We start from the raw sequence: 673734 nt of genomic DNA, 5'->3' as shown, positions 1-673734 counted from the left end.
AGACTGTCACTCCTTTAAATCTTCCAAATGTGGCATCAGCCATGAAGTGGAAATGTCGAAGAAAATAGGTTGGTGCTGATATTTATCCCCAGTAGGCAATATGAAGAGACAAAAAAATATGGATAAATTTGATTTGTTCACAACTTTATCCACAGCTTGTTGATAATTAAGAGAACAAACAAATCTATTCACATTCAAAAGTAATACCATCATAGCAAAACGCCCCTTATTTTTCAATGAGCAGGGCTATTTTATCCACAAATTCAATCACTTGTGTACAATTATTAGGAACACCACTACATATTGTTGATAATTTGTTTACGGTTCGACACTTTACGTCAAAGCTTCGATAATTTTATACACAGGTTGTGCTCATTTGTGAGTAGTCGACTTTATTTTTTGATCACAGGTGGATAACTGTCATATCTTGTGGATTACTTTTTTTCTAATGGAAGTTGTGGATAAGCAGCTTGAATTAGAGGGAGGGACTGGAGCCAGTAGTAGGTTGACTTTTGCGCATAAAATATGTTTAAATATATAAAGGTGTTTTCTGTAAGGATATGTCTTGATAATTAAATGATGATTCATGTAGATACTGTCCCTACTATAAGGACGGCTTAGACCGTTTCTGCTTATATGACAGTAATTAAGTTCCTGTAAGGGAGGTGCAATTATGAGACCGACATTTAGACCAAATGTGAGCAAACGCAAGAAGGTTCACGGTTTCCGTAAAAGAATGAGCACGAAAAACGGCCGTAAAGTGCTGGCAGCTCGCCGCTTGAAAGGCAGAAAAGTTTTGAGTGCGTAAGTTAGGCCACTAAGGGACCACTCCGGTGGTCTTTTTTTACTGCTTTTTATTATTCTAAAGAATTTAAATGTTACCGTTCTTCTTATAAGGACGCCGAAGGCGGTTTATGCTTATTGCTCTGCAAACGACTAGGATCTCGCTTAATGCGCTAGCTACACTTTGCGGGGCTATTTATCGTATATACAGAATTATTTTGTGAGAAGTTGAGAATATTTTTCTTTCTATAATATAGAAGGGAAATTTCAGCGTTGTAGTCGCAGTCGTTTATGGCGACATCCAAATGACTATACTATTAGAAGAAAAAAAATTCGGAAGGACACTTTTAACCGGATTTTTATGAAGGAGATTCCCGTGCACAAAAAGTTACGTTTACGAAACCGTGCCGACTTCAGTCGTGTATATCGCCATGGGAAGTCATTTGCGAATCATCAATTTGTAGTGTATTGGTTTAGCAAAAAAGAGGTAGAGCGATTTAGAGTAGGAATATCGGTCAGTAAGAAGGTTGGAAACGCGGTTGTCCGTAACCGTATGAGAAGATTGGTTAAGGAAATCGTTCGTCACCATGAATCTGAGATTGCAGGTGGACTCGATATAGTGTTTATTGTAAGAAAAGGAGCGCTTTCCATGGAATACAGTGAGCTCGAAAAAAGCGTGCTGCATGTACTGCGCAAAGCCAAGCTACTCAAGGCTTCCCGCAAATAAAGGACGCATAAGAGGCTTGTTTATTTGTATTCATAATTATGGTATGATTTACGGTGGAATGGAATGTTCAAGAGAGGGGTTTTGAAGTGTCTCTAATGAAGACTAGACGGGGAAAATGGTTTCTCCTCATCACAGTGATGGTGTTGTCGTTAGCTGTTCTGTCGGGATGCGCTCCGTCAACTGCTGTTACGCACACTACGGAGGATTTAAAGAATGGAGGCTTCTGGCAAAGTAATGTAGTGTATTATTTCGCCATTGCCTTGGACAAGTTTGCTGATTGGTTTAACGGAGAATATGGTTTAGCCGTACTTGTGATGGTTATTATTGTCCGCACGCTGATTCTTCCGCTTACGATTAAACAGGTGAAGAGCTCGCGAGCAATGCAAGCCATTCAACCGGAACTCCAAAAGATCCAGAAAAAATATAAAGACACACCTGAAAAGGTGCAGCAAGAAACGATGCGTTTGTTCCAAGAGAATAAGGTTAATCCAATGGCGGGTTGTTTACCGCTGATCGTACAAATGCCTATCTTTATCGCTCTCTACAACTCGATATACTATAACCCACATCTACGGGAGCACGACTTCTTATGGCTGCAGCTAGGTAAGCCCGATCATCTGTTTATCTTGCCAGTGCTAGCCGCATTAACAACATTTATACAAACTAGAATGATGACTAAAATGAACCCGATGCAACAACAAGGGCCAATGCAGTTCATGATGATGATTTATCCAGTTCTGATTTTCGTTATGTCCTACAACTTCCCAGCAGCATTGCCGCTATACTGGGTATACAGTAACATTTACACTATTGTTCAGAACTATTTCTTATATCGCAACAATGATAAACACAAATTGGCAATCGCAAGTGCTGTGAAAAGTACAGATGACTCAGCTGCTGTGAAGAGTAAAGGCGGCAGTAAAGCATCGAAGGGAGCCAAAAAGTCAAAATGAGCAAAGTCGTCGCAACAGGGAAAACCATTGAAGAAGCTGTAGAACGGGGACTTACCCAGCTTGGAGTTCAAAAGGACCGGGTAACGGTCAACGTACTTGAGCAGCCATCAAGAGGATTCCTGGGATTGATCGGTGCGAAAGGTGCCAAGGTTGAATTAACCTTGATAGCCGAAGCCGCACCGGCATCAGCGGCGAGTGCTCCGTCACTGCCTCAGCAGTCAACAAGAGAGAGCAAACAGGAGGCTAACGGCGGCGTGCCGCGCCAAGATTCCGGACAACCGGTGGAGGAAGCTTACCAAGAAGCCGTTCATTTCATTGTGGATGTCGCTAAGAGCATGGGGCTCGAAGTGGAAGTCGAAATCGTCCACACCAAGGAATCCACGATTCTGCAGATATCAGGTCCAGATTTGGGACTATTGATTGGTAGAAGAGGACAAACTCTCGATGCTCTGCAGTATTTGGCTAATATCGTAGCTAATCGTTACTCCGACAGTTTTATACGGCTTGTGCTAGATGCGGAGAACTTCCGTGAGCGGCGTAAAAAAACTCTCGAAGAGCTGGCTGATCGTTTAGCCGGTCGTGTCATTCGGACTCGTAAAGAGGTTGTATTGGAGCCGATGTCACCTCAGGAGCGGAAAATTATTCACTCCAGATTACAGGATCATCGGCAAGTGAATACCCTTAGTAAGGGCGAAGAGCCAAATCGCCGCGTCGTTATAACTTTGAAGTAAAGACTATATGGATGCAATGACTCCTTGACCAATGTAAGGGGTCATTGCTTTTTTAACAATATAAGACCGTTTCTGATCAAAAAAATATAGGTTTTGGGGTGAAAAACAGCATGCTTAGTGACACCATTGCTGCCGTATCGACGGCATTAGGCGAGGGAGGAATTGCTATTATTCGGGTAAGTGGCCCGCAGGCTATTTCCCAAGTGGCGCCTTTGTTTCGTAGCCGAGTTCCGCTAACTGAAGCGGAATCGCATACCGTTCATTATGGGCATATCGTTAGTCCGGATAACGGAGAGAAGATGGAAGAAGTACTAGTAACCGTCATGAAGGGCCCACGTTCTTTTACGACCGAAGATGTAGTAGAGATCAGTGCTCATGGGGGTGTAATCTCTGTAAGAAGGGTGATGGATTTACTTCTTCAACAGGAGATAAGGTTAGCCGAGCCGGGTGAGTTCACCAAGCGTGCTTTCTTGGGCGGACGTATTGATTTATCACAGGCTGAAGCGGTTATTGATCTCATTCGCTCGAAGTCAGATCGCGCTTTTTCGGTGGCTTTAAAGCAGGTTAGCGGATCCTTGTCGGATCGAATTCATGCCTTGCGCCATACACTTATTGAGATGCTTGCGCATATCGAAGTGAATATAGATTATCCAGAGCATGATGTAGAATCCATGACAGCTGAATTTATTAAGGATAAAAGCAGTGAAGTGATGGAAGGAATCACAAAGTTACTCAAGACTTCTAATGAAGGAAAAATACTTCGTGAGGGTATAACGACAGCTATAGTCGGACGTCCCAATGTTGGTAAATCCTCATTATTAAACGCATTAGCACGTGATAACAAAGCGATTGTAACGGATATTCCCGGAACAACACGTGATGTTATTGAAGAGTATATAACGATAAACAACATTCCGCTTAAGCTGCTTGATACGGCAGGAATTCGTGAAACGATCGATGTAGTGGAGAAGATTGGTGTGGAACGCTCCAAGGCTGCAGTTAGCGATGCGGATTTGATTCTACTTGTGCTAAACGCTAATGAAGAGCTACATGAGGATGAATTGGCATTGATGGAACAAATCCACGGTAGACAATGCCTAGTAATCATGAATAAAATGGACTTACCGTCCAAACTGGATAAGGATAAGTTGCTCTCTTTCTTTGAAGAGTCCAACATCGTACCAATGTCCGTTCTGGAAGAGGAAGGTCTAGACAAACTTGAAGATGCCATTTCGACACTCTTTTTTGGTGGAAAGCTGGAATCGGGTGACTTGACATATGTGAGTAATGTGAGACATATAGCACTGCTTAAAAAAGCCTATAAATCACTACAGGATGCATACGATGCCGCGGAACAGTATATTCCGATTGATATGATTCAAATCGATGTACGGCTCGCATGGGAACAGCTCGGTGAGATTATTGGCGATACAGCAGCAGACTCGTTATTAGACCAAATATTCTCGCAATTTTGTTTAGGAAAATAGGTTTTACATTTTAATATAATAATTAGGGGGAAACAGGACATGAGTTATGATGGAGGTAGCTATGACGTAATCGTCATTGGCGCCGGTCATGCCGGTTGTGAGGCAGCTCTAGCGTCAGCACGGATGGGCTGCAGCACGTTGATGATCACAATTAACCTGGATATGGTTGCATTCATGCCCTGCAATCCGTCCATAGGCGGACCTGCCAAAGGACATGTAGTGCGTGAGATTGATGCGCTTGGCGGAGAAATGGGTCGCAATATAGATAAGACATTTATTCAACTTCGTATGCTGAATACGGGCAAGGGACCTGCTGTACATGCTTTACGTGCACAAGCGGATAAATTCCTTTACCAACATACAATGAAGGAAACGATGGAGAAAACGCCTAATTTGACACTTCGTCAAGGAATGGTTGAACGTTTAATCGTTGAGGACGGACGTTGTGCAGGTGTAGTTACGAAGACTGGAACCGAATACCATAGTAAGACAGTTATTCTGACTACAGGTACTTACCTGCGTGGTAAAGTGATCATGGGTGAACTGACATATGAGAGTGGACCTAACAATCAGCAGCCATCAGTGAAGCTATCCGAGAATTTGCGGGAGCTTGGTTTTGAATTGGTGCGTTTTAAAACCGGTACACCACCACGTGTACATCGTGATACGATCGATTTCTCGAAGACAGAAATTCAACCTGGCGACGAGGAGCCTAAATTCTTTTCGTTTGAAACGAAATCATCCGACAATGAACAGCTTCCTTGTTGGTTAACTTATACCTCTGAGGTTACTCATCAAATTATTAATGACAACCTACATCGTGCACCGATGTTTACGGGTATTATTGAAGGAACAGGTCCACGTTATTGCCCATCTATTGAAGATAAAGTTGTAAGATTTAGTGATAAATCTAAGCATCAGATCTTTTTAGAGCCAGAAGGAAAAAATACATCGGAATACTATGTACAAGGTCTGTCCACTAGTCTTCCTGAGGATGTTCAGCTAGCCATTCTGCGTTCCATCCCTGGTATGGAAAAGGTAGAAATGATGCGTAACGGTTATGCTATTGAATATGATGCAATGGTTCCTACACAGCTATGGCCATCTCTCGAAACTAAACGTTTACCAGGTCTTTTCACAGCTGGACAAATCAATGGTACTTCCGGTTATGAGGAAGCAGCAGGCCAAGGTGTGATGGCTGGAATAAATGCAGCGCGCAAGGTGCAAGAGAAAGAACCCGTAATTTTAGATCGTTCACAGGGATACATTGGTGTACTCATTGATGATCTTGTGACTAAGGGTACTAATGAACCTTACCGTTTGCTTACTTCACGTGCAGAATATCGGTTGTTGCTTCGCCATGACAATGCAGATCTAAGACTTACACCTATTGGTTACGATATTGGTTTGATCACAAAGGAACGATTTGATAACTTCACGGATAAGAAAGAACGGGTGGAGCGTGAAATTGTTCGTCTGCAAGAGACAAAGGTTAAACCTGTTGAGGTAAATCATGTACTAGCACAATATGAATCGGCACCTATTGTAGACGGCAGCAATTTGCTTGTTCTGATGCGTCGTCCAGAGCTTGTATATAGCTTCGTAGATCAAGTCTCTCCATCACCGGAGCTGCTGGATGCAGAAATGAAGGAACAAGTAGAAATCCAAATTAAATATGCCGGTTATATTGAAAAACAGCTTCAACATGTGGAGCGCCTGCAAAAGATGGAAAAGAAGAAAATTCCAGATGACATTAATTATAATGAGATCCATGGATTAGCGATGGAAGCACGGCAGAAGCTGACTAAGATCCGTCCGATCTCTATCGGGCAGGCTTCTCGGATTGCGGGAGTCACACCTGCTGACATCTCCATTCTTCTCGTATATCTGGAGCATTACAACCGGGTAACCGCGGCGAAAGGATAATCTATGGATAATACGGAAATTCAATTCACACAGCTTTTACAGGAACGAGGTATTACACTTACAGCAGAACAATTAGAGCAATTTGATCTCTACTATAAAGAGCTCGTATCCTGGAATAAAAAAATGAATCTCACCGGCATAACAGAGCGTGAGCAGGTTTACACGAAACATTTTTATGATTCGATCTCTCTAGCTTTTTTCCTTAATCTCAATGAGATAAACAATTTGGCAGATATCGGTTCGGGAGCCGGGTTCCCAGGAATTCCGCTTAAAATTTGTTTTCCACATTTAAAGCTGACGATTATTGATTCATTAAGTAAAAGAATTTCTTTTCTACAACATGTCTGTACTACACTGAAATTATCTGATGTGCAATTAATTCATGGTCGTGCGGAGGATATTGCCCGGCAATTTAAGCATCGTGATGCCTACGATTTGGTGACTGCGCGTGCAGTGGCAAGATTATCCTTGTTGAATGAATTTTGTCTTCCTTTTACACGTAAGGATGGAGTTTTCGCTGCCATGAAGGGAAACGATCCTTCTGAGGAATTAAGTGAGGCGAAGTATAGCTTAAAAGAGCTTCGTGCTCAGCTCGACAAAGTAGAGTCATTCAGCTTACCAGTGGAAGAGTCAGCGCGACATATTGTTATTATTCGTAAGACAGGAGCTAGTCCTGCTAAGTATCCACGAAAAGCGGGAATTCCTGCCAAAACACCACTAATTAAGTAATGTTTCACGTGAAACATTATAGATTCATTAATATATTTAAGGTCATTCTCCATTTTAAGGAGGATGACCTTTTTTTGTGGATAATAGCGAGAATGAGCTGAAATGAACGTATATTTAAATATAAACTAAATGAATATGATTTTGAGAGAGTATAACTATGAAAATGCAGGAAAAATAGGTCTTTACGGAGAATATGATTATGTAGAGAAAAGTGATAGAATAGCATAGTAGACTTTTAATTTTGTATATAACTCCTTCTCTGTACTCTTGTTCGAAAGAAGGAGAGATTATGATGCCTGATAGCAGCAGGTGATTTCATAATATCAGAATGTTTTTTATTGCTGTACGATACGCTTTCCGAGAAGAAGGTCAAGAAGATCGTACTATAACGAAATTAGGTGGTTATGAACGGAATGAAAGAACAATTTACCAAGCTATTTGGATTTAACGAGCGGAGCAGCGGAGAAGAAATCAAACAAATACCAGTTCATGAGGTCATTAGCAGTCCTTACCAACCACGGACGATATTCGATGACGATAAGATCGATGAGTTATGCCAGACGATTAAAACTCATGGGGTCATTCAACCCATAGTTGTACGCATGCGCGATTCCGTATACGAAATCATCGCAGGCGAACGGCGCTGGCGCGCGGTTAAAAAGCTTGGTTTAGAGACGATTCCAGCCATTGTTCGTGAATTCAATGATTCACAGGCCGCTTCAATTGCGCTTATAGAAAACTTACAGCGTGAAGGCTTGACCTCCATTGAAGAAGCTGTGGCTTATCAAAAGTTAATTGATCTTCATCAATTAACGCAAGAAAGCTTGGCACAACGATTAGGTAAAAGTCAGTCTACCATAGCTAATAAAATTCGCTTACTCAACCTGCCAGAAGAGGTTAAGACCGCATTAATGGAGCGTCAGATTTCTGAAAGACATGCACGTTCATTATTATCACTCGATAGTGTGGAAATGCAGCTGAAGGTGTTAGCAGAGATCATAGCAAAAGGATTAAATGTTAAACAAACAGAAGCTCGTATTGCTTTCTACAAACAAGTCTCACAAACTAAAAAATCGAAACGGGTCTCCTATACCAAGGATGTTCGTCTAGCTCTTAATACAATTCGTCAATCTATTGATATGGTGACAGGCTCCGGAATGGAAATCAAAACGTCAGAAAATGACCGTGGCGACCATTACGAGATTGTAATCCAAATCCCCAAAAGATAAATTGTTTCAAAAGCTGAAGGCGGCCCTGAGGTGATTGGCCGCCTTTGTTATGGCTAGAACCGAGATGTGTTGGTCCAGCCTGTATTTAAAGTTCCAGTATAAAAATAGTTGTCTATATTCTTCATAAAGTGTGAAGCTACATCAGCGTCAGGAACATTGTACTTGCGATCTACGAGAAGATTCTTCCTAACTATTCGAGGTGAAATAAGTGTCCAAGATTATTGCCATAGCAAATCAAAAAGGCGGTGTCGGTAAAACAACAACCTCCGTGAACCTAGGTGCCGGTATGGCTACATTAGGAAAAAGAGTGCTTCTAGTTGATATCGATCCTCAAGGTAATACTACTAGCGGCGTTGGCGTCAACAAGGCGGACGTGGCGAATTGTATATATGACATTCTTATAAATGAGGTAAACCCTCTAGAAACCATACTGGAAACTCAAAATGAAGGACTGCACATCATTCCGGCGACCATTCAATTAGCGGGCGCGGAGATTGAGTTGGTATCAACAATTTCCAGAGAGCTAAAGCTAAAGAAGGCGCTGAATGCGGTTAAAAACAATTATGATTATATTATCATCGATTGTCCTCCTTCACTTGGTATTTTAACAATCAATTCTCTTACTGCAGCAGATTCGGTAATTATCCCGATCCAGTGTGAATATTATGCGCTTGAAGGGTTAAGTCAGCTTTTAAACACCGTTCGTCTGGTGCAAAAAAATCTCAACCCGCATCTGAAGATAGAGGGAGTATTATTGACTATGCTTGATGCCCGGACCAATCTGGGAATTCAGGTAATAGAAGAGGTTAAAAAGTATTTCCAAGAGAAAGTATATAGAACCATTATTCCTCGGAATGTTCGGTTAAGTGAAGCACCTTCACATGGGCAATCCATAATTACTTATGATCCTCGCTCTAAAGGAGCGGAAGTGTATTTAGAGTTGGCAAAGGAAGTGATTTCTTATGAGTAAACGTTTAGGAAAAGGTCTGGATGCGCTGATTCCATCTTTATCTATTAATGAGGATGATAAGGTAGTTGAGATTCCTTTAGCTCAACTACGGGCTAATCCATATCAACCACGTAAAGATTTTAATGAAGAGGCAATCCAAGAACTAGCAGAATCTATCAGACAACATGGTGTGATTCAGCCAATCATTGTCCGTAGCGTATTGAAGGGATATGAGATCATTGCCGGCGAACGCAGATTCCGGGCTTCGCAATATTGTGGCAAAGCTACAATTCCAGCAGTCGTTAGGAATCTTAGTGATCAACAGGTCATGGAGATAGCCTTAATTGAAAACTTGCAACGTGAAAACTTAAATGCAATGGAAATTGCAGTGGCTTACCAAGGCCTAATGGATCAGTTCTCACTCACACAGGAAGAACTATCGCTTAAGGTAGGTAAGTCCAGATCGCACATCGCAAATTTCCTAAGATTGCTTTCTTTACCTGAAGAAGTAAAAGAATATGTTTCACGTGGAACAATGTCAATGGGGCATGCGCGTGCAATTGTTGCTTTGAAGGATCCGGAAGTGATTAAACAGTTAGCTGAACAATGCGTAGAACAACAATGGAGTGTAAGAGAGCTAGAAGAAACAGTGAAGAACTTGGACCGAAAGCCAGCAAACGGAGTTAAAGCCAAGGTGGTTAAGCGTGACCCCTATATTGATAATGTAGAGGAAGTATTACGTGAACGTTTTAAAACAACAGTGAAAATCAAACAGGGTAAGGAAAAAGGAAAGATTGAATTGAATTACTACAGTGCTCAGGATTTAGAAAGATTGCTGGAATTATTGGGTAACTAAATGGGTATCTATGCCAAGAACATATCCTGAGATATCCTTCATCGGATAATTAGGGGTATGTTTTTTTGGATAAGAAGACTTTCAAAAAGAGTATTAGATGAGGGGCGAGGTTATGGAAGACTTCGTATATCTGGATCATGCAGCTACTTCGTGGCCTAAACCACCGGAGGTTGCAGCTGCGATGATGAATGCTCTACAGTCAGGAGCGAATGCTGGCAGAGGTAATTACTCGCTGGCGATGGGTAGCGGGCGAGTGTTAGTAAGGACGCGGAGTGTGCTGGCTGGATTGTTTGGTGTATCTAATGCACAAGATATAGCCTTTACTCATAACACTACGATGAGTTTGAATATGGCGATCAGAGGGATGCTTAAAGCTGGAGATCATGTCATTTCTACGATGACAGAACATAACTCTGTGAGGCGACCGCTAGAATACTTGCGTAAGACACTAGGGGTGACGGTTGATTATCTGAAAGTAGATCGTGAAGGGCAATTGGATTTACAGGAGCTCGAAAATGCTTTCCAACTGAACACCAAAATGGTGATTTGTAATCACAGTTCCAATTTACTTGGTAGCATACTGCCTGTTGGTGATATTGGTGATATTGTTAAATCGCATAACGCTGTATTTCTGGTGGATGCTGCTCAGAGCGCAGGCTCAATTGATATTGATGTTAAAAAAATGAATATCGACTTGTTGGCATTTCCGGGGCATAAGGGACTACTCGGACCACAAGGGACCGGTGGACTTTATATATCGCCTGAATTGGATCTTGAACCTTTAATGTATGGAGGAACGGGGAGTCAATCTGAAAATAGTGATCAACCCTCTGTTCGTCCAGATCGGTATGAAGCAGGAACGCAAAATACGGTAGGGATTGCCGGTTTACTAGCAGGTGTTCAAAAGGTACAATCTTTAGGGACGAATGTTATCCATGAGAGAGAGTGGATGTTAACTCAGAGACTGATGGAGGGGTTGTCCCACATCCCAGGTATTAAACTATTAGGACCCTCACTAGGAGCGCCTAGAACCGGAATTATATCGTTTGTAGTGGATGGAGAAGAATCGGCGAATATTGCTCACCGTCTAGATCGTGATTATAACATAGCAGTCAGAGCGGGTATGCATTGTACCCCTTTGGCACATAAGGCTGTTGACACGCTAGAGAGTGGTGCTGTTCGGGCGAGTGTAGGTGTAGATACGACAGAGCATAATATAAGCAGAATGCTGGCTGCTATGGATGAGTTATATGGCAATGCCCGCAGCAGATGAATAAAAAGGATGGTCCATTCATGTCTGAATTGAATCAATTAATTAGTGAGCAGTTGCAGTGGTTTGTGTTTGCTTTTACAGTAATTATGTTGGTGCTGGTAATCAATGTGATCGCTCAGGGGGCTAAGTTACGTACTGTGCGGCGTAAATATGAGGCCATGATGGCTGGGAGCGGTGTAGAGGATCTGGAAGGCCTTCTGGTTGATCTGAAGAACCAAAGCGACATGTTGGAAGAAGAACAACGTGAACAAAAAGCTGTATTAGAAGCTACTCAAACTAAAATGCGTGGCATGAAGTCCAATATTGCACTGAAGCGTTATAATGCCTTCGGTGAACGTGGCAATGATTTGAGCTTCTCCGTCGCTATACTGGATGACAACAGCAGTGGTATTGTATTAACGAGTCTTCATAATCGTGAGAATTCTTATATTTACTCTAAACCTATGCAGAATGGCGAGTCACAGTATGTCCTATCACCTGAAGAAAAAGAAGTTGTTACTCTCGCGTTGCAGCGGACCTAGCATGTAGATTCCATTGTTTTAAGGCGGAATATAGACTCGTAGCAATAATATCAGATAATCGCATAACTAAACTTAACCGCGTGTTTTGCAATACAAAATACTCCATAAAGCCGCCGACATTAACGATTCCCGTCAAGTGGATATCGCCTACCGGCGGCAATTGTTTATTCACGCCAGCACCCGGTCTCAAAGGACCTTCGACAACTTGAATGCAGCCCACACTAGTAGAATGACCTAAACAAGCATCTATTCCGATGATAAAGGGGTTACTATATCTTTCGTTGATTAGGGATAGAGTTTCTTCAAGGTTAACTGCATGAACAGGCTCTTCAAGAGTTCCATATAAATGAAACAACGGACTATGAAAACGTGATAATGCAGTACCAACAAGAGGACCAAGAGAATCACCTGTGGATCGATCTGTTCCCACACAAATGACGACAATTTGGGTCTCTGGGCGCGTGCGTGCAAAATGAAAAAGTAGTCGGTGGGTAATCGCGGAATAGATATCCGGATCTGTATGTGATATTTTTAAACAAGACGTTTCTTGCGCTGAAGTAGCTTTGGATGAAAAATTCATACCATCTTCCTTTCTGAAGCTGATTCTATTTGATGGTATCTAGTATATGGATAGAAGAGGGGTTTTATACTACAGCGGCAAGAGATAGGACGATAATCCTATGGGAGGCGTAACCTATATGCAGGAAGAGATGCTGATCGCGTTTGACTCTACCCAGCAGGCGCTTCGTGCTGAAATGCTGCTTGAGTATGCGGAGATTGAAATTGATATATTTCCAACCCCGAAAGAGATCACGGCAGGTTGCGCAATATCGATTCAGTTTTTTCAAAGTGCGCTGGGAGAGGTACAGAAGATTGTATCTGAGCAGAATATTGAAATACGCGGTATTTACGGAAAACACAACGAGAATTACATACTGATAGAGAGGTAGGGAGGAATATACGATATGAATAGGTGGATATTGGAGGCTACTACTCCCGGTGAAGCTGTAAAAGATGCTTTGCGTTTTAAAGATAAAGTGTGGAACTGGTTTACCGATGCGGATATGTGGGCCAACGTCTTATTCTCGGGTCTGCGAATTCTTATTATTTTCCTCTTAACCAGGGTTATCATTAAAATTGTTTCTAATATTATTGATCGTTCGCTTGAACGCAAAACCGGGGGCAGAATCCTGTCTAACACCCGAAGGTTTACTACAGTAGGGGAATTGATGAAAAATGTAGTAACGGTTATCTGTAATTTTGTGATGATCATGCTCGTACTTTCAGAATTCCACTTTGATTTAGCGCCTTTGCTAGCTGGAGCGGGCGTGCTTGGTTTAGCAATAGGTTTTGGAGCACAAAGTCTGGTGAAGGATGTTATTACAGGGTTCTTTATTATTTTGGAGGACCAATTTGCGGTAGGGGATGTAATTCAGACAGGTACTTATAAAGGAACTGTAGAATTAATCGGCTTACGAACAACAAGATTACTTAGCGCTACCGGCGAGGTATTTATTATCCCAAATGGCTTAATTACGAATGTGACTAACTATTCTCTTGCCAATGCTTTGGCTGTAGTCGATGTTCCTGTAAAAATGGAGCGAAGCTTGGAAGCCACATTAGGATTAATTGGAGAGGCCCTAAAGGGCATAGATGAACGTAACTCAAATGTGCTTGCTTACCCTAATGTGCTCGGTATACAGTCCATGAGCACTTCGGAATATGTAATACGCATAGCAGCCAGCTGTGCACCTAATGCAAGAGATGCGGCGGAAAGACAGATTCAAAACGATATAAAACAAGCATTAGAGAAACAGAGCATGCTGGAGCAGGCTCAAGCTGAAGAGGAAGCACGTAAGAAAGCAGAAGCAGAGGCGAAGGCTGAAATAGATCTTGCAAAAACAGAAAATGCACGAGAAGTAACAGAATCGCTAAACACTGGATCAAGACGGCAAATCGCAGCTACACAAGAAGGAGAAGAGGGGGAAGAATAGTGGAACGTAAAGTTTTTCAGCTTGGGGATATAGTGCAGATGAAGAAGCAACATCCTTGTGGATCAAATGAAATGGAAATTATTCGTATGGGGATGGATATCCGAATTAAGTGTACAGGCTGTCAGCATAGTGTTCTGATTCCCCGTGCCAAATTCGAGAAGAATATGAAGAAGGTACTACGCTCTGTGGAGGAAAATACAGACAATAAATAAGCTTGCAAATGGCATGTCTGCATGATACAATTATTTTTGCTGCGGAGAGGTACCCAAGAGGCCCAAGGGGGCTGACTCGAAATCAGTTAGGCGTGTCAAAGCGTGCGTGGGTTCGAATCCCACCCTCTCCGCCACTTCAGCATAATATAACATTTAATGAATCCTTCGTTCCTGTAACGGAGGTTTTTTTGTGTCCTATGATAGCCCAATTTGCAATGCAAAAAGAAGGGCCCTTTCGGGTCCTTCTTCAGGAGGCAGTACATCAATGATGTTTGGAATTTCTCTGTTTATAGCGACTAAAGTGATTTAGGCTTTGCTGAGGCTAATGCTTTTTTAAGGCAATAACCCACTACTCTTCCCAGCTTACATTAGATGCTGAATCAGATCTCCTGTGATTGTGTTCGTCTACGACGGCCAACGGAACCACACCTCTCTTTTGTACTGCCTGAGAATAGTATGTGCAGTGTTGCTTTTTTTATACACATGGATTTTAAAAATATAAGTCGAAGGTGTTTAGGCTTGAATTAATGTACGCGTGCTTTCTCGACCTTTTTCCACTTCCGATTTTTGTTGGTGGTCTCAGGGAAGGTATCCCCTTTTTCCATCTTGATGTGTTGTGGATTCGAAATTTCAGTATGGAAGCTTCGCGCTTCGCCTACCTCTGTGTACATACCTGGATTAGGGGCTTTGTCGCCTTCTTCATATTCCGTTTTCTCACCCATCATTATTCCTCCTTTTTTAGTGTAGATGAATTCGTAATTATTGTGCGCAGGTAGTGATTTTTTCATGTAAAAAGAGGTTGAATGGTTGTCCTGTATTAATATTGCTTGCACTCTGCTGTTCATTTTGGTATATTAATCAGGTGCGAGTCTATGTTTGTGCTCGTTCCTTGCTCCTGACGTGATTAGGGGCCTCAGACCATAAGGAGGTGAAAATTATGCGCAAATATGAAGTGATGTACATTATTCGTCCTGACATTGAACAAGAAGCCGTTCAAGCAGCAGTCGATAAATTCCAAGGCATCATCTCCAATGGCGGGGAAATTACAAAGCACGAAGTGCAAGGTAAACGCCGTCTTGCGTATGAGATCAAGAAATTCCGTGATGGCGTTTATGTTTTGGTTAACTTCAATGCAGAACCTGCAGTAGTTACTGAATTAGAACGTCTTATGAAGATTTCTGACGAAGTTATTCGTTATCTCATTACGAACGACGTTGCTTAAGATCTTGACAAGCTTTGTAATGAATCGCTCTAAAGGAGGGGACCAGAATTGTTGAACCGTATCATTTTGATCGGACGGTTGACCCGTGACCCGGAACTTCGTTATACTCCCGCTGGTGTTGCCGTAACGCAATTTACGCTAGCCGTAGATCGTAACTTTACGGGCCAGAACGGTGAACGTGAGGCAGACTTCATCCCGGTTGTAACCTGGAGACAGCTAGCAGAAACCTGTGCCAATTACTTGCGCAAAGGTCGTCTGACAGCAGTGGAAGGACGCATCCAAGTGCGGAATTATGAGAATAACGAAGGCAAACGTGTATACGTAACTGAAGTTATTGCTGATAATGTTCGTTTCCTGGAATCTTCACAGAGCCGTGAAGGTGGAAATACTTCAAGTGGTGCAAGTAGTATGCCTGAAGAGCCAGCATATGGTGGCGGTGGTAACGCTGGACGCGGAAATAACAACAATAATTTCTCGCGTAACAACAATACTCAAGATCCTTTTTCGGGCGATGGTAAACCGATTGATATATCGGATGATGATTTGCCATTTTAATTAGGAAGGACTGAAAAGAATATGGCTTTTAAACCAAGAGAAGGCGCCGACAACGACAAAAGACCGGCACGTCGTGGTGGACGCAACAAGCGTAAAAAAGTTTGCTTTTTCACTGTGAACAAGATTACTCACATTGATTATAAAGATACCGAACTTCTTAAGAAGTTCATCAGCGAACGTGGAAAGATTTTGCCACGTCGTGTAACAGGTACAAGTGCAAAATACCAACGTGCTCTTACCATTGCTGTAAAACGCTCGCGTCAAATCGCGTTGCTTCCTTACACAACGGAATAGGACGTTATATAAAAGCAGTCGGGAAACCGACTGCTTTTTTTGTACATAGAAATGAGAGTACGATTAGGGACAGCATGAAATTGAATGATTTGGGTATTCACCGATTTGACGATGGAACCGTAATGTGTTAAATTACAGCTATCCTATAACTAAAGGGGAAATTTTGATGTTGGTGACCGTTCTTAACTAGCAATTTCATAACACTTGATTAGGAAGGCTTTAGCAGGCTCGTCATGAGGCGATTACGTGCTCTATTTGAGTTCGTATTACGCAGCAGTCTGTTGTTCCTTACGAGTGGATGATTTAGTTAAGAACACACGAAGCGTCAAATGGCCTCTTTACGGCTGTTGTTCTCTTTGTAATTAACCGTGCTCTTATTGCACGGTTTTTTTGTTTTTCGGCACCTGCTACATTTAAGGGCCTTAGAACGATAGGAGGCATCAGTTTAAAAAGAAGGGCAAGGACTGCCATAGTGGCATTCTTTGTCCTTCTTTGCGTTAGGGAGAATTAGGTCCAAACCAATAGAGATTTGAAGGAGGATTTGCTGTGAACTTACAAAGTCTAAACACATTGGAATACGAAATCATTAAAACTGAGCTTGCCCGTCACGCAGTATCTTATGTGGGAAAGAAAGCTGTAGAAGAGCTTATGCCAATGACTTATTTACCGACGATTCAAAGAGCAATCGAGGAAACTTCTGAAGCTAAGGAACTGCTGGAACGAGGATCAAGTGTACCGATTCCTTCATTAGAAGGGATTGAGTGGATTATGTCATTAATGGGGACTGGATATTTGTACAATGAGCAAGACTTCACAGCAGTTGCTACATTTCTTAAGAGCTGTAGTCAACTGCGCAAATATATGTCCTCTAAAGAACAAAGCGCTCCACGAATTGCTGCATATGCCTCTTCGTTGATGGAATTAAATCATGTGAGAGAGGCTATTGATCGCTGTATCCGTTTTGGTGCAATTGATGATGGAGCAAGTAAGGGGCTAGAGCGTGTTCGTAAGCGAATCGTAGTGGCTAAAGAACGTCTTCATAAAAAAATCGACGGGATTATGTCACGCCATCAATCGATTTTACAGGAGAATATTTATAGTCAGCGAGGCGGGCGTTACGTTATCCCCGTAAAACGGGAATATCATAAGCAAATAAAGGGATCGGTACTTGATCAATCCACAAGCGGACAGACGGTCTTTATCGAACCGGACGAGATTGCTTCCCTCCAGATTGAGCTTGATTTGTTGTTAGGAGAAGAGGCGCGAGAAGAAGCTGTAATCCTTAGTATGCTGACTAGTATGGTAGAGCAGGAACAGACCACACTGCGCCTTAATATCGAGGTTACGGGCACGTATGATTTTATTTTTGCCAAAGCTAAATACGCACGAACGCTGGGAGCATCTGCTGTCACGCTGAATGCCAAAGGCTTTTTAAAGATGAACGGTGGTAGGCATCCCATGCTGAAGGATATGATTCCGATCAATCTAGAAATTGGGAGGGGTTATAAATCACTGATTATTACAGGACCAAATACAGGTGGGAAAACTGTGGTTTTAAAGACTCTGGGATTGCTGACGATCATGGCTCAATCAGGGCTGTTGATTCCGGTTGAGGAGGGAAGCGAGTTTACTGTTTTTTCGGACGTGATCAGTGTAATCGGCGACGGACAAAGTCTGGCACAATCACTTAGTACGTTCTCGGCGCAAATGAAGAGTATTGAGGGAATGCTGAGAGATGCATCTAAAGGGGTGCTGCTGCTCATTGATGAGCTGGCGGCTGGTACAGACCCGGGAGAAGGCATTGCGCTCTCTATCGCGATTCTGGAAGAGCTGAGCCGTAAAGGCGCGAATATTATCGTTACGACACATTTTAATGAGCTAAAAGCCTTCGCAGCCGCAACGACTGGCTTTCAAAATGCACGAATGGAATTCGACAAAGAGACGCTGCAACCGTTGTATCGCTTGACTATCGGGGAAGCGGGGGAGAGTTATGCTCTGCAAATCGCTAAAAAGCTAGGTATACAGGATAGTGTTATCAAACGATCATGGGAAATTGTAGAGGCGCAGCAACAAAGGCTGCAGAAAGGCAGCGGCGAGGCATGGGACAGTCTGTTCAGCACAGAGGAAGAGCCGAGAAACGCTGTAGCAACAGTAGAGGTACATGAAAACGCAGAAGAAGAGGCTACTCCATCCATCCGCAGTAAGGAGAAGCTGGTCGATTTTGAAATTGGAGATGCAGTTGTTGTAACATCACTGGGCCGGACAGGAATCGTATACGAGAAGCGAGATCATTTAGGTATGGTTGGAGTAATGATTCAGAAGCAAAAAATGAAAATTAATCATAAGCGGTTGAAGCCTTACCTTTCAAAAGAAGAGCTATATCCGGAGGAATATGACTTTGATATTATTTTTGAGAGTAAGGATACACGTAAAAAGCGCAAATTGATGCAGCGTAAACATGTTGAAGGCTTGAGAATTACGCATAAGGATGAAGAATAAATGCAATGAAGATCTGTCCGCGAGGCAGGTCTTTTTTTATTAATACAACGAAAATATGAAATTCAAGCAGGAGTAAAGGCCTATAGCTTAGAAGTTATTGTAACCGCCATAAAACTTTGTTACAGTAAAAATATTTATATACCGTAGCTTATATGTAGATATATGTAGATATACGTTCAACTAGAGAAGGGAAGAAACACATGAATAATAAGAAGATGTGCAGGTTGTTGTTTATGCTGCTTGTGATGGCGACCCTATTGTCAGCATGTAGTAGAGCAACTTCCAGCAGTAATTCATTATCTTTTCGACATAATTTGGTAGAGGATAAGCCACAAGCTGGTGGAGTAATTACTTACGGATTCTCCTCACCGTTTACGGGCTTGTTTGAGCCTGCATTTTATGAAGGTGAAGATGATTTTCATGTGTTAGAGTTTATTACTGAGCCGATGTTTAGCGTAAATGATGATCTATTAACGGTTCCTAATATCGCTTCTTGGCAGGAATCTGACGATCATAAAGTATTTACCTTTAAAATCAAACCGGGAATCCGTTGGCACAACGGTGATGAATTAACGGTCGAGGATTGGAAATTTGCGATTGAAACTATCGCTGATCCAGATTATACGGGCTCGCGTTATTATAGTGTTGAAATGATTCAGGGTGCAGAAGCCTATCATAAGAAAGAAGCGAAGGCTATATCCGGCTTGAAGGTTATAGATCCCTATACTTTGAAAATAACTGTAACTGCTGCACGGGTAAACACTATCGATAGTCTATGGCCTTATCCGATGAATAAGAAATACTATACTGGAATCGCTGTTAAAGATATGCCCGAGAGTGACCAGATGCGAAAATCTCCTATTGGGATTGGCCCTTTTGAAGTTGAACTTATTCAGCCTGGTGAGAGGGTAGAAATGAAACGTTTTGATCAATACTATAAAGGTAAGGCGCTATTGGAAGGCGTAGTGTATAAGGCTTTTGACGATAGGGAAGTGGCCGAACGTTTTCAAACAGGAGAAATTGATATAGAGTCAGCCCCTAGGGATGCTTATGAAGAGCTAAATAAATTGGAGAATGTAAATATCTTGCAAACTGCTGAGCTAGGCTATGAATATATTGGTTTTAAATTCGGACATTGGGATACTGAAACCGAGACCATCGTAATGGATAACCCTAAATTTGAAGATAAAAGGTTACGCCAAGCTATGTACTATGCTCTAGATCGTGAAGGGATCATAAAAGCATATTCCCACGGTCTGGCTGAACCTGTAGAGACTCCAATATCTAGTACAAGTTGGGCAAAGATTCCTGATAATCAGATTAATGCTTATCTATATAATCCTGCAAAGGCTAAGGAACTGCTGGATGATGCTGGTTTTTTGGATGTAGACGGTGATGGATTACGGGAAGATCCGAAGGGCCAAAAGCTGATGATTCATTTTGATTCTATGCTGGGTAGCCAAACAGCAGAGCTGCGTACGAATGCCATTTTAAGAAATTGGCGTGATGTTGGACTCGATGTACAGCTAAACGGCGGAGCATTAAAGGAATTCCACACCTTCTACGACGCAGTGGAAGCCGACGATCCGTCGATCGAACTATTTTACGGAGTATGGGGGCTGGCGAGTGATCCTGATCCTACGGGTCTATGGAGAGAAAATGATCTGTGGAACTATCCGCGTTGGTCTTCGGAGCGTAATGAAGAGCTGATTCGTGAAGGCGTAAGTATGAAGGCATATGATATGGATTATCGTAAAGAAATTTATTATGAGTGGCAGAAGCTAGTTAATGAAGAAGTCCCTATGATCTTTTTTGCTGAACGAAAAGCTATTGTTCCAGTAAATAAGCGCCTACAAGGCGTTCGTGTGAACTCTATAAGTACGATTATTGATCCTTATAAATGGTGGATTAAGGAAGAGGACGAAAAATAAAATAAAAATTTTTTGTGAAAAGTGAAATCAAATTGTAGTTTCATTCGTCATATATAGTATGGAGGATGACGACGATGAAAAGACGGATAATAGTGGGGACAATTGCAGCTGTTTTAGTCGTTGTCTTGCTTGTGGTGTGGAGGCCAACTGGGCTTGGTTTTAAACCGAATATTGATGCGGAATCAGCAGTGCTTTTAGATATGGATACCGGAGATATATGGGTGGATATAAACGGTGATGTACCCATGCCACCGGCCAGTGTGTCTAAATTAATGACAGAAATGATTGTGCTGGATCAAATCTCCTCTGGAATGATTAGATGGGAAGATAGGGTTACAATTAGTGATTTCGCAAGTAAAATGGGTGGCACAAGTCTCTCATTGAAGCGTGGAGAATTCTATACCATAAGGGAACTATTTGAGGGAATGACCATTTATTCTGCTAACGATGCTACTGTTGCATTGGCAGAGTATATGGCTGGCTCAGAAGCTTCATTTGTGCTAATGATGAACGAAAAGGCACGTAGTCTAGGATTATCTTCTAACACAATATTTACCAACTCAACGGGACTATCGGGTAAGGATCTTGGTTTTACTGCTCCCAATGTGCATATCAGCGGTGAGACTATGATGACAGCTCGGGACACCGCCAAATTGGCTGCCGCACTAATCTATCATCATCCGGATATTCTTAATATTTCTAGCCGTACTCAAATGCATTTGAAGGATAAAGGTCTATATGTAAGTAACAGTAATTTCATGCTTCCAGCTATGGGTGGTATTTACGCTTATGAGGGTACAGATGGCTTAAAGACTGGGCATGATAACCGGGCAGGATACTGCATTGCAGGCTCAGCCCAGCGGGATGGCCATAGGCTTATTGCAGTTGTTATGGGGGCAAAAACTTATGAGAGCCGTTTTGAAGGGGCAGCAAAATTATTTGATTATGGGTTCTTCCGCGGTTTGCAATCTGGAGATAGGGTTAAACATATGATACAACCGCTCAAAATTAGGAATTAATGTTGGAGCGCCATACCAGTATATATTACTTGGTTTGGGGCTTTTTCCCTATTCATGTCGTTATTTGTTGTTTCTTTTTATCCATTTAGTGATTACAATAGAAATATTGTTTTACTCCACATTATTTTTAGGACCGCAAAAAATTTTTTTCTATAATTTTGAATGACCTGAATTTCCTGAATGGGGGGACAATAAGATAATGGAATAAGGGATAGCCGATCGCTGTGAGAAATAAAGACATGACTGCCTGATGAAGATCAGGGAGCATTATATATAAGGCAAGCAATTATTCTACAATAAAGAAGGAATCAAAGATGAAAAAAATAAAGAAAAGATATATCGCCCTCATCGTTCTTGTTGTTATTATAGCGGGAGGCTTTCTGTTTCGTAATTCCTTGGCTGTATTAGCCTTCGACCTCTTTTTGTCTGATCGGGTTGAAACTAAGCTAAAGGAAGAATCTTACCAGCCACTTAAGGATGATAACAAGGTTAAGCCAGAACCGGTTGTGTACAAAAGCGATCCGTTCTCAATTATGCTGCTAGGTACCGATCAACGCGAAAATGAAACCGCACGTTCGGATACCATGATGTACGCTGTTGTTCGCCCAGAGGATTATAAGATCCTGCTTATTTCTATTCCGCGTGATACGTATACGGAAATTATAGGCCATAAGGATAATAAAAAGGATAAGATTACACATGCCTATGCTTTTGGGGGGCAACAAATGGCCAAGGATTCTCTAGAAGCGCTGCTTGGTCATGATATTCAATATTATGCCACAATCAACTTCCAAGGACTCAAGGATGCTGTAGATGCTATTGGAGGCGTTCCACTGCCGATTAAGAAAGACATTGTGAACAAAGGTAAGGATCATGAAAAGTTTACAATTGAAGCTGGAAAATCGCTTTATAACGGACAAGAAGCGCTGAATTATACGCGTTATCGTGAGGATAGTGACTTTAACCGCACCAAGCGCCAACAAGTTTTTATTGATGTTGTGGCTAATAAAATGTTATCGATCAGCCAAATTGGCAACATTCCAAAACTGCTTGATATTATGGGGGATAACTTCAAGACCGATATAGAGCCTTCGATGATTATTAGCCTAGCTAAGAAATTCATGGGCGGAAAAGGGATGGATATCTCCAGCTTCACAGTTATGGGCGAAGGTAAACGTATGGATGGTATTTATTATGATATCGTTGATGAAGAGGATCTGAGCGAAGCTAAGGCGATGATTGACAACTGGATGAATGCAGCAACACCTATAGATCAACTAATCGAACCTGGAAAAGCAAGTAATGCACTGGAACCTAAAGCAACGGCAGTTACGCAATAATTCTAAAGTGGAAATTAAACTCATATAAATAATTGCAGCAGCCATTTACATTCTCATGGCTGCTGCTTACTGTCTTCATGCTATAATGTATTGGAACTATTATTAAGCTGTCACGTATTAATAATTTTGCATGGCAGTAAGAGGAAGCTAAAGAACCGTAATTCCTTCGGAACTCTTTGAGGAGGATCAAGAGATGAATATTGCATTTTTTTTACTTCCGAAACAGGAAGTCGCTTGCGTAACGATCGATTCAACGCTACGCCAAACGCTGGAGAGGATGGAGTTCCACCGTTACACTGCTGTCCCTATTCTGAACCGAAATGGAGAATATGCTGGCACGGTTACAGAGGGTGATCTGCTCTGGTATATGAAGGAATCCGAGGGCAAGGTTACTTTCGAGAACGCTTCAAAATTCTTACTTAAAGATTTGCCGTTAAGGATGAATAACAGACCTGTCTCGATTGATGCGGATATGGAAGATCTGATTAATTTGGCTAAGGTACAGAACTTTGTTCCTGTAGTCGATGATATGAACCGGTTTATTGGTATTGTTCGCCGGAGTCAAGTCATAGAATATTGTGAGAAATTTGTATCAAAACAATCACAAGAGTCATTATAGCCCAATTTATTCGCGGTAATAGAAGCAATCGGAACAAGGCCTGTATTTCCGGCGATAACGGAAAACAGGTCTTTTTTTAAAAAGGTTAGAAGTATTAGTTCGGCCCTTGTTGAAGCATACTTAAGGTGCGCGGGGCGCCTTGTGTGACACGGAATTTTTTATGCTATAATGGAGAATAAAGCTTTTTGCCGGAGGTAGAGAGACGTGTCCAATGTGCCGAAGGATCTAGATGTAGCTAAACGCGCTAAGGTAATTGAATGGTTAAAAACAGAAGTGATTGACCAAGTTTCACGGTTATTTAAAGCGTTATGGGAAGGCAGTACTACCCGTGTGGGTGACAGCCTGGCTAGTTTGATTATGAGCTCTTATATATTGGGCCGCAGACTAGGGATTCCTTATCGTCAGTTAGATGACTTGCTACTCGAGAAGCTCAGAAAGCATAAGCAGGAAGGGCATCAGTTGGAAGAATGGTATCAAGATATATCTGCTTTAGAAGAACATATGCGTAAGAGGTGAATACTGTTGAAATTTCGCTGGTCATCTGTGGCTTGGAGTGTAGCATACTTACTTTTGCTGCTTAGTTTAACGACTCCACTGCTCATCATCACTACCTTATTTATGATTGTTCCGGCAGTAGTGTTATTCACTACGCTGAACACCAAACAATTCGTTCTACACGTATTACCGGTGTTGCTGATCGTTGGTCTGATTACACCTATTTATGTGCTGATCGCGGCGTATTTCTTAATACCTGCTCTGGTTATGGGACGTTGGTATAAAAAACATGCCTCAGCAATGTCTACCGTGATTGCGGGTACAGTTACAATTCTTGGAGAATTCTTGTTACTCTTATTACTCGGTACGGCGTTATTTAATTTTGATCTGTCTAACTATGTGAACGATGTGCTACAGATGGTTAACTCACCTCTGTCTGATCTCGGTACCGCTAATCCACTGTTTACTGATCTTGGGTTTACGACTGAGGATGTAAACAAGCTAAGTCATATGACGGTTCAAATGATCCCGATGACTCTAATCGTAAGCTCTTTCATGATAGCTGTCATTACGCATTCTATTGTCCGTCCGATTTTGAACAGTATGAATTATGCAGCGCCTAAGATGAAGCCTGCTCGTGAGTGGAGACTTTCTAGATCGTTTATTTGGTATTATTTGATTGGTGTGGTTCTTCAGCTCTTCTTCGCAGGATCGGAGAATAATTACATCCTCATGATTTCTGCCAATCTGCTGCCGTTGCTGCGAATTGGCTTTATGATTCAGGCGATTGGATTCTTCTTCTTCCTGGCGCATGAACGCAAATGGAACAAGATGGCTGCTATTCTGCTAGCAATTCCGGTCATTTTACTACCGCCGCTACGCATTATTGGTATTATTGATCTTGCTTTCCCACTGCGGGAGTATGTGACGAAATCGAAACGATAGGGTGAGAGTTCATGCCTAAATTTCTGCAAAGACGCTGGCACGGCTATCATACCGTATGGGCGTTCATGCTGCTGTTGGCCCTTATTATAATTGTTAGTATTTATAATTGGGCACTAGGGGTCGTTAGCCTGTTTCTGGCAGGTACATTATGCTTCTATATGCTGAAGACGGAGATTACGTTCCGCCGTAATTTGGTGGAATATATAAATGGATTAACTTTTCGTATTAAGCGGGTGGAGGGAGAAGCAGTTAGCATGCTGCCCCTCGGAATCATTCTGTTTAGCGAGGATCGAACAGTAGAATGGAATAACCGCTATGCCGGTGATGTTTTTGCACGCAAGTCTTTAGTTGGTGAACCACTGCAGGAATTACTGCCAGATATGCAGTCTTTTTTTACGACGAATGTAACAGGAAAACGGGATGTCCTCAAAGAAGGTGTATTGCACGACACTCGCCTTGAGCTCACTGTGGATGAACGATATTATCAAGCCGTAATTATTCCAAGTGAACGTATTCTATACATGTATGACATTACTGAGCTTGTGGTGCTACGTGAACGTTATGAGGATGAGAAGCTGGCGATCGGTATAGTGATGATGGATAATCTAGATGAATCTGCTCAAGGAATGGATGATCAACAGCGTACTTCTCTGATTGCTAAGGTAGCAAGTGAGATCACCGAATGGAGTAAACAGTTTGATGTTTACCTGCGTCGTCTGTCTTCTGAACGTTATCTAATGCTGCTTAATCATCGTAGCCTGCAAGCGCTGGAAGAAAGTCGATTCGTTATTCTCGATGAGATTAGGGAAATGACCGCCGACCTTAAGGTTCCCATGACACTGAGTATTGGCATGGCATTTGGAGCAGACTCTGCAAGCGAGCTAGGCGCTCTGGCGCAATCCAGTCTGGATATGGCGCTCGGCAGAGGTGGAGATCAGGCTGCTGTAAAAGCAGGTCAGAGGTTATCTTTCTACGGTGGAAAGAGTAATGCCGCCGAGAAGCGCACACGAGTGCGTGCAAGAGTCATTGCACATGCGCTGCGTGATCTGATGCAGGAGAGCGACCGTGTGCTGATCCTTGGGCACCGGACTCCAGATATCGATGCTGTTGGCGCTGCGATTGGCCTTCTAAGGGCCGCACAGATGTATAATGTAGAGGCCAGCATTGTGATGGAAACTCCTAATCCTTCCATAACGAACATGATGGAGCAGATTCGGAAAGATGATGAGTTGTTTAAGTCATTCATCACAACGGAGCAATCCTTACAAGTAATGACGGAGCATACATTGCTTATTGTTGTGGACACCCATAAGGCGTCAATGACAATGGAACCGCGGCTTGTGCAATATGCCAGTAGAATTGTTGTGGTAGATCATCACCGTAGAGGTGAAGAGTTCATCAACGATGCTGTATTAGTCTATTTAGAGCCTTATGCTTCATCAACCTGTGAGCTAGTGACAGAGTTGCTTCAATATATCCATGAGAAGGTAAAGATTAGTCCATTGGATGCTACAATGCTCTTAGCGGGAATTACTGTAGATACGAAGCACTTTGCACTGCATACGGGCTCCCGTACATTTGAAGCTGCAGGATTTCTGCGCCGAAATGGTGCGGATACCGTTCTTATTCAGCGTATGCTGAAGGAGGACTTACAGGAGTATATTTCAAAAGCCGAAATTATCAAGCATGCGCGTATGATTTATGATCAAATCGCATTGGTGGTTACGGCACCAGGTATGAAGATTCCGCAGCTGCTTATCGCTCAGACAGCGGATACGCTGCTTGGAATGACGAACGTAGTCGCTTCATTTGTCATTAGTGAGCGACCAGACGGCCTGATAAGTATTAGCGCTCGATCACTTGGGCGTATGAATGTACAGGTCGTGATGGAAAAAATGGGTGGCGGTGGGCATCTATCGAACGCCGCGGTACAGCTAGAAGGAACATGTAAAGAAGCAGAAGCCAGACTGCTGAAAGTGCTGGCTGAAATCGAATCGAAAGAGGGTTTATTCGAATGAAGGTCATTTTCATAAAAGATGTTAAGGGTCAAGGTAAAAAAGGTCAGGTTAAAGAGGTATCCGAAGGTTATGCTTCGAACTTCCTATTACCACGTGGATTAGTTCGTCCGGCAACGGAAGGCAATGTGAAGACGCTTGAGAATCAAGCAGCTGCTGAACAACGCCGTAAAGATAACGAAAAAGAAGAAGCTCAGCAACTAGGCAAGAAAATAGATGAGCTTACCCTTACTATGAAGGCAAAAGCAGGTGAAGGCGGCCGTCTATTCGGCGCAATCACGAGTAAACAAATTGCTGAAACGCTAGCTTCCACTCAAGGTATTTCCATCGATAAGCGCAAGATTGAGCTAGGTGAACCGATTCGCCATTTGGGAGTCTTCCAAGTAAGTATAAAACTACACACTGAAGTAAAGGCTACCCTTAAGGTTCAGGTAACGGAGGAGTAAAATGGGTGGAGATCTCTTTTTCGATCGGGTTCCCCCGCAGAATCTTGAGGCGGAGCAAGCGGTAATCGGTGCTGTTCTGTTGCAGGATGAAGCGCTCATTACTGCAATGGAACGGGTGAATACCGAAGACTTCTACGATAAAGCGCATCAAATGATTTTTGAGGCGATGGTGCAGCTCGGAGAAGAGAGCCAGCCGATTGATCTTGTTACGCTTACCTCAAGACTGCAGGACAAGGGAGAGCTTGAAGATATTGGCGGTGTTAGCTACTTAGCTAAGCTGGCGCATGCTGTGCCTACTGCGGCCAACGTAGAATACTACGCGCAGATTATTGAAGAAAAGGCTATGCTACGGCGTTTGATTCGTACAGCGACGCAGATCGTGAGCGAGGGTTACACGGGTGGCGAAGATGTTGCCGATATGCTGAGTGATGCAGAACGGCGAATTCTTGAAATCTCTAACCGGCGCAGCGGCAGTGGATTTATCGCAATCCGCGATGTTTTGATGGAAGTATTTGATAAGGTTGAACTCCTTCATCAGAATAAAGATAAGGGCGGCATGTCAGGTATTCCAACGGGATTTGTGGATTTAGACCATATGACTAATGGATTCCAGCGCAATGATTTGATCATTGTTGCAGCCCGTCCTTCTGTAGGTAAGACAGCATTCGCGCTAAATATTGCTCAGAATGTGGCAGTGCGTGCCAAAGAGACGGTTGCCATATTTAGTCTGGAAATGTCTGCACCGCAGCTAGTACAACGGATGATTTGTGCCGAAGCTAATCTGGATGCGAATACTATGCGTACCGGTGACTTTAAGAGTGATGATGATTGGTCGAAGCTGACTATGGGCATTCAGTCCCTATCGGAGGCGGAGATTTATATCGATGATACAGCAGGGATTACTGTAACGGATATTCGTGCGAAATGTCGAAGGCTCAAGAAGGAAAAGGGCCTCGGGATGATCGTCATTGACTACTTGCAGCTCATTCAGGGCCGCGGTAAAGGCGGGGAAAACCGGCAACAGGAAGTATCGGATATATCCCGTACACTGAAGCAGATTGCCCGTGAATTGGACGTGCCGGTTATCGCCCTGTCACAGCTTAGCCGGGGTGTAGAGCAGCGTCAGGATAAACGACCAATGATGAGTGACTTGCGTGAATCCGGTTCTATCGAGCAGGATGCCGACATTGTTGCGTTCCTGTATCGTGACGACTATTACAATCAGGACACTGAGAAGAAAAATATTATTGAAATTATTATAGCTAAACAGCGTAATGGTCCCGTTGGGACAGTAGAGCTTGTCTTCCTCAAAAATTTCAACAAGTTCGTTAACTACGAGCGAGCACATGCAGAACCATTTGCTGGTTAACCTGTCATGTATGATATCCGAACGATTGCACATTTCTTTGTGTAATCGTTCGTTTTATTTGACTTTGAAAAAAACGGCTGTTACACTGAGTATTGTCCTTTAGTGGGTAAATCCGCTTGGAGTCCGGAGGGCTACGTACATAAGAATGACGTACAGGGCCCATATTATGAAAAATAATGGTGCTGGCTAGCACCTACGGAGGAATGAACATGTCAACGGTAGTCGTCGTGGGAACACAATGGGGAGACGAAGGTAAAGGGAAAATCACTGACTTTCTAGCGGAAAGTGCAGATGTGGTTGCCCGTTATCAAGGGGGCAATAATGCCGGTCACACGATTCTGATTGACGGTGAGAAGTTTAAGCTCAGCTTAATCCCTTCTGGTGTATTTTATAAAGAAAAGACTTGTGTAATTGGTAACGGGATGGTTATTAATCCAGCTGCCTTGATCCAAGAAATTAATTATATTCACGAGAACGGTTTTGACACTAAGAACTTAGTGATCAGCGACCGGGCTCACGTTATTATGCCTTATCACATGGTACTGGATGCTCTAGAAGAAGACCGCAAGGGTCCGAACAAGATTGGTACAACACGCAAAGGTATCGGTCCTTGTTACATGGATAAGGCTGCGCGTAACGGTATCCGTATTGCTGACCTGATGGACGCTGAGGAATTCGAATTGAGACTCCGTCACTTAATGGAAGAGAAGAACCAAGTGATTACTCAAGTATATGGCGCGGAAGCTCTTAATGTTGAAGAGATCCTGACCCAGTACCTAGAATATGCGGAAGTACTGCGTAACTATGTGACAGACACGTCGGTTATTCTTAATGAAGCTATTGATGCAGACCGCAAAGTATTGTTTGAAGGTGCACAAGGGGTAATGCTTGATATCGATCAAGGTACGTATCCATTTGTAACTTCTTCTAACCCATCTGCAGGTGGAGTATGCATAGGTTCTGGCGTTGGACCTTCCAAGATTAAACAAGTTATCGGGGTTGCTAAAGCCTACACCACTCGTGTTGGAGATGGCCCGTTCCCTACAGAACTGAATGATGCAACTGGAGACTATATCCGTGAAACGGGTCATGAATATGGCACAGTTACTGGGCGTGCTCGCCGTGTAGGTTGGTTCGACAGTGTTGTTGTAAGTCACGCTCGTCGTGTAAGTGGAATTACAGGCTTGTCTCTTAACTCGCTGGATGTACTCAGCGGACTTGAGACTGTGAAGATCTGCACAGGCTACAAATACCGTGGTGAAGTAATCACGCATTACCCAGCTAGCCTTAAGATGCTGGCAGAGTGTGAAGCGGTATACGAGGAGCTTCCAGGTTGGAGTGAAGATATTACTTCTGCAAAAACATTGGACGATCTGCCAGCCAATACACGCAGATATGTTGAGCGTGTGTCTGAGCTTACAGGAATTCCGATTGCCATCTTCTCAGTAGGCCGTAACCGTGAGCAGACGAATCAAGTAATGCCAATTTATATCTAAGCAACATAGTCATTTATAAGAGGCCTCGAGAGAGGTCTCTTTTTTTATGTTTACTGTTACTCGTATGTTTCCCGCAGCTGGTTCTAGTCAATACTGGAGGTATAGAAAAATATGGATATTATCTACCGGATAGACTTGAACATAGGTGAGAGGAGAGACGAAGATGAAGATTGTGAAGCGTGTACTGGGTGTATGCCTAATTGTAGTACTCGCAAGTACACTTTCAATTCTGACCACGGGCGTGGTTGTAAATGCTTATATTCAATCGGTGCTGGCAAGCTTCGATATTAAAGTGGATAGTCCAGGCCCAGGTTTAGGCGGGATGATCAAGAGTATTATTGGCATGGATAGCCAAACGAACACCACTAAAACGAATAAAGAAGCGACGACAGGCAGTACGGTAAATAAGGATAAAGATAATAGTAAGGATACACCGGCAAAAGAAAAAGGAGAACCTGTGGAGGAAAAAGCACCCGAAGATGCTTTACCGGTTATGGGACAAGCCTCAAATGAGTCCTCTACTAATGAAAACCAGAGTGGAAGTTCAGAGGAGCAGAAATTGGTGATGACACCGGAGGCATTAGGTGACTTTAAAGATAATCTCCCTTCAGCGGAGAAGGTAAATATATTCAATATTTTGATGTCCAAACTACCGCAGGATGAGATGCAGAAAATCTCTACGGCGATGGAGGATGGACTAACGGAGGATGAGGTTAAGGAATTACAACAAGTCATTGCCAGATATGTTGATCCTGATGAATACGAGAGCATAATGAAAATGCTTACACCAACTACAGAATCGCTTCAGTAGTTCTAGTAATTGTCAATTTATAGACACAAGAAATAGGTTAAATTTTCATATTTGCGCAAAAAACCCGCATATTTCGTGGGTTTTTTTATATGTGTAAAGTTGAAATTTTTCGCTCAGCTATGGTACATTAGACAAGGATGTCAAAGGGTTAATTTTTTGTAACCAATTGTAACCTTTTGAACGGTCCATTAGAAGCAGGAACTTAGAACTAGGATATGCAGAAATATTCATGGTCGTAATCTATATAATCGAGATCGTATAACTAGCTTGGCCGCTCGTCTCGGATGACAGAGCGGACTGAAAGGGAGAGTTTCATGAAGAGATTTAAGTTCATGCGCCGGATGGGGAAACTGCAGGATAGCCACAAAGCAGAATCCGGGGTAGATGTGCAGAGCCACAATTTCGATCACGACTCCACGCACTTTCATCAAGAAAAAGGTACTCGTAGATTTCGGCGCTCTTGGATTATTGGAGCTGTTGGCCTAGTACTTCTAACCACTGTGTTGGTTGGTGCAGAGAAAAAGTATGTAGCGGCCAATACTGAAACCTACTATCAAGTGTTGGTGAAGGGCGAGGAGATCGGGAAACTTAACGATCAGGCACAGCTTAATCAGCTGTACGATAAGAAGCAACAGGAATATCAGGACAAGTATCCTGATAAAACAATGGTACTTCAGACAGAAGGCATTACAATTAAACAGCAGAAAGCGTATAAGCCTGAAGTTGATAGTGAGGCTACACTTAATAAATTGGATGGTATGCTGAAGGCCTATGCTGTAGGTGTACAATTAATGGTAGATGGCAAGGCTGTTGGTATTGTTAAGGATCAAGAGACCGCAAATGCGGTGCTTGAAGGGGTAAAGAATCACTATGTTCCACAAACTGAAGTAGCAACAGCTAGTAAGCTCACAAGAACAGCGGCCTCAAGTTCAAATGCTGCAAAGACAAAAGCTGCCAAGCAAGTGGAGTCAGTTAAGATTACTGAAGAGGTCTCTATTGTTCCTGTAAAAACAGATCCTAATAAAGTGTTGGATGTGGAGGAAGCAGTCAAGACGCTTACCGAGGGTAAAGAAGCACCGCTTCTCTACACCGTTCAAGAGGGCGATACGATTTCGGGGATTGCCAAACGGTTTGAAATTACACAAAAAGAGATTTATAGTAACAATCCTGATGTGAAAGAGCTAACGTTGAAGATTGGTGATACGCTGAAGCTGAAGGTACCACAGCCAGATGTTACAGTGGTTACTGTAGAGCAAGTGTCAGAGCAGGTAGTTACAGAACCTGAAGTGATCGTGCGTAAAAGCGACCAGTTACCGGCTGGCAAAAGCAAGGTCGTTCGTCCAGGACAAACAGGCCTTAAAGAAATGCAGTATCGGTTAACAAAGAAAAACGGAATGGTTGTACAAGAAGAATGGTTGGGCCAGACCGTTATAAAAGCATCACTACCTGAAGTTGTTTATCGAGGAACGAAGGTTGTTGGAGAAGGAACTGGCATGTTCAGTTGGCCAGTAAGCGGAGCAACCCTTACTAGTAGTTTCGGCGAACGCTGGAGCCGTGCCCATAAGGGGATAGATATGGTATCTGGCAATCGAACCATAAAAGCCTCTGATGCTGGAACTGTAGTCTTTGCAGGTGTGAAGAGTGGATATGGAAATGTGGTTATCGTGGATCACCGTAACGGATACGAGACTTATTACGGTCACTTAAATAGCATCTCAGTCTCTACGGGACAGCGCTTGGAGCAAGGCGCCAAGATTGGCGTAATGGGAAGCACGGGCCGTTCCACGGGTACGCATCTGCATTTTGAAATTCGGAAGAATGGCACTGCAGTAAATCCGATGAAGTATTTGCAATAATTCATACGTTAACCTCAACTGCTCGATGTTAATCGAGCAGTTTTTATTTTTTTTACGATATGTAAATGATGGTAAAGGGATTTCTTTCGCTGAGGTAGACGATTCCTTATTTCGTAGGATGTGACGGTAAGACAGGTATGTTAAAATAAAGGAATGATCTTTAAGTAGGGATAGGAAGGTGAAGCTGAGACATGCAGATGGGAACGATTCTGGTAGTAGACGATGAACAGCCTATTGCTGATATATTGAAGTTTAATTTAGAAAAAGAAGGCTACGAGGTTATTTGTGCTTTTGACGGTAACAGTGCAGTGGAACTGGCATTGTCCAAAAAGCCTGATCTTATGCTGCTTGATCTTATGCTGCCTGGTAAGGACGGGATGGATGTTTGTCGTGAGGTTCGTTCTGCGCACTTGGACATTCCTATCATTATGCTTACTGCCAAAGACGGAGAGATTGATAAGGTGCTTGGCCTGGAGCTTGGTGCGGATGACTATGTAACTAAACCTTTTAGTACACGAGAACTGCTCGCCAGAGTTAAAGCCCAAATGCGGAGACAGCACAAACCGTCACCAACGGGAGTGACGAGTGAGCCTGCAGAGAGCAAGCAGGGGATTTATCATTTTGATCTATTTATAGATACAGATATGTATATGGTATACAAGGGCGGGGAGCCGCTTGATTTGACGCATCGTGAATATGAGTTGCTCTACTATATGATCAAACATGCGGGTAAGGTGATGACCCGGGAGCATTTATTGCAGGCTGTGTGGGGATTCGAGTATTTCGGTGATGTGCGGACCGTAGACGTGACGATCCGTCGTCTAAGAGAGAAAATTGAGGAGAATCCCAGCAAGCCGGAATATATTTATACCCGGCGCGGACTTGGCTATTTGATGCATAGCCCTAAAAGCGGAGGACTGTGATGAAATGGTGGTCCTTTTTCCGGACAATTCAGGCCAAGCTTATTATTATTTATGTACTGCTGATTCTGATAGCTATGCAGTTAATCGGAGTCTATTTTGTCAGCTCGATGAAGAACTCGTTAACGGATAATTTCACGAAGGATCTTAAAGCACGTGCTGAGATGCTGTCTATCCTGACTGCTGATAAATTTGGCAGTGAGGCTGGAACGGCGGACGAGGAAACGGCTGTAGAAAGTCTGCGTGGCATGGTCAATAATCTCTATATTAACGGGGCCGAGATTCAGGTGCTTGATGCCAGCGGCAAAATTATTACCACCTCCGTACCCTCACAGAATGACTATGTCGGACAGCGCAATACTCAGACCGTAGTGAATCGTGCTTTGCAGGGGATCAGCGATAATGAAGAATATATTATTGCTGATGATAATGTGCGTAAAAAGGTTGTCGCCAAGCCGGTGCTCTCGGGTGATAAGGTGGTTGGGGCAATCTATATTGCTGCTGACATGAAAGATTTATATGCAACCATGGGCAGGATCAACAGTGTATTCATCTCTGGTTTGCTGTTAGCCTTATCACTGACAGTTGTCTTATGTGTTATTCTTGCACACACCATTACACAACCGATTAAAGAAATGACCAGGCATGCAACAGCTGTTGCAGAGGGCCGCTTCAATCGGAAAATGCCTGTACTGGGCAACGATGAAATTGGACAACTCAGTCAGGCATTCAATTATATGACTGGAAGATTGCGTGAGGCGCTCTCGCAGAATGAGGAGGAGAAGGAGAAGCTCACCTCTATTCTGACGAACATGAGCGATGGTGTGGTAGCCACGGATGAGAATGGCGTAGTGATTCTTATGAACCTTCGGGCAGCACTTATGCTGGGAACAGAAGGTCCATTGCCTGAAGGTGCTCCATTGGACAAGCTGCTAGGTCTTGACTATGAGCAGAGTGGCGCCTTGGCGAAAGGAAACGCACAATCCGCAATGCTTCATCTAACACATATGGGTGGAGAAGATTCTAATATCGTGAGAGTGACGTTTACTCCCATTCATCGCCGTGAAGGTGGGATTGCTGGTACCATTGCTGTGTTACAGGATGTAACTGAGCAAGAAAACCTGGAAGAATCACGCCGAGAATTCGTGGCGAACGTTTCGCATGAGCTAAGAACACCACTTACAACGATTAAGAGCTATGTGGAGGCACTCGATGATGGAGCGCTGGAGGATCCGCAGTTAGCGGTTCGATTTGTTGGGGTTATTCGTAACGAAACCGAGCGTATGATTCGTCTGGTTACAGATCTACTGCATCTTTCGCGACTGGATTCTAAAGAGGCACTTCTCAGAATTCAGCAGACTGATATTACTGAGATGCTGGAGGATGTAGCAGACCGTTTTTCTTTTCAGATTCGGCAGAAACGTATCGATATTAGCACAAGGGTTCGTAGGGATGTCAGCACAGCATGGCTTGATCGGGATCAAATTGATCAAGTGCTGGGGAATCTAGTCTCGAATGCGTTAAAATATACGCCAGAAGGCGGTACGATTGAATTGGAAGCCTTGAAGAATGAGGATGGAATGCTCTCCATTTCTGTACGTGATTCCGGGATTGGTATTCCGAAGAAAGACATCGAGCGGATCTTCGAACGCTTTTATCGGGTGGATAAGGCACGTTCACGGAATATGGGAGGCACCGGACTCGGTCTTTCCATTGCCCGGGAAATTGTGAAAGCACATGGAGGCTCTATTTCCCTGCAATCCGAGCTTAATGAAGGCTCCAAGGTAACCTTTACGCTACCTCTGAATGAGCAAAGGGGGAGTGAGGCATGAAGGAGAGATTGAAATCATGGATTCTAGCTTTGCTCGTGGTGGGAAGTCTTGTTGAGAGTTATTATTTGATTTACCGGCTGCCTGGTGCAGACTCTGCGGTACTCTCCGAGAATCTATATGTGAAGACGGATAATATGGGACCAGAAGAAAAGGTCGAGAACCTATTGTACCCTGACAAAATGATCATCCATATGGGCGATAACAAGCATACGCTTTTTTATCCAGACTCAACGTTCTATAGCTTAATTATGAATCGGTTAAAAGGTCGTGGATTTGAAAGCTTCCAGCGGCACTCGGTACAGGATTATGACTGGGATAAGATTCGTAGTGAGAATCCGGGGATTGAGCTTTCGTTCGGATCCGGCATTCCGGTAACGTTACTACAGCGGGTTATGCAGTTGTCACCTGATTCCCTGTTTGAAGGAGAAAGCATCGATCGCATTTGGATCTATAACATTAAGAATGACTCCAAAGCGCATGCCATTTTCTTCAGTACGAGAGGTGACATTATATATGAAGCGGCAAAAGCCGATTTAACCGTTCAAGACGTGCAGCAGCATGTGGATTTCGGCAAAAACTGGACGCCTTACAAGGCAGTAGACGGTGATTATTATGTGCCAGACAGCAAGATTTCTCTAGTTCAGGTTGAGATGCCTTCAGGCATGTATACCATAGAACAAATGCAGAGTAATCTTTTCTTCGATGTTGGAAGTACTAGATATATTCGCGAGAAAAACGGATCGGAGATTTATACGGACAGCAAACGCAGTCTTCAGGTCGATAAGGAACGGAATTGGATGAGCTATAGTGATCCAGCCGCACTTCCAGCTGGAGACAGTACACCTGCCAAGGATGCGCTTGAAGCTGTGGAATTTGTGAACCAGCATGGTGGATGGAACGGAACCTATCGTCTTGAAGCTACCGAGGAGGGGAGACAGGAGAGAAAGGTCTCTTTTCAACAATACTATGGCTCCTACCCATATGGCTCCTATCCGATCATGAGTAATTCGCAGCTACAGTATGGCGTAATTAATCTGGAATTGCAGCAGGGAACCGTATCCTCTTATGAACGCTCATTAATCTATATTGAGGAGAGTAAAGCAGAGAAGAAAATCGTAGAGCTATCTGGAGGCGCGGAGCTGGAGAATCAATTGTCGTTAGTCAGCAAAACTTCGGGAGTGAAGGATTTGACGCCTGCGTATGTACCTGTAGTGAAAGATGAGAAGCTGCAACTGCTCCCAGTCTGGAAGGTTACGCTTATTGATGGCAGTGTTCTTACTTTAAACTAATTACAAGTTGTTTATATAACATTTAGGAGGTAAGGGTATGGATTGGGGAAGAGCCAAAAATGTACTAATTTGCGCCTTTTTAGGTCTGAATCTGCTGCTTTGTTATCAGTTGTGGATTGATTTGCGCGATCAGGTTAGTGCTAATCTCGATTTCACTTCCCTATCTGAAGAAACCCAAGCGGTGATGGAGCAAAAAGGGATTCGTGTGTTGTGTCCGATTCCTGCGTCTACCCCGCAGCTTCCTAATATAACTTATCGATATTCTGCTGAAGAGCAGAATGAGCCACCTATTAAATTAGATGTTCCTATAGATAGTAAGCTGATCTATTCTTCATTCTCTGACCTTAGCAAGGCGCTTGAGAGTCAAATTCCCGACATCGCCAATTATCGCTTCGATTCACAAGAAAGTGAAGTTGGGAAATTTGTTCTTCACCCGCTAGTTCAGAATCAGTGGTCGTTATTCCGAGTTAGACTAGAGTTGATTAATAGTGATCAGAAGATTGTAGCTTACCGCTCGCCGAAGATTGAAATTGGGGCAAGCAGTAGTGATAAGGAACAGAAGGTACTGCCGGCATCACAAGCGCTTAGTAGTTTGATTGAAAAATATTTTCCGGCAGACTCCGTAGTGAAGGAGATTGAACTTGGTTATTATGGTGAGCTGTTCAACTCCGAAAGTCAGGTAGCGTCGCCGATGTGGCGGTTCATGCTGGAGAACGGCAATGCCTATTATGTGGATGCTATTAGTGCGGACATCATCAGTCCGAAGACAACAGATTAGAAGGAGTAAGGAAAATGGGGATTTCATTTACAGTACTGTCCAGTGGTTCTACCGGAAATGTTACGGTGGTACGGAACGGGGAGACAACACTTATGATTGACGCAGGTCTGAGTGCCAAGCGGATCGATGAGCTGTTAGCCATGCGCGAGTTAACGGGTAATGATATAGACGGGATTCTAGTTACGCACGAGCATTCCGATCATATCAAGGGACTCGGGGCAATGGCCCGTAAATACGATCTTCCGATTTATGCAAACACCAATACCTGGGGTGCTATAGAGAAAGGCATTGGCAAAATACCGGACTATAACCGAATCATTATGGAGTCGGGGCAGCATAGGGATTTTGGCAGTCTGCGAGTAGAGTCGTTTGCGATTTCTCATGATGCGGCGGAACCGGTTGGTTACAATTTTTATGATGGAAAAGAGAAGCTGTGTGTAGCTACGGACCTTGGGTATGTTAGCGACAAGGTGAGAGATGCGATTTCAGATGCAGACGTATTGGTGCTGGAAGCGAATCATGATATTGAAATGCTGAGGATGGGACGTTATCCGTGGAATACGAAACGACGTATACTTGGCGATATGGGTCACCTTTCTAATGAAGCAGCCGGAGCAGCACTTAGTGAAATTCTCACAGGACGGACCAAGCGTACCTATTTAGCGCATTTAAGCCGGGATCATAATATGATGGATTTGGCTAAAATGTCGGTACGTTGCGCAATGGAGGATCGGGGTTGTTTCTTCAAGGATAGTGAGTTTAAGCTTTGTGATACGTATTATGATCAACCTACGCCATGGGATAAATTGAGCCAGTTATCATAAGCTGATCAAGCTCGGCGGTTTTTTGTTCTAATTCTTGGCGGGAGATCAGGCCTTTATCGATCATTAATTCGATCATAGCACTGAAGGCAAGGGTCATATGATAGTGTTCATCCTTTAAATCACCAAGTTTACCGATAAACTCAACCAGATCCATACTTGTAGAAAAAGAATTCATAATTATACCTCCTTATATAGTAAAAACAAAATTGGAGTTGTAAAAAATTCGCAGACCTTTTACCTCAGGAAAATCACGAATTGAGGGTTGCCTGTGATACAATTGTAGACATAATGAGCAAAACCTAAATTTAAGGAACATTTCTATTATTGTAGTCTTTTAAGATGCAAAATATTCCTAATAGAGAAGATATATTGAAAGATTCTAATATTCTTTCGATTAACTGAAACTATTGTGGGGTTAATGGATAAAGTGAAACCTTTTAGTGATTGTGAGAGTCTAAAAGTATGCAGTAATATGTGCTGAAATATAAGAACATAAGTGTTTTGCACCTAAGGTTCTTGTATGTCTTGTAATTCTCGCACAAATGCGTTTCGTTCTATTAAGGACGGCACAGGCGTTTATGCTTGGGATGTGATTGCTAGGTTCAAGTTTTAGAGACTGTGGACGCTTGGCAATAGAAGGGGGAGATTTTCGGTGGGATTGTTTGATGACGATTTCTATTCAACTAAAGTATCACGGTCCAGAGGGGATGAAGCATCAAAGGGATCATTTGCAAACCGCAAGCATTCTGTGCGAAGATCGCGCAAGGGCTTATCCACTTGGCAAATATCCGCCGTCTGCTCCTTAATCAGTGCTGTGGTGGCAGTGTTCTTATTCAGTGTGCTTACTGGACAAATGAGTCATGAAACTGCCCCGAAGTCGGTAGCAACAACTGGGGAGGTTACTCCAAGTAGTGATCCGTTTGACCGTATCATTCAAGCCGCTGCTACGGTTCGTCCTGCAGTAGTTAGTATTATCAATCATAAGGAAGATAATAAAGAATTGAACATTCTGGATGAGTCAGCATTAGGCTCTGGAGTGATTTATAAAAAGGTGGATAATAAAGCATTTATTATTACTAATAACCATGTTATCGAAGACTCCGGCAATCTTGAGGTCGTAACAGTAGATGGTGAGACACGTAAAGCTACACTTGTTGGTACGGATAAAGTGAGTGATATCGCAGTTCTTTCTATTGATGCTAAGGGTATCAATACGATCGCACAGCTAGGAGATTCCTCCAAGCTTCGCCTAGGTGAAACAGTCATTGCCATTGGTAACCCTTTAGGACTTGGAGACACATTGACCTCAGGGATTGTCAGCTATACTGAACGGAAGGTTCCTGTATCCTTAAATCAGGACGGCGTATATGACTGGGAGCAAGAGGTCATTCAGACCGATGCGGCGATTAATGAAGGTAATAGCGGCGGAGCACTTGTGGATCTGGATGGTAAAGTCATCGGTATTAACACGATGAAAATCTCCGATGCAGGTGTAGAGGGTCTAGGGTTTGCAATTCCAGCTAACCATGTGATAGATACCGCAAATGAACTGGCTGAAAAAGGGCGTATTGCCCGGTCCTACTTAGGTGTATATTCCGTAGATTTAAATAATCCTTACGTTCCTCTTGCAGAGGATCAACGGAAGGAACTGAACCTACCGAATAATGTTAAGGATGGGGTAGTCGTTCTGGATGCTGTTGGACCTGCAAAGGAAGCCGGAATACAATTTAATGATGTAATTACAAAATTTAATGATGAGCCTATTACATCCACACTCTCCCTTCGCAAGTATTTATATAATCAAACGAAGATTGGCGAGGATCTGAAGATCACCTATTACCGAAATGGGAAGGTCAATCAGACGACAGTTAAACTTCTTGAAAAACCAGAGGAATAATATACCGAAAGTCGGCATATAATGATATAGCAGTAATGACAAGTAGAACGGACTACCCCTTCAGTTGTGAAGGTAGACCTTCCTGAAATAGCGATACTTTGTATCGCTATCGGGGATCTGTTTCTTCTAAAGATTTGATAAATATGGCAATTATAAGCTGATTTAATGAATTTTGGGCTGACTGGCAACCCTTACATTGGAAGGTAATACTTATTAGGGTAGAACCGGATAAATCCGGATGCCAGCTTGCCTTTGCTAATCAGGTGTGGTAATATGATATCAATCATACATTTAGTCCCTAATTTTCGCATTGAAAAGGGCTGTTATATTTGGTAATACAACCTTTTTCAATGTGTGAATTTTTTCTTTGTTTGAAGATAAAAAGAACATATTAATTTAAATTTGTGGAGGTAACACACATGCAAACAGGTACAGTTAAATGGTTCAACGCAGAAAAAGGATTCGGATTTATCGAAGTTGAAGGCGGAAGCGACGTATTCGTTCACTTCAGCGCAATCACTGGCGACGGCTTCAAAACTTTGGACGAAGGCCAACGCGTTGAATTCAACGTTGTTCAAGGCAACCGTGGACCACAAGCCGAAAACGTTGTAAAACTGTAATAATAGAAGAAACCGTCCCAGCTTTTTGAAAGTTGGGACGGTCTTTTTATATCTAGTTAGTCACTATTGACTTACAGGATGGGAGGAACGGCAATGAACTACCGGAAGAAACCTTTGGAAGAAATACCGGAAGAAAATACCGCGATTTGGGCGTGTACCAATGATGGATGCAACGGATGGATGAGGGATAATTTCGCATTTGAACATGCGCCTTCTTGCCGTCTATGTGACTCTCCAATGGTTCGCAGCACGAAGATGCTACCACAATTGCTTAATTCGAATGGCGATCTCAAATCGCTGAAGAAGGGTATTTCCATTACCTAACCAATGCCTTTATGAGTCAAGCTTGTTATAGAGCAGTGAACAACTTCAAGACGGTTAAACCGTCTTATTTTTTTTGCTTTTTTTATGGTAAATTGTGATTTTTGTCACAAATCATTTGAATTTTACCGTTAAATACACCCCTTTGTGTGACATTAATCACAAAAAGACGTTTAAATTTTTGACACAATATAATTAACGAAAAGGGGAGAAGGAAGGGAAAAATATGGATACAGTAATGCTGTCGCGTATACAATTTGCGTCGACGACAATATTCCACTATTTCTTTGTACCGGTATCAATCGGACTAGCGCTCTTGATTGCCATTATGGAGACCATGTACGTTAGAAAAGGCAATGAAGAGTACAAAAGAATGGCGCAGTTCTGGGGAAAGCTGTTCCTCATCAATTTTGCAGTAGGGGTAGTTACAGGGATTTTGCAGGAATTTCAGTTCGGGATGAACTGGTCTGATTATTCACGTTTTGTGGGTGATGTCTTCGGGGCTCCGCTTGCAGTAGAAGCATTGGCAGCCTTTTTTCTGGAGTCTACGTTTATTGGAATCTGGATATTTGGCTGGGACAAAGTGTCCAAGAGAGTGCACTTGGCCTCTATCTGGCTGGTAGCATTCGGTACGATGTTATCTGCTTTCTGGATCCTGGCAGCGAACTCCTTTATGCAGCATCCAGTAGGATTTGCGATTAATAATGGTCGTGCAGAAATGAATGATTTCTTCGCACTTATTACGAACGGACAATTGTTGGTTGAATTCCCGCACACGGTTCTTGCTGCGTATGCAACAGGTGCCTTCCTAGTAACGGGTATTAGTGCGTACAAGATATTGAAGAAACAAGATGTCTCTTTCTTTAAGAAATCTTTTCAAATTGCAGCTATCGTAGGTATTATTTCTTCTATTGGTGTTGCCGTGGCAGGCCATGCGCAAGCACAGTATTTGGTTGAGACTCAACCTATGAAGATGGCGGCTTCCGAAGGACTATGGGGTAAGAGTGGTGACCCAGCACCTTGGACCGTATGGGCAAATATCGATCCTGAGAAGCAAGAAAGTACTGGAGAATTTCAAATTCCGTATATGCTGAGCTTCCTTTCATACAGTAAATTTTCCGGTGAAGTTAAAGGTATGCTTGAACTGCAAGCTGAGTATGAGCAAACCTATGGCCCCGGTGACTATATTCCACCTGTACGTACGACATTCTGGAGTTTCCGGATCATGGTTCTAGCAGGAACGTTAATGATTGTACTGGGTATGTACGCTATGTATTTGATGTGGCGCAAAAAAATGGACCGTCCAAACACCTGGTTTATGCGGTTTATGTTATGGGGATTACTGCTTCCTCCAATCGCGAATACAGCGGGTTGGGTCATGACCGAATTCGGGCGTCAGCCATGGACGGTATTCGGACTGATGACCACGGAAGACAGTGTGTCGCCTAATATTACGAGCGGTCAGGTTCTATTCTCTGTTATTTCTTTTACAACGATTTACGCAATTCTCGGATTAGTACTGATTGGTTTGTTTATCAAAGTAATTAAAAAAGGTCCTTATGCGATGGATAACGATCACGGGGATTCGCATGATCCATATAATGAGGAGGGCGCCCAATGATATCTCTTAATGAATTGTGGTTTGTGCTGATTGCAGTTCTGTTTATAGGGTTCTTCTTTCTGGAGGGTTTTGATTTCGGCGTAGGGATGGAAACACAGATTCTCGCTAAAAATGATACAGAGCGCCGGGTACTGATTAACTCTATCGGACCTTTCTGGGATGCTAATGAGGTATGGCTACTAACGGGTGCGGGCGCAATGTTTGCGGCTTTTCCGGAATGGTATGCAACGTTGTTTAGCGGATTCTATATTCCTTTTGTCTTTGCTTTATTAGCTTTGATTGCGCGTGGTGTCGCTTTTGAGTTCAGAGGTAAACGAGATTCTGTAGCTTGGAAAAGAACTTGGGATGCTTGTATCTTTATTGGCAGCTTCCTCCCACCGTTCCTCCTTGCAGTAGTGTTCGCCAGCTTTATTAAAGGTTTGCCTATTGATGGCGATATGCAAATGTACGCAGGTTTCACAGATATCGTGAATGTATATACTGTAGTAGCAGGTCTTACGGTAGTTCTTCTCTGTTTGGTGCATGGTCTCATGTTCACAACGCTGCGTACAGTGGGAGATCTACAGGCTCGTGCTCGGAAGATGGCACAAAGATTGCTGATCCCACTTGCAGTTTTATTTACTGCTTTTGTGATTATGACTTATAATATGACTGATATCTTCGAGCAGCGCGGAACGGTTCTTATGATTATTGTAGCGCTCGGAATTATCGCTTTTGTGCTATCGGGTTATTTTATGAAGAAGAAGAAGGATGGCTACGCTTTTGGAATGACAGGAGCAGTAATGGCGTTGTCGGTAACTTCAGTCTTTGTAGGACTATTCCCACGTGTTATGATTAGTTCAATCGATCAAGCCTTTAATTTGACAATCACCAATGCGGCTTCGGGACATTACTCTTTAAAGGTAATGACGATTGTGGCACTGACCATCCTTCCATTCGTATTGGGATATCAAATTTGGAGTTACTTTGTCTTTCATAAACGCGTTCACGAGAAGGAGCATCTTGAATACTAATGGATAAAAATTTGCTTGGGTATAAAGGAGTTAAGCCGGTCTTTCTGATCGTTGGCCTCCTTACCCTGGTGCAAAGCATGTCCATACTTCTGCTGGCCAAATGGCTGGCAGAAGTCATCTCTGCGCTATTTGCGGGAGAACCTCTGAAGGAACAATGGGCTACTTCGCTATTGTTCCTTCTTGCATTTCTAGTGCGCCATGCTTGCGCCATGCTGATGAGCCGTATCTCTTACCGCTTTGCGGAAGCAACGGGCAGCAACATGCGGAGGGAAATGATGGATAAGCTCTTCCAGCTTGGACCCAGAATGGTGGGCGGGCGTGGAACCGGGGATCTTGTCACACTTGTGCTGGAAGGTGTAACAAAGTTCCGCACATATTTAGAAGCGATTATCCCTAGAATGGTAGGGATGTCAATTACACCGATTTTGGTGCTTATTTATATCTACAAGATGGATACCGCGAGTGGGATTATTCTTATGATCACCATGCCGATTATTATTGTTTTTATGATCTTGATCGGGATGACGGCTCGTAAGCAGATGGACCGTCAGCTAAAATCTTATCGCACCTTATCTAATCATTTCGTAGACTCCCTCCGTGGGCTAGAAACGCTGAAATTTCTGGGCCGCAGCCGTAGTCATAGCACGAGTATTGCCACCGTCAGCGATCGATATCGCTCGGCGACGATGCGTACACTGCGAGTAGCCTTTTTGTCTTCGTTCGCGCTGGACTTCTTTACGATGTTATCCGTTGCTTCCGTCGCGGTAAGTCTCGGCCTACGTCTGGTCAACGATCAGATGACACTGGTTACGGGCTTAACCATTCTGATCTTGGCACCGGAATATTTCTTGCCTGTCAGATTGGTGGGTTCAGATTTCCATGCTACTCTCGATGGTAAGGAAGCCGCTGAGGCAATGAAAAGCATTATAGATCAGGATGAAGTGAAAGCTGAAGTAGTAGGTTCTAATGGTGACCAAGCATTGAAATCAGCATTTAAAACACCAGAAGAGATATTCACTTGGCATAAAAATAGCGTACTTACATTAAATGATGTCAGTGTGAAATACGAGGAAGCTGGTCTTTCTTCGCTGGAAGCGGTGAACCTGCAATTTAAAGGAGCAAGCAAAATTGGGATTATCGGAGAGAGTGGGGCCGGTAAATCTACACTAGTCGATATCTTGGGTGGTTTCTTACACCCTACTTCAGGAAGTATTACAGTAAACGGTACAAAGGTTAGCGCATTAACGGATGAGGCTTGGAGAAAGCAGACTTCATATATCCCACAGCGTCCTTATATTTTTAGCGGTACATTGGCTGATAATATTCGCTTTTATTACCCAGAGGCTTCTATGGAAGCTGTGGCTGCAGCTGTGAAAGCTACCGGATTATCGGAGCTGGTGGCGACCCTTCCGAATGGCTTGGATGAAATGATCGGCGGCGGAGGTCGTTCGTTCAGTGGTGGGCAGGAGCAGCGGGTTGCGCTGGCTCGAGCTTTACTCAGCAGTCGTCCGATTATGTTATTAGATGAGCCAACGGCACATCTGGATATTGAGACCGAATATGAGCTGAAGGAGACGATGGTGCCTCTTTTTGAAGGTAAGCTGGTCTTTTTGGCAACACATCGCCTGCACTGGATGCTGGATATGGACATTATTGTAGTAATGAAGCAAGGACAAGTGGCAGAAATCGGTACCCATCAGGAGTTGCTTGCCCGCAAGGGTGCGTATTATGAGTTGATTGGGTCGCAATTGGAGGGAATCCATTGAAACGTGAAGGATGGTTTGCTCCGTATGTATCGTCGTATTTTTGGCGTTTTGTGCTTATTATCGTGCTTGGGGCATTGACGATTTTTACAGCCTCATCATTAATGTATACCTCAGGATTTCTGATCTCAAAAGCATCTACACCTGTCGAAAATATACTAATGATCTATGTACCGATTGTCGGTGTGCGGACGTTCGGGACGAGTCGGGCTGTGATTCATTATGTGGAACGCCTAGTTGGGCATGACACGATTTTGCGAATTCTATCTAAGATGCGTGTGCGTTTGTACAATATTTTGGAGCCTCAAGCGTTGTTTCTGTCCTCACGTTTCCGCACTGGGGATATTCTCGGGATGCTTGCGGATGATATTGAATATTTACAAAATGTATATCTGCGCACCGTATTTCCAAGCGTCATTGCTTTGCTGATTTACGGGGCTGCTGTGATTGCACTGGGTACTTTTGATATCGCTTTTGCGCTATTGATGGCTCTGTATATATTGGTGTTAGTAGTGGTGTTGCCGTTCTTATCTCTGCTCTTCACACAGAAGCGCCAACGTGAAGTGAAAGTAGAGCGTAATCGTCTTTATCAAAAGCTGACTGACGCCGTGCTTGGCATGGGTGATTGGGTCATTAGTGGGCGGCAAAGCCAGTTCGTAGACACTTATGAAGCAGATGAGAGAAAAGTAGCCCAAACCGATGCAGCGCTGCGCAGTTGGGCACGCCTTCGTACGTTCATTGGGCAAGCGGTAATTGGGATTGGTGTGCTTTCTATGCTATATTGGGCCGCTGGAGAGTTTGCAGATGGTGCTATTGCGGGTACATTGATTGCGGCGTTCGTACTGGTTGTTTTTCCTGTAGCAGATGCCTTTCTACCAGTGTCTGAAGCGGTGGAGAAAATGCCGCAGTACCGTAACTCCTTAGAGCGATTGTCTGGTGTAAATGGAGCTGAGCAGAACATCGTCTCTGAAAAAGTAACTGTAGTCGATGCTCTACCTCAGGCCATGAAGAGTGCTCACATCAAGCTCGAAAATGTAAGTTACCACTATGGTTCAGAGGCTAACTGGTCGGTTCGCGATCTCAGCCTCGATATTCCACAAGGTAAAAAGATTGCGATTATCGGCCGAAGTGGTGCGGGTAAATCGACGTTATTAAAGGCTATTCAAGGTGTTATTGAGCCTTCTGACGGCTCGGTTACGATTAATGGAATCGCTGCAGATGCCTATGGCGAGCATATTCCTTCTATTATAGCGGTGCTTAATCAGAGTCCACATTTGTTCGATACTACAGTAGCTAACAATATTCGTATGGGTGATCCGAAGGCTTCCGAACAAGCCATTAAAGAAGCTGGCGCCTTAGCCAAAATGGATACGTTGATCTCCTCGTTGCCAGATGGATATGATACCTTTGTCCGTGAAGCCGGACAACGTTTCTCCGGTGGAGAGCGTCAGCGGATAGCATTAGCTCGTATTTTGCTGCAAAATACACCTGTCGTCATACTAGACGAACCGACTGTAGGGTTGGACCCGCGGACGGAACGTGATCTTTTGAAGACAATGTTCGAAGCCATGAAGGGTAAGTCACTAATTTGGGTAACGCATCATTTGGTCGGTGCGGAGCAGATGGATGAAGTGATTTTTATGGAAAATGGCTCGGTAGAAATGCGTGGAACCCATGCTGAGCTGATGAAAAAAGAACCGCGTTACCGCAGATTATATGAGCTGGATCGTCCGGTGGAGTTTCTAGGGTAGGATGGAGAGTTTAAGATAATATTTATAGAAAATAGAGAGAGAAGTGATGAGATTCCTTTTGCCCTTCGGGGTGGGAGGAATCTTTTTTTGGTGAAGGGCAAGAATATAGACAATGGATGAACAGATCGCTGGAATGGATAGATAGGAGTTCCATTTTCGTGGGAAGTATGGTAGAACAATAGAAGGAGTATTAGGCCGTAGCGGCACAGAAAGGGATGCTTGGTTGAATGTATGTAGTATGTAAAGAACATGTGGAATTAGCTATTGATTTGTTTGTGGACGAGTATGAAGATGCACCAGATGTAGTGGATTTGAAGGAAACGGAATTCTCTGACTGGGACCCGCCGGCAAAGTGCACCCAATGTGAGAAGAACGCTGAATATTTGGTGGTCTAAGAGACCTTTAAGACTTATAAAAAAACACCTTGCAGTCCCAAAATGGGCTGCAAGGTGTTTTTGCGTAGAATAATATATTGGAGGGCTCATTAGTCTTATGCATCTGCTGCGTCCGCCATATTGGTCAGGGAGCTACCTCGGCTGTTACGGCGGTAGACAATGGCTGAGATGATGGCAATTAGCGCCGCAATAGAGAGTCCCCAGTAAATGTTGGAGTAGGCGGCCCGGAGCGGCAGCCCACGCTGCCATTCCAGTGCGCTTGCAGCCATAGCTACGCTGAAGGCACCGCTAAAGAATTGCAGTAGCTGGAACAGTCCCATCCCGGAGCCGATTTGTGAGGAAGGCAGAATCCGTGAGATTTCATTGGATACACTACTAGACAATGTAGTGAAGGCAAGACTCATAATCATATAGATGAGCATGACGGCAATCCAGGATCGCCCCGCAAAAACAGCGAACAGGACGGTAGCAGTCAGCACAAGCAGTGGAGCGAAGCGCAATATCCCCGCATTGCCATAACGGTCGATGATTCGTCCGACAGAACGGGAAACGAAGATTGCGAGCAGCGATCCTGGAAAGATCACAAGCCCGGCATGACTTGCACTGAAGCCAAAGCGATGAGTCAAAATCTGTGGCAGCAGGAACAAGGTGGCGAAGCTGCACAGATAGGAGGCGATTCCGACCACCGCCAGCACGAGATATGAGCGGTTACGGAAAAGCGCGGGCATTACAAATGGGTCGGGCGTGCTGCGGATGCGGCCAACAAATAAAGCGATGGCAAGAAGTCCAGCGACCAAGGCCACCCACAGCCCACTAGTCAGGAACAGCAGCAGACCGGTGGTGCCGACGCCCAAGAGCAGCCCACCAAGCACATCGAAGGAGCCTCGGGTGGGCACCTCTTTAGGCAGCAGGATAAGGAACAACGGCACGAGAAGCAAAATAGCTGCCGTTACAGCGAACAACCAGATCCAGCCGAGATATTCGACGATGGCTCCGCCCGCGACCGGACCAAGGCCTAGGCCGAGTGAAACGGCTGACATAATCGTCGCCATCGCTTTGCCGCGACGGGCTTGCGGGACATAACGTGTAAACAGAACAAGAGATAAGGACATTACAGCGCCCGCGCCCGACGCCTGTAGAATGCGCACGATAAGCAGAAAGATAAAGTTGGTGCTGAAGAAGCCGGCTACAGCCGCAAAGCCCAGCGTCAACAGACCTATCACCAGCAGGCGGCGGATCGGCAAGAAATCAGAGAGCCGGCTGTACGTGATTGAGGCAATCGAAAACATAATGGAATACCCGGTAACAATCCAAGAAGCGGATGCAGCTGTAATGCCGAAGGCTTCAGTTACATCAGGCAGTGCCAGATTGAACATGGCTGTATTCATGATGACGAGAACCACAGCGATGCTGAACAGAAGAGTCAGCAGGCCTTCCCGTGGAAGAGTCGCTTCCGGAGCGGAGGCTTCATGATCCGCATTCGCGGAAAGGTTATTTACAGAAGTCATGTGCGAAGCACTCCTTTTATTATTGTTTAATAGTTCGATTACTTACGAACAATTGAAATATAGCATGCGTTGATATAAAATGCAATTAGGAGCACCAATATTTTTTTCGCATTAAAAGTAGGACAAAGGGGATAATCATCCATGAAAATACTATTTCATCCGGACCGCAAGGACATTCAGCTTGCTTCCGTATTGTATGCGCTCAGCGATCCGATTCGCCTCCATATCGTATCGGATATTCATAGAAATGGAGAACAGGCTTGCAACGGCTTCAACGTTCCGATCGCCAAATCCACCATGTCTCACCATGCCCGTACGCTGCGCGAGTCAGGTGTTGTATTTACGCGGGTGCAAGGAACCCAGCGCATACTGTCGCTACGGACGGAGGATCTGAGCGCACGATTCCCAGGTTTGCTGGATTCTATATTGTGTGCTTATGAAGCTGGGGAAAAGCCGGATTTTGCAATGGAGGAGCGGGAGGAGAGTAAGTAGGGGATGGATTGTCTGAAAAATAGGACATTTAAGGAATGCGAAAGATTAGGAAGCTACTTGCTAAAACTACAAGGGACGGCCTATTGCGCGTCCTTTTGCTATTTCTATAGAGGATTTTGACAGGAGGCACTTATGTTTATTCAAATTATTGGCGTAGGAAAATTGAAGGAAAAGTACTTGATCAATGGCATTGCAGAGTATGCTAAACGGCTGACACCGTACCTGAAATTTCAGGTGATTGAGGTGGCAGATGAAAAAGCACCCGACTCTCTAAGCGAAGCAGAGGTCGGTATTGTTAAGGCGCGCGAGGGCGAACGCATCCTCGCGCACATAAAGAGCGAGGCGCATGTCATTGCGCTCGCGATTGACGGCAAGCTATGGAGCTCGGAAGAGCTTGCCGCAGAAATTGACCGGCTCGGCACCTACGGGACGAGCCATGTCGTGTTCGTCATCGGAGGGAGCCACGGGCTCTCCGATGAGGTCATGCGCCGCGCGCAGCAGCGCATGAGCTTTGGGCGCATGACGCTGCCCCATCAGCTCATGCGCCTGGTGCTGGTGGAGCAGATTTATCGCGCGGTGAAGATAAATCGGGGGGAACCGTATCATAAATAGGGGCAAGTTTTTTGAAGAAAAGCTTGTAGGATCCTGTATTTACAGCATGAAGATTATAGGTTCTACCTAGTCTTTCAGTTTTTACACAAGGTCTGAAATTACTACTGCACAGAGAGAAAAATATCCAATTGCATATAAGCTCATCACCTCATAAAATTATTCCTTCGTCTTAGAATGCTTAATACGTTCGGTAGCAAGGTCTCCATAAATGACGGCGAAATAAGTATTACGAGACCCTAAGGCAATAAGTTTTTGGTTTCTTTCTTTTGAGAAAAATCGGCATAAAGACGATCATTTATAAACCAACCCAGTACCAAAACAAGTATTGCGAGAATAAATTCAATCCTAAAAACCGTTTGCAGACCAGCAACGATACTTTGTGTCTTATCTTGAAACGCAGCGGGATTGAGCGAATGGTGAAGAGAACGATTAGCTCTGGACGACATGATGCCGACGAACAAAGCGATGCCAATTCCCCCAGCAATCTGCTGGAGCGTATTGTAGATGGCTGTGCCGTGGGGGACCAGGTGACGCGGAAGTTGATTCATTCCTGCCGTCTGAGCTGGCATGACGACAAACGATATGCCTAAGAATAAGAGGACATGATTGAACAGAACGGAGCCTCGGGTTGTATCGCTGTCGATACCAGCAAACAGCCACAGCGATAGGGCGATCATGAGCAGTCCGGGCATTATGACGAATCTCGGCCCGAATTTATCGAATAATTTTCCCGTCACAGGCATCATCATTGCGTTTAAAATGCAGCCTGGCATCAGAAGTAAACCTGTCGCGAATGCTGTCAACTGCATCACATCCTGCATATAGATCGGCAGCAATGTTGTGGTGGCGAATAAAACCATCATCAGCACTACTATTAATACTGCTACCAAAGAAAAGGCAGGATACCGGAATACGGAAAGATCAATCAAAGGATCTTTAATCTTGAGCTGCCGCCAAATAAGCAAGATCAAGAAGAGGACGCCTGTGGCAATCAAACTGTAACTCCCAGGACTAACCCAGACACCCGCCTGGCTGAAACCGTAGGTGACACAACCAAACCCGACGGTTGACAAAAAAATGGATAAAAGATCGACCTTTGGCTTGGTTATTTCTGTAACATTCTTTAAGTAAATGAATGCATAAATAATCGAAAACAATACGAGAGGAATCACCATGTAGAACAGCCATCGCCAGTTTAAGCTGTCGATAACCAACCCCGACAAAGCCGGTCCGATGACAGGGGCGGCCATGATGACAAGCCCCATGAGACCCATGGCAGCCCCCCTGCGTTCCGGAGGATAGAGGGCAAGAATCGTATTCATCATCAACGGAATCAATAATCCTGTCCCGCAAGCTTGAACAACCCTGCCTATCAGCAAGACTTCGAATCCAGGGGATACTGCACACAAGCAGGTACCTGCTAAAAATAACGCCATCGCAGACATAAACATCCAGCGAGTCGTGAACCATTGCTGTAGCAATGCGGTCACCGGCACCAGTATGCCGATCATCAGCATATAACCAGTCGATAACCATTGTATAGTTGAAGCAGCAACGTTGAACTCACGCATTAATCCAGGAAATGTATTGGTAAGTAAATTTTCGTTAAGAAACGCAATAAATGCACCGATGAGCAGGGCGGCTAACATCGCCCCACTCTTCATTCCGCTTGCCTCTTGAACCCGTTTGTTCATCTTCCACCTCCAGAGAATATTCATTGCGTTCCATTAAGAGCTTGTTCAAAAGGGCTAAATGATTTTGAAAGAATGACTCTAAACCGCAGACGGAGACTCCAAATTTGGAAATGTAAGGGGAATATCTTTTGTGGCTACTTCCAACGCACAGTCTCCCACTAGGATAGCCTATTTTGGACAGACCTCTCCCTTGGTCGTGAGGACTGTATTTTCAATGTGTAGTAATGCCTCTTTACCCAGCCAAAGGCAGTGAGATTTGCTCGACTTGGATCTCTTGTAGCTTCTTCATAGCGGCTACATGCTGTACGGGAAGAACGGTCTGACGAACGTGAGCTATCATCCGCTCCACCAATCGGAAGGCATCCCGCAAGATGAACCACTTCTCCACACGCTCGGTTGTTCGAACCGTCACCTTCTTGTGCTTCATGACCGAAGTCAGTGGGTTGAATTCTTGGGCGAACGCTAGCTCCACTTGCTTGCGAAAGCCCATCATGTGTTCTTGCAGGGCGCTACCTTGTGGGACGGGACCGTGGAAAAACGGATTGTCCAGAAAGGAATCGCCCCATTGCTTCTGGCATTTTCCTTGCAACGGGCAGGCGGCACATTTCTCCTCCGCTGCGGGGAACCAGGCGGTATAATCCTCTTTATCGAATCCGTCGAACATCAGGACATGTCCTTGTTCACCTTCCGGCGTTCCTTTGGGTGAACAGTGTTCGGGAATCTTTGTATTGGTTTTGAACCCAGTGACGGCTGCCACATCGTGGGTCAGGAGGGATTCCTTCTGATCGTCGGAGTCGAAGTAACCCAAGTCGGCTACCAGATACTCCACCTGCAACCCTTCGATTTTTTTCATCATGTCGATGAGCGGCAGCATCACCTTCACATCGGCCGTTTCGTTAGGAAGAACGATGGAGAATAGAACAACGGGTCCTTTAGGGCTTGGACAGACGATAGAATGTTTAACGGTAACCGATAAAGAATTTGTTTTGGTTGACTTTATTGCGCTGCACGCCAATGGTGGCATCGGGATCAGAATACGTTTTCTCGCAAGAGCAGGTGCTCTGGTCCGGGTAAGAACAGCGTTTGTGCTTGCATCCGTTGACGTTGGCCCATATCGGCCTGGAATCGATGCCCGTTAACATGGGCGATAGAAAGTCCTTTAGCTTCAAGGCTTGGGCGATGATGTCGAAAAGAATGGCATAGAACAACTCGGCACTAACTTTTGAGCGAAAGTGGCTCAGGGAGCTGTGAACCGGCACTTTTGTCGGGCTGGGAACACCAATAAAATTGCGCCAATAAGTTGTCTCTCCAGCTCTCGAAACGAAGAAATTTCTGGACGAGTAAAGTACAGATAATGCATCCGAAAGCAGACTCTGGGATCAATGGGCGGACGACCGCCATCTTTGTAAAGGGGAGCAAGCTTCTCTAGAACAATAGAGTCGTCTACATGATCCATGTAATCGATGAGTTCCGCATTTATGGGCTTTTTGAACAGGCTCATTAAGTATCTTGACACTGAATCTTCAACTGTCTATCGTGCAGATTATCCTACACCATCACTTTCTAACAAGGAGTAAAAATTATCGCGGTCTTCATCATCAAATTTGCCAAGCGCCTGTACCCTGACAAATTTATGTCCGCCAAACATGTCGATTTCCTCGCCGCAACTATTGTAGAGCGCGATTATATTGCCATCCCGATTTCGTTCCATATACCCGTAACAAGATGCCTCGGGCGCTTCGCCGTAAAAGAGTGAAAATCTGATTTTGTCCACGCTGTTCATACAAATCTCCTTTCCTTATTCCTCATTGATCTAAAGAATATTTTACGTGACACCGGATGAATTGAAAAAAGCGATATCACTCTGCATACTCGGAAATTCATTCCTATTAAGAAAACATAAGGGGGATCCCTCGCTATGTCGCTCATTCGCACATTATTTCTTGACGAGATGCGATTAGGGAGGTATTATAATGTGCCGGTTAATTCAACAGGGTAAATCGCCGATAGCCCTGTTAAACCAGTCTAAAAACAACTGGGGTTTTGACACCTGCCAAGTTCGTTTCGCTAAGGCGTTTATCTGCTTATGGGCTTTTGGCCTGGACACATATTACGGTTTCCCCATCCTCCAGCACAACTCCTCCAAAACCTCAGCCGCCCGTCTCATCACTCTCTTTATATCCTCGTCCCTTATCATCTCTAACTCCTTCCCCTCCCCGTGAACGATATAATTCCACAAACACCACTATCTCAAGCCCAGGATTATAATCTGTATGTATCAGAAGTAATAGATCAATTAATGACATCTCTGTGCCAAACTCCGTCTTATGCTCATAGATGTATAACGCACGAATCATAGAAATGAGGGCAGAATGACAAAGGAAGAACGCAGTCTTATACTGCTGGTGATTTCTCATGATATGAGCTAAATTTTAGGAAACTTATCTACACTTTTGACATGGAGAGGTGAATACCGTGATGGATAAGAAAATACTGAAGCTTGTAAGAACCCGGATTCGTGCTCTTCGGAAAGAGCAGGGCTTGTCGCAGGAAGGGGAGAAAGGCGGATTTCATTTTTCATACATAGGGAGATTGAACGTGGGGAGAAGAACGTTTCTTTATTGAATTTACATAAGATTGAAGAATTGCTTGAAGTGAATATCATTCAGTTGTTTGCGTACCAGGGTGAAGAGTTCATGGTTACCGCAGCAGAGCGTGATATTCAGGATATTGTAGGCATGCTCCGTGAGGCCAATGATGAGAAGGTACGTGTGGCTAAAAATGTACTGAAGGAATTATTATAAAAAATAATTATGAAGCAAGCCTCTCAGGCAAATAAGATCGTTAGAAACAAAAGCACAAGCCATTGGTTTGTGCTATTTGCCGTAGCTTAAGTGTAGGTCTTATTTTATGATCAATGGTGCTGAGTTTAACTAGTGTGTAACTTATGGGTCATAAGGAGGAAAAAATGACTGAATTACTAGCTCCAGCAGGAAATATGGAAGCTTTAAAAGCTGCAATATCTAATGGTTGTGATGCAGTATACTTAGGAATGCAAAAATTTGGTGCACGTGCATACTCATCTAATTTTGATTTAGAATCGTTAAAAGAGGCTGTTGCGTATGCGCACCTGAGGAATGTTAAAATCTATGTTGCAATGAATACCATCGTTTTTGAAAACGAAGTTGAAGAGATGAAAGAGCAGATACACGAATTAAATGAAATCGGTGTTGATGGCATTATCGTTCAGGACCTGACTGCTTTCGATTATATCGTTAAAAACTTTCTTGATATGGAAGCACATTGTTCAACTCAAATGGGAATAGACGATTTAGACGGAACTTTATTATTTAAAGAACTTGGTGCTAAAAGAGTTGTTCTGTCCCGTGAGGTTGAGATTGAAAAAGTAAAAGAGATCAAAAAAATAGCTGAAATACCTTTAGAAATTTTCGTTCACGGTGCTTTATGTGTATCTTATTCGGGAAACTGTCTAATGTCAGGATTAATCGGCTATCGATGCGCAAATCGCGGAAGATGTGTTGGTTCGTGCCGTAAGGAGTATGAACTAATGGACAAGACATCAGATACATCTTTAGGGAAAAACCATATTCTATCTACTAAGGACTTAAACACAATCGATTATATCAATGATTTAAAAGAAATCGATTCTTTAAAAATAGAAGGTCGAATGAAAGTGCCTACGTATGTTGCTAATGTTGTATCCAAATATCGCATGGCCTTAGATAATAAAATAACCGAAGAAGATAAAGAAAATTTGAAAAAAACATTCAATCGAACATTTACTAAAGGATATTTATTTCGCGAAGATAAGAGGAATATTACAAACATCTTAAGACCTAATAACTTTGGTTATGAAATTGGAACAATTAGCAAGATTGTTAAAGACATGTATGAAATAACACTTACACGTTCTTTAAATCAAAACGATACCATCCGAATAAGTCACAACAATGAAGATGTTAATTTAACTGTTGTAAAACTGTACGATAAAGATGGCGAATTAATCAACAAAGCAGATGATGTCTGCTATATCAAAATCAAAGAAAAGGTGTCTAAGGGAGATTTAGTATATAAAACGAAGGATTATTTCTATAGCAAAGAATTAGAATCATCACTGGAAAAAGAATTTAAGCGGTTTAACCTCGATATTAGAGTATATGCATGTCCAGATTCAAAGCTTTTCATAGATGCGGAGGGCTTAGGCTTTAATTATTCATATGAAAGCGAGGAAATACTAGGCGAAGCCATTAATAATCCAACAACAAAAGACCAGGTAATAAAGCAATTTTCAAGATTAAATGATACTATATTCGAACTTAATCATGTGGATTTTGAGGAATGCAATGCATTTATACCAGCTAAACTGTTAAATGCAGCAAGAAGAGATATTGTACTGGGCTTATATGACTTAAAGCTTAACAGCCAAAAGAAAAGAACCAAGGCTTTGAAAGCAAAAGAAAAAATAAGCTTTGCCTCTGAAAAACCATACCTTACGGCCTCTGTAACGACTAGGGAGCAGTACGATGCTTGCGTGAGCTGTGGAATTAAGGAAATCTATTTTAAAAACGTTGTTAGAAGAAATCAGAATGATTATAAGGAAAAAGAAGGGCAGCTGCTGATCGGAGGATATGGTGGAATTTATCACTACAGAGAAACTAATCCGTTTGTTACGGACTATTCTCTAAATGTTGTTAATGCTACTAGTTGCTATGAATTATATAAATTAGGTGCAAAACGAGTCACTTTATCTTATGAATTGAATAAGAGCCAAATTGAAGATTTAATGAATGCCTATTATGAAGAAAATGACGGCTATCCTGCACTGGAAATGATTGTATATGGTAAGGTTCCTTTGATGTTTACAAAATATTGTCCGATGAGAAAAATGAATCAATGCAGAGTGTGCAAAACGAAGAGCTATGAGTTAAAAGATGAGTACGGAATATTCCCTATCCTTTCCCATGAGGATTGTACAACGACTCTCCTTAATGGGAAGACGCTTAATCTTTTAGATGAGCTACAAAACATCAAAGGAATCGAGGCGCTCAGATTAAACTTCACAGTTGAATCAAAAGAGCAGGTTATGAAAGTCATTAATATGGCGTCAGGTAAATTAAATGGCTCAATGAATAATGCAATCTTTAATCAGGAAACAGAAACAAGAGGACATTTTAATAAAGAGATTTTGTAGGTAGTCAAAGGGATGGTTCTGGCGATATCATGGCGGGAGCGAATCCAACAGCGTCAGCGGTCAGATTATGTTGTACATAAATGCCGGGACGGCAGACTCTGCGATTGGGTATTCCACGTATAAAGTTTTGCATGTTGGTTAATCGTGGAAATTATTTTTGTATTGCTGTCCAGTATATCACTGTCTTCCTTGCTAATCGTTCAGCTTAACATAAAAGAATAAGAAAGAGCCGCCCAGTACTGGGCGGCTCTAAAACTTGCCGCTTCAACCATCGCAGTGGAACGTGTCAGAAGTAAGGAAAAGTCTTTTTGAGAGACCGACCCTTTTCAGCAGAAATCCCTCTATCGTTGAATCTACATTGGTTTCTACATTGGTTAGTTGTAGAAATCTTAGGATCGAAGTAGACGATAGACTAGGTCCAAAATATCGAACTTCCAAGTTAAGAAGCTTAGGTACATTATCGATAGATCATTTCTAAATCTCCATTCTCCAGTACAAGTCTTTCAAAACTTCATTCGCCCTTCTCATAACTCTTTTTATATCCTCAAAATATTGAAACCACATAGACCACTTAACTTGCCGTCTTATTGACAAAATCAATCTCATTTCTGATCCCTTTATGGGCGTCATTCCACAGGCCCTTTGTCAGGCGAATGCGCAGCAGGCATGTGTTAGGGTCTTCGTCGTTATTGGCTTCGTTATACCAATCGGCGAATATTGTGCGCAGCTTTGTCATCATCTCAGCGTTTTTCTCGTCACATACCCAGCCCAGGTTTTCACCGATACCATCGGCCGTAAAGTTTTCGACGATGATACAAACGGCGACTTCGGGGTTTTGGGCGATCTGCTGCATCTTGCCTGAGGTTGCGTAGGTGACGGTGTAGAACGCGCCGTCCTCATAATAGGCGTCCACAATGCGGGCGGCGGGACGGCTTTTGCCATCGGTCCCTGGTTCCAGCGCAATAGTGGACAGAGAGATCAGGCCATCCTTGTTACCCACTTGTTCTTCCAGGAGCTTCATGGCTTCGTCGTACTTGCTCATTATATTACCTCCTAAAGTATCATAAGGTATACAATGTTAAGCTTATCATTGTCAAATCTTAGTGCATGTGAGGAATAATACGATAAATATTAAATCGTTATCATAATCCTCTGTTCGACTTAGGTATGGTTTAACTGAAAAGAGCAAGAAATAAAAAAACACTAAGAATCAACTTAGTGTTTTTCGTTATACAAAGGAAAGCCTCAATTGTCCTCAAGGATCCAGTTGCTTAGCTCATTGTCAAAGGTTCGAGGTTCTTCAAACATCGGGTTGTGACCACTATGCTCAAAGATCACTTTTTTGACGTGCTTATAGGTTTCATTAACAGAATTCCAAAGTGAAACAGGCGCTACCAAATAATCATACCTGCCTAAACCGATAAATACTGGTTTGTTGAAGTTAGCGAGTGATTGTATAAGATTCAATTCTCCGAATGCTTCTCCCCACAGATAATCGATAATTGGCATATTCGTATATACATCTTCCCACATGTAAGCTGCGTCAAATGTATAGTCATAAAAGCTTTGGGCTCCCATCCGAATACACATGTGAGCGAATCGCCGTTCAGGATCTTTCTGAATGTCACTTTCTAACAAAGAAATATCCTTCTCGAACTGTCTTTTTCTCTCCGGACTTGCTGTCTCATTAAAAAATGCAAAACTATGATGCTGTCTTTCCTCGCTATTTGTAGGTGCTGAATTCAATAAGGCAACTTTTTGGACATGGTAAGGATATTTTTTAGCATATTCCAAAGCCATGAAAGCATGTCCTGAATGCCCTAATAAGATGAAATTTGTTAAGTTAAGATCTTGCCTTGCCGTCTCTATATCACCTAGTACTTTCTCCAATCTATAATCTTCCGGTTGTAGAGTTCGGGGCGGCTTCACAAATCCTAAATGTATCATATAAATCTTCTGAGAATAGTTGAGGATAATAAACACTGCTGCCTATCACCAAAATAGGTTTCCCAGTTCCTTTTACATAATAATTCAGTTCAAATCCATCGCTATTTAAAGTTTGGTACTTATTCATTTTCATAATCATCCTTTTTTCATTTTTATTTTACGCATCACTCCTTCCCTTCACGGATTCCATTACATTCTCCATAGAACGCTCTAACATTCCGATCACCTCAAATTTTGTGGCTTGCAATAAATATTATGGTAGCATACTTTTTATTATTGATCATTTCGTCATATCAAGGACGATTCGACCATTGATTTTGCCTTCTAACATCAGATCGTAGATCTCATTAATATCTTCTAATTTACGTGTCTCAATAATGGTTTTGATTTTTCCTTCTGCAGCGAATTGCAATGTTTCTTGCAAATCTTTGCGAGTGCCGACAATCGAACCGACTACCTTTGTACCGTTTAATACCGTATCAAAGATCGGAACATCCATGGATTCAGGGGGCAGCCCAACCATGACGCAGGTACCGCCGCGACGAATGGCCCGGTAGGCTTGGTCGAATGCTTTTTTTGCAACCGCCGTACAAACGACACCATGCACTCCGCCGATTTCTTTTTGAATCCAGACTGCCGCATCTTCTTTTAATGCGTTTACGGTTTTGTCTGCGCCAAGCTGTTTGGCAAGCTCCATCTTTTCATCTGAAGTGTCGATGGCCACTACATTCATTCCCATTACTTTTGCATATTGTACACCTAGATGACCCAATCCTCCGACGCCGAAAATGGCTACCCATTCACCTGGCTTTACACCTGATACTTTCAAAGCTTTATAGGTCGTAACGCCAGCGCAAAATAAAGGTGCCGCTTCGATGAAACTTAGATTATCAGGAACCTTCACTACATAATCGGCAGCTGCTACACAATATTCTGCATATCCGCCATTTACGGAATATCCGGAATTTTGCTGATCCAGACAAAGGGTCTCTCTTCCTGTGAGACAATATTCGCAATGACCGCAAGCAGAATACAGCCACGGAATTCCTACTCGGTCCCCTACCTTTAAGTGTGTAACTCCTTCACCTATTTCTTCAATAATCCCAACGCCTTCATGTCCGGGAATAAGAGGGAGTTTCGGTTTGACAGGCCAATCGCCATGAGCAGCATGCAAATCAGTATGACACACTCCGCACGCCTGAATGTGGACAAGAATTTCTTTGTGTCCGGGTTTTGGTTTAGGTACGTCTTGTAGTTCTAACTTTTCTTTAAATTGTTTTACTACAGCGGCTTTCATTAGCATACTCCTTTAGCTTTTTGTTTTTCAAAAAGTAGTATGTTCATGAGGCTTACTTTAAATTCTTGAGACTTTTATCACAGATTAACACTCACATCAGAAGTAATATGTTAGAATATCAGAACAGCTTTACTGCGTTACCGCTTTATCAACTTCATAATTCACGAGCTATGATGGCTAAGGATTACACTTTAGCTGGAGCAGCTTCTGGAGAGACTGCGGAATTTCCGCGGCGCCGAAGGGTTCACAATCTCAGGCAAAAGGACAGAAGAGTACGAATATATATTTGTCATGCTGATCGACATCAGTAGGCAAATATTATTTGATATTCTTACGATCTGGGAGATTGGATGACATCCAATCTCTCTTTTTTTATTCCAATTTATTGTACTCACAAGGGGGAACTAGGTATGGCACAACCAGAATTAAAGAGAGAGCTGGCTAATCGGCATGTTCAACTTATTGCTATTGGCGGCACCATCGGTACAGGATTATTCTTGGGATCAGGCAAGGCGATAGAGAAGGCAGGCCCATCCATTATGATCACGTATTTAATCGTGGGTATTGCTGTGTTTTTTGTGATGAGAGCACTGGGAGAGCTCCTATTATCTAAAGCGGGCTATCAATCGTTTACGGATATTGCTGAAGACTACCTTGGATCACGGGTCGCATTCATTACCGGTTGGACCTATTGGTTTTGCTGGATCATGACGGCTATGGCTGATGTCATCGCTGTTGGCGTATATGTACAATATTGGTTTGATATCCCGCAGTGGGTTCCTGCCATCGCCTGTCTAGTCGTGTTATTAGGACTTAATCTATTAACTGTAAAGAGCTTTGGGGAACTCGAATTTTGGTTTGCTTTAATTAAGGTAATTACGATTCTCGCCTTGATTGGTCTTGGGGTCATTTTACTGATCATAGGGTTTAAGACGGATGCAGGATCGGTTACGATACGGAATCTATGGGAGCATGGGGGCTTTTTTCCGAACGGCATATCAGGCTTCTTATTCTCTTTTCAAATGGTTGTATTTGCTTATGTCGGTGTGGAGTTGGTGGGTGTGTCAGCAGCGGAAACAGCGGATCCGGAGAAAAATATCCCGTCTGCAATTAATAAAATTCCTTTACGGATTCTATTTTTCTATGTCGGCGCGCTTTTCGTCCTGCTATGCATTAACCCTTGGACGGAGCTTAGTCCGGCAGAAAGTCCTTTTGTAAAAACCTTTACTTTAGTAGGGATTCCAATTGCCGCAGGAATTATTAATTTTGTTGTACTAACCTCAGCGGCTTCCGCTTGTAATAGTGGGATGTTTTCAACAAGCCGAATTCTCTATAATTTGAGTAGAAATAACCAGGCGTCACCTCATTTGGGCAAACTGAATAAAAACCATGTACCAGGTAACTCGTTATTCATTTCTACAATTGTTATATCTGTAGGGGCTCTTTTAAGTAAACTTATTCCGGAGCAGGCTTTTGGAATCGTGACAACGATTAGCGCCATTTGTTTTATATGGGTGTGGGGCATTGTGCTCATCTGCCATATTAAGTACAAAAAAACCCGGCCAGACTTACAGGCGAAATCCAAATTCAAAGCACCGTTCACACCGGCTATTAATTATATTGTCTTAACCTTGTTCGCTGGAATACTGATCATTATGCTGTTCGCTGGAGAGACACGCCCGGCTTTATTGTGTACTCCGATCTGGTTTGTTTTATTATTTATCCTGTATTCGATTAGAGGTAAGAAGGGGAAAAGTAATTAAGCTAGTGTGAGGCAGACATTAAGTAGCGGCTACTAGGGATGCGGGGCTGAAACCAAAGCTAGTGAGCTGAAAATAGCTATGAGGATAATTCAAAAGGACAGCGGGCAGCTGTCCTTTTGACGTTCCACTTTATGAGTCTATTCTTCGCTAGCTAGGTTTGCTTTCTTTTCAATCGTGATCTTGCTCTTCATAGGCATAAATAATGTTATAACAAATGCGGCAATGGATAATATCATCATGAAGTAATAGGCGTCACTCGCCCCTAGAATGGATGCTAGGGATTTAAGGATTTCAGGAGTAGTAGAGGGATTGCTCTGCATCACTGTGGCCGCATGACTTGTTGCCTGCACGGTATAAATTGTAATTACGACAGCAGTACCAATGGCGCCAGCAATTTGACGAACGGTATTGTTCACTGCTGTACCATGCGTACCTAGTTGTTTGGGCAACGCATTTAGTCCGGCTGTATTGAGTGGCATAGTGATGAAGCTTAATCCAATTCGAAGACCAATGGTACGAATCATTAGATACATATAGGTTGTCGATTGAGACAAATCGGTTACCGCCCACATAGATGGAATAATAAAGAGTAAACCAATAATGAATAGCGGCTTGGCACCAAAACGGTCGTATAATTTTCCGGTGACGGGCGACATGAACGCATTTACAAGTGCCCCCGGCAGCAAGAGCAATCCTGCATCAAACGCTGTGAAACCACGGCCATTCTGCAGATAAATAGGCAATAAAATCATATCTGCGTACATCATCATCGTGATCAATACGTTAATAAGAGACGTCATCGTAAAGACTTTATTTTTGAAGACAGACAGGTTTAGCAGTGGATCATCAGACTTGATTTGTCTTATACAGAATACAGCCGTTACAGCGATCCCAATCCCTAAGGTCAGAATCACTATTGCATCGTCCCAGCCTTTACTGCCTGCACTACTGAAGCCGTATAAGATCAGGCCGAATCCGACGGTTGATAAAAGAACACTTACCACATCAAGCTTCGACTTAGAGGTCTCAGATACATTCACTAAATACTTGAATGCCAACGCTATAACAAGGATAACAAGTGGGATGAGGCCGATAAATAACCAGCGCCAAGAATGGTATTCGACAACAAATCCCGCAAGAGTCGGCCCTATAGCAGGAGCAAATATCATTGCCAGTCCGAGCAGTCCCATAGCACTGCCACGTTTCTCAACGGGGAAGATGGCGAGCACAACACTCATCATGAGCGGCATTATTATGCCAGCACCCGCAGCTTGGATCATTCGTCCGATTAAGAGTAGACTAAAGCTCGGCGCCGCTGCACAAATAATCGAACCGATTAATAAAAATGACATGGCACTTATAAATAATTGACGTGTTGTAAAACGTTTCATTAAATAGGCTGTAATCGGAATCAATATCCCGTTGATTAGCATAAAGCCCGTGGAAATCCATTGTACGGTTGTTGCCGTAACATCAAAGACATCCATCAGACTACTTAAGGCGACATTTAAAAGTGTCTGATTGAGTGTGGATAAGAAACAACCAAAAATTAAAATGGTTAGTAAGATCCCTTTATTAATTTTCTTAATGTCTTCTTGCATGGTGTAGTCCTCTCTTCATTGCTTTTTCGACATAGTGTCAATAAAATGAATCATATCAGGATTTAAATAGTATTCCTATTTGCAATTTTATTGAAAATGTCGACTAATCGACAGATTGGGTAAATTAGTCTATGAAGTGCCACATAAACGATAATAGAGGGATGAAATGTCTGAACATAAAAGAATTGACCCACGAGCCATTCGCTCAAAAAAGATGCTGAAGAATGCTGTTTTTTCATTGTTGGCCGACAATGTGGAGATTTCTCAATTAACTGTCCAAAAAATCGCCAACCGTGCTGAACTGAATCGTGCTACGTTTTATTTGCATTATGAGGATATTAACGATTTATTGCGCCAGATTGTACATGAAATCTTTGATGACCTGTCCATGAAGGTTGAACCGCTATTACAAATGAAGAGCAACAACGAACAGGAGCAGCTGGTCACATTTTTAAATTATTTTTATGAATACCGGAAAGTTTTTGCTGTATTGATGGAGCACAAAGGCTTCAAAAACCACTTGACCAACCTGTTAAAGAATACTGTCGAAAAACGTAGAAACGCCAGAAACATAGACCCCAATAAAGAAGTAGTCTCTGTTGATATAATTGCAGCATCACTACTTGGGATTATTATGTGGTGGATTAAGGATGGCAGCCAATATAGTGCGGAATACATAGCGGGGCAGATTACCTTGATGTATAAAAGAAGGTATTTATAAGCGCTAGACTACGCTGCAGGAGGATTTGGGGAACCGATAGCTATTCTAAGTCAGAATGAAGTGAGTGAAACAATAAAAAGCGGTAGTCTAGGACGTTAATTCTCGTCCAAAGGCTGTCCGCTTTTTTCAAAAAATCATATTATTTAAACTCAGCCTTAATCAGTGCTATCTCACTATTCGTGCCAATGCGTAATGGCGGTCCCCAAGTCCCTGCACCAGATGTAACGATGACGTGAGGACTGTTCGAATTCTTCTGATAGTGGCCATAATCTACTGTAAACATAGCGTTGGTGATTAGGTTTCCAGGGAATACTTGTCCTTGATGCGTATGTCCGCTAATGATTAGATCGACGTCATCTCCGTATTGAATCATATTCGTTGGTTGATGGTCCATTACGATAACGGGCATATTTGTATCAATCTTACTCATCACTTCGGAAGTAATTGCTCTTGGGTTTCCTTGATTGCCAATCGGTGATGAATCCCTCCTACCAACAACAACGAATTGATTATCTATAACAACATGCTCATCATTTAGAAGTTTAATATTACTCTTATCTATAAAGTTCACAATCTCATCGTATGATCGTCCTGCATCATGGTTGCCTAAGCAAGCATAAACTCCATAGGTGGACTGAATGGTACTTAATAACTCCATACCTTTGGAAGGATTAGAGAGCGCGTAGTAGTTACCATTAAAGATATCCCCTGTCATTAACACAATATCCGGCTGTAATCCATTAATACGATCAACAACGTCTTCAATAAATTTCACATCATTTATGTAGCCCAAATGTAAGTCGCTGATCAGAACAATATTTAAATGATCTAATGAGGTGTTTTTATGAATTTGGATCGGATAAGTGACTTCTTTTAACTGATTCGCATTATAAATCCCATAAGACACTAACCCTATGACTAGAACTAACACTACTGATCTTGTATGAAAAATAACACGCGCTGGTGTAGGAGAGGGGATGTTTTTAACCCACTTACTAACCAGTAAGATTATATCTGAAAGGATCAATAGTAAGAGCAAATAGAAATAGATCCCCATCCAATAGTCCCCGAATTGACCCAAAAAGTTAACGATGCTTAAATCGGTCGTCATAGCTGAAGAGGACAATAGTAAATTAATTATGATTGTTAACGCACATAAGCTGTAGATGACTCCATATAGAATCCCGTTTACATTTGGAAATATATGTTGCAGCCATTTAAAAATCTTTCTCGCGATATAATAGTTAGTTGCCGCGTACAAAGCGAATATACACAGAAATGCAAATATCATATGATGTACCACCCTTTTTCTTTAGATTTCTGAGAGTAAACAATTATTATCAATAAGAATGAATAAATAGTCATGTACTCAGTAAGAGTAACATATTTTTTCATGTTGGAAGAGGAGAGAGTTGATTTTGAATAAGAAGAATCGAAACGGTTTGAATATATTTTAAAGCGCTTACTTATATGAAATTTATATAAAAATGTAAGCTATAGCATTTTACGACAATATTCACCTTACTTTTACATGGTGGGTATGATATATTCTGGGCGAATATGGATAACACAAACAGAAAGGAAGTATGCGTATGAAAGCGCTGGTGTGGACATCCAATCATAAGCTGGAACTATGCGAATGGGAAGAGCCACAGATCACAGCCCCGGATGAAGTTAAGATCCGGATTGAGATGACAGGTATTTGTGGAACAGATCTAGCAGTCGTAACCGGTAAAGAGGAAGGAGTATCAGGGGTCATTCGCGGTCATGAGGCTGTAGGGACTGTAGTCGAAATCGGCAGTAACGTTGACCGTGTTAAGGTGGGCGACCGTGTAGTTATCGATCCGAATCAAAGCTGCAATGAATGTTATTTTTGTTTGAAGGAACAGCCGCACCTATGTACGGGTCAGGATGGAAATGGAATGCCTATTGCTGGATTGAATCGAAACGGGACATTCACTTTTTTTTATGCTACTGCACAAACGTTTGCACACCTCCTTCCTGATCATATGAGCTGGGAGACGGCAGTCTTGATCGAGCCACTTGCCTGTGTGCTGCACAATTTCAAAGAGGCTAACGTCTCAGCAGACGATAAGGTGCTCATTCTTGGATCGGGTCCGATGGGACTGTTAAGTCAAATTGTGAGTAAATCCAAATCTGCGCTCACGGTGGCGACAGAAATTAATCCCTATCGGTTGGCTTTTGCCAGAGAGATTTCAGATTTCGCTCTGACACCTTCCCAATTAAATCAAGCTACTGTGGATGAAATCTGCGAGGGACATAAGTTTGATCTGATTATCGACACAGTGGGGACACAGCTCGAAATGGCAGAGAAGTGGATTGAGCGCGGGGGGCGCATCGTTCCTTTTGGTATTAATGCAAAGTACCGGTATACCTTTTCTCCTACCAAATTCGTACAGCTTGCAATCAAAATTATTGCAGCAGGCGAATACCGCTACATGTTCGAGGAGGCTTTGCGGTTTGCCGCTGAAACACCTGAACTGGAGAAGCTGGTAACTAGAAAAGTTAGGCTCAGTCAGCATGAAGCAGCGATAGACGAGTTGATCGGCTATGAGTTGAACTCTTTGAAGGTGGTTAGGAGTGAAACCGTAAAGACGGTTTTTGTTCCCTAAACGAAATCCTACAATCAATGAGAGGTGGCACTGATAATGAGCAACGACAGCAAATTTAGGCTAGTTCAGGACTACTTGTCTACACACAAGGATAAAGACGTGGAGCCCATTTGGATCCCTGCAGTGTGGAATGAGTGCCAGTATGAGCGTGTTCTCTTTGAAAAAGACGGTGAAATCTGTGTACATCCGTATGATTTTTTGACGGAGCATTTGAAGTATGTGGACAAGCTTTCGTGGAGGTATTTGCTTAAGGAACGCACAAATCTGGACGACAGCGCGATCTATTCCTCGCTTATTCGCTATTCGACGGCTTGGGATTACAACCATGATGGAACAATCGAATCTGGTACTTTTTTAAGATTCCTTATTCTTCTACCGCTGCTAAAAAAAATGGGCATTAATATTCTATACATGCTTCCTGTGAACCAGTACAGCAAGTTAAATCTGAAGGGGGATATCGGATCACCTTACGCGGTGCAGTCGTTATTTCACTTGGACCAGAACCTGCATGATAGCTTGTTGGATGGTATGGAAGAGTTCACGATCCACGATGAGCTTAGCGCTTTGGTAGAAGCTTGTCATTTGCTTGATATTAAGACGGTTGTTGATTTCATTCCCCGTGTAACGGCGAAAAACAGCGCGTTCATTAATGAACATCCTGAATGGGTGTATTGGATCAAGATGGATGAATTAGAAGGCTTTGCGCCGCCACCGATCCCTGAGCTTGGGTTTTTTGAGGAGTGTACGCCTGATAAATTGGAGATGGTCTATCAAAGCCAGGAGACCGCAGCATTTCTGCGGAAGTTCTCACTGCCGCCCAATGAACTTCATCCAATCCTTTGGCAGCAATTAAAAGAGAGGGCTGATAGAACTGGGGAGGAGATATTAACTTTGGTGGAGCGAGAGATGGGGATAACGACTGCTCCAGCGCATTCGGATTGGATAAATGATGTGCAGCCGATTTGGACAGACATTACGTTTTTACGCTTATACAAGGACTTTTCTCCACAAGTGAGACATCTTATAAGTCCGGATCAGGCGCCATATGTCCTTTTTGATACGATTAAATGCAATGACTATCCTGGAGAGGAGCCGAATTTGGAGCTCTGGGATGTTCTGGAGGAGGCCGTACGGTTTAATCTCAAAAAATATGGAATTGACGGCTTTCGCATCGACATCGGACATGTGCTTCCAACACCGTTGCTGACTCGAATTTTTAATACGATTAAACAGCTGAATCCGAATGCAATCTTGATCAGCGAAGATTTGTTCAATCGTAACCACAAGAAGGCAGCGAGCACCGGTTACAACATTATGCTAGGCAGCGGATGGAACGTTATGACGCAGATTACTAAGGAGAATCTCGTTTCATTCTTAGAGGAGCTGCCGGAGTTGAACATTCATGTGTTTGCCTGTGCAGAGACGGCGGATACTCCCCGGATCACGAGCCGTGGCGGTATAGACGTTGCTCGAATGATCGCGGTGTTTAATCAATTTCTTCCGAACGCCATTCCGTATGTGACGACGGGCTATGAAATGAATGAAGAGCAGCCCCTCAACTGCGGCCTTGGAGACAACACGAACGGAGAAGAGATTTCTCGTGCTTTTTTTAACGTCATGCAGATTAATTGGACCAATCCTGCACCGATGCTGCCGCTGCTGACGGAGCTAAGTGAATTCAAGAAAGACTGGCGCCAGCTAGTTCAGCCAGAGAATTTTTTCGTGGCTCAGTCCCCGGAGGGTACTGTTCTGTACGGATATATGCACGGGGATCGGACGCTGTTATGCTGCTTTAACTTGAGTGCTGATACTTCCTGCCAAGTCGATTTAAAGGCTGCCGTACCTGGTCGATACCCAATGTCCGTGACACTGGATAGTTCCTTAACGGACAGCAGCGTAGGTCAGGTGTTCGAAAGCTTACTGCTTGCGCCTAATCAGGCACTAGTGCTAGTAAACAATCATAGACAAGTTAGTTAAGGGAGAGAGGTTGCAATGGAAAAGAAAAACAAGGAAATCGTGTTATGGCATGAGTTTGATGGTCCGGGAGATACCTCGATTGAGGTGTTAGAGGGAATTTGCAAGCTGTATACGGAGCGCTTTGACGTACAAGTTACACCTCAAGTGATGAATATTACAGAGCTGACTACGCGCCTGAACCGAATTAAGGATACCCACCAAGGTCCGCACCTGGCGATGGTTCCCGCCGACATGTCCTCTTATGTCGAAAATGGCCTCTACTCCGAGGTGCCTGGCGGGCTGCTCGATGATGTGTTGACTGAAGGGACCCTTTCAACGATGCAAATGGATGGCGTTCAGTATGGTATTCCGGTATTGAGGGGCAATCATCTGGTCCTATACTACAACCCGGAAATTTTCACTAGTGCGCCGACGACATGGGATGTGTTCGAACAGGAAGCTGAGAGGTTATCCGCACAAGGTATCGTGCCGATTGGCGCAGATTTACAACAGGGCTATTGGTTTATTCCGTTCCTTACGGCTTTTGGTGGTTGGCCTGTACAGAATGGAAAGCCGAATATCATCACCGCTGAAATGAAGCAGGCACTACAATTTATCCGCGACAAGATGGATCAAGGTGTACTTGTAAGTCTTGATGGTTCTACAGGACTGCTAGAGCAGTTCATTGATGGTAAGATCGGCGCCATTATTTGTGGCGAGTGGATTTATAATCATCTGGATAAGCATATGAATCATAGACTTGCGGTTTGCCAGCTTCCGGTTATCGAGGGGAGGCAATCGCTATCCATGACTTCTTCCATCGGCCTGATCTATCCCAATCATTCGTTAACATCAGAGGAGCGGGAAGATATTTTATCATTCACGCGTTTTATGCTGAGTGATGAATGCCAAACTATGTGGACGCTGGATGTGCAGCGGATTCCGGCACAGGAAGGAACACTTAAACGGTTAACTGATATTGCGGCACCTAACAAAAAAATGATTTTATCATTATTGGATCAAGCAAGGCCGATGCCGACTTTCCCCTTCATGATCCACGTATGGGAGGCACTGAATGCAGGTCTTATCGAGTTGCCCTTGAGTAATCCTGAACAAGCGCTTAAAAAAATAGAGCAAAGTCTCCAAGTATCTTGGGGCGCATTTAAAAGCTAATAAGAGACGGGGAGAAAACAAATGAAAACAACGATATTCAGCCAAATTTCGATTGACGGAAAGCTCACGATGGGAGCCGGTAATTCGAGTAAAGAGCTTTTTTCTTTGTTTTCCAATGAGGATATGGAATTCATCCATCTATTTCGGGGGAACGTGCAGGGCATTATGGTTGGAAAAAATACGATCCTGACAGACAATCCGTTTCTTACTAATCGATATGAGGAGAACAAAAATCCAATTCGTATCATTCCGACAACTACCTTGGATATTCCGCTAGACTGCAATGTTCTCTCGGATCAGGGGAAGACGATTATTGTCACAACCGAGAAAGGACGGGATGAAGAAAAAATCAAGCAGATTCGGGAAAGAGGCAAGGAATGCCTCATTTGCGGCGAGGATAAAGTCGATTTCGTTGAGCTTGAACGTCAGCTTGAGAAAAATTATGGGATTACTAGCCTGATGGTCGAGGGCGGCGGATTTTTGAACTGGCATATTTTCAATCAGGATATCGTTGATGAAATTATTCTGATGCAGCTACCGATCATTATAGGCGGCTCCACGAACATTACTTTAGTGGATGGAGACGGGTACCAGCAATTGAGCTTTGCAAAAAAGTTCAAAGTTGTAGAAATTCAGCCAAAAGATAATTACACGCTCATGCGCTACAAAAAAGTAGTATGACCTCTCACAAGGTCATAGACTGCAAAAGGCTATGGATTCTGGAAAAATTAAGAATATGGGGGTTGTAAACAATACATGTCAGACAAAGAGAATTTCTACAAAAGTGTGTATAAAATAGCTGTGCCCGTCACACTTCAGAGCTTACTGATGGCATTGCTCAATTTGACGGATCAATTGATGGTCGGTCAGCTTGGAGATGTGGCGATTGCCTCGGTGGGGATGTCCACCAAAATATACGGAATTATCGCGGTTGTCTTAGCCGGTTTATCGACAGGTGTATCTATTTTTGCTGCCCAATTTTGGGGGAACAAAGATTCCAAAAGTGTCTCCCAGGTGCTGGGTCTCGGTCTGATCGTCGGCTTCGCGTTCTCGTTCCTGTTCTCTGCGGCTGTATTCATCGATTCGCCGTTCTTTCTGAGTATGTTCACTACAGATGCGAATGTAATAAATGACGGGTACATTTTTCTACAGATTATGTCGATCGGCTTTGTGCCTGTAATGCTCACGATGATGTATTCGGCGATTTTGCGCAGTACCGGGCATGCCAAATGGCCGATGTATGTTAGCTTAATTGCAGTTGGATTGAATCTAATACTGAACTACGTACTTATCTTCGGCCACTTCGGCGCTCCTGCACTCGGCTTGAAGGGTTCGGCTATCGCTACGCTTGTTTCCAGAGTGATCGAATGTTTATTGATCATTGGCGCCGTGTACCGGTATCGGTTACCGGGAGCTGTCGGGTTAAAGAACTTGTTCATCATTCCTAAACCGCTCGTCCGCAAGTTTTTTGGAACGACTTATCCGCTGTTGCTAACGGAATTGATCTGGGTGTTGGGTGAAACGGCATATGCAATCATCTATAGCCGCATGGGAACGACGGAAATGACAGCAATGACCATTACCTTCCCGTTGCAAGGGCTTTGTATCGGCTTATTATCCGGTCTGGCTAGTGCAGCCGGGGTGCTCGTTGGCAACCGTTTGGGCGCGAACGAAACAGATATCGCACTCGATCACGCGAAAAAATTCATTCGGCTTGGTATTATTATCTCTCTAATTGTAGGGGCTATCATTGCGGCAGGTTCGAAGCTGTATGTATCCGCATTTAATATCTCCGAGGATGCCAAACAAATGGGTGTGTATATCGTTATCGTATTCGCTGGATTTCTTTGGGTCAAAGTATCTAATATGATTATAGCGGGTGGCATTCTAAACAGCGGGGGAGATAGCAAGTTCGTATTCAGCATGGAATCGACAGCAACGTGGCTGATTGGGGTCCCATCTGGGCTGCTGCTGTCATACGTCTGGAAGCAGCCAGTCTACCTCGTGTACCTTGTCATCTCACTGGAGGAGCTTGTCCGCTTCGGTTTTGGCTATGCCCGGATTTACTCCCGCAAGTGGATGAGAAATTTAGTTAGCGATTTGGCTGAAAAAGCGATGTAGAGGTTAAGGTTACATAAAACTCTGCAACTATCTGGGTTGATTGGTTGGCTTAAGACCCCGTGTATTCCCGCTTATGGGAATATCTCAGGGGTCTTTTTGTTGCTACCGATTTGATTGTCGTATGGGGTGGCTTTGAATGGGTGATAATTAGTTAAACGGATCTAGTCAGAAAGGAACTGCTATGCGAGAAACCTCTAGAAGGTATAGGTTCAATGATGTTTTTGAAATGATTTTGTACATCGTATGCGGTGTATCATTTGTTTATTTTAGCGTGATTGGGAACTATGGTAAAACCTTTCAAGCGGGTCTTATCATTGTCGTCCTATTACTCTTTAGGGGCTTAATCACATGGACTAAAAGCGAATTGCCTCCTGCACTGCGGTTCTCGGTGCTGATCTTTATCACGATTACGATGATGCTCGCCAATTTATTCAATATGTATGCGTTCATCCCTTATCTAGACAAGATTGAACATCTGCTGTCCGGAGTTATTCTATTCTTCGTAGGACAATTCATTTTGATCAAGATGGCTAAGCGTAAAGAGCTGGGCGGTGTACCTTCCAACATCATCATCTGGTTCGCTTTCCTGTTTGCTGTTGCCATGGCTGGGCTGTGGGAGATTTATGAGTTTACAGTAGATCATCTTTTCGGATTACATTCACAAAACGGTAGTTTGAGCGATACGATGATGGATATGATCTGCGGAATATTGAGCGCAGCTGTCACAGCCCTTTATTTATACAATAAAGCGCGCAGAACAAGTAAATATGACTAACGTTGATTCAAACGATCAATAGGAGGCTTTTTAGGAATTGTAATCTGAAAAATAGTTTCTGTCGTTGTTCCCTCGAGCAATCGCACGCTGCCATTGTATAATTCCGTAATTTCTTTGAAGATTGAGAGGCAGATGCCTTTGCCCCGGTTTTTGACCGTGAGATTCACTTCCTCAGTATCCTCCGTTAGTCCAAACCCAGATAATAGCCCTCTTCACCGTACCTAACGACATTATCCAGCAAGTTGCGGAAATCGTATTCGACAGCGGCGCGTCGATTAGCGCTGGCAGAATGGTTTTTGCGATCATCCATTTGAGAAGTAGAAGTCGGCCGTTGATGAACGTATAATGGGTACATTGAAAAGGACAGAATTGGAGCTACATACATCATAATTTAGGTCATAACTGAGGAGTGGAAGGGATGGCGCGTGTCTTATTTATTAATGCAGGATCAGAGGGACATATCAATCCAACGATTGGTATTGTACAGGAGCTTATTTCTCGTGGAGAAGAGGTAGTGTACTTCTCTATAGAAGCTTTTCGGGAACGTATTGAGGAGACGGGCGCTATAGTTCGGACATTGGACGATCAACAATATATAAAGGCTTTTATTTCAGGTGGAAGAGATTATTTACTTGAAAGAGTGAATGGGCTTTTACTTACAGCGAATATAGTTATTCCGGGCGTTCTTGAGCAGATCAAAGGCGAGCATTTCGATTATATCATTCATGATTCCATGTTTGGTTGCGGACGTTTAATTGCTCAAATCCTCAAGCTTCCTGCAATCAACTCTTGTACTTCTTTTGTACAGACAAAGGCATCATTTGATCAACTTATGGAGCAGTTTTACATGGAAGCTCCTGCAGAAATAGTAAAAGCTGTGGACGATAGATTTCAAAGCCTGACGGCAAAAATAAAAGAAAAATACGGCGTGGAAATCCATTCTCCTTATGAAGTGTTCTGTAATCCTGCACCACTTACAATCGTTTATACGACAAGGGAGTTTCATCCTTATGGTGAAGCCCTGAATCAATCGTATAAGTTCGTGGGTCCATCTATCTCCTCACGATTAACTCCAGATGATTTTGACCTTTCTGCAATTAAGGGAAAAGAATTAATTTACATTTCAATGGGCACAGTTTTCAACCAAGCCATAGATTTCTATAAGCTCTGTTTTAAGGCATTCGGGAATATGGATCATACGATTGTGATGTCCATTGGGAATAAAGTCCAAATCTATGATTTGGGAGAAATTCCGCAAAACTTCATTGTGAAAAATTATGTTCCACAAATGAATGTATTGCAAAACTCGAGATTATTCATTACTCATGGTGGAATGAACAGTGTGCATGAGGGTCTCTATTACGGGGTTCCGCTAATTGTAATCCCACAAAGTGCGGATCAACCGATCATTGCTGAGCAAGTCGCCAATGCAGGAGCGGGTATTAAATTACAAATGCAAGGATTAACTGCAACTGAACTACGTGAAGCTGTAGAGCGTGTGCTGACCCTTCCATCATTCCAAAAAGCTGTTGCAACAATTAAAGATTCTTTTCGGACATCCGGTGGGTCACACCAAGCTGTGGATGAGATTTTCGAATGGAGGCGTCAATATCTTGATTAGTTTGCAGGGTCATCCATTGAAGGATGGCCCTCTTCATGCCTTAACTTACAAGACAAGTCTATCGCGTACGCTCCACATAATTAAAAATAGCATCTTTCAACTCAAATTCGTACGTCAAACCATCCACTAATCCCACCACATGATTGCTGTCATACAGATCAAGCATGAATCCAGCCATCTCCTTTGCGGTATGGAATTTAGGCACAGCGCCGTGATATTCGAAATCCGTGATATCGAAAGCACGTTTCGCGAATTCTGTTTCTGTTGCGGCAGGTGCCAACACTTTAGCCTGCATAGGTGCACCTTGACTCTTCAACTCATGAGATAGCCCTTCAGTAAATGCACTTACGTAAAACTTGCTCGCACAGTACGTTATAGCATTGCCCACAATCGTATAACCGCCACCAGATGAAACGTTAATTAATTGAGTGCCTTCAATAGTGGAGTAGTCTCGAACGAATAGAGAGGAGAGTATAGTTAACGCTTCTATGTTCAGATGTAGCATTGTAGTTATTTTATTTAAATCTTGTTCGGCCACTGAAGCAAAGTTCCCAAATCCGGCATTGTTGATCCAGGTTTCGAGGGGATACTCTTGCAAGCTTTCGTAAAGTGAATAAGCATTCTCAATAACGGATAAGTCAGTCGTTCGAATGATAACCTCTACATCAGGCTGAATACGGGTAATTTCAGACTGTAACTCCTCCAGCTGTTCCTTTCTGCGGGCAACAAGAATTAAGTTTTTTCCACGCGCTGCAAAAGCTAGAGCAGTTTCATAACCTATCCCTGAACTAGCGCCGGTAATTACAGTGTACTTCATGTGATTTCCTCCTATTTTTAAACGAGCTTGTAATTTTATCCTACAGCGATTTGATTATATAGGTTAGAGTTTACTCTAAGGCAAATGTTTTTTATAATCAGGGTGACTTTCAAAACATATTAGATTCGAGGACTCGTATGTATACGATTAGCGAGGTATCCAAGTTATTGGAGATAACTACATATACACTGAGATATTATGAAAAAGAAGGGATCGTTGCTCCGATTCGCAATGCCAATGGAGAAAGGGTATATGAGGATACTCATCTTGCTTGGCTGCGATTTGTACTGAGGTTGAAACAAACCCAAATGCCTATCGCACAGATCAGGCAATATGCCCAGTTATACCTAGAGGGCGAGCATACAAGCCAAGCCCGTTTGGATCTTCTCGAAGATCATAGAAGCTCCGTTCAGGATCAAATCAGACATTTAACAGAGACAGACAAGATGCTGAACGACAAAATTGCCAATTACAAATCCTTCATTAGTAAAGGGAATACACTGGATTTGTCTATGCATGATTAGTAGTACAATTACACTTCGTCCATGCAGAAGGGGATTACCTCAGGCCTTACGGCCAACAGGTAATCCCCTTCTGTTGCAGCGATAACAATTATTTTTTCAGAGGAATTTTGATCTCCAGTTGTTTGTTGTAATTTTTAACTACTTTACCTTTGGCATCTACTTTGTAAGCCCCGGCAGTGCCTTTAACTGCTAGAGCAATACGCACAGAAGTCTCTCCCACAGCAACGCGAGTGGTTTTGATTTCAAATTGGTTGTCTTTCTTTAAAGCTGGCAGCTGAATGCTACGCGCTACTCCTGCTTGATTGAGAGAAAACTTTAGTACATACGGAGCTTCGATTCCGTTAAGCTTCACATGGATGCTCAATTCAGAGGAAGCCAAAGTTTTTAAAAAATTTTAGGCTGTTTAAGGTTGGGGAGCCCTTTATACACCTTCAGTGTTGTTTCCTGAAGAGCATCCGCGCAATCTTCATCTTTTAGCAGAATGGTTTTGGCTAATCTGTACAACTGGGGTTCCAGTTGCCTGAAAAGACGGGTAAACGCCTCGTGGTCGCCTTTCTGCGCTTTTTTGATATCCAGTTCGTTTTCCAGCAAATGATTTTTCCTCCTTGAGGGCCCTCTGTATGATTAGATGGAGAAGGCATACAAAAAGTTATATTTGGATAAAAAAATCTAAAATCTATTTAATATCATCTATTCCAGAATAGTGGAAAATGAAGATTAAAGCCTATAAAGCTTGCTTAAGCATACAAAATGTTTTCTTTTCATCCGTTACTAAATATTTTAACTATTGGTATATTGATTTGTAAGTGCTTACATACTTAGGACGCACACATATGCATCTGAAAATTTAGAATGGAAGGTGATCAGAACATGCGAGTTAATCAAAAGGGTATCTCTGTCTTTTTAGCAGTGTTGTTGATGTTAAGTTCATTCTCATTCAACATGAGGAGTGCTTTGGCTGCAGATTCGAATAGTTCGTTAATAGTAAATGGCGGTTTCGAGGACGATTTCTGGGAAGATGGATCATGGAGTGTCGATACGGCAAATTGGGATCAAGTAGAAATCAAGCATTTTGCATATGCCGATGATACTTGGCTAAGCCCTGATGAAGGAGCTCATGCTTTCAAATATTGGATTAACAAAGCCGCTACTGGAAACCAGACGATCGCGCTTAAGCAGACCATAACGAATCTCCCTGCGGGAAGCTATGAGCTCTCAGTCAAGTCGATGGGCGGTACTGACAAGGAAACAGGGAATGTTGAATTGTTTGCGGGTGACGAGAAGGCATCCGCTGTTGCTACCACTGGCTATAATGCTTGGGGAACGCTCAGCCTGAAATTTATCTTGAAGCAGGATACCCCGAGTTTTGAGGTTGGTGCGAACATAAGCGGCGCTCCAAGCGCATATGGTTTTTTGGACAGCTTTGAGTTGAAACAGTTGAGTACGGATACGACCTTGCCGGTGCCGGCGGATATTTTTGTGAAGAAGGTAGAAGGACTTCAGCCTGATTTTATTAAGGGCGTGGACATCTCCAGTATTATTTCTTTAGAGAATAGCGGAGTCGAGTTTTACAATGAAAACGGAGAAGTGCAGGATATATTTACAACCGTACATGAAGCCGGGGTTAACTACGTTCGGGTACGGATATGGAATGATCCTTTTGATACAACTGGTAATGGTTATGGCGGTGGTAATAATGACCTGGCAACCGCTATCGAAATCGGGAAAAGAGCGACTGCAAACGGTATGAAGCTACTGGTCGACTTCCATTATTCAGACTTTTGGGCCGATCCCGCCAAGCAGCATACGCCTAAGGCGTGGGCAAACTTGAGTTTTGAAGATAAGAAGACTGCACTTTACGAATATACCAAAGTAAGTCTGGAAGCCCTGATCGATGCAGATATTGATGTTGGCATGGTTCAGGTTGGTAATGAAACGAATGGACAATTCGTCGGTGAATCTGATTGGACGAAGATTAGCCAATTGTTTAGTGCGGGAAGTAAAGCGATTCGAGAGATCGATTCTAATATTCTGATCGCTCTGCATTTTACAAATCCTGAGGGGGCAGGTAGATATGCTTCCTATGCGAAAACCTTGCAGAATAATAATGTAGACTATGATGTATTTGCAAGTTCTTATTATCCTTTCTGGCACGGCACTTTAAGCAATTTGACATCCGTGTTGACGCAAGTGGCTGATACTTATGGAAAAAAAGTAATGGTAGCCGAAACCTCGTACGCGTATACCGCTGAGGATGGAGATGGACACGGAAATACAGCGCCTCAAAGCTCGGGTCAAACTCTAAACTATCCTATCAGCGTTCAAGGTCAGGCCAACTCGGTTAGAGACGTGATCGAAGCTGTTGCGAATGTGGGTGAAGCGGGAATAGGTGTGTTTTATTGGGAACCTGCGTGGCTTCCGGTAGGTCCGAAAGATAATCTGGAGCAGAATAAGTCGATTTGGGAAAAATACGGTTCAGGCTGGGCATCTAGCTACGCCAAGGAATATGATCCAAAGGATGCAGGGGAATGGTACGGAGGAAGTGCTGTTGACAATCAGGCTTTGTTTGATTTTAACGGACATCCGCTTGCTTCACTGAATGTATTTAAATACGTTAATACAGGTGCTGTTGCTCCGATTGCTGTAGATGAAGTAAAAGATGTAACCGTCACAGCGATTGCTGGGGAGCCAATCCATCTGCCGAAAGACGTAAGTGTTATTTACAATGATGGAAGTTCGGCAATGATTCCAGTAACGTGGGATCAGGTTGCGCTTGAGCAAGCCATTAGCCAGGGAGCGGGCAGCTATGTGATCGGTGGAACGGTAGAAGGCGGTCAAACGGTTAAGGCTTTTCTAGTCATTAAAAAAGAGAACTTTATCGTCAATGCTGGCTTTGAAAATAGCGATAGAAGCATGTGGAAAATCACCTATGCTAACGCTAAAGAACCACACACAGACTTCCAAAACAAAGTCTCAGATGCCAAGACGGGCAACTACTCTCTACATTTCTACTCGGCGAAAGCAGTGGACTTTAGAGTGGAGCAGACCATTTCTGGGCTGAAGCCGGGATATTATAATCTTTCAATGTTTATTCAAGGGGGAGATGCTGTAAACCCCAACATGAATCTATTTGCTGTAACGGATGGTAATGAAGTGAAAATAGACACTGGTGTGAAAGGATGGACACAGTGGAATAATCCTGAGATTCGGGATATTCTCGTTACCGATGGAACGCTAACGATCGGAGCAAATATCAAAGCCGATGGCGGCGCATGGGGAACGATTGATGATTTCTATTTAAGCTATGTAAGAGGTATTGAAGAGTCTGCTATTGTTGATACAAATGCAGAAGTACAACAAATCACTTCTATGACTGCTAAGGTTGGAGGAAACATCACTTCGGACGGTGGTGCTGAGGTTACAGAGCGGGGAGTTGTATATTCCACTACCGCCACTCCTACAATTGCTGACGGTAAGGCCATAGCTGAATCAGGTGGAACAGGAGCCTTTTCAGTGAAACTTACGGGACTTCAATCGGGATCTACCTATCATGTACGTGCCTATGCCGTGAATGGAGTCGGAGTAAGCTATGGGCAAGAGATTACGTTTACGACATTAAGTTCTAGTGCAAGCTTGAATAGCATGAATTTGAGCGGCATAACATTGGATCAAACAGTGAGCGGAAGTGTATACGATTATACAGCGAGCGTACCGTATTCCTTATCTAACTTCACGGTGACGGCAACGGCCAGCGATGCTGTTTATGGTACCTTAACAGCGAGTGTGTACAATAGTGCCAATACGCTTGTGGCTGGTCCGATAAGTTTGACAAGCGGGGAAACGAGCGTAGAGCTTCCTCTTGAAGTAGGTAGTAATCGTTTGGAGTTATTCGTAATTGCCCAGGATGGCACAGGTACGAAGTATACTGCAACGATAACGAGAGCTGCACAAGATAACGGTTCTGATGATAATGGCAACGGTGGTAATGATGGCGGTAGTAGCTCCAACATCGTACTTCCGGTTATCTCCACCAACGGGAAATTGACGCTTCCCGCAGGTCAATCCGGTGAAGTCAGACTGGATAATGGGCTTGTGATTTCTATTCCGGCTAATGCTTCAGGCAAGCAACTGACATTAACAATTGAGAAAGTGCTCCAAACAGAGAGTCTTCTCAGCAATCATGAGATTCTCGTAAGCCCGATCTATGAGATTCTAAAAAACTTCGCGGAGAACTTTAGTAAACCGGTCACGCTAACCTTTGTGTTCGATTCAGGACAAGTGAAGAGTGGCCAGACTGTAGCGATCTTTTATTATGATGAAGTGAAGAAGAGCTGGGTGAAAGTTAACGGCGGCAAAATAGATGGAAATCGCATTGCTGCAGATGTGGATCACTTTACGAAGTTTGCTGTACTCGTAGTGGATCAAGCGACCGGATTGCCGGTAACAAATGCATCTACTGAACCGACAACAGAAGCTGGGTTCAGCGATATCTCCGGACATTGGGCGGAGAACAATATTAAGAAAGCGGTGAGCGAAGGGATCATCAAGGGTTATACGGATGGAACGTTCAAGCCGAATGCTACGGTGACACGCGCTGAATTTGCGGTGATGCTGATGAATGCGCTGAAGCCTACTGGAAACGGTGTGGAACTGGGCTTCACAGATACAATCCCTGCTTGGGCCGAGAAGTCCATTGCACAAGCCTTAGAGGCGAAGATTATACGCGGCTATGAAGATGTTACCTTCCGTCCGGCAGCAAGCATAACACGTTCGGAGCTGGCAGTTATGATCGCTAGAGCAGCAGGAGTAGATTTAACATCGGCGGCATCAACAGGCTTTGCTGATGATAGCCAAATTCCTGCATGGGCAAAGGATGCAGTTGCAGCCGTGAAGAAATCAGGCATTGTGAGCGGACGTAATGGCAATGTATTTGCACCAAATGAGACCGCAACAAGAGCAGAGGCAGTAACCATCATTATGAATCTGCTGCAAACTAAATAGTAAACTTACTGTAGTAAGAAAATAGACCGTCCTTAGGACGGTCTATTTGCTATGTACAGCCATGCTGAGGGTACAAAAAAAGAAGAACTGACAGACTGTGCCGGTTCTTCTACATATAATTAATTTGCATGCAAAGAAAGTTCGTGATAATATTATAGAACTGCTGTTAATTTCACTTATTTACACATAAGTATAACATCTTATCTACACTATTATAATACCATGTGGATCAGCAGTTTGTCAAATTTAATTTTTGCTTCTTTATAACAAGAATGAAAAGGAGCGTGTTCGTGAAGATGGTAGACGTAAACGATTGGCAGCAAGAACAAGAACGGCTTGATTTGGTTACGGAAAAGCTGCGATTAAGAATCGCAGAACTAGAACCCGAAGTAACTGGGTTACGTGATCAGGTGGTGGACATTCGCAAGCGGTTTTGGGAAGAAGTCACGGTCAATACGAGCACAGACGAAGATTTCGAAGAGACCTTCTACAGTATAAAGCAGCAAGAAGCGTTGTTGTCCGAGCGGGAACGCAGTCACCGGCAACGGGTCCAGCGTTTTAATAATATGAAACGGCTTCTGCCCTCTCCCTATTTTGGGCGAATGGATTTTCATGAAGACGGCCTGAGCTCCAGTGAGAAAATTTATATCGGAGTAGCTTCTTTCGTCGATGCAGACGGTGTGGACTTTCTGGTGTATGACTGGCGAACACCTATTGCAAGCATGTACTATGACCATTCTCCGGGGAGATCCACTTATGAAACGCCGGGTGGACAGATTACAGGTGAGATGATGCTGAAGCGGCAATATCAGATCCGTTACGGCCAGCTCCAGAACGTGTTCGATACGAGCTTAACGATCGGGGACGAATTGCTTCAGCAGGTGCTTGGCAAGGGCGCGGATTCACAAATGAAGAGCATTGTGGCGACCATTCAGAAGGAACAGAACGCCATCATCCGCAATGACAAAAGCCGTATGCTCATTGTACAGGGGGCGGCTGGCAGCGGAAAGACGTCCGCAGCGCTGCAACGGGTAGCCTATTTATTATACAAACACCGCGATAGGCTCAAGGCGGATCAGATCGTTCTTTTTTCGCCAAATCCGATGTTTAACAGTTATGTATCGACGGTGCTGCCCGAGCTTGGCGAGGAGAATATGCAGCAAACGACCTTTCAGGAATACCTTGCTTATTGGCTTGGATCCACGGTTCATCTAGAGGACCCTTTCGAGCAGATTGAATATGTACTGACATCATCACAATCCTCGCAGGGATATGAAGCACGGCTAACAGGAATGCAATATAAGGCTTCTGAAGCCTTTCTGCATGCTCTCCAAAGCTACGCACAATGGCTAGGGAAAGAGGGAATGCTGTTCCACAGTATTCGTTTCCGGGACCGCGATTTGATTACTGCGGAGCAAATGAAATCGCAATTTTACAGCTACGACAGCTCTATCCGATTGGCGAATCGCGTCGCTTTACTACGTGAATGGCTGCTGCGCGAGTTGACTAAGCTAGAACGTCAGGAAATGGAGGCACCCTGGGTTCAAGATGAGGTCGATTACCTCGACAACGATCAATATGCCGAAGCGTACAGTGAGGTGCTTAAGAAGTACCGGCGAGAAGAGGCTGTCTTCGATTTTACGGAGCAGTATCTTGAAATCTATGGCGATTTTCGTATTCAGAAGGACGGGGAAGAGAATGTTTTTGACTTTAGTTCGCAGGAAGAAGAACTGCTGCGTCGAATGATCGTGAAGGAGCACTTCAAACCGCTGAGACGGGATGCCAAACGGTTGAAGTTCATAAATACGATTGGATTATACGATCAGTTATTTAGTGATGAAGCCACTTATCAGAAAATGACGGGTGAAGCCGAAGTGCCCGAGCAGTGGCCAGAAATCTGTAAGCAAACGAAGGTGAAGTTGAGCAGTACCGAGCTGTTTTATGAGGATGAGACCCCATTCCTATATTTAAAAGAGCTTATCGAGGGTTCTCGCACGAATACAATGGTGCGGCATTTATTTATTGACGAGGGGCAGGACTATTCACCGTTCCAATTCGCGTTTCTCAAACAATTGTTTCCCCGCGCCAGCATGACAATACTCGGCGATTTCAGTCAAGCGATTTTCCCGCAAGCGACGAATCTGCAAGAGGTGAATTCTCCTTTGATTCGGCTTTATGGTGAGGAAGAAACGAACCTGTTTCGTCTAATCCGAAGCTATCGTTCTACTCGCGAGATTGTGGAGTTTACGAAGGAACTTCTACCCAATGAAGAGATCGTACCTTTTGAGAGAGGCGGGGAGAAGCCGGGCCTAATGAAGGCTAGCAACGATGTGCAGCGGGCGGCGCGAATAAAAGAGGATCTTGGGGCGCTTATGGCTGAAGGGCTCGATTCCATTGCCGTTATTACAAAGACTGCTGCGGAAAGTCGCGAGGCTTATGAAGTATTGGCTGCACAGGGCTGCGACAATCTGCGGCTTATTACGAAGGAAACGCTCACCTTTGAGAAGGGAACGCTAGTTATTCCCGCGTATCTTGCTAAGGGGGTAGAATTCGACGCTGTGCTAATCTACGATGCTTCCACGCAGACGTATCATCGGGAGAGCGAACGTAAACTCTTTTATACGGCTTGTACTCGCGCGATGCATCGCCTTCTGCTGTACACGACAAGAGATTGGTCACACTTTATTCAAGCCTTGGATACCTCTTTGTATGAGGTAGTGTAAGTAGACATATCAAAATCCACTTCTTCAAGAAATTCGATAACTTCCCCATTGGGGCTGTGAACGATCGCGTTCTTGATCAGAAGAGGCGGTTCACCAAGAGAAATAGAATCTGGTGCTATAAAAGCCTTTGCTCCATGAGCAAGGGCTTTTTGATATATTTCATCCACTTTATCCACATAGAAGGCGAAATGTAATAACGCTCCGTGAGCTACTTCTTCTTCAGATAAGGCTTTTTTCCCTTGGGCGGCGATCATTGCATCATTATCAAAAATCTCAATGCAGGTCTTTTGGTCAGGCGAAATCAGCATCGATGCTTCTTTAATTTGAAAGGCTGGCAGACTCCAGTGATGACCTAACTTGAATCCTAAGACGTCAATATAAAAAGAAATGGTTTCTCTATAATCCTTGGCTTGGATCGCTATATGTGCAATACCTTTTACGCTCATCTTTAATCGCTCCTATCGCTAATGTACTATTTATTATAGTTGGATTAAAATAGGAGATACATATATAAGATAAGTGTTTTATAGTGACATGGTTATTGAATATAAGGTATTTTAGTTGAATGGGATTATTATATAAAATTGGGTGAGGAGGCGCTTACTATGGAGCATCTTATGGATGAGATTGATAAAAAAATTATGCAATTACTGCAGCACAATGCCCGAATGCCCATTTCACAAATCAGCAAAGAGGTTTCGATGTCACAGCCTTCCGTTAAAGAAAGAATGATTAAGCTAGAAGAAAGGAACATCATTTCGGGGTATCACACAGCTTTTAATTTGCGGGATCTGAACCGGGGTACGACTACCTTTATTCTAATTAAAACAGAACATTGCCAAGAGCTCACTGATTTTTGCAACAATGCTATGGAAGTTACCGATTTTTTCCGCATTAGTGGAGAGTATAACTATCTTATTAAGGTGCAGACCTCATCGATTGAGGCGCTTGCTGAATTTCAAGATCATCTTATAAAGTTCGGACCTTCCAAATCGCATATCAGTTTGAAAAACATTTTGGAAAACAGAGTGCTGCTCTAAAGATAAGCTTCCAAATAGAAGATATAGTAACCGCTTTCTTTTCGTTGTAGAATGGGTGGAAATAGTAGTTATGATGGATACGGAGATAAGGGAGCATGCGCATGGAGAGGAAACTGCCTAGTAAAAAATATATTCCGTTCACATACAAGATGATGATTCCGTATCTGATTCTAGTATTGCTGACAGACATGCTGGTTGGCTATATAGCCTATACAATGCTCGTCGAGTCCAGGACCGAAATGGCGGAAACGAATGTCCGTACGGCTTTGAAGCAGACGAGAAGCAACATCGAATACCAGACAGATGAAATTAAACGTATGACCAACTCTCTGTTTCTAAATACGAATTTTCAGAATGCCCTTCAGTTCAGGGGAGATCCTTTGGAAAACATGCTCAAAATGAGAGACGATATTGTTCCTTATATGAAGGCTCCTCTGCAGTTGTATGGAAACAAGCTGAGACTTGCGCTTTTTACCGTTAATGAGACGATGCTTGAAATTACCGGTGATGAGATGTCGACGCCCATTGGTAGAAGTGATTATTATGTCCTTTCTGATCAGGTGATCGAGAATACGGATTGGTTTAAGTCGATTATGGCAAATAACGAGGACAGCTTGTGGCTTCAAGCGGACAACGACCGTGAACTAGGCAATATTTCGTATTTTCGCAAGCTCGTTTCTTCCAAGGCAGCTCCGGCTATCATCGGGTACATTCGTGTTACGGCGAGAATCGACGAGCTTTTTGGCAGTTTCGATACTTTTCCAATTGAACAGGGGCTTAATCTTCGTCTGATGGATAGGGCGACAGGTTTGACGATGTATGAACAAGGTATTGTCGATGAAACTGCGAAGCAAGACTCTTATTTAATAATAAGTGAAGATATTCCGGTATCCAGCTATGTCATTGAGGCACGCGTGCCCCACTCTTATTTGAACAAAGACGCCAGTAGAATGCGGAAGGTGATTAGTACCGTTTGTTCTATTAGTTTTTTGGTGATGGCTATTATCGGTTTTCTAGTTGCACGTATATCTGGCAAAAAAATTAAGCGGATTGTGTATTTGGTTCGGTCGTTTCAGGAGGGGAATTTCTATAAAAGAATCGGATTTCCGGGAAACGATGAATTTGTCTATATTGCGAATAGTTTTAATCAAATGGCGACTAGCATTCAGGAGCTAATCCGGAACGTCTATGTGCAGGGCATTCAGAAAAAGCAAGCGGAGCTGGATGTGCTCCAAGCCCAGATCAGCCCCCATTTCCTGTACAACACATTGTCGACGATTGGCAGTCTGGCCAATTTGGGGGAAACAGAGAAGGTTACACAGATGGTACATGGCCTGTCTAAGTTTTATCGACTCACGTTGAATGATGGGCATGTATATATCTCACTTGAAAATGAGCTGGAGCAGGTGAGGATGTATCTGGAGATCCAGAGAGTAAAATATGCGGATGCCTTTGAGGTTTATTATGATGTCGATCCGGAAATTTTACAGATTCCTATTATCAAGCTGATTTTGCAGCCATTTGTGGAGAATATATTCAAGCACGCTTGGTTCGGGGAGACCATTGCGATTCGTATTACTGGAAAGCGGCTTGGTGACCGCATCGAACTCAAGGTCATTGATAACGGGATCGGCATGCGACCGGATACACTTCGAAACATGCGGTCAAGCGCATACCAACCTGGCAGCTACGGTCTGAGAAATGTGGAAGAACGAATTAAACTGAGATACGGCAGCGATTTCGGCATTCAAATCGGCAGCTATTTTGGAGCGGGAACGACAGTTCAAATCATCTTACCGGTGGATAATGCGGAAATTAGGGAAGTTATGGGGGAATGAGAAGTATGGCGATGGAGATCAATGTTCTGCTGGTGGATGATGAAGTAATCGATTTGGAATGGCTCAGACGGCGTGTGGCCGGCAGTGATCGTTTGCCTTTGCATAACGTGAGAACGGCAACGAGCGGGTTTGCCGCTCTGAAAATAATGGAGCAGCACCCTATTGATATTATTCTCTCTGATATCGGTATGCCGATTATGTCGGGCGTGGAGTTCGTGCGTAAAGCGAAGGAGATCAACCCCGAAGTTCATATTCTTTTTATTAGTGGACATCAGGATTTTAATTATGCCAAAGAAGCGATTCAATTGAACGCCTACAGTTATTTGCTTAAGCCTGTTGATGATGACGAGCTGAACGAGACGTTGACCGAACTCTGCACCAAGATAGAGAAAGAGCGTAAACAGCATATATCCTTGTCGGAAACGCTGACGCTTGTTAATCAGGAGTTGCTGCTGCGTTGGTTTAACGAGGCTGCTCCGGGACAGGTGGAGATGCACATTCATAACGTTCTTACACCATACTTACAAGGTGCATCGGCAGTTGCCATCATCGAGATCGACGACATGGCGCGGAGAATCCAGACCTGGACAGAAGAAGAGCGGAGCTCGTGGAGCAGCAGCGCTAATCAGTTCATTCGTAAGTTCGCTCAGGATCAAAATTTGGGCATGGTGATAACGGCCTATGACTATCGCTTTGTAATCCTCGCTGCGGTTCAGGAGCAATATTTCATTGCTTTGCTGGAAGAGCTGCTTCGGGCATTCTATCAGGAGTTTTCCTGTTCGATTACCATCGGAAGAGGAATGTACACAACCGACCCGGTCAAGCTTCATGACTCCTACCGACAGGCTCAGGCCGCTTTAAGCATTAAGTGGATCGTAGGTAAGAATAGGCTCATCCAAGATGCCTCGGAGTGGCACCCGAAGGAAAAAATCGCTTCGGATTTAGAGGTAATTGTTGACCGGATGCTTAAAGCTATGCTCGAATACGACCTTACCACTATAGACGATTGCTTGCTACAGTTATTTGCCGGAGACAGCCCGCTCTCCCAGAAAAACGACATTTACGATATCATTATCCGGATTACCTCCAAGCTTCATGCTGATCTACAGCAAATGAATGAGCATTTGTACGAGATTTTAAACTGGGATTCTCATCATCCTTTTGTGCTGTTTCAGTTCGAAACGGTGCATGATATCCTTTCGTGGCTAAGAAGAAGGTTCTTTGAACTGTCGGAGCGGCTTTACTTGAAGCGCCAAAGACAAAAGCGGAAGTTAATCGATGAAATTACGGAATATGTGAAGGAAAGGTTAGATCAAAAAATAACGTTAAATGAAGTCGCCGCCCACTTTGATTTTACGCCTAACTATCTGGGTCATTTGTTCAAGGTAGAAACTAATAGTTTATTTAGCGATTTTCTAAGTGAATTACGTATGAAGCGGGTATGCGAGCTGCTCGAAGATCCAACGAAGAAAGTATATGAGATTGCGGAACAAGCCGGATATAAGAACATTATTTATTTTAACAGGCAGTTCAAGCAATACATGGGCATGTCGCCCGGCGAGTACCGGAAGAAAAATAAAATCTGAATCGATTTCTTATTGAGGAGGCTCATGTTCTAAATGGAACAGGGGCTTTTTTTCTTATCAAATCGTTGAATTAGTATTATGTTTAGTTGTTTGGCTGAATTATCTTACTGCCGCCATCCTTTTATAATGAGAGCTATAGAGAAGAAAGGGGTGCAAAGATGAAAGGGCATACATTTTGGAGCGATTTGAAAAACTACAGGGTTTTGTTGCTGATGCTGGCTCCGGCGGTTGCTTTTTTTCTTTTGTTTGCCTATGTCCCAATGGCAGGCATTATTATTGCCTTTAAGCATTATGATTACGCGGGCGGTATTTTTGGGAGTGCCTGGAACGGGTTCGACAACTTCCGCTTTTTCTTTGAATCAGGGGATGCCTGGCGGGTTACACGAAATACTGCATTGTACAATATTGCCTTTATCGTGGTGAATAACGCTTTGCAAATTTTTGCAGCGATTATGTTGTTTGAAGTCGGTGGCAAATGGTTCCGCAAAATTACGCAATCGGCGCTGTTCCTTCCTTACTTTATTTCATGGGTTGTTGTCGGCGCAATCGCCTATAACCTGCTCAATTATGATATCGGTACTGTGAATGCTCTCCTTAGAGGACTTGGGCTAGATCCTATTGATATTTACAATACGCCTGCCTACTGGCCATATATCCTGGTTATCGTCTCCGCCTGGAAGGGTCTTGGATACGGAACGGTGATGTACTTGGCAGCGATTACAGGCATAGATACTGAAATGTACGAAGCGGCTGAAATCGATGGCGCCAACATTTTTCAGCGGATCCGGAAAGTGACGATTCCAAATCTTTACCCGACGATTATTATCTTGGTGCTGCTGGCGGTCGGGAATATTTTCCGCGGTGATTTCGGAATGTTCTATAACATGATCGGCAACAACGGTTTGTTGTTCTCTTCGACAGACGTTATCGATACTTTCGTGTTCAGATCGCTGATTACTTCGAATGATATCGGCATGTCGGCTGCGGCAGGTGTTTTCCAGTCCGTTCTTGGCTTCGCAACGATCATGACTGTGAACTATGCTGTTCGTAAATACGATAAAGACCGCGCCTTATTCTAACCGCATCAGAGGTACAGTTTTCATAATGGAGGTAACGATATGAAGCAGCTCGATCGTAAAATATTCTCGGGTATTGGTTATGTATCCCTAATCTTTCTCGCAATTTTATGTATATTCCCGTTTATACTTGTCGTATCTTCATCGCTGACGGAAGAAACTAAAATTCTAACGGATGGCTATCAATTTATACCGACTGCCTTCTCAACGGAAGCCTACAGGATTTTATTTAAATATCCCGACCAGATGATTCAAGCTTACACGGTGACAATCGGCGTTACTATAATAGGCACACTGTTTGGCTTGTTTCTGACTTCGATGACGGCTTATGCGCTTTCCAGAAAAGATTTTAAATGGCGTAATAAGTTCTCATTCTTCTTCTTCTTTACAACTTTATTTAACGGCGGTCTCGTTCCATGGTATCTGCTTATGGTTAACTATCTCCATATAAAGGATACACTCATGGCTTTAGTGATTCCGATGATGCTCAATGTCTTTTACATCATTGTTATGAAGTCTTTTATGGGCAGTATTCCGGAAGCGATTGTGGAATCGGCCAAAATTGACGGCGCAGGCGATTTTAAAATTTATGCCCGTCTAATCCTGCCTCTTTCCAAGCCGGCGTTAGCTACAATTGGTTTGTTCCTGGCCCTTGCTTATTGGAACGACTGGTACAATGCCCTTCTATTTATTTCTGATGAGAAACTGATGCCGCTTCAATATTATTTGTACAAAATGCTAGGCAATATGGACGGCATGCGAAAAGCCATGATGGGTGCAGGAGCAGTCGTAACTACATCGATCCCGAGCGAGAGCTTGAAGATGGCAATGACGGTTGTGGCCACAGGTCCGATCCTGCTCGCTTATCCATTCGTTCAGAGATATTTTGTTCAAGGTTTAACGATTGGCGCTGTGAAAGGATGAACCCGGGAATATCCGGTTTATCAATATAATTAAACACAAGGGGGAAGGCTTGAGATGCTGAAGAAAAATAGATTGATCATGCTGGCGCTCGTTTTAACCTTCGTAATGATTCTAAGTGCATGCGGCGGTGGCAATAACAACGCTAATACGCCTGCAAAGGCTACAAGTAATACAGAGGTTGCAGGTGATGCTACGAACGCACCAGACGCCACCAACACCTCAGAACCTGCAGCTGACCCAAACACCATTGATACCTCAAAAGAAGTTAAGCTGAAAATGATCTTCGTTGGTCCTAAACCGGTAGACTATGATAGTGTTTTTGCTGAGATTAACAAAAAGCTGAAAGAAAAAATTAATGCGACCCTTGAGGGTGAGTTCTTGGACTGGTCTGACTGGGCTCAAAAATATCCATTGAAGCTGGCGGCAAATGAAGATTTCGATCTCATCTATTCGGCAAACTGGGCTGGCTATAATGATCAGGCGCTGAAAGGCGGGTTTCTAGAATTAACCGATGAGCTGATTACGAAATATATGCCGCAAACTAAGGCAGTGATGTCAGATGTGAGCTGGGATCAGGCAAAAGTAAACGGCAAACTGTACATGGTTCCACAAAACAGAGGAGAGTCTGTTGAAAAGCTGATTCTGTATCGTGAAGATTTGCGTAAGAAATATAATCTTCCTGAAATCAACAGCCCGGAAACGTATGCTACGTATTTGAAGACGATAGCTGAAAAAGAAAAAGGAATTACACCTTTCACTCCGGAAACGGGAGACTGGAAGTATCATAACTTAGACCGTATATTACTGAAGCAGCAAAGCGAATGGAATATGTTTGACCTCGACCTTCCGTTTGCCTTCAAATTGACGGATGAAACAGGCAAAGTCTTTAACGTCTATGAAACACAAGAGTTCAAAGATTTGCTCGTGTATTACAAAGATCTAGCTGACAACAATGCCTGGTCAAAAAACGTACTAAACAGCAAAAATGATCATCAGGCGGATTTTAAAGCAGGAAAAACCGCGTCGATTACGCACAATAACGGAACACTTGGAGCACTTATGGCTTTGATGCGTCAAGAAAATTCACCTTATGAAGTGGCACTAGCCGATATCAACCAAGGTAAGAAAAAATCAGTAGCGATTTCTACACAAAACGGTACGTCGATTCATGCGACTTCCAAAAATGTGGAACGTTCCTTGATGCTGATCGATCTGATGCAGAATGATAAAGAACTGCACGACCTGATGATGTACGGAATTAGTGGCGTACACTATGAACCGGTTGGCGACACCAAATATAAAGCACTCGATAAAAATCCGAACTTTACCGGCTTCTCTAATTGGAACTTTAACTCGCCACTCAACCTTGACAATGAAGCATTCCCTCAAGAAGCTAACGATCTAGCTAAGGGCTGGGAAGCTAACGTCTACCACTATGCTCTTGAAACCTTTGTATTCGACAATAGCAAAGTGAAGACTGAAATTGCCAATGTGGGCAATGTAATGCTCCGCTATGCCATTCCGCTTGAGTACGGTGTAATTAAAGATATCGATAAAGGACTTGCAGATCTGAACAAACAACTAAAATCAGCTGGTGTTGATAAAATTCAAGCTGAACTGCAAGCTCAAATCGATGCTTTCTTGGCGAATAAGTAAGATACAGGATAAGGAAGACCCAACAGTCATGGGATGGCTGTTGGGTCTTCCGCTTTTTGTTGAAACAAGAGGAGAAGCACCCTGACAGCAGTTGGACCCTTATCCCTGCTTGGAAATAATCGGAGCTATTCAACAGGGGTGGTGGTTTCGTTTTCCGGGCATGTTACTTAAAACATGTTAGGAGGGGATAAGGGATGTCCAGAAGAAACAGGAAATATGCCGTGCCGGGAGTCAGCCGCGGAATGCAAACGTTTAAAGCCGAGGTGATGCGGCGCGAGGGTTATAATGTAGATCCGGAGCGGCCTGATGATGTGAAATACGAAGTGGCAAAAGAACTTGGTGTCCCATTGGAGCACGGTGAAAATGGACATTTGAGTACAGAATCAGTGGGTCAGATTGGCGGGAAAATTGGTGGATCGATGGTCCGCGAGATGATTCGTCTCGCACAGCAGCAATTGGTGGACCAGGAGAGGGAATAGCATTTTTCTAATCATAATGTTGCAGTAATCATGGGAGGCGGCTTTAGTCCTAATTTGCCTGGGACGGAGACCGTCTTCTTTGCGTTTTCCCAAAACAACCTAATTAATGGTAGAATTTTACCGATGTTCCACGGTATAGTGAAGAAGGATATAACGCCATTCAATTCTGTATTGGGAGAGGAATCGTCGGATGAATCAGAGGTATCGTAAACGGAACACAGCTGCTTTTACAGGGGTATCGTATTTTGCATTGGCTGCAGGTCTTTTTCTATTCTGTTTGGGGGTGTACAACGACGATTGGGAATTGAACGTGAAAGGGTATTATTTGCTTTGCATGGTGTTAATTACGATTAGCTGTATCGTTGTGCAAAAGGTCGTTAGAGACAATTCAGAGGATAAAGAAATTAAGCTGGAAAATCCGAAACACAGGATGAGAAATACAGGGGCTTTCACAATTATGGCTTTTGCAGGCTTGGTTATTGGGTATGTAATGTTCTTTATTGGTCTGTACAATGCTCCATTTCAATTGAATGTAAAGGGGTATTATATAGCTGTTATTTTGTTGATTTCATATAGCGCCGTTGGCGTTCAGAAGGTGACGAGAGATAACGCCGAGGACAAAGAGATTCTCGCCGAGCAAGATGCCAGGAGGGACATTCAAGGATAAAAAGGGACAATTATCATAGATTATAAAGAAGAGCTTCGTGAGTAGTGACGAAGCTCCTTTTTATTTTAAAATCCCTTATCCAAATCCTCCAGCACCATTTCCAGAATCATCCTCGTATCCTGTTTCAGTTCGCCATTCAAATGCTCTCTGATATAAGAGACAGCCGGTTCCCCGAGTCCAATCATTTGTTCGTACGCTTCGTAGTCGGTTTTCCAGAAGCTGTAAGGGCTGCCCTCACCGAATTCACCCTGCTCGATGACAGTAACCCAATGAAGAACCTGCCCTTTAAGCGGTTTCTGCTGAACTGCGTTGACGGCTACCTGGAAGGCTTTGTCCTTCTCGTTTACATTAGGCATCGCCTTAAATAGCTGTTCCTCGCTAACGCATTTTCGAAGCAACTGACTGGTGGTGAGGAAATCCCCTCCGACCCCCTCCGCCGCAGAGACGTAGGCGATGAAATCATCGGTACGATTGAGCTGCTGAAGGTCATGCTCCAAACGATGAATCACATCAATGGCTATCAGGAAGAGCTGGGAATCTCCAAGTGTTTTCTCCAACATATAGTTTTCTTCAATTGCGAGATATCGGGGCTCGTCCATGTTGATGCAGTAGAGAATACTCAGCCACTTCTGAAGCCGCTCAGGTATTTCTTCATACATGAATGTGTAGTCACCTTCTGCGTATTTGAATTCCTGATAAAGTTGCTCGCGGGCCAAGTTATAGTGGTCGTTTTTTCTTTCAAGATACCGCTGACGATTATGTTCAAGGGCGTCCTCCACACTTTGGTTCAAACATTCCAGATTGTTGATGTAAATTAGATAGTCTCCGTGATACGTATCCGTATAAATGGAAAAGGTGTAGACATCCTTGTTGTTCCCCTCTGCGATATAATTCCTCAAAGCAGATTTACAAAACTCATATAAGGCTTCTTCAACGTCTTTGGAACTCACAACGATACCATCAGTCGAGCTGATCGAATCCATCTCGATGATTTTCTTATCGGGGGTACAGAGGATATAGCTTCCACTGCCATCCAATTCCCGTCTTCCACTGATTAGCTTGCCGATATGCACATCATAAGCACTCATTGTCGGAACATCTCCCTTTGTTTGAATGTGTATGCAATATTCAACGTGAGTTGGAGTATTTTCAGCTTATTAACTTTCTTGAGGGAGAGTTGTAAAGCTAAAGTTACTCCGTTAAAGTGATCATAAGACATGTTAGATAAGGAGCAGTGAAATGAAATTTATAAAAGAAAATCTCTTTTGGCAACATCCAACGAGCACTTTTTCTATTAAAGATGACAGGGTTGAAATTGTAACTGAGCCTAATACTGATTTTTGGCAACGCACCTATTATGGGTTTAGAAATGATAACGCACCTGCGCTGCTAATGAAGACGGACGAGAAATACTTTTCTTTTATAGTGAAAACTGATTTTGACAGCGCTCATAGATTTGACCAGTGTGGAGTAATTATTTATCAGGACAGTGACAATTGGTTCAAGGCATCGATTGAATATGAGAATGAAGAATATCAAAGATTGGGTAGCGTAGTTACGAATCACGGATATTCAGATTGGGCAACAACAGATATCGATGCAACAATAAAAACAATGTATTACAGATTAAGTCGGCGTGAGAGTGACTTCTGTGTTGAAAATTCTCTTGATGGAATTACATTTAAGCAGATGCGTATATTCCATTTGTTTGAAGGGAGTGAGCAAATAAACTTTGGTTTATATGCTTGTAGTCCAGAGGATTCGTCATTTACAGCAACATTCACAGAATTAGAAATAACAGAATGTCAGTGGTTGGAGCACAAATAAGATTCATAAAGCACTCAAGCGGCTACAGCATGCATAATTGGCTATCTTCTCCTTCATATTATAGAGGGTACTCATCTAAGAACAAAGGAGAATATACTTTGCAGCAGCAACTACAGTCAGGAAGCGTGACGATGGGCGGACAGCAGCTAGGTCACGGCGCCCACGAAATGTTCGATGTGCACGAGGTATTGTCCTGCCAGATCAATGTACTGGACCAGTTCATGATATTCAGAACTTTTGTTCAGGATCAGGAGCTTCTGTCCATCTTGGATCGTCAGTACAATTTCATGCTGGATCAGTACAACTTGACCTGCCAATGCTTTAAGACAGGGCAAAAGCCGAGCCAGGAAACGGCTACCTATCTCATCCCGAATATGACACAGCCAGTTTACGGCCTCCAACCTGCCCAGCCGAAGAAGCCTAACACGTCACTGACAGATGTGAAAGATGCAGGGGTCAGCGGGTATATGCTTGGTCTAATCAAATCCCATGCCTCTTTGCTGGCCATGTCATCACCTGAAGTGACGAACCCAGCGCTACGCCGGGTATTGGCTTCACAGGTGCAGCAATTTATTGAAATGGGTTATGAGTTGTTTCTTTATCAGAACAAACATGCCTATTATCAGGTTCCGCAGCTTCAGGTTTCAGTAATACAGCAGATGCTGGATGCCTATGTTCCTGCTGCCGGATCTCCTCAGATGCCGACAAGCAACTAGAGCACTACCGATCTCTAAATTGTAAATTACCCGGCTTCGTTCGTTATTGAACAGAGGCCGGGTTTTCTTGTGCCTGCCTAAGCTTGTAACAGAATAAAATAGCACCCGATAACGCATAGTAAAACCAGACGGAGGGGATATACATATGGGTACTCCAACTGGCAAGCTACCCTGGTGGCAGCTTACTCTATTTGGTGTAGGCTGCACGATTGGCACGGGATTCTTTCTTGGTTCCAGCATCGCTATCCGTAAAAGCGGATTATTGGTGTTGGTTATTTTTGTGTTGGCGGCTGTGGCAACTTTGTTCGTCTATGAGGCGCTGGCCCAAATGACTATGCAGGATCCTCAAAAAGGTTCTTTTCGTAGTTATGCCAAGGAGGCTTTTGGCCGCTGGGCAGGCTTTGGCATGGGTTGGATCTATTGGTGTTCAGAAATTCTAATACTTGGCAGCACCTTAACTGCCTTGGGCCTGTTCTCGCGGGTATGGTTTCCGAGCTGGCCGCTTTGGATTTTTACCGCAATTTATGCTGTGATGGGTCTGCTGGTCATTATTCTAGGCAGCCAGGGGATTAACAAAGCGGAAAATCTATTCGCCATGATTAAAATCGCCGCGGTACTGATGTTTATCGTGGTCGCTGCGGTTGCCCTTTTGAGAGGGAGGGGGAATTGGGATACGCTTCACAGTTCGACAGCATGGCTGAATAAAGGCTGGATGGGTGCCTGGAAAGGATTACTTTATGCGTTCTATGCTTTTGGCGGCATTGAGGTCATGGGCTTTATGGCGTCGGATCTCCGGGACTCCAAAGAAGCTCCGAAAGCAGGCAGGTTTATGCTGCTGGGCGTGACATTGCTGTATGTACTGTCGATAGGACTCGCCCTATTATTCGTGAGCCCTGAGAAAGTGAGACCTGATCAAAGCTCAATTATTGCTGCACTTGAAGCGATGGAACTACCTATTCTTGTATATGTGCTGAATGGGGTAATGATCGTGGCCGGATTCTCCATTCTAGTGGCTTCGTTGTATGCGGTCTCGACTATGCTGGTGACCTTGGCTGAGGATAAAGATGCTCCTTCTTGGCTGGCGGTGACTAAAGGAAAAAGGGAGATGCCGCTCTACGCGCTTGGTATCAATATGCTGGGCCTGTGCGTGACAATTGTACTGAGCTTGTTTCTGCCAAAGCAAATTTTTGAGCATATTACCACAGCGGCCGGTCTAGTTATTTTGTACACATGGCTATTCATCCTTGCCTCTTTCCTTAAGTTACTGAAACCAAAGATGGGCGGTTGGATTAGATCCATGGTCGCTATGGCGCTGATCATTGCTGCCGTGGCAGGTACACTTTTTGAAAAAGGGGGCCGTCCCGGCTTCTGGTCCAGCCTTCTGATCATCTGTGTCATTGCGTTGATTACCTGGTTTAGGGAGCACCTTTTGAAAAAACACGGACAAACTTCATAAGCGCTTAAGAGTGAAATTTCATTCCTATTGCTTTGAACTTGTTCTTCATATAAGTATATGGACATTTAGACGGTGCACTCTCGTCATCTCGTAGAAAATATTGCTTCCATTCCAGACTGTCCTCCTGCCCATACCATTGAAGGGAAGGATGTGCGGGAACACTATCGTAGTCAGCGAGCTTCTTGCGGATCTGCTTCTTCATATTGCGGCCAAATGCGGTAGAATCATTAATATTCTCGAACACCCAACGCGGCTGAAAAGCAATGACAAAATAAGGGGTATGGCGGCTTCTCCGCAGCTCATGTGCCGGGGTTGCGCAGAACGCGAAATACGGGTGCCCATCAAAGCAGAACTCCCACGAAGGATGGGAGGGATCTGTAGAAATTTCATCGGGCCAGGGCACCGTGTCCACCGCGCTGACGCGGTCCAGAACCGACCAGAACAAATCCTCATATTCCTCAATGGTGAAACCTTTGGCCAAATCTTCCGGTGTTTCGAAAAAAAGAACAAGGGACGCATATTTGCCGGTATCCCGTGAGCATTCCCCATATTGACGAAGTAATTCTGCGACCTCTATTGCAGACTCTTCACTTCGTGGATCAGCTACGAAACCAAAACGCAAATGATTGGACAGAAACCCCTGACGTCCCGGAATACAGGGGTATTTGCCTTCGGGATCTGCAATCATAGATGTAAATTGACGAAAAGCATCCTGCTGCCAGTACGTCAGCTCAGCTAGATGCTCATCGAGCCAGACCTTTGTGTTCAAATGGGCCATCCAAAAACACCCTCCTCGTTAAGTTCAAAACATCCTATGCGAAGGGAGGGAGATGGGTGAAGGCCTAGAAAAGCTCCTGCTTGTTATACATATTAGCCAAACAACTGTGTAAAAGCCTGAAAACCGAAGTAGATGCCAAAACCAAGAAGGCAAATCCCCGCGGTAAGGGAAATGAATCGGAGCATAGAAGGGCCGGTGAACCGATGAAGGAAGCTAGACAGCATCGCCATCACCACATCCCAGACTAGAATACCAACAAAAATACCCATGCTATTCCACAGCACCTGATCCAAATGTTGATTTTCTATGCTTTTGGCCAGAATGGAGCCGTAGATGCCTAACCAGAAGAGAATGCTGAGTGGGTTCATCAGTGCCATCAAAAATCCAGTACGGAAGGCGCTAGTACCGGTCTGTGCACCACGCGAGGCGGATCCAGGCACGGCATTGATATTTTTCAAAGTGTCAATTCCGGTATAAAGGAGAACGAAGCTGCCGAATGTCCACAGGAAGGTTTTCATAAACGGGGTACTCAGAAAGTGGGCTAGTCCAAAGTAAATGAGTAGCATATACACTAAATCTGCACACATGGCTCCCAGTCCAATCATCCAGGATTGGAAAAATCCCATCCGTGCTCCCCGGTCGAGCTGGGCTGCATTGATGGGACCAATAGGTGCAGATAATGAAATGCCGAGTACTATATAGGTGAAAAAGCTATTCATGGTCATCGCTCCTTGAATGAGATGTTAACTTGTACAAGTCATTCTATTCAAGAAGTAGGTAAGTTAGAAGACGAGCCTTTTGGCACGAACCTCTTTGCGACATACTCTAAAGGATCTCTACGGCAATCGGTGTACATTTATACCCGTTGCAGACACTTTCGGAGCAGGGACAAGCCGATATGGCAATGATCAGATCCATCTCAGCCCGCAGCTCAATATAATCCCCAGCTTTAGAAAGCGGTCGCTCCACGCTGACTTTTCCAGAAGGATCAATGACAGTATTCATAAAAAGATTAAACGGATAATGCTGATCGGGAGCGGGCATGCCAAACTCCGCCAGTGCCTCATTTAGGTTATTGTAGCAGCTGGCGTGTTCCTTTTTGCTATACAGCACCTCATACATCTCGGGACGGCAGGCAGAGTTAATGAAATCATGACGGCCCACAGTATCCTTAATAATCGTAAGCAGTGGTCTGTATTGATTGGAATAGAGGATGTCCCCCGGGAGCACATTCATCTTGCCTAGAGCATCGATCGTTACACCGGGGTCAATCCGTTCATTAGGGCCAACGGCGTTATAAGCAGCGAAATCGGCTACCTGCTCACCCTCTACATCGGTTACCCGGACAATCTGTCCTTTGTCCAACTTGAAGCCCAATCCCTTGGTTGCTGGAATCAGCCATTGTTGTTCGCTCATCAGTACTCTCCTTCGGGATAGTCATAGTCTGTGAGGGTTAGTATGGCTTTTTGCTAAAAAAGTCATACAAAGTATAGAGTTGTGTGGTGTACCATAGAAACAATCGTATCCGATTCGATGACATCACAAGCCTATAGTAGCGTTGTTGCAGGAATCATCCCATTTATCGTTGAATATATCCCGTTAACCGTATTGCGTATTCAAGATACGCAGCCACAGGAGGGAACAACATTGAAATCGACTACCGTTCAAAGCCTAACGGAGACGTTTAAGCTGGAAGTGCTTGCAGGTGCTAGCTGTATGGATCGTGAAATCACTCGTTCAAAGGCGCATAGACCTGGTCTGGAGTTCGTGGGTTACTTTGATTTCTTTCCAACGAAGCGGGTACAAGTATTGGGCTGCAAGGAAATCAATTATCTGTTAACCCTAAGCGTTGAAGAGCGCAAGTTACATATTGGTAATATCGTCAAGTATCATCCACCCTGCTTTATTGTGACGACAGGTCAGCAGGAGATTCCTTATTTAACTCTATTCTGCGAAGAAGAGGGCATCCCGCTGCTTCGGACGCAGGAGACGACGACAGAGATCATCGCAAAGATTGATACCTATCTGGTGAAGGCGCTGGCGCCAGAGCTTTCAATTCATGGGGTATGTGTAAACGTGTCTGGTATAGGTGTCCTACTCAGAGGTAAGTCAGGAATTGGAAAAAGCGAAACCGCGCATACGCTTATTAGAAGAGGCCATCGGTTTGTGGCGGATGATATCGTGGTGCTGAAGAAGCTGGGACCAGCGACGCTTCTCGGCACACATAACGAGACGACCCGCGAATTCCTAGCGCTGCGCAGTATTGGTCTGATCAACGTTGTACGCCAGTACGGGCGTAGAGCTTTTCAGGATGAGACGCGAATTGTACTCGACATCGAGTTGTCTCCTTGGCGAGAGAATTCCTTGAATAATGAGCTCGAACTGGAGCCGAAGTTCACAGATTATCTCGGTGTTCAAATTCCGCATATTGAAATCCAGCTTCAGCCCGGTCGTGACGTAGCTGGTCTAATCGAGGCTGCCGCTAACAACTGGTATCTGAAGCAGCTTGGCTATAGCGCTGTTGAAGAGTTTATGCAGAGGATTGAAAACGGGATGTAGTCGTGAAGGTAAAACATATCAATAAATAGAATATCCTAGTATTTTTGAAAGGACTGTCCGCAGGTGAGAGTACTGCTTATGGACAGTCTGTCTATTTATTATGACCTACGCATTACTTTTTGTGTGTGCTAAACTGATAATAATGAAAAGGGGATGAATCATGGGTAGAAAACAATCTTTTACTGAAGCCGAGCTGCTTGATATGACAAAAAAATTAGTATTGGATCATGGCTATGATGGCTTTCATCTCAAGTTGCTCTCGCAACATCTGTCCGGCGCCCGAAGTACCATTTATCAATATTATTCTAATAAAGAAGAGATCGTTGCCGCTTGTATGAAGCGCGTAATCGCAGCGGTATTAGATAAGGCATTAACAATTAATGAGGCAAACCCCATGGACGCTCTTGAGCAGTTACTTCTTATTTATGTAGAAGAATCTTCGCTCCATCAGCTCCTGGGAGATGCCAGTAAAATAAACACAGCGAATTCTGCTGCAGCGGCGAGAGACCTTGAATTTATTGAGGAAGCACATAAGACTCTTAAGATTCAGTTATCTGGTTTGTTCGCACGTGCACAGCAGGAAAATAGCCTTCGGAAGGATATCCCACTTCCTGTACTTATTGGCGTTTTTTTTAACCTAATTAATACACCTAATATGTTAAATATCCCAACGCCTGATTGGGGTAAGGTGTTATTTGAAATGTGGATTGGGGGCGCAAAGAGCTAATTTAATTTTGAATAAAATTTGACACATGTGTCATTTATGTTGTTTAATAAATTAGACGTGTGTCAGTGCCATTTAATTTGACACATGTGTCAAATTAAATGTAAAGGGAGCTGAAAAAGATAATGTTCTTAGCTATGAAGGAATTGATGCATAGTAAAATGAAGTTTTCAATGATTACCGTTATTTTTGTATTAATTGCTTGGTTGGTATTCATTTTATCAGGTTTAGGTACTGGATTATCTACACTAGCTGCATCCACATTCAAGACTATGAAGGCTGATTATGTAGTTTTTGAAGAAGGGTCGCAGTCTTCGATGAGCAAGTCCCTTCTGTCTGAGCAGTTATTGGCCGAAGTGGAGCTATTGCCAAATGTTAGAGCAGCAGCACCGATGGGAAGTACAATGGCAACAGCGCTGAAAGGGCAAGGTGCTAAGAACGAGGATAAGGTAGACATCGCGATTATAGGAATTAATCCAGGAAGTTTCTTGGAGCCGGCTATCGTGGAAGGGGAGAGCTTAACTTCTGAGAATTCTACTGGTGTACTGGTGAACTCGACCATGAAGGATGAGGGCTATAGCCTCGGTGATACTTTTCAGTTAGACGGTACAACGGAATCATTGACGATTGTCGGGTTTGTGAAGGATCAGACCTATAACCACGTTGCTTCCGTATTTACTCCGATGGAGGAGTGGCGGAAGATTAGTTTTGCTGCTCCGGGTTCAGATAAAGGAGTTCCAGGTCCGGTTAATGCAATTATGCTGCAAGGCAAGGATATCGATCCAGAAATAATAAATAGCAAATTATCAGGTACGGATACGGTTACCCGGGCAGGAGCTGTTCAAGGGATGCCAGGCTACAAGGAAGAGAATGGTACGATTTTAATGATGCTAGCATTTTTGCTGGCGATCTCAGCATTCGTGCTTGGAGTGTTCTTCTACGTAATTACGATGCAGAAGGCCAACCAGTTTGGCATTATGAAAGCTATAGGTGCTAGTAACAAATTCCTTGGAAAAGCCATTGTATCGCAAGTATTTATAATTTCTTTGACTAGTATAGTAATTGGAATCTTACTGACTTATGGGACAGCCGCCATTATGCCGAAGGGTATGCCTTTCAAGCTGGAAACGAATCTTGTCGTAACTTACTCTGTAATCTTACTAATTATCGCTGTGTTAAGTTCGATGGTATCCGTTCGAAAGATTACAAAGATTGATCCGCTACAGGCATTGGGGAGGGTTGAATAATGACTAAGGGATTACAAATGAATGATGTTACAAAATACTATGCTGAAGGAAGTAATCGTATCGCCGCACTTGATCATGTAACCCTGTCGGTCGAGCCGGGTGAGTTCGTGGCTGTAGTTGGACCGTCGGGTTCAGGTAAAAGTACGTTCTTGTCTATTGCTGGAGCGATGCTTGAAGCTTCAGAAGGGGAAGTTAAGCTGAATGGGCATACTATTTCTACGCTTTCTGCCAAAGAACTGTCGAATATAAGACTACAAGAAATCGGATTTATTATGCAATCTTCAAATTTGGTTCCTTATTTAAATGTTTTGGATCAATTGCTAATAGTAAAAAGGATGTCGAGTAAAGTAACTAGAGAGGATAAGCAATTGGCCACTAAGCTGCTTGAAGAGCTGGGTCTTGGCGCAAAGCTAACAAGTCTTCCAGAAGAGTTATCAGGTGGGGAGAAGCAACGGACAGCCATCGCTCGGGCTTTAATAAATAATCCTAATGTCATCTTGGCGGACGAGCCTACAGCAAGTTTGGATACTAAACGGGCCCATGAAGTAGTTAGTCTAATTGCGCAAGAGGTGAAGTCACGCCAGAAAGCAGCGATTATGGTTACTCATGATGAGCGTATGCTTGAATATTGTGATAAAGTATACCGGATGGAGGATGGTAAGTTATCTTTGTTCCCTCTAAAAGATGTTTATAAATAAATTATGCCTTCGTACAATTAACCCAGGCCGATTTAGAGCCGCTAAGGTTAGCCGTTCTAGATCTAATTGAGAAATTAGAGGATCATTTAAGATCAGAGGGTATACTTAACCAGTTCGAGTCAGTTGCTGCGTTTGATTCTTTTGTTAAAGGCTGATCTCATAGTGAAAAGAATAGTAATCAAAGAGCGACTGTGGCTGACACGGCGCTTTTTTTTTTGATGATTGTATTCCTATTACGACATACTATTCCTAGGTATAATCGCCTCAAGGGTATGGATATGCAGGAGGGCATGCATGATTGGAAGGTCATAGGCTATAAATGGTATAATTTCTAATAGGTATTTTGAGTGATCGTTAATAGGAGGTATTAATGATGAGTGATGAACTATTGGCAAAACTGGATGAGTGGCATGAGGAAGATGAATTTCAGGAAATCGTGGATGCAATAACAGAAATTCCTGAAGAGGAAAGAGATTATGTTCTAACTAGTCATTTGGGAAGAGCGCTTAATAATCTCGGGCAATATGAAGAGGCCTTAGAGCAGTATTTGAGCATTGAAGAAGAGGGCGAAGGAGACCCACTCTGGCATTACCGTATCGGAGTTTCCTATTATTATCTTAAGCGGTATGATGAAGCTTTAAAAGCATTTACAATTGCAGATGAGCTAGAGCCTGATGATGAGGACACCTTGGAGTTTTTGGGTTGGATCAAACGCAAATTGGCTAAGAAAGCTGCGAAGAAGCCTGTGAGCAAACCCGCAAAGAAGCCTGTAGTAGCGATCGACACCACCAATTTTTGGGATGACAGCGAGTATGCGTTCTCAGAATATATCTCTGAACCGCCTACAGATGCATTGATTGCTTCAGTGGAAGAAGAGCTGGTATTTAAGCTGCCAAAATATTACGTTGAAATGATGAAGTTACATAATGGGGGGATTCCTCATAACAATCGCCACCCGATTCCGGGCACAGGAGAGTTTATTACGATCTCAGGGATCCTCGGGATTGGACGAGATAAGAATAAGTCGCTGTGTGGAGCTTCAGGCAGCCGGACTGTGATTGAGAATGGACGTTATCCTGAGGTTGGCGTGGTGATTTGTGATTGTCCTTCTGAGAATGAAGTAATCATGCTGGATTACCGCGAGTTTGGAAATGACGGGGAACCCGAGGTTATTCATGTAGATCGAGATAACAAATACAAGATCACACGCTTGGCTGACAATTTTGAGACCTTTATCGGCGGACTGGTGAAATAGTGGATTTCGCTGGCTAAGAATATGATTACCGAGGCACTCCTTAACAGGAGTGCCTTTCTTTATCACTTGTCGCTATGGAATACCTTAGATTGAAGCACATCCAGCGCTCGGTTGATTTCTTCTAGTTCTTCAACAGAAGAATCCTTAATCCGGTCCAGGAAACGTTCGCCGATCCGCTCAAAAGCTGCATTCATCATCGCTTGTCCCTCTTCGGACAGTCGGATGAATTGCTTACGCCGATCTTCTGCGACATCCAGCTTTTCGCAAAGATTCTTTTCTGTTAATTTCTTGAGCTCACGGCTCGTGTTCGGCATAGAGATATTCTTACAATCACTGATTTGACTGAGAGTCACAGGCTGACTGACCGCTATATACTCCAGAATACTATATTGAACGGGCGTAATACCTTCCGGTCTAACATCTTTGGTTAAGTCGAATGTTACTTCATGGACTGCCGTCGTAAAGGTCACAAATTTATGAAAAAACGCTTCTTTGTTCATAACGATCACCTCTTAGTTTAAACTTTAACAAATTAATTATCATAATACAATTATCATTTGACAACTAAATAAAGGTTGTGATACGATTTTGTTATCAAATGATAATTAAAGAGGTGGAGCAATGAACGTTTTAGTTATCTATACACATCCGAATCATAAAAGTTTAAGTTATGCTTTTTTCAATAAAGTCATTCAAGGAAGTAATGAGAATGCTAAGATCTCGAAGATCGAGGTGCTTGATCTATATGAAGAGCAATTTGATCCGGTGCTGGTCTTTAATGAAAACAAACGTAGAAGAGACATGCATATCGATCCCAAGCTAGAGAAATATCGTGAGCAGATTCGTCAGGCCGACAAAATTGTGTTCGTGTACCCGATCTGGTGGGGCCGGCCTCCCGCTATGCTACTCGGGTATATTGATCAAATGTTCGCTTCTAATTTCGCTTACAGAGAAAAGGGCGGGCTTATACCTGAAGGGCTGCTGAAAGGGAAGTCAGTAGTTTGTATTTCCAGTATGAAGGGGCCAACCCTGTATCCTTTATACTGGTTAAATAACTCCCATAAAGTGCTGATGAGAAAAGCATTATTTCAATATTGTGGGATCAAGAAAGTGAAGTTTTTCGAGTTTGGGAATATGGAGAGCCCGAAAGGTAAACATGAAAAGAAGCTAAATCAGGTGTATCAATATTTTAAATCTGTAGCTAATTAATAAGATAGACTCAGCAGCACTATGATTTTTTCGGCTCGTTGTATAGATAAGCAACATAATCCTGCAGTACTGAAGTATGGCCCATTTGTCGTAGCATTGTACCGATATTCCCACGGTGATAGCTGCCATGGTTCGCAACGTGAAAGATAGCCCCAGAAATGGATGTCTCAAGCGATCCCATCGTTGGATGATCTAACACAACGGTGGGATCCTTATCTATTTGACTAGCCAACACCATTTTATTTTTGCTGGTTAGCTCACGATAGAGGACATCCATTTCTTCAATATCTTTTATTGCTAACAAGGGCTCTAATTGGGCAGCTGATGCTTTAGCTTCATTCCTAGTTCGTCCTGAAATCAAGTCAAACCAAATATTCTCCACGACATAAATATGCGTCACAACCTTTGCTACCGAAGAAAAACCACTCTGAATATCCTTATGATAAATGTCTTTAGGCAACTCCTTTAAGCGATGGATGATCGTTTGATTGGCCCATACATTATAATCATACATTTCTAACGCGGGATGCTTTTTCATGAGTTTCTCCCCCTAAAATTATGGATGCTTTAATTATACCCATCCCCAGAAAGCCCGGTACAATTTAGAAATGTTTATTACAGGATCTTTTGTCCAAAATAAACCAGAATACAGACGACAGCGATAAAGCAGAGGAGTAACCAATCGGCTAGCTTCATTCCCATCTAAACCGTACCTGCCTTGATCATTGTTAAGTTCTCACCACTTACTTGTTTGATTAAATTCATTACCTTATAGGCTCCTCTGCCGTTCTCATAAGGCTTCATCTTATCTTTGTAAGTAGAGCGGTTCTCGTATAGCGTCATAATCGAATGAACAAAGGTTTGAGTGGTCATCTCTTCTTCAAGTAACATTTCAGCGAGTCCAGTTTGTTGAAAATACTGCGCTTGGGCAAGTTGACCAGAGCGGCTGCCACCATTCGTGTGCGGAATTAATAACATTGGCTTTTGCATAGAAAGAAGCTCCATCATAGAATTTGAGCCTGCACGGGATACGACAACATCCGCCATAGCTAATAAATGCGGCAACTCACAGCTTGTAATGAATTCATACGATTTGTAGCCTGACATCGAGAGGTGATAATCAACTTTTCCCTCCCCGCAAATATGAACCACTTGAAATTTATTTATCAACTCAGCGAGTACATTGTTCACCATTTGGTTAATGCTATGTGCCCCTTGGCTTCCTCCCATAATAAGAAGAACAGGCTTAGCAGAGGTGAATCCGCAAAAGGCTAAACCACGTTGTTTATCAGCTAATTTGAATTGCTCCTTCAAGAGCGGTCCCACATGAACGGCTTTGAGGGAAGCGGACTGGGTTACAGTATCCAGAAAATTTGTACACAGATGAGTGGCAAACGGAAGTGATATTTTATTAGCTAGTCCAAGATTCAGGTCTGGTTCATAAATAATGATAGGCACTTTGTTAAGTTTAGCCCCAATCACGACGGGTACAGAAACAAATCCACCTTTAGAAAAAATCACACTTGGTTTGATGGTTCGTAGGAGCCGGTAGGATTGAAAGATGCCCTTCATGATTTTGAATACATCAGTTACATTCTTCCAATCGAAGTAGCGTCTCAATTTTCCTGTGGAAATAGGATGATAGGTCACATCCTCCTTGTAATCAGACAAAAGCTTACGCTCAATCCCTTGTTCGGAACCTATATAATGAACGTCCCAATCCTCTGCTAAACACTTAGGGATCAACACGAGGTTGCCGGATACATGGCCAGCGGAGCCTCCACCTGTAAATACGATCGAGGTACTCATACTAGAAACCCACCTTGTTGTAACATTTCTTTTATCGCAGGTTTGCTCATCAACACATGATCGGAATCATAGCTTTGGAAGTCCACGGGCGGGCAAGAGGCATAAACTTTTTGTAACCCTTCTATAGGAAAAGGAGGGAGAATCACATAATAGTGATCATCCAGATGAATAGAAGATGTGCTCTCGAATTCCGAAATTAGAGCCTCACTTAAGCTCTCTCCGGGGCGGATTCCTGATTCCTTGATTTGGATCGGGCCAGTTGATAAGTTATCAATTAAGACTTGGGCAAGATCCTTAATGCGACATGCAGGCATCTTGGTCACAAAAATTTCTCCGCCTTTGCTGTCTTCTGTCGCCTTAAGGAGTAAGGTAATTGCATCATCTATGGTTAAGAAAAAACGAGTCATTCTAGCATCTGTAAGAGAAATGTCTTTTCCATTTGCAATACTTTGTTTGAAAATAGGAACCACACTGCCTGTTGAGCCTAGGACGTTGCCACTTCTAACACAAACAAACTGAGTTTTGGTTTGTCTGAGATTGGCATGGACCATTAGCTTTTCGCCGAGTGATTTTGTCATTCCGTAGGTGCTCGATGGTTGCGCTGCTTTATCGGTTGAGACATAGACTACTTTTTTTACGCCATGTTTAATAGCGGCTTGAATCACATGCTGAGTTCCGAGTACATTAGTCTTCATCGCACTGTCCGGCTGTTGTTCACAGATCGGCACATGCTTCAAGGCTGCTAAGTGATAGATATAATCTACTTGATGGCAAGCCTGCATCAGTTCATGCTTATCACGAACATCACCAATGATGAAGGTTAGTTTGGGGTTATGATGGTATTCCTGTTGTAGTTCTACTTGAAGAGATTCATTACGGGAAAATATTCTGATTTCTTTAGGTTCTCTTTCCAATAAACGTTTTACTAGCTGCCGTCCCCAAGATCCGGTTCCTCCAGTAATTAATATGGTTGTATTCTGCACGATTTGTTCCTCCTATGATCTTAGCTATAGAATAATCATAGTGTTGGTATGTTACGTGAATATGGCAAAGGGTTAAGAAGCCTTTACAACCGGCCCCTTAACCCTTTTTTAAATCCTTAATATCCGTCCGTTTGTGTACCAGATTGCTCTGCAATTTCCGTGCCCTCTCGATTATCTGAGGTACCTAGATGTTTGTGGTCGGCTTTGGCTTGAGCAAGACCTTCAGCCACTCGGCGGCCGTAGTCGGGATCAGCCTTTGTGAAATGCTCGATCATATTGTTCTGAATAACAGGCGCACATATTTTCAGTGCATCGACCAAGTTATGAATCAATTCATCCCGTTCCCAATCCTCGAACTTGCGATAGGTATCACCAGCTTGCCCGAAGTCATTTGTCCGACTAATTTTGTCGCGAACTAGTCGATCATTATACATCGGTTGATGTTCTTTGCCAGAAGGAGCTGCCTCTTTTAACCCGCCAAGCGAGGAAGGTTCGTAATTGACATGTGGGTTTTGCTCAGGCGCCTTATCCACAAGATAAGTCATTTGCCCATCCCGCTGATTCGTTGCTACCCTTGTCTTTGGAGCGTTGATCGGCAATTGAATGTAGTTCGCGCCTACCCGGTGCCGCTGAGTATCCGAATAGGAGAACGTCCGGCCTTGCAGCAGCTTGTCATCCGAGAAATCCAGACCGTCTACTAGAACTCCAGTCCCGAAAGCGACCTGTTCGACCTCGGCAAAATAATTGTCTGGATTCCGATCCAGAACCATCTTTCCGACAGGTGAAAATGGAAAACGTTCATGATCCCAAAGCTTAGTAGGATCCAGTGGATCAAAATCGAGCTCAGGATGCTCATCGTCACTCAGGATTTGCACACAAAGTTCCCATTCGGGGTAATCCTTGCGTGCAATCGCCTCATATAAGTCCTGCGTAGCGTGACTGACATTTTTAGCTTGTATATCTTCTGCAGCCTGCTGAGTTAGATTCTTTATGCCATGTTTCAGTGGTTCCCAATGGTATTTGATTAAGACGGCTTCACCCTGTTCATTCACCCATTTGTAGGTATTGACCCCAGACCCCTGCATTTGCCGATAGTTGGCCGGAATTCCCCAAGGAGAGAACAGAAACGTAATCATGTGAGTAGCCTCAGGTGAGTTCGATACGAAATCAAACATCCGCTCTGGATTTTGCAGATTGGTCACAGGATCTGGCTTGAAAGCATGAACCATGTCAGGGAACTTTAGCGGATCACGGATAAAGAAGATCTTCAGATTGTTGCCGACCAAGTCCCAGTTGCCATCCTCTGTATAGAACTTTGTGGCGAAGCCGCGTGGATCACGAAAGGTCTCCGGAGAGTAAACACCATGAACTACCGTAGAAAATCGTACGAATACAGGTGTCTTTTTGCCTGCTTCTTGAAATAGCTTAGCACGCGTATACTTCGAGACGGGTTCATCACCTACTTTTCCATAAGCTTCAAAATATCCGTGGGCGCCTGCCCCCCTAGCATGAACAACTCTTTCTGGAATACGCTCTCGATCAAAATGTGATATCTTCTCGATGAAGTGGTAGTTTTCGAGCGTCGATGGCCCACGATTTCCTACCGTTCGTATATTTTGATTATCTGTAATCGGATGTCCCTGTCGATCCGTTAAAATCATATCTTCTTTTTCCTTATCCATATGACAAAGCTCCACCTCTATTCAGATATGAATAGTATTTTCTACCATAATTCTGAAAAGTATGCGAAACCCACTGACAAGAGATGTTATGAAAGTTACAATTTTTATTGGCATTTGAAATAATGACTGTTATATTTGAAAATACTATGCGTTATAAGCTTAGCAACTTGGTATCGACAGAATGGAGAGGCGGAATTACATGCAACAATTTTTAGATAGTATGATAAGCGTAACAAATGATTTTTTGTGGTCCAAAATACTGGTGATCCTTCTTATTGCTTGTGGACTTTATTTCACCGTAAGATCGAAATTTGTACAGTTTGGTATGTTCAAAGAAATGTTTCGGGTTCTTAAAGGATCCAATGAAAGGTCAAAAGATAGTATTTCATCCTTCCAGGCCTTCTGCATTAGTATGGCGGCGAGGGTAGGGACGGGTAATATAACGGGAATCGCAATTGCTATTGCCATAGGTGGCCCAGGGGCTATCTTCTGGATGTGGGTGATTGCCATTATTGGATCAGCATCCGGCTTTATAGAAAGCACCTTGGCACAGGTATATAAAGTGAAGGATAAGACCGGATTTCGCGGTGGTCCTGCCTATTATATGGAGAAAGGCCTGAACAAGCGCTGGATGGGAGCGATATTTGCGGTTCTGATCACGTTATCCTTCGGCCTTGTATTTAACGCGGTCCAATCGAATACGGTCACAGTGGCCTTTGAAAATTCGTTTGGCACCAACCGGGCCATTCTTGGGGTTGTAATGGCTGCTGCCTTTGCGGTGGTTATCTTCGGCGGTGTTAAGCGTATCGCAAGAATGTCTGAATACATTGTAGTGGTAATGGCAGGGCTCTACATTGGGGCTGCTCTTATTATAATGCTGATTAATATTACGGAGCTCCCGGGAGTTATCGCACTCATTGTGAAAAGTGCCTTCGGATTTGAACAAGTCGCTGGTGGCTCTCTTGGTGCAGTAATTCTACAAGGTGTGAAACGTGGCTTGTTCTCTAACGAAGCGGGTATGGGTAGTGCGCCTAATGCTGCGGCAACGGCAACCACGAGTCATCCGGTGAAGCAAGGGCTAATGCAAGCGCTAGGCGTACTCACAGATACGTTACTCATTTGTTCGAGTACGGCGTTCATTATCTTGTTGTCTGATGCCTATAAGCAGCCAGGGCTGGATGGAATCAAGCTGACACAAGCCGCATTAAGCGAGCATATTGGTTCTTGGGCATCCGGATCACTAGCGATTATGATTTTTTTGTTTGCGTTCAGCACGTTAATTGGAAATTATTATTACGGTGAGACTAATATAGAATTTTTGAATTCCAATAAAAAAGTATTACTATTCTATAGATACAGTGTTTTGGCGATGATTATTTTTGGTTCCGTAGCAAAGGTTCAATTGGTATGGGATTTGGCCGACTTATTTATGGGCTTCATGGTTATCGTGAATTTGATTGCCATCCTGCTATTATCCAAAGTGGCTTTTGCCGCCTTGAAGGATTATAAAAGGCAGAAACGTGAAGGGAAGGATCCTGTTTTCTATAAAGACAGCATTCCGGGGCTCGAGAACGTTGAAGGTTGGGACAATTCTTCAGATATAAAGAGATAGAATTAGAAAAACGAGCCTTTCGAATCGCTTCTGAGGCTCGTTTTTCGTTTTGCATTGAAGATATAAAATTAGTTTTTCTTAATTTAGGGTTTAACCTGCGGCCCATACATCTAACTCGATTTTTAATTCAGGTAAACCTAATCCTTTGACATAAGCAATGGTCATTGAAGGAGGCGTCTTGCCGAATACCTTATTCCAAATTTCATAGAAATGGTCCCAATCGATTTCTTCCGTAGCCCAAATGTTGATTTTGATTACATGATCCGGTGTCAGCTTTTGAGAAGAAAGGACTTCAACAATATTACTCATTGTATTGGTTACCTGTTGATTAAAATCTGTAGGGATATGATTATGATGATCGATTCCAATTTGGCCGGAAAATACATACATCTCGGCATTTCTACTTATCTTTGTTACATGACTATAGTTACCAACGGGTTTCGCAATATTCTCTGGATTATATCTTGTAACAATATTATTATTTAAGTTCATTTTTATGAAGTCTCCTTTAAATAGAAGATACATAACGATATCTAGGTTATATATCTCCACTGTTTTTTAGTTTTAATTTTTGACAGACTTATCCTATCAATCATTAATTCTAGAAAAAAACAGCCGTAGAATACCCAATACCAAAGGACAAAGATTTTAGCGATCTCTTTTTCATCGGGTATTCCTCCTTCTTATTTAAAGTAAGATAACTTCATCCGAATGATATCATTAATTCATGGAAGACGGCAACTTTGCCTGCTCCGGCAATATAACCTTAATATGACTAGGGATAACAATCAGCGAAAGGGCTCAGGAAATTGAGCTTTTTTTGCTATATTAAATGAAAATTTTGATTTATTTTTTGAAATAAATCAAAAAACACTTACATTATTGGATTTTATATTGTTATAATTACAAACAGACCGGTTGGTATGTCAGGAGGAATACAATATTATGGATACAAAATCGCTGATAATTGATAAGGCGACACTCCTTTTCCAACAAAAAGGATATAAGAGCGTAGGTGTCAGTGAAATTTTAAAGGCTTGTGAGGTCACAAAAGGAGCGCTCTATCATCATTTTCCAAATGGAAAAGAAGAACTATTAATTGCTTGCTTACACGGATTAAATGAAACAATCATGATAGATGTCGAGGATATTTTTAGTAAACATTCATCGACTCAAGAAGCTATACAATTCATGATCGACAAGTTAATTTTGAGCTTAGAAACAGAGGGTACCATCACTGGATATACATTTAGCAGTATTGTCAGTGAAATGGCTACGGTGAGTGAACCTGTACGCAAAGCATGTAGTTTGTTATATGAGAACATTCAAAGTGTTTATCGTGCAAAGCTTGTATCTGACGGATTTACGAATGAATCAGCCTCTACGATTGCTATGTGGATGATAGCTTCGATTGAAGGTGCGATGATGTTATGTCTAACGCAACAATCATCAGATCCCCTAAGAACTGTGGCACAACTATTCCCTATAATATTGAAAGGAAGAACATCATGAATCAAGAAGCAAGATTACCAAGAAACGGCAAGGAGGGGGCATTATATGGTGCAATCATTTGTACACTGACGGTACTGTTTATGTCTTCAATAAATATCATTTTAGGAGTTGGAGAATTTAATGGTGAAGTTGCCTTAACGATTCTTAAGGTGTTTCCGATCATTTGGGTAATTGTTATGATTATTGAGCCTGTTGTTATTGGTCGTATTGCTGAAAAGCTGACAGCTACATTCACACAACCCACCGATAGTTTCAACGCCAAAATCCTTTTCCGCATCTTATTCACCGTACTGGGAATGTCATTCTGTATGACGTTTATTGGTGACATGATCGGAAATGGGTTGAGTTCTCAAACGTTTAATCACTTCTTAGCCAATTGGCCAAGAAATTTCCTGATTGCACTATTCGCTGAAAGTATATTGATACAGCCATTTGCAAGATTTGTGATGGTAAAGCTACATGCTTCTCAGGACAAAAAGAAATCCAGCGCTGCTGGCGTAACTATACATGGATTATCGGAACAAAAATCGTAATATAAATAAGCTCTCAGGCGAAGCGATTCGTTTGAGAGCTTTTCTATTTCCGTATATAATGATATCTTGGTTGAATAATTGAAACTTAAATCTTTGCCCGTACTTTCGGGTAAGCCCTCCTATATAACAATGAAAGCATAACAATGAGAGGTAATTTATAAATATGATGATTTATAGTCGTCTTGCCATAATGATGCCCCCATTTCCCTAGCTAGGCTCATATTCTTGTAGTTGTTCGAGGATATAAGCTTGTAGGAGGGCGAATTTAATATGAAAAAATATGCAGCACCATCTTTACTGCTAATGATTGTTCTTGTGGCTTTTCCGCAAATTAGTGAGACGATCTATACTCCATCTTTGCCGGATATTGCGGTTGCACTTGGCGTCGCTAATAGTTCTGTACAATTAACATTAAGTATATATTTTATCGGATTTGCTTTAGGTGTTTTGTGTTGGGGTTGGCTCTCTGATTTCATCGGACGGAGACCTGCCATGCTGGGTGGCCTCATTGTATATGGTATTGGAAGCTTGATGTGTTTTTACTCGGAATCCATTAATCTGCTGTTAATCAGTCGGTTTATACAAGCGTTCGGAGCAGCGACAGGCTCGATCATTACACAAACAATTCTTCGTGAGAGTGTATCCGGAAATAAGCGGCATGCCATGTTTGCCCAAATTTCGGCTGTGATTGCTTTTACTCCAGCAGTAGGGCCGCTTATTGGCGGCTTCGTGGATCAAGCTTTTGGTTTTCGAGCAGTTTTCTTTACATTAGTGATGATGAGTGTGTTGTTGTTTATGTATGCCTTTTGGAAGCTGCCAGAAACCACAGATGTTTCCACGAGAAAAAAGGTGGCCATTCTACCTATCGTTAAAAAAATGCTCTCATTGCCACGTGTACTAGTGTTTGGGTTACTGATCGGGGGCATCAATGGAGTTTTATTTAGCTACTATGCGGAAGCACCCTTTATATTTATTGAACACTTTAACATTTCACCGGGAGTATATGGTTTTTTAGGCATTGTTGTGGCCTTGGCATCGATAGTGGGAGCAATGATGTCCAAGAGATTATTGAGTCTCTATGCCGCAGAAAAAATAATTCACATCGGCTGTTTAGTGATGGCTGCAGGTTCCTTGCTATTAACATTTGTGAGTAGTCTTGGAGCGTTGCCGGATATAATACTGATCGTATGTATTTTAATCACCCTTTTTGTTATGTTAATGGGGGCCGGTATCGCTTTGCCTAATTGTCTAAGTCTTGCTCTTGTTCAATTTCAGGACGTTGTAGGGACGGCAGGCGCGATCTTCAGCTTGGGATATTATCTGCTAGTAAGTTTAGCGACGTGGGGAATGAGCGCCCTGCATAATGGTTCATTACTGACGATGCCTATCTATTTCTTAGGGATTAGCGGCGGAATGTGGTTATTAAGTAAAAAGTTTATTGTAGCGGAATAGAATTTACTTCTTAGTTATTTGATTAGAAGGAGATATGGAACGGGGTATCCATAAATGAATGGCAGTCTGGAACTTTTTTAGTTCCGGACTGCTTTTTATTTGTTAGTCTACCTCCGGTACAATGACTTGGATATGACGAGGGAGAACACTTAGCGTAATTGGTAAAATCGGACCTTCTTCACCATCCACATTGGTTCTTACGGCTTCTGGAGAGCTGACTGTCACATTTTGGGCCGTGAAATAGACAACGTCTTTATGATCCTTAAGGCTGCCAAGTAGTAAAGAAATACTGGCTGTAATGGTATTGAGTATACTAAGGTCTTGAATAATAAAACAGTGAAGCAGACCATCGTCAACCGCAGCATCAGGTATCAGATTCTCGAATCCACCAACAGAGTTGGTTAACACGGCGAGAAAAAGCGGGGAATCGCCTTGCCATGTCTTCTCATCATAATGAATGACAAGAGGGTGGGGGGAAGTGCTTGTAAGTTGTTTTAGGCCTTCTTTCAAATATGCCAATGAGCCGAGTTTGGTTTTCTCTTCGATTGATACGGAGGATAATGATCCGGCGATTGAACCTACAGCAACAACATTTCCGAATAAGCGGTCATTCAAGCAACCAATATCAACTGTCTTTACGTTAGAGGAAGCAAGGGTTTGAATGGCTATTTCGGGATTCAATGGAATCTGTAACGCGCGGGCAAAATCATTAACCGTTCCTAAAGGGACTACACCTAACTTTGGGTGTTGTTTCTGATTCATAAGACCATTAATGGTCTCGTGAAGCGTGCCATCCCCGCCAATGGAGACGACTAGATCGTAACACTCCTCGCAGGCAGTGATACAGTAACGAGTTGCATCTAGTTCCTTTGCCGTCTCCTTGATCGTAACCAAGTAGCCTTGATCAGCTAGAACTCTTTCTGCATATCTGACATATTCGCCAGCTTCTTCTTTACCAGATGAGGGGTTAATAATAATCATAGCTTGCCGCATAGGAATTATCCTCTCTTGTTCAATCTAATAGCCTATTAGTTGATTACCCCAAAGTGTTATAGCGGAAATCATAACAACCAAAAAAGAGGTGAGCAAGAACGACCTAAGTCGTCTTACTCACCTCTTTTTTAAACGCTTGCCGTCCCTATAAGGACGGCGAAGGCGTTTATGCTTATTAATAGACCTTGTCACCATTAAAAATGGAATTCTTAACGATAACATAATCGACTTTACGAATGGCTTCCAATTTATTGCCTCCAGCATAAGAAATCGAGGACTGAAGATCTTGCTCCATCTCTCTCAACGTTTCTGCTAAAGCGCCTTTGTGTTCGACAACTATTTTTTTGCCCTCAACATTCTTCTTTTCACCTTTTTGGTATTCAGAAGCGGAGCCAAAGTACTCTTTATACAGCTTTCCATCGATTTCGATGGTATCACCAGGAGATTCTTCATGCCCTGCAAATAGGGAACCGATCATGACCATGGAAGCCCCAAATCTAATGGATTTGGCGATATCACCGTGTGTCCGAATGCCTCCGTCAGCGATAATAGGCTTACTTGCAGCCTTCGCACACAAGCGCAGTGCAGCCAATTGCCAGCCACCTGTTCCAAATCCAGTCTTAATCTTCGTGATACATACTTTACCTGGTCCAATTCCTACTTTAGTAGCGTCTGCCCCAGCATTCTCTAATTCTCTAACGCCTTCTGGTGTTCCCACGTTTCCAGCAATAACGAAACTAGTAGGCAGGTACTGTTTAATGTGCTTGATCATACGAATGACAGCCTCGGAATGACCATGAGCAATATCTATTGTAATGAATTCCGGAACCAACTGTTCGTTAGATAATTGTTCCACGAAATCATACTCTTCCTCTTTAACTCCGACACTTATGGATGCGATTAATCCGCGGGCGTGCATGTCTTTGATGAAAGATGTACGCTTCTCCGGTTCAAAACGATGCATAATGTAAAAGTAGCCATTTTCCGCTAAGAAGCTGGCGATCTTCTCATCTATGATGGTTTGCATATTTGCGGGTACCACAGGTAATTTAAAAGTATGACCGCCCAAGGTTACTGATGTATCACACTCCGAACGGCTATTTACGATACATTTTGCAGGAATTAACTGAATATCTTCATAATCGAATACTTTTTTCATTATATACACCTCTAAATGCGAACATTATAGTATTTTGGTTTGTTGATTGTTCGTCCACTTTGTAATGTACAGCATTCCGAACAAGAAGTCAAAATTCTAGTACATTATGGTGTAAATTGGACTTAATTATACGACAATTTGGTGTACAACTAATGATTCATATAAAAAAGCAGATTATTCATAACGAACCAAAGAAATTTAGATAACGTAAATTTAAGAACTGCTCTAAAATTTAGTCATGGAAGCTCTTACATTATAGAAAAGAAAAGGGAGGTCTCACCGTGAAAAAGTTTAATATCTTACTTCTCACCGCCGTCACTTTACTCTCGATGACACTTGCAGGTTGTGGTAGTGAGAATAACGCTCCAGCAGCCAATCAAGGGGAAAAGAAAGATAAGGTGAAAATCAGAATTGCGTACTGGAACAAAGAGGATAGTGTTAAGACCCTTCTTGATCTGGTAAAAGAAAAGCTACCGAATATTGAGCTTGAATATCAATTTATTGATAACAAGCAGTATCAAAATATTATTGAAACACAGCTAACGGCTGGAGCAGGCCCAGACATTATTTCTACTAATCCTTATACGGCATCAAGATATGCAAAGCTAGGCTACATTAAGGATATCTCTGAACTAGCTGATCGTTATAATGACGGTGGCAAGAATGTCTACTCTGTAGACGGTAAATTATATGCGCTTCCGGGAATCAGTTGGTTCGAAGGCATGTTCTATAATAAAGAGATTTTTGAAAAGCTGAATCTGAAGGTTCCTACAACCTTTGAGGAAGAACTAGCGCTCCATGAGACATTGAAACAGAATGGAATCAAACCTCAGGCGATGGGTGCTAAATCTTGGGAGCCTATGATGAAATCTTCTATGGGCCTAGTAATGAACAACTTCTTGTCTAAGGCTGAGAATAAAGACTTCGATGTACAGTACGGTGAAGGTAAGAAAAAGCTTGATGGGAACTGGAATACAGCCCTTGAGCAATGGACGGAATTAATCAAACGGGGCTATTTAACGGAGGATATGCTTGGCGTGGATTATGACCAAGCCTTGGATGAATTCGCAACTGGAAAAGCTGCTATGTGGCAGTCTGGGCCGTGGGCTGTAGAAGCCATTCAAACGAAAAATCCGAATTTGAAATTTGATATGTTTCCTTTCTATGGATCTGAGCCAGGTGCGGGCTGGTTGATTGGTGGTCCGGGTGTAGGATTTGCTGCAAATAGTAAGTCAGAGCACCAAGAAGAAATCATGCAGGTACTAGATTTAATTTCAACGCCTGAAGGACAACAAGCTTTCTGGAGTGACAACAAGGGTGGCAGCAGCTATTTGAAAGATGTTGAATTCGAAATGCCTGAACAATTCGCCAGTGTAAGCGAAACGTTGAAAGCAGGAAATGTATATGCACCGTGGAACAACTGGGGCGATGCATCTAATGTAATTGAAGATTACGGTAAGAATTTTCAATATGTATTGAGTGGAAAAATGACAATTGCGGAAGCACTGCAAGCCATTGATAAGAAGACCAATGAACTCATTCAAGGTAAAGCACAATAATGAGCTATGATACTTGCGGCAGCCTGATCGCTGCCCGCAAGTGTTTTACAAGAGAGGTTGAATAGTATGAATACGAAAATGAGGTTGCTAAAGAGGGAACTTGATTATCAAATATTGATCCTGCCGGTGCTGATCTTTTACTTACTATTTTGTGTATATCCCTTTTTCTCGACATTTTACTATAGTTTTACCGACTATTCCAATATGAAATTAGATAATTTGAAATTTGTAGGATTCGATAATTTTAAGGGTATTTTTGATAGTGATCTGTTAACGATATCGATCAAGAACTCCATTATCTACGCCATTCTAATGACCGTATTCCAGACTAGTCTCGGCTTAATTCTGGCTGTATTTCTAGATCGTAAACTAAAGACCAAAAATATTTTGCGTTCGATGTTCTTCTTGCCTGCGGTATTTAGCCCGTTAATTATTGGTTATTTATGGAGCTATATTATGTCTACTTCAGATTTCGGTCTGATCAACCGGGCGGTTACTGCGCTGGGATTTGCGAAAATCAATTTCTTAGGCAATCCTGACTTAGCCTTGTATTCGGTGGTCGGAACGCAATTGTGGCAGTGGACCGGGTGGGCGATGGTTATCTTCCTTGCCAATCTGCAATCCATTCCTAAGGATTTATATGAGGCGGCAGAAATCGACGGAGCCAATAGCTGGGGTAAGTTCTGGAGAGTGACTTTGCCGCTTATGCAGCCTTCCGTTAACGTTGTGTCGGTCACTGCCATGATCGGTGGGTTAAAAGTATTCGATATTATCTTTGCTCTAACCGAAGGTGGACCGGGAAATTCGACACAAACAATTATGACAGCTTATATCAAGACGGTATTTACAGAAGGATTTTATGCGAAAGGTGCAGCCTTTGGGGTTGTATTCTTCATTGCCGTGATGATCATTACCATGGTGATGATGAGCTTCTTGAGAAAATGGGGTGAACAAACACGATGAATACGAAATGGCTGCGAAAATGGGGAAATCCCTTATTTGAAGTTTGTATGATTATTGCTGCCTTAATTACTTTTATACCGATTTACTATTTGATTGTGACTACATTTAAAACACCAGATCAGGCAACGCTGTTTCCTTTGTCATTACCCTCTACTTTTAACTTCGGCAATTATGCAGAGGCATGGAACACGATGCAATATCCGCGTGTATTTATGAATACGTTTATTGTTACGGTGCTATCTGTGTTAGGCATTGTCTTGTTCTCATCCATGGCGGCGTATGCTCTGGCGAGAAGAAATCATGCGTTTAATCGCTTTTTGTTCTATTTTTTCTTGGCGGGAATGATGGTTCCTTTCCAAATGGGACTTGTGAATCTGTATAAATTGATCAATGCGCTTGGTTTAATGGATCATCTAGCTGCCGTAACGGTTGTAAATATCGGTACGGGCAGCATCATTGCCATTTTCTTATTTCATAGCTTCTTCCTTAGCTCGGTTCCGATTGAACTGGAAGAGGCAGCTTTTATAGACGGTTGTTCGGTTTTTAAAACCTTTTGGCTTATCGCATTTCCATTATTGAAGCCGGTTATAGCAACTGTGGTGATTTTAAGTACGTTGAACGTATGGAACGACTTTATGAACCCACTCCTATTCCTACAATCAAGGGAGAATAACGTCATCCTGTTGGAAGTCTTCCGTAATGTCGGACAATTCTCCGTGGACTGGACCAGCCTGTTTCCAATGTTATTGATGGGTGTTGCACCTCTAATGATTTTCTATCTCGTGATGCAAAAATATATTATTAAGGGCGTTGCGGCTGGAGCGCTAAAAGGATAATAGGAGGATTCGTTCTATGATGCTTCAAAGTGTAGATGTAATGAATGTATTAGCTATGATTGAAAGAGTCATCGGGCCAGAAAAGTCCTCCCAAATCCGCCTGGAATCTATAGCGCCAGAGAAGGATCAGGATGTATTTGAGTTAGCAAGCGACAGTGGTATGGTTGTGATCAAGGGCTCCTCCGGAACAGCTTTGGCATCGGGCTTCCACTGGTATTTAAAACATACTTGTAAGGCACATTTATCGTGGTGCGGAAATCAACTTGAGTTGCCTGAACAATTACCTGGACTATTCGAACCTATTCGTCTCGCGACGCCTTATAAATATCGGTATTATTTGAACTATTGTACCTTCTCCTACTCCATGCCTTTCTGGGATTGGGAACGTTGGCAACAAGAAATTGATCAGATGGCGATGAACGGTATCAACTTGGCACTTAGCATTATTGGGCAAGAAGAAGTGTGGAGAAGAACGCTGCTTCGGATAGGTTATGAGGAACAAGAGGTTTCTGAATTTGTATGTGGACCGGCTTTCTTTGCGTGGCAATGGATGCAGAATATGACGTCTTGGGGAGGTCCGCTACCCGAATGGTGGTTTGAAGATCGAGCTAAATTAGCGAATGCCATTCATCAGAGGATGTTAAGCTTAGGCATTTCGCCTGTGCTGCCAGGTTATAGTGGTATGGTTCCCCGGGATTTCGGTGATAAATTCCCTAGTTCAAGACCGGTCAATCAAGGCAAATGGTGTAATTTTGATAGACCTTCACTCTTACTGGCAGATGATCCGATGTATGCTACAGTAGCTACTGCTTTCTATGAGGAACAGCAAAAGCTATTCGGAACAGATATTCATTTCTATAGTGTAGATCCCTTCCATGAAGGCGGAAATACCGAGGGAATTGATTTAGCAGCTTATGCAGTTGGTGTTCAGACTGAGATGCTGCGTCATGATCCACAGGCTGTGTGGGTGTTTCAAGCTTGGGAAGGTAATCCGAAAAAAGAAATTTTACAGAACGTGATCCCGGAGCAAGCACTGGTGCTTGATTTGTGGTGTGAGTCCCATCCGACTTGGGAGACGAGTGAAGCCTTTCAAGGGATCCCTTGGGTGTGGTGTATGATTCAGAATTATGGTGGTAAAAACGGGATGTTCGGCAACTTAGATAGAATTGCACATGACCCTATCACCACTTTGCACAATCCACAAGCGGGTCGTATGTGTGGGATCGGAATGGCTATGGAGGGGATTGAGACCAATCCTGTAATGTACGATCTATTGGTGGACACCGTTTGGCGCTCAGAAGCGAATGATGTTGGGGAATGGCTAGAAGGTTATATCGAACGTCGGTACGGTAAAGTTGTTCCAGCAGCACAAGAGGCTTGGAACCTCCTACGAAAGAGTGTATACAACTGTAACACAGTGCAGCAGGGTGGGATGGAGTCCTTCATATGTGCACGTCCGTCCTTGGAGCTTACCAAAGTATCTAACTGGGGTCCGACAAATGTATATTATGAGCTTGAAGATGTGCGTCAAGCCTGCAAATCTCTGTTTGAGTGTTTTGAGGAATACAGCGATGCTGAGACCTATAGATATGACCTTACGGATGTGACTCGGCAAGCCTTGGCCGATTTGTCTCGAGTCTATTATAAACGCTTCACAGATGCTTATCAGACAGGGGATCAGGTCACATTCGAAAAAGAATCAGAGCAATTTCTACAGCTGATTCGTATGCAGGAGCGTTTGCTGCGTACCTATAAACAATTTTTGCTTGGACCGTGGCTTGAAGATGCTAAACGTATGGGAAGAACGGTAGAAGAGAAAGAGCTGTTCGAATTTAATGCGAGAACACTAATCACATTGTGGGGCCCAGAGGAATCATCACAACTACTGCACGAATACTCTCATAGAGAATGGTCTGGTTTAATCGAGAGCTTCTACTTACCTCGTTGGGAGATGTTTATCTCTTCGCTTAGTAAGGCGATGTCTGGTCAGACACCGCCAGAACCTATTGATTGGTATGCTTGGGAGTATAAATGGACGCAGGGTCATGAGCTATTTGCGACAGAGCCACAAGGATCGCTGTATGAAGTGGTGAGCAGCATCATAAATACGATTTCTGAGTTTGGTATAGCAGATTACAATGAATGAGCTTCAAGGAAAACAGTTTTCTAGCCAGAAAGTGGCGAAGGGGACTGTTTTTCCCGCATTCCTTAAGGCTGTAGAGATTTGGCTTCAGAAAACCATTGAATTCAAGAATGAAGTTGATAAAATTAAGCCATGGAGGGAGTCCTATCATGTACAGAATGCTAATAGCAGATGACAATAAGTACGAGAGAGATGGCATGAAATACTTGATCTCTAAATATAAACTTCCTTTAGAAATCAGCGAGGCCAGAAATGGCAAGGAAGCGCTGCAGATTATTGAACAACAAGAATTCGATCTTTTACTAACAGATATTAAAATGCCCTTTATGGATGGGCTGCAGTTAGTGAAGGCGGCTCGGGAAATCTATCCAAATCTGAAAATCATCCTTCTCAGCGGTCATAGCGAGTTCGAATATGCTAGAGCGGCTATTCCCTTGAAAGTGCTGCATTACTTGTTAAAGCCCGTTGAAGCAGAAGCATTACGCAGCGTTCTGTCTGAGGTCGTAGAACAATGTGAGCTAGAGGAAGCCCAGAAACGTAACGTAAATTTGAAACCGTATACAGGGGCGGGTGCACCGTCCAAGTCAGAGGCGGATGGAAGCCGTTCAGCAGACAGCGAATATGGTAAGCGAGCTGTGGATGAATTGATCCGTATCATCGAGAGCAAATATAACCAGGATCTAAGCTTGGAATATTTAGCGGCGAGTGTCCATCTGTCGGGCAGCTATCTTAGTCATATTTTTAAGAAAAGAACGGGCACAAGTGTAGTGAAATATATCAATCAGTACCGCATGGAAAAAGCGAAAGAATTTCTAGACCAAAGTAACTATAAAATTAACGATGTATATAAAATGGTGGGTTATTCCGACTTTTCATATTTCGGTGTTTCCTTTAAACAGCATTTCGGACTTACGCCGACGCAATATCGGGAAAAGGTCCGTTCGTTGTGAGAACGATACTGACTTTTTTTCGAGACAGAAAGCTCAAACATAAGCTGCTGGCCTCCTATCTTGTCGTGATCATTATCCCCATCTTAGTATTAGGAGTCTATTCTTACCGGATGGCTGAATCTTATTTGAAGCAGCAGTTGATGTTAGGTATGAAGAATACGGTAGAACAAATTTCGCTTAACTTGGAACAGACCTTTGAGAAACAGAACAATTTTATTGATTTCATGGTATTCAATCCGATTATTAAGAAAATTATGGGCTATGAATTAGGCGATATTATAAGTTATACGAAGGAACTCAATGAAAATATTGAGCCGACACTTTGGTACTATACGAATATTAATATGGAGTTAAAGGAAGTTAACTTCTATTCAGAATATACGGGCAAGCAGATCGGAAACTTTATCTACTCCAGTGATCAGGTTCGAAATTTAGATTGGTATCAATCCGCGAAGATGAGCAATCAGACGGAGTGGAACTATGATGATGACGTTTTATTTGTAACTCATAATATTATGAAAAGTAATAATACAACCTTTGCTGGTGTGCTGTACGTGAGGCTCGATAAGGATCGAATATTCGAAAAATTGGATGAGCTGAATACGAAGAGTGATTATGGCATCATTATTACAGATCGCAATCAACAAGTCGTCTATTCGAGTGCAAGTAGCGGGGTTGAAGAAGAGAATGTCGCAGATCATATTGTAGGTGCCGATTCAGGACAATTCAATATCGGACATAAGGAATATTCCTTGGTCAAAAGTGATATTGAACGCCCCGGATGGACGCTTTATTATTATACACCTGTAAAAAGCATGATTGTGGATACCAGCAGTATCCTAACCGCAATGGTGTCCATTATAGTGGTATGTATTTTAATCTTATTGCTGATTATATGGATTTTTACAAAAACGCTAGTGCAACCCATCTATAAGCTGAAAAAGAAAATAAGAGTCGTGGAAGAAGGCGACTTCGATATCCTGATCCATTCTAATTCTAAAGATGAGATTGGTGAGCTTACCAACAGCTTTGCCAGCATGGTTCGGAGGATAAAGGAATTGATCGGGCAGGTCTATCAATCCGGTATTATGGAAAAAGAAGCCGAATTGAAGGCACTCCAGGCACAGATTAGTCCTCATTTTCTATACAATACGCTTTCGATTATTAATTGGAGGGCGGTCCAAGTGGAGGCCGAGGACATCAGCGTGGTGGTCAATGCGCTTTCGAAATTTTATAGAACCAGTCTGAACAATGGAAAGCAATTGACGAGTATCCGGGATGAAATTCTTAATATTCAAGCCTATATCGACATTCAGTTGGCCATGCATGATGATCAGCTCTTCGATGTCACTTATCATATTGAGGAAGAGTTGTATTCCTATCAGACGATTAACTTTATATTGCAGCCGATTGTTGAGAATGCGATTAAACATGGTATCGATGAAAAAGAAGATGGGAAAGGCATGCTTACCATTGAAGCGTATACGTATAATGACAATATCCGGTTTGTGGTAAGTGACAATGGGAAAGGGATGGATCAGGAGCAAATCCAGCAGTTGTTATACTCTAACGGAACAGGCTACGGCCTGAAGAATGTTCATGAACGAATTAAGCTGTACTATGGAGAAGCTTACGGCATTTCTATCGAAAGTGAACTGAATGTATGGACAAGGATATGTATAGATATTAACAAAAGGTCATCCCTATAAGGGATGACCTTTCTTGCTTACATCTGAAAAAGCTTGTAAGCAATATATGCTGCAACGGCCCAAATGATAATCGCAGAAATCTTATTAATGATCCGCATGATTTTTCCACTCGAGTCTATTTGTCCTACAATCTTCCCTGCTACAGCAAGCCCAAAGAACCAAACCCAAGAAACCAGAATGGTCGCAGCAGCAAACATAACTTTATCTAAGCCCGTGTAATTCAGAGAGCTGGTGCCGATAACCCCAATGGTGTCCAGGATCGCGTGTGGATTTAATAAAGAGACGGACATCGCAAACAAGATCTGTTTTTTTGAAGATAGTGGTGCTGTGTCTGTGGATGAAGAGGTAGGTGTGCTTCTCCAGATGGACCATCCCATATACAAAAGGAATACAAGTCCCGCAGCAAATAAAGCGGTCTGCAGAACAGGGATGGCAAACACAAGAACAGAAACGCCTAGTACGGCTAATAAAATAAGAAGGGTGTCACATAAAGCGGCTGTAAGAATAACTGGAATCGCCTTCTTAAATTTTGGCTGTGAGGCGCCTTGGTTAAATACAAAAACATTTTGTGCGCCAAGCGGAAGAATTAATCCAAAGGCTAAGGCGATTCCGTGAAGTAGTGCGGCTAACATAGATGATTCCTCCGATGATGAGTAATGCGTTATAAAATTTGAATTAGCCCTTCAAGGGTCATCATTTGATGATCTCCTACATTTTCGGCTAAATAATATGTACTATCATACAATGCGGGCTTTCATTTAAAAAGATGTTTCATCTGCACAAATTACACCTTTAGCAGAAATGTCATACCACCTCATGACCTTTTGTAACTAGTAAGACTTTAGGAGGTTACACTATAATAAAGGTCTAGTCAGCACAGTATATAGGGGGCAATTCAGTGTTTAATCTGGTTAAGCAGTGGTTCTGGTACGATTGGCTCGTCCTCCTGTTTCGGATTTGTTTTTCTACTTCTTTTATAGTTACGATGTGTTACCTCTCAGAGGATTTTACGATTCCTTTCTGGATCGTGTTTGTTTGGGGTGTGATCTCTTTTTCAGTGCCTTGGTTTTGTTTGCAGCTGCATTATAAGTATTATCTGATGGCGGAGATCCTCCTTTCAGGTGGTCTATGCTTATATTTGGCTGCTCTGTTTCCTGATTCGTATGTAACTTTTCTGCCAATTGCTTTTATGATTGCCAGCAATAGTGCACAGAAGTCCTATCGTTGGTCAGCTCCGATCACGGTGATCTTGATTCCAATAATGTTATCTAGATTGTCACAACAAATGGATGCTATATCGATGATTGTGAACTTTGGCTTGGTGTATACGATTGGCTTCGCTTTTCACTTGCTGGTGGTGAATCATAAGCAGAACGGGATTATTAAGAACCAGAATGCTGTCCTGGAGCAGTATATCTCACAAGTCGAGCGTATGACCCTTCTGGAGGAAAGAGATCGATTATCCAAAGATTTGCATGACACTGTGGGGCATTCTTATACTTCCATTCTTATGGGGCTAGAGACTTTACGTACGGAGGTGAATACCTCTGAAGGAGAGCATAAGATAGATTCCTTATTAAAGCTAACTCGCAATGGCTTGGATGATGTTCGGCGATATTTGCACCATGTGGGCTCCTCACAGGATTCGTTGACGCTTATGCAGTCCCTGCAGAAATTAGTGGATGATTTCCAGACTCTCTCGAAGGTTCAGATTCGCCTAAGAACGTTTGGAGAGGCATATGCAGTATCCAAGCAAGCCCAGATGACTTTATACAGATGTCTGCAAGAGTCGATAACCAATGCTGTACGTCATGGTCGAGCCAGTGAAATTGTCATTAGTCTACATTACGAAGAGAAATTGATTCGGCTGGATGTGCAGGATAATGGATTAGGCGCAGCGGATTTAACAGCAGGATTCGGTCTGAACGCGATGAAGGAACGAGTTTCTAACTTGCAAGGGCAAGTGTATTTTTACTCTAAGCCAGGGGAAGGAACCTTAGTGACCTGTAGTTTGCCGAGACTGGAAGAGATCCGGGAGGAAATGGTTCGTTTATTGCTGGTAGATGATCAGCCTTATATCCGGGATAGTCTGCGAATTATTCTAGAGCAGGAGCCGGATTTTGAGATCATAGGGCTAGCAGAGAATGGTGAGCAGGCAGTAAGCTTCTGCGAGCAGGATCAACCTCATGTGGTGTTGATGGACCTAAATATGCCAAGTATGGACGGTGCGGAAGCAACTAAGCGCATTAAGCAAAAATGGCCAGGGGTACGAGTGCTGATCCTCACTACTTTTCAAGAAACAGATATGGCAGTCGAAGCCTTGCAAAACGGGGCAGATGGCTACTTATTAAAGTCTACCGAGCCGCAGGAGCTATTTGAAGGTATACGTCTCGTACATCGGGGTGTGAAGATGATAACTCCTGCTATTACGAATGTATTAATTGATCATTATGAGATGCATCCTGCTTCTGAAGCGCAGACTGAACAGAGTAATGAATATGGGCTGACCCCACGTGAGCTTGAGATTCTAGAATGCCTCTCGAAAGGGATGCGTTATAAATCGATTGCGGCCAAATTGTATTTGTCTGATGGGACGGTGAGAAATTACGCTTCTACTATCTATGCTAAGCTGGGTGTACGGAACCGCGAAGAAGCTGTAGAGAAAGCCTTTGGCACTACGGAATAACCATAACTGAATCATCTGAAATTAACGAGTGAGCACCTTGTTGTCTATTTTCCTTTCGGGAGTAGGCGATAGGGTGTTTTTTTATATTTCTCGCTTAAACGCTTACTGTCCTTATAAGCACGCCGAAGGCGTTATGTTTCAATGAAATGACTGTCATATGACATTATGGCACTGGTCGATTTTACATTAATAGCATTAGTGTAGGAACTGTGTAGAGGAACCAATTTTTAATGCAGAGAGGGAGAGAAGACCATGAATCAAATGATCCGCAAACATGTAAGGAATTTCTGTTACTTATTAATTACTTTTGCCACCGGGCTGTTTTACCTTTGTTTTTATATGGTGGGCATTGCTTTTGGGGTCGCGATGTCCTTCACCATAGTAGGTATTCCAATCCTTTATTATGTTTTACGTTCTACGGAGACTTTTTTACAGCATGAGCGAATTCGAACCAAAGTCTATACGGATATTTCCGTACGGACGATTCCGGCCCGATCTCAAGAAGAAGGCAGCATGTGGGAGCGGGTTAAAGGGGAGTTGCTGGATGAACATAACTGGAGAGCGATTATAGGACTGATGCTGCAGGGTATTATCGGAATGCTGAGTCTAATATGTGCAGCTCTTTTTTACTTGACTCCTATTATTCTCTTGTTATCACCTGTCTTGTATTCATTCGGCGTCTCTTCTATATCGTTTTTCGGTGTAACAAATAGTACGCTGAGGAGCTCATTTTTTTTCTTGCTGTTAGGTGCATTATTTCTATGGATAGGTGCTTATCTCGGGAACAGTCTGGTAAAGATGATCGGCAGGTATACGCGGCGTTTAGTGAAGGATTTTGCTAGAAGATAAACTTAAACAAGAGAGAAGGAAGAATGATGGCAGCTTCAGTTTCATTAGTAAAATTATTCTCGCAATCCCTTTGGATGATGTGGGAGAACCTATTTGCCGTTATCACCAAGTTCCGCAGTCAATCCGTATGGAGATACGGGATATGTAAATTGGTCGTGTTGAAGTATCACGGAGAAAGTGTGGTCTGCCAAGATGGGCATCGGATACTTCCGGGTGATTGGGTGGGTGAGCTTCATCTGGATAATCGTCAGGTTGTGCAGCTAACGCGTACACTCGGCGCTGATCGGGCTGGAATCCGTACTGCACGCATGCTTCGCGAGGCCATGAAGGAGATTAGTCGTGAACTGGATAGCAATCCAGAGCTAAGCAAAGTACAGGCGCTAACGGGGATTACGCTACTTCACCGAGGGATCATCCATGGAATAGGATTTGATCAGCATCCCATCAAGTCCAAATGGCAGCGGCGATGGTATGGAATTTATCTTAGGTTCTTGCTTCGCATGCTGCATCCGGAAGGGAAGCAACGCGTAGAGGACAGCTCGGAGAAGTTGTCTCCCATGATGCTTGTGCTTAGTAAGCAGTCTTTGAAAGCGCGGTTTGCTCCTCGAAGGAAAGAGGCGGTTTCCTGATGTGGACGCTCATTATTTTAGCTATAGATTTCATTATTCTTTATATGATGGTTCCATTTGTGATTACTCGAATATTAGGCTGGGGTGTTGCATCTAAGGGGGATGCTGCGAAGGGAATTGCTTTTACTTTTGATGACGGACCAGATCCATGCTATACCCCTGAATTATTAGACTTATTACATGAGCATGACGTTAAAGCGACCTTCTTCGTATTAGGCAAAAAGGCTGAGCAATACCCGGATTTAATCAAGCGAATACACCGGGAAGGACACCAGATCGGCATTCATAATTATACGCACGTGCCCAACTGGATTTACTCCCCATGGACGAATAGACGGAAGCAAGTGGATCGAACAGCTGACATTGTCGAGCGGATTACAGGAGAGCGTCCTATCTTGTATCGCCCACCCTGGGGGCTCCTTAATTTAGGTGATCTTGCTTTACTTAGACGTTCTTATCAGATTGTGTTGTGGTCTGTTATGGTGGGGGACTGGAAAGCATCCGTTAGCGCGAAGCAATTAAAGCATGATTTATTGAAAAAGATTAAACCGGGCTCCATCATCACTCTTCACGATAGTGGGGATACGCTAGGGGCAGATAGAGAAGCGCCGCTGAAAATGATCACAGGGCTGGAACAGGTCTTAAGTGATGTTCACCTACAGGGTTTGAACTGTCTGCGTGTGGATGAACTTCTCGATAAAGAGGCCGGAAGTATTGGAAAAGCCCAATCCCGAGCAAATGTCGCGATCAGGTCGACACGTAGCTATTGACGATTTTTTATATAGGAAGAGCTATGGTACCATTTAGGTTAAAGCCGGTAGTTCTTACGAGCCTATATTAAATTGTCGAGCAAAGGATGGGTAGCATGTTAAATACTTCTTACTGGTTAACCAATATAAGACTGGAACAAGGTTATGTTATAGAAGATGAACAAGTGGTTGGCACGAATACGAAGGTTTGTCATATCCGGATTGATGGGGATAAGATTTCAGAAGTTATTGGAGCAGACATCGAGATTCAGAGTCATCTCCCTAAATATGACGGAAAAGGGTTATTGATGCTGCCTTCTTTTGAGGAGGCGCATATCCATTTAGATAAAACATATTTTGCTGGACCATGGAAGGCGGTAAAGTCTGCTGCCGGTGTCTTCGAACGGATTGAGGAAGAGAAGGTATTATTGCCTAAGCTGCTGCCGATGGCGAGACAACAAGCGGAGAGCATCTTGACGCTTATACAGGGTTTCGGTGCCACACATGTGCGTAGTCATTGTAATATTGAGCCTGTCAGCGCTCTAAAGCGTTTAGAGGCAACCATGCAAGCCTTAGAGACCTTTTCCGGCAAAATTTCATCAGAAATTGTAGCGTTTCCGCAGCATGGTCTGCTTCGTTCTAACTCTGTTGAGCTGGTAAAGCAATCTTTATCAGAGGGGGCAAACTGTGTAGGAGGCGTCGACCCATCCTCTGTAGATGGAGATATCGAAAAGTCACTTCAGACCATGGTCGAGTTAGCGGTAATGAATACTGCAGGCATTGATATTCACTTACATGATGGAAAAGAAGCAGGAAAGCAGACGTTGTCGCGTTTGGCTGATCTGACAGAAGAAGCTGGATTGCAGGGCAAAGTGACCGTTAGCCACGCATTCTGGTTCGCGGGTGCTCCGCAGCAGGAGGCAGAAGAAATGGCCAAACGGATGGCGTCTCTCGGCATGACGGTTGCCTCCACAGTGCCTATTGGAAGAATGATGATGCCACTACCTATGCTGCACAGCCAAGGTGTAAAAGTGAAACTGGCAACAGACAGCCTTACAGATCACTGGTCTCCTTTTGGTAATGGCGATCAATTGGAGAAGGTGGGACGATACGCAGAGTTATATGGGTGTAGTGATGAACGGTCATTGTCACAATCCCTTGGATTTATAACAGGAGGAATAACACCTCTTAGTCAAAAAGGGGAACAGGTGTGGCCTAAGGTAGGAGACACTGCAAGCTTTGTGCTGCTCCATGCCAGCTGTTCAGCTGAAGCTGTAGCGCGAAGATCGGAGCGTCAAGCGGTATGGTACGAGGGTCGTCTCGTGAGTGGGTCATTATAGAGTCATGAGAGGTGGATGACATGCTCATCTCTAACCATTTACAACAGTATAAAGCCGCGCTGCTCTCACTTCCGAAGGAGACCGGGCTAACGAAAGCGGATCTGCAAGTAGATAAGCTTCTTATGAAGCGTAGCGGCAAGCTTGAAATGTACTATGCACCGCACAATGAGTACCTGAATCCTGCTGCAAAGGTGATCATTATTGGGCTAACACCCGGTTTTACACAGATGAGCGCAGCCATAAAAGAAGCGATCAGAGGGTTGGAAGCCGGGCTTTTAGATGAAGAGGTCTGTAAAGGGGCGAAGGATGCGGCGAGATTCGCTGGGACTATGAGGAATACGTTAATTCATATGCTAGATGCACTTGGGCTTCAACAGTATTTGGGCCTTGCCTCCTGTGACGAATTGTTTCAGAAGCAGCAAACGAGCCTGCATACCACCTCTTTATTGCGTTTTCCCGTGTTCATAGAGAAGAAAAATTATAGCGGAGTACATCCCAAGCTACTTTCTGATCCGTTCCTTAGAGAATGTGCGCTATTGTCACTAGAGCAGGAGTTGGGCATCCTGAGCCAAGCTTTAATTATTCCTCTAGGAAAAACTGTGGAAGGTATGCTTCGGCTTTTGGTATCTGAGGGTAAGCTCGATGATCAGCGCTGTTTATGGGGATTTCCTCATCCTTCGGGAGCGAACGGGCATAGATTTAAGCAGTTTGCCAGCCATCAAGAGGCAATGACAAAGGCTCTACGAGATCATTTATGGAACGCCTGAACGGCTTCCAGTTGCAACATTTTTCCTGAACCTCACGTTAAGAATGATAGAGTAGAACAACTTCATTCATCTCAGGAGGTATAATTTTACTATGAAAACATTCAAAGTAATCGGAGCGGTCCTCGCTGGCACGCTCATAGCATCGAACGTCATCTCAGCGGCACCTGTTCAGCCGGCACCGGTCAAACCAGCAACTAATTCCTCTGTACCGCAAGATTCTTATGGTGGTCTAAAATATGTGCTAGTCATTGATGGTAACGGCTACTCCCCAGTCGATGTTCCGCTATACGTAGGTTCAAGCAAGGAAGTTATGATCCCAATCCGTACAGCCGCTGAAGCGCTTGGATACAAGCTAACATGGACGCAGAGCCTTCAATCGCTAGGTCTTGAGAAAGATAGCCAGTCGATGTCCTTTCAAATTGGAAAAGATGCTTATCGTAATGGCACAACACTTCTTACGTTGGGTGCTGTTCCAGAGCTAAAGAATGGTAAAACCTACGTTCCACTCTCTTTCTTCGAAAAAGTGATGAAGCTTGAAGTTATCGCCGGCCCAACTGGAACGATTTCGATTAATTCCAAGGAGCAAGGCAGTGGAGAGACCTCTTCAGACACGATCAAGCAAGGATCAATCACTAGTATCTATAAGGGCGAAAAAAATGTTGAAATCGGCCTCAACGGGTATGGTCATGGCATTCGCCTAGGTATTTCTGATGAAACAGAAATCGTATCTGCTGATAATAAGAAGCTAACCTTCGCTGACCTGCAGCTGGGCATGTCCATCGAGGTCGAGCATAGCATGGTGATGGCTATGAGTATGCCGCCATTGACAAGCGCGATCAAGATTGTTGTGAAAGAACAAGCTCCCGATCAGCAGACGTTGGGAACGGCTGGCGTGATCGAAGAGATTACTCCTTCAGATAATGGTGCGACTCGCATTGTGATCAAGGGCGATAAGCTCAGTGATACTTCGTTCGAGACAATTGTTCTGAATACTACAGACACTACGACTATTCTCGGTACGAAAGACAATCAGAAGATTGCCGTAAGTGAGCTGAAAAAAGGCGACAAAGTGTATGCGTTCTACGGTCCGATGTTAACCAAGAGTATGCCGCCTATCGGTCAAGCGACTAAAATCGTCGTAGAAAACTAATCTACATGAAATCGAAGAAATAACGGATCACATGGAAAAAGACCGGTGAGGTGTAGGTCAAGCTATCGACACGGCTTAAATAGCTTTCTTTTAAAGCTACGAATTTATCGCCATCACCGATGAGCAAATCTCGCTTCAGCACGGAAACCGTTAAGCTGCCTAAGAAGCCGCTCAAACTGATCAGCATGCCTGACAGGAAACCGAAGATCGGGTTGAGCGGCGTCAGGTAGGGATAGATCAGATAGGAGACTCCGGTTGTTACGACAAACGCACAAGCAAAGCCTTCCCAGGTCAAATAAGGATTGGCGGTTGGGACCACTTTGCGCTTACCCAGATAGAGGGATGCCAGATAGTGGACCACATCATTCAGTTGCGTCAGCACTACTAGGAATAATACAAGCCCCGCTCCATACTCCGGTGTAGCAAATTGAAAATAGGCTAAGTGACTAAGCCCAAATACCATCAGCATTAGTCCCCACTGGGTTGAACTAACACTACGCAGGAAGCCAACAGTCCCTTTATTAATAAGCCTAGGTAGCGGTAGGAGTAAGAATACATAGACCGGGATAAACACAATAAACATCCCGTACCACTCGATATAAATCCAGTAGAACTGAAGAGGAATGGATAAGTACGCCCACAGAAATAGTCTGCGGTCGGATTTTCGTGATTTTATCATGGAGAAATATTCTTTGAGCGCAAAGAAGGTTAGCACCATAAGTGACAGTAGTGAGACGACTGGATTAAAAAGAGTAGCCAAACAAAAGATGAAGAGCATTCCCCACCAGGTTTTGATGCGAAAGCCGATACCTGTATAGTCTTTACTTGGTTGTAATCTGCCTATAACTACATACATCAAGTGAATGGCCGATAAGGCCGCAAAAATCAGGATTATCGTTAATAGAGAGCGGTCGATAGCTAATCACCAACTTGTCGTAGAGTAGATTCCATTAATGGGTTCATATGTTATTATGAAGGAAACGTCCAATCTTGATAAGGGGAAAATTGTAAATGGCAGATGCTCCATCGGTCTTTATCTTACTTACGAATACCGGAACGCTCTTTACGAAGCTTATTCAAGGCTACACGAGAGCTCCTTATAATCATGCCTCAATCTCCTTTAATCGGGAGCTTTCTGAGTTATATAGCTTTGGCAGAAAGCATCCGAGCAATCCTCTGAATGGTGGATTCGTGAAGGAGGATATTAAGACAGGCACGTTCAGCAAATATCCGAATACAACATGTGTTCTCTACGAACTTCAAGTAACAGCCCGCGAAGTGGAGAAGATGGAGCGGGTGCTCAAAGTTTTTATCCGCAGTCGGCAAAAGTATCTCTATAACATTCTCGGTGTAATTGGTATTGCACTGAAGGAACCTGTCGAATTCAGCAACTCCTACTTCTGCTCACAATTTGTTGCGGAAATTCTGGAGAGGTCCGGAATTAAGCTATGGAATAAGCTGCCTGCGCTCGTAACGCCTGATGATTTTCGGCAAAGCGATCGTCTGAAGCTGATTTATCAAGGCAAATTAAGTCAGTACGAACCTAAAAGCTAAGGGAGAGTATTTGGATGAATAACAAAGAACGGTTCTCAAATCGGGTAGATTCGTATGTAAAATATCGGCCGAGCTATCCTAGGGAAGCTATTGATTATTTGTACAATACGATTGGGCTAAAACCGAATTGCGATATTGCAGATATTGGCGCAGGAACGGGAATATTCTCAGCATTGCTTCTGGAGCGCGGGAGTCGTGTGACAGCCGTTGAACCAAATCCGGAAATGCGTACAGCTGCGGAGGAGAAGTTCGCAAAGGATAACCATTTCCGCGCATTGCCAGGGTCTGCCGAGAAGACAGAATTGCCAGACCAGTCTGTAGATTTTATCGTGTGTGCCCAGGCGTTTCACTGGTTTGATAGGGATGCAGCGCAATTGGAATTCAAGCGGATTCTTAAATCGGGTGGAAAGGCAGTTCTGATATGGAATTCTCGGCGTACTTACGGTACCCCATTTCTGGAGGAATATGAGCAGCTGGTGCAAGCTTTCGGCACGGACTACACTCAAGTGAATCATAAGAACATTACCCCTGAAATCCTTAGTTCCTTTTTTAAGACAGGGCAGATGCAAGTTGCACACTTTAGCAATCAGCAGGTGTTTGATTTCGAGGGATTAAGCGGGCGGGCAAGATCGTCTTCCTACATTCCGGCCCCCGGAGATCCACGTTACGAGAACATGATGACGGAGCTGCGGAGCCTGTTTGAACGAAATAAACAGGATGATAAAGTGTTTTTTGAATATGAGACCGAGATTTATTGGGGCGAAGTATAAAAAATATAGGCATATTAAAAAGACTCAAATCCCAATACTAATAGGGTTTGAGTCTTTTTTACTTTTAGTTATGAAAGATGAACGTAAATTACAATCACTGGGTGGAACCCAACTCAATCGGTTTATTAGAAGTGTTGATAACTACATTGTGTGAATTAAAAGACAGAATTTGAATCAGCTGCTCTGCCATATGGTTCGCAGTATATTTGAACCCTCCCTTTACCCATTCCATGATTAATCCAAATAGAGCATAGGCCGTATAGCTAGAAAATAATTCGATATTTATATTGTTATTAGTATTATTAACCGCGACTAAGTCCTGCTTGGTTAGCTCCTTTAAGATGTCACAAATCTTATTTTGAAACCCAAGCAGAACATTGGAATTTACAATGATGGTATAAAAATTAGAGTAGCAAACGACATGCTCAAAAATTTTGATGCTAGAGGTAGTAAGCTCACTCACCATGAATTTATCGGTATGGAGATAGGGATCTTTATAAGCCTTAATTAAATCCTCCAGCACATCATCAATCAGCTCATTCAGAAGCTCTTCTTTGGTTTGATAATGCTTATAGAAGGTTCCACGGTTTAAATCGGCTAGGGTAACAATATCGGTTATCGTAATAGTGCGGAAATTCTTTTTTTCCATGAGTAATATCAATGCATTTTTTAGTTCTTTCCTCGATTTACTTGTTCTTCGATTTTTAAGCAACAGAAGACCACCTAACTGTCTATTTTCTATTCCTATTTCAACACAATTCCAAGTTATATTTATTTATGAACATTTGATGTCTCATTTGTATATTGATAGTTAAATTGCAGAAGATTAAACTTGAGTAGAATAAATTTTAAGTGATTTAGAGATTTTATAAAATATAAGGAAGTATAAGTTTCACGCTATACTTTATCCTTATATTTCTCGCATATACGCTTACCGTCCCATTAAGGACGCCGAAGGCGTTTTTGCTTGTATTAATACTTACATTATAGATAAACGTAAAGGAGACTTCCAACATGAAACTTCAAGACAGAGTTGCAGTTGTTACCGGAGCAGCCTCAGGAATGGGGAAATCAATCGCAGAGTTGTACGCTAAAGAAGGTGCAAAAGTGATTGTAGCCGATCTTAACCTCGAAGGTGCAGAACAAGTCGCAGCAGGAATCGTTAGTAATGGTGGAGTAGCTAAGGCGTTGAAAGTGAATGTTGCGCTAGTTGAAGACATCAATAACATGATTGATACCGCAGTAAATGAATATGGAACACTAGATATACTAGTGAATAATGCGGGTATTATGGACGGCTTTGAGCCAGTTGGTGATATTAATGATGAGAGATGGGATCTTATCTTTGACATCAATACCAAAAGTGTAATGCGGTCCACACGTAAAGCGCTACCTATTTTCCTCGAAAAAGGAAAGGGCGTTATTGTGAATACCGCTTCTACAGGTGGCGTAAGTGGTGCTCATGCTGGAGCAACTTATACTGCCTCCAAACATGCAGTAGTAGGCTTGACGAAAAATACAGCTTTTATGTATGCCAACAAAGGCATTCGTTGTAATGCCATCGCACCAGGAGCTACTGCCACTAACATTAGTGCTTCTATGAAAAAAATTAATGAGTTCGGCATGAGCCGCACTCAACTAACACAGGCTGTAATTCCTCGTGTAGGTTCACCTGAAGAAATCGCACAAGTTGCGTTATTCCTGGCTTCAGATGATTCCAGTTTTGTAAACGGAGCAGTCCTCGCTGCCGATGCGGGATGGACTTCAGCATTCTAGAATTAGATATCATAAAAACTCCGCTAGAGATTACTCTAGCGGAGTTTTTTATGCTCTTGATATTTCCAGGTTAACCCTTCAAAATAGAGAGAATGCTAACTATAGAGGGAGTTATATGAAATGAACGATGTTAAGGCGCGGAATCATGTAAAAGTGATTGGAGAAGGAGAAAGAACCATCCTTTTTGCACATGGATTTGGGTGTGACCAGAGCATGTGGCAGTTTATCACGCCTTCTTTTGAGAAAAAATATCGAATCGTTCTATTTGATTATGTAGGCTCAGGTAACTCAGATTTAAGTGCATATACAACAGATAAATATCATACGCTCCACGGATATGTACAGGATGTATTGGATGTCATCGAAACGTTGGAACTCAAAGATATTATTTTTATAGGTCATTCAATTAGCTCTATGATTGGGATGCTTGCTTCGATTGAGCAGCCGGATTATTTTGATAAAATGATTATGATTGGTCCTTCTTCATGTTATTTAAATGAGGGGAATACTTATTTCGGAGGCTTCGAGAAGAGCGATATCACTGAGCTTCTGGAGATGATGGAGATGAATTTTGCTGGCTGGGCTAGCTTTATGGCACCTCTTGCTATGAACAACCCTGACCCGATGTTAACGAAAGAGCTGGAGCGCAGCTTTATCTCGGCAGATCCTGTTATTGCAAGGGAATTTGCAGAAGTTACGTTCTTTTCAGATCATAGGGAAGATCTACCTAAGGCTACAATCCCTACACTAATTCTACAATGCTCGGATGACAGTATCGTACCTATAGCGGCTGGAGAATATCTACATAAACACTTGAATAATAGCACCTTCCGGTTAATGGAGGCTAAAGGGCATTACCCGCATATAAGCCATCCTGAGGAGACCATCACTTTAATTAATGAATATCTTACGTAAGCTAGATGAGATCATGCTGTGTTGAAAGGATATTTAGATCATGGATGACCGATTAAGATATGCGCCTTGTGGCTATGTTTCTATTACCCATGAAGGAATAATCAAGGATGTAAATCAGACGTTCTTGGACCGTATGGGGTATAAGCAGGTTGATTTGGTGCATAAGCATTTTGAATCTATCATGTCTACGGCAAACAAGCTTATTTTTCATTCATACTTCTATCCTTTTATCAATCTGAATGGACAGGTGGAAGAGTTATTTATCAATTTGAAGGACAGCAAGGGACAAGCCGTCCCTTACTTGTTAAATGGCAGACGCCTTGAGTGTGAAGGTGTAGAGGTCATTGATTGTATTTTAGTACAGATGGGAAAACGCATCGATTATGAGCTAGAGTTACGATCTGCGAAGAAGCAAATAGAAGAGGCTTATTGGGAAAAAGATCAGGCGCTGGCAAAGCTCAAACAAATTCACCTGGAAATTGAACAGAAGCAAGCTGAGCTGATGGAAATGAATGCCGTTTTAGTAGAATTATCTAATACAGATAAGCTGACTGGACTGAAGAATAGAAGGTTTCTTCAAGAGAAGCTGGACGAGCAGATCGTAGGGTATGGACGGGATCAAGCGGTATTTTCACTGTGTATTATAGATATTGATCATTTTAAAAAAGTGAACGATACCTATGGGCATCAGACAGGTGACTATGTACTGGAGAAATTGGCAAGTATCTTGAAATTGCAATCTCGTGAAGAGGATATTGCGGCTAGATATGGCGGTGAGGAATTTATACTTCTTTTACCGAATACAGATATCTCGGAATCAAAGATCATAGCCGAGAATTTACGGCAATCTATCGCATATTCAACTTGGGAAATGGGCCAGATTACGGTGAGCGTGGGTATAGCTACGTTTATTCCAGCCGATTCAGAAGCCACCCTACTGCAAAAAGCTGATCAAGCGCTCTATGCCTCTAAAGAGCAGGGGAGGAACCGCGTCACGCATAGCATAGATTTGAATGAAAAGCTTCTTTAACAGGGGGCTTTTTTGTTATTTATAAACGATACATCCTCTTTGCTCTAATTGCTCTACAATGTCTGTTCCCCTCAAGCTGTGATTCCATCTGAGATCCAGCTTCTCTAATCGATCCAGCTGTAGCAGGGAATCTGGAATCTCCTGCAGATGATTATCTCTTAGGTCAAGCTCTATGAGGCTGCTTAGTTGACCTATTTCCTCAGGCAGCTGATTCAGTTTATTTTTTCTAAGGTTCAGTCTTCTTAGCTTGCTTAGTTTACCAAAGGATAAAGGCAGCGCAGCGATTCGATTATCACTTAAATCAAGAATCCGAAGTTCTTCTATAGCACCCAAATGCTCGGGTAAAACGGTCAGTTGATTGCCATACAGATGGAGCTCTCTTAACCCTTTTATTTGTGTGATCGAATCAGGTAGACATTCTAGCTGATTGTAATATAGCCGCAATTCAATTAGACTGCTCATTTCGCCTATACGGACAGGCAATTGCTTGAGGTGATTATCTGTTACGTTCAGATACTTGAGCTTCTGGAGATTACAAAGCTGCTCCGGCAGCTGTTCGAACTGATTATTGCTTAGATATAGAAAAGAATCCAACCCTTGCAGTCCGCCAATGCTATCCGGCAGTACTTTTAGTCGATTATGGCCTAAATCCAGCATTCGCAAGTGAACTAAACGACTGATGTTATCGGGTAACCGTTCAATTTGATTACCCGCATAATTTAGTACTTCTAATTCATCATGAAGGAAGAGCTGATCGGGAATCTCTTTAATGTGGTTGTTGTACATGCTGAGTTCTAGTAGAGGATTACTCTCAAAAATGATCTCTGGCGTTTCGGTAAGTCCTTTTCCGTCAAAATTATATCTCATAAAAGAGTCTCCCTTGTTATTTGTTTGGCATCATGTTCATGGTGCAGTGTTACGATAGAATATAACAGGATGATGATTTATTATCTGTATGTTGGCATACAAAATTATGGAGTGTTGAAGAAAGGAACATCAAAATGGAAGCTTCTTTTTGGACGGGGACTCGCTTCTTTCAGGGGTTAACCTCGAAGGAGATTGAGGCGGTCTCAAGACTGTTCACATATAAGGCCTGTTCCAAAGGTACCCCGGTGTTTGCAGAATCAGATCCAGGGGATCATGCCTACATTATCTATTCGGGAATTATTAGGGTGTACGCCACTACGAAGGGGAAAGAGCATACCGTAGATCTTTTTGGAAAAGGCGATTTCTTTGGTGATCTGGAAGTGATCCATCCCTCCAATGTAAGGGTGCTATCTGCCGTAGCTATGAACGATACAGTATTATTTGAGATTAAACGTGAGCCATTTGAGCAGATGCTTGCCAGCTACCCGTTGATTAAGGAGCAATTGATGCTGTTGCAAATGGACCGTTTATTTTTATCGAATCGGTTATTACATGAAATGAAATTTCATGATGCGAGAGCGCGTGCGATATTTACACTAAGAAGACTATACCAAAGATTCGGAGTAGAGGAGCAAGGCAAACAGAGGATTGATCTTCGATTGACCCATCAGCAGTTCGCGGATATGATCGGAACATTAAGGGAGACGGCTACTCTTGTGCTTAAAGATCTGCAGGAGCAAAAGATTATTGATATTCAACATCAGCAGATCACCGTGTTAGACCCGACGTATTTACTAGAGTATACGGATTTCGATTGAGAAGAGCAGTTCCGGGATCTTTTTCAGAGAATTGATTATTAAAGGGGGTTATGAATGTGGCATGTAATCATTGTGTAGTAAGTGAGTTGAATTTTGAAATCAAGGCTCATGGTGAGCTTAATCTAAGGATTTTACCTGAGGTTATTCATCATTTGAGTAGAAGTAATACGATACATAAGGTGGAAGAAAATGTGATTACGATTAAGGAGGCTGGGGTGCGGGATTTTCTAGATTTCTGTAATGACCATATGGAGTCGGAGCAGTTTGAATTCCGTATAGATGACCAAACATGGAGACCTCTATCCGAATTACCCACTGTACTTAATATGGAGTGGATTGATGAGGTTATAACTAAGGGTTTAGTTACTTGTCACTTCCAACCGATTGTGAACGTACGGGAAGAGATTTTTGCATACGAGCTCCTATCCAGATTTAAAAAAGATGATGGGTCCCTTATCTATCCTAATGAGATTTTTGCGGCGGCACGGAATCGTGGGCGTTTATATGCTTTAGACCGGTTATGTAGAATGACTGCTGTAAAATATGCTGCACCCTTAAATAAAAAAACCTTTATTAATTTTATCCCAACGTCGATCTACGCGCCAGAGTTCTGCTTAAGATCAACTGTTGAACTGGCCAATCAATTAGGCGTCGATCCCTCTCTTTTTGTCTTTGAAGTTGTTGAGACGGAGAAAGTGGATGATCTCGCTCATTTGAAAGCTATTTTGACATATTACAAGGATCGGGGATTTGAATACGCTCTAGATGATGTTGGCGAGGGCTTCAGCACGATCGAGATGTTATTGGAGCTTAAACCCCATTACATGAAGCTGGATATGAAATATGTTCAGGGTGTGTCCAGCGATCTGAACAAACAGAAAATAGCTAAACAATTTTTAGAAAAAGCTTTAGAAATCCAATCCGTTCCTTTAGCAGAAGGTGTGGAGTTTAGAGAGGACTTTGAATGGCTCAAGCAGAGTGGTTATCAGTTGTTTCAGGGATATTTATTTGGAAAGCCTGATCCTATTCCCAAACAGTGATCCTAAGGAGCATATCTCCGTCTAGAGGATGAGATGGATTTCAGGTCAGAGTCTGAGTACAGGTAAACCCCGGGGTTGTATAATTAAGGTAATTGAGAAGGGGGACGGGATGGATATGAAATGGCATAAGTACATCACGCGCTGGGCGGATTCTAGAGGGTTAGGTGGACGGGAAATTGATTATCAATGGCCGTCTCCATCATTTCCGGTGGTAAGTATTCGCAGCAATTTGGGTCGATACTCAGGTCAGGGGTATGGTTACGGAAGCAAGCCACAAGTGAAGACGGCTGTTGGTTTAATTGCTATTGGAGATGTAGCTATAGGCTTGATATCCATAGGTGCAATAAGCGTCGGTGTACTATCCGTAGGTGCTATATCACTGGGGATGTGGTTAGCGCTCGGAGCGATAGCACTTAGTTGGCTTGGCTTTGCCGCGGGAGCAATTGCGATTGCAGGAGTGGCTGTGGGAGCGATCGCGATAGCCGAAAAAGCATTGGGAGCGATAGCCATAGGCGATACGGCGTTTGGGGCGATAGCCATAGGGCGAATCGCTGGAGGTGCGATAGCTATTGGACAATGGGCATATGGTGTAATCGCTGTTGGAGAGCATGGTTTCGGGTTAATTCCGATCACGGGTGATGTGTGGAATTGGTTCCGGCGTTTGTTTGGGCTAGGAGATTAAGCCGCTAAGCAGTTCTAAAGTATCATTCATAGTCTGGGATAGTTAATAAAAAATATCTATCAGAACAGAAAAACTAATTGCAATTACCTATTCGGATTTCATACCAATTAATCATGCGATCAGATGTAGCGTTATGTTACTCTTTGTAATGTATTCGAAACTTCATAGGCAAACCTATGGAAATGTAGGGACGCAAAGCTATAGGGACTAAGGTTATTATAACTATTGTCAGCCAGCTGCCAAAGAGTGTATTACGCTTTTTGTTAAAATATAAGTGAGTATAAGTTATACACCTATACTTAATGTCTTATATTTCTCGCTTAAACGCGTATCGTCCTTAGAAGGGCGTCGGGGCGTTTATGCTTGTTAAAGTTTAATAAAAATTAAGTCTTAATTTTTATGGACTTTATACGCAATCAAGCTACTCTTTTGGGGTAGTTTTTTTTGTGCCCATTTTTGGGTACTGAAGAGATTCATATTACATCTGGGGGTAGAAAAGATGAAAAAAATGATTGCAATCGCTACATCGGCAGCCATGATAGCCAGTTTTTCGAGCGAGGCAGGTTATGCTTTAGCAAGTGATGTAAGCAAGGTAAGTGTAGTGAACAGCGTAGTACAAAGCAAAGCTGAGCTATTAAGCAGTGCGTCAGTTATTCCGTTTGATCTGTATGGAAAGGCTATCCTTAGCGCTTATAACGATGTTTTTAAAATGAATCCTGCAAATATTAAATCCATCACGAATAATGGTGGCAACTACTCAGGTTCACCAATAGCTAAGGCTATTGATGGCGATATGAGTACGCATTGGGAAACGGGCAAACCGAATAGCTCAACGTTTACGAACGAGGTTGTCTTTGTTTTTAATGAGTCCACGGAATTAAATAGAATCGTATATGCTGCAAGACAATCCGGTGCAAAGGGTAAGGGGTTTGCTCAGGAATTTGATATTTATGGCTCAACTACGGATGCAGGCGATTTTACACTAATATCCTCTGGAGAATATAAAGGCGGAGCAGGAGATGTTGTGGAGATTGAGTTTGCACCTACAGCTTTCAAGAGACTTAAATTTGTCTACAAAAAAGCTAATCAGGATTGGGCGAGTGCAGCAGAGTTTTCTTTTTACAAAGAAGATACCGTATCCGCTAAAATGAAAAATTTATTTACAGATGATACCTTGAGTCAAGTTAGCGCAGCATTTAATACGGTGGAGAAATTAACGGCTTTAGAACAAGAAGTGCAGTTACATCCACTGTACACGCAGTTTCAAGCAGATATAGAGAATGCAAAGGTGCTTCTGGAAAACCATCAAGTAGAGGAAACGGCAGCTAAGGTTTCGAAGTTAAAGGGGTATGGCACAGCATATGAAAATGCCTATAGCGAAGCTTACAGAATGCCAAACTCAAACGTATCAAAAGTAACGGTGAATGGTGGAAGCTACCCAGGTACGAAACCGGAATACATGCTCGATGATCTGCCGAATACACATTGGGAAACGAACAAAAATAATGACGACAGCTTCACGAATGAAGTCGTGTTTGAATTAGCACAGGCCAAAGTATTAGACAGAGTGGCTTTCCTGGCTAGAGATAATCGCAAAGGGTTCCCAGAAGCTTTTGAAATCTATGCATCAGAGACGAGTAAGGGAGAGACCTTTCAGCTCGTATCTAGCGGAACCGCGACTAGTACGAACGACTTTCTGGAGTTTAAATTCGAGCCTACGAAGTTTAAAAGATTGAAATTCAAGTTCACAAAAGCCAATATTAACAGACCTTTTGCGGCTGAATTTAGATTTTATACAGAGGATAAAGTAAGCGAAGCTGTGAATGGTATTTTCACAGATGGAACGATGAGTGCGGTTGTTCCTGCTTATAATAGCGCCAATGCAATCAATGAATTAGAAGAGGCGGCAAAAGTACATCCGCTCTATCCAATCCTTAAAGACTCATTGGATTTGGCTAAGAAGCTAGTAAATGGTGAAGTTCAAACCGAAGGCACCATTATTGAGGCTGAACAGCGTGGAGATATGAAAAAGCATGCACAGCAAAACCTGAGAATTGGTTTCGGTACGAACAACCAACCTACGGGACTCGTTGCAATGCCTGGAGATACAATCAATGTTTATGTAGATGCAGCTTCTACTGATAAATTGCCTGCAATAGTATTTTCGCAACAAGAGGCGGCTTGGAATGTTTGGGCTAGAAGCGTGCAATTACGTCCTGGTAAAAACACTATAACCGTTCCTGAGTTCGCGACGAATAGTTATTATGCACATGATGTGACTAAGGGCGGTACAGTATATATCGTCAATCCATATACAGCTGAGCAACAAGGAAAAGCACCTTTGATCCGGTTCGAGGGGCTTACGAAGATCCCTATGATGACAAAGACCACAGATCCAGAACAATTCAAAGCCTTCCTAACCACCTACAAACAAAAAATAGATGAAGATAAGGCAGCACATCCGAATGTTCAAGATCGCAAACTTATTGATGTAGTAGAAATGGTCAGCGATCATGTTATTTTTACAGGAACGGCTACAGAAGCGTATAACAAGTTTATTACACAAGAAAACAATCCACTGAATACCGTAACCGGCTATGATACTTGGATGAAGACGATCTTTGACTTCTATGGCTTGGATGGCAGTAGCGAGATTCATGATGCCAAGCTAATTCGTGAAAATATTCGATTGATGCAGCCTTATGGTGCAATGTATGCCGCGGGAGATCATACTGGGATACAAATTGGGACCGTAGCGACGATGTTGGGTGATTTTAACAAAGTCTATCCAGGTTGGGGATTGAATCATGAAATTGGGCATCGCTTGGCTATGGGTGAACGGGAATATGGTGAAGTAACTAATAATATGGTGTCTATGTTGATGTCAGTCTATGCGGATTCTATGGATACTCGTATTCCTTTTGAGAGTGATATTTATAAATATGTCCTCGAAGAAAATAAAGTGGTTATGAATCAGCAGGGCTTATTTGCACAGCTCGGTGCCTACTGGCAGTTGGAATTGGCGCACCCGGGTTACTGGACCGAACTGACAAAGCTGTACCGCGAGCGAAAGGTATCCCTTCCTAACGGTGACAATTCCAAGCAACAGTATTTAGTAGAGTTCTCCTCCGAAGTGCTGGGACTGGATTTAAGCAGCTATTTTGCCAGACATGGCTTCACTGTGAATCCAGAAACGAAAGAGAAGCTGGCTAAATATCTAGCACCGAAAAAGCTATGGTATTTAAATAACTCGGTGGTTCATTATGAGGGAACAGGAATAGCAGATAAGAATGTTGCGATAAAGGTTAATATCACGCCTAACACTACTTCTAAATCGAACACATTAAGCTTCAGTATGGATAAGGATCTTAAGAAAGATTTCTTAGGTTATGAGGTGTATAGAGACGATAAGTTAGTAGGGTTTACTGGGACTGACCAGTTCGTGGACACGAATGTAGATAGCAGCATCAATTATACGTACAAGATCGTTGGTTATGATAAGAAGCTGAGCCCACTGAAGCCGGTACAGGTTAAAGCCTTCAAGCCAGCGTTATCTGTTGAAGATCAAATCACGTTAAAGCTTAATCAAGCTTTTGATCCGATGAGCTATGTAAAAGCGACTAACTATCAAGGAAACGATATTACTGCTAATGTCACCCTGAAAGCAAATACCGTTAATGTAACGCAAAAAGGCGACTACGAAGTGGTATATGAAGTGAAGAACGAAGGGGTTACAGAAACCAAAACTACACTGGTTACGGTAACGAGTGACTATGCTTATCTTTCGGATCTTAATGCGAAGTCAGTCGTTGTTGGTTGGGGTGAATTAAAGAAAGACAAAGCCGTTTCTGGTGGAATCATCACCCTTGTTCGACAAGGGTTAGCTGCGACCTATACCAAGGGAATCGGTGTACATGCGAACTCTGAAGTTATTTATGATATTGAGGGTAAAGGTTATGACTTCTTTGAAAGCTACATCGGGATCGATCAAGCGATGAAAGGAAAGCCATCCTCTGCAACCTTTGAAGTGTATGTAGATGGAGAGAAGAAATTCGCGAGCGATGTTTTCCGGGCAGGGACAGAGCATGAATTTGTGAAAATACCTGTGACAGGCGCGCGCGAAGTGAAGCTGGTTACCACAGATGCTACAGACGGTAATGCTTCAGATCATACGGTATGGGCGGATGCAAAGTTTACGAATACTTCAAGCAAACCGATTATCACAGTGCCGGAAGAGACAACTTTCGTGAAGTTGAACAGTGAATTTGATGCTTTGACCGATGTGACTGCCTTTGATACGGAAGATGGTAACTTGATTGGAGCGGTTGAAGTAAAACCGAACGGGTTTACTTCAAGCAAAACAGGCACCTACAACGTCGAACTGTCAGTTACAGATCGGGATGGGAATACAGCTGTAAAGACTAGAACAATAGTTGTTTACAGCGCTAGTAAATACTTGAGTGATATAGCTTGGCAGTCGGCAAGAACGGATTATAATGTAGTTCGTAAGGATAAGGCAAGTACTAACAACCCGATTAAGCTACTTGTAAATGGTGTAACCAAAGAGTTTGCGAAGGGCTTAGGAACGCATGCTAACTCTGAAATCGTGTATAATCTGGCGGGTGCTAATTTCGAATATTTTGAAACGTATGTAGGGGTTGATCGAAATATCCCAGAGCAAAGCAACTCTAGTGTGATCTTCAAAATCTTCGCTGATGGGGTAGAAGTGTATAATAGCGGACTGATGAAATTTGGCACGGAAGCTAAATTAGCTCGAATCCCTGTAAAGGGTGTAAATGAATTGAAATTGGTGTTAGATAATGCAGGTAACGGAAATGCTTCAGATCACGGCGATTTCGCGGATGCGAAGTTTATGATTCTGAACAGTACGCCGGAGCTTACCATAGCTAAATCTGTATCCACTAAAGTAGGACAGGAAATAGCAGTAAGTGCAGATTATTTGGCAACGGATTCAGAAGATGGTGACTTGACGGCTCAAGTAAAGGTTACGGGTGAAGATCAAGTTAAATGGGGCAGAGCTGGAAAGTATCCGATCACTTACACAGTAACCGATAGTGATGGAAATACGACTACCAAGACTAGAACAATAGCCGTAGTAGACATGACGGACTTTACGTATCTGACGGATTATGATTGGAATTCTACTCAGAACAGCTATACTGCACCTTTGAAGGATAAATCAATTAGTGCCAATGCACTGAGATTAACAGGCGAGGGCAATCAAATAGTGTCCTACGAAAGAGGGATTGGAGCGCACTCTAACTCGACGATTGTATACGATCTAAGCGATAAGAACGCGGACTACTTCACTTCCTATGTGGGTGTAGATCGACAAATGTACGGTTCTGTCGGTTCGGTGAGCTTTGAAGTATTTGTGGATGGAGAGAAGAAATTCGATAGTGGTGTCATGGGCTCCAGAGATCCACAGAAATTCATCGAGTTGGATATTAACGGAGCCAAGGAGCTGAAATTAGTCGTTACGGACGGCGGAAATGGAAACGGATCTGACCATGCCACATGGGGGGGAACCAAACTACATTTCGCGAATGGAGATCACCTGTTCACTGGAGATCTGGAACAAGCGATTGCAGCGGCTAAAGCAATCTCTCTAGATGGCTTCACGGCTGAGAGTATAGCGGTATTTACGGCCAGCCTCACGGGTGCAGAAGCGGCTTTGGCTAATTCTGCTGTCACACAAAGTGAAGTAGATGCAGCAGTAGCGGCGTTACAACTAGCAATAGAAGGTCTGACCGAAATAGACCTTACGCAAGTCATTACTATTGCAGATCCTTATCTAAGTACTTCGATCAAGACCACATTAGGCGTATCTGGAGACCTAACGCTAGGTGACATGTATAACCTTACGACGTTAACCAGCGAAACCAGAAGAGCCAGATCTTTGGAAGGTCTACAGTATGCTAAGAATCTTGAGACGCTAGATATCACTGGAAATGAAATCACTGATTTCTCCCCGCTACAAGGACTAACTAAACTTACGAGCTTATTGGCCGATCCTCAAATGGTAGAGGTAGGACAATTAAAGGGACCTGTAGTTGAATTTATCAATCCGGTGAAAGGGATCGATGGCAGCAAAGTGATCCCTAGTTCGGCTGGTGTCAGAAACACTGGAACATTTAAAGAAATCATGTTTGATGTGAATGAATGGGCAGCTAATCCGGATGTGTTCACTATAGACCTATCGAACGAGGAGAAGGGAACTTACATGTTGGGGTTAACTTACCAAGTTGCAGGTAATCTTGTGCAATTGATTTCTTTTATTGATAACAAATAAATCCCATAGGCAAAAGAAAACAGGCGAATTGTGGTGTGTTCAACCATGATTCGCCTGTTTTTTATTGAGATATAAAAATGTATAAGTTTCACGCTATAGCTTCTGCTCTGCTGTGTGGCAAAAGTGGGGTGGGCAAGATTTGGAAACCCCTTTTAAATCCTTATATTATAAAATTATCCATTTTGTAATATGACAGAAGTGATGACAACGCTCACTATAACCGAACATGTCTTTTAATTATAATGAATCCGATGGTCCAACTCTTCCAGCCCATTCAATCAAATATACTAGAGGTGATGCAGATGTTAGGAATCGGATTGACCATCGTTGTTATAATCGGGGCTTATTTAATGGCTGCGTATACTCGATTGTTAAGCATGCGTAATCGTGTGAGAGAATCTTTTGCTACCATAGAAGGTTATTTACAAAATCGGGTTGAGGCATTAACAGAAGTTGCGAAGATGGTTATTTCTTATGCTAAACATGAACACGAAACATTGGCGCTTGTACATAGAATGCGTGCTGGTTTAAGTGATGATCATCTTCCGGTTGAGAAGCTGATTAGATATGTGGAAATGGAAAAGTATATTCATTCGATCAATGTTCAGGCAGACTATTATCCAGAGCTTAAGGAAAGCGATCCGTTTATCAAATTGCAACAAAGGATCTATATCTTAGAGGAAAACCTATCTGCCAGCAGACGTATCTATAACGAAAATGTGACAAGCTATAACACGATGATAAGTACCCTTCCTACGCTTTTACTTGCAGGGGCTATTGGATTTAAGCCGGAAATCTTGCTCAAGATGGAAGGGGCCAAACGAGCAGACGTTAATTGGACGGTATCCTAAGTAGATTTGATACGGAGAATTAAGAATGTCATGAGGTTTAGAGGGAGGCGTATCTATGAAAATCGTTATTGTAGATGATCATCCTTTAGTTAGAAGAGGGCTGGCATCTGTCATTTCAATGCAGCCAGATGTGCAATTTGCTGGTGAAGCTACAAATGGTCAAGAAGCATTTGATGTGATTGAAGCGACAAATCCGGATATTGTTCTCATTGATCTTAAGCTTGTTGATGAATCGGGATTGGATGTCATCAAGACAGCACGTGCCCGTGGCATTGTCAGTAAGTTCATTCTGTTGACTTCCTCTGCGAGCAGAGAGAATTTTTTGAGGGCTGAAGAAGTGCTGGTAGATGGATATGTCCTAAAAGAGGCATTGCCGGAGGAATTACTCTTTGCTATCCAGTTGGTGCATAAAGGGCGAAAGTATTACGATCCTGGCTTAATGGAAGAAAAGATGCGTATTAGCGGCAGCAGTCCGACGGATGAATTGACACCGAAAGAGAAGGAAGTACTGATTGAACTTGGACAAGGTGCTTGCAACAGAACGATTGCTACACATCTCTTTATCAGTGAATTTACAGTAAAGAAGCATGTCAGCCAGATTTTAGCGAAGCTACAGGTTAATGACCGGACACAGGCAGCACTGTATGCAAACGCGATAGGGCTGACGAAATATGAAATGTCTTATGAGTAGAAATATAACCATAGTCTTAAATACGAGGAGGTGTCCCAGCAGCCAGATCATAGCTCTTGGGACACCTCCTAAAGTTCTAGGAGGTTATATCAAACAACTAATGGTAGAACTAAATATAACATAGAGTAGTACGGCGAGATCAGATGATATAATGAGTATAAATACTTTGCGATATTGTGTATTCTGTCTACCTAATTGTAACTAGGGAGTGCTGTTCATGTTTGAGTTTCCAGGATACCAAACGTTAGATCTGATAGAGACTATCTCAGATATCAGGCTGTACAGACTCCAACGTCAAGAAGATGGCCATAGGGTTATCGCCAAGACAACTACAGGTGAGTATCCAGGATCTGCTATGGTCGATGCTTTTCGTTATGAGTATGACATGCTTAAGCGACTTAGCGGTCGTGGAGCAATCGAGGCGTATAGTCTGGAGATCACGCCGGATCGACCAGTCCTTCTCTTAAAAGATATAGAGGGGCGTATGCTGGATCAGATACTACGTACACCTGAATCACTGGAGCTTCCAGTGCTGCTTCGGATCGCTATCGGTGTTGCTGATTGCCTTATGCAAATTCATCGTGAGAAAATAACACTAAATGAACTAACCCCCGCTCATCTAATCGTCAATCCTGTTACTTTTGAAGTGAAATTTATCGATATACGAATGTGCTCCACGGAAAGTGACACCAGTCCATTATCACCCTTAAGCGGGCGACCGGATGCCTTGCTTCCTTATATATCGCCAGAACAAACGGGTCGAACTGGGTTGAACCCGGACTATCGATCTGACTTTTATTCGCTTGGAGTCCTTATGTATGAGTGTCTCTCAGGCAGCCGCCCCTTTGAGCTTCATGATGTTGTTGATATTGTATATCGTCATCTTGCAGATACACCTGAGCCTTTACATCGCAGGGTTTCCACTATCCCTCTAACTGTCTCTGACATTGTTGGTAAATGCATGGAGAAAATGCCTGATGCGAGATATGCCAGTGCTTTTGGAATCAAGTCAGATCTTGAGGAATGTCTATCCCACCTACAACAATTCGGGTACCTCGAGCCCTTCCTGTTAGGAAGCTGGGATATTCCGGAACGCTGGATGGTACCAGAACGATTCTACGGGAGACATTTTGAGAAACTAAGCTTACGAGAAGCACTGAAACGAGCATCACAAGGTGCTGTAAAGACGGTCTGGCTTAGTGGTGAGAGTGGTATCGGTAAAACAACCTTTTTAAAAGAAACGCTTAGAAATTCGATTTCTTCGGATGGTTTTTTCGCCAGAGGCAAATTCGAATCACTACATACCTCACTCCCTTATGGCATCTGGCATCAAGTGATAGAAGAATTGGTCAGTCAACTGCTGATGGAAACGAAGCTGCAGGTGGAGGTTTGGAAGCTGCGTATTTTACAAGCTGTAGATGGTTACGGGCAACTGCTGATCGAACTTGTCCCTAAGCTTGAGCTTTTGATTGGCCCGCAACCTTCCGTGCCTCCGTTGCCGCCGCTGGAAGCTCAGCATCGATTTCAATTAATCATGAGCCGATTTATTCAACTCTTTCCTCATGAGGATCATCCTTTGATCTTGATATTGGACAATATGCAATGGGCCGATGAAACATCGCTGCAATATCTCACTTCACTTATAGAGGACACGGCCACGAGTCATCTGCTAATCGTTCTTTCTTATCGTGATCGGGAAATTACGAGGCTGCACCCACTCAGTAGTCTGGAAAAGCACTTGATAGACCGCAACGTAGTGATGAGTAAAATTTCTCTACAGGCGCTTGAACTCACCGATATAAAACAACTGCTATTGGATGTTATGCGTTACGAGGCTGCTGACTTGGAGGAGCTAGCGCGGGTACTTCTGCATAAGACAGATGGGAATCCATTATTTATTAAGCAATTCCTTCAGGATTTGATTGATGATCAGCGAGTGGTATTTGACGAGGATATTCGAAGCTGGAAATGGGACCTCCAGCGTATTACTGAATTGAATGTTCCCGATAATGCAGCAGCCTATCTTTCAAGTAAATTACAGCAATTTCCCGATCAGACGGTACATGCACTTAGTAGAGCCGCTTTACTGGGCAGCCTGTTCGATGTGGGAATGCTTGTCGAAATTATGGAGATTCCGATAGAGATATTGACTGAAGCATTGGCAGTTGCGGTAAATGGACGCTTGCTACAACCTGTTAACGGAGAGGCACATACGCATTTTAAATTCCAACACAACCGTATTCATCGGGCGGCTTATGCGCTTGTTCCCGAAGAGGAGCGCCCAGAGCTGCATTGGAGGATTGGGATGTTATTGCTAGACCGCAGCTCTCTTAATGAAGGAACAGTCCTATTTGAAGCTGTCCATCATTTGAATCAGGCGATTGTGTGGATAGATCGCCCGGAGCAGAGGCTTCAACTGGTAGAACTGAACTTAAGGGCAGGGATAAGTGCAAAGCAAACCACCGCACATGAGACAGCCTTACAATATATGCTTCAGGCGACAGCGATGTTAGAGGAGCAGAGCTGGGAGGAGCATTATGGACTAACCTTCCGGGTATTTCGGGAGAGGGCCGAGCTTGAATACTTATGTTCACATTTTGATAAGGCGAATGAATTATTTCATCTGTTAATCCATAAAGCTGCGACAAATACAGATAAGGCTTACATCTACGCGATGAAGGTTCAATTGGAAGCAAGTAATGATAACCATGAAGAAGTTATCTCCTTAGGTCGACATACATTATCGTTATTGAAAGTGAGGCATCAATTTGATCCTAGCTATGTTCAATTGACGCTTCAATGGTTAAGATTGCGTCGCAGACTACAGAAGGTCTCACTCGAATCGCTGAACCTCTTACCGCCGATGACGGACGAGGCTCGTAGAGTCGCAATGTCCACTTTAGAACATACGAGCAATGCCTGTTTCTATGTCAACCGGGATGGGTGGCTCGCTTCTTCCTTCACCATGATTGAATTGACACTCGATTATGGGATGACTCCACAGGCTTCCATTGGATTCATAGGCTATGCAATGTTTCAGTACTATTACTTCCGCAATGATGAAGAAACATTTAAATGGGCCATGTTGGCGTGCAGCTTATCAGAACCCTATCCGAAAGTGCATATGACAACCTTAGCTGCGTTCGCTATGTGCTACGATAGCTGGCGGCATTATGATCCAGCTATGCTCCGTACGTTTACCGAGAAAGCAGGAAAAGTGGGACTGGAATCAGGTGACTTATGGAAGGGTAACCAAAGTGTGTTAATCAACTGTGCCTCCCTCTTACAATTTGGACATCCGTTAGACGATATCTATGATCGATTAATTGCGCATTCCGGAGATTTGTTGCGCCATAACAACAGTCTTCATTGTAAGCAGGCTATCATAGCTGTAGCTACTCTAGTTCGATTGACAGGTTATCGCTCTGTAGATGATCCATTTAACATTGCAGAGATTAGCGAACCTGATTTTGCACAGTCGGTTCATGGAGATACCTTTAATTTTATACAAGAAATGGTCTGTATATATCAATATTTAACAGGTTATATATTTGGGGATTACCGCGAAGCTAGTGAGGCATTAGCGAAATCAGCTGCCATTATAAAATCACGTGAAGATGGTTTAGACAGTCCCATGCAGATCATGTATGAATGTTTAGTCTGGGCTCAGTTGTATGAGGAATATAACGCTGAAGAGCAACGTATATATCGGGCAAAAATGCGCAGTTGCCTGAAGAAAATGAAAAAGCTTGCTAAGCGTTGCCCGGTAAATTATGAGCATAAATATCTGTTGATGAAGGCTGAGCTGATTCGCCTATCGCGAGATCCACGACAAGCTGAAGCCTTGTATGAGCAATCTATTGAGGTTGCTCGTATCAACGGCCATATTCACGATTTAGCTATGGCGGCGGAGTGCTACGGCAAGTATGGACTTCGTCATGGCAAATTGCATCTAGCAAGAATCTATATGACTGAAGCCTACGAGGCTTATCTGCAATGGGGCGCAAAGGCTAAAGCGGCTGACCTTGAGCAGCAGCACAGCAATCTGCTGCATATTAAACGTGAGCCCGGACTCGACCGGGTCGATTCCCTTTCTGTGGTGATGTCTGCACAAGCTTTGTCGGGTGAGATGGAAATGAGCCGATTATTGGGCACGCTGATGCGGATTATGCTCCACAATGCTGGAGCCGAATATGGGGCGGTTATTTTTGATCATGAAGGAAGATGGATGGTTGAGGCCCACGGGACATCGGAAGCCCTGCATATCGAATCCGTTCCTCTCGGGGAAGAGTCAGATCTTGTTCCGGCAGCGATTATAGCCTACGCGGCAAGAACACAGGAGCAGGTTGTATTACATGATGCGCTCAGTGAGGGAATATTTGCACGTAACGCTTACGTTAGGAAGAATAGACTGAAATCAGTTCTTTGTCTTCCTATCATGAATCAGAATAAATTAGTGTGCTTGCTCTATTTGGAGAATAACCTATCACCAGGTGTATTTACACCGAGTAGGCTTGACGTGCTCAAGCTGCTTGGCTCTCAATGTGCCATCTCTATTGCCAATGCCAAGCTATATTCGGGGATTCAATATCTTAAGAAAAATTTAGAGGATCAAGTGACAGAAAGAACCCGTGACCTGGAGCGTTCGATGCGTGAGACGTCCGCAGCTTTGGCTGAAGCCACAGTCTATGAGGAACGAAATCGTATCGCTCAGGAGATTCATGACATTGTTGGGCATACACTCACATCAACGATTCTTCAAATTGAGGCTGGAAAGCGTCTGCTCCAGAAGAAAGATATAGATAGCGGCGTTCAGCGACTGGTTGAGGCACAGGATCTTGTCCGTCATAGCTTGAATGAAATCCGCGGATCTGTCCATATGCTGAAGGAGGACAAGTATTCCGATCTAACGGTCATGTTGAAGCAACTGATCCGTGATACAGAGCGTAATGCAGGCGTTGTCATTCATGCCATTATTTATGATCTGCCGGACGCCATGTCAACAGCCTATAAAAAGGCCATTTATCATGCTTTGCAGGAGGGCCTAACGAATGGAATCAGACATGGTAAGAGTACAGAGTTCCATTTTAGTCTGGAATCTGTCGGAGCGAATTTACAGTTTAGGCTCAAAGATCGTGGGTCAGGAGATAGTCAAATAGTGATGGGTTTTGGACTAAGGACGATGAAAGAACGGGTTGAGCAACTGGGAGGCAGCTTATCCATCGATTCAGAAATGAATGAGGGCTGTCTACTGGAGATTGATCTGCCCATGCGAAGGGTTGGGAATAGAAAATGAATAAGATAAAGATTGTAATTGCCGATGATCAATTGTTGACGCGTGAAGGACTCCGCACCATTCTGGATCTGGAGGATGATATGGAGGTAGTCGGTGCTGCCAAGAACGGGGAAGAGGCCTGTGAGATGGTGGAAGTATTCCAGCCCGACCTGGTACTGCTTGATGTTCAAATGCCAATTATGAACGGGATCAGTGCATTAAAACGAATCAAGCAGATTCGTCCGGATATATTCATTCTGATTTTGACCACTTTTATAGAGACCGATTATATTGTTGAGGGCATGGCATTCGGAGCAAGCGGCTATATGCTGAAGGATATGGATGCAGACAAAATGATTGCCTCGATCCGTGATACGATATCAGGGCAATTTATTCTGCCAGCCCCGGTAGCGGCCAAATTGGCGACGAGGATGAATAGATTGACGGAAGAGTATGAACACCGGCAAAGATCCAATGTGGGTGGTATGAGTCTGACAGAACGAGAAGAGGAGCTGGCGCAGCTCATTATCCGGGGACTCAATAACCGCGAAATTGCCGATACACTGCATATCGCGGAGGGAACAGCGCGTAATTATATTAGCAATCTTTATAGCAAATTAGAGGTGGTTGACCGGGCTCAGGCGATTGTGCGGCTTCAAGCTATGATGTATCCGTTGTAGATGCTAACGAATTACTGTAGGGGCCAAATAATCAAATAGCGGGAAATTTCTCAGTACTCCAAATGTAACAGTCAGGATCAACATCGCAGCCATAATTACATGGCTAAGAGGCTGGATACGCTTTTTCTCAGTGAACAAGTACAGCATATACAGAGGTGCTAGAACAAATAGCAACGGGTTAAATCTGAACGCTTGAACGAAGTCGAATCTCAACAACGATAGAATAACTCTTGTGATTCCACATCCCGGACAATAAAATCCAGTCCACTCATGAAATAAACAAGGTATACCCATATTGGTTAAGGGCATCCATACGGTGAAATATAGTAATCCTAGGAGACTTAAGGACACACTCCAAAATAGTTTAGGGTGTGTCCTCTTATAATTAGTTAAATTAGACCAATTTATTAACATCTGATTGCACCAAAGCGTATGTGACAATACCAAAACTAAAGATTGTAAGGATCACATAAAGAGCTGAATTATCGGATACGAGTTGGCCACGTTGTCTTTGAGCTTCTGCAACATGTTTACCGATCTGATAGGCCCAAACAAGGCTCCATATCCCGCAAGTAATCAATGTCAGAAGGAAATGCTTTCCTCCTGTAAATGTGTAGTCTCCGCTTAGCTTCCCTACGTCATTGGTTAGAGCAATAAACCAAAATATTCCGTATATTCCACATGTAATTAATGACAATATAATGGAAAATGCGACACTTCTTTGACTAATCATTGTTCACTCTCCTATGTATTTACATGAAAATTTGACATTATTATCATAGTCAATTGCGAAAATATATACAAGATAATATTTAGTAGTCTATTGTATGCGGGAATTAGGAAGTGTAGAGCAAAATTACATTACTGTTTCGAAATAGTGGAATCCTTACTGGATATGAAATATACTTTTATAGGTTAGCCGTAAGACAGCTAGAATTTGAACTACGATTGGAGAAAATGAAACGATGTCTAATTTACCAAACTGCCCGAAATGTAATTCTGAGTACACTTATGAAGATGGAAGTCTACTAGTTTGCCCGGAATGTGCACATGAGTGGACATTAGAATCAGAGTCTGAGAATAGTGAAGATCAAAAGGTTATCAAAGATGCCAACGGCAATGTATTAAACGACGGTGACTCAGTAACTGTAATCAAAGACCTTAAGGTAAAAGGAAGCTCATCCGTTCTGAAGATTGGTACCAAAGTTAAAAATATCCGTTTAGTGGACGGAGATCATGATATTGATTGCAAAATTGACGGATTTGGAGCTATGAAATTAAAATCTGAATTTGTTAAAAAGATATAAAAAGAAAGAATCAGCTTACCTTCGATAGAAGTAGGCTGATTCTTTTTTTGTGACAGTATTTGAACACGCGTCATCTTATGATCTCAACAATTTGGTTTCGTCCTGCATTTTTGGCTTGATATAAGGCTTTGTCCACAGATTCGAATAAATCATTTAGTTGATTGGTCGGGCTTTCTATATACTGCTCCGCAAAATTATTAATAGATAATAGCCCCATGCTTACAGTAATGGATACAGAATGAGCAACCTCATCCACATGTACTTTATTGGCCTCTATCATAAACTTAATATGCTCTGCCCAGCGGTTTGCTTGTGTATGGTTCGTATTTGGTAAATAAACGATAAACTCTTCTCCGCCATACCGTGCCAGGATATCCGTCTCCCTCAGCGATTGCTTAATGACCTCTACCGTACTGCAAATTACAACATCGCCGACTAAATGGCCGTAATTGTCATTCACCGTTTTGAAAAAGTCGATATCCAGTAGAATGATGGCAAAAGGCTGCTTCAATATCATGTTTTCTATGATCTCATGCTCTAAGTGCTGTGTTAAGTAATGACGGTTATAACAACCTGTTAAGCTGTCGGTTATGGCCATCTGCTTGAGTTTTTGGTTGGTCTGAGAAAGCTCATTTTGGATTTGAATTAATGCCAGATTGCGCTCTTGCAAGATCTCGTTCTGATGATTAGTCTCAGCAATGAGGCGATGCAGCTCGCTTCTATCCTGAAAGGTGAGAATCCGTCCAACCATGATCTCGCCTACGATAATTGGTGCCGCTGTAATATTGATGTATGCTTGGAGCGAGGTGTAGAATACTTCAACTTCGGTTCTCTCCATGGGCTGTTTAAGATATGTATGTTGAAACAATCGGAAAGCGCTGGCAGTCTGCTCCATAGGTGTTAGCGTCGATAAGTCGAAGGGATCACCAATCTGTAGGTTGATTTTTGGCAAAAGTGATCGATTAATCTCTACCACAGTTTCATTATCATCCAGTACAAGAATTCCTTGTGTGAGTGTGTCAATGATATCCTGATGGGCGATGGTTACGAGATCAAATATTTTATCACGATGAATGGCAATGACGAAAAAGATAGCAGAAATTAGTATCCCTAGTGAGGTCATCCCTGGAATAACCGGCTGAGATTTAAACAGCACCACATTAAGAAAGACATCCAGTAATACAAATACAGTCAACACTAGTACACCCTTGAGTACATGAGTAACCTGTTTTTTGATCCGCTGGGTGGCGTTTGATATAAGCGCTGAATAGATGATATACAGAGAAATAATAATGGTGGTGATTAAGAAGAGAATGAACAGCCAAAAAAGCGGTCCATAGGATCTTTCAACATATCCACCATGCATAGGCAGTACAAAGCTTTGCTTCGGATTGACGATCACGCCTATTAAGATCAATGCTGCGATAATGTATAGGATTAGCGTTTTCTTTTTTCGAAGGAGGTATGATTTCCCAGTGAGGAATATCGTAAAAAGAAGCCATCCAATCGTTAACAGGATCGAGTCAATAAAAGCGAGCTTTACATAAATCAATTGAACTTTGGGATCAGCTGTAGTTTTGAGAGCAAATTGACAGAAGGGCCATAGCATCATAGTAAAATGAAAAATCAAGTACACCTTATGTAAGTTAGTGATTGTTACGGAAATAAATATGTAGATGAATAGAGCGAACAGAACGAAGAATAATGATAGGTCAATCCATGTCATGACATTCAATTAGGTAACACCTTCTTATATAAAAAAATAGGTTCATCTTTATTGGCTTAAGCTTGAAATTTTCTCCCACTCGGTTAGCAGCTCTTTTACACTCTGTGCGGACTGTGGCTTACTGAACAAGTAACCTTGAATTTTATCGCAGCCTTGCTCTTGTAGATAATCGAGTTGTACGGTTTGCTCCACACCTTCTGCAATCACACACATATTCATGCGTTTACCAATCATAATAATTTGTTCAACGAGAACGGCTTGATGTGTCCCTGTTCGAATGGAATCAATAAAGGACTTGTCTATTTTCAAAGTAGAGATCGGCATGTGTGTAAGATAACTTAAGGAGGAATACCCGGTACCAAAGTCGTCCAATGCAATTTTGATGTTGTGAGCTCTGAGTTCAGTCAGCTTACTGCTCACATATTCGTAGGATTCAACCAGAACACTCTCTGTAATCTCTAGCTCTAAGTATTCAGGCTCTAGCCCGGAAGCTTGCAAGGTGTCAAGAACTAGCTCATTGAAGTCGCTTTGCAGTAGCTGCAGCATTGAAATGTTAACAGACATCGTTAGATGTGATAATCCTTGTTCATGAAGGTTTTTCAAAAAGGTACAGGCTGTTCTGAGCACCCACGCTCCAAGAGGAATGATGAGATGGGAATCCTCTGCTATTTTGATAAACTTGTCTGGAGGTACCATGCCTAGTATAGGATTGTTCCAGCGCATAAGAGCCTCTAGTCCTGTCACCCTATTCTGAGTCAGATCAATCTGGGGTTGATAGAATACTTCCAGCTCATTGTTCTCTAAAGCACTGTATAACTGCTTCTCAATGTTCATTCGCTCAGTGAAGGTATCATTCAACGGTTGATCAAACACGATAATTTGGCCCTTGCCGGCGTCTTTAGCTTTATACATAGCGATGTCTGCGGATTTAAGGAGCTCCATAATATTACTGCCATGATCAGGGTGAGTACTGATTCCGATGCTTAGGCTAACATGCAACAGACTGTCGTCCATCTCAATCGCATCTTTAAAACCGGCAATAATGTGGGAGGCTACGCTAGTTATGCACTGACTGTTCTCGATAGAATATAAAAGAACGATAAATTCATCCCCAGCGAAACGATACACTTCACCACTGCTCCCAACCAGGGACACCAACCTCTCACTAACCTTAACAATTAGCCTATCGCCAAATTCATGGCCCATCGTATCATTAACATATTTGAAGTAATCAATGTCGATGAACATTAAGGCTGCAATGTTGTTCAGTTTCAAAATGCGAGGCCCATTCTCATAAAAAGCTAATTTATTAGGCAGGCCGGTTAATAGATCATGATACGCCAGGTAATGCATTCTTTCTTCATTCAGGGTTAGCTTCTCTTGATTCTCAATAAGCTGATCATATTGCTGTCTGAGTTCTTCTTCCGTAGCTGTGATTTCCTCATAGGCGGCTTCTAAATTTTCGTGGGCGCTCACCCTATCCCTATAGGCAAGATCCAGTTTCTTCTCAATCCTTTTAATCCGTTTCAGAGTACCTAGAATTAATGCAAAGATAAGCAAAGCTGTTATGAGGACAAAGAACCAGCCTTTAATTATATTAATAAGTCTTATCCACTCCGGATCTCGCGTAAAAGCGGAAACGGCCTTATCTGTTAGGGGGATCCATAAGCACCCTACAATAAAATATATTACGGCGATTTTTAAGGAGCCCCGAACAGGGTTGAAGGTTTGTTTCGTTATGGAATTTTTGTGTTTGTTTCTTTGAAGCATATGTCCCTCCTATATCAAGCATGAAAGCTACTTGTTTTAGATCATTTCAACATATTTCATCAAAATCCTCTATTTGTCAGTGATGTTCTGCAAATTTTAAGAATAGGTTTTTGGACAAGCTGGAGCTAGGCATTAATGCCTAGCTATACTTGACCGTAACTTGTGTTATAATCAAACAAACTCGAAGAGAAAATTATAGTTAAGGGGGATTTGTAAGTGGAAATAGGAATCAGTACGTTCGTAGAAACAACACCGAATGTTCAAACGGGTGAATTAATAAGTCATGCGGAGCGATTGCGCGAGGTAGTAGAGGAGATTGTTCTTGCGGATAAGGTGGGCTTAGATATATTTGGTGTGGGTGAGCATCATCGAAAAGATTATGCCGCATCTTCTCCAGCAGTTTTGCTGGCTGCGGCTGCCTCACAGACGACACGAATTCGGTTGACCAGTGCGGTAACCGTGCTGTCCTCTGCTGATCCAGTACGTGTATTTCAGGATTTCGCAACACTCGATGGAATCTCAAATGGACGAGCGGAAATCATGGCAGGCCGGGGTTCCTTTATCGAATCTTTCCCGCTCTTTGGATACGATTTAAATGACTACGATGAGTTATTCGATGAGAAGCTGGACCTGTTGTTAAAGTTAACGGAATCCGAAAAAGTAACCTGGAGTGGAAATCACCGTCCTGCCATTAATAATCTGGGCATTTATCCACGCCCTGTTCAGAATCCTTTGCCTGTATGGATTGGCAGTGGCGGCAATACGGAATCTGTGATTCGTGCGGGCCTGCTCGGGCTACCTCTTGTGCTCGCGATTATCGGAGGCAGTCCGCTACAGTTTGCTCCACTGGTGAAGCTCTATAAGAAAGCGGCAGCCCAAGCAGGACATGATGTATCGAAGCTCCCGGTTGCCTCACACTCACACGGCTTTATTGCAGAAGATAATCAGCTTGCTGCCGATATGTTCTTTCCTTCTACACAGGCTAGCATGAACGTGATTGGCCGGGAGCGCGGATGGGGTCATTACAGTCGGGCGAGCTATGATGCGGCTCGTAGATTCGAAGGCGCTTTGTATGTAGGAGATCCAGATACTGTTGCTGAAAAAATCATTCACCTACGCAAACACGTAGGGATTACACGTTTTATGCTGCATGTACCGCTAGGTACGATGCCTCACAAGGATGTAATGAGAGCTATTGAGCTATTGGGTACTGAAGTGGCACCCATTGTTCGAGCTGAGATATCGAGATGGGAAGCAGAGGTTGAAGCAAAAGAGGATTGACCCCATTTAGATTAACTAGTATGATCTTACCAATTTATTGAAGCTGTTGTGAATTGGAGGGGGGTACTGAAGTGACGGATCGAATCATAGCGGACAGACTTGAAGAATTAGGTATTGTCCTGCCAAGTGCTAGTGAACCGGCGGCAAAGTATGCTAACTACGTCATTGTTAATGGATTATGTTTTGTATCGGGCAAAGGACCAGCCGGAGATCCCAAAGGGAAGCTGGGCCAAGATTTCACTACCGAAGAAGGCTATCATTATGCACGTCAGACAGGGATTGAGATTCTTGCCGTCCTTGAGTCAGCTTTAGGCTCCTTGGATAAAGTGAAGCGAGTGATCAAAATTCAAGGATTTGTGAATGCCGATCCCTTATTCGAAGAACATCATAAAGTACTCAATGGTTGTTCTGATTTACTGCTGGAGGTATTCGGAGACAAAGGCAGTCATGCACGTTCGGTATTGGGCGCTGTTTCTGTAAGAGATAATCTTCCGATCATCATTGATTCTATTTTTGAAGTGGATTAACAAGAGGGCTGTGGCACCGAAAGGTGACCGCAGTCCTCTTTTTTTACATGGTTTGAACTGTAGTTAGACGCCAACCCCAAAAATTGTAACAAAACTAATGATCCTAATTTTAGTAATAGTATATGAACGTATCAATCAACGAGGTGATGACATCATGAAGATTCATAAGAAAGCCACACTACTTGTACTACTCACATCTATACTCTATACAGCTCCAGCCCATGCGGCGGTAACGCCTCAGAATCAGGTTACGGGTGTTTTTCTGGACGATCGACAGCTTGAATTAGAGGTTCAGCCCTTGCTCATAAACGGTACAACGCTGGTTCCCATGCGCAAGGTGTTTGAAGAACAGGGAGCAAAGATTTCATGGAACAACGATACCAAAACAGTGAAGGCCACTAAGGGAACGCTGGTACTGACTTATCAAATAGGAGATTTAACCGCGAACAAAAATGGACAAGCCTTAAGCTTAACCGTTCCGGGTCAGGTCGTCGGTGGTAATACGATGATGCCGCTGCGTTTTGTCAGCGAGGCTCTAGGTAGCACTGTGAAATGGGAGGCTAGTACTCGGACAGTCCGCATCTACTCAGCGATGAATTACGATACAACGATTCTTTATGGGGTTAACCTGCGCAGTTCGCCAAATTCATCGGACCAATCAGGTGTTCAGCAAATGTTGTCTGCAGGTGAGAAGGTACATGTGATTAGGGAAGTGAATGCTTTCTGGTTAGAAGTGCGAACGCAAGACAACAAGACGGGATACATATCTGCTAAACCCAAATATAGCAATTATACTAGTGAGTCGCTCGCTGAGAAACAGGGAAGCGCACTGCTTGCTTACGGCGAGAAGTATCTGGGAACCCCTTATGAATTTGGTGCAGCAACGAACCAGACTTCTACATTCGACTGCTCTTCTTTCGTAGGGCATTTATTTGAGGATGTATTGTCGGTGGATCTGCCACGCACCTCCTATAATCAAGCCAAAGAAGGGAAGGAAGTTGGGATCAACGAGCTGCGTAAAGGAGATTTATTGTTCTTTAGTGCACGTGGTCTCGAGATTGGTCATGTTGCCATGTATGCGGGAAATAATCAGATATTGCATACGTATTCCAAAGAGAAAGGCGTTCATTATGAAGCCCTGAGTGAGAAGTGGAAGAAGCGTTTTGTGACGGCGCGTAGAATGTTTTAGATTAGGTAGCGATTAGGCTATAATGATCACGATGAAGAAGCGTCCGAATATATTTGGGGGATGAAGCATAGTGACTAAAACAATCGTAGAAAAGCTGAACTTACAAAAATACAACCAAGTAGCGATATTGAATAAACCGGAGGGCTCTGATTATTTGGCTGAATTGTCCGATTATGATACTTCGCTAAAAGGAGCATATGATCTTATATTTGCTTTTGTACTAGATATGTCGTCATTACAAGAACTAGTGAACCGTGTGATAGAACATCAGCATCTTCATAAGAATGGCTATCTCTTTGTGGCATATCCTAAAAGGGGAAACAAAGTGTATCCGACCTTTATTCATCGTGACGACTTGCTAGAGGGTCTGGGCAGTGATGAGAACGGCTATATCGGGACCAGTAATATTAAATTTGCACGCATGGTTGGATTAGACGATGTCTTTACAGTTGTGGGGTTAAAAGAGGATGCTAAGGGTAAAGGTCAGCTTTCCAATACCCCAAGTCAATCTGTGGATGACTATATTTCTTTTATTCCAAATGTAGAAGAAGATCTGAAAGATACACCGGAGCTTCTTACCATCTATCAATCGCTTACCCCGGGCTATCGTAAAGATTGGGCTCGATATGTCTATAGTGCCAAACAAGAGGCAACAAGAGCTAAGCGTAAAGAGGAAATGAAGATGATTCTACGGGCGGGTTATAAGAGCCGTGAGCTGTATCGACAAGCCAGTAGTACAGAATCTTAAATCGACCTTTCTTCATTAAAAAGATTATTTGCAGGCATAAAGACGGTTTTTGAACTCCTTTTCCGTCTTATGTTATGAACTTGATTGTTAAGGAGGCAGATAGTGACTTGTACGGATGCAGAACTGGTAGATAAGGTGTGTAAAGGGGATATGGATGCATTCAGTGGGCTTATCGGCAAATATTCCAATGCAGTATACGGAGTAGCTTACGGTAAATTGGGTGATTTCCACACTGCGCAAGACATTACACAAGAGGTTTTTGTTAAGACCTATCGTAATTTATCCAACTTAAAGGAGCCAGAGAAACTCGCCAGTTGGTTATATGCAGTTACTTCACGGGAATGTATGGATTGGTTTAGGGCGAATAAGAAGAAAGCTGTATATGAATTCATGGAGCAAATCGAGGTTTCTCAGCTGGAGACTACTGAAGATCAGCTCCTCCGAAAAGAACTCCAGCAAGATGTGTGGAAGGCATTAAACACCTTATCCGAAGCTAACCGTATAGTCACCATTCTATTCTATATCGACAACTACAAGGTTAGGGAGATCGCTGATTTCCTTGATTTATCTATTGAAGCTGTCGAGAGTAGACTCCGCAGATCAAGAACGATCTTAAAAAGGGAGATGTTGAGTACAGTGAATAACAATCTAAGTGAAAACAAATTGCAGGACGAATTTAAAAAGAGAGTTTTTCAGGATGAAAGAATGCCTGAAACCAACTTTCGTCGTGTGGCCATGGGCCAAAGTGAATTCGATGATATTGATATGCCTAAGACGAACTTTTCTAATGTAAATATGGCGGGTACCAAGTTTGACAATATTAATATGAGCAGTACTACTTTTAACGATATCAATATGCATCTTGTTAAGTTTAATGAAGTCGGATTGTGGGAAATCGAGGTTAGCGATAGTGAATTAGGAGAAGCCTATTTCCATGATATTCACTTGTATGGTAAAGGCAATAAGTTTGAACGATGCCAGCTTAATGGCACATCTTTTGTAGAGTGTGATCTTTCGAATGTAGAGATAAAAGACTGCAATCTTTCAGGCGTCACAGTTAATGGCATTTCATTAGATGCCCTGCTAGAGAGTTATCATAAAAATAAATAATATTCCAACAGGACTATTTATTCATCATTAAATTCATCGAAACCACTTCATCCTAGGAGTGGTTTTTAAGTTTGGGGTATAATGGATGTAGATCATATAGCACAAACCTACAGGGGTGAAATATAGATGAAGCGCATTACGATATTAATTGCGGATGATGAGGCGGAGATTGCGGATCTGGTGGCTTTGCATTTGCAAAAAGAAGGGTATCATATCATTAAAGTATCCGATGGGCGGGCAGCGGTACAAGCTATTGAGTCACAAACGATAGATTTGGCGATTCTGGATATTATGATGCCAGGCCTGGATGGCTATGAGGTAACCCGTCACATTCGGGAGCAGCATCATCTGCCGATTATTTTTTTAAGTGCGAAGACTTCTGATCTGGATAAGATCACGGGACTTGTTATGGGCGCAGATGATTATATGACCAAACCGTTCAATCCAATGGAATTAGTCGCCCGCGTTAATTCTCAACTTCGCCGCTCTATACAATTTAGTCAGCCCGCAGCCATTCCAAAATCGGTCCTTGAAGTAGGGGGCTTGATGATCTCACCGGAGGAACATACCGTCACCCTTTACGGCGAAGTGATAGATTTAACTCCGAAAGAGTTTGATATTCTGCATTTATTAGCCAGTCATCCCAAGCAGGTGTTTAGCGCAGAGAGCATTTTTCAACAGGTGTGGGGAGAAGCTTATTATGAGAGTGGTAACACGGTCATGGTGCATATCCGTACTTTACGCAAAAAACTTGGAGAAGACATGAATAAGAATAAATTTATTAAGACAATCTGGGGCGTAGGATATACCTTTACTGGATAGGCAGCGAGATTTGTATATTTTAAGAAAAACTTTATAATTGCCCTGCTTTTTCTTTAAAGTGTCTTCGTTATTCTATTCCTATCGAGGAAATGGGAGGACATTACGGATGAAAAAGTGGGGCTTTTTGATGATCGTTGTGTTGTTGCTTGGTTATGCGGCCGCTCGTTATTTACCGGATACGGGTAATCTGGCTGATAAGAATGATAAGATCGGAAAAGGATCGATTAGAGATAGCGATAGTATAAAGGTGGTTACGCAAGATCAGGTATATCAAGGAGATTTATTGCTGGTAAACAAACAATATCCGGTACATGAGGACAGCGTGAAGTCTGATATTGTGACCTTATATGATCAGAAGGATCTGGTTCAAGGATATGGTTTACTAGATACCTCTATTCGTTTGTCTGAAAGTGTAGCACTTACATTCATTAAGATGATCAAGGCTGCTGAGAAAGACGGCGTGAATCATTTTTTAATTAGCAGTGGGTACAGAGACTTTGATGAGCAAGAGAAATTGTATGAAGAAAAAGGTTCAGACTATGCTTTACCGGCACAATATAGTGAACATAATTTAGGCTTATCGCTGGATATCGGATCGTCTCAAGCAGAAATGAGCAAAGCGCCTGAGGGCAAATGGCTGCAAAACAAGGCTTGGAAATATGGCTTTATTCTACGCTATCCTAAAGACAAAACGGAGATTACGGGGATTAAATATGAACCTTGGCATTTCCGTTATGTCGGGTTGCCGCACAGTGCAATCATTCATGAGAAGGGGATTGTGCTGGAACAATATTTAGATCTTTTGAAGGAGAATAGTGAAATTTCAACGGTTGTAGATGGTAAAACATATACAGTAAGCTATTATCCAATATCGGGATATACAAGTATTAAGATTCCAAAGAAAGGGCAATATAAAACGTCGGGTGACAATATGGATGGCGTAATTGTGACCACAGTGCAATGAGTACAGAGCCTAAAAGCATGTCTGCTATGAAATTATTGCTGGCAGCCATATTTATCGTCTATATGTATTTCTTGATCCGAATCATTTTATTTAAAGGGGCACCTTTTAGCTTGCAATCACTTTGGGAACAGGCGGGGCGTATGCTTGAGCATCCTGACAGAATTTTTCATCGACAGGGTAACTATATACCCTTTAAAGAAATCTCGCGAGGGATAGAGCAACTGTCATTTTCAGATCCGTTTTCATCGCTTAATTTGGTGGGCAATCTTCTGGCATTTATTCCGTTTGGGATCATGGTCCCTATGCTATTTTCACAAAAAGAAAGGTTATTCCGAAAAGTCCTCATGCTCTCTTTTACGCTGAGTCTGAGCTTTGAAGTTACACAATTGGTATTGTATATCGGCACCTTTGATGTGGATGATCTGATCTTAAACACTTGCGGTGGGGTAGTCGGTTACGCCTTATATAGAATGCTGGTTTCTTCTGGATTGTTTACAACTATATCGAAGCGGTGTTAGTATTTGTGGATGGTAGATATAGACAGAGGATAGAAGGGGCATGGTATGAAAAAGCGTATTTCGGATATTGTTTCCATCATTGTAGGAGCATTGTTGTTCTCTTTGGCCGTTAACTTGTTTGTGATTCCGAACGAGTTCGGTGAAGGCGGGGTAACGGGATTGACTATGATTACATACTATTTGTATCAGTGGTCGCCAGGTATTGTTAGCTTGATTCTTAATGCTTTATTATTGATTGTGGGTTATAAATTTTTAGACAAAACGACGACGGTATATACAATTATTGCGGTGTTTTTTAATTCGTTATTCTTGATTCTTACAAAGAATTGGCATATCGCCAGCGATGAGTTGATCATCAATGCAATATTTGGAGGCATCTTGTCTGGTGTGGGTATCGGAATGATCATACGCGTGGGTGGGACGACCGCAGGGTCAACCATTATCGCCAGAATTCTGCATAAATTTTTGGATTGGAACGTTAGCTACGCTCTTCTCTTGGTCGATTTAGTTGTGGTATTTGCTTCGTATTTCATCATTGGTGTGCAAAGTCTGATGTTTACGATCGTGATGCTCTATATAGCGACTAAGGTGATGGACTTCATTATTGAGGGAGTGAATCCTAAGAAGGCCGTTACAATTGTATCCAAGGAGCAGGATAAAATTGCTGAACAAGTTAATCGAATCATGGATAGAGGGGTCACAGTTATTTATGGCCGAGGGTATTATACTAAAGAACCCAAAGAGCTGCTCTATATTGTCATTAGCAAGCAGGAAGTGACCATGCTTAAGAAGATCGTAAGATCGATTGATAAAGAGGCTTTTATCGCCATTCACGATGTAAGAGATGTGTTCGGAGAAGGCTTTGTGGAGCTGGCAAAATAAGAGATAAAGTGCTGTCCGGTAGCTACGTGAGCTGCTTGGGCAGCTTTTTTTTTTGGATTGGGCATTCGATTGTGATGGATATCATTGCATTTTTTGTTTGTTCACATTTTATTAAATTCTAAAGTGATTCAACGCACACTCGCTCATTTGCAGATTCTATATGCTTTTTATAGAGGCATTATCTTATTGTATTGCAGGAGAGAGGGGTATTCATATGTTAGATCAACAAACGATTGCTATTATAAAATCAACAGTTCCTGTATTACAGGTTCATGGAACAACCATTACTACGACCTTTTATGGCATGTTATTTGAAAATCATCCAGAGCTATTGAATATATTTAATCATGCCAATCAGCGGCAAGGCAGACAGCAGACAGCACTTGCTAATGCAGTTCTTGCAGCGGCCATGAATATTGATCAGCTAGAAAATATCTTGCCGGTGGTAAAACAGATTGCAGAGAAGCATCGAGCACTGGGTGTATTGCCTGAGCATTATCCGATCGTGGGTGAGACCTTGTTAGCTGCGATTGGGAAAGTGCTTGGTGATGCGGCAACACCGGAAATTATAGATGCATGGGCTAAGGCTTATGGGGTAATCGCAGATGCTTTCATAGGAGTTGAAGCAGAAAAATATCGTGAAGCTGCCGAAGCGCTGGGGGGCTGGAGTGGATTCAGAAACTTTATCGTCACTCGGAAGGTTAGAGAAAGTGAGCTTATTACTTCCTTTTACCTGTCTCCTGAGGACGGAGGGGCGATCGCCTCTTATTCCCCGGGTCAGTATATCACGGTTCGTGTTCAGCCAGAGGGTGAGGAATATACCCATGTTCGCCACTATAGTTTGTCCAGTGCTCCGGATCAGGCGTATTACCGTATCACTGTTAAACGGGAGAGCGAAGGGCTAGATAAACCTGCTGGCGTCGTATCTACTTATCTCCATGATGTCGTCCAAGTGGGATCTATATTAGAAGTGGGCTCTCCAGCGGGCGATTTCGTACTGGATCAGACTAGTGACACTCCGGTGGTTCTAATCAGCGGGGGTGTGGGGCTAACTCCAATGGTAAGTATGCTGGAGACAATCATTGCTGCACAGCCAGAACGCGAGGTAACCTATATTCATGCAGCCATCAATGGAAGCTTGCATGCTATGAAGGATAGGGTGGCAGATTTAGCGCAATCTCATCCTGCTCTAAGTTCCTATGTATGTTATGAATCTCCAGGAGAAGGAGACAAGTGCAATAGATCTGGTTATATTGATCTTTCTTGGCTTCAAGAAATAGCAGACGTGAACGCTGAATTCTATTTCTGTGGGCCGACTCCTTTTATGAAGGCCATTTATAAGGCTCTCAAGGAATGGCAGGTACCGGAGGAGAGAATTCATTTTGAATTCTTTGGACCAGCTGGCAGTTTAGAAGAATAATAAAGATAACAAAAAGCACCGCAGCTGATTGGCTGAGGTGCTTTTTGCTTTGCGTTAGTGGTGATTTATTTGAAAGAAGCAAATGGATTAGTGCCTTTAGGCAGTATTGAACTAAAATTAAAGGTATAGGTAGGGATTCCAGCTGCATAAGGTGCGATTTCATATTGTTGATAGAAGATAGCTAAGCCACTTTCACTGACGAAGAAGGCAGGCTTCTCTGTTAGACCACCAGTTGACTCCGGAAAAGCTACATCCTTAGTGCTTTGCTTCAACATTTTATCTAGTTTTTGTTTGTAGTTTGGTTCTGCCTTTAACAGGTCTTTAAGTTCTATCTTCTTACCATCCTTCAGTGAGTAGGTATGTCCCTCGCGAATAGTACCGCCGTGTGCTCCACCGCTATATCCATATTGATCGACTACAATACTAAGTACGCCTTCACGATTAAAGGTGACAACATAAGTTTGAGAGTAGTCATATTTATGCTCTATCGTGCCATCTCTACGGCTGGCTTCTTTCTCAGCCTCTGAAGCGAATCGTTCAGCTTCTTTTTTGAAGGCTGTGTTAATCGTGTTTTGCACTTCATCTGTTAGACCACTGATTTTTGGATACTGAATCTGAATAGTAGCATTTTTATTGCTCTTATCCAAGGTAACAGAGGTAATCTTGATATCATTCATCACCAGCTTGCTAAGTTCTAGTGATTTCTGGACTGGATTATATACACCTTGAATCCCTAAATAATCATTTAACAGCTTGAATGGGACATATAGGCGGTCATTGATCATCTTCGCTTCATGATTTCCGGTCATACTATAAATATAGTATCCGTTCAAATCTGTGCTGACGCCATAGTCAGAAACCTCTAGGTTAAGCTTCATCGAGTCGCTGCCCACACTGTAAGTTCTAGTGGTTGAATTATAATCAATGGCAAGACCAAAGGCATCACGCAATACAGTTAAAGGAATCATGGTATTTCCGTCTACGATTTTCCCTTGCTGTGTTAAGACTTGGCCTTTATATTTAAGCACTACAGAAGGCTGTTGAGTGGCTTGTTTTACGGTATTTCCTCCGGTAGCTGCGGCATTAACAAAAGTTCCTCCTACTAGTCCCGATCCTCCAAGTAATACTCCAGCAGCTAATACAGCAGACGTCCATTTCATTGTTTTATTCATGGTTATATTTCTCCTTCCCATTAATGGGCTTATGTAGTTCGATAGGTGTTGTTTTCCGCTATCACTCTTACGATTATACTTAAGCCTCTAATAGATTTGGTTACATCTGGGGTTACAGTGTTGTTGCATTGAATACGAAAAATCACAGAGATTCTAACGATTTTTTAACTTCCAGGTCTATTTTCTTTAACCATTATTGAATTTATGAATCAATAGGTGATCTCAAAGTAATTACGGTAAGCTCGGGACGACAATTAAAACGTATGGGCATACGAGTTACTCCAATCCCACGTGTCGTGTAGACCTGAAGTCGGCTGTTCGGGAGCTGGTATAATCCATTTGAATATTTACTGCCGTGAGGCGGGGTATACAAAGCGCCAACGAGTGGGAGGCGCACTTGCCCTCCGTGACTATGGCCGGACAATTGCAGGTCTATGGGGAGATCACTATATTCATCGGCGAAATCAGGCTCGTGGGCAAGGAGCAGGGTACATGCCTTGTCGGGGATATGGAGCAGCGCCTGTTGGATATCTGCTTTGCCAACCCACGGATCATCCACCCCAGCAAGATAGAGCTCTTTTCTATCTTTTTTTAAGACAGCATGTTCATTGTGAAGTACATGAAAGCCAGCTTGCGCTAACCCTTTCGTTACAGCTCTCCGAGTGCCAAAAGCGTCATGGTTACCTAACACTGCATATTGCCCAAAAGGAGCCCGCAACTGCGAACAGAAGTCTACAGCCTCTGAAATATAATCCACAGAATGATCTAACAGATCCCCAGTGAAGCAAATCAGATCCGGACTGACCTGTTGAATTTGCTGCACTAACTCTGTTAAAGCTTCTGGCCTCGAGTATACGCCTAAATGTAAATCACTGAAATGAACGATACGAAATCTATCGAATGTTGGAGGGAGTATAGGAATTGTTATATCTATAGATTTTACTTCAAGCCAGTACGGCTCAACCCAGTATGAATAAATTCCGGATGCAGTGGCTGTTCCAAGTAACCCCAGCGAGATTTGAGCACTTTTCTTTAAAAATTGACGTCTGCTAATAGGTTTAGTGTTCATGAATCCATCCTACGATAGGATTGTTACTTTAATATGACAATATTCATTATGTCACTCATTGTGTCGATAAACTTACATATACATTTACTTAATGGGAGATGAACAGATGAGTATTATCGATGCCTTAGTCCTCGCAGCACCTTATTTCAAAAAGATTCACTCGCAAGATATTATGATCGGTATTACGGACAGGGAAATCTTCCAGTATTATACTCCCAGTAATGCCATTGATTTTGGACTGGCCAAAGGAAGTCCTATTCCGCCTGAAGACCTAACGCTTTCAAATGGATTGAAAGGTGAGGTTAGCTTTAACCGGATTCCAGCAGAAATTTATGGATCTCCTGTAATTTCAACATGTGTGCCTATATATGGAACAGACAACGAGGTAGTAGGTGTGTTCGCAATTGCCTACACACTGGAGAACGAGAATAAGCTTGAAGTATTTACAGATGAGATTAATGGGATAAGCAATCACCTAATGGATATGGTTCAGAGCGTAGCCGCACAATCTCAAGAATTATCGGCCACCTCGCAGCAAATATTAGATAATACACGTAGAGCGGTAACAGAGTCTCAAGAAGTGAATAAGGTTACCAGCTTCATTCGTGAGATTTCTGAGCAGACGAACCTGCTAGGACTAAATGCTGCCATTGAAGCTGCGCGTGTAGGAGAGCAGGGGGCGGGCTTTGGTGTTGTGGCTAAGGAAGTACGAAAACTATCCGTAAATACCAAAGAAGCAACCCATAATATTGAAAAATCACTCAGTGATGTTCAAAAGTCCATTAAACAGATGGAGCTGGAAATTGAATCGATCTCCGCATCTTCACACGCACAAGCAGAACTGGTTACTGAATTCAGCGGAGTGATTGAACGCTTAAATAAGGCCAGCAAAGAAATGACTACTTTCATGCAATCCATTATCCAATAAGGTGTAATGCATAAAGTTACTTATCCTAAACCATGCTAGAAGGGAACAGGCGCATTTCAGAAGGGAGCGAATTTCATTTATGAAACAACCCGATTCCAGTCTGCAAGCGAACGACAATGTAACTCAAGCCAAAAATGCTTTAGGCAAGCTTCATTTCTCTGTCTCTCAGGCGCTTAGTCATCCAACAGAACAGACTTTGGCACAGGCTGAGAACCGTTTGGCGCATACCGAACAGGCGGTAGAGCAAGCCCAGGCCGCGTTAGGCCCACAAGGTGTGGAGTTGGCTGAAGAACTGCTGGCCGAGGATAAGAGCAGGCTTGCTGCATTGAAGACGCAAGGGAAACGTTCAGAACGCTAGATGTTCCTGCTACAACCCGTGAAGCGACTAAGCTTCACGGGTTGTTCTCATGCACTCTCATGTACTGTTTCCTTAAGGATGTAGCTTAGGATTGAGGATGGTATACTGGATTGAAGGTTCTGGCAAGAGCTTGGATGGGAGATAAACGATATGGATGGTAAGGACATTGAAGAGTTAACCCGGCAGGCGGAGGCTTTCATTCGACAATGTTACGCTGAACTTGATAAGACTGAAGCTGAGATGGATCAACGCATCCAAGCCGTACGAGAAGAAATTAATCAATCCGGGAGTTACACACATACAACGGAAGAGCTGGCTCATGGGGCAAGAATGGCTTGGCGACATAATAGCCGCTGCATCGGCCGCCTCTTTTGGCAATCCATTGAGCTGATGGATGAACGTCTGGCAGAGACCGAGGAGGATGTTGCTGAAGCTTTGCTGCGACATCTGGAAAAGGCGAATAATGGAGGACGTATTCGTCCACTTATCACGGTCTTCCGCAGCGGGGAAGCTCCTGATCGGAGAATCCGGATTTGGAACCATCAATTGATTCGTTACGCGGGATATCCTGGTGATGCTGAACATGAACGCGCTGGCGATCCGGCATCGGATGAATTTACGAAAGTGTGCCAACAACTAGGCTGGCAGGGAACAAGGGGCAATTATGATGTATTGCCACTAGTAATCAGCATAGGCAATGGGCACCCCCATGTATTTCCTATTCCTCAACACCTCATTCAGGAGGTGCCGTTAACTCATCCCGAAATTGAACGTTTTGCAGAGCTTCAGCTCCGTTGGTATTCGGTGCCGATCATTTCGGACATGCAGTTGGAAATTGGCGGAATTCTATACCCCGCGGCTCCTTTTAACGGCTGGTATATGGAAACCGAAATTGGCTCGCGTAATCTGGGCGATACTGGACGATATAACGCTTTGCCGGCTGTAGCTGATCTGATGGGACTGGACCGTTCCAGTAACACTACGCTTTGGAAGGATCGGGCGCTTCTTGAGTTGAATCGTGCAGTACTGTATTCCTTTAAGCAAGCTGGGGTCAGTATCGTTGATCACCATACAGCAGCTGATCAATTTGTGAGATTTCAAGAGCAGGAGCAGGGACATGGACGTCAGGTTTCGGGACGCTGGTCATGGCTGATTCCCCCTATGTCTCCGTCGTCCACACCGATTTGGCATGACAGTAAGCTGAAAGAATATGATTACAGCCCTCGTTTCCTTTATCAGCGATCACCTGTGGCCACCTGTCCTTTTCACTAGCAATCCAATTCATGATCAAAAAAGCGCCAAGTTCCCCTCATAAGGAAACTGGCGCTTTTTTAGGCTTTTAAATGCTCTAGAAAGATTTGTTTAAGAAGCTCAAGCTGCTTGTCGGAGTCTAAATCCGATTCTAGCAGGAGGATGTTCTCTTTCATCGTTAGCTTTCTGGAAAAGAGAGCAAAGCTGTTCATCAGCGTGATTAAGGTCTCTTTCACAGGGAGATCGGCGCGAATAGAACCGTCTTCTACCCCATTTTGAATGATCCTGGAGTACTCATGCCAAATCTTGCGGTTCAATGCATTGAAATCCAGAACATCCTCAACAGGCTCATTTAAGTGAGAGGCGTAGCTTTCAAAATTGACCATAAAGATAATGCTTAAATGATTTTGGTCCTGAATAAAGAAATCAAACAACATCTCGATCTTTTCAAGACAGTTAAGTGGCAAGTCAGCTACGTACTTAAAATAATCGAGCATCGGCTCGAGCATTCGGGTGGCCACAGCCACGATGAGCTTTTCTTTTCTAGGAAAATATCGAAAGAGAGTCGCAATTCCGATATTCGCTTCAGTTGCGACATCTTGCATCGTCGACTTTTCGATTCCTTTTTGCGAAAATATTCGTTCTGCGGATTCGAGAATCGTATATAATCGTTGCTGTTTACCGTCGGATCGTTCTTTTTCATAGCGTGCTTTAGGATTCATGAGGGATAGACCCTTCCATTTTTGATTAGGTTTTTTAATTATTAGTATTATATCCACCGTTTATTGGATTAAGCAAGGAGAGGTTGTAGTTATTTCGTAAAAATGATATGATAAATATCACAGTGATAGTGTGACTATCATCACTCGAATTATTATATCACAATACGATTATAGAGGAGACTTAATTATGAATCGTCTAACTAATAAAGTAGCAATAATTACAGGTGCAGGCAGTGGCATGGGTCGTGAAGAAGCCCTTTTATTGTCCAAAGAAGGTGCTACAGTTGTAGCAACTGATATTAACGAAGCTGCTGTACAAGCAGTTGTGAAGGAAATAGAAGCCAATGGTGGACAAGCAGCAGCTTATGCACATAATGTAGCTTCTGAAGAAGACTGGATCAAAGTTGTAGAAGATGTGATTAGCAAATTTGGGAAAATCGACATCCTAGTAAATAACGCAGGGATCTCGTTCCCAGTTCAATTGCTTGAATCCACTGTTGATCAATGGAACAAAGTAATGAACATTAACGTGAGCAGTGTATTTCTTGGCATGAAACATGTTGTTCCTCAAATGAAGAACAATAAAGGTGGTTCCATCGTCAATATCTCCTCCATCGCAGGTTTGACTGGCAGCAGCGGTGCCGGCGCTTATACAGCTTCAAAAGGTGCCGTTCGTATGCTGAGTAAAGCAGCGGCTGTAGATTTTGGTAAAGACAACATTCGCGTGAACTCTGTTCACCCTGGATTTATCGAAACCCCAATGAGTGCTGAATTTGTAAATAACGAAAAAATGCATAGCTTCTTTATGTCCCAGACTGCATTGCCACGCGTTGGACGTGCTTCTGAAGTAGCTGAAGCTGTATTGTTCTTGGCTTCTGATGAAGCTTCATACATTACAGGCGTTGAGCTGCCAGTTGATGGCGGAGTCGTGGCTAAATAATAAATTTCTAAATAAGCAATACTAAGAAAGCCGTCTCATGCGTAGATTCTCTCTACACGTAGGGCGGCTTTTTTAAGCGTCCATCTCTACCGAACATTAGCCTACTTCCCTGCATAACATATAGCACTTGTAAGCAGGAGAAGGGTGTGGTTCAGAGATGGGCATCCAATTAACAGCGCTACATTATGTATATCTGGCATTCATCGTGTTCATTATGGCACTTCTGATTAGGCGGCGGGATACAACGATGATCTGTATTGCAGGCATCTTTGTACTTGGCTGGCTCGCAACAGAAACGATTAGTGGCTCGGTCACAGGCGTATTCAACTCTTTTGTATATGCAACCAAGGAGCTAATGGGTACGATTATGATTATTTCCATCATTGTAGCCATGAGCCGAGTATTAACCCAAACCGGAATTAACGAGACGATGGTAGCGCCGCTTACCCGGTTTTTACGTACACCGTTTATAGCCTTTTGGGGAATTGGCCTCATTATGATGGTGACATCTTGGTTCTTCTGGCCTTCGCCAGCTGTGGCTTTGATTGGGGTTGTGCTGCTGCCCGTAGCGATTCGTGTAGGACTGCCTGCACTCGGAGCAGCGATGGCGATGAACTTATTCGGTCACGGGATTGCGCTATCGGGAGACTATATCATTCAAGGTGCACCCAAATTAACGGCAGATGCGGCAGGACTTCCGGTAAGTAGTGTCATGGAAGCAAGTATCCCACTTGTCATAGTGATGGGTGTTGTCACTACGGTAACAGCTTATTGGATGATGCGAAGAGATCAGAAGAACGGTACTTGGCGAGACGGACTGATATCCGGGAAGAATGCCGCGAGTGCGCTAGCTGCGGAGAATGATAAAGTAGAAGGTCAGACGGTGATTTCTCCCACACTGAAGAAATGGCTGGCTATCGTTATCCCTCTTCTATTTTTAGCTGATGTAGCAGGTATGTTTCTACTGGATTTACAGGGTGGAGACGCAACTGCCTTAGTGGGTGGGACTGCTGTGTTCATCTTGGTCGTAGTAACATTGCTTGCACATCGTAATAAAGGACTGGAGCAAGTCACCTCATATTTGATCGATGGGCTTACATTCGGTTTCAAAGTATTCGGTCCGGTGATTCCGATTGCTGCATTCTTCTATCTGGGGGATTCGGCCTTTGCTGAATTGTTCGGCAAAGTTTTACCTGCTGCATCACAGGGGATTGTAAATGATCTAGGAGTTGCTCTCGCGCATAATGTTCCTCTAAATGGTGCTGTAGGTGCTGTGACTGCCACCATAACAGGAGCCATTACGGGTCTTGATGGTTCAGGGTTCTCGGGAATTTCACTGGCGGGGTCCATCGGAAAATTATTCGCTGTTGCTACACACTCCGACGCAGCTACTTTAACTGCCCTCGGTCAAGTATCTGCCATTTGGGTTGGTGGAGGGACGTTAATCCCATGGGCATTGATTCCAGCCGCCGCCATCTGTGGCGTAAGTCCATTTGAGCTTGCCAGACGTAACGTTAAACCAGTACTGATTGGGCTGATAGTTACAACGATCGTTGCTATGTTTCTGGTGTAGACCTGGATATTGATTCAAAAAAGGCTGCCGAGATATCTCGGCAGCCTTATATGTTTATCTTATCCCCTTCATGAAATTCTGAATCTTAGAAGAGAACAGGAAGAGAATTACCGCGAGCACAATGGCAACTCCACCAATAACTCCAAAGTACAGCATTTCGGTATCCGGAGTATAGAACTTCACAATCTGAGCATTAATAGCTTGCGCAGCAGCATTGGACAAGAACCACATGCTCATCATCTGAGCAGTAAAAGCAGCGGGTGCCAGTTTGGTCGTTGCCGAGAGGCCAACGGGTGACAAGCATAGCTCCCCAATGACGACGATGAAATAGCTTAGCACTAGCCATAATGGATTTACAAGTGAATTAGTTCCACCGAAATATGCAGGTACCAGAATGACCAGGAAAGACAGACCGGCAAATAATAAACCAAGCGAGAACTTTTGAGGAATCGTTGGTTGACGGTTACCGAGCTTTAACCAAATCCATGCAAATACAGGTGCAAGGGCGATAATAAACAGCGGGTTAAGCGACTGGAACCAAGCCGGAGAAATGTGTATACCCGCGAAGTCCAATTGGGTGCGCTTATCCGCAAAGCTTGCTAGAACTGTTGAAGTTTGTTCCTGAATGGCCCAGAACATAATCGAGGCGATAAACAAAGGGATGTACGCGAGAATCCGTGATCGCTCTACAGCGGTTGTCTTGGGACTGCGGTACATCACAATAAAGTACATTGTAGGAATAAGAAGCCCTAAAACCCCTACGATCTTAATAAATGTCTCAAAGGTGAGTATTCCAGTAAGTATGCCGACCGTAACTAATACAGCAAGCACAACTAATCCAATACCGATCCAAGTAAATAGTTTTTTCTTTTGTTCGGCTGGAATCGGGTTTTGTACAATCGTACCCGCCAGACCTAGGTTTTTGGTGCGAGTCACTACGTAAACAACTAATCCGATAAACATCCCTACTGCGGCAATCGAGAAGCCTAGATGGAAATTATTCATACCCACAGCGCCTACAATCAGTGGAGAGAGGAATCCGCCAAGGTTAATACCCATATAAAAAATGCTGAAAGCAGCGTCGCGGCGATTATCTTGTTCGCTATAGATTTCCCCTACAATACTTGATACATTGGGCTTAAGAAGTCCGGTTCCAAGCACGATCATAATCATCGAAGCAAAGAATAACGTGGCATTTCCCGGTATCGCCAGTAAAATATGCCCGAACATAATTAGAACGCCACCGTAAAAGACAGCCTTCGAAGTACCGAAAATCCGATCGGCAAGCCATCCGCCTATAATTCCGGACATATATACGAGTGAGCCGTAGATAGACATAATCGAAAGGGCCATATCCTCTGGAAATCCGAGTCCGCCTTTGCTTACTTCATAATACATGTAGTAAACAAGGATTGCTCTCATGCCATAATAGGAAAAACGTTCCCAAAATTCAGTAAAGAAAAGCGTGAACAGTCCCTTTGGATGTCCAAAAAATCCGGTTTGCGGGACACTATCTACAATTTTTTGCCTGTCTGTTGCTGACATGAATCAAATCCTCCTAGATGCTAATTGCTCTTTTCATGATGCTAATACCACACTACACTACCTTAATATTTATAATACCCTCATGAGGAAAATCACAACCCTTTGATGAGAAGGTTCTGAATAATGTCATATTTTTTAGTAATATTTCCAGCAGAACTTTATAATTAACTTATATTGTATTTTTCATCCAGAATGAAACGTTGAATTTAACCAAAGAACCTGTGGTTTCAAGCAGTGGTAAAAAACGAGTGTGTTAATGGGTCCAATTCCCACTACTCCTTTTGAGCAAGGTTCATTGTGAAAGATAGAATAAAAGGCTAACTTATGATACTATTTACTCCTATATAGAAAGAGGACGTGAGCTAAAATGATCAACATAACTATGCCCAATGTGGATGTTAGTATTACTAAACAAATTAACCCGCAGTTAAGCAACATTTACGGATTCACTGATTTTCACCTGATTCCAAGAGACTACGGCGGTATCTTTATGTTCTACAATGACCAAGATGAGTTGTTGTTTGTAGGTAAAGCGAGAAAGCTAAGACCAAGAATCAAAAAACATTTCGAAGATACCGTATCTGATATCAAGCTGCACCGAGACGAGGTCACCAGAATTGATGTATGTTTGATCGAAAGCCCTGTTCATAGAGAAATTTATGAAACGTATATCATTAATGAATTTAAGTCTAAATACAATGTAGATAAAGTGATGTTTAGATAAACATAAAGAAGAGGCGCCGTCCAATGACGGTGCTTTTTTTTATGTAAAAGAAGATAGGAATGAAATAAGAACATCGGTACACACTATACAAGATAGTTAATAGATATTTAAAGGAGATAGGTCATATTGAAGTCTAAGTTTTTGATTGCGAAGCTAACTTTGTTGTGTATGTTCCTTGTTGTTAGTGTAATGCCCGTAACTGCCGATGCTGCAGCCAAAGAAAAAAAGAGCTCACATAAGCAATGCTTAACACCCTCCGTAATAGAGCTTAAAGATAACCTTAGGAAATTATGGAGTGACCATGTGATTTGGACGAAAAATTACATAGTTAGCGCCTTTGCAAATTCCGAGGACAAAGAGAAGGTACTGGCAAGGCTGCTACAGAATCAGCAGGAAATAGGGAATGTGTACAAGCCGTATTACGGTGAGGCGGTAGGAGATAAGCTAGCCCAATTATTGCGGGAGCATATCCTGATTGCCGGAAAGGTAGTTGCCGCTGTACTGGCAGGTAATCAGGCAGATTTGGAAAAATACAATAAAGAATGGTATAACAACGCCGACGACATTGCTAAGTTTCTTAGCGCACAGAATCCCAAATATTCGTATGAACAATTGAAAGAGATGCTTCATGAGCATCTGGAGCTAATTACGGATGATGTGACAGCTAGGGTTAAAAAGGATTGGGATGCCGAAATCGTTGCTTTCGATAAAGGGCTGGAGCATATGATTATGTTTGGAGATATACTAACCGAAGGGATTGTTAAACAATTCCCTGATAAATTTAATTGAAACCAGAGCACCCGCAAGGGTGCTTTTTTCTTGTTATTGGCAATAATTTAGGTCTTTTGATCCAATTCAAAAAGTTAGATATAAAGGCTCACTTACAGACAAGACAAGTAAACTATAATAGACTCGTGGGCACTCGACATTTTTTGACATTTTTTTATAATTGAGGTGATAAGATCAATGATTTCTCCCTTTTTTAAAAAGAAAGACTCAGTGGATAAGCAGTCCAAACCGGGTATGGTTCAAAAGGTGCAATTATCAGAAGAGCAGGGTGAGGAAGTAGAGGACCAGATCGCTGGCGAGACTTTAGCAGGAGTGGTTACTACGGGAAAAGCTCCGCTTGATAAAAAATCACTTGATTTGATCTTCTCCGTGGAGCAGATTATTCAGGCCAGACAGCATGCCGAGACGAATATTAATGAACTTCAGGATCGGTTAACGCATTCCAGCAGCCATGTTGAACGTTTGAACCGGGACATGAAGAATCTCAATAAAGTGATTGAGGAAAGAGAGAAGAACGTTCGAGAGCTCGAGCATAAATTGATTGAGAAGAATTTGAAGGTCGATCAAGTGCTGGAAGATTATCGGGAGCTTCAGACTACCCTCACTGCAGAGATTGAAGAATTAAAGAGTACGATCGACCTGGAGCATCAGAAGTATGTAAATCTGATCCAAAAACATAACGAAGCTCATGCGGAGAAGCTTAAAAAGATGAATGATCTGGAAGAGAAACTCGGACGGATTGAAACTGAGAACGCGCATTTAAGACAGAAATACGATACGATCCGCCAAGAAAAAGCCTATCTCTCCGGCATGATCAGCGATTTTACCAATCGTATGACCGTCCCTTTTGGGAATGGAAGCACGCTGGCGGGAAGAAATGACGACAACGGAGATACATAAGATTCATGGCAATGAATGAACCGAGCGCTGTTCTAATGATTGAGTTGCTGTCGCTTGAGCATGAACAGACCGGTTATCAGATTGAGATAGGTTTAACCCGTGATATTGGGTATGCCAGACGCAGGCTAACCATAGATGAATTTACATATGAACAATTAAACGCGCTGGCTCCCTATTTCGGGGAAAGAATGAGATTGTCATTGTATCCGAAATGGGATCCTTTTCGTAATAGTTATTACAGCACACTGGTCATTATAAACCAGACCTTCAGCGAAACCCTGTATTTTGCTTGTTCTGAATATTATGTGTCACAGCTTCTTCAATTAAAGGAAGTAGATGATCCCCAAGTACATGAAGAGATTGCTGTTGAAACGACGCAACCCTCTATACCTCCAGCCCGTAGGCTAAGAAGAAGGAAGAGCAAAAAACGGATTGGAAGACTGGTACTGCAGAGTATCCTGTTCGCTTGTTTAGTATTTGTATTGTTGTCTCTTCGAATGGGTGGTCAAGATATGGACCGTGCAGAAGGATTGGAAGGACCTGCTTTAGGTGCCGGGGCTGAGAAGATCGAGCAAATTGTCTCTCTACCGTTCACCCCTCCTGTTGGTGTTGGTAAGACAGAAGCGACCCCCAGTCAGCAAGATAAGCCTACCTCTGAACCTTCCGAGACTACGCCAGAATCTTTGGAACCTCCTCAAGAACAGATAAAGCAATATGAGGAGATTGAAATAACCGGGAATAAATATGCATATAGTTTGCCAAAGGGTTACGTGGCTTTGTCGTTTGATGACGGACCGTCAAAGTATACGAAAGAAATCGTAGATATCTTAGTGGAGCATGAGGTGGCAGCCACCTTTTTTTTTATAGGGAATAAGGTCGCTCATAATGTGGAAGCGGTTAAGTATGCGAGTGAGCATCAGATGTCAATTGGAAGTCATTCGTGGGATCACAGCAAGATGACTGACAATGGGGATAAGCGGAATCAGAATAATTTGGCGAATACTAATAAGGCATTGGAGCAAATCACTCAAATGTCGATTACTGTTTTTCGGCCGCCATATGGTGCGATTAATGATAAGTTAGCAGCCAAAGTAACAGAACAGCAGATGAAGGTATTGTTATGGAATCGTGATTCTGAGGATTGGAGACGCAAAACCCCAGAAGACGTCCTTCAATTTGTTCATCATACTGATCCGTCCGGTGGCGTATATCTTTTTCACGAAAAGAAGATTACCGTAGAAGCGTTGCCCGCTATCATAGAATATCTAAAAGGGAAGAACATGAAGTTCGTCATTTTTAAATAACATCATTGCTGTAATCTTACTGCAGAATAAGAGTGGCTGTTACAGGATTATGATCGCTGTGTTCAAAGGATAGATCATGGCCCTGTACGCCACTTATTGTGATATTCGGAGAGACTAGAAAGCCATCAATGACAGCACGGAAATTCACACCTTCTGAATAAGCTACATCCAGTGTCCGGACGGACGGGATTTTAGCATCGACAGCCCACTGAAAGCCCTCCGGTTTGAAATCTTCAGGGAACTGCTGCAGCCATTCTGGCCAAGCTTGTGTGGTCTCAAAAACATCAGGGGTTGTGCCCGGTAAAGAATGATTCCAGTCCCCGCCTAAGATGAGGTAATTGCCTTTATCATTCTCTCTCTGAATATAAGTAGAAAGATATTCTAGCTGCTGCTTACGAATCGTTCCACCTTGGTCAAAGGCTGATAAATGAAGATTGATTAGGATCAGTTCTTTCCCGTTATCGACGGGGAATCTGCTCTCCATAAAGGCGCGGTCAAGTTCAAACAGTTGACGAGGCCAGCTTTCTTTTCCCGGAAGATCATATCTAACGTTACTTGTGCTGCCGAATTTAGATAAGGTTAATAAACCGCTATTCACTGAGCCCATCGGATCAAGAACAGGAATCGGTACCCAAGGTACCTTGTAGTTCGTTGCGAATACGTTGCTGTAATCAGAGGAAATATTCGATAACAAGGAGACCTCATCGATATGGTTGCTACGAGAAGAATCGATGTCTACCTCCTGCAACATGAATAGATCCGAGCCTGAAGTGGTCATTACAGAAGCTATTGCCTCCAAATTTGTCTTCGTTTGTTCCTCGCTGCTTGACCGTGATTTGGTGCCGCCATCCATAAAGAAGTCCTGATCCTTATCCAGTCCAGCATAGCCAATATTAAAGGTTGTTATCGCAAAAGGTTCTCCCTGCTTCATCATTTGTTCCTGATTATGGTTTACCGTTAGCGGAGTAGTCTCCTTCGGCTTATAATCGGTAATGGTAATATACAGTAAAAAACCGCCAAAGATTAGAACGGCAGCTAGAAGGGTAAAACCGATGATTTTTATTGTGGTTGAGCTCATTTGATTCGATCTCTCCTCAGATGTAATTTCATAGAACGGACTTCTAATGGTGTAAACTTCGACGCTCCGCTACAACTCCCCTTGTTTAAATAAAAAAAATTTGAGACAATGAGTAGTGATGGACTGAACTTTAATGTTTTGAAAAGAGGATAACGAATGAATATGGAATCCATTTATGGATTAACTTTTGATCAACTGGCGGCATGGCTGTTAGAACGAGGACATAAAAAGTTTCGAGCTACGCAGGTCTGGGATTGGCTTTATCGGAAGCGGATTACAGAATTCTCAGAAATGCTCGATGTAAATAAAGATTGTGTAGAATTATTGGAGCAGCACTATGTGATCCATACGTTGGAGGAACATGTGAAGCAGGAGTCTGCGGATGGGACGATTAAGTTCCTGTTCCGTTTGAAGGATGGCAACCTGATCGAGACGGTGCTCATGAGACAGAAATACGGGTTGTCCGTATGTGTCACTACGCAGGTTGGATGTAATATCGGCTGCAGCTTTTGCGCTAGCGGATTGTTAGCAAAGAGTCGTGATCTTTCCAGCGGTGAGATTGTAGAGCAGATTATGAAGGTTCAACAGCATTTGGATGCAGCAAATCTCGAACAAAAGGTTAGTCACGTTGTAGTCATGGGGATTGGCGAACCGTTCGACAACTTTAAGAACCTGCTCGATTTCTTATCGATTATCAAGGATCACAAGGGATTAGCCATCGCAGGAAGAGGGATTACTGTATCGACGAGTGGGCTTGCTAACAAAATCGTTGAATTTGCCGATGCGAATACACAAGTAAACTTGGCAGTATCACTTCACGCGCCTAATAATGAGCTGCGGACGAAGATTATGAAGATTAACAAGGCGATTCCAATAGAGAAGCTAATGGAGTCCATAGATTATTATTTGGAAAAAACAAATCGCAGAATTACGCTGGAGTACATTCTGATGAAGGATGTAAATGACGGCAAGGAGCATGCGCTTGAGCTGACTGAACTAATCGGCGATCGGCGCCAGCTCGTCAATGTGAACTTGATTCCTTATAATCCGGTCGATGAGCACAGCCAATATCAAAGAAGCGAGCGGGAGACCGTGCGGGCCTTTTTTGATACTTTGAAGAAGCAGGGCGTGAGTGTAAGCACTCGGCTGGAGCATGGTGTAGATATTGATGCTGCATGCGGACAATTGCGAAGCAAACAGATCAAGAAATCTAAAGCTATGGCTTGAGGACGGGCTGACCCCTTCATGCAGCTTTTTGTGATACAATGACGTGGCAGGTATTAGGAAAAGAGGTTGATTGAGCAATGTTGACATTTACTAGCTACAGCGTGGAGAATGTTAAAGATCCTTTTGGTATACTAACCGGTAAACGGTATGAATTCGTGGTTCAACTGGATGTTCCAGAAGATGATGAGCTCTATGTAGAAAACGGAGTTTCCGCTAGAGCGATTATTAAAGTGGATGAAGATCAGGTTAGCATCGTAAGTTATGACCTACAAGAAACAACAACAGGCCAATTGCTTGATTTCGATATGGAAGAGGACGAGGAAGCAGCATTGCTCCTTTTCTGTAAAGAGCATTTGCCAGAATAATGATGCAGCATTGATATCCTTGCCCAAGGTTCAATTGTGGCAGGGATTTTTATATTTCTCGCATAAACGCTTGCCGTCCTTACAAGGACGCCGAAGGCGTTTATGCTTGTCGCACGAATGTGAAATATAGGTTAAAATATTATAAAGCATCCAAAATAGGAGTTGTATACATGTCTAATGAAGAAGTGTTCTTGACCAAAGAAGGATTAGCTCAATTAGAGGAAGAACTGAAGGAATTGAAGGGTCCAGGGCGCAAGGAGTTGGCAGCTCGGCTTAAATTGGCGATTAGCTATGGAGATTTGAAGGAAAATAGTGAGTACCATTCGGCCAAGGACGATCAATCGTTCATGGAGACTCGTATTATGATTTTGGAGAAAATGCTGACCAAAGCGAAGATCGTAGATGAGAGCCAGATGGATCTTTCGAAGGTTAGTATGGGTTGTATCGTTACCTTGAATGATATCGAATACTCCGAGAAGATTGAATATAGAATTGTAGGGGCTGCTGAAGCAGATGTCCTAAACAACAAGATTTCCTATGAAAGCCCGCTGGGCAAGGAATTGTTGGGTAAAAAAGTTGGGGATATCGTTAGTGTAAATGCACCAATGGGTATCATCAAATATGAATTGCTTGAAATCAAAATGATGTAATACATGATAAAAAGGTCTCAACCCCGTTATAGGGGGTGAGACCTTTTTTTAATTATAGGTAATGGCTATTGTGTATATTGATTTCATATCTTAGACGTCTTGCTCTGTTGCGCTTATAGTTTAGAGTAACTTAGAGCAGAGGAGTACTGTTCATGATCCAGAGCGTGTTATCAACGTTGTATCAAGTCATCGTGCCATTATCCATTCCGGTGATCGTCGGTGCACTGCTTGGACGGTTTAAGAATTTGGATACCAAGCCGTTATTGACGCTCTATTTATACTTTTTAACGCCGGCTATTATTCTTAATACACTGGCTACGGCTGAGATTTCTATGGATGATATTTACAAGACGCTCGCTTTTTCGCTGCTAAATCTGTGCTTTTTATGGGCGATTGCAAATATCATCGGAAAGTTATTGAAGCTCGGTCCCTCTGAAATATCGGGATTGACTCTGGTCTCGACATTTACGAATAGTGTGAATTATGGACTTCCCTTGGTGTTGCTGGCTTTCGGACAGCTTGGGCTCGATAAGGCATCTGTGTATGTGATTGGGCAGATGATTATCGTGAATACTGTGGGCGTTTATTTTGCGGCTAGATCGCAGTTCTCGGTGAAAAATGCGGTAAAGTCCGTGTTCTCTCTTCCTGCCATCTATGCAGCTATGCTAGCACTTTTTCTTAGAATATTTGACCTGCATTTACCTTCTGAGCTTGCTACAGGGGTCTCCATGGTTGCCGGGGGTTATTCACCAGTCGTACTGGCGATTCTGGGTGCACAGATGGTCAAAGTACGAACCAAACCATCCGAACGCAAGGGCCAGTCTACTTTTTGGACAGGGATGATCATTCGATTAATCTTAGCTCCACTAGTGGCATACCTCGGATTATCTATTCTGCATATTGATGGTATTTTATTCTCTGTGCTGCTGATTCTGGCCTCCATGCCAGTTGCCGTCAACGCGGTGGTATTAGCGGAGCGATTTGACGCCTCTCCAGAGCTGGTATCCAAATGTATTTTATGGACGACGCTTGCTTCCTTTCTTGTGTTGCCGATCCTTATTGTGCTAGTGCAAGGTGCGTAAAGACAAAAAGGACCCTCTTTCATTTCTGAAAGATAGGGTCTTTTTTTACTGTTACTTAACCTAGTGGTTAATTTCTTAGAAGTCGAAATTATCAGGGTCAGGGCCAACCCGTTGATCTTGATTCAGGGAGTTAATTAGAGTCATATCCTCTTCTGTTAACTGAAAATCAAACACATCTACGTTTTCGATGATCCGGTGCTCTTTAGTAGATTTCGGAATGGTAATAATTCCACGCTGCAGGTCCCAGCGGATAATCACTTGAGCTACGGATTTGCCGTATTTAGCTGCAATTTGTTTCAGTACTGGCTGATCCAACAATTGCCCTTGCATTAATGGTGACCAAGCCTCCAATTGGATTCCTTGTTCCTTGCAGAAACTAAGCAGTGCTTGCTGGCTTAAATAAGGATGAAGCTCAACTTGGTTTACCATCGGCTTAATTTCCGCATCCTTCATCACATCTTCAAGATGATGGATCTGGAAATTGCTGACCCCAATCGCTTTTACGCGTCCCTCTTTATACAAGGTTTCAAGTGCTCTCCAAGTCTCTTTATATTTTCCTTTTACAGGCCAGTGGATGAGATATAGATCAAGGTATTCAAGTCCAAGCTTAGCCAAGCTAGTCTCGTAGGCGGCAATGGTTTCTTCGTAGCCCATATCTGCAGTCCAGACCTTTGAAGTTACGAAGAGATCTTCTCTGGACAGGTTGTTGTCCTGCAAAGCTTCTTTGATTGCTTGACCTACACCCGTCTCATTCTGATAAATGGCTGCTGTGTCGATGCTGCGGTAGCCGTGTGCAATAGCAGATTTGATCGCTTGTATCAGCTCAGAGCCTTCTTCGACTTGAAATACACCGAGCCCAAGCCAAGGCATGTTTACCCCGTTGTGTAATGCAGTTGTATCTTGTAAATGTTGAGCCATAATAAAATTACCTCCTAAGATATTTAAAAGTTTGATTGGTTTGTTAATGCACAGCTGATTAAGCAGCTTCGGACTGGAGAAGAGTCTCGTCTTTCTTCTCCAGCGCACGACTCCAGGCGGTTAAGAATACTGCGGAGAGAACCATTATAGCACCCACCCAAGTGGTATGAATCAGTCCCATATGATCCGTCACAATACCGCCAAGATAGGCGCCAATGGCGATACCAGCGTTAAAAGCAGCAATATTTAGCGCAGAAGCGACGTCTCTCGCACTCGGAGCATATCGATCTGCAAGTGTAACTACATGTACCTGTAGACCGGGTACGTTCATGAAGGCTAACAATCCCATAAAGAAGATCGTGAGTAATGCAGCCACTTTATAGGGTGCAGTAAAGGTTAAGACGAACAGTACAACAGCTTGTACAGCAAACATGTAGAACAGGGCATTCATAGGTTTACGGTTAGCTACTTTGCCTCCAATGACATTGCCAATGGCAATAGCTATGCCATATACAAGAAGGATAATGGCAACGGTGCTCTCTTTGAAGCCGCTGATTTCATGAAGAAGTGGAGATAAATAAGTAAAGACTACAAAGGTACCTCCATACCCTAAAGCGGTGATTGCAAACGCCAGCAGTAGCCGTCCGTTCGTTACGAGCTTGACTTGTTCACGAAGCGGTGTTCGGGTACCTTTGCGCAGCCCTGTGGCAGGGACCAAGATGAGATTACTGATGAGCGCTATAAGCCCGATAACAATAATGGCGACGAATGCCGCTCGCCAACCTAACTGTTGCCCTAGAAAGGTACCCAGTGGAACACCGGTTACAGTAGCTACGGTTAGTCCTGTGAACATAATCGCAATAGCACTGGCTTTACGATTCTCAGGCACGAGGTCGGCGGCAATGGTCGAAGCAATCGACATGAACAGACCGTGTGAAAGGGCGGATATTATTCTTGCTATTAGCAGAATAGTAATACCGTCCGCAGCCGCGGCAAGGCTATTGCCAATGATAAAAACAATCATGATGATCAGCAATAATGCTTTGCGCGATATTGCCGTAGTCAGGGATGTTAAGATAGGGGCGCCAAAAGTTACCCCTAAGGCGTACAAAGTAACAGTTAATCCAGCTGTGGTTAGCGGTATATGCAGGTCATCGGCGATAAGTGGCAGTAGCCCCACGCTGATAAACTCGGTGGTTCCGATCGCAAAGGCACTAATGGCTAAAGCCAAGAGGGCCAGGGTACTTCTTTTTTGGTCTAGCAACATGTCTTTCACTCCTACACTCTGTTAATTCACCGGCCGGTAAGTGCAATTATGAAGCCATGTATCCATTAAGTATAGTACGTACTTTAAAGTGCTATAGGTACTAAAAAGTACCTATTAGTTATCGCCTAAGGATATTGTCAGCCATTTCTAGAATATTATCCGCCAAAAAAAACGTTGGGCCCCATGAACTCATGGGAATGCCAACGCTTTGATGATTGATCTATTGTGTTCAGGATGTTATTCGAAGCTGTATTTGATTCCCCATTGTTCCCTAACATTACTCATAATGTCCATAACATCTAAGGAAAGATTAAGGGTTTCCTGGTTGCCTTTTTCCGCGATATATCGCTGCATATCCTCTATTTCGTATTGCAGCGCTTTAGAAGAATCGCCGATATCAATCGTTTCTAAGGTGCCATCTAAATATTGAATTGTAGCTTTAGAGGCCCGCGGAAAATTATCAACAGTAATAAAGCCAAGCTCTCCAGCAACGACGCCGCGTTTAGGCATTTTGGAGCGCATGGTAAGGGAGATGACCGCCATTTCATCTGCCTCGTTGTTCAGAATAATTCCGGATTGTTCATCAACGCCTGTCTCAAAACGTTTCACCGTCGTTAGAATTTCATGAGGCTGTTTGGACAGGAAAAATCTTGTGAAGGATAAGGCATACGTTCCGATATCCAGCAGTGCTCCGCCCGCCAGATCTTTGTTGAAGAAGCGGTTGTTCACATCATATTCCTTATGGCTGCCGAAGGAGACCTGCACCATTTTTAGGCGCCCGATCTTGCCTTCCTCCACGACTTGCCGTAGCTTTTTGTACAGTGGCATATGGTAGATGGTCATAGCTTCTGCGACGACTAAGCTTTTTTGCTTAGCAAGCTCGGCGATTTCCTGTAGCTGTCTGCTATTTACGGTGATTGCTTTTTCACTGAGGACATGTTTGTTATTCTGCAAGCTCTCCATGATGTATTCGTAATGATTGCTATGTGGTGTAGAGATATAGACGACATCGATTTCCGGGTCTTGCAGCATTTCGCTGTAATTCCCATAGGCCTTTTCCGCTCCATATTGACTCGCGAACGCCTGGGCTTTCGCTAAGGTCCGTGATCCTACTGCATATAAGGTCCCGCCGGTGTCATTAAGGGCAGCCGCAAATTCAGTAGCGATACTTCCCGGGCCGATGATTGCCCACTTTAGATTGCTCATTGTTAGCACCTCGCCTGTTTAGATTGTTTGATTCTACTTAGAGATAATTTTGATTCCATCTGAACCAGCTACAAGTGCTGCGGTAACTTCTTTTGTGAATAGGGAGGTCTCAATGACCCCGTTAATGGCTTTGAGTTTAGTTTGAAGGGCAGTGCTATCCTCTACCTTGTCAAAAAAGACATCCAGCAGCACATTGCCGTGATCACTGACCGTATACCCATCTTTACTTGTGCTTGTTCGGATCTCAGGCTTGCCGCCCAGCGATTTCACAGAATGTTGAACATAACTAAGAGCATCCTTAAGAACTTCCAAGACTACGGGATGCTTGAAGGTTAGCTTGTTCACAAGCTTTGTTTCATCTACCAGCAATATATATTGATCGGCCATACTGGCAATCAGTTTTTCTTTCGTATGAATGCCGCCGCCGCTCTTAAGCGCATGCAGTTGCTCATCCACCTCATCACAGCCGTCAAAAGCAACAGCTATTCGCTCAACAGACCAAGTTGGGACGACCTGTAATCCATTCTGGACACAGAGTGAAGCTGTAGTGAAGGAGGGGGTAACTACCTTTACCCGAAGATCTGCTTCTTTAATATTCCCGATTAAGTAGGAAATCGTACTACCCCCGCCAAGACCAATGGTTGTGTCGTTCTTAATATACTTCAGAGCTTCTGCGGCGCAACTTTTCTTCCTAAAGTCCATATTCAAAGCCGATCATCTCCATTAAAAATTGATATCAAGCACATTTGTGCAATATAATAAAAAATGTGCAAAATAATCGTCTACAGTATAACGAGGGGTTCTGAATCCGTCAAATCCTTGAAAAAAGCGAGGAGTTCTATCATGGATCGAAAAGAAGACAAGAAGCTGCTCATCAAGATTGCACAAATGTATTATGAGCAGAATTTAACGCAAAATGAAATTTCGAATGAACTTGGTATATATCGTACAACCATTAGCAGGATGCTGAAGAGAGTCCGTGAAGAAGGCATCGTTACGATCACCATCAATTACGATATTGGAGATCATTGTACACTGGAGCAGGAGCTGAAAGAACGGTTCGGGCTGAAGGAAGCTATTGTTGTAGAGGTAGATCCGGCTCAGTCCGGCGTGGTCAAACGTAAAGCTATTGGACAAGCTTGCGCAAAATGGCTGGAGCAAGTGGTTCAGCCGAAAGATACGATTGGGTTCTCTTGGGGAAGCAGCTTAGCTGCTGTTGTAGACAATCTGACCGTCGCACAGAGGCCTTTTGTAACTTGTGTTCCTACGGTGGGTGGTCCATCTGGAAAGATGGAGAGCGGATACCATGTCAATAATATCTGCTACCAAGCTGCCTTAAAGTGGGGTGCGCGCTCATTAATGATTGACGTGCCAGCGATCACGGAGCAAAAGGAAACCAGAGATCAGCTAATGCGTTCGCAGTATTACCAGACCATTGCCAAGGCATGGGATCGGCTGGATATCGCTATATTCGGCATTGGATCACCGGAAATTAAAGGCGAAGAGGCATGGCGTGGGTTTTATGGCGATGCTGTGATTGATGAGCTGGAGGACGGGAAAGTAGCAGGCGATATTTGCTCACGTTTTTATGATGGCAATGGAGTGCCTGTACGCACAGCAATATCGGACCGAACGCTGACCATTGAGCTGGAGCAGATCAAGCGAGCGAGGTACTCGATTGGTGTAGCGGAATCGCTGGAGAAGGTTTCGGGGATCTTAGGAGCGCTAAACGGCGGGTACATGAATGTCCTCGTAACAACTGAGGAAACGGCGCAGAAGATCTTGGAGTAACCACTACTAAATGTAAACAATTGAATTTAGTGAAAATAACCTGAAAATGGTATGCAAAATACTAAAAATTTTGCTTGTAAGCACCAGACAGAGCGTGTAAGATATACAAGGTATTCATATCGAACATTAATAAAACTCATATAATCTTGGGGATATGGCCCATAAGTTTCTACCGGATAACCATCGCAATTATCCGACTATGAGTGAAATAGCGCATCTAGGGTTCCGCTTTCTTCTTTGGAGGAAAGGTCTGGACCGAGCGATGCGGACACTATGCAGTGTTACACCACTAAGGGACAAAAGCCCAGAAGGACAGATTCACTTGAGAGAAACGACTCAAGGGATTTGTCCTTTTTTTGTTTTTTTAATGAAGAGGAGAGATTAGTTCACGATGAAAGTACTTCAAGAGCGCATTAGACAAGAGGGTCTCATTTTATCAGATACGGTACTGAAGGTAGATTCATTTCTGAATCATCAGGTCGATACGGAGCTAGCGCTGCAAATCGGTCAGGAGTTCAAAAAATTGTTCGGTCATCAACCGATTACCAAAGTGATTACCATTGAAGCTAGTGGAATTCAGTTCGCCATGGCTACTGCGATTGCATTAGGTGTACCGTTTATTTATGCGAAGAAAAAGAAAGCAGTAACGCTCTCAGAGGCGGTCTACTCAGCACCTGTACATTCCTTTACTCGCCAAGAGGATTATCTGGTTAGCGTCTCCCAGAAATATCTTGGACCCGATGACAAAGTGCTTATTGTGGATGATTTCCTCGCTACTGGTGCTGCACTTGTAGGACTGGTTGATATCGTGAAAGAGGCAGGAGCAGAGCTCCTTGGCGTCGGATGTGTCATTGAAAAGAGCTTCCAAGAAGGTCGGAGCCTTCTGGAGAAGAGAGGCATAGAAGTTCATGCCTTGGCCCGTATTGCATCTATGTCACCAGGTGAAATTCACTTCATTGATAATGAAAGCTCATTAGAGAAAATCAAGGAGAGTGCGGGATGTTAAGCAAGCAAAAGGTATTTACGTTAGGCCTTCAGCATGTACTAGCCATGTATGCAGGAGCAGTTATCGTACCGCTGATTGTTGGGGGCGCCTTGAAGCTGAATGGAACTCAGATGGCCTACCTCATCGCAGCCGATTTGTTCACTTGCGGATTGGCTACGTTGCTGCAAATTATGGGCACCAAGTATTTTGGTAGCAGACTCCCCGTTATTCTTGGATGTACCTTTACAGCAGTTGGCCCAATTATCGCCATTGCTTCGACCCATAATCTGGCGACTGCGTACGGTGCCATCATCATTTCCGGGTTGTTCGTTGTACTTGCGGCCCCGCTTTATGGGAAGCTGCTGAAGTTCTTCCCGACCATTGTAACGGGTTCTGTCGTGACTATTATCGGGCTATCTCTTATTCCGGTAGCTATGAATAATGTTGCTGGCGGAGAAGGCAGCGCTGATTTTGGACAACCTCGCAATTTGCTGCTTGCACTGATTACATTGCTTGTCATTTTAGCGGTTAACCGTTTCGCCACAGGATTCCTACGCTCGATATCTGTTCTGGTGGGCTTAGTGGTAGGTACTGCGATTGCTTATGGAATGGGTATCGTTAACTTTTCTACGGTAGGTGACGCTTCTTGGGTAAGCATCGCACAGCCGTTCTACTTTGGATGGCCTGAGTTCAGTCTTACTGCAATCTTCACTATGATCATCGTTAATATTGTTAGTATGGTGGAATCTACTGGGGTTTATTTTGCAGTAGGTAAGGTAATTGATCAGAAAGTTGAACAGAAGCAGATCGTAAACGGACTGCGTTCCGAGGGTGTAGCTATTATGCTGGGCGGAATCTTTAATGCTTTCCCATACACCGCTTTTTCTCAAAATGTGGGCTTGATTTCGCTGTCTCGCATTAAGACCCGTAATGTTATTTTTGCCGCTGGCGGGATCATGATTGTACTGGGTCTTTTGCCTAAGCTGGCTGCCTTGACGACGATTGTACCGAATGCCGTACTTGGTGGGGCCATGATTGTCATGTTCGGATCGGTTGCCGTTTCCGGGATATCCATTCTATCCGATGTGGATCTCCGTAAGGATGGTAATCTACTGATTGCTGCTTGCAGTATCGCTGTTGGATTAGGTTCAGCAACACTTCCTGCAATGTTCGCAGAGCTGCCTGAATTTGCTCGGATGTTGCTGCAGAACGGTATCGTATCCGGTTCGCTTACAGCGATTGTACTGAACATTTTCCTCTCCAAGACAAAGGATGATGTGCAGGTAGAGGATAACACCATACCTGTTCTCGCTAAGGAATCTCAAGTCTCCTAAACTTATTTAATTCATGATAAAAGACCAAGCTCTGGTGTACTGAAACCTAAGCTTGGTCTTTTTTTTGTGTTCGGGGCTTGTGCATTTGCACAAAAAAATAGGTTGTCCCGTCAATATAATTGAGTTTGTAAGCGCAGTATACTCAGTTTAGAAAGCGTTATCAAAACACACAATTTACAGTGTCATACTTTTATATTAAGGGGGCAACTAGAGATGGAAGGCACAGTAATTAACTGGATGGGCGCTGTTGCAGGATTGATATTAGCCGTCGTATTGATTTTTAAAAAGGTTAATCCGGTCTACGCACTCTTTTTAGGCGCAATTGCCGGAGGGATATTGGGCGGCGCTTCTATTGCGGAAACGGTACAGTATATTATCGATGGAACGAATAGTGTAATGGGTGCAGTTGTGCGTGTACTCGCAGCAGGTGTGCTGGCGGGGGTACTGATTGAATCAGGTGCAGCCGAACGGATGGCCGAGACCATCGTAGACAAGCTTGGTGAAAAGAAAGCCTTATTGTCTATAGCACTAGCTACTATGATTATTACAGCAGTTGGTGTATTCATCACGGTAGCTATCATTATCGTCGCTCCAATTGCTTTGTCCGTAGGCAAGAAAATCGGTATTTCCAAAACAGCTTTGCTGCTCGCACTGGTCGGTGGCGGTAAAGCAGGTAATATTATTTCTCCAAACCCAAACACCATTGCCGTAGCGAAGGGCTTTGATGTGGATTTAGCTCAGGTTATGATCCATGGATTTATTCCAGCCGTTGCAGGTCTGATTGTTACTGTTATTATTGCTAATCTCTTGGTCAATAAAGGTGTGAAAATTGCAGACGGCGATGTTGTCACAAAAGAGGAAGATACCACTAAGGTTAAACCAAGCTTCGGCCGTGCTATCGTCGCTCCAGTTGTCGCTATTTTGCTTCTGGCCATTAATCCGGTCGGAAACATTCTGAATATCGAATTGCTGAAATCCTTTAAAGTTGACTCTATGATCATCTTGCCTCTTGCCGGTATCATTGGACTGATTGCTATGAAACAGACGAAGAACATCATTTCCTTTACAACATCCGGTTTGAATAAAATGACTGGTACAGCTATTATCCTGATTGGTGCCGGTGCCATCGCTGGTATTATCTCAAAGTCTGACTTGAGCGCTACGGTTGTTGATGCAATTACAGCTATGGGCATCTCCGGAACCTTCCTGGCTCCGATTGCAGGTATCTTGATGGCGGCCGCTACAGCGTCCACATCAACGGCTTCGATTGTGGCTGCCGGATCGTTCGGTCCCGCTATTCTATCTATGGGCACAGCACCGCTTAATGCGGCGATTATGGTGCACACCGGGGCTACAGTAATTGACCATCTGCCGCACGGTAACTTCTTCCACGTCACTGCTGATTCCGTTAAGATGAACATCAAGGACCGGATGTCACTGATTCCTTATGAAAGTCTCGTGGGTCTGACGATGGCTATCGTCGCTACTATACTATACGGCTTTATCCTATAACGATTATTTCGAACTAGAAGGGATGGATATTCTATGAAAAAAGATTTGGTTATCGTTCTGGCACCCGATTCTTTCAAAGAAAGCATGACAGCTAAAGAAGCTTGTGAAGCCATGGAAAGAGGCATTCATAAAGTGAATTCTAATATAAATTGTATTCATGTACCCATGGCTGACGGCGGCGAAGGAACGATGCAGTCCTTGGTCGATGCAACCGAAGGTACCGTGTATATTACTAAAGTTAAAGGCCCGCTCGGCAATGAAGTTAGTGCATCCTACGGAATTACAGGTGATGGATTGACGGGGGTTCTGGAAATGGCCAGTGCGAGCGGCATTCAGCTGGTGTCTCCTGAGACACGAAACCCTCTGATTACAACAACCTACGGCACAGGACAATTAATTAAAGCTTGTCTCGACCGTGGGGTCCGTAAGCTGCTGATTGGTATCGGTGGCAGTGCCACTAATGATGGAGGCGCCGGTATGGTTCAAGCATTGGGCGGCAGACTACTGGATGAAGAGGGGAATGAGCTGTTATTCGGCGGTGGTGAGCTCGGCAGATTAGCCAATATTGATCTGACTGGGTTTGACCCTCGTCTGAAGGATGTACAGGTTGAAGTAGCTTGTGATGTTACGAATCCCTTATGTGGTCCGACGGGTGCTTCGAGCGTGTTTGGTCCGCAAAAGGGTGCAACTTCAGAGATGATCAAACAGCTCGACAGCAACCTTCATCATTATGCGAGTGTTATCAAGGAACAGCTTGGAATCGATATTAAGGAAATGCCTGGAGCTGGTGCAGCGGGCGGACTTGGCGCAGGACTGGTGGTATTCTTAAACGGAGTGTTAAAAAAGGGAATTGAGCTTGTTATTGACTACACCGGACTTGAAGAAAAGGTACAGCAGGCCGATATGGTGTGGACCGGGGAAGGAAGCATCGATTTCCAGACCCAATATGGCAAGACACCGCTAGGCGTTGCACAGGTCGCTAAGAAATATAATAAACCTGTGTTGGCCTTCGCTGGAAGAATCGGTGATCAGACGGAAGTGCTGTATGATAAAGGAATCGATGCTATTTTTGGCATCATGCCCGGTGCGGCTTTATTGGAGGATGCCCTGAAGCAAGGGCAAGAGAATCTGGAAAGAACCGCTGAGAACGTGGCACGGTTAATCATGCTGAAACAAGGTAGATCATTATAAAAAGCTGCGGAGAGATTTCACAACCTTATATTACTACGAGAAACGGTTATCGTCTTTTGAGGACGACAACCGTTTCTTCTTGTTTCTTTTTAAAGTAGAGGTTTTCTGAGTAGAATATACGGGAACAGGAGGGGCAGACATGAAGATATCGAAATCACTCGCAGGACAAATCGCACAGGAAATGATGAGTGTAGTTCCTTATAACATTAATGTTATGGATGAGAACGGCTTTATTGTAGGGAGTGGAGATCTAAAACGGGTCGGGACCTTACATGAGGGAGCGAGAATAGCCATTCAAAGTGGGCATGTCTTTGAAGTATACGAAGATGGCAGTGGTATGAAGCCGGGGGTGAATGAACCCATTATTATAGATCATAAAGTTTTGGGTGTCGTGGGCATTACGGGACATCCGGATGAGGTTAGACCGTTTAGCAAGCTGGTCAGAGTTACTACTATATTACTTATAGAACAGGAAGCAAGGAATAAGCAGGAGCAGGATGACAGAGTAAGGCGTGTGAAATTTTATCATGAATTATCTTATCGTAAAGAGGCGTATGATCTTGAGTTTCTAGAGCGGGCGAGTAGCTATGGACTAGATCTCAAGAAGAAATGCTGGGCAATCCTAGTGGATGGAGACGTAAACGGGAAAGAGTTCAGAAATGTTTCTAGATCCTATCCGCATTACTGGAATTTGGAGAATGATAAGGCTGTGTTTTTTATCACGGATGGGTTTCTCTACAAAGAGCTGATAGGAAAACTTAGTGTGTGCGGTGATGTAAGACGCATTGGCTCTGGTGAGGCAGAAGAGCTAGCTGCTTATTCCCTTGAACAGGCACAGGCGGCCATTAATATTGGCAGTAGAGTCGATCCATTTAAGAAGCTCTACAACTATGCGGAACTCAAGTTTCTAATACACTTATCTTATGATGGGGATGAGCGGACCGGGACGATTTATGCTCCTCTAGATCAGTCGGGAGATAAGACGGGTCTGATTGAAACACTGCAAGTATTTATTGCGGAGAATGGAGATCATAATCGAACAGTCCAGAAGTTGAATATTCACCGAAATACACTGAATTACCGACTTAACCGCATTCATACATTGACGGGTAAAAATCCGCGCAACTATATAGATCTGTTCGAACTAGTGTGTGGATTGATGTGGCGTAAGTAATCCCTATTCTAATTGCCAACCTCTTTTTATAGGCATAAAATTAGTTTGGAACGTATAGATAAATTAGGACAGGGATGGAATAAGAATGAATGAGAAAGTTGTAATGAATGATAAAATTGTCATGCCATTATGGACGATGTGCCTCTTTATTGTAGTGATGAATACAACGATGTTTAATGTATCGCTTCCAACCATTATTAAGGATCTCCAAATCTCTGCTGATCTAGGCTCATGGGTCATTTCTAGCTACTCGATTGGATATGCATTATCGACAGTTATTTATAGCCGGTTATCCGACTTGGTGCCGATTCGTAAGCTCTTGACCATTGGTTTAATTACGCTTGGACTGGCATCCGTGTTTGGATTGTTCGCACATGACTTTAAGTTACTATTAATCACGAGAATCGTGCAATCTGCGGGTGCCGGATCCATGGCTGGATTGGGTCTTGTACTCGCTAGCCGCTACGTTCCGATTGAAAGACGGGGTGCTGCAATTGCGATGATCTCGGCGGGTAGTGCAATGGCCTTTGGTTTGGGTCCTATTGTCGGAGGCGTCATCAGCCAGTACTTTGGCTGGAATGGATTGTTCGGCATTACTTGTCTTGTGCTTATCGTGCTGCCGGTACTGCTGCGGTTATTGCCTAAGGAGCAGCCACAGCCTGCTAGCTTTGACATCCTGGGAGCGGCGCTGACCGTTGTAAATGCGGCAAGTCTACTGGTAGCCGTAACTACCCAGTCGCTTGTATGGCTAGCGGTGGGTGTAGTGTCTATTATCGTGCATGCCTTACATCTAAAGAAGGCCAAGGAATCGTTCATTAATCCGCAGCTGCTTACCATGCCAGGTTACTTGAAACTGGTTGCCGTAGGCTTTTGTATTCTGGTATTGAACTTAGGAAACTTGTTTCTGATGCCGCTTGCGCTCGCTAATCTGTTCGATAAGTCAGCGTTGATGATTGGTTTGTTTATCGCACCGGGCGCGTTAGTATCTGCATTTCTGACCCGTTATGTGGGACGGTTTATTGATCGATACGGTAATATACGCTTCCTAGTGATCGGACATTGTATACTTGCAGCCGTTATGGCTGTGTTTGCTCTGAATCTTTCTGTATCACCTGTAGTGCTACTGCTAGGTTATCTATGCTTCTCTCCCGCTTTCTCAGCTACGATGGCATCCTTAAACAATGAAGCTTCTATCGTTCTTCCGAGGACTTGGATCGGTTCGGGCATGGGGCTTTTACAACTGGTTCAATTCTTCGGAGGCTCTGTATCTGTTGCAGTCTGCGGGATTTTGCTGCATGCTCAGCGTGATATCTCCCCAGCAAAAGCATATCAGCATGTATACGGCGTGTTGCTCCTCGTTAGCTTGTGCTCGTTAGGAATTCTTCTTTTATATAGACGTTCTAATGCCAAGAGCAAAGCTGGGCAGTCTACACACGCTTAGAACTGAAACGAAAAGGTAATAAAGACGTATCAGATGCTATAGCAGAACTTAGGAAGGAATGGTAATAATGGACAATGGGATGAATGTTATCTTATTCGAAAAAATGCCGGAAGGCGGGCTGCGAGTCATTGAGGAACGCACGTGGAGCATGAATATGATCGCAGCGCTAGAGCATGTCAATTATATTGTGGTGGGCAGTGTTGAATATGAAACGGTTGAAGGACGGCTGAATGTCGATGAAGGCAAGCTGGAGCTTCTGCTTGTTCCGATGCACACTGAATGATTGAGATAAAGGAAGGAGAACCTTGCGATGTCTAAAGATGAAAAGGATAAGGAACTTGCTGTATCCAAACTATTCACCTCTGATGGTAAGCCCATTCGAGTATTATCTACTTCGCTAGGCATAGCGTTGTTAGCGAATGCTATGTTTATTCCTGGCGGCGCAGGGGCTAGCGCAAATACTTCTGGAGATGAACCACAGCTAGTGTCTTGGTCTACCGAAGAGGTTAAAGCCTATTTTGACAAAAATGTGGATTGGAATATTCCATATCCAGAAGGTGAACAAGAGGTAGAACAGGAAGGTCAGGGTGTTGTTACCAATAATGGAACGACGGTAGTGAATAACTATGGCGGTTATCATTCAGGTTTTGGTTGGGATGATTTACTGTTGTATCACATGTTGTTTAATAGTGGTGGCAACTACTCTTCCAGAGGGTGGTCTAAGGACCGTCCAACCTATTATGGTGGAACGAGAACAACTTATAAGCCGCCTACCTATAGCAGTGAGAAGTTCCAGAATAAGAAGGTTCCCGGATCTGTTGTGAAGCCCAAAACATCGACTTCCTCTACAGGTTCCATTACGAGAAGAGGTTCTTCTTCAAAGAATGGAATCGGTGGCACTTCCAGCGGATTAAATTCTTCGAAGAACTCTAAATCTAGCTCAGGCTCGAAGTCCTCTTCGAGATCAGGCTCAAGCAAGAGTGGTTTTGGCGGATGAGTGAGCAGCAGAGTGTATTTGAAATTCTAGATCAGTCTGAGCTTGAAAGAGGTCCGCGGGTCAAAGCGTTGTATGAGCTTGGGTTCACTTGGGCGGATCTTGAGGATGAAGAGTATTGGTTAGATGCAATTGCTGTAATGCGCAGGGACACTTATAAGGAGCTTGAAGAAGCCTCGTCAAAACTCTGGATCATCCTCGATAAGGCCGTTCGCTATGTACATCTAAAGCGCGATTTATATGAACTGCTGGGGATTCCCCCTGTACTTTGGGAGATGCTTGATGGATATCCTATGCCAGAAGAAGGCCTTATTAGTCGGTATGCCAGATTCGACTTTGCCATAGCCCATGATGGGACGATTAAGCTACTTGAATTAAATGCGGATACCCCGACAGGTTATGTGGAAGCCTCGATAGCTACACCATGGATTTGTGAGCAAGCTGGTGTGCAGAGTCCAAATCAAGGGATGAAGGAACAAGTTGCGGCAGCTTGGCAGGTAGAACGTCCGGATACCGCAGCATGTGTCGCTTATGGATCTCATCTCGAAGATTCAGGTACGATTGAAGCATTAGTAAAGCACAGTGGTCTCGATATTCGGTGTGTGGATTGCCTTGATTTGTGGGTCGACAACGGAATTCTCAAGGATGGGGAGGACCGTGTGATTGAGCGTATGTTCGCCCTATATCCTAAGGAGTGGATGGCTGTTGATGAAGGCGGGGATGCCCTCGCTTATGCGGTAGAGCAAGGGAATCTTCAACTCTTTAACGGCCCTCACAGTATATTGCTCCAGTCCAAGGGGCTGGTTGCAGCGGTGTGGGGAATGTATGAGCTGGGTCTGTTATTCGATAAAGAAGAGCGAGAGACGATCTCGCGCTATATTTTGCCTACTTATAATAAGCCTGTATTCTCTGGAAACTTTGTGTCCAAATCTGTATTTGGCCGTGAAGGAGGTTCGGTGCGCATGTTTGATGATAGCGGTGCGCTAGAGCTTGAAGATGAAGACGGTTATGACAGTAGTCAGCTCTTCCCCACTGTGTATCAAAAAAGAGCCGATTTAGCACGGATAACGACATCAGAGGGTGAATTTCATCTGCTGACAGGCATGTTCGTGATTAACGGGAAGCCTTGTGGTATGCTCGGCCGAGCGGGTGGATTGATTACAGGCAATGCCAGTCATTTTATTGCGTTGGGAGTGAGATAATTGGATAAGAGTAAGAAAGCCCGAATCGGAGTCTTATGTATGATGCTTTTGACGGTACTGTTACTAAGCGCATGTTCCAGTAATCAGGGCAGTGTATTTGATTCAGGAACAGCTGAAACTTCAGATAGTGTAGCAAGGGTACCGTGGGACTACCGGGTGGTAGAGAGTACCGTAGGGGATTTAATTGGGAGTGACATGACGGTTTTGCCGGATAATGAACTGCTACCGAATGACGGGAATTATGCTACTGGCGATAAAATTTGGACTCTTCAGTTCATGGATGCCGAGCTAATCACGGACGCTGACCAGAAGAACGAAGTTCGCCTGTCTTCATGGAGCACGATTAAGTCTTATGCAGATGAAAAAACGGCAGCAGAGGATCTTACCAATCTAAAAGTATCGGTAACGACTGATGTTGATCTTGTAGGGGTATACAAGACTAAATATAAGGATAAGACAAGGAACTTTGCGGTGCTTGAACTCCCTTCAGGTAATCGGATTAAGCAGCCGATTGATGATGAACGTTATACAGCATTAGAGAAACAGAAAACCGCTTCCGTAGTCCTTGAGGAAGTACATGATTTTGCCGATTATGATTCGGCGTATGCGAAATTTCGGGGGTGGGCAAAGTGACGATGGTGGTTAATTTGGTTGTGAGTGTGTTTGTGATTATTCTTTTGCAAGTGTTAGGCATGGTGATCTTTGGTTTGATGACTCCGTTTAAAGATATGGAGGAGCTGAAGAAAGGCAATGTGGCTGTAGCTTTGGCTTTAGGCGGCAAGTTTCTGGCAACGGCTATAATTATTGGCGTAGCGGCGTATACGAATACCTCCATTCTGCACATGATCATTTGGTTTGCGGTAGGTTATGTGTGCTTGATAGCGGCTTATTGGATCTTTGAATTGGCAACCCCAACCTTTAAGATTTCAGAGCATCTGGAGAAAGGGAATGTGGCTGTAGGCACTATGCTTTGCTTGGTGTTTATTGGGACTGCATTTGCGGTCAGCAGTTTAATTGTTTAGTTCGAACTTGAAATAGGCTAAGGACAAAGGTTGCCCCGATCCATCCGTCGAGTGGCAGCCTATATTTCTCTCATAAACGCTTACTGTCCTTAAAGGACACTGAAGGCGTGTTAGCTTGATGTGAAGAAGGGGTGGGCAGATGCATCTTTTTCTGAGAATTTCCACCAAGATGATGCGGTTACGTAAACGGACGATAGGGTTAATCATACTGATCTTTATAATTCTTAGTGCGTCGATTGCTTACCTGATCGAGCCGGATACGTTTCACAGTTGGTTTAATGCATTTTATTGGGTCATGACAACGATGGCGACCGTAGGGTATGGGGATTATTTTGCAGAGACCGTAGTTGGAAAGCTATTTACCATGTTTCTATATATCTTTGGTATCGGCCTCCTCAGCTTGGTTATTGGTAAGGTCATTGACTCCATTGCGGAGGTGCAGAGAAGGAGAGGAGCGGGAACGTTGAGCTTTCGTGGAAAGGATCATGTGATTCTAATTAATTGGAGTAAGAAAGCACAAGCTGCCGTAGAGGAGATTCTATGCTATTCGCCAAAATGCCATATTGTCATCATTGATGAGACAGGAAGTCATCCTCTGGAGCATATGGATCAAGTTCACTTTATAAGCGGCGATGCCTCCAGTGATGAGATTCTTCTTAAGGCTAACATCCATGAAGCAAGAGCAGCCATTGTGTTCGGGGACACAAGGATTGATGAAGCATCGCTGATCGACGGCAAATCTTTGTTAATTGCCTCTAGTATTGAGCGAATTGCACCACAAGTACATACGACTGTAGAAATAATGCAAGAGAAGAATATACAGAATTTCAGGCATGTCAAGGTAAACGAGTTCGTGCTTTCACATGATGCCATCTCTAGACTGGCTGTTCGTTCTGCGCTCCAAGAGGGCAACTCTGAGGTGATAACGCAGCTGCTGAGCCGTAAATATGGTGATGATATTTATGAGATTCCAGTGAATACTTCGTGGAAGACTTATGGGGACGCGTTTCAGAACCTGCTCTTGCAAGGTGCAACCTTATTAGCGGATCGTAGCGATCTAAGTATCAATCGAAAGCTGGATCAGGCTATTCCCGAGGATGCTAGACTGTATGTTGTTTCCGATGAAGAGACGTATCGTAGGATTAAGGGTTAGACCAGAAATAAACGGATTAGGCGGATTTTCGGAAGCTGAGGCTTCGCGGGATTCCGCCTTTTTTGATAAAATGTGACTTATTTCACTGTTAAAATTGTTTTCTGTTCAGATTTTGTTCAGATACCCTCCTTATTATGGTTTATTATGTCCTAAGAACTATACTAGGGAGGATAAATACAGAATGGATGGAAAAATATTTAAGAAAATAGTTGGTATTTTGTTGTCTGTAGTGCTGTTGGCAGGCCCAATGCTACAGACTTTCGGCATAGTACAAGCTGCCGATGCATCATCTGGTAAAACTTATTTTACGGACACCGATAATTGGGGTGGGGGTCCGTTAGGCACGGAAGCAGCCGATGGTGACATGGACGTGGATATTAAGAATCAGAACAAAACAACCGCGGATAACTATAGTAAGTATCCGATTGAGTTTAAGATCAAGGATGTTGCTAAGCTTCCGACGCAGAGCGCTAATATGCTGATTCGGGCTTACGATGTGGATGAGATCGCATCACTAACAAAAACGGGTTCAAATGGTGAATGGGATAGAGTATATTTCTCCAAAAATCCTGCTGATATTGCACTTGTAAACCCTTATACAGCTTGGCAAACTTCTGGTAAATGGAAAACATCTGTCGCCGCTTCCGGTGTAGGTACTGGTGGACAGGGTTATCTAAAAGAGATAACTCAAAGCGCTTATTTAGGAACGCTTTCAGGGCAAGATTCGAAATGGAATACAACGGTATTGCCTTTCAAAAAAGAGGATCTTGGCAAAATTGGCCTAGGCGATAATTATGTGGGCTTGTCGATTCATCATTATTTTAATGATAAAGAGAGCCGGGATTCAGTGGTCCCTAATACAAACTGGACCATGAAGGTGGATTGGGCCCAGCTTGTTATTGATGGTGGTGAACGGCAGACCGGAGAGATCGAAAATGTAGGGATTAAGGTAGAGAATGGAAAGATCACTCTGGATACCAGCTTTATTCCTAAGCTACCGGGTAAAGATTATTCCATGGAAGTAAGCGTTGTTGAGAAGAGAGAGTTTGACGGCGAGTTAATCGATAAGAACGTAGGGCTCGATAAAAAGCTGTTTGAAGAGCCAACTGCTGGACAAGAGCAGACTTGGAAAACTGAATTTACGGACAGTACGTTTAGTCCGTCTAAAGAATACACGGTAAATGTGATTCTCTTTGATGACCGTGGAGGTGGAACTAGCGGAGAAAAATATACAAATCCGGGCGAAGCTCAGCATATTTATACTTTTTCAACCTTCGATCCGGTGGCGAAGGATATTACCAAGGCAGGGTTGCAATATGAGCCAACAGCCTTTAATGCCAATGAATTTTCCGGCAAATACTATCAAATTAATGGTAATGCCTATGGTTCTAAGCTGCAGAAGGTAAGGATTGTTACACTGCCGGATGCTGAAAAAGGCCAATTAGTATTAAATGAAACGGCAGTAAAAGCCGGTGATGAAATTTCGGTGAATGATCTTGGGCAATTAACCTTTGTTCCAGTGACTACCGGTTTTACTGGGAATATTGATTTTAAATGGAATGGGTATGATGGCTCGAAATACGGGGCGGTGGATGCTGTAGTTACGCTTACAGCAACGGCAGCACCAACAGTGGGTCATATTGAGAAGTCGAGTCAGAAAGGAAATATTGTTCCTTTTATTGCCAAAGACTTCACGGATAAATTCGTAAACAGCAAAAACGATCCGCTTACTAAGGTCAAGATCATTACTGTTCCAGCGGAAGGTCAAGGTAAGCTTGTTTACCGTGTAGGTAATGGACCTGAACAGACGGTGACTCCGGGAGTTGAGATCAGCGCGGCAGATCTGGCCAGTCTGTCCTTTATTCCGACAGCGGAGACCACGGGTACAGTGGCTTTCCAATGGAATGGCACAGATGGCAAGCAATACGCGAAGGAAAGTAAGAATGTTACAATCACCATCAATGCGCCACCAGTAGTCGCAGATATTCATAAGACAGGTGCTCATGGAGCTGCTATTCCTTTTACAACAGATGATTTCGCAAATGTCTATAAGGATGATAATAGTAATCTGAGCACGGTAAGGATCACTCTTCCAGCAGACTTTGCTGCTAATGGGCAGTTGTATTATAACAATACGGTGACAGAAGCAGTCTATCTTGAGCCAGGTATTCCAGCGGTTCTGAGTAAAGCTGATCTGGGCAGTCTTACCTTTGTTCCAGATACTAAACTGGCTGAAGGTACAGAAGTGAAATTCAAGTGGGAAGGGTATGATGGTCAGGTATACTCTGAGAATCTTGCCGAGGTCATCATTACTTATAATGGACTGCCGGTGGCTAATGCACTGAGCGTAGAAGGAAACGAGGGTGTGCTTTCCCTTACTGTTGTACTGAAGGGGACTGACCGCGAAACGGTTACAGGTCTTACGTACGGCATTGCTACACCTCCACTGAAGGGAACATTAACACCTGCTGATCCAGGCAATCCGGCAGGGGATACATGGATTTACACGCCAAACTCTGATTTCATTTCGGGTAAAGACAGCTTCACTTATGTTGTGACCGATGCTGACGGACAAACAAGTCCTGTTGAAGCAACCGTGAAGATTGAACTTCATAAAGCACTGAATGGATGGGTTGGTAATAAGAAACAAGGAGATCCAACTATCGTAAAAGCGATACCAGGTCAACCGCTTAAACTGTCGGCAGTGAGCTCGCTTGCGGCTGAGAAGGTAACGGCGAATGTTGCTGATACTTCCGTGACTTTGACTTTAGCTAATCCGCTTACTTACGAGACTGACGGATTTAAGCAATGGGAATACACCACGTTTGTATTGCCTTTGAATACCCCAGCGAATAGCTATGCAGCTTCATTTAGCGCTTGGGGTGCAGGTGATGCTCCGTTAGCTGGTGAAGGGGCGGATAAGCTGATAGACAACAACTATCAGGTGGTTCAAACGGAGTTGATACTGAGTGCAAATCCAGAACGCATTTTGGGTGACGGTAAGGCTACAACAGAGTTGACTGCCGTCCTCAAAGACAGTAATGGAAACCCAATCAAGGGGATTGAAGTGGTCTTTACTGCAGCTGTTGGCGGATTTGTAGGTAGTGATCGCGCAGTGACCGATGACAACGGTATTGCGAAGGTAACTTACCATTCTGCACAAATCACAGGGGTTAGCGAGCAGAATATACCTGTTCAGGCTAATGTGAACAATGCCGAGTATGGTCTATTAGCTAAGAGCGAGATTACTATTACATTCTTGCCAGCTTCGATTCAGGGCTTTATTACAACGGGGGGATCTAACACTCCTGTAGCAAGTGCTCAAGTACGAGCTACCCTTGATTTGAACGGTGATGGCAAAATTGAGCCTGGTGTGGACTTCATTGAGAATATCGTGACCGATGAGAAGGGTGCGTATTATCTAGTCGTGCCTAAAGGCGATGCCAAATATGAGCTGGAGATTACACAAACGGTTGACGTGGGCGGTATACCTACGGAAGTTACGTATAAACAGTATGCAAAAGTGGGACAAGTAACGGGTTCAGGAGACGAGAACTTCGAATCGGAGAAGACGCTGACAGGTCTGGTGCTCTTCAAACAGACGAACGGTCAATCTTCCTTGCTGAACTCCGAATGGCTTGGACATGCTAGTGTATTTTTAAAACAGCAAGATGGCAGCTATGTATCGGAGAATGGTAAACCTAAGGCTTTCCCACTACAGGCGCAGGGCGTATTTAATGCAGAGGGCCTTGCTGTAGGTCAGTATGAGCTTGAAGTGCGCTATGAACTGGAATCTGGAAAATCTATTGTAGTCAGCCGTAATACAGTAGCTGTAACTGCCGCTGGTGAATTGAATATTTCACAGTCTCTGGTTGATCCTTATGGTACGATCACTGACGCTGTAACAGGTCATGTCATTGAGGGTGCAAAAGTGATGCTGCATTACGCGGATACTCCACGGAATGCTAGTAAAGGTTTGACTCCGAATGGGGAGGTTACATTGCCTGTAATTGCAGGATTTGCACCGAATGATAATGCGAGTCCGAAGCAGTTGAGCGATAGTAATGGTTTCTATGCTTACATGGTCTATCCAGATACGGATTATTACTTAATGGTGACGAATGAGGGATATATTAATTATAAGAGTCCTGTTCTTTCTGTGGGGACGGATATTGTGCGGCATGATGTACAGCTTCAGCCAGTGCCTAACACTTCTGGTGCTACTCCATCGACTTCGATTGATCTGGCCGTAAAAGTAGCACTTACTCTCTCTGTAGAGAAGAACACAGTGAAGGAAAATGAGCAGTCACCGATTACAGTAGTTTACAAGAACGATTCGTCCGCTGTATCGGCAACAGGTGAGGTAAAGATTACTCTTCCTGATGGGGTAGTTGTTGTAGATGCTGCTGGCGGAACGGTTACGGGTAACGTAATCATATGGAAAGTAACGAACGTAGGTGTGGGCAAGGGCGGTAGCTTTACTCCTGTTGTAAAGTGGCCATTGATCGATGCTGCAGAGGTCGCCTTAACGGTACCGGGAGAGTTTACCTCCGGGCAATCCTCTGCTAAGGCATTGGTGAAGGTAAATATCTACTCCGATCGTTTTGGAGAACTGAAGCATTACCGTTATATTTTAGGATACCCGGATAAGGAGTTTAAGCTAAATGGCTCTCTAACACGGGCAGAACTGGCTGCAATTGTGGCTAGACTAACGGAGAATGAGACTATTACTTATGCTCTTCCTTACAGCGATATCCGTGCAGGGCATTGGGCAACCAATTATATCCGCATTGCTGTGAAGAACGGGTATTTCACAGGAGATCCGAGCGGGTTGTTCCGTCCGGACGCACCTGTAACCAGAGGAGAGTTAGCTTCGGTTATGGCTCGTTTCCTGAAACTTGAGACAGGCGCACCGGCGGTGACACATTTCACGGATACTTCTGGTCATTGGTCAGGCAATGCGATTGAAGCATTGTATAACGGAAAGTTTCTAACGGGTTATCCGGATGGAACCTTCAAGCCGAAGAATGCAATCACTCGTGTCGAAGCGGTAACCCTGATTAATCGTATGCTGTATCGCGGACCGTTGAAAGGTTTGGCACCGCTATTCCCGGATGTTGCAGAGGACCATTGGGGCTTCGGTGATGTACAGGAAGCTACGTTCTCTCATGAAGCGGTTCGTAATGGAGATGGAAGCGAGAAATGGCTTAGATCTCTTAGCGACGATGTGAAATAAGAAGTACAAAAATAGGAAATAAGCTGATTCATTGAGAGAAGGTCGTGTTTAGTGCCAAGTGGGTGCTAGATACGACCTTTTTTTGTTTGCCAATCTTTCCTTAAGGGTAAGAGATACATGACAATATTTACTTTACCTTCGGAAGGAGCCATTGTTAATGAGTGAACATCAAAAAGTGAACGGAAACAGCAAGAATGAGCAACTGGAACAGTTTCGCAGTAAGGATGAAGGTCACACCTTAACAACGAACCAGGGTTTAAAAGTATCAGAGGACGAGTTCTCCTTAAAGGCGGGTGATCGGGGCCCAACCTTACTGGAAGACTTTCATTTCCGGGAAAAAATGACGCATTTCGATCATGAGCGAATCCCTGAGAGAATTGTGCATGCACGTGGATTTGCTGCTCATGGTGAGTTTGAAGTATATAAATCACTGAAAGAATATACGAAGGCGAAATTCCTTCAAGATCCTTCCGTGAAGACACCGGTGTTTGTCCGATTCTCGACGGTAGCGGGATCACGGGGATCAGCTGAGACAGTGCGGGATGCCCGCGGATTCTCTACCAAATTCTATACTGAGGAAGGGAATTACGATTTAGTAGGAAATAATATGCCCGTCTTTTTTATCCAGGATGCAATCAAATTCCCAGATTTAGTACATGCGCTTAAGCCTGAGCCGCACAATGAAATGCCTCAGGCGGCATCGGCTCACGATACCTTTTGGGATTTCATAGCTAATAACCAAGAATCGGCCCATATGGCAATGTGGCTGATGTCGGACCGTGCTATTCCACGTAGCTTCAGAATGATGGAAGGGTTTGGGGTGCATACTTTCAGGTTGATTAATGAGCAAGGAAAAGCCCATTTTGTTAAATTTCACTGGAAACCGGTGCTCGGTGTACACTCTTTGGTGTGGGACGAAGCTCAGAAAATATCAGGTGTGGACCCTGACTTTCATCGCCGTGATTTATGGGAATCGATTGAAGCTGGCAACTTTCCGGAATACGAATTGGGCATTCAGCTTCTAAGTGAAGAAGATGAATTTAAGTTTGATTTTGACGTGCTGGATCCTACAAAGCTATGGCCAGAGGAAGATGTACCTGTACAGATTGTTGGGAAAATGACCTTGAACCGCAACGTGGATAATGTCTTCGCCGAAACGGAGCAGGTAGCTTTCCACCCTGGACATGTGGTGCCAGGCATCGATTTCACCAATGATCCACTGCTTCAGGGCAGATTGTTCTCTTATACGGATACTCAGCTGATTCGGCTTGGCGGTCCGAACTTCCATGAGCTGCCGATCAATAGACCGGTATGTCCTTTCCACAACAATCAGCGTGACGGGTATGGACGGCAGACGATTAATCAGGGTTCAGTGAGCTATCATAATAATTCGCTTGCTAACAATACGCCTGCACCTGCAACAGAGGCTGAAGGTGGTTATGTACATTATCAGGAGAAGGTTGAGGGCCGTAAGGTGCGTAGCCGGAGCAAAAGCTTTGAAGACCATTTTTCACAAGCTAAGCTGTTCTGGAACAGCATGAGTGCTCCAGAAAAAACGCATATTATTGAAGCCTATTCATTCGAGCTCGGGAAGGTAAAGAGTAAGTCTGTCCGGCAGCAGGTTGTAGATATGCTCGCGAACGTTACGTTAGAGCTTGCTGTGCCTGTAGCAGAAGCTATTGGGGCGACGCCTCCGATAACAGGCGGTTCCGAGGTGGCTCAAATCTCCCCGGCACTAAGTCAGGCAAATACGAAGAAGCACCCAAACACACGTAAAATAGGTGTGATTATAGGCGGCAGATTTGATGAAGACTTGGTGATGCCTGTTCTGGATACGCTTATGAGAGCCGGGATCCAGCCGGAGATAATCAGTGATAAGCTTGGATTTATTAAAGGCTCGAAGGGGACAGAGCTTGAAGTCATTCATACCTTATCCACGACAGATTCGGTGCTCTTTGATGCAATTTATGCAGCTGGTGGAAATTCGGAACATAAGAAATTCCATAAAGATACAGCGCAATTCCTGAACCAAGCCTATTCTCACTTTAAGCCCATCGCGGTGACTACTGAAAATGCTAAACTACTTGAAACGGCCCAGCATAGAAGCAGTCCGGGTGTAATCATTGGAGATGGCGGAGAGGTGTTCGCTGCCAGCCTTGTCGCGGCAATTACTGCCCATCGTTTTTGGGAACGTATGAATGAATAAATAACTGATACAGAGGGGATATCCCGCTCGCCAAAGGCGTAAGGATATCTCTTTTTTTGTCCAAGGATAGATACATAACGCTCACAGTTTGATTTAACATTTTGTTGTATATTACCGTTATAGATAATACTAGACAGTAAGCAGTATAGGAGAATATTAAGAGGAGGTGATCACTTGAGGAAAGTAATCATTGCTGCACTAGCGATATTTGCAGGCGTTATCGGGTTAACGGCATGCGAAAAAACGGCAGCACCAAATCCGACTAATAGTGTTCATAACAATTCTCCAGCTCCAGCAGATTCAGACAATGATACTACGGTAACCCAGACCCAGGAAGTAGCTAACTTAGAGCAGTTCATTACCTCGAAGCTCACAGGCGAGTACGGTGTATATACTAATATTATTGAAACAGATCAGTCGGCGGAAGTGGCGAGTGGACACGAGGTTCTAAGTGAATCGGCATCTCTCCAGATGCTGGCAGCTGTGCGTAGCGGCCAACAAGAGAGATTTGCGGAACAATGGCAACTAGCTAAGCAAACCTTTGATATGAACAGCGGTTTCAGCTACCGTTACAGTCCCAAACAGCAGAAGCTATACCCCTTGAATGCTGCCGTAGATGATTTGCGCATAATTCGAGCTCTTTATGAGGCGGGCGAAAAGTTTAGTGATACGCAATATACAGCTGAAGCGGATAAATATGGCGAAAGATTTTACGATTATAATGTAAAAAATGAGAAGCTTTATGATTTCTACGATATGGAATATTCTTCAACAAACACATTCGTCACTTTGTGTTATATTAATTTGGGCACTTTGCGAAAATTGTCGATTCCTAGCCAATTTAGCAAGAAGCTGACGAATGATATGAACGTAATATTGGAAAACGGATATTTATCGGATGAATTCCCCTTTTATGAGACACGGTTTAATTATGAGACCGGAAAATATAGTTCAGAAAACATCAATACAGTAGAGTCGCTTTTATCCATTCTAGCCTTAACAGAGGTAGAACAGGAGAAATCCACCAGCATTGATTTTATCAAGCAACAGGTCGAAGCTGGAACGTTGTATGGGCAATATTCGAGAGAAGGTAAGCCGCTGAATGATATCCGTTCTACAGCCATTTATGCCATAACAGCTATGATTGGCGCAGAAATCGGCGATGAATCGCTCTACCATAAAAGTATTGAAAGAATGAACGAGTTCAGAGTAACAGATGTGGGTAGCCCATTATACGGAGGATTCGGCGATGTGGCTAGCGGCCAAGCCTACTCTTTTGACAACTTGATGGCACTATTGGCCTATGTCTATTAACTTAAACCTAATGTATTGAAGGTGAACCTGCATGATGGACAACACGGTGAAAACACCTCTAAGGCGAAGCATAACACTTGCTAATTTTTCGGTTTCTCCTGCATTTCTTGCTGCATTTGGAGTGCTGCTTATTACCGTCATCGCGTTGTTCACAGCTCCGTATGTCGGAATGGCGGATAACGGTGACTTTTTCCGTAGCATTTATAGTAATGGACTCTATTTCAATCTGCCGGATTATGATAGTCAGTACTTTGGTTATTTTGTGAAGCAATACGGGATCTTTCAATATTTTAATGAGAATGGTGCAATGTTATTTTCCTCTCAGTCCTTATTTATCAAGCTGGCTATAGGACTTAACAAGTTGTTCTTCAGTAGTGAGGTATTCGACATCCGCTTTCAAGCGGCGATTTATACGATTCTATATGTAATCGCAATTTACTTATTAATAGAGGCTATTACATGGAAGATGTCCCGAAAACAGGGATTCATCATTGCAGGTATTGCTATTTTTATATTCGGAGATACCGGTTATACGGCTTATTTTAACTCCTTTTACGGCGAAAGCGTTGTGATGATCACGATGATCTTCATGTTCGCTTCATGGCTGATGTTATATCAAAAAAGATTCAATGACTACGCGATGCTGGCCTTATTCGTAATTAGTACGTTGATCCTGACTACTTCTAAGCAGCAGAATGCTCCAGTGGGTATGATCATTGCTCTACTGGGCTGTTCACTTCTCTGGATTCGCAGAGATAAGATCTTCCGCATCCTTACGATGGCGTCTCTTGCTCTGATGCTGTTCGCAGGTGTGTTCACGTATTTGAATATTTCAAACGAGTTCGTAAACATTAACCAATTCCATGCTATGACCCGAGGGGTGCTGAAGGAATCACCAGATCCAGAGGCTGCTTTAAAAGCGTTAGGGATGGATGAGCAATACGCCATTCTGAAGAACAGCATTCATTATGAGAAGTACGTGACCATAGACGTAAATTCACCACTTCTCGAAGAGAATTTCTACAGTCGGTATGGATTTGTATCCATTCTTAAATATTATTTAACGAATCCGGACCAGCTTAACTCGATTCTTAATGTGGCCGCTCAAAGTGCATTCTCAATCAAACCAGCAGCCATGGGGAACTACGAGCAATCCGTCGGAAAGGAATTTCGGGCACAGAGCCACTTTTTCACCGGATATAGTCAACTGAAATTAACGCTGGCCCCGCGAACATTTGGATTTATTTTCCTGTGGATGATGCTTGTTATCGGTCTCTATATGCCTTCCTTTGTAAAAGCGATCAAGTCCCGTGATTTCAGAGGTATGCAGCGATTGGTATTGATAGTCGCTTCTATTGGCATTGGGCTTTCAGGTATTTTTGTATCGATTATCGGGGCAGGCGATGCCGATATTTCCAAGCATGAGTTCTTATTTACATTATCCTTTGATTTAGTCACTTTTCTGACCCTATCCAGTGTGATTGGGCGCAGAGTTTCTAAAAACAGCAATCAGGTTAAGCAGGTTAGCAAGAACATCCCTTCTAGCCCGTATACAAAGCCTCAAAAGGATGTGAGTGTGTGAGCATCAGAGGAGTCTTAAACGGTATATTGCTACTGACGTTGACCCTGACAGCCCTGCTGGTTCCCGTTACACCTGTTCAATCTGCTGCTATGCCACAGCAGGTTCTACTGCTCTATGACAGCCTGGCTAAGGGTACAACGAAGGAAGGTAACGTGACTGAACTTCAGCGACTGCTGGCGTCCTATTCTATCAGGGTAACGCTTAAGGGTCTGGATCAATATGAACAAGGGATGCTGGATCATTACTCCAAAGTGATCATGGTCCGTAACGCAGCGGATATTTTGATTACTAATAAATTTTATGTAGAGGATTGGGAGCATTATCAGGGACAGTATTTACATATCGGATACAGCCCTCCAGCCTCGCTGAAAAAGAAGCTACAGTTAACCACTGATGTGATATATGACGGGAATGCGGATCTCCAGATCGGGCAGTTTTCGGAAATTCCAATTCAGGTACAGGATATGCTCTATATTGCCGGGAGTCAGGGGACAGAGTCACTCGGAAAGCTATCCTTCCAGGAAGATGGCCTGCAAGCACCCTATGCTGTGAGTAAAGGGGATGACGCGTATGTTCCGTATTTTGAACAAGGGAATGTCAGTGCGTTGGCAATGGCGTATGTTCTGAAAGACTGGCTTCATATCACGTCAACGCCTAAAGTGTATTTTGCGATCAAGGAAATCTATCCCTTCTCTGATCTGGAACTGCTGACAGAGACTGCGGAGCGGCTGTATCAAGTGGGGATTCCTTTTCTCGCAAGTATACGACCCGTGTTCAGCAATACCGATTATCCGGCCATGCAGCGTTATTTGGTAGCTATCAAAAGAGTGCAATCGAATAATGGCAGCATTCTGGTCAATGCCCCTGTTGCGATGCATTCAACGAGTACTAGTAATATGGATCATTCACTTCAAGCGAAGATGAACGCGTTCATTAATCTGCTGGTGCACAACAAAATTGGGCCGCTTGGAATCGGAGCACAGATGCACTGGGCGTATGACAAGGAATACTCGGAGGCGGGGATGGGGTTTTTCGATTCCGTGATACTGTATCCGGATGAAAATGTTGACTATATGGAGCAGAGCGACACCTCTAAGTCCTTTCCATCCTCTTTGTATAGTGTGCCGGTTGATTTTTTGCAGGGTCTGCAGACATCCAATAATGTTGTGCCAGAACTGCCGATGGATACGGTAATCACTGTAGATATGCCTAAGGATAAGGAAGAGCTTGAGGAACTGCTGAAGACGTTGGAACAATACTGGGTTTCTTTTGCAGATTATAAGCAAGAGAGGCATCAGGTTGTTACTGACGTCAATACGATCACTTCATCAGAAGGGACGATATCTATTAATGGACAGCCCTTAAGTCTAAACTATACGCCAGAAACGGTGGATAGCGATTATCGATATACAGAAGAGCAGAAGAAGAGCTTTACTACGCTTTTTAATATACAGAATCAATTCTTTATAGTTGCCATAATGATCTCTCTGCTGCTATTTGGCGGATTAATGATCATCGGATACCGAATGTATAGGAAAAAGTATTTGAAATGAGACAACTAATCGTGATTTGGAGGATCCTATGACGATTTCAGACATACTGATGGTGATTGCAGTGATCTGTATCTGGTCTCTGCTGCTGGTAAATGTGACCCTCATTATCGCAGGCTATTTATATTACATTAAATCTGAAAATGAGGAAATACCAGAGATAGCGGGCCAATATCCTTTGGTTTCAATTATGGTTCCTGCTCACAATGAGGGGGTAGTAATCTGTAAGACAGTGGAGTCTCTGCTAGCGCTTGATTATCCGGAAGATCGATATGAGATTATTGTGATTAATGATAATTCTTCTGATAACAGTGCTGAACTACTGGCGGGTATCCAAAATCGAAATCCGGGTCGCCAGCTGATCGTTATTAATACAGATTCGATTACGGGTGGCAAAGGCAAATCGAATGCGCTGAATATAGGCTTCACTCATTGCAAAGGGCAGTTAATTGCGATTTATGATGCAGACAACACTCCGGAAAAAACGGCTCTACGTTATCTGGTTGCTGAGATCATGAATGATTCTAGCCTCGGAGCGGTAATTGGTAAATTTAGAACCCGTAACCGTAATGCAAGCCTACTTACCCGGTTTATTAATATTGAGACGTTATCTTTTCAATGGATGGCGCAAGCAGGACGCTGGAAGTTGTTCAAGCTATGCACCATCCCCGGCACTAATTTTATTATGCGCAGGTCTATTGTAGAAAGTATCGGCGGCTGGGATGTTAAAGCAATAGCCGAGGATACAGAAATCAGCTTCAGAATTTATATGATGGGTTATCGGATCAAGTTCCAGCCGAAATCCGTCACCTGGGAGCAGGAGCCTCAGACCTTAAAAGTCTGGTTCAAGCAGCGAACGCGCTGGGCCAAGGGCAATATCTATGTCATTGTCAAAAATATCCCCCTGCTTTTCGATAAATCCGCTGCTAAAGTCCGATTCGATATTCTTTACTTTCTAGCCATTTACTTCTTATTGCTGCTGTCGTTAATCACCTCCGATGTGCTGCTCATCCTGCATGCTTTGGGCTATGTACATACTACTATTGCTGGGCTTAGTAACTTTCTATGGTTGCTCGCCATTATTCTGTTCGTTGTAGGTACTTTTATAACGTTGACGACAGAGAAGGGCGAGATGAGCTTGTCCAATTTATGGATCGTAATGTTGATGTACATCTCCTATTGTCAGCTGTGGATGGTTGTCGCTGCTTACGGATTATATCTTTATGCCAAAGACCTCATCTTCAAAAGAGAAGCAAAGTGGTATAAGACTGAGCGCTATTAATAACGAACAAAGAAGTAATATGAGAAATATGTGATCACAGGAGAAACAGAACATGATGATGAAAAAACAAATGGTTATACTGTTGACCTGCCTCTCTCTTTTTCTAATTCAAATGAATATTGCAGCCGCCGAGGCCCCGCCTAAGGATACAAGATTAACATACACAACCTCTTTCACGGGGACGGATACTGCGCTAAAGGGTTCGAGTACTAAGCAGCAATATTTTGAGGTTATGGATTATTGGAATGTGGATGAGATCAGAATTAACCTGCACTTTCAAATTTCGCAAATTACCAAGGAGCAGATTTCTAGCGTTACCTTAACGCTAAATGGCAGCCCATTCTATACATTTAGACCCTCTCTAAAGAACAACGGTGAACAACAGCTGGTCCTTCAAGCCCCCAAAGAGCTTCTGAAAAAGGGGACCAATACGCTTGGTATTCAGGGCTATTTACAGTCGAGCAATACAGATGAGTTATCTTGTACTGTCGATTATGATTATGATAATTGGCTTCGTCTGTTTAATACATCCAGCATTAACGTATTGTATACGCCAAAGCCTTTGACTGGTGGGATCAGTGACTTTAGCGATCGTTTCTCTGGAATAGATACCTTAACGAAGAATCAGAGTATTCTGACCGTACCGGATAAAAGCACAGGGGCAGAATTGGAGTCGGCTACTTATGCGCTCTCCGGGCTTGTGAAGGGGAATACATTGGACAATAGAACGATTCCAATGCTTCCCTACCGGTCAGATGCGGTGAAGAATAAAGCTGCGGTTGTGCTGGTAGCTATGTATGACCGAGTACCAAATGCGCTAAAGGCTCAGCTAAGCACCTCTGAAGATTTAAGTACACATGCATTACTGCAGTTAGTGAATAAGGATACTCAGCCCACACTAGTCGTAACCTCGAAGGATGAGAACTTACTGATTAAAGCAGGCCGTTTTGTTGCGAATCAAGAGTTATTGGGTCAAATCAGCAGTGATTTAAAGGTGGTCGATGATGCTACAGAAGTATCTGCACCACCCCTTTCGATTAGCTCCAATATTACGTTTACAGAAACGGGTGATAAACTCACTGGGGCACGTCATCAGGAGCAGACCTACTTTGTTTCACTGCCCTCTAACCGCTCGATTGCAGATTCAGGCAGAATCAGATTCGATTTCCGTTATGCACAGAATTTAGATTTCGACCGTTCATTAATGACGGTCAGCATCAACAACACACCCATTGGCAGCAAGAAGCTGACCAAAGAGCTGGCGAATGGCGATAAGCTGGAGCTTCCAGTTCCTCAAAACTTGAATATTTCCGGTAATTTTACGGTGACAGTAGCTTTTGATTTGGAGCTGAAGGGTGCCGGGTGTACCCTGGATAAGGATCAAACGCCGTGGGCTTATATCAGTAAGGATTCTGTAATGCGTCTTAATACTAAAGATCGGACGGAGCTCTTGTTTAATAACTATCCGTATCCTTTCATACGTGACGGCATTTACAATCAAGTGGCAGTTGTTCTGCCACAAGAAATGGATGATTATGCATATCTGAGTTTATCTAATGTGTTTAATCTGCTTGGAAAATACGCAAGCGGTAATACAGGGAACATTCAGTTCTACACGGATAGCGTTAGCGCAGATCATTTGAAGAATAATAATATCATCGCGATAGGCGCGTACAAGAATAATAAGATTATCCGTGATCATAATGATAAGCTCTATTTTCAATATAACGGGAGCGGATCAGCGATCCGTTCCAACGAGAAGATGAGTATTGAAGAGCAATATGGAGCGCAAATCGGAACATTGCAGTTGATTGAATCACCATTTGAGGCTGGACGAGGGTTGCTTGCTGTTACGGCAGTTGACTCTGAAGAGTACTACTTGGCGACGAAGCTGATCGCAACAGAGCGGGACAAATGGAAGGTGTTTGGCGATGGGGTTATCGTGGATAAAGACGGTAATGTCAACGCGCACCGTTTCAAGATCATTACTGGAGCAGCAGAGGATTCCGTGGTTAAGAAAATAGCGGAACGGACAGACGTACTGAGCTTCATTATCGTAATTGTACTAGTGCTGACGCTGGTGATTCTATCGCTGATCCTGCTGCTTCGTAAACATATGAAGAAACGTGGTGATAAGCGTGAGACGTAATCGCAGCGGTTTAATTTCAGATATTGCGCTCTTATCGTTCCTGGTGCTTCTATATATTTGTATTGTCTTTATTTCAGGGGCACCCGATGATTATATCCAGAATATTATCATTTTAAATGTAGCTTTTATTCTGGCGATCGTTACGTACTTTACTACGGTGACCGCAGGGTTAGTCTTGAATCTAGTGTTTATATTTGCTTACGGATTCTACACCATGTATCAGACGATATCTCTGGGTGAAACCATTGGAATGAACACGTACTTCTGGCTAATTATGACCCCATTGTTAACGGTGGTGCTATGGATATTTACATTAAGCAACCGAGAGCTACAGGCTGAGAATCAACGTTTGGAGAAAAAGACTGCCAATATGGCTATCATCGACGAGAACACAGATCTGCGAAACAGCATTTCTTTTCAGAAGGATGCCACCTTATTTACAGGCATTTCGACTCGATATCAGATTCCACTCACACTGCTTGTAGTGAAAGTGAAATACTGGAATGAGATTAGACGTATCATTCCCGAAGATAAGCTGGCTGAGGCTATTCACGACGTGTCTCAGCTCAGTCAGGCGAGCATTCGTACCAATGATGCACTGTATTTACTAGACAAAGATGACGCAACATGGGGCCTGCTGCTGTTCACTGATAGCGATGGAGCAAAGATTGTGATTGATCGGATTAAATTGAAGCTTCAAGAGCTTAATGACACTGAATTTGTCAAAAAGTATAAAGTCAGCCTCGGTCTTAAAATCGGTGCCGTAGAGTATCAATCGGGCACTATTGAGAATCCGCTGGATTTCATTGTTCAGGCTAAAAAACAGCTGGAGTATGATGTATAAGCTGCTTGACTTCGAGGGAATATAAGGAATATGGGATATTAGTTGACTTTATATGTCGATTTCACGTATGATGGAGTGGTGGTCTAAATCGTAAGATTTACGAATTTTCCTACGTTTATTAGGTTATGCTTATATATAAACCTACAGATCATTTGGTTAATTTACCATAAAGGCTCCACTAATTTGTTCAGAAGGAGGACGATCAGAATGAGAGAAGGCATACATCCTAAGTACAACAAGGTTATTTTCATGGATGCAAGCGTAGGCTTCAAATTCCTGAGTGCATCTACAAAATCATCCAATGAAACAATGGAATGGGAAGATGGTAACACTTATCCTGTTATCCGCGTGGACGCAAGTTCCGCATCCCACCCGTTTTACACTGGTAAACAAAGAGATACAGAACAAGGCGGCCGTGTTGACAAGTTCAAACAACGTCTTGCACAAAAGAAATAAGAATCCTTACGGACAGCAAATTCTTATATTCTTAAAAAGGGACAACCCATTTAGAAGCGATCGCTTCAGGGATGTCCCTTTTTTGTGTTCAGACATGTTAAAATGAATGGAATTGATAAATTTCGATAGTGGCAGGGGAGCGATCGGTAATGGAAAATGAAATAAAAGTAGATACAGTTCTTAAGAGTGAGGACGTTCAGGAGTTTAACCTATGGTTTAGCTTGAATAGTCGAATTATACTTAACTCTTTCAGTGTGGTTGCTTATTTTGTGATTTTACTGTTAATTACTAAGAATTACAGTACTACGAATATTTCAGTCCTTGCTGGGACTGCGGTGATTCTTGCTGCTGTTTTATGGTATATGACCAAATCAAGTTTAGTCAAAAAATCTAAAAAAGCTTTCGCTACAGACAGCTTAGCCCAGCAGCCTCAGAGCTATTCCATATCAGACGAAGGTATAAAGTACGTATCCGAGGCGGGCTCCGGGCAAGTGAAATGGGAGGAGATACATAAAATAGGCGAAACGATGAGCTTGTTCGTGTTTTTTGTGTCTTCTAATAGAGCGCTGATTATCCCTAAGCGATATTTTCAGTCAGAACAAGATAAAACAACATTTAAGGATTTGGCCAGAAAGTATATGTTCTCTCATCGAGTGAAGTTCAAATCGTAGAATTACTGTTTTTTGTCGATTCAATTGTAGGTTCGATTAGGATATAATGATAGAAGCGACTTGAAAAATAGGGGAAATATGGCATGCCGTGGATTCAAGCATATCCGTATTACTTATTAATGGGCAGTGTTCTAAGCTTTTACATGGCTATAAGCTCCTATCGACATCGGAAGTCGGCAGGAAGACGCTATCTGTGGATCTTAATGCTGCTGGTTAGCCTCATGTTTATTGCGACGGCGGGGGAGATTATGTCATCCTCTTTTCAGGCTAAGCTGTGGTGGAAGAATATGCAGCAGGCTCCGCTTTTTTTAAGTGCGCTATTTACTTATGCTGTAGTCAAAGAATATTTGTCCCCATCCACGGAACGCCTACCTATTAAGCTTGCTATTTTTTCGATTCCTATTGCTTTGGATATACTGCTTATTTTTACGGATACCTATCATCATCTAATGCGTAGTGAAGTGGGCATTGCCACTGTTGCGGGTGTTAGTGGAATTACTGTAAAGCCTACGCTCCTTAGCATGGCTTTTATTGCTTATGATCAGCTTTTTGGTCTATATGCGGTCTGCTTGCTGGCTCTTTCCTTGATCAATAGACCGAGAGCCTTTTTGCGGCGTTCTTTCCTGCTGCTGGCTGGGCTGCTTGTTCCGGTTGTTTCCGTTTTTTTACTTCCTCTTTTGAAGATCACGCTTACAGGCTTTACAGCCTTCACTTATTTACCCGCAATTATAGCGGCTTATTTGTGTCTGTTCATTGACCCCAAATCTACGGTCTACCCTTTAACTAAAATTAAAATCTTAGAGCATATGAAAGACGGCGTAGTTCTAACAGATCAGAAGGATAGAATCATTGGTATAAATGAGGCTGCGACCTCCATATTATTGGAGATTACCGGGATATTGCATGAGACCTGGATGGGGAAGGATATTGATCTTTTTATGAGGGATCACGAGGACATCAGCGCTCATTATAGCCAAAGAACCGAAGGGCAGTTTGAGATTGAATGTACTGGAATGAGAGAGATTTGTTATGGCGTTTCTTTGATTGCGACGGAGCATCGGGCAACAGAGAACAAGGGGATGCTGATCGTTTTTAGTGACCATAGTGAAAAGAAGCGGTATGAACGTGAACTGCTCTATCAAGCTACAGTAGATGATTTGACTGGACTTTATAATCGCAGGCATTTTATGCAAATGGTGCAAAATCAAACGATTCCAGACGGATTAGGACTGGCACTGTTGTTATTCGACATCGATGATTTTAAATTAATTAATGATACTTATGGTCATCTGGCGGGAGATCAAGCTTTGGTTGACTTTTCGAATAAAATACTTCAGGTATACCAAGATAAAGGCATTGCCGGAAGGGTCGGCGGCGAGGAATTTGCCGTATGTTTTTTTGCTGAGGATAAACGCGCAGCACTGAAGGAAGCCGAAGATTTTCGTACGACGATGAGTGGTTACACCATAATTTTGAACGAATATGATAGTGTTCACCTTACCGCAAGTATTGGCATTTCTTTTACAGAGCGTAGAGAAGTGACCTTTGAAGATTTATATCGAGAAGCAGATGAAGCGTTATATCGTTCTAAGAATACGGGCAAGAATAGAGTGACGCTGGGTCGTGAACCTGTCTTAAGAGAAGCGGTGAAGGGCTAGGGAACATCGAGAAGCCAGATCTGCGTGCTGAGCAACGAAGAAGAAGGGGTGTCCTAATGAATCTGACAATTAATGAAGTGATGAGTAAGCTTGAGGAAATGGGTACAGAGCAGACAAAGCGTACCTTTATACGACATGGTGCTAAGGAGCCATTATTCGGAGTAAGAATTGGGGACATGAAGAAGCTGGTGAAGGATATCAAGAAAGACCAAAGTCTGGCTCGCGCATTGTATCAGACGGGTAATTATGATGCGATGTATTTAGCAGGACTTACAATTGACCCCAAGAAGCTTACGAAGGAAGAGCTTCAAAGCTGGGTAGAGGCAGCTTACTGCTCTGCTTTAGCGGAATATACGGTAGCCTCTGTCGCCGCAGAGAGTCCATTCGCATTGGAGCTCGCCAGAGAGTGGATTCGTTCCTCGGATGAAATGGTGGCTACTTGCGGCTGGAGTACTTATGGAAATTACATTTCAGTTACGCCGGATGATCTGCTGGACATCGCTGAGATCAGAGAGCTATTACAGCAAATACAAACAACCATTCATCAGGAACGGAATCGAGTTCGTTACACGATGAATATGTTTGTAATTATTGCTGGCAGCAGCGTAACCGAACTGTATGATGAGGCCACGCAGATTGCTGCAAGCATTGGAAAGGTCCAAGTGCATATGGGACCAACCGCATGTAAAGTACCACTCGCTGTAGACTATATTGCTAAGGTTGAACAGGCTGGAAAGCTTGGTGTGAAGAAGAAGACTTGTATTTGTTAAAATATAAGAAAGCAAGATACAATCGAATCGTCAAAAAGGCCAGTTCACTTAATCTGAGAACTGGCCCTTTTTATATAGTCTTATTGTTGAGCGGAATCTACTACGACTTTAACAGCAGTGCCAATCGGTGGCAGGCTCTTAGTCAGCATAGGGCTGTAGAATCCTATAACTTTTGCACCTTTTACAAGCTCACTGCTGTTTACAGCTTTGCCATCAGGGTTCATTAGCACAGTATCTTTACTAATGCGAAGGACTACTTCTTTTTGTGATTGTTCGCTAAGCCCATTGCCTTTAACGGTGATGCTGATGTTTCCTTCATCGTCTTTTTGAACTTCCTCAATGGCACCAGCAGTGCCCAGAAGATCATTTTGTTTCTGCTCATCTAGAACAGTGATTTTGTAAGTTGGAGTTTGCGGCGGCAAGCTCATGGTCATGATCATGGAATGCTCAGCTTTTACGGTCATACCGATCTGAAGATCTTTCAGTGCAAGCTTAGTACCGTCTGCCATTTCGATAGTCGTATCTTCACCTACATTCAGTACGATGCCATCTGTGCCAACACCTTGAATCTGAACGGATTGGAATTTACCCTCATTATTGACAGCTGTAATCACGCCAGTCTTGGTCATGTGCTCTTGCTGATTAGCATCAGTGATCACGATGGAATCTCCCTTCACTGTCATGTTGTGGTGGATAATTTCACTTACAAAGGAAGCTGGAACATACAAAATGGAGTTAACCAATTGTGGTGCAGTTCCAAGCGTAGTGTTCATTTTATTGATGCTATAGCGATCTTCTCCGGCTTTTACTGTAGTGAATACAGCACCATTGATAAGATCAACGGATTTAGTTTGTCCATTCCAAGTTAATTCGAAGCCGAGTGCTTCACTAACCAAACGAAGTGGCACCATAGGCTCTTTTCCATTTGTAGTCTGGAAGCCAGTTTCCTTCAGAGTGGAACCGTTGATTTCAATTGCAAACGTCTTTTGATTAGCGTTAACAGAGGTTTGAGTAGCATCATTTTTTGCAGAAGTTGTGGTTGGTGCGGCATAAGCTGCTCCTGTTGAAAGTGCTAGGGACAAAGTTAAGAGAACCATACTTGTTTTTAAGGTGTTGTTCATAGTTGTGAGCTCCTTTTTAAGTTGATTTGTTAGTGTTGTTATTATCTAGACGGGGCATCTCTCCAATATGTTGCAGTTTTTTTGTATAAAAAGAGCAAGAGACCTTTCCGTTTGTAGTAAAATGGAAATATTAACAATCGCTCACATTAGGAGGCGCTATGGAGTCATTCAAAGATCGACTTAGATTTATGAAGGTCCAGCAGGACGGGCTTATTAAAGAATATGAAGCTCTGATTGCGGAATATGAAAGTCACGATCTGGTCAATGAGAATGAACACTTGAAGAAGCAACATGAGAAACATAAGCTTGCTTTAGTTGAGTTAAAGACTCAGGTAGGGAAGCTTCAAGAAGAGAATACCGAGCTAAAAATTACACTAACGGAACAAATCTTAAATGAGAAGCTTGGCATTCTTAGCTTGTCGAGACAGAAGCTGCAGACTTATTTTGCCTCTAAAAGCCTTGCCCATACAGACCGGCTGACGGCTTTTGAAATGGAGACGAAGCGTCGCATTCAGCAGCTGTACCAAACAGCTGCGAGGCAGCTCGGGGAGGATAAAGTAGAGCTATCCAGCCGGATTGGAGCGTTGTCGGCGGAGTTGAATGAGCGTGTACTAGCGCAGCGACAAAAGCTGAGGGAATCCGAAATTCATCAGAACGCTAGCATGGATAACGGATTACATGATTTTGCCTCAGAAGAGATCAGTGAAGAAGTATTGGAGCGTCGAAGAAAACAAAATCAGATCGAAATGAAGATTGGACTTGGCTGGATTAACAAACTTGGGATCCTGCTGCTGATTTTGGCCGTGGGAGCGGCATTCAGATATTCCTATTCCAACTGGTTCACAGGTTATATGAAGGGGAGCGCCTTTTTTCTATTAGGATTACTGATGTTAGGGGGCGGGGAGTGGCTGTATCGCAAAGGTAAAGGGACGTTCGCTTTAGGGCTGCTTGGCGGCGGAATTTCAGTGCTGTACGGCTCTGTGTTCTATAGCTATTTTTTACTGGATATTATCAGTATTTATGTAGGGCTATCCTTATCCGTACTCATCACTTTAACTGCTGTACTTCTGTCTCTAAGGTATGAATCACGAAGTATTTGTGCTTTGGGCTTAATCGGAGGGTATTTGCCACTATACTCTTATTTGGGGGCATTCGGTCTTTCGGGCAATGCGGTTTACGTGGCGATGGGTTACTTGTTTCTATTAAACTTGTTCATTCTATTGATCTCCTTCCGCAAACGTTGGAACGTTGTCAATTATATCAGTTACTTATTTAATACACCTTCCATGCTGATATTAATAGCGTTATCAGATAGCAACGCAGTGAATATGATTTATGCGGTGCTGACTTTTGCCATGTATTTGGGCATTACGTTATGGTACCCGTTCAAGTATCGCTCCAAGCTGTCTTGGTGGGATTTCTCTCTATTAGGATGCAATACGTTTATTAGCTGTCTCACCTTGTATCTTCTATTCCTGGATGCAGGGCTGAAGGATTACAACGGTGCGCTGGCGCTGGTCTTCTGTCTGCTGTATCTAGGGCTTGGACGAGGAATCCAGAAGCTAATGCCACAGGAAAAAGAAAGCATGTTGCTGTTCTACGCTACTTCGTTGACCTTCGGCATTCTAATGATTCCTTTCCAATTCGGAGCGGCTTGGTGGTCCATTGGCTGGTTGATTGAAGGCGTCGTGCTTACCTTGTTTGGTAATCTGAATCGGTTTAAGGGGATGGAAAAGGCAGGCTGGGGTATTTTGACGCTGTGCCTTGTGGTGTTCTTCGGACTAAATGTACCGATGCAGTTAGATATAGCCAATGAATGGATGAATTCTGCAGACGCTTATTTTCCGCTAAAATATTTCTTCATTACTGCAGGCATGCTGATTATCGCCGTATGGTATGCCGTTCAACATAACCGCAAGGATGCTCTGCAGCGCAGTGAGCCATACGAAATCACCTTAGCCCTATGGTTTAAATACGCAGCGTTATTGAATTTCTGGATCTATGGATTGTATGAATCGAGAAGACTGTATCGTCTGGCTGTACCGGAGGATTTCTCACATAGAACCTTCTATAATTTGCTGCTGTCTGCTCTGTTAACTATTGTTCTAGCCTATGTATTGCCGAAGGTGAAGGTGTTGTATGACACCATCGTTAAATATTTTGTGAGACTTCTCTTTGGGATAGGTTATGCTATTTGCTTGGTGATTACAGTGGGCCTGCCAAGTCTGCAGAATGATATTGCACGTAATACCGGGGCTGATTATATCGCGCTGAGTGTACTTATCATCTTTAATATCTTCGTATGGTTTAGCGGACGTGATCTGCTGATCACCGTACTTAAACGTGAGTATAAAAGCATGGAGATTTACCCTGTCTTCATGGGAGTGTATCTACTCGGAATCATCACCGCTTTTCTAGGGGTACAGCTGCAATTGAGTGATGCGGGATTAATATTTAGTCTCGTTTATCTATTAATAGCAGTTCTGTTCATCATGTACGGCTTCCGCAAAAGATATGTGTACATCCGACGCTTCGGTCTTGGATTAACATTAATGGCAACAGGTAAGCTGCTGCTATACGATCTGGGACTACTAAATACCGGAAGTAAAATCATCGCTTATGCCAGCTTTGGAATTTGCCTGCTTGGCATCTCCTATCTTTATCAAAAGGTATCGAACAAAATGGAGGAGGGGCAGGCAGCAACGGAGAATGTGACTAAGGGGTAGACTACCAAGTGAACCATAGGAAGGAAGACGGGGATGTATCAGACTTATATTTTCGATCTGTACGGTACGCTAATTGATATTAAGACAGATGAGGAGCATTCTGAGGTGTGGGGACGGCTGGCTCTCCATTTTGGATACCAGGGACTCTCTATATCAGGGGGAGAACTGCAAGAACGGTTTCTACAGGAGCGGGATCTTCAGCTAAGTGAAGCCGCACGGAGCTGTGAGTATCCGGATTTCGTAATGGAGGAAGTGTTTCGGTCTGTGGCCCGTCAACTAGGCGGTGAACCGGATCAAGCATGGTTATATGAAACCGTTAGATGGCTGCGGACATTATCGATGGTCCATATCTCTCTATATGACGGTGTGGCTGAAATTCTACAAACGTTAAGAGAACATGGCAAAAAAGTATTCCTGCTCTCCAACGGGCAGAAGACTTTCATTGAAGCAGAATTAACTATGCTCGGAATCATACATCTATTCGATGGCATTGCGATCTCTTCGGAAGCGGGGGTGAGTAAGCCTGATCCGCTATTTTACAGCTACTTAGTCGACAAATATGAAGCGGATTTGAGCTCAGCTATTATGATTGGAAATGATCCTCGTACGGATATTGAGGGTGCTCTGAAGGTAGGCATAGATTCCTGCTATATACACACGGCTTCTTCGCCTTCTAATATGGTTGTGAAGAGTACGTATTCTATATGGGATGGCGATTTGCGGCAAATCCCAGGTTGGAAATCATAGTTGTACAAAAAAGTCCCCGTACCCGGCTGCTTACTCACCGGTTACGGGGACTTCGTATATCTGACGTTTAGGATTGCAACGCCGTTTGTTTATGCTTGATTAGATTACACCTTCAGCCAACATAGCATCGGCTACTTTTTTGAATCCAGCGATGTTCGCTCCTGCAACGAGGTTGCCGGACTGTCCATACTGCTCGGATGCATCTACAGATTGTTGATAGATGGAAACCATGATCTCATGCAGCTTCGTATCAACTTCTTCAAAGCTCCAAGACATACGCATGCTGTTTTGTGCCATTTCAAGCGCAGATACAGCTACGCCGCCAGCATTAGCAGCTTTGGCAGGTGCGAATAGCACTCCAGCTTGTTGGAACTGATGAATAGCTTCGAGGGTGGATGGCATGTTGGCACCTTCGCCTACTGCTTTAACACCGTTCTCAATTAGTTTCAATGCCATGGTTTCATCAATCTCATTCTGAGTAGCACTCGGAAGGGCGATATCACAAGGAATAGTCCAAATTTGCGTGGAGTCTTCGGTATACACAGCGTTAGGGTGTTCATTCACATACTCGCTAATCCGTTTTCTTTCCACTTCTTTCAGGCGGCGGACAGTTTCGAGGTTAATGCCGTTTTCGTCATAGATATATCCAGCGGAGTCACTACAAGCTACGACTGTTGCACCTAGCTGAACTGCTTTTTCAATCGCATAGATCGCTACGTTACCAGAACCGGAAACAACAACGCGGCTTCCTTCAAAGGAAAGGCCTTTTGCTTTCAGCATCTCGTTTACGAAATAAACTGTTCCGTAACCAGTAGCCTCTGTCCGAGCCTGACTTCCGCCGTAACCAATACCTTTACCAGTCAATACGCCAGCCGGATATCCTCCGCGGATCCGCTTGTATTGTCCGTACATGTAGCCAATCTCACGACCACCTACACCGATATCTCCTGCAGGAACATCTTGGTCAGGACCGATGTAATTTTGCAATTCAGTCATGAAGCTTTGTGCAAAACGCATGATTTCGCCTTCGGATTTCCCTTTAGGATCAAAGTCGGATCCACCTTTACCTCCGCCGATGTGTTGGCCGGTAAGAGCGTTTTTGAAGATTTGCTCGAAGCCGAGGAATTTGATGATACTAGCATTAACGGATGGGTGAAAACGAAGTCCGCCTTTGTAAGGCCCGATTGCACTACTGAACTGTACACGATACCCACGGTTCACTCTTACTTTGCCTTGATCATCCGTCCAAGGTACGCGGAACATAATCAAACGTTCTGGTTCGACCAATCTTTCCAGAATGGCATTTTCCTGATACTTAGGTTCAGCAGCGAGGATCGGAAGCAAAGATTCGAGGATTTCCTTTACAGCCTGATGGAATTCGGGCTCAAAAGGATTGCGTGCAACAACCTGTGCGTACACGTCTTCGATATAACGATGTGCCTTGTTGCTGTTTGTGTCTAATTGCTGGGTAGATACTGAGCTCATGAATTCAACCGCCTTTTCTAGTATTCAATTTGGTCCAACACTTTTTTTATATTTTGGCACAAGTCAATGTTCCTCACAACTGTTTTTATTAAATAACTTACTTGAAGTGGAACGTTTTTTAGACTATGGTGTTATGAAATATGTTAAAAAAGCTTGCTGTACTTCGTGTAATGACGCGTTAAAGCGCGAAATATGCTAAAATGATGTGTAATAATTGTAGGGAGATGAAATTTAAAAAATGAGTGACAAATTAAACGAGCAGGAATTAGTAACCGTATTATCTGCCAAAACTAAAGTAGATCCTAAATTAATACGTTTAGTATTAAAGCATGAACAGACCTTTATCAATAACGCGAAGGCCAATGCCAAAGGTGAGGTAGACATCGACAATGATGATCTGGTTGACTATGTTGTTTCCCAGCGCGATGTGAAGCTGGATGAAATCACAGTTGAGACGATTCTTGATGCGGAGATGGATTACTTAATGGATAAAGGTTTGGCAGGATATATCGATTAAAGCTTTGCATATGTCCGGCTTTAAAGCCTTTTGTTCAAGAGGATATAGAGCCGGAATGAAAAAAATAGGCATTTGCATTGCGTTTAGTGATTTAGTGTGGTACAATGAAATTAATCATAAATTTAACCCTTAATTCACATATTGTAAAAGGTTATCATTTGTGCGTATGAGTCCTTTTCCAATGTGTGAATTTTTATTTGTTCGTACACTACGTAGGAATAAAAGGACATGTGTTAAATAAAATATTGGAGGTAATATCATGCAAACAGGTACAGTTAAATGGTTTAATGCAGACAAAGGATTTGGTTTTATCGAGGTTGAAGGTGGAAGCGACGTATTCGTACACTTCTCCGCAATCACAGGCGACGGATTTAAATCTTTGGACGAAGGCCAACGCGTTGAGTTCAACGTAACTCAAGGCGCTCGTGGACCACAAGCCGAAAACGTTGTAAAACTGTAATTCGAAAATTAGGCTGCCCTTAACACAAGTTGAGGGCAGCTTTTTTATTTTTTGAACATATGAATCTGCCCCTAATAGGGTGGCGAAATCGTCTCGATTCGATCCAAGGAGGGGTATTTATGTATTTTCGTAAAAAAGCACTGGAGGATCTTCCACAGGAAGACACAGCCATTTGGTCTTGTACCAAGGAAGGTTGCACCGGGTGGATGCGCGATAATTTTGCATTTCAGTATGTACCTACCTGCTGGCAATGTAACTCTCCCATGACTAGAAGTATGAAGATACTGCCAATGCTTGTGAACACGAATTCAGATATGAAGGCTATGAAGAAAGGCATCACGATTAAGTAACAGCCTTTACTAAAACCATGCTAGAGATGGTTAAATAGAAGCAGCTAACATACTCAAACAGCTGGACCCTTGATGGTGGGCAGCTGTTTTTTTGTTGGAGTATTTTATTTCTGATCGAGCAATTTCTCCCACTCTGTTAAGGTGATATTCTCTGAGATATGCTTCAAATGTTCAGGAACCTCTACGTGGCACATGAATTCTAAGCTGTTGCCGTCCGGGTCGTTGAAGTATACAGAGGCATTTCCTTGATAAGCTCGGATAAAAGGCTCAACGGAAGTTCGATTACGGAACGGCACAGCATCTACTCCAATGGATTGCAGCCACTGCAGGGATTGCTTCAAATCCTCATAAGTTACGCGAAAGGCAATATGCCGTAAGGATGGATGGTATGGCGTTTCTACTTCCTTTCCTTCCCAAATGCCAATCCAGCTCCGACCTTCCTCAATCCAGAAAAATGCAGTTTCTTCATCTCGCCAAGCCATTTTTAATCCCAATTTCTCATAAAATTCAATAGATACCTCAAGATTACTCACTGGTAAATGTGCTTCATATAGTCCTTTAATCATGTTCTTGTCTCCTTTTGCAGGCTTAGCCTGTATCTTATTTATAACTACCAGGTTCTTTCGTGCGCGATTTCCCATTCATTCCATGGTACGATTCCTAGCTCAGGTCTGGGCAGATCAGGCAGTACGGCTAGAAACTCTAAGGAATGACCATCTGGATCTCTGAAATACACGGATACGGCTGGCATCCAGCCAAATACATATAACTGCTCTTTCTCATCATCCAGGAAGTTGGAGGTTTCAATCCCCTTGGCCTTCAGATAGGTTACCGACTGCTTCAAATCCTCAAGCGTTACTTGAAAAGCAAAGTGCTGACGTACGACTCGGAAGGTGCCTTCTCCCAAATTCCGAGCATGGCCTGATTACGATCTTCTCCAATCCAGTAAAATCGCCGCTTGCGGCCTTCAGTATTCTCCGAATGGGCTAAGGGTAGTCCCAGAACATGTTCATAGAAATGAGAAGATTGTTCAAGGTTAGTCACGTTCAGATGGGTTTCAAACAGTCCTTTGATCATAGGGCGGCACCTGCCGGGCTATTGATTTTGCGAGCTAAATTTAGGAATGATTCTAAGACTAGACGAATGCGATCTTCAATCTCTTGGCCGCCCTCGTACCCATCGTATCCAACCTCGAAGCGCTTACGCTGCATCCCGCCGATGGAAATCCAATCAGGTGTATTAATCCCATGTAGGTTGCGTACAACCGCCTGTAATTGAAGCAATGAGCTTACACCTACAGCTCCGCCTGCAGAACTGGCGGACAGTACCACTTTGCCGTTGAAATGGGTCTGGCCTAGATGGTCCAGCGCATTTTTCATCACACCACTCATGGAGCCGTGGTATTCCGGGGTAATTAGGATGATTGCGTTCGCGCTTAGCATCTCTTGATGGAGGGTGCTTAAATGCTCATGCTCTGGGTGGGACTCATCTGGTGAATAAAAGGGGAGCGGGCGTTTGTGGAGATCGAACAGGGTGACTTTTTCACCTTGTTGATTAATAAAGTGTGCGGCATGCTCTGCCAGCTTTGTGCTGGTCGCCTCTTTTCGATTACTGCTTGTCAGGATCATCACTTTCATCTGTATCCACTCCTATAAGGTGATTGCTATACACCAATGATAGCTGAATCGGCATTTATTGAAATCAGCACATGGAATGAACCTGCATAGCAAAGACGCTCAGCCATTGTGCTGAACGTCTAAGACTAAAGTTGTAGATGAGCTGAGTCGCTATGAGCTGTAGCCGTTTTTTAATGCAAAAATAGCAGCCTGAGTCCGATCTGATAAGTTTAGCTTTCCGAGTACATGGCTGACATGTGTTTTAACGGTCTTTTCGGTGATGACCAGCTTGCTGGCAATCTCTTTGTTACTCATGCCGAGTGCAATTAGATCTAATACTTCTTGCTCGCGTGGAGTAAGGAGCTCTAATCCGGTGATAGCAGCTAGTGTTGTATTTGGATCGTTTGGATCTGAAGTACGGACTTCCAATTGCTCTAGTGTAGAAGTTGCCATTAGATTCATCAGCTGACTGGCAGCCTCGGAATGTAGCTCGACTTGCCCGTTATGTACTTTGCGGATAGCGACTACCAGTGCTTCTGGTTCTATATCTTTAAGTAAATAGCCTTTAATCCCTACGCGGACTGCTGGCAGTACATGATCCTGATCCGAAAATGAGGTCAACACAATGACCTTGACCTGCGGATGGGAGATCCGCAGTGCTTGAGCGGTCTCAATGCCGTCCATAATGGGCATATGCAAATCCATTAATATAACATCCGGATTCAATTCGGCGGTTCTTTCTAACGCCTCACGGCCGTTGGAGGCTTCACCTATAACCTTGATATCAGGTTGTGTGGAGAGAAACACCTGCAGCCCACGGCGTACCATTGCATGGTCGTCTACTAATAATAAGTTTATCGTCATTTATTGATCACCCGACTTCATGTTAATTTGATGGTAAAGGGATGGTTACCTCAACCGTTGTACCTTGATGCTCCTCACTGTGAATAGAAAAATGGCCATCAAGCGCCTCGGCTCTTTCCTTCATAATATGCAGCCCGATAGATTCATTGGTGTCTGTGCTACAGCGCCGTTTGGCGCCGCCCTTACCCTGATCGATGATACTCAGTATCACCTCGGTAGCGTTCAAATGCAGAGATACTTCAGCTTTAGAAGCTCCGGAGTGCTTGCGCACATTATTGAGTGCTTCTTGACCAATGCGTAGTAGACCCTCTTCAATATTGCGAGGGAGCTCGAGAACGCCGCTTCGCCCAGTCTGTATCAGCAGCCCTAGTTGCTGACCGTGGGCCTGAAGCGCGGTCAACAACCCGGCTTCCAGCCCTGCAGGACGAAGCTGCATGATTAAAGCGCGCATTTCTTTGAGTGCAGATTGCGAGAGCTCTTGTATATCACGGACAGCCTCAGTAGCCGGATGGGAGGTGTGCTCTTGCTTCAGCATACTTTCCACACCTTTGGCTGTCATTGAGAGGGAGAACAGGATCTGATTCACCGAGTCATGCAGGTCACGGGCCAGTCGATTCCGCTCATCTAGACGAGCGATTTCTCGGCGCTTCTCTCCGAGCTGTACGCTTTCCAGTGTAGCTGAAATATGCTCAGCGATCGCTTCGAGTACTTCTCCATCTGCGGTCGCCGAGGCGAGTGCTTTAGGCGAGGCGATGAGTAGAATGGCTGAGCTTTGCACGATAATCTGCCGAAAGGGGACGGCAAGCATTACAACTCGCTCTCTATCAGGCTGTTCAGAACAGCAAGATTTCGTAATTTCCTGTTCCTCGTCAGAGGTTAATGTTGCAAAGCGGTGTCCTTGCGAGATATCTACTAGACGATTCTTAAAGGAATCTGAGAGCTCAAAAGGGGCTATTTCAGGTGTTATATTAGCTGCATAAGCGGCTGCGTGTACTTCGAATTTCTCCTCTCGTTGTCCGATAATCGCTGCAAAAGGCCAATCGAAATATTGGACAATCAGGGCGGTAGTTTTCTCTACCAGAATGCTTGGAGAGATGCATTCACTAGCCGTGAGATTTAAAGCTGCGCTGAATTCGCCTAATTTGGCGTACAGATTGGCCCGGCGCTGCTCAGTGCTGTATAGCTGCATGCGTTCAATGGCACTGCCAATTTGCAAGGCCACCGATTGCAGTAGAGCAAGCTCGCTGTCGGCGTAATGCGCTTTGCCCGGTGCTGCTACATTCATAAGCCCTAAGTAGCGATCGCCTGAATGGAGCGGGATGGTGGCGTGGTGGGTGATTCCCAAAGTATCCCCCCAGTTATACTGCCTGGCATTACTCAGCCGCTTGCAGTTTAGAATGTTGACTGCTTGTTCTAACCGTCCGTCCCATAGGCGCTCTAAGCACCAGCAGGTTCCACACTGCATCGGCTGTTTATTATCCCGTTGCAGCGCTGGCGGCAAACCTCGATCTACGGCCCATTCATACTCCATGTTCTCTTCGCTCAGGAAGATCCAGCCTGCTGTATTTCCCGTTAGGTCTAACAGCTTGCCCATAACTGTATCGAGCATCGGTTTGAGCTCATTGGAACTATTTAAGGTCTCCGCAATTGTCTTGAGCGTCAGTAACTCGTGGATTCCGGCTTCTTCCGGCATGAGGTTCTCCCCTTTAGGTTTATTAAAAGATAAAAAATTATAAGATTCAGACCATACTTTATGTCTTATATTTCTCGTTTAAACGCTTGCCGTCCTTATTAGGACGCCGAAGGTGTTTATGTTGATAAGGTTCTATCTATTGTAACTTAGAATACTCCATTCATTCTAAAATTTTATGTAATTATGATGCCATAAAAAAGCAGCCCCTTAAGGTCTGGTATGACCTTAAAGAACCGCTAAGGGTATGCGTTAATTTACAGCTGCAGGGGTAGTGGAAGGTGTGCTGTGTTCTGCATCATCGTGCTGAATAAGTCCGTGTTTCTCCCAAGCCCGACTCTTCCAACGGAAATACATAATGACAGCTCTTAGCCACTCATCGGCCGCAGTGGCAATCCACACACCGGCTAACCCTAGATTAAGCTGGAACACCAGAAAATAGCCAAGGGGCAAGCTCATGCAGACCATGGAGATCAGTCCCATATATACAGGGAACTTCGCATCGCCAGAGGCCCGTAGTGAGTTGATAATGACCAAATTAGTTGTACGTCCAGTTTCTAGGAAGAAGCTAAGCAGTATAACCTGAGCCCCCATCGTGATAATGTTCTCATTTTCAGTGAAGAGGCCAAATAGCGGTACTCGGAAAATAATCACCAGAGCGTCTATTATTACTGTAACCAGCAACGCCCACTTCACACTGGAGAACACACGCTTATAGGCCTCATCGGGACGCCTAGCTCCCACCAGATGCCCTACGACAATGGAGGTTCCCATAGAAACAGCTACGCTGAATAAATAAATATAGTTGGAAATATTGAGCGCGTATTGGCGAGTAGCCATAGCTTCAGCACCCAAATAGGTAATATACAGTGTGAATACAAGCTGACAGGACTGATAGGTAATCGATTCAAAAGCGGACGGGATGCCGATTTGGAGAATTTGCAGCACGTATTTTTTGGAAAGATGAATGTAGTAGGTGAACTTCACTCGTATCTCCATCACTCTGTAGAGTAGCAGGAAGAAGACGATTAGACAGATAAAGCGACTGGCCACCGTTGAGATAGCCGCTCCTTCGACACCTAACGCTGGAAGACCAAAATGACCATAGATGAGCAGGTAGTTACCCACCACATGGATGATATTCATCAGCAAGGATACGACCATCGTTTGTTTAGTGAAGCCGTGTGTACGGATTGTGGTCGCCAGAGCATTGATTAATGCTTGAAGAAAAATTCCGCCCCCGACGATATGTATATACGATTTGGCATAAACGAGAATATCCCCTTTAACATTTAAGGCAGTTAGTAGCGTCCCTCCGAATATCAGCAAAAACGTACTTAAGAGAATTCCTACTAACAGGTTGAGGGTAATGGCATTTCCGGTAACTTGAGCCGCTTCTAGAGGTTTTTTGGAACCGAGGTATTGGGAGACCACGATTGCCGCGCCGTTGCCAATTACACTTAGAACTAAAATGGCAATCGCAATGATCTGATTCGCTGCACCGACACCCGATACAGCATCGTCCGACACAGAGCTAATCATAAAAGTATCCACACTGCCCATGAGCATAAAAAGGAACAGTTCCAGGAATATCGGCCAAGTCAGTTTTATGAGGTTAAATTCTTGGTGGTTATTTTGCTTCATTGTACACCTTCTTACATCATGATAAATTTCCTGATATTCCATAAACAAACTGTAATATTAGCATAGCTTTCATGAAAATGCAGTACTTTTACAAAAATATGACAAAGCGTTTCTTAATTGCTACAAAGATAAAGCCTGTAGCAGCGCATTAGTATCCTCCAGGTAACTACATCACAATAAAGTGCCTACTTCCCTTAAGGGATGTAAGGATCTAGAATTTGTACATGACTTACTAAAATATATTAACAAGGAGTGCAAATAAATATGAAATTACAATTAGCGCTGGATCTAGTGGACATTACGGGAGCGAAAGAGATTGTATCAGAGGTTGCCGAATATATAGATATCGTTGAAATTGGAACACCTATCGTTATAAATGAAGGCTTGCACGCAGTGAAAGCTATTAAGGAAGCTTTTCCTTCTTTGACCGTGTTGGCTGATCTAAAAATCATGGATGCAGGTGGATATGAAGTTATGAAGGCTGTTGAAGCAGGCGCGGATATTGTTACGGTACTTGGTGTCTCTGATGATGCTACCATTAGAGGTGCAGTGGAGGAAGCTAAGAAAACCAATAAAGAGATTCTGGTTGACCTGATCAATGTGAAGGATATCAAGACAAGAGCTGCTGAAGTAGACGCGCTTGGCGTAGACTATGTCTGCGTACACTCTGGGTATGACCATCAAGCGGAAGGTAAAAATTCTTTTGCGGATTTGAATGCAATTAAGAGTGTGGTTAAACAGGCTAAAACTGCTATCGCCGGAGGGATCAAACTTAGCACACTTCCAGAGGTCATCGCCGCGAATCCTGATCTTGTTATCGTTGGCGGAGGCATCACAGGTGAAGCTGATCAAAAAGCCGCTGCAGCAGAAATGAAGCGTTTAGTAAGCCAGGCTTAAGATTACAATGGACACAATGAAATATGCGCAGCGAATTATTGAGGAGCTTCAGCGCTCCATTTCTCAGCTTGATCATCAAGAGGCTGAACGAATGGCTGAGCTTCTTCTTCAGTCGAATAAGGTATTTGTGGCCGGGGCTGGTAGATCAGGATTGATGGGACGAGCTTTTGCAATGCGACTCATGCATGTCGGTAAAGAAGTGTACGTCGTAGGAGAAACGGTAACCCCGGGTATTGAGCCTGGTGATGTGCTTGTGCTCGGTTCCGGTTCAGGAGAGACGAAGGGGCTGATCTCTATGGCTGAGAAGGCCAAAGGAGTGGGTGCAGAGGTTATTGCTGTTACAATTGCGCCTGATTCAACCGTCGGACGTTTAGCGAGCTATGTAGTGAAGCTGCCAGGATCTCCAAAAGATCAGGCTAGTGGAAGCTACAACACAATTCAGCCAATGGCTTCTTTATTTGAACAGACGATGTTAGTCTTTTACGATGCGGTGATTCTGCGGATGATGGAGAAGACGGGGCAGACGACTAAGCAGATGTTTGGCAAGCATGCTAATTTAGAGTGAGCTTACAGAAACGAATGCCTTCCTATAAGGAGGATATTCGTTTTTGTGTTAGTATGATAACAGAAGAGAGGAGGCGCTTTAGGTATGGCAACCGAGATTAAGGATCGCATCAACTTGAAGGAAATTAATTGCGAGAAGGAATTAACGCTTGCGGTAATTGGAGGCAAATGGAAGCTGATTATCCTGTGGCATCTAGGGCTTGAAGGGACCAAACGGTTCAGTGAGCTGAAGAAGCTAATTCCTCATATTACGCAAAAAATGTTAACCAATCAACTTCGCGAGCTTGAAGAAGATCAGTTGGTTCTTCGGAAAGTGTATGCCGAGGTTCCGCCAAAAGTAGAGTATTCCCTGACTTCATATGGTCAGAGTCTGCTTCCCGTCCTTCGACTGATGTATGATTGGGGCAAAAATTACGGAGAAAATGTGATCTGGAAAGACACACCGCCAGACGAAAGATGCTAATCAAATAGTCTCTGATCATTAAAAATCCCTGAGAGGTCTGAATAGACCTTCTACAGGGATTTTATTGTGTCAATTATGGAGTAACTCGGATAACCAATTAAGCTTTTTGTTCGAATAGTTTGGTGATCTCTACGATGACGTTTACCGCTTTTACCATGTTGTCAGCAGAGGCGTATTCGAATTTACCATGGAAATTCTCGCCCCCGGTGAAAATATTAGGTGTAGGCAAGCCCATGTAGGAAAGCTGTGAGCCGTCTGTCCCCCCGCGAATCGGACGGATGACCGGTGTGATGTCCAGATTCTCCATCGCCTCATGGGCAATATCGACGATATGACGCACGGGTTCGATTTTTTCACGCATGTTGTAATATTGGTCTTTCATTTCGAGTACGATGTTCTCTTCACCGTGAATGCTCTTGAATTCATCTACGATGGCCGAGAGATAGGCTTTACGTGCCTCGAATTTCTCGCGGTCGAAGTCACGGATAATATATTGGAGCTTGCTGAACTCGGGGGTACCTTCAATGGAGCTAAGATGGTAAAAGCCTTCATAACCGTCCGTGAATTCTGGGGCTTCCTCAGAAGGGAGTCTGAGGTGTAGAGCCATGGCGATTTTTGCGGAATGAATCATTTTTCCCTTCGCGGTACCAGGATGTACGTTGACGCCGTATACAGAGATTTTTGCAGATGCGGCATTAAAGCTTTCATACTCTAGTTCACCGAGAGGGCCTCCGTCCACAGTGTAAGCATAAGAAGCATTAAAAGCAGCAACGTCAAATTTATGAGGGCCGCGGCCGATTTCTTCGTCCGGTGTGAAGGCGACTCTAATCTTGCCATGCTTGATTTCAGGGTGCTGAAGGAGGTAATTCATCGCTGTCATAATCTCAGCAATACCAGCCTTGTTGTCTGCGCCAAGCAGAGTGGTACCATCGGTTGTTATTAATGTGTGGCCTTTATATTCTGCCAGCTCTGGGAAGCTCACTGTGGACAATACAACATTCAACTCTTTGTTCAAAAGAATATCTTGGCCATCGTAGTTCTCGATAATCTGTGGCTTCACATTCGTTCCAGTAAAATCAGTCGCCGTATCCAAATGGGCTAAAAAACCAATGGTCGGAACATCCTTGTCCGTATTCGCAGGGAGTGTCGCCATAACATAGCCATGCTCGTCCACCTGGACATCCTCCATGCCGATTTCCTTGAGCTCTTCAACCAGCTTGTGAGCAAGCACCATCTGCCCCGGAGTGGATGGACAAGTCTCATTATCCTCGTTTGATTGGGTATCCATTTGAGCATACGAAATAAACCGTTCTATAACCTCTTTTTTCACTATGGGTCATCTCCTCATTACTGTTGTATCTATATAGTATCACTTTCCATATCCGGTCTCATCCCTGAGAAAGAAGATTAAGAGTTGAGATTAGCATTATTGAGGCAATGTCTCTTGCTTCACTAGCTTCGCTGAAAGTAAATACCGGTCGGGTGCTGATCCAACGTATGAAAAAGGATAACAGGTGATCAAAGTAAGAATGGCCTTATCGCTTGATTTTATAGCTCCGCGTTCATTTCCGTCTACAATCTTACTGCCTGTCACCTCATAGATGAACGTACCGTCCGTGCTTTCCAGTTCGATCAGATCCCCTGCGACGAGTTCTCCTAGATTGCGGAATACGGTATCACGGTGTCCAGCAAGCACACTATTGCCGGCGGCACCGATAGCTGCGCTACCTATATAGTGTCCAGCCCCTTTTTTTAACTCAGGGCTATCCGTACCCTCCAGAACAGCCACCTTCTTATTTAAGGTAGGGAAGCGGATCTCCCCAATCACCTCTCCCTCTGTATAGGACGGAGGAGAAATGGGTTGTTCTTTTGGAGAACTGACCATTCCTTTAGGAAGAGGGTTCTCTTCGTTTGGAAGGGGGCGGGCGATAGCTTCCTCCCTCTTTTTTGCCCAATCATTTAGGGCCTGTTTGGCCTCAATCGGTGCTTTGACGACTTGAACGATCGAATAAATCAGCACAACTAAAGAGAGTATAAAGATTAGCTTCACGGCTAGTAAGACACCATTACGCTTCTTCATACTCTCTCCTCCAGACTTATGTTACTAAATGTTATTATTTCTTCGATTTCAATCTGCGCATAACAATCACACTGAGCACTGCGATAGCTAAGCTGGCAAGAATTAAGTTATACCAAGGCTCCGCGGTATTTGGGAGCTTGTCACCTGCCTCTGGTGCGCCCAAAGGAATGTCGCCGTCAGGTAAGGCTATTTCATCACTTGGCTGAGGCGTTACATTGGTAGTTTGATTACCAGCACTTGGTGACGATGTTGGATTATTACTGATTCCGCCCATTGGGATCGGTTCTTCAGTAACGCTAATTTCATCTGCAGGCGGTGTAGGTGTAGGCAATGGTGTTGGTGTTGGTGTAACTGTTGTTGGTGGCACTGATTGACCTGGTGTTACGACAGCTGTAGGTGAAGCTGTATTCGTTGGTGAATCTGTAGGTGTCGTAGTTGGTGAAGTTGTAGTTGTTGGTGAAGTTGTAGTTGTTGGTGAATCTGTAGGTGTTGTGGTTGGTGCAACTGTTGGTGTCGGTGAAGCTTCTGGTGTAGCTGTTGGTGTTGTGGTTGCTGTAGGTGTTTCAGCAGGTGTTGTAGTCGGTTCAGTTGTAGCTGTCGCCGTTGCGGTTGCTGTAGGTGATGGATCAGGTGTAGGTGTAACTGTTGCTGTCGGCGTTGGTGTTGAAGTAGGCTCCGCAGATGGGCCTGGTTCTCCGGAAGCGGAGAATTCAAAAGCTACGGTCGTGGCCTTCCCTTGATATTCGTTGCCGGCTTCCCAAGGGAAAGTTACAGCCATTTGAATTACACTCTTTTCCCCTCCAGCAAGTGAACCGATGGTCACTCTGCCAGCAGCTTCACTCATCACTCCCGAATAGATGATTACTCCCTCTTTTTCGAGAGTCATTTGGAGAATATTGTACAACTCTACGTCCCCAGAGATGAATTTAAAGTCCACAAAATAATCAAAGCCTTCTGTGCCGTCGTTAATTATCGTGTACTCTGAGCTCATTTCGTCACCGGGCTTCATATTGTTCATGGTTGCTGTGCTCGTAGTGTGAGAATTCACAGTAAGTTTAATGGTATCCTGAGCGCTTACCCCTCCAGCCTGCCATATTACTCCTACCAGAATAATCAGAACGTAAGCAGCTATGAAGACCGAGTGGTATTTTTTCTTCATTTTCGTTGCTCCTTTCTCCTGAGCCCACTGTAGCTGTTGAAAAACAAAATCTGCGGGCTTCCGGCAAAATCCTTCGTTTTAAACGATTATTCCATCCTACAATGTCGAAATAAGTAGTTTCGAAAGGTACCACTCTTGCAATTGCATACGGAATCTTTCCGAAAGAACGAAGGAAGAGGGGGATAGCTAAAACAAAATTCGTTCGTTATAGCGAATACATAAAGTATAATCAAAATGATATCTAAAGAAAAACGATGTATTACAACCAATTAGGTCATATTTGGTTAAATAACAAGTATATTATCTATTTATCTGTTGATTTCTCTCTATATCTCTTTATTTTTATGTTTATTCATATCTTAATAGTGTTTTATTAAGAACGGCTTTGGAAATAAAACAAAAAAAGGCAGGACGTTAATCTGAAACGGAAGAATTCCCGATAGTCAGATAAAATGTCCTGCCTTGTTAAGTTTGCAATCTTACAGTTCTTTCATAGCCTCAGCTACAATTTCATAAGAACGAAGACGAGCCTCATGATCATAAATTCCTGCAGAGATAATCAGTTCATCTGCTTGGGTCTCTTTCAGAATGGCTTGAAGTCTTTCTTTAATCGCCGCTTTATCGCCAGAGAAAGAATAACGCTGCTTATCGAGCATGATTGCCTTTTCTTGTATCGACCATAACCCATCCATACTTTCAACGGGAGGTTGTAGCTTTCCGGTACGCCCACGGATGATATTGAGGAACTGCTGCTGCTGCGAGGTAGCCAGCTTTCTTGCCTCATCTACGGTGTCGGCCGCTGTAACCCCTAGTCCGATCATAACATAAGGCTTGTCTAGTGCTTCTGATGGACGGAAATTACTGTGGTATATGTGCAGGGCCTGAAGTAAATACTCAGGTGCAAAATGGCTGGCAAAGGCAAAAGGCAAACCTAGCTTGGCTGCTAGCTCAGCACTAAAGCCACTGGAGCCTAAGAGCCAGATTGGAACATTTAGGCCTTCTCCAGGAACCGCACGCACGCCAGCTGGACGGGATCCTGCGCCTGCAGGGTCGAAGTAAGCTCTTAACTCACTTAGCTGCTCAGGGAATTCACTGCCATCGCTTCCGAGGCCACGACGCAGCGCACGGGAAGCTGGTTGATCAGATCCGGGTGCTCTGCCCAGTCCAAGATCGATCCGTCCCGGATATAGAGATTCGAGTGTGCCGAATTGTTCGGCAATGACTAGTGGTGCATGGTTGGATAACATAATACCACCAGAGCCAACACGTATGCTTTGAGTGCCACCCGCGATATGTCCGATCAAGAGTGAGGTAGCAGAGCTGGCCACTCCGATCATATTATGATGCTCAGCAAACCAATACCGATGATAGCCCCACTTCTCAGCATGTCGGGCTAAATCTAGAGAGTTATGGAAAGAGTCTGCTGCTGTCCCTCCTTCCACAATAGAAGCTAAGTCCAGCACGGAGAATCGAATGTCCCGAGGTTGTTTCAATGTTATCCCTCCTATAATAAATGCTCTATGCTCCTAGAGCAGTATTTGCAGCTATGAATATCGCTACTCGGCTAGTATATCATGAAATAAAACTATATACACACTTTAAGTAAGTTGTATGTTCACAGAATGAGGAAAGAGAAGGACAAGATTAATTAATAAAAATAATGTAAGCGCTTCAAAAATTCTGTTGTTATTTCCAAACGGGCTTGCTATAATCACTTCGAAAAGTCCCCTAAAAAAGGAAGTTATCATAATGAAGCCAACCATAAGAGATGTTGCCAGAATGGCCGAGGTGTCAATTAGCACGGTATCACGTGTTATGAATGCACCGAATTCGGTAGTGGAGAGCAAACGGAATCGAGTGATGGAGGCTGTAGAACGATTACGGTATCAACCTAATTCATTTGCACGTGGTCTGATTTACAAGAAGTCTTTTACACTGGGGCTGCTTATTCCCGATATTGAGAACCTATACTTCGCTGGGGTGATTCGGGGAATGCAGGATGCATGCATCAAGCTTGGGTACAGTCTAATGATCTGCAATACAGACCGCGATAAAGAACGGCTACTGTCCTATATTGATAACTTCCATGAGAAACAGGTAGATGGAATCGTATTTGCCAGTGATGTCCTTTATCCTGAATATCATGACAAATTGGTCGGTTGTAGAATTCCGTTTGTGCTAGTGTCCTCGCATTCTGATGAGTTCGACATTCCAAATGTGGAGGTGGATGATGAAGCAGCTGCTTATGATGCGGTGAAGTTCCTGATTGATTTAGGTCATAAAGATATTGGTATGATTGGCTTTAACCATGATAATTCTGTATCAGGCCCACCACGCTATGAAGGGTTTGTAAGGGCGCTAACAGAGTCAGGGCTACAGCAAAATATCGTGAAGAGCAAATATGCCAGCCACCGGTTTGAACATGCTTACCAAGCTGCGCATGAATTATTTACGGATTACCCCGAGATAACTGCTGTGTTCTGTGTTGCTGATGAATTCGCGATGGGGACGATTTCTTATCTGAAGGATCGTAACATTCTTGTTCCAGGTCAGGTATCTGTGATTGGGTTTGATAATTTAAGAATGTCAGGGATGTTCATTCCGAAGTTAACTACAATTGCCCAACCGATTTACGAGTTAGGGTATCGTGCTGCCGAGAAGCTGCATGAATTACTTACAACAGGAGAAGTGCAGGTATTGAATGAGAAGATGGAGCATAAGCTGATTGTGCGAGAATCTACACGGGAGAAATAAGGGTAGTTCACTTTTGTACCACCCTCTGAAAAGCTTTTCAGAATTTCGGACTAATTTTAATTAATAATTGAATATCTGCTTGGACAATAAAAATAATTTTTACCAAAACATTTCAGATATGGATTGGAAACGCTTACTTTATGTGATACTATAACAAATGTAAGCGCTACAATTAATTGGAACTTGTGATTCGATTCTTATTTAGTATAGATCCTTAGATTCTGAAAAGCTTTGCAAGGAGGTGATCTGCTACAAGCTGCTTTTACATGCCAGGGTACCGGATGATTGAGTCAGAAGCAATCTCTAAATCCATTAAAGGGGATGTACAAAGATGAAGAAGACCTCAGGACGTAAGAAGTCATTGGCTTTAGTACTGTGTTTATCCTTCACTATGATGCTGAGCGCATGCGGCGGGGGCAATAACAACAATGCAGCGCCTACAGATCCGCCTGCGGCGACTACCAGCCCAACAGCAGATAACACCGAGAAAGCAACGGCTGCTCCAAGCACCGAGCCTACGGGGTCTCCACTAGAGCTAGCCATGAAAGGCGACTATAAAGGAACTAAAGTAACGATGTTCGGCCCCTTCGTGGATGCTGACCAAGTGAAATTTGAGAATAGTATCAAAGAGTTTGAAGAGAAGACCGGAATTGATATTCAATACGAGGGCTCCAAAGAGTTCGAAGCTACGATAAACATTCGAGTAGACGGTGGAAATGCGCCGGATATCGCGGACTTTCCACAGCCGGGTCTGTTAGCCTCGATTGCTAAGACTGGTAAGGTTATCGATTTGACCAACGTGCTGGATCAAGCTAAATTGACGGCTAATTACAACAAGAGCTGGCTCGATATGTCTAACATGGACGGGAAAGACGGCAAGATCATGGCGGGGATTTGGAACCGCAGTAACGTAAAGAGCTTAGTCTGGTATCCGAAGAAACAATTTGATGAAGCGGGCTACAAGGTTCCTGAGACTTGGGATGAGATGATGGCTCTGACGGAACAAATTGCTAAAGACGGCGATCCTGCTTGGGCAATTGGAATCGAGAGTGGTGCTGCAACAGGCTGGCCAGCAACAGACTGGGTAGAAAATATAATGCTGCGCACAACTACACCTGAGAATTACGATAAATGGGTAAAAGGTGAGCTGCCATTCACTTCTCCAGAAGTGAAGAATGCAGTAGAAGTAATGTCTAAAATCTGGCTCAACAAGGATTATGTCTATGGTGGTGCTAAATCCATTGTGACGACATCGTTCGGGGATGCACCGGCACCAATGTTCAATAATCCGCCTAAAGCTTGGTTTAATATGCTCGGTAACTTTATTACAAGCTTTTTCCCTGAAACGGCAAAGGTTGATGTAGATTACGATTGGTTCTACTTGCCGCCTATTGATCCTCAATATGGCAAACCGGTGCTAGTTGCTGGCGATATTTACGCTATGTTCAACGATCGTCCTGAAGTACGTGCGGTTATGGAATTCTTCACTACAGGTGAGTCCATTAAGAGCTGGGTACAGTCGGGCGGCGTAATTGCGCCAATGAACGATGCTTCCCTCGATTGGTATACCTCAGAATCCGACCGCCGGATGGCGAAGCTGGTTCAGGATGCTTCCACACTGCGCTTTGATGGCTCTGACTTGATGCCGGGTAAAGTAGGTGCAGGTACCTTCTGGAAAGGCATGACCGACTATGTAAGTGGTACAGCGACGCTGGATCAAGCGTTGGAACAAATCCAGTCTGGCTGGAACAACTAACCTAATATTGAAAGCACACAGTTAAAAGAGGGGCAGCGGGAATTGAGAGTACTCTGCCCCTCTTTTTGTTTTCCAAAGCGCGAGTATAGGAGGAGCTGGAGCTAATATGGGTGCACAAACACAAACACAACCACAGCCACAGAGGGAGCCGCAATCACAAGCTAAGCAAGCTGTCAGGCTTAGGGCGGTATTACTGTCTCTTCTAGTATTGATTGCTAACGTTGTTGTGAATGGCTTGATCTTTTTATTCTTTCGGGATTCGACGTTAAACCCACTACTAACAGCAGTTCTAGCCGTTCTTTGGGGAGTTCTGGGCGTCTATCTGATCTACTACACACTTACCTGGGCAGTTGAACAATATCCTGATCATATACGCCGAAAGGTGTTGCCCTATATTTTTATAGGTCCGGCAGTGATTTTATTGGGGTGGCTATTGGTGCTGCCTGCACTGCGAACACTCTATTTGAGCTTTTTTAATGCTTCTTCAGAGAAATTTGTAGGCCTGAGCAACTATGCTGCGATCTTTAGCGACCATCTGATGGCGACGGCACTGCGTAACAATTTACTTTGGGTGTTCATAGGTACACTGGCATGTGTAGCTTTTGGACTCCTAATTGCAATTCTTGCAGATCGAAGCAGCTACGAGAAAATGGCCAAATCGATCATTTTTATGCCGATGGCTATTTCTTTTGTCGCAGCAGGGGTCATCTGGAAGTTTGTATATTACTATCAACCCGGTGATGAACAAATTGGACTATTGAACGCCATCGTTACTTATTTTGGGGGAGAACCACAGGCATGGACGAGTATGCTTCAGCCGTGGAATAACTTTTTCCTCATTATTATTCTGATCTGGATGCAGACTGGGTTTGCGATGGTAATATTCTCTGCAGCTATCAAGGGAGTTCCTGACGACATTCTGGAAGCTGCACGGGTGGATGGTGCTAATGAGGTGAAGATCTTCTTTGGAATCATGATCCCTTATATTTCAGCAACTATTCTGACTGTGACAACGACCATTATCGTCTTTACGTTGAAAATATTTGACGTCGTCATGGTGATGACAGGAGGTCAATACGATACAGAGGTAGTGGCTACGCAGTTTTACCGGCAATTCTTTATGTACCGAAACTTCGGTTACGGCTCCACGCTGGCTATTGTTCTGCTGATCGCGGTGTTGCCAGTGATCATAATCAATCTACGTCAGTTCCGTAAGCAAGGGGGATTCTAATGGCCGGGAAAAAGAAGAGAAAAGGCAGCAAGACGATTGTAAATATCGTGCTGGGTGTGATTTGCTTCATTTGGCTACTTCCGACGCTGGGGCTGTTTATTTCCTCCTTTCGTCCGGCTGCCGATATTTTGCAGACTGGATGGTGGAAAGCTTTTCCCCATCAGGAGTGGAAGGCTGGAGAGACCCTTCAGTTATCGAAGGATGTGGATCTGCGGGAGCCGATTGAGGTAAACGGCAAAACCTATACCGATGATCAACTGAAGGCAGGCGTGAAGGCCGATGGCAGTCGTTTGATGTGGGAGAACCGTAGAGCACGTACCATAAATCAACAGGAACAAGGCTGGAAAATGACACCGGATCTTACATTGGATAACTATAATAATGTGCTCTCGGGTAAGGAATATAAGCTCAAGCAAGCTGATGGCAGTGAAACGGTGCAAAAAGGTACCGGATTGTCGCAAGCCTTCTGGAATACACTGACGATTGCTGTTCCGGCGACGGTTATTCCGGTGTTGATTGCTTCTTTTGCTGCTTATGCATTTGCTTGGCTGCGTTTTCCTGGACGGCGAACACTCTTTGTCATCATTATCGCTATGCTCGTTATTCCAATCCAAGTGGCACTTATTCCAGTGCTTAAAGATTATACCGCGCTTGGACTGAACGGAAGCTATTTGGGCATTTGGCTGGCGCATACAGCTTTTGGGCTACCGCTAGTTACGTACTTTATGTATAACTTTATCAGTCAGCTACCTAAGGACTTGTTTGAGTCGGCTTTTATGGATGGGGCGAGCCATTTCACTATTTTCAGTAGATTGATACTACCGTTATCTGTGCCTGCACTGGCTTCTATCGGAATCTTTCAATTCTTATGGGTGTGGAATGATTATTTAGTCTCGCTGATTTTTATCGGCAATCAACCTTCTGTTCAGGTCATGTCGATGAAAATTGCCGACTTAGTAGGCTCACGGGGCAACGACTGGCATTTACTCACCTCGGCTGCATTTATCTCCATGCTGATGCCGCTCGCTATTTTTTTCCTGCTGCAAAAGTATTTCGTCAGAGGACTTATGGGTGGATCGATAAAAGGCTGATTTGAACATTGTGGAAACGTAAGCAAACACCTTCGCGGGAATTACAAGGCTAAAGTATAGCGTCAAATTTATACTTTCTTATAACTGAACAAAACTGTGTCAGGGGGGGACTTAGAGAGATGAAGATGAAACCATACGTACATCCAGCTGCAGTATATCCTTACCGGGAGTGGAGCCTAGATGAAGAAAATTATAATGAAGAGAACAATCAAAGAAGCGAAAGTGTATTTGCTCTTGGTAATGGATATATTGGCATGCGCGGTAATTTCGAGGAAGGCTACCATGGCCACTCGGGCTCATCTGTAACAGGGAACTATTTGAATGGATTTTTTGATTCCGAGCCTATTGTATACCCAGAGGGAGCTTATGGTTATCCTTCCCGCAATCAAGCTATGCTTAACGTGCCGGACGCCAAGATTATTGAGCTGAGCATTGAGGGGCATGCCTTTCAGTTAAACAGTGGAAAAGTGCATCGGTATGAACGGCAGCTGGATATGCGAAATGGAATCCTACATCGACAGTTAGAATGGGAATCTCCTGCCGGACACAGGGTAGAGCTGAACATTCGGCGGATGGTGGCTTTGCAGCATAAACATTTAGCCGCCATCGATTACGAGGTCACGGCCTTGAATTTTGAAGGGCCCCTAATGCTCACTTCATCGATCGATGGTGAGATTCAAAGGCCGGGGGTTACGGATGACCCCCGGCTGGGCTCGGGGAGTAAAGAACCTAGTTTGCTGCTGGTGGATACCGGTCATGAGCTCGAACAGAACTTTTTGTGGATGAAGCATAGGACTCGGCATACCCGGTTTGCGCTACTAACAGGGGTGAGCCATAGTCTGAATTGTAGCTCTGGATATGAAAGGGCCGTGCAGCTAGAAGGTCAGCGATTATCCATGCAATGGATTGTTCCGGTGGTGATGGGGGAAAGGATCTCCTTGACCAAGTACATTTCATATCATACCTCTAAGGATTACATAGAAGATGAGCTGTTAAGCAAGTGCTTGGGAGTGCTGAGCTTGGCGGAGAATGGTGGGTTTAAAGCTCTGGTTCAAGAACAACGGGCTTTTTTGGATCATTTCTGGGCACATACTGATGTGGAGATTCAGGGGGATCTTGCGCTTCAACAGGGTATCCGCTTTAATGCGTTTCAATTGCTGCAATCCGTAGGACGTGACGGGGTTACGAACATCGGGGCCAAGGGCCTGACGGGAGAAGGATACGAAGGTCACTATTTCTGGGATACCGAGATGTACATGATCCCCTTCTTTACATTCACACAGCCGGAGATTAGCCGGAAGCTACTCGAATTTCGTTATGCCACGTTAGATAAGGCGCGGGAGCGAGCAGCGGTGATGTCTCAGAGGGGAGCATTATATCCTTGGCGTACCATAGATGGCGCTGAGAACTCTTCTTATTTTCCGGCAGGAACAGCACAAATGCATATTAACGCGGATATTGCCTATGCCATTAAACAGTATGTGCGGGCTACTGGAGATGATGAGTTTTTAGTTCTGAAGGGAGCCGAGATGATATTCGAGACCTCCCGTTTTTGGGTAGATCTGGGTCATTTTAATCCGGCCAGGGAGGGTGCGTTCTGTATTGATGCGGTAACGGGTCCCGATGAGTATACAGCTATCGTTAACAATAATGCGTACACTAATCTAATGGTACGAGATCAACTCTATTATGCATATGAGACAGCCAAACTGCTAGGCAAGCAGTATCCGGAGTATTTTGAACGTCTGAAGCGAAAGATTGGTCTGACTGAGAAAGAGCCAGGTGATTGGATACTTGCAGCGGAGAAGATGTATATCCCTTTTGATGAGGGGCTGGGCATCTATGCTCAGGATGATACTTTTTTGACTAAGAAGAAGTGGGATTTCGAACATACGCCAGAGGATAAATATCCGCTACTGCTCCATTACCATCCGCTGGTAATTTACCGTCATCAGGTGCTCAAACAGGCAGATTTGGTGATGGCCATGTTCCTGCTGGGTGATCAGTTTAGCTTGGCGGACAAGATCCGCAATTACAATTACTATGAACCGCTGACGACACATGATTCTTCTTTGTCTCCGTGCATTCACAGTATTATTTCTGCTGAGATTGGTGATTTAGCGGGGGCTTATTCCTATTTTGATCGTACGGTACGGATGGACTTGGATGATATTAACCGCAATGTGAAGGACGGGCTACACACTGCTGCTATGGCGGGTTCTTGGCTGTCGATTGTAAATGGTTTTGGTGGGATGCGCTTATGTGGCGGTATGCTATCCTTTAATCCTGTCTTGCCGGCACAATGGGACAGCTATCGGTTTAAAGTAACAAGCGGCGGACAGCTATTGGATATTTATGTGGATGATAAGGTAGTCGTCTATACCCTATTAGTAGGTGATATGATTGAGATTCTGCATAAGGGAAATCTGGTGCAGCTGACTGCAAAGAAGCCGTTGTCCCTTTCAATTACAAAGCAGCTTGAGGCTGTTATTTTCGAACTGGACGGGGTTATTACCGATTCTGGAGAGCATCATTATCTGGCCTGGAAAGCCTTAGCCGATGAGCTGGCGATTTCTTTTGATAGAGAGAAGCATGTACGTCTGAAGGGCCATAGCCGAATGGAATGTTTAGAAATCCTACTGGAGGGAAGCGGCCTGAATTTACCCCAACCGGTAAAGGGAATGCTCTGCAACAAAAAGAACGAAAAGTATAAACAGCTAATTCAACAAATGACACCGGATGATTTGCTCCCGGGTATCCATAGTCTGCTGACCAGTTTGAAAGAAAAGCGAATCCCCGTTGGTCTGGCTTCAACCAATGAGAATGCGATGTTGATTCTTGAACACTTGAAGATTGGGCGTTTGTTTCAGGCTATTGCTGATCCCAAAAACATTCGTAGGGGCAAACCAGATCCGGAAATTTATTTGCAGGTTACTGAGATGCTGGGCATCTCACCTGACTGCTGCGTAGGTGTCGAGGATACAGAGGAGGGGATAGCTGCCGTTAAAGCCGCTGGTCTGAGGTCTGTTGGAGTTGGAGATATGTCTATGAGAGATAGTGCTGAACTATGGGTTCCTTCTACCTCGGAGTTACAGGTAGAGAATTTGGTACAGTTGTTTCAGTAGTGAAAAGTCTTGCTCCTGAAAAGTCTGATAAACAGCAAGCCTCCCGATCATGGGAGGCTTGCTGTTTTGTCTATTTCAATACTTTCCGCACCAGCTTGACCTTATTCCCATAGGGTGGGTATACAATCCCGAGGTCGATTCGTGTACCTCTCTTGACGATGCTTTTGCGATGGGAAAAGACTTCAAAGCTGTGTTTACCGTGATAACTGCCAATTCCAGAATTGCCGACTCCACCAAATGGCAGGTTAGTGTTCGCCACATGAGAGATCGTATCATTGATGCAGCCACCACCAAATGAGACTCGGGAAAGTACCTCTTGTTCAACATGTTTATCCTCTGTGAACAGATAAAGCGCAAGCGGTTTTGGATGCTCGTTAATACTCCGGATCGCATCATCCAATTGATGGTACTCCAATATGGGTAGGATCGGACCGAAGATCTCATCCTCCATAGAAGCATCAGTCCAAACCGCAGGATAGATTAGTGTAGGTTCAATATAACGTTCTTCTGAAATGACGGTTCCGCCCATTACCACCTTTTCCCGATCCCGCTCAATGAGGTCGGAAAGTCTTTGCAGCTGGCGCTCATTCACGATCCGGCCATAGTCAGTATTCGGCTGTGCATTTTGACCGTAGAATTCAGTGATTTGATGTTTGATTTTGGTGATCAATTCATTAGCAATGTCCTTTTGTACAAGCAAATAATCGGGCGCAATACAGGTTTGACCGGCATTTAATAATTTGCCCCATACGATTCGCTTCGCTGCAATATCCAGATTGGCTGATTTGTCGACAATGACCGGACTTTTCCCGCCGAGCTCCAAAGTTACAGGTACTAGATTTTTCGCAGCGGCTTCCATAACGATCTTTCCGACCGGAACACTACCCGTGAAGAAAATATAATCAAACCTGGCATGGATCAGTAAATTCGTTGTCTCTTTCTCCCCCTGAACTACGCGGATATACTGTGGTTCGAAGGTTTCCTGAATAAGCTGCTCTATCACAGCCGTTATAGCAGGTGTGCTCTCCGATGGCTTGAGGACAGCGCAGTTGCCGGCGGCAATGGCACCGATCAGCGGCTCAATCAGCAACTGAAACGGATAATTAAATGGGCCAATAATGAGTGCAGTACCGTAAGGTTCACTTAAGATATAACTCTTTGCAGGAAATAAATGGAGTGGTGATCTAACCTTTACGGGTTTCGACCAACGTTTGAGATGCTTCATCATGTAACCGAGGCTGTCCAAGGTGAAGCCGATTTCTGTGGCATAAGCCTCGAACTCACTTTTTCCTAAATCTTGATGTAAGGCAGCCATGATCCGACTCTCGTATCGTTTAATACTGTCTTTAAGTTTTTGCAGCTGACTCAGTCGAAAAGCAACCTCTTTCGTTACGCCACGATTAAAAAAGTCCTTATGCTCTTCAAGCATCACTTGGATGCTAGCCGTTGTCTGTGGAGTCATAATACTCCCCTCCTTCTTTGTAATAGGCCCGATTTATGGGAGCCGGTAAAAGGCAAAGGGCTCGCCAAAGCGAAAGGAAGCACTTGCCTCTTCTAGCTTGCAAACCGTTTCTTCATTAAGCGGAATGGACGTGCTTTGCAGATTCTGTTCCAGCTGCTCCACGCGTGTAGCCCCAACAATAACTGTCGAGACGGCAGGACGATTCATGAGCCAAGCTAAGGAAAGCGCAGTAGAAGAGGTTCCCAGTTCTTCAGCAATTTGCCCAACTTTCTGCCCCAGTTCGATTCGGTCATGATCAAGGAATCTTTTGAAATTAGGATCGGTATCTGCTCTGGACCCTGAAGGTGTGGAGCCGCTTGAAGTATATTTGCCTGTGAGAATTCCGCCCGCCAGTGGAAAATAAGGAATAATTCCTACACCTTGATCAAGACAAAGGGAGAGAAGCTCATTCTCCGGCGTCCGATCCGCTAAGGAATAGCTGCACTGAATCGAAATATACTTGGCAAAGCTCCGAGCCTCACTGATTCCAATCGCCTTCATCAATTGCCATGCTGTATAGTTGGAAGCCCCGATATAGCGCACTTTTCCCGAAGATACCATATCGTCCAAGGTCCGTAACGTCTCTTCAAGTGGCGTATAGGGATCAAAGGTGTGAATCTGGTATAGATCGACATAGTCCGTTTGTAGACGGCGAAGACTATCTTCTAATTCCTGCATCAAATGGCGCCTTGAGGAGCCGCTTCCGTTAGGTCCGTCATGCTTAACTAAGCCTGCTTTAGTGGCGAGAACAGCCTCATGTCTTCTACCCTCCAAGGCCAGGCCGATGATTCGCTCGGATTCTGTTCCAGCGTAAATATTAGCGGTATCAATAAAGTTAATTCCATGATTCAGCGCAGCATGTACAATCTGAATGGAGGTCTCTTGATCTGCCCTTTTGCCAAAAGCGTTCGTTCCTAGTCCCAATGTGGATACTTGTAAGCCGCTATTCCCAAGTCTTGTAAAGTTCATACTCAGCACTCCTCATAATAAAATGATCTACTCTTGAGCAAAAAGATCCAGAGCTGTCTCGACGAACATCTTCACAGCAATGGAAGTATCGGTAAGCGAACTAACCGCGATATGTATATCTCTGAAGGCGTCGGGCTGTAGTTCGCGGGTAACTACATTTGGAGGTAAAGATAACAAGGACAACTCAGACATGACACCAACAGCCAGCCCCTCTTGAACCATATTAAGAGCCGTTGCGTAGTTATTCACCACGTATTTTACATTCAAATGGCTGCTACTTCTGCGGAATAAATCCACCACCGGCGGTTCATAGCCTGCTTTGCAGATCAGCATGGGCTCTCCCGCTAATTCTCTCACACCTATGACAGATCGTTTATGTAAGAGATGGTCATCTCTGATTACGGCATACAACTTTTCTCTATATAATGGGATAGTTTCGAACGATTCGCAGGGAGCAAGCAACAAGCCAACATCAATTTCTTTGGATTCCAGCCATTCTCTGACTTCGGCGATAGAGCCTTCTTGCAGGCTGATCGTGATATTCGGATATCGTGCAGTGATAGAGCTAATAATCTTCGGTAAAAAATAGGCAGAAGCCACGGGAAAAGCGCCAATCCGAATGCTTCCTTTCTCAAGTCCTCGCTCCGCGTAAATCTCCTGATTGACCTTATCAAAGCCCATTAGAATTTCACGAAAAATAACAAGGATACGCTTGCCGATGTCAGTAAGCATAAGACCGTTACGCCGATCCCGAAGTAATAGCTTAACATCCAGTTCGGCTTCTAGAGACGAGATCGCTCGACTGACAGCAGGTTGGGTCATATTCAGTTCTACACCAGCTTTGGTAAAACTACCGCTCTCGGCGATTTTGACGAACAAGCGAATTTGAGTATTGTTCATAACAAATATGATATGCCCCTTATGAGTATTATTCATTTCATTTATATTCTTAATTATTGTATCATTTGTGATGAATCTACACCAAGGAGTGAATACATGAATCAGCAGAAGAAAAGCATCATCCTTCTTATATTTTTGGTGATTGTATGGGGCATTAATTGGCCTATATCTAAAATCGCCTTAGACTACGCTCCGCCCTTATTATTTGCAGGTATCCGAACCGTCATCGGCGGATTTATTCTGATTCTAATTGCACTTCCTAAGGTGAAGGAGCTCCGCTTCAAGCAGCTCTGGCCGATCTATCTGACCTCGGCTATATTAAGTATTGTGTTCTATTATGGCTTTCAGACGATTGGCTTGCAGTATGTACCCGCAGGATTGTTCTCATCTATTGTGTTTCTGCAGCCGGTATTGCTCGGCATTTTTTCTTGGCTGTGGTTAGGAGAGAACATGTATGGGCTTAAAATGGCGGGTCTATTGCTAGGGTTCCTCGGCGTAGCCTCCCTCAGTATTGGAGGACTTAATGGAAGCATCTCTATCTGGGGAATTATACTTGCTTTAGCCAGTGCATTGAGCTGGGCGTTAGGAACAGTATATATGAAACGAAATGCTGTGCGCGTGGATATGCTATGGATGACCGCTATGCAAATTTCGATCGGCGGTATCATTTTGCTGCTTTCGGGATCTACTACAGAGAAGTGGTCGGATATCACTTGGAGCGGAACGTTTATCATGGATACATTGTTTATCGCAATTTTTGTGATCGCGCTAGGATGGCTGATTTACTTCAAGCTGATTAACGAGGGAGAGGCAGGGAAGGTTGGATCATTCACCTTTTTAATCCCACTGATCTCAATAGGGACAAGCGTAGTCTTTTTAAATGAGCAGATTACCTTGAATCTTGTGATTGGCCTGTTGCTTATTGTTAGCAGCATCGTTCTGGTGAATGTGAGGATCGGGCGTGCCGCGAAGCAGTCGGTTTAGTTCAAATATAAAGTATAAGTAGTAATCAGGGTTCTAAGAGGGCATATTGATGAATAGGGAAGCATAAACGGCTTCGGCGTCCTTATAAGGACGGTAAGCGTTTAAGCGAGAAATATAAGGATAAAGTATAGTGTATAACTTATACTTTCTTATATTTGAACAAAAGGGACACCCCCGAAGCTTATAGCTTCTGGGAGAGTCCCTTTTTAATAAAGCGTAAAGCGCGTGCGACTTCAACCGTTGAGGGCCGAGTGGCTACGACATAAGTAGCAGATTTAGCACGTTCTACTTCTTCCAGCACCCGGTTTAGGTGACTGAAGACTGCGCCAAGATCACGAATACTTGCTAGCGAACAATTCCCTTGCAGTTCAGAGAAACTAGCCAATTGCAGATCACGAGCGTGTTGGATACAATCCGCAAGAGAACGTTGGCACTCGGCATCCGATAAAGTTTTGGTTCCATAAAGAGCAATACAATCTGCGGTTGCCTCCAGCACATCCTTCATCCAGTCTGAAGAGGCATGATGCGCGGGCAGAAGACGAATATCGTCTGCAATCTCTTTGACATAGGAATGAATGCTTTTTAGATGTGAGGTAGCCTCTATGAGCCCCTTCAGTTTACCACGGCACTGATAATGTGTGAGGGTATAGAACATTTCTTTCTGTTCCCGGCTGCTATTTGACAGGAGTTTACCTGCTTCTTCCAGTAAATTATCTTTCGGAGAATCACGTCTTACGCCTACGAGATCTTTTAATGCATCCGCAAGCAGAAGACTTCCTTCGAATGCCAATGCTTTTACCTTGACGAACCTGTTCGGCGGCACGATAATCATATTGATGGCCAGGGCGATCAGCACACCAATAAATGTTTCCCCTATTCTCCAAAGCACGTAGTCATTCTGGTAAAAAGTAAGAGCTAGAACGGAAGTAACACCTACCTGTGAGACAGCTTGAATGTTCATCTTACAAGCAGTAGCGATACCAATCCCGATGAGTAGAATGAGCAGGATAGAAAGTCCACCTACATCAAAAAACTGGCCAACAACTAGGCTAACGATCCCGCCAAGAATAATGCCGAGCAGGCGGTAGATTCCTTTTTCAAGCGATGCTTTAACGCTGGCTTGAGTGATGAGGATAGCCGCAAGGGGTGCAAAATATAAATATTGGCTACCATATATGCTGTGTACGGCGACCCATGAAAGTGAAGCAGCCAGCGTAATTCGTATCATGTAAAGTGAGAAACCATATTTTTCAAGGCGGTCTTGTAACCCCTCGTTCATTATCATTCATCTTCTTTCGGAAAAAAATGAAAAAACTGTCTGGTCTTTCAGTACGTTTTCATTATAGCATCCAAAAAAAGCCTTGGAAGACTGGATATTTTACAAAGTTGTTAAGTTTACGCATTCCTTTAATATGTACGCTATCGTATATAATGGTACAATCTAATATGCTATATCTATTGGAGTGTCAAATGAAAGGAGGAATTGTCGCTTATTAGCGCTGAGCATGCCCATTCGATTGTTCTCCGCGAGATGCGGGTAAAATAGTATTGTAATACTTAAGGTAAGGGAGGTTGTTAGCTATAGCTATTCAGGAAGGCACCATTATTTCATTTGAAGAGGTTACCAAGCAATATGACGACGAAGATCCGGTGTTGAAAGGAGTTAGCTTCGAGATAGAGCGAGGCAAATTCTATACACTACTTGGTCCATCAGGCTGTGGTAAAACGACTATTCTACGATTGATTGCTGGGTTCGCAGAGCCAACAAGCGGTTCAATCTATTTAAACGGTAAAGTGATTAACCACATTCCAGCCAATGAGCGGCAGGTCAATACGGTCTTTCAGGATTACGCATTATTTCCACACCTGAACGTATTCGAGAATGTGGCTTTCGGACTGCGCATTAAGAAGCTTAAGAAAGACGTCATCGCGAAGAAGGTGCAGGAAGCACTAAGTTTCGTTAACCTTGTGGGCTACGAGCAGCGTGCCATTAACGAAATGTCTGGTGGTCAACGGCAGCGCGTGGCCATTGCCCGTGCGATTGTGAATGAGCCGCAGGTTCTATTGCTGGACGAGCCTCTATCTGCGCTCGATCTGAAGCTGCGTACAGAGATGCAGTACATACTGCGTGAAATGCAGCAACGGCTAGGCATTACCTTTATTTTCGTTACCCATGACCAGGAAGAGGCACTTGCGATGTCCGACTGGATTTTTGTCATGAACAAAGGGAAAATCGAGCAAAGCGGTACGCCTAACGATATCTATGATGAGCCGATCAACCGTTTTGTGGCTGATTTTATTGGCGAGTCCAACATTGTGCCGGGGGTTATGATTGAAGACTATCTGGTGGAGTTTAACGGTCGGCGCTTTGAATGTTTCGATGCCGGGCTTAAACCAAACGAAGCTGTGGAAATAGTTATTCGTCCCGAAGATTTGGAGATTTCAACACTGGAGCAGGGTAAACTACGTGTGCGAGTGGATTCCCAGTTGTTCCGGGGCGTGCACTATGAAATCAGCTGTTATGATGAATCCGGACATGAATGGCTTGTGCATTCTACACGTAAGGCGACTGTAGGCAGTGAAATTGGCCTTTATTTTGACCCTGAAGCGATTCATGTTATGCGTTTCGGTGAAACGGAGGAAGAATTCGACAAACGTCTGGAAGCTTACGCCGAGGTGGAGAGTCATGAAGAATAAGGGCAGATCGTATTATCTCATCCCTTATTACCTGTGGATCGCCTTGTTTGTAATCGCACCGGTGCTACTTGTCATCTATTATTCTCTATTTGATCTGGACGGGCATCTTACGCTAGATAACTACGTGAACTTTTTTACACCTGTGTATTTAAAAATGACGCTGACCTCATTCTGGTACGCGTTTCTAATTACAGCATTCTCTTTGCTGGTCGCCTATCCGGCGGCTTATCTGTTGACGAGAACGAAGCATAAGCAGCTATGGTTACTGCTGATTATTTTACCGACATGGATTAATTTGCTGCTGAAAACTTACGCTTTTATCGGCATATTCGGTACGTTCGGGCCGATTAACAATTTCTTTGATCTGCTGGGAATCGGAGAACAGCAAATTTTGTTTACGGGCTTTAGCTTTGTATTTGTATCCGTGTATATCTTTATCCCATTCATGATCCTGCCGATCTACAGTGCTTTGGAGGATCTCAATTTATCCTTGCTGGATGCGGCACGTGATTTGGGTGCTTCGGGCTGGACAACGTTCCGGCGCGTTATTTTTCCATTGACCATTTCGGGTGTACGTTCCGGATGTATGGCGGTATTCATACCAGCGCTGTCCCTGTTTATGATTACTCGTCTGATTGCAGGCAACAGGGTCATTACACTCGGTACTGCGATTGAGCAGCATTTTCTGGTCACACAGGACTGGGGCATGGGCTCCACGGTTGCAGTATTTCTGATTGCTATTATGGCGCTGTTCATGATTATTACAGGCGGATCGCGGAGAGGGGTGCGGAATGAGAAATAAAAACGGGTTCTCCAATCTGTACCTAGTGCTAGTGTTCGCTGTTCTGTATGCGCCAATCTTTTATTTGATGTACTATTCGTTCAACAGCGGGGGAACGATGCATAAATTCGAGGGCTTTACGCTGGATTATTATCGTGAGGTTCTTCAGGATACACGTTTGATTATTATCATGATCAACACGCTTGTAATCGCGCTTCTGTCCTCGGCTATCGCCACGCTTATCGCTATTATTGGTGCACTGGCCATTAAGAGTGTACAGAACCGCCGTGCTAAAAACACCTTGTTATCTCTGAACAACGTACTGATCGTTAGTCCGGATGTCATTATCGGTGCATCGTTCCTGATCCTGTTCACCATTGCTGGCATCAAGCTTGGCTTCGTGTCCGTCCTGCTCTCGCATGTCGCGTTCAGTGTGCCGATTGCCGTGTTGATGATTCTGCCGCATTTACAGGATATGAGTCCTTCATTGACGGATGCAGCGCGTGACCTTGGGGCAAGCCGCAAGGATGTTCTGACTAAGGTGATTCTGCCGATTATCAAACCGGGGATCTTTAGTGGATTCTTCATGGCGCTTACGTATTCACTAGATGACTTTGCAGTTACGTTCTTCGTAACGGGTAACGGTTATTCGACGCTATCTGTTGAGATTTATTCCAGAGCTCGGCAAGGGGTATCGTTATCCATTAATGCTTTGTCGACGCTGATCTTCCTGTTCACGATACTACTTGTTGTCGGTTATTACTTCTTGACTCTTAAGAAGAACCGTCAGAATACCTCGGAAGCTGTGGCGGAGCCGGTAGCGGAAGCGGGGGTGCCTAGATGAAACAGCTGGTAAATGCTTTTCTGGCGATCGTGATCACGGCATTTGCGCTAATGTACTTGGGCTCCTGGATGAACTCGAGAGAGGGCTATTCCGGAGGAAATACGCTGACTATCTATAACTGGGGCGACTATGTCGATCCTGATCTGTTGAAGGAATTTGAAAAAGAGACTGGATTAACGGTCATTTACCAAACCTTTGACTCTAATGAGGCCATGCTAACGAAAGTGGAGCAGGGTGGAACTACTTTTGATGTCGTAATTCCTTCTGATTACGCCATTGCTAAGATGAAAGAAGAAAATCTGCTCATACCGCTAGATCATAACAAGATTCCGAATCTAAAGAATATTGATTCACGTTTTATGGACCTTTCTTTCGATCCTGGCAACAAGTATTCCGTACCTTATTTCTGGGGAACGGTCGGGATTATCTTCAACCCGGACATGACCCAAGGGATGGACTTCACCAGCTGGGATTCTCTCTGGGACAGCAGACTGAAGAACAATATTTTCTTGGTCGATGGAGCGCGTGAAGTGATGGGGATGGCTTTGAACAGCTTGCACTATTCCGTAAATGACCGGGATGAAGGGCATCTTCAAGAGGCGCTGACCAAGCTGAATAAACTGTCCCCTAACGTAAAAGCAATTGTCGGAGATGAAATCAAAATGCTGCTTGCAAATGAAGAAGCAGCGGTCGGGATTGTGTGGTCCGGTGATGCTTCTGAGATCATGGACGAGAATGATAAGCTGGATTATGTAGTGCCTGAGGAAGGCTCGAACAAGTGGTTTGATAACATGGTCATTCCACGAACTGCGGATAATGTGGATGGAGCGCATAAGTTCATTAACTTTATGCTTCGCCCAGATGTTGCGGCTAAGAATGCAGAATACGTAGGTTATTCCACACCTAACATTCCTGCGCTGGAGCTACTGCCGAAGGAAACCTCCGAGGATACCCGGTTCTACCCGCCTGCCGAGATTACGGATCGGCTTGAGGTGTATGATAACCTTGGGAAACGGATGCTTGCTCATTATAATGAGCTCTTCCTGAAGTTTAAGATGAATAAGAAGTAAGTCGTTTGGAGGTAAAGTCAAACGACTCCAAGAGCGTCTACATGCGGATTCCCGTGTTAGACGCTCTTTTTTTGAAGCTTAAGAAGGATAAGTTTCACGCTATATATTATCCTTATATTTTTCGCAGAAACAATCAACGTCCTGAAAGAATGCCGAGGGCAAGGCGCTCCTTCTTGGCCGGAAGAATATTGTAGTATAATGGCTAGGATGGATAACAGGAAAAGAGGGTACGAATGCCTACTATACTAGTTGCTGACGACGATGCGAACATTCGCGAACTTGTCTGTTTATTTCTACGTAACGACGGATTCGATACAGCTGAAGCTGCAGACGGCAAGGAAGCGCTAGCCGTTTATGGCTCTAAGCATATTGATCTTGTTGTACTCGATATTATGATGCCGATTATGGATGGTTGGACGCTCTGCAAGGAGCTCCGAAGAGCCGATCCTGATCTTCCCTTACTTATGCTCACTGCGAGGGGGGAGACCTGGGAAAAGGTGAAGGGCTTCGAACTGGGGACAGACGATTATTTGACGAAGCCATTCGATCCACTGGAGTTGACGGTTCGTGTTAGATCCTTACTGAAGCGATACAAGATTGGTTCCACACAGACGATCCAGTTCGGCGATGTCATCCTTGATCGGCAGACCTATAAGGTGATGAGAGGAACTGAGTCACTGACGTTGCCACTCAAGGAGTTCGAATTGTTGTATAAGCTCGCTGGAACGCCCGGGCAAGTCTATACGCGCGAGCAGTTAATTGATCAGATTTGGGGGATTGATTACGCTGGGGATGATCGAACGATAGACGTACATATTAAACGGCTGCGCGAACGGTTTGCGACTACACCTGATTTTCGAATCGAGACCGTGCGGGGACTTGGGTATCGGCTTGAGGTTTACGAATGATCAAATCGTTATATACACGTGTTGTTCTGACCTTTCTGGTCTCCGTGATCGGAGGCACATTGATTTCTCTATTTGTGACAACCTGGGTATTTCAAGATAAATTAAACGAAAACCTGCGAATTCCCTTACTTCGCTTTGGTCAGGACATCGCCCGGATATACGAAACCTTACCATCACGTGAAGCGGATGCTCTTATAAGTGGAATGAAGCAGCTTGATTCCTACCATATTCGAATTTACGATGAGAACGGCCAGTTCCAGTCTTACGGAGTGCTTAATGGAGAGAGCCCTGTTACCGTGACTAGGGAGCAACTAAAGAAAGTATTGGGTGGTGAAGCTGTTCAAGTTAAACCGAGTATAGGTTCTTCCAACCTCTTAGGACTACCTTTGAAAACTGAAATGGGAACGAAGGCGATGTTTGTGGAGCCGCTTGTGCCTCCTACTTTGTCTTCTACGAGGAATCTGCTATTTAATTTTTTGGCGTATTCATTAATAACGGGAAGCGTATTGATATTGGTCGCTTCTATGTTCTTAGTGAGACCGATCAAAAGGCTTACAAAGGCAACTAGGCGTATAGCAACTGGGGATTTCAATGTCGAATTAAATATTAAGCAGATGGGTGAGCTAGGTACCTTGGCTAATAGCTTCGAGGAAATGATGCACGATCTGCAGCATCTTGAGCAAATGCGCAGGGAGTTCGTAACGAATGTGTCGCATGAGGTTCAGTCTCCGCTTACCTCGATATCTGGTTATGCTATTGCGCTCAAGAAAGTAGCACTCACAGAGGATGAACGAAATCGTTATCTCGACATTATAATTGCCGAAGCGGAGCGGATGTCCAAGATGAGCGATAGTCTGTTAAAGCTGAGTCTGCTTGAATCGCAATCGCAACAACTGCGGCTTATCACGTTCAGTCTTGATGAACAGATCAGACGGGTAATTGTGGCGATACAGCCTCAATGGTCGGCACGCAACATTAGCTTTGAACTTGATTTGAAACCGGTAATTGTATGGGCTGACCATGACCTGTTAAGTCAGGTGTGGACGAATCTCCTTGGCAATAGCATCAAATTCTCCAAAGATGACAGTGTGATAACCGTCAGTATCACCCAAGAGTTAAACAACGTGACCGTCCGAATATCCGACACTGGTATTGGCATTTCTCCTGAGGACCAAGAGCGCATATTTGAACGATTCTTCAAGGCAGATCGTTCCCATAGTCGCAAGTATGGCGGTAGCGGTATGGGACTGGCGATTGTCAAACAGATCGTCTCGCTTCATCAAGGTGACATTCGAGTGGAAAGCGAACCTGGAAACGGAACGACTTTCATCGTGACTTTACCTATCACAACACCGACAGCTTAAATTTGATTGCAAGGGCTATTCTTCATGCTCCGGCGTTACATGCAAACCTCCTTGCATGTGATGCCGGAGTTTTTTTCACCTGTTCATATTCCGTTCATGTTGTCGTCATTAGGAGTACATCTTCTTTGGTTAAGCTCTCATTAGCGCAAACGTTAGGGCGACTTTAGAAACAGATTAGAACAGGAGAAGATGAGGGTGACACAAACAGAGGTAATAAAAACGGGGAACGGAAAGAAGAAGCATAAAGTACGTAACCTGCTGCTAAAAATATTAGGAGCAATAGTGATTTTGATCGTGCTTTTTCTAGCCGTTGTTTATACAGTTAATGTGATTAGCAACAAAACAGATCAGAAAAAAATACATCAATATGGTCAATTAGTTCCTGTTGACGGAAAAAGTATGAATGTTTTGATCCAAGGACAAGGGGAGCAGACTATTGTGCTTATCCCGGGCTTTGGGACTGGAGCGCCAGCACTTGATTTTAAGCCGTTGATTGATGAGTTATCACCATTTTACAAAGTAGTGGCGGTTGAACCGTTTGGGTATGGACTCAGCGATGAAACTAAAAAAGAACGAACCACAGAGAATATCGTAAGTGAAGTTCATGAAGCCGTACAGAATCTAAACATTGACCAATATATTCTAATGGGTCACTCCATTGGAGGTATTTACGGATTGGAATATGCGAAGAAATATCCAAACGAAGTGAGTGCATTTGTAGGGGTTGATAGTAGTGTTCCTGAACAAGGCGGTATGGATGTTAAATTCCCGATAAAAAAATTAAAGCTGCTCAAAGACTTAGGTATCATTAGATTGGGATTGCAATTAAGCGGTGACCCTTATGATGGACTTCCATTTGATGATGAGACCAAAAAACAAATGAAATTGATATCGCTCAAAAATATGAATAATTCCACTACCTTAAATGAAATGGAACATATATATCCTAACTTTGTCGCAGCCAGAGGGTTGAAATTCGACAAGAATCTTCCCATTATATTCTTTATACAAGCGAATAATACAACCGTGAAAGATTGGATTCCTCTGCATGAAGGGCAAGTTAAGGAATCTGTGCATGGAAAAGTGATGACATTCGAAGGCGGACATTATTTACACCATTCCAGATCTAAGGAAATCGTTGAGAACCTAAATTTGTTCATGGAAGAAGTCAAATAAAATAAGAAAACGCTCCGTCCTAAGGGGAGAATCGGGGCGTTTTTGCGTTATGGGTAGAGATTATTTGATGCCGATTCTCATTCGGTAGCTGATCAGAACCTCTAAGGTGCGTCCTTGGAAATGATCTTCGACGGCAGCGCTGAAATCAGCAATGTCTTGATCGAGTAAGGCAGCGTCTTGCTTCAGCACGGTTCGTATTCCACCTTGGCTTAGAGCGAGTCCTACATAGCGCTCTGAATCGCAGGACTCTAGATTATGAAATACGATTTCTCTAGCAAAAGAGAATGCGCCACTAGCCTGAATCTGTGACAAATGCCCTTCTTTGTCCCATTTGTAAGCTCTCTCTGCATCAGGTAAGAGTGAGGCGAGCAGTTCCTCTGATTTGGAGATTAGTTGGTTGTAACGTTCTTCTACTTTCTGATGAAGGGGGAGAGGCCAGTCGCAATCGTAGGCTGCGAAGACGCCACCCGTTCTTAAGACCCGGGATATTTCTCGAAGTGTACTTTGAGGATCCATCCAGTGGAATGACTGTGAGCAGGTCACAATGTCTACGCTGTCCGCTGCAAGTGGAAGCTGGTTAGAATAACCTTGTACAAATGTGATGGATTGGGGATCTTCTATTTGGCTTAATTTATCGATTGCTTTTCCTAGCATATCTCGATTTGGTTCAATGCCGATGATGTTGTCCGCGACACCCTTCCACAGAAAAGTAGATAAGCCCGTACCACAGCCTATATCTGCGATGAGTGAAGGTGAGGTGCCTAAGTAATCGGTCAGCAGTTTGATAATCATGGCAGGAGCTTCGGGGCGGTAGCGGTCATAGTCATCTTGAAAGCCTAGGAATCGGTCGATATTCTGCTTGCTATTGTTTTCAGGTATCATGTGATCCTCCTTCATAGAACCTATTTATAGGTCTATTGTATAGCCATTGCTCCAACATGCCAAATAATGGTCACCAGGCAATCGCAGATAATGCTACTTAGAATAAACAAAATCCCCGGAGGACACCTTATGGGTGTAATCGGGGATCTAGGTAATATTTAATTTTATAGTACGCTAAGAACGTCTAGTACATGCTACCGAAGTAATGCAGGATCGATCGCAGGGACAAGTCCTTCTGCTGCAGCGCGATTTAGTAAGGCGGAAATTGCAGCGTAACCGTCATCGCCTAGGTTCATCGAGAAGTCGTTCACATAGAGATCAATATGAGATTTGGCCACTTCTGGAGCCAGCTCTTGAGCATGACTAAGCACATAGTCTCTAGAATCGGTAGGATGATCCCACGCATATTGAAGAGAGCTGCGAATCCAGCCAGTAATGGCATCGGCATCCAGATCGCGGCGAGCAATGATCGCACCCAGTGGAATTGGCAATCCGGTATCGCTTTCCCACCAGCTGCCAAGGTCAGTCAGCATATTAAGACCATAAGACGCGTAAGTAAAGCGGGCTTCGTGAATCACCAGCCCGGCATCGATATGTCCATCGCGAACGGCAGGCATGATCTCATCGAAAGGCATGACAATGATTTCGCCAATGCCTCCCGTCACATGCTGTGCTGCCCATAATCTGAAGAGTAAATATGCTGTAGAGCGTTCGCTAGGCACTGCAATCCGGCGCCCGGCCAGCTTCTCGGGACGTTTGATCGCTGTTGGGCCACTTGCTGTAAGAAGCAGCGGGCCGCAACCACGACCCAGTGCACCGCCGCATGGCAGCAGTTTGTAGCGATCAAGAACCCAAGGTAGAGCGGCATAGGAGATTTTAAGGACCTCAGGTCCTTCTCCGTTAGCAGCGAGTGTGTTAGTAATATCAATGTCGGCATAGGTTACATTAAGTTGTGGTGCATCCGGGACAAGCCCGTGTGCCCAGGCATGAAATACAAAGGTATCGTTAGGGCAAGGGGAAAAAGCGATATTAAGCTCAGTTGTCATTACAGCACCTCCAGTAGTATAGCGGCTGCCGCCGTTAATGCTTCCATTGCATCGCCGATCTTCCAAGCAGCCCGGTCGCGGGGACCGACCGGGTTCGAAATAGCGCGGAGCTCCAGTACCGGGAGCCCCAGCGCCTCAGCGGCCACGGCAACTCCGTGGCCTTCCATCGCCTCCGCGACGGCACCGGGATGCCGCGCGATGAGAGCGGCGGCCGTCTCCGCGGTGCCGGTCGCCGTTGAGACCGTAAGCACGGTCCCCGTGCTTACGGTCAGTCCGGCCGCTGTCAGCGCGGCCGAAACCGCCTGCACCGTGCCGCGGTCAGCCGGCACGGACACGCTGCCGAAGCCGAGCTCGGCAGCGCTGCGGAAGCCCTCCGGCGTCTCGGCCCCGAGGTCGGCGGCAATCATCTCGCTGGCAACGACCAGCGAGCCAAAAGGTGCCACCCCGGGGAACCCGCCGCCGATCCCAGCGCTGATTACGCAGCCGTAAGACCCGGCTGCGAGTGCCGCGGCGGTTCCCGCCGCCGCTGCTGCCGTACCTGCGCCGGCAGCAATCACATGGAACCTGTCGCTGCCTTGCAGGCCGCGCAGGACCGCGTCACGCTCTGCGGCTACGGCTGTTACGATCAGCACGCGCCGCGTTCCAGCTTGTTGCTCCACCATCAGGCTGCCTCCTTTAAGGGTTGTGAAATCGCTTCCTAAATAGTCATTCGTAAAGACAAGAATACGCCGTTTTAGGGGTCAGGTCAAACTTAGAGTGATTTTCATCACGTTCGTAAAAGATCGCAAATAAAACATAAGCAGTTCGTTAGGCCGCTTAGTTAATCTTTTTTAGCGGCGAGGTTGACAAAGATAGTGTGAAGAAGTATAGTTATCTTAACTTAAAGATATTTAATGTAAAGACATTTACATTGTATTGAACAACAAGGCTGTCCGAGTGGAGGTGGAAATGATGAGTAGTACCGAAGAGAACGTACGTAATGCAGAGAATACTACGGAGATGGATCAGGCGTCTTCTTTAAAGTTATTTGTTGTATTATCTAAGGCTTATAGAAGCTTGATGGATCAAGCTGTGAAGGATATGAAGAGTTATGGGCTGGCATCTGCCGAGTTCATGGTGCTTGAGGTGCTGTATCACCGGACCCGTATTCCACTGCAACAGATCGGGGAGAAAATTCTCGTTACGAGTGGAAGCATCACCTATAATATCGATAAGCTGGAGAAGAAAGGTCTGCTGAAACGTGTGCCGTGTAGCGAGGACAGACGCGTGACCTATGCGGAGATTACGGATGCAGGGCGTGAGCTGTTCGATCAGATTTTTCCGCGTCATGTGGCTTCGATTCATGATTTGATGCGTGGACTGGATAAGGATGAGAAGGGGCAGGCTATCGAATTACTGAAGAAGCTAGGCAAAGGTGTATAGGAGCGCTGAAATAGCGTAATTAAGGGCACATCTATAAGGTCGGAAGCAGTTCGCTGCTTCTTACCGCTGAAAGACAAAAATTTTTATCATATATCTTAATGTTAAGATAATTAAATCGAAGAAAATTGGAGTGGATTAACAATGATAAGTGTAGGAATATTATTGATGAGATTAGTGATCGGGATTGCATTCATAGGACATGGTGCACAAAAGTTATTTGGATGGTTTGGGGGATACGGCCCGAAGGGTACAGGTGGGTGGATGGAGTCCATCGGCATTAAACCGGGGGTTACTATGGCAGTACTGGCAGGAATAATGGAGCTGGCAGGCGGATTCATGTTCGCGGCTGGTCTTCTGACACCTGTTGCAGCAGTGTTGATTGTTGCAACTATGCTGGGGGCTATCATTAAGGTTCATGCTCCAAATGGCTTCTGGTCTACTTCGAACGGAATTGAGTTTCCGCTTACGGTACTGGTAGTTGCTGCAGGTATAGCACTTACAGGACCAGGTTCGATTTCTCTGGATGCATTGATTTTTAACTAAGAAGGGGGTTTATTATTATGACACTTCAAACTGCAGGAATCCATCATATTACCGCTTTTGTTGGAGATGCTCAGCGTAATGTTGACTTCTACGCAGGCATTCTGGGACTACGGCTTGTGAAGAAGACGATTAATTTTGACGCTCCGGAAGTCTATCATTTATATTTTGGAAATGAGGCAGGTGCTCCGGGAACGATTATTACTTTTTTCCCTTCACCTGTAGGGCGTAAAGGAAGAATCGGCAGTGGTCAGGTTGGTGTAACGACTTACGCGGTACCGGTGGGCTCTCTGGCATTCTGGGAACAGCGTCTTGCCGCATATCAAATTTCAGTTACCCTTAAAAATAGAATCTCGGAATCTTATCTATCCTTTGCTGATTATGACGGTTTGCGCATTGAACTGGTGGAACGTGAGGAAGGGCCGCTTAGTAAATGGTCTTTCGGTGGGGTTCCTACCGAGCATGCGATCAAAGGGTTTGGAGGCGCTGTACTCTATAGCAACGATCCGCTACAAACTGCAGAAACGCTTGTCCATACGATGGGAATGGAGCATATCGCTGATGGAGATGGATACAGTCGTTATAGAACTACTGGCAATTTGGGTAATATTATTGATCTAAAGACAACGCCGGTTCCGCAAGGAGCAGGAGGTACTGGTACCGTTCACCATATCGCTTGGCGTGCACAAGATGATGCTGAGCAGCTGGAATGGGCGCATCATGTACAGAGTCATGGACATCATCCGACACCGGTTCAAGACCGCCAATACTTTAATGCGATCTATTTCCGCGAAAGAGGTGGAATCCTCTTCGAGATTGCTACGGACCCTCCGGGCTTTGCCCGTGATGAAGCCGCAGATGCGCTGGGTGAGAAGCTGATGCTGCCATCTTGGTATGAACCGCATCGTGCAGTCATCGAAGAAAATTTAAGTCCTATTCAAATAAGAGAAATTGAGGTGAAGCAGGGATGATTCATGTATTCCATAAAGGTAAAGATGTAACGAAACCCACGCTTGTATTATTCCATGGTACTGGAGGCAATGAGCAAGACTTGTTGCCGCTCGCCGGGTTACTATCTCCCGAGTCATCAGTGTTGGGCATCAGAGGGAATGTACTGGAGAACGGAATGCCGAGGTTCTTCCGACGGCTGGCTGAAGGGGTATTCGATGAGGCAGATCTAATCTTCCGTACGCATGAGCTCAAGCAGTTTCTGGATGATGCCGCCGCACAGTACGGATTCGATGCTGACAATCTGGTAGCCGTGGGTTACTCTAACGGTGCGAACATTGCGGGTAGCTTGCTGTTTCATTATAAGGATATTTTCCGCGCTGCCATTCTACTGCATCCAATGGTGCCGCTCCGCAATATTACACTTCCTTCGTTGGAAGGCGTGTCTATCTTCATTGGAGCAGGCACGAATGATCCACTCATTGCTTCTTCGGAGACTGAGGATTTGGAGATTATTTTGCAGAAGGCAGGCGCAGAGGTTACAACACATTGGGGTAATCAAGGTCATCGTCTGAGTGTTGCTGAGGCTGAAGCCGCCAGAGATTGGTTGCAGATGCGCAGCACATCCACAAATGCATAAAACGATCAGAATAACCGCCGAATGGCGGTTATTCTTGTTATACAGCCACCTATAACCCTTCATAAAAGGATTGATCAATTCACTTCCTTTACGTTAGTATGAGGAATACAAAAAAGGCCCAAGGGTTGCTGTAGAAAGGTTGAAATAAGAATCATGATTGGAATTCAAAAGGGTAATAAGCTTACCGCTGATGGACCGTCACGGAAGCAGAGACTGCAGCTCGCTGTGATTCTTGGCTCCATTACAACGATCGGCCCGCTGTCGATTGATATGTATTTGCCGGCACTGCCTACGCTTGTCGCGGATTTCGGTACGACTGCTGCTTTAGTGCAGCTTAGTCTGACCTTTTTTTTGTTGGGACTAGCTTCGGGTCAGTTGGTAGCCGGACCGCTGAGTGATGTATATGGCCGCCGCCGTCCGCTGCTTATAGGGATGTTCATTTATGCCGTTTCCTCAGTATTATGTGCCTTTAGTCCTTCGATCGGACTGCTGATCGGTTTGCGGTTTATTCAAGGTCTTGCTGGCTCAGTAGGTGTGGTTGTCTCCAGAGCGGCTGTTCGTGATTTATATAGTGGCTCTGAGCTCACGAAGTTCTTCTCGCTATTGATGATTGTGAATGGTCTCGGACCGATATTAGCTCCGGTTATTGGGGGGCAGCTGTTAAGAGTGACCACATGGCAAGGGATATTCCTCGTATTATTTGCTGCCGGAATTATTTTTTGTTTAACGATTTTATTGCGATTGCCGGAGACACTGCCGAAGGAGCGACGCTCTAAGAGCGGACTGAAGGGTACGCTGCTTACTTTCCGAGTATTGCTGGGCAACCGTAAGTTTATGGGTTATGCCTTGTCTCAAGGTTTTGTAACGGCATCTATGTTCGCTTATATTTCAGGTTCTTCTTTTGTATTGCAAAATATTTTTGCGGTTACTCCGCAGGTATATAGTCTGATTTTTGCTATGAATGGTCTCGGGATTATTATTACGGGTCAAATTGCCGGCAGACTTGCTGGTAAGGTAAGTGAGACTAAGCTGCTGCTTAGTGGACTATTGCTCTGTACGATGGGAGGTATCTTGCTGCTGCTGACGATTCTAGTAGGAGGAGGATTAATCCCAATTCTGATCTGTCTATTTGCAGTTGTCTCCAGTGTGGGGATTGTCGGAGCGACCAGCTTCTCATTGGCGATGCAAGATCAAGGCGAAACTGCAGGCAGTGCCTCGGCGTTAATCGGTTTAATTCCTCTACTGTTAGGTAGTTGTGTAGCGCCACTTGTTGGTCTTGGGGGAGTTGAGTCAGCACTTCCTATGGCAATAGTGATAGCATGCACTGGAGTTCTCTCCATTTTGTCGTATCTGCTGCTTGTTAGACGGGGAAAAGCCAGCGCCTAGCAGTCTATCATTGTAACCTAGCAAGTAGTACTTTCAGCAAACTTTCAGCGGGTCTTAACGTTCCTTATCTGCAAAAGGATTATATTGGAGGTAAGGAAGGGAGGGATGACCATGAGTATATCAGCAGTTTCAGGTTCCACATCGTATACCACCTCGACATCAAGTATTACAGATACCAGTGCGCTTGAGAAACAAAAAGCGAAGCTGGAAGCTGAACTAGACAAGATTGATGCCAGCTCAGACGATGAAAAGACCAAAGAAACGAAGACGAAGCAAATTGAGCAACAGATCAAAACCATCGAGGCACAAATTTCACAAAAGTCTCAGAGTAGCGCCTCCACCGCAGGTAGTGGAGTAGAGGCACCTGTCAAACCAGCGAACAATGCGCTTGCTGCAGCAAGTCCACAAGAGATCGCTACCGCAACAACGGATAGTAAAGGCAGATTTGATATTCGAGTGTAAACGCTAGTTAGACCTGTGTTACATAACAGAGAGGGCATCCTTTGCCGTGAGGGATGTCCTTTTTGTTATGTATTTTTATGTGCAAACTACAGTTTCAATGCCCTTTAGCGGTATAGAATTCCAATAACAATCTTTAACTATTGCAGGGATTGGGGCTGTACTGGGAGTCTAATTGAATAGGTGTTGATTATCATGGGTTTTTTATTCCAATAATTGTTATAATGAAATGGTTGAAAATTTGTCTAGCACAACGTGTGTCAGCGGTAAAGGCAGGTGGCCTCATGCATTCAAAACAACAGACATTAGAAAGATTTAAAATTGTAAGGCTGTTCTTATCCATATACCGGATACGGGCGGTGAGAGCTCTCTTTCCAGTGGCTATCATAGCGCTGGTGTATTGGGAGGGACAGCATGAGCTGAAGCAGGTCCATTTAGGACTTATCATGCGTGAATTAAGAAGAGTACCTACGTCCGCTGTCTTGCAAATGATCGGATTCGCACTTCTCGCAGTAGCTGTCATGAGTGCCTATGATTATTTGATTCGGGCACATTTCCGTTTAAAAGTAGGGCTCTGGGACACCTTCCGTTATGGCTGGATTGCTAATACGTTTAATAATTTGATTGGTTTTGCGGGTCTGGCTGGAGTAGGTTTACGGACGTTGATGTATAAAAAAAGCGGTGTGCCAACTTCCGTCCTAACGCCGGCAATCGTATTTCTTTCACCGCTAATGATAACCGGGTTATCTTTACTTTCTTGGGCAAATATCTTTGGCCTGCTGCCGGCAACGGCATTGCTCGAAGAGCATCATTGGTTAGTATTTGCGGTATGGGGTATGGCGCTTTATTTACCGTTTTTCGTGTTTGTACAGCGCTCGTCGCTTTATGCAAAGTGGATTAACCGGGGAAAGGGCAGAACGCCATGGCTTACAGTTGTTGCCTCTGTGGGTGCTTCCTTTCTAGAATGGAGTTTTGCCGGGGTAACCTTTTGGACAATCAGTAGCCATCTCTTGCACGATGTGCATTTTCCAGTCATATTCGGCATCTTTACAATAGCGGCTATTGCGGGCATCTTGAGTATGGCACCTGGCGGTATCGGTGCTTTTGACCTTATCGCATTGCTGGGTCTTACGCAGCTTGGATTCAAAAGTGATCAGGCTATGGCAGTGCTTGTCGTTTTTAGATTGTTCTATTATCTCATTCCGTGGTTGATCGGATTGGTGCTTGCTGCATTGGAGTTTGGTTTGCAAGGAAAAAAGGGACAAGATCGTTCAGCCCCCGGGTTTGAACCCTCTCTTAACATATGGCAAAAGATATGGGGTTGGCCAGGGCAGTATACTTTTCTGAGCGATCTTGGTGTGTGGGCTCTAGGCAAGCTTGTACTAGCTAGCGGGCTTATTCTCTTACTATCAACAGCTACACCTGGATTGTTGTATAGGCTGAAGATTACAGAGGAAATATTATCATTCCCGATCATGCAGCTTTCACATCATTTATCTGTACTTATTGGTTTTATGCTCATTTTGTTGTCGCGAGGCATTACATTAAGGGTCCGTAGCGCATACATTTGGACCAGTGCTCTACTATTTTCTGGGTCTATATTTGCGGTAGCTAAAGGCTTTGATTATGAAGAGGCGCTGTTTCTGCTTCTCGTTGCACTCATTCTGTGGATCTCCAGATCCCGGTTCTACCGGATTAGTGCTCCCGTTAGCAGACAGAGTACGATCTGGTGGCTTGCGCTTACTTCGGTAATTGCCCTAAGCTACTATCTATTGGGAAGCCATGTACATCGTGGCTTTCTGAAGCATCTCCCACCCGGTGTGCAGCCAGAGTGGCTGCAACGTCATAGTGATGTTGCATTTACGGCTGTAGGGGGACTAGCTTTCTCTTGGATCATTCTTACTTTACTGATCACTCTCAGACCTCACCGTAAGCCAGAGGAGCTATTCGGAAACTTTGATATGGCAAGGCTAGAACGTTTTCTAGGGGAGTTTCAAGGCAATACCTTAACTCATATGTTGTTTTTGGGTGATAAAAGCTTCTTCTGGGCGCAAGACGGCAAAGTGCTGCTCGCTTTCGCCAGAGTTAGGGATAAACTTGTCGTCCTTGGTGATCCACTGGGTAATAGAGGCCTCATTAATGAGGCGATCAGTGAATTTAGGCAAGCTGCGGATAAATACGGTCTGGTAGTAGTTTTTTATCAGGCTACACCTGAATTTTTATCGATCTATCATGAGCAGGGATATCACTTTTTCAAGCTGGGGGAAGAGGCGTTGGTAACGCTCGATACCTTCACGCTCAGTGGCAAGAAGAACAGTGATCTGCGTAGCGTATGCAACCGGTTTGAACGGGAAGGATATACCTTTGAAGTTGCAGAGGCACCGCACAATGAAGATCTATTTAAAGAGCTGAGATCCGTTTCAGATGAATGGCTGAATGGGCGTACCGAAAAAGGGTATTCGCTGGGCTGGTTTAACAAGCCCTATCTACAGCTGGCTCCGATCGCGCTGCTGCGGAATGCCAAAGGGACGATACTGGCATTTGCTTCTATTGCATATGGGTATGATCAGGGCATGACCCTATCGATTGATCTGATGCGCCATCGAAAGAATGTGCCGAACGGAACGATGGATTACTTATTTGTCCGTTTACTAGAATGGGCGAAATCTAAGGGATATCATCGATTTAATCTAGGTAATGCGCCTCTGTCCAGTGTAGGCGAGAATGCTGGGGCCTTGAAAGAGGAGAAGCTGGCTCATCTCGTATTTAAAAGAGGGGGGCATTGGTACGGCTTTGTCGGACTTCGCCGATACAAAGAAAAGTTCAGTCCGGAGTGGGAACCGCGTTACCTGGCTTATCCGGCTTCCATAGCGTTGCCGATCTTGACGCTGGATCTGGTGAGGTTAGTATCCCGCCATCCAAAGACGGAGGAATAGAGGGAGACGAGGGTGAAGTCTCTGTGTACATTGAAGCCACTAAAGAAGAGGAGGGCGTCTCAAAGTAGTTTTAGCTACCTGGGGACGGCCCTTTTTTGCGTTGAAGGTTATTTGAAGTTTCAAATGATGGTTTGAGTGAAGCACCAATTCAATAATTAGGGAATTTCTCCCTAAAATTCTAAGATTACTGGTCATTAGATTTATAATTAGGGAAAATATCCCTAATATTCATCTGATTTGGTGGAATTTCAAGCAATCACCCTAATTTTTAGGGAGGAATTCCCTAATTTCGTTAATTATAAGCGAATATCGAATATTATCAGGGAGCTTTTCCCTAATTAGTGGTTAAACCCACTCCGCTCACCGCAAAAACGCCCACCGCACATCCCCGCGGTCATTTTACGTCCCCGCAGCACATTTCCAACGCACATTCCTGCTCCATATCCTCATCATCGTCTGCCATCATCACCCAATCTGAAGAGGTTTAATGGCTAAGTGAGATCCTTACTTGGACTATTCCATAAAATAGATGAGGCTGCCCCGTAAGCAGCATTCACTACTTTCGAGAGCAGCCTCATCTATTTTGAGCAGCACAACCTTTATTTTTCGTCGACTTCTGCATCAGGCAGGGCCCAGACAGATACGCTGCCACCGTTGACCGGGAAGGTCGCCCAGCCCTCTTTTTCAATCGTTATAGTCGCCTTGTGATTATGAGTAAAGTCTACCCATACTTCACCGGCGCGTTGTTCCCCTACGAACATTCTTTTCTGACCGTTCTCACCGTTACTGATTACAACCGCGCATCCAGAGTGTTCAATCTCCTTCACACCGAGGCGGGTCCAACCAATCGTGTTCGGGTGATCGAAATAATCCTTCTGTTCACCGTAAGCCTTGTGGTAGCGGGTATATAGTAGTGGATCAATCGCCGCTTTTTTGCCTGCCACAGGTGTAGGTCCCTCGATCCCATAATAATCTCCATAAAAGACCACAGGATATCCATCGCGTCGCAGCAGGATAAGCGCATAAGCACTTTGCTTGAACCAATCATCTACCCACGATTCGAGAGCCTCATGGGGCTGAGAATCATGATTGTCCACGAACGTTACGGCATTGGTAGGATGGGTCTGCACTAGTGTGTCGTCTAGGATTTTGGTTAAATCAAAGTTTCTCCCCCCCAAGGAAGCTGAATGCAGCTTGTAGTGAAGGGAGACATCGAAGAGGTCGATCTTATAGTCGACGGTATTTAGAAATTGCCGGCAGGATTCTAAATCCGAATTCCAGAATTCACCCACGATATAGAAATCCTTCTCACATTTATTAAACATTTCGACCGCGAATTCTTTCACAAACTCATGATTGATATGCTTGATGGCATCTAAACGAAAGCCGCTGCAGTGGAGCGTGTCCACCAGCCATTTTCCCCATTGGATCATTTCTTTTTTGACTTCTGGATGACTGTAATCAATATTTGCGAACATTAGATAATCGTAGTTGCCGAACTCGTCGTCAACATTCTGGTTCCATGTTTTATTCTCGCCTACGATACGGAATACACCTGTTCGCCCCGATTTGGCGTCAAAGTCAGTGCCGTTAAAATGATTGTGATTCCATTTAAAGGAAGAGTGTTCATCACCGCGGCCGGGGAAGGTGAATTTAGTCCAGCCCTCTATCTCGAAAGGCTTGGAGATTTCTTTCATCCGGTCATTAGGGTCGACCTCGATCACCTGGAAGACTTCCTTTTCGTCCGCTCCTGCCTTGTGATTCATGACCAAATCAACGTACACGGAAATGCCATTTTTTTGACATTCCGATATGGCTTCAATTAGTGCTTGTTTCGTGCCATATTTGGTGCGTACCGTACCTTTTTGGTCATATTCACCCAGATCGTATAGATCATACACGCCATAGCCTGTATCGTCGGCGGAGACGGCCTTTGTCACAGGAGGTACCCAAACAGAATCAATGCCTACGGCTTTTAGTGCGGAAGCTGTTTCTTTCAGGCGATCCCAGTGTTTCCCATCCGCAGCAACATGCCATTCAAAAAATTGCATCATTGTATGGTTCCTCATTATTTCTTGCGCCTCCATATCCATAAAGCGAATTTTTTCTTCACTCTGATTAGATTTTCAGATAACTCTTATTAAACTTAAAAACAGACTATGAAAAATAAGGCAGGCTGATGAATGCGGCGGGGAGGTAAAAAGATGCGATTTATATAGGTTTGAAAAGTGTAATTTCTGATCTCTGGGAAAGATGGACGGCGTTACGCCCGTTTCGTTTGGCACTGTACAGGGCATGGTCGGCCTCTGACAGCAGCTCTTCTAGAGTGGCTTTAGGACTTAGGGCTTCTACTACTCCGAAGCTGGCAGTCACGTTAATGGACCCGATGAGCGTATACAAGACACTTTGTTCAATATCTGCGCGGATAGTTTCGCAGAGTTGTGCGGCTTGCTTCAGCGACGTATCTGGCAAACAGATCACAAATTCCTCACCGCCATAACGGCCGAAGATGTCACCTTCCCGCAGATGTCTGCTGCATACCTCAACAATGTGCTGAAGGGCTTGATCTCCATATTGATGTCCGAATCGATCATTAATACTTTTGAAGAAGTCTACATCCAGCAGAATAATTGATAATGAACTCCGATCGCTTGCGGACTGAATTAGAAGCCCTCGACTCAGCTCCAAAAAATAGGTACGGTTATAAATCCCCGTCAGACTGTCCATCGTTGCCAATTGACGCAGCTTATCTTGAAGCAGTATTCGTTCAGTTACGTCAATCAGCATGATCATTTGTCCTGCTAAGTATCCCCCTTGTTTCTGTACGGGAGAGGATCGAATTTGATAGTAACAAATCTCGTCTCCTTTGTTCCAAGCTACTTCCCGTTCTTCGCGTAGCAGCGGCTCTGCATCCATAACATAGGACAAGGCATCTTTACCTGCATTGAGAAACAGTTGTGCCAGCGGTTTGCCAATCGCTGAGGAATTAAGTCCTTCTATCATATCCGCGGCTGCGCGATTGTAATCGACGAGCATGTCCGAACGATCGGTGACAAGCACCCCGTCTCGCATACTTTCGAACAAATTCTCACGAGCAATAGGTGCGGCTGTTAACATGCCTCTTGATAGGATAGCCCAGATATATAGGGTGGAGGTGATGCTCATAATGATCGGAACGGGATCCATGCCGTAAGGAGTCAGGCCCATCAAATATAAAAAAGAGCCTAACGTTGGGAGGCTTAGTCCAATTAGAATGGTAACGATTTGTCTGCGGTATACCCGTTTCATCCGATTCCACTGCCATAACATGAGGCAGATGGCTGCCAGTAGACAGCCAAAGGTAAAGCTGCCGTGAACGATATACCAAGGACCCATTACTACATCAACGAGTGGGGAGGGGGTGTTGTCTCGCAAATAAATGGACTTATAGAAGAGATGGTGATAATCATTGGTCCACACCATCAGTGTTGTGATGAACGGTATGATATACAGCGCTGCTCGCATGCCCTTTTTAAATAGACTTTCCAGTCCCACGAAATGCATTACCATGATAAGGCTAGCCGGCGCTATAAAAGGCATCCCCAGATACTCTACCTTAATCCAAAAACTCATTTCCTCCAGTGTTTTTCCCGACAGCTCTAGCGCGAAGCCGAAGGTATAAATCGCGGAAGTGCAGGAGCTTATAACAAAGGCTCTGATTCCTAAGAAATCAGTTTTCTTATAATAGGCGAAAAGGGCTAGTAAGACACTCAGAACACCTGATATAGCCACAATAACAATATAATTCGAAATTACAGATCCCATGGGTCTATTGTCTCCTACTGAGGAAAGATATGGATAAATATTACCACATATCTACAAATATTTAAAAATCACTTTAATGCAAAACTTTAAATATGTCCCCTAGACAAAATGACGTAATTTAGCGGGAGCTATTTTACTAATTGTCTAGTGTGAGTCCAGTGAACAGCGTGTAACATGTTAGTTAATACTACGTGAGAGAAGATTTAGACTCAAAAATCTCTGTTATGAGTAAGGTTAATTAACATTCAGTGCATAGCTTATTTTGATAAGGGGGGCTGGGGATGTCATTGCTCGCGACAAATATTCCTGAGATTCAGCTGGAAAATGTTGAAATGCGTTATAGGACGGAAGCTGCGGAAGTGCTTGCGCTGCATCAGGTGAGTCTTGATATTGCAAAGGGGGAATTCGTCTCACTGCTCGGACCTTCCGGATGCGGTAAAACAACGCTTTTAAGACTGATGGCCGATCTGATCGCGCCAACAGGTGGGAATATTGTAGTAGCTGGGAAAAGCGCTAGAGAAGCAAGGTTGGCGCAGAAATATGGGATTGTTTTTCAAAGTCCTGTGCTATATGACTGGCGGAAGGTGAAGCATAACATCACATTACCGCTGGAGTTGATGGGAGTCAAAAAGTCGATCCGTGAGGAGAAGGCGTTAGAGCTTCTTGACCTAGTGGGCTTACAGAGCTTCGCAGATAAATACCCTTGGCAGCTTAGTGGGGGGATGCAGCAACGTGTAGCGATTGCCAGAGCCCTATCGATGGAGCCGGAAATTCTGCTTATGGATGAACCGTTCTCTGCACTGGATGAGTTTACACGTGAGCGTCTGAACGAAGAGCTGTTATCCGTCTGGAGCAAGGTGCAGAACACAATTGTCTTCGTAACCCATAGTATTCCTGAATCGATATTCCTCTCTGATCGGGTGTTCGTTCTGTCCCCACATCCGGGTCGCTTGTCCGCCGTGGTTGATATTCCCCTGCCGCGTCCGCGTACAGCGGAAATGAGAAACAGCCCCGAATTTTTCGAACTGATCGCGCGTATTCGCGACAGCTTCGAAGGGGTGTAGGGATGAAAGGGGGCAGTATCTTTGTACGAGGTCGCCTGCTGCCGTTGTTTGTCTGGATATTTGGTTTGCTGCTGGTCTGGGAAGGAACTTCATGGATGTTGCTCCATGTGGTGGAGACGCCGCTAGCTCAGTCCAAGTTGCCTTACGTTCATGAGGTGCTGTCCACGCTGTGGAAGTATAGTGGCACACTTCTGAAGGAGGGGGCTACCACCTTTGGAAATGCGGGTGTTGGCTTCCTGATAGGTGCGGTGGCTGGTGCCTCGCTGGCAGTTCTGATGAGCTTATCGAAGACGATAGAGCAGTTAACATTTCCTTACGCTATCGCCTCGCAGATGATTCCGATCCTGGGGTTGGCACCGATCATCTATGGGATTGTGAGAGATGAGCAGACTTCGCGGATTATTATCTCGGGTTATATTACATTCTTTCCGGTGGCTCTCAATATGCTGCGTGGCTTGCGAAGTGTAGACCCTTCCGCGCTGGAATTAATGCATTCTTATGCTGCGAAGCCTTGGGCTGTGTACTGGAAGCTAAAATTTCCGGCAGCTTTGCCTGGGTTGTTCGGAGGACTCAAGATTGCTGCTCCACTTGCTGTTACGGGTGCGATTCTTGTGGAGCTTATGGGTGCTCAGCATGGCATTGGCGTGATTATGCTACGTAATCTCTATTATGGAAGCTCTCATACCTACATGTTCTGGTCTACGGTGATTGTAGGCGCCTTGCTTGGAATCGTGAGCTACTGGTTGATCAGTCTGATCGAGCGTTTGGTGGCGCCGTGGCAACCTGAATTTCGACCGAAAGGGGGGGACCGCTAATGGAAACGGGCTCCGTTCGGGAGGCTTCATTTATTGGCTCTACTAGTACAGAGATAACCCAGCCGGCATTAACGGCTACACAGAAAAATGCTGCGACAAGCGCGCACCCTATGGTGGTTGCGAAACATAAAGGTGGCTCGCGTGGGCTAAAGAAGGCGTTTAGTGCAGGGGTGTTACTGCCTGTATTGGCGGGTGTGTTGTTTCTTGGGCTATGGGAGTTTGAATTTTTTCATAAGATCTTTGATTTGAAAAAATATCAGCTGCCGCTACCCACAGCAATTGCCGAGACGATGAAGGATAATTTCAGCTTGTTGTTGTCCTATACCGGATACACCCTTGCTGAGGCTGTGCTGGGAATGTTGGTTGGTTCAGCTATCGGTTTCTTGATTGCTTTAGCAGCTACAGCTTGGCCGCGTTGGGGTAGTGGAAGCTTAACGCTAGTTGCTGCACTGAACGCTGTGCCTATCGTCGCCCTCGCGCCCATTATGAATCTTTGGTTCGGAGATGGGATTGGTTCAAGAATTGCCATTGTTACGGCAACGACGATGGCTGCGATGGCAATTAACGCCTATAAGGGCATGGCTGCGATTGATCCGCTGGCGCTGGATCTGATGCATTCCTATGCGGCTGGTAAACCTGCAGTGTTCCGTTATCTGCGGATTCAGAACAGTCTACCTTATGTGTTTACGGCGCTGAAGATCAACGCAACGGCTAGTATGATTGGGGCGATTGTTGGAGAATTCTTTTTCTCCTCCAAAGGGCTTGGGTATTTGCTCTCCAATTCCATTAAAGTCGCCAAAATGCCGCTGGGCTGGTCGTGTATCGTTCTGGCCGCAATTGCCGGCGTGCTTTTCTATTTAGTGGTTGAGCGGCTTGAGAAAGTGTTCATTAAGTGGCATCCTTCGCAACGTAAATGAGCTCTATAACATCATTACATCCGGTCCTAGTGGGAAGGGAAAAGAGAAACCGCCCACGGCTGTATGCATAAAACGCACCACGATGATTGTCCATACTGTGCCGTCTTGAGATATAAGGAGCTATAAGTTTCACACTATACATCTTCCTTATATTTCTCGCTTAAACGCTCATCGTCCTTGTAAGGACGCCGAAGGTGTTTATGCTTGTTACAAACAAAATTACGGTAGGGGGAGTTCGATTGATGAACGGGAAAAAACGCAAATTTCGTGGTGGATTGTTGGCGGTAGTGATGATGTTGGTAGTTTCTTTAATGGCAGGGTGTGGGGGCAACAATAATAATTCGGCCACTGAGGCAACTACTGCACCTGAGGCTTCAACAGCTCCTGAGGCAAGTGCAACTACCGAACCGGCGGCTGATCCGGTTACAGTGAAATTGCAGTTGAAATGGGTGCCGCAGGCACAGTTTGCAGGGTATTTTGTGGCGCAGGATAAAGGATATTACAAGGAGGAAGGACTGGATGTAGAGATCATGCCTGGTGGCCCGGATATTGTTCCGGAGCAGCAAGTGGCAGGCGGCTCTGCGGATATCGGTGTTGGCTGGGTAGCCAGCTTGCTTCCGAGTCTTGAACAGGGGATGCCACTCGTGCAAATCGCCCAGATCTACCAAAAGAGTGGACTTGTCCTAGTCTCCAAGAAATCTGCAGGCATCAACTCCCCGGCTGATCTTAAGGGTAAGAAGGTCGGCAACTGGATGGGGGGGAACGAATTTGAATTATTGGCCCTATTTGATAAATACAAGTTTGATCCGAACAAAGATCTAAGCTTTACGAAGCAAGGGTTCACAATGGATCAGTTCTTAGGTGACCAAATCGATGCAGCCTCGGCAATGACTTACAACGAGTATCAAGTTGTGCTGGAGTCGGGCATAAAAGCGGAAGATCTGAATGTCATCGATATGAACACGGAAGGTGTTGCGATGCTTGAGGATAACTTGTTCGCCAATAAAGAATGGCTTGCGGAGAACAAAGAGACTGCGGCGAAGTTTGTTCGTGCCTCATTGAAAGGCTGGAAGGATGCCATTGCCGATCCTGCGGCGGCAGTAGACAGTGTAATGAAGCAAGCGGAAGACGGCAGTACAACGAAGGAACATCAGTTGACGATGATGACTGAGGTTGCCAAACTGATTCTCCCTGAGGGCTTCGATAGCTCCAAGATGGGGTATACCGATGCGGTTGCATTCCAGCAAACGGCTGATATTTCGCAGAAGTTCGGTGTCATTAAAGAGCCTGCTAAAGTGGATGAAGCTTACACGAACGAAATCGTAGAAATGGCAGCAAAATAACCAGTTGAGCTCAAGTGTTATAGTAGATGACCGCCTGATTTGGCGGTCATCTATTGTAATCAGCAGTCCATCAGTGCATCTGAAGCAGAGAAAGAGGTGCGAGCTATGTCTCTCCTAGTAACGCAGGTTGAAAGAGTTAAGAATTATGTGAATGGAGCTTGGGTAGAATCTTTATCCGGACTGGAAGAAGAGGTATACAATCCCGCGACTGGTGAAGTGATTGCCTATGTGCCTATATCAAGCAAAGAAGAGCTTAGTATGGCGGTCGAGGCTGCGGCTACGGCATTTCAAACGTGGAAAAGAGTCGCTGTGCCGCGTCGTGCACGTTACTTTTTTCAATATCAACAGCTATTGGTAGAACATTGGAATGAGCTGGCGGAGCTGATTACGCTGGAGAACGGCAAGAGTCTGGAAGAGGCGCAAGGCGAGGTGCAGCGCGGCATTGAATGTGTGGAATTTGCCGCAGGCATCCCCACGTTGATGATGGGCAGCCAGCTTCCGGATATCGCTACGGGAATTGAATCCGGGATGTACCGCTATCCGCTAGGCGTTATCGGTGGGATTGCTCCTTTCAATTTTCCGATGATGGTCCCTTGCTGGATGTTTCCGCTCGCCATTGCTTGCGGCAATACCTTTGTGTTGAAGCCTTCTGAGCGTACGCCGCTGCTGGTTAATCGGTTAGCTGAACTGTTTGCTGAAGCGGGCTTTCCGCCAGGCGTGCTGAATGTCGTTCATGGGGCGCATGAGGTTGTGAACGGGCTGCTGGCGCATGAAGAAGTGAAGGGGATTTCGTTCGTGGGTTCCCAGCCGGTAGCGGAATATGTGTACAAAACTGGGACGGCACAGGGAAAGCGGGTGCAGGCACTGGCTGGAGCCAAGAATCATTCGATTGTGCTACCTGATGCGGAGCTGGATAATGCGGTGAAGAATATTATCGCGGCAGCCTTTGGTTCTGCAGGTGAGCGGTGTATGGCTTGCTCGGTTGTGGTAGTTCATGAGGATATCGCTGAAGAACTGGTTAGTCGTCTAGTGGCAGCTTCGGATGAATTAAAGATCGGCAATGGCGCCGAGGCTGGAGTGTTTCTAGGTCCTGTGATCCGTCAATCCAATAAGGATCGAACGCTACATTATATTGAGACTGGCGAGGCTGAACAAGCTGAGCTTGTGCGGGATGGGCGGAAAGATGCTGCGACCGGCGATGCTGGTTATTTTATCGGACCCACAATATTTGATCATGTGCAGCCGGGAATGACCATCTGGAAGGATGAAATTTTTGCGCCGGTATTGTCAGTGATCCGTGTAAAGAGTCTAAGTGAGGCTATTTCAGTAACGAATCTATCTCCGTTTGCGAACGGGGCATGTATTTACACAGATAGTGCAAAAGCGATCCGCGAGTTCCGGGAAGAAATTGATGCAGGGATGCTAGGCGTCAATCTGGGTGTGCCTGCGCCGATGGCCTTTTTCCCCTTCTCGGGTTATAAGAAATCGTTCTATGGAGACCTGCATGCCAATGGGCGTGATGGGGTGGAATTCTATACGCGCAAAAAGATGATTACTGCCCGTTATTAATGAGAATGGAATGTTGAGAGGAGAAGAGTTATGCAGAGTCTGGGGAATGATAGCGAGCTTGCGGTGAACAAGGATCAGAAATATTTGTGGCACAATATTACACCTTATAGTGAGAAGAACCCGCCTATGATAGCCGCTTCGGCGAGTGGGTCATGGATTACGGATATTCAGGGCAATCGATTTTTGGATGGAATGTCTGGTCTGTGGTGCGTAAATGTTGGGTATGGCCGCAAGGAATTGGCAGAAGCTGCATACAACCAATTGCTGACCCTGCCCTATTTTCCTCTGACACAAAGTCATCTCCCGGCGATTGCGCTGGCGGAGAAGCTAAATGAGTGGCTTGGAGACGAGTACGTGATCTTCTTTTCCAATAGTGGGTCAGAGGCCAACGAGGCTGCTTTCAAAATGGCCCGCCAATATCAGCAGCAAATCGGCCAGCATTATCGCCATAAATTCATTGCGCGTTATCGTGGATATCATGGCAGTTCGCTTGGCGCGTTGTCCGCAACAGGTCAGGCGCAGCGCAAATATAAATATGAACCGCTGACGGGTGGGTTCTTACATGTAGCTCCCCCGGACAGCTACCGCCGCCCGGCAGGGATGTCTGTAGAAGAATTTAACCTCCAGTGTGCACAGTCCATTGAGGACATGATTATTTGGGAAGGTGTGGAGACAGTAGCGGCGGTAATCATGGAGCCAGTGATTACTGGTGGCGGTGTAATTGTGCCGCATCAGGTCTATCTGGATCGAGTGTGGGAAATTTGTCGTGAGCATGGAGTGCTGCTCATTATCGATGAGGTCATATGCGGATTTGGCCGTTCCGGACAGAAATTCGGACACCACAATTACAACGTGAAGCCGGACATTGTTACGATGGCTAAGGGGCTGACTAGTGCTTACCTTCCCTTATCTGCCACTGCTGTGCGTAAAGAGATCTACGAGGCGTTCAAAGATAATAGTGATGATTACGGTCATTTTCGTCATGTGAATACCTTTGGTGGTAATCCTGCCTCTTGTGCACTGGCGCTTCGTAATCTAGAGATTATTGAGCAGGAGATGCTGGTGGAGCGTGCAGAGCTTTTGGGCAAAAGACTTAACGCTGCATTCAGCGATTTGCTGGATCACAAGCTTGTGGGTGATGTCCGCAGTTTTGGTTTGGTGACAGGGATTGAACTGGTTGAAGACAAAATTAGCAAGAAGCCGGTTGAGCTGAATATCGTTAAAGGCATCATTGCTGAATGCAAATCCAAGGGACTTATTATCGGTAAGAATGGCGATACAGTAGCCGGGTTCAATAATGTGCTTACCTTCGCTCCTCCGTTATCCTCGACGGATGAAGATGTAGCGTTCATTATCGATACGTTTAAATCTGTACTGAACGGGGGCTGGGCAAAGTAATTTTGTCCGGGTACAGGAATTGATAGGCGCGTAGAGCGACCTGAATGGAGATTCGGTTCTCTGGCTGCATGAAGTCCTCCCCTAACAACTCAGTTATTTTGTCGAGACGATAATACAGTGACTGCCTGACGATAAATAAATTTCGCGCGGCAATCTGTTTGGAACCATCATGATCCAGATACACACGCAGAGTGAGGAGTAGTTCACTGCCCTTAGTTTGGTCGTGGTCAATCAGCGGACCCAGATAGCTGCGGATGAAATTTTGTAATGTCTTTCCGTCATTTAGGCTAAGCAGTAGCTGGAATACGCCAAGTTCTTCGTAGAAGAGCAGTGACTTTTGGTAACAAGAGTATAACGACAAAGCCTGCAGCGCTTCTTGATATCCGGTAAAGGCTTGTTTTAGGCGCTTATGCGATTTGCTGACTCCGATGACCAGCTGTAAATCCTTCAGCTTCTCGTCGGAGCGGATATGTTGAAGGGATTCGAGAGCTTGTTGAAGTCGCATTTTTCCGGGCATTTTTGATTGAATGTCGAGTGCGATGACGGTGAGGCGATTGTTCTTGAGTGTGATCAGCGGACGCAGGGAATATTTTTCGAAAATGGAACGCAGGATGAGTGAAAGGTGGAAGGTGATGGATTCCCATTCGTTCTCTGAGCTGTTCCATTTTACGTCTCTGGGGTTTTTGATCTCGATAAGGCATACACGGTAAGGGAGCTCATTGACTACGTTGAAGCTCGTTCCGATCAGTCCCTTTAGGCGGTTATCATCCTCTATACGTCCGTTAATCAGCTCGTCGACCCATAGATTTTCTGAAAAAAGCTTACGCTCCTCCATATACCGAGTACGCAGCAGCTCCTGAGCGATGGACAGAGAGGCGGAATCCAGCAGCAGGCAGTCAAATTCCTGTGGCTTGTGATTGCATACCATCAGGATGTAAGCCCAGGTCTGATCAAGCGCGCCCACAGGCTTAACGGCGATCGTCTTTTGCCCGTATTCTCGGGTGTAAGGAGCGGTGTCTGGTTGAATGCCTTCCAGCTCGTCACCGAAGGCGGTGAAGAAATCCAGCAGAGGTGCTTGCTCTTCGGGAGAAAGCGCCGGGAAGAATAAGGGCTTGCCTTGCAGCTGCATATAGACGATTTGTGTGCGGGTGCTTTTGCATAATAATTGCAGTACCTTCACTGTTCCTTGTGAGGTCAATGTCAGCCGATGGAATTCACGAGAGATGCTTTCGAGTTCTTGCAGCATCCGGTGATGCCGATTGATGATGATGGAGTGGAGGTCCAGAGTGATATCTACGAAGCGGACCGTTCGGGTGAAAATGATCAGCGGGAAGTCATTTGTGTTGGCTAAGTCGCTCATTTCTTGCGGGATGGTGCTGAAGTAAGTACCTAGTTCAATACATAGGCAAGCTGCATTCTTATCAATTAAATTCTGCATAAATTCCAAGGAGGAGGACAGATCGACACTTGCACCAATCCCCGTAGTCAAAATCATTTCTTCTCCATGAATCAGGGTATCGAAATTGGCACTTTCCAGTACATGTACCCAACGAATCGCACGGCTTAAGCCGCTCTTACCGCCGATGACTTCGGCTTCTGTGAATAGTGGTCTTTTTAAAGCGTCACGAATGGTTAATACAAGCTCCCAATCCATAGTTATTCCCCCTCGCGGTTCTGTGCGCCACCCTCTGTTTAGGTCTTGCTATTCTCAGCCTGTTCTCACACGTAAAAAATACGGTTTTGAAATTAGACAAAGTGTCTAATGCAACAAAAATTCGAAATGACTATAGTTTGATTAACGGATGTTAGTATATATAACTCGATCAGGGAGAAAGTGAAGGTTTTTTTCTGTTAATGCTTATATTACTACATTAATTCTAGGATGTAAGTAAAATATTCAGACAAAAGTTGAATTAATGTTATATTATATAACACAAATAAGAAAAAATATCCATAAGGAGGGACTAGTGATGGAGCATTCTTCTCCGTTAACAGCATTTACACCTGATATGTTCATGCGCAATTTCGCCGAGGCTGAGCCGCCTCTGACCCATAAGGGTGCCATGGATGAGGCCAATCGCTGTCTATATTGCTACGATGCCCCTTGTATAAAAGCTTGTCCGACCAGTATTAATATTCCCTCTTTTATTAAACGGATCGCTACTGACAATTTGAAGGGCTCAGCACAGACGATTATGGATTCCAATCCTGTGGGTGCCAGCTGTGCTCGTGTTTGTCCTACGGATGAACTGTGCGAAGGAGCTTGTGTGTTAAATGATGCTTCGGCACCGATCCAAATTGGACTGTTGCAGCGTTATGCGACAGATTGGGCGATGAATAGCGGAGTTCAATTATTTAAAGCAGGTATTCCTAATGGAAAAAAGGTAGCTGTAATCGGCGGTGGTCCTGCCGGATTGTCAGCGGCTAGGGAGCTCGCTCGTGAAGGTTGTGCTGTAGTGATTTACGAGGCGAAAGAGCTGGCAGGTGGATTGGATACGCATGGGATTGTGTCATTTCGGCTTCCGCAGGCTATATCGCTCTGGGAAGTGGAGCAGGTAGAGAAGCTGGGTGTGGAAATACGTACAGGTGTAAAAGTTGGAGTAGATGTCTCTGTAGAAGAGTTGAAGTCGAACTATGATGCCATCGTTTTGGCAGCGGGTATGGGTTATGTACCTCCGATAGGGATTGAAGGTGAAAAATTGGCTGGCGTATATGATGCCATTGCACTTGTAGAATCGACTAAGACCGGCATCCCTCTGCTAGAGCTGATGGGTCAGCGGGTTGCTGTCATTGGTGCAGGCAATACAGCTATTGATGCAGCTACATGCTCAGTACGACTTGGAGCCGCTAATGTAAAAATGGTCTACCGCCGGACTCGTGAAGAGATTACGGCTTACGACTTTGAATATGAATTCGCGAAACAAGAAGGTGTGGAGTTTAGTTGGCTTACCTTACCAAAACGTATCGTGGGGGATGAGCTTGGGAATGTAACCGCACTGGAATGTGTGCAGATGAAGCTGACGGATGAGCTAGGCAAGGATGGACGTCCAGTGCCTATCCCTATAGCGGGTTCTGAATTCTTGATTCCTGTTGATGCGGTTGTAATTGCTATTGGTCAAAAGCGTCGCCTGGATCTAATAGATTCCTTAGGCCTTGTGCATGACCGCGGCGTTGTGAGGGTAGATGAGGCTACTTGCCAAACCTCCGATCCGCAAATTTATGCCGCTGGAGATATCATATTTGGCTCAGGTAAAGGTGAGGCGATGGTGGTATCTGCAGCGCAGCAGGGGAAGGACGCAGCCTATGCAATTGTGAAACAGTTCTCAGGCCAGCAGGAGGTTGTCGTTAGATCTGCGGGTTGAGCTTAGAAATCAAATTGGATTTTACAAGACAGGGAGGGAACATCAATGGCAGATTTAAGTATTAATCTCGCAGGAATCCAATCACCCAATCCGTTCTGGCTGGCCTCTGCGCCGCCTACGAATACAGGCTATCAAGTGCAAAGGGCCTTCGAAGCAGGTTGGGGCGGGGCAGTGTGGAAGACGCTCGGTGATCCGATTATTAATACCTCATCGCGTTTTGCGGCAGTGAATTTCAACGGGCAACGTGTTGCGGGCTTTAATAATATCGAATTGATCACCGACCGTCCGCTTGAGGTCAATCTGAAGGAAATTTATGAAACGAAGAAGAGATTTCCGAATCACGCTATTATTGCCTCCCTGATGGTAGAACCTTCGCAGCATAAGTGGCATGAGATTGTTAAGCGGGTAGAAGATGTCGGCGTAGACGGTCTGGAGCTTAACTTTGGTTGTCCACACGGGATGGCTGAGCGTGGGATGGGCGCGGCTTCGGGGCAGCAGCCTGATCTGGTACAGGCGCAGACCACTTGGGTAAAAGAAGTGGCGACCACTCCGGTGATTGTGAAGCTGACGCCCAACATTACGGATATCACTGTCGTTGCCCGTCATGCGGTTAAGGGTGGGGCAGATGCGATTAGTATGATCAACACCATCAACAGTCTTGCAGGGGTAGATATTCATAGCTGGAATACGATTCCGAACGTTGGGGGCCAGGGTGCGCATGGCGGCTATTGCGGTCCGGCTGTGAAGCCAATTGCGCTTAGTATGGTGGCCGAGTGTGCCCGTGACCGGGGAGTAGGCATTCCTATCTCCGGTATTGGAGGGATTTCGACCTGGCAGGATGTTGTTGAATTTATGCTAATGGGCGCTACGGGCATTCAAGTGTGTACAGCGGTCATGCATCATGGCTTCCGGATTGTGGAAGAAATGATCGATGGGCTGAACAACTATTTAGATGACAAAGGGTTGGCTTCCGTAACAGAGCTAATCGGAAAATCGGTATCTAGATACTCCAACTGGGGAGATCTGGATCTCAATTATAAGGTCGTTGCACGCATTAATGAAGAGAATTGTATTAACTGTAATAAATGCCATATTGCCTGCGAGGATGCTTCACATCAATGTATTGATATGTTAACGAATGCAGATGGGAAAGCTATTCTACAGGTGCGTGAGGAAGACTGTGTAGGCTGTAATCTTTGTTCTATTGTCTGTCCAGCAGACGGGGCGATTGATATGGTTCCAGTGGACACTGGAGCTGCGCCTTTGACCTGGAATGAACGCCAGAAAGTGATCAGTAGTTTGAACGGCTCCTATTCGGAAGCGGAGGTGGTGTAAGGATGAAGAAAATTATTAAGAATGGAATCATCGTTACCGCAGCAGATACTTATACAGGCGATGTGGCTATTGAAAATGGTGTTATTACAGCGATTGGTCTCCATTTGGAGTCTCCAGGTGCGGAGATTATAGATGCCTCTGGGTGTTATGTATTTCCTGGCGGTATTGATCCGCATACACATTTGGATATGCCTTTTGGCGGTACAGTTACAGCGGATGATTTCGAGACGGGAACCATTGCGGCTGCATATGGGGGAACGACTACAGTTATTGATTTTTGCTTAACGACCAAAGGACAACCGCTACAGCAAGCCGTAGATACATGGCATCATAAGTCGCAGGATAAAGCGGTTATTGATTATAGCTTCCACCTTATGGTTTCGGAATTAAACGATAAAGTACTGGGCGAGCTTCCGGAGATTATTGAGAATGAAGGCATTACCTCACTCAAGGTATTTATGGCATATAAGAATACTTTTCAGGCAGATGACGGCACACTTTTTAAGACGCTGCAAGCCGCGAAAAAAGAAGGTGCGCTTGTGATGGTGCATGCGGAGAACGGGGATGTCATTGAATACCTGGTGGAGCAGGCTTTAGCCGCTGGCAATACCGACCCGATCTTTCATGCGCTGACCCGCCCGCCGGAGCTGGAAGGTGAAGCTACAGGACGCGCGGCTTATTTAACCGAACTGACGGATTCACAGCTGTATGTTGTACATGTGACCTGTGCGGAAGCCGCTTGGAAGATTGCTGAAGCGCGTAAAAAGGGACTGCGTGTCTACGGCGAGACTTGTCCACAGTATTTAGTGCTGGATCAGACGGCGCTGGAAAAGCCTAATTTCGAAGGCGCCAAATACGTGTGGTCTCCGCCGCTGCGTGAGCAGTGGAATCAGGATGTGCTATGGGATGCGCTGTGGAGCGGCAGCTTGCAGACGATTGGCTCGGATCAGTGCTCCTTTGATTTCAAAGGACAAAAGGATCTGGGACTTGGTGATTTCTCCAAAATCCCGAACGGTGGACCGACCATCGAGGATCGGTTTACAATTCTATATTCGGAAGGGGTGCAGAAAGGCCGGATCTCGTTGAACAAATTCGTAGACATCATTTCGACCTCCAGTGCCAAACTGTTTGGATTGTATCCGCAAAAAGGCACAGTAGCGGTAGGTAGCGATGCTGACTTGGTTATTTTTGATCCTTCTGTAGAAAGAACACTTTCTGCGGACACGCATCATATGAACGTCGATTATAATGCGTTTGAGGGCTTTGATGTAAAGGGAGAGCCTGTTTCCGTCCTCAGTCGAGGTGAGTTTGTAATTCGAGATAAGCAATTTGTCGGCAAGGCCGGTTCGGGAAAATATTTAAAACGCAAGCGTTTTGCAGCGGAGGCCGCTCTTCCGTCTAAGGCGGAAATTAGCGGAGGTGTAGTCTAATGTCTGCCTATGCGGAATATGCCAAAGAACAGCAAGAGATCGACGGGCTGCTCTTTAAAGGATATACAATTGCCAGTATCCAAGAGGACTTGGACGGCGCTCGAATAAAGTTTGTTAGAGGGGAACCGGCCAAGAGCTCGATAGAGCTATTGTTGCTGACGGCAGATGCCCGTAAGTATGTGACCACCGTTGTGGTTGCGGGTTTGATGGCGGCTGGTGAGCAGGCCAATTGTTACAGTGGAGAGGTTTGAGGTGAATGAATTGAAAGCCGAGTAGTAAGCTTCTAGATCAGGAGGCTTGGTGCTCGGCTTTTTGTGCGTCCGTAGCTGCTTCGCGGCTCGTAATATACTTTTTAGGGAAATTCTCCCCAAAATTAACCGATTACGGCCTCGAACAGATGTTTTAGGGAAAATCTCCTTAAAAATCACTAAAATAAGGCCGATTTTATTCCAAACCGCTAAAAATTAGGGGAGTTTTCCCCAAAGTGCAATTTTTATCGTTTAAAAGACCAATAATTAGGGAGGGTTTCCCTAATCTATTTATCCTTCTGCTCACGCTCTGTACGCGCTATATACTCATGCCGTAATATGGACATGATATGCAGAGATTCAAAGCGTTCACCTACTTTTATGCAATCACGTAGAGTGCCTTCCAGTGTAAAGCCGCAGCTTTCATAGACATGCCGTGCCCTGGTGTTGTGGTCTCTAACATCTAACCATAGACGATGCGTTTCAGTGCTGCGAAAGATCCAGTCGGTCACGAGACGAAGCGACAACTTGCCATACCCAAACCCCTTGGAATGGATGACTATTCTTTTAATGCAAACGGTAAGATGGGTGTCTTGAAGCCCTGTTACGATCATATAGCCGACTCTTTTCCCTGTGCTGTCCCAAATTGTAAGGTGTAGAATATCTGGATCTTGGAGAGCTGTAGTGTGCTCCTCCTTACTCCATTGACCGATGTAGACGCGGTTTAGTTCACTTTGTTCAATGGCTAGAACGAACGCTAAATCCTGCTTAGTGGTGCGTTGTAGATCCAAGGCTTCTGAATGGAGAATCATAACCATGCGCCCCTGTCTCATATGTATTTTCTATCTATGGTAACGGATGATTAGCTTGCTGTCATTCATGTAGTTCTAGCTTGTTTTCTTTATATTGGAAGGGCTGTAGGAATGATCGAAACTTCGTGTATAATTGAGACCAGGTGTTAAGAATTCCAATCGGATGAGGAGATCAGCTGGTTATGTACTATCTTGATATTATATCTTGGCTGACAGAGGATAATCTGCGGCATCTGCTTGAACAATATCGTTCGTTTGGGCCCTTTCCGGGCATCGCATTAACGTTTATGAAATCATTTATACCACCACTACCAACTATTGCAATCGTAGGATTAAACGGGGCTGTATATGGTTTATGGTTAGGTTTTTTGTATTCTTGGCTCGGTTTGGTTGCGGGCTGTGTGACAACATTTTGGATTATTCGCAAAGTAGCTTCGCATCGGTATCTGCGAAAATGGGCAAAACGGCCAAAGGTAGCCAAAAGTATGACATGGGTGCGGCAAAGCGGATTCAGTTATGTGTTTCTGCTTAGTATATTCCCGGTAGGGCCCTTCGTTGTAATTAATATGGCTGCTGGTCTTGCTGGGATGAGATTTCGCTCATACCTCCTTGCACTGACTGTGGGCAAAGCAATCATGGTATTTGCGGTTTCATACATTGGCAATGACTTGGAACGCTTCATTCGCCAACCATGGGAGATCATCTATGTCTTAGTGTTTATTGGACTGTCGTTATGGGGAGTTAAAGCTATTGAGGCGCGATTCGCTAGAACGGTGCAAGATGGAAATAAGGTCGCTTAGTCCTGTGAATGAATTATTTTGATAGAACAAAGGAGGAAATGATGATGAAATATCGTAAACTTGGCAGTACAGGGATGAATGTATCGGTGATCGGCTTGGGTACTTGGCAGTTCGGTGGAGAATGGGGCAAGGATTTCACTCAAGTGGAAGTTGACGCTATGCTGGATAAGGCTGGAGAACTGGGCATTAATCTGATTGATACGGCAGAGTGTTATGGAGATCATTTGTCTGAGAAGTTCATCGGGGGCTATCTGGCTCGCCGGAAGCGTGAGGACTGGATTGTGGCTACGAAGTTCGGGCATCATTTTCAGGGTCATTTGCAGCGGGAACAGCTATGGCGTGCTGAGGATGTGCTGAAGCAGCTGGATGATTCACTGCGTGCACTCCAGACCGAGTATATCGACCTCTATCAATTCCATTCCGGAACCGATGAGCAATTCGATAATGACAAGCTGTGGAGTATGCTCGACAGACAGAAGCAGGCAGGCAAAATCCGTCACCTTGGTGTCTCGATCAGCGCATCGGGCTCGGGTGTACATCAGACCTCTGCGGCAGCGGATGTGCAGGCAGAGGCCATACAAGTAGTATATAATCGGCTGGATCGTCAACCGGAGGAAGAGATTCTTCCACTCTGCATCGAGAATCAATTAGGTGTGTTGGCGCGTGTTCCGTTAGCGAGTGGTTATTTAAGTGGCAAGTACAAGCCGGATGCGGTGTTCAGTCAGGGTGATGTGCGTGCTAACCATAAAGAGGATGTAAGACAAAAGCAGCTGCGGGCTGTAGCTGAAATTGCTGCCAACGAAGTGCCTTCGGGTCTCGATATGGCGCAGTGGGCTTTGGCGTGGTGCCTTCAGCATCCCGCAGTAACCAGTGTGATTCCAGGTTGTAAGAATGTAGAACAGGTTATTTCCAACGCCAGTGCTGCTGATCTGGACATGGTGAAGGATACTGCGCAATAAGCTGGAAACTACACCGAAAAAAGCGCTTTGACCTTCGCTTCAGCGGGATCCTCATTGTAGATATGAGTCCAGCTGTTCGTTGAAGCATCATAAAGATAATCCTGCTTCCATTGCTGGATATGGATCACGATATTTCGTATAGCGGATACAATTCTCTCTACCTCCTGATTCGTCATAATGGGGTGTAGAGAGATGCGGATCCAACCCGGTCTAAGCGACTGGTCTCCTACGGTAATTGCTTCAGCGATTTGAGCAGATTGCACCCACCCTAATTCAAGAAGGTAATGCCCATAAGGACCTGCACAAGAGCAACCACCCCGGGCTTGTATACCGAAGCGATCATTCAGTAGTTGGACTGCTAAGTTATAATGGATATCACGTAGTGTAAAAGAGACAATCCCATGGCGTTCTGTATGATGCCCAGCCAGTAAAGAGCACTCGGGTATGCAGCGGAGTCCGTTCATTAATTGCTGGCACAGCTCGTGCTCTCTAATCGCCATATAATGACCGTTTCCATTCATTTGGTCCTTCAGTTTCACACATAATGCCGTTCGAAAGGCTTGCAGAAACCCCGGCGTTCCCCCGTCTTCCCGCATCTCAATTTCATTGGTGTAACGGCGTCCTCCCCAAGGATTGACCCAAGCCACTGTACCTCCACCCGGTTCGTCAGGAATACGCCCATTACTTAGTGCTTCATCAAAGATTAGAACTCCGTTCGTGCCCGGTCCACCCAGAAATTTATGCGGAGAAAAAAAGATCGCATCCAGCTTCTCCAGTGGTGAGACCGGATGCATATCGATAGGCTCATAGGGAGCGCTAGCGGCAAAATCTACAAAACACAGGCCTCCGTGACGGTGCATCATCGCGGCAAGCTTCTGGTAGGGAGTCTGAATTCCGGTCACATTGGAGCAAGCCGTAAATGAACCGATTTTCCAGTGGCGATGCTGATATAACTTTAACTGCGCTTCAAGCTGCTGAAGATCTACATTCCCGTCCTCTCCGGGAGGAACAGTCACAACGTCACCAACTCCCTCCTGCCAGGGAAGAATATTGGAATGATGCTCCATATGGCTGGTGAAGATCACAGGACGCTCCTCCATCGAATGGGTACCATAATCCTGGAGCCATTCAGGGAGTCTTAAGCCCATGATACGCTGCAGCTTGTTTACAGCTCCCGTTGTTCCATTTCCGCAGAAGAGCAGGACGTCCTGAGGGCCGGCATTTACATGCCTTTTGATGATTTGTCGTGCTTCATGATAAGCCAGTGTCATGGTTAATCCGGTGGTGTTGGAGTCTGTATGCGGATTGCTGACATATGGACCGAAGGCTTCCTGCAGCTTCCGTTCGATCGGTTCATATAAACGTCCGCTTGCTGTCCAATCGGCATACAGCAGTGGCTGTCTACCATAGGGTGTGGTGATCTGATGCCGAATTCCAATGGTGTGCTCGCGAAAAGTCTCGAAATGGTTTTGTAGTGAAGCGGGCGTCTCTGCAGAAGAGTCGTGGATGATGTTTAGCACGGATTTCCCTCCAGCCCGTACACCGTCTATTCTAAAGTTATAGTGTGTTTTCGGCGTACCAGTAGTTTCTATGGCACCAGTATATGCTTGCTTGGAGAATTGGGTTAAAGCCTAGTGGTATCATTTAAATAAATAATTGGACGTCGCTTTCTAGTGCATCTTTTAAATACGCCGCAGCATCGATAATCTCTACCTCGGGCAGCAGTTCCTCTGTTTTAAAGCCCATGATCTCGACGGAGAGCTTGCAGGCATAGAATTTAATGTTTTTTTTACGAGCCCCTTTCAGAAAATGAATCAACTTCGGCGCGCCTTGCTCCTCCATCATTTCTTCTAACATCATTCGGCCCAGCCCGCTGAAGTTCAAATGAGAGAGAGGTAGCTGTCCGGGTCCCTTTGGCGTAATAACATCCATCAGCTTCTCATAAATACTCTTATCCTCGAGTGTCATTTTTTCCGGATCACGCACCAGAAACAGGCCCCAGAAAGAGAAAAACATGGTAACCTCGACATCAATATCTCGCGCGGCATTCGCTAGGATCAGTCCCGCCATGGCTTTGTCATACTCTCCGCTAAACATCAGCAGATTGATTTTTTTACTCACCTGCATAGTCCTCCCGTTACTTATTTTGAATTATAAGAAAGTATAAGTTTCACGATATACGGTTTTCTTATAATTCTCGCATAAACGCTTACCGTCCTTAAGAGGACGCCGAAGGCGTTATAGCTTGGAATGTCATTAGTATGGTTATGGTGGGGAGAAGTATGCGAAGCGACCTTCCGAATTCACAAAAAAAAGCCCCCTTACGGGAGCTTCATCACCTTTATTCTGTTGCCTTAGCTTCTACTAATGTACTTCAGAATCTTTAGTTTCCGGATCTAGAGTGCTGCGGATATCATGGTAACGGGCGGAAAGCCAAATGCTTCCGGTAAATAATACGATGAGTCCAAGCACGATAGAGAATCGCCAGTCGCCTGCTTTGAAGTTCAGCTGAAGTACCGTTAGTACAAGCGAAACCTGGGTCCAGACCATTGTTCTTTTGCGAAAAGCCGCAATATCTCCAGTCATCTTTGGGATATTCCGAATGATTAAATAGGCAATAACTGCGAGAATAAGCGCAAATATAGCGGTTACGGCTAATTCAGAAGAGGATAGGACATGCATGGTCTCAGGCATCCTTTCGGCTTGCAAAAGTTAGGGTTCAAAAAAGGTGAATTACTATTTCTTGAAGATACCTAGCGGAGCTCCGATCGGTAAGAAAGTGCGTCCAAAATGAGCGTTTAGCACAGAAGCGCCACATCCGTATAAGGACACGACACCAATTCCAAGTTCGGCACAAGCAGCAAGCTTATGGAAGAACTCAGGAGCAATGCCGAAGGAATCAAAAGTGAGTCCAAGAAAGAGGAAATCTATCAATACAAAAATGATAAGCAAAACTCTATTAGCCTCAACCGCGCCAATGGTCATAAAGATCGTGAAGATCAAGTAACCCAGAAATACAAATCCGAGCTGCTTAGGATCTACAGCCTCTGCAAGCGTTGGGCCGAATACGCCGAGCTTGATTAGCCAGCTGCTAGCCATGCCGAACCAAAAGAAAGCGTAGGCGCCAAAAGCGGTCATACCAAAGGTGTTGTTGTGCTTAGCATCTTGAATTGCGGCAAATAGTTGAGCGAATGCTCCCAGGAAGATAGCCCAAGGAATGACGTAGCTAAGTCCTGTTGTAAGTTCAAGCTTCTGTGAAGAAGCAACCAATGTGACAATAGCCAGTCCGAAAAGCCCGATGGCGCTAGGGTCTGCGGTGACGATTTTGACAGATTGGGTGTTAGGGGATTGCGCTGACATGACAGTAAAAGCCTCCATTATTATATATAGTTTTACGCTCTTAAAAACAGCACTCAAAGAGCGCTGTTCATAGGCTTGCCTATCATATCATATCGGTATGTGCTTGCCTATAAAACAACACTCATTTTTTGTTGTAAAATGGTGGTCTAATGATAAATAAAGAAGTTATTGTCAGGTCCAGCTTCAATTATCAGGCTCCTAAGCCAAACAAACGGAGAAACTATGCCAAGATTAGACATTATATGCAGTGATATTCTTCACAATCTGTTGAAAATTGATGTATAATAGTCAGTGATAATTATTATCAAGTCATAAAGAAAAGGCGGTAAGCTTGAAGTGAACAAATGGACATTATTTACCAAGGCGACCCGGTTTTGGAGCTTTTCTGTTATGCTCATCCCGATTGTTTTGGGGACCGTTGGGGCATATGTATGGGAAGGGACTTTCCATCCGGTTTTATTTATTCTTACCTTAATAGGGGCGATTTCGGCGCATCTATTCTCCAATATGGTGAATGATCTGTGGGATTTCCGCAATGGAACGGATACAGAAGCAAAGAATTCCGCTGGTGAAATCAGCACAAACTCCGGGCTACTCACAGGTGGGATCCTCTCGGAGTCTTTTTATGCAAGGATGACCTGGAGTATGCTGGCTATTGCCCTAATCTGCGGTGGAATTCTAAGTATATATAGCGGTTGGAACATCCTCTGGTTTGTGCTTGTGGGTGCTTTAATTGCTTATTTCTATGTAGCCCCGCCACTGCGTTATGGATATCGCGGTAAGGGATACAGCGAGATGGCTATCTTTATAGCTTTTGGGATTATGCCTGTGTTAGGTTCCTTTTTCGTACAAACCGGTCATTTTAGTCTGAAGCCTGTAATTCTTTCATTGCCGGTTGGATTCTTGACTACATTACTGTTGTTTAATCACCATTTCCTACACTGGAAAGCAGACGAGCAGGCGGGTAAGCTTACGCTTGTTGTAGTATGGGGGGAACAAAAGGCACTTGTATTCTCACGTGTACTTCTTTTCACCGGTTACGCCTCTGTTGTGATCTGTGTACTGATGGGCGTACTTCCAGTTTATGCACTGTTGGCCTTGGTTACAGCCTTCTGGCCGATTCGTATTTATCGTGGACTGAAGCCACATAATGCTTCGCCAGCCTATATCCCGCTCATGGGTGCTTCACAAAAAGCCTCCGTTCGTTGCGGAGTAGTGATGGCAGCAGCATTACTAATTCAAGGATTATTCTGATACTAAAGTTAACATACAGAAGGAGTGAGCTTTCATGGAAAAGAAGGACAAGGAATTAATGAAGGAAGAACAAAACGCTAAAGGCAGCCAAATGGTTCTTGGAGATTTCCACTCTATTTTAGAAGAAGGAAAGGTTTGGAAGACAGGTGGATTTACACTGCCTGATGGATCGTTCTGGGCTTATCGTGAACCGGAAGCGGTAGTTATTGTTCGTAATGACACGCTCTATGTACGCGCAAAACTATCCCGTGAGAACCATCAAGTACAAATTCTAGACAATGCTAAGCATATGTATTACTCCGCGGAGCCAGTGGTAATTCCTGAGGCGGGAGAGATAAGCTTTGAGCTGCAAATTCGCAGCCGTACACAAGGGACAGCACCTGGAGATTTGTACGACGGTTATGTATCGCTGAATCTGCTTGATTTTACGACAGGTGCGGCGCTTGACTTTTTTGCGGGAAATGATAAATATGCTAGTGTGTATGGTATTCTGCCGTTCCCGGGGGTACAAGTACCAGAGAGCACAGGCACGAAATATTTCTGCATTTTTAAAGAAGATACGGATTTCAAACCACGTGAATTTAACACTTACCGCATTACGTACCACCGTGGCAACGATGAGGCTGTATTCTATTTGAATGGCAAAGAAGTACGCCGTGAGAAAAATATCCCGATCAAATTCAACAACTTTACAGTAGCGCTCGGAATTATGACAGAGAAGGATCTGAGTCCTGAAGGCAGCGTGTCTGTGCATGGACAAACGGTTATTGCAGAATGGTCCCCAGTGAAGATCACAACGACTGAACAGTAATGCCTTGCAGGCTCATTTGATAAATAAGGGTGTATGGTGTGAATATTAAAAGCTTTCTAAGATTTGTGGAGCTGCCGACAAAAGTAGCCAGTATGATTCCCTTTCTAATGGGAACGCTGTATGCCCTGTATCGGTTTGAGGATTTTTATGTGTTACGTTTTGCGTTGATGTTCGTTTCTTTGCTTAGTTTTGATATGGCGACAACGGCGATTAACAACTATTACGATTTCAAAAAAGCTTCCAAAACCCACGGCTATGGCTATGAGACGCATAATGCGATTGTACATTTTAAGCTAAAAGAGAGCACCGTTGTGGCGACGATTGTTATTTTGCTAGTTCTGGCTGCAGGGGGCGGGATTGCGCTTGTTACGCAGACGGGTTTGCTGGTCTTTTTGCTGGGTGGGCTGTCGTTCTTAATAGGTATCCTTTATTCGTTCGGGCCGATTCCGATCTCGCGGATGCCGTTAGGTGAGCTGTTCTCAGGTTTGTTTATGGGCTTTGTCATTATTTTTATCTCTGCCTATATTCATACAGATAATCATGTGGTATCGCTGCTGCTTCAGAACGGTTGGGCCAGTCTGAATATCAACATTGTGGAAGTGCTGTACCTGTTCTGGTTCTCTGTTCCCGCGATTCTGGGGATTGCAGGGATTATGCTCGCTAATAATATTTGTGATATTGATGAAGACGTGGAGAACCGCAGATATACGCTTCCGGTCTATATTGGCCGCCGCAATGCGCTCGTGCTGTTTAAATATCTCTACTATGTCTCTTATCTGGATCTTGTAGTGCTGCTGATCTTGGGGATTAACCCTATTCTTGTCTTGGCAATTCTACTTACACTGATTCCACTGCACCGAAATATCGATGTATTCACACGGAAGCAGGAGAAGGCGAGTACCTTTATTCTTGCCGTCAAAAATTTCGTGCTGATGAACGCTGCGCGTATTGCTGTGCTTGGTGCGGCGGTGCTGTTAAATAGGATAATGTAATTTTTTCCCTGAATTAAAAAGCAGTATCCATCGGAGTCTAAGCTCCTTTGGCTGCTGCTTTTTTGCGTTGTAACAGTTCTTTTCTATTAGTGATGAGTTTCATTCTATGATAAGGTGTCTTAAAGTATAGTAACTAATCCAAGGGAAGAGGTGTGTAGCCATCATGGTACAAAAACTTCGGTGGGGAATCATAGGCTGTGCGCAGATTGCGACAGGTTCAGTGATGCCAGCTATCATGAATTCAGATTCAGGAGTGATTACAGCGGTAGCAAGTCGTGGCTTGGAAAAAAGCAGCGCTGTAGCCGCAGAGTTCGGAATAGAGAAGGCATATGGAAGTTATGAAGAGTTACTTGCGGATAAAGAAATTGATGCGGTTTATGTTCCGCTCCCTAATCATCTTCATCGAGAATGGGTGATCCGTGCGGCAGAAGCGGGTAAGCATGTGTTGTGTGAGAAACCGATCGCGCTGAACAGTGCAGAGGCCGCAGAGATGGTGAAAGCATGCAATGATGCAGGCGTTCACTTAGCAGAAGCGTACATGTATCGGCACCATCCACGTATTGCTGAACTCCAGGACATTATCGCTAGTGGTGAAATCGGAGAATTACGCTCGATTCGAGGTACATTTACTTACAATGATGCTACAGACACTTCAAATATTCGTTTTAAATCGGCTTGGGGTGGCGGCTCGCTTTATGATGTTGGTTGTTATCCGTTAAGCGCGGCGCGACTGTTGTTTGGGACGGAGCCGGAAGCTGTGACCGTGCATGCGAAGTTCTCCCCTGAGCATGATAATGTAGATATGATGGCTTCAGGGCTGGTAGAGTTTCCAAATGGTTTAAGCTTGATCTTTGATTGCGGAATGTGGGCATATAACCGTCAGCTCTTGGAGATTCTTGGGACTGAGGGGCGAATAGAGGTGCCTATGCCTTTCAACGCTAGAGACGAGGATGCGGAATTCTTTGTGTACACTGGCGATGAGGTGAGACGAATCGATGCCACAGGGGCTAATCCATACATTCGGCAGGTGGATGATTTTGCAGCCGCTGTGTTCACAGGTAAGAGACTCATTGCACCGGAGGATCCGGTGCTAAGTATGCGGCTGGTTGAAACCTGCCTTGCTTCAGCAAAACAACGGCAAAGAATTAGTATGCTGTAACAGCTGAATCTAATATAGATGTACGCGAAAAAACCTTCGGCTATCTGCTATAAGCAGATAGTCGAAGGTTTTTTATATTTCTCGCATAAACGCGTACCGTCCTTTGGGGACGCCGAAGGCGTTTTTGCTTGCATGTTCGGATTTTAAACTGTGCTCAAGAGAATATCATCTTCGTCATTATTGCTATTAAAGGCTTCGCGGTCGAATTCACCTTCTGAATTGGCGACCAACAGCGCGGTTACAGCTGTTCCTGTTGCATTTACAGCGGTACGACCCATATCGATGAGCGCTTCTACACCTGCAACGATAGCGATTCCTTCAAGCGGCAGACCAAGAGCGGTTAAGACTACCGTAGTGGAGATTACGGCTGGTCCAGGTACGCCAGCTACACCAATAGAAGAGATAATACTTACTAAGACCAGCGTAATGTAGTCAGTCCAGTTCAGATCAATACCGAATACTTGGGCGGTAAACACAGCCACAATTGCCGGCCAAATGCCACCGCACGCATTGAAGTTGACCGATGCTCCTAACGGCGCAATAAAGCTCGCGATCCGCGGGGAGACATGAAGGCGCTTCGTAATGACTTCAAGATTGACAGGAAGTGTTGCGTAGCTGCTTCTAGTCGTGAAGGCAACGGTAATGGTTGGATAGATTTTGCGGAAGAAACGAATTGGATTCACCTTCGCTACTAATAGAACCAACCCGCCAAAGATAAGAACAAAATGTATAATCATTGCGACATATGAGGTAATAATTACACTGCCCAGCTCCTGCAACGTTTCCCAGCCATAACGTGCGGTAATTCCTGCAATCAGTGCGAAGACACCGTAAGGCGTCAAGCGAATAATGAATTTCACGACCTGATGCAGTATCAGTGTCAGGGATTCAATAAGATCACGTACAGGTTTCACGGCTTCCGGTTTCTTGGAGCCAATCTTGATAATAGCTACTGCTAAGAAGATAGCAAAAATGAGCAGAGGCACAACCTTACCTGTAGCTGCTTCATTCACAGGGTTAGACGGCACAAGATCCAGAATAACCTGTGAGAAGGTCGGGATTTCCCGAGCGGCGAAATCTGCAGGTACGTCCTGTTGTATCCCTTGACCAGGATTGAACAGTAATGCAACAGATAGGCCAATAATAGAAGCGATACCCGTCGTTCCGAGGAACCAGGCGAAGGTGTTGATTCCTATTTTACGCAAATACTCCAGATTGGTTAAGGAAGAAATACTGTTCAATACGAGTACAAATACTAAAGGAATGACGAGCATGCGAATCAAGCTGACATAAATGCTGCCGAATGTGCTGATGGCTTTGGTCTCTAAATCGAAGTATTGAAAGAATATTCCGGCAATTAGTCCAATGCCAAGTCCGATGAGTACTCGAGTACCAAATCCAATGCGTTTACGTGCCAGTAGAAACAAAATTGCAAAAACAAATATGGAAGCTACAAATCCATACCAGTTCGTTTCGATGGCGGATAACAAGTTGTTATCTATGTTCACTACTAATACCCCCTTAAACCTAGTTTTTTAATATGATTAATCCTATTGAGATCAATCTATATAGAATTTATAGTAAAGTCAATGTAATAATATGTTAAAAATAATCAATCCCGACAAAAACCATGTGAAAAATAAAAATTGATTGACAAGAGATTCTTGCATGAATAATATGGAACTTAATCGTTAGACCAATTGGAATCGACTGGACAGCCGGAGATTCAACGAAAGACGCTTAGTTAGGCGTCTCGTTGAGTCTCTTTTTATTTTAGAGAAAGGAGAAATAAGGGGTTAAGGTACAACAATGGTAGTTAAGAAGCATGGATCTACTGGACAGCCAGAGATTCAACAGGTACGTATTACGTGCCGTGTTGGGTGTTATTTTAATTGAAAAGGATGATACACATATGAAAAAGCTTACGATATCTTTGGTTGCTGCTACTGTCGTCTTCTCCGCACTGACGTATGCCGCAGTATCCGCTAATAAAAAGACAGCAGAGGCAGCATCTATTGAAGCAAGCAGTAATACAGCAGTATCCGTTTCTGCAGCGGCTGCACCTGTAGCTACTGCAGCGGCCGCAGTCGTTGTTCAAGCAGAAGCCACATCGGCACCAGTTGTAGAAACGGTTCAGCCGGAATCTTCAGCTCCAGCAGTGGAGACTGTCTCGGCAGAAGCGACTGCTGCTCCAGATGCCACAGTAGATTCAAAGACTAAGACCGTTGACTCAGCTGCTCCTGTAGTGGGTGAAGCTGCACCTAAGGCGACCGCAGCTCCAGCGGCGGACACCGCTAAGGCTGCAACAACTACAACCACGGTTGCTGCTACTGTCAAAACACAAACCCAGACAGCAACACCGGCTCCAACCGCTGCGCCTACGACGGCTCCCAAAGCAATCGTAACCGCCAAAGCGGCTCAACCAACGTCTGCTCCTGTTGTATCTGCTCAGCCAAAGGCAACTTCGGCTCCTGCGGTAACGGCAACGGAAGCACCTTCAAAATCGAAATCCATTACCTTCTCTACAACTGAGGTGGTTAAAGCGACGGCCGCTCCAGTGGCTGAGGTAGCTCAGCCAAAGACCTCTACTAATGCACCATCATCCACCGTCAGCGCGCCAGCGCCAGCGGAACCGGCTCAAGCACCCGCACCTGCCGCTGAGGAAGAGGTTTGTCCTTGATGGGGCACGTGCTCATTCAGGATTCCTTTCAGCAAATTCATCACATAAATCGATATAAGGCGAGGTGCACATAAATGATAAAACCATTGCGATTCAAAAAAATTGTAACGCTGCTTCTAGCAGCTTCCCTGCTTGCCCTGCCTTTTCAAGCGGGCAGAGTTAATGCCGAAACGGATAAGGCAGAGGCACTAACCTCTTTAGCCTCAAATAGTGGTGTAAGCCACTTTGATTATTTCAGTCATGTTTATGACCGTTTGAATGATGCTAGCCATGTATTTAAAACGGCAACCTATGAGGATATCGTTCATCTTTTTGAGAGTGAAGGCACTTACGCTGTTCTGGTTGGCGGCGCTTGGAGCGAGAATACACAGGCCGATATCGGCTTTATCAATGAAGTAGCTAAAGAATATGGCATCTCTACGATTTATAACTTTGATACTAAGCTGGACGGTGACACGCTCCAGATTGCAGACAGCAATAATAAATTTGCTTACAAATACGTTGACCTGGTAAACAAATATTTAAAGAATTTGAATCTGTCCTCGAAGGACGTTCCAGAACGCAATGTTAGCTATACCAATAAAAACGGGGATGTCGTAACTGCTAATAAGATCGAATCTCCATTTCTCTTGGTATACAACAAGGATCACAAGGATGCACAAGGAAATATCGCTCCTGTTGTATCCTATCTGGATAAGAGCTACTCGTGGAATGAGTTCCTGACGAACGGAACACTTGATGCGACGAAGGTTAATGCGTATAAAGCATCAGTAAGAGAGGTACTTAGTGCCGCTTCTGGGTATAGCACGATCGATGAATCTGCTTATATCAAGGCCGCATTTAACAAGAACTATGAGGGCGAAAATGAGGGCAAACCTACGATCTTCAACGAATCGGACGGTACGCTCGTGTATGAACATGTGACCTATCATCAGCTGAAGCAAATTTTGGCGAGTGATGGCAACTATGCGATTTTGTTAGGCGGCTCATGGTGCCCCAACACACAAGCAGTTATCAAATATATTAACGAGTATGCCAAAAAACATAATATCGATAAGGTCTACTTCTTCGATACGAAGCTCGACTCTGGGGTGACGGTTGCTGAACCAAGCAACAACAGCGGCACTAAGGGCAACGCTAATCCGCATAATAATAATGAGCTTCAGATTAGAACAACCAATCATCCATATGCAAATTTGTATGTTGATCTGGTCCGTACTTATCTGACCAATATTAAGACCGAGAACAATACAGCAGCTAAACCATCTGTGATTAGTTATGTGAATGAGCTTGGAAATACTGTGATAGGAGATAGACTTCAGGTTCCATATCTGTTCACGTATAACAAGGACAACAAAGATGCAAGTGGTACTAATGCACCTATTCTAGGGCATATTGAGCTTATGTATAGCTGGACGAACATCCAACCGGATTACGTGCAGGCTAATTACCCAATTGGAGCCAGATACACTAACACTACAACAGCGCTGGATAAGCTATTCTCAAAACTTGAAGCTGTGCCTGCTGGACTTACAGGTGTAGCACCAACCGCAGCAGACAGTAAGGATGGGCAAATCTTGGGCACAAGTTCGGCCTTGGAATATAAGCTGGCTGGAGATACGGCATATACGCAAGTATCAGGTTCAGCGATTACAGGGCTTGCGCCTGGTGTTTATACAGTAAGATATGCGGCTACATCAGGATATCAAGGTCCAACGAACGCAGCGGGACCAACGATTATTCCTTATAATGCTGGAGAAGACGTAATTGTGGAGGTGCCTGCTTATATCCATCAACAAGCAGCTCCAACAGGTCTATTAGGGGTAGCTCCTACTTCTGAAGCTAACGATGATGGGCAAATTACGGGCTCAGTTGAGGGGCAGGAGTACAATGGTGCTGGAGAAACTGATTATAAGCCTGTAACAGGCGTAGTCATCTCAGGTCTTACTCCGGGCTTTTATAAGGTGAGATTTGCGGCAAAAGAAGGATACAGCGTAGGTAAAGATGCTACTGTTGAAGTTCCGGCCTATGGCGAGCAAGCAGCTCCTACAGGGCTAGTGGGCGTAGCGCCGACTACCGCAGCCAATAATGACGGTAAAATTACCGGGACTACGAAAGTTTTGGAATATAAGCTATCAACGGTAACCGATTATGTCTATGCAACAGAAGTAGAGATCGTTGGATTGGTACCGGGGATATATCAAGTAAGATATGCAGCCAAAGAGGGATTTAATGCGGGCAGAGCAGCAGAAGTGATTGTTCCAGTATTCACTGCAGAGCAAGCAGCGCCATCCGGTTTGCAGGGGGTAGCACCTACCTCTACAGCGAACAATGATGGGAAAATTACAGGAACCACAACAGCCTTAGAATATAAGCTGTCCAGTGTGACTAATTATGTGTATGCACCAGATAAAGAGATTACAGGTCTAATACCAGGTACGTATCAAGTGCGATACGCAGCGAAAGAAGGTTATAAGGCAAGTCCAGTGACCGCTATCGTTGTTCCTGCTTATGTATCTATTTCAGACCCAGGAACAAGCGGGCCTGGCGGCAGCAATCCTGCGCCGAGCACGGCTACACCAACACCAACAGCAAGCCCTCAACTGGTTGCTGCAACAACAACCGGTAATACTGTGAATTTATCATCAACAGCAGCAACCAAAACGGATAAAACCACAGGAGTAACCACAGCTACAATCACGCAAGAAGCGGCTATCGAGCTATTGAACCTTGCTAAAAAAGCAGAAGCGGATGGGAAGAAAGCTGTACTGGAAATTAAAGTAGCAGCTACTTCTGATACCAAAACTGCCGAGCTTACCCTATCGAGAAGCATAATTAATGAGTTAGTCTCTGGTACGAAGGCCGAGATTACCATTCAATATGAGAATGTAGGTACGATTACACTCGATGCCAAATCTTTGGCAAGTATCAGCGCAGCCTCGGATGCGGGGGATATTGTCATAACGATCGCTAAGGTTTCGTTAACGGCAGAAGGTAAGGCTGTTCTCGGCGACAGACCGGTTTATGATTTATCGGTAAAGGCGGGCCAAAGCACCCTTTCTACCTTTGGCGGGGGCAGTGTCCACATCAGTGTGCCCTATACGCTCCAAGCAGGAGAACAGAAAGATGCGGTCATCGTATACCATATTAATACCACTGGAAGCTTGGAGAATGTACGCGGGAATTATAATGCTGCCAAGGGAACTGTAGATTTTGTTACCACACATTTCTCCCAATATATTATCGGATATAACAAGGTGCGCTTTGCGGATGTTTCGGACACCTCATGGTATAGCAGTGCAGTAGGTTATCTTGCAGCACGCAGTATCACATCCGGTACAGATGCAGAGCATTACAGTCCGAATGCTGAAATAACTAGAGGGCAATTTATTGTCTTACTCTTGAATGCTTACGGCATCACACCGGACGCTACCGCAACGGATAATTTCACGGATGCGGGCAATACGTATTACACGAACTATCTCGCGACTGCTAAGCGCCTTGGGGTAGCCACAGGTTCGGGGGATAATCAATTCCAGCCAGAGATTCAGATCACTAGACAGGAGTTATTTACACTCTTGTACCGCTCGCTCGTAGCGCTAGGTGAACTGCCATCCGAGAAGAAGGCTGCAGCTCTTTCTGATTTTAGTGATGCAGGGGAGATTGCTGGCTATGCACAGGAAGCCCTTCAGGCGCTGGTAGAAAGAGGTGTAGTGACAGGAGCAAATAGTAAGCTGAGTCCTAAAGAAGTCACTACAAGAGCGCAAGCGGCACAGGTCATTTATAATTTGCTGTCGAGATAATTAAGCAGCAGCTGTATATTACATTGGAACCCCCTGCAAAAAAAAAGCAGGGGGTTTCTAATCTTAAAATTTAATGCAAATTTTTCCGAAGGTTGAACCCTTAGCTAAGTATTGCAATGCTTCAATAGAATGTTCAAATGGAAATACAGCATCAATGATCGGGCGAAGTCCATTTTGTTCGATCGCACGATTCATCGTCTCAAACATGTCACGGCTTCCAACATTGATGGCTTGAAGGCGCGCTTTTCTCAGAATTGCAGGGATAATTTCAAAGCCTTCCACCTGGAACCCTGACAGACCGCCTATCAGACTGACCCTTCCACCCACCCGCAGCGCCCCGATTGATTTATTTAATGTGGAAGATCCACCGAGATCAACAATATGGTCTGCTCCGCGTCCCCCTGTGAGCTCAAGTACAGCCTTATCCCATTCAGGGGTTGTTAAATAATTGACACCAAAATCTGCTCCCAATCCCTTGGCCCGCTGAAGCTTCTCATCGGTGCTAGATGTGATGATCACCTGTGCACCGTGAAGCTTGGCAAATTGAAGCGCGAATAGCGAAACTCCGCCTGTTCCTTGGATCACCACAGTCTCTCCGGCTTTCACCTTTCCTTCTTCAACAATAGCATGCCATGCTGTAACACCTGCACAAGGAAGTGTTGCCGCTTCTTCATCTGTCAAAAGATCTGGCACACGAACCAACCCCTTCTCGGGAAGTACAACATATTCTGCTAGCAGCCCATCAAGCGGACTTCCTAGCGAGCTCACCCAATTTTCTTGTGAAGGTTCTCCCGTAATCCAGCTTTGAGTAAAAATACCGCTTACCCGATCACCAATCTTGAATCTGGACGTATGCTCACCTAAGGCGACCACTTCACCCACACCGTCGGATACCGGGATTAAAGGTGAGCTCAAAATCGGGTTATAAAAGCCATCAATCACACCTAAATCCCTAGCGTTAAGGGAAACTGCCCGCATTTTTATCCGAACTTCACCAGGACCAGGATTAGGAATTGGACGTTCGGCTGTCTTCAGGTGATCTAGGCCAAATTCACTTTGAATTTCGTATAGTTTCATGAGCAATCTCTCCTTTTTGAAGTGCATAGACATACAATAATCCATAAACTACACTTAAGTAAGAAGGCACTTTATAGTGTCCAGGGAACCAAAAAGTGCATAGGAGGACTTCATATGAACCATCCATTTTCGACGAATGCCGTAGAGCCTGATATCTCGTTATCGATTTGTGGGTACAGTAAGGTCCTTGACATTATCTCTAATAAATGGACAGCTTTGGTCATCTATGCCATGGAAGATGGAATCATTCGTTACAGTGATATCAGAAGAAGAATTGAGGGCATCTCTAAAAAAATGCTAACTCAAACATTGCGGCAACTGGAACGAGATGGGCTGGTCCAGCGCGAGATCACACCATCCGTCCCGCCCATCGTAGAGTATTCTCTAACTCCTTTAGGGGAATCATTACTTGAACCTATGAGAGCGTTAAATCAGTGGACGAGTAAAAATTACGAATTGGTTCAACAGGCTAGAGCTTCATATGATCAAGTGGATCAAGCGGAATAATTCGCGGGGGATGATCGCTACACTTTAAGGGGGAACCAAGGGTTCTCCCTTTTGTGCTGAAAAGGGCATTAGCATTCATAGATATAAGATTAGTGAGTTAAATTATGGAGTGGGATTCAGTTGAATGATACAATTATTGTAATTTTATAAAATAGTAATTTTTAACATCGTCAATTAGTCGCTAGAGAGGGGATTAGGATATGGGTCTTGCTGATGATCCAGTCATTGCGATTTCTGGTTTATGGATGAACTACACTGATCGAATGGTGCTAAAGGGCATTGACCTTAAGGTATACAGAGGACAAATCATTGGCTATATCGGTCCTAACGGTGCAGGAAAGAGTACAACTGTTAAGATTATGCTCGGTCTGGTAGAAGGCTATAACGGCAAAGTAGAGATTTTCGGTAGGGATATTGCTGATGGAGATGTCTCTTATAAGAAAAGAATAGGTTATGTGCCGGAGGTAGCCGAATTATATGATAGCCTCACCGCTAGGGAGTATCTAACTTTTGTAGGTGAGTTGTATGGATTGAAGCGTAGTGATGTCGACTATAAAGCTGGAAAGCTAATGGCTTTGCTAGGTCTTGAGAAAGCCTATGATTCGAGGATCGCAACCTTCTCCAAAGGGATGAAACAAAAGGTACTGCTGATCTCCAGCATGCTTCATGATCCCGATATTTTATTCCTAGATGAACCGCTGAGCGGTCTGGATGCTAACAGTGTAATGGTAGTAAAGGAGATTTTTGCATCTTTGGCGGCAAGGGGGAAGACCATCTTCTATTCTTCACACATCATGGATGTGGTGGAGAAGATCAGTAGCCGGATTGTTTTGATCGATGGTGGAGATATCGTGGCGGATGGGAGTTTTTCGGAGCTTCAAGAGAAAGGCCGTGAAGGTTCGCTGGAGGATATTTTTAATCAATTAACTGGATTTGATAAATACCGTGATATTGCTGGGGAATTTGTTGCGGTTATGCAAGAGGTATCCTCTCATGACTGATTTCTATGTGCTGAAGCTTCTGGATAAGCTGCGGGGTGGGTTTAGCCGAATCGGTGTTGATTATGACGTGATGCGAAGTATTCTACAGGTCAAATTAACGATGGACGGCAGAAGAACACCGACAGTGCTTGGTGGAATGCAGAAAAAGGAGGAGAAGAAAGAGGGCTCCCCGCTGCGTGTGCAATGGATTTATTTACTTTTTGGCGTCATGTTAATTCCTCTTATGATGTTAACGGGGAACTATATGCTGCAGATGAGTCTAGTGTTTGGTGTAGTGATGTTTATGATTACGACCACACTGATCTCTGATTTCTCTTCCGTGATGCTTGATCTTCGGGATAAAAACATACTGGCTTCAAAGCCAGTGAACCGCCGTACCTTGAACATGGCGAAGAGCATCCACATTCTCATTTATTTATTTTCAGTGACGCTGACCTTGACCGGACCTTCGCTGATTTTGTGCCTGTTCAAACAGGGAGTACTATTTTTTCTAATATATGCTGTTGAGATCATTCTGATGGACTGCTTTATTCTCGTCATTACGGCGCTGCTGTATTTACTGATCATGAAGTTTTTCGACGGGGAGAAGCTCAAGGATATTATTAATTATGTACAGATCATTTTGACTATAGGGATTACAGTAGGGTATCAGCTCGTTGTTAGACTGTTCGATATTGCTGAATTGAGCCTCTCTTTTAAGCCGGCATGGTGGCAGTATTTGATTTCTCCGGTTTGGTTTGCAGCTCCATTTGAGATGCTGATTGGCGGAGCGAGAGACACACACTTCGTGGTGCTTTCGGCGTTAGCTTTAGTAATTCCGGTTCTGCTGATTGCGGCTTATATTAAGCTGATGCCTTTATTCGAAAAGAGCTTACAGAAGCTTTCAGAGCAAGGCAACGTTGGTAAAAGTAACGACCGAATGGTGGACTGGTTGTCGAAAGTAACTTGTAAGAACCCGGTAGAGGGCATGTTCTTTCGTTTTAGCTGGTCAATGATGAAGAATGAGCGTGACTTCAAGTTAAAGGTATATCCGGCAATCGGTTATTCCATTGTCTTCCCGTTCATTTTTATATTTGGGATCTTTTGGGATGGGAATGCATCGTCTATTAAGGATTCAAACACATATCTGATGATCTACTTCGGTGCGACGTTACTTCAGACGGTTGTTCTAATGCTAAGGTACTCTGCGGATTATAAAGGTTCTTGGATTTATAAGCTGATTCCTCTACCGAACACCGCACCTATATATCGTGGAATGCTTAAGGCAGCGATTGTTCGCTTACTAGTCCCTTTATTCGCTATAGAAGCGATAGTATATCTTTGGTTGTTTGGGTCGCGGATTGTGCCGGATTTAGTAGTAGTGCTGTTCGCAATGCTGATCTATGCGGTCATTTGCTTTCGTTCTTATCCCCCGGTATTACCTTTCTCAGAGCGTTATGAGGCAGCTAAACAGAAGGATTACACCGCAAACTCCTTTGGGTTGTTATTCTTGTTGATGGGGATGGCAGGTATACATTATGTTTTCACTTTGTTTACGGGTGGAGTTTATATTTACTTGTTAGTTCTGGTAGTTTTGAATCTATGGATATGGCGAATTACCTTTCCAAAAACCGTATCGCCAACAAGTCATAGTTCAAATTTTCCGGCCTGAGTGGTTGTGTCAAATATGGACATTTTTTGCGTAATAAAAAAGGGTATAAATTCCAGTATTTACTTAGACAATCTTCTGAATACAGAGTAGAATACATCTAAAGTTTCTTTTTTTGGGATCACCTATAATCTTTACGCACTCTTCCATATTTGATATTCGTGTACGGATTGTTTACTTGAGAAATACGCTGGGCGATTACGGGATTCAAAACCGGTGAAGAGGTTAACTAATGGATAAAATGGGAATCCACTTTAATGTTTGGGTTGTTTTACTATCATTGGCGTTAGTGGCGACAGCTGCTTATTCCGCACTGAATCTGATTGCGCAAGTTTCCGGTTCTAACGGCAAAGTTCGACGCTTATGGCTGATTTCGGGGGCTTTTGTGCTTGGTAGCGGTATTTGGGTGCTACATTATGTTGGGATCATGGCGAGCTATTTACCCTTTGAAGTTAATTACTATCCAGGTAGATCTATACTGTCGCTATTGGTTGGTGTGTTGTTCTGTTATTTGGCATTCCATATAACATCTGATACACGTTTGGGAGTATGGCGCTTAATAGTAGGCGGTATTCTTTTGGGTAGTGGAATTTCGGCTATGCATTATATCGGGTTGTTTTCTTTAAGGATCGGGACAAAGGTTTATTATGATGTGTGGACTCAGTGTGCTGCCGTAGCTCTTGTAGTAGTATCCGCTTATCTTGGATTATTGATGTTTTATAAGTTTAAGGCATGCGCGGGGAGAATGGACTATCAAGATTCATTAACAGAGCTGCCGAATCGACATGGATTGGAACACTATTTTAAAAATGAATTTTTCGGAAGTAGATCGGGTGCTGTTTTTTTTGTGGATCTGGATCGCTTTAAATCGATTAACGATACGCTTGGACATGATATAGGGGATATGCTACTGCAGGAGGTTGCTGTAAGATTAATTCGTTCTGTAAGAGATAAGGGGAAAGTCTTCCGTTTAGGCGGCGATGAATTCTTGATTGCTCTCCCAGATTGCACGCTGGAAAATGCGCAGTTAGAGGCAGAACGTATTATGCATGAACTTAAGAGATTCTATCGTATTCAGGGTAACGAGCTCTATGTTACTGCAAGCATTGGAATCAGTATGACACCATTGCATGGGACTGATCGCTCAACGCTAATGAAAGCTGCGGATACGGCTCTTTATACTTCTAAAGATTCGGGTAAGAACAAGTTCAGTGTGTTTGATCAGGAAGCTAATCGCCATCAGCTGCGACGGATGTCGCTAGAAAAAGATCTTCGTAAAGCGTTAGCTCGTTCTGAGTTTATGGTGGTGTATCAGCCCAAATGGGATTCCTATATAAATGTTACTGTAGGTCTTGAAGCATTGCTGCGCTGGAGACACCCAGAGCATGGGATCATTTCACCAGCTGAATTCATTCCTATTGCAGAGGAAACCGGACTAATCGTTCCGATTACCTATTGGATGCTGCATGATGTGTGCAGCCAGAACAAGTTCTGGCATAAGGAAGAGATAGCTAACGTACCGGTATCAATTAATATGTCCGCAAGGATGTTTGAGGATGGAAGTCTATACGATGTTGTAGCGGAAGCACTCACATGTTCAGAATTAGAACCACACTTCCTCGAACTGGAGATTACGGAGTCCATTGCGATGCATAACATGAAAGAGACGGTTGCGCAGTTGTCCAGACTTCGGATGCTTGGGGTAAGAGTATCGCTGGATGACTTTGGGACAGGCTTCTCCTCCCTTGGTAATTTGGATGAGATCCCAGTCAACACACTCAAGATTGACCAAGTATTTATTCGTAACAGCAAGATGCACTCCAAGAAAGCTATTATCAGCAATATTATTGCGATTGCGACCCATCTGAATATGGAAGTCGTGGCAGAAGGTGTGGAGACACCAGAGCAGATCGAATTGCTGAAATCACTGGGTTGTAGAGTCATGCAGGGTTATTATTACGGCCGGCCGATGCCTGTACATGAGCTGGGTGAGTGGTTTATAGCGAATACGGCAGCGTCGTAATCTCAATACATAGAAGAGGGGCTAGCGACCAAGTAGAATTTCTCTGCTTGGTCGCTAGCCCCTTTAAGGTTAAGAACTTACATGAATAAAGATTATACTTTGAAACGTTCGATAAGAATCTGCAGCTTCTCCGCTAACGAAGACAAGAAACCAGCAGCCGATTCCACTTCTTCCATTGCTGCGAGCTGCTCTTGTGAGGATGCGGATAAGGTTTCCGCACCGCTTGCTGTCTGATTAGCGACGTCTACAATATTCTGTAGAGTAGTAACGAGACCATCGGAGATGGAGGCTAGCTCGCGGACTGTTCCGGAGATCTGCTGACTTTGTGAAGCCATACCAGAGACAGACATCTCAATCTCGGAGAAGGATTGACCTGCTGTTACGATTAATTCCCGGCCTTGATCCATCTCTTCTGTAGAGCGCTTCATAGTTTCTCCTGCTTGGTCCATCTGATTTACGATGATGCTTACGAGTTGTCCGATTTGAGCAGCTGATTGGGCGGATCGCTCGGCAAGCTTGCGTACGGATTGTGCAACTACCGCAAAGCCTCTTCCCTCTTCTCCGGCTCTTGCAGCTTCAATGGCTGCATTCAGCGACAGCAGGTTGGTTTCTTCTGCGATGCTCGCAATCGTGCCCACAATATTCTCAATTTCCTTGGAGTAGCCGCCCAAGGTTTCAATAATGACAGCTAAATCAGTGATGCTGTCACTGACGATGCTCATCTGTTGTGTAGTAGAATCCATTGCTTCTCGACCTGTACGAGCCTTTTCGGCGTTACTGGTAGCATTATTCATTGCGTTATCAGCATTTCCTGCAATCTCTGTAATGAAGTGTGACAAGTCTTGTACAGACTTATATCCACCCTCCAAATTTTGCAATTGTGTATTAGCTCCATCGGCAAGTTCAATCGAAACGTTGACACTGTACTCACCAGCACGGTTAGTTTCCTGTGCACTGGCAGAGAGCTCTTCGGATGAAGACGCCACCTGCATGGAGGTTTCATTAACTTCGGTAATGAGCATGCGCAAGCTCTGCGTCATGCCGTTGAAATTTCGAGCTAGTGTACCAATCTCATCTTTGCTGTTGAATGAAATAGGATCATGAGTAAGATCACCCTGTGCAACAAGATTTACGCCTCTAGATAGCTTCGTTAGTGGACTTACCATTCGGCGGATTAAGAGATATGCTGCCACAATAGCAATAACTAGAATGGAAGTCCCGATAATAAAAGGCTGAACAATGATGTCTCGGGTCCGTTCTTGAATTAACGGGCCATCGAAGTTAATAGCCATTAGAGCGATTATAGGCTTGGAGGGGTCATGATCTTGATAGATGGGGCCGTAGCCCGTCTTGAGTGAGGTACCTTCGTATGTATAAACCTTGGAGTATGCGGAATGCTTAGACTTAGTAATCATTTGCTTCTCTTCATCTGAGAAATAAAACGTGTCGCCTGCTTTATAACCTCTTGCTTTGAAGCTTGAATCTGCGGCGAGGATCTTTCCATCTAGCGATAAAATGAACGCCTCTTTAAAAATAGCCTTATGTGCCACAATCCAACCGATCCTGTCCTCGACAGCCTCCAGTTTGCTTTGATCTCCTGCAATTAATGCGGTAATGTCTGATGGGTCTATCAGCCCGGTTGTAATATTGGCGCATCCTACCAATTCGATACCTGCAGCTTCGTCTACTTGCTTGTACGCAGTACGGTATCCGAAGAACCCGATGGATGATCCAACAAGAAGTAACACGATGAACATCATCCAAGTTAATTTAGTTGCCAATTTCATTCTTTGCACCAACCTTGACAAATTATGTTTTCGGTGACAATCGCTCTCACTGCTACGATTATAGCGTATCGTTAGGCCTAGAACCTTACATAGAATATAGTATTTTTGTGTCGGATATTGTAAATTGGTGGAAAAATTATGGAAATAAACGTGATTATGAAATCTTTAGTAGACAAAAGCATTGAATCCTAACCAGTTCTAGTGGTACGCTTGAGTTATTAAAAACGGATTGGGAGTTGAATTAAGGATGCCGCATCAATTAGATCCGTTAATAGAGCGTCTTGGATTATCCATGTGGAGAGTACAGCGTAAGATAATGTCTCAAATGTCATTGCATAAAGAACTTGGACTTACCGTACCTCAAATGGGTCTGTTAAATATAGTAGCGAAAGAGAAAAAGTCGCGGGTGGTACAACTGGCGGAGTCTATGGAGGTCAAATCCAGTGCCATTACTGTGATGCTCGATCGCCTGGAAGCGCTGGGTTTTATTAAGCGTGAGACGGATGGATCGGACCGGAGAGCGGTTGTGGTGACCATCACCGAGCAAGGTCAGCAAATACTTGAAGAAGGACATTTCCGTTCAAAGCAGTTGCTTGCTGAGCATTTATCTATACTGAAGCCGGAAGAGCTGCAAAAGTTTGCGGAATACTACCGTATGATCGAGGATCAGAAACGGTAAATCTCTGGCTCTATAGATACAGAAAGAAGGCCGCCTTCTCCGGAGAGAAGGTGGCCTTCTTCTGTAATACGTATCTTATGATGGCTTAGGGTTTAATTGGTTTGTCTGGCAGCTGCGTAATGTAGCTATGGGAAAGTTGTAGAAGTCTCAATGCTCGGTTGTATTCATCCTCAGTGGCAGTCGGTGCTTTTCCATTGTAAATAGGATATTGGGTATTATCTTCAAAGCTGTTACCCGGAATAAGTAGACCCGAGTTGGAGATGAAAGAACCAGAAGGTAAATAATATCGCTCTGGTAGCAAATTATAAGTCTGACTGAGTAGATCTTGACCGAAAACCAGGTTGTTCTCTAATGAAATTCCAAGAAGACCGGCAGCAGTTGGCATGATATCCACTTCGCCACCGACTTGTTCTAAGGTCTGTGGTGCTGTATTGTCTCCTGCATGAATGAGCAACGGAATGTTTAACATATCCGCATAGGTATATTCATGACCATAGATTTCAGTCATTAATTGTTTATCATCATGATCGAGAGAATAAATTGGTAATCCCATATGATCACCATAAATCATGATCACGCTGTTGTCCCATACGCCATTTGCTTCAAGCTTTTCTACGAAATGTCCAAAAGCATCATCTGCATAGTTCTGGGAACGGATATAATCACCTACAAAAGTGCCTTCATAACGCTCTGGTAGCTTCATGCGGTATTTTTCCTCAGGGATCGTGAATGGATGATGCGCTGACATCGAAATGATTTGAGCATAGAAAGGTTGACCCTCGCTATTCATGTCTTTTAGCTTGTCGGCTGTTTTACTATATAGCGTATCATCAGAAGCCCCAAAGAAGAAAACATCATCTTCACCGAAAAACTTACGATCATAATAATGGTCGAAGCCCAGCGAGTCATACAGCTCACCACGGTTCCAGAACTCTACGACATTGGTGTGGAAGGTTGCAGTCTGATAGCCATTCTCTTTAAGCAAGCGCGGCAGACTTGGAAGCACCTTATCCACATAAGACATGGTTGCCGCTCCACGTGGAGGGATGTAGGCGGAAGTGTTCACTACGAACTCCGCATCGGACGTATTCCCTTGACCAACCATTTGATAGAAATTAGGGAAGTAGAGACTATCCTTCATCACCTTGTTCAAGTTCGGTGTGATCTCTTGCCCGTCTAGCTTAAGGCCAAGCAAAAAGTTCTGAAAGGATTCCAATTGAATGATAATTAGATTCTTGCCTTTAGCGATGCCATGAAGTGGAGAACTAGCCGCAGTATCAATTCCCTTCACTTGATTGATGGCATCCTGTGTAATATCACTTGATTGCACAAGCTCCGGTTCTTCTTTCGCAAAAATCGTATAGGCTTCATAATTAAGAATACCCATCTCCTGAGCTTTCTTAATTTCGTTCATACTAGCCTTATTAGGCAAAATGTTGAACAAGCATATACCAAGTGAGACTGCGAATAGAACACTATATTTTATTTTTCCGTTACGACGGTTGATATTTTCTTTCTTATAGACCCGGCCTTTCTTATTAAAGAAGAAATAGCCTCCTAAGACAATGATATCTGTAAAAATCAGCAGGTAGTAAGGATCCATTAGTGAGAATACGCTGTTGCTGACGGCTGTGACTTGATTCACCTGCTCCGCCGCATGGTAAGTTACAATGACCCCATAATATTTGAAATACATGATAGCTGCGAAAAAGATAGCTGTTACTAATAAATTGACTGTCATGTAATATCCAAGCTTTCGTTTGGATGCGAACCGCTCAATAATACAGAAGAGCGCCCAGGCAAAAGGGATTTCTGTCAATAATGACTTCCAAGGCAGTACATCATCAAAAATGACGCCCCAAGCCAAAAATGCTTTTAGAATAAAAAGTATTGTGAAAAACACAAAAGGTTTAATGATCCAACGTTTAATATTAAAGGATGACACAGCTTCCCCCTCTTTCTACATGATAAAACGCCATTTCCCAAATAGGACGAAACAGCGTCAAGACAAAGTGACTCCATAGTAATAAAATTTATTATGCAGGGCTAGCTGGAGAAAGTCAAAAAACGAAAATATAAGTATAAGCTTTGTGGAGCGCGTAAACTTGAATAGACATGGGTGAAAGATCATGTTTATGCTATCACATGGAGTTTTATAACGATTAAAGGACCAAAATAGACATTGGCAATAAAAAGAATATATAGCTAATCAAGGGAGGTGAGGATTGATGGATCATACAGTCACTCTATCCGTTAGAACTCTCGTTGAGTATGTCTTCCGCAGCGGTAGCATTGAGTCTGGATTTCATGGCACTGCCTCTATGGTTGAAGGCACACGAATTCATCAGAAGATTCAAAAGCAATATAAAGAAGGCGACCGCAAGGAGGTCTATCTGAGAACAGAAATCCCTTATGGTAGCTTACTCTATATAGTAGATGGGCGCTGTGATGGTTTGCTTATTTCGGAGGATGGGAGCCTTACGGTAGAAGAAATCAAATCAACCTCCGGACTGCTGGATATGCTGGACGAAGGACATGAGGTACATTGGGCGCAGGCACTGATGTACGCATATATGGTGTCGCTGGAGCAGGAGCATTCCTCTATACAGGTAAAGCTTACCTATGTCCACCGGGCAACGGATGAGCAAAAAAGCTTGTACCGAACGTTGTCTTTAGAAGAACTGACCTCATTCGCTAATGACACTGTGGCCAGATATGCTCCATATGCCGAGATGATGGTTCGTCATGATACAAAAAAGGAGCAGAGCCTTCGTGAGTTGAGTTTTCCGTTTCCTTCCTATCGAAAGGGTCAACGGCATTTTGCCGGAGCGGTGTACAAATCCATTGTGGAAAAGGTCAGTCTGTTCGCTCAGGCGCCCACTGGTATCGGAAAAACTATGTCGACCTTATTCCCTGTCCTAAAAGCAATGGGCGAAGGACAAGCTAAAGGATTGTTCTATTTAACGGCTAAGACGGTTACCCGTTTTGCCGCGCAGGAAGCAATCTCGCTACTGCTGAAGCAGGGACTTCAGCTGCATGTCATCACACTTACCGCTAAGGAGAAGGCCTGTTTCCGAGAGGAAGGGATTTGCGGCAACGATTCCTGTCCGTATACGGATGGCTATTATGATCGGATTAACGATGCGGTAATGGATTTGCTAGAGCATGAGACATTGATGAGCAAAGACACCATAGCAATGTATGCTCACAAACATAAAGTGTGCCCGTTTGAGTTCTCGTTGGATGCAGCCTATGCCTGCGATGCGGTGATCTGTGATTACAATTATATATATGATCCTCGGATCAGCCTGAAACGGCTAACGGAGGAAAGAAAGAGAGAAACGGTGCTTCTAGTAGATGAAGCACATAATCTGGTAGACCGAGGAAGGGAGATGTTCTCCGCCTCTTTGCTGAAGGCGCCTTTTCTAGAGCTCCAGCGTCAGTACAAGGGTGTTAACGGAAATTTGAGTGCTGCAGCTAAATCGGTGAATGCCTTTTTCATCTCCCTTCGTAAAATATGTAATGATGAGGGGCAGGGACAATGGGCTGCGTTCCCGGAGGAGTTACCCGCTTTGCTTGAGACGTTCTCCTTGGAAGCGGAACAGGAGCTTATACATCCAAGCACCAGCATTGTTCCTCTGAATGGGGAAGCAGAAGGTGAGAATGTTCTCCTGGATACGTATTTTTCAGTGCAAGGGATGCTTCGCACCTTTAAAACTTACGATGAACGATACATAACCTATGCTGAGGTACGGCGCGGTGATGTGTATATCAAGTTATTCAATTTGGACCCTTCGCATTTGCTCCGGCAAATGTCCAAGAGCTTTCGAAGTCAGATTCTGTTCTCTGCTACGCTCTCTCCATTATCGTATTATCGGGATATGATTGGTGCAGTGGAGGAAGATTATAGTTTAACCGTCTCATCTCCTTTTCAGAAGGAGCAGTGGGAGGTGACTGTGCTGCCCGTCTCGACACGTTATCATGACCGGGAAGCGTCCCTCCTTCCGTTGACTCGGGCGTTGAACCAAATGGTTTCTAAGAAGGGCAATTATCTGGTGTTTTTTCCATCGTACCTTTATTTGCAAAATGTATATCAAGCCTTTACGGAGAATTACCCTGAAATACGGACTTTGATACAGGACACGGGCATGAGTGAGCAGGCTAGAGAAAGTTTTTTAGTTTCATTTCGTCCAGATAATGACGAGACACTGTTAGGATTTGCTGTACTAGGAGGGATTTTTTCAGAAGGTGTGGATCTGCCGGGAGACCGACTTAACGGGGTAATGGTTGTCGGTGTGGGTCTGCCACAGCTAGGTCTTGAGCGTAATCTCCTGCGTCAGTATTTTAATGGCAAAGGTAAGAATGGCTTTGATTATGCCTATGTCTACCCAGGAATGTGCAAGGTATTGCAAGCCGGAGGCAGGTTGATTCGCAGCGAGACGGACACAGGCATTATTGTGCTTGCAGATGATCGCTTTTTGCAAAGTCCTTATATGCATTTGCTTCCCGAAGAATGGAGAGATTATCTTATCCGCTCATAAGAGGGTATAATCTATGAAAAGGTATTCATAATCAATCGGCAGGAGGAAAAAGAATGACGTTAAAAGTGGGTATTGTGGGTACGGGCTGGTTCTCTAAGGTACATGCTGATTTGCTTGCAGAAATGGATGATGTCCGTTTGCAGGCGGTCTGCGGAAGCAGTAAGGCTAAAGGCGAAGATATGGCACGTCCATACGATGCTGCTGGATATGGTGATATTACGGAGATGCTGGATGCGGAGAAGCTCGATGCTGTTTATATTTGTGTGCCTCCACAATCTCATGGTGCGATCGAACGATCATTAATCAAGAGGGATATTCCCTTTTTTATAGAAAAACCGCTTAGTATGACTACTGAAATTCCCGCAAGCCTACTTCAGGATATCAAAGAACATAATTTGTTAACCTCGGTAGGCTATCATTTTCGCTATCAGGAGAACATTAAACGTCTGAAAGAAACTTTGCGTGGTGACAAGGTCGGTATGATTATGGGGCAATGGATGGGCGGCATGCCAGGTGTAGCTTGGTGGCGTGATCAGAAGCAATCCGGAGGACAATTCACAGAGCAGACTACACATATCGTCGATTTGGTGCGCTATCTAGCCGGAGAGGTAAAGGAAGTCTACGGCATGTTCGGAAACCGGATTATGCATGAGCAGCATGAAGGTGTGAGCGTGGCAGATGTAGGCACCGTATCCTTGAAGCTTGAAAATGGAATTATTGCTAATATTTCAAATACATGCGTTTTACCTGATGAGGTGGGAAGTGTAGGTCTTAGCTTCTATAATGATCGGGGACTTTTGGACTGGAACCCGGATCGTCTCTTGGAAGTGCGAAGCGGCAATAGTACCGAATTTGAGAATACAGGAAACCCATATTTAGTAGAAAGTGAAGCCTTCATACATGCTGTACGGACGGGCGATCGCTCGCGCATTTTATGCGACTATGAGGATGGATACAAAACCCTCAAAGTCACCTGTGCAGCCTACGATTCAGCGCAAAGCGGATTGCCTGTTAAGTTCTAAGGTTCAATTCATAGAAAAAGGACATGCTACTTTAGATGTACTAAAGAGACATGCCCTTGGCCCAAGCTGGGTTAGCCTAGTGGAGGAATATCGCGAGCAAAGCTGGCGCCACGCCGATAGATAACAGCGCAGACAGAATCATCGCAATACTGGAGATGGTTCCGGTCAGTGAACTAAGCTCGAAGGCTTTGGATGTTCCTGTACCATGTGCAGCGGTTCCCAGCGATACACCGCGCGCAATTTCATTCTCAATGCGGAAGATACGAAGTACAGTAGGGCCCATCATTGTGCCAAGTATCCCGGTAATAATGACGAAGACTGCCGTAATACTTGGTACACCGCCGATACTTTGCGAGATGCTCATAGCGATCGGTGTAGTTACCGAACGTGGTACCAGACTAGCTGCCAGATCGCCGCTAACATGCAGCCATTTGGCGAGCAGAATGGAAGAAATCACCGCAACTATCGTCCCTGATAGCACGCCTGCCGCAATTTCGGCGGCGTGCTTTTTGAGTACCTTGAAGTTCTTATGCAAAGGGATGGCAAAGGCCATGGTTGCCGGTTGCAGCAAATCCGTCAGCCATTTTCCTCCCGCATTGTAAGAGTCATAAGTAATACCGGTTATGAGCAGGATGACGATCATAATCACGGGTGTGATGATTAATGGAGAGGTATAGACTTTACCAGTAGAAGCATAGATACGTTTCGCGAGTAAATATACCGCGACCGTGAGACCAAAGAACAGCAGAGCGTTTAACATGATCCTTTCCGCTCCTTCGCTTTATAAATTCTACTGGTAAGTAATCCGGAACTGGCCATTACAACAAAAGTGCCCAAGACGACAACGGCAAGAATGCGTAATCCATCGGTTTCCAGAATATTAGCGTATTTCATTACACCTATAGCCGATGGAATGAAGAACAGTAGGAGCTCGGCGAGTAACCAAGAAGCGCCAACTTCTACCCAATTCAGACGAATAACACCGAACTCAAGCAGGAGAAACAATATAATCATTCCGAGTATGCTTCCGGGAATAGGGATATGCAATAATGGGGTCACAGCATTGATAAGTAAAGAGAATAATGTAAGTCCCGCTACCTGCAGCAAGCCTATAACAATCTTTTTCATAAGGCTTCGCTCCTTTCATGATAATGAAAGTTTACATCAATTGTTTTCATAGGTAAAATGAATAGATCGAATAAGTGACATTCCTTTTGTCTATGGATTAGGAGGCGAAATAATGGATATCCGGCAATTAGAATATTTCGTTCAAGCAGCAAGAATGAGAAGTTTCACCAGAGCTGCTGAATCACTATATATAACACAGCCTACGATCAGTAAAATGATCCGGAATATGGAGACCGAACTAGAGGCAGACTTGTTTTACCGAGAAGGAAAAAGTATAAGACTTACAGACGCGGGGGAAATTCTGTTCACCAAAGCGCAAAATATCGTGGAGTCTTTCGCTAGCTTATCTTCCGAACTGGATAACTTACGAAATCTGGAGCAGGGTCACATTCGCATAGGCTTACCTCCAATGGTAGGGGCGAGCTTTTTTCCATCGGTGATTGGTCAATTTCATAAACGTTATCCACAGGTTACGATTCGTCTCCATGAAGATGGGGCCAAAAAAGTGGAGGAAGATGTAGAAACGGGACTGCTGGACATTGGAATGGTCGTGTTGCCTGTGGATACAGCCAAACTTCATTGTTTCACCTTTGTTGAAGAGAAGCTGAATCTTATTTTGCCTATGGGACATCGGCTGGCCGAGGCGGAGCTTGTTCCGCTAAGTGAGCTGGCAGAAGAGGAGTTCGTGCTATTTCGAGAGGATTTCACGCTGCATGATCGGATTATTACGGAATGTGTGAAGGCTGGATTTCAGCCGAAGGTGATATATGAGAGTTCACAATGGGACTTAATCAGCAAGATGGTAGCCGCGGGAATGGGGATCGCATTATTACCGGAAACTATTTGCCGTGACATGGATCGTTCGCGATTGGTAGTCATTCCTTTGACAGATCCGGTAATTCCATGGCAGATTGCTATGGCATGGCGTAGAGACCGTTACTTATCTTTTGCAGCACGTGAATGGATTTCCTTTGCAAAGGGACTACTGAGAGAACAGTACCCGAATGAACTTCCCTAAGATTCAATGGATCACTCTGAATAAATAGCGATTTTAATTTTGTAGATACAATGCATTTTTTTCTTTTTTTTTGAAAATATGTTTTTTGGTATCATGGATTATGATAGGTGGAGAAGTTGATAGAGAGAAGGAGAGAGTTGTGACATTATATCAAGGTTCTTCCGAGAATATTTATAGAAGAGACTACAGAGAAGATGAACTGTTTGTGACTATAGAGAGCCTTAGATGTGAATTGCTGGAAGTTGCGGAGCAACGGAGTCTTAGTGACCATGCAGTATTAGAGCTAAGCGAGCGATTGGACAGCTATATTTTGCTGGCACAACATAAGATGATGGAGAATTTGCGTAGTCGCAAGTCAGGCGCAACGCCCTACGGCAGAAGCTCAAAAGCCGCTATTACAATAAGTTAAACTTCGATACATCCATAGAATTACACTATTACGAAGATCCAACCGATAAAGAGGAGAGAAATACGCTCCTCTTTTTGTCGTACAATCTATTGGTTGTACAATCCATAACTTTCACCTATAATGTCAATTAATAGAATCTTTTCAAGTCGAACTTTGGGGGTGCCGAGTGGAGGGAAAGTTAACAACTATACGCTCAGAAATTGAGAAAAATCTGTCCCGCTCCGGCCATAATCTCGCCTCATTCGCAAAAATTTGTGGCCTGAATCGTGGAAGTCTCAGCGCAATCCTGCATGGGAATCCACCGAAGCCTATGTCCCTGGGACAAATAGATGCAATCATTAAAGCCTTTGGTTTTCCGGATGGTTGGTTGTATCCACTGTACGTTGATGAATGCTTCAATGAGGAGAAGGTCTCACGCCGCAGGGTGGAGCCTTTTTTAATACGCTGCGCTGAATTGGGCAAGCAGCAATGCATAGATGAAACATTAAATAGGTTATTGGAATATCCGAAATCGCTGGATATTGTTTATTCAGTGGCTGATAAATTGTTTAATAAAGGAAAAGTGAATGAATCTATATTTTTCTATAAAGTTGTAGCAGAGAATGAGTCCGACAGTTACTCAGAGAGATTGGCGATCAGTCATTTTCGTATATTTAGATCGATGCAATCGATAGTTGATACAGATGAGAAATTACGAGCGGTGATCACCTTTGGACCATTTAGAGGCCGTCTTCCTGAGGATATGCAATTGGATGGTCTGCTTATGCTATCACAATTATGCTACGGTTTGCGTAGATGGGTAGATATGGAGAACTTTGCTGATGAACTGAGAACCCTGGCGAATGCCGTGTATCGTGATCAACTGCGAAAGAGTAAAGGCAGACGAGTTGAAGATCTTCGTACAGAACGTCCGCTCATTGTCTATTATGGTCATGGATATTTGCTTAAAGCGACTGCTCTAACCAAACAAGGTAAATATGAAGCAGCGAAAAAGTATACTGCAGGCTATGCTGATCTGAGCTGGTTTGAAATGATGAATGAGGAAGGCCGTGAAGCTGTAGAGCATTTCCGGTTGTTTGCAACTGCTAATAGCTTTACACTGGAGATGTTAGAGGGGAATGTGTCTGTTTTACCGGAATATACAGCTTTTTTGGCTGATCATCCTGGTGAAATTTTGGTAGGTCTTATTACTATTATGGATGCAGCTAATCGCCATGGGTTCTCTGCAGACAGTGTGCTTTCACGTTTTTCGCGCGAGATGTTGCGATTTGAGGAGTTTCAGGAGCCTAATAATGTGGATCGTGTATATCGGTTAAACTATCAAGTTGCGATGTATCTCATAACCCGAAAAAAGTACAGTACAGGCGTGGATTATATCATTCAGTGTTTGGAATTAGCTATTAAGCAGAACAACGGAAAAGATTTTATTAATTGTGTAACCTTATTTGAGACTAATAGGGATTATGCAACTACTGATCAGCAGACCAGATATAGAAATTTGATAAGGGAGGTGAGACAGCATGAAAAAATCACTATTGATGATGGCAAGTGTGTTAGCATTGTTTAGCTTCATCATTATCGGACCTGTAGGCTCTGGAAGCCAAGGCGGTATTACGACTTACGAGCACGGAGCTAATTGGTAGATTGAAACGATCTATTCAGTATTTTTATAATACAGAGTAATACATATACGAAACTGGACTCCCTTGCCCTTGAGCTTGGGAGTTTTCTTTTTCGTAATAATTGATAGCGTATTCAAAATTTGACAAAGCGTTGCACCGAAAATATAATTAGGTAGCCTAAATAATATAGTGTTTAATAATTAGTCGACCTAACTAAATTAGAGGTGAAGGAAATTGGGATAAACGGAGGAAATACAGAAGATACTGAAAATTCAGTCGCACACAAGCTTTTTGCGGCGATGAAAAGGCTGCATAAAGGCCAATGGCACAAGGGTGTTGAAGGCCATAAGCCGAGTGAGATGACTTTAATGATATGCATTGAAAAATGGAATCATTCTGATGATGAGGGTCTAAAGATATCTGAGATCAGCCGACTTCTCGGATTCACACCTCCAACTATTACGCAGTTGATTAATAGTCTTGAGGCGAAACAAATGGTGGAAAGACACGCAGATCCTTCGGACCGGAGAGTCGTACGCGTGAAATTGACGGAGAGCGGAAAAAAACTCACACGAAGAGCAGAGCAATATAGAGATGCAATGCTTGATGAGCTCGTACAGTACTTAGGTGAAAAAGAGACTAAGCAGCTCACAGAACTGTTGCTGAAAGTACATGCATTCGTTGAGGATAATCCGCCACCTAATTGGGATAGGCTACAAATGAACGGAGATGAGAAGCTTGATTAAATTATTTAAACAACTGAAGCCATTTCGAGTAGCTATTGGTGCTGTATTAATTCTTGTGTTCTTGCAGTCCATGGGCGACTTATACCTCCCTACGCTGATGTCCGACATCGTGGACAAAGGGATTGTTCAAGGGGACCGTACTTATATTTGGAAAATAGGTAGCTTCATGCTTCTAGTTGCAGGGGGCGGAGCGTTATGTTCAGTCATTGCCAGTTACTTATCGGCAAAAGTGGCAGCGGGGTTCGGTAAACTTACCCGTGCTCGTGTGTTTAACCATGTAGAGAATTTTACGCTGCATGAGTTCGATAAGCTCGGTACTGCATCCTTAATAACACGTACAACGAATGATATTACGCAGGTGCAGACTGTACTTACCATGATGCTGCGTATGATGATTGGTGCACCGATGATGATGATTGGTGGTATCATCATGGCGGTTTCTGAAGATGCGAAATTATCCTTGATCTTCGTAGTAGTAATTCCGGTACTGGTAGGCGCAATTTTCTTCATCGGGATGAAGGGATTACCGTTGTTTAAAGCGATACAGGTTAAGCTGGATAAATTAAATCTGGTGCTGCGTGAACATTTGACAGGTATCCGTGTTATCCGTTCATTTAACCGAATTGATCATGAGAATAAGCGCTTCTCCGAGGCTAACCGTGATCTGACAGACACAGCGATCAAAGTAAATAAAATTATGGCCGGTTTAATGCCGCTTATGATGATTATTATGAACTTTTCCATGATCGCAATTCTTTACTTTGGTGGAATCCGGATTGGCGACGGCGATTTACAAGTCGGCTCACTGATGGCATTTATTCAATATGCGATGCAAATTATGTTCTCCCTGATTATGGTATCGATGATGTTCGTGTTGATTCCTCGTGCTTCAGCTTCTGCCTTGCGTATCAATGAAGTGCTGGATATGCGGCCGGAGTTCACAGATCCTTCAGAGAGTGAACTGCAAACAACGGCTCAAGCAACTAAAAAAGACGGCCGTGATCATATGCGTGGTTTTGTTGAATTCGATAATGTCTCCTTTTCTTATCCTGGCGCGGAACAACCTGCACTTTCCAAAATTAGCTTCAGTGCTCGCCCAGGTGAAGTTACTGCGATTATCGGGGGTACTGGTTCAGGTAAATCTACGCTGCTTAGCTTGATTCCAAGGTTCTATGATGTTAACGAAGGTGCTGTACGTGTTAACGGAGTAGATGTGCGTGAGATGACTCAGGAAGAGCTACGTAGCAAAATTGGTTACATCCCTCAAAAAGCGGTATTGTTCTCAGGTACGATTAACGAAAACATTCGCTACGGTAAAGAGGATGCTACCGATGAAGAAATCATTCATGCAGCCAAGGTAGCTCAGGCCTACGATTTCGTGTCAGCAATGAAAGATGGATTTGATTCGGAAATTGCTCAAGGCGGCAGTAATGTCTCTGGTGGTCAGAAACAGCGGCTGTCCATTGCACGTGCGCTTGTGAGAAAACCTCAAGTTTATCTGTTCGACGACAGCTTCTCTGCCCTTGATTTCAAAACAGATGCTAAGCTTCGTGCGGCACTCAAAGATGAAACCACGGAATCCACTGTTCTAATCGTAGCTCAACGGGTTAGTACCGTTATGGATGCCGACCGGATTATTGTTATTGATGAGGGTGAAATCGCCGGAATGGGCACTCACCGTGAACTGCTCGCGAGCAGTGATGTGTACCGCGAGATCGTATCCTCGCAGCTGTCAGAGGAGGAAATAGCATGAGTGAACAAAACAATAGAGCTGCAGCTCCGCGCACCCATAAAGGTCCTGGACCTGGTGGCGGCCCTGGCATGCGGATGCCTGCAGAAAAGGCTAAAGACTTCAAGGGTACACTTCGTCGTCTGATTAAGTATTTAAGACCTCGTATGGTTCAATTGATTATCGTTCTTGTAATGGCAATTGCCAGTACTGTATTCAGTATTTTCAGCCCTAAAGTTATGGGTAAAGCAACAACTAAACTGTTCGAAGGTGCTTACGGCAAATTAATGGGTGTCGAGGGAGCCTCCATTGATTTTGGATACATTAATGATATCCTGATCATACTTGCCGGTCTGTATTTGCTTAGTGCTCTGTTCAGCTATATTCAGCAGTATGTAATGGCTGGTGTAGCTCAGAAGGTCGTCTACGACATGCGTGAGCAGATTAACAGTAAGCTGGAACGGTTGCCTTTGAAATATTTTGATTCCCGTACCCATGGGGAAATTCTAAGCCGTGCTACGAATGATGTGGATAACATCAGTACTACACTGCAACAGAGCTTAACTCAACTGATTACTTCTATTGTCACCATTATCGGTGTCATTATAATGATGCTTACCATCAGCCCATGGCTGACGTTGATTACAATTGTTACATTGCCACTTAGCTTCGTTGTGATTATGGCTATTTCCAAACGTTCGCAGACTTACTTTGTCGGACAGCAGAAATCGCTTGGTCAGTTGAACGGTCATGTAGAAGAAATGTATACAGGTCACCGGATTATCAAAGCATTTGGTCGTGAGCCGCAATCCCTTAAGGATTTCGATGAAATTAATGATAAGCTTTATGATTCAGGCTGGCGTGCCCAATTCATGTCCGGTATGATTATGCCGCTCATGATGTTTATTGGTAACTTGGGTTATGTAATGATTTGTGTAGTCGGCGGTATCTTTGTTACTAAAAAAATGATCGATGTCGGGGACATTCAAGCTTTTATTCAGTATTCCCGTCAGTTCACCCAGCCGATTGCACAAACGGCTAACATTGCGAATATTATTCAATCCACTATTGCTTCCGCAGAACGGGTATTTGAACTTCTGGATGAAGAAGAAGAAGTTAAGGAAGTTAATACTACGCTTGCGAAGCTTGATGAAGGTACTCCGGAAGGTTCCGTTGAGTTCCGTCATGTGAAGTTCGGATATAAAGAAGATGCGATTCTGATTGAGGACATGAATATTGAGGTTAGTCCAGGTCAGACCATAGCGATTGTCGGCCCTACTGGTGCGGGTAAAACCACTTTGATTAACCTGTTGATGCGCTTCTACGAGCTTAATGATGGGGAAATTATCATTGATGGTGTCAATATTACCAATATGAGACGGAGTGACCTGCGAAGCAAATTTGGTATGGTGCTTCAGGATACCTGGCTGTTCAATGGTACGATCCGCGATAACATTGCTTACGGACGTGAAGGTGCCTCAGAAGCTGATGTGGTGCGTGCGGCCAAGGCTGCTCATGCCGATCACTTTATTCGCACACTTCCGCTTGGCTACAATACGGTGTTAAATGAAGAAGCTTCTAACATTTCACAAGGGCAGAAGCAACTGATTACAATTGCTCGTGCGATTCTGGCCGATCCATCGATCCTTATCCTTGATGAAGCAACAAGCAGTGTCGATACACGGACAGAATTATTAATTCAAAAAGCAATGAAGGCATTGATGCAAAACAGAACCAGCTTCGTAATTGCTCACCGTCTTTCGACGATTCGAGATGCCGACCTGATCCTTGTTATGAATCAAGGTAGTGTAATCGAGAAGGGCAACCACGAGGAACTGCTTGCACAAGGCGGATTCTATGCTGATCTTTACAACAGTCAGTTCTCCGAAGGTGATTTGGACGCAGGCTAAATTGAAGTGAAGAAAAAATTATAGCAAACTATAAACCCCTCCTTTCACATTTTGCTGATTATTTATGTGAAGGAGGGGTATTTTATATGTGGTGGGATCTCTTAAGGCAGCGTTCATAATAAAAAAAGGTTTGATTAAAAATTTAAGGATAGGTATGATAGAATCAAAAATGACCCGCGGCTCATTTTTGAGGCTGCACGATAAAAGAGAGGATGAAGGGAATGTCAGGCTACGGTAAATGGGTGGCAGGAAAAAAGACGAAATGGATTACTCTTCTCGTATGGATAGTGCTAGTAGGTGCACTTACCCTATTATGGCCTGCAGTGAATTCTCAAGTTGCTAATAATGCGCCCAATCTCCCAGATGATGCACAATCAATACAGGCAACAGCCATTGCAGAACAAGAATTTCCAAGTGGAAGCGGAGTACCTGCATTGCTCGTATGGCATAGAGAAGGTGGGCTTTCGCAAGACGATTTAGTACATATCACTGCTGTATACAACAAGTTGGAGCAGCAACCGTTACCCCATCAGAACTTTGTTCCCCCACTAGGGAAGCTGCCGCCGCAGGCACTGCAAGCCTCATTATCTGAGGATCTTAGTACACTGGTAACCCCGGTGCTTTTTGATAAAACGGCAGATAGTGATCAGCTCGGTGAAGCTGTGACAGAAATGAAGAAGATCATAAACACAGAGACGGGTGGAGACCCCTCCGCAGCTAAGGTAGATGGAAAAGACCTGAGTTTACGTGTTACGGGTCCAGTGGGCATCTCTATAGATGCTTCAGGCCTGTTTCAGAACGCTGACGTTTCCTTGTTAATTGCTACGGTTATGCTTGTGCTGGTGTTCTTATTAGTGATTTATCGTTCGCCGATCTTGGCGTTTATTCCACTTATTGCAGTTGGATTCGCTTATGGTGTAACTAGTCCGATTCTTGGAAAAATGGCGCAAGAAGGCTGGATCACCGTAGATTCGCAGGCAGTCTCCATCATGACGGTTCTGTTGTTCGGTGCGGGTACGGATTATTGTTTATTCCTGATCTCGCGATTCCGTCAGCTTCTGAAGATAGAGCAAAGCAAAAGTCGTGCCCTACTTCGTTCCATTACCGATGCTTCAGGGGCTATCGCTATGAGTGGCTTCACTGTCGTGCTCGCGCTGTTTGCGTTATTGCTGGCTAAGTATGGAGCTTATCATCGCTTTGCAATACCGTTCAGCGTGTCGATTTTCATTATGGGGATTGCTAGCTTAACGCTTGTACCTGCACTGTTGGCAATCTTCGGGCGGACCTCGTTCTTCCCATTCATTCCGCGTACTCCGCAAATGGAGGTTGAACGGGCCAAGGCTAAAGGCAAACCTGCTCCAGAACCAAAAGTCTCCCATAAAAAAGGGATTGGCGGATTTGTAGTTTCCAGGCCTTGGGCTATCGTAGGCGTGACCGTTATCGGACTAGGGATTCTGGCTTCGTTCTCTAGTGGAATCAAATTCACGTATGATATCCTTTCTTCTTTTCCTAAAAATATGGAGTCCCGCGAAGGGTTTGATCTCATCGGTAAGCAGTTTTCCCCGGGAGAACTAGCTCCTGCTAAGCTGATTATTGATACTAAGGGGCAAGCAAGTGGAGAGGATCTCAAAGTCATTCTCGGAGGGCTCACCTATGTGGACACGGTTTCCGACGCTCAGCAGGGTGCTGTGAACAAGGATATTCTGGGTTTCGATCTCGAATTTAAGAACAATCCTTATTCACTTGAAGCGATGGGGCATATTCCAGCCCTTCTAGCAACGGCAGAGCAAGCGCTGATTGATGTAGGGGTTGAGAATCCTGCGGATCATGTTTGGGTAAGCGGTCAGACAGCAACTCAGTATGATACCAAAAAAATCGGAGATCGTGATACGGATCTGATTATCCCTGTGGTCATTGGGCTGATCACCTTGCTGTTATTGATATATCTGCGTTCCATAGTGGCAACCATTTATCTGGTTGGAACGGTCATTCTCTCCTTCTTCTCTGCACTTGGCTTAGGCTGGATTATTATTCACTATGTGATGGGGGCAGATGCCATTCAGGGAGCGATCCCGCTTTATTCTTTTGTATTCCTGGTGGCACTTGGAGAAGATTACAACATCTTTATGATCTCGAATATTTGGAAAAAGCGTAAAACCATGCCGCTTAAGCAGGCGATCGCAGAAGGTGTAAATGAGACTAGCTCGGTAATTACCTCGGCGGGCCTCATTCTGGCAGGTACTTTTGCTGTATTAGCTAGCTTACCGATTCAGGTGCTTGTGCAATTTGGTATCATTACCGCTCTAGGTATTCTGCTTGATACCTTCGTAGTTCGTCCGTTCCTTGTGCCAGCTATTACGACACTTTTTGGTCGATGGGCATTCTGGCCGGGGAAACATCAAGAGGTGGAGGAAGCTCTCCCTCGTGGTAGTGAGCAATAAGCAACACACTGTAAAAACAAACAGGGATGCCTCAAAGCCATATTGGCTCAGGGCATCCCTGTTTTTATTGTCGTGGCAGTCGAACTTATATTCATTGTACGATTCGGCCTACATCACTTAATTGCTGGTGCCGGGTGTTCGGCTGATCATCAGCTTATATTTGTCGATTGATGCTCCAAGAATGGCTTCATTTCCACCAGCACCACGGTGTGATTGACGGAAGGAGTCGCTGGAGGTCCAGTCTTTAAATGCTTCCTCGTTCTCCCACATGGTGCAGATCTTTAGTTCCTCAACACCTTCTTTGGCACTTCCTTGCCAAACCTCCATGCGTACGAAACCTGGCATATCCTGTACACCGTTATTTCCTCCGAAACGTTGAGCAATGGCTTCACCATGACCTTCTTTAACCTTAATGGTATTTGTTACTACCAGCATATTAGATAAACCTCCGTTCAGCAGTGTGATATACATATATAAACATTAGATTGAATATTTAATTGCACTTTATACACTTTAAAGTTCTGGTTCGTTAGAAATGAAGCGATAAGTGTATTCTATGCAACTAAATAAGATGAATCTGGGAAATGGTCGAGCATTATTTGCTTTTAGTTACACAGAGTGCAATTAAAGTGTAACGGATCCTTTAATTACGCTGAATAGATGTATATAGTGCAACTATTGTTATTCGAGCGCCAAGTAGTGTTCAGAGCCGAAGCGCCCAGCGTAACTACAAGCACACAACATTATTATTAGAACCAACGAATAAATAAGTACCTCTAAACTCCAGTTGCCCAATCTGGCGCTAAAGTAACCATCTCTTGCCCCAAAAATGGAGTTTGATTGCAGAATGTGCAACAGAACAGCCTGAAAACAGTCTACATTAGGCATTCTATCGCATTCTGTACAATAGAACTGTGGTTAAATCGCCTAAAGGGGGGGGATTCTCCAGTTTGATTGTACAAAGTGCAATCAAACCATATTTCAGCCGCTCCCAGAGGCATTCTATCGCACAAAGTGCAATCAGAGTATGGAGAAGAGCAGACCAAAGGGATTGACTGGCACAAGGACACCCAATCCGCTCTACTGCTCCTCTCCCATGAGCATTCTCCTGCAAAAAGCCGCAATCAGAGCCTGGTGCAAAACCAGCCAGTCCTTTTTATTGCGGGTTAGTGGTCCAGAGTCCTGCTGTTTTTAGGAAGACACGATCCGGCAGCTTCAAGGCTGTTAACGCCAATTCAGCTACATCCTCAGGCTGCATCATGCGATCTTCGTCACCGATTTTAAGTCCAGCGTTGGAAGCTAGTCCAGTGTTAACAGTACTTGGAGTCAAAGCTACGACGCGGATGTTGTGCTTACGCACCTCTTGCGCGAGGGCTTCGGTCATGCCCATCAGTGCAAACTTGGATGCGCAGTAAGCTGAGCCAGTCGCGAAGCCGCGCTCTCCGGCTGTAGACGAGATGTTGATGATATTCCCGCCATTTTTCTCAATCATAGCTGGCAGTGCAGCGCGAGTTACATAATAGGTGCCGTAAAGATTGACTTGGATATGACTTTCCCAATCGGCAGGGTCCATTTCTACCAAAGTACCGAATTTCGCAATTCCGGCATTATTGATTAATGCGTCAAATGTTCCTAGCTCATTTTGCAGGTAAGCAACTGCTCGTTCAGCTTCTTCGCGTACAGCGATATCCGCAACGGCAATACTAACTTTAACGTCGTATACTTCCGTTAGGGCTGATTTTAACGCTTCGAGATCGCCTGAAGTTCTGGAGATCAGGCCCAAGTTAGCACCTTCCTTAGCTAGTGCCATGGCTAAGGCTTTACCGATTCCTTTGCCTGCACCAGTAATCACAACACTCTTTCCTCTCAAATCCATCTCTAACGTCACGCTCCTTTAAACATTTTTGAAGCTTATGCTTCATTCATGTCCTATTATACCTGAATGCTATAGGGCATTTACAATCGTCCCAAGAAAACAAATTGAAAACTTTCATGTAAAGAGATGCGATTTTTCGTGATTGTACAGATTTTCCGTGAACATAGCATTTTCACGAACGAAGTGAATTTATTCGTAAAGCTTCGTCAGCGGAACCGATGCAGGTCCCTCTAAAACTTCTCCATCGAAGGAGAAGCGGGAACCGTGGCAAGGGCAATCCCAAGAACGGTCACCGTCGTTCCATTCGCATTCACAGCCCATGTGAGTGCAGGTTCTGTCCACCAGATGAAGTTTCCCCTCTGGATCTTTGTAGGCGCCGACTCGTTTGCCGTCGTGGAAGACAACAGCCCCTTCGTCTGCCTTCAAATCGCTTGTCTTTTTATGGACAATTTCAACTTTACCCGCTACTAGCTCCTTGGCCACATTAGCGTTTTGGACGATGAAGCTCTTTATGCTGGCGCCAGCTTTGAAGCGGGATGGATCGTACAACTCCGTATATGGATTATCTTTGCGCTGAATCTGATCCGAGATGATTTGAGCGGACAAGGTACCGCTTGTCATACCCCATTTTCCGAATCCGGTCGCGATATAAATCTCTTCGTTGTCCGAAATCTTGCCGATGTATGGGACTCTGTCCAGCGTGATTAAATCCTGTGCCGACCAGCGGTAAGGGATCGACTTGATGCCCAGCAAGTGGCCTGCGAACAATTCCAGATTCTCATAATGACCTATCGTGCAGATGCCTTGGCCTGTCTTATGATTCTCGCCTCCAACGATAACCAGATTTCGCCCTTCCCACTCCACAGCGCGCAGAGAACGGGTGGGTTCGCTAGCGCTTAAGTACATTCCGCCCTCATAATCCGTTTCGGGTTGGATCGCCAGACAGTAGGAACGCTCAGCATGCAGTCGCGAGAAATATAACGCACCTCCATCGTAGAAGGGGAAATGAGAAGCCGACACGGCGTAACGGCAGTTGATCCGATAGTCGTTCTTTTCCGTAAAAAGCGTAAGCTTATCGTGCTTCTCCACCTTGTCCGCCATCATCGTATGCTCATAGATCACGCCGCCTTTTTCCACTATAACCTTTAACAAGGCCTTCAAATATTGGAGGGGGTGAAAGCGGGCTTGTCCTGGTAATTTAATCGCACCACTGGCCATTAGGGGGATAGAAACGTTATCCAGCCATTCACCAGGCAGACCCAACTGTTCATAGGCTTTATACTCATCCTTCAGTTCTTTAAGCGTTTTATGATCTTCAGCATCTGCGTACAAATAAGCCGCTTCGCGTTTCAGACCGCAAGACACTTCAAGTTCTTCCGCCGTTTGTAAGATCCAGTTCATAGCCTCATGGTTAGATCGATAATAGAGGCGGGCCTTCTCTTCCCCGAAATGCTTGATCAAATGATGATAGATTAATCCGTGCTGAGCGGAGATTTTGGCGCTTGTAAAACCCGTAGTGCCACTGAGGATTTCCCCTGCCTCCAAGAGCGTGACTTTATACCCTGCTTTGCTTAAGAGATAGGCTGTTGTAATTCCTGTAATCCCACCGCCTACCACTGCGACATCTGTAGAAATATCTTCAGTCAGCTTTGGAAAAGCCGGCAAATCCGTAGTGTCTCTCCATAATGATTCTGGAAATTGCGGGAGACCTTGCGTTATTTTACGGTGCGAATCCATCTTAGTATCCCTCCATCTGTACAATCCTCATTTCATTTATTACCACAGTCCCGTTAAAAGAAACTCTGTATTCATATGTGCAGTGCATGAATTCAGAGAAATAGTGCCAAAATAAGGTGGAATCCGGGAAGCGCAGGATAAATAGGAGGGATGATCCATGTCAGTTCAACAGGATAAGCACAATGTTTCTCTGGAATGGATCAAGGGTGAGTTGGACGGATTTGCCGATTTAATTGATAGAACGCTCGTTGCACCTTTTGGGCAGATCAACTTAATTTATATTAAAAGCGTTACAGATTCGCAGACGCTCAGTCGCCATGTGATTACGCCGTTCTATGAGATGGGGGATACTAACGCTTACCTTGATTACATTACGACGTATCCGGGGACGGAAGAGGAGACTACTAAGGAAACAGCGATCGAGCTTTTGCTTAGCGGCTATGCTCTTCTTGGTATAAATGATGTGATTTGTCTTTTCGACGCGATGAGTACAGAGAGCAGCGGTGTTAGTGAAACGTCTGCAGAAAGCATTTCACAGGGACCTTCAGATGCACTAACAGAGGATATTGCGGTTAATCTGAACATGATTCGTCGACGCTATCAATCCGCTAATCTCAAAATGGAAACCATGGTCATCGGCGATGTCTCCAAAACAAAAGTGGCCATCCTATACGACATCAGTCGTGTTGATCATAATGTATTAGCGGAATTAAGGGAGAAGATGAATACCCTAAAGGTTGATATTTTACAGGCTACGGGAGAACTTGAGAAGTTTATAAGCAGTGATAAATTGAGAATACTCCCTAAGTCTATTATTACTGAAAGACCTGATAGAGTTGTGTTTAATTTGTCTGAAGGAAAAGTAGCGATAATCCTGGATACAACGGGATATGCGATAGTGTTGCCCTCCATATTTAACGATTTCTTTACATCCATGGATGATAAAATCCAATTTCCTATTGTGGGCCGTTTCTTAAAGCTACTGCGGATTATCGGTGTATGCATGACCCTTTGGTTGCCTGCTGTCTATGTAACACTAACCTCTTATAACCCAGAGATTGTTCGTGTGCAGGTTGCACTACTCATTTCGGGTAGTCGCGCGACCGTGCCTTATCCATCTTTTGTGGAAGTGCTCTTAATGCTTATGATGATGGAATTTCTGACCGAGGCGAGTTTACGTCTGCCCAAAGCGATTGGTCCAACGGCCACGACGGTCGGAGGTCTAATCTTAGGTCAGGCAGCTACGGCGGCAGGGCTTGTAGGTAATATTATGATTATATTGGTCTCAGCCGTTGCGATATCCAATTTTCTGATTCCTCTGAATATGATGAGCTTGTCGATACGCGTGCTGAAGTACATTTTTCTTATAGCTGCCGCTGTTCTAGGAATGGTTGGTGTAGTGGTCTGTGTTGTGGGATTTGCGATGTATTTATGCAATCAGCGTAGCTTTGGACAACCTTATTTCAGATTGTTTTTTCTTGATAACCTTGGTAAGAAGAAGGGCGGGGAACATTGATGGCCAAAAGCCGTTATTTCTACTGTCTTTTTCTGATGAACAGCCTGATCAACATCATTAATTTTGTTCCTAGGGAACTAATAGACAGACGCTTTGACGGTGCTTTGTTCTCCATACTAATTGCAACGGTCCTTGGCACATTGTTTGTCTATATATTTACTGTATTGATTGCTAAATTTCCTGGTAAGGGGTTTCCGGAAATATTTAACCCTCTTCTTCCTAAGCTGCTAGTCAAACCCTTACTTGTCTTTTTTGCGGGTTTATGGTGTGTGGCTGGGGGGGTTACCTTGCTTTCCTTTGTAGATATTACGCTGAGATATGTCAGTCCGAATTCAAGCCCATATACTGTCGTGATCGGCTTTCTGATATTGGTCTGCATCTGCTGTCGCTTTGATTCACTATCACTTTTGTATGGTCTTGAAATCATTCTTGTCGTTACATTACCGTTAATTATCTATGGCATTGTAAAGGCGCTGACCAATCCAGATTTCAATTGGGATTCTGTTCTGCAGATCACTACATACATCTGGCATAAGCCGGATCTGATGAGTCTTTCGGCAGCTACCTTTTCTTTTAGTGGTTATATTAATCTAGCCATCTTTAATCGGGTATTTCATGGGTTAAAGCTAAAGCATGTCTGGATTTTAGGGGTGGAAGGACTTCTCGTACTTCTCGTAACCTTTTTGGTCCCTATCGGTTATTTCGGTACTGTTGCGATTGAGAGACATGTATATACGTGGTTCTCGACGGCAGACAGTATCCGGATAGAATCTTTTATCATTGAACGGATGTTGTTTATTTTTTATTTTGCCTATATGACATTATCTCTGGTGAGTGTAATTGTTCATTGGCATGTAGGGTTAGGATTATTGAAAGGTGCTATTTCATCTACGAAAAAAAAATCTCAGAAGGCAGAGCAATGGAAAGAGTGGCTCATCCTGTGCTTATTTAGCGGAGTGGTCCTCTCCTTAATGTGGATGGATCAATATCAGCTCAACTTAATGGGCGCTTGGTTTCTACAAGTCCGCTGGTTTGGTGAGATGTTCTTAATCGCACTGCTGTTTTATTGTTATCGTAAAGTAAGGAGGCAGGGCATGTGAGAAAAGCACTTAGTGCAATAGGAATTGTGTTACTGCTACTCCTTGCCGGCTGTGACTTCAAAGAAATTGATTTAAGGATATTCGTACTGGCGATCGGTGTTGACCCTGGCGAAGAAGAAGGGACCTTCAAGATTAGTTTGAAGCTTGCCATCCCGCAGGGGGAAGTTACCAAGATTGATGAGAAGATGCAGATATTAACCGAAGAGTCCCCAAGTATTTCGGAAGCGCTCCGCAGAATGAAGTCAAAAGTGGAGAAGGAGCTTGATTATTCCCATTGTAAATCGATTATTTTGGGAGAAGGGATCGCACGTAAAGATATTCAGCATGTTATGGATTGGGCCGTGCGGCGCAGAAATGTCCAGCTTATTGTAAATTTTGCAGTCGGGCGTCCGGAGGCACTTCAAGTGCTGCAGGTACGACCCGAATCGGAGCGTATCCCATCGAATTCTCTTATTCTGGCGATGAGTGGTCAGGGAACGGAGTCTCCTTTTATTACTAGTGTGTATTCCTTTCAGCTGATGAGAAATATTTATGAGAAGGGTATTGATCCGATTTTGCCGATTATCGAGGCCAAAGGGAAGAGTCAGTTCTTAATTAACAAAATTGCTCTACTGGATAGCGAGAAAATCAAGATGGTGCTTTCACCGAACGAAACCCGGCTATACAATTTGCTGTCGCGCTCCAACTTACGGACCAATTTGCCAGCCCATACTGAGGGGGTCATGTATCAGTATTACACAGAGAGATCATCGTCGGACTACAAGATACTAAATACGGAGAGCGGAAAAGCTACTATTCGATACCATATTAAGATTAAAGGGATCCTAGAAGAGAGTAGCAGTCCGGACTTGGTGACACATAGCAAGTTGAAAAAAATTCAGACAGCTGGCGAGAAAGAATTGGAAGATGATATCTCAGCCTTACTGAAAAAAATTCATAAGAGCGGTTTGGATCCTTTTGGGTGGGGACTTCACTATGGAGCTAGGCATTTTAATAATGATACCGAAATGGAAGTGTGGAAGGACCTCTATGCTGGGCTTGATTTTCAGGTCGAGGCTGATGTAAACATCAAATATTCTGGATTGATCAAATAGCTTAGAAAGTAATGAGTGGATAAAAGTGGGATTGACGTACTTACACTCACGATTTATACTTGATCTAAAAACAAGTTAGAGGATGATAGTAATGAAAAGTCTAAATTTGACTTCCCAACGTCAAGCCGTTTACGATATCGTCCTTAATTCACATGACCATCCCACTGCTGCGGAAGTAATGAACCGGCTAGTAGAACAAGGTCATAGCTTAGCATACGGTACTGTATATAACTCTCTTCGTTATCTTTCAGATAAACAAATGATTCGTGAGCTTAAGCTTGGTGAGGCTGCCAGCAGATATGATGCCCGCATGGATGATCATCAGCATATCATTTGCGAGGTTTGCGGTGCGGTTGATGAGGTAATGAACCAAGTTCCACGAGACTGGATGAACACAGTGGCGAAGGATACAGGATATACAATTGGTCATGCTCATGTGGTATTCGGAGGCGTCTGCCCGAACTGCAAGAACAAGAACGTGAACTAAAATAGAAGAGGCTGATTCTTAAGTTTATGACCTAAGAATCAGCCTCTTTTAGTTAATTCTGCTCACGGTGGGTGATTCGTTTTTACCAAAGTAAAAGTAATCATCTACCTTTCTTAAATCAGCGTCTAAATAGCTTGGTATATTGGGGGGATATTTTTCTAGTAAAAAGAAAAATATTAAGCAGAGCAATGCAACCAAACACCATTCGAATTGGAACTTCGGGAATCCCTAAACCTGTTACAATCCCGTTGATATCTCCACCGCCGCCTATAAAAGAGGACAAAATGGATATGTAAATCGGATCGAGTAACAGGAAACAAGCTGTTATATAATACATCGATATGATAAAACCTTTAGTTCTAAGCTTAAGGATCTGAGGAGTTAGTACGTAAAGAAGATACCCGATTAAAATGGTAACAATACTACTGATCCCTGAGAAAATCGCAAGCCGATATCCCAATAATTCCCCGTCCGTTGTGACAATTTGAACACCCCATAATCCGACGATACGTATTCTTTCAAATACATCGTAGCAGAGAGCAAGAATCAGATGTGCACCTTCATGAATTACATAATAGACGATAATCGTTATAAATATTGCTATCCATTTCTTCAAATTAGAATTTGCCCGTTGTTTCATCGTCTACTCCTCCTCCCTTACTCGACTATAAATCTGGAAGAAAACTTTAATATGACTTTTGACTAATTCTAAAGCTTCGTCCGCCTTCTCTATCTGACCATCATAACGGAACAACAGCAGGAAGATTGGTGAGTAGAAGTGCAATGCCATAATGTCTGAATTGCTTTGGATCAGCGTCCCATCCAATTGCATTTGACGGAACACTTCCGACTGATAGCGTAAGGTCTTATCAATAAACATCTCCCGAAAGAGCTGGCTCATATTTGGATTTCTATATTGCTCGATCGTCATCATTTTACGGAATCGGGACATAATCTCATCATTTAAATAAAAAGAAAAGATGCTACTGTATACCTCCTGTAACTGATCACTCACACTCCAATTAATTTCTACATCATTACCTACATATGATTCCGATAAATTTTTCTGCAACTTCTGAATCCGTTCAGCAGCTACTTGAACTACTGTATCAAAAATATCCTGTTTATTTTTGTAATGCTTGTATAATGCACTTTCACGAATCCCTACAGCCCCAGCAATTTCACGTACAGATACAGAGCCGTATCCACGATTCGAAAATAACGCTAATGCTTCATATAGAATCTTTTCTTTAGTAGTCATTTAGAAATCCTCTCCCCTTAAAGCAAACTGGTGAACAGTTGTTAACCTAATTATAGTGAACGATCGTTCACCTGTCAAAAATAAAATGCTTCATATTTCGTACATCTTGACGGTGATTTATTGATTACTTTAAATAATCTTTTTTTTGTTGCGTTTATATGACAATTCATAAAAATAATGAGAAAAATGAAGAAAGATAGGAGGAAAATCGGTTCCAAAGTAGGATATATAATTATATATTTAGTCTGGTAAATAGGTCCTACTTTAAGACTCGAAGAGAGAGAGCGTGATGACATTTATGAACAAAAAAACAGGTATGAGTATCCGAGCCAAGTTAATTCTTACATACCTATTAGTTCTGCTGTTGCCCAGTATCATTATCGGCTGGCGAACCTATCAATCTGCTAGCCATGAAGTGGAAGATCAACTGGTGAGCAATGCTACCGAAAGTGTTGTAGCAGTAAATGAAATCATCAACTCGAATATTCAATCCAAAATAGATGCTGTCTCTTATTTTGCCGCTGAGTTCACAGATGAAGGGACCAATAGTGAGGTAACTGGGGGGGCAGCAGCTTCTATGAAGAACAGATTAAAGGAATACGCTGTGTTACATCCTGATGTGTTAGATATTTATGTTAGTACAAGCAAGGGGCAATCCATCCACGCTTCGGAAGCCAAACTGCCCGAAGGCTACGATCCCAGGCAGGAGAGTGCCTACATTAATTCTCTGAAGCACGGGAATGGTGTTGTGATTTCCCCGGCCTTTCAAACCGTAAATCAAGAAACAGCGATTGCGATCTCAACGGTTCTTAAGAGTGGTAACGGGGTGGTAACCTTGAATCTCAATCTATCTGCCTTAGGCGAATTGACTTCGACTAAGGTTGGCAAGGAAGGATACATTATTATCCTTGATAACAGCAAGAAATATCTTGTTCATCCAACAGAGGCGATTGGACAGGAATCATCCGATGATTTTATAAAGAGAATGTTTGAGGAAGATCAAGGTACTTTTGATTATGTCTATAAGGGTACACACAAAAAGATGATGTTTACGGTGAATGAGCTTACGGGCTGGAGAATCGGAGGTACGATAAGCGTAGATGAAGTGACATCGGCAACGAGCGGAATTCGCAATACAGCGCTGCTTGTTATTATAGTTTCCGTTTTGCTTGCGCTGATCATGATCTATTTTAATATTCAATCTATTCTGCGGCCGCTCCTCCGGCTGAGGAAAGCAACTGCAGTGATAGCGAAAGGTGATTTGTCCGAAGACATTAGGGGGTTCCGCAAAGATGAAATTGGCATGCTTGCCGAGAACTTTCAATTAATGGTGCTCAGCTTGCGGGAGATGATCATCGGCGTACAGGAGATGACGAGCAATGTATCCTCTTCAGCCGAAGAACTAACCGCTAGTGCAGAGCAGAATGCCCAAACGATTGAGTCGATGACGATAGCGATCCAGGAGGTAGCAGCAGGTACGGAACAGCAGGTGATCAGTGTACGAAAAGGAATGGAAAGTACAGCGGCGACGACAAGCGAAGTGGATCATATTTCCGTATATATGGAGCAGGTGTCTGCGATGATGGACAAGACTTCGCTCTCTGCTTCAGAAGGAAATGATTCGGTCATTAGCGTGGTGGATAAGATCAATGGTATTCATAGAACGGTGGGAGAGCTTGGCAGTGTAATCGACAGGCTGAATGAAAGAACGGATCAAATTGAGGGCATTGTCAGCGTCATCACAGGGATTGCCCGTCAGACCAACCTGTTAGCTCTCAATGCTTCCATTGAGGCGGCCAGAGCTGGAGAGCATGGCCGTGGATTTGCCGTTGTTGCTGCCGAGGTGCGTAAGCTGGCAGAGGAATCAGAGAGATCAGCGCATCTAATTGCAGAGCAGATTATTGCCATTAATAGTGAAATGAAGCTGGTGACCCATACAATGGAGGATACAAAGCAGCGCGTAACCGAAGGAATTGAGGCCGTAGATACTTCTGGACGTTCTTTCTCCCGTATCCGTAGAGCAGTCAAGAGTGCCGCGGAGAAGATTGAGTCGATGGGCGGTGCGGTACAGACCTTATTGGTGGAGTCAAATCATATGGAGAAGGCAATTGGAGAGATTCGCGGCATCTCTGAAGAGGCGGCTGTGAATACAGAGACCATCGCAACGGCAGCACAAGAGCAGCTTGCTTCTGTTGAAGAGATGGCGTCTTCGTCTACCGACCTTAGTCGTCTTGCGGAGGAACTGCAAAAGCTTGTGAGTACCTTTAAGATACACTCCTCCTAGTAAAAATATATATTTCGGATAGGATAACGATGGTTTTATCTTCCCTTTTGCAGTCCTTTCCAAGTATACTGATAAACAATAATGCTGGATTAGGCAACGGAGAGAGGAGAGATAATAGTACATGGCAGAGCAACTGAAAGGGTTCATTGTCGCCTTGGCGGGACCGCGTAAATCGGAAGAAATGGCCAAGCTGGTCCAAAATATGGGGGGGACGGCATTATACCGACCTGCCCAAGGTACTGTATTTCTTGATGATGAGGCATTGGAGGAAGGCTTGAATTCATGGATCAGCCATCCACCTTACTTGGTGATCCTTACTACAGGCATGGGACTGGACGCTCTCTTCGAAACGGCTGAACGCCTGAACATCGCCGATCGCTTTTTAGAAGTACTTTCTGGTTCTATTATTGCTGCACGGGGTTATAAGACAGTGAATGCTTTGAAAAAAAGAGGGCTTACGCCAGAGTTTCGCGACGACGACGGAAGTACGATCGGACTGATTTGTGGGCTTCAATCCCTGGATTTGCAGGGCAAGGAGGTCGTTCTGCAGCTGCATGGTGATCCAGCTCCTCGTATGCTCGCATGGCTGCAGGAGGCAGGGGCAAATACCAGTCAAGTGCTGCCGTATCGGCATACTCCACCAGAGCCGGGGGAGCTTGACAAGCTGCTTATTGAGATTATAGAAGGCAAGATTGATGCCGTGGCTTTTACGAGTGCGCCGCAGTTTCGTTTTCTCTCTCAATTTGCTCGGGAAGAGGGCAAGCTGGAAGAGATGCTGAAGTCTTTTGAGGATAAGGTACTTGCCGTTTCTGTAGGGCGTATTACCTCTGAAGCCCTTAAGGAAGAGGGCGTACAGCGTATCATTATGCCCGAGCATGAACGGATGGGGAGCATGATTGTAGAGCTGGGCAAATATGTGGCAGCGAATCGCTAGACCATTTTGTGCGGCAGCCTTACAAGATTGGTGTTACCACACAGAAGCATTCCCTCCGGGTTCACTGGGTGGGGATGCTTTTTTTCCCGGAAGATGATGTCTTAAGAGTAGTAAACCTGCCATCTGCATGGACATTCGCAGCAGTTTTCCTTAGAATATAGGCAACATGTGATGAATAATAACAATGAATAAGGAGGAGGATCCCCATGGACAAAAGAAAATGTCTATTACTTGGTGATTACACCCATCCCCGTTTCCATCCACTTCAAGGAGTGGACCAACAAATTAGTGAGATTTTAAATGATTTATTAACCGTTCAGTGTTCGGAGAATAAAAAATTGATGCGCATTGAGCATCTGGCAAGTTATGACTTATGTATAGCCTACAACGAATTGTGGAATGAAACTGTATCGCCTCAGCAAACCGCTGGCTTACTCAGCTATGTGAGCGGTGGTGGAGGACTGATTGTTCTTCATACAGGTGCTTCCTTGACGAAGCGTAACGAGCTGGCTCAGCTGATTGGCGGCCGCTTTAACGGCCACTCCGCTTACGAGCCGATGAATTTCAAGGTGCTGGAGCATGACATTACTGAGGGCGTTGAAGACTTCCAGCTGGATGAAGAGCCATATCATTTTGAACTTGACCCGTTTACGGAGCGGACCATTCTACTTCAATATGAATCAGAGGATGGATGGTTGCCGGCTGCATGGTGCCACAGCTATGGCTTAGGACGAGTAGTATTTCTTATGCCTGGTCACCATGAGCCATCCTTCCGTCACCCGGCATTACGAAAATTAATCTTGCAGGCGGCGACTTGGGCTGCCCGTATTCCGGTAAATAATTAAGACGATGTCCCGGCTTTTTGAAATATGCACACAGTGAGGTATACTTTAATCATCAACTCCGTTTGTAATGAAACGGAATCTTTGGGAGGAAAGTACTATGAGTGATTTGTTTAAAAAAGCGATCTCTTTAGGAGTGGGCCTCACCATTGTTAGCAAGGAAAAAGTAGAAAAGGTTGTTGAAGAACTAGTGAAGCGAGGGGAGCTTGCTCCTTCGGAGTCTAAGGCCCTCGTTGATCGGCTGATTGAACGCGGCGAGGAAGAGCGAGGCATGCTCAAGTCTGTTGTACAAGAGCAAGTACAACGCGTGTTGAAGGAAATGAAGGTTCCTGTACAAAGTGATATTGACGAGCTGGAAGGCCGAATTGCTGTATTGGAGCGTCGATTGGCCGAGCTAGAGGGGATTTCCCATCTAGAAGGAACATCGGCGGAAACGCGTACGGACTAAATGGCAGTACGTATTAGACATGCCGGACGATACCGGTCCATTGCCATGGCGCTTATGCACCATGGTTTTGGTTATATGGTGGAGGAGCTGGGGCTCTATCATTTATTATCCCTTCCACGCCGTCTTGTAACGCAAGAAGCACATACAAGTCTTACGCTCGGGGAGCGGATTAGGCTAGTACTGGAGGATTTGGGTCCAACCTTTATAAAGCTTGGACAACTTGCCAGTACCCGTTCAGATCTGCTGCCTGATTCTATTATTCAAGAATTGGTAAAACTACAGGATAATGTGCCTCCGTTCCCTGTGGAACGCGTGCGCACGATTGTGGAGCATGAGCTGGATCAACGGATGGATGAAATTTTTCATTCCTTTGAGGATACGCCTCTTGCGGCTGCGTCAATCGGTCAAGTGCATAGAGCTGTTCTTCACAGTGGGCAGGTCGTGGCTGTTAAGGTTCAGCGCCCTGGCATTCTGCGAACGATGAGCAGGGATTTGGAAATTCTCAAAGATCTAAGCGCGCTTGCTGAGAAGCAGTTAGGCTGGGCAAGGCAATATCAGTTATCCCGTATGGTAGAGGAGTTCTCGAAATCGCTTCTTGGCGAGCTGGATTATAGCCAAGAAGGGCGTAATGCAGAGAAAATTGCTCAACAGATGGATTATGATGGAGTGTACATCCCGGATATCTATTGGGATTATACGTCAACGCGAGTACTTACGATGGAATATGTAGTAGGGATTACGCTGAGTCGTCGTGATGAGCTGCTGAGTAACGGAGTTAAGCTTAAGGTTATCGCTCAGCAGCTCGTGGAAATGATGCTAAGACAAATCTTCATTCATGGTTTTTTCCATGCGGATCCTCATCCAGGAAATGTTATACGGATGGCGGATGGGAAGCTGGCTTTGATTGATTTTGGCATGATGGGGCGACTGAACGAAGAAATGAAAGAACAACTGTCTGCGCTTGTCATCGCACTGATGCGCAAGAATACGGACGCTATGGTCCGGGCAATCCTGCGTCTCGGAGTCATCCCTGAGGATGCTGATCGTGCGGCGCTCCATAATGATATGGATCGACTCCGCGATGAGTATTATGATGTTCCGTTCAGTAAGATGAGCATAGGTAAAGCGCTAAACGATCTGTTTGGCATCGCTCGCAAGCATCGATTAGTCCTTCCCCCGGATCTAACGATGCTCGGCAAGACGATGCTGACGCTTGAAGGTGTCATTAGCAACTTGGATCCAACGATTAGTATTCTAGAGATGGCAGAGCCTTTTGGACGGGAACTCGTGAAGCAGCGCTTCAGCGGTCCCCGATTGCAGCGCAAGCTCCTCGGAGGCGTAGCTGATTTAACGGAAAGTCTGCTGGAGCTTCCTGGGCAGGCTAAGCAGCTATCTGCTCTAATTACTAAGGGAAAGCTAAAGGTAGAGATTGTGGCACCTGAGCTCGAGCATTTGGAGCGAAAGCTGGACCGGGTCGGGAATCGCTTAGCATTTAGTATTGTGATGCTTGCGTTCAGTATCATCATGGTTGGACTCATTATTGGGACTGCGATGCGCGGTCAGCCTTCAGTGTTATGGAATTTCCCTACAGTGGAGATTGGCGGCGTAGTGGCGCTTCTGATGTTTTTATGGTTGATCTTTGCGATTTTTAAATCGGGAAGGTTCTAACCTGCAATTACAGGATAGAATAATTATTATTCTGCAGTTTCACACAAATGCCGTTCTATCAAGTACAATATAAAGGATAACTTTCTAAGCTTAACTTTACTTCTATTGTATAAAGTGGAATGGAACGCAAATGGAGTGCCGTCTAAACGTCCGGTGGATCGCTGCTGCCCAGAAACCGAACTTTGACCGCACTCTTTTAACGGGTCAAGGGATACATGGGACGGAAGAATGCCGGTGACGGGGTTCTTCCGCTTTTGTTTGAATATAGCTGAATCGGAAGCATACGCCCCCAAAAGGACAGTTGATAGGGGCTGCCTGAATAGGGCTTTGGAAGACGGAAGTTAAGTAAGAGATGTAATCAAATTTAACTGAGAAAATAGTGAGGTGGAGAATTTGCCGGGATTTAAAGAATTAGGAGTTTCAGAATTACTGTGTACATTGCTTCAAGGTCAAGGCATCGTAAAGCCTACGCCAGTGCAACAGGAAGCAATACCGCCATTGGTGCAGGGTCTGGATGTAATTGCAAGAGCGAAGACAGGTACAGGGAAGACATTGGCTTTCTTGCTGCCAATTATGGACAAGATCCACACGGAGCGAGCTTATCCGCAGGCGCTAATTATGGCTCCAACACGTGAGTTGGCTTTGCAGATTACAGAAGAGGCACGTAAGCTGGCACGTCATACGGATATCAAAATCTTGGCCGTTTACGGTGGTCAGGATGTTGAGAAGCAGCTGCGTAAGCTGGAAGGCGGAAGACATCTTATTATCGGTACACCGGGCAGACTGCTAGATCATATGCGCCGCGAGACGCTCGATCTTAGTGGTGTTAAGATGCTCGTTCTGGACGAAGCGGATCAAATGCTGCATATGGGATTCTTGGAGGATGTAGAGACCATTATTACGGCTGTTCCTTATCGTCGTCAAACGATGCTGTTCTCTGCGACGATGCCAGATCCGATTAAACGCCTCGCAGCTAATTACATGAAAGAGCCTCTGGATATCATTATTAAGAGTGGTTCTCCGATTCCGCTGGATAATATCAAACAGCAAGTCGTGGAAGTCTCGGATCGCAATAAAGAAGAGGCACTTATAGCTTTGATTGAACGAGATCGTCCTTACTTGGCTATTATTTTCTGCCGGACCAAACGTCGGGTGTCCAAGCTGAACGAAGCACTTCAAGCAGCCGGTTATGATTGTGATGAACTGCACGGCGATTTGTCTCAAGGTAAACGTGAAGGTGTAATGAAGAGATTCCGTGATGCGAAGCTGCAGCTTCTTGTAGCCACAGATGTAGCGGCTCGGGGGCTGGATGTCGAAGGTATCACGCATATCTTTAACTATGATATGCCACTTGATGTGGACAGCTATATCCACCGGATAGGTCGGACAGGCCGTGCCGGAGGTAAAGGGCTTGCAATTACGTTCACTTCTCCGCGTGAGCAAGATGGACTAGACATGATCGAGCACGGCATTTCGCAGCGCCTGGATCGTCGCCGTTACGACAAGGATGAATTCGGCGTTGGTGAATTCGTTGCAGTACAAGGCGGCGGACGCCACGGCGGTCGCCAAAGCGGCGGCGCTGAGGCAGCGCGCACGGGCCGCGGGCCGAAGACCGGCGGCTCTGGCCGCGGCGGTGCTCCGCGCGGCGAAGGCGGAGCGCGGCAAGGTGGCCGCGGCCGCGGTAAGGAAGCAGGCGGCTGGGGTGCGCCTGCAGAAGGTCGCCGCGGCGGTCGTTCCGATGCGGCGGCTGGCAAGCGCGGAGGCAGCGGCTATGACGCTGCCGCACCTAAGGGCGGCGGCAAGGCTGCCGGCGTAGTGAGAGTAGGCGGCGGCTACGGCGCCTTCGCCTCCAGAGGCGATGCGCCAGCTAGCGGTAACGCAGCAGCGCCTAGCGCCGGTTCGCGCGGTGCGAACCGTAAGGGCGGACCAAGCACAGGCTACAGTGAGAACGTAGCCAGAGGCGCAGACGGCGGTGCCTACGCTGGCGGCACACCACGAGGCGGCTTAGGCAGCGGCTACGGTGCAGGCCCGTCTAGAGGCGGCGGTAAAGGTGGTAAAGGTAGCAAAGGCGGCTATAGCGGTGCCAAAGGTGGCGCTGGTAAAGGCGGGCGCAACAGCGGAAACGCGGGTTCCTCACGCGGTGGACGTGGCAGCTCCGGCGGCTTTAAAAGCGGCGGCAGAGGCACATCCAGATAATGTGAGTGGAATTTCATAACTAAAACTTGTTACCATAGGAAAGTTAGCGGACAAGCTAATTACCTATGGTAACTTTATTTTGTGGGCAGATTCGTGCGATATTTGTCTAAAAAAGAATCTTAGTGTAACATTTTTGATGGAAAGCTTGTCTAATAGATAAATAGAGTGTTTCGACTTCGAGGAGGAAGAACTTGCAGATGTCTAAAAAATTGAAATTAGTGAGCTTGTTAATTGTCGTTATTGCAGTGGGTTGGGGAATCGGGAAGTATACGACAACTTCACCTTCTGCGTCGACCAATAGCGGGTCAAATATAAATGTACAAGATAATCTTCAAGCTAAGCCTGGTGAAGACGGCAATAGCGCCGAAGGGGGCATAACGGAACCCGTGGTAGCTAATCCATCTAATTCAACAGATCCCTCTGATCCATCCGAATCGGATAATGGCGGCAAGGGAAATAGCACGGATGATTCTTTTAAAGAGCCTGATAGCATAGCTGTGATGGTGAATAAGCAGTATGGACTGCCTGATAACTATAAACCCTCTGATCTTGTCTATCCGGATGTGCGGTTTACGTTTAAAGAGAAAATCGAAAAGCGTATGATGCGTAAGGAAGCTGCCGAAGCATTAGAAAAACTGTTCGCAGGCGCAGAGGAAGACGGGATTTACTTGGCTGGCGTTTCGGCCTACCGCTCTAAGGAGACCCAAACAAGACTGTTCAACCGATATGTTGAGAAAGATGGAGAGGAACTGGCCCGTACTTACAGTGCCGTGCCTGGCTATAGCGAGCATCAGACAGGGCTTGCTATCGATGTCTCAGGAAGTGACGGCAAATGTGCTGCGGAGAGCTGTTTCGGTGGAACGAAGGAAGCGGAGTGGCTAGCGCAGCATGCAGCGGAATATGGTTATATCATCCGTTTTCCAGAAGGTAAGCAGGACATTACAGGCTATAAATATGAGCCTTGGCATATCCGTTTTGTAGGTAAGGATATAGCTACTTATATAGCGGAAAAAGGGATTACGTTGGAAGAATATTATGATGTTGTACCCGTATCCAAATAACAGAGTTATAGAGAGCAGTCCTAAGAAATATATAGGGCTGCTTTTTTCTTAGTGATTACTGAAAGTGACGATAAGTTGCAATCTATTACAGTTCGGGTAAGATACGTAGTGTAGTCTAAGTACATGGAAGGAAGGGGAATAAGGATGTCGATCTACAATTTTTCCGGCGTTACACCTTCGGGTAAAGAAGTGTCATTTACGGAGTATGAAGGTAAGGTGCTGTTGATTGCCAATACGGCTAGCAAATGCGGACTTACACCGCAGTATGGGGATCTCCAGAAGCTATATGAGCAGTATAGGGATCAGGGACTTGTAGTATTAGGATTCCCCTGCAATCAATTTGCGGGTCAGGAGCCGGGTACAAGTGAAGAGGCAGAAGAATTCTGCCAGATTAATTATGGTGTTACCTTTCCCGTTTTTGCTAAAGTGGATGTGAATGGACCGGAAGCCAGTCCTCTTTTCAATTATTTAAAAGAGCAGCAGCCGGGTACTGGAGACAGCGGCGATATTAGCTGGAATTTCACAAAGTTCCTTATTGATCGTAGCGGCAATGTAGTGGCTCGGGTTGAGCCGAAGGAATCGCCAGAAACGATGACAGAACATATTGAATCCTTACTGTAGACCGCTTAAGGTCTGATAAATTGTTGTTTTAGAAGTGTCCTTTCGAACTCGGTCTTTGGCCGAGTCTCGACGGGATTCTTTTTTACATAGGAATAAGGAAATAGCTGCCTTGAATTTTATTGTGATAAATTATACTTGACGCTTTACAGAGACCATGTATCCTTTGAAGAGAATGTAATGTCTATGCAAGATATGCATAAAGCGTGGAATGCAGCAGGATAATAACGGCAGGAGGGTTTTATACAAGCATGAAGTTAATTACAGAGGTAGCGGCACAAGCGGGAATTGGCGAAGAGCATCTGGAACTATACGGAAAATATAAAAGTAAGCTTTCACCGTCCTTATGGGAGGAAAAGAAGAACAAGCCAGATGGCAAGCTGGTGCTGGTCACTGCGGTTAATCCCACCCCTGCCGGCGAAGGAAAGACCTTAACCACCATAGGGCTGGCACAGGCACTGAACGCAGCAGGTGTAAAGACCGTGGCTGCTTTACGCGAGCCATCCCTCGGACCATGCCTAGGAATGAAGGGTGGTGCCACTGGTGGCGGTAAGTCGCAGATCGTTCCGGCAGATGAGATTAATTTGCACTTTACAGGCGATATTCATGCGGTGACTTCTGCACATAATCTATTATCTGCGATGATTGACAATCATATCTTCCAAGGCAATGCACTGGGTCTTGATCCACAGCGCATCGTTTGGAAACGTGTGATGGATATGAACGATCGCAGTTTGCGGAATGTCGTGACAGGGCTCGGAGATGGAAATGGAGCCGTACGGGAAAGTGGATTCCAGATTACGACAGCTTCAGAGATTATGGCTGTATTATGCTTATGCGATAATCTGAGCGATCTTAAAAAGCGTCTAAACCGTATTTTGATTGGATATGACCAAGAGGGACAACCTGTAACGGCAGAGCAAATAGGGGCAGTTGAAGCGATGGCAGCCCTGCTGAAGGAAGCAGTTAAACCTAATCTGGTACAGACCTTGGAGGGCACCCCTGTTATTGTACACGGCGGTCCATTTGCAAATATCGCCCATGGCTGCAGCAGTGTTATCGGCACTCGTTACGCACTCAAGCTGGGAGATGTTGTTGTCACGGAAGCAGGCTTTGGAGCGGATCTTGGTGCAGAGAAATTCATGGATATCAAATGCCGGCAAGCCGATCTAACCCCTTCAGCGGCAGTGCTTGTGGTGACGGTGAAATCCTTGAAATATAACGGTGGTGTACCTAAGAATGAGCTTCAAACTGAGAACCGGACGGCGCTGCGATCTGGATTGTCTAATTTGGAGCGGCATGTAGAGAATCTCGGCAAATTTGGGGTACCTGTCCTTGTTGCCATTAATCATTTTGAAGGTGACAGCCCGGGAGAGATTAATGATGTTGTAGAGGCTTGTCGCCGATTGAACGTTCCTGCGGCAATATCCAAGGTGTGGGCAGAAGGTAGTGCAGGCGGACAAGAGTTGGCTTCAGAACTAAAGAAGCTTCTGGAGCATAGCGACACTGGGCGCTTTGCGCCTTTGTATGAGGATGAACTCGACATTCCTTCTAAAATCACTAAGATTGTGCGCGAAATTTACCGTGGTGCTGAGGTTAACTTTTCCCCTGCGGCTAAACGCAGCCTGGCGGTGATCGAGCGCCTTGGGTTAAATGATCTTCAAGTATGTATGGCGAAAACACCGTATTCCTTCTCGGACCAGCCAAGATTGCTTGGCGCGCCTGAAGGGTTCACCGTAGGTATCCGTGATATCACCCTTTCGCTCGGTGCAGGGTTTGCTGTTGTCATTACGGGGAATATCGTTACGATGCCAGGTCTACCGGCTAAACCTGCCGCTGAGGCACTATGGGTGGATGAGGACGGCGAGATTCACGGTTTGGTGTAAATTAGGTTTATGATCAGGCTTTTCCCTGTTGGATTAGGGGGAAGCCTTTTTTGTGCGCTATAAGAAAGTATATCCTGAGGGGTCTGAACATAATGTCTTACGCCCATGGCAAAGCTAACGAGGTCGCATCGGCAGCGGTGACGGAAAATGCTTAAAATTGTGAACAATCTGAGAATATAGGCGAAAAGACTTGTAATGTGATAAATATCACAATATAATCAGTTTATAAAGTGAAATAAATCACAATTAACTCATCGGTGATCAGATATCTAATTTGGTCAGTCAAGCAAGTCGAATATATAACCAGGTTGTCCATTTGAAGGAGGAAGAAAATGATGAAAATAGCTGTCATTGGATGTACCCATGCCGGAACTGCCGCAATTGTAAATACTGCCCAACTGTACCCAGAAGCTGAGATTACGGTATATGAGCGTAACGATAATATTTCCTTCTTATCCTGTGGCATTGCTTTATATGTAGGTGGAGTGGTCAAAGACCCGCACGGACTGTTCTATTCTTCCCCAGAGAAGCTTGCAGAGCTCGGAGTAAAGACGAACATGCGTCATGAAGTGACCGAAGTGGATACGAAGTCCAAAACACTGCGTGTTCGCAATTTGGCAACTGGACAGGAGTTTAATGATACCTACGATAAGCTGATTATGACTACTGGATCATGGCCGATTGTGCCGAAGCTCGAAGGGCTTGAGCTGGAAGGCGTCTTGCTTTGCAAGAATTATGAACATTCCAACACCATTATAGAAAAAGCTAAACATGCGAACAAAATCACAGTCGTAGGCGCTGGCTATATCGGCGTTGAATTGGTGGAAGCCTTCCAAATGAATGGGAAGCAAGTAACGCTGATTGATGGTGAAGACCGCATTCTGAATAAATATTTGGATCCAGAGTTTACTGCACCAATCGAACAATCCTTTAAGGATCACGGCATTAAATTGGCACTGAATGAGAAGGTCAGTTCTTTTGCTGGAGAGGGCGGTAAAGTTACCAAGGTTATCACAAGCGCAGGAGAGCATGAGACGGATCTTGTTATTCTCTGCATCGGCTTCCGTCCGAATACTGAACTCTTAAAAGGTCAGGTGGATATGCTGCCAAATGGTGCGATTTTGGTCAACGACTATATGCAGACTAGTTGCCCAGATGTGTATGCCGCTGGTGACAGCTGTGCGATTCATTACAACCCTACAGGGAAGCACGCTTATATTCCACTAGCAACCAACGCAGTACGGATGGGCACCTTGGTCGCACGTAACTTGATGACAGAGACGATTCCATATATGGGCACTCAAGGGACTTCGGGCATTAAGATTTATGAAGATAATATCGCTGCTACCGGTCTTACAGAAGAAGCGGCTAAGGCTGAAGGCATGGACGTAGAGACTACCACGATTATTGACAACTACCGTCCAGAATTTATGCCAACGTTCGAGCAGGTTCAATTAAAAGTTGTATTTGATCGTGCTACACGCCGCATTGTCGGAGCACAAATTATGTCCAAGATGGATTTGACGCAATCGATCAACACCGTATCTGTATGTATTCAAAATAAAATGACAATCGACCAGCTGGCCTTTATCGATTTCTTCTTCCAACCTCATTACAATAAGCCTTGGAACTTCCTGAACACCGTAGGAATTCAAGCGCTGCCGACATCAGTACCAAGTAAAGAGGCAGTAACCGTTTAACGTAATTGCATAAGAACATTATAGTCGGGTAGACCGGAGCCATTCATGGCTTCGGTTTTTTCATGTTTAATGCTGGTACTATTTACCTTTAAAATAATATGGAGCCTATTCTTACAATTGTAATTATGGATGCGCTTCGTTAAATTTGACATGTCAGTGAAAAGTTTCACTTAGTTTTTCATTAAGTGATAATTGTCACGTTATTGTGTTTTGTGACACGCTACAATGGTCGTAAAGGAACAAATTTTAAGTAAATAGATGAAGGGGATAGGAATCATGGCTTATAATAAACCGCAGCAGATTGCCGCAGTCACGGTCGAGAACGGCATAAAAAAGGCGCACAATCCTTTAAGCACCGTACTAATTCTGGGCTTTCTGGGAGGGGCGTTTATCGCGCTCGGATTTTTACTGGATATTCGCGTCATTGCTGGCGCACCGCATGAATGGGGATCTATCGCTAACTTTATTGGGGCAGCAGTCTTCCCTGTTGGATTGATTCTAGTATTGCTTGCAGGGGGAGAACTACTGACAGGCAATATGATGGCTGTGCCGCTTGCTTTTATGGCGAAGAAGATATCTTTCTGGGAAGTTATTAAGAATCTTGTATTGATTACCCTGAGCAATTTAGCGGGAGCTTTGTTTGTAGCTTACTTTTTTGGTCACGTGGTTGGTTTAACCTCTGACGGTGTGTATCTGGAAAAATTAGTAGAGATGGCAGGGCATAAGCTTGAGGCAGACTTCTTGCCGGCATTTGTTTCCGGTATCGGTTGTAACTGGCTCGTAGCTTTGGCGGTATGGCTCTCCTATGGAGCAGATAACTTCAGTGGTAAAATCCTCGGTATCTGGTTCCCGACGATGGCTTTTGTAGCTATCGGCTTCCAGCACGTTGTAGCTAACATGTTCTTAATTCCGGCGGCTATTTTTGAAGGCTATTTTTCATGGGGAGAGTACTTCAACAACTTTGTTCCGGTATGGCTAGGCAACTTGACTGGCGGTGCGATCTTTGTTGCGGCAGCTTATTGGATGGCTTACTTACGTAAAGAGCCAGCATCTATTCAATCCGTGGACAGCATGTCCGGCAGCGGTGTAAAGAAACACGCCTAAACCTATCTTATAGAGCACTCCTTAGCATAGTCGAGGGGTGCTTTTTGATGTTATAGACAAATAAAATCCGCCGTGATGTATCCGAGCTCGGGGGAACGATTCGGACGCACGGCGGATTTTAGAAGGGGGAGTGTTTCTAGGCTCTATTACCCCGACTTTGCAAGAACGAATCACATCGTTTTGTTTAGTCTGCTTTACGGACGACAGCAGCAACTATAAAATATAAATAGATGGGAACGGGTGCTACTTTTTTATCAGCTACGGTTGAAGTTAGTCCTAATTAAGAGGTAAAGTGTACTAAGACTTTATCACGATAGCACGTCAATGCGTCTGCTTGCCCTGAACCCTGTTTTGGGATAATACTGGATGGAATAATGACACATATATTACAGGGGATGTACACTACTTATGAAGTTTTTACAGAATTATCCTAAAGAAGTTAAGATATTTTTAATTGCTAGCCTTATTAATGCAACGGGTAGTGCACTGATGTGGCCACTGGTTACAATGTATGTTTTTGATGAGCTTGGACGCAGCATGTCGGATGCTGGATTAGTGATTCTTATTCAATCAGTTGGAGGGATTGTGGGTCAACTACTCGGGGGCTCACTCTATCATAAGGTAGGCGTTAACCGGCTGATTGTCGGAGCGCTGGGCATGAATGCACTTGCACTGTTCACTTTGCCGGCAGCAAGTAACAACTGGACGTTATTTATGGTCGCGATGGGACTGGTAGGACTCTTTAATTCATTGTCATTACCTGCGATTCAGGCATTTATCGGCTTTCGTTTTACGAAGCAGCGCGGAGAGCTGTTTAATGTTATTTATGTCGCTAATAATATTGGTGTAGCACTGGGTACGGCGTTAAGTGGTTTTTTGGCCGATATTTCTTATATGCTCAGCTTTGTAATGAACGGCATAACTTCAGCGGTATTTGCGGTATTCTTTTTTGTATATCTCAAGAAAGTCGGAGGAGATTCTTCACAGGAGGTCGCAGAACACCAGAAGGCTGGTCCTGACAAACAATCCACCTGGAAGCTAATGGGACATACACGGATTTATCTTTATATGGGTATTGCCTCGATGTTCCTACTGTTAGGGAACTCTATCTGGAATACAGGGGTATCTCCGTTCATTATTTCTGAGGGCTGGCCTAAGAAGACTTATGGTTTTCTCTGGACGCTCAACGGTATTCTTATTTTTGCGGCCCAGCCGCTCGTAACGGTGATTAAACGTTGGTTCGCGTCCACCTCAACAGCGCAAATGACTGTAAGTGCTCTATTTTATTTGGGTGGTTATGCTGTTCTTTTATGGATGCCGACTTATTCAGGTCTAGTGCTTGGGATGGTGCTCGCTACGCTTGGGGAAATGCTGATATCTCCGGCCATGCCTTCCTTTATTTCGGATCATGCAGGTCGAAGTGCTCCATTCTATTTAGGGCTTAGTGGAGGTATGGGGGCAGTCGGAAGGGTGATTGGGCCTTACTTAATGGGTAGATTGTATGATAGTGGAGGCTTAGCGCCTACCGCATGGTTGGCATGTGCGATGGCACTGCTATCCGTAGGATTCTTTATTGTTCATGCGTATATCAACCGCCGAGGAAATTCACTGGAGCGGTCAATTGGATAGTTGTGCATAGTGGATTCAGGTGATCTACTGTGATTCTATAGAGGTGCAAGGCAAGGGGTGTACATCTTATATGAAACTAAGCAATAAGGATAGGCTTATCATAAGGTTCTCAGAGATTAAAGACGTGCGGGAACTGATTCATCTGGATCATTTGATCTGGACGGAGCACACTAGCCCGGGGCCTTTAATGTGGCGTTCCCAAGAGGATTACCTATTGAATGCTCCTCCGGGTTCGCAACTTGTAGCGCTGAAGGATGACAAGCTTTGCGGATATGTTGGGTTTGGTTGTCCTAGTCGAATGGAGAGCAACAGGCATGTGTGCGAAGTCTATATTGCTGTCCATCCAGATTATCAACGCTTAGGTATTGGCCGACAGCTCATAGAGGCGATTAAGGAACATGCCGCAGAAAATGCTATTCGGAAGCTTCGTCTACGCGTATTATCCTGCAATGAGTCAGCGCTTTCTTTTTATCGTAAATGTGGATTTGTAGAAGAGGGACGTCTGCAGGAAGAGTTTTATCTTGGCGGTCGTTATGTGGATGAAATATTTATGTGCTGCATGCTGACAGGAGGAGAAGGATATGGAGATCATCTCGCTTAACGTGGGTCGGCCGGTAACAGTGGATTATCGGGGAAAACCTTTGGAGACTGGGATTTATAAAATGCCTGTAGAAGGAGCGGTTCAGTTACATACCAACGGTTTTGTCGGAGATGGTCAAGCGGATCTTAAACATCATGGAGGCCCTGATAAGGCGGTCTGTGCCTATCCGATTGAGCATTATTCCTACTGGGAGAAGCAGCTAGGGAAGAAGCTGGAATACTCTGTCTTCGGGGAAAATATAACAACTGCCGGCTTATTGGAGACAGACGTGTGCATAGGTGATGTGTACGAAATAGGCACCACTGTGCTGCAGGTCAGCCAGCCACGTTATCCTTGCTTCAAAATCTCGCAAAAGCATGGTCCGGCAGATCTCCCCGCTCAAGTGCTGGATACTAGATATAGCGGATTTTATTTGCGCGTGCTTCGTGAGGGGAAGATTTCAACCGGAGATGCCATTGTTAAAAAAGAAGCTGGTGCTGGCGGTGCGTCCGTAGCGCATGTTCTGCATTTAATGCAGGTGGGCCTGCAAGAGGAAGCTGCACTGGCTGAGCTTGCGGAGCTAGAAGCTCTCTCTGCTGTAGTTCGGAACAAGTTTCGAAAACAGCTGGGTCTGTCGGAAGATTAGCCTATATCTATTAGCCAAAATAAACCTGGAGGCATATGCCTGCCAGGTTTATTTTGTTTTGTGTGTTTAATTTACTTGCGTAACTTAGCCGAGCAATTGCCACTCGCTACGCAACAAACCGTATACGGCGTGGTTCACGTAGCCATCTGGCAATTTCTCTGCCTGTCTAATCACACCCTCAAGCACAAAACCAAGCCGTTCCGGAATCGCTCTACTGGAAACATTGCCGGTTGCGCAGCGGATTTCTACACGTTGCAGCTCCATTTCCAGAAGTGCATAGTCCACTAGAACACGACAGGCACTGGTCATATACCCTTTGCCTTCAAATCCTTCACCAAGCCAGTAGCCGATTCCAACGGATCGGTTATGCCAGTCAATCTGGTGATACCCAATCACACCGGCGAGCTCACCACGAACCCATAGTCCAGCGGTAAAAGCACCATTCTCGGTACTTTGTTTAATCGTATTTTTGATGAAATCTAGAGTGTGAGCCTGTTCCGTAACGGCATCCACCCAAGGGAGCCATTGTCTTAGTCGATCCCGTGAGTGCTCTACTAACGTGAACAAGTGCCGAGCGTGCTCCGGCATGAGCGGCTTTAACATCAGCTCTTCATCGATGACATAATTAAACAAGCGGTTGCCTCCTTTTTGGCACAAGGCCTTATGTATGATTATGGATTATTTCTTATGATTATCATGCTACTCTATCGCCCTGACAGAAGTCAAAAGGTCTAAAGATGCTAAAAAATGATCTATGCCTTATGCCCCCTTTTATTGAACAATCTAGAGTTAACGGGTATATTAGTAGGAAACATGTTTATACAAGAAGTAGTGTAACACTACAGAACGAAAGGTTGATAGCTGTGGAGAACCGTAGCACCCCCTCCAATTTTATTAAGAATGTTATTACCGAGGACCTCCGTACGGGTAAAGTAAAGGAAGTTATTACACGCTTTCCGCCGGAGCCGAACGGTTATTTACATATCGGACATGCCAAGGCGATCTGGATTAACTTTACACTGGCGGACGAGTTCGGTGGCAAGACGAACCTAAGATTTGACGACACGAATCCGGCTAAAGAGGATACGGAATATGTGAACTCGATTCAGGAAGATGTAAAGTGGCTCGGTTATGAATGGGAAGAGCTGCGTTTTGCATCTGATTATTTTGAGGAAATGTACAAACGTGCCGAATTATTAATTACAAAGGGCAAAGCTTATGTCGATGACCTCAGTGCGGATGAAATTCGTCAATTGCGGGGAACGCTGACGGAGCCAGGGAAGAACAGTCCGCATCGCGATCGTAGCATCGAAGAGAATTTGGACTTGTTCCGGCGTATGCGTGCAGGCGAATTCAAGGACGGCGAGAAGGTCCTTCGCGCCAAGATCGACATGGCATCACCGAACATTAACCTGCGTGATCCTGTAATTTATCGGATTACACATGCACATCACCATAACACAGGCGATAAATGGTGTATCTATCCAATGTATACCTTCGCTCATCCGTTAGAAGATGCTATTGAGGGAGTTACTCATTCCCTTTGCTCACTCGAATTCGAAGATCAACGTCCATTTTATGATTGGGTCGTAGCTGAATGTGAGATGCCGTCTGTTCCACATCAATATGAATTTGGTCGTCTGAATCTAGCTCAAACGATGACTAGTAAGCGTAAGTTGAAGCTGCTTGTAGACGAAGGACATGTGGATGGTTGGGATGATCCGCGGATGCCGACGATTTCTGGTCTACGCCGCAGAGGATATACGCCGGAAGCGATTCGTAAATTCGTGTATGAAGCAGGTATCTCTAAGAGTCAGGGCCTGGTGGACCTGCAAATGCTGGAACACTTTATCCGTGAGGATCTTAAGCTAACTGTACCGCGTACAATGGCTGTGCTGCGACCGCTTAAGGTTGTTATCACCAATTATCCGGAAGGTCAAACAGAATGGCTTGAAGCGGAGAATAATACAGAGAATGAGGAAATGGGTGTACGCCAAATTCCGTTCTCACGTGAAATTTATGTTGAGCGTGATGACTTTATGGAGAATCCGCCGAACAAATATTTCCGGTTGTTCCCTGGCAATGAAGTACGTCTGAAGCACGCTTATTTCATCAAATGTAATGAGGTTATTAAGGATGAGAATGGCGAGGTAGTGGAGCTGCATTGTACGTATGATCCAGAAACGAAGAGTGGCAGCGGATTTACAGGCCGTAAGGTAAAAGGGACGTTGCACTGGGTGGAAGCTAGCCAAGCGGTTCCTGCTGAATTCCGTTTATACGAGCCTTTGATTTCTGCTGAAGAAGCGGATGAGGCTGTGGAAGTAGAAGGTTTGGATTCCTCGGTAGAGAAATCGGAGCCTAGCTTCTTAGATCAGCTTAATCCTAAGTCCATTGAAATCTTACAAGGGTTTGTTGAACCAGCGCTTAAGGATAGCGTGGCTCAGGATAAATTCCAGTTCTTCCGTCATGGCTATTTTAATGTGGATAGCAAATATTCGGCACCTGGACATCTCGTATTCAACCTTATCGTTTCACTGAAGAGTTCATTTCAACCTCCTAAACAAGGCTAATATTTAACTCGATCAAGTTGATTATATTGAAAGAGGCTCAAGCGTCCCGTGCGGGTACGCCTGAGCCTCTTTTTTATTTTCGTGTCTATAAAATTTCAATCTCGGATAGCTCTTCTTCTTCCTCTGTAGGGGGACGATAACCTCCACGACTAACAAAGAGCCACATAAAGCCAAAACCGAGCGTTCCAAACAGCGTCAAGAATACACCCGTCTGATACATGCTCTGCGCACCCAGATATTGATACATCCAACCTCCGAGAATGCCTCCAATGAAACCGGATATCCCACTCCAGCTTAGGGTGTAGAGCGCTTGTCCGGAAGAGCGATAAGGCCGTGGAATCAGGAGCATCGTCAATTGGGTCCCTACATAGAAGAAGCCGCCGAACGTTATGCAGTGCAAAATCTGAATAAACACTACTTGAATGGCAGTGGTCGCATCAGCCATAAACCACCAACGCAGAACGAACAAACCACTGACCAATGCAAGCCAGCCGAGCAGAACAGAAATTTTTCGTTTTAGGAATCGGTCACAGAGAACGAATACGCCTATCTCCAAAATGGAGGAGAGAAACACGGCAAGACCAATCATTTTTTTAGAACCGCCCAGATCCGTAATATACAAAGAGATGAATGTAGTGTTCATCGTGTTTGGTATGGAAACCAGAATGCCAAATAACAAAAACAACAGGAAAAAGGGATTGAAAATCACTTTACTTAGGCCTTTAAACGGCATCGGAGCTCTCATAATAGTATGGTTAATTTTGGGTAATACAAGAACGGATAGAATTGATGCACCTAGTAATGCTGTAAGCAGATAGGTCAAGATGGATACGCCAGCCCAATCAAGGATAAAACCGGCGACAATCGCAAGCAGTGCCCACCCTATTGAGCCCCAAAGCCGGAAAGAACGGAAGCGCTGATTAGTTCCCTCAATATAGCTAAGAATCATCGAGTTGCTTTGAGCAAATAATGGCCCTTGGAAGAAATAAAATAAAATAATGGCGTTGTAGATCATCTCATATGTATTTGCTCGAAACATAAACTGTGAGACCACTAGCGTTCCGAATAACATAAGCAAAACGATACGCCGTATATTCTGAGAACGGTCTGTTAAGAACGCCCAGAATGGATTTGCAAATATGGATACCAGCGCTCCCATAGAGAATAAGACACCAATCTCTAATTTGTTCATCCCTACATCCAGCAAGTATAGTTGAAAGAAGCTGGTGAAGAGGACCATGGTTCCATATACAAAAAAATTGAACCATTTTAAAGACGTGATAGAAGATGGAATAGCGCCTTTTCGCAAATGGTTCACTCCTTTCTCACTAAATATCTTGCATGGAGTAGAATGACCAATAGTAGGCCCTTCTATCACTGTAACACGTGTTGAAAAGGGATACAAACACCCTTTTTTACTTTTTTACATTATTTTGGTGTTTATTTAGGTTTGAGACGATAAGCGACAAAAAACGCATAAAACGTGGTACAAAAGGTGAAGAAGACGCAAAATGGCTAATCGGCGGGTTTAACTTCAGTTTACAATTTGCAGATAGGATAATTGAAAGACGAGAAAGATATTACTATGCTTTTCTCGTAGAGGTACCAAGAAAAGGGGAGTTATTGTTATGAAGAAATCCGAATCCAAGCGCAAGATGGCGCTGAAGCCGTTCTTGATGCTACTAAGAGAAACCAAGCCTTCATACGGCTTATTGGCTATAGCCATTGCACTAAGCATGATATCGACATTAGTCAGTCTGGTAATTCCGATGTTCACTAAGAATTTAGTGGATGGCTTCTCACTAGCCTCCGTTAGTAAGCTTCAGATTGCGGGTATAGCAGCCGCGTTTATCGCGCAGACCATTGCGGGAGGGATCTCCATCTATCTGCTTAATTATGTGGGTCAGAAGATGGTTGCAGGTCTGCGGGATCGCCTGTGGCGTAAGTTTTTAGTTCTGCCTGTGGCTTACTACAACGACAATCGAACGGGAGAAAGCGTCAGCCGCATGACGAATGACACAGGGATCATCAAAACACTGATTTCTGAACATTTAGCTAGTTTATTTACCGGAGTGATCTCTATTGTGGGCTCTATTTCAGTGTTATTATTTCTCAATTGGAAAATGACGCTGGTTCTCTTTACAGTGCTTCCGCTTTCTGCGCTGATTCTAGTGCCGCTTGGACGGCAGATGTATAAAATCTCCAAGGGGATGCAAGACGAGACAGCCTCGTTTACCGCTACATTAAGTGGTGTATTGTCAGAGATCCGTCTGGTGAAATCCTCGGGTGCAGAGAAGAAAGAGTACGAAGCAGGCAAAACCGGAATTATGAATCTGCTTTCCTTTGGTATTCGTGAAGGTAAGATTAGCGCCATGATCAGTCCGCTAGTTTCCTTTGTGTTTATGATGTTGCTCGTCGTCATTATCGGCTACGGTGGAATGCAGGTATCTTCCGGTGTCCTTACCGCTGGTGAACTAGTCGCCTTTATTCTTTATCTTATTCAGATAATTATGCCACTTACTCAATTGACTACGTTCTTCACACAGATTCAGAAGGCTAAGGGTGCCTCAGAGCGTATTATTGATACCTTGGCAGCAGAAGAGGAAGTATACGAGGGACAGGAAGAGGCAACCGGTGCTGAAGGTCCAATCTCGGTAGAGGGTCTAAGCTTTGGATATAAAAAAGGTGAGAATGTGTTGACCGATGTAAGCTTCCGTATGCTTCCGGGTCAGGTGACGGCTATTGTTGGTCCGAGCGGGGGCGGTAAGACCACGTTGTTCTCGTTACTCGAACGTTTTTATAAACCTCAGTCAGGTCAGATTAAGCTTGGCGACATGCCAGTGTCGACCTTCTCACTGCGCTCGTGGCGGAAGCTGATCGGGTACGTCTCACAAGAAAGCCCACTGTTAGCCGGTACGATTGCTGAGAATTTAACCTACGGATTGGATCGGGACGTTAGCAGTGAGGAGATGCGCACAGCAGCAGCCATGGCTTATGCAGATGGATTTATTGATGCCCTTCCTGAAGGATATAATACGGATGTCGGCGAAAGAGGCGTGAAGCTGTCTGGTGGACAACGGCAACGGATTGCCATTGCCAGAGCATTGCTGCGGAATCCGAAGATTCTTATGCTTGATGAAGCGACCTCCAGTCTCGATAGTCAATCAGAAGCGGTAGTGCAGAAGGCGCTGTCCAATTTAATGAAGGGTCGTACCACGGTTGTTATTGCCCACCGTTTGGCTACGGTTGTAAATGCAGATCAGATTATTTTTATGGAAAAGGGTCAGATTACCGGAATGGGAAGACATGAAGAGTTACTGGACAATCATGAGCTATACCGGGAATTTGCCACTCAACAGCTACAAATGAATACCATTGAGATTAAGGACACAGAAGAGGAAGAGGAAGAGGAGGCTCCAGTGACACATGACAAAAATACTAGTAGCGGACGACGATCCGCACATCCGCGAATTGGTAGAAGTATTTCTGAGAGCTGAGGGAATGGATGAGATCTATGGAGCTTCCGATGGACTGGAGGCTCTTCAGATACTGGAAAGCAATAATATAGATTTAGCTATTATTGATGTGATGATGCCCAATTTGGACGGCTGGGAGCTATGCCGGCGGATGCGCCAGAACTATGATTTTCCGATTTTAATGCTGACGGCTAAAGGGGAAACCTCACAAATTGTAAAAGGTTTTGAGCTGGGTAGTGATGACTATCTCGTTAAGCCTTTTGAGCCAGTGGTGCTTATTGCACGAGTAAAGGCGCTGCTCAAGCGTTATCAAATTTCTGCTGCACAAAGAGTGACCGTTGGTCGGTTGCGAATGAACCGTAAAACGTATGAGGTCTCCTCAGAGTATGGAGAAATCACTTTGCCGCTTAAGGAATTTGAGCTGTTGTTTAAGCTAGGCAGCTATCCAGGTCAGACATTGACTAGAGACAGACTGATCGAAGAGATTTGGGGTTATGATTTTGAGGGGAATGAACGAACACTAGATGTGCATATCAATCGTTTGCGTGAAAGATTTAATCAGGATAACTATGGGTTCGTTATTCGTACCATTCGGGGGTTAGGCTATCGGTTGGAGGCTGAGGCATGAATCGATTTAAAGAAATTGTTAAGCGAATCGGGATGATTTTAGTTTATTTCGGAGGCGTTGCGATTAGCTGGAGTGCAGCTTATTTCCTGATGAACTGGATATATAGCAGGGTTGGGCGTCCCTCTTCGGAGTATGTAGTCCAATTAATCAGCGTGATGGCCGGTATTATAATCTTGTTCATGATGGCATTAGTATCCTCCAAGTTATTCCGGGGCTGGGAACGTGTTTTTTATAAATCGATCATCGAAGGCTTGGGGCGTATTGCTAAAGGTGATTTCAATGTAGTACTGGATAATACTAAGGATTATGGTGAATTCGGTGAGATTGTAGAGAGTATCAACGTCATGGCCAGTGAACTGAGCCAGATGGAGACCATGCGCCAGGATTTTATCTCCAATGTATCGCATGAAATTCAATCTCCACTAACCTCGATTCGGGGGTTTGCTCTTGCGCTGCAGGATGAGACTCTGAGTGTGGAGAGTAGGAGGCACTACCTTAATATTATCGTGGCTGAGAGTACCCGCGTATCTGGGCTCAGTGATAATTTATTGAAGCTGTCCGCGCTTGAATCGGGCAACTTTCCGTTTGAAAATCAGGCTTACCGTCTGGATAAGCAGCTTAGAGATACGATTCTGGCTTCTGAACCACAGTGGCTGGAGAAAAATATAGAGGTAGAGGCTGAATTGGAAGAATTGAATGTAACTGCGGTAAAAGATTTGATGACTCAGGTCTGGACCAATCTTCTTCATAACAGCATTAAATTCACTCCCCAGAATGGATGTATTCATATCAAGCTTCGATCAGTAGATGAGCGCATAGAGGTGGAGATTCAAGATAGCGGGATTGGCATCTCTGACGAAGATTTACCTCGCATCTTTGATCGCTTCTATAAGGCAGACAAAGCTAGAACCGCGAGCGGGGGTGGCAGTGGTCTAGGCCTATCACTGGTTAAGAAAATCGTTGAGCTGCATAAAGGTAAAGTAACCGTAGCTAGCCGACCCGGTGAAGGAACAGCGTTTATAGTGAGCTTGCCAATGCAAGTAAAATAAATCGGTAATGTTAATATAAAAATGAATATTTACATAAACATGCAACAAAATCCGACATGACTTTACAATTTTCTACTATTCTAAATATAGAATCTACGAAAATCAAAAAGTCATCGGAGGATTAAATATTTTGAAGAAGAGCAAAATTCGCGTTTTTCTGACCAGTTCGCTTGCCGTATTATTGTTAGCACCCAACTTTTCATTACAGACAGTTTACAGTGCTTCAGGTGAATCAACGCCTGATTTCACAGCTACAACTTCAGAACATTCAGGGAAATGGATGACAGGTGAATACCATGCACATACTTATGAATCGAATGATGCTCAGGAATCTTTGAAAAGTGTGCTAGATGCTGCATTTGAACAAAATGGTTTTGACTGGATGGCACTGGCTGACCATCTTCGGGTATCTGACCGGGATGACGAAGGGGTGAATATCCCTGGCGGTTCTATTCCGATGTCTCAAGGCATTGTGGATTATCAAAATGAGAAAATTAAGAAATTACAGGCAGAAGGCAAATACGCTGGGAAAATCATTTTTTCCGGCTTTGAGTGGGATATGCCTCAATATGATCATGCAGCGGTTGGCATTGTTACAGATCAACCAGGGTCCGCAGAAGCTTTGAAGGCTATTAATCAATTTGAATATTTATTTACTAATCGGGATGTAAGTATGTTCGATCCGACAGATGTGGCTGAGTGGAGTGCGGCGGATACTAGATCTTTTTCTACAAAAGAAGATACACGCACAGCTATGAAATGGCTAAGCAGTCATTATCCAGATAGTTATGTACTGATCAATCATCCCTCCAGAAAAAATGGTACAAGCTCGGAGCTTAAAATAGAGGATATCCGGGACTTTAATGATATCGATCCAAATCTTGTCTTCGGCTTTGAAGGTATGCTGGGCAATCAGATGTCGAGTGATCGAGGAGAGACGCCTGAGACTTACGGGGGTACAGATGTCAAGGTTGCTCAGCTTGGAGGAATGTGGGATGCTCTGCTTGGTGAGGGCCGCAGGTTCTGGAATTTTGCTAACTCGGATTTTCATTTCAAAACAAAAAATGATCAATTCTCTAGCGGTTACTGGCCTGGTGAGTATTCCAAGAACTACACCTGGGTGGATGGCTCCGATATTAATGCTGTCGTAGACGGCATGCGGTCAGGGAAATCCTTCTCTGTCTTTGGAGATCTCATCAACGCCTTAGAGTTTAATGTATCAGGAGATGGGCAAGAGGAAGAAATGGGCGGCGAACTGGACGTAAAACAAGGCGACGACCTAGAGCTTACGATCCGTTTCAAAAGTCCACAGCAAAATAACAATGGCGATGCCGTTAAAGTGGACCATGTAGATTTGATCTCCGGTGAAGTCAACGGCAAGGTTGATCCTGGGTCGCCTGAGTACACCAAAGCAACTAACGATACAACAAAAGTACTGAAACGTTTCACAAGCGAGGACTGGACTACAGATGCCGAAGGCTACAATGTTATTAAGTATCAGGTAGGGGCAGCGGACAAGGATCGTTATTTCCGTTTAAGAGGAACTAATCTTGGAACTGACGTTGCTGGAGAAACCGTAAACGGCGAACCGCAGATTGATCCTAAAAATAATACTGTCGATAACCTGACTCGTTTCGAAGAAATCAATGCCCGTAATTATAGTGATATGTGGTTTTATTCCAATCCGATTTTTGTTGATGTGGAGTCGTACAGCGATCAGCAGGCCGTTAACGATACTATGACTGAGTTAGATCTAGGAGACACAAGCGCAGTAACTTCTGATCTAACGTTGCCTACCGAAGGCAAACACGGAACAAGTATTGTTTGGAACAGCTCTAATCCGGTTCTGATGACGAATGAAGGTAAACTCATCTACCAACCTAAAAAGGATACGAAGCTAACCTTAACAGCTACGATTCAGCGGGGATTGGCTACGGAAACGAAGGCTTTTGAAGTAACGCTTAGCGGAGATGATAGCATTACTCCATTGGCGCTTCATAGCACATTAAAGACTGAGAACGGACAAACGTATTTAAGCGGTAGCTGGACGAATCAGAGTGTTTCCGTAAGTGTATATGCCAGCGTATATATTCCTGGGTCAGATGTATCTATTCAATTAGCGAATGATGTGAACGGAGATTTCCTACCCTATGAAAGCGGGAAAGTAGTTGAGATTTCGGAAGAAGGGCAACATCAACTGCAATTTGAGGCTACGGATTCTTTAGAAAATAAGACAACATTGCCGATTGCTGTGAATATCGATCGTACTGCACCTGTGATTACCTTGAAGGGGGAGAGCAATCTTAGTCTGACTCAAGGCGATGACTTCAAGGACCCGGGCGCAGACGTTACTGATAGGGTTGGGGTTAGAGGCTCTATCCTGGTGACAGGAACAGTGGATGTTCAGACTCCAGGAACCTATACACTGAAGTACAATGCCACAGATTTGGCTGGTAATGCGGCTACTGAGGTTGTACGCACCGTAGTTGTAAATGCGGGCAACAGCAGTGGAGGGGGCAGCGGTCCAGTTGCAACTCCAGCTCCTACCGCGACGCCATCTCCTCGTGTGGAATTGGATGTAAAAGCACAGCAGGGAGGAACAGGCACACTTAAAGACATGGGCAGCTTTACAATTCCGGCTGGAGCATTGTCTGCAGACAGTGAAATTGTCTTTACGGTTGTTGCCACCGGTGAGACACCAGTGATGGGTGATCTTCAGGCTGTGAGTGCAGCATTAGAGCTTACTAGCGACAAGATTGGAATGCTTAATAAACCCGTAGAACTATCTCTGAATTACGATGCGGGTCAGATTACACCAGGGCATAAAGCAGCTATTTACTATTACAATGAACAGCTTAATAAGTGGGTATATGTAGGTGGAAGCATCCAATCGGATGGGACTATAACTGCAAGTGTAAATCAATTTGCCAAATATGCTGTGTTTAATTATAAGGCCCCATCGCCTACTGATTTGAATAATCATTGGTCCACAGAATTTACAGACCGTCTAATTGGCATGGGCATCATGAAAGGGTACGAGGATCATACCTTCCGCCCGAATGAGGATGTTACCCGGGCGCAGTTCGCTTCTATGATTGTAAGGGCGCTTGGTTTGCAAACTACAGGCAGCACAGTGAAATTCGAGGATCAAAGTGCGATTCCAGCTTGGGCTGCAGGTGATGTAGCAGCGGCGGTAGATGCCGGAATCCTTCGTGGATATGATGTAAACGGTAAAAAGTTCTTCGAGCCTTCTGAGAAGATTACACGTGCTGAAATGTCAGTTATGCTCGCTAATGCTTTGAAGGTCAATGCCCATAAGCAAACGGATAATGAGGGGAACTTTGTGGATCTTGCTTCCATTCCACAATGGGCACAGTCATCTGTGCAAGCAGGTGTTGAAGCTGGTATTTTGGGTGGATTTGAGGATCATACGTTCCGACCTGAGAATAATGCTACAAGAGCGGAGGCAGCAACGACGCTTTACAAGCTGCTCGAGGCTCTATATCTATAATAGTGGATGGCGAAGGCTATCCTTTAATCTCTAAATGAAACGCCGCTTTTCCCAGATGACTTGGGGAAAGCGGCGTTTTTAATGAGACGGACTAGCCTCCAATTTGAGACATACGCCGAGCCGTCGGCGTGTGGCTTTGTGCTTTTTTCTCCAAGGCTAATGCCATTTCGTGGTTATGTGGCTTGTTACCCAGAGCTTTGCGGAATAAGGCTTGCACTGCTGCGGGATCGCTTATTAGGGGGCGGACATTGTACTCATCTTCCCAATATAGACAAGCTTTGATATGGCCATCTGCAGTTAGTCTTAGACGATTGCAGTTATCGCAAAAGTGATCGCTTACTGGATGGATTAGACCGAACGTTCCTTGCGCTCCAATAACCCGCCGATTCTGGGAAGGGCCATTACCAGATGGCATCTCTGCCTCCTCGGTCTCCCAGCCGGCCGCAGTACAAGCTTCTATAACCGTTTCCAGCGGCAGATAGGATTGGCGCCAAGAATCAGTAGCACTTCCGATGGGCATATATTCAATAAAGCGTACATTTAGTGGACTGTTCAACGTAAGGGAGATGAAGTCTTTGATCTCGTCATCATTAATCCCCTTCATTAATACAACGTTAAGCTTGATTGGCTCCAGTCCAGCAGCTTGTGCTGCCTCGATTCCCTTTAGTACCTTGGAGACTTCACCGCCGCGTGTAATCATAGAGAAGCGATCTTGCCGTAAAGAGTCCAGACTGATATTCACTCGTGACAGCCCGGCTTCTTTTAGCAGCGCTGCTTTCGCTGGAAGCATTAATCCGTTCGTAGTCAGTGAAATATCGTCAATCCCCGGAATGGCGGATATCATAGTCACTAGCTTCTCCAGGTCTTTGCGTACAAGAGGTTCTCCTCCTGTTAGCCGTACCTTACGCAATCCAAGGGGGGCTAGCGATTCCACAATTGCGGTGATTTCCTCATAGCTTAGAATCTCGTCCTGCGGCTGGAATTCCATCCCTTCTGCTGGCATACAATAAATGCAACGCAGGTTGCAGCGGTCGGTAACCGAAATGCGGATGTAATCGTGTAAACGTCCAAAAGGGTCCGTCAGCGGCTCCATGGCGTTGCTCCCTTCATTTGTTGGTGTTTTGAGTGCTTCTCTCCTTAAGAGGAGGCGAAGGCGGTTATACTTGTTTAGAATTTTAAAGATCGCTCGGAGGTACGTCAATGAGCAAAGTGTTGGATGGGTCGAACACTCCCTTTTTGAAGAAGTCGGCATATGATTTTTTTGCATAATAATGGACAAACTAAATAAAATAACGAAGCCGAAATAGACTTGCGAAAATGTGACAAAAGTACGACAAATGAAGTGATTAGTCATAGAATGCTCACGGAAAGCGTTTTAAATATCCGATATAATCTAGGTGCGGATTACTTTTACGTTCACTTTTGCGAAAACAGAAAGGATACCGGAAAATGCATATCGTAATGTGACGATGCGTGACCGGGAAACCCATTGAGGAGGATTTGCAAAATGACTATGCAAACTGTTCCATCGCTCGCCGTGCCGGAGGCATTTAGCCATTGGTTGGAAAGTCGGGGATTAATATATCAGCTTTTAGTGGATTTTTTGGGTAGAAAACCATCACTCTCGCTTGTGGCTCAGTGGAGCCGCAATCGCAAGATGAGTGTTGCAGCAGAGATGACGGAAGGTGGACGGGAACTGAAACGATATTTGAGTCAGGAACCGAATAAGCTACCTTATATATGCGAGAAAGAGAGCCAAGAGTATAAACGGCTTATACATGAACAAACAGTAAGCTCTTTTAAATTACGTGAAGCTGCTATTCTAGGGCGTTCTGAAGATTTCTGCAACGTGCTTGCTGATGTGTATACTTCCGCGGGAATCGTATTTAACAAATGTAATGGTGAGGCTGATGATCATATTGCTATTGAGCTGGAATTTATGGCAGTAATGCATGAGCGGATGTTGTACAATAGCTTCTCAATTAGAAGTGCTATGGATCTACTTGATATTCAGGTAGCCTTTTTGGAGGATCATTTACTGCAATGGACTCCACAGTTCTGTGAGAAATTAAATGCGGCAACGGATAGTACGTTGTATTTGGGACTTTCCCATATGCTCGCTGAGTTTCTACCCCTTGATTTGCAAATGCTGCGTTCCTGGAGAGCTTCGCTGGAGAGCAGTGCAACAGCAATGGTATAAGAACACTATAATACAGAGCCCGGCCTATAAATTAGGCCGGGTTTTTCGTGCTGAAGAGGTGTGAATTATGCTGGAAAATGAAGCGTCGAATGGTGAACGAAGCGGTGATCCAAGCGGTGATCCAAGTGAAGTAGGTAAATGATGATCTGAGTGAAGTCTCAAATTCCGATCCGAGTGAAGCTCTAGAATAATAATTAGGGAATTTCTCCCTAAAAGTCTGGGGTTAATGCTCACAAGACATGTAATTAGGGAAAAAATCCCTATAATTCACCTGACTGGGCAATAAATCAGGCGAATTAGCTGATTTTCAGGGAGAAATTCCCTAATTTCATTAATTTTGAGTGATTATTGGCTTTTTTTAGGGAGCTTTTCCCTAATTATTTTTAGAACCACTGTCCGTTACATAGTAGCCTATTGCGAATCACTCGCCGCCACCGTATAAAAGCCCCATTACACAACCCAAAAAAATAATGGATAAGTAGCGCCCGTTACTTTGCCCATTCCATAAAAAAGAAGCTGTCCCATAAGTAGCATTCACTACTTTTGAGACAGCTTCTTCATCTAGCGTGTTTACTTGATTCGCATCAAGTGTTTTAGTCAATTACCTTTTTGCTGCGGAATTTCATCAGGAACTCATACACAACTGGTACTACTACAAGTGTCAGCAGTGTGGAGCTGATCAAACCGCCGATAACGGTAACGCCTAGTCCTTTGGAGATGATCCCCGCACTGTTTTCAAGTCCTGTAACCAGTGGCAGCAATGCACCAATTGTTGCAAGTGCAGTCATCAAGATTGGACGTAAACGTGTGCCGCCTGCTTCAAGCAAGGCTTGACGTGTGGTCATTCCTTCTTTTTCCTTATGAATAACGCGGTCGATGAGGACAATCGCATTCGTAACTACGATACCAATCAACATCAGCGCACCCATGAGGGAGGAGACGTTTAAGGTTTCCCCAGCAATCAGAAGGGCTACGAGTACCCCGATGATGGTGAAAGGAAGTGAGAACAGGATAGCAAATGGAGCTAATCCACCGCCAAATGTAACCACAAGCACGAAGTATACGATGGCAATAGCAGCCGCCATAGCAATACCTAATTGACCAAACGTATCATTGATCTGCTCAGTTACACCACCGAAGCTAACCGTTACGCCATCAGGTAATTCCATAGCATCAACTTTTTCCTTCACGATATTTGAAGCACTATTGACGTCACTAGAAATAATCTCAGCAGTGACATCTACCTTCATTTTACCGTCCATCCGAGTAATCGAGTCAGGGGAAGAGCCGTTTTCAATTTTAGCGACTTGCCCGATTGGCACGGAAATGCCTAGTGGTGAAGTCAATGTAGCCTCTTCCATTTCTTTAATACTCTTATACGTTTCTTTATCAGTTTCGATATAGACTTTGTAGTTCTTGCCGTCCATTTCTACTTCTGTGAGTACTGGACGTGTGCCGGCAGGAGCAAGCTTCATCGCAATTTGTCCCGCTGTAAGTCCAAGGGAGCTAAGCTTTTCTTGATCCGCTACAATCGTATATTGATCGTAAGCTTCTTTGAGGCTTGTTTCTCCATCTTTGAAATTAGCGGTGTCAGCTTGTACGATCTTGGCGATGTCATCCGCTACCGGCTTAATTTGATCTAGTTCATCTCCGAATACATTTACGGTTAACGTGCTTCCACCCATACCTCCGCTCATCATGGCGGACATATCGCCCCATACACCATCTGGAACTTCTGCGGCTAAGCCTTCGATCAACTTCTCTTTTACGTTTTCGAAATCAGGAGTATCGCTATCATAAACGATGAAAAAGAGTCCTGAGTTGCTGGATCCGCCCATACCCATTGGGCCGCCGCCACCGATGGAATATTGCATTTTATCCACATGCTGCTGCGCTAAAATATATTTCTCAGCTTTCAGACCTTGCTCTTGAACTTCTTCAGTTCTTTGTCCAGCCTTTGGTGAGTATGTTAACATTACCGTTTTATCCTCTTGAGAAGGCATAAAGCTAACGCCGATAGGCTTGATCAGGAACAAGCTGCCCGCAAGGAGGAGAACTGCAACTCCGAACGTAACCAGCTTATGAGAAAGACACCAGTTCAGAATTTTTTGATAACCGGCAGACAGTCTGTCTGGTTTCTCACTATGCGTTTTCTTACCTTTCAATCCGTTGCGGAACAGCGAGTGAGCCATTGCAGGCACTAGGGTAATCGCAACTACCAATGAAGCGAGCAGGGCGAAGACCATGGTTAAAGCGAAAGGCAAGAACAGCTCGCCAACCATACCACTTACGAGAGCAAGCGGTAAGAACACCGCGATGGTTACAATCGTTGAGGACATGATGGGTACGAACATTTCACGGGTCGCTGCACTGATTAATTCCCGACCTTTTAGCTTCTCACCAGATAAGGAGAGCCGCCGGTATATGTTCTCTATGACGACAATCGAGTCATCGACTACCCGTCCGATGGCAACGGTCATCGCTCCAAGGGTCATCATATTAAGCGTGATATCCATTTGACGCAGACATAACACTGCGATCAGTAGTGATAATGGAATTGAGATGATAGAAATGATCGTCGAACGGATATTCCGCAGGAAGACCAAAATGATGATTACTGCGAAAAGTGCACCAAATACTGCCTTGGACAGCATTGTATTTACGGAGTCCTCAATCGGCTTACCTTGGTCAAGCAGAACTGTTAGATCGATGCCTTTATATTGTGCTTTTAATTCTTCAGTTTTGTCTTTAACACCATTTACGACATCAACAGTGTTGGCATCATTGGCTTTGACAATCTGGATACCGATCGATTCTTTACCATTCGTACGGGAGATAGATTCAGAATTTCCAACAACCTCAATCGTGGCAAGCTCTCCCAGCTTCACAGTTGGCAGTCCCATATTTGCAGCTCCGCCTACAGCGCCAGCACCAGCCGCACTTCCGGCACCTGCTCCGGCAGCCCCACCAGCCTCAGCTCCAGGAGAACCAGTGCCAACAGCACCGGCAGCCCCAGTTGGCATCACTGGAATGGCCACATTTTTAAGATCATCAACAGTAGTGATGTTGCCATCTATTACTACTGCCTTTTGGGCTTTGTCCATCTCGAACAGTCCTAGTGGAACACGGAGGGAAGAGCCTTGAATAATACCTTTAACTGTATCTTCGGTTAATCCGTATTGGCTCAGCTTGTCTTGATTGAACTTAAGCGAAACTTCTTTAACATATTGTCCAGAGATTTGTATAGAAGCGACACCCTCAACATCCTCAAGGGCAGGGCGAATGTCGTTCTCGGCAATACGGGTTAGTTCCTCAAGATCCTCTGAATCCCCATTGGATAGACTGAGGGAAACGACAGGCATTGAGCTAAGGCTAAAGCGAGAAATGGAAGGCTTCTGCGCATTGTCTGGCAGTGAGACTTCATTTAGCGATTCGCGAACTGCTGCTGTCGCATTATCCAGATTCGTACCATAATCGAACTCAATTTGGATACTGGAGGCATTCTCCAGAGAAGTAGAGGTGATCGTTTTTACACCATCCACATTGCGTAGCTTTTGCTCCAAGGGTTTGCTGACATCATTTACGACACCTTCTGGTGCAGCACCCGGATAAATGGTTGTTACGCTAAGATAGGGTATACTAATATTAGGTAAGGTTTCTTGCTTCATTGTCAGTCCGCTATATAAACCGGCAAATACAATGATTATCGTCAGAAGCCAAATGGCAAATTTGTTCCTGAGCGAGAAATTAATTAAGCTTTTCATAAGTTTCGTTTCTGCTCCTCTCGGGCCTTTTCTTTACGAAATAGGCGCCATTTTGAAAATTTATAATACTCGCTATCCATGTTCTTCTCTCTCACGAACTCTTTATAGAGCAATTAACGAAATACGCATGAATGATTTGAAAAAGAGGTAACCAGCTTCCTCAATTCTTCCAATGGTGTAGTGAGCTCTGAGCAGGATTGGAGGTTGGACAACATCCCCTGTATGATTGCTTTGCGTGGGTGTGGTAAGAGAACTTCGCCTTCTAGAATGTTGAGTGATTCCAGCAAATCGGCTGACTCTTCGGGTTCTATACTATCTAATTTACTGACCACAGTCTTCATGTCCTTAATGATCTGAAGTGGATTCTTGCGCTTACTCTCCTCATTCTCCTCCATCCAGCTTGCTAGAATAGTAGAGTTGATGAGAGGCGCCTGCTTACTTGTAAGAAGACCAGCTACAATAATATCTAGTAGATTCATTAGATGATCAGCCATAACGGCAAGGGACAAATGGGTATCCTGACGAAAAATAACCGCAATATATGACTTGATTAGTCCATGACCTACAATACATAAATCTCCGGTATAGGGAACGATGTCTTTTCCATAAAGGGTCTCCATCTTCACCTGAAACCAGCGCAAGAAGGAAGCATTGTTTCTACGTAGCCATTCCGGTACTTCAGTATCAAATCCTTTTCCGGCAACTTCCTGAATTTGACGCTGTAAGAACTCCCGTAATTCGTATACATGGCTCAGTAGAATTTCTATTTGATTCCTAAGCTTTTCACGCGGTGTTCTTTGGGTTTCTTGTTCTTCACGTAATAAGGGATCACGAATCATTCGGTAACAGTAGAGAAAAATACTGCGTTCCAGTTCTTCTTTGGATTTGAATACTAGATACAAGCTTCCCTTCGAAATTCCGCATAATTCGGCGATCTCTTGCATGGACGTGGAAGAAGAGCCTTTCACAGCGAATAACTGCATGGCGATCTTAATAATCTGTTCCTGCTTGTCCACAGTTTTATCGCTCATTGGGGGATAACCTCCTTTCTGACTACCCAGTTCTATAATTGACTAATCGGTCAAAATAATTATATTCGATCCATCCTGTCATTACAAATTTCAGATCAGAAGGGTTACAGTTTTGTTGTAAATAGATTTTTACACAGTAATTGTCTAGGAAGATATAGGTTCTTCATGTAATATATAAATGTGTCATTTTGGTGTTGCTTGTATGAATAAGAAGGTAGGTACAATATGAGAAGAGGACTTCAATCTATAATTATTATTGGGGCTTTCATAGCATTTTATTATTTTGGTTTTGGTATTTTTGGGAGTACTGCTGGAACGATTATTAGTATTTTCTCCACACTGACCGTCATTTCGATTAGTTTGGCTATTTTTATGGAGAACCGTAATCCTTCTACGACAATGTCTTGGATTCTGTTGCTTGCGTTGATCCCGGTGCTAGGTCTAGTCTTCTATTTTTTATTCGGACAGAACGTGTTTAAACGCCGTAAATATGATAAAAAAGCACAACGAGATCTTATGGCCTATGAGCGGATTGAGAATGACGCCTTACGCACGCATCAAGATTGGTCGGTCTTTGATCCCTCTCGCCAAAAACTACTGCTATTATCCAAGACCTTAGCGCGCACTCCGATTTCCTTTGCTTCAGAGACGCGTATACTCACCAATGGTGAAGAGACGTTTGGGACATTACTGTTAGAGTTGCGACAAGCTAAACACCATATACATATGGAGTATTACATCTTCCGTGCGGATCATATTGGAACGCGTATTCAACAGATTTTGATCGCGAAGGCACGCGCGGGTGTGTCAGTTCGATTCATGTATGATGCAGTAGGTAGCTTTCAGCTTTCCAGAGCCTTTTTGAAAGAGATGGTTGATGCTGGGGTACAGGTGGCTTCATATGGTAATTCCACCTCCTTTTTCTCTAGCCGGGTGAATTACCGGAATCACCGAAAAATTGTCGTCATCGATGGCGATGTCGGGTTCATGGGTGGACTCAATGTGGGGGATGAATACTTAAGCCGCAGCAAAACTTATGGATTCTGGCGCGACACCCATATGTTGATTAGAGGCGAAGCGGTACGGACGATGCAAATCATTTTCTTGCAAGATTGGATGCATACTACAGGTGAAAAAATACTGGAGCAGGATTATCTCACACCACAGCTACACTTCATGACAGGGGACGGAGCAGTACAGATTATTGCGAGTGGACCGGACAATGAACGCCGTGCACTCAAAAATATATTCTTCTCCATGATCACTTCTGCTGAGAAATCAGTATGGATTGCCAGCCCTTATTTCATTCCGGACGAGGATATCCTAACTGCGATCCGTGTAGCAGCCATATCCGGTCTAGATGTTCGCTTGTTATTCCCTGCTAAGCCGGATAAATGGATTCCGTTTCTGGCTTCGCACTCCTATTTCCCGGCATTGCTGGAGGCTGGAGTGAAGATTTATGAATACGAAAAGGGCTTTATACACTCTAAGCTTTTAATCGTGGATGGTGAAATAGCGACTATTGGTACGGCAAATATGGACATGCGGAGCTTCCATCTTAACTTTGAGGTTAACGCATTACTGCTTCAGACAGAGAGTGTTACACGAATCGTTGCTGATTTTGAACGGGATTTACTGTCTACCACTCAGATTGTGCATGAGACCTTTATGAATAAACGCATGGTGGTACGTATACTGGAATCTGCCGCCAGATTAATGTCCCCCCTGCTATAACTTCATTACAAGCTAAACCACCGCAGAGAGTGTTGCCTTCTCAACGGTGGTTTTTTTATTTTTTTCGCTTAAAAGGTAGTAAAGCCCAGGTTAGTCTGCAGCCGGAACAGGATGTACTTGAACCAGGTCACATCGCTCTGATAGGCTTCAAAAGGCAAAGTGAATGCATGCCCCTCGTTATTCCACAATCGATTGAAGTAGGCTTCCATTTCTGTGAACAGCGGCTGATCCCGCTTCATAGAAATCCACAGATCATTCTCCAGATTGTAGTCATCTAGATTGCGTGTGGTGAAATTGGTAGAACCGCCAAGAACGATGGAGCTCTCGGTTTGTTTGGCAATAAAGAGCAGCTTCGGATGATATTGCTCTTTGGTTGTATTGTACCAACGAATAGAAATTTCACCGTTCGTGCGTTTGTTCAGATCCATGGCAACCGGACGGTTGGGGATCCCGATTTTATCACGCCCGAAGGCGTTCTGATTTGGATCCAGGATTAGGTTTACCTTAGCGCCGCGTGATGTAGCCTCAACCAACGCATCCAGAATGGCATCGTCAGCAAGATAGAACATCCCCATCCATACGGTATCCCCCTTCCGGGCGGATCTAATGCCTTGCAGCGCATATTTGTATACCTTTCCTTCTGTTAAATAGCGAACTTCTAGAGCTTCCGCTGAGGGTAGGTTTTTTTCTTGGGTGAAATTGGGCTTATGAAGTAGCAATGGCCCTGCATCTGAAAGATTGGCTGCTGCCTGCTCGGTCTGGAGAATATCAGCAATAATTGGACCCTGTACCTCCAGAGCAATATTGGAGTGGTAGGCGCTGGCATCGTGAACATTTCCAGAGGAAATTAGTGCGGTGTTCTCACTAACAATCACTTTACGATGGTTCGCCTTTACATTGAGCAGCTTCAGATAAGATCGAGCGGTAATATCCGGTCCACCACTGGCCATAAGATTAGGGATAAAGCCTTTACCGGATTGTCCGAACCATTGGATGAAGGTGCGCCAGAAGGCTGAATATGCAGGTGTAGAATCTCGCAGCGCATTAACATCGGTCATGATGACTCGAATCCCTACGGCCTTCATTTCTTCTAAAAGATGATTGGGCGCTGAGTTGTAGTTAGTATTGACCTCATCGGTGATGAAGACAATCTCCATTTCCGGATAGGTTTGCTTTTGTGAGATTAACTTATCAGTCAGCATTCGACTGACTGGAGGAAATGACTGATCCTTATGGGTATAATCATTGAACAGAAACAGGTCAATGACTAAGAACTCCCTTGACTCCTCGACGATCTGTAGAATTCTCGGAAGAATTTCACTCTCCTGCTTACCTGTGTCCGTCCCGTCTGGATAAGTTAGATCATGCCAGAAGGATACATTATTCACTTTGTATAGGGGACTTTCATAGGAAATCCCTGCGGGAAGAGGTTTATGTGTCTGATATATCATTACGCCGATTAACCAGAGAATTAGAATGATGCAAGTCCATATCACTCGTTTGCGGCGTCGTGAAGAGGTGCGCTTTTTTTGATCTAAAGCATGGGTTATATTTTGAATCGTTTGGGGCTGAACGGGTTGTTCACGATCTGATGTCATCGGAAGTTCCTCCTGAAAGTATTGCAGAGCACTTCCTATAAACTTAATATGCTCCGGCATGTACCAACCTATTAACACCTAGTGGGGAGAAATGAAGCAGTTTCCGTATCATAACGTCTAATGACATAACACATTGGCTTATGTATAATGAGTGTGAAAGATTTGTATAATGTTTATGATTGCGAATTTGGGCAGTTGCATTAGGGAAAGTGAGTGAGTTCTATCATGTATTCCATCAAACAGGTTGTTGAAATGCTGGATATTCCTTCCGTGACGCTCAGAGCTTGGGAGAATCGGTACCAGGCGGTTACACCTGAACGTACCGAATCCGGGTACAGACTGTATAGCCATGAGAATGTCGAGGATCTGCGCTGGCTGAAGGAACAGACCGAGCAACAAGGGGTAAGCATATCGCATGCTGTTCGAATGCTGAAGGCTCGTAAAGAAAAACAACTGGATGATACGCTTTCAGTCGCAAGCGGAAATACTCAGGATGCTTTTGAGAAAATGAAAGAACAAATATACAATGCACTACATGACTTTCAGGGAGAGCGAGCTAATGCCTTAATTGATTTTGGTTTATCTCTTTATGGTTATGAAGCAATGTTCCATCAGGTACTTGTGCCAATCTTGATACAAGTAGGCGATGCCTGGGAAGCTGGCATAGCAACGGTAGCGCAAGAACATTACACCACGCATATGATCTCCAACCGGTTCTATCAAATATTCCACGTATTCCCCGTTTACTCCCATTTGCCGAAAGTGCTGGCTTTCTGCCCTGCAGGAGAGCATCATCAAGTCGGGCTGTTGTTATTCGCCTTGTTTTTGCGCAAAAACGGAATGGAGGTTATCTACTTAGGAGCAAACACGCCTGAGGAAGGGATCATCTCGATGCTGGAACAACAAAGTCGGGTAGGCTTGATTTGTCTGTCGATTACGGATAAAGATTTGATACCCTTTAGTGAGGAGCTTATAGAGCGGCTAAGAAAGGTATGTCCAGGGGCTAAATTCCTCGTAGGTGGCAAGGGCTATGAAAGAGACCCTTCTTTATCTAAAGCGGATTATGTAATGACAGAACCTGCGGAACACTGGCAAGCGTGGTTTGATCATGTGTTTACAAGTATAAAGATCAAGTAATCCTTCTGATCAAGAAAATAGATATATAAATAGGAGTCTGTAATATCACTTTCGGGTGATATGGCAGGCTCTTTTTTTATTGAAAAAGGAGGGATCCTACAGAGTTATTTACATAGCTGTATAAACACTGTATGATATTTGTATAGTGTTTGTATGATTTTTGTATAATGTTTAATTAACATATAATGCTGTGAAGGAGGGAACGTATGAGCAGAAGAAACACAGCTAGGGTTGCGGTGGTTGGAGGAGGTCCGGGAGGGCTTGCTGCTGCTATGCTCCTAGCTGCTGACGGCTATGATGTCGCAGTTTATGAGAAGCAGGAGGTTGTTGGAGGTCGTTCAGGTGAACTTCGTCTAGGTGATTACCGATTTGATCGTGGAGCTACATTTTTAATGATGCCGCATTTGCTGGAAGAGTTATTTGCCTCCGCTGGTCGATCCCTGAAAGATTATGTGAATTTGAAAGAGCTTGACCCGCTTTATTCGCTTCATTTTGGAGAGACCGTATTTACCCCTTCTACGGATCAAGAGTGGACCGCTGAAGAGATAGAGAAGTTGTTCCCCGGAAACGGTAGTGGATATAAACGATTCATGGCTGAGGAACAAGATAAGCTGGACCGGGTAATTCCGCTGCTGCAACGGCCTTTTCAATCTGTAGGGGACTATGTCAAAAAGGATGTCCTACATGCACTGCCCAAACTGCATGCAACCGACACTGTATATAACAGACTTTCCAAATATTTTGATGATGAACGTCTGAGGTTTGCTTTTGCATTTCAGGCTAAATATTTGGGGATGTCGCCGTGGGAATGTCCGGGTACCTTTACGATTCTTTCTTTTATGGAGCACCGATATGGACTGTATCATCCCATTGGTGGAATTAACCGTGTGCTAACGGCAATGGCAAAGATTATTTCGGAGTACAGTGGAATTGTACATACTTCTTGCGGAGTAAAGCGAGTCTTGGTACAGAACGGGCAGGCGTGTGGTTTATTGCTGGAGAATGGAGAGAAAGTAGAGGCCGATTATGTGGTGCTGGGAGCTGATTTTGGTTCAGCTATGACACAGTTATTCGAGCCTGGTATTCTAAAGCGTTATTCACCAGATAAAATATCGCGTAAGCGGTACTCCTGTTCTACAGCCATGCTCTATTTGGGAGTAGACGGAGCTGTTGAATTGGCTCATCACTCCGTTCATTTCGCTGACGATTATCGGCTCAATGTAGATGAGCTCACACGGCTTGGCAAGCTTTCCGCGGACGCATCGATATACGTTCATAATCCCTCGGTGCTAGATCCCACGTTGGCCCCAGCAGGCAAATCTTCTCTTTACGTGCTGATGCCAGTGCCCAACCTGACGGCTGATATTAATTGGGAGCAGGAGGGTGAACTGGTCAAGCAAGATATGATGGAGCGTCTGCAGCGTATTCCAGGTCTAGAGAATTTGCCTCAGAGAATAGAGGAGAGTTTGTTCTTCTCGCCACTGGATTGGCGGAACAAGCTGGATGTATATAACGGTGCAACGTTTAATTTGGCTCATAATCTCGGGCAGATGATGTATATGCGGCCTCATAACACCTTTGAAGAGGTGAAGGGAATTTGGTTGGTTGGCGGAGGAACTCATCCCGGAAGTGGTCTTCCGACGATATTTGAATCGGCGAAAATTAGTGTGGCTCTGCTGAAGGAGCAAGACCGTGCAGCTAGATCTAAGGTCGTATCCACAGGATTCGCCGGAACGGGAGCTTCATTATGAGTCGGGTTGCTATTGTGGGCAGCGGCATAGGCGGTCTTACAGCAGCACTTCTGCTAAGCAAGCGTGGGCAGGAGGTTACGATGTATGAACGTGCACCTCGGGTTGGTGGACGTGTGGCTTTTGAAGAGAATGGCCGTTACCGGATCGATCAAGGACCAACAATTGTACTACTACCGGAGATGCTGCTGAGCATTCTGGAAGAGGGCGGCCTACCACCGGAGAGTCTGGAGTTGCTACGGTGCGATCCTCTCTACCGTGTTCATTTTAAGAGTGGACGTACCTTGACCAAAGTGAATGGAATAGAGGCGCAGGCAGCTGAGATCGAGAGGTGTTTTCCCGGTGAAGGGCAAGGATTCATTAGATTTATGAAAGAGATGTCGGGTCTGTATCCCTTAGGGAAAGCTTCTTTTCTGGAACGGGGCTTCAAGACTCGCAGGGATTTCTTCAGCGTAAAGAATTTGAGGCTAATGGTTCGTTTACGCGCCTATAAGAATCTTAGGGCCGCAGTTGGGCAGTATTTTCGCAGTGATGAGTTGAAGGATGCCTTCTCACTACAGAGTCTATACATTGGTGGAGCGCCTTTCCGCACTCCGGGTCTTTATACAATGCTTCCTTATGCAGAGCATGCCTTTGGAGTCTGGATGCTGAAGGGAGGATATGGGGAGCTGCCTCGAATCATTGCACGAGAGCTAGAAAGACGCGGAGTGTGCATGCACACAGGTACGGAAGTAGAGTCACTGCTGGTGGATGGTGGCAGATGCCACGGAGTTGTTGTTCGTGGACAAGAGATAGCTTACGATGCTGTGCTCTATAACGGTGATTTTCCACACTTGTCCAATCTTTTACCTGAAGTTAAAGGGAGAGAGTACCGTAAAGATTTCATGCCTTCATCAGGTTGTCTGCTCATCTATGTAGGAGTCTCCAAGCAATGGGAGGAGTCGCTGACACACCAGTTTTTTCTTCCTGATTCCTTGAATAAGAGCTTGCGTGATTTATTTAATCGCAAGAGCATCCCTGATAAACCTTCCTATTATGTGTTCAATCCGGTGATGCTCGATGATACGGCGGCCCCTGAAGGAGAAAGTGTACTTTATTTTCTCGTCCCAGTACCTGCCGGTGAAGAGATAGATTGGAATACGGCTGCAGAGCCCTTGGCTTCACAAGTCCTGGCAGACGCCGAAGAGCGCGGTTTTCCTGGGCTTACTGCTCATACGGTCTGGCGAAAAATTCGTACACCGGCTGATGCTGCCAAGGAAGGTTTGTTCGGCGGTGGAAGCTTTGGGATCGCACCCGTGCTGACACAATCCGGTGTGTTTCGACCTCAGTCTAAGCCCTATAAAATTGAAGGTTTATATGCTGCTGGTGCATCTGTGCATCCTGGCGGCGGCGTTCCTATTGTTATGCAGGGCGCAAAATTGGCAGTTCATGAACTGATGAAGGAGATGAACATACATGAATGAACAAGTATTACAGAAATGTGAGGAAATGATCAGAAAGGGTTCTTCTTCGTTTTACAGGGCATTTGATGGCTTGCCTAGTCCGCGACGAGAGGCGGTGCATGTAATCTATGCCTTTTGCCGCCTAATAGACGACAGTGTAGATGAGCCGGAGAAATCACCTTATACGATTCATGAGCTCCGAAATCATTTCCGAAACTTAGAGCAAGCAGAGGGGCATTTCATCTGGCCTGCACTACGTTGGTTACTGCATCATTTTCCTCATTTGGATAAACAGCCGTTTCTGCTACAAATGGAAGGTCAGGTAAGCGATCTTTCCTTCACTCATTATGAGACACTGGAAGAGCTTCTATCTTATTGTTATCTCGTAGCAGGTACCGTAGGAGAGATGCTGCTCCCTGTATTGAGAGAGGACAGAGGCGATGAAGCGCAGGAAGCAGGGATCGCTCTTGGTATTGGTATGCAGATCGTAAATATTATCCGTGATGTGGGTGAAGATCTGGAGCGTGGAAGAAGGTATATACCTTTGGAAATCATGAGAAAGAACGGGTACAGCCAGCAAGAGCTGGAAGACGGAGTGGTTAATGAGTGTTTTGTAGCTGTATTGCAGGATCTTAGAAGAGAGGCACTGCTGTGGTTTGAGAAGGGGCTTAATAATGTGGATACTTATCCCCCGGAGAGTGGGATGGCAGTAGAATTGGCCGCCGCCTTTTATGCAGGTATTCTCGATGATGTAGCCGCAGGCAATTACGATGTATTTCGCAGGCGTGCCTATGTGAGTGATGAGGCTAAGCTTCGGATGTTCCATCGTACTGCTATGCGTTATGCCCCAAGTTTGGGAGGCAAGGGCAGAACGGCGGTGTACTAAATGATCCGAATACTATTCTGGGTATGGTATTTTATTGGAGCACTGTTGTTAATATGGCTTGGCATTCCTGAAAGTTTACAATTTTCGAATGGTCTATTTCTTATTTTTTATGCTGCTTATGCTGCAGATTTAATTTACAAGGGGTTGAAGCAGCCAATAATGTCTGACCAGTCAGTCATAAGAAAGTGCAAGCCTACTATATGGGTCTCGGCTATTCTTATCTGGACCTTAGGTATGTCCGTTGAGTGGATTGGCGTTCATTCTGGAAAGCTGTTTGGTACTTATGATTACTCTGATATTTTAGGTCCGCTGCTATATGGGGTACCTATTACCTTAGGCTTTGCTTGGATTGCCGTGATATACAATGCTACTTTAATTAGTTACGATTTCGGACTTAGGGGATTACAATTACGGCTGGCAAAAGCACTTCAGATTGGGTTTTGGACTGTACTGCTGGACTTCGTATTGGACCCCGTTGCTCATGCTAGAGGCTTCTGGCATTGGGGTAGCAGTGGAGGATTCTATGGTGTGCCTTGGAGCAATTTCGTCGGATGGTTCATCGTAGGGATGATCTTATCCCTAACGCTAAATAATGTTAAGAGTACTAGTTTGTCTGCTCGTAACGGGACTCGTTTATATCAAGCCATATTAGTTTTATTTGGAACCATTGGTCTGCGTGAAGGCTTGCTGCTCTGTGGAGTTATTGCTGTGCTAGGGGCGTTACTTGCTGAAGGGAGCTTGCGTTATGTTGGAAGCCGTCAAACACAAAGGGTTTGATAAGCTGTTCTATCATTACAATCGGCTTTATTTGATTCAGAGACATTTCCGTTATGTTGGGGTCGCTGGACAATTGCAGCCAAAATCTGCGGGAGACAGACCTATTCTATATATTATGAATCATAGTTCTTGGTGGGATGGATTACTGGCTTACCACGCAGCGAGAACCATGACTAGTGGAGAGCACTTTTTCATGATGGAGGAAGAGCAGCTGCGGAAATACGCTTTCTTTCGCAAGCTCGGTGCCTATTCCATTAATCGGCATAACACCAGTGATATCAGTGCTTCGCTCCGTTATACGGCTAGGTTACTACATAAACGAGGGAATATATGGATATATCCAGAAGGGGAAATTCGGCCGCTGGAGCACCGTCCATTAAAGTTGCAGGCAGGGGTAGGGCTAGTACTTCGATTATGTCCAGAAGCACTTGTTGTACCTGTCACGCTTTATCATGGCTTGTTCCGGCATTCCAAACCGGAGGCGACGTTGTTGGCGGGCAATGCTATATCTCATCCGTGGCCTGCTATGGATCGCAACTGTATCACAAAGGAGCTGCAGGACGTGCTTAGAGAGCAATTGGATCATCACCGTTTGATGATGGTTAATAACGGGGGTTATATTCAGGGGGCCTTTACTCCACTCATGAAGCAAGGTAGATCTATTAATGAATGGTTTGATGTTGTGCGACTGCGGGGTAGAGGATGATTGTCTTTCTGCAGATCATTATTGGATGCCTCCTTCTTCAATATTTGTTTGCACTGTGGAATACAGCCCAGCTACCGAAGCTTGGAATATCGAAGTCGAAACATATCACTAAGGGGAGTAAGATTTCTTCTACGGAAGAATGTAATCGATGTGTGTCTGTACTGATACCGGCCCGTGACGAGGCTGACAATATAGGAGATTGCCTTGCTTCCGTGTTGGCCTGCAGAATTACGGGTTGGGACTTGGAAATTATTGTTCTGGATGATCGATCAAGTGACGAAACAGGCAGGATTGCCAGAGCTACAGGAGATGAGCGTGTTAAGGTTATGGCCGGAAGAGAGTTGCCAATTGGCTGGTTAGGCAAGTCTTATGCCTGCAATCAGTTAATGAAGGCAGCCTCTGGTGAGTGGCTGCTGTATCTTGATGCAGATATTCGGCTGAAGCCTGAAGCTTTGGAGAACGCTCTTGCCATGGCTGATGCTCAAGAAGAGGGTCTCATCACGGGATTTGCTTATCAGCAAACAGGTACTTGGCTAGAAAAGCTTGTGGTACCTTTAATGACCTTCACGATCATTTGTCATTTGCCAATACTCCTTGTCCGCACATCCCGCGATCCACGATTCGTAGCAGCGCATGGAGGATTCATGCTAGTTCACAGGAATAGTTATATACGCTGTGGTGGACATGCGGCGATTCGATCTGATCTCGTAGATGATATGGCCTTAGCCCGTGCAGTCAAGAAGGCTGGAGATCAGGTTACACTCGCCGATATTACGGACTATGCAGAAATGAGAATGTATCATAATGCCAGCGAGGTATGGAATGGCTACCGTAAAAATATTTATGCTGGATTGGGTCGCCGCTCTGTTATTCTACTGGGAATGTTAAGTTTGTATACGTTGTTATATGTATTTCCTTTAGCGGCGTTTATTTTCTTCAGTGTGACAGGTCAGGCTGCTGAGGCATCATGGGCGTTGTCGGCTAGTCTGTTAGGCATTGCTATTAAGCGGATTAGTGATGCGTCTGCCAGACAATCAGTATGGTTATGCTTGCTGATTTCTGTAAGTATCCTCTGCTTGGCAGTCATTGCAATTAGTTCTTGGTGGGGCAGTCGTTCGGGTCAAGGCTATGAATGGAAAGGAAGACGTTACTTATGAAATCAAAGGCAGTAATCATCGGTGCGGGATTCGGTGGACTGTCCTGTGCTGTAACCTTAGCCTCAAAAGGCTGGGATGTGACGGTGCTGGAACGCCAACAGAACCCTGGTGGTAAGCTGCAGCGGATTCAGATTGAAGGCTATACCTTTGACAGAGGCCCGAGCACGATAACAATGCCTCATGTATTCCGCTCACTTTATGAGCTTGCTGGTGCCTCCATGGAGGATTATGTTGAAATTTATGAGCTGGAGCCACGTACACGCAATATTTTTGCTGATGGAACTATAGTGGATTTCTCGCGCGACCAAGCGTTTATGAAGGCTCAGATTGCTAAATACAGTTCAAGTGATGCGCTTCGTTATGATGATTTTATGGCTGAAGCTGCTGTGCTCTACCATCTTAGTGAAAAGCAGTTCCTAAATAAATTGCTATTGTCTTGGCGAGATAAAATGTCACTTCCTCTCTTACGGGATTTGCTTCGGGTAAGGCCTTTTTTAAGTCTGCAATCATTGCTGCTGAAATACTTTAGCCATCCTCATACCTTAGCAATGTTAGGTCGTTATGCTACCTACGTCGGATCTTCCCCGTTTCGTTCCCCAGCTATTTTCGCCATGCTTGGATATGTGGAAAGTGTAGAAGGAGTTTATGGTGTGCGGGGCGGAACTTACAAGCTGGTCGAAGGTCTTACTGCACTGGCAGAAGGCTTAGGCGTTCGCATCATGAATGGGATTGAGGTTACGAATATTTCCGTGGTAAATGGAGTAGCCAAAGGTGTGGATACAACACACGGCTTCTATCCGGCAAAGACGGTCATTGCCGGAGGCGATGTGCTCAGTGTTAACCGTATGCTTGTCGAGGAGAACAGCCGTCCTTCCATGAGTGATCGCAAAATTGCTGCTTATGAGCCCTCCTTATCGGGTTATGTAACACTTGCAGGCGTTCCCCGTAAATATGAAGCTTTATTACATCACACGGTATTTTTCCCTGAGCAGTATGAGACAGAATTCATAGATATTTTTGAACGCAAAATCCCTCCCAAGCAGCCAGCTGTTTATGTGTGCCATTCTGGATATTCAGAGTCAGGTATGGCTCCTGAAGGAGGCAGTAATCTGTTTATTTTGGCTAATGCACCTTATATGAATGAGGCCTGTGATTGGCGGACAGAGACTGCTTCCTATGGTAAAAGAGTACTCTCGGTGCTTGAGGGCCATGGAATTACAGGTTTGGATCAGGGAGCTGTGCTCCAGCATTATACACCACAAAATATCGCAGAGGACACACTGGCGCATAAGGGTGCGATCTATGGGATTTCCTCGAACTCGGTAGAACAGACCTTCTTCAGACCAAGCAACCGTTCAAGCGATGTTAAGGGTCTCTGGTATGTAGGGGGAACCACGCACCCAGGCGGTGGCACACCGATCGTTTCGTTATCGGGAAGGTTAGTCGGTGAGCATATTGCAAATCATGCGTAGAAGCTGATTTGTAGAATAATAGAGATGTGAATTCTAATCGCTAACCTCATATTGTAAATTCAACTGAAGGGATATGTTATAATAAATGCAGTTTAGGATTAGGAGGAACGGAGCATGAATCATACGCCAGAAGAGGCCGTACCATATGATGCGAATAGGCAGTCTGGCGCGGATCATGGCAATGACCTACCGACTGTAGAAGGTTCAGACAAGTCTTTAATGCCTGCATCAAGGACAGGTGAACGCAAAATAGAACATGTACGTCTTTGTCTAAATGAAGAAGTCGGTGGCGTCGGTGTGACTACGGGGTTTGAACATTTCCGATTTCGGCATAATGCTCTTCCAGAGCTGAATTTCGATGATATATCATTGCAGACTACGTTCCTGGAACGTGAGCTGCGAACACCGCTGTTGATCAGCTCGATGACAGGTGGCAGTAAAGCAACTGGAGCTATTAATGCTCGGCTGGCAGAGGCAGCGCAGCGTCGCGGGTGGGCGCTGGGTGTTGGTTCTGTGCGAGCAGCGGTGGAGCGCTCTGAGCTAACCGAAACCTTTTATGTACGGGACAAAGCGCCTGATATTCCAGTTATTGCTAATATTGGCGCTGTACAGTTATCTTATGGCTTCGGAGTGGAGGAATGTCGCCGAGCTGTGGATATTGCCGGTGCGGATTTTCTTGTTTTGCATCTTAATGGTCTTCAAGAGGTCTTCCAACCGGAAGGGAATACTGGTTTTGCGTCCTTGTTATCTCAGATAGAAAAAGTATGTCGTGCACTTGAGGTTCCTGTAGGTGTAAAAGAAGTCGGCTGGGGTATTGACGGTGATACAGCAGGGCGTCTTTATAATGCAGGGGTAGCCTTTGTTGATGTGGCGGGTGCAGGCGGAACATCCTGGAGTCAAGTGGAGAAGTTCCGCAGTGTAGATCCTATACGGCGCGCAGCGGCTGAAGCCTTCGCGGACTGGGGTACTCCAACCGCAGATTGCATTGCAGAGGTACGTGCTGTCTCCCCGAAGGGGGCTTTGATTGGCAGCGGCGGCTTGAAGCATGGAGTGGATGCGGCGAAGGCATTAGCCCTCGGTGCTGATTTAGCAGGCTTTGGACGTAATCTGTTAGGACCGGCAGTAGATTCTGAAGAGGCGCTCGAAGCTGCACTAGCTCAAGTGGAGCTGGAACTTAAGATAGCGATGTTCGGCATCGGTGCTCCCGATTTAGCAACTTTACGTGGGACTTCCCGTTTAATACGTAAATAGAAGGATGTAATAAATATAGAAGTGAGGAAGTGAAAAAGATAATGATTAAACTGGTCCATATGGATGAATCCGCTTTTCAATTTTTCTTAGGTCAAGCTACTCGTGACTATGCGGAAGATAAGATTAAAGCCGGTGCTTGGGATCCTGAAATCGCGATGAAGCTATCTGAGGAAGCCATTTCACAGTCTCTGCCCAAAGGGTTGAACACAGATGGTGCTTATCTATATTCTATAGTAGAGATAAGTAGTGATACTCAGGTTGGATATATTTGGTTTAATGTAAGCGAAGGCCGCGGTGGTCGAGAGGCTTTCATTTATGATTTCTACATTTTTGAACCGTATCAGAGCAAAGGTTATGGCAAGCAGGCTATGATCGCACTTGATGAGGAAGCCCGTGAGATGAACGTCACCAAAATCGGGTTACATGTCTTCGGTCAGAACAATCGTGCATTTGAGCTGTACAAAAAAATGGGATATACCGTAACCGACATTACGATGTCTAAAGATCTATAATGTTATTCATGGAGACCTCGAAGGAGGTCTTTTTTTGTTGCCCTAAAATTTGATGTAAATAATTGTGATAAATATATTTGAATTAGGATTAATAGAAAAATATGATTATTAAATAAATTCCTGAAAATGGATTATAGAAGAGTGTTAGAAGGGGGATTAAGGTGAGACCAAGGTTTGTATTACCAGCGGCTTTTTCTGTAGCTGCAATACTGTTACTGGTTAGTTGCAACCGTGGGGATTTGCCAGGGAAAAAGCAATTGGAGTCGGAGCAAGTTCAGGCAAGTCCGGTTGCGCCGGTAGTCTCTTCAAAGGTAGTGGAAGAACTGCCAGAAGCAGCGGTGTCTCCATTGACAGTGGAACAAAGATTAGAGGATTTTGATTATATGTGGAAGATTATTGAGGAGAACTACCCATTCCTAGAGGTAAATAAGCGTCTATACGGCGAGGATTGGCTTGCGAACAAAGAGGAGTACCGCAATAAAGTTGCAGCAGTGAAGACAGATGATGAGTTTTTTAGACGAATGAGATTCGTACTTAGCGGGTTAAATAATGGGCATACGAATTTTTTATCTAAGGAAGAATATCCATGGTTTCTAGAAAGTTATATTCGAGCAGGATTAGGTTCAGAGCCTTGGGTTAACGTGTTTCAGCAGTCTAACGTATTGGTCCGTTACAACCAGAAGCCTTTAACGGAACAACAGCAAAGCCCTAAAGAAAGCAATAACAATGTGAATAGTGGTGAGGCGGGAAGTAAGACAGGAATGACTTCCGGAAATGTTAAGAAAGTCATTATAGAGCCAGATCAAATAGCGTATCTAGGTACGCGAAGCTTTGCTGGCAATCTCATGGAGATGGATAGTTCTGAGATACGTGATTTTTTGATAGAAGTTAAAGATTATAAGACACTAATTCTAGATATCCGCGGAAATGGCGGAGGAAACAGTAGTTACTGGCGCAATAATATGGTTCCTCTACTGATTAATAAACCTATTACTTATAATACATATTCTCTTTATAGAGGAGGCGATTATTCCGAGGCCTTTATGCAGGCACGCCGGCTGACAGAAGGGTTACTACCTATTGCCAATATTAAAGACGAACAGATGCCAAATATACCGCCAGAAGCGACAACAATGTTTAGGAACTATAACAAAAATGTTGATATTGTAACCCCTTATCAATCTGTGGGATTCAAGGGGGAAATCTATTTGCTGGTAGATAGCTCTGTATATTCGTCCGCGGAAGGATTCGCCGCATTCGCCAAAGGTACCGGATTTGCTATGGTTGTAGGCGGAAAAACAGGGGGTGACGGTCTGGGGACAGATCCGCTAGTAGCTGCATTGCCGAATAGTGGTTATGTATTTAGGTTTTCCCTCCAGATGGGCCTTAACTCTGATGGAAGCTGCAACGAGGAAGTGAAGACGGTCCCTGATGTAGAGGTTGATCCCGATACCTCTAAACCTCTATTGGATCAGCCGGCGATTAAAAAGGTATTGGAACTTGCGGCTTCCCAATGAATGGGTGCGCTTGGATAAGGCTGGATTGACACATCTGCAAGACATCCGGTGTTGCTGGAGAATATGTTCTAATATATAATGGTTTAGATCGTATTACTTATTCGGATGATCAATTTAGCTGAAAATAGGAGTTGTCATATAAATGGCTTTGAAAGCGGGAATCGTCGGTCTTCCTAACGTAGGAAAATCCACATTGTTTAATGCAATAACGCAAGCGGGAGCAGAATCCGCAAACTACCCTTTTTGCACGATTGACCCTAACGTTGGTGTCGTTGAAGTTCCGGACGAACGTCTTGATAAACTGACTGAGCTGGTACAACCTAACAAGACTGTACCTACTGCTTTTGAATTTGTTGATATCGCTGGTCTTGTGCGCGGTGCGAGTAAAGGTGAAGGACTAGGCAACAAGTTCCTAGCTCATATCCGCGAAGTAGACGCTATCGTTCATGTCGTTCGTTGTTTTGAAGATGAGAACGTTACCCACGTGGATGGAAAAGTAAATCCGATCAGCGACATTCAGACCATTAATTTGGAGCTGATCCTTGCTGACATTGAGAGCATTGAGAAGCGGATTGAGCGTTCCCGTAAGAACATCAAAGGCGGCGACAAGAAATACGCCCAAGAAGTTGAACTGCTTGAACGCGTCAAAGAAGTGCTCTACGAAGATAAACCTGCACGTAGTATAGAATTGTCCGATGACGAGAAGCTTATTATCCGTGATCTTCATTTGTTAACATTGAAGCCAGTGCTGTATGCAGCGAATGTAAGTGAAGAAGAAGTAGCAAGTGCAGAGGATAATCCTTATGTGCAGCAAGTGCGTGAATTTGCAGCAACTGAAGGTGCTGAAGTTGTTCCGATCAGTGCTAAAGTAGAAGCTGAAATTGCCGAGCTTGAGGGCGAAGATAAAGCGATGTTCCTAGAAGAACTTGGGCTAGAAGAATCTGGTTTGAACCGTTTGATCAAAGCGGCTTACAAGCTGCTAGGCTTGTATACGTATTTCACAGCAGGCGTTCAGGAAGTTCGTGCATGGACCATTCGTAAGGGAACTAAAGCGCCCGGCGCTGCTGGTGTAATTCACACAGATTTTGAACGTGGATTTATCCGTGCTGAGGTAGTGGCTTACGCAGATCTTGTGGCAGCAGGCTCTATGAATGGTGCGAAAGAACGTGGTCAATTGCGTCTTGAAGGTAAAGAATATTTGGTGCAAGACGGCGACGTTATGCATTTCCGTTTCAACGTTTAAGAGGACTGAAGCGTACTAAGGATATGAGGGTCATCTCAGTCGGTAGGGGTATCTACTGCTGAGATGGTCCTTTTTTTAAAATATAAGTCATTTATTATGGCATTTACGCATACAGAACTGTAGCCATTTCACAATATCTTTGGTATAATATAAAGTCGTATATCTATTTTTATGACATATGTTTTAATCGCTTTATTTGCGAATTTGAAATTGAACTAGGAGAGGTGAATTCCCTTGTTGGACCGATTGCAATCCCTGGCGGACCGCTATGAGAAGCTCAGTGAACTGCTTTGTGATCCGGATGTTGCAAACGACAGTAAGAAACTGAGGGATTATTCCAAAGAACAATCAGACCTACAGCCTGCTTTTGAGGCGTATACTGAATATAAGAACGTAATGGAAGAGCTTGAAGCCGCTAAACAAATGCAAGGCGAAAAGCTTGATGATGAGATGAAGGAAATGGTCAAGATGGAAATTGACGACCTTTCCAAACGTCAGGTAGAGCTGGAAGAGCAAATCCGTGTATTGCTGCTGCCTAAAGACCCGAATGATGATAAGAACGTAATCGTCGAAATTCGTGGTGCAGCGGGTGGAGATGAAGCGGCATTATTCGCTTCCGACCTTTACCGGATGTACACCCGGTTTGCAGATTCACAAGGCTGGCGTGTGGAGCTAATGGATGTCAACGCGAGTGACCTTGGTGGATTTAAAGAGGTCATCTTCCTTATTAACGGCCGTGGTGCATACAGCAAGCTGAAATACGAAAGTGGTGCGCATCGCGTACAGCGTATCCCAGCAACTGAATCCGGTGGACGTATTCATACCTCTACTTCTACAGTATCGGTGATGCCGGAAGCTGAAGCATTTGAAATTGAAATCCATGATAAAGACATTCGTGTGGATACCTTCTGTTCAAGTGGTGCAGGCGGACAGTCTGTAAATACGACCAAGTCTGCAGTACGTGTAACTCATGTACCTACGGGCATTGTTGCTACTTGTCAGGATGGTAAGTCACAGAACTCCAATAAGGAAAAAGCGCTACAAGTGCTTCGTGCCCGTATCTCTGATATGAAACGGCAGGAAGAAGAAGCGAAGTATGCTGGTGAACGGAAGAGCAAAGTAGGTACGGGTGATCGAAGTGAGCGTATCCGGACGTATAACTTCCCGCAGAGCCGGGTTACAGATCATCGCATTGGCTTGACACTGCACCGTTTGGAGCAGGTTATGAACGGAGAAATCACTGAAATTATTTCGGCTCTTTCAATTGCTGAACAAGCTGATTTGATGGATAGTATGGACAATGGATAATAATGCTTTGAACGATGGCGTATTTGTCATGTCGGAAGTGAAAAGCATCCGGGAAGCCTTTGCGGAGGCTTCTTCTTTTTTGAGCCAGAGCGGTTGTAATGAACCGCAGCGCAGTGCGCAATTGCTACTTGAGCATGTGCTTGGTTTGTCCGGAGCAGCGTATTACATGGTGCTTTCGGATCCTTTTCCAGCTGCGGTTAAAGAAGCGTGGGAGACGGGAGTTACCCGCCGGAGTATGGGGGAGCCGGTGCAGTATATTATCGGCGAGCAAGAGTTTTACGGGCGTCCCTTTGAAGTGACGCCTGATGTTCTGATCCCGCGGCCAGAGACGGAGTTACTGGTCGAGGCGATTTTGCGGTACGGCGCGGAGCTGTGGCCGGATGGTATGGTTGCGCTGGGTGAAGCGACGCAAGAAGAAGGCGCTGCTTCGTTAACGGCAGCGCAAGATCGTGCGGGCGACGCGGAAAGTGGACGCGCTCTACGTCCGCTGACCGCCGTCGACATCGGCGCCGGCAGCGGAGCGATCTCCGTCACGCTGGCGGCGGAAGCGCCGGCGTGGCGGGTCTGCGCCGGCGATATTTCGCCGGCGGCCCTAGCTGTGGCGAAGCGCAATGCGATGCGCTCCGGCACAGCCGTGGACTTTCGGCTCGGCGATCTGCTCGAGCCGTTCGCGGGGATGGAGACGGATATTCTCGTCTCCAACCCGCCGTACATTCCCGGCGAGGATATCGCCGGGTTGCAGCGTGAGGTGCGCGACCATGAGCCGCGCACTGCGCTGGATGGCGGGGCGGACGGGCTGGACCCGTACCGCCGGATGATGGAGCAGCTGGCGCTGCTCCCGGCACCGCCGCGCCTGATTGGCTTTGAACTCGGCTTCGGACAAGCCGAGCAAGTGGCCGAACTGCTTGTCGCGGCCGGCCATTGGAAAGAGATCATCACCATTAATGATCTGGCTGGAATTCCGCGTCATGTGCTTGGTATAGCACGATAATTCTGCATGCTATGCAGGGGAGTTCTGGTGCTCGGGTAGTGAAATTGTATTTTTAATCCGACTTCCTTTACAATAGAATTTAACCGGACTTCTTAGAGAACTATAAAAGAAAGCCCAGATTTAGAGTAGGGAGGCAGAACGTGCTTCAGAAGATTAAGAAGATTGATGGTGCTATCGTAGTCGTTCTGTTATTGCTCATGACTGTCAGCATCTTCGCCATATATAGTGTGACACATGGAAGAGAAAAGCTGGACGGACATCATATCCGTATGATGATGTATTATGCAATTGGCTTTATTGCTTTTATTGGAATGACCTTTTTAGATTACAGAATTTTAGTGAAATACGCGTTATATATTTATTTGTTTGGGATAGGTATTCTGGTCCTCGTAAGCTTTTTGGGAGAGACCAAGAATAATGCCCAAGGCTGGTTGTCCCTCCCTGGTGGACTGAGTCTTCAACCTGCCGAGCTATTTAAGCTGATATTAATTCTATTCCTGGCAGCTATGCTCGTCCGAAAGAATAAGAGTAAGCTCTTATTTTGGCGGGATGTTGTGCCGCTGGGTCTATTGACCTTATTTCCGTTCCTTATTGTCCTTACACAGAATGACCTTGGGAATGCCTTGTCTTACATTGTGATTCTTGCAGGTCTGTTATGGATTGGTAACATTAAGTACACTCATGCCTTAATCGGGCTAGTAATTGTAGCGAGTTCTGCGATTGCCGGAATTATGAGTTACATCCATTATCATGATGAAATTAAAACGTTCCTCACAGATATTGGCCGCTCACACTGGATCGAACGTTTCGACCCCTGGCTTGTTCCGGACAAAGCAACAGCGAAAGCTCTTTATCATACTAAAAACGCCAAACTGGCGATTGCCTCAGGTGGGATGAGTGGCGAGGGCTATATGAACGGCAGTTCTGTTCAGACGGATCGAGTGCCTTATACGTATTCGGACTCCATCTTTGTGCAGATTGCCGAGGAATTTGGATTCGTAGGTTCTGCATTTGTGCTGCTACTATATTTTATCCTGATACACCGAATGATTCTGATTGCGCTGGAATCAAGAGATCGAGCGGGTCCGTTTCTGATCGTCGGCATTGTCGCGATGATGCTGTATCAGATTTTTGAGAATATCGGCGCGTTTATTGGCTTGATGCCGTTGACAGGTATCACGTTGCCGTTCATTAGCTTTGGGGGTACATCCCTGCTTATCAACATGGCCAGCATTGGACTGGTAATGAGTGTACGTCTGCATGGTCAGGATGTAGAGGAAGATTTGCCTAAGCCTACTCCTTATGCAGCTGCCAAACAGGTATAAACACGTAATCAAAAAACCGTCAGAACCTTATCTCTTATGGATAGGATCTGACGGTTTTTTTTATAAATGAGAATGTCCTTCCACAGATCCGAAAGATGAATCTCTTAATTCGGGTGTATTACATAAATTTGGAATTGTAACCTCAAATGCTCTACAATAGAAAGGAGCGACCTTCCTCGGGTGAGGACGGTTGGAACCTTAATAGAGTAAGGGGTTTACGTATGCTTGAAAAGCTCAAGAAAATCGATAGTGTGATCCTTATTGTTCTAGTTATGCTGATGGTCATTAGTATTTTTTCCATATATAGCGTGACTAATGGTAGATTAGTTCAGAAACTAGATGGCTTCCATTTACAAATGCTGAAATACTATATTGTAGGGTTTGTAGCTTTCTTTGTGCTTACTTTTGTGGATTACAGGATATTTGTGAAATATGCTCTTTATATTTATATTTTGGGTATAGGTCTGCTGGTGTCAGTAAGTTTTTTTGGTAAGGTGAAGAACGGTGCACAACTGGGGCTGGAGATAGGCGGTCTTAGCTTTCAACCTGCGGAGCTTTTTAAGTTGATATTGATTCTTTTACTCGCGTCCATTCTGGTCCGTAAACAAGGGGCTATGCTAACCTTCTGGAAGGGAGTCGTCCCGCTGGCGCTTCTTACATTGCTCCCTTTTGTTATAGTGATTGTACAGAATGATCTGGGGAATGCGCTAAGCTACATCGTTATATTGATCGGACTTCTGTGGATCGGGAATATCAAAATTTCACATGCGCTCATCGGGCTAATTATAGTTGGCGGATTGGGTCTTGCAGGAATTCTGAGCTATATACACTATCATGATGAAGCGGTTCATTTTTTTGAGGAGACCCTTGGCAGGAAGCATTTAGTAGATCGTTTTGATCCATGGCTCGTACCTGATTTGGCGTCAGATGATGCAAGCTATCACACGAAAAATGCTAAAGTGGCTATTGCCTCCGGAGGGATGAGCGGCGAGGGGTACATGCAAGGAAGCTCTGTGCAGAGTAACCGTGTTCCTTATACCTATTCGGATGCTATATTCGTACAGATTGCGGAGGAGTTTGGGTTCGTGGGTTCAGCGCTGCTGCTGTTACTATTCTTTATTCTTCTTCATCGGATGATATTGATTGCCCTAGAGAGTAGGGAGCGCAGCGGCCCATTTTTGATTATTGGAATTACGGCCATGCTGCTATATCAAATCTTAGAAAATATTGGAGCTTTTATCGGTCTAATGCCGCTTACGGGAATTACACTTCCATTTATCAGCTATGGAGGCACGTCACTTTTAATCAATATGGCCTGTATGGGGGTTGTAATGAGTGTGCATCTTTATGGGCGGGATGTTGAGGAAGATTTGCAGCTGCCTAAGGCGCTTGCATTAAAGTTATAGATTTAATAGATTCATAGGTTTGCAGTCTCTCATCTCTGGACATACTACTAGCATGAGTGTTAAGAGGAGAGGGGCTGCAACAAATGAACGATAAATATATGGATAAAAGAGATTCCTTACGTGTAACTTTTAAGTATACTGCCATTTTAATTTGTTTTTTTATGATTGTTATCATGGCCTGGGAGGGTCAAAAAACCGATGCGGCAGTAGCCGAAGTAACCATTCCACAGGATTCTATCCGGCTGCGTATTTTGGCGAATTCGGACGGAACACAAGATCAGCTTGTGAAACGGCAAATTCGTGATACCATCGTGGAGCAAATGAACCAGTGGGTTACTGCACTGGAGGATCCGCAGAGTTTAGAACAGGCACGCGCTTTAATTAGAACCCATCTGCCAGAGCTTAATGCACTGGTTGGCTCGGAGCTGGAGAAACGTGGTATTCAATACTCCTATAAAGTGGAGCTCGGAGTGGTTCCTTTTCCGACTAAATTATACGGCGGCACAGTTTATCCGGCTGGAGAGTACGAGGCTGTACGGGTTACGTTAGGTGAGGGGAAGGGTCAGAACTGGTGGTGTGTACTGTTTCCACCGCTGTGCTTTATCGATGCAGGCTCCGGAGATGCGGCAGCACCTGCTGCTAACAAAGGGGCGAAGACTGTCTCGGCTGCTGGGACAGATAGCGGAGTTAAGGTGCAACCAGCAGTAGGAACAGCTGTACAAGCAGATTCTTCGGCAAAGGATGCAGCGGCAGCGGATTCTGCAGAGCCAGAGGTGCGGTTCTTCGTTTGGGAGCTGCTGCAAAATCTTTGGAACTGGATTTCGGGATTATGGTCGTAATTGCTGAAGCTAGCTCTTTGGTTTTGGCGGAAATGGTCTATAGTTTTGAACCTAGATATGTTACTATTTCATAAGTAGATCGACTGCGGCTCCTTCATTGGGGCCGCTTTTTGGTAAGATTAGAAGGAATGGATATTCTGAGTATTTATTCTAAGTTTGCTAGAAAAGCTAGTGTTCAATATATATCCTGTAGAAAGCCTGTGATGAGAATGAATGAACCAAACGATCCTTTATTCGCTGTTCAGCGGAGGAGTGAAAATAGGGATGAGACTGTTTATTGGGAGCTGGATTTGTTGGAACATACAGCTCCGGATTCAGATGTGCTTCAGCCAAGCGAACAGAATAAGCTAGCTATAGTGAAGGCGGCAGCCATGCTTCGCGAAGGAGGAACGGTTGCTTTTCCAACCGAAACGGTCTACGGACTCGGAGCAGATGCACGGAATACAGCAGCGGTTGAGGCTGTTTTTGCGGCAAAAGGGCGACCGTCTGACAATCCCTTAATCGTGCACATTGCCGATTCAGGTGCTTTGGAAGAGTTGGTTACAGAAGTGCATCCTACGGCTGCAGCGTTGATGGATGCATATTGGCCTGGACCGCTGACAGTTGTGCTTCCTGTTCGTGCGGGTGTTTTGTCGCCTTGTGTGACGGCAGGCTTGGACACGGTGGGTGTACGTATGCCTGACCATCCGGTAGCTTTGGCGCTGATCAGTGCAGCGGGCTGTCCTGTTGCGGCACCAAGCGCTAACCGTTCGGGTCGTCCGAGTCCGACCTTAGCTTCGCATGTGATGGAAGATTTGTCCGGATATATCGATGGTGTTCTTGATGGCGGCGCCGCGGGAGTTGGACTGGAGTCAACCGTAGTGCAGGTGCAGCCGGATGGAAGGGTTGCCGTGCTGCGCCCCGGCGGAATTACTTCAGAGCAGTTGGCTGCTGTAGTAGGGGCAGAAGCAATTGCTGCTGAGCCAGCTGCGGTTAAGGAATTTGGAACTTCCGAAGCGGTGGAAGTTCCAGAGGGCACTGCACCGAAGGAACATTCCGGTGCAGAAGCTGCCGACAGCTCGGCGCCGCGCGCGCCGGGCATGAAGTACACGCACTACGCGCCGCGCGGCTGGCTCGGTGTAGTACGCGGATCTTCCCCGCAACGTGTTGCGGAAGAAGCCGCGAGTCTACTTCGGGCGGCGCAACTGAGCGGCGAAATAACGGGCTTGCTCCTCTTCGAGGAGCATAAGCCTCTCTATCCCGCCGATCCTGCCGCCTTTGTTCTCTCCCTCGGCTCGTTATCCTCGCCGGAGGAAGGTGCACGCTCCCTATATGCCGCGCTGCGGCGCTTTGATGAAGCGGGAGCGACTTACATCTTGGCCGAGGCTTGTCCGTATACGGGCCTCGGCGCTGCCATTATGAACCGGCTTATGAAAGCCGCCGGTGGTTCCGTGATTGACGCCGGATAGTTACGGCGCCTAGTCTACCCAGCGTAGCACCGCTTATTCTAAGCTGAAATCTCCTATGAAGTCATGATTACCTCCTTGTCCGCATATCGTTGTTGTACAAGATATTTCGGACTTGGGGGGTTAAGCATGGGCATAGGAGATGTATATGCCGGTTGGGGGCAGACGGTTACCATTGCCATAATGGCGATTGCATTAGGAATGGATGCTTTTTCGCTCGGTGTAGGTATCGGGATGAAGGGGATTCGTCTGTTGCATGTTCTGCAAATGAGTGTGCTCATTGCTTTTTTTCATATGCTGATGCCTCTTCTGGGTTTATTAACGGGAAGTTATGTCGGGCAGTTGCTAGGTCAAGTAACGACTTATGCCGCCGGAGGACTTCTTGTGCTGTTAGGTGGACATATGGTGTATAACTCCTTTCGTCCGGAAGTGGTAGGTACGCGAGCTATGAATCACCGAACCTTATGGGGAATGCTGCTTCTTTCACTCAGTGTGAGTGTGGACTCTTTTTCTGTTGGGGTATCCTTAGGAATGTTTGTAAATGGTGTCCTTCTGACCATACTAGCTTTCGGTGTCTGTGGAGGTCTGATGTCGATTGTAGGCTTACTTCTTGGGCGGCATGTCAGTCGTGGGCTTGGGGATTATGGGGAAGCGCTGGGCGGGGCTATTTTATTGGGGTTTGGCTTGCTATTCATCTTTTGATACAATAACGGCATTACAATATTTTATTTTCATGGGGGTGCAAAAGCATGCTGCATATTTTATTCGTCTGCACCGGTAATACATGCCGTAGTCCTATGGCTGAGGGGCTTTTACGAAAGCTCGCGAAGGAACGTGGAATCGACCTGGAAGTGCGGTCTGCAGGTGTATCCGCCATTTCCGGCACTTCTATATCGAGACATGCTGCAGCTATTTTGCAGGAAGAAGGCATTCATGATCATTTGGAGTCGTCGCAATTAACAGGGCAATCCGTTGCTTGGGCCGATCTTGTGCTGACCCTGACCAGTGGACATAAGCAGCATTTGCTACAGTATTTTCCGGATGCCGTAACTAAAACATATACATTGAAGGAATATGTGCATAACGAAGAAGCTGTAACTGAGGATATTAAGGAATTGGACAGCCTATATGCAGATGCTGAGTTGAGTATTGCTCTAGGCGGTGAACCCAACGCAACGGATCTGCAGCGAATGATTGAAATCCGCCAACGGATTCCGAGCTTTGATATTTCCGATCCTTTTGGGGGTACGCGTGAGGATTATGAGCTTACTGCTGCTGAAATTCGCACTGCGCTGTTTAGTTTGCTAGATAAACTGGAATCTTTACGCCATATGTAAATGGTTGATTTTCGGTCTGCTTTGCTTTAAGATGAAAATACAACTAATCGGTTCCGATGTAACTGGCGACAAATGTGGATCAAACCACGATGGAGCATCGGAATAAACGGCCGGTCGCCTGGGCAAAAGAGCAAATCCGCAGCTACCTGCGGACTGCTCTTTTTTGTTTAAATAAAGCTTGTTTGAAGCTTGAGGAGGTTGAGTGATGGACGAAGTTGTGGATCTATCTTTAACTGAAGCCACCGTCACTGTGTTAAAGGAGTTGGCGGAAGCTGGTAACCTTGGATCAGGTAAAGTTGTTGTCGTTGGAGTTAGCACAAGTGAGGTCGCTGGTGTCCGAATTGGAACTGGTGGTGCGCTTGAAGTCGCACAGCAATTGCTCGAAGGGGTCCGTTTGGTCGCAGCGGAAAAAGGATTTCATCCCGTTTATCAGTGCTGCGAGCATCTGAATCGTGCGCTTGTAATGGAACGCTCTTTGTTAGAGTCGCTTGGGTTAAAAGAAGTTTCAGCTGTACCCATACCGGGGGCTGGAGGTTCGATGGCGGCTGCTGCCTATCGCTCTATGAAAGATCCTGTTTTGGCGGAAACAATAGAAGCGCACGCGGGTTTAGACATTGGTGAGACGCTTATAGGGATGCATTTACGCCGGGTAGCGGTTCCATTTCGACCGACCTTACGCTACATTGGAGCAGCTAGGGTGAATGCAGCCTGGACCAGACCCCCGCTTATTGGCGGCGAGCGTGCTGTTTATCGAGCTCCAGAGCAGAGTGGTTTACAGAGTTGTGATTAATAATTTAGTTTTATATTTTTTGCAGAAACGCAGACCTAAAGCCTTATTATGGCGGGCAAATCGTTTCTACTTAAATACAACATATCTACACACACTAGGGAGGAAATAGGAACATGGAACAATTACGTAAGAGTGACCCGGCAGTACTGGAAGCGATGGAACTGGAACTGAAACGTCAACGTGCCAACATTGAGCTTATTGCCTCAGAGAATATCGTTAGCGAAGCCGTAATGGAAGCTATGGGCTCGGTGCTTACGAATAAATATGCAGAGGGCTATCCAGGCAAACGTTATTATGGCGGCTGTGAAGATGTAGATATCGTTGAGAATTTAGCTCGTGATCGTGCAAAAGAATTGTTCGGTGCGGAGCATGTTAACGTACAACCGCACTCCGGAGCACAAGCGAACATGGCTGTTTATTTGGCGGCGCTAAACCCGGGTGACACTGTTCTTGGTATGAACTTGGCGCATGGCGGACATTTAACGCACGGTAGTCCAGTAAATGCTTCCGGATTGCTGTATAACTTTGTTGCCTATGGTGTGCAAGAAGATACTTTCCTGATTGATTATGATGAAGTACGCAAAGCAGCCTTTAAGCACCGTCCTAAATTGATTGTTGCTGGTGCAAGTGCGTATCCACGGATTATTGATTTCGAAAAACTTGGTGCTATTGCCAATGATGTCGGCGCTCTGTTTATGGTAGACATGGCCCATATCGCAGGTCTTGTTGCTGCTGGCCTTCATCCAAGCCCGGTACCTCATGCTCATTTTGTTACAACTACTACACACAAGACTTTACGCGGTCCTCGCGGAGGTATGATTATGTGCAGACAGCCATGGGCTGCTGCGATCGATAAAGCTGTATTCCCTGGTTCCCAAGGCGGACCGCTGATGCATGTCATTGCGTCAAAAGCAGTTGCGTTTGGTGAAGCTTTGCAGCCTTCCTTTAAGACTTATGCTGAGAATGTAGTGAAGAATGCAAATGTTCTTGCGGAGACGCTGATTAGCGAAGGGGTTAACATTGTATCCGGTGGTACGGATAACCACTTGATGTTACTTGATACCCGTAACCTGAACATTACCGGAAAAGATGCGGAAAAAGTACTAGATTCCATCGGAATCACCGTGAATAAAAACGCAATTCCATTTGATCCTACGAGTCCTTTTGTAACTAGTGGTATTCGTATTGGTACACCTGCAGTCACTTCCCGTGGTATGGACGAGCAAGCAATGGTAGTTATTGGCCGTATTATTGCTAATGTTCTTAAGAATCCTAAGGACGAAGCGAAATTGGCAGAGGCAGCTCGTCAAGTTGCTGATTTGACAGATCAGTACCCACTTTATCCGGAATTGAAATACTAGTTCTTATTTGTATTCATTAATGAGTTCACCTCCATCAAGTCCTGATTTTAGGATTTGGTGGAGGTTTTTTGTTGTTTATTGTTCACAATATTACATAGGGAATGGATGGGAAACCGATGAAATTGTTTATGAAAGTTCATGGAACTTTCATAAACAATAGTGAAAAAAATGTGAATAGTATGAAAAAGTAAAACTTGCACAACATAATCTAGGTTTTATAAGTGAAAGGTTGAATGTTTCAACCAATCATTACCTTTCAGGTCAAGGATATACAATAGGAATGTGTTCAATATGGATACAAGTGCCTTTCTAGGTGAAATGAAGCGAAGGGAATGCTATAATAGACAGGATTTAGCCACTGAGAAGCAAAAGCGCTTTCTGAGGTTATAGACAAGACTTACAATTACCGGAGGGACATTAAAATGGGAAAATTGGTGATTTGCGATCATCCTTTAATTCAACACAAACTAACATTTATTCGCGATGTAAGAACAAACACAAAGGATTTTAGAGAGCATGTTGATGAAGTTGCCACATTGATGGCTTATGAGATTACACGTGATATTCCTCTAGAGACCATTACGGTACAGACACCGGTCACTGAAACGGAAAGTAAAGTGATTTCGGGAAGAATGCTTGGGCTTATTCCTATTCTTCGTGCGGGCCTAGGGATGCTTGAGGGCGTTCTGAAGCTTCTCCCTGCTGCTAAAGTAGGACATGTTGGCTTGTTCCGTGATCCGGACACACTTCAACCGGTTGAGTATTACATTAAGCTTCCTACAGACGTACAGGAACGCGAGCTAATCGTAATCGATCCAATGCTGGCTACAGGGGGATCTGCGATTGCTGCTATTACCTCGTTGAAGAAGCGTGGCTGTACACAAATTAAAATGATGAACTTGATTGCGGCTCCAGAAGGTGTTGCTGCAGTTCAAGAAGCTCATCCAGATGTAGATATTTACGTAGCTGCGCTTGATGATCATTTGAATGAACATGGATATATCGTTCCGGGACTTGGCGATGCGGGAGACCGTTTGTACGGAACTAAGTAAATAGCAATTCGTGATTAGGGATATGAAATATTTGAATTTTTTGATGAGAGGGTAGGGGTTATGTCCAAAATTAAAGTGATGACTGTTTTCGGAGTGCGCCCCGAGGCGATCAAGATGGCTCCTCTAGTTCTTGAACTAGAGAAGCATCCTGAACATATCGAATCAATTGTTTGTGTAACAGCACAGCATAGAGAACTCCTTGATCAAGTGTTGGAAGTGTTTAAGATCACTCCTGATTACGACCTGGATGTGATGAAAGACCGTCAGACGCTGAATGAGATTACTATTCGTGTGCTTGAAGGTTTGGAGCCTGTACTGAAAGAGGTTAAGCCTGATATCGTACTGGTGCATGGGGACACATTAACAACGTTCCTTGCGAGCTATGCCTCCTTCCTGCAGCAAATTCAGGTTGGGCACGTAGAAGCAGGACTTCGGACATGGAACAAACTATCTCCTTATCCTGAGGAAATGAACCGTCAACTAACAGGTGTATTGGCCGATCTGCATTTTGCTCCGACCGATTGGTCAGCTAGCAATTTGAAACACGAGAACAAAAAAGAATCAAGTATTTATATCACAGGCAACACCGTAACCGATGTGTTTCAATATACCGTACAGCCGGATTATCGGCATCCTGTTTTGGATTTTGCTTCAGGAAAAAGACTTATTTTGATGACTGCTCACCGCAGAGAATCGCAAGGTGAACCGCATCGTAATATCTTCCGAGCTGTTAAAAGAATCGCTGATGAATTCGAAGATGTTGCCATTGTTTATCCTGTGCATCCGAGTCCTGCTGTTAAGGAACCTGCACATGAAATTCTGGGTGGACATCCAAGAATTAAGCTGATTGATCCGCTGGATGTCGTGGATTTGCATAATTTTTATCCGCATACCCACTTGATTTTAACCGATTCCGGCGGTTTGCAAGAGGAAGCTCCTTCATATGGAGTTCCCGTCCTTGTGCTTCGTGATACGACGGAGCGTCCTGAAGGGATAGATGCTGGAACGCTGGAGCTTGTGGGCACGGACGAGGAGAAGGTGTATGAACGGACACATGCTCTTTTGACTGATAATGAGCTCTATCAGTCGATGAGTCGGGCCGCCAACCCGTACGGAGATGGCAAAGCCTCCCAACGAATTGTCAATGCGATTTTGCACCATTTCGGTGTAAATAAGGAACGTCCTGAAGAGTTTCACAGAATGTTCACAAAAAATAAATAATTTCATTTAAAGTAATATCTGAGCTGATTAAAAACACCATACAGTCAAACTGTACGGTTTATATGGTTTTGGAACATTTTGCTGTGATTATTTTCATGTTTTCAAGGGTTTTTAGGCAATGTTCAATGAATTGACAAAGTCTCCAGAAATTCAGTAAAATTAGTTGGGATTGTAGCCAATGAAAGAACAAAATAGCAGGGACAGCTTGTTACAGACCGCGCTTATCATTGGAAGTGCAGGCACTATACTCGCCGCTTACATTGTTATTGGTTTTTTTGCGGCAAGGTGGCTGAAAGACCTGATGGAGGGTCCGAAATATTGGCTCGCCATTGGCACAATAACCGGAATGATTCTGGGGATTATGAACGTCGTCCTGTTAATTAAAAAATTTTTGGGGGAGCAGAATGGATAATATGACTCCCATGATCAATACCGTCACTAGAGTTACGCTCGTCCTTATGGCAGGACTCTTAATGGGCTGGGCGCTTCATCATGAGACCAGGGAGACTACGCTGGGCATGACTCTGGGTCTGGTGGCGGGATTGGTAAACTTTCGTTATCTGGCCGTCAAGGTTCGACGGGTAACGCAGTCGATTGCGAGCAACGAAGGGAATGCCTTCAGCCTCGGTTTTGTTACACGGATTAGCTTTGCAATTTTGGTCACTATGTTCGCGGTCAAGATTGAGCATTTCTCCCTGGTAGCAACTGTTTCGGGCGTATTCATTCCTCAGCTTCTCGCCATTCCTGCGGGGATATATCTGAGTGTGAAGAACAAACTTTAACCAGATTAAAGAGAAAGGGGGATGATACTATGCATGAGATGCCGAAAATCTTTGTCGGGGGAATACCGATAGATATATCAGCCGTATTGATGCTTCTGATCAGTTGTACAGTAGTATTTGTACTGGTGATGCTGTCGGTTCGTAAGCTTTCGGTTGAGAATCCATCTAAGCTTCAGAATTTTATGGAATGGGTTGTTGAATTTGTAGAGGGTGTCATTAGCAGTGCCATGGACCTGAAGAAAGGAAAACCTTACATATCTTTGGGGCTAACGTTGATTCTGTTTATCTTTGTTTCCAACCTTCTTGGATTGCCTTTCTCAGTTGTAACTGAAGCACATGGACCTGTAACCGTGTTTGGCCATGTGATTGAAGCAACCAAGAACTTGGCGCATGGTGATCATGTTGAGATCTTATGGTACAAGTCGCCGACTGCTGACATTAATATCACTGCAGGATTGGCAATTATTGTGTTTATACTGATGAACTTCCTGGGCATTAAGCTCAATGGAAAGCATTATTTCAAACACTATATTGAGCCGTTTCCAATCTTTTTGCCACTGAACATTATCGAGAACTTGGCAAAACCAGTAGCTTTGGCTATTCGTCTATTTGCTAACATTTTTGCCGGAGAAGTACTGATTACAGTCATTTTGAAACTGGGGATTCTCAGTATTCCGTTCCTGGCTGTATGGCAAGGCTTCAGTATTTTCGTCGGGGCACTACAGGCGTTTATCTTTACGATTCTGACGATGGTTTATATCGCACAGATGACGATTCACGAAGAAGAAGCACATTAATGAACTGCTGCGAAGAGAACGGCTATCGTCTGATTTTCTTTCGCGGGAGATATCTTATATCATTAAACACAATATGAACCGAAATTAAAGGAGGATATTTACAAATGGAATTTTTAGCAGCAGCAATAGCGGTTGGATTGGGTGCACTTGGCGCAGGTCTTGGTAACGGTATGATCGTTAGTAGAACAGTTGAGTCCATCGCTCGTCAGCCAGAAGCTCGTAATGCCCTACAAACAACAATGTTTATCGGTGTAGGTATCGTCGAAGTTATTCCGTTGGCAGCAACAGTTATCGCATTCCTGATCATGTTTTCTTAATAAACCGTATTTACGGTTTGGCGGGGACGGCCAGTGCCATCCGCGCCTTACTTTTGTATACGTCCGCATGACGCGGTAACGGAAGGGAGTGACCTCAGTGGAAATTGTTTGGACAAACATCGTATTTTCAATTGTAGCCTTTGGGATTCTATATTTCTTGCTCAGTAAGTATGCGTTCAGCAAATTGTTCGCAGTGATGGAGAAGCGCCGTGAGCTGGTAATGCAGCAAATGGATGAAGCTGCGAAGACTAGAGAGCAAGCGGTCGCGTATGTGGAAGAGCAGAAGCAAGCGCTGAACAGTGCACGCCAGGAAGCTCAACAGATTATTCAACAATCGCAAATTACTAGTAATCAACAGGTAGAACAAGCTTTGGCGCAAGCTAAAGTTGAAGCTGCACGCGTCAAAGAAGAGGCCGTGCGCGATATCGAGAACGAGAAGAATAAAGCAGTGGAAGAGTTGCGCAGCGAAATTGGAACGGCATCTGTTCGTATTGCTTCTAAACTTCTTAAGAAAGAAGTTAGTGCTAGCAGTGAGCAGGAGCAGCTTGTGAACCAATACCTCAATGAGGTAGGAGGCCGATCATGAGCCGCGATACGGTAGTTGCCAAGCGCTACGCTAAAGCATTGTACAGTGCAGCGGTAGAGAAGGGGATTACCCTTGAAGTAGAAGAACAGCTCAAGGCAGTGGTCGAAGTATTACATTCAGACCTAGAGGTACAGCGGTTTATTCTTGCACCACGTATCTCGGAGTCCGACAAGCTGAAAGTGCTGCGCACAGCACTTCAAGATAAGCTCTCACCTATCGTGATGAACATTGTAGAACTGTTAGTAGAGCGGGGCAGAACCGATATTTTTGCCGAACTGCTGGATACGTATATCAAGATTGAAGGAGACGCTCTTGGCATTGGTGATGCTAAGGTATACTCCGTTTATTCTTTAAGTGAAGAAGAACAAGCGGCTGTAGCTGCAGAATTTGGCCAGCTCGTAAACCGTAAAATCCGGGTTACGAATGTGGTAGATCCAAGCCTGCTGGGAGGACTGAAAGTTTATATCGGCGATACGCTGTATGACGGCAGTCTGTCTAGTAAATTGGAACGTCTCGAGAAATCCTTTAATGATAAGCATAGAAGATAGGGGTGAGGATATTGGGCATCAGACCTGAAGAGATCAGCACTTTGATCAAAAGTCAAATTGAGCAATATAAAGCCGATATCGAAGTTGCCGAAGTGGGCACCGTCATTCAAGTCGGAGACGGTATCGCTCGTGTCTACGGTCTGGAAAACGCAATGGCAGGCGAGTTGCTAGAGTTCTCCAACGGAGTAGTGGGCATGGCGCTCAATCTGGAAGAAAGCAACGTCGGTGTTGTTATTCTGGGTGAGTACAAGGAAATTCGTGAAGGCGATCAAGTAAAACGTACTGGACAAATCATGCAAGTTCCAGTGGGAGAGGCCCTTTTGGGTCGTGTAGTTAATGCACTCGGTATGCCGCTTGACGGTAAAGGCCCAATTCAAACGACGGAGTTCCGTCCGGTTGAGAATAACGCTCCTGGTGTTATTGACCGTAAATCGGTTCATGAGCCAATGCAAACTGGCCTTAAAGCGATTGATGCGATGGTACCAATTGGTCGTGGACAACGCGAACTTATCATTGGTGACCGTCAAACTGGTAAGACTGCAATCGCAATCGATGCCATTATCAACCAAAAAGGCAACGGCATGAAATGTATTTATGTTGCCATTGGACAAAAACAATCTACAGTAGCACAGGTTGTAGAAACTCTTCGCCGTCATGGCGCGTTGGAATATACAATCGTTGTAACTGCTTCGGCTTCCGAGCCATCCCCACTGTTGTATATTGCTCCATACGCAGGTTGCGCAATGGGCGAATACTTCATGTACAAGGGCGAACACGTACTGATCATCTATGATGACCTTTCAAAACAAGCTTCGGCTTATCGCGAATTGTCCTTGCTGCTTCGTCGTCCACCGGGTCGTGAAGCATTCCCTGGTGACGTGTTCTACTTGCACTCCCGTCTTTTGGAGCGTGCGGCTAAGCTTAGTGATGAGCTTGGTGGTGGTTCATTAACCGCGCTTCCGTTCATCGAAACACAAGCATCTGACGTATCGGCTTACATTCCTACGAACGTAATCTCGATTACAGATGGTCAAATCTTCCTTGAGTCTGATCTGTTCTACTCTGGACAACGTCCGGCAATCAATGTCGGTATCTCCGTTTCCCGTGTAGGGGGTTCCGCTCAGATTAAAGCGATGAAAAAGGTAGCAGGCTCGCTTCGTTTGGATCTTGCTCAATATCGTGAACTTCAAGCATTCTCACAGTTTGGCTCAGATCTTGATAAATCCACGCTTGCTCGTCTGAATCGCGGAGCGCGTATGATGGAAGTTCTGAAACAAGGTGTAAATCAGCCGTTGTCTGTTGAGCATCAAGTGCTTAGCTTGTACACAGCTGTAAAAGGGTATTTGGATGATATTCCTGTTAAGGACGTAAAACGTTTTGAAAAGGAATTCCTTGCTTACATGGATAGCAGTGCTGCTGAAGTTGCTCAATCCATCAGAGATACCAAGGATTTGACAGCCGATAACGAAGCCGCTCTTAAAGCTGCAATTGATAAATTTAAAAGAGGCTTTGCTACTAGCTAATATAGATCGCGCGTAAACAAATCTTATTAAGTGAGCTTTGGCACTGCCGAAGCTCAGGCTATTACTTATAAAGTTAGCTTTGAATTCGTCAAAGCTAAGAAGATGCTTACGAAGTTAGCTTTGACTCCGTCAAAGCTCTAAGGTGGTGAAATCATGGCAAGAAGCATGCGTGATATTAAACGTCAAATTAAGAGTGTTCAAAACACAAGACAGATCACAAAAGCGATGGAAATGGTAGCTGCCTCCAAGCTGAGAAAAGCTCAGGAGAAGGCGATTGCCGCCCGTCCTTATGCAGAGAAGCTGAAAGAGGTTGTATCGAGCATTGCTGCCGGTACAGAAGGCGTTCAGCATCCTATGCTGGTCAGTCGGCCTGTGAAAAAAACTGGTTATCTTATCGTGACCTCTGATAGAGGGCTTGCGGGTGGATACAACGCTAATATTTTACGTAAGGTGACGATGCTCATCGCGGAACGCCATAAATCCAAAGATGAGTACGCCTTGTTCGTTATCGGTCGTAAAGGCCGTGACTTCTTACGCCGCCGTGAATATCCGATTGTACAGGAGGTTACTGAGCTATCGGATGCGCCGAAGTTTGCTGACATCAAGTCTATCGCTAATTCGGCAGTACAACAGTTTGTAGATGGTACGTATGATGAGCTGTACGTTTGTTATAACCAATTCGTCAATGCGATTACCCAGATTCCAACTGTTGATCGATTGTTGCCTATGGAAGGCGTAGGAAATCATGAGCATCATGAAGCGACTGCAAATTACGAATATGAACCTTCACCAGAAGGCGTACTCGAAGTGCTACTTCCGAAATACGCTGAAACTTTAATTTATAGCGCAATTCTGGATGGCAAGGCCAGTGAGCTGGGTGCGAAAATGACAGCGATGGGCAGTGCAACAAAGAACGCGTCGAAAATGATCGGAGAACTTACCCTTACGTACAACCGTGCCCGTCAGGCGGCAATTACGCAGGAAATTACCGAGATCGTGGCCGGAGCGAACGCTCAGTCTTAAAAATACAAGAACAGTTAAGCACTGTGCTTGACTTGCCTTGTATTTTACGAGAAACAGTGCCGCATGGAGCGATACAGAGTATCGCCCGCTTCTGGAGTATGGCTCCTTAAGAACGGCACTGCAGTTCTTCTTAAAATATAAGAAAGTATAGGTTTTTCACTATACAAAATGCTTATATTTCTACGAGAAACGGTTGTCATCTTTATATGACGACAACGTCGTTTCTTCTTGACGTAACAGCTTTCGAGGAGGGAAATGAAGATGAACAAAGGACGCGTTGTAAGCATTATGGGTCCGGTTGTCGATATTGAATTTGAACGCGGCCAGTTGCCCGAGATATTCAACGCTATCAAAATTGAAACCGTCTTGGACAATGGTCGCCAGATTAACCTAACACTTGAGGTTTCCAATCACTTGGGAGACAATTTGGTACGTTGTATCGCGATGTCTTCTACAGATGGTCTGGTTCGTGGACTGGATGCAATTGACCAAGGTGGTCCTATTTCGGTTCCTGTAGGGGAAGCGACATTAGGCCGGGTATTTAACGTACTTGGAAATCCAATTGATAACGCTGGTGAAGTTGTTTCCGAAATAAAGAACCCGATTCACCGTTTGGCTCCGACATTTGATGAATTGTCAACACAAGCCGAAATTTTGGAAACGGGTATTAAAGTTATCGACTTGCTCGCACCTTACGCTAAAGGCGGTAAAGTTGGTCTGTTCGGCGGTGCCGGTGTAGGTAAAACGGTTACGATTCAAGAATTGATTAATAACATTGCCCAAGAACACGGCGGTATTTCCGTATTCGCGGGTGTGGGTGAACGTACTCGTGAAGGTAATGACCTTTATCACGAAATGACGGACTCCGGCGTTATTAAGAAAACAGCAATGGTGTTCGGACAAATGAATGAGCCCCCAGGCGCGCGTCTGCGCGTAGCTTTGACCGGTCTTACTATGGCGGAATATTTCCGTGATGTAGAAGGCCGCGATACGCTGCTCTTTATCGATAATATATTCCGCTTTACCCAAGCGGGTTCCGAAGTATCCGCTCTTCTCGGACGTATGCCGTCCGCGGTAGGTTACCAACCAACCCTGGCTACTGAAATGGGTCAGTTGCAAGAGCGTATCACTTCTACCAAAAAAGGCTCCGTTACTTCCATTCAAGCCATCTACGTACCAGCGGATGACTACACTGACCCTGCTCCGGCAACGGCGTTTGCTCACTTGGATGCAACAACTAACCTTGAGCGTAAGATTTCCGAGAAGGGGATTTTCCCAGCGGTTGATCCACTGGCTTCCAGCTCGCGTTTGCTAGCTCCGGAAATTGTTGGTGAAGAGCACTATAATGTGGCACAAGGTGTTAAACAATTGCTGCAACGTTATACCGAACTTCAGGACATCATTGCCATCTTGGGTATGGATGAATTGAGTGAGGATGATAAGGTTATCGTAGCCCGTGCTCGTAAAGTTGAGCGGTTCCTGTCGCAGCCTTTCCACGTAGCTGAACAGTTTACCGGCTTCAAGGGTAAATACGTGCCAATCAAAGAAACTGTACGTAGCTTTAAGGAGATTCTGGATGGTAAGCATGATGATCTTCCAGAAGCAGCGTTCCTTTTCGTAGGTACAATCGAAGAAGCGGTTGAAAAAGCGAAATCGATGTAACACTGAGCTAAGTGAAATGCTTTCGAAGCGAGCTTTACTTTGTAAAGCTAAGTGTATGCTTTCGATGAGAGCTTTACTTCGTAAAGCTTTAAGGAGGAATGGAAGTGAATACCTTTTTGTTGGAAATTGTCACGCCGGAGCATCTCGTCTATTCTAAACAAGTGAATAGCTTGACAGTACGGGGAGTCGAAGGCGAGTTGGGTATTTTGCCTGGACACATTCCGCTTGTGACTCCACTTCAGGTTGCTCCGTTATCCGTCAAATCGGACGGTGTTACGATTTCCATCGCCGTTCATGGCGGGTTCGTTGAAGTGCATAAGGACAAGGTAACAGTGCTGGCCGAAAGTGCCGAGCTGCCAACAGATATTGATGTTGAGCGCGCCGAAGCCGCTAGAGAACGGGCTCAACGCCGTCTCCAGACTCGTAGCAAACAAGATGATATCGATCACCGCCGTGCGGAGTTGGCGCTGCAACGCGCTGTTACACGGATTAAAGTGTCCACTGGTAAAGGACAACAGTAGGTTATTAGCGGTCAAGCTCTAAGCTTGACTGCTTTTTTTATTATAGTAATCTATATATTTAAGGTTAAGATTTCTTCATTTTCTTGGATATTGGCATTGAATTGTTTAAAAATTTGTAAAAGTACTGGATTCTTTTGCCCTGCACAAGTATGATATAAGAGTCGATTTCCGAGTAATACGAACACGGAGGGTTAGCATGGGGGATATATTGTCCAATGGATGGTCTAGTGCAGCTGGAACCAGCAGCATGATCTCAATGATTGTTTCTTTGCTCAGTGTTGTATTATCTTGGTGGGCATTGCAGAACCTTAAGCTGGATTTGGTCATAAGATATCCCAAGAGTCCTCAGGGAAGGCTGCTGCACTTGCTTCTGGCCATTGTACTTGGTCGTTTAGTTGCAGGATTCTTTCTGGATTACCTTAGCTGGAGTGGGATGATCCGCTATATGTTTTAGGAATATGGAGTTTGGTTATAAGTGTCATAGGTCGCAGTGGTCAAAAAGTGTCGAATAATAAGGTTTTATTATGTCAACACTGAACTTTAAGGAACATGCCCGGCTAAAAGGGCATATTGATGGAGTATGCGAATTTTTTTGCAATTACTTTTAATCTAAAAAATAATTTAAGAAATAATGGACGCGGAGGGAAACCGAAAATGAGCAAATTTATCGTCCGCGGTGGCAACAGATTGACCGGGAGCGTGAAAGTTAGCGGCGCAAAAAATTCCGTATTACCGATCATAGCCGCCTCTCTATTGGCAGAAGAAGGAGTAAGCGTCATTGTGGACGCACCTCCGCTTGATGATGTAATGACGATCTCAAAAATGCTGGAATCTTTGGGTGCAGGGGTTACATATCAAAACGATATTATCCAGGTGGATGCTACAAACATCACTTCCTGTGAAGCACCTTATGAATGGGTACGAAAAATGCGGGCGTCTTTTTTAGTCATGGGACCTCTGTTATCTCGGCTTGGTCAGACAAGAATTTCTTTGCCTGGCGGCTGCGCCATTGGCACACGACCGATAGATCAACATTTGAAAGGATTTGAAGCGCTTGGTGCGGAGATTAGTCTCGGCCAGGGCTACATTGAAGCGAAAAGTAACGGCCGCCTGCGCGGAGCCAAAGTGTATTTGGATGTAGCTAGCGTGGGTGCGACCGAAAATATAATGATGGCAGCAACACTAGCCGAAGGTGTGACCGTGATTGAGAATGCGGCCAAAGAACCTGAAATTGTAGACCTAGCCAACTATTTGAACGGCATGGGTGGAATCGTGCGCGGTGCAGGAACAGGTGTTATCCGTATTGAAGGTGTTGAACGTCTGCATGGCGTTAAGCATCATGTGATTCCTGACCGTATTGAAGCCGGCACTTATATGGCTGCTGCAGCAATTACAGGTGGCGATGTATATGTGGAAGGCGCAATCGCTGATCACTTGGGACCTGTCATTGCTAAAATGGAAGAGATGGGCGTAACCATTATTCCTGATGAGAACGGGGTTCGTGTAATTAGTGACAAACCTCTTAAAGCTGTTGATTTGAAGACTTTGCCGTATCCAGGCTTTCCAACGGATATGCAGTCACAAATGATGGCATTATTGCTGCGCTCTGAAGGTACTAGTGTCGTTACGGAAACTGTATTCGAGAACCGATTCATGCATGTGGACGAATTCCATAACATGAATGCTGAGATTAAGATCGAAGGTCGCTCAGCAATCGTTACAGGTAATGCACAATTGGTCGGAGCCAAAGTATGTGCTACGGATCTACGTGCGGGAGCTGCGCTTATTTTGGCAGGTCTGGTTGCTGAAGGTACTACTGAGGTAAGTGGAACTCATCATATTGACCGTGGATACGTACATTTGGCTGAGAAGCTGTCTGGACTAGGTGCGGAAATTTGGCGTATTTCCATGGAAGACACAGCTGTACAAACAGTGAAGGATGAAACTCTTAAACCAGAAGTTGCCAAGAGTGAATCGAATAAAAGCGAAGAAGTTAAACCTCGCTTTCAGGTTCAAGCAACTTGGGTATAATATCAGTCATTAGGTGAGATCAGGCTGCAGTGATGCGGCCTGGTCTTTTTTATTGTTAAGAATGTATCTCTAAATCCTCATCTAATGGGGATTTTTTTCGTTTGTATTTCTCAAACACGGGGCATAGTGGTAGATACGAGAATGCTACTCTCTTTCTCTCAAATGTTGTTCTAGTAGTTGCTGAAAATTCATATCTATAAGAATCAACAGTGACTCACGGAAGGAGCCATAGAGATGAAAGATTTCCACTACTTGCGACGTAACAAGTCAACGCGCTGGCACTCGCGTCCCCTTGGTCCCCGGCTCAGGCGACTTGGTCCCGTCGCCTGGTTCGCAGCGCCTATCCTGGCGGCGCTGCTGATTCCACTGGTGGTTGTCCCGCTGCACCGGGGACAACCGACGCCTCCGGCTCTGCCGGCGGTTACGGCCGCACCGGCCGCACCCGCAGGGCCGGAGGCGGCTGCGCAGGAAGCGCCGCAGCCGAAGGTCTCCGTCTATTTGTCGCGTAGCGGACAAATAGAGACATTGCCGCTGGAGGACTACGTCAGCGGCGTGCTTGCGGCCGAGATGCCGGCCAGCTTTGAGCTTGAAGCGCTCAAAGCGCAGGCCGTAGCGGCCCGCACCTTTATCCTTCGCCGCCTGCTGGCTGGCGACAGGAGCGGCGTCCCCGTTCCGGGGGCGGATGTAACCGATACGGTAAGCCATCAGGCTTACGTATCTAAGGACACGCTGGAACGGGAGTGGAAGCTCGGCGGAAGAAGCGCCGATCTCGCTAAGCTTCAGCGCGCGGTCCTTGAGACGCGCGGTGTCATTATGACCTATAAAGGGCAGCCGATTACGGCCTCCTTTTTCGCCTCCAGTGGAGGATATACAGAGAACTCGGAAGAATACTGGAATGCGGCAATTCCCTATCTGCGCAGTGTGACGAGTCCTTGGGAGAAGGAGATTACGCCAAACTATGCGGTGACAACGACCTTCACCATTTCGGAAATACTTACTAGACTTGGGTTAAACGACAGCGTAATCCCTGCTTCCAAAGAAATGACCCATTCAGTCCCAACTAAGAAGATATCTACTTCTTCTGAATTGCCGGTAGAAGTGTTGTCTCTTACCACTGGACATCGGGTTAAAGAAATCTCTATCGGCGGTACTATTTTTACTGGAAGAGAAGTAAGAGAGAAGCTAGGGTTACGTTCCAGCCAATTCAGTTGGGGTCGAAAAGGGAACAAAATCTTTATAACTACCTTCGGAAATGGGCATGGTGTGGGAATGAGTCAGTGGGGAGCAAATGGAATGGCAAAGGAAGGCGGAACGGCTACTCAAATTCTCAAACACTATTACAGTGGTATCTCTTTTACGCAAATCTCAACTCTTCTGAAAAAATAACTTGAAAGATACGTATAAAAGATAGAAGCCCGGTAACACTGGTTACTGAGGTGATAACCATATGAATGAACAAGACAAAAACAAAACAAACCATGATGAATCTCTCAAAAAATCGCAGGGAGATTCAGGTGCTAAACCTTCTTCATGGAGCAAGATGTTATCTAAACGTTGGGTGTTCCCAGCAGTCTACACGGCGGCAGCGGCAATTATACTAACCTTGGTGTGGGTCTATCAGGATGCCGGCCAAAAGCCGCTGGACACCGCCGCCACAACACAGCAAGTAGGAGCTTCGACTAACGAAGCTGGTACTGCTAACAGTAATCCAGATGCCCTTGAAGTTCTTGCTTCAGCGGAAAGCTTGGCTTGGCCAGTAGCCAATCCAGGGGAAGTAGAAGTGGTCAAGCCGTACTATGATGAGAATGGTACAGAGGACAATCACGTTGCCGCCATGGTGCAGTATAACGACAAATTTATTCCTAATGTCGGTATTGATCTTGCCCGTGAAGACAACAACACATTCGACGTTAAAGCAGCGCTTAGCGGTGAAGTAACTAGAGTGGAAGATGTTGCGGTATTAGGTAAGGTAATTGAGATTACTCATCAAGGTAACATGAAGACCGTGTACCAAAGTCTTGGCGACACGAAAGTTAAAAAAGGCGATGTTGTGAAACAAGGGGATACTCTTGCAACAGCAGGTCGCAGTGAACTCGAGAAGGACCTCGGTAATCATGTACACTTTGAAGTGTATAAGGATGGTAGCGTAGTTAATCCATCTGAGTTATTGCCAGGGCGATAAGAATAGCTATAGCGGGGGGCGAAAGCCCCCTATTTTTTTGTGAACAAGGCTCTTCTTAAGCTGCATGCTTATAAAGAGCCTTATTTTCTGCGAGAAACGGCTGCATGTTCTAAAGGACTAATAACGTTCCGGCTTGCGAATAACAAGGCTTCTTAGGTTGTCCATTAAATAAAATGAGCCCTCCCAGGCTTGTCATGTCTTGAAAGCGCGAATATATAAGCCCGCCCCTCATATAATGTACCAAACTATCCACAGTTGGGAGGCGGGAGCGTGCACGATTACATCAAGGAACGTACGATCAAAATCGGACGCTGCATCGTGGAAACCAGGCATACGGTCCGGACCATAGCCAAGGAATTTGGCGTTTCAAAGAGCACGGTGCACAAAGACTTGACTGAGCGTCTGCCAGAGATCAACCCTGATCTGGCTGATCAGGTGAAGCACATTCTTGAATATCACAAATCCATCCGACATCTTCGGGGGGGAGAAGCCACAAAAATTAAATATAAAAAAACGACGGGGAAAAAACGTGAGGTTGCTGTAGCATCAAAGCCATGAGATTTTCGGAAATTTAAGGAAATATTCAGCTTTAAAACATTGTGTACTTCCCCTAAAGTATGTTATTTTTAAATTTAGTACTAACTGCTGTTTTTTCAATTAAAATAACACTTTGGGGGCTCTTTCATTATGTTTAGCAAGGATATCGGAATCGACCTCGGCACGGCCAATGTGCTCATACATGTTAAGGGAAGGGGAGTCGTTCTGGATGAACCTTCCGTGGTCACACTTGAAAGTGATACGAAGAGAGTCCTTGCGGTGGGAGAACAGGCACGTCGCATGGTTGGACGTACACCTGGAAATATAACAACTATCCGTCCTTTACGGGATGGTGTCATTGCGGATTTTGAAATCACGGAAATGATGCTGAAGTATTTTATTGACCGTGTTGGCGGTCGTACCTGGTACTCACGGCCTCGCATTCTGATATGCGCCCCTACAAATATTACATCTGTGGAACAGAAGTCCATAAGGGAAGCGGCAGAACGTAGCGGGGCTAAGGAAGTGTTTATGGAAGAAGAGCCAAAGGCCGCTGCGATTGGAGCGGGAATGGACATTTATCAACCAAGTGGAAATATGGTCGTCGATATCGGTGGCGGAACGACGGATGTAGCCGTACTTTCTATGGGCGACGTCGTTACCGCTTCTTCGATTAAAGTCGCTGGAGACAAGTTCGACGAGGCCATTTTAAGATATATTAAACAAAAGTATAAATTGTTGATCGGTGAACGGACAGCAGAGGATATTAAGGTTACTATTGGTACGGTTCGACCTGGTTTGATGAAGTCCGAAATGGATATTCGCGGCCGGGACATGGTAAGTGGACTTCCCCAGACGCTCACTATTACGGCTGGTGAGGTAAAGGAAGCATTGTGGGACCCGGTTTCTTCTATTGTGGCTGCAGCTAAATCGGTACTGGAGCGTACACCACCAGAATTGTCTGCGGACATCATTGACCGGGGTGTTGTTCTTACTGGTGGAGGTGCTTTGCTTAACGGATTGGACGAGCTGCTCTCAGAAGAATTACATGTACCTGTCTGGGTTGCGGAAGACCCTATGCATTGTGTAGTAAAGGGAACAGGGATTATGCTGGACAATTTGGACAAGGTCGTTAAGAAAAAGTTCTAAGCAGCCGATATAAAAGGTAGCATTAGATTCGGAAGGAGACTACCTTCATGATAAGAGGATTATATACGGCCGCTGCAGGTATGGTTGCGCAGCAACGTAGACACGATACGGCAACACAGAACATTGCTAACTTAAATACAACGGGATATAAGCAGGTTGATAGTGTTAATCATGCTTTTCCGGATGTCTTGATCTCGGCTATGGGTAATGGCAATACCACGCCGGTTGGGCGCCTTAACACGGGGGTTTTTGCAGAACAGTCGATATCCCAATACTTACAGGGTGATTTAAGAGAGAGCGGCAAGTCTATGGATTTTGCTTTATCTACGGATTTGCAAGTCACGGACCCTGTGACGGGTCAGAATATATCTTTTGATGGTTCGGGGAAATATGTAAGCCCTGATGGTGAGGTTATTTACCGTCCACAGGCTTTCTTTACAGTACAGGATGCTGAAGGCAATAACTTATTTACCCGAAATGGAAGTTTCTCAGTAAATGCAGCTACGGGAGAAGTTTTGAGCAGTGGAGGTTTCAAGGTTCTTGATTCCACTGGCAAGCCTCTTGTCTTGACAGGAAATCAGGACACCCTTAAAGTGGACGGGCAGGGGAATGTACTAAATCCAGAAACAGGACTTCCGACAGGGACCAAAATTGGTGTGAGTGTAGTTACAAAGCCGCAGGAGCTTGTGCGTGATGGTAAAGGTGTGTTTCACGCTGTTGATATAGCGGCGGCGGACATTCGTTACTCCAATGCAACTGATAACTTGCAGGTGCGTCAAGGATACTTAGAGGGCTCTAATGTTGACCCTACCCAGGTTACTGTAGATTTGAATGCTGCATACCGGGCTTATGAAGCAAACCAAAAGATCGTTCAATATTATGATAGCAGCTTGCAAAAGGCTGTAACTGAAGTCGGCAGGGTATAGGCACTACTTATGAACTGAGCTTTACAGGTAAAGCTTATAGGAGGTTTGATCTATGAACAACTCAACGATTAGTGCAGCAGTCTCCATGTCCAGCCTTCAGAAGCGGCTTGATATTATAGCGGATAATCTAGCCAATATGGATACAAATGGCTATAAGCGCAAGCAAGGCTCCTTTGAGGATGTGCTGACTCGTGTACAGCAGCAATCAGATGACTATGATCAGCCGGGCCGCGCTACACCGCTGGGTTTTAATATCGGTTTTGGGACTTATGTGCCTTCGATTACGACCAATTGGGAAGAAGGACCTCTTAAAGAAACCGGTAATCCAACCGATTTGGCGATTCAAGGTAATGGGCTTTTTGGAGTTCAGGTCAATGGAACTACAGCTTATACACGACAAGGTGACTTTCACTTTACTCCGGACACCACCGATGCAACGAAGATGGTCCTTGTAGATAATACGGGGAATCCGGTACTGAATACAGCAGGTAATCCTTTAACGGTTCCTGTGGGCGTGAATGCGGCTATCGATGAATCTGGTCGTGTATTAACGAAACAGACTGAGAATGGACCTGTTCAGGTAGCGGGTACTATAATGATTGTAGAACCTAAGACACAGAATGCTTTAAAGGCAGTGGACGGAAATTTCTATATGCTTGCCGATGGAGTAACAGCACAGCAGGCTTTTGTTCAAAGAGCGGCAGGTGAGGCATCTGGAATTGGAGTGCGCTCAGGGTGGCTGGAGCAGTCGAATGTCGACATGACCACAGAAATGACAGAAATGATGCAGATTCAACGTACGTATCAACTCGCAGCTCGGGCGCTTTCTTCCAGTGATCAGATGCTAGGTCTGGCCAATAACATGCGCGGGTAGAGGTGAAGGAATGGAACGTAAGAAAAAGGTGAAGTCGGAAGACAAACCCGAAGACAAGAAAGAGACGAAGCAGCGAGGATTATCAAAATGGACACTCATCCAGTGGATTCTTATTCCTTTGCTTCTCGTAGCTGCACTTGGAGGCGGGCTGGTCGTCGGTTACGTCGTCCTTGGCAAAAAAGAGTTTAGCGATGTTCTACAATGGAGCACATGGAGACATGTATATGATTTGGTTTTTGCTCCATAATTAAAGAGGATAATGACTCCCTTGTTGTATAAGGGAGTTTTCTTTTTTATACGGATAAATGTATAATGGTGGGGGGCCACGGGCAGCAAAAAGGGCCCTCTCCGCCATGCTGTCGCATCCGGTGGAGAAAGCCCCTTATCTTAACCTCCACTTCTGCAGGTGGTGAAGGATAGTTATAGTTTTTACCGAAGCTGCCTAAATTTATGCAGTTCGGCGAAGAATAAATGAAGTAACATCCGAAAGGAGTTTTGTTATAATGCTGGATATTAACCAAATTCAAGAAATCATCCCCCATCGGCCTCCATTTCTGCTGGTGGACAAAATCACAGAGATTGAAATGGGTAAACGAGCTGTAGGCATCAAAAATGTAACGATCAATGAACCTTTCTTCGCAGGTCATTTTCCAGGTTATCCGGTAATGCCGGGTGTATTGATTACAGAAGCGCTTGCCCAAGTTGGTGCTGTTGCTATTCTGGGGGTAGAAGCGAATCGCGGCCGAATTGGATTTTTAGCTGGGCTGGATGGATTCCGTTTCCGTGGTCAAGTTGTACCGGGAGATACGCTCACTCTTGAAGTGGAGATTACCCGCCTTAAGGGCAGTATTGGAAAAGGACAAGCTACTGCATCGGTTGATGGAAAAGTTGTTGCCTCTGGGGAAATTATGTTTGCTCTGAGCTAATATTAATTAGCAAAAATATATTATACATGGAGAAGGAGAGATTCTAAATGACTCAATTAAGCCCAAAAGCGGCAGAAACCTTATCTCGCTGGCTGGAGAACGCCTCTGTCGATGAGTCTACGAAGGCGGAGCTGCGTGCGCTGGAGAACGAACCACAGGAGCTTGAGGAACGATTTTATAGAGATCTAGAATTTGGTACAGGTGGTCTACGCGGTGTAATTGGTGCGGGTAGTAATCGTATCAATCGTTATACGGTAGGCAGAGCTACACAAGGTTTCGCTAATTATATTCTGGAAAAGCATACTGGAGAGGGAAGACCTTCTGTTGTTATCGCTCATGACTCCCGTCGATTCTCGCCAGAATTTACGCTTGAGGCTGCTCTAGTATTGGCTGCTAATGGCATTGAGGCTCATTTATTCACTTCTCTGCGTTCAACACCGCAACTCTCGTTCAGCGTACGTCATTTGAAGGCAACGGGTGGTATTGTTATTACTGCAAGTCATAATCCGCCAGAATATAACGGGTATAAAGTTTATAATTCTGAAGGGGGACAGCTTGTTCCTGACGAAGCCGAAAAGGTCATTTCTTACATATTAGGGGTTGACACTTTTGATGGTGTGAAACGGATTTCCCAAGAAGAAGCGGAGCGCCAAGGTTTGCTGCACTGGCTTGGTGAGAAGGATGACGAAGCGTTTACCGATACTGTCGCTGCGGTTAGTCTTGCAAGTGAAGAGATTGCCTCTACGCTTGGTAAAGACTTCAAAATCGTATACACCCCGCTACATGGTACTGGTAATCTGCCAGTTCGTCGTGTGCTTGAGAAAATTGGGTTCACACAGGTGCATGTAGTACCTGAGCAAGAGCAACCAGATTCCGAATTTTCTACTGTGAAATCGCCGAACCCAGAGGAGCGCGAAGCATTTACACTAGCTATGAAGCTGGGTGAAGAGTTGAATGCGGATCTCTTAATTGGTACGGATCCCGATGCAGACCGTATGGGGGCAGTGGTTCGCGACAATGAAGGTAAATTTGTTGTTTTGTCGGGCAATCAATCTGGAGCTCTGATGATTCATTATTATTTGAGCCGTTTACAGGAACAAGGTAAGTTGCCTAGCAATGGTGCAGTTGTGAAGACTATCGTGACGAGCGAGATGGGGGCTGCTGTAGCTTCTCATTATGGTGCAACTGTATTTAATACGCTAACGGGCTTCAAATATATTGGCGAAAAAATGACTCAATTCGAACAATCCGGAGATTACACATATCTTTTCGGTTATGAAGAAAGCTATGGTTATCTTGCAGGTAACTATGCTCGTGATAAGGACGCCGTTCTTGCGGCTATGTTGATCGCTGAAGCAGGTGCTTATTACAAAGCTCAAGGCAAAACACTATATGATGTTCTTCAGGAATTGTATGAGCAGTTCGGATACTTCTTGGAAAGCCTGGAGTCCCGTACCTTAAAGGGCAAGGATGGCGTTGCGCAAATTCAAGGTATTATGAATGATTGGCGTACGAATGCACCACAAGAAATTGCCGGATCTGCCGTTACAGAGGTGCTGGATTATTCACTAGGCTTGAATGGTCTGCCGAAGGAAAATGTATTGAAATATTTGCTCGCTGACGGTTCATGGTTCTGCTTGCGTCCTTCCGGTACCGAACCAAAGATTAAAGTTTATTTTGCGGTTGTGGGTGAATCCTTGCAGAATGCTAAAGACAAGGTAGCTACACTATCCAAACAGGTTATGGCCCGTGTTGACGGGGAACAATAAAATAAGAATATAGAGCGCATTCTATATTGTGAAATTATATTTTTAAAATATAAGAAAGTATAAGTTTCACGCCATACTTTATATCTTATATTTCTCGCATAAACGCTTACCGTCCTTGGAAGGACGCCGAAGGCGTTTGAGCTTGCATAGAAACGGGTACCGTCTCTAAAAGGATGACGATCCGTTTCTACTTTTGTAAAAAGAGTTTTAAAGTGAAAGAGGAGGTACTTTTGGTGCAGCAAAAATGGCAACGTTGGAATATTTCTTCCCGAAAGTGGCTGTGGATTATAGTTGTGGTTGGCGTTTTAGCTGCCCTGCCTGTTGTCTATGACCGTCTGCAGACGGAGAAGTCTTCCAAGACAGTGGAATTTGTATTTGATTATCGTGATTTAGTTGAAGTCGCCAGCTATCGTGCAAATCCGCAGAATTATATTTCTGAACAATTAGATCGCCTAAAAGATGCTGGTGTTCAGAGCATGGCGATTTACGAAAGCACGCTGGAAGATTATCGTAAGGCGCGTCGTCTAATGATGTGGGGTGCGGCTGATATCGCTAATCTTACGGATACAATCATTCCGGAGAATGAGAATTATACTTATGTTCTTTTTACTAATCCTGATTACTACCAGGCTCTGGCGCCTGTTATTAAAGAGGCATTCGGTAATCTTGGGATTACTTCAAAGGAATGGAGTTTCCGCGGACAACAAGGTCTTATTATTGAGACTCCAATAGAAGATGCTACACTGAAGCCACTTCAGCCAGATCCATTTACACTGGAGATGCTGCATGACAAAGGGTTCACCATTGTACCGCGTCTTGTGGATTCTTTGACTTATAATAAAGCAACGGTTGAGAAGCTGTTGGATCGTTATGAAGAATTGGGTGTAAAACGAATCCTATTCGAAGGAGAGTCCGTTAAAGGGTTTAATGATGATGCCGATACTGGCAGTATCACTGACTTTGCAAACCTCCTTAAAGAACGTGGAATCGGAATTGCAGCGATTGAAAATATTAAGAAACAGCAGAAGGGCTTTAACAAGCTTGCTTATTTGCTGGACTATAACGTAACACGGTTATATTCCCTTAGTGAAGGTGATTCTGCCTTAGATCCAAAAGTGATCTCGGATCGTTTCGCTTTGGCAACAAAGGATCGTAATATCCGCATGATTTATTTAAATACGATTCCTTCACGGAATACAGCTAAGGCACAGATAACAGATACGCTGGACAACCTTGTCACGAGTCTTAGTGATCCTGGTGGTGCCGTTGAGCAGATCAAAGACAATGGGTTTAAGTTAGGACAAGCTACGGCTTTTGAGGTTGTAGATTCGTCTTATCAGCGTTACTTCAAGCTAGTTGCAGTAGTTGGCGCAGTCTCGTTAGTGGCGCTGCTGATTTCTTACTTTATTCCTTGGCTTACGATCCCAGCATGGGTGCTAGGATTACTGGGAAGTGCAGGCCTGCTGGTATTGAAACCAGAGCTGTTTGAGCAGGCACTGGCGCTAGCGGCCGCGATAAGTGCACCAACTCTTGCGGTTGTACTTGCCATTCGTAAGGTCAATGAAATGGGGCCTCCTTTACGGGGCAATAACCTTACCTATAAGGCTATGAGCCCGCAACGTCGGTTCACACATAGCCTGGTGCTTTATCTGAAGACCTCATTAATTTCTTTGAGTGCTGTGCCATTCGTGATCGCACTGCTCAACAACATAACCTACAGTTTAGTGCTGGACCAGTTCCGTGGTGTTAGTCTACTGCACATGGCACCTATCGGCCTTGTGGCACTATATGTACTTTTATACCGTGGAGAGTTTGTTTTCAACAAAACAGGCAAGCTGCTTCGGACACCTATTACACTGGCTTGGGTTATTGCCGCTGCGGTTCTTGGGGTAGTGGGGATGTATTATTTGAGCCGAACTGGAAATGGTGGCAACGTAACACCTTTAGAAATGGCCTTCCGTACATTCCTAGAGAATACGGTCGGTGTCCGGCCACGTAACAAAGAATTTTTACTGGCTCACCCACTCTTAATTTTGGGTGCATTCCTAGCCTTTAGATACCGGAGTGCAGCATTTATTATGATTATTGCCGTAATCGGTCAGCTCTCCATGGTGGATACCTTTGCACATATTCATTCACCTGTTCTGATCTCGCTGGTTCGCGGATTGCTCGGTCTTGGTCTCGGACTGATCATTGGTATAATTGCCGTAATCGTATGGCAGATTGCAGAAGGGTGTTGGAAACGATGGTCGCCACTCCTAAAAAGATAGTTATCTCTGGTTACTATGGTTTTCGTAACAGTGGAGATGAGGCGGTATTGCAGTCTATACTAATTGCACTGCAGAAACAGTCTCAAGCTTTGGGTATATCCATTGAGCCTATCGTGCTATCCATTGATCCTGAGTGGACAAGCGCCACATATGGAGTGAAATCCGTACACCGGATGAAGCTTGTTGAAGTCCGCCAAGCTATTTATGAGAGCGCTGGTCTGATCAGTGGCGGGGGCAGCTTGCTGCAGGATGTAACAGGCAGTAAGAGTATTCCTTACTATTTAGGTATTATTAAGCTTGCGCAGTGGATGGGTAGACCAACTTTTATCTATGCTCAAGGTATCGGACCTGTGAATCGCAAACTTTTTCACCCGTTAATCAAATCCGTGTTTCTTAAATGTAACTATATATCTGTGCGGGATGAACAATCCCGCGAACTTCTCCTATCTATGGGACTAGAGCAGAAGAACGTAGAAGTTGTTCCCGATCCGGTAATGGGCTTGTCTTTGCCAGAGGACACGGATGTTGCTACACGATCTTTAGAATTATCTGATTCACTTCCGGTGATTGGGATATCGGTACGTTTTTGGGAGCAAGACCGCAGAGAACTGGAGGCTCTTGCACAAGGCTTGATTAAGGCCAACCGTGAGGTTCCGTTACATTTGCGATTCCTCCCTTTTCACACCCCATCGGACAATGAGGCTTCACGTTATCTGATGGATAAGCTGAAGGGAAGTATAACCGAACATGGTGGGCAGGTCAGTATTTGTGAGGATGCTATTCACCCACAACAGATGCTACGGGAAGTGGGAGAATGCGATGTTCTGATCGGTATGCGACTTCATAGCTTGATATACGCGGCTGGAAGACGTGTTCCACTGATAGGTATTTCTTATGATCCGAAGATCGATCATTTTCTGGAAAGAATCCAGTGCCATCCTGTTGGAGCAACAAACGCACTTGATGCTGAACATGTTGCTGCCGAGATTGTCCATCTTTTGAACACAGGTCAGGAATGGAAAACAGAACGGAAAGATGTCATTTCCAAGTTGATTCAAGAAGCAGGGGCACCAGCTCGGCAAATTGTAGAATATTTTCACCATAAAGGATGATCTAAAGTGAAAGCAGAAAGCGCGGTACCTACAGTTCCTATTTTTGGGATTAGAGTCTCGAAAGTTGATATGGCAGCAACAGTTGCCTATTTGACGGAGGCTGTTCATACCCGTATCCCGCATCAAGTGATTACAGCAAATCCGATTATGGTTATGGCTGCACTGGAAGATCCAGCTTATATGGATATTATGAAATCGGCTGAATTGGTTGTCCCCGATGGGACGGGCGTTGTTTGGGCTGCTAATTATTGTAATGAGCCGGTATCAGAACGGGTAGCAGGTTATGATCTGTTACATGAATTGATGCGACAGGGTGAAAGATATAGTTGGAAGGTATATCTCCTTGGTTCTACGCCTGAAGTGATTCGGGAAACCGCTGAAAGGTTACAATTGCAATATCCGGGTGTTATTATTGCAGGATATCACGACGGATATTTTGGTCCGGAAGCAGATGAAGAAATTGTTGCTGGAATTGTTAAGGTTAATCCTGACTTACTATTTGTTGCCAGAGGTGCGGATAGTCAGGAACCATGGATTGCTAAATATAAATCCAAACTGGGTGTTCCTATCATGATGGGGGTCGGCGGCAGCTTTGACGTGATTTCTGGAAAGAGTAAAAGGGCACCAAAAGCCTTCCAAAAAATGAGAATAGAATGGTTGTACCGCCTCCTAAAAGAGCCTACTCGGTACAAACGAATGCTTGCACTGCCGAAATTCGCATTAAAAGTGGTGCGTGAGAAAGATAAAGTAACAAAAGTCTAGTAAAATGCCGATATTCACCTAGAAAATCAGATAAATAGCCTAAATAAAGGATTGGAATTTGTTTTTGTAACAGCGTATAATTCAATGCGGTAGAGAAATGGGGGTCGACTGATCAAATGTTAATCATATACATCGCTGGATTTATCGTATGCATGGGACTCGCACTTGGCCTCACACCTTTGGTGAAGAAATTCGCCATTAAGATTGGTGCAACAGATGTGCCGAATGCTCGTAAAGTGCACACGAAAATAATGCCCCGCCTTGGCGGATTAGCTATTTTTCTAGCGTTTGTGTTAGGCCTGCTTGCCGTATTGCCGATTATTCCATACGAGTTCACTCCGCGGGAGGTCAACTTCATTAAAGCGCTGCTGTGTGGCGGCGGACTGATTGTACTTATCGGGGCACTTGATGACCGATTTGAATTATCAGCAAAAGTGAAGCTACTGGGCCAAATTATCGCAGCATGTATCGTTGTTTTCGGCTTTGGTATTACTGTAGATTTTGTGAATATTCCATTTAACAATACGTATTCCTCACTGGAGAGCTGGATTGCTATCCCGCTTACGATTTTCTGGATTGTCGGTGTTACCAATGCCGTTAATCTGATTGACGGGCTGGACGGGCTTGCGGCTGGTGTATCAGGAATTGCTATTGCTACGATTGCGGCAATGGCTTTCGTAATGGGAAACACCATGGTTGCAATGTTGTGTCTGTTGCTTCTGGGTAGCATTATTGGATTCCTGTTCTTTAACTTCCATCCCGCTAAGATTTTCATGGGAGATACGGGTTCGCTTTTCTTAGGCTTTTGCTTAGCTTTACTAGCCTTGCTAGGATTTAAACAGATTGCTGTAGTTTCATTTATTACACCTTTGCTTATTATCGGTGTACCTTTGTCGGACACGTTCTTTGCGATCGTGCGACGTAAGCTGCAGAAGAAACCAATCTTCGCGCCAGATAAAGGGCATTTGCATCACTGTCTTCGCGAGCTTGGCTTCAGCCACCGTCAGACTGTACTTATTATTTATGGTATTGCTGCATTTTTCGGTATCCTAGCTGTCATTCAATCATCAGCAGCTCTATATGAAGCGAACTGGGTTACGTTCGTGGTCATCTGCATCATGCTATTCTTCCTGCAGATTGGTGCCGAAATCACAGGTTTGATCGGCAAGACTAAACGTCCGCTGATTGATTTCTTTCTAAGAATGCGTATGAAGGCTGATCCGGAAAGAGGCTCTAAGTCCTAAGCGACTAAGCAATTATTCTAAAATTTTCTATATCTAACAAAACTCATTCGATTTCGGATGAGTTTTTTGTTATTTTCCCTAAAAATATCACTACTTATGACCGATAAAGAACAAAGTGAAGGTTTACGAGAACTTATACTCAAAGGAGAGATATAACACATGCAACGCTTTAAGAGACCGTTCGTTTGGCTGATGCTGGCGGCTTTGATCGTTTCTATGTTCCCAGGTAAATACACGCCGATAGCGGCAGCGGCTACCACGAGCTCTACGACTTTCTTCAGTCCGGATGATCTCACATTACGTAATACCGTTTTGTTGAAGCAAGATGTGGTGCCAACAACAGCAACTCCAAATCCAGAGGGGCTAATTAGTCGTTCTAGTGTTTACAAAATAAGCAATCCTACCTTTTCAATTACAGGAACTTACTCACAGGTAACTTCATCAACAATGAAGGTTACTGTTGAGCAGCTTACTCAGGATAGCTCAAGCAAAAAATGGGTAACGGATTCGACTCGCTTGACTACAGGAACAGTTACAACAGATAACAATAGTCCGGACAATCGCTTTGTAGCGTCTGGTCTTGTTTTGTATACAGGCTTTAATAAGATTACTTTCTCTGGTATGCAAGGTAATCTTCAACGTTCAGAATCCTTCTATGTGCTATATGATCAAGTGCCTTATGTAACAGAATTAAAAGTATTGGGTGGACCTTCTGCGCTTAATTTAAACGAAGGAACACAGGTTGTTGTGCCGGTATCTACAGTTACTCTTCAAGGTAAAGTAGCCAATGCAACGAAGGTTAGTGTCTCCGTGAATGGCGGGACTGCATTACAGACCTCCTTATTGGAAGATGGGACGTTTTTTACACCTGCTTTGAATTTGAATCCGGGTTTAAGCACTCTTAAAATTGTAATTCAAAATGCTTCGGATTCTATAACCATAGACAGATCTGTTTATTTCTTTGATAAGGATCAGCCGTTTGCTTCTTTGAATATTAATCATAATTCAGTTGATTATAATATTCTAAATGATAAAGTACCTACATTAACTGCTGATCTCAATCCTAGTGTTGCAGGGTTTACAGGACAGGTATTGGTACCTTATAACGTAGCTCCATTCCAAACAAGTGCCGTGCTGACTCTTAATAAAGGTACTGGTTCTGAGAAAGTGGTTACGATAAAAAGCGTGGGAGAGGAATTAACCATTCCTGGCCCTGATGGCGTTACCCCAACGTATAAGTTGGTTAAATTTACAACTGATACAAATCTGGAAATTCTTCCTGGTGTAAATGACTTTAAGCTGAGTTTGGATTATGGCACTCACAGTAGTTCTCATATCTACTCTTATAAATTCTTAAAAGATGAGACTGTCATAACAGACATGTACTTTCTCTCCGGGTATACCGGTTCTGGAGATCTTACCAATATCTCTAAACTGCCTTTAAATGGACAACAGGTGGAGACAGATACCTTCTATGTTATGGCGAAAACCAATAAATCAACTTCGGCTGTTTTAACTGCTAACTATTTACCTTTAAGTAATAAGCCGTTAAGTATAACCGCTGTTACTGTTTCAAATCTTGGTGCAAACGAATACGTATATAAAATAACCGGGTTCTCGAATGGGCAACAGAAAGTACAGTTCCGATATACAGGCTCGGAGTCTTATTATAATGCAGATATTTCATATGTATCTAAGAACTATATTTACGTAAGCAACCTGCAGGATGGACAAACTTATGAATTCGATTCAAGTGCCGTAAATAATTTAACGGTAGTCGGCGAATATATTGGATTCGAAAATATCGCAGGCGCACAAGTGCAAATTAATGGTATTGATAGTAATTCGTTAACAGATAAACCATTTAAGCTTGAGGTAGAAAAAAATTCAACCGTAAACAAGACAACTTTCAATTTCACATTGAAAATTAGTCAGACAGGACCCCTTGTGTATGGTGAGAACAAAATTGTATTTACAGGAGTCTCCATTGATAATGCAGGCAATCAACGGATTATCAAAAAGGAACTAAAACTCTATATCATTGATACTAATATTTCTGGTGTGAAACAATTCCACCCTTCTTTGGGAGAGAATCGCTTACCTTTTACAAGAACAACACTTTCTAATGAAGTTGAGCGTAACGCTATTCTGGCCTTGCCAGCAGAAATTGTATACAAGGATGAAAAGTATACAACAAGCAAAGATAAATTTGATTTGGTGCTACAAGGTAGTGGTGCTACGACCTTGAATCTGTATCAAGGTTCTACATTGGTTTTTTCTTCGACAGGTCAAGATAGACTACTCATAGATACAGAACAGGAACCTATTGGTCCAAAACGTTACCCTGATGAGTTGGCTGCAGATGGCTTGTACTATGAGTACATCGGTAGCGCTAAAAACTTTATTTTACGTTTGCGTGATATCAAGTTTGATACTCCAGGAAGCCAAGTTTATACCCTTGAGTTAATTAACAAAACAGGAGCAAGAACTACTCAACGTCTTGAGGTAGTAAGAGAGCTAGCCCCATATCGTCTTCTCTCGCCTGTACCAACCGTAGGGAAACAAATCGTTGTTAATAAAAACTTTGTTCGTTTTGATATTGAAGCTGAAGGGGCAACAAAAGTCATAATTGGAAAAGATGAAGCTAAAAAACGTACGGATATTCTAAATTCAGATCGTTTTACCTATGACTATGTAGGTTTGAAGGCAGACAAATCTACGCCAATTAAGATACAAATCGTCCGTTCTAACTCTACAATAAACGATACAATAGATGTCTACTATGCTAGTGCGGTACAAATTGATACGCAGTACATGGCAGAGAAGGTAGCTACGAAATACAGTGTTTTCAATAAGACTCTGGAATTGAATTTCCCTAAAGGCACAATTATGAAGGGATTTACGAGTTCTGGTGCTGCAAAATATTATCCGAATACAAAACTCCTGTTTGGTATTGCGGATCCCGCTGATGGGGTAGTTGAACGTAAGAATGACTACGGAAATATTATTAACGTCACTGGTAGCGATGACAGAACAGAAGGCGGGGGAGGTCAACTTGTAATCCCTCAGGATCTTGCGCTGCGTTTCACATCAACCGTCTCCACGAATAACTTTTCTAGAGTATCCGATATCTACTGGCTTAGTGGTGGTCTAGGAGAAGACGGAGTTAATGTTGAGACCAATGGGGTTACTCCGCATTTTGTAGATGGTAGCGGAAAGACAGGTTATTTTACACAGTACAGTCAGACTCGAAAAATCGTACCTTCTCAACGCGGGGAGTTGACACTTACGTTTAACTCCAGCATCGTAGATGAAGTGGGATCAACAATTACAGTATTCCGGTATACTGATTCAGGAAAATGGGAAAACGTAGGTGGTATAGTCGATACTAAGAAACATACCATTACCGTTCCGTTTGATGAGTTTGGTTATTATACGGTTATGAAACTGCGTCGTGGATTTGTTGATATTACGAATCACCCATGGGGTAGGAATATTATGAATGGGCTGTACTCTAAAGGATTCATGACGAATCTTCGTGCAGATGCATTCGGTGCAGATGATTTAACAACACGTGGTGAATTCGCCACATTGCTGGTGAAATCATTGAGTATTCCTTTGAACTATGATGCTAATAAGCAAACATTCTTCGATATTGTGCCACAAGCGGTTTCAGCCACTTGGGATTTCAAGCATATCGAGACTGCCGCTAGGGCCGGTATTGTTACAGGACTAAGTGACGGCTTCTTTGGGCCTGACCAAGCCTTAACACGTGAACAAGCGGCAGTAATGATCGCTAGGGCACTGAAGCTGAAGATGTCTTTGAATGACAATAAGCTCTTGGCAAACCTAAGTAAATCATTTGTGGACACCAGCAGTATGGATTTCTATTCACGCCCTGCAATTGAGGCTGTATCTAAGGCTAAGATTATGGAAGGAAGCGCCGTGACGGTTACAGGACAGAAGAAACCCGTATATAACTTTAATCCAAAGGGTAAATTGACTAGAGCGGAGGCTGGAAAGATTACAGTTGCGCTCTTGCAAAAGAGTACAAGCATCTTCCCGAAGAACTTTAACTAAAGCAAAAAAATGTTCACCGGCCTGCGAAAAAATATTCGCAGACCGGTGTTTTAATGTAATGAGAGCAATTACCAAAGACATATATTTTGTATTCTTCTTAGATTTACGATACAATAACGTAGAAAATATTATTTTCTGAAAGGTGAAAGCCAACCATGAAACCGATTTTAGCAAAAGCACAGTTGGATTACATGAAAGCCAAGAATATGTTTGAGAATAGAGCAAAAGTGTTAGAAAAGGAAATTGCGGCTAAGCGGGCACTACAGGAGATTACACAGGAGGTTATGGAGGAACTTGTGCAAGCTACAGGATTCCATGATTCTTACAATGAGCTTGTCGTTGCTGAGAACGCTCTGATCGAATGGTCTCATACTACAATTAAGCATGAAAAGAGCTACCGCGAGAATCGCGCAGCTATTGATGCAATGTACGACAATGTAAACTCAAGTCCTGAAAAGCGTCAGGAATTGATCCAGTTATCTATGAAGATTCGTTAGACCCTACTGTAATAGAAGCAAGCGCCGGCAACGGCGCTTTTTTGTTGCGTTCATCATGATGCTATCTATAGGGCGGATCTCCGAGTGGTGAGGTAAGTAGTAGCCATCAGCTTACGAATCATCAAAGCAATGAACCAGGAGGCGAACCAAGAAAGGACATGTTTGATCGAACCTATAAGCGAAGGTTTTTAGGTTGTAGCTTTAAGAGCTGAAGCTCAGAAGGGGAGTTGCCATATAAACAGCCTACGGTGAATGTGAGTAATCAGGTCTTTTCGCCCCTTTATACTCAAATTTTGTAGGAATGTTTAAATAAATGGCACTAGTGTTAATGATACTTAGTAAATATTGCATAATGACGTTTAGAAAACGACTATGGTATACTATTTTCCGTGGCAACCCATGATTAACAATAGTTAGTAGAACATACATATGTATCTTCTATTGGGATTGTACCGGAAAACAAAAAAAGAAAATAATTTTTTTGAGAAACCGCAACTTTTCCAAATCTTCTGCGTTTAAGGTGTAGAGTCATTTACACAGGCAGTTGAAATTAACCGGTGGTAAAGCCAATTTAACAAAATGGAAAAATTAGCTTTACGTGACTTGAGGCACATTGTATAATACTTAGGTATAATTAGGAATCTAGTATTGTCATGTCCTGATCATTGTTTACCAGTTTCTGTGATACCCGTCACAGACATTATTTATACTTAATTTGCTCAACTCTGGAAAGGGGGTGCATCGGCTAATGAGTGACACGAGCTACTCAACTAAAGAAAAATCTCAGTTTATGAACGTCCAAGGAGGAGAAAAAAAGGTTATGAAGAAAATTTTATCCGTAGCATTATCTACAGCAATGGCATTCTCGATGTTTGCCTCTGTAGCGTTTGGTGACGCAGCTGCAACTCCGCAACAAAAATTTGACGCTTTGGCAGCAAAAGGTATTCTCAATGGGTACCCAGATGGTCAAGCTCACCTTGAAAAAGATCTTACTCGCGCTGAATTCGCGAAGATCGTTACTAAATTGTTCGATCTTACTGAAGTAACTAACAAATTGTCTTACAAAGACAAAGGTTACAACGCTAGTAACTGGGCAGTTCCTTACATCGAAGCTGTTACTGCAGCTAACTTGATGCAAGGTAAAGATACTGTTAAAGGTATCTTCGACTACAACGGTAAAGTAACTGTTGAAGAAGTAGCGGCTGTATTGTTCCGCGCTTTGAAACTTGAAGCACCAGCAACAAGCGACAACAGTGCATCTGCATGGGCTAAAGGTTATGCTCAAGCAGTAATCGATGCTGGTCTGATTGCTAAAGACACTAACTTCAAAGCTAACGCTAGCCGTTCTTTGGTAGTTGAAACAGCATATGCAGTTGATCAATTGAAAGCAGCTCCTACTGTAGCTTCTGCAGAAGCAGTAAGCCCAACTAGCGTAGTTGTAACTTTCTCTGACAAAACTACTACTACTGTAACTTTGACTACAGCACTTGTAGAAGGCGTTGAAACTTCAATTTCCTTCAAACACAACAACCACGACTACACAACTAAAGTAACTTTGGCAGCTCCTAAGGTTCTTTCCGTAGAAGCTCCAAACGCTAAACAAGTGGTTGTTAAATTCAACCGTGTAATTAGCGCTGATTCTGTGATTGAAGATGGTAAATTGCTTGCTGACACTGTTAAGGTAGTACCTGTAAGCGGAACTGCTGTAACTGTTGTTGGTTCAGCTGCAAGCTTGAATGAAGCTGGCACCGAGTTGACAATCACTCTTGACAAAGTTGATACTGACTACTTGAAGGGTCAATACACAGTAGTAGTAAGTGACAGCGTTCTGACATCAGCTGGAACTAAAGTTGCTACTTACACTACATTGTTGACAGTTGCTGATACAGTAGCTCCTACAGTTAAGGCTATTAATGCCGTAGCTAAAGAATCTACTAAAGAAGTATTCGTACAATTCAGCGAGCCAGTAAAACAATATAGCTTTACTGCTACTATTAACGGTGTTTCTGTAGCTGTATCGAAGGAATCCGCTGATACATTTAAATTGACTACAAATACTGCACTGAAAACTGGTACAGCTAATGATGTAGTACTTAACAAAGTTACTGACTTTGCTGGCAACGTTGCAAGCACACTTAAAACAAGTGTAACTGTAGTTGCTGATACAGCTGCTCCAACGATCGTTAGCGTTACTCCTGAGAGTGACAACTATGTAAAAGTTAAATTCAACAAAAAAGTTAACGCTGCATCCTTCAAGGGTAATGTTTCCTTGCTGAAAGCTGACGGCGACAAAGTTGGTAACATGAATGTTATTACAACTGACGATAGCGACACAATTAAATTGCAAGTACCTAGTGCCTTCAACTTCCCAGCATCCGGAACTTTCACTGGTACACTGTCATTCGCAGCATCTGTTCGTGATACACTGGGTAACACACTTGGAGCCACTGTGACTCAAGCAGTTACTTTTGTTAAAGACACTACTGCTCCAACTGTAGTATCTGCTACTTACGGTTCTAGTGGTCTTGTATTGACTTTCAGTGAAGATGTTGTACTTGCAACTGGTACTGTTAGCATCATTGATGAATCCACAGGTACTGTTGTTGGTTCACCAATTACTCAAGCTGACATGACTGTAAAAGGTGCGAAAGTAACTGTTAAGACTAGCACTACTTTGGGTGGAGACTACACAGTTCGCATTACTGCTGGCTTGGTGAAGGATAAAGCAAGAACTCCTAATACTTCTAGCGCAGCAACAGTTGCTCTTACAGCTGAAAAAATCAATGCCAACGATGACAAGAGACCTACTGTTACTTCTGTAGTGTACACAGCTGCTTCTTCAGAAGCTGGATACCACCAATTTACAGTAACAGCTACTGATAACATTGGTTTGAATGTAGCTTCGCTTCGTGATTCTAGCAGCTATGTCCTGAACGGTGCTGCTCTACCTTCTGGTTCTTACGCAGTTATTGATCCAACTACGGTTGTAGGTACTGCTACTAAACCAACTTCTGCTCAAGTGAAAGTATTCATTCCAGTAGGCGGAATTACAGAAACTAAAGATTACACATTCAAAGTTGTTGGTATCTCTGATGCAGCTGGCAACGGAATGGAAAATACTGCTTCTGCTTCGGTAGTTCATGAGCTTAAGAACACAACTGCTCCTAAATTGACTGAAGCAGCTATTAACAGTAATGTTGCATACCTGACATTGACATTCTCAAATAAAATTACAAGTGTTGATCCTTCAGACTTTGTTGTCGTTGCAGGATTGAATGGTTCTGAGCCATCATCAGCAAATGTAGTTGTAAAAGCGACTGTTGGTTCTGGTAGCGAAGAAGGTAAAGTATTGTTGCAAATCAAAGTTGACGGTAAAGACATCACTGATTTGAACACTCTTGATTCCCTTACTGTTGAAGTTAAGGAAAATGCTAAATCTGCTGACAAAGATGGTCTTACAATTGTTAAAGGTAACAAACAAACTGTAAGATAATTAGCTTCCTTTACGAAGCAAGAATAGCCTCTTCGGAGGCTATTCTTTTTTTATAGGCATTTATCCCCACTCATGAGGAGGAACTTCATTGAAATCGGTTTGGAAAGTAACAACAGCTGCTGTATTACTGGCTGGTGGTGTATGGGCTGGATCACTGTTGAATGTTACTGCTGAAGGTGCAGGTGTTGGTTCACAGCCTGGCACAGCAGATGATCCAGTAGTTACCAAAAGCTATGTAGATCAGCAAATTCAGAAAGCACTTACAGGTGGTACAGGTACAGCTCCAGTAGCTACAGCTACTCCGAGTCCTAGCTCAGTTCCAACAGCAACAACAGCTCCAACTACTAGTGGCAATGAATCTGTAATTGTCGATGTAAAGCCAGGTCAAACTCTAATTGCTTCCGCAGGTGCTGAATTTATTGTTCGTGCAGGTAAAGCGGTTATCTACTCTCAAGATGCAAACGGTGTGGCTGATTTAACAGATGGTAAAGATCTTGCAAATGGAGTAGCTGCGCCATCTAACCATTTATTATCCTTCCCTCGCGATGGTCGTGGTATTACTGTCCAAACAGGACAAACCCTTGGCCTTGTTGTCATGGTTCGCGGTGGTTATACACTGAAATAATTTGTAATTATATATTCATAATGCCCTTAAAAGTACTTGATCATACCTTCAAACTGATTTCCAAAGTTACAAATCATTGGCGCGATTGAAGAGTAGATATTGGACGCACAATATTCCTGTAATCTTACAAATTCACAGGAGGTGCTGTAACATGGCACGTAACAATCGTACAGTGGTACCGGAAAGTCGGGCAATGTTGAAGCAAATGCAATATGAGATTGCAGCTGAGTTTGGTTTATATGGAGCGCATTATGGAGGCGGAGCAGACACTGAGTTTGCTTCTGAATTAGGGGCAATCGGAGGTAGTGGTTCTGGCCGTAGCCAGTATCTTGGACATCTTAGTTCAAGAGATAATGGCTCTGTTGGCGGAGAAATCACGAAGAGACTCATTAAGCAAGCCGAACAGTCTCTTTTTCAATAATATCAGGGTATAGGGACTCTTATATATCCTATCTGATATTGCTTTTTCATACGGCGAAATCAATATTTATACTGTGTTGGAGGGGTTTCGGAGTAATTGACACCACCTCCCAAATAAGATAATATGACTTTTGAGGAAAGCCTTAGACCTTTTCCATATGGGAAAGGTTCATTTTTTGAAGAGTTTAGTGAATATAAACATGAAATACTGCAATCATCCTTCATAAAAAGAAACAGGCTTCTGAGTTGTTTTGTTTTATAGTTTTTTTATTTGGCCTGTGTGATTATAAAGGAACTCCTTATACAGTGTCAGACTAACCATAAGGGAGGTTGTTATACTTGTCTATTAAAGGGCGTCATTTGTTTACTTCTGAGTCCGTGACGGAGGGGCATCCGGATAAAATCTGTGACCAGATTTCCGATGCGGTATTGGATGCATTTTTAGCTAATGATCCAAATGCACGTGTAGCCTGCGAAGTAGCAGTAGCAACTGGTCTTGTTTTGGTGATCGGGGAAATCAGTACCAAATCTGAGTATGTAGATATTCCTGCCATCGTACGCAACACCATTAAAGAAATTGGCTACACACGTGCAAAATATGGTTTCGATTATAATACTTGTGCAGTGTTGAGCTCACTTAATGAGCAGTCAGCTGATATTGCTCAGGGTGTAAACTCTGCACTAGAGCACCGTGATCCAGCACAAGTGGCTGAAGAAACGGCAAATATTGGCGCGGGTGATCAAGGTTTGATGTTCGGTTTTGCTACGAATGAGACACCAGAACTGATGCCGCTACCGATCGCTTTATCTCACCGTATTGCTCGTCGCTTGTCTGAGGTTCGTAAGAACGGAACTTTGGAATATCTGCGTCCTGACGGAAAGACTCAAGTTACGATTGAATATCAAGATGAGAAGCCTGTACGCGTGGACGCTATCGTAGTATCCACACAACATGCGGAGGAAATCTCTCTTGAACAAATTCAGGCTGATATTAAAGAACATGTAATTATGCCGGTTGTTCCTGCGGAACTACTCGATTCCGAAACCAAGTACTTTATTAACCCAACCGGACGTTTTGTTATTGGTGGTCCTCAAGGGGATGCCGGTCTGACTGGACGGAAGATTATCGTTGATACGTATGGCGGATATGCTCGTCATGGCGGTGGTGCATTCTCTGGTAAGGATCCAACTAAAGTGGACCGTTCCGCTGCCTATGCAGCTCGCTATGTAGCGAAGAATCTAGTGGCTGCAGGTCTGGCTGATAAATGTGAGATTCAGCTTGCTTATGCCATTGGTGTGGCTACTCCTGTCTCGATTAATGTGGATACATACGGAACAGGTAAAATCAGTGAAGAAAAGATGGTTCAACTGATCAGCAACAACTTTGACCTTCGCCCTGCGGGGATCATCTCCATGCTTGATTTGCGTAAGCCAATCTATAGACAGACTGCAGCATACGGCCATTTTGGACGTACAGATGTAGATCTTCCATGGGAACGCGTAGATAAAGCGGAATTACTCAGAGATCAGGCTGGATTGTAGTTAATCATACGTTCTTATAATACGTTAGGCCCGCAAGTTGGCACTTAGTGTCGACTGTGCGGGCTATTTTTATGTAATGAACAGAATTAGGGTTGATTCTAATCATAGAGAAGTAGACTACTAAACTTTGTAAGCCCTTTAACCGAAATATAAGAATATACATAAAGACGTTAGTATGGTTTGAGAGGAGTCTATCACGGCATGAAAAGAAAAATTTCAATATGGACGGCGCTTTTTCTAGCGGGAGAACTGGTACTTGGAACAGGGTATCCTTCTATTGGAATCGGAATATCGGCAGTGCATGCTGCAGCGGAATTTGGCATAAGCGTGTCACCAGCACCTGGAGCAACCTATGTAAATATAGGATCATCTCTTAAACTAAGCTTTGACCGTCAAGTCAACCCACAGGCTGGAGAAATTACCATCACGGGACAGGGGGATAGTGCACCTTTTGTAACGATTCCTATTGGTAGCTATGGTTTAATTGGTAGTTCAAAAGACTACGAGCTTAAGTTAGGTCCAAACCAACAATTTACTCCGAATAAGGCATACACGGTTACAATTCCCAAAGGATTGTTCAAAGATAATGAGGGGAATGAATCAGGGCTTACTTCATGGGCATTTACCACTGCTCCTGAGAGTAATACGGCTATTACCGCAGGTAACTTCACACCGGCTAGTAATGCAAGAGTAGATGCCGGGAGTTTAAAGGAACTTAGTCTGACACTAAATAAGCAGCTGTTAAAAGGTGGAGGCTCTATCCGAGTCCTGTCCTCAGCAGATAATACAACAGTGCAAGAGTTCAGAATTAAGGATGATGACACCAGAGTTAACGTTCAAACTGATGCTAGCTCTACAACAGTTAAATTATCGTTGGATAAAGCCTTGGGAGCCGGAGGGAATTATTATGTTCTCATTGATTCCTACGCTTTTAAAGATGTAGATAATCGAACATTTTCTGGTATTTCTAGCGGGAATGTATGGAGTTTTTCTACAAAAGGTGTAGCTGAGATTCCGATGACTCCATCACCGGCTAATGGTACAGGTGGTGTATCTACCACAGGAGCGCTACAGCTTACTTTTGACCGTCCTATGATGCCTGCATCAGGTGTGATTACGGTGTCCCCAGGGGCTGCTAACGATGCTAGAACGAGATGGCTTAATGTGAACTCGCCAGCGGTTACTGGAGGAAGCAGTAGAACCATAACATTGAATCCGGCATCAGCAGCCTCACCTCTGCTAAATGGCACGCAATATACAGTTACCATCCCCCAAGGTGCTTTTTATGACCAAGATGGAAATGTATTTCCTGCCTCGGGCGCTTACACTTGGACCTTCACAACGGTATCTTTGACTGGACTTGGCGTAAGTGCATTGAATCCATCTGATCGAAGTGAATCTATAGCGAATAACAGATCCTTTTCGATCGCGTTTAATCGGGATGTGAATTACAACAGCGCTGTGGCTAGTGGTGTGGCTCTATATAAAAGTGGGGGATCTCAGGTGCCGGTTAACGTTACTCGGAGTACCAGCACAGCTAAAGAATATATCATCACACCTTCCGTAGCGTTAGATAGTGATTCAACGTATTACATTGACATTGCCAAAGGGGCTTTTGTAGATGCAAGTGATGCTAACGTTCTATATGAAGGATTAAGCGGTAAAAATTCATGGAGCTTCAAGACCTTGTCTCTGGACAAAACAGCTCCACAGCTCACATCTGCACAGCTTGAGAATAACCGAACCATTCGTCTGAAATATAATGAGACGCTCAATTCATCCATAGCGCTGCTGACTTCAAGCTTTGGAGTTACGGTCAATGACGAGAATCGAGCGATTGAAAGTGTCTATATTCAAGGAGACAGCGCTTATCTGGTATTGAGTACAGGAGTAGCTGTTGGGCAGATTGTGAAGGTCAGCTATAATGGCGGACTGCGGACAATTCAAGACCCAAGCGGAAATGCAGCGAGCACTTTTAGCTCTAAACAGATTACGAACTCTATCGAGTCCTCCATGCCGACACCTAAAGACGGGAGAATCACGGGTAGATCCGTAGTGTTGAATTTTAATGATACATTAAAACCGGCTTCCTATTACGCACATAACCAGTTCTCAGTGATTGCAGATGGAAGCTCACTTGGAGTCAACTCGATAAGTTCCAGCGGCAGTACAGTATACTTAACATTGAGTAGTGAAGCATCAAATGGACAGAACGTCCGGGTGTCCTATTATGCAGGTTCGTATCCTTTGCAGAATTCTTATGGACAAAATATTGCGGACTTTACTGATTTTAATATCCGTAACAGCAACGATACCATTCCGCCAGTGTTCCAAAGTGCAACCGGAGGCGGCACTAAGATCGTTCTGAATTATAATGAAGGCTTGTCTACAACCAGTCTCCCGCTGAATAGTCAGTTCTCTGTGTTAGTGGGCAGCACGCCTAATTATGTGACTAATGTATCGGTTAGCGGCACTCAGGTTACTTTAACGCTTCAGACTGCGCTGACAGTTAATCAGAATGTGACCATATCTTATGTGCCTGGTTCTGCCGGGATAAGCGATTTGAATGGCAATCGGGCAGCATATATTAACCTACAGCCTGTATCCATCTCAGAAAACAGCGGTACTACCATACCGGAGATTAACTCAGCGACCGTTTCAGGAGACGAGCTAACTGTTACTTTTGCAAAGAATATGCAAGCATCCGGTTCCCTCTACGCCAATCAGTTTGGAGTTAGAGCAGATGGCAGCAGCTTGGGTGTGCAATCCTACTATATCTCCGGCAATATTCTAAAAATAACGTTATCCTCTGTTGTAAAGACCGGCCAAACAGTGGACTTATCCTATATGTCTGGTGCCGGTACGATTAAGGATTTCAGTGGTAATGTACTGTCGTCATTCTCTGCACTGTCAGTTCAGAATCTGACAGGCGTGACAACCGGATCTGGAAATCGTCCATCCTATCTAGGAACACTTGCAACGAGTGAGTTTGGTAAAGAGTATGCACTACTAAAGAGTGATTCTTCGCAAATTGTGGATGACCGCTCTTTATATAATCAGTCTCTAAAAAGATATACTTTAAATGCAGATCGAATAGCTGCCAGTTATGAATATCTGTCTAAGATGAATAATGATATTTTGGCATTTGAGGTTCCTTCCACGGAACAAGCAGCTTTTGTGACCGTTCCGCTAAAACCATTGCTCGACGCGGTGAACCGTAATAAAAATACAAAGTTTATGATTCGACATGGAGATAACCTATTTAGTGTGGGACTCAATGATATTGATATGAGCGGACTTGCAAGTAGCTTGATCTCAGATAGTAAAAATATTTCACTTGTGTTCCGCTTGGATAAAGTTCCAGCAGGCACATTTACACCTTTTGAGCAAAAGCTACAAACGATGGGGATGCGAACCATTACAAGTCTTATGGATGTCCGGGTGACAGCAATAATTAGTGATAATTATGCGAATGCCAAGGCACTGACAGTACCAGGAGAATATACCGTACGTACTACTTCTTCATTAAATAGTGCGCAAACATCTGCGGCCAGATTAGACCTCTCCTATTACGATGCGGCTTATCTACCTACAAAAGTCAGTACGGTCGGCAACTATACGGTTATCCGTGCTCGTACCGCTGGTAATCAGATATTAGGGACCTTTTTGTCCACCCGAACCTTTACGGATATGGGTAAGCATTGGAGCAATGCGATTGTTGCTGAACTTACCGCTAAGAATATTATAGATAGCAGCTACGGTAGTGCATTTAATCCAGAGAAAAAAATTACCCGTGCTGAGTTTGCTGTTATGCTTAGTCGCGGTTTAGGTTTGCTGGGAGATCGTGAGACCGCGCAACGCTTCCGGGATGTGCAGCCTTCCACACAAACTGGAGACTACATTGGTGCAGCGGCTAAAGCAGGAGTTATTACAGGGAATACGGACGGGACCTTCCGTCCGAATGATAATATAACACGCGAGCAGATGGCGATTATGATGATCCGTGCGATGGAATATACCAATCATCCTATTACGCTAAGCGGTACTTCTGCCTCAACGCTTGCAAAATTCAAGGATAAGTCGAAGATTCAGAATCAAAGCGCTGAGTTCGTCGCCAAGGCAGTGCAATCAGGGATAATTTTGGGCATGACAGCAAGTGAGTTCCAGCCTCAGGGCAATGCCACCCGTGCTCAAGCTGCCGTGATGCTGCAGCGGATGCTGAAACAGGCAGATTACCTGTAAACAACTCTTGTAACCAAAGAATCAATTGGTAAAGTCCGGCAATTATGCCGGGCTTTTTTTTTGTCGTCTAATTATGACAATTTCGACTCTATAAAGCTTGAAATCTCTCAATTTCGCAACTTTTTGGCTTATTTTCAGTCTATTAAAAGAGTACTAGAAAAATAGGAACCAGTTTCCAGACATTGATATGGACTGATAGAGTACAAAAGAGATGGGAGAGTTACGTTGAAATGAATGAAGTTTTCATGGAGAAGAAGAGTAGCGATGTTGTACGGGGAATAAGATTATCTTCCACTAAAAAGTGGATTGCTGCTTCATTGGCTGGTGTGTTATGGATTATGCCGGTAATCGGCAGTGAAGGTATGATGCTGTTTGGTCAGGGGTCTGCACCAATCGCAGCTGCAGCCACAGCTCCTTTTAAAGTAAGTAAGCTGGGAGAAGAAGTGATTACTTCGGGCGCCATTATGATGAAATATAAATATACTACTACACGTTCTGGAGCGAGTGCTTCTGGGCTTGCGGATGTTATTCGAGTAGATCTTAACAACCCATATGTTTCTTTAGATGTGATGACGGGTAAAGGCGGAAACCTGACTACACGGCAAAGTACTGGTGGAATGGCTAAGGAAACTGGAGCCGTAGCTGCTGTAAATGGAGATTATTTTAATACAGGCGGTGAGGGTGCTCCAATCGGTGGACAAGTATCAGGTGGAGTACTGGTGTCTACCCCTTCACAATTGAATGGAATGTATGCCTTTGCAGTGACAAAAGATCGTAAACCTATTATTGACGAGTACAGCTTCGAGGGGATGGTAACCGCACCAGATGGCGCACAGTTTGAGATCTCCGGTATCAATAAAGGTGCTTATAGCCCTGAAGGCGGAAGCTCGACTTATAGTCATGCTAATGCTATGTATATCTACACAGATGTATGGACTGCTCTTGATCGTCCTAAAAATAGCTCTACCACTCCAACTGAGGTACTTGTTGAGAATGGTGTAGTTACTCAAATCTCAGAGAATGCTGCACTTCCTACGGCGGTTCCTAAGGGAGCTTATATTTTACGGGCACATGGCTTAGCCGCACGATATGTTACTGCGCATTTGGCAGTAGGACAACCTGTTACCAGCGAGTATTCTTTGAAATCCAAGACTACTCAGCAATCGCTCGATCCTGCGAATCTGCAAACGATGATCGGCGGACATACAATTCTAGTAAATAACGGGAAAGCAGCAACGTTTTCGCGATCAACTAGCAGCATTGGGGGCTATCGTGCACGTACGGCTTTAGGTTACTCACAGGATGGACGTTATGTATATATCATAGCGGCTGAAAAAAACGGCAATAGTTCAGGAATGTCTTTAACCGAACTGCAATCATTTATGACGAATATTGGAGTCTGGAAGGGTCTTAATCTCGATGGAGGCGGCTCTACAACGATGGTAGACCGGCCCCTCGGCGAAACCTCGACTACACTCACGTTTAATACAGAGTATGGCACAGAGCAACGTAGCATCGTTAATGCGCTTGGTGTCTATACTAACGCACCTCAAGGTGAAGTGAAGGGAATCAAGATTAGTGGAAGTTCCGCATTGCTAGTTGGCCAAAAGGCTACGTATTCTTTAAAAGGGTATGACACTTACTACAACCCTATTGATGTAGCGGCAGGTAATCCTACTTGGGTATCTAGTGGAGGAAGCGCAACTGTAAATGCAGGAGAAGTTACGGCAGTGAAGCCAGGTACCGTCACCTTAACAGCTAAAAGTGGCTCGGCAAGCGCCTCTACAACCGTTACAGTTCTGGGTGGCAATGATCTGTCCAGTATGAGTGTAGGTACAGCTACAGCACCGCTGACAGCCGGAACCACTGTGTCTGTGCCTGTTACGGCAGCTACGAAGAGTGGAGCAACTATTAATGTTCCAGATTCAGCCCTGAAGTGGGAGTTTGTAGGGTTTAAGGGAGCCGTGAAAGATGGCAAGCTTACTGTAAACTCTGTAGATGCAGGGGTAACTACAGGTTATGCTATTGCTCGTTATGATGGATTTAGTGCAGTGGTTGTATTATCGACAGCAGCGGCTACAACATGGGAAGATTTTGAGAAGGTAAGCTATCCAATCAACTTTACGACTAATGTTCCAGCGGTACAGGGTACTGCAGCAATAGTTGATGGAACAGCCGAAAGAGTAGGCTCTAAGGTACTGTCACTCAGTTATGATATGACGGCTGGAAGCGGAAAAATGTATGCTTATGCCCAGCTTAATGGTACAAGTGGAAAAACAGTTCCAGCGCTTGCAACCTCGATGTCGGTTGATGTGATGGGAGATATGAGCTTGAATTGGCTGCGTGCTGAGTTTGTAGACAACAGCGGAGCTACAGCTTATGTAGATCTTGCAAAGATTATCGATTGGAACGGTTGGAAGAACATTAACATCGACTTGTCAGGCTCAGGTATTAAATTCCCAGCTACGCTGAAGAGACTTTATGTAGTCAATGTAGAGGAAGGTCAAGATGAACGGGCGAAGACAGGTACAGTTGCCTTTGATAATATCACCTTTACAATGCCTTCACTTTCCAGTGATGCGGGCTTACCAAAAGGTACGGCTTCTATGAGCATTGGCTCGAAAGCAATGACTGTAAATGGAAATAAGAAAGCTATTGATGTAGCTCCAATTGTAAAAGACGGCAGTACCTATGTGCCAATTCGGTATGTACTAGATGCTTTCGGAGGCAGCGCTACTTGGGATCAGGTGAATAAGAAGATCATGGTATTACGCGGAGCCAAGGCACTGGATCTTACCGTAAATAAAAAAGAATATCTGCTGAATGGTAAACGTCAGAGTGCTGAAGTAGCACCTATCATTTTGCAAGGTAGGACTTTAGTACCGTTAAGACTAGTTTCTGAACAGCTAGGATTAACTGTAAAATGGGAACAGAAAACGAAGACCGTAACTATCGAATCGTGATATGTTAATATAAAGGAAAACCTTTAAAACGATTCGATAGAAAAGGGGCAAGCATCCGTGGAATTTCAAGCCGATGCGATTGATCGCGTCATTAAAAATACCATCGACGTGATGGAGAGCAGCAAGTATCAGATTTTTGAAATATTGCAGGTTGCGCGTGATGAACTTGCTGCACTCAACAAAGAACTGCAGCGGGTCATGGACGAAACGGATGAGACATTGAAAAAGGTAGACAAACTAGAGCTGCAGTATCACCGCTCCAGAATCCGGCTGACAGAGGTCAGCCGGGACTTTGTCCGCTACTCAGAGAAGGATATTCGTATAGCCTATGAGAAGGCTACGGAGCTACAGCTCGAACTCATGATGACGCGTGAGAGAGAGGTCTATCTTCGATCAAGACGTGATGAATTACAAATGCGAGTGCGCAGTGTCGAAAATTCTGTAGAACGTGCAGAGTCAATTGGTTCGCAAATGAGCGTAGTGCTCGAATATTTGTCGGGAGAACTAGGTCAGGTGACGAGAATTGTCGAATCTGCGAAGAACAGACAGATGATAGGACTCAAGATAATCCTGGCTCAAGAGGAAGAACGGAAGAGAATTGCCCGGGAAATTCATGATGGTCCTGCTCAAATGCTGGCGAATCTAGTCCTTAGGACGGAAATTGTAGAAAGAATGCTGGTAAAGCAGGAATTTGGGTTGGTGCAGGACGAAGTAATAGATTTGAAAGGACAGGTTCGATACAGCCTGGAAGAAATGCGTAAGGTCATCTTTAATTTACGACCGATGGCTCTCGATGATTTGGGATTAATTCCGACTTTGCGGAAATATGTGCATGATTTTGAGGAGAAGACGAAGCTGAGGACGACCTTGGAAACCAGAGGTCAGGAACATCGACTATCTTCAGCCATGGAGGCAGCGGTATACCGATTGGTCCAGGAAGCTTTGTCTAATGCAGCTAAACATGCCTACCCGAGTTTCGTATTGGTAGAGATTACTTACCAAGCGCAGTTAATTAAGATTGTGATTAAGGATAATGGATTAGGTTTTAATGTGCAGAAATTAAAGAATCCGCAGGGCAATCGTGAAAGCTTCGGGCTAGTTGGTATGCGGGAACGTGTAGAGCTGCTTGAAGGCAGAATGGAAATCATATCAGCCGAGAATCAGGGGACAACAATCGTGATCCACATTCCGACGAACGTGGAGAAAGGGAAGGAGTAATGTGATGGAGAACTTAAACTCTACTAAGACGCCCATTAAAGTTCTTTTGGCGGATGATCATCAGCTTTTTCGTGAAGGGCTGAAACGTATTTTGAATATGGAGGAGGATATCGAAGTCATCGGTGAATGTGGTGACGGTATCCAGGTATTGGAGTTCTGTAACGGAACTAAACCAGACATCGTACTGATGGATATTAATATGCCTATTGAGAATGGCGTGGAGGCTACTCAAAAACTGCGGGAAATGTTCCCGGAGGTTAAGGTTATTATTTTATCGATTCATGATGATGAGAGTTATGTGTTTGAAACCCTTCGTAAAGGGGCCAATGGTTATTTACTGAAGGATATGGAGGCCGAATCCCTTATTAATGCGATCCGTTCGGTCTGTGAGGGGCACGCCTTTATCCATCCAAAGGTTACCGGAAAGCTAATCAATCAATTGCGGCGCATGACTTACCTTAATGAGACTGGAGTAGCTGCGGATACAGTAGTGAAGGAAGCCGGTGTTAAATTTGTAGCCGGTGACAACAATCCTCTAACACGTCGTGAAGCGGAAGTTCTGCGCCTAATGGCGGAAGGTAAGAGTAATAAAATGATCGGTGAGTATTTATTTATTAGTGAAAAAACGGTCAAAAATCATGTGAGTAGCATTTTGCAAAAAATGGAAGTAGATGATCGTACGCAAGCTGTAATTAACTCGATCAAATATGGTTGGGTAACTTTATAAAAATATCTACAGATTTACGTTACATATAGGAATCAAATCAAGGAGAGCACAGCTTGTTTCTATAAAATATAAGAAAGTATAAGTTTCACACCATACTTTATGTCTTATATTTCTCGCTTAAACGCTTACCGTCCTTTCAAGGACGCCGAAGGCGTTTATGCTTGATAGGAACTCTGGGCAGTCACCGACCTTTTAAAGCCGGCATATAGTGTTGGTATACAGAGGAGGTGCATCTCCATGGTAGCCCAGTTGATATGGATTGCGGTTGTTTATGTATCCGCTGCAGTGATTATTCATATGCTGCATAATCGGCAGAAGGTGCGGCAGACACCGCAGTCCGTGAAATGGATTCATTATATTTTCATTACCCGCAATCATGCATCTGTTGTGGAATGGTACATTCGAGCGCTGACATTTCAAGCTTTTTTAACCGGAAAACGATTTCGAGTAACGTTCATGGATGATGGCTCAAGCGATGGAACCCTTGGAATTGTTTCCAGGATGGCTGATAGTGGCTGCTCTATCGATCTTGCAACATCTATGTACACTTTTCAGGTGAGTGAAGAAGAGTTGCTGCAACAAGGGATTGTGGTAGACTTGCGGTTGTCAGGGCAGTCTGGCTCGTTGCCTTTTATGGGGATGGCAGGAAGTAGGGGATGCGAATCAAAGCGCGACAGATCTTAAGTAAATATGTAAGTTACGGGTGAAGCACACTCTCCAAGAAATGGGGGAGTGTGCTTTTTGCGTTTACGGTAAGGGAAGTGGTGTAAGCAAGAGTGATTAATGGTGAGAGTTAAGGAGGCGGGTTTTATGCGAGCTGCTGTATATGCCTTGGAATGTAGGGGCACCTGGAGTGTATGGATTTCTTTAGACCTTACAGTAGATATATGGTGGTGGTCCAGCGCTAGCTCGTTGAGCCAAGGTAGGGGCTTAGTAACGGTGGACAAGCTGGTCTTATTATCTCCTGCGCTACCGCTGGGGTGGGCGGTGAAGCTACGCGATTCCTTCAAACAAAGAGGGGGGATGAGGAGCTGGGGGACTAAGGAATGGGGGCAATATGTGAGTAATGTCCTTGAGCCTGAGTTGAAAGAGGAAAGGGAGGTAGGAGGAATTGCGAAGGAAGAATTGCTTTATGATGGGATTTCATTTTGGCGGCTTTCTGAGCAAAGAGAGGTATGTATAGAACAGGATAAGAAGAACAATGATTGCAGAGGAAATGATCTCGATTATGCTTTGCTTGAATCGGAGGCAGAACAACTATCGTGGGCGGTGGCTGGGCGCTCACTATTGCAACCGGAAATAGAAGCGCTGCTGGCAGAGGGATTGCCAGCGCTGACAGGTCGTTGGCGCCAGGCGGCACAACTGGCGCATTTGCAGGGGCGGCTGCAGCTGACAGCCGCCGTGGGTAGTCACGCCCCGGCTGCGCACGGGGCGCGGGCCCGCCAGCTCCCTGCGGGTGCTGGCGCTCTGGCGCGTGCGGCGGCTAGGCTGCCGCACGTGTGGTCGCGCGGCGCTGTCGCCCGCCGCGCGGTTTCGCGCTGCCTGCGCTGCGGCAGCGCCCCGACCGGCCGCACGGCATGCGCCGCGTGCGGCCTTATGGGCTGCGCCTATTGCGAGGCCTGCCTCGCACTTGGGCGCAGCCGGGCTTGCGCGCTGCTGCTGCGCAGCGCAGCGCTTCCGGCCGTGCGCAGCACGGCCGTCCTTGACCCCACCGCGGCCGCAGGCCGGTGGGGGTTAAGCCCAGCGCAGGCGGGATCCGCTGGCGCTGCGCTGGGTTTTCTGGCGGAGCGGCGTGAACGCTCCGCCAAAGCGTGCCCAGAGCGGTTCCTGCTCTGGGCGGTGACGGGAGCCGGGAAGACAGAGATGATCTTCCCGCTCCTAGAGGCTGTGCTCGCCGCTGGTGGGCGGGCGCTCGTAGCGACGCCGCGGCGCGACGTCGTACTCGAGCTCGCTCCGCGACTCGCCAAAGCTTTCCCGGCGGAGACTCTCGCCGTGCTTTACGGCGGCAGCGCAGAACGCTGGGTGGGTGGTCGCTTAACTCTCGCGACTACCCACCAGCTGCTGCGCTTCCATCGAGGTTTTGATCTCGTAATCATTGACGAGCTGGATGCATACCCCTATCACAATGATCCTATGTTGGCTTATGCTGCCGAACAAGCCTGTAAGGCAAACGGATCTTTTATCTACTTATCAGCCACACCACCACAAGAAATGCAGCGGTTGGTTCGGTCAGGCAGACTTCCACATGCTAGAGTACCTGTCCGTTTCCATGGTCATCCTTTGCCTGTGCCGCAGCATCTGACCATGACATCCGTTCAAACATGCCTAAAGCGTGGGATGGTACCTAGATCTCTCATACATACGCTTCGTAAGTCGCTCGAGCGAGAGGCGCAAATCTTTTGTTTTGTGTCGCGTATTGCACATATTGAAGGATTACTGGTTCTGCTTCGTCGGAGCTTTCCCGGCGTAGTCATCGAAGGTACTTCCTCCAAAGATCCCTTCCGGACAGAGAAGGTAACTGCTTTCCGTAGCCGCGCGATCTCCTTATTAGTAACGACTACGATTCTGGAACGAGGAGTTACAGTGCCTCGCAGCGATGTATTTATTTTGGATGCGGACAGCGATCTTTTTGACGAAGCCTCCTTGGTTCAGATGGCGGGGCGTGCCGGGAGATCTAAAGATGATCCTGCTGGGCGTGTTGTATTTGCCTCTCCACAATGGACCCGATCCCAACGTGGAGCAATCTCCCAGATCCGAACTATGAACATTATCGCTCGCCGCAAAGGATATATCAGTAAGGATGTGTCGAGATGAATTCTCTGTTCTCATGGTTAACTAAATCTCAGGCATTCTTATCCCCTTCAGTAACACCATGCTTAACTTGCGGCAAGCGCAACCCTGGGTCCTCACAATTTCCTGGAGTTTGCAGAACTTGCGTAGAATCCATTCCTTGGATACGTTCCCCTCGTTGCCTGAAATGTGGTCGGCATGTCGGTTGTCCTGACTGTTCCCGTAGTAATGAACCGTCACCGATTATTTGTAACCGGAGTGCAGTGGCCTACACAAGCGTTATGAGGGAATGGTTGGGTCAGTATAAATATCGAGGCAATGAACGATACGCCCTTTTACTTGGTCTCATGCTGGACAGAGCGTATCTAACCTTGAAAGAAGAGAAACAGAGTGTTTTTTTAACTCAGAAATCATCTATCATTCATTGCTTCAAAAATAAAAAAGATATACAACACGGCTCTTGGTCTGCTGATTTGTTAGTGCCAGTGCCTGTCAGTGATTCTCGGCTAATGGAACGGGGGTTTAATCAAGCGGAGAGACTGGCTGATGTCTTGTCTAGACGTAGGAAGGTTCCCCAGTTTCCGCTGCTGATCCGCACACACCATACCGGAAAACAAAGCTTTAAGAGCCGAGCGGAACGCCTGACCGATATGAAACACGCTTTTGCAGAGAATCCGGCAGTAACAGCACAATTTGCAGATTGGCTGAAAAGGGAGGCACCTCTAAATCGTTCTGTTCGGATTATTATTGTTGATGATATTTATACGACGGGCAGTACCATTCGTGCGTGCGCTGAGATCATACAACAAATGGGTTCAGATTATGGTTATACGGTTGAGGTCTATAGCTTAACTTGGGCACGTTCCTAAGGAGAGAGAAATGCATGATTGTGAACACCTCTATTCATTATTTAAGGAGATTCATACGCTTAATAGCGTTTCTTCCGTCCCATAGACGAATTCTCTGCAATCATGTAATCTAGGAGCATGAGGATATTATGCATTGTACAGAATGTACGGAGAGGAGCGGCTGCTTGTTATGAATCTAGACAATTGTCCAAGGTGCGGCCGGTTGTTTGTCAAGAATCTTATGGGTTTGTGCCAGCCCTGCATCAAAGATCTGGAGCATGAATATGAGATCTGCGTGAATTATTTGCGGGAGAACAAAGGAACCAACATCCAAGAACTGTCCGATGCTACGGGAATTTCGATTAAGGAGATCACCCGCTTTATTCGAGAGGGCCGGATATCTATAGCTAATGCTCCTAATATGATGTATCCTTGCGAGGTGTGTGGAACACTGATTCGCGATGGGCATATGTGCGACAGCTGCCGTAGTCGGCTAAGGAAGGATCTTTCCAGTGCCGCCAAGGAAAGTGATGCTGAGGATACTACCAAAAAGACAACAGACGGCGCATATCGCGCCATAGATAAGCTGCGTGGCCTATAAATTCTGCAAAAAAACGTTTGCAGCTATAAAGAATGTTTCAGTCTACGCCGATAAACTTAGTAAAGATTATCGGCTTTTTTATATTAGAAGGAAGGTGAAGTTATGAAAATTAACGAGACCGGACGAATTAACGCGATTAATCCGTATCAACGCAGCGCCGACGCGCAAAGGCAGGAACAAATGAAGAAAAGTTCACGCAAGGATGAGGTTTCGATCTCTGATGAAGCAATTCAGCTCTTGCAAGCACAGAATTCTGGTAATGATGCTGAACGTGCACTTAAGATCGACAGTTTGAAGCAACAGGTCTCCGCAGGTACCTATCAAGTAGATGCAGCTAAGCTAGCAGAGAAACTCGCCCCTTACTTTAAGCAATCCTCCGAGAATTAGGTGAAACCATCCATGGCATTGACAACATTAATAGAACTATTGGAGCGGCTGGACGAAGTACATAACCAAATGCTGGAGCTGGCCGCTGAGAAAAAACAGACGATTATGGACAACAAGGTGGATGCATTAATCGACATCCTGAACCGTGAGTCCAAGTTAATGAAACTGATTGGACAGCTCGAGGAACAGCGAATCGCGGCAGCATATACCGTTCTGCAAGGCGTGGGTATTCGTTCCAACCTGAACCTGAACCTAACTGAGCTGTCCAGACTTATATTTGACCCTGAAGACAAGGCACGACTGCTGCATATTCAGCAGAAGCTTTCTGGCACTTTACACCGCTTGAAAGAAGCAAATGAGCTTAATCAGAAGCTGATAGAGCAGTCGCTTACTTTTATAGATTATTCTTTGGATCTGCTGGTCGGAAGACCGAATCAGGATATCACATATCATCGTCCGTCCGATAAGGGAAATAACGTAAATCGGTCGGGGATTTTTGATGCACGAGGCTAGAATTGTACTGATGAAGTGTTCTGCTGGAGCAGAACATAAGGAGGAGTAAGAAGCATGACATCCACATTTCACTCGATAGAGACCGCGAGACGCAGCCTTTTTACTCAGACCGCAGCTCTTAATACAACTGGACATAATATCGCTAATGCGAATACCGAGGGTTATACCCGTCAACGTGTTAATATGAAGGCCGCTTTACCTATTGAAGCGTACGGATTTAATAAATCTACTGTTCCTGGTCAAATGGGTACTGGGGTGGAATTCTCGTCTATCGATCGGATTCGGGAAATGTTTCTGGATGATCAGTACCGTGGTGAGAATTCTGCATTTGGAAACTGGAAACTTCAAGCAGATACCCTCTCTAAACTAGAAGCGATTGTTAATGAACCATCGGATACAGGTATTCGTACGGTACTGGATAACTTCTGGAAATCCTGGTCTGACCTTAGTAAAAACCCTGAAGATCCTACTGCTCGTAAGATTGTAGTACAAACTGCACAATCTTTGACTGATGCTATGAATTATATGAGCACGCAATTAGATAATCTCGATCGGGATCTAGCTACTAATATTGACGTTAAAGCAAAAGAGGCTCAGGGTTACCTGACCGCTATCGCAGACTTGAATAAATCGATCTATAAGATCGAAGGTATGGGCGATCAGGCAAATGATTTACGCGATCAACGCGATCTGATGGCGGACAAGCTATCCAAGATTGCTAATATTACCGTTGTGGAGACGGAAGCTGGTTATAACGTATCTCTGGGTGGACAGCCACTGGTAGAGGGCGGAGAAGTTACTGCGAACGTAGATAGCGCATTTCTTAATAATGCTTACGCCGCCGGCACTTTGAAGGGCGGAGAGGCTTACGGAATGATTTTCTCCAAAAATACTTATGTTACCGACTACAAGAAACAACTCAACGATATGGCTAGTACGATTGCTACTGGTGATGTTGAAATTACAATACCGGCAGGTTCAAATCTTCCTGAAGGTACGGTGTTGACTACTGATACTAAGATTACACAAGCAGATGGCACCGTAGTTACATTGGCTGCAGGTCAGGCTATGCCTAAGGGAGCAACAATGTATGAGGACGCCAAGACCATTGTTAAAGGCTTGAACGGACTTCACAAGTTAGGTTATGCAATGGATGGAAGCTCCGGCCGTGACTTCTTTGTAACCTCTGGTGAGGCTGGAACGATCAAGTTGAATCCGGAAATTGCTGCGGATGTTAGTTTATTCGCAACCTCACTGCGTACTACTGTAGATGCAGCTGGCAATACGCAGGTCGTTAAAGGAAATAACACCTTGGCTCTTTTATTGACGAACCTCAAGGATAGTAAATTCACTACGCCGGATGGTAGCATTAGCAATACTGTTGGTGGGCTTCTTGGCTCCATGGTGGGTCAGCTAGGTATTCAATCACAAGAGGCTGCACGTCAGACTGATAACTCAGATTATCTGGTAGAGCAGGTAAACTCCCGTCGCCAATCTGTCAGCGGAGTATCACTGGATGAAGAAATGTCGAATATGCTCGTATTCCAGCATGCTTATAGTGCCGCTGCGCGTTTTATGACTACTTTTGATGAACTGCTCGACAAATTGATTAATTCCACCGGCACAGTCGGCAGATAAAAGGAGATATAGCGTATGTTGAGAGTAACCTCTAACATGATGAATTCACAGCTTCTGCTCAACCTAAACCGTAATGCACGTACGATGAACGACACACAATTACAGCTTTCAAGCGGCCGCAAAATCAACAAGCCTTCCGATGATCCGGTAGGAATTACGTATTCCCTGCGCTATCGCGCGGAGCTTTCATCTAACGAGCAATATACTAAGAATGTAGATAGCGCTCTTTCATGGCTAGATTATAATGATACAGTTCTAGGGCAGGCCGGAGATGTTGTACAGAAGATTCGTGAACTGTCCGTACAGGCTGCGACAGGTAGTAATCCACAGTCTGCTCTAGATAGTATCAATGCAGAGGTTATGCAGCTGAAAGAACAGCTGGTGGATATTTCTAACAGTACACTGAACGGAAAGTATATTTTTAATGGTGAGCAATACAATACGAAGCCTTATGATTTTGCTAAAGGTGCGGATGGTACATACGATGTATCTAAGCCGATTACTACGGATACAGGGCAGATTCAGTTTATCGTAGGTGAAGACGTGCGTATGCCTATTAGTACGACAGGTAATGACGTATTCGGTAATACTGGGGATGCTGACAATATGTTTGCAATCATTAATCAATTATCAGTTGCCTTGAAATCCGGTGATTCCAAAGGAATATCGGCACAACTTGGTTTAATTGATACAAGGATGGAAAAAATTCTGACGGCGCGTTCTGAAATAGGGGCCAAAACCAACCGTGTGGAATTAATGCAGGATCGGCTTAGTGATTTGAATATTAACTTAACGGATTTACAGGCTAAGACTGAAGATGCCGACTATGAGGGTTTGATTATGAACTCTAAGATTCAAGAGAATATCTATAATGCCTCCTTGTCTGTTGGTGCAAAGATTATTTCCACAACTCTCGTGGACTTTATCAGATAACGGAGGTGGTTCTCTTTGCTGCAGCCGATATTGCAAATTCGTCAGACGCCTGCTCTAATGGGTATTGATGCTGACCCGGGCTCTTATTCGATCAGTCAGCCTAAGGCTGAGATTAGTGTAACAACCACTCCTTTTGAACTAACAGTTCAATCCACTAGGCCTGAGCTGACAATAGATCAGTCTAGTGCTTGGGAGGCTTATAACGGTGGAAGGATGCTGGATATGAACAAACGGATTTATTCTGGCATTCAACAGTTATACCTTCAGGGAATTGCCCGAAAGGTTGAGCAAGGGAATCGGATGGCTCAGTTTTTTAAACCTGGCAATACGATTGCAGAAGTATACGGATCAGACACTGAACCACAATCCTTTCCGGAGATACGTGGTCCAGCATCGTATGCTAATGTGGAGATTCACTTTGAGACGAGAGCCCCACAAATCGAATTTAGAGCCTCAAAAATTGATATTCAGGTTGAACGGCGTAATCCTGAAATTGAGTATACCCGTGGAAAGTTAAATATATATATGCAGCAATACGCTTCTGTTCAGTTTATTCCACCAGAATTGAATGTTCAATTGTAGCTTCTTAAGCTATAGATGTGCCGGAAAGCGCCTCTATGGCTTTTGTTCTATATATAATGTATTAGGATGTCGTAATAAGCTAGTTTTGCGCTGCAAAACTTTTGAGGAGTGAATAACTTGATTATAGAAACACTATCTTGGGGAAAACTGGAAGTAGATGAAGAACAAATATATTATTTTCCCAAAGGACTACCTGGCTTTGATGAAGAAACCGACTTTGCTTTAATCGCGATGGAGCAGACACCTTTTTGGTATCTACAATCTGTTAGAAGCATGGGGTTATCCTTTCTGTTAGGAGATCCATTTGTTTTTTATCCGTCCTATGAGTTTGAGTTGCCGGATGATGAAGCTGAAGAATTAAGTATAAAAGATGGGATTGTCGTTCGTTGTGTTATCACGCTGAAGGAACAAACTGAACATTCGACGATTAATCTTCTAGCTCCTATTGTATTGAATCCTACAGCTCGTTTAGCTAAACAGATCGTTCTTCATAAAGCACCTTATCACACGAAGCATTCCTTACTGCAGGAAAAGTCAGTTATCGATGGAAAGGATGGTGGATGATATGCTCGTGCTTTCCCGCAAAAAAGGAGAGTCCATCGTCATCCAAGATCAGATAGAACTGACGATCTTAAGCGTGGATGGCGACACGGTAAAGGTTGGTATCACTGCACCTAAGCATGTGGATATTTTTCGTAAAGAGGTTTACCTTTCAATTCAGGAGGCCAATCGTGAGTCTGTTGCTCCACAGCAGACTGATCTGAATGCATTGATCCATCGGCTTCGTGATGTGAATAAGAATGAATGATTGACATATAGCACGCTCAAATCCAGAACCTGGGACTGTTTGAACGCAGACTCGGGTTTTTTATTTTATTTTGGAGAATTTACCCAAGAAATTTCAAAAAAACTTCGAATTGCTCTAAACAGTTGGGTGCTTGCCGTCGATATATGTATTAGACGCTGATCCGGCAGGGCGGCCGACCTTAATGGATCGGCGTTTACCACATGGATGTGGAACTAACTTAATTTCAGGGAGGAAATATCAAATGATTATTAACCATAATATCGCAGCTTTGAACACTCACCGTCAATTGGGTGCAAACACTGCAGCAACTAGCAAAAACATCGAAAAATTGTCTTCAGGTCTTCGCATCAACCGTGCCGGTGACGACGCAGCAGGTCTGGCAATCTCCGAAAAAATGCGCGGTCAAATTCGCGGTTTGGATCAAGCATCCCGTAACTCGCAAGATGGTATCTCTTTGATTCAAACAGCTGAAGGTGCTTTGAACGAAACTCACAGTATCCTTCAACGTATGCGTGAACTTGCAGTACAATCTGGTAACGATACAAACACATTAGATGACAGAAAAGAAATTCAAAAAGAAGTTGAACAGTTGAAATCTGAAATCAATCGTATTTCTAATACAACGGAGTTCAACACTCAAAAACTTTTGAATGGTAGCCTAGGGGTTACAGGAACTACCACTGATAAAACTAAAGTAGACATTACATCTGCTACTGGTTTAGCAAAAGGTGATTATACTGTTACTATTGATACAGCAGCTACTAAAGCAAGTGCAGCAGCTGGTGCAACTGACTTTACTACTGCTACTGATGTTTCAGCAAAAGAGCTAGTTATTAATGGAACTAAAATCGATTTTTCAGGAATGAAAACTGCAACGCAAGCTGACATTGTAGCTAAGATTAATGAGTACAAAGATGTTACTGGAGTTTCAGCAACTGCAGGTGCTTCCGGTGTTGTTAAACTTGATCAATCAGAATTCGGCTCTACATCAAAGATCGCCTTAGGTGGAGCTGATGCTGCTGAATTTGGTCAAGCTATTACAGCAGGTGTAGATGCTGTTGCTACAGTAGTTGGTCCAAACGGAGCTTCTGAGCAGGTAAAAGGAATAGGTCAATCAGTAGGTTTCCACGGGGCTGAATTTGTTGCTAAAGGTGCAGCTAATGATGCTGCAACCATTACGGTTGCTGGCGGCGGAGCAACGCTTCAAATCGGTGCGAATAAAGACCAAAGTATGACAATTGATGTTAACGAAGTTAGTTCTAATACACTTGGTGATAAAGCAAATAATAATTTGGTAAAAGACGTAAGCCTATTAACACAGTCAGGTTCAAACGATGCTCTTAAAGTTCTAGACGAAGCTATGAAACAAGTTTCTGGTGAGCGTTCTAAACTGGGTGCTTTCCAAAACCGTTTGGAGCATACGATCAACAACTTGGGTGCTTCTTCTGAGAACCTGACTGCAGCTGAATCCCGTGTTCGCGATGTGGATATGGCTAAAGAAATGATGAACCAAACGAAGAACAACATCCTTGCTCAAGCTGCACAAGCTATGTTGGCTCAAGCTAACCAACAACCACAAGGTGTACTTCAATTGCTTCGTTAATCTTAACGAGTTACAAGGAGATCCTAGACTATCTAGGGTCTCTTTTTTTAGCAGAACTAAAGGAAATTGAAATCATAAATCATATTTATCGAAAAGACGTATTTTGTTAGTCAACATTTAGGGTTTCTCTCGGGGAAGCCTTATTTTTTTTTCTGACAAAAGGATGGTGAGGCAATAGCGGATTTCAACCCTAGAAAGGAGTCTACTTGGGATTGGGGATAGCCTAATGAGGGAATTTTGTTGGCGGGAGTATGTGGGTGGGTCTAATTAGGCGATCTTGAGATGTACTGAATGTATGTGATAGATGCGGGGAACAATGGCATCTTGTATTCTTTAATTGCATGACACTTGACGAAGCTGCAATCAATAAGATAATAACTCACTGTAAGGTTATTTAGCCAATTTAGGCAAGTTTCGATCGAAAGTAGAGGATGCTAGTCAGAATATGGTGGACACTCTTATGGAGGATCAGACCATTAATGTATTTCAATTAATTGAGAAAATACTTTTAAGTGTAACGAACTGCTTATCTACTACTTCTCTTCACAGGTTTAAATCCTAATGATAACTGTACTTCTAGTTAGCAACAAAGTGATTACTTTACGAGAGGATACATTAGGTTGGTATGAATTTTTTTGTTTTTTAGTCGACATTGTATTTGCTTACTTAATGATAAGGTTCGGACATTGTTCGTTCTTCACTGTAGTATATCTAAGGATAATTTTACCTCTCGTATTAATCAAATGTATAGAAAAACCGATAGATATAATATAAATGAAAAGTTAACGTGGGGGGTTCCAGTATGGATGTTCGTCTTTCGAATTCTGTAAGTTATACTAAAAAATTGATGGAAACGGGGGGGACACCATCTGTTACTCCTATAAATGAACAAAAAGAAGAAACTATCAAGTTAGGACAACTACGCAGCAATGTTGAATTAAAGAAGTTGGAACGAGAAGGTATAGCGGTTTCTATGGGAGAGGAACAGGTTGTTAAAGCGCTAGATCGGGCGCTAAAAGCCTTACAGGGGCCTACGACTACATTTGAAGTTAGCGTACATAAAGAGACCAAAGCCATTATGGTAAAAGTACTCAATAAGGAAACTGGGGAGTTAATTAGAGAAATCCCTCCTGAGAAGACACTAGACCTCGTGGCAAACATGATTGAAATTGCCGGTATTATGATTGACGAAAAAATATAGATAGGAGATGATACTATGGTGACTCGGATCAGTGGGATGGTTTCTGGTCTAGATGTGGACACTCTCGTAAAGCAGATGATAACTGCTAAGCGTGTACCATTAGATAAATTAAATCAACAAAAGCAGATACTTCAATGGCAACGGGACAACTATCGTGAGATCAATAGTAAGCTTGTAGATTTTCAAAATTCTAAGTTAAAGAATTATGACAAGTCGACGGCATTAAATACCCAGACTGCAGTTGTAACTGGGAATACGACAGCATTGAAGGCCGAAGCAACAGCCGATGCTAACGGTATACCTATGAAAATGGAGATTACTGAATTAGCAAAACCGAGGTCTTGGGAGACAGTAGTTCCTAAAAAAGATGGATCAATACCTTCGTCTGCAACTAAGCTATCTGCGATTGCGGATTCTGCCTCTACAACACAAACATATAATATTGTTATCAATGGTAGTAGCATTAATTTTGATAAGGAATTGAGTATATCAGGGGTAATTGCGAAAATAAACTCAGATAGTAAAGCTAATGTAACGGCTAAATATGATGAGGTTACAGGTAAGTTTTCCTTGGCTTCAAAAACCTATGGGGATGAAGGTAAGGTTGATCTCACAGGTACAAACAGTTTATTGACCTTATTTGGATCAAGTGATCCTGCTTTCAAGGTTACAATTCCTCCAGAGAAGGCACAGATTACTGTAAATGGTTCACCAATGAGTTTTGATAGTAATAATTTCAAAATAAATGGTGTGAGTTTTACACTTTTGTCTAAAACGGATGGGGTAGCTACTACAATTAATACGCAAACAGACTCGGCGAAAGCTTTGGAAACTATTACGAGTTTTGTGAAGGATTATAATGAACTGTTAAGTGTGTTAAACAGTAAAGTTGATGAAGAGAAATATAAGGATTTCACACCACTTTCGGACGAGCAAAAGAAAGAAATGACGGATAATGATATTGAACTATGGGAGAAAAAGGCTAAGAGTGGATTGTTGAGGAACGATGAAATTCTGAAATCTACTATTGCTTCTATGCGATTTGAACTATCAAATAGGATGGGCGAACTTAGTTCGATCGGTATAACTGCAGGTCAATATTATGAGAATGGGAAGTTATATATTGATGAGGCGAAATTAAAGCAAGCCTTAGCAGATAATCCTCAAAAGATTATGACTTTGTTTCAAGGTGGTTCAGGATCTGATGGCGTATTCGATAAATTAACTACCACCGTAGGTAATACCTTGGATAAATTTGTTACTAAGGTAGGGACATCAAAGTTTTCGTCAGATTTAACCATTGCCTTTAAGTCAGATAGCTTAATGGGCAAGCGATTGACAGATTATAATACTAGGATTAAAACACTTCAGACTCGTCTCACTACTCTGGAGACAAACTACTACAAACAGTTTACGGCAATGGAAACTGCTATGAATAAATATAACTCTCAGTCTTCTGCATTATCTAGTTATATGGCAAATTAACCGATAGAGGTGACATTACATGATGACTTCTCCATATGATAAATACCGTCAGTCGTCTGTTCAAACATCAACTCCTGCGCAGTTGGTAATCATGTTGTATGATGGAGCCATTCGTTTTGCGAGAACAGCAATGGATGGACTAAGCAAACAGGACTATGAGAAGACCAGTCTGAATTTTGGCAAAGCTCAAACGATTATTAGTGAATTAATGAGTACATTGGACTACTCCTATGAGGTATCTAATAATCTTTATTCACTTTATGAATATACGAATTTCTTGTTAGTGGAAGCTAACATCCGCAAGAGCCCAGAAAAAGCGGAAGAGGCTATCGGCTACCTTACAGAACTTCGGGAAACTTGGCTACAAGCATCCAAAATCGCTGCAGGCCAGGGACAGGCTGAAAGTGCTCATGGATGAGTTAATTCAGAGCCTGAAGGAACTGACCTTAGGCATCACGGACAGACTTGATGAGACTACCTATGAGGAACTGGAGTTTTTTGTCGAGGATCGTCAGGAGCTTGTCGACGCTATTGCAGAACAAGCCGGAATTTGTAAGTCTACAACCGCACAAAAACAAGAAATTAATCGAATTTTGGGATACGACAATGTAATCTTAGACAGAATGAATGCTCTTCGTTTGGAAGCCCAAGACTGGTTGCAGAAGCGTAATCAGGCCAAGGTACAACGCAGCGCCTACGAGGCTGCTTATACCCCAGATAGTTTTTTAATGGATCGCAGAAAATAAATGATTTCAGTGTTTCACTATAGGAGTAGACGGGTATTAAATACCGTCTGCTTTTTATTTTATCGTTATACCAAATCTATTTCTTAATTAAGGAGAGATAAATGTCATATTTTACGTGGTAAATTATTGCATGTAAACATTTACTTTTCCAATTGACAATAAAGAAGTTGCGGTGGTATAGTCGATTTGTGAGCAAGACTCACGTTCATCTGATGACGAAGGGAATGTTTAATCAATGGAAGGTAAAGTAAAATGGTTTAACGCAGAAAAAGGTTATGGTTTTATTGAAACTGCAGACGGTGGCGACGTATTCGTACACTTTTCCGCGATTCAAACTGATGGTTTCAAGACTTTGGATGAAGGCCAATCCGTAGAGTTCGATATCGTTGAAGGTGCACGCGGACCACAAGCAGCTAACGTAATCAAATTATAATCATACGGCTAAGCCGACCTACATATAAGTAGATGGTTAGCAATTTAGACAGCGCTAGCAAGGATCTTGGGAACTCTCCCAAGGTCCTTTTTTTGTGTTTGGGGCCCCCGCAAAGTACCTGAGTATGCATCGAAGTAAAGCTCCACTTTGTGGGGATATTTTGTGCTCTCATAAACCTCTATTAAGGCTGTTAAATGCTAGAAAATAGCGTGCTTTGTAAATTCATATTATGGAAAATGTTAGAACTCTTCGAAATGTGGGTAATAGTTGTACGTTGAGCTGTTTATCTTACCTCGACGCACACTATGTTAGCCTAGGTCAATACATCTAAGAAAAGATTCATATAGCCTATGCTATCAAAACTTTTAGGAGGATGATTAGCAGGATGAAAAAGAAGTTGCGCGGTCTTATGACCGGAGTTTTAGGAGTTAGTATGTTATTAGGATCTCTTGGCAGCGTATCTGCCGCCTCCGTACCTAAGGATATTCAAGGTCACTGGGCCCAAGGTCAGCTACAGGAATGGCTAGATAGAGGATACCTTGGAGGATACCCAGACGGTACTGTTAAACCAAATAAGGCAATTACACGTGGAGAGTATGTGACTCTGGTAAATCGCCTGTTCGGTTTTACAGAAAAAGCAACTGTAAGCTTTAAAGATATGAAAAGTACAAACTGGAACTACAGTGAAGTGGCTAAAGCCGTGGAAGCTGGTTATATCGGAGGATACGAGGACAATACGTTCCGTCCTAATAGTCCGCTCACAAGACAAGAGGCAGCTGTAATGGCTGCAAAATTACTTAAATTGAGCACCAATACCACTACTAGCAAATTTAAAGACAATGCACAAATTGCAGCATGGGCAAAAGGTGCAGTAGCCGCTGCAGCGGATAAGAAGATTATTAACGGTTATCCGGACGGAACCTTCGGTCCTAAGAGATCGTTAACACGTGCAGAGGCTGTAGGTATCATCAATACCTCAGTCATCTATTACCCAGGTAGCGGCACAGGTGGTGGAGTAGTACCTACCCCAACGCCAACAGCTACTCCGACACCAACAGCTACACCAACCCCAACAGCTACTCCTGGCGGTAGTACTGGTGGAGGCAGCGGTGGTGGATCTGGCGGCGGTAACGGTGGTGGAGATGTCACAACTCCAACCGTAAGTGGGGCAACCTATGGTAACGTTGGTTCGGTAACAGCCGATGTATACCTGACATCTTCCGTAACAGGCTCAGTGTACTATGTTGTAGCTCCTTATACTGCTAACGTAACTGCACCGAGTGCATTACAGGTGGAAAAAGGACAAATCAGCAATGGAACTGCAAGCGAAATTCACGGAAGTGTTGCAGCTGTAGCCAAAACAAATGTTACATTCTCGGTTTACGGATTGAATCCTGGGACAGAATACGCAACATATATCGTAGCAGCGGATGCATCTGGCAATCTGTCTACTGTGACAACCGTTCGATTAACTACTGCTCAGGTAACTACAAACTCGTTTACGCTTTTTGAACCAGGACAAGTAGGTACTGTTACAGCAGATGTATATGTTAAATATGGTGTGACAGGTGCCGCTCCAACCCCAGTAAGATATGTAGTATTGCCTGCTAATGAAAAAGCACCTAGTGCAACACAAATTTCTTTAGGCCAGAATAGTACTGGTACAGCATTGACTGCTCCATGGACGGACACGCTTACGTTCGCTCCTGGTGTAAAACATACGCATACATTGACTGGATTGACAGCCAATACTGCCTATAAGGTATACGTTATTACAGGATCAGGTACGCAATTGTCACCTGTAGAAATCATTCAAATTCATACCAAGTAACTTAATCTTATACTGTCTCAGTTTGGGAATATAAGAATGGAATTCGTACTATAATAACGACAGGTTTACTCTTGGTCCGGTGAGGCGAATAGTTGCTCTTGCCGGACTTGTTTTATTTGTGAACACTACGACAATAATTGTTATCTAATTGTAAGGGCTGTAAGGAATTACTTTTTACTTAGCCTTAACAATTTGGTATAATGAAGGTGTAACTAAAGGAGGAGTGGCCATGCAATTCACCATTCGAGGTCAACAAATTGACGTGACCGACGCTTTGAGAGAGTATGTTGATAAGAAGCTCAGCAAACTTGAGAAGTATTTCGAAGCACCCCCTACCTCTGAAGGGTCTGTGACGCTTGGCGTAGTTCGCGGCCTTCATACGGTGGAAGTAACCATTCCGCTTGCTGGCGTGACGCTTCGTGCGGAAGATCGCAGCGATGACATGTATGCTTCCATAGATGCCGTTGTGGACAAGCTGGAACGTCAAATTCGCAAACACAAAACGAAGATCAATCGTAAGTTCCGTCAAGAGGGACTCAAGACGCTGTTTGTGGACGGAGCAAGTACCGCTGTTGCTGTAGAAGAACAAGATTATGATGATTTAGAAGTTGTGCGGAACAAGCGCTTTACGATGAAGCCGATGGATGTTGAAGAAGCGATTCTTCAAATGAATATGGTTGGACATAATTTCTTTGTGTTTTCCAATATCGACACCTCGGAAGTAAGCGTAGTTTACAAACGTGATGATGGTAAATATGGACTGATTGAACAGGGCTAAGATCCAATGATGCCAGTTATGCTCAAAGTATAAAGGGCTTCGACAGTTAGTCAGAACCTAAGAAATTTAAACCGAGCCCCTATTCGCTGCATGCGAATAGGGCTCTTGTGCGTATAAGCGGATAGATTTGAAAAATGTGGCTGATACACCTTGTATTGCGGCATCTCTTACAAACTGTTACAATTTATGAAGCAGCGGAATCGAATTTATAAATGGCCCTTTCAATTTTGTGAGGATGGGCTCGGTTCCACCATCTGTGTTGCATGAAAGGGGTTAACCATGCTAGGACTTGTAAAGAAAATATTCGGAGACACCAACGATCGTGACGTTAAACGTCTCATGAAGACAGTCGATGTAATTAATGGATTGGAACCGGAATTTGTAAAGCTGTCTGATGAACAGTTACAAGCTAAGACAGCAGAATTCCGTGCCCGTATTGAAAAAGGCGAAACTTTGGAAGAAATTCTTCCCGAGGCATTTGCAACCGTGCGTGAAGCTTCCAAGCGGACACTTGGTATGCGGCATTTTGATGTGCAGCTGATTGGTGGTATGGCTCTGCATGAAGGCCGAATCTCCGAGATGAAGACTGGTGAAGGTAAGACGCTAGTAGGTACATTGCCAGTGTATTTGAATGCTTTGCTAGGTAAAGGTGTACACGTAGTAACGGTCAATGACTATTTGGCTCAGCGCGATAGCGCACAAATGGCACAAATTTATAACTTCCTGGGCATGACGGTTGGGGTTAACCTGAGCGGTATGGACCATGCTGATAAACAAGCTGCTTATGCCTGCGATATTACGTACGGCACGAACAACGAATTTGGTTTTGATTATTTGCGTGACAACATGGTGCTCTATAAAGAGCAAATGGTTCAACGCCCTCTGTATTTCTGTATTATTGATGAAGTGGACTCTATTCTTATTGATGAAGCACGTACACCTCTTATCATTTCCGGACAAGCTGAGAAGTCTACAGAATTGTACTTTTCAGCAGACCGTTTCGTGAAAAAGCTTAAAGCTGAGGAAGACTACACAGTTGATATTAAAGTGAAGTCTGTAGCCTTGACTGAAAAAGGTGTAGCTACTGCTGAGCGCGCTTTTGGTATTGAGAACTTGTATGACCACAGTCATGTGACCTTGAATCACCATATCGTCCAAGCCCTGAAAGCAAACGTAATTATGCGTCGTGACGTAGATTACGTTGTAAACGAGGGTGAGGTCGTTATTGTCGATGAATTTACAGGACGTCTAATGTCAGGACGTCGCTATAGCGATGGATTGCACCAAGCGATTGAAGCGAAGGAAGAAATTGAAGTACAGAATGAAAGTATGACTCTTGCAACGATCACATTCCAGAACTACTTCCGTATGTATCGCAAACTGGGCGGTATGACAGGTACAGCGAAGACTGAGGAAGAGGAATTTAAGAAGATTTATGGTCTTGAAGTTCTTCAAGTCCCTACGAACAAACCGAATCAACGTGTAGATATGCCGGATGTTGTCTACAAGAGTGAGAACGGTAAGTTCAAAGCTGTTGTGGAAGAAATTGTAGAGCGTCACAAAAAGAACCAGCCTGTACTGGTTGGTACAGTGTCAATCGAGAATTCAGAGCTCGTATCTGAAATGCTGAAGCGTAAAGGTGTTAGACACCAAGTGCTTAACGCGAAGCATCACGCTGAAGAAGCGGAAATCATTACACATGCAGGTCAACCGGGTACAGTTACGATTGCTACCAACATGGCTGGACGTGGTACGGACATCGTTCTAGGTGAAGGTGTGACAGATCTTGGAGGTCTGCATATTATTGGTACAGAACGTCATGAATCGCGTCGGATTGATAACCAGCTGCGCGGTCGTGCGGGTCGTCAAGGTGACCCTGGTTCTACACAATTCTACTTGTCGCTTGGCGATGAGCTTATGAAGCGTTTTGGTGCTGACAACGTTCTAACTATGATGGATCGTCTCGGATTTGAGGAAGATCAGCCGATTGAGAGCCGCATGATCACACGTGCTGTAGAATCTGCTCAGAAACGTGTTGAAGGCAATAACTTTGATATCCGTAAAGTCGTATTGCAATACGATGACGTGATGAATCAGCAGCGTGAAATTATTTATAAACAACGCCGTGAGATTCTGGAGTCTGATAATATTAAAGATATCGTGCTTGAAATGATCAAACCAGTAATTGAGCGTATCGTTCTTGCACACTGTAGCGATGATATTCCTGAGAACTGGGAACTGCAAGAAGTTGCTGATTACGTGAACAGCAAGCTGCTTGAAGAAGGTGCTTTGACCCGTGATATTCTATGGGGTAAGGAAGCAGAGGAGATCATCGAGTTTATTTTCGAACGTGTGCTTGAGAAATATGCTGCACGTGAAGAACGTCTGGGTTCAGAACTCGTACGTGAATTCGAGAAGGTAATCGTACTTCGTTCCGTAGATAGCAAATGGATGGATCATATCGATGCAATGGATCAATTGCGTCAAGGGATTCACTTGCGTGCTTACGGGGGTACGGATCCACTTCGCGAGTATCAATTCGAAGGTTTTGAGATGTTTAATACTATGACTGCTACGATTCAAGAAGAAGTAGCTACTTATATTATGAAGGCTCACATCGAAGCGAATCAGGAACGTCAATCCGTTATTGATGAAGACAAGATTTCTACAAACGGAGAGCCTGTTGAGAAACGTCCGGTTCATGTTGAGGCTGTAACTGGCCGTAACGATCTTTGCCCTTGCGGAAGCGGCAAGAAGTACAAGAATTGCCACGGTCAAAACGCATAAGATAAACGTTCAGTAGCACTCATAATCAGGAGTAAGATGTAAGTCTGTATCCCTGATATCTATGGGTATACTAACCATAAAGAGCGGCTGGGCCCGGGGGTATCCCCCGTTTACGGCCCAGTCGCTTTTTTGGATGTTTAGTATTCGAGTGAATGAGGAATGGAGAGAAGGTTTGGAACTGGAGAAGCGTAGCGCTCGCCTTTATCTTCAGATTCCAACCGCAAGTGCGGTTATCTAATCAAGGAATCTGAGGATAACAGCGATCGGAAGTCCAATCCTTCTCGGAATGGCTAATCATTCACTCACGCACTAACTATCCATTAGAGCGAAGACCGTAACAACCTATTTTGAAAGGTGAAGTGACCTATGATAGAAGCGAATGTAAAGCAAGATCTGCGTGAAATAGGCAAGAAACTAACTGACCTTAGGGGGTCTCTTTGACTTAGATCTTAAGCAAGAGATGATTTCTAACTTTGAAGAAAAAATGGCTGCTCCAGGCTTCTGGGATAATCCAGAGCAAGCACAGAGTGTGATCGGCGAGATGAATGCCGTGAAATCTTCCGTGGATCAATATGAGAAGCTGCAACAAGAATACGACGATGCTGCGATGATGGCAGAGCTTGCGGACGAAGAAGGCGATGAAGATCTTGCGGCAGAGATTGGGGAGACAATCAGCAGCTTAGGCAGAAAAGTGGATGAATTCGAGCTGCAATTGCTACTTAACCAGCCGTATGACAAGCTGAATGCAATCCTTGAGCTCCATCCGGGTGCGGGCGGTACGGAATCCCAGGACTGGGGACAAATGCTGCTGCGGATGTATACCCGTTGGGCTGAAAAACGTGGATTCAAGGTTGAGGTTTTGGATTATTTGCCGGGTGATGAAGCAGGAATCAAGAGTGTCACACTGCTCATCAAAGGCTTCAATGTATATGGATATCTGAAAGCTGAAAAGGGTGTACATCGATTGGTGCGGATTTCTCCGTTTGACTCTTCTGGTAGACGCCATACCTCTTTTGTATCCTGTGACGTAGTTCCGGAAATTACGGATGACGTAGAAGTTGAGATCCGTACCGAGGATCTTAAGATCGATACGTATCGTGCGAGCGGTGCCGGTGGTCAGCATATCAATACCACAGACTCTGCGGTACGGATTACTCACTTACCTTCGGGTGTGGTGGTAACCTGCCAGAATGAACGTTCACAGATCAAGAACCGGGAACAAGCAATGAAGATGCTACGTTCTAAACTATATGAGCGCAAACTGCAAGAACAGCAGCAGCAATTGGATGAGATTCGCGGTGAGCAATCCGATATCGCTTGGGGCAGTCAGATCCGTTCTTATGTATTCCATCCATATAACATGGTCAAGGATCACCGTACTTCCGTAGAAACGGGTAATGTGGGTGCGGTAATGGACGGAGATCTGGATGCGTTCATCGATGGTTACTTGCGTAGCCAGATCAAGGTTGAGGCGGACTAAGGGATTTTTTCGGGAATATAGGAGAGTATAAAGTTACTCCATACTTTATCTATATATTTATTTTTCGGGGAAACGGATACCATTCTTTGATCTGAATGGGGTAGCCGTTTCTTCTTACGTAGAGCAAGATGACACTTTAAGGAGCGCCATGAAATGCAAAAAATCAATTCTCGTAATAAACCCCCGCTGATTCCACTGAATGGACCCGTCCGTCATGTGGTGGATACAACGCTTATTCTGATTGGTTCGCTAATCACGGCACTGGGTTTTAATCTTTTTTTTCTGCCTAATCATATAGCTTCTGGCGGTGTATCGGGTCTTTCTGTATTGGCTGAAGCTTGGTTTGGGGCTGAACCGGCATTTACGCAATGGGCACTTAATATCCCGTTGTTTGTGCTCGGAGTAATCTTCCTTGGTAAACAATACGGCGTTCGCTCCTTGCTTGGGAGCTTTGTGCTGCCGCTATTTATCTTGTTGACAAAAGATTTACCTACACCTACAACAAATCCACTTCTAGCCTCCATTTATGGCGGTATCTGTGTGGGAGTGGGGCTTGGCGTCGTGTTCCGCGGACGGGGCTCGACAGGTGGTCTTACGATTTTGGCGCAAATCATTCAAAAGATATCGGGTCTCAGCTTCTCGGTTTCCGTTGTGTTGCTGGATGGGACAGTTATTGTACTGGCTGCGTTTATTCTCGGTATGGAGCAAGCGCTGTATGCATTGATTGGATTGTTTGTGACAGGTAAGGCCATTAATGCGATAGAAGTAGGCTTCCGCTATACGAAGGTTGCATATATTATCTCGGACAAGACAGATGAAATATCTGCGGCGATATTAAATGATCTGGATCGTGGACTGACAAAGCTGGACGCACATGGCGGGTATACTGGCGATGCACGTACCGTTCTGATGGTTGTGGTAGGTCAGAATGAAGTATCAAGACTGAAAGCGATTGTCCAATCTGTAGATACAAGTGCATTTGTTATTATTACCGAAGCACATGAAGTGTTAGGCGAAGGATTTAAAAGAGAAGCGTAATCTCTCCTACGGGGGAGGCGACGCTTCTCTTTTTTTCTAAATGAGGTTATATTTAGGATGAATAAAGTTCACATATTGTGTTGTATTTATATTAATAGGGATGTATAATAATACATATTTCTAAGACGGTATGCATTATATTAAATAATATATTCATGATAAGCAGGAAGTGGGGATGACAGTGGAAGGCAAGCTGAGGGCGGCGATTGTTGGATCAACGGGTTATGGAGGCGTAGAGCTGATTCGGCTACTACAAAGTCATCCTAAAGTAGAGATTACTTCGGTAATTTCCTCATCTAGTGCAGGGGATGCGATAGAGGAAGGGTTTCCTCATTTGACGGGCATTATTGACCGAAGGCTGGATGGCGTTGATCCGGTGCAGATGGCTGAGCGGGCGGATGTGGTTTTTACGGCTACGCCGTCGGGTGTAAGTGCAAAGCTGGTCCCGCAGCTGCTGGAAGTTGGACTTAAGGTCGTAGATCTATCCGGCGATTTCCGATTGAAGGATGGCGCAGAGTATGAGCACTGGTACAAACATACGGCTCCTGCTGATGAATACCTAGAACAGGCTGTATACGGACTTTGCGAGGTGTTCGGAGAGCGTGTGGCTGGGGTTGATTTTATATCTAATCCAGGCTGTTATCCTACTGCTACACTTCTTGGACTAATTCCTGCGATTCAGGCAGGCTGGATTAAGCATGACAGTATTATTATTGATGCGAAATCGGGGGTTACCGGAGCAGGACGCGGAACGAGTCTGATGGTGCATTATGCAGAGATAAACGAGAACTTAAAAACTTATAAATTAAATAAACATCAGCATATACCGGAAATCGAGCAGACACTCACGGAGATTGCTGGAGAAAAGGTAACCGTAACGTTTACCACACATCTCGTGCCGATGAGCCGAGGGATTATGAGTACGATGTATGCAGGAATGAAGGGCAATTATACGGAGCAGGATTTTGTGGATTTATATCGTGAATATTATGCGGGCAGACCTTATGTGCGAGTGCGCGATGTAGGTGTGATTCCGGCAACAAAAGAAGTTAGCGGCTCTAATTATTGTGATATCGGATTTGCGACAGATGCTCGTACAGGGCGGGTGACTATAGTCTCCGTCATTGATAACGTTGTAAAAGGTGCGGCAGGTCAGGCAATACAGAACCTTAATTTGATGATGGGATGGGAGGAAACCCTTGGCCTCGGCTACACACCTGTGTATCCATAAGGATCAGCGGTACAAATAACATGAGCGAGATTGAATTATTTACTACCTTGGAAGGTGGAAGCATTACTTCACCTAAGGGATTTAAGTCCGGAGGACTGCACTGTGGATTGAAAAAAACAGACCGCAACGATCTCGGAGTGATTCTTTGTGAGGTTCCAGCTACGGCTGCCGCCGTGTATACGACGAATGTTTTTCAGGCGGCTCCGCTGAAGGTGACGCGGGAAAGCCTTGTGAACGGAACGTTGCAGGCGGTGGTCGTGAACAGCGGGAATGCTAATGCCTGCACTGGTGAACAAGGTGAAGCCGATGCTTATGAGATGCGCGCTGCTGCGGCCCAGCATTTGGGCGTGAACGTTAACGATGTTGCTGTCGCTTCAACTGGAGTTATTGGTGAATTACTGAAAATGGACTGCGTACGTAGCGGTATTGCTGCAATACCAGAGAAGCTGGACGGTGGGGCTGCTGGAGCGGAGGAATTCTGTCAGGCCATACTTACAACTGATTTAGTTAAAAAAGAGGTTGCCGTGAAGGTGCTTGTTGGCGGTGTAGAAGTTATTATTGCTGGAGCCGCGAAGGGCTCCGGGATGATTCATCCTAACATGGCTACCATGCTCGGTTTTATGACTACAGATGCTGATATTTCAGCGGAAGATTTACACAGTTTGCTTCGTTCTGCTACGAACGTTACTTTTAATATGATTACAGTCGATGGAGATACTAGTACCAATGATATGTTAGTGTCGATGGCGAGTGGGCTTGCAGGGAATGATAAGCTGACTCAACAGCATCCGGATTGGGACGCTTTTGCCGCAGGATTCACGTATGTCTGCCAGACGCTTGCCAAAGCGATTGCTCGTGATGGAGAAGGTGCGACTCACCTGATTGAGGTTCAAGTGAATGGTGCAGTTCATGACGAAGCTGCCGCAGCGATTGCCAAGACAGTGGTAGGTTCTAGTCTAGTGAAATCTGCTATTTTTGGAGCGGATGCGAACTGGGGACGAATTATTGCAGCGGTTGGACGCGCGGGTGTTCCGGTATCGCCGGAGCGCGTAAACATTTCTTTAGGTGATATTGAGGTGCTACTGCAATCGAAGCCGGTTGTTTTTGATGAAGAGAAGGCTTTGGCTTATTTGCAAAAAAGTGAAACGGTGCTGATCACTGTAGATTTGCATGATGGAACCGGAAAGGCTACAGCTTGGGGCTGTGACTTAACTTACGATTATGTGCGTATTAACGCTGCATACCGTACCTAATTTGTGGCGGCTTAAGCCCACAAGGGAAGGATACCGAACATATGACGCTAAATAGCGAGCTTGAACTTATAGATGCATTAGATGGTAGTGGATTGTTTGTGATGAAATGCGGCGGCAGTACGCTGGCTGCTCTTCCTGATTCTTTTTTCGAAGATTTACGAGATTTGCAGCAGGAAGGCACTCAGCCTGTAATAGTTCATGGCGGAGGGCCGGCCATTTCAGAGAATCTAGCAAAGCTGGGCATTGAAAGCAGCTTCGTGAACGGTCTGCGGGTAACCACCGAGGCAGTACTAGATGTCGTAGAGATGACGCTGGCAGGGAGTATCAACAAGGCGATTGTAAGGCGAATTCAAGGAAGTGGCGGTCTAGCTTTAGGGCTATCCGGCATCGATGGAAATATGATTACTGCTAGACCCGTAGCTAATAGCGCTGAAGTAGGTTTGGTAGGAGAAGTAACGGAAGTAAAAGCTGAGATCGTAACTGGTATTGTTGGGATGGGCTATATTCCTGTCATTGCACCTATCGGTGTAGATGCTGCAGGTCAGCGCTACAATATTAACGCAGACACAGCAGCAGGAGCAGTCGCTTCTTATGTAGAGTCTCCCCAAATGATCGTGGTCACAGATGTGCCTGGCATTATGAGTACCGTGGAGGGTCAGAAAACTGTACTTCCATCCGTTACCGTACAGGAAATCGAAGCTTTAATTGAAAGTGGAGAAATCTACGGCGGCATGATCCCGAAAGTACGGGCAGCGATCGATTGCATTCAAGGCAGCGTTTCAGAGGTTATTATTGTGGATGGAAAAGAACCGCGGGTGCTTAGCCGAGTACTACAAGGTGAAGCGATAGGCACACGTATTATTCGTTCGTAGAATCATAGATGAATATCATTTAGAGGTGCAGCCTGGTACACAGGAGCAGCCGATGGGAGAGTGACTTAGAATGAGCAAGCTTACACAAGCTGAATTGGATTCGCAAGCAGGGGCACAGCAGACCGATACATTAGGATCAGCTACACCGGATGTTGCAGCAGGCAAGCTGAGCGCGGTATTCCCTTCTTACGCCAGATATGATCTTAGCTTAGTTAAAGGCAAGGGGACCTGGGTATGGGATGATAAGGGCAATAAGTATCTTGATTTCACAAGTGGATTGGCTGTGACCAGTCTAGGTCATGCTCCTGAAAAAGTCGGTGCGAAGCTGAAGGATCAGATTGATACGCTCTGGCATGTCTCGAACCTGTTCCATATTCCTGGACAGGACAAAGTTGCAAATCTTTTGACAGAGAATAGCTGCGCTGATCAAGTGTTTTTCTGTAATAGTGGGGCAGAAGCGAATGAGGCTGCTATTAAGCTGGCTCGTCGTTACCACCAGAAGGTAAAAGGTGTTGATCGTTATGAGGTCATCACATTTGAACAATCCTTCCATGGACGTACATTAGCCACACTGACAGCAACAGGTCAGCAAAAGGTAAAAGAAGGCTTCCTGCCGCTTCCAGCAGGCTTCAAAACTGTACCCTTGCATGATCTCCCTGCGTTAGAGGCTGCTATCGGTGATCATACAGCTGCTATCATGCTGGAGATGGTACTTGCAGAGGGTGGCGTGCTAGAGGTAGAACCAGAGTTCTTGAACGCTGTAGTGGCACTGTGTAAGAAACACGGATTGCTTCTGATTGTAGATGAGGTACAGACAGGTATGGGACGCACAGGCAAGCTGTTTGCTCATCAGCATTATGGAATTGAACCAGATATTTTCACTTTGGCTAAAGGGATTGCTAGTGGGTTCCCAGCGGGCTTAATGCTTGGCAAAGGATATTTGCGTGATGCTTTCTCACCAGGCAGCCATGCGTCCACCTTCGGGGGAACACCACTCGCAACAGCGGTTATGGCAGCGACAATTGAAACGATGCTGGAGGATGAGCTTCCACAACGCGCTGAAGAAATGGGTAAGTACCTGACAGGTCTTTTGAAAGAGAAGCTGGCGGACTGTTCTTTTGTGAAGGATATCCGTGGTAAAGGTCTGTTGATCGGGATTGAATGTCAATCACCAGTGGGCGATATTGTTTTGGCTGGACAAAAGAAAGGCCTGTTGTTCGTGACAGCGGGTCCTAATGTCCTTCGCTTGCTGCCTAATCTATATGTAAGTAAAGAGGAGATCGACCAAGCGGTGGACATCGTCTCCGAACTCATTCATACTTATGCTAAACAAGCAAACGGGGAGGTAAGCTCATGAGTCAGGGCGTACAGAGTAACAAGCACACCATTGCACAGCAACTGAAAGGCCGTGATTTACTGGAGCTGAACGATTACAGCCCGGAAGAAATTACGTATCTGATTGATTCAGCGATTGAGCTGAAGAAGAAGCAGAAAAATGGCGAAGAATTTCAGCCGCTGAAGGGAAAGACGATTGGTCTTATTTTTGAAAAATCCTCTACTCGTACGCGCGTGTCGTTTGAAGTTGGAATGTATCAGCTGGGAGGGCATGCCCTTTTCTTGAGCAAAAATGACATTCAGCTTGGACGCGGTGAAACGGTTGGCGATACAGCACAAGTAATGTCACGTTACCTCGACGGAATTATGATCCGTACCTTCGGTCATGACAAAGTAGAGGATCTGGCTCGGTATGCTTCTATTCCAGTAATCAACGGCCTGAGCGACCTGGCACATCCTTGCCAAGTGCTGGCGGATTACCAAACGATTTATGAGCACAAAGGAAAGCTCAAAGGCCTGAAGCTGGCTTACATCGGCGATGGCAACAATATGGCGCATTCTCTGATGATTGGCGGAGCTAAGCTGGGCGTGGACGTATTTATTGCCGGACCGGAAGGTTATGAGCCGGATGCAGCGGTTGTAGCAGAAGCCCGTGAGATCGCTAAAGAAACCGGAGCGAAGATTGTGGTTACTCACAGCCCGCAAGAAGCTGTACAAGACGCTGACGTCATCTACACCGATGTGTGGGCGAGTATGGGCTTCGAAGAGGAGCAAAAGGCGCGTGAAGCGGCATTCAAGGACTATCAGGTCAATGAGGAGCTTGTAAAAGGTGCGAAGAGCGATTATCTCTTCCTACACTGCCTGCCGGCCCACCGTGAGGAAGAGGTCAGCACAGGCGTGATTGACGGCCCTAACTCGGTCATCTTTGATCAGGCTGAGAACCGTCTGCATGCGCAAAAGGCTTTAATGGCTGCTCTGATGAGTTAAGGAATTTAAATAATATAAAATATAAATCACTATATAAATTGAATTAATGTTGAGCGAAGTTAGGTTTTGGACGATAGAGTAATGGAGCGGAATTTTTGGAACTGTAGGAGCGTAGCGTTCGCCTTTATCATCAGATTTCATCCGCATAATGCGGTTTGAAATAAAAAAAATCTGATGATAACAGCGACCGGAAGTCCAAACATTCAGCGTAGTTGCGATTAATCGTTAAAGTGCTAGCGAGAGCACGGTTATTTTAATTTATATCCCCCACACGAAAGGAAGTTGCCACACCATGGCTAAAGAAAAAATTGTACTCGCCTATTCCGGCGGACTAGATACATCCGTTATTTTGAAATGGCTTAAAGAAACCTATGACGCGGAGATCATCGCCTTCACAGCCGATATCGGCCAAAAAGAAGAGCTCGACGGTTTGGAAGAAAAAGCACTAGCAACCGGTGCATCGAAAGTATACATCGACGATCTGCGCGATGAGTTCGCTAGCGACTTCATCTACCCTATGTTCCAATCCGGCGCGCTTTACGAAGGCCAATACTTGCTCGGAACTAGTATTGCTCGTCCACTGATCGCTAAGCGTATGGTGGATATCGCCATCGCTGAAGGTGCTACGGCTATCGCGCACGGCGCGACTGGTAAAGGTAACGATCAAGTGCGTTTTGAGCTTGGCGTAGCTGCACTAGCACCAAACATTAAAGTAATTGCGCCTTGGCGTTTGGAAGAGTTCCGCAATCAATTCCCGGGTCGTGCGGAAATGATCGCTTATGCGGAAGCTAATGATATTCCGGTACAAGCATCTGCGGCGAAGCCGTATTCGATGGACCGTAACCTGCTGCACATCAGCTATGAGAGCGGCGTATTGGAAGATCCTTGGTTCGATCCAAGTGCACCTGAGAACAAAGGAATGTTCCTACTGAGCAACGCTCCAGAGGATGCTCCGGATGAAGCGGAATATTTGGAACTCGATTTCGTTAAGGGAGACTGCGTAGCGCTGAATGGTGAGTCTTTAAACCCACTTCAAGTGATGGAGAAATTGAACGAGCTGGGCGGTAAACACGGTATCGGACGTGTGGATATGGTTGAGAACCGTTTTGTCGGCATGAAGAGCCGTGGTGTGTATGAGACTCCGGGTGGAACAATCCTGTTCGTCGCTCATCGCAAAATGGAGTCCATCACGATGGACCGTGAAGTGATGAACCTGCGTGACAGCCTGATCACTCGTTACAGCACTTTGGTGTATAACGGTTTCTGGTTCGCACCAGAGCGTATTGCACTGCAAGCTCTTGTAACACAGAGCCAGCAAAATGTAACAGGTACTGTTCGTCTTAAACTGTACAAAGGCAACATCATCGGCGCTGGAGTGAAGAGCCCAGTCAGCCTGTACAACCCTGAAATTGCAACGATGGAAGCTGATCCTACACAAGCTTATGATCAAGGGGATGCAACTGGTTTTATCCACTTGAACGCATTGCGCCTTAAGGTTTCTACAGGTGTAAATGGAGCTTCGAAATAGAACGATAACATAAACTTAAACGGGCAACCCCGAAGGCCGTTCCTCCCGTCAGGATAGGAGCGGCCCTCTGGCGTCCAAGAGGAGGAAACTACAGGTGAGCAAGCTTTGGGGCGGACGGTTTACTAAAGGAACAAACAAGCTGGTGGAGGAATATACGGCTTCCATTGGATTTGATAAGGCTTTGGCCAAAGAAGATGTACAAGGCAGTCTGGCGCATGTCACAATGTTGGGCAAATGCGGAATCCTTCCACAAGAAGATGTGGAGACGATTAAGCAAGGTCTGAACAAAGTATTGGACAAGGTTAACGCTGGAGAGGTTGTTTTCTCCGTAGCGGATGAAGACATCCATATGAATATTGAAAAACATCTGATCGAGGAAATCGGTCCGGTCGGTGGTAAACTGCACACTGGACGTAGCCGTAACGATCAGGTGGCAACGGATATGCACCTTTACCTACGGGGCCGTGTAGTTGAGCTAGTTAGCTTGCTGCATGAATTACAGGAAGCCCTGATTGAACAAGCCAAAGATAATGTAGAGACGATCATCCCTGGTTACACGCATTTGCAGCGGGCACAACCGATCCTGTTTGCTCACCACTTGTTGGCTTACGTCTCGATGTTCCGCCGCGATGCAGAACGTCTGACAGACAGCTACAAACGGATCAACGTGCTGCCACTCGGAGCAGGCGCACTTGCTGGTACAACCTTCCCGATCGATCGCCACTTTGTTGCGGAACAGCTGGGCTTTGACAGTGTGTACGAGAACAGTCTGGATGCTGTCAGCGACCGCGATTTCATCGTCGAGTTCTTAGCAAATGCTGCGCTTGTAATGACTCACCTATCCAGACTCAGCGAGGAACTGGTGTTGTGGAGCAGCACGGAGTTCAGCTTTGTGGAACTGGATGACGCTTTCTGCACAGGCAGCAGCATTATGCCTCAGAAGAAGAACCCGGACGTACCAGAACTGGTACGGGGCAAAACAGGCCGCGTTTACGGCAATCTGATTGGCTTGCTGACCGTACTGAAATCACTGCCACTGGCGTACAACAAGGATATGCAGGAAGACAAAGAAGGCATGTTTGATACCGTTACTACGCTGACTGGTGCGCTACAATTGTTCGCGCCGATGATCTCCACCATGAAGGTGAACAAGGAGCGTATGCGTGAAGCCGTGAACACAGACTTCTCGAATGCTACGGATATCGCCGACTTCTTGGTCGGCAAAGGCCTTCCTTTCCGCCAAGCACATGAAGTAATCGGGAAAACAGTGCTCTACTGCATAAACGAAGGCAAGTTCCTGCTGGATCTGACGCTGGAAGAGTTCAAGCAATTCTCGCCACTCTTCGACGAGAATATCTATGCTGTTCTACAGCCGGAAGCTGTAGTTAACGCCCGCAACGTTTATGGCGGCACAGCCACCGTTCAGGTGAAGGCTGCAATCGAACGCGCGGAGCAGGCGCTGCAGGAAGCTAATGAATGGGTAGTAAAACACGGTGACGCTATTTTGTAAACCGTATCAATACCAAATCTCGCCTCAGACTTTTATAGGTCGCAGGCGAGATTTTTTTTATCTAAAGGGGCTTTAAGTACAACACAACTGGATTCACAGTGCTCTTTACGGTTATCCTTAAATTAGGGATAGGAGGGTTCGTAAGTATGAGTAGAGAGCAGATCCTAGACGAGCTTAGATCGCAATTAAAACTGGGCAATCATATTATCGGAGTAGCCACAGGTGCTGGAATAACGGCAAAGTATGCGAAGCAGGGTGGCGCTGATTTTCTTCTGATGTTAAATTCGGGTAAATTCCGCCAGATGGGGAGGAGTTCTCTCGCTGGGATTTTGCCGTTTTGCAATAGCAATGATATGGTGATGGACTTTGCGTCTAGGGAAATCATCCCTCTGGTAAGAGATATTCCTATTATTTTTGGGCTCAATGCAACCGATCCGACAAAAGATATGGAGAGCTATATCAGTGAAATAAAGAATAAGGGATTTTCCGGAATTAATAATTACCCCACGGTCGGATTAATAGATGGTCAATTTGGAGAAGCACTCGAAGAAGAGGGGAATGGTTATCTACTCGAAGTAGAAGCTATAAGGATCGCCCATGAAAAAGATTTGTTTACCATAGCCTTTGTATTTGACGAAATTCAAGCTGCTCAGATGATCGAGGCGGGAGCAGATATTATTTGTGCACATTTAGGCTTAACCGAAGGGGGATTATTAGGAGCCAAAAAAGTATTCTCTCTGGAAGCTGCCAAGGCTAAGGCTGACAAGATTTTTAATACATGCAATGCGTTAAAGCCAGATTTAATTAAATTGGTGTATGGTGGTCCCGTGAAAACGCCGATTGATGTGCAGTATATGTACAGTAATAATCAAAACCTGATGGGGTACATCGGGGGCTCTGCTTTTGAAAGAATTCCATCGGAGAAGTCCATCACGAATATAACCAAAGCTTTTAAAGTGTCGGGGACGCTGGATGAAGATGATTTTATGGTGAAAATGTTAAACGGCATCACAAAGCACTATGATTATGTTGAATTTGTAAAAGAATACGTGGCCCAAAATTATATGAATGAGATTTTGTTTGCAGATTTAGCTAAGGTGGCGCATGTATCCCGAAGTTACTTAAGTAGTTTGTTTACCAAAAAAGTAGGCTGCAGCTTTCAAACGTATCTCGTACAATTTCGAATGGATAAGGCAGCGGAAATATTACATAGAGACCCTATCCAGTTATCTGAGCTAGCGCCATTAGTTGGATATCAAGATTATGCGCAGTTTAGCAAAATGTTTAAGAAGTACAAAGGGTTCTCTCCAAAACAATATAAATCTAACATAAACACAAAAACATAAGACATAAAAGCGTTTTCATTCATAATTCAAAGAAGTATGATTAACTCATAAGTTGATCATGCTTTTTTGTTGTAGATATTTGAAGAGGAGGTTGAAGAAATGAAGACGATTGCCATTGCCGGAACTTTTGACACCAAGGGTGAAGAATATCTCTACATTAAAAATTTGCTGGAAAGCTTGGAGTTAGGTACGTTTACGATTCATACGGGTGTGTTTGAACCCACTTTTACACCGGATATCTCTAACCGAGAAGTAGCAGCAGCCGCGGGTGTAAGTATAGATGAGCTCGTTGCCAAGAAGGATAGAGCATTAGCGACAGAATTATTAGCCAAAGGTATGGAAAAATTAGTACCTGAATTATATAAGCAAGGCAAATTTGATGGCATTATCTCCTTTGGGGGCACTGGAGGGACTTCACTTGTAACCCCTGGTATGCGGGCATTGCCTATTGGCGTACCAAAAGTGATGGTTTCGACCGTAGCTTCTGGGAATACTGCCCCATATGTAGGCACTAGTGATATTGTCATGATGCCATCCGTAGTAGACGTTGCAGGACTGAACTCCATTTCAACAAAGATTTTTACCAATGCAGCCTTCGCCATCGCCGGTATGCTTAAATTTGAGAATAAACAAGTGATAGAGAAAAAACCTTTAGTAGCTACAACAATGTTTGGGGTAACAACTCCCTGTGTGACGGCAGCCCGTAACTATCTTGAAGCTAGAGGATATGAGGTGCTTGTATTCCATGCAACAGGTGTAGGTGGCCAGTCCATGGAAGCGCTAATCGAGGCTGGTTTTATTGAAGGTGTATTGGATCTGACCACAACAGAATGGGCGGACGAAATTATTGGTGGTGTGCTAAATGCCGGACCTCATCGGTTAGAAGCTGCTGGTAAACATCATATTCCACAGGTTGTGTCGGTAGGTGCCCTTGATATGTGTAACTTTGGCCCTTATGATACGGTACCCGAGAAATTTGCTGGACATAAGTTCTATAAGCATAACCCTACAGTTACTTTGATGAGAACAACAGTAGAAGAGAATGAAGCTATCGGCAAAAAGCTTGTCGAGAAATTAAATATGGCCAAAGAGAAAACGGTGTTAATGTTGCCGCTTAAAGGGATATCGGGCATTGATGTTGCAGGGGAAGCTTTTTACGGTGTAGAGGAAGATCAAATGTTATTTGATACCTTGAGAAATGGTGTGAACAGAAATGTTGTCGAGGTTATCGAAATGGATTGTGCCATTAATGATGTAGAGTTTGCAGAAGCAGCAGCGCAGAAGCTAATAAATCTCATGAGCAAATAACACTAACACAGAACATTTAAATAATGATGGAGGCGTTACACATGAACAAAAATACAAGAACTGAAATCATGGCGAAGTTTAGAGAAGAAGTAGCAAATGGAAAGATTCTTTTAGGCGTGGGAGCCGGTACAGGGATTACTGCAAAAAGCAGTGAAGCTGGCGGAGCGGATATGCTGATTGTTTATAATTCAGGAAGATACAGAATGGCAGGTCGTGGATCATTGGCAGGGCTACTATCTTATGGAGATGCCAACCAAATTGTAGTCGAAATGGGCTCTGAAGTATTACCTGTTGTGAAAAATACTCCCGTACTAGCAGGCGTATGTGGAACAGATCCTTTTAGAGTGATGGAGGTATATTTGAAACAGCTTAAGGATCAAGGTTTTAGCGGCGTGCAAAACTTCCCAACCGTTGGTTTGATCGATGGCGTATTCAGACAGAACCTTGAAGAGACCGGGATGGGATATGGTTTAGAAGTAGATATGATTAGAGCAGCGCATGAATTGGATATGCTCACAACTCCTTACGTATTTGATCCTGATCAAGCAAAAGCGATGGCAGAAGCAGGCGCAGATATTTTGGTGGCGCATATGGGCTTGACTACCAAAGGTACAATTGGAGCTAAGACCGCTCTGACATTGGATGATTGTGTAGAAAGAATTGAAGCGATTATTAAAGCAGGGAAAGCAGTAAATCCAGAAATTATGGTGATTTGTCACGGTGGACCAATTGCTGAACCAGAAGATGCTGCGTACGTAATTGAACGGACAGAAGGTATAGACGGATTCTTTGGTGCCTCGAGTATTGAAAGATTTGCTGCTGAAAAAGGGATTAAAGATCAGACAGTCCTATTTAAAAATATCACCAAACAAGCATAATTGCCTTCGGCATCCCTATAAGGACGGTAAGCCATTAAGCGAGAAATAAAAGAACCCTCCGGAGAGGGCAATCTGAGTAGTATAGAATTAAGGTGTAGCTTATAGCTGCACCTTTTTTGTTGTCTATTAGAAGAAGCTAATTATTACTCAACGGCAGCCAAGCCAATATATCGCGTATTTTGGCATCCCAATAGCCCCATTCATGTGTGCCTGGACCTTCTTCATAGGTTAAAGAAAGTGAGGTTGCTCGGCACGCATCGCGGAATTTCAAGTTATCTGTGTACAGGAAATCTTCTGTGCCACAGCATTGATACAGCGCTGGTTTCGGTCCCGTGGAGCGGTTCACTTCCTCAAGCAGCCATAGAAGGTCTTCGGGCGTACCGGCGATATCTTCCGTTCCGAAGATCATTTCGTATTCTTTGCTTTTGACGGTAGGATCCTCAAAGTTTATAAAATTATGCGCCATATCAAGTGCGCCCGACAGACTAGCTGCAGCCGCAAAAGCTTCCGGTTTCCGTAGTCCCAGCTTGATCGCTCCGTAACCACCCATCGACAAACCGGCTACAAAGTTATCCTCGCGTTTATCTGACAATGGGAAGAATGAGCGCGCAAGCATAGGCAACTCCTCACTAATAAAGGTCCAATAACGACCGCCAACCGCCATATCCGTGTAGAAACTGCGATGTACATTCGGCATAACTACAGCTATTCCCATCTCTGCTACATATCGTTCTATCGAAGTCCGGCGAAGCCAGATCGAATCATCGTCGGACAAACCATGCAGCAAATACAATGTAGGATGTAGTTCTCCCCTTGTTACGTTGCTCATACCGATTTGTGTGGTTGTTTTTTGCGGCAAAATTACAGTCATTGAGGTATTCAATCCTAGTACTTCTGAATAAAATTTACACTCTATTAAAGCCATTTCATCCATCCCCTCTCTCTCCAAATGATAGCACACAGAAAAAGTGAGAGATATTGTAGAAATATCTGAATTATAAGGATTTTGAGGATTGCTGTACCTAGATATGAGAGAATATAATGGAAGTAGAAAAATAAGGAAGAAACGTGCAAATGCGAAATTATTTTCATAGGCGGGAGGCAAAAAGTAGGATGAAATCGGGCCTAAAGCAGGAAAAAGGTTTTACTTTGATCGAAGTGCTGGCCGCTATTGTGATTTTGTCGATAGTATCACTGGTGCTTACGTCTTACTTTACAAACGCCATGAGTTACTCTAAATCGAACCAGAACAAGACGATTATGGTCAATCTGGCGAGGAACGCTCTGTTTTATGTGGAGAAGCAGAATTTTAACAAGATGAGGGATTATTTCAATGAGCCAAATAACAATGCGATAGAGGCATCTAAATGCCAAAAGAGTACAGAGGATACTCTGAAATGTGATGCTTACAAAGCGCTTGTTCAGGATACAGAAACCTTAAGCCAAGTCTTAAACCCTGCTATCAATGGGGTGAACTATCAAGTAGAGATTGAATATCAGCGTGATCTACATAAACAAAGCGATCCGGAGAAACAAAAGATGGCAGCCTATCTATTGCCGGTATTGGTAAAAGTCAGCAGAATGGATTCTTCTAGTGGACCTCAGACCCAATCTGTTGTGGAGGGATATATTACCGATGAGAAAATTCGTTAATCTTCTCCGCAGGGAGGGTGGATTTACTTTAGTGGAGCTAATTGTTGCGTTATCGCTGTTTACAGTTGCCGCAGGAATTATTTCAGGGATCACGATGTTAGGCTTACGCAGTTATCATAAAATATCGATTGAAAACTCTTTGCGGGATGAAGGGGATTTGTTAATGTCCGCAATAATTACGGAGCTGTATACCTTTGCACCTGATAAGGTTACCCCAACGCTGATCCAAAATACTGATAAGACCCAGATTATTGATAGCTTCATTACGTTAGAGCGCCAGGACGGCACCAAATCGCGGATTCGTATTGCTAATGGCATTCTTACGATAGCTCCACCCGATGTGATAGATCCTCCAGCGGACACAAGAACTAACATAGTTTCTAGGCTGGCACAGGGATCAGCAATCACTTTAGAGTGTCAGAACGCCGTTCCGTGTGACAGTGGTCTGATATCGATAGATTTATCACTAGTTCAGAGCTACAACGGAAGGGACTACCCATTGGAGTTGAAAAGCAAATTCGGATTCTAGGAGGAGTAGGAGGGATGAGGAATAACGAAAAAGGATCAGCTCTAGTACTAGTTATGTTTGTTGCTCTTCTACTTACAATACTCGGACTAGCTGTGCTCGGGGCGACGGTGGGCGGGGCACAACGAACGGAGACCAGAGAGAATGATGTGCAAAGTTTACACCTGGCGCAGAAGGGGCTGGATGAAGCGGTCGCTTACATACAGACGAAGCTGGATGGACGAAAGGATATTGATCCTGATCATATGGAGGATGAGATTAAAAATATTGTTAATGAGGTGAGCACCAAGATTGTTGGCGTCAGCAATGACGTAAGTACAGAGTTATCTGGAGCTGGCGGTACGATCAAAAGCATCACCTATGAGAAGCAGGATAAGCAAAAATACTATGTCAATATTGAAGCACAAGCCACAGTTAATGGCGTCATCAGACAACTGAGACAAAAGATTGTCATTGATACCTATCCTGATTTTCTTAAATATGCTTTTGGATCGGAAAAAGTATTAACATTAAACGGAGCGCCTGGTCTCCATGGCAATATATATGCGGGTAAAGAATTACACATCAGTGATACGGCCGTATATACATACAAGGGAGTGAAAGGTCTAAAAGAAAGGACTCAATATCCTAGAGTGGAATTATTGAAAGACCAAACTATAGCCACTTCTACCGAGCCTCAACCTGAAGTGCATGTGCAATCTCTTGAAAGTATCAAATATTCTGGAAATGGAGTTATTGATGCAGCTGTGAATAAGAATAATGCCTCAAGCATTCTTCCTACTATTTTGGGTATTCATGAAGAACAGGTGTTTATCAAACCGCAGAAAAAGTTCATTCAGATCAATGTGTTGGGATCCTTTCTTGATAAAGTGGAGGAAGCGACAGGGTTGACTGGGAAAAAGTCTGAACTTGAGCAAGCTATTAAGGATAATCAACTGGGGAATTATTTAAGCACAACAAAATTAGATAGACTACCCGATGAGAATCCACCCTACACTGAGCCAGTACTTAAAGATAATCCAACAGAAGAAGAAAAGGATAATTACAAACTAGAGTACAGCGAATACTTAGAACAATTGAGAATGTATCAGAACTCCTTGTTGGATAAGGATTTGAATAATTCTACGATTTATAACGGTAATCTGCTTATCGATGGAATTGATTACAAACAGTTGAAGTTTAGTGATGAAGCTAAAACAGGTAATCCTTCCAACAAGCCCAAATGGCTTATTGTTAATGGTGATCTGGAGGTAAATAACTATAGCCCAGATATAACTAAATTTTTGGAGATTCAAGCTAATATTCTAGTTACAGGTAATGTTACTATTAAAGGCCAGGTGAAATTCAACTCTACTATGTTTGTTTTAGGGGAAACGAAAGTCGAGGACGCCGTGATCCAAGGCTTAAGTAGTAAGGAGTTAGTCCTTATATCTCAAGGAGATGTGCTCATTAATCGAATTGACACTTTTACGAATCCACCTAAGAAAAAGGATGAGCAGGATTCATTTTATATGAAAGCTTTTTTTTACACGGATAGTGATGCTAACTTGTACGGAGTGGGGTCAATCTTTTGGTTAAACGGAGGTTTTTTCGCTAAAGGGGATCTTACAGTAAACGCAGTACTAGGAGGCGTGACTGAGCCCTTAGATCCGGCACTCGGCTTTACTTTCGAAAATCAGGATACGGATCGATATAATTCGGGTCACCGTTTTAAGATTCAATATAATCAGGATGTTTTTACTCACCAGCAGTCTAGCCTCCCGCGTGTACAGCAGGTGAATGTAACCGTGGGGCCTCTGGAACTTGTAAGTCATTAAGACTAGTTGAAAAAAGGGTATCCTTAAGCGTTTGCTTAGGGATACCCTTTTTTTGTTGGATGTTTCTTGTTGTTTAAATGTACAGTTTAGTAACGATCGTCATTCTGAGGTGCCACAACCTTAACCGTAATATCTGCTTTTACTGTTGTACCTGTGCTTCCGGTATAAGTCACTGTGATGAGTGTGGATCCCTTTTTAACGCCTGTAACAGTTCCCCTGGTATTAATATTGGTTCCATTATTGACGCTGGCAATTGCAGAATTGTCGCTTACCCAACTCAAGTTATCTTTGATTTGATCTATTGAGATGGAGGTTGGGAATGCCCATAAAATATCGGTTAACTGGAAAGTATGGCCTACCTCTAAAGTAATGGACTGATCCCGGAATCTTAATCCAGTTAAATCAACGATATTAACCATGTGTGTTGAAGTGATTTTTTGGAATGAAACCTTAATCAGTAGTCCTTCTTTAGCGGTATTACCAGCCGTCAATTTAGCGGTTGACCCGTCACTAGAAGGCGTAAGTGTAGCCATCTTGTTATCCGTTGATTGCACGAAATCCCAGATTAGCGTTGATGGATCGGAATCAGCAGGATTCCTAATTGCTTTTAGATCAATTTGCCCCCCTACCATTACCGTTATTGGACCTTCAATCGACAGTGACTTTAGCGGGTTAGTGATTACGATTGTCTTATCTGCAGTGATTGGATCACGATTACTAGAATTTACAGTGAGTAACACCAAGTAAGTTCCTGACTGTGTAGCACTGAATACCTTTTTGGTATCATCACTTGGGTAGTCTGGATTGGTATTAATGACAGCATTGCTTGCTCCAGAGGTGACATTGGTGACCGACCAGGTATAGGTAATATTGGCCTCTGGTCCTTGATTATTTAGGTTGCCTTGCACATAGATAGCACTTAAAGGAATAGAATCGTTAATTTCACCAGTCCCATCTCCATCAATCGTTAAAGATCGTGGAGTTCGCTCAGCTACCGTTATGGTTGCTGTAGCCTGTTTGCCGCTACCGTCTAGTGCAGCCACATGGACAGTTGCTGTGCCTTTGGCGAGACCTGTGATGTAACCACTGCTTGAATCCAACTGTACATAATTAGTATCAGTAGTTGTCCACAAAAACGCCTGATCAGGGACATCTGATGGCACGACTGTTGGAATTAAACGCATTCCTTCTCCGACATAGATGGTTCTGCTTTCTAATTGCAGAGCTTTAATCTTATATTCGGCTGTAATGGTTAAGGTCTCAAACGAAAGCGTAGTCCGTGCTAGATTAGCCGATGATGGATCTGTTGGTATTGGAACAGGTAGCGGATAGATCTCCGCTGGTAGGTTACCGGTAAAAGGAACATGAAATAAAGTTGCTGAACTCATAGTCATTGAAGCTCCAATGATTGTTCCATACACCTGACCTCCATCGAATGTTATGGCAGACCGTGGTGCTAGAATGGTTCCGTATACATTGGCTTGGGATATCCGCACAGGCTTGGTGCCAGAGAAATTGAATAGCACACGGCTGCCGTCACTTCCCAGCGGGAAATGTAAGAATGGTTCACTGGTACCGTCCTGCTGTACATTAACAATTACGGTTGATCCTTGCGGAACCTTAAGCTCGGAGCTGTCAAGCGTATTTAACACTGAAGTAGACATATTAACAATATTGATAGATGAGCTGCCTGTTACCGTAAGTCTTCCATATTCATGAGTTGTTGAAGTATTGGAAGGCAGTTTAGCAATCGCATCAGAGAGTCCAAGGAGATAGCTCTCATGCTTGTTGAAATTGAGAAGTTCACCGTATTTAATAATACCATTTTGGATAGAACCAGGTCGTTGGTCTGTAACGGCGCCTTTAACCATTATGTTTCCGTAAACCGTACCTTCAGGAAGAGAAACATTTCCACCCGTGACAATACCATATGGAACATTACCTTTAAATTGTTCATTTACTGTAATTCCAGCGTTGTTAAAGTTGACTGTGCCCCCGGAAGCTAGTGGACCCTTAATAGTTCCTCCACGAAGTGAGGTTGTCTGAAGTATAAATGCGTTGTATTCCCCTGTAATTCCCAGTGGTGGCAATGCAGCATGAATATCAACATAAGTAAGCTTGGAATCATTTAAAGTATAAGTCTGGGTCTGAGTCGGAGTAACCGTGATTTGGAACGTGATAGGTTGCTCAGAATCAGGTTTATAAATCTGTTTGCCATTCTCCGTCTTTAATGAATAGGTGATGTTGCTTAGATTTCGTGTCAATCTATACCCGCTTGCCGTATTCCCCGTGACGATCGTACCGGCAGGTAACTCTCCTGAAATCTCCAGGTTAGGTGGAAGATTCTCGGTAAATACAATATCCGTTATTAATTGTGTGTTAGAGGTCTGGTTGACCGTGCCTACTTTATCAAAAGGTACAGATTTTGGGGTGATGGAATAACTAAGAGTGACCGGTTCTCCCTTTTCTACTTTACCATTCACAACATTCTGAGAGAGAGAGCGTGTTACACTCAAATTGGTGTTCGACGGCAGGACATTTACTCTGATAGTTTTACTTGAGAGAGCTCCATTTTGGTCCCATGCGTTAATTTCGATATCGAGTGCGCCCCCATTTGGAAGCGGATTTTTAACCGTTCTATATATACTTTGCCCTGATTTAATGCTCGTTTTACTCATTTCAATGTCGGTAAAATACGTGCTCCCATTTTTAAAGCGAATTTCAGTTGTCAGATCACGATCGTTAAAGTCCAGATCAGTGACTGTATAGTCGACAAGTATTGTGTTTTGATAAGAAGGAACCGATGAGCCATTAGTCGGTGTATGCACCGTAATCTCAGGAGCATGATTCGCACCAATAAAAGCACGATACATAGTATTAACGAACAATTTTTGTTCCCAAACTGGGAAATTTCTTAGATTGGCGGGAATATCACTTACTCCAAAAAAATGACCTGTACCTGAGTAGGTAATATTGCCTTTGGAATATGTGTAATATTGATTCCAACTATCCTCGGTATCACGTTGGTATTGATTATATTCACCATTTGGTTTTATCTTCGTACCTGACGCTTCACTTTGAATGTTATACCATGATACTACTTCGGGATCTTCCAGATTAAGTGTGAAGTACTGGTTATGTGTTGGTGCAATTTGTGGTGTGGAGATATCGATTTGCTGGTTGCTGTCGTCCCGCTTACTTAAATAAAAAGGATATTGCATCAAGAGCCCGTCATTCACCGGCTTAACCTTGGTGGAAAGATTGATGGCATTATGGCCTAAGTTGGTCTCCGGATTCATCTGACCGGTAATCGCCATGAAATTATTGATCCAGTTCTTTTTATTTGCATCTAAATTAATGATGGTATCGTGAGTGAACAAGGCACTTTGCTTGAAGGTACCAGTGAATTGTGTAATCGCGTTGGTTGCATTAGTGTTTAAGTTGGATTTCTTATAGTATTCGTCGACAAAACCAAAGATGAGCATGTCATAGGTGCCGTTTAATCCGTAACTTTTTGTTGCAGCATATTTTTCATTCACATATGTGTTAAATTGGGTCATAGTTTTGACCGCTATATTAAGTTGATAATCGGTTGTATTCAAAAACAGAGGATCCATATTACTAGTGTTCAGGAGGCTGCTTTCTGTTAGAGTGTCAGGCATAACCTGAAGAATATTTACGATGGTCTTCTCTCCGCGATAACGAATTACCCCGCTGTCAAAATCCTTTAATTGCGATTTATGATAATCATTGATTTCTAGCTTCCAATAGAGTAAGCCGGAGTATGTTTTTGGCAAAGTGTATTCGATAGTTCCGCTGGATGTATTAAGCTCTGTTTCAGCAACGACCTGCTTTTCTCCCATTTTGATGGACTTATCAAGACCGATATATAGTTTGACTGAGAGCGGAGAGCTTTGTAAATTAGGTGCGTTAGTGATATTGAAATTAAAAGAAAGCTTCTCCCCAGGAACATAGATTTTGCTGTTAGTTGCATTAGGGTCATAGTTGGGAATTCTGTTCGTAATTTGAAGGCGGGGACGTTGCTTTAGATCATTTATGTACGTAGAGTTTTGTCTTTTTAAATCGGTAAAGATATTTGCGAGTCCAGCATCATCCACAAATTTAACTTTTGGGTTGGATGAGGAAAGACGGTAACTGTTAAAAGAGCTGTACAGTATACCTTGTTCTGCTTGTGGTTTTTTATCTTTGTCATTAAAGGGTTGGCTATGAAAGAAAACATATAATCCTTTATTAATAAATTCCTTCGTAATTTGATCTGCCTTCAGATGAGTGATATCGTTTTTCATATTTTTGGTGTCCAGTGCCTTAGCTCTATTTTCCTCCGAGGCCGGTTGCTGATTACTCACTTGTGCAGGATTGTAAGTCCCCTTCCCGATATAAATCGCATCGTATCTTCCATCCAGATCATCCCGCAGCGCCACAAAGCGCTTCATACTCATCGTATCAATGGTAAGGCCAGATATTCCCGTTTTTAGAGACGCAAGCTCACTAACTCCATTCTCCGTAACCTCAAGCATACGAATCTGATAATCATTTGAACTAGCTTCGACATTCGTGAAGTGATTTTTGAGTGGCAGAACAAGCAGAAGGAGAAGCAAGATCGTTACTGTAAAAAGATAGATCCTTTTGTTACTTGCAAATTTCATGTTCATCTCTCCCTGATTGTTAACTATTGGTAGATATGGTCGAATTGTATGTTGTATATGCTAGTTTCCGACAGCTTTTTCAGCTGAATTCGTTGTAAAATTATCCAATCTATGTTATATACATTCTAGGACATTCAGCATTGATAGACAACATAAATCTATTGAAATATACCTATAAATTTATTACTAAAGTCCCAAGTATATTGAAAAATACGCTAGTTTGACAAAATTGATGAATCCGTAATTATGGAAAAAATCATTTTCATATTTTGCAGAAATGTAACTGGTAATTTATCCTCCGTTTATTCCAAGTATTATCCATTATCTAGTAGGCATAAAGGTATAACCAATAACGGCATATGGAGCTGAACGGACATGGCCATCGCAAAAAAGAGACTTGGGGATTTGCTGGTAGAAAATAATATTATTTCGCAGGAACAGCTGCTTGAAGCACTTGCAGAACAGCGTAAAAGCAAGCGTAAGCTTGGCGATCTGCTAATCTCTCAAGGCTATATCACGGAGCAGCAGCTGATTGAAGTGCTTGAATTCCAGCTCGGCATTCCGCATGTCAGTTTATTTAAATACCAGATTGATCCTGCCATAACGCAGATTATTCCTGAAAGTATGGCTAAGCGTTATCAGGTGCTTCCCTTCTTGAAAGAAGGAGGTAAGCTGATGGTTGCGATGGCCGATCCGCTGGATTATTTTGCGATAGAAGATTTGCGAATGAGTACTGGCTTCCGGATCGAACCTGCTATTTCTACTAGAGATGAGCTACAGCGGGCGATTGCGCGTCATTATGGGATGCGTGATTCTATGAATCAGATGCTAGTAGAGCTCCCTACACAAGAAGAAATAGAAGAAACGGAGATTACAGACGAGGACTCTCCAATCGTGCGTTTGGTCAACCAGATGATTCAGCAGGCTGTTGCTCTGCGGGCGTCTGATATACATATGGATCCAGGTGAGAATAATCTAACGATCCGCTATCGGATTGACGGAACCTTACGGACGGAGCGGATTATCCCTAAGCAGATGCAGGGCTTTATCACCGCTCGTCTGAAAATAATGGCCCGACTGAATATCGCAGAACGGCGTTTGCCACAAGACGGGCGAATCAAAATGCAGTTTGATTACAAAATGGTAGATATTCGTGTATCCTCATTGCCTACGATGCACGGAGAGAAGATTGTGCTGCGGTTGCTAGATTTGAGTACTGGGGTTAAATCTGTAGATGCTTTGGGATTCAGTGAGGGGAATGCGGAAGCTTTTAAAGAAATGATCGCTCGTCCTTATGGAATCTTGCTAATTACAGGACCTACAGGTAGTGGGAAAACAACAACTTTATATTCAGCACTGAATCAACTCAATGTAGAAAGTGCAAATATTATCACGGTTGAGGATCCAGTGGAATATCAGCTTGAGGGTGTAAACCAGGTGCACGTAAATTCGGCTATTGGGTTAACCTTTGCGGCGGGACTACGTTCGATTCTCCGACAAGATCCGAATATTGTAATGGTCGGTGAAATACGGGATGCGGAAACTGCAGAAATTGCAGTTCGTGCCTCATTAACAGGTCATCTAGTGTTGTCTACTTTACATACAAACGATGCGATTAGCTCCGTCTCTCGCTTGCGAGATATGGGGGTGGAGCCTTACTTGATTGCCTCTTCACTAATAGGTGTGGTAGCGCAGCGGCTCGTTCGTAAAATCTGCACCGACTGCAAAGAAACCTACAAACCGTCTGAGCAGGAAGCGATTATGTTACGTAGCTTAGGGCTGCCAGCAGATGAGTTACATCGCGGTCGAGGCTGCGGTAGCTGTAGCAGTTCCGGTTATCGTGGCCGAATAGCGATTCATGAGGTACTCAGTATTGACGATCATTTGCGGCAGCTCATTACGAACACCGCTTCGGTAGAAGAACTGCGTGTCGCAGGAAAAGCGCGTGGACTTGTTCAACTGATGGATGACGGACTACTCAAAGTTAGTCAGGGAATCACGACGTTACAAGAGGTCATGCGTGAGACGGTCTCACATTAGGATCTATAAGGTGAATCGCATTTTAATCTAGGGGGAGCAGCGGATGCCAACGTATACGCGGGATATAAGACAGCTTTTGCAGACAGCTTACTCCTCCAAAGCTTCCGACTTACATATCTCTGTAGGCTCGCCTCCAGTTATACGTATGGATGGAACGCTTTACCCACTTGAGGGTGTACCAGTAACAGCCGATGAAGCTGCTGAAATGGCAGAAGCGCTGCTTGGCAGTGAACGAAACGAAGTATTTCGGAGCGCAGGTGAGGTCGATTTTTCTTATCCGCTGGATAGCGGTGTGAGATTTCGGGTGAACGTTTATCGTCAGCGGGGTGAGATTAGTATTGCTGCCCGAGCAATTCCTGCGGAGATTCCGAGTCTAGAACAGCTGTCGATGCCTCCAATTTTGTCCACTTTATCACTCAAACCACAAGGCTTGATTCTAGTTACAGGCCCTACGGGCAGCGGTAAATCCTCTACGTTAGCAGCTATGCTGAATTACATTAACAAGACCGAAAGCAAACATATTGTGACACTTGAAGATCCTATAGAGTTTCTGCATAGTCATGGAACCTGTTTAGTGGATCAACGTGAAGTGGGTAATGACACAGCTAGCTTTGCGAGCGGACTACGTGCCGCATTACGTCAGGATCCGGATGTTATTCTCGTTGGAGAGATGCGGGATTTGGAGACCATTACAGCAGCAGTTACTGCCGCGGAAACAGGTCATCTAGTGATGGCAACCTTACATACAACAGACGCACCACAGACGATTGATCGAATTATTGACGCTTTTCCGGGTCATCAGCAGGGGCAGATTCGTTCACAGCTAGCCTCAGTATTACTGGCAGTTGTCAGTCAGCGGTTGTTTCCAAGGGCAGGAGGACGCGGGCGGATATGTGCAACAGAAATCTTAGTGAATACACCTGCCGTAGCAAACCTCATTCGTACCGAAAAGACACATCAGATTAAAAATGTAATGCAAACTGGACGCTCGCAAGGCATGCATACGTTGGACATGAGTATCCGTGAGTATCTATCTCAGGATCTCATTCATCCGGCTGCAGCTAAGGCGTTTATGGCGGAGGTGAGTAGCTGATGCCTCTTTTTGAATATCAAGTGAAGACAACCGCAGGTAAATCCATTAAAGGAAAGCTGACCGCAACAGATAAGCCTACGGCAATGGAAGAGCTACGCAAGCGGGGACTTACGGTGTTCTCGCTGATCGAACGCAAAACAACGATTCTATCGATGGATATTTATATTGGTAATCCAGTCAAACCGCTTCATTTCATTATTTATTGTAGGCAGTTTGCCACGCTTATGCGTGCTGGAGTTTCGATTGTGGATGCAACACGTATTTTGGCTGAACAGACGGAGAGCAAACCACTACGTAAAGCACTAGTAGATGTGAACTCAAGCCTGATGCGCGGGATATCGTTCTCACAAGCCGTTCAGGATCATAAAAAAATCTTCCCACAGCTATTCGTTAGCATGATCCGTGCCGGTGAAGAATCCGGAGATATTGAAGGGACGCTCGACAGATTAGCGATGTTTTTTGAGAAGCAGCACTCGACGACAGAGAAGATTAAATCTGCGCTCACTTATCCGATTACGGTCGGGGTGATGGCGATTGGAGCGGTTATATACCTGCTCTGGGCGATAGTTCCACAGTTTGTAACGATGTTCGAATCGATGAATGCAGAGCTTCCGGCGATTACAAAGATGGTGTTGGCCCTTAGCAAAAGCATTCAAGGTCAATGGTATTTCTGGATACTCGGAGTTCTCCTCCTAGTGATAGCTTTTCAGATTACAAAACGCACAGAAAAGGGTGCGTACGCACTTGATTATGCCAAGCTGAAGATTCCGGTGTTTGGCAAGCTGAATCAAAAAGGCTCGATTGCTCAGTTTACGCGTACTTTTTCATCTCTATATGCCAGTTCAGTTCCGATCCTGCAATCCTTGGTGATTGTAGAAGAGGTAGCAGGAAATAAGGTTATTGGAGGTTTTATCCGTAGTGCAGGAGATTCGCTGAGACAAGGAAATCCACTATCTGAACCGTTGAAAAAAGCATGGGTCTTCCCGCCGTTAGTTACACAGATGATTGCGATTGGCGAAGAGACAGGGGCGCTCGACACGATGCTGTCTAAAGTAGCTGATTTCTATGAGATGGACGTAGAAAATACCGTTGATCGTCTGAAGTCACTGCTTGAACCGTTGCTGATTGCTTTTTTGGCCGGTGTTGTAGGTGTGATCGTGGCCGCTATTATGCTGCCGATGTTCAGTCTGTACGGTAATATGTGAACCTTGTGGTTCCTTGAAGATATTGAGAGGGGTGACGCCCGAGGGAGCGGGGCAGGGTTGCAGATCCTTTGCTGGCGCTGGACAAGGAAGGATCATTAGTGTAGCTGGATTCACTGAAACAAAAAAATATAGGCCTTATTATCACACAACACTTAGAGGGGGAAATAAAATGTTAGCACAAGCCATTAAGAGAAGATTGAGCAAAGAGGAAAGTCAAAAGGGGTTTACGCTGATTGAGTTACTGGCGGTTATCGTTATTTTGGGGATTATTGCGGTTATTGCATTTCCTATGATATCAAATTTAATTACGAAAACAGGAAAATCAGCTGATACGGCAACGGCACGTCAAATATATGATGCTGCAAGATTATATATAAGTTCTGAAAAAGAGGGAGTTTTTGATTCTGATACGAGTACTGCTAATAACGGTACTGTTGACAAATTGCTTATCACAGAATTGCAAACAAATGGGTACTTAGATGCTGAGTTGTATTTACCGAGTACCAAGGCAAAGATAACAGGTGGAGAAGTCAAGTTTACTGATGGAAAATTAACAGGTTCTGATGCTGTAGTCATAAATACTGGTACTGCTAGTGCAAATCCTCAAACTTATAACTTCGAGGCTTCCAAAGTATTGAAGTCTAGTGATAAATAAAATATCATATCTTGATCTCCAAGGAATCGGACTTCCCGATTCCTTTTTTAAAATCCAAACAACAGAGGACATCCATGACAATATTCATCGCAAGTTACATCACATTACTAGGCCTGATTCTAGGCTCCTTCTATAACGTAGTGGCGCTGCGGGTACCGGCCAAAGAATCCTTGCTGAACCCACCGTCACACTGCCCGAACTGCAATACGCGGCTAAAGGTGCGGGATTTGTTTCCGGTGATAAGCTACCTGCTGTCAGGAGGCAAGTGTCGTTATTGCGGCACAAGGGTGTCGCCTTTATATCCACTAGGAGAAGCTGTAACGGGTTTGCTTTTTCTATGGGTGTACTTGCAGTTTGGGCTGACAGGTAAGGGAGTCGTCGGATTTGTGCTTGTGAGTCTGACGGTTATTGTGACAGTTTCTGACTTGAAGTACATGCTGATTCCGAACAAGGTGTTGCTGTTCTTTTTGCCGCTGCTGCTCATTCTTGTATTGTTCTTTCCGGAGGGGCCGTTATGGCATCACTTGTTAGGAGCTATCCTTGGAGGAGGTATCCTAATTCCCTTTGTGTTGTTAGGCGGGATGGGGGCCGGGGATGTGAAGTTATTTGCGCTACTGGGCTTGGTCATCGGATTTCCGAATGTTATTTTGGCCTTTCTGCTGGCCTGTCTGCTTGGAAGTGTGGTCGGAGGACTGCTAATGCTGCTTGGTATCATCAAACGCAAACAACCGGTTCCTTTTGGTCCATGGTTAGCAATAGGTGCATTAATTAGTTTCGGGTATGGTTCACACATCATTGGCGCGTATCTCTCGCTCATCGGATAGGAGGAAACCGATCATATGCTTGGATTAGGCCCTAAAGTCGCCGGGATTTCAATTGAGGCTACCGGTATTCGTTATATTAGTTTTAAGAATAAACAGTCATGGGAAGTCCGCAAAAAACGGTATCTTCCGCTCCTTCCAGGCATGATCATTGAGAATCAGGTGGCGGATAGTGAGGCGCTTTATGATCGGGTCAGGCAGTGGGTGAAGAAAGAAGGGTTAAGGGGCAGTAAGGTTTCCTTGTCTATTCCACCTTCGCAGATCATCATCCGCAAAATGAGCATCCCAAGTACCAACGACAAACAGGTAGAGCAGCTCGTAAAGCTCGAAGTAGAGACGGGGCTGCATTTGCCATTTGAAAATCCTGTTTACGACTACGTGACGCTCGAAGTGGATGAGGAACATAGTCATTTGCTCGTATTTGCTGCTCCGCGGAAATCGATACAGGATTATGTAGACATTCTGGAGCGTGCAGGTCTCCGAATAAGCAGTGTTGAAATTTCGGCAACGGCCCTGGCGCGAAGTATAGCAACTGGACATGGGGAAAGCTTTGCGGAAACGATGCTCATTAATCTAGAGCCTTCGGTCATGGACATTTATATGTTCAGAAACGGGAATCCGGTATTCATTCGTACGATTAACTTGCTTGATCTGCATAAGGGAAGAAACGTTGCGGCGACGGCAATGGAATTCATGGCAGACAGTGAGGTCTTGGCAGAAACAGCAGTAGCTGTAGAAGAGCAATTATCACCGGAGCAAATGGTGGAGATCACTGCGGAAATCTCGCGGATGCTTAGCTTCTACCAGTACAGCCTACACGATGGTTCAACACGTATCAAAAACCTAGTCATAACAGGTACCCCCTCCATTCGTAAACAGCTAGACCTAGAGCTTCAGCAGTCGCTGGCAGAACTCGACATTACACCGATAAGCCTAGATCAGATGGGGAAAAATGCTGTATCTGATCTCGAGCTAAATGATTATCGAGTAGCCGCAGGAACGGCTCTAAAAAACATCATCAGCGTGGATACGATTGACTTACTGCCGAGAGAAGACCGAGAGACGTTATTATTCCCCTATGTGACCATGGGTCTTGTGGCGATCTGGCTGGTGGGAACGATTGGGACAGGGATTTATTTTTCAGCTAATAAGGGTCAAATCTCTAATGGTAAAGAGGAGTTACAGGGCTTGCAGGATCGCAGTTTAATGCTACAGGTAGAGCTTGGTAAACTTAAGAACAGCGGACCTGGGCAGTTAGATCGGAAGGTAGCTATCGAGAAGATTCAGAACAGTAAGGTGATTGCTGTTCCTATTCTAGATGAATTAGTTGAAGGGTTGCCACAGGGTGCTGTGATCCTTGATATTAACTACACCTACCGCACTGCTATTGACTTGACTGTAAATGTACCTGCTATGGTGGATGCTTCTAATTATTTAAGACAACTTCGCCAAATGTCTTTTACAGTGGACGCCTCAATTTCGAAGCTGACTGAAGGAACGGCCGTTCAGAATGCTGGAACAAATTCTTTGAATATGTATACAGCGATTTATAAAGTAAACTTATTATCTAATAATCAACAGGCCAATGGAACGGATGTAAGCCAAGAGGAGGTGAATAGCGATGGAACAGTTCAATAAGTATCGCTCTCCAATCGTACTAGGTGTATTGATTCTGTTCTTGATACTTTTTGCCTTTTATATGCTGGGCGTTCAACCGACCAATAAAGAAATTACCGCACAGAACGCTGAGATCAGCCAGTTTGAAAAAGAAGCAGAGATTCTCCAAGCTAAAATTAATGAACTGAAAAGCAATGCTTCTTCTGTGGATTCAGAACAACAGGAACTTCTAGCAGCACTCCCGAAAGGCGATGAAAGCGAAGGTTTGATCGTTGATTTGCGGGGAGTAAGCACTTCCTCAGAAGCGCGGCTAAGAGACGTTAGCTTTATTTTGGATGAGGCTAATCCGATTCAGCAAATGACAGGCTCAGCAGAAGTATTGTTCCCTACCGTCAAACAGATCAAAATGACCGCAGTCATAGAAGGTACGTATACGGGAATACGACAATGGATGGAGGAGTTGCAGAAGCTGCCGCGTATCGTGAATGTTGACTCGTTTAATTTCCAACAGTCCTATGAAGAGCGTTCTGAGAACACTCCAGAAAGTATCTTGACTGCTAACGTAGCTTTCACAGCTTTTTACGAGGCCGTTACTCCAACATCGAATTAGAAATCTCACTAATGCAATAAAACAATTGCACCATTATCCTACTCCACTTTTCCTGTAAAACAGGAGGGTGGTTTTTTTTCGTTACCGAAAATATATAAATGCGTTTTCATTCCCCTGTTTATTGGGTATTTTAGCTTGCGGGGTGCATAAGCTGGAACAGTGGCTATCGCCTGTATTTTTCAGATGACAAAGGAGGAATTCCGAATGAACAAAAAGTGGATGATTGGTTCGTTGGCCCTTTCCATAGGCCTGATCTCAGCAAGTGGGGGAGCTATGGCAGCTTCACCGTCAGCAGGAAGTACGGAAATCAAGAAGGTAGCTGTGTCTGCGCCTGGGAAAGAGGGCCCTGCTACCATCAATAATTTGACGGTCAAAAGTATCATTCCGCTCGTAGTCCATGCAAGAGCTCTTTATTTCTATAGTAATCGAGGCGGCAATATCTTCCCGATAGAAACCTTCACATATAAAGCGCAGGAGTACCGTTATCTTTCCAGTGATCTTGGCACCAAGACGAAACTAATGAATTACATAAAAAAAGCGTACACTCACAACGCTGCGGCTTATTATGTACAGACACAGTTTTTAGAGCATAACGGAAGAATGTCGCAGGTTAATGCAGATGTGGGCAATCTATTAATGTATGAAAAAGCCACCGCCCGCATGCTCTCCAAGACTGCGACAACCGCTGAATTTGAACTGACCGTTCCTTATCCAGAAGCGCAGGGAAGCAGTGAGTCGGTGTATGTGAAGCTGAAGAAAGTGGAGGGATACTGGAGAATCGACATGTCGCCGGATATTCTTTTCTGAGGAAAGGGAAAGGTATTAGAGGAAAGAGGATAGTAGGGGTTATGAACTAACAGCGCTTAAGATCAGAGGTATAAACAACGCCTGCGAATTTGCCTTTGCGGGTAATAATGACACAATCATTCTTCATAGGATCTGGGCGGTTCATAGCAGTAGCGAATACGACATCAAGTGGAGTGGAGATATCATAGACTAGCGGTGTTTTGCTCATAAGCTTCATGGCAGGTTCTTTGTAGAACATATCCACCCCTGATCTTCCTGTAGCTTTTAAAAAGAAACGTTCGCTCATTAATAATCCAAGTGGTTCATTCATAGCATTACAGACGACAATACATTTCGATTCTGGATGCTGGAACATTACGCGAAGGGCTTCTCTACAAGTACGTGAGGCGAAAATAGCAGGTGCACTGCGGACAATATTAGAAAGATCATTTACAAGAGCTGTTGACATGTTGTTCATCCTTTCTGATTATAGGTCTATTTCTAATGTACCCCCGAATCGTAAATTTTAAAGGCGAGAAAGGTCATCTACAGGTAAAATAGATTCACAAGCAATAACGGTCAGAACCTCACGAGGTCTGGCCGTTTTTTTGTAAGTACTCTATTCACTTCGAACGCCGTCCTCTACCAACTGCTTTCTAGGTGCTTCTGGAATAACGGATTTGCTCACGCCTCCACGATTGATGGCGATTAAGCGTTTTTGTGCGTAATACACATCGCGGGACAGCTTTTTTACCTCAGTGGATTTACCGTCAACTAACCGGGTGCTGTAGGTTTCAACAACATAGCCAGTTTTCCCGTTTTGAATAACACGTGTACCTCCGCGAGGGAGGGAAGGGTCGTTTACGTACTTGTCGACTGGAGGCAGCACCTCTACGATTTGTGAATGGACTTTATAAGTAACATTTTGCGGAAAGGTACCGAAAAGCTTGATCGTTAGTGAGCGGCCTTGCACAGCTGCTTTAATGACAAGATATTTGCCAGTCGTATTGCGAAAACGGAAGTTAATATAGCCTTCAGCAAACGTCGCATCCTGGCCCTTGGGTAAATAGTTGACCGGCAAGGAGTGATTGCGGCGCTCCACAATCTCTAGTCCAGTACGAAGAGCGGCGTTGTACAGTGTACTGGACACTTGGCAGATTCCGCCGCCGACACCGGCTTGTAGCTTACCGTTCACAATGACTGGCGCTTCGCGGAAGCCATATTCTATTTTTGCTTTTTCAATAGCTTTGCCATAATCAAAGACCGCTCCGGGTGGGAGCACCGTTCCGTTCACAGCTTTGGCCGCTGATTCAACGTTGTAGATTCGTCCAGGTCCACTGGCGCCGAGTGAGGTGCTGAATTGCATGATTTTTCGCTCAATGCCTTGCTCTTTTAATGCGTTTAGGGTGATATCCGGCTGTAATATAGTTAATGGAACTTCCAGAGTAATCCCCTTCTCCTGGAGCGTAATCAGACGATTAAACCGAGTGGGAGCGGCAGCCGACAGTGAGGTGACCATTCCTGTCCAGTCTACCTCAAGAGAAGTCTTCTCGGGCGTATATACTACACGATCATCCCCCGTAATTCGCCGCGTAGCATCGACCGGATCTCCAAAGGATTCTCTCTCCCAAGCGGGACTTAGGATGGTCTTTAATTGAGCGATATTCAGATGGGCTTCAAGACTCCAATTCTGGGGGAAGCTGTAACGGGCTTTTACCCGATTCCATAGACTGCCTTCTGTGAGATCCTGTAGTCCTTGCTCAAAAGCCGCGGCCGCATAGGTCATTCCGGCTTGTTTAAGATTGAGGGTAAGCTCAGAATTCCCTTCTACCTGCAGAACGAGAGGGACAGATTCAAGGGCATGGAGCTTCTCCTCCAGTTCGGAACGAACCTCAGTGATGTTTAGCCCGCCCACCTCCCATCCGGCAAGGGTTGTACCTTTTGGAAGCGCGTTATTGTGGCTATATAGATGAAGTCCCCCATATATTAATGAGCCGATAAGAATGAGTGCAGTGACTACTATGAGGGCTAGATGAATTTTTTTCATGATTAATCCCCTTCCTGGATGGCATCTGCGAGCAGGCACCGTAGGTGCTTTTTTCTATTTATATGTACAGACACTACAAAACTTTCGAATAGTGGAGCAGTTACGGGGTACTCAATCGGTTACAGATTTGTTACAATAGATACATTGCGGAAATATTGAAGTTTATGGAAACTTAAGCTGGACCCTGTCGATTCAAACAAGTGGAAAATGTCATAATTGGGAAGTGAGAAAATGATTGAAATGCAAGATGTATGGAAGACCTACCCTAACGGAACTCACGCACTGCAAGGAGTTTCAGTAAAAATTGACCGCAATGAATTCGTGTATGTTGTCGGTCCATCCGGCGCGGGTAAATCTACTTTTATGAAATTGATTTATAGAGAAGAAGTGCCAACTAAGGGTCAAATTTCTGTGGGAGGCTTTAACATAGGGAAGCTTAAACAACGTAAAATCCCATATGTGCGCCGTAATATCGGCGTTGTATTTCAAGACTTTCGGCTATTGCCAAGGATGACGGCTTATGAGAATGTCGCTTTTGCCATGGAGGTTATTGAAGCGCCGAAGAAGGTCATCAAGAAACGTGTGAATGAAGTTCTCGATCTGGTTGGACTCAAAAATAAAGCGAATCGTGAGCCCTCACAGCTCTCTGGCGGCGAGCAGCAGCGGATTGCAATTGCAAGGGCTATCGTTAACAACCCTTCTGTTATTATTGCGGACGAGCCTACAGGCAACTTGGACCCTGAGACTTCATGGGGCATAATGCAACTGCTGGACGAAATTAATTTTCGTGGAACAACGATTGTAATGGCTACCCATAATAAAGATATCGTGAACAAAATGCGCAAACGGGTGCTTGCGATTGAGAACGGAAATATTGTTAGAGACCAAGCGAGAGGGGAATATGGATATGAGTTTTAAAACCTTCTTGCGACATGTGCGGGAAGGCTTCAAAAGCGTATTCCGTAATGGCTGGATGTCGATTGCTTCGATCACTTCCATCGTCGTCTCTCTTTTTGTCCTAGGTGTATTTATTCTTCTTGTTCTTAATGTGAATGCTGTAGCGGATGAGGCAGACAGTCAGGTACAGATTAATGTGCATTTGGCACTGAATGTAGACCAGAAAATGCGTGAGACTTTGCAGACTGAAATTGGCAATATGCCGGAGGTCAGCAAGATTACGTTCATCTCCAAGGACCAAGGACTTAAAGATCTCCGTGCAGACATGGGTGAGGACGCAGCGGAGCTTCTGGAAGGGTTCGATGAAGACAATAACCCTCTCCCGGATACGCTTAAGGTAGAAGTTGTTGAACCTACTACAGTAGCCTTTGTGGCAGAAAAGATTGAAGCACTCAACAAGACACATACCGAGGAGCCTATTTACAAAGTGAAATATGGCAAGGGCTCGATAGAAACCTTGTTCAAAATAACGCGCGCTGTACGTAATATTGGTTTTATTTTTGTTGCAGGTCTTGCACTCATGTCTATGTTCCTCATCTCCAATACGATTCGGGTTACGATTCTTGCCCGTCGTAAGGAAATTGGTATTATGAAGCTGGTTGGCGCGACAAATTATTTTATTCGCTGGCCTTTCTTTATAGAAGGGGCACTGATCGGATTGATCGGATCACTTGTCACCTCTGGTATCTTATATTTGGGCTACAGCGGGTTGGAGTCCTCCGTACAGGGAGATCCAATGCTCCAATTGCAGCTGATTCCATTCGGAGATATTTGGATGCAAATCGTCGGTGTGTTAGTTGGGCTAGGCGTGCTGATCGGCGTCTGGGGAAGTACGGTTTCTATTCGAAAGTTCTTAAAAGTTTAATATTAAAAAGTGAAGGATGGGGAGTGCGAGTTGAAGAAGATTGCCGCCGGACTAGCCGTAATGTTACTAGCTGTCACTATATTCCAGCCCTCTGATGGATATGCCAAAAAAACAAGTGTTGCCGAAATCGATAAGCAGTTAAAGCAGCTGCAAAAAGAGGTGCAGGAAGCTAAGGCGCAGCAGGAGAAAGCGGCGTCCCAAACGCAGGAAGCACAGCATTATAAGAATAAGACGAATCTCAATCTGCAGTATGTACTGCAGCAGGTAGATCAAGTTAAGGGTAAAATGACCGAAATCTCAACCAAAATTTCCGATACAGAGCAATCTTTGAATGCTACAGCAACGGAGTTGGATAAAGCAGAGGCGCGGGTCGCTTCAAGAGAGGAAGTCTTGGGGTCCCGTGTTCGGCTAATGTATACCGATGGAGCGGTTTCTTACTTGGATGTTTTACTCTCTTCGACAAGCTTTGCTGATTTCCTAGACCGTGCAGATTCACTTAAGATGATCGTGGATCAGGATCAGGAGCTGCTGGTGCAACATAAGCTGGACAAGCAGACAGTGATAGAAAAGAAACAGGAGCTTGAAGGGCAATATGCTCAAGCTAAGCAGTTGTACACTTCTTTGGAGCAACAGAGAAGTCTGCTCAAGGAAAAAGAAGCGGAGAAGCAAGAGCTTATCGCATTCTATGACAAGCAAATTCAAGAAAGCGATGATTTGAGTGAGGAGCAGAATGAGAAGCTGGTCAAATTGGCAAGCGAACGTTCTGCACTGGAAACGCAAAAGGATAAGATCAAGGCTGAGGAAGCTGCTCGTAAAGCAGCAGCAGCTAAGGCGGAAGCAGCTCGTCGAGCTGCGGAGGCTGCCAAGAAGGCTGCTGCCAGCAAGAGAAGCAGCAGTTCAAGCTCCAGCTCGAATGAAACGGCTTATGCAGGTGGAGACGGACCGTTTCTACTTCCTGTAGGGTCGGCAAGAATCTCGTCCTCCTTTGGACCACGGACACATCCGATCACAGGTGAGAAAGGCAAAGTGCACACTGGCGTCGACTTTGCGGTTCCGCAAGGAACCAGTATTCATGCAGCGGATTCCGGAACGGTTATTTTAGCTGAATGGTGGAGTGGTTACGGCTATTGTGTAATTATTGACCATGGAGGCGGAGTTTGGACCCTCTACGGACATATACGTAAAGGCGGTATTAGGGTTAGTTCTGGGGATAAAGTTAATCGTGGAGATGTAATCGCTGAATCTGGTTCCACAGGTAATTCAACGGGTCCTCACCTTCACTTCGAAGTGCGGATTGATGGTAAGACAGTAAATCCTATGCCATATCTCTAACTTTTAAGGAACTCATAACTCATATTATTTGATTGTACGGTATATACTGGAATGGATACCGTACCTTTCAGGACGGACATAGGTGTTGTTTACGAGATGGACAAGAAGGGACGGTGGGAAAATCATGTTGAAAAAAAGCACAGCGGCGTTTATGATTGTCGCCGCCTTGCTATGTGGTAGTTTAGTAACCTTGGGCGTGACGGGTTATACTCATGTCTTTGGACAAGCTGCAGGACAAGGACTGGCCTCGGCGTTGCAGGTGACAGGTCTACAACAAAAGGAATCTCAGAAGCTTGGGACTGCGCTCAGTCTGATTGAGAGTAATTACTACGAGACAGTAGATCGGGAGAAGCTGATAGACGGTGCTGTCAACGGTATGATGGAAGCGCTAGGCGATCCTTATTCCAATTATATGGCTAAAGAAACAGCCGAAAAGTTTGAAGAAAGCATTGAAGGTTCCTTTTCAGGCATCGGTGCGGAAGTCTCTTCAGATAACGGCAAGGTAGTCGTGGTCTCCCCGATTAAGGGTTCACCTGCTGAAAAAGCAGGAATTCAGGCCAAAGATATCATTCTGTCCGTTAACGGAGAATCGCTGGAAGGCATGGATCTAAATGCTGCTGTTGCGAAGATACGTGGACCTAAGGGTAGTAAGGCTACTTTGAAAATACAACGTTCCGGCTCTGCAGAGCCTCTGGAGTTCGCACTTACCCGGGATGATGTGAAGCTTGAGACGGTCTACTCGACCATGGAAAAAGACGGAGTAGGGGTAATCGAGGTTACTCAGTTCTCCCTAAATACCGCAGAACGATTCAAGGAAGAGCTTGGAAAGCTAGAGAAGCAAGGTATGAAGGGACTGGTCATTGACGTCCGTAATGATCCGGGCGGTGTTCTCCCGATTGTTATTGAAATGGCTGAAGAGTTCGTTCCAGCCGGCAAAAACATAGTTCAAATAGAATACAAAGATAAAAAACGCGAAGTTAGTACCTCCAAGGGCTCGAGCAAGGCTTATCCTGTGGTAGTGCTGATGAATAAAGGTAGCGCGAGCGCTTCAGAAATATTGGCGGGTGCCTTGCAGCAGTCAGCAGGAGCTAAGCTAATTGGTGATAATTCATTTGGTAAGGGCACGGTGCAGACGAGCTTTGATAAACAGCTAGGAGACGGAAGCTTACTGAAGGTTACCATTGCTAAATGGCTTACACCGGACGGCACGTGGATTCATGGCAAGGGGATTAAACCGGATATCGCAGTAGCACAGCCGGATTACTTCTCAGTGGCTCCGATTAACAAGAGTGTGACGCTGCAATATAACATGAACAATGCTGATGTGAAGAGTGCACAGACGATGCTGGACGGCTTAGGCTACAAGCCGGGTCGCAAAGATGGCTATTTCGATGCTGGCACTAAGAATGCAGTGAAGAAATTCCAAAGTGAAGCGAAACTTCAAGTCACAGGCATGATTGATGTCAAGACGGCGGAGGCGCTGGAGGTGGCACTGATCAAAGTGATTCAGGATCCTGCCAACGACAACCAACGGAATAGAGGGATTACTGAAATTCAGAAGGAAATTAAGGCGGCAGCGTCGAAAAAGTAAGAAGGCTGAATTCAGCCTTCTTTTTTTTATAATTGTAAGAATCGATCAAGGGTATAAGCGTACACACGGTGTAGCTCAATGCTGATGGTTGGCTAATCAGTAGCGGAGCCTTCGAGCCATAGGTGAGGTTATTCCTGTATATTTGCAGTATTCGCGTATAATGAAGAGGATATCTGTACAAAATGCTGCACTTTACAGGTATGAATAAGAGGGCTGAACATTTATTCTGGTATGTGAACAAGGGTTCATGAAAGTTTTCTTGTAGATAAGGAAGGAGTGTGACGAACAGTTTGAATGTGATTCAGGAACTGTTAGGAAGCTTGGGCACTGCGTTCTTACACTTGCTGATCCAGCCATATTATTATATTGCTATTATATTTATTGCATTGTATTACCGTCGGCAGGTGGCATTAGAACGCAAGCTGATTCATGTGAAGTTACATAGCTGGGGTCAAGAAACGTGGCGAACGGTGTGGAGCGGGCTGGTGATGGGACTAGTGGTTTCTATTGCAGCCATATTGTTAGGGGTTTCCTTATCAGGTACAGCTGTAGCCTGCATTTGGGTAGTTAGTGTGCTGTTATCGCTATTGCGTGTGAGGTATTTGTGTTTTGCTTATTCTATAGGTCTACTGGGCGTGATTCAATTTGTACTGTCTTTCTTTCCAGATGCCTTACATAGCGGAACGGTCGGGAACATTACAACAGCCATACGGGAGATGGATATTCCAGCCTTGCTAGTGCTAGCTGCGCTGCTGCATATGGCGGAGGCGCTGCTGGCCCGCTGGCAAGGGGCGAAGCTTGCGACGCCCCTCTTCTTGAAGGGCAAGCGCGGCATGGTTGTCGGCGGCTATCAGCTGCAGGCTTTTTGGCCGCTGCCGCTGTTCCTGCTGATCCCTTCGGGTGCAGGAACGGATCTGCCATGGCAGCCGCTGCTGGGCGGCGGGCTTGGCATTGTCTCTTTGCCCGTCATCATCGGCTTCAGCGAGATGACGCAGGGCATGCTGCCCGGGCGCAAGGCGGCCCGCACTTCAGGACGGCTGCTGATCTACAGCATCGTCCTGCTCGGCTTAAGCCTGCTTGCCGCTTGGTGGAGCCCGCTGACCCTGCTCGCGGCGCTCGCAGCAATGGTGCTGCACGAAGGGTTAAGCTGGTACAGCGCTCTGGAAGAGCGCAGCATCAGCCCCATCTTCGTGCATCCACCGCGCGGCCGCAAGGTGCTGGCCGTGCTGCCGGGCAGTCCCGGGCAGGAGCTGGGCATCCTGCCCGGCGAGATCTTACTGAAGGTCAACGGGGTCCTGTTGACCGATGCCGCGCAGCTACATGAGGCGCTGCGCATGAATCCAGCGTTCTGCAAGCTGGAGGTGCAGAACCGTGAAGGGGAGAGCAAATACCTTCAGAGCCCTATCTACGACGGGGACCATCATCAGCTCGGGATCATTCTGGTACCGGAGACAGATGGAGCGGTTACTGCGGAGGCGAAGCCTTCTAGCATCTTCAGTATCATCGCGATGAAGACAGGTACTCGCAGCCGCAATCTTCCGAACGGCCGACTCAAACGGAACAAAGCCGCTAAAGCCAAGAAGGAATCAGCGGAAGGATAGCTAAAGTTAAGCCCGGACTCTGGAAATAGAGTCCGGGCTTTTTTTGTAGTATGGCGATTGTGGAGGTATGCATCAACTAACTTTAATATCAGGACAATTGTCAAAAGAAGAATTGACCAAGACTGAAAATGAAGCTTTATTAGTCAGCTCTGTGAAACAGGAAGCTTTGTTTTCTTGAAAGAAAACAAAAATAGAAGATTTTAAAATCAACTTGAACAAACCGCCTACTTCACCCCCGCCCACCTCTTAAATAGAAAATCGCAATTTGCGTTCGATCTCGCAGCTGTAATTTGCTTAGAATATCCGTTATGTAATTTTTGACCGTACCCTCGCTTAGGAACAGATGTCCGGCGATTTCTTTGTTGGTATGCCCCTCAGCGATAGAGGCGACGACAGCCAATTCCATTTTAGTCAGTCCGAAGGACTCCAGCGGCTGTGCCTGTGGAGATTCAGGACGGGATGCAGGCTGTAGGAAGGTTGCCAGTTTGCGCGCGATATCGGGATGAATTAGCATATTACCTTCATTGACCGTTTTGATGCCTTGTATGATACGGTCTGGCGGTATGTTTTTGAGCAAGTATCCACTGGCTCCGTTACGTAGCGCTTCAATGATATACTCATCGTCATCGAAAGTAGTTAGCATCAGTATCGAAACCTGAGGAAAAGCCTGCTTAATTTTCTCTGTTCCTTCAACACCATCACAGCCCGGCATCCGTATATCCATCAGAACCACATCAGCTACATCTCCAGTCTGGAGTAAGCTCAAGGCCTCGTTTCCATCACTCGCAGCTCCGACCACTTTAAGCTCCGAGTCCAATTCTAGTAGTAGCTTTAGACTTTGGCGAATAAAAGGGTCGTCATCTACAATCATCACTTTAATCATTAGCAAGTCTCCTTGATCGAATTTAGTTTTCTATATAACCATGGGTACTATCTTCCCTATACAATCTCTCCCTGCTTATAAATGGGCAATCGTGTAACAACTGTGAATTGAGACTCCTGCCGCAGTTCCAAGGTTCCGCCGATCAAATGCGTTCGTTCTAACATTCCTTTCATTCCGACACCACCACTTCCCGGCAATGTAGTTAGCTTATTCTCTTCGGAAAGTGTTCCATTGTTGCTAACTTCCATCGTAATTCCAGTATGACTGAAGTCGACCGTAATCCAGATTGCTGTTGCTTTTCCATGACGCAGAGCATTGGTTATGGCCTCACGGGCGTTCTTATACAAGATCACCTGGATACTAGGATATAGCGGATAAGGTATCCCAAGTACTTGGTATGAGGTCTCGATTCCCGTATCGCGTCCTGTCTCCTCAAGCAGACGATCTAACGCGTAAGCACCCTCTAGTTGTGGCGTATAGTTGATACGCTTCACTGCGGAGCGCATATCGTCCATGCTAGCTGACAGCTGATCTCGAATGAGCTCCATCATTTGCATTCCGCTCTCAGGCGAGGTGGGTAAGGTGTGCAGCGCGGCTTCCATCATCATTTTAATACGAATCAGGCGGTGACCGATATCGTCATGGAGCTGGCGTGAGATGCGGACCCGTTCTTTGGACTGGGCTGCATCTTCTATTTGGGTGTTAAACTCCAGCAGTCGGTTGCGGGCTTCATCCAGCTCGAAATGCTTTTTCCGGAGCTCATCGTATAGATGGAGAGTATTCTCACGGCCCCGACCAGCCCGCTGTAATAATTCGTTGAGATAGGCGATGAGCAGAAAAGTAATGTTGATGAACGTAATGATGAGCTGTGGAGAATCCCGAAGCGCTATGTTCAGGGTAATCAGATGCACAACCGTAAACACGAGCGGCACGGCTTGGGGCTTAAGTCTAGAATAATAAAGTAAGGCCGAGATCGCTGGAAAAATCATTATACTGCCGTATTGGTAGCATAACCAGGCGGTGAATAGTACTTCAATGATGCTTATCAAGGGATGAAGGGATTGGGGCAGCTTTGGTACCATGACCACAAGGAATAGAAGCATCAGAATATGCAGTGTGAAGATTCCATAATCGGCATATGGATAGATGTAAATGCTAATACAAGCTGGAATTATAATGAGTAAGTAACGCAATAGATTCAGCTCTCTAGTCACGCCTAAGACATCCTTTACAGGGTTTCTTCTAATCTTAGCATATTAGCCTACTACTTCAGGAGATGACTTTAGTCACCTTCAAAAGATGACCTTTCGTACCTCCTGTAGAATGAAATGTAGTATAAAATTGGAAATATAGAAGCGCAAATGACAGGAGAGATGATCGAATGGCAATCGCCGTATTAACCGATGTGGTGAAACGATATGAAGGTAAATTAACAGTGGACCATGTGAATATGACGATAGAAGAAGGGGAAATCTTTGGCTTGCTTGGCCCGAACGGAGCGGGTAAAAGTACAACGATCAGTATGATCTGTGGCTTACTTAAAATTGACGGAGGAGACATTGTCATCGACAGTCTACCTGTGTCTTCGAAATCACTTGAGGTGAAGAAAAGAATTGGTTTGGTTCCACAGGAGTTGGCCGTATACGACACGATGTCAGCGGCGGATAATGTTACCTTTTTCGGAAGATTATATGGCTTGCGCGGCAAGCTTTTGAAGGAACGGGTTGAAGAGGCTCTTGCTTTCACAGGTCTTAGCGATCGTGCTAAAGAGAAGCCCTCAACATTCTCCGGGGGAATGAAAAGACGTCTGAATATTGCCTGCGCCATCATGCATCGTCCAAAGTTGATTATTATGGATGAACCTACGGTGGGGATCGATCCACAATCTCGCAATCATATCCTTGAATCGGTCAAGGAGCTGAATCGGCTCGGCTCAACTATTATTTATACCAGTCACTATATGGAGGAGGTTGCAGCCATTTGTGATCGGGTAGCCATCATGGATAAAGGACATATCATTGCTTGTGGTACAGAGAAGGAACTGCGGGAACGCGTTGCCAAGGAAGAAAAAATCGTCATTAAAGCTGCTAATATCACACCGGAGCTTATCCAAGAGCTGGCGCTTCACCCTAGAATTAGACGCGTAGAAGCAAAGGAAGAAGTAGTCGAGCTGTACTTGCCCTCTTCACAAGGGGAACTGCAGGATATCCTTTTTATTTTTGCCAAACATAAGGGGATTATCGGCTCGCTAAATATTGAAGAACCTGATCTGGAGACTTTGTTTCTAAGCTTGACCGGACGTACCTTACGAGACTAAAAAGGGGGGATTATTTTGATGAATACTTGGACGATTATGATCTATGAGCTGCGAAGATTATTTAGCTCACGCTCTATGATATTAAATATGTTTTTACTGCCCCTGTTATTGATCTTTCTCTTAGGTGCTTCGCTCTCCGGTGTCGTTGGTGATAAAGGAGGCTCCTCTAATATCGATATTGTGCGAGTGGCTGTTGTTAATCTTTCTGGCGAAGGCTATGAGAGCTCAACGATGATGGACAGCTTTTTGAAATCAACATCACTTAAGGATATTATTACCCCGATTATAGTAAATAGTCGAGAGGCAGCAGAAAGCGGTCTACGAACAGGAAAATATGGCTATGCGGTTGTTGTCCCTCCAGGCTTTGATAGTAAGGTTCAGAATGGTGAAGCCGCACAGCTGGAGTTTATACTTGGCAAAAAAAGTACAGACAATAGAGTGGCAGGAACGGTATTCGATAACTTTTTAAAGACTCTTAATTATAAACAGTCTGTAGCTTTGACACTGGGTCCGGCAGCATTAAACGTTATGGCACCTAATTCCACCAGTAATCAGCCTTCCGTAAAACTTGGAGAATTGAGCGAGGGAGGGTATTCATATACTTCTTCACAGTTCTATGCAGTATCTATGATGCTGATGTTCCTGCTATATAGCGGCTTGACGGTTTGTACTTCTCTTTTTAATGAAAAAGAAAATCATACCCTCTTCCGGATAAATTCAATGCCCGTTAAAGGATCTGAGCTATTCATTGGTAAAATGCTTGGTGTAGGTGTCGTAAGTATAGTGCAGTGCGCAGCGATTATTATTCTAACGAATGTGCTCTTCGGTGTAAATTGGGGAAATCGGCCGGGCTTGTTACTCCTATTTTGCCTACTGATGATTGTGGCTTCGATGACATTATCTATCGTTATTTCTATGTTCAGTAAGACTGGAGCAAGCGCAAGAAATATCGTTACACTGCTTACAGTAAGTATGACCTTCATTAGTGGAGGGATGGCTCCACTTCCAGAATCGTGGGTGAACTCTGCAGGGGCTTTTACAATTAACCATTGGGCAATGCAGGCGATTTTGAAAATGATGTTACATGCTGATGTATCACAAATCATGCCGAATTTGGGAGTTTTATCGCTGATCTGTCTAGTGTTGTTCAGTGCAGCAGCAATCTCGTACCGGAAGGTGGGTTATCATGGATAAAATCTTAACGATTGGCTGGAACATGGTGAAACGAACCATTGGTACTAGGAAGGGTGTGCTTATATATATTCTGCTTCCTTGTATTGTACTTGCAGGTATTGTCTCCGTTACTGGAACGATGGGGGAGAACCCAGCGGTTGTATTGTATTCCAATATGGATAACGGGGCTGCAGGTAAGCACTTGCTCACTGAACTAAAAAATTCCGGTGAATATAAATTTGTAGAAAAGAATGACGAGATTGCTTTAAGAGAAGGTGTTGTAGATCAGAATGGAGAAGCGGGGATTCTGATTCCAGCAGGGTTCACTTCAGCTCTACTTGCCGGGGAAGAACCACAAATTAGTGTATATGAGCTTAAGACGAATGAAACTTCTGTTATGATCAAATTAAAAGCAAGTGCGATCGCTGATGAGATGCGGAGTACCGCCGCGAATATTGGAGCAGCAAATGAAGGATCTAGTGATGTTGACGCACAGTTCACTACTGTTATGCAAAGAGCGGAACAGCATAGTATAGGTAGCATCCGAACCGATTATAATTTGTATCCTCGGGAGGGACTAGGAGTTGTTACAGGTTTAACACTAATGTTCCTCATGAGCCTAGTCACGAGTTCTGTATCGTTGATTATGGATGATCGAAAAGGACGAACCATGATGCGGATGTTCAGTGCTCCGGTTCGTTCTTACGAAATTGCGATTGGTAATTTTCTGGGCAGCTTCATGGTCGGGATGATTCAGATCGTCGTAGTGCTGGCTTTAGGTCGCTGGGTGCTGCACTATGATTATGAAGTTCCAATCTATCTATATTTCCTTGTTCTTGCGGCATTTATGCTGGTGTCCATGGGAATCGCGAGTACAGTGGCGGGGTTAATTCGTAATCCTAATAATGCAGGTATGCTGAATTCCCTTATTATCACACCCACTTGTATGCTTGGAGGCTGCTTCTGGCCCTTATCCATTATGCCGGACTATATGCAAAAGGCTGCTAATTTTGTTCCGCAAAAATGGGCCATCCAAGCCGTTGATATCGCTGCAACCGGTGGGGGCTGGAATGAGTTATGGTTACCTTTTGCCATCTTAGGACTTATGGCCGCTGTGCTGCTGGCAATTGGTTCTGCCATTCTCCGTCCAAGCCAAGCAGGAATCAACGCTTAGGTATTTTGAAATGGAATGTTAGATATTCATAGCCTGACCTGTTTCCTTCAGGTACAATAATAGGTATCAAATGTATTTGATTCTTATTATGTACAATAGAGGGCATTTCTAGGAGGATGAACAGATGAGCAGCAATAAATTGGCTTGGACATGGCGGGTGAAGGAAGAATGTCTGGAAGAGTATGTAGCCATGCATTTAAATCCTTGGCCAGAAGTTTTGGAGGAGCACAGTAAGGCTGGTATTTCTAACTATTCTATCTTTCAGAATGGCAATCAGTTTTTTTATTGCTTTGAATGTGAGGATACTGAAGCGGCTTTCGATTACATTGCTAAAAGTGACGCCTGCAACCGATGGAATGCCATTACTTCAAAGATGGTTGAAGGCTCATTTGATTTCAATGATGAGGTGCCGATGCAGCCCTTAAACGAAGTGTTCTATCTAAAATAGTGAGCTGATTCTTTATTAACTAAAATTTGCATATTGTATATTATCGGCGTATCTTGTTTACAGTCTTTTATATTACGGTTATAATATATTTAATAATGTTAAATTGAATAATTTTTTGTTTTTTGGAGGAGCCTGTCAACAAGGGCTCCTCTTTGTCTTTTTTTGGCTTGGGATGTCCCTGGTTGGCAGTTCTTATATACAACAAGGGAGTGGATGAAACATGGAGTTTGTGCTATATCTTATGCTGATTATACTATTCACCAAGCTAGCTGGTGATTTATCTGTGCGACTGGGACAACCGTCGGTACTGGGTAAGTTAATTGTCGGTATTATACTGGGCCCTGCCGTACTGGGATGGATTCAGAATGGAGAGTTTATTCATTATTTTTCGGAGATCGGTGTTCTATTATTAATGTTTATCGCTGGGCTTGAGACGGATCTGGATCAACTGCGCAAAAACTGGAAATCAGCTTTCGCAGTAGCCGTCGGAGGTATTATTTTACCTTTTCTAGGTGGATTCGCCATTGGAGAAATGTTTGGTTTTGCTTATCATAATGCTATGTTTATGGGCGTCATTCTTAGTGCAACATCGGTCAGCATATCGGTTCAGGTACTGAAGGATATGAATAAGTTGAATACACGTGAAGGTTCTACCATTCTGGGAGCCGCTGTAGTCGATGATATTCTGGTTGTTATTTTGCTCGCTGTATTAATGAGCTTTTTCGGCACAGGAGAATCAGTGTCCATTGGTCTTTTGATTACGAAAAAAGTATTGTTCTTCGCTGTAGCGCTTGTTGTGGGTTGGTTCGTTGTGCCTCGGGTTATGAAATGGATGGCTCCGCTAAAGGTGACGGAGGCTGTTATCGCAGCGGCGCTAATGATTTGCTTTGCGTTCGCGTATTTTGCTGAAATTATGGGGATGGCAGGCATCATCGGTGCTTTTGCGGCTGGGATTGCTATATCTCAAACCTCTTTTAAACATACGGTGGAAACCAAGCTTGAGCCTATAGCGTACTCGATTTTTGTTCCGGTCTTTTTTGTAAGTATCGGACTTAATGTTTCCTTTGAAGGGGTTGGCAGTCAAATCGGGTTCGTGCTCTTGCTGGCTGTTGTCGCCATTCTGACCAAGTTGTTTGGTGGCGGTCTGGGTGCGCGTCTTACAGGCTTTAATAACCATTCGTCGCTTATTATTGGTTCAGGGATGATTTCGCGGGGTGAGGTTGCGTTGATCATCGCGGCAACAGGTCTGCAAAGCGGCTTGTTACAGCAGCAGTATTTTACTTCCGTAATTATTGTTGTCATTGTAACTACACTTGTAACACCGCCGCTCTTAAAATATATGTTCCGTGATCCAGTAAGCGCGGGAGAAAAATAAAAATCATAGCAAAAGGGTGTCCCGAAGCCATTTACATGGCTCATGGGGCACCCTTTTTTTTTTGCAACTCTAACGTCCTGTACTTCGGAAGGAGAAGGTCCCCGCCTTAAGACGGAGTATAAAACCAGCCGTAGGGCTGTTTTGACTTCGGCCAAAAATGTCTAAACTAAATCTCGGGATGGAAAATAATACATAATGAGGCAGTCATAAGAGGAGTACCAGAAATATATGGGGTGGAAGGGGAAACGAAAATGAAATGGTTAACCAAATGGTCGTTCGGTAACAAGGCTGCGGTGGGGCTTTTAGTGGTCATGGCTCTTGTAGTGGGAGGGATGAGCTATACTTCGCTACCGATGGAATTTATGCCGGAGGCAGATAATCCTCAAGTGACTGTTACGGTGCTTGGGCCGGGTCAGGATGCCCATGCGATGGAGACGAAGGTTACGAAGCCGATTGAGGCTGGGGCCGCTTTTGTTAAGGGGAAGAAAGAAATACTGTCCACTTCCGGAGACGGATACGCACAGGTGAATATTTTTTATGATTCAAAAACAAATATGAAGGATGCTGCTGGGGAGGTCCAAAAGGTTGTAGATTCGTTGCAGTTCCCTGAAGGGGTAATGGCGCCTTTTGTACTTCAATTGAATACTTCCATGATTCCAGTGTCACAGGTTACTCTTTCGTTTGACGAAGGTCTGACCAAAGAAAACCTTAAGCTTGCGGAAGAAACGATCATACCGGAAATGCAAAAAGCAGAAGGTGTAGCTAACGTCGCCTTATATGGTAAAGTTACTCCGCAAGTGCGAGTGAAGCTAGATCCAAAATTAATGGCTGAGAAGGGAATTACAACACCTCAAGTCCTAGGGTTACTTCAAGGACGTAATGTCTCAGCATCTCTTGGGGAGCAGACGATTGGTGGCCAGACAGGTAACGTTAACGTGGTTTCGACGATAGATAGTATCGATACGTTAAAAAAACTCCCTGTTTCTGCGGGCGTTAAGCTACAGGATATCGCTGCCGTTGAATTAAAGCAAGATCAAGAAAGCGTTAGCCGCTCGAATGGGAAAGATGTTCTTTTCGCCATAGTGACCAAAGAAGCAAATGCGAATGCAGTGAGTGTTGGAGATCATATTCAGGATACCATAGCTCATATTAACAAAACCATTCCAAACGCGGAAGCAGCGGTGGTATTCAGCACATCAGATATGGTGGTTACTTCAGTGAACAGTATGATGCGTGAAGTATTACTCGGCGCGTTGTTCGCTACGATCGTGATTCTGTTGTTCTTGCGCAACCTGCGGGCAACACTGATTACGGCGGTTTCTATCCCGCTTTCTTTAGCAGTTACCCTATATCTGCTTGATATATCCGGCATAAGTCTGAATATCATTACACTCGGAGGTGTAGCTGTTGCGGTCGGTCGCTTGGTGGATGATAGTATCGTAGTGATCGAGAACATTTACCGTAGGCTGCAAAAAGAACCCTTCTCCCGTGAAATGATTATAAGCGCAACCGGGGAAGTGGCTAGAGCGATTACTTCATCGACGATTGCAACGGTAGCGGTATTTCTGCCGATGGGTCTTCTGCGTGGTAGTTTGCAGGCTTTTCTACTGCCGTTTGCCTTAACGGTCACGTATTCATTGCTAACCTCACTCGTTGTAGCTTTGACGGTGGTTCCGCTGTTAGGCTCATGGCTGCTGAGAAGAACTTCAATGAAAGAGCACGAGCCATCTAAATGGTTCACCCGATTCCTAGATTGGAATCTGCGCCGGAAATGGATCACTTTATCACTAGGTCTTCTTCTTCTGATTGGCTCAATCGCAGCTTATGTAACTATGCCAAAAGGTGCGCTTGATGCTTCAGATGCCAGCTATGTCTCTGTTCAATTAAATTATCCTAAGGATGTCCCTGTTAAAGAGATCTTGGAAAAAGGAAAACAGTTAGAGCAAGATTTGATGAAACAGCCACAAGCGGAAACGGTGATCATGCAGTCAGGGAACAGTGCGGATGCGGCCCAGTGGGGAACTGTCAGCTCGGAAACCTTGGTGGATTATACCGTTGTTATGAAAAAAGGTGCGGATGCTGAGGCGTTCATCAATTATGTTCGTGATGTGAAGGATTCCTACGCTGGAGCAACACTCGTTGCCAACGAGATGAGTATGATGGGTTCAAGCTCTACCAGCGAGTATATTGATATCGTGGGTGATAATCTTACAGATATTACTGCTGTTGCAGCTGAAGTTACGAATAAGTTGAAAACTGTGGAGGGTATTCAGAAGGTCAGCAGCAATATGGAGGATACCAAACCAGTATTTTCATTTAAGGTAGATCCGGCTCAGACAAATGCACAAGAAATTACCATGCAATTGTCGGCTATGCTGAATCCGATCCCTATGGGGCAGATCGAGCTGGACGGTACTCCTGCAGGAGTAGTGTTGGATCCTATGGCTGAGCCGAAGTCGGAGCAGGATTTAAAGGCAATGACGCTTATGACTGCTGAAGGTCCAAAGCCACTGTCCCAACTCGCAACCTATGAGGTTCGGAATGAACCAGCCTTATTGTTCCATAAAGATGGAAAGCCATATGCGAGAATAACAGCGGAAGTTGATCCGAAGAAAGTGTCTGAAATCGGGGCGAGTATTAAAAAGGAAACCGATAGTCTTACCCTTCCAAAGGGTGTGACTCTGTTTGCAGGCGGAGCCTCGGTTGATCAGTCAGAGGATTTCGCTGACCTTGGTATGACAGCGCTGATCTCCATCGGGTTGGTGTATCTGATCATGGTCCTCACCTTCAAAACCCTTCGTGCTCCGCTGGCAATCATGTTCTCCTTGCCGCTAGCTGCGATTGGTGCGATTGTTGGACTGATTGTATCTGGTGTAACGCCTGACTTTACCGCTTTATTCGGAGCGTTAATGTTGATTGGTATCGTCGTCACGAATGCGATTGTGCTTATCGACCGTATTAAGCAGAATGAAGCGCATATGAGTATTCGCGAAGCGATTTTGGAAGCGGCCGGAACACGGATGCGTCCGATTCTGATGACAGCTATCGCCACCATTTGCGCCATGACTCCGCTGCTGTTCGGCCATGCCGAGATGGGCAGCATCGTCTCACAAAGCTTGGCGATTGTAGTCATCGGCGGTTTAACTGCGGCAACACTGCTTACGCTGGTTGTAGTTCCAGCGATTTACGAACTGTTCTACTTCCGTAAATCTGCTAAGGAGCGCAAAGGCGTGGTGAAAGCTGAAACTCCGACGCATGGTGCGTAATATCGATTAGAGGAATAGGGTGTCCCAACGGCTATGATAATGCTGTTGGGATGTTCCTGTTTATGAACTCTTCTCGGAACGAAGTGTGAATCATGGCTCTTTTTGTTGCTCCAATGATGCATCGGACTCAGGAGTCCGATAGTAACTCAATAAGCCAGTAAATGGACGAATAGCATCTGCTGGGTCCTAAAGGCACTTCAGGTAAATCTGATCCACGCCGTTGTTCCTTACTATTAGGACAAGAATGCTATCTGATAAAAGATAAACAAGGCTGAAGCCAGGTGTTAAACACCAGGCTTCAGCCTTGTTTATTGTTACTTGTTAATATAGAGAACTTAACCGCAAGAACAATTTAATACCGGTTTACGAGCTGCCTGTGTCTCATCCAATCGGCTGATCTCTGTGGTATGCGGTGCGTTGATTACGATTTCCGGTGTCTCCTGCGCTTCTTTCACGATCTGGATCATCGTATCGATGAAGCCATCGAGCGTTTCTTTGCTTTCGGTTTCCGTCGGTTCGATCATCATGCATTCCTCTACCGTCAATGGGAAGTACACGGTTGGCGGGTGGTAGCCGAAGTCGAGTAATCGTTTGGCAACATCCAAGGTGCGAACGCCATATTGCTTGAGATTTTTGCCGGACATTACGAATTCATGCTTACATACACCCGGATATGGGATTTCAAAATATGGCGCCAGGCGATGCATCATATAGTTCGCATTCAACACAGCATTTTCCGATACCTCACGCAGTCCGTCTGGACCATAGGTACGGATATAGGCGTAGGCACGAACGAGAATACCAAAGTTTCCGTAAAAAGCTTTCACGCGTCCAATGGATTCAGGTCCGCCGAAGTCGAGCGAGAAGCTGCTATCTTCGTTTTTCACCACAGTTGGTTGTGGTAGGAACGGAATCAGAATGGATTTTACACCTACAGGTCCGGCTCCAGGGCCGCCGCCGCCATGCGGGGTACTCATTGTCTTATGCAAATTCAAATGCACAACGTCAAAGCCCATGTCACCTGGACGGGTGATGCCCATAATAGCATTGGAGTTGGCTCCATCGTAATAGAGTAAGCCGCCTGCTTCATGCACGATCTCAGCGATCTCGACGATTTGGGTCTCGAACAAGCCGAGTGTGCTTGGGTTAGTCAGCATCAGTGCGGCTGTGTCGCTGCCGACCGCTGCTTTCAGTGCTTCAAGATCAACCATCCCTTTATCCGTGGAAGGGATCGTAATCGTTTCAAGTCCTGCTGCTGAAGCACTAGCAGGATTGGTGCCATGCGAGGAATCCGGCACAATAACCTTCGTGCGGGTCTCGCCGCGACTTTCATGGTAGGCGCGGATCATCATGAGACCGGTCCATTCACCATGCGCACCTGCGGCTGGCTGTAAAGATACAGCATCCATGCCGGTTAATGCGGACAAGTCATTTTGCAGGGTATACATTAATTCCAGTGCGCCCTGAATACTTTCTTCCGGTTGATACGGGTGGATTTTAGCTAGGCCTACGATGCGTGCAACATCTTCGTTAATCTTCGGGTTGTATTTCATCGTACACGAACCTAGCGGATAGAAGCCATTGTCTACACCGAAGTTACGGCGTGAAAGCGAAGTGTAGTGGCGAATGACATCCACTTCCGATACTTCTGGGAGTACGACGGGTTCACTACGTAGCAGGTTTTGCGGAATGAGCGTTTCAATACTCTCTTCCTGCGGCACATCGCAAAGTGGCAAGGAATAGGCCGAACGGCCGGGACGACTTAATTCAAAAATTAGACTTTGCTCCGGTTTCATAAACAGCCCTCCAGTGCGCTAGCGAATTGATCGATTTCGTTTTTGCTTCTTTTTTCCGTAACGGCTATCAGCATTTGTCCAGAAAGTTCAGGATAATCACGGCCCAGATCATAACCGCCGAGATAACCTTCCTTCAGCAGCTTGGAATTAATTGCGCTCACGCTGCTTCCTTCAGGAAGCTTCACGACAAACTCGTTAAAGAATGGGGAGGAGAAGGTAAGCTCAGTACCTGTTAGTCCGCTAAGTTTATTAGCGGCGTAATGGCTTTTGCGAATGTTCAACTCACCAACTTCACGCATACCTTCTTTGCCCATAACGGACAAATAGACGGATGCGCAAAGAGCTAGCAGCGCCTGATTGGAGCAAATGTTCGATGTCGCTTTTTCACGGCGAATATGCTGTTCGCGAGCTTGAAGTGTCAGAACGAAGCCGCGTTTACCGTTACGGTCAACGGTTTGACCGACGATACGGCCCGGCATACGGCGCATCAAATGTTCCGCTACGGCGAAGAATCCACAAGTTGGACCACCGAGGGAGGCTGGAATACCGAGTGGCTGAGCATCACCGACTACGATGTCGGCTCCAAGCTTACCCGGTGTTTCAAGTACGCCAAGAGCAATCGGATTTGCACTGACGACGAACAATCCTTTAACCGCATGGATTAGCGGCTCAACGGAGCTTAGGTCTTCGATGCAGCCAAAGAAGTTAGGCGATTGCATCAGTACTGCTGCGGTATCTCCATCAATGGCTTCAGCAAGCATCGCCTGATCGGTAACTCCGTCTTTATAGTCAATCTCCACCACTTCAAGACCCCAGGCATTAGCTGATGTGCGTAGCACTTGACGTGCTTCAGGATGAACGGTGCGGGAGACGATTATTTTTTTGCGTTTGGTAGCACCAGCTGCGAGGACTGCTGCTTCGGATAATGCGGTTGCGCCATCATACATACTGGCATTAGCTACTTTCATACCGGTTAGTTCACAAATATAGGATTGGAATTCGAAGATCGCTTGCAGCTCACCTTGGCTGATCTCCGGTTGATAAGGAGTGTAGGCAGTGTAGAATTCAGAACGGGAAACGACATGGTTGATCACCACAGGGATGTGATGGTCATATAATCCGGCGCCGAGGAAGCTGGCGTGAGAATCAAAGTCGGCATTTTGGTCAGCCAGACCTTTCATGTGACGAAGCAGGGCGTATTCATCGAGTGGTTCAGACATCGGCATAGTGCCTTGATAACGGACGGCTTCAGGAATATCGGAGAACAGCTCATCTATGGACTGAATCCCGACGGCTTCCATCATCTCTTCGCGGTCCTGTGCAGTCATGGGCAGATAACGGTGCTTCATTAAGGTTTCACTCCTTGGCTTTTTTTAAAATATAAGAAAGTACAATTTTCAGGCTATACTTTATCCTTCTATTTCTCGCTTAAAAGCTCACCGTCCTTATATGGACGCTAAAGACGTTTATACTTGTAAAAAGGGGCCTTAATCACGACAGCCTTAAGCTGTTTGCCGCGGATCTCTACGTAAACCTCTGTGCCTATTTCACTATAAGCTGTATCAAGCAGAGCCAATCCCAAGTTACGCTTCAACGTTGGCGATTGTGTTCCGGTTGTGACCTCTCCGATTTTAACGCCGTCTGCATAGACGGGGTAATGGGAGCGCGGAATACCTCGATCAATCATTTCCAGGCCGACAAGGCGGCGGGGAAGACCGGCTTCTTTTTGCTGCACTAACGCATCACGACCGATGAAGTCTGCTTTGTCTAGTTTCACGAAGAACTGCAATCCTGCTTCAAGCGGCGTGATATCAGCTGACAGTTCTTGACCGTACAGCGGCAATTTCGCTTCAAAACGCAGGGTATCCCGTGCGCCCAGGCCAGCAGGTGTTAATCCATGAGGAGCACCCGCAGCAAGAAGCCCGTTCCATAATGCTCCTGCACCATCCAGCGAAGCGTAGATTTCGAAGCCATCTTCACCGGTATAACCTGTACGGGAGATCAATACTTCTACACCGCAGACGGTAGCGTGTTCGATGAAGTGGAAAGGCTTGAGGGCTGAGATAGGAGCATCAGTAACTTTCGCGAGTATAGTCTCTGCCAGCGGACCTTGCAAGGCAAGTAAAAGCGTCTCGTCGGAGACATTAGTGAGTGTGACTTCACCGAATTCAGAGGTCAGATGCTCCTGTAGCCACTGAAAGTCCTTATCGATGTTGGAGGCATTAACGACGAGCATATAACGACCCTCGCTTAGTCGATACACGAGTAAATCGTCTACAACTCCGCCGTTTGGATAACAGAGCAGCGTATATTGTGCCGCACCATCGGTGAGGCGGCTGATATCGTTAGTCGTCATCTTTTGCAAAAAGGCTTCTGCACCGCTCCCGATCACCATGAATTCACCCATATGCGATACATCGAACAGTCCAGCCTGCTGGCGAACGGCTTCATGCTCCTTCACGATACCTGTAAATTGTACTGGCAGCTCCCAGCCGCCAAAATCAATGCATCTGGACTCCGCATAAGCGGAATAGAGATCATAAAAAGGCGTTCTTTTCAAAGCATCCATGTCGTCACTCCCCTTGATCTGATTACATACGAAAAAAGGACAGGCAGAAGCAATCATGCATAAATGCACTAATCGCTTTCTGCTCTGTCCTTTGTACCTGAGAGTTACCCTGCGTAACTAACCTGCAAGTTTCCCCGTTGGTGACCTGACGCACCTTCGCCCTGCGTCTGATGCTCTCCAGAGATACGTCCGACAAAGGTCCTTTTGCCTGAGAGATTCACCCTGTTAGGGTTTACTCCTTCGGCGCCGTCTTCAAGTGAGACAGTCTCTCCCTATGCCATCATCCGCAACTGTATTTGTTTCAAATATAAGAAAGTATATGTTTCACATTATACATTATCCTTATATTTCTTCGAGAAACGGTTATCGTCTATAAAAAGACGACAACGTCGTTTCTTCTTGTATGTCTCCATTAAACGGGTATAGGAGGGCGCTGTCAACAAGAAAAAGTCAAAAAAACGACAAATTTATTTTACTGTTAGTAATATTGACATTATGCTCTGGGATCACTTAGGCTATAACTAAATTTAGAATTCCAATTTGGAAATGAGGCGGCTTGAAATGAGTGAAGTTTTAGATAACCTTCTTTACAGCGAAGAGCATGAGTGGGCACAGCAAGTGGAAGGACGCGTAGTACGTGTTGGGATTACGGATCATGCTCAGCATTTGTTAGGCGATATCGTATTTGTGGAATTTCCAGAAGTTGGCTCGGCCATTTCAGCCGGTGACAGCGTAGGTAGTATCGAATCCGTTAAGACTGTATCGGAATTGTATTCACCCGTCTCTGGGACGGTTACCAAGATTAATGACGGATTAGAAGCAAGTCCAGAGCTAATCAATGATAAGCCGTATGGCGAAGGTTGGATCTTTGAAATTGAAGTAGACGGAGAGTATGCTGATGCTGTAAAAGGTCTGCTTGATGCAGCCGGATACCGAGCATTGGTGGGAGAGTAATTAGCGTTTTTCACTGTATATTAATTTCATCGCGTGTGATTTTTGTAGCAGCAAGTTTCTGTGATTTGGGGACTTGCTGTTTGGTGTTTCTTATGGGAGCATCGGATAACTTTGCGTTAGATCGTCGATTCTGTTGAAAATTGTGGGACTTTTCTTGGAATCAAATTTACTGATATGAAATGAGGGAAAACCTCCCTGATTTTAGACGTTTTTAGCACGGAAATATGATTTTTAGGGAATTCCTCCTTGAAAATCTCGGTAAAACCACTATTTCCGACGAAAAAGAGTAATAATCGGGGAGGAATTCCCTAATTACGCGCCTGAATAAGATAATAAGTAAATAATTAGGGAGGTTTTCCGTAATTAGTGTGGCAGTTCTATTATGGTAGTGTTTTTAAGCAGTTTCTGAATTGTTATTATGCTGCAATTTTTAACGCTTAATTATCAATAATTGAGTAGTTCTAAACTTACTCACCTTCTTGAAGCTGCCGCAGCACAATGATCTCTACACGGCGGTTCTTTTGCTTACCTGCTGCTGATATGTTTTCCGCTGTGGGCTGGGTATCAGCATAACCCGCGTATTGAAAATTGTCGGGATTCAACCCTTCATGATCTAAGAAAAAGCGCAGCACTGACAGCGCACGAGCACCTGATAGCTCCCAGTTGTCGTTATAGTGCGAAGCCGAAGATACTGGCGTATTATCGGTATGTCCCTCAATGCTAATCTTTGCGCCGATGTCTTTGAATAAACCAGACAACTGCTGAAGGGCAGGAAAGGCTGGAGATTTCAAATTAGCTTTACCCGCATCAAAGAGAAAACGGTCACTGAGGGTGATTTCTATCCCTTGTGGTTTGTCAGCAACAAATATTTGTTCTCCGAGATTATTTGCCTCGACATATTGGGTGATCACACCCATTAATTCAGCAAGCTTTGCCTCTTGTTCTCGAAATGCCAGCTCACGTGCCGAAGGTGCTTCGTTCTCCGTTTGTTCAGCAGATCCATCATTCGGTCTCGCAGTTGCAGCTGCGTTCCCACCATTCCCGTCCACACTGTTCTGTCTGCTCTCAGTTGTCTTCCCAGCATCTAAAATGCCATTCCCACCGTCAAGAACAGTGCTTCCAGACTTGAAGGTCTCGGATAACGAGCCCGTCACAATATTATATTTGTCCGTGTCCAGGCTGCTCATCGCATACAATATAACGAAAAATATAAGCAAAAGTGTAATTAGATCAGCATAAGTAATCATCCAGCGGTCGCGGCTTTCCCGAGTCTCTACACGCCGCTTTCGCCGGTATCTTTGTCTCATAGAAGACCTCTAGTTTCTGCGCGGTCATTCGTGTCCGTGTCTGAGATGAATGAGTTTAATTTTTTACGAACGAGCAAGGGGTGATCTCCGTTCTGCAAAGAAAGAATGCCGACAAGCAGCATTTCCATACTATGTAACTCACTTTGACTGCGGGATTTAATTTTGGAAGCGATGGGTAAAAATATTAAATTAGCGATAGCGACACCGTACAGTGTTGCGGTAAATGCAACTGCGATAGAAGTGCCCAGATTTGAAGGGTCTGTAAGGTTGCCTAGCACACGAATGAGACCCATCACCGTCCCGATAATTCCCATTGTAGGAGCATACCCACCAGCGGCTTCAAAAATTTTGGCGTAGCTCTCATGCTTCAGTTCCTTAGCGTCCATTTCCAGTTCAAGAATTTGCCTAACCTGTTCTGGGTCAGTGCCGTCGACAATCAGAAGTAGACCTTCGCGTGTAAAAGGATCTGGATGTATTTCTGCTTGTTTTTCTAACATTAACACACCGCCGCGACGCGCCACGGTTGCCATTGAAATGAGTTCTTCTGCTTTTTCTACATCACGATCAGGGTTGCTGCCGAAGGCCATGCGCAGTGCTGTTGGGATGGAGCGTAGCTTAGATGCCGGGAAACTGATCATAACGGCGGCAAATGTACCTCCGAAGACAATCAAAGCTGCATTAAGCTGCAGCAGTCCTGAGAGGCTTCCGCCTTCCCAGAGATAGCCGCCGATTAACGCAGCCAGTCCAGCCAATAGGCCGATTATTGAGGTGATATCCATGCTTTAAGCTCCTAACATTTCTATGTATTATGGTTTGCATCGATTTCATCAACACTGTATAATGAACGGGAACACATATTCTTATCTTCCATATTTTTTAATTATAAGGAAGTATAAGTTTCACGTTATACTTTAACCCTTATAATTCTCGCACAAACGCTTAACGTCTTTTAGAGACGCCAAAGGCGGTTTAGCTTGCCATCGTATGGAGAGAGAACATTCAGACAACAATTATAATATATTAATCTAGTTTAGACGATAGAGGGGAGACGGGCAAATGAGTGATATTGTCGTCAGTACAAAGACTTTTGAATTGGAGTCCGAGTACACACCCCAGGGCGATCAGCCTCATGCCATAGAGGAACTATTACAAGGCATCCGGCAGGGCAAGAAGCACCAGACGCTGCTGGGCGCAACGGGTACAGGTAAGACGTTTACCGTTGCACAAGTCATTTCCAAATTAAACCGCCCAACGCTAGTTATTGCGCACAACAAGACTTTGGCTGCCCAACTGGCGAGTGAGTTTAAGGAGTTTTTTCCGCATAATTCGGTAGACTATTTCGTCAGCTACTACGACTATTACCAACCAGAGGCGTATATTCCCTCCTCCGATACTTATATCGAGAAAGACTCCAGTATTAATGAAGAGATTGATAAATTGCGTCACTCCGCAACGAGCTCCTTGTTTGAACGGCGTGACGTTATTATTGTGGCGAGTGTGTCTTGTATTTACGGCCTCGGTTCGCCGATGGAATACGGAAGCTTGCTTTTGTCGTTGCGGGTAGGGATGGAGAAGCCTCGAAATGAGATTTTGAGCAGACTAGTGGATATCCAGTACCAGCGTAATGATATCAATTTTGTACGCGGAACCTTCCGTGTACGCGGTGATGTGGTTGAGATTTTCCCGGCATCTCAGGGTGAGCATGCCATTCGGGTCGAATTGTTCGGTGATGAAATTGAGCGAATCACTGAGATTGATGTGCTGACGGGTGAACTGATTGGGGAACGCGATCATGTCGCTATTTTTCCGGCGTCTCACTTTGTTACCAAGGAAGAAACGATGCGAGTGGCACTGGTTAACATTGAGAAGGAGCTGGAAGATCGCTTAACGGTCCTTCGTGACGCAGGTAAACTTCTGGAAGCTCAACGTCTGGAGCAGCGAACACGTTATGATATTGAGATGATGAAGGAAGTGGGCTTCTGTTCGGGGATCGAGAACTATTCCGGACCGCTGACCTTCCGTGAGCCTGGGGCAACTCCGTATACATTAATGGATTATTTTCCGGATGATATGCTGATCATTATTGATGAGTCCCATGTAACGCTTCCGCAGATTCGGGCGATGTATAACGGTGACCGTGCGCGCAAGACGGTGCTGGTAGAGCATGGTTTCCGTTTGCCGTCTGCGCTGGATAACCGTCCACTTCAATTCGAAGAATTCGAAGAAAAGGTGAAGCAAATTATATACGTCTCTGCGACTCCTGGACCCTATGAAATGGAACACTGTGATACTATGGTGCAGCAGATTATCCGGCCAACGGGTCTTTTAGATCCGATCATTGAGGTTCGTCCTACAGAGGGGCAGATCGATGATTTGATCAGTGAAATTCGCGAACGGGTGGAACGGGATGAACGTGTACTCGTCACCACGTTGACGAAGAAGATGTCGGAGGATCTGACGGATTACTTTAAGGAAATAGGAATTAAGGTTCGTTACATGCACTCTGATATCAAAACGCTGGAGCGGATGGCGATCTTACGTGATCTTCGTCTCGGTACATTCCATGTTTTAGTAGGGATTAACCTGCTAAGAGAAGGTCTTGACCTACCAGAAGTATCACTGGTTGCCATTCTCGATGCTGATAAAGAGGGCTTCCTTCGTTCCGAACGCTCGCTGATTCAGACGATTGGTCGTGCGGCCCGGAACTCCGAGGGTCGTGTAATCATGTACGGTGATCGAATCACTGATTCGATGGAGAAAGCGATGAGCGAAACATCGCGTCGTCGCGCCATCCAGATCGCTCATAATGAAAAACACGGTATTACCCCAACCACCATTAATAAAAAGGTACGTGACATCATTGAGGCAACCAAGGTTGCCGAGTCTAAAGCGGATTACCTTACGGGTGTTGGTGGCAAGATGAATAAGAAAGAGAAACAAAGTCTGATTCAGCGTCTGGAAGCTGAGATGAAGGACGCAGCGAAGAACCTGCAATTCGAACGCGCAGCAGAGCTGCGTGACGCATTGCTGGAGCTTCGGGCCGAGTAACAAACGATAAACGCATCACCGATATTTAAAATATGTAATGAACGGTGCTGTCCAGGCCGTTCTTTTTGAATAAATAGATGGATGCGCAGCCCAGTGCCCTGTGTAGTTAGCGCATCCCGCAGGGACAGCGTTCCACAGCGCTTCTGGCACTTACGCGCATCCCGTAGGGACAGCGTTCCGCAACGTTATAGCAGTTGCGGTAATCTCGCACTTTCCGCTTTTAGCTAGTGTGCGCCTAACGTCCAAGCGGTCCTGTAGGGATAAGCGATCTGAACGCCGTAGTCACTAAGTCCCGTCCCACCAACCTCCTTCACCAAAAAATGCGGGTGTCCAGAGGGTGCAACCCTTGGGGCCCTCCCTTGGAAGGGAGGGTTTGGGAGGGATCGAAAACGCTTTTGATAAAGCTTTGATATTAGATTCATTAAGGAGAGGTTCCGTTGGCGAACGATAATATTGTAATTAAAGGCGCGAGGGCGCACAATCTCAAAAACATCGATGTGACGATTCCACGTGACCGTTTCGTCGTGCTGACGGGACTGAGCGGATCAGGTAAGTCGTCGCTTGCATTTGACACCATTTATGCCGAAGGACAACGGCGTTATGTTGAATCTTTGTCCGCTTATGCTCGTCAGTTCCTGGGTCAAATGGAGAAACCCGATGTAGATTCCATAGACGGTTTGTCCCCGGCGATCTCTATTGACCAGAAGACAACAAGTCGTAACCCGCGATCTACAGTAGGTACGGTAACTGAGATTTATGACTATTTGCGGTTGCTTTTCGCGCGGATCGGTCACCCTCATTGTCCAGAGCATGGAATTGAGATTACTTCGCAGACCGTTGAACAAATGGTAGACCGGATTATGCAGTATCCAGAGAAGACACGTTTGCAGATCCTGGCGCCTATCATTTCAGGACGTAAAGGGGAACATAAGGGGCTCTTCACAGATATCTCCAAGCAAGGCTTCGTACGTGTACGTGTGGATGGAGAACTGCGAGATCTGTCTGAAGATATCGAGTTGGAGAAGAATAAGAAACACACTATCGAAGTTGTTGTAGACCGGATTGTCGTTAAAGATGATATGGAGACACGTCTTACAGATTCATTGGAGACGGCCCTAAAGCTTTCGGGTGGTAAAATCCTTGTGGATATTATCGGGCAGGAAGAGCTTCTCTTCAGCTCTAACTTTGCTTGTCCGGTGTGTGGATTCAGTATTGAAGAATTAGCACCTCGTATGTTCTCTTTCAACAGTCCATTCGGAGCCTGCACGGAGTGCGATGGTCTTGGTATGAAAATGGTGGTCGATCCAGATCTGCTTATTCCTGATGCTGAGAAATCCATTGAAGAGGGTGCTTTTTTAGCTTGGACTGGAAGTACTTCTAATTACTATCCGCAATTTCTAAAGTCCGTGTGCGAGCATTTTAATATTCCACAGAACGTTCCAGTGAGCAGTTTAACACCTGATCATATGAATAAACTACTGCATGGTACAGGTAGTGAGAAGGTTCGCTTCAAATATGAGAATGATTTTGGACAAAAGAAAGATGCGATGGTTGCTTTTGAAGGGATTATTCCGAATCTAGAGCGTCGTTACCGGGAGACCGCATCTGACGGTATTCGTGAATTTATCGAAGGATTTATGAGTGCTAAGCCTTGTCATGTCTGTAAGGGTAAACGTCTGAAGAAAGAAATTTTGGCGGTGACGATCAACGAACAAAATATCTCGGATATTACTGATCTCTCGATTGGTGACTGTCAGCATTGGTTTGAAGATATAAAACTAAGTGAGAAAGAGACAGCTATCGCCAATCTCATTCTTAAGGAAATCTGCAATCGTCTGGGGTTCCTGGTGAATGTCGGATTGGACTATTTGACACTTAGCCGCGCAGCAGGCTCACTGTCTGGTGGTGAAGCGCAGCGTATTCGTTTGGCCACTCAGATCGGTTCCAGTTTGATGGGTGTACTGTACATTCTGGATGAGCCAAGTATTGGTCTGCATCAACGGGATAATGATCGCCTGATCTCTACGCTTGCTCATATGCGTGACCTAGGCAATACGTTGATTGTTGTAGAGCATGACGAAGATACGATGATGGCAGCGGACTATATTATTGATATCGGACCGGGTGCGGGTATTCATGGTGGACAAGTTATGGCGCAAGGAACACCGGAAGAGATTATGAAAGATCCGAATTCCTTAACCGGTGAATATTTAAGCGGTCGTAAGTTTATTCCAGTTACCGCTAAGCGTCGTGCTACCGATGATCGTTGGATAGAAATTCGTGGCGCTAAAGAGAATAACCTGAAAAATGTGAATGTGAAGATTCCATTGGGTGTATTTACGGCGGTGACTGGTGTGTCGGGCTCCGGTAAATCTTCACTTATTAACGAAATTCTGTACAAGAGCTTGGCACGGCAGCTAAATAAGGCTGTGAAGGTGCGTCCGGGTCAGCACAAAGAAATTCGCGGCTTGGAAAATCTCGATAAAGTTATTGAAATCGATCAATCACCAATTGGGCGTACACCACGTTCTAACCCAGCAACCTATACGGGTGTATTTGACGATATTCGTGATCTGTTCTCGAAGACAAATGAAGCTAAAGTGCGCGGGTTCCAAAAAGGACGGTTTAGCTTTAACGTAAAAGGTGGACGCTGTGAAGCCTGCCGTGGAGACGGAATTATCAAGATTGAGATGCACTTCTTGCCGGACGTCTATGTTCCTTGCGAAGTATGTAAGGGCAAGCGTTATAACCGGGAAACACTAGAAGTGAAGTATAAAGGGAAGAATATTTCTGATGTGTTGGAGATGACGGTAGAGGATGCTACAGAATTCTTCGTGAATATTCCTCGTATTCATCGTAAAATGCAAACACTGATGGATGTTGGTCTTGGTTACATTAAGATTGGTCAGCCAGGTACTACTTTATCCGGTGGTGAAGCGCAGCGCGTGAAGTTGGCTTCCGAGCTATACCGTCGTAGTACCGGAAAAACACTCTATATTTTGGATGAGCCTACAACAGGTCTGCATGTGGATGACATTGGTCGTTTACTAGAAGTATTACATCGCTTGGTGGATTCCGGAGAATCGGTACTTGTCATTGAACATAATCTGGACGTTATTAAGACCGCAGACTATCTCATTGATATGGGTCCTGAAGGCGGCAGTGGCGGCGGAACTGTGCTGGCAACAGGAACACCAGAGAAGCTTATTACCGTTGCGGAGTCTTACACAGGTAAGTATCTGAAGCCGGTTCTGATTCGTGATACAGAGCGTACCAAAGCTCTTATGCTTGAGACGGCGGAAACCACTTAAGCCATAAACAACTGTATGGTATAACTACCAAATAATAAAGGTCACGGCATTTCGCCGTGGCCTTATTGTTTGTTGTCCAAGATCATTATTTTGGGAAAACAATTGCCAGGTAAAATTACTTCAAGCTCAAAAACAACTTATCTGAAGTGAGTTTTCTAGTAAATGTTGTACGACTCCTATAAAAAGAAAACTAAATAATAGACGAGATAGGCATATGTAGAGCATGTCCGTCGTAAGATTTAGTGAGGAGCATGCTGTTGCTGTAAGTATACTTAATGGGTAATAGAATAACAGCAGGTCCAACGGTTCTTTGAAAAAATTATACAATTAGCTCTATCAAAAGCTCCGGTTACTAGATTGAGGAAAACCTCCCTAAAAACCTGATGTTTTGCAGCTTTTAAGCTCAAATCAGGGAAAAAAATCCCTCTAATTATCGGGAGGATTTGTTCAATAAGATAGTATTCTCATGATTTTCAGGGAGCAATTCCCTAATCCACAAAAGCTCCAAGCTCTGAACGCTAAGATTGAAGTTCAAATTAATAATCTTTAACTCATTTCTATGCTGTTAAATCATTTCAAAGACACTAACCAACTTCATTAAATTGCCTTCATAGAGCAGAACACAATCTGTCCAGTCTGCGTTGTCCTCACAATAAAACGCCAAACGTCAATGAACAAAATCATTAATTTATCCAATTTTACAGTAATAAAAGATATTTTTTGCGACAAATACATAATTTTTCTACAAAACCTATTGCATCGCCCAAATGGTAGCGATAACATAGAAGAGGATATGGGGAATACTGGATCTTGCTTGACAACATTTTTGAGGAGGTAAGGTAATGCTACTTGCAGAAGTTGCCGCGCAAGGACCGTCTAAATTTCATACCTTTGATGTTTTTATGATTTTATTCACCATCCTAATTTTGGTCGGAGTCATTCGGTTGCTGAGAGCTCCGCAGAAGAACAAGTTCGCCATTGGTTTCGGAGCGGTTAGTTTGCTGGTTTTTATAATCTCTGACTATGCCATGGTGATGCATTGGTTAAGTTAACGAAAGAACTAAACTGAACAGCTTTGCACCAAAAGACTCCTTTAACGCCGTGGGCGCATTGAAGGCGTCTTTTTTCAAATTATATATTGTAAAATTTATCCATGTGCAGAGAGGGTCTGGTGAAGGTCGATGAGGATTGGGGAGAAGCTGGTGAAGAAAGGATTGAGCCTGCTGCTGTGCGGTGTGTTGCTGTCAGGAGTATGGAGTGAGTCGGTTTATGCGTTTGGTAGTGCGGCAAAGACGGTTAGCACGGCGTCGACAGCCCAGAGAAGCAAAATTAAAAATTCGACAGCAGCAGAAGACCTCATACCAGGGATTATTAAAAATGTTACCCCTTCCGTAGTGGGCATTATCGGCAAAGACGATAGTGCTGGGAATAGCGGACCGGATGATCGGTACAATCTGACGCATGGTTCTGGCATTATTGTGAAATCGAACGGCTGGATTGTAACTAATGCACATGTCATCAAGGATCTGCAGAACGCCGTGGTAGTGACGTCGGATTCCAAAACCTACAGCATTAAAGAAACGTATCTTGATGAAGTTAGTGATCTAGCGCTGATCAAAATCAATGCAGCCTCCCTTAAACCTGCAAAGTTTATTCCATCGACAGGCAATACAGTAGTTGGTGAGAAGGTAGTTGCCATCGGCACACCGATCAGTTTTTCACTAAGGAATTCTGCGACTGTAGGGGTAATAAGTGGTCTTAACCGTGAAGTAGATGCGGCTTATCGTCTGATTCAGAGTGACACAGCGATTAATCCCGGAAATAGCGGAGGTCCGCTAGTGAATATGAAGGGTGAGGTGCTCGGAATAAACAGCTTGAAATACTCAGCGGTGGGTGTGGAGAATATGGGCTTCTCTATTCCGGCAGACACCGTGCAGTATATTATGAACCAGCTTTTTAAGTACGGTGAAGTAAAACACCCGAGTCTTGGACTGGAGTTAGAAGCGAGTTGGTCCTCCATTGTGGGCTTGCCAACGTTTGATCCACTGACCGTAACCAAGGTGGTATCTCCTGAAGCACTTAAGGCGGGTGTTGCCGAAGACGATGTCTTGTACAGCATTGACGGTCACCGTGTGGTCTCACTAGTGGATATTAATGAATTGTTCAAAAGCTATTCTCCAGGTATGACGGTACGACTGGTTATGCAAAGTGAAGGGGATATCATTATCCGTAAGCTCGTGCTCACTCAGGGTGATCCCCTGTTAAATGAAGAAGGTTCAGGAACAGATGGGGACGAGCATACGGAAGAATAATCAGGGAAACTCGTGAGGGGGACGGTAAATGGGCTTTAAAGTGTTAAAACAAGGATTGTGTGTGATACTGGCCTTACTATTATTATTTTCTATATTACCCATACAAACAGCACGGGCAGCAGAAGCAAAGAAACTACAGCTGAGCCTTAAAGTTGGTAGTACATCAGCTACGGTGAATGGAAAAAAGGTGGCTATTGAGCGACCTTTTATAGAGAATGGAACGGTTATGGTTCCGCTTGGGGTTTTTAAAAAGACATTTGGCAGTACGGTTTCCTTAGAGGGAAATGATGTAGTGAAAGTAACGTACGGCTCTCATACAGGGTTGATGACAATGGGTAGTACTAGCGCCTGGAAGGATGAGACTAAAGTTAAACTCACCTCCGCGCCTCGGATGGTTTCAGGTGTGCTAATGGTGCCGCTGCGTTTTGTGGCGAATGTACTGGGTGCAACTCTCTCCCAAGGGAAAGGCGGTGAGCTAATAATTACCCTAGTTCCTGCAGACAATGAAGGAGATGTACCAGTGGATAGGGGTATTGATAGTGATGTGGGGAAGACGCGAATTGGGAACAGCTATTTTCAATGGACATTAAATTATCCGTCTGGACTGATTACTGGAAATAGCGGTGGAGATGAGAGCGTGGCTACCTTTTCGAGCGCTGACAATCTTTATTATTTGGTGATTCATGCAAGTGATCAGGCGGTTTCGCTGGATGCAGATGGGCTTCTGGAACAACTAGTTCGGGAAGTCGAGGAAGGTGGGGAATTGATATTAGATCGGGAGTCGTTCCCCAAGGCCTCTGTGCCCTATGCGCGATTGGTCAGTAAAGATTCCAGCGGAGCACTCTGGGAAAGCAGGTTGATCTATGCAGAAGGTAGACTTTATGAGATTTATTTGACGGATGAAAAAGCAGTTAATTATAAAGACTTAGCTAAGTATTCGGGTTTGCTGAGCTCCTTTCGACCTTCTTTTGACACCAAGGATAACAAGATCCGTGATCTATCTACTGTAAAAAACGGCCTGAGCGAAGCCTACAATGAGGACTACGGCATTTCACTACAGGTTCCTGTTGCTTGGACTAAGGATGACCAGCATTTTTATTATGAAAGCAAACAAGGAAGTCATTTGAGTGTGGCGATTACATCGGCACCTGCTGGTTCTACACTGGAGAGCTGGGCTGAAGAGTTGAAGACAAAAACGCAGGAGAACTTTGTAGCGGATGCTTATGTTTTTAAGGATAGTAAAAAGTCTGAAATCTCCGGTGTACCTGCACAAATAAGTGAGACACAGCTGAATTTCGGCAACGGGTGGACGACAGAATATCAGGTAATCGTGCTCAAGAATGGGTTCCGATACTATTTTGAATATGTGACACCTCCTGGACAAGAAGACGATAAGACCAAATTTAAAGCCATTATAGCCTCAATTGATATTGATTTTGATCACATGAAGGAGAACTTCGGGCGACTCGCTAGCGATGATTATAAGACACTCAAGAATAAAACGATAACCAAAGTATCCAAAAGATACGGGTATGCCATCGATATTCCACGCTTGTGGACGCCTAATCAAGATGTAATCGAGACACAGTCAGTGGAGTATCGGTTCATCGGAGGACGCTTCCAGATCAGTTCAAAACCTGAGGGCTCCGTGGATTATACGGTTAATGTACTCAAGGATTCTTATCAGAATAAAAATAATGATCCTAAAGGCCCCCGCATTGAAAGTATAGTGGAATCTACCTTTGCAGGTGTTCCTGCTACGATCCTTACTGTGAATCAAATCAAGAATGGTGTTCCTCTCCGAAGTAAGCAAGTTGTTTTTGGCAAAAATGAGGTGGTCTATACGATTACTGTTGTGCTAAATGATGCCAATGCTACTACAGAACAGCAAGCGCTGCTGGATGAAACACTGCAATCGTTTCGGTTTACGGGGAATGAATAGTTTAGAGGTGATTGGAGTTCATGACTAACTGATAGTAGAGTGTAATTTAATTAGGTGAGAACGTCCTTATAGCCAAAATGGCGTGGGACGTTCTTTTCTTTATATAAATGTTGGTAAACACATGGCGCTGTGATGTGATATTTGATACAATTATCAAGTTAATCAACTAGAAATGACCCGCCACCTGGCGGTTTGGGAGGATATAAATGAAAGAGCAACAAATACGCAGAGAAGACGTGGAGCTATTGGCACCTGCAGGTGACTGGGACTGCATGCGTGCGGCGGTAGCGAACGGAGCCGATGCTATCTTTTTTGGCGTAGAGAAGTTTAATGCACGGGCGAGAGCGAACAACTTTCGCATGGACGAGCTGACGGAAATTATGGCGTTTTTGCATAGCTATGGTGTGAAGGGTTTCCTGACCTTTAATATACTGGTTTTTGAAAATGAATTGTCTGATGCGAAAGAACTGATTGACGCTTGTGTAGATGCTGGCGTGGACGCGGTGATTGTACAGGATTTAGGTTTGGTCAAAATGATCCGTGAAATCTCACTGGATTTCCCGATTCATGGTTCGACACAAATGACGATTACTTCACCGGAAGCGGTTGAGTTTACTAAGCCTTTCAGTTTGGAACGCGTGGTACTCGGTCGTGAGAACAATCTGAAGCAAATTAAGACGATTGGGGAACAAGCCCGTCTGCCGATGGAAGTATTCGTGCACGGAGCCTTATGTGTCTCTTATTCGGGTCAATGTCTAACTTCAGAAATGTGGGGTGGACGTTCCGCCAACCGTGGAGAATGTGCTCAAGCTTGCCGTCTGCCTTATGATCTGATGGTGGATGGAGAAGTTAAACCAATGGGTGATGTGACTTATTTGCTCTCCCCTAAGGATTTGGCAGCAATTGATCTTATGCCTGAGCTGATCGAGGCGGGTGTAACTTCTTTCAAAATCGAAGGCCGCCTCAAGAGTCCGGAATACGTTGCGAATGTAGTTAGTAAGTACCGTAAGGCAATTGATCGGTATTTTGATGGCGATCTGTCTAAACCATCGAAGGAAGAAGTTCGTGAACTGCAACAGAGCTTCTCCCGCGGTTTCACACATGGTTTCCTTGACGGAACAAACAATAAGAAGCTCGTAGACGGCACTTTCCCGAAAAGCCGTGGTGTATATCTTGGAACGGTTGAACAAATTCTTCGTGATGGCGTTGTCTGCCGTATTCATGCACCGCTGAAGCGTGGCGATGGCATCGTGTTTGATGCAGGGGATCCGACGAAAAAAGAAGAAGGTGGACGCGTATACGATCTTCGTCGTAAAGGCGTGAAACTCGAAGGCGAAGCCGGGGAAGGCTGGATCGTCGACATCGTAGCCGGTCGTAACGATGTGGACCTGCGTCGTCTAAATGTCGGTGACCGCATTTGGAAAACGAATGACCCTGCGCTAGACAAGGCGCTGCGTCAGACTTATGAAACCGAGAAGCCATACCGGGTATTCCCGGTACATGTGCGAGTGCAGGGCTGCGTAGGAGAGAAGCTGACCACATGGTGGACGGATGTTCAGAAGAACGTTACCGTCCGTGTGGACTCGGAGCTCGCGTTGGAAGCGGCGCAAAAGCGTCCGATGGATGCCGCGCTGCTGGAAGAACAATTCGGCCGTCTGGGCGGGACCGTGTTCCAGCTTGACGCGCTAGAGTCGCATCTGCAAGGCGACGTGATCGTCCCTATGCGCGAGCTGAACAGCATCCGCCGCCAAGCGGTGGAGCTGCTTGCGGGCGAGCGCCCGAAACCGCCCGTGTACGTGAAACGGGCGATCGAGGTCTATGGCGACGCTACCCGCAGGGGCGTCGCTCCGCAGCGCGCTGGTGAAGCGGAGCTCACCGCGCTGTGCCGCAGCCTGCCGCAGGTGCAGGCTGCGCTCGAGGCCGGCGTGAGAAACATCTACGCCGACTTCGAGTTTATTAAGCAGTTCCCGGCAGCGGTAGATGCTGTACGGGCTGCAGGGGCCAGCATCGCGCTGGCCACGCCGCGCATTCATATGCCGGGCGAGAACGGCTACCACGCCAATATCCTGCGCTTGCAGCCGGATGCCGTGTTAGTACGCAACACAGGCGCGCTGTATTATTACCTGCGCCGCCGCCAGGAACAACCGGATGCTGTGCATCCTCGCTTGATTGGCGATTTCTCACTGAATATCGCCAATCATAAGGCAGTGGATCTGTTCCTTGAGGCAGGTTGTGATATGGTAACACCATCCTATGACTTGAACATTCAACAGATGGTCGATCTGCTTGAGCACAGCGACACTTCTCGTATGGAGATTGTAATCCATCAGCATTTGCCGATGTTCCACACAGAGCACTGTGTATACTGTACCTTCATGAGTGAAGGCACAGACTTTACGAACTGTGGCCGTCCATGTGAAGAGCATCGTGCTTCCCTGCAAGACCGTATTGGAATGTCTCACCCAGTTCGTGTGGATGAAGGCTGCCGCAATACCGTCTACAATGCAGTTGAGCAGTCCGGTGCGGAGTATTTGAACAATTTCCGTGATCTAGGTGTATCCTCATACCGTGTAGAGTTCCTGGAAGAGACACCAGAGCAAGTGGCTGAGGTAATTAGCCTCTATAGCCGCGCACTGCGTGGTGAGATCTCTGGTACGCAGGTATGGAAGAGCTTGAAGGCTACCAACCAGCTCGGGGTTACTCGGGGGCAATTGGTTAACGCGAAGTAATAAAGGTTAAAGGAATAGGGCTAGGTGACTACCAGGAGATACTGGTGTTGCTTGGCCCTTTTGTAAATTGACTAAAAAGCGCGCCTAGACTGCTGGTTAGCAGCACAGGACGCGCTTGATTTATTAATAGATGAAATTATGTTGGGAATCCTTCAATAGAGGGGCCTTTTCATCCTTTGCAGAAAGAACCGGTTGTATATGCATTGGCCACTCAACGCCAATCTCTGGATCATTCCAGAGAATTCCGCCATCGCAATCCGGTGCGTATAGTTCATCACATTTGTATTGAACCTCTACGTCATCGGTTAAGGTCATAAATCCATGGGCGAAGCCCTTTGGAATCAGTAATTGTTTCTTGTTATCAGCGGTCAGCTCAATACCCAACCATTGGCCATACGTAGGACTACCGCGACGAATATCTACGGCAACGTCGAAGATTGATCCTTTAGTACAGCGAACAAGTTTGGTTTGTGCTTTGGGGTTAATTTGATAATGAAGTCCGCGCAGCGTACCCTTTGTAGCAGAAAAGGATTGATTATCTTGCACAAATTGCAGGTGCAGCCCTTGTTCCTGAAACTTGGACTCACTGTAGGTCTCCATAAACCACCCCCGGTGATCCCCAAAGACAGCCGGTTCTACAATAAGAACGCCTTCTAATTTCGTTTCGGTAAATTTCATCAAATTCACACGCCTTGTATTTTAGTATTGTATTTTACCAGTAGCGACCTTGATCAGATATTGTCCATATCCAGTCTTACTAAGCTTTTGCCCGCACTCCAGTAAGTGTTCTCTGGTAATCCATCCATTAATATATGCAATTTCTTCCGGTGCGGAAATCTTTATGCCTTGATGATCCTCAATTGTTCTGACAAAATTGGTCGCATCGACCAGACTCTGATGTGTACCGGTATCGAGCCAAGTAAAGCCACGGCCTAGTAAGGCAACGTCCAATTCTCCCATTTTCAAGTAAGCCTCGTTAATCGAGGTGATTTCTAGCTCGCCTCTGTGGGAAGGTTTAACCTCTTTGGCGATAGAAACAACTCTATTGTCGTAGAAATACAAACCTGTAATCGCATAATTTGATTTCGGATGCTCTGGCTTTTCTTCCACGCTGAGTACTTTACCAGTGCTATCAAATTCAACTACGCCAAATCGTTCTGGATCAAGAACATGGTATCCAAACACGGTTGCACCGTGTTCTTTTTTAGCAGCCTGCTTTAGAAGCTTGGTCATTCCGTTACCATAATAAATATTATCCCCAAGGACCATAGCAACGGAGTCATCACCGATAAAGTTCTCTCCTAAAATAAATGCCTGTGCCAATCCGTCTGGGCTTGGTTGAACAATGTACTGCAGTGAAATTCCAAATTGAGAACCGTCACCGAGCAAGTTCTCAAAACGAGGGGTATCCTCAACTGTGGAGATAATTAGAATGTCCCTAATGCCAGCAAGCATTAGCGTGGACAAGGGGTAGTAGATCATCGGTTTATCATAGATTGGCAGTAGCTGTTTGCTGGTTACCATAGTGAGGGGATAGAGGCGTGTTCCGCTTCCTCCCGCAAGAATGATGCCTTTCATAAGCGAATTCAGCTCTCCTTAAATACATATAGATTTTGGGAATGATGTGAACATTTACGTGACTGCTATATTCTAATATATTTTACGCTTAATAGCCTCGTTTTGTCTATTTAAAGTGGGAAGGGAACCATAACCAATGTTTTAAAAATAGAAAGGGAAATGAATTTCTAATGCTCACTATAGTGTCGACAGTTTGCTGTTTTTTTTGCTAACCACGCAACACCAGAGGGTACTCTGGTGTTGCGTAGCCCCTTTTTTATAGAAACCGTCTCGCCCTCTTCGTAATTTGCATATACTAGATATTATATACTTGAGAGTTAGCTAGGATTAATCCTATGTAAAACTATAATAATCCATCCCACTCATGTTTGATTGGAATTGATATACAAATATAACAAACTCTCTGACATTAGTCTGGTATAACTGCTATAATTGAAGGAAATATGCCATTTTACTATACAGATTTTTAAAATGGAAGAGTAACCGACAGAAGGAGTTAATGTGATGAAGATCCGTAAAGCCATTATCCCAGCTGCAGGTCTTGGTACCCGCTTTTTGCCTGCAACCAAAGCAATGCCTAAAGAAATGTTACCAATAGTAGATAAACCGACGATCCAATATATTGTCGAAGAAGCAGTTGCTTCTGGAATCGAGGATATTATTATCGTGACGGGTAAAGGTAAACGTGCGATTGAAGACCACTTTGATAATTCTTTTGAACTGGAATTTAACTTAGCGGAGAAACAGAAGTGGGAACTTCTTGAATCCGTTCGTAAATCCTCTGAGATGGCTGATATCCATTACATTCGCCAAAAAGAACCGAGAGGGCTCGGTCACGCGATTTGGTGTGCGCGTAAATTTATTGGAAACGAGCCGTTTGCAGTACTTCTGGGTGATGATATTGTTGAAGCAAACAAACCGTGTCTTAAACAGATGATAGATGTTTATGATGAATATAAATCTTCCATCGTCGGTGTACAACCTGTCCCTTGGGAAGAAGTGTCACGGTATGGTGTTGTAGACGCTTCACCTTTGGCAGAACGTGTCTACAAAGCTAACCGCCTAGTAGAGAAACCAAAGAGAGAAGACGCACCATCTAACCTGGCTATCCTAGGTCGTTATATTCTGACTCCGCGTATCTTTGATATGCTTGGTGAACAACAGGTGGGTGTAGGCGGAGAGATTCAGCTGACTGATGCCATTTCTCGCTTAAGTGAAGTGGAGCGGATTATTGCTTATGACTTTGAAGGTAAACGCCATGACGTAGGTGAGAAGATGGGCTTCATTCAGACCACCATTCATTATGCACTTCAGCATGAAGAGCTAAAGGATGATTTACTTCGTTATATGAAAGAGCTTGTAGATAATGAAGTTGCTAAAGCTAAATTATAAGTAGAACTCGTAACGTCAAAAAGCGTAACACTGTGATTGTAGTGTTACGCTTTTTATTTTATTTTTTCAAAATTGTGAGTTTGCGATGGTCTCAATTTGTGCTGCTTCCCCAGGATCTGCTGCAATCAGTTTATCGTAGATCGCTTGATCCTCATTGTTAGCTTTTTTCAATGTAGCAAGGTACCAACGGGCAATTTCACGATTCGTTGCGTTAGTATAATCGTCGCTTAGGCCAAGCTTCAAAGTGCTGATAGCATTTTGCAACTGCCCAGACATTAACTGAATTCTACCCGCATTCAGGGCAATACTTGGTGTAGGAGTTGCAAGTTCACTAATCACTTGGTCATAAGCTTGAAGCCCAATCTTGAGATTAAGCAGCTTACTATCATCATCTTGAACGGCACGAGCTTGTTCAGTCAACTCGTAAGAGCGGCTGATGAGCGCATCATACCAGTTCATATCCCAGAGCGTTCCGGTATTAATTATATCAGCGTAATTCTCATTAAAACCAAGCTTCAAGGTTGCAGTGGCAGCTTCTGCTTGTCCAGAAATCTGCTGAATTTTGGCGATGTTTAATGCAATCGTTGGAGTTACCGAGAACGGACGTCCTTGCAATTGCTCAGGTGGAAGAGTCTTTAAGTGCTCTACACCAGCAAGAACGTGCTCATAGGCTTCAAGTGCTGCATCGAAATATTCCTGTTTCTTAACTTCATCCTTTTGATTTAGTGCTTGCTGACCTAATGCAAAGGAACGACTGATGAGAGTTTCGTACCAATCAATATCCCAGTTGAACTTATCAGCATTGTCACGGTAAACACCGTATGCAAGGTCACTTTGGCCGTTTAAGTCATAATAGCTTACTAACTGAGTTAAAATATTTTTATTGTATGGCTCATCCTCTAGTGCTCGAGTCAGTACACTATAAGCTTCATTTAGAAATTGTTCATCCTGATTCTGCTTAAAAACCTGTAGATCTAACGAGGATAGGTATAAGACGGATTCTGGATGACCGGGACGTGTTTTTAAAGCCTCAGTTAATGGTTTCTTAATTTCCTCGTAAGAGGTACTAACCCCGATTAAATTCTTACCTTTTAGAGATGCATTACTGGAACCAATATAGCTAATCGAGAGGAATAACAAGAATATAGTACCTATTGTGAGAACAACGGAATATCCAAGCCGCAAACTAGTTTTATTCCAACTTTTACGTAGCTGTTTGCTATCCATGACAACTGCCATGCCTGCCAGTCCAAGGAAGACGAGTATTCCCATAAAGGCATAACTCATATTGAAATCTAGTAGACTGTGCACAAGAATAGATAGAGCAATAATGAGATAGAAGAAGCCATTCTCAAAATCATTTTTATCCCGTTTCACATACCCACGAATGTATTTATAGAAAATATACAAAATGAATCCCATAAATACGATAAAACCAAGGATCCCAACCTCAATCAAGTATTGTAAAAAGAAGTTATGCACTTGGCGGCTGGTGTAAGGGTTGTTCTGATAGTGCTCATATAATGAAGACCATCCACCACCACCAGCACCAAGAATCGGGTAATCCTTAACTACCTTCATGGCATCTTTATAAAAAGTAATCCGTTCAAGTACGCTATGTTGCTGGAAATTGATGTTCTCAAGACGAGTTGCCATATTGCTAGGTAAGATATTTTTTACGCTTGTACCTATTAGTAGGAAAGCTACAATTCCGACGAGTGCAACAGAACCAAGTGGAATCCATAAACCTGTTAGTTTACGTGACGACCAATTACTGAGTTTTTTCTCCAGCCAAGGGGCGAAAAAACGCTGAATGACCCAAGATAGGCCTGCCACAACTACTGAAGCTCCAATTAGGTATCCCCAGCCCTTCCAGGCGCCGGAAGAAGTGAAATTTGTATTTAGCTCTAGTCCTAGGTTAGTCACTGGAGTCGTAATGACCAACGAAGCAATACCAGCAACGCCAAGATGAAGAATCCAAAGGATTTGCTGTGCAGGTTTCAGGAATAGCAGCAGCAATATAAATACGACAGGTAGCAATACAAGACCACCACGAGATAATGTTAATAAAATTGATACAATGATAGGAACTAACATAAAGCTGTGTGTTAACGTTCCGTACCATTTTTTAGAGCGAACAAGAGCGAATATAGCTACAAATAGAAAGGCCATCAAGAATGCTGCGTAGGTATTTGCATATTGAAAGATCGAAGTCAGACGAAGTCCGTTAGAGTCCGTCATTACTGCATCTAAGTAGATATTATTTCTTACGGTGTTTGAGAACCAACCCACTAGAGCTCCCGCTAGCTTGTTACTCCCCAACCAATTTAGTAGTCCAAACCCTACTATGAAATAAGCAATTGCTAGAATGGCATTTTGAATGACAACATTTACTTGCTTTTGCTTCAAGAGATAAAAGGCTATAATGAAGACTGCAACATACATGCTCTGAATAAACAACATATTCATCGCCATATAATGCGAAACTGCGACAAACAATGAAAGAGCATAAGTCAGAGGCAGTAATATTGAAGCTGAAGCTACTAAGTCCCTCTGTTCATCTAGTTTGAATTTTTTGTAGTATAAGCCAACGCAGACTAGCAGTAAAAGTCCACTTACTAGTGCTGACACATATATAGGCTTCTCGAAGTCTAACTGCTGTCCGTTAAATAATCCCACTTGAAATGGGGCCCAACATAAAAATAAAATGAAAGCAATAACCAATGCCCAAATCGGACTTGCTATCTTCTCAACATTTCTCGACTGAGCTGCGTTTTTACCGTATACTGGTTTCGACACGTTATAATCTCCTTTTCCTGTAGGTACGACAATATTTTAGCATAAATAATCAGTCTCGGAAAATGAAAGGAATTGGTGACTCTAAATTTCTATCGCATCAACAACTGGAGATCTACTAGTATAACATAAGAGGGTTGACGAAGTGAGGCGGAGTCCAAAACGTAAAAATACTAAGGTATCGAGATTTCCTTTCATATGTTTTAGTTCTCTTACGACTTGATTCATCCACTCCCCTTTTCATATGCACACGTATAAAGCTTCAAGTGAATATGTTGGTTTCTTGTTTTCTCCAATCAATTTGAGCGGTTTATATTATACAAAGAAGAACTATTTTAGAAAGTGAGAGGGTATCTTTGATAAGTTATTTGAAAAATATTATATTTTATAAGGATTTATTAGGGAATTTGACTTCGAATGAAATGAAGCTAAAATACAAAAACTCTATACTGGGTATATTATGGTCCTACATATACCCTTTAATGATGATCGTTATTTATAATTTTGCATTTAAAATAATTTTGAGGATGACAATAGACAACTTTGCATTGTTTGTTTTTATTGGTTTAATACCCTGGAATTTTGTACAAGCAAGCATTTCACAGAGTACAAACAGTATCATTAATAATCAAAATCTTGTTAAGAAAATTTATTTTCCTCGGGCGATAATTCCCTTGTCAGTAATAAATGCGAATTTTCTAACCATGATAATAAGCCATATAATCCTGTTTGGTGCAATGCTTGTGTATCATGTAGAATTTACAGCATCACTTATTATTTTGCCAATTCTATGGATTATCTTGTATTTAGTTGTTGCTGGTATTAGTTTGGTCCTTTCATCTATTACTGTTAAGTATCGGGATGTTTCGCACATTGTTGATGTTGTTTTTATGGCTTGGTTCTATCTAACACCTGTAATATATTCGCTTTCAATGGTACCCGAGCCATTCAATAAGATAATTCAATTAAATCCAATTACAAATTTGATTGAATTATTCAGAGAGGTTCTTTTGGAAGGGAAATTCCCTGATTTAGTAAATATTCTGATTACCTTTGGATATGCATTGGTTTTATTTGCAGTAGGGCTATTTATATTTTATAAAAGAGAAAAAAACTTTGGAGAAGAACTATGACAATGACAACTGAGAAAGTTATTGATTTTGAAAATGTAACTAAAGTATACAAAATTTATAAGAACAAACCAACAACACTTAAAGAGAAAGTGATTAATTTTTTATTGAGAAGAAATAAATTAGAAACCATTGAGATTAACGTGTTGAAAGATGTTAGTTATTCTATATATAAGGGAGAAACTGTTGGGATTATAGGAAGAAATGGGGCAGGAAAGAGTACATCACTAAAGCTGATTGCGAAAATAATAAATCCAGATAATGGGAAAATAACTGTAAAGGGGAGTGTTTCTTCTTTATTGGAAATTGGTGCGGGTTTTCAGCCCGATTTAACAGGTAAAGAAAATGTATACCTTTATGGATCGATTTTGGGCCTCCCGAAAAAGTACATTAGGGATCATTATGAGGAAATTGTTGAATTCTCAGAATTAAGTGATTTTATGAACACGCCGGTAAAAAATTATTCTTCAGGAATGTACATGCGTCTCGCCTTTTCTGTAGCAATTCACGTTGATCCAGATATCCTTCTCTTAGATGAAGTTCTGGCAGTTGGTGATGCCAATTTTCAAAAAAAATGCATGAATAAGTTGAAAGAAATCCAATCAAAAGGTAAAACAATCGTGTTTGTTTCACATGATATGTCTAGCGTCAAAAATCTTTGCGATAGAATTATTTATATCGGTGACGATGGTGAGATTGAATTTGGCGAACCGGATTTCTTGATAAATAGATACTACGCACATTTATATGGGAGTCACGCTAGTACTGTCATACAAAATCATTCGGTAAATAGTTATGACTCTGATTCGATGTATATAGCTCACACTAGCTCACATTATAATGTAAAAGAATCTATTTGGGGAAATAGAGAGGTCAGTCTTAATAGATTTTATTTCTCAAACGCTGAAGGATATGCATCGAATATATTTCAACATAAACAGGATATTGTAATGAATATTGAACTGAAGGCGGAACGCTTACTCCGAAAATTAGTGATTGGAATAGCATTATATGATGAAAATAATAATCTATTAAGTGGGCCAAACTCGAAAAATGATGGCATAGTTTTAGATGAAATAGAACACTCAAGGTTCATTAAGGTATTAATTAAAGAACCACCCTTATTGAGCGGTAAGTTCTATGTGACACTTGCTATTTATGACTATGACTGCATTGAACCCTTCATTCATCTGGAAAAGTGTTTTGAATTAATGGTTGTAAATGAGAGAAATGAATTAGGTATTATAGGGTTGGAATGCGACTGGCTTGTATAGATTAAGGAGGTCTTAATATTGATAGACAAATTTACCATGCCCTTTGATCAATATCAAAGATATGAAATATGCAAACGAATTATTTCTGACTTTAAGGAGAAAAAGCAAAGAAGACTGAAAATTCTAGACGTCGGGGGACATTTTAAAACAAAAGAGGGAGTAGACTGGCTGCCAGCAGTTGAATTTTTTGGGGAAAATGATATTTTGGTTGTGGATACGACTCAGGCATCCATAGAAAATTATGAAGTGAGTGACGGTAGAGATCTCCCATTCGAAGATAATTCATTTGATGTGGTGGTATCTAATGATGTTCTTGAACATGTTCCACCACAAGGACGCTATGCTTTTATTAAAGAATTAACTAGAGTGTCCAAAGAAGTGATTATTATTAACTTTCCATACTACACAGCTAAAAAAGCTTTGGCAGAAAAAATACTTTATGAGTATATCGTAAATTCTTCTAACGGTGAAAATCGTATGCTTGAAGAACATTTGATAAATGGGTTACCCAGAGTACAAGATGTTATTGATGAATTAAATGAACTATCAATGCCTCATTCTTTTTACTATTCTGGAGATGCTGATAATTGGCTTAAATTAATGGCTGTTAATTATGAATTGTCAAGAATCGGACAAGCTAATTTACAGGAAATAATAGATGAATATGTGAATAAATATCATTTCTTGGCGGAAATGAATTTGGATGAAGGTTACAGGGTAACTTTTGTAATTGATAAGAATGAATATATGGTTAAAAATAATTTTTTTGAATGTGTGGAAAAGGAAAAAGTCAATAAGTTATCTTTACCTACCGAAGCAGTTTTATCATACTTTACAATGAAAAAGGAAAATGAGAACAGAAGTGTATTTAATAGTAATCATTATGACTCGGATAAAGTATTAAGCAGAATGACATTTCAAGATACTATTCGGCAGACATTTGGTTGCCAATCCCCCAACTTATTTCGTCTCTCATTCTTGGTAGCTACCTACAAAGAAAACTTACAAGGTGAACTTAAGCTTTCCTTATTAGATAGTAGTACTGCTGAGTGTGTATTAGAAACAATTATTGACTATAGTACTCTAAGAGACAACGAGTGGTTCAATGTGGATTTCACTCCGCTTATGCATTCTCAAGACAAAGAATATGTAATAGAAATGAAGCAATTATCTACTGGATTAGGCCCGAGTTTATATTGTTCTGAAAATAATCGTTATGGTGTCAGCCAATTTAATGGAGAAGATACAAACGGAAATCTTGCGATGAAAACTTACTGTAGAAAGACGAACGCTGCTGAACACTATTTTTTAATTGATCAAAAGAATAATGATTTGAAGCGTGAGAATAGCAGGATCCGTCAAAAGGAACATGAATATAAAGAGGAAATTCTAAGGCTTAGAACCGAATCTGATAAGAAAGAAAACGAATTAAGAATTTTGTCTAATCAGCTTGATGATAGTCGTGAGAAGTTGGAGTTAATGAGTGCTAAGTACAGTGATTCAATTAGGAAATATAATGACTTGATAAAAATTCTCAAGGAAATATGAGGTGTGAATTTTGAAGAAAGTTTTATTTATAAGTGGATGTTTTGGGGATACCCAAAGATATAGAGTATTTAACCAAATGGAGCAGCTAAAACATCTAGAGATACATGTTATAGAAAGATACTTTGCGGATTACGATATTATTTCTGCCTTAGATCAGGGTGTTGATGTAGTAATTATGCATAGAGTTCCACATACAATGGGGGTTGAGTATCTTATTGAAAGTGCGACTAAAAAGAAGATACCTGTAATCTTTGATGTGGATGATTTGGTTTATGAAAAAGAATATGCTAAATATTCTGATGGTATCAATTACTTAGAGGAAGAAGAAAAAAAATTATTCTTTGAAGGTATTGAACGCTACAAGAAAACAATAAGTCTCTGTGATGGTGCAATAGTAACCACTGAGTTTTTAGCAGAGACTATATCTAAGTATAACGATAATGTTTATATCAACAGGAATGCTATAAGCTTGGAATTGGAAGAAATTTGTGAATCCTTAAGAAAAGAATCTCCTCTGTCTGAGGAAAGAGTTCGAATTGGTTACTTCAGTGGTAGCAAGACGCATAACAAAGACTTCTTGGAAGTAAAAGAGGGTCTTTTGAAAATACTTAAAACTTATAGTAATACCGACCTTGTTATTGGTGGATTATTAGATCTAAGTAAAGAATTTGATGCCTTTAATGATAGGATAATTCGACTACCATTAGTGGGGTGGCGTGAACTTCCTAAATCTATTCATTCAATAGATATAAACTTAGCTCCATTAGAAATGAATAACCCCTTTTGTAGAGCTAAAAGCGAATTGAAGTATTTTGAGGCTGGTATATTGGGAATTCCTACAGTAGCCTCGAAAATTGATGCGTTTGAATATGCTATAGAAGATGGACGTAATGGATTCATAGCAAGTAATTCGTCCGAGTGGTTTGATAAATTAGAACAATTGGTAACACAAACAGAACTGAGACTAGGAATGGGTAGAAATGCATATGAGCATGTGAAGAATAATTATACCGTACAAAGTAGAGCTCATGATTACAAGCATGTGCTTTCTCAAATCGTTGAAAAAAGTAATACTAAGAGAGTGAATAGTAAAGTAAAATTAACAGTGAATTTTTTAATTCCTCAACCTTTTATTGGATCTGGCGGGCATACTACGATCCTCAGGATGGCAAGATATTTATGTGAAAATGGAAATGAAGTTAATATTTATGTGCAAAATGGGGACAATTTTGATGCTCGTAACGAAAAGGTTATCTCTGATTTTATTGATAATCACTTCTTCGTTACAGGTGCTAAGTATTATAAAGAAGATGCAAAATTTAAAGATTCAGATGTCTTTATTGCTACTTCGTGGCCTACAGCCTACATGGTTAATTCAATTACTAACAGTAAGAGCAAGTTTTATTTTATTCAAGATTATGAACCTTTTTTCTATCCAATGTCTAGTGAATATAAACTAGCCGAAAACTCGTACAAACTAGACCTGAAGGGAATAACGATTGGTAAATGGTTGACTAAGAAAGTTAAGTATGAGTTTGGAATGGATTGCGACTATATTGATTTTTCCACTGATAATCGGATTTATTTGCGGAATGAACCGAAAGTTGCAAATGGCAAAACGAAAATTATTTTTTATGCACGCAATACTACTCCGCGAAGAGGTGTAGAGTTAGGTCTTCAAGCCTTAGAATTAGTAGAGAAAAGATTTAAAGGAAGCGTTGAAATAGTATTGTTTGGTGGAGATAAGAATCTTAAGACTAATTTCGCTCATACAAATCTTGGTGTTTTGAACACTGGGGAACTAGCTGATTTGTATAAGAACGCTGATTTAGCTTTAGTAGTGTCTCTGACGAATGCAAGTTTATTACCCTTAGAATTAATGGCATCTCGGTGTGCTGTTATTGATATAGATGAGGCCACCATAGAGGGTGTTGTTAGAAATGGATTCAATGGCTTACTTGCCAAGGCAGATCCCCTGGATATAGCAAATAAAATAAGTATGCTGGTAGAAAATGTTGAATTGAGGAATCAATTACAACAAAATAGTTACGACTTTACAAAGGATTTGACATGGGATACAAGCGGTCAGCAATTTGAAAGAATCATCATTTCGAAAACACTTTTCTCGGAAAACTCTCAAAGAATAAGGGAATTAAAAAATAGTAGCAATGAGAGAATCGTTAGTCCAATGCCTCCTTTGACGTATGGGGTTTCTTATGGAAGTGTTGTTCGAATAAAAGAAAATAATTTCTCAAGAGTGGATATTTATTTCGGTAACTATAACAGAGTTAATCATGGTAACCTGATTTTTCATTTGAAAAAGCATCCGAGTTCAATAAATGATATTTACACAGTGAAAGTTGATTTGAAGAAAATTAAGGATAATAGCTGGAATAGCTTTGAGTTTGATCCCATTATCAACTCGAAAGATCAAGATTACTATTTTTATCTCGAAAGTGATGCTAATGAAGCGAATGCAGTAACTATATACGCAAACGAACAAGGCAGCAATACTTATGTAAATCATCATAAGAATCAAGGGAGCCTTTGTTTTATAACGTATTGTACTACTTACGGACATTTCATATATAACACGACTACGGATAAAGAAGTTAGCGATAATAAATCCATCATTAATGAAGAAGGCGAAGTTAATGAGATTGCATTTATATTAAAGCAGAAAATTGCAAATGCAGGAGCAAATAATTACGCAGTTAAGGAACTACAGAACAAAGTGACTGAATTAGAAATGAAATTAATAAGAATCACTGATTCTGCGCCAATAGCACTATATAAAAAAATGAAAACAGTATTAGGTAGAAAATGGATTAAAAAATTATTAGGACGTTAATTGAGGTGAACTAACCTGAGAAAGAAGACCCTTATTATATCATCTGATATAATTGATGCTAAAATGGCAGGTCCTGGTATAAGGTATTGGAATTTTGCTAAGGAGCTATCTAAACACACTGATGTGACCTTGCTATGTCCAAATGAATGTGTACTAGAGGCTAAATTCAAAATTAAGCAAATAAGCTCTCCCATCTTGAAGGAAGAACTGACAAGAGCAGATAGTGTGATTCTTCAAGGAGTCACATTATGGCAATATCCTTTTATAAAAAAATCAAAAGTTCCAATAGTAGTGGATTTATATGATCCCTTTATGTTTGAAAATTTTGAAGTTGAAAAGCATAGTGCAAATGCTAATCAACTTCACTTATCTTCATTAACGATTATTCTTGATCAACTGGCCGCGGGAGATTATTTTATATGTGCCTCTGAGAAACAAAGGGATTTGTGGATTGGGATGCTAACCGCAATAAACAGAATTAATGCAAAGGAGTATAAGATTAATTCTGGATTAGAACATCTTATAGGTGTTGTTCCTTTTGGAATACCTATGGATGAGCCGGTTCATAACACGAATGTATTAAAGGGAGTTTTTCCTGGCATAAATCAAGATGATAAGGTTTTGTTATGGGGGGGAGGTATATGGGATTGGCTTGATCCTATAACTGCAATAAAAGCCTTACATATTTTAAGTTTAAAAAGAAATGATATAAAGCTGTTTTTTATGGGTATAAAGCATCCCAATTCCCAAGTGCCAGTATCGAAAAAAACTCTTGAGAGTATTGCTCTGTCGGATTCTTTGGACCTCACCAATAAATTCGTGTTTTTTAATGACTGGGTAGAATATGATTTACGACAAAATTATCTACTTGAGGCAGATATTGGCCTCAATGTGCATAAAAATCATATTGAGACAAGATATTCTTTTAGAACCCGCATTTTGGATTACATGTGGTGTGAGTTGCCCATTGTAACAAATGATGGAGATGTGATGAGTGAACTGGTTGAGAAGCACGGGATTGGGGAAGTTATTCACTTTAATAATGAAAATAATTTAGCTGTGACACTGGAATCAATGCTAGATGCTAATGTATTACAGAATTATAAAAATGGGTTTGAAGAAATAAAAAAAATTTACTTATGGGAAAATTGTATTTCTCCACTTAAGGATTTTTGTTTAAACCCTGTTAAATCTAATGGGATATCAGAGATGTTGAAAGTTAAAGGGTTGTATAATATTAATAATATAAGAATTCAAAAACTATATAAATATATTTTAAAAGGCGATTTTAAGATTATTTTGAAGAAGCTTTTTAGGAATAAAACAACTTAAGATGGTTAGGGGATTATTACTGAATGAGAAACTTCCTTGCTAAGGATAAAAGCACTTGGGTTGTTTTTATATTTGGATTTTTATTGATAATTTTATATTCAAGATATTTTAGTTTTATGGATGAAGCGGATAATATGCTTGGTGCTATTTCTGTCTCTCAAGGTGGAGATATATATAAAAGTTTCTTTTCGCAACATACTCCATTTGTATATTATTTTATGTCCATTTTTGCATTGATTGGTGTGAGAGATTACGAAACTTTTAGGCTTTGTATGGGACTAGTAATTTTTTGCTTGTGGATATTTATGTATATTCGATATATACGTTATTTTGATTCAAAAGTTTTTAAGATATTTGTACTTTTATATGCTCTCACTATTAACATCACTTGGGCAAATATGGTTTTGAGTGATGTTTTTTACGGGTTCTCAATTTTATTTTTGCTTTTAGAATCATTGATTTATATAAGAACCGGCGTTTTATCGAAAAAAAGTATGGTGGTGGTTTCCGCCTCTGTATTTATTTCGGTTATGTCTGCTTTTGTCAGCGTTTATTCAGTAGCTATTTTATTATTTCTGCTGTTTACTTATAACATTTATAATAAACGGACTAAGGAAAATATACCGAATTATATAAAACTAGCCATAATTATGGCCATACCTTTTTTGATTTTGATTCTTTGGTATTGGTTAACAGGGAACATATATAATTTTTATTTTCAAGCATACAAGCTAAATAGAGTTTACTATAGTAATTATAATGGACTTAATAATAGCTCTATTGGGTTGATCAAACAAATAATTACTTCATGGATTAATCATATAGCATATCATGCAACGACATTTTCAAAAGAAAGTATCTTTAGTGGCGTATTGTTATTTCTAAACCTAGTATTTTGTTATTACCAATATAAAAGAGATCGAGCACTAGGAATTTTAATCTTTATATTTTTAGCCTTTACAGGTGTCAGAGGATTTGAAGGTTTCCATGCGATCCCGTATTATATTGTTTCGTTTTTTAATAGTTCTTTTATAATAAACCAATATATATATAAGGAAGAAAATAATTGTAAGGAATATAAAAAGAATGTGATTAAGATATGCTTTTTTTTATTGTTGATTTTATCTTTGAATAATTATGTTCCAAATGCAGGAGCTAACTTCAACAAACCTAATGGAATAATCGCACAATCTCCTTACGATAAATATATCCATAAATTAACGGATCCTAACGAAAAGATATGGATTACTAGTTTATCTCCTCAAACCTATATAAACACCAATAGGGATCCAGCAATGCGTGCTTATATTGTAGTACCTTGGTTTATAGACGCGTTTAAGAATGAAATAATGGAGGATCTAAATATCTCAAGGCCAAAATTGATTATATTTGAAAAGGATAGCGATGTCTGGGGATACAAATATTCTGACTTTGCTAAAGATATTTTGGATTTTCTGAATGCTGAATATAGACCATTGAATCCAGAAGTTGATTTTGAAAAAAATATATATATTAGAAAGGATTATTTTGAAGAAGCTAACAACAAATTAAGTTCCAATGTGGAGAATATAGAGAATGGGATGTTGGTGACTAACGGAGTGAATGTATATCTAATTGAGAACAATAAAAAAAGATATATAACTAACCCTGAAGTTTTTGAAAGATTAGGGTATGATTGGAAGGATGTTATATCTATTGACGCTGACAAGTTGGAAGATGTAAGAACAGGTACGCCAATTGATTAAAACTATTATGGATGTGCATAAACTGATGAACAAGCAGTCATTAAGATTTATTATTGTAGGCATTCTTAATACTATAGTAGGCTTTACAGTGTACGCACTTTATTTGAAATATATAAATAACAATTATCTACAAGCATTGATACTATCCAATATTATAGGCATAATTCATAGTTACATTTGGAATAACAATTGGACATTTACTGTGAAAAAATTCAGTATGAAGAGTGCTATGAAATTTACTTCGATTTATTTGTTCTCTTTTCTAATTAATCTTCTCTTTTTGCGAATTTTAGTAGATCATATGGGAATGGATAAATTATTGGCCCAAGGTATTTCGCTTTTTTTCACAACTTTAATCAGTTTTTTTGGTCATAAATACTGGAGCTTTGCCAAACAAAGATAATCATAGGGAGTGTAGTATTTTGAAAAATGGGAATGTTGTAAAAAATAAAATGAATAATCAATTTTATTTGTTATACGATGGAAATAATGGATTTCTGCAAGGGTTTTCTTTATTAACTGAGTCCTCAGGTGATTTCTCTGAGAAATATTGTTTGAAAATAAAACTGGACAATATTTCATTACCGCTATTTGTGGATATTCGTTCTAAAATAACTTTACGAGATGATGAAATAGAATTTATCGGTGAAATTGATGCGGCAACTTTAGAAAAAGTAACAAGATTAGAAATCCTGTCTAAAGTAGAAAACTATTACGAACTTTTTCACTCCGAAAGAAATAAGGACTTTGATCCCGAAGCAACCCAAGTATCATATGGAGGTCGTGTATACGACGAGAAAGAAATGAGAAGTTTGGTAGATTCCTCACTTGACTTTTGGTTAACTGCCGGACGTTATAATAAACAGTTTGAAAAAGAATATGCAGAGTTTCTAGGAGTAAGGTATGCGCTTCTTACTAACTCGGGTTCTTCTGCTAACCTATTGGCTTTTTCTGCATTAACCTCTCCTAAGCTGAAGGATCGCCAAATCAAGCCAGGCGATGAAGTAATTACTGTAGCAGCTGGTTTCCCAACAACTGTAACACCTATCGTACAGAACGGTGCTGTTCCCGTTTTTATAGACGTAGAATTGGGCACTTACAACATCATTGTGGATCGTATTGAAGAAGCAATCACACCAAAGACCAAAGCAATTATGGTAGCACACACAATGGGAAATCCATTCGAATTGGACAAGGTTATGGAGATCGCTGCGAAGTATAATTTATGGGTAGTTGAAGATAACTGCGATGCGTTAGGCTCTACATTTAATGGAAAATTGACCGGTACTCATGGACATATCGGTACATCAAGCTTCTATCCTCCGCACCACATGACTATGGGTGAAGGCGGAGCAGTATACACCAATAATGCTTTGTTAAAATCAATCATAGAATCTTTTAGAGATTGGGGAAGAGATTGTTGGTGCCCGTCAGGTTGTGATAATACTTGTAACAAGCGGTTTGGCTGGGAATTGGGATCATTACCATATGGATATGACCATAAATATACATATTCTCATATCGGATATAATCTACGGGTTACTGAGATGCAAGCGGCTATTGGAGTGGAACAGCTTAAAAAGGTTCCAACATTCACTCAAGCACGTAAAGATAATTTCAATCGGTTATATGAGGGCTTAAAGGACTTAGGAGAGTACTTCATTCTTCCTAGGGCTACCAAAAACTCTGATCCTAGTTGGTTTGGCTTCATGTTAACTGTACAAGACGGTGTTAGTTTTACTAAGAATGAGATTGTTGAATACTTGGAAGCAAATCGTATTCAAACACGAATGTTATTTGCCGGTAATCTAACTCGTCAACCTGCATTCCATAATGTGAATTATCGTATTAGTGGAGATCTTAAAAACACGGATAAAATCATGAATGATACTTTCTTGGTGGGTGTCTATCCAGGATTAACAAAAGAAAAAATCGACTATGTAGTGAGTAAGATCAGAACTTTTGTGCTAGATAAAAAATAGATTCGGGGGGCTATTGATATGAAGGTAGTTATTCTTGCAGGTGGTTATGGCACACGAATTAGCGAAGAATCTCATCTTAGACCGAAGCCGATGATTGAAATTGGGCAAAAGCCGATTTTATGGCACATCATGAAATTATACTCACATTATGGTTTTAATGATTTTGTTATTTGTTTGGGTTATAAGGGTTTCTATATCAAAGAGTATTTTGCACACTATTTTTTACATGAATCTGATGTTACATTCGATTTCACTAGTGAAAATCAGTTAGTAACACATACCCATACAGCGGAGCCATGGAAAGTGACTCTTGTAAATACAGGAGTTGATACTATGACTGGTGGAAGAGTTAAAAGAATACAAAAATATGTTGGAGATGAACCATTTATGTTAACTTACGGCGATGGCGTCTCTGATGTGAATATATCTGAACTGGTTAACCAACACAAATTACATGGACGTTTGGCAACAGTAACTACTGTACAACCTAGCGGTCGTTTTGGCGCATTGGATATCGCTGCAAATAATGAGGTTAAAGGTTTTCAAGAGAAGCCTAAGGGTGATGGCTCTTGGATTAATGCAGGATTTTTTGTACTGCAACCGGAAGTGTTTAATTACATTAATGGCGACGAAACCTTTTTTGAAAAGGAGCCTTTAGAAGGGTTAGCAAGTGATGGTGAACTTTTTGGATTTAAACATGAAGGCTTCTGGCAGCCAATGGATACGTTGCGTGATAAAAATTACTTGGAAGATCTTTGGGGCAGTGGAAAGGCACCATGGAAAACTTGGGAGACAAAGTCGGTGAATGTATAATGGTTAATCCAACTTTTTGGAATGGAAAGAAAGTATTTGTGACTGGTCATACAGGTTTCAAAGGTTCCTGGTTATGTTTATGGCTAAGCTCGATGGGGGCCGAGGTTACAGGATATTCATTAGAACCTTCGACAACTCCTAGCTTGTTTGATTTGTGTGATATTAAGGAACTTCTAAAAAGTAATGTGATCTCTGATATAAGAGATAGCCAGCGACTGAATGCTGCTATGCAGGAAGCGCAGCCTGAAATAGTAATTCATATGGCAGCACAACCATTGGTAAGGGAATCATATAAGAATCCCGTTGAAACATATGAAGTCAATGTGATGGGGACAATTAATCTCTTAGAAGCGGTTAGAAATTGTGCAAGTGTAGTGTCAGTTGTTAATGTAACAACTGACAAATGCTACGATAATAAAGAATGGCATTGGGGATATAGAGAAAATGAACCTTTGGGTGGTTATGACCCATATTCAAGTAGTAAGGCTTGTTCCGAGTTAGTTACTAGTTCTTACCGGAACTCATTTTTGAATAATCAGGTTGGGGATAGAAAGATTGCTGTAGCATCTGCAAGAGCCGGAAATGTCATAGGCGGTGGGGATTGGGCAGCAGATAGGTTAGTGCCGGATAGTATCAGGTCTATTCTAAACGATCAAAAGATTGTTATACGAAACCCATCCTCTATCAGACCGTGGCAGCATGTTCTTGAACCATTAAGTGGCTACCTAATGCTGGCAGAAAAGCTTTTTCAAGAAGGAGAGCAATATGCTAGTGCTTGGAATTTTGGTCCTTCAGACTCTGATGCTAGGCCAGTGGAATGGATTGTACAAGAGATTTGCCGGAAGTGGGATGGGGCAAGCTACGAAGTAGATAACAGTGCACATCCACATGAGGCACACTATCTAAAGTTAGATTGTTCTAAAGCCGCAAGTGATTTGAATTGGCATCCCCGTTGGAACCTGGGACAGGCAATTGATAAAATTATTGAGTTTACTGTTGCTTATCAAAAAGGAGAAAGTTTAATAAATGTCTGTATGAGACAGATACAGGATTACAACGGTCTAAATAAGGAGTGAGCACACTTGAAGCTATCGGATTACGTTATAGACTGCATAAAACAACAGGGCGTATCACATGTTTTCGAATTTATTGGTGGCGCTATCGTCCACTTATTAGATTCGGTTTCGTTTAGAGATGATATAGATTGTATTTCTGTACGTCATGAACAGGCAGGTGCTTTTGCTGCTGAAGCTTACGCAAGAATGAATGGGAAACTTGGGGTCGCTATGGCAACGAGTGGACCTGGGGCATTGAATTTGCTAACCGGAATAGGGAGCTGTTATTTCGATTCAGTTCCTTGTTTATTTATCACAGGACAGGTAAATACTTATGAATACAAGTTTGAAAGACCTGTGAGACAGATTGGGTTTCAAGAAACAGATATTGTTAGTGTAGCGAAACCATTAACTAAGTATGCTGCCATGGTTACTGAGCCAGATCAAATTAGATATGAATTAGAAAAAGCAATATATCTGGCTCAAAATGGTCGTCCTGGTCCAGTATTGTTGGATATTCCAATGAATCTTCAAAGAGCACAAATTGAACCTGAAACTTTAGTTAGTTTCTTTGATAGTGAAGAATATAAAGAACTCTCCAAAGATTCAGAATTAAATGAACCTGTTATATCTAAAATTATTAGTATGTTAGGCGAAGCGAAGAGACCGCTGATTCTAGCAGGTGGCGGTGTAAGGGTCAGCAATTCAACAGAACAACTCTCCCAATTCATAGGGAAAACTGGAATTCCAATGGTCAGTTCATTAATGGGACTCGATGTGATTTCACATGATAATCCTCTGTATTCAGGTTTAATTGGATCATATGGTAACAGATACAGTAACCTGATTCTTGCTAATTGTGACTTATTGCTTATATTAGGTTCAAGACTGGATAGCAGGCAAACTGGAACCCGACCGGATACTTTTGGTCGTGGAGCTCAAAAGATACATGTTGATATTGATTATAACGAGCTTAATAGTAAGGTTGAAGCAACTCTTGCTGTAAAAGCGAATTTAAGTGAATTCTTGGAAAAAATGAACTATGAGTTAGAAAGATCTGAATTCAATAGACCTGATATTAATGAGTGGTTAGAATTAATTGAAAGATTAAAGGCCCTTTACCCAACTTATTCGTTTAAACCCGAAGGAAATGAAATTGAGCCAAATCGCTTTATGGAATTACTATCATCTAAGTCCGAGCAATTTGGTGCAATTTGTCTTGATGTTGGACAACATCAAATGTGGGCATCCCAATCCTTCAAATTATCAAAGCACCAGAGACTGCTGAATTCCGGTGGGATGGGAGCTATGGGATTTGCTCTACCTGCAGCAATAGGTGCCTCATTATCAAACGGAGATGAGACTCTTGTCATTGCAGGAGATGGCGGTTTTCAATTGAATATCCAAGAATTAGATACTATTGTAAGATTGAATCTACCGATTAAAATTGTAGTTATGAACAATAGTTCATTGGGTATGGTAAGGCAATTTCAAGATCTGTATTTCGAAGGCAGACAACAATCAACTGTGAATCCTAATCCTTCATTCATAGATATAGTTAAAGCATATGCAATTCCAGCTTTTCAAATGAACACGATGGACGAAGTTCACCAGCTTGAACAGTTCTTGAATACTGTAGGACCGGCATTCATCGAAGTGAAGTTGGAGAAGAAAACTGAGGTGCATCCTAAGTTAGTTGTCAATAGACCTATTGAGGATATGTACCCTTATTTGGATAGGGAAGAATTGAAAAAAATAATGTTAATTGATCTTGTGGACGAAATGGATATTCCCACCTAAAGGGGTTCTAGAAAATTGTTGAATGATACTTGCGTGAATATAGCTATACTGGGAGCTACAGGTCATATCGCTAAAAATTTAATTAAAGGCCTTTCCGCTACGAAGCACTATCAATTGAATTTATTCGCTCGTTCTACGGAAAGACTTAGTGCCTTTCTTAAAGAAAATAATATTTCAGAACAAATCCATATTTGTGATTATGAACAATTCCAACAAGAAGCTACTTATGATGTCATCATTAATTGTATAGGTGTAGGCAATCCACAAGATTTAGTACAAAATCCATTTAGTGTATTTCAAATTACTGAGCAATACGATAATTTAATTTTGCAATATATACAAAAGAAACCTGCAACAGTTTATATTAATCTTAGTAGTGGAGCAGCATACGGATCAGATTTCGAAGCACCTGCGACAAGAGATAAAATTTTGAACTTGAATGTTAATAATCTAACTGTTAAGGATTATTACGGGATAGCTAAGCTTAATATGGAGGCAAAACATAGAAGTCTTCATAACCTGAAAATTGTAGACCTTCGTGTGTTTGGTTTTTTTAGCTCTTACATTGATTTGGAGTCTAAGTTTCTAATAACTGAAATAATTGATCATGTACAGACTGGAGAAATACTATATACCTCATCAGAAGATATTAAAAGAGACTATGTACATCCTGAAGATTTCCTTCAGCTTGTTGAGCTTTGTTTTAATAAGAACATAAAAAATGATGTTTATGATGTGTATTCGCGTAATCCATTATCTAAGTTTGAAATGTTAAACTATTTTGCAGATGAGCATGGTTTGAAGTTCGAAATAAAGGTAGAGACTGCATACGCCTCAATAACAGGTTCAAAAACTAATTATTATTCAAATAATGATAATGCAATGGGAATCGGCTATCAACCTCGCTACACTTCTTTACAAAGTGTTAGAGACGGTTATCAACAATTCAGAATGAGGAATAATGATGAAAACAATTAGTATAGTAACACCTTGCTATAATGAGGAAGAGAACGTTCGGGAGCTATATAATCAAGTGAAGGCAGTTTTTGCAGAAATGCCCGATTATGTTTATGAGCATATTTTTATTGATAATGCTTCTAAAGATAAAACAGTGGCTATTTTAAAAGAAATTGCTAAAGATGACCATAATGCTAAAATTATTGTTAATTCCCGCAACTTTGGGCATATCCGTTCTCCATATCATGCTCTACTGCAAGCCGAGGGTGACGCTGTAATATTATTGGTAGCAGATCTACAGGACCCACCGGGAATGATTAAAGATTTAGTGGCTAAATGGGAGGAAGGCTATAAAGTTGTTTTAGGTGTAAAGACCCAAAGTCATGAGAGCAAAGCAATGTTTGCAATACGAAAGATGTATTATAATTTCATAAACCGTGTCTCTGAGATAGAATTGACAAAAAATAATACGGGTTTTGGGTTATATGATAAACAAATTATCCGTATTTTAAAAGAAATTGATGATCCATATCCGTACTTCAGAGGATTAATTTCTGATATTGGTTTTGAAAGCTATAAAATTGAATATGTTCAGCCTGTTAGAAAACGTGGAATAACTAAAAATAATTTCTATACCTTATATGATATTGCAATGTTGGGTATTACTAACCACTCAAAGATACCATTAAGATTGGCAGCTATACTTGGATTTACTATGTCTGCTTTGAGTATGCTTGTAGCTTTGGGATATTTATTTGCAAAACTGATTTTTTGGAATTATTTTTCGTTAGGTACTGCTCCACTTATTATTGGACTATTTTTGTTCTCTTCTGTTCAATTATTTTTTATAGGTATCATTGGAGAGTATATAGGATCCATTCATACTCAGGTGCTGAAAAGGCCGCTGGTTGTTGAGAAAGAAAGAATTAATTTTTAGATGATCAATAAGGAGGGCTACAGGTGAAAGGTATTATCCCAGCTGGAGGCATGGGCTCTCATCTATACCCTCTCACTAAAGTCACCAACAAATATTTTCTCCCTGTAGGCAAAATCCCATGATTTTTCACGTAATCTATATATTCAAACAAGCTGGTATTTTCTACAGATGCTGGGACACAATCTTCGCTAGCCAGAGCAAATGAATTGGCTAAGAATGTTCTGTTTGATGAATAGTTTGATAAAATAAAATTATAGAATAGATATTTCGCAAACCTTATCGAACCGGTTGTCCATGGTGACAAACGGGGTGTTTTTATGGAAAGATATAACGCATAAGTTCAGCGTTAACTATCAGTCTATCCAAGACAACCAATCCATCTCTTGGGGTTGTCATTAGTGAATATAACAAACGCCAATTGCTTGTACCAAAAGGCTTCGCGCATGGATTCTGCACATTGGTTCCTAACACCCAAGTGTTATATAAGGTGGACGAATATTATTCCCCCGAAAATGATCGCGGCATATTATGGAATGATCCAGCCTTAGGTATTGATTGGCCGACTTCTAGTCCGATATTATCGGATAAAGATCAACGCCACCCTCTACTTAAGGACGCCGAACTGAATTTTCAAATATAAACATTATCTCAATGAAATAAAGGTGGTCTACACATGAAACTCCTAGTTACCGGCGGAGCCGGATTTATCGGCAGCAACTTTGTATTATACATGCTGCAACAACATCCTGATTACCAAATCGTTAACGTAGATGCGTTGACGTACGCAGGTAATCTGGAGAATTTGAAGTCAATCGAGAATCACCCTAATTACACATTTGCTAAGGCTGATATTACAGATGTACAGGCAATGGATGCTTTGTTTAGCCAAGGTGTGGATGTAGTGGTGAATTTTGCTGCTGAATCGCATGTGGATCGGAGTATTTTGGAGCCGGAAGTGTTTGTGAAGACGAATGTGCTTGGAACACAAGTGCTTTTGGATGCGGCGAAAAAATATAGTGTTACTAAGTTCGTTCAAGTTTCTACGGATGAGGTGTACGGATCACTTGGAGCAACTGGGTTGTTTACTGAAGAAACCCCTTTGACTCCGAACAGTCCTTATTCTGCAAGTAAAGCAGGTGGAGATTTACTTGTTCGTGCATACCATGAAACATTTGGTCTGCCAGTGAACATTACCCGCTGCTCGAACAATTATGGTCCGTATCAATTCCCTGAAAAACTAATTCCGTTGATGATCTCTCGTGCACTTGCGGACCAAGCGTTGCCTGTTTATGGCGATGGGATGAATATCCGCGACTGGTTGTATGTTGAGGATCATTGCAGCGCGATTGATTTAGTCATTCATGAGGGTGTGAATGGCGAAGTTTACAACATTGGTGGTAATAACGAGCGTACGAATGTGCATATTGTAAACACGGTATTGCAGGAACTAGGCAAACCTGATTCACTGATTACTTATGTTCAAGACCGTCCTGGTCATGATCGCCGCTATGGTATAGATCCAACTAAGATTATGAACGAACTGGGATGGAAGCCGAAACATACGTTTGAAACAGGTATTAAAGAAACCATCCAATGGTATCTCAATAACCGGGAATGGTGGACTCGCATTCAATCTGGGGAATACCAGAAGTACGCTGAATTACAATATGGCGATCGTTTGGGAGAATCTCTATAATGGCTCGACTGAAGGTACTTGTTACAGGCGCAGCTGGACAACTGGGTCAGGATGTGGTTTTACTACTCCAGCAACAAGGTCACCAAGTGATGGGCTGCGACCGCCAAGAGATGGATATTACTGATCTCGATCAGTGTGTCCAGGTTATTGGTGAGTTTGGACCGGATGCTGTCATTCACTGTGCTGCACACACGGCTGTGGACGCGGCAGAAAGTGATATTGATGCTGCTTATTTAATTAATGCCACTGGAAGTCGAAACGTAGCGATAGCTTCAGAAAAAGCTGGGGCTAAGCTGGTATATATCAGTACAGATTATGTATTTGATGGTTTAGGATCACAGCCTTACCATGAGTATGATAATACAGATCCTAAGAGTATATACGGTAAATCGAAACGTGCGGGTGAAGTGCTCGTTCAATCTCTTTCCTCTAAGTATTTTATCGTACGCACATCATGGGTGTATGGTAAATACGGAAAAAATTTTGTCAAAACAATGCTAAAGCTTGGCCAAGAAAAGCCAATGCTTCAAGTTGTAGATGACCAAAAAGGTTCGCCTACCTATACAGTCGATTTAGCTCGATTCTTGCTTGAACTTATTCAAACTGAGAAGTATGGTGTATACCATGCTTCAAATAGCGACTCTTGCACTTGGTTTGAATTTACACAGGCGATCTTTGCGGAGGCTGAGGATATTCTGGGCCTGAAATTTACTGCCAAGCTTGAACCATGTGCTACAGAACAGTTCCCACGCCCTGCACCACGTCCTCGTAATTCGGTAATGGAGCATTTATCGATACGTACGAACGGTTTTCGGGATATTCGACCTTGGCGTGAGGGACTAAGAGATTTCCTTCTGGAGCTAAAAGAATAGCATAACTACAATGGAGACTCCCAAATCGTTCATAACGATGCGGGAGTTTTTTTGTTGAATACAAGAATTTATAAGTTTCACTAATATCCTTATATTTCTAAGAGAAATGTTTATCGTTTTTAAAAGACGACAACATCGTTTCTTCTTGATTCTTTCGCTATAATAAGAAGGGAGTAATTAGTTAATAAGAAATTACGAAGTCGAGGATACTCATGAATAACAAAACAGTAAGTGTACATATCGTCACCTACAACAGCGCGGATGACATTATAGATTGCTTAGAGGCAGTAATGGCACAGAATTATCCTATTGAGAAAATTGTCGTTGTAGACAATGCCTCTTCTGATGGTTGTGCTGGTAGAGTGAGCACTTTTCGCAACACAATCCCTAAAGCTTCTCTAACTCATTCACTTGAGGGTATTGATCTGCCAAATATACCAAAGAACGAGGAAATACCCACCAACTTAGTACTCATCCAAAACCAAAACAACTCAGGCTTCGCCCCAGCCCATAATCAGGCCATTGCCGCGACTGATACGGATTACGTGCTCGTTCTTAACCCTGACCTAACCCTGGCTCCTGACTATGTTTCTAGACTCATTGCACACATGGAAGCCAACCCGCAGATCGGCAGTGCGACAGGCAAGCTTTTGCTTAAGGGTGATCATAGGCTGGTAGACAGCACAGGTCTCCGTATGAACAGAGCACGCCGTGCGTTTGATCGCGGTGCAGGCGAGCCAGCTGATCAATGGACACAGTCGGGTCCGGTATTCGGTGTATCTGGAGCGGCTGCGATGTACTCTCGGCGGATGATCGATGATATTAGTGTTGATGGTGAATTTTTTGATGCTGACTTTTTCGCGTATAAGGAAGATGTGGATGTGGCTTGGAGAGGCCAGTTATTCGGCTGGCAGGGATATTATGATGCTGAAGCGATCGGATATCACGAACGTGGTTGGAAAACATCTGGTCGTAACACCAAGCCGATGTTTATCCGACGAATATCTTACATTAACCGCTACAAAATGATCTACAAGAATGAACCAGCTCGAACTATGCTGAAAACAATCTTCATTTCTCTTCCCTATGAAATTGCAGCTCAAGGCTATATGCTGCTTAGAGAGCCACAGTTAATTACAGCATGGAAGTCCTTTTTCTCTCAGCGCCCTGCATTAAAAAAGAAGCGGGAGTATATACAAGCCGCGATAAAAGAGAGAAAACAACACAAAAACTAAACCGAAACTGGAAAAACCTCCCTGAAACGTCACCTCCTCTCAGGGAGGTTTTATGTTATAATAATTGTCGGTAGATTACTATATTTGTCAGGAGCGTTACGTAGTGAATGTAGATGTAAGCATACTTATTGTCAATTACAACACTTGTCGCCTGACGATGGACTGTCTCAGGTCGGTGTATGACTCAGAAACGAACTATTCCTATGAGATTATTTTGATAGACAACAATTCCCGTGATGAATCAGTAGAGAAGATTAGTAGAGAGTTTCCAGGTGTAATGTTGATCGCCAATAACGACAATGTTGGTTTTGCCCGTGCTAATAATCAGGGGATGGAAGCTTCATCCGGACGGTATGTGCTTCTGCTCAACTCAGATACGGTAGTACGTAAGGATACGCTGGAGACAATGATCTCCTTTATGGACAGTCGACCCGATGTTGGGGCGTCAGGATGTAAGATTATTTTACCGGATGGTTCGCTGGATAAAGCGTGTAAGCGTGGATTCCCTACACCGTCAGCTTCCTTCTATTATGCTTTTGGATTTAGCAAACTATTTCCAGACCGCCCGAGGTTTAACGGTTACCAATTAGGTTATCTGGACCCGGATCTTGATTACCCGATAGATTGTCTGGTGGGTGCGTTTATGCTGCTGCGGCGGGAGACGATTGATCAGGTGGGCGGATTAGATGAAGAATTCTTTATGTACGGTGAGGATTTAGACTGGTGCTATCGAATTAAAGAGGCTGGTTGGGGGATTTATTATTATCCGAAGACCTCTATCGTACATCTTAAAGGCGGCAGCGCTAGACGTAGGCCGTTCAAGATCGTCTATGAATTCCACAGGGCGATGATTTTATTTCATCGTAAGCATTATAGTAAGAAGTACAACAGTATGATAAATGGAACAGTATATGCCGGCGTAGGTGTGAAGTTCGCACTTTCGCTTTTGCGGAATGCCTTAACCTCTCCTAGAACGGTCACATCACCTGCTCAGAGTCTTAACTCCACTAATGAAACAGGTGTACGTAACGAAAAGAATACTGAGGTGAATTTATGATTCGGCGTAATCAGAAATTTTTGACACAGCTCTATATGGTTGCTGACTTTATTGTCATCCAGCTGTCCTTTTTAGCGGCTTGGTGGCTTAAATTTAAAAGTGGATGGATGGAGTTTGAAAATCCGCTGCCTGTAGAGTCGTACGCTTACTGGAGTATGATTTATGGCGGAATTGCAGTGTTAATCGGTATATTATTGTCACTGTATTTGCCTAAGCGGAAGAAACGTTTTGTCGATGAATTTATTAAGATCTTCCAAGTGCACATCATGAGCATTTTCATCTTGCTCGGTCTGATGTTTTTTGTGAAAGAAATCGATATCTCTCGTACCTACCTTGCTATTTATATGGGATTTAATGTTCTTTCTATTATGCTGTACCGTTATGTGCTGAAGAAGATGCTTAAATCTTTTCGCGAAAAAGGCTTCAACCGACAGTTCGTTCTTATCATCGGCGCAGGTACATTAGGCAAAAGATTTTACAACAATTTGGAGCAATACCCCGAGCTCGGTTATGAAGCGATTGGTTTCTTGGATGACTATCACACTTGGGATGGAATTGAAGAACAACGCTATAAGCCGATCCTGGGAACAGTTGACCAGTTGTCCGGTATGCTAGAGATGCTGCCTGTGGATGAAGTTATACTAGCATTGCCGCTCGATGCGCATTCGAAGTATCCTTCAATTATTGCAGCCTGTGAAAAAGCAGGTGTGCGCACATTAATTATCCCTGACTTTTTTGACTACTTACCAGCGCGGCCGTACTTTGATAACTTTGCAGGCATGCCAATGATTAATGTTCGTGATATTCCACTAGATATGACGGGTAATAAGATGGCAAAACGATTGTTTGATATTGTGTTCTCCTTGTTCGCAATCATTATGATATCTCCTGTAATGCTCATCGTAGCCCTTGGTGTCCGACTTACTTCTCCGGGACCGATTATATTCCGGCAGGAACGTGTGGGACTGAACCGTCGTAATTTCATGATGTATAAGTTCCGCTCGATGAAGATGCAGCAGGACGGCGAAGAGGATACAGGCTGGAGTACACCAGAAGATCCTCGTAGAACTAAATTTGGGACCTTTATCCGTAAGACAAGTCTGGATGAGCTTCCGCAATTTTTTAATGTGTTGCTGGGACATATGAGCGTGGTTGGACCTCGACCAGAACGCCCGTATTATGTGGAACAGTTCCGTGACGAAATTCCAAAGTATATGGTAAAACACCATGTACGCCCTGGAATCACAGGCTGGGCACAGAGCAATGGACTCCGCGGTGACACTTCCATCGAGGAGCGGATCAAACACGATATTTTCTACATTGAGAACTGGTCTTTACTGTTCGATATTCGAATTATTTTCAAAACGATTCGCAACGGCTTCGTCAACAAAAATGCTTATTGATTCCTGCACTGATTCAGATTTGCTAAAACTTTAATTGGATCCCCGTTTCTACCTATGGTAGAGCGGGGTATTGTTTTTCTATTGGTTTTATAATCTAAACTTCGCAAAGGAAACTCTCAACTATGGATAAAAAAAGGATTGTTGCAACCGTAATTGTAATTGGGGCTCTTATAACTCTACTTGTAATCGCTTTTAGTAATGAAGACGAGCAGCCTGTAAGCGGCTTTGAAGCTCACAAGGTCGTGGCACATGCCATGGGTGGCATTAACGGTCATACATACACCAATGCTTTTGAAGCGTTTGTAGCTAATTATGCACAAGGAACTCGCGTATTTGAAGTAGACTTGTTATTATCGGCTGATGATCAGCTAGTTGGTCGGCATGAGTGGTCAGGGAATATGAGTAAGCTCTTAGGACAGTTGGATGTGCTTCCTGCTAATAAACAAGGGGTTGTACTAGATTATAAAGAATTCATGGATAGTCCAATTCTGAATATCTACTCCCCAATCGATGTTGAGAGGTTGCTTGATCTGATGCAGCATTATCCAGATGCCTATATCGTGACGGATACGAAAGAGATCAAATCTGAACTTATAAATAAACAATTTACATTGTTGGTAGAAGCGGCGCAGCGCCGGGATCCAGCCATATTAGATCGAATTATTCCACAAATATACAATCAGACGATGCTTGATGATATCAATAAGGTTTATTCTTTTCCGGAAGTGCTTTACACCCTGTACCAGTCCAAGGATACGGATGAACAAGTTATTGAGTTTGTTAATAAAACAGGTGTGGATATTACCATGCCGGTTAGCCGGGCCAACAAAAGCTTTGTTAAAAAGCTGAAGAAGGCTGGCGCACGTGTATATGTTCATACTGTGAATGAAGAAGATGAAATTCGGGAGTTATCCCGTATGGGCGTGGATGGTTTTTACACTGATTTTGTGCCGGAAGAGGATTTGATTAACATCTCAGGTGTACGTTGAAATCTTTGACTACTTATTACCATTAATATATCTCTAAAAAGTGGTGCTTTCCATAGATGTGTATTCAGGTGCTTTGCGGGAGTTCCAAAATTTATATACGAAAAAATGTTCGCATTTTTGTTCGCTTTAAATTGACACACCTGCTGTGCTGGCATAGACTAGATCTATATCTTTTGCGGCGGCAGGAGTGTCTTTGTCTTGCCCAAATGACTATTAAGGATGATTCTCATGAAAGCAGTGCAGCAAATGATCAAACCTTGGCGGCATGTGTTTAAGCTAGACCCTGACCGGATGATTTCGGATGAGGATTTGGAGGCTGTTTGCTTATCAGGCACGGATGCCATACTGATAGGGGGCTCTACAGGAGTAACCTATGAGAATACAGTGGATCTCTTATCAAAAGTGAGGCATTTTGAGTTACCCTGTGCACTCGAGGTATCCGAACTTGAAGCTGCTGTACCCGGATTTGATCTTTATATGATTCCTATGGTGCTTAATACGCCTGATACAGCCTGGATTGTAGGCCATCATCGCCGAGCTATTGAACGCTATGGATTTATGATTCCATGGGATTCGCTTCTAACGGAAGGTTATATTGTGTTGAATAGTGACTCTTCAGTTGCACGGATAACAGGGGCTGAGACGGCCATTGATGCTGAAGAAGCGGCTGCATATGCCCAGGTTGCGGACAGGCTGATGTCACTGCCGATTGTTTATCTTGAATACAGCGGTAGGTTCGGGGATATGGAGACCGTGCGGACGGTGCGTGAAATGGTGGAGCAGGCTCAGCTTTTTTATGGAGGGGGCATTACTTGTGAGGCAGAGGCCGAGCAAGCAGCAGCTCTATGTGATACAGTAGTGGTCGGCAATATTATTTATAGCGATGTACAGCAGGCACTGCTAACAGTTGCGGCTGTGAAGAAGACAGTACAAGAACAATTTGATTAAAATATAAGAAAGTATAAGTTTCACGTTATACATTATCTTTATATTTTTCGTATAAACACTTACCGTCCTTATAAGGACGTCGAAGGTGATTATGCTTAGTGGTTATTTTTAGGACTACTTTTGATTTGTGATTTTATATTTAGAAAGGAGCATGTTACACATGCAACTTATTAGCATACAAGACGCAGTAAGTCGACTGAATCCTCCACAAAGACAGGCTGTCGAAACTACTGAAGGACCACTTTTGATTATGGCTGGTGCGGGCAGTGGGAAGACGAGAGTGTTGACTCACAGAATTGCCTGGCTGATTGCCAATCGAAAGGCGCCGCCTTGGGCGATTTTGGCGATTACGTTTACGAATAAAGCTGCGCGGGAAATGCAGGAACGTGTATCTAAGCTTGTCGGACCTGAGGGAAGAGATATCTGGGTATCCACCTTTCACTCTATGTGTGTTCGGATTTTGCGGAAGGATATCGAGCGGATTGGTTTTACCTCCAACTTCTCCATTCTGGACTCTACAGATCAGCTATCCGTAATACGTAACTGTATGAAGGAACTGAATATTGATACGAAGAAATTCGAACCAAAAGCTGTGCAGGCCATCATTAGCGCATCGAAGAATGAGCTGATCACTCCGGCGCAGTATGAGCAGAAGGTTGGCGATTATTTTGAAGGCTTAGTTGCAAAGGTATATAAGATGTATCAAAGGCGTCTAAGAAGCAATAACTCGCTTGATTTTGATGATTTAATTATGAAGACCATTGAACTGTTTAAGGAAGTTCCCGAGGTCCTTGATTTCTACCAAAAGAAATTCAAATACATCCACGTGGATGAGTATCAGGATACGAACAGAGCACAGTATATGTTGTGCCGTATGCTCGCTGACAGCCACCACCGGATTTGTGTGGTAGGGGATAGTGATCAGTCGATTTATCGCTGGCGCGGAGCGGATATTACAAACATTCTTAATTTTGAAGAGGACTATCCAGAAGCGAAGACCATTCTTCTTGAGCAGAACTACCGTTCAACTGCTAATATCCTGAATGCAGCCAATGGTGTGATCGCACTCAATAGTGGACGTAAGCCGAAGAAGCTGTGGACCGATTCCGAGGAAGGCGCCAAGATTAAGGTGTACCGGGCGGACTCCGAGCATGATGAAGGTTACTTTGTAACCGGAGAAATCAGCAAAAATGTGAAACAGGGTCAGGCCTATCAGAATCATGCGATACTGTATCGTACAAATGCCCAGTCACGGGTAATCGAGGAAATTCTAATTAAATCTGATATTCCATATCAAATCGTAGGCGGGATTAAGTTCTATGATCGTAAAGAAATCAAGGATCTGCTCGCTTATTTACGCCTGCTGTCAAATCCTGATGATGATATCAGCCTGACGCGTATTATTAATGTACCTAAGCGGGGATTAGGGGATACAACGGTTGGCAAGCTGGCAGCTGCGGCTGCTGAGCGTGGTGTTTCTATTTTCCGCGTACTGCAAACTGTAGATGATTTGGGCTTTGCTGGGCGGACGCGGAATATGCTAGTAGAGTTCTACGATATGATTGAAGCTCTGCATCGTATGGTGGAGTTCTTGTCCGTAACCGAACTGACGGAAAAAATACTAGAGATGTCGCAGTATCGTTTGGAGCTGCAAAATGAAAACACACTCGAATCTCGCTCGCGACTAGAGAACATCGATGAGTTCCTGTCGGTGACGATGGAGTTTGAAAAGAATAACGAGGACAAGTCGCTTGTCTCCTTCCTCACGGATCTCGCGCTTATCGCAGATATTGATAGTGTAAATGATGATGAAGAGGACCGTAGTGACGCTGTAGTCCTGATGACGATGCACAGCGCCAAAGGTCTGGAGTTCCCAACGGTGTTTATTGTCGGGATGGAAGAAGGCGTGTTCCCGCACAGCCGTGCTTTCCAAGATAACGACGAGCTTGAAGAGGAACGCCGCCTTGCGTATGTAGGAATCACCCGCGCCGAGAAACAATTGTTTCTCTCTTGCGCGCGGATGCGTACGCTCTTTGGGCGGACGACGGCGAATCAGCCGTCCCGCTTCATTGAAGAGATTCCGGAGGAACTGAAGGAAGATACTGCTAAGACGCAGGACCGTTTCCAACGTGGAGGCTCGGAGGTAGGCGGTGCTTACGGCGGACGCGGCTTCAGTGGTGGCAGTCGTGGGAACTTCGGCGGCCGAAGTGGAGCCGCTGGTGCGGCACCGATTGGCAGCGGAAGCACAGCGTCCGCAGCGACAAGCAAAAGCAGCGTGACCGTAACCTCAGGAGGCGCTCAGCGCGCTACTGGATCAGGGGCTGCAGCAGCTGGCGAATACAAAGCCGGTGATAAGGTTTCGCACGGCAAATGGGGCACCGGTACCGTTGTGGCTGTTAAGGGCACCGGAAATGACACGGAGCTGCAGATTGCCTTCCCGGCACCAGTGGGTGTAAAACGACTGCTTGCAGGGTTTGCACCGATTACCAGAGTGGAATAGTAGTAGGAAACGATTAACGAACGGATATTTAGACCACGCTAACCATTAGGAAACTTATTGACGGAGGGATGTACCTGCATGGATGCTATGCATGTGATGGAAGAGCTTGTTGCGGAGTTAAATAATTATAATTACCACTACTACACGCTGGATGCTCCGCTAGTCAGTGATAAGGAATACGATGTTTTATACGACAAGCTTGTAGCACTGGAGGCTGAGAGTGGCTTCGTACTACCGGATTCACCTACACAACGTGTAGGTGGAGAGCTGCTTAAGGGCTTCACGCCGCATCGGCATCTGGCTCCGCTTTGGAGTCTCGATAAAGCACAGAATATTGAACAGCTGCGGAGCTGGAATACGCGGGTACTCCGGTTAGTGAATGAGTACAATCTTAAGAATCCAGACAACCCTCTTCCTGATCCTTGTTATGCAGTAGAGCTGAAGTTCGATGGCTTAACGCTGAATTTAACCTATCGAAATGGCGTTCTTGAACAGGCATCGACGCGTGGTAATGGTGTCATTGGTGAAGGAATCCTTGCGCAGGTGAAGACCATTAAGTCTGTTCCATTAACGATTCCTTTTAAAGAAGGGGTCATTGAGGTTCAAGGTGAAGGGATTATGAATCTGTCTGTGCTAGCTGATTATAATACACGGGCTGCAGAGCCGCTGAAGAATGCGCGTAATGCAGCAGCAGGTGCACTGCGCAATCTAAATCCGAAGACTACTGCAGAACGTCGTTTAAATGCATATTTCTATAATGTGGGTTTTGCAGAAGGTGTAGAATTCGCCGATCATCAGGAGATGATGGATTTTCTGCGGAATAACAAATTCAAAGTAAATCCTTATTTGACTTACTGTAATGATTTCGATGATGTGACCGAACAGCTTGCTGGAATCGAGGAGAGTCGTTCGAGTCTTGATTACCTCATTGATGGAGCTGTAATCAAGGTGACTGATTTCCGTATTCGAGAAGTTCTTGGTTACACTGACAAGTTCCCCCGCTGGGCAGTGGCTTATAAATTTGAGGCTGAAGAAACAACGACCGTGCTTGAGTCTGTTAGCTGGAATGTAGGACGTACCGGCAAAGTGACTCCGCTGGCTCGTGTTGAAGCCGTAGAACTTGCTGGAGTTACTGTACAGAATTGCACATTAAATAATGTAGGCGATATTGAGCGCAAAAACTTGAAATTCGCCTTAGGCGCTCGAGTGTTTATTCGGCGTTCTAATGATGTTATCCCGGAAATTCTCGGTAAGGTAACAGAGGAGAATGACGGAGGAGAAATTATTTTTCCTGAGGACTGCCCGGCTTGCGGATATCCGCTAGAAATGCGCGGTGCGCATCTTTTCTGTAATAATAAGCTGAACTGTAGACCGCAAATTATTAGTCGGATCACCCATTTCGCTTCGCGTGATGCGATGGATATTGAGACGTTTAGTGAGAAGACGGCAGGTCAGCTCTACGACGAGCTTAATGTACATGACTCTGCGGATCTGTATGAATTGTCTTTTGAACAGCTTGTACAGTTGAACCGTTTTGGGGAGAAAAAAGCGCAGAATTTGCTGCAAGCGTTAGAGGATAGTAAAGGGCGCGATCTCGCGTCATTCTTATTTGCGTTAGGAATCCCTAACACAGGTAAAGCAACAACCAAGATGCTGGCTGATCATTTCCGCGATCTGGATGCTGTAATGCAGGCTAAAGCGGAGGAACTCGCCGAGTTACCGGATATTGGTGGGATTGTCGCCGAGAGTATTGTTAATTTCTTCGCAGATCCTGTTGTGGTGGCAAATGTTGCTCGCTTGCGAGCTTTGGGTGTTGAAGCAAAGGCCCCTGAAGCACCGCGTCCTGTTAATACCGATTCCTTCTTTAGTGGAAAAACGGTAGTGTTGACCGGTTCATTACAAAAGCTTACACGTGACGAAGCGGCTGAGCGCTTAGAAGCGCTTGGAGCAAAGGTATCCGGAAGTGTATCCAAGAAGACCGATTTGGTTATTGCCGGAGAGAAGGCAGGCAGTAAACTGGCCAAGGCACAGCAGTTAGGCATTCAAGTCATTGAAGATGAAGATGAGCTGATTCGATTGCTAGAGATGTAAGCATATTTTCAATAGATCCTAAAAGGGTACCTGCTCCATTTCGTTTAAGTACGAGAGGAGCGGGTGCCCTTTTTTGCGTAACCTACTTTATTGTCATGCGATTGTAAGTACATGTTTCTATTTTCGAGGAAAATCATTCGATTGATCTGCTAATATAGAAGCTATAGATATTATTACTATAATTGAAAGGAAACCCCTTCCGTGAAGAGAGAGACGATATTGTTAGTAGATGATGAGAAGGAAATAGTCGAGCTATTATCGATATACCTCTGTAATGAGGGCTATCGGCTGCTTAAAGCCTATGATGGAATGGAAGCGCTAGCGTGTCTGCAGAAGGAAGAAGTAGATTTAATCATTCTTGATGTCATGATGCCTAGGATGGATGGACTAGTTGCGTGTATGAAGATCCGTGAAGAGCGGAAGATGCCGATTATCATTCTTTCAGCCAAAAATACCGATATGGATAAAATCTCAGGACTCAGCATAGGAGCGGACGACTACGTGGGCAAGCCGTTTAATCCTTTGGAGATTGTAGCTAGGGTGAAGTCACAGCTGCGTCGTTACCACGCCTTCAATAAAGAAAGTAATAGCTTGGGAACTGACAACAAACTGAGCTTTGAAGATTTAACTATAGATACTTCTAAGCATGAGGTACATATAGACCAGCAGAAGATTAAGCTGACTCCCCGGGAATTTTCTATTTTAGAGCTTTTGGCAAGGCACCAAGGTCAAGTGCTCAGCTTAGAGCAGATATACGATAAGGTGTGGAACGAACCATTTTTAGATGGGGGTAACACTGTTATGGTACATATTCGTAACCTCCGCGACAAAATCGAAGTGGATTCGAAGCGCCCGCGTTATATACAAACCGTCTGGGGAGTTGGGTATAAATTAGATGGACCTTCCTGAAAGGATTAGGTGAGGCTTCTTGAATTCTAAATATATAACTACGATTCGATGGAAGTTTATATACGCCTTTTTACTTAGTGTGCTTTCCGGTGGATTACTGCTGTTTGCAGGTTACCAGCTCGTTAATTTCATGATCTATTTGAATCCAGCGTCAGAGTCGGCTCCCTATTCACGTATCTTACGCTGGATCATTAATCATATTGGTTCTATGCCACTGCTGACTGCCGCTGGTATTATCAGCTTTTTGCTATTCTTTTTTATCTATACTCGTAAAGTAGTACTTTATCTGGAGGAGATCACCAAAGGGATTCGGGAAATCACAAGCTCTGGGATGTCGCACCGAATTGAAGTTAGAACCACGGACGAGCTGGGAGTGCTGGCTGAGAATATTAATGAAATGGCTGAACGTTTGCAGCACTCCGTGGAGGAGGAACGTAAAGCTGTGAACGCGAAAAATGATTTGATCACTGGTGTTTCACATGATTTAAGGACCCCGCTTACCTCTGTCCTCGGTTTTCTGGAGTATATCGAGCAGGATCGATGTCAGGAAGAAGTAGAAATACGTTATTACGTGAGTATAGCCTACAACAAATCGCTTGTGCTGCGTAAACTGATCGACGATCTTTTTGAATATACACGTGTTAACAGTGGAGAATACCCTCTGGTTCTGGAGAGATTAGATTTAAAAGCCTTTATACGGCAGTTAGCGGAGGAATCCGTTCCCGAACTAACAAAGGCTGAAATGACCTATGAGATCGATGACCAAGCTGATGAGTTGTGGATAGAAGCTTCCCCTAAAGAGTTAGTTCGTGCTTATGAGAATTTGATTACGAACGCGATCCGTTACGGTAGAAGCGGCGGAAAAGTGGAGATTGGTTTCAGTAAAAAGGGGAATGAAGCGGTTGTCCGCATTAGTAACTTTGGAGAGATGATTGCTGAGAGTGATATCCCTTTTATTTTTGAACGATTCTATCGGGCAGAGAAGTCCCGTTCACAGCATACAGGTGGTTCGGGCCTAGGTCTTGCCATTTCAAAAAGTATCATTGAACGTCATAATGGCGTTATTTATGTAGAAAGCTCCCCCCTTCGAACGGATTTTATTACCCATTTCCCATTCTTCAGAGAATCTTAAGAAAACTCTTGGCGGGTTCTTAAGATTTGGAAGATATCCTTGTGAGCACAAGGAGGGATTACTATGCACAAACTTCAGACGATTCGTATCCACTATCTTTATATTTTTATAGGGAGTGCTCTTTTGAGTGCTGCCTTTCTTTTTGTTGTCCAGCGGGGTGTTGCTTTGCTGTACGCTCATTATTCGGGGCAATCAGATGCTTTTTTTATCCGTCTTACCCACTGGGTTATCAATCATATTGGAAAAATCCCCTGTGCTGTTATTCTATTTGTTCTGCTCTTCAGCGGTCTGTTTATTCTACGTTCACAGAAAATTTCCGATGATTTGTACACCGTATTGGTTGGGACCTCAGAGATGGCAGACAAGGGAGCAACAAAAGAAATTAAGGTCCTCTCTGGAGGAGAATTAGGCCAAATCGCCGCTAACCTGAATCGTATGCAAAGAATTGAAGTTCCGAATAGAGGTTTAGCACCAGAAACGATGCAAGATACACCAGCTGTAGCTTTATTGATTAGAACTCGGGCAATTCTCCGTACTCTCCGTGAGGTAAAAGAGGCTGACATTACAGATGATGGGGCGGAAGTACACGCACTTCTTGAAGCGGCAAATGTTGAAGCCCGAAGTATGGAGTGGTTCCTAGAGAACCTGATTATAGAATCATGAGTGCCGTTACCGAAAAAAAACTAAGTGAAGTCCATTCAGACAAAGATGGCAGATGGATCGTGCGTACTCGGATACTCCGTCTAGGATATTTATTTTTTGATGCGAGTGTCATTGGAATAATAATAGCGCTTGTGGGTTTGCTTTACGTATTTCAATACGGCGGACAAGTGGTTAAACAACAAGAAGATAAACTTCAACTGCCGGAATCGAGCATCATTAAGACCTCGGATGGGACGACATTACGGATGATCCCTTTACCGGGTTCTGGGTATAGACATCTAGCAGAGCTGGAGGAGATGCCTGCATTATTGATAAATACATTTTTAGCAGTGGAGGACCGTCGTTTCTATAGCCATCAGGGAATAGATTACAAAGGGATATCTCGCGCCTTTTTGAATAATGTTGTGGATATGGATCTCTCCGAGGGCGGAAGCAGCATCACTCAGCAGCTTGCTCGCAATCTTTATTTGAACAGGAACAAGAATGTGATACGCAAGCTAAACGAAGCTTCCATTGCGCTTGCTTTGGAGCGGCGGCTATCTAAACGTGAAATTCTGGGACTTTATCTCAATCAAATCTATATGGGACGAGGACAGTATGGAGTGAAAGCAGCTGCCGAGCGTTACTTCGGTGTATCTGATTTGAAAAAACTAGAAATATGGCAAATAGCGACCCTAGCGGGAATTCCTAAAGGACCGTCTATTTATAATCCGGTAGACAATAGTACATTATCCAAAACAAGAAGGGATCTCGTTCTACAGATCATGCTAGATCAAGGACTGATCACTAATAAACAAATGCTTGAGGCTAGAGATAAACAGTATCACCCTCCCGCCGCAAACAAAGAAGAAGTCATTGGTGTGCATTATGTGGACGCTACGCTTAAGGAAGCGGCTCAGATCACTGGGAAGTCTGTGGAGGAGCTTCGAACGGGAGGCTACACTATCGTTACAGGGTTGAATATTAAAGCGCAGCAGGCGCTTGAACAGGCTTTTCTTAAGGCGTCTTCTTTCCCGCCCGATGGAAAAGATCAACAGGTGGAAGCAGCTATGACCATCATTGATCATCGTACAGGTGAAGTGGTGGCACTTATTGGTGGGCGTGAGCAAAACGAGGGGAGCTTGAACAGAGCTACAATTGATGCGCGGCAGCCAGGCTCCAGCTTCAAGCCGATCATTGATTATGGACCCGCGCTAGAGAGCGGGAAGTATAGCCCAAATAGTATACTGTCTGATCATAAATATGCTTATGGCAACTATGTACCTGAGAATTTGAATGGTGTGTATCAAGGTCAAATTACAATGAGTAGAGCGCTGCAAAAATCCGTGAATGCGCCAGCCGTTTGGCTTTTGAAGCAGGTTGGAATCTCTTCTGCACGGCAATTTGCCGCGAAATTAGGAATAGTACTGACGGAAGAGGACAACCATTTATCAATAGCTTTAGGAGGGCTTCATAAAGGGGTATCTCCACTTAAAATGACACAGGCCTACGGTGTCTTTGCTAATGGAGGTAAATTCAATGAGGCTCATATGGTGCGCTCGATAACTAATGCAGGAGGGAAAGTCGTATATACACATCCCACTGTATCACGTCAGGTAATATCGCAACGAACAGCAGATGCAATGACGAATATGCTGCGTAGTGTTGTCAATGAAGGAACCGGCAAAAAGGCACAAATGAACAGACCCGTAGCAGGGAAAACCGGAACAACTCAATTGGACCTGCCAGGTGTGAGCAAGAAAGCAAATCGGGATCTATGGTTTGTTGGTTATACTTCGGAATGGACAGCTGCAGTGTGGATGGGGTTTGATCGTACAAATAAGGATAATTATATGACAGAGGGCAGCGGGAAGGCTGCCGCTCTATTTTCTACAGTGATGAGTAAAGCGCTAAGTAATTATTGATTCTATGATGTTATTGATGTTTATTGAGCGGCCCATTCTTCTAGTTTCTCATCTCTAGGAAGCAGGAGAGCGAGGAAACCGAGAAGAGGCAGGAAGCCACAAGCTATAAACACTTTTGAAATCCCAATGCTGTCAATCAGATTGCCGAGTACCAAGGAGCCAATTCCCCCGAGACCAAAAGCAAGACCGGTGATTAACCCTGAGACTGTTCCGATATTCCCTGGATAAAGCATCTGAGCATAGATTACAGTAACAGAGAAGCTGGACAAAAGGATGAAACCGCCAATCAGTAGGAGTATAGCGGCCCACATTTGGTTCACAAAGGGGAGAGCCAGCGCGAAGGGTACTGTTCCGACCATAGAGAGAAGAATGAGATTACGCCGTCCGAAGCGGTCCGCCAAGGGGCCTCCAAAGAATGTACCAATGGCACCAGCCGCTAAATACATGAAAATGTAGATTTGGGCTTTATCAAGTGTCATTTGGTATTTGTCCATTAAATAGAAAGCGTAGTAACTGCCGATAGAAGCGCCGTACCATGACCTTACAAAGACTAGGAAGACAAGGATAATTGTTGCTGTTCGAATACTTTTGCGGCGGGCAGGATCGATTGCACGAGCTGTTGACTTCTTATGAAACGTATATCCTGCATCCAGCATCTCTCGATACCAGCGAGCGACATAGGTCTGGACGGCGATTCCGGCAGCCGCAACGATAGTGAAGCCAAGAGCGCCGATCTGCCCAAAGGGAATGAATATCCATTTCGTGAGCATTGGACCTAAAGATTGCCCAGCATTACCGCCGACTTGAAAAATGGATTGCGAAAGGCCTTTCCGCTGCCCGGCAGCCATATGAGCTACACGCATGCCTTCCGGATGAAAAGTAGCTGAGCCAAAGCCGATTAGCATGACGGAAAACAATACAAGGATATAGTTGTTGGCAAAAGCCAATAAAAGTACGCCTAAAAATGTGCTGCACATGCCTAGTGGTAATAATATAGGACGAGGCTTGCGGTCAGCAGCATACCCGATGACTGGTTGGATAACTGAGGACGTCATATTTAGGGCAAAGGAGATCCATCCGATCTGAGCAAAGGAGAGCAATAAGTTATCTTTGAGAATAGGGAAGATTGCAGGGATAACTGCCTGAATAGAATCATTAAATAAATGAACAAAGCTGACTGCCAGCAAAATCTTATAGATTGTTGCTTGCTGCAGATTACGCTGCTCCTTGTCCTTAGTGTTTGTTGGGGTCGCAGCACTAGATGGTTGGTTTTTCATTTAGACTCCTCTCTGTACGTATCATTCGAAGTTAATATATGGGATTGCGATAAGTTCTATTTAGCCACAGATAACGGATGATTGGAATCAATTTGTGTTGGTTTGTGCTGGTTTGAAAGTATTTATGCGTCGATAATTTTTTATTTCAAAAAAAGCTTGCAAACATAAGAACCGCATGGTATATTATCTCTTGTGCTTATGACGCATCGAACAAATGAAACACAAACGATGAAAAAATAAGTTGACAAGAAATACGAAAACATGATATACTCAAATTCCTGTGCAAGAGACATTGAATGTCGAAATGCTGGGAGCAAGTTCTTTGAAAACTGAACAAATGGAACGCGTTAATTTTTAAAAGATTCATTTAATGAATCGTCAGTTTCAAAATGAGCATATCGCTCTTTTCAATACTAATTGGAGAGTTTGATCCTGGCTCAGGACGAACGCTGGCGGCGTGCCTAATACATGCAAGTCGAGCGGAGTCATTTTGAAAGCTTGCTTTCAAAATGACTTAGCGGCGGACGGGTGAGTAACACGTAGGCAACCTGCCCCTTAGACTGGGATAACTACCGGAAACGGTAGCTAATACCGGATAATTTCTTTTTTCTCCTGAAGGAAGAATGAAAGACGGAGCAATCTGTCACTGAGGGATGGGCCTGCGGCGCATTAGCTAGTTGGTGGGGTAACGGCCCACCAAGGCGACGATGCGTAGCCGACCTGAGAGGGTGAACGGCCACACTGGGACTGAGACACGGCCCAGACTCCTACGGGAGGCAGCAGTAGGGAATCTTCCGCAATGGACGAAAGTCTGACGGAGCAACGCCGCGTGAGTGATGAAGGTTTTCGGATCGTAAAGCTCTGTTGCCAGGGAAGAACGTCCGGTAGAGTAACTGCTATCGGAGTGACGGTACCTGAGAAGAAAGCCCCGGCTAACTACGTGCCAGCAGCCGCGGTAATACGTAGGGGGCAAGCGTTGTCCGGAATTATTGGGCGTAAAGCGCGCGCAGGCGGTCATTTAAGTCTGGTGTTTAAACCTTGGGCTCAACCTAAGGTCGCACTGGAAACTGGGTGACTTGAGTACAGAAGAGGAAAGTGGAATTCCACGTGTAGCGGTGAAATGCGTAGATATGTGGAGGAACACCAGTGGCGAAGGCGACTTTCTGGGCTGTAACTGACGCTGAGGCGCGAAAGCGTGGGGAGCAAACAGGATTAGATACCCTGGTAGTCCACGCCGTAAACGATGAGTGCTAGGTGTTAGGGGTTTCGATACCCTTGGTGCCGAAGTTAACACAGTAAGCACTCCGCCTGGGGAGTACGGTCGCAAGACTGAAACTCAAAGGAATTGACGGGGACCCGCACAAGCAGTGGAGTATGTGGTTTAATTCGAAGCAACGCGAAGAACCTTACCAGGTCTTGACATCCCTCTGAATCCACTAGAGATAGTGGCGGCCTTCGGGACAGAGGAGACAGGTGGTGCATGGTTGTCGTCAGCTCGTGTCGTGAGATGTTGGGTTAAGTCCCGCAACGAGCGCAACCCTTAACTTTAGTTGCCAGCAAGTAATGTTGGGCACTCTAGAGTGACTGCCGGTGACAAACCGGAGGAAGGTGGGGATGACGTCAAATCATCATGCCCCTTATGACCTGGGCTACACACGTACTACAATGGCCGGTACAACGGGAAGCGAAGCCGCGAGGTGGAGCCAATCCCATCAAAGCCGGTCTCAGTTCGGATTGCAGGCTGCAACTCGCCTGCATGAAGTCGGAATTGCTAGTAATCGCGGATCAGCATGCCGCGGTGAATACGTTCCCGGGTCTTGTACACACCGCCCGTCACACCACGAGAGTTTACAACACCCGAAGTCGGTGGGGTAACCCGCAAGGGAGCCAGCCGCCGAAGGTGGGGTAGATGATTGGGGTGAAGTCGTAACAAGGTAGCCGTATCGGAAGGTGCGGCTGGATCACCTCCTTTCTATGGAGAATCGTCTTCTGCAATGAAGACATTCAAATCGGAAGTTAAACTTCCAAAATTATTTAACGCGTATCCATTTGTTCGGTTTTGATGGAATTTGCGGGGCCATAGCTCAGCTGGGAGAGCGCCTGCCTTGCAAGCAGGAGGTCAGCGGTTCGATCCCGCTTGGCTCCACCAACAAACTTCATCTATTTGTTATGTCTAGAATAGTTTTATCTTGATCCTTGAAAACTGGATACCGAAACGAATTTGCGTTTTAGAACATCTTTTAGCAACTTGTGCAAACAAGTAAATGTTATTAGTGAGATTTTTCTTAGGAAAAATCAAGGTTAAGCTAATAAGAGCACACGGAGGATGCCTAGGCGCCAGGAGCCGACGAAGGACGTGGCGAACAACGAAACTGCCTCGGGGAGCTGTAAGCAAGCTTTGATCCGGGGGTGTCCGAATGGGGAAACCCAGCTGTGGTAATTCGCAGTTACTCATACCTGAATACATAGGGTATGTAGAGGCAGACCAGGGGAACTGAAACATCTAAGTACCCTGAGGAAGAGAAAACAATAGTGATTCCGTCAGTAGCGGCGAGCGAACGCGGAACAGCCTAAACCTAAGAGCTTGCTCTTAGGGGTTGTGGGACGTCTCACATGGAGTTACAAAGGAATATGGTAGGTGAAGAGGTCTGGAAAGGCCCGCGATAGAGGTAAAAGCCCTGTAACCTAAACTGTGTTCTCTCCGAGACGGATCCCGAGTAGTGCGGGGCACGTGAAACCCCGTATGAATCCAGCAGGACCATCTGCTAAGGCTAAATACTACCTGGCGACCGATAGTGAAACAGTACCGTGAGGGAAAGGTGAAAAGCACCCCGGAAGGGGAGTGAAATAGAACCTGAAACCGTGTGCTTACAAAAAGTCAGAGCCCTATTAATGGGTGATGGCGTGCCTTTTGTAGAATGAACCGGCGAGTTACGTTTAACATGCAAGGTTAAGTCGAGAAGACGGAGCCGCAGCGAAAGCGAGTCTGAATAGGGCGATTTAGTATGTGGACGTAGACCCGAAACCGTGTGATCTACCCCTGTCCAGGGTGAAGGTGCGGTAACACGCACTGGAGGCCCGAACCCACGCACGTTGAAAAGTGCGGGGATGAGGTGGGGGTAGCGGAGAAATTCCAATCGAACTCGGAGATAGCTGGTTCTCCCCGAAATAGCTTTAGGGCTAGCCTCGGTATAAGAGTAGTGGAGGTAGAGCACTGATTGGGTGCGGGGTCCGCAAGGATTACCAAGCTCAGTCAAACTCCGAATGCCATATACTTATTGCCGGGAGTCAGACAGTGAGTGCTAAGATCCATTGTCAAAAGGGAAACAGCCCAGACCATCAGCTAAGGTCCCCAAGTGTGTGTTAAGTGGGAAAGGATGTGGAGTTGCACAGACAACCAGGATGTTGGCTTAGAAGCAGCCACCATTGAAAGAGTGCGTAATAGCTCACTGGTCGAGTGACTCTGCGCCGAAAATGTAACGGGGCTAAACACACCACCGAAGCTATGGCTAGATATGTATGTATCTGGGGTAGGGGAGCGTTGTATGTGGGTTGAAGGTGTACCGTAAGGAGCGCTGGACAGCATACAAGTGAGAATGCCGGTATGAGTAACGAAAAGATCAGTGAGAATCTGATCCGCCGAAAGCCCAAGGTTTCCTGAGGAAGGCTCGTCCGCTCAGGGTAAGTCGGGACCTAAGGCGAGGCCGAAAGGCGTAGTCGAAGGACAACAGTTTGAAATTACTGTACCACCGTAATCCGCTATGAGCGATGGGGTGACGCAGGAGGGTAGTGACGCGGACTGATGGATATGTCCGTCTAAGCAGTGAGGCTGATGTGTAGGCAAATCCGCACATCGTTAAGGCTGGGCTGTGATGGGGAGCGAAAATTGTAGTAGCGAAGGTCATGATCTCACACTGCCAAGAAAAGCCTCTAGCCAGGAGAAGGTGCCCGTACCGCAAACCGACACAGGTAGGCGAGAAGAGAATTCTAAGGCGCGCGGAAGAACTCTCGTTAAGGAACTCGGCAAAATGACCCCGTAACTTCGGGAGAAGGGGTGCCCCGGTAGTGTGAATAGCACGAGGGGGCCGCAGTGAAAAGGCCCAAGCGACTGTTTAGCAAAAACACAGGTCTGTGCGAAGCCGCAAGGCGAAGTATACGGGCTGACGCCTGCCCGGTGCTGGAAGGTTAAGGGGAGTGGTTAGGGGTAACCCGAAGCTATGAACCGAAGCCCCAGTAAACGGCGGCCGTAACTATAACGGTCCTAAGGTAGCGAAATTCCTTGTCAGGTAAATTCTGACCCGCACGAATGGCGTAACGACTTGGGCGCTGTCTCAACGAGAGATCCGGTGAAATTTTAATACCTGTGAAGATGCAGGTTACCCGCGACAAGACGGAAAGACCCCATGGAGCTTTACTGCAGCTTGATATTGAATTTGGGTACGATCTGTACAGGATAGGTGGGAGCCGTAGAAATCGGAGCGCAAGCTTCGGTGGAGGCGCCGTTGGGATACCACCCTGATCGTATCTAGGTTCTAACCTAGTGCCCTAATCGGGTACGGGGACCGTGTCAGGCGGGCAGTTTGACTGGGGCGGTCGCCTCCTAAAGAGTAACGGAGGCGTTCCAAGGTTCCCTCAGAATGGTTGGAAATCATTCGAAGAGTGCAAAGGCATAAGGGAGCTTGACTGCGAGACCTACAAGTCGAGCAGGGACGAAAGTCGGACTTAGTGATCCGGTGGTACCGCATGGAAGGGCCATCGCTCAACGGATAAAAGCTACCCTGGGGATAACAGGCTTATCTCCCCCAAGAGTCCACATCGACGGGGAGGTTTGGCACCTCGATGTCGGCTCATCGCATCCTGGGGCTGAAGTAGGTCCCAAGGGTTGGGCTGTTCGCCCATTAAAGCGGTACGCGAGCTGGGTTCAGAACGTCGTGAGACAGTTCGGTCCCTATCTGTCGTGGGCGCAGGAAATTTGAGAGGAGCTGTCCTTAGTACGAGAGGACCGGGATGGACGTACCGCTGGTGCACCAGTTGTTCCGCCAGGAGCATGGCTGGGTAGCTACGTACGGACGGGATAAGCGCTGAAAGCATCTAAGCGTGAAGCCCCCCTCAAGATGAGATTTCCCAATTAGTAAGACCCCTTGAAGACGACGAGGTAGATAGGTTGGAGGTGGAAGTGCAGTAATGCATGGAGCTGACCAATACTAATCGGTCGAGGGCTTATCCTATACTTAAAACGCAAATTCAATTCGGATTCAGTTTTCAGGCATCAAGCCTGTAACCAATAAGCTGCATGTCCTTTATAAGGGCTGATATTTTCTCGCAGCGATTTCGAGAAGCGAAAGCTTCGAAAAATCATGTTTGGTGGCGATAGCGGAGGGGTTCCACGCGTACCCATCCCGAACACGACCGTTAAGCCCTCCAGCGCCGATGGTACTTGGACCGAAGGGTCCTGGGAGAGTAGGACGTTGCCAAGCACAATTAGACCACTGTTGAGTCATCGACAGTGGCTTTTTTGCGTTTATTATAGACTGTGGAAAACTTGTGGATAATATTTTGAATTTGCAGAAAAGTTACGCACATGTGGATAGATGATTGAAAGAGAAATAATCCCTAAATAGTGTGGATTAAATACATATTTATATGGATCTGTCAACAGAAAACCTAAGTAGTACACGGGTTGCTGTGGATATAGCCGGGATTATGTGGATAGAGCTATTGATAAGTGGATAACTATTTTAACTTGGATGTGACAAGATTTCAAGACTATTTTTAAAACTGCATAGAGCTGTGGATAACTAAAATAAAGTTATAAATAATGCAATAGATTAGCGCACAATTGATGCTCTTGTTATACTTATCCTAAAAGTAATTTTATAAAGGATGAGGTGAGTTTGTGGTAATAAGACAGTTACGCCCAGATGAGTTCGATGCAAGCATGAACTTGTCAGAATATGCTTTTCAATACAAGTTACCTAGCGACAAACGGGAAAGTGCTCAAAAAAGTTTCAAGCCGGAACGGGTATGGGGTGCCTTTGAAGACGGGACACTCGAAGCAAAATTGACGCTTCTGCCATTCCAAGTGTACATACAAGGGAAAGTGGTGCCTATGGGTGGTATCGCTGGAGTAGCAACATGGCCAGAGAACCGCAGACAAGGGCATGTGGCAAAGCTTTTAACACATGCACTGCAAACGATGAATGAAGCGGGTCAAAGGCTCTCTTTTCTGCATCCGTTCCTGATTCCCTTTTATCGTAAATTTGGTTGGGAAGTTTATTGTGAATATAAGAAATACTCCATTCCTGTAGCGAAGTTTCCCAAGAAGGTTGAAGTTGAGGGCAAAGTTAAACGGGACATTAAAGATATCGAAGTATTGGATGGCTTATACAATCAATTCGCTGTCAGATATAACGGGACACTTAAGCGTGATTTGGACTGGTGGGAGAATTCTGTTTTAGATGACGAAGGAAAAAGTGCAGTGTTTTACTCTAAAAGTGGTGAACCAGAGGGATACGTGCTGTATAAGGTAGAGAACAGAGAACTGGTCATTGATGAATTTGTTTTTTTGAATGAACAAGCTCGGCAGGGGCTGTGGACATTTCTTGCGAACCATGATTCGATGGTGACCGGTGCATCGTTGAAGCTGGTGCCTTCGGACGACATGTTACCCTTCTTGCTGCCAGATCCGCGTATAGAACAGGAGAATTATCCTTATTTTATGGGTCGTATTGTGAATGCTAAGACATTCATTGAAGGTTATACCTTCAGAGGAAACAGCAGCCAAAAGAAACAGCTTATTTATATAGAAGATAAATACGCACCTTGGAATGATGGATTGTGGGAATGGAATATTTCTAATGAGGGATCGGCAACTTTTACACGCGGGGAAGGGAAACCGGCAGAAGCAGACTTAAACTGTGATATCGGCACATTGACGGCATTAATGCTTGGATATAAACGTCCGGCAGAGTTAGCTCGTTATGGACGCATCTCAGGTCATTCAGCTGCACTGGAATGGTTTGAAGAAATCTTACCGCAAGCAGAAACTGCATTATTTGATCATTTTTAAAATAAAAATTCGGGCTCTCCCCTTCGAAAGATGTTGGGAGGGCTCTTTATTTCCGAATACATTCGCTGAAAAAAGTGAAAAATAAGAGAATCCACTTGGAATTAGCACAGAATATGTTATAATATTAAAAAGTCAAAGAAAGTCAAAGTCAACGAAACTTAATGACATTGATCCGATTCTCTGAACACGTGGAATTATCCACAAATGTTTAAGTTCAATTAAAGACCATTGTCATTAGGAATGCAAGTTGCAATCGGTATTATAAAGATTTAAGCACTGGAGGATGAGTGATGCGCAATATCTCTGATATTATCGAACAATATCTGAAGAATATTTTGCATGAAAGTCCCGAAGGTACGGTGGAAATCCAGCGAAATGACCTGGCGGACCAGTTCTCATGCGTACCGTCACAGATCAATTATGTCATCAGTACACGCTTTACTTTGGAAAAAGGTTATGTGGTGGAAAGTAAGCGTGGTGGCGGGGGATATATTCGTATTCAACGTTTTGAATTGCCACCAAACGTGGCACTGCATGCCCATTTAAACCATACTATAGGTGGCGGGATTGATCAGAACGCTGCTGAAGGGCTGATTTATCAGCTGGAGGAAGCCGGTTTTCTAAGTAAGCGTGAAGCGTGCCTTATGCGCGCTGCTGTTTCTCGGGAATGCCTAACGGTTAAGATTCCATACCGGGATGAGATTCGTGCCAAGATTATGAAGGCGATGTTAATCTCTTTGTTAGGCAAATAATTGTCAACCATAAGGGAGGGGCTTTCGCTTATGCAATGCCAGGAATGTGGCGTCAAGCCGGCAACACTCCACTTCACTAAGATCGTGAATGGAGAGAAGACGGAGTTTCATATCTGCGAGAGCTGTGCACGGGAGAAGGGGGAACTCATTCCCGGAACGGCTGGAGGGTTCTCGATCCACAGTCTGCTGTCAGGTCTGCTTGATCTAGAGGGTGCCGGCAAGGAGAAGTCGGCTGCAACGAAGACAACGCAGAGTCTGCAATGTGAGAATTGTGGGATGACGTACTCCCAGTTTAGCAAGTTAGGCCGTTTTGGCTGTAGCTCCTGCTATAAATATTTTAACAGCGCACTCGACCCGCTTTTTAAGCGAGTGCATGGTAGTACTTCACATGTAGGTAAGATTCCGAAACGTGCAGGAGCTCAGATTGTATTTAGACGCCAAATTGATGAACTCAAGCAGGAATTACAGCAGAGTATTACACAAGAAGAATTCGAGAAAGCAGCGGAGCTGCGGGATCAGATTCGTAAACTTGAAAAAGAAATAGCACAAGAGTAAAGTCTTTGATATATAGGGGGGATATGACATGTCAAGTCTCCGATTTACTGAACAAGCGCTTAGTGATTGGATGCGCTCTGGAGGTAGTCACTCCGAGATTGTAATTAGCAGTCGTATGCGTATTGCCCGTAATCTAGAGCATCTTCCGTTTCCAATGCTGGCTTCCTTAGAGCAATCGGAAGAAGTGTTAGAGCTGTTGGCTCCTGTGTTTCATGAGGAAGCAGCTGCAGATTTCGGATCTTTTCAACTCCTAAAGCTTGATGAAGTGAATGAACTGGACAAAAAGGTACTGGTTGAGAAACACCTAATCAGTCCTAACTTGGCTAATGATTCGCGCAGCGCGGCTGTCTTGTTAAATGAAGATGAGTCGGTCAGCATCATGATTAACGAAGAGGACCATCTGCGAATCCAATGTCTGTTTCCTGGTCTTCAGGTTAGAGAAGCATGGGAACGTGCGACGGCGATCGATGATATATTTGAAGCAGCTGTCAATTACGCTTTTGATGATAAAAGAGGATACTTGACCAGTTGCCCCACTAATGTGGGTACAGGGCTTCGTGCCTCAGTAATGCTGCATCTGCCAGCACTTGTAATGACGCATCAGATCAATCGCATATTGTCTGCAGTGAACCAAGTAGGATTGACTGTAAGAGGAATTTACGGTGAGGGCAGCGAAGCAGTAGGGAACATCTTTCAAATTTCCAATCAGATCACCCTCGGTCAAACGGAGAGTGAAATTATTGAGAATCTTCACAGTGTAGTTACGCAGATCATAGAGCATGAGCGAAATGCACGTGAACGGTTGCTTGTTGATTCCGCACTGAGAATAACCGACCGAGTGAAGCGTTCTTATGGGATTTTATGTTATGCAGCTCTTATGGAGCTTAAAGAATCTGCACAACGACTGTCTGATGTGAGACTTGGGGTTGATCTTGGCATTCTGGAAGGTCTTTCGATTTCAGTGCTAAATGAACTTAACGTTAAGACACAGCCAGGATTTCTGCAAAAGATGTTCGGCGATGAGTTAAACGCCACTGAACGAGATATGTATCGGGCAAAACTGCTCCGAGAGACACTGGGAACACAACATTAATATAGATATTTACTATTCATGGAGGTGCAGGAGATATGATGTTTGGAAGATTTACGGAACGCGCACAAAAAGTGCTAGCGCTGGCGCAGGAAGAAGCTGTTCGTTTAGGACACAACAATATTGGCACAGAACATATTTTGCTCGGACTTATTCGTGAAGGAGACGGCATTGCTGCTAAGGCATTAATTGCTTTAGGGCTAGGTCTTGAAAAAATCCAGGACGAAGTGGAGACACTGATTGGCAGAGGTCAAGAACAGCCTACGAACATTGCTTATACTCCTCGCGCTAAAAAAGTGATTGAGTTGTCGATGGATGAAGCCCGTAAGCTGGGACATACGTATGTCGGCACTGAGCATATTTTGCTTGGACTTATCCGTGAAGGGGAAGGTGTCGCGGCACGTGTGCTTAATAACCTCGGCATCAGCTTGAATAAAGCTCGTCAGCAAGTGCTGCAGCTCCTGGGAAGCAGCGAGGCTGCCTCTAGTCATAGTGGAACTCCGGCTAATGTCAGCACACCGACTCTAGATGGTCTTGCGCGCGATTTGACCGCCTATGCTAAGGAGGGCAATCTAGACCCGGTTATCGGCCGTAGCAAGGAGATTGAACGTGTTATTCAGGTACTGAGTCGCCGGACTAAGAATAACCCGGTACTGATCGGTGAACCTGGTGTTGGTAAGACAGCTATCGCTGAAGGACTTGCACAAAAGATTATCAACAATGAAATCCCAGAAACACTTCGCGACAAACGCGTCATGACGCTCGACATGGGCTCAGTAGTGGCAGGGACAAAATATCGCGGTGAATTTGAAGACCGCCTCAAGAAAATCATGGATGAGATTCGCCAAGCAGGTAATATCGTGCTCTTTATCGATGAGCTTCATACGCTGATCGGTGCTGGCGGCGCTGAAGGTGCGATAGACGCATCTAACATTCTTAAGCCGGCTTTGGCCCGTGGAGAACTTCAGTGCATAGGCGCTACTACGCTTGACGAATATCGTAAATATATTGAAAAAGATGCAGCGCTCGAAAGACGTTTCCAACCGATTACGGTGGATCAGCCTTCTCCAGAGGAAGCGGTCCAAATTCTGTTCGGACTTCGCGATCGTTATGAAGCACATCACCGTGTGAAGATTACGGATGAAGCTATTGTGGAAGCAGTGAAGTTGTCCGATCGTTACATTCCGGACCGTTTCCTGCCAGATAAAGCGATTGACCTTATCGATGAAGCAGGATCTAAAGTAAGGCTTCACTCTTACACCATCCCGCCAAATCTGAAGGAACTTGAAATGCGCTTGGATGATATCCGCAAGGAGAAAGATTCCGCAGTGCAGAGTCAAGAGTTTGAAAAAGCGGCTGCCTTGCGTGATACAGAGCAAAAGATCCGTGAAGAGCTTGATACCACTAAGAACCAATGGAAAGAAAAACAAGGTCGCACGGATTCAGAGGTTACACCTGAAGATATCGCACAGGTTGTAGCTAGCTGGACGGGGATTCCTGTAAGCAAGCTGAAGGAAGAGGAGACCGACCGTCTGCTTAACATGGAGGCTTTACTGCATGAACGAGTGATCGGTCAGGATGAAGCCGTTAAGGCAGTTAGCCGGGCACTACGCCGTGCGCGTGCAGGTCTTAAAGATCCGAAACGTCCAATGGGTTCCTTTATCTTCCTCGGTCCTACAGGTGTAGGTAAAACGGAGTTGGCTCGTGCATTGGCTGAGGCTATGTTCGGCGATGAGAATGCGGTCATCCGTATTGATATGTCGGAATATATGGAGAAGCACTCCACGTCCCGTTTAGTCGGAGCCCCTCCTGGATATGTTGGCTATGAAGAAGGCGGCCAATTAACCGAGAAGGTACGCCGTAAGCCTTATTCTGTAGTGCTGCTTGATGAAATTGAAAAAGCGCACCCAGAAGTATTCAACATTCTGCTGCAGGTTCTTGAAGACGGTCGTTTGACTGACTCTAAAGGACGGGTAGTCGATTTCCGTAATACATTAATTATTCTGACTTCTAACGTAGGCGCACAAGCGATCAAGAAGAATTCGACACTTGGATTCACAGCTGTGCAAGATGCTGGAGCAGAATACGGTAATATGAAGGGCAAGGTTATGGAAGAGCTTAAGAAGAGCTTCCGTCCTGAGTTCTTGAACCGGATTGACGAAATCATCGTCTTCCATTCCCTCGATGAGAAGCATATTGCTGAAATCGTTACGTTGATGTCTGATGAACTGCGCAAGCGACTGCGTGAATATGATGTTGATTTCGTACTCACGGATGCGGCGAAGGCTTTCCTGGCTAAGGAAGGCTACGACCCAGCCTTTGGTGCACGTCCATTGCGTCGTGCGATTCAGAAGCATATTGAAGACCGTCTTTCCGAGGAATTGCTCCGAGGAAATATCCAAAAGGGTGATTCGCTCAACATTGATGAAGTTGGCGGAGAACTTGTAGTGAATAAAGTGGATGCTCCTGTAGCGCCATTGCTTGAAAAAGAAGTAGAATCCGAATAAAAAAACGGAATAAAAAAAGCTTCCGCTCCTCAGTTTATAGAGGGGCGGAAGCTTTTTTAATATAAATTTATCACTTGAAAATATACATTTAGTACAAATTCCGAATGACCTTTCGTTAAAGGGGCAGAAATGGTAAACTTTCATTAGAAGAAAATATCCGCAATTTAAAAGTTCGGACCGTAAGGAGAACAAATGGCTAAACCAAAAACTAAATTTTTTTGCACTGATTGTGGATACGAATCGCCAAAATGGTTCGGTAAATGTCCCGGGTGCCAAGCTTGGAACTCCATGGTGGAGGAAACGGAAAGCGTAGTCAAAACACAGGGAATGAATGCCCCTATTTTTCATAGTAAAGAAAAAGCACAATCGATCATAAGTATAGAAAGTGACAAGGAACCGCGCATACTGACAGGTATAGGTGAGCTTAACCGTGTTCTCGGTGGGGGGATCGTGCCAGGATCGCTGGTATTAGTAGGGGGAGACCCAGGAATCGGTAAATCTACGCTCTTATTACAGACATCGCATGCTCTAACAACTCAGGGATTGCGAGTGCTGTACATCTCGGGCGAAGAATCGGTAAGGCAAACTAAGCTACGTGCGGATCGCCTCGGTGCGTTGTCAGCTGAGCTATATGTACTATGTGAGACGAATATGGAAAGCATAGAAGAAGCGATTGAACAAATTCAGCCGCAATTTCTTGTGATCGATTCGATTCAGACTGTATTTATGCCAGAAGTGACGAGTGCGCCAGGCAGTGTGACTCAGGTTCGAGAATGTACGACAAGATTTATGCGTATCGCTAAGATTCGGGGAATTGCAACAGTTCTCGTTGGGCATGTCACCAAGGAAGGCGCTATTGCAGGCCCACGGATGCTTGAACATATGGTGGATTGTGTGCTGTATTTTGAGGGAGAGCGGCATCATACGTATAGACTTCTACGGGCTGTAAAGAACCGCTTCGGTTCAACGAATGAAATCGGCATTTTCGAAATGGGTGAAGTGGGCTTAACAGAAGTAGAAAATCCGTCTGAGCTCTTCTTGTCGGAACGTCCACTCGGTGTAGCCGGATCCACCGTCGTGGCCAGTATGGAAGGGACTAGACCGGTGCTTGTTGAGCTTCAGGCTCTTGTCGCTGCTACTCATTTCCCCTCCCCGCGCCGGGTGTGCACAGGTATGGATCATCAACGGATGGCACTCATTATCGCTGTACTGGAGAAGCGAATGGGCATGTTCCTACAGAATCAGGATGCATACCTTAACGTGGCTGGAGGAGTAAAGTTGGATGAACCGGCGATTGACTTAGCAGTAGCTATTAGTATCGCTTCCAGCTTTCGTGATATTTCAACAAAACCTTACGATGTTTTCTTCGGTGAAGTAGGACTTACAGGTGAAGTAAGAGGTGTTTCACGCGCGGAAATGCGTGTGAAGGAAGCCGCGAAGCTAGGCTTCCGGCGGGTGATTATGCCAGAGAAAAGTTTGAAGGGCTGGAAGCACCCGCAAGATATCCAGATTATAGGCGTCAGTACCGTAGCAGATGCACTATCGGTCGCGTTAGATTAGGGGGCACAGGGATTATGAAAGAATATAACCAATTAGAGAATATGAATGATCTGCTCAGACTGGCGGCACCGGGAACACCTTTTCGGGAAGGTCTGGAGAATGTGCTGCGCGCAAAGACGGGAGCACTAATCGTCGTTGGCTATAGTCCCGAGGTGATGGAAGTAGTAGACGGAGGATTCTCCATTAACTGCGATTTTTCACCCAATTATTTATATGAGCTCGCCAAAATGGACGGTGCCATTATTCTTAGTGAAGACTTAAAGCGGATTTTGTATGCAAATACACAATTAATTCCGGATTCGTCTATTTCATCAATCGAGACAGGCATTCGTCACCGGACCGCCGAGCGTGTAGCGAAGCAAACAGGCAAACTGGTGGTTTCCATTTCACAGCGCCGTAATATCATTACTCTGTATCAAGGCTCCATTCGATACGCACTAAAAGAAATCGGAGCTATTTTGGCTAAAGCTAATCAAGCGATTCAGACCCTCGAAAAGTACAAAGCGGTTCTTACACAAGGACTGACGAATTTGTCTGCTTCAGAGTATGAGGGAATCGTAACCGTGGCCGAAGTGGTCGGAGTGATTCAGCGGGTAGAGATGGTTCTACGCATAAAAATGGAGATCAAACGATATATAAATGAATTAGGCAACGAAGGACGCTTAATCAGCATGCAGATGGAAGAACTGGTTGGAAATACAGAGGAAGAAGCATGGCTCCTATACAGAGACTATGCTAAGGAAGAGCAAGAAGATAAAATTCGTGAAATTATTGCCGGTCTCAAACGTATTAGTGATGATGACCTAATGGATGATAACCATATTGCTCGATTGCTGGGCTACTCTTCAACGGCAATTTCATCCGAAGAAGTGGTTACACCACGTGGGTATCGTCTGCTTAACAAAATTCCGCGGCTTCCAAATGTGATCATTCATAATCTGGTGGAGCGGTTTGAAATGCTGCCTAATTTGATGTCTGCAAGCATAGCCGAACTGGATGAAGTGGACGGAATTGGGGAGGTGCGAGCTCGTAATATTCAGGATGGGCTCAAACGTTTACAGAAGCAAGTTCTTATTGACAGGCAAATGTAAATAACATACAATCACGTAATATTGGAGCTATTTAAGGCCAATGTGAGAAAATTGAGGTGAAGAAATGATACAAAAATCAATTCCGAGTCTTTTTACCATAGGTAACTTGATGCTCGGAATGTTTGGTATCATGATGGCGTTTGACGGTAAAGTTAGCATGGCCGCTATCATGGTTATTATTGCTATGCTGTTAGACGGATTGGATGGCCGAGTTGCTCGTGCACTTAAATGTGAGAGTGAATTTGGTAAGGAACTGGACTCTTTGTCTGATGTCGTTTCCTTTGGAGTAGCGCCGGCTGTTATTATGTACGTTTCAAGCCTGCATGATTTGAATTCTGCATTAGCCTGGACAGTAACTGCAATTTTCCCGGTGTTTGGGGCATTGCGCCTTGCTCGCTTTAATGTTCAACCAGGGGTTCCTGGTTATTTCATCGGTTTGCCAATTCCTGCTGCTGGTGGTGTACTTGCCACATTAGCTCTTTTTAATAAAGATGTTTCCGCTCCGTTTATGATCGTGGCTACACTGCTCTTATCGTATTTGATGGTCAGCACTGTTAAATATCCTAATTTTAAGAAGGTCGGCTTGCCTAAAAAAGTGGTTGTCGGTGCGCCAGTAGTCATTATTGTTGCTGTGGCAGTTGCCGTTGTATTCCCAGAGGAAATTGCTAAGCTAATCTTCGTCTTACTGGGGATTTACGCGTTATATGGTTTTAAACAAAACATCGATCGATTGACAGCAAGACGCCGTCACCGTCGTAGAAGACGTTCCGAAGATAAAGTGTATCACTCAAAGAACGGTTAAAGCATTCACTCGTAGTAAGGATAAATTCATACATTTATTACTAAAGGCTTTGTCTTCCCTAGGGATGGCAGAGCCTTTTTGCAATTACAGCGCTACTCCAAGTTTATCGTCTTGAAAATTGGAACATACTGGTGAGGTATAGATCATTCAAGGATGAATAAAAAGGAGGTGCGTTAGGTTATGTGGAAAAAAGTGATATTGTCTTTTGCTTTAATATGTGGAGCTTGGTCTGGTTTTTCGCTATACCATGCGCTTGAAAGAGGATTCCCCAAGGGGATGGAAAAGCTGAGTGAAAGTTTACCTGTAGAGGGAAGCATTTTATTTACGGTGCTGGGTGCCATTATTTTTTTGTTTGCGGGGTCTTTATGCGCGGAATGGGGAGGTTCAAAACTGCGGGAGGCGGTTCTGTACTGTTCGCGTATACCAATGAATGAATTGGCTGCAGGTGCAGCTGGGCTTACAGGGGGGCTGCTGCTGTCTCTTCTGTTATACCCTGCGATGATTTGGCTTGGAAAAGCTGGACAGCTGCTGCAGGTACCCGTTACGTTAGCTTTTGGATATATGGGGCTGCGGATCGGGCTGGAGAAAAAAGAGGAACTAGCTGCGCTTTGGACAACTGGACGCTGGGGACAAGCGGCTGAGCCGGAAGGTCGTGGGCTGGAGGAGCATAAAATCCTCGATACTAGCGTGATTATTGATGGACGGATTGCTGACATTTGTAAAACTGGTTTTATTGAAGGAACGATTGTTATTCCGGAATTTGTACTTGAGGAGCTCCAGCATATTGCAGATTCTTCCGATCTACTGAAACGGAATCGCGGACGGCGGGGACTTGATATTCTCAATAAGATTCAAAAAGAGCTTGATGTGAAGGTGTTAATCTATGAGGGAGATTTTGAAGAAATCTCTGAGGTGGATAGTAAGCTGGTGAAGTTAGCGAAGGTACTGCGAGGTAAAGTAGTTACAAATGACTTCAACTTGAATAAGGTATGCGAATTGCAGGGAGTTTCAGTTCTGAACATTAATGATCTTGCTAATGCCGTGAAGCCCGTAGTGTTGCCCGGTGAGGAAATCGTGGTACAGGTCATTAAGGATGGCAAAGAGCATGGACAAGGCGTAGCCTATTTAGATGATGGAACGATGATCGTTGTGGAAGGCGGACGTGAATATATCGGGACTACGATGGAGGTACTTGTCACTAGTGTGCTTCAGACTTCAGCTGGACGGATGATATTTGCGAAGCCGAAGCTCTTGGAAAAAGCACAATAAGTGAAGATAAAGTGTACGGTAACTGTCCTATGGGTTGGAAATGCCCGCCAAACACGTTATGATGGGAATATACGTGAAAGACAGGAGCCTGAGTAATGTCAAACAGTGTGGGCGTCGTCATTGTGGCGGCAGGCAGAGGAACGCGAATGGGGACTGTAGAGAGCAAGCAATATCTGTTATTGCAGGGTAAACCAATTATCGTTCATACGCTGGAAGTATTTCAGCAGCACGAATTGATTTCCGAAATCGTGCTTGTAACCGGTAAAGAAGATATTGAACGCTGCCGGGAATGGATACAGCTCTATAAGCTGGACAAGGTTAAGGCTATCGTGCCTGGTGGATCTGAGCGTCAGCATTCTGTACATAAAGGATTGTTGAAACTTACGACACAGTGGGTAATGGTGCATGATGGGGTTCGCCCGTTTGTACAGCCGATTGAAATTGAGGCATGTTACAAGCGAGCGAAGCAGATCGGTGCTTCAGTTCTTGCTGTACCAGTCAAAGATACGATCAAACAGGTAGATAACGAAGGCAAAGTACTTTCTACGCCGGATCGGCGAAGTCTGTGGGCGATTCAAACCCCGCAGACTTTTCGTCTTTCTGAATTGCTGGATGCTTATGCGGTAGCGGAGCGGGATGGTTTTTTAGGTACAGATGATTCCAGTTTAGCGGAGCGTGCCGGCATTCCGGTTTCTGTGGTAGAGGGAAGCTACAGAAATATTAAGATTACGACGCCTGATGATTTAGATTTTGCAGAATTCACAGAAAGAAACAGGGGAGAGGGACAATCATGATCGCTGTAGGACAAGGATTTGATGTACATCAACTGGTAGAGGGAAGGCCTTGTATTATTGGAGGAGTAACGATTCCATATGAAAAAGGACTACTGGGACATTCCGATGCAGATGTGCTGCTGCACGCAGTAAGTGACGCTATTCTAGGCGCGCTTGGACTAGGTGATATTGGCAGACATTTTCCGGACACAGATCCGGCGTTTAAGGACGCGGATAGCTTGAAATTATTAGAACAAGTATGGGCGCTTGCTAGCGAGCGTGGTTATAAGCTTGGAAATATCGATTCAACGATTATTGCCCAGAAACCAAAGATGGCGCCTTACATTCCTCAAATGACGGAGATCATTGCTCGTGCGCTTCATGCAGACCCGTCCAAGGTGAATGTTAAAGCCACCACTACCGAGCAGCTTGGTTTTGCCGGTCGTGGCGAAGGAATCGCCGCACAATCTATTGTCTGTCTACTCCAAGATGTGATATCATCTTGAGATGGTCTAAGTAGTAAATTCTAAGTTTTAACCATATGAAGCGGAGGGAATATAATGACGGATCAAGTCCGGGTGCGTTACGCACCGAGCCCTACGGGACATTTACATATAGGTAACGCCAGAACGGCGCTGTTTAACTATCTGTTCGCCCGTAATAAAGGCGGTAAATTCATTATCAGAATTGAAGATACAGACGTGAAGCGCAATGTCGCAGGCGGCGAAGAGAGCCAGCTTAAATATTTGAAATGGCTAGGTATGGATTGGGATGAGAGCGTTGATGTTGGCGGAGAGTATGGACCTTACCGCCAGACTGAACGTCTGGATCTTTATCGCGTATATTGGCAGGATTTGCTGGATAGAGGTTTGGCTTACCGTTGCTATTGCACAGAGGAAGAACTGGAAGCGGAACGTGAAGAACAGACTGCTCGTGGAGAAACTCCTCGTTATTCCGGTAAACACCGTGATTTGACGGAAGAGCAACGCCTTGCTTTTGAAGCTGAAGGACGGGTGGCTAGTATTCGCTTCCGCGTACCAGAAGATCGTACGTATGCGTTCGATGATATCGTAAAGGGCAACATTTCTTTTGACACGAAGGAAATGGGTGACTTTGTTATTGTAAAGAAGGACGGAATTCCGACCTACAACTTTGCGGTAGCTGTTGATGATCATCTGATGGCTATTACCCATGTATTGCGTGGAGAAGATCATATTTCCAATACCCCGCGTCAACTTATGATCTTTGAAGCACTTGGCTGGGAACCGCCTTTGTTTGGTCATATGACCCTTATTGTTGGCGACAACCACAAGAAGCTCAGCAAACGGGATGAATCCGTTATTCAATTTATCGAGCAGTATGACGAATTGGGTTATTTGCCTGAAGCTTTGGTTAATTTCATTTCTCTCCTGGGCTGGTCGCCAGAAGGTGAAGAAGAAATTTTCAGTAAAGAAGAACTTATTTCTATTTTTGATGCGGACCGATTGTCCAAAAGTCCGGCTGTATTCGATAAGAATAAGCTGGCGCATCTAAATAATCACTATATTAAGCATGCTGATCCTAAACGGATCTCGGCATTAGCGATTCCACATCTACAAAAAGCGGGGAAAATACCGGCTGAGCTGAATGATGAGCAGCAGGCATGGGCAGAAAGCCTAGTAGCACTGTATCAAGAGCAGATGACCTCTGCCTCCGATATCGTAGAGCTATCTGAACTATTCTTCCGTAGCCATCTGGAGTTAGAAACAGAAGCGGCGCAAGTTCTAGCTGAAAGCCAAGTGCCTGAGGTCTTGTCTGCTTTCCTGGCTAAGGTTGAAGCCTGTCAGGATTTCAGTGCTAGTAATATGGCTGTACTGATCAAGGAAGTGCAGAAAGAAACAGGTCACAAGGGTAAAGCGTTATTTATGCCGATTCGCGTAGCTCTGACCGGACAAACACACGGACGTGATCTCAATATAACGATTGCTTTGCTCGGCCAAAACCGAGTTATCGAACGTTTGAAATCACAAATTAAGGGAGCTTAAAGCAGGATTACTTATCACTAAGCCTCTTGTCAGTCCCTTAGCTTTTGCGCTAAGATAGTACCATATGATAATAGCTGTGATCAGGAGAAGTACGTCCATTAAGGCAATTACCAGAGAGAATAACCGAGAAAGGGATACCTTTCGGGCTGGGAGTTATTCATTTGTCCGGGGCAGAACATGCGCCTGTGAGCTGCACGGTTGAACGATCCTTAAGGTTCGTTAGATCGTGCCGGGTACATCGCCGTTAATGATGCCAAGTGGAACGAAGGAACTCTGCCGATGGTAACAACGCAGACTGTTTGATTCGTTCAAGCAGAGTGGAACCGCGGTTAAACGTCTCTGCAGCTTTATGCTGCAGGGGCTTTTTTTGTTTCGAGGTATCTTTTTTTATATAACAAACCAAGCAAACACCCACAGCATATGTATGATAAGAATGATGAATGGGAGACAATACCTCCCTTGTGTACCTGTAAACAGGAGATGGGGGAGTCAAGAAGAGAGGAACCGTGATGTTTAAGCATATTAAGTCGGACATTCGGGCGGTATTCGATAACGATCCCGCTGCCCGCAGCTGGTTCGAGGTTGTCTTCACATATGCAGGGTTGCACGCCATTTGGGGTCATCGAATTGCTCATTCTTTTTTCAAACGCCGCTGGTATACAATGGCCCGTTTGGTCTCACAGTTTAGTAGATTTATGACCGGTGTTGAGATCCATCCCGGAGCCGTCATCGGAAATAGGCTGTTTATCGACCATGGTATGGGGATTGTTATTGGAGAAACCTGTGAAATCGGTGATGATGTTATTATCTATCAAGGGGTTACACTCGGGGGAACAGGGAAAGAAAAAGGTAAACGTCATCCCACAGTTGGCAACAATGTAGTTATTGGTTCTGGTGCGAAGGTATTAGGATCGTTTCGTATCGGCGACAATTCAAATATAGGTTCTAATGCAGTTGTGTTGCGTGAAGTGCCAAATAACAGTACGGTAGTAGGGAACCCGGGCCGTGTAGTAAAACGAAACGGTGAACGTGTATCCGATCGTTTGGATCATACCAAGATGCCAGACCCGCTTGTAGATTCACTTCGTTTTTTGCAAAAAGAAATCGAAGAAATCAGAGAGAAGCTTGGCGAAGAAGATAAGCAAAAGACCGCACAGCGACTGGCTGAAACTCAGCAGTATATTGGTGATTACGAAATTTAAGCATATCCGGTACTAAGGAATCGGGACAACAGAAAGGGTTGGAATAGGATGGCTTTACAAATTTACAACACAATGACACGCAGCAAGGAGCAGTTTGTGCCCCAGGAATCGGGCAAAGTGAAAATGTACGTATGTGGTCCAACCGTTTATGGATATATGCATATCGGAAATGCTAGACCTATTATTGTCTTTGATATGGTCCGGAATTATTTGGAACAACTTGGCAATGAGGTACGGTATGTTACGAATTTCACGGATGTGGATGATAAACTGATACGTAAAGCAGAGGAAATGAATACAACAGTAGCGGAGGTTGCTGAGATTTTTATCGCTGCCTATCTTGAGGATCTCGAAGGACTTGGAGTGAAGCCGGCGACATTGAATCCGCGGGTTACAGAAAGCATGAATCTGATCACTCAATTCATTAAAGACCTTGAGGAAAAAGGGTACGCATATGAGAGCGGCGGCGATGTATTCTATCGCACTTCCAAATTTGAAGACTATGGTAAGCTGTCTCGTCAGAATCTAGATGAATTACAGTTTGGTATTCGTGTAGAGGTTGATTCACGTAAAGAGAAGCCTGAGGATTTTGTACTATGGAAAGCGGCGAAGCCAGGTGAAGTGTATTGGGAAAGCCCTTGGGGGAATGGACGTCCAGGCTGGCATATTGAATGCTCGGCCATGGCAAGAGAGTTCTTAGGAGATACAATCGATATCCACGGTGGCGGACAAGATCTGCAGTTCCCGCATCATGAATGCGAATGCGCTCAGACAGAAGCTCTGACAGGTAAACCACTCTCTAATTACTGGATGCATAATGGATTTCTCAATATCGGGGACGAGAAAATGTCCAAATCCCTTGGTAATGGTTGGCTTGTAAAAGATATCCGTGGGCAATTTAAAGCTGGAACTATCCGCTACTTCATGCTCTCGACACATTACCGTAATCCTTTGAACTTTTCTGTTGATTCGTTGACTTCAGCCGAAAAGAGCGTAGAGCGTATCTCTCTCGCTGAGAGCAATGTTAAGCATCGTCTTGAGCTTGCTGCAGGAGTTGCCCAAGGTGAAGTGAGCTTAGAGATTAACGATAAGTTATCTGCTATAGTGGCCAATTTTCATGCTAAAATGCAGGATGACTTTAATACCCCTGATGCGATTACCGCTATGTTTGATTGGGTGAGTCTTGCAAACCATACCCTTGCGAATAGTGAAGCAGCCCCTGCTGATTTTGCTGCGTTGCTGCAAGCTTTTGAGGAAATGAATGCTGTGCTGCGTTTGACACCTGAGCATGAGGAAGAAGAGATCGCGAGTGAAGAAGTTGAACGATTGATCGCGGAGCGGGTTGAAGCGCGTGAGAATAAGAATTGGAGCCGGTCCGATGAGATTCGTGATGAATTAGGCCGCTTGGGCATATTGCTTGAGGATACTCCGCAAGGAATGCGGTGGCGGCGTAAATGAGTGAGGAACGCAAGTTTCAGAACGGGTGGTTTCCTTACGAGCCTTCCAAACCTGCGCGACTCCTCTCACCAATCGTACTTGCCTATGTAGGAGATGCTATTTACGAGGTGTCAGTTCGTCAGTATTTAGTATCTCTTCCGAATTTGCGCCCAAACCATTTGCATCGCTCTGCTACAGGACTTGTATCCGCTAAGGCGCAGAGTGCCATTCTTGGATTTTTGGAGCCGAATCTCACAGAAGAGGAAAAGGATGTCGCCCGTCAGGGGAGAAACGCTAAGTCGGGAAGTATTCCTAAGAATGCAGATGTGCTTGAATATCGTCATGCTACTGCTTTTGAGTGTCTGATTGGTTACTTATACTACACAGGTCAACAAGAGCGAATACAAGAAATTGTACAGAGTGGTATACAGTTTATGTTGAATCAGCCGTGATAGGCTTTTGTGAAATAGAGAATAGGAGAAGTGGACATGGAAGAAGATTTGAAGACAGAAGAGGAAATATTAGCTGGGAAGCATTCAGTGCTTGAAGCACTTCGTGCGGGTCGTACTTTAAACAAAATATGGATCGCAGAAACGGCTCAGAAGCATCTGACTGCACCAATCGTCGCTGAAGCACGCAAAGCGGGGATTGTCATTCAACATGTGGACAAGCGTAAGCTGGATCAACTCGCTCCAGGAGTTCAACATCAAGGGGTAGTTGCTCAAGCGGCACCTTTTGCCTATGTCGAGGTAGATGATTTGCTTGCTGCAGCAGAAGCTAAAGGAGAGCCTGCATTCCTAATTTTGCTGGATGAGATCGAAGATCCACATAACCTGGGATCCATTCTGCGGACAGCAGATTGTACTGGAGTGCATGGAGTAATTGTACCTAAACGTCGTTCGGCTCAGATTACTGCTACCGTTTCCAAAACATCGGCGGGTGCCGTTGAATATGTTCCGGTTGCGCGGGTGACTAACCTAGGTCAGACCATTGATCGTCTGAAAGAGCAGGGAGTCTGGGTAGTAGGTACAGATGTGGATACAGATCAGAATCTGTTTGGATCCAATATTTTCACAGGACCGGTAGCTGTTGTAATCGGTAATGAGAATAAAGGGATGGGACGCCTGATTCGTGAGAAATGTGATGTATTACTTAAACTGCCGATGGCCGGAAAGATCAATTCATTAAATGCCTCTGTCGCCGCAGGAGTCATTATGTATGAAGTGGTACGCCTTCGGCAACAGCAGGGATAACTATGGCCGACTGGCGTGATGTGCTGCTTGTGGACGGATATAATATGATCGGTGGCTGGCCGGAACTTGCGGCACTGTCCCAGATTGGTATGCAGGAAGCACGCGACCGCTTGATGGATTTGCTGGCTGATTACCAGGCTTACTCAGGACGAAGGGTTATTGCTGTGTTTGATGCATACCGCGTTCCAGGATTGGGACGGTCATTTGTCCAAGGCAAAGTCCAGGTGTTTTTCACCAAGGAAAAAGAAACCGCAGACGAGTGCATCGAGCGACTGGTTGGGGAATTTAGCAACCGACGTCGCCAAATCTATGTTGCAACGAGTGACTTAGTGGAGCAGCATATTATTTTTGCTCAAGGTGCACTGCGGATTTCTGCAAGAGAATTACATCTAGAGATTGAAGAGAATCAGAAACAAGTGAAAAAGGCTATCGAACCGGGAAGTATCAGTTCTACACGTCATTCTTTAGGAGACAAACTGCCACCTGATGTGCGGAGTAAACTGGAAAATTGGCGTAGACAGTGATAGTTGGGAAGATTTAGGTAATATTTTTATTCCATTATATGCTATTCCAGATTGTTTTTGGACAAATCCGGTTGACGGTGTAAGGTAACATAATATATACTGATCCTATATTTCGCGAAGTAACGATGTGTCTTGCGTTGCAGCCGGGGGGATTCTTGGTGAGTGTCGACCTCAAGGAAATAATGCTGTCTGAGTATGATTTCATAAGTGATGAAGATATTGTCGAGGCTTTCCGTGGTGGCGACAGTGGCGCATTGGAACACTTAATTAATAAATACCGTAATTTTGTACGTGCTAAAGCCCGCTCTTATTTCTTGATCGGGGCAGACCGTGAAGATATTGTTCAAGAAGGAATGATTGGTCTATATAAGGCTATTCGTGACTTTAAAGGTGACAAACTCTCTTCATTTAAAGCTTTTGCTGAGCTCTGCATTACACGTCAAATTATAACCGCTATTAAGACGGCCACTCGTCAGAAGCATATTCCGCTCAATTCTTATGTTTCTTTGGACAAGCCCATTTATGATGAAGATTCTGACCGAACGCTTATGGATGTCATTTGTGGAACTCAGGTTCTAGATCCAGAAGAACTAATTATTAATCAAGAAGAATTCATTGGACTTGAAGATAAGATGGCAGAGATTTTAAGTGACCTAGAGCGTAAGGTTCTAATGCTGTACTTAGACGGAAGATCTTATCAGGAAATTGCTGAAGATCTAAAGAGGCATGTGAAATCTATTGACAACGCTTTACAACGTGTAAAGCGGAAATTAGAAAGATATCTAGAAGTGCGCGACAATTAATGATATAATGAACACAAGAGGGCTCGTACATCGAGTTCTTTTTTTTAGTCTCATGAAATTGCTCGGATAGAATTAGGGTCTAATACCATAAATTCCTATTTGAGTCGATTTTAGTCGTTGCCGTTGAGGGTAGGTTTATACACAGTCGGAATACCCCATAATGATAAGGAAGACAGCGAAGTGTGAGGAAGAGATAGACCCAAAGACAGGGTACGGCCATATGACTATAACACCCGAAATTACCCAGTGCAGAACGGAATTCTTTCGTTGACACAGACCTTGACATTATGCTAAAGTGTTTTAGGTAGGCCTAAATTCGCGGCTTTTTTTAGGATCAATATTTACGTCTTCTAATTGTATAGTTAGAAGGACGTCTCGGGAGGTGCACATCATGCGGGTAATTATCACTTTGGCTTGTACAAGTTGCAAACAAAGAAACTATGCGACTACCAAAAACAAGCGAAATCACCCCGACCGCATGGAGATGAAGAAATTTTGCAAGTATTGTAACTCGCAAACTCCTCATCGCGAAACCAGATAGTCTGTGGAGGTGTAGTCGGCATGAAACGTAGTTTCAAGTCTATGTTTTCCTTTTTCACTGAGAGCTGGAGTGAACTCAAAAAGGTTCGCTGGCCAAGTCGTAAAGAATTGACCAACTATACATTGATCGTTCTCGGTACAATTGTAGTTGTCGCTATTTACTTCTGGGTTCTGGACATCGGTATTTCCGCTGTGATTGAAGCGATTATTTAGAGAGGTCCCAGGTGGCTTGATATGGAAAAAAGATGGTATGTCGTTCATACCTATTCTGGGTATGAGAATAAGGTCAAAGCCAATTTGGAAAAGCGCGTTGAGTCCATGGGCATGGAAGACAAAATATTCCGCGTTCTTGTTCCTATGGAAGAAGAAATCGTAAACAAAGACGGTAAGAAAAAAACCGTCATGCGTAAAGTTTACCCGGGTTATGTTTTGGTGGAAATGGTTCAGACTGATGATTCCTGGTATGTTGTCCGCAATACTCCGGGCGTTACTGGATTTGTTGGTTCGACAGGCTCAGGGTCTAAACCGACAGCTTTGCTTCCGGAAGAGGTAGAACAAATTCTGAAGCATATGGGCATGGTTGAACCTAAAGCGAAGATTGATTTCGAAATCAAGGAATCCGTACGTATTATGGTTGGTCCGTTTGCGAATTTTGTGGGTTCCGTGGAAGAAATTTTGGCTGACAAGAGCAAGATTAAAGTGCATGTTAACATGTTTGGACGGGAAACCCCGCTAGAGTTGGATTTCACTCAAGTGGAGAAAATATAACATAAGCTAAGGGTTTCTTGTGGGAGAGCGCTAATGGCGTTCGAAGACCACTATTTTTGCAAGGAGGTGTCACTCATGGCTAAAAAAGTTATTAAAATGGTGAAACTGCAGATTCCTGCAGGGAAAGCGAATCCAGCGCCTCCAGTAGGTCCGGCGTTAGGTCAAGCAGGTGTCAACATCATGGCATTCTGTAAGGAATTTAATGCTCGTACTGCCGACCAGGCTGGCTTGATCATTCCGGTTGAAATTACAGTATTTGAAGACCGTTCCTTTACGTTCATCACTAAAACTCCTCCGGCTGCTGTTCTGCTTCGCATCGCTGCTAAAGTAGAAAAAGGATCCGGCGAACCAAACAAGAAAAAAGTAGCAAAAATCGGCCGCGCAGCGGTTCGTGAAATTGCTGAAACAAAAATGCCCGACCTTAACGCTGCATCTGTAGAAGCTGCAATGCGTATGGTTGAAGGTACTGCTCGCAGTATGGGTATCACAATCGAAGACTAGTAGTTTTCGAAGAATCGGTCATTCGTGACCCGCAAGTATGTGGGAGGAATTTCCGCTAACACCACAAAGGAGGAACATTTTCATGGCTAAACATGGTAAGAAATACCAAGAAGCTGCTAAGCTGATCAACAGCGAAGCAACTTACGAGCCTTCAGAAGCTGTAGAGCTTGTGAAAAAGGCAGCGACTGCAAAATTCGACGAAACCGTTGAAGCAGCAGTTCGTCTGGGTGTAGACCCGCGTAAACAAGACCAAGCAGTTCGTGGTGTTGTTGTCCTGCCTCACGGCACTGGTAAAACACAACGCGTGCTTGTATTTGCAAAAGGTGAAAAAGCGAAAGAGGCAGAAGCTGCTGGCGCGGATTTTGTTGGTGATCAAGACATGATCAACAAAATTCAACAAGGCTGGTTTGAATTTGATGTCTGTGTAGCTACACCTGACATGATGAGTGAAGTCGGTAAACTAGGTCGTCTGCTTGGTGGTAAAGGTCTTATGCCTAACCCTAAAGCCGGCACAGTTACATTCGATGTTTCCAAGGCTGTGCAAGAAATCAAAGCCGGTAAAATCGAATACCGTCTCGACAAAGCAGGTCAAATTCACGCGCCAATCGGCAAAGTGTCCTTTGATGCTGCACAATTGAACGATAACCTTAAAGCTCTTATCGACGCTTTGAACCGTGCGAAACCAGCTGCTGCTAAAGGTGTATACCTTAAAGGCATCTCGATTTCTTCCACAATGGGTCCTAGCGCTCGTGTGAACACAACCGTCTTCAGATAAATAAGGGTTGACTCTTTGAGTCAATTTTGATAATCTATAACAGTTGTGAAACTTAAGGTATCAATCTTAACCTTGAATATGCTTACCGTAGACAGTAGGTGCCTTAGTGCTTAATTCCCTACCGAGGTGTTGTGATAGAAACAAGAAGTAACGAGCTCGCTCGTATAACTTTCGTTTTATCAAGCCTTCGTGATTCTGCGGAGGCTTTTCTAATGCCTGCGTAGGAGCGGTGATGCTTTCCTTGGAAAGGACGCCGACACATAAATTTTCAGGAGGTGTATACATTGGCAAATGCAAAAGTAATTCAAGCAAAACAGGATGCGGTTGACGTTGTTACTGCGAAACTGCAAAACAGTCTTTCGACTGTTGTAGCGGACTATCGTGGATTGAACGTTTCCCAAGTGACTGAACTGCGTAAGCAACTTCGTGAAGCTGGCGTTGAGTTTCAAGTCCTGAAGAACACATTGCTACGTCGCGCAACTGCTGCGGCTGAGTTGACTGAGTTGGATGAAGTTTTGACTGGTCCAACAGCTATCGCATTCAGCGCAACTGATGCAGTAGCTCCAGCTAAAATTTTGAACGATTTCGCCAAGAAAAACGACGCTTTGAAATTGAAAGGCGGCGTAGTAGAAGGACGTGTCATCGACGCGGACCAACTGAAAGCACTGGCTGAGCTTCCATCCCGCGATGGTTTGCTGTCCATGCTGCTTAGCGTACTTCAAGCTCCAATGCGCAACTTCGCGCTTGCAGTTAAAGCTGTTGCTGAAAAAGAAGAACAAAGCGCGTAAGCCTTTGACTCTTGCAGCATAAATCATTACCACAAACAAATTTAAATTATAAATGGAGGTTCAATCATGAGTAAAGAAGCAATCTTGGAAGCAATTAAAGGCATGAGCGTATTGGAACTGAACGACCTGGTTAAAGCAATTGAAGAAGAATTCGGCGTAACTGCAGCAGCTCCAGTAGCAGCTGGCGGTGCGGTAGCAGCAGTTGCTGAAGAGCAATCCGAATTTGACGTAATTTTGACAGGCGCTGGCGCTTCCAAAATCAACGTTATCAAAATCGTTCGCGAAATCACAGGCCTTGGCTTGAAAGAAGCTAAAGACCTTGTAGACAACGCACCAAAAGCAATCAAAGAAAAAGTAAGCAAAGAAGAAGCCGAAGCTACTAAAGCAAAATTGGAAGAAGCAGGCGCAGCTGTAGAAGTGAAGTAATTCCTTCTATACTGAAAACCCCTTGAACTTGTTCAAGGGGTTTATTTTATAAATAGAGTTAGTAGGGTTTTGTAAATACAAACTATTAACATAAAGGAAAGGGAGGATAGAGATGTCGCAACATTATTATTCGCAGCAACCGGAAGTGCGTCATGACAGACGTACCATCGACACCGTTCTAAGAGGCAAAAGCTTTCGTTTTACGAGCGATGCGGGTGTTTTCTCTAAAGGAGATATCGATTACGGTAGCCGAGTTCTTATTGAAGCTATGATCATTCCGGACGGTTCGGCAGTGCTTGATGTGGGTTGCGGATATGGACCGATAGGCATAAGTGCAGCATACCTAGCCCCCAAAGGGCAAGTGACGATGATTGATATTAACAGTCGTGCGGTAGAACTTGCGCGTGAGAATGCTCAGCACAATGGAATCCGGAATGTTACGGTAATGGAAAGCGATGTACTCGGCGCATTGAATGAACAACAAAAGTTCGATGTGATTCTTACCAATCCTCCGATACGTGCAGGAAAAGCTGTAGTGCATCAGATTTTTGAAGAAGCTTATGATCATTTGAATGAGGGTGGCTTTCTGTGGATTGTTATTCAGAAGAAGCAGGGTGCTCCGTCAGCGGTAGCTAAACTTGAAAGCTTGTTCTCGAATGTGGAAGAAGTGGGGAAAGATAAAGGTTATCGTATTATTAAAGCTCAGAAATAAAAATCAATAGGTTATTGACATGTGATAGTGATAATGGTATTATTATAAAATGTCAGTATTAAGATAGGCTCCATGTCTTTAGTTTGCTGAAAATGTCAAGCGATATATTGTCGCCGGCTAGCGCAAGCCGTACGGCAAGTTTTGTGCGAATTGGTTCTCTATGCTCTGGCGTAGCGAGTGTTACGCGGTAATAGATAATAGCGCATAAACTGTTGCTTGGTGACGTATAATATGTACGTTTTGGGCAAATCTACTGGATAAGGAGTATTTTGGTCATGGATAAGTGCGCTCTTTTTTCGAAGATTTCGATAAGGGCTTTTCTTTTATTTATGACTGAATCCTTGTAGTATGGTTCCATTATACGGTTCCAAACAAGGGTTCGCAATCAATTTTTAAGTGAGTAGACATGAGGGGTGAGTAAAGTTGGCAGGACATCTTGTTCAGTATGGTCGACGCACTCGGCGGAGCTATGCGAGAATTAACGAGGTACTCGAGGTCCCGAACCTGATCGAGATCCAACAAAAATCGTATGATTGGTTTTTGGAGGAAGGATTGCGGGAAATGTTTCAGGACATCTCGCCGATCCAGGATTTCACAGGTAATTTGGTACTAGAGTTCATTGATTACAGCCTGGGTGAACCAAAATATACGGTTGACGACGCTAAAGAGCGGGACGTGACGTATGCGGCTCCTCTGCGTGTAAAGGTGCGGCTCATTAATAAGGAGACCGGTGAGGTCAAAGAGCAGGAAGTGTTCATGGGAGATTTCCCGCTGATGACGGAGACCGGCACTTTTATTATTAACGGTGCGGAACGGGTTATTGTCAGCCAGTTGGTTCGCTCTCCAAGCGTCTATTTCAGCACAAAAGTGGATAAGAACGGCAAAAAAACCTACACCGCCACAGTAATCCCGAACCGCGGAGCCTGGTTGGAACTTGAGACCGACGCTAAGGATATTATGTATGTTCGTATCGATCGGACTCGTAAAATTCCTGTTACCGTACTTTTGCGTGCTCTCGGTTTCGGTAGTGATGCCGAAATTCTGGAATTGCTTGGCAATGATGAATATATTCGCAATACGCTGGATAAAGACAACACGGACTCCACGGAGAAGGCGCTTATTGAAATTTACGAGCGTTTGCGTCCGGGCGAACCGCCGACACTAGACAATGCCAAAAGTTTGCTGGTCGCGCGTTTCTTTGATCCAAAACGCTACGACCTAGCCAATGTAGGCCGTTACAAAATCAATAAAAAGCTACACATTAAGAACCGTCTTTTCAATCAACGTCTTGCTCAGCCTTTGGTTGACGAAGCTACAGGAGAAATCCTGGCAGAGTCCGGCCAAATGGTCGATCGCAGACTGCTTGATGAATTGATCCCATATTTCGAAAAGAATGTTGCCTTTAAAAACTACCGTGTTACTGGTGGGGTTATGGACAGCGAAGATATTCCTCTTCAGACGATTGACGTATTCTCGCCAATTGAAGAAGGTCGGGTTATTAAGCTGATCGCTAACGGCAACATCGACAAGTCTGTTAAGCACATTACTCAAGCTGATATTATATCCTCGATCAGCTACTTTATTAATTTGCTTCACGGAATTGGTAATACCGATGATATTGACCATTTGGGTAACCGTCGTCTGCGTTCTGTGGGTGAACTTCTTCAGAATCAGTTCCGTATCGGTTTGTCCCGTATGGAGCGCGTTGTGCGTGAAAGAATGTCGATTCAGGATGCTAATGCAATTACGCCTCAAGCTCTGATCAATATTCGTCCGGTTATCGCGTCCATTAAAGAGTTCTTCGGTAGCTCTCAGTTGTCTCAATTTATGGATCAGACGAACCCGCTTGCGGAACTTACGCATAAACGTCGTCTATCTGCACTCGGACCCGGTGGTTTGACACGTGAGCGCGCGGGCTTTGAAGTTCGTGACGTCCATCACAGTCACTACGGTCGGATGTGTCCAATTGAAACACCGGAAGGTCCGAACATTGGATTGATCAACTCCTTGTCTACCTTTGCTCGTATCAACGAATACGGCTTTATTGAAGCTCCATATCGTTGGGTAGATCCAAAGACAGGTAAGGTAACTGAACAAATCGATTATCTGACTGCTGATGAGGAAGATAATTATGTAGTTGCTCAGGCTAATGTATTGATCGACGAAGATGGCTCCTTTAAGGAAGACATGGTAATCGTTCGTTACAATAAAGACTCTGACAACATTACAACGATGCCAAGTAATCGTGTAGATTACATGGACGTTTCGCCTAAACAGGTCGTATCCGTCGCTACGGCGCTCATTCCGTTCCTTGAGAACGATGACTCCAACCGCGCACTGATGGGATCTAACATGCAGCGTCAAGCCGTTCCACTTCTAATTCCTAAAGCTCCGCTGGTCGGAACAGGGATGGAGCATAAATCCGCTAAGGATTCTGGCGTATGTGTTGTTTCTAAGTATGACGGTATTATCGAACGTTCTTCAGCTAATGAAATTTGGCTGCGCCGGGTTGAAACAGTCGAAGGCAAAGAAGTTAAAGGCGATATCGTTAAATATAAATTACACAAATTTATGCGTTCTAACCAAGGTACCTGTATTAACCAACGTCCTCTTGCTAAAAGAGGGGACATTGTTAAGAAAGGTGATATCCTGGCAGATGGTCCTTCCACAGAAATGGGCGAACTTGCTCTTGGCCGCAACGTTGTCGTTGCGTTCATGACTTGGGAAGGTTACAACTACGAGGATGCGATCCTGTTAAGTGAGAAACTAGTTAAGGAAGATGTATACACTTCGATCCATATCGAAGAATACGAATCTGAAGCTCGTGACACTAAACTGGGACCTGAAGAAATTACTCGTGATATTCCAAACGTGGGTGAAGAAGCTCTGCGCAATCTTGATGAGCGTGGAATCATCCGTATCGGTGCGGAAATCAGCGCTGGTGACATTCTGGTTGGTAAGGTTACTCCGAAGGGTGTAACTGAACTGACAGCAGAAGAACGTCTCCTGCACGCTATCTTTGGTGAGAAGGCTCGTGAAGTACGGGATACCTCTTTACGCGTTCCTCACGGTAGTGATGGTATTATCGTGGACGTTAAAGTATTTACACGTGAGAACGGTGATGAACTGCCTCCTGGTGTAAATCAATTGGTTCGTGTCTATATCGCTCAGAAACGTAAGATCTCTGAGGGTGACAAAATGGCCGGACGTCACGGTAACAAGGGTGTCGTTGCCCGTATCCTGCCAGAAGAAGATATGCCGTTCCTTCCGGACGGTACGCCAGTACAGGTTGTACTTAACCCTCTAGGCGTTCCTTCTCGTATGAACATCGGACAGGTGCTCGAGGTCCATATTGGTATGGCCGCATTGCGTCTGGGTATTCACATTGCAACGCCGGTATTTGACGGAGCGCGTGAGTACGACGTGTTTGATACGATGGAAGAAGCAGGTATGCAGCGTAATGGTAAGACTGTATTGTACGATGGTCGGACAGGTGAACGCTTCGAACGTGAAGTTACTGTCGGCGTCATGCATATGATTAAACTGGCGCACATGGTTGATGATAAGATTCACGCCCGTTCAACAGGTCCTTACTCATTAGTTACGCAACAGCCGCTGGGTGGTAAAGCTCAGTTTGGTGGACAGCGTTTCGGGGAGATGGAAGTGTGGGCGCTTGAAGCTTATGGTGCTGCATATACATTGCAAGAAATTTTGACCGTGAAATCCGATGACGTGGTTGGTCGCGTGAAAACGTACGAATCCATCGTCAAAGGTGAAAATGTACCGGAACCAGGTGTTCCTGAATCGTTCAAAGTATTGATCAAAGAACTGCAGTCCCTGGGTATGGATGTTAAGATTCTTAGCGGTGACGAGCAGGAAATTGAAATGAGAGAATTGGACGATGAGGACGAGACGTCAGGCGACAAGCTAAGCCTCAATTTAGAAGGCGCAGAAGTCGGAGTAGAATAATCACGCTAGGAGCTTTAGAGTTCCATTTTATAAAGGACCGCGCCCTCTTTTGATGTAACAGTCAGAGGAGGGCAAAGCGGTACTAAATCAGGATTAGGTTAAGGAGGGTTGCTCCTTGTTGGACGTTAACAATTTTGAATTTATGAAAATCGGACTCGCTTCTCCGGAGAAGATTCGTTCATGGTCCCGCGGAGAAGTTAAGAAACCGGAAACCATTAACTATCGTACATTGAAACCGGAAAAAGAGGGTCTTTTCTGCGAGCGTATCTTTGGACCGCAAAAAGACTGGGAATGTCATTGCGGTAAATACAAACGTGTCCGTTATAAGGGCGTAGTCTGCGACCGTTGTGGCGTTGAAGTTACTCGTGCTAAAGTTCGTCGTGAACGTATGGGTCACATTGAATTGGCTGCTCCGGTATCTCATATCTGGTACTTCAAAGGTATCCCAAGCCGTATGGGCTTGGCACTAGATATGTCTCCAAGATCTCTTGAAGAGATTATCTACTTCGCTTCTTATGTTGTAACTGATCCAGGTGAAACACCATTGGAAAAGAAACAACTTTTGTCCGAAAAAGAATATCGTAGCTACCGTGAAAAATACGGTTACGGTTTCCAAGCCGGCATGGGTGCTGAAGCTGTTAAGAAGCTTCTTCAAGACATCGACATTGAGAAAGAACTGGAATTCCTCAAAGAAGAACTGCGTACGGCTCAAGGCCAACGTCGTAACCGGGCGATCAAACGTCTGGAAGTTATTGAAGCATTCCGTAACTCAGGCAACAAACCTGATTGGATGATCATGGATGTACTACCGGTTATTCCTCCGGAACTTCGTCCGATGGTTCAATTGGATGGTGGCCGTTTTGCTACGTCTGATTTGAACGATCTGTATCGTCGTGTTATTAACCGGAACAACCGTCTGAAAAGACTGCTTGATCTTGGTGCTCCTGACATTATCGTGCAGAACGAGAAACGGATGCTACAGGAAGCTGTCGATGCTCTCATCGATAACGGCCGTAGAGGACGTCCTGTAACGGGTCCTGGTAACCGTCCACTTAAATCACTCAGCCATATGCTGAAGGGTAAACAAGGACGTTTCCGTCAGAACTTGCTCGGTAAACGGGTTGACTACTCCGGACGTTCCGTTATCGTTGTAGGACCGTACCTGAAGATGTATCAGTGCGGACTTCCTAAGAAAATGGCGCTAGAATTGTTCAAGCCTTTCGTTATGAAAGAATTGGTTAACAAGGGCCTAGCCCACAACATAAAGAGCGCGAAACGTAAAGTTGAGCGTGTAAGTCCTGAAGTATGGGATGTACTTGAAGAAGTAATCAGAGAGCACCCAGTACTTCTAAACCGCGCACCAACACTTCACCGTCTCGGTATTCAAGCTTTTGAACCGATTTTGGTGGAAGGTCATGCTATTCGTCTTCACCCACTCGTATGTACGGCTTACAACGCCGACTTTGACGGTGACCAAATGGCGGTGCACGTTCCTCTGTCAGCAGAAGCTCAAGCGGAAGCACGTATTCTCATGCTTGCATCCGGTAATATCTTGAACCCTAAAGACGGAAAACCAGTTGTAACACCTTCCCAGGATATGGTCCTTGGTACTTTCTACCTGACCATGGACAACAAGGAAGAAAAGGGTTCAGGTATGATTCTGCGTACCGTAAATGAAGCTGTATCAGCTTACCAACGCGGAACTGCAGGTCTCCATGCTCGTGTAGCTATTCCAGTTAAGGCACTAGGCAAAACTTGCTTTACGGAAAAACAACAAGGTGCAATGTTGATTACTACGATCGGTAAGATTATCTTTAACGAAATTTACCCAAGTAGTTTCCCTTATATCAATGAGGCGACAAAGACTAACTTGCTGCAAGGCACGCCAGAAAAATACTTCATCTACGAAAAAGGCGCAGACATTCGCGAGTTGATTGAATCCGCTCCTGAAGCTAGCGCTGTAGGTAAAGAATATCTGGGTCTGATTATCGCTCGTTGTTTTGAAACTTATCATACAACCAAAACCTCTATGATTTTGGATAAAATTAAACAACTCGGCTTCACTTACTCCACACGTTCTGGTGTTACAGTTGCCGTGTCGGATGTTATCGTGCCTGAGGAAAAAGTTACTATCTTGAAAGAGTCCGAAGCTAAGGTTGATGTGGTAGCAAACCAATATCGCCGTGGTCTGATCACCAATGACGAACGGTACGACCGTGTTATTGAGATCTGGTCGAAGACGAAGGATGATCTTACGAACATCCTGCTTAAATCGATGGACCGTTTCAACTCTATCATGCTCATGGTTGACTCCAAAGCGCGGGGTAACAAATCGCAGATTACCCAGCTGGGTGGTATGCGTGGTCTGATGGCAACACCTTCGGGTCGGATTTTCGAATTACCAATTAAAGCGAACTTCCGTGAAGGTCTTACGGTCTTGGAGTACTTTATCTCCACTCACGGAGCGCGTAAAGGTCTTGCCGATACCGCACTTCGTACTGCTGACTCCGGTTACTTGACTCGTCGTCTCGTTGACGTAGCTCAGGACGTTATCGTCCGTGAGGAAGATTGTGGAACGGACAAAGGATTTACAGTTAGTCGAATTCAGGATGGTAAAGAGGTTATTGAGGATCTGTATGACCGTATTGAAGGTCGCTACTGCTTCGAGACTGTTCGTCATCCAGAAACAGGCGAAATCATTGTTCACCGCAACGATTTGATTGACTCCGATAAAGCGGAAGCAATCGTAGACGCTGGTGTAACTAAGCTACAAATCCGCTCTGTACTAAGCTGCCGTGCTCGTCATGGTGTTTGTAAGAAATGTTACGGTCGTAACTTGGCAACTGGTAAACACGTTGAGATCGGTGAAGCGGTTGGTATTATCGCTGCACAATCTATCGGTGAACCAGGAACCCAGCTTACCATGCGTACGTTCCATACCGGCGGTGTTGCCGGTGATGACATCACGCAAGGTTTGCCGCGTATTCAAGAGTTGTTTGAAGCCCGTAACCCTAAAGGTCAGGCTACAATCAGTGAGATCGATGGTGTAATCAAGGAAATCCGTGAAACTAAGGATCGTCGTGAAATCGAAGTTCAAGGTGAAGCAGAATCCAAGACTTATTCCATTACTTATGGATCACGTCTACGTGTCAGCGAAGGCCAAGAAATTGAAGCCGGCGATGAGTTGACAGATGGTTCGATTGACCCTAAAGAAATGCTGCGAATCAAAGGGATCCGTGGGGTACAAAACTACATTCTGCAAGAAGTTCAGCGTGTATATCGTAACCAGGGCGTTGAGATCAATGATAAGCACATTGAAGTTATGATCAAACAAATGCTTCGGAAGATCCGTATCATTGATGCAGGTGACACAAGTCTGTTACCAGGCGCGTTTGCGGATATTCATGAATATGAAGGTGCTAACAAGGAAGCCATCTTGTCTGGTAAAGAGCCTGCAGTTGCTAAACCAGTCTTGCTCGGTATAACCAAGGCGTCTCTTGAGACAGATTCCTTCTTGTCAGCAGCGTCTTTCCAAGAAACTACTCGCGTCTTAACAGATGCTGCTATCAAAGGCAAAGTAGATAAGTTGCTTGGACTCAAAGAAAATGTTATTATCGGTAAGTTGATTCCTGCCGGTACTGGTATGAATCGTTACCGTAATGTTAAACTAAGTGATCCAAATGCAGAAAGCGCGCTTGAATCTTTAGAGACGGTTCCTGCTGAATAAATTAACAACCATGGTAGTGTACTCGTGTCATACCTATTCATAGGTGTGACACGAATATCTGCTGTGTACAATATTTATAAAAATTATTGCTGAATTTCTTGACACCATCTATTGATAATGCTAAAATGTCTAAGGTGCGTGAGTAGCCATGTTATCCTTGTTCATTGGAGGTAATGATTATGACTGATGATAGAGGACTACAGGATGCTCAGGTCAAGATCGGTACCAAACAAACCGTCAAGGCGGTAGAGTTGGGCCAAGCCGCAGAAGTCTATGTGGCAGAGGACGGAGATCAAAGGCTTACTTCCAGGATAGTTATGCTTTGTAACAAACAAGGTGTTAAGATCACATATGTGGATACGATGCTGAATTTGGGCAAGGCCTGCGGAATAGAAGTTGGCGCTGCGATGGCAGCCGTCTTAAAACAATAGCTACGGAAATGTTTTTGTACTGGAGTAAACTCCAGCGGCAAGAACTTTTCATTTGTCTTTTTATGAACCGCCTGGGTCTGTGGGCTTAGAGTTCTTAAATCGGCTATCATTTCAGGAAGGGGGTGGCAACAACATGCCAACAATTAACCAATTGGTTCGTAAAGGCCGTCAAGCCAAAATCGAAAAATCTAAATCTCCCGCTCTTCAAAAAGGGTATAACGCCCTCAAGCGTGAGGCTACAAATTTGAGCGCTCCGCAAAAACGCGGTGTGTGCACTCGTGTTGGTACAATGACTCCACGTAAACCAAACTCAGCGCTTCGTAAATATGCCCGTGTTCGTTTGACGAACCGTCTCGAGGTAACAGCTTATATCCCGGGTATCGGACATAACTTACAAGAGCACAGTGTTGTATTACTTCGCGGAGGTAAAGTAAAGGACCTTGCAGGGGTTCGTTACCATATCGTTCGTGGTGCATTGGATACAGCAGGTGTAGCTAACCGGATGCAAGCTCGTTCTAAGTACGGTGCTAAACGTCCTAAGGCTAAGAAATAAGAAAAAGTACTAGAATAATAAACATTTAAGAAAGGGGGATATCCATGCCACGCAAAGGTCCAGTTACTAAGAGAGACGTATTGCCAGATCCGTTGTATAATAGCAAGTTGGTTACTCGTTTGATTAACCGCATTATGCTGGGTGGTAAAAGAGGTGTCGCTCAAAGCATTCTGTACAATTCATTCAAGTTGATTGAAGAACGTACGGGTAAAGATCCGATGGAAGTTTTCGAAGCTGCCATCAAGAATATCATGCCGGTTTTGGAAGTCAAAGCTCGTCGTGTCGGTGGTGCTAACTATCAAGTACCTATCGAGGTTAAACCAGAGAGACGTACTGCTCTGGGATTACGTTGGCTCGTAAACTACTCTCGCAACCGCGGTGAGAAAACGATGGAAGAGCGTTTGGCGGCTGAGATCATCGACGCTTCCAACAACACAGGCGCTTCTGTTAAGAAACGCGAAGATACACACAAAATGGCTGAAGCAAACAAAGCGTTCGCTCACTACCGTTGGTAGGATTAAGGTCATTCAAATAACTTATATTTTGAAGGGAGATCCATTTCATGGCTAGAGAGTTCTCCTTAAAAAATACACGTAACATCGGGATCATGGCGCATATTGATGCTGGTAAAACAACTACCACAGAGCGGATTCTTTTCTATACAGGCCGTACGCACAAAATCGGTGAAGTTCACGAGGGTGCTGCTACAATGGACTGGATGGAGCAAGAACAAGAGCGCGGAATCACGATTACGTCCGCTGCTACCACTGCTGCGTGGAAAGGTCACCGCATCAATATCATTGATACCCCAGGACACGTTGACTTCACTGTTGAAGTTGAACGTTCCCTGCGTGTATTGGATGGGGCAGTAGGTGTATTTAGTGCAAAAGAGGGCGTTGAACCTCAGTCTGAAACCGTATGGAGACAGGCTGACCGTTATAACGTTCCACGTATTGCATATGTGAACAAAATGGACATTATCGGTGCGGATTTCCTTAACGTAATCGAAACTATGCGTGATCGTCTTCAAGCCAATGCAGTTGCTATTCAATTGCCAATTGGTGCTGAAAGTGATTTCACTGGTATTATCGACCTTGTTGAGCAAAAAGCACACATGTTTAGAGATGATCTAGGCCAAAACATCGAAGTAACGGATATTCCGGAAGAATATTTGGCCAAAGTTGAGGAGCTGCGTCTCGAGTTGATCGAGAAAGTTGCTGAACTTGATGAAGATCTGACTATGAAGTACCTGGAAGGCGAAGAAATTACAGTTCCGGAAATTAAAGCTGCACTGCGCAAAGGCGTAGTTGAAGTTAAATTGTTCCCTGTAATTGTTGGATCCTCCTACCGTAACAAAGGAATTCAGCTTATGCTGGATGCAGTTGTTGATTACTTGCCATCTCCTCTTGACGTTCCAGCTATCACTGGACATCTTGATGATGGAACTGAAGCAGTTCGTCATTCTTCGGATGAAGAACCGTTTGCAGCTTTGGCATTTAAAATCATGACTGACCCTTATGTAGGTAAACTTACGTTCTTCCGTGTATACTCTGGTATTCTAGAGTCCGGATCTTACGTAGTTAACGCTACTAAGAACAAGCGTGAACGTATTGGTCGTATTCTTCAAATGCATGCTAACAGCCGTCAAGAGATTTCCATCGTGTATTCTGGCGACATCGCTGCAGCAGTTGGTTTGAAAGACACCAGTACAGGTGATACACTGTGTGATGAGAAGCATCCAGTAATTCTGGAATCAATGAACTTCCCTGATCCGGTTATCGAAATCGCTGTTGAACCAAAAACAAAAGCTGACCAAGATAAATTGGGCGTTGCTCTCGGTAAATTGACTGAAGAGGATCCAACTCTTCGTGCTCATACTGATGAAGAAACAGGCCAAACTATCCTGGCTGGTATGGGTGAACTTCACTTGGACATCATCATCGACCGTATGCGTCGTGAGTTCAAAGTAGAAACCAATGTGGGTAAACCACAGGTTGCTTACCGCGAAACGTTCAAGGCACCTGCTCGCGTCGAAGGTAAATTTGTACGCCAATCTGGTGGTCGTGGTCAATACGGTCACGTATGGGTTGAATTTGAACCCCTCGAGCCAGGTACTGGTAGCAAATTCGAAAGTAAGGTTGTTGGTGGCTCGGTTCCTAGAGAGTACATCGCTCCTGCACTTGCGGGTATCGAAGAACAAATGAAAAACGGCGTACTTGCAGGCTTCCCGCTTGTAGACGTTAAAGCTACCATCGTTGATGGTTCTTACCATGATGTCGATTCCAACGAAATGGCATTTAAAATTGCCGGCTCGATGGCACTTAAAGCAGCTAAAGACAAGTGTAAACCTGTCCTGCTTGAGCCAATCATGAAAGTAGAAGTAACTGTTCCTGAGGAATATATGGGTGATGTTATGGGTATGCTGAACTCCCGCCGTGGCCGTATCGAAGGTATGGATTCCCGTGGTGGAGCGCAAATTATCCGTGCTAAGGTGCCTCTTTCCGAAATGTTCGGATACTCTACAACTCTACGTTCTGGTACTCAAGGACGTGGCGTATTCTCAATGGAGCTTTCTCACTATGAAGAAGTTCCTAAATCCATTGCGGAAGAGATCGCTGCTAAGAACAAAGGCGTAGAATAATTACTAGTTTTAACTTGCCGTCCGGGTATAAACACTCAGTCATCTAAGATAAACATATAGGCGGACGGCTCAAATATAAGGAACCCCACATTAAGGAGGAACTGTTCAAATGGCAAAGGCAAAGTTTGAACGTAACAAACCGCACGTTAACATCGGTACTATTGGTCACGTCGACCATGGTAAAACGACTCTGACTGCTGCAATCACTACTGTATTGTCCAAAACTTACGGTGGCGCAGCTATCGCATTCGATCAAATCGACAAAGCTCCTGAAGAGCGCGAACGTGGTATCACAATCTCCACTTCCCACGTTGAATATGAAACTCCTAACCGTCACTACGCTCACGTAGACTGCCCTGGTCACGCCGACTATGTTAAAAACATGATCACTGGCGCAGCGCAAATGGACGGAGCTATCCTGGTTGTATCCGCAGCTGATGGCCCTATGCCACAAACTCGCGAGCACATCCTGTTGTCCCGTCAAGTAGGTGTTCCATACATCGTTGTTTTCTTGAACAAATGCGACATGGTTGAAGACGAAGAGTTGTTGGAATTGGTTGAAATGGAAGTTCGTGACTTGCTGAGCGAGTATGACTTCCCAGGCGACGACACTCCAATCATTCGTGGTTCTGCTCGTGAAGCTCTTCAAAACCCAGATGGTGAATATGCTAAGAAGATTGTTGAAATGTTCGAAACAATCGACGAGTACATTCCACTTCCAGAGCGTCAAACTGACAAACCATTCTTGATGCCTGTCGAAGATGTATTCTCCATCACTGGCCGCGGTACTGTGGCAACTGGTCGCGTAGAACGCGGAACAGTTAAAGTCGGAGAAGAAATCGAAATCGTTGGTATTCACGAAGAAACTAAGAAATCCGTAGTTACGGGCGTAGAAATGTTCCGTAAATTGCTGGATTCCGCTCAAGCGGGCGACAACATCGGAGCTTTGCTTCGTGGTGTAGACCGTACTATGATCGAGCGTGGCCAAGTATTGGCTAAACCGAACTCTGTTAAACCACACACTGAGTTCACTGCTCAAATCTACGTTTTGACTAAAGAAGAAGGCGGACGTCACAAACCATTCTTCACTGGTTACCGTCCACAGTTCTACTTCCGTACAACTGACGTAACTGGCATCATCAACTTGCCAGAAGGTACTGAAATGGTTATGCCTGGTGATAACATCACTGTAACTGTTGCTTTGATCTCCCCTATCGCTATTGAAGAAGGTACTAAATTCTCCATTCGCGAAGGTGGCCGTACAGTTGGAGCAGGTAGCGTAGCTTCCATCCAAAAATAAATTAGATTCTATCTGCGGGTAGACTCTGAATCATAGTGCCCCGGATTCTTCTTGCGGAGAATCCGGGGCTTTTTGTGTTCAGAAAATCATAATTTATTTTTCGACATTTAATGATAAATAAAACGTATTAATATGAGTTGTTTCTACATAATTCGTCAAAATACATCAATCAATTGTTTACAATTATACTAATCATAGAGTAAAATGAAGGAGGATTAATAATGTAAAAATATAGGAATTAAGGGAGAGTGGTAATATGGGGAAATGTCCTTTTTCCTTCATGCATGCGCTAACTGCACGTAATAACAATGTGGATTCTCCTGCCTCTCATTCCTTAGATATCAAGGATCAGAGCAAGCCTACTGAGTTTTTATTTCATACTATTGAAGGTCATGGCGAGCTCAATGAACAAATGAAGATGATTGATCTAACTGAATCAGATTTGAATTTATTGCGTAGGGTGAAGCCTATTGTTGAACAGAATATAGACTACATTACTGATCAATTTTACAATTCGGTGTTAGGTGTTAATAAGCTTGAGGCCATAATTTTGAAGCATAGCAGCATCGAGAGATTGAAAACAACGCTCCGAGAGCATATCATTGAAATTTTTGATGGCAAAGTTGATGATGAATACATAGCAAAGCGCTTGAAGATTGCTAATATTCATAAAAGGGTCGGACTTGAGCCGAAATGGTACTTATCCGCTTTTCAAAATCTTCAGAACGTATTTATACAAGTTATCTATAAAGAAACCAATGATGACAAAGCACGCCTACAAGTAGTTCAGACTGTGACTAAGCTGCTAAACCTCGAGCAACAACTTGTTTTAGAGGAATACGAGAAAGAGAACGTCAAAGAAAAAGAACAACAGTACTTATTGGTTAAAAATGAATTAAAGCAGAAAATTGCTGAATTTAGCAGCGAATTAATAGATTTTAGCATCGATACAAATGCCGCTGTGAAGCAGCTGGTAGCCAGTAGTAATGAAGTAAGTAGAACATTCCAACGTACAGCTAGATCCTCTGTAGAGTCACAGGGGCTGGCTACAGATGGACATGAACATTTGGATAGCTTAACAGGACAGATTAACCTTATTTATCAAAGCACTAGTGAGATGGAACACTCCATTTATGAATTAAGCAATTCCTCTAAACAAATACAAAAAATCGTAAACTCAGTGAAAGATATAGCTGATCAAACTAAAATCCTTTCTCTTAATGCAACAATAGAAGCTGCTAGAGCCGGAGAGCACGGTAGAGGGTTTAGTGTAGTTGCCCAAGAAGTTAGTCGGTTGGCAGAAGATACGAAGAATACTGTAATTCAGATCGTGGAGCTAACTAATAAATCGGGCAGTCTCACACAACAGGTTGTTGATGAGATACGTAAGGTGCAAGAGCTAACCAAAAGTGGAAAGCATCAATCTCTTGAGACTAGTCTTTTGTTTTCCGATATTGTAGAGGCGATGAGTAGTAGCACACAGGAGATAGTTGTAGTAGAAGAAGAAATAAGGACATTGATTCAGACTATAGAAGGAATTGGTTCAGCAACAGCGCAAACAGCGGAGTCAGCTGAGTTTTTCAAGTCTGTAACTGAGAATCTCTAACCTATATAATAGAAACAAAACAACATATGAAAAAAATATGCGTTGTTTTGTTATTTTAGCTTGCAATACTGCCGCCTATTATATATAATAATAAATGTTGTTCTGAGACGTTGCGATGATGTGAGAGGTTACTGACACACCCGGCCCCTTTGCCATGGGGACGAGGTCAGAAAATTTTCACGGAGTATGTCCGATACCAAATTGGGCGATAGAAGGAGGGACTAAAATGGCAAAGCAAAAAATTCGTATTCGCTTGAAAGCATACGACCACAGAATTCTTGATCAATCCGCTGAGAAGATTGTTGAAACAGCAAAACGTTCGGGTGCAGGTGTATCCGGGCCGATTCCGTTACCAACTGAGAAGCAAATCATTACTATTCTCCGTGCGGTACACAAGTACAAGGATTCCCGTGAACAGTTTGAGCAACGGACTCACAAACGTTTGATCGATATTGTGAACCCAACACCACAAACTGTGGATGCCTTGATGCGCTTGGATCTACCGTCCGGTGTAGATATCGAAATCAAATTGTAATTCATTTTTAGCAACTTAGGAAAAGAAAAGAGGTGTCAACATTGAAAGGTATCTTAGGAAAAAAACTCGGTATGACTCAAGTGTTTACTCCAGAAGGTAACGTAATTCCTGTTACTGTTATCGAAGCAGGACCTTGTGTAGTACTGCAAAAGAAAGACCTGAATATCGACGGATATGAAGCAGTGCAATTGGGCTTTTCTGATAAAAAAGAAAAACGCTCCAATAAGCCTGAACAGGGTCACGCCAAAAAGGCAAATGCAACACCTAAGCGCTACGTTCGTGAAATTCGCGGTGTTGACCTCGGGTCTCTCGAGGTTGGACAAGAACTGAAAGCTGATATTTTTGCTGAGGGCGAATTTGTTGACGTAACTGGCACATCTAAAGGTAAAGGTTTCCAAGGTAACATCAAACGTTGGGGACAAAGCCGCGGACCAATGGCACACGGATCGCGTTACCACAGAAGACCAGGTTCCATGGGTTCTATCCAAGCTAACCGTGTTCCTAAGGGCAAACGCCTTCCAGGACATATGGGTCACACGACTATTACGGTTCAAAAGCTTGAAATTATCAAGGTTGATGTTGAACGTAACGTATTGCTGGTAAAAGGCGCTATCCCAGGTCCTAAAAACAGCTTCGTGAAAGTTAAACAAACCGTTAAGAAATAATTACTGAAGAAAGGAGGAACATGAAATGCCAAAAGTAACACTTTTTAATATTAGTGGCAACGAAGTTGGTGAAGTGGAACTGAGCGATACAGTATTCGGTATTGAACCGAATGAGCACGTTCTACATGAAGCTGCGCTTATGCAAAGAGCTTCCCTGCGTCGTGGTACACACAAAGTAAAAGGACGTTCTGAAGTTCGTGGCGGTGGACGTAAACCTTGGAAACAAAAAGGTACAGGTCGCGCTCGTCAAGGCTCCATTCGTTCTCCACAATGGAAAGGCGGCGGCGTTGTCTTCGGACCAACACCACGTAGCTATTCCTGGAAACTGCCTAAGAAGGTTCGTCGTTTGGCCATCAAATCCGCTTTGTCCTCGAAAGTACTCGAGAATGACATTATCGTATTGGATAGCTTGACAATGAATGCTCCGAAGACGAAAGAATTCGCAGCAATCTTGAACAACCTGAAAGTAGATCGTAAAGCGTTGATCGTAGCAACTAGCTATGATGATAACGTAGCGCTTTCCGCTCGTAACATCCCTGGGGTGAAATTCGTAGCGGCTGACGGCATTAATGTTCTTGACGTACTAACGTACGACAAACTGATCATCACTAAAGAAGCAGTTCTGAAGGTAGAGGAGGTGTTCGCGTAATGAAAGATCCTCGTGATATTATCAAACGTCCGGTGATTACGGAACGTACTTCCGACTACATGAGCGAAATGAAATACGCTTTTGAAGTGGATATCCGTGCTAACAAAACCGAAATCAAAAAAGCTGTCGAGGCTATTTTCAAAGTAAAAGTAACTAATGTGAACACAATGCGCGTACCTGGCAAATTGAAACGTTATGGTAAATATTCTGGTTACACTCCAGAGTGGAAAAAAGCCATCGTTAAGCTTAGCCCGGACAGCAAACCGCTTGAATTCTTTGAAGCGGTAGAATAATACTCTTAAAGTAAGGAGGAAACTATAGTGCCAATCAAAAAGTACAAACCGACCTCTCCGGCAAGACGACACATGTCTGTGTCTACGTTTGAAGAAATCACAACAAACCAGCCAGAGAAATCGTTGCTTTCTCCGCTGTTCAAACATGCGGGACGCAACAACCAAGGTAAAATTACGGTTCGTCACCATGGCGGCGGACACAAACGTAAATACCGTATTATTGACTTCAAACGTACTAAAGACGGCATACCAGGTAGCGTTGCTACAATCGAGTATGACCCGAACCGTACATCTAATATTGCTTTGATCCACTATGCTGATGGAGAGAAACGTTATATCATCGCTCCTAAAGGCCTAAAAGTTGGGGATAAAGTAGAGTCCGGCCCAACAGCCGACATCAAAATTGGTAACACACTTGCACTGGAAAACATTCCAGTGGGTACAGTTATCCACAACATCGAGTTGAAACCAGGTAAAGGCGGACAATTGGTTCGTGCTGCTGGTACAGAAGCTCAATTGCTTGGTAAAGAAGAAAAATACTGTTCCGTTCGTTTGTCATCCGGTGAGGTTCGCAAGATCCTTAGCGTATGCCGTGCAACTATCGGTTCCGTAGGTAACGAAGATCACGAATTGATCAAAATCGGTAAAGCTGGACGTAGTCGCTGGCTGGGCCGTCGCCCTGAAGTTCGCGGTGTAGTAATGAACCCTAACGATCACCCACACGGTGGTGGTGAAGGCCGCGCTCCAATCGGACGTAAATCGCCTATGTCTCCATGGGGCAAACCAACCCTTGGTTACAAAACGCGTAAGAAAAACAAGGCATCTGATAAATATATCGTTCGCCGCCGCACTAAATAAGACGCTTCTGGCAAGTTAATAAAGCGCGAAGCGTCGATTCGCGGTTTGAAGAACCGGATGAAGGGAGGATTCACACATGGGTCGCAGTTTAAAGAAGGGGCCGTTTATCGATGGCTACCTGCTTAAAAAAGTTGAGGAACTGAACGAGGCTGAGAAAAAGGTTGTAGTTAAAACTTGGTCCCGTCGCTCAACCATTTTCCCTCAGTTTATCGGACATACGTTTGGTGTATATGACGGCCGTAAACACGTGCCTGTATACGTAACAGAAGATATGGTAGGTCACAAGTTGGGCGAGTTCGCGCCAACACGTACTTACAAAGGCCACGCGGGTGACGATAAGAAAACAAGAAGATAATAATAAGGTCTCTGTTTGAAAGGAGGTTAAACAATGGAAGCAAAAGCACATGCAAGATCGGTGCGGATTTCCGCTCGTAAAGCGAAACTGGTTGTTGACTTGATTCGTGGTAAGCAAGTGGGGGAAGCAATTGCAATTCTTCGCCACACTCCGAAATCCGCTTCTCCGGTCGTTGAGAAGTTGCTTAATTCGGCAATTGCGAATGCTGAGCATAACTATTCTTTGGACGTGAACAGTTTGTTCGTTAGCGAGGTTTTCGTTAACCAAGGACCTACTATGAAACGTTTCCGTCCGCGCGCCATGGGCCGCGCAAGTCGGATCAATAAACGCACGAGCCACATTACACTGGTGGTATCTGAGAAATAAGGAGGGATAACACGTGGGTCAAAAGGTAAATCCAATCGGACTCCGAATCGGTATTATTCGCGATTGGGAATCTAAATGGTATGCAGGAAAAGATTTCGGTACTCTTCTGATGGAAGACGTCAAAATCCGGGAATACCTTAAAGGTAAGTTGAAGGATTCCGCTGTTTCCCATATCGAGATCGAAAGAGCGGCTAGCCGAGTGAACGTTACAATTCATACTGCTAAACCAGGTATGGTTATTGGTAAGGGCGGAGCAGAAGTAGAAGTACTTCGCAGCGCAGTTACAGCAATCGCTGGTGGCAAAAAAGTACACATCAATATCAATGAAATCAAGCACCCTGAATTGGATGCAATTCTTGTAGCTGAGAGCATTGCTCAACAATTGGAACGTCGTGTATCGTTCCGTCGTGCACTCAAACAAGCGATTCAAAGAACTATGCGTTCTGGCGCAAAAGGGATTAAAACTCAAGTAGGCGGACGTCTTGGCGGAGCCGAGATCGCTCGTTCAGAAGGTTATAGCGAAGGAACAGTTCCACTTCATACGCTTCGTGCCGATATCGATTACGGAACGGCTGAAGCACATACAACTTACGGTCTTATCGGCGTAAAAGTATGGATCTACCGTGGAGAAGTTCTTCCCCCAGCTAAGAAACAAGCTGCTCAGGAAGGAGGCAACTAATCATGTTGGTACCAAAACGCGTAAAACACCGCAAGCAACAACGCGGACACATGAAGGGTATGGCAAAAGGCGGTACTGAATTGAACTTCGGCGAATTCGGCCTAGTTGCAATGGAACCGTCTTGGATCACTAACCGTCAGATCGAAGCTGCTCGTATCGCGATGACACGTTATATCAAACGTGGCGGTCAAGTTTGGATCAAGATTTTCCCAGATAAGCCTATTACTCAAAAGCCTCTCGAGGTTCGTATGGGTAGTGGTAAAGGTAACGTTGAGAAATGGGTAGCCGTAGTTAAACCGGGCAAGATTATGTTCGAACTCGGAGGCGTGTCGGAAGAAATCGCTCGTGAAGCGATGCGTCTTGCCGCTCACAAGCTGCCTGTTAAGACTAAGTTTGTGAAACGTGAAGAATTGGGTGGTGAAGCAAATGAAAGCTAATGAACTTCGCAACTTAACCACTGCTGAGATTGAACAAAAGATCGCTGGATTCAAAGAGGAACTTTTTAATCTCCGTTTTCAATTGGCAACAGGCCAACTGGACAACCCGACTCGGATTCGTGACGTGCGTAAGGAAATAGCTCGTGCTAAAACCGTGATCCATCAAAGAGTGCTTGGGATTAGTTAAGTGAGACGGATCTCAGATCCGTATTCAGGAAGGAGGCTAACTAATGAGCGAAGAACGTAATGCACGTAAAGTGCTAATCGGTAAAGTGGTCAGTGATAAAATGGATAAAACCATCGTAGTCGCTGTTGAAACCTATAAGAAACACAACTTGTACCACAAACGCATCAAGTCTACGAAGAAATTCAAAGCACATGATGAGGAAAACGTTGCGAAAATTGGCGATACCGTAAAAGTCATGGAAACTCGTCCGTTGTCCAAGGACAAACGTTGGAGACTAGTTGAAGTGGTTGAAAAAGCGGTTATCATCTAAGATAATCAAAAGAGTTTTTCCGGAAGGAGGAAATTATAATGATTCAACCATTTACACGTTTGCATGTGGCTGACAACTCTGGTGCGAAGGAACTGATGTGTATCCGCGTACTGGGTGGTACTGGACGCCGTACAGCAGCAATCGGTGATTTGATCGTTTGTTCCGTAAAACAAGCAACACCAGGCGGCGTTGTCAAAAAAGGTGATGTTGTTAGAGCGGTAGTTGTTCGTACGAAACGTTCCGTTCGTCGTAAAGATGGATCTTACATCGCATTCGACGAAAATGCAGCTGTTGTTGTTAAAGACGACAGAAGCCCTCGTGGAACACGTATCTTTGGACCAGTTGCTCGCGAACTTCGCGATAAAGACTACATGAAGATCGTTTCCTTGGCACCGGAAGTAATCTAATAAACACGAGCACCAATAAGTTGAAGGTTAGTTATAGGAGGTGTAATAAATGCCTAGAGTGAAAAAAGTTCTGGAATCCCATAACAATAAACTGCACGTGAAGAAAGATGATGTGGTGCTTGTGATTAGTGGTAAAGACAAAGGCAAAAAAGGCCGTGTCATCGCTGCTTATCCTCGTGAAAACCGCGTTCTGGTAGAAGGCGTCAATATGGTGAAGAAACACCAAAAGCCGAACCAGCTGAATCCACAGGGTGGAATTATTGAGCAGGAAGCTTCGATTCATGTGTCCAACGTAATGCACATCGATCCGAAGACCGGCAAAGTAACACGTATCGGTTACAAAGTATTGGACAACGGTAAAAAAGTTCGGATTGCAAAAAGATCCGGAGAGATTATCGACTAATCTAGCCCTTAAGAAAGGAGGTTAAATCTTCATGGCAGCAAGAATGAAAGAACGTTATCTCAATGAAATAACACCTGCTTTGATGCAGAAGTTTAACTATACAACTGTTATGCAAGTGCCTAAGATCGAGAAGGTTGTCATCAACATGGGTGTGGGTGACGCTGTTCAAAACTCCAAAGTACTTGATGCTGCAGTTAATGACATGCAGTTGATCGCTGGTCAAAAACCAGTAATCACTAAAGCTAAAAAATCCATCGCTGGTTTCAAACTACGCGAAAATATGCCGATTGGGGTTAAAGTAACACTACGCGGTGAGCGTATGTATTACTTCTTGGACAAATTGTTCAACGTAACGCTTCCACGCGTACGTGACTTCCGTGGTGTTTCCACTAAAGCCTTTGACGGCCGTGGTAACTACACACTTGGTCTTAAAGAACAATTGATCTTCCCGGAGATCGAATATGACAAAGTGGATAAAGTCCGCGGTATGGACATCGTTATTGTAACTACTGCTAAGACGGACGAGGAATCCCGCGAGCTGCTGGGTCAGCTGGGAATGCCTTTCGCAAAATAAAGTCGGTTAATCCATTTTCTCCGAAAATGTTTAGGAGGTGTCAGGCTAAGTGGCAAAAACTTCGATGAAAGTTAAACAACAACGTACGCCTAAGTTTAAAGTACGTGCATATACACGTTGCGAACGTTGTGGTCGTCCACATTCGGTACTGCAAAAGTTCAAAATTTGCAGAATTTGTTTCCGTGAATTAGCTTATAAAGGCCAGATCCCTGGCGTGAAAAAAGCAAGTTGGTAAGAAGTTTATAAACGGGAAGGAGGTTTACACACATGACTATGTCTGATCCTATTGCAGATATGCTTACTCGTATTCGTAACGCTAACATTGTGCGTCACGAAACGGTAGAAATGCCTGCTTCTACTATGAAGAAACAAATCGCTGACATTTTGAAGCGTGAAGGTTTCATCCGCGATGCGGAATTCGTTGAAGATAGCAAACAAGGGATTATCCGTATCTTCTTGAAATACGGCCCTAACCAAGAGCGTGTTATTTCTGGTTTGAAAAGAATCAGTAAACCAGGCCTTCGCGTATACACGAAGAGCAATGAAGTGCCTCGTGTACTCGGTGGTCTTGGAATCGCGATTATCTCCACATCTAAGGGAGTTATGACCGACAAAGAAGCTCGTCAATCAAAATCTGGCGGAGAAGTTGTCTGCTACATTTGGTAATAAACGTCACAAGATAAGGAGGTGCAACACATGTCTCGTATTGGTCGTAAACCAATCGCAGTACCTAGCGGTGTAGATGTCACTTTGGACAACGCCGTTATTACAGTAAAAGGTCCAAAAGGTTCTTTGACTCGTGAGCTTCATAAAGACATGAAGGTTACAGTTGAAAATAACGAAATTACCGTTGTTCGTCCGTCGGATAACAAATTGCATCGTTCACTTCACGGCACAACCCGCTCCGTTGTCAGCAACATGGTAGCAGGCGTGACTGAAGGTTTCTCGAAATCTCTGGAATTGGTTGGGGTCGGATATCGTGCAAGCAAATCCGGAGATAAAATCGTTCTGAACGTTGGTTACTCACATCCGGTTGAAATTACACCGGAAGCAGGTATCGAGTTCGAAGTTCCTGCGAACACGAAGATCATCGTTAAAGGTATCGATAAAGAACGCGTTGGCGCATACGCTGCTAAAATTCGTTCCGTTCGTGAACCAGAACCGTATAAAGGTAAAGGTATCAAATATGAAGGCGAGCGTATCATCCGCAAAGAAGGTAAAGCTGGTAAGAAGAAATAACCAGTTTAAACTTAATTGTAAGATACCCCGTGCATCTTAAAGTGAAGCTGTTTACGGCAAACTGAAGGGAGTGAAAGGGAAGTCATGATTACAAAAGAAGATAAAAACAAGGCTCGTCTCAAAAGACACCTGCGTGTTCGTAAGAAGATCCAGGGTACTACTGAGCGTCCACGTTTGAACGTGTTCCGTTCTTCGAAACACATCTACGCTCAACTGATCGATGATGTTAAAGGGGTTACTATCGTATCCGCTTCTACTCTTGATAAAGAATTGAGTGCTAATATCGGTAATGGCGGCAGCGTTGAAGCTGCAGCAAAAGTTGGCCAATTGGTCGCTGAGCGCGCTAAAGAAAAAGGCTATGCAGTGGTCGTATTCGACCGCGGAGGTTACTTGTACCATGGACGGATTCAAGCATTGGCTGACGCAGCTCGTGAAGCTGGTCTTGAATTCTAGAATAATTCTTAAAAGGAGGTTAACGACTTGCGTGTAGATCCGAACAGTTTAGAACTGACAGAAAGAGTTGTACACATTAACCGTGTAGCAAAAGTTGTAAAAGGCGGACGCCGTTTCAGCTTTAGTGCACTCGTTGTTGTGGGCGATGGCAATGGCTACGTCGGTGCTGGTATCGGTAAAGCCGGCGAAGTTCCGGATGCCATCCGTAAAGGCATTGAAGACGCCAAGAAAAACCTGATTCACATTCCAATCGTAGGAACTTCGATTCCCCATCTCGTTACTGGCCACTTCGGCGCAGGACGTGTGTTGCTGAAACCAGCATCAGAGGGTACTGGCGTTATCGCTGGCGGTCCAGTTCGTGCAGTATTGGAATTGGCAGGCGTTGGCGACATTTTGACAAAATCACTGGGTTCTTCGAATTCCATGAATATGGTCAATGCAACTTTGGAGGGACTATCCCGTCTGAAACGCATTGAAGAGGTCGCGAAACTTCGCGGCAAATCTGTCGAAGAATTGCGCGGTTAAGGAGGGGAACGTCAATGGCAAAATTGCAAATTACCCTCGTACGTAGTGTAATCGGACGTCCAGAAACACAACGTGTTACTGTTAAGACGCTCGGCCTACGTAAACTCAACACGACAGTGGTTCACAATGACAGTCCTGCAATTCGCGGAATGATCAATAAAGTGAGTCACTTGCTATCTGTAACTGAAATTGAAGGCTAAACGCCTCGCATAAATTAACAAACATAAGGAGGTGCAAACGATGAAGTTACATGAACTTGCTCCGGCTCCTGGTTCACGAAAAGAACGCAATCGCGTTGGTCGTGGTCCAAGTAGCGGAAATGGTAAAACTTCCGGTCGCGGTCACAAAGGTCAAAACTCACGTTCTGGCGGTGGTGTTCGTCCGGGCTTCGAGGGTGGACAAAATCCACTCTATCGTCGTCTGCCTAAACGTGGTTTCATTAATCCTACCCGTAAAGAGTACGCGATTGTGAACCTTGAAGATCTGAATAGCTTTGCAGAAGGAACTGAAGTGACTCCGCAGTTGTTGCTTGAAACTGGTGTTGTCAAGAATTCCAAAAGCGGCATTAAGATTCTCGGCAATGGTGAGTTAACCGTTAAATTGACTGTACAAGCAAATAAGTTCTCTCAATCTGCGGTAGAGAAAATCGAGGCTGCCGGCGGTAAAACCGAGGTGATCTAATGTTCAAGACGCTTAAGAATATCTGGCATGTGGAAGATTTGCGCAAAAAGATCCTGTTTACCTTGTTCATTCTGATTATCTACCGTATCGGTTCGTTTGTACCGGTTCCTGGTGTGAACAAAGATGTACTGGAAACAGCAAATCAGAGCGGTGACGCTTTGATGGGACTTTTGAACACCTTCTCGGGCGGAGCGCTCAAAAACTTCTCGATATTTGCGATCAGTATTTATCCGTACATTACAGCATCCATCATTGTGCAATTGCTGTCGATGGATGTTGTTCCTAAGTTTGCTGAATGGGCTAAACAAGGGGAGCACGGTAAAAAACAACTGGCGCAAATCACTCGTTATGGTACTGTGATTTTGGCCCTGATCCAAGGTTTTGCTACGTCGATAGGGTTTAACCGGATTTATGGAACTCAAATGATGCCGAATGCGACATTTGCTGACTACTTACTGGTTGCCATTATCTTGACGGCTGGTACTTCTTTCCTGATGTGGCTTGGTGAACAGATTACCGAAAAGGGAATCGGGAACGGGATTTCGATCCTGATTTTTGCGGGAATCGTCGCCGCTATCCCGGGATATATCACGAGTACGGCTAACTCAAGCTTTATTCAGCCGGATCAAGTGTTCCTGAATATTCTTAAAGTCGTTATTGTGCTGATTGTGATTGTAGCGATTATTACAGCAGTTATCTTCGTACAGCAAGGTATTCGGAAGATTCCTGTTCAATACGCTAAACGCGTAGTCGGCAACAAGATGTACGGTGGACAGAATACGCACATTCCGCTGAAAATTAATGCGGCTGGTGTAATTCCGGTTATCTTCGCCGTATCACTGCTTCAGTTCCCAGTTGTTCTCTCCAGTTTCTGGTCAACACATGCCTGGGCTCAATGGATTGCTAAGTATTTGGCAACTGATGCACCACTTGGTATGCTTCTGTATGTAGTGATGATCATCGGGTTCACGTTCTTCTATACGTTCGTGCAGATGAATCCTCAACAGATGGCTGATAACATGAAGAAGAATGGTGGTTACATTCCAGGTATCCGTCCTGGTAAAGCTACTGAGAAGTATTTGACTAGAGTAATGTCTCGTCTGACTATGTCCGGCGCATTGTTCCTGGCTTTGATCTCTGTATTGCCGATGTTCTTCGGTGCTTTATCTGGATTGCCTAAAGAAGTTCGAATTGGCGGTACTTCACTGCTAATCGTAATCGGTGTGGCATTGGATACTATGAAGCAGATCGAGAGCCAATTGATCAAACGCCATTACAAAGGCTTCATCAATAAATAGGCGATAGGTTCCGGTGAAGCTTAAGATTTTATTCTTCCCGGCACCTATTGTGCTGTTTCTTGCTTGGTGGCGAACTTTTGGGGGGAGAGAGAAATCGTGAACATATTATTCATGGGCCCTCCTGGGGCAGGCAAGGGAACACAAGCAGCTGAAATCATTAAAGAATTTGGAATTCCTCATATATCGACAGGAGACGCTTTCCGTTTGGCTATCAAACAAGAGACTCCAGTTGGATTGAAGGCCAAATCCTTTATTGATCAAGGTTTGCTTGTACCAGATGATGTGACCATTGGCATAGTTGAAGAACGGCTTCAGCAGTCCGATTGCGAAAAAGGATTTCTATTGGATGGTTTTCCAAGAACTCTTTCGCAAGCGGAAGCGCTGGATGAAATTCTTAGCCGTTTGAACACTTCTTTGGATCATGTCATCAACTTGAATGTTGACCGTGGACTACTGATGGCACGTCTTACTGGACGTCGCATTTGTACAGTTTGCGGAGCATCCTACCATTTAATCTTCAACCCGCCGAAGCAAGATGGCATTTGCGACATTGATGGCGGTGAATTGTATCAACGTCCGGATGACAACGAAGAAAGTGTAGGCAAGCGTCTGGATGAGTATGATAATAAGACAGCGCCGCTGCTTGCGTTTTATGATAATAAAGGTCTTTTGCGTCAGGTAAATGGAGAAAACGAAATCAATGTCGTTTCTTCTGAAATCGCATCTTTATTGCGGGGTTAATGTAATGATCATTTGTAAATCCGAACAGGAACTTGCCTTTATGAGGGAAGCTGGTCGTATTGTTGCCGAGAGTCACCGTCTAATTGCTGAAGCCATTGAGCCTGGCATTACAACGGGGGAGCTCGACAGAATCGCCGATCAATACATTCGCAGTCAAGGTGCTGTGCCGTCTTTCAAAGGCTACAACGGTTTTCCTGCCAGCATTTGCGCTTCAGTCAACGAACAATTAGTGCATGGATTTCCAGGTAAACGCAAACTGATCGAAGGCGATATAGTAACGCTGGATATCGGTGCAGAATACCGCGGTTATCACGGTGATTCCGCCTGGACCTACGGTGTGGGCAGCATTTCCGAAGAAGCTCAGCGTTTGCTGGACGTTACGGAAGGCTCCTTGTACGCGGGACTGGCGTTAGTCAAGCCGGATGTGCGCTTGTTTACAATCTCCCATGCTATTCAACAATACATCGAAGAGGCTGGTTTCTCAGTCGTACGCGAGTATGTTGGTCATGGCATTGGGGCAAAACTGCATGAAGAACCGCAAATTCCGAATTATGGCATAGCGGACCGCGGACCACGTCTGAAACCGGGTATGGTACTCGCGATTGAGCCGATGGTAAACGTAGGGAAGAGACATGTCAGAACGCTGGAAGATAACTGGACTGTCGTTACGGTTGATGGCTCACTATGTGCCCACTTTGAGCATACAGTAGCAGTTACTCCGGACGGCATGGAAATTTTCACAAAACTGAATGCGTAGGTGATCTCCTCTTGAATACTGTGAGCAGCCCGCAGGTTGGTCAATTAGTGAGAATTCTCAAAGGCAAAGATGCCGGAGAGGCAGCCGTTGTTATCGCAGTTGTTGATAGCAGATTTGTATACATTGCAGATGGAGACAAACGTAAGTTTGATGGGCCAAAGAAGAAGAATATTCTTCATCTTGAGCTCATACCCTTCATCAGCAGTGAGGTTGTGAACAGTTTGGAAGAAACTGGCCGGGTAACAAACGGAAAGCTGCGTTACGCAGTCATGAAGTATGCTGGACCCACCGGAATAAGTGCTGATGAGAAAGGAGACTAACTGTGGCTAAGGAAGATGTCATTGAAGTAGAAGGTACTGTCCTTGAACCGTTGCCAAATGCAACGTTTAAGGTTGAGCTTGAGAACGGTCATCAAATACTTGCCCATGTATCCGGTAAACTGCGGATGCACTTTATCCGTATTTTGACCGGAGACAAAGTGGTCGTGCAGTTATCGCCTTATGATTTATCAAAAGGTCGTATAACTTACCGTAAATAGATGGGAACTACGAAAAAAGTTTTGCTTCGCAAAACTTTGAGGAGGTAATTAACATGAAGGTAAGACCTTCTGTAAAGCCCATTTGCGAGAAATGTAAAGTAATCCGCCGCAAAGGGACTGTTATGGTGATTTGCGAAAATCCGAAACACAAACAAAAACAAGGTTAAGAAGGGGGTGTAGCGTAAAATGGCTCGTATAGCTGGAGTGGATTTGCCACGTGACAAACGCGTTGAGATCGCCTTGACTTATATTTTCGGAATCGGTAAAACGACTTCTCAGAAAATTCTTAATGAAACAGGCATTAGCGCTAATACACGTGTCCGTGATTTGACGGAAGATGAAGTCAGCAAACTGCGTGAAACGATCGACAAAACGGTTAAGGTTGAAGGTGACCTGCGTCGTGAAATTTCCTTGAATATTAAACGTCTAACTGAGATCGGCTGTTACCGCGGTGTTCGTCACCGTCGTGGATTGCCTGTTCGCGGTCAACGTACTAAAACCAATGCCCGTACCCGGAAAGGCCCGCGTCGTACGGTAGCAAACAAGAAGAAATAATAAGGGGGGATAAGAGACAATGGCTAAACCGAAAAAAGTCGTACGTACTAAACGTCGCGACCGTAAAAATATCGAATCCGGCGTGGCACATATTCGTTCCACGTTCAACAACACCATCGTTACCATCACAGATCCACACGGAAATGCAATTTCCTGGGCAAGCTCCGGCGGCCAAGGATTTAAAGGTTCCCGTAAGTCGACTCCATTCGCAGCGCAAATGGCAGCTGAATCAGCAGCTAAAGCAGCTATGGAGCACGGCATGAAATCGGTTGAGGTTATGGTTAAAGGACCGGGCGCGGGCCGCGAAGCAGCCATCCGTTCCCTTCAAGCTGCAGGGCTTGAAGTTAACCTTATTAAAGACGTAACTCCGGTTCCTCACAATGGATGCCGTCCGCCGAAACGTCGTCGCGTATAGTGAAATCAGTATTGTAAATGTGGTATAATTCTGACGCATCTGCTAATAATAGGTGTTTAGGCATACTACATGATGCACCTGATGGGGTGACAGTTTCATATAGGAGCGACGTTGAAGGAGGGGTAAACTCGTGATAGAAATCGAAAAGCCGAAGATTGAGACCGTAGAAGCTAATGATGAAGGTACCTATGGGAAATTCGTAGTTGAACCGTTGGAACGTGGGTATGGCACGACTCTGGGGAATTCACTTCGCCGGATATTGCTTTCTTCGCTTCCAGGAGCCGCAGTGACTTCGGTCCAAATTGACGGCGTTCTGCATGAGTTCTCGACCGTTCCAGGCGTAATGGAAGATGTGACGGAGATCATTCTAAACCTTAAAGCCTTGTCCTTGAAGATTCATTCAGACGAGGAAAAAGTGTTTGAGATTGATGCCGAAGGGGAAGGCATCGTTACCGCAGGTGATATCCGTGCGGACAGCGATGTTGAGATCCTGAATCCGGATCTTCACATTGCAACGCTGGGACCTGGTGCGAGACTTCACATGCGTATTTTTGCAGGCCGTGGTCGCGGCTACGTCCAAGCGGACCGGAACAAACGCGACGATCAGCCAATTGGCGTTATCCCGGTTGACTCCATCTACACTCCTATTTCACGCGTTAACTACGGCATAGACAATACACGTGTTGGTCAAGTGACTAACTACGACAAATTGACGCTTGAAATTTGGACAGATGGCAGTATTAGACCGGAAGAGGCTGTAAGCCTCGGAGCCAAAATTTTGAACGAGCACCTCGTACTGTTCGTAGGTCTTACGGACGAAGCGAAAGACGCCGAAATTATGGTTGAAAAAGAAGAAGACAAAAAAGAAAAAGTGCTTGAGATGACAATCGAAGAGCTTGATCTTTCTGTCCGCTCCTACAACTGCCTCAAACGTGCTGGTATTAATACCGTACAAGAGCTTACCACGAAGACTGAAGAAGATATGATGAAGGTGCGTAACCTTGGTCGTAAATCTTTGGAAGAAGTTCAGGAGAAGCTTGAGGAACTTGGTTTGGGACTCCGTACAGAAGAATAGCTACAGATTGCTACAGTAAAGGAGGGAAAACACATGGCATACCAAAAATTGGGCCGTGATTCCAGTGCGCGTAAAGCGTTATTTCGCGACATGGTAACGGATCTATTTTTATACGAGCGCATCCAAACAACGGAAGCTAAAGCGAAAGAAGTTCGTTCTATCGCTGAAAAGTTGATCACTAAAGCTAAAAAAGGCGATCTTCATGCTCGTCGTCAAGTAGCTGCATTTGTTCGCCGCGAGACTGTTGATGGTGAACAAGATGCAATTCAAAAATTGTTCTCTGACATTGCTCCTCGTTACACGGAGCGTCCAGGTGGATACACTCGTATCCTGAAACTAGGACCTCGTCGTGGCGACGCTGCGCCTATGGTTTATCTTGAATTGGTAGACCGCGCGTAGTATCACAAGTATTGATTTCCGATGCTTCCCTTTCATCCGGCCCTCTTTGGAGTAAAGATGGGGGAAATATCAGCGTTATTGTGCTGCAGAGGCGCAAGACTCTGCTGTACTAATAACCGTGGGAATCACCTTGGTTCAATTGAAGGAGCTCCCGCAGGGGCTCTTTTTTTTGAAATAATGGAGTGAAGTGTTAATGGATGCCGTCCTTCTAGGGACGGCAAAGCCATTTCTTCCTCGTGAATAAGATCAGACAGTGCTTCGATCGACGTTTCTGCTGAACGGTTTATAAAGGAGAACGGAATGCGTAATCTATTGATGAAGGTCAATTATGACGGAACAAATTATGATGGCTTTCAGACCCAGCCTCAGGGCAATACGATTCAGGATCGGCTGGAGCAAGCGATACTCCATCTGACGGGTGAGGAGCTTAAGATTACAGCTTCTGGTCGTACAGATGCCGGAGTACATGCCTATGGTCAGCCTTTTAACTTTACGACCTCCTCTCGAATCCCGCTTGAACGTTGGTGTCTGGCGCTTAATGCCCGGCTGCCACAAGATATCGTGGTTACTGAGGCTAGGGAAGTACCGCTGACGTTTCACTCTCGTAGAGGAGCTAAGCGTAAAACTTACCGATACACGATTAACGGCAACAGGTTTCCAGATCCGTTTCAACGGCGCTGGCAGCTTCACCATCCGGTGCAGTTGGATATTCCTGCGATGCAGCAAGGCTTAACGCATATTTTAGGGACACATGACTTCACTTCGTTTGCTTCTCGGAGGTCTACTAAGACCTCTCATGTACGAACGATCTTTGAAGCTCATATGGAAGTAGACCGCAGTATGTGCCGACCCTCTTCATTAGATCAGGGAGTGATCCAAACTTATATAACGGGTAGTGGATTTCTTCAACATATGGTTCGCATTATTATGGGGACTTTGATCCATGTGGGGGAAGGTAAAATAGATGCTGATCATGTTGCTGATATATTGGCGGCATGTGATCGTTCAGCTGCTGGTCCAACAGCTATGGCCAAGGGGTTGGCTTTGTGGAGTGTAGAATATGATGAGACCGAAAGTGAATCTTTTTTTCTATAAATTTCTTCCTAAATAATAGGTTGAATGTTTAAAAATCACTTGCACTTGTTATGTTTATACTGTAATATAAAAGTTGTGTTTTCTTGATGGCTATCCCACAGCCCCGATCAAGGAAATGCCAAAAAAATGCTTTGCTTAACTCACATAATTGTAATTCAATGAGAAACAAGATATACGAAACAGAAGATTTTCGTACGAGAACAAGGAGGAAACATTCATGCGTACCACCTATATGGCGAAGCCGAACGAAGTTGAACGCAATTGGCACATTATTGATGCCGAAGGCAAAACACTCGGTCGTTTGGCCAGCGAAGCCGCTGCTTTGATCCGTGGCAAACACAAACCGCAATTCACTCCACACGTTGACACAGGAGATTTCGTTATCGTAATCAACGCTGAGAAAATTCACTTGACCGGTAAGAAATTGCAAAACAAGAAATACTACCGTCACTCGATGCACCCAGGTGGCTTGAAAGTTACTAATGCTGAAACTCTGCTGAACACTAAACCAGAACGCGTAATTGAATTCGCTGTTCATGGTATGATTCCTAAGACTCGTCAAGGGGACCACATGAAGCTGAGATTGAAAGTATATGCAGGCGCCGAGCATCCACATGCAGCACAAAAACCTGAAGTTTACGAACTTCGCGGATAAGAATAGAGGAGGACAGTTTCATGGCACAAGTACAATACTATGGGACAGGTCGTCGTAAACATTCGGTAGCACGTGTTCGCCTTGTACCGGGTGAAGGACGCATTGTCATTAACAAACGTGAGATGGACGAATATTTCGGTGTTGAAACACTGAAAATGATCGTAAAACAACCTTTGAACCTGACTGAAACACTGGGCAACTACGATGTAATCGTTCTTGCACATGGTGGCGGCATTTCTGGTCAAGCTGGAGCAATTCGTCACGGTATCTCCCGTGCATTGCTTAAAGTTGACCCTGAATATCGCGGTGCATTGAAGAAAGCTGGTTTCTTGACTCGTGACCCTCGTATGAAGGAACGTAAGAAATACGGCTTGAAGGCTGCACGTCGTGCGCCTCAGTTCTCGAAACGTTAATATTTATCAAGAATTCAACCCTTGGCCTCTATGGTCGAGGGTTTTATTTTTTACTCTGAAGCCCCTTTTGAATAAAAAATGGGCTTTTTTTGCATTCATTTACTAATTCTGAGCGGTGAAATTCATTGACTTCCTCCGTAAAAGTTATATACTATTTCATATAGAAATAGTTGGTTTTATTACTTCTTTTACCTCATTTATTCATACGATTAATATTTTGGATGGAGGAATACCTTAATGAACCTGCTTGAGAAAGAAGATTTGATCAGAATAAAGGCCGAAGAATTAGAGAGTGCTTCACCCGAGGAAATTATCCGCTGGGCTGTTGAAACATTTCCTAACATTACTTTTGCCTGCAGCTTTGGTGCCGAAGATGTAGTGCTTGTTGATATGCTTCACAAAGTTAGTCCATCAACTGACGTCTTTTATCTCGATACAGATTATCATTTTAAGGAAACCTACGAAACCAGAGATTTAATGGCAGACAAATACGGATTAGAGTTTGTACGTGTGTCTCCACAACTCACAACGCAGGAGCAAGCACTTCAATACGGTGATGCGTTATGGACTGTTGATCCTAACCAATGTTGTGGAATTCGTAAAGTTGAACCGCTGACTCGTATATTATCTCAATATGAGGCTTGGATTACTGGAATTCGCCGTGACCAAGCACCTACCCGCGCAAATGCTAAAAAGGTTGAGTATGATTATAAATTTGGTTTAGTAAAGTTTAATCCTATTGCGGATTGGACTTCAGAAGATGTATGGAACTATATTCGTGAAAATGACGTAATCTATAACCCTCTACACGACCGTAACTATCCAAGTATCGGCTGTGAACAATGTACTCGTCAGGTTATGCCAGGTGAAGATCCGCGTGCTGGCCGTTGGTCTGGATCAGAAAAGACAGAATGCGGTTTGCACAAATAAGACATATCCCTGTGGGAACATAGAAGGAGAGACTAAGATGACTTCAATACGTCCGCATGGCGGAACTTTGGTTAACCGTGTAGTAGAGGGAATTGAAAGAGAAGAATTGCTAAATCTCGCACGTGACAACAAGGCAATTGCCTTGAATACCTGGACTTTATCCGATTTGGATCTTATCGCTGTAGGTGCGTTTTCCCCACTAACTGGCTTTTTAAATGAGCAAGACTATCTTTCAGTGGTAAAAAGCATGCGTTTAGCAGATGGCACTGTGTGGAGCATTCCAATAACGTTGGCTGTAGAAGATGATGTGGCTGCCGGATTATCAATTGGGGATAAAGTATCTCTAATCGGTGAAGAAGATGGCGAGATTTACGGTTTATTGGATATTGAAAGTATTTATACTGTTGATCAAACGATTGAAGCACAAAATGTCTTCAAAACAACAGATCCTGAACATCCTGGAGTGAGTAAGTTGCTGGCTCGTCCTTCGACTTATGTTGGAGGACCGATTACAGTCTTGAATCGACCACAGCCTGAGAAGTTCAGTGAGTTTTATTTTGATCCTGCGGATACGCGGAAAATATTTGCTGATAAGGGCTGGAGAACGGTTGTAGGGTTCCAAACACGTAATCCGGTTCATCGAGCTCATGAATACATTCAAAAGTGCGCTATGGAGGTTGTAGACGCTCTATTTCTAAATCCACTTGTGGGTGAGACGAAATCGGATGATGTACCGGCAAATGTGCGGATGAAGAGCTACCTGGCGCTTTTGGAGAATTATTATCCTGAGGATCGCACCTTCCTTGGTGTTTTTCCAGCGGCAATGCGTTATGCAGGTCCTAGGGAAGCAATTTTCCATGCCATGGTTCGCAAAAATTACGGCTGTACCCACTTCATCGTGGGTCGTGACCATGCGGGCGTAGGGGATTACTACGGAACTTACGAGGCACAGGAAATTTTCTCGAATTTTAGTGCTGAGGAGCTTGATATAACTCCATTATTTTTTGAACACAGCTTCTTCTGTAAAAAATGCGGAAATATGGCTTCTAGTAAAACTTGCCCTCATCCTAGCGATGATCATATGACATTGTCGGGTACGAAAGTACGGGCTTTGCTCCGTGACGGCCAATGTCCTCCCCCAGAATTTACGCGGCCTGAGGTTGCGCAGATTCTGATTGAAGGTATGACTCAAGAAGTTACAGCTTAATCACTGTCAGCTAGTACTATTTGACCTTCTTGTCCCATATAGATGAGTATTATCTATCGGGACGAGGGGGTCTTTGTTATGTCTGGCCGAAAGCAGAATAAAGTCTCGGTCTGGATTTCATGGAGCAGTATCAAAAAAAGTATGCTTGGTGCTACACTGCTGGCTATAATGATCGGAATTATAGCGTATGACATGCCTACTGCTAAAACACTAAATTATTGGAGTCTGCCCTTGTCAGGAAAAGTTATTGCTCTCGATGCGGGACATGGTGGAGCTGATGGAGGAGCGGTTAGCCGGGAAGGGCTAATTGAGAAAGATATTAATCTGGCGGTATCGCTGTATTTGCGTGATTATCTGCAACAGGCAGGGGCTATTGTAGTAATGACTCGTGAGGGTGATTACGATTTGGCTCTGGAAGGCACTAAGGGCTATTCTAAGCGCAAGACGGAAGATCTTAAACAAAGGGTAAGAAGCATCGAAGAGAAAGGCGCAGACCTTTTTATAAGCGTTCATATGAACAGTGTCCCTTCGAATCGTTGGAGCGGAGCGCAGACCTTTTACTACCCCAATCATAAGGATAATAAAGCAATTGCGGAGTTTGTGCAGAGTGAGCTGAAGACTACGCTAGAGAATACCGATCGTGTGGCGAAGACAGTGAATACTGTATATCTGCTAAAAGCATTAAAAATACCAGCGGTGCTTGTAGAAGTCGGCTTCTTATCACACCCCCAGGAATCCGCTCTACTCGGAAATGATGTCTACCAGCGCAAGGTAGCCACTAGCATTTATCGCGGCATTCTTCGGTACGCCTCCGAGCAGTAAGGACTACTCATGGGGAGACAGGTAATGTTATAATAGACAAAAACTCCGGAGAATTTCTTAACCGGAAAGGAAATAGAGGTGCTTTCCATGCTGACTAAGGAACAAATTCAGGAAATACTGCAGCCATTAACAGACTCGGAAACTGGAAAAAGCCTTGTGGAACTACAGCTGATCCGTGACATTATGATTAAAGAAGATCGTATTTCTTTATCAATCGTATGTCTGAATCCTGAAGAGCAAAGTCGCATGGATCTAGAACAACAGGTTCGTGAATTGCTTGAAGCGGGTGGGGCTTCAAATGTACATATCCGGCTTCGTGATGCAACCGATTATGAACGTGCTATACTTCGCGGTGAGAGCACTGAGGAAGTTGATGAGCCTGGGAAACTTAAGGGACATGCTGCAGGCCTTGATGGCCATGAATTAATTAGCGAGAGCTCTGGTGTGAACTTTATCGCCGTGGCTAGCGGCAAAGGTGGAGTTGGTAAATCAACTGTAACGGTCAATTTGGCCGTAGCCCTTGCAAGAAAAGGTAAGAAGGTTGGTCTTGTGGATGCGGACATTTATGGTTTTAGCATTCCTGATATGATGGGGATTGAAGAGGGGCCGGTTGTGGAAGAAGGAACGATTATTCCTGTGGAACGTTTCGGAGTGAAGGTCATGTCTATGGGCTTCTTTATCCGTGAGAATAGTCCAGTTATTTGGCGGGGACCTATGCTAGGTAAAATGCTTCGCCAGTTCTTCAATGATGTTGGTTGGGGTGAACTTGATTATATGCTGCTTGATCTTCCCCCAGGTACTGGTGATGTGGCACTTGACGTGCATCAGATGCTGCCTCACAGCAAAGAGATTATAGTTACGACACCTCACGCTACCGCAGCGTTTGTGGCGGCTAGAGCGGGCTCTATGGCTCTACAGACAGATCATGAGATTATTGGAGTCATTGAGAATATGGCTTATTATGAGTGCACTGACTGTGGTAAGAAAGATTATATCTTTGGCAGAGGCGGAGGAGCGAGGCTTGCCGAGACGCTTCATACGGAGCTGCTTGCACAAATACCGCTAGGTGCACCGGACAACCATATTTCCGAACCGGATTTCTCACCTTCTGTATACAAAGAAGAGACACCATCAGGACAATTATTTGCAGAAATTGCTGATAAACTTATTGCCAAATATGAGCACTAACTCTTGTGCATAAAAAAGAGGCCTTCCCACACGTATTAGTGGGAGAAGGCCTTTTTTTTTAAGAACTTGAATCATCGCCGCTGCCGCCGCCACTGCTTTCCTGTTTGTCGCCACCTTCGCTACCCTTTTCTTTTTTCTCTTTTGGTTCAAGTTCTTCTTGTACGACTTTTTTAAGTAAATTCAATACTTCCATGCGAAATAATGGAGTTTGCATGGATTCCTGCATGGTCTTCATGGATTGTTTACGGTAATCAGGTGTTTTGGTGAGATTTAAAAACATTGTCATCATTTCTGGAGACTTCATAATTTCTTCGACTGATTTCTGATAAGTGGGATCCTTAATTAGCTGTAGGTGTAGTTCCTTGCTTTGTGATTGAATGGCTTTAGCAAAATCGCCCGCGAATTTGGGATCAGTCATTATCTTCTCGATTTCCTTCTGATATTCCGGTGCAGTGAGAGTATTTTTAACAGCGAGCTTGATCTCCTCTGTTGTTTGAAGTGGCATCATCTTCATGCTCATTCCACTGGTACCGCTAGAGCTGGAGCTTGATAATGATTCCTCAACCGCTTTTTTACCCTCATCGCTTTTCAATATATCTAAAACCATGGTCTTCGTTTCTTTATAACTGCCTTGTCCGGAAGAAGAACTGCTCTGCTCACTTCCGCAAGCCGTTAAGGCCATAACAAAGCTCAATGCCAAACCCACAGATCCGATAAATCTCCATTTCATTGGCGCTGCCCTCCTTTATAGGATTCTCTAGATGTATTATGCCGAATTAGATCACATTTATGTTGTGGGTGTAATGGTGTTTTGTCGGTATCCTTGGTAAAATAAATCTGACAAGAGGAGGTGAATTGGCTGAGTATAAAAAAATGGTTTCATTTATTTTGGACTACCCTCCTTATAGGAGCGGGTGGGGCTGTAATCGCTGGTCTGGCACTGCAATTCGTAAATGGTAAGATTGATTTCAAAAGTGTCGGGGATTTCTTTTTATACCCGCTGATTCTGCTTGGCTACGGTATGCTTGTAAGCGTTTATTCGCAACTTGGTTTTTTTGCCTATTTGATTTTGAATTATATGGGTAACGGCGTTTTTCCACAAAAGGTTTGGAAATACATACAACTAGTGCTTTCTGTGCTCGCATTGCTTGAACTGATTTTTTTGCGTACCGTCGTTGGTGGGGAAAGAAATGTTATGTCTGATCTAATATTAGGAATCGTTATTTTGCTAGCAGCTATTATTGTGTCTTATTTCAAAGTAAAAAGTACAAACATCTCAGCTTTGATTCCAACCCTCTTTTTTATGACAGCTATTTCAATTGTGGAAGTTATTGGCGTGCTCCGTATAGGTGTTGATAGTGCAACAGTATTTATTGTTGTTCCGCTTATTGCTTGTAATGCATTCCAAATTTTGATGCTACACCGTATTCTGAAGCCGGCAGCCGGATAATGAATGGGGAAGGCACTAAACAATGAACCCCGTGCTCTGATTTCAGAAGACGGGGTTTTTTGCTCTTACTATATCTAAACGATTAAAATCTGATTAAGGAGGTTAATCTTAAAGAACACATAACCTAAGAAAATGCTTTCGAAGTGAGTTTTGTACGAAGCTCCTCAATGATGTATATGCTTTACAAAACTTAGTAGATGCTTCCGAAGTGAGTTTTGTACGAAGTAACACAAGTGTAGTAACGCTCACAAAACTTTTAGGAGGGGAATATATGGACATCAAGCGCTATATGATAAAAGACACAAAAGAAATCCGGCTTAACAAGCTGGATCCGGACGATATAGGTATTTTTAAATCCAAAAAAGAAGCAGAAGCCAAAACAGAAGAGCTTAAAGCACGTTTGGCAGAGCTACAAGATATTTTGTTTGCTCAGAAAAAGCATTCGCTGCTTGTAATTCTGCAAGGAATGGATTCTAGCGGTAAGGATGGAACGGTTAAGCATATTTTTTCAGGCATCAATCCACAAGGCTTCATAGTTACCAGCTTCAAGAAACCCTCTCTTGAGGAAGAGGCTCATGATTTCCTATGGAGGGTACATCAGAAAACTCCCCCTAAGGGCTACATCTCTGCATTTAATCGTTCGCACTATGAAGATGTATTGGTACCGCGGGTACATGGAGGGTTGAAAAAGGATGACCTAAAGCGCCGTTTTCGTTACATACGCCAGTTTGAGGAAATGCTGGTGGAAGAGGGGACGACAATTATCAAGCTTTTTCTGCACATTTCTAAAGAGAAGCAGTTAAAGAAAATCAAGGAAAGACTTGAAGATCCTAAAAAACACTGGAAATTCGATGCAAGTGATCTCCAGGAGCGGGAGTATTGGGATGATTACCAAGAAGCATATGAAGATGTTTTTAAGGAAACTAGCATAGATAAAGCACCCTGGTACTGGATACCCGCCAATCATCAATGGTACCGCAACTATTTGACCTTATCCATCGTAGTAAAGACACTGGAGAGTCTGGATCTGAGCTATCCGAAGCTGAATACCCCCACACCCGACATATCGGAACTCATTTCTCCACGTCATTAATCCTTTGGACGAATCAACATCCATTACGGCACCAGAGATTGAAATGTACTTTACAGTCCAGCCGCGTCCTCTAAGGCATTACTAAGTGAAGCTGAGTCGCGAACTTCTTTACCTTCGGTATTGCTTTGACTAATCAGCTCAGAGACGGTAACGAATTCATAACCTTGTCTGCGGAGCTCGTCGATAATGAGTGGAAGTGCTTCATGTGTTTGTTTGCAGGAATCACTGGCATGTAGAAGGACGATATCACCTGGATGCGCTTTTGTCGTTACACGCTTCACGATATTGTCTACGCCGATATTCTTCCAGTCCAGAGAGTCTGTATCCCATTGAATGACCTTGTAACCGAGATCGCTGGCAACCTGAAGGACTCTTTTGTCAAAATCCCCATTAGGCATACGAATCAAATTGGGCTCAGTGCCGGTTAATTCGGTAAGTACGGTGTGAGCCGTTGAGATCTGTGTGCGAATTTCTTCGTTGCTTAGTGTGCTGTAATTGACGTGTTTATGACCATGACTTCCAATTTCAAAACCTGCATTCTTGATGTTAGTTACAATGTCTGGGTGAGTCTTACTCCATGGTGACGACAGGAAGAAGGTGGCTTTGTCCACTTTCTTGTCTTCAAGTACCTTCAAAATCGGCTCAGGTCTTTTCTCCCCCCAGCTAATATCGAAGGTCAGGGCAATCAGCTTCTTCTCTGTTGGTACACTGTAGATCGCGGAAGGTCCGGATTCAGAAAAAACGGTTATGTTTCCCCTCTCGACGTATACAACTCCAGCAGCAAGAAGCACAGCGGCGAAGATATAGATGAATCGTTTAATCTTTTTGCCGCTGAATACATAAAAAGAATTCATAATGACAGCGCTCCTCTCCCATGCGAAATGCTTGTTTGTTCTAAATGTATGCTCGTACCGCACGGTTATGACCTAAGAAACAGAGATCACAATTTCAGGAGGGTATTTATGTTGTCGTTCTTCACGTTTATTAAAGATCTAAAAACGATCCGGAAGGCTTTATTGCTTTCCTGTCTGCTCTTCGCAGTAGGAGCGGTTATAGGGTGGGTAGCTACCAGCAGTCTGGAAAAGCTATTGGTTCAGCAATTAGAGGGGCTCAGTGAAATCAGTGGCAACCTTAGAGATTCTTCTAATCCGCAATGGAGCTTCTTTGTATTTATATTTTTAAATAACAGCATCAAGGGTGTTCTTATCATATTTTTAGGGGCGTTGTTCGGTATACTGCCAGCCATATTCTTATTTATTAACGGAGCGGTTATCGGCTATCTGATTCATTTATCAGCACTGCAAGGACAGGACTTGTTCGAGCTTATTGTAAAAGGACTGCTGCCACATGGGATTATAGAGATTCCGGCGATCATTATTGCTTGTGCATTTGGACTGCAGTTCGGCGGGAAAGTACTCTCAAGTATATTTAGTTCTTCCACTAGGAAAAAGGAGAGAGGGGCAGATTGGTCTTTCTTTATGCGTCAAACACTCACGGCATCTATATGGACTGTAATCCTGCTATTTGTTGCAGCCATCATTGAAAGCACAATAACTTTTTCGCTTTTATCATAAAACTTCCAAGATTGGAGCATAACATTAAAGCTATTCATCCAAGGATTGCCTAAAGGACAGAGGTATATAATCGCGACGTAACCATAAAGGGAATTTTTATTAATTATGGTTATAAAAAGAGTACTCCGGTTAATCTAGTGTAAGAGGACTTAAGGCAGCTTTCTCCATGAGATGGACTAACTAATTATGTACAAGGGGTTTATGGTTTTAGTGAATGTGTTACTTGCAACTTCATGAAGGAGGCCAAGCATATGTTGGGAATGTTGTTTAACGAAAAAGAATGCAAGGAACTGGATTATGTTTTGCGGAAAGAACTCGATGAGATGCTGTTAGATTTAAGTGATCAGCGCTTGGACCAAAATATCAGGCATGCCATCGCCAATAGATATAAGACTGTATTTCGGATGTATGCTCGTTTTGCTCCTCAGAAAGAGCTTTCCAAGTATGCGTGGGGCGGACGTTCATCTCAGTATAAACACTGAGGATAGGTGGTAAATGCAAGAGTTTTATATGGATTTAAGATTTTTTAATAAAATAGCTTGACTAAAAAGGAGTGCTCATGATAAATTATATCTCGCGCTCCTTTTGCTTGTGTAAAAGGGAAGCGGAAGGCAAGAAAAAATGAAAAAAACTTTTTCAAAAAAAAGACTTGCCAAACAACGGAACACTGTGATATATTATAAAGGTCGCCGCTGACAAACAACGACGACGAAATGAGAGACATTGATCTTTGAAAACTGAACAACGAGTGAGTGGGAAATCACGAAAGTGAAATCCAAAATTAGAGAATTAATTTTCTCGTCAGATGTTTCAAAATGAGCATATCGCTCTTTTCAATACTAATTGGAGAGTTTGATCCTGGCTCAGGACGAACGCTGGCGGCGTGCCTAATACATGCAAGTCGAGCGGAGTCATTTTGAAAGCTTGCTTTCAAAATGACTTAGCGGCGGACGGGTGAGTAACACGTAGGCAACCTGCCCCTTAGACTGGGATAACTACCGGAAACGGTAGCTAATACCGGATAATTTCTTTTTTCTCCTGAAGAAAGAATGAAAGACGGAGCAATCTGTCACTGAGGGATGGGCCTGCGGCGCATTAGCTAGTTGGTGGGGTAACGGCCCACCAAGGCGACGATGCGTAGCCGACCTGAGAGGGTGAACGGCCACACTGGGACTGAGACACGGCCCAGACTCCTACGGGAGGCAGCAGTAGGGAATCTTCCGCAATGGACGAAAGTCTGACGGAGCAACGCCGCGTGAGTGATGAAGGTTTTCGGATCGTAAAGCTCTGTTGCCAGGGAAGAACGTCCGGTAGAGTAACTGCTACCGGAGTGACGGTACCTGAGAAGAAAGCCCCGGCTAACTACGTGCCAGCAGCCGCGGTAATACGTAGGGGGCAAGCGTTGTCCGGAATTATTGGGCGTAAAGCGCGCGCAGGCGGTCATTTAAGTCTGGTGTTTAAACCTTGGGCTCAACCTGAGGTCGCACTGGAAACTGGGTGACTTGAGTACAGAAGAGGAAAGTGGAATTCCACGTGTAGCGGTGAAATGCGTAGATATGTGGAGGAACACCAGTGGCGAAGGCGACTTTCTGGGCTGTAACTGACGCTGAGGCGCGAAAGCGTGGGGAGCAAACAGGATTAGATACCCTGGTAGTCCACGCCGTAAACGATGAGTGCTAGGTGTTAGGGGTTTCGATACCCTTGGTGCCGAAGTTAACACAGTAAGCACTCCGCCTGGGGAGTACGGTCGCAAGACTGAAACTCAAAGGAATTGACGGGGACCCGCACAAGCAGTGGAGTATGTGGTTTAATTCGAAGCAACGCGAAGAACCTTACCAGGTCTTGACATCCCTCTGAATCTGCTAGAGATAGCAGCGGCCTTCGGGACAGAGGAGACAGGTGGTGCATGGTTGTCGTCAGCTCGTGTCGTGAGATGTTGGGTTAAGTCCCGCAACGAGCGCAACCCTTAACTTTAGTTGCCAGCAAGTAATGTTGGGCACTCTAGAGTGACTGCCGGTGACAAACCGGAGGAAGGTGGGGATGACGTCAAATCATCATGCCCCTTATGACCTGGGCTACACACGTACTACAATGGCCGGTACAACGGGAAGCGAAGCCGTGAGGTGGAGCCAATCCCATCAAAGCCGGTCTCAGTTCGGATTGCAGGCTGCAACTCGCCTGCATGAAGTCGGAATTGCTAGTAATCGCGGATCAGCATGCCGCGGTGAATACGTTCCCGGGTCTTGTACACACCGCCCGTCACACCACGAGAGTTTACAACACCCGAAGTCGGTGGGGTAACCCGCAAGGGAGCCAGCCGCCGAAGGTGGGGTAGATGATTGGGGTGAAGTCGTAACAAGGTAGCCGTATCGGAAGGTGCGGCTGGATCACCTCCTTTCTATGGAGAATCGTCTTCTGCAATGAAGACATTCAAATCGGAAGTTAAACTTCCATAATAGAACCCTCGGGTTCAAACACTCACTCGTGTTCAGTTTTGAAAGAGCAAGTCTCTTTCATATGCGTTTGGTGGCGATAGCGGAGGGGTTCCACACGTACCCATCCCGAACACGACCGTTAAGCCCTCCAGCGCCGATGGTACTTGGACCGAAGGGTCCTGGGAGAGTAGGACGCCGCCAAGCGAACAACCACTTTGGTTGATTCACAATATTATATATGTTATATGGGCTTTTAGCTCAGTTGGTTAGAGCGCACCTCTGATAAGGGTGAGGTCGGTGGTTCGAGTCCACCAAGGCCCACCATATAACTTATATCCCTTTATGGGGCCATAGCTCAGCTGGGAGAGCGCCTGCCTTGCAAGCAGGAGGTCAGCGGTTCGATCCCGCTTGGCTCCACCATAATTTTTAAATTCAATACTTTCTTTAACATTGATCCTTGAAAACTGGATACCGAAACGAATTTGCGTTTTAGAACATCTTTTAGCAACTTGTGCAAACAAGTAAATGTTATTAGTGAGATTTTTCTTAGGAAAAATCAAGGTTAAGCTAATAAGAGCACACGGAGGATGCCTAGGCGCCAGGAGCCGACGAAGGACGTGGCGAACAACGAAACTGCCTCGGGGAGCTGTAAGCAAGCTTTGATCCGGGGGTGTCCGAATGGGGAAACCCAGCTGTGGTAATTCGCAGTTACTCATACCTGAATACATAGGGTATGTAGAGGCAGACCAGGGGAACTGAAACATCTAAGTACCCTGAGGAAGAGAAAACAATAGTGATTCCGTCAGTAGCGGCGAGCGAACGCGGAACAGCCTAAACCTAAGAGCTTGCTCTTAGGGGTTGTGGGACGTCTCACATGGAGTTACAAAGGAATATGGTAGGTGAAGAGGTCTGGAAAGGCCCGCGATAGAGGTAAAAGCCCTGTAACCTAAACTGTGTTCTCTCCGAGACGGATCCCGAGTAGTGCGGGGCACGTGAAACCCCGTATGAATCCAGCAGGACCATCTGCTAAGGCTAAATACTACCTGGCGACCGATAGTGAAACAGTACCGTGAGGGAAAGGTGAAAAGCACCCCGGAAGGGGAGTGAAATAGAACCTGAAACCGTGTGCTTACAAAAAGTCAGAGCCCTATTAATGGGTGATGGCGTGCCTTTTGTAGAATGAACCGGCGAGTTACGTTTAACATGCAAGGTTAAGTCGAGAAGACGGAGCCGCAGCGAAAGCGAGTCTGAATAGGGCGATTTAGTATGTGGACGTAGACCCGAAACCGTGTGATCTACCCCTGTCCAGGGTGAAGGTGCGGTAACACGCACTGGAGGCCCGAACCCACGCACGTTGAAAAGTGCGGGGATGAGGTGGGGGTAGCGGAGAAATTCCAATCGAACTCGGAGATAGCTGGTTCTCCCCGAAATAGCTTTAGGGCTAGCCTCGGTATAAGAGTAGTGGAGGTAGAGCACTGATTGGGTGCGGGGTCCGCAAGGATTACCAAGCTCAGTCAAACTCCGAATGCCATATACTTATTGCCGGGAGTCAGACAGTGAGTGCTAAGATCCATTGTCAAAAGGGAAACAGCCCAGACCATCAGCTAAGGTCCCCAAGTGTGTGTTAAGTGGGAAAGGATGTGGAGTTGCACAGACAACCAGGATGTTGGCTTAGAAGCAGCCACCATTGAAAGAGTGCGTAATAGCTCACTGGTCGAGTGACTCTGCGCCGAAAATGTAACGGGGCTAAACACACCACCGAAGCTATGGCTAGATATGTATGTATCTGGGGTAGGGGAGCGTTGTATGTGGGTTGAAGGTGTACCGTAAGGAGCGCTGGACAGCATACAAGTGAGAATGCCGGTATGAGTAACGAAAAGATCAGTGAGAATCTGATCCGCCGAAAGCCCAAGGTTTCCTGAGGAAGGCTCGTCCGCTCAGGGTAAGTCGGGACCTAAGGCGAGGCCGAAAGGCGTAGTCGAAGGACAACAGTTTGAAATTACTGTACCACCGTAATCCGCTATGAGCGATGGGGTGACGCAGGAGGGTAGTGACGCGGACTGATGGATATGTCCGTCTAAGCAGTGAGGCTGATGTGTAGGCAAATCCGCACATCGTTAAGGCTGGGCTGTGATGGGGAGCGAAAATTGTAGTAGCGAAGGTCATGATCTCACACTGCCAAGAAAAGCCTCTAGCCAGGAGAAGGTGCCCGTACCGCAAACCGACACAGGTAGGCGAGAAGAGAATTCTAAGGCGCGCGGAAGAACTCTCGTTAAGGAACTCGGCAAAATGACCCCGTAACTTCGGGAGAAGGGGTGCCCCGGTAGTGTGAATAGCACGAGGGGGCCGCAGTGAAAAGGCCCAAGCGACTGTTTAGCAAAAACACAGGTCTGTGCGAAGCCGCAAGGCGAAGTATACGGGCTGACGCCTGCCCGGTGCTGGAAGGTTAAGGGGAGTGGTTAGGGGTAACCCGAAGCTATGAACCGAAGCCCCAGTAAACGGCGGCCGTAACTATAACGGTCCTAAGGTAGCGAAATTCCTTGTCAGGTAAATTCTGACCCGCACGAATGGCGTAACGACTTGGGCGCTGTCTCAACGAGAGATCCGGTGAAATTTTAATACCTGTGAAGATGCAGGTTACCCGCGACAAGACGGAAAGACCCCATGGAGCTTTACTGCAGCTTGATATTGAATTTGGGTACGATCTGTACAGGATAGGTGGGAGCCGTAGAAATCGGAGCGCAAGCTTCGGTGGAGGCGCCGTTGGGATACCACCCTGATCGTATCTAGGTTCTAACCTAGTGCCCTAATCGGGTACGGGGACCGTGTCAGGCGGGCAGTTTGACTGGGGCGGTCGCCTCCTAAAGAGTAACGGAGGCGTTCCAAGGTTCCCTCAGAATGGTTGGAAATCATTCGAAGAGTGCAAAGGCATAAGGGAGCTTGACTGCGAGACCTACAAGTCGAGCAGGGACGAAAGTCGGACTTAGTGATCCGGTGGTACCGCATGGAAGGGCCATCGCTCAACGGATAAAAGCTACCCTGGGGATAACAGGCTTATCTCCCCCAAGAGTCCACATCGACGGGGAGGTTTGGCACCTCGATGTCGGCTCATCGCATCCTGGGGCTGAAGTAGGTCCCAAGGGTTGGGCTGTTCGCCCATTAAAGCGGTACGCGAGCTGGGTTCAGAACGTCGTGAGACAGTTCGGTCCCTATCTGTCGTGGGCGCAGGAAATTTGAGAGGAGCTGTCCTTAGTACGAGAGGACCGGGATGGACGTACCGCTGGTGCACCAGTTGTTTCGCCAGAAGCATGGCTGGGTAGCTACGTACGGACGGGATAAGCGCTGAAAGCATCTAAGCGTGAAGCCCCCCTCAAGATGAGATTTCCCAATTAGTAAGACCCCTTGAAGACGACGAGGTAGATAGGTTGGAGGTGGAAGTGCAGTAATGCATGGAGCTGACCAATACTAATCGGTCGAGGGCTTATCCTATACTTAGAACGCAAATTCAATTCGGATTCAGTTTTCAGGCGATTAAGCCTGAGCATTACGCTGTAATGCCCGTTTGGTGGCGATAGCGGAGGGGTTCCACGCGTACCCATCCCGAACACGACCGTTAAGCCCTCCAGCGCCGATGGTACTTGGACCGAAGGGTCCTGGGAGAGTAGGACGTTGCCAAGCGGATATTCCCTGATAGCTCAGTTGGTAGAGCACTCGACTGTTAATCGAGTTGTCACAGGTTCGAGTCCTGTTCGGGGAGCCATGCTCTCATAGCTCAGCAGGTAGAGTGCTTCCATGGTAAGGAAGAGGTCACCGGTTCGAATCCGGTTGAGAGCTCCACAGATTTGCAAGGCCCGTTGGTCAAGGGGTTAAGACACCTCCCTTTCACGGAGGTAACATGGGTTCGAATCCCATACGGGTCACCAACTTTTACTTGTACTTACCCTTAGAGGGTCCCATAGATATGGAGGCTTAGCTCAGCTGGGAGAGCATCTGCCTTACAAGCAGAGGGTCGGGGGTTCGATCCCCTCAGCCTCCACCATAATCTTCCTGAGAGATTATGGGCAACATAGAGGTAGCATCAATGGGGATTAGCCAAGCGGTAAGGCAACGGACTTTGACTCCGTCACTCATAGGTTCGAATCCTATATCCCCAGCCAAGTGCGAGCCATTAGCTCAGTTGGTAGAGCACCTGACTTTTAATCAGGGTGTCGAAGGTTCGAGTCCTTCATGGCTCACTTTTATTATTACATGCGCGTGTGGCGGAATGGCAGACGCACCAGACTTAGGATCTGGCGTTTCACGACGTGGGGGTTCAAGTCCCTTCACGCGCACCATATTTTGCGGAAGTGGCTCAGCGGTAGAGCATCGCCTTGCCAAGGCGAGGGTCGCGGGTTCGATTCCCGTCTTCCGCTCCATAATTTTTGCGCCCTTAGCTCAGCTGGATAGAGCGTTTGACTACGAATCAAAAGGCCGGGAGTTCGAATCTCTCAGGGCGCGCCATTTTTTTATTAAGCAATCATAGCATTATAACGGGATGTAGCTCAGCTTGGTAGAGCACCTGGTTTGGGACCAGGGGGTCGCATGTTCAAATCGTGTCATCCCGATTTTTCACCTTTGCGGGTGTAGTTCAATGGTAGAACTTCAGCCTTCCAAGCTGATAGCGTGGGTTCGATTCCCATCACCCGCTCCATAATTTTATAGTAACGGGATGTAGCTCAGCTTGGTAGAGCACCTGGTTTGGGACCAGGGGGTCGCATGTTCAAATCGTGTCATCCCGATACTCAGCTTAATCGCTCTTAGAAGCCCTTACTTCGGTAAGAGCTTTTTTTGTTATGTATTGATTTAATAATACGCATGTATTGATATAACATATGTTCTATCATTCTTCCAAAAGAAATTGAACTTCTGGTGGAATACCAATTCGTAAATAATAACTTTTCCATGATTCTTCTTGCTCAGGATTGCTACCTGTGGATAGTAGCTTTACAGCAAAGACATTAGCTTGACGTTCAAGCTTCCCAGGAGAGAAGTAGGAGCTTTCCTCTAGAAAAAAGCGGTTAATCCCCTTATGAAGTCGATCATGTCCTAATTCATGCGCACAAACGAAGCGCTGCCACTCAACTGGCAACTCATTATGAATGACAATAAATCTTCTTCTTAGTTTTCGGTAATATAATCCCTTTGTGCCTGTCCCAAGGTTCATGAAACGAATGTGAATACCCAGCGCTGAGGCCAGCTCGAACGGACAGTTGGTTTTATATTTTTTAATCAGATTATTGATCAGTTCATCCATATTCTTCACCTGCAGCATGTTAGTGTAGTTATTAAGTGTTGTTGGATTTATTTCTCTTGTTCATCTGTTTGGCTTCCCAGAATAAGCCGGTCAGTACATCTTTAATCCTCTGCTTGTCTTCCTTGTCTAGTGGAATTCCATCAAACATCAGCTCTCCATCATCCTCTAGCATTTTACGAAAGTCACGCTTATCCTTGCTTGTAGCCCACTCTGGGACAATCTCTTCGCTTGGAAGGGCTTGCTCCTGCAAATACCCCGCTTGATCCATTAGCTGCTCGTACGGGACGCCTAAGGCCTCAGCTATTTTGCGTAACGTAGTTGGCTTAGGAACGCCTCTTAGACCATTTTCAATCCGTGAAATCTGTGATCCGCTAATCCCCGCTGCTGCTGCCAATTGATTAATGGTGAGTCCCTTTGTTTCGCGAAGTTGCTTCATGTAATCCCCAAATTCTTGTTTCATCTCAACCACTCCTTATAGACTGAAGCTTATGATATTAATATAAGCCATTTTTGCCAATTGGTAAACAACAAAGCGTATATTATTGCCAAAAGGCAAGAAAATGAAGGGAAAGCTATTCTTTTTCGCCCAAAACAGACTAAAACGGGGTTTTACGAGATTGGTAGAGAAGTGGTATATTATAGAAAAATACGAACAGAATACGAACACTTTTATATTTTAGCACATTGCTTAGGAAACTTCCGCAATTTAATCTCATTCTGTCAAACCTAAAGGAGTGCATAAAATGATGAACTTATCTGCTTTACCAGAGTTAGACCGTCGCCGAACCCAGGTCGCTATAGAGAGTATGTTGGAGAAATACCGTATTTTTAAGACCGTTACATTTGAGGCTAAGGAAGCCAGTACTACTTATTCTTATTCAGAAAGATTTCATGGTCCTACGAATACAGTTACTGATCAGACTGCTGCGATAGCTTCTTATAATGTGGATATACCGGCTGCTAGGAGGGCTTTTTGCTCGGCGATAGACTCTGTGGTAGAGAGACTTGATACGAGGGAACAGCAATTAGTAAGAGAGCGTTATATGAAAAGAGACGAAACGTACGATTATACGATTTACAATCATGTGTTTGATCCACCGGTGAGTAAGGATACTTACGTGAAGATACGCTCGAAGGCTTTTTATAAGATGGCTTTGGCTTTAACGGATCTCGGCCTACTGTCCCTTAACACCTTAATAACAGCACCAAGAGTGAAGAAAGAGAAGGTTAGTATTACCTAAGAGATATAGATGGTTACTTAAGAGACTGTGTCATCCGAGCGGATGATGCGGTCTTTTTTATGAGCAGATGACCCCTCCGAAAAACCGCTCTTTACCATCCCAAAGCTAGCTTAAACCTCGTCGGTATACCGTCTCTGCAAGGCAAATAGGGGTGTATATTTATAACATGGCAAATGAAGCAAAAAGAACACCGCAAGAGCATGAATGCTCTGCTAATCGTTCCGCCCTAGTGGTGATAAGAACAAATCTAGCGGTGAAAGATTCTTTTGGCATTGGCCTAGTATAGAAGGGTATTATCCAACATCGGATAGTATCCTTTTTTGTTCTTAGTTTTAGTAGAGGAGGTGTTTTCTTAATGTTAATGCAATTGAAGGTTAACACCATCAAAGATCGGCGAACCGCCGCAGTTCAGAAAGGAATGGAGTGATGTCGGTACAACAATTACGAGAACACATTACGAGTGCGCTGGAGAAGTACTTTCCAGATGTGCCTGTATATGTGGAGGGAGAGAAACCTCAGACGGCTTATTTTTATCCCGGACTGATCTCAGCGACTCTGGATCGGCAGCGGGAAGGCAGATATTTGGCGGTTTATCGCTTCGGTATCCGTTATGAACAAGGAAGTCTACTGGAGGCTGAAAGAATGGCTGATAGGCTAAGTGAAGCAATGGCAGGGATGGAGCAAGAGGGTGGCTCCTTCCGTGTAGCTAGGCAAGCCTGGGAAGCTGGGGTAGAGGGGCATGGGCCGCTTTTTACAACGGACTATATGGTGTATTTGCAAAGTGAGAAGCATGACCCCATTAAGATGGGGCAAATGATTGGAGGAGAAAGACTGAAATGAGCACAAAGGTGAGTAATGGAGATCGTTTTGGTAAAGAGCAGATTGTGAATTCATCGCTTTTTACGGTTAAGGAAAAGGATGTGCTGAACGTTATTTTGCAGGATAACAAAAGTTATACGATCGAAGAAGCGAAGCAATCTATGGGATTGTTTAATAATAAGGAGGTTTTGAACTAATGGCAGGCGGAACATGGACAACTCAAAACAAAGTGCGCCCAGGGGTGTACGTAAATGTAGCATCGAATCAAGGTGCCATCGGCAAAATGGGAGAACGGGGAATTACTGCGTTGGCACTTGCTTTATCTTGGGGAGAAGCTGGAGTGATCATGGAGATTACCCCGCAGGACGACGTGAATAAGCTACTAGGTTATGATTTGGAACATCCAACATTGCTGCCAGTACGCGAAGCGCTGAAACGTGCGGGAACGTTACTGCTCTATCGATTGAATGAAGGGGTTAAAGCGGCGGTCACGAACAATGGTCTACAGGTTACGGCTAAATACGGTGGTGCACGCGGAAACGATCTTTCTGTGGTTATTGAGAAAAATATTGAGAATAATGCTCTTTTTGATGTAAAGACACTGCTGAATGGAGCTGAACTGAATAAGCAAACGGTTGGAACGGCTGAAGAGTTGGTCGCTAACGATTATGTACAATTCCAGAAAAATGGCGCAGAAGGCTTGAAGCTAACTGCAGGGATGCCGCTTATTGGCGGAGCTAATGGTACGGTGACAAATGGTGCGCACAGCGATTTCTTATCTTCTCTTGAGGTGCTTGAATTCCAAACGGTTGGACTAGTATCGCAGGATAGTACGCTTAAGGCACTGTATAGCTCTTGGGTAAGACGACTGCGGGATACGGAAGGTAAGAAAGTGCAGGCTGTACTATCGGATTATACTACTGCGGGTCATGAGGGTGTGATCAGCGTGAAGAATGGGGTAGTACTGAGTGACGGAACTACGATTGATAACAACAATGCTGTTGCTTGGGTGGCCGGTGCTACGGCTGCTGCTGCGGTGAATCAATCGCTGACTTATCAGGGCTATGACGACTCGGTTGATGCTGATGTACGGCTTAGCCATTCTGAAACGACAGCAGCTTTGCTGCAAGGCGAACTGCTCTTTACTTACAGTGGAGGGCGAGCTGTGGTGGAACAGGATATTAACACGTTTACGGCATTCTCTCCGGATAAAGGCAAAGCATTCTCCAAAAATCGTGTGTTGCGTGTGCTGGATGGGATTGCGAATGATCTGAAGCGTATTTTTGAGAACTACTACATTGGTAAGGTAGCCAATAATGAAGATGGACGGGCTCTGTTCTGGTCGCAATGTGCAACTTACATGAATGATCTGCAGGATATTGGGGCGATTGAAAGCTTTAATGCGCAGACTGATGTTGTCGTTGTGGCAGGTACCGATAGCGATAGTATTGTACTCGACGTAGCAGTGAAGCCAGTTGATTCCGTAGAAAAAGTATATATGAAAGTGAAGGTGGTTTAAGATGGCATTTTTAAAAGCTAGCGATACGATTTCCGGCCAGGAGGGCCGTGCGTATGCCGTGATTGGCACGCAAACTGAAGAGATGTTCTATGTGAAGACGCTTGAAGCAACGGTAGAAAAAACAAAGGCGGAAGTGAAGACACTCGGCCGACGTGGTGTTCAGCATAAAGCGACTGGATGGTCAGGCAGCGGTTCGATGACGATTTTTTATATGACTAGCCGTTTCCGCCAGATGATGCTTGATTATATGAACACAGGTGTCGATCAGTATTTCGATATTGAGGTTACGAACGAAGACCCATCGTCCAGTGTGGGAGCGCAACGTATTATTCTAAAAGGCGTGAACCTTGATAGTGTCATCATGGCTTCTCTTGATACAGAATCAGATGCGCTGGAAGAAGAAGTGAGCTTTACCTTTGAAGACGTGCAGATTGTGCAAGCTTTTGGCGCTCCGGCCGGCTCAGGAAAATAATAAAGACAACTAGATAGGAGCAAGTAAGGCCCGGGCGTGCAGGTGAGCGGCGGGTCTCTTCTCTGTCTAGTTAGTAGTACTAGAAGAAACTAAATCATTTTAGGAGGAAGACAATGAGTGAATTAAGTTTGTTTTTTGCGCAAAATGTAGCATGTGACACGACCGAGGAGTTTGTGGTATCACAGCGTTTTAAGGATAAGGAAGGGAACGCAGTTGCCTGGAAGCTACGCAGTATGAACGAGGATGAGAATCAGGAATGCCGTAAAGCAGCTACTCGTAAGGTCAAAGGTAAGAACGGAGTGTATACCTCCGAGATTGAGCCGAATGATTATATGGCTAAGCTGATGACTTCAAGTGTGGTGCATCCAGATCTGAAAAATGCCGAGTTACAACGTTCTTATGGTGTTCTTGGTGCTGAGACGCTCCTGCGTAAAATGCTGCTCCCAGGTGAATTCGCCGCGCTGGGTGAACGGGTACAGGCCTTGAATGGCTTCGGTACAGATATGAACGAGCTGGTGGATGAAGTAAAAAACTAATCAACGAGGGCGACAGCGAAGCTAACTTAGCTTACTACGCCCTCCACGAGCTTCATATTTTACCGCATGAGCTAATGAAGCTGTCCTCACGTGAACGAGCCGCAATTTATGCGATGATCGCTGTTCGGGTGGAGAAGGAGAAGCGGGATCAGGCACGGAGTAAGGCGAGGAAGAGATGAGGGGGTGAATGAATGGCAGGTATGCAAAACAATATAGCTGGAATCCAGCAAGTCTCCAACCAATGGATCAATGATATAACCAATCAAATTACAACTCAGGTTTCTGCAAATATTTCAAATTCCTTTTCCGCAACTTTAAACCGAATAAGTATGAAAATAGTCAATAAACCCGTGTACAACATCACTAACAATTACAGTGCAGCTTATACCAGAATTCAAGCTTCTATTGGAGGCGCAGTACAAGCTCAGGAGAGACTGAACGATGCGGCAGAACAAGGAGCAGCAGGTGCTGAACAGCAGGCGGGCACTTGGGAAAAGATTACAGGTGCTTTTGGGAAAGCCAAGGGTGTGCTGGATAAAGTTAAAGGAGTTATGGAAAAGGTGCTTGCGCCTGCGGCCGAACAGCAAAAGTGGGAAGATCTTTTTAAAGTCAAAACCGGAAATGCTGATGTTGGTGTGGCTATGTTTGATAAATTCAAGAAGAGAGCACTAGAAACAGGACAGGATGTAAACAAGTCCATGGAAAGTGTGTTGTCGTTTTATCCTAAAACTCAAAATACGGATCAGCTAGATAAGCTTATGGATTATTCCACAAGGCTTAGCATGATGTCTCCGGAGGGTAAGGATATTGGTGATACTTCATCGGCGATTACTTCTGCTTTTGAGGGCGATTCCAGTGATTTAGCATCTATGCTTCAACTGGATAAAGAGGATCTGGGCGGACTTGATCTGGTGGCCGGAACAGGCAATATGGAAGCCTTTTTGAGTACTTTGGGAGATATTATGACAACGTCAGGTATGACGAGTGAGTCGCTGCAAACCATGATGGATTCGCCCGTTAATCAATGGCAAGCTCTTCTTGGAAACTATAACAACTCTCTGGCTGGTATGGGAGAAGGTGCTCTTGCGGCATTGTCACCACTATTAGGCATTCTTAACCAGGCATTTTCAGATGGAAGCTTTCAGCCAATTATCGATGGGATAGCGATTGGACTGGCGATACTTGCACAAGTATTCTCGCAGGTCGTACAAGGTGCATTGTATCTCTGGCGTGTTCTTAGCAACCCTGTTGTTTTGCCGATTGTTTTGGGTGTTGTTGCTGGAGTGATTGCCTTAGCAATCGCGATGAATGCCTCAACAATTGCAACTAGAATTTCATCTATTGCTACCGGAATTGCTACCGCAGCCCAAGGCATTTTCAACGCTGTGATGAGTGCTAATCCAATTGCACTTGTAATTGGACTTATAGTTGCGCTAATAGTGGCATTTTTAGGGATAGTAGCGGCACTTCAACCGGTTAGGGACTTTTTGGCGAATATGTTCAGAGGACTGGGACAGCTCGTTGCAGAATTCGTAGGCTTTGTTATCGATCTTTGGACCGGATTTGTTAATGGTATTATTGGCGCCGTGAACTTTTTGCTAGATAGTATAAATAAAGTAGTTGGAGCTGTTGGTAAATTTATTGGTATAGAGTCGGAGATCAATCTTCATATTGAAGAGGTTGATAACAGTCAGTTCAAAAAAGATTTGCAAATGGATATTGGAGCTTCTTTTAATGCAGAGGCAGAAAACATCCAGAATTTTGATATTAATGCGTTGAAAAAGAAATTGAATATAGGTGGAAATACGAGTAATGAGAACACGTTAAATCAGTGGAATACAACCCATTCAGGGGATTTGTCAAAACCTTTGCAAACGCCTACCGTACCTGAAATTCCAGCAGTTCCTACGTTGAATACACCTTCATCTACGGGTTCTTTTCAAAATGCAGGGGCTCCGGGTAATCTAAACACCGTCAACCGTGTGAATGAACTCGGATCCATCAACGACACCGTAGACATCTCCAGCGATGATCTGAAAATGCTGCGGGAGTTAGCTGAGATTCAGGCGATCCAGAATTTTGTAGAGCTGACGCCGACGGTGCAGGTCACGACCGGGAATATTAATAATGCCGGAGACATTGATTCGATTATCAACAAGATTGGGCAAAAGCTGAACGAGGAGTTTGTCTCTACGGCGCAGGGGGTGTATACGTAACGTGGAAGAGTACGGGATATTTCTTGGTTTTAATAATCAGGCGGAAGCATTCCGACTGCCAGTCAATCCAGAGACTTTGGAAATCAAGGAAAGCGGGGATGGGAAGAGCTATACCATTATCGATCTAGGTGAGATTAATACGATTGCTTATCCGAAGCTGACGGAGATCACAATCGAAAGTATTTTTCCGGCACAAAGGTATCCGTTTGTATTAGTACAAGAGGACGGGTTGAAGAGACCTTTTGAATATGTGGAGCTGATTAAGAAGTGGATGACGAGTCGCAGACCTATTCGTTTTGTATTTTCCGGGGTGAGCTATACTGATGACTTGAAAAAAGCTGATGGGAAGCTAAACGACGCCAAGAAATGGTTAAAGGATTCATCGACTAGTGAGGATAAATCCATAGAGATTGATTTCGGTGTGAATATGGCTATGAGTATTGAAAGCTTCTCTTGGAAGCTCAGTGCAGGTACATCAGGGGATATTGAATATTCGTTATCTCTCAAAAAGTATGTATTTTATCAGGCGGTAGCTGTTAAAGTCGTCAAGGATGAAGTGAAGGTAGAACAGAAGCGGGCGAACGAAACTCCCAAACCTAAAACGTATATCATGAAATCTAAAGATAATCTATGGAAAATCGCTAAAGAAATCCTTGGAGATGGTAATAGGTGTTGGGAAATCCAGAAACTTAATGGCATTAAAGATAGCGAGCTGAGGAAGCTTCCAATCGGTAAGGTCATTAAGCTGCCGTAGGAGGCTGTTATGGAGCTGCTTGTAAAGAATAAGGAAGGGCATTTATGGGATATTTCAGGCATCGTCTCGGATATTTCGTGGAAAACAGCTCGGTCTGGCAAACCGGCAACGCTAGAGTTAACACTTGTGGACAGTGGAATCTATCAGCATCCTAAGTTCGGTATCAGCAACGGTGATATTATTCAGTTCAGCAA

582 protein-coding genes, 16 tRNA genes, 7 rRNA genes, 6 pseudogenes, 5 riboswitches and 1 other annotated feature (1 of these 617 cut by a window edge) are annotated in these 673734 nt (G+C 44.2%); of the genes and pseudogenes, 501 read left to right on the top strand and 110 right to left on the bottom strand.

Going from position 1 to position 673734, the window contains the following annotated elements:
- The first annotated feature begins 673 nt into the window (after nucleotides 1-673).
- The 12 genes from rpmH (at nucleotide 674) to ACN6MV_RS31080 (ending at nucleotide 12164) form a co-directional block, all read left to right on the top strand.
- Entirely contained in the window at nucleotides 674-808 is a 135-nt protein-coding gene (gene rpmH, locus ACN6MV_RS31135) for a 50S ribosomal protein L34 (protein ID WP_039295761.1), read from the top strand.
- A 351-nt stretch (nucleotides 809-1159) separates the two neighbouring features.
- Nucleotides 1160-1510: a ribonuclease P protein component gene (gene rnpA, locus ACN6MV_RS31130; protein ID WP_042131735.1), complete on the top strand. Its 351-nt coding sequence runs from the start codon at nucleotides 1160-1162 to the stop codon at nucleotides 1508-1510.
- An 86-nt stretch (nucleotides 1511-1596) separates the two neighbouring features.
- Nucleotides 1597-2463, top strand: a complete 867-nt coding sequence (locus tag ACN6MV_RS31125) for a YidC/Oxa1 family membrane protein insertase (RefSeq protein WP_042131734.1) — start codon at nucleotides 1597-1599, stop codon at nucleotides 2461-2463.
- On the top strand, nucleotides 2460-3194 hold the full coding sequence (jag, locus tag ACN6MV_RS31120; protein WP_042131733.1) for an RNA-binding cell elongation regulator Jag/EloR: 735 nt from the start codon (nucleotides 2460-2462) through the stop codon (nucleotides 3192-3194). Before ACN6MV_RS31125 ends, jag begins: the two co-directional genes overlap by 4 nt.
- Nucleotides 3195-3304: 110 nt before the next feature.
- Nucleotides 3305-4681, top strand: a complete 1377-nt coding sequence (gene mnmE / locus ACN6MV_RS31115; RefSeq protein WP_042131732.1) for a tRNA uridine-5-carboxymethylaminomethyl(34) synthesis GTPase MnmE — start codon at nucleotides 3305-3307, stop codon at nucleotides 4679-4681.
- Nucleotides 4682-4720: 39 nt separating this feature from the next.
- Nucleotides 4721-6607: a tRNA uridine-5-carboxymethylaminomethyl(34) synthesis enzyme MnmG gene (gene mnmG, locus ACN6MV_RS31110; protein ID WP_076120617.1), complete on the top strand. Its 1887-nt coding sequence runs from the start codon at nucleotides 4721-4723 to the stop codon at nucleotides 6605-6607.
- Between the two features lie 3 nt (nucleotides 6608-6610).
- Nucleotides 6611-7336 carry a 16S rRNA (guanine(527)-N(7))-methyltransferase RsmG gene (rsmG, locus tag ACN6MV_RS31105; protein ID WP_042131730.1) on the top strand — a complete coding sequence of 242 codons (726 nt, stop codon included), beginning with the start codon at nucleotides 6611-6613 and terminating at the stop codon, nucleotides 7334-7336.
- A gap of 413 nt (nucleotides 7337-7749) precedes the next feature.
- Complete coding sequence (gene noc, locus ACN6MV_RS31100) at nucleotides 7750-8565, top strand: nucleoid occlusion protein (protein ID WP_042131729.1); 816 nt, start codon at nucleotides 7750-7752, stop codon at nucleotides 8563-8565.
- Nucleotides 8566-8773: 208 nt separating this feature from the next.
- Nucleotides 8774-9535, top strand: a complete 762-nt coding sequence (locus ACN6MV_RS31095) for a ParA family protein (protein ID WP_042131728.1) — start codon at nucleotides 8774-8776, stop codon at nucleotides 9533-9535.
- Nucleotides 9528-10370, top strand: a complete 843-nt coding sequence (locus tag ACN6MV_RS31090; protein WP_042131727.1) for a ParB/RepB/Spo0J family partition protein — start codon at nucleotides 9528-9530, stop codon at nucleotides 10368-10370. The genes ACN6MV_RS31095 and ACN6MV_RS31090 overlap by 8 nt, the downstream gene beginning before the upstream one ends.
- Before the next feature lie 112 nt (nucleotides 10371-10482).
- Nucleotides 10483-11643, top strand: a complete 1161-nt coding sequence (locus ACN6MV_RS31085) for an aminotransferase class V-fold PLP-dependent enzyme (RefSeq protein ID WP_375104420.1) — start codon at nucleotides 10483-10485, stop codon at nucleotides 11641-11643.
- Between the two features lie 20 nt (nucleotides 11644-11663).
- Nucleotides 11664-12164, top strand: coding sequence for a DUF4446 family protein (locus tag ACN6MV_RS31080; protein ID WP_419885492.1), 501 nt, complete (start codon nucleotides 11664-11666; stop codon nucleotides 12162-12164).
- On the opposite strand, the gene yyaC is transcribed toward ACN6MV_RS31080, so the two are convergent.
- Entirely contained in the window at nucleotides 12139-12744 is a 606-nt protein-coding gene (gene yyaC, locus ACN6MV_RS31075; RefSeq protein ID WP_042131724.1) for a spore protease YyaC, read from the bottom strand. The two genes, ACN6MV_RS31080 and yyaC, sit on opposite strands and share 26 nt — an antisense overlap.
- Before the next feature lie 118 nt (nucleotides 12745-12862).
- Here yyaC and ACN6MV_RS31070 point away from each other — a divergent pair, with 118 nt between their 5' ends.
- The 4 genes from ACN6MV_RS31070 (at nucleotide 12863) to ACN6MV_RS31055 (ending at nucleotide 14504) form a co-directional block, all read left to right on the top strand.
- Nucleotides 12863-13114 (top strand): DUF3343 domain-containing protein, encoded by a 252-nt coding sequence (locus ACN6MV_RS31070; RefSeq protein WP_042131723.1) that lies wholly within the window; start codon nucleotides 12863-12865, stop codon nucleotides 13112-13114.
- A 15-nt stretch (nucleotides 13115-13129) separates the two neighbouring features.
- Nucleotides 13130-14158, top strand: a complete 1029-nt coding sequence (locus ACN6MV_RS31065; protein ID WP_419885491.1) for a mechanosensitive ion channel family protein — start codon at nucleotides 13130-13132, stop codon at nucleotides 14156-14158.
- Entirely contained in the window at nucleotides 14158-14370 is a 213-nt protein-coding gene (locus tag ACN6MV_RS31060; RefSeq protein WP_042131721.1) for a DUF951 domain-containing protein, read from the top strand. The genes ACN6MV_RS31065 and ACN6MV_RS31060 overlap by 1 nt, the downstream gene beginning before the upstream one ends.
- A 43-nt stretch (nucleotides 14371-14413) precedes the next feature.
- Nucleotides 14414-14504: transfer RNA gene (locus tag ACN6MV_RS31055), tRNA-Ser, on the top strand.
- A 390-nt stretch (nucleotides 14505-14894) separates the two neighbouring features.
- Here ACN6MV_RS31055 and ACN6MV_RS31050 read toward each other — a convergent pair.
- Nucleotides 14895-15092: a YjzC family protein gene (locus ACN6MV_RS31050; RefSeq protein ID WP_042131720.1), complete on the bottom strand. Its 198-nt coding sequence runs from the start codon at nucleotides 15090-15092 to the stop codon at nucleotides 14895-14897.
- A gap of 215 nt (nucleotides 15093-15307) precedes the next feature.
- Here ACN6MV_RS31050 and rpsF point away from each other — a divergent pair, with 215 nt between their 5' ends.
- From rpsF to ACN6MV_RS30945, 21 genes are all read left to right on the top strand, one after another.
- Entirely contained in the window at nucleotides 15308-15592 is a 285-nt protein-coding gene (gene rpsF, locus ACN6MV_RS31045; protein ID WP_036677776.1) for a 30S ribosomal protein S6, read from the top strand.
- 48 nt (nucleotides 15593-15640) lie between these two features.
- Entirely contained in the window at nucleotides 15641-16147 is a 507-nt protein-coding gene (ssb, locus tag ACN6MV_RS31040) for a single-stranded DNA-binding protein (RefSeq protein ID WP_036677780.1), read from the top strand.
- Nucleotides 16148-16168: 21 nt separating this feature from the next.
- Entirely contained in the window at nucleotides 16169-16441 is a 273-nt protein-coding gene (gene rpsR / locus ACN6MV_RS31035) for a 30S ribosomal protein S18 (RefSeq protein WP_036651767.1), read from the top strand.
- 546 nt (nucleotides 16442-16987) lie between these two features.
- Nucleotides 16988-18940: an endonuclease MutS2 gene (locus ACN6MV_RS31030; RefSeq protein ID WP_419885490.1), complete on the top strand. Its 1953-nt coding sequence runs from the start codon at nucleotides 16988-16990 to the stop codon at nucleotides 18938-18940.
- Nucleotides 18941-19140: 200 nt separating this feature from the next.
- Nucleotides 19141-20871: an oligopeptide ABC transporter substrate-binding protein gene (gene opp4A, locus ACN6MV_RS31025; protein WP_231573996.1), complete on the top strand. Its 1731-nt coding sequence runs from the start codon at nucleotides 19141-19143 to the stop codon at nucleotides 20869-20871.
- A 74-nt stretch (nucleotides 20872-20945) separates the two neighbouring features.
- A complete protein-coding gene (locus ACN6MV_RS31020) occupies nucleotides 20946-21890 on the top strand; it encodes a D-alanyl-D-alanine carboxypeptidase family protein (protein WP_042131718.1) in 945 nt (314 codons plus the stop codon).
- A 314-nt stretch (nucleotides 21891-22204) separates the two neighbouring features.
- Nucleotides 22205-23230 (top strand): LCP family protein, encoded by a 1026-nt coding sequence (locus tag ACN6MV_RS31015; protein WP_042131717.1) that lies wholly within the window; start codon nucleotides 22205-22207, stop codon nucleotides 23228-23230.
- A gap of 193 nt (nucleotides 23231-23423) precedes the next feature.
- Entirely contained in the window at nucleotides 23424-23849 is a 426-nt protein-coding gene (locus ACN6MV_RS31010; RefSeq protein ID WP_042131716.1) for a CBS domain-containing protein, read from the top strand.
- Nucleotides 23850-24062: 213 nt separating this feature from the next.
- Entirely contained in the window at nucleotides 24063-24365 is a 303-nt protein-coding gene (locus ACN6MV_RS31005; RefSeq protein ID WP_170880353.1) for a MazG-like family protein, read from the top strand.
- 6 nt (nucleotides 24366-24371) lie between these two features.
- Entirely contained in the window at nucleotides 24372-25289 is a 918-nt protein-coding gene (locus ACN6MV_RS31000) for a DUF2232 domain-containing protein (protein WP_419885489.1), read from the top strand.
- Between the two features lie 11 nt (nucleotides 25290-25300).
- Complete coding sequence (locus ACN6MV_RS30995; RefSeq protein ID WP_042131713.1) at nucleotides 25301-27307, top strand: DHH family phosphoesterase; 2007 nt, start codon at nucleotides 25301-25303, stop codon at nucleotides 27305-27307.
- The gene (gene rplI / locus ACN6MV_RS30990) at nucleotides 27304-27750 is read left to right on the top strand and encodes a 50S ribosomal protein L9 (protein WP_042131711.1); all 447 of its coding nucleotides are present in this window, start codon (nucleotides 27304-27306) and stop codon (nucleotides 27748-27750) included. The genes ACN6MV_RS30995 and rplI overlap by 4 nt, the downstream gene beginning before the upstream one ends.
- A 1-nt stretch (nucleotide 27751) precedes the next feature.
- Nucleotides 27752-29119: a replicative DNA helicase gene (gene dnaB / locus ACN6MV_RS30985; protein ID WP_042131710.1), complete on the top strand. Its 1368-nt coding sequence runs from the start codon at nucleotides 27752-27754 to the stop codon at nucleotides 29117-29119.
- A gap of 209 nt (nucleotides 29120-29328) precedes the next feature.
- Nucleotides 29329-30615 (top strand): adenylosuccinate synthase, encoded by a 1287-nt coding sequence (locus ACN6MV_RS30980; protein ID WP_076120609.1) that lies wholly within the window; start codon nucleotides 29329-29331, stop codon nucleotides 30613-30615.
- A 163-nt stretch (nucleotides 30616-30778) separates the two neighbouring features.
- A complete protein-coding gene (locus ACN6MV_RS30975; protein ID WP_419885488.1) occupies nucleotides 30779-31426 on the top strand; it encodes a hypothetical protein in 648 nt (215 codons plus the stop codon).
- 314 nt (nucleotides 31427-31740) lie between these two features.
- Nucleotides 31741-33282 (top strand): M23 family metallopeptidase, encoded by a 1542-nt coding sequence (locus ACN6MV_RS30970; RefSeq protein WP_052414782.1) that lies wholly within the window; start codon nucleotides 31741-31743, stop codon nucleotides 33280-33282.
- A 191-nt stretch (nucleotides 33283-33473) separates the two neighbouring features.
- The gene (gene yycF, locus ACN6MV_RS30965) at nucleotides 33474-34205 is read left to right on the top strand and encodes a response regulator YycF (protein WP_042131706.1); all 732 of its coding nucleotides are present in this window, start codon (nucleotides 33474-33476) and stop codon (nucleotides 34203-34205) included.
- The gene (gene walK / locus ACN6MV_RS30960) at nucleotides 34205-36034 is read left to right on the top strand and encodes a cell wall metabolism sensor histidine kinase WalK (RefSeq protein WP_042131705.1); all 1830 of its coding nucleotides are present in this window, start codon (nucleotides 34205-34207) and stop codon (nucleotides 36032-36034) included. The genes yycF and walK overlap by 1 nt, the downstream gene beginning before the upstream one ends.
- Nucleotides 36031-37323 (top strand): YycH family regulatory protein, encoded by a 1293-nt coding sequence (locus tag ACN6MV_RS30955; protein WP_076120607.1) that lies wholly within the window; start codon nucleotides 36031-36033, stop codon nucleotides 37321-37323. The genes walK and ACN6MV_RS30955 overlap by 4 nt, the downstream gene beginning before the upstream one ends.
- Nucleotides 37324-37360: 37 nt before the next feature.
- Nucleotides 37361-38101, top strand: coding sequence for a two-component system regulatory protein YycI (yycI, locus tag ACN6MV_RS30950; RefSeq protein WP_042131702.1), 741 nt, complete (start codon nucleotides 37361-37363; stop codon nucleotides 38099-38101).
- 14 nt (nucleotides 38102-38115) lie between these two features.
- Entirely contained in the window at nucleotides 38116-38925 is an 810-nt protein-coding gene (locus tag ACN6MV_RS30945) for an MBL fold metallo-hydrolase (protein WP_339288671.1), read from the top strand.
- Here ACN6MV_RS30945 and ACN6MV_RS30940 read toward each other — a convergent pair.
- A complete protein-coding gene (locus ACN6MV_RS30940) occupies nucleotides 38891-39100 on the bottom strand; it encodes a hypothetical protein (RefSeq protein ID WP_375104417.1) in 210 nt (69 codons plus the stop codon). The genes ACN6MV_RS30945 and ACN6MV_RS30940 overlap by 35 nt on opposite strands.
- Before the next feature lie 477 nt (nucleotides 39101-39577).
- Between ACN6MV_RS30940 and ACN6MV_RS30935 the strand changes: the two genes are divergently transcribed.
- The 8 genes from ACN6MV_RS30935 (at nucleotide 39578) to ACN6MV_RS30900 (ending at nucleotide 48306) form a co-directional block, all read left to right on the top strand.
- On the top strand, nucleotides 39578-40822 hold the full coding sequence (locus ACN6MV_RS30935; protein ID WP_042131699.1) for a S1C family serine protease: 1245 nt from the start codon (nucleotides 39578-39580) through the stop codon (nucleotides 40820-40822).
- A 419-nt stretch (nucleotides 40823-41241) separates the two neighbouring features.
- On the top strand, nucleotides 41242-41442 hold the full coding sequence (locus tag ACN6MV_RS30930; RefSeq protein WP_019914582.1) for a cold-shock protein: 201 nt from the start codon (nucleotides 41242-41244) through the stop codon (nucleotides 41440-41442).
- Nucleotides 41443-41535: 93 nt separating this feature from the next.
- Nucleotides 41536-41766 (top strand): cold-shock protein, encoded by a 231-nt coding sequence (locus tag ACN6MV_RS30925; RefSeq protein ID WP_042131698.1) that lies wholly within the window; start codon nucleotides 41536-41538, stop codon nucleotides 41764-41766.
- A 223-nt stretch (nucleotides 41767-41989) separates the two neighbouring features.
- Entirely contained in the window at nucleotides 41990-43384 is a 1395-nt protein-coding gene (locus ACN6MV_RS30920) for a cytochrome ubiquinol oxidase subunit I (protein ID WP_076120606.1), read from the top strand.
- Nucleotides 43381-44397: a cytochrome d ubiquinol oxidase subunit II gene (gene cydB, locus ACN6MV_RS30915; protein ID WP_076120605.1), complete on the top strand. Its 1017-nt coding sequence runs from the start codon at nucleotides 43381-43383 to the stop codon at nucleotides 44395-44397. The genes ACN6MV_RS30920 and cydB overlap by 4 nt, the downstream gene beginning before the upstream one ends.
- Nucleotides 44397-46163 carry a thiol reductant ABC exporter subunit CydD gene (gene cydD, locus ACN6MV_RS30910; RefSeq protein WP_419885487.1) on the top strand — a complete coding sequence of 589 codons (1767 nt, stop codon included), beginning with the start codon at nucleotides 44397-44399 and terminating at the stop codon, nucleotides 46161-46163. Before cydB ends, cydD begins: the two co-directional genes overlap by 1 nt.
- Nucleotides 46160-47911, top strand: coding sequence for a thiol reductant ABC exporter subunit CydC (gene cydC, locus ACN6MV_RS30905; protein ID WP_419885486.1), 1752 nt, complete (start codon nucleotides 46160-46162; stop codon nucleotides 47909-47911). The genes cydD and cydC overlap by 4 nt, the downstream gene beginning before the upstream one ends.
- A 227-nt stretch (nucleotides 47912-48138) precedes the next feature.
- Nucleotides 48139-48306, top strand: coding sequence for a CxxH/CxxC protein (locus ACN6MV_RS30900; protein WP_076120603.1), 168 nt, complete (start codon nucleotides 48139-48141; stop codon nucleotides 48304-48306).
- 95 nt (nucleotides 48307-48401) lie between these two features.
- On the opposite strand, the gene ACN6MV_RS30895 is transcribed toward ACN6MV_RS30900, so the two are convergent.
- Nucleotides 48402-49814, bottom strand: a complete 1413-nt coding sequence (locus ACN6MV_RS30895; RefSeq protein WP_076120602.1) for an MFS transporter — start codon at nucleotides 49812-49814, stop codon at nucleotides 48402-48404.
- Between the two features lie 141 nt (nucleotides 49815-49955).
- On the opposite strand from ACN6MV_RS30895, the gene ACN6MV_RS30890 reads away from it, so the two are divergent.
- Together ACN6MV_RS30890 and rlmH are read left to right on the top strand one after the other, a co-directional pair.
- Complete coding sequence (locus tag ACN6MV_RS30890) at nucleotides 49956-50306, top strand: ArsR/SmtB family transcription factor (protein WP_076120601.1); 351 nt, start codon at nucleotides 49956-49958, stop codon at nucleotides 50304-50306.
- A gap of 132 nt (nucleotides 50307-50438) precedes the next feature.
- On the top strand, nucleotides 50439-50918 hold the full coding sequence (gene rlmH, locus ACN6MV_RS30885) for a 23S rRNA (pseudouridine(1915)-N(3))-methyltransferase RlmH (RefSeq protein WP_419885485.1): 480 nt from the start codon (nucleotides 50439-50441) through the stop codon (nucleotides 50916-50918).
- A 236-nt stretch (nucleotides 50919-51154) separates the two neighbouring features.
- Here the strand turns inward: rlmH and ACN6MV_RS30880 are convergent, their stop codons facing one another.
- Nucleotides 51155-52612 (bottom strand): MDR family MFS transporter, encoded by a 1458-nt coding sequence (locus ACN6MV_RS30880; protein ID WP_042131668.1) that lies wholly within the window; start codon nucleotides 52610-52612, stop codon nucleotides 51155-51157.
- Nucleotides 52613-52844: 232 nt separating this feature from the next.
- Nucleotides 52845-53627: a transposase gene (locus ACN6MV_RS30875; RefSeq protein ID WP_419885484.1), complete on the bottom strand. Its 783-nt coding sequence runs from the start codon at nucleotides 53625-53627 to the stop codon at nucleotides 52845-52847.
- On the opposite strand from ACN6MV_RS30875, the gene ACN6MV_RS30870 reads away from it, so the two are divergent.
- Nucleotides 53521-53751, top strand: a complete 231-nt coding sequence (locus ACN6MV_RS30870) for a hypothetical protein (RefSeq protein ID WP_042131666.1) — start codon at nucleotides 53521-53523, stop codon at nucleotides 53749-53751. The two genes, ACN6MV_RS30875 and ACN6MV_RS30870, sit on opposite strands and share 107 nt — an antisense overlap.
- Before the next feature lie 404 nt (nucleotides 53752-54155).
- On the opposite strand, the gene ACN6MV_RS30865 is transcribed toward ACN6MV_RS30870, so the two are convergent.
- Nucleotides 54156-54395, bottom strand: coding sequence for a hypothetical protein (locus ACN6MV_RS30865; protein WP_419885483.1), 240 nt, complete (start codon nucleotides 54393-54395; stop codon nucleotides 54156-54158).
- Between the two features lie 838 nt (nucleotides 54396-55233).
- On the opposite strand from ACN6MV_RS30865, the gene ACN6MV_RS30860 reads away from it, so the two are divergent.
- Nucleotides 55234-55416, top strand: coding sequence for a hypothetical protein (locus tag ACN6MV_RS30860; RefSeq protein ID WP_331281350.1), 183 nt, complete (start codon nucleotides 55234-55236; stop codon nucleotides 55414-55416).
- Between the two features lie 164 nt (nucleotides 55417-55580).
- On the top strand, nucleotides 55581-57824 hold the full coding sequence (locus ACN6MV_RS30855; protein ID WP_419885482.1) for a DUF3656 domain-containing U32 family peptidase: 2244 nt from the start codon (nucleotides 55581-55583) through the stop codon (nucleotides 57822-57824).
- A 571-nt stretch (nucleotides 57825-58395) separates the two neighbouring features.
- Here the strand turns inward: ACN6MV_RS30855 and ACN6MV_RS30850 are convergent.
- From ACN6MV_RS30850 to adhP, 3 genes and pseudogenes are all read right to left on the bottom strand, one after another.
- The gene (locus ACN6MV_RS30850) at nucleotides 58396-58866 is read right to left on the bottom strand and encodes a pyridoxamine 5'-phosphate oxidase family protein (protein WP_339288647.1); all 471 of its coding nucleotides are present in this window, start codon (nucleotides 58864-58866) and stop codon (nucleotides 58396-58398) included.
- A 203-nt stretch (nucleotides 58867-59069) separates the two neighbouring features.
- Nucleotides 59070-59898, bottom strand: a pseudogene (locus ACN6MV_RS30845) (alpha/beta fold hydrolase).
- Nucleotides 59899-60051: 153 nt separating this feature from the next.
- A complete protein-coding gene (gene adhP / locus ACN6MV_RS30840; protein ID WP_042131662.1) occupies nucleotides 60052-61068 on the bottom strand; it encodes an alcohol dehydrogenase AdhP in 1017 nt (338 codons plus the stop codon).
- A 197-nt stretch (nucleotides 61069-61265) separates the two neighbouring features.
- Nucleotides 61266-61346, top strand: a riboswitch (glycine riboswitch).
- Nucleotides 61347-61478: 132 nt separating this feature from the next.
- Between adhP and ACN6MV_RS30835 the strand changes: the two genes are divergently transcribed.
- A complete protein-coding gene (locus ACN6MV_RS30835; RefSeq protein WP_076120399.1) occupies nucleotides 61479-62831 on the top strand; it encodes an amino acid permease in 1353 nt (450 codons plus the stop codon).
- Nucleotides 62832-62968: 137 nt separating this feature from the next.
- On the opposite strand, the gene ACN6MV_RS30830 is transcribed toward ACN6MV_RS30835, so the two are convergent.
- A complete protein-coding gene (locus tag ACN6MV_RS30830) occupies nucleotides 62969-64432 on the bottom strand; it encodes a DHA2 family efflux MFS transporter permease subunit (protein WP_076120398.1) in 1464 nt (487 codons plus the stop codon).
- A gap of 166 nt (nucleotides 64433-64598) precedes the next feature.
- On the opposite strand from ACN6MV_RS30830, the gene ACN6MV_RS30825 reads away from it, so the two are divergent.
- Entirely contained in the window at nucleotides 64599-65153 is a 555-nt protein-coding gene (locus ACN6MV_RS30825; protein WP_042131659.1) for a TetR/AcrR family transcriptional regulator, read from the top strand.
- 139 nt (nucleotides 65154-65292) lie between these two features.
- Here the strand turns inward: ACN6MV_RS30825 and ACN6MV_RS30820 are convergent, their stop codons facing one another.
- Nucleotides 65293-66444 (bottom strand): metallophosphoesterase, encoded by a 1152-nt coding sequence (locus ACN6MV_RS30820; RefSeq protein WP_419885481.1) that lies wholly within the window; start codon nucleotides 66442-66444, stop codon nucleotides 65293-65295.
- 301 nt (nucleotides 66445-66745) lie between these two features.
- On the opposite strand from ACN6MV_RS30820, the gene ACN6MV_RS30815 reads away from it, so the two are divergent.
- From ACN6MV_RS30815 to ACN6MV_RS30785, 7 genes are all read left to right on the top strand, one after another.
- Nucleotides 66746-67786: a zinc-dependent alcohol dehydrogenase gene (locus ACN6MV_RS30815; protein ID WP_076120396.1), complete on the top strand. Its 1041-nt coding sequence runs from the start codon at nucleotides 66746-66748 to the stop codon at nucleotides 67784-67786.
- A gap of 36 nt (nucleotides 67787-67822) precedes the next feature.
- Entirely contained in the window at nucleotides 67823-69763 is a 1941-nt protein-coding gene (locus ACN6MV_RS30810) for an alpha-amylase (protein ID WP_419885480.1), read from the top strand.
- Between the two features lie 15 nt (nucleotides 69764-69778).
- Nucleotides 69779-70915 carry a sugar ABC transporter substrate-binding protein gene (locus ACN6MV_RS30805; RefSeq protein WP_419885479.1) on the top strand — a complete coding sequence of 379 codons (1137 nt, stop codon included), beginning with the start codon at nucleotides 69779-69781 and terminating at the stop codon, nucleotides 70913-70915.
- A gap of 21 nt (nucleotides 70916-70936) precedes the next feature.
- Nucleotides 70937-71596 carry a dihydrofolate reductase family protein gene (locus ACN6MV_RS30800; RefSeq protein WP_042131655.1) on the top strand — a complete coding sequence of 220 codons (660 nt, stop codon included), beginning with the start codon at nucleotides 70937-70939 and terminating at the stop codon, nucleotides 71594-71596.
- A gap of 75 nt (nucleotides 71597-71671) precedes the next feature.
- Nucleotides 71672-73036 (top strand): MATE family efflux transporter, encoded by a 1365-nt coding sequence (locus ACN6MV_RS30795; protein WP_042131654.1) that lies wholly within the window; start codon nucleotides 71672-71674, stop codon nucleotides 73034-73036.
- Between the two features lie 226 nt (nucleotides 73037-73262).
- Nucleotides 73263-73811, top strand: a complete 549-nt coding sequence (locus tag ACN6MV_RS30790; RefSeq protein WP_052414775.1) for a hypothetical protein — start codon at nucleotides 73263-73265, stop codon at nucleotides 73809-73811.
- Between the two features lie 418 nt (nucleotides 73812-74229).
- Nucleotides 74230-75432 (top strand): macrolide family glycosyltransferase, encoded by a 1203-nt coding sequence (locus tag ACN6MV_RS30785; RefSeq protein ID WP_042131652.1) that lies wholly within the window; start codon nucleotides 74230-74232, stop codon nucleotides 75430-75432.
- A gap of 58 nt (nucleotides 75433-75490) precedes the next feature.
- Here the strand turns inward: ACN6MV_RS30785 and ACN6MV_RS30780 are convergent, their stop codons facing one another.
- Nucleotides 75491-76249, bottom strand: a complete 759-nt coding sequence (locus tag ACN6MV_RS30780; RefSeq protein ID WP_419885478.1) for an SDR family NAD(P)-dependent oxidoreductase — start codon at nucleotides 76247-76249, stop codon at nucleotides 75491-75493.
- Between the two features lie 137 nt (nucleotides 76250-76386).
- Here ACN6MV_RS30780 and ACN6MV_RS30775 point away from each other — a divergent pair, with 137 nt between their 5' ends.
- On the top strand, nucleotides 76387-76773 hold the full coding sequence (locus ACN6MV_RS30775) for a MerR family transcriptional regulator (protein ID WP_419885477.1): 387 nt from the start codon (nucleotides 76387-76389) through the stop codon (nucleotides 76771-76773).
- 88 nt (nucleotides 76774-76861) lie between these two features.
- Here the strand turns inward: ACN6MV_RS30775 and ACN6MV_RS30770 are convergent, their stop codons facing one another.
- Both ACN6MV_RS30770 and ACN6MV_RS30765 read right to left on the bottom strand, forming a co-directional pair.
- On the bottom strand, nucleotides 76862-77125 hold the full coding sequence (locus tag ACN6MV_RS30770) for a hypothetical protein (RefSeq protein WP_419885476.1): 264 nt from the start codon (nucleotides 77123-77125) through the stop codon (nucleotides 76862-76864).
- A gap of 32 nt (nucleotides 77126-77157) precedes the next feature.
- Nucleotides 77158-77364 (bottom strand): RNA polymerase sigma factor, encoded by a 207-nt coding sequence (locus ACN6MV_RS30765; RefSeq protein WP_419885475.1) that lies wholly within the window; start codon nucleotides 77362-77364, stop codon nucleotides 77158-77160.
- Between the two features lie 279 nt (nucleotides 77365-77643).
- Here ACN6MV_RS30765 and ACN6MV_RS30760 point away from each other — a divergent pair, with 279 nt between their 5' ends.
- Entirely contained in the window at nucleotides 77644-81774 is a 4131-nt protein-coding gene (locus tag ACN6MV_RS30760) for a glycosyl hydrolase 53 family protein (RefSeq protein ID WP_419885474.1), read from the top strand.
- 296 nt (nucleotides 81775-82070) lie between these two features.
- A complete protein-coding gene (gene helD / locus ACN6MV_RS30755; RefSeq protein WP_419886843.1) occupies nucleotides 82071-84497 on the top strand; it encodes an RNA polymerase recycling motor HelD in 2427 nt (808 codons plus the stop codon).
- On the opposite strand, the gene ACN6MV_RS30750 is transcribed toward helD, so the two are convergent.
- On the bottom strand, nucleotides 84461-84943 hold the full coding sequence (locus ACN6MV_RS30750) for a VOC family protein (RefSeq protein ID WP_419885473.1): 483 nt from the start codon (nucleotides 84941-84943) through the stop codon (nucleotides 84461-84463). The two genes, helD and ACN6MV_RS30750, sit on opposite strands and share 37 nt — an antisense overlap.
- A 159-nt stretch (nucleotides 84944-85102) precedes the next feature.
- Here ACN6MV_RS30750 and ACN6MV_RS30745 point away from each other — a divergent pair, with 159 nt between their 5' ends.
- The 9 genes and pseudogenes from ACN6MV_RS30745 to ACN6MV_RS30705 all read left to right on the top strand — a co-directional run bounded on the left by ACN6MV_RS30745 (nucleotide 85103) and on the right by ACN6MV_RS30705 (nucleotide 93763).
- Complete coding sequence (locus ACN6MV_RS30745; RefSeq protein ID WP_419885472.1) at nucleotides 85103-85537, top strand: Lrp/AsnC family transcriptional regulator; 435 nt, start codon at nucleotides 85103-85105, stop codon at nucleotides 85535-85537.
- 101 nt (nucleotides 85538-85638) lie between these two features.
- Nucleotides 85639-87375 carry a sensor histidine kinase gene (locus tag ACN6MV_RS30740; RefSeq protein ID WP_042132577.1) on the top strand — a complete coding sequence of 579 codons (1737 nt, stop codon included), beginning with the start codon at nucleotides 85639-85641 and terminating at the stop codon, nucleotides 87373-87375.
- Between the two features lie 5 nt (nucleotides 87376-87380).
- Nucleotides 87381-88961, top strand: coding sequence for a response regulator (locus ACN6MV_RS30735; RefSeq protein WP_341115704.1), 1581 nt, complete (start codon nucleotides 87381-87383; stop codon nucleotides 88959-88961).
- 158 nt (nucleotides 88962-89119) lie between these two features.
- Nucleotides 89120-90040 carry an ABC transporter permease gene (locus ACN6MV_RS30730; protein WP_042131644.1) on the top strand — a complete coding sequence of 307 codons (921 nt, stop codon included), beginning with the start codon at nucleotides 89120-89122 and terminating at the stop codon, nucleotides 90038-90040.
- Nucleotides 90041-90079: 39 nt separating this feature from the next.
- Nucleotides 90080-90961 (top strand): carbohydrate ABC transporter permease, encoded by an 882-nt coding sequence (locus ACN6MV_RS30725; protein WP_042131643.1) that lies wholly within the window; start codon nucleotides 90080-90082, stop codon nucleotides 90959-90961.
- 54 nt (nucleotides 90962-91015) lie between these two features.
- On the top strand, nucleotides 91016-92617 hold the full coding sequence (locus tag ACN6MV_RS30720; protein ID WP_042131642.1) for an ABC transporter substrate-binding protein: 1602 nt from the start codon (nucleotides 91016-91018) through the stop codon (nucleotides 92615-92617).
- 194 nt (nucleotides 92618-92811) lie between these two features.
- Nucleotides 92812-93096, top strand: a complete 285-nt coding sequence (locus ACN6MV_RS30715) for an alpha/beta-type small acid-soluble spore protein (protein WP_042131641.1) — start codon at nucleotides 92812-92814, stop codon at nucleotides 93094-93096.
- A gap of 190 nt (nucleotides 93097-93286) precedes the next feature.
- Nucleotides 93287-93469 (top strand): annotated as a pseudogene (locus ACN6MV_RS30710) (YiaA/YiaB family inner membrane protein); the annotation flags it as partial.
- Nucleotides 93470-93526: 57 nt separating this feature from the next.
- Nucleotides 93527-93763 (top strand): YiaA/YiaB family inner membrane protein, encoded by a 237-nt coding sequence (locus ACN6MV_RS30705; RefSeq protein ID WP_306035596.1) that lies wholly within the window; start codon nucleotides 93527-93529, stop codon nucleotides 93761-93763.
- 65 nt (nucleotides 93764-93828) lie between these two features.
- Here the strand turns inward: ACN6MV_RS30705 and ACN6MV_RS30700 are convergent, their stop codons facing one another.
- Nucleotides 93829-94851 carry a hypothetical protein gene (locus ACN6MV_RS30700; RefSeq protein ID WP_419885471.1) on the bottom strand — a complete coding sequence of 341 codons (1023 nt, stop codon included), beginning with the start codon at nucleotides 94849-94851 and terminating at the stop codon, nucleotides 93829-93831.
- Nucleotides 94852-95002: 151 nt separating this feature from the next.
- Between ACN6MV_RS30700 and ACN6MV_RS30695 the strand changes: the two genes are divergently transcribed.
- From ACN6MV_RS30695 to ACN6MV_RS30685, 3 genes are all read left to right on the top strand, one after another.
- Nucleotides 95003-95590 (top strand): DUF1349 domain-containing protein, encoded by a 588-nt coding sequence (locus ACN6MV_RS30695; protein ID WP_419885470.1) that lies wholly within the window; start codon nucleotides 95003-95005, stop codon nucleotides 95588-95590.
- 131 nt (nucleotides 95591-95721) lie between these two features.
- Nucleotides 95722-96306 (top strand): spore coat protein, encoded by a 585-nt coding sequence (locus tag ACN6MV_RS30690; RefSeq protein WP_042132573.1) that lies wholly within the window; start codon nucleotides 95722-95724, stop codon nucleotides 96304-96306.
- Nucleotides 96307-96451: 145 nt separating this feature from the next.
- Nucleotides 96452-97762 carry an amino acid permease gene (locus tag ACN6MV_RS30685; RefSeq protein ID WP_419885469.1) on the top strand — a complete coding sequence of 437 codons (1311 nt, stop codon included), beginning with the start codon at nucleotides 96452-96454 and terminating at the stop codon, nucleotides 97760-97762.
- Nucleotides 97763-97766: 4 nt separating this feature from the next.
- Here ACN6MV_RS30685 and ACN6MV_RS30680 read toward each other — a convergent pair whose 3' ends face one another.
- From ACN6MV_RS30680 to ACN6MV_RS30670, 3 genes are all read right to left on the bottom strand, one after another.
- On the bottom strand, nucleotides 97767-98540 hold the full coding sequence (locus ACN6MV_RS30680) for a YqcI/YcgG family protein (RefSeq protein WP_419885468.1): 774 nt from the start codon (nucleotides 98538-98540) through the stop codon (nucleotides 97767-97769).
- Nucleotides 98541-98632: 92 nt separating this feature from the next.
- Nucleotides 98633-99259, bottom strand: a complete 627-nt coding sequence (locus tag ACN6MV_RS30675) for a LysE family transporter (protein ID WP_419885467.1) — start codon at nucleotides 99257-99259, stop codon at nucleotides 98633-98635.
- A 106-nt stretch (nucleotides 99260-99365) separates the two neighbouring features.
- Nucleotides 99366-99956: a DUF1989 domain-containing protein gene (locus ACN6MV_RS30670; protein ID WP_419885466.1), complete on the bottom strand. Its 591-nt coding sequence runs from the start codon at nucleotides 99954-99956 to the stop codon at nucleotides 99366-99368.
- 231 nt (nucleotides 99957-100187) lie between these two features.
- Between ACN6MV_RS30670 and hprK the strand changes: the two genes are divergently transcribed.
- The 5 genes from hprK to ACN6MV_RS30645 all read left to right on the top strand — a co-directional run bounded on the left by hprK (nucleotide 100188) and on the right by ACN6MV_RS30645 (nucleotide 105023).
- Nucleotides 100188-101099 carry an HPr(Ser) kinase/phosphatase gene (gene hprK / locus ACN6MV_RS30665; protein WP_042131632.1) on the top strand — a complete coding sequence of 304 codons (912 nt, stop codon included), beginning with the start codon at nucleotides 100188-100190 and terminating at the stop codon, nucleotides 101097-101099.
- Nucleotides 101100-101259: 160 nt separating this feature from the next.
- Nucleotides 101260-101826 carry a TetR/AcrR family transcriptional regulator gene (locus ACN6MV_RS30660; RefSeq protein ID WP_042131631.1) on the top strand — a complete coding sequence of 189 codons (567 nt, stop codon included), beginning with the start codon at nucleotides 101260-101262 and terminating at the stop codon, nucleotides 101824-101826.
- Between the two features lie 122 nt (nucleotides 101827-101948).
- Nucleotides 101949-103070: an ABC transporter permease gene (locus ACN6MV_RS30655; RefSeq protein WP_419885465.1), complete on the top strand. Its 1122-nt coding sequence runs from the start codon at nucleotides 101949-101951 to the stop codon at nucleotides 103068-103070.
- The gene (locus ACN6MV_RS30650) at nucleotides 103070-103768 is read left to right on the top strand and encodes an ABC transporter ATP-binding protein (RefSeq protein ID WP_419885464.1); all 699 of its coding nucleotides are present in this window, start codon (nucleotides 103070-103072) and stop codon (nucleotides 103766-103768) included. Before ACN6MV_RS30655 ends, ACN6MV_RS30650 begins: the two co-directional genes overlap by 1 nt.
- 373 nt (nucleotides 103769-104141) lie before the next feature.
- Entirely contained in the window at nucleotides 104142-105023 is an 882-nt protein-coding gene (locus ACN6MV_RS30645; RefSeq protein ID WP_042131628.1) for an SMI1/KNR4 family protein, read from the top strand.
- 62 nt (nucleotides 105024-105085) lie between these two features.
- Here ACN6MV_RS30645 and ACN6MV_RS30640 read toward each other — a convergent pair whose 3' ends face one another.
- The gene (locus ACN6MV_RS30640) at nucleotides 105086-105523 is read right to left on the bottom strand and encodes a MarR family winged helix-turn-helix transcriptional regulator (protein WP_419885463.1); all 438 of its coding nucleotides are present in this window, start codon (nucleotides 105521-105523) and stop codon (nucleotides 105086-105088) included.
- A 121-nt stretch (nucleotides 105524-105644) separates the two neighbouring features.
- Between ACN6MV_RS30640 and ACN6MV_RS30635 the strand changes: the two genes are divergently transcribed.
- Nucleotides 105645-106232: an NAD(P)H-dependent oxidoreductase gene (locus tag ACN6MV_RS30635; RefSeq protein ID WP_042131626.1), complete on the top strand. Its 588-nt coding sequence runs from the start codon at nucleotides 105645-105647 to the stop codon at nucleotides 106230-106232.
- A gap of 19 nt (nucleotides 106233-106251) precedes the next feature.
- Here the strand turns inward: ACN6MV_RS30635 and ACN6MV_RS30630 are convergent, their stop codons facing one another.
- From ACN6MV_RS30630 to ACN6MV_RS30615, 4 genes and pseudogenes are all read right to left on the bottom strand, one after another.
- Nucleotides 106252-106770: a DinB family protein gene (locus ACN6MV_RS30630; RefSeq protein ID WP_042131625.1), complete on the bottom strand. Its 519-nt coding sequence runs from the start codon at nucleotides 106768-106770 to the stop codon at nucleotides 106252-106254.
- Nucleotides 106771-106934: 164 nt separating this feature from the next.
- Nucleotides 106935-108041: an undecaprenyldiphospho-muramoylpentapeptide beta-N-acetylglucosaminyltransferase gene (locus ACN6MV_RS30625; RefSeq protein WP_419885462.1), complete on the bottom strand. Its 1107-nt coding sequence runs from the start codon at nucleotides 108039-108041 to the stop codon at nucleotides 106935-106937.
- The gene (locus ACN6MV_RS30620) at nucleotides 108038-109024 is read right to left on the bottom strand and encodes an SDR family NAD(P)-dependent oxidoreductase (protein ID WP_419885461.1); all 987 of its coding nucleotides are present in this window, start codon (nucleotides 109022-109024) and stop codon (nucleotides 108038-108040) included. Before ACN6MV_RS30620 ends, ACN6MV_RS30625 begins: the two co-directional genes overlap by 4 nt.
- Nucleotides 109025-109140: 116 nt before the next feature.
- A pseudogene (locus ACN6MV_RS30615) lies at nucleotides 109141-110679 on the bottom strand (catalase); the annotation flags it as partial.
- Between the two features lie 226 nt (nucleotides 110680-110905).
- On the opposite strand from ACN6MV_RS30615, the gene ACN6MV_RS30610 reads away from it, so the two are divergent.
- On the top strand, nucleotides 110906-112318 hold the full coding sequence (locus ACN6MV_RS30610; protein ID WP_419885460.1) for an alanine/glycine:cation symporter family protein: 1413 nt from the start codon (nucleotides 110906-110908) through the stop codon (nucleotides 112316-112318).
- A 90-nt stretch (nucleotides 112319-112408) separates the two neighbouring features.
- Here ACN6MV_RS30610 and ACN6MV_RS30605 read toward each other — a convergent pair whose 3' ends face one another.
- Nucleotides 112409-112810, bottom strand: coding sequence for a RidA family protein (locus ACN6MV_RS30605; RefSeq protein WP_419885459.1), 402 nt, complete (start codon nucleotides 112808-112810; stop codon nucleotides 112409-112411).
- A gap of 453 nt (nucleotides 112811-113263) precedes the next feature.
- Between ACN6MV_RS30605 and ACN6MV_RS30600 the strand changes: the two genes are divergently transcribed.
- The 3 genes from ACN6MV_RS30600 (at nucleotide 113264) to ACN6MV_RS30590 (ending at nucleotide 115815) form a co-directional block, all read left to right on the top strand.
- A complete protein-coding gene (locus tag ACN6MV_RS30600) occupies nucleotides 113264-113830 on the top strand; it encodes a TetR/AcrR family transcriptional regulator (RefSeq protein WP_419885458.1) in 567 nt (188 codons plus the stop codon).
- A complete protein-coding gene (locus ACN6MV_RS30595; protein ID WP_419885457.1) occupies nucleotides 113827-114363 on the top strand; it encodes a DUF2798 domain-containing protein in 537 nt (178 codons plus the stop codon). Before ACN6MV_RS30600 ends, ACN6MV_RS30595 begins: the two co-directional genes overlap by 4 nt.
- Before the next feature lie 270 nt (nucleotides 114364-114633).
- A complete protein-coding gene (locus ACN6MV_RS30590; protein ID WP_076120370.1) occupies nucleotides 114634-115815 on the top strand; it encodes a multidrug effflux MFS transporter in 1182 nt (393 codons plus the stop codon).
- A gap of 102 nt (nucleotides 115816-115917) precedes the next feature.
- Here ACN6MV_RS30590 and ACN6MV_RS30585 read toward each other — a convergent pair whose 3' ends face one another.
- Both ACN6MV_RS30585 and guaC read right to left on the bottom strand, forming a co-directional pair.
- The gene (locus ACN6MV_RS30585; RefSeq protein WP_076120369.1) at nucleotides 115918-116808 is read right to left on the bottom strand and encodes a diacylglycerol/lipid kinase family protein; all 891 of its coding nucleotides are present in this window, start codon (nucleotides 116806-116808) and stop codon (nucleotides 115918-115920) included.
- A 175-nt stretch (nucleotides 116809-116983) separates the two neighbouring features.
- On the bottom strand, nucleotides 116984-117967 hold the full coding sequence (guaC, locus tag ACN6MV_RS30580) for a GMP reductase (RefSeq protein WP_042131616.1): 984 nt from the start codon (nucleotides 117965-117967) through the stop codon (nucleotides 116984-116986).
- 281 nt (nucleotides 117968-118248) lie between these two features.
- Between guaC and ACN6MV_RS30575 the strand changes: the two genes are divergently transcribed.
- From ACN6MV_RS30575 to ACN6MV_RS30550, 6 genes are all read left to right on the top strand, one after another.
- Nucleotides 118249-119526 carry an ABC transporter substrate-binding protein gene (locus tag ACN6MV_RS30575; protein ID WP_042131615.1) on the top strand — a complete coding sequence of 426 codons (1278 nt, stop codon included), beginning with the start codon at nucleotides 118249-118251 and terminating at the stop codon, nucleotides 119524-119526.
- A 66-nt stretch (nucleotides 119527-119592) separates the two neighbouring features.
- On the top strand, nucleotides 119593-120489 hold the full coding sequence (locus ACN6MV_RS30570; RefSeq protein ID WP_139328583.1) for a carbohydrate ABC transporter permease: 897 nt from the start codon (nucleotides 119593-119595) through the stop codon (nucleotides 120487-120489).
- Nucleotides 120486-121325 carry a carbohydrate ABC transporter permease gene (locus ACN6MV_RS30565; RefSeq protein ID WP_419885456.1) on the top strand — a complete coding sequence of 280 codons (840 nt, stop codon included), beginning with the start codon at nucleotides 120486-120488 and terminating at the stop codon, nucleotides 121323-121325. The genes ACN6MV_RS30570 and ACN6MV_RS30565 overlap by 4 nt, the downstream gene beginning before the upstream one ends.
- Nucleotides 121326-121341: 16 nt before the next feature.
- The gene (locus tag ACN6MV_RS30560) at nucleotides 121342-123471 is read left to right on the top strand and encodes an alpha-N-acetylglucosaminidase (protein ID WP_419885455.1); all 2130 of its coding nucleotides are present in this window, start codon (nucleotides 121342-121344) and stop codon (nucleotides 123469-123471) included.
- Nucleotides 123472-123617: 146 nt separating this feature from the next.
- A complete protein-coding gene (locus ACN6MV_RS30555) occupies nucleotides 123618-124418 on the top strand; it encodes a response regulator transcription factor (RefSeq protein ID WP_076120365.1) in 801 nt (266 codons plus the stop codon).
- Nucleotides 124419-124528: 110 nt separating this feature from the next.
- Nucleotides 124529-126127, top strand: a complete 1599-nt coding sequence (locus ACN6MV_RS30550; RefSeq protein ID WP_341115679.1) for a sensor histidine kinase — start codon at nucleotides 124529-124531, stop codon at nucleotides 126125-126127.
- A 17-nt stretch (nucleotides 126128-126144) separates the two neighbouring features.
- Here ACN6MV_RS30550 and ACN6MV_RS30545 read toward each other — a convergent pair whose 3' ends face one another.
- Nucleotides 126145-126759, bottom strand: a complete 615-nt coding sequence (locus tag ACN6MV_RS30545; RefSeq protein ID WP_419885454.1) for a LysE/ArgO family amino acid transporter — start codon at nucleotides 126757-126759, stop codon at nucleotides 126145-126147.
- Between the two features lie 266 nt (nucleotides 126760-127025).
- Between ACN6MV_RS30545 and ACN6MV_RS30540 the strand changes: the two genes are divergently transcribed.
- The 7 genes from ACN6MV_RS30540 to ACN6MV_RS30510 all read left to right on the top strand — a co-directional run bounded on the left by ACN6MV_RS30540 (nucleotide 127026) and on the right by ACN6MV_RS30510 (nucleotide 134297).
- Nucleotides 127026-128813, top strand: a complete 1788-nt coding sequence (locus tag ACN6MV_RS30540; RefSeq protein WP_419885453.1) for a response regulator — start codon at nucleotides 127026-127028, stop codon at nucleotides 128811-128813.
- Nucleotides 128814-129065: 252 nt separating this feature from the next.
- Nucleotides 129066-129662, top strand: coding sequence for a sensor domain-containing protein (locus ACN6MV_RS30535; RefSeq protein WP_419885452.1), 597 nt, complete (start codon nucleotides 129066-129068; stop codon nucleotides 129660-129662).
- A 23-nt stretch (nucleotides 129663-129685) separates the two neighbouring features.
- Nucleotides 129686-130291, top strand: coding sequence for a YkoP family protein (locus ACN6MV_RS30530; RefSeq protein WP_419885451.1), 606 nt, complete (start codon nucleotides 129686-129688; stop codon nucleotides 130289-130291).
- Nucleotides 130291-131061 (top strand): polysaccharide deacetylase family protein, encoded by a 771-nt coding sequence (locus ACN6MV_RS30525; protein WP_419885450.1) that lies wholly within the window; start codon nucleotides 130291-130293, stop codon nucleotides 131059-131061. Before ACN6MV_RS30530 ends, ACN6MV_RS30525 begins: the two co-directional genes overlap by 1 nt.
- A 95-nt stretch (nucleotides 131062-131156) precedes the next feature.
- Nucleotides 131157-132380, top strand: coding sequence for an amidohydrolase (locus ACN6MV_RS30520; RefSeq protein WP_341116014.1), 1224 nt, complete (start codon nucleotides 131157-131159; stop codon nucleotides 132378-132380).
- Between the two features lie 20 nt (nucleotides 132381-132400).
- Nucleotides 132401-133147: a uracil-DNA glycosylase family protein gene (locus ACN6MV_RS30515; RefSeq protein ID WP_042131599.1), complete on the top strand. Its 747-nt coding sequence runs from the start codon at nucleotides 132401-132403 to the stop codon at nucleotides 133145-133147.
- A gap of 91 nt (nucleotides 133148-133238) precedes the next feature.
- The gene (locus tag ACN6MV_RS30510) at nucleotides 133239-134297 is read left to right on the top strand and encodes a copper amine oxidase N-terminal domain-containing protein (RefSeq protein WP_419885449.1); all 1059 of its coding nucleotides are present in this window, start codon (nucleotides 133239-133241) and stop codon (nucleotides 134295-134297) included.
- A gap of 1 nt (nucleotide 134298) precedes the next feature.
- Here ACN6MV_RS30510 and ACN6MV_RS30505 read toward each other — a convergent pair whose 3' ends face one another.
- Nucleotides 134299-135213: a phosphatidate cytidylyltransferase gene (locus ACN6MV_RS30505; RefSeq protein WP_042131597.1), complete on the bottom strand. Its 915-nt coding sequence runs from the start codon at nucleotides 135211-135213 to the stop codon at nucleotides 134299-134301.
- A 95-nt stretch (nucleotides 135214-135308) separates the two neighbouring features.
- On the opposite strand from ACN6MV_RS30505, the gene ACN6MV_RS30500 reads away from it, so the two are divergent.
- Entirely contained in the window at nucleotides 135309-135851 is a 543-nt protein-coding gene (locus ACN6MV_RS30500; RefSeq protein WP_419885448.1) for a hypothetical protein, read from the top strand.
- A gap of 14 nt (nucleotides 135852-135865) precedes the next feature.
- Complete coding sequence (locus ACN6MV_RS30495; protein WP_419885447.1) at nucleotides 135866-136621, top strand: class I SAM-dependent methyltransferase; 756 nt, start codon at nucleotides 135866-135868, stop codon at nucleotides 136619-136621.
- Between the two features lie 94 nt (nucleotides 136622-136715).
- On the opposite strand, the gene ACN6MV_RS30490 is transcribed toward ACN6MV_RS30495, so the two are convergent.
- Nucleotides 136716-137333: a TetR/AcrR family transcriptional regulator gene (locus tag ACN6MV_RS30490; RefSeq protein ID WP_231573980.1), complete on the bottom strand. Its 618-nt coding sequence runs from the start codon at nucleotides 137331-137333 to the stop codon at nucleotides 136716-136718.
- Between the two features lie 302 nt (nucleotides 137334-137635).
- On the opposite strand from ACN6MV_RS30490, the gene ACN6MV_RS30485 reads away from it, so the two are divergent.
- The 3 genes from ACN6MV_RS30485 (at nucleotide 137636) to ACN6MV_RS30475 (ending at nucleotide 140342) form a co-directional block, all read left to right on the top strand.
- Nucleotides 137636-138397 carry an SDR family oxidoreductase gene (locus ACN6MV_RS30485; protein WP_419885446.1) on the top strand — a complete coding sequence of 254 codons (762 nt, stop codon included), beginning with the start codon at nucleotides 137636-137638 and terminating at the stop codon, nucleotides 138395-138397.
- Between the two features lie 120 nt (nucleotides 138398-138517).
- Entirely contained in the window at nucleotides 138518-139312 is a 795-nt protein-coding gene (locus ACN6MV_RS30480) for an alpha/beta fold hydrolase (protein WP_042131592.1), read from the top strand.
- A 40-nt stretch (nucleotides 139313-139352) separates the two neighbouring features.
- A complete protein-coding gene (locus ACN6MV_RS30475; protein ID WP_419885445.1) occupies nucleotides 139353-140342 on the top strand; it encodes a sensor domain-containing diguanylate cyclase in 990 nt (329 codons plus the stop codon).
- 15 nt (nucleotides 140343-140357) lie between these two features.
- On the opposite strand, the gene ACN6MV_RS30470 is transcribed toward ACN6MV_RS30475, so the two are convergent.
- Nucleotides 140358-141209 carry a leucine-rich repeat domain-containing protein gene (locus ACN6MV_RS30470; RefSeq protein ID WP_042131590.1) on the bottom strand — a complete coding sequence of 284 codons (852 nt, stop codon included), beginning with the start codon at nucleotides 141207-141209 and terminating at the stop codon, nucleotides 140358-140360.
- Nucleotides 141210-141343: 134 nt separating this feature from the next.
- Between ACN6MV_RS30470 and ACN6MV_RS30465 the strand changes: the two genes are divergently transcribed.
- The 8 genes from ACN6MV_RS30465 to ACN6MV_RS30430 all read left to right on the top strand — a co-directional run bounded on the left by ACN6MV_RS30465 (nucleotide 141344) and on the right by ACN6MV_RS30430 (nucleotide 157559).
- Nucleotides 141344-142027 (top strand): Crp/Fnr family transcriptional regulator, encoded by a 684-nt coding sequence (locus tag ACN6MV_RS30465; protein ID WP_042131589.1) that lies wholly within the window; start codon nucleotides 141344-141346, stop codon nucleotides 142025-142027.
- 50 nt (nucleotides 142028-142077) lie between these two features.
- Complete coding sequence (locus tag ACN6MV_RS30460) at nucleotides 142078-143067, top strand: EAL domain-containing protein (protein ID WP_419885444.1); 990 nt, start codon at nucleotides 142078-142080, stop codon at nucleotides 143065-143067.
- A 109-nt stretch (nucleotides 143068-143176) separates the two neighbouring features.
- Nucleotides 143177-143749: a hypothetical protein gene (locus ACN6MV_RS30455; RefSeq protein WP_419885443.1), complete on the top strand. Its 573-nt coding sequence runs from the start codon at nucleotides 143177-143179 to the stop codon at nucleotides 143747-143749.
- A 157-nt stretch (nucleotides 143750-143906) separates the two neighbouring features.
- Nucleotides 143907-143993, top strand: a riboswitch (cyclic di-GMP riboswitch).
- A gap of 255 nt (nucleotides 143994-144248) precedes the next feature.
- Nucleotides 144249-150062 carry an NPCBM/NEW2 domain-containing protein gene (locus ACN6MV_RS30450; RefSeq protein WP_419885442.1) on the top strand — a complete coding sequence of 1938 codons (5814 nt, stop codon included), beginning with the start codon at nucleotides 144249-144251 and terminating at the stop codon, nucleotides 150060-150062.
- Nucleotides 150063-150364: 302 nt separating this feature from the next.
- Nucleotides 150365-150913 (top strand): LemA family protein, encoded by a 549-nt coding sequence (locus ACN6MV_RS30445; RefSeq protein WP_419885441.1) that lies wholly within the window; start codon nucleotides 150365-150367, stop codon nucleotides 150911-150913.
- A 55-nt stretch (nucleotides 150914-150968) separates the two neighbouring features.
- Nucleotides 150969-151604, top strand: a complete 636-nt coding sequence (locus ACN6MV_RS30440; protein ID WP_076120344.1) for a response regulator — start codon at nucleotides 150969-150971, stop codon at nucleotides 151602-151604.
- Nucleotides 151605-151821: 217 nt separating this feature from the next.
- Nucleotides 151822-156900, top strand: coding sequence for an AAA family ATPase (locus tag ACN6MV_RS30435; protein ID WP_419885440.1), 5079 nt, complete (start codon nucleotides 151822-151824; stop codon nucleotides 156898-156900).
- Complete coding sequence (locus ACN6MV_RS30430; protein WP_042131584.1) at nucleotides 156897-157559, top strand: response regulator; 663 nt, start codon at nucleotides 156897-156899, stop codon at nucleotides 157557-157559. The genes ACN6MV_RS30435 and ACN6MV_RS30430 overlap by 4 nt, the downstream gene beginning before the upstream one ends.
- A gap of 3 nt (nucleotides 157560-157562) precedes the next feature.
- Here ACN6MV_RS30430 and ACN6MV_RS30425 read toward each other — a convergent pair whose 3' ends face one another.
- Both ACN6MV_RS30425 and ACN6MV_RS30420 read right to left on the bottom strand, forming a co-directional pair.
- On the bottom strand, nucleotides 157563-157853 hold the full coding sequence (locus tag ACN6MV_RS30425; RefSeq protein ID WP_231574313.1) for a DUF2752 domain-containing protein: 291 nt from the start codon (nucleotides 157851-157853) through the stop codon (nucleotides 157563-157565).
- A 100-nt stretch (nucleotides 157854-157953) separates the two neighbouring features.
- The gene (locus ACN6MV_RS30420; RefSeq protein WP_052414773.1) at nucleotides 157954-158292 is read right to left on the bottom strand and encodes a DUF4234 domain-containing protein; all 339 of its coding nucleotides are present in this window, start codon (nucleotides 158290-158292) and stop codon (nucleotides 157954-157956) included.
- Between the two features lie 232 nt (nucleotides 158293-158524).
- Between ACN6MV_RS30420 and ACN6MV_RS30415 the strand changes: the two genes are divergently transcribed.
- Nucleotides 158525-158866, top strand: a complete 342-nt coding sequence (locus ACN6MV_RS30415; protein ID WP_042131582.1) for a zinc ribbon domain-containing protein YjdM — start codon at nucleotides 158525-158527, stop codon at nucleotides 158864-158866.
- 70 nt (nucleotides 158867-158936) lie between these two features.
- On the opposite strand, the gene ACN6MV_RS30410 is transcribed toward ACN6MV_RS30415, so the two are convergent.
- Together ACN6MV_RS30410 and ACN6MV_RS30405 are read right to left on the bottom strand one after the other, a co-directional pair.
- On the bottom strand, nucleotides 158937-160592 hold the full coding sequence (locus tag ACN6MV_RS30410; protein ID WP_419886842.1) for a diguanylate cyclase: 1656 nt from the start codon (nucleotides 160590-160592) through the stop codon (nucleotides 158937-158939).
- Nucleotides 160593-160640: 48 nt separating this feature from the next.
- Nucleotides 160641-162362: a putative bifunctional diguanylate cyclase/phosphodiesterase gene (locus ACN6MV_RS30405; protein WP_419885439.1), complete on the bottom strand. Its 1722-nt coding sequence runs from the start codon at nucleotides 162360-162362 to the stop codon at nucleotides 160641-160643.
- Between the two features lie 216 nt (nucleotides 162363-162578).
- Here ACN6MV_RS30405 and ACN6MV_RS30400 point away from each other — a divergent pair, with 216 nt between their 5' ends.
- From ACN6MV_RS30400 to hmpA, 10 genes are all read left to right on the top strand, one after another.
- The gene (locus ACN6MV_RS30400) at nucleotides 162579-163643 is read left to right on the top strand and encodes an LLM class flavin-dependent oxidoreductase (protein WP_419885438.1); all 1065 of its coding nucleotides are present in this window, start codon (nucleotides 162579-162581) and stop codon (nucleotides 163641-163643) included.
- Nucleotides 163644-163714: 71 nt separating this feature from the next.
- Nucleotides 163715-164170, top strand: coding sequence for a RidA family protein (locus ACN6MV_RS30395; RefSeq protein ID WP_419885437.1), 456 nt, complete (start codon nucleotides 163715-163717; stop codon nucleotides 164168-164170).
- Between the two features lie 154 nt (nucleotides 164171-164324).
- Complete coding sequence (locus ACN6MV_RS30390; RefSeq protein ID WP_419885436.1) at nucleotides 164325-165359, top strand: stalk domain-containing protein; 1035 nt, start codon at nucleotides 164325-164327, stop codon at nucleotides 165357-165359.
- Between the two features lie 67 nt (nucleotides 165360-165426).
- Nucleotides 165427-166107, top strand: coding sequence for a YdeI/OmpD-associated family protein (locus ACN6MV_RS30385; RefSeq protein WP_419886841.1), 681 nt, complete (start codon nucleotides 165427-165429; stop codon nucleotides 166105-166107).
- A gap of 102 nt (nucleotides 166108-166209) precedes the next feature.
- Nucleotides 166210-167217 carry a sigma-70 family RNA polymerase sigma factor gene (locus ACN6MV_RS30380; RefSeq protein ID WP_419885435.1) on the top strand — a complete coding sequence of 336 codons (1008 nt, stop codon included), beginning with the start codon at nucleotides 166210-166212 and terminating at the stop codon, nucleotides 167215-167217.
- 126 nt (nucleotides 167218-167343) lie between these two features.
- Nucleotides 167344-168039 (top strand): response regulator transcription factor, encoded by a 696-nt coding sequence (locus tag ACN6MV_RS30375; protein WP_419885434.1) that lies wholly within the window; start codon nucleotides 167344-167346, stop codon nucleotides 168037-168039.
- Between the two features lie 106 nt (nucleotides 168040-168145).
- Nucleotides 168146-169003, top strand: a complete 858-nt coding sequence (locus ACN6MV_RS30370) for a M15 family metallopeptidase (RefSeq protein ID WP_419885433.1) — start codon at nucleotides 168146-168148, stop codon at nucleotides 169001-169003.
- A gap of 17 nt (nucleotides 169004-169020) precedes the next feature.
- On the top strand, nucleotides 169021-169521 hold the full coding sequence (locus ACN6MV_RS30365; RefSeq protein ID WP_419885432.1) for a VanZ family protein: 501 nt from the start codon (nucleotides 169021-169023) through the stop codon (nucleotides 169519-169521).
- A 45-nt stretch (nucleotides 169522-169566) separates the two neighbouring features.
- Nucleotides 169567-170403 (top strand): YitT family protein, encoded by an 837-nt coding sequence (locus ACN6MV_RS30360; RefSeq protein ID WP_076120334.1) that lies wholly within the window; start codon nucleotides 169567-169569, stop codon nucleotides 170401-170403.
- Nucleotides 170404-170617: 214 nt separating this feature from the next.
- Nucleotides 170618-171823 (top strand): NO-inducible flavohemoprotein, encoded by a 1206-nt coding sequence (gene hmpA, locus ACN6MV_RS30355; protein WP_339288558.1) that lies wholly within the window; start codon nucleotides 170618-170620, stop codon nucleotides 171821-171823.
- A 65-nt stretch (nucleotides 171824-171888) separates the two neighbouring features.
- Here hmpA and ACN6MV_RS30350 read toward each other — a convergent pair whose 3' ends face one another.
- On the bottom strand, nucleotides 171889-172995 hold the full coding sequence (locus ACN6MV_RS30350; RefSeq protein WP_042131571.1) for a PdaC/SigV domain-containing protein: 1107 nt from the start codon (nucleotides 172993-172995) through the stop codon (nucleotides 171889-171891).
- Between the two features lie 202 nt (nucleotides 172996-173197).
- The gene (locus ACN6MV_RS30345) at nucleotides 173198-174064 is read right to left on the bottom strand and encodes a metallophosphoesterase (RefSeq protein ID WP_419885431.1); all 867 of its coding nucleotides are present in this window, start codon (nucleotides 174062-174064) and stop codon (nucleotides 173198-173200) included.
- A gap of 106 nt (nucleotides 174065-174170) precedes the next feature.
- Here ACN6MV_RS30345 and ACN6MV_RS30340 point away from each other — a divergent pair, with 106 nt between their 5' ends.
- The 3 genes from ACN6MV_RS30340 (at nucleotide 174171) to ACN6MV_RS30330 (ending at nucleotide 176622) form a co-directional block, all read left to right on the top strand.
- Nucleotides 174171-174992 carry a methyl-accepting chemotaxis protein gene (locus tag ACN6MV_RS30340; RefSeq protein ID WP_375104310.1) on the top strand — a complete coding sequence of 274 codons (822 nt, stop codon included), beginning with the start codon at nucleotides 174171-174173 and terminating at the stop codon, nucleotides 174990-174992.
- Between the two features lie 79 nt (nucleotides 174993-175071).
- Nucleotides 175072-175350, top strand: coding sequence for a hypothetical protein (locus tag ACN6MV_RS30335; RefSeq protein ID WP_341115638.1), 279 nt, complete (start codon nucleotides 175072-175074; stop codon nucleotides 175348-175350).
- A 150-nt stretch (nucleotides 175351-175500) separates the two neighbouring features.
- The gene (locus tag ACN6MV_RS30330) at nucleotides 175501-176622 is read left to right on the top strand and encodes a nitric oxide synthase oxygenase (RefSeq protein ID WP_375104309.1); all 1122 of its coding nucleotides are present in this window, start codon (nucleotides 175501-175503) and stop codon (nucleotides 176620-176622) included.
- A 59-nt stretch (nucleotides 176623-176681) separates the two neighbouring features.
- On the opposite strand, the gene ACN6MV_RS30325 is transcribed toward ACN6MV_RS30330, so the two are convergent.
- On the bottom strand, nucleotides 176682-177323 hold the full coding sequence (locus tag ACN6MV_RS30325) for a TetR/AcrR family transcriptional regulator (protein WP_081390073.1): 642 nt from the start codon (nucleotides 177321-177323) through the stop codon (nucleotides 176682-176684).
- A 187-nt stretch (nucleotides 177324-177510) separates the two neighbouring features.
- Here ACN6MV_RS30325 and ACN6MV_RS30320 point away from each other — a divergent pair, with 187 nt between their 5' ends.
- Together ACN6MV_RS30320 and ACN6MV_RS30315 are read left to right on the top strand one after the other, a co-directional pair.
- A complete protein-coding gene (locus ACN6MV_RS30320) occupies nucleotides 177511-178263 on the top strand; it encodes an SDR family NAD(P)-dependent oxidoreductase (RefSeq protein WP_038573803.1) in 753 nt (250 codons plus the stop codon).
- A gap of 157 nt (nucleotides 178264-178420) precedes the next feature.
- Complete coding sequence (locus ACN6MV_RS30315) at nucleotides 178421-179836, top strand: hypothetical protein (protein ID WP_076121614.1); 1416 nt, start codon at nucleotides 178421-178423, stop codon at nucleotides 179834-179836.
- A 54-nt stretch (nucleotides 179837-179890) separates the two neighbouring features.
- On the opposite strand, the gene ACN6MV_RS30310 is transcribed toward ACN6MV_RS30315, so the two are convergent.
- The gene (locus ACN6MV_RS30310; protein WP_419885430.1) at nucleotides 179891-181381 is read right to left on the bottom strand and encodes a peptide MFS transporter; all 1491 of its coding nucleotides are present in this window, start codon (nucleotides 181379-181381) and stop codon (nucleotides 179891-179893) included.
- Nucleotides 181382-181748: 367 nt separating this feature from the next.
- Here ACN6MV_RS30310 and ACN6MV_RS30305 point away from each other — a divergent pair, with 367 nt between their 5' ends.
- The 4 genes from ACN6MV_RS30305 to ACN6MV_RS30290 all read left to right on the top strand — a co-directional run bounded on the left by ACN6MV_RS30305 (nucleotide 181749) and on the right by ACN6MV_RS30290 (nucleotide 185098).
- Nucleotides 181749-182105 carry a nucleotide excision repair endonuclease gene (locus tag ACN6MV_RS30305; RefSeq protein ID WP_042131559.1) on the top strand — a complete coding sequence of 119 codons (357 nt, stop codon included), beginning with the start codon at nucleotides 181749-181751 and terminating at the stop codon, nucleotides 182103-182105.
- Nucleotides 182106-182231: 126 nt separating this feature from the next.
- Entirely contained in the window at nucleotides 182232-182894 is a 663-nt protein-coding gene (locus tag ACN6MV_RS30300) for a glycosyltransferase (RefSeq protein ID WP_419885429.1), read from the top strand.
- 177 nt (nucleotides 182895-183071) lie between these two features.
- Nucleotides 183072-183794, top strand: coding sequence for a hypothetical protein (locus ACN6MV_RS30295; RefSeq protein ID WP_042131557.1), 723 nt, complete (start codon nucleotides 183072-183074; stop codon nucleotides 183792-183794).
- Nucleotides 183795-183799: 5 nt separating this feature from the next.
- Nucleotides 183800-185098 carry a polysaccharide deacetylase family protein gene (locus ACN6MV_RS30290; RefSeq protein WP_052414771.1) on the top strand — a complete coding sequence of 433 codons (1299 nt, stop codon included), beginning with the start codon at nucleotides 183800-183802 and terminating at the stop codon, nucleotides 185096-185098.
- A gap of 16 nt (nucleotides 185099-185114) precedes the next feature.
- On the opposite strand, the gene ACN6MV_RS30285 is transcribed toward ACN6MV_RS30290, so the two are convergent.
- Entirely contained in the window at nucleotides 185115-186176 is a 1062-nt protein-coding gene (locus tag ACN6MV_RS30285) for an endonuclease/exonuclease/phosphatase family protein (protein WP_042131556.1), read from the bottom strand.
- A gap of 156 nt (nucleotides 186177-186332) precedes the next feature.
- Between ACN6MV_RS30285 and rlmN the strand changes: the two genes are divergently transcribed.
- The 4 genes from rlmN (at nucleotide 186333) to ACN6MV_RS30265 (ending at nucleotide 189500) form a co-directional block, all read left to right on the top strand.
- On the top strand, nucleotides 186333-187403 hold the full coding sequence (rlmN, locus tag ACN6MV_RS30280) for a 23S rRNA (adenine(2503)-C(2))-methyltransferase RlmN (protein WP_042131555.1): 1071 nt from the start codon (nucleotides 186333-186335) through the stop codon (nucleotides 187401-187403).
- Nucleotides 187404-187480: 77 nt separating this feature from the next.
- Complete coding sequence (locus ACN6MV_RS30275; protein ID WP_042131554.1) at nucleotides 187481-187768, top strand: DUF6509 family protein; 288 nt, start codon at nucleotides 187481-187483, stop codon at nucleotides 187766-187768.
- A gap of 170 nt (nucleotides 187769-187938) precedes the next feature.
- Nucleotides 187939-188418: a transcription elongation factor GreA gene (greA, locus tag ACN6MV_RS30270; protein ID WP_042131553.1), complete on the top strand. Its 480-nt coding sequence runs from the start codon at nucleotides 187939-187941 to the stop codon at nucleotides 188416-188418.
- Nucleotides 188419-188570: 152 nt separating this feature from the next.
- Nucleotides 188571-189500: an AEC family transporter gene (locus ACN6MV_RS30265; protein WP_339288543.1), complete on the top strand. Its 930-nt coding sequence runs from the start codon at nucleotides 188571-188573 to the stop codon at nucleotides 189498-189500.
- A 75-nt stretch (nucleotides 189501-189575) separates the two neighbouring features.
- Here the strand turns inward: ACN6MV_RS30265 and ACN6MV_RS30260 are convergent, their stop codons facing one another.
- The 4 genes from ACN6MV_RS30260 to rpiA all read right to left on the bottom strand — a co-directional run bounded on the left by ACN6MV_RS30260 (nucleotide 189576) and on the right by rpiA (nucleotide 193593).
- Nucleotides 189576-190418: an aldo/keto reductase gene (locus ACN6MV_RS30260; protein ID WP_419885428.1), complete on the bottom strand. Its 843-nt coding sequence runs from the start codon at nucleotides 190416-190418 to the stop codon at nucleotides 189576-189578.
- Nucleotides 190419-190476: 58 nt separating this feature from the next.
- On the bottom strand, nucleotides 190477-191685 hold the full coding sequence (locus ACN6MV_RS30255; protein ID WP_076121598.1) for an MFS transporter: 1209 nt from the start codon (nucleotides 191683-191685) through the stop codon (nucleotides 190477-190479).
- A gap of 237 nt (nucleotides 191686-191922) precedes the next feature.
- Nucleotides 191923-192891 (bottom strand): Gfo/Idh/MocA family protein, encoded by a 969-nt coding sequence (locus tag ACN6MV_RS30250; protein ID WP_419885427.1) that lies wholly within the window; start codon nucleotides 192889-192891, stop codon nucleotides 191923-191925.
- 33 nt (nucleotides 192892-192924) lie between these two features.
- A complete protein-coding gene (gene rpiA / locus ACN6MV_RS30245; protein ID WP_419886840.1) occupies nucleotides 192925-193593 on the bottom strand; it encodes a ribose 5-phosphate isomerase A in 669 nt (222 codons plus the stop codon).
- A gap of 141 nt (nucleotides 193594-193734) precedes the next feature.
- Here rpiA and ACN6MV_RS30240 point away from each other — a divergent pair, with 141 nt between their 5' ends.
- From ACN6MV_RS30240 to ACN6MV_RS30120, 25 genes are all read left to right on the top strand, one after another.
- Nucleotides 193735-194682, top strand: coding sequence for a sugar-binding transcriptional regulator (locus tag ACN6MV_RS30240; RefSeq protein ID WP_042131548.1), 948 nt, complete (start codon nucleotides 193735-193737; stop codon nucleotides 194680-194682).
- Between the two features lie 116 nt (nucleotides 194683-194798).
- Nucleotides 194799-194902, top strand: a riboswitch (purine riboswitch).
- Between the two features lie 171 nt (nucleotides 194903-195073).
- Nucleotides 195074-195688, top strand: a complete 615-nt coding sequence (locus ACN6MV_RS30235; protein WP_339288537.1) for a xanthine phosphoribosyltransferase — start codon at nucleotides 195074-195076, stop codon at nucleotides 195686-195688.
- Nucleotides 195682-197001, top strand: a complete 1320-nt coding sequence (locus ACN6MV_RS30230) for a nucleobase:cation symporter-2 family protein (protein ID WP_042131546.1) — start codon at nucleotides 195682-195684, stop codon at nucleotides 196999-197001. The genes ACN6MV_RS30235 and ACN6MV_RS30230 overlap by 7 nt, the downstream gene beginning before the upstream one ends.
- Nucleotides 197002-197214: 213 nt before the next feature.
- Nucleotides 197215-198513 carry a GntP family permease gene (locus tag ACN6MV_RS30225; RefSeq protein ID WP_042131545.1) on the top strand — a complete coding sequence of 433 codons (1299 nt, stop codon included), beginning with the start codon at nucleotides 197215-197217 and terminating at the stop codon, nucleotides 198511-198513.
- 33 nt (nucleotides 198514-198546) lie between these two features.
- On the top strand, nucleotides 198547-199704 hold the full coding sequence (locus ACN6MV_RS30220; RefSeq protein ID WP_042131544.1) for a glycerate kinase: 1158 nt from the start codon (nucleotides 198547-198549) through the stop codon (nucleotides 199702-199704).
- Between the two features lie 139 nt (nucleotides 199705-199843).
- Nucleotides 199844-200878: a CdaR family transcriptional regulator gene (locus tag ACN6MV_RS30215; protein WP_042131543.1), complete on the top strand. Its 1035-nt coding sequence runs from the start codon at nucleotides 199844-199846 to the stop codon at nucleotides 200876-200878.
- Nucleotides 200879-200963: 85 nt separating this feature from the next.
- Nucleotides 200964-202319 carry an MFS transporter gene (locus tag ACN6MV_RS30210; RefSeq protein WP_231573974.1) on the top strand — a complete coding sequence of 452 codons (1356 nt, stop codon included), beginning with the start codon at nucleotides 200964-200966 and terminating at the stop codon, nucleotides 202317-202319.
- Between the two features lie 67 nt (nucleotides 202320-202386).
- A complete protein-coding gene (locus ACN6MV_RS30205; protein ID WP_042131542.1) occupies nucleotides 202387-202602 on the top strand; it encodes a hypothetical protein in 216 nt (71 codons plus the stop codon).
- 27 nt (nucleotides 202603-202629) lie between these two features.
- Nucleotides 202630-203316, top strand: a complete 687-nt coding sequence (locus ACN6MV_RS30200) for a hypothetical protein (RefSeq protein WP_042131541.1) — start codon at nucleotides 202630-202632, stop codon at nucleotides 203314-203316.
- Nucleotides 203313-204515, top strand: coding sequence for a glutathionylspermidine synthase family protein (locus ACN6MV_RS30195; RefSeq protein ID WP_419885426.1), 1203 nt, complete (start codon nucleotides 203313-203315; stop codon nucleotides 204513-204515). Before ACN6MV_RS30200 ends, ACN6MV_RS30195 begins: the two co-directional genes overlap by 4 nt.
- 39 nt (nucleotides 204516-204554) lie before the next feature.
- Nucleotides 204555-205148 (top strand): hypothetical protein, encoded by a 594-nt coding sequence (locus tag ACN6MV_RS30190; RefSeq protein WP_197069824.1) that lies wholly within the window; start codon nucleotides 204555-204557, stop codon nucleotides 205146-205148.
- Nucleotides 205145-205537, top strand: coding sequence for a DUF350 domain-containing protein (locus ACN6MV_RS30185; protein ID WP_042131538.1), 393 nt, complete (start codon nucleotides 205145-205147; stop codon nucleotides 205535-205537). Before ACN6MV_RS30190 ends, ACN6MV_RS30185 begins: the two co-directional genes overlap by 4 nt.
- 139 nt (nucleotides 205538-205676) lie before the next feature.
- Complete coding sequence (locus ACN6MV_RS30180; RefSeq protein ID WP_042131537.1) at nucleotides 205677-206690, top strand: potassium channel protein; 1014 nt, start codon at nucleotides 205677-205679, stop codon at nucleotides 206688-206690.
- Nucleotides 206691-206871: 181 nt separating this feature from the next.
- Nucleotides 206872-211926 carry an S-layer homology domain-containing protein gene (locus ACN6MV_RS30175; RefSeq protein ID WP_419885425.1) on the top strand — a complete coding sequence of 1685 codons (5055 nt, stop codon included), beginning with the start codon at nucleotides 206872-206874 and terminating at the stop codon, nucleotides 211924-211926.
- 157 nt (nucleotides 211927-212083) lie between these two features.
- Nucleotides 212084-214132: a catalase gene (locus ACN6MV_RS30170; RefSeq protein ID WP_042131536.1), complete on the top strand. Its 2049-nt coding sequence runs from the start codon at nucleotides 212084-212086 to the stop codon at nucleotides 214130-214132.
- Between the two features lie 174 nt (nucleotides 214133-214306).
- A complete protein-coding gene (locus ACN6MV_RS30165; RefSeq protein ID WP_076120175.1) occupies nucleotides 214307-215446 on the top strand; it encodes a glycosyl hydrolase family 8 in 1140 nt (379 codons plus the stop codon).
- A gap of 31 nt (nucleotides 215447-215477) precedes the next feature.
- A complete protein-coding gene (locus ACN6MV_RS30160) occupies nucleotides 215478-217028 on the top strand; it encodes a hypothetical protein (RefSeq protein WP_419885424.1) in 1551 nt (516 codons plus the stop codon).
- The gene (locus ACN6MV_RS30155) at nucleotides 217025-218581 is read left to right on the top strand and encodes a hypothetical protein (protein ID WP_419885423.1); all 1557 of its coding nucleotides are present in this window, start codon (nucleotides 217025-217027) and stop codon (nucleotides 218579-218581) included. Before ACN6MV_RS30160 ends, ACN6MV_RS30155 begins: the two co-directional genes overlap by 4 nt.
- A gap of 28 nt (nucleotides 218582-218609) precedes the next feature.
- On the top strand, nucleotides 218610-219860 hold the full coding sequence (locus ACN6MV_RS30150; RefSeq protein ID WP_419885422.1) for a glycosyltransferase family 2 protein: 1251 nt from the start codon (nucleotides 218610-218612) through the stop codon (nucleotides 219858-219860).
- Nucleotides 219861-219912: 52 nt separating this feature from the next.
- Complete coding sequence (locus tag ACN6MV_RS30145) at nucleotides 219913-222009, top strand: cellulose biosynthesis cyclic di-GMP-binding regulatory protein BcsB (protein WP_042131532.1); 2097 nt, start codon at nucleotides 219913-219915, stop codon at nucleotides 222007-222009.
- A complete protein-coding gene (locus tag ACN6MV_RS30140; protein ID WP_042131531.1) occupies nucleotides 221999-222853 on the top strand; it encodes a diguanylate cyclase domain-containing protein in 855 nt (284 codons plus the stop codon). Before ACN6MV_RS30145 ends, ACN6MV_RS30140 begins: the two co-directional genes overlap by 11 nt.
- 207 nt (nucleotides 222854-223060) lie before the next feature.
- Entirely contained in the window at nucleotides 223061-223309 is a 249-nt protein-coding gene (locus ACN6MV_RS30135) for a type B 50S ribosomal protein L31 (protein WP_042131530.1), read from the top strand.
- A gap of 149 nt (nucleotides 223310-223458) precedes the next feature.
- Entirely contained in the window at nucleotides 223459-223980 is a 522-nt protein-coding gene (locus ACN6MV_RS30130; protein ID WP_042131529.1) for a YcxB family protein, read from the top strand.
- 83 nt (nucleotides 223981-224063) lie between these two features.
- Complete coding sequence (locus ACN6MV_RS30125; protein ID WP_419885421.1) at nucleotides 224064-225638, top strand: diguanylate cyclase; 1575 nt, start codon at nucleotides 224064-224066, stop codon at nucleotides 225636-225638.
- Between the two features lie 62 nt (nucleotides 225639-225700).
- Complete coding sequence (locus ACN6MV_RS30120; RefSeq protein ID WP_419886839.1) at nucleotides 225701-226408, top strand: DNA alkylation repair protein; 708 nt, start codon at nucleotides 225701-225703, stop codon at nucleotides 226406-226408.
- Nucleotides 226409-226488: 80 nt separating this feature from the next.
- On the opposite strand, the gene ACN6MV_RS30115 is transcribed toward ACN6MV_RS30120, so the two are convergent.
- Nucleotides 226489-227529, bottom strand: a complete 1041-nt coding sequence (locus ACN6MV_RS30115; RefSeq protein ID WP_419885420.1) for a stalk domain-containing protein — start codon at nucleotides 227527-227529, stop codon at nucleotides 226489-226491.
- Nucleotides 227530-227687: 158 nt separating this feature from the next.
- Here ACN6MV_RS30115 and ACN6MV_RS30110 point away from each other — a divergent pair, with 158 nt between their 5' ends.
- Nucleotides 227688-230255, top strand: coding sequence for a DUF2339 domain-containing protein (locus ACN6MV_RS30110; protein WP_419885419.1), 2568 nt, complete (start codon nucleotides 227688-227690; stop codon nucleotides 230253-230255).
- A 33-nt stretch (nucleotides 230256-230288) separates the two neighbouring features.
- Complete coding sequence (locus tag ACN6MV_RS30105) at nucleotides 230289-231002, top strand: HAD family hydrolase (protein WP_419885418.1); 714 nt, start codon at nucleotides 230289-230291, stop codon at nucleotides 231000-231002.
- 99 nt (nucleotides 231003-231101) lie between these two features.
- Here the strand turns inward: ACN6MV_RS30105 and gdhA are convergent, their stop codons facing one another.
- Nucleotides 231102-232487, bottom strand: a complete 1386-nt coding sequence (gene gdhA / locus ACN6MV_RS30100) for an NADP-specific glutamate dehydrogenase (RefSeq protein ID WP_042131522.1) — start codon at nucleotides 232485-232487, stop codon at nucleotides 231102-231104.
- Nucleotides 232488-232725: 238 nt separating this feature from the next.
- Between gdhA and ACN6MV_RS30095 the strand changes: the two genes are divergently transcribed.
- From ACN6MV_RS30095 to ACN6MV_RS30085, 3 genes are all read left to right on the top strand, one after another.
- Complete coding sequence (locus ACN6MV_RS30095; RefSeq protein ID WP_042131521.1) at nucleotides 232726-233004, top strand: hypothetical protein; 279 nt, start codon at nucleotides 232726-232728, stop codon at nucleotides 233002-233004.
- A gap of 259 nt (nucleotides 233005-233263) precedes the next feature.
- Nucleotides 233264-233464 carry a cold-shock protein gene (locus ACN6MV_RS30090; RefSeq protein ID WP_019914790.1) on the top strand — a complete coding sequence of 67 codons (201 nt, stop codon included), beginning with the start codon at nucleotides 233264-233266 and terminating at the stop codon, nucleotides 233462-233464.
- Nucleotides 233465-233583: 119 nt separating this feature from the next.
- On the top strand, nucleotides 233584-233814 hold the full coding sequence (locus ACN6MV_RS30085) for a cold-shock protein (protein ID WP_042131520.1): 231 nt from the start codon (nucleotides 233584-233586) through the stop codon (nucleotides 233812-233814).
- Nucleotides 233815-233918: 104 nt separating this feature from the next.
- Here ACN6MV_RS30085 and ACN6MV_RS30080 read toward each other — a convergent pair whose 3' ends face one another.
- From ACN6MV_RS30080 to ACN6MV_RS30050, 7 genes are all read right to left on the bottom strand, one after another.
- Nucleotides 233919-234380 (bottom strand): VOC family protein, encoded by a 462-nt coding sequence (locus tag ACN6MV_RS30080; protein ID WP_339288513.1) that lies wholly within the window; start codon nucleotides 234378-234380, stop codon nucleotides 233919-233921.
- Between the two features lie 44 nt (nucleotides 234381-234424).
- The gene (locus ACN6MV_RS30075) at nucleotides 234425-234658 is read right to left on the bottom strand and encodes a VOC family protein (RefSeq protein WP_419885417.1); all 234 of its coding nucleotides are present in this window, start codon (nucleotides 234656-234658) and stop codon (nucleotides 234425-234427) included.
- A gap of 11 nt (nucleotides 234659-234669) precedes the next feature.
- Entirely contained in the window at nucleotides 234670-234891 is a 222-nt protein-coding gene (locus tag ACN6MV_RS30070) for a VOC family protein (protein WP_283936257.1), read from the bottom strand.
- Nucleotides 234888-235451: an NADPH-dependent FMN reductase gene (locus tag ACN6MV_RS30065; protein WP_419885416.1), complete on the bottom strand. Its 564-nt coding sequence runs from the start codon at nucleotides 235449-235451 to the stop codon at nucleotides 234888-234890. Before ACN6MV_RS30065 ends, ACN6MV_RS30070 begins: the two co-directional genes overlap by 4 nt.
- 150 nt (nucleotides 235452-235601) lie before the next feature.
- Entirely contained in the window at nucleotides 235602-236294 is a 693-nt protein-coding gene (locus ACN6MV_RS30060; protein WP_042131514.1) for a response regulator, read from the bottom strand.
- A 22-nt stretch (nucleotides 236295-236316) separates the two neighbouring features.
- Nucleotides 236317-237987 carry a GAF domain-containing sensor histidine kinase gene (locus ACN6MV_RS30055; RefSeq protein ID WP_419885415.1) on the bottom strand — a complete coding sequence of 557 codons (1671 nt, stop codon included), beginning with the start codon at nucleotides 237985-237987 and terminating at the stop codon, nucleotides 236317-236319.
- Nucleotides 237988-238236: 249 nt separating this feature from the next.
- A complete protein-coding gene (locus ACN6MV_RS30050; RefSeq protein ID WP_419885414.1) occupies nucleotides 238237-239628 on the bottom strand; it encodes an MATE family efflux transporter in 1392 nt (463 codons plus the stop codon).
- Nucleotides 239629-239892: 264 nt separating this feature from the next.
- On the opposite strand from ACN6MV_RS30050, the gene hxlA reads away from it, so the two are divergent.
- The 3 genes from hxlA to ACN6MV_RS30035 all read left to right on the top strand — a co-directional run bounded on the left by hxlA (nucleotide 239893) and on the right by ACN6MV_RS30035 (nucleotide 241552).
- Entirely contained in the window at nucleotides 239893-240525 is a 633-nt protein-coding gene (hxlA, locus tag ACN6MV_RS30045) for a 3-hexulose-6-phosphate synthase (protein ID WP_042131508.1), read from the top strand.
- 7 nt (nucleotides 240526-240532) lie between these two features.
- Nucleotides 240533-241090, top strand: coding sequence for a 6-phospho-3-hexuloisomerase (gene hxlB / locus ACN6MV_RS30040; RefSeq protein ID WP_339288505.1), 558 nt, complete (start codon nucleotides 240533-240535; stop codon nucleotides 241088-241090).
- 84 nt (nucleotides 241091-241174) lie between these two features.
- Complete coding sequence (locus ACN6MV_RS30035; RefSeq protein WP_042131506.1) at nucleotides 241175-241552, top strand: winged helix-turn-helix transcriptional regulator; 378 nt, start codon at nucleotides 241175-241177, stop codon at nucleotides 241550-241552.
- A 97-nt stretch (nucleotides 241553-241649) separates the two neighbouring features.
- Here the strand turns inward: ACN6MV_RS30035 and pepT are convergent, their stop codons facing one another.
- The 4 genes from pepT to ACN6MV_RS30015 all read right to left on the bottom strand — a co-directional run bounded on the left by pepT (nucleotide 241650) and on the right by ACN6MV_RS30015 (nucleotide 246284).
- Entirely contained in the window at nucleotides 241650-242882 is a 1233-nt protein-coding gene (pepT, locus tag ACN6MV_RS30030; protein WP_339288504.1) for a peptidase T, read from the bottom strand.
- Between the two features lie 96 nt (nucleotides 242883-242978).
- The gene (locus tag ACN6MV_RS30025) at nucleotides 242979-243632 is read right to left on the bottom strand and encodes a sortase (protein ID WP_052414768.1); all 654 of its coding nucleotides are present in this window, start codon (nucleotides 243630-243632) and stop codon (nucleotides 242979-242981) included.
- 34 nt (nucleotides 243633-243666) lie between these two features.
- A complete protein-coding gene (locus ACN6MV_RS30020) occupies nucleotides 243667-244791 on the bottom strand; it encodes a hypothetical protein (protein WP_339288502.1) in 1125 nt (374 codons plus the stop codon).
- Nucleotides 244792-245270: 479 nt separating this feature from the next.
- Nucleotides 245271-246284: an LLM class flavin-dependent oxidoreductase gene (locus ACN6MV_RS30015; RefSeq protein ID WP_170880330.1), complete on the bottom strand. Its 1014-nt coding sequence runs from the start codon at nucleotides 246282-246284 to the stop codon at nucleotides 245271-245273.
- A gap of 256 nt (nucleotides 246285-246540) precedes the next feature.
- Between ACN6MV_RS30015 and ACN6MV_RS30010 the strand changes: the two genes are divergently transcribed.
- The 5 genes from ACN6MV_RS30010 to pgmB all read left to right on the top strand — a co-directional run bounded on the left by ACN6MV_RS30010 (nucleotide 246541) and on the right by pgmB (nucleotide 254748).
- Complete coding sequence (locus ACN6MV_RS30010) at nucleotides 246541-247545, top strand: LacI family DNA-binding transcriptional regulator (RefSeq protein ID WP_076120193.1); 1005 nt, start codon at nucleotides 246541-246543, stop codon at nucleotides 247543-247545.
- A 331-nt stretch (nucleotides 247546-247876) separates the two neighbouring features.
- Nucleotides 247877-249301, top strand: a complete 1425-nt coding sequence (locus tag ACN6MV_RS30005) for an ABC transporter substrate-binding protein (protein ID WP_042131501.1) — start codon at nucleotides 247877-247879, stop codon at nucleotides 249299-249301.
- 106 nt (nucleotides 249302-249407) lie between these two features.
- A complete protein-coding gene (locus tag ACN6MV_RS30000; protein ID WP_339288497.1) occupies nucleotides 249408-250532 on the top strand; it encodes a sugar ABC transporter permease in 1125 nt (374 codons plus the stop codon).
- Entirely contained in the window at nucleotides 250532-251623 is a 1092-nt protein-coding gene (locus ACN6MV_RS29995) for a carbohydrate ABC transporter permease (RefSeq protein WP_042131499.1), read from the top strand. Before ACN6MV_RS30000 ends, ACN6MV_RS29995 begins: the two co-directional genes overlap by 1 nt.
- 119 nt (nucleotides 251624-251742) lie before the next feature.
- Nucleotides 251743-254748: a beta-phosphoglucomutase gene (gene pgmB / locus ACN6MV_RS29990; protein ID WP_339288494.1), complete on the top strand. Its 3006-nt coding sequence runs from the start codon at nucleotides 251743-251745 to the stop codon at nucleotides 254746-254748.
- Nucleotides 254749-254818: 70 nt separating this feature from the next.
- On the opposite strand, the gene ACN6MV_RS29985 is transcribed toward pgmB, so the two are convergent.
- The 3 genes from ACN6MV_RS29985 to ACN6MV_RS29975 are packed head-to-tail and all read right to left on the bottom strand — an operon-like array spanning nucleotide 254819 to nucleotide 258118.
- Nucleotides 254819-256210: an aldehyde dehydrogenase gene (locus ACN6MV_RS29985; protein ID WP_076120195.1), complete on the bottom strand. Its 1392-nt coding sequence runs from the start codon at nucleotides 256208-256210 to the stop codon at nucleotides 254819-254821.
- A 33-nt stretch (nucleotides 256211-256243) separates the two neighbouring features.
- Nucleotides 256244-257218, bottom strand: coding sequence for an aldo/keto reductase (locus ACN6MV_RS29980; RefSeq protein ID WP_076120196.1), 975 nt, complete (start codon nucleotides 257216-257218; stop codon nucleotides 256244-256246).
- A 27-nt stretch (nucleotides 257219-257245) separates the two neighbouring features.
- Nucleotides 257246-258118: a LysR family transcriptional regulator gene (locus tag ACN6MV_RS29975; RefSeq protein WP_042131496.1), complete on the bottom strand. Its 873-nt coding sequence runs from the start codon at nucleotides 258116-258118 to the stop codon at nucleotides 257246-257248.
- A gap of 96 nt (nucleotides 258119-258214) precedes the next feature.
- Here ACN6MV_RS29975 and ACN6MV_RS29970 point away from each other — a divergent pair, with 96 nt between their 5' ends.
- The gene (locus tag ACN6MV_RS29970; RefSeq protein ID WP_042131495.1) at nucleotides 258215-259102 is read left to right on the top strand and encodes a DMT family transporter; all 888 of its coding nucleotides are present in this window, start codon (nucleotides 258215-258217) and stop codon (nucleotides 259100-259102) included.
- Nucleotides 259103-259283: 181 nt separating this feature from the next.
- Here ACN6MV_RS29970 and ACN6MV_RS29965 read toward each other — a convergent pair whose 3' ends face one another.
- Complete coding sequence (locus tag ACN6MV_RS29965; protein ID WP_076120197.1) at nucleotides 259284-260381, bottom strand: FUSC family protein; 1098 nt, start codon at nucleotides 260379-260381, stop codon at nucleotides 259284-259286.
- 308 nt (nucleotides 260382-260689) lie between these two features.
- Between ACN6MV_RS29965 and ACN6MV_RS29960 the strand changes: the two genes are divergently transcribed.
- From ACN6MV_RS29960 to ACN6MV_RS29930, 7 genes are all read left to right on the top strand, one after another.
- Nucleotides 260690-261799, top strand: a complete 1110-nt coding sequence (locus ACN6MV_RS29960) for an ABC transporter ATP-binding protein (RefSeq protein WP_042132553.1) — start codon at nucleotides 260690-260692, stop codon at nucleotides 261797-261799.
- Nucleotides 261789-262601, top strand: a complete 813-nt coding sequence (locus ACN6MV_RS29955; protein WP_076120198.1) for an ABC transporter permease — start codon at nucleotides 261789-261791, stop codon at nucleotides 262599-262601. Before ACN6MV_RS29960 ends, ACN6MV_RS29955 begins: the two co-directional genes overlap by 11 nt.
- Nucleotides 262591-263424 (top strand): ABC transporter permease, encoded by an 834-nt coding sequence (locus ACN6MV_RS29950; protein ID WP_042131492.1) that lies wholly within the window; start codon nucleotides 262591-262593, stop codon nucleotides 263422-263424. Before ACN6MV_RS29955 ends, ACN6MV_RS29950 begins: the two co-directional genes overlap by 11 nt.
- Nucleotides 263421-264494, top strand: coding sequence for an ABC transporter substrate-binding protein (locus ACN6MV_RS29945; RefSeq protein WP_042131490.1), 1074 nt, complete (start codon nucleotides 263421-263423; stop codon nucleotides 264492-264494). The genes ACN6MV_RS29950 and ACN6MV_RS29945 overlap by 4 nt, the downstream gene beginning before the upstream one ends.
- A 233-nt stretch (nucleotides 264495-264727) precedes the next feature.
- Nucleotides 264728-265402: a response regulator transcription factor gene (locus ACN6MV_RS29940; RefSeq protein WP_076120199.1), complete on the top strand. Its 675-nt coding sequence runs from the start codon at nucleotides 264728-264730 to the stop codon at nucleotides 265400-265402.
- Nucleotides 265399-266766 carry a sensor histidine kinase gene (locus ACN6MV_RS29935; protein WP_076120200.1) on the top strand — a complete coding sequence of 456 codons (1368 nt, stop codon included), beginning with the start codon at nucleotides 265399-265401 and terminating at the stop codon, nucleotides 266764-266766. Before ACN6MV_RS29940 ends, ACN6MV_RS29935 begins: the two co-directional genes overlap by 4 nt.
- Before the next feature lie 195 nt (nucleotides 266767-266961).
- Nucleotides 266962-267942 (top strand): alpha/beta hydrolase, encoded by a 981-nt coding sequence (locus tag ACN6MV_RS29930; RefSeq protein WP_339288490.1) that lies wholly within the window; start codon nucleotides 266962-266964, stop codon nucleotides 267940-267942.
- 60 nt (nucleotides 267943-268002) lie between these two features.
- Here the strand turns inward: ACN6MV_RS29930 and ACN6MV_RS29925 are convergent, their stop codons facing one another.
- From ACN6MV_RS29925 to ACN6MV_RS29915, 3 genes are all read right to left on the bottom strand, one after another.
- Nucleotides 268003-268824 carry a class I SAM-dependent methyltransferase gene (locus ACN6MV_RS29925; protein WP_339288489.1) on the bottom strand — a complete coding sequence of 274 codons (822 nt, stop codon included), beginning with the start codon at nucleotides 268822-268824 and terminating at the stop codon, nucleotides 268003-268005.
- A gap of 194 nt (nucleotides 268825-269018) precedes the next feature.
- On the bottom strand, nucleotides 269019-269870 hold the full coding sequence (locus tag ACN6MV_RS29920) for a 1,4-dihydroxy-6-naphthoate synthase (RefSeq protein ID WP_076120203.1): 852 nt from the start codon (nucleotides 269868-269870) through the stop codon (nucleotides 269019-269021).
- Nucleotides 269870-270532, bottom strand: a complete 663-nt coding sequence (locus ACN6MV_RS29915) for a futalosine hydrolase (RefSeq protein WP_339288487.1) — start codon at nucleotides 270530-270532, stop codon at nucleotides 269870-269872. The genes ACN6MV_RS29920 and ACN6MV_RS29915 overlap by 1 nt, the downstream gene beginning before the upstream one ends.
- Nucleotides 270533-270821: 289 nt before the next feature.
- Between ACN6MV_RS29915 and ACN6MV_RS29910 the strand changes: the two genes are divergently transcribed.
- From ACN6MV_RS29910 to mprF, 7 genes are all read left to right on the top strand, one after another.
- Nucleotides 270822-271292, top strand: a complete 471-nt coding sequence (locus ACN6MV_RS29910) for a MarR family winged helix-turn-helix transcriptional regulator (protein ID WP_269321975.1) — start codon at nucleotides 270822-270824, stop codon at nucleotides 271290-271292.
- Between the two features lie 141 nt (nucleotides 271293-271433).
- Complete coding sequence (locus ACN6MV_RS29905; protein WP_076120206.1) at nucleotides 271434-271835, top strand: DoxX family protein; 402 nt, start codon at nucleotides 271434-271436, stop codon at nucleotides 271833-271835.
- 17 nt (nucleotides 271836-271852) lie between these two features.
- Nucleotides 271853-272803, top strand: coding sequence for a ring-cleaving dioxygenase (locus tag ACN6MV_RS29900; RefSeq protein ID WP_339288485.1), 951 nt, complete (start codon nucleotides 271853-271855; stop codon nucleotides 272801-272803).
- Nucleotides 272800-273420: an alpha/beta hydrolase gene (locus ACN6MV_RS29895; protein WP_339288483.1), complete on the top strand. Its 621-nt coding sequence runs from the start codon at nucleotides 272800-272802 to the stop codon at nucleotides 273418-273420. Before ACN6MV_RS29900 ends, ACN6MV_RS29895 begins: the two co-directional genes overlap by 4 nt.
- Before the next feature lie 153 nt (nucleotides 273421-273573).
- On the top strand, nucleotides 273574-274806 hold the full coding sequence (locus ACN6MV_RS29890) for a multidrug effflux MFS transporter (RefSeq protein ID WP_076120209.1): 1233 nt from the start codon (nucleotides 273574-273576) through the stop codon (nucleotides 274804-274806).
- Between the two features lie 111 nt (nucleotides 274807-274917).
- Nucleotides 274918-275268, top strand: coding sequence for a FlxA-like family protein (locus tag ACN6MV_RS29885; RefSeq protein WP_076120210.1), 351 nt, complete (start codon nucleotides 274918-274920; stop codon nucleotides 275266-275268).
- Nucleotides 275269-275549: 281 nt separating this feature from the next.
- Entirely contained in the window at nucleotides 275550-278201 is a 2652-nt protein-coding gene (gene mprF / locus ACN6MV_RS29880; RefSeq protein ID WP_419885413.1) for a bifunctional lysylphosphatidylglycerol flippase/synthetase MprF, read from the top strand.
- 599 nt (nucleotides 278202-278800) lie between these two features.
- On the opposite strand, the gene ACN6MV_RS29875 is transcribed toward mprF, so the two are convergent.
- Together ACN6MV_RS29875 and ACN6MV_RS29870 are read right to left on the bottom strand one after the other, a co-directional pair.
- Nucleotides 278801-280273, bottom strand: a complete 1473-nt coding sequence (locus ACN6MV_RS29875; protein WP_419886838.1) for an alpha-amylase — start codon at nucleotides 280271-280273, stop codon at nucleotides 278801-278803.
- A gap of 139 nt (nucleotides 280274-280412) precedes the next feature.
- Nucleotides 280413-282005, bottom strand: a complete 1593-nt coding sequence (locus ACN6MV_RS29870; RefSeq protein WP_419885412.1) for a histidine kinase N-terminal 7TM domain-containing protein — start codon at nucleotides 282003-282005, stop codon at nucleotides 280413-280415.
- 281 nt (nucleotides 282006-282286) lie between these two features.
- Between ACN6MV_RS29870 and ACN6MV_RS29865 the strand changes: the two genes are divergently transcribed.
- From ACN6MV_RS29865 to ACN6MV_RS29840, 6 genes are all read left to right on the top strand, one after another.
- Entirely contained in the window at nucleotides 282287-283069 is a 783-nt protein-coding gene (locus ACN6MV_RS29865; protein ID WP_339288475.1) for an ABC transporter ATP-binding protein, read from the top strand.
- 2 nt (nucleotides 283070-283071) lie between these two features.
- Nucleotides 283072-283884, top strand: a complete 813-nt coding sequence (locus ACN6MV_RS29860) for an ABC transporter permease (RefSeq protein WP_419885411.1) — start codon at nucleotides 283072-283074, stop codon at nucleotides 283882-283884.
- Nucleotides 283884-284801 carry an ABC transporter permease gene (locus ACN6MV_RS29855; protein WP_419885410.1) on the top strand — a complete coding sequence of 306 codons (918 nt, stop codon included), beginning with the start codon at nucleotides 283884-283886 and terminating at the stop codon, nucleotides 284799-284801. The genes ACN6MV_RS29860 and ACN6MV_RS29855 overlap by 1 nt, the downstream gene beginning before the upstream one ends.
- 242 nt (nucleotides 284802-285043) lie before the next feature.
- Nucleotides 285044-286144 carry an ABC transporter substrate-binding protein gene (locus ACN6MV_RS29850; protein WP_375104269.1) on the top strand — a complete coding sequence of 367 codons (1101 nt, stop codon included), beginning with the start codon at nucleotides 285044-285046 and terminating at the stop codon, nucleotides 286142-286144.
- Nucleotides 286145-286249: 105 nt separating this feature from the next.
- Nucleotides 286250-287713 (top strand): CoA-acylating methylmalonate-semialdehyde dehydrogenase, encoded by a 1464-nt coding sequence (locus ACN6MV_RS29845; protein WP_375104268.1) that lies wholly within the window; start codon nucleotides 286250-286252, stop codon nucleotides 287711-287713.
- Between the two features lie 30 nt (nucleotides 287714-287743).
- On the top strand, nucleotides 287744-289111 hold the full coding sequence (locus tag ACN6MV_RS29840) for an aspartate aminotransferase family protein (RefSeq protein ID WP_419885409.1): 1368 nt from the start codon (nucleotides 287744-287746) through the stop codon (nucleotides 289109-289111).
- Here the strand turns inward: ACN6MV_RS29840 and ACN6MV_RS29835 are convergent.
- The gene (locus ACN6MV_RS29835; protein WP_419885408.1) at nucleotides 289077-290765 is read right to left on the bottom strand and encodes a PucR family transcriptional regulator; all 1689 of its coding nucleotides are present in this window, start codon (nucleotides 290763-290765) and stop codon (nucleotides 289077-289079) included. The two genes, ACN6MV_RS29840 and ACN6MV_RS29835, sit on opposite strands and share 35 nt — an antisense overlap.
- 316 nt (nucleotides 290766-291081) lie before the next feature.
- On the opposite strand from ACN6MV_RS29835, the gene ACN6MV_RS29830 reads away from it, so the two are divergent.
- Genes ACN6MV_RS29830 through ACN6MV_RS29815 form a run of 4 tightly spaced genes read left to right on the top strand, consistent with a single transcriptional unit; the run spans nucleotide 291082 to nucleotide 295489 of the window.
- A complete protein-coding gene (locus ACN6MV_RS29830) occupies nucleotides 291082-292473 on the top strand; it encodes an NAD(P)-dependent oxidoreductase (protein ID WP_042131466.1) in 1392 nt (463 codons plus the stop codon).
- A gap of 45 nt (nucleotides 292474-292518) precedes the next feature.
- Complete coding sequence (gene preA, locus ACN6MV_RS29825) at nucleotides 292519-293808, top strand: NAD-dependent dihydropyrimidine dehydrogenase subunit PreA (protein WP_419885407.1); 1290 nt, start codon at nucleotides 292519-292521, stop codon at nucleotides 293806-293808.
- 2 nt (nucleotides 293809-293810) lie between these two features.
- Nucleotides 293811-295238, top strand: a complete 1428-nt coding sequence (gene hydA, locus ACN6MV_RS29820) for a dihydropyrimidinase (RefSeq protein WP_339288462.1) — start codon at nucleotides 293811-293813, stop codon at nucleotides 295236-295238.
- On the top strand, nucleotides 295238-295489 hold the full coding sequence (locus tag ACN6MV_RS29815) for a hypothetical protein (protein ID WP_076120218.1): 252 nt from the start codon (nucleotides 295238-295240) through the stop codon (nucleotides 295487-295489). The genes hydA and ACN6MV_RS29815 overlap by 1 nt, the downstream gene beginning before the upstream one ends.
- A gap of 284 nt (nucleotides 295490-295773) precedes the next feature.
- On the opposite strand, the gene ACN6MV_RS29810 is transcribed toward ACN6MV_RS29815, so the two are convergent.
- Nucleotides 295774-296298: a GNAT family N-acetyltransferase gene (locus ACN6MV_RS29810; protein WP_042131462.1), complete on the bottom strand. Its 525-nt coding sequence runs from the start codon at nucleotides 296296-296298 to the stop codon at nucleotides 295774-295776.
- A gap of 182 nt (nucleotides 296299-296480) precedes the next feature.
- Between ACN6MV_RS29810 and ACN6MV_RS29805 the strand changes: the two genes are divergently transcribed.
- Together ACN6MV_RS29805 and ACN6MV_RS29800 are read left to right on the top strand one after the other, a co-directional pair.
- On the top strand, nucleotides 296481-297098 hold the full coding sequence (locus ACN6MV_RS29805) for a TVP38/TMEM64 family protein (protein ID WP_419885406.1): 618 nt from the start codon (nucleotides 296481-296483) through the stop codon (nucleotides 297096-297098).
- Nucleotides 297099-297142: 44 nt separating this feature from the next.
- Nucleotides 297143-298057: an aldo/keto reductase gene (locus ACN6MV_RS29800; RefSeq protein WP_419886837.1), complete on the top strand. Its 915-nt coding sequence runs from the start codon at nucleotides 297143-297145 to the stop codon at nucleotides 298055-298057.
- An 8-nt stretch (nucleotides 298058-298065) separates the two neighbouring features.
- On the opposite strand, the gene ACN6MV_RS29795 is transcribed toward ACN6MV_RS29800, so the two are convergent.
- The 4 genes from ACN6MV_RS29795 to ACN6MV_RS29780 form a co-directional block, all read right to left on the bottom strand.
- Entirely contained in the window at nucleotides 298066-299577 is a 1512-nt protein-coding gene (locus tag ACN6MV_RS29795; RefSeq protein ID WP_419885405.1) for an aminotransferase class V-fold PLP-dependent enzyme, read from the bottom strand.
- Nucleotides 299578-299701: 124 nt separating this feature from the next.
- Nucleotides 299702-300178, bottom strand: a complete 477-nt coding sequence (locus tag ACN6MV_RS29790) for a DsrE/DsrF/DrsH-like family protein (RefSeq protein WP_042131456.1) — start codon at nucleotides 300176-300178, stop codon at nucleotides 299702-299704.
- A 243-nt stretch (nucleotides 300179-300421) separates the two neighbouring features.
- Nucleotides 300422-300739, bottom strand: a complete 318-nt coding sequence (locus ACN6MV_RS29785; RefSeq protein ID WP_042131455.1) for a hypothetical protein — start codon at nucleotides 300737-300739, stop codon at nucleotides 300422-300424.
- A 54-nt stretch (nucleotides 300740-300793) separates the two neighbouring features.
- Nucleotides 300794-301417 carry an acetate uptake transporter gene (locus ACN6MV_RS29780; RefSeq protein ID WP_042131454.1) on the bottom strand — a complete coding sequence of 208 codons (624 nt, stop codon included), beginning with the start codon at nucleotides 301415-301417 and terminating at the stop codon, nucleotides 300794-300796.
- Between the two features lie 336 nt (nucleotides 301418-301753).
- On the opposite strand from ACN6MV_RS29780, the gene ACN6MV_RS29775 reads away from it, so the two are divergent.
- The 4 genes from ACN6MV_RS29775 (at nucleotide 301754) to ACN6MV_RS29760 (ending at nucleotide 305633) form a co-directional block, all read left to right on the top strand.
- Nucleotides 301754-302671, top strand: a complete 918-nt coding sequence (locus ACN6MV_RS29775) for a prenyltransferase (protein ID WP_076120223.1) — start codon at nucleotides 301754-301756, stop codon at nucleotides 302669-302671.
- Nucleotides 302672-302705: 34 nt separating this feature from the next.
- Nucleotides 302706-303482 (top strand): DUF6081 family protein, encoded by a 777-nt coding sequence (locus ACN6MV_RS29770; RefSeq protein ID WP_249923585.1) that lies wholly within the window; start codon nucleotides 302706-302708, stop codon nucleotides 303480-303482.
- A 38-nt stretch (nucleotides 303483-303520) separates the two neighbouring features.
- Nucleotides 303521-304474 carry a 1,4-dihydroxy-2-naphthoate polyprenyltransferase gene (gene menA, locus ACN6MV_RS29765; RefSeq protein ID WP_419885404.1) on the top strand — a complete coding sequence of 318 codons (954 nt, stop codon included), beginning with the start codon at nucleotides 303521-303523 and terminating at the stop codon, nucleotides 304472-304474.
- Nucleotides 304475-304637: 163 nt separating this feature from the next.
- Nucleotides 304638-305633: a Gfo/Idh/MocA family protein gene (locus ACN6MV_RS29760; protein ID WP_419885403.1), complete on the top strand. Its 996-nt coding sequence runs from the start codon at nucleotides 304638-304640 to the stop codon at nucleotides 305631-305633.
- Nucleotides 305634-305776: 143 nt separating this feature from the next.
- Here the strand turns inward: ACN6MV_RS29760 and ACN6MV_RS29755 are convergent, their stop codons facing one another.
- Nucleotides 305777-307135: a dicarboxylate/amino acid:cation symporter gene (locus tag ACN6MV_RS29755; protein WP_419886836.1), complete on the bottom strand. Its 1359-nt coding sequence runs from the start codon at nucleotides 307133-307135 to the stop codon at nucleotides 305777-305779.
- Between the two features lie 410 nt (nucleotides 307136-307545).
- On the opposite strand from ACN6MV_RS29755, the gene ACN6MV_RS29750 reads away from it, so the two are divergent.
- Complete coding sequence (locus ACN6MV_RS29750; RefSeq protein WP_419885402.1) at nucleotides 307546-308313, top strand: hypothetical protein; 768 nt, start codon at nucleotides 307546-307548, stop codon at nucleotides 308311-308313.
- A 74-nt stretch (nucleotides 308314-308387) separates the two neighbouring features.
- Entirely contained in the window at nucleotides 308388-312116 is a 3729-nt protein-coding gene (locus ACN6MV_RS29745) for an S-layer homology domain-containing protein (RefSeq protein WP_419885401.1), read from the top strand.
- Nucleotides 312117-312179: 63 nt separating this feature from the next.
- On the opposite strand, the gene ACN6MV_RS29740 is transcribed toward ACN6MV_RS29745, so the two are convergent.
- Nucleotides 312180-313193, bottom strand: a complete 1014-nt coding sequence (locus ACN6MV_RS29740; RefSeq protein WP_419885400.1) for a zinc-dependent alcohol dehydrogenase family protein — start codon at nucleotides 313191-313193, stop codon at nucleotides 312180-312182.
- A gap of 114 nt (nucleotides 313194-313307) precedes the next feature.
- Between ACN6MV_RS29740 and ACN6MV_RS29735 the strand changes: the two genes are divergently transcribed.
- The 4 genes from ACN6MV_RS29735 (at nucleotide 313308) to ACN6MV_RS29720 (ending at nucleotide 318372) form a co-directional block, all read left to right on the top strand.
- Nucleotides 313308-313700, top strand: coding sequence for a winged helix-turn-helix transcriptional regulator (locus tag ACN6MV_RS29735; protein WP_042131445.1), 393 nt, complete (start codon nucleotides 313308-313310; stop codon nucleotides 313698-313700).
- A 200-nt stretch (nucleotides 313701-313900) separates the two neighbouring features.
- Nucleotides 313901-314701, top strand: coding sequence for an ABC transporter ATP-binding protein (locus ACN6MV_RS29730; protein ID WP_375104253.1), 801 nt, complete (start codon nucleotides 313901-313903; stop codon nucleotides 314699-314701).
- Nucleotides 314694-316352: a hypothetical protein gene (locus ACN6MV_RS29725; protein WP_419885399.1), complete on the top strand. Its 1659-nt coding sequence runs from the start codon at nucleotides 314694-314696 to the stop codon at nucleotides 316350-316352. The genes ACN6MV_RS29730 and ACN6MV_RS29725 overlap by 8 nt, the downstream gene beginning before the upstream one ends.
- A gap of 229 nt (nucleotides 316353-316581) precedes the next feature.
- Nucleotides 316582-318372 (top strand): EAL domain-containing protein, encoded by a 1791-nt coding sequence (locus ACN6MV_RS29720; protein WP_419885398.1) that lies wholly within the window; start codon nucleotides 316582-316584, stop codon nucleotides 318370-318372.
- A 92-nt stretch (nucleotides 318373-318464) separates the two neighbouring features.
- Here the strand turns inward: ACN6MV_RS29720 and ACN6MV_RS29715 are convergent, their stop codons facing one another.
- Nucleotides 318465-320159, bottom strand: a complete 1695-nt coding sequence (locus tag ACN6MV_RS29715; protein WP_419885397.1) for a methyl-accepting chemotaxis protein — start codon at nucleotides 320157-320159, stop codon at nucleotides 318465-318467.
- A 247-nt stretch (nucleotides 320160-320406) separates the two neighbouring features.
- On the opposite strand from ACN6MV_RS29715, the gene ACN6MV_RS29710 reads away from it, so the two are divergent.
- Nucleotides 320407-320838, top strand: coding sequence for a MarR family winged helix-turn-helix transcriptional regulator (locus ACN6MV_RS29710; protein WP_081389929.1), 432 nt, complete (start codon nucleotides 320407-320409; stop codon nucleotides 320836-320838).
- An 85-nt stretch (nucleotides 320839-320923) separates the two neighbouring features.
- Here the strand turns inward: ACN6MV_RS29710 and ACN6MV_RS29705 are convergent, their stop codons facing one another.
- Complete coding sequence (locus tag ACN6MV_RS29705; protein WP_419885396.1) at nucleotides 320924-322783, bottom strand: LTA synthase family protein; 1860 nt, start codon at nucleotides 322781-322783, stop codon at nucleotides 320924-320926.
- 283 nt (nucleotides 322784-323066) lie between these two features.
- Between ACN6MV_RS29705 and ACN6MV_RS29700 the strand changes: the two genes are divergently transcribed.
- Both ACN6MV_RS29700 and ACN6MV_RS29695 read left to right on the top strand, forming a co-directional pair.
- Complete coding sequence (locus tag ACN6MV_RS29700; RefSeq protein ID WP_419885395.1) at nucleotides 323067-325379, top strand: helicase C-terminal domain-containing protein; 2313 nt, start codon at nucleotides 323067-323069, stop codon at nucleotides 325377-325379.
- 53 nt (nucleotides 325380-325432) lie between these two features.
- The gene (locus ACN6MV_RS29695; protein ID WP_042131437.1) at nucleotides 325433-326401 is read left to right on the top strand and encodes a Gfo/Idh/MocA family protein; all 969 of its coding nucleotides are present in this window, start codon (nucleotides 325433-325435) and stop codon (nucleotides 326399-326401) included.
- A gap of 76 nt (nucleotides 326402-326477) precedes the next feature.
- Here the strand turns inward: ACN6MV_RS29695 and ACN6MV_RS29690 are convergent, their stop codons facing one another.
- Nucleotides 326478-327161 carry a CidB/LrgB family autolysis modulator gene (locus ACN6MV_RS29690; RefSeq protein ID WP_042131436.1) on the bottom strand — a complete coding sequence of 228 codons (684 nt, stop codon included), beginning with the start codon at nucleotides 327159-327161 and terminating at the stop codon, nucleotides 326478-326480.
- Complete coding sequence (locus ACN6MV_RS29685) at nucleotides 327155-327529, bottom strand: CidA/LrgA family protein (protein WP_042131435.1); 375 nt, start codon at nucleotides 327527-327529, stop codon at nucleotides 327155-327157. The genes ACN6MV_RS29690 and ACN6MV_RS29685 overlap by 7 nt, the downstream gene beginning before the upstream one ends.
- Nucleotides 327530-327641: 112 nt before the next feature.
- Here ACN6MV_RS29685 and cidR point away from each other — a divergent pair, with 112 nt between their 5' ends.
- The 8 genes from cidR to ACN6MV_RS29645 all read left to right on the top strand — a co-directional run bounded on the left by cidR (nucleotide 327642) and on the right by ACN6MV_RS29645 (nucleotide 337404).
- Entirely contained in the window at nucleotides 327642-328547 is a 906-nt protein-coding gene (cidR, locus tag ACN6MV_RS29680; protein ID WP_042131434.1) for a cidABC operon transcriptional activator CidR, read from the top strand.
- A 139-nt stretch (nucleotides 328548-328686) separates the two neighbouring features.
- Entirely contained in the window at nucleotides 328687-328956 is a 270-nt protein-coding gene (locus tag ACN6MV_RS29675) for an aspartyl-phosphate phosphatase Spo0E family protein (protein WP_042131433.1), read from the top strand.
- 166 nt (nucleotides 328957-329122) lie between these two features.
- Nucleotides 329123-330523 carry a DNA-binding protein gene (locus ACN6MV_RS29670; RefSeq protein WP_076120238.1) on the top strand — a complete coding sequence of 467 codons (1401 nt, stop codon included), beginning with the start codon at nucleotides 329123-329125 and terminating at the stop codon, nucleotides 330521-330523.
- Entirely contained in the window at nucleotides 330477-330599 is a 123-nt protein-coding gene (locus tag ACN6MV_RS29665) for a hypothetical protein (RefSeq protein ID WP_269321974.1), read from the top strand. The genes ACN6MV_RS29670 and ACN6MV_RS29665 overlap by 47 nt, the downstream gene beginning before the upstream one ends.
- A 278-nt stretch (nucleotides 330600-330877) precedes the next feature.
- Nucleotides 330878-331324 carry a MarR family winged helix-turn-helix transcriptional regulator gene (locus tag ACN6MV_RS29660; RefSeq protein ID WP_042132546.1) on the top strand — a complete coding sequence of 149 codons (447 nt, stop codon included), beginning with the start codon at nucleotides 330878-330880 and terminating at the stop codon, nucleotides 331322-331324.
- Nucleotides 331317-333077: an ABC transporter ATP-binding protein gene (locus ACN6MV_RS29655; protein ID WP_076120239.1), complete on the top strand. Its 1761-nt coding sequence runs from the start codon at nucleotides 331317-331319 to the stop codon at nucleotides 333075-333077. The genes ACN6MV_RS29660 and ACN6MV_RS29655 overlap by 8 nt, the downstream gene beginning before the upstream one ends.
- Nucleotides 333074-334963, top strand: coding sequence for an ABC transporter ATP-binding protein (locus ACN6MV_RS29650; protein ID WP_419885394.1), 1890 nt, complete (start codon nucleotides 333074-333076; stop codon nucleotides 334961-334963). The genes ACN6MV_RS29655 and ACN6MV_RS29650 overlap by 4 nt, the downstream gene beginning before the upstream one ends.
- Before the next feature lie 212 nt (nucleotides 334964-335175).
- On the top strand, nucleotides 335176-337404 hold the full coding sequence (locus ACN6MV_RS29645) for an MMPL family transporter (protein ID WP_042131429.1): 2229 nt from the start codon (nucleotides 335176-335178) through the stop codon (nucleotides 337402-337404).
- 117 nt (nucleotides 337405-337521) lie between these two features.
- Here ACN6MV_RS29645 and ACN6MV_RS29640 read toward each other — a convergent pair whose 3' ends face one another.
- From ACN6MV_RS29640 to ACN6MV_RS29630, 3 genes are all read right to left on the bottom strand, one after another.
- A complete protein-coding gene (locus ACN6MV_RS29640; protein WP_419885393.1) occupies nucleotides 337522-337839 on the bottom strand; it encodes an antibiotic biosynthesis monooxygenase in 318 nt (105 codons plus the stop codon).
- 721 nt (nucleotides 337840-338560) lie between these two features.
- Nucleotides 338561-339280 (bottom strand): 3-ketoacyl-ACP reductase, encoded by a 720-nt coding sequence (locus tag ACN6MV_RS29635; RefSeq protein ID WP_042131427.1) that lies wholly within the window; start codon nucleotides 339278-339280, stop codon nucleotides 338561-338563.
- A 189-nt stretch (nucleotides 339281-339469) separates the two neighbouring features.
- A complete protein-coding gene (locus tag ACN6MV_RS29630; protein ID WP_375104242.1) occupies nucleotides 339470-341017 on the bottom strand; it encodes an FAD-dependent oxidoreductase in 1548 nt (515 codons plus the stop codon).
- 157 nt (nucleotides 341018-341174) lie between these two features.
- On the opposite strand from ACN6MV_RS29630, the gene ACN6MV_RS29625 reads away from it, so the two are divergent.
- From ACN6MV_RS29625 to ACN6MV_RS29610, 4 genes are all read left to right on the top strand, one after another.
- Complete coding sequence (locus ACN6MV_RS29625; RefSeq protein ID WP_419885392.1) at nucleotides 341175-342533, top strand: spore germination protein; 1359 nt, start codon at nucleotides 341175-341177, stop codon at nucleotides 342531-342533.
- Nucleotides 342533-343633 carry a GerAB/ArcD/ProY family transporter gene (locus tag ACN6MV_RS29620; protein ID WP_042131424.1) on the top strand — a complete coding sequence of 367 codons (1101 nt, stop codon included), beginning with the start codon at nucleotides 342533-342535 and terminating at the stop codon, nucleotides 343631-343633. The genes ACN6MV_RS29625 and ACN6MV_RS29620 overlap by 1 nt, the downstream gene beginning before the upstream one ends.
- A complete protein-coding gene (locus ACN6MV_RS29615) occupies nucleotides 343630-344727 on the top strand; it encodes a Ger(x)C family spore germination protein (RefSeq protein WP_419885391.1) in 1098 nt (365 codons plus the stop codon). Before ACN6MV_RS29620 ends, ACN6MV_RS29615 begins: the two co-directional genes overlap by 4 nt.
- 91 nt (nucleotides 344728-344818) lie before the next feature.
- Nucleotides 344819-345214: a Fur family transcriptional regulator gene (locus ACN6MV_RS29610; protein ID WP_042131422.1), complete on the top strand. Its 396-nt coding sequence runs from the start codon at nucleotides 344819-344821 to the stop codon at nucleotides 345212-345214.
- Nucleotides 345215-345332: 118 nt separating this feature from the next.
- Here the strand turns inward: ACN6MV_RS29610 and ACN6MV_RS29605 are convergent, their stop codons facing one another.
- Together ACN6MV_RS29605 and ACN6MV_RS29600 are read right to left on the bottom strand one after the other, a co-directional pair.
- The gene (locus ACN6MV_RS29605) at nucleotides 345333-345854 is read right to left on the bottom strand and encodes a hypothetical protein (RefSeq protein ID WP_419885390.1); all 522 of its coding nucleotides are present in this window, start codon (nucleotides 345852-345854) and stop codon (nucleotides 345333-345335) included.
- A 3-nt stretch (nucleotides 345855-345857) separates the two neighbouring features.
- Nucleotides 345858-346475 carry a TetR/AcrR family transcriptional regulator gene (locus ACN6MV_RS29600; protein WP_419885389.1) on the bottom strand — a complete coding sequence of 206 codons (618 nt, stop codon included), beginning with the start codon at nucleotides 346473-346475 and terminating at the stop codon, nucleotides 345858-345860.
- 289 nt (nucleotides 346476-346764) lie between these two features.
- On the opposite strand from ACN6MV_RS29600, the gene ACN6MV_RS29595 reads away from it, so the two are divergent.
- The 14 genes from ACN6MV_RS29595 (at nucleotide 346765) to ACN6MV_RS29530 (ending at nucleotide 364071) form a co-directional block, all read left to right on the top strand.
- Nucleotides 346765-348759: a methyl-accepting chemotaxis protein gene (locus tag ACN6MV_RS29595; protein WP_419885388.1), complete on the top strand. Its 1995-nt coding sequence runs from the start codon at nucleotides 346765-346767 to the stop codon at nucleotides 348757-348759.
- Nucleotides 348760-348880: 121 nt separating this feature from the next.
- The gene (locus ACN6MV_RS29590; protein ID WP_419885387.1) at nucleotides 348881-349693 is read left to right on the top strand and encodes a uroporphyrinogen-III synthase; all 813 of its coding nucleotides are present in this window, start codon (nucleotides 348881-348883) and stop codon (nucleotides 349691-349693) included.
- 206 nt (nucleotides 349694-349899) lie between these two features.
- The gene (locus ACN6MV_RS29585) at nucleotides 349900-350538 is read left to right on the top strand and encodes a ThuA domain-containing protein (protein ID WP_042131417.1); all 639 of its coding nucleotides are present in this window, start codon (nucleotides 349900-349902) and stop codon (nucleotides 350536-350538) included.
- A gap of 97 nt (nucleotides 350539-350635) precedes the next feature.
- Nucleotides 350636-350983: a phasin family protein gene (locus tag ACN6MV_RS29580; protein ID WP_042131416.1), complete on the top strand. Its 348-nt coding sequence runs from the start codon at nucleotides 350636-350638 to the stop codon at nucleotides 350981-350983.
- The gene (locus ACN6MV_RS29575) at nucleotides 350984-352651 is read left to right on the top strand and encodes an ABC1 kinase family protein (RefSeq protein WP_419885386.1); all 1668 of its coding nucleotides are present in this window, start codon (nucleotides 350984-350986) and stop codon (nucleotides 352649-352651) included. It abuts the gene before it with no gap.
- 393 nt (nucleotides 352652-353044) lie between these two features.
- Nucleotides 353045-354847, top strand: a complete 1803-nt coding sequence (locus tag ACN6MV_RS29570) for a DEAD/DEAH box helicase (RefSeq protein WP_419885385.1) — start codon at nucleotides 353045-353047, stop codon at nucleotides 354845-354847.
- A 197-nt stretch (nucleotides 354848-355044) separates the two neighbouring features.
- Complete coding sequence (locus ACN6MV_RS29565; RefSeq protein ID WP_419885384.1) at nucleotides 355045-355908, top strand: M15 family metallopeptidase; 864 nt, start codon at nucleotides 355045-355047, stop codon at nucleotides 355906-355908.
- Nucleotides 355909-356052: 144 nt separating this feature from the next.
- On the top strand, nucleotides 356053-356529 hold the full coding sequence (locus tag ACN6MV_RS29560; protein WP_419885383.1) for a glutathione peroxidase: 477 nt from the start codon (nucleotides 356053-356055) through the stop codon (nucleotides 356527-356529).
- A gap of 248 nt (nucleotides 356530-356777) precedes the next feature.
- Nucleotides 356778-358412 carry a formate--tetrahydrofolate ligase gene (locus tag ACN6MV_RS29555; RefSeq protein WP_419885382.1) on the top strand — a complete coding sequence of 545 codons (1635 nt, stop codon included), beginning with the start codon at nucleotides 356778-356780 and terminating at the stop codon, nucleotides 358410-358412.
- Between the two features lie 335 nt (nucleotides 358413-358747).
- Nucleotides 358748-360112, top strand: coding sequence for an FAD-dependent oxidoreductase (locus ACN6MV_RS29550; protein ID WP_419886835.1), 1365 nt, complete (start codon nucleotides 358748-358750; stop codon nucleotides 360110-360112).
- A gap of 276 nt (nucleotides 360113-360388) precedes the next feature.
- On the top strand, nucleotides 360389-361216 hold the full coding sequence (locus ACN6MV_RS29545; protein WP_042131410.1) for a formate/nitrite transporter family protein: 828 nt from the start codon (nucleotides 360389-360391) through the stop codon (nucleotides 361214-361216).
- A gap of 408 nt (nucleotides 361217-361624) precedes the next feature.
- A complete protein-coding gene (locus ACN6MV_RS29540) occupies nucleotides 361625-362845 on the top strand; it encodes an MFS transporter (RefSeq protein ID WP_341115501.1) in 1221 nt (406 codons plus the stop codon).
- 70 nt (nucleotides 362846-362915) lie between these two features.
- Nucleotides 362916-363446 (top strand): GNAT family N-acetyltransferase, encoded by a 531-nt coding sequence (locus ACN6MV_RS29535; protein ID WP_042131408.1) that lies wholly within the window; start codon nucleotides 362916-362918, stop codon nucleotides 363444-363446.
- Complete coding sequence (locus ACN6MV_RS29530) at nucleotides 363427-364071, top strand: MOSC domain-containing protein (protein ID WP_375104235.1); 645 nt, start codon at nucleotides 363427-363429, stop codon at nucleotides 364069-364071. The genes ACN6MV_RS29535 and ACN6MV_RS29530 overlap by 20 nt, the downstream gene beginning before the upstream one ends.
- Nucleotides 364072-364155: 84 nt before the next feature.
- Here the strand turns inward: ACN6MV_RS29530 and ACN6MV_RS29525 are convergent, their stop codons facing one another.
- Nucleotides 364156-364704: a GNAT family N-acetyltransferase gene (locus ACN6MV_RS29525; protein ID WP_042131406.1), complete on the bottom strand. Its 549-nt coding sequence runs from the start codon at nucleotides 364702-364704 to the stop codon at nucleotides 364156-364158.
- Nucleotides 364705-364934: 230 nt separating this feature from the next.
- Between ACN6MV_RS29525 and ACN6MV_RS29520 the strand changes: the two genes are divergently transcribed.
- The gene (locus tag ACN6MV_RS29520) at nucleotides 364935-366641 is read left to right on the top strand and encodes a glutamine--tRNA ligase/YqeY domain fusion protein (protein WP_042131405.1); all 1707 of its coding nucleotides are present in this window, start codon (nucleotides 364935-364937) and stop codon (nucleotides 366639-366641) included.
- An 85-nt stretch (nucleotides 366642-366726) separates the two neighbouring features.
- Here ACN6MV_RS29520 and ACN6MV_RS29515 read toward each other — a convergent pair whose 3' ends face one another.
- A complete protein-coding gene (locus ACN6MV_RS29515) occupies nucleotides 366727-367959 on the bottom strand; it encodes an MFS transporter (protein ID WP_419885381.1) in 1233 nt (410 codons plus the stop codon).
- Nucleotides 367960-368269: 310 nt separating this feature from the next.
- Between ACN6MV_RS29515 and ACN6MV_RS29510 the strand changes: the two genes are divergently transcribed.
- The 4 genes from ACN6MV_RS29510 to ACN6MV_RS29495 all read left to right on the top strand — a co-directional run bounded on the left by ACN6MV_RS29510 (nucleotide 368270) and on the right by ACN6MV_RS29495 (nucleotide 375305).
- On the top strand, nucleotides 368270-370138 hold the full coding sequence (locus ACN6MV_RS29510) for an ABC transporter ATP-binding protein (RefSeq protein ID WP_375104233.1): 1869 nt from the start codon (nucleotides 368270-368272) through the stop codon (nucleotides 370136-370138).
- Entirely contained in the window at nucleotides 370068-370745 is a 678-nt protein-coding gene (locus ACN6MV_RS29505; protein WP_042131402.1) for a response regulator transcription factor, read from the top strand. Before ACN6MV_RS29510 ends, ACN6MV_RS29505 begins: the two co-directional genes overlap by 71 nt.
- Nucleotides 370742-371794 (top strand): HAMP domain-containing sensor histidine kinase, encoded by a 1053-nt coding sequence (locus ACN6MV_RS29500; RefSeq protein ID WP_419885380.1) that lies wholly within the window; start codon nucleotides 370742-370744, stop codon nucleotides 371792-371794. The genes ACN6MV_RS29505 and ACN6MV_RS29500 overlap by 4 nt, the downstream gene beginning before the upstream one ends.
- Before the next feature lie 130 nt (nucleotides 371795-371924).
- Entirely contained in the window at nucleotides 371925-375305 is a 3381-nt protein-coding gene (locus tag ACN6MV_RS29495; RefSeq protein WP_419885379.1) for an S-layer homology domain-containing protein, read from the top strand.
- A 91-nt stretch (nucleotides 375306-375396) separates the two neighbouring features.
- Here ACN6MV_RS29495 and moaA read toward each other — a convergent pair whose 3' ends face one another.
- A complete protein-coding gene (moaA, locus tag ACN6MV_RS29490; RefSeq protein ID WP_042131400.1) occupies nucleotides 375397-376398 on the bottom strand; it encodes a GTP 3',8-cyclase MoaA in 1002 nt (333 codons plus the stop codon).
- Nucleotides 376399-376812: 414 nt separating this feature from the next.
- On the opposite strand from moaA, the gene ACN6MV_RS29485 reads away from it, so the two are divergent.
- A complete protein-coding gene (locus ACN6MV_RS29485) occupies nucleotides 376813-377505 on the top strand; it encodes a TorD/DmsD family molecular chaperone (RefSeq protein ID WP_419885378.1) in 693 nt (230 codons plus the stop codon).
- Nucleotides 377506-377926: 421 nt separating this feature from the next.
- Here ACN6MV_RS29485 and ACN6MV_RS29480 read toward each other — a convergent pair whose 3' ends face one another.
- From ACN6MV_RS29480 to ACN6MV_RS29470, 3 genes are all read right to left on the bottom strand, one after another.
- Entirely contained in the window at nucleotides 377927-378106 is a 180-nt protein-coding gene (locus ACN6MV_RS29480; protein ID WP_419885377.1) for a hypothetical protein, read from the bottom strand.
- On the bottom strand, nucleotides 378099-381269 hold the full coding sequence (locus ACN6MV_RS29475) for an efflux RND transporter permease subunit (RefSeq protein WP_419885376.1): 3171 nt from the start codon (nucleotides 381267-381269) through the stop codon (nucleotides 378099-378101). Before ACN6MV_RS29475 ends, ACN6MV_RS29480 begins: the two co-directional genes overlap by 8 nt.
- Nucleotides 381270-381382: 113 nt before the next feature.
- Nucleotides 381383-382300: a TetR/AcrR family transcriptional regulator gene (locus tag ACN6MV_RS29470; RefSeq protein WP_375104228.1), complete on the bottom strand. Its 918-nt coding sequence runs from the start codon at nucleotides 382298-382300 to the stop codon at nucleotides 381383-381385.
- A gap of 225 nt (nucleotides 382301-382525) precedes the next feature.
- Here ACN6MV_RS29470 and cls point away from each other — a divergent pair, with 225 nt between their 5' ends.
- Nucleotides 382526-384034, top strand: coding sequence for a cardiolipin synthase (gene cls / locus ACN6MV_RS29465; protein WP_076119018.1), 1509 nt, complete (start codon nucleotides 382526-382528; stop codon nucleotides 384032-384034).
- Nucleotides 384035-384102: 68 nt separating this feature from the next.
- Here the strand turns inward: cls and ACN6MV_RS29460 are convergent, their stop codons facing one another.
- Nucleotides 384103-385632, bottom strand: a complete 1530-nt coding sequence (locus ACN6MV_RS29460) for a phospholipase D family protein (protein WP_419885375.1) — start codon at nucleotides 385630-385632, stop codon at nucleotides 384103-384105.
- A 225-nt stretch (nucleotides 385633-385857) separates the two neighbouring features.
- On the opposite strand from ACN6MV_RS29460, the gene ACN6MV_RS29455 reads away from it, so the two are divergent.
- From ACN6MV_RS29455 to ACN6MV_RS29005, 91 genes and pseudogenes are all read left to right on the top strand, one after another.
- Nucleotides 385858-386769 (top strand): MerR family transcriptional regulator, encoded by a 912-nt coding sequence (locus ACN6MV_RS29455; RefSeq protein WP_419885374.1) that lies wholly within the window; start codon nucleotides 385858-385860, stop codon nucleotides 386767-386769.
- Between the two features lie 206 nt (nucleotides 386770-386975).
- Nucleotides 386976-388520, top strand: a complete 1545-nt coding sequence (locus tag ACN6MV_RS29450) for a phytoene desaturase family protein (protein ID WP_419885373.1) — start codon at nucleotides 386976-386978, stop codon at nucleotides 388518-388520.
- Nucleotides 388517-389980: a phytoene desaturase family protein gene (locus tag ACN6MV_RS29445; protein WP_419885372.1), complete on the top strand. Its 1464-nt coding sequence runs from the start codon at nucleotides 388517-388519 to the stop codon at nucleotides 389978-389980. Before ACN6MV_RS29450 ends, ACN6MV_RS29445 begins: the two co-directional genes overlap by 4 nt.
- On the top strand, nucleotides 389973-390845 hold the full coding sequence (locus tag ACN6MV_RS29440; RefSeq protein ID WP_042131391.1) for a phytoene/squalene synthase family protein: 873 nt from the start codon (nucleotides 389973-389975) through the stop codon (nucleotides 390843-390845). Before ACN6MV_RS29445 ends, ACN6MV_RS29440 begins: the two co-directional genes overlap by 8 nt.
- A complete protein-coding gene (locus ACN6MV_RS29435) occupies nucleotides 390846-391622 on the top strand; it encodes a carotenoid biosynthesis protein (RefSeq protein ID WP_419885371.1) in 777 nt (258 codons plus the stop codon).
- Nucleotides 391591-392328: a lysophospholipid acyltransferase family protein gene (locus ACN6MV_RS29430; RefSeq protein WP_042131389.1), complete on the top strand. Its 738-nt coding sequence runs from the start codon at nucleotides 391591-391593 to the stop codon at nucleotides 392326-392328. Before ACN6MV_RS29435 ends, ACN6MV_RS29430 begins: the two co-directional genes overlap by 32 nt.
- On the top strand, nucleotides 392325-393485 hold the full coding sequence (locus ACN6MV_RS29425) for a glycosyltransferase (RefSeq protein ID WP_042131388.1): 1161 nt from the start codon (nucleotides 392325-392327) through the stop codon (nucleotides 393483-393485). The genes ACN6MV_RS29430 and ACN6MV_RS29425 overlap by 4 nt, the downstream gene beginning before the upstream one ends.
- Entirely contained in the window at nucleotides 393482-394957 is a 1476-nt protein-coding gene (locus tag ACN6MV_RS29420) for a phytoene desaturase family protein (RefSeq protein WP_081389829.1), read from the top strand. Before ACN6MV_RS29425 ends, ACN6MV_RS29420 begins: the two co-directional genes overlap by 4 nt.
- Before the next feature lie 219 nt (nucleotides 394958-395176).
- Nucleotides 395177-396208: a type 2 isopentenyl-diphosphate Delta-isomerase gene (fni, locus tag ACN6MV_RS29415; RefSeq protein WP_419886834.1), complete on the top strand. Its 1032-nt coding sequence runs from the start codon at nucleotides 395177-395179 to the stop codon at nucleotides 396206-396208.
- Nucleotides 396209-396249: 41 nt separating this feature from the next.
- Nucleotides 396250-396720: a GNAT family N-acetyltransferase gene (locus ACN6MV_RS29410; protein WP_076119026.1), complete on the top strand. Its 471-nt coding sequence runs from the start codon at nucleotides 396250-396252 to the stop codon at nucleotides 396718-396720.
- A gap of 161 nt (nucleotides 396721-396881) precedes the next feature.
- A complete protein-coding gene (locus ACN6MV_RS29405; protein ID WP_052414763.1) occupies nucleotides 396882-398237 on the top strand; it encodes a S41 family peptidase in 1356 nt (451 codons plus the stop codon).
- Between the two features lie 142 nt (nucleotides 398238-398379).
- Nucleotides 398380-399480, top strand: a complete 1101-nt coding sequence (ychF, locus tag ACN6MV_RS29400; protein WP_042131387.1) for a redox-regulated ATPase YchF — start codon at nucleotides 398380-398382, stop codon at nucleotides 399478-399480.
- A 234-nt stretch (nucleotides 399481-399714) separates the two neighbouring features.
- Nucleotides 399715-400788, top strand: coding sequence for a peptide chain release factor 1 (gene prfA, locus ACN6MV_RS29395; RefSeq protein WP_042131385.1), 1074 nt, complete (start codon nucleotides 399715-399717; stop codon nucleotides 400786-400788).
- On the top strand, nucleotides 400781-401779 hold the full coding sequence (prmC, locus tag ACN6MV_RS29390; RefSeq protein ID WP_419885370.1) for a peptide chain release factor N(5)-glutamine methyltransferase: 999 nt from the start codon (nucleotides 400781-400783) through the stop codon (nucleotides 401777-401779). Before prfA ends, prmC begins: the two co-directional genes overlap by 8 nt.
- A gap of 140 nt (nucleotides 401780-401919) precedes the next feature.
- Nucleotides 401920-403104 carry an FtsW/RodA/SpoVE family cell cycle protein gene (locus tag ACN6MV_RS29385; RefSeq protein ID WP_042131382.1) on the top strand — a complete coding sequence of 395 codons (1185 nt, stop codon included), beginning with the start codon at nucleotides 401920-401922 and terminating at the stop codon, nucleotides 403102-403104.
- A 221-nt stretch (nucleotides 403105-403325) separates the two neighbouring features.
- Nucleotides 403326-404510, top strand: coding sequence for an FtsW/RodA/SpoVE family cell cycle protein (locus tag ACN6MV_RS29380; protein WP_419885369.1), 1185 nt, complete (start codon nucleotides 403326-403328; stop codon nucleotides 404508-404510).
- An 83-nt stretch (nucleotides 404511-404593) separates the two neighbouring features.
- Complete coding sequence (spoIIR, locus tag ACN6MV_RS29375; RefSeq protein ID WP_249923517.1) at nucleotides 404594-405349, top strand: stage II sporulation protein R; 756 nt, start codon at nucleotides 404594-404596, stop codon at nucleotides 405347-405349.
- A 209-nt stretch (nucleotides 405350-405558) separates the two neighbouring features.
- Nucleotides 405559-406797 (top strand): L-threonylcarbamoyladenylate synthase, encoded by a 1239-nt coding sequence (locus tag ACN6MV_RS29370; RefSeq protein WP_419886833.1) that lies wholly within the window; start codon nucleotides 405559-405561, stop codon nucleotides 406795-406797.
- A 126-nt stretch (nucleotides 406798-406923) separates the two neighbouring features.
- A complete protein-coding gene (locus ACN6MV_RS29365) occupies nucleotides 406924-407496 on the top strand; it encodes a manganese efflux pump MntP family protein (RefSeq protein ID WP_042131380.1) in 573 nt (190 codons plus the stop codon).
- A gap of 47 nt (nucleotides 407497-407543) precedes the next feature.
- On the top strand, nucleotides 407544-408131 hold the full coding sequence (locus tag ACN6MV_RS29360) for a low molecular weight protein arginine phosphatase (RefSeq protein ID WP_042131379.1): 588 nt from the start codon (nucleotides 407544-407546) through the stop codon (nucleotides 408129-408131).
- A gap of 48 nt (nucleotides 408132-408179) precedes the next feature.
- Nucleotides 408180-408262: riboswitch (ZMP/ZTP riboswitch) on the top strand.
- 74 nt (nucleotides 408263-408336) lie between these two features.
- Nucleotides 408337-408921, top strand: coding sequence for a TIGR01440 family protein (locus ACN6MV_RS29355; protein ID WP_042131378.1), 585 nt, complete (start codon nucleotides 408337-408339; stop codon nucleotides 408919-408921).
- A 113-nt stretch (nucleotides 408922-409034) separates the two neighbouring features.
- Entirely contained in the window at nucleotides 409035-410282 is a 1248-nt protein-coding gene (gene glyA, locus ACN6MV_RS29350) for a serine hydroxymethyltransferase (protein ID WP_042131377.1), read from the top strand.
- 422 nt (nucleotides 410283-410704) lie between these two features.
- Nucleotides 410705-411334: a uracil phosphoribosyltransferase gene (gene upp, locus ACN6MV_RS29345; protein ID WP_042131376.1), complete on the top strand. Its 630-nt coding sequence runs from the start codon at nucleotides 410705-410707 to the stop codon at nucleotides 411332-411334.
- A 60-nt stretch (nucleotides 411335-411394) separates the two neighbouring features.
- Nucleotides 411395-412555: a non-hydrolyzing UDP-N-acetylglucosamine 2-epimerase gene (gene wecB / locus ACN6MV_RS29340; protein WP_076119034.1), complete on the top strand. Its 1161-nt coding sequence runs from the start codon at nucleotides 411395-411397 to the stop codon at nucleotides 412553-412555.
- A gap of 178 nt (nucleotides 412556-412733) precedes the next feature.
- Complete coding sequence (locus tag ACN6MV_RS29335) at nucleotides 412734-412967, top strand: AtpZ/AtpI family protein (RefSeq protein WP_076119036.1); 234 nt, start codon at nucleotides 412734-412736, stop codon at nucleotides 412965-412967.
- Nucleotides 412960-413337, top strand: coding sequence for an ATP synthase subunit I (locus ACN6MV_RS29330; RefSeq protein WP_042131373.1), 378 nt, complete (start codon nucleotides 412960-412962; stop codon nucleotides 413335-413337). Before ACN6MV_RS29335 ends, ACN6MV_RS29330 begins: the two co-directional genes overlap by 8 nt.
- Before the next feature lie 29 nt (nucleotides 413338-413366).
- On the top strand, nucleotides 413367-414134 hold the full coding sequence (gene atpB, locus ACN6MV_RS29325; protein WP_042131372.1) for a F0F1 ATP synthase subunit A: 768 nt from the start codon (nucleotides 413367-413369) through the stop codon (nucleotides 414132-414134).
- A gap of 104 nt (nucleotides 414135-414238) precedes the next feature.
- Complete coding sequence (atpE, locus tag ACN6MV_RS29320) at nucleotides 414239-414451, top strand: F0F1 ATP synthase subunit C (RefSeq protein ID WP_039877624.1); 213 nt, start codon at nucleotides 414239-414241, stop codon at nucleotides 414449-414451.
- 97 nt (nucleotides 414452-414548) lie between these two features.
- A complete protein-coding gene (gene atpF, locus ACN6MV_RS29315) occupies nucleotides 414549-415037 on the top strand; it encodes a F0F1 ATP synthase subunit B (RefSeq protein WP_042131371.1) in 489 nt (162 codons plus the stop codon).
- Nucleotides 415034-415585, top strand: coding sequence for a F0F1 ATP synthase subunit delta (locus ACN6MV_RS29310; protein WP_042131370.1), 552 nt, complete (start codon nucleotides 415034-415036; stop codon nucleotides 415583-415585). The genes atpF and ACN6MV_RS29310 overlap by 4 nt, the downstream gene beginning before the upstream one ends.
- A gap of 11 nt (nucleotides 415586-415596) precedes the next feature.
- Nucleotides 415597-417108 carry a F0F1 ATP synthase subunit alpha gene (gene atpA, locus ACN6MV_RS29305; RefSeq protein ID WP_042131369.1) on the top strand — a complete coding sequence of 504 codons (1512 nt, stop codon included), beginning with the start codon at nucleotides 415597-415599 and terminating at the stop codon, nucleotides 417106-417108.
- Nucleotides 417109-417261: 153 nt separating this feature from the next.
- Nucleotides 417262-418131, top strand: coding sequence for an ATP synthase F1 subunit gamma (gene atpG / locus ACN6MV_RS29300; RefSeq protein ID WP_042131368.1), 870 nt, complete (start codon nucleotides 417262-417264; stop codon nucleotides 418129-418131).
- Nucleotides 418132-418392: 261 nt separating this feature from the next.
- Nucleotides 418393-419793: a F0F1 ATP synthase subunit beta gene (gene atpD, locus ACN6MV_RS29295; RefSeq protein ID WP_042131367.1), complete on the top strand. Its 1401-nt coding sequence runs from the start codon at nucleotides 418393-418395 to the stop codon at nucleotides 419791-419793.
- A 104-nt stretch (nucleotides 419794-419897) separates the two neighbouring features.
- The gene (locus ACN6MV_RS29290) at nucleotides 419898-420314 is read left to right on the top strand and encodes a F0F1 ATP synthase subunit epsilon (RefSeq protein WP_042131365.1); all 417 of its coding nucleotides are present in this window, start codon (nucleotides 419898-419900) and stop codon (nucleotides 420312-420314) included.
- Between the two features lie 196 nt (nucleotides 420315-420510).
- Nucleotides 420511-420768 carry a DUF1146 family protein gene (locus ACN6MV_RS29285; protein ID WP_042131364.1) on the top strand — a complete coding sequence of 86 codons (258 nt, stop codon included), beginning with the start codon at nucleotides 420511-420513 and terminating at the stop codon, nucleotides 420766-420768.
- Nucleotides 420769-420968: 200 nt separating this feature from the next.
- Complete coding sequence (gene murA / locus ACN6MV_RS29280) at nucleotides 420969-422345, top strand: UDP-N-acetylglucosamine 1-carboxyvinyltransferase (RefSeq protein ID WP_076119185.1); 1377 nt, start codon at nucleotides 420969-420971, stop codon at nucleotides 422343-422345.
- 234 nt (nucleotides 422346-422579) lie between these two features.
- Nucleotides 422580-423731 carry a stage II sporulation protein D gene (gene spoIID, locus ACN6MV_RS29275; protein WP_375104216.1) on the top strand — a complete coding sequence of 384 codons (1152 nt, stop codon included), beginning with the start codon at nucleotides 422580-422582 and terminating at the stop codon, nucleotides 423729-423731.
- Between the two features lie 61 nt (nucleotides 423732-423792).
- A complete protein-coding gene (locus tag ACN6MV_RS29270; RefSeq protein WP_419885368.1) occupies nucleotides 423793-424527 on the top strand; it encodes a peptidoglycan DD-metalloendopeptidase family protein in 735 nt (244 codons plus the stop codon).
- 270 nt (nucleotides 424528-424797) lie between these two features.
- Nucleotides 424798-425085 carry a sporulation transcriptional regulator SpoIIID gene (gene spoIIID, locus ACN6MV_RS29265; RefSeq protein WP_019915029.1) on the top strand — a complete coding sequence of 96 codons (288 nt, stop codon included), beginning with the start codon at nucleotides 424798-424800 and terminating at the stop codon, nucleotides 425083-425085.
- 129 nt (nucleotides 425086-425214) lie between these two features.
- Complete coding sequence (locus ACN6MV_RS29260) at nucleotides 425215-426213, top strand: rod shape-determining protein (RefSeq protein ID WP_042131361.1); 999 nt, start codon at nucleotides 425215-425217, stop codon at nucleotides 426211-426213.
- Nucleotides 426214-426260: 47 nt separating this feature from the next.
- The gene (locus tag ACN6MV_RS29255) at nucleotides 426261-427139 is read left to right on the top strand and encodes a flagellar hook-basal body protein (RefSeq protein ID WP_419885367.1); all 879 of its coding nucleotides are present in this window, start codon (nucleotides 426261-426263) and stop codon (nucleotides 427137-427139) included.
- 52 nt (nucleotides 427140-427191) lie between these two features.
- Nucleotides 427192-428013 carry a flagellar hook-basal body protein gene (locus tag ACN6MV_RS29250; RefSeq protein WP_076119040.1) on the top strand — a complete coding sequence of 274 codons (822 nt, stop codon included), beginning with the start codon at nucleotides 427192-427194 and terminating at the stop codon, nucleotides 428011-428013.
- Nucleotides 428014-428023: 10 nt separating this feature from the next.
- Nucleotides 428024-428260, top strand: coding sequence for a DNA-directed RNA polymerase subunit beta (locus ACN6MV_RS29245; protein ID WP_042131358.1), 237 nt, complete (start codon nucleotides 428024-428026; stop codon nucleotides 428258-428260).
- A gap of 256 nt (nucleotides 428261-428516) precedes the next feature.
- Complete coding sequence (gene fabZ, locus ACN6MV_RS29240; RefSeq protein WP_042131357.1) at nucleotides 428517-428939, top strand: 3-hydroxyacyl-ACP dehydratase FabZ; 423 nt, start codon at nucleotides 428517-428519, stop codon at nucleotides 428937-428939.
- 47 nt (nucleotides 428940-428986) lie between these two features.
- Complete coding sequence (locus ACN6MV_RS29235) at nucleotides 428987-430708, top strand: phospho-sugar mutase (RefSeq protein WP_042131356.1); 1722 nt, start codon at nucleotides 428987-428989, stop codon at nucleotides 430706-430708.
- Between the two features lie 233 nt (nucleotides 430709-430941).
- Entirely contained in the window at nucleotides 430942-432978 is a 2037-nt protein-coding gene (locus ACN6MV_RS29230; RefSeq protein WP_076119046.1) for a DUF5693 family protein, read from the top strand.
- Entirely contained in the window at nucleotides 432954-434090 is a 1137-nt protein-coding gene (gene csaB, locus ACN6MV_RS29225) for a polysaccharide pyruvyl transferase CsaB (protein ID WP_419885366.1), read from the top strand. Before ACN6MV_RS29230 ends, csaB begins: the two co-directional genes overlap by 25 nt.
- Nucleotides 434091-434096: 6 nt before the next feature.
- A complete protein-coding gene (locus ACN6MV_RS29220; protein WP_042131353.1) occupies nucleotides 434097-434852 on the top strand; it encodes a WecB/TagA/CpsF family glycosyltransferase in 756 nt (251 codons plus the stop codon).
- 116 nt (nucleotides 434853-434968) lie between these two features.
- Nucleotides 434969-436096 carry a glycosyltransferase family 4 protein gene (locus ACN6MV_RS29215; protein WP_042131352.1) on the top strand — a complete coding sequence of 376 codons (1128 nt, stop codon included), beginning with the start codon at nucleotides 434969-434971 and terminating at the stop codon, nucleotides 436094-436096.
- Between the two features lie 159 nt (nucleotides 436097-436255).
- The gene (locus tag ACN6MV_RS29210) at nucleotides 436256-440176 is read left to right on the top strand and encodes an S-layer homology domain-containing protein (protein WP_042131351.1); all 3921 of its coding nucleotides are present in this window, start codon (nucleotides 436256-436258) and stop codon (nucleotides 440174-440176) included.
- 155 nt (nucleotides 440177-440331) lie between these two features.
- Nucleotides 440332-440673: a hypothetical protein gene (locus ACN6MV_RS29205; RefSeq protein ID WP_042131350.1), complete on the top strand. Its 342-nt coding sequence runs from the start codon at nucleotides 440332-440334 to the stop codon at nucleotides 440671-440673.
- Between the two features lie 820 nt (nucleotides 440674-441493).
- Entirely contained in the window at nucleotides 441494-444166 is a 2673-nt protein-coding gene (locus ACN6MV_RS29200; protein ID WP_197069722.1) for an S-layer homology domain-containing protein, read from the top strand.
- An 88-nt stretch (nucleotides 444167-444254) separates the two neighbouring features.
- The gene (locus tag ACN6MV_RS29195) at nucleotides 444255-444791 is read left to right on the top strand and encodes a hypothetical protein (RefSeq protein WP_042131348.1); all 537 of its coding nucleotides are present in this window, start codon (nucleotides 444255-444257) and stop codon (nucleotides 444789-444791) included.
- Nucleotides 444792-444942: 151 nt separating this feature from the next.
- Nucleotides 444943-445212: an alpha/beta-type small acid-soluble spore protein gene (locus ACN6MV_RS29190; RefSeq protein WP_042131347.1), complete on the top strand. Its 270-nt coding sequence runs from the start codon at nucleotides 444943-444945 to the stop codon at nucleotides 445210-445212.
- Between the two features lie 338 nt (nucleotides 445213-445550).
- On the top strand, nucleotides 445551-446753 hold the full coding sequence (gene metK / locus ACN6MV_RS29185) for a methionine adenosyltransferase (RefSeq protein ID WP_042131346.1): 1203 nt from the start codon (nucleotides 445551-445553) through the stop codon (nucleotides 446751-446753).
- A 201-nt stretch (nucleotides 446754-446954) separates the two neighbouring features.
- Complete coding sequence (locus tag ACN6MV_RS29180; RefSeq protein ID WP_419885365.1) at nucleotides 446955-450995, top strand: Ig-like domain-containing protein; 4041 nt, start codon at nucleotides 446955-446957, stop codon at nucleotides 450993-450995.
- A 230-nt stretch (nucleotides 450996-451225) separates the two neighbouring features.
- A complete protein-coding gene (locus tag ACN6MV_RS29175) occupies nucleotides 451226-453958 on the top strand; it encodes a stalk domain-containing protein (protein ID WP_081389832.1) in 2733 nt (910 codons plus the stop codon).
- 57 nt (nucleotides 453959-454015) lie between these two features.
- Complete coding sequence (locus ACN6MV_RS29170; protein WP_042131343.1) at nucleotides 454016-455176, top strand: sensor histidine kinase; 1161 nt, start codon at nucleotides 454016-454018, stop codon at nucleotides 455174-455176.
- Nucleotides 455177-455180: 4 nt separating this feature from the next.
- A complete protein-coding gene (locus ACN6MV_RS29165) occupies nucleotides 455181-455903 on the top strand; it encodes a response regulator (RefSeq protein WP_042131342.1) in 723 nt (240 codons plus the stop codon).
- Nucleotides 455904-456140: 237 nt separating this feature from the next.
- Nucleotides 456141-456587, top strand: a complete 447-nt coding sequence (locus tag ACN6MV_RS29160) for a glycosyltransferase family A protein (RefSeq protein ID WP_052414762.1) — start codon at nucleotides 456141-456143, stop codon at nucleotides 456585-456587.
- 642 nt (nucleotides 456588-457229) lie between these two features.
- Nucleotides 457230-458717 (top strand): annotated as a pseudogene (locus ACN6MV_RS29155) (DEAD/DEAH box helicase); the annotation flags it as partial.
- Nucleotides 458718-458986: 269 nt separating this feature from the next.
- Nucleotides 458987-459562, top strand: coding sequence for a ComF family protein (locus tag ACN6MV_RS29150; RefSeq protein WP_249923518.1), 576 nt, complete (start codon nucleotides 458987-458989; stop codon nucleotides 459560-459562).
- 169 nt (nucleotides 459563-459731) lie between these two features.
- Nucleotides 459732-460142: a TIGR03826 family flagellar region protein gene (locus ACN6MV_RS29145; protein WP_076119188.1), complete on the top strand. Its 411-nt coding sequence runs from the start codon at nucleotides 459732-459734 to the stop codon at nucleotides 460140-460142.
- 102 nt (nucleotides 460143-460244) lie between these two features.
- Entirely contained in the window at nucleotides 460245-460529 is a 285-nt protein-coding gene (flgM, locus tag ACN6MV_RS29140) for a flagellar biosynthesis anti-sigma factor FlgM (RefSeq protein ID WP_042131340.1), read from the top strand.
- A gap of 12 nt (nucleotides 460530-460541) precedes the next feature.
- Nucleotides 460542-461042, top strand: a complete 501-nt coding sequence (locus tag ACN6MV_RS29135) for a flagellar protein FlgN (protein ID WP_076119065.1) — start codon at nucleotides 460542-460544, stop codon at nucleotides 461040-461042.
- Nucleotides 461043-461096: 54 nt separating this feature from the next.
- On the top strand, nucleotides 461097-462680 hold the full coding sequence (flgK, locus tag ACN6MV_RS29130) for a flagellar hook-associated protein FlgK (protein ID WP_419885364.1): 1584 nt from the start codon (nucleotides 461097-461099) through the stop codon (nucleotides 462678-462680).
- Between the two features lie 15 nt (nucleotides 462681-462695).
- Nucleotides 462696-463613, top strand: coding sequence for a flagellar hook-associated protein FlgL (flgL, locus tag ACN6MV_RS29125; RefSeq protein WP_419885363.1), 918 nt, complete (start codon nucleotides 462696-462698; stop codon nucleotides 463611-463613).
- Between the two features lie 15 nt (nucleotides 463614-463628).
- Nucleotides 463629-464195: a DUF6470 family protein gene (locus tag ACN6MV_RS29120; RefSeq protein WP_419885362.1), complete on the top strand. Its 567-nt coding sequence runs from the start codon at nucleotides 463629-463631 to the stop codon at nucleotides 464193-464195.
- 117 nt (nucleotides 464196-464312) lie between these two features.
- A complete protein-coding gene (gene fliW / locus ACN6MV_RS29115) occupies nucleotides 464313-464759 on the top strand; it encodes a flagellar assembly protein FliW (protein ID WP_419885361.1) in 447 nt (148 codons plus the stop codon).
- Nucleotide 464760: 1 nt separating this feature from the next.
- Complete coding sequence (gene csrA, locus ACN6MV_RS29110; protein ID WP_341051414.1) at nucleotides 464761-465003, top strand: carbon storage regulator CsrA; 243 nt, start codon at nucleotides 464761-464763, stop codon at nucleotides 465001-465003.
- Nucleotides 465004-465244: 241 nt separating this feature from the next.
- Complete coding sequence (locus ACN6MV_RS29105; RefSeq protein ID WP_419886832.1) at nucleotides 465245-466606, top strand: flagellin; 1362 nt, start codon at nucleotides 465245-465247, stop codon at nucleotides 466604-466606.
- Between the two features lie 802 nt (nucleotides 466607-467408).
- Nucleotides 467409-467807, top strand: a complete 399-nt coding sequence (locus ACN6MV_RS29100; protein WP_231573968.1) for a flagellar protein FlaG — start codon at nucleotides 467409-467411, stop codon at nucleotides 467805-467807.
- Between the two features lie 15 nt (nucleotides 467808-467822).
- Nucleotides 467823-469292 (top strand): flagellar filament capping protein FliD, encoded by a 1470-nt coding sequence (gene fliD, locus ACN6MV_RS29095; RefSeq protein WP_042131331.1) that lies wholly within the window; start codon nucleotides 467823-467825, stop codon nucleotides 469290-469292.
- 19 nt (nucleotides 469293-469311) lie between these two features.
- Entirely contained in the window at nucleotides 469312-469710 is a 399-nt protein-coding gene (gene fliS, locus ACN6MV_RS29090) for a flagellar export chaperone FliS (RefSeq protein WP_042131330.1), read from the top strand.
- The gene (locus ACN6MV_RS29085; RefSeq protein ID WP_042131329.1) at nucleotides 469703-470038 is read left to right on the top strand and encodes a hypothetical protein; all 336 of its coding nucleotides are present in this window, start codon (nucleotides 469703-469705) and stop codon (nucleotides 470036-470038) included. The genes fliS and ACN6MV_RS29085 overlap by 8 nt, the downstream gene beginning before the upstream one ends.
- Nucleotides 470039-470273: 235 nt before the next feature.
- Entirely contained in the window at nucleotides 470274-470471 is a 198-nt protein-coding gene (locus ACN6MV_RS29080; RefSeq protein ID WP_019915069.1) for a cold shock domain-containing protein, read from the top strand.
- Between the two features lie 385 nt (nucleotides 470472-470856).
- Nucleotides 470857-472302 carry an S-layer homology domain-containing protein gene (locus ACN6MV_RS29075; RefSeq protein ID WP_339288355.1) on the top strand — a complete coding sequence of 482 codons (1446 nt, stop codon included), beginning with the start codon at nucleotides 470857-470859 and terminating at the stop codon, nucleotides 472300-472302.
- A gap of 229 nt (nucleotides 472303-472531) precedes the next feature.
- The gene (gene hpf / locus ACN6MV_RS29070; RefSeq protein WP_042131328.1) at nucleotides 472532-473080 is read left to right on the top strand and encodes a ribosome hibernation-promoting factor, HPF/YfiA family; all 549 of its coding nucleotides are present in this window, start codon (nucleotides 472532-472534) and stop codon (nucleotides 473078-473080) included.
- Nucleotides 473081-473359: 279 nt separating this feature from the next.
- Nucleotides 473360-475867 carry a preprotein translocase subunit SecA gene (gene secA / locus ACN6MV_RS29065; RefSeq protein WP_042131327.1) on the top strand — a complete coding sequence of 836 codons (2508 nt, stop codon included), beginning with the start codon at nucleotides 473360-473362 and terminating at the stop codon, nucleotides 475865-475867.
- 366 nt (nucleotides 475868-476233) lie between these two features.
- Nucleotides 476234-477347 (top strand): peptide chain release factor 2 gene (gene prfB / locus ACN6MV_RS29060; protein WP_139328511.1). Its coding sequence is split into 2 segments (ribosomal slippage): nucleotides 476234-476305 and nucleotides 476307-477347, totalling 1113 coding nucleotides; the frame shifts between segments, so codons are not numbered across the junction.
- 153 nt (nucleotides 477348-477500) lie between these two features.
- Nucleotides 477501-478385 carry a YitT family protein gene (locus ACN6MV_RS29055; protein WP_042131326.1) on the top strand — a complete coding sequence of 295 codons (885 nt, stop codon included), beginning with the start codon at nucleotides 477501-477503 and terminating at the stop codon, nucleotides 478383-478385.
- 175 nt (nucleotides 478386-478560) lie between these two features.
- Complete coding sequence (gene argC, locus ACN6MV_RS29050; RefSeq protein ID WP_042131325.1) at nucleotides 478561-479616, top strand: N-acetyl-gamma-glutamyl-phosphate reductase; 1056 nt, start codon at nucleotides 478561-478563, stop codon at nucleotides 479614-479616.
- Nucleotides 479617-479636: 20 nt separating this feature from the next.
- Nucleotides 479637-480869, top strand: coding sequence for a bifunctional ornithine acetyltransferase/N-acetylglutamate synthase (argJ, locus tag ACN6MV_RS29045; protein ID WP_042131324.1), 1233 nt, complete (start codon nucleotides 479637-479639; stop codon nucleotides 480867-480869).
- A gap of 41 nt (nucleotides 480870-480910) precedes the next feature.
- Nucleotides 480911-481741: an acetylglutamate kinase gene (gene argB, locus ACN6MV_RS29040; protein ID WP_419885360.1), complete on the top strand. Its 831-nt coding sequence runs from the start codon at nucleotides 480911-480913 to the stop codon at nucleotides 481739-481741.
- Between the two features lie 70 nt (nucleotides 481742-481811).
- The gene (locus ACN6MV_RS29035; RefSeq protein ID WP_076119092.1) at nucleotides 481812-483098 is read left to right on the top strand and encodes an acetylornithine transaminase; all 1287 of its coding nucleotides are present in this window, start codon (nucleotides 481812-481814) and stop codon (nucleotides 483096-483098) included.
- Nucleotides 483095-484063, top strand: a complete 969-nt coding sequence (gene argF, locus ACN6MV_RS29030) for an ornithine carbamoyltransferase (RefSeq protein WP_076119094.1) — start codon at nucleotides 483095-483097, stop codon at nucleotides 484061-484063. The genes ACN6MV_RS29035 and argF overlap by 4 nt, the downstream gene beginning before the upstream one ends.
- Nucleotides 484064-484355: 292 nt before the next feature.
- Complete coding sequence (locus ACN6MV_RS29025; protein ID WP_042192353.1) at nucleotides 484356-485591, top strand: argininosuccinate synthase; 1236 nt, start codon at nucleotides 484356-484358, stop codon at nucleotides 485589-485591.
- Nucleotides 485592-485685: 94 nt separating this feature from the next.
- A complete protein-coding gene (gene argH / locus ACN6MV_RS29020) occupies nucleotides 485686-487101 on the top strand; it encodes an argininosuccinate lyase (protein WP_076119096.1) in 1416 nt (471 codons plus the stop codon).
- A gap of 146 nt (nucleotides 487102-487247) precedes the next feature.
- A complete protein-coding gene (locus ACN6MV_RS29015; protein ID WP_076119098.1) occupies nucleotides 487248-488447 on the top strand; it encodes a phosphoenolpyruvate hydrolase family protein in 1200 nt (399 codons plus the stop codon).
- A gap of 99 nt (nucleotides 488448-488546) precedes the next feature.
- A complete protein-coding gene (locus ACN6MV_RS29010; protein ID WP_419885359.1) occupies nucleotides 488547-489755 on the top strand; it encodes a Tm-1-like ATP-binding domain-containing protein in 1209 nt (402 codons plus the stop codon).
- Between the two features lie 41 nt (nucleotides 489756-489796).
- A complete protein-coding gene (locus ACN6MV_RS29005; protein WP_076119102.1) occupies nucleotides 489797-490633 on the top strand; it encodes a phosphoenolpyruvate hydrolase family protein in 837 nt (278 codons plus the stop codon).
- 136 nt (nucleotides 490634-490769) lie between these two features.
- Here ACN6MV_RS29005 and ACN6MV_RS29000 read toward each other — a convergent pair whose 3' ends face one another.
- Nucleotides 490770-491558: an alpha/beta hydrolase gene (locus tag ACN6MV_RS29000; RefSeq protein WP_076119190.1), complete on the bottom strand. Its 789-nt coding sequence runs from the start codon at nucleotides 491556-491558 to the stop codon at nucleotides 490770-490772.
- Nucleotides 491559-491746: 188 nt separating this feature from the next.
- On the opposite strand from ACN6MV_RS29000, the gene ACN6MV_RS28995 reads away from it, so the two are divergent.
- Genes ACN6MV_RS28995 through ACN6MV_RS28985 form a run of 3 tightly spaced genes read left to right on the top strand, consistent with a single transcriptional unit; the run spans nucleotide 491747 to nucleotide 494629 of the window.
- Nucleotides 491747-492286: a type IV pilus modification PilV family protein gene (locus ACN6MV_RS28995; RefSeq protein ID WP_170880285.1), complete on the top strand. Its 540-nt coding sequence runs from the start codon at nucleotides 491747-491749 to the stop codon at nucleotides 492284-492286.
- Nucleotides 492270-492815: a type II secretion system protein gene (locus ACN6MV_RS28990; RefSeq protein ID WP_076119106.1), complete on the top strand. Its 546-nt coding sequence runs from the start codon at nucleotides 492270-492272 to the stop codon at nucleotides 492813-492815. Before ACN6MV_RS28995 ends, ACN6MV_RS28990 begins: the two co-directional genes overlap by 17 nt.
- Nucleotides 492816-492829: 14 nt before the next feature.
- Nucleotides 492830-494629: a hypothetical protein gene (locus ACN6MV_RS28985; RefSeq protein ID WP_076119108.1), complete on the top strand. Its 1800-nt coding sequence runs from the start codon at nucleotides 492830-492832 to the stop codon at nucleotides 494627-494629.
- A gap of 86 nt (nucleotides 494630-494715) precedes the next feature.
- Here the strand turns inward: ACN6MV_RS28985 and ACN6MV_RS28980 are convergent, their stop codons facing one another.
- Nucleotides 494716-499296, bottom strand: a complete 4581-nt coding sequence (locus ACN6MV_RS28980; RefSeq protein ID WP_076119110.1) for a DUF5057 domain-containing protein — start codon at nucleotides 499294-499296, stop codon at nucleotides 494716-494718.
- Nucleotides 499297-499671: 375 nt separating this feature from the next.
- Between ACN6MV_RS28980 and ACN6MV_RS28975 the strand changes: the two genes are divergently transcribed.
- From ACN6MV_RS28975 to ACN6MV_RS28940, 8 genes are all read left to right on the top strand, one after another.
- Entirely contained in the window at nucleotides 499672-501336 is a 1665-nt protein-coding gene (locus ACN6MV_RS28975; RefSeq protein WP_076119112.1) for a GspE/PulE family protein, read from the top strand.
- Nucleotides 501337-501379: 43 nt separating this feature from the next.
- Nucleotides 501380-502429 (top strand): type IV pilus twitching motility protein PilT, encoded by a 1050-nt coding sequence (locus ACN6MV_RS28970; protein WP_076119114.1) that lies wholly within the window; start codon nucleotides 501380-501382, stop codon nucleotides 502427-502429.
- A complete protein-coding gene (locus ACN6MV_RS28965) occupies nucleotides 502429-503634 on the top strand; it encodes a type II secretion system F family protein (protein WP_076119116.1) in 1206 nt (401 codons plus the stop codon). The genes ACN6MV_RS28970 and ACN6MV_RS28965 overlap by 1 nt, the downstream gene beginning before the upstream one ends.
- A gap of 169 nt (nucleotides 503635-503803) precedes the next feature.
- On the top strand, nucleotides 503804-504289 hold the full coding sequence (locus tag ACN6MV_RS28960) for a type II secretion system protein (RefSeq protein WP_076119118.1): 486 nt from the start codon (nucleotides 503804-503806) through the stop codon (nucleotides 504287-504289).
- A 74-nt stretch (nucleotides 504290-504363) separates the two neighbouring features.
- Nucleotides 504364-505113, top strand: a complete 750-nt coding sequence (locus ACN6MV_RS28955) for a prepilin peptidase (RefSeq protein ID WP_076119120.1) — start codon at nucleotides 504364-504366, stop codon at nucleotides 505111-505113.
- A 15-nt stretch (nucleotides 505114-505128) separates the two neighbouring features.
- Entirely contained in the window at nucleotides 505129-506748 is a 1620-nt protein-coding gene (gene pilM, locus ACN6MV_RS28950) for a pilus assembly protein PilM (RefSeq protein WP_076119122.1), read from the top strand.
- Nucleotides 506732-507337, top strand: a complete 606-nt coding sequence (gene pilO / locus ACN6MV_RS28945; protein ID WP_419885358.1) for a type 4a pilus biogenesis protein PilO — start codon at nucleotides 506732-506734, stop codon at nucleotides 507335-507337. The genes pilM and pilO overlap by 17 nt, the downstream gene beginning before the upstream one ends.
- A 204-nt stretch (nucleotides 507338-507541) precedes the next feature.
- Entirely contained in the window at nucleotides 507542-508144 is a 603-nt protein-coding gene (locus ACN6MV_RS28940) for a DL-endopeptidase inhibitor IseA family protein (protein WP_052414757.1), read from the top strand.
- 46 nt (nucleotides 508145-508190) lie between these two features.
- On the opposite strand, the gene ACN6MV_RS28935 is transcribed toward ACN6MV_RS28940, so the two are convergent.
- Nucleotides 508191-508592, bottom strand: a complete 402-nt coding sequence (locus ACN6MV_RS28935; protein WP_042131304.1) for a hypothetical protein — start codon at nucleotides 508590-508592, stop codon at nucleotides 508191-508193.
- 150 nt (nucleotides 508593-508742) lie between these two features.
- Nucleotides 508743-510170 (bottom strand): VanW family protein, encoded by a 1428-nt coding sequence (locus ACN6MV_RS28930; protein WP_419885357.1) that lies wholly within the window; start codon nucleotides 510168-510170, stop codon nucleotides 508743-508745.
- A gap of 231 nt (nucleotides 510171-510401) precedes the next feature.
- On the opposite strand from ACN6MV_RS28930, the gene ftsE reads away from it, so the two are divergent.
- The 5 genes from ftsE (at nucleotide 510402) to ACN6MV_RS28905 (ending at nucleotide 516516) form a co-directional block, all read left to right on the top strand.
- Complete coding sequence (gene ftsE / locus ACN6MV_RS28925; RefSeq protein WP_042131302.1) at nucleotides 510402-511088, top strand: cell division ATP-binding protein FtsE; 687 nt, start codon at nucleotides 510402-510404, stop codon at nucleotides 511086-511088.
- On the top strand, nucleotides 511078-511992 hold the full coding sequence (gene ftsX, locus ACN6MV_RS28920; protein WP_042131301.1) for a permease-like cell division protein FtsX: 915 nt from the start codon (nucleotides 511078-511080) through the stop codon (nucleotides 511990-511992). Before ftsE ends, ftsX begins: the two co-directional genes overlap by 11 nt.
- Before the next feature lie 30 nt (nucleotides 511993-512022).
- Entirely contained in the window at nucleotides 512023-513324 is a 1302-nt protein-coding gene (locus tag ACN6MV_RS28915) for a murein hydrolase activator EnvC family protein (protein ID WP_042131300.1), read from the top strand.
- 124 nt (nucleotides 513325-513448) lie between these two features.
- The gene (locus ACN6MV_RS28910; protein WP_419885356.1) at nucleotides 513449-514915 is read left to right on the top strand and encodes a S41 family peptidase; all 1467 of its coding nucleotides are present in this window, start codon (nucleotides 513449-513451) and stop codon (nucleotides 514913-514915) included.
- A 290-nt stretch (nucleotides 514916-515205) separates the two neighbouring features.
- Complete coding sequence (locus ACN6MV_RS28905) at nucleotides 515206-516516, top strand: PDZ domain-containing protein (protein WP_042131298.1); 1311 nt, start codon at nucleotides 515206-515208, stop codon at nucleotides 516514-516516.
- Between the two features lie 229 nt (nucleotides 516517-516745).
- Here the strand turns inward: ACN6MV_RS28905 and ACN6MV_RS28900 are convergent, their stop codons facing one another.
- The gene (locus ACN6MV_RS28900; protein ID WP_042131297.1) at nucleotides 516746-517399 is read right to left on the bottom strand and encodes a response regulator; all 654 of its coding nucleotides are present in this window, start codon (nucleotides 517397-517399) and stop codon (nucleotides 516746-516748) included.
- A 56-nt stretch (nucleotides 517400-517455) separates the two neighbouring features.
- Nucleotides 517456-518613 (bottom strand): sensor histidine kinase, encoded by a 1158-nt coding sequence (locus tag ACN6MV_RS28895; protein WP_419885355.1) that lies wholly within the window; start codon nucleotides 518611-518613, stop codon nucleotides 517456-517458.
- Between the two features lie 167 nt (nucleotides 518614-518780).
- On the opposite strand from ACN6MV_RS28895, the gene ACN6MV_RS28890 reads away from it, so the two are divergent.
- From ACN6MV_RS28890 to ACN6MV_RS28865, 6 genes are all read left to right on the top strand, one after another.
- The gene (locus ACN6MV_RS28890; protein ID WP_042131295.1) at nucleotides 518781-519716 is read left to right on the top strand and encodes an ABC transporter ATP-binding protein; all 936 of its coding nucleotides are present in this window, start codon (nucleotides 518781-518783) and stop codon (nucleotides 519714-519716) included.
- Nucleotides 519717-519734: 18 nt separating this feature from the next.
- A complete protein-coding gene (locus tag ACN6MV_RS28885) occupies nucleotides 519735-520910 on the top strand; it encodes an ABC transporter permease (protein ID WP_419886831.1) in 1176 nt (391 codons plus the stop codon).
- On the top strand, nucleotides 520903-522063 hold the full coding sequence (locus ACN6MV_RS28880) for an ABC transporter permease (protein WP_042131293.1): 1161 nt from the start codon (nucleotides 520903-520905) through the stop codon (nucleotides 522061-522063). Before ACN6MV_RS28885 ends, ACN6MV_RS28880 begins: the two co-directional genes overlap by 8 nt.
- Nucleotides 522064-522187: 124 nt before the next feature.
- Entirely contained in the window at nucleotides 522188-522511 is a 324-nt protein-coding gene (locus ACN6MV_RS28875) for an L-rhamnose mutarotase (protein WP_076119142.1), read from the top strand.
- Between the two features lie 220 nt (nucleotides 522512-522731).
- Nucleotides 522732-523886 (top strand): cation:proton antiporter, encoded by a 1155-nt coding sequence (locus ACN6MV_RS28870; RefSeq protein ID WP_419885354.1) that lies wholly within the window; start codon nucleotides 522732-522734, stop codon nucleotides 523884-523886.
- Between the two features lie 251 nt (nucleotides 523887-524137).
- On the top strand, nucleotides 524138-527152 hold the full coding sequence (locus ACN6MV_RS28865; RefSeq protein WP_419885353.1) for an efflux RND transporter permease subunit: 3015 nt from the start codon (nucleotides 524138-524140) through the stop codon (nucleotides 527150-527152).
- A gap of 335 nt (nucleotides 527153-527487) precedes the next feature.
- Here ACN6MV_RS28865 and gcvPB read toward each other — a convergent pair whose 3' ends face one another.
- From gcvPB to gcvT, 3 genes are all read right to left on the bottom strand, one after another.
- A complete protein-coding gene (gene gcvPB / locus ACN6MV_RS28860; protein ID WP_042131289.1) occupies nucleotides 527488-528948 on the bottom strand; it encodes an aminomethyl-transferring glycine dehydrogenase subunit GcvPB in 1461 nt (486 codons plus the stop codon).
- On the bottom strand, nucleotides 528945-530297 hold the full coding sequence (gcvPA, locus tag ACN6MV_RS28855) for an aminomethyl-transferring glycine dehydrogenase subunit GcvPA (protein WP_375104179.1): 1353 nt from the start codon (nucleotides 530295-530297) through the stop codon (nucleotides 528945-528947). The genes gcvPB and gcvPA overlap by 4 nt, the downstream gene beginning before the upstream one ends.
- A gap of 107 nt (nucleotides 530298-530404) precedes the next feature.
- On the bottom strand, nucleotides 530405-531517 hold the full coding sequence (gene gcvT / locus ACN6MV_RS28850; protein WP_375104178.1) for a glycine cleavage system aminomethyltransferase GcvT: 1113 nt from the start codon (nucleotides 531515-531517) through the stop codon (nucleotides 530405-530407).
- A gap of 186 nt (nucleotides 531518-531703) precedes the next feature.
- Nucleotides 531704-531801, bottom strand: a riboswitch (glycine riboswitch).
- Nucleotides 531802-532078: 277 nt separating this feature from the next.
- On the opposite strand from gcvT, the gene gcvH reads away from it, so the two are divergent.
- Entirely contained in the window at nucleotides 532079-532471 is a 393-nt protein-coding gene (gcvH, locus tag ACN6MV_RS28845) for a glycine cleavage system protein GcvH (RefSeq protein ID WP_042131286.1), read from the top strand.
- Nucleotides 532472-532938: 467 nt separating this feature from the next.
- Here gcvH and ACN6MV_RS28840 read toward each other — a convergent pair whose 3' ends face one another.
- Together ACN6MV_RS28840 and ACN6MV_RS28835 are read right to left on the bottom strand one after the other, a co-directional pair.
- On the bottom strand, nucleotides 532939-533778 hold the full coding sequence (locus tag ACN6MV_RS28840; RefSeq protein ID WP_341115416.1) for a flagellar motor protein MotB: 840 nt from the start codon (nucleotides 533776-533778) through the stop codon (nucleotides 532939-532941).
- Nucleotides 533775-534557, bottom strand: coding sequence for a flagellar motor protein (locus ACN6MV_RS28835; protein WP_341115415.1), 783 nt, complete (start codon nucleotides 534555-534557; stop codon nucleotides 533775-533777). The genes ACN6MV_RS28840 and ACN6MV_RS28835 overlap by 4 nt, the downstream gene beginning before the upstream one ends.
- Nucleotides 534558-534834: 277 nt before the next feature.
- Between ACN6MV_RS28835 and uvrB the strand changes: the two genes are divergently transcribed.
- The 6 genes from uvrB to ACN6MV_RS28805 all read left to right on the top strand — a co-directional run bounded on the left by uvrB (nucleotide 534835) and on the right by ACN6MV_RS28805 (nucleotide 547120).
- Nucleotides 534835-536826, top strand: a complete 1992-nt coding sequence (gene uvrB, locus ACN6MV_RS28830) for an excinuclease ABC subunit UvrB (RefSeq protein WP_042131282.1) — start codon at nucleotides 534835-534837, stop codon at nucleotides 536824-536826.
- Between the two features lie 437 nt (nucleotides 536827-537263).
- The gene (uvrA, locus tag ACN6MV_RS28825; protein WP_419885352.1) at nucleotides 537264-540137 is read left to right on the top strand and encodes an excinuclease ABC subunit UvrA; all 2874 of its coding nucleotides are present in this window, start codon (nucleotides 537264-537266) and stop codon (nucleotides 540135-540137) included.
- Nucleotides 540138-540979: 842 nt separating this feature from the next.
- Nucleotides 540980-541189 carry a DUF2759 family protein gene (locus ACN6MV_RS28820; protein ID WP_042131279.1) on the top strand — a complete coding sequence of 70 codons (210 nt, stop codon included), beginning with the start codon at nucleotides 540980-540982 and terminating at the stop codon, nucleotides 541187-541189.
- Between the two features lie 150 nt (nucleotides 541190-541339).
- Entirely contained in the window at nucleotides 541340-542449 is a 1110-nt protein-coding gene (locus tag ACN6MV_RS28815; RefSeq protein WP_419885351.1) for a S1C family serine protease, read from the top strand.
- Nucleotides 542450-542477: 28 nt separating this feature from the next.
- Nucleotides 542478-544391, top strand: a complete 1914-nt coding sequence (locus ACN6MV_RS28810) for a stalk domain-containing protein (RefSeq protein ID WP_419885350.1) — start codon at nucleotides 542478-542480, stop codon at nucleotides 544389-544391.
- Between the two features lie 206 nt (nucleotides 544392-544597).
- Nucleotides 544598-547120: a DUF3656 domain-containing U32 family peptidase gene (locus ACN6MV_RS28805; protein WP_419885349.1), complete on the top strand. Its 2523-nt coding sequence runs from the start codon at nucleotides 544598-544600 to the stop codon at nucleotides 547118-547120.
- Between the two features lie 123 nt (nucleotides 547121-547243).
- Here the strand turns inward: ACN6MV_RS28805 and rfbC are convergent, their stop codons facing one another.
- Nucleotides 547244-547798 carry a dTDP-4-dehydrorhamnose 3,5-epimerase gene (gene rfbC, locus ACN6MV_RS28800; RefSeq protein ID WP_419885348.1) on the bottom strand — a complete coding sequence of 185 codons (555 nt, stop codon included), beginning with the start codon at nucleotides 547796-547798 and terminating at the stop codon, nucleotides 547244-547246.
- A gap of 21 nt (nucleotides 547799-547819) precedes the next feature.
- Complete coding sequence (gene rfbA / locus ACN6MV_RS28795) at nucleotides 547820-548698, bottom strand: glucose-1-phosphate thymidylyltransferase RfbA (protein ID WP_419885347.1); 879 nt, start codon at nucleotides 548696-548698, stop codon at nucleotides 547820-547822.
- A 504-nt stretch (nucleotides 548699-549202) separates the two neighbouring features.
- Here rfbA and galU point away from each other — a divergent pair.
- Entirely contained in the window at nucleotides 549203-550090 is an 888-nt protein-coding gene (galU, locus tag ACN6MV_RS28790) for a UTP--glucose-1-phosphate uridylyltransferase GalU (protein ID WP_419885346.1), read from the top strand.
- Between the two features lie 66 nt (nucleotides 550091-550156).
- Here galU and ACN6MV_RS28785 read toward each other — a convergent pair whose 3' ends face one another.
- On the bottom strand, nucleotides 550157-552889 hold the full coding sequence (locus ACN6MV_RS28785; protein ID WP_419885345.1) for an O-antigen ligase family protein: 2733 nt from the start codon (nucleotides 552887-552889) through the stop codon (nucleotides 550157-550159).
- Between the two features lie 353 nt (nucleotides 552890-553242).
- Here ACN6MV_RS28785 and ACN6MV_RS28780 point away from each other — a divergent pair, with 353 nt between their 5' ends.
- The 28 genes and pseudogenes from ACN6MV_RS28780 (at nucleotide 553243) to ACN6MV_RS28645 (ending at nucleotide 587709) form a co-directional block, all read left to right on the top strand.
- Nucleotides 553243-554019, top strand: a complete 777-nt coding sequence (locus ACN6MV_RS28780; RefSeq protein WP_419885344.1) for an ABC transporter permease — start codon at nucleotides 553243-553245, stop codon at nucleotides 554017-554019.
- Nucleotides 554016-555290 carry an ABC transporter ATP-binding protein gene (locus ACN6MV_RS28775; RefSeq protein WP_419885343.1) on the top strand — a complete coding sequence of 425 codons (1275 nt, stop codon included), beginning with the start codon at nucleotides 554016-554018 and terminating at the stop codon, nucleotides 555288-555290. Before ACN6MV_RS28780 ends, ACN6MV_RS28775 begins: the two co-directional genes overlap by 4 nt.
- 18 nt (nucleotides 555291-555308) lie before the next feature.
- Nucleotides 555309-556838 (top strand): methyltransferase domain-containing protein, encoded by a 1530-nt coding sequence (locus ACN6MV_RS28770; RefSeq protein WP_419885342.1) that lies wholly within the window; start codon nucleotides 555309-555311, stop codon nucleotides 556836-556838.
- Nucleotides 556839-556848: 10 nt separating this feature from the next.
- Complete coding sequence (locus ACN6MV_RS28765; protein WP_419885341.1) at nucleotides 556849-559689, top strand: glycosyltransferase family 4 protein; 2841 nt, start codon at nucleotides 556849-556851, stop codon at nucleotides 559687-559689.
- Between the two features lie 63 nt (nucleotides 559690-559752).
- On the top strand, nucleotides 559753-561021 hold the full coding sequence (locus ACN6MV_RS28760) for a hypothetical protein (protein ID WP_419885340.1): 1269 nt from the start codon (nucleotides 559753-559755) through the stop codon (nucleotides 561019-561021).
- A 23-nt stretch (nucleotides 561022-561044) separates the two neighbouring features.
- On the top strand, nucleotides 561045-562766 hold the full coding sequence (locus ACN6MV_RS28755; protein ID WP_419885339.1) for a hypothetical protein: 1722 nt from the start codon (nucleotides 561045-561047) through the stop codon (nucleotides 562764-562766).
- 7 nt (nucleotides 562767-562773) lie between these two features.
- Nucleotides 562774-563169, top strand: coding sequence for a GtrA family protein (locus tag ACN6MV_RS28750; RefSeq protein WP_419886830.1), 396 nt, complete (start codon nucleotides 562774-562776; stop codon nucleotides 563167-563169).
- A 19-nt stretch (nucleotides 563170-563188) separates the two neighbouring features.
- Nucleotides 563189-564748 (top strand): lipopolysaccharide biosynthesis protein RfbH, encoded by a 1560-nt coding sequence (gene rfbH / locus ACN6MV_RS28745; protein ID WP_419885338.1) that lies wholly within the window; start codon nucleotides 563189-563191, stop codon nucleotides 564746-564748.
- A gap of 18 nt (nucleotides 564749-564766) precedes the next feature.
- On the top strand, nucleotides 564767-565561 hold the full coding sequence (gene rfbF, locus ACN6MV_RS28740; protein ID WP_076297853.1) for a glucose-1-phosphate cytidylyltransferase: 795 nt from the start codon (nucleotides 564767-564769) through the stop codon (nucleotides 565559-565561).
- The gene (rfbG, locus tag ACN6MV_RS28735) at nucleotides 565525-566637 is read left to right on the top strand and encodes a CDP-glucose 4,6-dehydratase (RefSeq protein ID WP_419885337.1); all 1113 of its coding nucleotides are present in this window, start codon (nucleotides 565525-565527) and stop codon (nucleotides 566635-566637) included. The genes rfbF and rfbG overlap by 37 nt, the downstream gene beginning before the upstream one ends.
- Before the next feature lie 6 nt (nucleotides 566638-566643).
- The gene (locus ACN6MV_RS28730) at nucleotides 566644-568416 is read left to right on the top strand and encodes a thiamine pyrophosphate-binding protein (RefSeq protein WP_419885336.1); all 1773 of its coding nucleotides are present in this window, start codon (nucleotides 566644-566646) and stop codon (nucleotides 568414-568416) included.
- Between the two features lie 15 nt (nucleotides 568417-568431).
- Nucleotides 568432-569394, top strand: a complete 963-nt coding sequence (locus tag ACN6MV_RS28725) for an NAD-dependent epimerase/dehydratase family protein (protein ID WP_419885335.1) — start codon at nucleotides 568432-568434, stop codon at nucleotides 569392-569394.
- Nucleotides 569378-570310: a glycosyltransferase family 2 protein gene (locus ACN6MV_RS28720; protein WP_076297850.1), complete on the top strand. Its 933-nt coding sequence runs from the start codon at nucleotides 569378-569380 to the stop codon at nucleotides 570308-570310. Before ACN6MV_RS28725 ends, ACN6MV_RS28720 begins: the two co-directional genes overlap by 17 nt.
- Nucleotides 570311-570333: 23 nt before the next feature.
- A pseudogene (locus tag ACN6MV_RS28715) lies at nucleotides 570334-570470 on the top strand (sugar phosphate nucleotidyltransferase); the annotation flags it as partial.
- 118 nt (nucleotides 570471-570588) lie between these two features.
- A pseudogene (locus ACN6MV_RS28710) lies at nucleotides 570589-570950 on the top strand (dTDP-4-dehydrorhamnose 3,5-epimerase family protein).
- A gap of 33 nt (nucleotides 570951-570983) precedes the next feature.
- Nucleotides 570984-572006: a dTDP-glucose 4,6-dehydratase gene (rfbB, locus tag ACN6MV_RS28705; RefSeq protein WP_094876507.1), complete on the top strand. Its 1023-nt coding sequence runs from the start codon at nucleotides 570984-570986 to the stop codon at nucleotides 572004-572006.
- Nucleotides 572007-572014: 8 nt separating this feature from the next.
- The gene (gene rfbD / locus ACN6MV_RS28700; protein ID WP_419886829.1) at nucleotides 572015-572878 is read left to right on the top strand and encodes a dTDP-4-dehydrorhamnose reductase; all 864 of its coding nucleotides are present in this window, start codon (nucleotides 572015-572017) and stop codon (nucleotides 572876-572878) included.
- 212 nt (nucleotides 572879-573090) lie between these two features.
- Entirely contained in the window at nucleotides 573091-574113 is a 1023-nt protein-coding gene (locus ACN6MV_RS28695) for a glycosyltransferase family 2 protein (RefSeq protein ID WP_419885334.1), read from the top strand.
- A gap of 157 nt (nucleotides 574114-574270) precedes the next feature.
- Nucleotides 574271-575170, top strand: a complete 900-nt coding sequence (locus ACN6MV_RS28690; RefSeq protein ID WP_249923523.1) for a glycosyltransferase family 2 protein — start codon at nucleotides 574271-574273, stop codon at nucleotides 575168-575170.
- Nucleotides 575167-576573: an undecaprenyl-phosphate glucose phosphotransferase gene (locus tag ACN6MV_RS28685; RefSeq protein ID WP_419885333.1), complete on the top strand. Its 1407-nt coding sequence runs from the start codon at nucleotides 575167-575169 to the stop codon at nucleotides 576571-576573. The genes ACN6MV_RS28690 and ACN6MV_RS28685 overlap by 4 nt, the downstream gene beginning before the upstream one ends.
- A gap of 122 nt (nucleotides 576574-576695) precedes the next feature.
- Entirely contained in the window at nucleotides 576696-577562 is an 867-nt protein-coding gene (locus ACN6MV_RS28680; protein ID WP_419885332.1) for a phosphatidylinositol-specific phospholipase C/glycerophosphodiester phosphodiesterase family protein, read from the top strand.
- Nucleotides 577563-577790: 228 nt separating this feature from the next.
- Nucleotides 577791-578510 (top strand): heptaprenylglyceryl phosphate synthase, encoded by a 720-nt coding sequence (locus ACN6MV_RS28675; protein WP_231573963.1) that lies wholly within the window; start codon nucleotides 577791-577793, stop codon nucleotides 578508-578510.
- A 160-nt stretch (nucleotides 578511-578670) separates the two neighbouring features.
- Nucleotides 578671-581010 carry a DNA helicase PcrA gene (pcrA, locus tag ACN6MV_RS28670; RefSeq protein WP_339288305.1) on the top strand — a complete coding sequence of 780 codons (2340 nt, stop codon included), beginning with the start codon at nucleotides 578671-578673 and terminating at the stop codon, nucleotides 581008-581010.
- Between the two features lie 78 nt (nucleotides 581011-581088).
- On the top strand, nucleotides 581089-583101 hold the full coding sequence (ligA, locus tag ACN6MV_RS28665; RefSeq protein ID WP_076119173.1) for an NAD-dependent DNA ligase LigA: 2013 nt from the start codon (nucleotides 581089-581091) through the stop codon (nucleotides 583099-583101).
- 201 nt (nucleotides 583102-583302) lie between these two features.
- Nucleotides 583303-584010, top strand: coding sequence for a response regulator transcription factor (locus ACN6MV_RS28660; protein WP_419885331.1), 708 nt, complete (start codon nucleotides 583303-583305; stop codon nucleotides 584008-584010).
- Nucleotides 584011-584029: 19 nt separating this feature from the next.
- Complete coding sequence (locus ACN6MV_RS28655; protein WP_076119175.1) at nucleotides 584030-585142, top strand: sensor histidine kinase; 1113 nt, start codon at nucleotides 584030-584032, stop codon at nucleotides 585140-585142.
- Nucleotides 585143-585205: 63 nt separating this feature from the next.
- Complete coding sequence (locus ACN6MV_RS28650; protein ID WP_076119176.1) at nucleotides 585206-585805, top strand: hypothetical protein; 600 nt, start codon at nucleotides 585206-585208, stop codon at nucleotides 585803-585805.
- Nucleotides 585802-587709, top strand: coding sequence for a transglycosylase domain-containing protein (locus ACN6MV_RS28645; RefSeq protein WP_419885330.1), 1908 nt, complete (start codon nucleotides 585802-585804; stop codon nucleotides 587707-587709). The genes ACN6MV_RS28650 and ACN6MV_RS28645 overlap by 4 nt, the downstream gene beginning before the upstream one ends.
- 20 nt (nucleotides 587710-587729) lie before the next feature.
- Here ACN6MV_RS28645 and ACN6MV_RS28640 read toward each other — a convergent pair whose 3' ends face one another.
- The gene (locus ACN6MV_RS28640) at nucleotides 587730-588986 is read right to left on the bottom strand and encodes an MFS transporter (protein ID WP_419885329.1); all 1257 of its coding nucleotides are present in this window, start codon (nucleotides 588984-588986) and stop codon (nucleotides 587730-587732) included.
- A gap of 414 nt (nucleotides 588987-589400) precedes the next feature.
- On the opposite strand from ACN6MV_RS28640, the gene ACN6MV_RS28635 reads away from it, so the two are divergent.
- The 76 genes from ACN6MV_RS28635 (at nucleotide 589401) to ACN6MV_RS28260 (ending at nucleotide 654138) form a co-directional block, all read left to right on the top strand.
- A 16S ribosomal RNA gene (locus ACN6MV_RS28635) occupies nucleotides 589401-590958 on the top strand.
- A gap of 101 nt (nucleotides 590959-591059) precedes the next feature.
- Nucleotides 591060-591135: transfer RNA gene (locus ACN6MV_RS28630), tRNA-Ala, on the top strand.
- Nucleotides 591136-591285: 150 nt separating this feature from the next.
- Nucleotides 591286-594214 (top strand): 23S ribosomal RNA (locus ACN6MV_RS28625).
- 132 nt (nucleotides 594215-594346) lie between these two features.
- Nucleotides 594347-594463 (top strand): 5S ribosomal RNA (gene rrf / locus ACN6MV_RS28620).
- Together the 16S, 23S and 5S rRNA genes with 1 tRNA gene alongside form the textbook arrangement of a ribosomal RNA operon.
- Nucleotides 594464-594882: 419 nt before the next feature.
- Nucleotides 594883-596055 carry a GNAT family N-acetyltransferase gene (locus tag ACN6MV_RS28615; protein WP_339288297.1) on the top strand — a complete coding sequence of 391 codons (1173 nt, stop codon included), beginning with the start codon at nucleotides 594883-594885 and terminating at the stop codon, nucleotides 596053-596055.
- A gap of 290 nt (nucleotides 596056-596345) precedes the next feature.
- Nucleotides 596346-596807 (top strand): CtsR family transcriptional regulator, encoded by a 462-nt coding sequence (locus ACN6MV_RS28610; RefSeq protein WP_042131251.1) that lies wholly within the window; start codon nucleotides 596346-596348, stop codon nucleotides 596805-596807.
- 30 nt (nucleotides 596808-596837) lie between these two features.
- Nucleotides 596838-597362, top strand: coding sequence for a UvrB/UvrC motif-containing protein (locus ACN6MV_RS28605; protein ID WP_076121176.1), 525 nt, complete (start codon nucleotides 596838-596840; stop codon nucleotides 597360-597362).
- A gap of 28 nt (nucleotides 597363-597390) precedes the next feature.
- The gene (locus ACN6MV_RS28600; RefSeq protein WP_042131249.1) at nucleotides 597391-598455 is read left to right on the top strand and encodes a protein arginine kinase; all 1065 of its coding nucleotides are present in this window, start codon (nucleotides 597391-597393) and stop codon (nucleotides 598453-598455) included.
- 35 nt (nucleotides 598456-598490) lie between these two features.
- Nucleotides 598491-600959 carry an ATP-dependent protease ATP-binding subunit ClpC gene (clpC, locus tag ACN6MV_RS28595; RefSeq protein ID WP_042131248.1) on the top strand — a complete coding sequence of 823 codons (2469 nt, stop codon included), beginning with the start codon at nucleotides 598491-598493 and terminating at the stop codon, nucleotides 600957-600959.
- Nucleotides 600960-601151: 192 nt separating this feature from the next.
- Nucleotides 601152-602519: a DNA repair protein RadA gene (gene radA, locus ACN6MV_RS28590; RefSeq protein ID WP_076121175.1), complete on the top strand. Its 1368-nt coding sequence runs from the start codon at nucleotides 601152-601154 to the stop codon at nucleotides 602517-602519.
- Between the two features lie 14 nt (nucleotides 602520-602533).
- Nucleotides 602534-603610 carry a DNA integrity scanning diadenylate cyclase DisA gene (gene disA, locus ACN6MV_RS28585; RefSeq protein WP_042131246.1) on the top strand — a complete coding sequence of 359 codons (1077 nt, stop codon included), beginning with the start codon at nucleotides 602534-602536 and terminating at the stop codon, nucleotides 603608-603610.
- 64 nt (nucleotides 603611-603674) lie between these two features.
- Nucleotides 603675-604412, top strand: a complete 738-nt coding sequence (gene pssA, locus ACN6MV_RS28580; RefSeq protein ID WP_042131245.1) for a CDP-diacylglycerol--serine O-phosphatidyltransferase — start codon at nucleotides 603675-603677, stop codon at nucleotides 604410-604412.
- A gap of 180 nt (nucleotides 604413-604592) precedes the next feature.
- On the top strand, nucleotides 604593-605681 hold the full coding sequence (locus ACN6MV_RS28575; RefSeq protein WP_042131244.1) for a PIN/TRAM domain-containing protein: 1089 nt from the start codon (nucleotides 604593-604595) through the stop codon (nucleotides 605679-605681).
- 95 nt (nucleotides 605682-605776) lie between these two features.
- A complete protein-coding gene (ispD, locus tag ACN6MV_RS28570; RefSeq protein ID WP_042131243.1) occupies nucleotides 605777-606475 on the top strand; it encodes a 2-C-methyl-D-erythritol 4-phosphate cytidylyltransferase in 699 nt (232 codons plus the stop codon).
- Nucleotides 606472-606960, top strand: a complete 489-nt coding sequence (gene ispF, locus ACN6MV_RS28565) for a 2-C-methyl-D-erythritol 2,4-cyclodiphosphate synthase (protein ID WP_042131242.1) — start codon at nucleotides 606472-606474, stop codon at nucleotides 606958-606960. The genes ispD and ispF overlap by 4 nt, the downstream gene beginning before the upstream one ends.
- A 54-nt stretch (nucleotides 606961-607014) precedes the next feature.
- Nucleotides 607015-608478 (top strand): glutamate--tRNA ligase, encoded by a 1464-nt coding sequence (gltX, locus tag ACN6MV_RS28560; protein WP_042131241.1) that lies wholly within the window; start codon nucleotides 607015-607017, stop codon nucleotides 608476-608478.
- Nucleotides 608479-608987: 509 nt separating this feature from the next.
- On the top strand, nucleotides 608988-609680 hold the full coding sequence (gene cysE / locus ACN6MV_RS28555; protein WP_042131240.1) for a serine O-acetyltransferase: 693 nt from the start codon (nucleotides 608988-608990) through the stop codon (nucleotides 609678-609680).
- Nucleotides 609681-609728: 48 nt separating this feature from the next.
- Nucleotides 609729-611138 (top strand): cysteine--tRNA ligase, encoded by a 1410-nt coding sequence (gene cysS, locus ACN6MV_RS28550; RefSeq protein ID WP_419885328.1) that lies wholly within the window; start codon nucleotides 609729-609731, stop codon nucleotides 611136-611138.
- On the top strand, nucleotides 611135-611569 hold the full coding sequence (locus tag ACN6MV_RS28545; protein WP_076121172.1) for a Mini-ribonuclease 3: 435 nt from the start codon (nucleotides 611135-611137) through the stop codon (nucleotides 611567-611569). Before cysS ends, ACN6MV_RS28545 begins: the two co-directional genes overlap by 4 nt.
- Before the next feature lie 36 nt (nucleotides 611570-611605).
- A complete protein-coding gene (rlmB, locus tag ACN6MV_RS28540; RefSeq protein ID WP_042131237.1) occupies nucleotides 611606-612370 on the top strand; it encodes a 23S rRNA (guanosine(2251)-2'-O)-methyltransferase RlmB in 765 nt (254 codons plus the stop codon).
- A gap of 2 nt (nucleotides 612371-612372) precedes the next feature.
- The gene (locus ACN6MV_RS28535; RefSeq protein ID WP_076121171.1) at nucleotides 612373-612894 is read left to right on the top strand and encodes an NYN domain-containing protein; all 522 of its coding nucleotides are present in this window, start codon (nucleotides 612373-612375) and stop codon (nucleotides 612892-612894) included.
- A 158-nt stretch (nucleotides 612895-613052) separates the two neighbouring features.
- Complete coding sequence (sigH, locus tag ACN6MV_RS28530; protein ID WP_036680496.1) at nucleotides 613053-613697, top strand: RNA polymerase sporulation sigma factor SigH; 645 nt, start codon at nucleotides 613053-613055, stop codon at nucleotides 613695-613697.
- 391 nt (nucleotides 613698-614088) lie between these two features.
- A complete protein-coding gene (gene rpmG / locus ACN6MV_RS28525) occupies nucleotides 614089-614238 on the top strand; it encodes a 50S ribosomal protein L33 (RefSeq protein ID WP_076099620.1) in 150 nt (49 codons plus the stop codon).
- A 20-nt stretch (nucleotides 614239-614258) separates the two neighbouring features.
- Nucleotides 614259-614450 carry a preprotein translocase subunit SecE gene (gene secE / locus ACN6MV_RS28520; RefSeq protein ID WP_036680497.1) on the top strand — a complete coding sequence of 64 codons (192 nt, stop codon included), beginning with the start codon at nucleotides 614259-614261 and terminating at the stop codon, nucleotides 614448-614450.
- Between the two features lie 21 nt (nucleotides 614451-614471).
- The gene (nusG, locus tag ACN6MV_RS28515) at nucleotides 614472-615005 is read left to right on the top strand and encodes a transcription termination/antitermination protein NusG (RefSeq protein WP_036680499.1); all 534 of its coding nucleotides are present in this window, start codon (nucleotides 614472-614474) and stop codon (nucleotides 615003-615005) included.
- A 75-nt stretch (nucleotides 615006-615080) separates the two neighbouring features.
- Nucleotides 615081-615506 carry a 50S ribosomal protein L11 gene (gene rplK, locus ACN6MV_RS28510; protein WP_042131235.1) on the top strand — a complete coding sequence of 142 codons (426 nt, stop codon included), beginning with the start codon at nucleotides 615081-615083 and terminating at the stop codon, nucleotides 615504-615506.
- Between the two features lie 82 nt (nucleotides 615507-615588).
- Nucleotides 615589-616281 (top strand): 50S ribosomal protein L1, encoded by a 693-nt coding sequence (gene rplA, locus ACN6MV_RS28505; protein WP_036680504.1) that lies wholly within the window; start codon nucleotides 615589-615591, stop codon nucleotides 616279-616281.
- A gap of 67 nt (nucleotides 616282-616348) precedes the next feature.
- Nucleotides 616349-616501: a sequence feature (ribosomal protein L10 leader region), on the top strand.
- Between the two features lie 64 nt (nucleotides 616502-616565).
- Nucleotides 616566-617069 (top strand): 50S ribosomal protein L10, encoded by a 504-nt coding sequence (gene rplJ, locus ACN6MV_RS28500; RefSeq protein ID WP_042131234.1) that lies wholly within the window; start codon nucleotides 616566-616568, stop codon nucleotides 617067-617069.
- A gap of 66 nt (nucleotides 617070-617135) precedes the next feature.
- On the top strand, nucleotides 617136-617495 hold the full coding sequence (gene rplL, locus ACN6MV_RS28495; RefSeq protein WP_042131233.1) for a 50S ribosomal protein L7/L12: 360 nt from the start codon (nucleotides 617136-617138) through the stop codon (nucleotides 617493-617495).
- A 112-nt stretch (nucleotides 617496-617607) separates the two neighbouring features.
- The gene (locus tag ACN6MV_RS28490; protein ID WP_042131232.1) at nucleotides 617608-618207 is read left to right on the top strand and encodes a class I SAM-dependent methyltransferase; all 600 of its coding nucleotides are present in this window, start codon (nucleotides 617608-617610) and stop codon (nucleotides 618205-618207) included.
- Nucleotides 618208-618630: 423 nt separating this feature from the next.
- Nucleotides 618631-622176 (top strand): DNA-directed RNA polymerase subunit beta, encoded by a 3546-nt coding sequence (gene rpoB / locus ACN6MV_RS28485; protein WP_042131231.1) that lies wholly within the window; start codon nucleotides 618631-618633, stop codon nucleotides 622174-622176.
- 115 nt (nucleotides 622177-622291) lie between these two features.
- A complete protein-coding gene (gene rpoC, locus ACN6MV_RS28480; protein ID WP_042131230.1) occupies nucleotides 622292-625903 on the top strand; it encodes a DNA-directed RNA polymerase subunit beta' in 3612 nt (1203 codons plus the stop codon).
- Nucleotides 625904-626082: 179 nt separating this feature from the next.
- Entirely contained in the window at nucleotides 626083-626334 is a 252-nt protein-coding gene (locus tag ACN6MV_RS28475) for a ribosomal L7Ae/L30e/S12e/Gadd45 family protein (protein ID WP_042131229.1), read from the top strand.
- A gap of 133 nt (nucleotides 626335-626467) precedes the next feature.
- Nucleotides 626468-626887: a 30S ribosomal protein S12 gene (gene rpsL, locus ACN6MV_RS28470; protein WP_036680518.1), complete on the top strand. Its 420-nt coding sequence runs from the start codon at nucleotides 626468-626470 to the stop codon at nucleotides 626885-626887.
- A gap of 44 nt (nucleotides 626888-626931) precedes the next feature.
- Entirely contained in the window at nucleotides 626932-627402 is a 471-nt protein-coding gene (gene rpsG / locus ACN6MV_RS28465) for a 30S ribosomal protein S7 (RefSeq protein ID WP_036680520.1), read from the top strand.
- 47 nt (nucleotides 627403-627449) lie between these two features.
- Complete coding sequence (gene fusA, locus ACN6MV_RS28460) at nucleotides 627450-629528, top strand: elongation factor G (RefSeq protein WP_042131228.1); 2079 nt, start codon at nucleotides 627450-627452, stop codon at nucleotides 629526-629528.
- A gap of 109 nt (nucleotides 629529-629637) precedes the next feature.
- Nucleotides 629638-630828: an elongation factor Tu gene (tuf, locus tag ACN6MV_RS28455; RefSeq protein WP_042131227.1), complete on the top strand. Its 1191-nt coding sequence runs from the start codon at nucleotides 629638-629640 to the stop codon at nucleotides 630826-630828.
- Between the two features lie 256 nt (nucleotides 630829-631084).
- The gene (locus ACN6MV_RS28450) at nucleotides 631085-632434 is read left to right on the top strand and encodes a protoglobin domain-containing protein (RefSeq protein ID WP_419885327.1); all 1350 of its coding nucleotides are present in this window, start codon (nucleotides 631085-631087) and stop codon (nucleotides 632432-632434) included.
- 226 nt (nucleotides 632435-632660) lie between these two features.
- Nucleotides 632661-632969, top strand: a complete 309-nt coding sequence (rpsJ, locus tag ACN6MV_RS28445; protein ID WP_017692074.1) for a 30S ribosomal protein S10 — start codon at nucleotides 632661-632663, stop codon at nucleotides 632967-632969.
- 41 nt (nucleotides 632970-633010) lie between these two features.
- Nucleotides 633011-633634 carry a 50S ribosomal protein L3 gene (rplC, locus tag ACN6MV_RS28440; protein WP_036680532.1) on the top strand — a complete coding sequence of 208 codons (624 nt, stop codon included), beginning with the start codon at nucleotides 633011-633013 and terminating at the stop codon, nucleotides 633632-633634.
- Nucleotides 633635-633659: 25 nt separating this feature from the next.
- A complete protein-coding gene (gene rplD, locus ACN6MV_RS28435) occupies nucleotides 633660-634283 on the top strand; it encodes a 50S ribosomal protein L4 (protein WP_036680536.1) in 624 nt (207 codons plus the stop codon).
- Nucleotides 634283-634576, top strand: a complete 294-nt coding sequence (rplW, locus tag ACN6MV_RS28430) for a 50S ribosomal protein L23 (protein ID WP_036680537.1) — start codon at nucleotides 634283-634285, stop codon at nucleotides 634574-634576. Before rplD ends, rplW begins: the two co-directional genes overlap by 1 nt.
- 27 nt (nucleotides 634577-634603) lie before the next feature.
- Complete coding sequence (rplB, locus tag ACN6MV_RS28425) at nucleotides 634604-635434, top strand: 50S ribosomal protein L2 (RefSeq protein ID WP_042131225.1); 831 nt, start codon at nucleotides 634604-634606, stop codon at nucleotides 635432-635434.
- A gap of 76 nt (nucleotides 635435-635510) precedes the next feature.
- Nucleotides 635511-635789 (top strand): 30S ribosomal protein S19, encoded by a 279-nt coding sequence (gene rpsS, locus ACN6MV_RS28420; RefSeq protein WP_036652940.1) that lies wholly within the window; start codon nucleotides 635511-635513, stop codon nucleotides 635787-635789.
- Nucleotides 635790-635822: 33 nt separating this feature from the next.
- Entirely contained in the window at nucleotides 635823-636155 is a 333-nt protein-coding gene (gene rplV / locus ACN6MV_RS28415) for a 50S ribosomal protein L22 (protein WP_036680546.1), read from the top strand.
- A gap of 13 nt (nucleotides 636156-636168) precedes the next feature.
- Nucleotides 636169-636834 (top strand): 30S ribosomal protein S3, encoded by a 666-nt coding sequence (gene rpsC / locus ACN6MV_RS28410; RefSeq protein WP_038573452.1) that lies wholly within the window; start codon nucleotides 636169-636171, stop codon nucleotides 636832-636834.
- Between the two features lie 2 nt (nucleotides 636835-636836).
- A complete protein-coding gene (gene rplP / locus ACN6MV_RS28405) occupies nucleotides 636837-637271 on the top strand; it encodes a 50S ribosomal protein L16 (protein WP_042131224.1) in 435 nt (144 codons plus the stop codon).
- Entirely contained in the window at nucleotides 637261-637458 is a 198-nt protein-coding gene (rpmC, locus tag ACN6MV_RS28400; protein ID WP_019908232.1) for a 50S ribosomal protein L29, read from the top strand. Before rplP ends, rpmC begins: the two co-directional genes overlap by 11 nt.
- Before the next feature lie 43 nt (nucleotides 637459-637501).
- Nucleotides 637502-637768 (top strand): 30S ribosomal protein S17, encoded by a 267-nt coding sequence (gene rpsQ, locus ACN6MV_RS28395; RefSeq protein WP_042131223.1) that lies wholly within the window; start codon nucleotides 637502-637504, stop codon nucleotides 637766-637768.
- Between the two features lie 38 nt (nucleotides 637769-637806).
- Entirely contained in the window at nucleotides 637807-638175 is a 369-nt protein-coding gene (gene rplN / locus ACN6MV_RS28390) for a 50S ribosomal protein L14 (RefSeq protein ID WP_036680556.1), read from the top strand.
- Between the two features lie 49 nt (nucleotides 638176-638224).
- Nucleotides 638225-638578, top strand: coding sequence for a 50S ribosomal protein L24 (rplX, locus tag ACN6MV_RS28385; protein WP_076099615.1), 354 nt, complete (start codon nucleotides 638225-638227; stop codon nucleotides 638576-638578).
- A gap of 31 nt (nucleotides 638579-638609) precedes the next feature.
- A complete protein-coding gene (gene rplE, locus ACN6MV_RS28380; protein WP_042131222.1) occupies nucleotides 638610-639152 on the top strand; it encodes a 50S ribosomal protein L5 in 543 nt (180 codons plus the stop codon).
- A 49-nt stretch (nucleotides 639153-639201) separates the two neighbouring features.
- Entirely contained in the window at nucleotides 639202-639387 is a 186-nt protein-coding gene (locus ACN6MV_RS28375; RefSeq protein ID WP_013312154.1) for a type Z 30S ribosomal protein S14, read from the top strand.
- Between the two features lie 32 nt (nucleotides 639388-639419).
- On the top strand, nucleotides 639420-639818 hold the full coding sequence (gene rpsH, locus ACN6MV_RS28370; RefSeq protein WP_036680560.1) for a 30S ribosomal protein S8: 399 nt from the start codon (nucleotides 639420-639422) through the stop codon (nucleotides 639816-639818).
- A 30-nt stretch (nucleotides 639819-639848) separates the two neighbouring features.
- Entirely contained in the window at nucleotides 639849-640391 is a 543-nt protein-coding gene (gene rplF, locus ACN6MV_RS28365; protein ID WP_042131221.1) for a 50S ribosomal protein L6, read from the top strand.
- 84 nt (nucleotides 640392-640475) lie between these two features.
- Entirely contained in the window at nucleotides 640476-640844 is a 369-nt protein-coding gene (rplR, locus tag ACN6MV_RS28360) for a 50S ribosomal protein L18 (protein ID WP_042131220.1), read from the top strand.
- A 27-nt stretch (nucleotides 640845-640871) separates the two neighbouring features.
- On the top strand, nucleotides 640872-641369 hold the full coding sequence (gene rpsE / locus ACN6MV_RS28355) for a 30S ribosomal protein S5 (RefSeq protein ID WP_036652980.1): 498 nt from the start codon (nucleotides 640872-640874) through the stop codon (nucleotides 641367-641369).
- A 14-nt stretch (nucleotides 641370-641383) separates the two neighbouring features.
- Nucleotides 641384-641569: a 50S ribosomal protein L30 gene (gene rpmD, locus ACN6MV_RS28350; RefSeq protein WP_036680567.1), complete on the top strand. Its 186-nt coding sequence runs from the start codon at nucleotides 641384-641386 to the stop codon at nucleotides 641567-641569.
- A 40-nt stretch (nucleotides 641570-641609) separates the two neighbouring features.
- Nucleotides 641610-642050 (top strand): 50S ribosomal protein L15, encoded by a 441-nt coding sequence (rplO, locus tag ACN6MV_RS28345; protein ID WP_042131219.1) that lies wholly within the window; start codon nucleotides 641610-641612, stop codon nucleotides 642048-642050.
- Nucleotides 642050-643348 (top strand): preprotein translocase subunit SecY, encoded by a 1299-nt coding sequence (gene secY, locus ACN6MV_RS28340; protein ID WP_042131218.1) that lies wholly within the window; start codon nucleotides 642050-642052, stop codon nucleotides 643346-643348. Before rplO ends, secY begins: the two co-directional genes overlap by 1 nt.
- Nucleotides 643349-643444: 96 nt before the next feature.
- The gene (locus ACN6MV_RS28335; RefSeq protein ID WP_419885326.1) at nucleotides 643445-644089 is read left to right on the top strand and encodes an adenylate kinase; all 645 of its coding nucleotides are present in this window, start codon (nucleotides 643445-643447) and stop codon (nucleotides 644087-644089) included.
- Between the two features lie 4 nt (nucleotides 644090-644093).
- The gene (map, locus tag ACN6MV_RS28330; RefSeq protein WP_042131216.1) at nucleotides 644094-644846 is read left to right on the top strand and encodes a type I methionyl aminopeptidase; all 753 of its coding nucleotides are present in this window, start codon (nucleotides 644094-644096) and stop codon (nucleotides 644844-644846) included.
- Nucleotides 644847-644857: 11 nt separating this feature from the next.
- Nucleotides 644858-645166, top strand: coding sequence for a KOW domain-containing RNA-binding protein (locus ACN6MV_RS28325; protein ID WP_042131215.1), 309 nt, complete (start codon nucleotides 644858-644860; stop codon nucleotides 645164-645166).
- 2 nt (nucleotides 645167-645168) lie between these two features.
- On the top strand, nucleotides 645169-645384 hold the full coding sequence (infA, locus tag ACN6MV_RS28320; protein WP_036652996.1) for a translation initiation factor IF-1: 216 nt from the start codon (nucleotides 645169-645171) through the stop codon (nucleotides 645382-645384).
- Between the two features lie 53 nt (nucleotides 645385-645437).
- The gene (gene rpmJ / locus ACN6MV_RS28315; protein ID WP_003322638.1) at nucleotides 645438-645551 is read left to right on the top strand and encodes a 50S ribosomal protein L36; all 114 of its coding nucleotides are present in this window, start codon (nucleotides 645438-645440) and stop codon (nucleotides 645549-645551) included.
- A gap of 19 nt (nucleotides 645552-645570) precedes the next feature.
- On the top strand, nucleotides 645571-645939 hold the full coding sequence (gene rpsM / locus ACN6MV_RS28310) for a 30S ribosomal protein S13 (protein WP_036680583.1): 369 nt from the start codon (nucleotides 645571-645573) through the stop codon (nucleotides 645937-645939).
- Nucleotides 645940-645958: 19 nt separating this feature from the next.
- Entirely contained in the window at nucleotides 645959-646354 is a 396-nt protein-coding gene (gene rpsK / locus ACN6MV_RS28305; RefSeq protein ID WP_019908251.1) for a 30S ribosomal protein S11, read from the top strand.
- A 130-nt stretch (nucleotides 646355-646484) separates the two neighbouring features.
- On the top strand, nucleotides 646485-647429 hold the full coding sequence (locus ACN6MV_RS28300) for a DNA-directed RNA polymerase subunit alpha (RefSeq protein WP_036680585.1): 945 nt from the start codon (nucleotides 646485-646487) through the stop codon (nucleotides 647427-647429).
- A gap of 33 nt (nucleotides 647430-647462) precedes the next feature.
- Nucleotides 647463-647828: a 50S ribosomal protein L17 gene (rplQ, locus tag ACN6MV_RS28295; protein ID WP_019908254.1), complete on the top strand. Its 366-nt coding sequence runs from the start codon at nucleotides 647463-647465 to the stop codon at nucleotides 647826-647828.
- Between the two features lie 300 nt (nucleotides 647829-648128).
- Nucleotides 648129-648923 (top strand): tRNA pseudouridine(38-40) synthase TruA, encoded by a 795-nt coding sequence (gene truA / locus ACN6MV_RS28290; RefSeq protein ID WP_419885325.1) that lies wholly within the window; start codon nucleotides 648129-648131, stop codon nucleotides 648921-648923.
- Nucleotides 648924-649140: 217 nt separating this feature from the next.
- A complete protein-coding gene (gene rplM / locus ACN6MV_RS28285) occupies nucleotides 649141-649578 on the top strand; it encodes a 50S ribosomal protein L13 (protein ID WP_036680589.1) in 438 nt (145 codons plus the stop codon).
- A 20-nt stretch (nucleotides 649579-649598) separates the two neighbouring features.
- The gene (gene rpsI / locus ACN6MV_RS28280; RefSeq protein ID WP_025706574.1) at nucleotides 649599-649991 is read left to right on the top strand and encodes a 30S ribosomal protein S9; all 393 of its coding nucleotides are present in this window, start codon (nucleotides 649599-649601) and stop codon (nucleotides 649989-649991) included.
- A 237-nt stretch (nucleotides 649992-650228) separates the two neighbouring features.
- Complete coding sequence (locus tag ACN6MV_RS28275; RefSeq protein WP_042131211.1) at nucleotides 650229-650921, top strand: phosphoadenylyl-sulfate reductase; 693 nt, start codon at nucleotides 650229-650231, stop codon at nucleotides 650919-650921.
- 37 nt (nucleotides 650922-650958) lie between these two features.
- On the top strand, nucleotides 650959-652128 hold the full coding sequence (gene sat / locus ACN6MV_RS28270; protein ID WP_419885324.1) for a sulfate adenylyltransferase: 1170 nt from the start codon (nucleotides 650959-650961) through the stop codon (nucleotides 652126-652128).
- 78 nt (nucleotides 652129-652206) lie between these two features.
- Nucleotides 652207-652950: an N-acetylmuramoyl-L-alanine amidase CwlD gene (cwlD, locus tag ACN6MV_RS28265; protein WP_042131209.1), complete on the top strand. Its 744-nt coding sequence runs from the start codon at nucleotides 652207-652209 to the stop codon at nucleotides 652948-652950.
- Between the two features lie 87 nt (nucleotides 652951-653037).
- Nucleotides 653038-654138, top strand: a complete 1101-nt coding sequence (locus ACN6MV_RS28260) for an Mrp/NBP35 family ATP-binding protein (protein WP_419885323.1) — start codon at nucleotides 653038-653040, stop codon at nucleotides 654136-654138.
- A gap of 58 nt (nucleotides 654139-654196) precedes the next feature.
- On the opposite strand, the gene gerD is transcribed toward ACN6MV_RS28260, so the two are convergent.
- The gene (gene gerD / locus ACN6MV_RS28255) at nucleotides 654197-654868 is read right to left on the bottom strand and encodes a spore germination lipoprotein GerD (RefSeq protein WP_042192146.1); all 672 of its coding nucleotides are present in this window, start codon (nucleotides 654866-654868) and stop codon (nucleotides 654197-654199) included.
- Between the two features lie 129 nt (nucleotides 654869-654997).
- Between gerD and ACN6MV_RS28250 the strand changes: the two genes are divergently transcribed.
- Nucleotides 654998-655588: a KinB-signaling pathway activation protein gene (locus ACN6MV_RS28250; RefSeq protein WP_042132517.1), complete on the top strand. Its 591-nt coding sequence runs from the start codon at nucleotides 654998-655000 to the stop codon at nucleotides 655586-655588.
- Between the two features lie 271 nt (nucleotides 655589-655859).
- Entirely contained in the window at nucleotides 655860-656681 is an 822-nt protein-coding gene (locus tag ACN6MV_RS28245) for a PPK2 family polyphosphate kinase (RefSeq protein WP_042131206.1), read from the top strand.
- 50 nt (nucleotides 656682-656731) lie between these two features.
- Here the strand turns inward: ACN6MV_RS28245 and pdaB are convergent, their stop codons facing one another.
- A complete protein-coding gene (gene pdaB, locus ACN6MV_RS28240) occupies nucleotides 656732-657535 on the bottom strand; it encodes a polysaccharide deacetylase family sporulation protein PdaB (protein WP_042131205.1) in 804 nt (267 codons plus the stop codon).
- A 111-nt stretch (nucleotides 657536-657646) separates the two neighbouring features.
- On the opposite strand from pdaB, the gene ACN6MV_RS28235 reads away from it, so the two are divergent.
- From ACN6MV_RS28235 to ACN6MV_RS28140, 20 genes are all read left to right on the top strand, one after another.
- Complete coding sequence (locus ACN6MV_RS28235; RefSeq protein ID WP_419886828.1) at nucleotides 657647-658255, top strand: stage II sporulation protein M; 609 nt, start codon at nucleotides 657647-657649, stop codon at nucleotides 658253-658255.
- Between the two features lie 251 nt (nucleotides 658256-658506).
- The gene (locus tag ACN6MV_RS28230; RefSeq protein WP_036680631.1) at nucleotides 658507-658737 is read left to right on the top strand and encodes a hypothetical protein; all 231 of its coding nucleotides are present in this window, start codon (nucleotides 658507-658509) and stop codon (nucleotides 658735-658737) included.
- A gap of 358 nt (nucleotides 658738-659095) precedes the next feature.
- A 16S ribosomal RNA gene (locus ACN6MV_RS28225) occupies nucleotides 659096-660653 on the top strand.
- A gap of 124 nt (nucleotides 660654-660777) precedes the next feature.
- Nucleotides 660778-660894, top strand: a 5S ribosomal RNA gene (rrf, locus tag ACN6MV_RS28220).
- Between the two features lie 43 nt (nucleotides 660895-660937).
- Nucleotides 660938-661014 (top strand) — tRNA-Ile (locus ACN6MV_RS28215).
- A gap of 20 nt (nucleotides 661015-661034) precedes the next feature.
- Nucleotides 661035-661110 (top strand) — tRNA-Ala (locus ACN6MV_RS28210).
- Nucleotides 661111-661250: 140 nt separating this feature from the next.
- A 23S ribosomal RNA gene (locus ACN6MV_RS28205) occupies nucleotides 661251-664179 on the top strand.
- A 72-nt stretch (nucleotides 664180-664251) separates the two neighbouring features.
- Nucleotides 664252-664368, top strand: a 5S ribosomal RNA gene (gene rrf, locus ACN6MV_RS28200).
- Between the two features lie 6 nt (nucleotides 664369-664374).
- Nucleotides 664375-664450: transfer RNA gene (locus ACN6MV_RS28195), tRNA-Asn, on the top strand.
- A gap of 1 nt (nucleotide 664451) precedes the next feature.
- Nucleotides 664452-664527 (top strand) — tRNA-Thr (locus ACN6MV_RS28190).
- Between the two features lie 11 nt (nucleotides 664528-664538).
- Nucleotides 664539-664613, top strand: a tRNA-Glu gene (locus tag ACN6MV_RS28185).
- A gap of 40 nt (nucleotides 664614-664653) precedes the next feature.
- Nucleotides 664654-664729, top strand: a tRNA-Val gene (locus tag ACN6MV_RS28180).
- Between the two features lie 43 nt (nucleotides 664730-664772).
- Nucleotides 664773-664847 (top strand) — tRNA-Gln (locus tag ACN6MV_RS28175).
- A gap of 5 nt (nucleotides 664848-664852) precedes the next feature.
- Nucleotides 664853-664925 (top strand) — tRNA-Lys (locus ACN6MV_RS28170).
- Between the two features lie 15 nt (nucleotides 664926-664940).
- Nucleotides 664941-665024: transfer RNA gene (locus tag ACN6MV_RS28165), tRNA-Leu, on the top strand.
- A gap of 6 nt (nucleotides 665025-665030) precedes the next feature.
- Nucleotides 665031-665105 (top strand) — tRNA-Gly (locus ACN6MV_RS28160).
- 8 nt (nucleotides 665106-665113) lie between these two features.
- Nucleotides 665114-665190 (top strand) — tRNA-Arg (locus tag ACN6MV_RS28155).
- A 30-nt stretch (nucleotides 665191-665220) separates the two neighbouring features.
- A tRNA-Pro gene (locus ACN6MV_RS28150) sits at nucleotides 665221-665294 on the top strand.
- 12 nt (nucleotides 665295-665306) lie between these two features.
- A tRNA-Gly gene (locus ACN6MV_RS28145) sits at nucleotides 665307-665380 on the top strand.
- A 14-nt stretch (nucleotides 665381-665394) separates the two neighbouring features.
- Nucleotides 665395-665468: transfer RNA gene (locus ACN6MV_RS28140), tRNA-Pro, on the top strand.
- A gap of 101 nt (nucleotides 665469-665569) precedes the next feature.
- On the opposite strand, the gene ACN6MV_RS28135 is transcribed toward ACN6MV_RS28140, so the two are convergent.
- Together ACN6MV_RS28135 and ACN6MV_RS28130 are read right to left on the bottom strand one after the other, a co-directional pair.
- Entirely contained in the window at nucleotides 665570-665983 is a 414-nt protein-coding gene (locus ACN6MV_RS28135; RefSeq protein ID WP_042132516.1) for an ImmA/IrrE family metallo-endopeptidase, read from the bottom strand.
- Nucleotides 665984-666014: 31 nt separating this feature from the next.
- Entirely contained in the window at nucleotides 666015-666443 is a 429-nt protein-coding gene (locus ACN6MV_RS28130; protein ID WP_042131203.1) for a helix-turn-helix domain-containing protein, read from the bottom strand.
- 286 nt (nucleotides 666444-666729) lie between these two features.
- Here ACN6MV_RS28130 and ACN6MV_RS28125 point away from each other — a divergent pair, with 286 nt between their 5' ends.
- The 9 genes from ACN6MV_RS28125 to ACN6MV_RS28085 form a co-directional block, all read left to right on the top strand.
- Complete coding sequence (locus ACN6MV_RS28125) at nucleotides 666730-667224, top strand: ArpU family phage packaging/lysis transcriptional regulator (protein ID WP_419886827.1); 495 nt, start codon at nucleotides 666730-666732, stop codon at nucleotides 667222-667224.
- Nucleotides 667225-667650: 426 nt separating this feature from the next.
- Nucleotides 667651-668064 (top strand): phage tail terminator family protein, encoded by a 414-nt coding sequence (locus ACN6MV_RS28120; RefSeq protein ID WP_339288281.1) that lies wholly within the window; start codon nucleotides 667651-667653, stop codon nucleotides 668062-668064.
- Nucleotides 668061-668240: a hypothetical protein gene (locus ACN6MV_RS28115; protein ID WP_419885322.1), complete on the top strand. Its 180-nt coding sequence runs from the start codon at nucleotides 668061-668063 to the stop codon at nucleotides 668238-668240. The genes ACN6MV_RS28120 and ACN6MV_RS28115 overlap by 4 nt, the downstream gene beginning before the upstream one ends.
- Nucleotides 668240-669562: a phage tail sheath family protein gene (locus tag ACN6MV_RS28110; protein WP_419885321.1), complete on the top strand. Its 1323-nt coding sequence runs from the start codon at nucleotides 668240-668242 to the stop codon at nucleotides 669560-669562. Before ACN6MV_RS28115 ends, ACN6MV_RS28110 begins: the two co-directional genes overlap by 1 nt.
- A gap of 1 nt (nucleotide 669563) precedes the next feature.
- Entirely contained in the window at nucleotides 669564-670034 is a 471-nt protein-coding gene (locus ACN6MV_RS28105; protein WP_042131198.1) for a phage tail tube protein, read from the top strand.
- A gap of 113 nt (nucleotides 670035-670147) precedes the next feature.
- Entirely contained in the window at nucleotides 670148-670570 is a 423-nt protein-coding gene (locus ACN6MV_RS28100) for a phage tail assembly chaperone (RefSeq protein WP_042131197.1), read from the top strand.
- A gap of 191 nt (nucleotides 670571-670761) precedes the next feature.
- Nucleotides 670762-672786 carry a hypothetical protein gene (locus ACN6MV_RS28095; protein WP_419885320.1) on the top strand — a complete coding sequence of 675 codons (2025 nt, stop codon included), beginning with the start codon at nucleotides 670762-670764 and terminating at the stop codon, nucleotides 672784-672786.
- 1 nt (nucleotide 672787) lies between these two features.
- Nucleotides 672788-673540, top strand: a complete 753-nt coding sequence (locus tag ACN6MV_RS28090; protein ID WP_042131195.1) for a LysM peptidoglycan-binding domain-containing protein — start codon at nucleotides 672788-672790, stop codon at nucleotides 673538-673540.
- 9 nt (nucleotides 673541-673549) lie between these two features.
- On the top strand, nucleotides 673550-673734 hold the 5' portion of the coding sequence (locus ACN6MV_RS28085) for an XkdQ/YqbQ family protein (RefSeq protein ID WP_076120989.1). 778 nt of this gene lie beyond the right edge of the window; 185 of the gene's 963 nt are visible here — the first part of the coding sequence; it begins with the start codon at nucleotides 673550-673552; the stop codon falls past the right edge of the window.

Origin of the sequence: Paenibacillus sp. B-A-8, from assembly GCF_048572915.1 — a bacterium.
GTDB lineage: Bacteria > Bacillota > Bacilli > Paenibacillales > Paenibacillaceae > Paenibacillus_AQ.
This window is presented reverse-complemented; position numbering and strand designations above follow the sequence as displayed.

What these genes read in the sequence shown, in the direction of transcription:
- rpmH (WP_039295761.1), top strand. Translation starts at nt 674, where the DNA reads ATGAGACCGACATTTAGACCAAATGTGAGCAAACGCAAGAAGGTTCAC.
- jag (WP_042131733.1), top strand. Translation starts at nt 2,460, where the DNA reads ATGAGCAAAGTCGTCGCAACAGGGAAAACCATTGAAGAAGCTGTAGAA.
- mnmE (WP_042131732.1), top strand. Translation starts at nt 3,305, where the DNA reads ATGCTTAGTGACACCATTGCTGCCGTATCGACGGCATTAGGCGAGGGA.
- mnmG (WP_076120617.1), top strand. Translation starts at nt 4,721, where the DNA reads ATGAGTTATGATGGAGGTAGCTATGACGTAATCGTCATTGGCGCCGGT.
- rsmG (WP_042131730.1), top strand. Translation starts at nt 6,611, where the DNA reads ATGGATAATACGGAAATTCAATTCACACAGCTTTTACAGGAACGAGGT.
- noc (WP_042131729.1), top strand. Translation starts at nt 7,750, where the DNA reads ATGAAAGAACAATTTACCAAGCTATTTGGATTTAACGAGCGGAGCAGC.
- ACN6MV_RS31090 (WP_042131727.1), top strand. Translation starts at nt 9,528, where the DNA reads ATGAGTAAACGTTTAGGAAAAGGTCTGGATGCGCTGATTCCATCTTTA.
- ACN6MV_RS31085 (WP_375104420.1), top strand. Translation starts at nt 10,483, where the DNA reads ATGGAAGACTTCGTATATCTGGATCATGCAGCTACTTCGTGGCCTAAA.
- ACN6MV_RS31080 (WP_419885492.1), top strand. Translation starts at nt 11,664, where the DNA reads ATGTCTGAATTGAATCAATTAATTAGTGAGCAGTTGCAGTGGTTTGTG.
- yyaC (WP_042131724.1), bottom strand. Translation starts at nt 12,744, where the DNA reads ATGAATTTTTCATCCAAAGCTACTTCAGCGCAAGAAACGTCTTGTTTA.
- ACN6MV_RS31070 (WP_042131723.1), top strand. Translation starts at nt 12,863, where the DNA reads ATGCAGGAAGAGATGCTGATCGCGTTTGACTCTACCCAGCAGGCGCTT.
- ACN6MV_RS31065 (WP_419885491.1), top strand. Translation starts at nt 13,130, where the DNA reads ATGAATAGGTGGATATTGGAGGCTACTACTCCCGGTGAAGCTGTAAAA.
- ACN6MV_RS31050 (WP_042131720.1), bottom strand. Translation starts at nt 15,092, where the DNA reads ATGGGTGAGAAAACGGAATATGAAGAAGGCGACAAAGCCCCTAATCCA.
- rpsF (WP_036677776.1), top strand. Translation starts at nt 15,308, where the DNA reads ATGCGCAAATATGAAGTGATGTACATTATTCGTCCTGACATTGAACAA.
- rpsR (WP_036651767.1), top strand. Translation starts at nt 16,169, where the DNA reads ATGGCTTTTAAACCAAGAGAAGGCGCCGACAACGACAAAAGACCGGCA.
- opp4A (WP_231573996.1), top strand. Translation starts at nt 19,141, where the DNA reads ATGAATAATAAGAAGATGTGCAGGTTGTTGTTTATGCTGCTTGTGATG.
- ACN6MV_RS31020 (WP_042131718.1), top strand. Translation starts at nt 20,946, where the DNA reads ATGAAAAGACGGATAATAGTGGGGACAATTGCAGCTGTTTTAGTCGTT.
- ACN6MV_RS31015 (WP_042131717.1), top strand. Translation starts at nt 22,205, where the DNA reads ATGAAAAAAATAAAGAAAAGATATATCGCCCTCATCGTTCTTGTTGTT.
- ACN6MV_RS31010 (WP_042131716.1), top strand. Translation starts at nt 23,424, where the DNA reads ATGAATATTGCATTTTTTTTACTTCCGAAACAGGAAGTCGCTTGCGTA.
- ACN6MV_RS30995 (WP_042131713.1), top strand. Translation starts at nt 25,301, where the DNA reads ATGCCTAAATTTCTGCAAAGACGCTGGCACGGCTATCATACCGTATGG.
- rplI (WP_042131711.1), top strand. Translation starts at nt 27,304, where the DNA reads ATGAAGGTCATTTTCATAAAAGATGTTAAGGGTCAAGGTAAAAAAGGT.
- dnaB (WP_042131710.1), top strand. Translation starts at nt 27,752, where the DNA reads ATGGGTGGAGATCTCTTTTTCGATCGGGTTCCCCCGCAGAATCTTGAG.
- ACN6MV_RS30980 (WP_076120609.1), top strand. Translation starts at nt 29,329, where the DNA reads ATGTCAACGGTAGTCGTCGTGGGAACACAATGGGGAGACGAAGGTAAA.
- ACN6MV_RS30975 (WP_419885488.1), top strand. Translation starts at nt 30,779, where the DNA reads ATGAAGATTGTGAAGCGTGTACTGGGTGTATGCCTAATTGTAGTACTC.
- ACN6MV_RS30970 (WP_052414782.1), top strand. Translation starts at nt 31,741, where the DNA reads ATGAAGAGATTTAAGTTCATGCGCCGGATGGGGAAACTGCAGGATAGC.
- yycF (WP_042131706.1), top strand. Translation starts at nt 33,474, where the DNA reads ATGCAGATGGGAACGATTCTGGTAGTAGACGATGAACAGCCTATTGCT.
- walK (WP_042131705.1), top strand. Translation starts at nt 34,205, where the DNA reads ATGAAATGGTGGTCCTTTTTCCGGACAATTCAGGCCAAGCTTATTATT.
- ACN6MV_RS30955 (WP_076120607.1), top strand. Translation starts at nt 36,031, where the DNA reads ATGAAGGAGAGATTGAAATCATGGATTCTAGCTTTGCTCGTGGTGGGA.
- yycI (WP_042131702.1), top strand. Translation starts at nt 37,361, where the DNA reads ATGGATTGGGGAAGAGCCAAAAATGTACTAATTTGCGCCTTTTTAGGT.
- ACN6MV_RS30945 (WP_339288671.1), top strand. Translation starts at nt 38,116, where the DNA reads ATGGGGATTTCATTTACAGTACTGTCCAGTGGTTCTACCGGAAATGTT.
- ACN6MV_RS30940 (WP_375104417.1), bottom strand. Translation starts at nt 39,100, where the DNA reads ATGAATTCTTTTTCTACAAGTATGGATCTGGTTGAGTTTATCGGTAAA.
- ACN6MV_RS30930 (WP_019914582.1), top strand. Translation starts at nt 41,242, where the DNA reads ATGCAAACAGGTACAGTTAAATGGTTCAACGCAGAAAAAGGATTCGGA.
- ACN6MV_RS30925 (WP_042131698.1), top strand. Translation starts at nt 41,536, where the DNA reads ATGAACTACCGGAAGAAACCTTTGGAAGAAATACCGGAAGAAAATACC.
- ACN6MV_RS30920 (WP_076120606.1), top strand. Translation starts at nt 41,990, where the DNA reads ATGGATACAGTAATGCTGTCGCGTATACAATTTGCGTCGACGACAATA.
- cydB (WP_076120605.1), top strand. Translation starts at nt 43,381, where the DNA reads ATGATATCTCTTAATGAATTGTGGTTTGTGCTGATTGCAGTTCTGTTT.
- cydD (WP_419885487.1), top strand. Translation starts at nt 44,397, where the DNA reads ATGGATAAAAATTTGCTTGGGTATAAAGGAGTTAAGCCGGTCTTTCTG.
- ACN6MV_RS30900 (WP_076120603.1), top strand. Translation starts at nt 48,139, where the DNA reads ATGTATGTAGTATGTAAAGAACATGTGGAATTAGCTATTGATTTGTTT.
- ACN6MV_RS30895 (WP_076120602.1), bottom strand. Translation starts at nt 49,814, where the DNA reads ATGACTTCTGTAAATAACCTTTCCGCGAATGCGGATCATGAAGCCTCC.
- ACN6MV_RS30890 (WP_076120601.1), top strand. Translation starts at nt 49,956, where the DNA reads ATGAAAATACTATTTCATCCGGACCGCAAGGACATTCAGCTTGCTTCC.
- rlmH (WP_419885485.1), top strand. Translation starts at nt 50,439, where the DNA reads ATGTTTATTCAAATTATTGGCGTAGGAAAATTGAAGGAAAAGTACTTG.
- ACN6MV_RS30880 (WP_042131668.1), bottom strand. Translation starts at nt 52,612, where the DNA reads ATGAACAAACGGGTTCAAGAGGCAAGCGGAATGAAGAGTGGGGCGATG.
- ACN6MV_RS30870 (WP_042131666.1), top strand. Translation starts at nt 53,521, where the DNA reads ATGGAGAATAGAACAACGGGTCCTTTAGGGCTTGGACAGACGATAGAA.
- ACN6MV_RS30865 (WP_419885483.1), bottom strand. Translation starts at nt 54,395, where the DNA reads ATGAACAGCGTGGACAAAATCAGATTTTCACTCTTTTACGGCGAAGCG.
- ACN6MV_RS30855 (WP_419885482.1), top strand. Translation starts at nt 55,581, where the DNA reads ATGACTGAATTACTAGCTCCAGCAGGAAATATGGAAGCTTTAAAAGCT.
- ACN6MV_RS30850 (WP_339288647.1), bottom strand. Translation starts at nt 58,866, where the DNA reads ATGAGCAAGTACGACGAAGCCATGAAGCTCCTGGAAGAACAAGTGGGT.
- adhP (WP_042131662.1), bottom strand. Translation starts at nt 61,068, where the DNA reads ATGAAAGCCGCTGTAGTAAAACAATTTAAAGAAAAGTTAGAACTACAA.
- ACN6MV_RS30835 (WP_076120399.1), top strand. Translation starts at nt 61,479, where the DNA reads ATGGCACAACCAGAATTAAAGAGAGAGCTGGCTAATCGGCATGTTCAA.
- ACN6MV_RS30830 (WP_076120398.1), bottom strand. Translation starts at nt 64,432, where the DNA reads ATGCAAGAAGACATTAAGAAAATTAATAAAGGGATCTTACTAACCATT.
- ACN6MV_RS30825 (WP_042131659.1), top strand. Translation starts at nt 64,599, where the DNA reads ATGTCTGAACATAAAAGAATTGACCCACGAGCCATTCGCTCAAAAAAG.
- ACN6MV_RS30820 (WP_419885481.1), bottom strand. Translation starts at nt 66,444, where the DNA reads ATGATATTTGCATTTCTGTGTATATTCGCTTTGTACGCGGCAACTAAC.
- ACN6MV_RS30815 (WP_076120396.1), top strand. Translation starts at nt 66,746, where the DNA reads ATGAAAGCGCTGGTGTGGACATCCAATCATAAGCTGGAACTATGCGAA.
- ACN6MV_RS30810 (WP_419885480.1), top strand. Translation starts at nt 67,823, where the DNA reads ATGAGCAACGACAGCAAATTTAGGCTAGTTCAGGACTACTTGTCTACA.
- ACN6MV_RS30805 (WP_419885479.1), top strand. Translation starts at nt 69,779, where the DNA reads ATGGAAAAGAAAAACAAGGAAATCGTGTTATGGCATGAGTTTGATGGT.
- ACN6MV_RS30800 (WP_042131655.1), top strand. Translation starts at nt 70,937, where the DNA reads ATGAAAACAACGATATTCAGCCAAATTTCGATTGACGGAAAGCTCACG.
- ACN6MV_RS30795 (WP_042131654.1), top strand. Translation starts at nt 71,672, where the DNA reads ATGTCAGACAAAGAGAATTTCTACAAAAGTGTGTATAAAATAGCTGTG.
- ACN6MV_RS30790 (WP_052414775.1), top strand. Translation starts at nt 73,263, where the DNA reads ATGATTTTGTACATCGTATGCGGTGTATCATTTGTTTATTTTAGCGTG.
- ACN6MV_RS30785 (WP_042131652.1), top strand. Translation starts at nt 74,230, where the DNA reads ATGGCGCGTGTCTTATTTATTAATGCAGGATCAGAGGGACATATCAAT.
- ACN6MV_RS30780 (WP_419885478.1), bottom strand. Translation starts at nt 76,249, where the DNA reads ATGAAGTACACTGTAATTACCGGCGCTAGTTCAGGGATAGGTTATGAA.
- ACN6MV_RS30775 (WP_419885477.1), top strand. Translation starts at nt 76,387, where the DNA reads ATGTATACGATTAGCGAGGTATCCAAGTTATTGGAGATAACTACATAT.
- ACN6MV_RS30760 (WP_419885474.1), top strand. Translation starts at nt 77,644, where the DNA reads ATGCGAGTTAATCAAAAGGGTATCTCTGTCTTTTTAGCAGTGTTGTTG.
- helD (WP_419886843.1), top strand. Translation starts at nt 82,071, where the DNA reads ATGGTAGACGTAAACGATTGGCAGCAAGAACAAGAACGGCTTGATTTG.
- ACN6MV_RS30750 (WP_419885473.1), bottom strand. Translation starts at nt 84,943, where the DNA reads ATGAGCGTAAAAGGTATTGCACATATAGCGATCCAAGCCAAGGATTAT.
- ACN6MV_RS30745 (WP_419885472.1), top strand. Translation starts at nt 85,103, where the DNA reads ATGGAGCATCTTATGGATGAGATTGATAAAAAAATTATGCAATTACTG.
- ACN6MV_RS30740 (WP_042132577.1), top strand. Translation starts at nt 85,639, where the DNA reads ATGGAGAGGAAACTGCCTAGTAAAAAATATATTCCGTTCACATACAAG.
- ACN6MV_RS30735 (WP_341115704.1), top strand. Translation starts at nt 87,381, where the DNA reads ATGGCGATGGAGATCAATGTTCTGCTGGTGGATGATGAAGTAATCGAT.
- ACN6MV_RS30730 (WP_042131644.1), top strand. Translation starts at nt 89,120, where the DNA reads ATGAAAGGGCATACATTTTGGAGCGATTTGAAAAACTACAGGGTTTTG.
- ACN6MV_RS30725 (WP_042131643.1), top strand. Translation starts at nt 90,080, where the DNA reads ATGAAGCAGCTCGATCGTAAAATATTCTCGGGTATTGGTTATGTATCC.
- ACN6MV_RS30720 (WP_042131642.1), top strand. Translation starts at nt 91,016, where the DNA reads ATGCTGAAGAAAAATAGATTGATCATGCTGGCGCTCGTTTTAACCTTC.
- ACN6MV_RS30715 (WP_042131641.1), top strand. Translation starts at nt 92,812, where the DNA reads ATGTCCAGAAGAAACAGGAAATATGCCGTGCCGGGAGTCAGCCGCGGA.
- ACN6MV_RS30705 (WP_306035596.1), top strand. Translation starts at nt 93,527, where the DNA reads ATGAGAAATACAGGGGCTTTCACAATTATGGCTTTTGCAGGCTTGGTT.
- ACN6MV_RS30700 (WP_419885471.1), bottom strand. Translation starts at nt 94,851, where the DNA reads ATGAGTGCTTATGATGTGCATATCGGCAAGCTAATCAGTGGAAGACGG.
- ACN6MV_RS30695 (WP_419885470.1), top strand. Translation starts at nt 95,003, where the DNA reads ATGAAATTTATAAAAGAAAATCTCTTTTGGCAACATCCAACGAGCACT.
- ACN6MV_RS30690 (WP_042132573.1), top strand. Translation starts at nt 95,722, where the DNA reads ATGGGCGGACAGCAGCTAGGTCACGGCGCCCACGAAATGTTCGATGTG.
- ACN6MV_RS30685 (WP_419885469.1), top strand. Translation starts at nt 96,452, where the DNA reads ATGGGTACTCCAACTGGCAAGCTACCCTGGTGGCAGCTTACTCTATTT.
- ACN6MV_RS30680 (WP_419885468.1), bottom strand. Translation starts at nt 98,540, where the DNA reads ATGGCCCATTTGAACACAAAGGTCTGGCTCGATGAGCATCTAGCTGAG.
- ACN6MV_RS30675 (WP_419885467.1), bottom strand. Translation starts at nt 99,259, where the DNA reads ATGAATAGCTTTTTCACCTATATAGTACTCGGCATTTCATTATCTGCA.
- ACN6MV_RS30670 (WP_419885466.1), bottom strand. Translation starts at nt 99,956, where the DNA reads ATGAGCGAACAACAATGGCTGATTCCAGCAACCAAGGGATTGGGCTTC.
- ACN6MV_RS30660 (WP_042131631.1), top strand. Translation starts at nt 101,260, where the DNA reads ATGGGTAGAAAACAATCTTTTACTGAAGCCGAGCTGCTTGATATGACA.
- ACN6MV_RS30655 (WP_419885465.1), top strand. Translation starts at nt 101,949, where the DNA reads ATGTTCTTAGCTATGAAGGAATTGATGCATAGTAAAATGAAGTTTTCA.
- ACN6MV_RS30650 (WP_419885464.1), top strand. Translation starts at nt 103,070, where the DNA reads ATGACTAAGGGATTACAAATGAATGATGTTACAAAATACTATGCTGAA.
- ACN6MV_RS30645 (WP_042131628.1), top strand. Translation starts at nt 104,142, where the DNA reads ATGAGTGATGAACTATTGGCAAAACTGGATGAGTGGCATGAGGAAGAT.
- ACN6MV_RS30640 (WP_419885463.1), bottom strand. Translation starts at nt 105,523, where the DNA reads ATGAACAAAGAAGCGTTTTTTCATAAATTTGTGACCTTTACGACGGCA.
- ACN6MV_RS30635 (WP_042131626.1), top strand. Translation starts at nt 105,645, where the DNA reads ATGAACGTTTTAGTTATCTATACACATCCGAATCATAAAAGTTTAAGT.
- ACN6MV_RS30630 (WP_042131625.1), bottom strand. Translation starts at nt 106,770, where the DNA reads ATGAAAAAGCATCCCGCGTTAGAAATGTATGATTATAATGTATGGGCC.
- ACN6MV_RS30625 (WP_419885462.1), bottom strand. Translation starts at nt 108,041, where the DNA reads ATGAGTACCTCGATCGTATTTACAGGTGGAGGCTCCGCTGGCCATGTA.
- ACN6MV_RS30610 (WP_419885460.1), top strand. Translation starts at nt 110,906, where the DNA reads ATGCAACAATTTTTAGATAGTATGATAAGCGTAACAAATGATTTTTTG.
- ACN6MV_RS30605 (WP_419885459.1), bottom strand. Translation starts at nt 112,810, where the DNA reads ATGAACTTAAATAATAATATTGTTACAAGATATAATCCAGAGAATATT.
- ACN6MV_RS30600 (WP_419885458.1), top strand. Translation starts at nt 113,264, where the DNA reads ATGGATACAAAATCGCTGATAATTGATAAGGCGACACTCCTTTTCCAA.
- ACN6MV_RS30595 (WP_419885457.1), top strand. Translation starts at nt 113,827, where the DNA reads ATGAATCAAGAAGCAAGATTACCAAGAAACGGCAAGGAGGGGGCATTA.
- ACN6MV_RS30590 (WP_076120370.1), top strand. Translation starts at nt 114,634, where the DNA reads ATGAAAAAATATGCAGCACCATCTTTACTGCTAATGATTGTTCTTGTG.
- ACN6MV_RS30585 (WP_076120369.1), bottom strand. Translation starts at nt 116,808, where the DNA reads ATGCGGCAAGCTATGATTATTATTAACCCCTCATCTGGTAAAGAAGAA.
- guaC (WP_042131616.1), bottom strand. Translation starts at nt 117,967, where the DNA reads ATGAAAAAAGTATTCGATTATGAAGATATTCAGTTAATTCCTGCAAAA.
- ACN6MV_RS30570 (WP_139328583.1), top strand. Translation starts at nt 119,593, where the DNA reads ATGAATACGAAAATGAGGTTGCTAAAGAGGGAACTTGATTATCAAATA.
- ACN6MV_RS30565 (WP_419885456.1), top strand. Translation starts at nt 120,486, where the DNA reads ATGAATACGAAATGGCTGCGAAAATGGGGAAATCCCTTATTTGAAGTT.
- ACN6MV_RS30560 (WP_419885455.1), top strand. Translation starts at nt 121,342, where the DNA reads ATGATGCTTCAAAGTGTAGATGTAATGAATGTATTAGCTATGATTGAA.
- ACN6MV_RS30555 (WP_076120365.1), top strand. Translation starts at nt 123,618, where the DNA reads ATGTACAGAATGCTAATAGCAGATGACAATAAGTACGAGAGAGATGGC.
- ACN6MV_RS30550 (WP_341115679.1), top strand. Translation starts at nt 124,529, where the DNA reads ATGGCTGAATCTTATTTGAAGCAGCAGTTGATGTTAGGTATGAAGAAT.
- ACN6MV_RS30545 (WP_419885454.1), bottom strand. Translation starts at nt 126,759, where the DNA reads ATGTTAGCCGCACTACTTCACGGAATCGCCTTAGCCTTTGGATTAATT.
- ACN6MV_RS30535 (WP_419885452.1), top strand. Translation starts at nt 129,066, where the DNA reads ATGAATCAAATGATCCGCAAACATGTAAGGAATTTCTGTTACTTATTA.
- ACN6MV_RS30530 (WP_419885451.1), top strand. Translation starts at nt 129,686, where the DNA reads ATGATGGCAGCTTCAGTTTCATTAGTAAAATTATTCTCGCAATCCCTT.
- ACN6MV_RS30525 (WP_419885450.1), top strand. Translation starts at nt 130,291, where the DNA reads ATGTGGACGCTCATTATTTTAGCTATAGATTTCATTATTCTTTATATG.
- ACN6MV_RS30520 (WP_341116014.1), top strand. Translation starts at nt 131,157, where the DNA reads ATGTTAAATACTTCTTACTGGTTAACCAATATAAGACTGGAACAAGGT.
- ACN6MV_RS30515 (WP_042131599.1), top strand. Translation starts at nt 132,401, where the DNA reads ATGCTCATCTCTAACCATTTACAACAGTATAAAGCCGCGCTGCTCTCA.
- ACN6MV_RS30510 (WP_419885449.1), top strand. Translation starts at nt 133,239, where the DNA reads ATGAAAACATTCAAAGTAATCGGAGCGGTCCTCGCTGGCACGCTCATA.
- ACN6MV_RS30500 (WP_419885448.1), top strand. Translation starts at nt 135,309, where the DNA reads ATGGCAGATGCTCCATCGGTCTTTATCTTACTTACGAATACCGGAACG.
- ACN6MV_RS30495 (WP_419885447.1), top strand. Translation starts at nt 135,866, where the DNA reads ATGAATAACAAAGAACGGTTCTCAAATCGGGTAGATTCGTATGTAAAA.
- ACN6MV_RS30485 (WP_419885446.1), top strand. Translation starts at nt 137,636, where the DNA reads ATGAAACTTCAAGACAGAGTTGCAGTTGTTACCGGAGCAGCCTCAGGA.
- ACN6MV_RS30480 (WP_042131592.1), top strand. Translation starts at nt 138,518, where the DNA reads ATGAACGATGTTAAGGCGCGGAATCATGTAAAAGTGATTGGAGAAGGA.
- ACN6MV_RS30475 (WP_419885445.1), top strand. Translation starts at nt 139,353, where the DNA reads ATGGATGACCGATTAAGATATGCGCCTTGTGGCTATGTTTCTATTACC.
- ACN6MV_RS30470 (WP_042131590.1), bottom strand. Translation starts at nt 141,209, where the DNA reads ATGAGATATAATTTTGACGGAAAAGGACTTACCGAAACGCCAGAGATC.
- ACN6MV_RS30465 (WP_042131589.1), top strand. Translation starts at nt 141,344, where the DNA reads ATGGAAGCTTCTTTTTGGACGGGGACTCGCTTCTTTCAGGGGTTAACC.
- ACN6MV_RS30460 (WP_419885444.1), top strand. Translation starts at nt 142,078, where the DNA reads ATGAATGTGGCATGTAATCATTGTGTAGTAAGTGAGTTGAATTTTGAA.
- ACN6MV_RS30455 (WP_419885443.1), top strand. Translation starts at nt 143,177, where the DNA reads ATGGATATGAAATGGCATAAGTACATCACGCGCTGGGCGGATTCTAGA.
- ACN6MV_RS30450 (WP_419885442.1), top strand. Translation starts at nt 144,249, where the DNA reads ATGAAAAAAATGATTGCAATCGCTACATCGGCAGCCATGATAGCCAGT.
- ACN6MV_RS30445 (WP_419885441.1), top strand. Translation starts at nt 150,365, where the DNA reads ATGTTAGGAATCGGATTGACCATCGTTGTTATAATCGGGGCTTATTTA.
- ACN6MV_RS30440 (WP_076120344.1), top strand. Translation starts at nt 150,969, where the DNA reads ATGAAAATCGTTATTGTAGATGATCATCCTTTAGTTAGAAGAGGGCTG.
- ACN6MV_RS30435 (WP_419885440.1), top strand. Translation starts at nt 151,822, where the DNA reads ATGTTTGAGTTTCCAGGATACCAAACGTTAGATCTGATAGAGACTATC.
- ACN6MV_RS30430 (WP_042131584.1), top strand. Translation starts at nt 156,897, where the DNA reads ATGAATAAGATAAAGATTGTAATTGCCGATGATCAATTGTTGACGCGT.
- ACN6MV_RS30425 (WP_231574313.1), bottom strand. Translation starts at nt 157,853, where the DNA reads ATGGGTATACCTTGTTTATTTCATGAGTGGACTGGATTTTATTGTCCG.
- ACN6MV_RS30420 (WP_052414773.1), bottom strand. Translation starts at nt 158,292, where the DNA reads ATGATTAGTCAAAGAAGTGTCGCATTTTCCATTATATTGTCATTAATT.
- ACN6MV_RS30415 (WP_042131582.1), top strand. Translation starts at nt 158,525, where the DNA reads ATGTCTAATTTACCAAACTGCCCGAAATGTAATTCTGAGTACACTTAT.
- ACN6MV_RS30410 (WP_419886842.1), bottom strand. Translation starts at nt 160,592, where the DNA reads ATGACATGGATTGACCTATCATTATTCTTCGTTCTGTTCGCTCTATTC.
- ACN6MV_RS30405 (WP_419885439.1), bottom strand. Translation starts at nt 162,362, where the DNA reads ATGCTTCAAAGAAACAAACACAAAAATTCCATAACGAAACAAACCTTC.
- ACN6MV_RS30390 (WP_419885436.1), top strand. Translation starts at nt 164,325, where the DNA reads ATGAAGATTCATAAGAAAGCCACACTACTTGTACTACTCACATCTATA.
- ACN6MV_RS30375 (WP_419885434.1), top strand. Translation starts at nt 167,344, where the DNA reads ATGAAGCGCATTACGATATTAATTGCGGATGATGAGGCGGAGATTGCG.
- ACN6MV_RS30370 (WP_419885433.1), top strand. Translation starts at nt 168,146, where the DNA reads ATGAAAAAGTGGGGCTTTTTGATGATCGTTGTGTTGTTGCTTGGTTAT.
- ACN6MV_RS30365 (WP_419885432.1), top strand. Translation starts at nt 169,021, where the DNA reads ATGTCTGCTATGAAATTATTGCTGGCAGCCATATTTATCGTCTATATG.
- ACN6MV_RS30360 (WP_076120334.1), top strand. Translation starts at nt 169,567, where the DNA reads ATGAAAAAGCGTATTTCGGATATTGTTTCCATCATTGTAGGAGCATTG.
- hmpA (WP_339288558.1), top strand. Translation starts at nt 170,618, where the DNA reads ATGTTAGATCAACAAACGATTGCTATTATAAAATCAACAGTTCCTGTA.
- ACN6MV_RS30350 (WP_042131571.1), bottom strand. Translation starts at nt 172,995, where the DNA reads ATGAATAAAACAATGAAATGGACGTCTGCTGTATTAGCTGCTGGAGTA.
- ACN6MV_RS30345 (WP_419885431.1), bottom strand. Translation starts at nt 174,064, where the DNA reads ATGAACACTAAACCTATTAGCAGACGTCAATTTTTAAAGAAAAGTGCT.
- ACN6MV_RS30340 (WP_375104310.1), top strand. Translation starts at nt 174,171, where the DNA reads ATGAGTATTATCGATGCCTTAGTCCTCGCAGCACCTTATTTCAAAAAG.
- ACN6MV_RS30335 (WP_341115638.1), top strand. Translation starts at nt 175,072, where the DNA reads ATGAAACAACCCGATTCCAGTCTGCAAGCGAACGACAATGTAACTCAA.
- ACN6MV_RS30330 (WP_375104309.1), top strand. Translation starts at nt 175,501, where the DNA reads ATGGATGGTAAGGACATTGAAGAGTTAACCCGGCAGGCGGAGGCTTTC.
- ACN6MV_RS30325 (WP_081390073.1), bottom strand. Translation starts at nt 177,323, where the DNA reads ATGAATCCTAAAGCACGCTATGAAAAAGAACGATCCGACGGTAAACAG.
- ACN6MV_RS30320 (WP_038573803.1), top strand. Translation starts at nt 177,511, where the DNA reads ATGAATCGTCTAACTAATAAAGTAGCAATAATTACAGGTGCAGGCAGT.
- ACN6MV_RS30315 (WP_076121614.1), top strand. Translation starts at nt 178,421, where the DNA reads ATGGGCATCCAATTAACAGCGCTACATTATGTATATCTGGCATTCATC.
- ACN6MV_RS30310 (WP_419885430.1), bottom strand. Translation starts at nt 181,381, where the DNA reads ATGTCAGCAACAGACAGGCAAAAAATTGTAGATAGTGTCCCGCAAACC.
- ACN6MV_RS30305 (WP_042131559.1), top strand. Translation starts at nt 181,749, where the DNA reads ATGATCAACATAACTATGCCCAATGTGGATGTTAGTATTACTAAACAA.
- ACN6MV_RS30295 (WP_042131557.1), top strand. Translation starts at nt 183,072, where the DNA reads ATGATTTCTCCCTTTTTTAAAAAGAAAGACTCAGTGGATAAGCAGTCC.
- ACN6MV_RS30290 (WP_052414771.1), top strand. Translation starts at nt 183,800, where the DNA reads ATGGCAATGAATGAACCGAGCGCTGTTCTAATGATTGAGTTGCTGTCG.
- ACN6MV_RS30285 (WP_042131556.1), bottom strand. Translation starts at nt 186,176, where the DNA reads ATGAGCTCAACCACAATAAAAATCATCGGTTTTACCCTTCTAGCTGCC.
- rlmN (WP_042131555.1), top strand. Translation starts at nt 186,333, where the DNA reads ATGAATATGGAATCCATTTATGGATTAACTTTTGATCAACTGGCGGCA.
- ACN6MV_RS30275 (WP_042131554.1), top strand. Translation starts at nt 187,481, where the DNA reads ATGTTGACATTTACTAGCTACAGCGTGGAGAATGTTAAAGATCCTTTT.
- greA (WP_042131553.1), top strand. Translation starts at nt 187,939, where the DNA reads ATGTCTAATGAAGAAGTGTTCTTGACCAAAGAAGGATTAGCTCAATTA.
- ACN6MV_RS30265 (WP_339288543.1), top strand. Translation starts at nt 188,571, where the DNA reads ATGATCCAGAGCGTGTTATCAACGTTGTATCAAGTCATCGTGCCATTA.
- ACN6MV_RS30260 (WP_419885428.1), bottom strand. Translation starts at nt 190,418, where the DNA reads ATGGCTCAACATTTACAAGATACAACTGCATTACACAACGGGGTAAAC.
- ACN6MV_RS30255 (WP_076121598.1), bottom strand. Translation starts at nt 191,685, where the DNA reads ATGTTGCTAGACCAAAAAAGAAGTACCCTGGCCCTCTTGGCTTTAGCC.
- ACN6MV_RS30250 (WP_419885427.1), bottom strand. Translation starts at nt 192,891, where the DNA reads ATGAGCAATCTAAAGTGGGCAATCATCGGCCCGGGAAGTATCGCTACT.
- rpiA (WP_419886840.1), bottom strand. Translation starts at nt 193,593, where the DNA reads ATGGACTTTAGGAAGAAAAGTTGCGCCGCAGAAGCTCTGAAGTATATT.
- ACN6MV_RS30240 (WP_042131548.1), top strand. Translation starts at nt 193,735, where the DNA reads ATGGATCGAAAAGAAGACAAGAAGCTGCTCATCAAGATTGCACAAATG.
- ACN6MV_RS30235 (WP_339288537.1), top strand. Translation starts at nt 195,074, where the DNA reads ATGAAAGTACTTCAAGAGCGCATTAGACAAGAGGGTCTCATTTTATCA.
- ACN6MV_RS30230 (WP_042131546.1), top strand. Translation starts at nt 195,682, where the DNA reads ATGTTAAGCAAGCAAAAGGTATTTACGTTAGGCCTTCAGCATGTACTA.
- ACN6MV_RS30225 (WP_042131545.1), top strand. Translation starts at nt 197,215, where the DNA reads ATGGAAGGCACAGTAATTAACTGGATGGGCGCTGTTGCAGGATTGATA.
- ACN6MV_RS30220 (WP_042131544.1), top strand. Translation starts at nt 198,547, where the DNA reads ATGAAAAAAGATTTGGTTATCGTTCTGGCACCCGATTCTTTCAAAGAA.
- ACN6MV_RS30215 (WP_042131543.1), top strand. Translation starts at nt 199,844, where the DNA reads ATGAAGATATCGAAATCACTCGCAGGACAAATCGCACAGGAAATGATG.
- ACN6MV_RS30210 (WP_231573974.1), top strand. Translation starts at nt 200,964, where the DNA reads ATGAATGAGAAAGTTGTAATGAATGATAAAATTGTCATGCCATTATGG.
- ACN6MV_RS30205 (WP_042131542.1), top strand. Translation starts at nt 202,387, where the DNA reads ATGGACAATGGGATGAATGTTATCTTATTCGAAAAAATGCCGGAAGGC.
- ACN6MV_RS30200 (WP_042131541.1), top strand. Translation starts at nt 202,630, where the DNA reads ATGTCTAAAGATGAAAAGGATAAGGAACTTGCTGTATCCAAACTATTC.
- ACN6MV_RS30195 (WP_419885426.1), top strand. Translation starts at nt 203,313, where the DNA reads ATGAGTGAGCAGCAGAGTGTATTTGAAATTCTAGATCAGTCTGAGCTT.
- ACN6MV_RS30190 (WP_197069824.1), top strand. Translation starts at nt 204,555, where the DNA reads ATGATGCTTTTGACGGTACTGTTACTAAGCGCATGTTCCAGTAATCAG.
- ACN6MV_RS30180 (WP_042131537.1), top strand. Translation starts at nt 205,677, where the DNA reads ATGCATCTTTTTCTGAGAATTTCCACCAAGATGATGCGGTTACGTAAA.
- ACN6MV_RS30175 (WP_419885425.1), top strand. Translation starts at nt 206,872, where the DNA reads ATGGATGGAAAAATATTTAAGAAAATAGTTGGTATTTTGTTGTCTGTA.
- ACN6MV_RS30170 (WP_042131536.1), top strand. Translation starts at nt 212,084, where the DNA reads ATGAGTGAACATCAAAAAGTGAACGGAAACAGCAAGAATGAGCAACTG.
- ACN6MV_RS30160 (WP_419885424.1), top strand. Translation starts at nt 215,478, where the DNA reads ATGATGGACAACACGGTGAAAACACCTCTAAGGCGAAGCATAACACTT.
- ACN6MV_RS30150 (WP_419885422.1), top strand. Translation starts at nt 218,610, where the DNA reads ATGACGATTTCAGACATACTGATGGTGATTGCAGTGATCTGTATCTGG.
- ACN6MV_RS30145 (WP_042131532.1), top strand. Translation starts at nt 219,913, where the DNA reads ATGATGATGAAAAAACAAATGGTTATACTGTTGACCTGCCTCTCTCTT.
- ACN6MV_RS30135 (WP_042131530.1), top strand. Translation starts at nt 223,061, where the DNA reads ATGAGAGAAGGCATACATCCTAAGTACAACAAGGTTATTTTCATGGAT.
- ACN6MV_RS30130 (WP_042131529.1), top strand. Translation starts at nt 223,459, where the DNA reads ATGGAAAATGAAATAAAAGTAGATACAGTTCTTAAGAGTGAGGACGTT.
- ACN6MV_RS30125 (WP_419885421.1), top strand. Translation starts at nt 224,064, where the DNA reads ATGCCGTGGATTCAAGCATATCCGTATTACTTATTAATGGGCAGTGTT.
- ACN6MV_RS30115 (WP_419885420.1), bottom strand. Translation starts at nt 227,529, where the DNA reads ATGAACAACACCTTAAAAACAAGTATGGTTCTCTTAACTTTGTCCCTA.
- ACN6MV_RS30110 (WP_419885419.1), top strand. Translation starts at nt 227,688, where the DNA reads ATGGAGTCATTCAAAGATCGACTTAGATTTATGAAGGTCCAGCAGGAC.
- ACN6MV_RS30105 (WP_419885418.1), top strand. Translation starts at nt 230,289, where the DNA reads ATGTATCAGACTTATATTTTCGATCTGTACGGTACGCTAATTGATATT.
- gdhA (WP_042131522.1), bottom strand. Translation starts at nt 232,487, where the DNA reads ATGAGCTCAGTATCTACCCAGCAATTAGACACAAACAGCAACAAGGCA.
- ACN6MV_RS30095 (WP_042131521.1), top strand. Translation starts at nt 232,726, where the DNA reads ATGAGTGACAAATTAAACGAGCAGGAATTAGTAACCGTATTATCTGCC.
- ACN6MV_RS30090 (WP_019914790.1), top strand. Translation starts at nt 233,264, where the DNA reads ATGCAAACAGGTACAGTTAAATGGTTTAATGCAGACAAAGGATTTGGT.
- ACN6MV_RS30085 (WP_042131520.1), top strand. Translation starts at nt 233,584, where the DNA reads ATGTATTTTCGTAAAAAAGCACTGGAGGATCTTCCACAGGAAGACACA.
- ACN6MV_RS30080 (WP_339288513.1), bottom strand. Translation starts at nt 234,380, where the DNA reads ATGATTAAAGGACTATATGAAGCACATTTACCAGTGAGTAATCTTGAG.
- ACN6MV_RS30070 (WP_283936257.1), bottom strand. Translation starts at nt 234,891, where the DNA reads ATGATCAAAGGACTGTTTGAAACCCATCTGAACGTGACTAACCTTGAA.
- ACN6MV_RS30065 (WP_419885416.1), bottom strand. Translation starts at nt 235,451, where the DNA reads ATGAAAGTGATGATCCTGACAAGCAGTAATCGAAAAGAGGCGACCAGC.
- ACN6MV_RS30060 (WP_042131514.1), bottom strand. Translation starts at nt 236,294, where the DNA reads ATGACGATAAACTTATTATTAGTAGACGACCATGCAATGGTACGCCGT.
- ACN6MV_RS30055 (WP_419885415.1), bottom strand. Translation starts at nt 237,987, where the DNA reads ATGCCGGAAGAAGCCGGAATCCACGAGTTACTGACGCTCAAGACAATT.
- ACN6MV_RS30050 (WP_419885414.1), bottom strand. Translation starts at nt 239,628, where the DNA reads ATGAAGCAAAATAACCACCAAGAATTTAACCTCATAAAACTGACTTGG.
- hxlA (WP_042131508.1), top strand. Translation starts at nt 239,893, where the DNA reads ATGAAATTACAATTAGCGCTGGATCTAGTGGACATTACGGGAGCGAAA.
- hxlB (WP_339288505.1), top strand. Translation starts at nt 240,533, where the DNA reads ATGGACACAATGAAATATGCGCAGCGAATTATTGAGGAGCTTCAGCGC.
- ACN6MV_RS30035 (WP_042131506.1), top strand. Translation starts at nt 241,175, where the DNA reads ATGGCAACCGAGATTAAGGATCGCATCAACTTGAAGGAAATTAATTGC.
- ACN6MV_RS30025 (WP_052414768.1), bottom strand. Translation starts at nt 243,632, where the DNA reads ATGAAGAAGCGTAATGGTGTCTTACTAGCCGTGAAGCTAATCTTTATA.
- ACN6MV_RS30020 (WP_339288502.1), bottom strand. Translation starts at nt 244,791, where the DNA reads ATGAAGAAAAAATACCACTCGGTCTTCATAGCTGCTTACGTTCTGATT.
- ACN6MV_RS30010 (WP_076120193.1), top strand. Translation starts at nt 246,541, where the DNA reads ATGAAGCCAACCATAAGAGATGTTGCCAGAATGGCCGAGGTGTCAATT.
- ACN6MV_RS30005 (WP_042131501.1), top strand. Translation starts at nt 247,877, where the DNA reads ATGAAGAAGACCTCAGGACGTAAGAAGTCATTGGCTTTAGTACTGTGT.
- ACN6MV_RS30000 (WP_339288497.1), top strand. Translation starts at nt 249,408, where the DNA reads ATGGGTGCACAAACACAAACACAACCACAGCCACAGAGGGAGCCGCAA.
- ACN6MV_RS29995 (WP_042131499.1), top strand. Translation starts at nt 250,532, where the DNA reads ATGGCCGGGAAAAAGAAGAGAAAAGGCAGCAAGACGATTGTAAATATC.
- pgmB (WP_339288494.1), top strand. Translation starts at nt 251,743, where the DNA reads ATGAAGATGAAACCATACGTACATCCAGCTGCAGTATATCCTTACCGG.
- ACN6MV_RS29985 (WP_076120195.1), bottom strand. Translation starts at nt 256,210, where the DNA reads ATGACTCCACAGACAACGGCTAGCATCCAAGTGATGCTTGAAGAGCAT.
- ACN6MV_RS29980 (WP_076120196.1), bottom strand. Translation starts at nt 257,218, where the DNA reads ATGAACTTTACAAGACTTGGGAATAGCGGCTTACAAGTATCCACATTG.
- ACN6MV_RS29975 (WP_042131496.1), bottom strand. Translation starts at nt 258,118, where the DNA reads ATGAACAATACTCAAATTCGCTTGTTCGTCAAAATCGCCGAGAGCGGT.
- ACN6MV_RS29970 (WP_042131495.1), top strand. Translation starts at nt 258,215, where the DNA reads ATGAATCAGCAGAAGAAAAGCATCATCCTTCTTATATTTTTGGTGATT.
- ACN6MV_RS29965 (WP_076120197.1), bottom strand. Translation starts at nt 260,381, where the DNA reads ATGAACGAGGGGTTACAAGACCGCCTTGAAAAATATGGTTTCTCACTT.
- ACN6MV_RS29955 (WP_076120198.1), top strand. Translation starts at nt 261,789, where the DNA reads ATGAAGAATAAGGGCAGATCGTATTATCTCATCCCTTATTACCTGTGG.
- ACN6MV_RS29950 (WP_042131492.1), top strand. Translation starts at nt 262,591, where the DNA reads ATGAGAAATAAAAACGGGTTCTCCAATCTGTACCTAGTGCTAGTGTTC.
- ACN6MV_RS29945 (WP_042131490.1), top strand. Translation starts at nt 263,421, where the DNA reads ATGAAACAGCTGGTAAATGCTTTTCTGGCGATCGTGATCACGGCATTT.
- ACN6MV_RS29940 (WP_076120199.1), top strand. Translation starts at nt 264,728, where the DNA reads ATGCCTACTATACTAGTTGCTGACGACGATGCGAACATTCGCGAACTT.
- ACN6MV_RS29935 (WP_076120200.1), top strand. Translation starts at nt 265,399, where the DNA reads ATGATCAAATCGTTATATACACGTGTTGTTCTGACCTTTCTGGTCTCC.
- ACN6MV_RS29925 (WP_339288489.1), bottom strand. Translation starts at nt 268,824, where the DNA reads ATGATACCTGAAAACAATAGCAAGCAGAATATCGACCGATTCCTAGGC.
- ACN6MV_RS29920 (WP_076120203.1), bottom strand. Translation starts at nt 269,870, where the DNA reads ATGACAACTGAGCTTAATATCGCTTTTTCCCCTTGCCCTAACGATACC.
- ACN6MV_RS29915 (WP_339288487.1), bottom strand. Translation starts at nt 270,532, where the DNA reads ATGGTGGAGCAACAAGCTGGAACGCGGCGCGTGCTGATCGTAACAGCC.
- ACN6MV_RS29910 (WP_269321975.1), top strand. Translation starts at nt 270,822, where the DNA reads ATGAGTAGTACCGAAGAGAACGTACGTAATGCAGAGAATACTACGGAG.
- ACN6MV_RS29905 (WP_076120206.1), top strand. Translation starts at nt 271,434, where the DNA reads ATGATAAGTGTAGGAATATTATTGATGAGATTAGTGATCGGGATTGCA.
- ACN6MV_RS29900 (WP_339288485.1), top strand. Translation starts at nt 271,853, where the DNA reads ATGACACTTCAAACTGCAGGAATCCATCATATTACCGCTTTTGTTGGA.
- ACN6MV_RS29895 (WP_339288483.1), top strand. Translation starts at nt 272,800, where the DNA reads ATGATTCATGTATTCCATAAAGGTAAAGATGTAACGAAACCCACGCTT.
- ACN6MV_RS29890 (WP_076120209.1), top strand. Translation starts at nt 273,574, where the DNA reads ATGATTGGAATTCAAAAGGGTAATAAGCTTACCGCTGATGGACCGTCA.
- ACN6MV_RS29885 (WP_076120210.1), top strand. Translation starts at nt 274,918, where the DNA reads ATGAGTATATCAGCAGTTTCAGGTTCCACATCGTATACCACCTCGACA.
- mprF (WP_419885413.1), top strand. Translation starts at nt 275,550, where the DNA reads ATGCATTCAAAACAACAGACATTAGAAAGATTTAAAATTGTAAGGCTG.
- ACN6MV_RS29870 (WP_419885412.1), bottom strand. Translation starts at nt 282,005, where the DNA reads ATGGGATCTGTAATTTCGAATTATATTGTTATTGTGGCTATATCAGGT.
- ACN6MV_RS29865 (WP_339288475.1), top strand. Translation starts at nt 282,287, where the DNA reads ATGTCATTGCTCGCGACAAATATTCCTGAGATTCAGCTGGAAAATGTT.
- ACN6MV_RS29860 (WP_419885411.1), top strand. Translation starts at nt 283,072, where the DNA reads ATGAAAGGGGGCAGTATCTTTGTACGAGGTCGCCTGCTGCCGTTGTTT.
- ACN6MV_RS29855 (WP_419885410.1), top strand. Translation starts at nt 283,884, where the DNA reads ATGGAAACGGGCTCCGTTCGGGAGGCTTCATTTATTGGCTCTACTAGT.
- ACN6MV_RS29850 (WP_375104269.1), top strand. Translation starts at nt 285,044, where the DNA reads ATGAACGGGAAAAAACGCAAATTTCGTGGTGGATTGTTGGCGGTAGTG.
- ACN6MV_RS29845 (WP_375104268.1), top strand. Translation starts at nt 286,250, where the DNA reads ATGTCTCTCCTAGTAACGCAGGTTGAAAGAGTTAAGAATTATGTGAAT.
- ACN6MV_RS29840 (WP_419885409.1), top strand. Translation starts at nt 287,744, where the DNA reads ATGCAGAGTCTGGGGAATGATAGCGAGCTTGCGGTGAACAAGGATCAG.
- ACN6MV_RS29835 (WP_419885408.1), bottom strand. Translation starts at nt 290,765, where the DNA reads ATGGATTGGGAGCTTGTATTAACCATTCGTGACGCTTTAAAAAGACCA.
- ACN6MV_RS29830 (WP_042131466.1), top strand. Translation starts at nt 291,082, where the DNA reads ATGGAGCATTCTTCTCCGTTAACAGCATTTACACCTGATATGTTCATG.
- preA (WP_419885407.1), top strand. Translation starts at nt 292,519, where the DNA reads ATGGCAGATTTAAGTATTAATCTCGCAGGAATCCAATCACCCAATCCG.
- hydA (WP_339288462.1), top strand. Translation starts at nt 293,811, where the DNA reads ATGAAGAAAATTATTAAGAATGGAATCATCGTTACCGCAGCAGATACT.
- ACN6MV_RS29815 (WP_076120218.1), top strand. Translation starts at nt 295,238, where the DNA reads ATGTCTGCCTATGCGGAATATGCCAAAGAACAGCAAGAGATCGACGGG.
- ACN6MV_RS29810 (WP_042131462.1), bottom strand. Translation starts at nt 296,298, where the DNA reads ATGATTCTCCATTCAGAAGCCTTGGATCTACAACGCACCACTAAGCAG.
- ACN6MV_RS29805 (WP_419885406.1), top strand. Translation starts at nt 296,481, where the DNA reads ATGTACTATCTTGATATTATATCTTGGCTGACAGAGGATAATCTGCGG.
- ACN6MV_RS29800 (WP_419886837.1), top strand. Translation starts at nt 297,143, where the DNA reads ATGAAATATCGTAAACTTGGCAGTACAGGGATGAATGTATCGGTGATC.
- ACN6MV_RS29785 (WP_042131455.1), bottom strand. Translation starts at nt 300,739, where the DNA reads ATGCATGTCCTATCCTCTTCTGAATTAGCCGTAACCGCTATATTTGCG.
- ACN6MV_RS29780 (WP_042131454.1), bottom strand. Translation starts at nt 301,417, where the DNA reads ATGTCAGCGCAATCCCCTAACACCCAATCTGTCAAAATCGTCACCGCA.
- ACN6MV_RS29770 (WP_249923585.1), top strand. Translation starts at nt 302,706, where the DNA reads ATGGAAAAGAAGGACAAGGAATTAATGAAGGAAGAACAAAACGCTAAA.
- ACN6MV_RS29760 (WP_419885403.1), top strand. Translation starts at nt 304,638, where the DNA reads ATGGTACAAAAACTTCGGTGGGGAATCATAGGCTGTGCGCAGATTGCG.
- ACN6MV_RS29750 (WP_419885402.1), top strand. Translation starts at nt 307,546, where the DNA reads ATGAAAAAGCTTACGATATCTTTGGTTGCTGCTACTGTCGTCTTCTCC.
- ACN6MV_RS29745 (WP_419885401.1), top strand. Translation starts at nt 308,388, where the DNA reads ATGATAAAACCATTGCGATTCAAAAAAATTGTAACGCTGCTTCTAGCA.
- ACN6MV_RS29740 (WP_419885400.1), bottom strand. Translation starts at nt 313,193, where the DNA reads ATGAAACTATACGAAATTCAAAGTGAATTTGGCCTAGATCACCTGAAG.
- ACN6MV_RS29735 (WP_042131445.1), top strand. Translation starts at nt 313,308, where the DNA reads ATGAACCATCCATTTTCGACGAATGCCGTAGAGCCTGATATCTCGTTA.
- ACN6MV_RS29730 (WP_375104253.1), top strand. Translation starts at nt 313,901, where the DNA reads ATGGGTCTTGCTGATGATCCAGTCATTGCGATTTCTGGTTTATGGATG.
- ACN6MV_RS29725 (WP_419885399.1), top strand. Translation starts at nt 314,694, where the DNA reads ATGACTGATTTCTATGTGCTGAAGCTTCTGGATAAGCTGCGGGGTGGG.
- ACN6MV_RS29720 (WP_419885398.1), top strand. Translation starts at nt 316,582, where the DNA reads ATGGATAAAATGGGAATCCACTTTAATGTTTGGGTTGTTTTACTATCA.
- ACN6MV_RS29715 (WP_419885397.1), bottom strand. Translation starts at nt 320,159, where the DNA reads ATGAAATTGGCAACTAAATTAACTTGGATGATGTTCATCGTGTTACTT.
- ACN6MV_RS29710 (WP_081389929.1), top strand. Translation starts at nt 320,407, where the DNA reads ATGCCGCATCAATTAGATCCGTTAATAGAGCGTCTTGGATTATCCATG.
- ACN6MV_RS29700 (WP_419885395.1), top strand. Translation starts at nt 323,067, where the DNA reads ATGGATCATACAGTCACTCTATCCGTTAGAACTCTCGTTGAGTATGTC.
- ACN6MV_RS29695 (WP_042131437.1), top strand. Translation starts at nt 325,433, where the DNA reads ATGACGTTAAAAGTGGGTATTGTGGGTACGGGCTGGTTCTCTAAGGTA.
- ACN6MV_RS29690 (WP_042131436.1), bottom strand. Translation starts at nt 327,161, where the DNA reads ATGTTAAACGCTCTGCTGTTCTTTGGTCTCACGGTCGCGGTATATTTA.
- ACN6MV_RS29685 (WP_042131435.1), bottom strand. Translation starts at nt 327,529, where the DNA reads ATGAAAAAGATTGTTATAGGCTTGCTGCAGGTAGCGGGACTTACATTA.
- cidR (WP_042131434.1), top strand. Translation starts at nt 327,642, where the DNA reads ATGGATATCCGGCAATTAGAATATTTCGTTCAAGCAGCAAGAATGAGA.
- ACN6MV_RS29665 (WP_269321974.1), top strand. Translation starts at nt 330,477, where the DNA reads ATGAAAAAATCACTATTGATGATGGCAAGTGTGTTAGCATTGTTTAGC.
- ACN6MV_RS29660 (WP_042132546.1), top strand. Translation starts at nt 330,878, where the DNA reads ATGAAAAGGCTGCATAAAGGCCAATGGCACAAGGGTGTTGAAGGCCAT.
- ACN6MV_RS29650 (WP_419885394.1), top strand. Translation starts at nt 333,074, where the DNA reads ATGAGTGAACAAAACAATAGAGCTGCAGCTCCGCGCACCCATAAAGGT.
- ACN6MV_RS29645 (WP_042131429.1), top strand. Translation starts at nt 335,176, where the DNA reads ATGAAGGGAATGTCAGGCTACGGTAAATGGGTGGCAGGAAAAAAGACG.
- ACN6MV_RS29640 (WP_419885393.1), bottom strand. Translation starts at nt 337,839, where the DNA reads ATGCTGGTAGTAACAAATACCATTAAGGTTAAAGAAGGTCATGGTGAA.
- ACN6MV_RS29635 (WP_042131427.1), bottom strand. Translation starts at nt 339,280, where the DNA reads ATGGATTTGAGAGGAAAGAGTGTTGTGATTACTGGTGCAGGCAAAGGA.
- ACN6MV_RS29630 (WP_375104242.1), bottom strand. Translation starts at nt 341,017, where the DNA reads ATGGATTCGCACCGTAAAATAACGCAAGGTCTCCCGCAATTTCCAGAA.
- ACN6MV_RS29625 (WP_419885392.1), top strand. Translation starts at nt 341,175, where the DNA reads ATGTCAGTTCAACAGGATAAGCACAATGTTTCTCTGGAATGGATCAAG.
- ACN6MV_RS29620 (WP_042131424.1), top strand. Translation starts at nt 342,533, where the DNA reads ATGGCCAAAAGCCGTTATTTCTACTGTCTTTTTCTGATGAACAGCCTG.
- ACN6MV_RS29610 (WP_042131422.1), top strand. Translation starts at nt 344,819, where the DNA reads ATGAAAAGTCTAAATTTGACTTCCCAACGTCAAGCCGTTTACGATATC.
- ACN6MV_RS29605 (WP_419885390.1), bottom strand. Translation starts at nt 345,854, where the DNA reads ATGAAACAACGGGCAAATTCTAATTTGAAGAAATGGATAGCAATATTT.
- ACN6MV_RS29600 (WP_419885389.1), bottom strand. Translation starts at nt 346,475, where the DNA reads ATGACTACTAAAGAAAAGATTCTATATGAAGCATTAGCGTTATTTTCG.
- ACN6MV_RS29595 (WP_419885388.1), top strand. Translation starts at nt 346,765, where the DNA reads ATGACATTTATGAACAAAAAAACAGGTATGAGTATCCGAGCCAAGTTA.
- ACN6MV_RS29590 (WP_419885387.1), top strand. Translation starts at nt 348,881, where the DNA reads ATGGCAGAGCAACTGAAAGGGTTCATTGTCGCCTTGGCGGGACCGCGT.
- ACN6MV_RS29585 (WP_042131417.1), top strand. Translation starts at nt 349,900, where the DNA reads ATGGACAAAAGAAAATGTCTATTACTTGGTGATTACACCCATCCCCGT.
- ACN6MV_RS29580 (WP_042131416.1), top strand. Translation starts at nt 350,636, where the DNA reads ATGAGTGATTTGTTTAAAAAAGCGATCTCTTTAGGAGTGGGCCTCACC.
- ACN6MV_RS29575 (WP_419885386.1), top strand. Translation starts at nt 350,984, where the DNA reads ATGGCAGTACGTATTAGACATGCCGGACGATACCGGTCCATTGCCATG.
- ACN6MV_RS29565 (WP_419885384.1), top strand. Translation starts at nt 355,045, where the DNA reads ATGTCTAAAAAATTGAAATTAGTGAGCTTGTTAATTGTCGTTATTGCA.
- ACN6MV_RS29560 (WP_419885383.1), top strand. Translation starts at nt 356,053, where the DNA reads ATGTCGATCTACAATTTTTCCGGCGTTACACCTTCGGGTAAAGAAGTG.
- ACN6MV_RS29555 (WP_419885382.1), top strand. Translation starts at nt 356,778, where the DNA reads ATGAAGTTAATTACAGAGGTAGCGGCACAAGCGGGAATTGGCGAAGAG.
- ACN6MV_RS29550 (WP_419886835.1), top strand. Translation starts at nt 358,748, where the DNA reads ATGAAAATAGCTGTCATTGGATGTACCCATGCCGGAACTGCCGCAATT.
- ACN6MV_RS29545 (WP_042131410.1), top strand. Translation starts at nt 360,389, where the DNA reads ATGGCTTATAATAAACCGCAGCAGATTGCCGCAGTCACGGTCGAGAAC.
- ACN6MV_RS29540 (WP_341115501.1), top strand. Translation starts at nt 361,625, where the DNA reads ATGAAGTTTTTACAGAATTATCCTAAAGAAGTTAAGATATTTTTAATT.
- ACN6MV_RS29535 (WP_042131408.1), top strand. Translation starts at nt 362,916, where the DNA reads ATGAAACTAAGCAATAAGGATAGGCTTATCATAAGGTTCTCAGAGATT.
- ACN6MV_RS29530 (WP_375104235.1), top strand. Translation starts at nt 363,427, where the DNA reads ATGGAGATCATCTCGCTTAACGTGGGTCGGCCGGTAACAGTGGATTAT.
- ACN6MV_RS29510 (WP_375104233.1), top strand. Translation starts at nt 368,270, where the DNA reads ATGAAGAAATCCGAATCCAAGCGCAAGATGGCGCTGAAGCCGTTCTTG.
- ACN6MV_RS29505 (WP_042131402.1), top strand. Translation starts at nt 370,068, where the DNA reads ATGACAAAAATACTAGTAGCGGACGACGATCCGCACATCCGCGAATTG.
- ACN6MV_RS29500 (WP_419885380.1), top strand. Translation starts at nt 370,742, where the DNA reads ATGAATCGATTTAAAGAAATTGTTAAGCGAATCGGGATGATTTTAGTT.
- moaA (WP_042131400.1), bottom strand. Translation starts at nt 376,398, where the DNA reads ATGGAGCCGCTGACGGACCCTTTTGGACGTTTACACGATTACATCCGC.
- ACN6MV_RS29485 (WP_419885378.1), top strand. Translation starts at nt 376,813, where the DNA reads ATGACTATGCAAACTGTTCCATCGCTCGCCGTGCCGGAGGCATTTAGC.
- ACN6MV_RS29475 (WP_419885376.1), bottom strand. Translation starts at nt 381,269, where the DNA reads ATGAAAAGCTTAATTAATTTCTCGCTCAGGAACAAATTTGCCATTTGG.
- ACN6MV_RS29470 (WP_375104228.1), bottom strand. Translation starts at nt 382,300, where the DNA reads ATGAGCGATAAAACTGTGGACAAGCAGGAACAGATTATTAAGATCGCC.
- cls (WP_076119018.1), top strand. Translation starts at nt 382,526, where the DNA reads ATGAGAAGAGGACTTCAATCTATAATTATTATTGGGGCTTTCATAGCA.
- ACN6MV_RS29460 (WP_419885375.1), bottom strand. Translation starts at nt 385,632, where the DNA reads ATGACATCAGATCGTGAACAACCCGTTCAGCCCCAAACGATTCAAAAT.
- ACN6MV_RS29455 (WP_419885374.1), top strand. Translation starts at nt 385,858, where the DNA reads ATGTATTCCATCAAACAGGTTGTTGAAATGCTGGATATTCCTTCCGTG.
- ACN6MV_RS29450 (WP_419885373.1), top strand. Translation starts at nt 386,976, where the DNA reads ATGAGCAGAAGAAACACAGCTAGGGTTGCGGTGGTTGGAGGAGGTCCG.
- ACN6MV_RS29445 (WP_419885372.1), top strand. Translation starts at nt 388,517, where the DNA reads ATGAGTCGGGTTGCTATTGTGGGCAGCGGCATAGGCGGTCTTACAGCA.
- ACN6MV_RS29440 (WP_042131391.1), top strand. Translation starts at nt 389,973, where the DNA reads ATGAATGAACAAGTATTACAGAAATGTGAGGAAATGATCAGAAAGGGT.
- ACN6MV_RS29435 (WP_419885371.1), top strand. Translation starts at nt 390,846, where the DNA reads ATGATCCGAATACTATTCTGGGTATGGTATTTTATTGGAGCACTGTTG.
- ACN6MV_RS29430 (WP_042131389.1), top strand. Translation starts at nt 391,591, where the DNA reads ATGTTGGAAGCCGTCAAACACAAAGGGTTTGATAAGCTGTTCTATCAT.
- ACN6MV_RS29425 (WP_042131388.1), top strand. Translation starts at nt 392,325, where the DNA reads ATGATTGTCTTTCTGCAGATCATTATTGGATGCCTCCTTCTTCAATAT.
- ACN6MV_RS29420 (WP_081389829.1), top strand. Translation starts at nt 393,482, where the DNA reads ATGAAATCAAAGGCAGTAATCATCGGTGCGGGATTCGGTGGACTGTCC.
- fni (WP_419886834.1), top strand. Translation starts at nt 395,177, where the DNA reads ATGCCTGCATCAAGGACAGGTGAACGCAAAATAGAACATGTACGTCTT.
- ACN6MV_RS29410 (WP_076119026.1), top strand. Translation starts at nt 396,250, where the DNA reads ATGATTAAACTGGTCCATATGGATGAATCCGCTTTTCAATTTTTCTTA.
- ychF (WP_042131387.1), top strand. Translation starts at nt 398,380, where the DNA reads ATGGCTTTGAAAGCGGGAATCGTCGGTCTTCCTAACGTAGGAAAATCC.
- prmC (WP_419885370.1), top strand. Translation starts at nt 400,781, where the DNA reads ATGGATAATAATGCTTTGAACGATGGCGTATTTGTCATGTCGGAAGTG.
- ACN6MV_RS29380 (WP_419885369.1), top strand. Translation starts at nt 403,326, where the DNA reads ATGCTTGAAAAGCTCAAGAAAATCGATAGTGTGATCCTTATTGTTCTA.
- spoIIR (WP_249923517.1), top strand. Translation starts at nt 404,594, where the DNA reads ATGAACGATAAATATATGGATAAAAGAGATTCCTTACGTGTAACTTTT.
- ACN6MV_RS29370 (WP_419886833.1), top strand. Translation starts at nt 405,559, where the DNA reads ATGAATGAACCAAACGATCCTTTATTCGCTGTTCAGCGGAGGAGTGAA.
- ACN6MV_RS29365 (WP_042131380.1), top strand. Translation starts at nt 406,924, where the DNA reads ATGGGCATAGGAGATGTATATGCCGGTTGGGGGCAGACGGTTACCATT.
- ACN6MV_RS29360 (WP_042131379.1), top strand. Translation starts at nt 407,544, where the DNA reads ATGCTGCATATTTTATTCGTCTGCACCGGTAATACATGCCGTAGTCCT.
- ACN6MV_RS29355 (WP_042131378.1), top strand. Translation starts at nt 408,337, where the DNA reads ATGGACGAAGTTGTGGATCTATCTTTAACTGAAGCCACCGTCACTGTG.
- glyA (WP_042131377.1), top strand. Translation starts at nt 409,035, where the DNA reads ATGGAACAATTACGTAAGAGTGACCCGGCAGTACTGGAAGCGATGGAA.
- upp (WP_042131376.1), top strand. Translation starts at nt 410,705, where the DNA reads ATGGGAAAATTGGTGATTTGCGATCATCCTTTAATTCAACACAAACTA.
- wecB (WP_076119034.1), top strand. Translation starts at nt 411,395, where the DNA reads ATGTCCAAAATTAAAGTGATGACTGTTTTCGGAGTGCGCCCCGAGGCG.
- ACN6MV_RS29335 (WP_076119036.1), top strand. Translation starts at nt 412,734, where the DNA reads ATGAAAGAACAAAATAGCAGGGACAGCTTGTTACAGACCGCGCTTATC.
- ACN6MV_RS29330 (WP_042131373.1), top strand. Translation starts at nt 412,960, where the DNA reads ATGGATAATATGACTCCCATGATCAATACCGTCACTAGAGTTACGCTC.
- atpB (WP_042131372.1), top strand. Translation starts at nt 413,367, where the DNA reads ATGCATGAGATGCCGAAAATCTTTGTCGGGGGAATACCGATAGATATA.
- atpE (WP_039877624.1), top strand. Translation starts at nt 414,239, where the DNA reads ATGGAATTTTTAGCAGCAGCAATAGCGGTTGGATTGGGTGCACTTGGC.
- ACN6MV_RS29310 (WP_042131370.1), top strand. Translation starts at nt 415,034, where the DNA reads ATGAGCCGCGATACGGTAGTTGCCAAGCGCTACGCTAAAGCATTGTAC.
- atpG (WP_042131368.1), top strand. Translation starts at nt 417,262, where the DNA reads ATGGCAAGAAGCATGCGTGATATTAAACGTCAAATTAAGAGTGTTCAA.
- atpD (WP_042131367.1), top strand. Translation starts at nt 418,393, where the DNA reads ATGAACAAAGGACGCGTTGTAAGCATTATGGGTCCGGTTGTCGATATT.
- ACN6MV_RS29285 (WP_042131364.1), top strand. Translation starts at nt 420,511, where the DNA reads ATGGGGGATATATTGTCCAATGGATGGTCTAGTGCAGCTGGAACCAGC.
- murA (WP_076119185.1), top strand. Translation starts at nt 420,969, where the DNA reads ATGAGCAAATTTATCGTCCGCGGTGGCAACAGATTGACCGGGAGCGTG.
- spoIID (WP_375104216.1), top strand. Translation starts at nt 422,580, where the DNA reads ATGAAAGATTTCCACTACTTGCGACGTAACAAGTCAACGCGCTGGCAC.
- ACN6MV_RS29270 (WP_419885368.1), top strand. Translation starts at nt 423,793, where the DNA reads ATGAATGAACAAGACAAAAACAAAACAAACCATGATGAATCTCTCAAA.
- ACN6MV_RS29260 (WP_042131361.1), top strand. Translation starts at nt 425,215, where the DNA reads ATGTTTAGCAAGGATATCGGAATCGACCTCGGCACGGCCAATGTGCTC.
- ACN6MV_RS29255 (WP_419885367.1), top strand. Translation starts at nt 426,261, where the DNA reads ATGATAAGAGGATTATATACGGCCGCTGCAGGTATGGTTGCGCAGCAA.
- ACN6MV_RS29250 (WP_076119040.1), top strand. Translation starts at nt 427,192, where the DNA reads ATGAACAACTCAACGATTAGTGCAGCAGTCTCCATGTCCAGCCTTCAG.
- ACN6MV_RS29245 (WP_042131358.1), top strand. Translation starts at nt 428,024, where the DNA reads ATGGAACGTAAGAAAAAGGTGAAGTCGGAAGACAAACCCGAAGACAAG.
- fabZ (WP_042131357.1), top strand. Translation starts at nt 428,517, where the DNA reads ATGCTGGATATTAACCAAATTCAAGAAATCATCCCCCATCGGCCTCCA.
- ACN6MV_RS29235 (WP_042131356.1), top strand. Translation starts at nt 428,987, where the DNA reads ATGACTCAATTAAGCCCAAAAGCGGCAGAAACCTTATCTCGCTGGCTG.
- csaB (WP_419885366.1), top strand. Translation starts at nt 432,954, where the DNA reads ATGGTCGCCACTCCTAAAAAGATAGTTATCTCTGGTTACTATGGTTTT.
- ACN6MV_RS29215 (WP_042131352.1), top strand. Translation starts at nt 434,969, where the DNA reads ATGTTAATCATATACATCGCTGGATTTATCGTATGCATGGGACTCGCA.
- ACN6MV_RS29210 (WP_042131351.1), top strand. Translation starts at nt 436,256, where the DNA reads ATGCAACGCTTTAAGAGACCGTTCGTTTGGCTGATGCTGGCGGCTTTG.
- ACN6MV_RS29205 (WP_042131350.1), top strand. Translation starts at nt 440,332, where the DNA reads ATGAAACCGATTTTAGCAAAAGCACAGTTGGATTACATGAAAGCCAAG.
- ACN6MV_RS29200 (WP_197069722.1), top strand. Translation starts at nt 441,494, where the DNA reads ATGAAGAAAATTTTATCCGTAGCATTATCTACAGCAATGGCATTCTCG.
- ACN6MV_RS29190 (WP_042131347.1), top strand. Translation starts at nt 444,943, where the DNA reads ATGGCACGTAACAATCGTACAGTGGTACCGGAAAGTCGGGCAATGTTG.
- ACN6MV_RS29180 (WP_419885365.1), top strand. Translation starts at nt 446,955, where the DNA reads ATGAAAAGAAAAATTTCAATATGGACGGCGCTTTTTCTAGCGGGAGAA.
- ACN6MV_RS29175 (WP_081389832.1), top strand. Translation starts at nt 451,226, where the DNA reads ATGAATGAAGTTTTCATGGAGAAGAAGAGTAGCGATGTTGTACGGGGA.
- ACN6MV_RS29165 (WP_042131342.1), top strand. Translation starts at nt 455,181, where the DNA reads ATGGAGAACTTAAACTCTACTAAGACGCCCATTAAAGTTCTTTTGGCG.
- ACN6MV_RS29160 (WP_052414762.1), top strand. Translation starts at nt 456,141, where the DNA reads ATGGTAGCCCAGTTGATATGGATTGCGGTTGTTTATGTATCCGCTGCA.
- ACN6MV_RS29145 (WP_076119188.1), top strand. Translation starts at nt 459,732, where the DNA reads ATGAATCTAGACAATTGTCCAAGGTGCGGCCGGTTGTTTGTCAAGAAT.
- flgM (WP_042131340.1), top strand. Translation starts at nt 460,245, where the DNA reads ATGAAAATTAACGAGACCGGACGAATTAACGCGATTAATCCGTATCAA.
- ACN6MV_RS29135 (WP_076119065.1), top strand. Translation starts at nt 460,542, where the DNA reads ATGGCATTGACAACATTAATAGAACTATTGGAGCGGCTGGACGAAGTA.
- flgK (WP_419885364.1), top strand. Translation starts at nt 461,097, where the DNA reads ATGACATCCACATTTCACTCGATAGAGACCGCGAGACGCAGCCTTTTT.
- flgL (WP_419885363.1), top strand. Translation starts at nt 462,696, where the DNA reads ATGTTGAGAGTAACCTCTAACATGATGAATTCACAGCTTCTGCTCAAC.
- csrA (WP_341051414.1), top strand. Translation starts at nt 464,761, where the DNA reads ATGCTCGTGCTTTCCCGCAAAAAAGGAGAGTCCATCGTCATCCAAGAT.
- ACN6MV_RS29105 (WP_419886832.1), top strand. Translation starts at nt 465,245, where the DNA reads ATGATTATTAACCATAATATCGCAGCTTTGAACACTCACCGTCAATTG.
- ACN6MV_RS29100 (WP_231573968.1), top strand. Translation starts at nt 467,409, where the DNA reads ATGGATGTTCGTCTTTCGAATTCTGTAAGTTATACTAAAAAATTGATG.
- fliD (WP_042131331.1), top strand. Translation starts at nt 467,823, where the DNA reads ATGGTGACTCGGATCAGTGGGATGGTTTCTGGTCTAGATGTGGACACT.
- fliS (WP_042131330.1), top strand. Translation starts at nt 469,312, where the DNA reads ATGATGACTTCTCCATATGATAAATACCGTCAGTCGTCTGTTCAAACA.
- ACN6MV_RS29085 (WP_042131329.1), top strand. Translation starts at nt 469,703, where the DNA reads ATGGATGAGTTAATTCAGAGCCTGAAGGAACTGACCTTAGGCATCACG.
- ACN6MV_RS29080 (WP_019915069.1), top strand. Translation starts at nt 470,274, where the DNA reads ATGGAAGGTAAAGTAAAATGGTTTAACGCAGAAAAAGGTTATGGTTTT.
- ACN6MV_RS29075 (WP_339288355.1), top strand. Translation starts at nt 470,857, where the DNA reads ATGAAAAAGAAGTTGCGCGGTCTTATGACCGGAGTTTTAGGAGTTAGT.
- hpf (WP_042131328.1), top strand. Translation starts at nt 472,532, where the DNA reads ATGCAATTCACCATTCGAGGTCAACAAATTGACGTGACCGACGCTTTG.
- secA (WP_042131327.1), top strand. Translation starts at nt 473,360, where the DNA reads ATGCTAGGACTTGTAAAGAAAATATTCGGAGACACCAACGATCGTGAC.
- ACN6MV_RS29055 (WP_042131326.1), top strand. Translation starts at nt 477,501, where the DNA reads ATGCAAAAAATCAATTCTCGTAATAAACCCCCGCTGATTCCACTGAAT.
- argC (WP_042131325.1), top strand. Translation starts at nt 478,561, where the DNA reads ATGACAGTGGAAGGCAAGCTGAGGGCGGCGATTGTTGGATCAACGGGT.
- argJ (WP_042131324.1), top strand. Translation starts at nt 479,637, where the DNA reads ATGAGCGAGATTGAATTATTTACTACCTTGGAAGGTGGAAGCATTACT.
- argB (WP_419885360.1), top strand. Translation starts at nt 480,911, where the DNA reads ATGACGCTAAATAGCGAGCTTGAACTTATAGATGCATTAGATGGTAGT.
- ACN6MV_RS29035 (WP_076119092.1), top strand. Translation starts at nt 481,812, where the DNA reads ATGAGCAAGCTTACACAAGCTGAATTGGATTCGCAAGCAGGGGCACAG.
- argF (WP_076119094.1), top strand. Translation starts at nt 483,095, where the DNA reads ATGAGTCAGGGCGTACAGAGTAACAAGCACACCATTGCACAGCAACTG.
- ACN6MV_RS29025 (WP_042192353.1), top strand. Translation starts at nt 484,356, where the DNA reads ATGGCTAAAGAAAAAATTGTACTCGCCTATTCCGGCGGACTAGATACA.
- ACN6MV_RS29015 (WP_076119098.1), top strand. Translation starts at nt 487,248, where the DNA reads ATGAGTAGAGAGCAGATCCTAGACGAGCTTAGATCGCAATTAAAACTG.
- ACN6MV_RS29010 (WP_419885359.1), top strand. Translation starts at nt 488,547, where the DNA reads ATGAAGACGATTGCCATTGCCGGAACTTTTGACACCAAGGGTGAAGAA.
- ACN6MV_RS29005 (WP_076119102.1), top strand. Translation starts at nt 489,797, where the DNA reads ATGAACAAAAATACAAGAACTGAAATCATGGCGAAGTTTAGAGAAGAA.
- ACN6MV_RS29000 (WP_076119190.1), bottom strand. Translation starts at nt 491,558, where the DNA reads ATGGCTTTAATAGAGTGTAAATTTTATTCAGAAGTACTAGGATTGAAT.
- ACN6MV_RS28995 (WP_170880285.1), top strand. Translation starts at nt 491,747, where the DNA reads ATGAAATCGGGCCTAAAGCAGGAAAAAGGTTTTACTTTGATCGAAGTG.
- ACN6MV_RS28990 (WP_076119106.1), top strand. Translation starts at nt 492,270, where the DNA reads ATGAGAAAATTCGTTAATCTTCTCCGCAGGGAGGGTGGATTTACTTTA.
- ACN6MV_RS28985 (WP_076119108.1), top strand. Translation starts at nt 492,830, where the DNA reads ATGAGGAATAACGAAAAAGGATCAGCTCTAGTACTAGTTATGTTTGTT.
- ACN6MV_RS28980 (WP_076119110.1), bottom strand. Translation starts at nt 499,296, where the DNA reads ATGAAATTTGCAAGTAACAAAAGGATCTATCTTTTTACAGTAACGATC.
- ACN6MV_RS28975 (WP_076119112.1), top strand. Translation starts at nt 499,672, where the DNA reads ATGGCCATCGCAAAAAAGAGACTTGGGGATTTGCTGGTAGAAAATAAT.
- ACN6MV_RS28970 (WP_076119114.1), top strand. Translation starts at nt 501,380, where the DNA reads ATGCCAACGTATACGCGGGATATAAGACAGCTTTTGCAGACAGCTTAC.
- ACN6MV_RS28965 (WP_076119116.1), top strand. Translation starts at nt 502,429, where the DNA reads ATGCCTCTTTTTGAATATCAAGTGAAGACAACCGCAGGTAAATCCATT.
- ACN6MV_RS28960 (WP_076119118.1), top strand. Translation starts at nt 503,804, where the DNA reads ATGTTAGCACAAGCCATTAAGAGAAGATTGAGCAAAGAGGAAAGTCAA.
- ACN6MV_RS28955 (WP_076119120.1), top strand. Translation starts at nt 504,364, where the DNA reads ATGACAATATTCATCGCAAGTTACATCACATTACTAGGCCTGATTCTA.
- pilM (WP_076119122.1), top strand. Translation starts at nt 505,129, where the DNA reads ATGCTTGGATTAGGCCCTAAAGTCGCCGGGATTTCAATTGAGGCTACC.
- pilO (WP_419885358.1), top strand. Translation starts at nt 506,732, where the DNA reads ATGGAACAGTTCAATAAGTATCGCTCTCCAATCGTACTAGGTGTATTG.
- ACN6MV_RS28940 (WP_052414757.1), top strand. Translation starts at nt 507,542, where the DNA reads ATGAACAAAAAGTGGATGATTGGTTCGTTGGCCCTTTCCATAGGCCTG.
- ACN6MV_RS28935 (WP_042131304.1), bottom strand. Translation starts at nt 508,592, where the DNA reads ATGTCAACAGCTCTTGTAAATGATCTTTCTAATATTGTCCGCAGTGCA.
- ACN6MV_RS28930 (WP_419885357.1), bottom strand. Translation starts at nt 510,170, where the DNA reads ATGAAAAAAATTCATCTAGCCCTCATAGTAGTCACTGCACTCATTCTT.
- ftsE (WP_042131302.1), top strand. Translation starts at nt 510,402, where the DNA reads ATGATTGAAATGCAAGATGTATGGAAGACCTACCCTAACGGAACTCAC.
- ftsX (WP_042131301.1), top strand. Translation starts at nt 511,078, where the DNA reads ATGAGTTTTAAAACCTTCTTGCGACATGTGCGGGAAGGCTTCAAAAGC.
- ACN6MV_RS28910 (WP_419885356.1), top strand. Translation starts at nt 513,449, where the DNA reads ATGTTGAAAAAAAGCACAGCGGCGTTTATGATTGTCGCCGCCTTGCTA.
- ACN6MV_RS28900 (WP_042131297.1), bottom strand. Translation starts at nt 517,399, where the DNA reads ATGATTAAAGTGATGATTGTAGATGACGACCCTTTTATTCGCCAAAGT.
- ACN6MV_RS28890 (WP_042131295.1), top strand. Translation starts at nt 518,781, where the DNA reads ATGGCAATCGCCGTATTAACCGATGTGGTGAAACGATATGAAGGTAAA.
- ACN6MV_RS28885 (WP_419886831.1), top strand. Translation starts at nt 519,735, where the DNA reads ATGAATACTTGGACGATTATGATCTATGAGCTGCGAAGATTATTTAGC.
- ACN6MV_RS28880 (WP_042131293.1), top strand. Translation starts at nt 520,903, where the DNA reads ATGGATAAAATCTTAACGATTGGCTGGAACATGGTGAAACGAACCATT.
- ACN6MV_RS28875 (WP_076119142.1), top strand. Translation starts at nt 522,188, where the DNA reads ATGAGCAGCAATAAATTGGCTTGGACATGGCGGGTGAAGGAAGAATGT.
- ACN6MV_RS28870 (WP_419885354.1), top strand. Translation starts at nt 522,732, where the DNA reads ATGGAGTTTGTGCTATATCTTATGCTGATTATACTATTCACCAAGCTA.
- ACN6MV_RS28865 (WP_419885353.1), top strand. Translation starts at nt 524,138, where the DNA reads ATGAAATGGTTAACCAAATGGTCGTTCGGTAACAAGGCTGCGGTGGGG.
- gcvPB (WP_042131289.1), bottom strand. Translation starts at nt 528,948, where the DNA reads ATGAAACCGGAGCAAAGTCTAATTTTTGAATTAAGTCGTCCCGGCCGT.
- gcvPA (WP_375104179.1), bottom strand. Translation starts at nt 530,297, where the DNA reads ATGAAGCACCGTTATCTGCCCATGACTGCACAGGACCGCGAAGAGATG.
- gcvT (WP_375104178.1), bottom strand. Translation starts at nt 531,517, where the DNA reads ATGGATGCTTTGAAAAGAACGCCTTTTTATGATCTCTATTCCGCTTAT.
- gcvH (WP_042131286.1), top strand. Translation starts at nt 532,079, where the DNA reads ATGAGTGAAGTTTTAGATAACCTTCTTTACAGCGAAGAGCATGAGTGG.
- ACN6MV_RS28840 (WP_341115416.1), bottom strand. Translation starts at nt 533,778, where the DNA reads ATGAGACAAAGATACCGGCGAAAGCGGCGTGTAGAGACTCGGGAAAGC.
- ACN6MV_RS28835 (WP_341115415.1), bottom strand. Translation starts at nt 534,557, where the DNA reads ATGGATATCACCTCAATAATCGGCCTATTGGCTGGACTGGCTGCGTTA.
- uvrB (WP_042131282.1), top strand. Translation starts at nt 534,835, where the DNA reads ATGAGTGATATTGTCGTCAGTACAAAGACTTTTGAATTGGAGTCCGAG.
- ACN6MV_RS28820 (WP_042131279.1), top strand. Translation starts at nt 540,980, where the DNA reads ATGCTACTTGCAGAAGTTGCCGCGCAAGGACCGTCTAAATTTCATACC.
- ACN6MV_RS28810 (WP_419885350.1), top strand. Translation starts at nt 542,478, where the DNA reads ATGGGCTTTAAAGTGTTAAAACAAGGATTGTGTGTGATACTGGCCTTA.
- ACN6MV_RS28805 (WP_419885349.1), top strand. Translation starts at nt 544,598, where the DNA reads ATGAAAGAGCAACAAATACGCAGAGAAGACGTGGAGCTATTGGCACCT.
- rfbC (WP_419885348.1), bottom strand. Translation starts at nt 547,798, where the DNA reads ATGAAATTTACCGAAACGAAATTAGAAGGCGTTCTTATTGTAGAACCG.
- rfbA (WP_419885347.1), bottom strand. Translation starts at nt 548,698, where the DNA reads ATGAAAGGCATCATTCTTGCGGGAGGAAGCGGAACACGCCTCTATCCC.
- galU (WP_419885346.1), top strand. Translation starts at nt 549,203, where the DNA reads ATGAAGATCCGTAAAGCCATTATCCCAGCTGCAGGTCTTGGTACCCGC.
- ACN6MV_RS28775 (WP_419885343.1), top strand. Translation starts at nt 554,016, where the DNA reads ATGACAATGACAACTGAGAAAGTTATTGATTTTGAAAATGTAACTAAA.
- ACN6MV_RS28760 (WP_419885340.1), top strand. Translation starts at nt 559,753, where the DNA reads ATGGCAGGTCCTGGTATAAGGTATTGGAATTTTGCTAAGGAGCTATCT.
- ACN6MV_RS28755 (WP_419885339.1), top strand. Translation starts at nt 561,045, where the DNA reads ATGAGAAACTTCCTTGCTAAGGATAAAAGCACTTGGGTTGTTTTTATA.
- ACN6MV_RS28750 (WP_419886830.1), top strand. Translation starts at nt 562,774, where the DNA reads ATGGATGTGCATAAACTGATGAACAAGCAGTCATTAAGATTTATTATT.
- rfbF (WP_076297853.1), top strand. Translation starts at nt 564,767, where the DNA reads ATGAAGGTAGTTATTCTTGCAGGTGGTTATGGCACACGAATTAGCGAA.
- rfbG (WP_419885337.1), top strand. Translation starts at nt 565,525, where the DNA reads ATGGAAAACTTGGGAGACAAAGTCGGTGAATGTATAATGGTTAATCCA.
- ACN6MV_RS28720 (WP_076297850.1), top strand. Translation starts at nt 569,378, where the DNA reads ATGATGAAAACAATTAGTATAGTAACACCTTGCTATAATGAGGAAGAG.
- rfbB (WP_094876507.1), top strand. Translation starts at nt 570,984, where the DNA reads ATGAAACTCCTAGTTACCGGCGGAGCCGGATTTATCGGCAGCAACTTT.
- ACN6MV_RS28695 (WP_419885334.1), top strand. Translation starts at nt 573,091, where the DNA reads ATGAATAACAAAACAGTAAGTGTACATATCGTCACCTACAACAGCGCG.
- ACN6MV_RS28690 (WP_249923523.1), top strand. Translation starts at nt 574,271, where the DNA reads ATGGACTGTCTCAGGTCGGTGTATGACTCAGAAACGAACTATTCCTAT.
- ACN6MV_RS28685 (WP_419885333.1), top strand. Translation starts at nt 575,167, where the DNA reads ATGATTCGGCGTAATCAGAAATTTTTGACACAGCTCTATATGGTTGCT.
- ACN6MV_RS28680 (WP_419885332.1), top strand. Translation starts at nt 576,696, where the DNA reads ATGGATAAAAAAAGGATTGTTGCAACCGTAATTGTAATTGGGGCTCTT.
- ACN6MV_RS28675 (WP_231573963.1), top strand. Translation starts at nt 577,791, where the DNA reads ATGAAAGCAGTGCAGCAAATGATCAAACCTTGGCGGCATGTGTTTAAG.
- pcrA (WP_339288305.1), top strand. Translation starts at nt 578,671, where the DNA reads ATGCAACTTATTAGCATACAAGACGCAGTAAGTCGACTGAATCCTCCA.
- ligA (WP_076119173.1), top strand. Translation starts at nt 581,089, where the DNA reads ATGGATGCTATGCATGTGATGGAAGAGCTTGTTGCGGAGTTAAATAAT.
- ACN6MV_RS28650 (WP_076119176.1), top strand. Translation starts at nt 585,206, where the DNA reads ATGCACAAACTTCAGACGATTCGTATCCACTATCTTTATATTTTTATA.
- ACN6MV_RS28645 (WP_419885330.1), top strand. Translation starts at nt 585,802, where the DNA reads ATGAGTGCCGTTACCGAAAAAAAACTAAGTGAAGTCCATTCAGACAAA.
- ACN6MV_RS28640 (WP_419885329.1), bottom strand. Translation starts at nt 588,986, where the DNA reads ATGAAAAACCAACCATCTAGTGCTGCGACCCCAACAAACACTAAGGAC.
- ACN6MV_RS28610 (WP_042131251.1), top strand. Translation starts at nt 596,346, where the DNA reads ATGCGCAATATCTCTGATATTATCGAACAATATCTGAAGAATATTTTG.
- ACN6MV_RS28605 (WP_076121176.1), top strand. Translation starts at nt 596,838, where the DNA reads ATGCAATGCCAGGAATGTGGCGTCAAGCCGGCAACACTCCACTTCACT.
- ACN6MV_RS28600 (WP_042131249.1), top strand. Translation starts at nt 597,391, where the DNA reads ATGTCAAGTCTCCGATTTACTGAACAAGCGCTTAGTGATTGGATGCGC.
- clpC (WP_042131248.1), top strand. Translation starts at nt 598,491, where the DNA reads ATGATGTTTGGAAGATTTACGGAACGCGCACAAAAAGTGCTAGCGCTG.
- radA (WP_076121175.1), top strand. Translation starts at nt 601,152, where the DNA reads ATGGCTAAACCAAAAACTAAATTTTTTTGCACTGATTGTGGATACGAA.
- disA (WP_042131246.1), top strand. Translation starts at nt 602,534, where the DNA reads ATGAAAGAATATAACCAATTAGAGAATATGAATGATCTGCTCAGACTG.
- pssA (WP_042131245.1), top strand. Translation starts at nt 603,675, where the DNA reads ATGATACAAAAATCAATTCCGAGTCTTTTTACCATAGGTAACTTGATG.
- ACN6MV_RS28575 (WP_042131244.1), top strand. Translation starts at nt 604,593, where the DNA reads ATGTGGAAAAAAGTGATATTGTCTTTTGCTTTAATATGTGGAGCTTGG.
- ispD (WP_042131243.1), top strand. Translation starts at nt 605,777, where the DNA reads ATGTCAAACAGTGTGGGCGTCGTCATTGTGGCGGCAGGCAGAGGAACG.
- ispF (WP_042131242.1), top strand. Translation starts at nt 606,472, where the DNA reads ATGATCGCTGTAGGACAAGGATTTGATGTACATCAACTGGTAGAGGGA.
- gltX (WP_042131241.1), top strand. Translation starts at nt 607,015, where the DNA reads ATGACGGATCAAGTCCGGGTGCGTTACGCACCGAGCCCTACGGGACAT.
- cysE (WP_042131240.1), top strand. Translation starts at nt 608,988, where the DNA reads ATGTTTAAGCATATTAAGTCGGACATTCGGGCGGTATTCGATAACGAT.
- cysS (WP_419885328.1), top strand. Translation starts at nt 609,729, where the DNA reads ATGGCTTTACAAATTTACAACACAATGACACGCAGCAAGGAGCAGTTT.
- ACN6MV_RS28545 (WP_076121172.1), top strand. Translation starts at nt 611,135, where the DNA reads ATGAGTGAGGAACGCAAGTTTCAGAACGGGTGGTTTCCTTACGAGCCT.
- rlmB (WP_042131237.1), top strand. Translation starts at nt 611,606, where the DNA reads ATGGAAGAAGATTTGAAGACAGAAGAGGAAATATTAGCTGGGAAGCAT.
- ACN6MV_RS28535 (WP_076121171.1), top strand. Translation starts at nt 612,373, where the DNA reads ATGGCCGACTGGCGTGATGTGCTGCTTGTGGACGGATATAATATGATC.
- rpmG (WP_076099620.1), top strand. Translation starts at nt 614,089, where the DNA reads ATGCGGGTAATTATCACTTTGGCTTGTACAAGTTGCAAACAAAGAAAC.
- secE (WP_036680497.1), top strand. Translation starts at nt 614,259, where the DNA reads ATGAAACGTAGTTTCAAGTCTATGTTTTCCTTTTTCACTGAGAGCTGG.
- nusG (WP_036680499.1), top strand. Translation starts at nt 614,472, where the DNA reads ATGGAAAAAAGATGGTATGTCGTTCATACCTATTCTGGGTATGAGAAT.
- rplK (WP_042131235.1), top strand. Translation starts at nt 615,081, where the DNA reads ATGGCTAAAAAAGTTATTAAAATGGTGAAACTGCAGATTCCTGCAGGG.
- rplA (WP_036680504.1), top strand. Translation starts at nt 615,589, where the DNA reads ATGGCTAAACATGGTAAGAAATACCAAGAAGCTGCTAAGCTGATCAAC.
- rplL (WP_042131233.1), top strand. Translation starts at nt 617,136, where the DNA reads ATGAGTAAAGAAGCAATCTTGGAAGCAATTAAAGGCATGAGCGTATTG.
- ACN6MV_RS28490 (WP_042131232.1), top strand. Translation starts at nt 617,608, where the DNA reads ATGTCGCAACATTATTATTCGCAGCAACCGGAAGTGCGTCATGACAGA.
- ACN6MV_RS28475 (WP_042131229.1), top strand. Translation starts at nt 626,083, where the DNA reads ATGACTGATGATAGAGGACTACAGGATGCTCAGGTCAAGATCGGTACC.
- rpsL (WP_036680518.1), top strand. Translation starts at nt 626,468, where the DNA reads ATGCCAACAATTAACCAATTGGTTCGTAAAGGCCGTCAAGCCAAAATC.
- rpsG (WP_036680520.1), top strand. Translation starts at nt 626,932, where the DNA reads ATGCCACGCAAAGGTCCAGTTACTAAGAGAGACGTATTGCCAGATCCG.
- fusA (WP_042131228.1), top strand. Translation starts at nt 627,450, where the DNA reads ATGGCTAGAGAGTTCTCCTTAAAAAATACACGTAACATCGGGATCATG.
- tuf (WP_042131227.1), top strand. Translation starts at nt 629,638, where the DNA reads ATGGCAAAGGCAAAGTTTGAACGTAACAAACCGCACGTTAACATCGGT.
- ACN6MV_RS28450 (WP_419885327.1), top strand. Translation starts at nt 631,085, where the DNA reads ATGGGGAAATGTCCTTTTTCCTTCATGCATGCGCTAACTGCACGTAAT.
- rpsJ (WP_017692074.1), top strand. Translation starts at nt 632,661, where the DNA reads ATGGCAAAGCAAAAAATTCGTATTCGCTTGAAAGCATACGACCACAGA.
- rplD (WP_036680536.1), top strand. Translation starts at nt 633,660, where the DNA reads ATGCCAAAAGTAACACTTTTTAATATTAGTGGCAACGAAGTTGGTGAA.
- rplW (WP_036680537.1), top strand. Translation starts at nt 634,283, where the DNA reads ATGAAAGATCCTCGTGATATTATCAAACGTCCGGTGATTACGGAACGT.
- rpsS (WP_036652940.1), top strand. Translation starts at nt 635,511, where the DNA reads ATGGGTCGCAGTTTAAAGAAGGGGCCGTTTATCGATGGCTACCTGCTT.
- rplV (WP_036680546.1), top strand. Translation starts at nt 635,823, where the DNA reads ATGGAAGCAAAAGCACATGCAAGATCGGTGCGGATTTCCGCTCGTAAA.
- rplP (WP_042131224.1), top strand. Translation starts at nt 636,837, where the DNA reads ATGTTGGTACCAAAACGCGTAAAACACCGCAAGCAACAACGCGGACAC.
- rpmC (WP_019908232.1), top strand. Translation starts at nt 637,261, where the DNA reads ATGAAAGCTAATGAACTTCGCAACTTAACCACTGCTGAGATTGAACAA.
- rpsQ (WP_042131223.1), top strand. Translation starts at nt 637,502, where the DNA reads ATGAGCGAAGAACGTAATGCACGTAAAGTGCTAATCGGTAAAGTGGTC.
- rplN (WP_036680556.1), top strand. Translation starts at nt 637,807, where the DNA reads ATGATTCAACCATTTACACGTTTGCATGTGGCTGACAACTCTGGTGCG.
- rplX (WP_076099615.1), top strand. Translation starts at nt 638,225, where the DNA reads ATGCCTAGAGTGAAAAAAGTTCTGGAATCCCATAACAATAAACTGCAC.
- rplE (WP_042131222.1), top strand. Translation starts at nt 638,610, where the DNA reads ATGGCAGCAAGAATGAAAGAACGTTATCTCAATGAAATAACACCTGCT.
- rpsH (WP_036680560.1), top strand. Translation starts at nt 639,420, where the DNA reads ATGACTATGTCTGATCCTATTGCAGATATGCTTACTCGTATTCGTAAC.
- rplF (WP_042131221.1), top strand. Translation starts at nt 639,849, where the DNA reads ATGTCTCGTATTGGTCGTAAACCAATCGCAGTACCTAGCGGTGTAGAT.
- rplR (WP_042131220.1), top strand. Translation starts at nt 640,476, where the DNA reads ATGATTACAAAAGAAGATAAAAACAAGGCTCGTCTCAAAAGACACCTG.
- rpmD (WP_036680567.1), top strand. Translation starts at nt 641,384, where the DNA reads ATGGCAAAATTGCAAATTACCCTCGTACGTAGTGTAATCGGACGTCCA.
- rplO (WP_042131219.1), top strand. Translation starts at nt 641,610, where the DNA reads ATGAAGTTACATGAACTTGCTCCGGCTCCTGGTTCACGAAAAGAACGC.
- secY (WP_042131218.1), top strand. Translation starts at nt 642,050, where the DNA reads ATGTTCAAGACGCTTAAGAATATCTGGCATGTGGAAGATTTGCGCAAA.
- map (WP_042131216.1), top strand. Translation starts at nt 644,094, where the DNA reads ATGATCATTTGTAAATCCGAACAGGAACTTGCCTTTATGAGGGAAGCT.
- rpmJ (WP_003322638.1), top strand. Translation starts at nt 645,438, where the DNA reads ATGAAGGTAAGACCTTCTGTAAAGCCCATTTGCGAGAAATGTAAAGTA.
- rpsM (WP_036680583.1), top strand. Translation starts at nt 645,571, where the DNA reads ATGGCTCGTATAGCTGGAGTGGATTTGCCACGTGACAAACGCGTTGAG.
- rpsK (WP_019908251.1), top strand. Translation starts at nt 645,959, where the DNA reads ATGGCTAAACCGAAAAAAGTCGTACGTACTAAACGTCGCGACCGTAAA.
- rplQ (WP_019908254.1), top strand. Translation starts at nt 647,463, where the DNA reads ATGGCATACCAAAAATTGGGCCGTGATTCCAGTGCGCGTAAAGCGTTA.
- truA (WP_419885325.1), top strand. Translation starts at nt 648,129, where the DNA reads ATGCGTAATCTATTGATGAAGGTCAATTATGACGGAACAAATTATGAT.
- rplM (WP_036680589.1), top strand. Translation starts at nt 649,141, where the DNA reads ATGCGTACCACCTATATGGCGAAGCCGAACGAAGTTGAACGCAATTGG.
- rpsI (WP_025706574.1), top strand. Translation starts at nt 649,599, where the DNA reads ATGGCACAAGTACAATACTATGGGACAGGTCGTCGTAAACATTCGGTA.
- ACN6MV_RS28275 (WP_042131211.1), top strand. Translation starts at nt 650,229, where the DNA reads ATGAACCTGCTTGAGAAAGAAGATTTGATCAGAATAAAGGCCGAAGAA.
- sat (WP_419885324.1), top strand. Translation starts at nt 650,959, where the DNA reads ATGACTTCAATACGTCCGCATGGCGGAACTTTGGTTAACCGTGTAGTA.
- cwlD (WP_042131209.1), top strand. Translation starts at nt 652,207, where the DNA reads ATGTCTGGCCGAAAGCAGAATAAAGTCTCGGTCTGGATTTCATGGAGC.
- ACN6MV_RS28260 (WP_419885323.1), top strand. Translation starts at nt 653,038, where the DNA reads ATGCTGACTAAGGAACAAATTCAGGAAATACTGCAGCCATTAACAGAC.
- gerD (WP_042192146.1), bottom strand. Translation starts at nt 654,868, where the DNA reads ATGAAATGGAGATTTATCGGATCTGTGGGTTTGGCATTGAGCTTTGTT.
- ACN6MV_RS28245 (WP_042131206.1), top strand. Translation starts at nt 655,860, where the DNA reads ATGGACATCAAGCGCTATATGATAAAAGACACAAAAGAAATCCGGCTT.
- pdaB (WP_042131205.1), bottom strand. Translation starts at nt 657,535, where the DNA reads ATGAATTCTTTTTATGTATTCAGCGGCAAAAAGATTAAACGATTCATC.
- ACN6MV_RS28230 (WP_036680631.1), top strand. Translation starts at nt 658,507, where the DNA reads ATGTTGGGAATGTTGTTTAACGAAAAAGAATGCAAGGAACTGGATTAT.
- ACN6MV_RS28135 (WP_042132516.1), bottom strand. Translation starts at nt 665,983, where the DNA reads ATGGATGAACTGATCAATAATCTGATTAAAAAATATAAAACCAACTGT.
- ACN6MV_RS28130 (WP_042131203.1), bottom strand. Translation starts at nt 666,443, where the DNA reads ATGAAACAAGAATTTGGGGATTACATGAAGCAACTTCGCGAAACAAAG.
- ACN6MV_RS28125 (WP_419886827.1), top strand. Translation starts at nt 666,730, where the DNA reads ATGAACTTATCTGCTTTACCAGAGTTAGACCGTCGCCGAACCCAGGTC.
- ACN6MV_RS28120 (WP_339288281.1), top strand. Translation starts at nt 667,651, where the DNA reads ATGTCGGTACAACAATTACGAGAACACATTACGAGTGCGCTGGAGAAG.
- ACN6MV_RS28115 (WP_419885322.1), top strand. Translation starts at nt 668,061, where the DNA reads ATGAGCACAAAGGTGAGTAATGGAGATCGTTTTGGTAAAGAGCAGATT.
- ACN6MV_RS28110 (WP_419885321.1), top strand. Translation starts at nt 668,240, where the DNA reads ATGGCAGGCGGAACATGGACAACTCAAAACAAAGTGCGCCCAGGGGTG.
- ACN6MV_RS28105 (WP_042131198.1), top strand. Translation starts at nt 669,564, where the DNA reads ATGGCATTTTTAAAAGCTAGCGATACGATTTCCGGCCAGGAGGGCCGT.
- ACN6MV_RS28100 (WP_042131197.1), top strand. Translation starts at nt 670,148, where the DNA reads ATGAGTGAATTAAGTTTGTTTTTTGCGCAAAATGTAGCATGTGACACG.
- ACN6MV_RS28095 (WP_419885320.1), top strand. Translation starts at nt 670,762, where the DNA reads ATGGCAGGTATGCAAAACAATATAGCTGGAATCCAGCAAGTCTCCAAC.